Origin of the sequence: Pseudomonas zanjanensis, from assembly GCF_014268745.2 — a bacterium.
GTDB lineage: Bacteria > Pseudomonadota > Gammaproteobacteria > Pseudomonadales > Pseudomonadaceae > Aquipseudomonas > Aquipseudomonas zanjanensis.
The window spans coordinates 1777161-2699906 of sequence record NZ_JABWRB020000001.1 but is presented as its reverse complement, the minus strand read 5'-3'; the positions used below and the strand labels follow the sequence as shown (position 1 = coordinate 2699906).

746 protein-coding genes, 3 tRNA genes and 6 pseudogenes (2 of these 755 running past the window's edge) are annotated in these 922746 nt (G+C 62.0%); 374 read left to right on the top strand and 381 right to left on the bottom strand.

The genetic code is table 11. The features are described 5' to 3' along the window. The 5 genes from HU715_RS11190 to HU715_RS11170 form a co-directional block, all read right to left on the bottom strand. Positions 1-20 carry the 5' portion of a non-ribosomal peptide synthase/polyketide synthase gene (locus HU715_RS11190; protein ID WP_186704824.1) on the bottom strand. Its footprint begins 13927 nt before the window's first position, so the window shows 20 of its 13947 coding nt (coding positions 1-20); the start codon lies at positions 18-20; its stop codon lies beyond the left edge, outside the window. 58 nt (positions 21-78) lie between these two features. Then, positions 79-3141, bottom strand: a complete 3063-nt coding sequence (locus HU715_RS11185) for a non-ribosomal peptide synthetase (protein ID WP_186704825.1) — start codon at positions 3139-3141, stop codon at positions 79-81. 111 nt (positions 3142-3252) lie between these two features. After that, the gene (locus tag HU715_RS11180) at positions 3253-4299 is read right to left on the bottom strand and encodes a TauD/TfdA family dioxygenase (RefSeq protein ID WP_186704826.1); all 1047 of its coding nucleotides are present in this window, start codon (positions 4297-4299) and stop codon (positions 3253-3255) included. A 17-nt stretch (positions 4300-4316) separates the two neighbouring features. Then, complete coding sequence (locus tag HU715_RS11175) at positions 4317-7745, bottom strand: condensation domain-containing protein (RefSeq protein ID WP_186704827.1); 3429 nt, start codon at positions 7743-7745, stop codon at positions 4317-4319. A gap of 7 nt (positions 7746-7752) precedes the next feature. Next, positions 7753-8730, bottom strand: coding sequence for a TauD/TfdA family dioxygenase (locus tag HU715_RS11170; RefSeq protein WP_186704828.1), 978 nt, complete (start codon positions 8728-8730; stop codon positions 7753-7755). Positions 8731-8978: 248 nt separating this feature from the next. Between HU715_RS11170 and HU715_RS11165 the strand changes: the two genes are divergently transcribed. Both HU715_RS11165 and HU715_RS11160 read left to right on the top strand, forming a co-directional pair. Then, positions 8979-11045 (top strand): TonB-dependent receptor, encoded by a 2067-nt coding sequence (locus HU715_RS11165; protein WP_186704829.1) that lies wholly within the window; start codon positions 8979-8981, stop codon positions 11043-11045. 108 nt (positions 11046-11153) lie between these two features. Then, on the top strand, positions 11154-12575 hold the full coding sequence (locus HU715_RS11160; protein ID WP_186704830.1) for a diaminobutyrate--2-oxoglutarate transaminase: 1422 nt from the start codon (positions 11154-11156) through the stop codon (positions 12573-12575). 54 nt (positions 12576-12629) lie between these two features. On the opposite strand, the gene HU715_RS11155 is transcribed toward HU715_RS11160, so the two are convergent. The 11 genes from HU715_RS11155 to tssB all read right to left on the bottom strand — a co-directional run bounded on the left by HU715_RS11155 (position 12630) and on the right by tssB (position 26016). Next, positions 12630-13583: an MBL fold metallo-hydrolase gene (locus HU715_RS11155; RefSeq protein WP_186704831.1), complete on the bottom strand. Its 954-nt coding sequence runs from the start codon at positions 13581-13583 to the stop codon at positions 12630-12632. 606 nt (positions 13584-14189) lie between these two features. Beyond that, positions 14190-14726: a toxin-antitoxin system YwqK family antitoxin gene (locus HU715_RS11150; protein WP_186704832.1), complete on the bottom strand. Its 537-nt coding sequence runs from the start codon at positions 14724-14726 to the stop codon at positions 14190-14192. A 13-nt stretch (positions 14727-14739) separates the two neighbouring features. Further along, the gene (gene tssI / locus HU715_RS11145) at positions 14740-16749 is read right to left on the bottom strand and encodes a type VI secretion system tip protein TssI/VgrG (protein WP_186704833.1); all 2010 of its coding nucleotides are present in this window, start codon (positions 16747-16749) and stop codon (positions 14740-14742) included. Between the two features lie 43 nt (positions 16750-16792). Next, positions 16793-17461: an endonuclease/exonuclease/phosphatase family protein gene (locus tag HU715_RS11140; protein WP_186704834.1), complete on the bottom strand. Its 669-nt coding sequence runs from the start codon at positions 17459-17461 to the stop codon at positions 16793-16795. Between the two features lie 11 nt (positions 17462-17472). Then, positions 17473-20016 carry a type VI secretion system ATPase TssH gene (gene tssH / locus HU715_RS11135; RefSeq protein ID WP_186704835.1) on the bottom strand — a complete coding sequence of 848 codons (2544 nt, stop codon included), beginning with the start codon at positions 20014-20016 and terminating at the stop codon, positions 17473-17475. Position 20017: 1 nt separating this feature from the next. Beyond that, positions 20018-21043 (bottom strand): type VI secretion system baseplate subunit TssG, encoded by a 1026-nt coding sequence (gene tssG / locus HU715_RS11130; protein ID WP_186704836.1) that lies wholly within the window; start codon positions 21041-21043, stop codon positions 20018-20020. After that, positions 21007-22797 carry a type VI secretion system baseplate subunit TssF gene (gene tssF, locus HU715_RS11125; protein WP_186704837.1) on the bottom strand — a complete coding sequence of 597 codons (1791 nt, stop codon included), beginning with the start codon at positions 22795-22797 and terminating at the stop codon, positions 21007-21009. The genes tssG and tssF overlap by 37 nt, the downstream gene beginning before the upstream one ends. Beyond that, a complete protein-coding gene (gene tssE, locus HU715_RS11120; protein WP_186704838.1) occupies positions 22781-23224 on the bottom strand; it encodes a type VI secretion system baseplate subunit TssE in 444 nt (147 codons plus the stop codon). The genes tssF and tssE overlap by 17 nt, the downstream gene beginning before the upstream one ends. 13 nt (positions 23225-23237) lie before the next feature. After that, a complete protein-coding gene (locus tag HU715_RS11115) occupies positions 23238-23735 on the bottom strand; it encodes an Hcp family type VI secretion system effector (RefSeq protein ID WP_186704839.1) in 498 nt (165 codons plus the stop codon). A 208-nt stretch (positions 23736-23943) separates the two neighbouring features. After that, entirely contained in the window at positions 23944-25425 is a 1482-nt protein-coding gene (gene tssC, locus HU715_RS11110; protein WP_186704840.1) for a type VI secretion system contractile sheath large subunit, read from the bottom strand. 30 nt (positions 25426-25455) lie between these two features. Beyond that, on the bottom strand, positions 25456-26016 hold the full coding sequence (gene tssB / locus HU715_RS11105; RefSeq protein WP_186704841.1) for a type VI secretion system contractile sheath small subunit: 561 nt from the start codon (positions 26014-26016) through the stop codon (positions 25456-25458). 224 nt (positions 26017-26240) lie between these two features. On the opposite strand from tssB, the gene HU715_RS11100 reads away from it, so the two are divergent. From HU715_RS11100 to tssA, 5 genes are read left to right on the top strand one after another with little or no spacing between them, the layout of a single operon-like run. Beyond that, positions 26241-26705 (top strand): type VI secretion protein, encoded by a 465-nt coding sequence (locus tag HU715_RS11100; RefSeq protein WP_186704842.1) that lies wholly within the window; start codon positions 26241-26243, stop codon positions 26703-26705. Positions 26706-26757: 52 nt separating this feature from the next. Continuing rightward, entirely contained in the window at positions 26758-28089 is a 1332-nt protein-coding gene (tssK, locus tag HU715_RS11095; protein ID WP_186704843.1) for a type VI secretion system baseplate subunit TssK, read from the top strand. Between the two features lie 17 nt (positions 28090-28106). Next, complete coding sequence (locus HU715_RS11090; protein ID WP_186704844.1) at positions 28107-28868, top strand: DotU family type IV/VI secretion system protein; 762 nt, start codon at positions 28107-28109, stop codon at positions 28866-28868. Next, positions 28865-32689: a type VI secretion system protein gene (locus HU715_RS11085; RefSeq protein ID WP_186704845.1), complete on the top strand. Its 3825-nt coding sequence runs from the start codon at positions 28865-28867 to the stop codon at positions 32687-32689. Before HU715_RS11090 ends, HU715_RS11085 begins: the two co-directional genes overlap by 4 nt. Then, positions 32686-33768 (top strand): type VI secretion system protein TssA, encoded by a 1083-nt coding sequence (tssA, locus tag HU715_RS11080; protein ID WP_186704846.1) that lies wholly within the window; start codon positions 32686-32688, stop codon positions 33766-33768. Before HU715_RS11085 ends, tssA begins: the two co-directional genes overlap by 4 nt. Here the strand turns inward: tssA and HU715_RS11075 are convergent. Beyond that, positions 33765-34718 carry a 2-hydroxyacid dehydrogenase gene (locus tag HU715_RS11075; protein WP_186704847.1) on the bottom strand — a complete coding sequence of 318 codons (954 nt, stop codon included), beginning with the start codon at positions 34716-34718 and terminating at the stop codon, positions 33765-33767. The two genes, tssA and HU715_RS11075, sit on opposite strands and share 4 nt — an antisense overlap. A 411-nt stretch (positions 34719-35129) precedes the next feature. On the opposite strand from HU715_RS11075, the gene HU715_RS11070 reads away from it, so the two are divergent. Continuing rightward, on the top strand, positions 35130-36410 hold the full coding sequence (locus HU715_RS11070) for a serine/threonine transporter (RefSeq protein ID WP_186704848.1): 1281 nt from the start codon (positions 35130-35132) through the stop codon (positions 36408-36410). A gap of 260 nt (positions 36411-36670) precedes the next feature. Here HU715_RS11070 and acnB read toward each other — a convergent pair whose 3' ends face one another. Continuing rightward, positions 36671-39280, bottom strand: coding sequence for a bifunctional aconitate hydratase 2/2-methylisocitrate dehydratase (gene acnB, locus HU715_RS11065; protein ID WP_092348756.1), 2610 nt, complete (start codon positions 39278-39280; stop codon positions 36671-36673). 407 nt (positions 39281-39687) lie between these two features. Between acnB and HU715_RS11060 the strand changes: the two genes are divergently transcribed. Next, complete coding sequence (locus HU715_RS11060) at positions 39688-40158, top strand: DUF1289 domain-containing protein (protein WP_186704849.1); 471 nt, start codon at positions 39688-39690, stop codon at positions 40156-40158. A 208-nt stretch (positions 40159-40366) separates the two neighbouring features. Here HU715_RS11060 and HU715_RS11055 read toward each other — a convergent pair whose 3' ends face one another. Next, positions 40367-41230 (bottom strand): universal stress protein, encoded by an 864-nt coding sequence (locus HU715_RS11055; RefSeq protein ID WP_186704850.1) that lies wholly within the window; start codon positions 41228-41230, stop codon positions 40367-40369. 178 nt (positions 41231-41408) lie between these two features. Between HU715_RS11055 and HU715_RS11050 the strand changes: the two genes are divergently transcribed. Next, entirely contained in the window at positions 41409-42014 is a 606-nt protein-coding gene (locus tag HU715_RS11050) for a MiaE family protein (RefSeq protein WP_186704851.1), read from the top strand. A gap of 275 nt (positions 42015-42289) precedes the next feature. Here the strand turns inward: HU715_RS11050 and HU715_RS11045 are convergent, their stop codons facing one another. The 3 genes from HU715_RS11045 to HU715_RS11035 form a co-directional block, all read right to left on the bottom strand. Further along, positions 42290-42778, bottom strand: coding sequence for a GFA family protein (locus HU715_RS11045; RefSeq protein WP_186704852.1), 489 nt, complete (start codon positions 42776-42778; stop codon positions 42290-42292). A gap of 197 nt (positions 42779-42975) precedes the next feature. Then, a complete protein-coding gene (locus tag HU715_RS11040; RefSeq protein WP_186704853.1) occupies positions 42976-43590 on the bottom strand; it encodes a DNA-3-methyladenine glycosylase family protein in 615 nt (204 codons plus the stop codon). Positions 43591-43613: 23 nt separating this feature from the next. Beyond that, positions 43614-44696, bottom strand: a complete 1083-nt coding sequence (locus tag HU715_RS11035) for a bifunctional transcriptional activator/DNA repair enzyme AdaA (protein ID WP_186704854.1) — start codon at positions 44694-44696, stop codon at positions 43614-43616. 145 nt (positions 44697-44841) lie between these two features. On the opposite strand from HU715_RS11035, the gene HU715_RS27290 reads away from it, so the two are divergent. After that, the gene (locus HU715_RS27290) at positions 44842-45348 is read left to right on the top strand and encodes a hypothetical protein (RefSeq protein ID WP_186704984.1); all 507 of its coding nucleotides are present in this window, start codon (positions 44842-44844) and stop codon (positions 45346-45348) included. 75 nt (positions 45349-45423) lie between these two features. Here the strand turns inward: HU715_RS27290 and HU715_RS11020 are convergent, their stop codons facing one another. Further along, on the bottom strand, positions 45424-46878 hold the full coding sequence (locus HU715_RS11020; RefSeq protein WP_186704855.1) for a TrkH family potassium uptake protein: 1455 nt from the start codon (positions 46876-46878) through the stop codon (positions 45424-45426). 173 nt (positions 46879-47051) lie between these two features. Here HU715_RS11020 and HU715_RS11015 point away from each other — a divergent pair, with 173 nt between their 5' ends. After that, positions 47052-47639 (top strand): LysE family translocator, encoded by a 588-nt coding sequence (locus tag HU715_RS11015; RefSeq protein WP_186704856.1) that lies wholly within the window; start codon positions 47052-47054, stop codon positions 47637-47639. Positions 47640-47845: 206 nt separating this feature from the next. On the opposite strand, the gene HU715_RS11010 is transcribed toward HU715_RS11015, so the two are convergent. Beyond that, complete coding sequence (locus HU715_RS11010) at positions 47846-48670, bottom strand: helix-turn-helix transcriptional regulator (protein ID WP_186704857.1); 825 nt, start codon at positions 48668-48670, stop codon at positions 47846-47848. Between the two features lie 137 nt (positions 48671-48807). On the opposite strand from HU715_RS11010, the gene HU715_RS11005 reads away from it, so the two are divergent. Continuing rightward, positions 48808-49770, top strand: a complete 963-nt coding sequence (locus tag HU715_RS11005) for a GGDEF domain-containing protein (protein WP_186704858.1) — start codon at positions 48808-48810, stop codon at positions 49768-49770. Between the two features lie 413 nt (positions 49771-50183). Here HU715_RS11005 and fabI read toward each other — a convergent pair whose 3' ends face one another. The 8 genes from fabI to gloB all read right to left on the bottom strand — a co-directional run bounded on the left by fabI (position 50184) and on the right by gloB (position 61003). Then, complete coding sequence (fabI, locus tag HU715_RS11000; RefSeq protein WP_186704859.1) at positions 50184-50978, bottom strand: enoyl-ACP reductase FabI; 795 nt, start codon at positions 50976-50978, stop codon at positions 50184-50186. A gap of 20 nt (positions 50979-50998) precedes the next feature. Next, positions 50999-52609 carry an ABC transporter ATP-binding protein gene (locus tag HU715_RS10995; protein WP_186704860.1) on the bottom strand — a complete coding sequence of 537 codons (1611 nt, stop codon included), beginning with the start codon at positions 52607-52609 and terminating at the stop codon, positions 50999-51001. 1 nt (position 52610) lies between these two features. Beyond that, positions 52611-53630 (bottom strand): microcin C ABC transporter permease, encoded by a 1020-nt coding sequence (locus HU715_RS10990; RefSeq protein ID WP_186704861.1) that lies wholly within the window; start codon positions 53628-53630, stop codon positions 52611-52613. 1 nt (position 53631) lies between these two features. Beyond that, complete coding sequence (locus HU715_RS10985) at positions 53632-54705, bottom strand: microcin C ABC transporter permease YejB (RefSeq protein WP_186704862.1); 1074 nt, start codon at positions 54703-54705, stop codon at positions 53632-53634. A gap of 4 nt (positions 54706-54709) precedes the next feature. Beyond that, complete coding sequence (locus HU715_RS10980; RefSeq protein WP_186704863.1) at positions 54710-56563, bottom strand: extracellular solute-binding protein; 1854 nt, start codon at positions 56561-56563, stop codon at positions 54710-54712. Then, positions 56560-58392 (bottom strand): extracellular solute-binding protein, encoded by a 1833-nt coding sequence (locus HU715_RS10975; protein ID WP_189656087.1) that lies wholly within the window; start codon positions 58390-58392, stop codon positions 56560-56562. Before HU715_RS10975 ends, HU715_RS10980 begins: the two co-directional genes overlap by 4 nt. A gap of 295 nt (positions 58393-58687) precedes the next feature. Further along, positions 58688-60136, bottom strand: coding sequence for a transglycosylase SLT domain-containing protein (locus HU715_RS10970; protein ID WP_186704864.1), 1449 nt, complete (start codon positions 60134-60136; stop codon positions 58688-58690). A gap of 99 nt (positions 60137-60235) precedes the next feature. Beyond that, the gene (gene gloB, locus HU715_RS10965; RefSeq protein ID WP_186704865.1) at positions 60236-61003 is read right to left on the bottom strand and encodes a hydroxyacylglutathione hydrolase; all 768 of its coding nucleotides are present in this window, start codon (positions 61001-61003) and stop codon (positions 60236-60238) included. A 65-nt stretch (positions 61004-61068) separates the two neighbouring features. Here gloB and HU715_RS10960 point away from each other — a divergent pair, with 65 nt between their 5' ends. From HU715_RS10960 to HU715_RS10945, 4 genes are all read left to right on the top strand, one after another. Continuing rightward, positions 61069-61827 (top strand): class I SAM-dependent methyltransferase, encoded by a 759-nt coding sequence (locus tag HU715_RS10960; protein WP_186704866.1) that lies wholly within the window; start codon positions 61069-61071, stop codon positions 61825-61827. 88 nt (positions 61828-61915) lie between these two features. Beyond that, positions 61916-62368 carry a ribonuclease HI gene (rnhA, locus tag HU715_RS10955; RefSeq protein WP_030142629.1) on the top strand — a complete coding sequence of 151 codons (453 nt, stop codon included), beginning with the start codon at positions 61916-61918 and terminating at the stop codon, positions 62366-62368. A 245-nt stretch (positions 62369-62613) separates the two neighbouring features. After that, positions 62614-63375 (top strand): DNA polymerase III subunit epsilon, encoded by a 762-nt coding sequence (dnaQ, locus tag HU715_RS10950; protein WP_186704867.1) that lies wholly within the window; start codon positions 62614-62616, stop codon positions 63373-63375. A gap of 326 nt (positions 63376-63701) precedes the next feature. Then, the gene (locus HU715_RS10945) at positions 63702-64316 is read left to right on the top strand and encodes a GNAT family N-acetyltransferase (protein ID WP_186704868.1); all 615 of its coding nucleotides are present in this window, start codon (positions 63702-63704) and stop codon (positions 64314-64316) included. Here the strand turns inward: HU715_RS10945 and HU715_RS10940 are convergent. Next, positions 64282-65175 carry a LysR substrate-binding domain-containing protein gene (locus HU715_RS10940; protein WP_186704869.1) on the bottom strand — a complete coding sequence of 298 codons (894 nt, stop codon included), beginning with the start codon at positions 65173-65175 and terminating at the stop codon, positions 64282-64284. The two genes, HU715_RS10945 and HU715_RS10940, sit on opposite strands and share 35 nt — an antisense overlap. Positions 65176-65256: 81 nt before the next feature. Continuing rightward, the gene (locus tag HU715_RS10935; protein WP_186704870.1) at positions 65257-65508 is read right to left on the bottom strand and encodes a hypothetical protein; all 252 of its coding nucleotides are present in this window, start codon (positions 65506-65508) and stop codon (positions 65257-65259) included. A gap of 185 nt (positions 65509-65693) precedes the next feature. Between HU715_RS10935 and HU715_RS10930 the strand changes: the two genes are divergently transcribed. Then, complete coding sequence (locus tag HU715_RS10930) at positions 65694-66251, top strand: NADPH-dependent FMN reductase (RefSeq protein WP_041476018.1); 558 nt, start codon at positions 65694-65696, stop codon at positions 66249-66251. 324 nt (positions 66252-66575) lie between these two features. Continuing rightward, entirely contained in the window at positions 66576-67859 is a 1284-nt protein-coding gene (locus HU715_RS10925) for an arsenic transporter (protein WP_186704871.1), read from the top strand. Between the two features lie 130 nt (positions 67860-67989). Here the strand turns inward: HU715_RS10925 and HU715_RS10920 are convergent, their stop codons facing one another. Then, entirely contained in the window at positions 67990-68940 is a 951-nt protein-coding gene (locus HU715_RS10920; RefSeq protein WP_186704872.1) for a DUF1853 family protein, read from the bottom strand. Between the two features lie 104 nt (positions 68941-69044). On the opposite strand from HU715_RS10920, the gene HU715_RS10915 reads away from it, so the two are divergent. The 8 genes from HU715_RS10915 (at position 69045) to HU715_RS10880 (ending at position 79409) form a co-directional block, all read left to right on the top strand. Next, on the top strand, positions 69045-69935 hold the full coding sequence (locus tag HU715_RS10915; protein ID WP_003180647.1) for an NAD(+) kinase: 891 nt from the start codon (positions 69045-69047) through the stop codon (positions 69933-69935). Next, a complete protein-coding gene (locus HU715_RS10910; protein ID WP_186704978.1) occupies positions 69932-70906 on the top strand; it encodes a metallophosphoesterase in 975 nt (324 codons plus the stop codon). Before HU715_RS10915 ends, HU715_RS10910 begins: the two co-directional genes overlap by 4 nt. Next, a complete protein-coding gene (locus HU715_RS10905; RefSeq protein WP_186704873.1) occupies positions 70903-71775 on the top strand; it encodes a rhomboid family intramembrane serine protease in 873 nt (290 codons plus the stop codon). The genes HU715_RS10910 and HU715_RS10905 overlap by 4 nt, the downstream gene beginning before the upstream one ends. Positions 71776-71820: 45 nt before the next feature. After that, the gene (locus HU715_RS10900) at positions 71821-72081 is read left to right on the top strand and encodes a YeaC family protein (protein WP_186704874.1); all 261 of its coding nucleotides are present in this window, start codon (positions 71821-71823) and stop codon (positions 72079-72081) included. After that, positions 72078-72908 carry a DUF2797 domain-containing protein gene (locus HU715_RS10895; protein ID WP_186704875.1) on the top strand — a complete coding sequence of 277 codons (831 nt, stop codon included), beginning with the start codon at positions 72078-72080 and terminating at the stop codon, positions 72906-72908. The genes HU715_RS10900 and HU715_RS10895 overlap by 4 nt, the downstream gene beginning before the upstream one ends. A gap of 13 nt (positions 72909-72921) precedes the next feature. Further along, the gene (pepN, locus tag HU715_RS10890; RefSeq protein WP_186704876.1) at positions 72922-75579 is read left to right on the top strand and encodes an aminopeptidase N; all 2658 of its coding nucleotides are present in this window, start codon (positions 72922-72924) and stop codon (positions 75577-75579) included. A gap of 358 nt (positions 75580-75937) precedes the next feature. Continuing rightward, positions 75938-76990 (top strand): WD40/YVTN/BNR-like repeat-containing protein, encoded by a 1053-nt coding sequence (locus HU715_RS10885; protein ID WP_186704877.1) that lies wholly within the window; start codon positions 75938-75940, stop codon positions 76988-76990. A 43-nt stretch (positions 76991-77033) separates the two neighbouring features. Beyond that, complete coding sequence (locus HU715_RS10880; RefSeq protein ID WP_186704878.1) at positions 77034-79409, top strand: efflux RND transporter permease subunit; 2376 nt, start codon at positions 77034-77036, stop codon at positions 79407-79409. 297 nt (positions 79410-79706) lie between these two features. Here HU715_RS10880 and HU715_RS10875 read toward each other — a convergent pair whose 3' ends face one another. The 3 genes from HU715_RS10875 to HU715_RS10865 all read right to left on the bottom strand — a co-directional run bounded on the left by HU715_RS10875 (position 79707) and on the right by HU715_RS10865 (position 87180). Beyond that, a complete protein-coding gene (locus tag HU715_RS10875) occupies positions 79707-84380 on the bottom strand; it encodes a dermonecrotic toxin domain-containing protein (protein WP_186704879.1) in 4674 nt (1557 codons plus the stop codon). Between the two features lie 113 nt (positions 84381-84493). Beyond that, positions 84494-85219 carry a FadR/GntR family transcriptional regulator gene (locus HU715_RS10870; protein WP_186704880.1) on the bottom strand — a complete coding sequence of 242 codons (726 nt, stop codon included), beginning with the start codon at positions 85217-85219 and terminating at the stop codon, positions 84494-84496. A 224-nt stretch (positions 85220-85443) separates the two neighbouring features. Next, on the bottom strand, positions 85444-87180 hold the full coding sequence (locus HU715_RS10865; RefSeq protein ID WP_053184808.1) for an IlvD/Edd family dehydratase: 1737 nt from the start codon (positions 87178-87180) through the stop codon (positions 85444-85446). A 193-nt stretch (positions 87181-87373) separates the two neighbouring features. On the opposite strand from HU715_RS10865, the gene HU715_RS10860 reads away from it, so the two are divergent. The 7 genes from HU715_RS10860 to HU715_RS27450 all read left to right on the top strand — a co-directional run bounded on the left by HU715_RS10860 (position 87374) and on the right by HU715_RS27450 (position 93794). Continuing rightward, positions 87374-88696, top strand: coding sequence for an MFS transporter (locus HU715_RS10860; protein ID WP_186704881.1), 1323 nt, complete (start codon positions 87374-87376; stop codon positions 88694-88696). A 207-nt stretch (positions 88697-88903) separates the two neighbouring features. Continuing rightward, entirely contained in the window at positions 88904-89896 is a 993-nt protein-coding gene (gene araD1 / locus HU715_RS10855) for an AraD1 family protein (RefSeq protein ID WP_186704882.1), read from the top strand. A 12-nt stretch (positions 89897-89908) separates the two neighbouring features. Continuing rightward, positions 89909-91489 (top strand): aldehyde dehydrogenase (NADP(+)), encoded by a 1581-nt coding sequence (locus HU715_RS10850; RefSeq protein WP_186704883.1) that lies wholly within the window; start codon positions 89909-89911, stop codon positions 91487-91489. A gap of 211 nt (positions 91490-91700) precedes the next feature. After that, a complete protein-coding gene (locus tag HU715_RS10845) occupies positions 91701-91997 on the top strand; it encodes a DUF5629 family protein (protein WP_186704884.1) in 297 nt (98 codons plus the stop codon). Continuing rightward, a complete protein-coding gene (locus tag HU715_RS10840; RefSeq protein WP_186704885.1) occupies positions 91984-93159 on the top strand; it encodes a lactonase family protein in 1176 nt (391 codons plus the stop codon). Before HU715_RS10845 ends, HU715_RS10840 begins: the two co-directional genes overlap by 14 nt. Before the next feature lie 156 nt (positions 93160-93315). Then, on the top strand, positions 93316-93495 hold the full coding sequence (locus HU715_RS10835; protein WP_186704886.1) for a hypothetical protein: 180 nt from the start codon (positions 93316-93318) through the stop codon (positions 93493-93495). Between the two features lie 173 nt (positions 93496-93668). Continuing rightward, positions 93669-93794 (top strand): hypothetical protein, encoded by a 126-nt coding sequence (locus tag HU715_RS27450; protein ID WP_264083858.1) that lies wholly within the window; start codon positions 93669-93671, stop codon positions 93792-93794. A gap of 187 nt (positions 93795-93981) precedes the next feature. Here HU715_RS27450 and HU715_RS10830 read toward each other — a convergent pair whose 3' ends face one another. From HU715_RS10830 to HU715_RS10755, 16 genes are all read right to left on the bottom strand, one after another. Further along, positions 93982-94584, bottom strand: a complete 603-nt coding sequence (locus HU715_RS10830; RefSeq protein ID WP_186704887.1) for a glutathione S-transferase — start codon at positions 94582-94584, stop codon at positions 93982-93984. After that, positions 94581-98222: an AAA family ATPase gene (locus tag HU715_RS10825; RefSeq protein ID WP_186704888.1), complete on the bottom strand. Its 3642-nt coding sequence runs from the start codon at positions 98220-98222 to the stop codon at positions 94581-94583. Before HU715_RS10825 ends, HU715_RS10830 begins: the two co-directional genes overlap by 4 nt. Further along, the gene (locus HU715_RS10820; RefSeq protein ID WP_186704889.1) at positions 98219-99463 is read right to left on the bottom strand and encodes an exonuclease SbcCD subunit D C-terminal domain-containing protein; all 1245 of its coding nucleotides are present in this window, start codon (positions 99461-99463) and stop codon (positions 98219-98221) included. Before HU715_RS10820 ends, HU715_RS10825 begins: the two co-directional genes overlap by 4 nt. A gap of 264 nt (positions 99464-99727) precedes the next feature. Beyond that, on the bottom strand, positions 99728-101365 hold the full coding sequence (locus HU715_RS10815; RefSeq protein WP_186704890.1) for a BatD family protein: 1638 nt from the start codon (positions 101363-101365) through the stop codon (positions 99728-99730). Beyond that, entirely contained in the window at positions 101362-103098 is a 1737-nt protein-coding gene (locus HU715_RS10810) for a tetratricopeptide repeat protein (RefSeq protein WP_186704891.1), read from the bottom strand. The genes HU715_RS10815 and HU715_RS10810 overlap by 4 nt, the downstream gene beginning before the upstream one ends. Further along, positions 103095-104174 (bottom strand): vWA domain-containing protein, encoded by a 1080-nt coding sequence (locus HU715_RS10805; protein WP_186704892.1) that lies wholly within the window; start codon positions 104172-104174, stop codon positions 103095-103097. The genes HU715_RS10810 and HU715_RS10805 overlap by 4 nt, the downstream gene beginning before the upstream one ends. Further along, the gene (locus tag HU715_RS10800) at positions 104167-104661 is read right to left on the bottom strand and encodes a DUF4381 domain-containing protein (RefSeq protein ID WP_186704893.1); all 495 of its coding nucleotides are present in this window, start codon (positions 104659-104661) and stop codon (positions 104167-104169) included. Before HU715_RS10800 ends, HU715_RS10805 begins: the two co-directional genes overlap by 8 nt. Then, positions 104658-105602, bottom strand: a complete 945-nt coding sequence (locus HU715_RS10795) for a DUF58 domain-containing protein (protein WP_053119738.1) — start codon at positions 105600-105602, stop codon at positions 104658-104660. Before HU715_RS10795 ends, HU715_RS10800 begins: the two co-directional genes overlap by 4 nt. 9 nt (positions 105603-105611) lie before the next feature. Then, positions 105612-106571, bottom strand: a complete 960-nt coding sequence (locus HU715_RS10790; RefSeq protein WP_039589986.1) for an AAA family ATPase — start codon at positions 106569-106571, stop codon at positions 105612-105614. Positions 106572-107153: 582 nt separating this feature from the next. After that, complete coding sequence (locus HU715_RS10785; protein ID WP_186704894.1) at positions 107154-108869, bottom strand: ATP-binding cassette domain-containing protein; 1716 nt, start codon at positions 108867-108869, stop codon at positions 107154-107156. Between the two features lie 33 nt (positions 108870-108902). Continuing rightward, a complete protein-coding gene (locus HU715_RS10780) occupies positions 108903-110075 on the bottom strand; it encodes a YcaO-like family protein (protein ID WP_225917588.1) in 1173 nt (390 codons plus the stop codon). Positions 110076-110642: 567 nt separating this feature from the next. Then, complete coding sequence (locus tag HU715_RS10775) at positions 110643-111620, bottom strand: NAD(P)-dependent oxidoreductase (RefSeq protein WP_186704895.1); 978 nt, start codon at positions 111618-111620, stop codon at positions 110643-110645. A 15-nt stretch (positions 111621-111635) separates the two neighbouring features. Beyond that, the gene (locus tag HU715_RS10770) at positions 111636-112934 is read right to left on the bottom strand and encodes an MFS transporter (RefSeq protein ID WP_186704896.1); all 1299 of its coding nucleotides are present in this window, start codon (positions 112932-112934) and stop codon (positions 111636-111638) included. 55 nt (positions 112935-112989) lie between these two features. Continuing rightward, entirely contained in the window at positions 112990-114000 is a 1011-nt protein-coding gene (locus HU715_RS10765) for a sugar kinase (RefSeq protein ID WP_186704897.1), read from the bottom strand. Beyond that, positions 113993-114775 (bottom strand): sugar phosphate isomerase/epimerase family protein, encoded by a 783-nt coding sequence (locus HU715_RS10760; protein WP_186704898.1) that lies wholly within the window; start codon positions 114773-114775, stop codon positions 113993-113995. Before HU715_RS10760 ends, HU715_RS10765 begins: the two co-directional genes overlap by 8 nt. An 86-nt stretch (positions 114776-114861) precedes the next feature. Further along, entirely contained in the window at positions 114862-115887 is a 1026-nt protein-coding gene (locus HU715_RS10755) for a LacI family DNA-binding transcriptional regulator (RefSeq protein ID WP_186704899.1), read from the bottom strand. A gap of 233 nt (positions 115888-116120) precedes the next feature. Between HU715_RS10755 and HU715_RS10750 the strand changes: the two genes are divergently transcribed. Further along, a complete protein-coding gene (locus tag HU715_RS10750; protein ID WP_186704900.1) occupies positions 116121-118274 on the top strand; it encodes a WG repeat-containing protein in 2154 nt (717 codons plus the stop codon). Positions 118275-118480: 206 nt separating this feature from the next. Here the strand turns inward: HU715_RS10750 and HU715_RS10745 are convergent, their stop codons facing one another. Beyond that, positions 118481-118834, bottom strand: a complete 354-nt coding sequence (locus HU715_RS10745; protein WP_186704901.1) for a hypothetical protein — start codon at positions 118832-118834, stop codon at positions 118481-118483. Between the two features lie 428 nt (positions 118835-119262). On the opposite strand from HU715_RS10745, the gene HU715_RS10740 reads away from it, so the two are divergent. After that, positions 119263-124131: an NAD-glutamate dehydrogenase gene (locus HU715_RS10740; RefSeq protein ID WP_186704902.1), complete on the top strand. Its 4869-nt coding sequence runs from the start codon at positions 119263-119265 to the stop codon at positions 124129-124131. Positions 124132-124317: 186 nt separating this feature from the next. Here HU715_RS10740 and HU715_RS10735 read toward each other — a convergent pair whose 3' ends face one another. The 3 genes from HU715_RS10735 to pdxR all read right to left on the bottom strand — a co-directional run bounded on the left by HU715_RS10735 (position 124318) and on the right by pdxR (position 126872). Further along, complete coding sequence (locus HU715_RS10735) at positions 124318-124722, bottom strand: cupin domain-containing protein (protein WP_186704903.1); 405 nt, start codon at positions 124720-124722, stop codon at positions 124318-124320. Positions 124723-125023: 301 nt separating this feature from the next. Continuing rightward, the gene (locus tag HU715_RS10730) at positions 125024-125317 is read right to left on the bottom strand and encodes a putative quinol monooxygenase (RefSeq protein WP_122566412.1); all 294 of its coding nucleotides are present in this window, start codon (positions 125315-125317) and stop codon (positions 125024-125026) included. Positions 125318-125438: 121 nt separating this feature from the next. Further along, the gene (pdxR, locus tag HU715_RS10725) at positions 125439-126872 is read right to left on the bottom strand and encodes a MocR-like pyridoxine biosynthesis transcription factor PdxR (RefSeq protein ID WP_186704904.1); all 1434 of its coding nucleotides are present in this window, start codon (positions 126870-126872) and stop codon (positions 125439-125441) included. 195 nt (positions 126873-127067) lie between these two features. Between pdxR and HU715_RS10720 the strand changes: the two genes are divergently transcribed. Next, the gene (locus HU715_RS10720; RefSeq protein WP_186704905.1) at positions 127068-127508 is read left to right on the top strand and encodes a carboxymuconolactone decarboxylase family protein; all 441 of its coding nucleotides are present in this window, start codon (positions 127068-127070) and stop codon (positions 127506-127508) included. A 151-nt stretch (positions 127509-127659) separates the two neighbouring features. Here the strand turns inward: HU715_RS10720 and HU715_RS10715 are convergent, their stop codons facing one another. Next, positions 127660-128001 (bottom strand): hypothetical protein, encoded by a 342-nt coding sequence (locus tag HU715_RS10715; RefSeq protein ID WP_186704906.1) that lies wholly within the window; start codon positions 127999-128001, stop codon positions 127660-127662. A gap of 205 nt (positions 128002-128206) precedes the next feature. On the opposite strand from HU715_RS10715, the gene HU715_RS10710 reads away from it, so the two are divergent. The 3 genes from HU715_RS10710 to HU715_RS10700 are packed head-to-tail and all read left to right on the top strand — an operon-like array spanning position 128207 to position 130360. Next, positions 128207-128839, top strand: coding sequence for a secretin and TonB N-terminal domain-containing protein (locus HU715_RS10710; protein ID WP_186704980.1), 633 nt, complete (start codon positions 128207-128209; stop codon positions 128837-128839). After that, complete coding sequence (locus tag HU715_RS10705; protein ID WP_053119708.1) at positions 128836-129381, top strand: sigma-70 family RNA polymerase sigma factor; 546 nt, start codon at positions 128836-128838, stop codon at positions 129379-129381. Before HU715_RS10710 ends, HU715_RS10705 begins: the two co-directional genes overlap by 4 nt. A 37-nt stretch (positions 129382-129418) precedes the next feature. Continuing rightward, positions 129419-130360, top strand: coding sequence for a FecR family protein (locus tag HU715_RS10700; RefSeq protein WP_186704981.1), 942 nt, complete (start codon positions 129419-129421; stop codon positions 130358-130360). A gap of 211 nt (positions 130361-130571) precedes the next feature. Here the strand turns inward: HU715_RS10700 and HU715_RS10695 are convergent, their stop codons facing one another. Next, on the bottom strand, positions 130572-131183 hold the full coding sequence (locus HU715_RS10695; protein WP_186704907.1) for a PulJ/GspJ family protein: 612 nt from the start codon (positions 131181-131183) through the stop codon (positions 130572-130574). Further along, positions 131180-131632, bottom strand: a complete 453-nt coding sequence (gspH, locus tag HU715_RS10690) for a type II secretion system minor pseudopilin GspH (protein ID WP_186704908.1) — start codon at positions 131630-131632, stop codon at positions 131180-131182. The genes HU715_RS10695 and gspH overlap by 4 nt, the downstream gene beginning before the upstream one ends. Before the next feature lie 117 nt (positions 131633-131749). Between gspH and HU715_RS10685 the strand changes: the two genes are divergently transcribed. Beyond that, complete coding sequence (locus tag HU715_RS10685) at positions 131750-132193, top strand: type II secretion system protein N (RefSeq protein ID WP_186704909.1); 444 nt, start codon at positions 131750-131752, stop codon at positions 132191-132193. 131 nt (positions 132194-132324) lie between these two features. Here the strand turns inward: HU715_RS10685 and gspI are convergent, their stop codons facing one another. Further along, positions 132325-132699, bottom strand: coding sequence for a type II secretion system minor pseudopilin GspI (gene gspI, locus HU715_RS10680; RefSeq protein ID WP_186704910.1), 375 nt, complete (start codon positions 132697-132699; stop codon positions 132325-132327). A 148-nt stretch (positions 132700-132847) separates the two neighbouring features. Here gspI and gspG point away from each other — a divergent pair, with 148 nt between their 5' ends. The 9 genes from gspG to HU715_RS10635 all read left to right on the top strand — a co-directional run bounded on the left by gspG (position 132848) and on the right by HU715_RS10635 (position 155623). Next, entirely contained in the window at positions 132848-133297 is a 450-nt protein-coding gene (gene gspG / locus HU715_RS10675; RefSeq protein ID WP_186704911.1) for a type II secretion system major pseudopilin GspG, read from the top strand. An 8-nt stretch (positions 133298-133305) separates the two neighbouring features. Next, positions 133306-134292, top strand: coding sequence for a type II secretion system minor pseudopilin GspK (gene gspK / locus HU715_RS10670; protein WP_186704912.1), 987 nt, complete (start codon positions 133306-133308; stop codon positions 134290-134292). Further along, positions 134289-135461: a type II secretion system protein GspL gene (gene gspL, locus HU715_RS10665; protein ID WP_186704913.1), complete on the top strand. Its 1173-nt coding sequence runs from the start codon at positions 134289-134291 to the stop codon at positions 135459-135461. Before gspK ends, gspL begins: the two co-directional genes overlap by 4 nt. Next, on the top strand, positions 135454-136023 hold the full coding sequence (locus HU715_RS10660; RefSeq protein ID WP_186704914.1) for a type II secretion system protein M: 570 nt from the start codon (positions 135454-135456) through the stop codon (positions 136021-136023). Before gspL ends, HU715_RS10660 begins: the two co-directional genes overlap by 8 nt. Then, positions 136020-138386, top strand: a complete 2367-nt coding sequence (gene gspD / locus HU715_RS10655) for a type II secretion system secretin GspD (protein WP_186704915.1) — start codon at positions 136020-136022, stop codon at positions 138384-138386. The genes HU715_RS10660 and gspD overlap by 4 nt, the downstream gene beginning before the upstream one ends. Positions 138387-138555: 169 nt before the next feature. Further along, complete coding sequence (gene gspE / locus HU715_RS10650; RefSeq protein ID WP_186704916.1) at positions 138556-139974, top strand: type II secretion system ATPase GspE; 1419 nt, start codon at positions 138556-138558, stop codon at positions 139972-139974. Beyond that, positions 139974-141185, top strand: coding sequence for a type II secretion system inner membrane protein GspF (gene gspF / locus HU715_RS10645; protein ID WP_186704917.1), 1212 nt, complete (start codon positions 139974-139976; stop codon positions 141183-141185). The genes gspE and gspF overlap by 1 nt, the downstream gene beginning before the upstream one ends. A 515-nt stretch (positions 141186-141700) precedes the next feature. Further along, positions 141701-142882 (top strand): substrate-binding domain-containing protein, encoded by a 1182-nt coding sequence (locus tag HU715_RS10640; RefSeq protein ID WP_186704918.1) that lies wholly within the window; start codon positions 141701-141703, stop codon positions 142880-142882. Positions 142883-143161: 279 nt separating this feature from the next. Then, positions 143162-155623, top strand: coding sequence for a filamentous hemagglutinin family protein (locus tag HU715_RS10635; protein WP_186704919.1), 12462 nt, complete (start codon positions 143162-143164; stop codon positions 155621-155623). 288 nt (positions 155624-155911) lie between these two features. Here the strand turns inward: HU715_RS10635 and HU715_RS10630 are convergent, their stop codons facing one another. From HU715_RS10630 to HU715_RS10620, 3 genes are all read right to left on the bottom strand, one after another. Beyond that, positions 155912-158485: a bifunctional diguanylate cyclase/phosphodiesterase gene (locus HU715_RS10630; protein ID WP_186704920.1), complete on the bottom strand. Its 2574-nt coding sequence runs from the start codon at positions 158483-158485 to the stop codon at positions 155912-155914. A 107-nt stretch (positions 158486-158592) separates the two neighbouring features. Continuing rightward, positions 158593-159273: a DUF2238 domain-containing protein gene (locus tag HU715_RS10625; RefSeq protein WP_186704921.1), complete on the bottom strand. Its 681-nt coding sequence runs from the start codon at positions 159271-159273 to the stop codon at positions 158593-158595. 11 nt (positions 159274-159284) lie between these two features. Beyond that, on the bottom strand, positions 159285-161084 hold the full coding sequence (locus tag HU715_RS10620; protein WP_186704922.1) for a thiamine pyrophosphate-requiring protein: 1800 nt from the start codon (positions 161082-161084) through the stop codon (positions 159285-159287). A gap of 426 nt (positions 161085-161510) precedes the next feature. Here HU715_RS10620 and HU715_RS10615 point away from each other — a divergent pair, with 426 nt between their 5' ends. The 3 genes from HU715_RS10615 to HU715_RS10605 all read left to right on the top strand — a co-directional run bounded on the left by HU715_RS10615 (position 161511) and on the right by HU715_RS10605 (position 163746). After that, positions 161511-161897 (top strand): HvfA family oxazolone/thioamide-modified RiPP metallophore, encoded by a 387-nt coding sequence (locus tag HU715_RS10615; RefSeq protein ID WP_072404447.1) that lies wholly within the window; start codon positions 161511-161513, stop codon positions 161895-161897. A 261-nt stretch (positions 161898-162158) separates the two neighbouring features. After that, a complete protein-coding gene (locus HU715_RS10610) occupies positions 162159-163004 on the top strand; it encodes an HvfB family MNIO-type RiPP peptide maturase (protein WP_186704923.1) in 846 nt (281 codons plus the stop codon). Beyond that, complete coding sequence (locus tag HU715_RS10605) at positions 162997-163746, top strand: HvfC family RiPP maturation protein (RefSeq protein WP_186704924.1); 750 nt, start codon at positions 162997-162999, stop codon at positions 163744-163746. Before HU715_RS10610 ends, HU715_RS10605 begins: the two co-directional genes overlap by 8 nt. Before the next feature lie 152 nt (positions 163747-163898). Here HU715_RS10605 and HU715_RS10600 read toward each other — a convergent pair whose 3' ends face one another. The 4 genes from HU715_RS10600 to HU715_RS10585 form a co-directional block, all read right to left on the bottom strand. Next, a complete protein-coding gene (locus HU715_RS10600) occupies positions 163899-164405 on the bottom strand; it encodes an HvfX family Cu-binding RiPP maturation protein (protein WP_186704925.1) in 507 nt (168 codons plus the stop codon). Positions 164406-164422: 17 nt separating this feature from the next. Continuing rightward, positions 164423-165058: a ferric reductase-like transmembrane domain-containing protein gene (locus HU715_RS10595; RefSeq protein WP_186704926.1), complete on the bottom strand. Its 636-nt coding sequence runs from the start codon at positions 165056-165058 to the stop codon at positions 164423-164425. A 713-nt stretch (positions 165059-165771) separates the two neighbouring features. Continuing rightward, positions 165772-167082, bottom strand: coding sequence for an ATP-binding protein (locus HU715_RS10590; protein WP_186704927.1), 1311 nt, complete (start codon positions 167080-167082; stop codon positions 165772-165774). Continuing rightward, positions 167079-167819 (bottom strand): response regulator, encoded by a 741-nt coding sequence (locus HU715_RS10585; RefSeq protein WP_003202589.1) that lies wholly within the window; start codon positions 167817-167819, stop codon positions 167079-167081. The genes HU715_RS10590 and HU715_RS10585 overlap by 4 nt, the downstream gene beginning before the upstream one ends. Positions 167820-168043: 224 nt before the next feature. Here HU715_RS10585 and HU715_RS10580 point away from each other — a divergent pair, with 224 nt between their 5' ends. The 3 genes from HU715_RS10580 (at position 168044) to HU715_RS10570 (ending at position 170357) form a co-directional block, all read left to right on the top strand. Continuing rightward, positions 168044-168307, top strand: a complete 264-nt coding sequence (locus tag HU715_RS10580) for a DUF2790 domain-containing protein (RefSeq protein WP_186704928.1) — start codon at positions 168044-168046, stop codon at positions 168305-168307. 169 nt (positions 168308-168476) lie between these two features. After that, the gene (locus tag HU715_RS10575; RefSeq protein ID WP_186704929.1) at positions 168477-169697 is read left to right on the top strand and encodes a cytochrome c biogenesis protein DipZ; all 1221 of its coding nucleotides are present in this window, start codon (positions 168477-168479) and stop codon (positions 169695-169697) included. A gap of 330 nt (positions 169698-170027) precedes the next feature. Next, positions 170028-170357, top strand: coding sequence for a hypothetical protein (locus tag HU715_RS10570; protein ID WP_186704930.1), 330 nt, complete (start codon positions 170028-170030; stop codon positions 170355-170357). 4 nt (positions 170358-170361) lie between these two features. Here HU715_RS10570 and HU715_RS10565 read toward each other — a convergent pair whose 3' ends face one another. After that, positions 170362-172227 (bottom strand): sigma-54-dependent Fis family transcriptional regulator, encoded by a 1866-nt coding sequence (locus HU715_RS10565; RefSeq protein WP_186704931.1) that lies wholly within the window; start codon positions 172225-172227, stop codon positions 170362-170364. Positions 172228-172567: 340 nt separating this feature from the next. On the opposite strand from HU715_RS10565, the gene HU715_RS10560 reads away from it, so the two are divergent. From HU715_RS10560 to HU715_RS10540, 5 genes are all read left to right on the top strand, one after another. Continuing rightward, the gene (locus HU715_RS10560) at positions 172568-173641 is read left to right on the top strand and encodes an ATP-NAD kinase family protein (protein ID WP_186704932.1); all 1074 of its coding nucleotides are present in this window, start codon (positions 172568-172570) and stop codon (positions 173639-173641) included. A 2-nt stretch (positions 173642-173643) separates the two neighbouring features. Continuing rightward, positions 173644-174621, top strand: a complete 978-nt coding sequence (locus tag HU715_RS10555; RefSeq protein ID WP_053119650.1) for a thiamine pyrophosphate-dependent dehydrogenase E1 component subunit alpha — start codon at positions 173644-173646, stop codon at positions 174619-174621. 34 nt (positions 174622-174655) lie between these two features. After that, positions 174656-175672: an alpha-ketoacid dehydrogenase subunit beta gene (locus tag HU715_RS10550; protein ID WP_186704933.1), complete on the top strand. Its 1017-nt coding sequence runs from the start codon at positions 174656-174658 to the stop codon at positions 175670-175672. After that, on the top strand, positions 175672-176784 hold the full coding sequence (locus HU715_RS10545; RefSeq protein WP_186704934.1) for an acetoin dehydrogenase dihydrolipoyllysine-residue acetyltransferase subunit: 1113 nt from the start codon (positions 175672-175674) through the stop codon (positions 176782-176784). The genes HU715_RS10550 and HU715_RS10545 overlap by 1 nt, the downstream gene beginning before the upstream one ends. Positions 176785-176867: 83 nt before the next feature. Further along, positions 176868-177932, top strand: coding sequence for a 2,3-butanediol dehydrogenase (locus HU715_RS10540; protein WP_225917632.1), 1065 nt, complete (start codon positions 176868-176870; stop codon positions 177930-177932). Positions 177933-177996: 64 nt separating this feature from the next. Here the strand turns inward: HU715_RS10540 and HU715_RS10535 are convergent, their stop codons facing one another. The 17 genes from HU715_RS10535 to HU715_RS10455 all read right to left on the bottom strand — a co-directional run bounded on the left by HU715_RS10535 (position 177997) and on the right by HU715_RS10455 (position 193727). Further along, positions 177997-178500, bottom strand: coding sequence for a DUF6644 family protein (locus HU715_RS10535; RefSeq protein ID WP_202892772.1), 504 nt, complete (start codon positions 178498-178500; stop codon positions 177997-177999). Then, the gene (locus HU715_RS10530) at positions 178500-178850 is read right to left on the bottom strand and encodes a DUF6152 family protein (RefSeq protein WP_186704935.1); all 351 of its coding nucleotides are present in this window, start codon (positions 178848-178850) and stop codon (positions 178500-178502) included. Before HU715_RS10530 ends, HU715_RS10535 begins: the two co-directional genes overlap by 1 nt. Positions 178851-178879: 29 nt before the next feature. Further along, a complete protein-coding gene (locus HU715_RS10525; protein WP_186704936.1) occupies positions 178880-179434 on the bottom strand; it encodes a DinB family protein in 555 nt (184 codons plus the stop codon). A gap of 233 nt (positions 179435-179667) precedes the next feature. Beyond that, a complete protein-coding gene (locus tag HU715_RS10520; RefSeq protein WP_186704937.1) occupies positions 179668-180585 on the bottom strand; it encodes a dihydrodipicolinate synthase family protein in 918 nt (305 codons plus the stop codon). Between the two features lie 211 nt (positions 180586-180796). Beyond that, positions 180797-181825, bottom strand: a complete 1029-nt coding sequence (locus HU715_RS10515) for a trans-3-hydroxy-L-proline dehydratase (RefSeq protein ID WP_186704938.1) — start codon at positions 181823-181825, stop codon at positions 180797-180799. Between the two features lie 156 nt (positions 181826-181981). Next, entirely contained in the window at positions 181982-182704 is a 723-nt protein-coding gene (locus HU715_RS10510) for an amino acid ABC transporter ATP-binding protein (protein WP_092172955.1), read from the bottom strand. Next, complete coding sequence (locus tag HU715_RS10505) at positions 182697-183347, bottom strand: amino acid ABC transporter permease (RefSeq protein ID WP_186704939.1); 651 nt, start codon at positions 183345-183347, stop codon at positions 182697-182699. The genes HU715_RS10510 and HU715_RS10505 overlap by 8 nt, the downstream gene beginning before the upstream one ends. 9 nt (positions 183348-183356) lie before the next feature. Next, positions 183357-184022, bottom strand: a complete 666-nt coding sequence (locus HU715_RS10500; RefSeq protein ID WP_057452167.1) for an amino acid ABC transporter permease — start codon at positions 184020-184022, stop codon at positions 183357-183359. Then, the gene (gene lhpI, locus HU715_RS10495; protein WP_186704940.1) at positions 184015-185793 is read right to left on the bottom strand and encodes a cis-3-hydroxy-L-proline dehydratase; all 1779 of its coding nucleotides are present in this window, start codon (positions 185791-185793) and stop codon (positions 184015-184017) included. The genes HU715_RS10500 and lhpI overlap by 8 nt, the downstream gene beginning before the upstream one ends. Before the next feature lie 10 nt (positions 185794-185803). After that, on the bottom strand, positions 185804-186622 hold the full coding sequence (locus HU715_RS10490; RefSeq protein WP_186704941.1) for an ABC transporter substrate-binding protein: 819 nt from the start codon (positions 186620-186622) through the stop codon (positions 185804-185806). 233 nt (positions 186623-186855) lie between these two features. Continuing rightward, complete coding sequence (locus HU715_RS10485; protein WP_186704942.1) at positions 186856-187605, bottom strand: AraC family transcriptional regulator; 750 nt, start codon at positions 187603-187605, stop codon at positions 186856-186858. A 246-nt stretch (positions 187606-187851) separates the two neighbouring features. Continuing rightward, positions 187852-189108 carry an NAD(P)/FAD-dependent oxidoreductase gene (locus HU715_RS10480; RefSeq protein ID WP_186704943.1) on the bottom strand — a complete coding sequence of 419 codons (1257 nt, stop codon included), beginning with the start codon at positions 189106-189108 and terminating at the stop codon, positions 187852-187854. After that, positions 189105-189341 carry a 2Fe-2S iron-sulfur cluster-binding protein gene (locus HU715_RS10475; RefSeq protein WP_186704944.1) on the bottom strand — a complete coding sequence of 79 codons (237 nt, stop codon included), beginning with the start codon at positions 189339-189341 and terminating at the stop codon, positions 189105-189107. The genes HU715_RS10480 and HU715_RS10475 overlap by 4 nt, the downstream gene beginning before the upstream one ends. 185 nt (positions 189342-189526) lie before the next feature. Continuing rightward, positions 189527-190642: an NAD(P)/FAD-dependent oxidoreductase gene (locus tag HU715_RS10470; protein WP_186704945.1), complete on the bottom strand. Its 1116-nt coding sequence runs from the start codon at positions 190640-190642 to the stop codon at positions 189527-189529. Continuing rightward, the gene (locus HU715_RS10465) at positions 190639-191571 is read right to left on the bottom strand and encodes a 4-hydroxyproline epimerase (protein WP_186704946.1); all 933 of its coding nucleotides are present in this window, start codon (positions 191569-191571) and stop codon (positions 190639-190641) included. The genes HU715_RS10470 and HU715_RS10465 overlap by 4 nt, the downstream gene beginning before the upstream one ends. Before the next feature lie 112 nt (positions 191572-191683). Then, positions 191684-192355 carry an FCD domain-containing protein gene (locus tag HU715_RS10460; RefSeq protein WP_186704947.1) on the bottom strand — a complete coding sequence of 224 codons (672 nt, stop codon included), beginning with the start codon at positions 192353-192355 and terminating at the stop codon, positions 191684-191686. Positions 192356-192560: 205 nt separating this feature from the next. Continuing rightward, positions 192561-193727: an MFS transporter gene (locus HU715_RS10455; RefSeq protein WP_186704948.1), complete on the bottom strand. Its 1167-nt coding sequence runs from the start codon at positions 193725-193727 to the stop codon at positions 192561-192563. Positions 193728-193864: 137 nt separating this feature from the next. Here HU715_RS10455 and HU715_RS10450 point away from each other — a divergent pair, with 137 nt between their 5' ends. Together HU715_RS10450 and HU715_RS10445 are read left to right on the top strand one after the other, a co-directional pair. Then, the gene (locus HU715_RS10450; protein WP_186704949.1) at positions 193865-195256 is read left to right on the top strand and encodes an aminotransferase-like domain-containing protein; all 1392 of its coding nucleotides are present in this window, start codon (positions 193865-193867) and stop codon (positions 195254-195256) included. A gap of 390 nt (positions 195257-195646) precedes the next feature. Beyond that, the gene (locus HU715_RS10445; protein ID WP_186704950.1) at positions 195647-197788 is read left to right on the top strand and encodes a TonB-dependent siderophore receptor; all 2142 of its coding nucleotides are present in this window, start codon (positions 195647-195649) and stop codon (positions 197786-197788) included. A gap of 67 nt (positions 197789-197855) precedes the next feature. On the opposite strand, the gene HU715_RS10440 is transcribed toward HU715_RS10445, so the two are convergent. Beyond that, positions 197856-198590, bottom strand: coding sequence for an SDR family NAD(P)-dependent oxidoreductase (locus HU715_RS10440; protein ID WP_186704951.1), 735 nt, complete (start codon positions 198588-198590; stop codon positions 197856-197858). A 374-nt stretch (positions 198591-198964) separates the two neighbouring features. Next, complete coding sequence (locus tag HU715_RS10435) at positions 198965-199171, bottom strand: tautomerase family protein (protein WP_025213530.1); 207 nt, start codon at positions 199169-199171, stop codon at positions 198965-198967. Between the two features lie 128 nt (positions 199172-199299). On the opposite strand from HU715_RS10435, the gene HU715_RS10430 reads away from it, so the two are divergent. Next, on the top strand, positions 199300-200223 hold the full coding sequence (locus HU715_RS10430) for a LysR family transcriptional regulator (RefSeq protein WP_186704952.1): 924 nt from the start codon (positions 199300-199302) through the stop codon (positions 200221-200223). 185 nt (positions 200224-200408) lie between these two features. Here HU715_RS10430 and HU715_RS10425 read toward each other — a convergent pair whose 3' ends face one another. Beyond that, positions 200409-200843, bottom strand: a complete 435-nt coding sequence (locus tag HU715_RS10425; protein ID WP_186704953.1) for a nuclear transport factor 2 family protein — start codon at positions 200841-200843, stop codon at positions 200409-200411. A 217-nt stretch (positions 200844-201060) separates the two neighbouring features. Here HU715_RS10425 and HU715_RS10420 point away from each other — a divergent pair, with 217 nt between their 5' ends. Continuing rightward, on the top strand, positions 201061-201978 hold the full coding sequence (locus tag HU715_RS10420) for an ADP-ribosylglycohydrolase family protein (protein WP_186704983.1): 918 nt from the start codon (positions 201061-201063) through the stop codon (positions 201976-201978). A 623-nt stretch (positions 201979-202601) separates the two neighbouring features. After that, on the top strand, positions 202602-202964 hold the full coding sequence (locus HU715_RS10415; protein WP_186704954.1) for a DUF6124 family protein: 363 nt from the start codon (positions 202602-202604) through the stop codon (positions 202962-202964). Between the two features lie 101 nt (positions 202965-203065). On the opposite strand, the gene HU715_RS10410 is transcribed toward HU715_RS10415, so the two are convergent. Further along, positions 203066-203962 (bottom strand): LysR family transcriptional regulator, encoded by an 897-nt coding sequence (locus HU715_RS10410; RefSeq protein WP_186704955.1) that lies wholly within the window; start codon positions 203960-203962, stop codon positions 203066-203068. Positions 203963-204069: 107 nt separating this feature from the next. Here HU715_RS10410 and HU715_RS10405 point away from each other — a divergent pair, with 107 nt between their 5' ends. From HU715_RS10405 to HU715_RS10395, 3 genes are all read left to right on the top strand, one after another. Continuing rightward, positions 204070-205440, top strand: coding sequence for an MFS transporter (locus tag HU715_RS10405; RefSeq protein WP_186704956.1), 1371 nt, complete (start codon positions 204070-204072; stop codon positions 205438-205440). Beyond that, positions 205437-206711 carry a glucarate dehydratase family protein gene (locus tag HU715_RS10400; RefSeq protein WP_186704957.1) on the top strand — a complete coding sequence of 425 codons (1275 nt, stop codon included), beginning with the start codon at positions 205437-205439 and terminating at the stop codon, positions 206709-206711. The genes HU715_RS10405 and HU715_RS10400 overlap by 4 nt, the downstream gene beginning before the upstream one ends. A 368-nt stretch (positions 206712-207079) precedes the next feature. Beyond that, positions 207080-208264, top strand: a complete 1185-nt coding sequence (locus HU715_RS10395) for a porin (protein ID WP_186704958.1) — start codon at positions 207080-207082, stop codon at positions 208262-208264. Positions 208265-208576: 312 nt separating this feature from the next. On the opposite strand, the gene HU715_RS10390 is transcribed toward HU715_RS10395, so the two are convergent. From HU715_RS10390 to nirS, 11 genes are all read right to left on the bottom strand, one after another. Further along, entirely contained in the window at positions 208577-210073 is a 1497-nt protein-coding gene (locus HU715_RS10390; protein ID WP_186704959.1) for a nitrite reductase, read from the bottom strand. Continuing rightward, positions 210070-210912 carry a uroporphyrinogen-III C-methyltransferase gene (cobA, locus tag HU715_RS10385; RefSeq protein WP_186704960.1) on the bottom strand — a complete coding sequence of 281 codons (843 nt, stop codon included), beginning with the start codon at positions 210910-210912 and terminating at the stop codon, positions 210070-210072. Before cobA ends, HU715_RS10390 begins: the two co-directional genes overlap by 4 nt. A gap of 40 nt (positions 210913-210952) precedes the next feature. Further along, on the bottom strand, positions 210953-212131 hold the full coding sequence (nirJ, locus tag HU715_RS10380; protein ID WP_186704961.1) for a heme d1 biosynthesis radical SAM protein NirJ: 1179 nt from the start codon (positions 212129-212131) through the stop codon (positions 210953-210955). Positions 212132-212198: 67 nt separating this feature from the next. Then, the gene (gene ahbB / locus HU715_RS10375; protein WP_186704962.1) at positions 212199-212768 is read right to left on the bottom strand and encodes a siroheme decarboxylase subunit beta; all 570 of its coding nucleotides are present in this window, start codon (positions 212766-212768) and stop codon (positions 212199-212201) included. Continuing rightward, on the bottom strand, positions 212743-213186 hold the full coding sequence (locus tag HU715_RS10370) for an Lrp/AsnC family transcriptional regulator (protein WP_186704963.1): 444 nt from the start codon (positions 213184-213186) through the stop codon (positions 212743-212745). The genes ahbB (HU715_RS10375) and HU715_RS10370 overlap by 26 nt, the downstream gene beginning before the upstream one ends. Next, positions 213179-213691: a siroheme decarboxylase subunit beta gene (gene ahbB / locus HU715_RS10365; protein ID WP_186704964.1), complete on the bottom strand. Its 513-nt coding sequence runs from the start codon at positions 213689-213691 to the stop codon at positions 213179-213181. The genes HU715_RS10370 and ahbB (HU715_RS10365) overlap by 8 nt, the downstream gene beginning before the upstream one ends. After that, positions 213688-214146 carry an Lrp/AsnC family transcriptional regulator gene (locus HU715_RS10360; protein WP_186704965.1) on the bottom strand — a complete coding sequence of 153 codons (459 nt, stop codon included), beginning with the start codon at positions 214144-214146 and terminating at the stop codon, positions 213688-213690. Before HU715_RS10360 ends, ahbB (HU715_RS10365) begins: the two co-directional genes overlap by 4 nt. A 2-nt stretch (positions 214147-214148) precedes the next feature. Then, on the bottom strand, positions 214149-215327 hold the full coding sequence (locus HU715_RS10355) for a cytochrome D1 domain-containing protein (RefSeq protein WP_186704966.1): 1179 nt from the start codon (positions 215325-215327) through the stop codon (positions 214149-214151). After that, positions 215324-215653 (bottom strand): c-type cytochrome, encoded by a 330-nt coding sequence (locus tag HU715_RS10350; protein ID WP_186704967.1) that lies wholly within the window; start codon positions 215651-215653, stop codon positions 215324-215326. The genes HU715_RS10355 and HU715_RS10350 overlap by 4 nt, the downstream gene beginning before the upstream one ends. 180 nt (positions 215654-215833) lie before the next feature. Beyond that, positions 215834-216142 carry a c-type cytochrome gene (locus tag HU715_RS10345; RefSeq protein ID WP_186632792.1) on the bottom strand — a complete coding sequence of 103 codons (309 nt, stop codon included), beginning with the start codon at positions 216140-216142 and terminating at the stop codon, positions 215834-215836. Positions 216143-216166: 24 nt separating this feature from the next. Beyond that, positions 216167-217846, bottom strand: coding sequence for a nitrite reductase (nirS, locus tag HU715_RS10340; protein ID WP_186704968.1), 1680 nt, complete (start codon positions 217844-217846; stop codon positions 216167-216169). Positions 217847-218114: 268 nt separating this feature from the next. Here nirS and HU715_RS10335 point away from each other — a divergent pair, with 268 nt between their 5' ends. From HU715_RS10335 to HU715_RS10305, 7 genes are all read left to right on the top strand, one after another. Further along, positions 218115-218849, top strand: a complete 735-nt coding sequence (locus HU715_RS10335) for a CbbQ/NirQ/NorQ/GpvN family protein (protein WP_371856181.1) — start codon at positions 218115-218117, stop codon at positions 218847-218849. Continuing rightward, complete coding sequence (locus HU715_RS10330; RefSeq protein WP_186704969.1) at positions 218833-219417, top strand: cytochrome c oxidase subunit 3 family protein; 585 nt, start codon at positions 218833-218835, stop codon at positions 219415-219417. Before HU715_RS10335 ends, HU715_RS10330 begins: the two co-directional genes overlap by 17 nt. A gap of 12 nt (positions 219418-219429) precedes the next feature. Further along, complete coding sequence (locus tag HU715_RS10325; protein WP_186704970.1) at positions 219430-219675, top strand: cytochrome C oxidase subunit IV family protein; 246 nt, start codon at positions 219430-219432, stop codon at positions 219673-219675. Next, on the top strand, positions 219618-220361 hold the full coding sequence (locus tag HU715_RS10320) for a hypothetical protein (RefSeq protein ID WP_217884313.1): 744 nt from the start codon (positions 219618-219620) through the stop codon (positions 220359-220361). Before HU715_RS10325 ends, HU715_RS10320 begins: the two co-directional genes overlap by 58 nt. A 67-nt stretch (positions 220362-220428) precedes the next feature. Further along, on the top strand, positions 220429-220869 hold the full coding sequence (locus HU715_RS10315; RefSeq protein ID WP_003202495.1) for a c-type cytochrome: 441 nt from the start codon (positions 220429-220431) through the stop codon (positions 220867-220869). 3 nt (positions 220870-220872) lie between these two features. After that, positions 220873-222300, top strand: coding sequence for a cbb3-type cytochrome c oxidase subunit I (locus tag HU715_RS10310; RefSeq protein WP_186705766.1), 1428 nt, complete (start codon positions 220873-220875; stop codon positions 222298-222300). Between the two features lie 178 nt (positions 222301-222478). Then, positions 222479-224317, top strand: a complete 1839-nt coding sequence (locus tag HU715_RS10305) for a nitric oxide reductase activation protein NorD (RefSeq protein ID WP_186705767.1) — start codon at positions 222479-222481, stop codon at positions 224315-224317. Positions 224318-224321: 4 nt separating this feature from the next. Here HU715_RS10305 and HU715_RS10300 read toward each other — a convergent pair whose 3' ends face one another. Together HU715_RS10300 and HU715_RS10295 are read right to left on the bottom strand one after the other, a co-directional pair. Next, positions 224322-224522 (bottom strand): protein DnrP, encoded by a 201-nt coding sequence (locus HU715_RS10300; protein WP_186705768.1) that lies wholly within the window; start codon positions 224520-224522, stop codon positions 224322-224324. Further along, entirely contained in the window at positions 224519-225202 is a 684-nt protein-coding gene (locus HU715_RS10295; protein WP_186705769.1) for a Crp/Fnr family transcriptional regulator, read from the bottom strand. Before HU715_RS10295 ends, HU715_RS10300 begins: the two co-directional genes overlap by 4 nt. 665 nt (positions 225203-225867) lie before the next feature. On the opposite strand from HU715_RS10295, the gene HU715_RS10290 reads away from it, so the two are divergent. After that, on the top strand, positions 225868-227058 hold the full coding sequence (locus HU715_RS10290; RefSeq protein ID WP_186705770.1) for an NnrS family protein: 1191 nt from the start codon (positions 225868-225870) through the stop codon (positions 227056-227058). A gap of 25 nt (positions 227059-227083) precedes the next feature. Beyond that, the gene (locus tag HU715_RS10285; RefSeq protein WP_186705771.1) at positions 227084-227521 is read left to right on the top strand and encodes a hypothetical protein; all 438 of its coding nucleotides are present in this window, start codon (positions 227084-227086) and stop codon (positions 227519-227521) included. A 135-nt stretch (positions 227522-227656) separates the two neighbouring features. Here HU715_RS10285 and ytfE read toward each other — a convergent pair whose 3' ends face one another. Continuing rightward, entirely contained in the window at positions 227657-228331 is a 675-nt protein-coding gene (gene ytfE / locus HU715_RS10280) for an iron-sulfur cluster repair protein YtfE (RefSeq protein ID WP_186705772.1), read from the bottom strand. A gap of 160 nt (positions 228332-228491) precedes the next feature. Between ytfE and norR the strand changes: the two genes are divergently transcribed. From norR to HU715_RS10240, 8 genes are all read left to right on the top strand, one after another. Beyond that, positions 228492-230024, top strand: a complete 1533-nt coding sequence (gene norR, locus HU715_RS10275; RefSeq protein WP_186705773.1) for a nitric oxide reductase transcriptional regulator NorR — start codon at positions 228492-228494, stop codon at positions 230022-230024. A gap of 214 nt (positions 230025-230238) precedes the next feature. Continuing rightward, positions 230239-230886: a pyridoxamine 5'-phosphate oxidase gene (gene pdxH / locus HU715_RS10270; protein WP_186705774.1), complete on the top strand. Its 648-nt coding sequence runs from the start codon at positions 230239-230241 to the stop codon at positions 230884-230886. An 87-nt stretch (positions 230887-230973) separates the two neighbouring features. Beyond that, on the top strand, positions 230974-231528 hold the full coding sequence (gene moaB, locus HU715_RS10265; RefSeq protein WP_186705775.1) for a molybdenum cofactor biosynthesis protein B: 555 nt from the start codon (positions 230974-230976) through the stop codon (positions 231526-231528). After that, the gene (locus HU715_RS10260) at positions 231525-232760 is read left to right on the top strand and encodes a molybdopterin molybdotransferase MoeA (protein WP_186705776.1); all 1236 of its coding nucleotides are present in this window, start codon (positions 231525-231527) and stop codon (positions 232758-232760) included. The genes moaB and HU715_RS10260 overlap by 4 nt, the downstream gene beginning before the upstream one ends. A gap of 81 nt (positions 232761-232841) precedes the next feature. Continuing rightward, entirely contained in the window at positions 232842-233837 is a 996-nt protein-coding gene (gene ubiU / locus HU715_RS10255) for a ubiquinone anaerobic biosynthesis protein UbiU (RefSeq protein WP_053119545.1), read from the top strand. A 10-nt stretch (positions 233838-233847) separates the two neighbouring features. Next, on the top strand, positions 233848-234738 hold the full coding sequence (locus HU715_RS10250) for a U32 family peptidase (protein WP_186705777.1): 891 nt from the start codon (positions 233848-233850) through the stop codon (positions 234736-234738). Next, positions 234732-235202, top strand: a complete 471-nt coding sequence (gene ubiT / locus HU715_RS10245) for a ubiquinone anaerobic biosynthesis accessory factor UbiT (protein WP_092347921.1) — start codon at positions 234732-234734, stop codon at positions 235200-235202. Before HU715_RS10250 ends, ubiT begins: the two co-directional genes overlap by 7 nt. Continuing rightward, a complete protein-coding gene (locus tag HU715_RS10240) occupies positions 235202-235567 on the top strand; it encodes a putative zinc-binding protein (RefSeq protein ID WP_186705778.1) in 366 nt (121 codons plus the stop codon). Before ubiT ends, HU715_RS10240 begins: the two co-directional genes overlap by 1 nt. 285 nt (positions 235568-235852) lie before the next feature. Here HU715_RS10240 and HU715_RS10235 read toward each other — a convergent pair whose 3' ends face one another. The 3 genes from HU715_RS10235 to HU715_RS10225 form a co-directional block, all read right to left on the bottom strand. Beyond that, positions 235853-236530, bottom strand: coding sequence for a Crp/Fnr family transcriptional regulator (locus HU715_RS10235; RefSeq protein ID WP_186705779.1), 678 nt, complete (start codon positions 236528-236530; stop codon positions 235853-235855). Positions 236531-236786: 256 nt separating this feature from the next. Beyond that, positions 236787-237434, bottom strand: coding sequence for a two-component system response regulator NarL (gene narL, locus HU715_RS10230; protein WP_186705780.1), 648 nt, complete (start codon positions 237432-237434; stop codon positions 236787-236789). Then, positions 237431-239230 carry a HAMP domain-containing protein gene (locus HU715_RS10225; protein WP_186705781.1) on the bottom strand — a complete coding sequence of 600 codons (1800 nt, stop codon included), beginning with the start codon at positions 239228-239230 and terminating at the stop codon, positions 237431-237433. The genes narL and HU715_RS10225 overlap by 4 nt, the downstream gene beginning before the upstream one ends. Before the next feature lie 308 nt (positions 239231-239538). On the opposite strand from HU715_RS10225, the gene HU715_RS10220 reads away from it, so the two are divergent. The 11 genes from HU715_RS10220 (at position 239539) to HU715_RS10170 (ending at position 254281) form a co-directional block, all read left to right on the top strand. Next, on the top strand, positions 239539-240840 hold the full coding sequence (locus tag HU715_RS10220) for an MFS transporter (protein ID WP_186705782.1): 1302 nt from the start codon (positions 239539-239541) through the stop codon (positions 240838-240840). Beyond that, complete coding sequence (locus HU715_RS10215; RefSeq protein WP_186705783.1) at positions 240818-242215, top strand: NarK family nitrate/nitrite MFS transporter; 1398 nt, start codon at positions 240818-240820, stop codon at positions 242213-242215. Before HU715_RS10220 ends, HU715_RS10215 begins: the two co-directional genes overlap by 23 nt. 64 nt (positions 242216-242279) lie before the next feature. Next, entirely contained in the window at positions 242280-246053 is a 3774-nt protein-coding gene (locus HU715_RS10210) for a nitrate reductase subunit alpha (RefSeq protein WP_186705784.1), read from the top strand. A gap of 1 nt (position 246054) precedes the next feature. Continuing rightward, positions 246055-247593 carry a nitrate reductase subunit beta gene (narH, locus tag HU715_RS10205; RefSeq protein WP_186705785.1) on the top strand — a complete coding sequence of 513 codons (1539 nt, stop codon included), beginning with the start codon at positions 246055-246057 and terminating at the stop codon, positions 247591-247593. Positions 247594-247595: 2 nt separating this feature from the next. Further along, positions 247596-248351 carry a nitrate reductase molybdenum cofactor assembly chaperone gene (narJ, locus tag HU715_RS10200; RefSeq protein WP_186705786.1) on the top strand — a complete coding sequence of 252 codons (756 nt, stop codon included), beginning with the start codon at positions 247596-247598 and terminating at the stop codon, positions 248349-248351. Then, positions 248344-249024, top strand: coding sequence for a respiratory nitrate reductase subunit gamma (narI, locus tag HU715_RS10195; RefSeq protein ID WP_186705787.1), 681 nt, complete (start codon positions 248344-248346; stop codon positions 249022-249024). Before narJ ends, narI begins: the two co-directional genes overlap by 8 nt. Before the next feature lie 10 nt (positions 249025-249034). Continuing rightward, entirely contained in the window at positions 249035-249988 is a 954-nt protein-coding gene (locus HU715_RS10190; protein WP_186705788.1) for a peptidylprolyl isomerase, read from the top strand. A gap of 25 nt (positions 249989-250013) precedes the next feature. After that, on the top strand, positions 250014-251006 hold the full coding sequence (gene moaA, locus HU715_RS10185) for a GTP 3',8-cyclase MoaA (protein WP_186705789.1): 993 nt from the start codon (positions 250014-250016) through the stop codon (positions 251004-251006). A 374-nt stretch (positions 251007-251380) separates the two neighbouring features. Beyond that, a complete protein-coding gene (locus HU715_RS10180) occupies positions 251381-253396 on the top strand; it encodes a ribonucleoside triphosphate reductase (RefSeq protein ID WP_186705790.1) in 2016 nt (671 codons plus the stop codon). 31 nt (positions 253397-253427) lie between these two features. Next, positions 253428-253589 carry an anaerobic ribonucleoside-triphosphate reductase gene (nrdD, locus tag HU715_RS10175; protein WP_014339185.1) on the top strand — a complete coding sequence of 54 codons (162 nt, stop codon included), beginning with the start codon at positions 253428-253430 and terminating at the stop codon, positions 253587-253589. Further along, positions 253586-254281 carry an anaerobic ribonucleoside-triphosphate reductase activating protein gene (locus HU715_RS10170; RefSeq protein ID WP_225917587.1) on the top strand — a complete coding sequence of 232 codons (696 nt, stop codon included), beginning with the start codon at positions 253586-253588 and terminating at the stop codon, positions 254279-254281. The genes nrdD and HU715_RS10170 overlap by 4 nt, the downstream gene beginning before the upstream one ends. 257 nt (positions 254282-254538) lie before the next feature. Here HU715_RS10170 and HU715_RS10165 read toward each other — a convergent pair whose 3' ends face one another. The 4 genes from HU715_RS10165 to HU715_RS10150 are packed head-to-tail and all read right to left on the bottom strand — an operon-like array spanning position 254539 to position 257648. Beyond that, entirely contained in the window at positions 254539-255906 is a 1368-nt protein-coding gene (locus tag HU715_RS10165) for a 4Fe-4S binding protein (protein ID WP_186705791.1), read from the bottom strand. Further along, entirely contained in the window at positions 255894-256748 is an 855-nt protein-coding gene (locus HU715_RS10160) for an FTR1 family iron permease (RefSeq protein ID WP_186705792.1), read from the bottom strand. Before HU715_RS10160 ends, HU715_RS10165 begins: the two co-directional genes overlap by 13 nt. A gap of 22 nt (positions 256749-256770) precedes the next feature. Continuing rightward, positions 256771-257115 (bottom strand): cupredoxin domain-containing protein, encoded by a 345-nt coding sequence (locus HU715_RS10155; RefSeq protein WP_186705793.1) that lies wholly within the window; start codon positions 257113-257115, stop codon positions 256771-256773. A gap of 2 nt (positions 257116-257117) precedes the next feature. Next, positions 257118-257648, bottom strand: coding sequence for an iron transporter (locus tag HU715_RS10150; RefSeq protein ID WP_186705794.1), 531 nt, complete (start codon positions 257646-257648; stop codon positions 257118-257120). A 204-nt stretch (positions 257649-257852) separates the two neighbouring features. On the opposite strand from HU715_RS10150, the gene HU715_RS10145 reads away from it, so the two are divergent. Continuing rightward, a complete protein-coding gene (locus tag HU715_RS10145) occupies positions 257853-258080 on the top strand; it encodes a DUF3079 domain-containing protein (protein ID WP_186705795.1) in 228 nt (75 codons plus the stop codon). A 158-nt stretch (positions 258081-258238) separates the two neighbouring features. Here the strand turns inward: HU715_RS10145 and HU715_RS10140 are convergent, their stop codons facing one another. The 3 genes from HU715_RS10140 to HU715_RS10130 form a co-directional block, all read right to left on the bottom strand. Beyond that, positions 258239-259978, bottom strand: a complete 1740-nt coding sequence (locus tag HU715_RS10140; protein ID WP_186705796.1) for a dipeptidase — start codon at positions 259976-259978, stop codon at positions 258239-258241. A 319-nt stretch (positions 259979-260297) separates the two neighbouring features. After that, the gene (locus HU715_RS10135) at positions 260298-262298 is read right to left on the bottom strand and encodes a peptidase U32 family protein (protein ID WP_186705797.1); all 2001 of its coding nucleotides are present in this window, start codon (positions 262296-262298) and stop codon (positions 260298-260300) included. Positions 262299-262416: 118 nt separating this feature from the next. Then, the gene (locus HU715_RS10130; RefSeq protein WP_186705798.1) at positions 262417-263985 is read right to left on the bottom strand and encodes a sensor domain-containing diguanylate cyclase; all 1569 of its coding nucleotides are present in this window, start codon (positions 263983-263985) and stop codon (positions 262417-262419) included. A gap of 127 nt (positions 263986-264112) precedes the next feature. Here HU715_RS10130 and HU715_RS10125 point away from each other — a divergent pair, with 127 nt between their 5' ends. Further along, positions 264113-264571, top strand: a complete 459-nt coding sequence (locus HU715_RS10125; protein WP_186705799.1) for a metallophosphoesterase family protein — start codon at positions 264113-264115, stop codon at positions 264569-264571. A 4-nt stretch (positions 264572-264575) separates the two neighbouring features. Here HU715_RS10125 and HU715_RS10120 read toward each other — a convergent pair whose 3' ends face one another. From HU715_RS10120 to HU715_RS10110, 3 genes are all read right to left on the bottom strand, one after another. Further along, entirely contained in the window at positions 264576-265478 is a 903-nt protein-coding gene (locus HU715_RS10120; protein ID WP_186705800.1) for a sugar phosphate isomerase/epimerase family protein, read from the bottom strand. Between the two features lie 151 nt (positions 265479-265629). After that, a complete protein-coding gene (locus tag HU715_RS10115; RefSeq protein WP_186705801.1) occupies positions 265630-266799 on the bottom strand; it encodes a Gfo/Idh/MocA family protein in 1170 nt (389 codons plus the stop codon). An 18-nt stretch (positions 266800-266817) separates the two neighbouring features. Beyond that, positions 266818-267741: a TIM barrel protein gene (locus tag HU715_RS10110; RefSeq protein WP_186705802.1), complete on the bottom strand. Its 924-nt coding sequence runs from the start codon at positions 267739-267741 to the stop codon at positions 266818-266820. Between the two features lie 127 nt (positions 267742-267868). Between HU715_RS10110 and HU715_RS10105 the strand changes: the two genes are divergently transcribed. Further along, positions 267869-268921, top strand: a complete 1053-nt coding sequence (locus HU715_RS10105) for a LacI family DNA-binding transcriptional regulator (RefSeq protein WP_186705803.1) — start codon at positions 267869-267871, stop codon at positions 268919-268921. A gap of 611 nt (positions 268922-269532) precedes the next feature. On the opposite strand, the gene HU715_RS10100 is transcribed toward HU715_RS10105, so the two are convergent. Together HU715_RS10100 and HU715_RS10095 are read right to left on the bottom strand one after the other, a co-directional pair. Then, positions 269533-270627 carry an alkene reductase gene (locus HU715_RS10100; RefSeq protein WP_186705804.1) on the bottom strand — a complete coding sequence of 365 codons (1095 nt, stop codon included), beginning with the start codon at positions 270625-270627 and terminating at the stop codon, positions 269533-269535. 51 nt (positions 270628-270678) lie between these two features. Continuing rightward, on the bottom strand, positions 270679-271518 hold the full coding sequence (locus HU715_RS10095; RefSeq protein WP_186705805.1) for a pirin family protein: 840 nt from the start codon (positions 271516-271518) through the stop codon (positions 270679-270681). A gap of 123 nt (positions 271519-271641) precedes the next feature. Between HU715_RS10095 and HU715_RS10090 the strand changes: the two genes are divergently transcribed. The 6 genes from HU715_RS10090 to HU715_RS10065 all read left to right on the top strand — a co-directional run bounded on the left by HU715_RS10090 (position 271642) and on the right by HU715_RS10065 (position 277792). After that, positions 271642-272556, top strand: coding sequence for a LysR family transcriptional regulator (locus HU715_RS10090; RefSeq protein WP_186705806.1), 915 nt, complete (start codon positions 271642-271644; stop codon positions 272554-272556). Positions 272557-272985: 429 nt separating this feature from the next. Beyond that, on the top strand, positions 272986-274311 hold the full coding sequence (locus HU715_RS10085; RefSeq protein WP_186705807.1) for a flavin-containing monooxygenase: 1326 nt from the start codon (positions 272986-272988) through the stop codon (positions 274309-274311). Continuing rightward, positions 274311-274721: a RidA family protein gene (locus tag HU715_RS10080; RefSeq protein WP_186705808.1), complete on the top strand. Its 411-nt coding sequence runs from the start codon at positions 274311-274313 to the stop codon at positions 274719-274721. Before HU715_RS10085 ends, HU715_RS10080 begins: the two co-directional genes overlap by 1 nt. 10 nt (positions 274722-274731) lie before the next feature. Continuing rightward, entirely contained in the window at positions 274732-275406 is a 675-nt protein-coding gene (locus HU715_RS10075) for a DUF1028 domain-containing protein (RefSeq protein WP_186705809.1), read from the top strand. After that, a complete protein-coding gene (gene argE / locus HU715_RS10070; protein ID WP_186705810.1) occupies positions 275399-276568 on the top strand; it encodes an acetylornithine deacetylase in 1170 nt (389 codons plus the stop codon). The genes HU715_RS10075 and argE (HU715_RS10070) overlap by 8 nt, the downstream gene beginning before the upstream one ends. A 243-nt stretch (positions 276569-276811) precedes the next feature. Continuing rightward, a complete protein-coding gene (locus tag HU715_RS10065; RefSeq protein ID WP_434576468.1) occupies positions 276812-277792 on the top strand; it encodes an ABC transporter substrate-binding protein in 981 nt (326 codons plus the stop codon). Positions 277793-278508: 716 nt separating this feature from the next. On the opposite strand, the gene HU715_RS10060 is transcribed toward HU715_RS10065, so the two are convergent. The 5 genes from HU715_RS10060 to HU715_RS10040 form a co-directional block, all read right to left on the bottom strand. Continuing rightward, entirely contained in the window at positions 278509-279420 is a 912-nt protein-coding gene (locus HU715_RS10060) for a LysR substrate-binding domain-containing protein (RefSeq protein WP_186705812.1), read from the bottom strand. A gap of 212 nt (positions 279421-279632) precedes the next feature. Further along, the gene (locus tag HU715_RS10055; RefSeq protein WP_186705813.1) at positions 279633-280835 is read right to left on the bottom strand and encodes an NAD(P)/FAD-dependent oxidoreductase; all 1203 of its coding nucleotides are present in this window, start codon (positions 280833-280835) and stop codon (positions 279633-279635) included. Between the two features lie 236 nt (positions 280836-281071). Further along, positions 281072-281446 carry a response regulator transcription factor gene (locus HU715_RS10050; RefSeq protein ID WP_186705814.1) on the bottom strand — a complete coding sequence of 125 codons (375 nt, stop codon included), beginning with the start codon at positions 281444-281446 and terminating at the stop codon, positions 281072-281074. Between the two features lie 101 nt (positions 281447-281547). After that, positions 281548-282192 carry a response regulator transcription factor gene (locus HU715_RS10045; RefSeq protein WP_186705815.1) on the bottom strand — a complete coding sequence of 215 codons (645 nt, stop codon included), beginning with the start codon at positions 282190-282192 and terminating at the stop codon, positions 281548-281550. Then, positions 282189-283640, bottom strand: coding sequence for a sensor histidine kinase (locus HU715_RS10040; protein WP_186705917.1), 1452 nt, complete (start codon positions 283638-283640; stop codon positions 282189-282191). The genes HU715_RS10045 and HU715_RS10040 overlap by 4 nt, the downstream gene beginning before the upstream one ends. A 678-nt stretch (positions 283641-284318) precedes the next feature. Here HU715_RS10040 and HU715_RS10035 point away from each other — a divergent pair. Then, positions 284319-285260, top strand: coding sequence for a LysR family transcriptional regulator (locus HU715_RS10035; protein WP_275957403.1), 942 nt, complete (start codon positions 284319-284321; stop codon positions 285258-285260). A 25-nt stretch (positions 285261-285285) separates the two neighbouring features. Here HU715_RS10035 and HU715_RS10030 read toward each other — a convergent pair whose 3' ends face one another. Then, complete coding sequence (locus HU715_RS10030) at positions 285286-286296, bottom strand: GlxA family transcriptional regulator (protein WP_186705919.1); 1011 nt, start codon at positions 286294-286296, stop codon at positions 285286-285288. 150 nt (positions 286297-286446) lie between these two features. Here HU715_RS10030 and HU715_RS10025 point away from each other — a divergent pair, with 150 nt between their 5' ends. The 4 genes from HU715_RS10025 to HU715_RS10010 all read left to right on the top strand — a co-directional run bounded on the left by HU715_RS10025 (position 286447) and on the right by HU715_RS10010 (position 291186). After that, entirely contained in the window at positions 286447-287439 is a 993-nt protein-coding gene (locus HU715_RS10025; RefSeq protein ID WP_186705816.1) for a helix-turn-helix domain-containing protein, read from the top strand. Positions 287440-287509: 70 nt separating this feature from the next. Further along, positions 287510-288442, top strand: a complete 933-nt coding sequence (locus HU715_RS10020; RefSeq protein WP_186705817.1) for a SphA family protein — start codon at positions 287510-287512, stop codon at positions 288440-288442. A 12-nt stretch (positions 288443-288454) separates the two neighbouring features. Beyond that, a complete protein-coding gene (locus HU715_RS10015) occupies positions 288455-289711 on the top strand; it encodes an MFS transporter (RefSeq protein ID WP_186705818.1) in 1257 nt (418 codons plus the stop codon). 17 nt (positions 289712-289728) lie between these two features. Further along, positions 289729-291186, top strand: a complete 1458-nt coding sequence (locus tag HU715_RS10010) for an amidase (protein ID WP_186705819.1) — start codon at positions 289729-289731, stop codon at positions 291184-291186. A 322-nt stretch (positions 291187-291508) separates the two neighbouring features. Here the strand turns inward: HU715_RS10010 and gstA are convergent, their stop codons facing one another. Continuing rightward, positions 291509-292108: a glutathione transferase GstA gene (gstA, locus tag HU715_RS10005; protein WP_186705820.1), complete on the bottom strand. Its 600-nt coding sequence runs from the start codon at positions 292106-292108 to the stop codon at positions 291509-291511. A gap of 113 nt (positions 292109-292221) precedes the next feature. On the opposite strand from gstA, the gene HU715_RS10000 reads away from it, so the two are divergent. The 3 genes and pseudogenes from HU715_RS10000 (at position 292222) to HU715_RS27640 (ending at position 294567) form a co-directional block, all read left to right on the top strand. Then, positions 292222-293127 (top strand): transcriptional regulator GcvA, encoded by a 906-nt coding sequence (locus HU715_RS10000; RefSeq protein ID WP_186705821.1) that lies wholly within the window; start codon positions 292222-292224, stop codon positions 293125-293127. Between the two features lie 84 nt (positions 293128-293211). After that, positions 293212-293979: pseudogene (locus HU715_RS27645) on the top strand (PAS domain-containing protein); the annotation flags it as partial. Then, positions 293953-294567 (top strand): methyl-accepting chemotaxis protein, encoded by a 615-nt coding sequence (locus HU715_RS27640; protein WP_371914866.1) that lies wholly within the window; start codon positions 293953-293955, stop codon positions 294565-294567. The pseudogene HU715_RS27645 and the gene HU715_RS27640, both read left to right, overlap by 27 nt. Here HU715_RS27640 and HU715_RS09990 read toward each other — a convergent pair. The 3 genes from HU715_RS09990 to HU715_RS09980 form a co-directional block, all read right to left on the bottom strand. Next, entirely contained in the window at positions 294548-296197 is a 1650-nt protein-coding gene (locus HU715_RS09990) for an ATP-binding response regulator (protein ID WP_189656154.1), read from the bottom strand. The two genes, HU715_RS27640 and HU715_RS09990, sit on opposite strands and share 20 nt — an antisense overlap. Positions 296198-296290: 93 nt before the next feature. Continuing rightward, a complete protein-coding gene (locus tag HU715_RS09985) occupies positions 296291-296788 on the bottom strand; it encodes a hypothetical protein (RefSeq protein WP_186705823.1) in 498 nt (165 codons plus the stop codon). A gap of 319 nt (positions 296789-297107) precedes the next feature. Continuing rightward, positions 297108-297746 (bottom strand): response regulator, encoded by a 639-nt coding sequence (locus HU715_RS09980; protein ID WP_186705824.1) that lies wholly within the window; start codon positions 297744-297746, stop codon positions 297108-297110. 101 nt (positions 297747-297847) lie between these two features. Here HU715_RS09980 and HU715_RS09975 point away from each other — a divergent pair, with 101 nt between their 5' ends. Both HU715_RS09975 and HU715_RS09970 read left to right on the top strand, forming a co-directional pair. Then, complete coding sequence (locus tag HU715_RS09975; RefSeq protein WP_186705921.1) at positions 297848-299455, top strand: ATP-binding response regulator; 1608 nt, start codon at positions 297848-297850, stop codon at positions 299453-299455. A gap of 174 nt (positions 299456-299629) precedes the next feature. Next, entirely contained in the window at positions 299630-301684 is a 2055-nt protein-coding gene (locus HU715_RS09970; protein ID WP_186705825.1) for a 2Fe-2S iron-sulfur cluster-binding protein, read from the top strand. A 334-nt stretch (positions 301685-302018) separates the two neighbouring features. Here the strand turns inward: HU715_RS09970 and HU715_RS09965 are convergent, their stop codons facing one another. Beyond that, on the bottom strand, positions 302019-302660 hold the full coding sequence (locus HU715_RS09965; RefSeq protein WP_186705826.1) for a LysE family translocator: 642 nt from the start codon (positions 302658-302660) through the stop codon (positions 302019-302021). Positions 302661-302811: 151 nt separating this feature from the next. On the opposite strand from HU715_RS09965, the gene HU715_RS09960 reads away from it, so the two are divergent. Then, positions 302812-303066: a YceK/YidQ family lipoprotein gene (locus tag HU715_RS09960; protein ID WP_225917585.1), complete on the top strand. Its 255-nt coding sequence runs from the start codon at positions 302812-302814 to the stop codon at positions 303064-303066. A 78-nt stretch (positions 303067-303144) separates the two neighbouring features. Continuing rightward, positions 303145-303759 carry a LysE family translocator gene (locus HU715_RS09955; protein WP_186705828.1) on the top strand — a complete coding sequence of 205 codons (615 nt, stop codon included), beginning with the start codon at positions 303145-303147 and terminating at the stop codon, positions 303757-303759. Positions 303760-303910: 151 nt separating this feature from the next. On the opposite strand, the gene HU715_RS09950 is transcribed toward HU715_RS09955, so the two are convergent. After that, complete coding sequence (locus HU715_RS09950; protein ID WP_186705829.1) at positions 303911-304780, bottom strand: SDR family oxidoreductase; 870 nt, start codon at positions 304778-304780, stop codon at positions 303911-303913. Between the two features lie 141 nt (positions 304781-304921). Here HU715_RS09950 and HU715_RS09945 point away from each other — a divergent pair, with 141 nt between their 5' ends. After that, positions 304922-305797 (top strand): LysR family transcriptional regulator, encoded by an 876-nt coding sequence (locus HU715_RS09945; protein ID WP_186705830.1) that lies wholly within the window; start codon positions 304922-304924, stop codon positions 305795-305797. 6 nt (positions 305798-305803) lie between these two features. Here HU715_RS09945 and HU715_RS09940 read toward each other — a convergent pair whose 3' ends face one another. After that, positions 305804-306262 (bottom strand): winged helix-turn-helix transcriptional regulator, encoded by a 459-nt coding sequence (locus tag HU715_RS09940; RefSeq protein ID WP_186705831.1) that lies wholly within the window; start codon positions 306260-306262, stop codon positions 305804-305806. Between the two features lie 216 nt (positions 306263-306478). Here HU715_RS09940 and HU715_RS09935 point away from each other — a divergent pair, with 216 nt between their 5' ends. Next, a complete protein-coding gene (locus HU715_RS09935; RefSeq protein WP_186705922.1) occupies positions 306479-307771 on the top strand; it encodes an MFS transporter in 1293 nt (430 codons plus the stop codon). On the opposite strand, the gene HU715_RS09930 is transcribed toward HU715_RS09935, so the two are convergent. After that, positions 307696-308586 carry a LysR family transcriptional regulator gene (locus tag HU715_RS09930; protein WP_003200706.1) on the bottom strand — a complete coding sequence of 297 codons (891 nt, stop codon included), beginning with the start codon at positions 308584-308586 and terminating at the stop codon, positions 307696-307698. The genes HU715_RS09935 and HU715_RS09930 overlap by 76 nt on opposite strands. A 168-nt stretch (positions 308587-308754) precedes the next feature. Between HU715_RS09930 and HU715_RS09925 the strand changes: the two genes are divergently transcribed. From HU715_RS09925 to HU715_RS09910, 4 genes are all read left to right on the top strand, one after another. After that, on the top strand, positions 308755-309837 hold the full coding sequence (locus tag HU715_RS09925) for a 4-oxalomesaconate tautomerase (RefSeq protein WP_186705832.1): 1083 nt from the start codon (positions 308755-308757) through the stop codon (positions 309835-309837). 55 nt (positions 309838-309892) lie between these two features. Further along, on the top strand, positions 309893-311197 hold the full coding sequence (locus tag HU715_RS09920; RefSeq protein WP_186705833.1) for a CitMHS family transporter: 1305 nt from the start codon (positions 309893-309895) through the stop codon (positions 311195-311197). Positions 311198-311291: 94 nt separating this feature from the next. After that, complete coding sequence (locus HU715_RS09915) at positions 311292-312545, top strand: OprD family porin (RefSeq protein ID WP_186705834.1); 1254 nt, start codon at positions 311292-311294, stop codon at positions 312543-312545. A 325-nt stretch (positions 312546-312870) separates the two neighbouring features. Further along, positions 312871-314127, top strand: coding sequence for an MFS transporter (locus HU715_RS09910; protein ID WP_186705835.1), 1257 nt, complete (start codon positions 312871-312873; stop codon positions 314125-314127). 132 nt (positions 314128-314259) lie between these two features. Here the strand turns inward: HU715_RS09910 and HU715_RS09905 are convergent, their stop codons facing one another. Both HU715_RS09905 and HU715_RS09900 read right to left on the bottom strand, forming a co-directional pair. Next, positions 314260-315003: a PDC sensor domain-containing protein gene (locus HU715_RS09905; protein ID WP_186705836.1), complete on the bottom strand. Its 744-nt coding sequence runs from the start codon at positions 315001-315003 to the stop codon at positions 314260-314262. Positions 315004-315110: 107 nt separating this feature from the next. Next, the gene (locus tag HU715_RS09900; protein ID WP_186705837.1) at positions 315111-315842 is read right to left on the bottom strand and encodes a FadR/GntR family transcriptional regulator; all 732 of its coding nucleotides are present in this window, start codon (positions 315840-315842) and stop codon (positions 315111-315113) included. A gap of 235 nt (positions 315843-316077) precedes the next feature. On the opposite strand from HU715_RS09900, the gene HU715_RS09895 reads away from it, so the two are divergent. The 3 genes from HU715_RS09895 to HU715_RS09885 all read left to right on the top strand — a co-directional run bounded on the left by HU715_RS09895 (position 316078) and on the right by HU715_RS09885 (position 319688). Next, the gene (locus tag HU715_RS09895; RefSeq protein ID WP_186705838.1) at positions 316078-317571 is read left to right on the top strand and encodes an aldehyde dehydrogenase; all 1494 of its coding nucleotides are present in this window, start codon (positions 316078-316080) and stop codon (positions 317569-317571) included. Between the two features lie 87 nt (positions 317572-317658). Continuing rightward, complete coding sequence (locus HU715_RS09890; RefSeq protein WP_186705839.1) at positions 317659-319137, top strand: APC family permease; 1479 nt, start codon at positions 317659-317661, stop codon at positions 319135-319137. 86 nt (positions 319138-319223) lie between these two features. Continuing rightward, positions 319224-319688, top strand: coding sequence for an ester cyclase (locus tag HU715_RS09885; protein ID WP_186705923.1), 465 nt, complete (start codon positions 319224-319226; stop codon positions 319686-319688). A 1-nt stretch (position 319689) separates the two neighbouring features. On the opposite strand, the gene HU715_RS09880 is transcribed toward HU715_RS09885, so the two are convergent. The 3 genes from HU715_RS09880 to HU715_RS09870 are packed head-to-tail and all read right to left on the bottom strand — an operon-like array spanning position 319690 to position 322515. Next, positions 319690-321039, bottom strand: coding sequence for a sensor histidine kinase (locus HU715_RS09880; RefSeq protein ID WP_238349437.1), 1350 nt, complete (start codon positions 321037-321039; stop codon positions 319690-319692). Next, a complete protein-coding gene (locus HU715_RS09875) occupies positions 321032-321718 on the bottom strand; it encodes a response regulator transcription factor (RefSeq protein ID WP_186705841.1) in 687 nt (228 codons plus the stop codon). Before HU715_RS09875 ends, HU715_RS09880 begins: the two co-directional genes overlap by 8 nt. Beyond that, positions 321718-322515, bottom strand: a complete 798-nt coding sequence (locus tag HU715_RS09870) for a MipA/OmpV family protein (protein ID WP_186705842.1) — start codon at positions 322513-322515, stop codon at positions 321718-321720. The genes HU715_RS09875 and HU715_RS09870 overlap by 1 nt, the downstream gene beginning before the upstream one ends. Before the next feature lie 271 nt (positions 322516-322786). Here HU715_RS09870 and HU715_RS09865 point away from each other — a divergent pair, with 271 nt between their 5' ends. Then, the gene (locus HU715_RS09865; protein WP_186705843.1) at positions 322787-324748 is read left to right on the top strand and encodes a methyl-accepting chemotaxis protein; all 1962 of its coding nucleotides are present in this window, start codon (positions 322787-322789) and stop codon (positions 324746-324748) included. 43 nt (positions 324749-324791) lie between these two features. Here HU715_RS09865 and HU715_RS09860 read toward each other — a convergent pair whose 3' ends face one another. The 7 genes from HU715_RS09860 to HU715_RS09830 all read right to left on the bottom strand — a co-directional run bounded on the left by HU715_RS09860 (position 324792) and on the right by HU715_RS09830 (position 333165). Beyond that, positions 324792-325547 carry an ABC transporter ATP-binding protein gene (locus HU715_RS09860; protein WP_186705844.1) on the bottom strand — a complete coding sequence of 252 codons (756 nt, stop codon included), beginning with the start codon at positions 325545-325547 and terminating at the stop codon, positions 324792-324794. After that, positions 325541-326602: a FecCD family ABC transporter permease gene (locus tag HU715_RS09855; RefSeq protein ID WP_186705845.1), complete on the bottom strand. Its 1062-nt coding sequence runs from the start codon at positions 326600-326602 to the stop codon at positions 325541-325543. Before HU715_RS09855 ends, HU715_RS09860 begins: the two co-directional genes overlap by 7 nt. After that, positions 326599-327783, bottom strand: coding sequence for an ABC transporter substrate-binding protein (locus tag HU715_RS09850; protein ID WP_186705846.1), 1185 nt, complete (start codon positions 327781-327783; stop codon positions 326599-326601). The genes HU715_RS09855 and HU715_RS09850 overlap by 4 nt, the downstream gene beginning before the upstream one ends. A gap of 64 nt (positions 327784-327847) precedes the next feature. Next, the gene (locus HU715_RS09845; RefSeq protein ID WP_186705847.1) at positions 327848-330259 is read right to left on the bottom strand and encodes a TonB-dependent receptor; all 2412 of its coding nucleotides are present in this window, start codon (positions 330257-330259) and stop codon (positions 327848-327850) included. A 99-nt stretch (positions 330260-330358) separates the two neighbouring features. Further along, positions 330359-331336 (bottom strand): FecR domain-containing protein, encoded by a 978-nt coding sequence (locus tag HU715_RS09840; RefSeq protein ID WP_186705848.1) that lies wholly within the window; start codon positions 331334-331336, stop codon positions 330359-330361. After that, the gene (locus HU715_RS09835; protein ID WP_186705849.1) at positions 331337-331852 is read right to left on the bottom strand and encodes a sigma-70 family RNA polymerase sigma factor; all 516 of its coding nucleotides are present in this window, start codon (positions 331850-331852) and stop codon (positions 331337-331339) included. Between the two features lie 86 nt (positions 331853-331938). After that, entirely contained in the window at positions 331939-333165 is a 1227-nt protein-coding gene (locus HU715_RS09830; protein ID WP_186705850.1) for an MFS transporter, read from the bottom strand. A gap of 240 nt (positions 333166-333405) precedes the next feature. Here HU715_RS09830 and HU715_RS09825 point away from each other — a divergent pair, with 240 nt between their 5' ends. After that, the gene (locus HU715_RS09825) at positions 333406-335628 is read left to right on the top strand and encodes a TonB-dependent receptor (RefSeq protein ID WP_186705851.1); all 2223 of its coding nucleotides are present in this window, start codon (positions 333406-333408) and stop codon (positions 335626-335628) included. A 198-nt stretch (positions 335629-335826) separates the two neighbouring features. Here HU715_RS09825 and HU715_RS09820 read toward each other — a convergent pair whose 3' ends face one another. From HU715_RS09820 to HU715_RS09810, 3 genes are all read right to left on the bottom strand, one after another. Beyond that, positions 335827-336045, bottom strand: coding sequence for a tautomerase family protein (locus HU715_RS09820; RefSeq protein ID WP_186705852.1), 219 nt, complete (start codon positions 336043-336045; stop codon positions 335827-335829). A gap of 131 nt (positions 336046-336176) precedes the next feature. Next, complete coding sequence (locus HU715_RS09815) at positions 336177-337961, bottom strand: IlvD/Edd family dehydratase (RefSeq protein ID WP_186705853.1); 1785 nt, start codon at positions 337959-337961, stop codon at positions 336177-336179. A gap of 47 nt (positions 337962-338008) precedes the next feature. After that, a complete protein-coding gene (locus HU715_RS09810) occupies positions 338009-339190 on the bottom strand; it encodes a fumarylacetoacetate hydrolase family protein (protein ID WP_186705854.1) in 1182 nt (393 codons plus the stop codon). A 114-nt stretch (positions 339191-339304) separates the two neighbouring features. Here HU715_RS09810 and HU715_RS09805 point away from each other — a divergent pair, with 114 nt between their 5' ends. From HU715_RS09805 to HU715_RS09790, 4 genes are all read left to right on the top strand, one after another. Next, a complete protein-coding gene (locus tag HU715_RS09805) occupies positions 339305-340255 on the top strand; it encodes a LysR family transcriptional regulator (RefSeq protein ID WP_186705855.1) in 951 nt (316 codons plus the stop codon). A gap of 392 nt (positions 340256-340647) precedes the next feature. Continuing rightward, positions 340648-342030 (top strand): MFS transporter, encoded by a 1383-nt coding sequence (locus HU715_RS09800; RefSeq protein ID WP_186705856.1) that lies wholly within the window; start codon positions 340648-340650, stop codon positions 342028-342030. Further along, positions 342027-342767 (top strand): SDR family oxidoreductase, encoded by a 741-nt coding sequence (locus HU715_RS09795; RefSeq protein WP_186705857.1) that lies wholly within the window; start codon positions 342027-342029, stop codon positions 342765-342767. The genes HU715_RS09800 and HU715_RS09795 overlap by 4 nt, the downstream gene beginning before the upstream one ends. A 25-nt stretch (positions 342768-342792) precedes the next feature. Further along, the gene (locus tag HU715_RS09790) at positions 342793-343641 is read left to right on the top strand and encodes an ureidoglycolate lyase (protein WP_186705858.1); all 849 of its coding nucleotides are present in this window, start codon (positions 342793-342795) and stop codon (positions 343639-343641) included. Between the two features lie 801 nt (positions 343642-344442). On the opposite strand, the gene HU715_RS09785 is transcribed toward HU715_RS09790, so the two are convergent. The 4 genes and pseudogenes from HU715_RS09785 to HU715_RS27630 all read right to left on the bottom strand — a co-directional run. Continuing rightward, on the bottom strand, positions 344443-347538 hold the full coding sequence (locus HU715_RS09785; protein ID WP_186705859.1) for a multidrug efflux RND transporter permease subunit: 3096 nt from the start codon (positions 347536-347538) through the stop codon (positions 344443-344445). Between the two features lie 3 nt (positions 347539-347541). Continuing rightward, positions 347542-348711, bottom strand: coding sequence for an efflux RND transporter periplasmic adaptor subunit (locus tag HU715_RS09780; RefSeq protein ID WP_186705860.1), 1170 nt, complete (start codon positions 348709-348711; stop codon positions 347542-347544). A gap of 89 nt (positions 348712-348800) precedes the next feature. After that, positions 348801-349391, bottom strand: a pseudogene (locus tag HU715_RS27635) (methyl-accepting chemotaxis protein); the annotation flags it as partial. 267 nt (positions 349392-349658) lie between these two features. Continuing rightward, positions 349659-350852 (bottom strand): annotated as a pseudogene (locus tag HU715_RS27630) (PDC sensor domain-containing protein); the annotation flags it as partial. Between the two features lie 474 nt (positions 350853-351326). Here HU715_RS27630 and HU715_RS09770 point away from each other — a divergent pair. From HU715_RS09770 to HU715_RS09755, 4 genes are all read left to right on the top strand, one after another. After that, on the top strand, positions 351327-352775 hold the full coding sequence (locus HU715_RS09770; RefSeq protein WP_186705862.1) for an APC family permease: 1449 nt from the start codon (positions 351327-351329) through the stop codon (positions 352773-352775). An 85-nt stretch (positions 352776-352860) separates the two neighbouring features. Continuing rightward, positions 352861-354282, top strand: coding sequence for an aldehyde dehydrogenase family protein (locus HU715_RS09765; protein ID WP_186705863.1), 1422 nt, complete (start codon positions 352861-352863; stop codon positions 354280-354282). A gap of 11 nt (positions 354283-354293) precedes the next feature. Next, entirely contained in the window at positions 354294-355643 is a 1350-nt protein-coding gene (locus HU715_RS09760) for an aminotransferase class III-fold pyridoxal phosphate-dependent enzyme (RefSeq protein WP_186705864.1), read from the top strand. An 83-nt stretch (positions 355644-355726) separates the two neighbouring features. Then, on the top strand, positions 355727-357052 hold the full coding sequence (locus HU715_RS09755) for an alginate export family protein (protein WP_186705865.1): 1326 nt from the start codon (positions 355727-355729) through the stop codon (positions 357050-357052). 156 nt (positions 357053-357208) lie between these two features. Here HU715_RS09755 and HU715_RS09750 read toward each other — a convergent pair whose 3' ends face one another. Next, positions 357209-357961, bottom strand: coding sequence for an IclR family transcriptional regulator (locus tag HU715_RS09750; RefSeq protein ID WP_186705866.1), 753 nt, complete (start codon positions 357959-357961; stop codon positions 357209-357211). A gap of 273 nt (positions 357962-358234) precedes the next feature. On the opposite strand from HU715_RS09750, the gene HU715_RS09745 reads away from it, so the two are divergent. The 15 genes from HU715_RS09745 (at position 358235) to HU715_RS09675 (ending at position 373824) form a co-directional block, all read left to right on the top strand. Beyond that, the gene (locus HU715_RS09745; RefSeq protein WP_186705867.1) at positions 358235-359776 is read left to right on the top strand and encodes an acetolactate synthase large subunit; all 1542 of its coding nucleotides are present in this window, start codon (positions 358235-358237) and stop codon (positions 359774-359776) included. Positions 359777-359786: 10 nt separating this feature from the next. Beyond that, positions 359787-361277: an aldehyde dehydrogenase family protein gene (locus HU715_RS09740; RefSeq protein WP_186705868.1), complete on the top strand. Its 1491-nt coding sequence runs from the start codon at positions 359787-359789 to the stop codon at positions 361275-361277. A gap of 26 nt (positions 361278-361303) precedes the next feature. Further along, positions 361304-362098, top strand: coding sequence for an SDR family NAD(P)-dependent oxidoreductase (locus tag HU715_RS09735; protein ID WP_186705869.1), 795 nt, complete (start codon positions 361304-361306; stop codon positions 362096-362098). Between the two features lie 12 nt (positions 362099-362110). Continuing rightward, entirely contained in the window at positions 362111-363151 is a 1041-nt protein-coding gene (locus tag HU715_RS09730) for a VPS10 domain-containing protein (RefSeq protein ID WP_186705870.1), read from the top strand. Positions 363152-363162: 11 nt separating this feature from the next. Beyond that, complete coding sequence (locus tag HU715_RS09725) at positions 363163-363612, top strand: VOC family protein (RefSeq protein WP_186705871.1); 450 nt, start codon at positions 363163-363165, stop codon at positions 363610-363612. A 14-nt stretch (positions 363613-363626) separates the two neighbouring features. Further along, positions 363627-364229: an amino acid synthesis family protein gene (locus HU715_RS09720; RefSeq protein ID WP_186705872.1), complete on the top strand. Its 603-nt coding sequence runs from the start codon at positions 363627-363629 to the stop codon at positions 364227-364229. A gap of 27 nt (positions 364230-364256) precedes the next feature. Beyond that, positions 364257-365120: an alpha/beta fold hydrolase gene (locus tag HU715_RS09715; protein WP_186705873.1), complete on the top strand. Its 864-nt coding sequence runs from the start codon at positions 364257-364259 to the stop codon at positions 365118-365120. A gap of 2 nt (positions 365121-365122) precedes the next feature. Further along, positions 365123-366730, top strand: coding sequence for a bifunctional 3-(3-hydroxy-phenyl)propionate/3-hydroxycinnamic acid hydroxylase (locus tag HU715_RS09710; RefSeq protein ID WP_186705874.1), 1608 nt, complete (start codon positions 365123-365125; stop codon positions 366728-366730). Beyond that, positions 366727-367488: a 2-keto-4-pentenoate hydratase gene (locus tag HU715_RS09705; RefSeq protein ID WP_186705875.1), complete on the top strand. Its 762-nt coding sequence runs from the start codon at positions 366727-366729 to the stop codon at positions 367486-367488. The genes HU715_RS09710 and HU715_RS09705 overlap by 4 nt, the downstream gene beginning before the upstream one ends. A gap of 208 nt (positions 367489-367696) precedes the next feature. Next, positions 367697-368638: a helix-turn-helix domain-containing protein gene (locus HU715_RS09700; protein ID WP_186705876.1), complete on the top strand. Its 942-nt coding sequence runs from the start codon at positions 367697-367699 to the stop codon at positions 368636-368638. 407 nt (positions 368639-369045) lie between these two features. Beyond that, positions 369046-369714 (top strand): GntR family transcriptional regulator, encoded by a 669-nt coding sequence (locus HU715_RS09695; RefSeq protein WP_186705877.1) that lies wholly within the window; start codon positions 369046-369048, stop codon positions 369712-369714. Between the two features lie 79 nt (positions 369715-369793). Then, entirely contained in the window at positions 369794-370600 is an 807-nt protein-coding gene (locus HU715_RS09690) for an ABC transporter substrate-binding protein (protein ID WP_186705878.1), read from the top strand. A gap of 12 nt (positions 370601-370612) precedes the next feature. After that, complete coding sequence (locus HU715_RS09685; protein ID WP_186705879.1) at positions 370613-371389, top strand: amino acid ABC transporter permease; 777 nt, start codon at positions 370613-370615, stop codon at positions 371387-371389. A 2-nt stretch (positions 371390-371391) separates the two neighbouring features. After that, entirely contained in the window at positions 371392-372171 is a 780-nt protein-coding gene (locus HU715_RS09680; RefSeq protein WP_053184086.1) for an amino acid ABC transporter ATP-binding protein, read from the top strand. 42 nt (positions 372172-372213) lie between these two features. After that, positions 372214-373824 carry a gamma-glutamyltransferase family protein gene (locus tag HU715_RS09675; RefSeq protein WP_186705880.1) on the top strand — a complete coding sequence of 537 codons (1611 nt, stop codon included), beginning with the start codon at positions 372214-372216 and terminating at the stop codon, positions 373822-373824. Positions 373825-373844: 20 nt separating this feature from the next. Here the strand turns inward: HU715_RS09675 and HU715_RS09670 are convergent, their stop codons facing one another. From HU715_RS09670 to HU715_RS09660, 3 genes are all read right to left on the bottom strand, one after another. Continuing rightward, on the bottom strand, positions 373845-374861 hold the full coding sequence (locus tag HU715_RS09670) for an NADP-dependent oxidoreductase (RefSeq protein ID WP_186705881.1): 1017 nt from the start codon (positions 374859-374861) through the stop codon (positions 373845-373847). Between the two features lie 89 nt (positions 374862-374950). Further along, a complete protein-coding gene (locus tag HU715_RS09665; protein WP_186705882.1) occupies positions 374951-375739 on the bottom strand; it encodes an SDR family NAD(P)-dependent oxidoreductase in 789 nt (262 codons plus the stop codon). Between the two features lie 69 nt (positions 375740-375808). Beyond that, complete coding sequence (locus HU715_RS09660; protein WP_186705883.1) at positions 375809-376903, bottom strand: alkene reductase; 1095 nt, start codon at positions 376901-376903, stop codon at positions 375809-375811. A gap of 167 nt (positions 376904-377070) precedes the next feature. Between HU715_RS09660 and HU715_RS09655 the strand changes: the two genes are divergently transcribed. Beyond that, a complete protein-coding gene (locus HU715_RS09655) occupies positions 377071-377676 on the top strand; it encodes a TetR/AcrR family transcriptional regulator (RefSeq protein WP_186705884.1) in 606 nt (201 codons plus the stop codon). A 180-nt stretch (positions 377677-377856) separates the two neighbouring features. Here the strand turns inward: HU715_RS09655 and HU715_RS09650 are convergent, their stop codons facing one another. From HU715_RS09650 to HU715_RS09625, 6 genes are all read right to left on the bottom strand, one after another. Further along, on the bottom strand, positions 377857-378849 hold the full coding sequence (locus HU715_RS09650; RefSeq protein WP_186705885.1) for a LacI family DNA-binding transcriptional regulator: 993 nt from the start codon (positions 378847-378849) through the stop codon (positions 377857-377859). A 75-nt stretch (positions 378850-378924) separates the two neighbouring features. Further along, positions 378925-380427, bottom strand: coding sequence for a glycoside hydrolase family 32 protein (locus HU715_RS09645; protein ID WP_186705886.1), 1503 nt, complete (start codon positions 380425-380427; stop codon positions 378925-378927). Beyond that, a complete protein-coding gene (locus HU715_RS09640; RefSeq protein ID WP_186705887.1) occupies positions 380424-381563 on the bottom strand; it encodes an ABC transporter ATP-binding protein in 1140 nt (379 codons plus the stop codon). Before HU715_RS09640 ends, HU715_RS09645 begins: the two co-directional genes overlap by 4 nt. A 31-nt stretch (positions 381564-381594) precedes the next feature. Next, positions 381595-382437: a carbohydrate ABC transporter permease gene (locus tag HU715_RS09635; RefSeq protein ID WP_186705888.1), complete on the bottom strand. Its 843-nt coding sequence runs from the start codon at positions 382435-382437 to the stop codon at positions 381595-381597. Next, on the bottom strand, positions 382434-383396 hold the full coding sequence (locus HU715_RS09630; RefSeq protein WP_186705889.1) for a carbohydrate ABC transporter permease: 963 nt from the start codon (positions 383394-383396) through the stop codon (positions 382434-382436). The genes HU715_RS09635 and HU715_RS09630 overlap by 4 nt, the downstream gene beginning before the upstream one ends. A 21-nt stretch (positions 383397-383417) precedes the next feature. Further along, entirely contained in the window at positions 383418-384692 is a 1275-nt protein-coding gene (locus HU715_RS09625) for an ABC transporter substrate-binding protein (protein WP_186705890.1), read from the bottom strand. Positions 384693-384862: 170 nt separating this feature from the next. Between HU715_RS09625 and HU715_RS09620 the strand changes: the two genes are divergently transcribed. Continuing rightward, on the top strand, positions 384863-386410 hold the full coding sequence (locus HU715_RS09620) for a carbohydrate porin (protein WP_186705891.1): 1548 nt from the start codon (positions 384863-384865) through the stop codon (positions 386408-386410). An 860-nt stretch (positions 386411-387270) separates the two neighbouring features. Here the strand turns inward: HU715_RS09620 and kdgR are convergent. Then, positions 387271-388053, bottom strand: a complete 783-nt coding sequence (gene kdgR / locus HU715_RS09615) for a DNA-binding transcriptional regulator KdgR (protein WP_186705892.1) — start codon at positions 388051-388053, stop codon at positions 387271-387273. A gap of 154 nt (positions 388054-388207) precedes the next feature. On the opposite strand from kdgR, the gene HU715_RS09610 reads away from it, so the two are divergent. The 6 genes from HU715_RS09610 to uxuA all read left to right on the top strand — a co-directional run bounded on the left by HU715_RS09610 (position 388208) and on the right by uxuA (position 395563). Continuing rightward, on the top strand, positions 388208-389209 hold the full coding sequence (locus HU715_RS09610; RefSeq protein WP_186705893.1) for a sugar kinase: 1002 nt from the start codon (positions 388208-388210) through the stop codon (positions 389207-389209). 4 nt (positions 389210-389213) lie between these two features. Continuing rightward, positions 389214-390425: a D-mannonate dehydratase ManD gene (gene manD / locus HU715_RS09605; protein ID WP_186705894.1), complete on the top strand. Its 1212-nt coding sequence runs from the start codon at positions 389214-389216 to the stop codon at positions 390423-390425. Positions 390426-390481: 56 nt separating this feature from the next. Further along, on the top strand, positions 390482-391513 hold the full coding sequence (locus HU715_RS09600) for a Zn-dependent oxidoreductase (protein WP_186705895.1): 1032 nt from the start codon (positions 390482-390484) through the stop codon (positions 391511-391513). Between the two features lie 78 nt (positions 391514-391591). After that, positions 391592-392884 carry an MFS transporter gene (locus HU715_RS09595; RefSeq protein ID WP_186705896.1) on the top strand — a complete coding sequence of 431 codons (1293 nt, stop codon included), beginning with the start codon at positions 391592-391594 and terminating at the stop codon, positions 392882-392884. Between the two features lie 17 nt (positions 392885-392901). Next, complete coding sequence (locus tag HU715_RS09590; RefSeq protein ID WP_186705897.1) at positions 392902-394359, top strand: mannitol dehydrogenase family protein; 1458 nt, start codon at positions 392902-392904, stop codon at positions 394357-394359. Between the two features lie 16 nt (positions 394360-394375). After that, a complete protein-coding gene (gene uxuA, locus HU715_RS09585; RefSeq protein ID WP_186705898.1) occupies positions 394376-395563 on the top strand; it encodes a mannonate dehydratase in 1188 nt (395 codons plus the stop codon). Positions 395564-395835: 272 nt separating this feature from the next. On the opposite strand, the gene HU715_RS09580 is transcribed toward uxuA, so the two are convergent. Both HU715_RS09580 and gcvA (HU715_RS09575) read right to left on the bottom strand, forming a co-directional pair. Next, positions 395836-396114: a fructose-bisphosphate aldolase gene (locus HU715_RS09580; protein WP_186705899.1), complete on the bottom strand. Its 279-nt coding sequence runs from the start codon at positions 396112-396114 to the stop codon at positions 395836-395838. Between the two features lie 615 nt (positions 396115-396729). After that, positions 396730-397635, bottom strand: coding sequence for a transcriptional regulator GcvA (gene gcvA, locus HU715_RS09575; RefSeq protein ID WP_186705900.1), 906 nt, complete (start codon positions 397633-397635; stop codon positions 396730-396732). A 106-nt stretch (positions 397636-397741) separates the two neighbouring features. On the opposite strand from gcvA (HU715_RS09575), the gene HU715_RS09570 reads away from it, so the two are divergent. Continuing rightward, a complete protein-coding gene (locus HU715_RS09570) occupies positions 397742-398350 on the top strand; it encodes a LysE family translocator (protein ID WP_186705901.1) in 609 nt (202 codons plus the stop codon). Positions 398351-398359: 9 nt separating this feature from the next. Here the strand turns inward: HU715_RS09570 and HU715_RS09565 are convergent, their stop codons facing one another. The 4 genes from HU715_RS09565 to xylA form a co-directional block, all read right to left on the bottom strand. Beyond that, complete coding sequence (locus tag HU715_RS09565) at positions 398360-399496, bottom strand: sugar ABC transporter permease (protein WP_186705902.1); 1137 nt, start codon at positions 399494-399496, stop codon at positions 398360-398362. Next, complete coding sequence (xylG, locus tag HU715_RS09560) at positions 399497-401053, bottom strand: D-xylose ABC transporter ATP-binding protein (RefSeq protein ID WP_186705903.1); 1557 nt, start codon at positions 401051-401053, stop codon at positions 399497-399499. Positions 401054-401247: 194 nt separating this feature from the next. Continuing rightward, positions 401248-402249, bottom strand: coding sequence for a D-xylose ABC transporter substrate-binding protein (gene xylF / locus HU715_RS09555; protein ID WP_186705904.1), 1002 nt, complete (start codon positions 402247-402249; stop codon positions 401248-401250). Positions 402250-402395: 146 nt separating this feature from the next. Continuing rightward, positions 402396-403712 (bottom strand): xylose isomerase, encoded by a 1317-nt coding sequence (gene xylA / locus HU715_RS09550; RefSeq protein ID WP_186705905.1) that lies wholly within the window; start codon positions 403710-403712, stop codon positions 402396-402398. Between the two features lie 155 nt (positions 403713-403867). Here xylA and HU715_RS09545 point away from each other — a divergent pair, with 155 nt between their 5' ends. Then, a complete protein-coding gene (locus tag HU715_RS09545) occupies positions 403868-405055 on the top strand; it encodes a XylR family transcriptional regulator (protein ID WP_186705906.1) in 1188 nt (395 codons plus the stop codon). Positions 405056-405619: 564 nt separating this feature from the next. Here the strand turns inward: HU715_RS09545 and HU715_RS09540 are convergent. Beyond that, on the bottom strand, positions 405620-406105 hold the full coding sequence (locus tag HU715_RS09540; RefSeq protein ID WP_186705907.1) for a thiol-disulfide oxidoreductase DCC family protein: 486 nt from the start codon (positions 406103-406105) through the stop codon (positions 405620-405622). Between the two features lie 112 nt (positions 406106-406217). Between HU715_RS09540 and HU715_RS09535 the strand changes: the two genes are divergently transcribed. Continuing rightward, entirely contained in the window at positions 406218-407153 is a 936-nt protein-coding gene (locus HU715_RS09535; protein WP_186705908.1) for a hypothetical protein, read from the top strand. 42 nt (positions 407154-407195) lie between these two features. On the opposite strand, the gene HU715_RS09530 is transcribed toward HU715_RS09535, so the two are convergent. Next, on the bottom strand, positions 407196-407432 hold the full coding sequence (locus HU715_RS09530; RefSeq protein ID WP_186705909.1) for a hypothetical protein: 237 nt from the start codon (positions 407430-407432) through the stop codon (positions 407196-407198). Between the two features lie 152 nt (positions 407433-407584). Here HU715_RS09530 and HU715_RS09525 point away from each other — a divergent pair, with 152 nt between their 5' ends. Beyond that, positions 407585-407926: a YajG family lipoprotein gene (locus tag HU715_RS09525; protein ID WP_024617582.1), complete on the top strand. Its 342-nt coding sequence runs from the start codon at positions 407585-407587 to the stop codon at positions 407924-407926. A gap of 106 nt (positions 407927-408032) precedes the next feature. On the opposite strand, the gene HU715_RS09520 is transcribed toward HU715_RS09525, so the two are convergent. Continuing rightward, positions 408033-408935 carry a LysR family transcriptional regulator gene (locus HU715_RS09520; protein ID WP_186705910.1) on the bottom strand — a complete coding sequence of 301 codons (903 nt, stop codon included), beginning with the start codon at positions 408933-408935 and terminating at the stop codon, positions 408033-408035. Positions 408936-409027: 92 nt separating this feature from the next. On the opposite strand from HU715_RS09520, the gene HU715_RS09515 reads away from it, so the two are divergent. The 4 genes from HU715_RS09515 to HU715_RS09500 all read left to right on the top strand — a co-directional run bounded on the left by HU715_RS09515 (position 409028) and on the right by HU715_RS09500 (position 412686). Beyond that, positions 409028-410035 (top strand): aldo/keto reductase, encoded by a 1008-nt coding sequence (locus tag HU715_RS09515; RefSeq protein WP_186705911.1) that lies wholly within the window; start codon positions 409028-409030, stop codon positions 410033-410035. Positions 410036-410135: 100 nt separating this feature from the next. After that, on the top strand, positions 410136-410930 hold the full coding sequence (locus tag HU715_RS09510; RefSeq protein WP_186705912.1) for a DeoR/GlpR family DNA-binding transcription regulator: 795 nt from the start codon (positions 410136-410138) through the stop codon (positions 410928-410930). Between the two features lie 118 nt (positions 410931-411048). Then, complete coding sequence (locus HU715_RS09505; RefSeq protein ID WP_186705913.1) at positions 411049-411975, top strand: Gfo/Idh/MocA family protein; 927 nt, start codon at positions 411049-411051, stop codon at positions 411973-411975. Positions 411976-411990: 15 nt separating this feature from the next. Further along, positions 411991-412686, top strand: a complete 696-nt coding sequence (locus tag HU715_RS09500) for a tRNA (adenine(22)-N(1))-methyltransferase (protein WP_186705914.1) — start codon at positions 411991-411993, stop codon at positions 412684-412686. 169 nt (positions 412687-412855) lie between these two features. Here HU715_RS09500 and HU715_RS09495 read toward each other — a convergent pair whose 3' ends face one another. After that, the gene (locus HU715_RS09495; protein WP_186705915.1) at positions 412856-413233 is read right to left on the bottom strand and encodes a hypothetical protein; all 378 of its coding nucleotides are present in this window, start codon (positions 413231-413233) and stop codon (positions 412856-412858) included. A gap of 65 nt (positions 413234-413298) precedes the next feature. Then, positions 413299-414024 (bottom strand): CPBP family intramembrane glutamic endopeptidase, encoded by a 726-nt coding sequence (locus HU715_RS09490; RefSeq protein WP_367617200.1) that lies wholly within the window; start codon positions 414022-414024, stop codon positions 413299-413301. 611 nt (positions 414025-414635) lie between these two features. Here HU715_RS09490 and HU715_RS09485 point away from each other — a divergent pair. Next, a complete protein-coding gene (locus HU715_RS09485; protein ID WP_217884312.1) occupies positions 414636-415583 on the top strand; it encodes an IS110 family transposase in 948 nt (315 codons plus the stop codon). Positions 415584-415811: 228 nt separating this feature from the next. Here HU715_RS09485 and HU715_RS09480 read toward each other — a convergent pair whose 3' ends face one another. Next, positions 415812-417056, bottom strand: coding sequence for an acyl-CoA dehydrogenase family protein (locus HU715_RS09480; protein WP_186709419.1), 1245 nt, complete (start codon positions 417054-417056; stop codon positions 415812-415814). Between the two features lie 376 nt (positions 417057-417432). Here HU715_RS09480 and msuE point away from each other — a divergent pair, with 376 nt between their 5' ends. Together msuE and sfnG are read left to right on the top strand one after the other, a co-directional pair. Continuing rightward, positions 417433-417996, top strand: a complete 564-nt coding sequence (msuE, locus tag HU715_RS09475) for an FMN reductase (RefSeq protein WP_186709416.1) — start codon at positions 417433-417435, stop codon at positions 417994-417996. Positions 417997-418035: 39 nt separating this feature from the next. Continuing rightward, positions 418036-419133, top strand: coding sequence for a dimethylsulfone monooxygenase SfnG (sfnG, locus tag HU715_RS09470; RefSeq protein ID WP_186709414.1), 1098 nt, complete (start codon positions 418036-418038; stop codon positions 419131-419133). A gap of 235 nt (positions 419134-419368) precedes the next feature. Here sfnG and HU715_RS09465 read toward each other — a convergent pair whose 3' ends face one another. From HU715_RS09465 to HU715_RS09445, 5 genes are all read right to left on the bottom strand, one after another. Beyond that, positions 419369-420472 carry a sigma-54 interaction domain-containing protein gene (locus tag HU715_RS09465; protein ID WP_186709412.1) on the bottom strand — a complete coding sequence of 368 codons (1104 nt, stop codon included), beginning with the start codon at positions 420470-420472 and terminating at the stop codon, positions 419369-419371. 195 nt (positions 420473-420667) lie between these two features. Continuing rightward, positions 420668-421699 (bottom strand): HlyD family secretion protein, encoded by a 1032-nt coding sequence (locus HU715_RS09460; RefSeq protein ID WP_186709410.1) that lies wholly within the window; start codon positions 421697-421699, stop codon positions 420668-420670. Positions 421700-421705: 6 nt separating this feature from the next. Beyond that, the gene (locus HU715_RS09455) at positions 421706-423268 is read right to left on the bottom strand and encodes an MFS transporter (protein WP_186709408.1); all 1563 of its coding nucleotides are present in this window, start codon (positions 423266-423268) and stop codon (positions 421706-421708) included. Next, complete coding sequence (locus HU715_RS09450) at positions 423265-424722, bottom strand: efflux transporter outer membrane subunit (RefSeq protein WP_186709407.1); 1458 nt, start codon at positions 424720-424722, stop codon at positions 423265-423267. The genes HU715_RS09455 and HU715_RS09450 overlap by 4 nt, the downstream gene beginning before the upstream one ends. Before the next feature lie 269 nt (positions 424723-424991). Beyond that, positions 424992-425372: a response regulator transcription factor gene (locus HU715_RS09445; RefSeq protein WP_186709405.1), complete on the bottom strand. Its 381-nt coding sequence runs from the start codon at positions 425370-425372 to the stop codon at positions 424992-424994. Between the two features lie 350 nt (positions 425373-425722). On the opposite strand from HU715_RS09445, the gene HU715_RS09440 reads away from it, so the two are divergent. The 3 genes from HU715_RS09440 (at position 425723) to HU715_RS09430 (ending at position 432655) form a co-directional block, all read left to right on the top strand. Continuing rightward, complete coding sequence (locus HU715_RS09440) at positions 425723-431206, top strand: trifunctional serine/threonine-protein kinase/ATP-binding protein/sensor histidine kinase (protein ID WP_186709403.1); 5484 nt, start codon at positions 425723-425725, stop codon at positions 431204-431206. Between the two features lie 134 nt (positions 431207-431340). Next, on the top strand, positions 431341-431934 hold the full coding sequence (locus tag HU715_RS09435) for a lecithin retinol acyltransferase family protein (RefSeq protein WP_186709399.1): 594 nt from the start codon (positions 431341-431343) through the stop codon (positions 431932-431934). Positions 431935-432004: 70 nt separating this feature from the next. Then, positions 432005-432655, top strand: a complete 651-nt coding sequence (locus HU715_RS09430) for a response regulator transcription factor (RefSeq protein ID WP_186709398.1) — start codon at positions 432005-432007, stop codon at positions 432653-432655. Between the two features lie 187 nt (positions 432656-432842). On the opposite strand, the gene HU715_RS09425 is transcribed toward HU715_RS09430, so the two are convergent. After that, positions 432843-434432 carry an ABC-F family ATPase gene (locus HU715_RS09425; protein ID WP_003181279.1) on the bottom strand — a complete coding sequence of 530 codons (1590 nt, stop codon included), beginning with the start codon at positions 434430-434432 and terminating at the stop codon, positions 432843-432845. Between the two features lie 406 nt (positions 434433-434838). Between HU715_RS09425 and lpxO the strand changes: the two genes are divergently transcribed. Beyond that, the gene (gene lpxO / locus HU715_RS09420) at positions 434839-435738 is read left to right on the top strand and encodes a lipid A hydroxylase LpxO (protein ID WP_186709397.1); all 900 of its coding nucleotides are present in this window, start codon (positions 434839-434841) and stop codon (positions 435736-435738) included. A 172-nt stretch (positions 435739-435910) separates the two neighbouring features. Here lpxO and ligD (HU715_RS09415) read toward each other — a convergent pair whose 3' ends face one another. Together ligD (HU715_RS09415) and ku are read right to left on the bottom strand one after the other, a co-directional pair. After that, the gene (gene ligD / locus HU715_RS09415) at positions 435911-437887 is read right to left on the bottom strand and encodes a DNA ligase D (RefSeq protein WP_186709393.1); all 1977 of its coding nucleotides are present in this window, start codon (positions 437885-437887) and stop codon (positions 435911-435913) included. A gap of 33 nt (positions 437888-437920) precedes the next feature. After that, positions 437921-438811, bottom strand: coding sequence for a non-homologous end joining protein Ku (gene ku, locus HU715_RS09410; protein WP_186709391.1), 891 nt, complete (start codon positions 438809-438811; stop codon positions 437921-437923). 261 nt (positions 438812-439072) lie between these two features. Here ku and HU715_RS09405 point away from each other — a divergent pair, with 261 nt between their 5' ends. The 4 genes and pseudogenes from HU715_RS09405 (at position 439073) to HU715_RS09390 (ending at position 442804) form a co-directional block, all read left to right on the top strand. After that, positions 439073-439414, top strand: coding sequence for a hypothetical protein (locus HU715_RS09405; RefSeq protein WP_186709386.1), 342 nt, complete (start codon positions 439073-439075; stop codon positions 439412-439414). Positions 439415-439455: 41 nt separating this feature from the next. Next, the gene (locus tag HU715_RS09400) at positions 439456-440604 is read left to right on the top strand and encodes a PQQ-dependent sugar dehydrogenase (RefSeq protein ID WP_186709384.1); all 1149 of its coding nucleotides are present in this window, start codon (positions 439456-439458) and stop codon (positions 440602-440604) included. Between the two features lie 354 nt (positions 440605-440958). After that, positions 440959-441957 (top strand): annotated as a pseudogene (gene ilvA / locus HU715_RS09395) (threonine ammonia-lyase, biosynthetic); the annotation flags it as partial. Positions 441958-442522: 565 nt separating this feature from the next. Beyond that, positions 442523-442804: a DUF1652 domain-containing protein gene (locus HU715_RS09390; RefSeq protein ID WP_053119524.1), complete on the top strand. Its 282-nt coding sequence runs from the start codon at positions 442523-442525 to the stop codon at positions 442802-442804. Between the two features lie 84 nt (positions 442805-442888). Here HU715_RS09390 and HU715_RS09385 read toward each other — a convergent pair whose 3' ends face one another. From HU715_RS09385 to HU715_RS09340, 10 genes and pseudogenes are all read right to left on the bottom strand, one after another. Next, positions 442889-443827, bottom strand: coding sequence for a carbohydrate kinase family protein (locus HU715_RS09385; protein ID WP_186709380.1), 939 nt, complete (start codon positions 443825-443827; stop codon positions 442889-442891). 11 nt (positions 443828-443838) lie between these two features. Next, positions 443839-445326: a xylulokinase gene (gene xylB / locus HU715_RS09380; protein WP_186709378.1), complete on the bottom strand. Its 1488-nt coding sequence runs from the start codon at positions 445324-445326 to the stop codon at positions 443839-443841. A 204-nt stretch (positions 445327-445530) separates the two neighbouring features. Beyond that, the gene (locus HU715_RS09375) at positions 445531-447012 is read right to left on the bottom strand and encodes a mannitol dehydrogenase family protein (RefSeq protein WP_186709376.1); all 1482 of its coding nucleotides are present in this window, start codon (positions 447010-447012) and stop codon (positions 445531-445533) included. 15 nt (positions 447013-447027) lie between these two features. Beyond that, positions 447028-448131: an ABC transporter ATP-binding protein gene (locus HU715_RS09370; RefSeq protein WP_186709375.1), complete on the bottom strand. Its 1104-nt coding sequence runs from the start codon at positions 448129-448131 to the stop codon at positions 447028-447030. A gap of 39 nt (positions 448132-448170) precedes the next feature. Next, entirely contained in the window at positions 448171-449001 is an 831-nt protein-coding gene (locus tag HU715_RS09365) for a carbohydrate ABC transporter permease (RefSeq protein ID WP_030142681.1), read from the bottom strand. Positions 449002-449011: 10 nt separating this feature from the next. Further along, positions 449012-449943, bottom strand: a pseudogene (locus tag HU715_RS09360) (carbohydrate ABC transporter permease). 155 nt (positions 449944-450098) lie between these two features. After that, complete coding sequence (locus tag HU715_RS09355; protein ID WP_186709373.1) at positions 450099-451409, bottom strand: ABC transporter substrate-binding protein; 1311 nt, start codon at positions 451407-451409, stop codon at positions 450099-450101. A 299-nt stretch (positions 451410-451708) separates the two neighbouring features. After that, positions 451709-452614: an AraC family transcriptional regulator gene (locus HU715_RS09350; protein ID WP_186709372.1), complete on the bottom strand. Its 906-nt coding sequence runs from the start codon at positions 452612-452614 to the stop codon at positions 451709-451711. Positions 452615-452684: 70 nt separating this feature from the next. Further along, on the bottom strand, positions 452685-453977 hold the full coding sequence (locus HU715_RS09345; RefSeq protein WP_186709371.1) for a glycosyltransferase: 1293 nt from the start codon (positions 453975-453977) through the stop codon (positions 452685-452687). A 77-nt stretch (positions 453978-454054) separates the two neighbouring features. Continuing rightward, complete coding sequence (locus HU715_RS09340) at positions 454055-454426, bottom strand: response regulator (RefSeq protein ID WP_186709369.1); 372 nt, start codon at positions 454424-454426, stop codon at positions 454055-454057. 273 nt (positions 454427-454699) lie between these two features. Between HU715_RS09340 and HU715_RS09335 the strand changes: the two genes are divergently transcribed. From HU715_RS09335 to HU715_RS09315, 5 genes are read left to right on the top strand one after another with little or no spacing between them, the layout of a single operon-like run. After that, a complete protein-coding gene (locus HU715_RS09335) occupies positions 454700-458182 on the top strand; it encodes a response regulator (protein ID WP_186709368.1) in 3483 nt (1160 codons plus the stop codon). After that, positions 458182-458997, top strand: coding sequence for a CheR family methyltransferase (locus HU715_RS09330; RefSeq protein WP_186709366.1), 816 nt, complete (start codon positions 458182-458184; stop codon positions 458995-458997). Before HU715_RS09335 ends, HU715_RS09330 begins: the two co-directional genes overlap by 1 nt. Then, positions 458994-459581 (top strand): chemotaxis protein CheB, encoded by a 588-nt coding sequence (locus tag HU715_RS09325; RefSeq protein WP_186709365.1) that lies wholly within the window; start codon positions 458994-458996, stop codon positions 459579-459581. Before HU715_RS09330 ends, HU715_RS09325 begins: the two co-directional genes overlap by 4 nt. 5 nt (positions 459582-459586) lie before the next feature. Beyond that, complete coding sequence (locus tag HU715_RS09320) at positions 459587-460867, top strand: hybrid sensor histidine kinase/response regulator (protein ID WP_186709364.1); 1281 nt, start codon at positions 459587-459589, stop codon at positions 460865-460867. Then, positions 460860-461237, top strand: a complete 378-nt coding sequence (locus HU715_RS09315; RefSeq protein ID WP_186709363.1) for a response regulator — start codon at positions 460860-460862, stop codon at positions 461235-461237. The genes HU715_RS09320 and HU715_RS09315 overlap by 8 nt, the downstream gene beginning before the upstream one ends. A 204-nt stretch (positions 461238-461441) precedes the next feature. Here the strand turns inward: HU715_RS09315 and HU715_RS09310 are convergent, their stop codons facing one another. The 7 genes from HU715_RS09310 to HU715_RS09280 all read right to left on the bottom strand — a co-directional run bounded on the left by HU715_RS09310 (position 461442) and on the right by HU715_RS09280 (position 473855). Further along, positions 461442-463112 (bottom strand): response regulator, encoded by a 1671-nt coding sequence (locus HU715_RS09310; RefSeq protein ID WP_186709362.1) that lies wholly within the window; start codon positions 463110-463112, stop codon positions 461442-461444. Further along, positions 463109-464611 carry an ATPase domain-containing protein gene (locus HU715_RS09305; RefSeq protein WP_186709355.1) on the bottom strand — a complete coding sequence of 501 codons (1503 nt, stop codon included), beginning with the start codon at positions 464609-464611 and terminating at the stop codon, positions 463109-463111. Before HU715_RS09305 ends, HU715_RS09310 begins: the two co-directional genes overlap by 4 nt. A gap of 326 nt (positions 464612-464937) precedes the next feature. Further along, on the bottom strand, positions 464938-466005 hold the full coding sequence (locus HU715_RS09300; RefSeq protein WP_186709353.1) for a tetratricopeptide repeat protein: 1068 nt from the start codon (positions 466003-466005) through the stop codon (positions 464938-464940). Between the two features lie 329 nt (positions 466006-466334). Beyond that, complete coding sequence (locus HU715_RS09295) at positions 466335-467759, bottom strand: efflux transporter outer membrane subunit (protein WP_186709352.1); 1425 nt, start codon at positions 467757-467759, stop codon at positions 466335-466337. Next, on the bottom strand, positions 467756-470935 hold the full coding sequence (locus HU715_RS09290; protein WP_186709351.1) for an efflux RND transporter permease subunit: 3180 nt from the start codon (positions 470933-470935) through the stop codon (positions 467756-467758). The genes HU715_RS09295 and HU715_RS09290 overlap by 4 nt, the downstream gene beginning before the upstream one ends. Before the next feature lie 15 nt (positions 470936-470950). After that, the gene (gene mexE, locus HU715_RS09285) at positions 470951-472204 is read right to left on the bottom strand and encodes a multidrug efflux RND transporter periplasmic adaptor subunit MexE (RefSeq protein WP_186709350.1); all 1254 of its coding nucleotides are present in this window, start codon (positions 472202-472204) and stop codon (positions 470951-470953) included. Positions 472205-473090: 886 nt separating this feature from the next. After that, complete coding sequence (locus tag HU715_RS09280) at positions 473091-473855, bottom strand: substrate-binding periplasmic protein (RefSeq protein WP_186706706.1); 765 nt, start codon at positions 473853-473855, stop codon at positions 473091-473093. A 274-nt stretch (positions 473856-474129) separates the two neighbouring features. Between HU715_RS09280 and HU715_RS09275 the strand changes: the two genes are divergently transcribed. Beyond that, a complete protein-coding gene (locus tag HU715_RS09275) occupies positions 474130-474750 on the top strand; it encodes a TetR/AcrR family transcriptional regulator (RefSeq protein WP_186706707.1) in 621 nt (206 codons plus the stop codon). Between the two features lie 115 nt (positions 474751-474865). On the opposite strand, the gene HU715_RS09270 is transcribed toward HU715_RS09275, so the two are convergent. Further along, on the bottom strand, positions 474866-476326 hold the full coding sequence (locus tag HU715_RS09270; RefSeq protein ID WP_186706708.1) for an efflux transporter outer membrane subunit: 1461 nt from the start codon (positions 476324-476326) through the stop codon (positions 474866-474868). Positions 476327-476538: 212 nt separating this feature from the next. Between HU715_RS09270 and HU715_RS09265 the strand changes: the two genes are divergently transcribed. The 8 genes from HU715_RS09265 (at position 476539) to HU715_RS09230 (ending at position 490941) form a co-directional block, all read left to right on the top strand. Continuing rightward, positions 476539-477648, top strand: a complete 1110-nt coding sequence (locus tag HU715_RS09265; protein WP_186706709.1) for an efflux RND transporter periplasmic adaptor subunit — start codon at positions 476539-476541, stop codon at positions 477646-477648. Beyond that, on the top strand, positions 477645-480725 hold the full coding sequence (locus HU715_RS09260) for an efflux RND transporter permease subunit (RefSeq protein ID WP_186706710.1): 3081 nt from the start codon (positions 477645-477647) through the stop codon (positions 480723-480725). Before HU715_RS09265 ends, HU715_RS09260 begins: the two co-directional genes overlap by 4 nt. A gap of 46 nt (positions 480726-480771) precedes the next feature. Further along, positions 480772-482058, top strand: a complete 1287-nt coding sequence (gene fabF / locus HU715_RS09255; RefSeq protein ID WP_186706711.1) for a beta-ketoacyl-ACP synthase II — start codon at positions 480772-480774, stop codon at positions 482056-482058. A 728-nt stretch (positions 482059-482786) separates the two neighbouring features. Further along, positions 482787-484502 (top strand): type I secretion system permease/ATPase, encoded by a 1716-nt coding sequence (locus HU715_RS09250; protein ID WP_186706712.1) that lies wholly within the window; start codon positions 482787-482789, stop codon positions 484500-484502. A gap of 19 nt (positions 484503-484521) precedes the next feature. After that, the gene (locus tag HU715_RS09245; protein ID WP_225917582.1) at positions 484522-485832 is read left to right on the top strand and encodes an HlyD family type I secretion periplasmic adaptor subunit; all 1311 of its coding nucleotides are present in this window, start codon (positions 484522-484524) and stop codon (positions 485830-485832) included. 1 nt (position 485833) lies between these two features. Continuing rightward, a complete protein-coding gene (locus HU715_RS09240) occupies positions 485834-487141 on the top strand; it encodes a TolC family protein (RefSeq protein ID WP_186706714.1) in 1308 nt (435 codons plus the stop codon). A 126-nt stretch (positions 487142-487267) separates the two neighbouring features. Further along, the gene (locus HU715_RS09235; RefSeq protein WP_186706715.1) at positions 487268-489889 is read left to right on the top strand and encodes a M10 family metallopeptidase; all 2622 of its coding nucleotides are present in this window, start codon (positions 487268-487270) and stop codon (positions 489887-489889) included. A gap of 218 nt (positions 489890-490107) precedes the next feature. Next, positions 490108-490941 carry an oxidoreductase gene (locus HU715_RS09230; protein WP_186706716.1) on the top strand — a complete coding sequence of 278 codons (834 nt, stop codon included), beginning with the start codon at positions 490108-490110 and terminating at the stop codon, positions 490939-490941. Between the two features lie 19 nt (positions 490942-490960). On the opposite strand, the gene HU715_RS09225 is transcribed toward HU715_RS09230, so the two are convergent. From HU715_RS09225 to HU715_RS09170, 12 genes are all read right to left on the bottom strand, one after another. Next, on the bottom strand, positions 490961-491785 hold the full coding sequence (locus tag HU715_RS09225; protein ID WP_186706717.1) for a DUF4198 domain-containing protein: 825 nt from the start codon (positions 491783-491785) through the stop codon (positions 490961-490963). A gap of 8 nt (positions 491786-491793) precedes the next feature. After that, positions 491794-492084: a hypothetical protein gene (locus HU715_RS09220; RefSeq protein ID WP_225917581.1), complete on the bottom strand. Its 291-nt coding sequence runs from the start codon at positions 492082-492084 to the stop codon at positions 491794-491796. A 55-nt stretch (positions 492085-492139) separates the two neighbouring features. Continuing rightward, a complete protein-coding gene (locus HU715_RS09215; protein WP_186706719.1) occupies positions 492140-493126 on the bottom strand; it encodes a metal ABC transporter solute-binding protein, Zn/Mn family in 987 nt (328 codons plus the stop codon). After that, the gene (locus HU715_RS09210; RefSeq protein WP_186706720.1) at positions 493123-494028 is read right to left on the bottom strand and encodes a metal ABC transporter permease; all 906 of its coding nucleotides are present in this window, start codon (positions 494026-494028) and stop codon (positions 493123-493125) included. The genes HU715_RS09215 and HU715_RS09210 overlap by 4 nt, the downstream gene beginning before the upstream one ends. After that, positions 494025-494705, bottom strand: a complete 681-nt coding sequence (locus HU715_RS09205; RefSeq protein WP_225917580.1) for a metal ABC transporter ATP-binding protein — start codon at positions 494703-494705, stop codon at positions 494025-494027. Before HU715_RS09205 ends, HU715_RS09210 begins: the two co-directional genes overlap by 4 nt. A gap of 14 nt (positions 494706-494719) precedes the next feature. Further along, entirely contained in the window at positions 494720-495652 is a 933-nt protein-coding gene (locus tag HU715_RS09200; protein ID WP_186706722.1) for a metal ABC transporter solute-binding protein, Zn/Mn family, read from the bottom strand. After that, positions 495649-496383, bottom strand: coding sequence for a DUF6162 family protein (locus HU715_RS09195; protein WP_186706723.1), 735 nt, complete (start codon positions 496381-496383; stop codon positions 495649-495651). The genes HU715_RS09200 and HU715_RS09195 overlap by 4 nt, the downstream gene beginning before the upstream one ends. Continuing rightward, positions 496383-496871: a DUF6644 family protein gene (locus HU715_RS09190; protein WP_186706724.1), complete on the bottom strand. Its 489-nt coding sequence runs from the start codon at positions 496869-496871 to the stop codon at positions 496383-496385. Before HU715_RS09190 ends, HU715_RS09195 begins: the two co-directional genes overlap by 1 nt. 36 nt (positions 496872-496907) lie before the next feature. Beyond that, entirely contained in the window at positions 496908-497390 is a 483-nt protein-coding gene (locus HU715_RS09185) for a DUF6644 family protein (RefSeq protein WP_186706725.1), read from the bottom strand. 21 nt (positions 497391-497411) lie between these two features. Next, positions 497412-498908, bottom strand: a complete 1497-nt coding sequence (locus HU715_RS09180; protein WP_225917579.1) for an alpha/beta hydrolase domain-containing protein — start codon at positions 498906-498908, stop codon at positions 497412-497414. Positions 498909-499142: 234 nt separating this feature from the next. Beyond that, positions 499143-499907, bottom strand: coding sequence for a hypothetical protein (locus HU715_RS09175; protein ID WP_186706727.1), 765 nt, complete (start codon positions 499905-499907; stop codon positions 499143-499145). Between the two features lie 69 nt (positions 499908-499976). After that, positions 499977-500360 carry a DUF6152 family protein gene (locus tag HU715_RS09170; protein ID WP_186706728.1) on the bottom strand — a complete coding sequence of 128 codons (384 nt, stop codon included), beginning with the start codon at positions 500358-500360 and terminating at the stop codon, positions 499977-499979. 237 nt (positions 500361-500597) lie between these two features. Between HU715_RS09170 and HU715_RS09165 the strand changes: the two genes are divergently transcribed. The 4 genes from HU715_RS09165 to HU715_RS09150 all read left to right on the top strand — a co-directional run bounded on the left by HU715_RS09165 (position 500598) and on the right by HU715_RS09150 (position 504751). Next, positions 500598-501935, top strand: a complete 1338-nt coding sequence (locus tag HU715_RS09165; protein ID WP_186706729.1) for an alginate export family protein — start codon at positions 500598-500600, stop codon at positions 501933-501935. Positions 501936-501996: 61 nt separating this feature from the next. After that, positions 501997-502887, top strand: a complete 891-nt coding sequence (locus HU715_RS09160; protein WP_186706730.1) for a hypothetical protein — start codon at positions 501997-501999, stop codon at positions 502885-502887. Further along, complete coding sequence (locus HU715_RS09155; protein WP_186706731.1) at positions 502884-503258, top strand: DUF6152 family protein; 375 nt, start codon at positions 502884-502886, stop codon at positions 503256-503258. Before HU715_RS09160 ends, HU715_RS09155 begins: the two co-directional genes overlap by 4 nt. Before the next feature lie 5 nt (positions 503259-503263). Next, positions 503264-504751: an alpha/beta hydrolase domain-containing protein gene (locus tag HU715_RS09150; protein WP_225917578.1), complete on the top strand. Its 1488-nt coding sequence runs from the start codon at positions 503264-503266 to the stop codon at positions 504749-504751. Positions 504752-504790: 39 nt separating this feature from the next. Here HU715_RS09150 and HU715_RS09145 read toward each other — a convergent pair whose 3' ends face one another. The 3 genes from HU715_RS09145 to HU715_RS09135 all read right to left on the bottom strand — a co-directional run bounded on the left by HU715_RS09145 (position 504791) and on the right by HU715_RS09135 (position 508326). After that, complete coding sequence (locus HU715_RS09145) at positions 504791-505354, bottom strand: cytochrome b (RefSeq protein ID WP_186706733.1); 564 nt, start codon at positions 505352-505354, stop codon at positions 504791-504793. Positions 505355-505452: 98 nt separating this feature from the next. Further along, positions 505453-506913, bottom strand: a complete 1461-nt coding sequence (locus tag HU715_RS09140) for an aldehyde dehydrogenase family protein (protein WP_186706734.1) — start codon at positions 506911-506913, stop codon at positions 505453-505455. A gap of 39 nt (positions 506914-506952) precedes the next feature. Continuing rightward, positions 506953-508326 (bottom strand): aspartate aminotransferase family protein, encoded by a 1374-nt coding sequence (locus tag HU715_RS09135; RefSeq protein WP_186706735.1) that lies wholly within the window; start codon positions 508324-508326, stop codon positions 506953-506955. 214 nt (positions 508327-508540) lie between these two features. On the opposite strand from HU715_RS09135, the gene HU715_RS09130 reads away from it, so the two are divergent. The 3 genes from HU715_RS09130 (at position 508541) to HU715_RS09120 (ending at position 512111) form a co-directional block, all read left to right on the top strand. Then, positions 508541-509509 (top strand): helix-turn-helix domain-containing protein, encoded by a 969-nt coding sequence (locus HU715_RS09130; RefSeq protein ID WP_186706736.1) that lies wholly within the window; start codon positions 508541-508543, stop codon positions 509507-509509. 29 nt (positions 509510-509538) lie between these two features. Next, positions 509539-510279: an IclR family transcriptional regulator gene (locus tag HU715_RS09125; protein ID WP_186706737.1), complete on the top strand. Its 741-nt coding sequence runs from the start codon at positions 509539-509541 to the stop codon at positions 510277-510279. Between the two features lie 383 nt (positions 510280-510662). Next, positions 510663-512111 (top strand): APC family permease, encoded by a 1449-nt coding sequence (locus HU715_RS09120; RefSeq protein ID WP_186706738.1) that lies wholly within the window; start codon positions 510663-510665, stop codon positions 512109-512111. A gap of 40 nt (positions 512112-512151) precedes the next feature. On the opposite strand, the gene HU715_RS09115 is transcribed toward HU715_RS09120, so the two are convergent. After that, a complete protein-coding gene (locus HU715_RS09115; protein WP_186706739.1) occupies positions 512152-512754 on the bottom strand; it encodes an XRE family transcriptional regulator in 603 nt (200 codons plus the stop codon). A 165-nt stretch (positions 512755-512919) separates the two neighbouring features. Between HU715_RS09115 and HU715_RS09110 the strand changes: the two genes are divergently transcribed. From HU715_RS09110 to HU715_RS09090, 5 genes are all read left to right on the top strand, one after another. Then, on the top strand, positions 512920-513615 hold the full coding sequence (locus HU715_RS09110; protein WP_186706740.1) for a B3/B4 domain-containing protein: 696 nt from the start codon (positions 512920-512922) through the stop codon (positions 513613-513615). A gap of 98 nt (positions 513616-513713) precedes the next feature. Continuing rightward, the gene (locus HU715_RS09105) at positions 513714-514268 is read left to right on the top strand and encodes a DcrB/PsbP domain-containing protein (protein WP_186706741.1); all 555 of its coding nucleotides are present in this window, start codon (positions 513714-513716) and stop codon (positions 514266-514268) included. Between the two features lie 552 nt (positions 514269-514820). Continuing rightward, positions 514821-515621, top strand: coding sequence for a Hachiman antiphage defense system protein HamA (locus HU715_RS09100; protein ID WP_186706742.1), 801 nt, complete (start codon positions 514821-514823; stop codon positions 515619-515621). Position 515622: 1 nt separating this feature from the next. Further along, positions 515623-518088 (top strand): DEAD/DEAH box helicase, encoded by a 2466-nt coding sequence (locus HU715_RS09095; protein ID WP_186706743.1) that lies wholly within the window; start codon positions 515623-515625, stop codon positions 518086-518088. Positions 518089-518291: 203 nt separating this feature from the next. Further along, entirely contained in the window at positions 518292-519491 is a 1200-nt protein-coding gene (locus HU715_RS09090) for a hypothetical protein (RefSeq protein WP_186706744.1), read from the top strand. Positions 519492-519670: 179 nt separating this feature from the next. Here the strand turns inward: HU715_RS09090 and HU715_RS09085 are convergent, their stop codons facing one another. The 8 genes from HU715_RS09085 to HU715_RS09050 form a co-directional block, all read right to left on the bottom strand. After that, on the bottom strand, positions 519671-521404 hold the full coding sequence (locus HU715_RS09085) for an ATP-binding protein (RefSeq protein WP_186706745.1): 1734 nt from the start codon (positions 521402-521404) through the stop codon (positions 519671-519673). A 9-nt stretch (positions 521405-521413) separates the two neighbouring features. Continuing rightward, on the bottom strand, positions 521414-522427 hold the full coding sequence (locus tag HU715_RS09080) for an SIR2 family protein (RefSeq protein WP_053119396.1): 1014 nt from the start codon (positions 522425-522427) through the stop codon (positions 521414-521416). Positions 522428-522480: 53 nt separating this feature from the next. Then, complete coding sequence (locus HU715_RS09075; protein ID WP_186706746.1) at positions 522481-522813, bottom strand: hypothetical protein; 333 nt, start codon at positions 522811-522813, stop codon at positions 522481-522483. Between the two features lie 50 nt (positions 522814-522863). Beyond that, the gene (gene hxsA / locus HU715_RS09070; protein WP_073844756.1) at positions 522864-523472 is read right to left on the bottom strand and encodes a His-Xaa-Ser repeat protein HxsA; all 609 of its coding nucleotides are present in this window, start codon (positions 523470-523472) and stop codon (positions 522864-522866) included. Beyond that, entirely contained in the window at positions 523469-524704 is a 1236-nt protein-coding gene (hxsC, locus tag HU715_RS09065) for a His-Xaa-Ser system radical SAM maturase HxsC (RefSeq protein WP_186706747.1), read from the bottom strand. Before hxsC ends, hxsA begins: the two co-directional genes overlap by 4 nt. Beyond that, positions 524704-526191 carry a His-Xaa-Ser system radical SAM maturase HxsB gene (gene hxsB / locus HU715_RS09060; RefSeq protein WP_186706748.1) on the bottom strand — a complete coding sequence of 496 codons (1488 nt, stop codon included), beginning with the start codon at positions 526189-526191 and terminating at the stop codon, positions 524704-524706. Before hxsB ends, hxsC begins: the two co-directional genes overlap by 1 nt. Then, entirely contained in the window at positions 526188-526487 is a 300-nt protein-coding gene (gene hxsD, locus HU715_RS09055; RefSeq protein ID WP_186706749.1) for a His-Xaa-Ser system protein HxsD, read from the bottom strand. The genes hxsB and hxsD overlap by 4 nt, the downstream gene beginning before the upstream one ends. A 346-nt stretch (positions 526488-526833) precedes the next feature. Next, on the bottom strand, positions 526834-527748 hold the full coding sequence (locus HU715_RS09050) for a LysR family transcriptional regulator (protein WP_225917577.1): 915 nt from the start codon (positions 527746-527748) through the stop codon (positions 526834-526836). 258 nt (positions 527749-528006) lie between these two features. Here HU715_RS09050 and HU715_RS09045 point away from each other — a divergent pair, with 258 nt between their 5' ends. The 4 genes from HU715_RS09045 (at position 528007) to pgm (ending at position 534435) form a co-directional block, all read left to right on the top strand. After that, positions 528007-529032, top strand: a complete 1026-nt coding sequence (locus HU715_RS09045) for a zinc-dependent alcohol dehydrogenase family protein (protein WP_053119386.1) — start codon at positions 528007-528009, stop codon at positions 529030-529032. A gap of 680 nt (positions 529033-529712) precedes the next feature. Continuing rightward, positions 529713-531203 (top strand): hypothetical protein, encoded by a 1491-nt coding sequence (locus HU715_RS09040; RefSeq protein WP_186706751.1) that lies wholly within the window; start codon positions 529713-529715, stop codon positions 531201-531203. A 96-nt stretch (positions 531204-531299) separates the two neighbouring features. Next, entirely contained in the window at positions 531300-532697 is a 1398-nt protein-coding gene (locus tag HU715_RS09035; protein WP_186706753.1) for an aminotransferase-like domain-containing protein, read from the top strand. A gap of 91 nt (positions 532698-532788) precedes the next feature. Beyond that, positions 532789-534435 carry a phosphoglucomutase (alpha-D-glucose-1,6-bisphosphate-dependent) gene (pgm, locus tag HU715_RS09030; protein ID WP_186706754.1) on the top strand — a complete coding sequence of 549 codons (1647 nt, stop codon included), beginning with the start codon at positions 532789-532791 and terminating at the stop codon, positions 534433-534435. 166 nt (positions 534436-534601) lie between these two features. Here the strand turns inward: pgm and HU715_RS09025 are convergent, their stop codons facing one another. Continuing rightward, complete coding sequence (locus HU715_RS09025) at positions 534602-535297, bottom strand: pirin family protein (protein ID WP_186706756.1); 696 nt, start codon at positions 535295-535297, stop codon at positions 534602-534604. Positions 535298-535531: 234 nt separating this feature from the next. Here HU715_RS09025 and HU715_RS09020 point away from each other — a divergent pair, with 234 nt between their 5' ends. Continuing rightward, positions 535532-537997, top strand: coding sequence for a UvrD-helicase domain-containing protein (locus tag HU715_RS09020; RefSeq protein ID WP_186706758.1), 2466 nt, complete (start codon positions 535532-535534; stop codon positions 537995-537997). A 722-nt stretch (positions 537998-538719) separates the two neighbouring features. Here HU715_RS09020 and HU715_RS09015 read toward each other — a convergent pair. Beyond that, positions 538720-538998, bottom strand: coding sequence for a DUF1652 domain-containing protein (locus tag HU715_RS09015; protein WP_003201764.1), 279 nt, complete (start codon positions 538996-538998; stop codon positions 538720-538722). A gap of 193 nt (positions 538999-539191) precedes the next feature. After that, the gene (locus tag HU715_RS09010) at positions 539192-540655 is read right to left on the bottom strand and encodes an MFS transporter (RefSeq protein ID WP_186706759.1); all 1464 of its coding nucleotides are present in this window, start codon (positions 540653-540655) and stop codon (positions 539192-539194) included. Between the two features lie 131 nt (positions 540656-540786). On the opposite strand from HU715_RS09010, the gene HU715_RS09005 reads away from it, so the two are divergent. From HU715_RS09005 to HU715_RS08970, 8 genes are all read left to right on the top strand, one after another. Next, positions 540787-541683, top strand: a complete 897-nt coding sequence (locus HU715_RS09005; RefSeq protein ID WP_186706760.1) for a LysR family transcriptional regulator — start codon at positions 540787-540789, stop codon at positions 541681-541683. 343 nt (positions 541684-542026) lie between these two features. Beyond that, positions 542027-543481 carry a serralysin family metalloprotease gene (locus tag HU715_RS09000; protein WP_186706761.1) on the top strand — a complete coding sequence of 485 codons (1455 nt, stop codon included), beginning with the start codon at positions 542027-542029 and terminating at the stop codon, positions 543479-543481. 126 nt (positions 543482-543607) lie between these two features. Continuing rightward, positions 543608-544045: an AprI/Inh family metalloprotease inhibitor gene (locus HU715_RS08995; RefSeq protein WP_437182504.1), complete on the top strand. Its 438-nt coding sequence runs from the start codon at positions 543608-543610 to the stop codon at positions 544043-544045. Positions 544046-544151: 106 nt separating this feature from the next. Next, positions 544152-545939 (top strand): type I secretion system permease/ATPase, encoded by a 1788-nt coding sequence (locus HU715_RS08990; protein ID WP_186706763.1) that lies wholly within the window; start codon positions 544152-544154, stop codon positions 545937-545939. Beyond that, on the top strand, positions 545936-547270 hold the full coding sequence (locus HU715_RS08985) for an HlyD family type I secretion periplasmic adaptor subunit (protein ID WP_186706764.1): 1335 nt from the start codon (positions 545936-545938) through the stop codon (positions 547268-547270). The genes HU715_RS08990 and HU715_RS08985 overlap by 4 nt, the downstream gene beginning before the upstream one ends. A 14-nt stretch (positions 547271-547284) precedes the next feature. Next, complete coding sequence (locus HU715_RS08980) at positions 547285-548634, top strand: TolC family outer membrane protein (RefSeq protein WP_186706766.1); 1350 nt, start codon at positions 547285-547287, stop codon at positions 548632-548634. Positions 548635-549142: 508 nt separating this feature from the next. Further along, positions 549143-552163, top strand: coding sequence for an autotransporter serine protease (locus tag HU715_RS08975; protein WP_225917624.1), 3021 nt, complete (start codon positions 549143-549145; stop codon positions 552161-552163). 243 nt (positions 552164-552406) lie between these two features. Further along, on the top strand, positions 552407-554260 hold the full coding sequence (locus HU715_RS08970) for a polyurethane esterase (protein ID WP_186706768.1): 1854 nt from the start codon (positions 552407-552409) through the stop codon (positions 554258-554260). 677 nt (positions 554261-554937) lie between these two features. Here HU715_RS08970 and HU715_RS08965 read toward each other — a convergent pair. Further along, positions 554938-555162: a YgdI/YgdR family lipoprotein gene (locus tag HU715_RS08965; RefSeq protein WP_186706770.1), complete on the bottom strand. Its 225-nt coding sequence runs from the start codon at positions 555160-555162 to the stop codon at positions 554938-554940. Between the two features lie 223 nt (positions 555163-555385). Between HU715_RS08965 and HU715_RS08960 the strand changes: the two genes are divergently transcribed. The 3 genes from HU715_RS08960 (at position 555386) to HU715_RS08950 (ending at position 561600) form a co-directional block, all read left to right on the top strand. After that, entirely contained in the window at positions 555386-557140 is a 1755-nt protein-coding gene (locus HU715_RS08960) for a VRR-NUC domain-containing protein (protein WP_186706772.1), read from the top strand. Then, complete coding sequence (locus HU715_RS08955) at positions 557137-559479, top strand: ATP-dependent DNA helicase (protein ID WP_186706774.1); 2343 nt, start codon at positions 557137-557139, stop codon at positions 559477-559479. The genes HU715_RS08960 and HU715_RS08955 overlap by 4 nt, the downstream gene beginning before the upstream one ends. Before the next feature lie 192 nt (positions 559480-559671). Then, positions 559672-561600 (top strand): hybrid sensor histidine kinase/response regulator, encoded by a 1929-nt coding sequence (locus HU715_RS08950; RefSeq protein ID WP_186706775.1) that lies wholly within the window; start codon positions 559672-559674, stop codon positions 561598-561600. Positions 561601-561731: 131 nt separating this feature from the next. On the opposite strand, the gene HU715_RS08945 is transcribed toward HU715_RS08950, so the two are convergent. Beyond that, positions 561732-561962, bottom strand: a complete 231-nt coding sequence (locus tag HU715_RS08945) for a hypothetical protein (protein WP_186706776.1) — start codon at positions 561960-561962, stop codon at positions 561732-561734. Between the two features lie 154 nt (positions 561963-562116). Between HU715_RS08945 and HU715_RS08940 the strand changes: the two genes are divergently transcribed. Next, positions 562117-562653, top strand: a complete 537-nt coding sequence (locus HU715_RS08940; RefSeq protein WP_186706778.1) for a hypothetical protein — start codon at positions 562117-562119, stop codon at positions 562651-562653. 147 nt (positions 562654-562800) lie between these two features. Here the strand turns inward: HU715_RS08940 and HU715_RS08935 are convergent, their stop codons facing one another. After that, positions 562801-564138, bottom strand: coding sequence for a cation:proton antiporter (locus tag HU715_RS08935; RefSeq protein ID WP_186706780.1), 1338 nt, complete (start codon positions 564136-564138; stop codon positions 562801-562803). 321 nt (positions 564139-564459) lie between these two features. Between HU715_RS08935 and HU715_RS08930 the strand changes: the two genes are divergently transcribed. From HU715_RS08930 to HU715_RS08905, 6 genes are all read left to right on the top strand, one after another. Further along, a complete protein-coding gene (locus tag HU715_RS08930) occupies positions 564460-565845 on the top strand; it encodes an iron-containing redox enzyme family protein (RefSeq protein WP_186706781.1) in 1386 nt (461 codons plus the stop codon). 10 nt (positions 565846-565855) lie between these two features. Continuing rightward, positions 565856-566869 carry a methyltransferase gene (locus HU715_RS08925; RefSeq protein WP_186706783.1) on the top strand — a complete coding sequence of 338 codons (1014 nt, stop codon included), beginning with the start codon at positions 565856-565858 and terminating at the stop codon, positions 566867-566869. Further along, the gene (locus HU715_RS08920) at positions 566841-568004 is read left to right on the top strand and encodes a carboxylate-amine ligase (protein ID WP_186706784.1); all 1164 of its coding nucleotides are present in this window, start codon (positions 566841-566843) and stop codon (positions 568002-568004) included. Before HU715_RS08925 ends, HU715_RS08920 begins: the two co-directional genes overlap by 29 nt. Further along, the gene (ligD, locus tag HU715_RS08915) at positions 568001-570616 is read left to right on the top strand and encodes a DNA ligase D (protein WP_186706786.1); all 2616 of its coding nucleotides are present in this window, start codon (positions 568001-568003) and stop codon (positions 570614-570616) included. The genes HU715_RS08920 and ligD (HU715_RS08915) overlap by 4 nt, the downstream gene beginning before the upstream one ends. 319 nt (positions 570617-570935) lie before the next feature. Continuing rightward, a complete protein-coding gene (locus HU715_RS08910) occupies positions 570936-572462 on the top strand; it encodes an alpha-amylase family glycosyl hydrolase (protein WP_186706788.1) in 1527 nt (508 codons plus the stop codon). 10 nt (positions 572463-572472) lie between these two features. After that, the gene (locus tag HU715_RS08905; RefSeq protein ID WP_186706789.1) at positions 572473-574080 is read left to right on the top strand and encodes an alpha-amylase family protein; all 1608 of its coding nucleotides are present in this window, start codon (positions 572473-572475) and stop codon (positions 574078-574080) included. On the opposite strand, the gene HU715_RS08900 is transcribed toward HU715_RS08905, so the two are convergent. Both HU715_RS08900 and HU715_RS08895 read right to left on the bottom strand, forming a co-directional pair. Further along, on the bottom strand, positions 574069-575052 hold the full coding sequence (locus HU715_RS08900) for an SDR family oxidoreductase (protein WP_186706791.1): 984 nt from the start codon (positions 575050-575052) through the stop codon (positions 574069-574071). The two genes, HU715_RS08905 and HU715_RS08900, sit on opposite strands and share 12 nt — an antisense overlap. A gap of 29 nt (positions 575053-575081) precedes the next feature. Next, positions 575082-575495, bottom strand: coding sequence for a CBS domain-containing protein (locus tag HU715_RS08895; RefSeq protein ID WP_053119301.1), 414 nt, complete (start codon positions 575493-575495; stop codon positions 575082-575084). Between the two features lie 559 nt (positions 575496-576054). On the opposite strand from HU715_RS08895, the gene nirB reads away from it, so the two are divergent. The 3 genes from nirB (at position 576055) to HU715_RS08880 (ending at position 579601) form a co-directional block, all read left to right on the top strand. Beyond that, positions 576055-578616: a nitrite reductase large subunit NirB gene (gene nirB / locus HU715_RS08890; RefSeq protein WP_186706793.1), complete on the top strand. Its 2562-nt coding sequence runs from the start codon at positions 576055-576057 to the stop codon at positions 578614-578616. Beyond that, on the top strand, positions 578616-578987 hold the full coding sequence (gene nirD, locus HU715_RS08885) for a nitrite reductase small subunit NirD (RefSeq protein WP_186706795.1): 372 nt from the start codon (positions 578616-578618) through the stop codon (positions 578985-578987). Before nirB ends, nirD begins: the two co-directional genes overlap by 1 nt. Before the next feature lie 173 nt (positions 578988-579160). Further along, the gene (locus tag HU715_RS08880) at positions 579161-579601 is read left to right on the top strand and encodes a CBS domain-containing protein (RefSeq protein WP_018610425.1); all 441 of its coding nucleotides are present in this window, start codon (positions 579161-579163) and stop codon (positions 579599-579601) included. Between the two features lie 217 nt (positions 579602-579818). Here the strand turns inward: HU715_RS08880 and HU715_RS08875 are convergent, their stop codons facing one another. Both HU715_RS08875 and HU715_RS08870 read right to left on the bottom strand, forming a co-directional pair. Then, positions 579819-580856: an AraC family transcriptional regulator gene (locus tag HU715_RS08875; RefSeq protein ID WP_186706796.1), complete on the bottom strand. Its 1038-nt coding sequence runs from the start codon at positions 580854-580856 to the stop codon at positions 579819-579821. After that, on the bottom strand, positions 580853-581767 hold the full coding sequence (locus HU715_RS08870) for a GGDEF domain-containing protein (RefSeq protein ID WP_186706798.1): 915 nt from the start codon (positions 581765-581767) through the stop codon (positions 580853-580855). The genes HU715_RS08875 and HU715_RS08870 overlap by 4 nt, the downstream gene beginning before the upstream one ends. Before the next feature lie 457 nt (positions 581768-582224). Between HU715_RS08870 and HU715_RS08865 the strand changes: the two genes are divergently transcribed. From HU715_RS08865 to HU715_RS08845, 5 genes are all read left to right on the top strand, one after another. Beyond that, positions 582225-584753, top strand: coding sequence for a TonB-dependent receptor (locus HU715_RS08865; protein ID WP_186706800.1), 2529 nt, complete (start codon positions 582225-582227; stop codon positions 584751-584753). Positions 584754-584924: 171 nt separating this feature from the next. Continuing rightward, positions 584925-586841 (top strand): phytase, encoded by a 1917-nt coding sequence (locus HU715_RS08860; RefSeq protein ID WP_186706821.1) that lies wholly within the window; start codon positions 584925-584927, stop codon positions 586839-586841. Between the two features lie 64 nt (positions 586842-586905). Further along, a complete protein-coding gene (tolQ, locus tag HU715_RS08855) occupies positions 586906-587613 on the top strand; it encodes a protein TolQ (RefSeq protein ID WP_186706802.1) in 708 nt (235 codons plus the stop codon). Between the two features lie 13 nt (positions 587614-587626). Further along, entirely contained in the window at positions 587627-588073 is a 447-nt protein-coding gene (tolR, locus tag HU715_RS08850) for a protein TolR (protein WP_186706804.1), read from the top strand. After that, a complete protein-coding gene (locus HU715_RS08845; RefSeq protein WP_186706805.1) occupies positions 588070-588882 on the top strand; it encodes an energy transducer TonB in 813 nt (270 codons plus the stop codon). The genes tolR and HU715_RS08845 overlap by 4 nt, the downstream gene beginning before the upstream one ends. Positions 588883-589041: 159 nt before the next feature. On the opposite strand, the gene HU715_RS08840 is transcribed toward HU715_RS08845, so the two are convergent. From HU715_RS08840 to HU715_RS08820, 5 genes are read right to left on the bottom strand one after another with little or no spacing between them, the layout of a single operon-like run. Continuing rightward, positions 589042-589938, bottom strand: a complete 897-nt coding sequence (locus tag HU715_RS08840; RefSeq protein WP_186706807.1) for a helix-turn-helix domain-containing protein — start codon at positions 589936-589938, stop codon at positions 589042-589044. Positions 589939-589970: 32 nt separating this feature from the next. Continuing rightward, positions 589971-590438 (bottom strand): response regulator, encoded by a 468-nt coding sequence (locus HU715_RS08835; protein WP_053187808.1) that lies wholly within the window; start codon positions 590436-590438, stop codon positions 589971-589973. Then, positions 590435-592747, bottom strand: a complete 2313-nt coding sequence (locus tag HU715_RS08830; RefSeq protein ID WP_186706809.1) for an ATP-binding protein — start codon at positions 592745-592747, stop codon at positions 590435-590437. The genes HU715_RS08835 and HU715_RS08830 overlap by 4 nt, the downstream gene beginning before the upstream one ends. Continuing rightward, entirely contained in the window at positions 592744-593412 is a 669-nt protein-coding gene (locus tag HU715_RS08825; RefSeq protein WP_186706810.1) for a response regulator, read from the bottom strand. Before HU715_RS08825 ends, HU715_RS08830 begins: the two co-directional genes overlap by 4 nt. Continuing rightward, complete coding sequence (locus HU715_RS08820; protein WP_186706822.1) at positions 593409-594593, bottom strand: sensor histidine kinase; 1185 nt, start codon at positions 594591-594593, stop codon at positions 593409-593411. The genes HU715_RS08825 and HU715_RS08820 overlap by 4 nt, the downstream gene beginning before the upstream one ends. Before the next feature lie 171 nt (positions 594594-594764). Between HU715_RS08820 and HU715_RS08815 the strand changes: the two genes are divergently transcribed. The 4 genes from HU715_RS08815 (at position 594765) to HU715_RS08800 (ending at position 599617) form a co-directional block, all read left to right on the top strand. Beyond that, positions 594765-595286 carry an SgcJ/EcaC family oxidoreductase gene (locus tag HU715_RS08815; RefSeq protein ID WP_186706812.1) on the top strand — a complete coding sequence of 174 codons (522 nt, stop codon included), beginning with the start codon at positions 594765-594767 and terminating at the stop codon, positions 595284-595286. A 215-nt stretch (positions 595287-595501) separates the two neighbouring features. Then, positions 595502-596011, top strand: a complete 510-nt coding sequence (locus HU715_RS08810) for a sigma-70 family RNA polymerase sigma factor (protein WP_186706814.1) — start codon at positions 595502-595504, stop codon at positions 596009-596011. After that, positions 596011-596955 carry a FecR domain-containing protein gene (locus HU715_RS08805; protein ID WP_186706815.1) on the top strand — a complete coding sequence of 315 codons (945 nt, stop codon included), beginning with the start codon at positions 596011-596013 and terminating at the stop codon, positions 596953-596955. Before HU715_RS08810 ends, HU715_RS08805 begins: the two co-directional genes overlap by 1 nt. A gap of 235 nt (positions 596956-597190) precedes the next feature. Continuing rightward, positions 597191-599617 carry a TonB-dependent receptor gene (locus HU715_RS08800; RefSeq protein ID WP_186706817.1) on the top strand — a complete coding sequence of 809 codons (2427 nt, stop codon included), beginning with the start codon at positions 597191-597193 and terminating at the stop codon, positions 599615-599617. A 36-nt stretch (positions 599618-599653) separates the two neighbouring features. On the opposite strand, the gene HU715_RS08795 is transcribed toward HU715_RS08800, so the two are convergent. After that, on the bottom strand, positions 599654-600055 hold the full coding sequence (locus HU715_RS08795; protein ID WP_186706818.1) for a hypothetical protein: 402 nt from the start codon (positions 600053-600055) through the stop codon (positions 599654-599656). A 422-nt stretch (positions 600056-600477) separates the two neighbouring features. Here HU715_RS08795 and HU715_RS08790 point away from each other — a divergent pair, with 422 nt between their 5' ends. Further along, complete coding sequence (locus HU715_RS08790; RefSeq protein WP_186710884.1) at positions 600478-601425, top strand: IS110 family transposase; 948 nt, start codon at positions 600478-600480, stop codon at positions 601423-601425. A 131-nt stretch (positions 601426-601556) separates the two neighbouring features. On the opposite strand, the gene HU715_RS08785 is transcribed toward HU715_RS08790, so the two are convergent. Continuing rightward, a complete protein-coding gene (locus tag HU715_RS08785) occupies positions 601557-602036 on the bottom strand; it encodes a nuclear transport factor 2 family protein (RefSeq protein WP_186705576.1) in 480 nt (159 codons plus the stop codon). Between the two features lie 44 nt (positions 602037-602080). Continuing rightward, positions 602081-602644 carry a TetR/AcrR family transcriptional regulator gene (locus tag HU715_RS08780; RefSeq protein ID WP_186705577.1) on the bottom strand — a complete coding sequence of 188 codons (564 nt, stop codon included), beginning with the start codon at positions 602642-602644 and terminating at the stop codon, positions 602081-602083. A gap of 121 nt (positions 602645-602765) precedes the next feature. Here HU715_RS08780 and pssA point away from each other — a divergent pair, with 121 nt between their 5' ends. The 7 genes from pssA to HU715_RS08745 all read left to right on the top strand — a co-directional run bounded on the left by pssA (position 602766) and on the right by HU715_RS08745 (position 611157). Continuing rightward, the gene (gene pssA / locus HU715_RS08775) at positions 602766-604109 is read left to right on the top strand and encodes a CDP-diacylglycerol--serine O-phosphatidyltransferase (RefSeq protein ID WP_186705578.1); all 1344 of its coding nucleotides are present in this window, start codon (positions 602766-602768) and stop codon (positions 604107-604109) included. Between the two features lie 11 nt (positions 604110-604120). Further along, positions 604121-605137: an AraC family transcriptional regulator gene (locus tag HU715_RS08770; RefSeq protein WP_186705579.1), complete on the top strand. Its 1017-nt coding sequence runs from the start codon at positions 604121-604123 to the stop codon at positions 605135-605137. 338 nt (positions 605138-605475) lie between these two features. Next, positions 605476-607134: an AMP-binding protein gene (locus HU715_RS08765; RefSeq protein WP_186705580.1), complete on the top strand. Its 1659-nt coding sequence runs from the start codon at positions 605476-605478 to the stop codon at positions 607132-607134. A gap of 16 nt (positions 607135-607150) precedes the next feature. Beyond that, positions 607151-607912: an SDR family NAD(P)-dependent oxidoreductase gene (locus tag HU715_RS08760; RefSeq protein WP_186705581.1), complete on the top strand. Its 762-nt coding sequence runs from the start codon at positions 607151-607153 to the stop codon at positions 607910-607912. 13 nt (positions 607913-607925) lie between these two features. Further along, positions 607926-609116 carry an acetyl-CoA C-acyltransferase gene (locus HU715_RS08755; protein ID WP_186705582.1) on the top strand — a complete coding sequence of 397 codons (1191 nt, stop codon included), beginning with the start codon at positions 607926-607928 and terminating at the stop codon, positions 609114-609116. 9 nt (positions 609117-609125) lie between these two features. Beyond that, positions 609126-610253, top strand: a complete 1128-nt coding sequence (locus tag HU715_RS08750; RefSeq protein WP_186705583.1) for an acyl-CoA dehydrogenase — start codon at positions 609126-609128, stop codon at positions 610251-610253. A gap of 130 nt (positions 610254-610383) precedes the next feature. After that, positions 610384-611157, top strand: coding sequence for an enoyl-CoA hydratase (locus HU715_RS08745; protein ID WP_014338306.1), 774 nt, complete (start codon positions 610384-610386; stop codon positions 611155-611157). A 569-nt stretch (positions 611158-611726) separates the two neighbouring features. On the opposite strand, the gene HU715_RS08740 is transcribed toward HU715_RS08745, so the two are convergent. From HU715_RS08740 to HU715_RS08685, 12 genes are all read right to left on the bottom strand, one after another. Continuing rightward, entirely contained in the window at positions 611727-612878 is a 1152-nt protein-coding gene (locus tag HU715_RS08740; RefSeq protein WP_186705584.1) for an acyl-CoA dehydrogenase family protein, read from the bottom strand. Positions 612879-612881: 3 nt separating this feature from the next. After that, positions 612882-613988 carry an enoyl-CoA hydratase/isomerase family protein gene (locus tag HU715_RS08735; RefSeq protein WP_186705585.1) on the bottom strand — a complete coding sequence of 369 codons (1107 nt, stop codon included), beginning with the start codon at positions 613986-613988 and terminating at the stop codon, positions 612882-612884. Between the two features lie 134 nt (positions 613989-614122). Next, positions 614123-614830 carry an HPP family protein gene (locus HU715_RS08730; RefSeq protein WP_186705586.1) on the bottom strand — a complete coding sequence of 236 codons (708 nt, stop codon included), beginning with the start codon at positions 614828-614830 and terminating at the stop codon, positions 614123-614125. Between the two features lie 176 nt (positions 614831-615006). Further along, positions 615007-616386 carry a UDP-glucose dehydrogenase family protein gene (locus HU715_RS08725; RefSeq protein ID WP_186705587.1) on the bottom strand — a complete coding sequence of 460 codons (1380 nt, stop codon included), beginning with the start codon at positions 616384-616386 and terminating at the stop codon, positions 615007-615009. 92 nt (positions 616387-616478) lie between these two features. After that, positions 616479-617252 (bottom strand): metal-dependent hydrolase, encoded by a 774-nt coding sequence (locus HU715_RS08720; protein ID WP_186705588.1) that lies wholly within the window; start codon positions 617250-617252, stop codon positions 616479-616481. A 3-nt stretch (positions 617253-617255) separates the two neighbouring features. After that, positions 617256-618224 carry a fatty acid desaturase family protein gene (locus tag HU715_RS08715; RefSeq protein WP_186705589.1) on the bottom strand — a complete coding sequence of 323 codons (969 nt, stop codon included), beginning with the start codon at positions 618222-618224 and terminating at the stop codon, positions 617256-617258. Further along, a complete protein-coding gene (locus HU715_RS08710) occupies positions 618217-619494 on the bottom strand; it encodes an MFS transporter (RefSeq protein ID WP_367617199.1) in 1278 nt (425 codons plus the stop codon). The genes HU715_RS08715 and HU715_RS08710 overlap by 8 nt, the downstream gene beginning before the upstream one ends. Beyond that, the gene (locus HU715_RS08705) at positions 619491-620078 is read right to left on the bottom strand and encodes a hypothetical protein (RefSeq protein ID WP_225917576.1); all 588 of its coding nucleotides are present in this window, start codon (positions 620076-620078) and stop codon (positions 619491-619493) included. Before HU715_RS08705 ends, HU715_RS08710 begins: the two co-directional genes overlap by 4 nt. 297 nt (positions 620079-620375) lie before the next feature. After that, positions 620376-621296 (bottom strand): LysR substrate-binding domain-containing protein, encoded by a 921-nt coding sequence (locus HU715_RS08700; protein WP_186705592.1) that lies wholly within the window; start codon positions 621294-621296, stop codon positions 620376-620378. Positions 621297-621432: 136 nt separating this feature from the next. Beyond that, on the bottom strand, positions 621433-621972 hold the full coding sequence (locus HU715_RS08695; RefSeq protein WP_186705593.1) for a hypothetical protein: 540 nt from the start codon (positions 621970-621972) through the stop codon (positions 621433-621435). Positions 621973-622002: 30 nt separating this feature from the next. After that, entirely contained in the window at positions 622003-622794 is a 792-nt protein-coding gene (locus tag HU715_RS08690; RefSeq protein ID WP_186705594.1) for a putative hydro-lyase, read from the bottom strand. Between the two features lie 91 nt (positions 622795-622885). Further along, entirely contained in the window at positions 622886-623833 is a 948-nt protein-coding gene (locus tag HU715_RS08685; RefSeq protein WP_186705595.1) for a LysR family transcriptional regulator, read from the bottom strand. A gap of 241 nt (positions 623834-624074) precedes the next feature. Here HU715_RS08685 and HU715_RS08680 point away from each other — a divergent pair, with 241 nt between their 5' ends. Both HU715_RS08680 and HU715_RS08675 read left to right on the top strand, forming a co-directional pair. Continuing rightward, entirely contained in the window at positions 624075-625316 is a 1242-nt protein-coding gene (locus HU715_RS08680) for an OprD family porin (RefSeq protein WP_186705596.1), read from the top strand. Between the two features lie 251 nt (positions 625317-625567). Then, positions 625568-626140: a phosphoglycerate mutase family protein gene (locus HU715_RS08675; protein WP_186705597.1), complete on the top strand. Its 573-nt coding sequence runs from the start codon at positions 625568-625570 to the stop codon at positions 626138-626140. Here the strand turns inward: HU715_RS08675 and HU715_RS08670 are convergent. Next, positions 626129-626809 carry a class I SAM-dependent methyltransferase gene (locus HU715_RS08670; RefSeq protein ID WP_186705598.1) on the bottom strand — a complete coding sequence of 227 codons (681 nt, stop codon included), beginning with the start codon at positions 626807-626809 and terminating at the stop codon, positions 626129-626131. The two genes, HU715_RS08675 and HU715_RS08670, sit on opposite strands and share 12 nt — an antisense overlap. A gap of 56 nt (positions 626810-626865) precedes the next feature. Beyond that, positions 626866-627495, bottom strand: a complete 630-nt coding sequence (locus HU715_RS08665) for a LysE family translocator (protein WP_186705599.1) — start codon at positions 627493-627495, stop codon at positions 626866-626868. A 155-nt stretch (positions 627496-627650) separates the two neighbouring features. Here HU715_RS08665 and HU715_RS08660 point away from each other — a divergent pair, with 155 nt between their 5' ends. From HU715_RS08660 to HU715_RS08655, 3 genes and pseudogenes are all read left to right on the top strand, one after another. Next, a complete protein-coding gene (locus tag HU715_RS08660; RefSeq protein ID WP_186705600.1) occupies positions 627651-629033 on the top strand; it encodes an XAC2610-related protein in 1383 nt (460 codons plus the stop codon). A gap of 91 nt (positions 629034-629124) precedes the next feature. Further along, positions 629125-629211, top strand: a pseudogene (locus HU715_RS27285) (RidA family protein); the annotation flags it as partial. A 71-nt stretch (positions 629212-629282) separates the two neighbouring features. Beyond that, positions 629283-630281: an NAD(P)-dependent oxidoreductase gene (locus HU715_RS08655; RefSeq protein ID WP_186705601.1), complete on the top strand. Its 999-nt coding sequence runs from the start codon at positions 629283-629285 to the stop codon at positions 630279-630281. Positions 630282-630330: 49 nt separating this feature from the next. Here the strand turns inward: HU715_RS08655 and HU715_RS08650 are convergent, their stop codons facing one another. After that, positions 630331-631089: an SDR family oxidoreductase gene (locus tag HU715_RS08650; RefSeq protein ID WP_186705602.1), complete on the bottom strand. Its 759-nt coding sequence runs from the start codon at positions 631087-631089 to the stop codon at positions 630331-630333. 123 nt (positions 631090-631212) lie between these two features. Between HU715_RS08650 and HU715_RS08645 the strand changes: the two genes are divergently transcribed. The 6 genes from HU715_RS08645 (at position 631213) to HU715_RS08620 (ending at position 635497) form a co-directional block, all read left to right on the top strand. Beyond that, entirely contained in the window at positions 631213-631791 is a 579-nt protein-coding gene (locus HU715_RS08645; RefSeq protein WP_186705757.1) for a TetR/AcrR family transcriptional regulator, read from the top strand. A gap of 80 nt (positions 631792-631871) precedes the next feature. Continuing rightward, entirely contained in the window at positions 631872-632777 is a 906-nt protein-coding gene (gene gcvA / locus HU715_RS08640; protein WP_186705603.1) for a transcriptional regulator GcvA, read from the top strand. A gap of 68 nt (positions 632778-632845) precedes the next feature. Further along, positions 632846-633673 carry an EamA family transporter gene (locus HU715_RS08635; RefSeq protein WP_186705604.1) on the top strand — a complete coding sequence of 276 codons (828 nt, stop codon included), beginning with the start codon at positions 632846-632848 and terminating at the stop codon, positions 633671-633673. 33 nt (positions 633674-633706) lie between these two features. After that, complete coding sequence (locus HU715_RS08630) at positions 633707-634468, top strand: SDR family oxidoreductase (protein WP_186705605.1); 762 nt, start codon at positions 633707-633709, stop codon at positions 634466-634468. 122 nt (positions 634469-634590) lie between these two features. Then, positions 634591-635079, top strand: coding sequence for a P-loop nucleotide/nucleoside kinase family protein (locus HU715_RS08625; protein ID WP_186705606.1), 489 nt, complete (start codon positions 634591-634593; stop codon positions 635077-635079). Continuing rightward, positions 635072-635497 (top strand): MarR family winged helix-turn-helix transcriptional regulator, encoded by a 426-nt coding sequence (locus tag HU715_RS08620; protein ID WP_186705607.1) that lies wholly within the window; start codon positions 635072-635074, stop codon positions 635495-635497. Before HU715_RS08625 ends, HU715_RS08620 begins: the two co-directional genes overlap by 8 nt. Here HU715_RS08620 and HU715_RS08615 read toward each other — a convergent pair. Genes HU715_RS08615 through HU715_RS08605 form a run of 3 tightly spaced genes read right to left on the bottom strand, consistent with a single transcriptional unit; the run spans position 635494 to position 640041 of the window. Beyond that, complete coding sequence (locus HU715_RS08615) at positions 635494-636609, bottom strand: NAD(P)/FAD-dependent oxidoreductase (protein WP_186705608.1); 1116 nt, start codon at positions 636607-636609, stop codon at positions 635494-635496. The two genes, HU715_RS08620 and HU715_RS08615, sit on opposite strands and share 4 nt — an antisense overlap. A 46-nt stretch (positions 636610-636655) precedes the next feature. Continuing rightward, positions 636656-639577, bottom strand: a complete 2922-nt coding sequence (locus HU715_RS08610; protein WP_186705609.1) for a DUF4132 domain-containing protein — start codon at positions 639575-639577, stop codon at positions 636656-636658. 23 nt (positions 639578-639600) lie between these two features. After that, complete coding sequence (locus HU715_RS08605) at positions 639601-640041, bottom strand: hypothetical protein (RefSeq protein ID WP_186705610.1); 441 nt, start codon at positions 640039-640041, stop codon at positions 639601-639603. A 325-nt stretch (positions 640042-640366) separates the two neighbouring features. On the opposite strand from HU715_RS08605, the gene HU715_RS08600 reads away from it, so the two are divergent. After that, the gene (locus HU715_RS08600; RefSeq protein WP_186705611.1) at positions 640367-641410 is read left to right on the top strand and encodes a hypothetical protein; all 1044 of its coding nucleotides are present in this window, start codon (positions 640367-640369) and stop codon (positions 641408-641410) included. Between the two features lie 81 nt (positions 641411-641491). Here the strand turns inward: HU715_RS08600 and HU715_RS08595 are convergent, their stop codons facing one another. The 6 genes from HU715_RS08595 to pstS all read right to left on the bottom strand — a co-directional run bounded on the left by HU715_RS08595 (position 641492) and on the right by pstS (position 646733). Further along, entirely contained in the window at positions 641492-642124 is a 633-nt protein-coding gene (locus tag HU715_RS08595) for a hypothetical protein (protein ID WP_437182503.1), read from the bottom strand. Beyond that, a complete protein-coding gene (locus tag HU715_RS08590) occupies positions 642124-642822 on the bottom strand; it encodes a hypothetical protein (protein WP_186705612.1) in 699 nt (232 codons plus the stop codon). Before HU715_RS08590 ends, HU715_RS08595 begins: the two co-directional genes overlap by 1 nt. Before the next feature lie 93 nt (positions 642823-642915). Beyond that, positions 642916-643677, bottom strand: coding sequence for a phosphate ABC transporter ATP-binding protein PstB (pstB, locus tag HU715_RS08585; RefSeq protein ID WP_025214260.1), 762 nt, complete (start codon positions 643675-643677; stop codon positions 642916-642918). A 75-nt stretch (positions 643678-643752) separates the two neighbouring features. Further along, on the bottom strand, positions 643753-644664 hold the full coding sequence (gene pstA, locus HU715_RS08580; protein WP_186705613.1) for a phosphate ABC transporter permease PstA: 912 nt from the start codon (positions 644662-644664) through the stop codon (positions 643753-643755). After that, positions 644664-645629 carry a phosphate ABC transporter permease subunit PstC gene (gene pstC / locus HU715_RS08575; RefSeq protein WP_186705614.1) on the bottom strand — a complete coding sequence of 322 codons (966 nt, stop codon included), beginning with the start codon at positions 645627-645629 and terminating at the stop codon, positions 644664-644666. The genes pstA and pstC overlap by 1 nt, the downstream gene beginning before the upstream one ends. Positions 645630-645701: 72 nt before the next feature. Continuing rightward, the gene (gene pstS / locus HU715_RS08570; protein ID WP_186705615.1) at positions 645702-646733 is read right to left on the bottom strand and encodes a phosphate ABC transporter substrate-binding protein PstS; all 1032 of its coding nucleotides are present in this window, start codon (positions 646731-646733) and stop codon (positions 645702-645704) included. Positions 646734-647015: 282 nt separating this feature from the next. Here pstS and HU715_RS08565 point away from each other — a divergent pair, with 282 nt between their 5' ends. Together HU715_RS08565 and HU715_RS08560 are read left to right on the top strand one after the other, a co-directional pair. Beyond that, complete coding sequence (locus HU715_RS08565; protein WP_186705616.1) at positions 647016-647348, top strand: carboxymuconolactone decarboxylase family protein; 333 nt, start codon at positions 647016-647018, stop codon at positions 647346-647348. Positions 647349-647380: 32 nt separating this feature from the next. Beyond that, positions 647381-648487: an alkene reductase gene (locus HU715_RS08560; protein WP_186705617.1), complete on the top strand. Its 1107-nt coding sequence runs from the start codon at positions 647381-647383 to the stop codon at positions 648485-648487. Here HU715_RS08560 and HU715_RS08555 read toward each other — a convergent pair. The 6 genes from HU715_RS08555 to HU715_RS08530 all read right to left on the bottom strand — a co-directional run bounded on the left by HU715_RS08555 (position 648477) and on the right by HU715_RS08530 (position 652879). After that, complete coding sequence (locus HU715_RS08555; protein ID WP_186705618.1) at positions 648477-648809, bottom strand: thioredoxin family protein; 333 nt, start codon at positions 648807-648809, stop codon at positions 648477-648479. The genes HU715_RS08560 and HU715_RS08555 overlap by 11 nt on opposite strands. 63 nt (positions 648810-648872) lie before the next feature. Further along, a complete protein-coding gene (locus HU715_RS08550) occupies positions 648873-649571 on the bottom strand; it encodes a DsbA family oxidoreductase (RefSeq protein WP_186705619.1) in 699 nt (232 codons plus the stop codon). Positions 649572-649664: 93 nt separating this feature from the next. After that, positions 649665-650438: an SDR family NAD(P)-dependent oxidoreductase gene (locus tag HU715_RS08545; protein ID WP_186705620.1), complete on the bottom strand. Its 774-nt coding sequence runs from the start codon at positions 650436-650438 to the stop codon at positions 649665-649667. A gap of 86 nt (positions 650439-650524) precedes the next feature. Beyond that, positions 650525-651079, bottom strand: a complete 555-nt coding sequence (locus HU715_RS08540) for an OsmC family protein (protein ID WP_186705621.1) — start codon at positions 651077-651079, stop codon at positions 650525-650527. 177 nt (positions 651080-651256) lie between these two features. Then, positions 651257-651832: a TetR/AcrR family transcriptional regulator gene (locus HU715_RS08535; RefSeq protein WP_186705622.1), complete on the bottom strand. Its 576-nt coding sequence runs from the start codon at positions 651830-651832 to the stop codon at positions 651257-651259. 72 nt (positions 651833-651904) lie between these two features. After that, on the bottom strand, positions 651905-652879 hold the full coding sequence (locus HU715_RS08530) for a helix-turn-helix domain-containing protein (RefSeq protein ID WP_186705623.1): 975 nt from the start codon (positions 652877-652879) through the stop codon (positions 651905-651907). 241 nt (positions 652880-653120) lie between these two features. Between HU715_RS08530 and HU715_RS08525 the strand changes: the two genes are divergently transcribed. From HU715_RS08525 to HU715_RS08505, 5 genes are all read left to right on the top strand, one after another. Then, positions 653121-653654, top strand: coding sequence for a 2,4'-dihydroxyacetophenone dioxygenase family protein (locus HU715_RS08525; RefSeq protein ID WP_053121222.1), 534 nt, complete (start codon positions 653121-653123; stop codon positions 653652-653654). Positions 653655-653675: 21 nt separating this feature from the next. Then, entirely contained in the window at positions 653676-654926 is a 1251-nt protein-coding gene (locus tag HU715_RS08520) for an MFS transporter (RefSeq protein WP_186705624.1), read from the top strand. A gap of 97 nt (positions 654927-655023) precedes the next feature. Next, positions 655024-656292 carry a carbohydrate porin gene (locus tag HU715_RS08515; protein ID WP_186705625.1) on the top strand — a complete coding sequence of 423 codons (1269 nt, stop codon included), beginning with the start codon at positions 655024-655026 and terminating at the stop codon, positions 656290-656292. Between the two features lie 56 nt (positions 656293-656348). After that, positions 656349-657068 carry an SDR family NAD(P)-dependent oxidoreductase gene (locus HU715_RS08510; protein ID WP_225917574.1) on the top strand — a complete coding sequence of 240 codons (720 nt, stop codon included), beginning with the start codon at positions 656349-656351 and terminating at the stop codon, positions 657066-657068. 201 nt (positions 657069-657269) lie between these two features. Continuing rightward, on the top strand, positions 657270-658145 hold the full coding sequence (locus tag HU715_RS08505) for a LysR family transcriptional regulator (protein ID WP_186705627.1): 876 nt from the start codon (positions 657270-657272) through the stop codon (positions 658143-658145). 2 nt (positions 658146-658147) lie between these two features. On the opposite strand, the gene HU715_RS08500 is transcribed toward HU715_RS08505, so the two are convergent. The 4 genes from HU715_RS08500 to gabT all read right to left on the bottom strand — a co-directional run bounded on the left by HU715_RS08500 (position 658148) and on the right by gabT (position 661335). Continuing rightward, positions 658148-658573, bottom strand: a complete 426-nt coding sequence (locus HU715_RS08500) for a VOC family protein (protein WP_186705628.1) — start codon at positions 658571-658573, stop codon at positions 658148-658150. Between the two features lie 188 nt (positions 658574-658761). After that, entirely contained in the window at positions 658762-659250 is a 489-nt protein-coding gene (locus HU715_RS08495; RefSeq protein WP_008146530.1) for an Lrp/AsnC family transcriptional regulator, read from the bottom strand. Between the two features lie 46 nt (positions 659251-659296). After that, on the bottom strand, positions 659297-659953 hold the full coding sequence (locus HU715_RS08490) for an HAD family hydrolase (RefSeq protein WP_186705629.1): 657 nt from the start codon (positions 659951-659953) through the stop codon (positions 659297-659299). Positions 659954-660042: 89 nt separating this feature from the next. Continuing rightward, a complete protein-coding gene (gene gabT, locus HU715_RS08485) occupies positions 660043-661335 on the bottom strand; it encodes a 4-aminobutyrate--2-oxoglutarate transaminase (RefSeq protein WP_186705630.1) in 1293 nt (430 codons plus the stop codon). Positions 661336-661621: 286 nt separating this feature from the next. Here gabT and HU715_RS08480 point away from each other — a divergent pair, with 286 nt between their 5' ends. The 3 genes from HU715_RS08480 to HU715_RS08470 all read left to right on the top strand — a co-directional run bounded on the left by HU715_RS08480 (position 661622) and on the right by HU715_RS08470 (position 664385). Beyond that, the gene (locus HU715_RS08480) at positions 661622-662548 is read left to right on the top strand and encodes a 2-hydroxyacid dehydrogenase (RefSeq protein ID WP_186705631.1); all 927 of its coding nucleotides are present in this window, start codon (positions 661622-661624) and stop codon (positions 662546-662548) included. A gap of 238 nt (positions 662549-662786) precedes the next feature. Next, on the top strand, positions 662787-663644 hold the full coding sequence (locus tag HU715_RS08475) for a GNAT family N-acetyltransferase (protein WP_186705632.1): 858 nt from the start codon (positions 662787-662789) through the stop codon (positions 663642-663644). Between the two features lie 36 nt (positions 663645-663680). Next, on the top strand, positions 663681-664385 hold the full coding sequence (locus HU715_RS08470; protein ID WP_186705633.1) for a cupin domain-containing protein: 705 nt from the start codon (positions 663681-663683) through the stop codon (positions 664383-664385). Between the two features lie 445 nt (positions 664386-664830). On the opposite strand, the gene HU715_RS08465 is transcribed toward HU715_RS08470, so the two are convergent. The 10 genes from HU715_RS08465 to HU715_RS08420 all read right to left on the bottom strand — a co-directional run bounded on the left by HU715_RS08465 (position 664831) and on the right by HU715_RS08420 (position 677807). After that, a complete protein-coding gene (locus tag HU715_RS08465; protein ID WP_186705634.1) occupies positions 664831-665910 on the bottom strand; it encodes a tartrate dehydrogenase in 1080 nt (359 codons plus the stop codon). A 34-nt stretch (positions 665911-665944) separates the two neighbouring features. After that, a complete protein-coding gene (locus HU715_RS08460; RefSeq protein ID WP_186705635.1) occupies positions 665945-667402 on the bottom strand; it encodes an NAD-dependent succinate-semialdehyde dehydrogenase in 1458 nt (485 codons plus the stop codon). A 131-nt stretch (positions 667403-667533) separates the two neighbouring features. Further along, positions 667534-668691 carry an acetylornithine deacetylase gene (gene argE, locus HU715_RS08455; RefSeq protein WP_186705636.1) on the bottom strand — a complete coding sequence of 386 codons (1158 nt, stop codon included), beginning with the start codon at positions 668689-668691 and terminating at the stop codon, positions 667534-667536. After that, entirely contained in the window at positions 668688-670529 is a 1842-nt protein-coding gene (locus HU715_RS08450) for an ABC transporter ATP-binding protein (protein ID WP_186705637.1), read from the bottom strand. Before HU715_RS08450 ends, argE (HU715_RS08455) begins: the two co-directional genes overlap by 4 nt. Position 670530: 1 nt before the next feature. Continuing rightward, positions 670531-671406 carry an ABC transporter permease gene (locus HU715_RS08445; RefSeq protein WP_186705638.1) on the bottom strand — a complete coding sequence of 292 codons (876 nt, stop codon included), beginning with the start codon at positions 671404-671406 and terminating at the stop codon, positions 670531-670533. Next, positions 671403-672359: an ABC transporter permease gene (locus HU715_RS08440; RefSeq protein WP_186705759.1), complete on the bottom strand. Its 957-nt coding sequence runs from the start codon at positions 672357-672359 to the stop codon at positions 671403-671405. The genes HU715_RS08445 and HU715_RS08440 overlap by 4 nt, the downstream gene beginning before the upstream one ends. Before the next feature lie 40 nt (positions 672360-672399). Beyond that, positions 672400-674046 (bottom strand): ABC transporter substrate-binding protein, encoded by a 1647-nt coding sequence (locus HU715_RS08435; protein WP_186705639.1) that lies wholly within the window; start codon positions 674044-674046, stop codon positions 672400-672402. Positions 674047-674129: 83 nt separating this feature from the next. Beyond that, the gene (locus tag HU715_RS08430; protein WP_186705640.1) at positions 674130-675404 is read right to left on the bottom strand and encodes an NAD(P)/FAD-dependent oxidoreductase; all 1275 of its coding nucleotides are present in this window, start codon (positions 675402-675404) and stop codon (positions 674130-674132) included. A gap of 36 nt (positions 675405-675440) precedes the next feature. Then, positions 675441-676109: a haloacid dehalogenase type II gene (locus HU715_RS08425; RefSeq protein WP_186705641.1), complete on the bottom strand. Its 669-nt coding sequence runs from the start codon at positions 676107-676109 to the stop codon at positions 675441-675443. Positions 676110-676481: 372 nt separating this feature from the next. Beyond that, positions 676482-677807 carry an NAD(P)/FAD-dependent oxidoreductase gene (locus tag HU715_RS08420; protein WP_186705642.1) on the bottom strand — a complete coding sequence of 442 codons (1326 nt, stop codon included), beginning with the start codon at positions 677805-677807 and terminating at the stop codon, positions 676482-676484. Positions 677808-679181: 1374 nt separating this feature from the next. Here HU715_RS08420 and HU715_RS08415 point away from each other — a divergent pair. Next, positions 679182-680660, top strand: coding sequence for an aldehyde dehydrogenase family protein (locus HU715_RS08415; RefSeq protein WP_186705643.1), 1479 nt, complete (start codon positions 679182-679184; stop codon positions 680658-680660). Here HU715_RS08415 and HU715_RS08410 read toward each other — a convergent pair. Next, positions 680649-681518, bottom strand: a complete 870-nt coding sequence (locus HU715_RS08410; protein ID WP_225917573.1) for a helix-turn-helix transcriptional regulator — start codon at positions 681516-681518, stop codon at positions 680649-680651. The genes HU715_RS08415 and HU715_RS08410 overlap by 12 nt on opposite strands. Positions 681519-681938: 420 nt before the next feature. Between HU715_RS08410 and HU715_RS08405 the strand changes: the two genes are divergently transcribed. Beyond that, positions 681939-683909 (top strand): TonB-dependent receptor, encoded by a 1971-nt coding sequence (locus HU715_RS08405; protein WP_225917572.1) that lies wholly within the window; start codon positions 681939-681941, stop codon positions 683907-683909. A 24-nt stretch (positions 683910-683933) separates the two neighbouring features. On the opposite strand, the gene HU715_RS08400 is transcribed toward HU715_RS08405, so the two are convergent. The 3 genes from HU715_RS08400 to HU715_RS08390 are packed head-to-tail and all read right to left on the bottom strand — an operon-like array spanning position 683934 to position 690091. After that, the gene (locus tag HU715_RS08400; RefSeq protein ID WP_186705645.1) at positions 683934-686081 is read right to left on the bottom strand and encodes a TonB-dependent receptor; all 2148 of its coding nucleotides are present in this window, start codon (positions 686079-686081) and stop codon (positions 683934-683936) included. 33 nt (positions 686082-686114) lie between these two features. Then, complete coding sequence (locus tag HU715_RS08395) at positions 686115-689210, bottom strand: hypothetical protein (protein WP_186705646.1); 3096 nt, start codon at positions 689208-689210, stop codon at positions 686115-686117. After that, on the bottom strand, positions 689207-690091 hold the full coding sequence (locus tag HU715_RS08390; protein ID WP_186705647.1) for an ABC transporter ATP-binding protein: 885 nt from the start codon (positions 690089-690091) through the stop codon (positions 689207-689209). Before HU715_RS08390 ends, HU715_RS08395 begins: the two co-directional genes overlap by 4 nt. Positions 690092-690392: 301 nt before the next feature. On the opposite strand from HU715_RS08390, the gene HU715_RS08385 reads away from it, so the two are divergent. Genes HU715_RS08385 through HU715_RS08325 form a run of 13 tightly spaced genes read left to right on the top strand, consistent with a single transcriptional unit; the run spans position 690393 to position 715525 of the window. Then, entirely contained in the window at positions 690393-696830 is a 6438-nt protein-coding gene (locus tag HU715_RS08385) for a non-ribosomal peptide synthetase (protein WP_186705648.1), read from the top strand. 38 nt (positions 696831-696868) lie between these two features. Further along, on the top strand, positions 696869-702343 hold the full coding sequence (locus HU715_RS08380) for a non-ribosomal peptide synthetase (protein WP_186705649.1): 5475 nt from the start codon (positions 696869-696871) through the stop codon (positions 702341-702343). Beyond that, positions 702340-704079 (top strand): ABC transporter ATP-binding protein, encoded by a 1740-nt coding sequence (locus HU715_RS08375; RefSeq protein WP_186705650.1) that lies wholly within the window; start codon positions 702340-702342, stop codon positions 704077-704079. The genes HU715_RS08380 and HU715_RS08375 overlap by 4 nt, the downstream gene beginning before the upstream one ends. Further along, the gene (locus tag HU715_RS08370; protein WP_186705651.1) at positions 704076-705821 is read left to right on the top strand and encodes an ABC transporter ATP-binding protein; all 1746 of its coding nucleotides are present in this window, start codon (positions 704076-704078) and stop codon (positions 705819-705821) included. Before HU715_RS08375 ends, HU715_RS08370 begins: the two co-directional genes overlap by 4 nt. Beyond that, positions 705815-706918: a saccharopine dehydrogenase NADP-binding domain-containing protein gene (locus tag HU715_RS08365; RefSeq protein ID WP_186705652.1), complete on the top strand. Its 1104-nt coding sequence runs from the start codon at positions 705815-705817 to the stop codon at positions 706916-706918. Before HU715_RS08370 ends, HU715_RS08365 begins: the two co-directional genes overlap by 7 nt. Next, on the top strand, positions 706915-707946 hold the full coding sequence (locus HU715_RS08360; RefSeq protein WP_186705653.1) for a class I SAM-dependent methyltransferase: 1032 nt from the start codon (positions 706915-706917) through the stop codon (positions 707944-707946). The genes HU715_RS08365 and HU715_RS08360 overlap by 4 nt, the downstream gene beginning before the upstream one ends. Further along, positions 707946-709658, top strand: a complete 1713-nt coding sequence (locus HU715_RS08355; RefSeq protein ID WP_225917571.1) for a class I SAM-dependent methyltransferase — start codon at positions 707946-707948, stop codon at positions 709656-709658. Before HU715_RS08360 ends, HU715_RS08355 begins: the two co-directional genes overlap by 1 nt. Continuing rightward, the gene (locus tag HU715_RS08350) at positions 709655-710800 is read left to right on the top strand and encodes a Gfo/Idh/MocA family oxidoreductase (protein ID WP_186705654.1); all 1146 of its coding nucleotides are present in this window, start codon (positions 709655-709657) and stop codon (positions 710798-710800) included. The genes HU715_RS08355 and HU715_RS08350 overlap by 4 nt, the downstream gene beginning before the upstream one ends. Continuing rightward, positions 710797-711516, top strand: a complete 720-nt coding sequence (locus HU715_RS08345; protein WP_186705655.1) for a VOC family protein — start codon at positions 710797-710799, stop codon at positions 711514-711516. Before HU715_RS08350 ends, HU715_RS08345 begins: the two co-directional genes overlap by 4 nt. Then, positions 711509-713107: a (2,3-dihydroxybenzoyl)adenylate synthase gene (locus HU715_RS08340; protein WP_186705656.1), complete on the top strand. Its 1599-nt coding sequence runs from the start codon at positions 711509-711511 to the stop codon at positions 713105-713107. The genes HU715_RS08345 and HU715_RS08340 overlap by 8 nt, the downstream gene beginning before the upstream one ends. After that, complete coding sequence (locus HU715_RS08335) at positions 713104-713862, top strand: thioesterase II family protein (protein ID WP_186705657.1); 759 nt, start codon at positions 713104-713106, stop codon at positions 713860-713862. The genes HU715_RS08340 and HU715_RS08335 overlap by 4 nt, the downstream gene beginning before the upstream one ends. Beyond that, entirely contained in the window at positions 713859-714167 is a 309-nt protein-coding gene (locus tag HU715_RS08330) for an isochorismate lyase (RefSeq protein ID WP_186705658.1), read from the top strand. Before HU715_RS08335 ends, HU715_RS08330 begins: the two co-directional genes overlap by 4 nt. Then, positions 714164-715525 carry an isochorismate synthase gene (locus tag HU715_RS08325; RefSeq protein WP_186705659.1) on the top strand — a complete coding sequence of 454 codons (1362 nt, stop codon included), beginning with the start codon at positions 714164-714166 and terminating at the stop codon, positions 715523-715525. Before HU715_RS08330 ends, HU715_RS08325 begins: the two co-directional genes overlap by 4 nt. A gap of 210 nt (positions 715526-715735) precedes the next feature. On the opposite strand, the gene HU715_RS08320 is transcribed toward HU715_RS08325, so the two are convergent. From HU715_RS08320 to HU715_RS08285, 8 genes are all read right to left on the bottom strand, one after another. After that, entirely contained in the window at positions 715736-716236 is a 501-nt protein-coding gene (locus tag HU715_RS08320; RefSeq protein WP_186705660.1) for a lipocalin-like domain-containing protein, read from the bottom strand. Between the two features lie 5 nt (positions 716237-716241). Beyond that, positions 716242-717630, bottom strand: a complete 1389-nt coding sequence (locus HU715_RS08315) for an NTP/NDP exchange transporter (RefSeq protein WP_225917569.1) — start codon at positions 717628-717630, stop codon at positions 716242-716244. Positions 717631-717697: 67 nt separating this feature from the next. Next, positions 717698-718753 carry an oxidoreductase gene (locus HU715_RS08310; RefSeq protein ID WP_186705661.1) on the bottom strand — a complete coding sequence of 352 codons (1056 nt, stop codon included), beginning with the start codon at positions 718751-718753 and terminating at the stop codon, positions 717698-717700. A 45-nt stretch (positions 718754-718798) separates the two neighbouring features. After that, positions 718799-719059, bottom strand: coding sequence for a DUF2790 domain-containing protein (locus tag HU715_RS08305; protein WP_186705662.1), 261 nt, complete (start codon positions 719057-719059; stop codon positions 718799-718801). A gap of 342 nt (positions 719060-719401) precedes the next feature. After that, positions 719402-720781, bottom strand: coding sequence for a heavy metal sensor histidine kinase (locus tag HU715_RS08300; protein ID WP_186705663.1), 1380 nt, complete (start codon positions 720779-720781; stop codon positions 719402-719404). Beyond that, the gene (locus HU715_RS08295) at positions 720781-721485 is read right to left on the bottom strand and encodes a heavy metal response regulator transcription factor (protein WP_186705664.1); all 705 of its coding nucleotides are present in this window, start codon (positions 721483-721485) and stop codon (positions 720781-720783) included. The genes HU715_RS08300 and HU715_RS08295 overlap by 1 nt, the downstream gene beginning before the upstream one ends. 166 nt (positions 721486-721651) lie before the next feature. Then, a complete protein-coding gene (locus HU715_RS08290; protein ID WP_186705665.1) occupies positions 721652-721945 on the bottom strand; it encodes a type II toxin-antitoxin system RelE/ParE family toxin in 294 nt (97 codons plus the stop codon). Continuing rightward, on the bottom strand, positions 721933-722205 hold the full coding sequence (locus tag HU715_RS08285; protein WP_186705666.1) for a CopG family ribbon-helix-helix protein: 273 nt from the start codon (positions 722203-722205) through the stop codon (positions 721933-721935). Before HU715_RS08285 ends, HU715_RS08290 begins: the two co-directional genes overlap by 13 nt. A gap of 525 nt (positions 722206-722730) precedes the next feature. Between HU715_RS08285 and HU715_RS08280 the strand changes: the two genes are divergently transcribed. From HU715_RS08280 to HU715_RS08245, 8 genes are all read left to right on the top strand, one after another. Continuing rightward, on the top strand, positions 722731-724956 hold the full coding sequence (locus HU715_RS08280) for a type VI secretion system Vgr family protein (protein ID WP_186705667.1): 2226 nt from the start codon (positions 722731-722733) through the stop codon (positions 724954-724956). A gap of 16 nt (positions 724957-724972) precedes the next feature. Then, positions 724973-725431 (top strand): DUF6484 domain-containing protein, encoded by a 459-nt coding sequence (locus HU715_RS08275; protein ID WP_186705668.1) that lies wholly within the window; start codon positions 724973-724975, stop codon positions 725429-725431. Between the two features lie 15 nt (positions 725432-725446). After that, positions 725447-726559: a DUF2169 family type VI secretion system accessory protein gene (locus tag HU715_RS08270; RefSeq protein WP_186705669.1), complete on the top strand. Its 1113-nt coding sequence runs from the start codon at positions 725447-725449 to the stop codon at positions 726557-726559. Then, complete coding sequence (locus tag HU715_RS08265) at positions 726556-727596, top strand: hypothetical protein (RefSeq protein WP_186705762.1); 1041 nt, start codon at positions 726556-726558, stop codon at positions 727594-727596. The genes HU715_RS08270 and HU715_RS08265 overlap by 4 nt, the downstream gene beginning before the upstream one ends. After that, positions 727596-728681: a PAAR-like domain-containing protein gene (locus HU715_RS08260; protein WP_053179813.1), complete on the top strand. Its 1086-nt coding sequence runs from the start codon at positions 727596-727598 to the stop codon at positions 728679-728681. The genes HU715_RS08265 and HU715_RS08260 overlap by 1 nt, the downstream gene beginning before the upstream one ends. A gap of 21 nt (positions 728682-728702) precedes the next feature. Next, entirely contained in the window at positions 728703-729581 is an 879-nt protein-coding gene (locus HU715_RS08255; protein WP_186705670.1) for a beta propeller repeat protein, read from the top strand. A 19-nt stretch (positions 729582-729600) separates the two neighbouring features. After that, positions 729601-730860 (top strand): TIGR02270 family protein, encoded by a 1260-nt coding sequence (locus HU715_RS08250; RefSeq protein ID WP_186705671.1) that lies wholly within the window; start codon positions 729601-729603, stop codon positions 730858-730860. A gap of 61 nt (positions 730861-730921) precedes the next feature. Then, positions 730922-731701: an SDR family NAD(P)-dependent oxidoreductase gene (locus HU715_RS08245; RefSeq protein WP_186705672.1), complete on the top strand. Its 780-nt coding sequence runs from the start codon at positions 730922-730924 to the stop codon at positions 731699-731701. Between the two features lie 289 nt (positions 731702-731990). On the opposite strand, the gene HU715_RS08240 is transcribed toward HU715_RS08245, so the two are convergent. After that, positions 731991-732872 (bottom strand): LysR family transcriptional regulator, encoded by an 882-nt coding sequence (locus HU715_RS08240; protein ID WP_186705673.1) that lies wholly within the window; start codon positions 732870-732872, stop codon positions 731991-731993. 116 nt (positions 732873-732988) lie between these two features. On the opposite strand from HU715_RS08240, the gene HU715_RS08235 reads away from it, so the two are divergent. The 3 genes from HU715_RS08235 to HU715_RS08225 all read left to right on the top strand — a co-directional run bounded on the left by HU715_RS08235 (position 732989) and on the right by HU715_RS08225 (position 737058). Then, entirely contained in the window at positions 732989-734188 is a 1200-nt protein-coding gene (locus tag HU715_RS08235) for an MFS transporter (RefSeq protein WP_186705674.1), read from the top strand. A gap of 143 nt (positions 734189-734331) precedes the next feature. Then, positions 734332-734805, top strand: coding sequence for a (2Fe-2S)-binding protein (locus HU715_RS08230; RefSeq protein ID WP_186705675.1), 474 nt, complete (start codon positions 734332-734334; stop codon positions 734803-734805). A gap of 12 nt (positions 734806-734817) precedes the next feature. Next, positions 734818-737058, top strand: coding sequence for a xanthine dehydrogenase family protein molybdopterin-binding subunit (locus HU715_RS08225; RefSeq protein ID WP_186705676.1), 2241 nt, complete (start codon positions 734818-734820; stop codon positions 737056-737058). A gap of 42 nt (positions 737059-737100) precedes the next feature. On the opposite strand, the gene HU715_RS08220 is transcribed toward HU715_RS08225, so the two are convergent. The 4 genes from HU715_RS08220 to HU715_RS08205 form a co-directional block, all read right to left on the bottom strand. After that, positions 737101-738009, bottom strand: a complete 909-nt coding sequence (locus HU715_RS08220) for an AraC family transcriptional regulator (protein ID WP_186705677.1) — start codon at positions 738007-738009, stop codon at positions 737101-737103. 242 nt (positions 738010-738251) lie between these two features. Next, positions 738252-738998, bottom strand: coding sequence for a YkgJ family cysteine cluster protein (locus HU715_RS08215; protein WP_186705678.1), 747 nt, complete (start codon positions 738996-738998; stop codon positions 738252-738254). Positions 738999-739225: 227 nt separating this feature from the next. Beyond that, on the bottom strand, positions 739226-740293 hold the full coding sequence (locus HU715_RS08210) for an alpha/beta fold hydrolase (protein WP_186705679.1): 1068 nt from the start codon (positions 740291-740293) through the stop codon (positions 739226-739228). Positions 740294-740541: 248 nt separating this feature from the next. Further along, complete coding sequence (locus HU715_RS08205) at positions 740542-741504, bottom strand: AraC family transcriptional regulator ligand-binding domain-containing protein (RefSeq protein ID WP_186705680.1); 963 nt, start codon at positions 741502-741504, stop codon at positions 740542-740544. Between the two features lie 67 nt (positions 741505-741571). On the opposite strand from HU715_RS08205, the gene HU715_RS08200 reads away from it, so the two are divergent. Both HU715_RS08200 and HU715_RS08195 read left to right on the top strand, forming a co-directional pair. Further along, positions 741572-742426, top strand: coding sequence for a sterol desaturase family protein (locus HU715_RS08200; RefSeq protein WP_186705681.1), 855 nt, complete (start codon positions 741572-741574; stop codon positions 742424-742426). After that, the gene (locus HU715_RS08195; protein ID WP_186705682.1) at positions 742423-743016 is read left to right on the top strand and encodes an NADPH-dependent FMN reductase; all 594 of its coding nucleotides are present in this window, start codon (positions 742423-742425) and stop codon (positions 743014-743016) included. Before HU715_RS08200 ends, HU715_RS08195 begins: the two co-directional genes overlap by 4 nt. Positions 743017-743032: 16 nt before the next feature. On the opposite strand, the gene HU715_RS08190 is transcribed toward HU715_RS08195, so the two are convergent. Next, on the bottom strand, positions 743033-744544 hold the full coding sequence (locus tag HU715_RS08190; protein WP_186705683.1) for a methyl-accepting chemotaxis protein: 1512 nt from the start codon (positions 744542-744544) through the stop codon (positions 743033-743035). Positions 744545-744724: 180 nt separating this feature from the next. On the opposite strand from HU715_RS08190, the gene HU715_RS08185 reads away from it, so the two are divergent. Next, positions 744725-745873 carry a MalY/PatB family protein gene (locus tag HU715_RS08185; RefSeq protein WP_186705684.1) on the top strand — a complete coding sequence of 383 codons (1149 nt, stop codon included), beginning with the start codon at positions 744725-744727 and terminating at the stop codon, positions 745871-745873. A gap of 175 nt (positions 745874-746048) precedes the next feature. Here HU715_RS08185 and HU715_RS08180 read toward each other — a convergent pair whose 3' ends face one another. Further along, complete coding sequence (locus HU715_RS08180) at positions 746049-746453, bottom strand: VOC family protein (RefSeq protein WP_186705685.1); 405 nt, start codon at positions 746451-746453, stop codon at positions 746049-746051. 187 nt (positions 746454-746640) lie between these two features. Here HU715_RS08180 and HU715_RS08175 point away from each other — a divergent pair, with 187 nt between their 5' ends. Further along, on the top strand, positions 746641-747498 hold the full coding sequence (locus HU715_RS08175; protein ID WP_186705686.1) for an SDR family oxidoreductase: 858 nt from the start codon (positions 746641-746643) through the stop codon (positions 747496-747498). 188 nt (positions 747499-747686) lie between these two features. On the opposite strand, the gene HU715_RS08170 is transcribed toward HU715_RS08175, so the two are convergent. From HU715_RS08170 to HU715_RS08160, 3 genes are read right to left on the bottom strand one after another with little or no spacing between them, the layout of a single operon-like run. After that, positions 747687-748136 carry a DUF421 domain-containing protein gene (locus HU715_RS08170; protein WP_186705687.1) on the bottom strand — a complete coding sequence of 150 codons (450 nt, stop codon included), beginning with the start codon at positions 748134-748136 and terminating at the stop codon, positions 747687-747689. Positions 748137-748143: 7 nt separating this feature from the next. Continuing rightward, positions 748144-748662 (bottom strand): hypothetical protein, encoded by a 519-nt coding sequence (locus tag HU715_RS08165; protein WP_186705688.1) that lies wholly within the window; start codon positions 748660-748662, stop codon positions 748144-748146. 9 nt (positions 748663-748671) lie between these two features. Continuing rightward, positions 748672-749172 carry a CinA family protein gene (locus HU715_RS08160; protein ID WP_186705689.1) on the bottom strand — a complete coding sequence of 167 codons (501 nt, stop codon included), beginning with the start codon at positions 749170-749172 and terminating at the stop codon, positions 748672-748674. Positions 749173-749339: 167 nt separating this feature from the next. On the opposite strand from HU715_RS08160, the gene HU715_RS08155 reads away from it, so the two are divergent. Then, the gene (locus HU715_RS08155) at positions 749340-749951 is read left to right on the top strand and encodes a Yip1 family protein (protein ID WP_186705690.1); all 612 of its coding nucleotides are present in this window, start codon (positions 749340-749342) and stop codon (positions 749949-749951) included. A gap of 151 nt (positions 749952-750102) precedes the next feature. Then, positions 750103-754248, top strand: coding sequence for a CheR family methyltransferase (locus tag HU715_RS08150; protein WP_186705691.1), 4146 nt, complete (start codon positions 750103-750105; stop codon positions 754246-754248). Between the two features lie 181 nt (positions 754249-754429). Here the strand turns inward: HU715_RS08150 and HU715_RS08145 are convergent, their stop codons facing one another. Next, positions 754430-755053, bottom strand: a complete 624-nt coding sequence (locus HU715_RS08145) for a TetR/AcrR family transcriptional regulator (RefSeq protein ID WP_186705692.1) — start codon at positions 755051-755053, stop codon at positions 754430-754432. Between the two features lie 82 nt (positions 755054-755135). Between HU715_RS08145 and HU715_RS08140 the strand changes: the two genes are divergently transcribed. Then, a complete protein-coding gene (locus HU715_RS08140) occupies positions 755136-755765 on the top strand; it encodes an NAD(P)H-dependent oxidoreductase (RefSeq protein WP_186705693.1) in 630 nt (209 codons plus the stop codon). A 16-nt stretch (positions 755766-755781) separates the two neighbouring features. Here the strand turns inward: HU715_RS08140 and HU715_RS08135 are convergent, their stop codons facing one another. Then, positions 755782-757344 carry a L,D-transpeptidase family protein gene (locus tag HU715_RS08135; protein WP_186705694.1) on the bottom strand — a complete coding sequence of 521 codons (1563 nt, stop codon included), beginning with the start codon at positions 757342-757344 and terminating at the stop codon, positions 755782-755784. Positions 757345-757506: 162 nt separating this feature from the next. On the opposite strand from HU715_RS08135, the gene HU715_RS08130 reads away from it, so the two are divergent. Next, positions 757507-758190: a murein L,D-transpeptidase catalytic domain family protein gene (locus HU715_RS08130; protein WP_186705763.1), complete on the top strand. Its 684-nt coding sequence runs from the start codon at positions 757507-757509 to the stop codon at positions 758188-758190. 225 nt (positions 758191-758415) lie between these two features. Beyond that, entirely contained in the window at positions 758416-759369 is a 954-nt protein-coding gene (locus tag HU715_RS08125) for a class I SAM-dependent methyltransferase (RefSeq protein WP_186705695.1), read from the top strand. A gap of 172 nt (positions 759370-759541) precedes the next feature. Here HU715_RS08125 and HU715_RS08120 read toward each other — a convergent pair whose 3' ends face one another. The 5 genes from HU715_RS08120 to HU715_RS08100 form a co-directional block, all read right to left on the bottom strand. After that, complete coding sequence (locus HU715_RS08120) at positions 759542-764641, bottom strand: leucine-rich repeat domain-containing protein (RefSeq protein WP_186705696.1); 5100 nt, start codon at positions 764639-764641, stop codon at positions 759542-759544. A gap of 244 nt (positions 764642-764885) precedes the next feature. Then, a complete protein-coding gene (locus tag HU715_RS08115; RefSeq protein WP_186705697.1) occupies positions 764886-765212 on the bottom strand; it encodes a four-helix bundle copper-binding protein in 327 nt (108 codons plus the stop codon). Between the two features lie 121 nt (positions 765213-765333). Continuing rightward, complete coding sequence (locus HU715_RS08110; RefSeq protein ID WP_186705698.1) at positions 765334-765936, bottom strand: LysE family translocator; 603 nt, start codon at positions 765934-765936, stop codon at positions 765334-765336. A 54-nt stretch (positions 765937-765990) separates the two neighbouring features. Beyond that, positions 765991-766827: an AraC family transcriptional regulator gene (locus HU715_RS08105; RefSeq protein WP_186705699.1), complete on the bottom strand. Its 837-nt coding sequence runs from the start codon at positions 766825-766827 to the stop codon at positions 765991-765993. Between the two features lie 540 nt (positions 766828-767367). Continuing rightward, a complete protein-coding gene (locus HU715_RS08100; protein ID WP_186705700.1) occupies positions 767368-767793 on the bottom strand; it encodes a GlcG/HbpS family heme-binding protein in 426 nt (141 codons plus the stop codon). Positions 767794-768072: 279 nt separating this feature from the next. Between HU715_RS08100 and HU715_RS08095 the strand changes: the two genes are divergently transcribed. Next, entirely contained in the window at positions 768073-769158 is a 1086-nt protein-coding gene (locus tag HU715_RS08095) for a Rieske 2Fe-2S domain-containing protein (RefSeq protein ID WP_186705701.1), read from the top strand. Next, positions 769155-770105, top strand: coding sequence for a PDR/VanB family oxidoreductase (locus tag HU715_RS08090; protein WP_186705702.1), 951 nt, complete (start codon positions 769155-769157; stop codon positions 770103-770105). Before HU715_RS08095 ends, HU715_RS08090 begins: the two co-directional genes overlap by 4 nt. Positions 770106-770421: 316 nt before the next feature. Here HU715_RS08090 and HU715_RS08085 read toward each other — a convergent pair whose 3' ends face one another. Then, positions 770422-771135, bottom strand: coding sequence for a GntR family transcriptional regulator (locus HU715_RS08085; RefSeq protein WP_186705703.1), 714 nt, complete (start codon positions 771133-771135; stop codon positions 770422-770424). Positions 771136-771260: 125 nt separating this feature from the next. Then, the gene (locus HU715_RS08080) at positions 771261-772292 is read right to left on the bottom strand and encodes an Ldh family oxidoreductase (RefSeq protein ID WP_186705704.1); all 1032 of its coding nucleotides are present in this window, start codon (positions 772290-772292) and stop codon (positions 771261-771263) included. 220 nt (positions 772293-772512) lie between these two features. Between HU715_RS08080 and HU715_RS08075 the strand changes: the two genes are divergently transcribed. Beyond that, a complete protein-coding gene (locus tag HU715_RS08075; RefSeq protein WP_186705705.1) occupies positions 772513-777324 on the top strand; it encodes a dermonecrotic toxin domain-containing protein in 4812 nt (1603 codons plus the stop codon). Positions 777325-777501: 177 nt separating this feature from the next. After that, positions 777502-778500 carry a FecR family protein gene (locus HU715_RS08070; RefSeq protein ID WP_186705706.1) on the top strand — a complete coding sequence of 333 codons (999 nt, stop codon included), beginning with the start codon at positions 777502-777504 and terminating at the stop codon, positions 778498-778500. A gap of 177 nt (positions 778501-778677) precedes the next feature. On the opposite strand, the gene pvdQ is transcribed toward HU715_RS08070, so the two are convergent. Continuing rightward, the gene (pvdQ, locus tag HU715_RS08065; protein WP_186705707.1) at positions 778678-781026 is read right to left on the bottom strand and encodes a bifunctional acylase PvdQ; all 2349 of its coding nucleotides are present in this window, start codon (positions 781024-781026) and stop codon (positions 778678-778680) included. Between the two features lie 295 nt (positions 781027-781321). Here pvdQ and HU715_RS08060 point away from each other — a divergent pair, with 295 nt between their 5' ends. Continuing rightward, positions 781322-781702 carry a fe2+ zn2+ uptake regulation protein gene (locus tag HU715_RS08060; RefSeq protein WP_186705708.1) on the top strand — a complete coding sequence of 127 codons (381 nt, stop codon included), beginning with the start codon at positions 781322-781324 and terminating at the stop codon, positions 781700-781702. Between the two features lie 9 nt (positions 781703-781711). On the opposite strand, the gene HU715_RS08055 is transcribed toward HU715_RS08060, so the two are convergent. Beyond that, positions 781712-781900 (bottom strand): hypothetical protein, encoded by a 189-nt coding sequence (locus HU715_RS08055; protein WP_186705709.1) that lies wholly within the window; start codon positions 781898-781900, stop codon positions 781712-781714. Between the two features lie 237 nt (positions 781901-782137). On the opposite strand from HU715_RS08055, the gene HU715_RS08050 reads away from it, so the two are divergent. The 16 genes from HU715_RS08050 to HU715_RS07975 all read left to right on the top strand — a co-directional run bounded on the left by HU715_RS08050 (position 782138) and on the right by HU715_RS07975 (position 807070). Then, on the top strand, positions 782138-784132 hold the full coding sequence (locus tag HU715_RS08050) for a methyl-accepting chemotaxis protein (protein WP_186705710.1): 1995 nt from the start codon (positions 782138-782140) through the stop codon (positions 784130-784132). A 296-nt stretch (positions 784133-784428) separates the two neighbouring features. Then, positions 784429-784875: a DUF411 domain-containing protein gene (locus HU715_RS08045; protein ID WP_186705711.1), complete on the top strand. Its 447-nt coding sequence runs from the start codon at positions 784429-784431 to the stop codon at positions 784873-784875. Then, a complete protein-coding gene (locus HU715_RS08040) occupies positions 784875-785309 on the top strand; it encodes a YqaA family protein (protein ID WP_186705712.1) in 435 nt (144 codons plus the stop codon). The genes HU715_RS08045 and HU715_RS08040 overlap by 1 nt, the downstream gene beginning before the upstream one ends. Positions 785310-785394: 85 nt before the next feature. Continuing rightward, positions 785395-786426, top strand: coding sequence for an alpha/beta fold hydrolase (locus HU715_RS08035; RefSeq protein WP_186705713.1), 1032 nt, complete (start codon positions 785395-785397; stop codon positions 786424-786426). A gap of 11 nt (positions 786427-786437) precedes the next feature. Beyond that, positions 786438-787400 (top strand): D-2-hydroxyacid dehydrogenase family protein, encoded by a 963-nt coding sequence (locus HU715_RS08030; RefSeq protein ID WP_186705714.1) that lies wholly within the window; start codon positions 786438-786440, stop codon positions 787398-787400. 645 nt (positions 787401-788045) lie between these two features. Further along, positions 788046-789617 (top strand): glycogen synthase GlgA, encoded by a 1572-nt coding sequence (gene glgA / locus HU715_RS08025; RefSeq protein ID WP_186705715.1) that lies wholly within the window; start codon positions 788046-788048, stop codon positions 789615-789617. A 7-nt stretch (positions 789618-789624) separates the two neighbouring features. Then, on the top strand, positions 789625-791427 hold the full coding sequence (treZ, locus tag HU715_RS08020) for a malto-oligosyltrehalose trehalohydrolase (RefSeq protein WP_186705716.1): 1803 nt from the start codon (positions 789625-789627) through the stop codon (positions 791425-791427). Beyond that, a complete protein-coding gene (gene malQ, locus HU715_RS08015; RefSeq protein ID WP_186705717.1) occupies positions 791424-793502 on the top strand; it encodes a 4-alpha-glucanotransferase in 2079 nt (692 codons plus the stop codon). The genes treZ and malQ overlap by 4 nt, the downstream gene beginning before the upstream one ends. Then, positions 793499-796285, top strand: a complete 2787-nt coding sequence (locus HU715_RS08010; RefSeq protein WP_186705718.1) for a malto-oligosyltrehalose synthase — start codon at positions 793499-793501, stop codon at positions 796283-796285. Before malQ ends, HU715_RS08010 begins: the two co-directional genes overlap by 4 nt. Positions 796286-796305: 20 nt before the next feature. Next, positions 796306-796659 (top strand): DUF2934 domain-containing protein, encoded by a 354-nt coding sequence (locus HU715_RS08005; RefSeq protein ID WP_186705719.1) that lies wholly within the window; start codon positions 796306-796308, stop codon positions 796657-796659. Positions 796660-796886: 227 nt separating this feature from the next. Beyond that, positions 796887-799046 carry a glycogen debranching protein GlgX gene (glgX, locus tag HU715_RS08000; RefSeq protein WP_186705720.1) on the top strand — a complete coding sequence of 720 codons (2160 nt, stop codon included), beginning with the start codon at positions 796887-796889 and terminating at the stop codon, positions 799044-799046. Between the two features lie 248 nt (positions 799047-799294). Continuing rightward, positions 799295-800059 (top strand): PIG-L deacetylase family protein, encoded by a 765-nt coding sequence (locus HU715_RS07995; RefSeq protein ID WP_186705721.1) that lies wholly within the window; start codon positions 799295-799297, stop codon positions 800057-800059. 539 nt (positions 800060-800598) lie between these two features. Further along, a complete protein-coding gene (locus tag HU715_RS07990; protein WP_189656150.1) occupies positions 800599-801363 on the top strand; it encodes an endonuclease/exonuclease/phosphatase family protein in 765 nt (254 codons plus the stop codon). 180 nt (positions 801364-801543) lie between these two features. Then, positions 801544-804003, top strand: coding sequence for an autotransporter family protein (locus HU715_RS07985; RefSeq protein ID WP_186705723.1), 2460 nt, complete (start codon positions 801544-801546; stop codon positions 804001-804003). 296 nt (positions 804004-804299) lie between these two features. Next, on the top strand, positions 804300-805214 hold the full coding sequence (locus tag HU715_RS07980) for an autotransporter domain-containing protein (protein ID WP_186705724.1): 915 nt from the start codon (positions 804300-804302) through the stop codon (positions 805212-805214). 230 nt (positions 805215-805444) lie between these two features. Next, positions 805445-807070 carry an NADP-dependent glyceraldehyde-3-phosphate dehydrogenase gene (locus tag HU715_RS07975; protein ID WP_186705725.1) on the top strand — a complete coding sequence of 542 codons (1626 nt, stop codon included), beginning with the start codon at positions 805445-805447 and terminating at the stop codon, positions 807068-807070. A gap of 18 nt (positions 807071-807088) precedes the next feature. Here HU715_RS07975 and HU715_RS07970 read toward each other — a convergent pair whose 3' ends face one another. After that, the gene (locus tag HU715_RS07970) at positions 807089-807982 is read right to left on the bottom strand and encodes a DMT family transporter (protein ID WP_186705726.1); all 894 of its coding nucleotides are present in this window, start codon (positions 807980-807982) and stop codon (positions 807089-807091) included. 134 nt (positions 807983-808116) lie between these two features. Between HU715_RS07970 and HU715_RS07965 the strand changes: the two genes are divergently transcribed. Next, positions 808117-808554 (top strand): Lrp/AsnC family transcriptional regulator, encoded by a 438-nt coding sequence (locus tag HU715_RS07965; protein ID WP_003202176.1) that lies wholly within the window; start codon positions 808117-808119, stop codon positions 808552-808554. Between the two features lie 41 nt (positions 808555-808595). Here the strand turns inward: HU715_RS07965 and HU715_RS07960 are convergent, their stop codons facing one another. Both HU715_RS07960 and HU715_RS07955 read right to left on the bottom strand, forming a co-directional pair. Next, positions 808596-809945 carry a hypothetical protein gene (locus HU715_RS07960; protein ID WP_186705727.1) on the bottom strand — a complete coding sequence of 450 codons (1350 nt, stop codon included), beginning with the start codon at positions 809943-809945 and terminating at the stop codon, positions 808596-808598. An 898-nt stretch (positions 809946-810843) separates the two neighbouring features. Then, positions 810844-811515: a Bax inhibitor-1/YccA family protein gene (locus HU715_RS07955; protein ID WP_014338124.1), complete on the bottom strand. Its 672-nt coding sequence runs from the start codon at positions 811513-811515 to the stop codon at positions 810844-810846. A gap of 124 nt (positions 811516-811639) precedes the next feature. Here HU715_RS07955 and HU715_RS07950 point away from each other — a divergent pair. The 3 genes from HU715_RS07950 (at position 811640) to HU715_RS07940 (ending at position 814767) form a co-directional block, all read left to right on the top strand. After that, a tRNA-Ser gene (locus HU715_RS07950) sits at positions 811640-811727 on the top strand. A gap of 124 nt (positions 811728-811851) precedes the next feature. Further along, entirely contained in the window at positions 811852-812706 is an 855-nt protein-coding gene (locus HU715_RS07945) for an SPFH domain-containing protein (protein WP_186705728.1), read from the top strand. Between the two features lie 264 nt (positions 812707-812970). Then, positions 812971-814767 (top strand): DAHL domain-containing sensor histidine kinase, encoded by a 1797-nt coding sequence (locus HU715_RS07940; protein ID WP_186705729.1) that lies wholly within the window; start codon positions 812971-812973, stop codon positions 814765-814767. 150 nt (positions 814768-814917) lie between these two features. Here the strand turns inward: HU715_RS07940 and HU715_RS27280 are convergent, their stop codons facing one another. Beyond that, positions 814918-815109, bottom strand: coding sequence for a DUF2188 domain-containing protein (locus tag HU715_RS27280; protein ID WP_225917568.1), 192 nt, complete (start codon positions 815107-815109; stop codon positions 814918-814920). Positions 815110-815194: 85 nt separating this feature from the next. Beyond that, positions 815195-816094, bottom strand: a complete 900-nt coding sequence (locus HU715_RS07935) for a polysaccharide deacetylase family protein (protein ID WP_186705730.1) — start codon at positions 816092-816094, stop codon at positions 815195-815197. 238 nt (positions 816095-816332) lie between these two features. Here HU715_RS07935 and HU715_RS07930 point away from each other — a divergent pair, with 238 nt between their 5' ends. The 3 genes from HU715_RS07930 (at position 816333) to HU715_RS07920 (ending at position 817517) form a co-directional block, all read left to right on the top strand. Further along, positions 816333-816587 (top strand): DUF6555 family protein, encoded by a 255-nt coding sequence (locus HU715_RS07930; protein WP_047226592.1) that lies wholly within the window; start codon positions 816333-816335, stop codon positions 816585-816587. A 152-nt stretch (positions 816588-816739) separates the two neighbouring features. Then, positions 816740-816970, top strand: a complete 231-nt coding sequence (locus HU715_RS07925; RefSeq protein WP_186705731.1) for a hypothetical protein — start codon at positions 816740-816742, stop codon at positions 816968-816970. Between the two features lie 121 nt (positions 816971-817091). Next, positions 817092-817517 carry a hypothetical protein gene (locus HU715_RS07920; RefSeq protein WP_186705732.1) on the top strand — a complete coding sequence of 142 codons (426 nt, stop codon included), beginning with the start codon at positions 817092-817094 and terminating at the stop codon, positions 817515-817517. Positions 817518-817546: 29 nt separating this feature from the next. Here the strand turns inward: HU715_RS07920 and HU715_RS07915 are convergent, their stop codons facing one another. Continuing rightward, positions 817547-817774: a PLD nuclease N-terminal domain-containing protein gene (locus HU715_RS07915; RefSeq protein WP_186705733.1), complete on the bottom strand. Its 228-nt coding sequence runs from the start codon at positions 817772-817774 to the stop codon at positions 817547-817549. 85 nt (positions 817775-817859) lie between these two features. After that, positions 817860-818045, bottom strand: coding sequence for a hypothetical protein (locus HU715_RS07910; RefSeq protein WP_186705734.1), 186 nt, complete (start codon positions 818043-818045; stop codon positions 817860-817862). Between the two features lie 281 nt (positions 818046-818326). On the opposite strand from HU715_RS07910, the gene HU715_RS07905 reads away from it, so the two are divergent. Continuing rightward, positions 818327-818689, top strand: coding sequence for an NUDIX hydrolase (locus HU715_RS07905; protein WP_186705735.1), 363 nt, complete (start codon positions 818327-818329; stop codon positions 818687-818689). A gap of 94 nt (positions 818690-818783) precedes the next feature. Here HU715_RS07905 and HU715_RS07900 read toward each other — a convergent pair whose 3' ends face one another. The 5 genes from HU715_RS07900 to HU715_RS07880 all read right to left on the bottom strand — a co-directional run bounded on the left by HU715_RS07900 (position 818784) and on the right by HU715_RS07880 (position 823268). After that, positions 818784-819251: a hypothetical protein gene (locus HU715_RS07900; protein ID WP_225917619.1), complete on the bottom strand. Its 468-nt coding sequence runs from the start codon at positions 819249-819251 to the stop codon at positions 818784-818786. A gap of 356 nt (positions 819252-819607) precedes the next feature. Continuing rightward, positions 819608-820957 (bottom strand): hypothetical protein, encoded by a 1350-nt coding sequence (locus tag HU715_RS07895; RefSeq protein ID WP_186705736.1) that lies wholly within the window; start codon positions 820955-820957, stop codon positions 819608-819610. 261 nt (positions 820958-821218) lie between these two features. Then, positions 821219-822355, bottom strand: a complete 1137-nt coding sequence (locus HU715_RS07890) for an acyltransferase family protein (RefSeq protein ID WP_186705737.1) — start codon at positions 822353-822355, stop codon at positions 821219-821221. A 566-nt stretch (positions 822356-822921) separates the two neighbouring features. Beyond that, a tRNA-Leu gene (locus HU715_RS07885) sits at positions 822922-823008 on the bottom strand. A gap of 186 nt (positions 823009-823194) precedes the next feature. Continuing rightward, positions 823195-823268, bottom strand: a tRNA-Cys gene (locus tag HU715_RS07880). 362 nt (positions 823269-823630) lie between these two features. Here HU715_RS07880 and HU715_RS07875 point away from each other — a divergent pair. The 3 genes from HU715_RS07875 to HU715_RS07865 all read left to right on the top strand — a co-directional run bounded on the left by HU715_RS07875 (position 823631) and on the right by HU715_RS07865 (position 826640). After that, on the top strand, positions 823631-824452 hold the full coding sequence (locus HU715_RS07875; protein ID WP_186705738.1) for an SRPBCC family protein: 822 nt from the start codon (positions 823631-823633) through the stop codon (positions 824450-824452). Next, positions 824452-825624: a zinc-dependent alcohol dehydrogenase gene (locus HU715_RS07870; RefSeq protein ID WP_186705739.1), complete on the top strand. Its 1173-nt coding sequence runs from the start codon at positions 824452-824454 to the stop codon at positions 825622-825624. The genes HU715_RS07875 and HU715_RS07870 overlap by 1 nt, the downstream gene beginning before the upstream one ends. 236 nt (positions 825625-825860) lie before the next feature. Continuing rightward, on the top strand, positions 825861-826640 hold the full coding sequence (locus HU715_RS07865) for a TSUP family transporter (protein ID WP_186705740.1): 780 nt from the start codon (positions 825861-825863) through the stop codon (positions 826638-826640). Here the strand turns inward: HU715_RS07865 and nudC are convergent. The 23 genes from nudC to HU715_RS07750 all read right to left on the bottom strand — a co-directional run bounded on the left by nudC (position 826608) and on the right by HU715_RS07750 (position 856363). After that, entirely contained in the window at positions 826608-827438 is an 831-nt protein-coding gene (nudC, locus tag HU715_RS07860; RefSeq protein WP_186705741.1) for an NAD(+) diphosphatase, read from the bottom strand. The two genes, HU715_RS07865 and nudC, sit on opposite strands and share 33 nt — an antisense overlap. 6 nt (positions 827439-827444) lie before the next feature. Further along, positions 827445-828257 carry a crotonase/enoyl-CoA hydratase family protein gene (locus tag HU715_RS07855; RefSeq protein ID WP_186705742.1) on the bottom strand — a complete coding sequence of 271 codons (813 nt, stop codon included), beginning with the start codon at positions 828255-828257 and terminating at the stop codon, positions 827445-827447. A gap of 231 nt (positions 828258-828488) precedes the next feature. Further along, complete coding sequence (locus tag HU715_RS07850) at positions 828489-829970, bottom strand: efflux transporter outer membrane subunit (RefSeq protein WP_186705743.1); 1482 nt, start codon at positions 829968-829970, stop codon at positions 828489-828491. Beyond that, positions 829967-833071 (bottom strand): efflux RND transporter permease subunit, encoded by a 3105-nt coding sequence (locus HU715_RS07845; protein ID WP_186705744.1) that lies wholly within the window; start codon positions 833069-833071, stop codon positions 829967-829969. Before HU715_RS07845 ends, HU715_RS07850 begins: the two co-directional genes overlap by 4 nt. Positions 833072-833273: 202 nt before the next feature. Next, entirely contained in the window at positions 833274-836369 is a 3096-nt protein-coding gene (locus tag HU715_RS07840) for an MdtB/MuxB family multidrug efflux RND transporter permease subunit (RefSeq protein ID WP_186705745.1), read from the bottom strand. Further along, positions 836366-837682: an MdtA/MuxA family multidrug efflux RND transporter periplasmic adaptor subunit gene (locus tag HU715_RS07835; protein ID WP_186705746.1), complete on the bottom strand. Its 1317-nt coding sequence runs from the start codon at positions 837680-837682 to the stop codon at positions 836366-836368. The genes HU715_RS07840 and HU715_RS07835 overlap by 4 nt, the downstream gene beginning before the upstream one ends. Before the next feature lie 191 nt (positions 837683-837873). Further along, positions 837874-838374: a thiol peroxidase gene (gene tpx / locus HU715_RS07830; RefSeq protein WP_018602018.1), complete on the bottom strand. Its 501-nt coding sequence runs from the start codon at positions 838372-838374 to the stop codon at positions 837874-837876. 125 nt (positions 838375-838499) lie between these two features. Further along, positions 838500-839171, bottom strand: a complete 672-nt coding sequence (locus tag HU715_RS07825) for a DUF3313 domain-containing protein (RefSeq protein ID WP_186705747.1) — start codon at positions 839169-839171, stop codon at positions 838500-838502. 86 nt (positions 839172-839257) lie between these two features. Further along, on the bottom strand, positions 839258-839755 hold the full coding sequence (locus HU715_RS07820; RefSeq protein ID WP_186705748.1) for a GNAT family N-acetyltransferase: 498 nt from the start codon (positions 839753-839755) through the stop codon (positions 839258-839260). A gap of 304 nt (positions 839756-840059) precedes the next feature. Further along, a complete protein-coding gene (locus HU715_RS07815) occupies positions 840060-841040 on the bottom strand; it encodes a LysR family transcriptional regulator (protein ID WP_186705749.1) in 981 nt (326 codons plus the stop codon). A gap of 217 nt (positions 841041-841257) precedes the next feature. Further along, positions 841258-842202, bottom strand: a complete 945-nt coding sequence (locus HU715_RS07810; RefSeq protein ID WP_186705750.1) for a peptidylprolyl isomerase — start codon at positions 842200-842202, stop codon at positions 841258-841260. Beyond that, complete coding sequence (locus tag HU715_RS07805) at positions 842199-842678, bottom strand: YbjN domain-containing protein (RefSeq protein WP_186705751.1); 480 nt, start codon at positions 842676-842678, stop codon at positions 842199-842201. Before HU715_RS07805 ends, HU715_RS07810 begins: the two co-directional genes overlap by 4 nt. A 22-nt stretch (positions 842679-842700) precedes the next feature. Beyond that, on the bottom strand, positions 842701-843348 hold the full coding sequence (locus HU715_RS07800; protein ID WP_186705752.1) for a DNA repair protein: 648 nt from the start codon (positions 843346-843348) through the stop codon (positions 842701-842703). Positions 843349-843363: 15 nt separating this feature from the next. Next, entirely contained in the window at positions 843364-845055 is a 1692-nt protein-coding gene (locus HU715_RS07795) for a putative porin (RefSeq protein WP_186705753.1), read from the bottom strand. A 41-nt stretch (positions 845056-845096) separates the two neighbouring features. Then, the gene (locus tag HU715_RS07790; RefSeq protein WP_186705754.1) at positions 845097-845801 is read right to left on the bottom strand and encodes a TonB family protein; all 705 of its coding nucleotides are present in this window, start codon (positions 845799-845801) and stop codon (positions 845097-845099) included. Between the two features lie 2 nt (positions 845802-845803). Continuing rightward, positions 845804-846229, bottom strand: coding sequence for an ExbD/TolR family protein (locus tag HU715_RS07785; protein WP_003201710.1), 426 nt, complete (start codon positions 846227-846229; stop codon positions 845804-845806). Between the two features lie 10 nt (positions 846230-846239). Next, positions 846240-848039 (bottom strand): DUF2341 domain-containing protein, encoded by a 1800-nt coding sequence (locus HU715_RS07780; RefSeq protein ID WP_186705755.1) that lies wholly within the window; start codon positions 848037-848039, stop codon positions 846240-846242. Between the two features lie 17 nt (positions 848040-848056). Continuing rightward, positions 848057-849619: a ShlB/FhaC/HecB family hemolysin secretion/activation protein gene (locus HU715_RS07775; protein WP_437182511.1), complete on the bottom strand. Its 1563-nt coding sequence runs from the start codon at positions 849617-849619 to the stop codon at positions 848057-848059. Between the two features lie 68 nt (positions 849620-849687). After that, entirely contained in the window at positions 849688-850290 is a 603-nt protein-coding gene (locus HU715_RS07770) for a transposase (protein ID WP_186705756.1), read from the bottom strand. Between the two features lie 934 nt (positions 850291-851224). Next, the gene (locus HU715_RS07765; protein WP_186710444.1) at positions 851225-852022 is read right to left on the bottom strand and encodes a transglutaminase family protein; all 798 of its coding nucleotides are present in this window, start codon (positions 852020-852022) and stop codon (positions 851225-851227) included. Then, positions 852019-852969: an alpha-E domain-containing protein gene (locus HU715_RS07760; RefSeq protein WP_003201699.1), complete on the bottom strand. Its 951-nt coding sequence runs from the start codon at positions 852967-852969 to the stop codon at positions 852019-852021. The genes HU715_RS07765 and HU715_RS07760 overlap by 4 nt, the downstream gene beginning before the upstream one ends. Positions 852970-852972: 3 nt before the next feature. Further along, on the bottom strand, positions 852973-854382 hold the full coding sequence (locus HU715_RS07755; RefSeq protein WP_186710447.1) for a circularly permuted type 2 ATP-grasp protein: 1410 nt from the start codon (positions 854380-854382) through the stop codon (positions 852973-852975). Positions 854383-854875: 493 nt separating this feature from the next. Next, positions 854876-856363: a single stranded DNA-binding domain-containing protein gene (locus HU715_RS07750; RefSeq protein WP_186710449.1), complete on the bottom strand. Its 1488-nt coding sequence runs from the start codon at positions 856361-856363 to the stop codon at positions 854876-854878. Between the two features lie 202 nt (positions 856364-856565). Between HU715_RS07750 and HU715_RS07745 the strand changes: the two genes are divergently transcribed. The 7 genes from HU715_RS07745 (at position 856566) to HU715_RS07715 (ending at position 861931) form a co-directional block, all read left to right on the top strand. Continuing rightward, on the top strand, positions 856566-857156 hold the full coding sequence (locus tag HU715_RS07745; RefSeq protein ID WP_003182108.1) for an amino acid synthesis family protein: 591 nt from the start codon (positions 856566-856568) through the stop codon (positions 857154-857156). Between the two features lie 45 nt (positions 857157-857201). Next, positions 857202-858035 carry an alpha/beta fold hydrolase gene (locus tag HU715_RS07740; RefSeq protein WP_186710451.1) on the top strand — a complete coding sequence of 278 codons (834 nt, stop codon included), beginning with the start codon at positions 857202-857204 and terminating at the stop codon, positions 858033-858035. Beyond that, positions 858032-859513 (top strand): aldehyde dehydrogenase, encoded by a 1482-nt coding sequence (locus HU715_RS07735; protein WP_186710453.1) that lies wholly within the window; start codon positions 858032-858034, stop codon positions 859511-859513. The genes HU715_RS07740 and HU715_RS07735 overlap by 4 nt, the downstream gene beginning before the upstream one ends. Before the next feature lie 12 nt (positions 859514-859525). Further along, positions 859526-860011 (top strand): flavin reductase family protein, encoded by a 486-nt coding sequence (locus tag HU715_RS07730; protein WP_186710455.1) that lies wholly within the window; start codon positions 859526-859528, stop codon positions 860009-860011. Positions 860012-860147: 136 nt separating this feature from the next. Further along, positions 860148-860552 (top strand): carboxymuconolactone decarboxylase family protein, encoded by a 405-nt coding sequence (locus HU715_RS07725; protein WP_186710457.1) that lies wholly within the window; start codon positions 860148-860150, stop codon positions 860550-860552. A gap of 60 nt (positions 860553-860612) precedes the next feature. Next, a complete protein-coding gene (locus HU715_RS07720; RefSeq protein ID WP_186710459.1) occupies positions 860613-861365 on the top strand; it encodes a GntR family transcriptional regulator in 753 nt (250 codons plus the stop codon). 2 nt (positions 861366-861367) lie between these two features. After that, the gene (locus tag HU715_RS07715; protein WP_053125541.1) at positions 861368-861931 is read left to right on the top strand and encodes an NUDIX hydrolase; all 564 of its coding nucleotides are present in this window, start codon (positions 861368-861370) and stop codon (positions 861929-861931) included. A 111-nt stretch (positions 861932-862042) separates the two neighbouring features. Here the strand turns inward: HU715_RS07715 and HU715_RS07710 are convergent, their stop codons facing one another. Continuing rightward, a complete protein-coding gene (locus tag HU715_RS07710; protein ID WP_186710460.1) occupies positions 862043-862339 on the bottom strand; it encodes a DUF1330 domain-containing protein in 297 nt (98 codons plus the stop codon). A gap of 80 nt (positions 862340-862419) precedes the next feature. Between HU715_RS07710 and ribBA the strand changes: the two genes are divergently transcribed. The 7 genes from ribBA (at position 862420) to HU715_RS07675 (ending at position 869302) form a co-directional block, all read left to right on the top strand. Continuing rightward, the gene (gene ribBA / locus HU715_RS07705) at positions 862420-863529 is read left to right on the top strand and encodes a bifunctional 3,4-dihydroxy-2-butanone-4-phosphate synthase/GTP cyclohydrolase II (RefSeq protein WP_186710461.1); all 1110 of its coding nucleotides are present in this window, start codon (positions 862420-862422) and stop codon (positions 863527-863529) included. Between the two features lie 229 nt (positions 863530-863758). Further along, complete coding sequence (locus tag HU715_RS07700; protein WP_186710462.1) at positions 863759-864784, top strand: ABC transporter substrate-binding protein; 1026 nt, start codon at positions 863759-863761, stop codon at positions 864782-864784. A gap of 2 nt (positions 864785-864786) precedes the next feature. Continuing rightward, positions 864787-865713, top strand: coding sequence for an ABC transporter permease (locus HU715_RS07695; RefSeq protein WP_189656379.1), 927 nt, complete (start codon positions 864787-864789; stop codon positions 865711-865713). Between the two features lie 6 nt (positions 865714-865719). Next, positions 865720-866529, top strand: coding sequence for an ABC transporter permease (locus tag HU715_RS07690; protein ID WP_030142570.1), 810 nt, complete (start codon positions 865720-865722; stop codon positions 866527-866529). A gap of 17 nt (positions 866530-866546) precedes the next feature. Next, positions 866547-867698, top strand: coding sequence for an ABC transporter ATP-binding protein (locus tag HU715_RS07685; protein WP_186710463.1), 1152 nt, complete (start codon positions 866547-866549; stop codon positions 867696-867698). Between the two features lie 44 nt (positions 867699-867742). After that, positions 867743-868228 (top strand): flavin reductase family protein, encoded by a 486-nt coding sequence (locus tag HU715_RS07680; protein WP_186710474.1) that lies wholly within the window; start codon positions 867743-867745, stop codon positions 868226-868228. A gap of 30 nt (positions 868229-868258) precedes the next feature. Next, the gene (locus tag HU715_RS07675; protein WP_186710464.1) at positions 868259-869302 is read left to right on the top strand and encodes an LLM class flavin-dependent oxidoreductase; all 1044 of its coding nucleotides are present in this window, start codon (positions 868259-868261) and stop codon (positions 869300-869302) included. Between the two features lie 230 nt (positions 869303-869532). Here HU715_RS07675 and HU715_RS07670 read toward each other — a convergent pair whose 3' ends face one another. The 3 genes from HU715_RS07670 to HU715_RS07660 all read right to left on the bottom strand — a co-directional run bounded on the left by HU715_RS07670 (position 869533) and on the right by HU715_RS07660 (position 873855). Beyond that, positions 869533-871572: a TonB-dependent siderophore receptor gene (locus tag HU715_RS07670; protein WP_437182502.1), complete on the bottom strand. Its 2040-nt coding sequence runs from the start codon at positions 871570-871572 to the stop codon at positions 869533-869535. Between the two features lie 235 nt (positions 871573-871807). Next, entirely contained in the window at positions 871808-873577 is a 1770-nt protein-coding gene (locus HU715_RS07665; RefSeq protein WP_186710466.1) for a sodium:solute symporter family protein, read from the bottom strand. Positions 873578-873588: 11 nt separating this feature from the next. Then, positions 873589-873855 carry a DUF4212 domain-containing protein gene (locus HU715_RS07660; protein WP_186710468.1) on the bottom strand — a complete coding sequence of 89 codons (267 nt, stop codon included), beginning with the start codon at positions 873853-873855 and terminating at the stop codon, positions 873589-873591. A gap of 241 nt (positions 873856-874096) precedes the next feature. Between HU715_RS07660 and HU715_RS07655 the strand changes: the two genes are divergently transcribed. Together HU715_RS07655 and HU715_RS07650 are read left to right on the top strand one after the other, a co-directional pair. Beyond that, on the top strand, positions 874097-875893 hold the full coding sequence (locus HU715_RS07655; RefSeq protein WP_186710470.1) for a methyl-accepting chemotaxis protein: 1797 nt from the start codon (positions 874097-874099) through the stop codon (positions 875891-875893). A gap of 348 nt (positions 875894-876241) precedes the next feature. Beyond that, entirely contained in the window at positions 876242-877432 is a 1191-nt protein-coding gene (locus HU715_RS07650) for an MFS transporter (protein WP_186710472.1), read from the top strand. A 413-nt stretch (positions 877433-877845) separates the two neighbouring features. On the opposite strand, the gene HU715_RS07645 is transcribed toward HU715_RS07650, so the two are convergent. The 3 genes from HU715_RS07645 to HU715_RS07635 all read right to left on the bottom strand — a co-directional run bounded on the left by HU715_RS07645 (position 877846) and on the right by HU715_RS07635 (position 881792). Continuing rightward, the gene (locus tag HU715_RS07645; RefSeq protein WP_186710878.1) at positions 877846-879276 is read right to left on the bottom strand and encodes an IS1182 family transposase; all 1431 of its coding nucleotides are present in this window, start codon (positions 879274-879276) and stop codon (positions 877846-877848) included. Positions 879277-879962: 686 nt separating this feature from the next. Further along, on the bottom strand, positions 879963-881000 hold the full coding sequence (locus tag HU715_RS07640) for an alpha/beta hydrolase family protein (protein WP_186707670.1): 1038 nt from the start codon (positions 880998-881000) through the stop codon (positions 879963-879965). A 183-nt stretch (positions 881001-881183) separates the two neighbouring features. Next, a complete protein-coding gene (locus HU715_RS07635) occupies positions 881184-881792 on the bottom strand; it encodes an FMN-dependent NADH-azoreductase (protein ID WP_186707669.1) in 609 nt (202 codons plus the stop codon). Between the two features lie 129 nt (positions 881793-881921). Between HU715_RS07635 and HU715_RS07630 the strand changes: the two genes are divergently transcribed. Both HU715_RS07630 and HU715_RS07625 read left to right on the top strand, forming a co-directional pair. After that, positions 881922-882830, top strand: coding sequence for a LysR substrate-binding domain-containing protein (locus HU715_RS07630; protein WP_186707668.1), 909 nt, complete (start codon positions 881922-881924; stop codon positions 882828-882830). Continuing rightward, positions 882827-883177 (top strand): MmcQ/YjbR family DNA-binding protein, encoded by a 351-nt coding sequence (locus HU715_RS07625; RefSeq protein WP_186707667.1) that lies wholly within the window; start codon positions 882827-882829, stop codon positions 883175-883177. The genes HU715_RS07630 and HU715_RS07625 overlap by 4 nt, the downstream gene beginning before the upstream one ends. A 4-nt stretch (positions 883178-883181) precedes the next feature. On the opposite strand, the gene HU715_RS07620 is transcribed toward HU715_RS07625, so the two are convergent. Further along, positions 883182-883601, bottom strand: coding sequence for a DUF1294 domain-containing protein (locus HU715_RS07620; protein WP_186707666.1), 420 nt, complete (start codon positions 883599-883601; stop codon positions 883182-883184). After that, positions 883598-884428 carry an undecaprenyl-diphosphate phosphatase gene (locus HU715_RS07615; RefSeq protein WP_186707665.1) on the bottom strand — a complete coding sequence of 277 codons (831 nt, stop codon included), beginning with the start codon at positions 884426-884428 and terminating at the stop codon, positions 883598-883600. The genes HU715_RS07620 and HU715_RS07615 overlap by 4 nt, the downstream gene beginning before the upstream one ends. 273 nt (positions 884429-884701) lie before the next feature. On the opposite strand from HU715_RS07615, the gene HU715_RS07610 reads away from it, so the two are divergent. The 9 genes from HU715_RS07610 (at position 884702) to fapF (ending at position 893115) form a co-directional block, all read left to right on the top strand. Continuing rightward, positions 884702-886336 carry a methyl-accepting chemotaxis protein gene (locus tag HU715_RS07610; RefSeq protein WP_186707664.1) on the top strand — a complete coding sequence of 545 codons (1635 nt, stop codon included), beginning with the start codon at positions 884702-884704 and terminating at the stop codon, positions 886334-886336. A 260-nt stretch (positions 886337-886596) separates the two neighbouring features. Then, entirely contained in the window at positions 886597-887160 is a 564-nt protein-coding gene (gene pnuC, locus HU715_RS07605) for a nicotinamide riboside transporter PnuC (RefSeq protein WP_186707663.1), read from the top strand. Then, positions 887157-887681 (top strand): AAA family ATPase, encoded by a 525-nt coding sequence (locus tag HU715_RS07600; RefSeq protein WP_186707674.1) that lies wholly within the window; start codon positions 887157-887159, stop codon positions 887679-887681. The genes pnuC and HU715_RS07600 overlap by 4 nt, the downstream gene beginning before the upstream one ends. Positions 887682-887991: 310 nt before the next feature. Then, complete coding sequence (fapA, locus tag HU715_RS07595) at positions 887992-888438, top strand: functional amyloid chaperone FapA (protein WP_186707662.1); 447 nt, start codon at positions 887992-887994, stop codon at positions 888436-888438. A gap of 1 nt (position 888439) precedes the next feature. Beyond that, positions 888440-889033, top strand: a complete 594-nt coding sequence (fapB, locus tag HU715_RS07590) for a fibril amyloid subunit FapB (protein WP_186707661.1) — start codon at positions 888440-888442, stop codon at positions 889031-889033. 62 nt (positions 889034-889095) lie between these two features. Next, the gene (fapC, locus tag HU715_RS07585) at positions 889096-890067 is read left to right on the top strand and encodes an amyloid-like fimbrin subunit FapC (RefSeq protein ID WP_186707660.1); all 972 of its coding nucleotides are present in this window, start codon (positions 889096-889098) and stop codon (positions 890065-890067) included. A gap of 235 nt (positions 890068-890302) precedes the next feature. Next, entirely contained in the window at positions 890303-890983 is a 681-nt protein-coding gene (gene fapD / locus HU715_RS07580) for a fibril amyloid maturation endopeptidase FapD (protein ID WP_186707659.1), read from the top strand. Between the two features lie 58 nt (positions 890984-891041). Then, positions 891042-891788, top strand: coding sequence for a fibril amyloid subunit FapE (fapE, locus tag HU715_RS07575; RefSeq protein ID WP_186707658.1), 747 nt, complete (start codon positions 891042-891044; stop codon positions 891786-891788). A gap of 46 nt (positions 891789-891834) precedes the next feature. Next, positions 891835-893115 carry a fibril amyloid transporter FapF gene (fapF, locus tag HU715_RS07570; protein ID WP_186707657.1) on the top strand — a complete coding sequence of 427 codons (1281 nt, stop codon included), beginning with the start codon at positions 891835-891837 and terminating at the stop codon, positions 893113-893115. A gap of 160 nt (positions 893116-893275) precedes the next feature. Here the strand turns inward: fapF and HU715_RS07565 are convergent, their stop codons facing one another. After that, entirely contained in the window at positions 893276-894601 is a 1326-nt protein-coding gene (locus tag HU715_RS07565) for a sigma-54 dependent transcriptional regulator (RefSeq protein WP_186707656.1), read from the bottom strand. Between the two features lie 341 nt (positions 894602-894942). Between HU715_RS07565 and HU715_RS07560 the strand changes: the two genes are divergently transcribed. The 3 genes from HU715_RS07560 to nhaB all read left to right on the top strand — a co-directional run bounded on the left by HU715_RS07560 (position 894943) and on the right by nhaB (position 898268). After that, the gene (locus HU715_RS07560) at positions 894943-895209 is read left to right on the top strand and encodes a hypothetical protein (protein ID WP_013693488.1); all 267 of its coding nucleotides are present in this window, start codon (positions 894943-894945) and stop codon (positions 895207-895209) included. 172 nt (positions 895210-895381) lie between these two features. Continuing rightward, on the top strand, positions 895382-896671 hold the full coding sequence (locus HU715_RS07555; protein WP_186707655.1) for a hypothetical protein: 1290 nt from the start codon (positions 895382-895384) through the stop codon (positions 896669-896671). A 94-nt stretch (positions 896672-896765) separates the two neighbouring features. Next, positions 896766-898268, top strand: coding sequence for a sodium/proton antiporter NhaB (gene nhaB / locus HU715_RS07550; RefSeq protein WP_186707654.1), 1503 nt, complete (start codon positions 896766-896768; stop codon positions 898266-898268). A 167-nt stretch (positions 898269-898435) separates the two neighbouring features. Here the strand turns inward: nhaB and HU715_RS07545 are convergent, their stop codons facing one another. From HU715_RS07545 to gnd, 3 genes are read right to left on the bottom strand one after another with little or no spacing between them, the layout of a single operon-like run. After that, on the bottom strand, positions 898436-899254 hold the full coding sequence (locus HU715_RS07545; RefSeq protein ID WP_186707653.1) for an HAD family hydrolase: 819 nt from the start codon (positions 899252-899254) through the stop codon (positions 898436-898438). Continuing rightward, positions 899251-900771 (bottom strand): glucose-6-phosphate dehydrogenase, encoded by a 1521-nt coding sequence (zwf, locus tag HU715_RS07540; protein ID WP_186707652.1) that lies wholly within the window; start codon positions 900769-900771, stop codon positions 899251-899253. Before zwf ends, HU715_RS07545 begins: the two co-directional genes overlap by 4 nt. Then, positions 900768-901772, bottom strand: a complete 1005-nt coding sequence (gene gnd, locus HU715_RS07535) for a phosphogluconate dehydrogenase (NAD(+)-dependent, decarboxylating) (RefSeq protein WP_367617213.1) — start codon at positions 901770-901772, stop codon at positions 900768-900770. The genes zwf and gnd overlap by 4 nt, the downstream gene beginning before the upstream one ends. Before the next feature lie 252 nt (positions 901773-902024). Here gnd and HU715_RS07530 point away from each other — a divergent pair, with 252 nt between their 5' ends. Further along, the gene (locus HU715_RS07530; RefSeq protein WP_013693491.1) at positions 902025-902198 is read left to right on the top strand and encodes a DUF6026 family protein; all 174 of its coding nucleotides are present in this window, start codon (positions 902025-902027) and stop codon (positions 902196-902198) included. Between the two features lie 360 nt (positions 902199-902558). Next, the gene (locus HU715_RS07525) at positions 902559-904298 is read left to right on the top strand and encodes a phosphoethanolamine transferase CptA (protein WP_186707650.1); all 1740 of its coding nucleotides are present in this window, start codon (positions 902559-902561) and stop codon (positions 904296-904298) included. A gap of 24 nt (positions 904299-904322) precedes the next feature. Here the strand turns inward: HU715_RS07525 and HU715_RS07520 are convergent, their stop codons facing one another. The 4 genes from HU715_RS07520 to HU715_RS07505 all read right to left on the bottom strand — a co-directional run bounded on the left by HU715_RS07520 (position 904323) and on the right by HU715_RS07505 (position 907357). Further along, positions 904323-904817: a GNAT family N-acetyltransferase gene (locus HU715_RS07520; protein WP_186707649.1), complete on the bottom strand. Its 495-nt coding sequence runs from the start codon at positions 904815-904817 to the stop codon at positions 904323-904325. Between the two features lie 56 nt (positions 904818-904873). Next, positions 904874-905995: a cell division protein ZapE gene (gene zapE, locus HU715_RS07515; protein ID WP_186707648.1), complete on the bottom strand. Its 1122-nt coding sequence runs from the start codon at positions 905993-905995 to the stop codon at positions 904874-904876. A 252-nt stretch (positions 905996-906247) separates the two neighbouring features. Continuing rightward, positions 906248-906589 carry a nuclear transport factor 2 family protein gene (locus HU715_RS07510; protein ID WP_186707647.1) on the bottom strand — a complete coding sequence of 114 codons (342 nt, stop codon included), beginning with the start codon at positions 906587-906589 and terminating at the stop codon, positions 906248-906250. A gap of 51 nt (positions 906590-906640) precedes the next feature. Next, positions 906641-907357 carry a helix-turn-helix transcriptional regulator gene (locus tag HU715_RS07505; protein WP_060742566.1) on the bottom strand — a complete coding sequence of 239 codons (717 nt, stop codon included), beginning with the start codon at positions 907355-907357 and terminating at the stop codon, positions 906641-906643. Positions 907358-907689: 332 nt separating this feature from the next. On the opposite strand from HU715_RS07505, the gene HU715_RS07500 reads away from it, so the two are divergent. Next, on the top strand, positions 907690-908160 hold the full coding sequence (locus HU715_RS07500) for an LEA/WHy family protein (RefSeq protein WP_186707646.1): 471 nt from the start codon (positions 907690-907692) through the stop codon (positions 908158-908160). A 1-nt stretch (position 908161) separates the two neighbouring features. Here HU715_RS07500 and HU715_RS07495 read toward each other — a convergent pair whose 3' ends face one another. Continuing rightward, on the bottom strand, positions 908162-909085 hold the full coding sequence (locus tag HU715_RS07495) for a carbon-nitrogen hydrolase family protein (protein ID WP_186707645.1): 924 nt from the start codon (positions 909083-909085) through the stop codon (positions 908162-908164). 86 nt (positions 909086-909171) lie between these two features. On the opposite strand from HU715_RS07495, the gene HU715_RS07490 reads away from it, so the two are divergent. Beyond that, a complete protein-coding gene (locus tag HU715_RS07490; RefSeq protein WP_186707673.1) occupies positions 909172-910080 on the top strand; it encodes a LysR family transcriptional regulator in 909 nt (302 codons plus the stop codon). A 3-nt stretch (positions 910081-910083) separates the two neighbouring features. Here the strand turns inward: HU715_RS07490 and HU715_RS07485 are convergent, their stop codons facing one another. Further along, a complete protein-coding gene (locus tag HU715_RS07485; RefSeq protein ID WP_003181187.1) occupies positions 910084-910338 on the bottom strand; it encodes a hypothetical protein in 255 nt (84 codons plus the stop codon). 160 nt (positions 910339-910498) lie between these two features. Here HU715_RS07485 and HU715_RS07480 point away from each other — a divergent pair, with 160 nt between their 5' ends. Further along, complete coding sequence (locus HU715_RS07480) at positions 910499-910816, top strand: ElaB/YgaM/YqjD family protein (RefSeq protein WP_186707644.1); 318 nt, start codon at positions 910499-910501, stop codon at positions 910814-910816. A 183-nt stretch (positions 910817-910999) separates the two neighbouring features. Here the strand turns inward: HU715_RS07480 and HU715_RS07475 are convergent, their stop codons facing one another. From HU715_RS07475 to HU715_RS07465, 3 genes are all read right to left on the bottom strand, one after another. After that, a complete protein-coding gene (locus tag HU715_RS07475) occupies positions 911000-912877 on the bottom strand; it encodes a feruloyl-CoA synthase (protein ID WP_186707643.1) in 1878 nt (625 codons plus the stop codon). Between the two features lie 141 nt (positions 912878-913018). Then, entirely contained in the window at positions 913019-914467 is a 1449-nt protein-coding gene (locus HU715_RS07470; protein WP_186707642.1) for an aldehyde dehydrogenase, read from the bottom strand. Positions 914468-914576: 109 nt separating this feature from the next. After that, positions 914577-915407 (bottom strand): p-hydroxycinnamoyl CoA hydratase/lyase, encoded by an 831-nt coding sequence (locus HU715_RS07465; protein WP_186707641.1) that lies wholly within the window; start codon positions 915405-915407, stop codon positions 914577-914579. Positions 915408-915619: 212 nt separating this feature from the next. Here HU715_RS07465 and HU715_RS07460 point away from each other — a divergent pair, with 212 nt between their 5' ends. Further along, positions 915620-916105 (top strand): MarR family winged helix-turn-helix transcriptional regulator, encoded by a 486-nt coding sequence (locus tag HU715_RS07460; RefSeq protein ID WP_186707640.1) that lies wholly within the window; start codon positions 915620-915622, stop codon positions 916103-916105. A 142-nt stretch (positions 916106-916247) separates the two neighbouring features. On the opposite strand, the gene HU715_RS07455 is transcribed toward HU715_RS07460, so the two are convergent. Further along, on the bottom strand, positions 916248-917555 hold the full coding sequence (locus HU715_RS07455; protein WP_186707639.1) for an OprD family porin: 1308 nt from the start codon (positions 917553-917555) through the stop codon (positions 916248-916250). 313 nt (positions 917556-917868) lie between these two features. Between HU715_RS07455 and mhpT the strand changes: the two genes are divergently transcribed. Further along, complete coding sequence (mhpT, locus tag HU715_RS07450) at positions 917869-919086, top strand: 3-(3-hydroxy-phenyl)propionate transporter MhpT (protein ID WP_186707638.1); 1218 nt, start codon at positions 917869-917871, stop codon at positions 919084-919086. A gap of 325 nt (positions 919087-919411) precedes the next feature. On the opposite strand, the gene HU715_RS07445 is transcribed toward mhpT, so the two are convergent. Then, a complete protein-coding gene (locus HU715_RS07445; RefSeq protein ID WP_186707637.1) occupies positions 919412-921832 on the bottom strand; it encodes an efflux RND transporter permease subunit in 2421 nt (806 codons plus the stop codon). Between the two features lie 52 nt (positions 921833-921884). Further along, positions 921885-922746, bottom strand: the 3' portion of a protein-coding gene (locus HU715_RS07440) for a WD40/YVTN/BNR-like repeat-containing protein (protein ID WP_186707636.1). 242 nt of this gene lie beyond the right edge of the window; only the last 862 of its 1104 coding nucleotides appear in the window; the start codon falls outside the window, past its right edge; the stop codon is at positions 921885-921887.

Genomic DNA, 922746 nt, shown 5'->3' with positions numbered 1-922746 from the left:
GTGGTTTTTTCGGTGGTCATTGAAAGCGTCCTGCGTAAAAAGGGGCAACGGTGATGGCGTGGCGAGGTGAAGAGCCGTTCACAGGTCGGCCTCGTCCAGTTCGGCCATCAACGCCTGCATTTCGTCATCGGACAGGCCCGAGGCGCTGAATTCGGTGCTGTCGGCGTCCGGCTCGGCGGCGCTCGGGTCCAGCACTTGCGCGACCTCGGCCATGGCGGCGATGGTCTGGCGTTCGAAAACTTGCTTGGCCGACAGCGCGATGCCTTGCTCGTGGGCTTGGGCCACCACTTGCAGGCTCAGGATCGAGTCGCCGCCGATGGCGAAGAAGTTGTCGGTGACGCTCACCGTCGAGAGCTTCAAGACCTTGGCGACGATGGCTTGCAAAGTGCTTTCCATGGCGTTGCGCGGCGCCACGTGGGCGCTTTCGTCGAACTGCTCCGGGTCGGGCAACTGGCGGGTGTCGAGCTTGCCGTTGGGCGTGCGCGGAAAGCTCGGCAGGGTCAGCACCAGGGCCGGCACCATGTACGACGGCAGGCGTTCGCCGAGGAAGCGCTTGATCGCCTCCGAGTCCGGTGCGTAGCCGTGGGCGGCGAGGATGTAGGCGAGCAGGCGCTTGCCGGCGGCCTGTTCCTGGACGATCACCGCGGCTTCGCGCACGTCGCTGTGGCTGCACAACTGGCGTTCGATTTCCCCCAGCTCGATGCGGTAGCCGCGCACCTTGACCTGATGGTCCTTGCGCCCGAGGAAGGCCAGGCGCCCGTCGGCCAACCAGCACGCCAAGTCACCCGTGCGATAGGCTCGGGTGCCGTCGGCCAGGGTGACGAAGGCCTTGGCGGTTTCTTCGGGCTTGTTGCGATAGCCGCGGGCCAGGGTTGGGCCGGCGAGGACGATTTCTCCCGGCTCGCCAATGCCGCAGGCGCTGTCGAATTCGTTCAGCAGGCGCAGGTCCATGCCGGCGATGGGACGGCCGATGCTGACGTTCCGGCCTGGCTCCAATACCTCATAGGTGGCCCAGACGGTGGCTTCGGTGGGGCCGTATTCGTTCACCAGCCGTGCGTGGGGCAGGGTCTTGCTGTGTTGCGCGATCAGCGACGGCGGGCAGGCCTCACCGGCGACGATCCAGCAGGCGAGGCTGTCGGTTGCGCCGCTGCGTTGCAATTGATCGAGCAGGGCTTGATACAGCGACGGCAACGACAGGCCGTGGCTGACCTGATGCTGGGCAATCAATAGCGCCAGGCGGGCCATCTCCAGCTCTTCACCCGGGGCGGGCAATACCAGGCGTCCGCCTTGGGCCAGGGTCCAGAAAATCCCGGCGACCGAACTGTCGAAGGCAAACGACGACAGCAGCAGGTAGGCGCGTACCGGCGTCTCATAGGCCGCCATGCGCACCTGGGTCGAGAAGCTCAGCGCGCCGTGACTGATTTCCACGGCTTTCGGCGCACCGGTGGAGCCGGAGGTGTAGATCAAGTAGGCGAGGTCGTTCGCGTCCGGCAACGGCAGCGCCGGCAAATCGACGAGGTCGGGTGTTGCCAGGTCATCCAGCACGAAGCGTTGCAGGTCGGTCGGCACGCTGTCGGCCAGTTCGGCGCTGACCACGATGTGGGCAATGGCGCTGTCGGCGAGCATGTAGGCGCGGCGCTCGGCCGGGTAGGTCGGGTCGACGGGGACGTAGGCGCCACCGGCTTTCAGGACGGCGAGCATGGCGACAATGGCGGGGTTGCCGCGGGCGAACAGGATGCCGACCGGCACCCCAGGGCCGATGCCGGCGGCGACCAGTCGATGGGCCAATTGCGTGGCGCAGGCGTCGAGGCGGCTGTAGCTGAGGTCACCGTGCTGGTCGCTCAGGGCGATGGCGTTCGGTTGCTGGCGAACCTGGCGGGCAATCAATTCCACCAGCGTCACCGGTTCGATGGACGGCACGTCCGCGCTGGTGCCGATCAACTGCGATTGCAGCGCTCCACCGAGGGGCAACTGCGCCCAGGCCCGTTGCGGTTCGGCCAGTGCGCCTTGCAACAGTTGCAGCCATTGCTCTGCGAGGCAGCCGGCGGCTTCGGCGCTGAGGGCATGGCGGTCGTAGACCAGTTGCGCGTGCAGGCTATCGGGCAATTGGCGCACGTTCAGGCACGCTTTCAGCGGGTTCATCACCGCGCTGGCATGACGCTCCCGGGCATCGCCCGAGCGCCAGGCAAAGGCGTATCCGCCGTTGAGGGTGCCGGTGTAGTAGTCCTGCCAGCCAACCGCCCGTTCCAGGGTGACAGCCACTTGCGTGCTTTGCTCCAGCAGGGTCGCCTGGGCGTCCAGTTCGATGCTCACGGGCAGGCACTGCTCGAACAGGCCCAGGGTGCTTTCCAGTTCCGCACCGCGGCTTTCATGGATCAGGATGAGCGGTACCTGTTGCTGGCCGGCCAATCGTCCCAGCACCGCTGCCCATGCCGCCAGCAGCAGATCCGAGGTCAGGGCTGGGTGGCGAGCGAGGTCGGTCGCCAGTGTCAGGTCCAATCGGGTCGGCGCGAACCCGCCATCGATGGCCACTTCGAGCGGCAGCTGCAAGGTGGTCTGTTCGGTTTCGCCCGAGGGTTGCCAGAAGCTCACGCCCGGATGGTCCGGCGCGTCTTCGACCAGGCTCCAGCGCCATTCGGCGTAGTCGGCGTACTGCAGGGTCTCGGACTGGTCGGTGGCGGTGTCTTGCAGCAATGCGGCGGCCAGCCATTTCAGGCTGGCGAGGTCGAAGTGGCTGCTGGCCGCGGCCAGGTCCAGGACCGTTTGTTCATCGTCCAGGCGCGCCAGGGTCACGTGCAAAGGGATTGTCCAGTCGCGAGGCTGGCTGGCGAATTGGGCCAGGGCGGCGTCCTGGTCGGCGCGGCTGTGTTGACGCAGGTCCTGGAGGGTCACCGCCAGTGCAGCGGTTTCGTCGATCACCTGCACCGGATGGCGCAGGCCAGGCACGGGCATCAGGCGTGTGCGCAGGATTTCACTGCCGGCCACCAACGCCTGCAGGCGGTTGTTCAGCGTATCGATGTCCAGCGCTTGCGACAGCGACCATTGCAAATGGCAACTGAACGGGTGCTGCGTCGCGCCGTTGAGGTGGGGATAGACCGATGCCTGTTGCGGGGAAATACGAAAACCTTGAAGTCCGCTCATGTTCATCTCGACTGGAAAAGGGCTTGAGCCTGGATCACCGCACAGACGCCGGGGCTTGCTGGACATAGGTCGGGCAAGCCTCCTGCGAACGGCGGGTGGACCCGTTGAATGTCAGACGGCAACGTCGCTCGACAGCAGGGCTTCAGCCATGCCGGTCATGATGGCGCGCTTGCCAGTGAAGGGTTCGCGACCGTGCACGGCGAGCATGTTGTCGATGAACAACACGTCCCCCTGTTGCCAACTGAACCGCACCAGTGAGTCGAGGTAGGCCGCGCGTAGCGACTCCAGGACCTCTGGCTCGATCGGTTCGCCATCGCCATAAAAGGTGTTGGTGGGCAGGTCGAGGTCGTTGAAGTTGCTTTGCAGCGAATCGCGGATTCGCCCGGGCAAGGTGCTGATGTGGAAGAACGTGGCGTGGTTGAACCAGACTTCTTCGCCGGTGCGCGGGTGGCGCACCACGGCGGGTCCGCGTTGGCGGGTGCGCAGGCGATTGTTGTCTTTCCATTCCACGTCGATGCCGACGCTGGCGCAGTAGGCTTCCACTTCGCCGCGGTCTTCGGACTGGAACACGGTCTGCCATGGCAGGCCGAAACCGTCGCCGTAGTTGCGCACGTACAGCACGCCTTTTTCCCGGAACCGCGCTTCGATCTGCGGGCTGATCCTGGCCTTCACGGCACGGGTCGAACCAATGGGTGTTTCGCCACCGGTCTCGGACGGCACTTGGCAGTAGAAGAACAGCCGCAACGGGAAGCGTGGTGAGTAGGAGTGCTCGTTGTGGGGGAAAATCATCTGGTCGGCCGGGTAGTCGGTCGAGGTGTAGATGTTGCCGCCGACCCGTGTCCGGGGCGAGGCGCGGAACATGTATTCCAGCGCGCCGGGGGAGAGCGCGGCGATCACCTGGTCGAACTGCTCGACGGACGCGACGTTGAAACCACGGAACAGCAGGGCGCCGTATTCCAGCAGCTTCTTTTCCAGCGACTCGCGTTCCCGGGCGGCCCAGGCCACCAGGTCTACGCCACTGACTGCGGGCTCGATCACCAGGGGCAGGGCGTGATCGGGGCTGAGCAGGCGCTCGGTGACCAATTGTTGTTCCGAGACGTTCATGGCTTTGCGACGCACGGCGCCAAGGGCGCGGGGCGATGGGGGCACGATAGACATAACAGCATCCGACTCGGTTAAAGGGACAAGGAGCGACGTTTGGCTTGCATCATCTGGCTGCGACCGGCCAGCGCCTGGGAGTGTTGCCGCTCACGGGCAAAGGCCTGGTCCCAGCTGTCGATGCGCTCGGCCAGCGCCGGCAACGGCTCGTCCAGCAGGCTGGGGAGTTGCTCCAGCAGGCACGTCCACAGGTGTTGCAGGCGCAGGGCACGGCCTTGGTCGAAGTATTCGCCGCGATACTTGAGCGTCGCGGCGAGACCTTCATTGCCGTGCACCAGGTCGAGCACCAGGTGGAAATCCCCCGGTGCCTGGGCCACGTCCAACGCGGACAACTGCGCGCCGGCGATGGTGGTCGGGGTTACCCGTGACGGTTGATAGTTGAGCTTGACCTGGAACAGCGGCGAGTGACCGGGCCGGCGCTGCGGCGCGAGGGCCGAGACCACCAGGTCGAAAGGCAGGCCCTGATGGGCGTAGGCCAGGCGCGCTTCATCGCGAACCCGCTCGAGGAAACCGGCCAGGGTCGCTTCGCCACGCACGTCACAACGCAGGGTCAACTGGTTGACGAAGAAACCGATGACGTCGTTGTGCTCGGCCAGTGGCCGGCCGCTGACATCGGTGCCCAGCAAGAATTGCGCTTGGCCACCCAGTTGCTTGAGCACCAGTTGGTAACTGGCGAGCAGCAGCATGAACAAGGTCATGCCTTGTTCACGGGCCAGCGTTGCCAAATGCTCGCAGCGGGCCTGGGGCACGTTGAAGTCCAGGCTGTGTTCGCCCGGGGCCTGGCCGTTGCCGCCCAGTTCCAAGGTCTGGGGCATGCCGGCCAGGTGTCCGCGCCAGAAGTCCTGCTCGCTGGCGATCCGCTGTTCGCTCCAGTGCCGGGCTTCCCACTGGGCGAAATCGAGGTATTGCCCCGGGAGCGCGGCGTCTGTCGAGCCTGCCAGTTCCGCCAGCAGCACTTGCGCTGAACGTCCGTCGAAGGCGATGTGGTGCAGGGTCAGCAGCAGGTCATGCTGTTGCTCATGTCGGCTGAGCAACTGTGCCCGCAGCAGCGGGCCGGCTTGCAGATCGACAGGGGTGGCGTGTTCATGGGCCAGGCGCTCGTTCAGCGCCTGTTGTTGCTGCGCTTCATTCTGTTCGCGTAAGTCGTGATGGACCAGCGCGACCGCCGTGGCCGGCAATACCTGTTGTTGTGGGCCCTCGACACCGTCGCGGTACACCGTGCGCAACACGCCGTGCCGCGCCACCAGCGCGTTCAAGCGCAGGGCCAGCGCCTCGATGTCCAGTGGACCTTGCAGGCGCAGGTGCAGCACCAGGTTGTGGCGGGTGTCGTCCGGGTTCAGTTGGCGCAGGAACCACAGGCGACGCTGGGCGAAGGATTGATGCCCCTGGCTGAGGTTAGCCCGCGCGGTCGAAGCCTCGGCCGTCGGCGCCGGTTCATTCAGAAAGTTTTGCAGGGCCAGCGCCCATTGCCCCAGGGTGGTTTGCCCAAACAAGTCCTGGGTGTCGAGGTTCCAGTCCAGGTCCTTGTGCAGGCGCGCGGCGAAGTCGGCCACGCCGATGGAGTCCAGGCCTTGGCCGATCAGGCTGAGGTCGAAGTCGGCGGAAAAATACGGATTGACCGCGTGCAGCGTCTGCTCCAGCCATCGGCGGCAGGCGGCCTGGGCCTGTTGCGGCGTTTCGCTCGCCAGGTGCTTGAGCTGGGCAAGGTCCAGGACCTCGCCATTCGAAGCCAGCGTTGCACCGCTCTGGGCGATGATGCTCAACGTGCCCGCGGCCAGTTGCTTGCGCGCGCCTTGACGGGCGATCTTGCCGCTGGTGGTCATCGGGATGGTGCCGGCTTGCACCAGCACGATTTGGTCGATGCCGCAGTCGGCGGCTTCACGCACGGCGTTTTGCATCGACGCGAACAGCGCCGGGTGATGCGCCGGGTCGACGAACTTGCGTTGCGGCTCGGCGACGATCACCAACTTCTCGCGGCCCAACGCCGGGTCCATTTCCGAGAAGGCGGCAATGCGTCCGGTGCGGATGCCCGGCTCGGCATCGGTAATGGCGAATTCGATGTCGTGGGGGTAGAGGTTGCGCCCATTGAGAATCAGCAGGTCCTTGAGCCGTCCGCAGATCACGACCTGGCCTTCGTGCATGAAACCCAGGTCGCCGGAGCGCAGGTAATGCTCCGATGAACCGACAATTTGGGCTTCAAAGGCTTCGCGAGTGGCCTCGGGATTCTTCCAGTAGGATTCGGCGTTGCTCGGGCCCCTGAGCCAGACTTCGCCGATGCGATCGGCGGTGCATTGCTCGAAGGTGTGCGGGTCGACGATGGCGATGCTGTGCAAGGCTTGCGGGTAACCGCAGGCGACGAATTCCACGGCGGCGGCATCGGCCGCCGCCAGTGCCACGCGACCGCTCTCCAGCACGGCTTTGTCCAGGCGCAGCACCACCGGCAGCGCGTCGGCCGGCGTGGCGCTGACGCACAGGGTGGCTTCGGCCTGGCCATAACCGGGGCTGATGGCCAACGGGTTGAGACCACAGGCGGCAAAACGCTGGGCGAAAGCCTCCAGGGTGCCGGGGTGGATCGGTTCGGCGCCGTTGATGGCGTGTTTCCAGGCGCTCAGGTCGAGTTGCGCGATCAGGTTGTCGCTGACCACGCGGTTGCACAGGGCATAGGCGAAGTTGGGGGCGAAACTGGCGGTGGCGCGGTAGCGACTCAACGCCTGCAGCCAGGTCGATGGCGCATTGACGAAAGTCTGGGACGCCATCAGGTAGCACGGCATGCCGCTGTAGAGCGGGGCCAGCATCCCGCCGATCAGGCCCATGTCGTGGTACAGCGGCAGCCAGTTGACCATGGCGCCGTGTTCGTCGAAATCGTAGGCCTGGCGCATCAGCTCGACGTTGGCGATCAGGTTGCGCTGACGCACCTCGACGCCTTTCGGCGAGCCGGTGGAACCCGAGGTGTATTGCAGGAAGGCCACGGTCGAACCGTCGATGGTCGGACGTTGCCATTGGCTGGCCGGTGGTGTGCCCAGGTCCTGGACGGTCAGGACATCGACGCGGCCCTCCACCAGTTCCAGCAGGCCTTCGCAATACTCCGCCGGGGCGAGAATCAGCGCCGGCTCGGCATCCACCACCACGTTACGGACGCGGTCGAGGTGACGCGGCTTGCGCGACGGCGGTGGAAACAACGGCACGGCAATCAGCCCTGCATAGAGGCAGGCACAGAAGGCGCGGGCGTAGTCGAGGCTGCTGGGCAGCATCAACAGCACGCGATCACCCGGGGCATAACGCGTTTGCAGCGCGGCCGCCAGGGAACGGGATTGTTCGTGCAGTTGGGCAAAGGTCAGGGTTTCGCCGATCTCTACGCCGTCCGGCAGAAAATGCAGGGCGGCACGCTGAGGGAAGTGCTGGGCGTTGGTTTCCAGCACGTCGATCCAGTGTTCGAAAGAAAACATGTGCAATTCACGCCATGGCCACGATGACTTTGCGGTCACCGGTGAAAGGATTGCGACCGTGTGCCACCAGTCGGTTGTCGAGCATCAGGATATCGCCGGGCTGCCAGGGAAAACTGACGGCAGTCTCGCGGTAGACCTCGCGCACGGTGTCGAGCAGGTCGTCGGCAATCGGCGAGCCGTCGCCGAAATAGACATGGCGCGGCAGGTTCTCTTCACCCACCGCCGCCAGCAGGCTGGCGCGTACGCTCGGTTCAATGGCCGAGACATGGAACAGGTGCGCCTGGTTGAACCAGACCCATTCGCCGGTCTCGGGATGCTGTTGCACGGCGGCGCAACGCTGGCGGGTGCGCAGGTCGCCATCGGCTTTCCATTCCCACTCGATGTCGTTGTCCTGGCAGTAGCGTTCGACTTGGGCACGGTCCTGGGTGTTGAAGACTTTTTCCCAAGGCAGGTCGAGGGCGCCGCTGTAGTTGCGCACATAAAGCAGCTCGCGGCTGGCGAACAGCTCGCGGATCTCGGCGGGCATGCGCTGGTAGATCAGGCGGCTGTCGGCAATCGGGGTCTCGCCGCCGGTTTCACTGGCCTTGATGCAGTGGAACCAGATGCGTGAAGGCCAGGGGCGGGTGTAGGCCTGCTCGTTGTGCAAGGGGATAAATTGATGGGCCGGGTATTCGGTGGAGCTATAGACCCCGGCGAAGACTTTGCTGCGCGGTGTGGAACCGAATTCGTAACTGGCCAGCGGCGCGCCGAAGCTGGCGGCGAAGCGCTTGAAGTCGATGGGGGTGGCAACGGTGAAACCGCGAAACAACACGCCGCCAACGGTGGTCAGGACCTGGGACACGCGGTCGCGAATCGAGGCGTCCAGGTCGTGGATCGACTGTCCCGGTACCCCTTGCACCAGCACGGGTAGCGATTGGGCGCTTGCATCCGTGGGCGCCATTGAAAAAAGCTCGGAACGCCCGTTCAGGTGTTCGATTGAGGTCATCCTTGTGCATCCTCTTATAGCGTCTTCGACCAGTCACAAGACCTTGAAAGCAGGGCAGCGGTCAGTGTTGTAGGACTTGTCTGTAATGTATGTAAGGCAATACAAGACGACATACTAGGTACAAATGAGATGGATTATCAATACTATTTATTTAATTTTTTTTTTGGATTAGACTCCGCTCCGCTGGCGCCACACAGCCTTCGGCCAGCTCAAAAAAACCAAAAATATCTGTCGCAGGGGAGTGGGGCGTGAATTTCAAAAAGAACACAATTGCGTTGGCTGTAGGGTCGGCCATTGGTCTGAGCAACGGCGCTTGGGCGGCGGAAGAAGCCGCCAAGATGGAGATCGCTCCCATCACCGTAACCGGTGAAAAGATCGACCGTACCCTTGAGAAGACCCAGTCCAGCGTCGTGGTCGTCACCGACAAGAACCTGCGTGAGCACGGCGACAAGGACCTGGTGGATGTGTTTGCCCGTACGCCCGGCGTCTATAGCCAGGCCGGCAACGAGAACTGGGGTATCCGTGGCGTGCCGGTGTCCGGTTTCGACGACCAGGGCCCGGCGACCCTCAACGGTGCGGTGTCGGTGTATGTCGACGGCGCGGTGCAACCGAACCGCGCGCTGACCTTAAGCCCGGTCCCGCTGTGGGATGCTGAGCAGGTCGAGGTTTTCCTAGGCCCGCAATCCACCACCCAAGGCCGTAACTCCCTGGCTGGCGCGGTGGTGATCCGCACCAAGAACCCAACCTTCGAACCGAGCTTCTCGGCGCAGACCAACGTGGGCAACTATGGCGAGCACGGTGCGGCCGTGGCCGGTGGCGGGGCTATCGTCGATGACAAGATCGCCGGGCGTATCGCCGTGGACTATGGCGAAGGTGACGGCTACATCCGCAACACCGCGCTCAATGAAGACGCCAACCCGCGTCGCACCAGCAACGTGCGCGGCAAATTGCTGATCCTGCCCAATGACGACACTGACGTCTTGCTGACTTATGCCCATAACGAACATCGCCAGGGTGACCGCTCGACGATGCGTGGCGCCGATGGCAAGCCGAGCTATTACGACATCTCGTCCAACACCGAGGCTTTCGACAACCTCAAGCAGGACACCCTCAGCGCCAAGGTGGATTATCGTCTGAACGATGCCTGGTCGTTGACGAGCATGACCGCCAATACCCATACGGATTACAGCAATCGTTTGGATTCTGATCAGACCGCATTGAGCAATGATGTCATTCTGCGCAAGCATGACGGCGACTTGTTCAGTCAGGAACTGCGTCTGAACTACGCCTCGGACACGGTGAAGAGTTTCGTCGGTGCCTACTACGGCCACAGCACCAACGATTTCCTCGACCGGTTGTTGGCTACCGACCCCGTTGACAATGGTACCGTCAAAGGCAATACCACGATTGAAAACAAGGCTCTGTTCGGCGAAATCAACTGGACATTCGCCCCGCGATGGACATTGATCACTGGCCTGCGTTACGACCACGAGACGAACGACACCGACATCGAACAAGATACTTTCTCCACCTCAGAACAAGTCAAAAAGTCATTTGATGCCGTGCTGCCGAAACTTGGTATCGATTATGAGCTGGCCACGGATCAATACCTCGGCTTCATGGTGCAGAAAGGCTATCGTGGTGGAGGCGTTAATGTCCGTGCGGGTAGCGGTCACCAGGCTTACGACCCGGAATACACCACCAACTACGAGCTGTCGTACCGCGGTTCATTCTTCGACAAGACTTTACGCACCCGGGCCAACCTGTACTACACCGACTGGAAAGACCAGCAGGTCAGTGTGAGACAGACCGGTAGTCGATTCATTGAGGTCTTCAACGCTGGTCGCAGTGACATCAAGGGTCTGGAAGTGTCTGTTGAAAAGGACGTTTCCGAGCAGGTAACGCTAACTGCAAGTGGCGCTGTCACCGACGGAAAGTACAAAGATTTTGTTACCGGCAGGGGTCAGGACATGAGCGGCGAATCGTTCCTCTCGTCGCCCAAATACAAGGTCTCGGTGGGCGGCGTCTATCGCTTCGACGACCGTCTGATATTCGGTACGGATGTTGTCTACCAGAGCACCGCACCGTCGGAATATGAATTCGATGCCAGCGGCAAGGTCACCGGCGAGCGCCGCAGCGACAACTATGTGCTGGTGAACTTCAACACCGAGTACAAAGTCACCAAGAACGTCGCGGTCTCCGCCTACGTGAAGAACGCCTTCGACAAGGAATACGTCACCAACAACCGCAGCGACGACATCATCGATGTTGGCGCACCGCGCACGGTGGGTATGGTCCTGCGCTACGACATGTAAACCCATGGGCGCGGGGAGGCAATCTCCCCGCGCCTGTCCTGCAACGTTCCGGATGTTTGTTTCCAGGCTGTTCGTTCCCTTCCAAACCCAGCCTCCATGGAGGAAATCATGAGTGCTTTTTCGAATGTCACAGCAGGTGGCGCGCAACAGCTACGCCTGTTGCACACCGGTCTGTCGAGTCCCTACTGCCTTGATTCGACGCCGCTGCTGGAGCGTCAGCAACAGCAGGAATCCAACGCTCGCAGTTACCCGCGACGCATTCCCCTGGTGCTTGAAAGGGCCCATGGCATTTATGTGCAGGACAGCCGGGGGCAAGTGTTCGTCGATTGCCTGGCCGGTGCCGGGACCCTGGCGCTGGGGCACAACCATCCGGTGATCGTCGAAGCCATCACCCAGGTCATGGCGGCCGGTGTGCCGATGCATACCCTGGACCTCATGACACCGGTGAAGGACGCATTCGTCCAAGAGATTTTCGCTTGCCTGCCCAGCGAGTTCGCTCGCCACGCACGCATTCAGTTCTGCGGCCCGAGTGGGGCCGATGCGGTCGAGGCCGCGCTCAAGTTGACCCGTACCGCCACGGGGCGGCATTCCGTCCTGGCGTTCGAAGGGGCTTATCACGGGATGACCCTGGGCACGCTGGCCATCAGCGGCAACCTGTCGCCCAAGAATGCCCTCGGTGCGTTGATGCCCGGGGTACAGCGCCTGCCGTTCCCTCATGATTATCGTTGCCCGTTCGGGGTGGCCGGCGATCAAGCGGTCACGTTGAACGTTCGCTACCTCGAGCACTTGCTCAACGACCCGGAGAGTGGGGTGACCGCACCCGCGGCGATGATCCTGGAACCGATCCAGGGCGAGGGCGGGGTGATCGCCGCGCCGGATCGCTGGCTGCAGGAACTGCGTCGGTTGACCCAGGCCCACGGCATTCCGCTGATCGTCGACGAGATCCAGTGCGGCATTGCCCGCAGCGGGCGGATGTTCGGCTTCGAGCAATCGGGGATCACGCCGGATGTCATCACCCTGTCCAAAGCCATCGGTGGCGGGCTGCCGCTGTCGGTGATGGTTTACCACGAGTCGCTGGACGTCTGGCAGCCGGGTGCTCACGCGGGCACGTTCCGTGGCAATCAGTTGGCAATGGCGGCGGGTACCGCGACCTTGCGTTTCATTCGTGATCAAGGCTTGGTCCAGCACGCTGAAACGATGGGCGCTCACCTGCAAAAACACTTGCAGGCACTGCAAAGTGAGTTCGCCTGGATCGGCGATGTGCGTGGGCGCGGCCTGATGCTCGGCATGGAAATCGTCGACCCGCAAGGTACTCCAGACGTACAGGGTCATCCGCCGGTGGACACGGCCCGGGCCAAGGCTTTCCAGCAGGCGTGCCTGAAGCACGGATTGATCGTCGAGCTGGGCGGCCGTCACGGCGCGACCGTGCGCTTGCTGCCGCCGTTGATCATCACCGAGCAGGAAATCGATTTTGTGGCGCAAATCCTGTTCCAGGCTGCGAGCACGATCAACGAGCGTCCCGCCGGCTGATCCTCCGGTTCGGGCCAGCGTCCTGCTTGGGCGCCGGCCCGCCCCGACGTGTACTCAGTAGTCCCAGAAGGCCGCTATCCAGCGAAAGGCGTCACCGTTGACCGCCACCCGGCCAACGGAGGGGAACGGCAGGTGAGTAGCGACCAGCAGCTCGCCGGATGCCGCCGCTTCTTGCATGAGGCGGACCCGAACACGGACCGATTCTTCAGGGTCATGTTCAAAACCGTTTTGCCAGTCGGGGTGGTCGAAGGCCACCGGGAACAAGGCATCGCCCGCGAACGTCAAGCGCTCCTCGCCGGACGTTACGTGGACCACACTGTGCCCTGGGGTATGGCCGCCGGTGCGCTTGACCACCACGCCCGGGGCGACCTCGTAGGTTTCCTCGAAGGTGCGCAGTTTGTCGTGGTAGTCGTTCATGAATTGCGCGGCGGTGGCGCGCAGTACGTCCGGCACCGGTGAGGGCATGGAGGTGAGGGTGAAATCCGGCTCGGCCCAGAACGCCACCTCGGTCGCGGCCACGTGGATCCGCAGGTCTGGACGCAGCCGGCTCTTCACCTCATCGACCAGCAGCCCGCCAATGTGGTCCATGTGCATGTGGGTAATCACCACGTCGGTCACCGACCCCAGGTCGATACCGGCGGCGGCCAGGCGCTTGGGAAACTGCCCGGCGCGCGGGAAGCCGGGGAATTGGCCGCCGAGCCCGGCATCGACGAGGATAGTCTGCTCGCCGCTGCGCACCACCAGCACGTTCAACGCCCAATCGAAGGCGTCCGGGCCCAGGAACATTTCCTTGAACCAGGCCGCGCGGGCGGCTGGATCGGCATTGGTGGACATCGTCGAGGTCGGCAGCGGCAGTACCCCATCGCTGACCACCAGCACGTCGATCTCGCCAATCTTCAGGGCGTAGCGCGAAGGGACCAACTCCTCGTACGAGGTCACGTGCAAGCTCATGGTTGGATCCGGATGCATTCCATCCTGGGCGGCAGGGGCGTTCAAATGCGTGGTCATGGTCGTTCTCCGATGGCTTGGGTCAAGGCTTGGGCGAGCACCGCCTCTCTCGGCATGAGAAAGGGGTGTCGCTGGAGAACGAGTCTGCATCCCGTCGAACCGCGCTCGATACCATACGTGGGTATGTTGCGCAGGCGCTTTAGCGTGATTGACCCCAGCAAAAGGTATGGGCATCCAGTGTGCCGGGGTGAGGGCGGCACAGGCGCTATGGATGCAAACTGACCCGCCACCATCGCGAGCAGGCTCGCACAGGGGATCTGTAGTGTTCATGAATGTTGCATTCAGCTCAGGGCCAAAGGGTCTGGATGTGTTCATGAGCTTTGCATTCACCACAGGACCCTTGTGGGAGCGAGCTTGCTCGCGATGGCGATCGCCCATTCACCACAGGCCGCTCAGCCCTAACGCTTGCACTCCAAGCCAACCCAATTCCCTGTGGCGAGGGAGCTTGCTCCCGCTGGCCTGCGAAGCGGGCCCTCAGTCTGTCTACAGCACCGCATTGGTTGGTTTACGACTGCTGCGCAGCCGAGCGGGAGCAAGCTCCCTCGCCACGGGGGCAGCGTTGTCTGGGCTGGCGCCATCGCGAGCAAGCTCGCTCCCACAGCAGGCTTATGCGGGGTCGTTCCAGCGCTTGAACCACCAGCGCAGCCGGGAGATGGGTTTGCCCTCGGCGTCCAGGGGCCGGCCGTCGTCGGCGTAGGCCTGGGCCGGTTCCAGCAGTTGGCCGTTGAGGTAGCGGGCTTCGACCGCCAGATTGCCGTTGGGGTGCAGGCGGCGATAGCGGCCATCGCGCACGCCGTCGCGATAGACCTGCGCTTCAGCCAGTTGCCCGTCGGGGAAGTAGTTGTTCGCCTCACCGTGCAACAACCCGCGGCGATACGTGGCCTGGCGTTGCAAGCCGCCTTCGGCTGCGTAAAAGCTCGCCACGCCTTGCAACTTTCCCTTTACGAACGGCAAGACCGCCGAGACCTTGCCATTCGGGTGATACAAGGTGCTGGTGCCTTGCAGTTCACCTTGGCTGTAGTTGAGCTTCGCTTGCGGACGTTGGGCTTCTTCGATCTGCAGCGGGCCGTCGAGCCGGCCATCGACCAGTTGCCCGTCCAGCCGGCTGTCGCCACGTTCCAGGTCCAGTCTTTTCGTGGTCATCGTTGCGTTCCCATCAGTTGACCTTCACCAGGCCACCCTTGATGGTCAGCATGCCGCCGCCGTCCACGGTCTGTTCGGCGGCCGCCTTGTTCACCAGGCTGATGCCGGCGTCGTTGGTGAGGGTGGTGCCAGCCTTGTTCTCCAAGGATGTCCCGGCCTGGTTGCTCAGGGCCGTGCCGGCTTTCTGGCTGATGGAGGTGCTGGCCTGGGCCGCCAGGTCCGCGCCGCTCTTGATGGCGAAGCTGCCGCCGCTTTGCAAGGTCAGGGTGCCGCTGACCTTGATGGTCAGGTTGCCGTCCACGGTCAGGCTGTAGTTGCCGGTGACCTTCTGGTCGTAGTTGCCACCGGTGCTGTGGGTCTGGTCCGAGCCCACGGTGACGGTGCGGGTGTCCTTCACGTCGAGGCTGTCGCTGCCGGTCTGGATGGTCACGCTGCGCTTGCCCTTCTCCAGGGTGACGGTTTCGTCGCCGTCCTTCACCGTGCGGGTGCGGGCGTTCTGCACCGTGAGGGTCTCGTCGTGGCCGACGGTGGCAGTGGTGTCGTTGAGCACGTTGATCTTGAAGTCTTTCTGAGCCTGGAGAAACACCTCTTCGGCGTCCTTCTTGTCTTCGAAGCGCAGCTCGTTGAAACCGCCGCCGCCCTTGGACGAGTTGGTCTTGATCCCGGATTGGGTCTGGTTCGCCGGCAGGGCATAGGGCAGGGCATTGTCGCCGTTGTACACGCAACCGGTGACCAGGGGCCGATCCGGGTCGCCGTCGATGAAGGTCACGATGACTTCCTGGCCGATGCGCGGCACGAACTGCATGCCGAAGCCCTTGCCGCTCCAGGGCAAGACCACACGCACCCAGCAGGAGGAGGTCTCGTCGTTCTTGCCGGTGCGGTCCCAGGGGAACTGCAACTTGATCCGGCCGTATTCATCGGTCCAGATTTCTTCGCCGGCCTTGCCCACCACCACGGCCGTCTGGGTGTGCATGCGCGGTTTTGGCGTGATGCGGGCCGGTCGATAAACCGTGGCCTTGGGGATCGCTTCGAAGCGGTTGCGATAGCTGTCGTGGCTGGCTTCATGGCTGACCGACGTCACCACCCAATCGATATTCAACGTCGTGTCTTCATGGCCGGCGAGGGTGAACCAATACCCCGGCACCAGCCAGCGGCAATCGCTTTCGCCAACGAAACGTTTCTCCTGGCTGCGCAGCCCGTCCACCCGCTGTTTGGTCAGCGCATCGCCCTGGGCCTTGGCGGTGTAGCCGCCCGGATGCTCATACATCGAACTCGGCCCGGCCATGGCTTCGGCCTGGCTGAAGAGCGAGGTGGTCGGCGTGGTGAACTCATAATCGGTGGCCTGGTACACCCCGGCCACCGCTTGCAGGCACACCTGCCCCGAACGGATGCCGTGCAGTTCCCGCTCGCCCATTTTTTGCCCGAGATAGTTCACCGTCGGCCCATTGGGGATGGGCGCGAAGGCGTCGTTGCTGTCGGCCAGAACCAGCGTGTGCTTGCCGTCTTCATGGCTGAAGAACCAGAAGATCCCGTCTTCCTCCATCAGGCGTGAGACGAAGACCAGGTCGGTTTCGCCGTACTGCACGCAGTATTCGCGAGGGGTGTAGCTACCGGTGAGCTTGAGTTGGAAATCGGTGAAGCCGTGGGCCTTGAAAATCGTCGTGACGATGTCCGACGTGGCGAGGTTCTGGAACACTCGGTTGTTGCTGGCCAGGCTCAGCCACCAAAGCCATGGCCGGAGCAAAAGTTGATAGCGCTCGGCGGTGGCATCGGCGGGAAGTTGGCGGATTTCGGCGACCAGCCAATCCAGGGGGCGCAGCAAGGCGTCCTTGTGCAGCGTCGTGGTGACATGGCTGGCGACGGCCGTGGTGAGGTCCAGCGAGGCGCCGTCGTTGATGCCGGTGAGGATATGCGAGCCCAAGGCATTGAGGCGTTCTTCGCCGGACAGTGCCTCAGGGTACAGCGCCGACAGCGAGCTGGCACTGAGGGAAAGGGTGGTGTTGCTGTCGGTGGAGCGGGGCATCAAGCGTCCTCGGCAGGGCGTGAAAAACGGCGACCGTTGTCGTTCAGCTCGTCACATCGAAAAGGATGGGGCGATGATCGGGGCCGGACATATCGAACACATGGGCAAGTCCGGAGATGTCGACCGGCACGACCTTCACGTCCACCGATGCCAGCACCCAGTCGAGAATGCCGCCCTTGCTCTGGGTCTGCTGGCCGTTCCAGCACTCATAGGCAAGCCCCGCCGTATCGAGCTGCCCTACGTTTTGATAATCCAGGTTCAGGTCACCTGTCGCGACCCATTTCCCGCCCAGGGCTGTGCAGGATTTCAGTTGGCTCTTGGTCACGCCGTTCTGGCCAGACTTGAAGTGCGCAAGGAACACGTAGCCGGTATAGCCCTTCACACCGTTGGCCTCCACCGCAATCAGGTCCCGGTTCAGGGTAAACAGACTGCCTTGGCTGATCACTTGCAATTGCTCAAAGCTTTTGACCATGACGATGTAGGCGTTAGAGTAGCCGCCCGTAAACGCATAGACACTGTAATTCTTATAGATGGCCGCCAGGTTCGAGCGGTAGTTGTCGATTTGTGCCGAATGTATTTCACACAAGAACACGATGTCCGCATCCCAGTAGTTACTGGAGCAGCAGTTGTAGAGAAAGATGTCTACTTGGGTTTGCTTTTCCAGGGTGGAAGACTTGCCGTTTTTTTCAACGTTGAAGCTACCGATTCGCATGAGCCTGCTCCTTACTCAAGTACCCACTCCGCCAACTTCCCCGTCACCTGCGTCATCAACACATTCTCGACATCCCGTGCCCCCGCCGCGCTGCACTTGGCCAACACAGCCTTGACGATTCCCGCATCGAATTCGAACTGCTTGCCCGTCGCCGCCTTATAGCGCCCGCGCAATTTCTCCAACTTCGCCAACACAATCCCTTCCAGCGTCGCTTCATCCAGCGGCCGGTACGCCACCACCGTCATGCGCGCCAAAAACGCCGGGCGAAACGCTTGCAGCAGCACCTTGTGCAAGGCTTCGTTGAAGGCGTCGCTGCCCAGTTGCGCCACTGGCGTGTCCAAAAGCAGTTCGGCGCCGACGTTGCTGGTGGCGAGCATCACGGTGTTCTTGAAATCCACCACCAGGCCGGTGCCGTCTTCCATCAGGCCTTTGTCGAAAACGTTGTAGAAAGCTTCGAGCACGTCCGGGTGGGCCTTCTCGATTTCATCCAGCAACACCACGGAATAGGGTTTGCGCCGCACCGCTTCGGTGAGCACGCCGCCGCTGCCGTAGCCGACGTAGCCGGGCGGGGCGCCTTTGAGTTGGCTGACGGTGTGGGCTTCCTGATACTCCGAGAGGTTGATGCTGATCAGGTTGCGCTCACCGCCGTACAAGGCATCGGCCAGGGCGTAGGCGGTTTCGGTCTTGCCCACGCCAGTGGGGCCCACCAGCAGGAACACGCCGACCGGTTTCTGCGGGTCGGTAAGGCCGGCGCGGTAGGCTTGCAGGCGTTGGGCGATGGTGTTCAGCGCCGTGCCCTGGCCCATGACTCGCTGGCCCATGCGCTGGCCGAGGGTGCGCACGGCATGGGCTTCATCGGCGAGCATCTTGCCCACGGGGATACCGGTCCATCCGGCGATCACGGCGGCGACGGTCTTGCTGTCCACCTGTTCGGGCACCAGCGGATCGTCCTGGCGAATGGCATCCAGGCCCGCCTCCAGGCGCAGCAGTTCGGCGGCCAGGTGATCAATGCGATTATCGATCTCGGTGTCGGCTTTTTCACTGTCGGCGCGTTCGCTCAGGGCGAGCAGTTCGCGCCGGGTGTCGAGCAGTTCGCGCACGGCTTCGCGCTCTTCGCCCCAGCGGATTTCCAGCTCGCGGATGGCCTGCACGTTGCTGGTCGATTCGCTTTCCAGCAAGGTGATGCGCTCGCGATGATCCAGACCGGTGGCCTGTTCCCGGCGCAGGCGTTCGACTTCATCCTTGAGGCTGTTCTGCCGGTGGCGCAGGCTTTCCAGCGGCGGCGGCACGTCGTGCTGGCCGAGGGCAACCCGGGCGCAGGCGGTGTCGAGCACGCTGATGGCCTTGTCCGGCAACTGGCGCCCGGAGATGTAGCGGTGGGACAGCTTCACCGCCTCGTGGATGGCAGCGTCCAACACCTGCACGCCGTGGTGCTGTTCCAGTTTGCTCGCCACGCCCCGGAGCATTTCCACGGCGGTGAGTTCGTCCGGCTCCTCGACTTGAACCAGTTGGAAGCGGCGGGCCAGGGCCGGGTCTTTCTCGAAGTATTTCTTGTATTCCAGCCAGGTGGTGGCGGCCAGGGTGCGCAGTTCGCCCCGGGCCAGGGCTGGCTTGAGCAGATTGGCCGCGTCGCTGCCGCCCTCCGCACCGCCGGCGCCGATCAGCGTGTGGGCTTCATCGATGAACAGGATAATCGGCTTTTCGGCGCTGCGTACCGCGTCGATCACGCCCTTGAGGCGCTGCTCGAACTCGCCCTTGACCCCGGCGCCGGCCTGCAACAGGCCCAGGTCGAGTACGCGCAGGGTGACTTCCTGCAACGACGGCGGCACATCCCCGGCGGCGATGCGCAGGGCCAGGCCTTCCACCACGGCGGTCTTGCCGACCCCCGGCGCGCCCACCAGGATCGGGTTGTTCTGCCGGCGCCTGAGGAGGATGTCGATGCACTGGCGGATCTCGCCGTCGCGGCCGACGATGGGGTCGATGCGGCCGTTGCGGGCGTCGGCGGTCAGGTCCTGGGTGTACTGGTCCAGCACCGGGTCCTGTTTCTGGGGGACCTCGCCGGGTTTGGCCGTGCGCACGCCACCGACATGTTCACGGGAGCTGTCGGTCCATTCCAATAGATGGGCGCGCAGGGCATCGCGGGGAATACGCAGCAACGACGAGGCGCTGTTGAGCAACAGGCTGCGGCGCTCGTCACGGTCCAGCAGGGCCAGCAGCAACAGCCCCGAGCGGATGCTGTCCAGGCCCAGCACACTGGCCTGGACCACGGCATCTTCCAGCAGGCCAATGGTTTGCGCCGACAGGGCGGGCGTACGGGTGCTGCCGGATTTGAACAGGTCCAGGGCCTTGTTGGTTTCCGTTGCCACCGCGTCACGTTCCAGGCCGAAACGCGGCAGCAGGCAGGCGAAGTCACCGCCCTCGATGTCGAGCAACTCCAATAACAAGTGTTCGATTTCCACGTAATGGTGGCTGCGCTGCAGGCAGCGTTGTGCCGCCCGTTCCAGGGCGCGGCGGTTGTCCGGGTTGAGGCGTCCGATCAGGCTGGCCAGTTCCATTTCAGGCGATCTCCGGCTGGCGAAGGCGAGTTTCGATCCGTTGCACGGCGAGGGTTGGCTGGCGTTGCAGGCCACCGTTCCAGTTCAACCGTGGCGCGGCCTGACGGTCCAGTTGCAGTGGGCCGGCGCCGCGGATCAGCAGCGCCAGGGTGCAATCCAGGTCAGGGCCGAAATACAAGGCAAAAAGGCTGGCGAGCAACGGATGGGCTTCCCCGGTGGGCAGCAATCCACTGGCCTGGGCCGTGCTCAGCGGGCCGAGAGTCAGGCGCACGCCGGCATGTTCGTCCCAGACCCGAGTGCCGGCCACGGCGTTGCGACCCAGGCGCAGGTTGCGCCCACCCGGTTGCAAGCGGCTACGGCTGGCCGGCGGGATCTCACGCCAGCCACCTGCGTAGGCGCTCAGCTCCACGGGCAAGCCGAACTGTTCACGGACAATCGCCGCGAACCCCTCCAGGGAGCGCCGGCCATCGGCATACAGCGCGGTGCAGGCCAGGACCGCCGAGTCAGGTGCGGCCTGGCGTTCCTGCAAGGCCTTGGGCAACAGGCCGGTCAACGCGCGCAGTTGCGCGTGTACGGCGGACGCGCCTGGCGCCGTGAAACCGAGGGCGATGCGATGTTTGCGCATCACCTTGTACAGCAGGCTGAGCAGGCGATGCTGGAACAGGTCGAGGAATTCCGCCGGGGCGTGGTCCTTCGCCCGCGCCCGTTGTTGTAGCCATTCCTGGTAGGCGTAGGGCAGCGGACCGTCCGGGCCACCGAGGCCGAAGATCGGTGTGGTCAACGTGGGCGGCAGGCCGGGTTCCTGGCCCAGGCTCTCCACTTCACTGGCGGCGAACAGCGGCGTCAACGGCCCACGCAGGCGCAAGGCTTCGGCATGCGGCGCGGTGCCGCTGCCCAGGGGTTCGGCCTGGGGATGTTCGCGTTCGAGCAACAGCAAGGCCTGGAGCCATTCGAAGCGTTGCGGGTCGCGCCGCAACCGTTCGCTCAGGTTCAGAGCACCAGGGGTTTGCCGGCTTGGGGTTGCCATGTCTTCACCTCCTTGTCGGACTGGACCAGCACGGTGCGCACGAAGCGATTGGCGGTGGCGTAAAGGGAAAAGAACTGCGCCAGCACCCCGGAGAACAGCACCGCGCTGCTGCCGACGAAGTGTTGCGGATCCAGTTGCAGGCGCACCTCCAGGCCGTTTCGCCAACCGCGCCAGGCGTCTTCGCCAACATGGGCGATGACCCGATCGCAGCCCAGTCCCGCAACCCCTCCGATCTGACGGTGAGCACTGGCCTCATCCCGCAGGTTGTGTAACTCGAGAATCTCGCGCAGTGCGTCGAGTGCCTGGGGGCCTTCGACCAGTGACAGATGGTTGAGGGTCAGTTGCGACACCAGCCGCCAGCGCGATTCACCGTCCAGGCGCGGCAGGCTTTGCGGGCTGGGTGGGTTGCGCAGGCGCGCCCAGGCCACCGGCCCCGGGCGCTCGAAACCCAGGGGCGTGCCGGCCGGCAGGCTTTGGGCCAGGTGGCGGTTGGTGCACAGCAGTTCGGCGGTGAGGCTGTAGTCGCGAGTGTCGGCCAGCGGGTCGAACTGGGTGTCCACCAGGCTGATCATCAAGTCGGTGCCCAGTCGGTTCGGGCTCATGCCGCTGACCCGGCGCGCATGCCAGTAGCAAGTTTGCTCGTTGCCATGCTGGCTGCCGTAATAGGCCGGCACTTTGCGCACACCCTGGCTGGAGATGGCGCGCATGCCCCGGATGCTGTGGATCTCGACGCTGTTTTCCCGATGACTGTCGGCCACCAGCCGGTACTCGCTACGGGTGCCGTCCGGGCGCAGCGGTTCGGACGTGCGGGGAAACAGGTTGATCACCGGCGTGCAGCCCAAGGCGATGTCGCTGGCCTGGAGCGGCAGGCGACTGCTGGGCGCGCGGTCGAATACGATGTACAGGTACAAGGACTGGCTGTCACTGGTGGCGCCGGCCAGGGGCAGGTCGAAGAAGCTGAATTTATCCGGAAAGGCAAAGTATTCGGCCAGCAGGCGCATGCCCGGGTGCACGCCGTCTTCGTCTGGCAGCAAGACCTGGTCGCTGGCGAAGCCGACGATCTGCGGCAGGCCAGCCAACGGTTCCGGCACGCTTCCCGGCGCGCCGGCCAAGACCTTGATGGCGTGAGCGCCCAGCAGATCGTACAGCCCGGCGTTGATCATCGGTGACGCCGCCAGGTGCACCCGCAGCGAGTCGATCCCCAGCGTTGGCCACTGGCTTTCCCCCAGGCAACGCAATTCCAGGCGCAAGGCCGAGCGGGCCTGGACCACGCCGGTCAATGCCTGGGCTTCATCGCTGCCCAGCAGCAATGCTTCGCTGACCTGTACCGGCCACAAATGGACAGCGGCGGTGGTGCGAAAGTGAATGCTCTGGCCTTTGTCGGTGGTGACGAACAGCGGCGTATCGCGGGGCAGCGGATAGCCCTCGTTCAAGTTGCCTTTGCTCGGGTCGGGTTCGAACTGCACGATGGCGCACGACGGCAAGGGCCGCATGGCCAGCGGGTAAAGCTGTTCGAGCAGGGCATCGCTGAATTCGGCGTAGTCGTCGTCCAGCCGCCGTTGCAAGCGCGCGGCCAGCAGGGCGAACCCTTCCAGCAGGCGCTCGACATGGGGGTCGGGGCACTCGCCGGGGGACAGCTCCAGGCGCCGGGCGACCTTGGGATAACGCTCGGCGAACAGGTTCCCGGCGTGACGCAACCAGGTCAGTTCGCGTTGGTAATAGTCCAGCAGTTGCGGGTCAATCGAGTCGCTCATGGCGCACCTCAAGGCCGTCGCCGGCGTGCTCGATGACAAAGGCCACGGGCCAGGCGTGCAGGTCGCCGCGCAGCTCGCCCGACAGCCGTATGCACAGTTGCTGCGGATGGCCCGGCACCGGGCAGACTTCGACGTCGCCCAGGCGCAGGCGCGGTTCGAAGTGAGTGATGGCCTGGCGGATTTCCCGGGTCAGTTGCCGCCGGTCATCGCTGCGCTGTTGTTGCAGCGCGGTCCAGTCGGCGATGCCGTAGTCGAGGATGCTCGGGGGTTCGGTCAGCGTCCGTGGGCCGCGACGGGTATTGAACAGGCGCGACAGCTCGGCGTGCACCGAGTCTTGCAGCGCCTGTCGGTCGAACGCCCGCCCGGTATCGTCCGCCGGGCTGGCCAGGCGTTCGAACAGGGGCGGGCGCAGCCCGAAGCCAGCCATGGGCACGGCTTCCTTACTTGGTCATTTTGTTGGCGGCCAGGTCCCAGGTCGTGCCGGCCGTGCCTTCTTTGGTGCCGTCGTCTTTCTGTGCGGTGAGCTCCCATTTGATCTTGGTGAAATTCAGCGACAGGGTTTCCACGGGTTTACCGCCGGTGCCGCCGCTGACACTGACGTTGGACAGCACGACATTGGTCAGGGTATAGACGATGAAGGGCATGATCTGGCCGCTGCCTTCGGCGGCGTTGCGGCCGATGGTGACGACGGCTTGCGGGATGGGCTTGCCGGCGCAGCAATATTCGTTGAGCGACGGGGTGGAGCTGTCGATGAATTTGGTCAGGGTGAATTCGCCGATGTGGGGCCGGCCGGAGGTGCGCTCCGAGTTGCTGACGTCGTTGGTGACCTGCATGGCCACGTTATGGCTGTAGGACATGACCTCGATCTTGTCCGTGAACCCCTCCAGCAGGCTGTCGCCCTTGATGTCGCCGCCGAGGTCGAGAATGATTGCATCCATTGTGTGGAACTCCTGAAGAAGACGAATGAGATGTTCAATGCCGGACCTGTGGCGAGGGGATTCATCCCCGCTGGGCTGCGCAGCAGCCCCCTAAGCAGTCAGCTCAATCTGCCTGACACACCGGGTTGCTGGTATTCAGGGCCGCTTCGCGCCCCAACGGGGATAAATCCCCTCGCCACAACAAGCGTTCTCGCCAAGGTTTTATTGGTCAGGCAGCTACCGGTGGTGGCAACGTCGCCACCAGGCGGATCGAGGCGGTCAACTCCTCCAATTGGAAGTGCGGCCGCAGGAACACCGTGGCCTTGTAGGCCCCAGGCTTGCCGGCCACCTCCGTGACGTCCACCCGGGCTTCGCGCAACGGATACTGCGCCTTGATCTCTTGCGGCGCGTTGTCGTTGATCAGCACGTAGTCGGCGATCCAGTTGTTGAGGTAGGTCTGTACGTTGTCGCGGGTCATGAAGCTGCCGACCTTGTCGCGCATGATCACCTTCAGGTAATGGGCGAAACGCGAAGCCGCGAGCACATACGGCAACATCGCCGAGATCCGCGCGTTGGCGTTGGCCTCGTTGGTGTTGTAGACCTTGGCCTTGTTGGTGGTCTGGCCGCCAAAGAACACCGCCACGTCGCTGTTTTTCTTGTGGCACAGGGAGATGAATCCCAGGTCGTTGAGTTCTTTTTCACGGCGGTCGGTGATCGCCACTTCGGTCGGGCATTTGAGCGACAGGTCGCCGGAACTGGTGCGGAAGGTATGGGCCGGCAAGCCTTCGACTGCGCCCCCGCCCTCGGCCCCGCGAATCGCCGCGCACCAGCCATATTTGGCGAAGGCTTCGGTGATGCGTTGCGCCAGCGTCCAGGCGGCATTGCCCCACAAGTATTTGCTGTGGTCGGTGCCGTTGACGTCTTCGACGTAGTTGATGCCCTCCACCGGCAACGTGTCCGGGCCGTAGGGCAGGCGCAGCAGGAAGTGCGGCAGCACCAGGGACACGTAGCGCGAGTCTTCGCTTTCGCGGAAGGCGCGCCACTTGATCAGTTCCTGGCTCTCGAAGATCTTCGACAGGTCCCGGGGGATCGCCAGTTCGGTGAAGCTGGTCATGTCGAACAACCGCGGACTGGCAGCGGCAATGAACGGGGCGTGCGCGGCGGCGGCGACGTTCGAGAGTTTTTCCAGCAGGCCGATGTCCTGCGGATGCCGGCCAAAGGTGTAGTCACCCACCAGCAGGCTGAACGGGTGGCCGCCGAAGGTGCCGTATTCTTCTTCGTAGATTTTCTTGAACAGCGCGCTCTGGTCGAATTCGACGGCTTTTTCCAGGTCGTTCTGCAGTTCTTTCTGGGTGACGTTGAGCAGGCGCAATTTCAGCCGGGTGCTGGTTTCGGTGTTCTGCACCAGCAGGTGCAGCCCGCGCCAGGAGGCTTCGAGCTTCTGCAGTTCGGGATGGTGCAGCACTTCGTTGAGCTGGGCGCTGATCAACTGGTCGATCTGGCTGATGCGGTCGTTGATCATCGCCACGGTGTCCTTGTCGATGGCCATGCCTTCGTCGAGGACCTGGGTAGCGAATTCGGCCAGCATGTCGCGGGCGTAGTCTTGCTGGCTGTCGTCGTGGGCCATGCGGCCTTCGGCGATGATCTTGTCCAGCAGGGACAGGGTCTGGGTCGTGCTCTCGCTGGTTTGAGCGCTGGATGAAGCAGGCATGGCTTTATCTCCCTTGAATGAGGCGCGCGATCAGGCCTGTGGCTCGGCCGGGGCAGGATCATCGTTGGCGGCGACGGTCGGCAGCTCTGGCGTCGCGTCCTGGGGCCGGGCCGATTTGATCTCCTGCAGGCCTTCGGTATTGGCGATCACGTCACGCAGCAATTTGTCCAGGTCGTCGTTGCCGTCGAGCTTGGTCAGCAAGTCCCGCAGGCGTTGGCGCGCTTCGAACAAACGGCGCAACGGCGTGACCTGCTCCACGACCTTCACCGGGTCGAAGTCGTCGATGTGGCGGAAGTTGAGCTCGATGTTGAGCTTGCTGTCGTCGCCGCTGAGGGTGTTGTTCACCTGCAGCGTGGCGCGGGGGGAGATGGAGGCGAGCACCTCGTTGAAATTGTCCCGATCGATTTCCGTGAAACGCCGCTCGTTGAGCTTGGGCAGCGGGTCCAACGGCTTGCCCGAGAGGTCGGCCAGAATGCCGACGACCAGTGGCAATTCTTTTTTCTCGATGGCGTTGCCAATTTCCACGTCGTAGGTGATCTGGACGCGGGGAGGGCGGACTCTGTCGAGCTTGTGCTGGGTACTTTCTGCCATGGCGGCCGACTCCGATGCATGTGTGGGAGCAATGCATCGGGAGTCCCGCTCATCGCATTCCCTTGCTGATCCGCAGGTTGCAAATGGGCGGCAGAAAACCTGTCATTCCCTTGACGAACCTGGTCCATTCAACCGTGTGGGTCGAACTATCCAAGACGCTAGAACAGGTCTATAAAAAAGCAAGCAAAAACAATTTTTGACCGCTGAGAAAAGGAAGATTCATTTTGCGTGGGTTTTTTTATGGATTTTTTTTGAGCCTGGCACTCTCCGGTTGCTCGCTCTTCGCCCCCAGTGTCGACCTCGACAGCTTGACCCTGGACGTCGCTTCCGGCGCCAACGACGACACGCCGATCGCGGTGGATTTCATCGCGGTGAACGACCCGGACCTGCTCAAGCAGCTGTCGGGCATCACCGCCAGCCAATGGTTCGCCGAGCGCGAACAGTTCCAGCGCGACTATCGTCAACTCATGTCGGTGTGGGGGCTGGAGCTGGTTCCGGGGCAATTCATCGACCGTCAACCGTTCCCGTTGGAGGGCCGGCGCGCCGCTGGACTTTTGGTCTTCGCCAGCTATAACACTCCCGGAGCCCACCGGCTTCGGCTGGACGATCAGCGCAAGGCCTGGCTGAAGTTCGACAGTCGCGAGATGACCCTGGTCAACGATGGCCAGCGCGATGACAGCCAGCCTTGAGTGAACCGCGGGCCGCCTTGCGCGGCGACATTGGAATGTCGAAGGGAGTCGTATGAGTCTGTTACCTGACGCGGTGTGCTGGCATGAGGGCATGCAATTGCTGCCCCAGCATTTTCAATTGCAGGGGTTGCGCGCCGAGGCCTTGGCTGCGCATTTCGCTGGGGCTTGCAACCCTTGGTTCTGGGGCGTCAGCCAGTTGGAAGTCGACCCGTCGGCCCTCAGCGCCGGCCAGGTTCGACTGCTGCAATTGCTAGGCACTTTGCCGGACGGTTTGCCGGTCAATCTGCAGGCGGGCGTCGGGCCGACCTTGGAGCTGGACATCAGCGAGGCCATCGATAAGACCGACGACGCCACCGTGACCGTTTACCTGGCTGTCAGCCCGTTGTGGCGCGCCGGCCAACTGCTGCCGCTGAAGGGGCGCATGCAATCGGTGGTCGGCGAAGCGCTGCCAGACCTCACGAGCGGCGAGTTTCCCGAGTCAATCACCGTCTGGCGACCGAACCCGAGGCTGTGCACGCAACTGAGCAAGGCCGATTCGATCTGCCTGCCGCTGCTGCGCATCCGCAAGGAGGGCGGCGGTTTCTGGCGCGTGCCGTACACGCCGCCGACGCCGGTCCTGTTGCCGGAGTCGGTCCTCGGTCGGCGGGTCGCCGGGGTGTGCGCCAGGGCTCGGGAAAAATGCATGTTCCTCGCCGGTCGCTTGCGCCAGGCCCAGGCGGCTGGCAACCAGGACGACGCCATGGAAATCCGCCGGCAATTGACCGCCTTGTGGGCGCGCTTGCCGGAAGTCGAAGGGGCGTTGACCACCCGGGTGGCGACGCCCCAGGCACTCTACGGGCTGCTGCTGGGGCTGGCCGGGAGCTGGTCGGCCCTCGATCCGCTGGCAGGCGTCCCGGCCTTCGCGCCGCTGGATTTTCTCGAGTTGCAGCGTGGTTACGAGCCGCTGCTCGACTGGCTGGAAACCACCCTGGAGCTGGTCCGCGCCGGCTATCGCAGCCTGGCCTTCGAGCGCAACGAGCAGGTCTTCTCGATCCAATTGCCGGACGACCAACCGGATCAACGCCTGGTGATCGGCCTGCGCATGCCCAACGGCGCCAGCGAGCAAGCGGCGGCCGACTGGTTGCGCGGGGCGATCATCGCGTCGGCACGGCACGTCCCGCTGCTGAGCCGGCAACGCATGAGCGGTTTGCCCCACCAGGCCATGAGCCGCAACGAACAGGTGGCCTACAGCGTCGGCGACGACACCCGTCTGTTCGTGGTGGCCGCCAGCGGGCAATGGTTCGACGGGCAATTGCCGCTGCACATTGTGGCCCCGGCATCGGCCCAGGCCAGCAGCCCGTGGCAGGTGGTGTTGTTCGTGGCGCAAGCCGGTGAAAGTGCCTGATCGCAGAGGGGAGTCGTATGCCAGACGGAAGTGGCGGGGCGGTTCGGAGTCTGCATGAGGCGCCGCTGAGCAGCGCTTTTCGCCAGGCCTGGCTGAAGTGGTCCCAGGAATGGCAGGACTTGCCCAAGGACAGCGACCCTGCGGTGTTGGTCAATCGGGTGGTGGAGTTTTCCGGGCGCAGTGCCCAGCGTCTGTGGCGGGTAGCCTTCGCCACTGTCGGCGATGCGGCCACCGAGCAGGTCAAGGCGCTGGTCTATGCCTTCGTGGCGTTGGTGGACGAAACCCTGCTGTTCAGCCCCTGGCCTGGGCAATTGGCTTGGCAGCAGCACCCCCTCGAATCGCGCATGTACGCCAGTCGCCAGGCCGGCGAGCGCTTGCCGGCGGCGATCAAGAAATTGCTGGATGAGCAGATGCCCGGCACCCGGGACCTGGCGAATGTCTACCTGCAATGCCTGATCCTCGGGTTCCAGGGGCGATTGCGTGGCGAACCCGGCCAGCTCCAGCAGGCCAAGTGGCGCGGGGCGCTGTTCACCTTCGCCTGGCAACACGAGGCCGATTATGTCGATGTCAGCCAGCGCCTGGCGCTGTCTTCGGCGGTGCCGCCGGTGCGGATGCCGGTGCAGCAGTCGTTGCCGGACGGCTTGCGGCTGGGGTTGGCGATCCTGGCGATGGTGTTGTTGCTCACCGGTCTGGGACAGGTGTTCTGGCGTGACATTCGCCTGGAACTCGAACCCGTGCTGCAACTGGGCGAGTCGGTGGTCCAGGAGCAGGACTCATGAGCCTGTTCAGTCTCGTTGCCCTGGTGTTGCTCGCCGTTGTCGTGGTGCTGTTGATTGCGGCCCTGGTCTGGTGGCTGCGGACCCAGGGCGGGGCGGCGATCCGCAGTTTCTATGGGGCGGTGCGCCACATGGAGCAGGAGCAGGGCACTCGCGACCGCTATCAGATGCCCTGGCTGATGATGCTCGGCAACGAGACCGACGGTGCCCAGTTATGCGCCCAGTGGCGCTTGCAACCGACCGAGAAGGCGGCCTGGTTCGGGCGCTGGTTTTGCGATGCCGACGGCGCGGCCTTGGTGGTGCCCCAGGCGCTGTTTCTGCCCGATGAGGGCATGAACCGGCAACGGGGCAATTGGTGGCGCCTGCTCGGGCTGATGTTGCGCTTGCGCAGCAAGCGGCCATTGGATGCGGTGATCTGGACCGTGCCGTTCAGCACCCTCGATGACATCGAACACACCACCGAGCTGAGCCTCAAGGTCCGGCGCTGTTTCATCGATCTGTTGCAACGCTTCGGCCTCAGCCTGCCAGTGTATGTCGTGATCACCGGGATGGAAGAACTGCCCGGGTTCCAGGAACTGGTCAGCGCGCTGCCCGCCGAGGCGCGCGAGTCGATGCTGGGCTGGTCGTCGCCGTATTTGCCGGACGCGGCGTGGCAGTCGCAGTGGAGTGACCAGGCCCTGGACCAGGTCAACGCCGCGCTGTCGCAGTCGATCATCGAGATCGGTGCGCTGTCGGGGCAACTGAGTACCGATCTTTATGGCTTGCCGGAGCGTTTCGAAGGCTTGCGGCGGGCTTTGCAGATCCTGCTGGAGCCGGTATTCCAGGGCAATGCCCAAGGCGAGGCACCGCGTTTTCGTGGGGTGTATTTCACCGCCAGCCAGGCACCTTCCCTCAGCGGCGACGGGTTCACCGCCTCTGACAACGCCCAGCGGCAAACCGTGTTCGCCCGGCAGTTGTGGTCGCGGCGATTGGTGGCCGAACGGGGCCTGGCCCAGCCGGTGCCACGGCTGTTGCGCTTGCGCCAACGCGGGCATCGGTGGGTCGCGGTGGTGGCAATGGTGGTAGGGCTGGTATGGCTGGGGAGCATGGTCTGGGTCTGGCACGATTCAGTGGAGGAAGCCGAGGGACTGTCGCGGTTGATCCTCAGCGCCCATAAGAACCACCTCGTGGTTGACGCCGACGAGCCGCAACTGGAGCCGACCCGGCACAACGTGCAGAACTATTGGAACGTGTTGGAAAAAGCCCCGCGCTGGCGCTTCGTCTCGGTGGTCTTTCCGACTTCGTGGTTCTCTTCCGTGGACACGCAACTGGAGAATGGCTTGCGCCTGACCGCACGGCATCATTGGATATTGCCGCTGCGGGACCTGCTCAACTCAGACCTGGAACAACTCAAGTCCATCCGTAACACCGAGCGGCGGGGCAACGTCGAGAGCGAAGACCCGGCGCAATGGCAGAGCTACGTGAAAGCCAAGGCGCTGGTGGACCTGGCGGTACGCCTGGAACAGCACAACCAACTGTTCAGCCAGGTGGTGAACGATCCCAAGGCGCCCCTGGACGAACTGGTGCAACTGAGCAACACCGCCTTGTCCCTGGGCCTCAACACCGGCACCTTGAGCCGCGCACATTTCTACAACCGGGTGCTGTTCGACGCCCAGAACAGCGACTTGAAAGGGCTGGATCTGAACGCTGCTCGCCCAGTGATCTCCGATAATTTCACCGGCCTGATGCAGCGCTGGCTGGACCATTACTTCCTGGCGGACAACTTCGTGCGCCAGGCCGGTTACCTCAAGCTGCACCTGCAACGGCTGGAGGCCGGCAGTGGCAACTCCTTGAGTGAACTTGAAGACCTGATGGCGCTGATCGACGATTTACAGACGTTGGTCAGCTTGACCAATTCCGCCTGGGGTCGAGGCAAGGGCCAGGACCTGGTGCCCGGTTACAGCCAGATGCTCGACAAGGTCAGCCACAGCGCTTTGCTGGGGCCGGATATCGAACAGGACCTGGAGAGCCAGGCGGCGAAGTTGCAGCAGAGTTTTCGTGATCAGTGGATTGTCCAGACCGGTTCCCGGGACAACCTGTTGGTGCAACAGGGCAGCGGCCTGCTGGTCTTGCAAGACCATGTCACGGCGCTGGACGGTGCGGTGCAGGCACTGTTCAAGCGCGATTTCGTGGCGTTGGCGATGCAGAAGGATCCGTCGGACAGCAACCCCGATGCGATGGGCCAGGGCGATGGCAGCGATGACTTCAGCGTCGCCCTGAACTACTTCGCCAGCTACAAGAGCTATGCCAGTGAGGAGCTGCCGCGCATTCCGCCGGATTACCGTGACGCGCTGATGCAGGCCGCCGAAGGTGCTGCGGCACGGGCCATGTGGCTGAGCCTGGATGAAAGCGACGCGTCATTGCCGGGCATGGGCTTCAATGTGCAGACGGCCCAGGCCGTGGCACTGCAAAAAGCCTTCATGGATGTGCACCGCGGCGACCTGGCGATCCGCTTCCAGCGTCTGCTCAATCGCCGGGCCTTGGCGCAGATCAAGAGTGGCCTGGACGAAATCGATGCCCAGCCGCTGTTCAGCCAGCGGGCCGATATCCAACGCTGGGACGGTTCGAAGAACTTCGGCTTGCAGCTCTACGGTGCCAGCGATCCACAAGACTTGAAGCTGAGCCTGAGCCAGCAATTCGGCGTGATGCTGCAGGCCGCCGAGCAGCGAATGCCTGCCTTGGAATGGCTGATCGTCCAGCAGGACAACCTGTCGGCCCTGGAGCATGACCAGGTGGCGCGCTTCATGGCCCTCAACGATGAATTGCTCAAGTACAAGAACCAGAACCCGGCCAGCTCGGCGGCCCAGCTGGAGCAATTGGTGAGCCGCGACTTTATCGCCATGGACACCGCGTCCTGCGCGCAGATCTTGCAGACCGCCAGCCTGCCCAGCGGGCGCGGTGACCTGGCCCAGCGCACGATTGCCTTGCAGCAGGGCGCCCTGCAGCGCTGCCTGTACTTGCAGCAGGACCAGGCGGCGACCGCCTGGAATGACCTGGCCAACTATTTCAATCAATACCTGGCCGGGCGCTTTCCGTTTGCCCAGGATGTGCGGGCCAGCGATGCCGACCCGGCGCGGGTCCAGCACTTGCTGGCGTTGATCGACTCACGCCTGCCCCTGGCCCAGGCCGGGTTGGCGTTGAGTCAGGCGCCGGAGCGGCTCGCGGCCGAGGATTTCCTCAACCGTTTGAAACAGGCCGGGACCTGGCTCGGACCGCTGTTCGTACGGGACAAGAGCGGCATTCTTGGCGTGGAGATGGACGTGCGCTGGCGGACCGATCGTGATGAGGAACGCGGCGCCGACCAGGTAATCGCCTGGGGCCTGAACGCCGGCAACCAGCAGATCCGCTACCCCGGCGGTGGCCAGCAGAACCTGCGGTGGATGGTGGGTCAGCCCGTGAGCCTGACCTTACGCTGGGCCCGTAACGGTTACCAGCGTCCGGCCAACGACCCCTTGCAACCGAACCTGGTGGTGCGCGACCTGGAGGCGGGCTGGGAATACCAAGGGCCTTGGTCATTGCTGCGGTTGATGCGCAACCAGGCGTCAGCCCAGCGCCAGCCGAACGTCGACTACACCGATTTTCCCCTGGCCCTGCAATTGCCAGTCACCGCCCAGACCCAGGCGCGCACGGCGGAGCGGACACTGATGTTCGTGCGCCTGTCGTTGATGAGCCAGGGCTCCAAGCTGCCGTTGTCGATCCCGCCGCTGCCGACGCGGGCCCCCCGTTCACCCTTCATGGCGACCTCATCGAGCCCCGCCATCGCCACCCGTGAGGAGGGCCTGTGAGCTTGCCGATATCGCCTTTGCCGGAACGGGTCACTCAGTTGCTTGAGCCGATCAGCGCCGAATCGCCCTGTGGCCAGGACCTGCGCTACGAACCGGAATACGATCAGTTGCGCGAATTGCGTCGGGAGGACGACACCAGCCTGCCCACCGGCGTGTGGCAGTCTTCGATCAAGCGTGCCCTGTGGCCGGACCTGGAGCGGCTCGCGAGCACGCTGCTGCTGGAGCGCAGCAAGGACCTGATGATCAGCGCCTGGCTGGGGGAGGCCTGGCTGCACATGGCCGGGCTGGAGGGATTGCCGGGCAGCCTGGCGCTGGTGGCGGGGCTGTGCGAGCGCTACCCGGAGCAATTGCACCCTCAAGCCGACGAAGGCGACCAGTCGTGGCGGGTGATTCCGCTGGAGTGGCTGGCCCGTCGCTACAGCGAAGTGCTACTGACGCGGGTGCCATTGCTCGATGGCCGGGACCCGACGTTTGCCAGTTTCTGCCTGGACGACTGGCAACGCTTGCAGCGCCAGCAGGTATTGGTCAACGACAGCAAGAACGCCAAGGCCTCGGCGGAAGCGGCGCGCAACGATCACAAGAAACTCAGCGAACTGATTCGCGGCACACCCTTGTCGTTCTGGTTGCATCGCCAGGGCAGCCTGATGTTGAGCCTGCAGCACCTGCAACGGCTCGAAGCCTGGAGCGACGCTTACCTGGGCAACCTGGCGCCGGGTTACAAATCCTTGCAGGACGTGATGCAGGCGTTGCTGACACTGGTAGAGGAGTTCATCGCGATGCACCCACAGCAACCCACCGTCGTGCCGGTGCAAACGGACCCGGCGGCTACGTCACCGACATCCCAGCCACAGGCGGCAGTGGCCCAGGTCTTCCAGGAGCCGGCCAATCGTGAAGAGGCCTACCGGCAGTTGCTGGTGATCGCCGGTTACCTGGCCCGCACCGAGCCCCACAGCCCGGTGCCCTACCTGATCCGGCGCGGGGTGGAGTGGGGCAACAAGCCGCTGAGCGAGCTGTTGGGTGAACTGATCAGTGCCGATGCCGAGTCCCGGCGGTTGTGGACCCTGCTAGGGGTGCTTTAAGGCTGCGGGTCGGGTAGCGGCACCGGCGTCAGCACCGGTTTGCCGGAAAAGAATGCGTTCAGGTTCTGGCCCACCAGCTCCACCGTGCCCCGCGTCGCTTCCGGCGACAGGCCAGCCACATGGGGAGTCAGCACGACGTTGGGCAGGTGTTTCAGCGCGTCTGGCACTTCGGGCTCGTGGTCGAACACGTCCAGGGCGGCTCCGGCGATCCGTCGATGTTCCAGGGCGTGGATCAGGTCGGTGGTGGCGACCACGCTGGCGCGAGCGATGTTCACCAGGAAACCATGGGGGCCCAGGGCATCAAGGGCCTGTTTGTTGATCAATTGCCGGGTGTCCAGGCCGCCGGGCGTGGCGACGATCAGAAAGTCCGAGACCCGGGCCAGTTCCGTGGGCGTGGCGCAGAAGGTGTACGGCACGTCGTTGCGCATCCGCCGATTGTGGTAGCTGACGTTCATGTCGAAGCCGAGGGCGGCCCGCTTGGCGATCGCCATGCCCACCGCGCCCAGGCCCAGCACACCCAGGCGCTTGCCGGCCAGGGAGGGGCGCATGACCTTGGCCCACTCGCCCCGGCGCACACTCGCGTCGGCCCGGGGAATGTCACGCACCAGCGCCAGCAGCAGCGCCATGGCATGGTCGGCCACCGACGACGCGTTGACCCCGGCGCCGTTGGTCACCACGAGGCCCCGGTTGCGTGCGGCCTGCAGGTCTACCTGCTCGTAGCCGGCGCCGATCACGCAGATGATCTGCAGGTTGGGCAGGGCGGCGATTTCTTCCGCCGTCAAACCCAGGGGGCCACGGGTCAGCACTGCGCTGAAGCGTTCACCGTGTTCGAAGATCGCGGTCTTGCGTTCGGCCGGCGTGGGCGCCAATTCCAAGTGGTAACCCTGCCGCTCGAGAATCGGCAGGTATTCATTGACGGTTTCAACCAGTACCAGAACGGTTGCGGTCATGCTGGGCTCCTGTGGGCGCTTTGTCGAACATCAGGTATTCAACCTGATTGTAGGAGTCGGGGGCAGGGGGAGCTTGGGCTTTTTGGATTCATTTTTGGATCCTCTTGTCTGTGGGAGCAAAGCTTGCTCGCGATGGCGATGGCACCTTCAGCATAAATGTCGACTGATCTTGCGCTATCGCGAGCAAGCTTTGCTCCCACAGGGAAGACAGGAAGACAGGAAGACAGGGAAATACGGGGACCATTTTTATGACAGCCATCTGATCCGCATAACCGCTCCTCAGCTAAGTCTTTGCTTCTGCTCGCTAATCCCGGACAATCGCGCCCCTGTTTCGGCCAGGGCGCTGCCTGTCGGGGTTTTCCGACTCGTCCTGACCGGGTGCATGTGACCGGAAAGCGGAGATCCGACCGGATGAATGATCAGGCCAATAGCGTCGAAGAGCGCTTTGAAACGACAGTCCCAGCCACCCTCAGCCAATGGAGTCGCCACGACACCACCTGGATGCTGGGCCTGTTTGGCACCGCCATCGGTGCAGGCACTCTGTTCTTACCGATCAACGCGGGCCTGGGCGGTTTTTGGCCGCTGCTGATCCTGGCGTTGCTGGCGTTCCCCATGACGTTTTATGCCCACCGGGGCCTGACCCGTTTCGTGTTGTCCGGTCGTGATGGCGCGGACATCACTGAGGTGGTTGAGGAGCATTTCGGACTCAAGGCCGGCGCGCTGATCACGCTTTTGTACTTCTTTGCCATTTTCCCGATCCTGCTGATCTACAGCGTGGCGCTGACCAACACGGTGGGCAGTTTCCTGGAGCATCAGTTGCACATCCAGCCGCCTCCTCGGGTCGTGCTGTCCCTGGTGCTGATCCTGGGCCTGCTGGCGGTGGTCCGCTGCGGCGAGCAGGCGATCGTCAAGGCCATGAGCCTGATGGTCTATCCGTTCATCGTGGCGCTGCTATTTCTTGCGGTGTTCCTGATTCCCCACTGGAGCGGCGGCATCCTGACCACGGCGTCGACGCCGCCTGCACCGTCGGCGTTGTTGCATACCTTGTGGCTGGCAATCCCGGTGATGGTGTTCTCGTTCAACCATTCGCCGATCATCTCGGCGTTTGCGGTGGACCAGAAGCGTCGCTATGGCGATAACGCCGAGGAACGCAGTTCGCAGATCCTGTCGCGCGCCCATGTGCTGATGGTGGTGATGGTGTTGTTTTTCGTGTTCAGTTGCGTGCTGACCCTGACCCCGGCGCAACTGGCCGAGGCCAAGGCGCAGAACCTGTCGATCCTGTCGTACCTGGCCAACCACTTCAGCAACCCGACCATCGCCTTTGCCGCGCCGCTGATTGCGTTTGTTGCCATCTCCAAATCGTTCCTGGGGCACTACATCGGCGCCAGCGAAGGCCTCAAGGGCCTGATCGTCAAGAGCGGCCGCCGCCCGGCCCCCAAGACCCTGGACCGCCTCACCGCAGCGTTCATGCTGGTGGTGTGCTGGATCGTCGCCACCCTCAACCCGAGCATCCTGGGCATGATCGAAACCCTGGGCGGCCCGGTTATCGCGGCCATTCTGTTCCTGATGCCGATGTATGCCATCCGCAAAGTCCCGGCCATGGCCCGCTATCGCGGTCAGGCTTCCAATGTCTTTGTGATGTTGGTGGGGTTGGTGGCGATTACCGCGCTGGTCTATTCCTTCCTGGCGTGACCTGTTTTTTTGTGGGAGCGAGCCTGCTCGCGAAGGCGGTGTCACAGTCGATGAAGATGTTGGATGGGCCGGCCTCTTCGCGAGCAAGCCCGCTCCCACAGGTTTTGCGGTGTATATGAATTTTGTGTTCGCTGAAAATCCAATGTGGGAGCGAGCCTGCTCGCGATAGCGGTGGCTCGCCGGGCATCGAAATAAACAAGCCATAAAAAAACGCCGCCCCTCGCAAGAAGGGCGGCGTTTTTAGTCGGGCGTTTTAAGCGTTAGGCTTGAACGACCGGGATGTTGGCGTTTGCCGCCGCTTCACGGAACTCGGCGATCTGATCGAAGCTCAGGTAGCGGTACACGTCCGCTGCCATGCTGTCGATCTTGCCGGCGTATTCCATGTACTCCTCGACGGTCGGCAGGCGACCCAGGATCGACGCAACGGACGCCAGTTCGGCCGAAGCCAGGTAGACGTTCGCGCCGTCACCCAGACGGTTCGGGAAGTTACGGGTCGATGTCGACACCACGGTGGAGTTCGGCTCGACGCGTGCCTGGTTACCCATGCACAGCGAGCAGCCTGGCATTTCCATCCGTGCACCGGCCTTGCCGTAGATGCCGTAGTAGCCTTCTTCGGTGAGCTGGTGAGCGTCCATCTTGGTCGGTGGCGACAGCCACAGACGGGTTGGCAGTTGGCCCTTGACCTGCTCCAGCAGCTTACCGGCAGCGCGGAAGTGACCGATGTTGGTCATGCACGAACCGATGAACACTTCGTCGATCTTCTCGCCAGCAACGCTGGACAGCAGACGGGCGTCGTCCGGATCGTTCGGCGCGCAGAGCACAGGCTCGCTGATGTCGGCCAAGTCGATTTCGATGACTTCGGCGTATTCGGCGTCGGCATCGGCTTCCATCAGTTGCGGGTTGGCGATCCAGGCTTCCATCGCTTGGGCGCGACGTTCCAGGGTACGTGCATCACCGTAGCCTTCGCCGATCATCCAGCGCAGCAGGGTGATGTTCGATTGCAGGTACTCGGTGATCGACTCTTTCGACAGCTTGATGGTGCAACCGGCAGCCGAACGTTCGGCCGAGGCGTCGGACAGTTCGAAAGCCTGTTCCAGGGTCAAGCCTTCCAGGCCTTCGATTTCCAGGATGCGGCCGGAGAAGGCGTTTTTCTTGCCTTTCTTCTCGACGGTCAGCAGACCGTTCTGGATGGCGAAGTACGGAATGGCATGAACCAGGTCACGCAGGGTGATGCCAGGTTTCATCTTGCCTTTGAAGCGCACCAGGATCGATTCCGGCATGTCCAGCGGCATGACGCCGGTGGCAGCGGCGAACGCGACCAGGCCGGAACCGGCCGGGAACGAGATGCCCATCGGGAAACGGGTGTGGGAGTCACCGCCGGTACCCACGGTGTCTGGCAGCAGCATGCGGTTCAGCCACGAGTGGATGATGCCGTCGCCCGGACGCAGGGAAACGCCGCCGCGGGTCATGATGAAGTCAGGCAGGGTGTGATGGGTGGTCACGTCGATCGGCTTCGGATAGGCCGCGGTGTGGCAGAAGGACTGCATCACCAGGTCAGCCGAGAAGCCCAGGCACGCCAGGTCTTTCAGTTCGTCACGGGTCATTGGACCGGTGGTGTCCTGGGAACCCACGGTGGTCATTTTCGGTTCGCAGTAGGTGCCAGGGCGTACGCCTTGGCCTTCTGCCAGGCCGCAGGCCTTGCCGACCATCTTCTGCGCCAGGGTGAAACCCTTGGTGCTTTCAGCCGGTGCTTCAGGCTTCTTGAACAGGTCGAACGCTGGCAGGCCCAGCTCTGCGCGAGCCTTCTCGGTCAGGCCACGGCCAATGATCAGCGGAATACGGCCGCCAGCGCGGACTTCATCCAACAGCACCGGGGTCTTCATTTCGAAGGTGGTGATGACTTCGTCGGTACCGTGCTTGCAGACCTTGCCGGCATGAGGGTACAGGTCGATCACGTCGCCCATGTTCATGTTCGACACGTCGAACTCGATGGGCAGTGCGCCGGCATCTTCCATGGTGTTGTAGAAGATCGGAGCGATCTTGCTGCCGAAGCAGAAACCGCCAGCACGCTTGTTCGGCACGTAAGGAATGTCGTCACCGAAGAACCACAGCACCGAGTTGGTTGCCGATTTACGCGAGGAGCCGGTACCGACCACGTCACCGACGTAGGCGATCGGGAAGCCTTGGCCGCGCATTTCTTCGATCTGCTTCATCGGGCCGGTCTTGCCTTGCTCGTCCGGAACGATGCCGTCACGGGCCATTTTCAGCATGGCCAGGGCGTGCAGCGGGATGTCCGGGCGGGACCAGGCGTCCGGGGCAGGGGACAGGTCGTCGGTGTTGGTTTCGCCGGTGACCTTGAACACGCGCAGGCTGATCTTGTCGGCCAGCACCGGGCGCTTCTTGAACCACTCGCCGTCAGCCCAGGATTGCAGCACGGCCTTGGCGTGAACGTTGCCGTTCTTGGCTTTTTCAGCCACGTCGTGGAAGGCATCGAACATCAGCAGGGTGTGCTTGAGTTCTTCGGCGGCGACTGGCGCCAGCTCGGCGTCGTCCAGCAGCTCCACCAGGGTCACGATGTTGTAGCCGCCCTGCATGGTGCCGAGCAGTTCGACGGCACGCTTCTTGTCCAGCAGAGGGGATTGGGCCTGGCCCTTGGCCAGGGCGGACAGGAAACCGGCCTTGACGTAGGCGGCTTCGTCGACTCCAGGCGGAACGCGATTGGTGATCAGGTCAACGAGGAAAGCTTCTTCGCCAGCCGGAGGATTTTTCAGCAGCTCGATCAGGCCTGCGGTTTGTTCGGCGTTAAGCGGCTGGGGAACGATACCCAGGGCTGCACGCTCTTCGATATGTTTGCGGTAGGCTTCAAGCACAGTTATTACCCTCATCAGTGGTCCCAAATGGGTGTCCGGGACGCTCATCCAGAAACTCACGGCACTCATGCGCGTCAGGGGGCTTTTTGGGCCTCCACGCCAGAGTTGCCGGAGTTCCTCACAGAAGCTGCTTTCAAAGTTTTACGCCTGCAGAACGGGAGCTGATGAGGGTTGGCGTTGGGCTTTCCCCGCTGGAAAGACCCTTCGCCAACACCGCTCTGAAGGAACGACTGTGCTCGTGACGCTTTGAAAACAGCTTCTAACGGACATTGGCGCCTTAAAAGGCTGGCTGATTCTACGGGAAAAAAAAATTAAAGGTAAGTTGGGCCGGGAAGTTTGAGGGGTGATCAATCTTAGACAAAGGGCTAACATGCGGGCCTGTCCTGTTTTTGCGTGTGCGTTTCCTTATGCCCAACCAGCTCATCAAGACCCCTTGCGTCGGCCTTTGCTCCACTGTCTATGGTGACTTGGTGTGCCGTGGCTGCAAGCGGTTCCACCATGAAGTGATCCACTGGAACGGCTACAACGAGGAGGAAAAACGCGCGGTGTGGATGCGGCTCGAACAGCTGTTGGTGCAGGTGATGGTGGCCAAGTTGGAGGTTTTCGACCCCGGATTGCTGCGCCAGCAACTGGAATCACGCAAGATCCGCTTCGTGCCGCACCAGTCGCAATACTGCTGGGCCTATCAGTTGATCGCCCGGGGCGCGCGGGTGATCAATAACCTGGAAGCCTACGGCATGGTGTTGATGCCGGAATTTCGCGATTGGGAACTGCCGGACCTGCGCGATGCCATTGATCGGGAGTTTTTCCTTCTGTCCGAAGCCCATTACCAGCGCTACATAGCGCCGGGGTTCCTGAAGGATGCGATTGGCGGCTGACCACCAGCCATTTGTGCATAGGAGCTTTTGTGCCAGGGCGCTTTGTGGCGAGGGAGCTTGCTCCCGCTGGGACGGTCCGACGCCTCGGGCGAAGCGGCCCTCGCTCTTGACCTGGAAAATTTCCTGGCCCTGACAAATCCAGGCGTCTGCTGCGCAGCCGAGCGGGAGCAAGCTCCCTCGCCACAAGAGCTTTATCGCCAGCGTCTATTCAATCCTTGACCGCCAACTCCACCAGATGATCCTCCACCTCCTGGGGCTTGAGCACCAGCACATCGCTTTCCAGCGTGTCGAGCACAGCCTCGGCGGTGTTGCCGATCAGCACCCCGGACAACCCCGAGCGGGCCACGGTGCCAATGACCGTCACCGCCGCCTGCAGCTTGCGCGCCATGTATGGAATCAAGACGTCCGCCGGGCCTTCTTCGATGTGCAGATGCTGGTCGTCGATGTCGAATTCGGCCTGGAACGCCCGGCATTGCTCGCGGTAGCGGGCCTCGATGGTTTCCTTGAGCTGGAACGTCGGGTCGGCGGACGAGAGCATTGGCGAGGGGTGGGCGCTGATCACATGCAGGTGCGCCTTGGCGAGAAGGGCGATGTCGTAGCCATGGTCGATGATGGTGGAATGCAGGTGGCGATGCTCGCCGTCGGCATTGCCAACATCGACGGCGGCGAGGATCACCTTGTCTTTCCAGGAACCGGCGGTTTTCACCAGCAGCACCGGGGTTGGGCAATGGCGTAGCAGTTTCCAGTCCGCCGGGGTCAGCAGGGCCTTTTTCAATGGGCTGTCGGGGAGATGCTGTTTGATCACCAGCCCGCAACCTTCTGCCTGTTGCACGTCGATGATGGTTTCGTAGAGGCTTTCGTTCCAGGCTTGCTCGGTGGTGACGCTGTAGCCGTCGGCCAGCAATGCGCTCTTGAGCACGCTGAGCAGGCCGGCATGGTCATGTTTTCTGTCGCACACCAACAAGTGCAGGTGGGCCTGGGTCACCCCGGCGATCAGTTTGGCGCGCTTGAGCGCCAGGCTTTCCGCATGTTCGGGCTCGATGACCACCAGGATGCTGCGAATGGCTTGCATGATCGGCGTTCTCCTGAAATGAAAAGGCTGGCGTTGCTCAACTATAGTTCTTGTGGGGCAGTCTAGTGGTTGTGGGTGTGACGTCGACTTGATGCATATCAACGGTGGTGGCTGGTGGTCTGGGGGCAGGCCGGTATAATCGGCGCCCTTCGCTCGACTACCTTTGCCCGTGAGCCCCATGAATCTTCCCGAAATCCACGAATTCCTTGGTTGCCGCACCCCCGATGCCTGGGTCCAGGCCGCGCTGGCCGATCAGGAAACGTTGCTGATCGACCACAAGAACTGCGAGTTCAAGGCGGCCAGCACCGCCCTGAGCCTGATCGCCAAATACCATTCCCACGTCGACCTGATCAACCTGATGTCGCGCCTGGCCCGGGAAGAGCTGGTGCACCACGAGCAAGTCATGCGCCTGATGAAAAAGCGCAAGATCGGTTTGCGCCAGCTCTCCGCCGGCCGTTATGCCTCGGGGCTGCGCAAGGTGGTACGCAGCCACGAGCCGGTCAAACTGGTAGACACCCTCGTCGTCGGCGCCTTCATCGAAGCCCGCAGTTGCGAGCGTTTCGAGGCCCTGGTGCCGCACCTGGACGAGGAGTTGGGCAAGTTCTACTTCGGTTTGCTGAAAAGCGAAGCGCGGCATTTCCAGGGATACCTGAAACTGGCTTACCAGTATGGCGATGCCAAGGACATTGCCCAGGTGATCGACAAGGTCCGTGAGGCCGAGCGGGAACTGATCGAATCGCCGGATGTGGAGTTTCGTTTCCACAGTGGTGTGCCTGCGGCATAGGGCTGTTTGTCCTGACGCCATCGTCGGAACGCCGCCCGGAGCAAGCTCGCTCCCACAGGGAAATTTGGGTAAGGCACCAATATATTTGCAACGCCACAGAACAGTGTGGGAGCGGGCTTGCTCGCGAATGCGTCAGGTCAGTTGAATGAATGCTGGCTGACCCACCGCCATCGCGAGCAAGCCCGCTCCCACAGGGGGTGGGTTTCCCAAATCCAGTGGGAGCGAGCTTGCTCCGGGCGGCGTTCCGACGATGAGGCTTTCTGCAGCGCTGCCTCTCAACCAGTCAAACCCAGGCGTTCATGCCATTGGGCAATCGACTCTTCGGGGTAAACCTCGAACTGCTGGTCGCCCTTATGCGCCTCGACCTCCACCCATGGTGCCCTGGACCCGAGCATCAAGTGGGTATGCTCCGGCGGTACCGGCAGCGGCGTGTCGATGGCTGAAGCGAACGGGTGCACCAGCTCCGGCCATTCGGGGCTGAACAGCCACAGCCCCGATCCACACAGGGAACAGAAATGCCGCTCGGCACTGCTGCGGTGGGCGCGCTTATCGCCGTCGTCCTTTAGCCGCGCATGGTAGATCGAGATGTGCTTGCGACCATGCACCTTCAGGCTTTGGGCTTCGCCCCCCAGGTTGATCGCATAACCGCCGCCGCCCTGGGTCTTGCGGCAGATCGAGCAGTAGCAACGTTGATAAGGATAGGGGTGGGCACAGGCGAGGCTGAACGACACGGCGCCGCAGTGGCAGGATCCTTCTAGCTGCATGGGAACCTCCAGTGGATTGGAAATGGCTCAGTACAGCCTAGACGGTTTGTGTCTTGACAGTTGAATTGAGGGGGCCATGCGACCGCCTTCGCGAGCAAGCCCGCTCCCACAGGGGATCTGTGTCGGTCATAGATTTTTGTCCGCTCTCGGTCAATGTGGGAGCGGGCTTGCTCGCGAAGGCGTCGGTACAGCCAACATCACTTTGGCACCCGCCACAAATACCACGCGGCCGCCGTCCGGTAAGGGCGCCAGGCCAGGCCTATCTCGATCATCTGCTTGCGGCTGGGCTGTTGCGCCAACCCCTTGAGCCGTCGATACCCTTCGCGCACGCCAAAGTCATCGGCCGGCAGGATGTCGGGCCGCTCCAGGCTGTAGATCAGCAGCATTTCCACGGTCCAGCGCCCGACGCCGCGCAGGCTGACCAGGCGTTCGATCAACCCTTCGTCTTCCATTGCCCGCGCCGTGGCGTAATCTGGTACCACCCCATCCAGGGCTGCTTGGGCGATACCCTGGATGGTTGCGATCTTGCTGGCGGAAAACCCACAACTGCGCAGTTGCGCAACGTCTGTCGCCAGGATCTGCGTGGGGGAGGGGAAGGTCTGCGCCGGGAACAACGCCAGCAGTCGACCCAGGATCGCATCGCCTGCCTTGGCGTGCAGTTGCTGGTAGGCAATCGCCCGGACCAAGGCTTCATAGGGATCCCGGGCCGGCTTGGGTTGCAGCAGGCAAGGACCGATCGTCTCGACGTGCCGTCGCCAGTCTTCGTCGAGATTGGCCAGGAAGGTGCTGGCGTCGTGGTAGGGCACGGGCATCAGGTATTCATTCTCCGGGGCGCTCAAAACGCCAGGGGCAGCGAAACCTGCACCGCGGCTTTTTCCAGCCGCAACAGAAACGCCTTGCGCGGCTGGCCGCCACCATAGCCGGTCAACGAGCCATCCGCACCGATCACCCGGTGGCAGGGAATGACGATGGCCAGGCGATTCTGCCCGTTGGCCAAGCCCACGGCGCGGCTGGCACCCGGGCTGCCCAGGGCCGTGGCGATGCCGCCGTAGCTGCGGGTTTCGCCGTAGGGGATTTTTTGCAGTTCAGTCCAGACTCGTATGGCGAATGCACTGCCGGGCATGTGCAGCGGGACGGTGAACGTCGTGAGTTTGCCGGCGAAATACTCGGCCAGTTCGGTTTCGATCTGTTGCAGGTGAGTGTTGTGCCCTGGCACGACCGTGTAGCCGTAGCGTTGCTGCAGTTCTTCCAGTTCCTTGGTCAGGGCCGGACGGTCGAGGAATTCCAGCAGCACCAGGCCGCGTCGTTCGGCCATGGCCAGCATCGGCCCCAATGGCGTGGTCAGGCGGGTGAACAACAAGGGTTCGCTGAGGGCCGCGCGGCCCGGTGTGATGTGGAAGGATTTGACGAAGGCGTCGCGAAACCCGCTCAACGATTCATAGCCGGAATCGAACGCCGCATTGTCGATGGAAGTGCCGTCCTTGATACCGCCCAAGGCAATGCCCAGGCGACGGGTGCGCAGGTAGGCGTGAAAAGTCATGCCGAAATGTTGTTTGAACCAGCGGCGCAATTTCAGCGGTTCGATGCCTTGTTCCAGCAGCAAGGCGTCGGTCCAGCGCAGGTCGGGTTCGGCGTCCACCGCCTTGAGCAGGGCTTGGATCCAGTCCGGCGCAATGGCCGCAGCGTCCAGCGGCTTGCAGCGCAGGCAGGCGCGGTAGCCGGCCGACATCGCTTCGTCGGCGTGGGCGTAGAACTCCACGTTTTCCGGTTTCGGCTTGCGCGCGGTGCAACTGGGGCGACAGAAGATGCCGGTGGTCTTGACCGCAGTGAAGAACACCCCCTCGTAGGCGGTGTCTCGTTCGAGCATGGCGCGGACCATCTCGGCATGGGGCGGGAGCAGCGAGTCGTGTAGGTTCATGAGGCAGAGCATAGAACCGCACCCGGGAGGACTCCACCGAAAAATCGACAGTGAATTTTCCGGTTGTTTGTCGGGTGGTCGCGAACAAAAATTGAACCTTCGAGTCTTAAAGGTTCACCCGCTGTTTTTGTCTTTCGGAGACATCATGTCCAAACATAAGAAATCCCTGATTGCCGTTGCTGTCTGTGCCTTGGCGTTCGGTGCCTCGGCCTTGTTGCCGGCCGACCTGTCGCCGATCGGTTCGAGTTATGCCGCGGGCAATGGCGGTGGCGGTGGCGGCGGTGGCGGCAATGGCGGTGGTGGCGGTCACGGCGGAGGAAACGGTGGTGGTAATGGCGGCGGCCACGGTGCTGGCATTGGCGGTGGCCAGGGCCATGACAAGTCGGGCGACGCCCGCGGCCTTGGCAAAGGATTGGCCAGCGACCACTCCGGCACTCGTACCCGCACCCGGGACCATGGCGTGAGCGGCAAGCACACCGGTGCCACCCGCACCGACCGTACCAGCAAGGCTTCGTTGACTTCGAGCATTGCCAAGGACCGTGATACGCGCGGCCTGACCAAGGCGTCGGCGATTTCCACCGCCACGCCAGGCACCCACAACACCAAGGGCCTGACCAACGCAACCAGCTCTTCGATCAAGAACGATCGCTGATCGCCCGAACAAGCCGTGATACCTGCAAGGTGTCGCGGCTTTTTTTCGTCTGTCAGTTACGCATGACCATCGCGTTCAATATTTCCAGAACACCGGGGTGAACAACACCAGCACCGTCAGGATCTCCAATCGCCCCAGCAGCATGCCGATGGTCAACAGCCATTTTGCTGCATCCGGCAGGGTCGAGAAGTTGCCGGCTGGCCCGATGATGTTGCCCAAGCCCGGGCCTACGTTGCACACCGCGGTGGCGGCGCCGGTCAGGGCGGTTGTCCAATCCAGGCCGATCAGCGCCAGGCCCAGGGCAATGGCGCCAATCGTGATTGCGAAGAAGAATGAAAACGTCAGCAGTGAACGAACGATTTCCTCGTCGATGGGATGGTTGTTGTATTTCTTCTGAATCACCGCCCGGGGGTGGATCAGTTGCTTCAAGCTGCCCATCAGCAGAACCTTGGCGACTTGAAAGCGAAAAATTTTCAGGCCCCCAGACGTGGATCCCGAACAGCCTCCCACGAACGTCAGGTAGAAGAACAGCAACAGGGCGAAACTGCCCCACAGCGTGTAGTCACCCAACGCCACGCCCGTGGTCGTGACGACAGAGGTGACATTGACGGCCACGATGCGAACCGCGTCCCACCAACCATGATCACTGTTCAGGCTCAGCCAGGTACCGACCATGAGCCAGGTAACAACCAAAAATCCAATGAAGCCCCGAACCTGTTGATCCTTGAGCAATGCGCGCCTGTTGCCCCGCAGTGTCGCGACATACAACGTAAAGGGCAGCGATCCCGCCATCATGACAACGACTGATACCCAGTGAATGGCCGGTTGCGTCCAGTGCGCCAGGGAAGCGTCGGACGTAGAGAAGCCGCCAGTGGAGATCAAGGACATCGCATGGTTGATCGCCTCGAAGGGGGTCATGCCGGCCAGCCACAGCGCCAAGGTCGCGAAGGCGGTCAGCGCGACATAGATCCAAAGGATGTAGTTGGCCGCGACGTGAGAGCGCGGCGTGACTTTTTCCGACCAGTCCGATGATTCGGTCTGGAACAACCGCATGCCGCCGACCCGCAGCAGCGGCAGGATTGCCACGGCCATGCCGATAAAGCCGATGCCGCCGAGCCAGTGCAACATCGAGCGCCAGATCAACAGGCCGGGGGATGCCGTATCCAGCCCGGTGAGGATGGTCGAGCCGGTGGTCGTGATGCCCGACATCGTCTCGAAAAATGCATCGGTGTAACTGATGTGCTGGATGAATACCATCGGCAGGGCGGCGAAGGCGCAGACCACCACCCAACTGGCGGTGGTCAGCAGGTACATTTCCCTGGGGCGCATGTGGACATGTTCCGGTCGTCCACGGGCGACCAGGGCGATACCACACACGAAGGTAATCAGGCTCGACCAAAGAAACGCCGACAAGTCATCGTTGCGCTCGTAAAACATCAGCGTGAACAGCGGGATCGCCATGCTGATCGCCAGGGTAATCAGGAAAATCCCGAGGATGAAACCGATGAGACGCAGAACCGCAATCGACATGAGAAACGCCTGATCCATTGAGCCGCACAGTATCGATTTGGTTAATCGGCTACCGCGTAAAGTTTGCGTAAAAAATAGACGGTGACGCTCGATGACAAGGCAGTTTTCTTCAATACCCCCGAAGCGGGCTCCTTTACCTTTGGGACTCGTTCCTGAACTGAAGAAGATATGTGATGAGCTTGATATTTTCCATGGCGACCTTTGCGCTGGTGGCTTCCATTACCCCGGGCCCGGTCAATATCGTCGCCCTCAGCTCCGGGGCCCGCTACGGGTTTCGGGCCACGTTGCGGCACGTGGCCGGCGCTACCCTCGGGTTTGTCCTGCTGCTGGTCTTGATGGGGTTGGGGTTGCATGAAATGTTGCAGCGTTGGCCGGGGCTTACGCGCGTGGTGCAACTGGCGGGTGTGGCCTTCCTGCTGTTCATGGCCTGGAAACTGGCGATGGACAATGGCGAGCTGGGAGGGCGGGACGAGGGGCGTGCGCCGTCGATGCTCTACGGCGCGCTGATGCAATGGCTCAACCCCAAGGCCTGGCTGGCCTGTGTGGCGGGAATGGGCGCGTTCGTCGCCGATGGCGAGGTGCGGCTGGTGTGGCAGTTTGCGGCGATCTACCTGGTGATCTGCTACCTCTCGGTGGGCTGCTGGGCCTACGCCGGGAGTTTCCTGCGCTCATGGCTGGGGAATCCGGCGACCATGCGCCTGTTCAACCGGGCCATGGCGGTGTTGTTGGTGGTGAGTGCGGTGTATCTGTTGTTGCCGTGAGCTGAAGTGCGCGGCAACCCTGGTTTTTAAGAAGCAAGTGCTGTTGTGGCTGTAATCCGCGCTTTAGAGGTGGGAACGCTGTTGTGGCGAGGGAGCTTGCTCCCGCTCGACTGCGCAGCAGTCGCCCAGAGTCGAGGGCTACTGCGTAGCCCAGCGGGAGCAATCTCTGGCCACAGGGGGACTCACCCCATTTCCGGGCTGCGGTATCAGCCGCGATATTGCCCGGGCGTCGCCGCCAGGTGTTGCTTGAAGGCGCGCTGGAAATGCGCCTGGTCGGCAAACCCACAGTCCAGCGCCACGTCGGCGATCAGCTTGCCTTCGCGCAATTGGCGCCGGGCAAACTGGATCCGGCGGTTGACCAGGAAGGCGTGGGGCGTCATCCCGTAATGGCGCTTGAAGGCTCGGCTCAGGTAGGACGGCGACAGCTGCGCGGCGGTGCAAATGTCTTCGAGCTTCAAGGCTTCGCTGCAATGGTCATGGATAAATTGCGCCGCACGCATCAGCCCTGGATGACTGCCCCGGTCCGGACGGCCGGCAGGGTTGAGCCGTTGTTGCAGGTCCATGAAAAAAGCCTCGGCGGCGGCGTGCTTGCCGGCCGTGTCGAGTTGCTCGTCCACCAATTGCCCATACAACCGTCCCAACGCGGCAAACAGCTCCGCGTCGCGGCTGTGGGTAGTGGCGAACCCTTGGAAATCGAGGTTTTCGTCAAAGCCGATACGGCGCTGCAGATCCCTGAGCCACTGGGTGTCGACGTACAACATCACGTAGGACCAGGGCTGATCGTCGATCGGGTTGCAGGCATGGACGTCGCCGGGGTTCATCAGCACCACCGTGCCGCTTTCCACCTGGAAACTCGAGCGTTCGTGGATATAGGTACTGCGCCCGGCGGTGATCGCGCCGATGGAGAAGTGATCATGGGAGTGACGCGAATAGCAGACCTTGCGCCCATCGTCGATGGCCCGGGCTTCGATGAAGGGCAGGGCCGCGTCGCGCCAGAAGCGTGGGGCGGCGTCAGGGTTGGCGTGCTTCATCGGTCAGCATCCTCGTCGTGAACCTGAGTGGCAGTGTATTAGCCCTGGTCGGCAAATGCCCGTTGGATTTGGCTGTTCGGCTTCAAGGGCCATGGTCCTGGACTAGACTCCAAGCAATCCCGCCAATGGAGTTTCCGATGCTTGCGCCAGGTAAACCGGACAACGAAGCCGTTCGCCTCAAGAATCTGCACTCGCTCAAACTGCTCGATACCGCACCCGAAGAGCGCTTTGATCGCCTGACCCGCCTTGCCCGACGCCTGTTTGACGTGCCCATCGCCCTGGTGTCGCTGGTGGACGCCAACCGGCAGTGGTTCAAGTCCAGCGCTGGCCTGGAGGCCAGCGAAACCTCGCGGGAAGTTTCGTTTTGCGCGCATGCGATTTTGCAGGATCAGATCCTGGAGATCTGCGATGCGGAACAGGACGAGCGCTTCCACGACAACCCGCTGGTCACGGACACGCCTGGGATTCGCTTCTACGCAGGGCATCCGCTGGGGTTGGAGGATGGCAGCAAGCTGGGCACGTTGTGCCTGCTCGACACCAAGCCGCGCCGTCTCAATGACGAGGAACGCGAACTGCTGCGCGACCTGGCGCGCATGGCCGAGCAGGAAATGGTCGCGGTGCAGATGGCGAGCATGGACGAGCTGACGCTGTTGTCCAATCGGCGCGGCTTCAGGACGCTGGCCCAGCATGCGTTGAGTGTGTGTGATCGCTTGTCGCGACCGGCGACGCTGCTGTTCTTCGATCTCAATGACTTCAAGCCGATCAATGATCGCTATGGGCACGCCGAGGGTGACAACGCGCTGAAAACCTTCGCCGACGTGCTGCGCATCGCCTTTCGCGAAAGTGATGTGATCGGTCGTCTGGGCGGTGATGAATTCGTGGCGCTGCTCACGGGTTCTTCCCATGTCGAGACAACGACGATCATGGCGCGGCTCCAGGAAATCCTTGATGAACGCAATGCGATGTTGCAGCGCGGCTATGACATTCGTTTCAGCGTCGGCCAGATCGAGTACAACGCCCAGCGCCATCGGTCGATCGACAACCTGCTGGCTGACGCCGATGCAGCGATGTATGCGCAGAAGCAGGTGCTACGCAGTTAACACAGGCTAATCCCTGTGGGAGCGGGCTTGCTCGCGAAGGCGTCGGTACATTCAATATCAATGCAAGCTGACCCACCGCTTTCGCGAGCAAGCCCGCTCCCACAGGTAACGCTGTTCACTTAAGGTCGTCGACAATCCGTGGCGAGGGAGCTTGCTCCCGCTGGGGCGCGAAGCGGCCCCAAAACCTGCCGAATGCGGAGCGTCAGACACACCGCACCCGCCGGTTCACGACTGCTTCGCAGCCGAGCGGGAGCAAGCTCCCTCGCCACAGGGCCATATCACCGACATACCGCCATCGCGAGCAAGCTCGCTCCCACAGGGAATGGCGGTGCAATCAGGCAATCGACAACAAAAAACGCCGCTTGCCCTTTCCGGAGCAAGCGGCGTTTTGTTAAGCGTGATGCGCGTGAAGATTACTCTTCGATATTACCCATGGCGGTGGTGTTGAAGCCGCCGTCCACGTACATGATTTCGCCGCTGATGCCCGACGCCAGGTCCGAGCACAGGAAGGCGCCGGCGTTGCCGACTTCTTCGATGGTGACGTTGCGACGCAGCGGGGTTTGCGCTTCGTTGGCGGCCAGCATCTTGCGGAAGTTCTTGATGCCGGAAGCGGCGAGGGTGCGGATCGGGCCTGCCGATACGCAGTTGACGCGGGTGCCGTCCGGGCCCAGGGAGCCGGCCAGGTAGCGGACGCCGGCTTCCAGGGAAGCCTTGGCCATGCCCATGACGTTGTAGTTCGGCATGGTGCGCTCGGCGCCCAGGTACGACAGGGTCAGCAGGCTGCCGTTGCGGCCTTTCATCATTTCGCGACCGGCCTTGGCCAGGGCCACGAAGCTGTAGGCGCTGATGTCGTGGGCGATGCGGAAACCTTCACGGGTGGTGGCTTCGGTGAAGTCGCCGTCCAGTTGGTCGCCCGGTGCGAAGCCCACGGAGTGCACGATACAGTCCAGGCCGTCCCACTTCTTGCTCAGCTCTTGGAAGACCTTGGCGATTTCTTCATCGCTGGCCACGTCGCACGGGAAGCACAGCTCAGGGCTCGAGCCCCAGCCTTGTGCGAACTCTTCGACACGACCCTTGAGTTTGTCGTTCTGATAAGTGAAGGCAAGCTCAGCGCCCTCGCGATGCATGGCGGCGGCGATGCCGGATGCGATGGACAGCTTGCTGGCGACACCGACGATCAGTACGCGCTTACCGGCGAGAAAACCCATGTGTTGCTCCTCTTTTCAGGTTATTCGGCAGTTGTTGGGGCCAGGAAGGCGGCCTCCAGCAACTGCTGTGTATAGGGGTGCTGCGGCGCGGCGAATATGCTGCGGGCATCACCTTGTTCGACCACTTGGCCATGCTTGACCACCATTAGCTGGTGGCTCAGCGCTTTGACGACAGCCAGGTCATGGCTGATAAACAGGTACGTCAGGTTGTACTTGGTTTGCAACGACCGCAACAGCTCCACCACTTGGCGTTGTACGGTACGGTCCAGCGCCGACGTGGGTTCATCCAGCAGAATCAACGCCGGCTTGAGCACCAGGGCCCGGGCAATGGCGATACGCTGCCGTTGCCCTCCGGAAAATTCATGGGGGTAGCGGTTCCGGGTTTCCGGGTCCAGGCCTACCTCCTTCAATGCCGCGATTATCGCTTGTTCCTGTTCGGCTTCGGTGCCGATCTTGTGGATCCGCAGGCCTTCGCCGACGATCTGGCTGACGCACATCCGTGGGCTCAGGCTACCGAAGGGGTCCTGAAACACCACCTGCATCTCCCGGCGCAGCGGCCGGACTTGCTGCTGCGTCAGGCTGTCCAACGACTTGCCTTCGAAGCGGATCCCGCCCTGGCTGCCGATCAACCGCAGGATTGCCAGCCCCAGGGTGGACTTGCCGGAGCCGCTTTCGCCGACGATGCCCAGGGTCTGGCCCTGGGGCAGGCTGAAGCGAATTCCGTCCACGGCCTTGATGTAGTCCACCGTGCGTTTGAACAGGCCTTTCTTGATCGGGAACCAGACTTTCAGGTCCTCTACCTGCAACAGCGGCGGGCCGACGACATTGTTCGCCGGGGTGCCGCTGGGTTCAGCGCCCAGCAGTTCCCGAGTGTACGGATGCTGCGGCGCGCGGAACAACTCTTCACACGATGCCTGTTCGACGATGCAACCGCGCTGCATGACACATACGCGATGCGCAATTCTTCGCACAAGGTTCAAATCGTGGCTGATCAACAGCAGAGACATGCCCAATCGCGCCTGCAAATCCTTGAGCAATTGGAGGATTTTCAGCTGGACGGTGACGTCCAGGGCGGTGGTCGGCTCGTCGGCGATCAGCAGTTCCGGCTCGTTGGCCAGGGCCATGGCGATCATCACCCGCTGGCGCTGGCCGCCGGACAACTCGTGGGGTAGGGCCTTGAGGCGCTTGTGGGGCTCGGGAATGCCGACCAGCTCCAGCAACTCAAGGGTCCGGCGGGTTGCGACCTTGCCGCTCAGGCCCTTGTGGATGCCGAGCACTTCATTGATCTGTTTTTCGATGGAGTGCAGCGGGTTGAGGGAGGTCATCGGCTCCTGGAAGATCATCGCGATCCGGTTGCCGCGGATATGGCGAATGGTTTTTTCCTTCAGCCCCAGTAAATCCTGGCCGGCGTACTGGATGGTCCCGGTGGGGTGATGGGCCAGGGGGTAGGGCAGCAAGCGCAGGATCGAGTGGGCGGTGACCGACTTGCCCGAGCCGCTTTCACCCACCAGGGCCAGGGTTTCGCCGCGCTTGATATCGAAACTCACGCCTTCGACCACGCGCTGGCGGCGTTCGCCGACAACGAATTCCACCGCCAGGTCGCGTACTTCGATCAGATTGTCCTGGTTCATATCACTTCCTCGGATCGAAGGCATCGCGAGCGGACTCGCCGATGAACACCAACAGGCTCAGCATCAGGGCCAGCACGGCGAACGCGCTGATGCCCAGCCATGGCGCCTGGAGGTTGGACTTGCCTTGGGCCACCAACTCGCCCAGGGACGGCGCGCCCGGCGGCAGGCCAAAGCCGAGGAAGTCCAGGGCGGTGAGGGTGCCGATGGCGCCGGTGAGGATGAACGGCATGAAGGTCATGGTCGAGACCATGGCGTTGGGCAGGATGTGGCGGAACATGATCGCGCCGTTCTGCATGCCAAGTGCTCGCGCGGCGCGCACGTATTCCAGGTTGCGCCCGCGCAGGAACTCGGCGCGGACCACGTCCACCAGGCTCATCCAGGAAAACAGCAGCATGATCCCCAGGAGCCACCAGAAATTGGGCTGCACGAAGCTGGCCAGGATGATCAACAGGTACAACACCGGCAGCCCGGACCAGATTTCCAGGAAGCGCTGGCCGGCCAGGTCCACCCAGCCGCCATAGAAGCCCTGCAGGGCGCCGGCGATCACGCCGATGATCGAGCTGAGCAGCGTCAGCGTCAGGGCGAACAGCACCGAAATGCGGAAGCCGTAGATGATCCGGGCGAGGACATCGCGGCCCTGGTCGTCGGTACCCAGCCAGTTCATGGCAGAAGGGGGGGCCGGGGCCGGGACCTTCAGGTCGTAGTTGATGCTCTGGTAGCTGAACGGGATCGGCGCCCACAGCACCCAGGCGTCCTTGGCGGCCAGCAGTTCGCGGATGTAGGGGCTCTTGTAGTTGGCTTCCAGTGGGAACTCGCCGCCGAACGTGGTTTCCGGGTAGCGCTTGAGGGCCGGGAAGTACCAGCCGTCGTCGTAATGCACCACCAACGGCTTGTCGTTGGCGATCAGCTCGGCGCCCAGGCTCAGCCCGAACAGGACCAGGAACAGCCACAGCGACCACCAGCCACGCTTGTTGGCCTTGAACAATTCGAAGCGACGGCGATTGAGAGGGGACAGGTTCACATCAATGCTCCCGGCTTTCGAAGTCGATGCGCGGATCGACAAAGGTGTAGGTCAGGTCGCCGATCAGTTTCACCACCAGTCCCAGCAAGGTGAAGATGAACAGGGTGCCGAACACCACCGGGTAGTCGCGGTTGATGGCCGCTTCGAAACTCATCAGGCCGAGGCCGTCGAGGGAGAAGATCACTTCCACCAGCAGCGAGCCGGTGAAAAAGATCCCGATGAATGCCGAAGGGAAACCGGCGATCACCAGCAGCATGGCGTTGCGGAAGACATGGCCGTAGAGCACTCGATGGCGGGTCAGGCCCTTGGCCTTGGCGGTGACCACGTATTGCTTGTTGATTTCGTCGAGGAAGCTGTTCTTGGTCAGCAGGGTCATGGTGGCGAAGTTGCCGATCACCAGGGCGGTCACGGGCAAGGCCAGGTGCCAGAAGTAATCGAGGATCTTGCCGCCCATGCTCAATTCGTCGAAGTTGTTTGAAGTCAGTCCGCGCAACGGGAACCAGTCGAAATAACTGCCGCCGGCAAATACCACGATCAGCAGGATGGCGAACAGGAACGACGGGATCGCGTAGCCGACGATGATTGCCGAGCTGGTCCACACGTCGAAATGGCTGCCATGCCGCGTGGCCTTGGCGATCCCCAGCGGGATCGACACCAGGTACATGATCAGCGTGCTCCACAGGCCGAGGGAGATGGACACTGGCATCTTTTCCTTGATCAGGTCGATGACCTTGGCGTCGCGGAAAAAACTGTCGCCGAAGTCCAGGCGGGCGTAATTCTTGATCATGATCCACAGGCGTTCGGGCGCCGACTTGTCGAAGCCGTACATGCGTTCGATCTCCTTGACCAGCGCCGGGTCCAGGCCCTGGGCGCCGCGGTAGGAAGAACCGGCCACCGATACTTCGGCACCGCCGCCGGCGATGCGGCTGGTGGCGCCCTCGAAGCCCTCGAGCTTGGCGATCATCTGTTCCACCGGCCCGCCGGGCGCGGCTTGGATGATGACGAAGTTGATTAACAGAATGCCGAACAGGGTGGGAATGATCAGCAGCAGTCGCCGAAAAATATAAGCCAGCATCTTGTTACTCCACGCTCGCAGGGGCGGCGACTTGCTGCTCGATGACCTGCTTTTCTACTTCATCGGCCGGTTTGACCTCCGGCTTGACCCACCAGGTGGTGGTACCGATGTCGTAGGTCGGCGTGACTTTCGGGTGGCCGATGTGGTTCCAATAGGCCACGCGCCAGGTCTTGATGTGCCAGTTGGGGATCACGTAGTAGCCCCATTGCAGGACGCGGTCCAATGCCCGGGCATGGGCCACCAGGCTCTTGCGCGAATCGGCGTTGATCAATTGCTCCACCAACTGGTCCACGGCCGGGTCCTTCAAGCCCATGGTGTTGCGGCTGCCGGGCTTGTCGGCGGCGGCGGACATCCAGAACTCGCGCTGTTCATTGCCTGGCGAGCTGGATTGCGGGAAGCTGCCCACCACCAGGTCGAAGTCCCGGGAGCGCACACGGTTGATGTACTGGGATACATCCACGCGGCGGATCACCAGTTCGATGCCCAAGTCACTCAGGTTGCGCTTGAATGGCAACAAGACTCGCTCGAACTCGGTCTGGGCCAGCAGAAATTCCAGCACCACGGGCTTGCCTTGGGCATCGACCATCTTGTCGTCGACGATGCGCCATCCGGCCTCTTGCAGCAGGTGATAGGCCTTGCGTTGCTGGTCACGGATCATGCCGCTGCCGTCACACATGGAAGGCTGGAAGGCTTCGGTGAAGACCTGCTCGGGAATCTTGCCACGCAAGGGGTCGAGGATTTTCAATTCGTCTTCGCCAGGCAGCCCGGTTGCCGCCATCTCCGAATTCTCGAAATAGCTGCGGGTGCGGGCGTAGGCGCCATGGAACAGCTGTTTGTTGGTCCACTCGAAGTCCAGCAGCAGGCTTAGGGCCTTGCGTACCCGTACGTCTTGGAAAACCGGGCGACGCAGGTTGTAGATAAAGCCCTGCATGCCGGTAGGGTTGCCGTTGGGGATCTGTTCCTTGACCAACCGACCTTCGGTCACCGCCGGAATGTTGTAGGCGTTGGCCCAGTTCTTGGCGGCCATTTCCAGCCAGTAATCGAACTGCCCGGCTTTCAACGCCTCCACGGCCACGGTGTTGTCGCGGTAATAGTCGGTGGTCAGCACGTCGAAATTGTAGAAGCCACGGTTGACCGGCAGGTCCTTGCCCCAATAGTCCTTCACGCGCTCATAGCGGATCGAGCGTCCGGCCTTCACTTCGGCGACCTTGTAGGGACCGCTGCCCAGAGGGATCTCAAGGTTGCCCTTGCTGAAATCTCGACTGGCCCACCAATGCTTGGGCAGGACGGGTAACTGTCCGAGGATCAATGGCAGCTCGCGATTATTGGTGTGCTTGAACTTGAAGAGGACCTTGAGCGGATCTTCGGCGATGACTTCGGCGACGTCGTTGTAATAGCCGCGGAACATCGGGGCGCCGTCCTTGGTCAGGGTCTGGAAGCTGAAGACGACGTCTTCTGCGCGTACCGGGTGGCCATCGTTGAAACGGGCTTCGGGGCGCAGGTAGAAGCGCACCCAGCCATTGTCCGGGGCTTTCTCGATTTTTTCGGCGATCAACCCGTATTCGGTGAACGGTTCGTCCAGGCCCTGCTTGGCCAAGGTGTCGTAGATCAGGCCGATGTCGTCGGCCGGTACGCCTTTGCTGATGAACGGGTTGAGGCTGTCGAAGCTGCCAAACCCGCCTTGGCGGAATATTCCACCCTTGGGCGCATCGGGGTTCACGTAGTCGAAATGCTTGAAATCCGCCGGGTACTTCGGCGGCTCGTTGTACAGCGTCAAGGCGTGCTGCGGCGCAGCGCAGGCCAGCCCGGCGAATAACAGGCAACTGGCCTGCAGGAGCAGGGCACGTAGAGGCTTCATTGATCTTTCTCCGAAGATTTCAGCCACCAGGCGCTCAGGCCCAGGGTGTAGGGCGGCGTGGTGACGAAGGCGAACCGGTTGCGGTACGCCAGGCGATGATAATTGAGATACCAGTTGGGAATGCAGTAATGCTGCCACAACAGCACGCGATCCAGGGCCTTGCCGGCGGCGACCTGTTCGTCGCGGGTCTGGGCGGCGAGCAGTTTTTCCAACAGGTGGTCGACCACCGGGTTGGCGATCCCGGCGTAGTTCTTGCTGCCCTTGACCCCGACCTGGCTGGAATGGAAGTACTGCCACTGCTCCAGCCCCGGGCTGAGGGTCTGGCCCAAGGTCAGCAGGATCATGTCGAAGTCGAACTGGTCCAGGCGCTGCTTGTACTGGGCTCGGTCCACCGTGCGCAGCCGTGCCTGGATGCCGATGCTGGCGAGGTTTTCGACGTAGGGCTGCAGGATGCGCTCCAGGTTCGGGTTCACCAGCAGGATTTCGAAGCTCAGGGGCTGGCTATCGGCGTTCAGCAGGCGCTGGCCGTTTAGGCTCCAACCGGCCTCCTTCAGGAGTCCCAATGCTTTGCGCAAGGTTTCCCGAGGGATGCCGCGCCCGTCGGTCTTGGGCAAGCTGAAGGGTTCGGTGAGCAGTTCAGGTGGCAGTTGTTCGCGGTACGGCTTGAGCAGTAGCCATTCATGACCCACCGGCAGGCCGGTGGCGGAGAATTCGCTGTTGGGGTAGTAGCTGAGGGTGCGTTTGTAGGCGCCGCTGAACAGGGTGCGGTTGGTCCACTCGAAATCGAACATCAGCCCCAGGGCTTCACGTACCTTGATCTCGGCGAACGTACCGCGCCGGGTGTTCATGAACAGGCCTTGGGTCTGGGTCGGGATCTGGTGGGGAATCTGCGCCTTGATCACGTCGCCGCGGTTGACCGCCGGGAATTGATAGCCGTTGGCCCAGTTCTTGGCCTGGTGCTCGATGTAGATGTCGAATTCACCGGCCTTGAAGGCTTCGAAGGCAACTTCGCTGTCACGGTAGAACTCCACATCCATGCGGTCGTAGTTGTACTTGCCGCGATTGACCGGCAGGTCCTTGCCCCAGTAGTTCTTCACCCGTTCGAACACCAGTTGGCGACCGGGTTGCACTTTGGTGATGCGATACGGCCCGCTGCCCAGGGGCGGCTCGAAGGTCGTCGCCTTGAAATCGCGGCCTTTCCAGTAATGCTGGGGCAACACCGGCAGCTCACCCAGGCGCAGGATCAGCAGCGGATTGCCCGCGCGCTTGAAGACAAAGCGGATTTTCAGCGGGTTGAGAATGTCGACCCGTAGCACTTCCTGCAGGTTGGTGCGGTATTGCGGGTGGCCGTCCTTGAGCAGCGTGCGGTAGGAGAACGCCACGTCATAAGCGGTGATGGGGGCGCCATCGTGGAACCGCGCCTCGGGGCGCAGGTTGAACACCACCCAACTGCGATCTTCGCTGTATTCCACCGACTGGGCGATCAGGCCATAGCTCGACGTCGGTTCATCACCGGACGGTGCGTACTGGCCGGTGCCGACCATCAGCGGTTCGTTCAGCTCATTGATGCCGTATTGCAGGAAATTGGGGGTGGAAACCGGGCTGCTGCCCTTGAATGTGTAGGGATTGAGCGTATCGAAGGTGCCGAATGCCATGACCCGCAAGACTCCGCCCTTGGGCGCTTGCGGGTTGACCCAGTCGAAGTGGGTGAACCTGGCCGGGTACTTGAGCGTGCCGAACTGCGCATAACCATGGCTTTCGCTGATGGTTGCGCTGGCGGGAGAGCTCAAGGCCAGGCTGATCAGGAGCAGGAGGAGGGGACGTATCAAGTCTGAGATCCGATCCAGGCGGCTTGGGCTTTTATGGCCTGTACAGTAACAGCTTGTATCGGCAGGAAAAAGGCGGGGTGCCAAAGCGTCTCGGATTACTCGAAACCGGCGCGAGAACGCTTTGTGGCGAGGGAGCTTGCTCCCGCTGGGTTGCGCAGCAACCCCAAAAGCCGTGACCCAATCCATCTGTCACACCGAGGTGCCAGATTCGGGTCTGCTGCGCAGCCCTGCGGGAGCAAGCTCCCTCGCCACAAAAGCTTCTCGGGCACAAACAGCCCCTTCAACCATCGATGGCTTAGTGCGGCGAGTAAACCGTCAGCATCTGCCCAGGCTTGAGCGCCTTGCCCATTCGCGGGTTCCAGCGCTTGAGGTGCTGCATTTCCACGTTGAAGCGCTTGGCGACCACGTACAGGGAATCACCTTGCTTGACCTTGTACTGGGTTTGCTTCTTCTGGTTCTTGCTGTTGGCGGCCACCACGGTGCTGATGCGCTTGCCGGTGGTCTTGCTGGCCCTGGTGTCCTGCATCACCAAGGTCTGGCCGACCTTGAGCTTGTTGCCACTGAGTTTGTTCCAGCGTTGCAGATCCTTGGTCTGGACCTTGTTGGCCTTGGCGATCTGGGCCAGGTTGTCGCCGCGCTTGACGCGGTAGGTGCGCCTGGCACCTTCCACTTCGCTGTCGTCGGCGGATTCGAAAACCGGCTTGAGGGCGCGCTGGCTGATCAACTCTTCCGGGCGCATGGTCGACAGGCTGGCAGTCAGCAACTGGGCCTTGGACGTCGGCACCAGCAAATGCTGGGGACCGTCGATGGTGGTGCGCTGCTTGAAGGCTGGGTTGAGCTGGAACAGCTCGTCTTCGTCGATGTTGGCCACCGCCGCGACCTTGGACAGGTCCATGCGCTGGTTGATCTCGACGACTTGGAAATAAGGTTCGTTGGCGATCGGGTTGAGGTTCACGCCGTAGGCGTCGGGCGAGAGCACCACTTGGGACAGCGCCAGCAACTTCGGCACATAGGCCTGGGTCTCGCTGGGCAGCGGCAGGTTCCAGTAGTCGGTGGGCAAGCCCAGTTTCTCGTTGCGCTCGATGGCGCGGCTGACCGTGCCTTCCCCGGCGTTGTAGGCCGCCAGCGCCAGCAACCAGTCGCCGTTGAACATGTCGTGCAGGCGAGTCAGGTAGTCCAGGGCGGCCGTGGTGGAGGCGGTGATGTCGCGACGCCCATCATAAAAGCGGGTCTGGCGCAGGTTGAAGTAGCGCCCCGTGGAAGGGATGAACTGCCACAGGCCCACTGCGTGCGCCCGGGAATAGGCCATGGGGTTGTAGGCGCTCTCGATCACCGGCAGCAAGGCCAGCTCCAGCGGCATGTTGCGCTCTTCGAGGCGTTCGACGATGTAATGGATGTACAGGCTGCCGCGCTCACCGGCGTTTTCCATGACGGAAGGGTTGCTGGCGAACCACAGGCGCTGTTGCTCGATACGCGGGTTGACGCCGGCCGTTTCCTGCAATTGGAAGCCCTGGCGCATGCGCTCCCAGACGTCCTGGGGCACTTGGGGGCTGGGTTTCTCGGTGAGCCATACCGGCTTCTGCTTGGCGCGAGCAGCGATATTCGGGGTGTGCGCCGCATCGCTCTGCGGCAGCTGGCTCGTGCTCTGGCAGCCCGCCAAGGTGGCGGACACAGCCACCGCGATGGCTTGAGCCAAGCGGGTCAATGTGTCTGACTGGACGGACCTGCGTATAGATGACGACATTGGCTGGAAGTAAGTTCCGGGCAAAAATGTCGGCCGATTCTAGGAAGCGCACCCCAGCAGGTCAACCTTTCAGAATTTTTGTATCAATCGATAGCTGCCTTAGAACGTATCTTTCCAAGCCCTCAAGGCCGCAAAAACCTCACTCGGCGTCTGGTTTCGCTGGCCGTTCCGTTCGTCCGCTTTTTGTTTAACGGATGTTTCAGCGGTGCGTAGGAATGGATTGGTGAGTTTCTCCAGGGCCAGGGTCGAAGGCAGGGTGATGACGCCTTCGTCGCGCTGTCGTCTGACTTTTTCCAGGCGGGCGGCGATGTCCGGGTTGCCGGGTTCCACGGCAGCGGCGAACTTCAGGTTGCTGAGGGTATATTCATGGGTGCAGTAGACCAGCGTATCTTCAGGCAGGGCGGCGAGGCGACTGAGGGAGTGGTGCATTTGCGCAGGCGTGCCTTCGAAAAGTCGGCCGCAACCGGCGGCGAACAGGGTGTCGCCGCAGAAAAGCAGGCCATGGTGGTAGTAGGCAATGTGCCCCAGCGTGTGGCCAGGCACGGCATGGACATCGAAGTCCCAGCCCAGCACGTGGACCTTGTCGTTATCATTCAACGCATGGTCCCGCGCCGGGATGTTTTCGCTGGCCGGGCCGTAGACGGTGGCGTTCGTTGCCTTTTTCAGCGCCTGGACGCCGCCGACGTGATCATGGTGATGGTGGGTGATCAGGATGTCGCTCAGGACCCAACCCGGATGGCTGTCGAGCCAGGCCTGTACGGGCGCGGCATCCCCCGGGTCGACCACGACGCAGCGCTGGGTGGAGTGATCCTGTAACAACCAGATGTAGTTATCGGTGAACGCGGGCAGGGCACTGATCTGTATCATCGTGGAATTCGCCAAGCGGAAAACAAAGGCGCATCTTAGAACTTCCTGACGCGTTGGAGAATGCAATGACCGATGAAGCGTTCGCTCAGGCTGATCCTGACTGGCTGGCGTTGATCCGCGCCGCCCGTGAATGGCTGTCCGGCCCTGTGGGGCAATTTTTGCTGGATGAAGAACGGCGCATGCTCGAAGACGAGTTGGGCCGGTTCTTCGGCGGCTATCTGGTGCATTACGGGCCGTCGGCGCAAACGCCGCCGTCGGCGCCGCAGGTCCAGCGCAACGTTCGCCTGGGGGCACCGTTACCCGGGGTGGAAATCGTCTGCGAAGAGCAGGCCTGGCCGCTGAGCGAGCATGCCGCCGACGTGGTGGTCATGCAGCACGGCCTGGATTTCTGCCTGTCACCCCACGGCTTGCTCCGCGAGGCCGCCAGCAGCGTGCGTCCCGGCGGACATCTACTGATCATCGGCATCAACCCCTGGAGCACCTGGGGGCTTCGTCATGTATTTGCCCACGACGCCTTGCGCCAGGCCCGCTGCATCTCGGCGTCGAGGGTCGGCGACTGGCTCAACCTGCTGGGCTTCGCGCTGGAGAAACGCCGCTTCGGGTGCTATCGTCCGCCGCTTGCGTCACCCAAGTGGCAGGCACGCCTGGCCGGCTGGGAGCGCAAGGCTGGCGACTGGCAGCTGTCCGGCGGCGGTTTCTACCTGCTGGTGGCGCGCAAGATCGCGGTCGGGTTGCGCCCGGTACGTCAGGCGCGACGCGAGCCGATGGGCAAGCTGATTCCCTTGCCAATGGCCAAGGTCAATCGACGCCACATCGAGCCGTAACCTTTTCTGATGGTTCTTGCCGGCATTGGGCTGCGGGTTTTGTCGGGCCCGATGGGCGGGCCTTTGCATTTTTTCTGGATAGATTGGCATGAGCGATAGCGTAGAACTCTTCACTGATGGCGCCTGCAAGGGCAACCCCGGGCCGGGTGGCTGGGGCGCGTTGCTGGTGTGCAAGGGCGTGGAGAAGGAACTCTGGGGCGGCGAAGCCAATACCACCAACAATCGCATGGAGCTGATGGGCGCCATCCGTGGTCTGGAAGAGCTCAAGCGGCCTTGTGATGTGCTGCTGGTGACCGACTCGCAGTACGTAATGAAAGGCATCAACGAGTGGATGGCCAACTGGAAGAAACGCGGCTGGAAGACGGCGGCGAAGGAGCCGGTGAAAAACGCCGACCTGTGGAAGTTGCTGGACGAGCAGGTAAACCGCCACAACGTCACCTGGAAATGGGTGCGTGGCCACATCGGCCACCACGGCAACGAACGGGCCGATCAGTTGGCCAATCGTGGGGTGGATGAGGTGCGGGGCTATAAGCAGGCTTGATCGAGGCGTTGTCAGGATCTGGCAGGATGACGCCTGTGGCGAGGGAGCTTGCTCCCGCTGGACCGGTCCGACGCCTCGGGCGAAGCAGGCCCCAGGGACGGTCGCTGCGCAACCGAGCGGGAGCAAGCTCCCTCGCCACAAGAGCTCCAAGCCATCAAAGCCTGCACAGGACATTGCGGATGCATTGGCGTGAGCGTGTTAAGATCCGCGCTTTTGCAAGACTGCCCGTTGAGAGCTGAACACTGATGGCCAACAGATCTGTAGTACTGGATACCGAAACCACCGGCATGCCGGTGACCGATGGTCACCGGATTATTGAAATCGGTTGTGTCGAGCTGATTGGCCGGCGCCTGACCGGTCGCCATTTCCACGTTTACCTGCAACCGGACCGCGAAAGTGACGAGGGCGCCATCGGCGTCCACGGCATCACCAACGAATTCCTGGTGGGCAAGCCGCGTTTCGCCGAAGTGGCCGATGAGTTCTTCGAATTCATCCAGGGCGCGCAGTTGATCATCCACAACGCGGCGTTCGACGTCGGGTTCATCAACAACGAATTCGCCCTGATGGGCCAGCACGACCGGGCCGACATTACCCAGCATTGCACTATCCTCGACACCCTGATGATGGCCCGGGAACGCCACCCTGGCCAGCGCAACAGCCTCGATGCCTTGTGCAAGCGCTACGGCGTCGACAACTCCGGCCGTGAACTGCACGGCGCCTTGCTCGACTCCGAGATCTTGGCCGACGTCTACCTGACCATGACCGGCGGCCAGACCAGCCTGTCCCTGGCCGGCAACGCTTCGGACGGCAATGGTACGGGCGAAGGCTCCGGCAACCAGGCCACGGAAATCCGTCGCTTGCCCGCCGACCGCCAGCCCTCGCGGATCATCCGCGCCAGCGAAAGCGACCTGGCCGAGCATGCCGCGCGTCTGGAAGCCATCGCCAAGTCCGCAGGTGCTCCGGCATTGTGGACACAATTGGCCGAGTCGCAGGCCGCCACGCACTGATGAAACCCTGTGAAAGCCATGCTGTTCATTCAAGGTAAGTAAAGAACTTGTGGCGAGGGAGCTTGCTCCCGCTGGGCTGCGTAGCAGCCCCTTTATGTGAGCGCTTCGCACTCAAGCGGGAGCAAGCTCCCTCGCCACATTGATTCAGCCAGCCTTAAATGAGCTACTGCATCCATCGTTCATTTCTCGCCACAATCGCCACGACCTTCTACCCTGAGGGAACGGGCAGGCTACGGATCCCGCTTGATGTGTGAAGATTTGAAAGACAAGGGCAATGGATGGCACCACGCCGTTGGTTGTCTCAAGGAATGAGGACCTTCCCCAGTATGCAACCGGTCATGAATCCCAAGCACCCCGGGTTGTCGGTGCGAGTCGTCGATGACGGCTTTGCCGCCTATATCTGGGGCAGTGACTTCAGTTTTGAAGTCAACGACTACGCGACGGCGCAGATCGGTCGTCCTGTCAGCCAATGGCCGGTGACGCCCATTGTTCCCTATCGCAAGTGCTATGGCATCGATCCCGAAGAGTTCAGCAGTTTCCGCAACGCTCCGGACAGCGAGATCTTCATGGCCTACCTCGATGACCAGCCGGTAGGGCACCTGGTGATCAGTACCAATTGGAACGGCTATGCCCACATCGACGAGTTGGCGGTGCACGCCCCGGCCCGTCGCCATGGGGTGGCCAAGGCGTTGCTCGACGTTGCCCAGTTCTGGAGCCGCAAGAAAAAACTGCCGGGCATCATGCTCGAGACCCAGAACAACAATCTGGGCGCCTGCCGGCTCTATGAACGATGCGGTTACGTGCTCGGTGGCATCGACCACCTGCGCTATCGCGGCATTGACCGGCATACCGCCGAAGTGGCGTTGTTCTGGTACCGGTTGTTCGACGACCCGCTGGGCATGTCGATCAGTGGCTCAGCAACGCCTCGGCTTGTTCCGTAACCCGCTCCAGCAGCGATTGCAGGGCGGGTGAAGAGGGTGCGCCGTTGAGGCTCAGGGCATAGAGGCCAATCGCGACGGCGGGCGATAGTGGGCAGACATCGAGACCGCCGCCCTTGGCGCCCGAGGCGGTGAACGGGTCGACGATGGCAAGGCCTTCGCCGGCCTCGACCATGGCGCGCATCATCTGATGGGTCTGGACGCGGATCTGGATCATCGGCGCCGGACGCAGCGCCGCCAACTTGTGCTCGAACGCAGGGCTCAGTGGGTCATGGCCATCCAGGCCCACCAACGGTTGGCCCGCCAGGTCCTGGATCGAAATGTATTTTTGCCGGGGTTGCAGCCAGCCGTGGGGCGCGAGCAATTGCAGTTTGCCCTGGGCGATCATCTGGCAATGGATGTCGGGATGTTCAGGGTCGTGCAGGCTCAGGCCCAGGTCGCTTTCACGCAACAGCAGGCTGTGGACGATGTCACGGGTCGGTTGGCTGAGCAGGGTGCACGGCGCATCCGGATGGCGACGGCGCAAGGCAGCGATGCTCTGGGGCAACAACTGCTGGGCCAGCGGCGGGGTGCAGATAATGCGCAAGGGCGGTGCCTGATGGTGTTTCAGGCTGCTGGCCAGGCGTTGCACCGGTTCGAGCGTGTCGTACACCCGCGTGATGCCGTCGCGCAGTTCAAGGGTTTCCCGGGTGGCCTGCAAGCGCCCGCGCACGCTGGCAAACAGCATGAAGCCCAATTGGGCCTCGGCATCGCGCAGGATCGCCTCGACCTCCGCCACCGGCAGTTGCAGCCATTCGGCCGCCGTGCCGAGGTGGCCGGTCTGCAACAGCGCCTGGATTACTTCGATGTGGCGTAAACGCATGCAAGAAATCCATGTTCGGCGGGTGAGCCATTGAGTGGCTGAATCCTAACCCAAGTCCGGGCATGACTTCTGCTCTAACGGTTATAGCGCTATCTGCGCTTCAGGTTCGCTGGTGAACGTTGCGGCTTCGCGTTTCAGTTCGATGCCTGACTGAACCAGGAGGAATCGGTCTTCGTCGAGTTTGCTGACGCGATCACCGATAGCCAGTTTATAAGTGACGACATCCTTGCCGCTACCGTCCGCAGACGGCTCCGATTCCTGGAACTCATGCACCGAATAGACGCGACCTTCGGCGTCCCGCGCATGAAATTGTCCGACAAGTACTGCTGCCATTGCTTAGAACCTCTGGAAATAGATCACTCGATTTGCGGTTCTGTAGACCTTGCCCAAGCGTGGTAAGTTTTCCTACATGAAAAAAATAGTCGAACCGGCCGGTTTTCGTCGCTCCACTGGTCCAATTGTCACGCCGATCATCTATAACTACAGGCTCCTTTGAGCCGACAGTCGAGAAGCCTCTCATGAGTAATGTCTACACCGTGGCCGTTTTGGTGGGCAGCCTGCGCAAGGCATCGATCAACCGCAAAGTCGCGCTGGCACTGGCTGACCTGGCGCCCGCCAACCTCAAGCTGAACATCGTCGAGATCGGCGAGTTGCCACTTTATAACGAAGACATTGACGTCACGCCGCCGGCAGCCTACACCACATTTCGCCAACAGGTGGGCGCGGCCGATGCCTTGTTGTTCGTCACGCCTGAATACAACCGTTCGGTGCCGGCACCGCTGAAGAATGCCATCGACGTGGGGTCGCGTCCGTACGGCCAGAGTTGCCTGAGCGGCAAACCGGGCGCAGTGATCAGCGCTTCACCGGGCGCCATCGGTGGTTTCGGTGCAAACCATCATCTGCGCCAGTCGCTGGTGTTCCTTGACGTGCCCTGCATGCAGCAACCGGAAGCCTACCTGAGCGGCGCCGGAACGGCGTTTGACGAGGCGGGCAACCTGTCGGAGTCGGTACGGCCGTTCCTGCAGAAGTTCATCGATGCCTACGGCAAGTGGGTCGAGCAGCATAAGAAGGCTTGATACCCCGAGATTCCAGGTAAACCCTGTGGCGAGGGAGCTTGCTCCCGCTGGACTGCGAAGCAGGCCCCTTTCGGCGGTCGCTGCGCAACCGAGCGGGAGCAAGCTCCCTCGCCACAAATGTATCTGCATCGGCAATTCAACCCGCGCTTTACGGGCTATTCGAATTTTCCATATATTCGCCCCTCCGCACCTTCAGATCATCCTTCGTCATGTCCAATTCCCACAATCGCGTCGATGGCTTCAGTTCGAACGCCATGGCTGATTGTCCGCTGACACGTCGCTGCCGATGTCCTCCTTTCAATCCTCCTTCCAAGGCTGTTGTACATGCTGATCGCGTCGTTGATTTTCCTGCTGACCATTACGTTGGTGATCTGGCAGCCCAAGGGGCTCGGCGTCGGCTGGAGCGCGACGCTGGGCGCGCTGCTGGCCTTGTTGAGCGGGGTGGTGCAGGTCAGTGACATTCCCCTGGTCTGGCAGATCATCTGGAACGCCACCGGTACGTTTGTCGCGCTGATCATTATCAGCCTGCTGCTGGACGAGGCCGGGTTCTTCGCCTGGGCGGCCCTGCATGTGGCCCGTTGGGGAAAGGGCAGTGGGCGCAAGCTGTTTGCGTTCATGGTACTGCTGGGGGCGTTGGTGTCGGCGTTGTTTGCCAATGACGGGGCGGCGCTGATCCTGACGCCCATCGTGATCTCGATGCTGCTGGCGTTGCGTTTCTCCCCGGCGGCGACGCTTGCATTCGTGATGGGCGCCGGTTTCATTGCCGACACCGCGAGCTTGCCACTGGTGGTATCGAACCTGGTGAACATCGTCTCGGCGGATTTCTTCGGCATTGGTTTCAACCGCTATGCGGCGGTCATGGTGCCGGTGAACCTAGTCAGCGTGGCGGCCAGCCTGGCGATTCTTATGTGGGTCTTTCGCCGCGACATCCCGCGGGACTACGACCCCGATCAACTGGACGACCCGGCGACGGCGATCCACGACAAGGCAACGTTCTACGCCGGTTGGGTGGTGTTGGTGATCCTGCTGCTGGGCTGTTTTGCGCTGGAGCCACTGGGGATTCCCATCAGTGCGATCTCGGCCGTTTGTGCTGCGTTGCTGCTGGGGGTCGCGGCCTATGGCCACAAGATTTCCACCCGCAAGGCGATGAAGGAAGCGCCCTGGCAGATCGTGATCTTCTCCCTCGGCATGTACCTGGTGGTCTATGGCTTGCGCAACGCCGGGCTGACCGGTTACCTGGCCCAGTGGCTCGACGTATTCGCCGAATATGGCGTGTGGGGCGCGGCGATGGGCACCGGCGTGCTGACGGCATTGCTGTCGTCGGTCATGAATAACTTGCCGACGGTGCTGATCGGTGCCTTGTCCATCGATGCCAGCCAGGCCACTGGGGTGGTGAAGGAAGCGATGATCTATGCCAACGTCATCGGCAGCGACCTGGGCCCGAAAATCACCCCGATCGGCAGCCTGGCGACGTTGCTGTGGCTGCATGTGCTGGCGCGCAAGAACATCCTGATCGGCTGGGGGTATTACTTCAAGGTCGGGATCGTGCTGACGGTGCCGGTGTTGCTGGTGACGTTGGCGGCTTTGGCTGTGCGGTTGTCCTTCTAGACCGTAGTGACCCCTTCGCGAGCAGGCTCGCTCCCACAGGATTATGTGTAGATCATCCATTCTGTACACAACACCAATCCACTGTGGGAGCGAGCCTGCTCGCGAAGGGGCCTGAAGGGCACTTCAAAAATCAGCCATTACCCGGCACATTCGGCCAAAGATCCGCCACCAGGAACACCCGCTCGGCTTCTTCCCATTCGCCCTCTGCGTTTTCGTTCAGGCGTACCATCAACTGCGCCGGCGCCATGGGATCCAGGGCCAATCGCCAGGCGTCCAATTGCGCGGTGCTCCAGGTTTGCTCGGCCGGATAATGCGCCGGGGCGAGCCAGGCGGCGCGGGGCAGGGGCTGCCAGCGGCCTGGCGGACGCTGGGCGATGAATCCGGCCCAATCCCGCTGGTGCAGCCAACGGCCACGCAAGTGCCTGGGGTGGGCGCCGCTCGGCGGTTCGGCCTCGCCCGGCCAGGGATAGAGCAGGTAGCCGCCGAGCCACAAGTGTGAGCGAAACGACTCGATCCCCAGCGTCGCCAGGGCCTCGCGGCTTTCCGGGCGGGCGGATATCGGCAGCTGGTGTTCGCGCAAGTGCGCCAGCTTGCGGTCGAGCCGGTCATGGCAGCCCGGGCCCAGCCATTGCGCGGCGTCCAGGCCGTTACCGTGCTGTGGGCCGAGGTACAACTTGATGGCCAGCTCCAAGTGATGAATCCCGTCGCGATCGCGCAGCAGCAGGTCCAGTTCGCCCAGGGTATGGCCTTCGCGCCGGATCGGCAGGTTCGCGGCGATCAGTTCGATGCCCGGGGCGTGTTGCGCGGCAAACTGCCACAGCCTCTCGTAGTACAGGCCCAGGCGCCGCGTCCGCCCTTGGGACAGGCAATGCAGCAGCGGGTAGCTGTCACGGTCCAGTTGCCGCAGCCAGTGTTCCAGTCTTCCCGGCTCCTGCACCCAGTCGCTGCCGGCCAGCGGATGGCGCTGGGGCCAGGGCGTGTCGATGAGCATCGGCGGGGCGATGATCGCCCACGCGAGGTCACGCACTTCGGGATGGCGCAGGCGACGGGGCAAGTCCAGCAATTCAGGGAACAGGATCATCTTGCGAGCATAGCCGTTGCGCTGAAGGCTTAAAGGATTTTGTCTACGGCGCGCTTTCGCCCATAATCGTGTTTTCGCCCGCCGCAGACCTTCGCAGGAGCCTCATGGAGCAATTTCGTAATATCGGCATCATCGGTCGCCTGGGCAGTTCGCAGGTGTTGGACACCGTTCGCCGGCTCAAGCGTTTCCTCCTGGAGCGGCACCTGCACGTGATCCTCGAAGACACCATCGCCGAAGTGCTGCCGGGCCATGGCCTGCAGACCTCGTCGCGCAAGATGCTCGGCGAGGTGTGTGACATGGTGATCGTGGTGGGCGGCGACGGCAGCCTGCTGGGCGCCGCCCGGGCCCTGGCGCGGCACAATATCCCGGTGCTGGGGATCAACCGCGGCAGCCTGGGGTTCCTCACCGATATCCGCCCTGACGAGCTGGAGATCAAGGTCGCCGAGGTGCTGGACGGCCACTACCTGGTGGAAAACCGCTTCCTGCTGCAAGCCGAAGTCCGTCGTCACGCCGAGGCCATCGGCCAGGGCGACGCCCTCAACGACGTGGTGCTGCACCCCGGCAAGTCCACTCGGATGATCGAGTTCGAGCTGTACATCGACGGCCAGTTCGTCTGCAGCCAGAAGGCCGACGGCCTGATCGTCGCCACCCCCACCGGTTCCACCGCCTATGCGCTGTCGGCCGGCGGACCGATCATGCACCCCAAGCTCGACGCTATTGTGATTGTGCCCATGTACCCCCATACCTTGTCTGGGCGACCCATCGTGGTCGATGGCAACAGTGAGCTGAAAATCGTCGTGTCCAAGGATATGCAGATCTACCCACAAGTGTCCTGTGACGGCCAGAACCATTTCACCTGCGCGCCGGGTGACACCATCACCGTCAGCAAAAAAGCGCAGAAGCTGCGCCTTATCCATCCGCTGGATCACAATTACTACGAAGTCTGCCGGACCAAGCTCGGCTGGGGCAGTCGGTTGGGGGGTGGAGGCGACTGATGCTCGATCCTGCGCGCAGTTACGATTTGATCGGTGACGTGCACGGATGCGCCCTGACCCTGGAACACCTGCTGGACCGACTCGGTTACCACAAGCAGGGCGGGGTCTGGCGGCATCCGTCGCGCATGGCCGTGTTCCTGGGGGACATCATCGACCGTGGCCCGCGGATTCGCGAGGCGCTGCACATCGTCCATGACATGGTCGTGGCCGGCCAGGCGCTGTGCATCATGGGCAACCACGAGTTCAACGCCCTGGGCTGGAGCACACCGGCATTGCCGGGCAGCGGCCAGCGCTACGTGCGCGAACACACGCCGCGCCATGCCCGCCTGCTCAACGAGACCCTGACCCAGTTCGAGCAGCATCCCGGCGACTGGCATGACTTTCTCAAATGGTTCTATGAGCTGCCGTTGTTCGTCGACGCCGGCCGTTTCCGGGTCGTGCATGCCTGTTGGGATGCGGGCCTGATCGAACCGCTGCGGGGTTTGTTCCCGGACGGTTGTATCGACGAGCATTTTCTCCAGGCCTCGGCCGAGTCGGGCAGTTTCGCCTGCACGGTGTTCGATCGCTTGCTGCGCGGCACGGACATGCGCCTGCCCCACGGCCTGACACTGACCGGTGGCGATGGCCTGACCCGTTCGTTTTTCCGTACCAAGTTCTGGGAAGACAACCCGCAGACCTACGGCGACATCGTGTTCCAGCCCGACGCCTTGCCGGAGCCGGTCGCCCGCACGCCGCTGTCGCCGGACGAAAAAAACAACCTGCTGCGTTATGGCGTCGATGAGCCGCTGTTGTTCGTAGGCCATTATTGGCGCAGCGGCAAACCCGCGCCAATCCGCCCGAACCTGGCCTGCCTGGACTACAGTGCGGTGCTCTACGGCAAGCTGGTCGCTTATCGCCTCGACCAGGAAACCCGCCTGGATCCGCACAAGTTCGTCTGGGTCGATGTCGAACGGCCGGAGGTGGTGCAATGAGTGCTGTCGCGGTTTTGCGCCTGCCCCTGGCAGTGGACCTGAGCGGCTTCGTCAAGCTGCTGCAACGCATGCAGGTGCCCCATCGCGTCAGCGAAGAGGCGGGCGAGCAGGTGCTTTGGGTGCCGGACGAGATCAGTGAGGACGTGCGTTCGTTGTACGCGCGTTTTCCTGCTGGCGATCCCGATCAGCAACTGGAACTGCCGGACACCGCCAGCACGTCCCGGCGCGCGGGGTTCGTCCAGCAACTGGTTCGCAGCCCAGTGACGGCCGTGGTGCTGTTGCTGAGCCTGATCGTCAGCGCGGTCACCCTGCTGGGAGACAATCTTGAGACCCTGCGCTGGCTGACCTTCCTCGAGTTCCGCGTCGTTGGCGACTACATCCAGTTCACGCCATTGGCCGACAGCCTGGCGGCGGGACAGTGGTGGCGCCTGGTGACGCCGATGCTGATCCACTTCGGTTTCCTGCACATCGCCATGAACGGCATGTGGTATTGGGAGCTGGGGCGGCGGATCGAAGCGCGCCAGGGTGGTATCAACTTATTAGGGCTGACATTGCTGTTCAGCCTTGTCTCCAATTTCGCCCAGTACTTTTTCAGCGGTGCGACGCTGTTCGGCGGATTGTCCGGGGTGTTGTACGGCCTGCTGGGCCATTGCTGGATCTACCAACTGCTCGCGCCGAACCCGGCCTATCACTTGCCCCGCGGGGTGCTGGTGATGATGCTGGTGTGGTTGCTGCTGTGCCTGTCCGGGCTGGTTTCGCTGATCGGTTTTGGTGAGATCGCCAACGCGGCCCACGTCGGCGGGCTGCTCGTCGGCTGCTTCACTGGGTTATTGGGCGGGCTGTTCGCTCGCCGTAAAATGGCCCTTTGACCGGCACCTGTGTCTTTTGAGAATGCGCGATTGCGCGGAGAACCCATGTCTTCCTTCAACGAAATGATCCAGAACATCACCCCCGACATCTACCGCAGCCTGAAGCTTGCCGTGGAAATCGGTAAATGGGCCGATGGCAACAAGCTCACCGCCGAGCAGCGCGAACTGTCCTTGCAGGCGATGATCGCCTGGGAAATCCAGAACCTGCCCGAAGAAGAGCGCACCGGCTACATGGGACCGCAGGAGTGCCAGTCGAAAGCCACCATCGTTCCGAATATCCTGTTCAAGTCGGACGCCATCCATTGATCGAGATTGGCCGCGGTGCAATCAGCAAGATGTCGGCGCGCCTTGACGGGCCGACTGTTCAATACGCCTTTCGCCTGGGCGAGGTCGAGGTGCCGGTCAATCCATTGATCGGCAGCACGATCCGCCTGGAATACCTCGGTGCGATCCACTGCACCCATTGCGGGCGCCGGACCAAGACCAGCTTCAGCCAGGGTTATTGCTACCCGTGCATGACCAAGCTGGCCCAGTGCGACCTGTGCATCATGAGCCCCGAGCGTTGCCATTTCGACGCGGGCACGTGCCGTGATCCGGCCTGGGGCGAGCAGTTCTGCATGACCGATCATGTGGTCTACCTGGCCAACTCCTCGGGCGTGAAAGTCGGCATCACCCGTGCCACCCAGTTGCCGACCCGCTGGCTCGACCAGGGCGCGAGCCAGGCGCTGCCGATCCTGCGCGTCGCCACCCGCCAGCAGTCGGGCTTCGTCGAAGACCTGTTTCGCAGCCAGGTAGCGGACAAGACCAACTGGCGCGCCTTGCTCAAGGGCGACGCGGCGGCGGTGGATTTGCCGGCGATCCGCGACGCGCTGTTCGACAGCTGCGCCCAGGGATTGCAGGGCTTGCAGGAACGATTCGGCCTGCAAGCGATCCAGACCATAGCGGACGTCGAACCCATCGAGATCCGTTATCCGGTGGAGCAATACCCGACCAAAATCGTCAGCTTCAACCTGGACAAGAACCCGATCGCCGAGGGCACGCTGCTGGGGATCAAGGGCCAGTACCTGATTTTCGACACCGGCGTGATCAACATTCGTAAATACACGGCCTACCAGCTCGCCGTGCATCAGTAGAAGGATTCGACCCATGCGCACCGAACAACCGAAGATGATTTACCTCAAGGATTATCAGGCCCCCGAGTACCTGATCGATGAAACACACCTGACCTTCGAGTTGTTCGAGGACCACAGCCTGGTCCATGCGCAACTGGTGATGCGCCGCAACCCCGAGCGCGGCGCCGGGCTGCCGCCGCTGGTGCTCGATGGCCAGCACCTGGAACTGGTCTCGCTCAAGCTCGACGATGCCGACCTGAGGCAGGGCGATTATCAGCTGGACGATAGCCACCTGACGTTGCAGCCCAAGGCCCAGGCCTTTACGCTCGACACCACCGTGCGGATCCATCCGGAAACCAACACCGCCCTGGAAGGCCTGTACAAGTCCGGCAGCATGTTCTGCACCCAGTGCGAGGCAGAAGGGTTCCGCAAGATCACTTATTACCTCGACCGCCCGGACGTGATGAGCAAGTTCACCACCACCGTGGTGGCCGAGCAGCACAGCTATCCGGTGCTGCTGTCCAACGGCAACCCGATTGCCAGCGGCCCCGGCGAAGACGGCCGGCACTGGGCGACCTGGGAAGACCCGTTCAAGAAACCGGCCTACCTGTTTGCCCTGGTGGCCGGTGACTTGTGGTGCGTCGAAGACACTTTCACCACCCTGAGCGAGCGCACCGTGGCGCTACGCATCTATGTCGAGCCGGAAAACATCGACAAGTGCCAGCACGCCATGACCAGCCTGAAGAAGTCGATGCGCTGGGACGAAGAGGTGTACGGGCGCGAGTACGACCTGGACATCTTCATGATCGTCGCGGTCAACGATTTCAACATGGGCGCCATGGAGAACAAGGGCCTCAACATCTTCAACTCCAGCGCCGTGCTGGCCCGCGCCGAAACCGCCACCGATGCCGCGCACCAACGGGTAGAAGCGATCGTTGCCCACGAGTATTTCCACAACTGGTCGGGCAACCGCGTGACCTGCCGCGACTGGTTCCAACTGTCGCTCAAGGAAGGCTTCACGGTGTTCCGCGACGCCGGGTTCTCGGCGGACATGAACTCGGCCACCGTCAAGCGTATCCAGGACGTGGCCTACCTGCGCACCCATCAGTTTGCCGAAGACGCCGGCCCGATGGCCCACCCGGTTCGCCCGGACAGCTTCATCGAGATCTCCAACTTCTACACCTTGACCGTGTACGAAAAGGGCTCGGAAGTGGTTGGCATGATCCACACGTTGCTGGGGCCTGAGGGCTTTCGCAAGGGCAGCGACCTGTACTTCGAACGCCACGACGGCCAGGCCGTGACCTGTGACGATTTCATCAAGGCCATGGAAGATGCCAATGGCGTCGACCTGACCCAGTTCAAGCGCTGGTACAGCCAGGCCGGTACACCACGGCTGGCGGTGGGCGAGTCCTACGACGCCGCCGCCAAGACCTACAGCCTGACCTTCCGCCAGAGCTGTCCGCCGACCCCGGACAAGATGGAAAAACTGCCGTTCGTGATTCCCGTGGAGCTTGGCCTGCTGGACAGCCAGGGCGCCGAGATCCCGTTGCGCCTGGCCGGTGAAGCGGCGGCAAACGGTACGTCCCGGGTCATCTCGGTGACCGAGGCCGAGCAGACCTTCACCTTCGTCGATATCCCTGAACAACCGCTGCCTTCGTTGCTGCGTGGGTTCTCGGCGCCGGTGAAACTGAGCTTCCCGTACAACCGCGACCAGTTGATGTTCCTGATGCAACACGACAGCGACGGCTTCAACCGGTGGGATGCCGGCCAGCAGTTGTCGGTGCAGGTGTTGCAGGAACTGATCGCCCAGCATCAGCAGGGCGCCAGCCTGACGCTGGATCCGCGCCTGGTCAGTGCGCTGCGCAGCGTACTGTCGGACGAATCCCTGGACCAGGCCATGGTCGCGGAAATGCTCTCGCTGCCAAGCGAAGCCTACCTGACGGAAATCAGCGAAGTGGCCGACGTCGAGGCGATCCACGTCGCCCGTGAGTTCGCCCGCCAGCAGTTGGCCGAGAACCTGTTTGAAGGCCTGTGGCTGCGTTATGAAGCCAATCGCGACCTGTCGAAACGCACGCCATACATGGCCGAGGCCGAGCATTTCGCCCGCCGCGCGCTGCAAAATATTGCGTTGTCGTATCTGATGCTGACCGACAAGCCGGAAGTGCTGAGTGCGACCTTGGATCAATTCGACACCGCCGACAACATGACCGAGCGCCTGACTGCGCTGGCGGTGCTGGTCAACTCGCCATTCGAGACCGAGAAGGCCAAGGCACTGGAAGTGTTCGCGGAAAACTTCAAGGGCAATCCGTTGGTCATGGACCAGTGGTTCAGCGTCCAGGCCGGCAGCCCATTGCCGGGTGGACTGGCGCGGGTCAAGGCGCTGATGGAGCACCCGGCGTTCAACATCAAGAACCCGAACAAGGTGCGGGCCCTGATCGGTGCGTTTGCCGGGCAGAACCTGATCAACTTCCATGCCGCCGACGGCTCGGGTTATCGCTTCCTGGCGGACCTGGTCATCCAGCTCAATGGCTTCAACCCGCAGATCGCCTCGCGACAACTGGCCCCGCTGACCCGCTGGCGCAAATACGACAGCGCCCGCCAGGCGCTAATGAAAGCCGAGCTGGAACGCATCCTCGCGTCCGGCGGGCTTTCCGCCGATGTGTTCGAGGTGGTGAGCAAGAGCTTGGCGTAAACAGGCTTGGCGCTGCCTTTTGTGGCGAGGGAGCTTGCTCCCGCTGGCCTGCGAAGCAGGCCCGATCTTGATTCATTTCGCCAGAGAAGGCGTGCGAACCAAGATCAGGGAGTCCTTCGGCCTCCAGCGGGAGCAAGCTCCCTCGCCACATCCATCACCCTCACGAATGTCTTCTGATTCACCCTTGATCGATATCCCCCCGGTTAACAAAAGATAACGCGGCGTCGATTGTCAGACCTTTCGAAAGCCCGATAGGATAACGCCAGCTTCCGAAGTGGCTCTAGATTGCAGGTTTCAGGACTATGCTCCAAGACCGGCAACGTACCAAGCCATAACAATAATAATGGGGGAAAGGTCTATGAATGAGCCTGTCATGGCTGTGGGCCGCTGCCGGCCGCCGCTGCTGCGCAGAGTCGCGCTGCTGGCTTCGGCGCTGTCGCTGCTGGGCTCTGCGGTGTTGTCGGCACCGGTGATGGCCGTTGCGGCGTCGACGTCCGATGTCATCTATTCCGTCGAATCGGCCAAGGCCAGCAAAACCCTGATGCTCGATGTGGCCCACGCGGGCCAGCGCCTGGTGGCGGTCGGTGATCGGGGGCACATTGTCTATTCCGATGACCAGGGCACTTCCTGGACTCAGGCCAAGGTGCCGACCCGCCAACTGCTCACCGCAGTCTTTTTCGTTGACGACAAGCACGGCTGGGCGGTGGGGCACGACGCGCAAATCCTCGCCAGTGTTGACGGCGGCAGCACCTGGACCAAGCAATTCGAAGACCTCACCCGTGAAGCGCCGCTGTTGGATGTCTGGTTCAAGGACGCCGGCAATGGTTTTGCCGTGGGTGCGTATGGCGCGTTGTACGAGACCACTGACGGCGGCAAGCACTGGGAAGACGCCAGCGACCGCCTCGAAAACGAAGACCAGTTCCACCTCAATGCGATCGCGGCCGTGAAAGACGCCGGGCTGTTCATTGTCGGCGAGGCCGGCAGCATGTTCCGCTCCGCCGACTGGGGCCAGACCTGGGAAAAGGTCGAAGGCCCGTACGAAGGCTCGCTGTTCGGTGTCATCGGCACCGCCCAGCCTTCGACGCTGCTGGCCTACGGTTTGCGCGGCAACCTGTACCGTTCCACCGATTTTGGCGGCACCTGGGAGCAAGTCGAGCTCAAGGCCGCCCGTGGAACGCTGGAGTTCGGCCTGTCCGGCGCCACGTTGCTGGCGGACGGTTCCATCGTGATTGTCGGCAACGGCGGCAGCGTGGTGCGCAGCACCGACGATGGCGAGACCTTCAGCGTGTTCAACCGCCCGGACCGAATCTCCGTGGCGGCCGTCACGGCGGCAGGCAATGGCAACCTGATCCTGGCGGGGCAAGGCGGCGTGCGCGCCACCACGTCCACCGGCGCCGAACTGAGCAAATGAGTCAGGCCTGCGAGACGGGCATAAAAACAAGAAGGCGGACCCCATGAGCAGTCATCACCAAGACAAGGCAACGTTTCTCGAGCGCCTGATTTTCAACAACCGCCCGGCAGTAATCGTCATTTGCCTGCTGGTCAGCGTTTTCCTGTTCTGGCAGGCCACGCTGATCCGTCCCTCCACCAGTTTCGAAAAAATGATTCCCCTCGAGCATCCTTTTATCGAGAAGATGCTTGAGCACCGCAACGACCTGGCGAACCTGGGCAACACGGTGCGTATTTCCGTGGAAGCCACCAACGGCGATATTTTCTCCAAGGACTACATGGAGACCCTGCGCCAGATCCATGACGAGGTGTTCTACATCTCCGGTGTCGATCGTTCCGGGCTCAAGTCGTTGTGGAGCCCCAGCGTGCGTTGGACCGAAGTGACGGAGGAGGGCTTCGCCGGCGGCGAGGTGATCCCCCAGAGCTATAACGGCTCGGCCGACAGCCTCGACCTGTTGCGCAACAACGTGCTCAAGTCCGGCCAGGTCGGGCGCCTGGTGGCCAACGACTTCAAGTCGAGCATCATCGATATCCCATTGCTGGAGTCCTATCCCGACCCGCAGGACCAGGGCAAGTTGCTCGCCCTCGACTACCGCAAGTTCTCCCATGAGCTTGAAGACAAGATTCGCAACAAGTTCGAAGCCCAGAACCCGAATGTGCAGATCCATATCGTCGGCTTCGCCAAGAAAGTCGGCGACTTGATCGACGGCCTGGTCATGGTGGTGCTGTTCTTCGGCGTGGCCTTCGTCATCACCTTGGTCCTGCTGTACTGGTTTACCAACTGCATGCGCAGCACCGTTGCGGTGCTGAGCACCACCCTGGTGGCGGTAGTCTGGCAGTTGGGGCTGATGCATGCGGCCGGCTTTGGCCTTGACCCGTACTCGATGCTGGTGCCGTTCCTGATCTTCGCCATCGGCATTTCCCATGGCGTGCAGAAGATCAACGGCATCGCCTTGCAGTCCAGCGAGGCGGACAATGCCCTGACGGCGGCGCGGCGTACCTTCCGCCAGTTGTTCCTGCCGGGGATGATCGCGATCCTGGCGGATGCCGTGGGCTTCATCACCTTGCTGATCATCGACATCGGCGTGATCCGTGAACTGGCCATCGGCGCCTCCATCGGCGTGGCGGTGATCGTGTTCACCAACCTGATCCTGCTGCCGGTGGCGATCTCTTACGTCGGCATCAGTAAGCGGGCGGTCGAGCGCAGCAAGAAAGACGCGACCCGTGAACACCCGTTCTGGCGCCTGCTGTCGAGTTTCGCCAGCGCCAAGGTTGCGCCGGTGTCCATTGCCCTGGCGGTGATCGCCTTTGGCGGTGGCCTCTGGTACAGCCAGAACCTGAAGATCGGCGACCTGGACCAGGGCGCGCCGGAACTGCGTCCGGATTCGCGCTACAACCAGGACAACAATTTCATCATCAGCAACTATTCCACCAGCTCCGATGTGCTGGTGGTGATGGTCAAGACCAAGGCCGAAGGCTGCTCGCGCTATGAAGCCATGGCGCCGATCGACGAGCTGATGTGGAAGATGCAGAACACCGAGGGCGTGCAGTCGGCGATTTCCCTGGTGACCGTGTCCAAGCAAATGATCAAGGGCATGAACGAGGGCAACCTGAAGTGGGAGACCTTGTCGCGCAACCCTGATGTGCTGAACAACTCCATCGCCCGGGCCGATGGCCTGTACAACAACAGCTGTTCCCTGGCGCCGGTGCTGGTGTTCCTCAACGATCACAAGGCCGAGACACTGGACCGCGCGGTGAAGGCGGTGCAGGACTTTGCCAAGGACAACAACCGCGATGGCCTGGAGTTCATCCTGGCTGCCGGTAACGCCGGCATCGAGGCGGCCACCAACGAGGTGATCAAGGAATCGGAACTGACCATCCTGATCCTGGTGTACATCTGCGTGGCGACCATGTGCATGATCACCTTCCGTTCCTGGGCGGCGACGCTGTGTATCGTGTTGCCGCTGGTGCTGACCTCGGTGCTGGGCAACGCATTGATGGCCTTCATGGGCATTGGCGTGAAGGTCGCGACCTTGCCGGTCGTGGCCCTGGGCGTGGGCATCGGCGTGGACTACGGCATCTACATCTACAGCCGCCTGGAGAGTTTCCTGCGGGCCGGCTTGCCGTTGCAGGAGGCTTACTACCAGACGCTGAAATCCACCGGCAAGGCGGTGCTGTTCACCGGTTTGTGCCTGGCTATCGGCGTGTGCACCTGGATCTTCTCGGCCATCAAGTTCCAGGCCGACATGGGCTTGATGCTGACGTTCATGTTGCTGTGGAACATGTTTGGTGCGTTGTGGCTGCTGCCGGCCTTGGCGCGGTTCCTGATCAAGCCGGAAAAACTGGCGGGGCAGAAGGGCAATTCATTGTTTGCCCATTGATGGATGGGCAGGACCTGCCCGGCACAGCCCTGGTGGCGACCCCATGTGGGAGCGAGGTTGCTCGCGATAGCGGTGTGACAGTCAATGAAGGTGTTGAATGTCCGTCCGCCATCGCGAGCAAGCTCGCTCCCACAGGCTTTTTGTCGCTCAGGTACTGATCATTCCTGCCTAAACACACCCTCTGTGGCGAGGGAGCTTGCTCCCGCTGGACTGCGAAGCAGGCCCCTCGGGCGGTCGCTGCGCAACCGAGCGGGAGCAAGCTCCCTCGCCACGATCACACCCGCTCGAAGTGAACCATCAGGGCGCCAACGGCAGAAACTTGTCGCGGGCCAAGGATTTGCCAATCTGCCCGCGATGCACGTTCACCACCGCATAGGGGCTGTCCGCCTTGGCGAGCAGCGAATGATAGTGTTCCCGACGCTGCTCCTTGGTCTTGAGATGGGCGACGCTGTAATCGGCTTTCGGCGTCCCGGCGGTTTCGTAGTGAAAATGCGCGTACCAGAGGGGGAAGCCGTTACGGTCGTTGATCGCGTATTCCTGCAGGAAGTCCTTGCGGGTTCCTTTCAAGGCTTTGCGTTCGCCCAGTCGCGCAACTTGTATCAGGTTCTTTTCGAACAGGTAGCGAAGGTTGCCATCGGTGGGAGGCAGTTGCAGGCTCAGCTCGGTGCGCAGGGCGCTGCCCTTGGCCTTCAGGTGGGTGATGGCATCTGCCAGCTGTTTGACCAGCGCCTGCTCGGCGGCAGTCGCCGGTGTTTTCGACAACGTCAGGGCGCGATCCAACTCCTCTGCCAGTTTTGCGAATCTACTCGCCTCGTTGTTCATGATCTCCTCGATTTCCTGAGGATGACGGCAACGTTTTTTGTAGCCTTCGGCCCGGCGCAAGCGTTCATCCAATTCATCGAGCAGTTTTTGCGCGTCAGCCCTGATTGCCTTGACCGGTCGAGTGCTTGGGGAGGGCGCTGGGCGGCGTACTTCGATGACATCCCAGACATCGTCATGACGCGAATAGGACGCCAGCACGGTGTCCTCGACCTGTGAGCGCAGCTCGACGACGTCGATCGGCATGCTCTCGTCGGCTGGTTTCAGATCACCGATCAGCACACCGTTTTTGCGGGTATTGATCACTTTTTTTCGAAGGCGCCCGGTAGCCGTTCCGGTGTGCTGGGGCGGTCGCTTGCGTGGGTTGGGCTCAGGCTTGACGGCGGCGGCCAGTTGGCGGGAAGCGTCCTGGTAGAGACTGTCGAGCACCTTCAGCAGCCGGTCGAAATGAAATTCGTCAATGTCGTCCGCGTAAAGCGTCTTTATGCCGTGCAAGGCGTCCAACGTCTTGCCGTATTGTTCGCTCAGGCTTTCCAGGACCTCGAACTGTTCCGACGGGGAGAGTTCATGCAGGCCCAGGTCGGCGTGCGAGCGTACCTGTACGGCCACGGAACCAAGGATGCGCCGCAGGCTATCGGGCAAATCGCCGTTGGGTTTTTTGATCGCCAGCATAGGCAGTGTCGACAATAGCATGGCTTTTGATGCTAACGAATTCCTCTCATCCAACGGTCGGTCGCGGGTGAGGCGTTCGTATGCGCGAGCGCCCGCGGAATCCAGATTCAGTAGTTTTTCCAGGTATTCGTCTTTGAGGTCCAGCCAGTGAATCGAACGATCAAGGAGCTCACTCGAGCTATCGAGGAACTTCAGATAACCAGGCAAATTTGCGACCACAAGCTCTGTGGCAGTCTCATCCGAGAATTGACGATTAGCAATGATCAAGGCTCTATGCTCGGCGTCAACGATCAGGAAGGCCTTGCGGGCGTTGTTGATCACATTCTCCATCAGCCCGCGGATGCTTGGGGTGGGTAGGTCGATTCCCAGCCTGGCGCGTTCCGGCGCGCTGTCCAGCAGTTTGAGGTAACCGTCAGTCTGCGCGTTGAGCAGGTCGTAAAACACCTTGCGTCTTGGCGCGCGCTGCTCCTCGGTATACGTGCTGCCTTGCTCGAGCCGGACCATGACCTGTTGGGCCACGTCCAAGGCCTTTTGCCGTTCGGCCTCCTGGGCCATGTGCGTCTTCAATTCATCGACCAATTCGATTGTTCTTTCTACGTTGAGGCGCCGCTGTTCGGCCATTCGTCTGGGAGGCATTCCGCCGCGCAAGCGCAAACCCAGATCCAGCGACCAATTGCCCTGATTATCCGATTGCAGTTGTGGCCCCCCTCCTGACGGGGCGAGGGGATCGATGATCGTCACACTGGCGTCCGATTCTGTGTTGACGCGATACAGGTTGCGGTCCACCAGGGCGTGCCATTTGTTGTCGATCACGTACAAACCGGTAAACGGACCATTTTCAATCGGTTCGGGCAATGATGCGGGGCGTGGTACCTGCATGCGTCGCAACTGGGCCGACTGCTCCGGTGTCAGTCGATGACGGGCGTTGGCGAAGCTCAGGTCCAGCGTGCGGCTGGCGGCCACGGATTGTTCGCCGGGCAAGGCAACGGGCCCTTCCTGAATGTTCGGCAGCTCCGGCGCGGGCCATTGCTCGGCAATGAGGCGCGGCGCGGGGGCACGCATTGCCTGGTCCCTGACTCGTACGGGCACGGCGGGGCGAGAGGGCACTGCGGCCGAGGGAAGCTGAGCCACGAGCATCACCAGGTTGACCAACAGGTCGACAGCGGCGAGTTCACGGGTCGCCGAGTCGTCACTGAGCAGCGCCGGGATGTCTTGGCTGGCGCTGGCCATCAGGCTCCATAGCCAGACACTGGCCATGGCTGGGCCACGCAGTAACGGAAACAACAGGGTGTTGAACAGCAGGCTGCCGCCCTTGAGGTACACGGCCCAGCGGCTTTCGCTGTTGGACACTGCGGATCGGTCGGCCTGGGTCACCAGGGCCCGGGCATTGCAGCCGTAGAGGTACTGCATCAACTCACCTTTGTGCAGGTATTGCAGCAACTCATCATTGGCGCCGTCCGTGGCCAGTGTCGCCGGAGCGGGTTTTTCAGGAGCGCTGAATTCGTCGCCCTGGAAAAAACGCACGATGTGCGGCTCCAGGAAGCCACCATTGGCATAGACCGGGCGAGCGTCGTCGGACAGCCAGGTCAAGATGCTGTCCTGCAAATCCCCACCGCTTATGACAGCCTGCAACAGTGCTTCTCGGGTAGTGAACTCCGTCAACGCGGGCGCATACAAGGGGCGATACAAAAGGTGCGGCCCCGTGTTGATGTCTTGTGCTTCGACGATGAACATATTGGTCACAAGGTCGGGGCGGGCCTGGGGCTTGCGCAGGAAAGCCAGGTGCCGAATGACCACGGGGCGGCCGTCCACCCGCCGACCCTCGGCGTCGGGCTGCAGCAGCGCCTCGATCAGTCGCAGCCCTTGGCGGGTCATGCCATTTTTTTGGTTGAGCATGTCCAGCAGCGCCTCAAGGGGCAACTGCGCCGGGATCTGCTCGGCAAACATACGTTGATATTCCTGCGCCTGGAGCGAATCGCCCAACAACTCCTGTTGCAGGTAGCGAGGGTATGTGGTGCCGATATCGACTTGCTCGATCAGCCCGTCCTTGCGGGTAATGAAGTCCAGCGTCAGCCATGCAGGCAACGCCAGGCCCTGGCGATGGCTGAGCTGCACATGACCACTGGGGCGTGCGACGAGATTGTCGATGGCCAGCCGAGTCAGGCTCATCGTTCGTTTCTCGCTGATGCCTGCCGTTCCGGGGAACCCCGCAGAGACGGTAAAAGTCAGTTCCACATCGTCGGGTTGGAAGTGGCTGGGGGTTGTCTTGGCCGGGCTGCTGTCGTTGGCCTTGTGCATCTGGGTGAGTAAAGCGTCGGTCGTGAATGCCTTGATGTCACTCAGATGGGTTCGGCCCTGATCGCGCTTCTTGACGCTGGCCAGCGCCAGGCTGTAGCGCTGGAACCGGGTCTGGTCGACGAGGGAGGCCTTTTTCAACCAGTCGGGGAGCAGTGGCTTGAGTCGTGTCGAGGTTTCAGGCGTGAGGCGCGGTGTGTCGTCCAGATAACGGGCCGGGCCACTCAGCTCGTCATAGAGTGCGTCGAGGCTTTGCAGGCCAATACGCGAGGGCAATTGCACCGCCTTCAAGTCGGCCAACTGCTGCTCCAGGATACTGGCGGCTTGGGTGTCGAACACATTGCCGCTGATTTCGTAGCGCCGGCAGGTGAGGGTATCGACCACATAGCGGCTGGCGATCTGATCACGCCAATGGTGATGGAAGGCTTCCATGGAAGCGAAGGACTGCACGGGGCTGCCGGGGTTGCAAAGCAGGATGACGAGCCCGTTAGGGGTGTAATGAAGCAAGAGGATATCGTTGCTCGGCAGGATCGTGCTGCTGGCGCCTTGGGTGAGCGTGCTTTCCAGGCTGTAGGCGTAGACGGGAGAGGTATTGCGGCTGAAACGTGCGGCACGGTCGGGCCAGCGGGCGAGTTGATCAAGGGTTTCACGGGCCGGCTCAGTGAGGCCTGGCTGTTGCAGCGCGCGGATCTGCAACAGGTTATGGAGGGTGTCGCTGAGCCATTGCCAGCGGCTGGCGGGCGTGGCGTGGGTGCCGATATCAGCGTTCCAATAGCGGGTCAATGCGTCTTCCAGCACGATCGGTATACGCCAGGGCAACTCAAGCAATAGCTTTTCGAGGACCTTCATGTCCGGTTTCTGAGTGCCTGACCACAGACGCTGTGGAGGGACGTCGGAAAGATAACAGTCAAGGTTGCCCCGTGGACTGAGATCCAAGGGCGTACCGAAGGCCAGGTAATCGAGCACCAGCGGCATGAAGGGCTGAAAACTCCAGCTGCGGGCAGTTGCATCCGGTACCGCGAGGCGTGTCTTGGAGAGGTCGATAATCAGCGACGGGTACTGGGCCTTGATGGCCTGCTCAAGTGTTCGCTGCGCGATCCGCGCGAACGTTGGACGATCGGCGAATTGCCGACTGACATTTTGTGCAAGCGCAGAGAGGCTGTCGACTGGGGTGGGTGAGGTCATGAGAAATCCTTTTCCTGAACGCGTGGCCGTCGGAATGACGACCAGCGTCGAGTGTCAGGATTTCCGTCTTCTGTGGGCGGTATATAGATACCACCCATTGAGCGAGGATGGTGTCAGGCCTGAACGGGATCGCTGCCCAGCACTACATTCAACGCGCTGCGGGCATCGTCCAGTTGCACCAGCGTGGCATGGCGGGCGCCGAGGGCGTCGCGATTCTCGATGGCAGTGAGGATCGCCTTGTGCCGCGGCATCGCCAGTTCATGCAGGTTGGGCCGCTGGTTGGAATGCTTGAGGGCTTCGGCGATGGCCACCGACAACATGTTGCAGAGGTTGGCGAGCAGGTCGTTGTGGGTGGCTTCGGCGATGCGGCTGTGGAAGTCCAGGTCCGGTTGCAGCAGGGCTTCAGGTGTCGGGGCCGCTTCCATGCGCTGGTAGGCTTCGTTGATGGCAGCGATGTCCTCGTCGGTGGCGAACTGGGCGGCGAGGGCGGCGGCGGCCGGTTCGATGATGCTGCGCACGCTGGTCAGCAGGCTGAAGAATTCGTTCTGCGGACTGCTCTGCATCAACCAGTGCAGGACGTCCGGATCGAGCATGTGCCATTCACGGCGGGCCTTGACCACCGTCCCCACGCGCGGACGCGAATACACCAGGCCCTTGGCGACCAGCACTCGTGTGGCTTCGCGCAGCACCGGGCGGCTGACCGCATACTCTTCGCACAACAAGGCTTCGGCGGGCAGTTTATCGTCCGGTTTGAAACGCCCGGAGACGATCTGCATGCCCAGTTCCTGGACGATGCGCGCGTGCATGCTTTTGCGGTCGGAGGGTTTGCGGTAATCCATGGGGCGCGGCGCGATCCTGTGGGAGGGGAGTGTTGCGCATGATAGCAGGCGCGGCGATGGCGGGTCGCTAATGCGAGTTTTTGATGTGGACGCGGATCCAATGTGGGAGCGGGCTTGCTCGCGAAAGCGGTGTATCAGTTAACAACTATGTGTCTGATACAGTGCTTTCGCGAGCAAGCCCGCTCCCACATTCAGATCATCCAATCCTTACCGGTCGATTTGGGTCAGTGAGAGTGACGCGGCACCTCGGCGCCGCGACAGCCCACCAGGAAGTCGAAGTCGCAGCCCTGGTCCGCTTGCAGCACATGGTCGATGTACAGCTGGCGGTAGCCACCCACCAACAGCTGCTGCGGTGGCGCGAGGTCGGCCAGGCGCGCGGCGAGTTCGGCGTCGGGGATGTCCAGGTGCAGGCGGCCGCTGGCGCAGTCGAGCTCGATCCAGTCGCCTTCTTTTACCGCTGCCAACGGTCCGCCGGCGGCGGCTTCCGGCGCCACGTGCAGCACTACGGTGCCGTAGGCGGTGCCGCTCATGCGTGCGTCGGAAATCCGCACCATGTCCGTCACACCCTGGGCCAGCAGCTTGGCCGGCAAGCCCATGTTGCCCACCTCGGCCATGCCCGGATAACCCTTCGGCCCGCAGTTTTTCATCACCAGGATCGAGTCGGCGTCCACGTCCAGTTCCGGGTCGTTGATCCGTGCCTTGTACTCGTCGAAGTTTTCGAACACCACCGCGCGGCCACGATGCTGCATCAGTTCCGGCGTGGCTGCGGAAGGTTTGAGCACCGCGCCCAATGGCGCCAGGTTACCCCGCAGTACGCAGATACCACCGTCGGCGCGGATCGGGTTGTCGAGGGTGCGGATGACTTCGTCCTGGCCGTAGATCGGCGCGTCCTTGGTGTTGTCGCCGAGGCTCTTGCCGTTGACCGTCAGCGCATTCGGGTGCGGGATCAGGTTGGCTTCACCGAGACGACGCAGCACGGCGGGCAAACCGCCGGCGTAATAGAACTCTTCCATCAGGAAGCGCCCGGACGGTTGCAGGTCGACGATGGTCGGCATGCCGCGCCCGATGCGGGTCCAATCGTCCAGGTCCAGTTGCACGCCGATGCGTCCGGCAATGGCCTTGAGGTGGATCACGGCGTTGGTCGAGCCGCCAATGGCCGCGTTGACGCGAATGGCGTTTTCGAAGGCTTCCTTGGTCAGGATCTTCGACAGTTTCAGGTCTTCACGGACCATTTCCACCGCACGCATGCCGGACATATGGGCCAATACATAACGACGGGCGTCCACGGCCGGAATCGCGGCGTTATGGGGCAGGGAGGTGCCGAGGGCTTCGGCCATGCAGGCCATGGTCGAGGCCGTGCCCATGGTGTTGCAGGTACCGGCCGAGCGGGACATGCCGCCCTCGGCCGCGAGGAAGTCATCGATGGTGATGGTGCCGGCCTTGACCTGCTCGCTCAACTGCCAGACCACGGTGCCCGAGCCAATGTCCTGGCCCTTGTGCTTGCCGTTGAGCATTGGCCCGCCGGTCACGACGATGGCCGGTACATCACAGCTGGCGGCGCCCATCAGCAGCGCCGGGGTGGTCTTGTCGCAACCGGTGAGCAGCACCACGCCGTCGATCGGGTTGCCGCGAATCGCCTCTTCCACGTCCATGCTCGCCAGGTTGCGGGTCAGCATGGCGGTGGGGCGCAGGTTCGATTCGCCGTTGGAGAACACCGGGAATTCCACGGGGAAGCCCCCGGCCTCGATCACGCCGCGCTTGACGTGTTCGGCGATCTGCCGGAAGTGCGCGTTGCATGGCGTCAGTTCCGACCAGGTGTTGCAGATACCGATGATCGGCTTGCCGTGGAACTGATGGTCGGCGATGCCCTGATTTTTCATCCAGCTGCGGTACATGAAGCCATTTTTGTCGGCGGTGCCAAACCATTGGGCCGAGCGCAGGGAGGGTTTCTTATCAGACATGATCGATTCTCTTATTGTATGACTATATTGTTCTAGCTGAAGCGTAACATAAGCGCAATTTGTGCGGTTTGGAAGTGTTGTTGGGTAAATAGTATTACTATATAGTCCGATTCAACGGAGGGATTGTCCTGGCGGTCATTCGCGAGAGAAATCCCCCGAGGTTCTATAACAACAACAATCGGAGACCGGTCCCATGAGCCAGGAACTGCGGCTTATTCGTCGCATCACCCTCAAACTGATTCCCTTCCTGATCCTGCTGTACCTGATCGCCTACGTGGACCGCTCTGCGGTGGGCTTTGCCAAGCTGCACATGGGCGCCGACATCGGCATCGGCGACGCGGCCTACGGCCTGGGCGCCGGGCTGTTTTTCATCGGTTATTTCCTGCTGGAAATCCCCAGCAACCTGATGCTGGAACGCTTCGGTGCCCGGCGCTGGTTCGCCCGGATCATGATTACCTGGGGCGCCATCACCATCGGCATGGCCTTCGTGCAAGGCCCCCATAGCTTCTATGTGATGCGCTTTTTGCTGGGCGCGGCCGAAGCCGGGTTCTTCCCGGGCGTGCTGTACTACATCACCCAATGGTTCCCGGTGCGCCATCGCGGCAAGATTCTGGGCCTGTTCATTCTGTCCCAGCCCATCGCGATGATGATCACCGGCCCGGTGTCCGGCGGCTTGCTCGGCATGGACGGCATCCTTGGCCTGCATGGCTGGCAATGGCTGTTCATTGTCATCGGTCTGCCGGCGGTGCTGTTGACCTGGCCGGTGCTGCGCTACCTGCCGGATGGCCCGCAACAAGTGAAATGGATGGACCAGGCCGAGAAGGACTGGCTGACCGGTGAGCTGAAAAAAGATTTGCAGGAATACGGCCAGACCCGCCATGGCAATCCGCTGCATGCCCTCAAGGACAAGCGTGTGTTGCTGCTGGCGCTGTTCTACCTGCCAGTGACCTTGAGCATTTATGGTCTGGGCCTGTGGTTGCCGACGCTGATCAAGCAGTTCGGCGGCAGCGATCTGGTGACCGGTTTCGTGTCATCGGTGCCTTACATTTTCGGCATCGTCGGCCTGCTGATCATTCCCCGCAGTTCCGACCGCTTGAACGACCGCTACGGTCACCTGGCCGTGTTGTACGTGCTGGGCGCCATCGGCCTGTTCCTCAGCGCCTGGTTGTCGGTGCCGGTGTTGCAATTGGCGGCGCTGTGCCTGGTGGCGTTCGCGCTGTTTTCCTGCACGGCGGTGTTCTGGACCTTGCCGGGACGGTTCTTTGCCGGCGCCAGTGCGGCGGCGGGCATCGCGCTGATCAACTCGGTGGGCAACCTGGGTGGCTACATCGGTCCATTCGTGATCGGTGCGCTGAAGGAGTACACCGGCAACCTGGCTTCGGGGCTGTATTTCCTGTCCTGTGTGATGGTGTTTGGCTTGGTGTTGACGGGCGTGGTCTATCGCCTGCTGGAGCGCAAGCATGTGTTGCCGGCGGATCAGTTTGCCGCCAGCGCCCGGGGAGCGACACGTACCTGAACTTATTGCAATTGTGGACGAGAGCTTTTGTGGCGAGGGAGCTTGCTCCCGCTCGACTGCGCAGCAGTCGCAAAACACGCGCTGTGTTTTGCCTGAATGAACGCGGCGCCTGGAGTTGGGGGTGCTTCGCCCCCCTAGCGGGAGCAAGCTCCCTCGCCACAAAAGCCTGCTACGCCTATTCATGTTTTGTTTACAGGGAGAAAACCCATGCGTTTAGTTCAGTTCGAATTGAGTAACGGCGAACGCCGCGTCGGTGTGGTCGAGGGCGATCAAGTGCGCGAAGTGCAGGGCGCCGGCACCGTGCGCGAGCTGGCGCTGGCGGCCATCGAGGCGGGTGTGAAGCTTGAGCAGCAGGTCAACGGCCTGGGCCTGGGTGCAAGCCATGACTACGCGCAGTTGCTCGGTGAGCTGCGCATCCTGCCGCCGCTGGATCACCCGGACCCGGCGCACCTGTTGGTCAGTGGCACCGGCCTGACCCACCTGGGCAGTGCCTCGGCCCGGGACAAGATGCACCAGCAGGCCGGTGACGAAGCGACCATGACCGACACCATGCGCATCTTCAAGTGGGGAGTGGAGGGCGGTAAACCCCAGCCCGGGCAGGCCGGTGTGCAACCGGAATGGTTCTACAAGGGCGACGGCAGCATTGTCGTCCGTCCGGGCCACCCGTTTCCGTTGCCGCCGTTCGCCGAAGACGCCGGCGAAGAGCCGGAAATCAGCGGCCTGTATGTCATCGGTCACGATGGCAAGCCGTATCGCCTGGGCTTTGCCGTGGGCAACGAGTTTTCCGACCACGTGATGGAACGCAAGAATTACCTGTACCTGGCCCATTCGAAATTGCGCAGTTGCAGTTTTGGCCCGGAACTTCGCGTGGGTGAACTGCCTCAACATCTGTCCGGGACCAGTCGTATCCTGCGCAACGGCGAAGTGTTGTGGCAGAACGAATTCCTCAGCGGCGAGGCGAACATGTGCCACAGCCTCGAAAACCTGGAATTCCACCACTTCAAATACAGTCAGTTCCTGCGCCCGGGGGACGTCCACGTACACTTCTTCGGCACCGCGACGCTGTCGTTCGCCGATGGCATCCGCACCCAGCCGGGGGATGTGTTCGAAATCAGCCAGGCGGAGTTCGGCGCGCCGCTGGTCAACGGTATTGCCCCGGTGGACGCGGTGTTCAATCCGGGTACTATCGGCACACTTTAAAGGAGACTTGCGATGAACCAGATCCTTGGCCACAACTACATCGGCGGGGCGCGCAGCGCGGCCGGCCAGACCCGCCTGCAGAGCGTCGACGCCAGCACCGGCGAGGCCTTGCCCCATGCATTCGTCCAGGCCACGGCCGAAGAAGTCGATGCCGCCGCCAAGGCCGCTGCCACGGCATACCCGACCTATCGCAGCCTGAGTGCGGCGCGTCGGGCCGAGTTCCTCGAAGCCATTGCCGATGAACTGGACGCCTTGGGCGATGACTTCGTCGCCGTGGTCTGCCGTGAAACCGCGCTGCCAGCGGCGCGGATCCAGGGCGAGCGCGGGCGTACCAGCGGCCAGATGCGTCTGTTCGCCAAGGTCCTGCGCCGTGGTGATTTCTACGGCGCGCGCATCGACCGCGCCTTGCCGGAGCGCACGCCGCTGCCGCGTCCGGACCTGCGCCAGTACCGCATCGGCCTCGGCCCGGTGGCGGTGTTCGGCGCCAGTAACTTCCCCCTGGCATTCTCCACCGCCGGTGGTGATACCGCAGCGGCGCTGGCCGCCGGTTGCCCGGTGGTGTTCAAGGCCCACAGCGGCCACATGGCCACGGCAGAACACGTCGCCGACGCGATCATTCGCGCCGCCGAGAAAACCGCGATGCCGGCCGGTGTGTTCAACATGATCTATGGCGGTGGCGTCGGCGAATGGCTGGTCAAGCATCCGGCGATCCAGGCCGTGGGTTTCACCGGTTCCCTCAAGGGCGGGCGTGCCCTGTGCGACATGGCGGCCGCGCGGCCCCAGCCGATCCCGGTGTTCGCCGAAATGTCGAGCATCAACCCGGTGATCGTATTGCCCCAGGCGCTGGAAACCCGCGCCGAAAGCATCGCTCGCGACCTGACCGCCTCGGTGGTGCAGGGCTGCGGCCAATTCTGTACCAACCCGGGCCTGGTGATCGGCATTCGCTCGCCGCAGTTCACCGCCTTCACCCAACAGGTGGCCGCGCTGATCGGCGACCAGTCTGCCCAGACCATGCTCAACGCCGGCACGCTGCAAAGCTACGGCAAGGGCCTGCAAAAGCTGCTGGCGCACCCGGGCATCGAACACTTGGCCGGGCGCGATCAACAGGGCAACCAGGCCCAGCCGCAGTTGTTCAAGGCCGACGCCAGCCTGTTGATCAACGGTGACGAGGCGCTGCAAGAAGAGGTCTTTGGCCCGACCACGGTGTTTGTCGAAGTCGCCGACCAGGCGCAACTGACCGCCGCGCTGAACGGCCTGCACGGCCAACTCACCGCGACGATGATTGGCGAGCCGGCGGATTTCGAACAGTTCGGCGAACTGACGCCGTTGCTGGAGCAGAAGGTCGGCCGCATCTTGCTCAACGGTTATCCAACCGGCGTCGAGGTGTGTGATTCGATGGTGCACGGCGGGCCTTACCCGGCGACGTCCGATGCCCGTGGCACCTCGGTGGGTACATTGGCGATCGATCGCTTCCTGCGTCCGGTGTGCTTCCAGAACTACCCGGACAGCCTGTTGCCCGAGCCACTGAAGAACGCGAATCCGCTGGGGATCCAGCGTTTGGTGGATGGCGTGCCGGGGCGCGAGGCGCTCTGAGGGTTGCGGTGAGGTCGTTACATTCAAGTTGAATGTGCCGGCCTCATCGCGAGCAGGCTCGCTCCCACAGGAGATTGGTGATGATCCCCTGTGGGAGCGAGCCTGCTCGCGAAAGCGATATGTCAGGCAACACCGCTTTCGAACCTTATGGCCCAAGGCCCACTCCCACATTGAGTTATCATGGCACTTTCCCAATGACCGACTGATCACCATGACTGCCGTAACCGACACCCTGCTGCACGCCCTCGAACATTGCGACATGCTGATTATCGATGGGCTGCATGCATTCGATTTCTCCCTCGACGAGCAAGATCAGTTGCACGTCGAGTGCATGAACGGCCGCACCCTCGAACATTGGCGTTTCACACCGGCGCAGATGCAGGCCGCGACCTTCGACAAAGCCCTGAAGCGTTGGATCATCACCAGCGATTCGGGCGATCACCACCTGGAATGCGTGGAAGCCACCAGCGGCCACGACGATGAGGACTCCGATCATGAAGATGCGTAGTTTCTGGCCCTTGTTGATGGCCGGCAGCGTGGGCGCCATGGGCGTCCAGGCCGACACCAGCGAGCACCACCAGTTGTTGGTGGGTTCCTACACGGCGGGCCAGAGCCAAGGCATCTACCGGTTGCAGTTCGACAGCCGCACCGGCCAGATCGACGCCAACCCGTTGCAAGTGATCAAGACAGACAACCCTTCATGGCTGACCCTGTCCAAGGACATGACCCGGCTGTTCGTGGTCAACGAAAACGGGCCGGGCCAAGAAGACCCGGTGGGCAAGGTCAGCAGCTACGCCATCGACCCGAAGACCCATGCCATCAGCCTGATCAACCAAATGCAATCCCTGGGCAACGAACCGACCCATTCGAGCTTGAGCCACGACGGCCAGCATTTGTTGGTCAGTAACTATTCCGTGCTGGAAAACCCGGGCGGCACCTTGGTGGTGCTGCCGGTGGGGGCGGACGGCAAGCTGGCGCCAGTGGTCCAATCGGGCAGCCATCAGCCGAGCCGGGTCAATCCCGAGCGGCAGAAATCCGCTCATGTACATTCCGCGGTGCCGTCACCAGACGGCAACTATGTGTTCGCCAATGACTTGGGGGCGGACAAGGTGTTTGTCTACCGCTACAACCCCAAGGCCAACCCCGAACTGCCGCTGACGCCTGCCGATCCGCCCTTCGTGCAACTGCCGCCGGGCAGCGGGCCGCGCCATCTGTTGTTCAGTGGCGATGGCAAGCATGCCTGGTTGACGATGGAGATGACCGCTCAGGTCGCGGTATTCGATTACCAGGACGGCCGCCTGACCCAGCGCCAGTTGGTCGATCTGGCCGACGGCAAACCCCAGCCGGGTAAGGCAGCGGCAGCGTTGCATGCGTCCAGGGACGGCAAGTTCCTGTACGTCAGCAATCGTGGCACCACCAACGAAATGCTGGTGTTCGCTGTCGACCCGTCTTCTGGCACCTTGAAAGAAGTGCAACGACGCTCCGTCGAGGGTGATCACCCCCGGGAGTTCAGTCTCGATCCAAGCGAAAAATTCGTCCTGGTCGCCAATCAGAAAAGCAACCAGATCGTGGTTATCGAGCGCGATCCAAAGACCGGCCTGCTGGGCAAAACCGTTCAGAAACTGCCCATGGATGCGCCGAGCGATGTGAAATTCCTGGTGCGTCAATAACGCTCAGGCCCCGATTTCAGGGGCCTTCGCCGTTGTATCAACAAGACTGATAGTCGCTAGTATTACAAAGCATTTCAAGGCGAGACGCCTCGGCGCGTAAGTTTGCTTCACGGCCCCACCGGGCAAATCAGCCAACTGAATCCGAGGATTACCGCCATGAACCTGAATCTTTTTTCCGTGATCGCCGCGTCCGCCATCTCCGCCAACGTGGCATTGCCAGCCAGTGCCAGCATCGAGATCAGCGACAAGAAAAACCGCACCCAGAGCTACACCGAGAAGTACCTGCAACAAAGCGCCAACTTCTATGCGGCGCTGGACCACAAGACCCAACACTGAATAACGCTGACCCTTGAAGCCTGCGATCTTTTCGTTTCCTACCTGGATACCGGGGGAGAGAAAAGATCGCAGGCTTCGTGCGTAGGGTTGAAAATCACCGTTGTGATATCACATGGCCATGTGTTTAAATTTGACGCTCGTTAATTGACTCCTTACCAATAAGGATCGACACCATGGCGATGCGTCTGGCAGTGATGCTGCTGTTCCTCTATTCCGCCCCTATTGTCTCGGCGGCCCAGCCCGTTCCCGGTGAGCTGGAAGTTGCGCGTGAGCGATTGTTGAGCTTGTTGGGCGACTGATTGGATCAGACAGCAATGGGCTGCATGATTGCCTTTGTGGCGAGGGAGCTTGCTCCCGCTCGATTGCATAGCAATCGCTAAAAGGGGGCTGCTGCGCAGCCCAGCGGGAGCAAGCTCCCTCGCCACAAAAGCCTCCTTAGCCATAGAAGCTCATTACCCACAAAAACCGCGCTAACTGGGCAAATGGTTACTTAGCCATGATCGCCACGAACAGCTCGGAATCCAGAAACCCCTGCAGCCAGTCCTGTAGCCGAGGATAGGGCGCCTGGGCAAACCAGTCGCGGTCGACATGGGCGAACTGCCGTATGAAGGGCAGCACGGCCACGTCGGCCAGGCTCGGGTGCTCCGCCGCCAGGAATGGCCGGGCTTCAAGCAATGCCTCCAGTCTGCGCAGAAAATTTTCACCCTCGCTACGGTAATGTTCCTTCGAGTACTCGGGATGGCGTTCGGGGTATTTGTAGCGATTCAAGTGAAGCTTGAACACCCGGTCGTTTTCCTCGACCAACGCCGCTGTCAGCGCCTGACCTTCGGGGTCGTCCCGTAGCCTCCAGTCTTGCGGATCATGCAGGTCCAAGGCCCAGCCCATGATCTCCAGGCTTTCATCGATCACCCGGTTATCGACTTGCAGCACCGGCACCGTGCCTTTGCTGGAGAGGGCGAGCATCTCGGCGGGCTTGGCCTTCAGGCTGACTTCGACAATCGTCACCTCGACCGCGCTGTAGCGCAAGGCCATGCGCGCCCGCATCGCGTAGGGGCAGCGGCGGAAGGAGTAGAGCGTGGCGCGGCTCATTTCACTTCCACCGTGCTCAGCCCGTTGCCCTGTCGCCGCACCTGGATCTGCACCGGGATCCGCTCGTGCATTTCCTGCACGTGGGAGATCACCGCGACCTTGCGACCCTGGGCCTGCAAACCGTCGAGGGCGTCCATCGCCAGTTGCAGCGATTCGGGGTCGAGACTGCCGAAGCCTTCGTCGATGAACAGCGATTCGATCTTCAAGGTGCTGGACGCCATCGAGGCCAGGCCCAAGGCCAGGGCGAGGGAGACCAGGAAGGTTTCGCCGCCGGACAACGAATGCACCGAGCGCAGTTCATCGCCCATTTCCGTGTCCATCACCAGCAACCCGAGCATGCTGCCGCCGCGCTTGAGCCGGTAGCGGCGCACCAGTTGCCGCAGTTGGGCATTGGCGTGGTGCACCAGCAAGTCGAGGTTGTAGGCCTGGGCCAGCTTGCGGAAACGATCACCGGTGGCCGAGCCGATCAGGGCATCGAGGCGTGCCCAGCGCTGGTATTCGGCGTAGGCCTGGTCGATCTGCTGGGCCAGGGCCTGGTTGGCGTTCTGCCGGCGCTGGTCCTCGGCCTGTTCGGCGCGCAGTTCGGCGCAACGCTGTTCGCTGGCGGAGAATTGCGCTTGCAGCTCGGTGAGGGCTTCGGCGAGTTGCTCGGCGGCCAGGTTGCCGTTGTGCTGGGCCTGGTGATTGTGCAGGCGTTGCTCGCGCTCGGTGAGCAGGACGCGGGCCTGTTCGATGGCTTTTTCGCTGTTGAGCAAGCGCTGGCGCAACTGGCTGACCTGTTGTTCGTCCAGGCTGAGCAGGCTTTCGAGGGCGGCATCGTCCAGTTCAGGATGACCGGTGCGCCACTGCGCGATGCCCGTAGCCAGGGCTTGAAGTTCATGGTCCAGGGATTGTGCCTGTTCCTGGCGGGCCTTGAGTTCGGCGGCCAGTTGCACGAGGTTGTTGCGCAATTGCTGCAACTGCTGATTGGCCGCTGCCTCGGCCTCCCGGGTCTGTTCGAGGCTCTGGTCGAGTTGTTGTTGCCAATGTTCGGCGCTGATGTGCTCACCGAGCAGTTGCGCGAGTTTTTCCTGGCCGGCCTGCTGTTGCTCGCTCAAGGTGCTGAATTGCACGCGGGCCGCGTCCAGTTGCTGGACGCGAGTCTGCTGGCGGTCCTGTTCTTTTTCCAGGGTCTGCTGGCGCTGGAGCTGTTCGCCCAGTTCGTCGCGTTGCTGGTCCAGTTGCGCCAGGCGCTGGGCGATCTGCTGGTCGAGCTGCAAGAAGGTCGCGGCGGGATCGCTGCGCAACGCCTGCAAGGTATCCGCCGGCAGCAGGGTGCTGAAGTGGCTCAATTCCTCGTCCAGGCGCTGGCGGTCGCGGGCCAGCGCTTGCTGCTGGTTGTCCAGGTGCTGTGAGGCCTGTTGGCTGGCGACTTCGGCCTCGCGCAGGCGCTGGCCCATCCGGGCGGCGTCTTGCTGCAGGGTCAGCAGGGCGGCTTGCCGTTGTTCGTCCTGGCTGATGTGCTGGTGCAGTTGGCTGTTCTGCTGGGCAAGCCAGGCGTCGCGCTTGCTCGAATCCTGGGCCAGCAGTTGCGCCGACAGCGGGTGGGCTTGCAGGCTGGGCGCCAAGCCCTGTTGCTGGCTGGCGAGCTGCTCCTGCTGCTGTTTGAGCTCCTTGAGCTGGGCCATGACGCCGCTGTACTGCGCCCGTAGCTCGATGACTTTTTCATTGAGCAGTTCGACGGCTTTGCGGGCGTTGGCCTCTTCGGATTCATCGAAGCGCCCGAGGTTTTCCAGCAGGGCTTCGGGTTGATGATAAGGATGCTCGACGCTGCCGCACACCGGGCAGGGTTGCTTGTCCTGCAACTGGGCGCGCAGTTGCTCGACGCTTTCGCTGCGGGCCAGGCGCTGGCGTGCCAGCAGTTCGCGGGTCACGGTCAGGGCCTGCTCCGCGATGGTCAGTTCGGCCTTGGCTTCGCCGCCCTCACGCACCAAGCGATCACGTTCCTGCAACGCTTGTTGCTGGCGTTGTTCGAGTTCGGCGCCGCGTTTGTCCAGCTCTAGCTGACTGGCCCATAGCCGGGTCAGTTCTTCGAACGCGCGCAGTTGCTTGCGGTTGTCTTGCAGCAAATTGCCGAGCAACTGGATCTGTTCGGCCACCGCGTCGGGCTCGGCGCCCGCTTCCTTGTACAGTACCTCGAGGTCTTGCCGGCGGCTGGCCAGTTCTTCGGCGGCGCGGGCGGCGCTGTGTTCCAAGGTGGCGAGTTCGGCCTGGCCCTGGTTCAGGCGATTGCCGATCAGCATCAGTTGTTGGAGGCGATCGCGATAGGCGTTCCAGGCGTCGCTCAGCGGCGCCAGGTGGGTGCTTTGCTCAAGTTCGCCGGCGATGCGCTGCAAGCGCTCGGCCACCTGTTTTTGCTGATCGAGCAAGGTATCGATGGTGCGCTGGCCTTCGGTGCACGCCTGTTGCGCCTGTTCCTGGCGCTCGGCGGCCTGGCTGGTGTCCTTGGCGAGGCGGGCCAGGCTGCTTTGCTCTTCAAAGGCCTGGCGCAGCAACGGCGCGCAGTCGCTGCTCTGTTGCCGGGCTGCGGCCTGTGCCAGTTGCGCGGCGTCCAGGCGTTTTTCCAGTTCGGCCTGTTGTTCATGCAAGTCGATCTGCTGTTGGGTGAGCTGCTGGATCTGCCCGGCCAAAGGGTCGAGCTGTCGGCGCAGTTCTGCCTGGCGGATGAATTGATGGCGCTGGGGTGCCAGTTGTTCCAGGCGGGTCAGTTTCAGGCGTTTGTCGGCCAGGGCGTCCCAATCGACCTGGGCCTGTTGCAACTGCTCGGCGGCGCTGGCGTGTTCGTCCTGCAACTGGCGCAGGTCCCGCAGCCAGGTGTGTTGCTGTTCCAGTTGCTTGAGCTGCGCCTGCTGGGTCTTGAGCTGCTGCTGGGCGTCGTTGAAGCGCTGGTCCAGCTCGGCCCGGGCTTCGGGAGCCAGCGGTGTGACGCCGCTGGCCTGGTCTTGCAATTGCCGGTGGCTGTCCTTGGCTTGTTTGGCCTTGTCGAAGGCGCGGCGGCCTAGGCGGGTATACAGGGCGGTGTCGGTGAGTTTTTCCAGCAGTTCGCTGCGGTCGTTGTCATCGGCCTTGAGGAACGCGCTGAACTCGCTCTGGGCCAGCAACACGGCGCGGGTGAACTGCTCGAAGTTCAGGCCCAGGGCGGCTTCGAGCTGGGTCTTGTATTCGCCTTTCTGGCTCGCCAGCAGTTGATCGTTGTCCAGGTCCCGCAGGCTCTGGCGGCTGGCTTGCAACTTGCCGCCGGCCTTTTCCCGGGCGCGATTGGCTTCCCAGCGGGCCCGATAGCGGCGCCCGTCGATGCCACGAAAATCCACTTCGGCAAAACCGTCGCCGGTGCCACGGCGCAACAGCGTGCGCGGGTCGCCCGTGGCGATCTCGCCATCGACGTCCGGCACCTTGGCGTCGCGACCGGTGTTGTTGAGGCGCGGCACGGCGCCGAACAGCGCCAGGCACAAGGCGTCGAGCAGCGTGCTCTTGCCGGCGCCCGTGGGGCCGGTAATGGCGAACAGGCCGGCGCTGGCCAAGGGTTCGGCGGTGAAATCGATTTCAAAAGGCCCGGCCAGGGACGCCAGGTTCTTGAGGCGGATCGCGAGAATCTTCATGGCTGCTCGCTCTCCATCTGCACGTCTTGCAACAGCACGGCAAAGTCCTTGAGGGTTTGTTCATCCACTTCGTTGCCGTAGGTGTCCTGCCAGGCGCGGCTGAACAGTTCCTGCGGGCTGAGCTGATCCAGCTCCACCAACGCACCGTCGTCATCGGCGCCGCCAGTGCCACCGTTGCCGGCGTACTCGGCGCCGATCCGCACCAGGCGCACGGCCTTGCCTTGCAATGCGGTTTCAACCTGGTGGCGCAGGTCTGGCTGTGGTTCGTCGAGGCGCACCCGCACCTCCAGCCAGGGTTGGCGCTGGATGTCGGCCAGCAGGTCGATGTCAGGCAATTCCTTGAGTTGCCCGAGGATATCGGCCAAGGGCGCCGGACCCAGGCGTTGCAGGTTGACGGCCCGAGGAATCAGGCGTGGTTCGACCTTGACCAACGTCTCGCCGTCCAGCGTGACGTCGAGAATCTGGTGCTGGTAGCCAATCTCCGAGAACGACAGTGGGATTGGCGAGCCGCTGTAGCGGATACGTTCTTCACCGTTGACCTTCTGCGGCTTGTGCAAGTGGCCGAGGGCGACGTAGCTGATGCTCGGGCCGAACAGGCTGGCGGGCAGGGCCTCGGCGTTGCCGATGATCAGGCTGCGTTCGGAATCCTCGGACACCGAACCGCCGGCCATGTGCGCATGGCTGACGGCGATCAGCGCCTGGCCTTTCTTGCGCTTGCTGTTGGCGGCGGCGATCAGCCACTCATGCACCTGGCCGATGCCCCGCAGGTAGTCGTCACCCAATTGCGCGCCGGTGACTTCGGCGGGGCGCAGGAACGGCAGGGCCAGGCACCACGCCTTGACCTTGCCCTTGGCATCGGGCAGCGGCAATAACAGCCGCTCGACGTCCAATTGGCCGTCGTCCAGCCACAGCACCCGGCCCAAGGCGTGGGTGCGCAAGCGGCGCATCAGCGGCGCGGGCAATTCGATGCGCGAGCCGGAGTCGTGGTTGCCGGCGATCATCACGATGGTCAGGTTGGCGTTTTGTTCATGGGCGCTGACGATGAAATCGTACAGGCGCTCCTGGGCTTTGACCGGCGGGTTGACGGTGTCGAAGATGTCACCAGCGATCAGCAGCACGTCGGGCTTTTCCTGGCTCAGCTGACGCAGCAGCCAATCGAGGAAGCAGGCGTGTTCGAAATCGCGTTCCTGGCCGTGCAGATTTTGCCCCAGGTGCCAGTCGGAGGTGTGAAACAGACGCAAGGTGAACTCCAGAAACAGATGATGGCCGCGTTGAAGAGGAGGGCGGCTAAAAGAAGGAGAGTTTACTGGGAAACGGAGGGGAGGATCTGTTCAACTTCATTGGATCTATCTGAACACGACCCTGTGGCGAGGGAGCTTGCTCCCGCTCGATTGCGTAGCAATCGCCAAAAAGGGGCTGCTGCGCAGCCCAGCGGGAGCAAGCTCCCTCGCCACAAAAGCTGAAAAGCTGAAAAGGCTGTGGAGGCTGCAAAACAGAAGTTTGGGTTATTTGGGATAAAGCGGCGGCAATCCGGAATCACCGGCCGAATCCAGCGCCCCTTCGGTGGGCGGAATGGTACGGATGGCCCGCCACAAGTCTTCGCCTTGCCAATGCTGGCCGGTTTCGCTGTAGAGCGCGCCGTTGAGACCGTCGAGGGCGTCGGACAGCGGCACGAAACGCGCGGCCATGTCGGCCAGGGTTTCCGGTTGCTGGCGGGCCCAGGCGTCCAGGGCTTGGCGAGTGGCGTGGGGATCGTTGGCCAGGCAGGTGCGCTTGAGGTCGTCCAGCAGGGTGCGTGGGCTCGGTCCGGCCTGGGTCGAGCGCAGGATCGCCGGCTGCCAACGGGCGCGCCACCACAAGCCGAAGCCGAGCAGCGTCGTGCAGGCCAGGATCAGGCTGCTCAGTTGCCAATACCACAGGGTCTCGCTGTCCACCGTGGTCACGATCTGTGTCGTGCTGGCCGGAGTATCCACCATCAGGCTTGGATTGTTCGCCACTTGCAGGGTCCGCGCCGGGAGACTGGTGCGGTCCAGATGATCTTCCAGGGTGTTCCACCAGACCACTTCCACCGGTGGCAGCTCGATGGTGCCGCTGCGGTTGGGCACCAGTGCCTCGCGGTCCTCGCGGCTGCCCACCAGTCCGCGTTCACTGCTGCGGCTGCTCAGTACCGGTTGGTCTGGATAACGCCGCAGGCCATTGATCTCGGTGGCCGGCAACGGCGGCAACTGGGCGCTGGCCAGGCCTTCGGCTTCCAGGGTCAGGCTTCGGGTCAGGGAATCGCCGACCTGGCTGTGGGTCGGCTCCGGGCTCCAGCTTTCACTCAACGACAGGCTGCGTGCCGGCAGCCAGGGCACGTCGGCCGGGTAGCTGGCCGGCTTGGGTTTGACGCTCAGCAGCAGTTGCTCGGAGCTGACCCGCATCAATTGGCCGGGCTTGGGGCCTGAAGGGGCGGCGTCCTGGGCCACCGGTTCGACCAGGGTGGCACTGAAGGTCTGGGCCGGAATCGTCAGCTCGCCGCTGCGCTGCGGGTAGATGCCATAACGCAGTTCGATGACGCCATGGCGTACATCGTTGATGACTTTTTCGTAGGTGCGCGATTCACCCAGTTGTTCGGTGCGCGCATCGGGGATGTGCAGCGGCGTCAGGCTGCTGTCGTCATACAGCGACACCGAATGGTAGATGCGCAGGGTCAGGATCGCTTGGGCCTGCACATACACGTCGCGCTGGTCGAGGCTGGCCTCGATGAACACTGGCGCCAGGGTTCCCGAGGCGTTGCGGGTTTCGCTTTCGATGACTTGCAGGGTGATCGGCTGAGTGCTCACTTCGCCCAGTTGCAGCGGCGGAATGACCACGGTGCCGCTCCGACGTGGCAGCAAGGTGATGATCCAGCGGGTGGTGGCGCGGTTCTCGCCGTCGAGGGTCGTCAACTGATTGACCTGGCGGGTGCCGCGCACATCGAACAAGGCCTGGAGCGGGCCCAGGTCGGGTTTTCCGAACAACGTGGCGTCATTGGATTCCAGGGTCAGTTCCACCGTTTCCCCGGAGTTCAGGCGGCTGCGGTCCACACTGGCCGTCAGCTGTGCAGCCTGGGTTCCAGAGGCCCAGAGCAGCAACACGAGGAGGTAGGCGGTGAAGCGGGTCATGGGGTTTTTCCCTGGGCCTGATGGCTTTGCTGTTCATACCAGAATTTACGCCTGAGCAGCTCGCCGGGGTTATCCGGGATCTGGCGCAACCATTGTTCCATGGCCTGGCGTTGTTCTTCTTCATTGCGCTGGCCGCCGGCGGGACGCAGCGGCGGCGTGGTGGTCTGTTCGTCAGGCAGCTCGCTGCCCGGCACATCCTGGGCGGTGGGCGGCTGTGCGGCCCGTGGGGGCTGGGATTCGTCCGGCGTCGCGGTGGTCTCGGTGGATGGCTGTCCCGGTTCGGAAGACTGGCTCGTCGAAGTGCTATCCGGCGCTTGCTCGGAGGGGGCTGGTTCCTCGTTTTCCGCGGGCTTGGGCTCTGGCGCCGGTGGTGCCTGCTCCTTCAACAGGCTCTGCACCAGCGCCTTGTTGGTCTGGGCCGGGCGCAGGTCGGGTTGCAATTCCAGGGCTTGTTCGTAGGCATCCAGTGCGGCCTCCAGCTCACCGCTCTTGGCCAGGGCGTTGCCACGATTGTAGTGGGCACGGGCGTCGTTGCCTTCGGCGAAGCGCCGGGCGGCTTCGCTGTATTGACCGGCTTCGTAAAGGGCGACGCCTTGCCATTGGCTGTCCTCGAAGCGGGCGGCGGCTTCGGCGGGGCGCTTTTGCTTGAGCAAGTGCTGGCCCTGTTGATCGGCGCGCAACCACAGGTCCTGGAATTCGAAGGCGTGGCCGGTTTGCGGCAACACGAACAGCAGCGGCAGGCAGAACAGCCAGCCGCGACGTCCGGCGCAGGCGGCCAGCAGCAACAATGGCAGGAGCAGCCAATAACCCTGGTCGGCCCAGGTGTCCAGGCGCAACGTCTGGCCGTCACTGCGCAGATGGCGAGGACCGTCCAGCAGGCCCAGGCCGCGCAGGTCGCTGTCGTCAAGCCGCGCCGGTCGGTAGCGACCGTCCAATTCGTTGGCGAAGGCCTTGAGGCCCGGGCTGTCCAGGCGCGGCACCAGGATCGAACCCTGGGCATCCTTGAGGTAACTGCCATCTTCCTGGGCCACCGGTGCGCCTTCCCGGGTGCCGATGCCCAGCATCAGCCATTGCGTGGCGGAACCGTCCAGGACTTGGCGGATGCCTTCACGTTCCTGTTCGTTCAACGACGAACCGATCAGCAGGATCCGACCGTGGCCGAGTTCACCCTGGTCCAACAGGGCCATGGCTTTATGCACTGCCAGGTCGGCGCGATGACCGCCTTGGGGCATGATCGACGGTGCGAGGGCTTCGAGCAGATTGGCGCTGGTGGCCAGGTCGTCGGACAGCGGCACCAGCGTGTGGGCGCTGCCGGCATAGACAATGATCGCGGTTTGGGCATCGCTGCGGTTCTGCAGCAGGTCCAGCAGCTTGCGCCGAGCCTGCTCCAGGCGCGTCGGCGGGACGTCGGTGGCGAGCATTTCCGGGGTCAGCTCCAGTATCACCACCAGCGGATCGGCGGGTTTCTGGCTGGTCTGCTCGACCCGCGCCCAGCTCGGCCCCAGCAACGCCAGCACGATCAACAGCCAACCCAGTCCCAGGGCGATCCATGGCAGCCGGCTTTCCCGACCCGTGCCACCGCTGAGCAGCACGGCGTGGAAGGCCGGCGGCAAGATCATCTGCCAGCGGCCCACTCGCTTCTGTCGATGCCACAGTTGCCAGAGCAACCAGCCCAGCAACGGCAGCAGCAACACGAACCAGGGGCGCAGCCAGTGTGGCCAGAGGGCGATCATCGACGCCTCCGCAAGCGCAGCCGCTTGAGCCGTTGACGCCACTCGGTGTGTTGGGCCGGTTTGAACAGCGCCTGGTTGAGCAGGCGCTGCAGTGGATTGTCCGGCCAGCGCGTCCGGGCCGCCAGCAGCACGCTCAGCAACAGTGCAACGGTCAGGGGCCAGTGATACAGCGCCAGGGCAGGGCGCGCTTGGGTCGGTTGCTGGGTCACCGGTTCGAGCTGGTCGAGGGTGGCCTTGATCGCCAGCAGTTGCTCACCATCCTGGGCGCGGAAATAACGACCGCCCGTGACCTGGGCAATGTCCTTGAGGGTCGGCTCGTCGAGGTCCAGGCTCGGGTTGACGCCGAGGAAGCCCGCCGTGCCGCTTTGTTCCGGGTCGGCACCGATGCCGATCGGGTAGATTTTCACGCCTTCGTCGGCGGCCAGCTGCGCCGCAGTCAATGGATCGATTTCGCCGCCGTTGTTGGCACCGTCGGTGACCAGGATCAACACGCGACTGTGGGCCGGACGCTGGCGCAGGCGCTTGAGGGCCAGGCCGATGGCGTCGCCAATCGCGGTATTCTTGCCGGCGATACCGATGCGCGCCTCGTCGAGCCAACGCCGCACGGTGCGACGGTCGAAGGTCAGCGGCGCCTGCAAGTAGGCCTGGCTGCCAAACAGGATCAGGCCGACCCGGTCACCTTCGCGGCCTTCGAGAAAATCCCCGAGCATGTGCTGGACCAGCGTGAGGCGGCTGACTTCTTCCTCCTTCCACTGCATGTCGGGAAAGTCCATGGAACCGGAGACGTCCACCGCCACCAGCAGGTCGCGACCGCTGGCGGCAATGGGCAACGGTTCCCCCAACCACTGCGGTCGGGCGGCGGCGATCAGCAACAGCAGCCAGAGCAGGATAAAAGGTGCCTGTTGTCGCCAGGTTGGCAGATTGGCCCGGGCCCGACGGCCCACCAAGCCTTCCAGGTCGCCGAGGAAACTGACCTTGAGCGCCGGCTCGCCGCTGTCGGCCGCCGGCAGCACCAGGCGCATCAGCCAGGGCAACGGCAACAGGGCGAACACCCATGGCCAGGCAAATTCAAACATGTTTGCGAATCCAGATTTCCACCGCCTGGGTCAGGCCGGCGATGGCTTTGTCGTCGAGCTTGCATTCGGGCTTGTAGGCGCCTTCCACCAGTACCATCCAGCGCGTCAGGCCGGCGGCCGGGCAACGGTTGTCGAGGAAGGCCAGCCATTTGCGCCCATTGAGGGTGTGGCTCTGGCTGTAGGGATAGTGATTGCGACACAGGCGCTTGAGCAGCCCGTTGAGCTGCTGCAGCCAGGCACCGGCCGGCGCGCCGTCGTAGGGTTTGGGCAGCCGGGCGAGTTCGGCCAGGGCGGCCACGCGCACCGGGTCCAGGGGTTGCTCATTGCGGTCCGTGGTGCGCTTGGCGGGAATGAAGCGGCGCAAATGCCACAGCCCCAGGCCCAGCAGCGGCAACAGCACCAGCAGCAACCACCAGCCCGGCGCGGGTGGCCAGAAGCCGATGGGCGGTGGCGCCATCAACGGTTGCAGTTGATCGAGACTGCTCATCGGCTTTTCCCGGCCCGCTTGGGGTTCAGGTATTCGCGCAGTTGTTCGACCATGTCGCCCTGGGTGCTCAGGGGCATCATCAGGATTCGCAGCTTCTGCGCCAGCAGCTCCCAGCGCTCCTGGCGAGCGTCGGCCTGGGCGCGATAGGCCTGGCGCAACTCGACATTCAGGGTGTCGAGCTCCAGTTGGGCATCGCGCTGGGCGAAACGCAGCAAGCCGGCGGCGGGCAAGGCGTGGTCCAGTGGGTCCGACAGCGGCAGCAGCAACAGGTCGCAATGGCGCGACAGCAGGCTCAGTTGCTGCTCGGCGCTGTCGGACAAGGCGCGCTCGTCGCAAATCACGATCACCAGGCTGCCGGGCCGCAGCACTTCCCGGGCTCGACGCAGGGCGATGCCGAACGAGTCGCGGTCCGGCTCGCCCTCGGTGTGCAGCGATTGGTTGACCCGCACCAGCCGGTTGAGCAATTGCAGAAGGCTCTGTTTGCTGCGCCGCGGCTTGACCTCGTAATGGGTGTTGTTGCCGAACACCAGGCCGCCGACCCGGTCGTTGTGCCCTAGCGCGGCCCAGCCGATCAGGCTGGCGGCCTGGGCGGCGAGCACCGACTTGAACATCAACCCCGAGCCGAAGAACAGCCGGTGGCTTTGCTCGATCATGATGAAGATCGGCCGCTCGCGTTCTTCGTGGAACAGCTTGGTGTGGGGCTCCTGGGTCCGGGCGGTGACGCGCCAGTCAATGGTGCGCACGTCGTCGCCGGCCTGGTAGACCCGCACCTGGTCGAAATCCACCCCGCGTCCACGCAGCTTGGAGTGATGCAGGCCGATCAGCGGGCTGCGTTGGCCTGGTGTCGAGAACAATTGCACCTCGCGCACGCGATGGCGCATCTCGATCAGCTCCGAAAGGCTGACGCGGATGCCCGGTGCGGGCGCTAGGGGGTTATTCATGACGCATGCTCAAGCGACAGCGACGACGTCGAGAATCCGCTGCACGACCCGGTCCTGGTCGATGCCGGCGGCCTCGGCTTCGAACGACAGGATGATGCGATGGCGCAGCACGTCGAACAGCACGGCCTGGATATCTTCCGGGCTGACAAAGTCGCGTCCGGCCAGCCAGGCATGGGCGCGGGCGCAGCGGTCGAGGGCAATGGAGCCCCGCGGGCTGGCGCCGTAGGCGATCCACTCGGCCATCTCCGGGTCGAACTTGGCGGGGTTGCGGGTGGCCATGATCAGTTGCACCAGGTATTCCTCCACGGCGTCGGCCATGTACAAGCCGAGGATTTCCTTGCGTGCGGAGAAGATCGCCTGCTGGCTCACGCGACGTTCGGGCTTGGTCTCGCCGTTCAGCGCTTCACCCCGGGCCTGCTGGAGAATGCGGCGTTCCACGGCGGCATCGGGAAAACCGATCTTGACGTGCATCAGGAACCGGTCGAGCTGGGCTTCGGGCAGCGGGTAGGTGCCTTCCTGCTCGATCGGGTTCTGCGTGGCCATTACCAGGAACAGCGGCGACAGCTCATACGTGCTGCGCCCGACACTGACCTGACGCTCGGCCATGGCTTCGAGCAGGGCCGACTGGACCTTGGCCGGGGCGCGGTTGATTTCGTCCGCCAGCACCAGGTTGTGGAAAATCGGCCCTTGCTGGAACACGAAACTGCCGGTTTCTGGCCGGTAGATTTCGGTGCCGGTGATGTCGGCAGGCAGTAGGTCAGGGGTGAACTGAATGCGATGGAATTGCGCTTCAATGCCTTCGGCCAACTCTTTGATGGCCTTGGTTTTTGCCAGCCCAGGCGCGCCTTCCACCAGCATATGACCATCGGCGAGCAGGGCGATGAGCAGGCGCTCGATGAGTTTTTCCTGGCCGAGAATCTGCGTTGAAAGAAAGGTTCGCAGCGCCAGCAGCGCTTCACGATGTTCCATCGGTGACTGTTCCTGGAAAGGGTGGCCCCAGGCGTTCGGATAACGCCGGGGCTGGGGGCGTTACTTTAATGCATGGCAGGGGGTGGCGACTAACGGGATTTTGTCTGGTGTGCGGATTTGTGATCGGTTTGGAGTCGTTGTGGGAGCGGGCTTGCTCGCGAAGACGCAGTGTCAGGCAACATTTTCGTCAACTGACACACCGCTTTCGCGAGCAAGCCCGCTCCCACAGGGATCTGTGGTGTACACCCGAGATCAGTGTGGGAGCCGAGCTTGCTCGCGATGACGGCGGCACATACACCTTCAATGCAGCCTGACCCACCGCCATCGCGAGCAAGCTCAGCTCCCACAACGGCAGTGGCGGTGCGCGCGGGATTCAGGAACGCCACGGATCCAGTGTGGGAGCGAGCCTGCTCGCGAAGAGGCCGGCACATCCAGCATCGTCGTCCCAGGCAGACTGCCATCGCGAGCAGGCTCGCTCCCACAGGAGATCTGCGGCATATGCGAATCCTGAGGCCACTCCAAAACAACTGTGGGAGCCGAGCTTGCTCGCGATGATGGCGGCACATACACCTCCAATCTTCGCTAGTTTTGCATCCGAATCTCATCCACCAGCAGCTTGATTGCTGGTCTGTCGACCAGCTCCCGCCACGGACCATCCTCCACGATTGCCCCAGCATGCATCACAATGACCCGGTCAAACCGATGCAGGTGATCAACGTCGTGGGTGACACATATCAATCCCTGCCCGGCAAAAACCTCGAATAACAGGTCCCAAAGGGGCGTGGTCAACCTGGGTTCGATGGATGCGCTTGGCTCGTCGAACATATTGAATTTTCCAGGCTTGTTGATCAGGCGCAGTAGCGATAGGCGTTTGGCTTCGCCTCCGGAGATATTCGATGCATTTTCGCTGACCTGCCGTGTAGCCACGATCTCATCCAGTTCCAGTTGTCGTATGGCTCTGGATAAAATGGGCGATGCGCTGCTTCCGAACAGAACCGATTGTTCAAAAGAGCCTTCCAGGAACCGTGGTTGTTGGGGGCAGTATCTCAAGGCATCCAAGTGAGCTTGACCGGTCAAAAGTGAGACCGGTACCGAGTCGATACTCAGTTGGTCACGCATTGATGCATCAAGCCCGGCGAGGACTTCCAGAAAAGTGGTTTTGCCTGCGCCGCTAGGGCCCGTAACAGCCACTGACTGCCCTTGGGCAAATGCCAGGGAGCGCTTGATCGACAGGCGAAGCGGTCCCGTTCCTGCCACTTCGCAGGGGTCGAGTTCCAGAACTGAGGACCGCTGGAAATCAACCCAGGCCAGCCGATTGCTGCGATCGAAATCCGGAAGCGATAGCAGACCCTGAAATTGACGCTGGTCTGCAAGAAACTGATCGAGAACACGATACCCTTCAGTCAAGGTTGAAATACTGAGCAGGTAGCTCCCCGCGATTGAAAAAATGGCAACCAGCTGCCCGACACTGATACTGGGCTGGCCCGAAAGCTGGTCTACGACGCCCCAGTAGAGCAATCCCCCAGTGGAAAGGCTTACGAACAATATCTTGGCGGTGCTCAGCAGGCCGCCAGATGATGCCGTAGTCACTGCGGCGTTGGCATAACGCCCGAACGCCGCGTTCAACGGGTGCAGGGCAGTAGGTATGGCACTTTCCAGTTTTATGTTTTTCCCGGCGTTGAGGGTGTTGTAGAGGTGGGCACTTAACTCATCTTCCTGTTCATTGACTGCATCGATGTGCTTTCTTCGCCATTTGATAATGTGATGGGTGGCAGCCAGATAGATAACTCCGAACGCCGTCATGCTCAAAAAAATTTCACCGCCTCCAATGTAAATAAAAGCAGTTCCAACAACTATGAATTCCAAAAGTACGGGAAGTGCAATGGTCACAATGAAAGTGAGTAGTTGTTCGTGCGCAGTAATTCCGCGCTCGACCGATTTGATGAAATGGCCGATTCTCCAGGAGTTGAATGACGAAAACTCTTTGCCGATGAGTTCTGTGATCCACCCAATGGAAGCGTTCATGATAATGTTTTGTACCAACTTAGACAGCGCGTGGATTTGCAGAGGAGTGATGGCGGCATGAATGCATCCCGCGGCAATCAGGCCTGCCGTCAGTGCGAGCAGGGTGCTGGATGCTGGATTTACATTGCCTTGCAGCGTGTCGATGATGGTTCCGAGTAATAGCGGAGGGGCAAGTGTAATCAGTTTAAGTGCGATGATGGTGATTATAGTTATCATCAGAAGTTTGGTGTGTTTTTTATAGGCGTTTTTTATCATTGCCCTAATGCTGTGCATGTACTCGCTCCTGGTTGCTTTGTGTTCGATAGTTCAACCGCGTAATACGTACTGAGGCACCACCAGGCGACCGTTTCTAATGATATTGAAGCGCTCAAGTCCGGGGATGTAGATTTGAGTGACGATGCTGTTGCCTGAAAAGCGAGCCACCGTTCGGTGGAATATTTTCATTCTTTTGCTTGATAGGTTTTTTTGCAGTTTTTCTAATTGTTCGGAGACTGTCGGGGAGTCGATATGTGCAGGGGAGTCAATTGTGGGAAGTGTCGCTCTTATGAGTGGTGCGAAGTCAATCAAGTGTTTCAGATGCCTTGATTTAGATAATAGGTCAAAGGTTTCTCTATCTATGGATTCTTCAGTGGCATCATATAATTCCTCGGACTGGAACTGTTCAGTAACTGCCCTCTGAATTGCGGTATGGATTTCAAGCGAGCATCCGGAACCGATGGGTGAAAGATGGTGACCTCCAGGGCCCGCCTTGGGAAATGCCACTGCAAAATAAACTGACAGCACGTCCTTGATAATGATCACTTGCAGTCTGTTCGCTGACGCCAAGGCAGCGGGTTGGCTCGTCAGCGCTGTTTCAAGCAACGCGGTAGAAGGTGTGTACAGTTCCATTGCCGGACCGAGGCCACAGACAGCCATGTAGAAAAGAGACAGGATATGCCTCTCGATTGTTTCGTGGGTACCATGTAACAGTGCTTCGTTCTCTGTGCAACCGAAAGCAATTCCTGAGTTTGATGAGTAGCGAGATAGAAAGCGCATTGCGGAATTCGAATCTTCGTGGATGTTTTGCGTCGTTTCAGGGCATAGAAGGACGCACGGTGCGAATAGCTCTTCATTATTGTTGAGCGAGGTAAGTCTGAAACATTCGATTAATTTTTCGGTGTGAGGCAGGCTGGTAAAGATTCCATCGTCTGTAACTGCTTTTTGAGTAGCTATCTTATCGGAGCGGTATCGTATGGGAGCATCAGCAAGAGGCTGAAACGTGCTGAAGTGTTCAATGCTTTCTGCCAGCGCGCCTAATAGTGAGTCGGGCCCCTTGCCAGCCCCCGATTCAACGAGATTATCGTTGCCATCAAACAGTTCGGCAGTCGCCACTAGCTTGGATGGTGTCGTGTACCGTGTTACGGCACTGAGGCCCAGTGCATGGAGCGTGGACATTATATTGAATAGCGCTTCGGTGGGTGATAGTTCTCGTTCTGACATGTGGGTCTCCTTTAAAGGATGCCGAAAGGAGATCCTTTCGGCATCTGTTCGCCGATATTTAATCGGTCACTGATTTAGTTAGTCAGCGACGCAAAAAAATCGGCTTCCGTTGCGAGGAGATCCTCAGAAAGCCCTAATGCCTGTGGCAGGCCAAAAAAGGTGTTATTTATTTCAGAGCGTTTTCTGCCCATGTCGATTTACTCCAATGTAGTTAATGAGCGTCGCGACGCGAGCGCCCAACTTGCGTGTGTTCGCAAGTGATTAATTAATAACATTGGGGTTGGGTGAAGGCTATTGCGCGACTTCCGAGGCTGACGTAGGTTCGTTCTTGCCGTTTAGTAGGAGGGAGGCGTAGGAATGTAGCTGCTTTGTTGAAAGTGTGGTTTTTCTCTACTGTTCTCGCCGTTTGGGGTGTTTATATTATTTTAAGAAAGGATCAAAAGGATAATCTGGTAGTTGTGTTTTAAGGCAGGTGTGCCCGGAAAAATTGTGTTGCGTGCGCATTTAAAGGAACACAGTTGCCATCGCGACCCTGCTCGCGATGGCATATTCGCAGGCGGCAACAACTCAGCCTACCCACGCCCCCGCATTCACCAGATTCACCGGCCGTTCCCCCGCCAACGCCGTCAGCAGGTTGTCCACCGCACAGCGTGCCATTGCCTCCCGGGTCTCATGGGTGGCCGAGCCCATGTGCGGCGTCGCGACCACGTTGTCCATCTGCAACAGCGGCGAATCGGCATTCAAGGGTTCGCGCTCGAACACATCCAGCCCCGCGCCACGGATCTGCTGGTTGCGCAGGGCTTCGATCAACGCCGCTTCATCCACCACCTTGCCCCGGGAAATATTGATGAAGATGCTCTCGGGACGCATCTGCGCGAACGCTTGGGCGCCGATCAGCCCGTGGGTCTCGGCTGTCAGCGGCAAGGTCAGGCAGATGAAATCCGCCTGCTGCAACAGCGTTTCGAGACTGCAATAACGTGCGCCGAACCGCTGCTCGACCGCAGGCTTGGGCGAATGGCTGTGGTAGAGCACCGGCATGCCGAAGCCGAAGTGCCCGCGCTGGGCCAGGGCTTCGCCGATGCGCCCCATGCCGATGATGCCCAGGGTCTTGCCATGGACGTCGGTGCCGAAATGCTGGGGGCCGATGCTCTGTTGCCACCTGCCTGCGCGGACCTGATTGGCCAGCTCCACCACGCGCCGGGCGGTCGCCAGGATCAGCGCGAAACCGGTGTCTGCGGTGGTCTCGGTCAACACGTCCGGGGTATTGCTGAGCAGGATCCGGCGTTCGGTCAGGTAATCGATGTCGTAGTTGTCGACCCCCACCGAGACGCTGGCGATGGCTTGCAGGTTCGGCGCCAGGTCCAGCAGCGCCGCGTCGAGCTTGAGGCTCGCGCCCAGCAGGCCGTGGGCGCTGGGCAGGGCGTCGCGCAGTTGTGTCAGGCCCTGGGCGTCGAGGCGTTCGATGAGCGTGACTTGGGCCTGGGCTTGCAGGCGTTCCATCAGTTGCGCTGACAGTTTTTTGTACAACACCACGTGCTTTTTCATGGGATGGGTCTCGATTCAGGAACGGGCGGGCGCCGGGTTGGGCGTCGCGGGGTGGGAGACGGTCCGGTCGCTGGCGCCAGGCTTGAGGGCGAGGGTCAGGACCACCGACAGCAGCAACGCACCGCTCATCAGCAGGAAGGACATGCCGGGGGAGCCAGTGGTGCCGTTGAGGTAGCCCACCAGGTACGAGCCGCCGAACGAGCCCAGCGCGCCCATGCTGTTGATCAAGGCCATGGCACCGCCGGCGACATTGGCCGGGAGGATTTCCGGAACGATGGCGAAGAACGGCCCGTACGGCGCATACATGCAAGCGCCGGCAATCACCAGCAAGCCATAGGACCACCAGAAGTGCTCGGCCCCCAGCAGGTAGGAGGCGTAGAACGCGATGGAGGCGATCAGCAGCGGCGGCCAGACGAAACGCTTGCGCTTCTGTGCCTTGTCCGACGCCCAGGACACCACCAGCATGCCGATCACCGCCGCCAGGTACGGCAAGGACGACAGCCAGCCGGCCTCGACCATGTTCATCTGCAGGCCGGCCTTGAGGATCGACGGCAACCACAGCACAAACCCATAGACGCCGATGCTCCAGCAGAAAAATTGCAACGCCAGGATGACCACCTTGGGCGAGCGGAAGGCCTCGGCGTAGTTCTTCACTGCTTTGATGCCGACCTGTTCGGCCGCCAAGGCACTTTCCAGGTCGTGTTTTTCCTGGTCGTTGAGCCACTTGGCCTGGGCTGGGCGATCATCGGCCAGGCGCCACCAGACAAAGGCCCAGAGCACCGCCGGCAAACCTTCGATGATGAACATCCAACGCCAGTCGAATTGCTGCACCAGGTAACCCGAGACCACGGACATCCACAGCATGGTCACCGGGTTGCCAAGGATCAGGAAGGTATTGGCGCGCGACCGTTCGGCCCGAGTGAACCAGTGACACAGGTACACCAGCATCGCCGGCATTACTGCGGCCTCGACCACCCCAAGCATGAAGCGGATGACGATCAGCCAGTAGGCGTTGGAGACCATGCCCGTCAGGGTGGCCAGTGACCCCCAGAGGATCAGGCTGACGAAGATCAGCTTCTTCACGCTGTGCTTTTGCGCGTAGATCGCCCCGGGTATCTGGAAGAAAAAGTAGCCGAGGAAAAACAGTGCGCCCAGCAGCGACGATAGTCCTGGGGTGATCATGAGGTCCTCGGCCATGCCCGAGGCGGCGGCGAAGCCATAGTTGGCCCGGTCGAGGTAGGCCAGGCTGTAGGTGATGAACACGATGGGCATGATGTACCACCAGCGGCGGGTGGCGAGGTTGAGCGTTTGCATGTCATTGACTCCTGAGCTTGTTGTTTTTGTTGCAGCAGGTGCGTTTGTGGTGGCTTCAATCGCGAGCAGGCTCGCTCCCACATGGATTTGCGCTGACCCTGTGGGAGCGAGCCTGCTCGCGATCGGCGTCATTGAATTCGGCCAATAGCTCAAGGCGCGTCGGCAACCCCTCCATGTCTCCGCGGCTCTGCACCGCGCGGCTGCCAATCCAGTTGGCGCGCTGCACGGCCGCGGTGATGGCCTGGCCTTCGAGCAATGCGCTGATCAAGCCGACGGCGAAGCCATCCCCGGCGCCCACGGTGTCGATCACCTGGGTTACCGGCACGCCGGCAATGACGCCTTCGTCCAGCGGCGTGCGGTAATAAGCGCCGTCCGCGCCGAGCTTGATCACGACGATTTCGGCGCCTTGGTCCAGGTAGAACGCGGCGATGTCAGCCGGATCGTCGAAACCCGTCAGCAGCCGGCCTTCGCCGAGTCCCGGCAAGACCCAGTGGGCGAGGGCGGCGAGGCGATTGATTTCAGTGATCATCATCGACTCGCTGCGCCACAGGCTTGGCCTCAGGTTGGGGTCGAACGACAGGCTGCGGCCGGCCTCGCGCATACGGGTCATCAGCTCAAATGACATCTCGCGGGCCTTGTCCGACAGCGCCGGGACGATGCCAGTGGCGTGCAGGTGTCGGGCGTCAAGCAACGCCGGGGCGATGGAGTCGATGGACAGATGACTGGCCGCCGAACTGCGCCGGAAATACTCGACTTGCGGGTCGCTGCCATCAACCGTAAGGGATTTGAACTGGAAGCCGGTGGGGTGCTCCGGGTCGACCGCCACATGGCGACAATCCAAGCCTTCGTTCTCCAGCGTCTGCGTCACGAAGCGTCCCAGGGAATCGGCGCCGACCCGGCTTAGCCACGCGACCTTGAAGCCCAGTCGCGACAGCCCGATGGCCACGTTGCTGTCGGCCCCGGCGATACGCTTATGAAACTGGTCGACACTGGCCAAGTCACCGCGCTGATCCGCCACCAGCATCGCCATGGTTTCGCCGAACGACAACACATCGAATTCAGACATGGACAGGCTCCCGGCGCGATTGCCCGAGACGGGACAGGGTGGCGACATGGCGGGTGGTCAATTGCAGCAAGTCATCGCCTTGCAACGGATACTCGGCGGCGCGCATGACGCCGGCAGGCATGTGCTTGAGCAGTTGTTCCCACAGATGCAGATCGGTCATGGCCGGAGGCGCGGCGACGAGTTTGCCGTCGGCGCGCCGGGCCACGGCCTTGCAATGCACATAGGCCACATACCGTCCGAATTGTCGGGCGGCCACGGCGGCCGATTGGTCCTGCCATTGCCAGTTGCCGATGTCGAAGGTCATGGCAACGGGCAACCCTTGATATTCGACGGCGGTGAAGAACCGTTGCAACGGTTCGATCCGCCCGCCTTGCAAGGTCTGGTCGTTTTCCACCAATAACTGCACCGGGCTTGCGGAGAGCACCTGGGCCAATGCCGACAGGTCATTGGAGTCGGTGAAGTGACCGAGGGAGACTTTCAGCCAGGTCGAACCGAACGCCTCGGCGCGTTGCAGGGCGAGTGCCAGGGCAGGGTTGGGCCTGGGCTGGCCGGCGAGCCACAGCTCCAGAGGCGACGAGAAGATACTGTGCAGGCCCCGGGCCCGGGCAGCGACGGCCAGTTCCGCAGGGTGTTCGGTGGTGAGCAATTCTTCGCGCCATTCGATGCGCGAAGCACCGGCGGCGGCCAGCAGATCGATGAAGCTGCCTTGGCCATGCTGGCGCACCAGGTCGGCGCCGTAGCTGGAAAGACTGATGGAGACGGGTGGGGTGTGCATTGTTGTTGTACCTCTGAAACCGGTTTCAGTTTTGTGCAAAAAAAGGTGGTTTGCTTTAGGGCCTCATCGCGAGCAGGCCCTCACCATCACCGACCATTCCCAAGCGTCGACCCACGCTCAATCAACCGCGCCGCAAAATCCAGGGTCCGCACCGGCCCGTTGTCACCCCGCAAGCGCTTGAGCAGGCATTCGAACGCGCTGGCGCCGATCTCCGCGGTCGGTTGGGCCAGGGCCGTGATGCCGCTGCCTACCAACGGGTACCAATCCAGGTCATCGAGGGCGAGCAGGCCCACATCGTCGAACAAGTGACAACCCAACTCGCGCAACACCGTCGTGGCGGCCAGGGCGGCAATGCCATTGGCGCAGAACAATGTCTTGGGGCCTGGGCCCGGCTGCGCAAGAAAGGTCTTGATGCGCGTGGTCAACTGATCGGAGGTTTCCACCACGGTGCCGGCCAGGGCAGGGCGCCGTTGGAGGCCGGCCTTGAAACTCTCGACCCGCTCGATCCGCGAGCTGGTGCCGTCGAACGGCTCGGTTACCAGCAACAGATCGCGGTAGCCCCGTTGTTCGAGGTGATCGAGGGCCATTTCGATGGCCGCCGGGTTGTCCAGCCCGACCAGGTCGCTGTCGAGCCGATCGACCTTGCGATCTACCAGCACCAGCGGCATTTCGCTGCGCAACTCGAACAGCTCGTCGCGGTGATGCCCCAGGGTGTTCACGATCAACCCTTCGATGTTGTAGGCGCGCAGCAGCGCCAGGTGCTGGCGTTCCTGCTCGTCATCGCGGTCGGTGTTGCACACCACCAGGCTGTAGCCATGGCGACGGCAGGCGGTTTCCACGCCATGCATCACGGCAATCGAATAAGGGTTGCGGATATCGGCCACCAGCATGCCGATCAGGCGTGTGCGCCCGCGCTTGAGGCCGCGGGCCATCTGGTTCGGCCGGTAGCCCAGCTCGTTGATGGCCTGCTCGATGCGCCGGGCGATGGCTTCGGAGAGCAGGGCACGGTCTTCGCCAATGAAACGCGAGACGCTGGCCTTGGAGACCCCGGCGCGTTCGGCAACGTCGAGCATGGTCACGCGGCTGCGCTGGGCGGCGGAGAAAGAATTCACGGATTGAAACCTGCTTATTGGATTTATTAGTGGCTCTGAAACCGGTTTCAGGAAACACCAGAACCCAATCAGTCGTCAAGAGCGAAATGTCAGAGGCACGACCGGCGGCTGTTTCACATCAGTCGCACGGTGACGCCGATTCATCAGCGCCGGGCCACCCAGCCGATTTGCAGCACGCCAGGCCGTGTGGTTAGCTGCCTGCCTTCCCCAGCCCTTTGACGACCGAACCCACCATGACCTTTTCCCAGCCTCGTTTGAGATTGCTGTCGATACTGAGTGTGACCTTGTTGGTGGTGGGCTTTACGTCCTACATCCTGTTTCGCCACAGCGGCGCCCCAGCCGATGAAGGCTTCGCCGCCGAGCAATTGAACGAAGGCGGCATGGAAGACATCGGCACGTTGGCACTGCCCGAGGTGGGGAAACGCCTCAATTATTTGATCCAGGACACCGGTGAAACCCTCAGGTCCCTGGAGCGGGTCAGTGACGTGCAATTGAGCCTGACTGTCGAGACGACCGAGCCTGCCGGCGAACAGCCGTTGCAATACGAGCCGCTGTTCGTCCCGTTCACCAGCGCGCAACTGAAAGCTGAATTGGCGTCGATCCAGGACCTGCGTTTTGCTCAGAAACTGTTCGCCGACGGTTCCGAAGTGCGGCTCGATACCAGTCGCCTCGATCCTCTTTGGAAGCGCGCCGCCATGCCGGATGAGCCGACGGCCGAGCAGTATTTGCCGCAGCGCTTGGTTTTTCGCGATGGCAGCGAAAAAACCTTCGCCGAGCTCAAGGCGCCGCCCAAGGTCGGGTCCGACGACATGATCGCATCCCATGACGCCTTCGCACTTGCGGTGAACAAACCGCTGGCGAGTCTCGGCCTGACGGTCGCTTACCGCAGCTATCCGGCGTTCAGGAAAGTGGTGCTGGACAAGGACCAGCCGAAAGTGACCCTGGACGACGGCCAGTCCTTCCAGCTCACGGCCCTGGGTGATGGCAGCGCTTCCGTGCGCTTGAGTACGCTGAAATTGTCGACCTTCGTGGTGCAAGGGCTGGACGATGGGGGCAGGGCGCTCTACAGCAACGGGAACAGCTCCCTGGCGTTCCCCACCGAGGGCGATATCGCGGCGTTGCAGGACTATTACAACGCGCTGCTGCAGACCAAGGACGACCTCGAGCAGCTCAAGACCGGCCAGGCGGTACAACAGCAGTTGGAACGCGTGACCGAGGCGCTGGTCGCGCAGGCGGGGCCGTTGCAAAACACCGAGGTCGACTACCGATTCGAGGCCACCCCGCAACGCATCGTCATCCATGTACTCGATCCGATGGAAGACAACCGCGTTGAGTTCACCCAGGTCGACAACGTCCTGGCAGCCCAAGCACGGTACATCGCCCTGGACCGCAAGGCCGAGCGCTATGGCTTCATCGACCAGGCCGGCCAATGGTTGATCAAACCCCGTTGGGTGCAGGTGCAAGACAGTCCGGTGGCCGATACCTACACGTTGTTTTACCCGGAGAAGTCCAGCGACCCGGAATCGGAGTGGCAGGCGTTGCGCAGCCAGCTCGCCTATTTCCCCGCCGGTAGCAACAAGCTCGTCGACCTGCCGTTCGAACACATCACCGAGGCGCTGAGCAATGGCCTGCTGTTGGTGGAGCGTGAAACCAACGGCCCTTATGGGCTCTACGATGCCAGGCATCATCGGTTTGTGTTGCCGATGAAATTCGTCAACCCCACCGTGACCGATAACCTGTTCATCGCCCGTCTTGGCAAGCGAACTGATCTCATGGAAGGCCTGTACGGCGCTTATACCCTGGACGGCAAGGAGATCCTGCCAACGCAATTCTCGGGCATCGAGCACAGCGCGGGTCTGCTCTACGCCAGCTCCGCCGATCGGAGTCGTGAGGATGTTTTCGACCTGGAAGGCAAACGGATCAACCTCCCAGGTTACAACGTGATAGGCCGGTTTGTGGGGCAGCAGCCGCTGTTGGTGCAGGACACCAAAAGCAGGAAGTTCGCTTTTATCGATCGCCAGGGCGCGCGGCTACCGATCAAGTTGCCTTATGACGAAGTGACGCCGTTTTCCAACGGCATGGCGGTGGTCGGGCGCGATGACAGCTACGGTGCCATCGACTTGGCGGGCCGCTTGCAAGTGCCGCTGGATTACCAGCAGATCAACGCGTTCCAGACCCGTTACGCAGCGGCCATCCGGGCGGGTGGGGGCACCTCGTTGGTCTTGATCAGCCAGGACAACAAGGTGATCAAGGCGCTGGGGTCCTACTCCAGCATGAAGGTGCCGGATAACGGCAATGAGGCCCGTTACTATGTGAGGGACCCGAAGAACGATGACGAGTATCTGGTCTATGACGCTGATGGCGATCTCGTGAAGAAAGACGAATAACCGCTGGTGCACTGAACCTGTGGCGAGGGAGCTTGCTCCCGCTCGACTGCGCAGCAGTCGCAAGGCGGCCTATGCAGCTTGCCCATCACATCGCAGCGCCTGGTTTTGGGGTTGCTGCGCAACCCAGCGGGAGCAAGCTCCCTCGCCACGGGGTGCCTTTGGATCAGGGGTGGCTGATGCCACAGGAGCGTGTTCGTGTCCGGATCTCAGAGCTGGCTTATATAGGTCCCCGTCCCCTTGAGGATGTTCTGCAACGTCAGTTCCACTTCCGCCAGGTCCGCCGCATCGGTGCCGTGGATGATCTCCAGCACATCGTCGCCATTCAACGCATCGGCATCCGCCGGGGCAATCTCAATCAGCAGGCGGGTCGGGCTGAGCGTGACCTTGACGCCGTCCAGGGTCGAAGGCTCTCCATCCAGGGCGATTTCCAGTTCGTCTTCGTCGGGGTAGCGCGTCATCAGGAACATTTCGCCCTGGGCGCTGTGGCAGCAGAGCATGGCCATGTTGTCTTCTTCGTCGTCGCACGGGTTGGCGATCAGAAGGGCGGTGGTCATTTGCATGGTGATGCTCCAGGATCGAGTGCACCGGCGGGGTGCAAAAAGTGGATTTTGCCAGCCTGAAGGATTTTCTGCTGGTTTACCGCCTCGGGGTGCCGTTTGGTCCCCAGCCTGCTAGGGTTGTTCGGTGCGCACCGGCTGTTTAGCTAGCCGATGACCGAATATGTCGCAGCGCTGCAAGCAGGCAGGATGTCGCACTCGTTAAGCTGCGCAACGGATGTGCACCTGCAAAGTCCACCCGGGGTGATTTTTGCAGGTGTCCATGACATGAAATTACATGGAAAAGGATGTGACCTGCGGGTCCTGTCCAGCTTCACCCACCTGTCATCCTGTTTCCTCTGCCCGAGAATCAGGAACGGGATGGCCGACGGCCCCGAAAGGGGTTGCACGCGACGCTACCATCAATAACAAGCCCAAGCGGAGTACCACAGATGGCGTTCTTCACCGCAGCCAGCAAAGCCGACTTCCAGCACCAACTGCAAGCGGCACTGGCGCAGCACATCAGTGAACAGGCACTGCCACAAGTGGCGCTGTTCGCTGAACAATTCTTCGGCATCATTTCCCTCGATGAACTTACCCAGCGCCGGTTGTCCGACCTCGCCGGCTGCACCCTGTCTGCCTGGCGCCTGCTTGAGCGCTTCGACCACACGCAACCGCAGGTGCGCGTCTACAACCCCGATTACGAACGCCACGGCTGGCAGTCGACCCACACCGCCGTGGAAGTGTTGCACCACGACCTGCCGTTCCTGGTGGACTCGGTCCGCACCGAGCTGAACCGTCGCGGCTACAGCATCCATACCCTGCAAACCACCGTCCTGAGCGTGCGTCGCGGCAGCAAGGGCGAGTTGCTGGAGATCCTGCCGAAGGGCACCCAGGGCGACGACGTGCTGCAAGAGTCGCTGATGTACCTGGAAATCGACCGCTGCGCCAACGCCGCCGAACTCAACGTCCTGAGCAAGGAACTTGAGCAAGTGCTGGGCGAAGTGCGCGTGGCCGTGGCCGATTTCGAACCGATGAAAGCCAAGGTCCAGGAAATCCTCGACAGCCTGGACAGCAGCGCCTACGCCATCGACGCTGATGAAAAGAGCGAGATCAAGAGCTTCCTGGAGTGGCTGGTGGGTAACCACTTCACCTTCCTGGGCTACGAAGAGTTCGTGGTGCGCGACGAGGCCGATGGCGGCCACATCGAGTACAACCCCGATTCGTTCCTCGGCCTGACCAAGTTGCTGCGCGCCGGCCTGACCGCCGAGGACCTGCGCATCGAAGACTATGCCGTCGCCTACCTGCGCGAACCGACGCCGCTGTCGTTCGCCAAGGCCGCGCACCCGAGCCGCGTGCACCGTCCGGCCTACCCGGACTACGTGTCGATCCGTGAAATCGACGCCAACGGCAAGGTCATCAAGGAATGCCGCTTCATGGGCCTGTACACCTCTTCGGTGTATGGCGAGAGCGTGCGGGTCATCCCGTACATCCGCCGCAAGGTCGCGGAAATCGAGCGTCGCTCGGGCTTCCAGGCCAAGGCGCACCTGGGCAAGGAACTGGCCCAGGTGGTCGAAGTGCTGCCTCGCGACGACCTGTTCCAGACCCCGGTGGACGAGCTGTTCAGCACCGTCATGTCCATCGTGCAGATCCAGGAACGCAACAAGATCCGCGTGTTCCTGCGCAAAGACCCGTACGGCCGTTTCTGCTACTGCCTGGCCTACGTGCCGCGTGATATCTACTCCACCGAAGTGCGCCAGAAGATCCAGCAAGTGCTGATGGATCGCCTGAAGGCCTCGGACTGCGAGTTCTGGACCTTCTTCTCCGAGTCCGTACTGGCTCGCGTGCAGTTGATCCTGCGGGTGGACCCGAAGAACCGCATCGACATCGACCCGTTGCTGCTGGAAAAAGAAGTCGTGCAGGCCTGCCGCAGCTGGAAGGACGACTACGCCAGCCTGGTCATCGAGAGTTTCGGCGAAGCCCAGGGCACCAACGTGCTGTCGGATTTCCCGAAAGGCTTCCCGGCCGGCTACCGCGAGCGCTTTGCCGCGCATTCGGCCGTGGTCGACATGCAACACCTGCTGAGCCTGAACGAAAAGAATCCGCTGGTGATGAGCTTCTACCAGCCGCTGGGCCAGGTTTCCGGCCAGCGCGAGCTGCACTGCAAGCTGTATCACGCCGATACGCCGCTGGCGCTGTCCGACGTGCTGCCGATCCTGGAAAACCTCGGCCTGCGCGTGCTGGGTGAATTCCCGTACCGCCTGCGTCACACCAACGGCCGCGAATTCTGGATTCATGATTTCGCCTTCACCGCCGCCGAAGGCCTGGACCTCGACATCCAGCAACTCAACGACACCTTGCAGGACGCCTTCGTCCACATCGTGCGTGGCGATGCCGAGAACGATGCGTTCAACCGCCTGGTGCTGACCGCCGGCCTGCCATGGCGCGACGTGGCATTGCTGCGTGCCTACGCTCGTTACCTGAAGCAGATCCGCCTGGGCTTCGACCTGGGTTACATCGCCAGCACCCTGAACAACCACACCGACATCGCGCGCGAGTTGACCCGGTTGTTCAAGACCCGCTTCTATCTGGCGCGCAAGCTCAGCGGCGATGACCTGGAAGACAAGCAGCTGCGCCTGGAGCAAGCGATCCTCTCGGCCCTCGACGAGGTGCAGGTACTCAACGAAGACCGCATCCTGCGTCGTTACCTGGACCTGATCAAGGCGACCTTGCGGACCAACTTCTACCAGACCGACGCCAACGGCCAGAACAAGTCCTACTTCAGCTTCAAGTTCAACCCGCACCTGATCCCGGAACTGCCGAAACCGGTACCCAAGTTCGAGATCTTCGTCTACTCGCCACGGGTCGAAGGCGTGCACCTGCGCTTCGGCAACGTTGCCCGCGGCGGCCTGCGCTGGTCCGACCGTGAAGAAGACTACCGCACCGAAGTGCTGGGCCTGGTAAAAGCCCAGCAAGTGAAGAACTCGGTGATCGTGCCGGTGGGCGCCAAGGGCGGCTTCCTGCCGCGTCGCCTGCCACTGGGCGGCAGCCGGGACGAGATCGCGGCCGAGGGCATCGCCTGCTACCGCATCTTCATCTCGGGCCTGTTGGACATCACCGACAACCTGAAGGACGGCGCGCTGGTACCGCCGGCCAACGTCGTGCGCCATGACGACGATGACCCGTACCTGGTGGTGGCGGCGGACAAGGGCACTGCGACCTTCTCCGACATCGCCAACGGCATCGCCATCGACTACGGCTTCTGGCTCGGCGATGCGTTCGCCTCCGGCGGTTCGGCCGGCTACGACCACAAGAAAATGGGCATCACCGCCAAGGGCGCGTGGGTCGGTGTGCAACGTCACTTCCGCGAGCGCGGCATCAACGTCCAGGAAGACAGCATCACCGTGGTGGGCGTCGGCGACATGGCCGGCGACGTGTTCGGCAACGGCTTGTTGATGTCCGACAAGCTGCAACTGGTCGCGGCCTTCAACCACCTGCACATCTTCATCGACCCGAACCCTACGCCTGCCAGCAGCTTTGCCGAGCGCAAGCGCCTGTTCGACCTGCCGCGTTCGGCCTGGACCGACTACGACGCCAGCATCATGTCCGAAGGCGGCGGTATCTTCTCGCGCAGCGCGAAGAGCATCGCGATTTCGCCACAGATGAAAGAGCGCTTCGACATCAAGGCCGACAAACTGACCCCGACCGAACTGCTGAACGCCTTGCTCAAGGCGCCGGTGGACCTGTTGTGGAACGGCGGTATCGGTACCTACGTCAAGGCCAGCAGCGAAAGCCACGCCGATGTTGGCGACAAGGCCAACGACGCGCTGCGCGTGAACGGCAACGAACTGCGCTGCAAGGTCGTGGGCGAGGGCGGCAACCTGGGCATGACCCAACTGGGTCGCGTCGAGTTCGGCCTCAATGGCGGCGGTTCCAACACCGACTTCATCGACAACGCCGGTGGCGTGGACTGCTCCGACCACGAAGTGAACATCAAGATCCTGCTCAACGAAGTGGTGCAGGCCGGCGACATGACCGACAAGCAACGCAACCAGTTGCTGGCGAGCATGACCGACGAAGTCGGTGGCCTGGTGTTAGGCAACAACTACAAGCAGACCCAGGCCCTGTCCCTGGCGGCACGCCGCGCCTTCGTGCGGATCGCCGAATACAAGCGCCTGATGAACGACCTGGAAGCCCGGGGCAAGCTGGACCGTGCCATCGAGTTCCTGCCGACGGAAGAGCAACTGGCCGAACGTGTCGCGGCGGGCCATGGCCTGACCCGTGCCGAACTGTCGGTGCTGATCTCCTACAGCAAGATCGACCTCAAGGAAGCGCTGCTCAACTCCCTGGTGCCGGACGATGACTACCTGACCCGTGACATGGAGACGGCTTTCCCGCCAACGCTGGTGAGCAAGTTCTCCGAAGCCATGCGTCGTCACCGCCTGAAGCGCGAGATCGTCAGCACCCAGATCGCCAACGACCTGGTCAACCACATGGGCATCACCTTCGTCCAGCGGTTGAAAGAGTCGACGGGCATGAGCCCGGCGAACGTGGCCGGTGCCTATGTGATCGTTCGGGACATCTTCCATCTCCCGCACTGGTTCCGTCAGATTGAAGCCTTGGACCACCAGGTCTCGGCCGACGTGCAACTGGAGCTGATGGACGAGCTGATGCGCCTGGGCCGTCGCGCCACGCGCTGGTTCCTGCGCAGCCGCCGCAACGAGCAGAACGCTGCCCGTGACGTCGCTCACTTCGGTCCGCACCTGGCCGCGTTGGGCCTCAAGCTCGACGAACTGCTGGAAGGTCCGACCCGCGAAGGCTGGCAGACCCGCTACCAGGCCTACGTGGCCGCCGGCGTGCCGGAGTTGCTGGCGCGCATGGTTGCCGGTACGACGCACCTGTACACCTTGCTGCCGATCATCGAGGCTGCCGACGTTACCGGTCAGAACGCCGCCGATGTGGCCAAGGCTTACTTCTCCGTGGGCAGCGCCCTGGACATCACCTGGTACCTGCAACAGATCAGCGCACTGCCGGTGGAAAACAACTGGCAGGCACTGGCCCGTGAAGCGTTCCGTGATGATGTCGACTGGCAACAGCGGGCGATCACCATCTCGGTCCTGCAAGAGGGCGATGGCGCCCAGGACGTGGAAACGCGCCTGGCACTGTGGCTGGAGCAGCACCACGAAATGGTCGAGCGCTGGCGTGCCATGCTGGTGGACATCCGTGCCGCCAGCGGTACCGACTACGCCATGTACGCGGTCGCCAACCGCGAGCTGCTGGACGTGGCAATGAGTGGTCAGGCGGTCGTGACGGCCAACTGATCCGACGTTGAATGAAAAAGCCCCGCATTGAGAGATGCGGGGCTTTTTTTGTTTTTAGGATCCACTGTGGGCCCCTGTGGGAGCGGGCTTGCTCGCGAAAGCGGTGGGTCAGTCAACAAAGCTTAGTCAGGGAAACCGCTTTCGCGAGCAAGCCCGCTCCCACAAGGGGGACTGCGTCTAGGTGAGTTAGTTTTTCAACGGAATCAACACCGCCTCATCCTCGCCCATCACCATGAACACCAGCAATTTAGCCGGTTGGCTCGCGCTGGCGTTTTTCGACACCAAGTGCTCGGAACCCGCCGCTTCATACCAGAATTCCCCGGCTTTGTAGGTCTTCGCCGCCTCGCCCTTGACCTGGGAAGTGATGGCGCCTTCGAGTACATAGGCCATGGCCGTGCCCTCGTGCTTGTGGGCAATGGACGCTTGGCCGGGGGCGTAGTTGACGGTCAGCATCATGGCTTTTTTACCTGGAACATTTTTCAGCATTTGCTCCTGCAACACCGTGACCTTCTCCGAAGGCGCGGTTTCGTGGGCGTAGGCCTGGGTAATGGGCAGCAGGCTGAGGGCGGCGAGCAGACAGAGTGTTTTCATGGGAGATGGCCTATTTGGTTTCGAGTGATTTCGCGCTGTCGCGGCGATGGGTCACCCTAAGCCCCAGGGCGGGGCAAGCAAACGTCCAATCTTTCGGAAGGTGGGTAGACCAATTGGCTGGGTCGATGAAGCCATTGGCCGATGGAGCTTTTGTGGCGAGGGAGCTTGCTCCCGCTGGGTGGCGAAGCCGCCCCAACACAGGCGGCGCATTCAATCAGAGTCTTGCGTCTGCTGCGCAGCCGAGCGGGAGCAAGCTCCCTCGCCACAGGGTGAAGTGCTTGGCAGGAATAGATTCGTGGTCTCAGACAATCGGAAAACTATTGAAATCCACGCTTCGAGCCAGGCGGTTGTCGATCAGGCTGATGAAACCTTGCACTTCAGGACAGTTGAAGTGGGCTTGCATGGCCGCTTCCGATTGCCAGCGGGCACTGACGTTCCAGCGGTCGCCATCGTCGGGGCAACGGTCGACCAGATAGGCATCGCAGCCGGGCAGGGCGCGCAAGGTCTCGACGATTTGCTGCAATTGCCGGCCCAGTTCTTCCGAGCGACCGGCGGCGGCTTGCACCTGTACGGTATTGATCACTTGGCGAGACATTGTTCAGGCTCCTGAATCAAGTCGGACGGTGGTTATTCACGATCAATGACACCCGTGCAGGATAGGCCTGGCGGCGCAAGGCTCAAACAGCCAATGGGCGGATAAATGCCCAGTCCAATTCTCAAGCCACCTGCTGCAGAATGTCGCGCAAACGGTCCAGGGCGACATCGATGTCCAGGGTTTCGATCGCACCGAAACCGAAGAACAGGCCCGGTCGCACAGGCACATCATTGAAAAAACCCTCGAGGCTGTAGAGCCCGACCTCGGCTTTTTTCGCCAGCTCGATCACCAGCGCCAGGTCCATCGGCACCTTGCACAACACCGCCATATGAAAGCCCGCGGTGGTCGGCACGGCCTCGAACCAGGGTGACAAGTCCCCGGCCATGCGCGCCAGGATCCGCTCGCGGCGCCCGGCATACAGGGTGTGGCAGCGACGGATGTGCTTGAGCAGGCAGCCTTCGGCGATGAACTTCGCCAACGCCCACTGGGGCAGGGTGGAGGTGTGCTGGTCGGTGAGGCGCTTGGCCAGGATCACCGCTTCAAGGATCGCTGGCGGCAGGATCGCGTAGCCGAGCCGCAGTTCCGGCAACAGGGTCTTGGAGAAGGTGCCGACGTACGCCACGATCCCGCGTTCATCCAGGCTCTGCAACGAATCGGCGGGCCGCCCTTCGTAGCGGAATTCGCTGTCGTAGTCGTCTTCGATGATGATCGCCCCCAACTCATAGGCCCGCGCCAGCAACGCCTCGCGACGGGCCTGGCTCATGGGCATGCCCAGGGGAAACTGGTGGGAGGGTGTCACGTAGATCAACCGTGTGCCGTCGGGGATCAGGTCCACCCGCAGGCCTTGATCGTCCACCGGCACCCCGGCCACCGTGGCGCCCTGGGAGCCGAACAGCAACCGCGCCGGCGGATAGCCGGGGTCTTCCATGGCCACCAGGCTGCCGGGACGGGTCAACACCCGCGAGATCAAGTCCAGGGCTTGCTGCGCGCCGTTGCACACCACGACGTCTTCGTCCTGGCAATTGACCCCGCGGGAAAACGCGATATGCCGGGCAATGGCATTGCGCAGCGCCGGCAGGCCTTCGGGCTGGCTGTAGAAGCCCTTGGCGCTGGCGATCTGGCGCAGCGCGTGGGCGGTGCAGCGCCGCCAGTCGTCCAGCGGAAACTGCCCTTTGCCGGTGGCGCCACCGATGAAGTCGTAGCGCAGCGCACCTTCGAGGGTGGGATGGCGCATCAGGTCGGGCATGGTGCGCCAGGCCTCGACGACATCGGCACCGGCCAGTTCGCGGTGGCTTTGCTTGCGTACCACTTTGGCGGGCCGCGCATTGACGTAGGTGCCTTTGCCGATAATGCCAGTGAGGAAGTTTTCGTAGGTCAGTTGGGCGTAGGTGTCGGAAACGGTCTTGCGCGAAACACCCAGTTGCTCGGCCAGCAGGCGACTGGGCGGCAGCTGGGTGCCGGCGGCCAGGCGGCCGCTCTCGATGGCACTGCGCAATTGTTGATACAACTGGCCCGACAGGTCCTTGCGGCCGTTGATGACAACATGAAGTTCCATACCCGCAAGCTCCTGGGCGATTGGTCGGCGGCCAGCGTCAAAAACGCAAGGTTACCCGCATTGTGCGATTGCGTAGAAGTTGCGTGGGGAAAATCCCGTCGATTGGACTTGTCTCCGGTTTTTTCGCCGAATTGGACCTGTCATTGACCGACCCCAGGGCCTACCGTGGAACGCTCGAACGCCACGGAGCCCGCCATGAGCCCGCGTCTGGATTACTACGCTGCTTCCCCCGGGGCGATGAGGGCCATGATCGGCCTGGAAGCCCTGACCAGTCGCCTGAGTATCGAACCGGCGCTGCTGCACCTGATAAAGATCCGCGCTTCGCAACTCAATGGCTGCGCCTTCTGCACCGACATGCATTCGGTGGAGGCGCGACGCCAGGGCGAGACCGAACGGCGGCTCTACGCGGTGGCGGTATGGCGCGACAGCGGTTTCTTCACGGCCCGCGAACGGGCCGGCCTGGCCTGGACCGAGGCGGTGACGCTGTTGGCGCAAAGCCAAGTCCCCGACGACGTCTACGCCCAGGCCCGGGCCTGCTTCAGCGAGGAGGAACTGGTGGACCTGACCCTGGCGATCAGCACCATCAACAGCTGGAACCGGCTGGCGGTGAGTTTTCGCCAGAGCCCGGGGGGCTGACTATCTGGATCAGGCTCTGAAGTGATCCCTGTGGCGAGGGAGCTTGCTCCCGCTCGGTTGCGCAGCGACCGCAAAATTCTTGGGCCGCTGCGCCCGAGGCGTCGGACCGGCCCAGCGGGAGCAAGCTCCCTCGCCACAAAAAGCAGTGTCGTTATTTGGGCAGCGGTGAGGTGTTGGCCGGCACCGGCGGCCGCTGGGGCTTGACCGAGGTGCCAAACGTATTGCCCATGCGCACCCCCGTGGCCGCCGGGGTCGCCAGGCCGACGCTGTTCGGCGCGCGTTCGTTGACTGGCACGTTCATGGCCTCCTGGGCCCGTTGCGCTGCGGTTGCGGCCTCGGGGTCATTACCCATCTGCCGGCTCAGGCAGTTGTAGTCGGGCGTCTTGTAGCCACCGACGGTCACCTCGATACAGCCCGGCGCTTCTTCGCCCTGGGCCCAGGGCATGGCCAAGAGCAACCCGAGGCCTGCCGCCATTTTCGTCCACTGTTTCATCACCGACCTCCTGGTCCGCCATGCAAGACGGTTCGTTGTCAGGGCATCAGTCTAGTGCGGCCTGGAGGATTTGTATCAGTTGTCATACGACATTCATAAACACCCCTCAGGATGACGATTTTCAACGGATACGTCAGTCGTGCAGCAGGGCAGAGCCGGGGGCGGACGAGGACGTGGATTGACCGGGGTGCCCTTGGGGTGGCTGGTGGTGTTGCTGTGTCTGCTGAGCGCGCCGGCCCAGGCAGTCGACTGGGTAGAGCTGGATATCGCGCCCCAGGAATTGACCACGGCGCTGGAACAGTTCAGTCGTTTTACCGGCATGGCCGTGCTGGTTGACCAGCAGCTATCGGACCAGCGCCATACGCTGGGCGTGCGGGGGCGGTTCACGCCTTCCGAAGGGTTGCGGGTGTTGCTCAGCGGCACCGGGCTGGCGGCGCATTATGCCCGGGCGGATGCGTTTACGTTGCAGCCGGTGCGGGTCCGCGAGGTGCCGTTGCCTGCCGGCGTTACCCCGGGCTTGGGTGACAGCAACTACGCAGCCGCCATCCAGACGGTCATACAGCGCAATTTATGTGGTTCACCGTTGACCCGCCCGGGCAGTTTCCGGGCGGTGCTGCAAATGTGGATCGGCCGGGACGGCGTGGTCCAGCACAGCCGCCTGGTCAGTTCCACGGGCGACCTGATGCGGGACAAGGCCTTGGTCGATAGCTTGCAGAACCTCAGGATCGACCGCCCGGCGCCCAGTTCGCTTCGCCAGCCGGTGACCCTGCTTTTGTTACCCGACTCATCAGGAAGAAGCATGGAATGCACAACAGGGGAAGGGGTGCCCGGGCGATGAAAGACATCGGCCGCAGCCCGTTGGTGAAGCTGTTCCTCACCTCCTATGAGGATTTCCGGGTGCGCTTGCGCCGGCGCCTGGGTTCCGAGGAGCTGGCCAACGATGTGCTGCATGAAACCTACCTGCGGGTCGATCGCATGGTCGACACGTCGGACATCGCCCAGCCCAATGCCTATTTGTATCGCATGGCCCTGAACATTGCCGCTGACCGTCGGCAGGCCGATGCACGCTTGCTCACGGGGGATGAAATCGAGGAGTTGCTGCAGGTCTCGGATGAAGCGTTGGATCCGGCACGGGTGGTGGGTGGGCAGAAGGAGTTGCAGACGTTGCTCAAGGCCTTGTACGAACTGCCGGCGCGGCGTCGCAGGATTTTCATCGCCGCCCGCCTGGAAGAAGCGCCGCACTTGGAAATCTCCCAGCGCTTCGGTATCTCCACCCGTATGGTGGAGAAGGAAATCAAGGCGGCGCTGGGGCATTGCGCCCTGCGCCTGGAAAGAAAAGTTATTCAGCGGTTCGGTCCCGGCGCGGGAAAACCGTCTTGAGAGTAGAGACCCGACCCTTTCATGAGTGTGTGTGCGCTTGAACATCTTCAGCATCGCTTCCCCTGACGCCACGCCCCAGGCCCGATTGGCCAGCGAGGCCCGAGATTGGCTGATCCTGCTGACCTCGGGACGTGCCACCGTGGCCGATGCCAGGGCCTTGCGCCAATGGTGCGGGCAAAGCCCCGAGCATGCGCGGGCTTTTGAGCAGGCCAAGGCGTTGTGGCAGGGGCTGCAACCCGCCGCCACCGCATTGCAGGCGCCCCGGCATTTCGGCCGGCGGGCGTTGTTGGGTGGGGCAATCGCTGCATCGGCGGCATTCCTGTTGATCCGCGCCACGGTGCCCGGCGGTGTCTCCGGGCTGGGGGCCGACTACATCACCGACGTCGGCGAACAGCGCCGGGTGGAACTGGCCGAGGGCGTCAGCCTGGAACTCAATACCCAGACTCGCCTCAGTCACCGTTCGCTGGCCGATGGCGGGCAAGGGTTGGAATTGCTCAGTGGCGAGATTGAAGTGCAGGGGCGCAGTGCCCAGGTGGTCAGCGTCCAGGCCGGCGCCGGTTGGATCAGCGCCGCCCGGGCACGCTTCAACATCCGCTACACCGACCAGAGCGTCTGCGCGACTTGCCTGGAGGGCGTGGTGCAGGTCGAGGTGCAAGGCCAGCGGTTTCGTTTGGAGCCGGGCATGCAGTTGACCTACGACCCGCGCCAGGTGGGCACTCCCGAGCGTGCCGATGTGTCGGCGGCCGTTGCCTGGCGTGAGCAGGTCTTGGTGTTCAACGACGCGACCCTGGCCAGCGTCATCGATGAAATCAACCGCTATCGCCCCGGCATGTTGCTGCTGCTCAACCGCGAGTTGGGCCAGCGCAAGGTCCAGGCACGCTTTCGCCTCGACCAACTGGCGGGCGTGGCGCTGTTGATCCGCGATGCCTACGGCGCCAAATGCACCGAATTGCCGGGTGGGGTGGTGGTGCTGAGCTGAGCCTCGCGGTGCCTGGGCGAGCCTCATCGCGAGCAGGCTCGCTCCCACAGTGGATTTGTGTTGTGCCCAGGGCTTGAGATCACCCAATAACCCTGTGGGAGCGGGCTTGCTCGCGAAGGCGGCATCACAGTCGACATTGATGTCGAGCCTACAGGCCTCTTCGCGAGCAAGCCCGCTCCCACAAGGACCAGTGCTAGGGTCCAATAACTACCTACTCCAGCGGTCCAAGCACCTGTCGATAGATTTCAGCCCCCTGAGGCGTCTGGCGAGTCAGGCTGATCTCGATACCCGCGGGGTTTTCCTGGCGGTTGCCGCTGAGTTTGCGCCAGCCTTTTTCCGTGTCCCAGTACCGCAGCCCGGCGTCGCTGACGTCGCTGAGCACCGCTACGCCCGGGCCGGGTGCGGGCAGGGGGTAGCGATTGCGGGCCTGGCCTTGGGCGCGGTAAAGCGTGTCGCCCTTGAGCCACCAGCGCACCCGTTGCAACTCGCCTTCCTGGGCCGCCGCCACGCGGATCACATCCAGGCGAAAGCCCCGACCCTCGGTGCTGCGCACGGTGAGGGCGGGTGGGGCGGTGGAGGGCTCGTCGTCGACGCCGGGTTTGACCGGTTCACTCAGCTCGATGCTGGCGCGCAGGTCGACGTCGCGCTCCAGTTGATTCAAGACCCGCAGCAACGCTTCGGTCTGCTCGGTGCTGGCCTGCAAATGGCTGTCGGCCCGAGTCACGCTGTCCAGCCCGCGCCAGGCGATCAGGCTGACCACCGCCATCAGCAGGATCGCCACCATCACTTCCAACAAGGTGAAGCCGGTCTCCCGCGCGCTCATTGGAGTTGCACCCGCCCGGCGGCACTGCGTTGCACGGTGAGACTGTTCTGGCCGTCCGACAAACGGATCTGCAAGGGCTCGCCGATCCATTCGGCATTCAGCACGACCCGCTGCCTGGGCTCCACGCGAACCTCCATCGACGGGCTCTGCCAGCGCCGTCGACGCAGTTGCGGGTCGTCCTCGAAGCGATCGGCCCCAGTGCCTTGATCCGCGCGGCGACTGAAGCCAAAGCCCTTGGCGTCCCAGCGCCAGGTAATCGGCCGCCCGTCGGTTCGGGCTTCGGTCTGGGCCAGTTGCAACAGCTGCACCAGTCGTTCGCCATCCTGGCGTAGCAATTTCAACGGGTCCGGCTTGATGCTCAGGCTTACGGCGGCGCTGGCGATGCCGACAATTACCAGCACGACCATCAGTTCGATCAGGGTGAAACCGCGTTGCTTGCCGAGGTTCATGGGCGCTCCTTTGCGTGAGCCTCATCCTGCACGGCGAAGATGATAAGGATGTGAAATAAAACGGAGAGAATTGCCGCGTACGCTGCAAGCTGGAATCAAGACAAGGAGATTCAGGCCATGGCGTTCATCGAGCGTGTGTCCCCGGCGCAAATCGTCCAGGCCGTGGGCTTGTTGGCGGCGTTGGCCGGGGTGGCGACCTGGTCGTCGCTGCTGCTCACGTCGGCCGAGTCGCGCACGCCGGACGTCGCCCCGCAACGCATGGCCGAGCGTTCCGATAACCCGGCGCTGCAATGGTTCTCCAACCAACCGGCACCGGTGGACATCAAGGTCAGCGGCGTGATGGCCGGCAGCCACGCTTCCGTGGCGATCCTCAGCCTCAACGACGGACCGCCGCGCAGTTTCCTGGTGGGTGAGCGCGTGGCCCAAGGGGTACGCTTGGTGGCGATCGAGGCGCAGGCGGTGGTCATCGAACGCGGCAACGAACAGACCCGGCTAGTCCTGGCGCGGTTGCCGGATTCAGTGAGTTTGCCCTCGCTGACCCATCCCGAAAACCAGCGCTGACCTGTGGCGAGGGAGCTTGCTCCCGCTCGGTTGCGCAGCGACCGCAGGATCTTGGGGCCGCTTCGCCCGAGGCGTCGGACCGGCCCAGCGGGAGCAAGCTCCCTCGCCACAGGGGATCGCATTGCCTCTCCTTATTTCTCCCGGCTGACCAACGTCTCCAACCGCGCCAACGGCGGTGCTTCACGCGTGCGGTCCGACACGCTCAGTTCAACCCGCAGCAACCGGCCGTTTTCCGCCGGCCGCAGGGTCTGTTCGCAGCGCAGCAGCAAGCGCCCCTGGTCGCACTCGAACACTTTCGAGCCCGGGGCAAAACCGCCTTCCAGACGCAGTTGTGCCAGTTGGCTGCGGGCGGTGAGCAGGGCGATGGACTTGTCTCGCAGCAAACCGTTGCTCTGGGTCATCACGGCGGCCACGCGCACGGCGGCCGACATGGCCACGGCGATGATCGCCAGGGCCACCAGCACTTCGATCAGGGTGAAGCCGGCTTGCGGAGCAGGGCGTGGCATGGCGCGGGCTCGAGGGCGAGGGCAGCCTTCAAGGCTAGCCGGCGTTCGTGACCGATTGACGACGCAAGCTCCTGAGCAATTTCAATATCACTGACATATTTTCTTGCAACACTGCGCCTCGAATCGAATCCAGCGAAGGACCGTCGAGATGCAGATCGCCCGTTACAACGCCCGTTCCCAAGGCCCTCGCGGGCAGTTGGGTTTCACCCTGATCGAAATCATGGTCGTGGTGGTGATCCTCGGCATCCTGGCGGCGATGGTGGTGCCCAAGGTGCTTGACCGTCCCGACCAGGCGCGGGCAACGGCGGCGAAACAGGACATTGGCGGCCTGATGCAAGCCTTGAAGTTGTACCGCCTGGACCACGGCAGTTACCCGAACATGAACCAGGGCCTCAAGGTGCTGGTGGAGAAACCGGCCGATGCGAAAAACGGCACCTGGCGCTCCTACCTCGAACGCCTGCCCAATGATCCGTGGGGACGCCCCTACAACTACCTCAACCCCGGTGCCAACGGTGAAGTCGATATATTTTCCCTGGGGGCCGACGGCCAGCCTGACGGCGACGGCGTGAATGCCGACATTGGCTCCTGGCAGTTATAAGGGCCGTGATGCGAACGGATTCGCCCCTCGCGGCGAAGCAGCGCGGCATGGCGGTGATCAGTGCCTTGCTGATCGCCGCTGTGGTGGCGGTGATCGCCGGGGGCATGTTGACCCGCCAGACCCTGTTCACCCGCAGCCTGGAAGCGGAGCAGTTGCGCGTCCAGGGTACGGCGCGCTTGCAGGGCGGTTTGCAACTGAGTCGCCAACTGCTCTGGGACGCTCGTCAGCGCGATCCCCTGACGCGTTTCGGCCAACCTTGGGCGAAACCCATCGTGATGCCGGGTTCGGATCAAATCGACACGCCGTTCGAAGGCCAGTTGGAAGACGAACAAGGCAAGTTCAACCTGCGCAACCTCGTCGCCAATGAGCGCGTGGACGAGGAACAAGTGCAAGCGTTCGAACGCCTGTGCCAGCAGTTGGGTGTGGCCGCGACGGTCCGTACGCGCATCGTCGAACGGGTGGTCGAGGCGTATCCGCGCTTGTTGAATCCGCAGCGGTCGGACCAGGCACCACAGGGCAATACCTTCGACAGCGGCCGCGAAACGTCGCCGTTGGCCGCCAACAAGCCGCTTTCACCAACGCGCCCGATGCTGCGCACCTTGCAAGACTTGCGCAGCGTCAAGGGCGTCACCCCTCGGTTGCTGGACACCCTGGCGCCGTACGTGACGATCTTGCCGGCCAACACCTGGATCAACGGCAACACCGCCAGCGCCCCGGTGTTGGCCGCGTACGTGCCGGGGCTGTCGCTGCAACGGGCCGAGGCGCTGGTCAGGGAACGCGACGGTGGCCATTGGTTTATCAACCGCGGGGATTTCGTCAATCGCCTGCGCATGCCCGAATTGGACACCGCCAACGTCAAGGTCGGTATCACCAGCGACTGGTTTCGCCTGCGGGGCCAGGCGCACAGTGGTCAGCGTCGGGTCGAACTGGAGGCGTTGCTGCAACGCAGCGAGGACCGCTTGCCCCAGGTGATCTGGTCAAGGGTGGGCGTATGACCCGCTTGCGCATTGGCCTGGCGCCGCTGGGCAGCCTGGATCTCGACAGTGTGGTGGCGTTTGCCTGGCTGGATCGCCAGGGCCAGGTCCGCGAGCAAGGCCAAAGCAGCCTGCGGGCGTTGGGCCAGGGCAGTAAAAACCTATCAGTGGAATGCTTCCTTCATCCCCGCGACAGCTTGCTGACCCGCCTGGAGTTGCCGCTGTTGCCGGCGGCCAAGATCACCGCGGCGGTGACGTGCGCGGCCCAGGCGTTGATGCTCGGTGCCAGCGAACAGATGCAGGTGGCCCACGGTCCGCGTGACGTCGACGGGCAGGTGCAGATCGCCTGGCTGGACCGTGAATCCCTCGCCCACCTGGGGCGGCTGGTGCAGCAGGCCGGTTTGAAGCTAAGTGGCCTCTACCCGGCGGCCTACGCCTTGCCGGTGCTGCCGGGGCCGGTGGCCTGTATCGAGGACGATCATCTGCTGGTGCGCCATGGCCTGCAGCACGCCGTGGTGCAGCCGATGCAGGAGGAGGCGCTGGACGAGTGGCTCCTGGAAATGGGGAGCGGGCTGCATTGGGTGGGCAAAGTTCCACCGCAATCTTCCCTCGACCCCTTGGCTGACAGCCAACGCTGGATTGGCCCTGCGCCGGGTTGGGGCTTGCATGCCGGCCTTTCCCGCAGCGCGGCCGAGCGCGGTGGTTGGGGCCGGGCGGCGGCAATCTGCGCGACAGCGCTGGCGGTGTGGGTGGTCGGGCTGAACCTCTACGCCGCCCGCGAAGCGGCCCAGGGCCAACGGCTCAAGGCGCAGATGAGCCAGCGGGTGAAGCAGGCGTTTCCCGAATTGCCGGTGATTCTCAACCCGCTGCAGCAGGCGCGCCAGCAAATCGCAGCGCGCCAGAGCGGCGCGGCGACTGACCCGGCCCAACGCTTTGCCAGCCTGGTGCAGCAGGCGGGCAGCGCCATGCCGTTCATGAGCGGCAATGTCCAGGCGCTGGCGTTCGAGAACGGTGAGTTGCGCCTGAATGTCGTGGCCGAGGCGCAGAAGCCCGCCGCCGACGATGATTGGAAAATCCCCCTGGCCCAGGCCGGCATCGACATCGCCGCCGTCGACCAGGGCTGGGTCCTACGCGTGGCTCCAGCGGGCCAGGACGCCCCCGACGAAACCCCGGAAGCCGACGATGAATAAGCACTCCCTGGCCCTGGCACGGGTCCGTTGGCAAACCTTTCGCACGCAATTGCGCACGTTCTGGCAGGGGCTTGCCGCCCGCGAACAAGCCGCCGTGGCCCTGGCTGCGCTGGTGCTGGGTGGCTGTCTGGTCTGGCTCGCACTGATCCAGCCGCCGCTGAAGACCATCGCCTATTGGCAAGCCGAAACCCCGAAGCTGCGCTCACAGACCGAAGCCCTTGAGGTGCTGTTGCGTGACGTCGCGGGGCCTGCCCAAGACCAGCCCCTCGAAGCCGCCTTGCGCCAGAGCCTGGACGCCAGCGGCTTGAGCCAGCACTACCAATTGCAAATGTCCGAGGGCCCCGGTGCCTGGCAGCTTACGTTCGACCAGGCCCCGGCGGAGGCGGTCATCAGTTGGCTGCTGGGTAACCCACGGCAATTCTCCCTGGAGGTGATCGAGGCTCGTTTGCAGCGTTCCGTCCCGGCCAATACCGACACCCTCGACAACCACGACAACAGCGCCGGCACCTTGTCCGGAACCGTTCGCATGGATCAGGCGCATAGCGCTAAGGAAGCTTCATGAAAGGGGCCCGATACCCACGTCATTGGCGCAAGGCTGCACCGCTGTTGCTGCTGGCGTTGAGTGCCTGCAACAGCACGCCGCCCGCGTCGCAGCCACCGTTGCTGGTGGACAGCGAACTGGGGATTCCGTTGGGAAGTACCCAGCGCAGCGGCGATGCATTGCTCGATCGCCAGCGGGCCCAGGACGGGCGTGAACGCAAGCCGGCGGTGCGGCATCAAGTCGACCTCACCGCCCGTGCCCGAGAGCCGCGCGGCAATGCGTCGGCGCGCACGCCCCTGGGGGATCAACCGGTGACGCTGAATTTCGTCGAGGCGGACATCCAGGCGGTGGTGCGGGCCTTGTCCCGTTCCACCGGCCAACAGTTCCTGGTGGACCCGCGGGTCAAGGGCAACCTGACGCTGGTCTCCGAGGGCCAGGTCCCGGCCCACCAGGCCTACGACATGCTGCTGGCCGCGCTGCGCATGCAAGGCTTCAGCGTGGTCGACGTCGGCGGTGTGGCCCAGGTGGTGCCGGAGGCGGATGCCAAGCTGCTGGGTGGGCCGATCTACAGCGCCGACAAACCGGCCGGCAACGGCATGCTGACCCGCACCTTCCGCCTGCAATACGAAAACGCCGTGAACCTGATCCCGGTGTTGCGGCCGATCGTGTCGCCGAACAACCCGATCAATGCCTACCCGGGCAACAACACCATTGTCGTCACCGATTACGCGGAGAACCTGTCGCGGGTGGCGCAGCTCATCGAAGGCATCGACACCCCAAGCGCCATCGACACCGATGTGGTGCCGGTGCACAACGGCATCGCCGTCGACATCGCGCAAATGGTCTCTGACCTGCTGGAAACCCAGGGCGGCGACCAGACCCAGAAGATCAATGTGATCGGCGACCCGCGCTCCAACTCCATCATCATTCGCGCCGGCAGCCCCGAGCGCACGGAGCTGGCGCGCAACCTGATCTACAAACTCGACAACGCCCAGAACAACCCGAGCAACCTGCACGTGGTGTACCTGCGCAACGCCCAGGCCGGCAAACTGGCCCAGGCCCTGCGCGGCTTGCTCACCGGGGAAAGCGAAGGCGAGGGCAACGACAACTCGCGCTCGGTGCTCAGCGGCATGGGCGCCAGCACCAACGGCCAGGGCGGGCAGGGCAGCAGTGGCGACGGCACCAGCAGCACCACCAGCGGCAGTGTGTCGAGCAGCGGCAACGGCTACGCCCAGGGCAGCAACGGCTCCCCCAGCACGACGTCGACGAACAGTGAGCAGGGCACCGCCTTCAGCGCCGGCGGCGTGACCATCCAGGCCGACGCCACCACCAACACCTTGCTGATCTCCGCGCCGGACCCGCTGTACCGCAACCTGCGGGAGGTCATCGACCTGCTGGACCAGCGTCGCGCCCAAGTGGTGATCGAGAGCCTGATTGTCGAGGTCGGCGAGGACGACGCCAGCGAGTTCGGTGTGCAATGGCAGACCGGCAACCTTGGCGGCAGCGGCGTGATCGGCGGGGTCAATCTCGGCGGCACGGGGCTCAACCTCAATGGCAAGACCAGTATCGACGTGTTGCCCCAGGGCCTGAACCTGGGCTTGGTCAACGGCACCGTGGACATTCCCGGCATCGGCAAGATCCTCGACCTCAAGGTCCTGGCCCGGGCCTTGAAGAGCAAGGGCGGCACCAACGTGCTGTCGACGCCGAACCTGCTGACCCTGGACAACGAAGCGGCGAGCATTTTCGTTGGCCAGACCATTCCGTTCGTCAGCGGCAGCTACGTCACCGGCGGGGGCGGTACCAGCAACAACCCATTCCAGACCGTGACCCGTGAGGAGGTGGGCTTGAAGCTCAACGTCCGGCCACAGATTTCCGAAGGCGGGACGGTCAAGCTCGATATCTATCAGGAAGTCAGCAGTGTCGACAACCGCGCTTCGAGTACCACGGGCATCGTCACCAACAAGCGCGCCATCGACACCAGCATCCTGCTCGACGACGGGCAGATCATGGTCCTGGGCGGGCTGCTGCAGGATGGTTACAGCCAGAGCAACGACGCGGTGCCTTGGCTGTCGACGATTCCCGGGATCGGCGCGCTGTTTCGCAACGAACGGCGGCAGGTCACCAAGACCAACCTGATGGTGTTCCTGCGGCCCTATATCATCCGCGACACGGCGGCGGGGCGCGGCATCACCCTCAATCGCTACGACTTCATGCGCCGCGCCCAGGGCCTGTTGCAACCGGAGCGCAGCTGGGCACTGCCGGACGTCCAGGCGCCGCAACTGCCGGCCTCGGCCCGGGCGATTCCGGGCGCCGCGCCGGTGAGCCTGCAAACGCCCAGGGCGGTGATCAAGGCGGTGCCGGCAACGGAGCCGGTTGGACAATGAGCACCGTGGCGAGGGAGCTTGCTCCCGCTGGGCTGCGCAGCAGACCCGAAACCTGGCGCCTCGGTGCGTCAGGCAGATCGCATTCAACCTGTTTGGGGTCGCTTTGCAACCCAGCGGGAGCAAGCTCCCTCGCCACAGGGGCCATGTCAGTCATAGAGGAGCTGTCGGCATGACTACCCTCCCATACGCCTGGGCCAAGGTCCAGCGCCTGGTGTTGCGCCAGTCCGAAGACGGCGCGGTGTTGATGGTATGCCCGTCTACGCCGGGCTGGTCCATCAGTGAAGTGCGCCGTCAGTTCGGTGAGGTGCGGCTGGAACGGGTGCGCGACGATGAACTCGACGGCTTGCTCAACAGCGCCTATGCCGACACCGGCAGCGCTGCCGCAGTCGTGGGCGCGGCGGAAAACGAAGTCGACCTCGACCGGCTGATGCAGGACATCCCCGAGATCACCGACCTGCTGGACACCCAGGACGGCGCGCCGGTGATCCGCATGATCAATGCCTTGCTGACCCAGGCTGCCCGGGACGAGGCCAGCGACATCCACATCGAACCCTACGAGAGCCATTCGGTGGTGCGCTACCGCGTCGACGGCACCCTGCGGGATGTGGTTTCGCCGCGCAAGGCCCTGCACGGTGCGCTGGTGTCGCGGATCAAGATCATGGCCCAGCTCGATATCGCCGAAAAACGCCTGCCCCAGGACGGCCGGATCGCCCTGCGCGTGGCCGGGCGCCCGATCGATATCCGCGTCTCGACGGTGCCCACCGGCCATGGCGAGCGGGTGGTGATGCGCTTGCTGGACAAGCAGGCCGGACGCCTGCAGCTGGAAACCCTGGGGATGGACCCGGGCGTGCTGGGCAAGCTCGATCACCTCATCCGCCAGCCCCACGGCATCGTCCTGGTCACTGGCCCCACCGGCAGTGGCAAAACCACCAGCCTCTACGCCGCCCTGGCCCGGCTGGACGCCAGCGTCCATAACATCCTCACCGTGGAGGACCCGGTGGAATACGACCTGCCGGGCATCAGCCAGATCCAGGTCAACGCCAAGATCGACATGACCTTCGCCCTGGCGTTGCGGGCGATCCTGCGCCAGGACCCGGACATCATCATGATCGGTGAAATCCGCGACCTGGAAACCGCGCAAATCGCCGTGCAGGCCTCCCTGACCGGTCACTTGGTGCTGGCGACGTTGCACACCAACGACGCGGTGTCGGCCATCAACCGCTTGATCGACATGGGCGTCGAGCCATTCCTGCTGGCCTCGTCGATGCTCGGCGTGCTGGCCCAGCGACTGGTGCGCAGGCTCTGCCCGCAGTGCAAGCAACCCGACCCGGCGACGCCCGGCACCTGGCGTCCGGTGGGGTGCCCGACGTGTAACCAGACCGGCTACAGCGGCCGCACGGGTATCCATGAATTGTTCTGCATTGACGACGACATTCGCACGCTGATCCACCAAGGGGCAGGGGAGCAGGCACTGCGCGCCGCCGCCCGTCAGGCTGGCATGTTCAGCATGCGCGAGGACGGCGAGCGTTGGGTGCGCAGTGGCACCACGGCCCCTGAAGAAATCCTGCGCGTAACACGGGACGCCTGATGAATCGCTACCGTTTCGAGGCCGCCGACACCCAGGGCAAAATCGAGTCTGGACACTTGGAAGCCGACAGCCAGGGCGCCGCTTTCAATCTGTTACGCAGTCGCGGCTTGACCGCGTTGCAGGTGCAGCTCGAGCGCAACACGGCGCAGACCAGCGGCGGTGGTTTGTTCAGCGCCAAGCTCTCGGACAACGACCTGGCCTGGGCCACCCGTCAACTGGCGAGCCTGCTGGGTGCCAGCCTGCCGCTGGAAGCGGCGTTGAGCGCCACGGTGGAACAGGCCGAGCGCAAGCACATCGCCCAGACCCTGAGCGCGGTGCGCGCCGATGTGCGCAGCGGCATGCGCCTGGCCGAAGCCCTGGCGGCGCGGCCGCGGGACTTTCCGGAAATCTATCGGGCGCTGATTGCGGCCGGTGAAGAGTCTGGTGACCTGGCCCAGGTGATGGAGCGGCTGGCCGATTACATCGAAGAGCGCAACAACTTGCGGGGCAAGATTCTCACAGCGTTCATCTATCCCGGGGTGGTGGGGCTGGTGTCGGTCGCCATCGTGATTTTCCTCCTCAGCTATGTGGTGCCCCAGGTGGTCAGTGCGTTCTCCCAGGCCCGCCAGGATCTGCCCGGGCTGACCGTGGCGATGCTCACCGCCAGTGACTTCATCCGTGCCTGGGGCTGGTTATGTTTTGGCGTATTGGCCGGGGGCTTCTGGAGTTGGCGGCTGTACCTGCGCAAACCGGCGGCACGGTTGAACTGGCACGCACGGGTGTTGCGCCTGCCGCTGATCGGGCGTTTTGTACTGGGCCTCAACACCGCGCGTTTTGCCTCGACCCTGGCGATTCTTGGCGGCGCCGGGGTGCCGTTGTTGCGAGCGCTTGAGGCCGCGCGCCAGACGCTGTCCAACGAGCGCCTGAGCCAGAGCGTCAGCGAGGCCACGGCCAAGGTCCGCGAAGGGGTCAACCTGGCGGCGGCGCTGCGGGTGGAAAAAGTCTTCCCGCCGGTGCTGATCCACCTGATCGCCAGCGGCGAGAAAACCGGCTGCCTGCCACCGATGCTCGAACGCGCCGCGCAAACCCTGTCCCGCGACATCGAACGCCGCGCCATGGGCATGACCGCACTGTTGGAGCCGCTGATGATCGTGGTCATGGGCGGCGTGGTGCTGGTGATCGTCATGGCGGTGTTGTTGCCGATTATCGAGATCAACCAGTTGGTTCAATAGCCCGCCGCGCAAAAACCGTGGCGAGGGAGCTTGCTCCCGCTGGGCTGCGCAGCAGCCCCAAAACCTGACACCCCGGTACATCAGGCGGATCGCGTTGGACCTGTTTGGGGTCGCTTCGCAACCCAGCGGGAGCAAGCTCCCTCGCCACAAAAGCTGATCGGCAAAATTTTTTTCAATGCATCAGACATCTCCCGACCCTTGCCCACGCCAAACTCGGGTTCCTCGTTCTGTCATGTTCGCTCGCCAGGCGACCACCCGCCGCGACCTCCACTCCCGCTGTGCAGGGCTCAGTCGTGAAACCCGCCTGAAACCCCAGTCCAGAGCCCTCGAACACCCGAGAAAAACACCCTGAAAACAACCCTCGGCTCCCGAGGTTTTTTCCTTTATCTGTCACCGGAAGCTGCGAATTTCTAACCCATGGCCTCACCCCATCGCCATCGGCACAGGACCGAGCGCCATGACGGCAAGCATGCGTCACTCAACCTACGTACGAACACGACGAAAGGAGATTCTTCATGTTTAAGCGCACTATGATCGCAGCGTCCCTGGCAGTAGCCGCCCTGGCTTCGGCCCAATCGATGGCCGCGGTTGTCGGTGGCGGTGCCACCCTGCCTGAGAGACTCTACAACGGCGCTTCGCCTCTGCCACGCCTGTTGCCGACAGACTTCAGCTACACCGGTGTCGGCAGCGGCGCCGGCAAGACGGCTTTCCTGACCAACGCACCTGCTTCGATCAACCAGCCTGCCGGTACCCCGGTTGACTTCGCCGGTAGCGACTCGGTCATCAACCAGACTGACCTGACCAACTACAACAACGCCTTCGGTGCCACCTTCGGCAAACTGATCCAGATTCCATCGGTAGGCACTTCGGTCACCGTTCCGTACAAAAAAACCGGCACCACCACCCTGCAACTGACCGGCGCCCAACTGTGTGACATTTTCTCCGGCACCGTGACCACCTGGGGCCCGATCCTGGGTAACAGCGACGCCACCCCGATCAAGGTCATCTACCGTTCCGGCAGCAGCGGCACCACCGAATTGTTCGCCCGTTTCCTGAATGATTCCTGCCCTACCCAGTTCGGTGTCAGCAGCACCTTTACCACTGCCAAAGTAGGCGCCGAGCCTGCCAACTGGCAAGCCGTTGCCGGCAGCGCTGACGTGGTGACCGCGGTCAACGCCACCAATGGCGCCATCGGTTATGTCAGCCCTGACTTTGTTTCTCCCAACAACAACGCCGTGGTTGCTCGCGTCAGCAAGAACGCCGTAGCCGCCGGCACCGCGCCACTGCCAAGCCTGGCCAACACCACCGCCGCCCTGGGTACCGCGCCAATCCCGGCTACCGCTGCCGATCGTGCCAACCCATTGAAGTGGGTGCCTACCTTCGGTTCCGCCGCCAATGACACCGCTGTTCCCACTGGTGCCAACCAGTACCCGATCGTGGGTTACACCAACCTGCTCGTGGGTCAGTGCTACAAGACCGCTGCCGATGCCACCGCCATCCGCAACTTCCTGACCAGCCTGTACACCGGCACCAAAAACACCGTCATCAACGCCCACGCGTTCGCCATCGTCCCTGGCACCAGCGCCACACCGACCAACCTGGCTGGCGAAATCAAGAAAACCTTCCTCGACAACGCCTATGGCGACGGCCTGGATATCGCCAACATCAGCGTCTGCAACGGCAAAGGTCGTTTGTAAGCCGCACGCAGGAAGCCGCTCAGGCCACAGGATGTGGCCACTCTGAAAACAGCATCGGTAGCGGCCAGGTTGGCGCTACCGATGTTGTTTTTCTGCGCCTGGAAACCTTGCGCGCTTCGCTGTTCCAGATGATTTCGCTGCCCGGCCGGCACGCAGATGAACTTTGTATGACAAGCGTTCGGTCGTGCACCTTTGTAACCGCCTATCAGGTATCGATACGGCCACCTCGGGGCGGCTGTGTGACCTAACTCTGTGCTTTGGGAAAAAGATCGGATAGTGATGCGTCTGTCTAAAAAAACTTCGAAACCGACGCCTCGCGGCTTCGCCCCTGGATCCTCTCGCTCGGTACTGGAGCAGGGCGCGTTGTACCTGACCCCACTGGCCCAGGCCATTGGCCTGTTGGTGCTCACGGGCACGGCCCAGGCCGCGCAGCCGGCGGCTTTCAGTTCGAGCTGGTTTGCCGCCAAGGGCGCGGCCCAGGCTACTCATGCCGCTCGCCCGGGCGGGCAGGTTCCAGGCGCGCCGCCACCGCTGGCGCAACAGCAGACGGCCAACCAGCAATTGCAGCGCTCGCTGAGCAACCTCAACAACACGGTGGCGGCGATCGCCGCGCAGCAGGCCTTGCAGGCGGCGGGCCGTGCGTCAGCCTTCGCCAATCCGCAAACCATTCATAACGGCCTGGGTGGCAATGGCCTGAACCTGGTGATCGGCGCCGATGGCAAACCGGTCTTCAGCAACGTCGAGGCGCCGGTGCAGACCGAGGCGGGCGGCAAGACCCAGGTCTCGATCAAGCAGACGGCCGACAAGGCGATCATCAACTGGGACACTTTCAACGTCGGGCGCGATACCACCGTCAATTTCCAGCAGAACGCCGACTGGGCGGTGCTCAACCGGGTCAATAACGCGACCTCGCCGAGCCAGGTCCAAGGTGCGATCAAGGCCAATGGCACGGTGTTGATCCTCAACCAGAACGGCATCGTTTTCAGCGGCAGCAGTCAGATCAACGTGCGCAACCTGGTGGCCGCCGCCACCGCGTTCGACGACAACCAGTTCAAGAACAATGGCCTTTACAGCCCCGGCGCGGCGCCGACCTTCACCAACGCCGGCGGCAAGGTGCGGGTCGAGCAGGGCGCGCGGATCGAAACCCACGCGCCTGCCAGCTCCACCGCCGGTGGCGGTTATGTGCTGTTGCTGGGCAGCGAAGTGGACAATGCCGGGACCATCAGCGCCCAGAAGGGCCAGGTCGCGCTGGCCGCCGGCAGTGATTTCGTGATCAAGAAAGGCCAAGGCACCGACGGTAACGCGCAATCATCGGTGCGCGGCAATCAAGTGGTCGCCAGCGGCACGGGCGAAGTCAGCAACAGCGGCCTGCTGCAGGCAGCATTGGGCGACGTGAGCCTGACCGGCCAGGACGTGCGGCAAAACGGCGTGGCGCTGGCCAGTACCTCGGTGGATTCACGCGGCACCCTGCACCTGACCGCCAGTCGCAGCGTGACCCTGGGCGAGGGCGCCACCAGTGCGATCCTGCTCGATAGCAGCAGTGCCCTGGACAGCCAGCGCAATGGTCTGCTGCAACCGCCCAGTGCAAACACTTCGCCTATCGTCGCGGTCGACGGCTATCGCCGCGACCAGTCGTTGATCGCCATCGACAGCGCCGGCACCGTCGACTTCCAGAAAGGCTCGATCACCCTCGCCAGCGGTGGCCAGGTCGGCGTCCGCGCGACCCAGCGCAGTCGGGTCGGCGATGGCGCGGTCATCGACGTGTCCGGTGCGCTGGGCGTCAAGGTGGCGATGGAATCCAACAGCATCAAGATCAACGTCCAGGGCAACGAACAGCGCGACGCCCCCGGTAACCGCGACAAGGGCGGCCTGAACAGCAAGGACGTGTGGGTCGACACCCGCGACCTGGTGTTCGTGCCCGCCGGAACCAACGGCTACGCGACGGATCGCTGGTACACCGCCGGTGGCCTGCTGGAGGTCAGCGGCTACCTGGGCACCCGCGTGCACAGCGTGGGTGAGTGGATGGCCCAGGGCGGTACGGTGTCCTTCAGCGGTAACGATGTGGTGACGCAGAAGGGCTCGCAGATCAACCTGTCCGGCGGCACCCTCGATGTGCAGTCCGGCATGGTCAAGCAAAGCTGGCTCAAGGGTGCGAACGGGCGACTGTATGAAATCTCCAGCGCCCCTGGCGACATCCTCTATGAAGGGGTGTACCAGGGTTACGAGGATCACAGTACGCGTTGGGGCCAGAGCCGGTTCTACTACAGTCCGCTGATCGCACCCCGGGAGCGTTTCGAGCAGGGCTACAGCGTCGGTCGCGACGCCGGCTCCCTGGTGATCGGCACGCGCAACGCCGTGCTGGAAGGCCAGGTGGTCGGCGACACCTTCCAGAGCGACCGCCAGGTGCAGGCCGCCCAGGTCGGGCTGGACGGTTACAACCAGTCGGCGAAGGCGGTGGCCCGTGGCGCGCAACTGATCGTTGGCAACTACGTGCCTTACTACGTGAAAAGCAGCGGTACCCTGCAATACGCCTTGCGCGCCAATGCCGGCACGCTGCAGGACATCGTCCTCGGGACCGAGGATCAATCCCTCGCGGCCGGAGTGGGGCTCCAGGACACCGTGGCTGAAGGGCGCGAAGGCCGCCTGTACCTGAACAGTGAACAGCTCAACGGCTTCGGCCTTGGCGCCGTGAAGATCGCCGCCACCGGCAGCATCAAGGTCGAAGGAGACCTGCAGGTCGCGCCGGCCGGCAGCATTACCCTGTACGGGCCGCAGGTCCAGGTCGACGCCAACCTGACGGCGCGGGGCGGCGAGATTGCCCTGGGCAACGTGTTGCAGCAAATCAGTGAGAGCGCCCGGATCGAGGACACCCGGATCGATGCCGTTGACGGCAGTCGCGCCGCCGTTCGCGTGGGCAAGGGCGTGACCCTCGATACCCGTGGCCTCTGGAGCAATCAACTGCACAATCCGAATGACAGCAGCGCGCTGCCGTTCCTCAATGGCGGCAACGTGTCCCTGCGCAGCAGCGGCGACCTGACGCTGGCGAGCGGCAGCCTGATCGATGTTTCATCGGGCGCCGCGCTGCTGGCCGATGGCAAGCAACGGGGTGGCAAGGGCGGTAACCTGACCTTGGCGGCCAACGCCAATACGTCCGCCGGCGAAGGGGTGCTGAGCCTCGACGGTGAGCTGCGCGGCCATGGGGTCAATGGCGGCGGACGCCTGAGCGTGCAGGCCGGCAAGGTGACCCTCAGCGACCACCCAGTGGCGGACGCCGACGCCGGCCTGGTGTTGGGCAATGACTTCTTCAACAAGGGCTTCTCGGCCTACGACATTACCGGTAATCAGGGACTGACCGTCAGCGATGGCACCCAGCTGGACGTCAGCATGCCGGTGTACCACTTCGGCGATAACCTTCAGGACGCAGCGACCGGCAGTGACCCGCAGACGCTGTTGTCGCTCTGGACCCCTGAGCTGTACCAGCAGGATGCGATCAAAGGCGTGTTGAGCCAGCGCAAGGGCGCGAACCTGAGCCTGCAGGCCGGCAGCATCCTGTCCACCGCCAGCGAGCGGGAAACGGCGGCGCTGGTGGTCGGTACGGGCGCGCGGATCAGTGTCGATCCAGGCAGCACTCTGAGCCTGGCCAGCGTCGGTCAGTTGAGCGTCGACGGGCAACTCGATGCCTGGGGCGGGAAAATCCTGCTGACCCAGATCAAGCCGGCGGGGTTGGCGGATATTCCAGTGGTCGAACGTCCCCATCAGCGTTCGATCCTGTTGGGCGAACATGCACGGCTGGACGTCTCGGCCCGCGCGGTCACGGCAGTGGATGCCCAGAACCGGCGTTACGGCCGGGTGGATGACGCCGGCAGCATTGTCATCGGTGGCAGCGTCGACACCGACAAAGGCACGGCCAGCGCGCCGGACCTGTTCGTGGTGGTGAAGCAGGGCGCGCGGCTGTTGGCCAACGGCGCCCAGGCCGAGCTGGATATCCGTGGCCAAGGCGCCACGACGCTGAGCAGCGCGGGCGGCAGCATCGCCTTGAGTTCGAACAATGGCTTGCGTCTGGACGGCGAGTTCCAGGCGGCTTCCGGCGGTGTGGGCGCTGCCGGTGGCAGCCTGTCGGTGGCGCTGGAAACCCCGCTTTACGATCGCTCGACGGTGGACGATCAGGTGCGGGTGCCGCGTGAGTTGATCCTGTCCCGGGGCACCGGCAGCGCTGCCACCGATGGCCTGATGAGCTACGGCCAGGGCCGCCTGGACGTCGATAAAGTCAGCCGCGGTGGGTTCGCCAACCTGACCTTGCTCAGCAACGGCATCCTGTCGTTCGCCGGTGATGTGAACCTGAACCTGGCGCAGAGCCTGCAAATCTATACCGGCTCCCTGGCGCTGGCCGAGGGCGCGCCGGGTGACAGCCGGATAGCCTTGAACGCCCCTTATGTTCGTCTGGCCGGGGCCGCGGCGCGAGGCGCCGACGTGCATGTACGCCCGACTATCCAGGGTGGCCTGTCGGTGCAGGACAGTGCCGCCCAATTGCAGGTCAATGCCGATCTGCTGGACCTGCGCGACGTCCTGACCCTGGGCGCCCATGGCGTGCTGGCGCGCCAGCAGGGCCCGGCCCTGGAGATCGATCGCCGCGGTTTTGCCCAGGCGCAGTTGAGCAGCCGGGGCGACCTGCGTTTTCTTGGCGGCTCGCCGCTGAATATCGAGAGTACGGCCACGCAACTGCTCAGCAACGCTGACCTGACCCTGCTGGCGGCGCAGATCTATCCGACCACGGGGGCCACGGCGCGGGTCAAGACCACCGCCGATTCGACCCTGCGGATCGGGCGTACCACCGACACGTTGCCGGCCCAACCGTATTCGGTGTTCGGTTCGCTGAGCCTGGACGCCGGCACCTTATTGCAGGGCGGCGTGCTGCGGGCACCGTTGGGGCTGCTCAGCCTGGGCGAAGAAGGGGGCGATATCCAGACCTTGAAGTTGTTGCCGGGCAGTGTCACGTCGGTCAGCGGGGCCGGTTTGAACATGCCTTATGGCGGCACGGTCGACGGCTTGTCCTATCGCTACAACGGCAAGGACGTCCAATTGATCGGCGCGGGGGGCAGCACGTCGGTCAACGTGTTGTCGGTGGGCGTCTCGATGATCGGCCACAGCATCGACGTGCAACCCGGTGCCGTGCTGGATCTGTCCGGTGGCGGCGAACTGGCCGGCGCCGGTTTCATTTCCGGGCGGGGCGGCTCGACCGACGCGCGCTACAACCCGCTGGTGCAGATCGGTGCGGACGGTAGCCTGGTACTGCCGGGGTTGGACACCAACCCGGTGTACGCCATCGTCCCCGGCGACCAGCGCGGCTATGCGCCGCCGTCAGGGGAGGCCGGGGCGCGCGATCCGCTGATCGGCCAGCGCATTACCCTGGACGCGGGTGTTCCAGGCCTGCCGGCGGGCACCTACACCTTGCTGCCCTCGACTTATGCCTTGTTGCCGGGGGCGTTCCGGGTCGAACTCAATGGCCTGGCTGGCAGCGGAAGAATGGCCAGCAGCCTGGCCATGCGCAACGGCTCCTGGGCCACCTCGGGAGGGTTGTCGATTGCCCATAGCAATATTCGCGATGCGCTGTCCAGCCAAGTGATCCTGACCTCGGCGGCCGTGCTGCGGCGTTATTCGCAATACAACGAAACCGGCTACGCAGCGTTCGCCAAGGCCGACGCCACGCTCAAAGGCGTGCCGCGGGCGATGATCGAGGCCGATGGCAAGACCCTCAAGCTCAAATTCAAAGGGGTGGGCGACCCTGCCGAGACGTTCCGATTCAACGGAACAGCCCGTTTCAAACCGGCCGAGGGCGGCCTGGGCGGCAGCGTCGGCATTTTCGCCGACGCCACCCGCCTCGAAGTGCTGCCGGTCGGCCAACAGGCCACGGCGGGGTTCGCCGGTGCCTCGCTCCATGATCAGGCGCTCAACGCTCTACAGGCTCCGCGCCTGTCGATCGGGATGCTGCCCGGAGTCATCTACGGCCAGGGCGGCAATCTGGTGACCTTCAACTCGACGCTGTCCGACATCGTTCTGCGCCAGGGCAGCAGCCTCAAGGCCGGTGAGGTGTTCCTTGCCACTAACGTCAAGGCCGGTGCCATCGTGGTCGAGCAGGGGGCGAGCATCAATACCCTGGGCCAAGGCAGCGCACCGTTCGATTCCCGCAGCGGTTTCGTCTACGATCCGGGCCTGAACAGCTTGCTGGCGGTGTCCAACGGCTGGCTCGATGTGCTGCCGCCCTCTGCGGGCGCTTCGGGAAGAGGTCCGGGCTCGATCCTGATCGGCCAATGCGACACCGGCCATTGCAGCGGCACCACCGAACTCTATTCCCAAGGCACCATCACCGCGGCGACCGACAATGTCTTCAACCTCGATGAGTCGGTGCGCTTCGGCACGCGCAACCTGACGCTGGCGGTGGGCGCGATCAACATCGGTTCGGCCCAGGCGCTGGCGGCGGCCCAACAACGCCAGGCGCTGCCCAAGGGGCTGACCCTCAACCAGCAGGTGCTTGACCGCCTGCTGCGCGGCGATCGCCTCAAGGGCGCGCCCGCCCTGGAAAACCTGGTGCTCAATGCCCGGGATTCGGTGAACTTCTACGAAAGCGTCGAGCTCAGCACCCTGGACCCCTTGACGGGCAAGTCCAGCCTCCAGCGGCTGGTCCTCGGCACGCCGGCGATCTACGGCTACGGCGCGGCCGGTGACCATGCCAGCATTCGCACCGGCACCCTGGTGTGGAACGGTGCGCTGACGCCGGCCGGCACGCCGCTGCTGGCCGGACCTGGCAACGGCAGCGGGGTGCTGGATATCCAGGCCCAGGTGCTGGAATTCGGTTACGGCCCGAATGCCCAGGCCAACAACCTCGACAACCCGCAGCGCCTCACGCTGGGCTTCAGCCAGGTCAACCTCACCGCCAGCCAGCGCATCACCGCCAACCACAAAGGCGCGTTGCAGGTGTACCAGTCCCGTGGCGACTACGTCAGCGGCAAAGGCTACAGCTACAGCGGCGGCGACCTGCGGGTGAACACACCGCTGTGGACCGGCGAGGCAGGCTCGGTCAACCGCATCACCGCCGGTGGCGCGCTGACGGTGGCGGGCATTGCCGGGGTGTCGGCCGCAGCCGTCGACAACGCGGCGCTGGGGGCTGAGTTGCAGCTACAGGCCGGCAGCCTGCTGCTTGACGGCACGGTCCGCCTGCCCAGCGGCAAGCTCACCCTCGGCGCCAGCGGCGACGTGGTGCTGGGTGACAACGCCCGGATCGACCTGGCCGGGCGCGAGGTGGTGCTCAACGATGTGCGCAAATACAGTTGGGGTGGTGATCTGTTTCTCGACAGCCGCACCGGCAATATCCGTCAGGCCGCCGGTTCGACCGTCGACCTCAGCGCCCGCAACAACCGCGCCGGCCTGCTCAGTGCGATCGCCCTCGACCCCGATGCCGGCCTGATCGACCTGCAAGGCCGCATCCTCGGTTCCGCCACCGGCACCTATAACGCCGGCGGCACCCTGGTGCCCTATGCCAGCGGCGCGGTGGACCTGCGCGGGCAAACCCTGGGGGATTTCGCTGCGCTGAACGGGCGGCTGAACCGTGACCAAGTGTTTGGCTCGCGCAGCTTCCAACTCAAGCAAGGCGACCTGGTGATCGGCAACGAACTCAAGGCCAATGCCATCAATGTCTCGGTGGACAACGGCAGCCTGATCGTGCTCGGCACTGTCGATGCCAGCGGGCAAGCGGTCGGGAGTATCCGTCTGGCGGCGAAACACGGGCTGACCGTCGCCGGCAGCGCGCTGCTCGATACCCACGGCAGCATTTTGCGGGTCGACAGCTACGGCAAGATCATCGACAGCCCCAACCGGGCGCTGATCGAACTCAACTCCGGGGACGGCCAGTTGACCCTGGCCAGCGGTGCGCGCCTGGACCTGCGCCACGGCACCGGCGCGCCGCTGGGCAATGGCCCGGGACAAAACGACGGCCGGGCCCGTGGCACCCTGGAGCTCAATGCCCCGCGGCTGCGGGTCGATGATCCACGGTACGGCGATATCGCCATCGATGCCTCCGGCAACGTGTCGGTGCTCGGCGCGCGCTCCATCAACGTCAATGCGATTGCTCGTTATACCGATGCCCGTGACGGCACCGCGCCGGCGGTGGATGGGCGGCCTTATCAAGTGATCGATCAGCGATACCTGAACGATAAACACAATGACAGCGAGGCGTTCATCAATGCCGCGCTGAACAACGGCAATCTGCTCAACGGCAAACTGGCCGGGCTGAACAATGCAGCTTACGCCGATGCGCTGCACCTGCGGCCCGGCGTGGAAATCCTCAGCAAGACACCGGACGGCGACCTGGTGGTGGAGGGTGACCTGGACCTGTCCGGTTATCGCTACGCCAGCCTCAACCGCCACACGCAAAAGACCGATGTGTATGGCTCCGGCGAGGCGGGCAACCTGGTGGTGCGCGCCGGTGGCAACCTGAATATCTATGGCAGCATCAACGATGGTTTCGCGCCGCCGGAGGCTGGCGACCCGACGTTGCGCACCGATGGCAATGGCTGGTTGCTGATCGCTGGGAAACAGCCGTTCGGTGCTGACCTGGTGGTGCCGGGCGCTGGTGTCGAATTGGCTGAGGGTACCCTGTATCCGGCCGGCAGCCTGCTCAACTATGACGTACCCTTCAAGGGCGGCAGCCTGCCGGCGGGGCTCGAGCTGCCGACCACGCTGAGCCTGGGCGAGGCGCTGAACCTGCCGGCGGGTACGCTGTTGCAGGCCGCCATCCGCGATGCCAGCGGCAACCTCCTGTATGCCGCTGGCACCTTGCTCAAAGAGGCGGTCAGCTTGCCGGTCGACACGCGCCTGGAAGCCGGTACCCGTTTGCCGATGGGCATAACCGTCAAGGACGGCACCTGGCCCAAGGGGGTCGCAGTGCCGGGCAGCGGGTTGACGTTGCGGAGCGCCCTGGCGTTGGGCTCCGGCGCGCTGATTCCTTCCGGCACCGACGTCAAGCTGGCGGAGGGGGTCGACCTGATCGAATTGCGCCCGGTCGAAAACGGTATCCAGGGCCGAAATTGGGCGGTCGCAAGCCTGCTGCCGGACGGCTCGCAATCCTGGTCGATGCGTTGGGTGGCGGGGGCCGATACCGAGGCGGCTGATACCCGCATCACCCGCCCTCATGCAGAGGCGGGCAGTTTGCAATTGGCCGATGGGCATTACCTGGCCAAGCGCGAGCAGACCGGTGGCGGTGGCGGAGGGGGTGGCGGAACGGGGTTGGTTTGGGCGCCAGGCAGCAATATCGGCGTGCCAGGAGAGCCCGTACCACCCGATATGTTGGATTTTTGCACCTGGATTCCAGGTGAATGTATCCCAGCACCGCCCAAAACGGTTTTGGTCTGGTCTCCGACCAACAATTATGGTGTACCAGGGGAGCCTGTGCCGCCTGATGCGCTGGATTTCTGCACCTGGTTTCCTGACTGGTGCGTGTTGGCTGTGGTTCCCGACAACCCTCCGGAGCCGATCCGCACCAAGGTCACTCCCGGCAGCCAGCTGTTCAGCGTCTTGCGCACCGGGACCGGCGATCTGGAACTGCTCAGTGCCGGTGATTTCACTATGCGGTCGCTGTTCGGGGTCTACACCGCCGGCACCCAGTCGGCCTCGTTGGCGCCGGGCGCCAACGACCCCTATCAGCAGGCCCGTGGCCGACAACCCGATGGCAGTGTGCTGGGCACTGCGGGTGCCGCCTATGAATCGCTCACCACCGGTGGCGCTTACCAGGCCTGGTACCCGGAGCAAGGCGGTAACCTCAAGCTGACGGTGGGCGGTGACCTGCACGGCGATTCGTTCTCCAAGAGAAACGTCGGCAGTGGGGCACAGAACACGTCTGCGGCAATGGGCAACTGGTTATGGCGCCAAGGCACAGGCACCACGGCCGATCCGGCCGCGCAAATCCCCACCGCCTGGTGGATCAACTTCGGCACCTTCGCCCAGCAGCCCTCCACCGAGGCGGGTGATCCCTACCTGACGGGCTTTACCGGGATCGGCACGTTGGGCGGCGGCAACCTGAGCGTCGATGTGGGCGGCGACGCCGGCTTGATTTCCCAACAACTCGGTGTCCTGGGCGCCGATGTGGAGCGCAGCCAGGGGCTGGTGCTGGCCGTGGGCAGCAGTGGCCGGGTTGCCGCCGATGGCAGCCTGGTGTTGACCGGTGGCGGCGACCTGCGGTTGCGCATCGGCGGTGAACTCAACCCTTCCCAGGCGGCACGAGAGAGTGTCAGCGCGGCGGCTGATCTGAACGGGATGCTGGCCAACCTGCGCGGTTCATTGCAGTTGCAGGCTGGAGCGATCGGAGCGTTGGGCCTGACCTACGGCAGCTATGGCGCTTTCCAGGATCCGAAAGAGTCTCGGGCCTATGACGCTTACGTTTCCACCATGGCCACCGCTCGCGGCGGCGTGACCCTGATGCCGGGGGATGCCGGCGTCAGCCTGGACAGCCGTGGCGACCTGGTGTTGCAGGGAGTGGGCGATCCGGGACGGGTGCTGATGCAGAACTCCACCGGCTACACCGACCGCGAAGGTGCCTATCGCAGTGGCGGCGGCCTGAGCCAATTCTCCCTGTGGACCGACAATACCGCCATCGACCTGTTTAGTGTCGGCGGTAACCTGACGCCCATCGTCGCCATTGAAAAACTGGCCGGTCTCAATGCCTCAGTCTCCGGCGGACGTTTTGTCTACCCCTCGATCCTGCGGGCCGTCGCCGCCAATGGCAGCCTTTACTACGGACCATCGGCCCGTGGCGTCAGTGACGTGGCATCGGGGTTCTCGTTGATGACCGCGCCCTCGGCCAATGCCGAGTTGCAACTGATCGCCGCCGATTCGATTTATGCCGGCGGTTATGCGGTCACGCAGTCGGGGGCCGATCCGGCCCTGTTGTCCAGTCCGTTGCGCCCGGCCTTCGCCGGCTACAGCGGGATCAACAGCAATCCGAACTATGATAATTACGGCACTGGGGTCTATGTCGGGCCGAGCGAATTCCCGTTATTCAGTTTTGGCGCCAATACCTTCAGCGTCCAGCCGTATACCCGGCGCGAGCCGGTGCGTTTTTATGCGGTGAAGGGCGATATCGTCGGCCTGCGGACCGGCGAAGTGATTCGTTATCCAGCGTCGGGTGACGAGGTGCGCTACGAAGGCAGCGGCCCGCTGCGGGTGATGGCTGGGCGTGACATTGTCAACTCCGGCTTGCCGTTGAACACCGCGACTGATGTGCCTGCTGCCGTCAGTGGTTCGGCTGGCGGGCAATCCACCGGTAACTTGATCGTGCACAGTCGAAGCGATGAAATTTCCCAGGTTTCCGCGGGGCGTGACATCCGCCTGAGCACCTTTAATATTGCCGGTCCCGGCCTGCTGGAGGTCAGTGCCGGGCGCAACCTGTACGGGTCGGGCCCGGGCGTGGGGCAGTTGTACCAGGAGAGCGGCTTCAACAGCATTGGCAATGTCGACCCGGCGGCGCAGGTCCGTGACGGTGGCGCCTCGATCGCGCTGATTGCCGGGGCTGGCCCCCAAGGGCCGAACTATCGGGGTTTGCTGGCGCGTTACCTGCAACCAGGCGCGGCGCTGAAAGATTATCGCGGCGAACTGAACCAGTGGCTGAGTCAACGCTTCGGCTACAGCGCTGGCGAAGACCAGGCCCTGGCGTTTTTCGCCGGCCTGCCGACGGAACAGCAGAACGTCTTCGCCCGGCAGATCTACTTCGCCGAACTCAAGGCCGGGGGGCGCGAATACAACACCGTCGGTGGCGAGCGCAGTGGCAGTTACCGCCGAGGGCGCGAGGCGATTGCCGCGCTGTTCCCCAGCAAGGATGTGGCGGGCAACACCATTCGCTACGACGGTGACATCACGCTCTACGGCGGTTCGGGGATCCACACCGACTTTGGCGGCGATATCCAGGTGTTGACCCCGGGCGGGCAGCAGGTGTTCGGGATCGAAGGTGACGCGCCACCGGCCTCGGCCGGGGTCATCACCCAAGGCCGGGGTGACATTCAGTTGTACGCCCAAGGCAGCATTTTGCTGGGCCAGAGCCGGATCATGACCACCTTTGGCGGTTCGATCCTCGGCTGGTCGGCCGGGGGCGATATCAACGCCGGGCGTGGTTCGAAGACGACGGTGGTCTACACGCCGCCAAGGCGCGTGTATGACACTTGGGGCAACGTCACCTTGTCGCCATCGGTACCGAGTACCGGCGCGGGTATCGCCACCCTCAACCCGATTGCCGAAGTGACGCCGGGAGACATCGACCTGATCGCGCCGTTGGGCACCATCGATGCGGGCGAGGCGGGGATCCGGGTGTCGGGCAACGTCAACATCGCGGCCTTGACCGTGGTGAACGCGGCCAACATCCAGACCCAGGGCAAATCCTCTGGCGTGCCGCTGGCGGCTTCGGTGAACACCGGGGCGATCACCTCGGCCAGTTCGGCGGCGTCTTCGGCGACGCAGGCGGCTGAGGATGTCGCCCGTCAGCAACAGAACGCCGCGCGGCAGAACCAGGCGTCGGTGTTCACCGTGCAGGTGGTGAGCTTTGGCTCCGAGCAACTGGCCCCGTCCCGCGATGGCGCCAGCCGCGAAGCCCCACGAGCCTACGACCCGGCCAGCCCGGTCCAGGTCCTGGGCGCGGGGCCTTTGGATGAACAGAGCCGCCAGCGGCTGACGGAGGAGGAGCGGGGGCGGTTGAGTTTGTAGGGGAATTCAGCTTGCGGTGATGTTGGCAGTGCCGGCCTCATCGCGAGCAAGCTCGCTCCCACAAGGGGGGGCTGCGGTGTTCATGAGCTTTTGCATGCACCGCAGGTCTCAGTGTGGGAGCGGGCTTGCTCGCGAAGACGGCGGCACAGCCAACATATATGCCAGCAGGTCCACCGCCTTCGCGAGCAAGCCCGCTCCCACAGGGTTATTGGGTGGCCTTGAGGTTTGGGTACGACACAGGCCCCTTTGTGGGAGCGAGCCTGCTCGCGATAGCGGTGGCGCGACGGGTTACAGCCACCTCGGCGTAGTGAAGAACGAGGCCATTTCCGAGCGGGGCAGTGCCGCGCCGAAGTAGGGGCCTTGGACATGGTCGCAGGCCACGTTGCGCAATTGGCTGAATTGCCGGGCATTTTCTATACCCTCGGCGGTGACCATGAGCCCGACGCTGCGGCTCAACCGGATCATCGCCAGGACACCTTCCTTGTCGTCCTCCAGGCCCAACTGCGAGAGGATGTTGCGATCGAAGCGGATGCCATCGAACGGCTGGTCCAGCACCTCTCGCAGGGAGGCGATGTTGGTGCCGAACTTATCGATGTTGATCCGCACCCCAAGATCCTTGAGCGCATGGAGGGTGGCAGCGACGGCCTTGTGGTCGGCCAGCAGCACCCCTTCGGCCACTTCCAAGGTTAACCGGTGAGGCGCCAGGCCACTCGTTTCGAGCGCCTCCTGCACCTGGTTGAGCAGGAAGCTGCTGTTGAACCACCGGGGTGAAACCGCGAGGGAGACATTGACATCGCTCGGCCAGGTCACGGCTTCTTCACAGACGTTGATCAAGACCCAGGTGCCCAGTTCTTCCAACTGACCCGAGGTTTCGGCCACGGGGATGAAGTCGGCCCCACCCAGCTCACCCTTTTCGGGGTGGTGCCAGAAGATCTGGGCTTCGAAACCGTGCAGTTGCTCGGCGATCACGTCGAAGCGAGGCAAGTAGCGCAGTTCCAGTTGGTCGTGCTGCATGGCGTTGCGCAGTTGCTGCTCGTATTGCCGCCGGTCGCGGGCCAGGTTGCCCATGGCTTCCACATACACGCGCCAGGTGTTGCGGCCCGCCGCCTTGGCCGCATACAAGGCGATGTCGGCGTGGCGCAACAGCTCATCGGCCCGTTCGTCACCGGGCTGCGACCAGGCGACGCCGATGCTCACCCCCAGGTACAGCGTGTTGCCGTCCAGGTGCATGGGCCGTTGCATGCAGTCGATCAGTCGTGCACAGAGTTGATCGAGATCGTCGGGATCGCCGGGATCGGGCATGACAATGACAAACTCATCACCGCCCAGGCGCGCCACCAGATCGGTGCCACGGACGTTTTGCTGGAGGATATGCGCCACTTCCCTGAGCACTTTATCGCCCACGGCATGGCCCAGGGAGTCGTTGACCGGCTTGAATCGGTCCATATCCAGGTTCAGCAGCACCAGGGGCGGGCGATCAGGTCGATCCAGATGTTCGCGAAGGCAATCGAACAAACGGTTGCGGTTGGCCAGCCCGGTCAGCGGGTCATGCAGGGAGAGGTGCTTGATCTGGGCCAGCGCCCGCAGTTCGTCGGTGATATCCGTGGCGGTGCCGCGAAAACCCAAGGTGCCGGCTTCGATGGCCCGTACCGACAGCTTGCAGGTGCGGATGCGCTGGTTGCGCGCGGTGTACTCGCACAGCAGCGGTGCCGAAGAGAGGCTGTTGGCGCCGCCGAGCAGCCATTGGGCAATCGAGATCGAGCCACCATGGGGGTGGAGCAGCCGGTGCAGCGGTTTGCCGAGCCATTCCGTGGGGCTGAAGCCGGTCACTTGTTCGAAGCGTTCCGACAGGTAGGTCAGCGTCCCGGTCGAGTCGACCTCCCACAACCAGTCGGAGGAGACTTCGGCAATGTCGCGGAAACGTTCTTCGCTGCGCTCCAAAGCCTTGCGGTGGGCCAGCAGGCTGGCGTATTGGCTTTCCTGGGCGCGCAGCATCGTCAAGGCGTGGCGCAGAACGGCCAGGGCCAGGATCGCGAGCACCAGTAACGCCACGGCCAGCAACGGCAGCAGGACTTTGCGCAGATCCTGGCCCGGGGTCTGCGGTCGCCACGCCAGGGCCTCTTGGGTCAGATCGTCGAGCAGCAACTGGGCGGTATTGGCGGGGCCCGGGGTCCTGGCGATATGGGCGTCGGGCAGGGCGAAGTCCCGCGCCAGGTTTTCCAGGGCGCCGGGGTCCAGGACCTTGACGAAGAGCATCAGGCTGGGCGGGCCGGGAATTTGCGCCACGCTGTTGTCCGTGCCGGTGGTGATGGCGGACACGGCGACAAACGCCGGGGCGTCGTCGTGGTGCAGCAGCTCGACGACCACTTCGTCGTGATTTTCCGCCGTGCTGGCTTTGTTCCGCAGTGCTCGCAGGTCGCCGGTCAGCCAGGTGTCGGCATCGACCTCGCTCATCTGGCCATCGATCACCGAATAAACGGTCTTGCCGGTCGGGGAAATGACAAACACCGCCTGGTAGCCATAGAGCGAAAACACGCTGCTGCCGACGTTTTCCTGGTCATAGGCCCATTCCTTGTCGACGTCGACATGCAGGTGCCGGTAGGCGTCGCTCCACTTGGAATAGTCGCTCAGGTCGCGGCCGATGCCGGTGCGGATGCCCTCGATGGCCCGTTGGGCGAAAAACAGGCTCTGTTCGCGGGCGCGCCGGTCCTGGGCCGCGGTGATGTTAAGCAGCACGGCGATCGCCAGTGCGGACATGACAAACAGCAGGAGCATGATGGCCGGGAACGTGCGACGGGTGAAACTACGGGTTGGCGAGCCCGGGGAAAGGACAGTCGATTCATTGCCAGCATTTTCAGTCATAAAAAAGTCATCAGCCAAAAGCGATTTCACCCGCACCTGTCTTGTATCGGCGGGTGGGCTGATTTACTTAGTCGTGTTAACGAAGCAGCCGACAGACTGCGTTGTTGTCATGTGCGGGCCTTGAAGCGGGATGCCCATTCTAGGGCGACGTCCCGTTGGCGCAGGTAGCTGACCCCGGCGGCGGCCAGCAGGGCGATGAACGCGGCAAGCGCGGCCAAGGCCATGTCCTTCTGTGAATCCCACGGGTCCCGTTGGGCGCCGACAAAGGCCTTGGCGGTATCACCGCCGATATAGGCACCGCCCAACCATTCAATGATCTCGTAAATGGCCGACGACGCGAGGATCAGGCTCCAGGCCAGCAAATAGCCCGTGAACCCCTTTGCAGGCATTACCCGCAGCAAAACCTCCCGCAGCGGATAGGCCAGCAGCAGGCCATAGCTGAAATGCACCAGCCGATCGAATTGGTTGCGTTGGAACCCCATGAGCTGGTCAAGCGAAGGGCCCCCGGTCAAGGCCTGCCACCACTGGTTGTAGGGCACCTTGGCGTAGCTGTAGTGGGCGCCGATTTCATGGATGCAGAGAAACACGAATAGCAGTGTGGCGGACAGCCGGGAAAAGCTGAATCGCCGATGAACGGCCACCAGCACGACCAGCAACACAACCACCAGCAGGTTTTCCGCCAGCCAGTCGCTGCGTTTCAGGGGGGCGATGGCCAGCCAGCCCCAGACCACGCAGAACGCCAGCAGTAGGGACCTTTCATAGCGACGATGCAGCTCAACGGTGGGCATCGTGTCACGCCTCACTCTTTATCCGTGCGATGGCCCGGCAGCAGGCTGCTCAATACCTGCTTGGCGGTCTCCACCACGATGCCTCGCTCGTTCGGGTCGCCCTGGAGCAGGGTCGAGGCAAACTTCTTGGCCTGTTCCAGCTTGATATGCGGCGGCAGCGGCGGCACGTCGGGGTCGGTGCGAAATTCGATCAGCACCGGACGATCCGCCGCCAGCGCGGTTTCCCAGGCCGTGGCCACGTCGTCTTCGTGCAACACGAGGATGCCCTTCAAGCCAATGGACTCGGCAAACAGGTGGTAGGGCACGTCGGGAATGTCCTGGGAGGCTTCGAATTTTGGATCGCCCTCCATCACCCGTTGTTCCCATGTCACCTGGTTCAAGTCCCGATTGTTGAACACCGCACAGATCCAGGTGCCGTTGGCCCAGGTGCGCCAGTATTTGGCGACGGTGATCAGCTCGGCCATGTTGTTCATCTGCATGGCGCCATCGCCCACCAGGGCGATCACTGGGCGCTGCGGATGGCAGAACTTCGCCGCGATGGCGTAGGGCACGGCGGCGCCCATCGACGCCAGGCCACCCGACAGCGAACACATCATGCCGCGCCGGATCTTCAGGTCGCGGGCGTACCAATTGGCGCAGGAGCCCGAATCGCAGGTGATGATGGCGTGCTCTGGCAGTCGCGGCGACAGCTCGAAGGTGACTCGCTGCGGGTTGATCGGTTTGGCGGCTACCAAGGCGCGTTTTTCCAGGGTGCGCTCCCAGCGTTCCCGCCAATGCTCGATTTTCTTGCGCCAGGTGCGGTCGGTTTTTTCTTCGATCAGCGGCAGCAGGGCGCGCAAGGTATCGACGCTGTCGCCGTGCAGGCTGACTTCCATGGGATACCGCAGGCTGAGCATGTCCGCTTGAATGTCGATCTGCACACCCCGGGCCTGGCCTTCAGGGGGCAGGAACTCGGCGTAGGGGAAGCCGGAGCCGATCATCAGCAGCGTGTCGCAGCCGGCCATCAGGTTGTCGCTGGGCTCGGTGCCGAGCAGGCCGATGGTGCCGGTGACCCAGGGCAGGTCATCGGGCACGGCGGCCTTGCCCAGCAATGCCTTGGCCACACCGGCACCCAGTTTCTCGGCGATGGCGATGACTTCGTCGGTGGCGTGCAGCGCGCCGGCACCGACCAGGATGGCGACTTTCTTGCCGGCATTGAGCACCTCGGCGGCTTTGCGCAAGTCCTCTTCGTAGGGGACGACGCTGGGCTTGCGGTAGCCGACGCCGGAGTGAACGGTCCCGTGCTTGTGGCGCGGCGCGGTGTATTCCATGTCCTGGAGGTCGTTCGGCAGGATCAGCGCCGTGACCCGGCGTTCGCCCACCGCCGTGCGTACGGCGCGGTCGAGCAGGTGACGCACCTGGGCGGGTACGCTGGCTTGCTGCACGAACGCCCCGGCCACGTCCTTGAACAGGCTCACCAGGTCCAGTTCCTGCTGGTAATGCCCGCCCAGCGCGGCGCGGGCCTGCTGGCCGCTGATGGCGAGCACCGGCATGTGATCCATTCGGGCATCGTAGAGGCCGGTCACCAAGTGGGACGCGCCGGGTCCGGAAGTGGCGATGCAGACCCCCAGTTCGCCGGTGAACTTGGCGTGGGCGCAGGCCATGAACGCGGCCATTTCCTCGTGGCGGGCCTGGATGAAGCGGATTTTTCCCTGGGCGCGGTTCAAGGCGCCAAACACGCCGTTGATGCCATCGCCCGGATAGCCATAGATACGGCGAACCCCCCATTCATAAAGACGTTCCACCAGGAAATCACCGACGGTCATGCTCATGTCTGTCCCTCGTTTCGGGCTGTGGTCGCTCGGCGCGACGTGCAGCGGTTGACGTTCATACAGGACTTGACCGGTGCACGCCGTCCAAGGTTTCGATTTTTTCAACCAGGTGCGCGGCGTCAGCCTTGGGCCTGGCAATGTCAGGGCGAACGACATCGCGGGCAAGCCTTGCTCCCACAGGGTTGATGCTCGAACTCAAAATACGCTGTTCACAGCTGATCCCTGTGGGAGCAAGGCTTGCCCGCGATGAGGGACGGCGTGTATCGCAGTGTGTACCGCGCAGGCCCGGATACATCTGCTTGACGAAGCACCGGGCCGGCGACACAGGCCGGATACACACCGTCGATTAACTACGCCAGCCAGCCGGCCCCGAGCCTCGGTGCCGGTGACTGGCGGATTAATCGTCAATCGTCAGAGGAATACCCCATGCTCAACTTCTCCCGTCATTCATCCCTTGCACTTGGCCTGGCTTTGGTCGGTGGCCTGGGTCTCTCCACGGCGGCTTCGGCCTTGACCATGAACGACCTGGCCCAGGGCTACACCCTGGCGGCCGCCGATACGGTGAAGAAACCCGCCGAAGGCAAGTGCGGCGAAGACAAGTTCGCCAAGACCGATAAAAACCACGATGGCCAGGTCTCGCGCGACGAATTCATCGCCGCCGCGCCGGAACGAGCCGCTGAGTTCGACAAGATCGACGCCAACCACGACGGCGGTATCTCGTTGCCGGAAGCCAAGCAATACCTGTCGGCCCAGGCGAAGACCGCGGAAGGCAAATGTGGCGAAGGCAAGTGCGGGGCGGCTATCGAGTCCTGACTTCTAACGAGTGAGGGGCGTATGCGAATGGCTGCAATGAGACAGGAGCCATGCGCTGTCTATGTGGCGAGGGGATTTATCCCCGCTGGGCTGCGAAGCAGCCCTGAAACCTGCCGACTCGGTATGCTAGGAAGATTGAGTCTGCTGCATTGGGGCTGCTGCGCAGCCCAGCGGGGATAAATCCCCTCGCCACAAGTTTGATGATCGACTGGCACCATTCGCTGCGCCCCCCTCATCTCTTGCTTTCCAAGGAGATGTGTCATGTTCAATCTACCCCAACCCTCGGCAGGCCTCGGCCTGCGCCGGGCCTTGCTCGCTGAACTGCGCCAGGCACCGCCCGGGGATTTCGACTTTCTTGAAGTCGCTCCGGAAAACTGGATCGGCATCGGCGGCCCCCATGGCGCCGCCTTGCATTCGTTGGCCGAACGTTATCCGTTGACGTGCCACGGCCTGTCGTTGTCCCTCGGTGGGCCGGTGCCGCTGGACCTGGCGTTTCTCGGCCAGGTGCGTGCTTTCCTCGAGCGTTTCAAGGTGCCGGTGTACAGCGAGCACTTGAGCTACTGCGGCGACGAGGGGCATTTGTATGACTTGTTGCCGCTGCCCTTCACCGAGGAAGCGGTGCATCACGTGGCGACGCGGATCCGCCAGGCCCAGGATGTGCTGGGACGCCGCCTGGCGGTGGAAAACGTCTCTTATTACGCCGCCCCCCAACAGGACATGAGCGAGCTGGATTTCACCCGGGCGGTGTTGCGCGAAGCCGATTGCGACCTGTTGCTGGACGTCAACAACGTCTACGTCAACTCGGTCAATCATGGCTTCGATCCCCAGGCATTCCTGGCGGGTCTTGAGCCGGGGCGGGTGGTCGCGATGCATGTGGCCGGGCACTATGACGAGTCCGACACGCTGAAAATCGACAGCCATGGCGCGCCCGTCAAGCCGGTGGTCTGGGCGCTGCTGGCCGAGGCTTATGCACGTTTCGGCGTACAGCCGACCTTGCTCGAACGGGACTTCAACTTCCCGCCTTACGCCGCCCTGGTGGCCGAACTGCAGACGATTCGCCAGTTACAGCACCAGGCCGGCACCTGGCAGGCGGTGAGCCATGGCTGAGGCCCGGCAGACGCTGCATCAGCAGCAACAAGCGCTGACCAGCTACCTGCGCGACCCGGATCACTGCCCGATCCCGTCCGGCATGGACGCGGCGCGGGCCCAGGTGTATCGCGACCTGATCTTCGCGAATATGCGTGCGCTGCTCAGCGGCACCTTTCCCGTGTTGGTAAACCTGCTGGGACAGCACCCCTGGCGTGCCTGCGTGCGCCGATTCCTGCGTGAACATCGCTGTACCACGCCCAAGTTCGGTGAAATCGCCGAGGAATTCGTTGGCTACCTTGCAGACCATCCTTCGCCGGACTGGCCGCCGTTCGTGGCGGAGCTGGCGCACTACGAGTGGGTCGAGATGGCGCTGCTGCAATCCGAGGCCGAGCCGTTGCCGTCCCATGACGAGACGTCCTTGCTCGGCTCGCCGCTGCGAGTCTCGCCCTTGGCCTGGCCGCTGGCGTACCAATGGCCGGTGCATCGCCTGGCGCCGAGTTATCAGCCCTCGACACCACCGGCGCAGCCGACGCTGCTGCTGGTGCGGCGAACGCCTGGTTTCGAGGTGCGTTTCTCCGAACTCAGCCCGTTGGCCTGGCGGCTTTTGCAGCGCATCGAGGCCTATCCAGGGTTGACGGGGCGAGGGCAGCTGCTGGCGTTGGCGCGGGAGGCGGGGGTGGATTCGGCAGAATTCATGGACAACGCCGTGGCGCTGTTGCGGCGGATGCAGGAGGAAGGGGTTGTTGGCGTAGCGTTGTAATCTGCCATTGAAATGCTAACCCCTGTGCGGCCCTGCTGTGGGAGCAAAGCTTGCTCGCGATGGGTCCCCCTCGGTCTGACTGATTGACCGAGTCGTCTGTATCGCGGGCAAGCCTTGCTCCCACAGCAAGTTCGCTCCCACAAGGTTTTTTGTCAGGCCTTGTTTCGGCGATGCAGGCCTGCCCTCAGCACCGCATCCACACTCAACTTCCCAGCCCCTTGCAACAGCAACGGCAGCAAGGCCACCAGGTAGATCAGCGGCAGCTTGAAGTTGCCGTGTCCCTTGTTGGTAATCGCATAACCCTGGGCCAGTTCGCTCAAGCTCGACCAGTCCGCCGGCCAGTGCACGGCAGCGGTCGCCACCACGGTGACGACGATCAGCACCAGGGCCGAGAGGCGAGTACCCAAGCCGATCAACAGGGCAATGGCACCGATCAGCTCGGCCCACATCGCCAGTTCCCAGTTCCATTGGGCCGGTACATGGTTGAACGGGAACGGGAAGGCAGACTGGATCTCGGCGAACCAGTTCGCGCCGTTCCATTTCTCCAGGCCGGATTCGAAGAACTCCCAGGTCAGGAACAGGCGCAGGCCCAGCGGCGCCAGCCATGCCCCGAGGTTCTCCAGCGGCGTATGCAGTGTTTTCAAGGTATTTGCGTACATGATCGATCTCCCTGGTCTCAAGCCGCGTGTTGCGGCCGTTGGCGACGCTGGGTGGCCTGGGCCAGCTTGCCCACCAGGCGGACGGCGGTGGCGGCGCAGATCAGGCCGAAGGGCAGCACGTACCAGTCGCTCATGGGGATGCGTTTGAAGTTGGAATAGGCAAAGATCGCCGCCAGCACCCACATGCCGGTGACATGCAGGCGCTTCCAGGCCTTGAAACCGATCAGGCGCGTGGTGCTTTTGAACGAGGTCAGCGCCAGCAGCAGGATGAACACATAGCCCACGGTGCCGGGCACGTTGCCGAGGGTGGTGCGGCCGGGCCAGAACTCGGTATTGAGCTGGCCGTAGGTGTAAATCAGCACGGCGTGGACCAAGTGGGAAAAGGCAAAGGCCAGTCCGATGAAGCGCCGTTCACGCACCAGCGCCCGGCTCAGGGGCGAGGGCACCAGCACCGCGAATGCCGAGGCGGTGAAGGCCAGCAGGAACAGGATGAACGACGAACGAGCCGTGGCGCGAATGGCGCTGCGCACGCCTTCGGTCAGGTCCGGGTTGAGTATCAGGATCAACCCGGTCATCAACAGCACCAGGGCGGCGAGCAGGCTGAACAGCGACCAGCCTTGGTAACGAAAGGGGGATGCGATAGGGGTAGGCATGGGAAGACTCCTTGGATGTCGAGGGCCCGGTCGTGATAGTCGCCGGGGATGGGAGGGAGTCTTTCAAACCGGTGTAAGCGGGGTGTGTCCGCGGCGCAGCATTGTGCAAGTTCGTGTATGCCGATCATCCGCAGACACACTGGTATACAAACCGCTATCGCGAGCAAGCCCACAGGGGAATTTAGGTAAGGCATCCCTATTTGCAACGTCACAGAACAGCGTGGGAGCGAGCCTGCTCGCGAAGGCGTCAGGTCAGTTGAATGATGCTGGCTGACACACCGCTTTCGCGAGCAAGCCCGCTCCCACAGGGGAACTGGGTAAGGCACCCTATTTGCAACGCCACAGAACAGTGTGGGAGCGAGCCTGCTCGCGAAGGCGTCAGGTCAGTTGAATGATGCTGGCTGATGCCCCGCTTTCGCGAGCAAGCCCGCTCCCACAGGGGAACTGGGTGAGGCACCCCTATTTGCAACGCCACAGAACAGTGTGGGAGCGGGCTTGCTCGCGAAGGCGTCAAGTCAGTTGAATGATGCTGGCTGACACACCGCTATCGCGAGCAGGCTCGCTCCCACAGGGGGAGTTTGGGTAAGGCACCCTATTTGCAACGCCACAGAACAGTGTGGGAGCGAGCCTGCTCGCGAAGGCGTCAGGTCAGTTGAATGGATGCTGGCTGATGCCCCGCTTTCGCGAGCAAGCCCGCTCCCACAGGGGTTGTGTCAGCTTGTGAGTGCCAGGCGCAATTCGGCGCAGAGCCCGCCGCCGTCGCGGTTGCTCAGGGTCAGTGAGCCACCCATGGCGATCGCCAGTTGCTGGGCGATGGCCAAGCCCAGGCCGGTGCCGCCGGTCTCCCGGTTGCGCGAGCTTTCCACCCGGTAGAACGGCTTGAGCACTTCGGCAAGTTCCTGCTCGCTGATCCCGGGGCCACGGTCCAGTACCTGGATCGCCAATTGCCCGTTGTCGGCCGGTTGCACGTGGATCTGCGCCGCGCCGCCGAATTTCAAGGCGTTGTCCACCAGGTTGATCAGTACCCGCCGCAGGGCATGGGGACGGGTGTCGATGACGGCGGCGTTTTTGCCGGACAGTTGCACGTCCTTGCCGGTGTCCTGGTAGTCGAACACCAGGCTGTCGAGGAACGCATCCAGGCTGATCCGGCAACTGGCCTCGGTGGCGCCGTGGATGCTGCGGGCATAGGCCACGCCTTCACGCACCAGGTGCTCCATTTCGCTCAAGTCGCTCCACAATTTGTCCCTTTCGATCCCTTCGTCCATGAATTCGGCGCGCAGCTTCATGCGCGTGATGGGGGTCTGCAAATCATGGGAAATCGCCGCCAGCAACTGCATGCGCTCCTTGAGGTAGGCGGCGATCCGGTCCTGCATGGCATTAAAGGCCTTGGCCGCATGCACCACTTCGGTCGGGCCTTTTTCGTCCAGGCGCACGCTATGGGCGTTCGGGTCGAGGGTTTCCACCGCCTGGGCCAGTCGGGTCAAGGGGCCTACGGCGATGCGCACGGCCAGCCAGGTGCAGCCGATCAACAGGGCCAACTGCCCCAGCAACACCATTGGCAGCCAAGGGGAGAGGGGCGCCATTGCCGGGCGTACGTCGATGGTCAGCGGGCTGCCGTCCCCCAGGCGCAGGTGCGCCTGGTAATGCATGTTCGGCCCGGGAATCTGCTTGAAGGTCAGGCCATAGGCCTGGCCGATGGCTTCCTGGATCGAACTGACCGAGATCGGCGCGTCGGCCAAGTCCATCGGTTGGCCGGGCTGGCCTTCGTCGAGCAAATAGCCATAGTTGCGCCGGGCGAGTTTCGGCAGCCAGGCCTGGCGTTCGGCGGCAGGCAGGCGGTCGAGAATCGCCACGGAGGTCGAGACGTCGGTCTCCAGGTTGCCGAGCATGGTCGACTTGGCGCTCTGGTAGCGCTCGTAGTACTGGACGCCGAAAGACAGGCCCTGGGCCAGGATCAGGCCGATCAGGAAGATCAGCGACAACCTTGAGGCCAGGGTCCGCGGCCAGCGCAGCGGCAGGTTCATACCGACGCCTCGAGGATCTCCACCGGCAGCGAGAACACGTAGCCTTCGCTGCGCACGGTCTTGATGTAGGCCGGTTCCCGGGCGTCGTCCAGCAGGCGCTGGCGCAGGCGGCTGACCAGTAGATCGATGGAGCGATCGAACAGGTCGGCGTCCCGGCCCTGGGTGAGGTTAAGCAACTGGTCGCGGTTGAGTACCCGTTGCGGATGATCGAGGAACACCCGCAACAACCGATACTCGGCGCCGCTCAAGGCAACCATGGTGCCGTCGGTGTCCAACAGGTGGCGGGCGGTGGTGTCCAGGCGCCAGCGTCCGAACGCCAGCAGGCGACCGCTTTCGGTGACCACCAGATTGGGCGGCAACATGCGGGTACGGCGCAGCACGGCGTTGATCCGCGCCAGCAGCTCACGGGCGGCGAAAGGCTTGACCAGGTAATCGTCGGCGCCCATTTCGAGGCCGATGATGCGGTCGGTTTCGTCGTTGCGGGCGGTGAGCATCAGCACCGGCGTGGCCTTGTGCTTGCCGGCACGCAGTTCCCGGCACAGCACCAGGCCGTCATCGCCGGGCATCATGATGTCCAGCACGATCAGGTCCACCGGGGTGGTTTCCAGGAAGGCGCGCATCTGCCGGCCATCGGCGACAACGGTGGTGCGCAGGCCATTCTTCTTCAGGTAGTTGCCAACCAGCTCTCTGATCTCGCGATCGTCATCCACTATCAGCACGTGATCGACATGATCCATGGTGTCCCGCTCCTCGGCGTTTCGTTGTGAGCAGTCTACAGGCCCCGGCCAGCCCGGCTCGCGGCGGTTTGTATTGCAGTGTATCTGGCGCCTGACGGATACACAGCGATGCAAAAAGCCACCGGGCTCGATACAGACGCGATACCTGCGGGGCATTCAATGGCATCCATCGAGGCACACAACAGGCCTCGGCAGATAAAACCCCATTGGATCGAGGAATCGCCATGAACACCAAAGCCGTCTACGCCGCCTGCCTTTTTGCCGCGCTGAACATCTGCACCCTGTCGGCCCGGGCCGAAAGCAACGTGCAACCGCACACCTACACCGACGGCAGCCACCTGGACATCCAGAAGGTGCTTTCCCTCACCGAAGACACCGAGCCGACCTGCGGCGTGGTCAACGCCCACATGACCTACCTGGATTCGGCAGGCCACCAGCAGGCGCTGGACTACCGCAAGTTTTCCGATCACTGCACCAACCAGAACTGACCTGCTTTTGTGGCGAGGGAGCTTGCTCCCGCTGGGCTGCGAAGCGGCCCCAAAAAAGCCGTGACAAACTCGGTGTGTCAGGCAAATACGGGGGGCTGCTGCGCAGCCCAGCGGGAGCAAGCTCCCTCGCCACAGGGGCTATGTAGGCTTTTTATTTTGAGGTGTTGCCATGCTTCTTATCGCTTTTCTCGGCGGGATCCTGACGATCCTCAGCCCCTGCATTCTTCCGGTGGTGCCGTTTCTGTTCGCCCGGGCCAATCGCTCCCGCAGCTCGGTGCTGCTGACCCTCGGCGGCATGGTGTTGACGTTCGCCCTGGTCTCCAGCCTGGCGGTGGTCAGCAGCGAATGGGTGGTGCGCGCCAGCAGCGTCGGTCGGCAAGTCGCGTTGGTGGTGATGGGGGTGTTCGCCCTGTCGTTGATCTTCAGCCGGGTTGGTATCTGGCTGGCGCGGCCGCTGGTCAACTTGGGCAATCGCCTGGACGCTGGGGCCGGGCGGATGGCCGGGCCGGTGGGCTCGGTGCTGATCGGCGTTGCAACCGGGTTGCTCTGGGCACCGTGCGCCGGGCCCATACTCGGGGTGATCCTGACCGGCGCCATGCTGCAAGGCGCCAGCGCGCAAACCAGCCTGTTGCTGCTCGCTTACGGCCTGGGCAGTGCCTTGTCCCTGGGCACGCTGATCCTGGCCGGGCGTGGTCTGGTCGGGCGCCTGAAGCTCTCGCTGCCGATGACCACCTGGCTGCGCCGTGGCACGGGGCTGGCGGTGTTACTGGCGGCCTTGGCGATTGGCACTGGGGCGGATGACCGCTTGTTGGCGGCGACTTCCTCCCAACAGTCCACCAGCCTGGAAAAAAGCCTGCTGGAGAACGTGCCCAAGGCCATCGACTACGTGGTGAGCAAGGCCGGCGCCAGTGCCATGCCGACCCTCGACGCCCAGGGCGCCATGCCTGCGCTGGACGGCGCGGTGCAATGGCTGAACTCGCCGCCGCTGAGCAGCGAGTCGCTGCGGGGCAAGGTGGTGCTGGTGGACTTCTGGACCTACGACTGCATCAACTGCCAGCACACCTTGCCCTATGTGAACGACTGGGCGAAAAAGTATGAAAAGGATGGGCTGGTGGTGATCGGTGTCCACACCCCGGAATACGGCTACGAGAAGATCATCGACAACGTCCGCGAGCAGGTGCGCAAGCTGGACATCCACTATCCGGTGGCGATCGACAATCAGTACGCGATCTGGCGCGCCTTCAACAATCAATACTGGCCGGCCCATTACTTCATCGATGCCAAGGGGCAGGTGCGCTACAGCCATTTTGGCGAAGGGCGTTATGGCGAGCAGGAGCAGGTGATCCAGCAGTTGTTGGAGGAAGCGAAGGCGATTCGTAATGTTAACTAAACCCTTTAATTTCAATTGATTGAGATAATTTCTTCTGCTTGTTTCTAGTTTGGCGCGTCACTTGTGGACGAATGTCGCAGATGGCGAAAGCAAGCCGTCCCCGTGGCGAGGGAGCTTGCTCCCGCTGGGCTGCGAAGCGGCCCCAAAAAAGCCATGACAGACTCGGTGTGTCAGGCAAATACAGGGGGGCCGCTGCGCGGCCCAGCGGGAGCAAGCTCCCTCGCCACAATGGGTTGCATGCGGATTCGAGAATGGCCTGCAAATGCTGGCCCCTTGCTCATCTGCAGAGAGGCAAACTTCTTTCCTTTCAGAAAGTTGGGCGACAAACCTATGCGTATTTCTATGTGGGTCGTAGCGACGTTTCTCTTGGCCGCCGTCTCGCTCGAGGCCCAGGCCAGGGCGCTGACGCAGAACCAGCAGTCAGTGTGCCGCTGGGGTTCGGACATCGCGGCGGGGGCGCAGGCGTCAAAGCTGTCTGGCGTCAGCCTGTACGGCGCACGCAAGAAGCTGCAGGTGCGCAAGTTTCCCCGGCCCTGGATGCGCATGACCGCCCTGGGCATTACCGAGCAGACCTACAACAGCGCTTCGCGTCTTAAACCCGCGGAGGTCAAGCAGACCTACTACGAGCAATGTGTCCGTCATGAGCTGGCGCGCCGCTAGGTGCTCAGGCGGGGCTGCGGCCTGGCATCTCGATGCCGTGCTGGTGTACCCGTCGATACAGGGTCGCCCGGGAAATGCCCAGGGCCCGGGCGGCGGCGGTGGGTTTCCAGCGGTGGCGCACCAAGGCATCGAGCAACGCCTGGCGTTCCGGGCTGGCGCTTGGCTCCGGCCCCTGATCGACGGCATGAGTGCAGTGCAACGACTCGGGCAGGTGGCTGAGCTGGATCACGCTGGCTTCGCACACCGCGCAGGCATAGCGCAGCACATGGCGCAACTGGCGGACATTGCCCGGCCAGTGATAGCCGAGCAGGGATTCCAGGGCAGCGCCGCTCAACTGCACGGTTCCCCCGCACAGCGCGGACTCCTCGGCAAGAATCCGATTGATCAGCGCGAGCCGGTCGCTGCGGTCACGTAACGGCGGTAGCTGGAAACGCGCACCGCCGAGGCGGAAATACAAATCCTCGCGAAACTCGCCGGCGGCCACCAGCGTCTCCAGGTCGCGGTGGGTGGCGCAGATCACCTGAATGTCGACGGCCTTGCGGCGGGATGCGCCCAGCGGCGCCACTTCACCCTCGGCCAGTACCCGCAGCAGCCGGGTCTGCAAGGCCAGCGGCATGTCGCCGATCTCATCCAGGAACAAGGTGCCACCATCGGCCTGTTGCAACAGGCCCTGCATGCCTTTGGCCGAGGCGCCGGTGAACGCCCCGGCGACGTAGCCGAACAATTCGCTTTCGATCAGGCTTTCGGGAATGGCCGCGCAGTTCAGCGCCACGAAAGGGCGCTCGCGGCGCTGGCTGGCCTGGTGCAACTGGCGAGCGAAGACTTCCTTGCCGGCACCGGTTTCGCCCTGGATCAGCACCGGCAGGTTGCGATCCTTGACCCGCACCGCCAGGCGCAGGCTGTCGGCCAGGCGTGGATCGATTTCCAGCGGGGTCATCGCCACCCGCGAACGTGAACTGGCCCGCTGGCGAGGCGCGCTCAGGCGCCCATGCATGGCGTGATCGAGCAAGCAGAGGCTTTCGTCCCGGGCACGGTGCAGCCGTTGCTGCTCGAACACCTGGCCGATGTGTTGCGGCACCTGCCCGTACTGTTGCAGCAGGTACTGGCGGGCAGCCGGGTTCAAGGCTTGCAGGCAACCGTCGTCATCCCAGGCGAACAGGAAGTCCGGCTGGCTGTCGACGTAGCCGGGGTTGCGATGGGCCCGCAGCACCCAGTAGCCCTGGGCGCTGCTCATGAAAAACGCCTGTTCGATCTCCCGGGCGCTCTGCACCACCATTTGCCGGATCAGGTGTTGCGAGCGGCGATCATCCGGCGAGCGTACCGCCGAGACGTCCAGCACCCCGAGCAATTCACCTTGGGGGTCGAAGACCGGCGCGGCGGAACAGGTCAGGCCAATGAACGCCGCGCGAAAATGGTCGCGCTTGTGCACCGTCACCGGGGCCTTGGCCGTGAGCACCGCCGCCACGCCACACGTGCCTTCTTCGCCCTCCGACCAACAGGTGCCCAGGTACAGCCCGGCCTTGCGGCAGTCATTGCGGATCGAGGTTTCCACCCGGTAGTCGATGGTCTGGCCCTGGGCATCGGTCAGCAGTACGCAATAGTCGGCGTCGCGTACCCGGCCATGGAGGCGGGCCACTTCTTCGCTGGCGATGTTGAGGAACAGCTCGGAGCGCTCGCGGCATTGCTTGAGCACGTCCTGGGAGAGGATGCGCGGGCCCTGCAGCGAACCCGGGTCCAGGTGATGTTGCTCCAGGGAACGGCGCCAGGAGTCGAGGATCAGGTCCGGGACGGGCAATTGTGGCAATTGGTTCGCGTTTTTCACCACGCGGCTGACGCAATCCACGTGCGCCCGGGAGTGAGCGGAAAGCATGGGGCCTCCGATTCAGCTTCTTGTCGTTGTGCGCACATTAAGCGCCGTTCGCCGGGTGCAGACAAGCTCGACGGGTTGTCCGGGTGGCGTGAGACGCCACGTCTCAGTGTCTCGCCGCAACCTCGTGCAGGCTGACATGGGGCGTCTCACCGGGGCTCGGTCCGCTGCTTCGTCAATCATCTCGGGACCGCTCTGGTTCGGCCTTCTTGCAGGTTTCTCCCACAACTGGCACCGCCCTTGCTCTATGCCAGGAACCCGCCCGACGGGTCTCCAATAATAACAACGAGGTGTCTATGTCTTCCTGCCCAGGCCGTTTGCCCGCACCGTCCACGGTGGCGCCATGAACCGCCGACCCTTGACCGTGGGCATCATCGCCAACCCCGCCTCGGGCCGCGACGTGCGGCGCCTGATCGCCAACGCCGGGCTGTTTTCCAGCACCGACAAGGTTTCGGTGATCCAGCGCCTGCTGGCCGCGTTCGGCGCCACCGGCATCGAACAGGTGTTGATGCCCACCGACATGATCGGCATGGCCGCCGCCGTGCTGAAGAACAGCCATAGCCGCCAGGCCCGCAGCAGCCACTGGCCGGCCCTGGAATTCCTCGACCTGACCCTGCGCCAGACCGTCGAAGACACCCGCCGGGCCGCGCGCCTGATGGCCGAGCGCGAAGTGGCGCTGATCGCCGTGCTCGGCGGCGATGGCACCCACAAGGCGGTGGCCGCCGAAGTCGGCGACATCCCGTTGCTGACCCTGTCCACCGGCACCAACAACGCCTTTCCCGAGCTGCGCGAGGCCACCAGTGCCGGGCTGGCCGGTGGGTTGTACGCCAGCGGCCGGATCCCGGACGCGATCGGTTTGCGCCGCAACAAGCGCTTGCTGGTCTGCGACGCCGGGCGTGGCTTGCGCGAAGTCGCCCTGGTGGACGTCGCCGTGTCGCCGCTGCGTTTTGTCGGCGCCCGGGCCATCAGCCGGGCCCAGGACCTGGCCGAAGTGTTCGTGACCTTCGCCGAACCGCAATCCATTGGCCTGTCGGCGTTGTGCGGCTTGTGGTTACCGGTGTCCCGCCAGGCACCGGGCGGGGCCTGGATGCGCCTGGACCCGCAATCCCCCGAAGCGTTGCTGGTGCCGCTCGCCCCGGGCCTGTTGCAAGGCTGTGGGGTGCTCGCCGCCGGCCCTTTGGAGCCCGGCGTCGCCCATGGCTTGTCACTGTCCAGCGGCACCTTGGCCCTGGATGGCGAACGGGAAATCGAATTCAACGCCCACGACCGGCCCACGGTCACCCTCGATGCCGGCGGTCCGCTGAGCATCGACGTCAACGCGGTGCTGGCCTACGCCGCGCAACAACGCTTGTTGGCCATCGGCCGCGAGCACCCGCAACACCCTTTGAATCTTCAAGAAGACACCCCAGGAGAATAAAAATGTCGACACCGCTCACCCACGATCAACTGCTGCACGCCTATCAGGTGATGCGCACCATCCGCGCCTTTGAAGAGCGCCTGCACGTGGAGTTCGCCACGGGCGAGATCCCCGGTTTCGTCCACTTGTATGCCGGTGAAGAAGCGTCGGCCGCCGGCGTCATGGCCCACCTTGGGGATGACGATTGCATCGCCTCCAACCACCGTGGCCACGGCCATTGCATCGCCAAGGGCGTGGACGTCTACGGAATGATGGCCGAGATCTACGGCAAGAAAACCGGCGTCTGCCAAGGCAAGGGTGGCTCGATGCACATCGCCGATTTCGAGAAAGGCATGCTCGGCGCCAACGGCATCGTCGGCGCCGGCGCGCCACTGGTGGTCGGCGCGGCTTTGGCGGCCCGGCTCAAGGGCACCGACAGCGTCGCCGTGGTGTTTTTCGGCGACGGCGGCTCCAACGAAGGCGCGGTGTTCGAAGCCATGAACATGGCCTCGGTGTGGAACCTGCCGTGCCTGTTCATCGCCGAAAACAACGGCTACGCCGAGGCCACCGCCTCCAATTGGTCGGTGGCCTGCGATCACATCGCCGACCGCGCCGCCGGCTTCGGCATGCCCGGCGTGACGGTGGACGGCTTTGACTTCTTTGCCGTGCACGAAGCCGCCGGAGCCGCCGTCGAACGCGCCCGTGCCGGGGAAGGGCCGTCGCTGATCGAGGTCAAGCTGACCCGCTACTACGGCCACTTCGAAGGCGATGCCCAGACCTATCGCGCACCGGACGAGGTCAAGCATTTCCGCGAAAACCAGGACTGCCTGATGCAGTTCCGCGAGCGCACCACCCGGGCCGGTCTGCTCACCGTCGAGCAGTTGGACCAGATCGACAAGGAAGTGGACCTGCTGATTGAAAACGCCGTGTACAAGGCCAAGTCCGATCCCAAGCCCTCTGCAGCGGACCTGCTGACCGACGTCTACGTCAGCTATCCCTGAACGCCCTCCTAAAACAAGAACAGAGAACTCCATCATGGCGAGAAAAATCAGCTATCAGCAGGCAATCAACGAAGCCCTGGCCCAGGAAATGCGCCGCGACGCCAGCGTGTTCATCATGGGTGAGGACGTGGCCGGTGGCGCCGGCGCCCCCGGTGAGAACGACGCCTGGGGCGGCGTACTCGGGGTGACCAAGGGGCTTTACGACCAGTTTCCCGGGCGCGTGCTGGACACGCCACTGTCGGAAATCGGTTACGTCGGCGCGGCGGTCGGCGCGGCCACCTGCGGCGTGCGCCCGGTGTGCGAACTGATGTTCGTCGACTTCGCCGGGTGCTGCCTGGACCAGATCCTCAACCAGGCGGCGAAGTTTCGCTACATGTTCGGCGGCAAGGCCTCCACACCCCTGGTGATCCGCACCATGGTCGGCGCCGGCCTGCGCGCCGCCGCCCAGCATTCACAGATGCTCACGTCGTTGTGGACGCACATCCCGGGACTGAAAGTGGTCTGCCCATCGTCGCCCTACGACGCCAAGGGCCTGCTGATCCAGGCGATCCGCGACAACGACCCAGTGATCTTCTGCGAGCACAAGTTGCTCTACAGCATGCAGGGCGAAGTGCCGGAAGAGCTCTACACCGTCCCGTTCGGCGAGGCCAACTTCCTGCGCGACGGCAAGGACATCACCCTGGTCTCCTACGGGCGGCTGGTCAACACCGCGATGGACGCGGCGCGCAACCTGGCCGGGCGCGGCATCGACTGTGAAGTGATCGACCTGCGCACCACCAGCCCGCTGGACGAGGACAGTATCCTGGAAAGTGTCGAGAAGACCGGGCGTCTGGTGGTGATCGACGAGGCCAACCCACGCTGTTCCATGGCCACCGACATCTCGGCGCTGGTGGCGCAAAAAGCCTTTGGCGCGCTCAAGGCGCCGATCGAAATGGTCACCGCGCCCCACACCCCGGTGCCGTTTTCCGATGCCCTGGAAGACCTGTACATCCCTGACGCGGCGAAGATCGAACAAGCCGTGCTCAACGTGATCGAGTGGAGCAAGCGCTGATGAGCCAGATTCATACCCTGACCATGCCCAAGTGGGGCCTGTCGATGACCGAGGGCCGGGTCGATGCCTGGCTCAAGGAAGAGGGGCAGGCCATCACCAAGGGCGAGGAAGTGATGGATGTCGAGACGGACAAGATTTCCAGCAGCGTCGAGGCGCCGTTTTCTGGAATCCTGCGCCGGCAGATCGCCCGCCAGGACGAAACCCTGGCGGTCGGCGCCTTGCTCGGCATCGTCGTCGAAGGCGAGGCCAGCGACGCCGAGATCGACGCGGTCATCGAGCAGTTCCAATCCAACTTCGTGCCTGGCGACGCGGCTGATGAGGACAGTGGTCCGAAACCACAGAAAGTCGAGCTGGACGGCCGGGTGATCCGCTATTTCGAGCGCGGCGAGGGCGGTACGCCGCTGGTGCTGGTGCACGGTTTTGGCGGCGACTTGAACAACTGGCTGTTCAACCATGAAGCCCTGGCGGCCGGGCGACGGGTCATTGCCCTGGACCTGCCGGGCCACGGCGAATCGTCGAAGACCCTGCAACGCGGCGATTTGGACGAGCTGAGCGGCGTGGTGCTGGCCTTGCTCGATCACCTGGACATCAACGCCGTGCACCTGGTGGGGCATTCCATGGGCGGGGCGGTGTCGCTGAACGCTGCGCGCCTGATGCCCCAGCGGATACGCTCCCTGACCTTGATCGGCAGTGCCGGCCTGGGTGCGCAGATCAACGGCAGCTACCTGCGAGGGTTCGTCGAAGCGGCCAACCGCAACGCCCTCAAGCCGCAACTGGTGCAACTGTTCTCCAATGCCGAGCTGGTCAACCGCCAGATGCTCGACGACATGCTCAAGTACAAGCGCCTGGAAGGTGTCGACGCGGCGCTGCAGCAATTGTCAGCGACGTTGTTCGCCGACGGCCGCCAGCAGGCGGACCTGCGCGAAGTGGTGCAGGCCGGCCACGTGCCGACCCTGGTGATCTGGGGCAGCGACGACGCAATCATCCCGGCGTCTCACGCCGAAGGGTTATCAGCGCGGGTCGAGGTGCTGGCGGGCCAAGGCCATATGGTGCAGATGGAAGCGGCCGAGCAGGTCAATCGGCTGATCAACGGGTTCATCGGACAGCACTGACCAAGGGGGCGGCGCTTGCATCGTCGTCCTATAAAAATTCTGGAGGCAACGCTATGAACGTTTCTATCAAGCCGACCCGCAGCATGCGCGCCGCCGTCTGGCATGGCCGCAACGACATCCGCGTCGAAGACGTGCCACTGCCGGTTTCGCCCCCCGCCGGTTGGGTGCAGATCCGCGTGCAATGGTGCGGCATCTGCGGCTCCGACCTGCACGAGTACGTGGCCGGGCCGGTGTTCATCCCGGTGGACGCGCCACACCCGCTGACCGGGATCAAAGGCCAGTGCATCCTTGGCCATGAGTTCTGCGGTGAGATCGTCGAACTGGGTGCAGGCGTCGAAGGTTTCAGTGTCGGCGAGCCGGTGGCGGCGGACGCCTGCCAGCACTGCGGCACTTGCTACTACTGCACCCATGGGCTCTACAACATTTGCGAGAACCTGGCGTTCACCGGGTTGATGAACAACGGTGCGTTCGCGGAGCTGGTCAACGTCCCGGCGAACCTGCTCTACAAACTACCGGCCGATTTCCCCGCCGAGGCCGGTGCGTTGATCGAGCCACTGGCGGTGGGCATGCATGCGGTGAAAAAGGCCGGCAGCCTGCTGGGCCAGAACGTCGTGGTGGTGGGCGCCGGGACCATCGGTTTGTGCACGATCATGTGCGCCAAGGCGGCTGGCGCAGCCCAGGTGATCGCCTTGGAAATGTCCGGCGCACGCAAGGCCAAGGCCCTGGAAGTCGGGGCCAGCCATGTGATCGATCCGAATGAATGCGACGCCTTGGCCGAAGTTCGGCGCCTGACGGGTGGCCTGGGTGCCGATGTCAGTTTCGAGTGCATCGGCAACAAGCACACCGCCAAGCTGGCCATCGACCTGATCCGCAAGGCCGGCAAGTGCGTGTTGGTGGGGATTTTCGAGGAACCGAGCGAGTTCAACTTCTTTGAGCTGGTCTCCACGGAGAAGCAAGTGCTGGGCGCGCTGGCCTACAACGGTGAGTTCGCCGACGTGATTGCCTTCATTGCCGACGGACGCCTGGACATCTCGCCGCTGGTGACGGGGCGCATCCAGTTGGAAGAGATCGTCGGGCAGGGCTTCGAGGAGTTGGTCAACAACAAGGAGCACAACGTGAAGATCATCGTGTCTCCCGCACGGATCTGAGGGCGCCCGGGTGGGCGATTTGGCGATGGCCGGCAATGGCCATCGCTTCTTTTTCAGGTGTAGTTCAGGTGTAGGCCAGCAGGCGGCCGCAGAGTATGACCACGATCCATAGGACGATGGAGACCAATGCCTGGGCCTTGGCCAGGCCGGGTGCCTTATGGCCGGTGTTCCATTGCTGGACGGAGCGGTAGGTGCCAACGTGGAACAGTAGGGCGTTAAGGCCCGCTGCCGCGATCAGGTACAGCTTGAGGATGAAGACGTTGTTGCCGGCAAAGTCATGGGGATGAGCACTGAACATCAGCAACCCCGCAGGCACGATCAGCAGCAGGGCCGCAATCGCCCAGGGCAGCAAGTGGCGGGCCAGGGCGGTCACGGCGATGCCCTTGGACAGCCCGAGGACGCGCAGGTCGAACATCACCACCGCGCCCACCAATATCGAAAAGCCGATGATGTGCACCACTTCCACCAGCGGATAGAGCCACAGCTCGCTGCGCATGGCCAACGCCAGGGACGAATCGCCCAACTGGTCCATCCAGCCCTGGGGCGAGCCTGCCGGGGAGGCCTGCATCAGCGCAACTCGGTGGTCTTGCCGTTGATGGTGATGCGTTCGGCGCGCAATTCGTCGGGTTTGTTGCGGTTTGCATAGCCGACCACGGTGGCACTGTTACCTGCTTTGAGCATGTCCTTGCCCAGCCCGCGATTCTCCATGCGGGACGGCGGGGCCAGCACGACGGTCCAGGTTTTGTCGGTGGTTTGCAGGCGCACGTAGCCATGGGGATGGGAATAGCCGGCTTCCTTTATCGTGCCGTCGAGCGTCAGGGGATTGCTGGCGTCGTATTCGCTCCAGCCGTGGTGGGCGAGGGCCGCCGTGGTGATCAGCATCAATGCCAAACCGATGCTACGAAGAATGAAGTTCATGGCAGGGTCTCCTTTGAGGGGGGGGCGGATCAATCTGGCAGGTATTCGCGCCAGACCCGCCGTTCATCCAATTGAAGCAGTTGCTCCTCGTTCTTGCGAAACGGTCGGTCGCAGTCGAGAAAAAACTCATCGAGTTGTGGCGGCGCAACGTGGGTGGCGCTGAGCATGCTGTGGACCTGGCCACGATGATGGATCTGATGCTCGAACAGGTGCAACAGCAGCCGGTCGATTCGTTCACGCACTTGGCCGTCGGTTCGTACCAGGTCGACGGAGCGGGCCAGGTCTTTCTCTCGCAGGGCTTCGCAGAACGCCACCAGCCGCTGGTCGGTCTGGGTCTGGTTGTGCATCAGGTGGGTAAAGGCCAGGGTCTCGGAGAAGTCCTTGATCTGGCCGTCACGGTCGCCTTCCAGGGCGGTGAGGTAATAACGGTCCACTTCCAGGATGTGGCACAGCGTGGCTTGGATGGACGGGAAGAACCCCGTTCGCGGCGCTTCGTATTCGGCCTTGCTCAACTGCGCGCAGGCGCTGAGCAGCCTGTGGTTGGCCCATTGATTGTTCAGGGCCTGGGCCAGGAAATAGTTCATGGGAAGCCTCCCTATCATGTCCGCCACAAATCCTGTGGGAGCGGGCTTGCTCGCGAAGACGGCGGTACATCCAGCATAGCCATGTCAGATAGACCGCTTTCGCGAGCAAGCCCGCTCCCACAGGTTGAGTCGCATGAGCTAACTATTGCGCGTTCACCATCGATCCCTGTGGGAGCGAGCCTGCTCGCGATGGCGGCCGCACAACCACCGCCGGTTAGCGCCATGCCTTGTGATCAAAGCCCCACATCCGGCAACACCGGCCGATTGGCCAGGGCCTTGGCCATGATCTGCTCCACATACACCCGGTCCGCGTCCGGCAGGGCCAGGCGCGGTGGGCGGGTGAGGGCGCTGCCGCGGCCGGCGATGGCTTCGCACAGTTTGATGCATTGCACCAGGTCGGCCCGGGCGTCCAAGTGCAGGATCGGCATCAGCCATTCGTAGATCGGCATCGCTTCGGCGAACCGTCCGGCGCGGGCCAGGCGGAAAATGGTCTCGCCTTCCTGGGGGAACACGTTGGACATGCCCGAGACCCAACCTTCGGCGCCCACGGCAAGGCTTTCCAGCACCACGTCGTCGAGACCGGCGAACAGCACGAAGCGATCGCCGACTTCATTGCGCACGTCGATGAAGCGCCGGGTGTCGCCGGAGGAGTCCTTGAAACACACCACGTTGTCGCAATCGGCCAGGGAAATCAAAATGTCCGGCGTCACGTCATTCTTGTAGATCGGCGGGTTGTTGTAGACCATCAGCGGCACGTCGGCATGGCGGGCCACGTAGCGGAAGTGCTCGGCGGTCTCGAAGGGCTTGGAGCCGTAGACCAGCGCCGGCATCAGCATCACCCCGTCGACACCGACCTTGCGCACTGCGTTGGCGACCTTGGCGGCCTGCACGCTGGTGAACTCGGCCACGCCGCAGATCACCGGCACCCGGCCCCGGGAGGCGTCCACCGCGACTTCGGTCACGGCGATTTTTTCCTCGGCGCTCAGGGAGGTGTTTTCCCCCACCGACCCGCAGACCACCAGGCCGGAAACGCCATCGCGAATGACGTTGGAAATCACTTGGTGGGTTTTTTCCAAGTTGATGGAAAAGTCATCGTTGAATTGGGTGGTGACGGCAGGGAAGACGCCGCTCCAGTTGATGCGTTTGCTCATGGGTTGTCTCCGGTTATGGTATTTCATATACGTAGATAGAGTTGAGTCGATTACAGAGCTTTTGTGGCGAGGGAGCTTGCTCCCGCTGGGCTGCGAAGCGGCCCCAATAACTACCTGGCAACTCGGTGTGTCAGGCAAATCCAGAGGGCCGCTTCGCGCCCCAGCGGGAGCAAGCTCCCTCGCCACAGGGGGATGTGCAACGCTCAAGAAGTCATGCGCCGGGCCAGGTGTCCGAAAGCCGGTAGCCCTGGGGCCACGGATCGGCCGGGTCGAGCAGCAACTGATGGGTCCCGGTGATCCACGCTCGTCCGGCGATGCACGGGTAAATCGCCGGGCGTCCGGCCACCTCGGTCAGTGAGTCGATGCGGCAGTGGAATTCGGAACCGATGATCGAGCGGCCGATAAAACGCTCGCCTACCTGCATCAAGCCCTTGGCCTGCAACACCGCCATGCGCGCCGAGCAGCCGGTGCCGGTGGGGGAGCGGTCGATCTTGCCGGGCTGGATCACCACGGCGTTGGCGCCCGTGGCGATGCCGTCCTCACGGACAATGGGCGCGGCGATCTGGCAGAACGAGATGTGCGACCAGTCGGGGTTCAGCGGGTGCACGAAGCCCAATTGTTCATTGGCGGCGTGGGTGATCTTCAAGCCCACGGCCACCAGCTCGGCGGCTTCATCGGGGCGAATGGCAAAACCCAGGCGCTGGGCATCGACGATGACAAAGCTGTCGCCGCCGTAGGCGGTGTCCACCTGCAACGAACCCAGGCCCTCGACTTCGATCCAGGCATCGAGGCGGTCGGCGAAGGAGGGTACGTTCTTGATCTCGACCCGTTGCACCTTGCCGTCGCGGCAGTCGGCCACGGCTTCGATCAGGCCGCCCGGGGCTTCCAGCACCAGGCGGGTCTGGGGTTCGGTCATTGGCAGGATGCCGCTGTCCAGCAACACGGTGGCGACGCACAGCGAGTTGGAACCGGACATCGGCGGCGTGTCGGCCGGTTCCATGATGATCCAGGCCATTTGCGCCCGCGGGTCCTTGGCCGGCACCAGCAGGTTGACGTGGCGGAACACCCCGCCGCGGGGCTCGTTGAGGACGAAGTTGCGCAGGGTCTGGTCCTGGGCGATCCAGCGTGACTGCTCCCACACCGTGGCGCCGGGGGGCGGCGCGACACCGCCGACGATCACATCGCCGACTTCGCCTTCGGCGTGGCAGCTGATGACATGGATGATTCTGGATGAGCGCATGGATCAAATCCTTGTGTTGTCTTGTAGGGCCTCATCGCGAGCAGGCTCGCTCCCACAGGGTTCTGTGGTGGACACTGATAGCAGGCCATTCCCATAGGAGAGGTGGCATACACAAAACCCATGTGGGAGCGAGCCTGCTCGCGAAGGGGCCATCCGCTATTTCACCGACTTGAGGAACGCCGCCGTCTCCGGCTGCACCGGATTACCAATCACCTGGTCCGGCGGCCCGATCTCATGGACCCGGCCATTGCAAAAAAACGCCACGCGGTCGGACACGTCCCGGGCGAAGCGGATCTCGTGGGTCACCAGCACCATGGTCATGCCGTCTTCGGCGAGCATGCGCATGGTGTCCAGCACTTCGCCCACCAGTTGCGGGTCCAGGGCCGAGGTGGCTTCGTCGAAGAGCATGTAGTCCGGCGACATCGCCAATGCCCGGGCGATGGCCATGCGCTGTTGCTGGCCGCCGGAAAGCTTGCCGGGGAAGGCTTTGAGTTTGTCCCCCAGGCCCACGTGCTCAAGCTGTTTCACCGCCAGGGCCTCGGCGTCCTGTTTGCTTTTGCCCAACACCTTGCGCGGCGCCAGCATCACGTTTTCCAGCACGGTGAGGTGGGGGAAGGCGTTCCATTGCTGGAAGACGATGCCGATCTTTTGCCGCAGGCGATTGAGGTCGGTGGCGCGGTCATGGACCTCGATGCCGTCCACTCGGATGCTGCCTTTCTGGATCGGCTCCAGGCCGTTGATGCACATCAGCAGGGTCGACTTGCCAGAGCCGGAACCGCCGATGATCGACACCACTTCACCCTTGTCCACGGTCAGGCTCACACCCTTGACCACTTCCAGGTCACCGAAGGACTTGTGCACGTTCTCGATCTCAATCATTTTCCTGCCACCTTCTTTCCAGGCGTGCGCCGAGGCGGGCGACCACCAGGCTCATGACGTAGTAAATGAGGCCCGCGATGCACAGCACCAGCAGGGGTTCCTGAATGCGCGTGACGATGGTTTGCGAGGCCCGCAGCAATTCGACGATGCCGATCCACATCACCAGGGCAGTGTCCTTCATCACACCGAGCACGAGGTTCAGCCAGCCAGGAAACGCCACCCGCGTGGCAATCGGCAGGACGATGAAGCGAAGGTCCTGCCCATAGCTCAGGCCCAGCGATCGGCTGGCCCGGCGGGTGCTCAACGGCACCGCCAGCACGCCACCGCGGACGATCTCGGTGAAGTACGCGGCGGCGTAGATCCCCAGGACAATGCAGCCGACGGCAAACGCGCTGAGGTTCAGGCCGACGATGCTCTTGAGGGAGTTGAACAACACGAACTGGATCAGCAGCGGCACGCTGCGAAACACGTCCAGCAGCCAGGCCAGCGGCAGGCTGGCTCGCGGCAACAGCGCCCGCAACAGGCCGAACAGCAACCCGGCGAAGGTGCCCAGCAGGATCGACCACGCGGTCAATTGCACTGTGACCCAAGCACCCTCAAGCAGATACAACACGTCGTTAACGGTAAGGCTTGTAGAAAACATGACCCGCCCTCAATAACGAAACAGCCGCCAGGACAACAGCCGGGCCAACCCGACGATCAGCTTGGCGATCAGGTAGTACAGCAGCGCCGCGAGGGCGAAGTATTCGAAAGTGCGGAAGGTCTTGACGTTGTATTCCTGGGTCACGCCGGTGAGGTCGTTGTTCAGGCCGACCACCACACCCAGGGACGTCATCAGCACCGCCCAGACCATCTGGTTGGTCAGCGGGTAGAAGACGATGCGCAACAATTGCGGGACGATGATCATCCGGTAGGCCTGGAAGGCGCTCATCCCCAAGGAGCGGGCGGCGCGCATTTGCGTACCGGGCACGGCCTTGAGGCCACCGCGAAAGTTTTCTGCCAGGTAGCCGGCGTTGTTGAAGGTGATTCCGGCCAGCAAGGCCAGCCAGGAACTGACGTGCAACCCGAGGGAGCCGAGGCCGAAGTAGAGGATGTAGATCTGGAACAGCGAGGGCGTGTTGCGAGCGATGGACACCCAGCCATTGCCCACGCCCCGCAGCAGGCGATTCGGGGCCTGGCGCATCACCGTCAGCACCAGGGCGATCAGCACGCCGAAAATCATCGACAGCGCGGCGGTCTCGAAGGTCACCCAGGCCCCGGCGAGCATGTCGGGCAGCGCGCGCAAGGCCGGGCGCCATTGGAAGCTGTAGTCAAACATGGGTCGGACTCCCCGTGCGGGCAGTGGGTTGCAGCCACGTCGGCGGCTGGCCGTGGGTCGCGGCAGTGCAGGCGGCCTCGACGCAGTCGGCGAGGGCGGCAAAATGCACCCCGCGACCGACCAGGCCCGGTGCGTAGTGGGCGTATTTGCCGGAGTTGGTCATCAACGTGGTGGCGTGGGGCGGGATCACCGGCTCACCCAACATGCACCAGCAGGTGTCGGTCACCAGCACCGCGCCGAAGGCTTCGATGGCAGTCAGGTATCCGGCTTTGCGCGCTTGTTCCAGCACTGCTCGGCCGCAGGTGATGGCCAGTACCACATACGGATGCTTGATCCGGCCCGCACACAAGGTCGCGAGGGCGGCGAATTCGCTGAGGGAGAAATGCGGGTTGCCCAGGGAGACCACGTCCACCCAGTTATCCCGGGCACTGTTGAGCTCGCGCCAACTGGCAAGCAGGCTTGCGGCATCGACGCTTTCCTGCGGCACGGTGACGTCGCTCGCCAGGACCGCGGCCGGGTCGAGGGCTTCCGGGGTGACCCCGGCGATGTGGAACAACGGTGCGGCGCTGGTGGTGGCGAACGCGGCGCCGAAGGCCTTGAGGTCGTCCAGGGTGGGCGTGGCGTTTTCCAGGCCGCGTATCAATGGGATGCGCCGGCCCGCCAGGCTGCCGATGTGATAGCCCAGCAGCGGATAGAAACTGTCATCGACCTGACCCAGCGTCGGCACGTCGACGATCAGTTGGGCCTTGCGCGAGTCGTCGAGATGGCAGCCGATCAACGGTGCCCGTCCGCACAGGGCGATGCAGATGTCGAGGAAGTCCGGGTACTTTTGCGTGCGCGCGCCCAGCACGCTGTTGGCGTAGACCACCGCGTTGGACTCGGCCCAGACGATTTGCTCGCCGGCCTTTGGCGCGGTCTCCAGCAGGTAGGGGGCGCAGGTAAAACTCAGTTGCGCGCCCATCGCCATGTAGGCATCGCCCAAGGCACTGGCCGGTTCGCCCAGGGCCGGATCGACGCCCAGTTCCCGCCAGCGCCGCTGGTCCACGGAAATGGCATTGAGGGTGGTGGGGACGCGCACCTTCGCCCCCCACTGCACCAGTTGTTCGGCAAAGCGCAGGCTGGCCGGGCCGGTATAGATGCAACCGTCGATGTGGGCCTGGGTCACGTCCAGCAATTGCGTGGCGCCCTGGATCTCGGCCATGCGCAGCACGATGTGCATCGCCACTTGGGCGGCCTTGCCGTGGGTACCGTCGAGCAATGCCCGGTCCTGTTCGCTCAGGTCCAGGGTCGAGAAAGTGGGCGACGCCGACGGTGCTTGCGAACCTTGCCAACCGTCGTTCGGGCGGCGCCCGGTGAGGGTCAGGACGTCGCCTTCGAGGCGGACAAAACCCTGGCCACGCAGCCCATTGAAGGTCTCGTGTCCCACGCACAACACCGGCAGGGACCGCTGGAAAATCACCTGCGCCACCAGTACGCCCAAGGTCAGGATTTCATCGGCTTCGGCTAACACCAGGGCGGCGGGTGCGTGACCGTTGCTGATCAGTTCCATCAAGACGCTGCTGCCGGTGCAGGAGCCGCGTCCGCTGGGAATCGCCAAGACGCGCCCGGCCAGGCGCTCGCCGCTCAAGGGGTGGTGGCGGTCGATGACCTCTCCGCTGGCCGGATCGACCCCACCCCAGAAACTCAGGCCCACCTCGGCGAACAGCAGGGCGCCCTGGGCGGCACCCTCCACCAGGCTGCGGCCTTTCACACGGACAGGCGTGCTTGGCATGGGCCGATCCTCAGTAGTAGACCTGGGGAACGGTCAGGTTGGCCGGCGGGATGTCGGTGCCGACCCATTTGACGAACAGCTCGTTGTAGCGACCCGTGCGCACCTGCTGATTGACGAAGAGGTTCAGGTAGTTGAGCAGGCCGTACTCGCTGCGCTTGGCGCCGAGGGACACGTAGTCGATGACGTAGGGGGCGTCACCGGCAATTTTCAAGCCCTTGTATTTGCCCGACTTGAGGGTCGCGGCGGCGACGGTGTTGGTCACCACGGTGGCATCGATGTGTCCCTGGGCGACGGCCAGCAGGGTGTCGTTCTGCGATTGATAGGCGCGGAAGCTGCCGCTGCCCCAGCTCTTCTGGTCCTTCTCCAGGGCGATGGCTTCGTAGGTGCTGCTGGTGTTGCCCAGGGCTTTGCCCTTGAGGTCGGCGTAGCTGTTGATGCCGGTGTTGTCGCGGGTCAGCACCACCATTTGGAAGGCGAAGTAGGGCACGGTCAGGCCGACGGTCTTGGCCCGCTCCAAGGTGTCGGAGGTGGAGGCGACGATGACATCGGCGCGGCCGGACAGCAGCGCGGGGATGCGGTCGGAGAACGGGGTTTCCACCACCTCGGCATCGACACCGAGGACCTTCGCCAGGTCGTGGCAATAATCCACGTCGAACCCCGCCGGTTTGTTGCTTTCATCGCGAAAGCCCATGGGTGGGAAGTCCAGGGTCACGGCGCAACGTAGCTTGCCGGAGCCGATGATGTCGTCGAGCTTGTCGGCGTGGGCGGGGGCCATGAAAAGCGGGGTGAGGACAACGCTGAGGGCTACGGCCAATGCAGGGTTTTTCATAAATGCCTCGCTGTCGAATAAATGCGGTGAGATATCGTATTGAGGATTTCGTATACGATATTAGATAAGCAATCAGCATGCCTGTTTTGACGCGAGGCGCGGTAATGGCATTGGAGGGTTGATCTAGAGGCATTTTCGCCGAGCGGTGGCGCATCAGGGCAAGTTGCTACGTTGGCTTGGGGTGTTACAGATGGGAGCAGCCATGGGATCCGACGCCCCATCAGGGAACACGATCAGCGCTGACTCTCACGGTATTGGCTCGGCGACAGGCTGGTCAGGGCCCGGAACTGGCGGCTGAAGGCGCTGTGGTCGGTGTAACCGCAGCGCAAGGCGATCTCGGTGATCGGCAGGTCCTGGTCGAGTAACAGCCGCGAGGCTTCCTCCAGGCGTGCCTTGTGGATCATCTGCCGAGGCGTGAGTTGGAAGATGCGTTTGCAGTGCCGCTCCAACTGCGCCACCGACAATTCAGCAATGGCGGTCAGCTCGGCAAGGCTGATGGAGCGGGCGAAGTGCTGCTTGATATGGGCGTCCACCGCCGCCAGTTTGTGAAACGCCGGGTGGCTCGATTGCGGCAGTTGCAGGTCGCGGGAAATGCCGGCCAAGCCGACGATCTGGCCGCTTGGGTCGTGCAGGGCGAGCTTGTGGGTCAGGCACCACACCGGTTGGTTGCCGTAATACAAATGCAGTTCGAGCTGGTCGGCCAACTCCCGCCCGCTGGCCAGCACCCGGCGGTCCTGTTCGGTGTACAGCGGGCCGAATCGCTCGGGAAACACCTGCTCGGCAGTGAGGCCGAGCAGGCCGCCACTGTGTTTGAAACCGCAGCGCCGGGCCAGGGTCTGGTTGACGAAGGCGTAGCGGGCCTGCCGGTCCTTGATGAAAAACACCACGTCGGCGAGGGTGTCCAGCAGCGGGGCGATGGGCTGCAGGCTGCGCAGCAGGGTGTCGAGGTCGCAGGGGGCGAGGGAGGTGAGCGAGGGGTACATGGCCGGCGGCGTCTTTTTGGTGGGAGCGATGGCGCAGTGTCAGTCGAAAATGCGCTGTCTGTCACGCCGCCATCGCGAGCAGGCTCGCTCCCACATGGGTCTTGCGGTGCCTGCAAAGTTAAAGTCCACCTCAAATCCCTGTGGGAGCGAGCCTGCTCGCGAAAGCGGTGGGTCAGCTTGCATCGATGCCGGATGTGCCGACGCATTCGCGAGCAAGCCCGCTCCCACAGAAGAGTCTGTGTGGGATCAGCTGGGAGGGGTTTCTTCCAGCTCCAGCAGGGTCTCGATCCGCGCCGGGCTGAAGGGCGGGCGAGGTGCCGGTGGTGTCCAGCCGAACAGGTGTTCCAGTGCGGCGCCGCACACTCGGCCTTGGCAGGCGCCCATGCCGCAGCGGCTGGCCAGTTTCGCTTCGCGCCAGTTTTCGTGGCCGACCAGTTCGCCATAAGGCACGTCTTCACAGCGGCAGACCAGGGTGTCGCCGCGGGCCAAGGACTTGAGCCGTGGATCGAGGGCGAAGGCCGTGTTCAAGGCCCGGGCGAAACCTTGCCAACGCGCGCGGCGAAGCCACAGCTGCTGGGCGGCTGCGCTATTGCCGACGGCGGCATGGCCGGCAATGGCGCCTTCTACCAGTGCCAGTTCGCTGCCGCCAAAACCGGTGCATTCCCCGGCGGCGTAATGGTCGTGACGCGTGGTCGCTTGCCAGGCGTCAACCGCCAGCGCCTGGCCTTCAACCGCGCAGCCCAGGGCCTGGCCCAACTGGGTATTGGGAATGAGCCCGAAGCCACAGGCGAGCCGGTCGCAGGCCAGTTCAATCGTCTGGCCTTGCTGTTGCAGACGTACGCCTTCGAGCCGTTCCCGACCGAGCGCCTCGACCACGTGGGTGTTGGTGCGGTAGTGCGAATCGAACAAACTGAACGATTGGAAAAACTTCCCCGGCCAGCGCGGCAGTTGCCCGGCGAAACCGGCGACGGCGCCGAAGCGGGCTTGCTCGGCGATGCGCAGCACCTGTGCGCCTTGATGCTTCGCGGTGGCGGCACTGGCCAGCAGCAAGGGGCCGCTGCCGGCGATGACCAGCCGTTCGCCGCGCACCGGCAAGCCGCCCTTGATCAGCGCCTGCAACCCGCCAGCGCCGGTCACGCCGGGCAGGGTCCAGCCGGGAAACGGCAGCAGCAATTCACGGGCGCCGGTGCAGAGGATCAAGCGTTCGTAGCGGATCTGCCAGCCACGCTCGGCATCTTCCACCAGTAAGGTTTTATCCGCCGCGCAGGCGATTACGCGAGTGCCGGCATGGCAGCGGACGTTGGCACAGTTTCGCAGTTGATCGCGCAGGTGCCGGGCTGCGCTGGGCAGGCTGGCCTGGGGACCGTCGCGCCAGATTTGCCCGCCGGGCAGTGGGTTGTCATCGAGCAACACGATGTGTACGCCGCTGCTGGCCGCGGCGAGGGCGGCAGCCATTCCGGCTGGGCCGGCGCCGATGATCAGCAGGTCGGTGGCTTCGTTCATGGTCGGGTCTGCACCTGCATGCCATCGAGGCACAGGGTCTGGCAGGCCAGGCGGCGCCGGCCATCGATCAGCACCCGGCATTCCTGGCAGGTGCCCATGCCGCACAACGGCGCTCGACGCTGGCCGCTGACCGAGGTGCGACTGCAACCGTCCGCGCCCAACGCCAATGCCGCCGCGACGCTGGTGCCGTTGGCGACTGACAGCGGGCGGCCATCCAGGAACATTTCAGGCATGGGTCCAATCCTCCTTGGCTAAGCGAATGTCTTGAACACACCCAAAACCTGTGGCGAGGGAGCTTGCTCGCGCTGGGCTGCGCAGCAGACCCAAAACAGGGCCGCTTCGCGCCCCAGCGCGAGCTTGCTCCCTCGCCACAGGGTCAACCCTATCCCCGGAGCAAACAGGGGAAGTATGCCGGGCTTCAGGCATGGGCCGGTTCTCCCAAAAAACGCTGCGGCAGGTAAGGCTGCGCGGCCAGTGGCGAGGTTTCGTCGAACAACTGCGCCACCAGCAGGTCGGCGGTCGCGGGTGCCGTGGTGACGCCCAACCCCTCGTGACCCACCGCCAGCCACAGCCCCTTGCGCTGCGGATGTTGGCCCACCAGCGGCAAGCCGTCGGGGCTCGCCGCGCGAAAACCGGTCCAGGCCCGGATGCCGTGCAGATGCGCCAACCCAGGCATGTAGTCGACGGCGCGCTTGAGCATCTTCGCCAGCATCCAGCCTTCCACCTGCGGGTCGACGGTGCCGAACTGTCGCGAGGCGCCGATGAATAATTGCCCGGTCGGGCGCGGCTGGATATTGCACGCCACCGACGGCCCGCTCGCGTTGTGGGCGCTGGTGACGTAGCCCAGCTCCACCAGGGTGTGGGTGACGGTGGCGGGGTAGCGGTCGGTGATCAGCAGGTGGCCCTTTTTCGGCTCGATGGGCAGTTCCGGGCACAACTCGGTGGCGTGGATACCATTGGCGAGCACCACCGCATCGGCGCTCAACCAACGCCCGTCGTCGAGGCGCACGCGAGTCCCGTCGATTTCGCTGACGTGTGCCCGCTGCTGGCGAATCTTGGGTGCGTCCAACATCCAGCGCGCGGCGGCCGGGGCGTAGAGGATGCCGTCGCCCTTAATCAGCAGTCCGCCTTCCAGCCCTGGGCGCAGTTCGGGTTCGCGCTGATGCAGGGCGGCGCGGCCAATCAGTTCACAGGCTTCGCCATGGGCCAGCAGGTTCAGGTATTTGCTGTGGGCCACCGCCATTTCCTCGGCATTGGCCGCCAGCCACAAGGTGCCGTTGTTGCGCCAGGCACAATCGTCGGGCAGGGCTGGCGCCAGTTCGCGCCAGCGTTGCAGGGAGTATTGGCTGAGGGCCAGTTCCGCCGGGTTGTCATCCAGCACCAACAAATGCCCCATGCCAGCCGCCGTGGCGCCGTGCCAACCGGCGTCCAGCACCAACACGTTGACGTTACGTCGGGCCAACGCCTGGGCGCAGGCCGCACCGATGATGCCCGCACCGATGATGATCACGTCGGCGACATGGCCCTTGCTCACAGACGAATGCCCCAGGCGAACGGGTCATCCGCTTCGATGATCAGGGTGGTTTCGGCGCTGATGTAGGCGCGACCGCGAATGGTCGGCACGATGCGCTCGCCCGCCTGTTCGTAGGAGCCTTCGAACTCGCTGCCAATGACACTGGCCTGGCGCCAGATCTGCCCGGGTTGCAGTTTTCCATCGGCCGCCAGGCACGCCAGTTTGGCGCTGGTGCCGGTGCCGCACGGGGAGCGGTCATAGGCCTTGCCCGGGCAGAGCACGAAGTTTCGGCTGTCGGCTTGAGGGTCGTCGGCGAACAGTTCGATGTGGTCGATCAGGCCGCCGTCCTCGCCGCGAAAACCCTGTTGCTCCAAGGCTTGCTGCACGGCGTAGGTGTAGGCGGTCAACGCGTCGAGGTTATCGCCGGCGACACGCTGGCCATGCTCGGCGATCAGGAAAAACCAGTTGCCGCCCCAGGCCACGTCGCCCACCACCGGGCCGATGCCGGGCACCTCCAAGGCCAATGCCTGGCGGTAACGGTAGGCCGGCACGTTGCGCACGCTGACCGAGCGGTCTTCGTGCAACGTGGCCTGTACCGTGCCCACCGGGGTTTCGATGTTGTGCACGCCGGGGCCGATCCTGCCCAGGTGGGCCAGTGACGCCACCAGGCCGATGGTGCCGTGGCCGCACATGCCCAGGTAGCCGCTGTTGTTGAAAAAGATCACGCCGGCACAGGCGCTCGGGTCCACCGGCTCACAGAGCAGCGCCCCCACCAGCACATCGCTGCCCCGGGGTTCGAGCACGCAGGCGCTGCGCCAGGCGTCGAACTCCGTGGCCAGGCGTTGCTTGCGCTCGGCCATGCTGCCCTGGCCCAGGTCAGGAAAACCGTCGGTGACCAGGCGGGTCGGTTCGCCGCCGGTATGGGAATCGATCACGGTGATGCGTTTCATGGGAGGGCCACGTCCGTTCAGATGAGTGACGGTAAGCGTGGCCCGCGCCAGGGGATGACGGCTTGAGGGTTTTAACTATCGCCGATGACGAAATCGGCACAGTACCAATGCATCAATGGCTGGAAGGCAGGAACTTGAACAAGGTCTCGCAGACTCCGGCGATGTGTTCGTCCAGCAGCGCCACGGCCCGTTCGACATCACCGGCGCGGCAGGCCTTGATGATTTCCCGGTGCTCGTGATCGGCCCGGTCCTTACCGGCCGACAGGCTCATCTGCATGCGCAAGTACCGCTCCAGCTTGTCGTGCACCGAGCGGATCAGGCTCACCATGAAAGGCCGTTGCGCCGGCTCGTAGAGGCAGGCGTGCAGTTGCCAGTTCAGTTCGGCCCAGCGCCCGACGTCGTCTTCACCGATGAACTCCTGGCAGATGCTTTCGGCGCGGGCGAAGGTGTCTTCGGTCATGTTGGGAATCGCCAGGCGCAGGACTTTGTCTTCCAGGAGCATGCGCACTTCGAACATCTGCGCCAGTTCCGCCTCGGAAATGCGCGTCACCATCGCCCCGCGATTGCGCTGGAACATCACCAGGCCCTCGGCCTCCAGACGCTTGAGGGCTTCGCGCACGGGAATCTTGCTGACGTTGAACTGCCGGGCGATGTCATCCTGGCGAATCGGCTCGTCCTCGGCAAAATGCCCGGCCACGATGGCATCGCGCAGGTGGCGGGTGATGATTTCCGAGGTGGACGGGGTGTTGCCCAGGTCAGGCAGGTTGAACTTGGATAAAGTCACGGCAGCGGGTCGTTCGGCTTAGGTGGGGATATGGTATACGACTTTGCCGGGTGCGGTGTCGAGCTGTCCCAGGCTCCCTCAATCCTCCAGCCAGCCCCCTGTGGCGAGGGAGCTTGCTCCCGCTGGGCTGCGCAGCAGACCCGGGATTTTGCGATTGCTGCGCAATCGAGCGGGAGCAAGCTCCCTCGCCACAACGGTTTTTTGTTCAGCCATGGGAAAAGTGGGCCATATCAGCCTCGGTCCGGACGATGCGCCATCCCGTGACAACCGCCCCCGCCAACAACGCCAGGCCGAACACGATCAACGCCACGTCAGCGCCAAAAGCGTCAGCCAGCAACCCGGTCACCACCACCGGGATGCTGAACCCGACATAGGCGAACAGGAAAAACCCGGCACTGACCCGGGCCTTCTGCGCTCCAGCCATGGCCGTGATGGCCGACAGCCCGCCCAGGTACAGGAAACCGTAGCAGGCGCTGCTGGCTCCCAATGCCCCCAGCAACACGGCGAACAGCGAGCCGACGCTCGCGCCCCAGGCCAGCAGCGCGTAGCTCGCGGGCAGGATCAACAAGCCCAAGCCCGTGGCCCTGGCCGGTTGCATGCGCCGAACCCAGGGCTGGAAGAGCAAGCCGCAACTGATGACCGTGAAGGTCGACAGGCCAGACCAGCGCTGCAAATCGTGGGTCGCCAGCACGGATGGCAATAGGGCGATGACCAGGCCCGACGTCGCCCAGGCCAATAGCATGGAAAAACTGTAGGGCAGGCTGCCGGTGGGGAACAACGGCAGGCGCAGCAGCGGCGCGTCTTTGATTTTCAGCGCCGGGTCCGGGAGCCGCCAGACCACGACGATCGCCAGGGCGGCCAACGCGAGCTGCAACCAGAAGCTACCGGGCGTGGCGCTGTGGTGGACGAACAGGAACAGGCTGGTCAACGCTGCCCCCAGGCCAAAGCCCAGGGAGGTGCTGGCGGTGACCCGGTTGGCCGGTGAGCGGGTATCGCTGGTTGCCATGAGCTCGGCCATATAGGCGGTCGACGTGGCCGAAGCCAGCCCGGTGCCGACTCCCATCATCAGGCGCGCCACGCCCAGCGCCACCAGGTTCGGCCAGAGCAGGGTCACCAGCGTCGCCAACATCGACAGCCCGAGGGCGACCAGGATCAACGGTTTGCGTCCCACCCGGTCGGCCAGCCCGCCGAACGCCAGCAGGACCGGCAACACACCCAGCACATAACCGGAAAACGCCACCGCCGTGGCGCCGGCCCCGTAGCCGGACAACTGCGCATAGGTGGTGTACAGCGGCGCCTGCAGGTTGACCGCGAGGGTGATCAGGCAAAGGCCGAAAGCCAGCCCCCAGGAATGTCGATGCGATGGGTTCAAGGGTGTTCCTTAAAGGGTGTGCATGAAGTCCCGGGGACTATCACTGCCGGGCACAGCGCAAACAAGGAACAGACCCAGGCCATTTGTGCTTAACTGTTCGCTAAAAATTCGAGAACACTTAGCCAAGAGTGCCAGCCGTGGACCTGAAGATTGATCGCAACGTTGTCGAGCCCGTGATCCGGCAACTCGTGACGCACCTCATGGGCTGGATCAACGCCCATGGCATCCGCCCCGGCGCGCGCATGCCGTCCATTCGCCAACTGGCCCGTGAGAACAGCCTGAGCCTGTCGAGCGTGATCAAGGCCTATGACCAACTGGTTGCCAGTGGGGTGCTGGAGTCTCGACATGGCGCGGGTTTTTTTGTCGCGCAGCAGTTGGTCCGACCTGTGGAGCCGGAGCCCGAAACGGATAACGCGCGGTGGCGGTTGTTCGACAATGAATCGACGCAGCTCAAGCTTGGTTGTGGCTGGCTACCCGACGCCTGGCGCGACGACACCGACCTGGGCCAGGCGATCCGCCAAGTGGTGCGCAGCGACAACCACGCGTTGTTCAACTACAGCACCCCGCTGGGCTCGCCTCATCTGCGCCTGCACCTTCAAAAGCGCCTGGGCCTGATCGATATTCATGTCGACCCGGCGCAAATCATCACCACCCAAGGCGCCAGCCAGGGCCTCGACCTGCTGGTGCGAACCTTGCTCAAGCCCGGTGACCTGGTGCTGGTGGAAAGCCCCGGCTACTACAACCTGTTCAATCTGCTGAAGCTGCACGGGGTCAAGACCGTGGCGGTGCCGAGAACTGCGCAAGGCCCGGACATCGCCCGCCTGGAACAGCTTCTCGGCGAGCATAAGCCCTCGTATTTCTTCATCAATAGCATGTACCAGAACCCCACTGGTACCAGCCTGGCGCCGAGCGTGGCCTATCGTCTGCTGCAACTGGCAACCGCCCATGACTTTCGCCTCATCGAGGACGACATCTACGCCGATTTCCAGAACGGTCCGACCTCACGCCTGGCCTCCCTGGATGCCCTGGACCGGGTGATCTACCTGGCGAGTTTTTCCAAGACGCTGTCCAGTTCGCTGCGCATCGGTTACGTGGTCGCTCATCCCGAGATCATCCAGCGCCTGGCCGAGGTCAAGATGGTGACCGGCATTGGTTGTTCATTACTGGCGGAAAACGTAGTGGCGACGTTGCTGGCCAACGGTGCTTATCGCAAGCTGATCCAGCGCTTGCGCCAGCGCCTGAACAAGCAGATGGCAAGTACGCTGCGCCAACTGGACCGGGCCCACTGGGAGGTCTTTGCCGAGCCGATGGGGGGCCTGTTCATCTGGGCCAGGCCGCGTTGCCTGGCGGCGCAGCGGGTGCAGCAGATCGCCCGGGAACTGCAGATCCAACTGTCCCAGGGCTCGACGTTCCTGCCGCAAGGGGAGGTGTGTGATTGGCTGCGGTTGAATGTGGCTTATACCCAGGATGTACGTGCGCAGAGGTTTTTCCAGCGTGTCGAGGAGGAGTCGCTTGCGCTGGGTCAGTAGGGTTTTGGGGGAGATTGTCCTGGCGCCATCGCGAGCAGGCTCGCTCCCACATTGGATCTTCAGCGGGTATAAACCTTGTGGTTGGCCCCAGCCCCCTGTGGGAGCGAGCCTGCTCGCGATAGCGGCCTGGCATTCAACTTGATGCAAACTCACCCGACGCCATCGCGAGCAGGCTCGCTCCCACATTGGATCTTCAGTGGGTATAAACCTTGTGATTGGCCCGGGGCCCCTGTGGGAGCGAGCTTGCTCGCGATGACGGACTGACCGGTCACAAAAAACACAGGTGTTAATGGGAATAGATATCAAACGACAATGAGTTGCTGTATCTTTCGCGACACATTTTTGTCAGCCCCCGATGTGGGGGTTTGTTTCCATTAGGATTGTGCATCGATGCGTCGGATTCTCGTTTCACTGTGTGTGCTCCAAGCTTATTCCATTCCCACCTGGGCCGAAGAGCCGATCCCTGCCAAGCCAGCCTCCCTTGAGTTGCAAGCCACCGATATCGTAGGCAATTCAGACTTTGAAACAGCGCAGGGCCCGGTGAAGGGCTATCACGCCACCCGTTCGGCCAGTGCCACCCGTACCGACACGGCGATCCATGAAACCCCGCAATCCATTTCCGTCGTTTCCCGCGATGTCGTTGAAGACCTCAGTGCCACGCGCCTGCAAGACGCCCTCGATTACGCCGGCGGCGTAGGCCGGGCGAACAACTTCGGCGGCCAGGGCCTGACCACCTTCACCGTCCGCGGTTTCACCACTGGCGAGTTCTACCGCAACGGCTTCCCGATCAACCGTGGCTACCCGAACATGCCGGACGCCAACACCATCGAGCGCCTGGAAGTCCTGCGTGGCCCGGCCACCATGCTCTATGGCCGTGGCGACCCGGGCGGTACCTTCAACGTGGTGTCCAAGCAGCCGTTGGCCGAGCGCACGGTGACCCTCGGCAGCCAGGTCAGCGACCAGGGGATGCGTCGCGGCACGCTCGATGCGTCCGGTCCGTTGGACGAGGAAGGACGCCTGGCTTATCGCCTGAACGTGGTGGGTGAGGGCGGCGATACGTTCCGCGACCACGTCGAGACCGAGCGTTACGGCATCGCGCCGGTGGTGAGCTGGCAGGTCAACGACACCACGCGCCTGACCTTCGAAGGCGATTTCATGCGCAACAATGCGCCGCTGGACCGTGGCCTGACTCATTACGCCGGCCAGCGCGGCACGGCGTCGCGGGATACCTTCTTCGGCGAGAAAGACGTGGGCAAGCTGCACAACGACAACAACATGCTGCAGGTGCGTTTCGAGCACATGCTCAACGACGACTGGACCCTGGCCGGCGGTACTCAATGGCTCGACGGCACCTTGCAGGGCAATGCCGTGGAGGGCAACAGCATCGGCGCCGATGGGCGTACCCTCAGTCGCAACTTCAACTACCGCAAGCTGGAATGGACCGACCGGGACACCCAGCTCAACCTCACCGGGCATTTTTCCACCGGCGGGTTCGAGCACACGTTGCTGACGGGCATTGAGTACGAAGACTACGATTACCAGTCGATCATTCAGCGCTCCTCTGGTGCCGCCGGTACCTACCCGATCGATATCTTCGATCCGGTGCATGGCCAGCCACGCCCGGCATTGACGCGCAAGCCCACCGATGACCAGGAAAATCTCAAGACGTTTGGTGTGTTTGTCCAGGATCAGGTGGCGTTGACTGAGCGCCTGAAGGTGTTGGCAGGGGCGCGTTTCGAACATTTCGAGCATGAGTACGAATCCTTCGTCCCTCAGACTCGGCCCGGTAGCCGTAACTGGGACAAGACTGAAAATGCCGTCACTCCACGCCTGGGGGTGATCTACGATCTGACCGATACCGTGGCGGTCTATGCCAATACCGCCCGCTCGTTCAAACCCAACACCGGTGCCGCCCTTCAAGGCGGGGGATTCAAGCCGGAAGAGGGCAAGTCCTACGAAATGGGCGTCAAGTGGGAAGCCCTGGATCGTCAGTTGAGCGTCGACGCGGCGGTCTACCAGATTGAAAAGCGCAATGTGCTCACGCCCGACCCGTTGGATCCCACCTTCAACCTGGCCGCCGGCGAAGTGCGCAGCCGTGGCTTTGACCTGAACGTGGCGGGCAATTTGACGCCGGAATGGCGCGTGATCGGTGGCTACGCCTACGTGGATGCCGAAGTGACCAAGGACATCAATATCCCGTCCGGCACCCGCTTGCTCAACGTGCCCAAGAACGCCTTCAGCCTGTTGAACGTCTACGAGTTCCAGGACGGCGGCCTCAAGGGCCTCGGCCTGGGCCTGGGTGCCAAGTACGTCGATGAGCGGGCCGGCAATACGGCGGCCAGCACCTTTACCATGGACAGCTACACCGTCGTCGACCTGCTCGGCTATTACAAGGTCAACGAGCGGATCCGCCTTAACCTGGACCTGAAGAACCTGTTTGACGCCGACTACGAAGAAGGTGCATTTGGTGGCGTCTATGCCTACCCAGGCGCACCGCGAACCGTGCAGGCTGGTATCTCCTACACGCTCTGAATCCTTTGCGTCACGAAAACCCCGAAGGCCTGGCCTCCGGGGTTTTTGTTTTTTGACACTTGCCTATTTACCACTTGCCTGTGCTCATCCCGCCGTCCACCGGTAGTATCGCGCCGGTCGTGAAATCAGCACCCGCCAGGTACAACACGGCCTCGGCAATTTCCTCGATGGTGCCCACACGACCGGCCGGGGCCAGGTGGTTGAGGAAGTCGCGGTGCGCCGGGTCGTGCATCGGGGTGTCGATAATGCCAGGTGCGACGGCGTTGACCTTGATGTTGTGGGGCGACAGTTCCAGGGCCAGGGCGCGGGTCATCTGGTTGACGCCGCCCTTGATCAGCACCGGCAGTGCTGCGGGCACCTGGATGTTCGGTTGCAGGGCCACGGCAGCTGAAATGTTGATGATGAAGCCTTGCTGGCGCCCGATCATGTGCGCGGCAGCGGCCTGGCTGGCAAAGACGAGCCCCTTGAGGTTGGTGTCCAGCAGCGCGTCCAGGTCTTGGGGGCTGTATTCGACGAAGGGTTTTGGCAGGAAAAAACCGGCGTTGTTCACCAGCCCGTCAACGGCGCCGAACGCCTCGACGGCTTGGCTGATGAGGGCGGTTGAGGTGGCCGGGGCGGAGATGTCGCCAGCCACTCCGAGGAAACCGGCCGGGTGACCGAGCTCGGCGGCGGCAGCGTCCAGGCCGGACGGGGAGCGGGCATTGCCCACCACGTTGTAGCCCCGAGCGAGGAATGCCTTGACCAAGCCCAGGCCGATACCGCTGGAAGCGCCGGTGATGATGACGGTTTTGTTGAGGCTCATGATTGACTCCTGATCACATTGAGTTGAACCGGTGCGCCGGTGAGGCGTTGGTTGAGCTCAGGGTATTGATGCGCCAGGGTTTGATAAATAAGGCGTCTGGTACTTGAGTTGATACGTCATGTAATCAATCTCGAACACCCATAAATTCCTGTGGGAGCGGGCTTGCTCGCGAAGGCGGTGTGTCAGCTACAGAGTTCTGACTGAAACTCTGTCTTCGCGAGCAAGCCCGCTCCCACAATGTTCCCGGCTGATCGCAAAATCCGCGTTCGCCAGCAATCCCTTGTGGGAGCGAGCAGGCTCGCTCCCACAGGGTTGGCGGGTTGGCAGGCAGAAAAAAGCCCGGTCAATCGGACCGGGCTCGCAAAGGTGGGGCCTTACTCCTTGGGAAGACTTCGATACTCAGTCGTCGTCATCCCCGCATATCCCCAATTATCCGTGTCGACTTCTTCGATCACGATATGAGTCAAATGCGGGTCCTTGCCCAGCACGCGCTGGAGGGTTTCGGTGATTTCGGAAATCACCTGGGCTTTCTGTTCACGGGTAACGCCGTCTCGGGTAATTCGCACATTGACGAAAGGCATGGTGCACTCCAGCGGGTGGGAAATGGACGCGGGACAGCGCCCGCGTGTTGCAAGGCCACTGTATTTATACGCCACGGACTGATAAACAGGCATTTGGAAACTTCAGTTGATACGCGGTGTAACGAATCATGAAGCGTCATTTCGAAGACCTGCAGTTGGGCAGCATAGAACTGTTCTGCCTCGCGGCGGAGGCGGGCAGTTTCACCGCGGCGGCGCAATTGGCGGGTGTGACGCCTGCGGCGGTGAGTCGCTCGATCTTTCGCCTGGAAGAGCGCCTGGGCTCACGGCTTTTCGTGCGCACCACCCGCAGCATCCGCTTGACCGAAGCCGGCAGGACCTATTTCGAGCAATGCCGACAAGCGCTGACGCAACTGGTCGAGGCGCAACAGGAAATGATGGGCGCGCAATCGGTGCCGTCCGGGCAACTGCGCATCAGCCTGCCCACCACCTACGGTCACCATCGCATCCTGCCCTTGCTACCGGCTTTTCGGGCGCTGTACCCGCAAGTGACGGTGGACCTGCACCTGAGCAATCGAAACATCGATTTTGTTGCCGAAGGGTATGACCTTGCCATCCGAGTGCGGGCCCAGCCCGACTCGTCGATGATCGCCCGGCTGCTGGAAGACGCGAAACTGGTGGTGGTCGCCTCCCCGGAGTATCTGCGCAAGGCCGGCACGCCGCAGGTGCTTGAAGACCTGGATGACCACGAGTGCATCCAGTTCGAGTTGCCCAGCAGCGGGCGACGGATTTCCTGGCTATTCAATGTCGAGGGCAAGGAGAAGGAAGTGTTCGGGCAGGGCGGGTATTGCTGCTCGGATGATGTACTGGGCGGGGTGACGTTGGCCAAGCATGGCGCAGGTTTATTCCAGACCTACAAATTCATCGTGGAGCAGGAGTTGGCCAGCGGGCAGGTGGTGGAGGTGCTAGCGCCTTTCGCGGGACGTTCGCGTCCGTTCACCTTGTTGTATCCCCATGGGCGGTACGTGCCGCAGCGGGTGCGTGCGTTTGTGGATTTCCTGTTGCAGTACCGGGAGCAATGGGCCGCGACTTGAGGGAATACAACCGGCGAGGGCAGTAATCCGTGGCGAGGGAGCTTGCTCCCGCTTGAGTGCGAAGCGCTCACAGAATGGGCCGCTACGCAGCCCAGCGGGAGCAAGCTCCCTCGCCACGGGAATCACAGCAGCCTCAAGTGAACAGAGTTCCGCTTGCCACAGAGGTCTTCCCGGTCAACCCGCTATCAGAACCGAAACGCCTGACGCCCGATCAGCAGCCACTTGCCATTCTTCTGCTTCTGCCAGATCTGGAAGTTCTCGATTTCCGTCGGCACCACTTCAGTGCCCTTGAGCGCCTGGGCCGAGAAGTGATTGCGCACCAGCGCCACATCACCGGACAGGGTAATTTTCTGGTTCTTCATTTCCAGGGTCTTGAACGCGCTCTTGCCCGTTTCGATGTCGGCGATGAAGGCTTTCTTGTCCTGGATGTTGCCGCTGGAGTGACCATAGGTCAGGTTCTCGGCGGCCAGTGCCTGAAGTTGTGGGATGTCTTTGTGCAGCATGGCTTGGGTCAAATGATCGACCGCCTGGGCCACCTCCTGCTCGGGCGATGTAGCGGCGGCCGCTGCGTAGCCGCTGAACAGGCACAAGAAGCCGATGACCAATGTCGTTTTTTTCATGGGATTTCCTTGTTGTTGTAGGTATTAGGAACGCGAGCGATGGGTGCTCGTCGGTCATCGTACAACTTGTTTTGAGATGGGGGAACAGCCGAGTGAATGTACGTTGCGTTTTCGATAAAAAAGATTGCGATCAGGTTCCTTGGGCATGCCTAGCCGCTATCATCTCGCTGGTTGTGCGCTGCTCATGGCGGACGAACTCGGATCAGAAGGAATCAGGATGTCTCCGACACTTTCAGACCGCTATCGCGGATGCTTACTGGGCTTGGCGTGTGGTGACGCCGTTGGCACTACGGTTGAATTCCAGCCACGGAATACCTTTACCCCTGTGACCGACATGGTTGGTGGCGGTCCCTTCAATCTCAAGCCTGGCCAATGGACCGATGACACATCGATGGCTTTGTGTCTGGCTGAGAGCCTGTTGCAAAAGCGTGGTTTTGATGCGGCTGACCAAATGGGTCGATACCTCAATTGGTGGCATTGGGGTTATCTGAGCTCCACGGGTGATTGCTTTGACATTGGTATGACCGTTCGCGGTGCACTGGAACGCTATCAGTCCCATGGCGACCCCTTCGCGGGGGATACCGCTGCTGATACGGCTGGCAATGGTTCGCTGATGCGCTTGGCACCGGTTGTGTTGTTCTTTTATCCGGATCGCAAACGCATTCGCGATTTTGCGGCGCTGAGTTCGCGTACGACCCATGGGGCAACAGAGGCGGTGGAGTGTTGCCAGGTGTTGGCTGATGTCATTGCCAACGCATTGACCGGCGCTTCAAAGGCGGATGTGTTGCGTGTGGCGTCCGAGCAACTGACCGCCGCCAAAGTGATAGCGCTCGCCCAAGGGGCGTATCAGGGAAAAGGCCGTAGTGACGTGTCAGGCTCTGGTTATTCGGTGGCTTCCTTGGAAGCGGCGCTGTGGTGCTTTCATCAGACGGACAGTTTCGCTGATGCGGTGCTGGCCGCGACGAACCTGGGCGACGACGCTGACACCACCGCTGCTATTGTCGGCCAAGTGGCGGGGGCATTTTATGGGGTGCAGGCTATTCCCTCCGATTGGTTGCAGAAATTGTGGATGCGGCAGGAAATTGAAGCCATGGCGGATGCACTTCACTTGCAGTCTGAGCTGCTTTTCAAGTAGTGACTTACCGTTCACCACTACCCTGTGAGTCCAAGTGGTCTATGAGGAACCGCAGGGTAAATATCGGGTAAGGTGCCATTTGATAACGCAACAAGTTGTAGCCGGCCAACTGTAGGAAAATTCCCCAAAACATCCGCCAACGTATTATCTACGGCATGACCTCGTTTAATATCGATGAGGACAACGCGTCCCGTAAGACACTGTATTTACACCAATACAGCCCCAAGAAATAACGAAGAAAAGTTGTCATGTTTAATTTCCGTAAACATATCTAGCGCGACACGTTTAAATACACTCCACATTACGCCCTAAAGGCTACGAGACCTTGCGTCCTTGCTTACGCATGCGTCAGAATCCGCCGGCTTGTGCGCTTTGTCCCTGGCCTCTATCGTTTACCTGCCACTGCCCATCAGTGGTCGGGTTTAGTAGCCCATCAGGTTTGGTGAAGTGCTTGAGCACCGTTCAGTCAGGTCATTTATATGCCTGCACTAAATGGTGGTTGTGCGCAGGGCGTCCTCGGGCGCGCCGGGTTTTGCCAATCCTGCCGGTCTACTAACCTGCGTACAGCCGCCACCCTTCTTTTAGTAGAGAACGGTTGCAGCTCCAATATAGGATTGTCAATTATGTTCAAAGTAACTCCCAACCCCCCGGATATCGACTCGGTACTCTACGGCGACTCTCTCGACCCTGAAAAGTTGAAAGAGGCGGCAGACCGTGCGCTCAAGCACTACCTGAATCCCGGGGCGACGAAAACGCAGATACCGCCCCGCAAGCCCAGCACGATCTTCACCATCGACGCAGCGGTGGATGACGAAACGTTACTCGTTGAGGCGTGCGAATCCTTGGCATCCGCCAGCGTGATGGTCAGCGACCTCACCGATTTGACGGACGGCCCAAGACGCCAAACGATGCTGGTGCTGCAACGGGTCATCATGTTGGGTGAGTTAGCGGTCAATCGAGTACTGGATAACCACAAGCCTGGGTAATCGCCAGGTAGTGTTGTGGGGGCGTTGCAAGCGCCCTCACAACCTAAGTCCACGACGCTCGGTCAGCCACTGCCAACCCCATGGGCCTTGTTGCTCCGCCTTCAAAACCCTTCCCGAACCGCCCCCCGAATCCCTTCCAGCAACATGGTGAACGCCGGGTTGTCGTTATCCTCGCGCCACACCAGGTGCAACTCGCTCTGCACCCCTTCGCCCAAATCGATCTCGCGAAACACCACGTGTTTGAACACCACGCTGCTGGCGCAACGCGGCACCAGGGCCAGGCCCATGCCGGCGTTGACCAGGGCCAGGATCGTCAGCGACGACCCCAGCCATTGCACGAATTGCGGTGCGACCCGGGCCGAGCGCAGCATGCCGGTGAGCAGTTCGTTGAAGGGCGGGTAGGCGGCGTGGGAGTACATCAGGAACGGTTGTCCGTCCAGGTCCTGGACGCTGACGGTTTCAGCGCTGGCCAGCGGATGACCCGCAGGCACCGCCAGCACAAAGGGTTCGCGCACCAGGCATTCGGTGGCGTAGCCGGTTTCCAGCAGCGGCGAGCGGACAATGCCCAGGTCGATGCGCCGGGCGCGCAGGGCTTCGTGCTGTTGATAGGTGTTCATTTCCGCCAGGACGATTTTGACCTGGGGCTGTTTCAGCCGGGCCTCGGCAATCACCTTGGGCAAGAACTCGTACACCGCGCTGCCGACGAAGCTGATGGTCACCGAGCCGATGTCACCCTTGGCAAAACGTTTGGCGGCCTCGGCGGCCTGTTGCGCCTGTTCCAACAGGTTCTGCGCTTCGACGAAAAACGCCCGGCCGGCGGCGGTGAGCGCCACGCTGCGGGTGCTGCGGGTGAACAGTTCGACGCCTAGGTGATGCTCCAGCAATTGGATCTGCCGGCTCAGCGGTGGCTGGGTCATGTTCAGGCGTTCGGCGGCACGCCGGAAGTTGAGTTCGGTCGCCACGGTGGTGAAGCAGCGCAACTGGGCCAGTTCAAACATTGATTCAATCCAGGTATCAATCAAGTGCCAAGTTAGATTAGACGGGAACAATCCGCCGCGTCCATCATCGTCCCGTTCCCCACAAAAACAACGATCGGGAGGCACCCTTGAATAACGTAACGGACTCCACCCATGACAACACCCTGGCGCTCGCGGCGGCCAAGGTCAAACGTCATGTATTGCCGTTGGTGGTGGTGATGTTCATCGTCAACTACATCGACCGGGTCAACATCGGCTTCGTGCGCAGCCACCTGGAAACCGACCTGGGCATCGGCGCCGCGGCCTACGGGCTCGGTGCGGGGCTGTTCTTCATCGGCTACGCGCTGTTCGAAGTCCCGTCCAACATGCTCTTGCAACGCTACGGCGCCCGGGCGTGGCTGACGCGCATCATGTTCACCTGGGGCGCGGCGGCCATGGCCATGGCCTTTGTGCGCGGCGAAACCAGTTTTTATGTGCTGCGCTTCATCCTCGGCGCGGCGGAGGCGGGGTTCTTTCCCGGCATCATCTATTACTTCACCCAATGGCTGCCCGCCAACGAGCGCGGCAAGGCGATGGCGATCTTCCTCAGCGGCTCGGCCATCGCCTCGGTGATTTCCGGCCCGGTCTCCGGCGCCTTGCTGCACATCAGCGGGATGGGCCTGCATGGCTGGCAGTGGATGTTCCTGATCGAAGGTTTTGCCTCCATCGTGCTGTGCGGGTTCGTCTGGTTCTGGCTGCAATCGCACCCCAGCCAGGCCAAATGGCTGACGGCTGAAGAGAAAACCGTCTTGATCGCCGCCATCGCCGAAGAGCAGCGAGCGAGGGAAGCCGCGCAAGTGATCAAGCCGTCGATGTTCAAGTTGCTGGCCGACCGACAGATCGCGCTGTTCTGCTTCATCTACTTTTCCATCGCCCTGACCATCTACGGCGCCACGTTCTGGCTACCGAGCATGATCAAGAAAATGGGCAACCTGGGGGACTTCCAGGTCGGTTTGCTCAACTCCATTCCGTGGATCATTTCCATCGTCGCGATGTACGGTTTTGCCGCCCTGGCTGGCAAATGGAAATTCCAGCAGGCCTGGGTCGCGGTGACGCTGGTGATCGCCGCGTTTGGCATGTTCATGTCCACCACCGGCGGGCCGATCTTTGCCTTCGTGGCGATCTGTTTCGCGGCCATCGGTTTCAAGGCGGCCTCGGCGCTGTTCTGGCCGATTCCCCAGGGCTACCTGGATGCGCGCATCGCGGCGGCGGTGATCGCCCTGATCAATTCCATCGGTAACCTCGGCGGCTTCGTCGCACCGACGGCCTTCGGTTTCCTGGAGCAGACCACCGGGTCCATCGAGGGCGGACTGTATGGGCTGGCGATCACTTCCTTGGTGGCCGCCGTGGTGATTTTCTTCGCCCGCACCAAGCCGGGTCGCGATAAGCCGAATTCACTGTCCGACCAACCGGAAAAAAACCAAGCCTTGAACCCTGGCCCATCGGGAGCCGCTGTATGAAGATCAAACGCGTCACCGTCACCCCCATCGCTTTTCGCGACCCACCCTTGCTCAACGCCAGCGGTATCCATGAACCGTTCGCGTTGCGTTCGATCATCGAGATCGAGAGCGACAACGGTTACATCGGCCTGGGGGAGAGCTACGGCGATGCCCCGGCCCTGGCGATCCAGCAGCAGTTGCAGAGCCAGTTGATCGGCCTGGACCCGTTCAACCTCAACCAGTTGCGGGCCATCGTCCAGGCGACCGTCGCCGCGCAGAAACCGGCCAGCGTCAGCGGTGCCGAACTGGCGCCGGGTTCCCATGCGAGCAAGGCGGTGAGCAATGCCTATTCGGCGTTCGAAGTGGCTTGCCTGGATTTGCAGGCCCATTACCTGAACGTGCCGTTGGTGGACCTGCTGGGCGGCGCGATCCGCGACGAAATTCCGTTCAGCGCATACCTGTTTTTCAAGTACGCCGAGCACATCGATTCGCCGTACCCAGCCGACACTTGGGGCGAGGCCCTCAACGAAGAGCAGATCGTCGCCCAGGCCCGGCGGATGATCCAGGACTATGGTTTCAAGAGCATCAAGCTCAAGGCTGGCGCCCTCGATCCGGAGCATGAAGTCGCCTGCATCAAGGCGCTGAAACAGGCGTTTCCCGGCTACCCGTTGCGCATCGACCCCAATGGCAACTGGTCCCTGGAGACCTCGATTCGCATGGCCGAACTGCTGGGGGATGACTTGCAGTATTACGAAGACCCGACGCCCGGGCTGGAAGGCATGGCCGAGCTGCACAAGCGCACGGGGTTGCCGCTGGCGACCAATATGGTGGTCACCGATTTCGATGAGTTTCGCCGCAGCGTGGCGCTGGACAGCGTGCAGATCGTGTTGGCCGACCATCATTACTGGGGCGGCCTGCGGGACACCCAGGTGTTGGCGAAAATGTGCAGCACTTTCGGCCTGGGCGTGTCGATGCATTCCAACTCGCACCTGGGCATCAGCCTCATGGCCATGGCCCACGTCGCGGCCGCGGTGCCGAACCTCGACTATGCCTGCGACACCCATTATCCGTGGCAGGAGCCGGATGAAGAAGTGATCAAGGGCGGCAAGCTGCCGATTGTCGACGGCTGCGTGAAGATCACCCGGGCGCCTGGGCTTGGCTTGGAGCTGGACCGGGATCAACTGGGCAAGCTGCATGAGCAGTTTCTCAGTTGCGGCATCCGCCAGCGCGACGATGTGCGGCAGATGCAGCGTTACCGGCCGGATTGGAAGACCGTCAAGCCGCGGTTCTGAGCCGAAGGCGAGGGGCCTGCTGCGCAGGCCAGCGGGAGCAAGCTCCCTCGCCACAAAAGCTGGATCTGACTTCAATTTTGAGTGTGGGTGCGACCCCTGTGGCGAGGGAGCTTGCTCCCGCTGGGCTGCGCAGCAGCCCCAAACCAGCCAGCTCACTATGACTGCCCAATGGGTTGATCCTCCCAAGCCACCTTGCGGCCCACACCCAAAGTACCGCACCCGCCAGCCTCGCCGTCTTACACCCAAACTGCCGCGCCGGGCCGGCGCTGCCAAAGCATCCGCCAATCGCTCCCAAGGCAGCGTATGACGCGCCCTGGCGCCTTTCGATAATCGCCTCCGACATCCCGTCCCCTGTTGCGGAGCGCGCCATGCACAACAATAAAAATACCCGCCAACGTTTTTTGCCTGCGGTCATCGTAGGTGTTTCGAGCCTGGGCCTGACGCCTTGGGCCAACGCCGAAATCATGCTGTACGACAAGGACCAGACCACCTTTTCCACCGACGGCTACATCAACGCCTTTTACGTCAACAGCGACGTCGACCGCGCGGGTGAGCAGTACGACCGTCGGCAGGCGCGGGTCAAGATGGGCTTTTTGCCCAACTACCTGGGTTTCAACATGGGCAAGCAGGTCGATGACCTCAAGCTCGGCGCCCGTGCCTCGTTCTGGGTGACCATCAACGACAGCGAAACCAACGGCACCGACACCGCCATCGACGTGCGCCAGTTCTACGGCACCGTGGCCAACCCGGAGTGGGGCGAAGTGCTGGTCGGCAAGGACTTCGGTCTGTTTGCCCGTTCCAACATCCTGCTGGACGAACTGCTCGCCGGTTATGGCCAGGTCAGCGACACCCTGGGGCTGGTGGACGGTGGTGGCGTGTCGTTTGGCAACATCGGCAGCGGTTATCCGTACCCGTTCCCGACCTCGCAGATCACCTACCGCACGCCGGTGATGGAGGGCTTGCGCGTGGCGGTGGGGATCATGGACCCGGTGGACACCAACGACAACAGCGCCACCGGCAAGGCCTATCAGGAAAACCCGCGCACCGAGAGCGAGATCACCTACCAGTTCGACCTGGGCGGGGCGAAGATCTACAGCTGGCTCAACGGCAGTTACCAGACCTCGGACAACACCGACGCCAGCGTCGAATCGGTCACTTCCAAAGGCCTGGGGTACGGTGTACAGGCGAAGATGGGCGGGTTGTCGCTGACCGGCTCGGGGTTCCAGGCCAAGGGCATCAACCCTTTCTTCACCAACAACGCCGGTGAAGCCACCCTGCGCAATGTCGACAGCAAGGGCTACCTGTTGCAGGGCTCCTACAAGCTGGGCAAGAACCGCTTGGCGCTGTCCTACGGCAAGACCGATGACGACGGCAACGGCGTGGTGGGCAGTGGTGCCGATTACGAAACCCGTGGCATTGCGCTGTTCCATGACATCAACGACAACCTCAAGCTCGTGGCCGAGTACAACCAGTTCGAAATCAATGGCCACGATACGAGCGCCCAGAACGAAGACACCGACACGTTTGCGGTGGGGGCGGTGCTTACCTGGTGAGGGGGAAATCCCTTTGGGGCTGCTGCGCAGCCCAGCGGGAGCAAGCTCCCTCGCCACGGAGGGCAACCCCATGGCCGAAGAGTTTGCTTGGCTGCACACATAACCCTGTGGGAGCGAGCTTGCTCGCGATGAGGGCAAGTCATTTGGTATGGATGTGGCTGGCCCACCGCTATCGCGAGCAAGCTCCCACAGGATGGTTAAGCTGACCTACGTTTCCGATCGCCTTTGTGGCGAGGGAGCTTGCTCCCGCTGGGCTGCGAAGCAGTTCTGAGGGTCGGTTGATATTGGGGGCTGCGCATCAGCCCCTTTTTTTCAGTGCGACGTCCCCTCGGCAAACTCGATCTTGTTGCCGACGTTGTACTTGCCCGAAGGCTTGTTCATGGGCAGTCGCTTGATTTCCTCGAGGGTGTTGCTGTCGTAGACGATCAGCGCGCCATCGCTATCCCAGATGCTCAACAGCAGGTAGCGGCCATCGCGGGTGAACTCGACGTGGGCGGCGGTCTTGCCGGGCATGGGCCGCAGGGTGTGGGCGATTTCCAGGGTCTGTTTGTCGATCAGGTGGATGGCATCGTTGTCCGGGCCGAAGAACACATCGGTCCAGGCGTAGCGGGAGTTGGCGTGACTGCGCAGGAAGAAACCCGGCCCCAGCGTGGGGATCTGCTTGATGACTTTCCAGGTGTCGAAATCGATCACCGAGATCAATCCCTTGCTGATGTTGGGCGTGGCGAACACCCAGTGCCCATCGCGTTTCCAATAGGTCCCCGAGCCCAGGTGTGGCATGCCCGGCAGCGCGATGTCAGTGACGATCCGCCCGGTGTCGAGGTCGATCACCTGGCCGCCCTGGGCCTTGCGGGAGGTGGCGAGCAACTGCCGGTAATCGGGCGAGAAGGAAAAATCATCGAGGTAATCCTCGGCCTCGATCCGTCGGGGCACGAAGTCCGGGTTCGGTCCGCTGGACAGTTCCCAGACCTCTTTCACGTCTTTCAAGGCCACGATGAAGCTGTTGCGCGGCGGCGCGGTATACACCGCACTGACCCGCGACGGCTGGCCGTTCAGGCCCACCGTTGCAACGGTCTTGACCAGTGACAGATCGCGGGCATCCAGCACCACCACATTGCCCGGCAGGGTGTTGCCCACCAGCACCCAGCGCCCGTCCTTGCTCACCGCCAGGTTGCGGGTATTGAGCCCGGCCCGCACCTCGGCGATCAGCGTGAGGTTGTGCAGGTCATACAGGCTGATCCAGCCGTCCCGGGAGGCGAAATAGACGAAGCGTCCGTCCGGGGAAAATTTCGGTCCGCCATGCAGCGCAAAGTGTGAAGCGAAGCGCGCCAGGACCTCGAAGCGATCGCCGTCGACAATATCGACGTGATGATCGCCAGCCTCCACCACCACGAACAGGTTCAGCGGATCAGCGTGATGCTGGGGTTTATCGGGCAGGCTGGCGACATCCGCCAGCAGGCGATGACTGCGGCGGGTGTCGTCCTCGCTCCAGGTCGGTTCAACGGCGGGCGGACGTTGAAGGTAGTGGGTCAGGCCATCGATCTGCGCAGACGTCAGCACTGCGCCGAACGCCGCCATCTGGCTGGCCGGGCGTCCATGGGTGATCACCTGGCGGATTTCGTCGGGCTTGATCCGACTCAGGCTTTGCGGCAACAGTGCCGGCCCGGCAGCACCGATGCGATTGACCCCGTGGCACTGCTGGCAGTGTTGCTGGTAGGTCTGTTCGGCAGACGCCAGGTCCGGTTCCGGCACCGTGGCGCCGTGGACAGTGCCGATCCACAGCAATGGGGCAAGCCAGCCGATTCTCATGAGGCGACCCTCGCGATATTTGGCTGGAGCGGTAGGGCCGGGTGCAGGCGGGCCGGATGCTCCAATACCTGATGGGCAAACAAGCCAACCACCTTGCCGATCACCGTCAAGGTCGGCAGGCCTTCGGCGCACGCCTTCGCCAGCTCCGGCAGTTGCTGGAGAGTACCGCGCAGGACCTGCTGGTCGGGGCGCGTGCCGTTGCTGATCAACGCCGCCGGCGTATCAGCCGCCAGGCCCGCCGCGATCAACTGCGTGGCAATGGTGCCGAGGTTCGACAAGCCCATGTAGAACACCAGGGTCTGGCTGTCATCCGCCAGGCTTTGCCAAGGCAAGTTCAAGTCGCCTTCGCGTTGCAAATGACCGGTGATGAAACGGCAGGAGTTGACCAGGTCGCGATGGGTCAAGGGAATGCCGGCGTAAGTGCTGCAACCGGCCGCGGCGGTGATACCAGGCACGATTTGGCAATCGATACCCCGCGCCAGCAGATACTCCAGTTCCTCGGCGCCGCGACCGAAGATGAACGGATCGCCGCCCTTGAGCCGCACCACCCGTTGTCCCTGGTCGGCCAGGTCGGCCAGCAGTTCGTTGATCTGTGGTTGGGGCAGGCTGTGGCAGCCGGCGGCCTTGCCGACGTAATGCCGGGCGCACGCGAGTGGAATCAGGCTGAGCAATTGCGCGCTGATCAAGCGGTCGTAGACCACCGCGTCGGCCTGTAGCAACAGGCTCCAGGCGCGCAAGGTCAACAGGCCCGGGTCACCGGGGCCGGCGCCGACCAGGGCGACCTCGCCCGGTCTGAAGGGCGATTGCAGGGCAGCGGGCAAAACGATGGAGGCAGGCATGGGACTTCCTTGGTTCGGTATCAGGTTCGCCGTCGGTTCATCAGGCGCAGGGCAGCGCAACGCTGGGGATCGGGTGCAGGCCAATTTCGTCATCGCTGAGGTGGCAGCCGGGGTCCTGGCCCCACAGGTCGCCGTCGGCCCAGGCGCGGGTGCGGGTATTGCCGTTGCAGATGTCCAGCCATCGGCATTGCCCGCAGCGGCCGCCCACGGCCCGGGGGTGTTCGCGCAGCTTCAAGAGCAGGGCGTCGGGGCGCTCTGACCAGAGGGTCTTGAACGGTGTCTGGCGCACGTTGCCCACCGAGTGCTGCCACCAGTAGGTATCGGGGTGGACCTCGCCGGTATTGTCGATGTTGGCAATGCCGCTGCCCGAGGCATTGCCGCCCCAGGCCCGCAGCATCTGCTCCAATGCGGCGTAGTGCTGGGGCAAGCGCCGGGATACCCAGTGCAGCAAGAGGATCGCATCGGCATCGTTGTTGCCGCTGACGAAATCACTGTCGCGGCCCTGTTCGATGTCGCGCCAGGCCCTTTCGAAGATCAAGTCCATGGCCTCGCGGCTCATCTGCTGCTGGGCATCGAGCTTGCGACTGCGCTTGCCGCGGCCGCTGTAGTTGAGGTGCGACAGGTAGAATTTCTGTACGTCGTATTCATCCATCAAGTCCAGCAATCGTGGCAGCTGGGCATGGTTTTGCTGGGTGAGGGTGGTGCGCAATCCGACCCGGATCCCTTGCTCGCGGCAGAGCCGGATGGCCGCCATGGAGCTGGCGAAACTGCCCTTGAGCTGGCGGAATTCATCGTGGGTCGCTTCCAGGCCATCGATGCTGATGCCGACGTAGTCGAAGTTCGCCGCGGCAATCAGTTCGATGTTGGTGGCGTCGATCAATGTGCCATTGGTGGACAGGGCCAGGAAAAAGCCTTTGTCGCGAGCATAGGCGCTGAGCTGGAACAGATCGTCGCGCAGCAAGGGTTCGCCGCCGGACAGGATCAGCACGCGCACACCGGCATCATGCAGGTCGTCGATGACCTGTTGCGCCGCCGCAGTGTCCAGTTCATCGCGAAACACGCTGTCGGCGGATGTTGCATAACAGTGCTTGCAGGTCAGGTTGCAACGCCTGAGCAAGTTCCAGATCACCACCGGCGGGCGCTGGCTGCCCGGTGGCGCGACGCGTGGGGCGGGGCAATGCCCGGCCAGGGCCCGCAGGTAATGGCTGATCCTCAACATAAGTCGCTCCGTGGGAGCAAGGCTTGGTGGGAGCAAGGCTTGCCCGCGATGAAACCGATGCGATCCTTCATAAAACCGACGCCCCTGCTTCGCGAGCAAGCTTTGCTCCCACAGGCGACAGCCGCAGGCCGGTTTTTTTCAGGATGCGGCTGCTCACCAGCATGTCGTCGGCGGCGCAGGCGTCCCCCAGCAGGTAGCGCAGGTGTTCGCGGTAGCTGTCGATTTCTTCGCGGCTGCGGCCATGGACCATGGCGAACAGGTTGTAGCGCCAACCGGGCCGGCGCGGGCGCCGATAGCAGTGGCTGACAAAGGGCTGTGCTCCCAGCAGGGCGCCGAGGCGTGCGATATCGGCATCGGCCACGTCCCACACCGTCATGCCGTTGTGGCGATAACCCAGGCGATAGTGATTGGGCACGGCGGCGATGCGCCGGATCGCGCCTTCGGCCTGCAAACGCTTGAGCAGGTCAATGGTGGATTCCACGCTCAAGCCCAGTTGTTCGGCCAGCCAGGCCCAGGGGTCTTCGAGCAAGGGCAGGCCGGCCTGGGTCAGTTCCACCAGGCGCAGGGCCAAGGGCGTTTCATCCAGCCGTGGCGGTGCTTGCCACAACGACTCAGACGGGGAAGTACAGGCCGACATGGTAGGTCTCCTCTTTGGGCAGGTTCAGCGGCACCAGGCCGGTCAGGTGCTCGATGCGCAGGAGGGCGTCGTTGATCGCCTGTTCGCTGGGGCAGGCGAGCACGAACCACATGTTCCAGGTGTGTTCGCGGCGGTAGTTGTGGGCGACTTCGGGCATGTCCGCGAGCAGCTCGGCGATGGTTTCGAAGTGCGACTCGGGCACCGCCAGTGCCGCCAGGGTGAACGCACCGCCCAGGCGATCGATGTCGAACATCGGGCCGAAGCGGGTCAGTACGCCGTCGTTGAGCAGTTCATGCAGGCGGTCGAGCAGTTCAGTCGCATTGCTGTCCAGTTCCTCGGCCAGGGCCTGCCAAGGGTGACGGACCAGTGGCAGGCCCAATTGCAGGCGATTGATCAGGCGCCGGTCGAGGTCATCCATCGCTACGGGCTCCGACCGGTGCGGAGAAACGTCCGCCGCATTGCTTGAACAGGTGCGTGCTGAACAGCAGTTGGTGCGGCAGGTCGTCCAGCAGGTGTTCTTCCAGCAGCGCCTGGACCTGGGCCTCGACGCGGTCACGCTGGCGTCCGTGGATCATGCAGAACAGGTTGTATTGCCACTGGGGCAGGCGCCGTGGACGCTGGTAGCAAAGGCTGATGCCCGGGGCCTGGCCGAGGCGCCGGCCGACTTCATCGACCAGGGCGTCCGGCACATCCAGCACCAGCATGGCGTTAGCGGCAAACCCCAAGGCGCGATGGTTGACCACCAGGCCGACACGACGGAACAGCCCCTGTTCATGCCAGCGCTGCACCTGTTCGAGCACTTGTGGCTCGCTGGCCTCGATCTGTTCGGCCAAGGCCTGGAAGGGACGGGATGTCAGGGGCAGGCCGGTTTCCAGCAGACGGCGCAAGGCCAGTGACTGTTGTTCGCTCAGGGCGTTTTTCATGGGGTGGCCTCCAGGGCAAAGCCCAGGTCGATGCGGTAGGCGGTGAGCATGGGCAGGTCCAGGGGCGTGAGGCCGGTGTCGTGTTCCAGTTCTTGGAGGATGTTGTCCAGGTGCGCCCGGTTGGGGCCGGTCAGCACGAACCAGAGGTTGTAGCGATGTTCCCGGGCATAGTTGTGATTGACTTCCGGGTATTGGCTGACGCGTGCCGCCACCTGGTGCAGGCGGTCTTCGGGCACCGCCAGGGCGACGAGGGTGCTGGCCCCGGCGCGGGTGTGTTCGAACACCGGGCCGACCCGCGATAAGGTCCCGGCCACGTGCAGGTGGTGCAGGCAATCGATGACCTGGGCTTCGCTGCAGCCCAGGGTCTCGGCCATGGCCCGATAGGGCTCGGCGCACAACGGCAGGCCATGCTGGAATCGATCGATCAGGCGCCGGGCCAGTGAGCTGGGTGCCATGGTCAGTACCCCGACTTGTGCGCGCGACTGCTGAAGAAAATCCCGCTCGGGCTCAGGGCCGGTAGGCTGCCCAGGCGTTCGAGCCGATACGGGTTCCAGACCTGGACCTCGCCACCGTCCCGGACGGACAGCCACAACTGGTCACCCCGTGCGGTGAATTCCATGTGCAGCACCGCCGGGCCTGGCCGTAGGTCGGCGACGATGGCGTGGGTCTGGGTGTCGATGACCTGGACGCGGTCGTTGTCCGGATAAGCGAAGTTGACCCACAGTTGCCGGCCATCTGGTCGCGCCGTGACAAACACCGGTTGGCCGGCCACGGCGATGGCGTCGGTCTGCTGCCAGTCCTGGGCATTCATCACCAACACCTGGTGATGCCCGACGGCGGGTACGAAGGCTTGTTGGTCGGCCATGGCCCAGCCTTCCAGATGCGGCATCTTGTACACCGGCAACTTGTCCTGGCCGCGTCCGTAGTGCCCGAGCAGCCGTTTCACGCCGCGTTCCGGGTGCCATAGGTCGAGCTGGGCCATGCCGTCCTCGCCGAACAGCCCGGCCATGTAATGACGCCCGTCGGGGGTGATCAGGGCGTCGTAGGGTTGCTGGCCGATGGCGGTGAAACGCTCGATGCGCGGGGTGAGGCCCTGGCTGAAGTCGGCGGTCCAGATCTCGCCGGTGTCGAACAGGCTGAACACGAAGCGTTGTCCCGGTGCATCCACCAAGCCGACCACGCGTGAACGTTTCTGGCCGCCGGGCAATGGCGTGGCCGGGATGTCGGCGACCTGTTCCAGGGTCTGGGCATCGAATACCTTGACGCCGCCGGGCTCGTAGTTGGAGACAGCGATCAGCTTGCCGTCCTGGCTGATTGCGCCGCCGATGCTGTTGCCGCCCTGGATGATCCGCCGCTCGATTTGTGCGCCCAGCAGGTCGACTTTGCTCAGGCCACCGTCGCGACCGAATACATAGGCGTAGCGCTGGTCGCGGGAGAACACCACCGAGGCGTGGGACAGGTCGCCCAGGCCTTCGACACGGCCCAGGGCGGTGCGGGTGTCACTTTCGATGATTTGCAGGCTGCCGCTGGCGCGTTCCACCACCACGCCCAAATCGCCGGTGCCGCGCAACGGTGTCTGGGCGCAACCGCAGAGCAGCAGGGCGATGGCCGTGGAGGACAGGATAGAACGGATCATGGGGCGGGTTTTCCTTGAAGGAGCCGGTCCACCAGCCAGCGGATGTCGTCGGGTTCGAGCAGCGCGGCCCAACCGGGCATGGCGCTGCCGGGCCGGCCGAGGGTGACGGTGGCGATGAGACTGTCGCGGGATTTTCCGGCCAGGGCTTCGTGGGTCAGGGGCGGGCCGAGGCCACCGGTCAGGTACAGGCCGTGGCAGGCGCCGCAATCCTGGTCCAGCAGGTGTTGCAGTTGGGCCTGGCGCCGGCTGTCGGGAGCGGCCAGCACGCAGGAGGAGAAAACGAAGAGGAGGGTGGTTATCGAGGTGGTGAAGTGGTGTCGTTCCATGACGTCCTCCTGAACAAAATTGCACGGCTTTTGTGGCGAGGGAGCTTGCTCCCGCTGGGCTGCGCAGCAGCCCCTTGGGTTTGCCTGACACAGCGAGTCGTCAGGTTGCTATTTGGGGCCGCTTCGCAGCCCAGCGGGAGCAAGCTCCCTCGCCACAGGCATCAGGCAGATCCTGCCCAGTTATTTAAGGGTCAAGACCCACGCCGCGAGGATCTTGGCTTCTTCCTCTGTCACCGGGTTGGCCGGCATCGGCATCGGTCCCCAGTTGCCTTGCGTCCCTTCCTTGATGTGTTTGGCCAGTACCGCCTCGGCCCCCGCGACGCCGGCGTTTTTCGCCGCGACTTCCTTGAGCGCCGGGCCCACCACCTTGGTGTCGATGGAGTGACAGGCCGCGCAGGGCTTGCTCTTGAACAGGGTCGGGCCGTCTTGCGCCAAGGCCGGCAGGCTGTAGGCGGCCGTCAAGGCCAGTGCGATCAGAATAGGCTTCATGGTTTTTCCTCTTATTGATGGGGCTCAATAGATGTCGTGTTGGGTGTTGTAGACGTTGAATTTTCCGGTGGGGGTGATCAGGCGCTTGTCCTTGATCACGTTCTTGACCTTGAGGGTCTTGTCGTCGATCACCACCAGTGCCGACTCGTCTTCCTGGCCGCTCCAGACCGAGAACCAGACCTCGTCGCCGGCCTTGTTGTATTCCGGTTGCACCACGCGCAACGCACCTTTTTTGATGCCGGCGTACTCGGCAATCGGCAGCACGGTGTAGCCGGCGTCAAGCTTGTCGATGTTGAACACCGCCACCGACTGGCTGAGCTTGGCGTCGGGGCTGAGGGTGGTGTCGACATACAGGTGGCGCGACGCGGGGTGGGTCTTGATGAACAGAGAACCGCCGCCTTGGCCTTGGAGCGAAGCGACCTGTTTCCAGGCGTATTGCGGATGCTTGACCGGGTCGGTGCCGATCAGCGAAACCCCGGCGTCACCCAAGTGGCTGGTGGCCCACACCGGTCCATAGAGTGGATGGTTGAAGTTGGCGCCGCGGCCTGGGTGCGGGGTCTTGCCCACGTCCACCAGGGCGGTGAGCTTGCGTTCCTTGGAGTCGATCACCGCTACCTTGTTGGAGTTGTTGGCGGCCGTCATGAAGTAGCGATGGCTGCTGTCCCAACCGCCGTCATGGAGGAACGGTGCGGCGTCGATGCTGGTGATGGTGAGGTTCTTGATGTCCTGGTAGTTGACCAGCATCACCTTGCCGGTTTCCTTGACGTTGACGATGAACTCCGGCCACTCGTGGGAGGCGATGATCGCCGCGACGCGCGGCTCGGGATGGTATTGCTGGGTGTCGACGGTCATGCCCCGGGTCGAGACGATCTGCTTGGGCTCCAGGGTCTCGCCGTCCATGATGGTGAACTGCGGCGGCCAGTACGAACCGGCGACGGTGTACTTGTCCTCGTAGCCCTTGAATTTGGAGGTTTCCACCGAACGGGCTTCGATACCGACCTTGATTTCCGCGACCTTGGTCGGCTCTTTCGGCCACAGGTCGATCATGTCGATCTTGGCGTCCCGGCCGATTACCAGCAGGTAGCGCCCCGACGCCGAGATGCGCGAGATGTGCACCGCGTAGCCAGTGTCGATCAGCTTGACGATTTTCTTGCTGTCGCCGTCGATCAAGGCAATCTTGCCGTCGTCGCGCAGGGTCACCGAGAACAGGTTCTGCAGGTTGAGGTTGTTGAGCTGCTTGGTCGGGCGGTCCTCGGGTTTGACCAGGACCTTCCAGGTCTTGAGGGTTTCGGCCATGCCCCATTCCGGCGGCGTCGGCGGGGTGTGCTGGATGAATTTGGCCATCACCGTGATCTGGTCTTTGGTCAGGGCGTTGGAGGTGCCCCAGTTCGGCATGCCGGCGGGCGAGCCATAGGTGATCAGCGCTTCCAGGTAAGCCTGGCCGCGGGACTGGGTGATGTCGGGTGTCAGCGGCTTGCCGGTGGCGCCTTTGCGCAGGACTCCGTGGCAGCCGGCGCAGCGCTGGAAATAGATTTCCTTGGCCGAGTCGAAGTCGGCCTGGCTCAGGTCCGGCGCGCCTTCGGTCTTGACCACCCGGGGTGACTCCGGCGTGGTGGGTTGGTCGGCGAAGGCGTAGGGAGCAACCAGCGCTGTACACAGCGCCGTCACCCTCAGGGCCCACGTTTTTTTGTGGCTGATCAGCATTCCATTTCTCCTCAGGCATGACCCGCGCTGCGCTGTAAATGACGTTTGGCGCGCAGGTTCTTGGTGCGATGCAAGGCTATGCCCAGGGCGGTGGTGAGCCGCTTGACGGCGATCAAGTTTGCCGGCCGCCGCCCTTGCCAGGTTGTCGCAGGGCACCGTAGCGTGGCCGGCAATCGTGTTGTCTGATCAGGCCCTCGCCATGAACGCTATCCACACTTTGCAGCACCCCGACGAACCCTTTTATCAACCCCAGGACAACGAGCAGGCGATGTTCGAACAAGCCTGGCATCACGGCATGCCGGTGCTGATCAAAGGCCCCACCGGCTGCGGCAAGACCCGTTTCGTCCAGCACATGGCCCACCGCCTGAAACTGCCGCTGTACACCGTCGCTTGCCACGATGACTTGAGTGCGGCCGACCTGGTGGGGCGTCACCTGATCGGCGCCCAAGGCACCTGGTGGCAGGACGGCCCCTTGACCCGGGCCGTGCGCGAGGGCGGCATCTGTTATCTGGATGAGGTGGTCGAGGCGCGCCAGGACACGGCGGTGGTGCTGCACCCCTTGGCCGATGATCGGCGGCAGTTGTACCTGGAGCGCACCGGCGAAGTGCTGCAGGCGCCGCCGTCGTTCATGTTGGTGGTGTCCTACAACCCCGGTTACCAGAACCTGCTCAAGGGTATGAAACCCAGTACGCGCCAGCGTTTCGTGGCGATGCGCTTTGGTTATCCGGCGGTGGCCGATGAAGAACGCATCGTCGCCCGCGAGGCGGGGGTTGATCTGGCCCTGGCGGCCCAGGTGGTGCGATTGGGGCAAGCGCTGCGCCGGCTCGATCAGCATGACCTGGAGGAAGTCGCCTCGACGCGCCTGCTGATTTTCGCCGCGCGCATGATCGGCTCCGGCATGGACCCGCGCCAAGCCTGCCTGGCCTGCCTGGCCGAGCCGTTGAGTGACGACCCGCAGACCGTTGCCGCGTTGATGGATGTGGTCGATGTCCACTTCGGCTGAAACCGCTGGCGTGTCCCGGCGGTTGCCCGGGGATCTGGCGATGTGGTTTTTCATCCTCGCCGAGTTGTCGGTGTTCGCGCTGTTGATCCTGGCGTTCACCGTTGCCCAGGCGTTGCACCCGCAGATGTTCAGCGAGGGCCGGCAGTTGCTGGACCGGTCCACGGGCCTGGCGATGACCCTCAGCTTGCTCACCGCCGGCCTGTTCGCCGCCCTGGCCCAGGAGCAAGTCAGGCAGGACCGGCCGCGTCGAGCCGCGCTGTTGTTGTGCGGGGCGTTGTTGCTCGCTTGCGGTTATGTGGCGATCAAACTCACGGAGTATGCCCATCTCTTGGCGAACGGGCTGGGGATGGAGCACGACACGTTCTTCACCTTGTACTGGATCCTCACCGCGTTTCATTTCCTCCATGTGTTGCTGGGCATGGTGATCCTTGCCTGGCTGGCCGAGGGTTGCCTACGTCGGCGCTACGGTGCGCAGGAACACAGCGGGTTGGAGTCCGGCGTGTTGTATTGGCATATGGTCGATCTGGTCTGGGTGCTGTTGTTCCCGGTGGTCTACATCCTTGATTGAGCGGAGGTGCTCATGTCGGCTTCCCGTGTCTTGATTGCCTGCTGGATGGCGCTGGCCGTGCTGAGCAGCGGCACCGTCGCCCTCGGTCAGATCGCCGCCAGCGGGCTGGTGTCCATCGCCATCCTGGCGGTCGCGGTGACCAAGGCCTGGCTGATCGCCGACGGTTTCATGGAGCTGCGCCATGCGCCGCGGTTGTGGCGGTGGTTGGTGTTGAGCTGGGCGGTGGTGCTGGCGATTGCGATCTCGTTCGCGCTCTGACGCCCGACATTCCCCCCTGTGGCGAGGGAGCTTGCTCCCGCTGGGCTGCGAAGCGGCCCCAACAGCAACAACTCAATCCATCTGACACACCGCGCCAGCAGGTTTTAGGGTCGCTTCGCAACCCAGCGGGAGCAAGCTCCCTCGCCACAAAAGCTCATCTGCCTTTCTGGCAGTGTTGGAACACCCACAAAACACAAAAGCTCATCTGCCTTTCTGGCAGTGTTGGAACACCCACAAAACACAAAAGCTCATCTGCCTTTCTGGCAGTGTTGGAACACCCACAAAACACAACAGCTCATCTGCCTTTCTGGCAGTGTTGGAACACCCACAAAACACAAAAGCTCATCTGCCTTTCTGGCAGTGTTGGAACACCCACAAAACACAAAAGCTCATCTGCCTTTCTGGCCGTGTTGGAACACCCACAAAACACAAAAGCTCATCTGCCTTTCTGGCAGTGTTGGAACACCCACAAAACACAAAAGCTCATCTGCCTTTCTGGCAGTGTTGGAACACCCACAAAACACAAAAGCTCATCTGCCTTTCTGGCAGTGTTGGAATACCCCAGCAAAACACAAAAGCTCATTTGCCTTTCTGGCAGTGTTGGAACACCCCAGCAAAACACAAAAGCTCACCCGTCTTTTCGAGCGGTGCTGGAACAACCCACCAAAACCATCGGAGATTCTTGATCGCCATCAAGCGGTTCCGGACCCCTGGCTTCCTAGAATGGTCACGCCAAGCAATGAGGAAGTGACCATGTCAGATACCTTCACCAAAGGCATGGCCAGGAATATTTACTTCGGGGGAAGCATCTTCTTCTTCCTGATATTCCTGGCCCTGACCTACCACACGGAACAGACCTTTCCCGAACGCAGCAACCAGGCGCAATTGACGGAATCGGTGATACGCGGCAAGGGCGTCTGGGAGCGCAACAACTGCATCGGCTGCCATACCCTGCTGGGCGAGGGCGCGTATTTCGCGCCGGAGCTGGGCAACGTGGTCAACCGTCGCGGCGGCGATGAAGCCTTCAAGCCGTTCCTGCAGGCCTGGATGAAAATGCAGCCGCTGAACGTTCCGGGTCGTCGTGCCATGCCGCAGTTCAACCTGAGCGAGCAGGAGGTCGACGACATCGCCGAGTTCCTCAAGTGGAGCTCGAAAATCAACACCAATGGCTGGCCGCCAAACAAGGAGGGCTGAGAGATGAGCATGGCTAATCCGCATCTGAAATTCGCCTCGCAGGCCGTCGCCAAACCCTACTTCGTGTTTGCCCTGATGCTGTTCCTCGGGCAGGTGCTGTTCGGTTTGATCATGGGCTTGCAATACGTGGTCGGCGACTTCCTGTTCCCGCTGATCCCTTTCAACGTGGCCCGCATGGTCCACACCAACCTGCTGATCGTCTGGCTGCTGTTCGGCTTCATGGGCGCGGCGTATTACCTGATCCCGGAGGAGGCCGATCGCGAACTGCACAGCCCGAAACTGGCACTGTTGCTGTTCTGGGTATTCGCCGCCGCAGGCGTGGCGACGATCCTGGGCTACCTCTCGGTACCTTATGCGACGCTGGCGAAGTTCACCGGCAACGACTTGCTGCCGACCATGGGGCGGGAGTTCCTGGAGCAGCCGACGATCACCAAGATGGGCATCGTCGTGGTGTGCCTGGGGTTCCTCTACAACATCGGCATGACCTTGCTCAAAGGTCGCAAGACCACCGTCAGCATGGTGATGATGACCGGCCTGATCGGCCTGGCGGTGTTCTTCCTGTTCTCCTTCTACAACCCGGAAAACCTCGCCCGCGACAAGTTCTACTGGTGGTGGGTGGTGCATCTTTGGGTGGAAGGCGTCTGGGAATTGATCATGGGTTCGATGCTTGCCTTCGTCCTGATCAAGATCACCGGCGTGGACCGGGAAGTGGTGGAAAAATGGCTCTACGTGATCATCGCCATGGCACTGATCACCGGCATCATCGGCACCGGTCACCACTTCTTCTGGATCGGCGCGCCGGAGGTCTGGCTGTGGGTCGGTTCGATCTTCTCGGCGATGGAACCGCTGCCGTTCCTGGCGATGGTGGTCTTCGCTTTCAGCATGGTAAAAAACCGCCGTCGGCATCACCCGAACCGCGCCGCGACCTTGTGGGCCAAGGGCACCACCGTCACCGCGTTCTTCGGCGCAGGGGTCTGGGGTTTCCTGCACACCCTGGCGCCGGTCAACTACTACACCCACGGTTCGCAACTGACCGCGGCCCACGGTCACCTGGCCTTCTACGGTGCCTACGCGATGATCGTGATGACGCTGATCAGCTACGCCATGCCACGCTTGCGCGGCTTGGGCGAAGCGGCGGACGAACGTTCCCAGCGGCTGGAGATCTGGGGCTTCTGGTTGATGACCCTGTCGATGGTGATGATCACCTTGTTCCTCACCGCGGCCGGTGTCGTCCAGGTCTGGTTGCAACGTTGGATGGAGGATGGCAGTGCCTTGCCGTTCATGGCGACGATGGATCATCTGAAGCCGCTGTTCTGGGCGCGACTGGTCAGCGGCGTCGGGTTCCTGGCCGGGCTGCTCTGCTACCTGTTCAGCTTCCGTCAACGTGGCCGCGCGGCCCTGCGTGCACCGGCGGCGGTGGTGCCTTCTTGAAAGGCCACCGCTGAACTCGTGGCGAGAGAGCTTTTGTGGCGAGGGAGCTTGCTCCCGCTGGGCTGCGCAGCAGACCCTTTTTGACGGGCGCTTCGCACCCAAGCGGGAGCAAGCTCCCTCGCCACAAAAGCAGTATGAGCCAGTCTCTTCACTGCAATGGGTTGATAGGAGAGTAACCATGGCATTCACCCTGGAGCTGGAAGAATGGGTCGGCAGTGTCTGGCACCGTTTCATCACCCGCCGGGCCAGCGCCGATTTTCCGGAGGCACGGGTCGAACTGGTCCCGCGGCAACGCTCGCTGCAGGTGTTGTTTCGGGCCACCGGCGGTGCGCCGCACCTGGGGCTGGAAGCGGTCAGTGACCGCGACCTGCTGCTGCGGCGCAACCTGATGCAGCAGATCGCCGGCACCTGCAAGCAAGTGCCCCTGGCCTGGTGCGACGGCGACAATCTGCGCTTGCCGGCGAGCCTGGCGGCGTTCCCCGATGTCGAGCTCAACCAAGAGTTGTATCGCTGGCTGGCCTTGCTGGCCGCGCAGTCGGGACCGATGAAGCATTGGGGTCGGGACAATCAGCGCTGGACCCTGGCGGTGTTGAAGCGCTACCCGGCGCTGCGCCCGCGCTACCGGCGACTGGTGGACGCGCACCTGTCCCTGCGCCCCGATCCGGCGACGCTCAACCCGGCCGAAGCCGCTTTGGAGCGGGCGTTGTGCCAAGCCTTGCGCGAACCGGGCAGCGTCGAACATTTTCCCCGCAGCGAGCGGGCCGCCTGGCCGTTGCCACTGTGGCTCTACCCACCCCAACACCTGGCCAATCCCCAGGCCGCCAACCTCGAGGAGTCCGAGCAATACCTGGCGACACCGCCCGGCGAACAACAGGGCGGCCGCAAGCGCGCCGAGCGAATCGATGACACCAGCCGTGACGGTGGCCTGCTGATCGTGCGCCTGGAAAACCTGTTCAGCTGGACCGAACATGTCGACCTGGATCGCTGGGCGGATGACCGCGAAGACCCGGACGCCGCTCGCGTCGCCGAGGACTTGGATCAGTTGACGCTTTCCCGCACCCGCGTGCGCAAGGGCGGTGGCTTGAAGCTGCACCTGGACCTGCCTCCGGCCGATGTGGACGACATCCCGTTGGGCGCGGGCATCCTGTTGCCGGAATGGGATTATCGCAAGCAACGCCTGCAGGACGACTTCGTCAGCCTGCAAACGTTCACCCCCCGCGATTGTCAGCCGCAGCCGCTGCCGGCACGCTTGCGAAGCTCGGCCCAGCGCCTGCGTCGCCAGTTCGAACACTTGCGCAACGACCGCCAATGGTTGCGCCAGCAAACCCAAGGCTCGGAACTGGACCTGCAAGCCTGGCTGGATTTTCACGTCGAGCGCCAACATGGCCAATGCAGCGAACGCGGACTGTTCATGGACCAGCGCCAGACTCGCCGCGACCTGGCCTGCCTGCTGCTGGCCGACCTGTCGATGTCCACCGATGCCCACCTCAATGACGAGCACCGGGTGATCGACGTGATCCGCGACAGCCTGTTGCTGTTCGGTGAAACTCTGTCGGTGCTGGGGGATGACTTCGCGTTGTACGGGTTCTCGTCCCTGCGTCGCCAGCAGGTGCGCCTGCATGAACTCAAGGCCTTCAACCAGCGCTACGACGATCACACCCGCGGACGGATCCAGGGCCTCAAGCCCGGTTACTACACGCGCATGGGCGCAGCGATTCGCCAGGCCACGCAACGGTTGGCGGGCTGCAAGCGCCAACGCAAATTGTTGTTGCTGCTCAGTGACGGCAAGCCCAACGACCTGGACCTTTACGAAGGACGCTACGGTGTGGAAGACACCCGCCAGGCAGTGCTGGAAGCCCGGCGCCAAGGGTTGACGCCGTTCTGCATCACCATCGACCGCGAAGCGGGGGATTACCTGCCGTACATGTTCGGGGCCAACGGCTACACCTTGATTCGCCAGCCCGAGCAACTGCCGCTGCGTCTACCGCAGTTGTACCGGCAATTGACTCAGGATTGAGGGTTCAGGCGATGCTGCGAGGCAGCCAGAAGAACATGACGATGCAGAAGATCGTCAAGCCGACACAGAACCAGGTGAAGCGCCGCAGCCTGCGCTCGCCGGCCGTCGCTGCTTCGGCGGGCAGGGGCATGCCGCACTGGCGACATTCGCTTGCATCGGCGTGATGGACCTGTTGGCAATACAGGCAGGTGGGCTGCGTGCTCATTCGAATTGCTCCAGGCGCAGGCGATCGAGAATGGCGATCTGGCGACCGTCCTGGGTGATGATCTTTTCATCGATCAGGCGCCGGATGATCCGTGAAAAGGTTTCCGGCTGGATGGACAAGTGCCCGGCGATCAACTGCTTGGCCATCGGCAGTTCGAACTGACTGTCGACGGTTTGCAGGCGCACCAGTTGCGTCAACAGATAGCGCACCACGCGGTGCGTGGCGTTTTTCAGCGACAGGGTTTCAATCTCGTTGACCCGTTGGTGCAAACGCACGCAGAGCTTGCCGAGCAGGGCGAAGGTCAGCCGGCTGTTGCTTTGCAGCAGACGCATGTAGGTGGCGTTGGACAGCCGATATAGCTGGGTCGGGCCGACGGCTTCGGCGGACGCGACGTAGTTGGGCGTGTCCATCAACATCATGGCTTCGGCGAAGGTCTGGCGCTCGCCAATCACTTCGAAGACTTTTTCCTGGCCGTCCGGGGTTAGCCGGTAGATTTTCACCGCGCCGGAAATCACGAAGTAAAACGCCTGCGCCGGCTCTCCCTGACGGAACAGCGGATCGCCCCTGTCGATGCTCAGCAGTTGGCTGTTGCTCATCAATTCGTCGAGCTGTTCTTCGTTCAACGGCTCGAACAGATGATGGCTGCGCAGAATCTGGTGATGGACGCGGTGGAGCACCATGGCGTGGAATCCTTGTAAAGGCGAAAGAGGTGATCGGGGTCAGACCAGGCTCAGGGACAGGCCGCTGGCAAGCGCCACGACGCAGGTGAGCACGACGAACCAGGTGAGCGGCAGGACGACGGATTTCATGGAGGACCCCGGCAAAGAAAGGTGATGCCGTGCCTGAGCAAGAGCCGGGCCAGGCTTGGGGGCTTTGATTCATGGGGCGTTGGGGCTGGGTAGGGTAGAAATGACCCTGGGTCAATAGGGTAAAAATAACCGCGAAAGGGTCTTAAATACCCCGTTCAGCTACAGTCCCTGTGGGAGCACCATGCGGTACACATGAAAAATGATGGGCCTGTGGCGAGGGAGCTTGCTCCCGCTCGGCTGCGAAGCAGTCGTAAATCGGCGGGTGCGGAGTGTCTGATGCTCTGCATTTGGCGGCTTTAGGGGCCGCTTCGCGGCCCAGCGGGAGCAAGCTCCCTCGCCACAGGTCTATTGAACAGCATTACTGAACTCCAACACTGACCCACTTCGGCAAGCCCCTTGCAAGTGCCTGTTCGAGACGGGAGGTCGCCGATGCGCTGGCTTGATCTGAGACAAGGCCGGCCGGCGTCGATAGCCGATCATTCGAACCCTGGTTTGTCGTCCCTCGCTGGCTGTCTGGCGAGGCAAAGGAGTGGTGTATGCAAGTGCTTGACCGTCGCAAGGCCATGGCCATCGCGCCGCTGTGGCGCCTGGCGTTTCGGCCGTTTTTTCTGGCCGGTTGTGTGTTGGCGTTGTTGGCCGTTCCTTTCTGGCTCGCGGCGTTTACCGGGCGGTTGTCGGCCTGGCAGCCGGCCGGCGGCTGGTTGGCCTGGCACCGGCATGAGCTGTTATTCGGTTTCGGCTTGGCGATCATCGCCGGGTTCCTGCTGACCGCGGTGCAAACCTGGACCGGCATCCCGGGGCTCAGCGGCAAGCGCCTGGCAACGCTGGCGTTGTTGTGGCTGGGCGCGCGGCTCGCCTGGCTGGTCGATGCGCCTTGGCCGTTGCTGGCGCTGCTGGAGTTGGGTTTTGCCCTGGCGGTCGCGGTGTTGATGGGCGTGATGTTGTGGCGCGTGCGGCAGAAGCGCAATTACCCGATTGTGCTGGTGTTGCTGCTGTTGGCCGCCGCCGACGGGTTATCCGTGTACGGCCTGGTGCAGCACAACGAGGGCTTGCAGCGCCAGAGCGTGCTCACCGGCCTGTGGCTGGTGGCGGCCATGATGGGCTTGATTGGCGGCCGCGTGATTCCATTCTTTACCCAGCGCGGCCTCGGTCGGGTCGAAGGCGTGGCCCCTTGGCCGTGGCTCGATCGCCTGTTGCTGGCGGGTGCGGCGCTGGTGGCGTTGTTGTATGCCTTCGGCCCGGCTCTGGCGGCCAGCGTCTGGGTTGGCCTGTTGTTCGCCGCGTTGGCGGCGGGGCACGGGATTCGACTGGTGCGTTGGCATGATCGGAATTTGTGGAGGGTGCCACTGCTGTGGTCGTTGCACCTGGCCTACGCTTGGCTGGCGGTGGCCTGCCTGGGCATGGCGCTGTGGCATTTCGGTGTGCCGGTGAGCCCGAGCCTGGCGGTGCACAGCCTGACCATCGGCGCCATGGCCGGTTTGATCCTGGCGATGATTGCCCGTGTCAGCCTGGGCCATACCGGGCGCCCCCTGGAGCCACCGGCGGGCATGACCCTGGCATTCATCCTGCTGAACCTGGCGTGCCTGAGCCGCGTGCTGTTGGTGCTGCTGTTGCCGTTGGCCGGGCTGTGGCTGGCGGCGCTGTGCTGGACGTTGGCGTTCGGTCTCTACGCCTGGCGCTATGGGCCGATGCTGTTGAAGGCCCGGGTGGATGGGCATCCGGGATGAGCCGGTTGGGCAGAGGGAATCGATAATGTACGGGGTCTTGCTGGTCACGCACCTGTTGGCGGCCATCGCCTTCATTGGCACGCTGTTTTTCGAGGTGTTCATCTGGCATGCCGCGCGCGGGCCTTTGACGCAGATCGTCAGGGACGGCGCTGACCAGGCGATCGCCCAGCGCTCGCGGCATGTGCTGCATGGCGTGGTGCTGGTGTTGTACGGCGCCGGCATGGCCCTGGCCTGGCAGCATCGCGGCGCATTGAGCCAGCCGTGGAGCAACAGCTTCGGTCTGTTGCTGAGCCTGAAGATTCTGTTGGCGCTGAGCATCATCGGGCACTACCTGTGGCTGGCGTACTGGCTCAAGAGCGGACGCCTGACACCCAGCCGCGCCTGCTGGCTGCGGCGCGGTATCCTGGGGCACATGGTGCTGATCGTGGTGTTGGCGAAGGCGATGTTCTATTGGCAGTTTTGAGCAGAAGAGACAGCACTGAACCTCTGTGGGAGCGGGCTTGCTCGCGAAGACGGTGGATCAGTCAGTATTGATGTTGACTGACACGCCGCCTTCGCGAGCAAGCCCGCTCCCACAGGTGTGGTGTGCTGTTTGAGGTTAGTGAGCAGCCTTCATCGCATTGACGAACAACACATTGTTCTCCAGATGGATGTGCTGCATCAGGTCATCACGAAACTCCACCAGCCCGCGGTACAGGGCGCGCCAGGTGTTGCAGGCGTCGGAGGGTGGGGTGATCTGGTCGGTCAGGGCCAGCATGGTTTCCAGGGCGTCGCCGTGCTGGTCGTGTTCGTAGCGCAGTACCTGGATCGGCGCCGAGGCGCGTTCGCCCAGGCCTTGTTGCAGCATCGGGAACAGCACCTGTTCCTCCTTGAGCATGTGGCCTTCGAGTTCCTGATACATGTCCTGCAAGTGATCGGCCAGGCCGTTGGGGCAACTGGCCCGGGCGCCATGGACCGTCTCGACGCGCCGGGCCAGGCGGATCAGTTCCGGCAGTTGTTCGCGATGACGCGCGTGGTAGCGTTCCAGGATATGGGCGATCAACAATGCCTGGGGCTCGTTGCGCCAGTCATGGCCCAGCTCCCCGGCCGCTTGCAGGGTGCTGAGGGCGTCGGCGATCAGCAACGGATTTAAGCCTTTGCCCAGCGCCGCTTCGCGCAAGGATTTTTGCCCACCGCAACAGAAGTCGAGGTTGTAATGATGGAAGGTACGGGTTGCACCAGGAATGTCGCAGGCCAGTTGGCCGAGGCTTTGTTCCAGCAGATCGAGGTTCATCATGTTTCCTTGGGTTGAATCCCGGGAGGGACAGATGAGCGCTTCTTTGCAGCCGGCATGCCAGATTCAACTGATTGAAAACAAAGCACTAAATTATTGACAGGGTGATTGTCACCCTGACTATGAAGGGTCAAACGAACCCTGGAGGGTCATCACTACCATGCTGCGTGAAAGCCTGGCCGCCGACCTGATCGTCGAGCTGCCCAATGCGGTGCGATTGCAGCGCCTGGTGCAGACCCTGCGCGAGTACTTCAACAGTGGCGCCGTGGGGCTGCTGCGCCTGGACGACGACAGCCTCAGGCCCGTGGCTACCGTGGGCCTGGTCCACGAAGCGCTGGGCCGGCGTTTCGTGATCGCCCAACATCCGCGCCTGGCGGCGATCATGGCCTCGCGCGAACCCACTTGGTTCGAGCCGGACAGCCGTTTGCCCGATCCGTATGACGGCTTGCTCGACCACCACGTCGGCGAGCCGCTGCCGGTGCATGACTGCATGGGCGTGAGCCTGTACGTGGAAGGCCGGCTCTGGGGCGCGATCACCCTGGATGCGCTGCACGCCGGCACCTTCGACAGCCGCGCCCGGGAGGAACTCAAGCGTTGTACGTTGCAGATCGAGGCGGCGGTGCGCGTCACCCGTCTCGAACAGGAAAACCGTAGCCTGCGGGCATCGCGCAGCGACCCGGCCGACCTGCGCCTGCCAGCCGAGGAGGGTGAGATCCTTGGGCGCAGCGAAGGCTTGCAGCAATTGCTCAACGAGCTGGATGTGCTGGCCGATTCCGAATTGCCGGTGCTGTTGCTGGGTGAGACTGGCGTGGGCAAGGAGTTGTTCGCCCGGCGGCTGCATCGCCTGTCCCGGCGCGGTCATAAGCCATTGGTGCAGGTCAACTGCGCGGCGTTGCCCGAGTCCCTGGCCGAAAGCGAGTTGTTCGGCCACGTCAAAGGCGCGTTTTCCGGGGCGACCACCGACCGCGCCGGACGCTTCGATGCGGCCAATGGCGGCACGCTGTTTCTCGATGAGGTCGGTGAGTTGCCGTTGAGCGTGCAGGCCAAGTTGCTGCGCACCTTGCAGAACGGCGAGATCCAGCGCCTGGGTGCGGACAAGCCGCTGCACGTCGATGTGCGGATCATCGCCGCCACCAACCGGCATTTGCCCGACAGCATTCGCGATGGGCTGTTTCGCGCCGACCTGTATCACCGGCTCTCGGTCTACCCGGTGCCGATCCCGCCGCTGCGTGAGCGCGGCCACGATGTGTTGATGCTGGCCGGGCACTTTCTCGAACTGAACCGCACGCGCCTGGGCTTGCGTGGCTTGCGCCTGTCACCGGCGGCCGAACAGGCGTTGCTGGCGTACAGCTGGCCCGGCAATGTGCGGGAGCTGGAGCATGTCATCAGCCGCGCGGCGTTGAAGCAACTGAGTCGTGGCGCCAGTCGCAGCCTGATCATGACCCTGGAGCCGCAGGTGCTGGACCTGGATGTCAATGCCAGCAGCAGCTCTGCACAGACGCTGCCGGAACAGGCCCTGCAAGCGTTGGAAGCGCCCGTGCAGCCCTTGAGCGAGGCGGTCGATGGTTGCCAGCGCCAGGCGATCCTCAAGGCCTTGGAACGTTGCGGGCAGAACTGGGCGGGGGCGGCGCGGTTGTTGGAGGTTGACCCGAGCAACTTGCATAAGCTGGCGCGGCGGTTGGGGCTCAAGTAGCGGCAGACCGGGTTGCCGCCTTCGCGAGCAAGCCCGCTCCCACATTGGATCTGCGATCGTCTTCAGTTTCCTGATCCCCCCAATCCCCTGTGGGAGCGGGCTTGCTCGCGAAGAGGCCGGCACATTCACCGCAAGAGCCCGCATTGACAACGATCAAGGCCCGCCACCGCAGTCGACTCCACACTGGCCCAAAACCACAGTGGAGATCCCCCTCATGCCTCTTTCCCTGGCCAAGATGCGCCGCCAGTACACCCGCGATGGCCTGGACGAAGCCCAGGCATCGGACGATCCCCTGGCCCTGTTCGCGCTCTGGATGCAACAGGCCCGCGATACCGAAAGTCCACCCGTGGAAGCCAACGCCATGGCCCTGGCGACGGTGGACGCCCAGGGCCGGCCTCACTGCCGGGTGTTGTTGCTCAAGGGGTTCGACGTCCAGGGTTTCTCGTTTTTCGGCAACTACGACAGCCTCAAGGGCCAGGACCTGGCGGCCAATCCCTGGGCCGCCATGACGTTTTTCTGGCCGGGGCTGGAACGGCAAGTACGCATCGAAGGGCCGGTCCACAAGCTTGATCCTGCGCTGTCGGATGCCTATTTCGAATCCCGTTCCGTAGGCAGTCGCCTGGGGGCCTGGGCGTCGCCACAAAGCCGTCCATTGCCGGATCGGGCCGCGCTGGAAACCTTGCTCACGCAGACTGAACGACGCTTCGCCGATCAGCCTGTGCGGCGCCCTGGGCATTGGGGCGGCTATTGCCTGCAACCGCAGCGGCTGGAGTTCTGGCAGGGCCGCGCCGACCGTTTGCACGATCGCCTCGACTACCGCCTGCAGGATGGCGCCTGGCAGCGCAGCCGCCTGGCACCCTGACGCCAAGGGAGGTACCTCCAAGGAGGAATAGGCCCGGCAACGATTGCGGTTCAGGCTGGGCCATCTTTTCTGACAGGACGGCTGATCATGGCCCATCTGACGCAACGCCACTTTCAACCGCTGAACATCGCGGTCCTCACCATCAGCGACACCCGCACCTTTGACACTGACACCTCGGGCCAGACCCTGGCGGACCTGCTGCAAACCGCTGGGCACGCGCTCATTGACCGGGGGCTGGTGAAGGACGATATCTACCAGATCCGCGCCCAGGTCTCCCAATGGATCGCCGACCCCAAGGTGCAGGTGGTGTTGATGACCGGTGGCACCGGTTTCACCCCGCGTGACAACACCCCCCAAGCGGTGGCGCCACTGCTGGACAAGCAAGTGGACGGTTTCGGCGAGTTGTTCCGCCAGGTGTCGCTGGCGGAAATCGGCATGTCCACCTTGCAGTCGCGCGCCTTGGCGGGCATGAGCAACGGTGTGCTGGTGTGTTGCTTGCCAGGTTCGCCGGGAGCTTGTCGGACCGGTTGGGAGCAGATCCTCGCCGGGCAATTGGACAGCCGCACCGGCCCGTGCAATTTCACCCCGCACCTCAAGCCCCAGGACGGCATCGCCCCAACGGCTTGCGAGACACGCTCGTGAGCGGCCGGGTGTGCGACAGCGGGGTGCTGATGCCGGTGGATGAAGCGATCCGGCATCTGCTGGACCAGGCACCGCCGCCACCGCCCGTGCAACGGGTCGCCCTGGACCAGGCCCTGGCGCGCGTGCTGGCCGCTGACATTATCTGCCCTATGAACCTGCCGGCCTGGGACAACAGCGCGATGGACGGCTATGCCCTGCGAGCCGCCGACCTGCCGGTGGAGGGCGGCCACCTGCTGTTGGCCGGGCGCATCGCCGCCGGTGACCAGCCGGGCGAAGCGTTGCAGGCCGGGCAGGTCGTGCGGATTTTTACCGGCGCGCCGCTGCCATCGGGCGCCGACACGGTGGTGCCACAGGAAAGCTGTCGCGTCGATGGCGAGCGAGTCTGGTTGCCGTCGGTCAACGGCGGTGACCATGTTCGCAAGGAAGGCGAGGAACTGCGTCGAGGCGACCGGCTGCTCGAAGCCGGTACGCGCTTGCGCGCCCAGGAGTTGGGTTTGCTCGCCGGTGCCGGCGTCGGCCAGGTGGACGTTTATCGCCCCTTGCAAGTGGGCTTGCTCAGCAGCGGCGATGAGCTCCGCGAACCGGGCGAGCCACTGGCGCCAGGACAGATCTACAACAGCAATCGCCACAGCCTCGCCGCGCTGTTGCGCGGCTGGGGTGTCGAGGTGCATGACTTCGGGGTCATGCCCGATCGGCTATTGGCCAGTCGACAGGCATTGCGCCTGGCCGCAGCCGAATGCGATGTGCTGATCACCTCGGGCGGTGTCTCGGTGGGTGAAGAGGATCACCTCAAGCACGCTATCGAAACCTTGGGCAGCATTGACCTCTGGCGCCTGGCGATCCAGCCGGGCAAGCCCCTGGCCTTTGGCGATGTGGAAGGCAAGCCTTGGATAGGACTGCCAGGCAACCCGTCGGCGGCATTGATTACCGCGCTGATCGTCGTGCGGCCGTTCCTGTTCCGGGCCCAGGGCATGAACGATGTCCTGCCGGTGCCGTTGCAGGTACCGGCCGGGTTCGACTGGCTCAAGCGCAACCGTCGCCGGCAATACCTGCGAGCCCGATTGGTTGCAGGCATCGACGGCCAGTTGTGTATCGAACTGCATCCCCAGCAAAGTTCAGCGATGCTGACCGCCGCCTGTTGGGCCGATGGCCTGGCTGTGGTCGAGCGTGAGGCGCTGGTGCACAAGCACGACCGGGTGCTGTACCTGCCGTTCGCGAGCCTGATGCATTGACGGCAATTGATTGCCGTCAAGGTCGCCGCCGGCTGGCTGGCTAGACTGGCGGCGCCCTTAGTTTTCTCACGAGGTTGCCCCATGCAACTGGTTTGCCCGGCAGGGAATCTGCCTGCCCTCAAAGCGGCGGTGCGCCAAGGCGCCGATGCCGTCTATGTTGGCTTTCGCGATGACACCAATGCCCGGCACTTCGCCGGGCTGAACATGGACGACAAACAGTTCGATGCGGCAGTCGCACATATCCGCCAACACCAACGCAAGCTGTACGTGGCGGTCAATACCTACCCGCAACCCAAGGGCTGGGAGCGCTGGCAACGGGCCGTGGACCGTGCCGCCGATTTCGGCGTGGATGCCCTGATCGCCGCCGACCCCGGCGTGCTCAGCTACGCCAGCCAGCGCCATCCTCGGTTGGCGCTGCACCTTTCCGTACAGGGCTCGGCCACACACGCAGCCGCCCTGGCTTTTTACGCCCAGCGCTACGACATCCGCCGTGCGGTACTGCCGCGGGTGCTGTCCCTGGCCCAGGTGCGGCAGGTGGCGGCGGGCAGCCCAGTGCCGATCGAAGTCTTCGGCTTCGGCAGCCTGTGCATCATGGCCGAGGGCCGTTGTCATTTGTCTTCCTACATCACCGGCGAATCGCCGAACCTGTGCGGCGTCTGTTCGCCCGCCAAGGCCGTACGCTGGAGCGAAGACGCCCAAGGCTTGAGCGCGCGCTTGAGCGAAGTTCTGATCGACCGCTACACCCCTGAAGAACCGGCCGGTTATCCGACCCTGTGCAAAGGCCGCTTCCTGGTCGGCGGCAAGCGTTTCCACGCCCTGGAAGAACCCACCAGCCTCGACACCCTCGACCTGCTGCCGGAACTGACGGCCATCGGCGTTGAAGCGGTGAAGATCGAAGGGCGCCAACGCAGCCCGGCCTACGTCGAGCAAGTGACCCGGGTCTGGCGCGCCGCACTGGACGCCCACCAGGCCGCGCCGCAACGGTTCCGCGTGCGGGAAGAATGGCGCCAGGTGTTGGCCGGTTTGTCCGAAGGCAGCCAGACCACCCTGGGTGCCTACCATCGATCATGGCAATGAAGGAGGCCAGATGAAACTCAGCCTGGGACCGGTCCTGTTTTACTGGGACAAAGCGCAACTGGGGAATTTCTACGCCGAGATGTCGGCCTTGCCGCTGGACGTGATTTACCTGGGGGAAACCGTGTGTTCGAAACGCCGGGCGTTCTCCCTGGATCAGTGGCTGGGGTTGGCGCGCGAGCTGCAAGCGTGCGGCCAGGCACAGATTGTGTTGTCGAGCCTGACGCTGATCGAAGCGGCCTCGGAGCTTTCTTCGCTGCGACGCCTGTGTGACAACGGCCAATTGTTGGTAGAAGCCAACGACATGGGCGCAGTGCAGTTCATGGCCGAACGCAAGCTGCCTTTCGTTGGCGGCCCGGCGCTGAACTTGTACAACGGCCACGCCCTGGGGCAATTGCTCGACAGCGGCATGATCCGCTGGGTGCCGCCCGTGGAGTGCTCGGCGGCGCTGATCGGCGACGTGCTGGAGCAAGTGCGGGACATGGGCCGTGAAGTGCCCGAAGTGGAGATTTTTTCCTATGGTCATCTGCCCTTGGCGTACTCGGCGCGCTGCTTTACCGCCCGGGCCGAGAACCGACCCAAGGACGACTGCCAGTTCTGCTGCATCAACTACCCCGACGGCCTGGCATTGAGCAGCCAGGAAGGCCAACAGTTGTTCACCCTCAACGGCATCCAGACGATGTCCGGCGAGGTCACGAACCTGCTGGCCGATTACACCGCGCTGCAGGCCTGTGGTGCCGACGTCCTGCGCCTGAGCCCGCGCGCCCAGGGCATGGCCGAAGTGGTCACGGCTTTCGACAAGGTTCGCCAGGGCGAAGCACCGCCGTTGTTCGTGGAAGGATGCAATGGTTACTGGCACGGCCATGCCGGCATGTTGAAGGTAGAGGAGGCGGGCCTGTGTTGAGTCCGAAGAAGTGGGTGCTCAAAGGTGCTGATCGCTTGCTGCCGCTGGTGGGCAAGGTGCCGTTCGTGGTGCAGCGACTGGCGTTGCAGCAGGCGCTCAATCGCTGCCTGGCCGAGCCGCTGCGCGACGGTGGTTTCGATGTACTGCGTGGGCGTTGGTTGTGCCTGCGCGTGCCTGACCTGAAGTTATGCTGGTACCTGACCCTGGCCCGGGATGGATTGCGCATCGCCGAACGGGCCGAGGCCCAGGTCACCATCAGCGGCAACTGGCGCGAGTTCCTGTTGCTGGCCAGCCGTCAGGAGGATCCGGATACGTTGTTCTTCCGTCGCCGGTTGGTGATCGAGGGAGATACCGAGTTGGGGCTGGCGTTGAAGAATTTGATCGACAGTCTTGATCCGGAGGTGTTGCCGCCGTGGCTTTGGCGCAATCTGGAAAGGGCGGGGAAGGGGTTGGCGGCGGTCTGATGAAAGCTTCGAACGCGCTTCCCTTGGTGTATTCGTGTTCCGGTTGTTCCAATGTGGCGCAACTGGCCAATACCGTTGCGCTGCGGCTGGATCGTGCGGGGCTGGCTGAGATGTCCTGCATTGTCGGGGTGGGCGGGGGTGTGGCGCCGCTGGTTGACAAGGCGCGCTCAGGGCGGCGGATCATTGCGTTGGATGGTTGTTCGTTGCAGTGCGTCCGGGCTTGTTTGCGGCAGCATGAATTGCTGGCGGATGTGCATGTGATTCTGAGTCAGCTGGGGTTGCGGAAGCGGTTTGGGGTGGATTGCGGTGAGCCCGAGATGGAATTGGTGTTTTCTCGGGTGATTGCCTTGATTGATGTGGGTTAGGGATGGATCCCCTGTGGGAGCGAGCCTGCTCGCGAAGAGGCCGGCGCATCCAACATCTTCATTGACTGAACCACCGCTATCGCGAGCAAGCTCGCTCCCACATTCGGTCTTCAGTGAGCACAAACTTTATATCCAACACAGAACCCCTGTGGGAGCGAGCCTGCTCGCGAAGAGGCCGGCACATCCGACATCTTCATTGACTGAACCACCGCTATCGCGAGCAAGCTTTGCTCCCACAGATGTTGATGGGGGTACGACCGGAAGAAACGGATATACACACCGAGCTTACTGCTGATAAGCCTCCAAATCACCTTCGGACAAGATACGAATCTGCCGCCGCTCCATAGCAATCAACCCCCCATCCACCAACCGATGAAGAATCCGCGAAAACGTTTCCGGCTGAATCCCCAGCTTGGAAGCCACCAGCCGCTTCGACACCTGCAACACCACCTGGCCATCCCTTGGATCTCGCTCCTGCAACAGGAAATTGATCACCCGCCGACTGGCACTGGCCAAGGTCAAGTTATCGATATCCTTGAGCCGCTGGTGCAAATGGATACTCATGCTCGCCAGGATCGCCAGGCAAACCTTGGGCTGGTCCTCCAGGGCCTTGCGATAATGCGTGCCCTCGATACTCACCAGCACGCTGTCCTTGATCGCCGACGCACTGACCGGGTAGCAACGGGCCTGGCTGAACAGCAGGGCCTCGGCAAAGGTCTGGCCGGGCTGGATGATTTCCACCAGGTTCTCCTGGCCCTCACCGGTGACCCGGAACAGCTTGATCTGGCCGCTGACCAGCAAGAAAAAACGCTTGGCCGGATCGCCCTGGTGCATGAGCGTGCTGTTGCAGGCCAGGCGCTTGAGCACGGCCAGGTTGCAGACGTCCTCGAATACCCGCTCCGGCAATTGGCTGAACAGGTGATGACGACGCAACAGTAAAACGATGGAAGGGTGGGTCAGCATGGCGTACCTCCGCGTGCCGTCATGGTAGAGCCCAAATCGCAGTCGGCCTATGCCTCGGCAGGCCTACCTCGGAAGAGGGAGGGGGAGCGGCCATGCCAGTCAAATCAATGCCTGCAGAACACAGATCCTGTGGCGAGGGAGCTTGCTCCCGCTGGGCTGCGTAGCAGGCCCCAAAAAAACAGGGCCGCTGCGCGCCCCAGCGGGAGCAAGCTCCCTCGCCACAGGTTGTGTGTTTATTCATGGCCCCCAACCAGGGCTAGCCCGCCCCGCGCAAATGCTCCATCGCCCACACCGCCGCTTCCACCCGCGAACGCAAGCCGAGCTTGTGCAGCAGGTTCTTCACATGGACCTTGACCGTGCCTTCAGTGATGCCCAGCTTGTGGCCGATGACCTTGTTGCTGTAGCCGCCGGCGATGGTCTTGAGGACCTGGCGTTCGCGTTCGGTCAGTTCCACGTCGGCCTGGCGCGGTGGCGAGCGCAGGGCCTGGGCCATGACGCGGGTCAGGCCGGGGCTGATCACCAGGGCGCCGTTGAGGGCGTCGCGGATGTACTGGATCAGCAGCTCCGGTTCCATGTCCTTGAGCAAGTAGCCGTTGGCGTCCAGGCGCAGGGCATCGCGGATGTCGTCCTCGGCATCGGACACGGTGAACAGCAGCACCTTGCCGGTGTAGTGCATGGCGCGCAGGCGGCGCAGGGTCTCGATGCCGTTCATCTGCGGCATGTTGTTGTCCAGCAGCACCAGGTCGGGCTGGAGCGGTTCGATCAGGCTCAGGGCTTCTTCGCCGTGGCTGGCTTCGCCGACGATGTGCAAATCGTCTTCAAGCTCAAGCATCTGACGAATGCCGCGACGCATCATCGGGTGATCGTCGACCAGGAGCAGGGTGTGGCGCAGGGGGGCGTTCATGTCGCGAGGCCTTCGGTGGGGTGGCCCAGGAATTCCGGTTGGAAATGCACCTGGATACGGGTGCCCTGGGGTGTACGTGAATGAATCTGCAGTTGGCCGTGCAGGCTGCGGGCCCGTTCGTTCATGATGTTCAGGCCATGGTGCTCGCGCTGGTCGACCTCTCCGCTGAAACCACGGCCATCGTCTTCGATCGACAACCGCACGGTCTCGCCTTCCTGGCGCAGTTCGAGCCAGGCGTTTTCGGCATGGGCATGGCGCAGGCAGTTGGACAGGGCCTCGCGGGTGATCTGCAGGATGTGGATCTGTTCGCTGGCCGACAGCTCGAAGGCCAGGGTGTCGATGAACAGGTGCACCTGGAAATCCCCGCGGTTGGAGAATTCCTCGGCGGTGTCCTTGAGTTCCTGGACCAGGCCGTCATCACGAATCTGCAGGCGGAAGGTGGTGAGCAGCTCGCGCAATTGCCGATAAGCGTTGTTCAGCCCCTCGCGCAGCTCGCCGGTGACAGTCTCCAGGGTCTGCACCGGTTCGCCGCGACGCATCAGGGTCTGCATGCGGCTGACTTGCAGCTTCATGTACGACAAGGCCTGGGCCAGGGAGTCGTGCAGCTCCCGGGCGATGATCGTGCGCTCGTCGAGCAGCAGCAGGCGATGGTCCTGTTCGCGCTGGCGCTTGAGGGACAGCGAGGTGCCGATCAGGTTGGCCAGGGCCTGGATCAACGCGGTTTCCCAGGGTTGCGCCGCGTGGCCATCGACGAAATGCGCCTTGAGCTCACCCAGTTCGGTGCCCTGGTTGCTGATGCTGAAGGCCTGTGGGCGCGCGGCGTTGTGTTTGTGGCAACTGGCGCAATCGCTGCTGGCGCAAACCTGGCGGCTGGCGGCGCCGTGCAAGGCCAGCAGGTGCTTGGCCGGGGCCTGCAATTGTCCTTGCAGGCACAACGTCAGGCGCAGGCCGGGCAGGCGCTGCTGGAAGCGTCGGATCAATTCATCCAGGCCTTCGGCATTGGCCTGGCGCGTCGCCAGGCTGCGACTGCTCTGGTAGAGCAATTCGAGGGCGGCATTGGCCTGTTGCAGGTTCAGGGTCTTTTGTTGCACCTGGGCTTCCAGGGTGCGGTGGGACTGCTCGATGGTCTCGGCCATGGTGTTGAAACTGGTCGCCAACTGACCCAGTTCATCCTCGGACTGATGGTTGACCCGCACCTGGAATTCGCCACGACGAAAGCGCTGGGTGGCGTCCACCAGTTCCTGCAAGGGGGTGACCACGCCGTACTGCAACTCATACAGGCCGATCAGCAGGATGATCATGGTGCTGAACAGTGCGATGCCCTGGATCGCCTGCTGCCAGCCTTGTTTGTGTTCGCTCTGGCGTTGCAGCAGGGTGACGAACTGGTCCAGCTGCTCCACGAAAGAGCTGGCGCTGCTTTGGAAGAATGCTGAATCGCCACGTTCGATGGCCGGACGCAAGGTCTGGTTCCAGCGCTGCATGAGGTCGCGATAGCTCTTGTGCAAGGAGGTTTCCGGCCCGTCTTCCAGCACGGCGCGCAGGGCCGGGCTGTCGAGGCGTTGTTGCAGGCTGGCGATGATCGCCGGGATGTCGTCGTTGGCCCCAGCCGCCAGTTTCCAGCTCAGGTGGTAGGTTTCCATGCGCACGGAACCGGCGGTGTTGATGGCGGCAGCGTCGCCCTGGCTGAACCAGGCGATCAAGCCGGCGCTCAATGAACTGGCCAGGGCCAGGATGGCGATCAGGATCACCGCCAGCCCGGCGCGAGCGGGCAGGGAACTGCGCAGCCAACGCATCATTGACGCGGGCCTGCGGGGCAAAACGTTGAAGCGAGCATAGCGGGCGCCCTGGACCTGGGGGTGTAGCAGCCGATCCTGGGCGCACTACCTCTAAAGAGTTGTCGGCCGTTCCGTTTCCATAAAAGCCTCGGCCAACGTCATCAAGATATTGATAAACAAAGGGTTTGATCGATATCCAGGACTACCTCCTTGGAGGTAGACGGGCCAAGCATAGGCCTGTACCGCCCCGGGGCACGTTGACCCAGGTCAAGTTTTCGCAGGGTTCGTATCACTAGGCTGCGCTCATCGAACTGACGGAGTGCCTCGTAATGCGAGCACAAGTGCAACAAGGGCTGGTACTAGGGATGAGTACCTTGGCCTTCACCGTGTGCTTCATGGTCTGGATGATGTTTGCCGTGCTCGGCGTTCCGATCAAGGAATTGCTGGCCCTCAACGAAACCCAATTTGGCCTGTTGGCCGCCACGCCGGTACTCACCGGTTCTCTGGTACGTTTGCCCCTGGGGCTTCTGACCGACCGCTTTGGCGGACGGATCGTGTTCTTCCTGCTGATGCTCGCCTGCGTGTTGCCGCTGTACCTGATCACCCTCGCCACGGCCTATTGGCAGTTCCTGGTGCTGGGCCTGTTCGTCGGCCTGGCCGGCGGCTCGTTCTCGGTGGGCATCGCCTACGTCGCCAAATGGTTCGATAAGCAGAACCAGGGTTTCGCCATGGGCGTGTTCGGTGCGGGCAACGCCGGTGCGGCGGTGACCAAGTTCCTCGCCCCGGCGCTGATCGCGTTCGGAACCTGGCACCTGGTGCCGAAGGTGTTCAGCGCGATCCTGTTCATCACGGCATTACTGTTCTGGTTTCTCACCGCCGAGAAAAAAGAACACCGCAGTGCCGGCGGCGCCACGTTGCGTGAGCAACTCAAGTCACTGAAAGATCCTGCGGTGTGGCGCTACTGCCAGTACTACTCGATCGTGTTCGGCGGCTACGTGGCCTTGGCGTTGTGGATGACCAAGTACTACGTGCAGGAATACGGCTTCAGCCTGCAAAGCGCGGCGCTGTTGGCGGCGTGTTTTTCCTTGCCCGGTGGCGTGCTGCGGGCCGTCGGTGGCTGGATGTCCGACCGTTGGGGCGCCCAGAGCGTGACCTGGTGGGTGCTGTGGGTGAGTTGGATCTGCCTGTTCCTGCTGTCCTATCCGCAAACCCAGCTGCAAGTGCAAACCGTCAACGGCATCGTTGATTTTCACATCGGCCTCAACGCCACGCTGTTCACCGTGCTGCTGTTCGTGATGGGCATCGCCTTCGCGTTCGGCAAGGCCTCGGTCTTCAAGTACATCGCCAACGACTACCCGCAGAACATGGGCGCGGTGTCCGGCATCGTCGGCCTGGCCGGCGGCCTGGGTGGTTTCGTGCTGCCGATCATGTTTGGCGCCCTGGTGGACCTCACCGGCGTGCGCTCGTCCTGCTTCATGTTGCTGTACGGCGTGGTCTGGGTCTCGTTGATCTGGATGTACCTGAGCGAAGTGCGCAAGCGCCCGCTGCTGGGTAAACAACCGCCGGCCAGCCAATCCCCGTTTTCCAGCATTGCCCAAGGAGAAGAACATGTCCGTTCTGCAAACGCCTGAAAAGGGCCCGGTCATTCATGACTGGCGCCCGGAAGACCCGGCTTTCTGGGGCCGCAGCGGCAAACTGACCGCCCGGCGCAACCTGTGGATCTCCATCCCGGCGCTGCTGTTGGCCTTCGCCGTGTGGATGGTCTGGAGCACGGTGATCGTGCGCCTGAACGCCATCGGCTTCAGCTTCAGCACCGACCAGCTGTTCTGGCTGGCGGCGCTGCCGGGGCTGTCTGGCGCGACCTTGCGCATCTTCTACTCGTTCATGGTGCCGATCTTCGGTGGCCGTCGTTGGACCGCGCTGAGCACCGCATCGTTGCTGATACCGGCCTTGTGGATGGGCTTCGCGGTGCAGGATTCGGCCACGCCTTATAGCGTGTTCGTGCTGATCGCATTGCTCTGCGGTTTCGGCGGCGGCAACTTCGCCTCGAGCATGTCCAACATCAGCTTCTTCTACCCGAAATCCCAACAGGGCACCGCCCTGGGCCTGAACGCCGGGCTGGGCAACCTGGGTGTGTCGGTGATGCAGTTCAGCGTGCCGCTGGTGATTTCCTTCGGTGTGTTCGGCTTCATGGGCGGCCAACCCCAAGTGCTGGCCGATGGCAGCTCGCTGTGGTTGCAGAACGCCGGTTTCATCTGGGTGCCGTTCATCCTCGCCGTGACCGTGATTGCCTGGTTCGGCATGAACGATTTGTCCAGCGCCCGGGCTTCGTTCAGCGAACAGGCGGTGATTTTCAAGCGCAAGCACAACTGGCTGATGTGCTGGCTGTACCTGGCGACCTTCGGCTCCTTCATCGGTTTCTCCGCCGCGTTCCCGCTGCTGATCAAGACCTCATTCCCAGAAGTCATCGCCCTGAAATTCGCCTTCCTCGGCCCGCTGGTAGGCGCCTTGGTGCGGCCGCTGGGCGGCTGGCTGGCGGACAAGCTCGGCGGTGCGAAAGTCACCCTGTGGAACTTCGTGTTGATGATCGTGATGGTGTTCGGCGTCTTGCACTTTCTGCCTAAGGGCGGCGAGGGCGGCAGCTTCTACGGGTTCCTGGGCATGTTCATGTTGCTGTTCATCACCACCGGCGTGGGCAACGGTTCGACCTTCCGCATGATCCCGGTGATCTTCCGCACCCTGCATGAGAAAGCCGCCCTGGGCAAAAAGCCCGAGCAGCGCGAGCAGGCCCTGAAGAATGCCGGCAAGGAATCGGCTGCCGTGCTGGGCTTCAGCTCGGCCATGGGCGCCTTCGGAGCCTTCTTCATCCCCAAATCCTTCGGCACTTCGATGGCCCTGACCGGCGGCCCGGAGATGGCCTTCTACATGTTCGTCGGCTTCTACCTGAGCTGCATCGTGGTGACCTGGTGGTGGTACGCGCGCAAAGGCGCGGCGACCCCCTGCTAGACGAATTCAACTATTGCGTGGGCGGGGCGCAGACCCCGCGGAGCAAGCCTGAGAGGAAGACATTGTGAGTCATTTACTGGATCAACTGCGGTTCTTCAACCGCAAGCAAGGCGAGTTTTCAGACGGCCACGGCGAGACCCGCAAGGAGTCCCGCGACTGGGAAAACGTCTACCGTTCCCGCTGGCAGTACGACAAGATCGTGCGTTCCACCCATGGAGTGAACTGCACCGGTTCGTGCTCGTGGAAAATCTACGTCAAGAACGGCCTGATCACCTGGGAAACCCAGCAGACCGACTACCCGCGCACCCGCAACGACTTGCCTAACCACGAGCCACGCGGCTGCCCTCGTGGCGCGAGCTACAGCTGGTACATCTACAGCGCCAATCGGCTCAAGTACCCGAAGATCCGCAAGCCGTTGCTCAAGCTCTGGCGCGAAGCCCGGCAGACCTTGCCGCCGGTGGAAGCCTGGGCCAGCATCGTCGAGAACAAGGCCAAGGCCGACTCGTACAAGAGCAAGCGCGGCATGGGCGGCTTCATTCGTTCCAACTGGGAAGAAGTCAACGAGATCATTGCCGCGGCCAACGTCTACACCGTCAAGGAACACGGCCCGGACCGGGTGGTGGGCTTCTCGCCGATCCCGGCCATGTCGATGGTCAGTTACGCCGCCGGCTCGCGCTACCTGTCGCTGATCGGTGGCGTGTGCCTGAGCTTCTACGACTGGTACTGCGACTTGCCGCCAGCGTCGCCGATGGTCTGGGGCGAGCAGACCGACGTGCCGGAATCGGCCGACTGGTACAACTCCAACTACATCATTGCCTGGGGCTCCAACGTCCCGCAGACCCGTACACCCGACGCGCACTTCTTCACCGAGGTGCGCTACAAGGGCACCAAGACCGTGGCGATTACCCCGGACTATTCGGAAGTCGCCAAGCTCACCGACCTGTGGCTCAACCCCAAGCAGGGCACCGACGCCGCGCTGGCCCAGGCCTTTAACCATGTGATCTTCAAAGAGTTCCACCTGGACAAGCCGAGCGCCTATTTCACCGAATACGCCAAGCGCTACACCGACCTGCCGGTGCTGGTGATGCTCAAGCCGATGCTCGGCGCAGCGCCGGGCGCCGGTTACCAGCCGGACCGTTTCCTGCGGGCCAGCGACCTGACCGACAACCTCGGCCAGGACAACAACCCGGAATGGAAAACCATCGCCCTGGATGCCGCCGGCGAACTGGTGTCGCCACAAGGCTCCATCGGTTATCGCTGGGGTGAGAAGGGCAAGTGGAACATCCTGCCCCGTGAAGGCGGTGAGGGACGTGAGATCGACCTCAAGCTGAGCCTGATCGGCGGCGATGTCGCCGAGGTGGCGTTCCCGTACTTCGCTGGCGAAGCCCAGGAGTACTTCCAGCACGTGGCCGGCGACGCGGTGCAGTTCCGGCGGGTGCCGGTGCACAGCGTGGTGCTGGCCGATGGCAGCGTAGCGAAAGTCGCCACGGTGTTCGACCTGTCGGCGGCCAACCTGGCGATCGACCGTGGCCTGGGCGGCGCCAACGTTGCCAAGGACTATGACGACGCCTCGGTGCCCGGCACCCCGGCCTGGCAGGAGCAGATCACCGGTGTGAGCCGCGAGAAGGCGATCCAGATCGCCCGCGAGTTCGCCGACAACGCCGACAAGACCCGTGGACGCTCGATGATCATCGTCGGTGCGGCGATGAACCACTGGTACCACATGGACATGAACTACCGTGGGCTGATCAACATGCTCATGCTCTGCGGTTGCGTCGGCCAGACCGGCGGCGGCTGGGCCCACTACGTTGGCCAGGAAAAACTCCGTCCGCAATGCGGCTGGCTGCCCCTGGCCTTTGGCCTGGACTGGAACCGTCCGCCACGGCAGATGAACGGCACCAGCTTCTTCTACGGCCACAGTTCGCAATGGCGCCACGAGAAGATGAGCATGCACGATGTGCTCTCGCCCTTGGCGGACAAGTCGCAGTTCCCCGAGCACGCCCTGGACTACAACATCCGCGCCGAACGCGCCGGTTGGTTGCCCAGCGCGCCACAGCTCAACACCAACCCGCTGAATATCTGCCGCGATGCCGCCGCCGCCGGCCTTGATCCGAAGGACTACGTGGTCAAGTCGCTGCAGGACGGTTCCTTGCGTTTTGCCTGCGAGCAGCCGGACAGCCCAGTGAACTTCCCGCGCAACATGTTCATCTGGCGTTCCAACCTGCTCGGGTCTTCGGGCAAGGGCCACGAGTACATGCTCAAGTACCTGCTCGGTACCAAGAACGGCGTGATGAACGAAGACATCGGCCATAGCACCGAGTGCAAGCCCACCGAAGCCGAATGGGTCGACGAGGGCGCCATTGGCAAGCTCGACCTGGTGACCACCCTGGACTTCCGCATGTCCTCGACCTGCGTGTATTCCGACATCGTCTTGCCGACCGCCACCTGGTACGAAAAAGACGACATGAACACCTCGGACATGCACCCGTTCATTCACCCACTGTCGGCCGCCATCGATCCGGCCTGGGAATCACGTTCGGACTGGGAAATCTACAAAGGCATCGCCAAGGCGTTCTCGGCCATGTCGGTCGGTCACCTCGGCGTCGAGAAAGACCTGGTCACCGTACCGTTGATGCACGACAGCGTCGGCGAACTGGCCCAGCCGTTTGGCGGCACCGACTGGAAGAGCGCCGGCGTGGCCCCGCAACCGGGCAAGAATGCGCCAAACCTGCAAGTGGTCGAGCGTGACTACCCGAACATCTACAAGCAGTTCACCTCCCTGGGCCCGATGCTGGAAAAACTCGGCAACGGCGGCAAGGGCATCAACTGGAACACCGACACCGAAGTGAAATTCCTCGGTGAGCTGAACCACAAGGAAGTCGACGCGGGCATCAGCCAAGGCCGGCCAAAAATCGACAGCGCCATCGACGCCGCCGAAGTGATCCTGTCCCTGGCCCCGGAAACCAACGGCCATGTCGCGGTGAAAGCCTGGGCAGCATTGTCGGAATTCACCGGTATCGACCACAGCCACCTTGCGGTATCGAAGGAGCACGAGGCGATTCGCTTCCGCGACATCCAGGCCCAGCCGCGCAAGATCATCTCCAGCCCGACCTGGTCCGGCCTGGAAGACGATCACGTGAGCTACAACGCCGGCTACACCAACGTCCATGAGTCGATCCCATGGCGCACCATCACCGGCCGCCAGCAGTTCTACCAGGATCACCCGTGGATGCAGGCGTTCGGCGAGCAACTGATGAGTTATCGGCCGCCGGTCAACACCCGCACCATCGAAGGCGTGAAGGGCAAGCGCAGCAATGGCGAGACCGAGATCGTCCTGAACTGGATCACCCCGCACCAGAAGTGGGGCATCCACAGCACCTACAGCGACAACCTGTTGATGCTGACCTTGAGCCGTGGTGGACCGATTGTCTGGCTCTCGGAGATCGACGCCAAGCGTGCCGGGATCGAGGACAACGACTGGATCGAATGCTTCAACGCCAACGGCGCGCTGACCGCCCGGGCGGTGGTCAGCCAGCGGGTCAAGGAAGGCATGGTGATGATGTACCACGCCCAGGAACGGATCGTGAACGTGCCGGGTTCGGAAACCACCAAGACCCGTGGCGGCCACCACAACTCGGTGACCCGCGTGGTGCTCAAGCCCACCCACATGATCGGCGGCTACGCCCAACAGGCCTACGGCTTCAACTATTACGGCACGGTCGGTTGCAACCGCGACGAATTCGTCGTGGTGCGCAAGATGGTCAAGGTCGATTGGCTCGACGGTTCCAGTGGCGATGATTTGCCGCGTCCACTGCCGACTGATATCGAGGAGAACTGAGATGAAGATTCGCTCACAAATCGGCATGGTCCTGAACCTGGACAAATGCATCGGCTGCCACACCTGCTCGATTACCTGCAAGAACGTCTGGACCAGCCGTGAAGGCATGGAATACGCCTGGTTCAACAACGTCGAATCCAAGCCGGGCATCGGCTATCCCAAGGAATGGGAGAACCAGGACAAGTGGAAGGGTGGCTGGGTGCGCAACGCCGACGGCTCGATCAACCCGCGCATCGGCGGCAAGTTCCGCGTGCTGGCGAACATCTTCGCCAACCCGGACCTGCCGAGCCTGGACGATTACTACGAGCCGTTCGACTTCGACTACCAGCACTTGCACACCGCACCGCTGGGCGAGCACCAACCCACCGCGCGCCCACGCTCGGTGGTGTCGGGCAAGCGCATGGAGAAGATCGAGTGGGGCCCGAACTGGGAGGAAATCCTCGGTACTGAATTCGCCAAGCGGCGCAAGGACAAGAACTTCGACAAGATCCAGGCGGACATCTACGGCGAGTACGAAAACACCTTCATGATGTACCTGCCGCGCCTGTGCGAGCACTGCCTGAACCCGGCGTGCGCGGCGTCGTGCCCGAGCGGTGCGATCTACAAACGCGAGGAGGACGGCATCGTTCTCATCGACCAGGAGAAATGCCGCGGCTGGCGCATGTGCATCAGCGGCTGCCCGTACAAGAAGATCTACTTCAACTGGAAGAGCGGCAAGTCGGAAAAATGCATCTTCTGCTACCCGCGCATTGAAGCCGGGATGCCGACCGTTTGCGCCGAAACCTGCGTCGGTCGGATCCGTTACCTCGGTGTGCTGCTGTATGACGCCGACCGCATCAGCGAAGTGGCGAGCACCGCCAACGAGCAGGACCTGTACGAGAAGCAACTGGAGATCTTCCTCGACCCGAACGACCCGGCGGTGATTCGCCAGGCCCTGGCCGATGGCGTGCCGCAGTCGGTGATCGATTCGGCCCAACGTTCGCCGGTCTACAAAATGGCCGTGGACTGGAAACTCGCACTGCCGCTGCACCCGGAATACCGCACCTTGCCGATGGTCTGGTACGTGCCGCCGCTGTCGCCGATCCAGAACGCTGCCACGGCTGGCACGGTGGGTATGAACGGGGTGATCCCGGACGTCGACAGCCTGCGGATCCCGCTGCGCTACCTGGCGAACATGCTCACCGCCGGCGATGAAAAGCCGGTCAAGCTTGCGCTCAAACGCTTGCTGGCGATGCGCGCCTACAAACGGGCCGAGCAGGTCGACGGCGTGCAGGACCTGCAAGTGCTGGCTGACGTCGGCCTGAGCGTGAACCAGGTGGAAGAGATGTACCGCTACCTGGCCATCGCTAACTACGAAGACCGTTTCGTGGTGCCGAGTGCCCACCGCGAAGACGCCATGAGCGACGCGTTCGCCGAGCGCTCCGGTTGTGGTTTCAGTTTCGGCAGCGGTTGCAGCGGCAGCTCCGACACCAACATGTTCGGTGGCAAGAAAGCCAACCGCCGCGACGTGATCAAGACCGTACAGTTGTGGGAGGAATGAGCATGCGCATTCTCAAGGTGATTTCGTTGCTGCTCGATTACCCGACCGAGACCCTGGTGGCTGGTCGCGACGAGCTGGAGCAGGCCATCGTGCAGGCGCGGGAAATCAGTCCCGCCCAGCGTGCCGGTTTGTTCGAGTTGCTGGAGCTGGTCTGCGGCCAGGACCTGATGGATGGCCAGGAGCACTACGGTGCGCTGTTCGGCCGCGGTCGTTCACTGTCGCTGCTGCTGTTCGAACACGTCCATGGCGAGTCCCGCGACCGGGGCCAGGCCATGGTCGACATGATGGCCCAGTACGAAGAAGCCGGGTTCGCCATCGGCGTCAAGGAACTGCCCGACTACATCCCGCTGTACCTGGAGTTTCTCTCCACCCGCGAAGACTTGGAGGCCCGCGAGGGTCTGGCCGATGTGGCGCACCTGCTGGCCTTGCTCGCGGCGCGCCTGGAGGAGCGTGAAAGCGCCTACGCCAGTTGCTTCCGGGCCTTGTTGCAGATCGCCGGGACAGAACCCCAGGCGGCGGTGGCCGAGATGCTCGAACAGGTGAAGGCCGAGCATCGGGATGACTCCCTAGAAGCCCTGGACAAGGTCTGGGAAGAAGAGGCCGTGGATTTCATGAAGGCCGAGCAGCAGGACCGCTGCAGTTCGATGCCAAGCGCGCCGGGCAAGGCCCGGGACGAAAGTGCAGTGCCGCTGCACTGGGTGGATTTTCAGCATGAAGGGCGGGCCGCAGCGCCTGCCGGGGAGGTGGGCAATGTCTAAATGGGATCTGTTGTTGTTCGGGGTCTACCCCTATGTCGCTTTGGCGATTTGCCTGCTCGGCAGTTGGGCACGCTTTGATCTGTCCCAGTACACCTGGAAGGCCGGTTCGAGCCAGATGCTGAACAAGCGCGGCATGCGCGTGGCCAGCAACCTGTTTCACATCGGTGTGCTGTTCGTGCTGGCCGGGCATTTCGTCGGGCTGCTGACACCTTCGGCGGTGTATCACCACTTCCTGAGTACCGAGAACAAGCAGTTGCTGGCGATGGTTTCCGGCGGTTTCTTCGGTGTGCTCGGCCTGATCGGTTTGCTGATGCTGCTCAACCGGCGCCTGACCGACCCTCGGGTGCGCGCCACCTCCAATGTGTCGGACATCCTGGTGCTGGTGGTATTGCTGGTGCAGTTGGTGTTGGGGCTGATGACCATCGTCGCATCCACCGCCCATATGGACGGCTCGGTGATGGTGATGCTGGCCGACTGGGCCCAGAACACCGTGCTGTTGCGCCCGGTTGAAGCCGCGACCTCGATCGCGCCGGTGGGCCTGGTCTACAAGCTCCACGTGGTGCTGGGCCTGACGCTGTTCGTGCTGTTCCCGTTCACCCGTCTGGTCCACATCGTCAGTGCGCCGGTCTGGTACCTGGGGCGTCGTTATCAAATCGTTCGGCAGAAGTTCTGAGGAGAAGATCATGGCGAGTGGATGCGGATGTGGCGGTGGTAGCGGGGGCGGTGGTTGCGGTTCCTCGGCAAAAGTGCCGCCGGTGGTTGATGTGGAGCCGGTTGGGGCGGTGCAGTTCGAGCCGGCCCAGGCGGGGCCGGTGGCAGAGGATGAAGCGCCACAGCTGATCGCCAGCAGTGAGCAGGAGTGGCCGATCATCAGCGTCAACGGGGTGTCGATCGCCCCGCAGGCGATGGCCCAGGAGCTGCAATATCACCCGGCTGACAGTCGCGAGGAGGCGGTCTACCAGGCCGCTCGGGCGCTGGTGATTCGCGAATTGCTCCAGCAGCGCATCGCCGAGCTGGGCCTGGCGTTGCAGGTCGGTGCCGGTGAAAACGAAGAAGAAGCGGCGACGCGGCTGTTGCTGGAACGTGAGGTGCTGGTGCCGCAGTGCGACGAGGCCACCTGCCTGCGTTACTACGAAAGCAACCGCGCTCGCTTCCACAGCGCGCCATTGCTGGCGGTGCGGCACATCCTGCTCGAATGTGCGCCGGACGATGCCGAGGCCCGCAGCCTGGCCCATGTCCAGGCCGAGCTGCTGCTGGAACGGTTGGACCAGTTCCCGGGCAGCTTCGCCGAGCTGGCACTGAAGTATTCGGCGTGTCCATCCAAGGAGCAGGGCGGCTCGTTGGGGCAGATCAGCAAGGGCCAGACCGTGCCGGAGCTGGAGCGCCAGTTGTTCACCCTGCCGGCGGGCCTGGCCAGCAAACCGCTGGAAAGCCGTTATGGCTGGCACGTGATCAGCATCGACCAGCGCATCGATGGCCAGCCATTGCCGTATGAGGCGGTGGCGACGGCGATTCGTACCCAGTTGCAGCAGGGCGTTTGGCAAAAGGCGCTGGTGCAGTACCTGCAAACCCTGATCGGTGCGGCGGACATTCGCGGCATTCACCTTCAGGGCGCCGACTCGCCGCTGGTGCAGTGAGCACGGGCTCAATCGGGAGATCTTCATGAACGCGGTGTTGCAGGACGGGTTTGGGCGCCAGATCGATTATTTGCGGATGTCGGTGACCGATCGTTGTGATTTTCGTTGTGTGTATTGCATGGCGAAGAACATGACCTTCCTGCCGCGTCAGCAAGTGTTGACCCTGGAGGAATTGCAGCGCCTGGCGCGGCTGTTCGTCGGCCTGGGGGTGAAGAAAATCCGCCTGACCGGTGGCGAGCCGCTGATCCGTCCGGGCATCGTCGGGCTGTGTCGCGACATCGCGGCATTGCCCGGCCTGCGGGAACTGGTGATGACCAGCAATGGCTCGCAGTTGGGACGATTGGCCCAGCCCCTGGTGGACGCTGGGGTCAAACGCATGAACATCAGCCTCGACAGCCTGGACGGCGAGCGTTTTCGGGCGATCACCCGTAACGGCGATCTGGACCGGGTGCTGGCCGGCATCGACGCGGCGAAGGTCGCTGGGTTCGAGCGGATCAAGCTCAACTGCGTGGTCATGAAAGGGCGCAACTTCGATGAAGTCCCGGCGTTGGTGCAGTACGCCATCGATCAACGCATCGACATCAGTTTCATCGAAGAAATGCCCTTGGGCGAGGTGGGGCGTTCCCGGGGCGAGTCGTTCTGTTCCAGCGATGAGGTGAGGGCCGAGATCGCCCGCCATCATCGCCTGCTCGACAGTGCCGAGAGCAGCGGCGGGCCGGCGCGTTATGTGCGCCTGGCGCATCATCCGCAGACCCGCATCGGTTTCATTTCGCCCAACACCCATAACTTCTGCGCCAGTTGCAATCGCGTGCGCATGACCGTCGAAGGGCGCTTGCTGCTGTGCCTCGGGCAAGAGGACTCCCTCGACCTGCGGGGCTTGCTGCGGCGTTATCCGCTGGACGATCAGCCGATCATTCAGTCGATCAAACAGGCACTCAAGGGCAAGCCCTTGCAGCATGACTTCAGCCCTGGCGGGGAAGTACAGATCGTGCGGTTCATGAACATGAGTGGTGGTTAGCAGAAGGGGGGCTGTGATGAATATAAATCCCACAGTTACCCCGAAACTCCTGTGGGAGCGGGCTTGCTCGCGAAGGCGGTGGGTCAGCTTGCATGGATGTTGAATGTGCTGGCCTCTTCGCGAGCAAGCCCGCTCCCACAGGGGGATTTTGGGTGAATTCAGATCCTGCAGTCACTCCGAAACCAATGTGGGAGCGAGCTTGCTCGCTCCCACTGGGGATCTGGGGAGGCTTCCAAAATGACCTTTCAAGGCTGATGGCAGTCGCCCCCAATTCTTGATGTCGATCAATTGCAACCCTGCCTTTTGTCCGTAATCTCCACTGCATATTGTGTCTTAAATATAAATAACACCTATATGTAGTATCTGGAGCCAAAATGCAGAGCACGTTGATCTCAGTAGGCTGTAACCGCTTGCACAAGCGCGATGGCAGTGTGGTCGCCTTTGATGCGGACAAGATCCGCCAGGCGTTGATCGCCGCTGGCAAGGCCACCGGCGAATACGCCGAAGCCGAGGCTGAAGGCTTGCTTGAGGCGGTATTGGCGCGGTTGGAAGGGCAGACGCGGTTGAATGTCGAGCAGATCCAGGACCGGGTCGAACGTGTGCTGATGGACGCCGGGTACTTCCTGTCCATGCGCGCCTACATCGTCTACCGTGAGCAACACGGACGCCTGCGTCGGGATCGTCGTACGCTGGTGGAAGTCGCCACGTCGATGAACGAATACCTGGATCGCGAAGACTGGCGCGTGCAGGCTAACGCCAACCAGGGTTATTCCCTGGGCGGGCTGATCCTCAACGTGTCGGGCAAGGTCACCGCCAACTACTGGCTCGACGAAGTCTACAGCCAGGCCATCGGCGAGGCGCACCGCGAGGCAGACCTGCATATCCACGACTTGGACATGCTCGCCGGCTACTGTGCCGGTTGGTCCTTGCGCACCTTGCTGCACGAAGGTCTCAACGGCGTGCCCGGGCGGGTCGAGGCTGGGCCGCCCAAGCACTTGAGCAGTGCCCTGGGCCAGATGGTGAATTTCCTCGGCACCCTGCAAAACGAATGGGCCGGCGCCCAGGCGTTCAGCTCGTTCGATACCTACCTGGCGCCCTATGTGCGCAAGGATCAGCTCAGCTACGACGAGGTCCGCCAGTCGTTGCAGGAGTTCATCTACAACCTCAACGTACCGTCGCGCTGGGGCACGCAAACCCCGTTCACCAACCTGACATTCGACTGGGTCTGTCCCCAGGACCTGCGTGAGCAGATCCCGATCATCGGCGGCGAAGAAATGCCGTTCGCCTACGGTGACCTGCAAGCGGAAATGGAGTTGATCAACCGCGCCTACATCGAGGTGATGCAGGCCGGCGATGCGAAAGGCCGGGTCTTCACTTTCCCGATCCCGACCTACAACATCACTCACGACTTCCCGTGGGACAGCGAGAACGCCGACCGGCTGTTCGAAATGACCGCCCGCTACGGCTTGCCGTATTTCCAGAACTTCCTCAACTCGGACATGCAACCCAACCAGGTGCGCTCGATGTGCTGCCGCCTGCAACTGGACGTGCGCGAGCTGCTCAAGCGCGGTGGCGGCTTGTTCGGCTCCGCGGAACAGACCGGCTCCCTGGGGGTGGTGACGATCAACTGCGCGCGCCTGGGCTACCTGTACAAAGGCAACACCAGTGGGTTGCTGCAACGCATCGATACCCTGATGGAACTGGCGAAAGAGAGCCTGGAGGTCAAGCGCAAGGTCATCCAGCATCACATGGATGCTGGCTTGTATCCCTACACCAAGCGCTACCTGGGCACGTTGCGCAATCACTTCTCCACCATTGGCGTGAATGGCCTGCACGAAATGCTGCGCAACTTCACCGATGACCAACAAGGCCTGCACACCGAGCAGGGCCGGGCCTTCGCCCTGAAACTGCTGGATCACGTGCGCGCCACGCTGCTGCGTTTCCAGGAGGAAACCGGTCACCTCTACAACCTCGAGGCCACGCCCGCCGAAGGCACCACGTACCGCTTCGCCAAGGAAGACCTCAAGCGCTACCCGGATATCCTGCAGGCCGGCAGCCCGGTCGCGCCGTACTACACCAACTCCTCGCAACTGCCGGTGGGCTTCACCGAGGATCCGTTCGAAGCCCTGGAGCTGCAAGACGAACTGCAATGCAAGTACACCGGCGGCACCGTGTTGCACCTGTACATGGCCGAGCAGATTTCCTCCACCCAGGCCTGCAAGCAACTGGTGCGCAAGGCCCTGGGACGTTTCCGCCTGCCGTACCTGACCATCACGCCGACCTTTTCCATCTGCCCGGTGCACGGCTACCTGGCTGGCGAACACGAGTTTTGCCCCAAATGCGACGAGGCCTTGCTGCTGCAACAACAGCGCCAGGGCAGCGTTCACTGATCCGATCCATCGACCGCAAGGAGCTTCACCCATGAATGCATCGCAAAGCCTTCCCCAAGCACAACGTCAACGTTGCGAAGTCTGGACCCGCGTGATGGGTTATCACCGCCCGGTAACGGCCTTCAACCCGGGCAAGCAGTCCGAGCACCGCGAGCGGGTGCACTTCACCGAACGCGCGGCCGGGCGTCCATGAGTCGAGTGCTACGGGTCGGGGGCATGGTGCCCCTGACCACCCTCGATTATCCGGGCCAACTGGCGTGTGTGCTGTTTTGCCAGGGCTGTGCCTGGCGTTGTCGTTATTGCCATAACCCGCAACTGATTCCGCCGCGCGGTAGCGAAGAGGTGGATTGGTGCCGGGTGTTGGCGTTTCTGCAACGCCGGCAGGATCTGCTCGACGCCGTGGTGTTCAGCGGCGGCGAGCCGACCTTGCAGGACGGCCTGGGGCCGGCCATGGAAGAAGTGCGGCAGATGGGTTTTCGCATCGGCCTGCACAGCGCTGGCATCAAGCCGGCGGCCTTCGCCAAGGTAGTTGGGCAAGCCGATTGGGTGGGCTTCGACGTCAAGGCCTTGCCCGAAGATGCCCTGGACGTGACCCGGGTCGAAGGCAGCGGCGCCGCCAACTGGCGCAGCCTCGATCATTTGCTGGACAGCGGCGTGGACTATGAATGTCGCACGACGGTGCACTGGCATCTGTTCGACCCCGAACGGTTGCTGACCCTGGCCCGGCGCCTGAACGAGCGTGGCGTCAGCCGCTTTGCCGTGCAACTGGTGCGCACTGCCCGGATGCTTGATCCTCATCTTTCCAGCGTCTCGGCGCAGGCCTTGCAGCCTGAGTTATGGGCGGCGATGCGCGAGCTGTTTCCTTCGTTTGTGTTGCGCAGTTGAGTGGTGGATAGCGGTGGGTCTGCTGGCAGGGATGTCGTCTGACACGCCCCCTTCGCGAGCAAGCTCGCTCCCACAGGGATCTGTGGTGAATACAAATTCAACAATCACCCCGAAACCATTGTGGGAGCGGGCTTGCTCGCGAAGGCGGTTTGTCAGTCAATGTATATGTAGCTGACCCGACGCATTCGCGAGCAAGCCCGCTCCCACAGGGGAATTGTGGTGGGAATGGCTTTTGTGAAATCCCCGCAATCCCTCGATCACCAGCCCCAGAATTGCAACCACCAGCCATACCCCACCCAGCCGCTGGCCAGGACCAGGCAGGCCATGGCGGGCACGCGTCGGATCGGCGATGCCACGCTTGCCTGCAGGCGCTTCCAGCCCAGCCACAGGCTCCAGGCGATCGCGGCCGTTAAAAGCGCGGCCCGGGCCGGCGGTACCCACTCCAGCAACAGGCCTTCATAGCGCAACAACTTGACCGTGGTTGCCGACAAACCGAGGAACAACCCGGCACCGCCAAGGGGCGTCAGGGTGAGGGCCAGGGGCTGGTAGTTTGCCGTGTGGCCTGAGAGCCAAGCGGCCAGGCGCATGAGAAACAGCAACGAAGTGCCCATCAACAGCGCACTCAGGCCCAGGTACGCGACGATGCAAAAGCCGTCGAGCCAACTGAAACTGTCATTGAGTTGCGGGTAGTGGGTCAGCAGCCACCAGGGCGCGTTGTCCTGGAGTGCCCAGAGCCAATCGTGATTCACCAGCCATTGGGCCAGGTTTTGCTTGAGGTCGATGAACCAAGGGCTGACGGTCCACTGGAACGCGCCCATGGCCAGGCCGATGACACCGAACAGCAGCAGGCGAGCGTCCCAGGGCGAAAGTGTGTTGGTCGTCGCCTGGAGGATTTCCGCGTTGCTGGAGCGGGCAATCAGCCGTACCGCGTCGCGCTGGCCGCTGCAACGACCACAGGCGTGGCAATCGGCGGCGCCGCGCAGGCGACGGATGTCCAGCAGCGGTGCGCAGTTGGGGGGCGGGCGCCGGGGCGGCGGGTTGTCCAGCCAGCGTTGTTCGTCCACCTGGAAGTGCACCGGCGCCAGGCGAGCGAGCAGGGCAAACACACCGCTGACCGGGCACAGGTAACGGCACCACACCCGCTTGCCCCGGGCGAACAACAGGCCGACGATCACTGCGGCGACGGTCGAGCCCCCGAGGATCAACAGCGCTGCCTGGGCATAGTCGTACACGCTGATCAACTGGCCGTAGACCGTGGTCAGGCAGAACGCCAAAGTCGGCCAGCCAGCCCAGCGCACCCCGCGCGGCACCCCGAGGCCCTTGCCGTACTGGCTGGCCCATTCGCTCAAAGCGCCTTCCGGGCACAACACGCCACACCAGAGGCGACCGAACAGCACGATCGACAGCAACACGAACGGCCACCAGATGCCCCAGAACAGGAACTGCGCCAGCAGCGTCAGGTTGTCCAACAGCCGCGCCTGACTAGTGGGTAATGGCAACAGGGCCGGCACCACCAACAGCACCGCGTAGAACAGCACCACCGCCCATTGCACCGCACGAATTGCCGAGCCATGGCGACGCATGCCGTCGCCCAGGCGTTGGAGCCAGGGGTTCAGGTCGGGCATGGCAGGGTTTCCGCCTTACGTGGTCGCAACCAACCCGCGACCACTCCCCAATAGCCCAGCCACACCAGCAACGTCATCGCACTCGGACTGGCCCGATACCCAGCGAAATCCGCCAGGAACCCACCCAAACCGTGGCCGTCGTCGAGGAGCGCACTGCTGTCCCACAGCGCGTCGCCAATGCCGCGATACACCGCCTCGGGCCAATCCATCGCCAGCAATTGCCCGCCGACCCGCTCGAAGGCGCTGACCAGCAGTGCCGCGCCCAACAGCAGCAGGATCGCTTCGCTGATGGCAAAAAAACGCGGCCACGAGATGAACCGGCGACTGCTGTGCAGCAGGGAGACGGTCAGCAGCGACAACACCAGCCCGGCCAGTGCGCCCACGGCGAACAAGCCCAATGGCGGCCCCTGCAGGCGCGCACCGGCGCCATACAGGAAGACCACGGTTTCACTGCCTTCGCGGCTGACGGCGAGCAAGGCCAGGACCAACAGGCCCAGGCCACCCTGGCGGCCCAGGCGCTGGTCGGCGTGGCGTGTCAGGTCATGCTTGAGCGTCCGTGCGTTTCGGTGCATCCAGCCGACCATCTGCACGATCAGCAAGCTGGCGACCAAGGCCAACGCCGCCTGGAACCATTCACTGGTGGTACCGCTCATGGCCTCGCCGGCGAGCAGGATCAGGCCGGCCAGCACGCCGGAAAGCAGCAAGCCCAACGCCGCGCCGGCCCATACATAACGTCGCAGTTGGCTGGCCTGTTGCTGCTGGCTGACCCAGGCCTGGAGAATCCCGATCACCAACAATGCCTCGACGCTTTCGCGCCAGACAATAAACATCGATTGAGTCATGCTAACGCCTCCTGCTGGCCGATTACCGGGCGAGAATCCCGCCCTCGGGCAGTTGCGGATTGAATTCGTCGAAAAACGGGTAGTGCCCAGGGCGCAGCGGATGAATGACCACGAACGTCGTAACGCCGGGCGAGAGCACTTTCTCGACGCGCAATGGCGTGCTTTCGAACTCCGCCGGGCCCTGGCCGACATTTTTCAATACGATCTTGAAGCGTTGCCCGGCCGGTACTTCCAACTGTGGCGGCGTGAAATGCCCGTCGCGGATGCTCAATTCATAAGTGGGCAGTTCGGCCTGGGCGATGGATGGCAGCAGCAGACCGACCAGTGTCAGCCAGGCTAGGCAGGACAGCCAGGATCGGTGGCTCATGTTCAGTACCCGCCTTTTTTACCGATCCCGGCGTAGACGAATTCGTAGTGCAGTTCGCAGCGTTCGAACCACGGCGCCACGCCGGTTTCCTTGTCGGTATGACGACCGAGGGAGGCGTGGCCGCCCGGTGGCAGGACGGTGAAGGTCAATTGATATTTGCCAGGGCCGAGCAGCTTGACGTTGTCGCCGTAGTGCGGCCCGTCGTTGGCGACCATGGCGTGGAAGTCGCCCTTGAGCGCGGTGTCGTTGCCTTGTTTCTTCAGTTGGAACGACACGTTCAGATAAGGCACGAAACTGCCTTCCTGGAAGCCTTGCTGGTTGTCCGCGGTGGCGCGGATGTCGGCTTCCAGGTGCACGTCGGACTCGGCCGTGGCGCGCATCATCCCGGCGGGGGCCATTTCGATCGGTTGCAGGTACACCGCGCCGACTTCCAGCCCCGGGCACAGTTGCGGTTCGCCGATGGGGTATTCCTTGGCCTGGGCCAATGTTGGCAGCAACAGCAGGGCGAGGGACAACGGAGCAAGGGTACGCATGATGACTTCCTGGTTGGCTAAAGGATGGCGCCGAGTCTAGGAAGCTTCGCTGCGAATAATAATGATTCTTGTCAATTTTCAGCGTGAATTTTTGATCGGTGAACGTCAGTTCGTTCCCGTGCGGCTGTTCTTGATCAGGATCAAGGGCGGCAGTGGCCCGCCGGAGTAGGGTACGGGTACACCCATTGGTTATACGGGGGCCTCATGGCAAAGCCGTTTCCCATCAGTCCCAAGCATCCCGAGCGCATTTGCTGGGGGTGTGATCGTTACTGTCCGACCAGTGCGCTGGCCTGCGGCAACGGTGCCGATCGCACGATGCACCCGGCCGAGATGATCGGCGAGGACTGGTACCTGCATGGGGATTGGGGGCTGGAGTTGGTCGACGTTACCGCGAAGGTCATCGATCCAAGCGCTACTCACCTGAAGGAATAAGGTGAAGGAATAAGGGTAAACCTGTGGCCAGAGATTGCTCCCGCTGGACTGCGCAGCAGTCCCAAAAAACTTGCGGTCGCTGCGCAACCGAGCGGGAGCAAGCTCCCTCGCCACAATGATCACCCACAGGCCTTGATAACCGTCTCGCTCAGGGCCGATCAGAGCTTCGGCAACTGCCCGATCCGCCCCATCATCTCGGTCACGATCTGCAAGTCCAGCAGGAACTGCTCCACCGTCTTGAACTCATTGTCGTTGTGCCCGGTGTACTTGACGTTGGGCATCGCCAGGCCGAATTGCACGCCGTTGGGCAGGTCATGGACCGAGGTGGCGCCGGCGGAAGTGCCGAACGTGTGCTCCATGCCCAGGTTCTCCGTGGCGACGGCGAGTAGCGCCTTAACCCATTCACCTTCGGGATTTCGGTACATCGGTGCGTCGATAGTGTTGTCGAAGGCTACGGCGACCTGGGACTTCTTGGCCCAGGCGGAGAGCTTATCGTTGATTTCAGTCTTCAGCGTTTCGGTTGGCTTGCCCACCGGCACCCGCAGGTTGACCGCCAGCTTGAAGGTCTGCTCATCCATGCCGACGTAGGTCAGGGATGCGGTCAGCGGCCCCATGAATGCATCGGAGAAGCCAATCCCCAGCTTGTTGCCCAGATAGTCCAGGCCCCAGTTGTCGGCGGCGTAGCGGGCGGCGTCGGTGATATGGTTGTGCTTGAGGGCGACCTTGCCGTCGAGACCGTTGATGAACACCAGCATTCTGGAGACCGGGTTGACGCCTGATTCGGGCTCGGAGGAGTGGGCCGAAACGCCAGTGAAGGTCAGCTTGACCGCGTTGTCGGCCACTGCGCTTTTTACCTCAAAGTCGCCGCCATTGGCCTTGGCGAATTCGGTGCCGGCCTTGAGCAGGTTCGCTGCCAGATCTGTGGGCTGGTCGGTCACGAATGTCGCCACCGAGGTCGACGGGATCTGGTTGGCCGCCATGCCCCCCGTCAACGCGATGATTTCGGCGCCCTTGCCCTGGGCCGCGCGGCGAGGGAAGTTGGCCATGACCGTGCCGTAGCCTTTCTCGGCGATCACCACGGGGTAGCCGCCATCCAGCGCCAGGTTGTAATTGGGCGTCGGGTTGCGTTCGAAATAATAGGGGATGGCGTCGCCGGTGGTTTCTTCGGTGGTGTCGACCAGCAGCTTGAAGTTGCGCGCCAGCGGCAGTTTTTCTTCCTTGATGATTTTCATGGCGTAGAGCGTCACGACGATACCGTTCTTGTCGTCCTCGGTACCGCGGCCATACATGCGATCACCCACCAGGGTGACCTTGAACGGATCGAGGCGCGTACCGTCTTTCAACACCCAGTTCTCCGGCGTGACCGGGACCACGTCGGCATGGGCGTGGATGCCAACGACTTCATCGCCGCTGCCTTCTAGGGAAATCTCATAGACGCGGTTGTCGATGTTGCGGAAGTTCAGGTCGAAGGATTCGGCGAGGCGCTTGATCTCGTCGGCGATCTTGAGGAATTCCGGGTTCTCGTGCTGGGCAACGCCGTCCTTGCGATAGGTCGGGATGGCGGCCAGTTCCTTCAGCGTCTCGGTGGCGGCTTCGCCGTATTTCACCCGAGCGTAAAGGCCCAGCAAGCGGTGGATTTCGTTCTGTTGTTCAGCGGTCAGCGTCTTGTTGTCTTGGAAGGCGCTGATGGCCGGGCCGAGGTCGGCGGTTTTGGCCAGGTCGCTCTTGGCGACCTCTCCAAGGAAGTGCCTGAAATCCTTGACGGAGGTGTCGGAGAAGGTTTTGACGATGGCCGCGCTTTGTTGTGCGGTGATGTTGGCGCTGGCCGACATCGCGAATGACGACAGGCTGGACAGTATGAGGGTGGCAATGGCAAGACGCTTGAACGGGAAGTTCATGGTGGCAGGCATTCCTTTGCAGGGGAGAAGTGTCGTTTGATGGAAACAATCACTTACAACCTAACACCATGAGCGCGCGGCGGGGGAGCCCCTTGAACACGATTTGTCGCCCGGAAAAGCGAAAACGACGCAGAAATGAAACATCCATTCCAAGCACCCGATACTCTGTGTGGGAGCGGGCTTGCTCGCGAAGAGGCCAGCACATTCAACATCATCGTTGACTGTTATGCCGCCTTCGCGAGCAAGCCCGCTCCCACAGGGACCTGTGGTGGATGCATGTTTTGTGAACGCCCGAAACCCAATGTGGGCTTGCTATTGCTTAATGCGGTGCGCGCGGGATCGTCTTGAGCAGGTCTTCCGGGCTGATATGGCCTACCACGGGCTGCGCCGTGCTGCCGGGCAATGGCAGGTCGAGGATGTGGCCCTTGATCTTGCCGACCACGTGCATCTCGCAAGGTTTGCAGTCGAACTTCAGCGTCAGCACTTCATCACCGTGGATCAGCTGCATCGGCGCGACCTTGGTGCGCACGCCGGTGACGCCCTTGGCCTGCTTGGGGCACAGGTTGAACGAGAAGCGCAGGCAGTGTTTGGTGATCATCACCGGCACTTCACCGGTTTCCTCGTGGGCCTCGAATGCCGCGTCGATCAGCTTGACCCCGTGGCGATGGTAGAAGTCCCGGGCCTTCTGGTTATAGACGTTGGCCAGGAACGACAGGTGCGACTCCGGGTACACCGGTGGCGGGCTGGTCTCGGCCTTGCGGCCACCGCGTGGGTGGGCCTCGATGCGGGCGGCGGTCAGGGCTTCGATGGCTTCGCGGCGCAACGCCTTGAGCTGCGAGTTGGGGATGAAAAACGCCTGGGGCGCATCCAGCTCGATGGCGGTGGCGTGGTATTCGGTGGTGCCCAGTTGGCCGAGCAGGTCGTGCAGTTGCTCCAGGGCCTGTTCCGGCTTGTTCGCCAGGCCGAACGGCCCATCGAGGGCAACACTGGCGCTGATGCCTTCTTCGCTGGTGGCGGTCAGTTCCAGGCGTTCTTCACGCAGACACGCCACCCAGGCCAGGCCGACCCGACGCTCGGAAGAGGTCTTGAGCAATGCTTGCTGCCAATTGTGGTCCAGGTTGCGGCTCAACGGATGGTTGGGGCGCAACTGGTACATACCGGCTGGCATCTCGTTGGGTTCGACGCGGTAGCGGTAACGCTTCTGGCCGTCCTCTTCGAACTCACCCTTGGGCTCGGCGATGTTGGCGCGGAAACCGACGACTTCGCGCTTGACCAGCACGTTGAGGCCGTCGCCGTTGGACAGCGGATCGAAGGTCACCACTTGCAAGTCGCGCTTGCCGACTTTTTCCACCACGCCCACCGGCACGCCGGTGAAGGTCGGCGAGTCGAAGGCGCCGATGTCGATCTTGCGCTCGCTGACGAAATAGTCGGTGCTGCCACGGTGGAAGGTCTTGTCCGGGTCGGGAACGAAGAAGTGTGCGGTGCGGCCGCTGGACGCACGGGCCAGGTCCGGGCGGTCTTCAAGGACATCGTCCAGGCGCTGGCGGTAATAGGCGGTGATGTTCTTCACATAGCCCATGTCCTTGTAGCGCCCTTCGATCTTGAACGAACGCACGCCGGCTTCGACCAGGGCGCGGATGTTGGCGCTCTGGTTGTTGTCTTTCATCGACAGCAGGTGTTTTTCATAGGCGACCACCCGGCCCTGGTCGTCCTTCAAGGTGTAGGGCAGGCGACAGGCCTGGGAGCAGTCGCCACGGTTGGCGCTGCGGCCGTTCTGGGCGTGGGAGATGTTGCACTGGCCGGAAAAGGCCACGCACAACGCGCCGTGGATGAAGAACTCGATGGCCGCATCGGTCTCGTCGGCGATGGCGCGGATCTCCTGCAGGTTCAGCTCACGGGCCAGGACCAGTTGCGAGAAACCGGCCTGGTCGAGGAACTTGGCCCGGGCCAGGGTGCGGATGTCGGTCTGGGTGCTGGCGTGCAGCTCGATGGGCGGGATATCCAGCTCCATCACCCCCAGGTCCTGGACGATCAACGCGTCGACGCCGGCATCGTACAACTGGTGGATCAGCTGGCGGGCCGGCTCCAGTTCGTTGTCGTGCAGGATGGTGTTGATGGTCGTGAACACACGGGCGTGGTAGCGGTGGGCGAATTCCACCAGCCGGGCGATATCGCCCACCTCGTTGCAGGCGTTGTGACGTGCGCCGAAACTCGGGCCACCGATGTACACGGCGTCGGCGCCATGCAGGATGGCCTCGCGGGCGATGGTCACGTCGCGGGCGGGGCTGAGCAATTCCAGATGATGTTTGGGCAAGGACATTTGTTTTTAGTCAGGCTGGTCACGGTCGAAGCGCGCATTGTAGCCGCCAGGCGCCTCGCCGGCACCTGTGGACTTGGGTTTGCACGATTCTGACCGATGCGCGGCGCTCTCGCGGCGTTCACCCCGACGTCGTGCCAGCGCTGCACCAACGGTTTCGCCCGGTGTTTTTCGCCAGGTACAAGAAGGCGTCCGCGGCCTTGATCAGCACCGCCGGGGTTGCATCCTCGTCGCTCGGCTGGCTGGTGGTGATGCCGGCGCTGATGGTCACGATGCCCAGGGGATGATCGCCATGTTCAATGTTCAAGGCCCTGACGGCTTCGAGGATTTGCTGCGCGACCTTGGCCGCCCCGGCACTGTCGGTGTTGGGCAACAACACGGTGAACTCTTCACCGCCGTAGCGCACCGCGAGGTCGCCCGGCCGCTTGATGGTCTGCCCGATCGCGTCCGCAATCGCCCGCAGGCAATCGTCGCCGGCGGCATGGCCGTACCGGTCGTTGAAACGCTTGAAGTAATCCACATCCAGCATGATCAGGGCCAGGGATGAGCCCTGGCGCCTGGCCAGGCGTAGTTCATCGGCCAGGGCGATGTCCAGCCGCCGGCGGTTGCCCAGCCCGGTGAGGCTGTCGGTCAGCGCCATGTCGCGCATGGCCTGGTGGGCGCTGCGAATCTGCTTTTCCATGGTCATGCGGTAGCGCAGTTGGCTCAACACGATGAGCCCGAAGCCCACCAGGATCGCAATGAGGAAAATCAGCACCAGGCCGGTCTTGAGCAGGTCCCGGCGCCAGGGCGCGATGATCGACTCGCGGGACAAGCCGGTTTCCACCACCAGCGGATACGTGGTCAAGGCCCGGTAGCCATACAGGCGCTCGGTATCGTCGACGACGGCCCTGGCTTCGGCGACCCCTTGGTTGGAGGTGGGTAAATGCTCCCTGAAGATCACGCTGTTGACGAGGCTCTTGCCAATCACCGAGGCGACGAAGGGACGTCGGACCAGGATCGTTCCGTTGCGCTTGGCCAGGACCAGCGCGCCTTTGCCATCGATTTTGAAGTCGCCGTAGTAGTCGACGAAATAGTTGACCTTTACGGTCCCCAGCATTACGCCGGCAAACGAGCCATCGGGGTTGTTCAGGCGGCGGGAAATGGGAATGATCAGGTCGTGGGTGGAACGGCTCTGGACCACGTCACCGATGCGCACGCCTCGATCCTCATGGGTGCGGTGGTATTGGAAGTAGTCGCGGTCGGCGTTGTTCGCCATTTCCGGGATGACTTCCTTGTCCGTCACCAGCCATTGTCCGTCCGGGCCGTAGATAAATAGCCCGTGCAATTGCGGCATGATCGCGGCCTGTTGCACCAAGAGCTTATGGATGCGCGGGACGTCCATGTTCTGCAGGCCATCGCCCTCCACCCGTTCGGCGAGGGCGGCGGTGACCACATCCACTTGTCGAATGGTGTCTTCGGCGTGCTGGGCCGTCGCCCGTGCCAGGTTCGTCACCGAGTCACGGGCAGACGCAAACGCGGCACGGTAATCGCGCCAGGTTCGCCAGCCTTCGACGGCCAGGAAGGCGATGACCACCACCAGCATGAAACTCACGGTCAGCCGAAATGCAGCTCCGGCCCGCACAGCCTGCTGGGAGAAGGCTTCATCCGGGCTTTCGATCTTGGGCTCTGGCTGCTTGCGTCCGAGCATTGACATATCCTTTCCACGACGGGTCTGCGCCTTTCCAGGCGTAGCCTATCCTATTCGATTTCAGCACGTTAGCTAACTGCGACGAGTCAGGTATAACCGGCGACACACGATCGAGGAGAAAGGTTTCGTGAAAATTGGCGTGATTTCGGACACCCACGGCCTGCTGCGCCCTGAAGCGCTTGCGGCGCTGCAAGGCTGTGAGCGGATCATTCATGCGGGTGATATCGGCAGCCCGCAAATCCTCGATGCCTTGGCTTCCATTGGCGAGCTGCAGGTGGTGCGTGGGAACAACGATCTGGACGCCGAATGGGCGGGACACCTCGCCGATTGCCTGCAATTCGACTTGGAGGGATGGCAGGTCCTATTGGTCCATGACATCGCGGACGTGCCGGCGCCACTCGACCCGGGCGTGCGGCTGGTGATCACCGGCCATTCCCATAAGCCGCTGATCGTGTGGCGTGGCGAGCGGCTCTATCTCAACCCAGGCAGCGCCGGCCGGCGACGGTTCAAGTTGCCGGTGACGCTGGCGCTGCTGGAGGTGAGCGAACAAGCGATCGAGCCGCGGATCGTGCCATTGCTCCCGTGACGGTCTACCTGAAGTACTTGTCCACGTAGGCCTGTATTTCCTTGCGCATGAAACGCCCGGATTCGTCCGCCCGTTCTTCCCAGCCGAACACGCATGCGGTGACGATGCCGTCGAAGCCAGTCTTGGCCAGTTCGCTGAAAAACAGGTCCCAGTCGATCTCGCCCTGATGCATGTCCATGTGTTGGTGGACGGTGACCTTGGCGCCCGGGGGGTTGACGATGTAGCGCAGGCCGGACGAGGCCTTGTGGTTGTAGGTGTCGGCGATGTGGACATGGGCGATCATCGACCCGGCCTCGGCGATCATGGCTTGCATGTCGTCGCCGAAGTAGAAGGTGTGCGGCGTGCAGTACAGGAACTTGACGTTGTCCGAACCAATGGTCTTGAGCATGTCGAGGGCCGGGTGCAGGGTTTCGCACCAATCCTCCGGGTGAGGCTCGACGTTCAGCGTGACCCCCTCGCTTTCCAGGATCGGCACCAGTTCCTCCATCGAACGCCACCACGCCGCTTCGCTCGACTCATGGCTGTGCACGCCACCGCAGCAACTGACGGTATGCCCACGATCAGGCGACGGCCCACGGCCAAACTCCGAATTCATCGTCGTGCAGCCCATGTCCACGGCGACCTGGATCGCCTCCTTCCAGTAGTTCACCGCTGCCCGGCGTTCGTCTTCATGGGGGCTGGCCCAGCGGTACATCGGCAGCAGCGAGGCCAGTTGCAGGTCGTGGTCGCGCAGGGCTTTCTTGAGCTCGGCGATGCGCTCCTTATGGGCGCGGGGGCGTACCCACCAGGGCAGGAAGTCCTCCCGTGGCGACAGCTCCAGGTACTCGAAGCCGAGCTCGGCGGTCTTGCGGCACAGGTCCGGCAGGCTAAGGTGGCGATGCATGTAGGGGTCGAGGGCGATTTTCATTGTTGTTCTCCATTGGGCAACGTTCATTACCTGTGGCGAGGGAGCTTGCTCCCGCTGGACTGCGCAGCAGTCCCAAAAAGGGGCCGCTTCGCGACCCAGCGGGAGCAAGCTCCCTCGCCACAGGGGTATTGCGTTGACTGAATTACCGGGATCAATACGCGACCCAGGCGGCGTCGTTGTCAGCGGACTCCACGCAGCGCTCGACCCAGCGCACACCTTCCACACCCGCATCAATGTCGGGGTAGCGCAGGGCGGCCAGCGCTTCGTTGTCGCCACGGTTGGCTGCATCCATGGCCAGGGCGAAGCGGCGATAGAGGTTGGACCAGGCTTCGAACAGCCCTTCGGGATGGCCGCCACCGATGCGGTCGTCCTGCCGCGCGTCGGGGTGCAGGTAGCCCATGCCGCGCTCCAGGATCTGCGCGGGTTGGCCCTGGATCTCGACGCTCAGTTGGTTGGGCCGCTCGTCCCACCATTCCAGGCTGGCACGGGCGCCGATCACGCGGATCTTCTGCCCGTGCATCGAACCGGCATTCACCGCGCTGGACCAGACCATGCCCATGGCGCCGCCTTCGTATTCCATCAAGGTGTAGGCGTTGTCTTCCAACGGCGCGCGGCTGGCGACGAAGCTTTGCCGGCTGCACATCAAGCGTTTGATCTTCAGATCAGGCAGCATCACCTTGGACAAATACAACGGGTGCGTGCCCACGTCTCCCAATACGTAGCTGGGCCCGGCCTGGCGCGGGTCGACGCGCCACTGGGTCGCCTGGTTCCGGGCCTCCACCGGCGCACTGTGAAAACCATGGGCGAACTGCATGTGCACCATGCGGATCTCGCCCAGTTCCTGGGCCGCGATCATCGTCCGGGCCAGTTCGATCAACTGGTGCCCGGCGTAGCCGTAGGTCAAGCCAACGATGCGCCCCTTGGCGTGCGCCAGGCTGCGCAGGGCCTCGGCCTGTTCGAGGGTAAAGCACAGCGGCTTTTCACAGACCACATGCAGCCCGGCTTCCAGGGCGGCGCGGGTGATGGCGTAGTGGGTGCCGTTGGGCGTGGCGATCGACACCGCTTCAATCCCATCGGGACGTTGCGCTTCCAACTCGAACAGACTCAGATAATCCGGATAGCAGCGCTCGGGGTCGATGCCCAACTGCTGGCCAAAGACTCGGCCACGGGTGGGATCGATATCCAACGCCGCGGCGACCAATTCGAAGTTCCGGTCGCGCAGGGCGGCCGAGCGATGGATGTAGCCGATCTGGCTGTGTTCGCCGCCACCGACCATGGCCCAGCGGATGGGGCGCGTGAGGGTTTTGCTGCCGTTGATCATGTCGTTGTCCTTGTGTGATCAGAAACCTATGCCAGCCAGGTAGGCGCGACTGGCGGCCACGTCGTCGAGGCTGCTCCCGGCGTTGCGTGGGTCGCGTTCCTGTTCGACGGTGATGCAGCCCACATAACCCAATTCATGTACGAGGCTGTGCAGCGCCGGGTAATCGATGACACCGCGCCCGATAGGGCACATCACGCCCCGGGCGCAGGCGGCGAAAAAACGGAGGTGTTCGTTCAGGACCTGATCGAACACCATAGGGTCGATGTCCTTGAAGTGCAGGTAATCCAGGCGATGGGCGTAGGTGCGCAGCGACGCGACCGGGTCCATGCCGGCGTAGTACAGATGCCCGGTGTCCAGGCACAGCCCGGCGACTTCATGGGGTATGTCGTCCACCAGGCGCGCCAACTCGTCGGCGAACTCGATGTATCCACCCGCGTGAGGATGGATGACGGCGCGAATGCCGTATTGATGCCAGGCGATGTCGGCGATGGCGCGGATGTGCGCCATCATTGCGTTCCAGCGTGCATCGTCCAGGCGCGGGGCGCGGTCCGAATGGCCGGCTGCGTAGTCGCGCACTTCGTGGCCCCAGTCGATGATCACCAGATAGGGCCCGGCATGGCGCTGGCCGGCTTGCTGTTCCATGGGCGGCAGCTGTTTGAGCAGCGTGCAGATTTCATGGGTCTGGCGCAGCAGTCCGGGCAGGTTGGCGGGGCTGACGAGGTCGTCGAAGATCGTCCCGGCGACCACCTGCAGACCCTGTTCGGACAGGGCCGGACTGATGATGTCGGGGTCTAGCGGCAGGTAACCGTACGGCCCCAGCTCGATCCCGCGATAGCCGGCCTCGGCCGCATCCCCAAGCACCCGCCGCCACGGAGGCAGGAAAGGGTTCTTGACGTCGTCGACGCCCCAGCAGCAGGGCGCGGTGCAGATATGGATCGTCATGGGGCACTCCGGCTGTGTTTGTTTTTATGTGCTTGGCCTGATGCTATTGAGTTGTCGGAAAGGGGGCCATGGGGCGATGGCTTAATCTGTCAAAACACCTCATGATGCCGAACAGAGGTGTCAAAACATGTCAGAACGCCGCCGTAAACTGCGCCCCACCATGGCCGATGTCGCTCGGGAGGCGGGGGTCAGCCTGTCCACCGTCGACCGGGTGCTGAACCTTCGCGCCGATGTGCGTGCCGATACCGCCCAACGCATCGCCGCGGCTGCCGCGCGGTTGGGGTTCCATGCCAAGGGTGTGATCGAACAACGGGTGCTCAACGACCGCCCGACCTTGCGGCTTGGCTTCTTGTTGCAAAAAAGCGGCGTGCCTTTTTACCAGGGGCTCGCCCATGCGCTATCGAACGCCGCCGCGACCTGCACGCGAGCACGGATCCGCGTGGTCATTGGTTATCTGGACGATCTCGACCCGGTCATCGTCGCGCAACGCATCCTGGCCCTGCGTGATCAAGTGGACGGCCTGGGCGTGGTGGCAGTGGACCATCCACGGGTTCGGGAGGCGGTTGCCCAATTGCGCGAGACGGGCGTTTCGGTGGTGGCGTTGCTGTCGGAGCTGTCCAGCGCCAGCGGCACGGGGTACGTCGGGTTGGACAATCGACTCACCGGCCGCACGGCAGGCTGGTTCATCAGCCGCCTGGCGGATCGACCTGGCGCTGCGGCTGTCATGCTCAGCAGTCAGCGTTTCCAGTGCCAGGAGCTCTGTGAACTGAGCTTTCGCAGTTACCTGGCCGAGCACTCCAACGAGTGGGAGTTGCTCGCTTCGCGCCTGACCCTGGAGGACGATGAGTTCGCGTATGGCAATACGCTGGACTTGCTCACGGCCGAGCCCGACCTGGCCGGGCTATATGTGGCCGGTGGCGGCATTGCCGGCGTGTTGCGGGCCTTGCGCAGCCTCCAGGAGCAGCAGCTTCGCCTGCCGGTGGTGGTGTGCCACGACCTGACGCCGTTGACACGCGAGGCCTTGAAAACGGGGTTGGTCCAGGCGGTGCTGTCTCATCCTGTCGTGACCATGGCCGAACAGGCGGTAGAAGCACTGGTCGAGGCGGCGACAGCCACGCCACCAGGCTCGGCGCCGAGATGGGTGGTGCCGCTTCAGATTGATGTGTCGGAAAGTACTTGAGTGCCCGCTGCATTCTGAGCCGCCGCCATCTCAACATCATCGTTGACTGACATCCCGCTTTCGCGAGCAGGCTCGCTCCCACAGGGAGTTGATGGTGAATGTGAATTTTGCGGTCAACCGGCAACAGTGTGGGAGCGAGCCTGCTCGCGAAGGCAATTCCAAATTCAACATCATCATTGACTGACAATCCGCTATCGCTCCCACAGGGGATTGGTGGTGAATGCAGATCTTGCGGTCAACCGGAGATCTTGTGGGAGCGGGCTTGCTCGCGAAGGCCAAACCAAATTCAACATCATCATTGACTGACAATCCGCTATCGCGAGCAGGCTCGCTCCCACAGGGGATTGGTGGTGAATGCAGATCTTGCGGTCAACCGGAGATCTTGTGGGAGCGGGCTTGCTCGCGAAGGCAATATCAAATTCAACATCATCATTGACTGACAATCCGCTATCGCGAGCAGGCTCGCTCCCACAGGGAACTGATGGTGAATGCAGATCTTGCGGTCAACCGGAGATCTTGTGGGAGCGAGCCTGCTCGCGAAGGCAATATCAGATTCAACATCATCATTGACTGACAATCCGCTATCGCGAGCAAGCTCCCACAGGTCTCGGTTACGCCTCTTGGCCTGCTTGAGCCCCGTTCAAAATCGGATAGTCCGTATAACCACGCTCGTCGCCCTGGTAGAACGTCGAGGCGTCAGGGATGTTCAGCGCCTGGCCCCGTTTGAACCGTTCCACCAAGTCCGGGTTTGCCAAAAACGGCGTGCCGAATGCCACCAGGTCTGCTTCTCCACGGCTGATGGCAGTGGCGGCGCGTTCGGCGCTGTAGCCGCCATTGGCAATGTACGTCCCGCCGAAGCGACGCTTGAGTTCCAGGAAGTCGAACGAGCCTTCGCCCAGTTCCACGATGTGCAGGTAAGCCAAGCCATAGCGGCTGAGCATCCTGGCCGTGTAGTCAAATGTTGCTTGCGGGTTGCTGTCGCTCATCGAGAAGTAACTGAAGATCGGCGACAGGCGCACGCCGACACGGCTGGCACCGAAGACTTCGATCACCGACTCGACCACTTCCTTGAGGAAACGGGCGCGATGCTCGATCGAGCCGCCGTAGGCATCGGTGCGTTGGTTGGTGCCGTCACGCAGGAACTGATCGATCAGGTAGCCATTGGCGCCGTGGATCTCCACGCCGTCGAAACCGGCCAGCTTCGCGTTGACGGCGGCCTGGCGGAAGTCGGCGACCACGCTGGGGATTTCATCGAGTTCCAGCGCCCGTGGCAGTTCGTAGGGCTTGGGGCCTTCGGGGGTATAGATCTCGCCATCGGCCTTGATCGCCGAGGGGGCGACGGGTTGGGCGCCGTTGACTTGCACCAAAGGATGGGAAAGACGGCCCACATGCCAGAGCTGCAAAAAGATCTGCCCACCCTCGGCATGGACCGCATCGGTCACCTGTTTCCAGCCGGTGACTTGCTCAGGAGTAAAGATCCCCGGTGTTCTCAGGTAACCCTTGCCCTGGGCCGACACCTGGGAGCCTTCGCTGATGATCAGGCCGGCGCTGGCCCGTTGGCTGTAGTACTCGGCCATCAAGGGCGTGGCGGCATCGCCAGCGCCTGCGCGGCTGCGGGTCATCGGCGCCATGACCATGCGGTTTTTCAGGGACAGCTTGCCGACTTGAGTACGGGACAACAGAAGATCGAGACCGATGGCAGTCATGATTCACCTCTAAGGGATCGGGTATGAATGAGGGATTGAGTCGAGGGTCGGTCAGGCCAACCGACCCTCTTGTTGCAAAAGGGCGCCGATGCGCTGAATTTCTTTCTCGCCTTTTTCCAGGGCGGCCTCGCTGGTGTGCACCGAGTAGTAGCCCATCACCAGGCCATGGGGATGCTTGACCGCCGAACCGAGCACAAAGGAAGTCGCGCCCCGGGCAACGATGTCGATGGCCGCGCCGGATTCTTCGAACACCACCATTTCCCCGGCATTGACCTTGCCGTTGGCGCTGAGGCCGCCGCTGTTGACCGCCAGCCAGGCGACGGTATGCCCGGCCGGCGGCGTGTAGCGCCAGTGCTCGTTGTCCTGCAACTGCACGGCGAGGTAATTCATGCCTGCCGGGGAGGCGACGCTGCTGCGGGCTGCGCCGTATTCGCCAAGCAACACCAGCGCCGGACCTTCACGGGGAATCTCGGAAGGGGCCAGGTAGACGCTGCGGGCCGGAGAATTTTCTTCTGCCGCCGGCAGCGCAACCCAGAGCTGGAAGCCTTGGATCGGCGAACCCGCAACCGGTCGAGCGGTGTGCCATACGCCGTTGCCGGCCTGCATCCACTCCATGCCGCCGCTGGGCAGGGTGCCGGACTGGCCGGTGGTGTCTTCGTAGATCACTTGGCCTTCGATCATGTAAGTCAGCGTGGCGATCCCGGAATGCGGATGCATGCCGAAACCTCTTTGCAGGGCATCGGCGTTGAAGGCGAAGTGATCGAGAAACACGAATGGCTTGCAGAGCTGGCCCAGGTCGCCGGGGCTCATGAGCCGGGTGATTGGCCCATGGCTGCTGCCAGCAGTGCGATGGACGATGGCGCGGGGTGGCGCTGCGACGATGCTGTTCATGGGATTTGCCTCCGAATCATGGGCGTTGGGCCTCGATGGGCGAAGGATAAGTGCCTGCCAATGGTTTGATTAGTCGATACAATCGGATTGAACTCATCCATAAATCGAAGGAATGTGCGCGCCATGCTCGATCTCAACGATGTTGCGCTGTTCGTCCAGGTGGTTCGCAGTGGCAGCTTCGCTGAAGCGGCCAGGCGGCTGGGCATGCCTTCGAACACGGTCAGCCGACGGGTCCAGCAGTTGGAGGCGCAGTTGGCGTCACGACTGCTGCAGCGCTCGACCCGCAAGCTCACGTTGACCCATGCGGGCCAGGGGTTCTATGAGCGTTGCGTGGACGCTGTGGACGGCTTGATGGAAGCAGGGCAGGAACTGATGATGGGCGGCGAAGCGCCTAGTGGCCTGGTGCGCATTGCGGCGATGGCGGATTTCTTCGACTTTTTCCCAATGGAGTGGGTTGCCGACTTTTTAGCCGAGCATCCCCGGGTGCAGCTCGACTTCGTACTCAGCGATGCCCGGGTCGACCTGATTGCCGACCGCATCGACGTGGCCTTTCGCGGCGGTCCGTTGCAGGACTCGGGGTATGTCGGTCGTCAACTGCTCAGCAATGACGGCGACGGCATGGTTGCCAGTCCTGCCTACCTTGCCGCACGTGGCGCACCGCGTTCGCTGCAGGACCTGGCTCACCACGACGGCGTGAGCTTCGCCCAGCCCAGCGGCCTGACCGACTGGCGATTCGTCGGTCCGGGCGGCATCGAGGAGCACGTGCAGATCGCCAGCCGATTCCACGCCAACACCGCCCAAGCGTTGCGCCGGGCGACCGTCGCCGGCCTGGGCATCGCCGTGTTGCCGGGGGCGCTGAGCAGCCTCGACCTGGAAGCCGGAAGGCTGGTGCGGGTGCTGCCGCAATACCAACGCATCGGCTTCGGCCTGAATGTGCTCTATCCGAGCCGGCGGCAGTTGCCGCTGGCGGTTTCGGCATTCATCGGGTTGGTGATGGAAAAGCTGGAACTCAAGGCGTTTCCGGCGCGGATGCAGTGAGTGAGTCACTCAGGCCGGCGTCGTGGCGGGATAAGCCATTGTCTGCCGCACCGCAATACCGTGGCGAGGGAGCTTGCTCCCGCTGGCTGCGCAGCAGCCTAAAAAAGCTGAACGCTATCCGCCTGACTGGCCGCGGTGACGGGTTTGGGGCCGCTGCGCAGCCCAGCGGGAGCAAGCTCCCTCGCCACAGGTTCCCGTTATCAAGTCCAAATGAGACGCGCCTTGTTGTCGTGACCATCCCACCCGCGCAGTAGCCCATTTTTTTCCTTCCCAGCAACGACAAAAACCCTCGTTTCGCAAATCCCCGCCTGCCAACACAATCGCCTCGACACCTCATCTCGATCATCGCAACCGCAGAACAACAAGAAAACCAAACCCGAGGCGGCGCCATGCCCGCCTGAATCAAACCTACTGCCGGAAGTGCAAGACATGCCCGATGAAACCCTACGTATCGATACGCTTGTGATAGGCGCCGGCCAGGCCGGCGTGGCCATGAGTGAGCACTTGAGCCGTCAAGGCGTGCCTCATCTCGTCGTGGAGCGAAGCCGCATTGCCGAGGCCTGGCGCACGGCGCGTTGGGATTCCCTGGTGGCCAACGGGCCGGCCTGGCATGACCGCTTCCCAGGGTTGGAATTCGAAGGGCTCGACCCGGATACCTTCGCGACCAAGGACCAAGTGGCCGATTACTTCGAAGCCTATGCCCGTAAGTTCAACGCCCCGATCCGTACCGGCGTGGAAGTCAGGGGCGTCGAGCGCAATGTCGGCCGGCCGGGCTTCACTGTCGAAACCTCCGAAGGCCAGATCGAAGCGATCCATGTGGTGGTCGCCACCGGGCCTTTCCAACGGCCGGTGATTCCACCGATTGCGCCGGATCTGACGTCGGTCACCCAGCTTCACTCGGCCCAGTATCGCAACCCCGGGCAATTGCCCGAAGGGGCCGTGTTGGTGGTGGGTGCCGGGTCGTCGGGGGTGCAGATCGCCGATGAGCTGCAGCGCGCCGGCAAGCAGGTCTATCTCTCGGTGGGAGCCCATGACCGTCCGCCCCGGGCCTATCGCAACCGCGATTTCTGCTGGTGGCTGGGCGTGTTGGGCGAGTGGGATGCGGAGGCGGTCAAGCCGGGCAAGGAGCACGTCACCATTGCGGTGAGCGGTGCCCGTGGCGGCCATACCGTGGATTTTCGCCGGTTGGCCCACGAGGGCATCACCCTGGTGGGGCTGACCAAATCGTTCAACGGCAGCGTGGTGACCTTCGAACCGAATCTCGCCGAAAACATCGCTCGTGGCGACGAAAACTACCTGGCGCTGTTGGATGCCGCCGACGCCTACATTGCCCGCAACGGCCTGGACCTGCCCCTCGAACCTGAGGCCCGTCACTTGCTGCCCGACCCGCAATGCCTGACCCAGCCGACCCTGGAACTGGACCTGTTGGCCGCCGGCGTGACCAGCGTCATCTGGGCCACCGGCTACTCGGTGGATTACAGCTGGCTGAAGGTCGACGCCCTCGGCGCCAATGGCAAGCCTCGCCATCAACGCGGCGTTTCCAGCGAGCCGGGCCTGTATTTCGTCGGCTTGCCCTGGCTGTCACGTCGAGGCTCGGCGTTCATCTGGGGTGTCTGGCATGACGCCCGGCACATTGCCGACCACATCGTGAAGCAACGCATTTACCTCGCCTACCAAGATGCCGCCCAGCGCCAGGCCCCGGCCCTCGGCAGTGATTCGCACCGTTCGAAAACCAGTCTCTCGGGAGTCCGCTGATGCCTACTCACACACGTATTCGCATGTTCAACACCAAGGACACCTACCCGAACCAGACGCTGGACAACGACCTGTGCCAGGCCGTGCGCGCCGGCAACACCGTCTACGTGCGCGGCCAGGTCGGCACTGACTTCAACGGTCAACTGGTGGGCCTTGGCGATCCCCGTGTCCAGGCCGAGCAGGCCATGCGCAACGTCAAGCAATTGCTGGAAGAGGCCGGCAGCGACCTGAGCCACATCGTCAAGACCACGACGTACCTGATCGATCCGCGTTATCGCGAGCCGGTGTACCAGGAGGTCGGCAAGTGGCTCAAGGGCGTGTTTCCGATTTCCACCGGGTTGGTGGTCAGCGCCTTGGGCCAGCCACAGTGGCTGATGGAAATCGACGTGATCGCGGTGATCCCTGAATAAGGAGCGGAGCATGACCTTTTCCATCGTTGGACGCTGTGCCGAAACCGGCCAGTTGGGCATCGCCATCAGCTCCTCGAGCATTGCCGTCGGCGCCCGGTGCCCCTGGTTGCGGGCGGGGGTCGGCGCGGTGTCGAGTCAGAACATTACCCTGCCGGCCCTGGGGCCGCAGGTGCTCGATGAACTGGCCGGTGGCCAGGTGGCGCAAGCGGCGCTGGAGCGGATCCTGGGGCGCAACGGCTACAGCCAATACCGCCAGGTGGCGGTAATCGATGCCGAGGGCCGCACGGCGATGTTCAGCGGCGAACATACCTTGGGCGCTCACAACGCCGTGGCCGGTGAGCAATGCGTGGCGGCCGGCAATCTATTGGCCAACGCTGCGGTGATCGAGGCCATGGTCACCGCCTTCGAGCAGGGCGGTGGCTGCCTTGCATCACGCTTGATGAGTGCGTTACAGGCCGGGCAGGCGGCGGGCGGGGAGGCTGGGGCGGTGCATTCGGCAGCGCTGTCGGTGGTCGATGACCTGACGTGGCCCGTCGTCGATTTGCGGGTGGACTGGGCCGAGGAAAACCCCATCGGCGAGTTGGAAAAGCTCTGGCTCGCCTATCAGCCGCAACTGCAGGATTACCTGACCCGCGCGCTCAACCCGACCCTGGCGCCGAGTTATGGAGTGCCGGGTGATGAGTGAGCTGCGCAGCCGGGCGTTGCTCGAACGGTTGGTGGGCTTTGCCACGGTCAGCCGCGATTCGAACCTGGCCTTGATCGAGTTCGTGCGCGACTACTTGCAAGGGCTGGGCGTGGATAGCGAGCTGATCTACAACGCCGAGGGAACCAAGGCGAACTTGCTGGCGAGCATTGGCCCGTCGGTGCCCGGTGGCGTGGTGTTGTCCGGGCACACCGATGTGGTGCCGGTGGACGGGCAGGCCTGGACGGTCGATCCGTTCCGACTGACCGAGATAGACGGCAAATGGTTCGGGCGCGGTACGGCGGACATGAAGGGATATCTGGCTTCGGTGCTGGCGGCGGTGCCGATGTTTCTGTCCAGCCCGCTGAGCCGGCCGGTGCACCTGGCGTTTTCCTATGACGAAGAGATCGGTTGCCTGGGCGTGCGCAGCCTGTTGGAGGTGTTGCCACAACGCATCCCTCAACCGGCCTTGTGCCTGATCGGCGAACCCACCCAACTCCAACCGGTGTTGGGGCACAAAGGCAAGTTGGCGATGCGTTGCCATGTTCGAGGCGCGGCCTGCCATTCGGCCTATGCACCTTACGGTGTCAACGCCATCGAGCAGGCCGCGCGCCTGATGGTGCGACTGAGCGAGATCGGTGCAGAACTGGCCGAGCCGTCACGGCACGACCCGCGCTTTGCCCCGGCGTTTTCCACGGTGCAGGTCGGCGTGATCCAGGGCGGTACGGCATTGAACATTGTCCCGGCCGATTGCCGTTTCGACTTCGAAGTGCGCGCCTTGCCGGATTTCAATCCGCACGTGGTGGTCGAGCAATTGCAAGGTTATGCGCAACAGACCCTGCTGCCGGCGATGCAGGCGGTGGCGGGGGATACGGCGATCCGTTTCGAGCCGCTGTCGGCCTACCCGGGCCTGGCCACTTCGCCTGAAAGCGCGGCCGCCCAACTGGTTGCGCGACTGTGCGGCAGCGACGCTTTCAGCACCGTCGCCTTTGGCACCGAAGGCGGCCTGTTTCACCAGGCCGGCGTGCCGACGGTGGTCTGTGGCCCCGGCAGCATGGACCAGGGGCACAAGCCCGACGAGTACGTGAGCGTTGAACAAATGGCTGCCTGCGATCGCTTGATGGATCGGTTGGCGAGCTATCTCAGTGAACCCAATGGTCCGTGACCAGGAGATGCCGAGGTGAACGATTTCCGTTGCAGGAAAATGCTGGCGGCCCGTGATGCCGCCATCAACGAATGGGCCGACCAGAGCCTTATTGCTGTAGACCACACCGCCCGCGCTTACGGCCACCCTTGAGTCCCGTCGCCGGCTCGTGCGGGCGAGCCGGCATTTTCGAGGAACCGCTCCATGTCCAGATCCTTGCGTTGCAATATTGCGTGTGCATTGGCGTTGTTGAGTTCCAGCGTCATGGCCGCGCCCCAGAGCTTGACCGTGATTTCCTTTGGCGGTGCCACCAAGCAGGCCCAGGACAAGGCCTACTTCCAACCCTTCAACGCCAGCGGTGCAGGAAGCATTGTGGCCGGCGAATACAACGGTGAGCTGTCGAAGATCAAGGCGATGGTCGCGGCCGGTCACACCAGTTGGGACGTGGTCGAAGTGGAAAGCCCGGAGCTGTTGCGGGGCTGTGAGGAAGGCTTGTTCGAAAAGCTCGACCTGACAGGCCTTGGCGACCCGGCGAACTATGTGCCGGGTGCGCTCAATGAGTGTGGTGTCGCCACCTATGTGTGGTCGATGGTCTTGGCCTATGACCAGACCAAGCTCGCCAAGGCACCCAGGTCCTGGGCGGATTTCTGGAACGTCGCCGAGTACCCGGGCAAGCGCGGCCTGCGCAAGGGGGCCAAGTACACCCTGGAGATCGCCTTGCTGGCCGATGGGGTCAAGTCCCAGGACTTGTACAAGGTGTTGAACACTCCCCAAGGCGTATCCCGGGCCTTCGCCAAACTGGACCAGATCAAGCCGAACATCCAGTGGTGGGAGGCCGGCGCGCAACCGGCGCAATGGCTGGTGGCGGGGGACGTGGCGATGAGTGCGGCCTACAACGGGCGTATCGCGTCGGCGCAGAAGGAAGGCATGAAGTTGAGCATTGTCTGGCCCCAGAGCCTGTACGACCCGGAGTACTGGGCCGTGGTCAAGGGCACCCCGAACAAGGCCCTGGCCGAGCAGTTCATTGCCTTTGCCAGCCAGCCGCAGGCCCAGAAGGTATTTTCGGAAAACATCCCTTATGGGCCGGTGCACCGCAAGACACTGGCGTTGTTGCCGACGGCGGTACAGGAACAGTTGCCCACCGCCGAGGCCAACCTGGCTGAAGCCCAAGCCGTGGACGCGGAGTTCTGGGTCGACCATGGCGAGGAACTGGAACAACGGTTCAATGCCTGGGCGGCTCGCTAGACAGCGAACCGCGCTTTTGACGAGCACCGCTTTGTGTATGGCTGGAGAGTGGGTGGGGCATTCAAACCCCATTCACTTGCAAAGACCGACCTGTGGCGAACACAGCCTTTTTGTGGCGAGGGAGCTTGTTCCCGCTGGGCTGCGCAGCAGCCCCAACGCGTTCACCGCGGTGTGCCAGGTTGATTGGGTCAGCTTGTTTTGGGGGCGCTTCGCACCCCAGCGGGAGCAAGCTCCCTCGCCACAGGGTCTGGTGTTTGACTGGGCGGTGGTGTGGGTTATTCAAAATCCATTATTGGCGACCACCAACCTGTGGCGAACCCCGTTTTTTTGTGGCGAGGGAGCTTGCTCCCGCTGGGCTGCGCAGCAGCCCCAACGCGTTCACCGCGGGGGGGCAGGTTGATTGGGTCAGCTTGTTTTGGGGGCGCTTCGCCACCCCAGCGGGAGCAAGCTCCCTCGCCACAGGGTCTGGTGTTTGACTGGGCGGTGGTGTGGGGCATTCAAACCCCATTCACTTGCAAAGACCGAACCTGTGGCGAACACAGCCTTTTTGTGGCGAGGGGATTTATCCCCGTTGGGGCGCGAAGCGGCCCTAAAAGCTGACAACCTGGTGTATTAGACAGATTGGGTTGAGTGCTTAAGGGGGCTGCTGCGCAGCCCAACGGGGATAAATCCCCTCGCCACAAGGATTAATGTCTGGCGGGGTGGTGGCATGGGCATCAGGCCAGCCATTGCTTGAACTGTTCTTTGCAGTAATCCACGAACAATTGGGCCGGTTTGGTCAGGTGGGCGCGCTTGAGCCAGCCGGCCACCAGCGCCGAACCGGTCACGTCCTCGGCGATGTCGACGCACACCAGGTGCTGCCCGTCGTAGGTGCAGGTGGAGTGCGGGCGGGTCACCAGTACGGCGAAGCCGAAGGACTGGCCGACCATGCCTCGGACCATCTCGATGGACGGCGAGCTGAACACAATGTTGGGCGTCAGGCCCAGCTCTTCGAAGATGCTCACGAAGTAGGTGCGACTGGGCTGTACGTCCAGCAGGATCATCGGTTCGAGGGCCAGGTCACGCAGCGACACCTGGGCCTGATCGGCGAAGCGATGGCCCGCCGGCAACAGCGCATAGGGGCGTTGCGGTGCCGTCAGTGCTTCGGTCTCGATGGTGCTGTCGAGGTCGTGTTCATAGAAGATCGCCAGGTCGAAACGCCCCCCCGTCAGGCCCTGTACCAGCTCCTGTTGTTCGCCATCCTGTACGCGAATTTCCACCCCGGGAAAGCGCTCGCGGAAACCGGCGATCAGCCGCGGCAGGTAGAGCGGGGCGACGGTTTCGAAGCAGCCGATGTCGATCTGCCCGCTGACCACGTCGTTGTCGGCCAGCGCGTTCTGCTCGAACTCCCGGGCCATGCGCAACAGCTCCTGGGCCTTGCGGTAGAAACGCGCGCCACCGGGCGTCAACGATACGCCCTGGGCGTGATGACGAATGAGCAGTTGCACGCCGAAACTGTCTTCCAAGCCCTTGATGGCGGTGGCGATCGACGGTTGGGCGATGTACAGCTTGCGGGACGCTTCAGCGACGCTGCCACATTCGACGGTGGTGACGAAGTACTTCAGCTGACGCAAGGAATAGGACGCCACGGCACACCTCGATCCGGATGATTTCTGCCTACCTTACCTTGTGCACAAGGCGTAAGGGGCGGGCATTGCTACGGATTTTGCTGGGCAGTGACGATATTCAACCTGGCTTGGGGACGTGCGCCTAAAAAAAAACGCCTGCCCAAGTATCGTTGGCAGGCGTCCGGGAAAGACCGGCGCAGAAAGGAGGGACTGGCCGGGGTCGGATACGGGACTCAGGCTACCGGAATCGATGGATCGGCCGCGGCCAGGGCGGTCGCGCGATCAGCCGCCGGCGGATAGATCCACACGGTGTTGATCTGGGTCTTGAGCTCCTTGGCTTCTTGCCCGACCAATTTGAGTTGGCGATCCCAGCCTTCGGTATACACCGCGCCCCAGGCACCGAGGTCCAGGCAGGTCACGTACTTGGGTTGGCTGTAGGCCATCGGCGCGACGCCCAGCAAGTCGGCCGCGACGTTATTGCCGGCATAGCGGCCCAGGGCGATGGCGTGCTGGCAGGACATCGCGGCGTAGTTGCCCAGGGTGTCGGTGGCGGCGTAGGCCACGTCACCGGTGGCAAATATGTCGTTCTGGCCCAGGACTTTCAGGTTGGCATCGACGTGCAGGCGACCCTGGCGATCACGGGTGCCGGGAACCTGCTGGGTCAGCGGACTGGCGCGGAACCCCACGGTCCAGATCACGGTATGGGACTCGATACGCTGGCCGCTCGACAGGGTAACGCCACCGGCATCCACCGACTCGACCGAGGCGTTGAGGACCCATTCGATACCCAGGTGCTCGGACGCTTCGACAATGGACGGGCGAATACCGTCGCCCAACGCTGCGCCGATCTGCGGTCCGCGATCTACCACGATGACGCGGATGTCCGCGTCATCGCCGAGGGCAGCGCGCAGGCGTGCGGGCATTTCGGTGGCGGTTTCGATCCCGGTAAAGCCGCCGCCAGCCACCACCACCGTGTTGCGGGCCGGGCTGTCTGGCAGATTTTTCAAGGATTTGAGGTGGGCCTCGAGACGGGTGGCCTGTTCGATTTCATCAACGTCGAAGGCGTGCTCGATCATGCCTTCGAGGTCAGGGCGAACCAGTTGGCTGCCCGCCGCGAGCACCAGGCGGTCGTAGCCCAGGGTGCCCTGGGTGCCGAACACATCCACGTAGCCAACCCGCTTATTGTCGACATCGATACTGCTCGCCGAGCCTTGGACGAATTTCACGCCCACCGCGTCGAACAGGTCACCCAGCGGTGCGGCCATGGTATGGACGTCTGGCTCGTAGAAGCGAGGTCGGATGCGCAGTTCAGCCTGGGGGGCCAGGACGCTGATCTGCACGTCATTGCGATCGTGTTGGTCCAGTAGGCGGGCGGCGCTCAATGCGCTCCAGACTCCGCCGAAACCTGCGCCAACAACCAGAATATGTTGTTTCATGATGAGCTCCCGAAGACAAAATCGATACGTTGATTTGTTTAACTGTTTCAGCGTGACCGTGTCGCGAACTACTCCAAAAATGCCGGGCTTCAATGAATTGATATCGAGCACATTCAGTTTCGGTTCGCTGTGGGAAAGCTTATTGGCAGGACCTGTGTTTAACACTTCTACATAAGGTCATCGGGGCTATGCCTGGGTAGGGGTGATCTATACGAAGGTATGAAGGGGCGCAGTGGTCAAGCAGACCGGGTGAGTACCGACTCGATGCAGGCGATCAACTCAGCGCAGTCAAAGGGTTTCGGGAAAAATGCCACTGGCTTGGGTGCAGCAACGCTGACACGAGGGGGGACGCCGGGATATCCAGTGATGAAGATGATCGGGATAAGAATGCCCAGGGTCGCCAATCGATCGTACATTTGAATACCGGTCATGCCGGGCATTTGAACATCCGATATCAGGCACGCCGTGCTTTCAAGTTCACCAAAAGATAGAAAATCCAAGGCGCTGGCGTATGTTTTAACTTGGTAACCATGGGAACGTAACAAGCCATCCAATGCAATTCGAACTGACTCATCGTCATCAATGATTGAAATAATTGCCGTGTTGGACATGTCGATACCTGGAGGTGATATCAGGTAGCCATAAAGGCGCCCGTGTCACTGCAAGATACGCCGTCCGATGGTTCCGCCAAGTATACGTGGGTATGAACTTTCTAATGCTTGCCGCGCAGTTCCAACACCTGGGCCATGCGCACCAGATCGGCGAACGAGCGCGCGCACATCTTGCGCATGGCCTGGCCGCGGTGAATTTTTACGGTGATTTCACTCAAGCCCAGTTCCCCGGCGATCTGCTTGTTCATCAGGCCCGACACCGCCAGCGCCATGACCTGCTGTTCCCGGGGCGTCAAGGTGGCGTGGCGCTCAAACACTTGCTGATGGCCGCGTTCGGACTCGCGCCGCTGGCGGTCCTGGTGATGGGCGGCGGTCACGGCGTCGATCAGGTCTTGTTCGCGGAACGGTTTGGCGAGGAAGTCCACGGCACCGGCTTTCATCGCCCGCACGGTCATGGCGATGTCACCGTGACCGGTCATGAACACGATCGGCAATTGAACATTGGCGGCGGCCAGCTGCCGTTGGCAATCCAGGCCGCTGGTACCTTGCAGCCGGACATCCAGCACCAGGCAACTGGGCACGTCTGGCCTGGGATGGCCCATGAACTGCGCGACCGAACCGAACAGATGGACCTGCAGGCCGATGGAGCGCAGCAGGCTACCAAGGGATTGGCGCAGCGGTGCGTCGTCGTCAACGATATAGACGATGGGGTCGTTGTCGATGACCGGGCTCGTTATGGCGTTCATTGGCTGCTTGCCGACAGAGCGGTGCAAGTGAGCCGCGGCAGCGCGAACCTGAACGAGGTGCCTTGGTCGGCCTCGCTGGTCGCCCAGATCCTGCCGTCATGGAAGTCGATGATGGAGCGGCAGATGGAGAGGCCCATGCCCAGGCCGTTTTCCTTGGTGGTAAAAAACGCATTGAACAATGACGGCAGGACCTCGGGCGCAATGCCGGTTCCGTGGTCGGTCACCTCCAGCAGCACTTCGTCATTCTCCGTCCAGGTGCTTATGTGCAGAGTTCGTTCGTGGACCTTGACCCCATCCATGGCGTGGCAGGCATTGATGATCAGGTTGATGATCACTTGCTGCAGTTGTACCCGGTCCGCGCTGATCCGGCCATCGGGCGCTGCCAGGTCCACCTTCGTCCGGACTTTATGATGCGCCAGTTGCTGCTGGACCAGGTTCAGGGTCTCGCGAACGATGTCGTCCAGTCTCTCGGGTTGGCGCAACGGATCGCACTTGCGCGACAGCGCCCTGATACCGCTGATGACCTCGCTGGCGCGACAGCCGTTGGCGACGATCCGATCGAGACAATCCAAGGCTTCCCCAAGGTCCGGCTCGGGACGTTCGAGCCACCGGCGGCAGGCCTCGCCGCTGCTGGTGATGGCCGTCAGCGGCTGGTTGACCTCGTGGGCAATGGACGCGGCCATTTCCCCCAGGGAGGTCAAGCGCGTGACGTGGGCCAGTTGGCTCTGGGCGCGGAACAGCGCTTCTTCGGCCTGCTTGCTGGCCGTCACGTCCATGAGTGCGCCGAGGTACTGGCATCGGCCGTGCTGGAGCAACAGGGGGCTGGCGATCATGTGGATGTGCTTGATGCGTCCATCCGGCATCAGCAGGCGTAGCTTGACCTCGATCTGCGGTTCGCCAGCGGCGGCCTGTAGGAAAACCCCACGAGCCAACTCCAGGTCTTCAGGGTGGGTGCGCTCGAGCATCATCGACACTGTCGGTGTCTTGTTGGGCGGGTACTCGAAGATCCTTGCCGACTCTAGCGACCAGGACAGCGCTTGCCGATCACCGCGAAAGCCCACGCTGCCTGTCTGGCTCAGGCGCTGGGCGCCGATCAGGTAGGCCTCGTTGTGCCGTAGATTGTCGCAAGCCCGCTTGCTGCGCAGGGCCAGGAAGGCGATCGCCGACAATGCAGTCAGGCAGCGGAAGAAGCCGGTGGTCGATTCCCAGCGGTGATAGCCGCCGTTGTACAAGAACATCGCGGTGAGCAGGCCCATGCACATCAGCGCGACGGTGATCACCAGGTTGATGGAAAACAGGTTGGCTGCCATTAACAACAAGGTGATGTACAGCAGGGTCGGGGCCAGGTCGGAATGGGTTTCGGAATTGATGATGAAAATCCCGCAGGCCACCACCAGGCCCACCGCCCAGCCCAGGGCATTGACCAGTGGGTGGGTGCTGATGCCCATCGACGGCCGAGACCCACCCTGGCTTGGCGTGTATCGCAGGCTGTCATAGACATGCTTGAGCATCGCGGAGGGTAGGGGCACGCTGGCAGACCTTCTGTTATTACATGGTCTCGCTCTGGGATGTCGGGGGCAGAGCATCGACTCGTATCTTACGAAGCGCGGCTTTGCCTGAGGTAGGACATATAACCCTGAAATCCCGCCAGGCCGTGACAAAGAGGGGGCCGCTGCGCGGCCCAGCGGGAGCAAGCTCCCTCGCCACAAAGTGCACTGTTCGCCACAGGTTGGGGGCGCAAATAATGGGATTTGAACAATCCACGCCATCGGCCAACAAAACACAAACCTGTGGCGAGGGAGCTTGCTCCCGCTGGGGTGCGAAGCACCCCCAATCCAAGCGGACTGGATCAACCTGGCACACCGCGTTGACAGTGTTGGGGCTGCTGCGCAGCCCAGCGGGAGCAAGCTCCCTCGCCACAAAGGCAGGGGGCGTCCGGCGTGGGTGTATACCGAAGTATCGATGGCATGGCCCAAAGGGTGAGACGAGTGTCCCCACGTACAACAGACCGGGTGCGCCGCGGGGATTACGCTTTCAACACCTCGTCGCCGTAGGCCTTGATGGAGGACGCAGGCGATGAACGTGTCCACTCCTGACTCAATGGCCTGGTGCCTGGGGCGACGACTATGATGAACAGAAATGACCTGCGTCGTGCTGACATCAACCTGCTGGTGGTCTTCGAAACCATGATGCACGAGCGAAACGTGACCCGCGTCAGCGAAAAGCTGTTTCTCGGCCAGCCAACGATCAGCAGCGCCCTGGCGCGGCTGCGGTTGATGTTCGATGACCCCTTGTTCATCCGTTCCGGACGGTTGATGGAGCCGACCTCCCGGGCGCAGGAAATCTTCTCCAATCTGTCACCGGCCCTGGACGGCATCGCCGCTGCCTTGAGCCGTTGCCAGGCATTCGAGCCGGCCACCAGCGAGGCGACCTTCCATGTCGGCCTTTGCGATGACGTCGAGTACGCGTTGCTGCCGGAGCTGTTGCGCCGCCTGCGGGTCGAGGCACCAGGCACCACCTTGGTGGTGCGCCGGGCCGATCAATGGCAGGTATCCCAACTGTTGGCCAGCGGCGAGATTTCCCTGGGCATCAGCCCGACCCTGGAACTGCCGGCCAATGCCCGGCGCAAGACACTGCGGCCAATTCGACCGATGCTGTTGCGCGCCGACTCGCAGCCCGGCGAACTGACCTTGGACGAATTCTGCCGTCGGCCCCACGCCGTCGTGTCGTCCATGGGCAATGTCATCGATGATTCGGACCGCGCGTTATGCCTGATGGGCCGCCAGCGCCGAGTGGTCTTGACCGTGCCGCAGTTCAGCGCCTTGCCCATGCTGTTGGCCGAGAGCGATATGATCGCCATCGTGCCGGATTACGTTGCCCAGGCCATGGCTGTGACGACCGGCATGCGCGCGCAAGCGGCCCCCATCTGCTTGCCCCAGCACGCGCTTTCCATGGTCTGGCGCGGCGCCTCGCACAATGATCCGGGGGAGCGTTGGTTGCGTTCCCGTTGCAGCGCGCTCCTGGCCGAGCAGGGCGAGTCGCAGGAGGGATCCAGGCAAGTGGCCTGACAGGACGACGCCGCAGGGCTCGCGCTCAGCGGGAAAACCGGTTGCGATACTCCCGGGGCGAAATCGACAGGTGGCGCTGGAACGTGTGGCGCATTCGTTCCTCGTCCCCGAAGCCGCAGGCGCGGGCAATCTGGTCGATGTTTCGCTGGGAGTCTTCGAGCATTCGACGCGCGGCTTCAAGGCGGAACATTTCCACGGCTTTGGCCGGGGTTCGCCCGGTGTGGCGTTTGTAGACCCGGGCAAAATTGCGTGGGCTCATCCTGGCTTGGCGGGCCAACCGCTCGACGGTGAGGTCATTGTCGTCCAGGTGTTCGGAGATCCAGACGTGCAACTCGTCGAACCCGGCGCTCTCCTGCATCTGCAATTGCAACAGTTGGCTGAACTGCGCCTGCCCGCCGGGGCGCTTGAGAAACACCACCAGCTCACGGGCCACCTGCAAGGCCACGTCGCGACCGCAGTCGGCTTCGACCAATGCCAGGGCCATGTCGATGCCGGCGCTGACCCCGGCCGAGGTCCACACGTTGCCCTGCTGGATGAAGATCGCATCGAGGTCCACCTCGATCGACGGGAACCCACTCTTGAGCATCTCGCACATGGCCCAATGGGTGGCGGCCCGGCGTCCGTCCAACAACCCGGCCTGGGCCATGAGGAAGGTGCCACTGCACACCGATGCGGTGCGCCTGGCCTGGGACGAAGCATCGCGCAGCCATTGCACCAGGTCGACACAGTCGATCATTGCCTGCCGTATGTCCGGTGCACCGGGGACGATCAGGGTGTCGATGAGCGTCCCATCAAGTTCATGCAGGGCACGGGTAGCCACGACCAGGCCCTCGGCGCTTTGCATCAACCCGCCTGCCAGGCTGGCGGTGTGCATGGCGTAGCCGGGTAGGCCGCGTTCGGTCATGGCTTTGGTGGCGGCCCAGAACACGGTCTGGGCGCCGGTCAGGTCCAGCAGGCCCATCTGCGGGTAGGCGAGGAATACCAAAGTGCGCGGTTGGCAAATGGACTCGGCGACGATGCCGATATCCAGGGTCATTTCGTTCATGATCGCTTCGCGCTGGATTTTTGTCAGGAGAGGTGAAGGAGTCTATCCGTTTTCGGCACAATTGAACGAGTGGCCTGCCAGGCGGAATGGAACTTGCCTGGGTTTGATCCATAAGCCCTGGAATCATCAAAGGTCGGGTCAATGAACAATGACAACATGGCGCAGCCCGTGGTCTCGTCGGATGGGTTGCCGATGCTGCCGATCAATCGGTTTCGCACCACGGACATCGACGAGCACGCCCGGAACATGGGCGGTTGGCAGGTTTGCTATGACCAGTTGACCCCCGGGCGCTTCGACGGTGAATTGATCGAGTTCCGCTCGGAGTGGATGCAGCTGGTGCGCGACCGCTCTAACCAGGCCCTGACCAAGCAAGGCATGGCCTGGGAGGGGTCCATCACTTTCAGCGTGCCGCTGAGTGCGGACGGGCCGGTCTTTTGCTCCGGGCACCCGATTGTCGAGTCCAGCCTGTTGGTTGCCCGTGGCCATAACCTGCCTGAGCTGCGCACGCCTCAACATCTGGACCTGCTCGGTGTCGCCATCGACGAGCAGGCGTTGGAGCATGTGCTGGAACGACAGGGCAGTCGCTTTCGAATTACCGATCTTCCCAAGTGTTACCGTCTCGGCAACTCGACGTTGCCCGCCGAGCTTGCGGCATTGTTCGATGAGCTTGAAGGCGGCGAGCAGGGGCGTGACTCGTTACTGGGTTACGAGTCGATCCGCCGTGGCCTGCGTGACACGGTGATGCTGCACATACTGGAACTGGTGGCACCGGATGAGGCGCCGCCGCTCAACCCCACGGCGCGCAAGCGCATGGTCGACCGCGCTCGGGAATATGCCTTGACCCATGTCGATGAGCCGCTGTCGATCCTCGACCTGTGCAACCACATCGGTGCCAGCCGGCGAAAACTGCAGTATTGCTTCCAGGAGACGCTGGGCATCAACCCCGTGGCCTATTTGCGGGCGTTGCGCCTCAATGCCGTGCGTCGTGAACTGCGCAGCGGCGGCCATGCCCAAGGTGTACAGGAGGTGGCGGCACGCTGGGGCTTCTGGCATTTGAGCCGGTTTTCCAGCGACTATCGAGTGCTGTTCGGCGAGACACCTTCACAAACCCTGCGTCGCACGCATCTGTGCTGAAAACGGATAACGGCTGACTGGCCGGCTCCCTAGGATGACCCCTACACCACATGGTCGGGAGGGGCATTCGATGAATCAGAAGAATAAAACCAACGTCTTGCGCTGTACTGGGTTAACCCTGGGATTGATCGCTGTCTGTAGCGCTGCCCATGGCACCGAAAACGGTGCGCCGACCACGGCGTTCGGGGTCTACGACTTCGGCGCGGGGATGATGCCGCCGGCCACGCCCTTTGGCACCGTCGGCCTGCGCACCGCGTTCTACTCGGCCAACGTGCAGAAGGATCGTCACGGTAAGTCCGTGGACAACAATTTGTCCCTGGATATCTTGTCCCTCGGCGTCGCCTACATGCACATGACCGATTACACCGTGCTGGGCGCCAAGTACGGCTTCGGCGCCGTCGTGCCGTTCTTCCAGATGGACGCCTCGGTGCGGGTGCAGACACCCATCGGCCCGCTGGACCTGGAAGCCGATCCGTTCCGCATGGCCGATATACAGGTGCTGCCGGTGATCCTGCAGTGGACCTTGTCGCCGAACCTGTTCGTCAACGCCCAGTTCCAGATCCAGGCCCCCACGGGCGACTACGACAAGGATCGCTTGATCTCACCGGGTCTCAACCACTGGACCTTCTCACCGATCCTCAACGCCACGTACATCTCCGACAGCGGTTTCGAGGTGTCTTCGAGCTTCGAAGCCGACATCAATACGCGCAACCACGCCACCGACTACAAGAATGGCGTCGAGTACCGTCACGAGTTCGCCGTGGGCCAACACGTCGGCCCATGGACCGTCGGCGTGGGCGGTTTTTACTACCGGCAATTCACCGACGACGATGCGCCGGGCCTGGAAGCGGGCAATCGCGCCCGGGTGTTGGCGGTCGGGCCGGCGGTGAGCTACTTCAAGCCCGGCATACCCCCGGTGTGGCTGCACGTCTACAAGGAGCTCGATGCGCGAAACCGCGCCGAGGGCTACACCACGGCGCTGCGTATTTCTCACAGTTTCTAAAAGAGGCTCGCCATGAACCAGTCAAATTCCGTTTCACCGGCGGCCACTCCGTCGCGCCAGGCCGGTTGGCGCGAAGGCGGGGTGCTGATGCTGGGCAGCAGCCTGACGATCATGGGCGCGGTGATGGTCACGCCCATCCTGCCCAGGTTGGGCGCCGAATTCGGCCCCTTGGAACCGCGGGCCGATCTGCTGGTGCCGTTGGCGATCACCGGCCCGGCCCTGGCGATTGCCGTGTGCGCGCCTTTGGCGGGCTGGTTGGCCGACCGGGTCGGGCGCAAGGCCTTGCTGGTGATTGCCACGGTGCTCTACGCCTTGCTCGGCGCGTTGCCGGCCATGCTCGAGAGCCTGCCTTCGATTGTGGGGGCGCGGCTGTTGTTCGGCTGCACGGAGGCGGCGGTGATGACCTGCTGCGCGACGCTGATCGCCGACTATTGGCAGGGTGAGGAGCGGCTGCGCTACGTCAATCGCCAGGTGGTGACCATCGGCCTGGTGGGCGCGCTGTTTTTCGTGGTGGGCGGTGTGCTCGGCGAGCATTCGTGGCGCGCGCCGTTCCTGCTGTATCTGCTGCCGTTGCTGCTGGTGCCGGCGATGCTGAGAGTGCTCTGGGAACCGCCGGTGGCGAAGCCGCAACTGACCGAGCCGCGCGTCGACGCGTCGGGGCCGGCCAAGGTTGCCGTGCTGCCACTGCTGGCCGGCTACCTGATGATCCTGGGCGGCATGGTCCTGACGTTCGTCATGCCGATCCAGGCGCCGACGCTGTTGGTCAGCCTGGGCATCACCTCCAGCACCATGATTGGCCTGGCCGCGGGACTGAGCCTGCTGGCGACCTTGGGTGGTTCGCTGATGTGGCCGTTGCTGCGCCGGCGTTTCGGCATTGCCGGTTGCAACGCGCTGCTGCTCGGCCTGATGGGGTTGGGGCTGTGGCTGCTGATGCGCGGGCAAAGCTACAACGACGTGCTGGTGGCGGTGTTCGTCCAGGGCCTGGGGGCGGGGTTGCTGGTGCCCAACGTGATGGCGCCGGTGATGAATGCCTTGACCGCCAGCACCCGCGGCCGGGGCATGGGCGGGTTTACCTCGTGCCTGTACATCGGTCAATTCGTCAGTCCGCTGGTGGTGGCCTTGGTAATGGTCTTCGCCGGCGAGCTGCGTCATGCCATCCAGTGGCTGGCCCTGAGCAGTTTTGCCTTGGCGCTGCTCTGGGTCGTTGTCGGCCTGCGGAGAAGGGCTCAGGGACAAGCAAGCACCGTCGGCTCACATCAATCGTCGTGACATAAGGAACCTGAAACATGGGTATGCAAGACATTCACCAACTGATGGACAGTGAAGATGCCACGGCGCTGGCCGAGTGGGTCAGGCGTGGCGAAGTCCAGCCCGGCGAACTGCTGGAAACCGCCATCGAGCGCCTGGAACGGGTCGAGCCACAGCTTAATGCGGTGGCCGAGCGCTTGTACGATTCGGCCCGGCAGGCGGCGCGCACGCCACAGGTTGGCCAAGGCCTGCTGGCCGGTGTGCCGACCTTGATCAAGGATCTGTTCTCGCCGGTGCTTGGCGCGGCGATGACCAACGGTTCGCGCGCGCTGGGCGACTGTCGGGCGGATTTCGAATCGGAAGTCGTGACGCGTCTGCGCCGTGCCGGATGCCAGGTGATGGGCACCAGCACCTCGCCTGAGTTCGGCACGTCGTATTCCACCGAGTCCGCGCGCTTCGGTGCCACCCGCAACCCCTGGAGCCACGCACACAGTGCCGGTGGCTCCAGCGGCGGCGCTGCCGCGTTGGTGGCGGCCCGCGTGGTGCCGTTCGCCCATGGCAACGACGGCGGCGGTTCATTGCGCGTGCCGGCGTCCTGTTGTGGTGTGTTCGGGTTCAAGCCCAGCCGTGGCCTGATGCCGTCGGGGCCGGTAATGGGCGAGGGCTGGGCGGGGATGGGCACGCCGCATGCGATCACGCTGTCAGTACGCGACAGTGCGGCACTGCTGGATGCCACCGCCGGGATGGACCTGGGCGCGCCCTATGCCGCGCCGGTCCAGGCGTTGCCCTATGTGATGGCGGTGCAGGCGGATCCCAAGCCGCTGCGCATCGCCCTGGTCGAGCAGCTCGGGCCTTGGCCTACGTCACCACAGAGCCTTCAGGCAGTGGGCGAGGCCGCGCGGTTGTGCGAGGCGTTGGGGCATCGTGTCGAACCGGTGAGCCTGCCGGTGGGGTTGCTGGAGTTTTTCGACCATGTATTCACCATCATTGGCGCCAGCTCTCGGCACTATGTCGACCTGCTGGGCCAGATGCGCGGGTTTGCCGTGCAGGCGGAAGAGCTGGAGGTGCGTACCCGGATTATCTTGCGGGACAAGGGCAACGTCAGCGGCGCCCAATATGCCGCGGCGGTGGGATGGATTCATGCCCTCGGCCGGCAGTTGGCGGTATTCATGCAGGATTACGACGTGATCCTGAGCCCGGTGCTGACCCGCGAGCCGGTGCGGATTGGCGAGCTGGACCTGCAGGATGTGTGCATGAGCCTGGACCAACTGATCGAGCGCTACCACAGTTATTCGCCATTCACTGCACTGTTCAATGCCAGCGGTCAACCGGCGATGTCGGTGCCCTTGTCCTGGAACGCCAATGGCTTGCCGATGGGCGCGCATTTTGCCGGGCGCTTTGGTGAAGAAAACACCTTGCTGGCCCTGGCCGCCCAACTGGAACGCGCCCAACCCTGGCGCGGCCGAGTGCCGCCGGTCAACGCCTGCCGGCGGTGAAACGGTGGGAGTGGCTTGCTTGCTATGGCGTTGGGGCAGTGGGCTCATCATTGACTGACCCTCCGCTATCGCGAGCAAGCTCAGCTCCCACAGGGGGTTGTGGTGGTCGCGAATGCCTTGGACGACTCGAAAAACGGTGGGAGTGGGCTTGCTTGCTATGGCGTTGGGGCAGTGGGCCCATCATTGACTGGCCCTCCGCTATCGCGAGCAAGCTCAGCTCCCATAGGGGTTTGTGGTGGTCGCGAATGCCTTGGACGACTCAAAAAAACTGTGGGAGCGAGCCTGCTCGCGATAGCGTTGGGTCAGTTTGCACTGGGATGGATTATGCCGCTTCTGCCGCCATCGCCGCCCGGACGCTGGGCCGTGCCGCCATTCGGGCCATGAACGACGCCAGTACCGGCCAGTCGCCGATCGCGATGTTGAACAACGGCAACCAAGTCAAAACGGTGAATAGATACGCGTCGGCCAGGCCGAAGCGGCCCATCAGGTAATCCTGTTGCTCAAGGGCCTGGCTGAGGTAGTCCAGGCGCTTGAACAGTCTTGCCTTGAAGATTGCCTTGGTTGACTCGGCGATATCGGCATTGAACAGCGGGGCACAGCCGCTGTGGATCTCGGTGCTGATGAAGTTCAACCATTCCTGCAGACGAACTCGCTCCCAAGTGCCATTGGCCGGCGCAAGTGTATTTCCGGGGACCCGATCGGCCAGATACTGAACGATGGCGGGCCCCTCGGTCAGGACCTCACCGTTATCCAGCACCAAGGCGGCCACGTAACCCTTGGGGTTGATGCTAAGGAAGTCGCGTCCGTCGGCGGTGCGCTTGGTCTTGTTGTCGACCCGGATCAATTCAAAGGGCAAGCCCAATTCCCGCAACACGATGTGCGGGGACAACGAGCAGGTCAGGGGCGCGAAGTACAGTTCCATGGTTTCCTCAAGAATGGGGGATATGCCGGCAGAATCCGTGAAGACCGGAACATTTTCAAAGGACATCTTCAGTGCTAGCGTATGACAAAATCTCATGAGCATGCGCCCCCATCATGGCCGACAAAATCCCATCCTTGAACGGCCTGAAAGCCTTCGAATCGGCAGCTCGACACATGAGTTTTACCAAGGCTGCCGAAGAGCTGAACGTCACCCAGACAGCGATCAGTCATCAAATTCGCCGGCTCGAAGAGGAGCTGGGGGTGCGCTTGTTCTTGCGGCTCAAGGACGGTTTGGCCCTGACAAACGAAGGCCAGGCCTATTTCCCCGGCGTTCGTTCGGCCTTCCATGAGTTGCGCTATTGCACGGAGATGTTGCTGGAGAGCCGCAACAACAGTGTCTTGACGATCAGTACGCTGGTTTCATTTGCCTCCAAATGGCTGCTGCCGCGGCTGGCGTCGTTCCAGCAGGCGTGTCCCACTATCGATGTGCGCGTCACGGCGTCCACTGAACGGGTGGATTTGCGCAAGGGCGGCATCGATGCGGCCATCCGTTACGGTGTCGGCGACTGGAAGGGCGTGCGTGCCGACTGGCTGATGGCCGATGACATCTTCCCGGTGTGCAGCCCCAGGTTGCTGCAAGGTCCGACCGCGTTGCGGACCCCGGACGACCTGGCCCAGCACACGTTGTTGCAAATCAGCGGGGTGACCAGCGGCGATTGGAGCGCGTGGCTGAGCGCCGCCGGCCAACCCACAAAACTGGCCGAAGGCAGCCGGCTGACATTCGACCTGGCCATGATGGCCGTACAGGCAGCGGTGGACGGCCTGGGTGTGTGCATCGGTCGCTCAACCTATGTCGAGGATGACCTGAGGGCTGGACGACTGGTAGCACCCTTTGACCTGCGCTTGAGGTCCGACCTGGGCTTCTATTTCGTCACCCCCCATGAACTGGCCGATTCGCCAAAAGTGCAGGCCTTTAGAAGCTGGTTGATGGATTCGGTGGGTTTTGGCGCCGAAACATAATTACGCCGTACCGTTCAGCCCCCAGCCAACCCGCCGATATGAATAGAAGGTCCGGTTACTTTCAGGGTTCACCGAGGGTACGTCATGTTTAATAAAACACTAAAAAACGAACTGACGGCTAGGACGGCCGAATTGGCAACCTACAAGGGACTGGTCGGCGCCCTTGAGCGGTCGATGGCGGTTATCGAATTCAGTCCCGACGGCAAGGTGCTGCGGGCGAACGAGAACTTTCTGAAAACCATGGGCTACCGTGCGGAGCAAGTGACTAGCCTGTCCCATCGGGATTTCTGCACCCCGGCGCTGGCGGGCAGCGCCGAATACCGTGAATTCTGGAACCAGTTGCGCGCCGGTCAATTCGTGTCCGGCACGTTTCAGCGCCGCAGTGCTTCAGGCCAGAACGTGTGGCTGGAAGCCAGCTATAACCCGGTACTCGATGAACAAGGCCGCGTCGCGAAAGTGGTCAAGTACGCACTCGATGTGACTGTCAAAGTGGCCACTGAGGCCGAAACCCGTGGCCGGCTGGCGGCCCTCGACCGGGCCATGGCGGTGATCGAATTCGACCTGGGCGGCAACATCCTGACCGCCAACGACAACTTCATGAATGTGATGAATTACTCACTGGCTGAGCTCAAGGGCAAGCACCACCGGATGTTTTGTGAACCGAGCCTGGTGGGCAGCTCGGAGTACAGCGATTTCTGGCGTCGTCTTAACGCCGGTGAGTTTTTCAGCGGTCAATTCAAGCGCCTCGGCAAGAACGGCAGAGTCGTCTGGCTGGAAGCCAGCTACAACCCGGTCTACGACGCCGAAGGCAAGCTGTGCAAGATCGTGAAGTTCGCCAGTGACATCACCGAGCGGGTGGAGAAATTCGAAGAGGATTCGCGCGGCGCGTCCCGGGCTTACCACATTTCCGCCGAGACCGAGCGCGTGGCTGAACAGGGCGCTCTGGTGATCCATCAAACCGCCAAGGAAATGCGCGAAATCGCCGACAACATCGGCGCCTCCGCGCGCCTGGTTGGGCAACTGGGGGCGCGTTCGGAAGAGATCACCGCCATCGTCAACACCATTCGCGGCATTGCCGACCAGACCAACCTGCTGGCCCTCAACGCGGCCATCGAGGCGGCACGAGCCGGCGACCAGGGGAGGGGCTTCGCGGTGGTGGCCGACGAGGTCCGGCAACTGGCCGGGCGCACCAGTCGCTCCACGTCGGAGATTGCCGAAATGATCGGCATGATCCTCTCCGAAACCCGCGATGCCGTCGCGAGCATGAACGTCACCCATGAGGGCGCCTTGCGTGGCGTCACCCTGGCAGACCAGGCCGGATCGGTCATCGTGCAGATCCGGAACGGGACCACCGATGCCCTCGATGCGGTGAGTATGTTTGCGTCCAAGCTCGACGAGTCCGAGGTGATTCCCAAGACGGCTATCGGCTGGGTGGGTTGAGGTGAGCTGAGTCCACGCCCTTGCGATCCATGCGCTTGACGAGCTCGAGCAATACCGCTCGCAGCTCCGGCGGTCGCACGGGCTTGGCCAGCACCGAGATGTTCAGGCTGTGCAGCGATTGACGTATCCGCTCGATCTCATGCCCGGTGATGACCAACGCCGGGACTTGCCAGCCGCGCTGCTCGCGTATCGCGGCAATGCACTCGGCGCCCGAGACTTTCGTGCCCAGGTCGAAATCGGCGATGACAATGTCGCCATCGCTGGTCAGTCCCTCGCCGTCGCTGTGGGTTTCAACCTCGCAACCCCATTTTTCCAGAAGTGCCGACGTCGCCATCAGAACGTTGGCGTCGTCCTCTACCAAGCACACCCGTAATCCGTCCAGACGATGCTGGACGGGCGTCACCTTGGGCTCCATGGCCCTTGGCGCCGCCAGCTCCAGGCCGCTGATCGCCACTTGGGTGCCTTGGCCGACCTTGGAGCGGATGTGTATATCGACGTCGAGTATCTGGCTGATGCGCTTGACGATGGACAGGCCCAGGCCAAGGCCCTCGACATCCTTGTCTCGGACATGGCGCACGCGGTAGAACTCCTTGAACACTTCGGGCAAATGTTCGGCGGCGATGCCACGGCCCTTGTCGTAGATCACCACGGCCAAGCGCTTGCCCCGGCGCCGTACGCCAATCAACACCGGCTGGCCAGGCGCGTATTTGAGGGCGTTGGACAGCAGGTTCTGGACCATTGTGGTCAGCATGCCTGGATTGACGTTGACCCAATAAGGGCAGGTGCGCAGGCGCAGTTCGACCCCGGCCCAGCGAGCCGCCTCGGTGTTCTGCTTGACCACTTCTTGCAATAGAGTCCCTAAGTGAATGGTGTCGGCCTGAGGTACGAGCTTGCCGTGGTCCAGGGTGTAGATATCGAGGATCGAACGGAACAACTGCGAGACGGTGTGCAGCGAGCGGTCGATATTGTCCACTAGCCGCAGTTCTTCCATGCCCAGCCTGGCGTCACGCAGGCAGGCGGTGAACAGGCCGATGGAGTGGATCGGTTGGCGCAGGTCGTGGCTGGCCTGGGCGAGGAAGCGCGACTTCTCCTGGTTCGCGGCAATCGCCTCTTCCGAAGCGATACGGGTACGGGTCAGCAGGATATGCGCATAGGCTGGCACCACGATGGTGGTGACGATCAGCATGAGGAACATGTAGGGCTGGGTACGCCAGAAGGGCTGAAGGCAGAAAATCACCACCAGGGTCGCCAGCGCGATAGCGGTTGCCAGCGCCAGGTAGCGCGAGCCGAAACGCATGCCATTACCCAAGGTTACCCAGAGCAGTGCTGCGTAGATCGGCAGTGCAGTTTCACCTCCCAGCACCATCGCGAACGCGATGCCTGTGTAGTCATGCAGCATCGTGAACAGGCGTCGCCAGAAGAAGTGTCCCGGCCAGCGCTTGATGATCATGCGCAGGAACACCGAGACGAAAATGAACGTGCCGATGTAAATAATGATGGGCACGTAGCTGGCGGCGTCTTCTGGATACAGGCCGGCCAGGATGCCGATATACACGAGCGCACAGGCGCTGACGGTCAGGCGTAACGTGGCTTGGTCGAATTCGCTGTTCTTTTCCACCGGCTTTGGCATCTCAAGACTTCTGATGCCTCCAAGCGTAGCCGCTAGCCTGGGTGAAAGTTGGGGACAGGCTGGACGCCGTCCCCAACGGATGGCGCCATTGCGTCAGTAGACCCTGTAGTACTTCACAACGTCGTCGACGAAATAGATGGTCAATACCGAACCCTGGGTCTGGCTTTGGCCTGTTTTCGTGCCGGTCACGCTGCTGACGTCGTTGGCCACGGTTTGTGCCTTCGCCAGTTGTGCCGAGGTTTCATACATCTTCAGGCTCGTTTCGGTCGACACGTACTTATGGGCCAGCTTCATGTACTTATCGAGGCCCTCATCATTCTTTTCATAGGTCCAGTTCGACTCGTTGCTGGTGCTGGTCGAATTGAGTTCCTCGTTGGTCGGCGCACCGAACATCTGCGTGATCTGGCCTTTTGTCGTCTTGCCCGGAATGATCGTTTGCTTGAGGTAGGTGACGTCGTATTTCTGGGTTCCCTGGTTCAGGGTGTTCATCAACTTACCCAAGTCCCCGGTGTTTGCACAGCCGTTGAGTACGCCCGCCAGCACGCACAGTGCCAATCCATTTCCAAGTGTTTTTCCATAGTTGAAGGACATAATGACTTTCCTTGAGTTGATGTCAGGACCCTTCCACTTCAACCGGGCAGACGGTGAAGTTGATCCAGCATTGCGCCGCCGATCGATTTATTTAATCCACGGGCTTGGCACGCCGTAACTTTTCAATAGGCACAGTGATACGGCACGGCGTCTGTATGGCGCGTTGGTTTTGTTTTATGTTTGGCTGTTCGAGCCGCTTTTTTCAGAGCGTCTTCAGCTTAGGGGGAGAGTACGGAGCGAAGCTATAGTACAAGTGTGCTATGGCCTTGGCGGCGGGCAGGGGGGATAACGCTCAATGATTATTCACGACGTCATACCTTCACGTCTGCGGTTTGCCCAACCATCGGCCATCGCCTGAAACGTTGGGAAATTGCGCCGCAGCCGCTGAACGTGTGGGAACACCCAGGGATTTGAGCAGGCTTGAGACATGGATGCGTACCGTGAAGGGGGAAATGCCCAGCGCCCGGGCTATTTCCTTGTTGGTCTTGCCGGCGGCGATCAAACCAAGCACTTGTCGCTGACGAGCGGTCAGTTGCGAAAGTGCATCATCGAGGATGGCGTTTTCCGCCTGATACTTGACCACTACTTCGCCTTCGCGAATCGCCATGATGGCGTCGGCGATATCGGCGGGGTCGATATTCTTGCCGATGAAACCGTCGGCACCCAGCGCCATGACCTGGGAAATAACATCCCTGTCATCCACCATCGAAACCACAATGATCGAGGTGCGTTTGAATTCATGACGCAACTGGCTTATGACCTGCAGCGATTTAATACCGGGGAAGCGCAAATCCAGCACCAAGGAGTCCACTTCGATGCCGGACCGCGCCAGAGCCAGCACTTCGTCCAGATTACCAGCTTGTTCTATGGTGGCCGTCGGCAGAAGCCGTTCAATGGTCCTTAACATACCTTCGCGAAACAAAGGATGGTCATCGGCCACAATAACTCGGCAGGTCATGCTTCAGATCCTTCTGACTTCAAGTTCGCGCATCGTAACCTAAACTGCCCCCTTGGGTTTCAAGTTTGAAACAACTTTCATGTTGGAATAATCCTTTGAATATGACGGAAAAGAATAGCGAGCTTGATCAGGCGACGTTGAGGTTGACGGTCGGTGCCTGCACCGCGCTCTACATCATTGTGGTGGCCTGTCTGGCCAGTGATTTCGAAACCTATGTACCGATCCTGTGGTACATGGCCTTTTTCTTTGGTGCCGCGGTCCCGCTGCGGATGGCGATCAAGCGTTGGCCCGGGCACTTTTTCCTGCGTCGTCTTTTTGCGATGACCCTGGATTACGCAAGCCTCGCCTTCGCCTTGATCGTGGGTGGGGAGGGACTGCTACCGGTGTACGCTGCATTGCTCTGGGTCACGTTGGGCAATGGCATGCGTTTCGGCTCGCGCTACCTGGCGCTGGCAACCGCTATCGCCCTGGCGACCCTGGTGGTGATTTTCCTGCTCACGCCGTTCTGGCGTGGCCAGCCCTACCTGTTCCTGATGCTGATCGTCACCACCATCGTGGTGCCTGCCTACGCGCATATCCTGCTGACCCGTACCCGCATCGCTTCGGAAGAGGCGACTGCCGCGAACCAGGAAAAATCCCGCTTCCTGGCCCAGGCCAGCCATGACTTGCGCCAGCCGATTCACTCAATCGGTTTGTTTACCGCTTGCCTGCGCGATGCCCGGCTGGGGCAGGAAGAGTTGCGACTGGTAGACAATATCGACCGCTCGTTGCACATCGTGTCGCAGCTGTTTCGTTCGATCCTGGATATCTACACCCTCGATAACGGCCAACTTGAACCGCAGGCCGAACCCGTGCACCTGGGCACGTTGCTCCAGGACGTGGTCAAGCAGAACACCGAAGCCGCCCGCTGGGCCGGTGTCGAGTTGCGCCTGCGGCCTTGTCGGCACTGGGTCAATGTCAACGCCGGGCTGTTGGCGACCATGGTGCAGAACCTGATCTCCAATACGCTCAAATATGCCCCCGGCCAACCGGTGTTGATCGGCGTGCGTCCCAGAGGCCGTGGCGTCGCCATTGTCATTTACGACAAGGGCCGGGGCATTGCCGCCGAGCATCTGTCCGAGGTATTCAAGGAGTTCTATCGGGTACGCCACGTCCGGGACAAGGACGTCGAAGGGCTGGGCCTGGGGTTGTCCATCGTCAAGCGCATCAGCCAGTTGATCAACCTGGACATCCGGTTGGACTCCCGGCTGGGCAAGGGTACACGCGCGATGATCCAGGGGCTGGAAACGGTCGCGCCAAGGGTCGCGGCACACAGGCCGGTGCCCACGCAAGGCCGTTTGCAGGGTTTGCGGGTGTGCCTGGTAGAGGATGACGCCAACGTGCTGATGGCGACGTCCGCGCTATTGGAGAAATGGGGCTGCGAAGTGGAAACCCATAGCGACGGGGTCGGCGTGACCAGTGACTGCGACATCATCATTGCCGACTTCGACCTGGGTACGAAGGTCTCCGGTTCCGAATGCATCGCCGCGATTCGGGAACAACGGGGCTGGGAAGTCCCCGCCATGATCATGACCGGCCATGACATCGAAAGAATTCGTCATTCGCTGCACCACATGAACATTTCAATCCTGGCCAAGCCCGTGCGACCTCCGGAGTTGCGGGTGACCCTGCTCGAATTGACCAAGCATTTCGCCCGTGTCAGGACCTGAGCCCATCCTTCCATTTTATGAAACGGTGGATTGCAGTTTGTGCGTATTCCTGCGCAGCCGCTTTGGGCAGAAGATGACGCCAGCCACTTGCACGCCCGTGCAGAAGCTGGCGGAGAATCCCTAACCGTAGCGCACTGGCGCAGGCATTCATGCTGCGGGTGCGAGGAGTCGCTGATGGACGAAGTCGTGAAAGCCCAAACCTCGCCCTGGCACGAAGGCGAGCTGACCCTGCAGCGCGCCGTCGGGGCCGTCGACATGATGGCCAGTGTCGGCCAACGGCAACTGGCCCGCACGTGGATGCCGGACCAGCACCGGGCGTTCTACGCCCAGTTGCCTTTCGTGGTGCTGGGTGCGGTGGATCGCCAAGGCGATGTCTGGGCGACCCTGCGCGCAGGACAACCGGGCTTCATGAACTCGCCCGATCCGCAGACCCTGCACATCAACCTCGAGCCCGAGCCGAACGACCCGGCCCAGGAAGGCATGGGCGAGGGCGATGCCATCGGCATGCTGGGGATCGAATTGCACACCCGGCGACGTAATCGCATGAACGGCGTCGTGCGTCGTCAGCTTGCCCCAGGGCTGGAGATTGCCGTGAGCCAGGCCTACGGCAACTGCCCTCGCTACATCAATCTGCGTCAGTACCAATTTGTCGATGCGCAGGCTGTTGCGCCGCGTCAATTGACCGCCTCGGACCCGTTGGTGCGGCGCCTGGTGACGGCGGCCGATTCGTTTTATATCGCCACCTATGTGGTGCGTGACGGCGAGCGGCAGGTCGATGCCTCTCATCGCGGCGGCAAGCCGGGCTTCGTACGCATGGACGAAGACGGATCGCTGACCATCCCGGACTTTTCCGGCAATCTGTTCTTCAACACCCTGGGCAATATCCTGCTCAACCCACGGGCCGGGCTGGTGTTCGTCGATTTCCAGACCGGCGATCTGCTGCAAATGAGCGGTTCGGCGCAAGTGCTGCTGGACGATCCCGAGATCAGTGCCTTCCAGGGCGCCGAGCGGCTGCTGCGCTTCACGCCGCAGCGCATCGTCCATCGCCCGGCCGCCATCGCGCTGCGTTGGAAGGACCAGGACGAGGGCGACTCGCCCAATTCATTGATGACCGGCAGTTGGGAGCAGGCCGCCGAGCGCTTGCAGGCCGAGGCGCTGCGCAGCCGTTGGCGTTCGTTGCAAGTTGAGCGGGTGGTGGACGAGAGCCCCGACATTCGCTCGTTCTATCTACAGGCGAGCGATGGCTTGGGTTTGCCCCGGTTTGAAGCCGGGCAACATGTGCCCGTGCGGATTTTGTTGGAGGGGCACAAAACCCCGTCGATCCGGACCTATAGCGTCTCCAGCGCACCGTCGGATGATTTCCTGCGCATCAGCGTCAAGCGCGATGGATCGGTGTCGTCCCATCTGCATGAACAGGTGCGGGCGCTGCATGAGATCGAAGCGCGGGCGCCCCAGGGCCACTTCACGGTCCAGCCCACCGAGCACCGTCCGTTGGTGTTGCTGGCTGCGGGGGTGGGCATCACGCCGCTGTTGTCGATGTTGCGCGAGGTGGTTTACCAGGGGCAGCGCATCAGCCGCATGCGCCCGGTCTGGCTGGTGCAAAGCGCCCGCTCGGTGGCCGACCTGACGTTCCGTGAAGAGATCGACGAGTTGGCCGCCCGTGCCGGCGACAAGCTGCAGGTGCTGCGCATGGTCAGCCAACCGCCCACCGAGGCGGGGGCAGGTGAAGGCTACGATCTGGCAGGGCGGATCGATGTGGAACTGCTCAAGCGGCTGCTGCCGCTCAACGACTACGATTTCTATCTGTGCGGGCCGGGCAGCTTTACCCAGGCGCTGTATGACGGGCTGCGTAAATTGCGCATTCCTGACGACCGCATCCATGCGGAAACCTTCGGGCCCTCCACCCTTGTGCGGGATATCGAGGTCAGTGTCCCCGCGCCCCAGCAAGTACCGGCCGCGAGCGAGGCGGTGAAGGTCTTGTTCGCCAGTTCCGGCAAGGAAGCTCGTTGGGAGCCTGGCAATGGAACGCTGCTGGAGCTGGCCGAAGCGCGCGGCCTGACACCGGAATTCAGTTGCCGCGGCGGTTCCTGCGGCACCTGCAAAACCCGCTTGAGCCGTGGCCAGGTGCATTACCTGAGCCAGCCGGCCGAACCGGTGGGCGAAGGTGAAGTGCTGATCTGCTGCGCCGTGCCGGCCCAAGGGAGCGAGCCGTTGGTGCTTGAGGTTTAGATCCCTCGGCGCAACGAAGGCGGTGTGTCAGTTTGCGGTGATGTTGGATGGGCCGGCCTCATCGCGAGCAAGCCCGCTCCCACAGGGTTATGCGGCGTATGGGCATTTTTGTGGCTGCCGAAAATCCATGTGGGAGCGAGCCTGCTCGCGAAGGCGGTGTGTCAGTTTGCGGTGATGTTGGATTGGCCTGCCTCATCGCGAGCAGGCTCGCTCCCACATTGGATACTCAGTGAACACAAATCTTGTGCCCGACCCCAAATCCCGGTGGCCCGAGCGAGCTTGCTCGCGATGACGGCGGTTCAGTCACCTGGATTTCACGCAGCAAGCTCCCCTCCTAAGCGGCTGGCCGACGCATCGCCAGGATGGCCGCACCGAAGCCGATGAAGGTCGAGCCGACGAGCCGGCTGATCCACACGGAAAATTCGGGTCGTTTCAACACGCCTTTGGCCTGGGCGGCAATGGCTGCATACAGGCTCAAGGACACCAGCGACAAGCCGGCGAATATCGATGTCAGAATCAGGAACTGCGGCAGCAGCGCGGCGCTCTGGTCGATGAATTGCGGGAACAGGGCGGTGAAGAACATCGTCGCCTTTGGGTTGGTGATGGCCGTCAGGAACGCCGACTTGTACAGTTTTGAACGCGATGGCTTGCGGGTCGTGCCATCCACTTGCACATCCGGGGTGAGTATCGGGCTCCTCTTGAACAACTGCTTGGCACCCAGGTAGAACAGATAACCGGCCCCCAGGACTTTCACCGCATTGAACAGCCATTCGGAGCTGGCGAGCAACGCGCCGAGGCCCAGCATGGCGGCGGCCGACAGACAGAACAGCCCGCTGGCGTTGCCCACCGATGACCACACCGCGTAGCGCGGGCCGTAGGCCAGGCTGTTATTGATCGCCATCAAGGTGGCAGGTCCAGGGCTGGCGATGGCGATGGCCGCGACCAGGGTAAAGGCGAGAATCGAGTGCAGTTCCATTGTTCACATTCGCGACTGATTGACAGGGTGAGCATCCTACAGGAGAACCTGGCGTCGCCGCTCCAGTCTTCCAACATGCCCTATAGGTCGTCCGCCATCGGTGCTACAGTCCAGCCTTTCAGGGAGAGCGAGCGTCATGCGGATCGTAATAATGACTTTGATCATGGCGCTGCTGGCAGGCTGTGCGACGGCCAACGAAACCTTTGGCATGGGGCAACTCTGCGGCCGCCAGCCATACTGCGGTGCGGCCACCGATATCGAGATCATCAAGGGCGCGACGAACGACAACGACGTTTACTCACGCGCGCTGGCACCGTTTGCAATCATTGACCTGCCTTTCAGTATCGTCGCCGATACGTTGATCCTGCCCTATACGATTTTTCATATGAGGCCTGCCGAGGAATAGTGACATTGTCCCGTGCACAGGGCAGCCATACGGCATTTTGGATGACGACCACCGCCTACAGAGTTCGCGAGGACGCACATGATCGACGGTTCCGCTGTCTTGACAGTTTTTTTGGTCTACCTGGCCGGTGTGGTGATTCCTGGGCCGAATTTTGTCGCGGTAGTCCATAAGGCGGTGGCTGCTACACGGTCTGAAGCGCTGGCCCTGGTCGGGGGAATCGTACTGGTCAACCTGTTCTGGTCTTCCTGCGCGATTGCGGGCCTCGGGGTTGTATTCGCTGCACTCCCCTGGGCTGCGCTGTTGATAAAGGTCCTGGGGGCAGCCTACCTGATGTGGTTCGGGCTGCGCCTGCTGATCAATGCGGGCAAGCATGCGCCTGGCCTGCTAAACGATGCCGTCGCCGGTAGTTGCCGCCAGTCCTTTATCCAGGGTGTGGTGACCAACATCGGCAACCCCAAGTCCATGGCGTTTTATGCCGCTGTTTTCTCAGCCGCGGCGCCCGCCCACGTGTCGCCAGGCACGTTTTTATCGATGCTGGCCGTGGTCGTGATGGTTTCAATGGCCTGGTATGGAATGGTCGCCATTGCTCTTTCCCAGCCCAGGATTGCGTGCGCCTATCAAGGGAGGAGAAAAGCAATTGATCGACTGTGCGGTGGTTTGATTCTGTCTCTAGGGATTCGCCAGTTGGCTTAGTCTGCTCTCAAGTGAACAGGGTGATCGCGCCTGTCAGCAGCGACAACCCAGGCCCCTGGGTTGATATCGCGGCGTGGTCGGGCACTGCCTCCAGTCGCGCAACGGCTGTTCGACTCGCGGGTGGCGATTGGGAAGTAGTGCCCTGCGCTGTTCAAACCCCGGCGACGGCCTCGCGAACGAAGTCTTCGTAGGTCCGCAACGGGCGTCCGAGGATCGCCTGTAACCCTTCCACGGTTCCTTCGGCCGCCTGCATGCCAAACGTCTGGATGCCAGCCATCATCAGGCGCATGTCATAAGCCAACCACGCGGGACCGTACGCGGCCAATTGCGCTTCGAAGGCGGCCACATCGTCACCGCCATAGGCGACTTCGCGACCCAGGGCGGCACTCCAGATCTTCGCCACGGCGGCACCGGTCAGTACTTGCGGGCCGACCAGGTCCAGGGTGATCCGATCCAGGGCCGAAGGCGCCCTGTCGCGGCGCAGCAGCTCGGCGACGGCGATGTCGGCGATGTCGCGGGCATCGATCATCGACACGCCCACCGAGCCGATCGGCATCGGGTACACCGAATAGTCCCGGATCGTCTGCTGGACCATCGATTCGTTCTGCATGAAGTAAGCCGGCCGCAGGATGGTCGCCGGGATGTCGAGGCTTTCGATCATGCGCTCGACCGTGTGCTTGCCGGTGAAGTGCGGCACATAGGTGAACTTGTCGGCATGGATCACCGACAGGTAGACGATGCGCTCGATGCCGGCTTCGCGAGCGAGGTTCAAGGTGATGAGGGCTTGCGTCACCTCGTCGGGGGTCACGGCGTTGAGCAGGAACAGCGTCCGTGCCGACGCCAGTGCATTGCGCAACGAAGGGACGTCGGTGAGGTCGGCAACGACTTCAGCGACGCCCGCCGGGAACGTGCCTTTGCCGGGCTGGCGCACGAGGGCTTTGACCTCGGCGCCTGCGCCGGCGAGGCGTTTAACGATGAGTGATCCGAGGGTGCCCGTGGCGCCGGTAACGAGAATGCTCATTTTGAATCTCCTGCAAAAGGGTAGGTGAGTCAGAGTCCGCTACGGCCTTGTCGGTCCGTGGCGATGGACAAACGATATTGTGTTGCAGGAGTAAAACGAAGACGCCAGGATGTAGACACTCCGTTGCATAAGTGGAACACCATGAACCTGAACGCGTTGACCGATTTCACCCTCGTGGCCACCAACGAAGGGTTGGGCAAGGCCAGCCGTGCCAGCGGCATATCCAAGGCCACCTTGTCGCGTCGTATCGCCGACCTTGAGGAACAATTGGGTGTCCGGCTGATCGAGCGCAGCGCCCGCGGCCTGAAGCTCACCGAGGCCGGCGCGCTGCTGCTGGCCCGGGCCGAGGGGCCATTGGCCGAGGTGGCGGAAGCCATGGCGGCGGCGAAGGAGGGCGTATCGACGCCGCGCGGACGCTTGCGTGTCGCTGCCCCGATCCTGTTCTCGCAGCTCGCGATGGGACGCATCGGCGCCGAGTTTTGCGCGGCCTATCCTGACGTCACGATCGAGGCCATTGCCGAGGACCGTGTGGTTGATCTCGTCGAGGAACAATTTGACGTGGCGATCCGGATCAACCCGAGCCCGGACAGCGATCTGGTCGGCCGCTGCTTCGCCAAGGACCGGCTGGTCGTCGTGGCTGCGCCTGAAGTACCCAAGCCTGCGCCCGGCGCTCTCCGTTCGGTTCCCGGCATTGTGGTGTCGAGTTTCGAGCCTGCCCATTGGATACTCGATGGCGGTCACCTGGTCCTGGAGCCGATCCCCAGGCTGCGTTTCTCTTCGTTCCTGATGATCCGCGACGCGGCCATCGCCGGTGGTGGGGCGGCTCTTCTCCCACAGTCGATCGCTTGGAACCCGTTGGCCAGTGGCGAGTTGGTCCAGTGGGGCACGGTAACGGGCAAGGAAGCCGAACTCTGGGTCCTGCACACGTCCCGGCGGCTGGCTGCGCCGAAGGTGCGGGCCTTTGTCGATTTCATGTGCGCCAGGTACCCGGACCTGTCGCTGGTGTTGCAGGGATAAAAGCGCTCACGTTGGGTTGTCGGCCATGAGCCTCACCCTGTGACAGTCGGTCGGGCCGAGTTTCTGGCCACTTGAGGAACGAACCTCCATCGGCATGAGCGCCTGGCCGGAGGCGTTGTCCAGCAGCACGGAGCGCGTTTCTCCCGGCTCGAACAGGAAGCGTTCGCCCCATTGCCGCAGGCTGACCACCACCGGAAAGATCTCCCGTCCTTTCTCTGTCAGGACGTATTCCTTGTAGGCGCTTCCATCCGAGGCGGGGCGAACGTCGAATACGCCGACCTCGACCAAGGCTTTGAGCCTAGATGCCAGGATGTTCTTGGCCACGCCCAGGCTTTTCTGGAATTCACTGAAGCGGCGGATGTCGTCGAAGGCGTCGCGGATGATCATCAGCGACCAACGATCGCCTATCACGCCGAGTGTCCTGGCGACCGGGCATTCGTTGTTTTGCGTTGAAGCGGTTTCCATTTTTTGACCCTTTGGAAAGCAATGCCAAGTTGGCCGGTATTTGTGGTTGCAAATAAAAACCTGATCGGGCAACAATTCAATCAGGTTTTTAATTGAAACTAGTTTAGCGCCAAGGAGACATGCATGACAGCAGAGGCCGATGGTTTCACCTCGCAGTCTTCGGAAGCCCAGCGTGGCGAGGGAGCTTGCTCCAGCTTGAGTGCGAAGCGCTCACAAATGGGGCCGCTTCGCAGCCCAGCGGGAGCAAGCTCCCTCGCCACGGGTTCCTTGAGTACGCAGCAGTGCCCGGGCCTTTCGCCGTCGCTCACTTTATTGTTCTCCGTGACCTGCGCACTGGCCGTCGCCAACGTCTACTTTGCCCAGCCCTTGCTCGCGTCGATGGCCGAGAGTCTGGGCGTCGCTTCAGGGTTGATCGGGGTCGTGGTGACGGCCACCCAGGTGGGTTACGCGCTGGGGTTGCTGTTCATCGTCCCGCTGGGGGACAAGGTCGACCGTAAACGGTTGGTGTTCGCCCAATTGGTGTTGTCTGCGATTGTGCTGGCGGCCGTCGGCGCAGCCCAGCATTGGTTGGCGTTGCTGGGCGCCCTGATTGTGATGGGGCTGCTGGCGGTGGTCGTCCAGGTGCTGGTGGCCTATGCCGCCGCGCTGTCCTCGCCCTCCCAACGGGGACAGGCCGTGGGAACCGTCACCAGTGGCGTCGTCCTGGGGATTCTCCTGGCGCGGTTCATCTCTGGAGTGATCGCCGATCTGGCGGGCTGGCGCGGGGTTTATTTCGTTTCCTCGGGCTTGATGCTGATCATCGCAGCGGTGTTCTGGGCCGTGGTGCCTGCCGCCGTGTCGCCCCGCAACCGGGAGCCCTATCTGGCGCTCATCCGTTCGCTGTTCATGCTGTTCGTGACCGAGCCGATGCTACGGACCAGGGGGCTGCTGGCCTTGCTGGTCTTTGCCGCTTTTTCGGTGTTATGGACGGCCATGGTGCTGCCGTTGAGCGCCGCGCCGCTGGCGCTTTCCCACACCACCATCGGCCTGTTTGGCCTGGCTGGCGTCGCAGGAGCCCTGGCGGCCAGAAGCGCCGGACGTTGGGCTGACCAAGGTTTTGGACAACGGGTGACCGGCTGGTCCCTGGGGCTTCTGGCGCTTTCCTGGCTGCCCATCGCGTTGACCGAGACCTCCCTGATTGCGCTGGTCTGCGGTGTGGTGTTGCTCGACTTCGCGGTGCAAGCCGTGCACGTCACCAACCAGAGCCTGATTTTCGCCGCACGGCCCGACGCCCAAAGCCGCATGGTCGGCGCCTACATGTTTTTCTACTCGGTGGGCAGTGCACTGGGCGCGGTTGCCGCAACCCAGGTCTTCGCGCTATGGGGCTGGATGGCGGTCAGCCTGCTGGGCGGCTCAATCAGCCTCGCCGCGCTGGTGGTGTGGCGGCTCTCGCTTCATTGCGGCCACTGTTCAAGCAGGATCGAGACGAATTTCTCCGCGGCCGGGGAGAGCGATGCGCCCCGGCGGTAGACCAGGCCCAGCGAGCGGTTTACCACTGGCTCGATCAGCGGCACGCTGACCAGCGTTGGATGGTCCCCGGCCGGCATCGCCAGGCTTGGCATCGCCGACACGCCCAGGCCAGCCTCCACCAGTCCCAATGACGTGGACAAGTGCTGTACTTCGTAAAACCACTGCGGGCGCCAGCTCAGGCCCGACAGCGCGTGGTCCAGCAGCATGCGGTTGCCGCTCAGGCGGCCAACGCCGATCAACCGGTAATCGCTGAGTTCCGACCAGGTGACCGCGCTGCGTTCAGCCAACTCATGGTCGCGCCGGCAGGCCAGCACAAAGGGTTCGTTGACCAGGGGCACGAACTCGATGTCCGGGTGCTGGCCGCTCATCATGTTGATGCCGAAATCGGCTTCGCCGCGCAACACCGCTTCGAGCCCTTCATTGGCGCTGAGGTCGAGCAGGCGGATGCGGATTTTCGGGTAGCGCTCGTTGTAGAGGCGGATCACCGAAGGCAGGAAATAGAACGCCGCCGTGGGGATGCAGGCCAAGGTCACCCGGCCGATCTGTCGCTCCGCCAGCTCGCGGATATTGAGGATCGAGTCGTCGAAATCATCCAGCAGGCGTCGCGCCTTGGGCAGGAAGTCACGACCGACGCTCGTCAGGCTGACCTTGCGGGTGGTGCGATCGAGCAAAGCGGTCCCCAAGCCTTCCTCGAGTTTTTTCATCCGCCGGCTCAAGGCGGGTTGGGACAGGTGCAATGCATCGGCGGCCTCGTGGAAACTGCCCAGTTCAGCGATTTTCACGAAAGATCGTATGTCCTGCAGTTCATATTCCATGTTTTCTCTCGCTGGGGAAGGGCGGTGGGCCCTGGGCGAATCCTAGAATGATTCTTTTGTGAAACGCAATAATGGCGACGATATTTGCATTGGAAACACTTTTTAAACCCTGCCACTCTTGTGTCCAGAACATCAATTATCCAGATTGATCAACAAGAGTTAATGTTCATGAAGCGAATTCCTTGTGTGCTGATGCGCGGCGGTACGTCAAAAGGCCCGGTGTTTCTCGCCTGGGATCTGCCGGTCGCCATCGCCGAACGTGACGAGCTGCTGATCAACCTGATGGGCTCCGGCCACGAACTGGAAATCGACGGCATCGGCGGCGGCAGCCCACAGACCAGCAAGGTGGCGATCGTCAGCCCATCGCTGCACCCGGAAGCCGACGTCGATTATCTGTTCGTTCAAGTCATGGTTTCCCAGCGTCGGGTCGACACCGCGCCCAACTGCGGCAACATGCTCTGCGCCGTCGGCCCGTTCGCCATCGAGCAGGGGCTGGTCAAGGCTACCGGCGAGCTGACCCGGGTGCGCATTCGCAATCTCAATACCGGGACTTTCGTGAATTCCGACGTGCAAACCCCGAAAGGCAAGGTCAGCTACGAAGGCGACACCGCCATCGATGGCGTGCCCGGCACGGCCGCCCCGGTGCAACTGACCTTCCTCGATGCCGCGGGCAGCAAGACGGGGAAGCTCTTCCCGACCGGGCAACCCCTGGACATGATCGACGGCATTGCGGTGACCTGCATCGACATGGCGATGCCGATGCTGATCGTCGAGGCCAGCCAACTGGGCAAGCGCGGTGACGAAAGCCCCGCTGAACTGGACGCCGACAAGGCATTCATGCGGCGCCTGGAATCCTTGCGGCTCAAAGCCGGCCGGGCGATGGGCCTGGGTGACGTCAGCGACATGGTGATCCCCAAGCCAGTCCTGGTGTCGCCGGCCAAGTCTGGCGGGACCCTCCAGGTGCGCTACTTCATGCCCCACAGCTGTCACCGCGCCTTGGCAATCACCGGCTCCATCGGCCTGGCGACGGCTTGCGTGACCCACGGCAGTGTCGCGGCCAACCTGATCGGTGGCGGCAGCGAGCCTCGTTTGGAGCAGGTTCGCATCGAGCACCCTAGCGGCGGTATCGATGTCGTGTTGTCCTACACCGGCGAAACGGGTGAGACCATTCGAGCCTCGGTAGTACGCACCGCCCGCCGCCTTTTTTCAGGTTTTGTATACGCCACGGTTTCCCGGCGCCTGGCCGGTTAGCCAGGCAGACCTCGTCATTGCATCAGCGACTCAATAACAACAAGAGATCTGACATATGCTCGCTTTACTTGGCTTGGCCATGGTGGTGGTCTTCACCTTCCTGATAATGACCAAACGGCTGTCGCCCATCGTCGCCCTGACGGTGGTGCCGATCGTCTTTGCCGTGCTTGGCGGCTTTGGCGGGACCACCGGCAAGATGATGCTGGATGGCCTGAAGATGGTCGCGCCGTCAGCGGCACTGCTGTTGTTCGCGATCCTGTTTTTCGGCCTGATGATCGACGCCGGTCTGTTCGACCCGCTGATCCGCAAGATCCTCAAGCGGGTCAATGGCGACCCGATGAAAATCGCCGTGGGCACTGCGCTGCTGTCGCTGTTGGTGGCGCTGGACGGTGACGGCACGACGACGTACATGATCACCTGTGCCGCGATGCTGCCGCTGTATAAGCGCATCGGCATGAACCCGATGATCCTGGCGACCGTTTCCATGCTCTCCTTGAGCATCATGAGCGGCATGACCCCTTGGGGCGGCCCGGCGACCCGCGCCATCGCAGCGCTGGGCCTGGATGCCGGTGAGTACTTCGTGCCGTTGCTGCCGACCATGATCGGTGGGGCCGCATGGGTGGTGTTCACGGCGTTCCTGTTGGGCCGTGCCGAGCGCAAGCGCATCGGCAATGTCCAGCTGCAAAGCGGCGGTGGTAATTGCTACATCAACGCGATCATGGAAGACACGCCACACAAACGTCCGAAACTGGCCTACGTCAACCTGCTGTTGGTGGTCGCGGTGATGGTCGCGCTGGTGATGGGGCTCATGCACTCGGCGATCCTGTTCCTGATCGGTTTTGTCCTGGCGCTGATGATCAACTATCCGCAGCTGGATATTCAGAAGGAACGCATTCTCGCCCATTCGGGCAACGCCATGACCGTGGTCCTGCTGGTGTTTGCCGCGGGCATTTTCGCCGGGATTTTCTCCGGGACGAAGATGGTCGATGCGTTGGCACAAACCCTGGTGGACTGGATTCCGCCGTCCTGGGGCCATCTGTTCCCGTTGGTGGTGGCGATTACCAGCATGCCGCTGACGTTCGTGTTGTCCAACGATGCCTACTACTTCGGTGTCGTGCCGATCCTGGCCAACGCCGCGGCGGCCTACGGGATCGATCCGGTGGAAATTGCCCGGGCGTCCATTCTTGGCCAGCCGGTGCACCTGATGAGTCCGCTGGTGGCCTCGACCCTGTTGCTGGTGGGCATGGTCGACCGCGACCTGGGCGACTTTCAGAAAGCCACCATCAAATGGGCGGTGCTCACCTCCCTGGTCATTACTGCATTGGCCCTGCTGACCGGGGCGCTGACGCTGTTCTCCTGATTCATCCGCCGCACTTTTAGCTGCCTGCCTGACACGCCCCGCAAGGGGGTGTGCGCCGGCCTGCACGCCCAATAACAACAACGAGTAGCTCGACATGACCACTTTGCTTACCCGCGGGGCTTTGTTTCCACTCCTTGGCCTGTTGCCCCTGGCCACGGCCAGCGCCGAAGGTTTCATCGACGACAGCAAGCTCAAGCTGCAATTGCGCAACGTCTATTTCAACGAAAATTTCCGCGATGAGCACGGCATGAGCGCACGGGCGGCGAGGACGGCCAAGAGTGAGCGCACCGAATGGGCCCAGGGTTTCCTGCTGGATTACCAGTCAGGCTTTACGCCGGGCACGATCGGTTTCGGCGTCGATGCCCTGGGCCTGCTCGGGGTCAAGCTCGACTCCGGGCGCGGCCGCAGCGGCACCGGCCTGCTACCGGTGCATGACGACGGTCGCGCCGCCGACGAGTTCGCCAGCGCGGGCATGACCGCCAAGGCCCGGTTCGCCAAGACCACGCTCAAGCACGGCACCTTGCTGCCCAAGACCCCAGTGCTGATCTACAACGATGCGCGGCTGTTGCCCCAGACCTACCAAGGCACCCAGATCAGCAGCAGTGACATCGATAACCTCACCCTCACCGGCGGGCATCTGGAGCGTTTCAAACTGCGGGATTCGAGCGACAGCATGCCCATCGTGCCCGATGGCTACGGCGGCGATGAGTCCGGTGACTTCAGCTATGCCGGCGCCGACTACAAGCTGGGCAAGAACATCCGCCTGAGCTACTTCTATGGCGAGCTGGAGAATTTCTATCGACAGAATTTTGCTGGTATCCAGCATGATCTGCCCTTGGGTGCCGGGGTACTGACCAGCGACCTGCGCTATTTCAACAGCGTCGATTCGGGTTCGGCCTACGGCAGCAAGATCGACAACGACATGCTCAGCGGGTCGCTGTCCTACGCCGTTGTCGGCCATACGTTGAGTGCCGGTTACCAGACCCTCAGCGGCGAGGCGGGCCTGCCTTACATCAGTGGCGCCACGGTGTATTCCTTCAGTAACGTCGGGATCGGCAAGTTCATCGAGGAAGACGAGAAGACCTGGATGCTCGGTTACGGCTACGACTTCGCGCGCCTCGGTGTGCCGGGCCTGACATTCTCCACCCGCTACCTGAGCGGTAACGACGGCAAGTCCAACACCACGGTCAAAGAGTGGGAACGTGACGCGGAGATCGCGTACGTGGTGCAGCAGGGTACGTTCAAGGGGCTGGGGATGAAGGTGCGAAACTACGTCTATCGCTCGGACTTTTCACGGGGGCGTGACAGTAATCGGATCTATTTCACTTACGACATCGCGCTTTGGTAGGGCGTGCAGTTCATTTAAGAAACAACGACGGACCTGTGGCGAGGGAGCTTGCTCCCGCTCGGCTGCGAAGCAGTCGTGAGCCGGCGGGTGAGGTGTGTCTGTGTTACGCGTTCGGCAGGTTTTGGGGCCGCTTCGCGACCCAGCGGGAGCAAGCTCCCTCGCCACGGATTTATCAGCGCTCTGAAGTGAACAGTACAACCTTTTGGTAGGATGCTTTGCGCGCCCCGTCACGCAGCGTTGGTGACGCAGGGCGCAAACCGTCGTCTCGTGTGACCGTACACCTTGGCGCCAATCATCTTTGGGCAAAGCCCTCGTCGAGGCCGCTGTGGATCGAAACCAAGACCGACGCAACAACCTTTCCCTGGATGGCCTGAATTTTTTCCTCGCGGATGTCCGCGATGGTTTGGGCCCGTACCTGGCGATCTATCTGTTGGCGGTGCATCGCTGGGACCCGGCCAGCATTGGCGTGGTGATGACGGTGGCGGCGATGGCCGGGCTCGTTGCACAGGCGCCCGCCGGAGCGCTGATCGACCGGGTGCGCAGCAAACGTGCCGTGGTGGCCGTGGCGGCCTTGATGGTGACGCTCGGTTGCCTGGTGCTGCCGTTCACGTCTTCGTTCGGCCTGGTGGCGCTGACTCAGGCGCTTGGCGCTGTGGCGGCCTCGGTCTTTGCGCCGGCTATTGCCGCCATCTCCCTGGGCATTACTGGCGCCAAGGCCTTTACGCGGCGCACTGGGCGCAACGAGACATTCAACCACGCGGGCAATGCCTGCGCAGCGCTGCTGGCGGGTGGGTTCGCCTGGCTGTTCGGTCCCATCGCGGTGTTTTACCTGATGGCCGCCATGGCCTTGGCCAGCATCGTGGCGGTCAGTTGCGTGTCCGCCGAGGCCATCGACCATGACGTGGCCCGAGGGCTGGAGGCGGGGCAGGTGGTCCACGGCCCGGTACCTTCGGCGCTGCGGGTCTTGCTGGATAACCGCACGCTGCTGTTATTCGCCATCTGCTGCGGGCTGTTTCACCTGGCGAACGCGGCGATGCTCCCGCTGGTCAGCCAGAAGCTCGCCCAGGCCAACGTGCACCTGGCCACGCCGCTGACGTCGGCCTGTATCGTTGCGGCGCAGCTGGTCATGGTGCCCATGGCGTGGCTGGTGGGGGTCAAGGCCGATGCCTGGGGCCGCAAGCCGTTGTTGCTGGCCGGCTTCCTGATCCTGCCCATCCGCGGTGTGCTGTATGTGCTCTCGGACGACCCCTACTGGTTGGTGGCGGTGCAACTGCTGGACGGTATCGGTGCCGGACTGTTTGGCGCGCTGTTTCCCTTGGTGGTGAAGGACCTGACCCAGGGCACCGGGCGTTTCAACGTCAGCCTCGGGGTGTTGTCGACGGTGTTCGGGCTGGGCGCCGCGTTGAGCAACAGCCTGGCCGGCTTCGTCGTGCAGGGGGCTGGCTACAGCGCTGCATTCCTGATACTGGCAGCGATTGCCGCCTTGGCGTTCGGCCTGTTGCTGGCGATGCCCGAGACTTTCCGGCCAAGCCGCGCTCCACAGCCCGGCACGCTTGCGGTGCCTGACGGCGGGATTGCCTGAGGCCGCGTATCACCCTGTGGGAGTGAGCTTGGCCCAGTCAAAGTGGATGCAAGCTGACCCACCGCTTTCGCGAGCAAGCCCGCTCCCACAGGAGGACTTGCTTACAACAGGGGAAATCGAAACGCCCGGCAATCAGAGCCTGGGTATCGGCCGCTCCACCACGCTCCAATAGGACGACGTGTCGATGAGGCTCAACACGCGCCCTTGTTCCATGTCCTGGTTCAGCACGCCCCGGGTCAGATCGCCGGCCAACCAACTCGCCGTATTGGCGGCCAGTACTCGACCCTCGGCATTGAGCAACAGTGCTTCATTGCTGACTCTCATCAGGCTGCGAACGAGCAAAGGTTCCAATGAGTGCAGGGAGATGTCGGCGGCGGCGACGCCAATGAAGCGATCATCGAAAAAAATCGGCACGGAAAAGGCGACGATGTACTGCTCGGTGCCGTACAAGTCGACGAAAGGACCGTCTATGGAAGGCTGGCGAGTCTGCTGCGGACGGGTGTACCACGGCATGTGCAAGTAATCGTAGAAACGATCGCTACGGCTATCGAGATTCAGCTGCAAAGGCTGGATGTGTTCGTTCTGGGTCCGGCACCACCACTGCAGGTGCATCTCGCAATCTTCCAGTTCACCGGGGGCGAAGACCACGCCGGCGCCATGAAACTTGAGGCTTTCGGAATCGAGAATCTGCCGGACGCCAGCCAGCAATGGCTTGAGGTCGCGTTGATTGGGTCGCTTGGTCTTGCTCCGTTGCCGTTCCCAAATGCTCGATACCTGGGCGCCCAGGTTGTTGAGACCCTTGAAGACGTTACCAATGGAAGCGTTGATCAACGTTGCGCATTGGGATAACCCATTTGCTGACATTTCGTTATCCATGGCTCTAACTCATGCCTCGGAAGGGACAGTGCGGTGTTTGCTGGCGACACGAACAGGCTGTCGGGCGGTGTTTGGAGTCAGTTGTTCAGCAAGTTCTGTTCCAGTCATCAGGCATCCTGCGCCATCTGCTGCAAGCGTATGGCGGTCAAGCGCCGGACGCCGCGAGCGACATGGGCTTCGGCCAGGGCCCCGGCCAGATTGGCATCGTTCGCAATAATGGCCTCCAGAATCGCCCGGTGTTCCCGCTCGATCACTTGGGGATCCGGTTGCTCATCAAATGGCAACCATAACAACTCCCCCAGTTCCGCCTGCAAGCGGGCCTCGCTGTGGGTCAGCCGCACCGACTGCGATGCCACGGCAATTTCGATGTGGAATCTGGCGTCGGCACGTCGGCGCTCCAGCCGTTCTTGTGCCTTGGCCAGCGCATCGATGTAGCCACCCAGCCGCGCATGTTGCTCAGGGCCGGCACGTTGGGCTGCCAAGCGAGCGGCAGCGCCGGAAATGGCTGCGTGCTCGTCGGCCAGGTCACGCAATTCAAGCGTGCTCATTTCACGCAATTGGTCGAACAAGGCTTGATCGGTGGTTTGTGGGGCGGCGCAGATAAAGCTGCCGCCGTTGCGCCCACGGCGGGTTTCGATGACCCCGCGTTCTCGCAAGGCAGCCAACGCATCGCGCAGGGTGACCGTGGCGACGCCGAGTTGGGTGGCCAGGGTACTTTCGCTGGGGAGCTGTTCACCTTCGACCAGCAACCCCAGGTCAATCATTTCAACCAGGCGGCGGGTGACCGATTCCGTTTTCCCTTCCTGATTGAGGCGTATGAGGCTCGATGTAGGACTCATGGTCGTTTCATTCATTGGCGGCGTCGTCGACGCCTGGACTCAAAAAATTCTATTTCATAGTTCAAAGGCATTTTCAGGGGCCATTGGCGCGGAATTCTAGGGATGAAAAGGCGTTGAAGTCAAAACAACCTGGCTGAATTTGGTTTTCCTGGGGTTCTCATGGGTTAAAAGATATGGTTCCATATGTTTAAGCGAGCCGAGATCGCATTCATCCGAACCCAGGAGCACTTCAATCATGAGTCACTTGACCCGAGCAGAGTGGGACGCCAGAGCCAAGGCGCTGGACATCGAGGGCCGCGCCTTTATCGACGGGCAGTACAGGCCTGCCAGTTCAGGCGCTACCTTCGAATGCGTGAGTCCTGTGGATGGGCGATTGTTGGGCCTGGTTGCAAGTTGCGACGCCGCGGACGCCGAGTTGGCCGTGACCAGCGCCCGGGCGGCATTCGAGTCTGGCGTTTGGTCGCGTCAGGCACCGGCAGCGCGCAAGGCGGTCATGTTGCGTTTTTCCGACCTCTTGCAGTCCCATGTCGAAGAGCTGGCGCTGCTGGAAACGCTGGACATGGGTAAACCGATCGCCGACTCGCTGGCGGTCGACCTGCCCGGCGCCATCGACAGCATTCGCTGGTGCGGTGAAGCCATCGACAAGATCTACGATGAAGTGGCCGCGACGGCTGTGGATCAGCTTGGGTTGGTGACGCGGGAGCCGGTCGGGGTGGTCGCTGCCATCGTGCCGTGGAATTTCCCGTTGATGATGGCGTCCTGGAAATTGGGGCCGGCATTGGCGAGCGGTAATTCGGTGATTCTCAAACCTTCGGAGCGTTCGCCGCTGACGGCCATTCGTATCGCACAGCTTGCCCTGGAAGCAGGGTTGCCGGCCGGTGTGCTCAATGTGCTGCCAGGCTATGGGCACACGGTGGGCAAGGCCCTGGCCTTACACGGTGACGTTGATGTGCTGGCGTTTACCGGTTCCACCCGAGTGGCCAAGCAACTTCTCGTGTATGCAGGCGAGTCGAACATGAAGCGGGTCTGGCTGGAGGCGGGGGGGAAGAGTCCGAACATTGTCTTCGCCGATGCCCCTGATCTTCAGGTAGCCGCCGAAGCGGCAGCGGCCGCCATAGCTTTCAATCAGGGCGAGGTGTGCACCGCCGGTTCACGTTTGCTCGTCCAGGCTTCCATCAAGGCGCGTTTCGTGCCGATGGTGGTCGAGGCCATGAAAAGCTGGAAGCCTGGCCATCCATTGGACCCCGACACCAATGTCGGTGCACTGGTGGATGCGCGTCACCTGGAAGGCGTGTTGCACCACATTCGGCAAGGACAGGATCAAGGCGCCCAGTTGTTGCTGGGAGGACACGTGGCGCTGGCGGACAGCGGTGGCAGCTACGTGGAGCCGACGCTATTCGATAACGTCAGCAATTCGATGAACATTGCCCGGGAAGAGATTTTTGGCTCGGTGCTGTCGGTGATCGAGTTCGACGAAGCCGAGGATGCGGTGCGCATCGCCAACGACACGCCTTATGGGCTGGCGGCAGCCGTCTGGACGGCCAACCTGTCGCGCGCCCACACCATGGCCCGGGCTCTTCGCGCCGGAAGTGTCTGGGTCAACCTGTATGACGGCGGCGACATGATGGCGCCGTTCGGTGGCTACAAACAGTCCGGCAATGGCCGCGACAAATCCCTGCATGCTTTTGATAAATACACCGAGATCAAGGCCACCTGGATTCAGCTCTGAGGCATTTCCGGTGAACCACGTTACAGGCGGGATGGCTCTGCCTGCTTGACGCTTACTCAAACGAATTCCTTTTTGAAGGATGGCGCAATGAACAGCTCGATAAGCTCCACGGCAGCCGTGGACCAGGACGCGGAGCAACTCCGTGCCCTGGGGTACACCTCGAATTTCGAACGTAGCATGAGCCTCTGGCAGAACTTTGCCCTCGGTTTTACTTACTTATCGCCAGTGGTCGGCGTCTATACGTTGTTCGGCCTGTGCCTGGCGGCGGGCGGGCCGCCGATGTTCTGGTCTTACCTGCTGGTCGGCTTCGGGCAAATGCTGGTGTGCCTGATTTTTTGCGAAGTGGTGTCCCAGTACCCCATTTCCGGCGGTGTCTATCCGTGGGCTCGCCGCCTGGTGGGGAAAAAATGGGCCTGGATGGTCGGCTGGATCTACGCCATCTCTTTGTGCGTGACCATTGCTGCCGTAGCCCTGGGCGCTGGCCCCTACATTGCCAACCTGCTGGGTTTCGAGTCGTCGCCGGTCACTAATACCTTGGTTGCGCTGGTCCTGACCGCCGCCGCGACGGTCCTGAACCTGAGCGGCACCAAGCTGCTGGCGCGGGTGGCGATGTTCGGTTTTCTGTGTGAGCTGGTCGGGGCTTTGTTGATCGGCGGCTATTTGCTGATTTTCGAGCGCCACCAGCCCTTGAGCGTGTTGTTCGACACGTTCGATATTTCCATCGATGGGGAGTACTGGCCGGCCTTCCTGGCCGCGTCACTGGCGGGGATGTTCCTCTATTATGGTTTTGAAGCCTGCGGCGATGTCGCCGAGGAAACGCCCAATCCTAGCCGCCAGGTCCCCAAGGCCATGCGAATGACGATTTGGATCGGCGGTGCTGCTTCGATCTTCGCCGCCCTGGCCTTGATCCTGGCCGTGCCTGATATTGCCGCCGTTGTTTCCGGGCAGGACAAGGATCCCATGGCCACGATATTTGGCGCGGCGTTCGGTCCGGTCATGTCCCGTGTGGTCATGGCGGTGATCACGGTCTCATTCGTTTCCTGTGTGCTGAGCTTGCAGGCATCCGCCAGCCGCTTGTTGTATGCCTACGCTCGAGACGAAATGCTCATGGGCAGTGGTGCGCTGAAGAAACTCTCCCCGACGACCCATGTGCCGACTGCCGCCCTGATGGTCTGCGGGGTGCTGCCGGCAATCATCGTGTGTGTCGGCTTTTATCTTCAGAACGCCATCGCGCTGGTGGTGAGTTTTGCCGCCATCGGTATCTACCTGGCGTTCCAGATGATTGTCGGGGGAGTGATGTATGCCCGTCTCCGGGGCTGGACACCCAAGGGCCAGTTCACCTTGGGACGTTGGGGCTGGCCGGTGAACATCGCTGCGCTCTGCTATGGCTTGTTCGCCATCGTCAATATGTCCTGGCCGCGTACGCCAGATGCGCCTTGGTACGTGAACTACGGCATCGTGTTGGTCGGCGCCATCGTGATTCTCGTCGGCCTCGTCTACATGGTCGTGTTTCGTCCCTACGAGAAGGGTACCGCTCCGGCGTCCGATGCCTGGAAAAAAGCCTAGGAACATGACGGCCTGCCGCCGGGCGCGGCAGGCAAATTCCTCTGATGAGAAAAGGTGAATATTTTATGACGTCTCGAATCCACTCGATGCTGTTTGGGTTGCTCCTGATGCTGGCCAGCCATGGGGTTATGGCGGCCAGTCAAAACAATACCCTGGGCGTGATCCATGACTACATGAAGGCTTGGAACGCCCGTGATGCGGAGGCTGCGGCGAAGTACTTCGCCGAGGACGGTGAGTTTCTCGACGCCTCGGTGGGAACACCGCAGGTGGGCCGGGAAAATGCCAAGACCCAGGTGATCGAAGTGTTCATGCGCGCAGTGCCGGATCTGCAATGGACGATGCTGGGCGAGCCGATCATCAACGGTGACAGCGTTGCCTTCGAATGGGAGTTCAAGGGGCACAATACCGGGCCTTGGAGCACCGAGACGCCGGCCACCCAGCGCCCCCTCAGCTTCAAGGGGGTGAGTTTCATCCGGCTCAAGGAGGGCAAGATTCTCACGCAGCACGACTACTATGACGCCCTGGGTTTCAACAAGCAGCTCGGCTGGTAGATCAAGGTTCCCGTCGGGACAGCTGCAGCAGCAAACCTGGCTCGGCTCTCGTGGCCGAGAGCATCCAGCCATGGGCCTGGGCGATTTCCTGGCAGATCGTCAAACCCAGGCCGGCGCCATGGTCGCGGCGATGGGCCCCGCGCCAGAAGCGCACGAACAGTTGGGGCAGTTGCTCCCGATCAACCCCGGGGCCCCAATCGCGTACGCGCAGGTAATCCCTGCCGATCTCCAGTCGAACCTCGGTGCCTCGAGGAGCATGTTGGAGGGCGTTTTCCAGCAGGTTCTTCAGCAACGTGAAGAGGGCGCTGCGATCAGCCTGCCAAGGGCCAACGCCCGTGCAATCCTCGGCCAGCACCAGGCGTACGTCGACGGCTTCGGCCATGCGCTGCAAATATTCGATGGCCTCCTTGGCGACGTCTGTCAGTTCGACGGCGGCAAAGATGTAGTTCTGGGCTTCACTGGCTTCGGTCAGGAGCAGCAGTTGCTGGGTTTGACGGGTCATGTGGGCCACATCGTTGAGGAGCGCATTGCGACCTTGGCTGTCTTCCATCAATTCGATCTGCGCCCGTATCAGTGCTAGCGGCGTCTTCAGTTCGTGCGCCGCGGTCGCCAGGAATTCCTGCTGGATCCGGTAGCCATTTTCCAGGCGCTGGAGGACCCGATTGAAGCTGTCCACCAGTGGCACGACTTCGGACGGCACGCGGTCGACCTGCAGCCGTGAATGCAGGGAGCGTGGCGAGATGGCCGCGGCTGACTCGGACACCTCGCGCAAGGGCTTGAGCGTGTAGCCGAGGATGACATAGGCGCAGGCGCCAAAGACGAAGAGCAGTAGCAGGCTGAACAGGACGATGCCGGCGCCCATGAAGGGCAACGCGAAGGCCCCATGGAAGAGGTCCATCAGCCGTTCGCTGGCGGCCAGTTGCAGGAACCAGGTCTGGCCGTCGTGTTCGACCGGCGCGGTGGCGCCATACATGAGGATGCCCTGGCGCTCGAACTTGAATTGTCCCAGCTCTTCCGGACGCACCGAGGTGCTCGCAGGCCAGAAAGTCGCATCGGTGGACGTCAGGGCCACGTTTGCCGAAAGGTCCAGCACGCGGTAGCCGATCTCCTGCCGCATGCTTTCATAGGTCCAGGCCCGATCGGCCTCGCTGTGATCGAATCCCACCGGGCGCCCGCCAGCATCGAACTGGAGTTTTTCCGCCAGCTCCTGGGTGCGTTCGGCCATGTTCGTGACCGACAGGATGTCGCTCTCTGAGGTGGCCAGGGCCAACGCCGCCGACACGATCAGCAGGATGCTCAGCGCCACGCCGGCAATGTAAGCCAGCAGCACCTTGAACCTGAGGCTACTCAACCACGTCGACCTGGCGCAGCGCATAACCTAGACCTCGCACGTTGACAATGCGTTGGCGCGAGCCGATGGCCAGCAGCTTGCGGCGGATACGGTGCAGGGCCACGTCCAGGGCGTTCGGCGTGACTGCTTCGCTCAAGCCCCAGCCTGCCGCCTCGATGTGGGGGCGGCGGACGATTTCACCGGGCTTGCGCAACAGCAGCAACATGATCTGCATTTCCGCCGGTGCCAGGGCGATGCTCTCGTCCGCGCAGTACAGCAGGCCTGTATCGGGTTGCAGGCTCAGGTCACCATGGCTGGGTGCGAGAGGACGACAGTCCACGGGCCTTCGTAGCAAGGCCCGTACACGGGCGATCATTTCATCCATGGCGAACGGCTTGGGCAGGTAGTCATCGGCACCGGCATCGAGCCCCTGTACCCGATCATGCAAGGCATCCCGTGCCGTCAGCACCAGACAAGGCAGGCCAAGCCCGGCGCTGCGCAGACGCTTCAACAAGACGAGCCCGTCACCGTCTGGCAAGCCGCGATCAAGGATCAACGCCTGGTAGGGCACCCGTTGGATGGCCGCCCACGCGCCATCCATGCGGTTGATCACATCGACGGCAATCCCGGCGTTCGTCAGTCCCGTGCAGACCAGCTGTGCCAAGCGTTCGTGGTCCTCGACCAGCAGAATGCGGCTCATCAGAAGCGGTACAGGTAGCCAAACAGCGCACTGTTTTCGGTAGAACGGTCTACCAGCGGACTGTCCTTGATTTCGCTGTCCAGGCGCGTCGCCTTCAGGTCGAGGAACACAGAGTGGTGCTGATCGAACATATAGTTTCCCCGGACGCCAAACTCGGTATTGAGGGCAGACTTGCCATCATAGGCCGCGCGATCGATGCGCGCTTCACTGTCACGCACGCCAAAATAATAATCGACGTATTTTTTGTCCTGCCACATCGCCGTTGCATGGGGCGTGAGGGTGATGTGGTCGCCGAGCCGCCAGGATCGCTCCAGGCCCAGGTTGAAACGTTGGCCGTCGCTATGGCCCGATGCATCCGCCAGCCACTCGGCGTGCACGTCCACCCAGTCGGTGCGCCACTGCACTTTGGCGCCGGCCCAGAAGCCGCTTTTACGGTCGCTCATGCCATCGAAGACCCGTGAGTCATCGGCATCATAACCACTGAAGTCGTACTGGCCCACGAGGCTGAAATCGATGTGCTGGGTATCGTTGAGTTCGAGCTGTGTCAGCTTGACCTCGGCGTTTGGGCCGAACACCCGCAAGTATTCGTTCTCGAAGTAGATCAGCGGGATCGCCTTGTTGTCACGATCGATGCCGGTATAGGGCTGCTGGCTGCTGATTGCACCGACTCCCAGTCCCCAGGACGAAGACGGTTCGGCGGTTTCAGGTTCAGCGGCCTGTGCGGCGATCGCCGAACTGGCTACGGCGAGCAGGACGACACTCGGGATTGTTGAAACGGCTAAGCGCAGCAAATGCATGGAGTGCTCCAACGGGACAGGATGAAATACGTGCCTATCGTTAAGCACTTTCCCTTACCGGATGCTTACCGTTATTTGCCGAAAGCTTGACCCTGATCAAGGCAAATCGAAATGCCCGCGTCATCGCCGTTATAAGTGCCAAGCAGCGCTCTATCAGGGGTGATGGCTATTTGGTATTGCGCTAAGATCGCGCCAGGTCAGCGTGTATAAAAGCCTTTCTACAACAAGTTCACGCGTCACTAATTCAATATGAAATGAGGCTTGAACGGAAATGCTCAGGAATGCACCGCTGCGTCTGAAACTTTTATTGATCCTGCTACTTCCTCTGTTGGGATTCTTGTCCTTGGCCGGCGTCTTTATCGTGGACAACTACAAGACCTTGCGCGATATGGACGCCACGGTCGCCGCCAGCGCCACGGCACAGAAGTTGAGTCAACTGATCACGGTATTGCAGCGCGAGCGCGGCGCCAGCGGGGTTTTCCTGGGCAGCGGCGGCAAGTCCATGGGCGAACGTATGGCCCAGGCGCGCCAGGATTCCAATGCCTCGGCCAAGGTGGTGCGCGGGTTGTCTGCGTCGGACAGTGCGCAATTGGACAATGTTCTCCAGGCATTGGACCAGTTGCCCGTCATTCGTGGGCAAGTGGATAAGTTGGGTATCAGCAGCACCGAATCCGGTGTTCGTTATACCGAGATCATTCAAGCGCTCATGGGCTATACCCATTCTTTGGAAGCGACGATCAACAACGCCACCATTGTTCATGCGCTCAATGCCCTCAATCAGTTTATCGAGATGAAAGAGCGGGCCGGACGCGAACGGGTCGTGCTGGGCCTGGTATTCAGCCAGGATCGTTTCGATGAGACCTTGATGTCGCGCTTTAGCCGCAATCTTGGTGAGTTCTCTGCGTATTCCGACGCGTTCCGCCGCCAGGCCCAACCCGTCTTGCTTCAACAGTTCACCGAGCAGATGCTCAAGCCTGCTGCGGTCGAAGTCGGTAAGTTGCAGCGCCTGGCTTTCGAAGTGCCATTGGGCCAGTCCCTGGGCATCAAGCCAGAGGCCTGGTTTGAACTCTCCACTCAGCGCATCGATATGATGAGCCAGGTGGAAGACGCCCTCGGCCAAAGCATCAGCCGCCTGGCGGTTCACGGCCGCGATGAAGCAAGTCGTGCGTTGTGGTTGACCGTCGCTGCGGTCGTCGTGGCGCTGCTGGCGGTGACGGTGTTGTCGTATGTGATTATTCGCCTGATCGATCTTGCGGTGCGCGATGTGAACCAGGCCCTGAACGGCCTGGCACAGCGTGACCTCACCGCCAGGGCCACCTATGAAGGCCGCGATGAGTTCGGCCAGATCTCGCGCAACCTCAATCGCATGGCGCAGGAGATCAGCGAGATCGTGCAGGAAATCGGCAACGCCACGGCGCAAGTGGCCACCGCTGCGCAAGAGTCTTCCACGGTGACGGTCCAGACCAGCATGAGTGTCGAGCAACAGCGCCAAGGCACCGAGCTGGTGGCCACGGCGATCAATCAGATGAGCGCCACGGTGCGCGAGGTGGCGCAAAGTACCAACGATGCGGCGCACATGTCGCAACAGGTCAACCTCAGCACGGCCCAAGGGCGCGTGGAAATCGAAAGCACCATCGGGCTGATCCGCCAATTGTCCGGGCAGGCCGAGGAGACCGCGCAAATCATTGGTGATCTCAAGCTGGAAAGCGATGCCATTTCCTCGGTGCTCGATGTGATTCGCGGCATTGCCGAACAGACCAATCTATTGGCGCTCAATGCGGCGATTGAAGCGGCGCGGGCCGGTGACCATGGCCGCGGTTTTGCGGTGGTCGCCTCCGAAGTGCGCACCCTGGCGCAAAAGACCCAGGAGTCCACAGGCAACATTCAACAGATGATCAGCAACCTGCAGGCCGGTTCGGATCGCGCGGCGCTGTCCATGCAGCAGACCCTGGACAAGGCCCAGGACGGGGCGAGCAAAGTCGAGCGCGCGGGGGAGTTGCTGGTGGAGATCGCCGAGGGGGTGGCGACGATCAGCGACCGTAACATCCAGATCGCCTCCGCGGCCGAAGAGCAGAGCGCGGTGTCCGAAGACATCAATCGCAACGTGAACGAGATCAACGACCTGGTGATCCAAGTGAGTGCCGGCGCCGAGCAGACGGCCATCACCAGCCAGGAACTGGCGCGCCTGGCCGAGCACCAGCAACAGTTGGTCAATCGCTTCAAGGTCGCCTAGGTCTTGCAACCTCGGGCCTTCGACGCAAGGCCCGGGTGTGCGCTCAGACGATATCGTCGATCAGGATATGGCGCTCGCCGCGGCTGCATTGCTCGATCCGCGCCTCGACCTTGTAGACCTTGCGCAGCATCGATTCGCTGATCACCTCGGCGCTCGGGCCGCTGCCCTGGGCGGTGCCGTCGGCGATGACCAGCACCTGGTCGGCAAAGCGCAGGGCCTGGTTCAGGTCATGGATGGCGATGAACACAATGACCTGGCGTTTGCGCGCCAGGGCCCGCATGAAGTTCAGCACCTGGACTTGCCGGTGCATGTCCAGGGCGCTGGTCGGTTCATCCATCAACAGGATTTCCGGTTCGCGCACCAGGGTCTGGGCGATCGACACCAGTTGCTGCTGTCCGCCGCTGAGCTCGCCGAGATTACGGAACGACAGTTCGGTGATGCCCAGCGCGGCGAGAATGTCATCCACCAACTTGAGTTCATCATCGTGAACGACCCAGCCCGGCGTAAGCTGCTTGCGCGCCAGCAGCACCGACTCGTACACCGTCAACCGGGCGCTGGCGTTCAAGCCTTGGGGCATGTAGCTGATGCCCTGCGGCCCCTTTTTCGAGTCTTCCAGAACCACTTGCCCGGGGCCGTCGATCAAGCCAGCCATGCGCTTGAACAAAGTGGACTTGCCCGCCGCGTTGGGGCCGACCACCGCCACCACCTGGCCGCCGATAAAGGCTGCCGTGGTCACGCCGTGAATGACCGTGCGCTGGCCGTAGCGTGCGCCGAGATTCTCCAGCCGGATCGTTACCATGAGTTTTTCTTCCCACCGAGAATCAAGGATATGAAGAAGGGCACGCCGATCAGCGACGTCACCACGCCGATGGGGAAAATGGCCCCGGGGATCAGGGTTTTGCTGATCACCGAACTGGCGGACAGAATCAGTGCGCCGGTCAGCAGGGACGCCGGCAGGAAGAACCGCTGGTCTTCACCGATCAGCATTCGTGCGATGTGCGGTCCGACCAGGCCGATGAAGCCGATGGTGCCGACAAAGGCCACCGGGAACGAGGCAAGCAGGCTGACCATGATCAGCGTCTGAAAACGCAGGCTGCGCACGTTGATGCCGAAACTCGCGGCCTTGTCGTCCCCCAGGCGCAGGGCGGTCAACGCCCAGGCACGCCGGGCGAAAATCGGCAGGGTGACCAGGATCACCAGGCAGATCACCCCGAGCTTGGGCCAGGTGGCTTTGGTCAGGCTGCCCATTGTCCAGAACACCACGGCGGCCACGGCTTGCTCGGTGGCAAAGAATTGCACCAGCGCCAGCAGCGCGTTGAACGTGAACACCAGGGCGATGCCGAGCAGCACGATGGTCTCGGCAGTGACACCGCGGCGCAGGCTCAGGAAGTGGATCAGCAAGGCCGACAGCATGGCCATGATGAACGCGTTCAGCGGCACCATGTACTGCGCTGCCAACGGGAACAAGGCCACGCCAAACGCCAGGCCCATGGCCGCACCGAAACTGGCGGCAGCGGAAATGCCCAGGGTGAACGGACTGGCCAGCGGGTTGTTGAGGATCGTCTGCATCTGCGCGCCGGCCAGGGACAACGCCGCACCGACTGCAACGGCCATCAGCGCCACGGGCAGGCGGATATCCCACATCACCACGCGGACCTGGGGCGATGCGCTGTCCGGTGAAAACAGCGCGCCGAGTACTTCGTCGAGGCTGTAGCGCGCCGGCCCGAGGGCCAGGTCGAGCAGCACGCTGCAGATCAGCAACAGCGCGAGCCCGGCGAGGATAAGCCGCTTGCGCAGCACCAGGCGTCGGTAGGTGTCACGTTGCATCACCAGGGTTTCGTTCAGCGTGGTCATGGCTTGTCCTCGGCCTGGCGCAGGCTGACGGCGTAGCCCGGTTCATAAGGGACCGGCAGGAACTGCTCGTGCAATTGGCGGAACGAGGCGTCCGGGTCCAGGTCGGCAAACAACGTCGGGTGAAACCATTTGGCCAATTGCTGGATGGCGACGAACTGATAGGGGCTGTTGTAGAACTGGTGCCAGATGGCGTGGAACGCCTGGTCGTCCTGAGCCTTGATGCCGGCATAGGCCGGCCGCTGGGTGTACCACGCCAGTTTTTGCCTGGCTTGGGCCATGTCCGCCCCCGGGCCGACGCCGACCCAATGGCCGCCAGGGGCAAAGGCTTCCCAGTTGGCACTGGTGACCACCACCTGCGCCGGGTTGGCGACCACCACTTGCTCGGCGTTCAACTGGCCGAACGTGGTGGGGATGATGCCTTTGGCAATGTTGTCGCCACCGGCCATTTCGACGAACAGGCCGAAGTTCTCGTTGCCGAAGCTCAGGCAGCAATCATCGGTGTAGCCGCCGATGCGTTCGATGAAGACCTTTGGCCGGGCAGGGTGGCGCGCCTCGATGACGTCGGTGACGCGTCGAATCTGCTGGTTGCGAAAGTCGATGAAGGCCTCGGCCCGGGCTTGCTTGCCGAACAATTGGCCGAACAGGCGCATGGTCGGCTCGGTGTTCTGCATCGGGTTGTTGCGAAAGTCGACATAGACCACCGGGATGCCCAAGGCGTCGAGCTTTTCGATGTAACGCGCGTCCTCGGTGGCGTGCTGGGCTTCGATATTGAGGATGATCACATCCGGACGCTGGGAAATCGCCTGCTCGATGTCGAAGGTGCCGTCCTCGAAGCCACCGAAGGTCGGGATCTTGGCGATGTCGGGATATTTGCGCAGGTAGGCGCCGTAGGTGTCCGGATCGGACTGGATCAGGTCCTTGCGCCAACCGACGATGCGTTCGATGGGGTTTTGCGTGTCCAGCGCCGCCACCAGGTACAACTGGCGACCTTCGCCGAGAATCACCCGCCGGACCGGGAGGTGCACCTTGACCTGGCGCCCGAGCAGATCGGTCACGCTGCCCAGGGCCGGATCCGTCTCGGCGGCGACAGCGTTGCGTGGCGCCAGGGAAAACAACGACAAGCCAAGCCACCCGGCGAACAGCAGGGTGGCGAGCGTGTGATGACGCAAAACGGTAACCATGGTTCAGGCCTTTACAGAAGCCGACCGGGACAACGGCGCAAACCGCCAGCCCGGCCCGCGGGTTTCAGAAATCAACGGTGGCGGACAACAGCAGCGTGCGCGGTGCGCCTTGGGAAAACGCACCATAGGAGGCGACCCCCGACCAGTAGGCGCGATCAAACACGTTCTGCACCGTGGCGCGAAAAGTCGTGGGCCGCTCGGCGATGCGCGTGGCATAGCGGGCGCCGACATCGAAGCGGGTCCAGGCATCCAGTGCCTGGGTGTTGGCCTGGTCGACGTACTGGCTGGCGGTGTAGATCGCGCCGCTGGTCAACGTCAGCCCTTCGATGCCCGGGGTGTCCCACTCGGCCCAGAGGTTGGCCTGGACCTTGGGCACGCCCACCGGTGTGTTGCCTCGATTGGCGGCCACGGCAGTGCGGGTCAGCTCTCCATCGAGCAGCGTCACGCCACCGAGCAGGCGCGTGCCTCGGGCCACCTCGCCGGACAGGTTCAGTTCCACGCCACGGTTGCGTTGCTGGGCCTGGACCGAAAACACCCCGTTCGACAATTCACCGCTGGGTTTCTTGATCTGGAACAGCGCCAGCGTGGCCATGAAACGGTCGTAGTCGAGCTTGATGCCGATCTCCTGCTGGCGGGAGATGTAGGGTGAGAAAACCTCATCCGCGTTGGTTGCAGCGGACGGCGCAATGTCGCCCTTGCTCAGGCCTTCGATGTAGTTGTAGTACAGCGCGACATGGTCCCAGGGCTTGGCAACGATACCGAACAGCGGCGTGGTTTTGCTTTTGTCGTAGGACGGGATGACAACGGTGGTGCTGAAGTTTTCCGACTGGACGTTCTGCCTGCGCAGCCCGAGGGTGACTTGCAGGCGTTCATCGAGCACCGACAGGGTGTCGGCCAGGGCGACGCCGGACAATTGGCTCTCGGAGACTTTCGGGGTGTTGGGTTCGGCGAGGTTGGGCCGGGGCCGGTCGATCGGGTGATAGATGTTCGAGAGGATGGCGGGGCCGGAAATAATGCCCCGGGACAACTCGTCGCGATAACGGCTGACTTGCAGCACCGCACGGTGGCTGACCGGCCCGGTGTCGAAGCCCAGGCGCGCGCCGGCGTCGACGGTGTAGCGCCGGACCTTGAATTGGTAATAGCCGGGATCTGATGACGTGTCGCCGGCCGCGTTGATGATGGTCGGGGTCTGGTCGGACATGCGCTCGACCTCGGATTTTCCGCCACCGGCGTGGGCAAACAGCGTCAGTTGGTCGCTGAGGTCATATTCGCCACTCAGCAACGCCGACTTGTCCCGGGCTTGGGAGCGGCCCCAATCCTGGCTGACACTGGTCCGGCCGTTGGCGGCCGAGGGAATCTGCACGCCGGGGGCGATCCTGAAGGGCCGCGATGCGGCGTCGAACGTTTCCTTTTGATTGATCAGGTCCAGGCTCGTGCGCAGGCGATCCCCTTGATAATCCAGGGAGATGGCGCCAGTACCGACCTCTCGGGACTGCTTGTCGATGGCCGTGTCGCCCTGCTGCAGGCTGCCGTTGAACCTGATCCCGAACCGGCGCTCTTCACCAAAACGCCGGCTGACGTCGAGGTGGCCGCCCAGTTGCGAATCCGTGGCGTAGCGGCTGGTGAATCGGGTCAGGTCCTCGTCGAGGGCACGCTTGGGGACCACGTTGATCACGCCGCCCACTGCGCTGTTGGGTGACATGCCATACAGCAGGGCGGCAGGCCCCTTGACCAGTTCGATACGCTCGGCGTAATCGGTGAACACCCGGTAGTTGGACGCCACGCCATACACACCGTCGAACGCCAACTCCCCGAGATTGCCTTCCCCCAGCGGAAAACCGCGGATGAAGAATGAGTCGACGATGCCGCCCGCCTGGCCAGTGGCGCGCACCGAAGCATCGCGCTCCAGCAAATCGCCCACGGTGACCGCCTGTTGATCGTTGATCATCGTCGAGGTGTAGCTGCTGACGCTGAACGGCGCATCCATCACATCGGCGTTGCCCAGCAGACCGAGGCGTGCGCCGCGGGCGACCTGGCCGCTGGCGTCGGTGAGTGGCAAGTCGGTGCCGGGTCTGCCGGCGGCACCGACGTTGATCTCCGGCAGGGACACTTGGCGCAGCACCAGGGTATAGCTGCCATCGTCGCGGGCAATCATCTCCACACCGCTGTCACCCAGCAGGCGCGCAAGCGCTTGCGCTGCCGGATAAGTCCCGGACAGTCCCGGGCTGAGCAGCCCCTCGGTGATCGACGGCTGGAACGACAAGGCAATGCCAGCGGTGATCGCAAAGCTCGACAGGGCGGCGCCGAGCGGCCCGGGGGCGATGTCATAGGCCCGCGGGGCAATGGCTTCCAGTTGCGCGGGCACGGCGGCCAAGGCGAACGACCCGGTGACCGTGCCCAAGGCAAGGCTCAACAGCACACTGCGCATGACGAGCTTGGACGGACGATCCGGATGCAGGGGCCGTGCAACGAGCATGGATGGATGACCCTATGGACGAGATGAAATGGTTATTCCTTTCTTTGCCAGTTGAGATCAAAAAAAGTATCACCAGGGGCAGCAAATTTTTTTGCGGGGTCAGGCAGGGGAGAGCGTCACCCAATAACCGCTCAAATGGCCGCTGACCAGGATCGGGTAGGTTTGCGCCAGCATATTGAGCGTGCGCTGGGTATCGCTGATGGGAAAGGCGCCGGAAACCCGCAGTTCGGCAATGGCCGGGTCGCAACGCACGAAGCCCCGGCGATAGCGGGTCAGCTCGGCGACGAAGTCCGCCAGGCGCATCTTGTCGGCCATCAGCATGCCTTGGGTCCAGGCGCCGACGTTGCGGTCTGCCGGGCTCAACGGGCCGAAGGCCTGTGCCGAGAAGTCAGTGCGCTGCCCGGCGTTGACAACGAGCGGCGTGGCCTGGCGAGCATCGGCCAATTCAATCCGCACAGCGCCTTCGAGTACCGCCAGATGGGTGGTCGATGGCAGTTGGCGCACGGTGAACCGCGTGCCCAGGGCCTGCATCCGCCCCTCACGGGTACTGACTAGGAACGGTCGCGCCTGGGGTGAAGCATCCGGCGCGGTCTGCACCAGGATTTCCCCTTCGCGCACCTGGATGAGCCGCTGCTGGGTGTCGAACAGCACGTCGATGGCCGTGTCGGTATTGAGGGTGATGTGGGAACCGTCGGCCAGGGTCAGCTCGCGACGCTCGCCCACGGCGGTGCGATAGTCGGCGGACCATTGCTGCGATTGCGCCAGTTTCCAACTGCCCCAACCGGCAGGCACCACGGCCAGCAGCAACGCCAGTTTGCCAAGGGCCGTGCGCCGTTCGGGGCTGCTCGGGCGATCCAGCGCCGACATCGCCAGCGAGCGTGGCAAACCGCCGAGCTTGCCTTGCAGCACTTGCGCACGGGACCAGGCCCGGCCGCGCTCGGGGCTGCTGGCTCTCCAGCATTCCCACTCGGCGCGCTCGCTGTCGCTGAGGTCGCGCTCACTCAAACGCATCAGCCACTCAGCGGCTTCTTCGAGGACCTTGGGATCGAGCGGCGGCTCATGACGTCGGGTGAGCATTCATTCCACCAACATCAGGCACTGCACGAACGCCTGCTTCATGTAGCGCTTGACCGTGATCAGCGAGACGTCCAGCTGTTGGGCGATGTCGTCGTATTTCAGGCCGCCGATCTGCGACAGCAGGAAGGCCCGTTTGACCGGCGCCGGCAGCGTGTCGAGCATGGCGTCGATTTCGTGCAGGGTTTCCAGCACCAGGAAGCGCAATTCAGGAGACGGTACTTCCTGGGCCGGCAAATGCGCGAGCGCTTCCAGGTAGGCGCGTTCCAGGGCCTTGCGCTGATACCAGTTGATGAGAATGCCCTTGGCGACGCAGCTCAGGTAGGCCCGGGGCTGGTCAATGACGGTGACTTGGGAGGCGAGAATGCGCGTGAAGGTGTCTTGGGCCAGGTCTGCTGCATCCATGGCGTTGCCCAATTTCTTCTTCAACGTGGCGTACAGCCAGCCATGATGGCCGGCGTACAGCGCTTCGATCACGCGCAGATGATGGTCGTTGTTCGCGGGCAGGGTTTCGCTCATGGCTGCGTTTTTTTTGCAATTGAGAAGTATTCCCAATGCTAAAGGACAACTTGTCCGGGACGCAAGCGGCATTCGACAACCCTGCTTCAGGTAGGCGACGGGTTTATCGGCCAGTATCGCAACGCGACGACGGGAATCAGTGCCAACCCATAAGCCAGGCAAACGAACAGGTAGGTGTACTGCAAGCCGTAGACCTGGCTGAGCAACCCACCGGCGGAAATGCCCGCGATCGACGCAAATTGGGCGGTGCCCTGGGCAATGCCCAGCACATGGCCTTGTCGCGAGCTGTCGGCGGATTTCGAGATCAGCGCCATCAGCACCGGCGTGGTGGCGCCCAGCAGCACCCCCCAGATGAAGTAGGCGACGACAAAAACGATGGCGTTGCGCGTAGTCCCTGCCAGGGCGGTCAGGGCGATGCACCCGAGCACGACGTAGAGGAGGCGATGCAAGGTGTCCTGCTGGGTACGGTGCTCGAAATAGCGCGACCAGGCCGTGGCCGAGAGAATGAAACCCAGCGCCAGCAAGCCGTAGCAGAGGCCGACCACCGAGTGGCTGACGTCGAATACCGAGCTTACGTACAAGGAGAATGACGTCTGCGGCAGCATCCGCGCCAACAGCAGGATGCCCATGACGCACAGCAACGACAGCAACGGTGTGCCTTGCCAGACGCTGTCGGTACGACGGGTCGCTGCCGGGGCTTGGTCGGTCGCGGATTTCGTCACCGGTGGCACGTCCGGCAAGGTCATGGCGGCGACCACCGTGCACACCGCGCACAAGGCCGAGGCGATGATGTTGATCCAGAAGAACGTGGCGTAGTCGAGGATCAGCCCCCCGACCACCGCACCGAGCAATGAGCCGACATTGGTGGATATCTGCAGGATCGCAAACAGCCGCGCTCGACGTGACGGGGCTTCGATGCTGACGCCGTAGGCCTGCGCCGGGGCGATGTAACCAGCAAAGGCGCCTTGCAGGAAACGCAGGATCAGGATGACCCAGATGTCACTGCTCAGCGCCAGCCCGAGCTGGGTCAGCGACAAGCCCGCCAGGGCGCGGATCATCATCAGCTTATGACCGTAGCGATCGCCGATACGGCCCCAGAACGCACTGGTCAAAATGATGCCCAGCATTGGCCCGACATACACAGCGATGCTGGCGAAGCTGAAAACCGACTCCGAAGACGTCAGCCCGCGCAGGTGCACCGGCCAGAACGGCCCGCTCATTTCCATCGCGCCCATGGAGATGAGCTGGATCGCGAACAGAAGGGAAACCAGGATTCTGACGTTCGAACCCTGGAGGGCACCTGCGTGGGACATGACTCGACCTCAGTGGTTAATCGCTGGCAAGCGGGTGGGTGTGCTGCGGGCGATGACTCGGTCGGCAAGATGCCCGGCTGCACGAAAGGTTGCAAGGCGTCGATAGCGCTGCGGCGGTTGTGTGCCCGAGCGTTCGGGGGCTGCCTGAAAAAATAACCGCCGGGGGGTGATACTTTTCCGCAGGTCGACTGGCAATAGGAGTGATTACCATTTTCTCTCGTCGGAAAGGATCCTTAAGCCATGTCTGTTGCACGTCGACCTTGTGGTGAGTCTGCGTTATCCCTCGCGATTCGTACCGCCACCCTGAGTTTCATGCTGGTCGCAGGAAGCGCCACCGCCTGGGCGGCAACCCCCGGGCAAAAGCCCGCCGCCGAGCAAACCTCGGACGTCCCTGCGGTCGACAACGGCCCAGGCTTGACCCTTGACGCCACCAACATCACCGGCATCCACGACAACCCGAGCGCACTGCCGGCCGAGCTGGCCGGTGGTCAAGTGGCCCGTGGCGCGCGCCTGGGGATGATGGGCAACAAGGACGTGATGGACACGCCATTCAGCGTGACCAGCTACACCGCCAAGACCCTGGCCGACCTGCAAACCGTGACCGCGGCCGATGCCTTGCAACGCGACCCTTCGGTGCGCTCGACGGGCCAGGTGGGCGGTATCGTCGATTCGTTTTTCATCCGTGGTTTTCCCATCGGCGAGGGCAACCTTGGCGAACTGGCCTACGACGGTGTCTACGGCGTGGCGCCCAACTACCGGGTGTTCACCGACTATGCCGAACGGATCGAAGTGCTCAAGGGACCGGGTGCGCTGATGTACGGCATGTCGCCCAACAGCGGCGTGGGCGGGGTGATCAATATCGTCCCCAAGCGGCCGTTGGACGAAGACCTGACGCGCTTTACCGGCAGCTATGCGTCTGATTCCTACGTGGGCGGGCACCTGGACGTCAGCCGCCGATTCGGCTCGGAAAACCAGTTCGGCGTGCGCTTCAACGGCAGCCTCCAGGGTGGCGACACGGCCGTCGATGATCAGGAGCGCGAGCTCAACATCGGCGCCATCGCCTTCGATTATCGCGGCGAGCGCCTGCGCTTGAACCTCGACTTCATCAGCCAGAAAGAAAGCTTCGAAGGTGCTTCGCGGCCCTTCACCGTCGCGCCTGGCGTGGAGATTCCATCGGCCCCCAACGGCCGCACCAACGCGTCGCAGAAATGGGGTTGGTCGGACACCAAGGAGCAGTCGGCATTGCTGGGTGGCGAATATGACCTGACGGACTCGGTCACGGTGTTCGCCCATGCCGGTGGCGGCCGGTCGGACGTCAAGCGGATGTCGGACCAAGTGCCGAGGATTCTTAACAGTGCCGGTGATATCAGCAACAGGCCGGGGTACTACAAATTCAACGTGGATCGTTCGACAGCCGACGTGGGGGTACGTGGTGTATTCGACACCGGCCCCGTCACTCACACGACGACGCTGATGGCGAGCACTTATCAGGATGAGCTGTCCCGGGGCATCACCAACGGGTCGGATGTCCCCTCGAACATCTATCACCCAGTGGACAGGCCCAAGCCCGCCATCAACGCGCCCAAGGTGTTGCGTGTTTCCGAGACGCAGCTGTCCGGCTTCGCCTTGACCGACACCTTGTCGGCATTGGATGACCGTGTCCAACTGACCCTGGGGTTGCGCCGGCAAAACGTCAAGTCGGAAAACTACAACACCACCGTGATCACTCCGTCCTATGACAAAAGCAAAACCACGCCAATGTTCGGTGTCGTCGTCAAGCCCTGGGAAGACGTGTCGCTCTACTACAACTATGTCGAGGGCCTGAGTAAAGGTGACACCGCGCCCGCCAACGCGATCAATTCCAACCAAATGTTCGCACCTTATGAATCCAGGCAACACGAGATGGGCGTCAAGTATGAGCACGGCACGTTCATGACCACCCTTGCACTGTTCCAGATCGAGAAACCCAGTGGCGAGCTCGATGCGAACGATGTCTTCTCGGTGCAGGCCGAACAGCGCAACCGTGGTGTGGAATTGAGTGTGTTCGGCGAAGTGGCTCCCGGTACCCGCTTGATGGGTGGCGTGACACTGCTCGACGGCGAACTGACGGATTCCGCCACGGTGGCAAACCGTGGCAATAAACCGGTCGGCGTGCCAGACGTCCAAGCCAACCTGTGGGCGGAATGGGACACCCCGTGGGTGGAAGGCTTTACCCTCACCAGCGGTGCGATCTACACCAGCAGCCAATACGTGAACCAGGCCAACACCCAGGAGCTGGATGCCTGGACCCGCTTTGACGCGGGTGCTCGCTACGCCACCAAGATCGAAGGTCGACCGACGACGTTCAGGGCCACGGTCCAGAACGTCTTTGACCGTGAATACTGGTCGGGCGTCGCCTCGTATGGTGCTTTCTCGCCAGGCTCTCCGCGTACCTTGCAGTTGTCGGCCACGGTGGATTTCTGAGGCGGGGCGAGGGGCTCAAGCACAGGACCAATCCTTTATATAGGAGGGTGCTATTCACTCAAGAAGAACGATGAACCTGTGGCGAGGGAGCTTGCTCCCGCTCGAGTGCGAAGCGCTCGCAAAAAGGGGCTGCTACGCAGCCCAGCGGGAGCAAGCTCCCTCGCCACAAGGATTTAGGCAAGTCTTGAATGAACAGCATCATTGCCCTTTGGCCGGCAGCCCCATCTTTTCCAGCGTCAGCGTTTCATCGGCGCGCCCCCAGCCACCGTCTGCCACCTCTTCCACCAGGACCATGGTGAACGGACGAACCCCTTCGCCGAAATATTCGACGAACATCTCCGTGGTGCGATGGATGATCTCTTCCTTGCGCGCGTGGTCCAGGATTCCTTCGGGAAATTTGTAGTTGGCAAATGGCATGGATCAACTCCGTGGGTGTGAAAGATTCGGCAGGGGCGAGGGCCCCTGGCGCGCATCTTTCTCCTTTAGGTCCGTGGAATAAATCCCTCTGGGTTGGCATCTGCATTCAACGTAACTGAACAATCGGCCACTCAGTGCGAATGACGCGGCTCACCACTACGAGCAATCACCCGCAGGTGCAACGTCGCCGGCTCCAGGCAGCCCCCCGTGGAAAGCTGTCCCACCAATTGCCGATACAGTTCCTGCCAAGGGGTTTGCGACGGCGGGATGTTCGGCGTCCACGCGAGTCGGCGTCGGGCCATTTCTTCGTCGTCGATCAGCAGGTTTACCGTGCGGGTGTTCAGGTCCACTTTCAGCCGGTCGTTGGTTTGCAGCAACGCCAGGCCGCCACCCACAGCCGCTTCAGGCGACATGTTGAGGATCGATGGGCTCGCCGAGGTGCCGCTCTGGCGACCGTCGCCCAGGCAGGGCAGGGAGTCGATGCCTTGTTTGATCAGTGCGGCTGGCGGGGCCATGTTCACCACCTCCGCGCTGCCGGGGTAGCCCACCGTGCCAACGCCGCGAATCACCAGGATGCAGCGCTCATCAATGTCCAGCGCCGGGTCGTCGATGCGGGCGTGGTAATCCTCCGGTCCTTCGAAGACGATGGCCCGGGCTTCGAAACTGTTCTCGGCGCCGGGCTCGGACAGGTAGGTCTTGCGAAACGCCTCGCCCACCACCGACATCTTCATGATCGCGCTGTCGAAGAAATTGCCGCTGAGCACGATGAAACCGGCACGGTGCTTGAGCGGCGTCTCGAAGGGATGGATCACATCGGCGTTGCTGGTCAGGCTGCTGCTGACGATTTCGCCGATGGTCCTGCCGCTGACCGTGGGGCAGTCTTCGTGCAGGCGTCCGGCTTTTTGCAGTTCATGCATGACCGAGGGCACGCCGCCGGCCCGATGGAACCCTTCACCCAGGTACTTGCCCGCCGGCATGCAATTGACCAGCAGCGGCACGTCTTCGCCGATCCGTTGCCAATCGTCCAGGCTCAGTTCGACGCCCATGTGCCGGGCGATGGCGATCAAGTGCGGCGGGCAATTGCTCGAAGCGCCGAGGGCAGAGGCGACGGCGATGGCGTTCTCGAAGGCCTGGCGGGTCATGATCTGGGAAGGGCGCACGTCCTGGAGCACCAATTCGCAGATACGCTTGCCGGTGGCGTAGGCCATTTGCCCGCGCTCGCGATAGGGCGCCGGGATGCTCGCGCAACCGGGCAGCGACATGCCCAGGGCTTCGGCCAGGGCGTTCATCGACAAGGCGGTGCCCATGGTGTTGCAGTGACCCACCGAGGGCGAGGCCGCGGTGGTCATTTCCATGAAGCCTTCGTAGTCGATCTCGCCGGCGGCCATCAGGTTGCGCGCATGCCAGAGCACGGTGCCGGAGCCGATCAGTTCGCCCTTGTGATGGCCGTCGAGCATCGGCCCGCCGGACAGGACAATGGCGGGCAAGTCGGTGGTCGCCGCCGCCATCAGGCAGGCGGGCGTGGTCTTGTCGCAACCGGTGGTGAGCACCACGCCATCCAACGGGTAGCCGTGAAGGATTTCCACCAGCCCCAGGTAGGCCAGGTTGCGGTCCAGCGCCGCCGTGGGCCGCCGCGACTGTTCGGCGATCGGGTGCACCGGGAATTCCATGGGGATGCCGCCGGCATCGCGGATGCCGGCCTTGACCCGTTGGGCCAGTTCCAGGTGATGGCGGTTGCAGGGCGTCAGGTCGCTGCCGGTCTGGGCGATGCCGATGATCGGGCGTCCCGATTGCAGCTCTTCGCGGGTCATGCCGTAGTTCATGTAGCGTTCGACATACAGCGCGGTCATGTCCGCGTGGGCCGGGTCGTTGAACCATTGCTCGCTGCGCAGGCGGCGTTTAGGCGTGTCACTCATGATTCATGTCTCTCTTGTAATTGGATGAATCGGTCACGGTGGTGGCGTCAGCGGCCCAGCAGTCCTCGGGCGGCGAGGTTACGGATCAGGGCACTGACACCAAAGGTCCAGGGGGCGGCGTCGCAGCTATGGGTGACCTGGTTATGCAGGCTGCCGAGCAACGGGCTGCTGATGCTGACCACGTCCCCGCGCTTGTGGGTGAAACCGCTGCCGGGATGATCGCGGTCTTCGGTGGGGGCGAACAGGGTACCGAGAAACAGCACGAACCCGTCCGGATATTGGTGGTTGGCGTTGAGCGTCTGGCCCGCCAGGTCCTGCGGGTCACGGCTGATCTGGCTCATGGAACTCGAACCGTGCAGTCGGTAGCCATCTTCGCCTTGTACCTTGAGATCAACCACGCAAGCGCGAACGTCATCCAGGCTGAAGTGTTCGTCGAACAGGCGAATGAACGGGCCGATGGCGCAAGACGCGTTGTTGTCCTTGGCCTTGCTCAGCAACAGCGCACTGCGGCCTTCGATGTCCCGCAGGTTGACGTCGTTGCCCAGGGTGGCGCCGTGGATCTGGCCACGGCTGTTCACCGCCAGCACCACTTCCGGCTCCGGGTTGTTCCATTGCGAGATCGGATGAATGCCAATGTGGCTGCCGCTGCCAACGGCGGCCAGGACCGGTGCCTTGGTGAAGATTTCCGCATCCGGGCCGATGCCGACTTCCAGGTACTGCGACCACATGCCCTGTTCAATGAGCAAGGCTTTCAGGCGCATGGCTTGCTCGGACCCCGGCACGATGGCCCGCAGGTTGTCGCCGATCACGCTGTGCACGGTGGCACGGACGGCCTCGGCCTTTGCCGCGTCACCGCCGGCCTGTTCCTCGATCACCCGTTCGATCATGCTGGCGGCGAACGTTACGCCGGCGGCCTTGATCACTTGCAAGTCCAGGGGCGGCAAGAGGAACGGCTTGGTCGGGTCGGCATCAATGCCGGTATTGGCCAGCAACGCTTCGACGCTGGCGATGAAGGTACCGGGCGCCTGCCTGACCGCGGCCAGGGGGGATTCTGTTTCCAGCAAGTCGCTCAATGTCGCAAAACGCTCCGACAGGTCGAACACCCCATCACTGCGCAGCACCACGGGTGAAGGGCCAGCGATCCGGCCTGGCACCCAGGCACGACCAATCAGGGTGCCGGCGACGCCATCGACGGGCAGGGTGTTCTCGGGAGTCAGCATCAGCGACATGGGCAGTCTTCCTGGTAAGTAAAGCGTTCAAGCTAGGGCGCGCTGTTGATGAACTCCAATGAGATATATTCAGTATCTGATAACGTCCGGTTATTGCATCGTCGAGGATTGCCCATGTCCGATCTGTCTTTCTCCAGCTTCTGCGGCTGGCTCAAATTTCGCCATCTGCTGCTGATCGATACCTTGGGGCGCACCTGCAACATGCATCTGGCGGCCGAGCAGATGAACCTCAGCCAGCCGGCCGTGAGCAAGATGCTCAAGGAAATCGAGAGCCTGCTCGGCTTTGCCCTGTTCGAACGCCGACCCCGGAGCATGCCGCCCACCGCACTGGGCGAACATGTGCTGCGTTACGCGCAGATCGCCTTGAACGACGCCCGTTCGTTCGTCGAGCAAATCAGCAGCCTGCGCGAAGGCGGCCATGGCTACCTCAAGGTCGGCGGTATCTTTGCCGCGACGGCGGTGGCCTTGCCCGAGGCGATCCTGCAGATCAAGCAACGCTGGCCCTTGCTGTCCATCGAGGTGGTGGAGCAGACCAGCAACCATCTGATGAAGATGCTTGAAGAAAAGAAACTTGACCTGGCCGTGGCGCGGTTTACCGAGCAAAGCCAGCAACAGCGCTACGATTTCCAGCCCCTGGCCCCGGAGCCGTTCTGCATCGTGGTCAACGACCGCCACCCCCTGGCGAACGCCGGGCCGACCTCCTTGCAGCAACTGGTGGACCAGCCGTGGATTCTCTACCCGGTCGGCACGCCGATCCGCGCCCGCATGGAACTGGCCTTCGCCGAAGCCGGGGTGGGAATGCCGCGCAACACCATCGACACCATTTCCATGCAGACCTTCCTCCAGGTCCTGCAACGCGGCCCCATGATCGGCATGCTGCCCAATGCCATGGTCGATCCGCTGCTCGAAAGCGGCCAGCTCAAGACCCTCGATACGCCGCTGCACCTGGTGCCGCAGGATTACGGGATCCTGACGCGAAAGGATGAGCCGTTGGTGGGCGCGGCGCTGGAGTTCGCCGAGATCCTCAAGGACAACGCCCGCCTGGCCGCAATACTGGACACTTAGGGGGCTCGCTGACTCCATCCTGCGGAGGGCTTAGGTTGGCAAGGTCGCTTTTGTGGCGAGGGAGCTTGCTCCCGCTGGGCTGCGTAGCAGACCCAAAGCCGTGAACTCAACTTGCCTGGTACACCGAGTTGCCTGGTTTCAGGGCCGCTGCGCGCCCCAGCGGGAGCAAGCTCCCTCGCCACAAAACTCATACAAACTTAAAGCATGCTGCCACGACCGGGGGGGGGCGGCGGCATTGGAGAGAGCCGACGGCTATCTCGATAACGTCTCGTTATCAACTAATCCAAAAATGCCATTGGGAAAGAATCGATCCCCGACAGTAGAGTCCTCGTTCAATCGCCGGATGACTCGCTCATTCGACGTGACCCAATAAAAACAATCAGGGGTTACTTATGCAAACCATCTCCGAGCAGTTGCCCGCCCAGGCACAAGCTGGCGAGCTCGACTTCGAAGACCGGACCTACCGCAAGGTCATCTGGCGCATCCTTCCCGTCCTGCTCCTGTGCTACATGGCGGCGTACCTCGATCGGGTGAACATCGGCTTTGCCAAGCTCGACATGCTCAACGAGCTGCAATTCAGCAACACCGTGTATGCCTTGGGCGCCAGTATGTTTTTCTGGGGCTATTTCCTCTTTGAAGTGCCCAGCAACCTGTTGCTGCATCGCTTTGGCGCGCGGTTCTGGATCGCCCGGATCATGCTCAGCTGGGCGGCGATCTCCATGGCCGTGGCCTACACCGTGCCGCTGGCGGCGTTTTTCCATCTCGAATCGAGCACGATGTTCTACGTGCTGCGTTTCCTGCTGGGGATCTGCGAAGCGGGTTTTTTCCCTGGCGTGATCCTCTACCTCAACTACTGGTTCCCAACCCACCGGCAGAGCCGGGTGATGTCCGGGTTCCTGCTGGCGCTGCCGGTCAGCCTGACCCTGGGCGGCATCCTCTCCGGCTGGCTGATGAACAGCATGCAAGGCGTCCACGGCATGTCCGGTTGGCAATGGATGCTGCTCATCGAAGGCATTCCGTCGATCATCATGGCGTTCGTGGTGATCGTCTGCCTGGCCGATAACATCGACAAGGCCAAATGGCTCTCCGTCGCGGAAAAAGCCTTGCTCAAGGCCAATCTGCAAACCGACAACCAGGGTAAGGCCACGCGCTTGAGCGAAGTGTTTTTCAACCCTCGGGTGTGGTTGCTGGTGTTGATCCTGCTGACCTTCAACACCGGTTTCTATGGCCTGGCGTTCTGGATGCCGTCGATCATCAAGAGCACCGGCATCACCAATAGCCTGCATATCGGTTTGCTCACTGCCATTCCTTACTCGGTGGCGGTGGTGGCGATGCTGCTCAACGCCCGTCATTCCAACCGTACCGGCGAGCGGCGCCTGCATGCGGCGATCCCGGCCTTCATTGGCGGTGTCGGGCTGATCCTCAGCGCGTTTTTCGCCGATAACCTGGTGCTGTCGGTCCTGTTCCTCAGTGTCTCCGCCTCGGGGATCCTCAGCCTGATGCCGATCTTCTGGACGCTGCCGGGCACCGTGCTGTCGGGCGTCGCCGCCGCGGCCGGGATCGGCATGATCAACGCCATCGGCAACCTGTCGGGCTTCACCGGTTCGATGATCACCGCCGTGGCGGAAACGCTGACGGGTAATATCAATAACGGTACTTACGTGTTGGCCTTGTGTCTGTTGGTCAGCGGTGGATTGATCCTCGCGATCCCTGCCTCGATGCTCGGCAGGACGCCCAAGACCGCGCCCACGGCAGCGCAACTGGAGACCGCATGAGTCTGCAAAACAAGCGAGTCCTGGTGACGGCGGCCGGGCAAGGCATCGGCTTGGCTAGCGCGGTGGCATTCGCCCAGGCCGGCGCCGAGGTGTTTGCCAGCGACATCGACATTCGCGCACTGGCGGGCATCGATGGGGTCACGCCGATGATCCTGGATGTCACCTCGGCCGATGCCATCGACGCTGCTCGCGACCACATCGGCGGGCTGGACGTGCTGTTCAACTGCGCCGGCTTTGTGCACAGCGGCAACATCCTGGAATGCGATGAAGCGTCCTGGGCACGTTCGATGGACCTCAATGTCACGGCCATGTACCGCATGATCCGCGCGTTCCTGCCGGGCATGCTGGCCCGTGGCGGCGGCTCGATCATCAACATGTCGTCGGTCGCGTCCAGTATCAAGGGCGTGCCCAATCGTTTCGCCTATGCTGCCAGCAAGGCGGCGGTGGTGGGGCTGACCAAATCCGTCGCCATCGACTTTGTCGGCCAGGGCATTCGCTGCAACGCCATCTGCCCCGGCACGGTGGACTCGCCTTCGCTACGCCAGCGCATCGCCGACCAGGCTGCGCGACAAGGTGTCGAAGAAGCAGAGGTCTATCGGCAGTTTCTCGACCGCCAGCCCATGGGACGTATTGGCCTCACCGAGGAAATCGCGCAATTGGCGTTGTACCTGGGCAGCGACGCGTCCGCCTACACCACCGGGACGGTCCATGTGATTGATGGCGGCATGAGCCTCTGAATTATCCCTTGAGCAGGAGCACTTCATGAAACTGTTGCGTTACGGCGAAAAAGGTTCGGAAAAACCCGGGCTGTTGGATGAAGACAAGCAGATCCGCGACCTGTCGGGCCACGTGCCGGACATCGCCGGGCAGGCCTTGGGCCCGGAAAGCCTGGCGCGTCTCGCCGCCCTCGACCCCCGCAGCCTGCCGCTCGTTACCGGCCAGCCGCGCATCGGGGCCTGTGTCGGCCAGGTCGGCAAATTCATCTGCATTGGCCTGAACTACGCCGACCATGCCGCCGAGTCGAACATGGACGTGCCGAAAGAGCCGATCATTTTCAATAAATGGACCAGTGCCATTTGCGGGCCGAACGACGACGTCCAGATCCCCCGTGGCTCGCTCAAGACCGATTGGGAAGTCGAGTTGGGCGTGGTCATCGGCAAGGGCGGGCGCTACATCGACGAAGCCAATGCCATGGAGCATGTCGCCGGTTATTGCGTCATCAACGATGTGTCGGAGCGTGAGTGGCAGCTGGAGCGCGGCGGCACCTGGGACAAGGGCAAGGGCTTCGACACCTTCGGCCCCCTTGGACCCTGGCTGGTGACCCGGGACGAAATCGCCGACCCCCATACGCTGGATCTGTGGCTGGAAGTCGACGGGCATCGCTATCAAAACGGCAATACCCGGACGCTGATCTTCAGCGTGCCGCAACTGATCGCCTACCTGAGCCGCTGCATGAGCCTGCAACCGGGGGATGTGATTTCCACCGGGACGCCCCCGGGTGTTGGGCTGGGCATCAAGCCCAACCCGGTGTTCCTGCGCCCGGGCCAGACCATGCGCTTGGGTATTGAAGGCTTGGGCGAACAGTGTCAGGTCACCGTGCAGGCGGACTGATCATTGGGCTTGCGGCCGTCTTCGCGAGCAGGCTCGCTCCCACAGAAGGACTTCCGATGCACGCGGATATTGTGCCTGCTGAAGATCCCCTGTGGGAGCGGGCTTGCTCGCGAAGGCGGCGTCACAGTCAATGAAGATGTTGAATGTGCCGGCCTCTTCGCGAGCAAGCCCCACACAATTGTCCCGGGTGACCGCCGGATAGGCGTTCAACTCAGATCCCTGTGGGAGCGAGCCTGCTCGCGAAGGCGGCGTCACAGTCAATAAAGATGTTGAATGTGCTGGCCTCTTCGCGAGCAAGCCCGCTCCCACAATTGTCCCGGGTGATCGCCGGATAGGCGTTCAACTCAAATCCCTGTGGGAGCGAGCCTGCTCGCGAAGGCGGCGTCACAGTCAATAAAGATGTTGAATGTGCCGGCCTCTTCGCGAGCAAGCCCGCTCCCACAGAAGGACTTCCGATACACGCGGATATTGTGCCTGCTGAAGATCCCCTGTGGGAGCGGGCTTGCTCGCGAAGGCGGCATCACAGTCAATGAAGATGTTGAATGTGCCGGCCTCTTCGCGAGCAAGCCCGCTCCCACAATTGTCCCGGGTGATCGCCGGATAGGAGTTCAACTCAAATCCCTGTGGGAGCGAGCCTGCTCGCGAAGGCGGCATCACAGTCAATGAAGATGTTGAATGTGCCGGCCTCTTCGCGAGCAAGCCCGCTCCCACAGTTTGTCCCGGGTGACCGCCGGATAGGCGTTCAACTCAAATCCCTGTGGGAGCAAAGCTTGCTCGCGATAGCAGTGGCCCGGCCGGGCCTTATTTTGAATCAACACGCCTGACACGCTTCATCACCACCACGAAAAACACCGGCACGAACACCACCGCCAGTGTGGCGGTGATCATGCCGCCGATCACCCCGGTGCCGATGGCCTGCTGGCTCGCCGAGCTGGCACCGGTGGCGATTGCCAGCGGCACCACGCCGAGGATGAACGCCAGGGACGTCATGATGATCGGTCGCAGGCGCAGGCGGGCGGCCTGGAGCGTGGCGTCGATCAGGTCATGCCCATCGTCGTACAGGCTCTTGGCGAACTCGATGATCAGGATCGCGTTCTTTGCCGACAGGCCGATGATGGTGATCAGCCCGATCTTGAAGAACACATCGTTGGGCATGCCGCGCAACGACACGGCCAGCACCGCGCCGAGCACACCCAGCGGCACCACCAGCAACACCGAGGTCGGGATCGACCAACTCTCGTACAGCGCCGCCAGGCACAGGAACACCACCAGCAGCGACAGGCCCAGCAGGATCGGCGCCTGGCTGCCGGACAAACGTTCCTGCAAGGACAACCCGGTCCATTCCTGGCCCAGGCCCGTCGGCCCTTGGGCCACCAACCGTTCGATTTCAGCCATGGCCTGCCCGGTGCTGTAACCCGGTGCCGGTTCGCCGGAAATGCTCACCGCCGGATAGCCGTTGTAGCGGGTCAATTGCGCCGGCCCCTGGGTCCAGCGGGCCTGGACGAAGGCCGACAACGGCACCATTTTCCCGCTGCTGTTACGCACGTGAATCTTCAACAAATCCTCGACCTGGCTGCGCTGGTCGCCCTCGGCCTGCACCACCACCCGCTGCATCCGCCCCTGGTTGGGGAAGTCGTTGATGTAGGCCGAACCCACCGCCGTGGACAACACACCGCCGACGTCGGCGAAGGAAATGCCCAGGGCATTGGCTTGCTTGCGGTCGACTTCAAGTTGCACCTGCGGCGCCTCCGCCAGGGCGCTTTCGCGGACATTGATCAGCATCGGGCTTTTTTCGGCGGCGGCGAGCAATTCGCTGCGGGCCTGCATCAGCGTGGCGTGGCCGAGGCCGCCACGGTCCTGCAAGCGGAACTCGAAACCGCTGGAGGTGCCCAGGCCGTCCACGGGCGGCGGCAACACCGAGAACGCCATGGCGTCCTTGATCTGACTCAGTGCCAGGTTCGCGCGGTCGGCGATGGACGCCGCCGAGTCCTCGGCGCCGCGTTGCGACCAGTCCTTGAGGGTGGTGAACGCCAGGGCCGCGTTCTGCCCGCTGCCGGAGAAACTGAAACCGAGGATGACCGTGCTGTCGCCGACCCCCGGCTCACCGGCGTTGTGCGCCTCGATCTGCTCCACCACCTGCACCGTCCGGTTTTTGCTCGCGCCCGGTGGCAGCTGGATGTCGGTGATGGTGTAGCCCTGGTCTTCCACCGGCAGGAACGAGGAGGGCAGGCGACTGAACAGCAGGCCCATGCCCACCAGCAGCACGCCGTAGATCAGCAGGTATCGGCCGCTGCGTTTCAGCGCGTAGGCCACCCATCCTTGATAGCGGTCGCCGAATCGGTCGAAACCACGGTTGAACCAGCCGAAGAAACCGTTTTTGCCGTGGTGATCACCTTGGGCGACCGGTTTGAGCAAGGTCGCGCAAAGTGCCGGGGTCAAGGTCAGGGCGAGAAAGGCCGAGAACAAAATCGACGTCGCCATCGACAGCGAGAACTGTTGGTAAATCACCCCCACCGAGCCCTGCATGAACGCCATGGGAATGAACACCGCCACCAGCACCAGGGTAATGCCGATGATCGCACCGGTGATCTGCCCCATGGCCTTGCGCGTGGCTTCCTTGGGCGACAAGCCTTCCTGGGCCATGATTCGCTCGACGTTCTCCACCACCACGATGGCGTCGTCCACCAGGATGCCGATGGCCAGCACCATGCCGAACATGGTCAGCACGTTGATCGAGAACCCCAGCGCCAGCATCGTCGCGAAGGTGCCCATCAGCGCCACCGGCACCACCAATGTCGGGATCAGCGTGTAGCGAATGTTCTGCAGGAACAGGAACATCACCGCGAACACCAGCAGCATCGCTTCGCCGAGGGTATAGATCACCTTGGTGATCGAGACTTTGACGAACGGCGAGGTGTCGTAGGGGATCTTGTATTCCACGCCGGCCGGGAAGTAGCGCGACAGCTCATCCATCTTGTTGCGCACCAGGGTCGCGGTGTTCAACGCGTTGGCGCCCGGTGAGAGTTGCACCGCCACGGCAGTGGATGGCTTGCCGTTCAGGCGCGTGGAAAACTGGTATTCCTGGCTGCCGATTTCCACCCGTGCCACGTCGGCGATGCGCACCGTCGAGCCATCGGGGTTGGCTTTGAGTACGATGTCGGCGAACTCCTGCGGCGTATTGAGCTGGCCTTTGACGACGATGGTCGCGGTGATTTCCTGGGTGCTGCGGCTCGGCAGATCCCCCAGGCTGCCGGCCGACACCTGGGCATTCTGCGCCACGATGGCGGCGTTGACGTCGGCCGGGGTCAGGTTGAAACCCACCAGTTTCCGGGGGTCGATCCAGATCCGCATGGCCCGCTCGGCGCCGTACAGCTGGGCCTTGCCGACACCGTCCAGGCGCTTGATCTCGTTCATCACGTTGCGCGCCAGGTAGTCGCTGAGGGCCACGTCGTCGAGCTTGCCGTCGTTGGAGGTGAGGGTGATCAGCAGCAGGAAGCCGGCCGAGACTTTGTCCACCTGCAAGCCCTGCTGCGTGACCGCTTGCGGCAGGCGCGACTCCACCGCCTTGAGGCGGTTCTGCACATCGACCTGGGCCAGTTCCGGGTTGGTCCCGGGCTGGAAGGTCGCGGTGATGGTGGCGCTGCCCAGGCTGCTTTGGGATTCGAAGTACAGCAGGTTGTCGGCGCCGTTGAGTTCTTCCTCGATCAGGCTGACCACGCTTTCGTCCACGGTTTGCGCCGAAGCGCCCGGATATACCGTGTAGATCTCGATCTGTGGCGGCGCCACGACCGGGTATTGGGCCACCGGCAGTTGTGGAATGGCCAGGACACCGGACAACAGAATGAACAAGGCGACGACCCAGGCGAACACCGGACGGTCGATGAAGAATTGCGGCATGGCTTAGTGTCCTGCCTGTGGCCCGGGAACCTGGGCGAGGGGAAGTGGGGAGTCGTCGACCCGGACTTGCTCGCCGGGACGGGCGTGTTGCAGGCCTTCGATGACGATGCGGTCGCCGGGTTTCAAGCCGTGGGTAACGACCCAGCGATCGTTTTGCGCGGCGCCCAGTTGCACCGGTTGCTGGCTGACCTTTTGCTCGGCGTCCAGCAGCAACACCTGGGCGACCCCGGCGCTGTCACGCAGGATGGCCCGTTGCGGCACGGTGATGCCTTGGCTGTTGACCGCTTGTTCGAGGCGCACGCGGATGAAGCTGCCCGGCAGCAGGTCCAGGTCGGGGTTGGGGAATTCGCTGCGCAAGGTGATCTGGCCGGTGCTCGGGTCGACACTGAGGTCGGTGAACAGCAACTTGCCGGGCAACGGGTAAGGGCTGCCGTCGTCCTGGATCAAGGTGGCCTTGGCCTGGCCCTGGCCGACTGCTTGCAACTGACCTGCACGAAAGGCGCGGCGCAGGTCGTTGAGTTCGCGGGTCGATTGCGTGAGGTCGGCGTGGATCGGGTCCAGTTGCTGGATCAGCGCCAACGGCGTGCTTTCGTTCTGCCCCACCAAGGCACCTTCCGTCACCAGGGCGCGGCCGATGCGCCCGGAAATCGGCGCGGTCACCGTGGCATACCCCAGGTTCAGTTTCGCCCGTTCCACCGCAGCCTTGCTGGCGGCGACGTCAGCGGCCGTCTGGCGCACGTTGGCCCGGGCGTTGTCGTAGTCCTGGCCACTGATCGCCTTGTCATCGATCAACTGGGCATAACGCTGGGCTTGCAAGCGGGCCTGGAACGCATTGGCCTCGGCCTTGCGCAACGCCGCCTCGGCACTGTCCAGGTCGGCCTTGAACGGCGCCGGATCGATGCGAAACAGCACCTCGCCCTGCTTGACGTCGCGGCCCTCATGGAACACTCGCTGCAAGACCACGCCGGCCACCCGCGCCCGGACTTCGGCGACCCGTGGCGCGGCGATCCGCCCGCTCAGTTCGTTGCTGATCGACAATGGCCGGGCCTGGACGGTTTCCACACGCACACTGGGCAGCGGGGCGGAGGCTTGCGGGTTCGAGGCGCTATCACAACCACTGAGCAGCAGCGCGCCGACCAACAGGCCCAGTGTGACGAAAGGAGTCTTGGACATGGTGCTTCCCCACGATTGAGCCGCCCATGGTAGGGACCGAGGCCTGCGGCAGGGGTGAAGCTTTGTAGGCGCTCTGTGAAATTGTGTAATCAGATCCGAAAATGCCCCACCAACTGCTGCTGGTGGTTGGCCATGGCATGCAACGAGTGGCTCGCCTGCGAGGCTTCCTCCATGCGGCTGGTCAAGGTTTCACTGATGCCGCGAATGTCACTGACGCGATGGCTGATGTCTTCCACGACAGCGCTTTGCTCCAGGGCCGCGCTGGCGATCTGCTGGTTCATGTGTTCGATCACTTCCACGGCATCGGTGATGCGCTGCAGCGCCGCCTGGGTCTTATCGACTTGAACGACGCTGTCCCTGGCCAGCTCGCGGCTCGACTGGGTGCTGTGCACGACGTCCTGGCTCAGTTGCTGTAATGCTTCGATCACCGAGCGTATTTGTTCGACCGAATTCTGCGTATTGCTCGCCAGATGCCGGACTTCGTCGGCCACCACCGCGAAGCCACGGCCCTGTTCGCCAGCGCGGGCGGCCTCGATGGCGGCATTCAATGCCAGCAGGTTGGTCTGCTGGGCAATCGCACAAATCACATCCAACACCTGGCCGATGTGCTGACTGTTGCCGGCCAGTGCCTGCACTTGCTCGAGGGTGGTTTCCAGGCAGCGGTCGAGGCTGTCGATGCTGTTGACCGCGTTGGCGAATAGTTCCCGCCCTGATCGGCTAGCGTTTTCGGCGACGGTGGCGGCATCGGCCGCCTGGTGGGAATGGCGCGCCACTTCCTGTGCGCTGGTGCTCATTTCATGCAAGGCGGTTGCCGCCAGTTCGACTTCCCGGTACTGCGTGTGCATGCCCGCGCTGACTTCCCGGGCCACCTGCGCCGAGGTGTCGGCGGTGTTGCGGGTGTCGAGGGAGGCTTGCTGGATATCGCGGATGATGGGCTGCAGTTTATCGAGAAAACGATTGAAGCCCTGGGCCAGATGGCCCAATTCATCGTGACGGTCGTCGGGCAGGCGCTGGGTGAGATCGCCGTCGCCGTCGACAATCGCATCGAGCATCTGCGCCACCCTCAGCAGCGGCCGGGTCACGCCGTAGGCGGTGAGCCAGATGAGTAACAGGCCCAAGCCGGCAGCCAGCAAGCCCAGGCTGAGATTGAACCAATTGGCCTGGCGATGCTTGTCGTCCAACTGGGCCTGCATGTGCAGGGCCGGCGCTTGTACCAGCGTTTCCGGCACGCGTATCTGCAATTGCCAGGGGGCGTTTGCCGGAGCGGTTTGCACGGATTGCCGCACATCGACAGACGTACCCGCCACGGTGCCGCTGTGGCCGGCAATTTGCCCGGATGGGGAAAGAATGTTGATTTCGCTGTGGCCGGGATACAGGTCGTTGGCCAGGCTGGCGGCGAGCTGCTGGAGGGTATCGAGGCTGATGTCCATGCCGACGACACCGATGACTTTGCCCTGGTCCAGCAGCGGTATGGAGATGCTGCTCATCAACGTCTTCTGTCCTTCGACCTCGATCGCATAGGGCTCGGTCACGCAGGTGTGCCCTTGGGTCTGGGGGCAGACGTACCAGGCGTTGGCCGGCTCGCTGCCCGGTGGCGCGGTGTTGGCACTGATCTGGGCTTCGCTGAGCACTTCTTGCACCAGATGGCCGGGTTGGCTTTGCGACCAGTACAGGGCAAAGCGACCTATTTCATTGCCGGCCAGATCCCGTTGGCCGGTGAAACCGGCATCTTCACCGACCAGCGCGTCGGGAAGCAGCACCACGTAGAAGCCCAGCACTTTTTCGCGATTCTGAAGGGCCTGGCGGGTCGCGGCGATCAAGTCCCGACGCAGTTGCCCCGGTGTCAGTCGCCCGTTCCACGCCTGGGCGCGCAGTTGCAGGACTTGCTGGGCAAAACCTTGCCCATAGATTGCCGTTTCGCTGAAAAACCGTTCCACCCGCTGACCGTGGGCCAGGCCCTGTGCCTGCAAACCTTCCAGGGCCGAGCGCCCCAGCAGTTGACTGCTTTGCTGCTTGAGCAACGTTGCGCTTTGCTGGCTCTGATACAGCGAGGCACCGGTCAATGCCCCGACGACGGCCAGCAGGCACAGGCCGCTCAGGAGCGTGATCCGCCATTGGATAGAGAGACGAGTGAAGGACATGCTGAGGTTTTCCTGCGTGAGGATTTTATTGTTCTGCGCCCAGCACGGTTTGAGCGGTGGGCGAGGTTATCTTGCGGCAGGAGGCTCTTTCCCGTTATCCCGAATCGGCAGCGGTTGTGCTCCAACAGTGGGCTAATTGCGGGTCACTTAGGGCAACGACGTCCCTGTGGCGAGGGAGCTTGCTCCCGCTGGACTGCGCAGCAGGCCCAAAAAAAGAGGGGCCGCTACGCGCCCCAGCGGGAGCAAGCTCCCTCGCCACAGAATGTCGTCGGTCTTGAGTGAATAGCACTCCGGCATTGGCCTGACCTGTTTTGGGGCAGCGCTTCGGATGCTGCCGTTTTGGGATAGCGAAGGGTTTCGGCCAGGGCCTAGCATCGAATCCAGCGTGCAAGCAGAACAATAAGCGTTTGGAAGTCGGCGAAGCTGGCGTCTGCGGTCCAGCCACAACTGCCTCATACAATAAGGTCAAGAACAATGAGCGTATCTTTCCCGATCAGCAGCTCGACGGAGTTGAAACGCGGTGCCCTGGGTGTCGGCTTCATCATCTTCTTCGTGATTTCGGCGGCGAGCCCCTTGAGTGTCATCGCTGGTGGCTTCCCCATTGGCATCATGCTGGGCAACGGCGCCGGCACACCGGCGTTGCTGCTCCTGGCGCTGTTGGTGTTGTTGGCATTTTCGGCGGGCTACACCGCCATGTCCCGGCACATGACCAATGCCGGTGGTTTTTATGCGTTCACCTCTCGCGGCCTGGGGGGCTTGGCCGGAGGCGCGGCAGGGGTGCTGGCGATGTTTGCCTATAACATCCTGCAGATCGGCCTGTACGGCATGTTCGGCGGCGTGGTCAGCGGCACGATGGCCAGCGTCTTTGGCCTGGACTTGCCGTGGTGGACCTATTCGCTCCTGGCGATGGCGAGCATCGCGATTCTTGGCTATCGCAAGATCGACCTGTCGGCCCGGGTGCTGTCGGTGGTGGTCATTGCCGAATACCTGGCGATCCTGACGCTGGATTTCGCCATCCTCAAGACCGGTGGCGACAGCGGCATCAACCTCGATTCGTTCGATCGCAGCCATGTGTTCAGCGGTACGCCATCCATCGGCTTGCTGTTCTGCTTCGCGGCGTTCATTGGCTTCGAGGCCACCACCATCTACGGCGAGGAGGCCAGGAATCCGCACCGTACGATTCCCATCGCCACCTATAGCTCGGTGCTGTTGATCGGTGGCTTCTATGCCTTGTCAGTCTGGGCCATGGTGATTGGCGTAGGGGCGGACAAGATCGTGCCGACCCTGCAAGCGCTGCAGGATCCCACCACGTTCATCTACGGCATGTCCGACCACTTTGTCGGCCCGCAGCTGACCCAGGTCATCCGCGTGCTGTTCATGGTCAGCATCTACGCCGGGCTGCTGGCGTTCCACAACGCCGCGGCCCGTTACTTCTATGCCATCGGGCGTGACGGTTTGCTGCACAGCCGCTTGGGCACCACCCATCGCGTGCATCAAAGCCCGCACATGGGCTCGGTCCTGCAAAGCCTGATCGCTGCGGTGGTGGTGCTGATCTTCGCCGCGCTGGATGCCGATCCGATCCTGCAACTGTTCGCCTGGTTTTCCAACCTGGCCACGCTGTGCGTGATCCTGCTCATGGCCCTGACCTCGGCGGCGGTATTGGTTTATTTCCGCGCGCACCCAGAGTTGAAGCTGGGGCTCTGGCGCGGTCGGCTTCTTCCGGGCTTCTCGTGCCTGGCCTTGTTGGTGGTCCTGGCCCTTGCGGTGATTCATTTCGACGTGCTGACCGGCGCCAGCCAACTTTTGTCCTATGGACTTTGCGCGGTGATTCCCGTCGCGCTGATCGTCGGCGTGTACCTCGCCGCCCGATTGCGCAAGGCCTCGCCCGAGCGGTTCATGGCGTTGGGCAGCCACAAGCTCTAGGGCACCGCGCGCCCCCATCAATCTACCCAGACAATAAATCCGCTGCCGTTCGGGACGGTCCGGCAGCGCGCGAAAGGAAGGTGTCATGCACGATTATCAAATGCTCATCGATGGGATTCGAGTCGACGGCGAGAACGGCCACTTCGATGTGCTCAATCCGGCGACCGCCACGGTGTTCGCACGGTGTCCGGCCGGTTCCCTGGCCCAACTGGACCTTGCCGTCGAGGCGGCGCAAGCGGCCTTTGTCGAGTGGCGCCACAGCACCCATGAAAATCGCCGCCAACGCCTGTTGGACATCGCCGCGGACATCGAGCAGGACGCCGAGCCGTTGGCCCGGCTGATTGTCCTGGAGCAGGGCAAACCACTGGAACTGGCGTTCTCTGAAGTGATGGGGGCGGTGGCCTGGACGCGCTACGCCGCCGAGCAGCAGATCCCTGTGGAATTGGTGGAAGAAACCCCGAGCCAGCGCATTGAGCTGCACCGCAAGCCGTTGGGCGTCGTCGCGTCGATCACGCCCTGGAACTGGCCGTTCATGATCGCCGTCTGGCACATCATGCCAGCGTTGCGGGCCGGCAACTGTGTGATCAGCAAACCGTCAAGCCTGACGCCCCTGAGCACCCTGCGCCTGGTGGAGATCATCGCGCGCCATGTGCCTCGAGGGGTGATCAATAGCGTGACCGGCGAACAAGGTTTTGGCAGCGCGATCACGACCCATGCCGGTATCCAGAAAATCGTCTTCACCGGTTCGACCGCCACCGGCCAAAGCGTGATGCGCGGTGCTGCCGGCAACCTCAAGCGCCTGACCCTGGAACTGGGCGGTAACGACGCGGCCATCGTGCTGCCCGGAACCCCGGTGGAGGCGGTGGCCGAAGACATTTTCCAGGCGGCCTTCCTGAACATGGGCCAGACCTGCGCGGCCCTCAAGCGTTTGTACATCCACCAATCCCAGTACGAAGCCTTTGCCCAGGCCCTGGCCCGGATCGCCCAGCGTCAGGTGGTGGGTGACGGCTTGGCGCCTGGGGTCACGTTTGGCCCGGTGCAGAACCTCGAACAGTTGAAGCTGGTTGAGGAACTGGTGGCCGATGCCCGTGCCCATGGAGCGCGGGTGTTGTGCGGCGGTGCCCGTCTGGACCGCCCGGGCTTTTTCTACCCGCCGACGTTGGTCGCCGATGTGACCGACGGGCAGCGCCTGGTGGACGAGGAACAGTTCGGCCCAGTGTTGCCGCTGATTGCCTACCAGCATGTCGAGGACGTCCTGCGCCGCGCCAATGCCGGCGACATGGGCCTGGGTGGTTCGGTCTGGGGCAGCGACAGCGAGCAGGCCCAGGCGCTGGCCAGTCGCCTGGAATGCGGCATGGCCTGGGTCAACTGCCATGCGCAGATCCAGCCGAATACGCCGTTTGGCGGCAGCAAGATGTCCGGGTTTGGCGTCGAGTTCGGCCTTGAAGGGTTGCTGGAGTTCACCGGCCAGCAACTGCTGTACGTACGCAAGCGTGAAACAGAATGAGGACTGCAACCATGTACGAGCACTACAAGACAGCACAGAAGAAGTTCTGGCACCCGATGAGTTCTTCGGCGCCCGCCAACCGCTCCAAGACGTTGATCATCGCCCGTGGCGACGGCAACTACATCACCGATATCGAGGGGCATCGCATGCTCGACGGTGTCGGTGGCCTGTGGAACGTCAACGTGGGCCATAACCGACCTTCGGTGAAGGCGGCCATCGCCGCGCAGATGGACGAACTGGCTTATTACCAGACCTTCGACGGCATTGCCCATCCACGGGTGTTCGACCTGGCCGAGCGGCTGACGTCGATGTTCGCCCAGGAAAACATGGCGCGGGTGCTGTTCAGTTCCGGTGGTTCCGATGCGGTCGAGACGGCCCTGAAAATGGCCCGCCAATACTGGATCGCCAGCGGCGAGCCAGGGCGCACGCGTTTCCTGTCGTTGCGCAATGGCTACCATGGCGTGCACATGGGCGGCACCTCAGTGGGTGGCAACGGCGTGTATCACTACAACCATGGGCCGCTGTTGGCCGGCTGTCATCTGCTCGATACGCCGTGGTTGTACCGCAACCCCTGGGACTGCCGCGATCCAGAAGAACTGACCGCTCACTGCATTCGCCAGCTGGAAGAACAGATCGCGCTGCTCGGCCCGCAGACCATTGCCGCGTTGATTGCCGAACCGGTGCAAGGCGCCGGTGGCGTGATCGTGCCGCCGGCGCATTACTGGAAGCGGCTGCGGGAAGTCTGCGACCGCCACGGCATCCTGTTGATCGCCGATGAGGTGGTCACCGGGTTCGGCCGCACCGGCTGCATGCTCGGCAGCCGGGGCTGGGGCGTCGCGCCCGACGTGCTGTGCCTGGCCAAGGGCATCACCGCCGGTTACATCCCCATGGGCGCCACGGTCTTCAACCAGCGCATCGTCGATGCCATCGAAAACGGTCCGGGTTTCAGCAACGTGATCATGCACGGCTACACCTACAGCGGACACCCGACGGCGTGTGCGGCGGCCCTGGCGGTGCTGGACATCGTCGAGGCCGAGGACTTGCCGGGCAATGCCGGGAAAGTCGGTGCCCAATTGCTGGAGCAATTGCAGCCGTTGACCGAACGTTACGCGGTGGTGGGCGAAGTGCGAGGCAAGGGCTTGATGATCGCCGTGGACCTGGTGGCGGACAAGGTCACCCGCGAGCCGCTTGACCCCGCCAACGGCCTGGCCTCGCGCATCGCCGAGCAAGCGCGTCGGGCCGGCGTATTGGTGCGCCCGATTGGCAACAAGATCGTGATGTCTCCGCCGCTGACCCTCACCAGCGACGAGGCCGCCCTGATGGTCGGTGCGTTGGACGGTGCGCTCGCCGACTGCCGCTGATCTGTAAGCCGGCGCGGTATGCCGTGCCGGCTCCCTGAATATAAAAACAGCCTTCAAAAGGCGCAGCACAAGGAGCTCCAGCCATGCGGAACCTATCGCGTATGGAAATTTTCGGCAGTGGCCTGGCCTGTACGCTGGCGCTTTGCGCCGCGACTCAGGTCCAGGCCTATGAGTTGTATGCCGATGACGACACGCATTTCAACGCCGACCTGCTGGCAGTGTTCGGCCATTTCAACAGTCGCAAGAACTACGACGGCAGGCCCGGCGGTTCAACCTGGCGCGAAGGTTTCATCAAGTATGGCGTCAGCGGCGACCAGGGCCTGGCCGGCCATGGCACCGTCTACGGTGCGTTCAGCCTGGTCAGTTCCGCCACCTGGGGCGATGGCGACGCGGCCGGCAATTCGCTGGGCAGCGAGCGCACGACGAAGATCGAAGACGCGTACCTGGGGTGGCGCTCCGCCGACCTGTTCCCCGTGCTGGGGCAGGACGGTGTCGATATCTCCGGCGGTCGCCAGGTGGTCAAGCTGGGCAGGGGCTTTTTGATCAACGATGACGGGCCGAACCTGGGCAAAGGGCCTGCCGACGGTCGCTTGAATCGCGGTGGCGCCTATTACCTGGCGGCCCGGCACGCGTTCGATCAGACCGCCGTGTTGCGCCTGGGTGGGCAGGAGGGGCTGCATGGCAGCGTGGTGTGGCTCAAGTCCGACAACCGCGCCCAGGCCGAAACCGAACTGGCCGCCGGCACGCTGGACTACACCGCCAAGGCCGGGACCTTGGGGTTGACCTGGATCCACGGCCTGGATGTGAATGACCGGTGGGCCAGCGATTTCCAGCGGCAACGCAAGGGCATGGATGTCTACAGTCTTCGCGGTGAAGGTGACGCCGGCATTGAAAATGCGAGCCTGGCGTTCGAATACGCTTGGCAAGACAAGGACGCCGGCCCGCAGAACGCCTGGTACGCCGAGGCCGGCTACACCTTTGCCGAGCTCGCCTGGGCCCCCAAGCTGACGTACCGCTACACCCGCTATTCGCAGAAGTGGGATTCGCTGTTCACCGGGCAGAGCACCGGTTATGGCACTTGGTTCCAGGGCGAAGTCGCGGGTAATTATGCCGGGCCCTTCAACAGCAACACGGGCATTCATCATGTCGGCCTGACAGCCAAGCCGTTGGAGAACCTGACCCTCGGTGCGCTGTACTTCGACTACAACACCGTGCGTAAAGACAACGCGCTGGACCTGGATGCCCGCGAGTTGGACCTGTACGCCGAATGGGCGGTGAACGAACATTTGATCGTCACGCCGCTGATCGGCCTCTACAAGCCGGATCGGGACGCAACGACGGGGGGCAATCAAGTGAGCGGCAATGGCACCAACGTCTACAGCCAGGTGACGGTGGCCGTGCCGTTCTGAGGCCAGGGCTGTTCGATAAACCCTGTGGCGAGGGAGCTTGCTCCCGCTGGACTGCGTAGCAGGCCCAAAAAAGAGGGGCCGCTGCGCGACCCAGCGGGAGCAAGCTCCCTCGCCACAGGGACAGTGTTTCTCTTGAGTGAGCAGTGTCTGTGCTTTCTAGCCAACCGCAGGCGGATTCTGCATCCGCTCGGCAATCCGCCGTGTCGTGTCCATCACCATTTCAATCACGGTTTCCTGGCGCAGCAGCTTGAAGCTGTCGGTGCTGCCGACGGCCGACAGGCTGCCAACCACGTCGTCGAGTTCGGGGTTGACGATCGGCGCCGCGATACCGGTGAGCCCCAGGTTGAGTTCGTCGTGGGTCATGCAATAGCCGTCCTTGCGGATCTTTTTCGCGGCCTTGGAAAAGCTTGCCCAGTCATAGCTGCCGTGGGGGTCGTTGGCCAGGTGCTCTTCGAACAGGCGTTGCAGGCGTCGACCCTTCTGGAAAGCGATCAACACTTTGGATTGCGCACCGCGAAAGAACGGCAGCGGCTGGCCGCGGCCGAATGAGAACTGGTAGGTGTCGCTGGGTTCGGCGATGTAGGTGTTGATGATGCGGCCGTCGTAGAAAACGCTGGCGAACACCGCCAGGCCAGTGGCATCGGACAGCTCGTGCATCAACTCGCGGCCGGCCACGAGGATCGGGTCGTACTGCCGCATCATCCAGTCCAGCTCAATGATGCGTGGCCCCAGGCCGTAGCTGCCGGCATCCACCCGAACCAGCAGGCCGGCATCGCACAAATCCTTGACGTAGCGGTACACGGTCGCCCGTGACAGGCCCATGCGCTCGGCGATGGTATCAGGGTCGATCTTCAGCGTGGCCGGGCCGAAAAGGTCCAGCACGCTCAGCATTTTGCTCAGACTGCTCATTTCGCTCCTAAAGGGGGAATGGCGCGTAGGGGGGCGTTGGGTGAGCACTATAGGTAGCCGCGGCGGTGATGAAAAGCCCGCGCATGCCCTCAGGAGCGCGTTGCCACGGTAACCGAACGCTTGAGAAATGCAAACTGATTTCCAGTCATTTGCCCTTCAAAAATATGCATTTATCTCAAAATATGATTTTAATGCATAAAAATAGCTTGTTTTGTCGATTTGGCTGTGTGATAAATCTCAGCCACTGCAAACGCTCGATGAAGAGGGCTGGAAATGAATGGTGCGCAACTGATAGTGAAAGCGGCGGTGGCGAGCGGTATCGAATACTGCTTCGCCAACCCCGGAACGACTGAAATCCCCCTGGTGGCAGCCATGGCCAGCGCGCCAGCCCTCAAGCCGGTACTGTCCTTGTTCGAAGGGGTATGCACCGGTGCAGCGGACGGCTACGGCCGGATTGCCGGCAAGCCGGCGATGACCTTGACGCACCTCGGCCCCGGCTTTGCCAATGGCATCGCCAACCTGCACAACGCCCGTCGCGCCAACACCCCGATCGTCAACGTCATCGGCGATCACGCGTCCTGGCACGTCAATTACGATCCGCCGTTGGCCAGTGATATCCAGGCCTTGGCCGGCAGCGTTTCCACGTGGGTACGTACCTCGCGCACGGCATCGGGCGTTGGTGAAGATTTCCAGGAGGCGGTGCGTGCCGCCTGGCAAGCCAACGGCCAGATCGCCAGCCTGATTCTGCCGATGGACCTGCAAGCCAACACCGTGCAGCACGAGAAAGCCTTCACCGCATTGCAGGCCCCGGTCCGGCGTTTTGCCGGTGACCGGATCGAGGCGGTCGCCCAGGCACTGCGCGATGGCCGGCGCCTGGTGTTTATCGTCGGCGACCAAGGCTTGTCCGTCGCCGGACTCGAAGCAGCGGGGCGTCTGGCCCGGCTGCCGGGCGTGCGACTGTTCGCCGAAACCTTTCCCCGCGTGAGTTATCGCGGTGGTGGCCTGCCGGACCTGGATCGCCTGCCTTACTTCCCTGAAGTGGCCATCGAGATCCTGGATCAATATGACGCGGTGGTCTGCGCCGGCGTCCCCGAACCCATCAGCTATTTCGGCTACGAAGGCATTGCCTCGCGGCTGGCCGAGCGTGAACGCCTGCTGTGTTTGGCTGAGGTGGGGGACGACGTTGCCGGGGCGCTCACTGCGCTGGCCGATGCCCTTGAAGCACCGGCTTATGTGCCCACGCCAAGCGGTATCGAACTGCCGCCCAGCGAAGCCACGTTGACGCCCCAATCCGTGGGCCAGGTGATGGCCGCGTCGCTGCCGGACGACTGCATCGTTTCGGTGGAAGGCGGGACGTGCGGCTATCCGTTCTTCACTGCCTCGGCCCATGCCGCACGGCATCGGGTCTTGACCAATACCGGTGGGGCCATCGGCCAGGGCATCCCGGTGGGCTTTGGCGCCGCCATGGCCGAGCGTGGCAACAAGGTGTTCTGCCTGCAATCGGACGGCAGTGCCCAGTACACGATCCAGACCTTGTGGAGCATCGCCCGGGAGCAATTGCCGGTGGTGATCCTGATCGCGGCCAACCATCGCTACGCCATCCTGCAAAACGAACTGCGCCGCTTCGGCATGACCGAGCTGGGCCCCGAGGCCCTGAGCCTGACGGTACTGGACCGTCCTCGCATCGATTGGAAGGCCCTGGCCAAGGGCTACGGCTTGCCGGCCAGCACTGTGCACACCAACGGCGAGTTGCAGCGCGCCCTGGCCAACGCCAAGGCCGATGGCGGTCCTTGCCTGATTGAAATGGCGCTGTGAAGGAGGGGATATGAAGCAGATTCAATTGTTACCCGCGGTCGAGAAGTTCCTGTCGTTACCCGGGCGCCTGTTTATCGGCGGCACCTGGCAGGACGCCGCCGATGGTCGCCGGTTTGCCGTGGAAAACCCGGCCACTGAACACACCCTGACGGAAGTCGCCGAAGGCGGCGAACGCGATGTGGATGCCGCCGTCGCTGCCGCCCGCGCGGCCTTCACCGGAGCTTGGGCGCAGCAGTCGCCGGCCCAGCGCGGGCTATTGTTGTTTCGCCTGGCGGAACTGCTCGACCAGCATCGCGAAGAGCTGGCGCAATTGATCACCCTGGAAAACGGCAAGCCGATCGGCGCGGCCCGGGGCGAAGCGGCCAGCGCCGCGAATATCATTCGTTACTTTGCCGGTTGGCCGACCAAGATCGAAGGCAGCACGTTGCCGGTGTCGCCCGCCAGTGGCGCGCCGATGCTCAACTACACCTTGCGCGAGCCGGTGGGCGTCTGCGCGTTGATCGTGCCGTGGAATTTTCCGCTGACCATGTGCGTGTGGAAGCTCGGCCCGGTGCTGGCGACCGGTTGTGTCGCGGTGCTCAAGCCCGCCGAACAGACGCCCCTGGTTGCCATTCGCCTGGTGCAATTGATCGAGGCCGCCGGTTTCCCGGCCGGGGTGGTCAACCTGCTCACCGGCCTCGGCGCGCGCACTGGCGCACCGCTGGCCCAGCACCTGGACGTGGACAAGATCGCCTTCACCGGTTCGACCCAAGTGGGCCGGCTGATCGCCCAGGCGGCCACCGGCAACATGAAGAAGGTCTCCCTGGAGTTGGGTGGCAAGTCCCCCAACATCATCCTGCCGGACGCCGACATCGTCCGGGCCGCCAAAGGCGCCGCCGATGGGATTTTCTACAACCAGGGCCAAGTCTGCACCGCCGGTTCGCGTCTGTACGTGCACGCCAGCGTCCTCGACCAGGTGCTCGAAGAGCTCCAGCGCCACGCCACCGCCCATGTGTTGGGGCCAGGCTTGGATCCGGCCAACAGCATGGGCCCGCTGGTCTCGGCCCGGCAATTGGGCACGGTGCGTGGCTACCTGCAGCGGGGCCAGGACGAGGGCGCCGAACTGATCTGCGGCGGTGATCGTCCCGACCATTTGGAGCGCGGCCACTTCATCCGCCCCAGCGTGTTTCTCGACCGCGCCGAGCGCGCCTGTGTCGCCCGGGAAGAAATCTTCGGCCCGGTGCTGACCGTCATGAGCTGGACCGAAATCGACGAGCTGGTGCTGCGTGCCAACGACTCGCCTTATGGCCTGGCGGCCGGACTGTGGACCCGTGACTTGCGCTCCGCCCACCGCGTGGCGGCGCAGTTGAAGGCCGGCTCGGTGTGGATCAACTGCTGGAACGTCGTCGACCCGGCCTCGCCCTTCGGTGGCTACAAGCAATCCGGCTGGGGCCGGGAAATGAGCAAGAACGTGATCGATGCCTACACCGAAACCAAAAGTGTCTTCGTCGATCTGGCCTGAGCCGAATAATCACAAGAGGAACTGCTATGGATCTGGAATTGCAAGGCCGCGTGGCGATCGTCACCGGCGGTGGCATGGGCATCGGCAAGGAAGTCGCGCGCTTTCTGTCTCAGGAAGGTTGCAAGGTGGTGATCTGCGCGCGGCGCATGGAATACCTCCAGCAAGCCGCCGAGGAAATCAGCGCCGAGACCGGCAACGAGGTGCTGCCGCTGTTCTGTGACACCAACCAGATGTCGGCGGTGTCCGACATGGTCGAAGCGGCCCACAAGCACTTTGGCCGCATCGATATCCTGGTCAACGGCGCGGCGGCCCCGTCCGGCGTGGTGCGCAACGACATCGAACATGCCGGCGACGATGAACTGCTCTCGGACCTCAACACCAAGGTGATCGGCTATTTCCGTTGCGCCAAGGCGGTGACGCCGCACATGAAGGCTGGCGGTTTCGGTCGCATCATCAACATCGGTGGCCTGACCGGGCGTGGCAGCAAGGTGCTTTCGGGCATGCGAAACCTGGCCATCGCCCACATGACCAAGACCCTCTCCGATCAACTCGGCCCGTCCGGCATCACGGTCAACCTGATCCACCCCGGCGTGGTCGACACCCCGCACATCCAGGAGCTGTACGAGCGCGAAGGGGTCAAGCAGGGCAAGACGCCCGAGCAGGTGGAGCAGGGCTACATCGACGCGACGCCGATCCGACGCACCCTGGCCCCCATCGAAATGGGCTGGCTGATCGGTTTCCTCGCGTCCCCCAAGGCCGGTGCGGTGACCGGGGAATCGATTGGCATCGACGGCGGCTTGACCCGTGGCATCTTCATTTGAGGAGCAGCAGTGATGAGTAACGGAACCCTTTTGGTCGCCACCGTCGGGCAAGCGCTGATCCGCAGCGCCGACGACGGTCGCACCTGGCATCGCCTGGGCCTGGGCCAGGACCTGGAATTCGATGCGATCACCCGGTCCCTGAGTTTTCATCCGGGCGCGCCCGAGGTGGTCTACGCCGGCACCGATGTCGGCCTGTGCGTCAGCCGCGATACCGGCGGCTATTGGCAGCGGGTGGATTCGCCGTTCAATGGGCAGACAGTCTGGAAGGTCGCGGTGGATCCCCAGGATGCGCAGCGGATTTTCGTCGGCACCGGCGCGCCGTCACGCGCCGTGCTGTGGCGCACCCTCGACGGTGGCCAGAGCTGGGATCGGGCCCCGGTGGAAATCCCGGAATTCTGCGACGGCGTCAGTCGTCCACGCTTGCTGGCCTTCGCCTACGACCCCACGGACCGCAACCAACTCTGGTTCGGCCTGGAAGAGGGTGGGCTGTTCCACAGCCGTGACGGTGGCGACAGCTGGACCCGCGTCGATGATCGCTTGCTGTGGGACTACAACTCGGACGTGCACAACATCGTGGTCCTGCCCAACCACGGGCAAAAGGTCATCGTCGTGGTGTGCGTCAACGCCGTGTACCGCAGCCTCGACGAAGGGCAGACCTGGACTGGCATCGTCGCCCGGGAAACCTTCGGCCTGTACTACGTGCGCGCCATGAATGCGGCGTTGGGCAGCGAGGATACGCTGTACCTGAGCATCTCCGACGGCACCCCAGGCACCACCAGCAAGGTGCTGGTCTCCCGGGATGCCGCCGTCAGTTGGGAAGTGCTGCCACTGCCGCAACAACCCAACTCCTGTGTCTGGGCGATTGCCTTGAACCCTGCCGACCCTCGCCAGATCGTCGCCGGTACCAAGTACGGTCATCTGTTCACCTCCGAGAATGGCGGTGACGGCTGGCAGAAGCAGTGGCGCGAGTTCAGTGAAATCGCTGATGTGCTCTGGACGCCCGCCGTGGCGCAAATCAAGTCCGGGCATCAATCCATCATCAAGAAAAACTGAGGGACCGTGCGATGAAAGTCGAAGTCGTTCGTACTCACCTGTCGTTGTTCGTGCGCGACCCGCAAGTGTCGGCGCGCTGGTACGCCGACGTGCTGGGCATGCATGAAAGCGCCCGGGGTGAAAGCTGGATCATGATGGCGTTTGGTGCCAAGCATCACGACATCGCGTTGCTCCGCGCGGAACCCGGAGCCCACCAGGGCGGCCTGGGATTGCAGCACTACGGGCTGGAGATCGCGGGCGACATGACCACCCTGCGCAAGCTCTACGGCATGTTGCTGAACAAGGGCGTCGAAGTGGTGAAGATCACCGACCACGAGATCGGCAACGGCGTGTATTTCAACGACCCCGATGGCAATCGCATGGAATTTTTCCTCGAGTCCGAACACGACGATGCGCTCGGCAAGGCCCGCTTCAAGGCCGCTGGCGCCCCCAGCCGGCATTTCGATCTCGACCCACTTTGAATGAGACTGCTCTTATGAAAACCGCGAATTTCGCCAGTTATCACATCCGCAAATGGTACAGCTTCGTCGAGGAAACCCTGGCCAACGAAACCGGCCAGTTGGCCGACGGCGAGCCGCTGTTCAAGTACGCCATCGGCGCGGTGATCGCCAACCCTTACGCCGGCCGTTTCAGTGAAAGCCTGGCGGAGTTGATAGAACCGTCACCCTTGCTGGGCCAGGAGTTTGGTCGGCGCATTCGGGTACTGGCGGGCCAGCGCGAGATCGTCAGTTACGGCAAGGCGTGCCTTGTGGGCAGCCAAGGTGAGTACGAGCACGGCAATGCATTGCTGACCAATCCGGCGGCGGATCCGATCCGTGTCGCGTTGGGCGGCGGCAAGTCCTGGGTGCCTTCCACCGGCAAGCGCGGCGGGCCTGGCGTGACCATCGACGTGCCGCTGGCCCACAAGGACGCGCTGTATGTCCGTTCCCACTACGACAGCATTTCCCTGTCGTTCGGCGATGGTCCGGCGGCCGACGAGTTGATCATCATCTGGGCCTTCGCCACGCGCGGGCGTTTGCATGCGCGCCTGGGTGGTCTCCAGGCGGCTGACGTCAAGGGCAATGACGGCCTGTATTGAGGGGCGCTGATCGTGGGAAGCCAACGAATGTCTGCAAACAGCCAGTTCTTCACCAATCGTTCGGGGATGCGCCTGCACTATCTGTCATGGGGCGATGCGTCAGGCATTCCCGTGCTGCTGCTCCATGGGCTGCGTTCCTATGCCCAGACCTGGGATGGCCTGGCCAATGCGTTGGGCGAGCGGTACTGCTGCTATGCCCTTGACCAGCGCGGTCGCGGCTACAGTGACTGGGCGGATGCCTCCAGTTACCGGACCGAGGTCTATGTCAACGATCTTGAAGACCTGGTGGCACATTTGGGGCTGCAGCGTTTCGTCCTGGTGGGGCATTCTCTGGGTGGCACCAATGCGCTGGAGTATGCGCGGCTCCATCCGGGACGACTGCAAGCACTGGTGATCGAAGACATCGGCCCGGGTTCTTCGGTCAGCGGTGACGGCGCCGCGCGGATTCGGCGCGAGATGAGCCAGACACCGCTGTTGTTTCCTGACTGGGAGAGCGCCGCCCAGTTCTGGCTGCAAGCGCGACCTGGTCTCTCTGAGGAGGGACTGGCCTCCAGGTTGATGTATTCGATGAAGGAAACCCCGGCTGGAATCGAATGGCGTCACGACCAGCAAGGCATTGCCCAGGCGCGCCTGAGCATTACCCCGACCGATCTGTGGCCGGCGGTACGGGCGCTGGATTGCCCGACGCTGTTCATTCGTGGCGCCCGTTCCGACTTCCTGCCCCTGGCGACCCTCGAGTCGATAAAGCAGGCCAACAAGTGGGTGAACACAGAGGAAATCGCCGACGCCAGCCATTACGTTCATGATGACCAGAGCGCAATGTTCAACCTTGTCGTCATGGACTATTTGTACGACCAATGCCTAAAACCACAACAACAAAGCGGTGAATAGCGATGAAGCAGGAGAAAACCCAGGTAGTCATCGTGGGCGGTGGCCCGAACGGGATCACGGCCGCTCATTACATGGGGCTGTACGGTATCGACTGCATCGTCCTCGAATTGGCTGACGGCGTCCTGCCGTATCCCCGTGCGGTGGGCATGGATGACGAGGCGCTGCGGGTGTTGCAGGGCATCGGCATCGCTGAGCTGGCCGCACGCGACATGATCAGCAACGTGCCCCTGCGTTACTACAATGCGCGGGGCGTGTGTTTTGCCGAGGTCAAGCCGAGCACGGCGAACTATGGCTGGCCGATGCGCAACATCTTCATGCAGCAGTTGCTGGAAACGACGCTGCGCGAGCAGTTGGGCAAACACGCCAGTGTCGAGTTGCGCCAGGGCCATGAAATGCTCGATCTGGAGCAGGACGCCGAGGGCGTGACCTTGCAGGTGCGCGATGCCCAAGGGGAGCTGTATCAGTTGCAGGCGCAGTACGTGATCGGTGCCGATGGCGGACGTTCCAGCGTGCGCAAGAAACTCGGCATCGAATTGCTGGGGCTGACCCATCCGCGCAAATGGGTGGTGATCGACACGGCCAACGACTCCCTGGATGCACCGTACACCGCCCTGCATGCCGACCCTCAGCGACCCTTTGTCTGCATCTACCTGCCGTATCAGCAGCGGCGCTGGGAGTTCATGCTCCTGGAGGGCGAAGACGAGACCCGGATGTGCGAAGAGGCGATGATCCGGGATTTGATCCGTGGGCATATTGGCGAGGCGGTCGATCAACTGGAGATCATCCGGATCCGCGCCTACACCCATAACTCCCGGGTCGCGGCGCGCTTTGTCCAGGGCCGTGTGGCATTGGTGGGGGATGCGGCGCATATTTCCCCGCCCTGGGCCGGGCAGGGGCTCAACTCAGGCCTGCGTGATGTCGCCAACGTCAGCTGGAAGCTCGCCGCGATTCTCCAGGGGCGGGCGGCGCCGGCGATCCTGGCCAGTTACGACCAGGAGCGCCGCGGGCACGCGACCGATCTCATCGCGTTAGCCGACAACATGGGCGCGGTCCTGGGGCTGACCAACCCGTTGATGGCCGGGGTGCGGGACTGGTTGTTCCAGGCCGTCAACAGCGTCGACAACCTGCGTTCGCATTTGCTGGAATTCAAGTTCAAACCCAAGGCGACCATCACCAAAGGCCTGGTGTATCACGAGCGTGCCGAGTTGCATGAGGATGATCTGGTTGGACAGTTGTTCATCCAACCGTCCATCGAAGATTCCCAAGGCCAGCGTCGGCGCCTGGACGAGGTACTGGGGCATTCCTATGCGGTGCTGGGGTATCGGGTCAATCCGAGCGAACAACTCAGCGAGCAGACCGCTGCTTATTGGGCGCGCTGGGACACGCGTTTCATCCAGATCAATCGCTCGCGCAGTGGCGTGGGGCGCAATCAACCCTTGTCGGCCAGCGGTGCCATTTGCGTCGAAGACGTTGATAACCGCCTGGGGGAATGGTTTGCCAAGGTCCGAGATTGCGTCGTGGTGGTGCGGCCGGATCGGTTCGTTGCTGCGATCACCACCCCCGAGCGACTCGAAGGCGTGTTGCGCAAACTGGCGGAGCAACTGTCATGAGGCGCGAAGAGGATCTGCTGGTCCGGCTTCACGATGCCGGGCAGGCCATACACGCCTTGCCTTCGTTGGAACCCGAGGCCGTCGATTTGCCGACGGGCTACACCTTGCAGCGCGAGGCACTGCGTCGGCGCCAGGTCGGCGGTGAGCGGCTGACCGGATGGAAAGTGGCCTTCGCCGGCCGCGCCGCCCAGGACCGTTTCGGTATCGATGAGCCGGTGTTGGGGGCGCTGACCGATGCCATGGTCGTGGAACCTGGACAGACGGTGTCCCTCGCACGGCTGATTCAGCCGAAGTTGGAAATCGAGTTGGCGTTCGTCCTGGGGCGCACGCTGGTGCCCGGCTTCTACAGCGACGAGGACATCCTTGCCGTCATTTCCGAAGTCGCGCCGGCGTTCGAGATCGCCGATTGCCGTTGGCAAGGCTGGCGTTTCGGCGTCGGCGCGTTTCTGGCCGACAATGCTGCCGCGGCGCTGTATTGCCTGGGGTCGCGGGTCAGGTTTCATCCCGGGCAACTGGCCCACGTGAACTATCGCCTGGAATGTGACGGGGTGCCCTGTGGCGAGGGCAATGCCCAGGCGCGGGAGGACACGCCCCAGGCCAACCTGTGCTGGCTGGTCCGGCGCTTGCTGGCCGATGGGCAGTGCGTTGAAGCGGGGCAGGTGGTGCTGTCCGGGGCTTTGTTGGCGCCTCTGGACATCAAGGCTGCCGAGTACCGGTTGCACATGCTTGGCATGGAACTGGCTTTGGATTTCCGGTAGTCAGCACTGTTCACCCAAATGAAATGATGAACCCGTGGCGAGGGAGCTTGCTCCCGCTGGGCTGCGCAGCAGACCCATTTTTGTGAGCGCTTCGCGCTGGAGCGCCAGCTCCGGTCAAGCGGGAGCAAGCTCCCTCGCCACGGGGCTACCGACTTGCTTGCATAACCGTACCAGGCAGTAAGCACAGCGCCACCGAGGAACAATGATCATGTTCGCCGAAGTCCGTACCTTCAATGATCCTCAGCAACACGCCGGCTCGATCCTGGGTTGGCAACAAGTCTATGACCAGCTCGGGCGCGGTTGCCTGTCCAGCGAGCTGCGGCAGGTGTGCGCCGAGCGTTTCCAGATTTTCCAGGAGGTGCTGGATAAACGCGTCGTGCAGCGCGGTTGCGCGCCAAAAGGACGCTTGTGCATTGCCATGTCCCTGGGTGGTGCGCCGGTGGTGCAGGGGCACCAGGTGGGCGCCCACAGCGTCGTGCTGTTGCGCGATGGCGAAGATTTCGTCTTGCACGCCCCGGAAGGCACGCATTTCTTCGCGGCCAATGTCGACACGGTGCGGTTTGCCAAGCTCGCGGCCTACGAACTGTCGAGCGAACAGCTCAAGCGCTTGAAAAGCGTGTCCCAGGTCAGCGTGGATGAGGCGGTACTGCGCCGGGTGCAACAGCGGATCCACCCACTGTTTCGTCACCTTTTGGAACAGACCGATGCGGTCAATCCCGCCGCGGAGAAAATCCTCGAAGACGTTTTGCTCAACGCCTTCCTCGACCTGTTCAGCCACGCCACGGACGAGGTGCGCGGCCGGCGCGGCAATTTTGCCGTCAGTGCCTACCTGGTCAAGCGTTGCCAGGAACTGGTGGTGGCCAGCGCCGATGTGCCCTTGAGCATCCTCGATTTGTGCGAGCAATTGCGGGTCAGCCGCAGGACCCTGCAGAACAGTTTCCAGACCGTCACCGGCATGCGTCCGGTGGAGTACCTGCGTAACCTGCGGCTCAATGCGGTGCGCCGTCGATTGATCACGACCCGTGCGGCCGCGCTGAACGTCAGTGAAATCGCGGTGGCGATGGGGTTTTTCCACCTGAGCCATTTTGCCGTCCATTACCGGGCGCTGTTTGGCGAGTCACCCTCGGACACGCCCAGGGCACCGGCTTGAAGAGCTCCAAATGCGCAGGCGAAATCTGTGGCGAGGGGATTTATCCCCGCTGGGCTGCGCAGCAGCCCTGAACCCAGCCACCGCAATGTGCCAGGTTGGCTGCATCCAGCCTTTTTTTGGGGCTGCTGTGCAGCCCAGCGGGGATAAATCCCCTCGCCACAATTAATCCAACCAGCCTTGAGTGAACGGTATTGCGGTGTTACCAAAGCGCCTTCCTGCACCGATAAAAGGCAGCCGCTGAGCTGTTTGGTAGCACACCCGTACCACCCTGGGCCAGAGACGGGCGGTCGTTCTCCTCGGAAACTTCCTTCAAATCAAACCCTTGCACGATAACGCGTGTGGTTGGCATGCATTCTGCTTTTATGAATCCATGGATAATTGGATACAAAAATGCAGAAGGTGCTGCCATGCAATTTGCTCCGACGTACGCTGAACGCCCGCCCATGACGGCCGAGGAGGAGGCCTACAACTTCTTGCTCAATGCCATTTGTGGCGGGCGGTTACGCAAGGGCGACCGGCTGATCGCCGAGGACATCGCCAACGAGATCGGCATGAGCCGCATGCCAGTGCGCGAAGCCTTTCGCCGTCTGGATGCCCAGGGCCTGGTGACCCTGCGGCCCAATCGCGGGGCGGTGGTCAGCGGCCTGGACATCGATGAGTTGCACGAAGTCTTCGAAATGCGCAGCGCCCTCGAAGGCCTGGCGGTGCGTGTCGCGACGGCGAAGATTGGTGAGCGCCAGCTGGCCGCCCTGGAGCGCTTGCTGGACGAGATGGACGATTACCGCGAGGAAAGCGCCGAGTGGGTCAGCCGCCATCGCGCCTTCCATGAATACCTGTGCAGCCTCAGCGGTCGTCCGCGATTGCTCAAGCAGATCAGCGCGCTTTATTCCCTGATCGAAGCGCCCATGCGCCTGTGGCTGCAGCATGTGGAAAAGCCCCTGAGTGCGCGTCAGGAGCACATGCTGATCCTCGACGCCCTGCGTGCGGGCGATGCCGAGAAGGCCGAGGCGGTGGTGCGTGCGCACATCGAAGGCACCGTCCCTGAATTGATCGAGTTCCTGCAATCGAAAAAATAACGAGAGCGGGTCACTTAGAGCCTGCCCCGTGTTTTGACTTTGAGTACTGCCCGTCATTAATGAACTGGAGTGTCTGGTCATGCATAAGCCTCGCCTGTTGGTTGCCGCTTTATCCTTGGGTTTCTGTGCGCAATGGGCGGTTGCCGCGCCCGTTGTCCCGGAGCGTTTGCTCAAGGCCGATAAACTCGTCTACTGCTCAGGCATGGATTCGCCGCCGCTGGTGTCCTTCGATGAGGCGCAGAAACCCAAGGGATTGACCGTGGACCTGGGGCTGGAAATCGCCAAGCGCCTGGGGGACAAAAAGGTGGAGTGGCGGGTGATTCCGTTTTCCGGATTGCTCCCGGCGCTGTTGGCCCAACAGTGCGACATGATCGTCGACCAGCTGTTCGACAAGCCCGAGCGCCGCGAGGTGATCGACATCGTCAACTACATGTATTCCAGCCAGGCGGTGGTGGTGCCCAAGGGCAATCCAAAGGGCCTCAAGACACTGCCGGATCTCTCTGGTCACAAGGTCGCGGTGCTCAATGGCTCCACCATCAAGACCTTGCTCGACGCCGAGAACGCAACCCTGGCCAAGGCCGGCAAGCCGGCCATGAAACTGGTGGTCTACAACTCCGACACCGATGCCTTCCAGGCCCTGCGCATCAGCCAGGTCGACGCCTACGGCACCACCGTGGAAACCGCCGGTTACTACGCCACCATGGCCCCCGACCTGTTCGAGGAAGGCGTGCCGGCCTTCAGCCGGATTCTCACCGGCCTGGGTATTCGCAAGGACGATCCGCAGCTGACCGCCGCCGTGCAGCAGGTGATCGGCGATATGCGCAGCGATGGCAGCTACAGCCAACTGCTCGGCAAATGGCATGTCTCCAGTGACACCCTTGATTGAGGTGAACCGTCGATGAATTTCAATTGGGATGTGTTCTGGCAGTACCTGCTCCAGCCCAGTGGCGTGTACCTCACCGGGCTCTGGCTGACCTGCCTGATCAGTGTGCTGGCGATGTTGCTGGGCTGCATGCTGGGGCTGGCCGCCGCGCTATTGCGGTTGTCGAAGAACCCGTTGCTGCATGTGCCGGTGCGCTTTTACGTGTGGTTGATGCGCGGCACGCCATTGCTGGTGCAGATCGTCTTCCTCTACACCGCGCTGGCCGCTGGCGGGATTTTCCGCTTCGAAGACATTGACCTGTTTGGGCTGGTGATTCCCGGCAATATCCAGGCGGCGATCATCGCCCTGGGCCTCAACGAGGGCGCCTACATGGCCGAGATCATCCGCGCCGGCATCGGTGCGGTGGACAAGGGGCAATACGAGGCCGGACGTTCCCTGGGCATGACCTTCGCCAAACTGATGCGGCGCATTGTCCTGCCCCAGGCGTTCCGGGTCATCGTTCCGCCGTTGGGCAACGAGTTCAACGTGATGCTCAAGAACACCACGCTGGTCAGCGTGATCGGCGTCCAGGAATTGTTGCTCAGTACCCAGATGGTCACGTCGGCGACGTTCCGAGTATTCGAGTTGTACCTGGTGGTGGCGATCTATTTCCTGTTGCTGACCACGCTGTGGGGCTTTTTCCAGCGCTGGCTGGAGACTCGCTTCGGCCAATCGGACCTGCCTTCGTCGCCACCGCCGGCGTCGACGCGGATGTTCGGTCGCAGCACCCTGAACCTGCTGAGGGCACGTTGACCATGGCGCATAAAAGCGAAGAGCTGATCATCGAGGCGCTGGACGTTCACAAGTCCTTCGGCGAGTTGCAGATTCTCAAGGGCATCTCGTTGCAAGTGCGGCGCGGCGAAGTGGTGGTGCTGATCGGTGCGTCGGGCTCCGGCAAGACCACGTTCATCCGTTGCATCAATCTGCTGGAAGACATCCAGGGCGGACGCATCCGCGTCAATGGCCAGCCCATGGGCTATCGCGAACGGGCCGATGGCAGCCTGGTGCGTGAGTCGGAGCGCAACATCGCCCGGCAGCGGCGGGACATAGGCATGGTGTTCCAGCGCTTCAACCTGTTTCCCCACATGACCGCCCTGGAAAACATCATCGAGGCGCCAATCCAGGTGCTCGGTGTGACTCGCGCCGCCGCGTTGGAACAGGCCCGCGGGTTGCTGGAGCGGGTCGGCCTGGCGGACAAGGCCGATCACTACCCATCGATGCTCTCCGGCGGCCAGCAACAGCGGGTGGCGATTGCCCGGGCCCTGGCCATGAAGCCCCAGGCCATGCTGTTCGATGAACCCACCAGCGCCCTCGACCCGGAAACCGTCGGCGAGGTGCTGCAAGTGATGAAGGAATTGGCCGAGGAGGGCATGACCATGGTCGTAGTGACCCACGAAATGGGCTTCGCCCGGGAAGTGGCGGACCGTGTGGTGGTGCTCGACCAGGGCGAGCTGATCGAGCAAGGGCCGCCGGAGCAGATTTTCTGTCATCCGATTCATCCGCGCACCCGGGCTTTTCTCAGCCGCGTGCTGTGACGTTTCCCGGCCACCGAATTCCTGTCTTGAAGAGTTTTTGCCATGCTTAAATTTTCTGCCCACGAGTACCCTTATCCGTCGCAGCGCCAGAGCGTCTTCGCCCGCCGGGGCATGGTCGCCGCGTCCCAGCCCCTGGCGGCCCAGGCGGGCATCGAGATCATGCAAAAAGGCGGCAATGCCATCGACGCCGCCATCGCCACGGCGGCCGCGCTGACGGTGGTGGAGCCCACGGGCTGCGGCATCGGCGGTGACGCCTTCGCGCTGGTCTGGTGCAAGGGCCAGTTGTACGGCCTCAACGGCAACGGCCATGCGCCGGCGGCCTTGAGCATCGAGGCGGTCAAGGCCGCTGGCCATGAAAAAATGCCGGTCTATGGCTGGACACCGGTGACGGTCCCGGGCTGTCCATCGGCCTGGGCCGAGCTGTCCCGACGTTTTGGCAAGCTGCCCTTTGCCGAGTTGCTGCAACCGGCCATCAGCCTGGCCCGGGACGGCTTTGCGCTGTCACCGGTGGTTGCCCATCAATGGCAGATCGCCGTGAACGAGTTCGCACCCCATCGCGATGCTGTGCTGGACGCCTGGTTCGAGACGTTCCTGATCGACGGCCGGGCGCCACGGGCCGGGGAGATCTTTCGCAACCCGGCCCAGGCGCGCACGCTCCAGGAACTGGCCGACACCGCCTGCGAAAGCCTCTATCGCGGTGCCCTGGCTGAGCGCCTGGACGCTCACTCCCGGGCCAGCGGCGGCTACCTGCGCGCCTCGGACCTCAAGGATTATCGCGCCCAGTGGGTCGACCCTATCCACGTCAACTACCGAGGCGTGGATGTCTGGGAAATCCCGCCGAGCGGGCAGGGCCTGGTGGCCTTGATGGCCCTGAAGATTCTGGAAGGTTTCGACTTCGATCACCGTGACAGCCAACAGACCTGGCATCGCCAACTGGAAGCGATGAAGTTGGCCTACAGCGACGGCCTGCACTACATCACCGACCCCCTGCACATGCGCGTGGCGGTGGCTGACCTGCTCAGCGATGACTACAGTGCCCACCGTCGTCGGCAGATCGGCGAACAGGCCCAACCGCCCGCGCCCGGCGACCCCCACGCCAGCGGCACGGTGTACCTGGCGACCGCGGATGGGGAGGGCAACATGGTCTCGTTCATCCAGAGCAACTACCACGGGTTTGGCTCCGGTGTGGTGCTGCCCAACAGCGGTATTGCCTTGCAGAATCGAGGGCAGGAATTCAGCCTCGATTCGACCCACGCCAACTGCCTGGCCCCAGGCAAGAAGACCTTCCATACCATCATTCCCGGTTTCCTCACCCGCAATGGCGAGGCCCTCGGCCCCTTCGGGGTGATGGGCGGCTACATGCAGCCCCAGGGACATGTGCAGATGGTCATGAACCTGGTGGATTTCGGCCTGAACCCGCAAGCGGCCCTCGACGCTCCGCGCTGGCAATGGCTGGGCGACATGAAGGTCGGGATCGAGCACGGGGCTTCACGGGACCTGGCCAATGCCTTGGCGCGACGGGGGCATGAGGTTCAGATCGCCAGCGACCTGACCGACTATGGCCGCGGCCAGATCATCCTGCGCGACCCGTTCAGCGGGGTGCTGTGCGGCGGGACCGAGCCCCGGGCGGATTCGCACATTGCGGTGTGGTGATGAACGTAGGCAAACGGGTTTCACTCATCGGTCATTCCTGAGTGAATCCTGATGACGACCTTGCCTTTCGAACGACTTTGTTCGACATAACCCAAGGCATCGGCCGTCGCCTCGAAAGGGAAGGCTCGGTCAATCACCGGCTTGATGCTGCCGGACTCGACGAGCGTGGTGATCTCGCGCAGTTGAGGACCACTGGCGCGCATGAACACGAAGGCGTAGGTCACGTCCTGTCGGCGGGCCTTGCGGCGGATGCCGCTGCTCAACAGGCCCATGATCAGCCGCAGCGGCCAGGAAAATCCCTGGGCCTGGGCGAACTGCGGGGAGGGTGGTCCGGAGATGGAGATGAGCTGGCCGCCGGGCTTTAGGATCTTCAGCGACTTCTCCAGTTCATCGGCGCCCAGGCTGTTCAACACGACGTCATAGTCCTGCAGGACGCTGGAGAAATCCTGCTGCTTGTAATCGATGACAACGTCGGCCCCCAGCGCTTTGACCCAAGGCACATTGGGGGTGCTGGTGGTGGTCGCAACGAAGGCGCCGAGGTGTTTGGCAAGCTGGATGGCGAGGGTGCCGACGCCCCCTGAACCGGCCTGGATAAAGACCTTTTGCCCTTTCTTCAATCCCGCGGTTTCCACCAATACCTGCCAGGCCGTCAGGGCGACCAAGGGCAGGGCGGCGGCGTGCTCCATGTTGAAGTTTGCCGGTTTCCGGGCCAGGGCATTTTCGTTCACTGCAATTTGCTCGGCAAAGGTGCCAATGTGCCCATCCGGGGCGCGGGCATAGACTTCATCGCCCGGCTTGAACTGTTGGACACGGGATCCCACCCGCATCACGACCCCGGCTACGTCATGCCCCAATGTCAACGGAAACGAGTAGGGCAGGATCAGTTTGAATTCGCCTTTGCGGATCTTCGAATCCAGGAGGTTGACGCTGGCGGCGTGGACGCGGACCAGAACGTCGTGGTCAGCCACTTCAGGGGCCGGTACCTCGCCGATACGGCCACTGTGCTTGCCGTAGCGGTCGATTAGAAATGCCTTCATGGTGCTTGGTTCTCATAAGGGGGCAGCAGGCTGGGCAGGCGTCGAGCCATCCGGCGCGTTCCTTCGCGCCGGCGCCCGCTAGACGTCGATCACGCCAGGTCTTGATAGCGCTCGGCAACCTGGGACTGCTTGATTTGCCCGAGCAGGCCTTGGCGCGCCGCCTGCAAGGCATCCCAGCGCGCCTCTTCCTGCAGGGGCGGGATGGTGACCGGCTCGCGACGATCGAAGCCGACCAGCGCGGCATCGACCAGGTCAGCGACTTCCATGATTTCGTTCAAGGTGTTGATGTCGATGCCCGCGCGTTCCCAGATCTCGGTGCGAGTGGCCGCTGGCAGGACAGCTTGAACGTAGACGCCTTTCGGGGAGAGTTCCATGCTGAGGCCCTGGGAGAGAAACAACACGAACGCCTTGGTCGCGCCGTAGACGGACATGCCGAACTCCGGTGCCAGGCCAACGACGGAGCCGATGTTGATGATCGTCCCGTCACCCGCCTGGACCAGGCGTGGGGCGATGGCGCTGGCCAGCCGGACCAGCGCGGTGGTGTTGAGCGACACGAGGTGCGCGACGCTGTCGGTCGACTGTTCGATGAAGCTGCCGGACTGGGCGGCACCGGCGTTGTTGACCAGGATGCCGATGCTGGCGTCGTCCCGTAGGCGGGCTTCGACGGTGGTCAGGTCGCTGATCTGGGTGAGGTCGGCCTGGAGAATGTCGACGGCAACGTTGTGTTCGCTGCGCAGCTTGACGGCCAGCGCTTCAAGGCGAGTGCTGTCGCGGGCCACCAGGACCAGATTGTGCCCGCGTTGGGCAAAGCGCTGGGCATAGACAGCGCCGATGCCGGTGGAGGCGCCAGTGATGAGAACGGTTGTGCGAGTGTTCATGGGTGATTCTCTTTTTCAGGGAACGTTAGCGCGCTGTTTTCCAGGTGCGCCGATGGGTTCTGGTCAGGATTACCGCGCGCTGGATTCAGCGAGCGTCGGGTAGTCGATGTAGCCCGCCGCACCGCCGCCGTAGAGCGTGGCGGGATTGAAGGCCGACAATGGCGAGCCGGTCTTGAGCCGTTCGACCAGGTCCGGGTTGCCAATGAACGGCCGGCCGAAAGCGATCAGGTCAGCCTGGTCTTCGACGAGCCGCGCGGTGGCCAGGTCCAGGTCGTAGCCGTTGTTGGCGATGTAGGTGTTTTTGAAGCGCTGGCGCAATGAGCCGAAGTCGAAGGGCGCAACGTCGCGCGGCCCGCCCGTCGCGCCTTCGACCACGTGCAGGTAAACGATGTCCAAGGCATTGAGCTGATCGACCAGGTAGTCGAACTGGGCCTGGGGCGCGCTGCTGGACACGCCATTGGCCGGCGAGACGGGCGAGAGGCGCAGGCCGGTGCGTTCGGCCCCGATTTCTTCCACGACGGCCGCGGTCACTTCCAGCAGCAGGCGAGCGCGATTTTCAATCGAGCCGCCGTAGGCATCGGTGCGCACATTGGCGCCGTCCTTGAGGAACTGGTCCAGCAGATAGCCGTTCGCGCCGTGGATCTCCACGCCATCAAATCCCGCCGCGATGGCGTTCGCCGCCGCCTGGCGAAAATCGTTGACGATCCCCGGCAACTCGTCGATGTCCAGCGCTCGCGGCTCGGAAACGTCCTCGAAACGGTTGTTGACGAACACCTTGGTCGCCGGACGCAAAGCGGAGGGGGCCACAGGGGCGGCGCCGTTTTCTTGCAGGTCGACGTGGGAAACCCGACCGACATGCCACAGTTGCAGGAAAATCCGCCCGCCTTGGGCGTGCACGGCCTCGGTGACTTTGCGCCAGCCGTCGATCTGCGCCGGTGTGTAGATCCCGGGCGTGTCCTGATAACCCTGGCCCTGCCGAGAAATCTGTGACGCCTCGGAGATCAGCAGGCCGGCGGATGCACGTTGGCTGTAGTAAGTGGCCGCGAACTCGCTCGGTACAAAACCTTGCCCCGCACGGTTACGTGTCAGCGGTGCCAGGACCACTCGGTTGGACAGTGTGAGGTTACCCAGCGTGTAGGGCGTGAACAGGTTCTGGTCGGTCATGGTGTCTTGTTTCCGTATGTTTGGATAAACGTCGCGCACAGCCTGCCGACGTGAGCGGGCTTTTCATTAGGATGATGACCGAAATCTAAACTGTCAACGAATTTGATTATGCTCGACATCTATGTATGATGTGAGCATGATTTTTGAGCAGCACGAGGGAGTGGAAAATGCGCGTAACCAAGGCCCAGGCCCAGGCCAATCGGGAGCACATCGTCGAGACGGCCTCTGTCCTGTTTCGTGAGCGAGGCTTTGACGGCGTGGGTGTGGCGGATCTGATGGCGGCCGCCGGGTTCACCCATGGCGGTTTCTACAAGCATTTCGGCTCCAAGGCCGACCTGATGGCCGAAGCGGCCGCGAACGGCCTGGCGCAATCGCTGACCAACAATGTGGGTATCGGCGTGCCTGAGTTCGTCAATGTCTACGTGTCCAGGGAGCACCGTGACGCCCCCGGCGGCGGTTGCACCATGGCGGCGCTGTGCGGGGATGCTGCCCGTCAACCGCCCGAGCTGAAGGCGACCTTTGCCAACGGCATCGAAAACACGCTGGCGGCGCTTGAAAGCCAGTACGACACCGGGCAAGAGGCGCCGCAGCAAGAGGTGAGGGCGAAGATGCTCGACATGTTGGCCCATGCCGTCGGCGCGATCATGTTGTCGCGGTCCTGCCCGGACGATTCCGCCCTGGCGGATGAAATCCTCGAGGTGTGCCGCGCCCGGATCATCGCGTCGTTGCCGCCAGCACCCGCGCAGCAGCCTGCCGTGGACACCGAATCATAAGCACCCGAAATCAATGTGGGAGCCGAGTTTGCTCGCGATGACGGCGGCACATACAACTTCAATGCAGCCTGACCCACCGCTATCGCGAGCAAGCTCAGCTCCCACAGGGATCGGAGTGATCATGATGCTGTTCACTTAAGCAACAAAAGGTGCATCTCTGGCCACAGGCTGCCGGCGACCTTATAGCGAAGCCCTGACCACCAGCGGGCAATCCACCGGTTGAGGGCCCGATACCTCAAGGGTCTCGATTAGGTGCCGGGCCGCCTGGCGACCGATTTCGTAGTAAGGCAGTTGCACCGTGGTCAATGGCGGCATGAACAGTTCGGCGATGCCGATCATGTTGTCATAGCCGAGCACCGCGACATCGCCGGGAATTTTCAAACCGCGGCCCAACAGCCATTGATAGGCACAAAAGGCGATGCGGTCGTTGCCGCAGACCAGGATGTCGAATTGCGGACGGCCGTCGACGATATGCCGGTCGAGAATGGCGGCGGTTTCACCGTAGGCATCGTGATCGGAAAGATCGTATTGCAGGAGCGCATCCGGCGCCAGCCCGAAGGCCTGGCAGGCGCGTTGCAGGCCTTGCTGACGCAGGCGCCAGGCCACACTTTTCCTGGGCAGATTGATGCACAGCGGGCGCCGATAGCCTTGGCTCAACGCATGATGCACGGCGCGATACTGCCCGGCTTCATCATCCGGCACATAGCTGACCAACTGGTGGTCATCGGCCAGGCAATTGGCGAGCACCAGCGGTTTGCGCTTGAGTCGCTCGGGAATGCTCACCTGGCGCAAGCCCATGGCACTGAAGATCAAGCCATCGGGACGGTGCGACAGCATCAGATCGATGTTCTGGTCGGTGGGCGGGTTGCTCAGCAGGTTGAGGATGAACACATTCCAGCCCGCCTGCTGCGCGGTCTGCTCGATGGACAGCAGCAACTCGACGGCGAACGGCGTGGTCGCGGTGTCCAGTGCGAACACCCCGATGGTGCGTGCTTGCAGGTTGTCGCCGCGCATCCGGCGCGCCGACAGGCTCGGTACGAATTGCAGTTCATCGATGGCGCGACGGACCCGTTCGAGGGTTTCGGGGCTCAGTTTTTCCGGCGTGTTGAGCGCTCGCGAAACCGTCATCAGGGATACGCCGGCCAGCTGTGCAACGTCTTTCACGGAAGTCATGCGAAGTGCGGCCAGTCAGGTTGACGCCGAATCATGCCACAGCGCCCGCGCTTCTCGCGACTCGGATGACGTGACTCATAGCCAACCCGAGCCCAGCGGCCAGGCGTTGGCAATGGCGACGCGCCCGCCAGTGCCGTTGGCCAACAATTTCACCCCGAGGCTGTCGGGCCGGGGATAGAGGCGACTGCTGAGGCTGAAACGGCCATTGTCCTCGAACACCTCGATGGACGAGCGATCGAGAAACACCCGTAGGTGCAGTTGCGTTTGCGCCTGATCGATCGACACGCTGCGCTGACCGCTCACTTGCGCCCCCGAGCGGCTGCGATCGAGCACCAAGCGTTGCAGTGTCGCGTCGTAGTAAAGCAGCGTCTGTTCCCGCTCATCGGCACTGCAGCGCAAGGCGATGCCCAGTTGGCCTTCGCTGCAACCGAGCAGATCCAGGTGCACATGGATTTCCAACCGGTCGCCTGTCACCTGCGGCACCCAGCGGCTGCCGGACTCAGCCCATGGCGCGACGCTCGGCAACGGCGCCTGGCGCAGCGCCGTCAGCTCTCGGGCCGGAAACACGCCAAGGCGATCGCCCTGCAATTCCAGCTCGCGGGGCAAACCGAGCATGCCGCACCAGTGATGGGCCTGGCTCGGCATCGGGCTTTCCCACATGTCCAGCCAGGCCCACACCAGGCGCCGACCATCGGGGGCCACCAGCGTTTGCGCGGCGTAGAAGTCGTGACCGTTATCCAGCTCGATGAACGGCCCGCCGCTGAAGTGCCAGTCGCTGTCGAGCTGGCCAATGCGATAACCGGTCTGGTACTTGTTGAGCCGTTCATAGCCTTCGGGCTTCATGCCTTGCGGGGAATACAGCAGCACATCGCGTCCGTCCAGGCGAAACAGATCCGGGCATTCCCACATGTAGCCATCGCCCTCATTGCCGCTGGACACGTAGTCGAGAAATTCCCAGGTGTGCAGATCGGTGGAGCGGTACAGCGGCAGCAGCGGCGTATCGCCCAGGCGTGCGCCAGCAATCAGGTACCAATAGCCGTCTTCCTGCCAGACCTTGGGGTCGCGAAAATGCATGATCGCCGCTTGCGGTGCGTGCTCGATGACGGCGCCATGCTTGACGAACCGGACGCCGTCGACACTGGTGGCCAGACACTGGACCTGGCGGATGAAGCGTTCGTCACCGACGTCCCCCAACCAGGTGTGCCCGGTGTAGATCAGCGCCAAGGTGTCGCCACACACCACCGCGCTACCGGAAAAACAGCCGTCGCGGTCGAAGTCGTCGCCGGGTGCCAGGGCAATGGGCAGGTGCTGCCAATGGACCAGGTCGGCACTCTTGGCATGACCCCAGTACATCGGGCCCCATTTGGCGTCGAAGGGGTGGTGTTGGTAGAACACGTGGTACTCGCCACGAAAGAACACCACCCCGTTAGGGTCGTTCATCCAACCCGTTGGCGGGGCCAGGTGATAGTCGGGTCGATAGTCATGGATCAGGTGAGGCAGGTTATCGATCAGGGCCTGCTGGGCCCTTTCGAGAGAGGCTGGCATTAGGTTGTTCATGTTCTTCAAGGACAAGGTCATAGGGCGCCCGCAGATGCCGGGCGTGGAGCCACGCCAGCAGGCAGGCTGTCGATGGTGTGGCGCTTCAACGCCGTGCCGTGGGCGTCGAACACATGCAGGTTGTCGATATCCAGTTGCAGCTCGACCCGGTCACCCACCCGCCATCCGGCGTTGACCTCGCAACGACAGACCATGGGTTCGTCCTGGCCAGTGTCGAGGTGCACATAGGTTTCACTGCCCAGGTATTCGACCGCGCTCACCACGAGGCCGGTCGTTCCCTGTGCCGCCTTGAGGGAGAGATGTTCCGGGCGAATCCCCAGGCTCAGTTGCGTATTCGCCGCCAGGCCCGAGCTGTCGACGGGCAGGGACGTCATGCCCAGCACCAGGCTTTCCACATGGCTGGTTTCGCCCGGCGTATGCAGGAACGCGGCAATGAAATTCATCCGGGGTGAACCGAGGAATCCGGCGACAAAACGGCTGGCCGGACGCTCATAGAGTTCCCGTGGCGAGCCGACCTGCTCGATGCGCCCGCCATTGAGCACGACAATCTTGTCGGCCAAGGTCATCGCTTCGACCTGGTCGTGGGTCACGTAGATCATCGTCGAACCCAGTCGCCCATGCAGCCGGGCGATTTCGTTGCGCATCTGCACGCGCAAAGAGGCGTCGAGGTTGGACAGCGGCTCGTCGAACAACAGGATGTCCGGCTCCCGTGCCATGGCTCGGCCCATGGCCACGCGCTGGCGCTGGCCGCCCGACAGTTCCCGTGGCTTGCGTTGCAGCAGCTTGTCCAATTGCAGGATTTGCGCGGTTTTCAGCACCCGCTCGCGCAGGCTGGTCTTTTCGGTCTTGGCCAACTTGAGGCCAAAGCTGATGTTGTCGTAGACGCTCATGTGCGGGTACAGCGCATAGGACTGGAACACCATGCCGACGCCACGCTCGCGCGGCTCCAGGTCGTTGACCCGGCGACCGTCGATCAGCAGGTCGCCGCCACAGATCGAATCCAGCCCGGCGATCAGGCGCAGCAGGGTCGACTTCCCGCAGCCCGAAGGGCCGACGAAGACCACGAACTCACCGGCCGAGATTTCCAGGCTGACGTCACGAAGAATGCGCGCGCCACCCAATTGTTTGTTCACGTTGTCCAGCTTCAACTTGATCACGATGCTGTTCCTTTCTTATTTGTGTTGGGCCTCAACCCTTTAACGCACCGGCAGTGAGGCCGGAAACGATGCGGCGCTGGAAGATCAGCACCAGAATCACCAAGGGCACCGTGACCAGCACCGACGCCGCCATCAACAGGCCCCAGGGCAACTCATGGGGGCTGCCGCCGGAAATCAGCGCGATGGCCACCGGGACGGTGCGTTGCGAGTCGGTCAGGGTGAAGGTGAGGGCAAACAGGAACTCGTTCCACGCGGCGATGAAGGCCAACAGGCCAGTGGTGACCAGTGCCGGCCAGAGCAGCGGCAACAGCACCCGGGTCAGGGTGATCCAGGGTGAGGCGCCGTCCATGATCGCGGCCTCTTCCAGCTCATGGGGCAGTTGCCCCATGAAGGTGGTCAGCACCCAGACGGTGAAGGGCAGGGTGAAAATCGTGTAGCTCAGGATCAACGCCCAAGAGGTGTTGTACAGGCCCAGGAAACGGATCACCTCGAACAGTCCCGACAGCACCGCGACTTGGGGAAACATCGAAACGCCCAAGACCATCATCAACACCGGACCGCGCCCGCGAAACTTCACCCGGCCCAAGGCATAAGCGGCGGTCAGGCTGAGGAACAGCGCCAGGGTGACCACGCACAGCGCCACCACCAGCGAGTTGCCGATAGCCCGCAGGAACGAGGCCTGGTTGAGCACGGCGGCATAGTTGGAAAAGTCGGGATTGTCGATCCAGTAACTCACCTGGAACAAGGCACTGGACGGCTTCAGCGACGTCACGATGGCGTAGTAGAACGGGAAGACCGCATACACCAGCAAGATTCCGATCAGGCACCAGAATCCGAGGCGCAACAGGGCTTTTTTCAGCAGGCGCGGGCTCATGAGCGCACCTCCAGCTGACGGCGTCCGAGGTACAGATAAGCCATGGCGATCACCGCGACGACCAGGAACAGCAAGGTCGAGGCGGCGCTGCCGTAACCGACGTCCTGGAATTCCACCAGGTGCTGGCGGGCATACACCGACATGCTCATGGTGCTCGACGAGTTCGAGGTCAACACATAGATAACGTCGAAGACCCGCAGGGAATCGAGGATGCGGAAGATCGCTGCCACCAACAACGCCGGCATCAGCAGCGGCAGGGTGACCCGCCAGAACACCCTAACCGGGTGAATGCCATCGACCCGGGCGGCTTCGTAGCAATCGCTGGGCAGCATTTGCAAGGCCGCCAACATCAGCAGGGTAACGAACGGCACGGTCTTCCAGACGTCGACGATGATCACCGCCCACATCGACAGGTCCGCGTCGGCGGTCCAGGCCAGGGGCGCGTCGATCAGGCCGAGGCCGAGCATCAGGTGATTGATGATGCCGAACTGGTCGTTGAGCATCCATGACCAGATTTTTGCCGAGACGATGGTCGGGATCGCCCAAGGGATCAGGATCAACGCCCGCACCAGGGCGCGTCCGTTGAACTGGACGTTGAGCAGCAGCGCCACCAGCAACCCCAGGACCATTTCCAATCCCACCGAGACCACGGTGAAATGCAAGGTGTTGCGCACCGCATTCCACCACTGTGGATCGACGAGCAGGCCTGACCAGGCGGAACCGCTATAAAACAGGTAGTTGCTCAAGCCGACAAAGGTCGCGTCGCCGGTGTCGGCCAGGCTGGCGTCGGTCAGGCTGAACCAGAATGTGCGCAACAGCGGCCAGGCCGCCACCAGGGCCAGGCACAGCAGCATCGGGGTCAGGAACAGCCAGGCAGCGCGAACGCGACGGCGTTGTACCGGCGTTTCCGGGGTGAGCAGGTACTCGTCGTCAGGGGCGAGTGTGGTGGAGGCAGACATGGTGATTTCCTTCCTTGTGGCTTACCAGTTCCGGCGTTTGATTCGCGTGAGTTCGCTTTCCAGCTCGGCCAGGGCCTGATCCACCGGCCGCTCGCCCGCCAGTACGCCATGCACTAGATCGAAGAACGCATTGGAGACCCGTGGATAGCGGTCGGCGGTGATCGAGGCGGGGCGCATGACCCCATCGTTGAGAATGCTGTGCAGTTGGCTGTAGTAAGGCATGGCCGCGAGCAACTCGGGATCTTGGTAGAGCGACTCGATCACTGGGTTATAGGCGCCTACCAGGGCGCGGTGTTTCTGCTGTTGGGCGCTGCTCAGGTAGCTCACCAGTTCGGCGGCGAGTTTGGGGTTGGCGCTGTAGCGCGACACCGCCAGGCCCCAGCCGCCGAGTGTGGATGCGTGGGTGCCCGTCGCGCCGCCGCGGGGCAGGGGCGCGACGCCGACCTTGTCCTTCACGGCGCTGTCCTGGCTTTGCACCAGGGCCCAGACATACGGCCAGTTACGCATGAACAGCGCATTGCCCGACTGGAACACACCGCGTCCTTCTTCCTCGGTGTAATTGAGCACGCCACGGGGGGCGATGTCGCCGACCCAGCTTTTGGCCAAGGTCAACGCCGCCCTTGAGGCCTGGCTGTTGACCACGATATCGCCTTGGGCGTTGACCAGTCCGCCTTGCGGTTGGCTGCTGATCCACTCCAGTGCATTGCACGTCAGGCCTTCATAGGCGCGCCCCTGGAACACATAACCCCAGGCGTTGGCATTGCCGGCATCGCGCTCGGCTTGCTGGACAGCCCTGGCGGTGGTGGTCATTTCTTCCCAGGTCTGGGGCACGGGCTTGTTGTATTTCTCGAGCAAGTCCTTGCGGTAATACAGCAGCCCCGAGTCGGTGAACCACGGCATGGTGACCAGGCGCCCGTTCACCGTGGCGTTGTCCACTTGGGCCTGGAAATAACCTTGGGTCGCATTGGCAGGCAGCACTTCGCGCAGGTCCATCAAGTGTTTGGCCAGCATGCCCGGCCACACCATGTCGATCTGGATGATGTCGATATCGCTGGATTGCGCGCTGAGGATCTGTTGGTAGAACGACAGCCGCTCGGTCGCCGAGTTAGGCGTGGACACTACCTCGACGCTGTTGCCGGTCTGCTTCGACCAGGCCTCGACAGCCTCCTTGCACAGTTGCAATTCCGCGCCCACGGCCCCGCAGGAAATCGTCAGGTTGGCGGCCATCGACAGGGTTGGAAACCCGACGCAAAGGCCGAGCAACGCCGCTGGAAGGAGCGATTTGAGTTGTTTCATAAAGCCCTCTTTATTTTTGTTTTTAGAAAAGTTAACGTTAACATCGCCAAATGTAGCAGTGTATTTGCGCTGAGGCATCCTTTTTTTCCTTCGGTTAGACAATTCATGACCTGGGCGAAAAAGGCCGTTCGCGGCAACAGAACAATAAAAACAAAACAGGGAAAATCCACATGCAGAAAGCATCAAGCTGGCTACTCGCAAGCGTGCTCGGCGTCTCGGCGACCACTTCTCAGGCCGCGACGCTGGAAGAGCGGATGGCCGCGTTCGAGGCCCGTGCCAGCGCAGCGGAAAAACGTGCCGCCGCCGCCGAACAGCAAACCCAGGCACTCGCCAGGGAATTGCAGCAGATCAAACTCGCCACGCCACCGGTTGTCGCCGCCGTTGCGACGCCAACGGTCGATGCCCGCCTGGCAAAACTCGAGGCCAGTCAGCAAGGCACGGAAAAGCCGGGCAGTGGCGCACACCTCACCGACGGCTTCAGCTTCAAGGGCTACGCCCGTTCCGGCTTGCTGATCAACGATGGGTTGGGCGGTGGTCGTGGCGGTCCTTACACCACCCCGGCCGGTTCTGTCGGCGGCGCCGTCGGGCGGCTCGGTAACGAGGACGACACCTACATGCGCATCGACTTGTCGAAAGAGCTGTATGCGCAGAACGGCACCCGCTCCAAATTCACGGTGTCCATCGCCGATGGCGTGGAGAGTTCCAACGACTGGACCGCCGAGGAAAGCAACCTGAACGTGCGCCAGGTGTTCACCGAACTCGATCACCTGGCGGCATTCAAGGGCAATTCGATGTTCGAAAACGCCACCCTATGGGCCGGCAAGCGCTTCGACAGGGACAACTTCGACATTCACTGGCTGGACTCGGACGTGGTCTATCTGGCCGGCACTGGCGGCGGCATCTATGACATACAGATGACCAAGGACTGGCGCTCGAACTACTCGTTGATCGGTCGTAACTACGGGGATTTCAGCGAGGGCGGTGTCAATGCCGATGTGGAAAGCTACATCCTGACCTCCAATCAGTTTTTCGACGGCGGGCAGTGGCAGTGGATGTTCAACGCCATCGGCTCGAAGAAAAACGACGTCGGCACCCGCGTCAACGAAGCAGGGCTGACGCCGGCCGATTCCGGCTTGCACAGCATGGTTGCCAATCACCAGAAAAACTTCTTCGGTCGCGAAGGCTTCTTCAAGACGGCGCTGCTCTATGGCCAGGGGTTGGGGGCGGAGGTCAAGAATGTCGGCGCCGACGGCGAACTGATCGACGACGCCCGTGCGTTGCGTCTGGCGCTGTACGGCGAGACGCCGCTGGCGCCCAACTGGCGCATCGGCCCAAGCCTTCTGGCCGAGCAAAGCAAGGACCGCTACGTCAAGGGCGACGACTACCGCTGGATGACCCTGAACGTGCGGTTGGCCAACGAAATCAACAGCAATTTCGAGATGGCCTACGAGATGAGTTGGCAAACCATGCAGCTCGACCCCAAGGGCTACCTGCAACGTAATGCGGTCGACGGCAACTTCTGGAAATTCACGGTCGCTCCGACTTTCAAGCCCGACCTGGGCGATCTGCTCACCCGCCCTGAGCTGCGCCTGTTCGCCAGCGTCATGAACTGGTCGTCGGACCTGGACAGGTACAGCACCACGGACGCCTTCGGCAAGACCGACTTCAACGCCGGCGGCACCTGGCAGTACGGCATCCAGATGGAAACCTGGTTCTGAGGCCCGCCCAGTGAAACCTGCAAGCTGAATGCAAGGCTCATGAGCACCCCACATCCCTGTGGGAGCGAGCCTGCTCGCGAAAGCGGAGTGTCAGCTTGCAGTGATGTTGGATGTGCCGACGCCTTCGCGAGCAAGCCCGCTCCCACAGGTTTTGCGGGACATATGATTTTTTGCCTGCTGAAGATCCATTGTGGGAGCGGGCTTGCTCGCGAAAGCGGAGGGTCAGCTTGCAATGATGTTGGATGTGCCGACGCCTTCGCGAGCAAGCCCGCTCCCACAGGTTTTGCGGTACATATGAACTTTGAGCCTGGTGAAGATCCATTGTGGGAGCGGGCTTGCTCGCGAAAGCGGAGTGTCAGCTTGCAGTGATGTTGGATGGGCTGACGCCTTCGCGAGCAGGCTCGCTCCCACAGGTTTTGCGGTACATATGAACTTTGAGCCTGGTGAAGATCCATTGTGGGAGCGGGCTTGCTCGCGAAAGCGGAGGGTCAGCTTGCAGTGATGTTGGATGTGCTGACGCCTTCGCGAGCAGGCTCGCTCCCACAGGTTTTGCGGTACATATGAACTTTGAGCCTGGTGAAGATCCATTGTGGGAGCGGGCTTGCTCGCGAAAGCGGTGGATCAGATTGCAATGATGTTGGATGTGCCGGCGCCTTCGCGAGCAAGCCCGCTCCCACAGGTATGCGGTTCACTTAAGAACGGCGACGGACCTGTGGCGAGGGAGCTTGCTCCCGCTGGGTCGCGAAGCGGCCCCAAAACCTGCCGCATGAGGGGCGTCAGACACACCGCACCTGCCGGTTCACGACTGCTTCGCAGCCGAGCGGGAGCAAGCTCCCTCGCCACGGGTTTGTCGACGGCCATCAGTGCCCATGCCAACCCAACTGACTTGAAATCTGTTGGGTGGCCTGCATCAGTTGCTTGACGTAGTCCTGCTTCAACTCTTCCCGGAAGCGAAAGCACGGGAATGAAACGCTCATCCCGCCGATCACGTGGCCGAAGCGGTCGCGGATTGGCGCGGCCAGGCAACGCATGTTGTCTTCGAACTCTTCATGGTCCTCGGCATAGCCTTGCTGGCGAACGGTCTCCAATTCCAGCAGATACGCCTCGACGCTGGTCAGGGTGTTGGCGGTGCGGCGCTCGAAGCTTTCCAGCGCCAGGTGGGCGAGCAGTTCGTCTTCTTCGAGCCAGGCCATCAGCACCTTGCCGATGCCGGTGCAGTACAACGGCGCCCGCCGGCCGATCCGCGAGTACATGCGCAGGTTGTACTTGGAGTCGATCTTGTGCACGTAGACGATGCTGCCTTCGTCGAGAATCCCCAGGTGCACGGTCTCGCCCGTCAGCTCGTTGATCCTGCGCATCCCGGGCTCCGCTTCCCGGACGATGTCCAGGTGGGGCAGGGCCTGGGCGCCCAATTCGAACAGCCGGACGCTGAGGCGATAACGGTCCTCGGCGTCCTGAACCACATACCCACGGGCCTTGAGCGACTGGAGGAAGCGATAGACCGTGGCCTTGGACATGTCCAGCTTGTTGGCGATTTCCGACACGCCGCTTTCTTCCGGATGCTCGGCCAGTGCCTCAAGCACGGCCATGGTCCGGCCCACCGCCGACACCAGATCGTTGTTTGGAATGACGCTGTTGTCCATGAAGGCTCCAACGTGAAAGTAAAACCCAAGGATATACGCTAGCAGAACAAAACGCTGTTTCATTTTTCCTTGACGAGGGCGGAAATCTGACTAGACTCGGGCCTTGAGACAAAAATGAAACGCCGTTTTAAAAATAAAGAAAAGGCGCGTAATAATGGATTTGACGCATAACCATGACTCCGAGACCCGCTTCACTCGCCCGCTGAAGGTGGTGCTGGTGGGGGAATGCATGATCGAGATGCGCGGTGAGCCGGGCGCCGCGATCACGCAGACGTTCGGTGGCGATACGCTCAACACCGCGGTCTACCTGGCCCGATTGAATCCCCGTGGCGCTGTGGCCGTGGACTACATGACGGCCGTGGGCAACGATGCGTTCAGCGTCGCCATGGGCCGCTCCTGGCTGGCCGAAGGGATCGGTGACGCCCATGTCCGCGTGATCGAGGACGCGCTGCCCGGGCTGTATTTCATCCAGACCGATCCACACGGCGAGCGGCGTTTCCACTACTGGCGCGGGGAAGCAGCGGCGCGACGCATGTTCGAAGGTCCCGAGGCCGACACCATGCTCGAGGCACTGGCCGACTACGACTACGCCTACCTGAGCGGCATCAGCCTGGCGATCCTCACGCCAGCAGGGCGCCAACGCTTGATCGACGCCGTGCACCTGGCCCGCCGGGCCGGCACGCGCATCGTCTTCGACAACAACTACCGTCCCCATCTTTGGCCCGATCCTGAAACCGCCCGGCAGGTCTACCGCGACCTGTTGCACCTGACCGACCTGGCCCTGGTCACCTGGGAAGATGACGTGGCCCTGTTCGGCTATCGCGACCCGGAGGCCTTGTTCAGCGCCTATGCAGAGCTGGGCGTGCGCGAAGTCGCCCTCAAGCGTGGCGCCGCCAGTTGCTTGATCCAGTGCCCGACGGGGTGTTTCGACGTGCCCGCGCAAACCGTTTCCCATGTCGTCGACACCACCGCGGCCGGTGATTCGTTCAGCGCCGCCTACCTGGCCTGCCGCCTGCGCGGCGGCGATCCGGAGCAGGCCGCCCGCTGGGGTCATCGCCTGGCGGCCCAGGTCGTCCAATACCGGGGTGCGCTGATTCCCCACGCGGCGATGCCGAACATGGGCGCGTCCTCACTTCCTTCTGTTGCACAGGTCTGATTTTATGAAAATCGTTGAAGCGCGCGTCATCGTCACCTGTCCGGGCCGCAACCTGGTCACTTTGAAGATCGTCACCGATGAGGGCATTTACGGTATCGGCGATGCCACCTTGAATGGCCGCGAACTGGCGGTGGTCGCTTACCTGGAAGAGCACGTCCTGCCCGCGTTGATCGGCCGCGATGCCCACCGCATCGAGGACATCTGGCAGTACCTGTATCGCGGCGCTTACTGGCGTCGGGGGCCGGTGACCATGACCGCTATCGCCGCCGTCGACGTGGCGCTGTGGGACATCAAGGCCAAGGCCGCGAATATGCCCTTGTACCAACTGCTCGGCGGCAAGAGTCGCGAGCGGGTGATGGTCTATGGGCACGCCACCGGCAAGGACATCGAAGGGTGCCTGGACGAAGTCGCCCGTCACATCGAGCTGGGCTATAAAGCCGTGCGTGTGCAATGCGGCGTGCCCGGCATTGCCACCACCTATGGCGTCGCCAAGCGCAGCGGCGAGCGTTATGAGCCCGCCGACAGCGACCTGCCTGCCGAGCACGTGTGGGACACCGCCAAGTACCTCAACTACGTGCCCAAGTTGTTCGCCGCCGTGCGCGAACGCTTTGGTGACGACCTGCATATCCTCCACGACGTGCACCATCGCCTGACGCCCATCGAGGCCGGGCGCCTGGGCAAGGCCGTGGAACCGTACAACCTGTTCTGGCTGGAAGACTGCACGCCGGCGGAAAATCAGCAGAGCTTCCGGCTGATTCGCCAGCACACCACCACGCCATTGGCCGTGGGTGAGGTGTTCAATTCCATCCATGACTGCCGCGAGTTGATCCAGGAGCAGTTGATCGATTACATCCGCACGACGCTGGTGCATGCCGGCGGCATTACCCATGTGCGGCGCATTGCCGATTTCGCCGCGCTGTTCCAGGTGCGCACGGGCTTTCACGGCGCCACCGACCTGTCCCCGGTGTGCATGGGCGCGGCCCTGCATTTCGATACCTGGGTGCCCAACTTCGGCATCCAGGAACACATGCCTCACGAAGACCGTATCGATGAAGTCTTCCCCCATGCCTATCGCTTCGAGGACGGCCACTTCACCCCGGGTGAAACACCGGGGCATGGCGTCGACATCGATGAAGACCTTGCCCGCCAATATCCCTACAAACGTGCCAGCCTGCCGGTCAACCGTCTCGAAGACGGCACGCTCTGGCATTGGTGAAGCCGTTCCAACCCTTTGAGCAAACGGGGCGAAAACGTCCCGCCAGGAGTGACCCGATGAAAGCGTTCCAGGTAAGAGCACCCTTCGAGTTCGGGCTGGCCCAGGTCGACCGACCCGAGGTCGCCCAAGGCGAGGTCCAGGTCGATGTGGCGTATGCCGGCATCTGTGGCTCGGACATGCACATCATTCATGGGCAGAACGCATTCGTGCGTTTCCCCCGGGTCACCGGTCATGAGTTCTCCGGGGTGATCCGGCAAGTCGGTGAAGGCGTCGAACACCTGCAGGTGGGCGACCGGGTGTGCATCGATCCGGTGATCAGTTGCGGCACCTGTTATCCCTGCCGCATTGGCCGGCCCAACGTCTGCACGCGGCTGCAAGTGATCGGCGTGCACCGCGACGGTGGCTTCAGCGAACAGGTCTGCGTACCAGCCGAGAACGCCCATCGCCTGCCCGATTCGATGTCCCTCAGCCACGGCGCCTTGGTCGAACCTTATTCCATTGCCTTGAACGTGCTCGATCGCATGCAGCCGCAACCGGGCGACAGCGTGTTGATCTACGGTGCCGGAGTAATCGGCCTGACCCTGGTGCAGATGGCCAAGGCGTTGGGATTGACCGACATCACCGTCACCGATGTCATCGACAGCCGCCTGGAGACGGCGCGAGCACTCGGCGCCAGTCGGACCCTCAACGGCCAGCAAGTCGATGTCGAAGCGCTGATGCGTGAGCACACTCAAGGCGAAGGCGTGCCGTTGATTGTCGATGCCGCCTGCATACCGGCACTGATGCCGCAGATGGTGCGCCTGGCCTCGCCGGCCGGGCGTATCGGATTGCTGGGCTTCAATGCTACGCCCAGTGATCTGGTGCAGTTGGAAATGATCAAGAAGGAACTGACCCTGGTGGGCTCACGGCTCAACAATCGCAAATTCCCGCGGGTGATCGAACTGATCGCCAGTGGCAAGTTGCAGGTCCAGGACCTGATCAGCCATCGCGTCACCTTCGACGAAATGCCCGGCGCCATCGACCTGATCGAACAGCACCCAGAGCAAACCCGAAAAGTGCTGGTGGAGCTGACGAACGCCCATCACTGAGCCGTCGCTACCACCGGTTTCACCGTGCCTGTCATGGGCACCCTCACCGAATAAACACAACAAGCGGGAGGTTCCACCATGTTTGGTCAAGGACGTAGCTTAATCATCATCATGCTGTTCCTGGCCGGGGTCATCAATTACCTCGACCGGTCGGCATTGTCTGTGGCGGCGCCTTTCATCCAGAAGGACTACGGTCTGAGCACGGGTGAGATGGGCATGATCTTCAGCAGCTTCTTCGTCGGCTATGCCGCCTTCAACTTCATCGGTGGCTGGGCCGCCGACCGTTACGGCGCCAAGACCACGTTGCTGTTGGCCATGGTCTTGTGGTCGCTGTTCAGTGGTCTCACCGTGCTGACGGTGGGCTTCGCTTCACTGGTGCTTATCCGGATTTTGTTCGGCATGGGCGAAGGACCGTTGAGCGTCACCACCAGCAAGATGGTGAACAACTGGTACACCCCCAAGCGCAGGGCGCGGGCCATCGGCGCATCGATGTCCGGTACGCCGCTGGGTGGCGCGATTTCCGGCCCGGTGGTGGGTTTCATCGCCGTCACCTACGGCTGGAAGGTGTCGTTCATTATCATCATGCTCGTCGGCCTGATCTGGGCGGCCGTGTGGTACAAGTTCGTCAAGGAGCGGCCAGAAGGCGAGGGCGCCGACGCTATTCTCCAGGCCGAGGGCCAAAGCGAGCTGGCGGCACAACCGGTGTTCCCGCTGCGGTTCTACCTCAAGCAGCCCACGGTGCTGTTCACCTCCCTGGCGTTCTTTTCCTATAACTACACCTTGTTCTTTTTCCTGACCTGGTTCCCCAGCTACCTGACCATGGCCCACGGCCTGAACGTCAAGGACATGAGCATCGCCACGGTCATTCCCTGGGTGCTGGGTTTCCTCGGCCTGGCCCTGGGCGGCTTCATCTCCGACTTCGTGTTCAAGAAAACCGGAAAAATGATGTTCTCCCGCAAAGTGGTGCTGGTGACCTGCCTGCTGGCTTGCGCCGTTTGCATCGCCTGTGCCGGGATGGTCAGTACCTTGTATCCGGCGGTGATTCTGGTCGCCTTGGCAGTGTTCTTCCTGTACCTCACCGGTGCCATCTACTGGGCGATCATCCAGGACACCGTCCCCGCTGCGCGAGTGGGTGGCGTCAGTGGTTTCATGCACTTCCTGGCGAACACCTCCGGCATTGTCGGCCCGACCCTGACGGGCTTCCTGGTGCAGTTCACCGGTTCGTTCACCAGTGCCTTCCTGCTGGCGGGGCTGTTGACCGTGATCGGTGCCGTGTGTGTGGCGCGCTACGTTAAACCGCTGTCGGTGGCGGATACCGGCCACGCGGCGGCGCAAAGCCCGCAACCTGCTTCGGCCTTGGGCCGTTCCTGAACAGAAGGAGTGAGTCGATGCCTGTTGTGAACCGTGTACCTAGCACCGGCACTGCAACGCAGATCGGTATCGTGCACTTGGGCCTGGGGGCGTTTCATCGCGCGCACCAGGCGGTCTACCTGCAACGCCATCTCAATCGCCATGGCGAAAGCGATTGGGGCGTGTGCAGCGCCAACCTGCGCTCCAATCGCACTTTAGTCGAGCAGTTGCGCACACAGGACGGCCGCTATCATGTGGCCGAGTACCGCGACCGCGAGCAGGTGACGCTGCGCGAGATCGGGGTGTTGCGCCAGGCCTTGTTCGTGGGCGAGGGCGGCGAGGAACTGGAGCAGTTGCTGCAACGCATGGCCGCGCCGCAAACCCGGATTGTCACGCTGACCGTCACCGAAAAAGGCTACTGCCTGAGCCCGTCATCCGGGCAATTGCGCCGCGAAGACCCGACGATTGCCCATGACATCGCCCACCCACACACGCCACGCTCGGCCCCCGGCATTGTCCTGGAAGCCCTGCGTCGCCGTCGCGCCGCAGGCGTCCCGGCCTTCACGGTGTTGTGCTGTGACAACATGCCCGACAACGGCCAGCGCACCCGCCAGGCGGTGAGCGCATTGGCGGCGTTGCAGGATGAGGCGCTGGCGCGGTGGATCGAGCAACAGGTGGCCTTTCCCAGTTGCATGGTCGACCGCATCGTGCCGGCCATGGACGACGAATCCTTCCGCCGGCTGGAACAGCAACTCGACTGTCACGACCGTGCGGCAGTCGTTTGCGAGCGCTTCAGCCAGTGGGTGATCGAGGACCACTTTCCCCTCGGCCGCCCGGACTGGGAAGTGGAGGGCGTGCAAATGGTGGAAGATGTGCGTCCGTTTGAAACGATGAAGCTGCGCATGCTCAATGGCAGCCATTCGTTGCTGGCCTACGTGGGACTGCTGGCCGGCCATGAGTCGGTCTTCGAGGCCGTTAGCGACGTGAGGCTGGCACGCCTCATCGAGCGCTACATGGCCGAGGAAGCCACGCCGACCCTGGACATGCCGGCCGGGATCGATCTTTCGGTGTATGCCAACGACCTTCTGGCGCGCTTTGCCAACGACAGCCTGCAACATCGCTTGCGCCAGATCGCCATGGACGGCTCGCAGAAACTGCCACAACGCTGGTTGCTCGGCGCGCAGCAATTGCTCGACCAAGGGCGCGGCATCGACTGCACCGCCCTGGGCATCGCGGCATGGATCCACTACTGCACGCAGCCGTTGCCCGGTCGTCCGGCCCACGTGGTTGACGACCCGCTGAGCGCGACCTTTGCCGACCTTGCGGGACGCTTCGAGGGCGCCTCGCGGGTGAATGCCGTCCTCGATCTGCAGGAAGTCTTCCCGCCGCCGCTCTCGGCTCGCCCAGCATTTCGCGACGCCGTGCACCGCGCCTACGACGCCTTGACGCGCGATGGCGTGGATAGCCTGTTGCACACCCTTGCCGCATCCAACTGATAAAAAGGAGAGAAACATGGAACAGACATGGCGTTGGTTTGGCCCCAAGGACCCGATCTCCCTGGCGGACATTCGCCAGACCGGTGCGACCGGTATCGTCACCGCGCTGCACGAAATCCCCAATGGCCAAGTGTGGCCGGTGGACGCCATCGCGGCGCGCAAGCAGATGATCGAAACGGCCGGCTTGAGCTGGTCGGTGGTGGAAAGCATTCCGGTGCACGAAGACATCAAGCGCGGCTGCGGACGGCGCGACGAATACATCGCCAACTACCAGCAAAGCGTGCGCAACCTGGCGAGCTGCGGCATCGATATCGTCTGCTATAACTTCATGCCGGTGCTGGACAGGACCCGTACCGACTTGTCCTTTGAGCTGGCGGATGGCGGCTGGGCCTTGCGTTTCGATCAAACCGCGTTTGCCGCCTTCGACCTGTTCATCCTCCAACGCCCGGGGGCGCAGGCCGAATACAGCGCCGAGGACATCCAGCAGGCCCAGGACTATTTCGAACAACTGACGCCAGCCCGGCGCGAAGCCCTGGTCAACACCCTGATCGCGGGCTTGCCCGGCGCCGAGGAACACTACAGCCTGGACAACTTCCGGGACTTGCTGCGCACCTACGCCGACATCGACGAGGCCACGTTGCGCGAACACCTGGGGTATTTCCTGCGCGCGGTGATCCCGGTTGCCGAGGAGGTGGGCGTGCGCATGGCGATCCACCCGGACGACCCGCCCCGGGCATTGCTCGGCTTGCCGCGCATCCTGTCCACCGCCGAAGACGCCCAATGGCTGCTGGACGCCGCGCCCAGCCCGGCCAATGGCCTGACGTTCTGCACCGGCTCCTATGGCGTGCGTGAAGACAACGACCTGGTGGCGATGGCCAAGCACTTTGCGCCGCGCATTTACTTCACCCACCTGCGCTCAACCCGCCGGGAAAGCGACCCACGCAGCTTCCATGAAGCTCATCACCTGGACGGCGACGTCGACATGGTCGGGGTCATCAGCGCCTTGGTGGCCGAAGAGCGCCGACGCGAACGCGAAGGCGGTCCGCGCTTGCCGTTGCGCCCGGACCATGGGCATCAACTGCTCGACGACCAGCACCGCAAAAGCAACCCCGGCTACTCACTGATCGGCCGCCTCAAGGGCCTGGCGGAAATCCGCGGAGTAGAACTGGCCGTTCGCCGACAACTGGACCGAGTAGCACACTAACCTGTGGCGAGGGAGCTTGCTCCCGCTGGGCTGCGCAGCAGCCCTAAAACCCGGCACCTCGGTGCATCAGGCCGATCGCATTCAGCCGGTTTGGGGCCGCTTCGCAACCCAGCGTGAGCAAGCTCCCTCGCCACGGGAGGTAAACTCCTGAGAAATGCTCGGGCTACCGCAATACCCTGTGGGAGCGAGCCTGCTCGCGAAGACGGTTTAACATTCAGCAGTTAATGTGACTGACACTCCGCTTTCGCGAGCAAGCCCGCTCCCACAATGGCTCAGCCTTCGAGCCCGCGCCGCTCGATCACGCCGAACACATCCGCGACGTCCTGCACCAGGATCCGCGCGACATTGGTGATGGTGTTGAGGTCGCTGGCCGCTGAATCACGCAGGCTGCTGCAGGCCACCAAGGTCAGGTAATCGAGCGTGGCGTGCAGGCGCTCGCTGGCACAGGCATGGAGTTCGGGGAGTGGGGCTTGGGTGTCGATCAGCAGCACGGGGTGGGTGGTGGCGGTTTGGGTGAGAGGGGTGAAGCGGTTGGATGAGTGAGTTGTCATGAGGTTGAATTCCTTTAAGAAAAAAGAAATGCCACCTTTTCGCTGCGAATCGAATGGGTGGCAGTTGCGCGAGGGTTCGCAGACCGAGGAAAAGAATCCAAAAACTCGGCAGACCCGAAAGTCTCCCGCGCACAACCGCCATAAAACGAACGCGGGCAAGTTTGCCTGAATTTCATTTGACGGTATTAGATCTTTTTCATCGAGGGCTGCGAAACCCACAGCCACTGACAAAAGCCAGCGACGAACCCAACTATAGAAGCCGATCCCGGCACCCACAACCGACCTGTAGGACGCCCCGCGGCCCTTGTGGCGAGGGGATTTATCCCCGCTCGACTGCGCAGCAGTCGCAAAACCGGCGCCTGCGGTATACCTGGCAAATAAGGTTGCCGGTTTAGGGCCGCTTCGCAGCCCAGCGGGGATAAATCCCCTCGCCACAGAAGTAATTTCCTACGAGATTTTCGGACCGCCTCTTGCCGCTACCCCTGAAGTGCGCGGATCTCTGCGGGAGCAAAGCTTTCTCGCGATGCAGGCGCCTCGTTTCCCCGGAAGACCGCGTTATCCTCATCGCGGCAAGCCTTGCTCCCACAGCCCAAAGCGGTCATAGGGCTCGCTCAGTCAATGATCGGGCGGGCAAGTGATGGGCTGATGGACCTGATTCAACAACCACTCAACAAAAACCATCGTCTCCGTCACCGCACTCCCAGAAACCCCGTAGTAATAACGAGCCAGCGGCATGCGCAACCCCGGCAGTGGGCAGGCCAGGCGCCCGTTGGACAAATCCCGACCCAACAGCGAAGCCGGACACAACGCCACGCCCAGGCCATCGACGGCCGCCTGCAGCACCAGGTGCATGTGATCGAATTGCAGGGTCGGCGGGTTGTTCAATGGATCGATCCCGACGTGCTCCACCCAATCCTGCCAATCGTCGCTGCGTGTCCTGCCCGATAACAAGGTGTGCCGGGCCAGGTCGTGGAGGCTTTCCAACGGTACGTTTTGCAGCAACGACGGGGCGGCGACCAGCAGCAGGTCGTCTTCCAGTAACAGGGTGGGCTGCACCTCGGCCGACCAGCCAGCATCTCCACGCCGAATGACCACGTCGAACGATTCCCGTGCGGGATCCGGAGACCGGGTGCTGGTGACGACCTCGGGCTTGATGTCCGGATGGCGCGCCATGAAGTCCGGCAGTCGAGGGATGAGCCAGCGCACCGCAAAGGAAGGGCGCACGTTGATGGTCACTTTGCGTTGGGCCGCATTGCGCGTCAGTGCGGTGGCGGCGTTGGCGATTTGCGTCAGGGCCTCGCTGACCTGCTCGTAGAAAATTCTACCCGCCGGGGTGAGCAAGGATTGCCGGGTTCGACGTTCGAACAGCAGTACGCCCAGGCGCTCTTCGAGCAACTTGACGTGACGGCTGACGGCGCTGTGGCTGACGTGCAGCTCTTCGGCGGCGCGACTGAAGCTCTGGTGGCGAGCGGCAGCGGCGAAGGCGCGGACGGCGTTCAACGGGGGGAGGTTGGCGATCATGTGTCTAATTTAGTCACATATGCGGCGCAATTAAAGCGTTTGTCAGTCCCCACGTGCCACGCCACCCTGAAGGCCGCAGCAATTTGCCTTCAATGTGGAGTGATGCATGGCCGGTTACGGACTTTTTCTGATCCTGGCGACCCTGACGGTGCTCAGCCCGGGCCCAGGCGTGGTGCTGACGCTATCCAATGCTCTACGCCATGGCTGGCGCGGCGCGCTGCCGGGTATCTTCGGGATCGCGACGGGCGCGTTTATCGTGGCTGCTATTTGCGCCAGCAGCTTGGGGTTGATCCTGGCGGCCTCGGCGACGGCTTTCACGCTGCTCAAATACATCGGGGCGGCGTACTTGCTGTTCCTGGGCATCAAGATGTGGCGTACACAGCGCTTTATTCCCGAACTCAAAGCCACGTCGCCGCGTCCATGGCGGCGATTCGTCGAGGCACTGTCGATCCAGTTGCTCAACCCCAAGGCCGGGTTCTTCTTCCTGGCCGTGTTCCCTCAGTTCATCAAGCCGGAGGGCGATTACTACCGCCAGTTTTTCTTGCTGGTGTCGTCCTATAGCGTGCTTGTGGTTCTGGTGCATTCCAGCTATGCGCTGATGGCCAATGGCGCCAGGGGCTGGCTCTCGTCGAGCCAGGGCGCCAGGGTTGTCGGCAAACTGTCGGGCATCACGTTCCTGGGCTTTGGTGTGTTGATGGCGTCCGCCAGCAAATGACGGAGCCCATCACCGCCGCCCAGTGCGCGTACTCACATCCACCCACACCGCCAGCACCAGAATGCTGCCTTTGACGATCATCTGCCAATAACTGTCGACGTCGAGCATGGACATGCCATTGTCCAGGCTGGTGATCACCAGCGCACCGAGAAGAGCGCCGTAGACCGTGCCGGAACCGCCGCGCATGGAGGTGCCGCCGATGAAACACGCAGCGATGGCGTCGAGTTCGCCCATGTTGCCGGCCGAGGGTGAACCGGCGGCCAGGCGGGCGGTGTTGACCACGCCGGCGAGGGCGCACATCACGCCCATGATGCCGAAGATCCACAGCTTCACCGCTTGCACGTTGATGCCGGACAGGCGCGTGGCTTCCATGTTGCTGCCCACCGAGTAGACGCGGCGGCCGAACACGGTCTGGCTGGTGACGTAGCTGAACACCCCCAGCAGGATCAGCAGGAGCAGCACCGGCACCGGAATGCCGTCGTAACTGTTGAGGGTGTAGACGAAGCCGGCCAGCACCGCGCCGATCAATGCCACGCGCAACCCATCACGCACCAGGGAGTGGGCTGCCAGGCCATGGAGGGCGCGGTTGCGCCGCTGTTTCCAGGTGAGGAACAGGGTCAGGGCGAACAGCAGGATGCCCAACCCGGTCCCGACCGTGTGCGGCAAATACCCCTGGCCGACATAGACCAGCTCCGGTGACACCGGGGCAATGGTGGTGCCGCCCGTCACGCCCAGCAGGATGCCGCGAAACGCGAGCATGCCACCCAGCCCGACAATGAACGACGGGATGCGCAGGTAGGCGGTCATGTAGCCGTTACCCAAGCCGATCACCAAGCCGCACAAAGCCACCAGGCTCAGGTTCGCCAGCAGCGGGATGTGATAGACCACATCGAGGATCGCCGCCAGCCCACCCAATAGCCCAAGCAACGAGCCCACCGACAAATCGATCTCGCCGCTGATGATCACCAGCACCATGCCGCAGGCCAGGATCCCGGTGATGGACATCTGCCGCAGCAGGTTGGACAGGTTGCGCGGGGTCAGGAACCCACCGTCGGTCTGCCAGCTGAAGAACAGCCAGATCAGCGCCACGGCGATCACCAGCGCGAGCATTTTGTAGCGGGAAAACAGCTGTTTGACCTGATTCATCTACGCGGACTTCCGATCATTATTGTTATGGCCATCGGGGTGGCTGAGCGCGGCGGCGAGCACCTGTTCCTGGGTGAGTTCGTGGTTGATGAAGTCGCCGCGCAACTGGCCTTCGCCGATCACCAGGACGCGGTCGGAAACCCCCAGGACTTCGGCCAGTTCCGAGGACACCATGATGATCGACACGCCTTCGGCTGCCAGCGCGCCCATCAATTTGTAGATCTCGTATTTGGCGCCGACGTCCACGCCACGGGTGGGCTCATCGAGAATCAGCACCCGGGGTTTGGTCAGGAGCATCTTGGCCAGCACGGCTTTTTGCTGGTTACCGCCGGAGAGGCTGGTGATCGGCAGGAACGGGCTCGCGGTCTTGAGGTGCATGCGCGCGATTTCCTTGTCGATGCTGCCCAGTTCGGCTTCGGCGTCGATGCGGGTCAGTTTTGCGTAGTTGTCCAGCACCGCCAGAGTGATGTTCTGGCCCACCCCCAGGTCAGGAATGATGCCTTGGCGCTTGCGGTCTTCAGGGACCATGCACAGGCCGGCGCGGATCGACTTGAGCGGCGTGCGCGTATCGATGGGTTGGCCGCCCAGCCAGACTTCGCCTTCGTAGCGACCGGGGTAGGCGCCGAACAGCGCGGAAACCAGTTCCGTGCGACCGGCGCCGACCAGCCCGGCGATGCCGAGAATCTCCCCGCGTTTGAGAACGAATGAAATGTCGTCGACCCGCTTGCGCTTGGGGTTATCGACGTCGTAGCAGGTGACGTGGCGCGCCTCGAAAATCACCTCGCCGATGTCATGGGGTTCGGTGGGGTAGAGGTTGCTCATTTCCCGTCCGACCATCTGGGTGATGATCTTGGGAATGTCCATGTCCGCCATGGCGGTGGTGGCGATGTGTTTGCCGTCGCGTATCACCGAGATGGTGTCGCACACGGCGGCCACTTCATCGAGCTTGTGGGAGATGTATACGCAGGCCACGCCCTTGGCCTTGAGGTCGCGGATGATGTCCAGCAGCACCTCGATTTCCGAGCGAGTCAGGGCTGAAGAGGGCTCGTCGAGGATCAGCAGTCGCGCCTGCTTGTTCAGCGCCTTGGCGATTTCCACCAACTGCTGGTAGCCACCGCCGTACTGGGAAACCGGCAGCGAGACGTTCATGTCCGGCACCTTGAGTTCGCGCATCAGGGCCTCGGCGCGGTGGATCATCGCCGGGTAGTTCATGCGCCCGCCGGGCAGCGTCAGCTCGTGGCCCATGAAGATGTTTTCGGCCACCGACAGGTCGGGGACCAGGGTCAGCTCCTGGTGAATGATGACGATCCCTGCGGCTTCGGTCTCGCTGATGGACTGCGCCTTGAGCGGCTGGCCGTCCCAAATGATCTCGCCTTCCCAAGTGCCGTAGGGATAGACCGCCGACAGCACTTTCATCAGGGTGGATTTGCCCGCGCCGTTTTCACCGCACAGGCCAACGCATTCCCCGGACCGGACCTTGATGTCGATGCCGTTCAGGGCTTTGACACCGCCAAAGGTTTTGACGATGCCGTTCATTTGCAGCAGGTAGTCGGACATGGCAAGGGCTCATGAAAAAGGGCTTACACATCGGCGGGGAGGAAACAGCCTCACCCTAATGCCAAGGTCAGGCTAAGTCCCTGTGGGAGCGGGCTTGCTCGCGAAGGCGGTATGTCAGGCACCATCAATGTTGACTGGTGCACCGCTTTCGCGAGCAAGCCCGCTCCCACAGGTCTCCCAGGGTTGCACTCAGATCACTGCCCGGCGATCTGCGCCTTGGTGTAGAACCCGTCCTTTTCCAGCAGGTCGATGTTGTCCTTGGTCAACGGCGTCGGGGTGAGCAGGATGGTGTCGACTTTCTTGCTGCCATTGTCGTACTGCGAGCTGAAGGCCGGTTTCTCGTTGCGGGCCAGTTGCACCGAGAGCTTGGCGGCTTCGGAGGCGATCAGCTTCAGCGGCTTGTAGACGGTCATGGTCTGGGTGCCGTCGATCACGCGCTTGACCGCCGCGAGGTCGGCGTCCTGGCCCGAGATCGGCACCTTGCCGGCCATTTTCTGTGCGGCCAGGGCCTGGATGGCGCCGCCGGCGGTGGCGTCGTTGGAAGCAACGATGCCATCGATCTTGTTGTTGTTCCGGGTCAGGGCGTTTTCCACGATGCTCAAGGCTTCGGTGGGGTTCCATTCCTTCACCCACTGCTGGCCGACAATCTTGATATCACCCTTGTCGATGGCCGGTTGCAGCACTTTCATCTGGCCCTCGCGCAGGACCTTGGCGTTGTTGTCCGTGGGCGCGCCACCGAGCAGGAAGTAGTTGCCCTTGGGCGCGGCTTTCAGCACGCCGCTGGCCTGCATCTCGCCGACCTTTTCGTTATCGAAGGAAATGTAGGCGTCGATATCGGCGTTGAGGATCAGTCGGTCGTAGGAGACGACCTTGATCCCGGCCTTCTTGGCTTCGGCGACGGCGTTGGTCAGCACGGTGGCGTTGAACGGCACGATGACGATCACATCGACGCCACGGGAGATCAGGTTTTCAATCTGCGAGATCTGCTTCTGCTCGTTGGCATCGGCGGACTGGACGAAGACCTTGGCGTCGAGTTTTTCCGCCGCCGCGACGAAGTAGTCGCGATCCCGCGACCAGCGTTCCAGGCGCAGGTCATCGATGGAGAAACCGATTTTCGGATGGGTCGCATCGGCCATGACCGGAAGCGAGAGCAGGGCGAGGGCGCCGGCGAGCAGGGTACGTTTGAATCTTTTCATGTGGTGCGTCCTTTTATTGTTGTTTGAAAGACACTGCCTGACGATGAGCGTGATACCGGGTAGAACTGTAGAGCGTTGCAGGGCGCCGTGGGCACAGATTTGTCGCGAGAATGTAACAGCCGCTGTGCCCCGACTTTTGCCCGTTGTCAGGAGTAGATAAACCGATTGACCACGTTCTCGAGCATCTCCTGGCGACCGCTGACGGCCTGGGGATTCAGGTCGTTGGTAAAGGCGTGCTCGGCCAGCGATTCCAGGCTGAAGTCGCCGGCTAGGACCGCTTGGCCGAAGGGTTGTTGCCAGCCGGCGTAGCGCTGGTCCTTGAATGCCTGCAACTGATCGTTCTGCACCATGGCCGCCGCGCGTTCCAGGGCGAGGGCGAGCACGTCCATGGCGCCGACGTGGCCGTGGAACAGATCGATTTCGTCCAGGCTCTGGCGTCGGACCTTGGAATCGAAATTGAACCCGCCATTGCCGAAGCCACCGGCCTTGAGGATTTCATAGGTGGCCAGGGTCATTTCCTCGACGCTGTTGGGGAACTGGTCTGTGTCCCAGCCGTTTTGCGGATCGCCGCGGTTGGCGTCGATGCTGCCGAAAATCCCCAGGGAGACGGCCGTGGCGATCTCGTGGTGGAAACTGTGACCGGCCAGGGTGGCGTGGTTGGCTTCGATGTTGACCTTGATCTCGTTTTCCAGGCCGAACTGCTGCAGGAAGCCGAACACCGTGGCGCTGTCGTAATCGTACTGGTGCTTGGTCGGCTCCTGGGGCTTGGGTTCGATCAGCAGGTCGCCCTTGAAGCCGATCTTGTGCTTGTGCTCGACCACCATGCGCATGAAGCGGCCCAGCTGTTCGCGCTCGCGTTTCAAGTCGGTATTGAGCAGTGTTTCGTAGCCTTCACGACCGCCCCACAGCACGTAGTTGGAGCCTTTGAGGCGCTGGGTGGCGTTCATGGCGCTGAACACTTGGGCGGCGGCGCAGGCGAACACTTGCGGGTCCGGGTTGCTGGCGGCGCCGGCGGCAAAACGCGGGTTACTGAAGCAGTTGGCGGTGCCCCACAGTAGCTTGATCCCGGTTTGTTCCTGATGGCGTTCCAGGTGGTCGATCATCTGGGCGAAGTGGTTGCGGTACTCCTTGAGCGAATTGCCTTCCGGAGCGACATCGGTGTCGTGGAAGCAGTAGTAGTCGATGCCCAGCTTGGAGAAGAACTCGAAAGCCGCTTCGGCTTTGCCGATGGCCACTTCCATGGGATCCCCAGCGTGCTGCCACGGACGCTTGAACGTGCCGGCACCAAACACATCCGACCCGGGCCAGACGAAGGTGTGCCAGTAGCAGACCGCCATGCGCAGGTGCTCGCGCATGGGTTTGCCGAGCACCAGTTTGTTGGCGTCGTAGTGACGGAAGGCCAGCGGCGAATCGCTGGCGGGGCCCTCGTAGCGAATCGTGTCGACACCGGGGAAGTAGGGCATGTGCAGGTTTCCTTTTTATTCTTGGCGGTGTCCCGATACTAACGCCGGCCCCGTGGCTGCTGATTATGAAAATCACCAACGGGCAGTTCGATTTTGAGTATTGAGATTCGCCGTGTGCGCGCCTAGTCTGTGTCGATCGGCACAGGGTTAAACCAATGAAAACCGTTCCGCCCGTTCACCGCATTGCGTTGCTGTTCAATGGCAGCAAGATCTACGACCGCGGCATCATCAGCGGCATCGGCAACTACCTGAGCAGCACGCGCGCGTCCTGGGACTTGTTTCTCGAGGAGGATTTTCTCTGCCGCTTGAAAGGCATCGAGCGCTGGCAGGGCGACGGCATCATTGCCGACTTCGACGACCCGCTGATCGGCGAGGCGCTGGCCGGGATCAAGCTGCCGGTGGTGGCGGTGGGCGGTTCCTATCAGGATGAGCGCGCCTACCCGAAGGGCATTCCCTACGTCGCCACTGACAATGATGCGTTGATGAGGTTGGCCTACGAGCACCTGATCGAAGCCGGGCTGACCCGCTTCGCCTGTTTCAGCCTGCCCGAGGCACAAGCCAATCGTTGGGCCCAGGAGCGGGAAAAGGCCTTTCGCCGGCTGCTGCAGCGCGATGGCCTGCACGCCGAGGTCTATCGCGGCATGGGCACCAGCGCACCGCTCTGGGACAGCGCCGTCGAACAGCAGATCGCCTGGCTGCAAAGCCTGCCCAAACCCATCGGTATCATCGCCGTCAGCGACGCCCGCGCCCGGCAACTGCTGCAAGCCTGCCTGACCGCCGGCATCGCCGTGCCGGAGCAAGTGGCGTTGATCGGCATCGACAACGACCCGCTCACCCGCAGCCTGACACGGGTGCCGCTGAGTTCGGTGATCCAGGGCACCGAAACCATGGGCCGCACCGCCGCGCGCCTGCTCCACCAGATGCTGCACGGCATGCCGTCCACGGGCACGCAGATCCTGGTCCCGCCTGATGCGATCAATGTGCAGGTATCAAGCCTGCATCAACCGTTGGGCAATCCTTATGTCATGCAGGCCCTGCTCTTCATCCGCCAATACGCCTGCCAGGGCATCAAGACCGCCCAAGTGGCGGCTTATGTCGGGATATCGCGCTCATCGCTGGAAGCGCATTTTCGCAAGGAACGGGCCTGCAGCGTCCACGACGAAATCCTGCGCTTCAAACTCGCCGCCGCCGCCAACGGACTGGAAAACACCGATGCGCCGATTGCCGACATCGCCCAGAGCTGTGGCTTCAAATCGGCGCAATACCTGCACACCGTGTTTCGCCGCGAATTCGGCTGCACGCCACGGGAGTATCAGCAGGGGACAAATGCGACCACCCACTGACCCTCTGCCGAACCGCTCTTGATGAACTGACCCACCACCGAACCGCTCTTGTGGCGAGGGAGCTTGCTCCCGCTGGGGCGCGAAGCGGCCCTGAAACCAGGCACCCTGATGTGTCAGGCTAATTGAGTTGACGACATGGGTCTGCTGCGCAGCCCAGCGGGAGCAAGCTCCCTCGCCACAAAGGCAACAGCTTGCACCTGTTGAACTGACCCACCACCGAACCGCTCTTGTGGCGAGGGAGCTTGCTCCCGCTGGGGCGCGAAGCGGCCCTGAAACCAGGCACCCTGGTGTGTCAGGCTAATTGAATTGACGACAAAGGGTCTGCTGCGCAGCCCAGCGGGTGCAAGCTCCCTCGCCACAAAGGCAACAGCTTGCACCTGTTGAACTGACCCACCACCGAACCGCTCTTGTGGCGAGGGAGCTTGCTCCCGCCGGGGCGCGAAGCGGCCCTGAAACCAGGCACCCTGATGTGTCAGGCTAATTGAGTTGACGACAAAGGGTCTGCTGCGCAGCCCAGCGGGTGCAAGCTCCCTCGCCACAAAGGGACAGCCTGCTTATTGCTGGCTAACTATCAACCCGTTCCACCGGCCGGGCCCCAGGCGTTGGCGCCTTCAAGAAACGTCGCTCATGATCCGGATCCGGCAAAAGGCACACGTCGTATTTGCCAAACAGACGGTACCGATTCAGGGCAACGCGGTCGTAGGCCCAATCCCGAAGCATACGAGGGACGTAACGCAGCAGTTGCACCGGACGCCAAACCCAGGGCAGTAGGGCAACCACTTCAAGAATCGCCTCCGAGCGCACCCAGGAATGTTGGTCGCGAACCACGGCCATGGTGTCGAACTGCTGCAAGGGCAAGCCCGCCCAGGCCAGCAACGCTTGTCCTTCAGGCGACTGGACGGAGGCCAACCGCACGCGTCGGTCGCGGTCATGGCGGATCAGGAACTTCGCCCAGCCATTGCACAGTTTACAAACGCCGTCGAACAGGACCACTGTCTCGCCTGGCTTGAGCAAGGGCGCGGGTGAAGGGCGGGTCTGGGAGATGGGCATGATTGGGGGTCTACACGGCGCTTGGTTACCCGGATAATACGCCTGTTCCAGCGTCAAAGGGCGTCCCGAAGGGGCGCTCGACCATGATGATTTCAAGGGCATGATCCGATCCATGAGCGATGACATCTACAACCTGTTCACCCGCTTCCAGACCCCCGATCCTGGTATCGGCCCACGGGAGCGGGCGCCGATGCTGGCTCAGGAACTGGCCTGGGCGCGCGAGCGTGCGACGATGCATCGCTTCAACTGGGTCGTGGTGCTGGTGCCGCCGTTGAGCCTGGGCCCGGTGTTGCCGGGTATCGTGTTTCTGCTGGGGCTGCTGGCCTATCAGGGGTTATCCGCTCCAGGCGTTGACCTTGACCGGATCATCGGGGCCTCCTTTGGCTGGCTTGTGCTCGCCACCTTGCTGTTCATGGCGGCGTGGATCGTGCACAACGTCTGGCGTGATACGCGCGACCCGACCAAGCGTTATTGGGCGTCGATGCCCGATCAAGGGCTGGTCGAGCTCGAACACCATACCCTGGTTTCCGGCATCTGCCTGTGGTCCAACGACTATGACCCGGATTGCAACACCCTCATGCAATGGTCCGACGGCAAAGTGAAGTACGTGCAGGACAGCGGTGTGTCGCAATGGATCCTGGCCCGGACCGCGGCGGGGCATTGGCTGGTGCTCAAGGAGCAGTTTTCGGGCGACTTCAGCTACGGTCGGGTAGGGCAAATGCCGGCGTCGGACAAGCTGCTGCAACCCCAGCAGCAACTGGCGATCGCTTTCGCCCCCGGTACGAACCTGCCGCTGGGCCGGCGTTTCGACGGTGCGTTGATGCCATTGATGGATACGCCGTACTGGCTGTCTGCCGATGAACTCAAGCGCCTGGACGAGGCCGCCCATCACTGGAATTTCTTACCGCCGAACCGCTATGGGGTGGTCAATGACCAGGATGCCGCCTGGGTGCAACGGCTGGTGGACAGGGCGCAAGCCAGTGTTGGGCCGCAGCCGGCAGGGGACTGCTGCGCAGTCCAGCGGGAGCAAGCTCCCTCGCCACAATGAATGAGCACATTCCACGAAGGCCAGCCTGTCATTGGCCGGGCGCTAAAGCCACGTATCCACCACCCGCCGATCCAGCTCCTCCCAATCCGCCATGCCCAATACTCGCGTCGTGTTCAACCCGCGCAGATAGCCGCGCAGTTGATGGGCCGTGGCCTGCTTGAGTTCCGGGTCGGCTTCTGTATTGCTCAACAGCACGCTTTCGTACTGGACCAGATAGTCCGCCACCCGCTCACGAAAGTCGGGCAATACCGCATCGCGGATCAGATCAAACGTTCTCATGGATAGACCTCATCAATCTTTCTCGGCTTGCAACTATTGCTAGGAGTAATAGTGACCATTACCAAATGCAAGTTCTGCTTTGCCGGCAATCATTGGAAAATCAGCGCCATCGAACACGCAGCCCCGTATTTTTGTTTTCAGGACCCCGACCCATGCGCCGTTTATTTTTGCTTCCCCTGGCGTTCTCCCCGTTGTTGCTGGCCGGTTGTGCCTCGGCACCGAATGACCCGACGCTGACCTTGCAGACCAGCAAGACGCCGGCCCAATACGCCGAGTGCGTCGTACCGAAGTTGCAAGGCAATGCCTTGAACCCGTTGGTCTCGCAGACCCAGCGCAGCTACCGCATCGTGGTGCCGAGCAAAGTGTCGGCGGACAACGTGCTGGAAGCCTACAAGGCCGGCAGCGGCGGCAAGGTGTTCATCTACGAGCGCCACCTGCTGGCTTCCAACCTCTTGCCTTCAAGTTTTGAACGCGCCGCACAGGAATGTATCTGACCGGCCCGTAAACGTTTTTCACCGTGCTCCTTTGGTTGGCCGCAACCGACCAATTCCCTTTGCCCCGCACCGTCCTCGGTCGCGGGGCTTTTTTTGCCTGGCGGTTTCAGGTTAGCCAATCGTGCGCCCGGATGAATTCGATGAGCGCTTTCAGGGCCGGCGGCACATGGCGTCGGCTGGGGTAGTAGAGAAAAAACCGGCTTGGCGGCGCTTTCCATTGCGCAAGCAGTTCCGTGAGATGCCCGTTGCGCAGGTCATCGCGCGCCAGCTCCTCGTACACGTAGGCAATCCCGGCGCCATCTTTTGCCGCCTGGATCATCAGCGCATCGTCTTCAAGGATGAGTGGGCCGGTGACGGACAACCGGATCGGTTGCCCCTCGGCCTGATACTCCCAGGCGTAGAGCTTGCCACTGGGAAAACGCCGGGCGATGCAGGCATGGTCGAGCAAGTCCCGTGGCGCCTGGACGATCCCCTTCGCGGCCAGATAGGTTGGCGCGGCTACGGTCACGAACGATTGAGGGGCCCCGACGGGGACGGCGATCATGTCGCCGGCCAGGCTTTCGCCAAAGCGCACGCCAGCGTCAAACCCGCCGCTGACGATATCGGCCAGGCCATCATCGGTGACCAGGTCCAGTTGAATGCGCGGGTACCGGGCCACGAATGGCCCGAGCACCTTGGCGAAGACCGCGCGCGCCGCCGGACGCGCCACGTTGAGGCGGAGCTTGCCGGCGGGCACGTCCTGCAGCGAGGTCAACTGCGCCAGGGCATCGGCAACCTGCTGCAGGGTCGGGGCCAGCGTTCCCAACAGCTGATGGCCGGCCTCGGTCGGGGTCACGCTGCGCGTGGTGCGGTTGAGCAGCCTGACACCCAGGCGTGCTTCCAATGCACGCATCGCGTGACTCAATGCAGAAGCCGAAACGCCACGCTCGTCGGCGGCCTTGCGAAAGCTGCGATGGCGAGCGACGGCGGCGAAGGCATCCAGTTCGGACAGATCGGGGTGCTGACTCATGAATATCGTTCAGTAGTTCAAATACGATTACCCATCTTATCGTCATGAGATCCCTCGCGGATACTGGCCACATCATCTGTGGAGAACGCACTATGCAAAAGAATCGTCTTGGATCATCGGATTTCCTGATTTCGCCCATTGGTCTGGGAACCTGGGCCATCGCCGGCACCGGCTGGGCATACAGTTGGGGAGCGCAGGATGACGAGGACAGCCTTGGCGCCCTTGAATATGCCGTCGAGCGCGGGGTGAACTGGATCGACACGGCGGCGGTTTATGGCTTGGGCCATGCCGAGCAATTGGTCGGGCAGTTGTTGCGTCGGGTACCGGCTTCGCGGCGTCCGTTGGTGTTCACCAAGGGCAGCCTGGTGTGGGACCCGGTCAGCCAGTTGATCTCACACTCGCTGAAGCCTCAGTCATTGCTCGCCGAGGTCGAGGCAAGCTTGCGTCGATTGCAAGTCGAAACCATTGACCTTTATCAGATCCACTGGCCGGCCTTTCCTGCCGACGGCAGCAGTGAAGGGATCGAGGAGGCACTTTCGGCCTTGGCCACTGCCCGCGAACAGGGAAAGATTCGCGCGATCGGCGTCTCCAATTTCGACGTTGCGCAACTCAAGCGGGCCCAGGCGGTGACCGAGATCGTCTCACTCCAGCCGCCGTATTCGGCCTTGATGCGAGACATCGAGGACGACGTCCTGCCATTTTGCGAGCAGGCGGGAATGGGGGTCCTGGCCTATTCCACCCTTCAATCGGGACTACTTTCCGGCAGCATGACCCGCGAACGCATCGCCCAATTGCCCGACGACGATTGGCGCAAGGCGCGAAGCGCGGATTTCCAGGAGCCTCGCTTGAGCGCGAACCTGGCGCTGGTGGAGGTCTTGGCCGGTATCGGCGAACGGCACGGGGTGAGTGCGGCGGCAGTCGCCATCGCCTGGGTGCTGCGCAAACCGGTGGTGACCGGCGCCATCGTCGGTGCCCGCCGGCCCGGCCAGGTCGATGGGTTGATTGCCGGTTCACAGCTGCGCCTCAGCGCCGAGGAAATCGACGAGATCCAACCCTTCCTGCCATTGGGCATGGGCACCAATGTCCCTGGGGGCGCTTGACGTTTACCGCGTGAGCGCTTGGGTTTGACGCTTCGCTGCATAACCGGCACTATTTACTCGTTTGTGATCATTAGTGCTCGTTTATGCAGGTTGTAATGTCATGACTACTCCTCACGAAGCGTTCCCCGGTGAACGCCAGCAACTGATCAGCCAGCGTCTCGCCCGGTATGGCCGGGTGATCGCGGCTGACTTGGCCAGCGAATTCAAGGTTTCCGAACACTCGATCCGGCGTGACCTGGGCGCGTTGGCAGCGGCGGGGGTGTGCAAGCGCGTTTATGGTGGCGCGATTCTCGTGCCCGCGGCCGAAGGGTCGATGGAGGCGCGTGTGCGCAAAGACCCGGTGCGCAAGGGCAGCCTCGGTCAAGCAGCCGCTGCACTGTTGCGCGCGGGCCAGCACGTGTTCATCGACGCCGGGTCGACCAACCTGGCGATTGCCTGCGCCATCGATCCGCACCTGCCATTGACCCTCACCACCAACTCGCCGTTGATTGCGGTCCAGTTGATGAAACTGCCCCGGGCCGAAGTCATCCTGCTGGGCGGCCGCTTGAACCCAGTCGCCGGAGGTGTGATCGGGTTGACGGCTGTCCAGCAATTGCGCCAGTTCAGTTTTGACCTGTGTTTCCTCGGCGCCTGCGCCATCGATCCCGATAATGGCGTTACGGCGTTCGGCCTGGATGACGCGGAGTTCAAGCGCGCGGTGGTCGCGGCCAGTGGGCAGGTGATCGCGGCGGTGACCAATGAAAAGCTGTCCAGCGTTGCCCACTACCAGGTGGCCGCCTGCGAAGAAGTCGCCGCCCTGGTGGTGGAGCACGACGCGCCGCGTGAGCGACTCGAACCCTTCTTCGGCCGGGTGACCAACGTCGTGACGGCGGACCGTGCACAGCGACGGGCCTGAAGTATTTGCCCAACTGGGCGGGGCAATCGAATAGATACTGCACGACCCCCATTGTCCGCCAGGCGATTTGCGTCTAGTTTGCTGGCCGATCACAAGTACAAAAAATCAGGAGTCATCGATGCAACCGATTCGTCTCGGCCTGGTGGGCTACGGCAAGATTGCCCAGGATCAACACGTTCCAGCCATCCACGCCAACCCCGCGTTCCAATTGGTGGCGGTCGCCACGCAAGGACAGCCTTGCGCCGGGGTGGAGAACTTCCGCTCCCTGGGCGAGCTGCTGGAAAACGGTCCGCAGGTCGATGCGATTGCCTTTTGCACACCGCCGCAAGGTCGATTCGCCCTGGTGCAACAGGCGCTGGCGGCCGGCAAGCACGTCCTGGTGGAAAAGCCGCCGTGCGCCACGTTGGGTGAAGCCATGGCCTTGGTGGAGCAGGTTCGCGAGCAAGGCGTCAGCGGCCTGTTCGCCTGGCATTCCCGTTACGCCCCGGGCATCGAAGCCGCCCGTGACTGGCTGGCCAGCCGCACCTTGCAGAGCGTGCAGATCGATTGGAAGGAAGACGTGCGCAAGTGGCACCCGGGCCAGGCGTGGATCTGGCAACCCGGCGGTCTGGGCGTGTTCGATCCGGGCATCAATGCCTTGTCGATCGCGACCCATCTGCTGGCGCTGCCGTTGTTCGTGGAATCGGCCGAGTTGCGCGTGCCGGACAACTGCCAGTCGCCGATTGCCGCCAGCATCAAGATGGCCGACGCGCGTCACCTCGATATCCGTGCGGAGTTCGACTTCGACCATGGTCATGACGAACTCTGGAGCATCGAGATTCGCTGCGCCGAAGGCGTGTTGCGCCTGGACAACGGCGGTGCGCTGTTGAGCATCGACGGCGTGCGCCAGGCGGTATCCGAGGAGGGCGAGTACGCCGCGGTGTACCGGCATTTTCAACAACTGATCAACGACAAAACCAGCGACATGGACCTGCAGCCACTGCGCTTGGTCGCCGACAGCTTCTTTGTCGGCAGTCGGGCGGCGGTCGAGCCGTTCTACGATTAACCCAGGGAATTGCAGTTGAACGAACACACATTGTCCATGCGCCTGGAGCGCGTGGCGGCGCACATGCCGGCGGGCGCGCACCTGGCCGATATCGGCTCGGATCACGCTTACCTGCCGGTGGCCTTGCTGCGCCGTGGCGTCATCGCGACGGCGGTGGCCGGTGAGGTGGCATTGACGCCATTGCGCGCCGCCGAACGCACCGTGGTCAAAAATGACCTGGAGCAGCGGATCAGCGTGCGCCTGGCCAACGGCCTGGCGGCAATCGAGCCGGAGGACGGAATCACGGCGATCAGCCTCTGCGGCATGGGGGGCGAGACGATCCGCGACATCCTGGACAGTGGCAAAGCGCGGTTGAGCGGTCGGGAGCGCCTGATCCTGCAACCCAACGGCGGCGAACAACCGCTGCGCCAATGGCTGATGGAAAACGGCTACCGCATCCTCTGCGAGGAATTGCTGCGGGAAAACCGCTTCTACTACGAGATCATCGTGGCCGAGCGCGCCGGGCCGGTGGCGTACACCGCCGAGGAGCTGTATTTCGGCCCGCTGCAGTTGCAAGCCCGAACCCCGGTCTTCCTGGCCAAGTGGCAGCGCCTGCTGCGCCAGAAGCAGAAGACCCTTATCTGCTTGGCCAAGGCGCGGCAAGCCGTGCCCGAAGAGAAGCTGCAAGAGATTGCCCGGCAGGTCCGCTGGATCAGCGCGCTGCTGGCTTGAGTGGCATTGAGGTTGGATGTGCCGACGTCATCGCGAGCAAGCTCGCTCCCACAAAGGTGAATCGGGATGCTGTGACCATCCACACCCCCCTGTGGGAGCGAGCTTGCTCGCGATGAGGCATCAGTCATGTCACCGAATTGAACAAAGCCCCCGGTCGCCGCTCGCCCGCTTATCGACCCACCACCGGGTAGTGTTTGATACGACACGCATACGAGTTGCCGTCGCCTTTACACACACCGTCCAGGTAGCGGTAGCCCACCCGCATCGACTGCCCTTTCCCGGGCCATTGGCGGCGGGGGAGCGTGGCTTGATAGTCCGGGGTTTCCGGGGTGAAGGTGAGCAACGAGCCTGGCTGCGGGCATTCCACCGAGGCGGATTTCGGCTTGACTTTCACCACCTGCGCCTGAAGCTGCGGATAGGGTCGTTTCAGCACCTCTACGACACGCAGCTCCATCTCACAGATCTGCCATGTCGAGGCCTGGACGGGCTCGCACAGCAAGGGAAGCGTCAAGGCAAGCAGTCCGAGGCATGATGCGTGAGTGTTCATCGTTGCCCTTGTTTGAAATGCTGGTGTTCGCAAAATCATAGCGCGGCATGGCGCCTTCGCCTGGCTCAACCGTAAAGCCCCATCAACGAGAACGATTTGTCCGTGGTCAGTGCCACAATCTCGGCCAGCGAATGCAGGAGCACCGGCACCAGCAGGCCACCACTGGCCACTCTGGCGACGGCGAATACGCCGCCACAGGCGAAGATCAGCACGACCGTCAGCCAGTTTCCGTATTGGATGTGCATGCCGGCGAAGATGGCCGACGTCACGATGATCGCGATCCATGTCCAGGCACGGCTGTTCTCGTAGGGAAACAGCCGGAGCATGTAGTGGCGGAAGAATAATTCTTCGGCGATGGGCGGCAGCACGATCAGGGAGGCGATCTTGATCGTGGCCTGCCAATTGTTGAGCCCGTCCAGAAGCTCGGCCATGAACACTTCACGCGGCAACCCGAGCACGAGGACGGCGACCCCGAAAAGCAGGTAGGCCCCGATGGTGCCCATCGCTCCCCATTGCAGGGGTTTGCGGATGGAGCGACCTCGCCACTGTGAACGTAAATCGGCGCGATATTGCAAGGCGAAAAGGACGAGGAGAAGGAGCGCGGTGATACCAGAGGTGGTCGTGAACGTCAGGTAGGCCTGCATGTCTGCCGGGACGAAAAGGACCTCGGGCATCGCCGCCAGGAAGACGACCACGGTGGCCAGCACAAACATCCCAAGCCGGGGAAAGAAGCGGTAAGGCGATAGAGTGGAGGCGGGTGCAAACTCAGGGGTGGCACTTAGATTCGTCACAGTCACTCCATGAGTGCAAGGAAAAAGGCATGATGCCAGTGTTTTGATCGGCTGGGATGAGTTCCTATCGGCTTTGTGGAGAGGTCGGCAATTGGATCTGGTGGATACACCTGGACCGCCGCTATCGCGAGTAAACTCGCTCCCACACTGGATCTTCAGCAGACACAAAATCCATGTGCACCTGGCCCCCCTGTGGGAGCGAGCTTGCTCGCGAAGAGGCCAGCACATCCAACCTCACCGCAAACTGACACACCGCCTTCGCGAGCAAGCCCGCTCCCACACTGGATCTTCAGCAGACACAAAACTCATGTACAACACAGAACCACTGTGGGAGCGGGCTTGCTCGCGAAGGGGCCAGCACATTCAACATCCATGTAACTGACCCACCGCCATCGCGAGCAGGCTCGCTTGTATGGTAGGACTTGAAGGGAGGAGGAGGGACAAGGCTCGATTCTGACTGTTCGCGCAGTGCAGACCGTGGGAGATTTCGCCCCTCCTCCTTTCACCCAAGCGCCGATAAAGAATGCTTCGGCCTGGATCGACGATAGAGACAAGCCTGCGCCTCTGGGTGACCCCTTCAAGTGTTCAAACCTTAGCCCGGAGGATTTTCAATGGCAATGCCGGTTTCTGTCACAAAGCCAATCGTGGGCGTGGATGTCGCCAAGAACGAGCTGGTGATCTATCACGCAGAGCTTGATGTGTTGGAAGCGATTCCTAACGACAAGGCGGCCATCAAAAGGTGGTTGAAAGTATTGCCGGGCCCCGTCGATGTTGCCATTGAGTCGACCAATATCTATCACTTGGATTTTGCTGATCTGGCCTATGAGGCCGGTTGCACGATCTATATGGTGGGCGGTTATGAACTTCATCATTACCGCAAAGGCGTAAAAATACGCGCCAAAACCGACGCGCTGGACGCCAAGCTGCTGGCTCGTTACCTCAAGAACGAAGGGCACGAGCTTCATCCATGGGCGCCGCCATCTCCGTTGTATCGCCAGCTTCTAAGCCTTTTCCGCCGTCGCGCTGCCTTGGTTCAGGCTCGAGTCGCCCTGGTACAAAGCTGGGCGAACGAGCCACTACTGAAGACAGCTTTCGCCGAGCAAATCGCCGCCATGCAGAGGCTTGAGACATTGATCGAGAAGACGATCAAGGATCATCTGAAAAATGCCGGTTTGCTAGGTCAACTGAACCGTTGCCTGAAAGTCGAGGGCATCGGATTTTTGACCGGAGCTCGTTTGCTTACGGCATTTCAGCGGGGCGACTTCAAGAATGCAGACGCTTTTATCGCTTTCTTGGGAATGGATTTGCGAGTGCCCCAATCAGGACAAAAAGATGACCGGCGAAGCTTGAGCAAACGCGGCGACCCGGAAGTTCGTCGGCTTTTACACAACGCAGCCATGTCGGCCAGCCGTACGTCTGCCTGGAAAGGCTTTTATGAAAAACTAAGAGCTCGGGGCTTCGCTACCACGCAGGCGCTAGTAATACTGGCTCGCAAGCTTGCTCGGATCGTATTCGCTTTGCTGAAAGGACAAAGCGAATACCAACCAAAAGCGGCTTGAGGGCTTCCCCTCAACCATAGAATCTCCCACACTGGATCTTCAGCAGACACGAAACTCATGTACAACACAGAACCACTGTGGGAGCGAGCCTGCTCGCGAAGAGGCCAGCACATCCAACATCACTGCAAACTGACACACCGCCTTCGCGAGCAAGCCCGCTCCCACTGGAGGAGCGCGGTCTAAGCCGCCGTTACCGCAGCAACGGATATACACACGGACCCAAAGCACTCAGACCTGCTTCGCCCCCCCACCAATCTGCCAGACATACGGCGGTTCCGTCCCATTGATTTCCCAATCCCCAATAATCCGCTCCTTGTAGATCAACGGATTGTGCGAAGCGGCGGTACGGGCGTTGCGCCAGTGGCGGTCGAGGGCCTTGCTGGTGCTGGTGGCTGAGGCGCCGAGGGCATTGAACAGGTCGCTGGTGGCGCGTAGCACCAGGTCGGAGATCACCACCTGGGCCTGGGCCGACTCCAACTCGGCGGCAATGTTGGCGGTGTGTTCGGTCTCGGCGTTCTGGCTGAAGCGGCTTTCATAGGCACGTTGGGAAGCGCTCGCGGCCCGCAGGGCAGTGGCCTCGGCGGCATAGACCTGGGCCGAGGCCCGGCCGACCACTTGCTGCACCTGCACGTCCTGGCTCACTTCGCTGGCATTGCCGGTGCTGAAGACCCGGGTGCGTTTGCGCACTTGCTCGGTGATGTCATGGACCGCGGCACGGCCGGCGCCGGTCAGCACGGCGAGCAAGACCAGTTGATAAAACGCGGTCTGGTATTTGAAGCGGGTGGAGAAGTCGATGAGGTTTTGCGCCTCGACCAATGCGTTCTCGAACAGCGATGTTCCGCTGCCGGTGGTGCGTTGGCCAAAACCGTCCCAGTCATCGCTTTGCTTGACGCCCGGCTGGTGCACGCGTACGGCGGCAATCACGTCTGCACCGTTGTCGTCACGCTGGGCATACACGTCGATCCAGTCGGCGAAAATACTGCCGGTGCTGTAGTACTTGGCGCCATTGACCACCCATTGATCGCCCTGGCGGGAAACCCGGGTGACGACCTCGCCGATTTTCACCGCGCCGACTTCCGTCCAGGCGTTGCCCACCAACTCACCCTCGACGAAGCGCTTGAACCAAATGTCCTGCGGGCTGCTGGCATGGGCATTGAGGCGGTCCTCGACGAATGCAAAGTGCCCGCGCAGGGCCTGGGGCAAGTTGGAATCGGCTTCGGCCAGTTCGATCAGCAGTTGCAATAGCTGCGGCAACGAGGCCCCGGCACCGCCATATTCGAGCGGTACGCGGATAGCGCCAAAGCCGGCTTCCTTCAGCCATTTCACCTGTTCAAAGGGCAGGCTGCGGGTCTGCTCCCGCTCCAGGGCGCCAGCCTGGATGCGCGCAAAGATCGGCCGGAAACGTTCGGCCAAGGGTTCGTAGTCGGTGCCAGTGGAAAGGATTGGCGGCAGGTGTTGTTGCTGTGCGGTCATGTTGATGTTCCTTCTTGATGGCGAGTAGGCGGGCAGGGGAGAAACCTGCCGGTGCCAAGGGGCTTTGCACAGTCCATGCCCGGCCCGCGACGTCCATGAATGCGGGGTCTGTACGACGCTCGTCGGTGATAGGGCTGTCCTGGCTGCGGACAATCTGTTGCGCAACTGTATGCCCGGCAACAGTTGTTGCGACAGGCATCGAAACGCAGGTGTTCACCAGGCAACAGTGGAACAACAGCTTGCCCGTCGAGCGACAGTGAAGTGATTAGGCGGTACTTCCAACCAATTGATTATTAAAGATATATGAACGTGGCACGGTTGCTGCTCTACACCCTGTGCAGACGCTGAGGTGGCGTCTCCAGGCATGGGGTAAGTGATGAGCAAGCAATTCAAAGTGGTGGCGGTGTCAGGCAGCGTGCAGCACCCGTCACGCACCCTGGCCCTGCTCCAGGCAATAGTGGACAGGCTCGCGCAGCAACTGCCGATCGAGGTGCGCTTGATCGAACTGGCCAAGGTCGGTCCGCAGTTTGCCGGGGTGTTGCGTCGCGAGGCGTTGCCGGCTGCGGTACAGGATGACCTGCACGCCATTGAGTCGGCCGATCTGCTGATCGCCGCCAGCCCCGTCTATCGAGCCTCGTACACCGGCTTGTTCAAGCACCTGTTCGATTTCGTCCATCACGAAGCCCTCAAAAATGTTCCGGTGCTGCTCGCCGCGACAGGGGGCTCGGATCGCCATGCCTTGATCATCGATCACCAGTTGCGACCGCTGTTCGGCTTCTTCCAAGCCCTCAGCCTGCCGGTGGGCGTCTATGCCAGCGAAACCGATTTCAGCCAATACCGGATCTCCAGCGTACAGGTGCTGGACCGTATCGAGCGCGCCGTCGAATCGGCGCTGCTGAGCCTGGTCCCGAGCGCCCGACGCGACGCCAGTGCCGCCTGATCCCTTTTCCCTTTCAAAACGAGCCGTGGAGTACATGCAATGAGCCAGGACACGATCAAATTTGCCTACTGGGTGCCCAACGTCAGCGGCGGACTGGTGGTCAGCAAAATCGAACAACGCACCGACTGGGGCATCGACTACAACCGCAAGCTGGCCCAGATCGCTGAAGCGGCCGGCTTCGACTACGCCTTGTCCCAGGTGCGCTTTACCGCTGGCTACGGCGCCGAATACCAGCACGAGTCCGTAGCGTTCAGTCATGCCTTGCTGGCCGCCACCACGCGCCTGAAAGTCATCGCCGCGGTGTTGCCGGGGCCGTGGACGCCGTCGGTGTTGGCCAAGCAGATCGCAACCATCGATCACCTGACGGGTGGCCGAGTGGCGGTCAACATCGTGTCGGGCTGGTTCAAGGGCGAGTTCACGGCCATTGGCGAGCCGTGGCTGGAGCACGACGAGCGCTATCGCCGTTCCGAAGAATTCATCACCGCCCTCAAGGGTATCTGGACCACCGATAACTTCACGCTGCGCGGTGACTTCTACCGCTTCCACGACTACACCCTCAAGCCGAAACCCCTGCAGCAGCACCCGGAAATTTTCCAGGGCGGCAGCTCACGTGCGGCTCGGGACATGGCCGCCCGGGTATCGGACTGGTACTTCACCAACGGCAATACCGTGGAAGGGGTCAAGGCGCAGATCGATGATCTCCAGGCAAAAGCCGCGGCCAACCACCACAAGGTCAAGGTCGGCGTGAATGCCTTTGTCATTGCCCGCGACACCGAAGAAGAGGCGCGGGCGGTCCTTGCCCAAATCATCGACCAGGCCGATCCCGAGGCCGTCAATGCCTTTGGCGACGCGGCGAAACAGGCCGGCAAGTCCAGCCCGGAAGGCGAAGGCAACTGGGCCAAGTCCAGCTTCGAAGACCTGGTGCAGTACAACGATGGCTTCAAGACCAACTTGATCGGTACCCCGCAGCAGATCGCCGAACGCATCGTCGCGCTCAAGGCCGTGGGTGTGGATCTGGTGCTTGCCGGGTTCTTGCACTTCCAGGAAGAAGTCGAGTATTTCGGCCGTAAGGTCCTGCCGTTGGTGCGTGAGCTGGAGCAACGCAAAGTGACGGCCAAAACGGCGGCGGTCGCCTAGGCGCGGGAGGCAGCAGGGCGGACGAGGGGCGAACAAGGTGCCGGGATTTAAGCACTGCGCCCCCATGAATGGGCCATCGCCGAACCGCTTTTGTGGCGAGGGAGCTTGCTCCCGCTGGGCTGCGCAGCGGCCCCAAAGCCAGTCACCGAGGTGTATCAGATGGATGTCATCCGCCTCAATGGGGGCGCTTCGCACCCCAGCGGGAGCAAGCTCCCTCGCCACAAAAGTGTGGGCGTCAGGTCGACAGGTTGACTACCCGGCCATCCCGAGTGTCCAGTGCCGGGCGGCGTCGATTGACCACCAACTCGCCAATCCTGATCAGCAACGTGCGGGTGACGTTGCGGCTCAGGCCCAGCAGGCTTGCGGTATGGACTTGGTTGCAATTGGCGTATCGGTAGGCGGTGCGCAATAACTCGGCCTCGACCTTTTCATACAGATCGCCATGCCCTTGCTCGAGCAGTTTCTCGAAGGCTTTCTGCAAGAGCGCCTCTGCACTTTGGGGTACAGGTTGCAGCAAGTTGTCCTGGCGTTCGATGCGCAAGTTCGACAGGTGCAGGTCCTGCTCACCAATCACTTTGTTACGGCAAATCAGCAGCGTGTGGTGAATGACGTTTTCCAGCTCGCGGATATTCCCCGGCCAGGAATAATCGAGCAACTTGCGCTGCGCCTGGGCATCCAGCGTCACCTCGCCGTGACCGAGCCTGTGGCTGTATTGCGCAATGAAATGGCGTATCAGCGGCAGAATGTCGCCGGGACGTTCGCGCAGCGGCTTGAGCACCAGGCTGACCACGTTCAAACGGTAATAGAGGTCTTCGCGAAAATGCCCGGCATTGATGGCTCTTTCCAACTGTACGTTGGTGGCCGCCAGCACGCGGACATCGATCTTGATGCTTTTGCGCGAACCCAGCCGGACCACTTCGCGTTCCTGCAGTACCCGCAGCAACTTGACCTGGATCGGCAACGGCAAATCCCCGATTTCATCGAGGAACAGGGTGCCGCCGTCCGCTTCCTCGAACCAGCCGGCCTTGGCTGTCAACGCGCCGGTAAAAGCGCCTTTTTCATGTCCGAACAGCTCGGCCTCAACCAGGCTCTCGGAAAACGCCCCGCAGTTGACCGCGACGAAGGGCTTGTGGCGACGGGCGCTGAGGTTGTGGACGTGGCGCGCCACCAGTTCCTTGCCGGTCCCGGTCTGGCCGATGATCAATACGCTGGCTTCACTGGGCGCGACTTGTTGCAGGTGAGCCAGCAAGGCGCGGGAGGTGGGGTCTTCGAAGACTTGGGCGGTGGCACGGATCGAGGTGGCCAGGCCGGGGGAGGGAGGTAGTGTTAGAAGCTGCATGACGGTGGCCCGTTAATGAGATTGCCGTGACTGAAGGTGGATGAATGCCAACATTTCCTTGAAAGCATTTCCGCGAAGCCATTGGGCTTAAGGCTTAATCTAAATGATCTAAAAAACTGATAATAAATAACTTTAAGTTATTTGCTTAGGCGACTGTGGGAGCAAGCCTCGCTCCCACAGTTCGGGACTTGGCATTTATCCATCAATGCGGATATGCGGGGTCACGGACATCCCCACTCGCAGTTTCGCCGCGGCGGGTTGGTCGGGGTCGATGCGAATGCGCACAGGCAAGCGCTGGACGATCTTGGTGAAGTTGCCAGTGGCGTTGTGCGGCGCAATGGCTGAATAGCTGACGCCGCTGGCAGGTCCCAGGCTTTGCACGGTGCCGAGCAGCGACTCGCCCGGCAACGCGTCGACCGTGATGTCCACAGCCTGACCCATCGCGACGCGCGCCAGCTGCGTCTCGCGGAAGTTGGCGGTGATGTAGACGGCGTCGAGCGGCACAATCGCCAGCAACGGTTGCCCGGTATTCACGAATGCGCCGATGCGCACGGATTTCTGTCCGATGGTGCCGGCGATCGGCGCCGTGATGCGGGTATAGGACAGCTTCAGTTCCTCGATGGCCTGCGTGGCTTGGGCATGGGCGAGAGCGGCCAGGGCTTTTTCCAGATCGGCCCTGAGGACATCCACCTGCTGCCGGGCTGCCTGCAGACCCGCCTCACTCCTGTCCCGGCGCGCCCGTTGGATGCTCAATTGCGCTTCGGCCTGTTGTCGCGCTTGCACGGTGCCCGAGCCATCGTGGGCCAAATTGCGATACCGCGCTTGATTGGCACTGGCCAGTTTCAGCGCCGCCACGTCCGCGGCCACCGCTGCTTGAGCCTGGCGAATGGCGGTTTGCTGCCGGCTCAGGTGCGCTTGCAGGCTGGCAATGCTGGCCCGGGCACTGGCGACCTGGGCGTTGGCCGCGTTCACGGCGGCGACGAAATCACGGTCGTCCAGTGTCGCCAACACGTCGCCTTTCTCGACCCGCTGGTTGTCTTCGATCAACACCGTCTCGATCGTACCGGACACCTGCGGCGCGACTGTGGTGAAGTCCGCGTGGACATAAGCGTCATCCGTTGACTGCGTCGATGAGCTGGATTCAGGGCGATTGGCGTAGAGCACTCCGGCGACTGCCACGGCGAGCAGCACGACACTGATGATCTGGGCTTTCTTCGGTAAGGCCATGATGAATTACCCATGTGAGGATGAGGATGAGGCGGCCTGCCTGGCAGGTGCCGGGATGTAGGCCAGCCGCAGCACGAGGGGAATCAGCAGCAGTGCCAGCAGGCCCAACGCGCGATAGGCATCGGCGATCGACAACACCAGCGACTGCTGGCTGACGATGCCCAGCAGTTCTGAGGGGAGCGGCGCCGAGGCCAGGGTATTGCTTGCCAGGGCCGCCTGGTCCAGCAACATTTCCCCATGGAAGCGGCCGCGCACGACCACGAGCTGTCCGACCAGCGCCGCGCCGAACAACGACCCGAAGGCGCGCAGGGTATTGATGGTGCCGGACACATACGGACCCTCGGCTGGCTGCACCACGCTGGTGATCAGAAACAGCATCGACACCACCGCCATCGGTTGTCCAAAGGCCTGTAGCGTTTGCGCCACGACGAACTGCTCGCGGTTCCAGTCGCTGGTCAATTGCGCGCCGCAAAGGCAGGCCAGGGCGATCAGGCACAGTCCCAACGCGAACATGAAGCGCGCATCAACCCATTTCTGGTACAGCAGCAGCGCCACCAGTGCCCCCAGGAGTAACTGCGGCAGCGCGACGATCAGCCCGATCGCGGCCATCTGCAACGGGCGATAGTCCTGCAGCGGCCCGAGGTAACTGGCCGGTAGCAACGAACTGGACAGCAGTACTACCAGCAACGAGACGAACAGGATGCAGCCCAGCCCCAGGTTGCGACGCCCGAGGATCTGCAACTTGATGAACGGCGAGGGATGAAACCATTCGGTCAACAGGTAGATCGCCAGCAAGGCCAGGCCCGCGAGCAGGGACGAGGTGATCAACGGTGAGTGAAACCAATCCAGTCGTATGCCTTGATCCAGGGCGACGGTCAGCAAACCAAGCGCCGGGACACCGCAGGCCATGCCGGCCCAATTGGCCTGGCGAAAACGTGGGAACTGGATCGGTTCCCGTGGCAGCCCCCAGGCGATCAAGCCGGCAGCGACCACGGCCAGAGGAACGATCTGCCAGTACACCCAGCGCCAGTCCTGCAGTTCGTCTGTCCAATGCCCCGCCAGCCAGATGGCCAGGTTGGGCGCGAAGGTCGCGGTCATCGCGTACATCGCCAGGCCGTACAACCGTATGGGTGGCGGCAGGAATTTCAGAGCCGCCATCATCAGCAACGGAATCGTCGTGCCGCTGGCGATGCCTTGCACAAAACGCAGGCCCAGGAGCAGATCGAGGTCATGGATGAACGGCAGGAGCAGTGCCAGCGACGTACACGTGGCGAGCGTCAACAGCTCAAGGCGCCGGAGCGAGAGCGTCAGGGCAAACCACGCGGCAAAGGGCATGGCAATCAGCTCCCCGGCGCTATACGCCGTGGTGAGCCAGGACGCATCGTCCAAGCCAAAGCCCAGTGCGCCTCTTACGTCCGCCAGCGCTAACGCGCCAACCCGGGTGTTCAGTCCCGCCATCATGGCCGCGAGGAAAATCCCGGCCAGACCGACCAGCTGGCGTTTCGACGACGTGGCCAAGGGGGCCGCGCGAGGTGCGACCTGGGTGGGCGACAACGCGATGCTGTTCATGGTTGCGGCTCCGGGTCCCAGCCGCCACCCAGGGACTTATAGAGATTGACCACGGTTAGCGTGGCGTTGGTGGCGCTGGCATTGAGGCTGGTCTGGCTGGCGAGCAGGTTCAGTTGCGCCGTGAGAACGCTCAGGTAGTCGGCGGCACCTTGCTGATAGCCGCGTTCGGCCGCGTGCAATGCCTGCCGGTTCTGCTCATACGAAACCAGCAGCTCGTCGTGTTGGCGCTGTTGCGCGGCCCAGGCGTCCAGGGCATCGTCCACTTCGTGCCAGGCGCGCAATACGGTGTGCCGATAAGCCAGGGCGGCGGTCTTTTGCCGTGATTCGTTCAAGGCCAGGCGCTGTACCAGGCGCCCGCCCTGGAAGATCGGCAGGTAAACCGTCGGCCCGACGGAAAAGAAGCGAGCGTCCCAATTGGCCAGGTCGCCGCTGTCGAAGGCTTCCACACCGATTCGTCCTTTCAGGCCGATACGTGGGTAGAAGTCGGCCTTGGCTACGCCGATGGCTGCGGTCGCGGCGTGGAGCTGCGCTTCGGCGCGCAGGATGTCGGGACGTCGCTGGGCCAGTTCAGACGGGACCCCGACCGGCACCCGAGTGGGCAGCGAAGGCAGGGGCATGGCCTGGCGCAGTTGTGCGTCGAGGGTACGAGGTGGTTCGCCCATCAACAGCGCCAGGGCATTCATTTGGGCATTGCGACGCTGGGCCAGTTCGGGAAGCATGGCCTTGATCGTCGCCAGCTGCGCCCGTGCGGAGGAGGTTTCGAAGCGTGTCGCCACGCCATTGCGCTCGCGACTTTCGGCCAGGCCCAGGGTGCGCGCGGCGATCGTCAGGTTCTGTTGGGCGATGTCCAGTTGGGCCTGGGTGCCACGCAGTTGCAGGTAGGTCCGTGCCACTTCGGCGGAAAGGGCCACCCGAGCGGCTTCGCGCTCATAGACCGTCGCCTCCAGCGTCGCCGCCGCACCTTCGCGCGCGCGGCGGGCCCGGCCCCACAAGTCGATTTCCCAACTGGCATCGAAACCCATTTGCCAGAAGTTGCTGGGGGCCGTCGGGGCGCCCAGCGCGGCGAACTTGCCATGTTCACTGAGCGCCTCCCGGGCGTAACTGGCATTGGCGCCGACGCTGGGCAGCAACTGCGAAGCGGTAATCCCCAGTTGCGCTCGGCTTTGATCGATGCGTTCGGCGGCTATCTGCAAATCAAGGTTGCCGGCATGTGCCTGTGATTGCAACTGAGTGAGCAGCGGGTCGTTGAATAGTTGCCACCATTGGCTGGGAACGGCGCCGGGGAGCAGGGAGGCGTCGCGTCCATGCTCGGGGCGGAGCGTCAGTTGCGCGGCGTCAAGTTCGTTCTTGGGCTCCATGAAATCGGGGCCCACCGCGCAGCCGGTGAGGGCCAGTGTTGTGAGCACGACCATGGGTTGCAAGCGGCGTTGAAGTAGTTCGAAAAAAGCCGGCATGGGCCGTTCCCCACAAGGTTGCAGCGCCGCTGCGCGAGCGTGCGCCTGGGCTTGATCGATCCTTGGATAGCGAGTCGTCCGCTGTGGGGTCATGGTATTGAGCGGTTGCGGCGAGGGCACTTCTACATCGGTTCAGCCAAGTCATACCTCGGTGGCGGGGGATGTATACGAAGGTATGTGTTGAGCCTGGGGGTATGGTTTTTTTGCTGGGGATGGGGTGTATATCCATCAGATCGGTGGGAGCAAAGCTTGCTCGCGATAGCGGTGGCTCAATGTGCCGGACGCAGAGCCGTCTCGATGCACTCCAGCAGCTCGTCGGTATCACAAGGCTTGGGCAAGCAGGCGACCAACCCCGGCGTATGCGCCCCCAGGTCCGGATAAGCGGTAATGAAGATAGTGGGAATCCGCAAGCCCATGGCTCCGAGCTGTTCATGCAGCTCCAGGCCACTCATGCCCGGCATCTGGATATCGGAAATCAGGCAATGGGTACTGGCCGGGGCTTTGGCGTCCAGGAACTCGATGGCACTGCAATAAGTTCGAACCTTGTAGCCACTGGAACGCAACAGGCTATCCAGGGCTGTCCGAACGGATTCGTCATCGTCAACAACGGCGATAATCCTCGTGTTGCGTATCTGCGTGGCTTGCGTCATAGGGGTCGCTCGTAACAGCGCCTGTCGTGACTACACGATACGCGGTCTCATAGGGGGCAGAAGTATACCTGCGTATAACGGCCTAAGACCTAAGGGTCGGTGCCTTGTGCCTGGTGCAGCACCAGGCCATGAAAAAATTGTGAAGCGCTTTCGTGAGGCGCTAATCTAAAGAGCGCAACACACCCCGTCCTGGATCCCGGCACATGCTTCACCCTCAGGCATCCAGCGCAGCCACGGAAGTCGCCTCCTGGTGACGACATCGGCAAGTGCAACATGACACTGGACGACAGCCGACGGCAAAGTGCGGCAGACCAAACAAAATAGTGCTCCTGTGCCGATGGAATAACAGCATGCAAATATTATGGGACGATGGTGAGCGTATCTTCTGTCGGGAATTGCGCTCGGGTGTGGACGGCGACGATACGGTCCTGGTGGCCCGGCCCGCGACCGAACAGCCTCGCCCTGGTTGCCTTGACCGGCTTGTCCATGAGTTTGGCCTGAAGGATGAACTCGATGGCGCCTGGTCGGTACAACCCCTCGACATGGTGCGCGAAGGGCCCCAGGTGCAACTGGTGCTCGCGGATCCCGGCGGCGTGCCGCTCGTGCAACTGTTGATCGCACCGATGGAAACGACGACGTTCCTGCGCCTTGCGGTGAGCATTGCCGTGGCGCTGGGCAAGCTCCATCAGCGCGGCATCGTCCACAAGGACATCAAGCCCAGTCACATCCTGGTGAATTGCGACGATGGCCAGGCACGGCTCACCGGGTTCGGCCTGGCCTCGCGGCTGCCGCGCGAGCGCCAGGCCCCCGAGACCCTGGCCGGCACGCTCGCCTACATGGCCCCCGAGCAGACCGGCCGAATGAATCGCTCGATCGATTCGCGCAGTGACCTGTATTCCTTCGGCATAACGCTCTATCAGATGTTGACGGGATCGCTGCCGTTCACTGCGTCCGACCCGATAGAGTGGGTCCACTGCCATATCGCCAAAATGCCTTCGCCGCCCAGTGTGCGGGTCGAAACCATCCCCGAGATACTGTCCCAAATTGTCATGAAGCTGCTCGCCAAGACCGCCGAGGAGCGCTACCAGACGGCCGCGAGTGTCGAACATGATCTGCGCCGTTGCCTGGCGCATTGGACACAATCGCGGCACATCGATGCCTTTGCCCTGGGCGAACAGGGCGCCTCCGATCAACTGTTGATCCCTGAGAAGCTCTACGGCCGTGAGCGTGAAGTCGAGACGCTGGTTACCGCGTTCGGTCGGGTGGTCGAAACCAGCGCGCCGGAACTGGTGCTGGTGACGGGCTACTCCGGTATCGGCAAGTCCTCGGTGGTCAATGAGCTGCACAAGGTCCTGGTTCCGCCGCGCGGCCTCTTCGCCAGTGGCAAATTCGACCAATACCGGCGAGACATTCCTTACTCGACCCTGGTGCAGGCCTTCCAGAGCCTGGTGCGCACGTTGCTGGGCAAAAACGACACGGAACTGGCGCATTGGCGCGAGGCGTTGCTGGATGCGCTGGATGCCAATGCGCGGCTCATGACCGATCTGATTCCCGAACTCAAACTCATCATCGGCGAGCCGCCAGCGGTCCTGGCACTTGACCCCCAACAGGAGCAACGCCGCTTCTTACTGATATTCAGGCGCTTCATCGGTGTGTTCGCCCGCGCGGACCATCCGCTCGCCCTGTTTCTTGACGACTTGCAGTGGCTGGACGCGGCGACGCTCGACCTGCTGGAGGATCTGCTGACCAGCGCCGATGTGCGCCACCTGATGCTGGTGGGGGCCTACCGCAGCAACGAGGTGGACGCCACGCACCCGTTGACGGGCAAGCTCAAGGCTATTCGGAGCGCTGGGGGCAAGATCAGCGAGATCACCCTGGCGCCCCTCGTCAAGGTGCACGTCGAGCAGTTGATCGCCGAAGCCCTGCATGACGCCCTTGATCGTGTCGAGCCGCTGGCGCAACTGGTGCTGGACAAGACCGCGGGCAACCCATTCTTCGTGATCCAATTCCTGCAGGCCCTCGCTGACGAGCGATTGCTGACTTTCGATCACGAGGCGCGGCAGTGGTGGTGGGATCCGCAGCGCATTCACGCCAAGGGCTACACCGACAACGTCGTCGACCTGATGGTTGGCAAATTGGTCCGCTTGCCCGCCGACACGCAGCAGGCATTGCAGCAACTGGCGTGCCTGGGCAACGTGGCTGGGCTCAAGGCGCTCTCCACCGTTCTGGACATCTCCCCGACTCAGGTCCGGGCGATTATGTGGCAGGCGGTCCGCCAGGAACTGGTCGAGCGGCTGGACGATGCCTATGGATTCGTTCACGACCGCATTCATGAGGCCGCTTACTCGCTGATCCCCCAGGCTGCGCGTGCCGAGACGCACCTGCGCATTGGACGGTTGCTCGCGGCACAAACGGACGCCCAAGCGCTTGAAGAGGCGATCTTTGAAATTGCCGGCCAGCTCAATCGTGGCGCGGCATTGCTCACCGACCGGGCTGAGCGGGAGCAGTTGGCTGAATTCAACCTGCTGGCCGGCCAGCGGGCCAAGGCCTCGACGGCCTATGCTTCGGCACTCAACTACCTGGCCACCGGCGTGCAGTTGCTGGATGAGGACTGCTGGACAGGGCGTCATGACTTGATTTTCGGGTTGGAATTGAACCGGGCCGAATGCGAGTTCCTTACCGGACAACTCGGTGCCGCGGACGAACGCCTGAAGGCCTTGGCCGACCGCGCCGTGACGGTGATCGAGCGGGCCAACGTGGCATGCCTGCTGATGGACGTCTACCTGCTCCTGGATCGCAGCGACGGTGCGGTGGCCGTCTGCCTCGACTACCTGCGTCATGTGGGGATCGAGTGGTCGGCCCACCCGAGCGACGACGATGTGCGTCACGAGTACGAGCGCATCGGGGAACTGCTTGAAGGCCGGGCCATCGAGGACCTCATCGATCTGCCGCTGATGGTGGACGCCACCTCCTTGGCGACGCTCAACGCACTGGGTAAGCTCTTTGCGCCGGCCTTGCAGAGTGAAGCGAACCTGGCGGACCTGTTGATCTGCAAGGCGGTCACCTTGAGCCTGGAGCAGGGCAACTGCGATGCGTCCTGCGTGCTCTACGCCAACCTGTTCCGAGTCGCCGGCCGGCGGTTCGGTGACTACCAGATGGGATTCCGCTTCGGCCAGCTTGGTTGCGACCTCATTGAAAAACGCGACCTGCGGCGATTCGAGGCCAGTACCTACCTCTGTTTTTCATGCTTTGCCGTGCGTTGGATGAAGCCGGTGGGGCAATGCCGGGACCTGTTGCGTCGTTCGTTTGCGGCGGCGAATCGGATCGGTGACCTGCCGTATGGAGCCTACGCCGGCAACAACCTCACCGCCGATCTGCTGTTCGCTGGCGAGCCGTTGATCGATGTACAAGAAGAAGCCGAGCGGGGCCTGGCCTACGCCAAGAGGGTGCACTTCGGGCTGGTGACCGATTTTATTATCGCCCAGCTGGCGCTGATCCGAATGCTTCGGGGCGTGACGCTGACGTTCGGCTGCCTGGACGACGGCCAGTTGAACGAGCCGGCCATCGAAACCCACTTGTCCGGCAACCCGGATCTGGTCCTGGCTGAATGTTTGTATTGGGTCCGCAAACTGCAGGCCCGCTACCTGGCCGACGATCCTGAAGCGGCCATGGCGGCCGCTGCCAAGGCCCAGGGTTTGCTCTGGGTTTGCCAGTCGTTCTTCGAGGAAGCCGAATACCATTTCTATGGCGCCCTGACGCGGGCCGCCTATTGCGACCGTGTGCCGGTGGACGCGCGCGAACCTCACTGGGTGGAGTTGGCGGCCAATTACCGCCAGCTCCAGACATGGGCACAGCAGTGTCCAGAGAACTTCGCCAGCCGCACCGCGTTGGTGGGTGCCGAAATGGCCCGGGTCGAAGGGCGTGTGGTCGATGCCGAGTCGCTGTACGAGCAAGCCATCCATGCCGCGCAGCAAAGCGGTTTTGTCCATATCGAGGCGCTGGCCAACGAGCTTGCAGCGCGCTTTTACGCTGCCCGTGGTTTCGACAAGATCGCCCGCGTCTATCTCCAGGATGCTCGTTACGCCTACCAGCGTTGGGGTGCTGAGGGCAAAGTGCGGCAGTTGGAGCAGACCTATCCATTGCTGAGGACCGAAGCGCCTGTGCCCGGGCCAACGACGACGATGACGACGCCGGTCGAGCACCTGGACCTGGCCACCGTACTCAAGGTCTCCGAGGCGGTGTCGGGGGAAATCGTGCTGGATAAGCTGATCGACATGGTCATGTGCACGGCGATCGAACAGGCCGGCGCCGAACGCGGGTTATTGATCCTGTCCAGCGACGGCGAGTACCGAGTCGCGGCGCAGGTGACCACCGGCAACCACGTAACGCAAATCCACAATGCCCCGGTGAGCGCGGCACTGTTGCCGGAGTCGATTCTCTACCACGTCCTGCGGACCGGGGAGAGCGTTTTTCTTGACGATGCCCTGATCGCGGCGCCGTTTGCCGCGGACCCGTATATCCGCCAGCAGCGTGCCCGCTCGATTCTCTGCGTGCCGTTGCTGAACCAGGCCAAGCTCGTCGGCGCGCTCTATCTGGAAAACAATCTGGCTGCCCATGTGTTCAATCCGACCCGTATCGCCGTGTTGAAACTCTTGGCGTCCCGTGCGGCCATCTCTTTGGAAAATGCCCGCTTGTATCGCGAAGTCGCCGAGCGCGAAGCGAGGATCCGGCGCCTGGTGGACGCCAACATCATTGGCATTCTGTTTTGGAATGCCGATGGCGACATTATCGAAGCCAACGATGCCTTTCTGCGCATGGTCGGCTACGAGCGCGAAGACCTGGCCTTGGGCCGCCTGGGCTGGCGGGACCTGACGGTGCCGGAGTTCCGCGAACTGAGCGAACGCTCCCTGGCCCAGGCATTGCTCACCGGGCACGCCCGGCCTTATGAAAAGGAATATTTTCGCAAGGATGGCAGCCGCCTGCCGGTCATCGTCGGCCTGGCGCTGTTCGAGGCCAATAGCAGGGAAGGGGTCGCCTTCGTGGTGGACCTGACCGAACGCCGGCAGGCGGAAGAAAAGATCCGCGAAAGCGAGCGACGTTATCGCGAGGTGCAAACCGAGCTGGCCCACGCCAACCGAGTCGCGACCATGGGGCAGTTGGTGGCTTCGATCGCCCATGAAGTCAACCAGCCGATTGCCGCGACGATCCTCAATGCCGATGCCGCCCTGCGTTGGCTGAACACCCAGCCACCCGAGATCGAGGAAGTCCGCCAGGTACTGGGGCGCCTCATCTACGACGCCAATCGGGCGGCGGACGTGTTGGGGCGGATCCGTGGGCATATCCGCAAGGCGCCGCCACAAAAAGGCCCGGTGGACATCAACATTGCCATTGGCGAAATGATCGAGTTTACCCGCGGCCAGATCATCAAGAGCGGCGTCTCGATCCAGACGCACCTGGACGACGGTTTGCCGCTCATCCAAGGTGACCGGGTCGAGCTGCAACAAGTGCTGCTCAACCTGATCATGAATGCGCTCGAAGCGATGAGCTGCGTCAACGAGGGCGAACGGCAGTTGTGGATCTGCGCAACGTCAGAGGGGGCCGATTGGGTGCTGGTGAGTGTGAGCGATTCGGGGCCGGGGTTCGCCTCGGAAAACGTCGACCAGGTGTTCACGTCGTTCTACACCACCAAACCCACCGGGCTGGGCTTGGGGTTATCGATCTGTCGTTCGATCATCGAGTCCCACGGCGGTTGCCTGAAGGCCTGCGTCAATCAGCCTCGCGGCGCTACCGTTCAATTCACGTTGCCCATCGTCCAGGGGGAAACGCCTGCCTGAGGACTCGACAGCGTTCGATTCATACTTAGGTTTAAAGGCTGCATATCAATAGATCACCGGTTCCACTCCCACGTACAAATGCAACGTCGCAACCCGGGCGATAGATTGGCCTCACGGGTTGCGGAGTGTGAGCCATGATCGATTTAACCCACCGGGCAATGGATGGACTTTCTGCGCTTCGTTCGGTCGCGCTGGTTTTGATGGCGCTCGTCACGGCGAGCGCTTTCTATCGCCTGGGTACGCCGATGCTGGACGGGCAGGGGTGCGCAGCGGCCCGCAATCGCGGTCTGTCTGATATCGCCTTGAAATGGGTGCATGTCGAACGGTCTGGGGCCACGTTGCCGATCGGCGCGCACCTGATCAGCCCACGGGGGTTCTATCTCCATCACGGGATCTACCTGGGCGACCTGAAAGTCGCCCACTACTCCGGCTTCAGCGGTTCGCTGAGATCCGGCCCCATCGAAGTGATCGACCTTGAACATTTCGCCCATGGCAAACCGGTCTGGATAGCACAGGAACCGTATGAATTTTCCAATGATGAAGTCGTCAGGCGGGCGCTTTCACGGCTCGGTGAGAACCGCTATCGGATTCTGTCCAACAACTGCGAACACTTTTGCAACTGGTGCATCAGCGGAAAACACTACAGCGCTCAGGTCGACGCTTATTTCCAGCGTCCCCGTGATCTATTCGCTTTAATTTCGACGCTGGAGCCGCAGCTGATTGCCTAGGTACAGCGCAGGCTGGACAAGGTCGCTGTGCTACACTTTTTTTTCGTTTCGGTCGCCGGAAGGGTCGTGAATGAACGGTAATGCTTCATCCAATGAGGCGGGTCTCAAAGGTTCTATTGTGTTCGTGGTGGATGACGATGCCTCCATGCGCGATGCGTTGAGCAACCTGCTGCGCTCGGTCGGGATCCGCGTCGAGACGTTCGCCTCTACGGCGGATTTTCTTCGGCAGCCGAAGACCGAGTGCCCCAGTTGCCTGGTCCTCGATGTACGGTTGCAAGGCGCCAGTGGCCTCGACTTCCAGGCGCAGTTGGCGGAGTCGAATACGAATATCCCGATCATCTTCATCACCGGCCACGGCGACATCGAAATGTCGGTCAAGGCGATGAAAGCCGGTGCCGTGGATTTCCTGGCGAAACCTTTCCGTGAACAGAACCTGTTGGATGCGGTGTCCGCCGCGCTTCAGGCGGATGTCCGGCGACGGCAGGTCGAACAACAGTTTGCCGATCTGCATGCCCGCTACCAGACGCTCACCGCCCGTGAAAAAGAGGTCATGGGTTTTGCGGTCACGGGGTTGATGAACAAGCAGATCGCCGGGCAAATGAACCTGAGCGAAATCACGGTGAAGATCCATCGCGCCCATGCGATGAAAAAAATGTGCGCCAGGTCGTTTGCGGACCTGGTCCGGATGGCCGAGGCGTTGGGCTCCGGGCAGAGTCGGTGAGCGTTCTCAACGGCTGCGCAGCCGAGCGGGAGCAAGCTCCCTCGCCACGGGGGCAGCGTTGTCTGGGCTGGCGCCATCGCGAGCAAGCTCGCACACATAGGGGAGTTACCCTTGGAATGCAAAAAGCCCCGTCACAGTGGACGGGGCTTTTGACTTGCCGCTTGAAGCTTACAACTCGGGGCTGCCCTTAGAACACCACACCCTGGCTGCGCAGGTAGTCGTCGTAGGTGCCGCTGAAGTCGACCACGCCGTCGGCGCTCAGCTCGATGATGCGGGTGGCCAGGGACGATACGAACTCTCGGTCATGGCTGACGAAGATCAGCGTGCCTGGGTAGTTTTCCAGCGCCAGGTTCAGCGCTTCGATGGACTCCATGTCCAAGTGGTTGGTCGGTTCGTCCATCACCAGCACGTTCGGCTTTTGCAGGATCAGCTTGCCGAACAGCATGCGGCCTTGCTCACCACCGGAAATGACCTTGACCGACTTGAGGATCTCGTCGTTGGAAAACAGCATGCGGCCCAAGGTGCCACGCACAAGCTGCTCGCCACCCTGGGTCCACTGGCCCATCCAGTCGAACAGGTTGACGTCGTCTTCGAAGTCATGGGCATGGTCCTGGGCGTAGTAGCCGAGTTCCGCGGCGTCGGTCCATTTCACGGTGCCGGCGTCCGGTTCCAGTTCATTGACCAGGGTGCGCAGCAAGGTGGTCTTGCCGATACCGTTCGGGCCAATGATCGCCACGCGCTCGCCGGCTTCGACGGTGAAGCTGAAATCCTTGAACAGCGGCTTGCCGTCAAAGCCCTTGGCCATGCGTTCGACGATGACCGCCTGGCGGTGCAGTTTCTTGGTCTGCTCGAAGCGGATGAACGGGCTGACGCGGCTCGATGGCTTGACCTCGGCCAGTTGGATCTTGTCGATCTGCTTGGCGCGGGAGGTGGCCTGCTTGGCTTTCGAGGCGTTGGCCGAGAAACGGCTGACGAACGATTGCAGTTCGGAAATCTGGGCTTTCTTCTTGGCGTTGTCCGACAGCAGTTGCTCGCGGGACTGGGTCGCCACGGTCATGTACTCATCGTAGTTGCCCGGGAACAGGCGCAGCTCGCCGTAGTCCAGGTCCGCCATGTGGGTGCAGACACTGTTCAGGAAGTGACGGTCGTGGGAGATGATGATCATCAGGCTCGAACGCTGGGTCAGCACGTTTTCCAGCCAGCGGATGGTGTTGATATCCAGGTGGTTGGTCGGTTCGTCGAGCAGCAGCACTTCCGGGTCGGAGAATAGTGCCTGGGCCAGCAGTACGCGCAGTTTCCAGCCAGGCGACACTTCGCTCATCGGGCCGAAATGCTGTTCGATGCCAATCCCCAGGCCCAGCAGCAGTTCACCGGCGCGGGATTCGGCGGTGTAGCCGTCCATCTCGGCAAATTCGGTTTCGAGCTCGGCCACGGCCATGCCGTCTTCTTCGGTCATTTCCGGCAGCGAATAGATGCGATCGCGCTCGGCCTTGACCTTCCACAGCTCTTCGTGACCCATGATCACGGTGTCGATCACGGTGAATTCTTCGTAGGCGAACTGGTCCTGGCGAAGTTTGCCCAGGCGCACGTTCGGCTCGAGCATGACCTGGCCACCGGACGGCTCGAGGTCGCCACCGAGGATTTTCATGAAGGTCGACTTGCCGCAACCGTTGGCGCCGATCAGACCGTAGCGGTTGCCCGCGCCGAATTTGACAGAGACGTTTTCGAACAGTGGCTTGGCGCCGAACTGCATCGTGATGTTAGCTGTAGAGATCAAAGGTTTATCCTGCGGAACATTCAGAGTAGCTAAGGGTGCGGCAGTACCTGTTCAGTACCTGTTTGCGCACGTCCCGACCGCGCAAAGGCGTCGCGGTCGCAAGCGCAAGGGTCCATCCGGCATAAGAGGACAGCAGCATACGGAGCGCCCGGCCCGGGTAGACGTGCGCCGAAACCGCAGTTTGCGGCATCGGCCAAAGGGAGCGCGTGATAATTGGCGGCGATTGTACTGATCTGGCCGCATTAACGATAGGGTATTGCCCGGACAAGACAGTTTTTCACAACTTCAGGATAACTTTTGGTTACAAACTCTGGCTAAAATGCCACCTCACCCAATGCCATCTCCCTTGCCGCTTGGTTGGCCCGGAGACGCAGCCTGTTCACTCCCTGCTTTGTGACGGACTTTCGTGAAGCTCATCATTGTCGCGATCTACCTCCTCTCCATCGGCTACGTCCACCTGCGTGGACGCGTGCGGCATAAGGTCGGACGCCAGCTGAGCGATCATTCGTCTTTTCTCGCACCGATCAATTGCCTGCTTTACCTGTGCTCGAAACTGCCCAACAGGCCTTTCCTGAGCCCGACGCAGTTCCCGGACCTGAGTCCGCTGCAGGCTCATTGGGAAGAAATCCGGGCCGAAGGCCAGAGCCTGCTGCGGGCGGGGGAGATCAAGCGTTCCAATCAGTACGACGACGTGGGTTTCAACTCATTCTTCAAGACCGGCTGGAAACGTTTCTACCTGAAGTGGTACGGCGACAGCCATCCGTCGGCCATGAAATTGTGCCCACGCACCACCGAACTGGTGCAGAGCATCGGGTCGATCAAGGCGGCGATGTTTGCCGAGTTGCCGCCGGGGTCGAAGCTGGTCCGGCACCGCGACCCATATGCCGGGTCCTATCGCTATCACTTGGGCCTGGAAACGCCCAACGATGCCGGCTGCTACATCAATGTCGATGGCGAGGCTTATCACTGGCGTGATGGCGAAGCGGTGATTTTTGACGAAACGTTCATTCATTACGCCGAGAACACCACCGACCAGAACCGCATCATCCTGTTCTGCGACGTGGAGCGGCCGATGAAGTTTCCCTGGGCCACGGCGTTCAACCGCTGGTTCAGCCGCACCGTGATGGCGGCGGCCGGCGCGCCCAACGACGCGGGCGACAGGACGGGCGGCCTGAACCGGGCATTCTCCAGGCTCTACAAGATACGTTTGCAAGGCAAGGCCCTGAAAAAGCGCAACCGCAGGTTGTACTACCTGCAGAAGTGGGCATTTTTCGGTGGATTACTGGCGATCTTCGTTTGGATCTAAACCCCGTAGGAGCTGGCGAAGCCTGCGATCTTTTGATCTTGATCTTGATCTTGATCTTGATCTTGATCTTGATCTTGATCTTGATCTTTTCGCTTGCGACTCAATTGTTTGGGACAAGATCGCAGCCTCGTTGCACTCGACAGCTCCTACGAGCTCCTACGCCCCATAGGTTTCAGTCGGTGGGTTTTTGCGCATCCAGCTGCTCCCACATCCTGGCGGTAATCCGCTGGCGGTGGTTATAACCTTCCCAAGGATCGGCGCCCAAGCCCCTGGCCCGCTCCAGCGCGGTATAGATATCCCATTGCTGGGCGTTGCGCAGGGTCGACAGTTCGGCGCGGGCAATGGGCACCGAGACCGGCAGGCCTGGCCTGGCGCGCACTGAATAAGCAGTCACCGTGCTAGCCCCGCGGGCGTTGCGCAGGTAGTCGACGAATATTTTCCCGACGCGATTCTTCGGCCCCATGGTAGCGGTGATGCGCTCCGGCGCTTGCCGGGTCAGGAACTGGGAGATGGCCTTGGCAAACGCCTTGGTGGTGTCCCAGCCCTCGTTTCTCGCCAATGGCACGATCACGTGCATGCCTTTGCCACCGCTGGTCTTGAGGAAGGCCTGCAAACCCAGCTCGTCCAGCACCGCCAAGGTCATGCGGGTCGCCTCGATCATCGCGCTCCAGGGCAGTGACGGGTCCGGGTCCAGATCGAGGACAAACAGGTCAGGCGTCTCGATCCGGTCGTGGGTCGCGGTCCAGGTGTGCAGCTCCACCGCGCCCATCTGCGCCGCGCCAACCAGCCCGTGGATGTCGTCGATTTCCATCAGGGCGGCATGACCCGGGTCCAGATGCGGATCCAACTGCTTGATGTGGGGAATCTCCAGTCGATCGGCGTGTTTTTGAAAGAACAGGTCTTCACCGATACCGTCCGGTGCCCGCAGCAGCGCGACCGGACGCAGCTTGAGGTGCGGCAGGATCCAAGGGGCGATGTCCAGGTAGTACTGGGCCAGCTCGGCCTTTTGCACGCCGCTGACACTGTCGATGACCCGATCAGGGTGGGTGATCGTCACACCGTCCACCTTGGCCGCGCTGGCTTTGTGACGACGCTGGGGTTTTGGCGCAGTGGGTTTTATCGGCAGGGGCTGCTCACGAACAACCTTGCTGGCGGGCGTATCGGGCGGCAAGCCCAGGAAAATAGCCTGCCGCACCTGGTTGTCGCGGGTCCACTCGGTGAATTCGATTTCGCAGGTCAGGGTCGGCTCGACCCATTGCACGCCGCGTCCCTGTGTACCGTTGAGCGGCTCAGCCAGTGGTGGAGTATCGCGCTGCTGGGTACACAGTTGCTCGTGCAATTGCTTGATCTGCACCTGGCTGAACCCGGTGCCGACCCGGCCGGCGTACGTCAGCCCCGTTGGCCCGTTGACGGCCAGCAGCAACGCACCGAAACCGCTGCGTTTGCCCTGGGGGCGGGTGAACCCGACGATGACAAAGGCTTGGCGCAGCCGGCACTTGAGCTTTACCCAATCGTCGCTTCGCCTGGAAACGTAAGGACTGCCCAGGCGCTTGCCGACCACGCTGTCCAATGAGAGCGCGATGGCGCTCTCGAACATATCGTGTTGGCTGGCGGAAAACGATTCGGAGAAGCGCAGGCGCTTGCTGGCGTTGTTGCCGAGGGCTTTTTTCAGCGCCGCACGGCGTTCTTCCACCGGCGCCTGACGCAGGTCGACGCCATTGAGAAAGGGCGCATCGAACAGGAAATACACCATGTCGACGGTGCGGCTGATCTCGAAGGCCTCGCGCAGGGCGGCAAAATCGGAATGGCCGGTCTCATCGAGCAGGACCAGTTCGCCGTCGAGCCAACTGTCCCCCAGGTTCAACCCAGCCAAAGCGTCGGCATGCAGCTTCAGCCGATCGGTCCAGTCCTGGTGATTGCGGTTGTATAACCGGACTTCACCGTGTTCGATGCGGGTCAGCAGTCGATATCCGTGGAATTGGACTTCGTAGCGCCATTCACCGGTGGGGGGCTCCTCCACGGGAGTGGCCAACTGCGGTGCCAGGCGTTCGGGCAGGGCTGTGGTTGCGCCTTGGCCAGGGTTTCGGGATGTCGTTGCGTCCGGCTCGGCATTGGACAAACGAGCAGATTCACTCTCGGCGTTGGCCATGACAGATTCCCTTGTATTGCACACGCCGGGGGGTTAACCCCGGGAGGCCTTGGTGGCTTTTTTGGCAGGAGCGGATTTGCGGGTTTTCGCAGGTTTTGCCGGGGCTTTCCCGGCTGATTTATCGGGAGCCTTGCCCTTGCCGCCGAGGCTGCGCTTGAGCAATTCGGTAAGGTCGATGACATCGGCGGTCTTGCGTTGTTCTTCGCCAGGATCGGTTTCCACCGCTTCGAGCCGCCCCTCGTTGGCCTTCTTCTCCACCAGTTCCATGATTTTGTCCTCGAAGCTGTCGCGGTAAGCCTGGGGCTCCCAGTCGCCGCTCATGTCTTCCACAAGGCGCTTGGCCATTTCCAGCTCGCCCTTGGCCAGGGTCGGGTTCGTCACCTCGTCGCCCAGCTCCAGGACATCCAGCTCACGTACCTCGGCGGGCCAGCGCAGCATCACCAGCACCAGCGCCGTTTCCAGGGGCATGAGGGCGGCCAGGTGCTGGCGGGTATGCAGCACCACATGGGCCAGCGCTACTTTGTTGGTCTTGACCAGTGTTTCGCGCAGCAAGGCATAGACTTTGCCGCCGCGTTTGTCGGGCGCCAGGAAATAGGGCTTGTCGATGTTTTGCAGGGGAATTTTTTCGCTGTCGACAAAGGAAAAGATGTCGATGGTCTGGGTGGACTTGGGGTGGGCGGCGCGGATCTCGTCTTCGCTGATGAGCACGTATTGGCCTTTCTGGTATTCCACGCCTTTGACGATATCTTCCTTGGTCACCTCCTTGCCGGTGACCTTGTTGACACGCTTGTAGCCCACCGGGTCCATGCTGCGCTTGTCCAACCAGTCGAAATCCACGCCTTGGGATGCGGTGGCCGATACCAGCGCCACGGGAATGTGGACCAGCCCGAAACTGATTGCGCCTTTCCAGATTGCCCGTGCCATGGGGGTGTTTTCCTTGCCGGTGAGTGTCTCTCTGGTGACCTTCGGGCCTTGGGAAAAGTTTCCCTGTGGGATCGAGCTTGCTCGCGATGACGCGGTACAGGCGCCATTGATGCAAACTGACCCATCGCCATCGCGAGCAAGCTCGCTCCCACAATGGTTCGGAGACGCTTGGTTACATCTTCACCGGCACATTTCGCTTAACAGCGTCGAACCTGCGGCGTAGCGTGCTTTCGATATGCCAGAACTCAAGGAGGTCTGCGAATGAACAGGCTGATGATTACCATCATGACGCTACTGCTGAGCGCCACTGCCCAGGCCGCCACGCCCAACGATGGCCCGATGGTCCTGGCCCAGAACCTGCCGGGCAACAACAATCCCTATAACAGCCCGACGCGTCGGGCCAATCCCAACAGCATGCAGGGCACCCGGCCCAACGTGCCGACGATTCATGACAATCCGACCGTGCCGGTGCCACGGCCTCCGACCCTGGAAAACGGCGGCATCGGCAATGGCTACCCCCGGTCCGGCCAGCCGTCGGGTTCGCCGCGACCGACCATCGAGTCTCCCACGCCACCCCGCAACAGCCAGAATGGCAATCGCTAGGCGCTGGAGCTTCTCTTTCAACACCGCAGAAGGAAATGTGCATGTTGCGTAAAACACTCCTGGCCGCATTCTGCGCCAGTACTGTCCTGACCCTTGCCTCGCCGGCCATCGCCGTGCCAACCCAGTCATTCAAAAGCGAACAGGGCACCCTGGAAGTGACCACCGTGGTCAAGGGGCTGGAGCGCCCTTGGTCCGTTGCATTCCTGCCTGGCCAACAGGGCATGCTGGTGACGGAGCGAGAGGGCAACCTGCGCGTGGTCAGTCCCGACGGTAAGTTGTCCGCGCCCCTGAGCGGCGTGCCCGAGGTGTGGGCCAAGGGCCAGGGCGGCTTGCTGGACGTGGTGCTGTCGCCGGACTTCAAGCAGGACCGCACCGTCTACCTGTCCTATGCCGAGGCGGGTGCAGACGGCAAGGCCGGCACCGCCGTGGGACGCGGGCAATTGTCCGAAGACCTCAAGAGCCTGAAAAACTTCGACGTGGTCTTCCGCCAGCAACCCAAATTGTCCACGGGCAACCACTTTGGCTCGCGACTGGTCTTCGACCGCGACGGCTATCTGTTCATCACCCTGGGGGAGAACAACGACCGACCCACCGCCCAAGACCTGGACAAGTTGCAAGGCAAGGTCGTGCGCATCTACCCCGACGGCAAGGTCCCCGACGATAACCCCTTCGTCGGCCAGAAAGGCGTCCGTCCCGAAATCTGGTCCTACGGCGTTCGCAACCCCCAGGGTGCCGCCCTCAACCCGTGGAACGGCACCCTGTGGGAGAACGAGCATGGGCCCCGGGGCGGTGATGAATTGAACCTCATCGAGCGTGGCAAGAACTATGGCTGGCCGTTGGCGACCCACGGCATCAATTATTCTGGCGCCCCGATTCCCGAAGCCCAGGGCAAGAGCATCGAAGGCGGTGTTGACCCCTTCCATGTCTGGCAGGTGTCTCCCGGGCTCAGCGGCATGGCATTCTACGACCATGAGCGCTTCAAGGCCTGGCAACACAGTGTGTTCATCGGGGCCCTGGTGTCCGGTGAACTGATCCGGCTGCAGTTGCAGGATGACAAGGTCGTTCATGAAGAGCGCCTGCTGGGCGAACTCAAGGCGCGAATCCGCGATGTGCGCCAGGGGCCGGATGGGTACCTGTATGTGCTCACTGATGAAGACGACGGGGCGTTGTACAAGGTCGGACTCAAGTGACGCAACGCCGGAGCTTTTGTGGCGAGGGAGCTTGCTCCCGCTGGGCTGCGCAGCGGCCCCCGGAATCTGTCGTCGCGGTATCAGGTTGATTGCCGTTAGCTTTGGGGTCGCTTCGCAACCCAGCGGGAGCAAGCTCCCTCGCCACAAGAGCGGATAGCATTTGATCTTTGCCATTGACTTGCCGCCAACGCACCGCTAATTTCCAGGCATGAATTCAACCGTACTGCGTAGCCAGCCAAGCATTATTACCGCCATTCCTTATTTGGCGGGCTAGCTGACGGCTGCACCGAACCCGCCCTGGAGGCGGGTTTTTTCTTTCTGTCTCCTGGGCTCCGACCGAACCAGGAGATCGCCATGACCACAGTCCACACCGAGCAAGCCCTGCTTGAGCACTACGTCAAGAAAATCCTCGCCGCGCCGGTCTACGAACTGGCGGTGCGCACGCCGCTGCAAGCGGCACCTGCGCTGTCCGAGGCCCTGGGCAACCGGATCCTGCTCAAGCGCGAAGACCTGCAACCGACCTTTTCCTTCAAGATCCGCGGCGCCTATAACAAGCTCGTGCACCTGACCGCGGAGCAGCGGGCCCGTGGCGTCATCACTGCCTCTGCCGGCAATCATGCCCAAGGCGTCGCGCTGGCGGCACGGGAACTGGGTATTTCGGCCAGTATCGTCATGCCCAAGACCACCCCGCAGTTGAAAGTGCTGGGGGTGCGCAACCGCGGTGCCGAGGCGCTGCTGCACGGGGACAGTTTTCCGTTTGCCTTGGCCCATGCGCTGGACCTGGCCGAGCAGACCGGGCGGGAGTTCGTCTCGCCTTTCGATGACCCGGATGTGATTGCCGGGCAGGGCACAGTCGCCATGGAGATCCTGCGTCAGCATCCTGGCCGGCTGGACGCGATTTTCGTCCCGGTCGGCGGCGGGGGGCTGATCGCGGGCATCGCCGCCTACGTCAAATACCTGCGCCCGGAAGTTCGCATCATCGGTGTCGAGTCGCAGCACTCTGCCTGTCTCCAGGCCGCGCTGGCCGCTGGGGAGCGGGTCACCTTGCCCGAGGTGGGAACCTTCGCCGACGGCGTGGCCGTGGCCCAGATCGGCGCCCATGGCCTGGATATTTGCCGATTCTGTGTCGATGAGGTGATGACGGTGACCAACGACCAACTGTGCGCTGCGATCAAGGACATCTATGACGACACCCGTTCCATCACCGAACCCTCAGGCGCATTGGCGGTGGCCGGGATCAAGCAATACGTCGCGCAAACAGGCGTGCGAGGCGAGACCCTGGTGGCGATCGATTCCGGTGCCAACATCAACTTCGACAGTTTGCGCCATGTAGCGGAGCGGGCGGCAATAGGCGTAGCGGACAGTGCCGCTTGACCTACCGCCCATCGCGAGCAGGCTCGCTCCCACAGGGCGCGGTGGCGAATCCAGATCAATAGTCACCCCAAAACCAATGTGGGAGCCGAGCTTGCTCGCGATGACGGCAGTCTATTCAACATCAATGCAAGCTGATCCACTGCAATCACGCGCAAACCCGCTCGCGTCGAACATTTTTTGAACAAGGCGACGGGCGCCCGCCCAGGTGCCTGCAATTGAGGCTACTCTAGCTTTCGACACACTCATCACGATTGCACTTTGCATGGAAAAACCGCCGTTTCCTTGCATTTTGCACGAGGGGTTCGCCAGGTATCGACGCTAAGTGATTGATTTGTATCAATCACCCATCGCGTCAAGACAGGCATATTTTTTGCGGGATTGTCAGGGGTTTCAATCAGGAGTTCGCTTCACGGGCTCAATGGTGGAAACGCCACAAAAAGAACGAACGGCACGGTATTCGTAGTCCCAGTCCGCAGGGAAGAAAACGGACGAAAATACCGCCGTCGTGAACATAAATTGGCCGCCTCAACAGGAGAGAGTCGCCATGTTTTTATCTGCCCTCGAAATGCGAAACATCATTGAAAGCAGCTTGCTGCCCAAGCGCTCGCAATGCACGTTGTCACCTGAGCTGACGATGACGATCAAGATCTTCGATGACCACAAGACCGATCATGTGGCCTTGGTCAAGACCGACATCGATGCCAGGAAACTCACCGGCTGCCGGGCCATCAACGACCTGATCGCCGAGTTGCGTACCGAGCTTGACCACAACCCTGCCGCTGGCAATCATTTTCATCAGCAACACCAGCGGATGACCGGGCGCTGAGTACGGCCTTGTCCTTGTCAGTCTGACGCTCGGGTCCGGCGATGTCCGAACCCGGCGTACAGTGCTCCAGCGGCCCTGCTTACCTCAGCCCAGTTGCTGTCGGTAAGGCAGGTCCGGACCGGTTTTGCCGCACGTCAGGGCAGCGGCTCGAATAGCGAACTCCAGCATTGCGCTGATCTGCTCCCGGGTCAGGGTGTGCAAGCCCTCCACGGAATCCAGTTGCTGTTCGGTCAGCCACGCAATCAGCGCGGCCTGGAAGGTGTCGCCCGCACCCACGGTGTCGGCTATTTTCACCGGGCACGCCGGCAGCGACCATGTACCGTGTTGGCGACTGAAGACCGTAGCCCCCTGGCCGCCACGGGTCAGGAAGACCATTTGGCAACGGTGCCCCAGCCAACCTTCGATGACCGCCTGGGGCTCGATGCCTGGATAAAGCAGGTCCAGATCTTCGTCACTGACCTTGATCAAGTCGGCGAATTGCACCAGTGTCGCGATTCGCGAGCGCCACAGCTCGATGTCTGGCTGCGGGTTGAGCCGCACGTTCGGGTCGAGGCTGATCAGGCGTTGGCCACTTTCCCGTTGCACCAGGGCCAGGAGCGTGTCCGCAATGGGCTGGACCACCAGCGAGAACGAGCCGACATGCAAACCACGCACATCAGGGCCGAGGTCCGGTAGATCGGCGAGGCTCAGTTGTCGGTCGGCACAGCCTTCGCCACGAAAGCTGTAGTGGGGCGAGCCGTTGGCGCCTACGGCGACCATCGCCAGGGTGGTCGGCGCGTCGAAGTCCACCAGGTATCGAGCGCTGACTCCTTCGTTGAGCAGCACCTGCTGCAGGCGGCGGCCCAGGTAATCGGTGGACAGGCCGGCAAAGAGTGCCGATTCAATGCCCAGGCGGCGCAACCCCACCGCCACGTTGAACGGCGAGCCGCCGGCAATCGCCTTGTAGTTCACCTGCGAGGCAGGGCCATCCGCCTCGGTCCCACTGAAAAAATCAAACAGCGCTTCACCACACACCAGATACATAGTTCCCGCTCTCAAAGGGTTGCGACGTGTTGTCGATAACGTTCATAAGCCTGCTGGGACGCCGCGACATGGGCGGCGACTGGCCGGGTTTCGCTGGCCGGGTCGAGCTTGACGCAGCGCTCGCACAGTTCGGCCAGGCCGTCTTGTTGGCCTGAATGGCACCACGCTGCCTGGATCGCCGCACCCAGCGCAGCCGCTTCGCTTTGTTCGGTGCAAATAACCGTGGTGTCCATGATGTCGGCGACGATCTGCCGCCACACCGGGCTCTTCGAGCCGCCGCCGATCAGGCGAATGCTCTGGGCCTTAAGCCCGTTGGCACGCAACAGGTCCAAGCCATAGCGCAAACCGAAGGTCGTGCCTTCGACCACGGCGCGGCACAGGTTGGCCCGGGTCAGGTTGGTGGTCGTCAGGCCCAGCAGGCTACCCGTGGCATGGGGCAGGGCAGGCACCCGCTCGCCGTTGAGGAACGGCAGCATCGACACACCTTCTGCGCCAATCGGGGCCTGGACCACCAAGGCGTTGAAGGCGTCGATGTCCAGGTCCAACAGTTCGCGGATCGCTCCGGTGGCGTTGGTCAGGTTCATGGTGCAGATCAGCGGCAGCCAGCCACCACTGGAAGAACAGAACGTCGCCACTGACGGTTGCGGGCTGACCGTGGGCTCGGCGGCATAGGCGTAGACCGTGCCGGAGGAACCGAGGCTCATGGTGATCACGCCGGGCTGGATATTGCCGGTGCCGATGGCGCCCATCATGTTGTCGCCGCCGCCACTGGCCACCACTGCGTCGGGGTTGATGCCCAGGTGCTGGGCAATGGCCGGCAAGATGCGTCCCACCGGCTGATGGGCCTCGATCAGCTCCGGCAGCGCCGCTTGCAAGCGTCCGCTGGGGTCGATGTGTTGCAGCAACGGCACGTCCCATTGGCGGGTGCGCACGTTGAAGTAGCCGGTCCCCGAGGCATCGCCGTATTCGCTGCAATGGCGACCGGTGAGCCAGTAATTGAGGAAGTCGTGGGGCAGCAGGACGCTGGCGATGCGTTCGAACACCTGAGGATGTTGCTCCCGGGTCCAGAGCAGCTTGGAGACCGTGTAGCCCGGCGCGATCACCACGCCGAGGCGTTCGAGGCTGCCGTCTTCGCCGCCGAGGTGGGTCAGGAGCCGATCGTTTTCCGGCGTCGTTTCGGTGTCGCACCACAGCTTGGCCGGGCGCAGGACCTGGCCCTGGTCGTCAAGCAGCACCAGACCGTGTTGCTGGCCGGACACGCCGATGCCGAGGATCGCCTGGCCATCGACCCCGGCGGCGGCCAAGGCCTGGTGCGTCGCCTGGGTGAATGCATCGAGCCATTGCTGGGTGTCCTGTTCGCGGCGACCGTTGGCCCCGCTGATCATGCTGTGGGCAGCGGCGCCCTGGCCGAGGACCTGGCCGCTAAGCGCATCCAGGATCAGCGCCTTGGTGCCTTGGGTGCCGCAGTCGATGCCCAGGAACAGTTGTTGGTTTGCCATGGAAATCCTCGGTCTTGGATCAATAACCAGCAGGTAATAGCAGTTCAGTCAGCAAACACAGCTGTGGCGAGGGAGCTTGCTCCCGCTGGGCTGCGCAGCAGCCCCAAGTCCAGGCAACGCGGTGAGCCTGACATACCCTGGGGGTCGCTTCGCAACCCAGCGGGAGCAAGCTCCCTCGCCACAAAAAGCGGATCGCACCGAGGGTTAGTTCGCCTCGGCCAGTAGCCGCTCAAGTGTTCGCGTTACCCCGTGCTCGCGCAAGCTGTTGCAGCACCATTCAAATGCTGCCACGAATTCCGGAGAGCGGGGGATCGCGGTGCCAAAAATTTCCTCCACCTCCAGCACCCGCTGGGTCACCAGCGCATCGTCGGCCACCAAGGCCTGGCAGAACGCCGCCCGTGGGTCCGGGATCGAGTACGTCACGCCGTTCTCGTCCACACCCTTCAGGTACACCGCCCAGGCCGCGACGACCAGCGCCGCACGGCGAGTTTCGCCGCCGTCGGCGATCAAGCGGTTGATGGTCGGGACGGTGAACTTTGGAAACTTCGACGAGCCGTCCGAACAGACCCGTTCCAACTGGTCGGCAATCGCCTGGTTGGAAAAACGCTCCACCAGGGTGTTCTTGTAGTCGGTCAGGTCGATGCCCGGTACTGGCGCCAGTTGCGGCGTCACGTCCAGGTCCATGTAGGCGCGCATGTAACGCATGAACAGCGGATCGTTCATGGTCTCGTGAACGAAGCGATAACCCTTGAGAAAGCCCAGGTAGGTCAGCGCCAGGTGACTGCCGTTGAGCAGCTTGATTTTCATTTCTTCATAGGGGGAAACGTCATCGGTGAACTGCACGCCGACCTTTTCCCAGGCCGGGCGGCCGCTCACGAATTTGTCTTCCAACACCCATTGCACGAACGGTTCGCAAACCACCGGCCAGGCGTCGTCGATGCCGTGTTCGTCATGCAGCTGCAAGCGATGGGCGCCGCTGGTCATCGGGGTAATGCGATCGACCATGGCGTTGGGAAAGCTCACGTTCCCGTCGATCCATTGGCCCAGTTCCGGGTCGCGCAGCGCGGCAAACGCCAGCAGTGCCTTGCGAGTGACGGCGCCGTTGTGGGGCAGGTTATCGCAGGACATCAGCGTGAACGCTGGCGTCCCCGCGGCGCGGCGCTTGGCCAGGGCGGCACAGAGGAAGCCGAAGACAGTCTTCGGTGCCTCGGGGTGGGCCAGGTCGTGCTGGATCTGCGGCAGGTGGGCCATGAACTCGCCATTGCTGTCGTCGATGCAATAGCCACCTTCGGTGATGGTCAGCGAGACGATGCGGATCTGCGGCTCGGCCAGTTTGTCGATCAGCGCCTGTGCACCATCTTCGGCCAGCAACATGTCATTGATCGCGCCGATCACGCGGACTTCGGTGTCATCGGTATCGCCCAGTTCGTACAGGGTGAACAGGTAGTCCTGGCTGGCCAGGTCATCCCGGGCACGCCGGTCCTCGGCCCGCAGGCCCACGCCGCAGATGGCCCAGTCCAGGCCAGTGCCGGTGTTCATCAGCGCATCGGTGTAGTACGCCTGGTGCGCTCGGTGGAAACCGCCGACGCCGATGTGGGCGATGCCCTGGCGGATATCGCTCAAGGGGTAGGCCGGCAGGGCGACTTCAGGGTTGAGGTTGTGCAGGTTTTGTCGGTTGAGTTTCATCGCAAGTCTCGGCAATCAGGCGGCGGCGCGCAGCGCGCGGTTCACCGCGACGCCCTCGGCATCGAATAAATGGCAGTGTTCAGCGTCCAGGTGCAGGCTCAACTGCTCGCCGAAACGGCTCGCCAGGTCGCCGCGGACGCGCATGGTCAAGGCTTCGCCGGAGGCCGTGACGACGTGGCAGAAGGTGTCGCTGCCCAGCCGCTCGCTGACGTCTGCGGTGACTTGCAACGTGCAATCGCCCGGTTGCGCCAGGTTCAGGTGTTCCGGGCGAATCCCGAGGGTCACCGCAGCGCCGACGCTCAGGTTGGCGCCGCTGCGCGGCAGATTGATGCGCGTACCGGCGTCCAACAGCACTTCGCAACCCTGGCTGTCCAGGGCGGTAACCTTGCCTTTGAGGAAGCCCATTTTCGGTGTGCCGAGGAACCCGGCGACAAACAGGTTGGCCGGCTGGTGATACAGCTCCAGCGGCGAGCCGACCTGCTCGATGCGCCCGCCGTTGAGCACCACCACCTTGTCAGCCAGGGTCATGGCTTCGACCTGGTCGTGGGTCACGTAGATCATGGTCGCCTGCAACTCTTTGTGCAGGCGCGCCAGTTCCAGGCGCATCTGCACTCGCAGGGCTGCGTCGAGGTTGGACAGCGGTTCGTCGAACAGGAAGATTTTCGGGTTGCGCACGATGGCACGACCGATCGCCACGCGCTGGCGCTGGCCGCCGGACAATTGCTTGGGCTTGCGCTCGAGCATCGGCCCCAGTTCGAGGATACGCGCCGCTTCGTTGACCTTCTTCTCGACGTCGGCTTTGGGCACGCCGGCCAGATCGAGGGCGAAGGACATGTTCTTGCGCACGCTCATGTGGGGGTACAGGGCGTAGGTCTGGAACACCATCGCCAGGTCGCGCTTGGCCGGGCTGACTTCAGTAATGTCCCGGCCATCCAGTTCGATGGTGCCGTCGCTGACCTCTTCCAGGCCGGCGATCAGTCGCAGCAGCGTGGACTTGCCGCAGCCCGACGGGCCGACGAAAACCACGAACTCGCGGTCGTTCACCTCAAGGTCGATGCCCTTGATGATGGAGAAGCCTTCGAAACCCTTTTGCAGATTCTTGATTTTCAGGTTGGCCATGATGATGGGCCTCCACTTCTGATTATTGTGTAGGGCGCGTTACTTCACCGCGCCGAAGGACAAACCACGCACCAGCTGTTTCTGGCTGATCCAGCCAAAAATCAGGATCGGCGCGCAGGCCAGGGTCGAGACGGCCGACAATTTCGCCCAGAACAAACCTTCCGGACTTGAATAGGAGGCGATCAGCGCTGTCAGCGGGGCGGCCTTGGAGGAGGTGAGGTTCAGCGACCAGAACGCCTCGTTCCAGCACAGGATCAGCGACAGCAACACGGTGGACGCCAGGCCGCCCTTGGCGATCGGCAGCAGCACGCGGACCATTTCCTGCCAGAGCGTGGCGCCATCCAGACGTGCCGCTTCGAGGATGTCGCGAGGGATGTCCTTGAAGTAGGTGTAAATCATCCAGACCACGATAGGCAGGTTGATCAAGGTGTAGATAATGATCAGCGCGATCCGCGTGTCCAGCAGGCCAAATTGCTTGGCCAGCAGGTAGATCGGCATCAGCACACCCACCGGTGGCAACATTTTTGTAGAGAGCATCCACAGCAACGTGCCTTTGGTGCGCTGGGTTTCATAGAACGCCATGGAGTAGGCCGCCGGCACCGCGATCAGCAGGCACAGGGCGGTGGCACTGAAGGAAATCACCACCGAATTCCAGGCGAAGCTGAAGTAATTGCTGCGCTCGTTGATGTGCAGGTAATTCTCCAGGGTCGGCGCGAAGATGAACTGCGGCGGCGTGGCGAACGCGTCGATTTCGGTCTTGAAGCTGGTCAGCACCATCCAGAAGATCGGAAAGAAGATCACGATCGCGATGGCCCAGGCCAGCGTGCCCAGCAACAGGCTTTGCAGGCGACGGGATTGTTGAAGAGTCATGGCGACGGCCTCAATGCTTGTCGGTGAGGTTTTTGCCGATCATCCGGACCAGGATGATTGCGGCGATGTTGGCAATGACCACGGCAATCAGGCCACCGGCCGACGCCATGCCGACGTCGAACTGCACCAGCGCCTGGTTGTAGATCAGGTACGCCAGGTTGGTGGAGGCGTAGCCGGGGCCACCGTTGGTGGTAGTGAAGATCTCGGCGAACACCGACAACAGGAAAATTGTCTCGATCATCAGCACCACGGCAATCGGCCGGGCCAGGTGCGGCAGGGTCAGGTGCCAGAAGATCGCGATGGGGCCGGCACCGTCCAGGCGGGCGGCTTCTTTCTGTTCCTGGTCCAGCGACTGCATGGCCGTCATCAGGATCAGGATCGCGAAGGGCAGCCATTGCCAGCTGACGATGATAATGATCGACAACAGCGGGTAATGGGCCAGCCAATCCACCGGCTGGGCGCCGAACAGCTTCCAGACCGAGGCGAGGATGCCCGACACGGGGTGGAAGATCAGGTTTTTCCAGATCAGCGCACCGACCGTGGGCATGATGAAGAACGGCGAGATCAGCAGCACACGGACGATGCCGCGACCGAAAAACTCACTGGCCTCCAGCAGCGCGCTGATCAATACCCCGAGGACAATGCTGATCAACAGCACGCTGCCCACCAGCAGCAGGGTATTGGTGGCGCCGGGCATGAAACCCGAGTCGGTCAGGAAATAGGTGAAGTTCTCCAGCCCGACGAATTCGTTTTCGCCGGGGTAGAGCAGGTTGTAGCGGATCATCGAGAAGTAGACGGTCATGCCCAGCGGCACGATCATCCACAGCAGCAACAAGGCCACCGAAGGGCTGACCAGGAACCAGCCGGGGTTGGCCAGGCGGATCTTGCGCACCGGCGGCGGAGCGATCTCGATGGGGGCTTTGGCGGTTGTAGTTGAGCTATTCATGGCATTGAACCGATTTTTTCGGGGCCTACAGAAATCCCCTGTGGGAGCGGGCTTGCTCGCGAATAGGGCGGCACATCCAACATCAATGTGACTGACAGATCGCTTTCGCGAGCAAGCCCGCTCCCACAAAAGGGCAGAGCGGCGACGTGGATTACTTGGGATACCCGGCGCGTTTCATCTCGCGTTCGGTGGTGGACTGCGCGGCGGTCAACGCCTGGTCCACGGTCTGCTGGCCGGTCAGCGCGCCCGAGAAGAACTTGCCCACCTGGGTGCCGATGGCCTGGAATTCGGGGATGGTCACCAACTGAATGCCGATGTAGGGCACAGGCTTGAGGGTAGGGGCTTTCGGGTCGGCGACTTTCAACGATTCCAGCGTCACTTTGGCAAACGGCGCGGCCTTCATGTATTCGTCGCTGTAGGTCGAAGTGCGGGTGCCCGGTGGTACGTTGGCAATGCCGTCGGTCTTGGCGACCAATTGGTTGTACTCCTTGGACGTTGCCCAAGTGGTAAAGACCTTGGCCGCGTCCTTGGCTTTGGAGCTGGTCGGGATGGCCAGGGACCAGGAGTACATCCACGAGGTGCCTTTGTCGGTTTTCTCGTGGGGGGCGAAGGTAAATCCGACGTGATCGGCCACCTTGCTCTGGGTCTTGTCGGTCACGAACGAGCCGGCGACGCTGGCGTCCACCCAGATGGCGCACTTGCCGCTGTTGAACAGCGCCAGGTTTTCGTTGAAACCGTTACTGGAAGCACCTGGCGGGCCGGATTTCTTCATGTTGTCGACATAGAAGTTCAGGGCATCCTTCCACTCCGGTCCGTTGAACTGCGGCTGCCACTTCTCATCGAACCAGCGCGCGCCAAAGCCGTTGGCCAGGGTCGTGACCAGCGCCATGTTCTCGCCCCACCCGGCCTTGCCCCGCAGGCACAGGCCATATTGCTCCTTGGATTTGTCGGTGAGCTTTTGCGCGAACTCACCGATCTGGGTCCAGGTCGGGTGTTCGGGCATGGTCAGCCCGGCGTCCTTGAACAGGTCCGTGCGGTAATAGGTGATCGAGCTTTCGGCGTAGAACGGCAGGGCGTACAGCGAGCCCTTGACCGACAAGCCATCGCGCACGGACGGGAAGACGTCATCGAGGTCGTAGGAGGCCGGCAGGTCTTTCATCGGCTCCAGCCAACCCTTGGCACCCCAGAGTGCGGCTTCGTACATGCCAATGGTCAGCACGTCGAACTGTCCGCCTTGGGTGGCGATGTCGGTAGTCAGGCGTTGACGCAGCACGTTTTCTTCAAGCACCACCCAATTGAGCTTGATGTCCGGATGCTCGGCCTCGAAGGTTTTCGAGAGCTTTTGCATGCGGATCATGTCGCTGTTGTTGACGGTGGCAATGGTGAGGGTCTCTGCGCCGAAGCTGACGCTGCTGAGGGTCATGCAGGTGGAGACAAGCAGAACTTTTACCGAAGGTTTCATCGCACACTCCTTTTCCGCGCCCGAAGGCTGCAGAAGGACAGTTATTGTTTTTGTGTCTTCCGGATGAAGGGAAGAATGTGCGCTGATTACAGCCTTCTATGGACGGCGTGACAAATCATCCGTCGCACTTTGACTGATACTTTTTTGCACTGAAGAGGGTGAGGGGCAATCGAAGAACCCTGTGGCGAGGGAGCTTGCTCCCGCTGGGGCGCGTAGCGGCCCTTGTTTTTTAGGTCTGCTGCGCAGCCCAGCGGGAGCAAGCTCCCTCGCCACAGAGGCGGTGTGTCAGGGCAAAAAGGTCAGCCCTGATTCTGCTCGGTCAACCGCTGCACCGCCAGCCGCCGGTAGTGGGACGGGGTCATGCCCTTGAGCTGCTGGAAGCGCCGGTTGAAGTTGGAGATGTTGTTGAAGCCCGATTCAAAACACACGTCCGTCACCGGTTTGTCGCCGTCGGCCAGCAGTTCGCAGGATTTGCTGATGCGCAGGCGATTGACGAATTCGATGAAGCAGCGGCCAGTGGCCTGTTTGAACACCCGGCTGAAATAGGTGGGTTTCATGCCCAGGTGCTCGGCGACTTCTTCCAGGGGCAGTTCCCGGGCGTAATGGGCAAAGATGTAGTCCACCGCACGGTTGGTGCGGTCGATGCTGTGCTCGTCCGCCGTTTGCGGGGCGTTCGTGCCGGACAGCAGTTGGTAGTCATCCGTGGCGGCCAGCAGCTCCATCAGGATGAAAAAGTGCCCCAGGCGGCTCATGCCCTGGGAGTCGGCGATGCGCTGCATCAGGGTCATGGCCTGGCGGATGGTGCGCTTGCAACGGAACTCGATGCCGTATTGGGCGCGTTCAAGCAACGGCGCGACCGTCTTGAGCTCGGCGAATACCTGATGGCCGCTTTCGAACAACTCGTCGGTGAAGTTCACCAGCATGTCGCGCTTGGGCACCACTTCGTCCTCCGCCACCTGGCTGATCCAGTTGTGGGGCAGGTTGGGGCCGGTGAGAAACAACGACTGGGGGTAGAAGTTGCCGATGTAGTCGCCAATGAACACCTTGCCGGAACTGGCGACGATCAGGTGCAGCTCGTATTCCTTGTGGAAATGCCAACGTACCAGCGGGCAGGGGAAACCGTGCTGGCGGTAGATGATGGACAGCCCGTTATGGTCGTCCATCAACTCGTAGGAAGGGTCGGTGACTCTGGCTGTTCGGGTCATGGGCCTGGCGCTTTTATTATTATCGCCGCTGAATAATGCCCCCTTCGCCAGGCAGGTGCCACCCTGGTGTCTAACCGTTGCGGTTTTTTTCTTCGATCCACTGGGACATGTATTGGGTGCTTTTGTGCTGGTGGTGACGCAGCATGCTGCCGGTGAAATTGTCCCGGCGTCGTTGCGCCAGGTCCGCCCGGCAAGCGTTGAGGCTGTCGATCAGCGCCGGCCCATGGACCTGTCGCCGGTAGCGGCTCGCCAGCAGCGACAGGCCTGCGTCCCGAGCCTGAGCCCAGCGCTCCGGGTCGCTATATAAGTGCACGGCCTCGCGGGCGATGGCTTCGGCACTCTGGGCGATCGCCCCGGGCCAGGGCAGCTCGCCGTGCATGGCTTCGGCCCCCACGGGCGTGGTGACGTTGGGGGTGCCGCAGAGCATGGCGTCGATCAGCTTGCCTTTGATACCCGCGCCGAAACGTAGTGGTGCCAGGCAGATGCGTGCGGCCGACATGACCTGCAAGGCGTCTTCGGCCCAGTTCATGATGTGAAAGCCTTGGGCCGGGTTGTGCAGCGCGGCGGCCTTCGGCGGCGTATAGGCGCCGTACAAGTGCAGTTGCGCGCCGGGCAGTTGTTGGCGGATCAGCGGCCAGATGGCGTTTTTCATCCAGAGCACGGCGTCCCAGTTCGGCGCGTGGCGAAAGTTGCCAATGCTCAGGAAATGCGCCCGGTCCGCGAATGGCACCGGCGGGTCGCTGGGCAGGTCCAGCATCAACGGGCACCAATGCAGCAGGTTGCGGGGCAGCTTGAAGTGCTCCACCAACAGTTCGATTTCAACCTCGGACACCATCAGGTTGAGGTCGCAGCGGTACAGCGCGGCGATTTCCCGCTTGGCCAGGTCGGTATCGGCCATTCGTTGGAATTCCTCGTCCAGGGCCGGGGCGAAGAGGTCGCTGAAATTCTCGCTCGCGTCATCGCGCTTCAGGCGCTCCTTCAGGCGCTGATGCCGGGCGTGGCGCAGGCTTTGCAGGTCGGAGGTCTCCAGCACCCGCAGGGCACCGGGGCAGTGCTTCTCGACCCGCCAGCCGAATTGTTCTTCCATCATGAACTGGTCGAACAGCACGATGTCCGGCGCAAGAGTATGGATGAATTCGTCGAAGCTGCTGCTATTGAGTTCGATGGGCACTTCGCGGATGCCCAGCGCAACCAGGTCGGCACGCTGCTCGCCGGGGCCGGCCGGGCTGCTGAAGGTGATGTCCCAGCCTTGGCCAAGGAAGGTGTCGAGGATCTGCATGACGTGCCCACTGGCAGCCGATGAGCGTGGCTCTGGCCAGACATAGCCGATAACCAGGACCTTGGTGGCGGTGGGGTGATGCATGAGCGGGGAGTTCCTTGGTACAGATCAGGCGCCATCGGCGCGCGGGGCGCCGATAGTGACCAAGAATGCGTTCCGGCTCAAGAAAGAATGCGTTTGACCTTGTCCCGCAACTGATCGATGGAGAAGGGCTTGCCAATCACCGACATCCCTTCAGGTACATCGATGCTTTCGGCATAACCGCTGGCAAACAGCACCGGCAGTTTCGGCCGAACGAGTCGAGCCTGCTTGGCCAATTCCCGTCCGTCCATTACCGGCAGGCCGACGTCGGTCATCATCAGGGCGATGTCCTGTTGGTCGTCGTTCAAAAAAGCCAGCGCCTGCTCGCAACCGTCCGCCTCCAGCACCTGATATTCCAGCTCCTCCAGCACGTCGACGATTAACATCCGCACGATGTCGTCATCTTCGACTACCAGGATGGTGGGCTGGGTGGCGGCATTGGCGGTGGACATAGATACATTCTCAAAAGATGGGAGCGGGAGGGGGCACAAGAAAAACGGCCTCTTTTATGAGCCTCTTTTATGAGTAAGTGCCGAGGCGGCACAAGTTCCCTAGGTTGTACAAGAAAGGATCTATAGTACAAGAGCTGACAAGGATAGTCGCTTCCTTGCTACAAGGCAGGCCGTCGCGGGATCTGCGCCTTTGACTCGTCAGAAAATGTGGATCCAAGCGCGGTTTTTCGGGCAAACTCCACGGTTTTCAACTGTCCACCAAGGCCCTTTTCCATGACTCCTTCGTCTTCGGTTGACGAACAAAGTTTTCGCAAACTCCTGAGCCGCAATATCAGCCTGCCGCTGGGCATGGGCGCGCTCAGCGCGGTGTTTTTCATCATCCTTATCACGTACCTGCTGTCGGTGATCCAATGGGTCGGCCACACCGACAGGGTGATCAATAACGCCAACGAAGCGCTCAAGCTGAGCGTGGACCTGGAAACCGGCATGCGCGGCTACCTGTTGAGTGGGGACGAGCATTTCCTCGACCCCTACGAAGTGGCGAAGCCACGGATCGCAGTGGCACTGGACACTTTGCTGGAATTGACAGCCGACAACCCCGTCCAGGTCGACCGCCTGCACAAGATCCAGGCGCTCCAGACGGAGTGGTCCAATTACGCCCAGGGCATGATCGACCTGCAGCGCAGCAGTGGCGATTACCGGGGCGCGGTGAAGGCCGGGCGCGGTAAGCGTCTGACTGACGAAATTCGTCAGTCCTTCGAAGAGGTCGTCGAGACCGAGCAGCAGTTGCGTGCGGCGCGTAACCTGGATGTGCGCACCACGACGGTCTGGAGCATTGCCCTTTACCTGTTGTTTGTCGCGGCGGTCAGCGGATTGCTGGCCTACGTCGGTCGCCGGGACCTGTTGAACCTGTCCGAGAGCTACAGCGCCAGCCTGAAAGTCCAGCAGCGCAGCGCTTTGCACCTGGAGAAGCAAGCTTGGCTGCGTAATGGCCAGACGCAACTGGCCGAGCAAGTCCTGGGACAACTGTCGCTGAACCTGCTGGGTCGCAACATCCTGCAGTTCTGCGCGAAATACCTGGACGTCGCTGTCGCGGCACTTTATGTGCGGGAAGAGAACGGTGTCCTCCGGCGCGTCGCCGCCTACGGCCTGTCCCGGGAGGATGAAGAACAGCAGCAGGTGATCGTCGCCGGTGAAGGCATCGCGGGCCAGGCCGTGCAACAGGGGCGCCTCATCCGCCTGGACGACGTGCCGGACGACTACCTGAAAGTCAGCTCTGGCTTGGGACAGGGCCTGCCCAACAGCGTGTTGGTGGTGCCTACAAGTGACGATGACCGGATCAACGGTGTCGTCGAACTGGGGTTCCTGCGGCCATTGACCGAGCGAGACGTCGAGCTGCTGGAGCTGATCGCCGGCAATATCGGCACCTCCATCGAGGCCGCCCGTTATCGTCAACGCTTGCAGGAAGTGCTGGCCGAAACCCAGCAGTTGAACGAGGAACTGCAAGTCCAGCAGGAAGAACTCAAGACCGCCAACGAAGAGCTGGAAGAACAGTCGCGCATCCTCAAGGAATCCCAGGCCCACCTGGAAGCCCAGCAACAGGAGCTGGAGCAGACCAATGAGCAATTGGCCGAGCAACGCGACGCCATGGACCAGAAGAACAGCGAGCTGAACCTGGCCCAGATCCAATTGGAGGAGCGCGCCGAAGAGCTGCAGCGTTCGAGCAAGTACAAATCCGAATTCCTGGCCAACATGTCCCACGAGCTGCGCACGCCCCTCAACAGCTCGTTGATCCTGTCCAAGCTGCTGGCGGAGAATTCGCAACAAAACCTCAGCGAGGAGCAGGTCAAGTTTGCCGAGTCGATCTATTCCGCCGGCAACGACCTGCTGAACTTGATCAACGACATTCTCGACATCTCCAAGGTCGAGGCCGGAAAGCTGGAAGTGCGCCCGGAAAACACTAGCGTGCAGCGTCTGGTGGAAGGGTTGCGGGATATGTTCGAGCCGTTGGCGGCTGACAAGGGCCTGAGTTTCGAGGTGCACGTGCAGCCTGATGCGCCGGCGATGCTCTACACCGACCGCCAGCGCTTGGAGCAGGTGATCAAGAACCTGCTGTCCAACGCTGTGAAGTTCACCGAGCAAGGCGCTGTCAGCCTGTCCGTGGCCGGTCAGCCGGGCTCGGGCATTGCATTCATGGTGCGCGATTCTGGAATCGGGATCGCCGCCGACCAGCAGCAAAGCATCTTCGAAGCGTTCCGCCAGGCCGATGGCACCACCAACCGTCGCTACGGCGGCACGGGCCTGGGCTTGTCGATTTCCCGGGACCTGGCCACGCTGCTGGGCGGCTCGATCTCGGTTTCCAGCGAGCCGGGGCAGGGCAGCGTCTTTACCCTGGTATTGCCGGAACGTTACGTCGAGCCCGGGGACACGCCGCTGGAGCCGATGACCTTTACCCCGACAGCCACCGCGCCAGCGCCCGTTGCACCCAAGGCCGCACCCGCGCCGCTGATCGCCGAGGTGGACACGCCGATTGCCCGATTCGCCGACGACCGTGACAAGGCACCGTTCGAAACCCGCTGCATCCTGGTGATCGAGGACGAGCCCAAGTTTGCCCGCATCCTGTTCGACCTGGCCCATGAACTCGGTTACCAATGCCTGGTGGCCCACGGTGCCGACGAAGGCTTTGACCTGGCGTTGCAACTGGCCCCCGACGCGATCCTGCTGGACATGCGCCTGCCGGACCATTCCGGGCTGACGGTGCTGCAGCGGCTCAAGGAACAGGCCCAGACCCGGCATATCCCGGTGCACGTGATTTCCGTCGAAGACCGGGTCGAAGCCGCCATGCACATGGGCGCCATCGGTTATGCCGTCAAGCCGACCACCCGCGAAGAACTCAAGGACGTGTTCGCCCGCCTGGAGGCCAAGCTGACCCAGAAGGTCAAGCGGGTGCTGCTGGTGGAGGATGATGACCTGCAACGAGACAGCATCACTCGCCTGATCGGCGACGATGACATCGAGATCACCGCCGTTGGCCTGGCCCAGCAAGCCCTGGACCTGCTGCGGACCAATGTCTACGACTGCATGATCATCGACCTCAAGTTGCCGGACATGCTCGGCAACGACCTGCTCAAGCGCATGTCCAGCGAAGACATCTGTTCGTTCCCGCCGGTGATCGTCTACACCGGGCGCAACCTGACCCGGGACGAAGAAGCCGAACTGCGCAAGTATTCCCGCTCGATCATCATCAAGGGCGCCCGTTCGCCAGAGCGTCTGCTGGACGAAGTGACACTCTTTCTGCACAAAGTCGAATCCCGGTTGTCCCATGAACGGCAGCGGATGCTCAAGACCGCCCGCAGCCGCGACAAGGTGTTCGAAGGCCGCAAGGTGCTGTTGGTGGATGACGATGTGCGCAACATCTTTGCCCTGACCAGCGCGCTGGAGGCGAAAGGGGCGATCGTGGTCATCGGCCGCAATGGTTTGGAGGCGATCGATCGCCTGAATGAGTTCGACGACATCGACCTGGTGCTGATGGATGTGATGATGCCGGAAATGGACGGTTTCGAAGCCACCGCGCTGATCCGCAAGGACCCGCGCTGGCGCAAGCTGCCCATCATCGCTGTGACGGCCAAGGCCATGAAGGATGATCAGGAGCGCTGCCTGGCGGCGGGTTCCAACGACTACCTGGCCAAGCCGATCGATCTGGATCGTCTGTTCTCGCTGATTCGCGTGTGGTTGCCGAATATGGAAAGAATTTAGTGGACCGTGACACTGACATTGAACTGCGTTTGTTGATCGAAGCGATCTACCTCAAGTACAGCTACGATTTTCGCGATTATTCCGGCGCTTCCATCAAGCGCCGGGTCCACCATGCGCTGAGCCAGTTCGAATGCAAGACCATTTCAGCCTTGCAGGAGCGCGTATTGCATGACCCGGGCGCGTTCATGCAGTTGCTGCAACTGCTGACGATCCCCGTCAGCGAGATGTTTCGCGACCCCTCGCATTTCCTGGCGATCCGCGAGGAAATCGTGCCGCTGCTCAGGACCTACCCTTCGATCAAGATCTGGATCGCCGGTTGCAGCACGGGGGAGGAGGTCTACTCCATGGCGATCCTGCTGCGCGAAGAAGGCCTGCTGGACCGCACGTTCATCTACGCCACCGACATCAACCCGCGCTCGCTGGAAAAAGCCAAGCAGGGGATCTTCTCCCTGGACAGCGTGCGCACTTATACCCAGAACTACCAGAACGCCGGTGGACGGCGGTCATTTGCCGATTACTACACCGCCGCCTACGATTATGCGATGTTCGACAAAACCCTGTGCGAGAACGTGACCTTTGCCGATCACAGCCTGGCGACTGACAGCGTTTTCTCAGAAACTCAATTAATTTCATGCCGCAATGTATTGATATATTTCAATAAAAAATTGCAAGATCGTGCGTTTGGACTGTTCCATGAGTCCCTTTGTCACCGTGGTTTCCTGGTGTTGGGCAGTAAGGAGACATTGGATTTTTCGGCTTACGGCCATCGATTCGAGCCGTTGGTCAAACAGGAACGGATCTATCGCAAGTTATGAACCAGACGAAGGACAGATCCAGGCCGGCCATCGAGGCCATTGTCGTCGGCGCATCGGCCGGCGGTGTCGAAGCATTGCTCAGGGTGTTCGGACACCTGCGCAAAGGTTTTGGCGTGCCCGTCCTGGTGGTGTTGCATTTGCCGGATGAGCGTGACAGCCAGTTGGCCTCTGTGTTCGGCCATCGTCTGGCGGTGCCGGTAGAAGAAGCCCGGGACAAGCAGGACATCGCCCCGGGCACCTTGTACGTCGCCACGCCCGGTTATCACTTGTCGGTCGAGGCCGACCGCAGCCTGTCGTTGAGCCTGGAGGCCCCCGTACACCATTCGCGACCGTCCATCGACGTGCTGTTTGAATCGGCCGCCGATGTCTACGGCGAGACGTTGCTGGCCGTGGTGCTGACCGGTGCCAACGACGATGGCGCCCGGGGCCTGGCGAGGGTCAAGGCCCTGGGCGGGATCACGGTGGTCCAGGATCCCGTGGAAGCCCAGGTCTCGACCATGCCCGAAGCGGCGCTGGCCCTGCACGAGCCCGACCATATCCTCACTTTGCAAGGCATCGGCCAGTTGCTGGCCGGGCTGGAATGAACCACATGCCAAGAGATATTCAAGCCAAACTGCTGATCGTCGACGATCTGCCTGAGAATCTGTTGGCCCTGGAAGCATTGATCAGGGGAGACGATCGCGAGGTCTTCAAGGCCCTGTCGGCGGACGAAGCACTGTCCCTGCTGCTGCAACACGACTTCGCCCTGGCCATCATCGATGTGCAGATGCCGGAGATGAACGGTTTCGGGCTGGCCGAGCTGATGCGCGGCACGGAAAAGACCCGCAGCATCCCGATCATTTTCGTCAGCGCCGCCGGGCGTGAGCGCAACTATGCCTTCACCGGTTATGAAAATGGCGCGGTGGACTTCCTGCACAAGCCGCTGGACACCCAGGCCGTCAAGAGCAAGGTCAATGTGTTCGTCGAGCTGTATCGCCAACGAAAGGCCATGAAGGAACAAGTCGTGGCCCTCGAACAGAGTCGTCGCGAGCAGGAGGTCCTGTTGCAGCAGCTCGAGGCCACCCGTGGCGAGCTGGAACAGGCGGTGCGCATGCGAGACGATTTCATGTCCATCGTCGCCCACGAGGTGCGCACGCCCCTCAATGGCCTCATCCTCGAGACCCAACTGCGCAAGATGCACCTGGCCCGGGACAATGCCGCCGCCTTCAGCCTGGACAAGGTGCGCGCGATGGTCGAGCGCGACGAGCGCCAGATCAAGAGCCTGATCCGGCTGATCGAGGACATGCTGGATGTGTCGCGGATTCGTACCGGCAAGCTGTCGATCCGGCCGACCCGCTTCAACCTGACGGCATTGGTGGAAAACCTGCTGCGCAACTTCCAGCCGCAGATCGCCGTGGCCGAGTGCTCGTTGACGTGCATGGTCGAGCCGGCGGTGGAGGGGCTTTGGGACGAGTTTCGCATCGAGCAGGTGGTCTCGAACCTGTTGACCAATGCGCTGCGCTACGGCGGCAAGGGGCCGATCGAAGTGCGCGTCTACAAGACCTCCGATCACGCCTGCATCGAGGTCCAGGACCACGGCATCGGCATCAGCGAGGAGAACCAGGAACGTATCTTCCAGCAGTTCGAGCGCGTATCGTCCAAGGCCGCCGCCTCGGGGCTCGGGCTGGGGCTGTTCATTTCCGAGCAGATCGTCACGGCCCATGGCGGGACGATCACGGTGGACAGTCGGCTCAATGAAGGGGCGTTGTTTCGTGTTTGCCTGCCCTTGCAGAAAACTGTCTTGGACAAAACCGCCGAACAGACGCAACCTCTGAGAGACCCCAAGGTCGTATCAGCAGCTATTGATCGAACAAAGGCTTCTCATGAGTGAAGATGCGCAAGATGTTGTATTGATCGTCGAGGATGACCCGTCGATCCTGATGGTGCTGTCGGCCTACCTGTCGGGCGAGGGATACCGGGTGCTGCAAGCCGAAAGCGGCGCCCAGGCGTTCGAGATCCTGGCGAGCAAGCCGCATCTGGACATGATGATTACCGACTTCCGCCTGCCGGGCGGTATCTCTGGGGTGCAGATTGCCGAACCCGCAGTCAAGTTGCGCCCCGAGCTGAAGGTGATTTTCATCAGTGGCTACGCGCAGGAAGTGCGCGACACGGACAGTCCGATTACCCACAAGGCACCAATCCTGGAAAAGCCGTTCGACCTGGATGAACTGCAACGCATCATGCAGTCGATGTTGTCGTAGGCAGGAGACATCCCGGCAGATCAGGCGACCCCCTGTGGCGAGGGAGCTTGCTCCCGCTGGGGTGCGGAGCGCCCCCAAAAACCGGCACCTCGATGTGTCAGGTTCATTGAGTCGACCTTATTGGGGGCTGCTTCGCACCCCAGCGGGAGCAAGCTCCCTCGCCACACTGTGTGTAATGCCCAAGCTCAAACAGCGCTCATCACCTCAAACCTGAATCATTTCCCGCACCTTCGCCGTCAACAAGTCAAACGTGAACGGCTTGGTGATCATCTGCATCCCCGGGTCAAGGAAGCCGCCGCGCACCGCTGCATGCTCGGCGTAGCCGGTGATGAACAGCACCCGCAGGTCCGGGCGGACCTGCCGTCCGATCTCCGCCAGTTGCCGACCATTCATGCCGGGCAGGCCAACGTCGCTGATCAGCAGGTCGATGCGCTGGCTTGACTGGAGGATCGGCAACGCGCCGTTGGCGTCGGCCGCCTCCACAAAGGCATAGCCCAATTCGCTTAATACCGCGCTCACCAACACCCGCACCGCCGGATCGTCCTCGACGATCAGCACGGTCTCGCCATCCTGCGCATACGGCGCGTGCTGGGTGGCAACCTGGGGCTCGTGAATTTCTTCCCCGACGAAGCGTGGCAGGTAAAGGTTCACGGTGGTGCCTATGTCGACTTCGCTGTCGATGGTCACATGGCCACGGGATTGCTTGCTGAAGCCATAAATCATCGACAGGCCCAGCCCGGTGCCCTGGCCGATCGGCTTGGTGGTGAAGAACGGATCGAAAGCGCGACTGATCACCGCTTCGGGCATGCCGCAACCGGTGTCCTGCACACTCAGCACCACATAGTCACCGGGCGCGAGGTTGGGGTAGGCCTCGGTGAAGTCGGCATCCAAGTGCCGATTGCGAGTCTGCACCACCAGGTTGCCGCCGTTGGGCATGGCATCCCTGGCGTTGAGCACCAGGTTGAGCAGGGCGCTTTCCAGTTGATTGGGGTCGGCTTCGGCGACCCAGAGTTGTTCGTCCAGTTGCATGTCCAGGCGAATGCTTTCGTTGAGGCTGCGCTGCAGCAGTTCGCCCATGGAAAGCACCAGGGTATTCATCTGGACCGCCTTGGAGTCCAGCGATTGCCGCCGGGAGAACGCCAGCAGGCGATGGGTCAGGCCGGCGGCGCGGTTGGCCGAGGTCACGCCCAGGTCGATCAGACTGTCCAGGTCCTCGGTACGGCCCCGGGCCAGGCGACGGCGCAACAGCTCGAGGCTGCCGATGATCCCGGTGAGCATGTTGTTGAAGTCATGGGCGATGCCGCCGGTAAGCTGGCCAACCGCTTCCATCTTCTGCGACTGGCGCAGGGCTTCTTCGTTGTGGCGCAACTGGGCGGTACGCTCTTCCACCTGCTGTTCGAGGGTTTCGAGGGTGGTTTGCAGGCGCAGTTCGCTGTTGCTGAGATCGATCAGGCGGTCGCGGGCTTCGTACTGCCTTCGACGCCCGCGCAGGGCGGTGGTGACCAAGCTGATCAGCGTAACGGGGTGGAAAGGACGCTCGAGGAACGTCACGTTGCCCAACTGCATGCCGATCCGCGCCGCCGGGTTCTGTTCCGGCCCACCGTGATGGGTCAGCAAGACAATGGGCAGGTCGGACCAGGCGGGCTGCTGCTCGATTTGCAGGAACAGCGTTTCCAGGTCAGGCCCGACCAAGGCCTCCGACGAGATCACCAGCAGGCCGGCACCGCTTTCCAGCTCTTCGCATAAATGACCCAGGTGGCGACAGATGAGGCCGGCAAAACCGGCTTCATTGAGGATCATCAGGGCAATCTGGCTGTCCCGTCCCAGCGGCGCGAGAATCAGCGCCCGCTCGGACAGGGGCTCGGCCAGCGTCACCGGTGTTCATCCTTGAGCAGCGGGTTGCTCTCGCCCATGTAGGTGGGGACCCCGCGCAAGACACCCTGGAATGCTTCCAGTGGTTCGCCAATGGTCATGCCCGAGCCGCTGATGCGGTATTCGCGGATGGTCGACTCGTGGCTGCCGGTGCGTTTCTTGATGATGGAAATGGCCCGGCGAACCTTGCCCAGTGCTTCGAAATAACGCAACAGAATCACCGTGTCGGCCAGGTAAGTAATGTCCACCGGGGCCTGCATGTCGCCGACCAGGCCGTGCTGGGCGACGGTCATGAAGGTCGCCGCGCCCTTGCGGTTGAGATAGAGCAGCAATTCATGCATGTGCAGTACCAGGGCGTTCTCTTCCGGCATCGCCGCCTGGTAGCCGTTGATGCTGTCGATGACCACGGTCTTGATGTCTCCTTCATCGACGCAGCGACGTACGCGGTGGGAGAACTCGCCGGGGGACAGCTCGGCGGCGTCCACCTGTTCGATCAGCAGGTTGCCGGTTTTTTGCAAGGCCTGCAGGTCGATGCCGATGTTTTTCATGCGCTCGAACAGCAAGCCCAACTCTTCATCGAAGATAAACAGCGCGGCCTTCTCGCCACGCTGCACGGCGGCTGCGGCGAAAATCATCGCGATCAGCGACTTGCCAGTTCCCGCTGGCCCCAGGATCAACGTGCTGGAGCCGGTCTCGATACCACCGCCCAGCAGCAGGTCCATTTCGCCGATGCCGCTGGAGAGTTGTTGGCGCAGGTACTGGCCGCGGTGTTCGGCGGCCACCAGGCGCGGGAACACGTGCACGCCGTCGCCCATGATGGTGAAGTCATGGAAACCGCCGCGGTATTTCTGCCCGCGATACTTGACCACCCGGACCCGCCGCCGTTCGGCGCCATAGTTGGGGGTCAGTTCTTCCAGGCGCACCACGCCGTGGGCGACGCTGTGCACGGTTTTGTCCAGGGATTCGGTGGTCAAGTCGTCGAGCAACAGGACCGTGGCGTCGTAGCGCACGAAATAATGCTTGATCGCCAGGATCTGGCGACGGTAGCGCAGGGAGCTTTGCGCCAGCAGGCGGATCTCCGACAGGCTGTCGAGCACTACACGGGTCGGCTTGAACCGTTCGACCACTTCGAAGATCTGCCGGGTCGCTTCGCCCAGCTCCAGGTCCGAGGAATACAGCAGGCTTTGCTGGTGCTCGGCATTGAGCAGGCTTTCGGGCGGGGTCAGCTCGAAAATATGAATGTTCTCATCCAAGGTCCAGCCGTGGGAGGCCGCGCCCTGACGCAGTTCACGCTCGGTTTCCGAGAGCGTGATGTACAACGAGCGCTCGCCAGCCTTGGCGCCGGCCAACAGAAAATGCAGCGCGACCGTGGTCTTACCGGTCCCCGGTTCCCCTTCGAGCAGGAACACATGGCCGCGGGACAAACCACCGGAGAGGATATCGTCCAGACCCTCAATACCGGTGGCGGCTTTTGCACTGATCAACTCGTTAGATGTAGACAAAAATAGCCCTCTCATGACTAGGGAAGTAGGCAGCAGGCGGGGTAACGCCTGAAATCGACTGCCTGAACACTTGACCTTTGGCGGTGATGGCGGTTCCGCTTACATCGACAAAACGCGGGGTACTGCACAACTTTTCGGTATGCGACGACGGCCCACAGACCCATGCTAGTCAGCTAAGCGAAATGAAGCCGAGCAGTCATCCTGTGGCGAGGGAGCTTGCTCCCGCTGGGTCGCGAAGCGGCCCTGTCTTGGGGCTGCTGCGCAGCCCAGCGGGAGCAAGCTCCCTCGCCACGGATTGTGTGTTTGCCCAAGGTTCCACTTAACGGCTAGTCCGCCTGCAAACCCTGTTGCAGGGCCGGGTCATCGGGGTTCAGCTGTTCCAGTTGCGCCAACAGGATCTGAACGTTCTGCAACTGGCCGGTCTCCTTCCAATAGTTGATCAGCAACACCCGGGCCTTGCGGTCGGCGGGGTAGCGCTGGACGATTTCCTGCAACTGTTTCTGCGCGGCTTCCACTTCCTGTTCAGCATGTAGGGTGGTTGCCAGGTCATAGCGGTAATGCCGGTTTTCGGGTTCCAGTTCCACGGCTTTTGCCAGGCCGAGCACGGCATACTCGCTCTGGCCGTGTTGCAGCAGCCACATGCCCAGCGCATGTTGCAGATAAGCCGACGCTGGCTGGGTTTGCAACTGTCGGGCGAGTAATTGTCGGGCGGCTTCGCCCTGGCCCTGTTTGTCCAGCACTTCGATCTGCATGACCAGCGCCGGCAGGTTGTCCGGTTGCAGGCGCAAGGCCTGCTCAAGGGCCAATTGGGCTTTCTTCAATTCGGCGTTGTGCAGGTGCAGCCGGGCGAGTTGGTAGTGGGACTCAGCGGTTTTCGGGCCGTCTTCGAGCATCTGCTCCCAAGTGTCGATGGCGATCTGCATCGCGCCGAAATACAAGCCGAGATCATCTGGCGACAGGCCCAGCAGCGCGTTCACGGCGGCGAACCGGACGTTCGGGTCGTCATCGTCCAGAAGCGGGCCGAGCAACAGGCTGCGTTGGCCTGTCGGGACCAGCCCGACGACGCTGCCAATGGCGGCCCGGCGCACGTCCGGCGACTCGCTGTGCAGGTCGGCGTCCGCCAGTTTCAGGGCTTGGGGGCTGGGGTAGTTGGGCAGTTCGGCGTGCAGCCACACGCGGCGCTTGGGCGAGAGATCCGGACGTCCCAGTTGCTGGTAAAGCATCCGCGCCGCCCCCGGCTGTCCGTTGCGGGCGCTTTCCAAGGCTTCGCTGTAGCCACGCTTGATTGCCTCGGGGATCTGCGGCGTGGTGCTGCGCAGCCACACCGCGACAAGACCGATCAACAACAGGACACAGAGGCTGAGGAGCAGATAGCGGCGGCGAGGCGAGGGCATGCAGGGAATCCATTACCAGAAGCGTGAAATGCCGCAAGCTTCGGTCAGGTGGCGGCCTGAGTCAAACCTTGTGAGTTATGCGCATTTAACCCTGTGGGAGCGGGCTTGCTCGCGAAGGCGGCTGCACCTTCGACATATCTTCAAGCTGATCCACCGCTTTCGCGAGCAAGCCCGCTCCCACAGTAGAGCAGCGGTGAACCTCTTGTTCAATATCTCCCCAGGGGCCGGGACTAGTAACAGCCGAAAAAAAGCCCCGCGTCCAAATGAGACGCGGGGCAAAAATTTGGCTGGTTGCGGCCAACCAAAGGAGCTCGGTTGAGCCGGGCGGGTCAATTGCTGGCGACGGTTTCCGGTTGCCAGCCGCCACCCAGGGCCTTGTAGATCGCGACGATGCCGCGGTACAGGTCCACTTCGGCCTGGGCCTGGGTGTCTTCGGCCGCCAGGCGTTCACGTTGGGCGTCGAGCAGCACGAGGAAATCCACGGTGCCTTCGCGGTAGCGAATCTCTGCCAGGTCGGCGGCGGCGCGGCTCGATTCGCTCTGGCGGATCAGCGAGATCAGCCGCTGCTGACGCTTGCCATAGTCACTGAAGGCATTTTCCGACTCTTCCAGGGCCAGCAGCACTTGCTGTTCGTAGTTCGCCAGAGCTCCGTCCGCCTCGGCGTCGGCACCGCGCAAGCGCGCCCGCACGCTGCCCAGGTCGAAAGCGGCCCAGGTAATGCTCGGGCCCAGCGCCCAGGCGTTGGCGGCAGAGGAACCGATCTGCGAACCGCGTCCGGCGGTGAAACCGAGGAAACCGCTCAAGCTGACCCGTGGGAACAGGTCGGCCTTGGCCACGCCGATGCGCGCCGTGGCGGCGGCCAGTTGGCGTTCGGCACTGAGGATGTCCGGGCGCCGTTGCAGCAGTTCACCCGGGTCGCCGATGGGTAGGGCCTTGGCGATGGCTGGCAGCTGTTTCGGGCCCAGGTCCACGCTGAGTTTGTCCGGGCGTTCGCCCAACAGCGTGGCGATACGATTGCGTTGGCGCGCCTGCTCGGCCTGCAGCTGTGGCACGCTGGCTTCCACCGAGGCCAGGCGCGCATCGGCACGGACCACGTCGAGCTGATCGCCGACGCCGGCATCACGCAGGCTTTCGGTGATCTTGCGCGAATCCTGCTGGTTCTTCAGGTTGGCCAGGGCGATCTTTTCCCGCAGTTGTGCGCCGCGCAGTTGACCATAGGCATCCACCAGCTCGGCGATCATCGTCACCTGCAACTGATAGAGATCGGCTTCGATCGCCTGTTGATCGGCATCGGTGGCTTCCAGGTTGCGCTGGATGCGCCCGAACAAATCCAGCTCCCAGGCCATGTCCAGGCCCAGGTCGTAACGCTCGGAGTTGACCCGCTCGTCAGTCTGCCCCATCGGGTTCTGGCCTTTGCCCAGTTCGCTGCTGGCACGGCTGGTAATGGTCGGCATGGCGTCATTGCTGGCGTCATCGCGAATCGCCCGTGCGGCCCGCAAGCGGGCGAAGGCCACGCGCAACTCGCGGTTGCCGTCCAGGGAACGGGTCACCAACGCGTTGAGGGTCGGGTCGTCGAACTGCTGCCACCAGACGCCTTCGAAACGGGCGCGGTCGAAGTTCTTCTGGCCGGCGGCGCCGTCGGTGGCGGTGGTGATATTCGCCGCCTCCGTTTGTGGTGCCTTGTAGTCCGGGCCTACGGCACAGGCACTCAATGCCAGGACCAGCAAGCTCGGCACGAACGCTTTCAAACTCATTGTTGCGCCTCCAGTTTCAAAGCCCGGGCCGCCTTGCGGGCCTCGCTGCGTTCGACGAAGTTGCGGATCAGTACATAGAAGACGGGGGTGAGCAGCAGGCCGAAGAAGGTCACGCCGAGCATCCCGGAGAACACCGCCACACCCATGGCATGGCGCATTTCCGCACCGGCGCCGCTGGAGAACACCAGGGGCACCACGCCCATGATGAAGGCGAAGGAGGTCATCAGGATCGGCCGCAGACGCAGGCGGCACGCTTCGAGGACCGCCGCCAGCGGGTTCATGCCTTCGAGCTGTTTATCCTTGGCGAACTCGACGATCAGAATCGCGTTCTTGCAGGCAAGCCCCACCAGTACGATCAAACCGATCTGGGTAAAGATGTTGTTGTCGCCACCGGAGAGGATCACCCCGGTAATCGCCGACAGCAGGGTCATCGGTACGATCAGGATCACCGCCAATGGCAGGCTCCAGCTCTCGTACTGTGCCGCGAGCACCAGGAACGCCAGCAGTACGCAGAGCGGGAACACGAACAGCGCGGTGTTGCCCGAGAGGATCTGCTGGTACGTCAGGTCGGTCCACTCGTACGTCATGCCGTTGGGCAGTTCGTCCTTGAGCAGTTTCTCGATGGCTTTCTCGGCCTGGCCGGAGCTGTAGCCCGGGGCGGCAGCACCGTTGATTTCAGCAGTGATAAAGCCGTTGTAGTGCATCACGCGGTCTGGGCCCGAGGTGTCGCTGACCTTGATGAAGGTCGCCAGCGGGATCATCTCGCCACGGTTGTTGCGCACCTTGAGCTGGCCGATCTGGTCCGACTCGAGACGGAACTGCTGCTCGGCCTGGACGTTGACCTGGTAAGTACGGCCGAAGCGGTTGAAGTCGTTGGCATACAGCGAACCCAGGTAAATCTGCAGGGTGTCGAAGATGTCGCTGACGGCCACGCCGTGGGTCTTGGCTTTTTCACGGTCGATGGCGGCATCGACCTGGGGTACGTTCACGGTGTAGCTGGTAAACAACCCGGCCAGTTCCGGCACGCTGCGGCTCTTGGTGATGATGTTCATGGTTTCTTTGTACAGCTCGTCGTAGCCCAGGTTGCCCCGGTCTTCGATCTGCAGGCGGAAACCACCGATCGTGCCCAGGCCCTGTACCGGCGGCGGCGGGAAGATCGCCATGTAGGCTTCCTGGATCTCCGAGTACTTGCCGTTCAAGGCACCGGCGATGGCGCCGGCCGACATGCTCGGGTCCTTGCGCTCATCGAAGGGCTTGAGGGTCACGAACACGATGCCGGCGTTCGGGCTGTTGGTGAAACCGTTGATCGACAGGCCCGGGAAGGCCACGGCGCTTTGAACGCCCGGTTGCTTGAGCGCCAGGTCGGACATGCGCTTGATCACATCTTCGGTGCGATCCAGGCTCGCGGCGTCCGGCAGTTGGGCGAAGGCCACCAGGTATTGCTTGTCCTGGCCGGGCACGAAGCCCGTCGGGGTAGTCGAAAAACCGAAGAACGTCAGCACCATCAGGCCTGCATAAAGCACCAGGGCGATGCCGCTGCTGCGGATAACCCGCGCGACGGTGCCCACGTAGCCATGGCTGGCGCGCTCGAAGAAGCGGTTGAATGGACGGAACAACCAGCCGCCGAAGAGCTTGTCGAGGAACTTGGAGAAACGGTCCTTGGGCGCGTCATGGCCTTTGAGCAATACGGCAGCCAGGGCAGGGGACAGGGTCAGGGAGTTGATCGCCGAGATCACCGTGGAGATGGCAATGGTCAGGGCGAACTGTTTATAGAACTGACCGGTCAAGCCACTGATGAACGCCGCCGGAACGAAGACCGCGCACAGCACCAGGGCGGTGGCGATGATCGGGCCGGTCACTTCGCCCATGGCGCGCTTGGTCGCCTCCACGGGGGTGAGGCCCAGTTCGATGTTTCGCTCGACGTTTTCCACCACCACGATGGCGTCGTCCACCACGATACCGATCGCCAGGACCAGGCCGAACAGTGACAGGGCGTTCAACGAGAAGCCGAACAGGTGCATCACCGCGAACGTACCGATCAGCGAAACCGGCACCGCCACCAACGGAATGATCGAGGCGCGCCAGGTCTGCAGGAACAGGATTACCACCAGCACCACGAGGATCAATGCTTCGAACAGGGTGTGGACCACCGCTTCGATGGAGCCGCGGACGAAGATCGTCGGGTCATAGACGATGCTGTAGTCCATCCCGGCCGGGAAGCCTTTCTTCAGCTCATCCATCTTCTCGCGAACGTCATTGGAGATCTGGATGGCGTTAGAGCCGGGACGCTGGAAGATCGGGATCGCCACCGCCGGTTGGTTGTCCAGCAGCGAACGCAAGGCGTACTGGCTGGAGCCCAGTTCGACCCGAGCGATGTCCTTCAGGCGAGTGATTTCACCGTTGGCGCCGGAACGAATGATGATGTTCTCGAACTCTTCCTCATTGACCAGGCGCCCCTGGGTGTTGATCGACAGCTGGAAGGCCTGGGCATTCGGCGCCGGCGGCGCACCCAGGGCACCGGCCGCCACTTGACGGTTCTGCTCACGGATCGCGGTGACCACGTCGGTGGCGGTCAGGTTGCGCGAGGCGGTCTTGTTCGGATCCAGCCAGACGCGCAGGGAATAGTCGCCCATGCCGAACAATTGCACATCACCCACGCCGCCCAGGCGCGCCAGCTCATCCTTGATGTTGAGCAGGGCGTAGTTGGACAGGTAGAGCATGTCGTAGCGTTGGTCCGGCGAGGTCAAGTGCACGACCATGGTCAGGTCGGGCGATGCCTTGTCCACCGTGATGCCGATCCGGGTCACTTCTTCCGGCAGCTTGGGCTCGGTCCGGGTGACGCGGTTCTGCACCTGCACCTGGGCGTTGTCCAGGTCGGTGCCGAGGGCGAATGTGATGGTCAGGGTGATCTTGCCGTCAGCGGTGGACTGCGAGGACATGTACAACATGTTCTCGACGCCGGTAATGGCCTGCTCCAGGGGCGCGGCCACGGTTTCGCCGATGACCTTGGGGTTGGCGCCCGGGAAGTTGGCGCGTACGACCACGGTCGGCGGCACGACTTCCGGGTATTCGCTGATCGGTAGCTGGAACAGCGAGATGGCGCCGGCGATCAGGATCAGCAGCGAAAGCACTGCTGCGAAGATCGGCCGCGAAATGAAGAACTGGGAAAATTTCATCTTGGATTCAGTCCCTTAGTCGCGTGGGGTCGCAGCGGCCAGTTTGCCTGCCGAGCCTGACGCCGCCTTGGAGGGCGCGACTTGGGGCAGGTTGCTGGCTTCGAGCGCTTTACGTTGTTGTGCCAGGGCGGCAATGGTTTCTTCGCTGGCCATCGGCACGGTTTCAGGCGTGACCGGTGCACCTGGACGAGCCCGTTGCAGCCCCTTGACGATGATGGTGTCGTCCTTGTTCAGGCCGCTGCGCACGATGCGCAGGCCTTCGATCTTCGGCCCCAGCTCGACGGCGCGGTAGGCCGGCTTGTTTTCGGCGTCCATCACCAAGACGAATTTCTTGCCCAGGTCGGTGCCCACGGCTTCGTCGTTGATCAGCACGGCAGCGTAGGTGCCGCTGCCCACCAGCTTCAAGCGGGCGTACAGGCCTGGGGTGTAGGTGCCATCCTTGTTGTCGAACACCGCGCGGCCACGGATGGTGCCGGTCTGTGGGTTGACCTGGTTGTCGACGAAGTTCATCTGGCCCTGGTGTGGGTTGCCGTCCTCGTTGGACAGGCCCATGTAGACCGGCGTGGCCTGGCCGCGCTGGCCCTGGCGGGCGAGTTGGGTGTACTTGAGGAAGACCCGCTCGTCGGCGTCGAAGTAGGCGTAGACCTTGTCGGTGGACACGACGCTGGTCAGCGGCGTGACATCGGCGGTCACCAGGTTGCCGGCGGTGATTTCCGCCCGGCTGACGCGACCGCTGATGGGCGAGGTAACGCGGGTGAAGCTCAGGTTCAGTTTCGCCAGGTCCAACTGCGCCTGGATGGCTGCGGCGGCGGCACGGGCTTCCTGGGCGGCGCTGGTGCGCGAATCCGCCAGCTCGGCGGAAATGGCATTGCTCAAGCGCAGGCGTTCGCCACGTTGGGCTTCATTCTCGCTGCGGGTGGCGGTGGCGCGGGCCTGGGCCAGTTGCGCTTCGAGACGACGGACTTCAGCCTGGAAGGGGCGTGGGTCGATCTGGAACAACAGATCGCCCTTCTTGACCAACGCGCCTTCGGTGAAGGCCACTTCGTCGATCTGCCCGGAAACCCGCGGGCGGATCTCAACGGTTTCTGGCGCTTCGAGGCGACCGGTGAATTCATCCCATTCGTTGACAGGCTGCTCCAAGACCTTGGCCACACTGACTTTGGCCGGCGGCATGGACGCTGCCGTGTCGGGAGTCTTGCCGCAAGCGCTCATCACCAGCACCGCCAGCAGCGCGAGGGGAAAACGCAGTTTTGAAAGTGAATGTTCCATGGATAGCATCCGCCAATGTATTGAGAATGGGCGGATGATGCGTGGCGCAAGACACCGGAACGAATCGAATGAAGCAAAGGTAACTATCATTCAGAATGATATAAGCCATCAATGAGACCTCTAGTCCGGGTAATGCGCCGCATTTTTTGGGAACCGATGGGCCCGTGGCGAGGGAGCTTGCTCCCGCTGGGCTGCGTAGCAGCCCCAAAACCAAGCACCGCGTAGCGCCAGGTAGATCGCATGCAGCTTGTTGGGGCCGCTTCGCGCCCCAGCGGGAGCAAGCTCCCTCGCCACGGGGTTGAGTGCTCGGCATCAGGTCTGGAAACACCCGAGAACCCCTGTGGGAGCCGAGCTTGCTCGCGATGACGGCTGTCCAGCCGACATCACCGCCAACGGACCCACCGCTTTCGCGAGCAGGCTCGCTCCCACACGGAAATTGGCGGTGGACACAAACCTTGTGGTCACTCGAGAACCCAGTGGGAGGGCCATAGGGTTTTGTAGCCTCAACCAAACTGCCTTTGTGGCGAGGGAGCTTGCTCTCGCTGGGCTGCGTAGCAGCCCCAAAACCAAGCACCGCGTAGCGCCAGGTAGATCGCATGCAGCTTATTGGGGCCGCTTCGCGCCCCAGCGGGAGCAAGCTCCCTCGCCACGGGGTTGAGTGCTCGGCATCAGGTTTGGAAACACCCGAGAACCCCTGTGGGAGCCGAGCTTGCTCGCGATGACGGCTGTCCAGCCGACATCACCGCCAACGGACCCACCGCTTTCGCGAGCAGGCTCGCTCTCACATTGGTTTCGGCAAGTCTTGAGTGAGTGGGTTGCCCACGAGCGGGCTTTGCTTTCTTATGATCAAACTTATTGATGGCCGCCGGGTGAGCTTGACTCAAGCCTAATGCGGCAGATACAGGTCATGGACACGCTTGACGGTCCCATCCGCGCGAAGCGCTTCAACCGCTTCGCGCAAATGCTCGACCATTTCTGGCGAGCATTGCTTCGAACAGGCCAGGTAAAGGTCGGCGCTGCTGCCGACCTTGCTCATGAGCAGTTTGCGCTTGGACACCTTCGGCCAGATGTATCGACTCTCCGGCACGCCGTTGAACCAGGCATCGATACGCCCCATCAACAGCATCTGGGCGGGATTGTCGCCAATGGCCAGCGGGTAGATCTGTTCATCGCTGAAGCCTTCGGTGCGCAGGATATCTTCCTGTGCACTGCCCAGGCCGACGCCGATCTTGCGGTAGGTTTCCTTGGCCTGGGCGAAGCTGCTCACCCGTCGTTCAAGGCTGAAAAAAGCTCGCTCCATGGGCATGATCGAGGCGATCCAGGTGAAACGATCCTCACGGGTGGGGATGCGCGAAAGAGGTGCGATCAGGTGGTCATGTTCTTCACTGACGTGCTTTTGTGCCCGGGCCCAGGGAAGCACATGGACCTTTACCGTGTAGCCAGCCTTGGTCATGGCTGCCACGGCGACATCGCCCACGATGCCGTAACCCCTGGGATCGTTGACGAACGTCAGCGGCGGAGCCTCGAGAATGTGCAGTTCAATTTCCAAGGCTTCAGCGCCGGCGTTGTGCACGACCAGCAACGGTATCAATAGACAAAGCCTGGATAGCGCCTTGGTGGGAACATTCAAAACGCGTTTGCTCAGGCTCATGGTCGATACTTCAGGCGTTGGAAAGTGGGCGCCATTCTACGGGGCGGCGCCGGAAACAGCGTGCTGCAGGCCGTTTTATGTGATGCGGCGCACCCCGAGTGGGTTCGCCACAGTCGTTTTATCAGGACACGCCAGTCTGTTGCGTTGGCCTGACTGCGTGTATCTGAAGGTATAGATCATTGCATCGACAAAAGCCTTTAATCTGGCGCTTTGTGACGATATCCAAGGATGGTCACAAGTTGTCAACGATCTTCAGGATGCGTAAGCTGCCCCCATGAACCAGCCATCCCTACCTTCGCCCAGTACCCGCGGCCCAGTCGATCATGACATTCGCCACCAGATTGTCGCGGCGGCCAATGAGCATTTCAGTCAATACGGTTATGGCAAGACCACGGTGTCCGACCTGGCCAAGGCCATCGGTTTCTCCAAGGCCTACATCTACAAGTTCTTCGACTCCAAGCAGGCGATTGGCGAGGCCATCTGTAGCCAGTGCCTGGCCGAAATCGTCGCAGCGGTGGAGCAGGCCATCAGTGAAGAGGGGCTTTCGGCGACGGAGCGTTTTCGCCGCTTGGTCAAGGCCCTGATCACTACGGGTGTGAACCTGTTTTTCAATGATCGCAAGCTCTATGACATTGCGGCGTTTTCCGCGTCGGAGCGCTGGCCCAGTTCGCAAGTCTATAACGCACGGATCAAGAACTTCGTGCTGCAGATCGTGCGTGAGGGGCGGGAGCTTGGAGAGTTCGAGCGCAAGACGCCATTGGATGAGACGGTCGACGCGATCCATCTGGCGCTGCGGCCGTTCGTCAATCCTTTGCTGTTGCAACACAACCTCGATTACGTCGACGACGCCCCCACGCTTACCTGCAATCTCATCTTGCGTAGTCTCATGCCGTGAGCGTTGGCTGACGGTAACCGCGCATCAGTACCGGCTGTTACGGCTGCGCCTTTCTCTTGAGTGGATCCGCCATTTTTGTGACCAATCACATAGTTGGTCATGAGGGTGGATTCAGTCAGCGAACCGCCACCGGCTGGCCTTCAGCAGGCTGCCAGCCACCACCCAGCGCCCTGAATGCCGCCACCGCGGCCCGTGCCGATTCTGTACGTGCTTGCGCCCGTGCGTCGGAGACCTGCAGCAGCGTGGCGTCGGCATTGAGGACGTCGATCAGGCTGGCGGTGCCTTTTTGATAAGCAATGTACGAAGATTGGCGGGCCTGTGTCAGCGAGGTTTCGCCTTGGGTGAGGGTGTTCGCCTGGGATTCTCGATTCACCAGCGCGGAGAAGGCGTTCTCGACGTCCTCGGTGGCGCGCAGTGCGGATTGGCGATAAGCCGCCAGCGCTTCGGCTTCCTGCCCCTTGGCCTGGTCGATTTGCGCATTGATGCGGCCAAAGTCGAAGAGTCTCCAGCGCAGCCCCAGCGCGCCCGCCGCCTGGCTGGCATCACCGGTGAAAAGGTTGCCGGCGGAAACTGCCGTGGCACTGCCCAGCAACGCGCTAAGGGAAAATTTCGGGTAGTACTCGGCGATGGCCTCGCCGATACGCGCATTGGAGGCAGCCAAACGACGCTCGGCCACGATCAGGTCTGGCCGGCGGCGCAATAGATCGGCAGGGGCCCCCATGGTCGTTATCTGTGGCGCCAAAGGGATGCTCCGTCCATTTGCCAACTGCTCGCGATAGGTGCCGGGCGGCGTGCCGAGCATGACATCCAGGGCGTTCATGGCCGCGTCCAGGCCCGTTTGCAGCACGGGCCTCGTCGCCTGGACCTGCGAGAGGGTGCCCTCGACCTGATGAACCTGATAGCTGGCCGCAAGGCCCTTGCTGTACAGCAGTTGGACTTTCTCCAGCAGGTCCTGCTGTGTCTTGACTTGTCGGTTGGCAATGTCCAGCCGCGCCTGCAATCCCCGGGCAGTGATGTAGAGGTCGGCAGTCTGTGCGGCGACGGCCAGGCGTGTGGCCGTGACACCTGCTTCGCTGGCCTGGTACTCGGCCAGCGCCGCTTCGCGTCCGCGGCGCAGGCCGCCGAAGAGGTCCATTTCCCAACTGGCGCCCAGGTTGAGCTCGTAGGCGCTGCCGTAGCGATCGTAGCCTGGTGTCGAGTCCAGCACTTGGCCCAGTGGCGTTTCCACGGATTGATACGCGCGCGCAGCCTGGCCGTTGATGTTTCCAGAGGGCAATAACGCCGCATTGGCAGCCCCCAGGCCGGCCCGCGCCTGGGTGACACGGGCCGATGCCTGCGCCAGGTCCAGGTTCTGCTCGAGCGCCTTGGTAATCAGGTCGCTGAGCACTGGATCGGCAAAACCTTCCCACCATGTGGCCAGGCTGGCCGGCGTCGCTGCGGTCCTTTGTTCGACAGAGGTCTGGCCCAGGTAGCGATGGGCGAGCGCAGTGTCTGGACGATGATAATCCGGACCGACAGTGCAGCCTGCCATCATGCTGAAGCTCACCAACCAAGCAGCGGGGCGTAGGGGCGACATTGGGATTCCTGGAGTCGTGGATGATTTGTGACCATATTATATTGTGGTCACTTTCTGTCAATGAGCACTCAGGGGGCAAACTTTGTAATGTGACTGAATAAAGGTTACAGGGGAGATTGATTAGGGTGTGAATCGAGCAGTGACCATTGACAGTAATGGTCACGAGATTGAGAATGCGGTCTCTCTGTCCTCATTTGCCAAAAAGGGAACCTATGCGCCGGCTCCGACCTGTCACCTTTGCCGCTTGCTTGTTGCCGCTCGTCCTGACGGCGTGTGGCGATTCCTCCACCACCCAAGACCCGCGCACACTTGCCCCGTTGGTGCGGGTCGCCCAAGTTCAGGGTTCGTCCGACGCCACGCGTTCTTTTACTGGCGTGGTGGCCGCTCGTGTCCAAAGTGACCTGGGCTTCCGGGTATCGGGAAAGGTGCTCGAACGTTTGGTCGATACCGGGCAGGCGGTAAAACGCGGTCAGCCGCTCATGCGCCTCGATCCCATCGACCTGGGGTTGCAAGCCCGAGCCCAGCAAGAAGCAGTCGCTGCCGCCCGGGCCCGGGCCAAGCAGACCGCCGATGACGAGGCGCGCTATCGCGATCTGGTCGCCGCAGGCGCTATTTCCGCATCGGGTTACGACCAGATCAAAGCCGCCGCCGACACCGCCAAGGCCCAACTCAGCGCCGCGCAGGCCCAGGCTGACGTCGCCCGGAACGCATCGGGTTATGCGGTGCTGCTCGCCGATGCCGACGGTGTCGTGATGGACACGCTGGCCGAACCCGGGCAAGTCGTCAGCCCCGGGCAAACCGTGGTTCGACTGGCGCGGGCCGGGCAGCGTGAAGCGGTTGTGCAGTTGCCTGAGACCCTGCGACCTGCCGCAGGCGCCACCGCCCAGGCGACGCTTTATGGCGCTAGCACGGGTGCCGTCACCGCAAAGTTGAGGCTGCTGTCGGATTCGGCCGACCGCGTGACCCGCACCTTCGAGGCCCGGTATGTGCTGGAGGGGGCGTTGGCCAATGCACCGCTGGGGGCGACCGTTACGCTGCGCATCGCCGGAGGTTCCGCGCAACGGCAGGCGCTGCAAGTGCCGATAGCGGCCATTTATGATTCGGGAAAAGGTACCGGCGTATGGAGCATTGACGGCGAACCGGCGAAAGTCATCTGGCGACCTGTGCAAGTCCTGGGTCTGAGCGACGACGCCGCGCGCGTCTCCGGTGATCTCAACGTGGGCGAGCGCATTGTCGGGCTCGGCGCCCATCTGCTGCGCGAGGGTGAAGAAGTGCGGCTGGCGCAACCGGGTGACGTGAAGGTTGCCGGGGGCCGTCCATGAGCCTCAACCTGTCGGCGCTCGCCGTTCGCGAGCGATCCATTACCGTGTTTCTGATTTTCCTGATCGCCGTCGCGGGGACCTTGGCGTTCTTCCAGTTGGGGCGCGCCGAGGACCCACCGTTTACGGTCAAGCAGTTGACCGTCATCACCGCATGGCCGGGCGCAACCGCCCAGGAAATGCAGGACCAGGTCGCCGAGCCGCTTGAAAAACGCTTGCAGGAATTGAAGTGGTACGACCGCACGGAAACCTACACCCGTCCCGGCCTGGCCTTCACCATGGTGTCGCTGGTCGATCGAACGCCACCTTCCCAGGTGCAAGAGGAGTTCTATCAGGCGCGCAAAAAACTCCAGGACGAAGCGCTCAAGTTGCCGGCCGGCGTCATCGGGCCAATGGTCAATGACGAGTTTTCCGATGTGACGTTCGCGCTGTTCGCCCTGAAAGCCAAGGGCGAGCCGCAGCGATTGCTGGTGCGTGATGCCGAAGCGTTGCGCCAGCGCCTGCTGCACGTGGCGGGGGTGAAAAAAGTCAACATCATCGGCGAGCGGGCCGAGCGTATCTTTATTTCCTTCTCCCATGATCGGCTGGCCACCCTGGGCGTCTCGCCCCAGGATATCTTCGCGGCGTTGAACAGTCAGAACGCGCTCACGCCCGCCGGCTCGATCGAAACCAATGGACCGCAGGTCTTCCTTCGGGTCGACGGCGCGTTCGATAAATTGGCGAAAATTCGCGACACGCCCCTGGCGATTCAAGGGCGCACGCTCAAGCTCTCGGACGTGGCGACCGTCGAGCGTGGCTACGAGGATCCAGCCACGTTCCTGGTGCGCAACAACGGTGAAGACGCGCTGTTGCTGGGCGTCGTGATGCGTGAAGGCTGGAACGGCCTGGACCTGGGCAAGGCCCTGGATGCGGAGACGACCAGGATCAACGAAGACATGCCCTTGGGCATGACCCTCACCAAAGTCACCGACCAATCGGTGAACATCGACTCGGCCGTCGGTGAGTTCATGGTCAAATTCTTCGTCGCGTTGCTGGTGGTGATGATCGTCTGCTTTCTCAGCATGGGTTGGCGTGTGGGGGTGGTGGTCGCGGCGGCGGTGCCATTGACGTTGGCCGTGGTGTTCGTGGTCATGGCGGCCACCGGCAAGAATTTTGACCGCATCACACTGGGATCACTGATCCTGGCGCTCGGGTTGTTGGTGGATGATGCCATCATCGCCATCGAAATGATGGTGGTGAAGATGGAGGAAGGCTACGACCGAATCAAGGCCTCCGCCTATGCCTGGAGCCATACGGCCGCGCCGATGTTGTCCGGTACGTTGGTGACAGCGATCGGATTCATGCCCAACGGTTTCGCCCAATCGACCGCCGGCGAGTACACCAGCAACATGTTCTGGATCGTCGGTATCGCCCTGATCGCGTCCTGGGTGGTGGCGGTAGCGTTCACCCCTTACCTGGGGGTGAAGATGTTACCGGACATCAAGCAGGTCGAGGGTGGCCACGCAGCCATCTATAACACTCGCCACTACAATCGTTTTCGCCAGGTCCTGACCCGGGTCATCGCGGGCAAATGGTGGGTGGCCGGCACAGTGGTCACGACATTTATCGTGGCGATCCTCGGCATGGGCCTGGTGAAGAAACAGTTCTTCCCGACCTCCGATCGCCCGGAGGTGCTGATCGAAGTGCAAATGCCCTATGGCACTTCCATCGAGCAGACCAGCGCCACCACCGCCAAGGTCGAGGCCTGGTTGCAAAAACAGGACGAGGCGAAAATCGTCACGGCCTACATCGGCCAGGGTGCGCCACGTTTCTACCTGGCGATGGCGCCGGAACTGCCCGATCCGTCGTTCGCCAAGATCGTCGTGTTGACCGACAGCCAGGAAGCGCGCGAGACCCTCAAGTTCCGTCTTCGCGAGGCGGCAGCCGAGGGGCTTGTCCCGGAGGCGCGCATCCGCGTGACGCAACTGGTGTTCGGCCCGTATTCACCGTATCCGGTTGCCTACCGGGTGATGGGGCCGGATCCGTCGAAGTTGCGCGAGATCGCGGCGCAGGTCCAGGGCGTCATGCAGGCGAGCCCGTTGATGCGGACCGTCAATACCGATTGGGGGCCACTGACGCCGACGTTGCATTTCACCCTGGACCAGGACCGCTTGCAGGCGGTAGGCCTGACGTCCAATGCGGTCGCGCGGCAATTGCAGTTCCTGCTGGCGGGGGTGCCGATCACGGCGGTTCGCGAGGACATCCGCTCGGTGCAGGTGGTCGGTCGCGCGGCCGGTGATATTCGCCTCGACCCGGCGAGGATCGAGGGCTTTACCCTGGTGGGTGCGGCGGGTCAGCGTATTCCGCTGTCCCAGGTGGGCGAGGTCGATGTGCGCATGGAGGATCCGATTCTTCGTCGTCGTGACCGCACCCCGACCATGACCGTGCGCGGCGACATTGCCGAAGGCTTGCAGCCACCGGACGTATCGAGCGCGATCATCAAGGCCCTGCAGTCGATCATCGACACCCTGCCGAGCGGCTATCGGATCGAGCAGGCAGGCGCCATCGAGGAGTCGGGCAAGGCCGGCAAGGCGATCGTGCCGCTGGTGCCAATCATGGTGGCCCTGACCCTGCTGATCATCATCGTGCAGGTGCGTTCGATCTCGGCCATGATCATGGTGTTCCTCACCGCGCCCCTGGGTTTGATTGGGGTGGTGCCGACGTTGCTGATCTTCCAACAGCCGTTCGGGATCAACGCCCTGGTGGGCCTGATCGCGCTCTCGGGCATCCTGATGCGCAACACGCTGATCCTGATCGGGCAGATCCATCACAACAAACAAGAGGGGCTGGAACCCTTCCATGCGGTCATCGAAGCCACGGTGCAACGGGCGCGCCCGGTCCTGCTGACAGCGTTGGCGGCCATCCTGGCTTTTATCCCGCTAACGCACTCGGTGTTCTGGGGCACGTTGGCCTACACGCTGATCGGCGGCACGTTCGTCGGCACCGTCATGACGTTGGTGTTCCTGCCGGCGATGTACGCCATCTGGTTCAAGATCCGTCCTGACGCGCCAGCGCACACCCCGGCAGCACCGTTGGCGTAAGCCAGCCATTCAATGAACGTCGACTGAGCAAATGAAGAGGTTTCAAATGATGACTTCCCAAGGGCAAAAACGCATCGTCGTCACTGGCGTGGGCATTGTCGGCCCGCTGGGTTGTGGCGTGGAAGAAGTCTGGCCGCGCTTGCTGGCTGGGCGCTCCGGCATTCGTCTCCTGTCTGGCGATATCACCGAGGGGACGGGCGTGGCCGTGGGCGGCCAGGTGCCGTCGTTGGAAGAAGACCCCATCGCCGGTTACGACCCCGAGCGCATCATCCCCGCCAAGGATCGCAAGAAAATGGATCGCTTCATTGAGTTCGCCCTGGTGGCGGCCGAAGAAGCGTTGCAACAGGCGGGCTGGCAACCGACCGATGCCCACGACCAGGAGCGGACGGCGACGATCATTGCTTCGGGCGTGGGTGGTTTTGGCGCAATTGCCGGTGCGGTCCGCACCACTGATGAGCGAGGTCCGCGCCGATTGTCACCGTTCACGGCGCCGGCCTTTCTCGCCAACATGGCGGCCGGGCACGTGTCCATCCGTCACGGTTTCAAAGGCCCGCTCGGTGCGCCGGTCACCGCCTGTGCGGCGGGGGTGCAGGCCATTGGCGATGCGGCCAGGCTCATCCGCAGCGGCGAGGCGGATGTCGCCATATGCGGCGGGACGGAAGCAGCGATAGATCGCGTAACCCTGGGTTGTTTTGCCGCCGCTCGCGCGCTATCCACCGGTTTTGCCGAGCGCCCGCAAGAGGCCTCGCGGCCTTTCGATCGAGATCGCGACGGCTTTGTCATGGCCGAGGGGGCAGGGCTGCTGGTGATCGAGTCGCTGGAACACGCCCTTGCCCGCGGCGCCAAGCCGTTGGCGGAGTTGGTGGGTTACGGCACCAGCGCCGATGCCTACCACCTGACCGCCGGCCCGGAAGATGGCGACGGCGCCCGGCGCGCGATGGAGCAGGCGTTGCGCCAGGCCGGGGTCAGTCCCACAGACGTGCAGCATATCAATGCCCATGCGACGTCCACCCAGGTTGGCGACAATGGTGAGCTGGCGGCGATTCGCTCGGTGTTCGGGCGCGGTTCCGATGTGGCGATCACCTCCACCAAGTCGGCCACTGGGCATCTGTTGGGGGCGGCGGGTGGTATCGAGGCTATTTTTACGGTGTTGGCGCTTCGGGACCAGATTGTTCCGCCGACCTTGAACCTGGTTCATCCTGACGAGGGGGCTGCGGGGCTTGATCTGGTTGGTCTTTGTGCCAGGGAGATGCCGATTACCCATGCGCTTTCCAATGGGTTTGGGTTTGGGGGGGTTAATGCCAGCGTGTTGTTTCGTCGCTGGGAGGCGTGAGGGTTTAGGGGAGACTGTGTGTATATCCGTTATTTCGGTCACGGCGGCTTAGGGTTCCGCCCTTACGGCGGGTCACTTTTGGAAAAGCGCCAAAAGTAACCAAAAGCGCTTTGCCCCACCACTCGGCACCTCGCTAAGGCTCGGTGTGCCCTCACTCCGGCATTGCTCCGTGGGCCGCCGCGAAGGGCCATCCATGGCCCAGCGCGGCTATCCCGGCATCCATGCCGGGATGCCCACTGCGCAATGCCTGCGTTCGGCCAGCGTGGTTAACGGGGCGCTCAGATCAAGATCAAGATCAAGATCCAAAGCAAGAGCAAGAGCAAGAGCGGGGTACAGGCAGGCATCTATGTGGCTGGGCTACCGATATCGCGAGCAAGCTTGCTCGGATCGTATTCGCTTTGCTGAAAGGACAAAGCGAATACCAACCAAAAGCGGCTTGAGGGCTTCCCCTCAACCATAGAATCTCCCACAGGACAAACGCAGTCCCATCAAGAACCAGGTCGGCTATCAGGCCGCCTCAGGGAGGACATTGATCTCGGGCGCCCACGCCGCACGGCCTACCCGCCAATTTTCCCTTAAGAACCACACAAGCATGCCGATACAACGCGGTAGATTCGATTGCGCGGGCGCCCTAGCGGGATCCCGCCGAAAGATATCCCAGGCGTTCGCACGCCTATGCCCATGTGATTTTTCAGGTTTGACCAGCATCGGACCTCAGGTGATAAACCATGTCAGCCCGCGCCAGGACCGAACTGGAAGGCGCCCTTGCCGTCTGCAAGGGCAGTTTTCTTTCCGTTGGTTTTTTCAGTTTTTTCGTCAACTTGCTGATGCTCGTTCCTTCGTTCTACATGCTGCAGGTGTATGACCGCGCGGTAGGCAGCGCCAGCGTGTCGACGCTGTTGATGCTGACGCTGATCATGTTGCTGTTGATGATCACCATGGGGGGCTTGGAGTGGGTCCGTTCGCGGATCATGGTGCGGATCAGTACGCGTCTGGATACGCTGCTGAGCCAGCGTCTGTTCGATGCCAGTTTCAAGCAGGCGCTCAATACCAGTGGCCTGAATGCCACGGCCCAGCCTTTGAGCGACCTGAACGGCTTACGCCAGTTCCTGACGGGCAACGGCCTGTTCGCGTTTTTCGACGTGCCGTGGATTCCGATCTACCTCGCGGTCATGTTCATGTTCCATCCCTGGTACGGCTGGATGGGAATCGTCAGTGCCGTGTTGCTGGGGGCGCTGGCCTTCGCCAATGAAAAGCTCACCCATGCGCCGCTGCAGGCGGCCAACCGTGAACAGATGGCAGCCACTGCGCTCACCCACAAAAGCTTGCGCAATGCCGAAGTGGTGGAATCCATGGGCATGCTTGCCAGCCTGCGTCAGCACTGGAGCGGGCGAACCCATAAGATTCTTGCCCTGCAAAGCCTGGCCAGCGACCGCGCCGCGACCATGACCTCGGTGTCCAGGACGTTCCGGCAAATCGTTCAGTCGCTGGTGCTGGGCCTGGGCGCCTATTTGGCGATCAATCACGAGATTTCGTCCGGGCTGATGATTGCCGGCTCGATTTTGCTAGGGCGCGCGTTGGCGCCCATCGATCAGTTGATCGGCGTATGGAAAGGCTTCCTGGGCGCCCGTTCGCAATACGCCCGGTTGCACGAATTGCTGCTCAAGGTGGCCGCCGAGCCTGAGCGCATGCCGCTGCCGGCGCCTGAAGGGGCGATTCGCGTCGAGGGCCTCTCGGCAGGGGCCCCGGATGCGCGCAAACCGATTATTCGCGGCGTGAATTTCCAGGTGAGCGCAGGCGAGGTGGTGGGCATCATTGGTCCCAGCGGCGCGGGGAAGTCGACCCTCGCCAGGGCATTGCTGGGCGTTTGGCCGTGCCTGGCTGGCACCGTACGCCTGGACGGTGCGGACATCAGCCAATGGCGTCGGGAGGAGTTGGGCCAGTACATCGGTTATCTGCCCCAGGACATCGAACTCTTCGAAGGCTCGATCAGCCAGAACATTTCCCGCTTTGGCACGGTGAACGCACCGGCCGTGGTCGCCGCCGCGCGCATGGCGGGAGTCCATGAGTTAATTCTGCAACTGCCCGATGGCTACGACACCTTGATCGGTGCCAATGGCGGTGGATTGTCCGGCGGCCAGCGACAACGTATCGGCCTGGCCCGCGCCTTGTACGGCGAACCGCGCCTGGTGGTGCTCGATGAGCCGAACTCCAACCTGGATGATGCCGGCGAAAAAATGCTCGCCGAGGCGCTGCAAAAGCTCAGGCAGAGCAGGGCCACGGTGTTTGTCATTACCCATCGATCCGGGGTGCTGGCGCAGGTGGACAAACTGCTGGTGCTCAATCAAGGCGAACTGAGTCTGTTCGGGCCGCGGGACCAGGTCCTGGCACGCCTGCGAGACGCAACACCCGCGGCCCGCCAGGCTGCCGCGATTCAACCGTAGGAAACGGATGAGCCATTTCATGCAATACACTCAACACTCATCCGCCGCGTTGCCCATCGATGACAGGCCGATACGCCGCGTCGGCTACCTCATGCTGCTGGTCACCTTTGGCCTGTTCGGTGGCTGGGCGGCGTTGGCCCCGCTCGACAGCTCGGCACTCGCGCCGGGCGTGGTGACGGTCAAAAGTTACCGCAAGACGGTGCAGCATCTGGAAGGTGGCATTGTGCGCGAACTGCGGGTGCACGACGGAGATCTGGTGAAAATCGGTGATGTGCTGTTGGTGCTCGACAATACCCAGGCACGTTCGGAAATGGAAACGACCCGCAGCCAGTTGATCGCCGCGCTCCAATTGCAGGCCCGGTTGGAGGCTGAACGTGACGCGCTGCCCGAACCTGCGGCGGTGCCGACCCTGGACCTCGCGGACCCGCGGGTACAAGAAGCCCGCGACAGTGAAGCGCGAATTTTCCAGACTCGACGGACCTCGTTGCTGGGTGAAATCGGCTTGCAAGAGACGACCATCGGACAAATCGAGGAACAGGTTCGCGGATTCAAGGCCATCATCGCCAGCAAACAGATGCTGGCCGCCTCCTATCAAGAGGAAATAGTCGACTTGCGGGCACTGCTTGCCGAAGGCTACGTGGACAAACAGCGGCTGCGCGAGCAGGAGCGCAGCCTCGCTCGCCTGCAAACCGAAATCGCTGAAAGCCAGTCCGAAATCGCGCAAGCGCGGGTCCATGTCGACGAGGCGAAGTTGAAGATCCTGCAGTTGAAGAAGGCCTTCGCCAGCGAGGTCGCCGGCCTGCTGGGCGATGCGCGGACCAAGGTGTACGAATTGCGCGAGCGACTGGCAACCCTGCAGGACCGCGACCAGCGTACCGATATTCTCGCGCCGGAGTCCGGAATGGTCATGGGCATGACCGTCCACACCCTGGGTGCCGTGGTCAGCCCGGGCACTGCGCTGCTGGACATCGTCCCGGCCAACGAGGAGCTGATCGTCGAGGCCCAAGTGTCGCCGATGGACATCGACCGCATTGCCTTGGGCAAGTTGGCGGACATTCGCTTCAGCGCATTCAAGAGCAGCACCACGCCCGTCATCGAGGGACGGTTGGTGCAGATCTCCGCTGACCGCCTGATCAACAAGGACACTGGCGCAGCCTATTACCTGGCACGTGTGGCCCTGACGGACAAAGGGCGCCAGACGCTGGGCAACCTTACCCTGGTGCCGGGCATGCCGGTCGAAGTGCTGGTCAATACGGGCGCGCGGACGCTGTTGCAATATTTGATACAGCCGGCGAGCAACGTGTTCGCGCGTTCGTTGATCGAGGACTGAAATGAAGTGCTTGATCATGATGTGCCTGGCCCTCGTGCCGTTGGGAGTCCTCGCTGACGACACTTATGTCGACCTGTGGCAGTTGCACCAGGAAGCGCAGGGGGCCGATCCGCGCGTCCTGCGGGCACAAGCCCTGACCCGCAGCGGCGAGGGCAAGGAACGCGCAGCCTTTGGCCAATTGCTGCCGCAGCTAAATGCCAGCAGCAGCCTCAACCGCAGTCGGCGCGACGATGACCTGAACCGTATCCAGTACAACGGCAAGCGCATGGCCGTGGTGCTCAACCAGGTGATCTATGACCCGCAGGTCTGGCGCAGTTACCAGAAGTACATCGAGTTGACCCGGCAGAGTGGCTATGAGTCCGACGATACCCGGGTGCAGGCCAGCATTGATCTGTCCGAGCGCTACTTCGCCGTGCTTGCGGCGGAAGACGAATTGTCGCTGGTGCGCAGCGAACTGGAGGCGACCGAACGTAACCTCAAGCGCGTCAAGGCCTTGTACGCCCGGCAGATGGCGATGGTCACCGACGCATTGGATCTTGAAGCGCGGGTGGACGCGCTCAAGGCTGACGAGATCGAAGCCAGCAACAAGGTCCTGGTCAGTCGTGAGGCCATCTCTGAACTGGTGGGGCGCGATGTCAGCGAGCGATTCAAGCGCATTGGCGACAATCCAGCCTTCAGTCTGCCGGCGCAAGCACAAGACGATTGGGTGCAGGCGGCGCTGGACAGCAACCCGGCGCTGCACGCCCGCGAGCACAGTGTCCGCGCCGCCGAGGCGGCCATCGCTGAAAACAAGGCGGGGCATCTGCCTCGGCTGGGGCTGAACTTGACGGCGCAACGCAGCGACATCGGCTATGAAGGCGCCGTGACGCCGCGCTCGGACAACCTCGTTGCTTCCCTGGACTTGCAAATGCCGCTCTACAGCGGCGGTTCTACCCGTGCACGGGTATCGAGTTCCGAAAGTGACAAGGAAGTCGCCCAGCAAGAACTGGAAGCCTTGCGACGCCAGGTCATCAAGGAAACCCGCACGGCTTATCTTGGCATGACGGCCGAACTCAGTCGGATCAAGGCAACGCGTCGCGCGCTGGAATCGGCTGGAAAGTCACGGATAGCCACGGAAAAAGCCTTCGGCTACGGCGTCAAGAATGCGGTCGATGTGCTCGATAGCATCAAGGAAGAGTTTCGTGCACGGCGTGATTTCTATCAGTCCCAATACAAGTTCGTGACCAGTTTGCTGGTATTGCATCGCTGGAGCGGGCGATTGGGAGATGGAGATATTCGCCGGGCCAATGAGTGGTTGGTTGCGCCATAGTTCAGTGGATTCAAGATATAAAAGATGGCTAAGCAATATCACTTTTGCTGTTTCTAATGCAAAATACCCCCTTTTTTGTAGCGGCCACATTTCGGAAGGCCGCAGATTGCTCACAGGAGACTTCACATGCCCACTCCGGTTGGTTATTCATACACTTCGTCGGCAACGCTGACCGGCAATGCACAAGTCGACAGCTTGCTGGTTGGTACCTACTGGATGGGCAACACCTGGAGCACCGGTACGTTCACCACACCCCTGACGTACAGTTTCATGACTGAGACTTCGCGTTTTGTTCGCTCCTACAGCAGTGACAATGAGTATGAGGCCAGCTACGTCCTGACGTCAGCCCAGCAAAACGGCATTACCAGTGCGCTCGGCATGTGGGGTTCGATCGCCAACATCAAATTCACCCAGGTCAGCGAATCCTACACTGCGGTAGGCGACCTGCGGTTCGGTGGCTATCTGAATATGGATAGCGACACCGCAGCCTGGGGCTATTTTCCCGCCGATACGCCCAGCGGCGGTGATGTCTGGCTCGGGCCAGTGACGAATAACCCGGCCCCGGACAAGGGCACCTACGACTATCTGGTTTTCATGCATGAGATCGGCCATGCACTTGGTCTCAAGCATCCGTTCTCCCAAAGTCTGTCAAACACCACGGTGCTTGCAGATCGGTTCGATGACGTTCGCAATACCATCATGAGTTACAACACCTCGTATTCCTATGAGCCCACCACCCCCATGGTGCTGGATATTGCCGCCATCCAAAGTCTCTATGGGGCCAACACTCAATGGCAGACCGGCAATAACACGTATCGCTGGGAGTCCGGCCAATCGGTTTTCGAGACGATCTGGGACGCCGGCGGCGTTGACACGATCGATGCGAGCAACCAGTTGGCAGCAGTCCGTATCAACTTGAATGAAGGCCAGTTCAGCAAGATCGGCCAAGCGTTTCTGAACCTCGACACCCAGACGGCCTTCAATGAAGGACTGGCGATCGCCTACGGTGCCAAAATTGAAAACGCATTCGGCTCGGCCAATGGCGACACACTGATCGGCAATGCATTGGCCAATGTCCTGAACGGTCGCGCCGGTGAGGATACGATGATCGGTGGGGCTGGCAACGACACTTATGTCATCGATAGCATCGGTGACAAGGTGCAGGAAAGCAGCACCTTGGCCAGCGAAATCGATGCTGTCATTTCGTCCGTCAGTTACGTCCTGGGTGCCAATATCGAGACGTTGAGGCTTGGCGCAAGCGCCAATATCAACGGCACGGGTAACGCCTTGAACAATCGCATCGACGGTAACGCCGGCGCCAATACACTGGATGGCGGCAGCGGTATCGATAACTTGATGGGGGGGGCGGGCAATGACACTTACGTGGTCGACAACCTCAAGGATGTCGTCAGCGAAACCAGCGCTCTGGCAAGCGAAATCGACACTGTGCGTTCTTCGGTAGGCTGGACGCTGGGCGCCAACCTGGAAAACCTGATCCTGGCCGGTTCCGCGTCTATTAACGGCAGTGGCAATGCCCTGAACAACGTGCTGACTGGCAACGCCGGCAACAACGCGCTGAACGGTGGAGCCGGGTGGGACACACTGATCGGTGGCGCGGGCAACGACACCTATGTGGTCAACGACCTCAGGGATATTGTCAGCGAAACCAGCACCCTGGCCGGTGAAATCGATACGGTGCGCTCCTCACAGAAGTGGAGCCTGGGCGCCAATCTGGAGAACCTCACGCTGACCGGCAGCGCTCACCTCAAAGGCGGTGGTAACGCCCTGAACAACGTGCTGATCGGCAACGCCGGCAACAATGAGCTGATCGGTTGGGCAGGCAGCGACACGTTGGACGGCGGCAGCGGCATCGACACGCTTGTTGGCGGTACCGGCAACGACACCTATGTGGTCGACGACCTCAAGGATATTGTCAGCGAAACCAGCACCCTGACCGGTGAAATCGATACCGTGCGCTCCTCACAGAAATGGAGCCTGGGCGCCAATCTGGAGAACCTCACGCTGACCGGCAGCGCTCACCTCAAAGGCGGCGGTAACGCCCTGGACAACGTACTGATTGGCAACGCCGGCAACAACGAGCTGAGCGGCTGGGCGGGCAGCGACACGTTGGACGGCGGCAGCGGTATCGACACACTTGTTGGCGGTACCGGCAATGACACCTATGTGGTCGACGACCTCAAGGATATTGTCAGCGAAACCAGCACCCTGGCCGGTGAAATCGATACCGTGCGCTCCTCACAGAAATGGAGCCTGGGCGCCAATCTGGAGAACCTTACCTTGACCGGTAGCGCTCACCTCAAAGGCGGCGGTAATGCCCTGGACAACGTGCTGATCGGTAACGACGGCAACAACGTGCTGAGCGGTTGGGCGGGCAATGACATGTTGAGCGGCGGCCTGGGAACTGACAGCCTCACCGGCGGAACCGGAAGCGACCGCTTTGTCTTTAATACGCTGGGTGAGCTGGGCATAGGGAGTTTGCGTGACACCGTTTCCGACTTCAGCAGCCTGCAGGGTGACAAGCTGGACCTGTCGAAACTGGATGCCAATCTCCTGACCGCGTTTGCCGACACGTTCAGCTTCATCGATTCCAATGGCTTCACCGCAGCAGGGCAACTGCGCTTCGTCGACCAGGTGCTGTACGGCAACGTCAATGGTGATTTGGCGGCGGATTTTGAAATCCAACTGACGGGCGTCAACATGCTTAATGCCAACGATCTGATCGCTTGATGAAGCGGTTTCGGGCCCTGTGAAAAAGAGGGCCCTTGATCGCTGAGTGCGGCGCTTGGCCTTATTGATGTCGATCGGCATCAAAATCATTGACTGCTACGATTATGATCATCATCATAAGCCTCCCAGTCAATGAAACGCGCTGATGTCGGATACTTGGACAACCACAGTTGCGATCTTCTGACCGGATAACCTCGATAACCGGAAGGAAACTCATGATGATCAATAAACCCGTGGCGTTGGTGACTGGCGCTTCATCCGGCATCGGAGAAGCCATCGCCCATAAGCTCGTTGCGGCAGGCTACAACGTCTATGGCACCAGCCGGCGAGGCGCGCGCGCCGGCCACCAGGGCTTTCCTCTGCTGATGCTGGACGTCACCGACGATGCCAGCGTCGAAGCGGCCATCCAGGAGCTGTTTCGATTGGAGGGGCGGATCGATCTGCTGGTCAACAACGCCGGCTTTGGCATTGCGCCCGCAGCGGCGGAAGAGAGCTCAATCGAGCAGGCCAAGGCCCTTTTCGATACCAACTTCCTCGGCATCGTACGCACGACTCGTGCGGTGGTGCCGCATATGCGACGCCAGGGTGTTGGACGCATCATCAACATTGGCTCCATCCTCGGCGTCGTGCCTGTTCCTTATGCCGCGCTCTATTCGGCCAGCAAGCACGCGGTGGAAGGTTATTCCCAGGCGCTGGATCACGAGTTGCGTACACACGGCATCAGGGTCACGGTGGTCGAGCCCGGCTATACCAAGACCCAATTCGAGAACAACAACCTCCAGCCCGACGCCAAGCTCGACGTGTACGCGGACATTCGGATAAAAGTGACCAAAGTGGTGAACCAGGCCATGGCGACCGCCGACGGTCCCGACGTGGTGGCCGATGTGGTGCTCCAGGTCGCGCGCGCCGCACGGCCGAAGTTGCGCTATACCGCTGGCAAGGCGGCCGGTCAGTTGCAGTTCCTGCGCAGCTTTGCTCCGGCGCGCTTGCTGGATTCGGGTATCCGCAAGGCGCTGCAGCTCGAAACCAAATGGCCGTCCCAGGCACACTGAGGCCCCTGAGCGGGCCTGGTCACTTCATGTCCCTGGCCTGCACCCACAGCACTGCGTCTTGCGACAGGGGTTTGCCCTTGTGGGTTTTCGTCGCGCCGATGTCGAGCGCCGCAATGCCCCACCAGCCGGCCCGGGGCAGGCCAATGGTCACGATGCCTTGGGCGTCCGAGTATGTGCTGTGGGCTTTGAATGAAGCCTGGGGCGCCATGACATAGTCTTGCTGGCCAAAGGCGTTTTTCTCGAGATCAACGGAATGGTTGACGTACTCGATTTCGACTTCGGCGAACGGCACAGGCTTGCCGTCGGCGAGCACCACGGCGCGGAACACACCGCCCGTCCAGTTGGCGTAAGGCTTGTTCAATGGCTGGATCTCAACCGGCAGCCCTTGTGGTTCTGCCCAGTTACTGGGGACGCCGCCGACGTTCACGATCAATTTGGTGAACTGTTGGATGTACACGTCTTCCTCGGTTTCCAGGTAGGGCTCGGGTTCGAGTACGAAGATATGGTCACCCAGTGAACGCACCACCTCTCGCGGAATCGAGGCACGATAGGCCGTCGTTCGGTTGTCGCGACTCTGCCACTCGACGGGGCGCAAGTACTGGCGCAGGTCGATTTTTTCCGCGCCGTGGGCGCTGGTGTGGCTAAAGGACCGAGGTGCACCCATGTCCATGGTGGGGCCGCCCGAGAACGGATGAGTGAACACCAGCGCGAACTCGAGTTTTTCCGCGCGCTGCAGTGCCGTTTCTTCGAGGTAGAGCATCTGGAAATGGGCCTGGGCAGCGCCGGTCAAGCCAGTGAATGTCGTAGCGGCCAGGGCTTGGAGCAGTTTTCGTTTGAACGTCATGGTCGTTTTTACCTTGAAATGTCGGAAGACTGAATCGTGATTTCATGGCCGGCTCCGCCGAGGAATACCACCGAGTAATTCCCGGCGGGGGGCTGGAAGGTATAGGTGTTGTCCTTGTCGATCTCACCTTGGAGCAACACCTTGTTGCTCGGGTCCTGGACATGGATTTGTCTTCCGACGGCCGAACTGCCATCGGTGAAGCCGGCCTCGCACGCCACCCGGCCATCGCCCTTGATATAGCAATCGAAGACGGGGCCGTGGGCGAAGGCTGCGTGGCAGACCAGTAGAGCGCCTGCCATCGGTATCCGCAGTGCTGAATCCATGAGTTTCATAACGTCTCGCCGTCAAGATCGATCATTGGGGAGGCGACTGACCGTCGCCCTTCGTGTTGTCGTTGCCAGTCTCGGCGAAGGCCGCCAGCAAGGCTTCCAGGTTCGAGCCCAGGAGTGCTTCGTACCCGTTGGCCGTGTCGGCGAGCATTCCCGGGTTGCCCGTATCGAGTATCAGCAGCCGTGCCCCGCCGTCCTCGATGGCCTTGGCAATCCTGGCTTCCGGTGCCCATTTATGGACCACCACGTGGATGTCACGCTCGCGCAGGTATTGGGTCAGTGCGGCGCGGTCGGTGTCGCTCCAGTCGATGTCCTGTCGAACGAACCAACCGTCGACAAAGACGCCGAACTCGCCGAACAGGTAGATGAACTCATTGGCCAGCGACAGCACGCGCAGATCCGGTACCGCCGTCAGCCGGGCACCGTAGTCGGCCTTGAGCCGGCGCAAACGACTTTCGAGCGCGGCGAGGTTGTGTTCTATGCGCGGCGCATCGGCAGGGGCCAGGCGTGCCAGGTCGGCGGCGATCAACGCCGACATGCGCATGGCATTGACGGGGCCGAGCCAGGCGTACGGCGATGAGCCCTGATCCACATCGCTCGCGGCGGCCCAGGGCACGTCGTTCGCTGGCGCACGGGTCGCAGCCACGCCGGGCTTGATGCTGTCCCATGAGCGCGAGGCATCGATCTCGGCGATCCGCAGGTTGTGGCGGCGTGCTGTCGCGTACAGCGGGTCCGCGCGCCAGAGACTGCTGAGGGTGACCACGGCTTCGGCCTGTTGGAACATCGCAGCGTCGAGGCGCGACAACGCGTTGGCCTGGCTTTCCATGGGCACGGCCACGTCCACCGGAACGCGGACGACCTCCAGGGTCGTGCCGGCGCTAAGTGCGGATGTGAGCGCATAGACGGCAGGCAATGCGACCAGCACTTGCTGCCTGCCGGTATCGGCAAAGGCCGAACACGAGAGGCCCAGCAGCAGCGCCAACCAGGACCTGTATAACCCCTTCCTGTTCATACGCTGGCCCCCCTGAACCGGGACGTAGTGGCGCGCATGACGGTGGTGGCGACGAACACCAGGGCGGCAACTATCACGATGGCGCCGCCCGTCGGTACGGGAATGTGGAATTGCATCGGCGCCAGGATGCCCACCACGCAGGAGAAGGTCGCAATCAGAATGGCGCGCGCGACCAGCCCCGGCAGCGAACGGCTGATGTTGCGTGCTGCCGCGGCCGGTATGAGCAACAGGGCTTCGACGAGTACGGCACCAATGATTTTCAGGCAAGCGACCGTCACCAGGGTGACCAGCACGACAAACACATACTCGACGCTTCGCACCGGCACGCCGCGGGCGTGGGCCAGGCTTGGGTTGAGGCTGGCCAACAGCATGCCGTTGTACAGCGGCAACCCCAGCAGCGCACACAGTGCCGTGACGCCAAGCAGCACATTCATGTCGATGTGGTCCACCGCGAGGATGGAACCAAACAGCACGCTTTCCATCACGTGGGTGTTGATCTTGGCCGAGACGAACAGCAGCAGTGAGGCCCCGACCGCCAGGGAGATGGACAGGAACACGCCGATCAGCGTGTCATTGGCCAGCGTGGTGCGATGCTGCGTGTACTTCAACGTCAGGGCAAACAGCAAGCAGAAGCCGAACATCGAGAAGTAGGGGGATGTATAGGCTTCGCCGATCAGCACGCCAATGGCGACACCGGTCATCGCCGCATTACCGACGGACTGACTGAAGAACGCCATGCGCTTGATCATCACCATCGACCCCAGCACGCCCAGCAGCGGGCCGATCAGCACCGCGCAGAGCAGTGCATTGATCACGAACTCGTACTCGAACGGCTGCGGCAGCAGGCCACTGGCGGCGAGCGCCTGCAGGTGGTTGCGAATGAAGTCGTACAGGGCGTTCATTGGCTCCCCTCCAGCGAATACGCGATCTGGTCGGGTGCACCATGGAACAGCACTCGCCGGTTGATGACGGTCACCGATTGGGCGATGCGCCGGACCTGTTCCAGGTCATGGTTGATCCACAGGATGGTGACGCCTCGACCGTGCAACTCGGCCACCAGCGCCTCCACCAGATGCACGCCGGGTTCGTCGATGCCAGCGGTCGGTTCGTCGAGGATCAACAGCCAGGGCGCCGGGCTGATCGCCTGGGCCAGCAGCACGCGCTGGCGCTGGCCACCGGACAGGCTGCCAAAGGGCTTGGCGCCCATGCCTGCCACGCCGGTACGCGCCAAGGCCTCGGCATGGGTCGCCTTGGCGGATCGGTTCGAGCCCAGGAAGGCCGGCCGGCGTTGGCCGAGCAGGGCCATGAGATCGTTGACCGTTATCGGCACGTTGCGGTCGAGGTCCGGCAATTGCGGGACATAGCCCATGGGTGTCGTCACCTCCCCCTCGAAGCGGACCGTTCCCGTATGCGGCATCTGGCCCAGCAGCGTGCGCACCAGTGACGTCTTGCCGCCGCCGTTGGGGCCGACAAGGCAGTGCAGGGCACCGGCTTCCACCCGAAAACTGACGTCGTCGAGCACTTGCGTACCGCCCAGTTGCAGGCAGATGTTATCGAACACGATGGCGGGACCGCGCATGACCTGTTCCTCTTTCATCGCTGCGTAAACTCAATGGCTTCGGCCAAGGTCTCGAGGTTTTCGCGCATCGCCACCTCGAACTCGTCCGCGCTGTAGGTATCGCCGGTGATGTGCGACAGGGCAAAGACCTTCACGCCGGTCGCGGCTTCAATAGGTTTGGCGAGGTCGAGCGAGAAGTTTTTCTCGGCAAACAGCACCCGCACATTGGCCTTCTTGATCGCATCGACGGTGTTGGCCAACTGGCGCGCGGTCGGCGCGACGCCGTGACGAGGCTCGATCACGGCCCTCACGAACAGGCCGAACTCCTGCATCATGTAGTCGTAGCCGGCATGGGTGGTCGCGCAGCGGAACGCTGACAGATCCAGAGCGGCGAAGCGGGTCATGAAACCGGCCCGTAATGCTCGGATGCGTGCGGCATAGGCGAGGGCGTTGTGTCGATACGTCGCAGCGTTGCCCGGGTCCAGCTCCCCCAACCGGCGAGCGATTTCGAAGACCTGCTGTATCGCTGCGGTGGTGGAGACGAACGTGTGCGGATTGACCACCTTGGCACCGCCCTGGTCACCGCCGATGGGAATCAGGGCCACCGAGGCATTGGCCTGGATGATCGGCAGCGTCGTTCCCCGACCGGCCGCCTTGACGATCTGAGAGGCCCATTCATCGTGGCCGATGCCGTTGACGACCAGAGCATCGAGCGTCATCGCCCGGGTGATGTCGTCCGGCTGCGGCTGATAGTTGTGCGGATTCGCTTGCGCCGGGATGAGCGCCACGACCTCGGCCCGATCACCGACGATATTCGCCACGAAGCTGTAGTAGGGGTGCAAGGTGACGCCAATCTTGAGCTTTTTGCCCAGGGGCACAGTCGGGCTGGCGAGTGCGATGGCGGGTATCAGCATCAGCAGCGCAAGGCAACGGCGCCATATCGCGCGGTGCTTCGGAGAAACGGTCATGGCTGGTTTCCTTTTACGCGTTCGACTTCACTGGCGCCGTCATAAGGGATGACTTGGCGCCAACCTTTGCCGACCAGCGATTCGGGCTTGACGATGCCGGGGTAGGGCGCGTTCGGGTCGGGGTGGACCCAGATCGTCGCCTGGTTGGCCCACATGACGCCGGCATGGGCGTGGCCAATGACGAGCAAGTAGGCGCTCTGGCCAGGCGCGCGGCCGGCGGCGCCGTAGTAGACCGTGGCGCCCTGGCCCTGGGTGGCTTGCGACACCTCGCTGGTGGCCGGGGCCGGCGCGTCGTCCTCGTGCCCGTCGTCGGAACCGGCATGGGGCAGATGGCCGCCAGGCAGGATCAACTGCCAATGGACTTGGCCGTTGGTCTTCCAGAAGGCGTCGCGGTAGAAGGGTGGCAGCCAAATTTCCTGGGCACGTTCCAGGGTGATCCAACCGCCGGTGTCGTTGTTGTTCCAGATGATTTCTTCCCCAGCAGGTAGCAGAGCGCTGTGGATGGCCTGGTCGACCGCACCCAGCCCATCGAAGGAACGCACTTGCCAGCCCAAGGGTATCGGCGGGCCGGGGTGCTTTGGGCGCAGCAGCACATAGCCTGTCACGCTGGCGATGATTGCCAGGGCCGCCAGCAGCAGGGCCAGCGATTCCCAGCGGCCGGAAGCCGGGCGCACGACCTTGTTCGCGCCGTTGGGGTCAGCGCAGGGCCAGGTTCGCGACAGGCGAGCCATCAGACAAACCCGATCCAGCGCCCGAGGCCGATCACGCACGCCCACAGCGCCAACGAGCAGAAACCGGCCACGCGGGCCTGGCCGGGGGGCGGCAGGATCGTGTCCCATTCGTCGATCCGCCGATAGGCGCCCAGGTGGAAGATTGCCATGTTGAGGCCCGCCAGCAGCAACAGGCCCATCTTCCACCAGAACACGCTGTTCTGCGCATAGGTGGTGGCATTGGAGGCGAACATGAGCAGGCCGGTGACCACACAGGCTGCGAAGGCAACCCAGGTGTAGGGCAACAACTCCTGGATCAGCCGGAGCGCGCTTCGACGATGGGAGGCGATGCCGAGCAGGCGCAAGTCGACGACGGCGATGGTCCCGAACACAAGGGCGATGCCGATCACATGCACCGACTCCAGGTTTGGAAAAATCGAGCCCGACTCTCTGATCCGGGCCGCGACCGTGGTGTCCTCGAGGGCTTGCAGTATCGATTGGATGTCCATGGCGAATACCTGAAAAAAACATTGAAAACGCTGGGATCAGTAGGCAATCCAGCGACCGCAGAAGATCACGACGCACCACAGGACAATCGACAGCCAGGCCAAAACCCTGATGGGCGGCTTTTCGTCGTCGCTTGATGCGGGGTCGACAGTGCGCAGCAACGGACGCCGGACCAACCAGGTCAGCGTGAACACGGCGACGACCAGAAACATCTTCAGCCAGAACGTTGTGTTGACGAGCACGCGGTCGGGCTCGCCAATGACCATGACCAATCCACTGAGGAGCAGGACGATGAGGGCGGCGCGCATCCACGGGTAGTAGCGGCGCACGACGCCACCCATGGGCTCATCGGTGGCGAATACGCCGGCGAGCCTGAGGTCGGAGATGACCGCGGCGCCGAAGATCACCGCGATGGCGACGATATGAACGCTCTGGACGGTGGGCACGACCCAGAACATGTCCCTGATGGCTGTGCTTAGCGGCGACGCGTAGATCCAGGCGATGATGAGTTCTGATGACATCTGCTTTGCTTCCGCGTTGGGTTAGAAGTCTTGAGGTTTCGCGATCGGACGCAGGCCCGTTGCATCTTCCGGAAGGAGAAAGCCTTGCTTGATCGAGAGATCCTTAGCGTCTTCGAACGCCTGTTCGTAGCGGCTGAAACTTCCATAGCGCTGGCCAAGCACGTCCTTGGAATAGGGCACCTTGGTGTCGTAGATCAGGCCGCAGTCGGTCTCCTGGTCCGTGAGGTAGGTCGCACTGGGCACCTGGACCCACGGCGGGCGCACACCCCCTTGCAGGTTGCCGGTGGCGGGGTCGCGTACGGCGACGTTGCCCTCGCGCACGACTCGCGGGGCCTTCGGCATGGCTTTGCCTTCGCGCACCCATTGGTCCATGCCATCGAGGAGGGCCGAGACGACCAGTTCCGCCGGCTCGTCGTACAGCGTCCGGCACCGTGGATCGTCGCCTTTGCCGACGTCGGCGGCGAACAGTTCGGTATGTTCCGTGCCGAGGTCGGCCAGCCGCAGATGGGGCATGCCGGTCACTTCGTAATGGCGAAGCTGCGGACTGTCGGTGTCCGGCGGCAGGTCGATGCCTTCGATGACGTCATGCATCAGTTCGGATTGGCTGTAGACGGTCACGAACGGCACGCCATCGGGCATTTGCCGAGGCAGCCGGATGACGTCGCCGCCCACCTCGCCATAGGCCATGCGTCCCGTCATGTAGGCATCGATCAACGGCCGAGCGTCGGGCATGCGCCATTGCTGGTGCCGACCCTGGTCGAGGTAGTCCATCCAGACCTGCGCGGTCACCGCCCAGCTGTTGACGTAGACGCGTTGCACATTCAGGCCTGCCAACGGGCCCTGCGCGGCATTGGTTTTGAGCAGCAACGCCAGCTGCGCCGCGATCCCTTGTGACTGGGGCACGAACGGGTCGGGGCCTTCGCCACGGGTGAACCGCTGCGGGTCGTAGTAGGTACCCAGCGGCGCATAGCGGGCATAGTCGAAGCGGCGCATGAACTCGAAGTTCACGATCTGTCCGTACTGGGCAATTTGCTCCGCTTCGGCGGCCGGGGTGTCCGAGAGGAACTTGGGATCGACGGCCGGCTTGTTCATGTTCAACGTGTAGCCCACGTACGCGTAGCCACGTCGCAGCAAGTAGTCGCGGGTCAGGATCCATCCGGCGCCACGTTCGCCAAACCAACTGAACGGCTCGATCACCACGGTGCCGTTGAACCGCCCGGGGTCCGCCGGTTTACGTACCAGGATGCGCGTGGTGTAGGGCGCCTCGAAGAGGGTTTTGCCTGCGGCGGTAATCGCCGGGGCGACGCCTTGCAGGTAAAGCTCCTCCTCGACGTAGCCGTACTTGTCGAGATCGCTGTGTTCCGTGCCTGGCCGTTTCGCCGACGACAGCGGTGGCTCGCTGGAAGGTGGCATGGCAATGGCCGTGGGCATGCGCGGCACCTCGGCAAACGCGTTCGAGCCAAGGATCAGCGACAGCAGGACGCCGGGCAGCGTCGGCCGCAGGAGGCTGGTGGTCATCGGTCGTTCCATCCGGTCATCTCCAAAGGAGCAAAATCAGTCTGGTTTGGGGGCGCTGCGCACCCCAGCGGGAGCAAGCTCCCTCGCCACGGTTTTGTGTGTGGCTGGGCGGTGTGGAGTAATCAGTTCCATGATGTTGCCCACTCATTCGTGGCAAACACCGCCCTTTGTGGCGAGGGAGCTTGCTCCCGCTGGGCTGCGCTGCAGCCCCAACCCTGGCCTCGCGGCAGGGCTTCACTCACGGTTGAGGGACGCCTTGCCCTCGCTGTCGATCACGATCTGGTTGTTCTCGCAAACGTATTCTTGAATGGCGTAGTTGGAGCGCTTGTAGTCGAACGTGAAGCGATACGGGGTGTTCAGCACCTGCGGATCCTCGATCACCACCTGGTTTTCCAGGTGGTCCGGGCCCTTTAGCCTGATGCGCTCGGTGATCGTCATCGCCTCACTGTGGGGAACGTCATAAAACGTCACGTCGGTTCGCACACGTTGCGTCTCCACCACGAGGGTGTCGCCTTCCCAATGGCCGCGGGAATGACCCTGGTACTTGGGGTCGAGCTTCTCTTTGGGCGGCATGGCTTGGTCCAGGAGAATCCGGCGCACCTGCTGGAGGTACTCGCCGAGGACAATCACCTGCTTGTCGTCGTGAATGATCTGGATCGGAAACAGCGCCGCCATCATCGTCGGCATGCCTTCGGGCAGGCACCGGGAACTTGTCGTGGCCAAGGGCGTGCCGGCTTCGTTCGCGGCGGCTTGTTTCTTTTTCAGCGCGGCGTATTCGCGGGCATAGGGTTCCTTCAGGTCCATCGGGCCGCCTGGGTGCACCGGATCGTCCGGGTTCTCACCGAACCAGTCGTCCGGGGTTCTTTCCCAGGTGCCACTGATATCCGGGGGAGTGTTGTCCTGGGTTTTCGAGGTGGCTGCGTTGCACACCCCGGCGACCGTCACGAGGACGACGCCGAGGAAGATCGTTGCTGCGCTCAAGGTTCGTGTCGGTTTCATTGAAACGTCTCCACGCTGCTGGCTGGCTTGTTCGGTTTGGTTCCGTGGTCATCAGGCGAGGGAGTTCCCCTATCCGCCGCCCGTGAGCACGACGTCACCGATCTTGATCTCCACGAGCAGTCCGCCCGGGTCACCGTTTTTCAGCGGCCTGAAGGACACCTCGGCGCTCTCGCCGGCCTTGATCGAGTCTGCGCTCCAGCCCGCACGCTGCAACGCGTTGACGCTGCCCGTCTCGATCTTGAAACGCTGGGCCGGTGGGCCGGGCGTATCGAGGTAAATCGTGATGTGGGGATTGGTCCAGGCAAAGCGCTCGACCACGCCCTTGACCGTGACCGTCTTGGTCTGGTCGAACAGCGCGAATGAATGGTGGGCAGTGGCCAGGGACGGCAGGGCACTGCAGGCGACGATGGTCAGCAGGCAAAGCCCCTGACGTAACAGCGGTATTGGGGTCATGACGGATGCCTCGTTCTTATGCGTTCTTATGGCCCCAGCATAGGGCGCACGCACGGGCAGGCCGTAGCCCAAAACGGCAACCGTTCAAGCCTCTGGACATGTTTTTCAGCAGGGAGAAATAGCGCCAAGGAAATGGGTGGCCAACCCCGTGCACATGCTGATTTGGGCTACCGCATGGGCGAGCCGAATCGGAACACTCATGACTCGCCTCATAAATATAAAAACAGGAGAGACGTCATGCGCACCCCCCGTTACGCTCCATTGCTTTCGCTGGTTGCCGTCTGCGCGTTCGAGCCGCAGGCACAGGGCTACGAGTTGTACAACGACAACGAAGGTGGGACCGTCCTTAACGCCGAGTTTTGGGCGGGATTTGGCTGGTTCGGTAGTAGCAAGAACTACCTCGGCGACCCGCAGCGGGAGCCCGGCACCATGCGATGGCAGGAAGGGTTCGCCAAATATGGTCTCAGCGGCACGACGGATCAGATCGCCGCCGGCTCGATCTACGGCGGGTTCAGCCTGATCAGTACGGGGTCATGGGGCGACGGCGACGCAGGAGCGATCACCGCCGGAAACGAAAGAGAAACCGCAGTGGAAGATGCCTACCTGGGCTGGAAGTCAGGTGACCTGATTCCGGCGTTGGGCACGGACGGCGTTGATTTTTCTTTTGGCCGACAGATCGTGACGGTGGACGGCTTTCTGATCACCGATGATGGGTTCGCCCCGGGGAACGCTTTCAACCCCATCGAGGGCGTAGCGGATGGCCGGTTCAATCGCGGCGGTGCCTTTTACCTCGGCCCGCGGTTGGCGTTCGGGAATACGGCAGTCTTGAAGCTGGGCGGCAGGCAGGGCCTGCATGGCAGCTTGATCTGGTTGAAGTCGGATAATCCCGGGCAGTCCAAGACCGAAGTGGCGGCCGCCACCGTCGACTACACGACGCCCAGCGGCTCGATCGGTTCAACGTACGTGCGTGGTCTGGATGTCGAAGAGCGATACGTCTTTGGCGATCGGGGTGAACGCAAGGGCATGGACATCTACAGCATTCGTGGCCAGGGCAATGCCGGCATCGAGAACGCCGATTTCGCGTTCGAAGTGGCGCGCCAGGAAAAACGCTCGGGGTCGCAGCGGGCGATGTTCTTCGACGCGGGCTACACCTTCGCCGATGCCAAATGGCAACCGACGGTGAGCTATCGCTATACGCGCTATTCCGAGGGCTGGGACTTCCTGTTCCAAGGCGGTTTTCGCAAACGCTACCAAGGTGAAGTCGCGGTGAATTACGCCGGTTCAGTGACTTCGAACATGCAGATCCATGATGTGTTGCTCTCGGTCATGCCGACCGACAAGTTGACGCTTAACGCGATGGCTTTCGACTACCACCAGCTTTCCCGGCGTGGGGAGCAGGACTTCAGCGCACGTGAGGTCGACTTCTTCCTGGACTGGATGGTGACGGACAACATCACGCTCTCGCCCCTCATCGGCTTCTACAAGCCCGAGAAGTGGCTCGGCAACGGTGGCAACCAGAGTGGGAGCGCATCGACGAATACCTACTTCCAGCTCATCGCCTGGGTGAGCTTCTGAGCGGCCATCCACGCCGCCAAACATCCTCAGCACTACCAACGTGTAGAAAAAGACGCAGGTCATGCCTATGAAAACGCTCCCTCTTGTTCACGCAGTGATCGCGCTGCTGGCTATTCTGGCCGCATCCGCGAATCCCTTGTTCGCCATCGCCGCAACGCCCCCCGCAACGTCCAGCGTGGCCAAGCCGAAAGCCGGACCGCCCGACCTCAGCGGTCTGTGGATGCCAGTGGGGAGCTCCGTAGACCCCCTCGTCAACAGCACCGGTGCCGATAACCCCGATACCAATGTCGGCCCTCCGTTCGGCACCACGCCGGAACTCAAGGGGGTCTATCTCGAGAGCGCCAGGAAACGCGCTGAAGCGCTCGCCAAAGTGGGCAGTGAATTCAAGACGTCGTGCAAGGTGCTGGGCATGCCAACGAACATGGTCGGGCCTTACGCCGTAGAGATCATGCAGACGCCGACACAAATAAATTGGGCGCAAGAATTCCTGCGCGAGACGCGTCGTATTTACCTGGATGGGCGCGCCCACCCCAATCCCGAGGAAGCGCCCTCGACGTTCGAGGGCCATTCGGTCGCACGCTGGGAGGAAAATGTGTTGGTCGTCGAGACGACCCATATCCGGCAGGAGACCACGTTGGGTGAGTATGGGCATGCCGACGATGCGCTCGGCCACGGTCCGCGCATGATTATCAAAGAGCGGATCTTCATCAATGACGAAGGCTTGCTGCAGGTGGACGGCAGGGTCGAAGACCCGGATGCGCTGGTCAAGCCATGGCAGTGGGCGCCGCTGACTTTCCGCCGTGCGCCCAAGGGGGTCGAGTTCATGGAGTTTGTCTGCGAGGACAGCAATAACGAGTCGATCGATCCGGTGACGGGCGCGGAAATCACGACGATTCCCGAGCGTCGCAACCTGAACCAAGCGAACAACAAAAATCAAGGAGACACGAAGTGAATCTCAAATCCATGCTGTTCGGCTTGGCGCTCCTGGGTTCGGCAGCACCGGCTGCGCTTGCCCACCATTCCTACTCAGCCTTCGACATGTCGAAGCTCGTCGCGATTGCCGGCACAGTCAGTGAGGTGCAGTTTAGAAATCCTCACGTTTGGTTATTCGTCGATGTACTGGCCGGGGACAAGACTGAGACCTGGGCGATCGAGGCCGGCGGCCCGAATATCCTGATGCGTCAGGGCTGGATGGCCAATACGCTCAAGCCGGGCGATAAGGTCGACCTGCAACTCGCGCCGATGAGGGACGAGACGAAGACAGGTGGCGCCCTCCAGGCGCTACGGTTGCCCAATGGGAAAACCATCGGGACGTGGAAATGAAGCCCATGGGCGAGGTTTGGTCGCCCAGGCTGTCCGTGGCGGCGTCGCTTGTGCTGACGATGGCCGCGCCCGTCGGCGCGCAAACGCCCTCCATGCCGCAATTCTCTTTGGTGCCGCCCAGCGGCCGGTTGCCTCTCGCGTCTGCGTCAAGGCACGGCACGGAGTATGTCGACCTCGAGGGGGGCGGGTATGTGGAGGAGGAGTACTACCTGCTGGGGCTCGCGCCGGCGATCACCGCTTCTGGCGAACAGGTGTTCGACGCGCCCTACGTGACGCGCTTTCTTATCCGCAAACCCAAGGACCCTGGACGCTTCAACGGCACGGTTGTGCTGGAGCCGTTCAGTTGGATGGGCGAGCGCGGCGCGGGCTGGATCCTCACCCGCAACTACCTGATGCGCAAGGGCTACGCATTTGTCGGCTATACGCTCAGCATCAATCGACCGGCTAACGATCCCAAGACGCTGGATTGGGATCCTGAGCCCCGCAACCTGAATCTGGACTTCATGCGACGCTACGACTACAAGCGCTACGCACCGCTCGGCAGCTACTACGACAGCGACCGGTTTCGACGCGGCAGCGGTCCCGATCAGTACCCGCCCCAGGCGCAGGGCATTGCCGCGCAATTGGCCTTGCTGCTCAAGTCAAACCACGGTCCCACCCAGGGGCTCGACGTCAAGCGTATCTATGTCAACACCTGGGCAATCAATGGGCAGCTCTGGCTCGATTACCTCGATCAGGGCCGGCATCAGCAGTGGCGCATGCCGGACGGTAAACCGCTGATCGACGCCTATATGACCGGGCACATTGTGTATGGCGACCTGGGTGGCGAGGTGCTCAGGGTTCCGCGCAAGCTCCCTGAGGATGCGCCTTTCGTGACGGTCTACAGCCAGGCCGAGGTGGTCCACGATGCCCGCCAGGAGATCGCGCTCCCGCCAGATACCGACCAACCGAAGTTGCGTTATTACGAGGTCACGGGCATGCCCCATCTGCGCCTTGCCGATCAGGGCACCGAGGGGACTGAGCCGCACCCGGCCGACGGCGACAAGCGCAACGATCCGCGCTGCCAGTTTCTGTATGACGAGCCGGTGGAGACGGTTGTGTCCGCGATCCTTGACGCGATGGATCGCTGGGTGCGTGACGGCACGCCGATGCCCAAGGCCGAGCGGGTCGCTCGTGAGGGGAAGGGCGTTGCCCGCGATTTGCAGACCGGCAACATGGTGGGTGGTGTGCGTCCGCCGTGGATCAAGGTGCCAAGCGCCACCTACCTGACCGACCAGGAGACCGGCTGCGGTTCGGCCTACGACACGAAGGTGCCCTATTCCGCGCAGCAGATGAAGGCGTTGTATGGCAGTCATGCCAATTATGCGAGTCGTTTCGAAGCCGCCAAACAACAGGCGATCAAGGAGGGCTATTTGCTGCCGGAGGATGCGGTGCTCGTCAAGCCAGTCGCTTCACCGGCGGACTTTACCGGACCTCTGCGGTCCGAGCCATAAGTGAAGGCGTCGGCGTTTTTCGCCAACGCCTCAATCAAGTCACAGCATGCGGCGCAGGACATCGTTTCGAGGGTCGCGGTCATAAAACCGGTGCTTGAGGGCGCCGGCGACGTGCACCAGGATCAGGCCGAGCAGGGTATAGGCGAGCACTTTGTGCAGCCACTGGAAGACGACGAACCAGTCGTCATTCTTGCCCAGCAGCTCCGGAAGGTTCACCCCGAAGAAAAACACGCCGTCGCTCATCGTGTAGGTGCTCGACATCGAGTAACCCATCAACGGCACGATCACGAGTAGCGCGTACAGCGTACGGTGCGCAAGTCGTGAGGAAACCCGCTCATAGCGCGCCAGCGTCTCCGGCGGTTGCGGCAGCCTGGCCGTTTTCACCCTCAGGGCGATCTGGACCAGGACCACCAGGAATGCCAGCACCCCAAAGGATTTGTGCCACGGGTAGTAGAGCTCATATTTGCTCGCCACTTCGTCATCGAGCCCCGTCATGTGCCAGCCCGCCCAGAGGAGGCCGGCGATGAGCACGGCGCGCACCCAGTGCAAAATCCGCAGGGACGTCGGATACCGATCAATTATTGTTTGATTTGCCGGATTCATCGCGGTCTCTCCATCCATCATCAAGGCATCGAAAATGCGCGGTTGAACGGCCACCCTCTACGGCACAGCGGCTTGGAAGGTGGCCGGGTCAATACGGGTTATTTTGAGCTGGGCAGCAGTACGGTAATGACCTTTTCCTCGGTGTAGGCCAGCGCGCCGCTGAATCCGCCTTCTCGGCCAATGCCGCTGGCCTTGACGCCGCCCCAGGGCAGGTTGGCGTCCAGTGGGCTCCAGCAGTTGATGCCCACGGCACCGGCCTTGATTGCCGCCGCGACGCGGTGCGCTCGCGCCAGGTCGCTGGTCCAGACCGTGGCCGCGAGGCCGTAGGAGGAGTCGTTGGCCAAGGCGATCGCCTCATCCTCGCTGTCGAACGTGATCACCGTGCCGACGGGGCCGAAGATCTCATCCCGGGCGATCGCCATGTCATTGCGGGCATTGGCGAAGATCGTCGGCCGGACAAACCAGCCTTGTTCAGGGTTCGATACACCGCCGGCCAGCAGGGTCGCACCTTGGTCGATACCCAATTGGATGTAACGGTTGACGCGATCCAATTGCGCTTTCTTGGCCACCGGCCCCATCTGCACGCCCGGTTGGCGAGGGTCGCCCACCTTGACGGCGCGCGCGGCATCGGCCAGCGCGGCGGCGAAGCGATCGGCGAGATTGCGTTGGACCAGGATGCGCGAGCCGGCCGCGCAGACCTGGCCCTGGTTGGCGAACAGGCCGAGGGTGCAGCCGAACAGCGCGTCGTCGAAGGAGGCATCGTCGAAGACGATCTGCGGGCTCTTGCCGCCCAGCTCCAGGGCCACGCGCTTGAACAGCACGCCGGCGGTGCGCTGGATCTCGCGGCCGGCTTCAGGGCTGCCGGTGAAGCTGATCTTGTCGACATGGGGATGTTCGCACAGGGCACGACCCACCTCGTTGCCGTAGCCGGTCACGACGTTGATCACGCCGTCAGGGAAACCCGCTTCCTGGGCCAGCGTCGCCAGGTGCAAGGCCGACTGGGGTGTCTCTTCCGACGGTTTGATGACCACGGTGCAGCCCGCCGCCAGCAGAGCGGCGAGCTTCCAGACGGTGATCATCAGCGGCGAATTCCAGGGAACGATGGCGCCGACCACCCCCACGGGTTCCCGCACCGTGTATGAAAGGGACTGGGTGCCGAAGTAGCCGCCGGAGGGAATGGTCCGCCCCTCGAGCTGGTTGGCCCAGCCGGCAGAGGCGCGCAGGTTGGCGACCGCATTGGGCACGTCCAGCCGGCGTGGCTCGATCGGCGAGCGGCCGATGGCGTCGGCGTCCATATCGGCCAGCACGTCGGTGTCGCGCTCCACCAGGTCCGCCAGTTTCGACAGCAGTCGAGCGCGCTGGGCGCCGTCAAGCTGGCTCCAGGCGCCACGTTCGAGCTGGTTGCGCGCGGCCGCCACGGCACGGTCCACGTCTTCAGCGGTGCCTTGGGCGCAACTGCCGTAGACCTGTTCCGTGACCGGATTGACAAGGTTGATGCGGCGCCCGTCGGAGGCTTCGAAGGACGTACCGGCGATGAAGTGTTTTAGATGCTTAGTCATTTTTGGAGTCCATGGGGTGATGGGCAGCGTCGAGACATCTCACGCCTCGAGGGCGTCCAGGGCGTCGCCGAAGATGTCCAGTGCCTTGAAGAACAGCGCCCGTGAAATCGTCAGCGAAGGCATGACTCGCATCACGTTGCTGTAGCGCCCGCAGGGAATCATCAGCACGCCGTGGCTGAGCAGGTAACCCATGAGCTGGCCGATCTTTTCCGGTGCCAGTGGCGCCTTGGTGGTCGGGTCCGAGACCAGCTCGATGCCGATCATCAGGCCGCGACCGCGGACCTCGCCGACCAGCGGGCTGCCGAAGCCACGGATACGTTCCTGCGCTTCCAGCCCCAGTGTGTGAGCGCGGTTGAGCAGATCGAGCTCCGGGTCCTGGAGGATGCTGATGTTGGTCAATGCCACTGCCGCGGACAACGAGTTGGCGGCGAAGGTGTTGGGCATCGATCCGTCAGGAATCGCCGCCGCCAGGTCCGAACGCATGATCAGGCCGGCCATGGGCAGGTCGCTGCCGATGCCCTTGCCGAACGTGAGCATGTCGGGCTTCACGCCGGAATGCTCGACCGCCCACATCTTGCCGGTACGCCCCGCACCGGACTGCACTTCATCGACGATCAGCAGTGCACCGCTGCGGTCGCAGGCCTTGCGCAGCAGTTGCAGGAATTCTGGCGAGGGGGGCACGTAGCCGCCTTCGCCTTGCACCGGCTCCACGATCACGGCAGCCACGTCGTCGGCGGCGGTGTAGGGGGTGTTCAGCAGGTAATCCACGTACTCACCGGCGATCTGTTCGGCGCTTTTGTGGGTAGTGTCGAAGGGGAAGCGATAGGCATAAGGGTAGGGCGCGTGAATGACGCCACCCATCTGGGCACCGTAGCCCTTGCGGTAAGCCGTGCCTGTGGTGAGCGCGCCGGACGCGTTCCACACGCCGTGGTAGCCACCGTGGAAGGCGATGATCTGGTGCCGCCCGGTAACGCGCTTGGCAAACTTGATGGCCGCCTCCAGCGCATCGCTACCGCTTTGGGTGAAGAACGTGATGCAGTCGCCGCGCAAGCCGTCGGGTGCGATCTCGGAGAGCTTGGCGGCCAATTCGGTGCGCCGGGTGCTGTTGACTTCCAGGGCATGCATCAGCACTTCGGACTGTTCGCGAATGGCCTGCACCACCTTCGGGTGGCAGCGACCCACGCTGCTGACGCCCACGCCCGCGGACAGGTCGATGTAGGTATTGCCATCGGCGTCCTTGAAGGTCGCGCCGAACGCCCGGTCCATGGCCACCGGCATGCGTCCGCCGCCGCGGGCCATCGACTCGGTACGCGCCGACAGCGCCAGGGCCTCGGTGGTCTTGGGGCCGGGAATGGTGGAGGTTATCCGCGGGGCGTCCGCGAAATGGAGGGATTCAAGTTTGGCTTCACTCATGACGGTCTCTCAGGATGTCGGTTTCAGTGTCTCGATCATCCTCGTGGCCCGTTCCTGGCCGGTAGCCCGAATCGGCACATTGGGAGGCTGCCGCGTCCCTTCCTTTCGAAGATCTGGCGGTCATAAAAGAAAATTTGCAGAATTCTCTTAATATGAGAATATCGGTCGTGAAGGCGATCTAAAAACAAGAATATTGGCCGAGGCTTTCGTCATCATGAAAAACCTGAACATCAGCCACTTCCACGACATCCATGTCCACGCAGCCACCGTCCAGGAGTGGAGCCAGGACTACAACCAGCTGACCGCTGGTTCGGCTGAGAGCTCACTGATCCAGTTGACGACGCCGCGCTGCCACGTCTTTCGCGAGCAGATCAACCAGCGTGTCGTGCAGCACGGCGTGGCTCCTCGGGGCAAGATGTGCTTCGCCGTGCCGATCACGGTCCCGGGTACGATCCGGATGCAAGGGCGGGAAGTGGACGACAGCAGCCTGTTCTTTCTTCATGGTGGCGAGGAGTTCATGTTCCACATGCCGATGGGCATGGAGCTGCTGGCGATCACCTTCGAGCGTGAGTTGTTCGAGCAAGCGTTGGCGCAAACCGCGTCGGCCAAGGAAATCGGTCAGTTGCTACGCCAGCCGGTGATCAGGCTTCCCACCCAACGCTACGCCGGGGCTCGCCGTCGAATGCTGGCGGCGTTCTCCCAGGCGCTCTTGAGCGAAGAACTCGACAACGCACAAGACCGGGAAATGGCACTGGAGCAGACCATGCTCGCCGAATTGCTCCAGTTGATGACCGACCCCGCCTGCGACAAGCACCAGCGCGCGCCCAGCTCCACGCGCAGTTACATTGTCGAAAAATGTCACCGCCTGGCGACCGCGCAATCGAACAACGTGCCCAGCGTGGATGAGTTGTGCCAGCGACTCCAGGTGAGTCGCCGTACCGTGCAGAACAGCTTCCGTTCGGTGACCGAGACGACGCCGGTCAATTACCTGCGCTCCGTAAGGCTCAACGGTGTGCGCCGAACCTTGATGTCCACCCCAGCGACGCATCTCTCCATTGGCGATGCCGCAGCCCAGTGGGGCTTCTTTCACCTCAGCCATTTTGCGGCCGAGTACCAGGCGCTGTTCGCCGAGCTGCCATCCCAGACCACGCGCGCTGCCATCGGCGGTTGTGCGCTTGCTTGAGCATTTGCCTGCACAAGGACGTAGAAAAGATGAATAGCCTTCGCCGCCTGCTCAGGGTCTTCGACTTGTTTCGCCCTGAACGGCCGGTCATCGATGTGGACGTCATTTGCCGGGAGCTCGGCTACACGCCTGCCACCGCCTATCGTTATCTACGCGAACTCGGCGACGCGGGTTTCTTGAAGCGATTACCGCGGGGCTATGCGCTCGGCCCACGTATCGTCACGCTGGAGCATCAGATGACCCACTACGATCCATTGCTGGCCTGCAGCCGGGGCCTGGTCGACAAACTGGTGGCCGACACCGGCCTGGATGCGCTGGTCAGCGAATGGCATGGCGACTCGGTGGTCAATGTGCTGATCCAGCGGGGCTCCGACGCTGGCCCGGAGGGGGGCGACCGAGGGCGGCCGATCGATCTTTTTCACAGCGCGACCGCTCGGGTCGTATTGGCCTATCTGCTGCCGCGCCAGATTCGCCGCATCTACGACTTCCACGCCAATCCCGCGCAAGTGCTGCATCAGGAACTGGAGTGGAAGCCGTTCACCAAGGGGCTGCTCGCCATCCGCAAACAGGGCTATTGCATCAGCGAAAGCGAGCTGCACCCGGGACGCAGTGGCGTCGCGGCACCGATCTTCGACGAAAAACGCCGAGTCCTCGGGAGCATGACCCTGGTGGGGCGCAGCGAGCGGTTCCGAGCGTTTCAGCAGGGCTACCTGTGCGACCTAGTCACCGGCGCGGCGTCGCAACTGACGGCGCGTATTGCCTTGCAGTGAATTGAGAGGGGGGCACACGTCCTGATGCTTGTCAGTTAAGCGAAACAAAGCCGGGCAATAACCCTGTGGCGAGGGAGCTTGCTCCCGCTGGGTCGCGAAGCGTCCCTGTTTCTGGGGCTGCTACGCAGCCCAGCGGGAGCAAGCTCCCTCGCCACGGTTTGTGTGTTTGCCTGTGGTATCCACTTGACTAACTGGCATTAGCCCCACGCCAGGCTTTTTTGAGGCGAGCGCAGCGATGACCGATTTGGGCTAATGGGGCGTTCAGGGAGAGGCATAGGATCGAATCCAGCGTGCAACAAGAACAATAACGCGATTGGGTGACGGTGAGCATTTGACTGCACCGATCCTACAGCGCCTGCCTCATACAATAAGGTCAAGAAAACATGAGTGTACCTCTCCCGGTCAATAGCTCCACGGAGCTCAAGCGTGGGGCCTTGGGTGTCGGCTTCATCATCTTCTTCGTGGTGTCGGCGGCGAGCCCCTTGAGTGTCATCGCCGGCGGCTTCCCCATTGGCATCATGCTGGGCAACGGCGCCGGCACACCGGCGTTGCTGATCCTGGCCTTGCTGGTGTTGCTGGCATTTTCGGTGGGCTATACCACCATGTCCCGGCATGTGACCAACGCCGGCGGTTTCTACGCGTTCACCTCCCGCGGTTTGGGTGGCTTGGCCGGTGGCGCAGCGGGAGTGTTGGCGATGTTTGCCTACAACATTCTCCAGGTCGGCCTGTACGGCATGTTCGGCGGCGTGGTCAGCGGCACGATGGCCAGCGTCTTTGGCCTGGATTTGCCATGGTGGACCTATTCACTCCTGGCGATGGCGAGCATCGCGATTCTTGGCTATCGCAAGATCGACCTGTCGGCCCGGGTGCTGTCGGTGATCGTGATCGCCGAATACCTGGCGATCCTGCTCCTGGATTTTGCGATCCTGAGGACCGGTGGCGACAGCGGCATCAACCTCGACGCGTTCGATCGCAGTCACGTGTTCAGCGGTACGCCGTCCATCGGCTTGCTGTTCTGCTTCGCGGCGTTCATCGGCTTCGAGGCCACCACCATCTACGGCGAAGAAGCCAAGAACCCGGAACGGACGATCCCGATTGCCACCTATTGTTCGGTATTGCTGATCGGTGGTTTCTACGCGCTGTCGGTCTGGTCGATGGTCATCGGTGTTGGGGCGGACAAGATCGTGTCCACGCTCCAGGCCTTGCAGGACCCGACGACGTTTATCTATGGCATGTCCGATCATTTTGTCGGTCCGCAGCTGACCCAGGTCATCCGCGTGCTGTTCATGGTCAGCATCTACGCCGGGCTGCTGGCGTTCCACAACGCCGCGGCCCGTTACTTCTACGCCATCGGACGTGACGGTTTGCTGCCCAGCCGCTTGGGCACTACCCACCGCGTCCACCAGAGCCCGCACATGGGCTCGGCGTTGCAGAGCTTGATCTCCGCCGTGGTGGTACTGATTTTCGCCGCCATGGATGCCGACCCGATCCTGCAACTGTTCGCCTGGCTGTCCAACCTGGCGACGTTGTGTGTGATTCTGCTGATGGCGCTGACTTCCGCCGCGGTCTGGGTCTTTGCCCAGCGCCACCCCGAACTCAACCTGGGAATATGGCGTGGGCGGATTTTTCCTGGTTTCTCTTGCGTGGCCCTGTTGGCGGTCCTGTTTATCGCGGTGGTGCATTTCGATGTGCTGACGGGTGCGAGCAAGGCTTTGTCATATGGCCTCTGCGCGATCATTCCGGCGGCGTTGCTGGTGGGTGTGTTCCTGGCGGCGCGACTGCGCAAGGTGGAGCCGCAGCGGTATTGGGTGTTGGGGAGCCATAAGCTCTAGGCGCCTGCACCGTATCGATGGCGCAAGCTCCGGTGAGCACTTACTGATGCATCTCCGTCACGGACATGGTGAATACCAACTTGGATTTGCCAGCGTTGGAGTAGGAATGGGGAACATCGGTCTTGGCCACTGCCGAGCTCCCCGCAGGGATGACCAACTCCGTTTCCCCTACCACGCATTTGAGCGTGCCTTTCTCCACATGAAAAAGTTCAAGCGTGCCTTGAGGGTGCCCAGGTGACGCGAAGGCCTCGCCTGGATGCATTTCCCAGCGCCACAGCTCGATCATATTGGGGCCGGACGTTCCTGCCAGAAGTCGCGCCGTCCCTCCCTGGTCCCCGGTCCAGAGCGTGGGGATGTCCTGGCTGTCGATGATATGGGCAGAGGGGGCTTCGGTCACATTGACGATGTCTGCAACGGACAAACCCAGCGCGGCTGCGATTTTGCATAGGATGCCAATGCTGGGGTTCGCCGTACATTTTTCAATTTCGACGACCATTCCTTTGCTCACCCCTGAACGCCGGGAAAGCTCATCCAAGGTGATCTTCTGTGCCTTGCGTGCCTGTTTGAGTGTGCGCGCGACAGCCAGGCTGACGGCTTGAGCGTCAGCACCCGGGGTCGTCGACAGGCTGGTATTCATGGTCATTGATGAGGGTCATGCTGAGAAGAAAATGTGCCGGGATTCTCGGTCTATACGGATAGGCCCGTCAATCGACCCATTCGTTATAGTGGGTGATACTGGTCATTATATTGACTTTGCTGGTCGGCGCTGGATAGCATGAAATGACATTTGGATTCCTGGAGGTTTTTAATGCTGTCCGTCCTGCCGTTAATCGATCGAGCCGTTGCAGAGCTGGTCCCGGGGTTCAGGGCTCTGAGCATTGTGGTGCAAGCGGCGCCGCTGACCCATCCTGAGGTTGCTCAGGCCGCGTTGGACCGGGCTTGCAAGGCAGTGCGGGAGGGTGGGCCAGGCTGGGGCGAAGCACATTTGGCAGCGTGGGCCGATACATTCCGAAAGTTTGGAGCCAAGCCGCAGCGCACGCCTTGTTCTGCCGAGGCGTTGCGTAAACGGGTGTTGCGCGACGGCAGCTTGCCTAGCCTGGATCCCATCGTCGATCTCTACAACGCCATCAGTCTTGAGTACGCCATCCCTGTTGGCGGGGAAAACATCGAAGCTTATGTGGGCTCCCCACGGTTGGTAGTCGCCGATGGCACCGAGCCCTTTGACACCCTGAAAGAAGGGGTTCCTGCTGTCGAGTATCCAGACGCCGGCGAAGTGGTCTGGCGCGACGACAAAGGCGTGACCTGCCGTCGCTGGAACTGGCGGCAAGGTGTCAGGACCCGTCTCGATGCGGATGCGAAGTGCATGTGGTTCATTCTGGAAAGTTTGCCGGCGATGCCGCTTGAAGCCTTGACGGAAGCGGGGGACAAACTGATCGAAGGTTTGCAGCGAATGATGCCTGGCGTCCAGATCGAGAGCTCGTTGATGGGGCCTGGGGCTAAATAGTCGACAGATAATCCTGGGCAAGTGAGCAGGCAAGTAAGCTAGGCTGTTCGCACGACAGGCCGTCGGTATTCGACGGCCTGAAAACAAAGGCGCTCTGAATGTCGAAGCATTTGCTGTTGGGCTGGACCCGTTCCTTGTGCGTGCTTGCTGCCTTGAGCGGCGCGGCCACCCTGGCAGTTGCTGCCTCGCCTGAACAAACCGCTACGGCGGCATCGGACACGCAATCGGTGTCCCTGGCAGGCGGCAAGCTGAAGTTCGTGCTCAACGGCGTCGAGGCCCGTATCTTGAACAGCGAGAACGGCGGCACGATGTACTTCGATCCGAAAAGCGAGCGGGCTATCATCGTTACCGAAGGTCCGGCGCCGACTGCGGGGACTACCCCGGACGCTGCGTTTCGCCTTGCCGTGGATACCGTGAAGGAAAAGCAGCAGGCCGCGTCACCCAACTTTCGCATGACTAGCGAGAAGATCCTTCAGGTGAACGGCTTGAAGATGCACCGCCTGGACGGCACCGACGATTTCAACGGCCTGCAACTACTGATGGCCTCGTTGATGACGATGAACGATCAGAAGATCACCATCATCGAAGTGATGTCCAGCGTAAACGACCCGGCCGGCCATACCGCTGCGTTGAAGAACATTCTGGGCGAGTAAAGTGGAACTTTATTACAGGCTATCGGGATCGACAAAAAACATTTTGACTGGGCTCTAGGACGGTATTTTCAGGCGGAAAAAATTCAAATGTGCCCCCAATTTTGCCCCCAGTGCATCAGGTTCGCGAGTGACGATTTCCCACAGAGCCAGATGGATTCAGATGGCTTTCAGTAGTTCATAAGTGCGGGGGAGTGGCTCACGCTGCCTACCTCTCAGTCGGGAATGACCAGCGGCCTTGGATGGGGCTGTCTACAGTGCTGCGTATCTTTCAGTCCGACGCTGATTGACCTACGAAGGATTGGATATTTATACAGCTGTTACGCAAACTCCGACGATTTGCACCAAAAATAGTCTCCGATCTTGTTTACCGGTCCCGTCAATCACGCTAACTTGCGGTAACGCTGGCACAGTGCTGCTATCGGTCATCCCTGACTAGATTTCACTCGCGCGCACGGCTGCTCAGCTGGTGCCTACCCTTAATCAGGGCGGGATCATTGATCGCGCGCAGCAACCGCAAGAGGATTCTGCGGTTTAGTGTTTGTAGGAAGTGTTATGGATGGCGTGAGCTTCAAGCAGGTAGACCAGTATGCCCTGTGTTGTGTCGAGAATTTTTCCAATGAGCTTAAGCTCGCGCTGAGGGAAAACCTCACCCGTATCTGCCATGGTGCTGATCAGGCCAGCAAGGACAGGGCGATCTACAAATACCCTGCGACGATTAAGCACTTCTGGAACGAGCGCTATTCCAAGAAAACTTGGGAAACCCGGATCGGTATGCTGGGTGAGCTCCTGTCTCACGTCATCATTCTGAAGCTCTTCCCCAACTTCGATGTGGTCTCCCCGTTCTTTAATATGGAAGAGAAGAGTATCCGGAAGGGCTTCGATCTTCTCCTATACGAGACCTCAACCAACAACGTCTGGATCACCGAGGTCAAGTCGGGCGGCAGAGGGGCGGACAAGACGTCTTGCTCGGCCACAAGTGCGCAATTGCGTTCGGCTCGGGATGACCTCAAGAGGCGTTTGGCTGAGCCGGAGCTCAATCACTGGCTTAACGCGATCAATGCCGCGAAAAATGCGATCCACAACAAAGCTAATTACCGGGACTCGGTTATTGAGATCTTGGAGATGGAAGGTGATTTGGCTGAAGAAGACGGGGCGAGTGCTTCGGACAACAATGTGTTTCTGGTCTCTGCCCTGTTCAGCGAAGTGTCCCAGGCTATCGCCGAAAATACCGTGTCAAATTTCACCACCAAGCTGGTAGCTGAAGCTGTGTTCAAAACGGTGTGGGTGCTGTCCCTCCACAAAGGCACCATGGAAAAGCTGGAAGAGTTTTTGAGGCAGGAGGCGCAGCAGTAGCATGGAAGAGCTGACTATCAGGAAACTGGGCAACACCAAGTTCAAGGATCTGTATTTCCAACTCCTTAAGGGAGACGAACTGGGTAACACAGAGATTGTGAAACTTTTGGCGATCGCCGTGCTGCTCCTTAACCACAAGACCCTCGAAATTCGGCGTCTCGGCTACCGCATTATCCTGTTTTACGGTAACGCTTCGGGTCAGTACCAGGCGCTGTACGATGTAGCACTCAACAGTGGTCTGCACCCTGTCTCAGCAGTAATCAGCAGCTACTTTTCCGAGGATGATCACCGCAGCGAGTCGTTCATCCGAAACATCGTGGGCAGCTACATCGATACCTTCCGTGATCAAGGCATCGTGCTGACTGAGCAACAGGATGCCCTGCGGACATTTGTTCAGTCGGAGTACCGTAAGTCGTCAGTCGTGGTTGCTCCGACCAGTTACGGTAAATCTGAGCTCATCATCCAATCGGTGAGGGAAAATCCAGGGCAGCGGATCCTGATCCTCGTGCCCTCTAAGGCTCTGCTGGCCCAGACGAAAAAGCGGTTGATCTACGCGGACATTGAGGGGTTGGGCAAGGTGGTGACCCACCCCGAGATGTATTCGGTTGAGCGAAAGAACAGGGCATTTGTCCTGACCCAGGAGCGGCTCAACAGGCTCTTGAACGAGAACGCCGGGCTGAGCTTCGATATGGTCTTCATCGACGAGGCCCACAACCTGCTGCAGAGCGACCGCAGAAGTGAGTTACTGGCTGCCATGCTGTGCATCCTGGGGGCTCGTAATCCGGAAACATCATTCAAGTTCCTGACTCCCTTCCTATGCGATGAACTCAACGTCCGTGTGCGCTTCCTGGACATGATCCCGAGCGGATTCAAGATCGACGAGTACATCAAGTCTGAGCGCTTCTACATCAGGGATTTTAGGGCTGGGAGGGGCCAGACGAAGCTCAAGCTCTATGACCATTTCCTGAATGACTGGATGGAGTTCGATCGGAGGTATGCCAACTGCTTCGAGCTCATCAAGGGCGAAGCACTGTCCAAAAACATCGTTTACGGCAACAGGAAGAAAAGCATTGAGTCATTTGCGGTTGAACTGGCAGCCGTGCTGCCGCCCGTAGATTGTCCGCTGATCCAGACGGCCTGTGCCGACCTAGGAGAGCTTTTTGACCGACGCTACAAACTGATCGGCTGCTTGCGCAAAGGGGTTATGTACCACCATGGTTCGATCCCTGACACCATCCGTCTTTACTTGGAAAGCCTGTTCAGCAGCTCCAAGCAGATGAGGTTTCTTGTCTGCAACTCCACGCTTCTGGAAGGGGTGAACCTACCGATCGAACGACTCTTCGTCTTTGATTTTTTCAAAGGGAAGCAAAAGCTGACGCCATCTCAATTCAAGAACCTGGTCGGACGCGTCAACCGGTTCAGTGAGGTCTTCGCGCCTGGAGCTAAGGCTGCGTTGAGAAAGCTGGAGTCCAGCGTCTACCTGTTGGGCGTAAATGGCTACACACGCGACAATGCAGCGCTTGAGACTTTCTACGATAAATCCGTCAACGTCTCAAAGGTGGTCAAGGACACTGTCAGCAACGTTCTGCTTGAAGCCACCAAGATCATCGATGGGAAGGTGTCGGTTCTCTACGACGACGCCGTGGCTCGTCTTGAGAATCTGCATCCTGGCGTGGTTAAAGATCGGGAGTGTCGGTACGTTACCACTCAGGTGGGCAAGCTCCTCATCGCGAACAGTGTCAGTGAAATTGACGTGTTCTCAGAGGAGGAGGCTATTGAGCGGAAGATTAGGCGAGGCATCGAGGCGAACGGCGTCATCAACACCGTTGACAGGCTGATGCTTGCAATCTCCAAATCGTTCGTCGATCACTTCGACAACAGCCGAGAGTACAGCGACCTGGTGCGTCTCAAGCAAGAGCCTGCCCGGAATTTCTACGCCATGATCCTGGATTGGAAGCTTAAGAAACTCAGCGTCAAGCAGACGATCCGACAGACGCTCGCGTACTGGAAAAAGCTGGTCGAGACTAGCCATAGCGATCACGTGTTCGTGGGTAAATGGGGTGATACCAAATATCGCGACAGCAAGTACGAGAACTGGGTAAGGATCTCCCAAAAGGATGACGGCGAGCGTATTAACCTGGCAATCGTCCGTCTCAAGGACGAGGACGATTTCTTCGACAACAAGATCTTCAAGTTCGTCGAGGTGCTGAATGGGGTAGGTGCCCTGGATCCAGGGTTCTACAAACTCATCAAATACGGTACTGCGGATGACACCAAGATCAAGCTCATCCGCGATGGCTACAGCCATGGCCTGGCGGATCTGATGCTCGAACGGTACCCCGAAACTGTGCGTGCGACGCTCGGCGGCGAGATCGAAGTGAGCCCTCGCCTAGTCAACATGATGATCAACAACGAGGAAAGCGATCTGCTGATCTTTGAAGCCAAGATGAACCTCAAACCCATCTGATCGGGAAGACTAAGATGTGATGAGCGGACGCAGAAATTGAGTAATTTGCATCGACCCATTGGCTTTGCGAATCGCCGCTGATCTTTATATGAATCGATACAAGGATGTTTGTTGCTTTTGGCTTGATGAGGCTGCGTGCGCTTTGCTCGTGATTGGAATTATACTGTTGGCTAAAATTCTTTGGTTTTCACTGGTGGAAAATAGTGCAGCTGATATTCATATTTTTTAAGCCGTATTTTTTCTTCGCATACATAGCGGCATACGGCATATCTCAAAATCTTGAGGGTATTGGTCTATTTGGCTTATTGAATAATATCCATGACCCAGATTTCCCGCTACCCATACTTAATTTAAGTCCGGTCGCGGGAGTGAAAATAATCGCAGGGCTGTTGTTTGTATTGCTTGCTCCTCTCGCGCTCATGCTTGTTAGAGGTGGATTTATTCTCGGGAAAAAGGCGGGAATAGCCATGCTCGCAATCGTACTCCTACCAGGCGTTTTGTCGTTGCTGGGTATATCTATGTCGCTGGTTCTTTTCATTCCGAATGAGTTTCATTTGGGGGCGGGTTATATTGGAGGGTTTTGGAGTAATGGTACAAGCTTTCTAATTGCATTTATGTGGGGGTGGGCCGCTATTATGATGGTGGCAAATGTTTTTAAAAGCCAAAAATTCAAACACGCTTACGATCATTTATGGTGTCTCTTAACACTTGTAGGGTGTATGTATCTGGTTGTGGATTCACAGGCGAAATCTCATGAGGAAAGCAAAGTTCGAACCAATGCAATCATTGGTAAGTATCTAGATTTCTATAATGACAGATATACGGTTTTGAATTCGCTTTGTGAGGCTAACTTGGCGCTTGCTATGCAAGAAAAAAATATTTGCGAAAGGGCGCGGAGTATTTTTAATACATTGCCTCCTGAGATAACGCAATCGGAACCTGAATTTAGACGATACGGTGACTCTTGGTTGGCGAATATTCCTAGCAAGGATGATATTGAACGTTTGAATTCAAGCGTCTGTTCGCATCGCGATGGCTCGAAGATTTGTCAGGAAACGCCTGTGGAGCTTCTGATAAATAGCCAGGAGCTTGGCGATAAGGTACTCATTCCGACGTCTGGACAAACTGAAAGGCTGAGGAGGTTATACGGCAAACTTAACTCTGAAGTGGAGAATGTTACGCGCTCAAAAGAACATACGCATTTAAAATATTTTCTATTCTGTGTGATTTGTTTTATTGCTGGAGGTAAGGCTGCAACCTCCTCGATTTCGTTTGTTGGTGAAAATAATATGAAGTCGCGGTCTTGGAGTCGAAAGATTGCATTCTCAATATTTTTTAATATTTGGTTTTTTGTCTGGCTCATAAGGGGGAACTTTGGCCAACCTTCAGCTAGTAAGTTATAGTCTATTTCTGAAACGACATAGCCAAGAGCGGTTAGGCAGAGATTCTGGCGTTGGCAGTATTTCAAAGCCTTGGATGAATACTGGGGGGCTAAAATCTATATCCTTCCTGTGCAGGAAGAAGCATACTCAGCTCGAACAATAAAACCTCAAGGGGCAGATGCTCCTTGAGGTTTTATTTATTACTGGATGTTCTGCTGGCGCCAGTTTTCGACAGCAGTCGAGAGGCGGTTATCTTTGGCATTTTTTTGCCATTCGTCCCAGAAATTTACCGTACCGCTATTAGGTTTGTTTGCGGGCTCGTCGATCCTGATCCTGCTCGGTAACAAGCTAGCATCACCTACGACCAGGGCTTCACCCGTATCAAGAGTCGGAAGAATGTCGCTGAAGCCGCCAAGGCTGTCAGGAAGCAGACGCTTGATAACACTTTGGTCTTCTGCGTTCGTCAGCCTCATTGAGACGAAGTTACTGCACTGACTGAGCATCGTCTTGTTAACTTCAGACGGGCGCTGGCTGATCACCACCAGGCTAACACCGTATTTTCGACCTTCCTTGGCGATACGTTCAAAGATATCCAGGGAGATATCATCGGCAGAATCGGCCATGTTGCGTTGCGGCATGTAGAGATGCGCTTCGTCACAAAGGAGCGCAATAGGATGACGCATCTCAGAAGGAGTCCACTGCTGAACGGAGAACGTGACCCGCGCAACAAGGGATACGATCAGCGGCAGAACGTCCGACGGCACCTCCGAGAAGTCGATAATCTTAATGCCAGCCTTACCGTTCTCACCAGTGCTGCCGAGCACGGCGCTGGCGAATTTTTCAAGCCAGGTGAAATCCAGAACGTCTCCACCGCCGTTGAACATAAAGCCCAAGCGTCTATCGGAGATCTTGTTTTCAAGCCGAGAGATCATTCGAGCAAGCTTGCCAAAGAAATCGCCCTGCTTTTCACTGCCAGCCTTAGCGCCAGGGACCATCTCGATGTTGATCTCATTCAGTCTGCCCATCAGGAAATCGAGATCGAATGGAACCGGGCTGTCCACTGTGAAGTGTTTCAGCACATCTGTTTGGTCGTTGTCCTCAAGGTACTTTCTTTTCGCCTGGTTAATTTCACGCGCCATGATCATGGCCTGGTTAGGCGCGTTTTGGTCGCTCCGGTCGACAAACATGGAAACGAGCGCTTCGTACGACAGTAGCCAATACGGTAGGTAAAGCACACCTTTATCAAGGGTGCGTCCAGCCTCAACGTCTGCGGGGCCCGCCACTTTGAAGTGCTGAATACCGGCACCCACCAAAGGCAAATATTCGCCATGCAGATCGAAGACAATCGCGTTAGCAGAAGCCAGCCCCGACATCTGCTCAATGATTTTGGCGGTCGTCCAAGACTTTCCGGAGCCGGTGCTTCCGCCAATGAATGCATGGCGCTGGAAGAATTTGTTGCCGTTAAGATAGGCAACAGCATGCTCATCCAAAGTGTATTTGCCGAGTGTCAGGGCGTTACCACCTGCGGCTACGTTAGAGAGTGTGCGCATGAACCCGGTAAGATTGTCACCCTCCAGCGAAAAGCAATTGGCATCAATTTCTGGAACGCTTTCCAGCGTACGGCGAAAAACATTCTCACGTTCTCCATCGCGGTCAAGCATGGTGCCAATCAGAGAGATACGGCACAGGTTCAACTCAGAAGGTTGATCATTGATCCCATCAATTACGAGATCGCCGATGGCCCGCTTCCGTGTCACCTGTGTAATGAGACCGATAAGGTGTTGGCCGATCCTGCTGCTTTGCAGAACGGCCAGATGGTTCACCTGCAGGCGCTTGAGCTGGTGGACATTCTCCACTTCCACCATGACAGTTGCGGTATCGACGGAGGCCACTTTTCCAAGCGCTTCTTCATCCTTAAAATTAAAGATCGGCATATTGTTTTCCTACATTATGAGTGACAGATAACCTTCAAGACTCCAGATATTCCTTTCTACCGTCACTGGGGTATCACTCAGAGAGGAGTAGACAATTGATTGGTCGTTTGTTGCGCCGCGCTCGATTGCCAGATAGTTTTGGGCTTTGCCTTCAAGAATTAGTCTTTTGGCAGACTCGGAAAGCGCAAAGGTTATAATTGTGACTGGTGCTTTCTGGCGAAGGCATTTCGCCATGAGCTTCGGCTGGATGTGTTCGTCATTGAAACCGTAGCCAATGCACAGATATGAGCCTGCCTCATTAATGGCCGTATCGGCGTTGTTGATGATGGAACGGAATGGCTCAAGGTGGGTTTTCTGATATTTCTGGCTGCCAGGGGTTACGATCTGAGGCTCATATTTATCAGGTACATCCTGAGTGACTGAGAAGGCAACGGTATCGTTAAGAGGGGACTGGAACCAATCAAGGGATCCATGCACCTTCCAGATATTTACGCGGCGCGCAGCGGTTATTTCCGTCGCAGCTGCAAGCTGGCGGAAATAACCATGCGTGAACCCGGTGTAGTGGTGAATCCGACCCTGATCGCAGGCGTACTCTGCCAACCGATCATAATTCGTAGTCACGATGTTAATAATTTTCAGACTGCTCATGAACATATGTTCAAGCAGCCGACTCAGGGGGAACATCGAATTGTTCTGGAGGCTATCCTGAAAGATTTTGCTGTCTTCAGAGTTTATCAGCGCCCAAGTGGACTTGATGATTCTTGCCGTGAGCGTGTTAGAAGCATCGACCTGGTGCAGGGCTGCCTCCAAGTCGACATTATCCTTCAGCAACTGACAGAATTTAGCCCACGCGTCGATCTCGGCAGTGTTCAATCCTGAAATGTCCGTATTTTCGACCAAGTGGTTCGCCAATGCCCACATTCCAGACACGCCATGTGCAGCGGACGCGCCGCTGCCCAGAATGATGACGGGGGCCTTACCATAGTAGTCCTGCGCCTGTTTTTGATAATTTAGGTCTGACAAGACTCTGTCCCTTGCTGTCTGCAACAGCCCAAATGAAAATTTCTACTTTTGCTTCAATAACGAAGACTGCCCGGTTTATTTTCGGCTCTGTAACGAGCCGCTTGGCAAAGTGGGCCGGCTTTTTCGTACGTATGGTTGGAGCTGATTTCCACAGCTTGTGCTTGTCCTAAATGATTGTTACCAGCGAGGTAGTCCAACGTTTGCTGGAAAGCTGCTCGAGTCAGCGCCAACTGCGAGTCTTCCGATCCGGTCTCAATCACAAAGCGATTTGCATCAACGGTCGTGATACGGAAACGGGCGCTACGCGACGGTATTTGCAGTTCCTTGCCTTGCAGGCGGCTGGTCAATGCCCAGAGAGTGTTGTCGACCTGAATGATATGCTGCATGGGATAATTCCTCCGTTGCTGAACGGACGCTAGCTTTAACCTGAAGCGACTTATGGAATCTTGATCCCCAACGCATTCAGCGATGGTGTATCCATCCGGCCATTCACGGTCAGCCCACTGTCCATCTGAAAGGCCATCAACGCACCACGTGTTGCTTTACCCATCACCCCATCAATGGTGCCTTGGTAATACTGGCGCACCATCAGCGCGGTCTGCACACGGGTGACCAGGTTGCTTTTCTGCTCATTGGTCGCGCGGCTCTTAGAAGTGCTCGAACTTGTCCCGCTGGTAGTGCCAGACGACTGATAAAGGCTGTTGCTGCTTGGAGGGCTGCTCGAAGCACTCGGCGCGCTGTAGCCTCGGGTACTAGTAGCGGGTGGGCTGTAGTAGCGAGGTGCGCTATAGCCACCCGAGCCGCTGTAGTGAGAACTGTGCGAGCTGTGGGACCGGTGAGAACTGTGCGAGCGATGCGCCGCATAGATGTTGACGGTGTTTGGCGCATTGAGCGTATCGGCAAATACCGGGGGCTGTAGCTTGTCGTTGGGTTGCCAGTTCGCATCGGCGAGTGGCAGATGGCCCGCCTGTGCCAGGGTGGTACCTGCTATTGGCAGCAGGCTGATCCCACTGATCAGGACTTTCCAGCGGTCGAGCAATTTCACTGTGCACTCCTTGCATAGGCGCTAAAGGCCTCGGTCGATAGTAGTTGTACGCCGCGGCTCTGCCAGCGGTCGGTGTGGGATTTGAAGAAGCCAGAGCAATGTTTGACGGCAGCGCATTGTTGGCAGGTATCGATGAACAGATTCTTCCAGTCCGAGATGCTCTGGCGGGCGAAACGCGAGAGGTGGGCCGGGATCAGGCACAGGGGCAAGTTGTAGATCGAAACCGGCACTCCGCGGTTGAACAGGAAATACACGGCCTGGCTCAACGACTCTTGATAGTCCAGCGGGTCAATCCACAGTTCTTCGTAGTTTTTCCTGGCCAGGCCGGTGCTTTCGATACCCATCAGCGCAACATGCCGCACGAAGGGCAGGTTCCTGAACACGTAGTGGGCGAGCTCGGGCAAGCGTGGCGTGGTCAGGCGATTGAGTACCACGCGTATCTCGATGATCTGGTTGGCGCGCGCCAGGTTGTAAAGACCTTGCAGGGTTTCGCTGAACGCGCCAGGAGCCTGCACCACATGGTCATGGTCTTCGGCATTGTCGGCATACAGGGGGATGCCCCAGCTCAACTGAGGGTGGCTGATGGCAGAGAGCGCTGCGATCCAGCTCGGGTCGTGGAACAGACGCCCGTTGCTGAGTACATGAATGGATTTCTGTGGCAAAACGGCTTTGCACTTGGCCAGGATTTCAAGCAGGCCGTCGCGATAAAGCGTTGGTTCTCCGCCGCTGATTCCCAGATTTTCCTCGCCCGAGTCCATCAGGTCGATCAGCCGTAGGTTCTCCTCGATGTGCCAACGGTCATCGATATCTTTGGGCGGCTGCGAGCACATCAGGCAGAGGCTGTTGCAACGATCGGTCATGAACAGCAGGTTGCTGTCTGAGCCTCGTCGATAGAGCACTCGCACCAACGCGCTGCCTGGTGTGATGGCAATGACATCGCCGGGCTGCACGACATCCGCATCTTTGGGGGTGTGCAGGTATGGCCGCGCGCTGTCGAAGTCGCCGATCACTGGCTCCGGGATCAGGAATCCTCCCACTGGTAATGAGAGCAGATGCGGGCTCCGTAGCCGTTCTTCGTTTGGCAGCCAAAGCAGCAGGTCACCGAATTCAGCGCTTCCCGCACAAACAGCCAGGCCTTGTTCGATGAACTCATCCAGAGTGATGACCTTGAGCAGTTTCGGCTCATTCAGTTGATGGATTTCGAAGTGGGTCTCTTTGCGAAGCATCGCCATCAGCCTCTATAACCCGGAAACCGGACATCGTTGTAAGAGCGCCTGTTCAACCAAGACAGCAGTACCCTCTGCACGTTGTCGTCGCCATCGCAAAGCAGGCCGAAAAGATGCTTCAGCAGCCCCATGTTCTTCTCGCAGAAGCTGCTGAACACTCGGTGTCCGATCGGGTCAGCTTGGCGGGCATAGTGTTCGACGGGGTCAGCACCACAGTACGGGACAAGTGCGCAGTCGGAGCAGCCCGGCAGCGCCTCTGCTACACCACTGGCGAGCAACGCATTCATAACGGGCGATGCGAGTAATTCAGACAAAGGTTGCTGCACGGTGCCGAGCCTCAAGCCGTCTTCACCCATCTCCAGCAACATTCGGGCTTCGTCCGAGGGATAGACGTAACCGTCATAGTTGTAAACCAGCGCCGCAGTGCCTGCGCCAGCAGGGGAGCGCAGGTCTACATAGCCGGAGGAGAAGGGTGTCAGGATATTCTTCAGCAACAGGCTCGTATAACTCTCTGAGAGGTATACGCCCTGTTGGTTGATATGCAGCAAATAGGCCAGTGCCTTCTTGTAGAAGGCCAGGTATCGCTCAATAGGGTAATCAAGTCGATGGGCACTCTTGGTGGCAAACCCATAAGGGCTCAGAGGTCGAAGCGAGATGCTGGAGAAGCCCTGGTTTACATACTCATCGATGATCGCTTCAGGTTGTTCGAGGCTTCTTGAAGTCAGCGTGGTCAGCGCGGAAACTGCATCATGGCCAAGGCGCTCACGGACCCACTGGATGCCTTTTACAGTGCGTTCGTAGGAGTCTCGTGACGGGGTAGGGCGGTTGGCATTGTGCAAGGGCGCCGGCCCATCGAGCGAGGTCGAAAACTGGATGCGATTTTGTTCTGCGAAGTCGAGTATTTCCTCCGTCAGGTGGTGCAGCGTGGTGGTGATGACGAACTGGATATCCCGTTGTTCGACCACGTTCCGGTCAACGACCCATTCGACAATCTGGCGGACGCGCTCGAAGGCTAGAAGCGGCTCGCCACCCTGAAACTCCACAGTCAGGGCGGGAGCGTTCGATTCGAACAGGCGATCGACCGCCGCCTGTGCATCCGCTTCCGACAGGTCGTGGCCGGATCCTCCCAGAGGGGCCCGCGACACCTGGCAGTACTGGCAGGTGTGGTTGCAGCGCAATGTAACCACGAACAAGTGCAGTGCAGGGCCCTGGAAGAGGAAGTCCTTGCGGCTGCGATACTGCGCGGCCATTTCCGGGAACGGGTCGTGGCGGCCTGGTTCGTAGATGAAGTGGCGGGCCAGCAGGTCCTTGTAAAAAGGCGTACTTGCTTGAACGTCGAAGTAACTGAGGGCTCGTAATTGCGCGTCGGTCACGTGCATGTACTCACCGGTATCGGAGGTGAGCAGGATGTCACGGTCATGTCCCGTGTTCATGCGCATGAATCGAAAAGGCAGCAAGCGGTAGTGCTTGGCGTCTGTCGCGATCAGTGTCACTGCGAAATCCCACATCCAGCGAGCGCGGCTCGAGCCAGGACTTCGCGCAACCCTGCTGTTTCGCGGTTGATATGGTCGCGTAAGGCGAAGTCGTTCAGATGCTGGAGGATCAGCGAGTGAGCCTGCTCCGGGGAAAGCGTTAGCCTTGCTTCAGCGGGGTGGGCCGTGAGGCTTATCTGATGGGCTTCAATACCGACCTGGATCGCGACAGTGTCGGCCAGGGAATAAGCGGCGCGTTGCACCACGCTGAGCGGGTAGGCTGCGTTGTCGAGTTTCAGCGTGACTGGCCATGTCATCGGAAGCGGTCCTTCAAATCCGTTGGGAACGTGTGGATTTTGCCGGTTGCCGAGGCATTATGCCATCATAATTTTTTACATTTGCACGCATTTGTCCAGCGTGGTGGGTGGTGGGCTCACTACGGCTCGGCCATTGATACGGGGTAGGGCCGAGGGTTCATATCTCCCTCAGTGCATCCATCCTCATCAATAGCCCACTTGGCCTAAGGCTGGGGGCATCCTTTTCAAACCATCCAAAGCATGCCCTCAGATGTGCCCCCAATGTAGCAATCCACTGGAAGTGAATGGAGCTCCATGGTTTGTGGAAAGGCAAAAATGATCAGATAAACTGCCTGCCCGACGACCCCTAGAGACTCTCAGGGTCGCCAAAAAACATCTGAATCCGCGACCGCAACCAGCGCTCCCCCGGATCATTGTCCTGGGAGCCGCGCCAGGCCATGTGCAGTTCGAAGCTGCGCACCGGTATGGGCGGGTCTTCGGCGCGTACGCCACCGGCGGCGGTCAGTGCGTCGGCGGTGTAGTCGGGCACGGTGGCGATGATGTCGGTACCCGCCAGCAGCGTGCTCAAGCCGTTGAACTGCGGCACGGCCAATACGACATGGCGCTTGCGGTCGAGTTTCGCCAATTCCTCATCAATGAAACCGCTCAAGTCTCCTGCGAAGGAAACCAGGGCGTGGGGGCGGGCGCAGAATTCGTCCAGGGTCAGTCGTCCCGGCGCGGTGTCGGCCCGCAGCACTTTGGGCATGCTGCGCCGCAAGACCTTGCGCTTGGCGTTGGCCGGCAGGTCGTCGGTGTAGCTGACACCGATGGAAATTTCACCGGAGGCCAACAAGCCCGGCATCAGAATGTAGTTGACCCGCCGCACCACCAGCACGATGCCTGGCGCTTCGGCCCGCAGGCGCTTGAGCAGCATCGGCAGCAGGGCGAATTCGGCGTCGTCCGACAGGCCGATGCGAAACACCGAGGTGCTGGTGGCCGGGTCGAACTCCGCAGCGCGGCTCACCGCCGTGGAAATCGAGTCCAGGGCTGGGGAGAGCAGGGCGAAGATCTCGACCGCCCGGGCCGAAGGCTCCATGCTGCGGCCGGTGCGCACGAACAGCGGGTCATCGAACAGGCTGCGCAGGCGCGACAGCGCTGCGCTGATGGCCGGCTGGCCGAGAAACAGCTTCTCGGCCGCGCGGGTCACGCTGCGTTCATGCATCAGTGTTTCGAACACGATCAACAGGTTCAGGTCGACACGCCGCAGGTCATTACGATTCATCTGGGGTCCTGGCAGGTTCAGCAAGCTTGACGTCGGCGGCCATATGGGAACAATGGCCGGCATGAATCTTACGGGGAAAGGCTGGTACTCTGCATCGGGTAAATGCATTTTCTTAGGGATAAGTCTTACAGGACTGATTCGGTTTTCTTGCTGCGGAATCAATGACAGGCATGTCGACTATTAATAGCCACTGATGGTCTTGGCTACAAAGCCCGGATAGAGTTCATGGCATTAGAGGTTACTTTGACGAGGTTTGCGATGTCCCGCACGATCCGTTTTCACAAGTTTGGTGGTGCCGAGGTGCTCAAATGCGAAGAGCATGCGGCGGCTCTTCCTGCGCCAGGAGAAGTGCAGGTCCGCGTCGAAGCGATCGGCATCAGTTGGTACGACACCTTGTGGCGCCAGAACCTGGCGTCGTCCCAGGCACGCCTGCCTTCGGGCCTGGGCCATGAGATGGCCGGCGTGGTCACGGCCGTCGGCGACGGCATCGATGACTTGGCCGTGGGCGATAAGGTCGCCAGTTTCCCGGCCGAGAGCCCGAATGATTATCCCGTGTACGGCGAAGTGATCGTGCTGCCGCGCACCGCTCTGACCCGTTATCCCGACGTGCTCAGCCCGATCGAAGCCGCCGTGCATTACACGCCGCTGCTGATCGCCTACTTCGCCTACATGGACCTGGCGCGGGTCAAGCCGGGGCAATTCGCCCTGGTCACCGATGCCAGCCATTGTGCCGGCCCGTCCTTTGTCCAACTGGGCAAGGCCCTGGGTGTGCGGGTGATTGCGGCGACCAAGACGGCTGACGAACGTGAATACCTGCTGTCGCTGGGTGCCGAGAAAGTCATCGTCACCGAAGAGCAGGACTTGCTGATGCAAATCAACAAGCTCACCGACAATCGTGGCGTCGATGTCGTGTTCGATGGCCTTGGCGGGCCGCAGATGTCGCTGTTGGGCGATGTGCTGGCACCCCGTGGCAGCCTGGTGTTGTACGGCTTGCAGGGCGGCAACCAGACACCGTTCCCGGCGTGCGCGGCGTTCCAGAAGAACATTCAGTTCTTCGTGCACTGCATCGGCAATTTCACCGGCAAACCGGAACTGGGCATCCTCCAGGACCAAGTGGCGTTGCAACGCGCATTGCGTGATATCAATCAACTGACCGCCGATCGCGTGCTGTTGCCCCTCAAGACGCGGGTCTTCCCGTTCTCCGAGTTTGTCGAAGCTCACCGGTACATGGGCGAATGCCCTTGCCGCGAGCGCGTTGCCCTTCAGGTCGTCGACCCCGCCTGATACCTGTCTTGCGCAAGAGTCATCGCCCGGGCTCTTGCGCCGCCTTCGGCTTGATCCCCGTTTTTCCTTTCCCCCTGCACCCGCTGGCTGGCGGCGGTGTGTACATGCCTTGCAGCACCCATCTGTGGCCTGTCCCGGTTCGCTCAGTTACCGAAACAACCGAAAGGTCAACATCTGAACTGGTTTTTGCCCTCAATCTGTATCTTCTAATCATTATTTAAGTCCTGATAATTGAACGCTTGATTTCCATATCAAGGAAGAAGTCGTGGTGCGGTATAACTTTTTCGAAGGCCTTCATCCTTCAAGGCACATTCAAGGTGCAATGAGCGTTTATTGGAGCGGGGCTATCTATCGAACCTGGGGAAAACAAGGTGGGGTAGAGGGTCTATTCAAGTTCGGCAAGTTCCTTATTTCGCGTACTCATTATCTGTGGGACGTTGTCGGAAATCTCCTAGGACATGCCCCTGGCTTGGCGAGGCCCCGTATTTACGCGGCCCGCGGCGGGGGAGCCAAGGAGTGTCGGGTGACTCTCTGCATATGTATCAAATAATTACGGCAAGCACCGCTTGAGCGTATTGCTAATACTCTTTGAGTACTAGAACGATCCATTCAGATCAACACGTCGCGCGGTCACGTTGGTGCGGGTGCGGCGCCGATAGTTGAATTTCAGGTAAATAGCTATGAGTGCAATTCATGAGCAGGCAATGACTCACGTGTATCAACAGATACTGCAACGTTTGTTGGGTTTTTATTCGCGGGCCGAACGGACCGCGTTGCAGCTTTTGATCCAGCGATTGATTGTCGCCGCCGGAGGCATCGACCGGATTGGCGATTATCGGGTGTTGACGGTCCAGAACGGCAGCCGAGAGGGCTTTTACGTGCTGACCGCTTTGCGGGCCGCGCAACTCAGCATCGCCGGCCGGCATCCGGTGACCTTCGCTTTGCGCGTCGCCACGCCGCGCTTGAGCGAGACCACCCAGGCGACGCTGGAGAACATCCATCGCTGCTACAGCGCGCTGTTTGTCTATGACGATCCTCGGGTCGAATTGCTGATGGCGGATAACCGCGAGGTGTTGCCGTTCAATCACCGGCAGCCCTTGTCGGTGGCGGGGCACGAGGCCAATCGCATGGATCTGCTGGCGTTGGGGCACCTTCGCTCGGTCGACAGCCCCCTTGAAATCGGGGGGGAAGGCTACCTGGCGATGACCGAGTTCTATCGGCACATGGCCCGCTGGGAGCCTGGCGTGGATTCGATGGTCAGCAGCGATACGCCGCGCCAGCAAAAACTGTTTATTTCGGGCCTGCGCCGCGCGGCCCGCAAGATCGGTTTGCCGATCGACAACATTGGCTGTTTCGACAGTCTCTTTGCGCACCTCGATACCTTGAACAACGATCTCTACGAACATTTCTACGGTCCCGAGCGCCTTGGCGCATGGAAACCCGAGGGGCATTACGAGGCCTGTCGGCGGATGAGCCACATTGGCATCGACGACCTGATCGTCGATCGCCAGGAAGGTACCAATTGGCCGCTGTTCAACGAATTCTTGCGGGTACGGACCGACCACCTCATGCCCTCGACGAGCGAAAACGAATACCTCAGCCCGTTGCTGTCGGCTCATTTGCATGGGCTGCAGGCTTGCTACGTGCAGGGGCGCAGCTACGAAACGGGGTACGGCGACTACGTGCAGCGGGCGATCATGATCATGCATCGCAAGCAGTTGCCGGAACATGCCTGCGAGCAGGCTCGGGCGCTGTTCGGCTTACCTTCGTCGATTCCCGAGCGCCGCGCCTTCGCCGCCCTCCAAGCGCAAAAGATCCTGGGGCTCAGCGAAACGCAACTGGTGTGTATGGTGTTCGCCCCGTTCGTGGGGCAGGGCGCGGGCCTGGAAGATTTCCTGCGTTGTTGCCACCCTGGCATGCTGGTGGCACTGCCGGAGCTGCACAAGGCCATGCAGGGCGCGCCCGTTGCCGATCAGATCGCACATTGGATGGTCGACGTCAGTGGCCTGCCCGTCGGTGTCCTTGGCAAACTGTACCAAGCGAGCGTGGCATCGCCGGACCAACCGGAAACGGTTCTGGGCGGCGATCTGCAACAGGTCCTCGACGACATCGACACGGCAGAAGCCGGGCAGGCCGCCGATGAGCCGCACGAACACTCGGCAAGGCACTGAGGAACGCGGTTTGATGGAGTCGTCTACCTCCCGCCCGATCATGATGCCCGGCGTTGCGACCTGGCCGCCTGCAATCCGCTCTCCTGGCGTGATCCGATGAAAGGTTGCCGGGAGACAGACTTCGCCTACCAGGCGGTTTATCGCTACCTGACCACGCTGATCAACGAACTGGAGGTCAATGCGCGGGTGCGCCTGCCCTCGTTGCGGCAATTGGCCGAGCGTCTGAATGTGTCGATATCCACCATTCAGTACGCGTATTCATTACTGGAGAAGGAAGGGCGGGTCTATTCGATCGCCAAGTCCGGTTATTACGCGCTGCCGGCACCCAGCACGACTACCCTGGACGGCGGCGGCGATCTACTTGAAACGTTGTATGTCAACGCCCGACGGCCAGGCATGCTGGTGCTCAGCGCGGATGAGCCGGCGTCGATGCAGCCATTGGACAGTCCGATGTTGTTGCTCGAGCGCGAGCTGCTGCGCCAGTATCCACGTTCCTCGCAGATGCCTTCGCAACCCTGGGGCGAGCTGGAACTGCGCACCGCGCTGGCGGCCCGCTACACGTCTTCGCCGGCCCGTTGCTGGAACGCCGATGACGTCTACATCGGTGCCGACCTGCGGGGTGTCCTGGAGATCCTGATTGGCGTACTGGCACTTCGGGGCGCCACCGTGTTGATCGAATCGCCTTGTGACTGGGTCGTGTTGCGCCTGCTCCAGGCCGCTGACATCAACCTCATCGAGTTGCCACTGCTGGCCGGCGGGGAAATCGATATCGAGCAGTTGGAACAACTGTTGGAAAGCGAAACGGTACGTCTGGTGATGTTGTCGTCGGTCCTGAACATGCCAACGGGGTCGTTCGTTCCCGAGGAAAACCGTCGTGCCATCGCGCAGTTGCTGGAACGGCACGGCACGTGGGTGCTGGAGAACGACAGCCATACAGACTTGGCGTTCGAGGCCGGGGCGACGCCTTTTCGGGACTTGCTCGACCCGGACCGGCTGATCGTCTATTCCACCTTCGAGAAGACCATCGGCCCAGAGGCGCCGTACGGCTACGTGTTGTCGCGCCAGTTGACCCTGCAACTGCAGCGACATTTCCTGCTCCGTGCGTTTCGCCTGTCGCCGATTCGCCAGAAGGCCATCGCCCGGCTGTACAGCAACGGTCGGATTGACCAGCATTTGCTGGTGTTGCGGCGCCTGCTGCGCGAAAGTGCGGTTTCGACCACACAACTGCTGCGCGAGCGGCTGGGGGATAGCTTGCAATGGGTGGAACCTCAAGGTGGCGCGACGATCTGGATGCGCTCGACGCGAAGGGTCGACTTGCGGCGGGTGTTTCGTCGGCTCCTGGCCCAGCGAATCGTCATCGCGCCCGGAGAACTGTTCAGCCTTTATGGCCTGTATGGGCAACATATGCGCCTGACCCATGCGCTCAATGGGCCACAGGACCTGGACGCGGCACTCTGCGCGTTGACCGACGCCTTGAGGCTCGAGCAATCGTAATCGGCGGCGATGGATCGAACCCATCGCGCCATGGTCGAACTGTCAGTAAACTGCACCCCATTTCCCGAGCCATTCCACTCAGAGGTTTTGCATGACAGTCAGTCCATTTGCGGGCAAGCCGGCACCGGCAGAGTTGTTGATCGATATCCCGCGACTGGTGACGGCCTACTACACCGGCCGACCCGATGCCTCGGTTGCAACCCAGCGCGTGGCGTTCGGCACCTCCGGCCACCGCGGCAGCTCCTTTGACCTGGGCTTCAACGAGTGGCATGTATTGGCAATCAGCCAGGCGATCTGCCTGTACCGCGAAGCCCAGGGGATCAACGGACCGTTGTTCGTCGGTATCGACACTCACGCGCTGTCGACCCCGGCGGGCGCCAGCGCATTGGAAGTGTTCGCGGCCAACGGTGTGACCGTCATGATCGCCGAGGGGGATGAATACACCCCGACGCCAGCGGTTTCCCACGCCATTCTCTGCTACAACCGTGGCCGCACGTCGGGCCTGGCGGACGGTATCGTCATCACGCCGTCCCACAACCCGCCGCAAAGCGGTGGCTACAAGTACAACCCTACTAACGGTGGCCCGGCCGATACCCACATCACCAAGTGGATCGAAGCCAAGGCCAACGAACTGCTGGCCAACCAGCTCGCCGGCGTCAAGCGCGTCAGTTACGAGCAGGCCCTGAAGGCCGATACCACCCACCGCCATGACTACGTCAACACTTACGTGGCGGACCTGATCAATGTCATCGATTTCGATGCCATCCGCACTGCCGGGCTGCACCTGGGCGTCGACCCGTTGGGTGGCGCGGGCGTACGCTACTGGCCAGCCATTGCCGAGCATTACCGCTTGGACCTTGAGGTGGTGAATACCCACGTGGATTCCACCTTTCGTTTCATGACCGTCGACTGGGACGGGCAGATCCGCATGGACCCATCCTCCAGCCATGCCATGCAAGGGTTGATTGGCCTGAAGGAGCGTTTCGACGTGGCCTTCGCCTGCGACCCGGACCATGACCGCCATGGCATCGTGACGCCGTCCGGCGGTCTGTTGGCGCCGAACAATTACCTGGCAGTGTCGATCGACTATCTGTTCCAGAATCGCCCGCAATGGCGCGCCGATGCTGGCGTGGGCAAGACGGTGGTCAGCAGCGGCCTGATCGATCGCGTCGCCAAGCGCCTGGGGCGCCGTCTCTATGAAGTGCCGGTGGGCTTCAAATGGTTTGCCGATGGCCTGTTCGATGGCTCCCTGGGCTTTGGCGGTGAAGAAAGTGCCGGTGCTTCGTTCCTGCGCAAGGATGGCGGCGTTTGGAGTACCGACAAGGACGGCCTGATTCCGGCGTTGCTGGCGGCGGAGATGACGGCCCGCACCGGTCGCGATCCGAGCCAGGCCTACCGCGCCTTGACCGACGCGCTGGGCGAACCGTTCTCGGTTCGCGTTGATGCCAAGGCCAACCCGCAGCAGAAGGCGCTGCTGAGCAAGCTGTCGCCGGACCAGGTGACGTCTACGGAACTGGCTGGGGAGAAGATCCAGAGCATCCTCAGCCATGCGCCGGGCAATGACCAGGCCATCGGCGGCCTGAAGGTCATGACCGAAAACGGCTGGTTCGCGGCGCGTCCGTCCGGTACTGAAGATATCTACAAGATCTACGCTGAAAGCTTCATTGGCGATGCGCACCTCAAGCAGTTGGTGGCTGAGGCACAAACGTTGGTGGATGGGGCTATCACTAGCAAGTAACGCCTGTGCAAGTGATGCCTGTGATGTGAACGTGTGGCGAGGGAGCTTGCTCCCGCTCGGTTGCGCAGCGACCGCCAAAAAAAGCGGGGCCGCTGCGCCCGAGGCGTCGGACCGGCCCAGCGGGAGCAAGCTCCCTCGCCACAAGAGCAGCAGGACAGCGCAGGGATCAAGCCAGGTCTACGAGCACGATTTCGCTGTCTTCGATCGCGGTCACTCGCAATACCTGTTCAGCTTCAATCGCAACACCGTCTCGAGCTTGTGCGCGTAATCCATTGATTTCTATCGATCCTGTGGCTGGCACAAGATAAGCTCGTCGCCCGGCGTCCAGCCGATACTCCGCACTTTCACCCGCCTTGAGGTTGGCCGCGACCAACCGCGCGTTGGCGCGAATGCGCAGGCTCTGATCATCGCCGGCCTTGCCGCTGGCCAGGGTCACGAAGCCTTCGCGCGAGTCCTTGGGAAACGGTTTGGCGCCCCATGACGGTGCCAGGCCTTCTTCGTTGGGAATGATCCATATCTGGAAAATGCGCGTGGCCGTCGATTCCAGGTTGTACTCGCTGTGGGCAATTCCGGTGCCCGCGCTCATGACCTGTACGTCGCCAGCCTCCGTACGGCCCTTGTTGCCCAGGTTGTCCTGATGACTGATGGCGCCTTCGCGAACATAGGTGATGATTTCCATGTCCCGGTGCGGATGTTGAGGAAAACCACTGCCGGGGGCAATGACATCATCGTTCCAGACGCGCAGATTGCCCCAATGCATGCGTTGCGGGTCGTAGTACTCGGCGAACGAAAAATGGTGGTGGGCATCCAACCAGCCGTGGTTGGCGGCACCCAAGGTGGCGAAGGGCCTGAGTTCGAGCATGTTGTGTCCTTTTCGCTGAAGAGCGAAAGCGAGGGTTGATGACGCTATTTTCGCCAAGGAAAGCATCGATAAAAAGCGTAAAAAACGTTTCAATCCTATCGTTTATTTAGATATAAAATCGCGAGCCAACTTTCACTTCATCGCCTAAACCCATGACTTAAAAGCTTTTGGGTGGAACCTGGCGGCAAATACAGACACCATAGCCGTCATGGTTCTTGGACACCGGAGTCCCACGTGTCGCAACACACTCCCGATCTTCCCCCCGAGCTGTTACCCCTGGCCCAGATGCCGTTGCTCAAGCGCCTGGCCGCTCGATTCTTCGGCCATGGCCTGACGCGCCTGCGTGCCCAGCACCGGGCGTCCTGGTTGCACGGCCAGGCCGATGGCTTTCGCAGCGGCCATACCGCCGGTTTCGACTATGGCTATAAGGAAGGCAGGGCCGAAGGGCTCGAAGAGGGCCGTCAGGTGCTGTTGATCCGCGATTCGCGTAGCACGGAGCACCCGGCACCCCAGGTGGATGATTTGTTGTTCGACGACTGGCGTCTGCCACTGACCGCCGAGTTGAAGAAACGCATCAAAGCGGACGTTGCTCGATTGCTGCCGGCGCATGCACAACCCAGTGTCGCGCAATGGAAGATGATTTTCAGCGACACACCGTCCACGTCGGTGGTCGCCGGGGCGGGTGCGGGCAAGTCCACGACCCTGGTGCTGCGTATCGTGCTGCTGTCCCACTACTTGGGCTTCGAACTGGATTCGATGACTGTGGTGACGTTTACCCGGGAGTCGCGCAAGGATTTCATTCGAAAGCTGATCGAAGTGTTCGGCCTGTGGGGGCGAACTGTCAGCCTCAAGGAAGCTCGCGATCTGGTTCGAACCTTCCATTCGCGTATCTTGCCCATGGTGCGCAGCTTGCCCGGGTTCGAGCGCCTCCAGGCCTTCGAGACCCTGAGTCATCGCGCCGAAGCGGACGACGCCCAAGACAATCCTTTTGACCTGCGCGTCAATGACGTCCAGCGCCAGCAACTCAACGCCTGTTATTACAGCCTTTACCAGCGGGACGCGCGTTTCCGTGAGCTGATCCAGCCGTTGTCCCGCCATGCCCTGCAGCTCAAGGAACTGGAGCGCGATCACCCGGATGTGCAAAAACGGGTGGCCGTCACCGAGCTGGCGGCCCAGCGCGACGAAGAATTGTGCGACGCCGTCGAAGATCTATGGTTTCGCGCCGGTGCCTGGCCAATCAAGGGAATCGAGCCAAAGCGACAGACTTTTGAAATCAACGGTTCTCGATTCCATTGTCACGGCTACGCACCGTCACTCGATGCCTGGGTGATGCTGGGCTTCGATCCGCGGGAAGACGCGCGGCTCGGTCGTCCGGGCGCCAAGTTGAGTATCCGCGCGGAGTGGGCGGTAAAGCGTACCTTGTTTCAAGCTTTCTGCCGTAAGCCACTGATCTGGTTGGAAAGTTATGAGGCATCAAAGCGTGTGGTGGCCACAATGGCCGGCGATGCCAGCGCCGGGCCCGGGTTCGACTATAAGGTCAAGGGCGAGCTGGGATCGGCACCATTGCTGGACTGTTTTGTCACGGCGGCAGGCTTTATCGAGAACCTGGGGCTTGACGTCCCAGATGCCGTGGGCCGGATGTCCTTCGCCCAAGATGACCCTGATCGGTATTTTTTCGAGGCGTTGAGTCGCTATTGGCGGGCATTCGAAGACCATTTACTCGATCAATCGCCACCAGTCATGACCTACAACCGCATGTTTGCGTTGTTCAGCGAACATTCGCCGGAAAACTTCAAGTTGCTGGGTGATGCCTTGCTCAGGCCGCTTTCGCATCTGATGATCGACGAATTCCAGGACGTGTCGCCGCAGATCGTCTCCTGGCTTCGCGCCAGTCTCCGCGAGGTCCGTAGCCGTGGCCCAGCGCTGCATGTGGGGCGCGGCGCCCAGCGCTCTTCCTTGCTGTGTGTCGGGGACGATTGGCAATCGATCTATGGCTGGCGCGGCAGTTCGCCGAGCTATTTCATGGCGTTCAACAAGCAGTTCCCGTCACCCGCGACAACTCGGGTCATGCTTACCGACAACTACCGCAGCCATCAGCACATCATTGACGCGGCCGAGCACATCGTACGTGCCGCTGCGGCGATCCCTGGTAAAAAGGCCAAGGCCAGCGGCATGCCTCGTTCGCTGAGTCCGGTCAATGTGCTGGATCGAGACGATGAAGGCCTGGCCCTGCGATTGGAGGAGCATTATCGCAAGGGTGACTCCATCTTGATGTTGTATCGAAAAAGTAGCGACAAGCTATTGATAGAAAAGAATATTCAGTCAGTAGTTAATGTGGATTCTAGCTTGCCTTACGAGGCTCGGCGGCTCAGGCAGATGACTTACCACAGTGCCAAGGGGCTCCAGGCTGATGCGGTGTTCTTGTTGGGTGACTGTCAGCACTTGAGCAGTTCGCCCTACAAAAATCAGGTTTATCGAATGGCTGGGCTGGGGCAGGACGGGGATGCCGAGCCTTACGACACAGCGCAAAAAGATGAAATCTTGCGTTTGGCGTATGTGGGGATTACTCGTGCGGTGCAGCATTGCTACTGGTATGTCGATGGGCAGGATGGGCAGGCGGCCAATGGGCCTAAGGCTTCGGATCGTGTTGCTGCGGATAAGCCTTTTTTTGTTGACCATCGGCGTGTTCGTAAGGGTTGAGGCTTCCGTGCTGGGATATGAGAGTGGTGTGTATATCCGTTATTTAGGTAACGGCGGCTTATGGTTCCGCTTTTACAGCGGGTCACTTTTGGAAGAGCCGGGAGCCGGACCAGCCAAAAGTAACCAAAAACGCTGTGCCCCACCACTCGGTGCCTCGCCTAGGCTCGGTGTGCCCTCACTCCGGCATTGCTCCGTGGGCCGCCGCGAAGGGCCATCCATGGCCCCGCGCGGCTATCCCGGCATCCATGCCGGGATGCCCACTGCGCAATGCCTGCGTTCGGCCAGCGTGGTTTAACGGGGCGCCCAGATCAAGATCCAAAGCAAAGCAAAGCAAAGCAAAAGCGGTCGGGGCTGGCATTTATGTGTGCTGCACCACTGCAATCGCGAGCAGGCTCGCTCCCACAAAGGGCCGGGCGATGAACACAAAACTCATGAATACCCAGATCACCTGTGGGAGCGAGCCTGCTCGCGAAGAGGCCAGCCCATCCAACCTCTTCATTGACTGAGCCACCGCTATCGCGAGCAAGCTTTGCCCTACAGATCTGATGGGTGTACGACCTGAAGAGCCAGGTCGGCTCTCAGGCCGCCTCGCAATAGTGACCCGCTGTAAAAGCGGAACCATAAGCCGCCGTTAGCGCAGCAACGGTTATGTACCTCAAAAAAACGGCGCCTTCCCAAAAAGGGAGACGCCGCTTATCCAGCATTAAAAAGAACCAACCCGATCAGGAAGCAAACCGTCGCAACCCAACCGGTGGCACAAAGGCTTCCAGCTCGGCCTCAACCGCCTCGATTATTCGTTCCACATCCGGCGCATTCATCACCGTCGCACAGGGGATCCCTGCAATGGCGATCATCGTCTCGCCGCTGGCACGATCAAACAACCGGGCAACCATGCTGCCCGGCGCATCCATGCTCGCTTCGAATCCCATGGGATGGAAGTGCCAGCGCATCAACTGGCAAGCGTTGGGGAACGTAACCTTGCTGAAAGATCCTTTATTCATGTGTTGCCCGCCTTCTTCAATCGAGCGCTTCCTTTTGCTCATGTCAGGAAGGAAGAGCCATCTTGGCTCTACCAGTGAGAACTAAAAATAGCACCTGAAAATGAAGCTCATGTGGATTTTTTCAGTCCGTTTTGCGATTGGTTCACTTTTTTTGATCTGGATCACGACTTAAACGGCAATGCTCAGAATGCCATCACGCTTGACCGGGGGTCTCCTCAGGTTCGCCCAACCGCTCTGGCACGCGGTATTTCAGGGCGATGATCAGGGCCAGGATCGCCATTCCCAGGGCAACGGCGAAGGTCGTGTGCAGACCGTTCGTCACCGCCTCGCGGCTGGCACGGGTGATGTCATTCGTCGCCGCTGCGGCGGCAAACACCGCACCGAGTACCGAGGCTCCGGTGAAGAAACCCAGGTTGCGCGACAGGTTGAGCAGCCCCGCGACGACGCCCCGCCTTTGGGCCGCCACATCGGCCATGACCGCCGTGTTGTTGGCCGTCTGGAAAAACGCGTAGCCCAGGGTCGTGACCACGATGGCCGGGAGGTAGCCGCCGATGCCAAGGGCGGGGGGTACCAATGACAGCATCAGGCAACCGAGGACCATGGTCGCCAGGCCGGTGAGCCGCATGGTTTGCACGCCGAACCGATCAGCCAGGCGTCCCGCAGGCACTCCGGCCAGCGCCGCGACGCATGGCCCAGCCGCCAGCACGAGCCCGACGAGGACCGCCGGCAGCCCGAGGGCGATGGACAGGTAAAAAGGCCCGACCAGCAGCGTTGCCATCATGATCGTCGCGACCAGGGCGCTCGTCCCCAGGCCCGAGACCAATGACCTGTCGCGAAATAAAGTCAACGGAATCAGCGGCGACACGGCCCGGGATTGGGCCCGAATGAACAATCCGCCGCCCACGAGCGCGACCAGCAGCAGCGCAATATTCGACTTGCCAAAGGTCCCGCGCCCCGAGGTCATGGCCAAGGCATAGGCGGCGAGCGTCAACGCCAACAACACGGTGCCGATGATGTCGAAGCGGGCCGTTCCGGCCTTTGGCGGCACCTGCCGCACCGGCAGCGCGTACCAGGCCAGCCCTAAGGTCAACAGGCCGAGGGGGAGGTTGACCAGAAACAAGGCCTGCCAGCCGAACCCGCTGATCAGCAGGCCGCCGACGGAGGGACCCAGGGCCGTGCCCACCGCCGACAGCGTGGCCAGCAGGCCCATGGCACTGCCGGTTTTTTCCTGGGCGACCGTTTCGCCAACCAGGGCCAAGGTCAGGGTCATCATGATGGCCGCCCCCAGGCCTTGCAGTGCCCGACCTGCAATCAGCAACCAAAGCGAAGGCGCCAGGCCGCAAAGCAGCGAGGCCAAGGTGAACAAGGCGATGCCGGCCAAGAGCAGTTTGCGCCGGCCCATCAGGTCGCCCAGGCGGCCGACGCTGACGATCAGCGTGGTCATGGCGAGCAGATAGGCGAGCACCACCCATTGGACCTGCTGGAAAGAGGCATCGAGGGCCTGGGCCAGTGTCGGCAACGCCACTGCGGCCACGCTGGCGCCGAGGGAGGCCAGCAGCGTCGAGAGCGCAAGACTCGCCAAGGCCCAGCGAGGTGAAAAGGACTGGCTCGCGGGGGCGGTTGCCGGCTGGTTTGGTTGCGTGTTGATGGGTTTCATCGTGTCACCTGTCTCCGCGCGCTCAATACGGCGCTGTCACAACGTTACCGCTGGGCATAACATGGCGGAAGACGCAGCGTTTGCAGCTTATAGCTGCACAAAGCGCCTTATATCCAATTCGAGATTGCGCCATGTCTTCGCCTGACCTAAACCTGCTTGTCACCCTCGATGTACTGCTCTGCGAAGGCAGCGTGGCCCGGGCCGCCCGGCGGCTGCGGCTCAGCCCGTCGGCCATGAGCCGGGCATTGGCGCGGTTGCGTGAAACCACTGGAGATCCGCTGTTGGTACGGGCCGGGCGAGGGCTGGTGCCGACACCCCGGGCGCTGGAACTGCGCGAACAGGTCAGTCTCTTGGTGCAACAGGCCCAGGCGGTGCTGCGCCCAGTGACGATCCCGGACCTTGGGCGCTTGAACCGGACTTTCACGCTGCGCACCCGTGAGGGCTTCGTGGAAAACTTCGCCATCGACCTGATCGCCCGCATTCACGAACAAGCGCCCGGCGTGCGGCTGCGTTTCGTGGAAAAGACCGACCGGGACAGCACAGCGCTTCGCGAAGGGACCGTGGACCTGGAAACGGCCGTAGTGGACAAGGACACCAGCCCGGAACTGCGAACCCAGGCGTTGTTCAGCGACCGCCTGATCGGGGTGACGCGTGCCGGACACCCGTTGAGCCAGGCGGCGATGAGCGCTACCGGTTATGCAGCGGGCGGGCATATCGGGGTCTCGATGCGCGGTTTGGATCATGGCCTCATCGACCAAGCCCTGGCAGCGTTGGGCCTGTCCCGGGAAATCGTCACCAGCGTGCCAGGTTTTTCCTCGGCGTTGGGGCTGGCTCGGTCCAGCGACTTGATTGCCAGCGTGCCTGAGCGCTACACCACCAGCCTGCGGATCGGCCTGCACAGTTTTACGCTGCCGTTTCCGGTGCCGGAATTCACGATCGCCATGCTCTGGCATCCGCGAATGGACGCCGACCCGGTGCATCGCTGGCTTCGGGGCTGTCTGCGGGAAGTGTGTGCACGTAAACCTTGAGATGGCTTAGTAGGTATTAATTAATAGCACTTCGCTGGCACTTAGTTGTGAAAAGTGCGATGTCGTTCGCAAACAGCTAGTTATCGCTATTTAATATTTAAATATGGTTTTGTCCGACAATCCGCAGTTGCGGCAGTTGCACACGGAGACTAGCGAGGCCGAAGTCTATTGTTTAGGGGTGTTAAGGGGCAGGGCGTGAAATTGAACGAAAAAAATGGCTGGACGTTTGATTTCCAATTGTGTCAGGTTTCTTACGTCCTCATTGGGCGAGTGATAGGACGATCTCGCCAGAGATCGTCTGTCTGACTAAAACTGTTCCATTTGCAAACAAGGAAGTGTGTTTATGTCGAAAGTCAAAAACAGCGCTATCGATTCTGCCGAGCAACTGCTCTGGGCGCCGCAACTGGCCGCTCCCAGTAATGCGTTCAACCAGATCAATAGTTTCAGTCATCAATACGACCGCGGCGGTAACCTGACCGTCAATGGCAAACCGTCGTACTCCGTCGACGAGGCGGCCACCCAGTTGCTGCGCGACGGCGCGGCTTACCAGGACCGGGACGGCAGCGGCAAGATCGAGCTGACCTATACCTTCCTGACGTCAGCCTCATCCAGCACCATGAACAAGCATGGGATCAGTGGCTTCAGCCAGTTCAGCGCCCAGCAGAAGGGCCAGGCCGCCCTGGCCATGCAATCCTGGGCGGACGTGGCCAATGTCACCTTCACCGAAAAGGCCAGCGGTGGCGACGGTCACATGACCTTCGGTAACTACAGCGGCGGCCAGGATGGCGCCGCGGCGTTCGCTTATCTGCCGGGGACTGGCGCCGGTTATGACGGCACGTCCTGGTACCTGATCAACAGCAGCTATACCCAGAACAAGAACCCGGACCTGAACAACTACGGCCGTCAGACCCTGACCCACGAAATCGGTCATACCCTCGGCCTGGCCCACCCAGGTGACTACAACGCCGGCGAAGGCAGCCCGACCTACGATGACGCCACCTATGGCCAGGACACCCGTGGCTACAGCCTCATGAGCTACTGGAGCGAAAGCAATACCGACCAGAACTTCAGCAAGGGCGGCGTCGAAGCCTACGCCTCGGGTCCGTTGATGGATGACATCGCGGCCATCCAGAAACTCTACGGTGCCAACACCACGACCCGTACCGGCGATTCGACCTACGGTTTCAACTCCAACACCGGTCGCGATTTCCTCAGTGCGTCTTCGTCGTCGGACAAAGTCGTGTTTTCGGTATGGGATGCGGGCGGCCGTGACACCCTGGATTTCTCTGGCTTTACCCAAAACCAGAAAATCAATCTCAATGACGCCTCGTTCTCCGATGTTGGCGGCATGGTCGGCAACGTGTCCATCGCCCAAGGCGCAACCATCGAAAACGCCATCGGCGGTTCGGGCAGCGATCTACTGATCGGCAACGCGGTGGCCAACGAGCTCAAGGGCAGCGCCGGCAACGATATCCTTTGGGGCGCCGGTGGTGCGGACAAGCTCTGGGGCGGCTCGGGTTCGGACACCTTCGTGTTCGCTGCCAGTTCCGATTCGCGGCCGGGAGCAACCGACCAGATCCTCGATTTCGTCAGTGGCCTGGACAAGATCGACCTGACCGGTATCACCAAGGGCGCGGGCCTGCATTTCGTCAGCGCCTTCACCGGTGCGGCGGGGGATGCGGTGCTGTCGACATCGGGTGGCAACAGCCTGCTGTCGGTGGACTTCTCCGGGCACGGCGTGGCTGACTTCCTGGTCAGCACCGTTGGCCAGGCGGCGGCCTCGGATATCGTGGCGTAATGCCGGTCCTCCTGTAGGAGCTGCCGAAGGCGGCGATCTTTTCGCTTGAGACTCAAGGAGTAAGGGAAAGATCGCAGCCTCGCTTCGCTCGACAGCTCCTACAGAACCCCGGTCAGGATCGAAGAAATGCGTAGAAAGTTCATGCCCTGTAGTGTTCAGGCGACCGCCGGGTTGCTCGCTACGCTGATGATGTTTTGTGGAGAAGTCGCCATGGCGCGCAGCCTGTTGTTAGCAGAACCCTCGCAGTTGGCCGGTCAGTGGCAGGCCGTTTTGTCGAGCCCGCAGGACACCACGCAAAGCCAGGCAATGCAGGACAAACCGTCCAACACCTGCCTGGTCGAACTCAAGGCGGACCAGACCCTCGGTGGCCAAACCGATTGCCTGGGACACTGGCTGGGAGATGAACCGGTTCGTTGGTTCACCGAACCCGATGGTCTATCCCTGATTGGCAGGCAAGACTCCAGGACTCACTTGGGGCTGCGCCGGGAACATCATTACCAGATGACCTTGAAGTCCGGTTTGATACTTAGGCTTGAACGAAATAAGTCTCAGAAAGCGGATTAACGAATTTGTACGGGTGTGGATGTCGGTGTGCACTGAACGAACATTTAAAGATTGGTAAGTTGAACTAACGGCCGGTTCACCGGCAAAGCCAACAGCAAGGAAGATCATGAATAGGGCAAGGAGCGCTGCCGCAGTGCCGCTGTTTAAAGCGCTGGGCGACTATAAAAACATTCTGATCAGTGTCGGTTGTTTTACCGCGCTGATTAACGTCCTGATGCTCGCGCCTTCGATTTATATGCTGCAAGTGTATGACCGCGGGCTGTCATCCCAGAACGAAACCACCCTGGTGATGCTGTCGCTGATGGTGGTGGGTTTCTTCGTGTTCATCGGGCTGCTGGAAATGGTCCGTAGCTTCGTGGTCATCCGCATCGGCAGCCAGTTGGAACGGCGCTTCAACCTCCAGGTGTACCGGGCCGCGTTCGAGCGCAATCTGCGCCAGGGTGAAGGTAACGCCGGGCAATCCCTGGGCGACCTTACGCATATTCGTCAATTTCTTACCGGGCCGGCGTTGTTTGCCTTCTTCGACGCGCCGTGGTTTCCCATTTACTTGCTGGTCATCTATCTGTTCAACGTGTGGCTCGGCGTGTTCGCTTCCGTCGGTACGCTGCTGCTGATCGGCTTGGCGTGCCTGAACGAGGCCATGACCAAAAAAGCCTTGGGGCAGGCCAGCGTCTACTCGCAACAGTCCAGCCAATTGGCCACCAGCCACTTGCATAACGCCGAGACGATCCAGGCCATGGGCATGCTCGGGGCGCTGCGCAGCCGCTGGTTCGCCGTGCATTCGCGCTTTCTCGGCCTGCAAAACCAGGCCAGCGACACCGGCGCGGTGATCAGTTCGCTGAGCAAGACCCTGCGCCTGTGCCTGCAATCCTTGGTGCTGGGCCTGGGCGCGCTGCTGGTGATCAAGGGTGACATGACCGCCGGGATGATGATTGCCGGCTCAATCCTGATGGGACGGGTGCTGGGCCCCATCGACCAGTTGATTGCCGTGTGGAAGCAGTGGAGCGGCGCCAAGCTGGCTTATCGCCGTCTCGATGCGCTGTTGCAGGCGTTTGCGCCCCAGGATGACGGCATGACGCTGCCAGCGCCCAAGGGCCAGGTGAGCTTCGAGCAAGTGAGCGCAGGGCCGCCGGGGCAACGCAACGCGACGTTGCAGCAGGTCAGTTTCAGCCTGGCCGCCGGGGAGGTGCTCGGCGTGCTGGGGGCGTCCGGTTCCGGCAAGTCGACCCTGGCCCGGGTCCTGGTCGGCGTGTGGCCAACCCTCGCCGGGACGGTGCGCCTCGACGGGGCTGACATCCATCGCTGGAATCGCGAGCAACTCGGCCCGCACATCGGCTATCTGCCCCAGGACATCGAGCTGTTCAGCGGCAGCATCGCCGAGAACATCGCCCGGTTTCGCCAAGCCGATCCGCAGAAAGTCGTCGCTGCCGCGCAACAGGCCGGGGTTCATGAACTGATCCTGCGCCTGCCCCAGGGCTACGACACGGTGCTGGGGGAGGATGGCGGGGGTTTGTCCGGCGGGCAGAAGCAACGGGTCGCCCTGGCGCGGGCGATGTACGACCGGCCGAGCCTGGTGGTGCTCGACGAACCCAACTCCAACCTTGACACGGTGGGTGAAGCGGCGCTCGCCAATGCCATTGCGCAGATGAAGGCCCAAGGCACCAGCGTCGTGCTGGTCACCCATCGCTCCTCGGCACTGGCCCAGGCCGACAAGCTACTGGTGCTCGATGACGGCCGGCTACAAGCCTTCGGTCCGAGCCAGCAAGTGCTGCGGGCGTTGTCCGGCCAGGCGGATTCACCGCGCCAATCACCGCCCAACAGCACCCAGAGTGCCCCGAATGGACTGAGCATGAGTCGCCAGTACCCATCCACCAGCAAGCCGGGTGGCGTATGAGCCAGGACCGCGACATGAACCTCGAGCATTCTCAGGACCTTGGGCGCCCGGAGCGCGACGCCCGTTTCTTCACCCGCATGGGCTGGACACTGGCGCTCGTGGGTGCGGGCAGTTTTTTCACCTGGGCCAGCCTGGCGCCGTTGGACCAAGGGATTCCCGTACAAGGCACCGTGGTGGTTTCAGGCAAGCGCAAGGCCGTGCAATCGATGAGCAGCGGAGTGGTCAACCGGATCCTGGTGCGCGAAGGCGAAGCGGTGAAGCAGGGCCAGCCGCTGTTCCGCCTGGACCAGACCCAGGCCGCCGCCGACGTGCAATCGCTGCAGGCGCAGTACCGGATGACCTGGGCCAGCCTGGCGCGCTGGCAAAGTGAGCGGGACAACCTGTTGCAGGTGAGTTTCCCGACCGAACTGAGCCGCGATCCCGATCCACGCCTGGCCTTGGTGCTCGAAGGCCAGCGCCAACTGTTCAGCAGTCGCCGTGAAGCGTTCGCCCGGGAACAGGCGGCGTTGCGCGCCAGCATCGAGGGCGCCACGGCGCAACTGGCGGGCATGCGCCGGGCCCGCAGCGACTTGACGGCCCAAGCCGAATCCCTGCGCCTGCAACTGGGCAACCTGCAACCCTTGGCCGACAACGGCTACATTCCGCGCAACCGCCTGCTGGACTATCAGCGCCAGTTGTCGCAAGTGCAGCAGGAACTGGCACAGAACAGCGGCGAAAGCGGGCGGGTGGAGCAGGGGATCGTCGAGTCGCGGCTGAAGCTGCAGCAGCACAACGAGGAATACCAGAAAGAAGTGCGCAGCCAGTTGGCCGACGCCCAACTCAAGAGCGAAACCCTGCAACAGCAGCTGAAATCCGCCGGGTTCGAGTTGCAACACAGCGAAATCCTCGCCACCGCCGACGGCATCGCCGTGAACCTGGGGGTGCATACCGAGGGCGCGGTGGTGCGCCAGGGCGACACTTTGTTGGAAATCGTGCCCCAGGGCACGCGGCTGGAGGTGGAAGGGCACCTGCCGGTGCACCTGATCGACAAGGTCGGCCCGCATTTACCGGTGGACATCCTGTTTACCGCCTTCAACCAGAACCGCACGCCACGAGTGCCGGGGGAAGTCAGCCTGATTTCCGCAGACCAGATGCTCGATGAAAAAACCGGCGCGCCGTATTACGTGCTGCGCAGCAGCGTCAGCGACGTGGCCATGGACAAGCTCAACGGCCTGGTGATCAAGCCCGGCATGCCGGCTGAGATGTTCGTGCGCACCGGCGAGCGCTCGTTGCTCAACTACCTGTTCAAACCGCTGCTCGACCGAGCCGGCTCTGCGTTGACCGAAGAATAAGGATGTCTGGCGGTATGAAGCGTTTTTATTGGGTGGCCTTGCTGGCCTTTTCCGTGGGCAACAACGCCTGGGCCATGGGGCCGTTCGAGTTCTACGAGCAGGCCTTGCGCAATGACCCGGTCTACCTGGGCGCGATCAAGGAGCGCGATGCGGGCCTGGAGAACCGCGCTATTGGCCGTGCCGGGCTGTTGCCGCATTTGGGTTACAGCTACAACATGGGTCGCAACCAATCCAAGGTCACGTACCTCAATGACCGTGGTGCCAGTCAACACGACGATCGCAACTACAGCAGCTACGGCTCCAGCCTGACGCTGCAGCAACCCTTGCTGGACTATGAGGCGTACGCGGCTTACCGAAAGGGCGTGGCCCAGGCGCTGTTCGCCGACGAAAGCTTTCGGGAAAAGAGCCAGGCGCTGTTGGTGCGGGTACTGAGCCAGTACACCCAGGCCTTATTCGCCCAGGACCAGATCGACATCGCCCAGGCCAAGAAAAAGGCGTTCGAGCAACAGTTCCAGCAGAACGAACAGCTGTTTCGCCAGGGTGAAGGCACCCGCACCGACATCCTCGAGGCGCAGGCGCGCTATGAACTGGCAATCGCCGAGGAAATCGAGGCCCGGGACGAGCAGGATGCCGCCTTGCGTGAGCTCGGCTCGTTGATTGGCGTCCCGGCCCTGGACATCGGCGACCTGGCGCCCTTGCACGACACCTTCCAGGTCTTTGCCTTGCAACCGGCCAGTTTCGACACCTGGCATGAGCTGGCGGTGAGCAATAACCCCAGCCTGGCGTCCCAGCGCCAGGCGGTGGACGTGGCGCGCTTCGAGGTGGAACGCAACCGTGCCGGGCACCTGCCCAAGGTCAATGCCTACGCGACGATGCGCCAGAACGAATCGGAAAGCGGCAACACCTACAACCAGCGCTACGACACTAACACCATCGGCCTGGAAGTCAGCGTGCCGCTGTATGCCGGCGGCGGGGTCTCGGCGTCGACCCGCCAGGCCAGCCGCAACATGGAACAAGCCGAATATGAGCTGGAGGCCAAGACCCGCGAAACGCTGATCGAGCTGCGCCGGCAGTTCAGCGCCTGCGTGTCGGGGGTGAACAAACTGCGGGCCTACCAGAAAGCCCTGAGCTCCGCCGAAGCGCTGGTGGTCTCGACCCGGCAAAGCATTCTTGGCGGCGAGCGGGTCAACCTCGACGCGCTCAACGCCGAGCAGCAGCTCTACACCACCCGCCGCGACCTGGCCCAGGCCCGCTACGACTACCTCATGGCCTGGACCAAGCTGCATTACTACGCTGGCACCCTCGGTGCGCAGGATTTGGCGAAGGTGGACGAGGCGTTTGTGTCCCGCGTGGACGCTCGATGACAGCGAGGATGCCTTTGTGGCGAGGGAGCTTGCTCCCGCTCGAGTGCGAAGCGCTCGCAGGCATTTTGGGGCTGCTGCGCAGCCCAGCGGGAGCAAGCTCCCTCGCCACAGAAGCTGGGCAAGCCACAAAAGCGTCGGCACCCTTGGTGCGCAGGATTTGGCGAAGGTGGATGAGGCGTTTGTGTCCCGCGTGGACGCTCGATGACAGCGAGTATGCCGTTGTGGCGAGGGAGCTTGCTCCCGCTCGAGTGCGAAGCGCTCGCAGGCATTTTGGGGCTGCTGCGCAGCCCAGCGGGAGCAAGCTCCCTCGCCACAAAAGCTGGGCAAGCCACAGAAGCTGGTTAAGCCACACAGGCTGGGTAAGCCACAGAAGCCATGGCAAGCCACAAAGCCAGGAACACCACAGGGTTTTTGCAACAACTAAGGATGGTTCGTGATGAAAATCGAAAACAAAAAACAACCCAGACCGACAGGTCGCGTGTTTCTGCTCAAGACCCTCAACCGCGCCATGCTCTGCGCACTGGCGACCTTGGGCACGGCCCAGGCGGCGCCTTATGTCGAGGGCGGCAGGGCGGGTGAGCCGGACAGTTGGCGCAGCAGCGAATTCAACGCCGAATGGGGCTTGGGTGCGATCAACGCGCAGCAGGCCTACGCCGCCGGGTACACCGGCAAGGGCGTCAAGCTGGGGATCTTCGACCAGCCGGTCTATGCGGCGCACCCCGAGTTCTCCGGCACTGACAAGGTCGTGACCTTGGTCACCAGCGGCATCCGCGAATACACCGACCCCTACATCCCGGTGAAAGCCGGCGATCCGTTTCGCTACGACGGCTCGCCGACCGTCGGCTCGGACGGCAAGCTGGGCTCCCATGGCACCCACGTCGGTGGGATCGCGGCCGGCAGTCGCGATGGCAGCCCGATGCACGGCGTGGCGTTCGATGCGCAGATCATCAGCGCCGACAACGGCGACCCGGGCCCCGAGGATGGCATCATCCGGGGCAACGATGGCGCGGTGTACAAGGCGGGCTGGGACGCGTTGATCGCCAGCGGCGCACGGATCATCAACAACAGCTGGGGTATCGGTATCACCGACCGCTTCGACCAGGGCGGCCGCGATCCGGCGTTCCCGCACTTCACCGTGCAGGATGCGCAACTGCAATTCGATCAGATCCAGCCGTTGCTAGGCGCCAAGCCCGGCGGTGCCTACGAAGGGGCCATCGCTGCGGCTCGCAGCGGGATCGTGACGATTTTCGCCGCCGGCAACGACTACAACCTCAATAACCCCGATGCCATCGCAGGCCTGGCGTATTTCGTCCCGGACATCGCGCCAAACTGGCTCACCGTGGCGGCGCTGCAAGTCAACCCGGACACCGCCAGCCCCGATCCGTACACCATCAGTACCTTCTCGTCGCGCTGCGGCTACACCGCCAGTTTCTGCGTGTCGGCACCGGGCACCCGGGTCTACAGCGCGGTGATCGGCGGCACCGGTGCCGACGACCTGACCGTGGGCTACGCCAACAAGAGCGGCACCTCCATGGCCGCGCCCCATGTCGCCGGCAGCGTGGCGGTGTTGATGGAGCGTTTCCCCTACATGACCGGTGCCCAGGTCGCCAGCGTGCTGCGCGCCACCGCCACCGACATGGGCGCGCCGGGCGTCGATTCGTTGTATGGCTGGGGCATGATCAACCTGGGCAAGGCCATCGACGGCCCATCGATGCTGGTGACCGAACAGGACATTCCCGAGGAGTTTCGCATCGACGGCGCCTACGGTTCAGGTCAGTTCGTGGCGGACCTGCCGGGCATCGGCGCGATCATCGATGCCGGAAAACCCACGGAGCGGGTGTGCAGCGGCATCCAATGTGGCCTGGACGTTTGGCGCAACGACATCGCCGGCCACGGCGGGTTGACCAAGGAAGGCATCGGCACCCTGGTGCTCACCGGCGAAAACACCTACAGCGGGCCGACCCTGGTCAATCAAGGACGACTGGCGATCAATGGTTCGCTGGCATCGGCCGTGACGGTCAACGACGGCGGCGTCCTGGGCGGCAACGGCCGGATCGCCAGCCTGACCGCCAACCGCGGCGGCAGCGTGGCGCCGGGCAACTCCATCGGCACCTTGCAGGTGGCTGGCGACGTGACGTTCCAACCCGGTTCGAACTATGCGGTGGAAGTCTCGCCCAGTTCCAGCGACCTGATCGTGGCTGGCGGCAAGGCGTCCATTGACGGGGCGACGGTGTCGCTGTCCCTGGAAAACAGCCCGACGCTGCTCACGGCCGGCGAAGTGAAAAGTCTGCTGGGTAGACAGTTCAACATCCTGCAGGCTGCCGGTGGCATTGATGGGCGTTTTGCCGAAGTGTTGCCCAACTACGCCTTCCTGGGGGGCGACCTGGCGTACAGTGCCAGCGGCATTCAATTGGCCGTCCAGCGTAACGACGCGTCATTTGCCAGCCTTGGCCTGACGCCCAATCAGCGCTCCGTGGCCACTGCCGCCGAGCAATTGGGCGCGGGCAACGGGCTGTACGAGGCGTTGTTGCTGGCACCCAGCGCCGCCGTGGCACAACAGGCGTTCCAGCAGTTGTCCGGCGAAATCCACCCGGCCATCGGCACGCAATTGATCAACGACAGTCGCCATTTGCGTGACGCCGTGGGCGATCGTCTGCGCCAGGACGCACTCTACGAGGCCGGTACACCGACCGATGCCAGCAGCAATGCCTGGTTCAAGGTGCTGGGCGCTTGGGGCAAGAACGAGGGAGGGCATGATAGCGCCGGCACGACCAGCTCCATCGGCGGCTTGCTGGTCGGTGTCGATGGCCTGATCAGTGAGCAGACGCGACTGGGTTTCGTCACCGGCTACAGCGACACTTCGCTGGGCATGGGCGACGCTACCCATTCCTCGGCCAAGGCTGACAGCTATCACCTGGGTGTCTATCTGGGGCATGAGATCGACGCGCTGCGCCTGACCGTCGGCGGCGCCCACAGCTGGCACCGCATCGACGTCAAGCGCGACCTGCAATGGGGCGACGTCAGTGGCCGGGAGAAAGCCAAGCGTGATGCGCGGACCACCCAACTCTTCACTGAAGCGGCGTACCGCCTCGATGTGCAACCGGTGGCCCTGGAACCGTTCGCCAACCTGGCCTATGTGCATCTGGACAGCGACAGCTTCCATGAGAAAGGCGACAACGCGGCCCTGCACGGTGATGACGACCGGCGCGATGCAGTGCTTTCGACTCTGGGCATACGGGCCAGCCACACCCTGGCGCTGTCGGATCAACAGCAACTGCAGCTGGCCGGCTCCCTCGGCTGGCAGCACAACCTGAGCAGCACCTCGTCCGAACAGGATTTGGCCTTCGCCGGCAGCAGCAACACCTTCGCGGTGCAGAGCGTGTCGATGGACCGCAACGCCGCCGTGATCGGCGCCCGTGCCGGGCTCGCCGTCGCCAAGGATGTGCGGGTCAACCTGGACTACAACGGCCTGCTCGGCGCCCGGGATAAAACCCACGGCGTGGGCTTGACCCTGGATTGGCAGTTCTGACCAAGAGAAGGCGTTGAACAGGCACTTCTGCAGAAGGAGGGGCTGAACAGGTCCCTCTGTGGCGAGGGAGCTTGCTCCCTCTGGGGTGCGAAGCACCCCCAAACAGGCTGACCGGATCAACCTGGCACACCGCGACAACCGTGTTGGGGCTGCTGCGCAGCCCAGCGGGAGCAAGCTCCCTCGCCACAATGATCCTCCATCAGATGGTTTTAGCATTCCAACAACAAAAAGAGAGCAACCACCATGGGTATCTACGACTACAAGAACTTCGGCACTACCGAATCCAAGGCACTGGTCAGCGACGCAATGGCGATCATGCTGTATTCCTACCACAACCTCGACCACGGCTTTGCCGCCGGGTACCAGCACAACGGCTTCGGTGCAGGCCTGCCGGCGACCCTGGTCACCGCGCTATTGGGGGGCGCTGATTCCCAAGGGGTGATTCCCGGCGTGCCGTGGAATCCCGATTCGGAAAAACTCGCCCTGGAAGCCGTTCAGAAAGCCGGTTGGACACCCATCAGCGCCGAGCAACTGGGCTACGCCGGCAAGGTGGATGCTCGCGGGACGTTCTTTGGCGAAAAGGCCGGCTACACCACCGCGCAGGTCGAGATCCTTGGCAAGTACGACGCAACGGGGCAGTTGCAGGAAATCGGCGTGTCGTTTCGCGGCACCAGTGGCCCTCGGGAAAACCTGATTGGCGATTCCATTGGCGACGTGATCAACGACCTGATGGCCGCGCTGGGCCCCAAGGATTATGCGAAAAACTACGCCGGCGAAGCCTTTGGCAGCCTGCTGGAGGACGTCGCGAAGTTTGCCCAGGCCCATGGGCTCACGGGCGCGGACGTGCTGGTCAGCGGCCACAGCCTGGGTGGGCTGGCGGTCAACAGCCTGGCGGACTTGAGCACCCAGCAATGGTCAGGCTTCTATGCCGATGCCAATTACATCGCCTACGCCTCGCCGACCCAGAGCAGTACCGACAAGGTCTTGAACATCGGCTACGAGAACGATCCGGTGTTCCGCGCCCTGGACGGCTCGACGTTCAACCTCGCCTCGGTGGGTGTGCACGATGGGCAACAGGAATCCGCCACCAACAACATCGTCAGTTTCAATGACCACTACGCTTCGGCGGCCTGGAACGTGTTGCCGTTTTCCATCCTCAACATCCCCACCTGGGTTTCCCACCTGCCCAGCGGCTACAGCGATGGCCTGGGCCGGATCATGAACTCGGCGTTCTACGACCTCACCGAAAAAGACTCCACCCTCATTGTCGCCAACCTGTCGGACCCTGCGCGCGCCAACACCTGGGTGCAGGACCTCAACCGCAACGCTGAAATCCACACCGGCAGCACGTTCATCATCGGCAGCGATAACAACGACCTGATCCAGGGCGGCCAGGGCAACGACTACCTGGAAGGTCGCGCCGGCAACGACACCTTTCGCGATGGCGGTGGCTACAACGTGATCGAGGGCGGGCAGGGCAGCAACAGTCTGCAGTTGCAGCAGTCGGTGAAGGATTTCAGTTTCGCCCATGACGGCGCCGGGACGCTGTACATGCGCGATGCCCATGGCGGGATCAGCGTCACCCGCGACATCGGCACCTTGGTCAGTAAAGAGTCCGGATTGTTCTGGGGGCTGCTCAAGGATGAGGTGAGCCACGGCGTCACCGCCAACGGCTTGGTGGCCGGCGCCAACCTGACGGCGTATGCGTCATCGGTCAAGGGCAGCGCGGCCAACGACACCCTGGTGGCGGGTGCGAAGGGGGACTGGCTGTTTGGCCTGGACGGCAACGACGTGCTGGTAGGCGGCGCGGGTCACGACACCTTCGTCGGCGGTGCGGGCAATGACCTGATGCAAGCGGGCGGTGGCGGTGACACCTTCCTGTTCAACGGCTCGTTCGGTCAGGACCGGATCACGGGGTATGAGGCGGGGGACAAACTGGTGTTCCTCGGTGTACCGGGCGCCGGGACAGGTCATGACGACAGCGAGTACCTGTCACAGGTGGGCAATGACACGCTGCTCAAGATTGGTGACAGTTCCGTGACCCTGGTGGGGGTTGGTCTCGGTCAGGTTGGTGGCGACGGGATCGTGTTCGCTTGATACCGCTATCGCGAGCAGGCTCGCTCCCACAGTGGGGATTCGGGGGGTATGCAGGATTTGTGTTCACCAGCGGCTCGTCTTGTGGGAGCGGGCTTGCTCGCGAAAGCGGTGTGTCAGTTGACGGTGATGTCGGATGTACAGGCCCCTTCGCGAGCAGGCTCGCTCCCACAGGGGGGCGGGGGGTATGCAGGATTTGTGTTCACCAGCGGCTCGTCTTGTGGGAGCGGGCTTGCTCGCGAAAGCGGTGGGTCAGCTTGCATTGATGTTGGATGTACAGGCCCCTTCGCGAGCAGGCTCGCTCCCACAGTGGGGATTCGGGGTGTATGCAGGATTTGTGTTCACCAGCGGCTCGTCTTGTGGGAGCGGGCTTGCTCGCGAAAGCGGTGGGTCAGCTTGCATTGATGTTGGATGTACAGGCCCCTTCGCGAACAGGCTCGCTCCCACAGTGGGGATTCGGGGTGTATGCAGGATTTGTGTTCACCAGCGGCTCGTCTTGTGGGAGCGGGCTTGCTCGCGAAAGCGGTGGGTCAGCTGCATTGATGTTGGATGTACAGGCCCCTTCGCGAGCAAGCCCGCTCCCACAGTGGATTATGGGTGTATGCAGCATTTGTGGTCACCACCAGACCTGTGGGAGCGAGCCTGCTCGCGATGGCGGCCTACCAGGCGAATCACTGGAATCAGTCTTCCTTGCGAATGGTGGCCACATCATCGGCGCGGACCCGGACTTGTCTGCCGGAAATATCCTCGAACTCATAGAAACCATCGACGGTGCGGGTGTTGGGGGTGTCCTTGGTCAAATATTGGGTGCCGTTCTGCAAAGTCACCACCGTGGGCGACGCGCAGCCAGCCAGCGCCATAAATGCCACGGCAACCAGGGGCAGGCCCACAAACTTCATGTTCATAACCATAACCTCTCAAATCCAAAGGACACGGAGCAGCTGATTCGACCGCGCCATCATCTTAGTCAACCGCCATTGGTCTCGCTTACCGTAGGAAAGTTCATCGCTAGCTGAAGGATTTCACCTTAAATATAGGAGACCGTTCATCTTTTGCGGTTGCCTGGCTGGTTTACAGCTGCTATCTGTATGCATAACCAGTACCTCGACATCCTTGGCGTTTCTTTCCGTGGCAGCCCGTTCTCTCGACGATCCGTTTTACTACCTGAACAACTTCCAGCAAGTGCTGGCGTGGTTGACCCAGCGTTATGCCGATGTGCTCAGCAGCGCAGAGCAGCGCTTCATCGACGATTTCGCGGCGTTACCCCGTGCCTCCCAAGGCTTGCTGGTGCGGATGGTGATGCGCAAAGGGCTGCGGTTCCGTCATAACAAGCTCAACTACCCGGAAGTCGGCGACATTGGCGTCGCCGTCGAGCCATTGCTGGCGCTGGGTTGGGTCGAGGAACAGGCCCCGGTCGGGCTCGTCGAACTGTTCGAGGTGTTGCTCAAGGCGGAAATCCTCCAATGCCTGGGCCACGTGATCGAGCACCCCAAGGCCAAAAAGACCGAATGGCTCCAGGCCCTGGAGGATCACTCCAGCCCACCTCAGCCGTTCCGTGCCTGGTGTCCGCAGCTCGATGATCGGCTGTACAGCCTGACGATCATGGACCTGTGCGACAGGCTGCGCTTGATGTTCTTTGGCAATCTTTACCAGGACTGGTCGGAATTCGTCCTCGCGGACCTGGGCATCTTCACCTACGAAACCGTCGAATTCAGCACCGAGTCACGGGGCTTGCGCAGCCGCGAAGACGTCGATGCCTGCCTGTTCCTGCACGACTGCCAACTGCGCTTCGAAGCCGGCGAACCCGTGGAAGAGATCGTCGCCCAGGTCTACGAACTGTCCCTGGATAATCCGTGGCTGGAACGGCGCCGGGGCAAGTTGTTGTTCCAGATCGGCCAGTATGGCGAGCGCATCGGCGATTTCGCCTTGGCCTTGTGCATCTATCGCGATTGCACTTACCCAGGCGCGCGGCTGCGGATGGTCCGGGTGCTGGAGCGCATGGGCGAATATGCCTTGGCCCTTGAACTGGGTGAGGCGGCGGCGCAGGCACCGCAAAGCGCTGCTGAAACCCAGGCGTTGCTGCGGATCGTGCCTCGCCTGCGGCGCAAGCTGGGCGGCCCGCCAGTGCCACGGACAATCGCCCGGGAAGTGGAGCGCCTGGACCTGCATCTGCCTCGCGTCGACCCAGGCTTGTCGGTGGAATACCACGTCCAGGCCCATCTGCATGACGAAACCGCGCCGGTGCATTACGTCGAGAACAGCCTGATCAATTCGCTGTTCGGCCTGTTGTGCTGGCCGGCGATCTTCGCGCCGGTGCCGGGCGCGTTTTTCCATCCGTTCCAGCGCGGGCCGGTCGATCTGCTCAACGAGGACTTCCATGCCCGTCGCGCCGAGTTGTTCGCGGTCTGCCTGGCGGAGTTGGACGACGGTCGCTATCGACAGACCATCGGCCGCCGTTACGCCGAAAAGTGGGGCGTGCAATCGCCGTTCGTGTTCTGGGGCGCGTTGTCCGAACCGTTGCTGGAACAGGCCCTCGATTGCCTGCCGGCCGAACATCTCAAGCACTGGTTCCAGCGCCTGCTGCTGGACATCAAGGCCAACCGCGCCGGTATGCCGGACCTGATTCAGTTCTGGCCGCAGCTCAAGACCTACCGCATGATCGAAGTCAAAGGCCCCGGCGATCGCCTGCAAGACAACCAACTGCGCTGGCTGGAGTTCTGTCATGAGCACCAGATGCCCGTCGCTGTCTGTTATGTGCAATGGGCGGAGTCCGCCATCGCGAGCGAGCTCGCCCCCACAGGGGGTGAACCTTGTGGGAATGAGCAGGGGGATGCACCACCGATCCCCTGTGGGAGCGAGCCTGCTCGCGATGGGGCCCCATGACTCCGGCGCAGAGCTACAGCATCGCCGTGCGAGCACTGTGTGAGTTCACCGCCAAGGTGGGCGACCTGGACCTTCGCTTCACGCCGTCGCCCACGGCCCTGGAAGGCATTGCCGGCCACCGCACCGTCGCTTCGCGGCGCAGCGAGGGGTATCAGGCTGAAGTGGCCCTCGAAGGTCATTACCAGACACTGAAAGTCAAAGGCCGGGCCGACGGCTATGACCCGGCCCACCAGTGCCTTGAAGAAGTGAAGACCTACCGGGGCGACCTGAGCAAACAGCCGGCCAACCACCGCCAGTTGCATTGGGCCCAGGCAAAAATCTATGGCTGGCTGATGTGCCAGAAGCTGCAGTTGCCGCGCATCGACGTGGCCCTGGTGTATTTCGACATCGTCAGCGAAAAGGAAACCCGCTTCGCGCAACGCTTCGAGGCACCGCAGTTGCAAGCCTTTTTCGAGGAACAATGCGCGGCGTTCCTGGCCTGGGCCGAGCAGGAAATGGCCCATCGACAGGCGCGTAACCTCGGCGCCCAGGCGCTGGTATTTCCCCATGCGGGTTTCAGGCCGGGGCAACGGCACTTGGCCGAATCGGTATTCAAGGCGGTCAGCACCGGCCGCTGCCTGATGGCCCAGGCGCCCACCGGCATCGGCAAGACCGTTGGCACCTTGTTCCCGATGCTCAAGGCCCTGGCGCCGCAGCAATTGGACAAGGTCTACTTCCTCACGGCGAAAACCCCGGGACGCAAGCTGGCCCTGGACGCGGCGCGCGTGATCATCGACAGCGCGCCGTCGATGCCGTTGCGGGTACTGGAAATGATCGCCCGGGACAAGGCCTGCGAGCACCCGGACAAAGCCTGCCATGGCGAATCCTGCCCGCTGGCCCGTGGGTTTTATGACCGCCTGCCGGGCGCCCGGGCAGCGGCGAGTCGGGTCGCCATGCTCGATCAGGCGGCGTTGCGCGAAATTGCCCTGGCCCACGAGGTATGCCCGTATTACCTCAGCCAGGAAATGGCCCGTTGGACCGACGTGGTGGTCGCCGACTACAACTATTACTTCGACTTCAGTGCCTTGCTCTTTGGCCTGGCCCAGGCCAATAACTGGACCGTCGCGACCCTGGTGGACGAGGCCCATAACCTGGTGGAGCGCGGACGGCAGATGTATAGCGCGACCCTCGACCAAGCCACGCTGAGCGGTGTGCGCAAGACTGCCCCCGAAGCGCTGAAGAAATCCCTGGAACGGGTCAATCGCCAGTGGAACGCTTTGCATGCGCCCCAGGTGGCGGCCTACCAGGCCTATGAAAAACTTCCGGAAAAACTGCTCCAGGCCTTGGCCACCTGTACCACCGCCATTGGCGATTACCTCAACGATCATCCCCAGGGCCTGGACAGCGCACTGCAGGCGTTTTACTTCGACGCCTTGCAGTTCGGCCGGGTGGCAGAAACCTTCGACGAGCGCTTCCTGTTCGACATCCACAAGCGTGAGCTCGGCCGCCAGCGCAGCCTTTCGACGCTGTGCCTGCGCAATGTGGTGCCGGCGGCGTTCCTGCGGCCCAGGCTGACGGCGGCCCGTAGCACCGTGCTGTTCTCGGCGACCCTGAGCCCTCGGCATTACTACGCGGATTTGCTGGGGACGCCGGGCGACACGGTGTGGATCGACGTGGAGTCGCCGTTCAAGGCCGAGCAGTTGGACGTACAGGTTGTCAGCCGTATTTCCACCCGTTTTGTCCATCGCCAGGCGTCCCTGGAGCCGATCGTCACGTTGATGGCCCGCCAGTTCAGCGAGCGCCCGGGCAACTACCTGGCTTTTTTCAGCAGCTTCGATTACTTGCAGCAAGTGGCCGGGCTGTTTGCCGAGCGATACCCACGGATTGACCTCTGGACGCAATCGCGGGGCATGGGCGAAGCCCCTCGGCAGGCGTTTCTCGAGCGTTTCATGGAGCACAGCCAGGGCATTGGTTTTGCGGTGCTGGGCGGGGCGTTCGGGGAGGGCATCGACTTGCCGGGCTCACGCCTGATCGGCGCCTTCATTGCCACCTTGGGGCTGGCGCAGTTCAACCCGGTCAATGAGCAGATGAAACAGCGCATGGCGGCGATTTTTGGCGACGGCTACGATTACACCTACCTGTATCCGGGATTGCAAAAAGTCGTACAGGCGGCCGGCCGGGTCATCCGTACCCAGCAGGATCGCGGGGTAGTGATGCTGATCGACGATCGGTTTGGCGAGGCCAGGGTGCAGCAACTGTTGCCGCGCTGGTGGTCGGTCACCCCGGAAACACACAAATTCCCCTGTGGGAGCGGGCTTGCTCGCGAAGGCGTCGGTGCATTTGGCGTCAATGTAGACTGACCCACCGCTTTCGCGAGCAAGCCCGCTCCCACAGGCAACGCTGTTCACTTAAGACGGTCTGGATCCCGTGGCGAGGGAGCTTGCTCCCGCCGGGCTGCGTAGCGGCCCCTTCACCTCCTAGGCTCAATAATTTTTCCTAACGCCAGACTTGCTCCATAATCCGCAAAAAATCCACACGGATGCCCCGGCCAGATGCTCGAGAATGACCCAAAGCCCCCGCTTATCAACGAGGAACAGCGCTTTCGCTTGCTCATCGACGCGGTGGTCGACTATGCCATCTACATGACCGACCCTTCGGGCATCATCACCAGCTGGAACTCCGGTGCCAGGCGTTTCAAGGGCTATGAGGAAGCCGAGATCCTTGGCCAGCATTTCTCCCGGTTCTACACCGACCAGGACCGCGCCGCCGGCCTGCCGCAACGGGCGCTGGACACGGCCGTGCGCGAGGGACGTTTCGAAGGCGAGGGTTGGCGGGTGCGCAAGGACGGCACGCTGTTCTGGTCCCATGTGGTGATCGATCCGATCATCGACAGCCAGAGCGGCGCCTTGCTCGGCTTCGCCAAGATCACTCGCGACCTGACCGACCGCAAGATGGCCGAGGAAACCCTCAAGCAAAGCGAGCAGCAGTTTCGCCTGCTGGTGCAAAGCGTCACCGATTACGCCATCTACATGCTCGACCCGGAAGGCCAGGTCACCAACTGGAACCAGGGGGCACAGCGGATCAAGGGCTATCTGCCGGTGGAAGCCATCGGCCGGCACTTCTCGATGTTCTACACCCCCGAGGATCGCGACGCCGGCGAGCCACAGCGGGCGTTGAGCATCGCTGCCAGCGAAGGACGCTTCGAGAAAAAAGGCTGGCGGATGCGCAAGGATGGCACGCGCTTCATGGCCCACGTGGTCATCGATGCGATTCGCAGCGACACCGGCACGTTGCTGGGCTTTGCCAAGATCACCCGCGACATCACCGATGCCACCCAGGCCCAGCAGGCCCTTGAACAGGCCCGCGAGGCGTTGTTTCAATCCCAGAAATTGCAAGCCATCGGCCAGCTCACCGGAGGCATTGCCCATGATTTCAATAACCTGTTGACGGTGATCCTTGGCAATCTGGAAATCGTCCGCAAGCGCATGCCCAGCGAGCCGAAACTCACCCAATTGCTGGAAAACGCGACACAGGGCGCGCTGCGCGGGGTTTCGCTGACCCAACGCATGCTGGCGTTTGCCCGTCGGCAGAAACTGACCTACGAATCGGTCGAACTGTCGGCCCTGGTGCAGGGCATCAGCGGATTGCTGCAAAGCTCCCTGGGCCCGTCGATCCACATCCAGACCCGTTTCGACGAGGCGCTGTCGCCGGTGCTGGCGGATGTCAACCAATTGGAACTGGCGATTCTCAACCTGGCGACCAATGCCCGGGACGCCATGCCCCATGGCGGCCAGATCATCATCGCCGCCGATGAGCGGCAAGGGGCTGATGCCGCGCCGGACAAGCCGATGGCCCCCGGGCGCTACATTCGCCTGACGATAACCGATGAGGGCGAGGGCATGGACGAAGCCACGCTGGCTTCGGCCGTGGATCCGTTCTTCACCACCAAGGGCGTCGGCAAGGGCACCGGCCTCGGGTTGTCGATGGTGCATGGCTTGGCGGAACAGTTGGGTGGCCGCCTGACGCTCAAGAGCCAGAAAGGTGTCGGGACCACCGCCGAACTGTGGTTGCCAGTGGCCGGCGATTCGGCCCCTGGTAAAGCGGCGATCGAGGACGCGGCACCGCCGGTCCATGAATTGAAGGTGCTGGTAGTCGACGATGACAGCCTGGTGCTGACCAGCACGCGCCTGTTGATCGAAGACCTGGGGCACCGAGTCCTTTGCGCGCCGTCGGGGGCCCAGGCGCTGGAACTGTATGAGCGCAACCTGGACATCGACCTGGTGATCACCGACATGGCCATGCCGCAGATGGACGGCGCGCAGTTGGCGAAATTGTTGCGCGACCGCCAACCGACCCTGCCCATCATCCTGGCCACCGGTTATGCCGAACGCCTGGAAGGTTTCGCCGCGCAACTGCCTCGGTTGATCAAGCCGTTCAAGCAGATCGATTTGATGCAGATCATTGGGCAGACGATGAAATAGCCAGGAAGGTATTCGTCTCCAGTGGCGAGGGAGCTTGCTCCCGCTGGGCTGCGAAGCGGCCCCAAAAGCAGGCGAGCGCTACGCGCCCGAGCGGGAGCAAGCTCCCTCGCCACCAGAGCAGCCGCCTTCGCCTATTCGGTGTTTTTCTTGAACCCACGCAAATTCATCGCACACAGGCAAAACTGCAACACGATCAGCGCATACGCATCGGTATGCAAACCCCAGATCACCCACAAAATATTGCTCGCGATAAAACAACTGAAGCCCGCCACCCGACGTCGGGGTTGGCGTGAGCCGATCAGCCAGGCGGCCAGCACCGTCACGAGCATCGCTGGCCATTGCACCCATCCAAGATAATCCACGCAAACCGTCCTCTTGCCCTTACGCCACTAGAGACCTTTGCCGTTGCGCAGCGTTTCCTCGGATTTCGCCGCACCTGTGGTCCATTGGCTTGAACTTGCCGCGCGCCGGGTTCTTCTAATGAGTCCGAATCATCACCGAGGCACAGCCTGCGCAATGCCCAGAATACTCACCGGGCCAACCCCGGAAGAAGAACTGACGGAACACAACGCCAAACTGTTCGGCTCGCCCAAGGAGCGGCTGGATTTCTACCGCCGGGAGATCCAATACGAAACCAGCATCCTGGCCAACCGAACCGATGCTTACCTGGCCGCCCAGTCCTTCCTGGTGATCGCCTTCGCCTCGTGCATGGCCAACCTGAACCCGGAGTGGGGCAAGTTGTTCACGCTGATTGTGCCGCCATTCCTGGCCTTGCTGGGGTTCCTGAGTTCGCTCAACGCCTGGCCGGGCATCAAGGCGGCCTACGAGATCATCGATCATTGGCATTTCAAGCAGAGCGAACTATTGCGCGCCGAGCCCCTGATGGGCCTGGCCTATGACGAATCGCCCTTGTTCAGCGAGCGCGAATCGACCCACAAGGGGTACCGTAAGTCATTGCTGTTCTCGCTGCGTACACCGTGGATCTTCGCCACGTTCTGGGTGTTGCTGGGGGCGTATTCGATTTATATCCAAGTAAGTGATCCAGGCGGTTGAAACACACCCTTTGAAGTCGGGCATCAGTGTGGCGAGGGAGCTTGCTCCCGCTCGGTTGCGCAGCGACCGCAAAGCTTGGGGCCGCTGCGCAGCCCAGCGGGAGCAAGCTCCCTCGCCACAACAGCGTTCATCTCCTGCCACAGTGGCTCAACCCGAGTGCTTACGGCGCTCATACCACGCCAACGTAGGCTGGGTGCTCAACCCATGGACCAGAATGCTCAAGGCCACCACCGACAGGGTGAGGTTGATGCACAGTTGCGCCACGTCTGGCGGCAGGTCATGGTTCAAGGCGAAAAACAGATAAAACAGGCTGCCGATCCCGCGAATGCCAAACCAGCCGATCAGCAGCCGTTGCGGTCCGTCGAGCAATCGCCGCCAAGGAATCACCAACACACTCAACGGGCGAATCACGACGAACAACAGGGCGCCGATCGCCAAGGCCCGCCAATCCCAATGGTTGGCCAGCACGACCCCCAGCAACGTCACCAAGAACACCTCCATCGACCGTTCCACCAGACTGCCGAACGCCAGCATGTCGCTCATCATGACCCCGGCGGCCAGTTGACCATCGTCCAGCGACTCGGTATCGCCTGCGACGGCTTGCTGGGGATCGACGGTTTCGTGGCCCACCACCGGTTGCACCAGGTGCTCCGCCGGCGGTGCCGTTTCATCGGTGGATTTGACCTCGGCCTGACGCAGCCCCAGCCCGGCGGCGAACACCGAGAGAAAACCGTAGCCCTGGATCCACTCGGCCACGACGTAAGCCAGGGCAATCAGCGCCAGGGCCAGATAGTCGTTGGGCGACAAGGTGCTGTCGGCATTCCTGATGCGCATCGACAAGGTCAACTTGCCGATGCCACGGCCCATCCAGTAGCCGACCAGTAGACCGGCCGGCACGGCCCACAGGACGTTGCGCAGCAGCCATTCACCGAGAAAACCGCTGCCGTCTTCACGCAGCATCAACAGGCCGAGGATCACGAAGGGAAACGCCGTGCCGTCGTTCAGTCCCGCTTCGCCCGACAGGCCGAACCGCACCCGGTCGTCATCCCGGGCGTCGTTGACCTGCACCAACGCCGCCAATACCGGGTCGGTGGGCGCCAGCATCGCGCCGATCAGCATCGACACGCCCCAGCTCAGGCCCAACAGATAGTGCAGCGCCAGGCACAGGCCGGCGATGCACAGGATCATCACCGGCCCGGCCAGCCCATAGGCCACGCGCCAGGTCCGGTCGTTGAGGGGCAGGCGCAACTTGAGGCCGCTGACGAACAGCGAAAACACCACCGCGACTTCCGTGAGGTGTTCCATCCACACCGACGAGTCGCTGATGTCCAGCCTCAGCACGCCCAACCCCAGCGGCCCGATGGCAACGCCTAGCACCAGGCACATCGCCGAGGTGGTGACCGGCATCCAGCGCAGATAAGAGGCCGTCAGGGCCAGGGTCAGCAACACCCCACCGAGCACCGCTACCCATACTGTGAACGTCATCGTTGCTCCTTGGATAACCCGGTGCCGACTAACCCGTGGCGAGGGAGCTTGCTCCCGCTCGAGTGCGAAGCGCTCGCGGCATTGGGGTCGCTTCGCGACCCAGCGGGAGCAAGCTCCCTCGCCACAACAGCGCTCTCGACATCTACAACTGGGTGGTTCTCAGCATTCGAGGGCTGAAGCGAAACGAGGGTTCCCATCATCTACGCATCGCCCCGTTTATCCGCCTGCCGTTCAACCCAATGGAATTTTTCGCCGTTCCCAGCGCTCAGCAACAAAAGAGACGTTCTGATTCAGCGTCCGCCGAGAACCCAAGAGGCCCTTATGACTGCGCTGACACCCCTCCAATCCCGGCCAGCCACCGTGCACCCTGTCTCCCATGGGGGACAGGTGCGCCAATGCTATGAGCGGCTGCTCCAAGGCCCTGACGACGCGGACAAGCAAGCCGTCGCCCAAGCCTTCCTCCAGCAATGCATCGCGAAGGCCGCGGCGCTACCCCAGGAGATGCCGGACGATCCCATGGCGCTGTCGGCCTGGGTCGAGCACCACAGCGCCGGCGTCGCCCGGCAATACGCGGATTACCTGGAACGGCGCAAAAGCGGCGGCCCGCGAGAGTTCTTCAGCAACAAGGCCCACGCCCTGTACTTCCTGCAAGCCGTTGCGCCGACCAAACGGGTGGACGGCGCCTGGCTGTATGGCGTGGTCAGGCATTGGCACGACCACCGTTTCGAAGGGTTGCTGTGCACCTACCTGGAAGAGCTGGGGGACGGTCATCCGTCACAGAACCACGTGGTGCTTTATCGCAAGCTGCTCGCCGAACACGACCTGTGTGACGCCCCGGACATCGACGATGACCTGTATCTGCAAGGGGCCGTGCAACTGGCCCTGGGTTATGCCGGCGACGAGTACCTGCCGGAGGTCATCGGCTACAACCTGGGCTACGAGCAATTGCCCCTGCATCTGCTGATCAGTGCTTATGAGCTGAGCGAGCTGGACATCGATCCGTACTATTTCACCCTCCACGTCACCATCGACAACGCCAGCACCGGCCACGCCCACAAGGCCGTGCAGTCGCTGTTGCAACTGATGCCGATGGAAGCCGACCGGGAGGCCTTCTGGCAGCGAGTCACGCTGGGTTATCGCCTCAATGACCTGGGGCAGGGCAGCCGGGCCATCATCGGCGCGTTCGACCTGGATCGCGAAGTGCTGGACATGCTCGAACGCAAACGCCCGTTCGGCCAGCACATGCACTCCGACTACTGCAAGTTCGAAGGCAAGACCGTCAACCAGTGGCTTTCGGAACCGGGCCAGTTGCAAGGGTTCCTGGCGGCGATGCAGAACAAAGGCTGGATCAAGCGTCATGAAGATCCGCAAAGCAGCCGTTTCTGGACGCTGATCGATGGGCCAGGCGCGGCCATGTTCGGGGTGTTCAGCCCCTACGAAAAACAACTGCTGCACGACTGGATTGCCGGTGACTGGCGGGATGAGGGCGCAAAATCCGCTGCCCGGCGTGGTTCGGGCGCCGTGTGTGAGCCCGTGACACCGATGGACGATCCCGATGTGCAAAGCCTGGAACAGGCGCTGCAAGGCCGCACGCCGGACGAGCAGATGCAGGCCCTGGTGCCCTGGCTTTGTGCCCGCTGCCACAGCCATCCGGCCGGACTGTTGGCGACTCGCCGGTTCATCGAACTCAAATCCGCACTTCGCTAGGGAGCCCTGCATGACTGAGGAAGTACGCCTGTCCGAACCGGACCTTGCGCTGTTACAACTGGGCCGACGCCTGCAAGCCGACGGCTACCGTTTCATCACCCCGACGCCGTTGACCCACGAACGGGTCAACCAGCGGCCCGGCAATGAGCGTTCCAAGACCTTGCGGGACGTGTTCGGCTGGTCGCGGCCGTTTGCGCCGGGGCTGATCAGTGCCGATGAACAGCGGCAACTGCAAGACGCCCAGGTGCTGGAAGCACGCGATGGCTTGCTGTATAGCCGGGTACGCTGGTCGAGCCTGGATGGCTTGCTGTTTGCCCATTCGCAATTTCCCACCCAGGCCAATGATGCGGTGTTTTTCGGCCCTGACAGCTACCGCTTCGCCCAACTGATCCATACTCATCTGCAGCAGAACTTCACCGCCGTGCAGCGCGCCGTGGACATCGGTTGCGGCGCCGGTGTCGGTGCCATCGTGATTGCCCGCGCCCGCCGTGAAGCGCAAGTGCTGGCCGTGGACATCAACCCTCAAGCCCTGCGCCTGTGCGCGGTGAACGCGGCGCTGGCGGAGGTGGCCAACGTCGAGGTCAGCCGCAGCGACGTGCTGCAAGACGTGGTCGGCGACTTCGACCTGATCGTCGCCAACCCGCCGTACATGGCCGATCCCTCCGAGCGCGCCTATCGCCACGGTGGAGGAACATTGGGCGCCGGGCTGTCGCTGCGCATCGTCGAGCAGGCCTTGCCCCGGCTCACACCAGGCGGCTCGCTGGTGCTCTACACCGGCGTGGCGATGGTGGACGGACGCGACCCGTTCCTGGAAGCGCTGGGGCAATGGCGTGACTCAGCGGATTTCGGCTGGACCTACAAGGAATTGGACCCGGACGTGTTCGGTGAGGAATTGCTCACGCCGGGTTATCAGGACGTGGAAAGGATCGCCGTGGTGGCGTTGGTTGTAACCCGCATTGGCGCAGGTCTCGGCGGGGCTATCGGAGGGACTATCGATGAACAGGCGCATGAAGTTCGGCGTTGAAGAGGAGTATTTCATCACTGATTTGCAAACCCGTTGCATGCCGGGTGAACCCCCCGCGCAAGTGATCGCGGCGTGCCAGGCCGAGCTGGGCAAGCATTTCGCCCATGAAATGTTCCAATGCCAGGTGGAGATGGCCTCGCCCATCTTTCGCAGCCTGCCCGAAGCGGCCGATTACCTGGCCCAGGTGCGCAGCGGCCTGACCAAGCGCTTGGCCGAGCATGGCCTGGGCCTGCTCAGCGCGGGCTCGCATCCGATGGCCACCCAGGTGCTGCAGCCCACCGATGAGCTGCATTTCCAGCAATTGTTCGATGACTATCAGCGGGTGGCGCGGCGCAGCGTGCTTTCGGGCCTGCACGTCCACGTGGAAGTGCCCGCGACCCAGGACCGGGTGCGGGTGATGAATGAGATCCTGCCGTGGTTGCCAATGTTCTTGGCCCTGAGCGCGTCGTCGCCATTCTGGAACGGTGGCAACAGTGGTTTCAGCAGCTATCGACAAGTCGCTTGCGATGAATGGCCGCGCATGGGCGTGCCGGAGTATTTCGAAGACGAGTCGGCGTTTGCCGGCTACGTGGACATGCTCATGCGCACCGGTTCCATTCGCCAGGCCAGCGATTGCTGGTGGGTGATACGACCTTCGTCACGTTATCCCACGCTGGAGCTGCGCATTTGCGATGCCTGCCCTCGGGCAGAGGACGTGCTGTGCCTGGTCTCGCTGTTTCGCCTGATGGTGGCCCATGCCGTCACGCTGCGCCGGCCCGGCGCCCACTACAGTCAGATGTCCCAGTGGATCCTCAAGGAAAACCGCTGGCGGGCCAAGCGCCACGGGATTCTCGCGGAGTTTATCGTCGAGGGGCAGGAGCAACCGATGCTGATCGGTGAATGGCTCACCCTGGCGGAGCAGACCTTCGGTGAAACCGCTGCCGAGTTGGGCGTCCAGGACGTGTTCAAGCAGGCCCGCCGGATCGTCCAGGAAGGCTCCAGCGCCGATCGGCAGATCGTGCTCTACGAACAAGGCCTGCTGCTGGGTGATTCGGTCGAACAGGCCTTGAGCCGCGTGGTCGATCAGTTACTCGCGGAAACCGCCGGGATGCCCGTCGCCGATCCTGCGTTGCAGCAAGTGGCAGGTGGTCCATGAGCAGCAAGACCCTGGATGACTACAACCGCATGCGCGATTTCGCCGCCACCCCGGAGCCGGCGGCGAAACGCTCACGAAAATCGGCAAAAAGCGCCCATGCCCTGCAGTTCTGCATTCAAAAGCACGATGCCACGCGGCTGCATTATGACTTCCGGCTGGAACTGGACGGCGCGCTCAAGAGCTGGGCAGTGCCCAAGGGGCCTTCCCTGGATCCAAAGGCCAAGCGCCTGGCCGTGCATGTCGAAGATCATCCGCTGGATTACGCGACGTTCGAGGGCAGCATCCCCGAAGGCCACTACGGCGCCGGTGACGTGATCGTCTGGGACCGGGGCGTCTGGATTCCCCAAGGGGACCCCCACGAGGCCTATGAAAAAGGCCGGCTCAAGTTCGAGCTGCAAGGCGAAAAACTCAGCGGCCTGTGGAACCTGGTGCGTACCCACATGCCCGGCAAGCAGGAGCAATGGTTTCTGATCAAGCATCAGGACTCGGCCGCCCGCCCCGAGAGCGAATACGATGTGGTCCAGGCCGAGCCGGACAGCGTGCTCAGCGATCGCACCATCGTGCCCAAGCGCCGAGGCAAGGCCGCGGCGGCCAAAGCGGTGAAAAAACCGGAAAAAGCCGCCCAGTCGAAATCACCGAAACGCACCTCGAAAACCACCCTCAGCGGCGCAGTCGCCGGGCCGCTGCCGGAAACCCTCAAGCCGGAACTGGCGACGCTGGTGGAAAGTGCGCCTGACGGTGAATGGTTGTATGAGATCAAGTTCGACGGTTACCGGGTCATGGCACGCATCGAGAACGGCGATGTCAGGCTGCTGACCCGCAACGGCCATGACTGGACCCTCAAGTTGCCAAGACAGGCCGAGGCCTTGGCCGCGCTGGGGCTGGAATCGGCCTGGCTCGACGGCGAGATGGTGGTGGCCAACGAGGAGGGCGTGCCGGACTTCCAGGCCCTGCAAAACGCCTTCGAGGCCGGCAGCAGCGGCAAGATCGCCTATTACCTGTTCGACATGCCTTATCTCAATGGCGTGGATCTGCGCAAAGTGCCGGTGCAAGAACGCCGGGCCGCATTGGCCGCGGTACTGGAACCCAACGAAAACCCCTTGCTGCGGTTCTCCGATGCGTTTGAGGAAACCCCCGATGCGCTACTCAACAGCGCCTGCCAGATGAGGATGGAAGGGCTGATCGGCAAGCGCGTCGGCAGTGCCTATGTGTCCAGGCGCAGCAATGACTGGATCAAGCTCAAGTGCAAGAATCGCCAGGAATTCGTGGTGGTGGGCTTCAGCGATCCCAAGGGCGCGCGAAGTGCCTTTGGTGCCTTACTGCTGGGGCTGCACGATGCCGACAGCGGCCAGTTGCGCTACGCCGGCAAGGTCGGCACCGGGTTCAACGAAACCACCCTTAAAAGCATCTACCAGCAACTCTTGCCCCTGGAGACGAAAAAGCCCGCCGTGGTGAATCCGCCCACCGGCTACGAAGCCAAGGGCGTGCACTGGCTCGAACCGACATTGTTGGCCGAGGTGGCTTTTGCCGAAATGACCAAGGAAGGCTCGGTGCGCCATGCGGTTTTCCATGGCTTGCGTGACGACAAGCCGGCCGAGGCCATTACCCAGGAGCTTGCCAAACCCGTGAAGAAAACCACCGCGAAGAAGAAAACCAGCACCCAGGACGCGCCTGAGGCGACGCCGGCCAAGGGCAAGTCGAAGACAAAAGCCAAGGCGCCGGCCATGGATGGCAAAGTTCGTATCACCCACCCGGACCGGGTCATCGACGCCAGCAGCGGCACCACCAAGCGGCAATTGGCCGAGTACTACGCCAGCGTGGCGGAATTCATCCTGCCGGAACTGGAAGATCGCCCGGTGGCCCTGGTCCGGGCACCGGAGGGCATCGCCGGCGAGCTGTTTTTCCAGAAGAACCCCGAGCGCCTGGCGATTCCCGGTATCACCAGCCTGGACAAGGACCTGACCGGGCAACCGGTGATGATCATCAACAATGCCGAAGCGCTGATCGGCGCGGTGCAGATGAGTACGGTGGAACTGCACACTTGGAATGCCACGTCCGTCGACCTGGACAAGCCCGACCGCTTCGTCCTCGACCTTGACCCGGACCCGGCGCTGCCCTGGAAAAGCATGGTCGAGGCGACGCAACTCACGTTAACGGTGCTCGATGAGCTGGGGCTCAAGGCGTTCCTCAAGACCAGCGGCGGCAAGGGCATCCATGTGGTGGTGCCGTTGACGCGCAAGCTGGGTTGGGATGAGGTGAAGGGCTTTAGCCATGCGATTGTCAGTCATATGGCCAAGTTATTGCCGGACCGGTTTTCGGCGGTATCCGGGCCGAAGAACCGGGTAGGGCGGATCTTTATCGATTATCTGCGTAATGGGCTGGGGGCTACCACCATCTGCGCATATGCCGCTCGGACTCGGGAAGGGCTGCCGGTGTCGGTGCCGATTTTTCGAGAGGAGGTGGCTGAGCTCAAGGGGGCCAATCTTTGGAATGTGCACAATGTTCATGAGCGTCTGGCGGAGGTTGGGCACGAGCCTTGGGCTGGGCTCAAGAAGACCCGGCAGAGTATTACGGCGCAGATGCGTCGGCGTATTGGTATGCGCAAGACTTGAGGTTATGTGTTGGTGTGTATATCCGTTTCTTCGGCAACGGCTCCCGGTCGTACACCCATCAGGTCAGTGGGAGCAAAGCTTGCTCGCGAGGCGGCCTTACAGCTGGCCTTGTTCATCGAGTACATATCCACTCCTGCGGTAACGGATATGTCCCAGTCAAAAAAACCGGCACCTGAGTCAACTCCCGTTTCCCTGCCTCCCTCAAGAAAAAACGAACCCCGAACGCTTTATCCGGTTCTTAATCTATGTTCCGCGATAAACGGGGCGTCCGGCGGGGCTGCGGTCTTGCCCACCAAACACTGCGATCAAAGGAGGCGACATGCCCAACTCCTTCCCTTCGCCCTGGTGGAAGAACGCTGTGATCTACCAGGTTTATCCACGTTCCTTTGCCGATGCCAACGGCGACGGCATCGGCGATCTTTCCGGCTTGACCGCACGCCTGGATCATCTGCAACACTTGGGCGTCGATGCGTTGTGGCTGTCCCCGGTCTTTCGTTCCCCCATGTGCGACGCGGGCTACGACATTTGTGACTACACCGATGTCGACCCGCTGTTCGGCACCCTGGCTCACCTGGATGAATTGATCGCCCAAGCCCACGCGCGAGGCCTGAAGGTGTTGCTGGATTTCGTGCCCAACCACACTTCGGACCAACATCCCTGGTTCATCGAGTCGCGCGCAAGCCGCGACAACCCCAGGCGCGACTGGTACATCTGGCGCGACCAGCCAAACAACTGGCGTGCCTCGATCGATGGCGGCAGTGCCTGGACCTGGGACGAAACCAGCCAGCAGTACTACCTGCATTTTTTCCTGCCGCAACAACCCGACCTCAACTGGCACAACCCCGACGTGGTGGCGGCCATGCACCAGGTGTTGCATTTCTGGCTGGAGCGAGGCGTGGACGGGTTCCGTGTCGATGTCGTGCATTGCGTCGGCAAGGACCCGAGCTTTGCCGATGATCCGCGCTGCATGGCCGGTGAAACCATGGTCAAGATCAACGACCAGCCGTACAGCCATGAAGTGTTGCGCGGTTTGCGCCGGTTGGTGGACAGCTACCCCGGCGAGCGGGTGTTGATCGGCGAGGTGAACATTCGCTCCACGGCCCAGGTGGCGGCCTATTACGGTGCCAGTGACGAACTGCACATGTCGTTCAATTTCCCGCCTTTGGACGCCCCCTGGGACCCGGTGGTGTTCCGCATGTGCATACGCGAGGTGGAAAACGATCTTGGCCCGTTGCAGGCCTGGCCAACCTGGGTGCTGTCCAATCACGACAATAGCCGACACCGCAGCCGCTACGGCGGTTCGCTGCGCCGGGCCCAAGCCGCTGCGGTCCTGCTGCTGACGCTGCGCGGCACGCCGTTTATCTATCAAGGCGAAGAGCTGGGTCTGGAAGACACCGTGGTCACGGCCCAGACCCGCGTCGACCCGGGCGGCCGGGATGGCAGCCGGGCGCCGTTGCCCTGGACCGTCCAGGCGCCCCATGGCTGGGCCGGGGCCGCGCCGTGGTTGCCCTTTGCGCCACAAGCCGACGTGTTGGCCGTTGAGGCGCAGGAACGAACAGCCGATTCCACCCTGGCGCTGTACCGGCGCCTGCTGGCCTGTCGTCGCGCCAGCCTGGCGTTGCGCCTGGGCGCCTGGGAAGAACTGCCATCGCACCCACAAGTGCTGGCCTATCGTCGTCACTGTGAGGGCGATGAGCGGCTGGTCTGCATCAACTTCGCCGACAGCGAACATACGTTCCCCCTGGCCGACGCCTGGCAGGTCGAAATCGCCAGCGACGGGGCGGGCGAAGGTCAAGTATTCAGTGGCCGACTGGCTGCCGAGCAGGCCGTGATCCTGTGCCGATGAGGAGTGACCGATGAAAGCCAACTGGCACCGAAAGACCCTGATTTACCAGATCGATCCGTCCTTGTTTTCCGACAGCAATGGCGACGGCCGCGGCGACCTGAAGGGCATCATCCAGCGCTTGGATTATCTGAAGGCACTGGGCGTTGGCGCTCTCTGGCTGATGCCGGTCTACCGCTCGCCATTCAAGGATGCGGGTTATGACGTCAGCGATTTCATGGCCCTGGACCCACGCTTCGGCAGCGAAGAAGACCTGCGCCAGTTGATTGTCCAGGCTGGGGAGCGCGGCATGCGCGTCATCCTTGAACTGGTGGCGCAACACACCAGCGACCAACATCCCTGGTTCCAGAGGGCGCGGCGCGACAAGGACAGCGTCTACCGGGATTATTACGTGTGGTCCGACATGCCGGTGGACGACGGCAACCAACCGATCTTTCCGTCGGTGGAAGACAGCATCTGGCAATGGGACGAACAAGCCGGGCAGTACTACCGCCATCTGTTCTATCGCCATGAGCCGGACCTCAACCTGGCGAACCCGCGGGTGGTCGAGGAAATCGAGCGCATCATGGTCCACTGGCTCGAGCTCGGCATCGCCGGTTTTCGCCTGGATGCCGCTTCGCATCTGGTGGAACAGGCCGGTGGCGAAGATGAAGAGCAGGGCGTCTGGGTACTGGACCGGCTGTTCAAATGCATGACTGCCATCAATCCTGAAGGCGTGTTGCTGGGGGAGGTGGACGTCGAACCGGAGCGCTACCGCCATTATTTCGGGAACGGCGAGCGCTTGGGACTGGTGCTGGATTTCTGGGTCAACAATCATCTGTTCCTGGCGCTGGCCCGCGGCCAGGCCGAACCTTTGCAGCGCGCGATCACCCGGCGTCCCGCACCGCCGGACGGTGCCAGCTATGCGGTGTGGCTGCGCAATCATGACGAACTTGACCTGGAGCGCTTGAGCGCTGCGGAACGTGAGGAAGTGATGCAAGTCTTCGCCCCGGACCCGGACATGCGCCTGTATGGCCGGGGCATTCGCCGACGCCTGGCGCCGATGCTGGACGGCGATGTGCGCCATCAGGCGCTGGCCCAGGCGCTATTGCTGTCGCTGCCCGGCACGCCCATCGTGCGTTACGGTGAGGAAATCGGCATGGGCGACGATTTGTCCCGTCCCGAGCGGCTCTCGGTGCGCACGCCCATGCAGTGGAGCAGCCAGGCCAACGCTGGCTTCTCATCGGCCCAACGCCTCGTCGCTCCGGTGATCGATCAAGGCGCCTTCGCCTACACCCAGCTCAATGTCGAGGACCAGCTGAATGCCCCGGAATCGTTGTTGGGCCGGGTGCGGCCATTGCTGTTGGCCCGTGCCGGCCTGCCCGAAGTAGGCGACGGCGAAGCCAGGCTGCTGACGGTCGATCACCCGGCGGTTTTCGCCGTGGCCCATGTGGGCGAGGCCACCTCGGTGATGTTGGCCAACCTGAGCAACGACACGCTGACCGTGAAGCTGGACGGCCTGGATTTGCAAGGCTTCAAGGAAATCATTTCGGACAGCCAATACCCGGCCGCCTTGGATCGGCAACTGACCTTGAATGGCTATGGCTATCGTTGGTGGCGCCGCACCGGATCAGAACAATAACAACACCACCGCCAGCACTCCACCGGTTGCCAGCAACAGCGCCGACACTTGGGTGGAACTGAGGGCCAGCGCCGTATCCCGCGAACGACCGGAGAACCGCCCACGGGTGCGGTGCAGGGACTCCTGCGATTCGAACAGATTGTCCGGCCGTTGGCTGTTGTCATCTTCGTCGGTCATTTGTCCGGCATAGGCGCTGCGAGCCATCAGGCGGTCCAACAGCCCCGGCAACAGGCAAGTGCCGACGATGGCCTTCACGGAGGCGGCGCCGAGCCACAGCTCCCGGGGTGTGCGCTTGACCACGCTGAAAATCGCCCGGGCGGCCACATCCGGATCGTGAATCGGCGGCACCGGCTGCACGCGCTTGCTCAACTTGTTGCGTGCCCAATCGAACTGCGGTGTGTTGATCGCCGGCAGTTGCACCATGCACACCCGGATGTCGCTGTGGTCGTGGAGCAGTTCGCTGCGCAGTGAATCGGTGAAGCCCCGCACCGCGAACTTGGCCGCGCAGTACGCTGCTTGCAGTGGAATGGCGCGGTAGGCCAGCGCGGAGCCGACCTGGATGATCACGCCGCGATTACGCGGGGCCATGAGTTCCAGCGCCGCCAGGGTGCCGTGCACGGTGCCCAGGTAGGTCACGTCCGTAACCCGGTGGATCTCCTCGGCACTCAGTTGGCGAATGGGAGAGAACACAGTGACCATCGCGCAATTGACCCAGACGCCGATCGGGCCGAGTTCTCGCTCCATTCGCTGGGCGGCGTCGGCTACCGCCTGGGCATCGGCCACGTCGACGCTGATTGTCAGGCAGGTCGCCCCCAATTGCGTCAACTCTTCTGCCGTGGCCGCCAGCGCCTGTTCGCCCCGGGCCAGCAGCCCGACCCGGTAGCCGGCGACGGCAAACCGATGCGCCGTGGCGCGGCCGACGCCGGCGGTGGAACCACAGATCACCACGACAGGTGGGCTTTGTTCCTCCATGGCGCTCGCTCCGCAGTTCCTTGGCTGAATCAGTGAGGTCGCGCAACGCCACGCAGCAGGTTGGCGCTGAGCTTGTCGGCATTGCAGCTGGCGACATTGGCCAGCGAGACCATGCCCACCAGGCGCTTGTCGCGATTGACCACCGGCAGGCGGCGTTTTTCGATCTGGGCCATGTTCTTGGCCACATGGTCGATCTCTTCGTCGTCGAAGCAGTAGCGCACCTCATCGCTCATGATCCGGCTGACGGGCGTGTCCAGGTCCATGCCGTCGGCCATGGCCCGGACCACCAGGTCGCGGTCGGTGATCATCCCGGCCATGCGGTCGTCCTGGTTGATGATCAAGGCGCCGATGTCGGCTTGGCGCATGATCTGCGCCACTTCGCTCAGGGGGGTATCGGGGGAGATCGTGCGTACTTCCCGACTCATGATTTCATTGATTTTCATGGTGGAATCTCCTTTCTCTCGGGTTTGACAGCGAGCTATGGCCCGGGCGTCGTGAGTGGCTTTACGGCGACCGGACGGGCTCCTCACTTATTGTGAAAATCGGGGTTGGCGATGGTTCAGGATTTTTGCTGGAGGGGTTGAAAGGCTGCACTTTTATGAAGCCGCAGGCGGGGTGATCGCACCATCGCAAGGCAGTTGGCGGTGCTTGCGCAGCGGAGGCGGGCGCCGGTTGGTTTGCGGTGACTGAGCTGGCGTCTTCGCGGGCAGGCCCGCTCCCACAGGGGATTAGCGGTGAATGCGCGACCGTGAATAGGGGCTGGACGAGGTTTGGCACGCTCGCTGCAAGAGGCTATCCAGGCCCGCCGCGAACACAGTCGAGTGGGCAGCCCCGTCGGTCAACGAAGATCGAGTGCCAACAGGTCGGGGGATAACGGTAGGTCGGGGCGCAGTCGCCGGGCCGATACCGCACAGAACAGGCAAAGACGCCTGGAACCGCAAGGTTTCAGGCGTCTTTTTTTTTGCTTTCAAAATCGTGATGGGCTTTTGTCGGGTGCTTTTTATGAATTCCAACGTTGCTTCTCTGAACAAGCTGCAAACGCTGATCGTGATCGGCAATGGCATGGTCGGCCATCACTGCGTCGAACAATTGATCGAGCGCGGTGCCCTCAATCATTACCGCGTGCATGTGTTCAGCGAAGAGCCGATGCGTGCCTATGACCGCGTGCATCTGTCCGAGTATTTCTCCGGGCGTGATGCCGAGTCCCTGGCCTTGGGCGAAGCGTCGTTGTACCAGACCCCCGGCGTCACGTTGCACCTGGGTGTACCGGTGCTGGAAATCGACCGCCAGGCCCGTGAAGTCGTGACAGCCGGCGAGCGTGTCAGCTACGACAAGCTGGTGCTCGCGACCGGTTCCTATCCCTTCGTGCCGCCGATCCAGGGCGCTGAAGGCGATTCGTGCCTGGTCTATCGCACCCTGGAAGACTTGGACGCGATCCGCGCCGCCGCCAGCAATGCCCGCCGTGGCGTGGTGGTGGGGGGTGGTTTGCTGGGCCTGGAAGCGGCCAACGCCCTCAAGACCCTCGGCCTGGAAGCCCATGTGGTGGAATTCGCCCCACGGCTGATGCCGGTGCAGTTGGATCCGCAGGGTGGCTTGGCCCTCAAGGCGCGCATCGAAAGCCTGGGCGTCGGCGTGCATCTGTCCAAGGGCACCCAGTCCATCAGTGCCGGTGAGCAGTACCGTTATCGGATGAGTTTCGGTGACGACGATTTCCTGGAAACCGACCTTGTCGTGTTCTCTGCCGGTATCCGCGCCCAGGATGCCCTGGCTCGCCAGAGCGACCTGCAGATCGGCCCACGCGGTGGCGTGGTGATCGACGATCATTGCCAGAGCAGCGATCCGGACATCTACGCCATCGGCGAATGCGCGGCCTGGAACGGGAGCATTTTCGGCCTGGTCGCCCCCGGCTACCAGATGGCCCGCAATGTCGCGGCCACGCTGTGCGGCGCAAGCGCTGAAGCCTTCACCGGTGCCGACATGTCCACCAAGCTCAAGTTGCTCGGTGTGGACGTTGGCTCCATCGGCGATGCCCATGGCAACACGCCGGGTTCGCGCAGCTTCCAATTCATCGATGAAACCAGCGCCAGCTACCGGCGCCTGGTGGTGGACGCCGCCGGCAAGCGCGTGATCGGCGCAGTGCTGGTGGGTGACAACAGCTACTACGACACCTTGCTGCAATACATGCAGAACGGCATCGTCTTGCCCAAGGATGCCGCCAGCCTGATCCTGCCATCGTCCGAGGGCGCTCCGACCCTGGGCCCGGCGGCACTACCCGAAACCGCGACCATTTGCTCGTGCCACAACGTCACCAAGGGCTCGATCTGCTCGGCCATCGACGGCGGTTGCACGGATCTTGGCCAGCTCAAATGCGACACCAAGGCCGGCACCGGTTGCGGTGGCTGCGCGGCGCTGGTCAAGCAGGTGTTCGAGCATGAATTGATTGCCCGTGGCGTCAGCGTCGACAAGAGCCTCTGCGAGCATTTCGCCTACACCCGCCAGGAGCTGTATGCGCTGGTGCGGGTGGAAGGCATCATCAGTTTCGAAGAATTGTTGGCCAAGCACGGCCGTGGCCACACCGGCTGCGACCTGTGCAAACCGGCGGTGGGCTCGATCCTGGCGTCGTGCTGGAACCAGCCGATCATGGACCCGTCCCTGGTGCCGTTGCAGGACACCAACGACACCTTCATGGCGAACATGCAGAAAAACGGCACCTACTCAGTGGTACCGCGCATCGCAGGCGGGGAGATCACCGCTGACAAACTGATCGCCATCGGTGTGGTCGCCAAGAAATACGACCTCTACACCAAGATCACCGGCGGCCAGCGCATCGACCTGTTCGGCGCCCAGTTGCACCAGTTGCCGGACATCTGGTCCGAGCTGATCGAAGCCGGCTTCGAAACCGGTCACGCCTACGGCAAATCCACGCGCACGGTGAAATCCTGCGTGGGCAGCACCTGGTGCCGCTATGGCGTGCAAGACAGCGTGCAAATGGCGCTGACCCTCGAAGACCGCTACAAAGGCCTGCGCTCGCCGCACAAACTCAAGTTCGCGGTGTCCGGTTGCACCCGCGAGTGTGCCGAGGCCCAGAGCAAGGACGTCGGCGTGATCGCCACGGAGAAGGGCTGGAACCTCTACGTGGCCGGCAACGGCGGCATGCGTCCACGCCATGCCGAGCTGTTCGCCACGGACCTGGACGACGCCACGCTGATCCGCTACATCGACCGCTTCCTGATGTTCTACATCCGCACCGCCGACAAACTGCAACGCACATCGGTCTGGCGCGAAAGCCTGGAGGGCGGCCTGGACTACCTCAAGGACGTCATCATCCACGACAGCCTGGGCCTGGGCGCCGAGCTCGAAGCGCAGATGCAACGGGTGGTCGACCGCTACGAATGCGAATGGGCCAATGCCCTGAAGGACCCGGAGAAGCTCAAGCGTTTCCGCACCTTCGTCAACGACAAGCGCGGCGATCCGGATGTTCATTTCGTCCGCGAGCGCGGCCAGCGTCGGCCAGTGCATGCCCATGAACTCCACCTGATTCCCGTTACCGAGGAGGTGCTCTGATGAGCCAGTCAAATGTCGTTCGTATCGCTCAAGAATCCCTGCAATGGCGCGCCCTGTGCAGCCGCGAGGATCTCGTGCCCAACTCCGGCGTGGTCGCCTGGCACGATGGCAGCCAAGTGGCGTTGCTCTATCTGCCGGAGCATGAGGACAAGCCGCTGTACGCCATCGACAACCGCGACCCAAAGTCCGGCGCGAACGTCATCGGCCGCGGACTGTTGGGCAGCATCAAGGGTGACCTGGTGATTGCCTCGCCGATGTACAAGCAGCATTTCCGTCTGGAAGACGGTCATTGCCTGGAATACCCGGAACAAAGCCTGCGGGTGTGGCCGGTGCGGCTCAACGGTGATGTGGTGGAGATTGGCGAAGACTGATCCGTGCCATGGTTGCTGTTGTGGTGCTCTAGCAGTGCTCTTGTGGCGAGGGAGCTTGCTCCCGCTGGACCGCACAGCGGTCCCAAAATCTTGCGGTCGCTGCGCAACCGAGCGGGAGCAAGCTCCCTCGCCACGAACAGTGGGTCACTTCTTATTGAAATGGGGGATGAACAATGAAAACCGCCGCCCAACTGGTCCGGCTCAAGAGCGTGCAGAACCAGCAGGTCCACAGCATCGCCCCCGAGCAGACGGTGCTCGAAGCCCTGCAAATCATGGCCGAGAAAAATGTCGGCGCATTACCCGTGATCGAGGACGGCCAGGTGGTAGGGGTGTTCAGCGAGCGGGACTATGCACGCAAGATGGTGCTCAAGGGACGCTCATCGGTGGGCACGACCGTGCGCACCATCATGAGCGCCCCGGTGATCACCGCCGACAGCCAGCAGAGCATCGACCGCTGCATGGAAGTCATGACCGACAGCCATTTGCGGCACCTGCCGGTGCTGGATAACGGGCAGTTGATCGGCCTGTTGTCCATCGGCGACCTGGTGAAAGAGGCGATTGTCGAGCAGGCGGATTTGATCCGACAGTTGGAGCATTACATTCGCGGGCATTGAACCCCATTTATTGCCGACGAGCACAGCTGTTGTGGCGAGGGAGCTTGCTCCCGCTCGGTTGCGCAGCGACCGCAAGATTTTGGGACCGCTGCGCGCTGGAGCGCCAGCCCGGTCCAGCGGGAGCAAGCTCCCTCGCCACAACAGCAGTTCACCGCAAGCCTACTTGCATCCACCCCAATCCAGTGTGGGAGCGAGCTCGCTCGCGATGAGGCCCCCTTCAGCCCAACATCAGCAATTGCCGGATCAGATTCGGCGTACTGCCAGTCCAGCGCTTGAACGAGCGACGAAAGTTCGCCGTGTCGTTGAAGCGCAGGTACTGCGCCACTTCCTCGTTGCTGAACCCCTTGACTTGATACAGATACAAGGCCACATGGGTGTGCACCCGGTCCACCTGTTGCTGGAACCCGGTGTGGTGCTTGTGCAATTTGCGCTTGAGGGTCGCGGGGCTCATGGCGAAGGCCTGGGCGGTCTGTTCCAGGCTTGGCGTCTGCTGCACATGGGCGTGCAGGTAGTCGTAGAGGCAATCCAGGAAACTTGAGGCGAAACCCAGTTGATCGAGCTGGTCCCGGGCTTCGATCCGCGCCACCTGGCCGGCGGTGGCCGAGACGTTGGGCCAGGGCTGGGCAAGGCAGTGGCGGGGCAGGCGCATCAGGTCCAGCGGGCGGTCGAATTGGGTGTGCTCACCCAGGTGCACCCAATATTGTTCGACGTAACGCGGCTCGCCGTGGCGAAAACTGCACTGCCAGGGCAAGCGTTCGCCGCTGAGCCAGGCGCTCATCGCCACCATCGAGGTCATGCTCGCTTCCAGCACGAAGCGCCATTGTTCGTCGGCACCGCAGCTGTCCAGCCAATGGACATAGGCGTAGTGCTCGTCCAGTAGCAGCCGAGGGGCCGCCAACGGGCTGAGCAGCGCCTGTTGGTCGATCAGGGTCTGCAGGGCCTGATGCAAGTTCTGCGCGTGACGCAAGGCGTGGCTTGCGGGGCCGTAATGCCCCGGCAACAGCCGCTGGCCAAACAGGAAGCTGCTGTCGCTGGCATCCAGCAGGCGTCGGCTATTGTCGATCAGGCCGAGGAACTGCTGCGGGCTGATGCGGCTCTGTCCGGCGAGGATATCGTCGTGAAACAACCCGGTGCCGCGCAGCAGGCGATGGCTGTCGATGTCCCGCGACAGTGCCAGGTCAATCAGCGCCGCAGGTTGATAGTGTCCCGGAATGAAGCGGCTGTCGGTTTCGTACCAGCAGGTCTTGAGCGTCATGCGCTTTTCGCCAACGTAGTCCGGGACTGGGCGAGCGCCAGGTTCAGGCGTTTGAGCAAGGCGTCGGGGGATTCGTCGAACGCCATCACCACCGCTGTGCTGGCGGCCAGTTGGAGCCGCTCGCCGTGTTGTCGGGTCTTGTGAGCCAGGCTGCGCACCGCGATTTCCAGTTCCAGGGCCAGGCGTCGGGCCTGGCTTTCGCCAGTGTCGGGCAGCAGCACCACGAAGCGATCACCGGCCAGGCGGCACAGCAGGTCCTGGCGGCGCAGGTTCAAGACCAGTAACTGACTGATCGCCTGCAATACCGCATCGCCTTCGCCGTGGCCGAAACGCTGGTTGATAGCGGTGAAGTTATCCAGGTCCAAGGCCAGCAGCGACAGCGGTTGTTGGCGACGGCGGCTGTCCTCCAGGCTGGCGGACAGCTCATGCTTGAGAAAGTCAGCGCCACCCAACGGGGTGAGCTTGTCGAACAGACGGTGCTCACGGAACAGTCGCTCGCGCTTCTCCATCTGACCATTGATTGCCAATTGTTCGCGGTGCCAGTGGTAGATGCCGAGGGTCAGCAGGATCATGCCCAGCGGCATCGGTCCGGATTCGAGCCAGTGATCCCAGGTGATGCTATCGGGCAGGCGGATGAATTCGTCGAGACTGTCGATCCACCAGGAAAAGAAGATGCAGCCCAGACCCAGGACCAGGTAATTGGTGACCCGGCCGGCGGGGCGGCTTTTGAGTACCAACCCCAGCCAGACCAGCGCCAGCAGCGCCGAGCCACCTTCACCGAGGATGTCCAGCCAGACCCATTCGGCGATGGGTTTGAGTTCGCCGCTGGCCAAGTGCAGGAGCAACCCGAAGTTGGCCGCCAGCAGGAGCAGGGCGAGTTTGAAACGGTGCGGGCGGAGCACGGAGAACATGGCCGGAATCCTTTGCCAGAAGCGGAATGCGGCCCAGCACAGCAGATGAATGTGACAGTGCGGTGACGGCGAGTGATGGGGTGGGGGAGGTCGAATCAGCTCATCGGTTATCCGGTTTTTTTTGCCGCAATCCTTGTGGCGAGGGAGCTTGCTCCCGCTGGGGTGCGAAGCACCCCTCCAAAAAACCAAGCGCCACGATACTTACAGGCACGCCGCATCGTCCGATTTGCGGCTGCTGCGCAGCCGAGCGGGAGCAAGCTCCCTCGCCACGAGGAACACACCCGTCGTAAAAGAGGGTCGTATCAGCTCATTGTGTGCCACGAATCCACTCAAAACCTACCCGCTTGGCTTCTGCGGCCCCTGCCTGTCACAGAACCGTCATTCCCCACCCCTAGCGTGCCCTCCCAGTTGCCGGGCCATTGCCTGGCGGATTTCCGGATTCCTGGGGAGGATCACCATGTATCACCGCACAAGCACTGCCGGGCTCGTCGGTTTCACCATCACCGCGTTGGCCATGGCGATTGCCAGTGAGCGACTGAGCGCCGCGGAGCAGGCGGCCGGTGCCACGGAACACGTTGAAGTGGTCGGCCAGGCGGCCAGTATCGACCAGGCCCTCAAGGAGCAGCGCAGCGCCGACAGCATCAAGAGCGTGGTGCACGCCGACGGCGTGGCGCAATTGCCCGATGAAAACGTCGCCGAAGCGGTGCAGCGCCTGCCCGGTGTCAGCGTCGAGCGCGACCAGGGCGAAGGCCGGTTTGTCAGCGTGCGCGGCCTCGGGCCGGACCTCAACAGCGTGACCATCAACGGCACCCTGGTACCGGCGCCGGAAAGCGAGCGTCGCGCCGTTGCCCTGGACGTGTTGCCCTCGGAGCTGGTGCAGTCGTTGTCGGTGATCAAGACCCTGACGCCGGACATGGACGCCAACTCCCTGGGCGGTACGGTGGACGTCAAGAGCCTCTCGGCCTTCGATCACAAGGGCCTGTTCTATACCGGCAGCGGCGAAGCCAGCTACGACAAGAACACCGGCCAGACCAGCCCGAAATTTTCCGGCGCCATCAGCGACCGTTTCAGTCTTGGCGATGGCATCGACAACTTCGGCGTGGCCGCGGCACTGAGTTGGCAGAAACGTGACTTCGGCTCGGACAACGTCGAAACCGGCGGCGCCTGGGACTTCGAACAAGGCTCACGCCTCGAAGAGTTCGAACAGCGCGACTACGACATCCGTCGCGAGCGGGCCGGCGGCGGCTTGAACTTCGATTACAAGCCCGATGACGTCAGCAGCTATTACCTGCGCACGCTCTACAGTCGCTACAAGGACAGCGAAACCCGCAACGCCACCAGCATCGCTTTCGAAGACCCGCAGGCCGCCGGTGAACTGGGCGACGCCGAGGGCCAGCGCAGGCTCAAGCAACGGGAAGAAACCCAGGAAATCCAATCCTACGTGCTCGGTGGCGAGCGGATGTTCGGTCTGTGGACCCTGAGCGGCCAGGGTGGCTACAGCCAATCCAGCGAAGACAGCCCAGGCCACATTGCCGGTGCCACCTTCGAAGGTGTCGATGGTTTCAACGGCGGTTTCCATGACAACGACAAGCCACGGCCGATCATAGGCGCAGGCTTTTACAATCCGGCCAACTTCAGCCTCGACAAGGTGGACTGGGAAGAGCAAAAAACCACCGACACCGAGAAAAACCTGCGCCTGGACCTGGCCCGGGACTATGACCTCGGGGGGTATGCCTCCCAGGTCAAGTTCGGCGGCAAAGTCAGCCGGCGGGACAAGGACAACGACCTCGATGCCTGGGTCTACGAGGACTTCGACGACCTGGGTTTCACCGACGAGCAACTAAACCTTGGGCAGTTCCAGAAAGGCAACGTGGATTACCGCCTCGGGCGCTTCGGCCCGGGCATCAGCGCCGATGCCATCAAGCAGTTGTTGGGCGGCCTCAATCGCGATGACTTTTTTGACGAGCAAGAGTCGCGTGTCAACGACTTCAAGATGAGCGAGGACATCAACGCCGGCTACCTGATGAACACCGTCGACATCGATGACTGGCGTTTCATCGCCGGCATGCGCTACGAAGGCACCGAGTTCGAAGCCAAGGGCACCGGCGCCACCGACGGGGTATTTACCGATACCGAGACCCGACGCAAGTACCACCACTGGCTGCCGGGCCTGCATGCACGCTACCAACTGGACAAGAACACCCAGGTGCGTGCGGCGTGGACCAAATCCGTGGTGCGTCCGACCTTCGGGCAACTGGCGCCGGGTTTTGTCATCGATGATGACGAGGCCACTTTCGGCAACCCGGACCTCAAGCCGCTGGAATCGAGCAACCTGGACCTGGGCATCGAGCACTTCATGGGCCACGCCGGCACGGTCTCGGCCTTTGTGTTCTACAAGGACATCAAGAACTTCGTCTACAACACCGACCTGGCCGGCACTGGCGCCTGGACTGATTTCGCCGAGGCCCACAGTTACGCCAATGGCGACAGCGCCAAGCTGTATGGCCTGGAATTGGCCTACTCGCAAAAATTCGATTGGCTGCCGGCACCCTGGAACGGCCTGCTGCTCGGCGCCAACACCACCTTCAGCCGTTCAGATGCCGAGATCGAGGGTTTCGACCAGGCCAGTGGCACCCAGCGCAAGCGCAGCATCGACTTGCCGAACCAATCGGACACGGTCGGCAACCTGATGTTGGGTTGGGAAAACGACAAGCTGAGCCTGCGGCTGTCGGCCAACTACAAGTCCGCGTACCTGTTCGAGCTGGCATCCATCAGCGACCGCGACCATGACCTGCACGTCGACGCCCAGACCTTCGTCGATTTCAGCGCGCGTTATTCGCTGACCAAGAACCTGCAAGTCAGCCTCGAGGCCCAGAACCTCACCGACGAATCGTATTTCGTCTACACCGGCCACCGCTCCTACAACGGCCAGTACGAAGAGTACGGCCCGACGTACAAGCTGGGGCTGACGTTTACCCATTTCTGACCACCGATGCCAATCCCTGTGGCGAGGGAGCTTGCTCCCGCTTGGGTGCGTAGCGCCCACAAGAAAGGTCTGCTGCGCAGCCCAGCGGGAGCAAGCTCCCTCGCCACAGAAAATGGCGAACCTGCGATTTCTGAGTTCGGCCCAACGACAAGGATTTTCCCGTTGAACACGATGTTGTCTTTACCCAAGCACTGCCTGCTGACAATGCTGATCAGCCTGGCATCGGTCACCGCCCTGGCCGCTTCCCCAGCGCCCAAGCTGAAGCTGCAACCCTGGCCCCAAGCCCAGCAACTGTCGCTCAATGCCCTGGGATTCTTGCCCGGCGCTGCAACGACCGAGCGGCTGGCCAGTGCCCGCGAAGGCTTGTTCTTGCTCGATGACCAAGGTCGCGAATTGACGCGCCTGAAAGGCGCCTTCGACGGCATCGACAGCCGTGCGCTTGGCGCGAACGTGCTGGTGGCCAGCCTCGACAGCACGCGCCAGCAAGCGTTGGTCGTCAGCCTCGATCCACACAACCGCCAGTGGGGTACGCCGTTGTACCTGCCCACGCGGGACTTCCCGGTAAACGGTCTGTGCCTGTACCGCGACGAAGCGAGCAACCTGTTTGTGTTCCTGGTGGGTGAGGAGGGCAAGGGTGAGCAATGGCTGGTGGGCGCTGGCGAGCAACTGGGCGCGACAGCCCAACGGGTGCGTGGCGTGCCGCTGCCGCCGGATGCGAAGACCTGCCAGGTGCAGGACGACAGCCAGCAATTGTTCGTCAACGAAGAACGGGGCGGCTGGTGGGCCTACCCGGCATCCTCCGAAGCCGAGACCGTGCGGTTGCCGGTGGCGATGCGTGCGCCGTTCGGTGATATCCAGCAGGCGGCCGGCGCCCTGGCCGTAGTGTCCGGCGGTGTAATGGGCCTTGACCCCAACGCCGCGCAGTTGCATCTGTATCAGCAGGACGGTGAACGCTGGGCACCACGCGCCAAGCTGTCGTTACCAGGCCTGAAGGAGCCGGAAAGCCTTGCGGCACGCCGGACGAAAACCGGTATCGAAGTGCTGCTGCGCGACGATGACGACGGACACCTGTACCAAGGTGAACTCGGCTGGCAACCCAGCCCCGCGCCGTTGGCGCCGGTCCTGCCGAGTGTCGCCGCCATCGCCCAGAGTGAACCGGTGGCCCGTCAGGGGGATGCCGCGGATGACCCGGCGATCTGGATACATCCGACTACGCCCGGGTTGAGCCGGGTATTGGGCACCAACAAGAAGCAAGGCCTGCTGGCCTACGACCTGCAAGGCAAGTTGCTGCAGGAGCTGCCGGTCGGGCGCCTGAACAACGTCGATGTGCGGCCTGGCTTCAAGCTGGGCACGCAAACCGTCGACCTGGCGGTGGCCAGCAACCGTGATCGCAACAGCTTGAGCCTGTTCAGCATCGACCGTGCCAGCGGCGAGTTGCGTGAAGCGGGGGAGATTGCGACGTCCTTGAAGGAAATCTACGGCATCTGCCTGTTCCAACCGGCCGAAGGTGAACTGTATGCCTTCGCCAACGGCAAGGACGGGCGCTTCGAGCAGTACCGCCTCAGCGCGCCGGACGGCGTAGTGCGCGGTCAGTTGGTGCGCCAGTTCAGCGTCGCCAGCCAGCCCGAAGGGTGCGTGGCCGATGAGCAGCGCCAGCGCTTGTTTCTGGGTGAGGAGGACGTGGGCGTCTGGACAGTGGATGCCCGGGCCGAACAGCCGGCCACGTTGAACAGTGTGATCAAGGTCGGCCCGCCGTTGCACGCCGACGTCGAAGGCATGGCCTTGTATCAGGCCGAGGGCCACGACTACCTGGTGATCTCCAGCCAGGGCAACGACAGCTACCTGGTGCTCGATGCCGAGCCGCCCTTCGCCGTGCGCGGCGCCTTCCGAGTCGGCCTGAACGCGGCCGCAGGGATTGATGGCGCCTCGGAAACCGATGGCTTGGAAGTGACCTCGGCGAACCTCGGCGGGCCGTGGAGCCAGGGGATGCTGGTGGTCCAGGACGGCCGCAAGCGCATGCCCGAGCAGACCCAGAACTTCAAGTTCGTGCCCTGGGCCGACGTCGCGAAAGCGCTGGGCCTGCCTTGAGCGACGTTGTCATCAACCGGTCACGAACATTTCATCGAATAACCGCCGGACAGGAGTTTCAACCATGCAAGCCACTTTGGAACACATGACGATCTGGGGCCTGATCAGTGACGCGAGTCTGCTGGTCAAGGCGGTCATGCTCACGTTGCTGCTGGCCTCGTTATTGAGCTGGTACCTGATTATCCAGCGCAGCGCCGTGCTGCAGCGCTACGAGCGTCAGCTTAACGGTTTCATGCAGCGTTTTCGCGGCGCACAGGACCTGTTGCCCTTGTACCGGGAACACGCACAAGTGCGCGAAGAAGCCGGTGGCGTCACGCCGATTTTCCAGGCGGGTTTGCTGGCTTTCACTCAGCTCAACCAGCCTTCCAGCACGCCCGAGGTGGTGCTGGAAGGCGTCGAGCGCTCGCTGCAGGTGGCGATCAGCGAACAAGAAGTCCACTTGGAGAAGGGGCTGCAGTTTCTTGCCACCGTCGGCTCGGTCAGTCCTTACATCGGCTTGTTCGGCACGGTATGGGGGATCATGAATGCGTTTATCGGCCTGTCCCAAGTGCAGCAGGCCAGTCTCTCCACGGTGGCTCCGGGCATCGCCGAGGCGTTGATCGCAACGGCCATCGGCTTGTTCGCCGCGATCCCGGCGGTGATTGCCTATAACCGTTTCGCGGCCCGTGGCCAGACGCTGCTGACCCGTTACTACGCGTTTGGCAACGAGCTGCAGGCGCGTCTGCACCGCAAGCTGCACGGTGCCCCGGCGAACATGGCCGCGGCCGCTTGAAAGGAGAGGGCAAATGCTCGTCAAGCCACAACGAAAGCACGGCCCCAAGGCCGAAATGAACGTGGTGCCGTACATCGACGTGATGTTGGTACTGCTGGTGATTTTCATGGTCACCGCGCCGATGCTGACCCAGGGTGTGAAGATCGAACTGCCCAAGGTCGCCAGCGAAGCGTTGGCCACCGACAGTCGCCAGCAAATCCTCACCCTGTCGGTCAAGGCCGAGGGCGGTTACTACTGGAACCTGGGCGGTGAACTGGACACCCACCACCAGACCGACAGCGCCGTAGACCTGGAGCAGATGCGCGCCAAGGTGGCGCAGGTCGTGGCCGAGCGCAGCGATACCCAGGTGTACATCCGTGCCGACGAGCATGCCGATTACGGCCGGGTCGTCGCGGCCATGGCCGCGTTGCAGCAGGGCGGCGTGAGCAACCTGGGACTGGTGACCGAGGCGCCGCAATGACGGCGATGATCATGCACAGTCCTTCCTTGAGTGTGCCTGCGCTGGGTCGCAGCTTCTGGAAAAACAGCCTGGCGGCAGGACTCGCCGTGGCTTTACATGCCGCGATAATCGGGTCGTTGGTGTTGGGATGGCGCGTGGAGAAGCCCGCCGCCGAAACGCCGCGGGTGCTGCGCACGCAACTGGTGATGCTGCCGACGGCAGCGGTACCCGAAGCGCCCGTATCGGCGGCTGTGACCCCTGTTGCACCCGCCGCGGTCGAATCTGTCCCGCCACCCATGGATGCGCCGCGCCCTGTCCCGACCAAGCCAGTGGCTGATCCGCGAGTCCAGGCGCAGAAGCTGGAACAGTCGAAACTGGCCCGCAAACGGGTCGAGGAGCAAAGGCGCGAGCAACAGGCCCAGCAGCGCGAACGCCAGGAAAGCGAACGACGCAGGCAAGACGCCGAGCGGCAGGCTGCCGAACAGCAGCACCAGGCCCGGCAAGCGCAGGAGCTTGCCCAACAACGCCACGCTGAGCAGGCGCGCCAGGCCGCCGCCGACAGCCGCAGCTACCAACCGCTGAGCAAGCAAGCCCCGGATTATCCGCAACGCGCCCTGGACAAGGGCCTGGAGGGCGATTGCACGGTGGAATACAGCGTGATGCCGGACGGGCGGATCGACAGCCCCAAGGTCATCGACGGTTGCCATCCATTGTTCATCCGACCGTCCCTGGCCGCTGCCCAGGGGTTTCGTTATCAGCCACGAATCATCGATGGCAAGGCGGTGAAGGTGCCAGCGGTGCGCAATACGTTTCACTACCGGATCAAGTAAGCGCCGTATCTCGACATCGGCCAAGAGCACCCCTGTGGCGAGGGAGCTTGCTCCCGCTCGGTTGCGCAGCGACCGCAAGACTTTGGGACCGCTGCGCGCTGGAGCGCCAGCCCGGTCCAGCGGGAGCAAGTTCCCTCGCCACAGGGGATGTGGTGGTCCTTACTTACGGTAATGACTCGGCGCCACGCCCACTTCGCGGCGGAAGATCTGCGAGAAGTGACTGGCGCTGCCATACCCGACTTCCAGGCCGATATCGATGACGCTGCGCTCGGTTTCCATCAGCAATTGGCGGGCCCGGGCCATTCTCAGCTGGATGAAGTACTGCGAGGGTGAGCGGCCGGTGGCGCGCTTGAACTGGCGGCTGAAGTGGTACTCGCTCAGGTCAATGGCCTGGGCCAGGTCAGCGAGGCAGAAAGGTTCGGCCAGACATTGCTCCATCAAGCCGATGACGCGCTTGAGCTTGAAGGCGGGCAGGGCGTTGCGGCCGGACATGTCCTCTGCCTCGGCATCGAGGTAATGCCGCGCCAAATGCACCGCCACACATTGCGCCACACCCTGGATCAGCAAGGCACTGGGTTCACCGCGTCGGGTCAACTCTGCCCGAATTTGTTCGAGCAAGGCCGAAAGGACTTCGTCCTGCCCCCCAGAGACCTCCCGCAGCTGAATCGCACCGCTACCGCCGGCTTCGGCAATGGCGCGTTCCAGCAACGCCAGGCCCAAGTACACATGCATGACCACGAACGGCTCAGGGCTGGTCACTTGCCAGCGCATCTCATATGGATCAGGGGAGGTGGTCAGGAAAAAATCCGCGCGGCGCACCGTATTCGCTTCCCACTCGCCGTGGCCGGCGCGTTCCTCGACGATGGCCTCCCCGGATAACACCCAGACGAGCAACGGCTCGGCCACCGCCGGCACGACGACGTGGGCTTCGCTGCGCTCACGGACAAAGATCTCCACCAGGATCTCCTTGCTCGATACGCCGTCGGAAGTGGCCAGGCGTTCGCCGCGAATGTGCGCTTGCAGGCCGTTTGCCGATGTTCGTTCGGTGATTCCCATGCTTCGATGGCCTCGCTGAAACGGCCGCCAGGCTAGGCCGGGTCGGCGGCGGGACGGTGCTGGCGCAACAGTTCGATCTGCTGGGACGGGATCAACTCGCGCAACGCTTTATAGAGCGCGCGGGTTTCCAGCAGGTTCCAGATGCGCAGCATGGTTTCCAGCGCATCCAGGGGTTTGCTGATGAAATCCCGGGCACCGAGGGCCAGGGCCCGCAGGCGGGTGTCACGGGTCGCGTCGGCGGTGAGGACCAGGATCGGCAGGTAATCGTTGGCCGGGATGCGCCGGTTCAGTTGCTCCAGCACGGCAAATCCGTCGAACGCCGGCATGTGCAGGTCGAGGATGACCAGATCCGGCTCGAAGCTGTTGAACAGGTCCAGCGTGCGCAACGGTTCGGTGCTGCTCAGCACGTTGTGCAACCCTTCGCGGGCCAGCAGTTGCTCCATCAGGTCCAGGTTGGGGCGCTGATCGTCGACGATCAGAATGCGCAAGTCGCGATTCATGCGGGCTCCGGTAGATAGTGTTCGAGGTGGCCGAGGAAGGCCTGGATATGGATAGGTTTGGTCAGGATCGCCGTGGCCCCGGCGTCACGCAGGGCACGATGGGTCAGGTCGCTGGCATCGGCGGTGATCATCAGCACGGGCGTGGCGGCAGTGGCCGGGGACTGGCGCAGGCGCCGCAGAACTTCCAGGCCTTCCAGGTCCGGCAGGGTGACGTCCAGCAGGATCAGTTGCGGGCTGTGCTGGCGGGCCAGGTCCAGGCCCATCTGGCCTTGCATGCTCGACAATAACTGGATGCCGGGCCGACGCTGCATCAGGGTCTCGATCAATGCGAGGCTCGACAGGTTGTCTTCGATGCAGAGGATTTTGCCGTGATAGTCCACGGGGGCGCGCGTCACGGCCAAGGCGGCGATGGGTGGCAAGTGCGTGCCGATCACCTGGGTGGCGGGCAGTTGCAGGGTAAAGCAACAGCCGTGCCCGGGCTCACTGTGGACCTGCAGGTTGCCCTGCATCATCTCCAGCAGGTTCTTGCTCAAGGACAAGCCAAGTCCGGTGCCTTCGACCTGCGGATCGGCGCCCAGGCGTTCGAAGGGTTTGAACAGTTGGCCCAGCTGTTCCGGGGCGATGCCATGGCCGGTATCGTGGACGGCGATGCTCACCTGATGGGGCTGGACGCTCACTTCGATGCGCACCTCGCCGCCGGGTCGGTTGTACTTGATGGCGTTGGACAACAAATTGAGCAACACCTGTACCAGGCGCTGGCGGTCGGCAAGCACACCGCTGTCGTCGGGCAGTGCGGGTAGGTCGACCAAGTGGATTCCGGCGTCGGCGGCCATGGGTGAAACCAGCGTCAAGGCTTCGTGCAGCACCGTCGCCAGGGCGATCGGTTCGATGTTCAAGGGCAGGCGCCCGGCCTCGATCCGGGCGATGTCCAGCACCTCGTTGATCAACGCCAGCAAGTGCTGGCCGGCCCGCAGGATGTGGCTGACCTGGGGGCGTTGACCGGCGGTGGAATCCATGTCCAGCAGTTGCGCGAAACCGAGGATGGCGTTCAAGGGCGTGCGTAGTTCGTGGCTCATGCGCGACAGGAACTCGCTCTTGGCCCGGCTGGCGCTTTCCGCTTCCTCGCGGGCGGTGCGCAAGGCGATTTCGGCGGCGCGTCGGTCGGTGATGTCGCGGGTGATCTTGGAAAAACCGCGCAACGCGCCCGTGGCATCGTATTGGGCAGTGATGACCACGCTGGCCCAGAAGCGGCTGCCGTCCTTGCGACAACGCCAGCCTTCTTCCATGTAGTGGCCGTCGCGGGTGGCTTCGCGCAGGGCCAGGTCCGGGTGCGCCGGGCATTCCTCGGGCAAGTAGAACAGGGAGAAATGCTGGCCGAGGATTTCCTGCTCGGTGTAGCCTTTGATCCGCTGCGCGCCAGCGTTCCAGGTGGTGACGTAGCCTTGGGCATCCAGGGCGAAGATCCCATAGTCCTTCACCCCGTCGATGATCAGCCGCAAGCGTTCTTCGTTATCGCGCAGGGCCCGCTCGCGTTCGGCGAGCAACTGCCCGGCCTCCACCAGGCGCGTGCCGAGTTGGCCGATTTCGTCCTGCTCCGGCGGTTGTGGCAACAACGGTTGGCCCAAGGCCAGGCGCTGGGCGTTGCCTTGCACCTGCTGGACCCGGGCGACGATGCCCTTGGACAGAAACAGCACCGCAACGATGGCCCCCAGCAACCCGCACACCGCCGCCAGCAACGTGGCGAACAACAGCCGCATGCGCGTGGCCGAGGCGGCGGCGCTGCGCTCGGCCAGCAGGCCATCCTCGCGTATGCGCATGGCGCTGATCTGCTCGCGCAGTACGTCCAGCACCTGCTTGTTTTCGATCAGGATCGCGGTGATGGCCTCGGGGTCGTCGCGCTTGCCGTTGCGCAAGGCGACCAAGCCGTCGAGCTTGTCGGCGATCAGCGGGGTGATGGTCTTGAGGTGCTCGCGCATCCTGGCATCGCGAATGTTCTGGTCCAGGCGCTGCAAGGCAGCCTGGATCAGCGGAGTGGCCTGTTCGTAGCTGGGCAGGAAATCTTCGCGCCGGGTCAGCAGGTAACCGCGCACGCTGGCCGCGGCCTCGGCCAGCAGGGTATGGACCGTCTGGATATCACCCTGGACCAGCAGCACCCGGCGTACATCTTCTTCGGCCCGTGCGGTCTGGCGTTCAGTGATATAGATCAGCACCAGCGACAGCAACAGCACCACCAGGGGCAGGGAAATCACCACCAGGGCCTTGCCCCGCAATGGCAGGTCGGCCCAGCGGCGGGCGGCGAGAAACCTCATGGCCATTGCCCGGCGGGTTGCGCCACCAATCCCAGGGCCACGCCGCGCACGGCGGCCTGGGTTCGGTCGGCGGCGCCCAGCTTGCCGATGACGCGCTCGACATGGGCCTTGGCGGTGCCGGGCGCGATGCCCAGTTTTTCACCGATTTCACGATTGCTGAAACCGCTGGCCACCAGCCCCAATACCTGGCGCTCGCGGGCGGTCAGGGCCTGGACCTGTGGGGCGTTACCGGCACCGCGCTCGGCCATGCGGCGCAGCAGGCGCGCGCTGACCGAGCTGTTCAGCGCCTCGTCCCCTTGGGCAACCCGCTTGAGGGCATCGAGCATTTCATCGCGACTGGCATCCTTGAGCAGGTAGCCGACCGCACCCGCACCAATGGCGGCTTCGAGATGGTCGGGGCTGTCGTCCATGGTGAAGATCACCACTTTGACCCCGGGCTGGCGCTGCTGAAGGATTCGCGCCGCGCCCAAACCGTTGAGGACCGGCATGCGGATGTCGAGAATTGCGATATCCGGTTGTAGCCGCTCGCATAGGTCGAGGGCTTCCTGGCCGTCCCGGGCTTCGCCGACGACTTCAAATCCTGGGCTGTCGGCGAGCATGCTGATAAAACCGGTGCGGGTCACTTCGTGGTCATCGGCCAGCAGCAGGCGCAAAGGGCGGTTCATGGCTGTACTCCGGGGGACGGTAGCGGCACGCTGGCGAGCAAGCGAGTGCCACCGCCGGGTTGGCTGCAACAGGCTAGATGGCCGCCCAGCAAGTTGGCGCGCTCCTGCATGGCGGCCAACCCCAGGTGGCAGCTGCCGTTGGTCTCGACGGGTTGTTCCAGGGCAAAGCCACGCCCATCGTCTTCTACTCGCAGGCACGCGTGGCCATCTTTCACCGCCAGCCCCAAGTGCACATGGCTGGCCTGGGCGTGCTTGAGGATGTTGTTGATACCCTCCTGGGCGATGCGAAACAGAGCGATCTCGGAATTGCCCGGCAGACGCGCGCTGCTGTGTTCGGCCCAGCTTACGCTCAGGCCCGCGTCGCGCAGGCGATCGGCTTCCTTGTCGACGGCTTTGTACAGGCCGAAATCATCCAGCACGTGAGGGCGCAGGCCCCCGATCAACTGCCGCCCCTCGCCGACGCAGCCCTGGGCCAGGTCGAGGATGGCCTGCAACTCGCTCGCCAGCGCCGGTGGCAGGGATGGACAGCGACCAGCGAAACCCTGCAAACGCTGGTGCAACCCGGCCAGGTTTTGCGCCAGGCCGTCGTGCAGGTCGTAGGCCACGCGCTTGCGTTCGTCTTCCTGGGCGCTGAACAAGCGGTGGACCAACTCGGACATGGTCCGCTCGCGGGCTTGCAGGGCTTCGACCAGGCGACTGTTTTCCAGATGCGCCGCCAACAGCGTCGCCAGCAATTGCAGCGACTCGATGTCTTCGTTGTCTGGCGCGCCGAGGGCGACGCTGTTGCCCAGCAGTAAGGCCCCGAACGTCACGCCATCGGAGGTCCGCAATGGAATCCGCAGGACCTGGGGCAGGGTGCTGCCGGGGGATTCGAGCCAGTGCGGGCCGGGTGTCTGCGGCTGGGCCAGCTTGGCGAGCAGGTCGACGCGTTCCACGCTGCCGTGGCTGGCGAGGGTGCGCAACGTGTTATCCGGTGCCCACTCCAGCAGCAGGCCGTGGTCCATCGCCATGAACGCGCACGCCCGTTGCAGTGCCCGCTGACGCATGGCCGGCAGCGGCAACTGCATCAGTTCATGGCCGGTGCCCAGCAACAGCCCCAGGCGCGCGGCGCGGCTTTGCGACTGGCGATACTGACTGCGGATGGCCAGGGCACTGCCGGGATCATGGGGTGGGCTTTGCATGGGGAACTCCAGCGTGAAAAAGATCGGACGGTTCGCGGTGGCGCCATTAAAACGTGTCACCGGCAACGGGCCTATCTGCCGAATGGCATAGGCGATTGGCACCGGTTGGCCGATGGCGAAGGTGGGGAAGGCCGGCAAAGTGGGCTCATTGAAACCCAAAGGAGCCTTCTGATGAAAATGAAAACCTGTGCCATCGCTGCTTTTTTCCTGCTGACCGCGCCGCTTGTCCAGGCTGTCGAGGCCACACCCTACGTGTATCGCACCGTGGCCGAACAGCCCAAGAACGTGAATGATCGAGAAATCGCCGCACTGTTCGACCGCTGGAACGCCGCGCTGCAAACCGGTAGCGCCACTGCCGTGACCGGTCTCTATGCCCCGGATGCGATTTTGCAACCGACCGTTTCCAACAAGGTGCGCAATACGCCGGCGCTGATCCAGGATTACTTCGAGCACTTCCTGGCGGGCAAGCCGGTGGGGCAAATCAACTACCGCGAGATCCGTCACCTGGGGCCTGACGCGGCGATGGACAGCGGCGTCTATACCTTCACCTTGACCCAGGCCGATGGTTCCAAGCGCGAAGTCCAGGCGCGCTACACCTTTCTTTACGAGCGCCTCGATGGCCAGTGGAAGATCATCAACCACCACTCTTCGGCCATGCCGGAAGTGCCGAAGACGTTGCATGCCAGTCACTGATGACACTGGCTCGCAAAAGACCTGCCTGCTCCCACAAAAACTCCCACAGGGCAGGGTGTTCCTGAATTCCCCTGTGGCAGGGAGCTTGCTCCCGCTGGGCTGCGTAGCAGCCCCAACAATCCCCTTTTAGACACACTTTGCATAAACAACTTGGATTCATGCGCGAACATTAATTAGAATCAGTCTCATTTAAGACCTTGCGCAGGCTTCTGGACATGTGTGATGCAGTTACGCCGACGGAGCAATCCCTCCATGCGTTGTACCGTGACCACGGGAGTTGGCTGGAAGGCTGGTTGCGACGGCGCATGGGCAATGCCTGGGATGCGGCGGACCTGCGCCAGGATACCTTCCTGCGGGTGCTTTCCAGCGCCCAGCCATTGGCTGACCTGCAAGAACCCCGGGCTTACCTGCTGACTGTCGGCAAGCGCCTGCTGAGCAACTTCTACACCCGACGCAACCTGGAGCAGGCGTACCTCGACGCGTTGGCGAACCTGCCTGAAGCCTGCGCGCCGTCGCCGGAACAGCGTTGGCTGCTGCTGGAAACCCTGCAAGCCCTGGACGAATTGCTCGATGGCCTGCCGCCCTTGGTGCGGCGGGCTTTTTTATGGAGTCAGCTCGAAGGCCTGGGTTATCGCGAGATCGCCGAGCGCCTGCAAGTCTCCGAGCGCACCGTGAAGCGCTACATGGCCCAGGCCTACGAGCACTGCCTGTTGGTGGACTTCTGATGTCGTCGACGCCATCACCCGAGGCCCGTGAAGCGGCACGGGCGGCTGCCCGCTGGTTGACCCTGATGGAATTCGACGGCGATACGTTCGACTCGGCGGCCCTGCAACGCTGGCGCGACAGCAGCGCTCACCACGAGGCGGCCTGGCAGAAGGCCCAGCGATTGCGCCAGCGCTTTGCCGGGGTGCCAGCCTCCCTGGGCATGGCAACCCTGGACCGTCCGGCGCTGGCCCGGCGCGCGGTGCTCAAGCGTGCATTGGGCGTCGCTGCATTGGTCCCGGCTGCCTGGCTGTTGGGGCGAGAGCTGCCGTTGGAGGTCTGGCGCGCCGACTTGCACACCGCCACGGGGGAGCAACGGCGCTGGACGTTGGTCGATGGCAGTGCGCTGCAACTGAACACCGACAGTGCCGTCGACCTGGATCTCAACGCTCGGCGCCTGGTGTTGGTGCGCGGGGAGATGGCCCTCAAGCTCGCCGGGAGCACGCCGCTGTCCGTTCAGTCCCCCTATGGGCTCATCACCCTCAATCGTGGCGAAGTCTGCCTGCACTTGGGTGAGGGCGACTGCCGGGTGTCGGTGCTTAGCGGCTCGGCGCAACTGCAACCCTTGCGCGGGCCTTCGCTGAGCTTGGAAGGGGGCCAGCAGGTCAACTTCCAGGCCTCAGGCGCGGGGCCGGTGCGGGCGTTCGACGCGGCCCAGCTGGGTTGGCGTGACGGGGTACTGGTTGCGCAGGACCAGCCGCTGGGGCATTTCCTGCGGGAGCTGGACCGTTATCGTCCTGGCGTTTTGCGCTGGGACGAAACCCTGGAACCGCTGCGTATCACTGGCAGCTTCCGCCTGGACAACACTGATCGAATCCTCACGCTGCTTGCCGCCAGCCTGCCGTTGGACGTGCACATGCGTACTCGTTACTGGGTGACGTTGACGCTTCGCAAAAATCTGGCCTGAGGCCGATATGCAATAGAAACCAGCAGTGATACCCCTGTGGCGAGGGGATTTATCCCCGTTGGGCTGCGTAGCAGCCCCAAAAGCAACGACCTCGATCTTAATGGCACACCGAGTGGTCTGGTTGGGGGCTGCTGCGCAGCCCAACGGGGATAAATCCCCTCGCCACAAGGCCTGTCCCCTTTTTTTGTCTCGTTTGTCATTCAAGGCAACTGAACAAAAACGAGAGCGCTTTCCAATGTCCGCAGTTGTACCTTTGCGTTTGCGCCCGGCCTTTGCCGGCTGGCGTCCGCTGTTGAACCTGAGCCTCATGCTGAGCCTGGTTGCCAGCCCTTTTTTCATCTCATCGAGCCGGGCCGAAGAAGTCGCCCGGCGCAGTTACCAGGTGCCGGCTGGCAGCCTTGGCGCGGCGTTGACCCGGTTTGCCGGGCTGGCCGGGGTCAACCTCTCGGTGGACCCAGCCTTGGTGAGCGGGCGCAACAGCGCCGGGCTCTCGGGGGAGTTTGATGTGGAAGAGGGGTTTGCCCGGCTGTTGCGAGGCTCGGGCCTGCAATTGCAGCCGGTGGGGGAGCAGGCGTACATCCTGATGCCAGCGCCGGAAGGCGGCAGCCTGCAACTGGCACCCACCTCGATTTTCGGCGCCGCGGCGGCGACGACGGACAGTCCGGTGTATGCCGGCGGCCAGGTGGCACGGCGCGGTTCCCAAGGCTTGCTGGGCTCGCGGGATTTCATGGAAACGCCGTTCAGCATGACCACCTACACCAGCACTACGGTCAAGAACCAGCAGGCGCGGACCCTGGGCGACCTGATCGCCAGCGACCCCTCGGTCCGCGCCACCAACCCGGCGGGGGGGCGCTACGAGCAGTTCACCATTCGTGGGTTCAGCCTGTTCAACAGCGATGTCGCCTACAACGGCCTCTACGGCATCCTGCCGACCTACACCATCGATATGGAGATGGCCGAACGCGTCGATATCCTCAAGGGTCCGAGCCAGCTCATCAACGGTGTCTCGCCGCGGGGCAGCGTGGGGGGCGGGATCAACGTGGTGCCCAAGCGCGCCACCGACAAGCCCATCACCTCATTTACCGGCAGCTACGCCTCCAATAACCAGTTGGGCGGGGCGGTGGATGTCGGTCGGCGCTTTGGTGAGGAGGACAAGTTCGGTATCCGCTTCAACGGCGTGAAGCAGGCGGGCGACACCGAATGGGATCACCAGAGCGTGGACCGCGAGATGGCGGTGCTGGGCCTGGATTTTCGCGGGGAACGCCTGCGACTGTCGACCGACATTGGCCACACCGAACGTAACACCGACGCGCCCCAGGAACGTGTGCAGGTCGGCCCCAACGCGCAGGTCCCTCACGCCAGCGATGTGCGCGACAACTACGCCCAGCGGTGGAGCAAGGCGCGCACCCAGGACACTTTCGGCACCGTGAACGCTGAGTTCGATCTCAGCGATTCCGTGATGCTGTACGGCGGTGTCGGCGCGCGTAAAAGTGACCACGACTTCCTTCGGCACAACGTTTCGGTCACCAATGACGCGGGTGACTTCACCGTCCAGCCCCGTGACTTTACCCGGGAGGAAAATGTCCGCACGGCCACGGCCGGGGTGCGCAACTGGTTCCATACCGGTCCGGTGAGCCATGAGGTCAACCTGGCGGCCAGCTATTTCTACATGGACTTCGAAAATGGTGGCGCTCGTTACGCCAACGGCCGCAGCAACCTGTACGACCCGGTGCAGACCCCAACGCCGAGCAACCCGACGCGACAGGACGATAAGGTCTACACCGAGAACCGCTTCAGCGGCGTGGCGTTGTCTGACACCCTGGGGCTGTTCGAGGACCGCTTGCTGCTGACCCTCGGCGCTCGCTGGCAACGGGTGAAGGTTGACGACTGGACCAATAACGTCAAGGGCGACACCGCCTACGATGAGGAGAAGGTTTCGCCGTCGGGCGGCATCCTGTTCAAGGCGACAGACAAGCTGTCGTTGTATGCCAACTACATGGAAGGCCTGAGCCAGGGCAAGATCGCGCCGTCGACCTCGGTGAACGAGGATGAGATTTTTCCGCCGTTCATCAGCCGTCAGGTCGAGGTGGGCGCCAAGTACGACGCCGGCCCGTTCGCCGTCACCGCCGCGGTGTTCCGGATCAAGCAACCGGCCTACGCGACCGACGCCACGACTCGCGTCTTCGGCCCCAACGGCAAACGCGAAAACACCGGCGTGGAGTTGAGCGTGTTCGGTGAACCGCTCAAGGGCACCCGTTTGCTCGGCGGTGTGATGTTCATCGACAGCGAACTGACCGACACCACCAATGGCGCCTTCGATGGCAACCGCGCACCGGCCACGCCCAAGTACAACGTCAATCTAGGTGCCGAATGGGACGTGCCGACGGTACAGGGCCTGACATTGACCAGCCGAGGCATCTACTCCAGCGCGCAGTACCTGGACCAGTCCAACACCAAGGAAATCGATGCCTGGACGCGTTTCGACGTGGGCGCTCGCTACGGCTTCAAGATCGACGAGAAGAACATCACCCTGCGGGCCAACATCGAAAACGTGGCCGACAAGCGCTACTGGAGTTCGGCCGGTGCGTCGGATGACAGTGAGCCTGGGCTGACGCTGTCGACCCCGCGCACCTACCTGCTGTCCGCGACGGTGGATTTCTAGGTCGAGGTGCCGCTCCAGGGAGGGAGCTGGTCGGGTTCAGGTATCGCGAAACAGGTCGTGGGCATCCAGCAGTCGCCAGGCGATCTCGGGGCGTTTTTCCAGGCCGCGGCGGATGGCGGCAGGGATCGACTGGCGGATCTTGCGACACAGGCCGGGCTGGTCCTGGAATTCGATGGCGATGCCGCGCATGGTCCGCACTTCGTTGTGGCCGGGCTCGACGCTCAAGCGGATACCCAGGTTCTCGTACAAGCGATGTTGCAGGCGCTGGAGTTCATCGAGGCTCTGGATGTTCTCCAGGCGTTCGAGCAGGCGTTTTTCTTCCTGGCGGTTCAGGCAAAGGATGCGCAGGTCGCTGCCGGGCGCTTGCAGCAACGCATCACGCCCGCAATCGCAGACGCCGGGCGGGCAGGGGGGACGGATCGGAATCGACGCGGTCATGGGCTCCACAAAAAATGCTGCACAACGAAACAGCAGGCTTATCGCCGACCCAGGCAATGTGATGCCTGGCGGCATGTGGGTCAAGCCCGGTGGAGGGGCCGCTGGTCTGGCGCTGCTGTGCACTCCACAGCGCTATTGTGGGAGCGGGCTTGCTCGCGAAAGCTGTGTATCAGTTTGCAGTGATGTTGGATGTGCCGGCCTCTTCGCGAGCAAGCCCGCTTGTATGGTAGGACTTGAAGGGAGGAGGAGGGACAAGGCTCGATTCTGACTGTTAGCGCAGTACAGACCGTGGGAGATTTCGCCCCTCCTCCTTTCACCCAAGCGCCGATAAAGAATGCTTCGGCCTGGATCGACGATAGAGACAAGCCTGCGCCTCTGGGTGACCCCTTCAAGTGTTCAAACCTTAGCCCGGAGGATTTCCAATGGCAATGCCGGTTTCTGTCACAAAGCCAATCGTGGGCGTGGATGTCGCCAAGAACGAGCTGGTGATCTATCACGCAGAGCTTGATGTGTTGGAAGCGATTCCTAACGACAAGGCGGCCATCAAAAGGTGGTTGAAAGTATTGCCGGGACCCGTCGATGTAGCCATTGAGTCGACCAATATCTATCACTTGGATTTTGCTGATCTGGCCTATGAGGCCGGTTGCACGATCTATATGGTGGGCGGTTATGAACTTCATCATTACCGCAAAGGCGTAAAAATACGCGCCAAAACCGACGCGCTGGACGCCAAGCTGCTGGCTCGTTACCTGAAGAACGAAGGGCATGAGCTTCATCCATGGGCGCCGCCATCTCCGTTGTATCGCCAGCTTCTAAGCCTTTTCCGCCGTCGTGCTGCCTTGGTTCAGGCTCGAGTCGCCCTGGTACAAAGCTGGGCGAACGAGCCACTACTGAAGACAGCTTTCGCCGAGCAAATCGCCGCCATGCAGAGGCTTGAGACATTGATCGAGAAGACGATCAAGGATCATCTGAAAAATGCCGGTTTGCTAGGTCAACTGAACCGTTGCCTGAAAGTCGAGGGCATCGGATTTTTGACCGGAGCTCGTTTGCTTACGGCATTTCAGCGGGGCGACTTCAAGAATGCAGACGCTTTTATCGCTTTCTTGGGAATGGATTTGCGAGTGTCCCAATCAGGACAAAAAGATGACCGGCGAAGCTTGAGCAAACGCGGCGACCCGGAAGTTCGTCGGCTTTTACACAACGCAGCCATGTCGGCCAGCCGTACGTCTGCCTGGAAAGGCTTTTATGAAAAACTAAGAGCTCGGGGCTTCGCTACCACGCAGGCGCTAGTAATACTGGCTCGCAAGCTTGCTCGGATCGTATTCGCTTTGCTGAAAGGACAAAGCGAATACCAACCAAAAGCGGCTTGAGGGCTTCCCCTCAACCATAGAATCTCCCACAGGGGATCCAAGTCGGACACAACAGGTGTGTTCGCAAAAATCCAAATTGTGGGAGCGAGCTTGCTCGCGATGGGTGGTTCAGTTGGCGACATGCCAGGGAACTACAACCCCAACTCAGACAACCCCGGATGATCATCCGGCCGGCGACCCAGGGGCCAATGGAACTTGCGCTCGCTTTCCTTGATTGGCATGTCGTTGATGCAGGCGTAGCGGTTGAACATCAGGCCTTGCTCGTCGAACTCCCAGTTTTCGTTGCCGTAGGAACGGAACCAGTTGCCCGAGTCGTCGTGCCATTCATAGGCGTAGCGCACGGCGATGCGGTTATCGGTGAAGGCCCAGAGTTCCTTGATCAGCCGATAATCCAACTCCTTGGCCCACTTGCGGATCAGGAATGCCTTGGCTTCTTCGCGGTTATGAGCGAATTCGGCGCGGTTGCGCCATTGGGTATCCAGTGTGTAGGCCAGGGATACTTTTTGTGGGTCGCGAGCGTTCCAGCCATCTTCGGCCAGGCGAACTTTCTCGATCGCCGATTCACGGGTGAACGGCGGCAACGGCGGACGAACTTCAGAAGAGGCAGACATGGCGGATCTCCAGTGAGGTGATGAATTGCACAGGGGCTTACGGGTCAGGCGTGTAACAACTTCTTCAACATGTCCTGGGCGTGGTCAGCCGCGCTGTGGTCGCCCATGACCAGCGCCACGGTAATAGCGCCATCGATCAGGATCAGCAGTTGGCGGGCCAGGGCATCCGGGCTCTCGACACCTTGTTCGACACACAGCCGGGTCACGTAGTCGAGCAACTTCTGTTTGTGCATCTTCGCCACCTGGCGGACCGGATCTTGCGGATCACCGGTTTCGCCGCTGGTATTGATGAAGGCACAGCCGCGAAAACCGTCGCTGTCGAACCAGCCCTTGAGCACGGTGAACAGGTTGAGCAGCCGTGCGGTGGGGGTGGGCGCCTTGTCCACCTCGGTGCTGAACCATTGCATCCAGCGCTCGTCCCGTCGCTTGAGGGCGGCCACGATCAGGTCGTCCTTGTTGGCGAAGTAGCGATAGACACTTTTCCTGGAGACGCCGGCGGTTTTCACCAGAAGGTCCATGCCGGTGGCAGCGATGCCACTTCTATAGATCAACTTTTCGGCGACATCGAGGATGATGTCTCGTGTTTCATTACCAGTGATATCGTTCATGAGCTGAAAGTAGAATGATCGTTCTCCTTGGTCAAGTCTTTTTTTCTTGACGACAGGAAGACCCGAACCCATCCATGGTGTAAGCTCATCCGTTCTTCGGAATCGACCTTTTGCGAGCCCTATGCCGTCGCTCTTCAAACGCTCCCTGCTGCCCAAGCTGCGCAGCTTTGCACTGACCGCCGACGCGGTGACCATCCTCGATGGCGCTGCTCAATTCCGCCGTTGCCTGCTGGAGAAAATCGCCCAGGCCACCCAGCGCATCTACATCGTCGCCCTGTACCTGCAACAGGACGAGGCCGGCCAGGAAATCCTCGATGCCCTGCATGCCGCCAAAGCGGCGCGTCCGGAACTGGACGTGGTCGTGGTCGTGGACTGGCTACGGGCCCAGCGCGGGCTGATCGGCGCCAAGAAGCAGCCGGGCAACTCGGCGTGGTATCAGGAGCAGACGCGCACCCATGCCAGCGAAGTGCCGATCTACGGCGTGCCGGTGCAGACCCGCGAGTTGTTCGGCGTGCTGCATCTGAAAGGTTTCGTGATCGATGACTGCGTGCTCTACAGCGGCGCCAGCCTGAATAACGTCTACCTGCACAAGTTCGACAAATACCGCTACGACCGCTATCACCTGTTGCAGAACACGGCATTGGCCGATTCGATGCACCACCTGGTGCAGCATGGCCTGGTCACTTCCCGGGCCGTGCATCGCCTGGACCTGCCGAACCTGCCCAGTACCCGCAGTTTGCGCAAGGACATCGGTGACCTGCGCAGTCGGTTGAAGTACGCGACCTATGACACCAGCGCCGGCAGCCTCGACAAAAGCGGCCTGTCAGTGAGCCCATTGCTGGGCGTGGGCAAGAACAATCCCCTGAGCCGGGTGATCGGTGAACTGATCGCCAGCAGCCGCCAGCAACTGACGATCTGCACCCCATATTTCAACCTGCCCCTGGCCGTGACCCGGGAGCTCAACCGCGCCCTGGCACGCGGGGTCAAGATCGACATCATCGTCGGTGACAAGACCGCCAACGACTTCTACATTCCGCCAAGCGAGCCGTTCAAGATCATCGCGGCGCTGCCCTACCTCTACGAAATCAGCCTGCGCCGCTTCGCCAAACGGCATCAACGGGCGATCGACAGCGGTCAATTGAACCTGCACTTGTGGCGCGACGGGGACAACACCTATCACCTCAAGGGCATGTGGGTAGACGAGCGCTACACCTTGCTGACCGGCAACAACCTCAACCCCCGGGCCTTTCGCCTGGACCTGGAAAACGCACTGTTGCTGGACGACCCCAAGGGCGAGCTGCTTGCGCCGCGCCAGGCCGAACTCGAGCAGATCTACCGCCACACCCAGCGGATAGAGCGTTACCTGGACCTGGAAACCCTGCCGGACTACCCCGAGGCCGTGGCCAGGTTCCTGAAGCGGGTCAGCCGGGTGCGGATCGAACGGCTGCTCTACCGGATCCTGTGAACATCCGCGCCATGTCGGAAAAAGACACCATTTCCATCCAGCTGGTACGGGAGGCGCTCCTGCAAAGCTGCGCCCCCGGAGCCGCTACCGATGAGGTCCTGAGCAAGGTCGGCATAGCCCCGGCGCTGCTCGACGATCCCCAGGCGCGGGTCCCGGCCCATGCCTATGCGCGGCTCTGGCGTTTACTGGCCCGGCGGTTGGATGACGAGTTTTTCGGCATGGACCCGCGCAAGCTCAAGTCCGGCAGCCTGGCGTTTCTCTGCCAGTGCGCCATGGCCCAGCCCACGCTGGCGACGGGGTTGACGGCGGGGCTGGGGTTTCTGTCGCTGATGCTCGAACACCTGCCGGCTCAATGGGTGCGCCAGCAAAGCCTGGCGGAGATCGTGCTGCTGGAAGATGACCAGGCGCCGCGCCGCGCCTTTACTTATTTCACCTACTGGATGATCGTCCATGGCGTGGCCTGTTGGCTGGCCGGGCGGCGTATTCCCATTCTGTCCGTCGAACTGCGCTGCCCGGCGCCGGATTTCTGCGACGACTACCGCGTGATGTTTTCCCAGAACCTGCGCTTTGACCGGCCACGCACGCGGATGATTTTCGCTGCCGAATGCCTCGACCTGCCTATCCGGCGCAACGCCGATGAGCTCAAGCGCTTCCTGGCCCAGGCCCCGGCCAACATCCTGGTCAAATACCGCAACCCGCAAAGCCTGGCCAGCCGCATCCGCCACGACCTGCGGCAACTGCCCGCCGACCAGTGGCCGGAAACCGAGGCCCTGGCCCAGCAGTTGTGTGTGTCCGCCTCGACCCTGCGTCGACGCCTGGCGGAAGAGGGCCAGACCTACCAAGGGCTCAAGGACAGCGTGCGCAAGGACCTGGCGATCACCTGGCTGGCCGAGCCCTCCATCAGCTTCGTCGAAATCGCCTCGCGCCTGGGTTTTGCCGATGCCAGTTCCTTTTACAAGGCGTTTCGCAAATGGTCCGGGTCCAACCCGGGGCATTATCGCAGCCTGATTCTCAACGAGACCGACTGACCTATTGCCGGGTCGCGCCGGATCCTGTGGGAGCGGGCTTGCTCGCGAAGAGGCCGGCACATCCAACATCCCTGTGGCTGACACACCGCTTTCGCGAGCAAGCCCGCTCCCACATGGATATCAGGGTGGTCACAGAATCGAGGCTCCGCCATCAATCACTGTGGGAGCGAGCCTGCTCGCGATAGGGCCATTACAGGCGGCACATTCCCCCAGACCATGGCCAAACCAGTCAAGCAACTTGATGGCTTTGACCATTGCCGCCACCGCCCTTCGGCGCGAGTATTTACCCGCTCTTCAAGGTTCCCCCACCCAATAAAAAGTACAGAGGGATTCTGGTCATGCGCGATTATTCGTCCGCCACGTCGCAGTTCGATTACCTGCACACCGTCAACGCCGCACTGCACGGCTCGCTCGAGGCGCTCAATGCCTGCGTCGAGTGTTGCGATCGGCATGCGTTGCCGGGGCGCATCGCCTTGTTCTGGGAGGGCCGTGACGGCAGCGAGGCCACCTGGACGTACCGCGACCTGCAGGACAACGCCGCGCGGTTCGCCAATTTCCTGCGTGCCCAAGGCGTCGGCAAGGGTGACAAAGTGGCCGGCCTGCTGCCGCGCACCGCTGAACTGCTGATCGTGGTCCTCGCCACCTGGCGTATCGGCGCGGTGTATCAACCGTTGTTCACTGCGTTCGGCCCCAAGGCCATCGAGCATCGCCTCGGCAGCTCGGGCGCGCGCGTGGTCGTCACCGATGCGGTCAACCGTCCCAAGCTCCAGGATATCGCCGGTTGCCCCTCCGTCGTCACGGTCGGCGGCGAAAAGGGCCAGGGCATCGTGCACGGCGACTACAGTTTCTGGGCCGAAGTGGCGAATCATTCCAACCAATGCGAACCGCTGATGCTCACCGGTGAAGACCCGTTCCTGCTGATGTTCACCTCTGGCACCACGGGGCCTGCCAAGGCGCTGTCGGTGCCGCTCAAGGCCATCGTGGCGTTCCAAAGCTACATGCGTGATGCGGTGGACCTGCGCCCGGAAGACGCCTTCTGGAACGTCGCCGACCCGGGTTGGGCCTACGGCATCTATTTTGGCGTGACCGGACCGCTGGCCATGGGGCATCCGATCACTTTCTACGATGGCCCGTTCACCCTCGAAAGCACCTGTCGGATCATCAATAAATACGGTATCACCAACCTGACCGGCTCGCCCACGGCCTATCGTTTGTTGATCGCCGGCGGCGAGCAGTTCGCCCGCTCGATCAAGGGCAAGCTGCGCCTCGTCAGCAGTGCCGGCGAGCCGTTGAACCCCGAGGTGATCCGGTGGTTCGCCGACAACCTCAGCGTGGTGATCCATGACCATTACGGCCAGACCGAACTGGGCATGGTGCTGTGCAATCACCACGGGCTGGAACATCCCGTTCACCTGGGCGCGGCCGGTTTCGCCTCGCCGGGCCATCGCATCGTCGTGCTGGATGAAAACCAGCGCGAACTGGGCGTGGGCCAGCCGGGCATTCTCGCGGTGGACCGCAGCCAGTCGCCCATGTGCTGGTTCGCCGGTTACGAAGGCGGACCGACCAAGGCCTTCGTCGGTGACTACTACCTGAGTGGTGACACCGTGGAGCTGAACCCGGACGGCAGCATCAGCTTCGTCGGCCGCAGCGACGACGTGATCACCACCTCCGGTTACCGGGTCGGTCCGTTCGATGTGGAAAGCGCGCTGATCGAACACCCAGCCGTGGTAGAAGCCGCGGTGATCGGCAAGCCGGACCCGGAGCGTACGGAGTTGGTGAAGGCCTTCGTGGTGCTTGGCGCCCAATACCGCGCCTCAGCGGAGCTGGCCGAGGAGCTGCGCCTGCACGTGCGCCAGCGCCTGGCGGCCCATGCCTATCCCCGTGAAATCGAATTTGTCAGCGACTTGCCGAAAACCCCAAGCGGCAAGTTGCAGCGCTTTATCTTGCGCAACCAGGAAATCGCCAAGGCCCAAGAGGCGCAGAACGTTTCAGCTTGAATCCAAGGAAACCATGATGCAGATCGACAACAAGATTTTCCTCGTCAGCGGCGGTGCTTCCGGCCTCGGCGCGGCCACCGGTGAAATGCTGGTCAAGGCCGGCGCCCAGGTGATGCTGGTGGACCTCAACGCCGACGCCGTAGCCGCCCAGGCGCAAAAACTAGGGTGCCAGAGCGTGGTGGCCGATATCAGCAACGAGGCGGCGGCTGAAGCGGCGGTCAAGGCCACGGTCGATGCGTTCGGTGGTCTGAATGGCTTGGTGAATTGCGCCGGTATCGTGCGCGGCGAGAAGATCCTCGGCAAGAACGGCCCCCACGCACTGGCCAGCTTCAGCCAGGTGATCAATGTCAACCTGATCGGCAGCTTCAACCTGCTGCGCCTGGCCGCCGCGGCCATTGCCGAAACCGAGGCCAACGCGGACGGCGAGCGCGGGGTGATCATCAACACCGCTTCCGTGGCGGCCTTCGACGGGCAGATCGGCCAGGCGGCTTACGCGGCCTCCAAAGGCGCCATCGCCAGCCTGACACTGCCGGCCGCTCGTGAGTTGGCGCGCTTCGGTATTCGGGTAATGACCATTGCGCCGGGAATTTTCGAAACCCCGATGATGGCCGGCATGACCCCGGAAGTGCGCGACTCCCTGGCCGCCGGCGTGCCGTTCCCACCGCGCCTGGGCAAACCTTCCGAGTACGCGGCGCTGGTCAGGCATATCATTGAAAACAGCATGCTCAACGGCGAGGTGATCCGTCTCGACGGCGCCTTGCGTATGGCAGCCAAATAAGTCAGGAGGATTCATGATGTCCAACGATCCTATTGTTATTGTCAGCGCCGTCCGTACCCCCATGGGCGGTTTCCAGGGCGAACTGAAAAGCCTCACCGCGCCACAACTGGGTGCCGCCGCCATCAAGGCCGCCGTGGAGCGTGCCGGTGTCGCGCCGGAGGCGGTTGAAGAGGTGCTGTTCGGTTGCGTGCTCGCCGCCGGCCAAGGCCAAGCCCCGGCGCGTCAAGCCGCGCTGGGCGCCGGGCTAGACAAGTCGACCCGCTGCACCACGCTCAACAAGATGTGCGGTTCGGGCATGGAAGCGGCGATCCTGGCCCATGACATGCTCATCGCCGGCAGTGCCGAGGTGGTGGTGGCCGGCGGCATGGAGAGCATGTCCAACGCGCCGTACTTGCTGGACCGTGCCCGCAGCGGTTACCGCATGGGCCATGGCCGGGTGCTTGACCACATGTTCCTCGACGGCCTGGAAGACGCCTACGACAAAGGTCGGCTGATGGGCACCTTCGCCGAAGATTGCGCCGAGGCCAACGGTTTCAGCCGCGAGGCCCAGGACGCCTTCGCCATTGCCTCCACCACCCGCGCCCAGCAGGCGATCAAGGACGGCAGTTTCGACGCCGAGATCGTGCCGTTGCAGGTCATGGTCGGCAAGGAACAAGTGACCATTCGCCACGACGAGCAGCCACCGAAAGCGCGGATCGACAAGATCGCCTCGCTCAAGCCGGCGTTCCGCGACGGCGGTACGGTGACGGCGGCCAACGCCAGTTCCATTTCCGATGGCGCCGCCGCCCTGGTGCTGATGCGCCAAAGCCAGGCAGCCGAGCGTGGCCTCAAGCCGTTGGCGGTGATCCACGGTCACGCGGCGTTCGCCGATACCCCGAGCCTGTTTCCCACTGCGCCGATTGGTGCCGTGAAGAAATTGATGCAAAAGACCGGATGGTCGCTGGATCAAGTCGATCTGTTTGAGGTCAACGAAGCCTTCGCCGTGGTGGGGCTGGTGACCATGGACAAGCTGGAAATCGCCCATGACAAGGTCAACGTCCACGGCGGTGCCTGTGCGTTGGGCCACCCGATTGGCGCGTCTGGCGCACGGATCCTGGTGACGCTGCTGTCGGCCCTGCGCCAGAAAGGCTTGAAGCGCGGCGTCGCGGCGATCTGCATCGGCGGCGGCGAAGCCACGGCCATGGCCGTCGAATGCTTGTATTAAGGAATCACCATGCTCCCGACTGAAGAACAGACCCAAATCCGTGACATGGCCCGGCAGTTCGCCGAGGAGCGGCTGAAACCGTTCGCCGCCGAATGGGACCGTGAACACCGTTTCCCCCGGGAAGCCATCGGCGAAATGGCCGAACTGGGCTTTTTCGGCATGCTGGTGCCGGAGCAGTGGGGCGGTTGTGACACCGGTTACCTGGCCTATGCCATGACCCTGGAGGAAATCGCCGCTGGCGATGGCGCATGCTCGACCATCATGAGCGTGCACAATTCGGTGGGCTGCGTGCCGATCCTCAAGTTCGGCACCGATGAGCAGAAGGCGAAATTCCTCACGCCCCTGGCCAGCGGCGCGATGCTGGGCGCGTTCGCCCTGACCGAGCCCCAGGCCGGGTCGGACGCCAGCAGCCTGAAGACACGAGCGCGGCTGGAGGGTGATCATTACGTGCTCAACGGTTGCAAGCAGTTCATCACCTCCGGGCAGAACGCCGGGGTGGTGATCGTGTTCGCGGTGACCGATCCGAGCGCCGGCAAGCGGGGCATCAGTGCCTTCATCGTGCCGACCGATTCGCCGGGCTACAGCGTGGCGCGGGTGGAAGATAAACTCGGCCAGCACGCGTCCGACACCTGCCAGATTCTGTTCGAGGATGTGAAGGTGCCGGTGGGTAATCGCCTGGGTGAGGAGGGCGAGGGCTACAAGATCGCCCTGGCCAACCTGGAAGGCGGCCGGGTGGGCATCGCGGCGCAAGCGGTGGGCATGGCCCGGGCCGCGTTCGAAGCGGCGCGGGACTATGCGCGGGAACGCTCCAGTTTTGGCAAGCCGATCATCGAGCATCAAGCCGTGGCGTTCCGCCTGGCGGACATGGCGACCCAGATCGCCGTGGCCCGGCAAATGGTGCATTACGCCGCCGCCCTGCGGGACAACGGCCAGCCAGCATTGATGGAAGCGTCCATGGCCAAGCTGTTCGCCTCGGAAATGGCCGAGAAGGTCTGCTCCATGGCGTTGCAGACGCTGGGCGGTTACGGTTACCTCAATGATTTCCCGCTGGAGCGTATCTACCGCGACGTGCGGGTCTGCCAGATCTATGAAGGCACGAGCGACATTCAGCGCATGGTCATTTCGCGCAATCTGTAGGAGCTGCCGCAGGCTGCGATCTTTTGATCTTGGTCTTTTCGTTCAGGAACCAGTTGGCAGGAAAAGATCGCAGCCTTCGGCAGCTCCTACAGGGCATCGAGCCAAATACAGCGCTTAACAGGAGTTATACATGAGCTACGAAACGATTTTATTGGAGATCAAGGACCGCGTCGGCCTGATCACCCTCAACCGTCCCCAGGCCTTGAACGCCTTGAATGCGCAGATCGTCAGCGAGCTGAACCAGGCGTTGGACAGCCTGGAGGCGGACCCGAAGATTGGCTGCATCGTGCTGACCGGTTCGAAAAAGGCCTTCGCCGCCGGGGCGGACATCAAGGAAATGGCTGAGCTGACCTACCCGCAAATCTACCTGGACGACCTGTTCAGCGACAGCGACCGCGTGGCCAACCGCCGCAAGCCGATCATCGCCGCGGTGAATGGTTTTGCCCTGGGCGGTGGCTGCGAGCTGGCGTTGATGTGTGATTTCATTCTGGCCGGGGACAATGCCAAGTTCGGCCAGCCGGAAATCAACCTCGGCGTACTGCCGGGCATGGGCGGCACCCAGCGCCTGACCCGTGCGGTGGGCAAGGCCAAGGCCATGGAAATGTGCCTGACCGGACGTTTCATCGACGCGGTGGAAGCCGAGCGTTGCGGCATCGTCGCGCGGATCGTACCGGCCGATGAACTGCTGGACGAAGCGCTGAAAACCGCAGCGTTGATCGCCTCCAAGTCGGTGCCCATTAGCATGATGGTCAAGGAAAGCGTCAACCGCGCCTTTGAAGTCAGCCTGTCCGAAGGCGTGCGTTTCGAACGCCGGGTATTCCATGCGGCGTTTGCGACGCAGGACCAGAAGGAAGGCATGGCGGCGTTCGTGGCCAAGCGTGCGGCGGAGTTTCAGGACAAGTAATGCGGCGTTGCTGTTGACGCTTTCGCGAGCAAGCTCGCTCCCACAGTGGATCGGTGGTGTACGCAGTATTTGCGTACGCCGCTGAACCCTGTGGGAGCTGGGCTTGCCCGCGATAGCGGCGGTACATTCGGCATTGTTGTGACAGATGCTCGCGAAGACGACGGTACATACAGCATTGTTGTGACAGATGCACCGCTTTCGCGAGCAAGCTCGCTCCCACAGTGGATCCGGGGTGTATGCAGCCTTTGTGTACGCCGCTGAACCCTGTGGGAGCTGGGCTTGCCCGCGATAGCGGCGGTACATTCGGCATTGTTGTGACAGATGCACCGCTTTCGCGAGCAGGCTCGCTCCCACAGTGGATCGGTGGTGTACGCAGCATTGGTGCACGCCACTAACCCCCGTGGGAGCGAGCCTGCTCGCGAAGACGACGGTACATACAGCACTGTTGTGACAGATGCACCGCTTTCGCGAGCAGGTTCGCTCCCACAGTGGCTTTGGGGCGTACGCAGTATTTGCGTACGCCGCTGAACCCTGTGGGAGCGAGCTTGCTCGCGATGCTTTTCCAGCCGCTACACCAGGTAGTGTTTCAGCTCCCGGGCGATGACCATTCGCTGTATCTCGCTCGACCCTTCGTAGATCTGGGTAATCCGCGCATCGCGGTAGTAGCGTTCTACCGGATAATCCTCGAGATACCCGTACCCGCCGTGAATCTGTATGGCCGAGGAGCAAACCTTTTCGGCCATTTCCGAGGCGAACAGCTTGGCCTGGGAGGCTTCCGACAGGCACGGCTTGCCGGCGCTGCGCAGCCGGGCGGCGTGGAGAATGAGCAGGCGGGTGGCGTTGATGCGGGTGTGCATGTCGGCCAGCAGGTTGGCGATGCTCTGGTGCTCGATGATCGGCTTGTCGAACTGGACACGATCACGGGCGTAGGCCAGCGCCGCTTCAAACGCTGCGCGGGCGATGCCCAGGGCTTGCGCCGCGATGCCGATGCGGCCGCCTTCCAGGTTGGACAGCGCAATGGCCAAGCCCTTGCCACGCGCGCCCAGCAGATTGGCCTCGGGGATGGTGCAATTGTTCAAGGTAACCGCGCAGGTGTCCGAGGCGCGGATGCCCATCTTGTGTTCAGTGCGATCGACGATGAATCCCGGCGTATCGGTAGGCACCAGGAACGCCGAAATACCTTTTTTGCCCAGCTCCGGATCGGTGACGGCAAACACAATCGCGAGTTTCGCCCGCTTGCCGTTGCTGACGAACTGCTTGGCGCCATTGATCACCCACTGGCCATCGCGCAGTTCGGCCCGGGTGCGCAGGTTGTGGGCTTCGGAACCGGCCTGGGGCTCGGTCAGGCAGAAGCAGCCAATGGCCTGGCCACTGGCGAGCTCCGCCAGCCACGTCTGCTTCTGTTCATCGGTGCCGAAATTCAGCACCGGCCCGCAACCCACCGAGTTGTGGATGCTCATCAGCGCCCCGGTGGCACCGTCGCCCGCGGAGATTTCCTCCACCGCCAGGGCATAGGCCACGTAGTCGACATAAGTGCCGCCCCATTCTTCCGGCACCACCATCCCCAACAGGCCCAGTTCGCCCATCTTCGCCACCAGGGCGTCGTCGATCCAGCCGGCTTTTTCCCAGGCCTGGGCATGGGGGGCGATTTCACCACGGGCGAAATCCCGGGCCATGTCGCGGATCATCACTTGTTCGTCGGTCAGTTCGAGGTCGTGCATGGCTCAGTTCCCGTGGTCGTCGAAGCCGTCGAAGAAACTCGCCACATGGTCGGCGTCCAGCGCCTCCAGGGTCGGCGGGTTCCAGCGCGGGTTCTTGTCTTTGTCGATCAGCAAGGCGCGCACGCCTTCGATCAGGTCTCCGCGTTCGAACCATTGCCGGTCCAGGTGCAGCTCCAGGGCAAAACAGTCTTCCAGGCTCAAATGCCGGCCGCGCCGCAGCATTTGCAAGGTCACGGCCATGGCCAGGGGCGAGCGGCTGTCCAGCAGGTCGGCGGTCTTCACCGCCCATTCATGACTGTTGGCGACGGTGACCTGGCGCAACTGCTCGACCATGCTCGGTACGTCGGGCAGGGCAAAGAAATGGTCGATGGCTGGGCGCAAGTCGGCCAGGGGCGGGGCAGGGAGCTGTTGCTGGCCGAGCTTGGCCAGCAGGCTTTGCAGATCCTTGAGCGGCGTGTCGTGCCATTCCAACCGATCGAGACGCTCGTCCAGTTGCTTGAGCTTGCGGCTGTCGAGGTACCAGTCGGCGAGCCCGCAGTACAACGCGTCGGCGGCGCGGATCTGTACGCCGCTGACCCCCAGGTAGATCCCCAGCTCACCGGGAATGCGCGGCAGGAAATAACTGCCGCCGACGTCGGGGAAATAACCGATGGCGACTTCTGGCATGCCCAGGCGACTGCGTTCGGTCACGACCCGCAGGTCGGCGCCTTGCACCAGGCCCATGCCGCCGCCCAGCACGAAGCCGTCCATCAAGGCGAGGATCGGTTTGCGGTAGTGGTGGATCGTCAGGTCGAGGGCGTATTCCTCGACGAAGAAATCTTCGTGCAGGGTATCGCCTTGTTTGTGACTGTCGTATAGCGAGCGGATATCACCGCCGGCGCAGAACGCTTTGTCACCGGCGCCACGCAGTACCACGGCGCGGATCTGTGGGTCGAGTGCCCACGTATCGAGTTGTTGTTGCAAGCTGCGCACCATGCCCAGGGTCAGGGCATTGAGGCCGGCGGGGCGGTTCAGGGTCAAGTGGCCAACGTGATTGCGAACGTCGACCAGCACCTCATGGGCCACGACTTCGATGGTTTCCGCAGCTTGGGATGAAACCTGAGCTGTCATCGCTAACTCCCTGCTTTTATTGTTTTTTATGAATTGTGTCGCGCGTACCCGATCAGGATCGTACCAGTGCAAATTTGCCTTGCACAACCGGGATACGTGCAGGTCCTGTCTGCATATTTATAGCAGCCACAGGCTCAACCGCGACTTGAAAGGACCTCTGTGATGCTGCGGCGCTTGGCATTTCGCTCGCTGACGTGGATGAGTTGTTCCAGATCTTCCGGGGTGACGTCGAAGAATGCCTCCATTTCCGCCAGGGCCAATTTCAGGTCTTCGGCGGTGATGGCCTGGCGGTCGACGGGAGGGTGGTCGGCCGGTATGACGGCCACCGGTTCGCTGGCGCGCTTGGGATAGCGCACCCGTGTCAGGTTGTTGTAGGCCAGCGCAAAGGTGAGCAACCCGGAGCCGGCCAGCATGGCCGCGCCAACCGCCTGCCAGTCCAGGGCAACGATAGACGGATCCGCTAGCACTAAGGTCGCCGCCAAGGCACCGGCCGGCGGGTGCAGGCAACGCAGCCAGCACATCAGCACCAGCGCCATGCCGGCCGCCAGGCAGGCGCTGCCCAGCGTACGCCCCAGGACATGGGCCACCAGCAGCGCCACGACCGACGCGCACAGGTAACCGCCGACAATCGACCACGGCTGCGCGAGGGCGCCCGATGACACGGCAAACAACAGCACGGCCGAAGCCCCGAGGGGCCCGATCAGGTGTTGTGCCACCTCCAGGCCAAAGACCTGGCCACATAACCAGACACTGAACAGGGTCCCCAATGCCATGCCGATGGCGGCGCGGCTCCATTCGGTGGGACGGGTATTGATAGCGGCGGGGATCCAGCGAGAAAACATTAAGCGAAAATCCAAAAAACGAACAAAAAAAGGGGCTTACGGGGAGGTCCCAGAAAGCCCTTTAAGTGTTCCAACAGTTGGGGGAGGAACGGTACACAGTGTGCCGGTCACAACCCTCGCTTACAAATTCATATTAATGCAGCTTGAGTGCATTAATTTTGAGGTAACGATCTCGCTCAAGCACTTCTGGAGGCTGGGAACCAGGTCTGCTGGGCAATGGGCAGGCCGCGCGATTGCCCGCGGCCCATCGGGAAATAGGTGAAGCCCTTGTCAGCCATGCGCTCCGGGTCAAACAGGTTGCGACCGTCAAAAATCACCGGGGCCTTGAGCCGCTGCCGGAGCAGGTCGAAGTCCGGCGCCTTGAAGGGCTGCCATTCGGTGCAGATGACCAGCGCGTCGGCGCCCGGCAACACCGATTCCGGTGTGCCCATCAACATGAGTCGGGTCTCGTCGGGGTATAGCAGTTGCGTCTGCTGCATCGCCTCCGGGTCATACGCACGGACGCTGGCCCCGGCGGCCCAGAGCGATTCCAGCAGGGTGCGGCTCGGTGCGTCACGCATGTCGTCGGTGTTGGGCTTGAAGGCCAGGCCCCACAGCGCGAACGTCTTGCCGCGCAGGTCGCCCTGGTAGAATGCGTTGATCCGTTCGAACAGTTTGTGTTTCTGCCGCCCGTTGATGGCTTCCACCGCTTGCAGCAAGTCGCTGGAACAATGGGCCTGTTCGGCGGTGTGGATCAAGGCGCGCATGTCCTTGGGAAAGCACGAGCCGCCGTAGCCGCATCCCGGGTAGATGAAGTGGTAGCCGATGCGCGAGTCGGCGCCGATGCCCAGGCGCACGGACTCGATGTCGGCCCCCAGGTGTTCGGCCAGTTCAGCGATCTGGTTGATGAAGCTGATCTTGGTCGCCAGCATGCCGTTGGCGGCGTATTTGGTCAGTTCGGCGCTGCGCAGGTCCATGAACAGGATCCGGTCGTGGTTGCGGTTGAACGGCGCGTACAGGTCACGCATGGTTTCGCGCACTTCATCGCGCTCGCAGCCGATCACGATGCGGTCCGGACGACGGCAATCGGCGACCGCCGAGCCTTCCTTGAGAAATTCCGGGTTGGAGACGATATCGAACTGCAGCAAGCGACTGGCCTTGAGCAGGCATTTGTCGATGTGCCCCCGCAGGACGTCGCCGGTGCCCACCGGCACGGTGGATTTCTCCACCACAATGAGCGGTTGCTCGCGGTAGCGGGCGACGGCCTCGCCAACGGCCAGGACCTGGCTCAAGTCCGCGCTGCCATCGTCCCGGGAGGGCGTGCCCACCGCGATAAACAACACCTGGCCGTGTTGCACGGCAAGTTGTTCGTCACAGGTGAAGTGCAAGCGCCCGGCCTCCAGCCCTTCACGCACCAGCGTGGCCAGGCCGGGCTCGAAAATACTCACCTGGCCTTGCCGCAGGCTGTCGACCTTGCGCTCGTCGATGTCCATGCACACCACGTCATGGCCCACTTCGGCCAACACGGCGGCTTGCACCAACCCTACGTAACCACTTCCGAATACACTGATCTTCATGGCGGATTCCCTGGATCATTCCGAGTGGGCGACCTGCAAAACCGCGTTCGCCGCAGTGCGCTGGGCTCAGAATAAGTCGGGGATATTGCAGTTCACTGACAGTCCGCCGCCGCAGGTGCTTTCAGCGGTAGAAAGTAGGCGGCCCATCCGGCGGCCAGCAATGCCAGGTTTGCACCATCGCGTAGCAGCAGCCGGCCCGTCGCCTGTCGCAGTCGTTTGGCGCTGACACGGCCCCGGGCGATGTCCAGGCGAGCAAAGCCAAACAGATGACGCAGGACATCGAACGCCATGAGCGCCGACGCTGCCAGAAAATAAAGAATGCGCTGCCAATAGGGGACACCCAGCGCCTGCAGCAGGTCGGTGGTGACGTGCTGATGGGCGACTTCCTCGGCGCAATGCCAGCGCCACAGGCGTGTTTGTGGCGAGACGCGGGTCGACAGCAGCCCACCGTCGCGCAAGGCGATCCGGGACGTGACCGCTGTCACGTGTTCAAACGCAGCGGCCAAGGACAACTGCGCATTGAGTGACAATTTGCTGCGCAAGGCATCGAGATCCTTTTCGATTCCGTGTTCGTATTTTCGGACCTCAAACCCCTGCTTTTCCAATTGCTGGTTGTATAACCGGTGCGCTCGCTGGTGGGCGCGTTCCTCGGCCACGAAGCGGCGCGATTGTTCAGCCAGCGTCGAGGTTGGCGGCAAGCGCAAGGCGGATGACTCCACCACCGATATCACGAACTGTTCGCCAGCGGGCAGCAGCACCGAGAACGCGTCGAACAGGTAGGTCTTGATCGGTGTGTCGTTCCAGAAGGGTTCAATGCAGATGCCTCCTCCAGGACGATCGGTGGCCTGCTGTCGGATGAAGTCCATCGGTCAGTTCCTCGTGCGTGAGCTTACAGCGGTATAGGCAGCGACTTCGCGTATCAGCCCCGTGCAATAGCCTCGGGTGACGTGCGCTCGCTCGACATACGCCGGGTCTTCCATGAGCGCCGCGTGCACCTGTGCCAGGCGAAAACCGGGTACGGCGGGATACCGATGGTGCTCGGCATGAAAGCCCACGCCATGAGGCGCAATCAACAGGCGCTCCCACCAAGGAGCAATGACGGTTCGAGAAACACCGTGGCCGGGTTGGGGCAATGCAAAGTGCTCGGCCACATCGCGCCAATACAACAGCACCATCAGCACCGTGAACATAGGAACCAGCCAATACACCAGGGCCTCCAGCCATAAGTGGAACCCGGTGAGGAGCGCGGCCACCACGATTGCAAAGATCCATTGCCGGTATTGAGTAGAAGGGGGACATTGCGAGGCCATTTTCGATGTCACCAGGGCCGTTTTGAATTCGTGAAGGCTGTACAGGCCGCCGCAATGCTTGATCAGCAGGATGACCACATCGAAACTGGACTTGGGGAAGGTGAACCGATCCTGTCCTATGCACGATACCCAGTTGGGATCACGCTCGGTGGCCGTATGCAGGTGGTGGGCGGCGTGGTCTCGCCGGAAGCCGAACAAGGTGATGGTAAAAGGAAGCGCCGTCAGGAGATCCCCCAGCGTGTCGTTGAGTACCGGGCGGGTCCGGCTGAATTGGCGGTGTGAAAACTCGTGCATGAGAATGAGCAACGCATGTTGCCGGGTGCCGATGAGCACGACGGCCAGCACCGTGGCGAAAATCGACTCCGCCTGGATAGCCAGGCCAGCCGCCCCCACAATGAGCACCCATTCGAAAACCGTGCAGGCAAGCAGGCGCAACGGGGCGGGGCGTCCCCACTCCAGCAACCGGGCGCGTTCAACGCTACGGTCGGGCCGCGCGGCTTGGACAGGTTCATGGGTTTGGTTAAACATCCGAGAGCCTCCTCAGGCCTGACCCGAAATAGGAGAAAAACACGACCGCCAGGAGTAGGGCGCCAGTGACCAGGAACAGGATCTCGATGGACACCCATTGCAAGACCCAACCCGATATCGCCGCCGAGACGGGTGCCAACCCAAAAAACACCAGCATGAACAGGCTCATGCCGCGCCCAAGCAAATGTGCTGGCAAGGCCCGCTGTAGCCAGGTGAACGCCATGACCTGCACGAAGCCGCCAAAGACGCCAATGGCAAACAGCAAGGTCACCCCTTGCCAAAGGGCATGGATCCACCCCAGCGGCATTACCAGCATGGCGATGGCGGCGTCGACAGCGAGTAGCGTGACACCCAGGTTGACGATTCGCAGTTTTGGGCTGGCGGTAAACATCAGCATGCCGAGCAGCGTGCCGGCCCCTTGGGCGCCGAACAGCCATCCCAATGCGGTGGCCTCAGGCGTGAAGCGTGCGTGAGCCAGCAATGGCAAGGCGACCTGCACCGGCCCGCTCATGAGCAGTGTCATGGCTGCCATGTAGCTCAGGTACGTGCGTAGAGGGCGATTGTGAAAGAAATAACGCAAGCCTTCCGTGGTGCTATGGCGGCTTGTTCCGGCACCAGGAATCAGACGGATAGGCAAGGTTCGCAACCCGAATGCGGACAGCGCGAAGGTCAGCGCATCGAGGGCAAACGCGATGACATAACCGTCCAGGGCAGCGTTGGCCGCTGGTCGCGTGCCGAGGGGTAGGAAGGCATGGGCGATGAGCCCGCCGGCGGCGACCGGTCCGATGGCGATGGTCAACTGCCTGAGGGCCAGGAAAATGCCGTTGGCCCGTTCCAGGTCGCGCGGGTCCACAATACCAGGCACCAGCGCACTGCCCGCCGGCAGCGTGAGCGCGCTGAACAGCCCCAACAGTGCCGCCGCCCCATAGATGATCGGTAACGTGGCATGGCCGGTGTAGAGCGCCCAGGCCAGGCCGACCAGGGTCAGCGCACTGCCGTAGCAGCCAGACATCCAGATCGAACGGGCACCAAACCGGTCGACCAGCGAGCCGCCCGTCAACAGGAACAGGGCCCGCGGCAAAGCCAGCGCGGCGAATGCCCAGCCAAGCGTCATGGGCTCTGGCGATATCGCCATGATGAGCAAGGGAAAGGCGACCAGGGTGAATTGATCGCCCACCATCGATGCCACGGCGCACGCCAGCAAACGGCGGAAATTGCGATCGTGAGCCAGTGGTCGCGCCTGGCCCTCCAGCGCAAGGGAGGTATTCACAAGCACACGAAGAACAATTTTTTCATGCGCTGCAACCAGCTCAGCGGGAGCCTTTTCCAGATGAAAGAAAGCCCCGACAGCGGCACCTTGCCCTGGATCAGCACGCCGACGTCCAATGAGGGCTCATGGGGAAAGTAGTTGTCCCGGATCGCGACAATTCGCCGAAATCCCTTTTTAAAGTAATAGCGCAGTTGGGGATCCAGTGGCAGCCCCTGGCGCTGGCTTTGCACGTAGCGGGTGACCGGGGTATCGGGATTCTTCGACAGCCAGTCCCGCAGGCCCGGAACGGGGGAGCCAAGGTAGACGTCCGACCAGCCCTGTTTCAGGGCGTAGGGCCAGAAAAACTCGAAAACGGCGTTCGCGGCCTTGGGGTCGACACTACTCAGGCTGATGCCAAACAGCGCGCCAGTCCTGGCGGATTCATCGCCGTGCTGTTTCCTGGCGCAGTCGGCCCAGGTCGAGCATTGGCGAATGTGATCGTGCCGGGTCGGCTTCATGAACAACGACGCCCGCGCCGTGCCGCTGCGTGCGCAAAACGCACCGACACTCAGGGCCGGGAATGCGGCGATCCGCGATGCAAGCATGGCGGCATCGGCTCGTTGATCGTCCGTCCATTTCTTTTGTTCGAGCTCCAGCAAGGAAGGGATGTCTGCGCATGACAGGAACCGAACGCAGACCTCCTCCTCACGGGGCATCTCGCCGCGCCGCGCGTCATGTCGGCGTGGCGGGTGATTCGGGGTTTTAATCGGTGCCTTGGGCGTTCTGCTTTTCAGGAATGCTTGCATCAGTTGGAGGACTCACCGATTGAAGTGGACGGGGATCAATCGGTGCCCACGGTATGTCAGCGGTGTGAAAATCTGATGACGGAATGAATGCTCGGCTTAATTCATGTCGAGCCGATAGCCGGCCGGCAGTTGCGCGACGAACTCGCCAACCACTTCCCGGGTCAAGCTGACGATGTCTTCCACTCGCTCCATGCCGGCACCGGTTCGCCAACTGGCGACGATGTCCATGACCGAGGGCAGCGGCACGCCATCCACCAACGTCAAGGTGCCTTGGGCCAGTTCACCGACCACCAGCGCCGCGGGCATGGCGCCAATGCCGAAGCCGTCGCGAACCAGGCGGGTGATGGCCGATGCCGAGTTCACGCAGTTGATGCGTGGCGAGACGATGTTGGCCGAGTGCAGCAGGTTGAGGATGTCCTGGTGGGGCCGGGAGTTGCGCGAGAAGGTCACGATGCGTTCCAGGGACAAATCTTCCAGCGACCCATAGGCGCGGTCATAGGCGGAGCCGGTGCGTACCACCCAGTGCATCGGATAACGGGTCAACAATGCGTTGCGCACGCTGTCCAGGCGCAGGATGTCGGTCTGGAAAATGATGTCCTGGTAGCCTTTTTCCAGTTGTGAGCAGAGGTTGCTCGCGGTGTCGGCCGACAGTTCGATTTCCAGGGCCGGGTAGCATTCCATCAGGCGAGTGACCAAGGGGCTGAGCCAGGTGTGGATCACCGTATCCATCGCACCGATGCGGATCCGGCCGCGCACCTGGCGCGGATCCTTGATCGCGGCTTTCATGCTTTGCATGGTATCCATGATGCGCTCGGCGTATTCCAGCACGCGCTGGCCTTCGGAGGTCAGCGACACCCCTTTGGAATCGCGCACGAACAGCCGCACACCCATTTCGTCCTCCAGGGCGGCGATCCGGCTGGAAATGGAGGCCTGGGTGGTGAACAGCTTTTCCGCGGTGAGGCGAAAGCTCTTCAGGCGGGCCACCCAGACGAAGGTTTCGAGAAACTTGATGTTCACTTGGGGCGGTTCCTTGGCGCAGTCATGGAAAGCATGGAAACTGTGGCGAGAGGATTATCACCCACCCTCTGTGGGAGCAAGGCTTGCTCCCACAGAGAAATCCCCTCCCACAGTCGCTAGGCAGGTTTCATATTCTTCACTGCTCGGCATTAGCCATATACAAGACCACTTCTTGCAACTCATGCAGAACCGGCACGTTATCGACAGCCGCTTCCGGCAGGCACCACGGATAGTCCAGCCTCGATGCCCAGGCCATGATCTTCGGCAGATCGGTCGCCGGCAGGGTCTTCATGTGTTCAATGGTGATGGTCAATCCCTCGGCCAGTCGCGACTGCGGATCGAACTGCCAGTCATACAGGCCGCAACCGACCCGCGCCTCGCCGCTGCTCTTGTCCGACATCGCCACCAGCCATTTGCACTGGAACGCTTCGGTGTCTACTGGCGGCGGGGCGGCCAGGCAGAACGTGTAGACGTTTTCGAAGGTCTGGCCGAAGCGACTGACCAGCACATCGCCAATGGCGGTACGGCCTTCAACGTGGCCAGGAAACGTGATGGCGCCGGTGCGCACGACCATGTCCAGGATAGCAGTCGGCGTAAAGGCCTGGTCCAGCAGGTGCGGGCGGTTGCCGTCCTTGGCATTGATGTACTGTTGAATCGATTGCCGAGCCGTGTTCATCGTGTATCCCTTCAGATTGTCATTCGTGGCTTACAAATCACTGTTCCACAAGTCCGTCACCAGCATGCAGCCCGGGGCGTGGGTGATGCACAACGGTGGGCGCGAGGCCTGGACCACCGATTGAGGCGTCACGCCGCAGGCCCAGAAGACCGGGATTTCGTCGGCTTCCACAGGCACGGCGTCGCCGTAATCCGGCGTGTCGAGGGATTGAATGCCGATCAGTGACGGATCGCCGATATGCACCGGAGCGCCGTGGACGTTGGGCATGCGCCCGGTGATCTGGATCGCCTGGATGGCCGCGGCGGCCTTCATCGGCCGCATGGTCACCACCATCTTGCCAGACAATCGGGCGGTGGGGCGTGTGTCGATGTTGGTCTGGAACATCGCCACATTGCGCCCCAGTTCAATGTGCCGCAAACGGATGCCGGCCTCCAGCAACGGTTGCTCGAAGGAGAACGAACAACCGAGGGCGAAGGCCACCAGGTCGTTTTGCCACAAGTGTTCGATGTCCAGGGGCGATTCGCTCAACTCGCCGTTGCGGTAGACCCGGTATTGAGGCACTTCATGACGGATATCGATGGCGGCACCCAGGTTGCGAAAGAACGGGTCCCCTGGCTCGGTCACGTCCAGCACCGGGCAGGCCTGGCGGTTGAGGGTGCAGTAGCGCAGGAATTCATTGGCCCAGTCGCCGGGCAGAATCACGATATTGGCTTGCACGCGACCTTGGCCCAGGCCGCTGGTATGGCCTTGGTATTGGCCGGCGGCGATGCTTTGGCGCAGGGCAACGGGTGAGCATTGTTGTAATTGTTCGAAGGACGTCATCACGGGTTCTCCAAGTGGTCGTTCGCTACTTTGGGAACAGCATGGCGATGACGTCCAACAAGGAATATTGGTACCCCGCGACAACTAAAAGTTATTCGAGAGGCGCTTGGCTGTTCAGTCCGGGGGCCGCCACCATGCGCAATGGCCCGACATCGACGGCGTACTGGCTGACCACCTGGCGGCTCATCTGGACGATATTTTCAATCAACTCCAGGCCGACGCCAGCGCGCCAGGACGCCACGACGTCCAGTTGGGGCAGGGCGGTGCCGGGGTCGAGTTGGATCAATTCGCCACTGGCCAGGGGCTTGGCCACCAGCGCGGCCGGCAAGGCGCCGATGCCGAAGCCGTCGCGAATCAGCCGGGTCATGGCCGAGACCGAATTGACGCAACTGACCCGCGGCGCACTCACCCCGTGGGCGTACAGCAGGTTGAGCACGTCCTGATGCGGACGCGAATGCTTGACGAAGGTGATGATGCGCTCGCCGGCCATCTCCACCAGCGACGCATAGGGCCGGGCATAGATCGATTGGCTCGCGGCGATCCAGTGCATGGGGTAGTGGCCCAGTTCCAGGTTGCGCACGCTTTCGTGGCGGACCAGATCGGTCTGGAACACGATGTCCAGGTAGCCTTTCTGCAGTTGCTCACAGAGGTTGCGCGCGGCATCGGCGGTGATCTCGATTTCCACGGCGGGGAACGCCTGCATCAGCATCGACATCAGCGGGCTGAGCCAGGTGTGGATCACCGTATCCATGACCCCGATGCGCACCAGGCCTTGCTGCGGGCTGCTGGTGTCCAGTGACTGCTTCAACGCGCGCTGGACGTCGAGCATCTGCTCGGCGTAGTCGAGCACTTTGAGGCCTTCGGGCGTCAGCGAGACCCCACGGGAATCCCGCACGAACAGGCGCAGGCCCAACTCCTCTTCCAACGAGGCGATCCGGCTCGAGATCGCCGCCTGGGTGCTGAACATCTTCTCGGCGGTGAGGCTGAAGCTTTGCAGCCGGGCAACCCAGACGAAGGTTTCGAGGAATTTGAGGTTCATGGAGGCTCTCTTGGTGCGTGTGGTTCTTATGATTGCAATTGTTACTCCAGATCGGGCCATCGGGCGCATCAAATTTTCTTATGGCCGATCCGGCTTTTTTCCCGTTTGACGCTGCGCCGATTCGACACAAAGAATCCGCTCCACGACGCAAGCCCACTGCGCCGGCATCCCCATGACAACAATAAAGAGGCGTGCGCAGAGCCCCTGGAGGGTTCGCTCGCGCCCATAAAAGGAGCGCGCCATGCAACACGCCACATTCCCTCGATGGACCTGGACCTCGGCGGGCACCTTGCTCGGCCTGAGCCTGATCGGCGTGCCGAACGCCCAGGCCGATTTCATCGCCGACAGCAAAGGCAACCTGGAAGCTCGTAACTTCTACTTCAACCGCGACTTCCGCCAGCACGGCGCACGGGACAAGGCCGAGGAATGGGCCCAAGGCTTTCTGCTACGAATGGAATCGGGATACACCGCCGGAACCGTGGGTTTCGGCCTCGATGCCTTGGGCATGGCCGGCTTCAAACTGGACTCCGGCGGCGGCACGGCTGGCACCAATCTGTTGCCGGCGGATCTGTCGGGCGGCTCCCAGGACCGTTATGGCGAACTGGGCCTGACCGCCAAGGCGCGCCTGTCCAAGAGCACCTTGAAGCTGGGCACGTTGCAGATCAAGGACCCGGCGGTGAGTTCCAACGACACGCGCCTGTTGCCGGGCACGTTCAAGGGCGGCTTGCTGAACGTGCAGGAAATCGATCGCTTGAAGCTGACCGCCGGGCAACTCACCCAGATCAACTTTGTCGACTCCACCGACTACCAGGACATGACCGCCAACCGCATTGGCGGCAGCAGCGACAGGTTTCAGTTCGCCGGGGCGGACTATCAGTTCCTGCCGAACCTCACGGCGCAATACCGCTATAGCCAGTTGCAAGACATCTACCAGCAAAACTACCTCGGGTTCGTCCACACCCTGGACCTGGGCCCAGGGCAGTCATTCAAGAGTGACGTGCGTTATTCGCGCAGTACCGAAGACGGCAGTTTCCGCGAACTCGACAACCAGGCTTTCGGCGCCTTGTTCACCTACAGCCTGGCGGGTCATGCGTTGGGCCTGGGTTATCAGCGCATGAGCGGTGACGATCCGTTCCCCTACATCGGTCGCAGTGATCCGTACCTGGTCAACTTCGTGCAGATCGGCGATTTCGCCAACATCGACGAGCGTTCCTGGCAAGCGCGTTATGACTACAACTTTGCCGCCATTGGCGTACCCGGGTTGACCTTCATGACCCGCTACATCACTGGCGACAACGTCCAGCGCAGCGCCCCGGGCGAAGGCAAGGAGTGGGAGCGCAACACCGATATTGCCTATGTGGTGCAAGACGGTAGGTTGAAAGGGCTGGGCTTGAAATGGCGCAACGCGACGGTGCGCTCGAATTTTGGCAATAACCTGGATGAGAATCGGTTGATCGTTAGCTACACCGTGGCACTTTGGTAAGACCTCCTCAACCTGTGGCGAGGGAGCTTGCTCCCGCTCGGCGGCGCAGCCGTCGTAACAACCCGCCAACCGTATTTTCCTGATGCATTGGGTTGAATGGGTTTGGGGCTGCTGCGCAGCCCAGCGGGAGCAAGCTCCCTCGCCACAGATGTAGCCCCTGAATAAGCTGCATGGCACTCGCTGAATGGCGTCTTTGCCTGTATACAGGTGCGCTTCGAAAGGGATTTGCCGGGAAACAAGGAGCTGTTGCCGTGATTTACCTGATACGCCATGCCACGCCGTTGATCGATTACAAACCCTGCAATGCCCGTTCGGCCAAGCTTCGGCTGGATGAATACAACCAGACATCATCCATCGATGAGGCTGAAATTACAGCCTTCCTGAGCCAGCCAAACGTATCTCAAATGCTCCTCGCGAGCGAAGCCAACATCATGTCCTCGCCCGTCAACAGAGCCTACGCGACGGCCTGCCGGTTGTTCGACGTGGCGCGTATCCAACAGGATGCTCGTTTACGTGAGTTTGACCTGCGGTTAAGCAGCATTCCCGTCCTGAAGATGGGCTTGAGGCATTGGTTCGCGTTGCACAGGATCCTTTGGTTGTTTGGGATTTCACTGGGGGCCGCCAGCCGAAAAGCCGAACACCAGCGGGCGCTCGGTGTGGCCGCTGAGCTTTACAGAGTCGGCGGCGAAGCTGGGAAGACCACAATCATCGTCTCCCACGGCATGTTTCTCAGAGCCGTCAGGAAAGCCCTGCAAAAGCGCGGCATGCAGGCGCACAGGGTTTATCGCTCGGGCTGTTTTACCGTCGAGTCGCTAACGCCATGAGGGGGATTGCTCGGCCACCAGCAATAACGACTGCGGCACCGGGCTTTGCGGGTGCTGTGGCTCCTGCAGGCTTACCAGTCGGAAACCCGCCATCTCCAAGGCGTTGAGCCAACTGGACAAGGTGCGCAAGTACCATGGCATGGGCTGCCATTGGCCTTTGAACCCATCGAAGGTTTCTTCGCGCCAGCCGTCCTGATAATTACCCGCCGCCACGGTCCAGGGATGCAGCGTCTGGAGCACCAGCGCGCCGCCTGGGCTGAGCAAGGCGTTCATCGCGGCGAGCAACGGGATGATGTCCTGGTGCAACAGGGCGAAGTTGGCGCAGATCAGGTCGTAGCCGCTGCCGACGTCCACCGTCGTCTCCACCAGTGCTTCATAACTTGCCAGATGCACCGGCGAGGAACCTGACGCACGGGCCGCTTCGACCAGTGTCGCGTCGCCATCCACACCCACCGCTTCGATGCCCCGTTCAGCCAGCGCCCGCAACAACCAACCTTCGCCGCAGCCCAGATCCAGCACGCGTTCGGGCCGGCGGCTCTGCACTGCCAGCAGCATGGCCTGGTCGGTGACTGTCCGACGGCTTTCGATGGCACCGCTGCGGATGGCTTCGATCCAGGCCTGGGCATTGTGGTGCCAACTTTGGAGGAGTTTGGTTTCGGGTGACGACATTAATCCGGCTTCGCAGTGGATGAGGTAAGCATAGGACAGCCCTGAGGCGTCGCGGGTCAAAGTGGTCGATCAAGAAACAACAGACGTGCCGCCAGCGCTGCCATGACGCCGGCAAAACCATACGTGCCCAGGCGTCTTGAAATCCCACCGTTGCCCAGTTTCGCCTTGAGCTGTGCGGCGCAAACACCCAGCAGCGTATGGAAGACGAGGGCAATCAGTGCCAGCAACGCTCCCAGGAAGATCAATTGCAGGCTCACGCCGCCAGCCTTGACGTCAACGAACTGAGGCAGGAACACCATGAAGAACAGCAGCGCCTTGGGATTCAAAAGGCTGTTGAGGGCGCCTCGGCAGAAGATTTTCCACAGCGAAGCTGCCTGCAGTTGGCTGTCCTGAGTCGCGGCCGGTGTTCTCAGTGCTTGCCAGGCCAGCCACAGCAAATAACCGGCCCCGGCCAGACGCAGCACGTCGAACGCCGGCGCCCAGCTCATCACCAGCGCGCCAATGCCAGCGCTGACCATCATCGTCATCAGCAGGTCCGAAAAGGAAATGCCGAGGGCCGCAGCGACGCCGGCACGCCAACCGTGGGCCAACGCATGGCTGGTGACAAAGGCCATGTTGGGCCCCGGAACGATCAGCAGAAGCACGACAGCAACCACGAACAGGTAGAGATTGGCGGTGTCCGGCATGGGGATCACTCCGAGGGATGAGCCTCGACAGTAAGCGAAGGACGAGGAGGGCGTCAGTTACAGTCCGGGCCTATCTGATAGCAACAGTCGTCTCTCGCGATGAATCACGAGGGTCGCTACACTGCCGCCCAACATTTCAGCAAGGAAGTGAGTGGATGCGTTCGCTTGTCGGTGGTGTGCTTCTTTCCACGACTCTGGTAGCCCCGGCCACGGCTGAGCCAAGGGTGTTTTCGGTGAATGACCGCAGCGACCAATACCGGGTCGAAGTGCGGTTCCCGGAGCCGCCGGAAGATCCGCATCAGTTGGCGCAAGCCTTTTTCACCGTGCGCGACAGCAAAACCGACGAAGTCCTGCAGCAATTGCAGACGCCCGCCGGCAATGTGCCCGTGGACCGCCATGGCAAGGTCGATAGCTGGCTACTCGGCCCCCAGAGCCTGTTGTACTTCGACGACTTCAACTTCGACGGCCACCAGGACTTGGCGATTCGCAACGGCAGCCATCCCGATGCGATCTACACACCGGCATTCGACGTCTACCTGCAAGACCCGCAGAAAACCCAATGGGTCCTCAACCCGGCCCTGACGAACCTGGCAAAGGAGGACAGCAAAGGCATGTTCTCGGTGAGCCCGTTGGACGGCGTCCTGCTTTCGCAAACCGATCGCGACTGCTGCTGGAGTCGCGCCACTCACTGGAAAATGCGCGGCGATGAGTTGGTCCTGCTCTACTCGAGCACCGAGGAGAAAATCCAACCCACCGAGCCTGGCGAAAACACCAGCATGCCCAGCGGCTACACGCGACGCACCACCGGTGAATTGAAAGACGGCCAGTGGCGTGAACAAGCGTGCCTGGAAGGCCCGGAGAAGGAAGATCCGGTGATCCTTGCCGGAACCCTCGACGGCAAGTCCCCGGTAGAACTCTGGTATCAGGTGCAAGGCGCCGTGATCATTGGCGAAGTGCGTTTTACCGAGGCAGGCGATGGCGAGCCGATCAAGCTGTTGGGGTTTGGGGACGACGCTGACGACGACCTTATCAGCCTCCATGAATATGCCGACGACGGCGGTCAAACGGGTACCTGGCGGATCTCCCGGGAAAACGTCGAGCCCTATCTTTTTACCGGCACCTGGATCAGCGACGTCAATGGCGACCACCGGCAATTGGCAGTCCGGTTGCACGATGAAGAACGGGAATTGGATGTCGCTAAAATCGACGACGTCGACGCTGACCAGCGCAGTGGCCATTACCGGATGCGCCAGGATGCCCTGGAGCGCGACGCCGATCTGGATCTCCAGATACTGCCGGACCGTGATGCCAACGGAAAAGAAGTCGCCGAATTCACCGTGACCCTGAAAGACGGTGTGACCAAGCACCACATCGTGCCGATGGAAACCGATAACCTGATCATCGTGCGCGAGCCGCAAGCGGCCGGGAGAAACGGTCCGTATCACATTCAATTGGTGAAAGGCTTTGCGGTGATTGGCTACAACGCGGAGCCCGAGTCACCGGACGGGCTGGCAGGGGTGTATTTGAAGCAGCGTTAAACGCGGCAACCATCCACCCCCAATCCAAATCACCTAATCCGAGCTATGTACAACCACTAGCAACATAATCGTCATTAAAAGTGAACGCTTCTCGCAAGCGCCTTATCCGAACTGGAGGGCCGTTGGCGTTAACTGGCTCGCTGGGTTCGACTTCGAGATCAAAGTCATCGCTCGAATTTCTGCTAAGTACCACCCGGTTGAGTTTGACGCTCCGGACAAGATGAAACCCGGAAACGAGGAGAACACACCATGTCACTTGATCCTATCTTGCTAATGGGCGGTTCCGGCGCTATTGGCCATCACACCGCCCGGGCGCTACGAGCCGCCCATCCCGAGGTGCCCCTGCTGATCGGTGGCCGCGACCTTGCCAAGGCTCAGCGGGCCGCAGAGCGAATGGGCGGGGCGCAGGGCGTGGTGATTGACGCCGACGCCGACGACCTGGGGCTCGGCGATCGTCCAGTCAGCGCCGTGGTGGTCTTTTACATGGACCACGCCCTTGCCGGATTACGTTTTGCGCAAAAGCGCGGCGTGCCGCACCTCAGCATCTCCTCCGGCGTTTTCGAGATCGCGCCGGAAATCGCAACGTACATGCACACGCCTGATGCTTCGCCGATTGTCCTCGGTTACGAATGGATGGCCGGCGCGACGACCGTGTCGACGCTGAGCATTGCCCGAGCCTTCGGCCGAGTCCAGGACATCCGTGTCAACGCCCTGGTCGATGAGCAGGATACTGGCGGTCCGACCGTCGCCACCGACTTTGAACATTTGAACAAGATGCTGCCCGCCGCGCTGACACGGCGCGACGGTGTGTTCGTCTGGCGCGAAGGAGAGGACTCCAAGGCAGGATTCCACGCGGTGGATGGTACGAAGATCGAGGCCACCGGCTTCTCGTCCATTGATGTCGTTGGCCTGGCGGCTGCGACGGGCGCGCCGAATGTCCAGTTCAACCTGGCCACCGCAGTGAGCTCAACCCGACGCCAGGGCAGGCCGATGTCCACCGAGATCATCATCGAACTCGTTGGCGAAGACAGCCAGGGCGAGCCGCTGCAGACACGTCATGCGCTCATCCATCCGGCAGGCGCGGCCCCCTTGACCGGCCTCAGCGTCGCGATGACTCTTGAACGTTTGATCGGGTTGGACGGCCAGCCACCGACTCCGCCAGGGCTGTACTTTCCTTATCAATTGCTGGATGCCACTGCGTATCTGGAGCGTCTGAAGCAGGAGGGTGGCGAATTGCGCAAGCTATAGGGGCCTCGCTGCAGGCTCTTTCAGGACTGCAGCGATGGCCTGGTCAATATCACTCTGTCGGTGGTTTGTAGCCCGCAAGCATGTTCAATATCTCATCGTGCGAGCCGCTCGCCTCAGCAAACCGCAAGGGTTTTGCGCGCTCGACGATAAGCTCTTGTGGGGTTGGAGATATCTCGAACAGCTCGAAGATTTCATTCAAGAACTCATCCAAAGGCATGGCGTGTTCGTCATTTTCCTGCCCAAGCAACGTGGTGCGCACACCTGGCGGTGCAAGCTCGATCACCTCGACGGGCGAGGCTTCCAGTTGCACGCGAAGACTTTGAGTGAACGAATGAACGGCCGCTTTGGTTGCGCTGTAGGTCGGTGTCGCAGGCAGCGGGACGAATGCCAAAGCCGAACTGACGTTGATGATTGTCGCACTGGGCTGCTTGATCAGTTGGGGGATGAAGGCGTACACCATGCGAATCGTGCCGAGCAGGTTCGTAGTCACGATATTTTCGGCGATGCTCAGGTCTTGCGCAGCGGTCAGATCCTCCCAGTGCATGATGCCGGCGTTGTTGATGAGAACGTTCAGATTCGGGTGACTGATCGCCAGCGTTTCGCAAGTGCGCTGGATGGATTGCGGATCAGAGACGTCCAGTAATACCGATTCAATACCTGGATGTTCTGACACGATCTTGTCGAGCAGAGCCTTGCGACGTCCCGCGATGATGACGGTGTTACCCGCCTTGTGCAGCCTGAGCGCCAAGCCAAGGCCTATGCCTGAGGTGCTGCCGGTGACCAGGATCGTGTTGCCCGTGCTGTTCATAGTAAACTCCGGTAAGGGTACGCAAGCGGACAGCTGTCCACTTGCTAAAAAAACTACCGGACAACTGTCCGCTTTGCAATGCAGCGCAGGAAAAAAACTTTGCCCAAGAATGATGAATTGGCGATGCGTTCTGACGCCAAGAAAAATCGAGAACGAATTCTGAAGGTCGCTGTGGCGGAGCTGACACTCGATCCTGCGGTCCCGCTGAGCGCGCTTGCGAAGAAAGCCGGCGTGGGGCAGGGCACGTTCTATCGCCATTTCGCCAATCGGGAGGAGCTGGTATTCGAGGTTTATCAATTCGAAATGCAGCAAGTGGCCTCGTTGGCGCAAGAGCTGCTCGCGACAAAACCTCCAAAGCAAGCCCTCCGGGAATGGATGGACTGCCTCGCGGAATATGCAATGACCAAGGCGGGGCTTGCGACCGCGATACGACAAGCCGCCTCCACTTACGAGTTCCCAGGGAAGTCGGGATACGCCCCCGTCCAGGCCGCGGCCGAGTCGCTTTTAAGGGCCAATGAAAAGGCCGGAACGATTCGTAGCGGGGTTACCCACGACGACTTTTTCCTAGCCACCGCAGGAATTTGGCAAATCGATTCCCAGAGCGATTGGCGCTCGCGTCTCGCCAGATTGATGGACCTGGTCATGGATGGTCTCTGCGCTGGCAGTCCCGAAAGCCGGAAGGATCAACCGTCTGACACCTGACTCAGTGGCCGGCGAACAGCTGGCTATAACGTGCGATGCAAAGGCGCTAGCATGAAGGTTTACTCATAGAGGTGACCCTCATGCGAAACCTCCCGCCTTCTTCGAGCCTGCGAGCCTTTGAAGCCGCTACTCGGCACGCCACGTTCACCTCGGCAGCAGAGGAGTTGCATGTCACGCAGAGCGCAGTGAGCCACCAACTCAAGCATCTGGAGCAGCTCTGGGGATTGCAGCTGTTTCATCGCGGTAACGCGCTGCACCTGACCTCGGCAGGCGCAGCGCTTGCGCCTATCGTGCGGGAGTTCTTCATGAAGCTCGAGGCCACCCTGGCCGATTTGCGCGAGCAAAACGGGCGGCAGCGGTTGAGCGTCAGCACAACCTATTCCTTCGCCTTGAAGTGGTTGCTGCCCAGGCTTCCAGATCTGGCGCAAGCCCATCCGGAAATCCTGCTGACCCTGGACAGTACCGACAACCCCATTAACTTCTCGACGGCAGACCCAGACGTTGCTATCCGCCTGGGCAACGGTCATTTCCCTTCGCTGTTCTCCGAGTTTCTGTTCCGCGAGCAGATTTTTCCTGTCGCCAGCCCAGTGTTGCTCGCACGTTTTGGCACACCTCAAACGGCAGCCGAATTGCTGCGCTATCCGCTGCTGACGCGCGATGGCGCAGCGCTGGTGCCGAAATGGGAGCAGTGGTTTGCCCAGGTGGGTGTCGAGGTCACGACCTTGAAGGAAAGCATTCGCTACGCCGACACCAACATGACCATCGAGGCGGCGCTGTTGGGACAGGGCATCGCCCTGGCACGCAGCGGGCATGTCGAAGCCGAGCTCAATGACGGCCGCCTTGAAAGGCTTTTCAACCTGCCGGTCGCATCGCCCTTGGCGTATTATTTTGTCTGTCCCAAAGGGATCGAGACTCAACCGCACATTGCCAGCTTTCGTCGTTGGCTGGTGACCCAGGCAGTTGGCGCTCAGCAGGCTTATGCATGAGCTTTTCATCATGCCCAGATGAAGAGACTTTGCTTCTATAGCGCTACTTTAGCGGTCTAGGATGATGCATGCCCTTACACATCATCTGCCTCGTCTTGTTCGCCGCGCTGCTGCACGCCAGTTGGAATGCCATGCTGCGCGGGGGCACCGACCGTTTGTGGTCCATGACCATCATGTGCATGGCGATCGCCGTGGCGAGCGCCATCGTGGCGGCGCTACTGGCGCCGCCCGCCCGGGCAAGTTGGTTTTACGCCGGCCTTTCCGCGGTATTGCACGTGGGCTACAACCTGTTCCTGGTGCGCAGTTACAAGTCCGGGGATCTCGGCCAAACCTATCCCATCGCCCGCGGTGTCTCTCCGATCCTGATTGTCCTGGCCGCTTCGCTGTTCGCCGGTGAGCGGGTGGCGCCGAGTGGACTGCTGGGGATTACGTTGGTGTCGACTGGAATCCTATCGCTGGCCTTTACCAGGCGTCGGCGGACGTTGCCCAACTTGCCCTACGCACTGGGAACCGGTTTTTTCATCGCCGCCTACAGCGTTGTCGATGGCATTGGTGTTCGCCTCTCCGGGGCGCCGATGGCCTACACCGCCTGGATGTGCCTGTTGTGGGGCGTGATGATGCCCATGGTTTATATCGGGCTGCGAGATACTCAAAGCCTCTTTACCCTGCGCCCAGGGTTCGCTGTGGCCGTCGCTGGCGGGCTGGTTTCGTTATTGGCCTACGGGGTTGTGATCTACGCCATGGCTCATGCACCGATGGGCGCGGTGTCTGCGTTGCGAGAAACCAGCGTCATGTTCGCCGCGTTGATCGGGTACGTCTTTCTTGGCGAGGCATTGACCTTGCGCAAGCTGCTGGCCTGTGCCGTCATTGCCCTCGGTACGCTGGTCATCGGCTGACGTTGTTTTTTCATCCAGTCGTGAGGATTGACCATGAATGAACGTTCGCAAAAACCCGTGATCCTGATCACCGGAGGCGGGCGCGGGATCGGGGCGGCGACGGCCATACTGGCTGCTGAGCAAGGTTACGACGTCGCGCTGACCTATATCGCCGATGAAGCGTCGGCGTTGGCGGTGGCCGCGAAGGTCAAGGCCAAGGGCGCCCGTGCCTTGGCAGTACGTGCCGATAACGCCGATCCAGCACAGGTCGCCGAACTGTTCGCCACCCTGGATTTGCACTTCGGGCGAATCGATGTGCTGGTCAACAACGCCTCGATACTCGCGCAGCAGTCTCGCTTGGAGGATCTTGGCTTCGAGCGCATGCAGCGAATATTCGCGGTGAACACCTTGGGCCCGATGCTTTGCGCGCAGCAGGCTACCCGGCGCATGGCCTATCGTTATGGCGGGCGTGGCGGTGCCGTCGTCAATGTCTCCTCGGCGTCAGCCCGTCTCGGTAGCCCGAATGAATATGTGGACTACGCAGCGTCCAAGGGTGCGGTCGAAACGTTCACGACCGGTTATGCCAAGGAAGTGGCCCGGGAAGGTATTCGGGTCAATTGCGTTCGACCCGGGCATATCTATACCGAAATGCATGCGAGCGGGGGAGAGCCGGGCAGAGTCGATCGGGTGAAGGATACGATTCCCATGGGGCGCGGTGGCCAGCCGGAGGAGGTCGCGCGGGCCATTCTCTGGTTGGCGGGGGAGCAGGCTTCGTTTGTGACGGGAACCTTCCTGGATGTGACTGGAGGAAAGTAGGCTGAGGGGATATCGGCTGCCTCATATCATGTTCGGGTAACTTCGGCCGTTCGTCGACCACAGGTTACGTCAGTCTTATTTCTTGATACTGTAGCGTTCAAGTATCTAGAAAGTAGAAAATCATGCAATCAGTCCATATGGTTTTTGGCCCTTTGGGGGCAGGGAAGTCGACGTTCGCCAGGCAGCTGAATGCCGAAGTGACCGGCGTACGCTTCTCCATCGATGAGTGGATGAACGAGCTTTATGGCCCGGACTTGCCGAAGCCCATGAACCTGGCGTGGATCATGGCCCGTGTACAACGCTGTGAAGCCCATATATGGAAGACGGCTCTACAGGTTCTGGGAGCAGGGCGCGACGTCGTGCTTGATCAAGGCTTCATGACTGAAGCTGATCGCACACGCATTCGTTTGTTGGCCGGACAAGCTGGCTATCAGGTGTCCAGCTATTTCATCGATGCTACACCCCAACTGCGGCGTGAGCGGGTCATGCAAAGGAATAGTGAAAAAGGCGAGACCTACGCTTTCGAGGTAACGGGGCCCATGTTTGATTTCATGGATTCCCGATTTGAACGTCCTTCTCCACAAGAATTGGAGCAATGCTGCAATGTCTGACAACGAATCTACCGCACCTGCCGCGAACGGCTCGATACTCGACCGCTGTGTTCGTTTCTCACGCGCCTACACCTCAGCCGCACGGCGAGTGGATGCCAAGCTCTCTGCCGTGCACGGCCTGAGCTTCAGCGATTTCATGATCCTGTACCACTTGAAACATGCACACAATGCTCGGCTGCGGCGAGCGGACCTGGCTGATCACATGGGGCTGACGGCATCGGCGGTCACCAAATCCCTGCTGCCGCTTGAAAAAATAGGCTTGGTGTCTCGCCAAAGTGACCCACGGGATGCGCGTGTAGGCTACGCCTGCCTCACGTCAGCAGGCGATCAGGTTTTTGCCGATGCGAAGGTTTCGGCGGAGTTCGCTTGCCGAGAGGTTTATGAGGCAATGGTGGGGGAGTGGAGCAAGCCTGGTTAAGCGTGACGCCGTTCAATCAGCTCACGTACGTGCTTGGCAATGGCCAGGCATGACGTCAGTCCGGGAGACTCTATGCCAAACAAATTGATCAGCCGCGGGACGTCATGCTCGCGCTGGCTGCTGATCATAAAATCGCGGGCTGGCTCGCCAGGCGCCGAAATCTTCGGGCGAATCCCGCTGTAGCCCGGTTGCAGGCTACCGTCCGGCAAGTCGGGCCAGTAGCTGCGAATGGCCGCATAGAAACTGTCTGCGCGAGCCGGATTGACTTGGTAGTCCTCGGTTTCGACCCATTCGGTATCTGGACCAAAGCGTGCTTGTCCGCCCAAGTCGAGGGTCATGTGCACCCCGAGACCATCGGCCTCAGGCGCCGGGTAAATCAGATGGGTGAAGGGCGCGCGTCTGGACACGTTGAAGTAACTGCCCTTGCACAAATAGTCACGGGGCACCGCATCAGACGGCAACCCGTCTATGCGCCGTGCCAATGCCGGCGCATGAAGGCCCGCGGCATTGATTAGCCGACGGCATGCAAGCTCCATGGGAGCTTCCCCACCCACATGAAGGAGAAAACCGTCCGCGGTCACCTTTGCACCGAGGAACGGGGCATGGAACGCGATGCTGGTGCCGGCCGCCTCGGCGTCCCCGTGCAACGCCAACATCAGCGCATGGGAGTCGACGATGCCGGTCGAAGGTGAATACAACGCAGCGATGCATTCAAGCGCAGGCTCCAGCGCCATGGCTTGATTACGATCAAGCAGACATAGATCATCCACACCGTTTTCATGCCCTCGCTTGAGCAAGAACCGAAGCTGATCTACCTGCGCGTCAGTGTTGGCGACGATCAGCTTTCCAATTCTGCGCGTACTGACACCGTGGCTATCGCAATACTCGTAAAGTGCCTGTCTGCCCTCGACGCACAGCCGGGCTTTCAAGCTTCCGGGCGGGTAATAAATCCCCGCGTGGATGACCTCCGAATTACGCGAGCTTATGCCAATACCGATTGCCGCCCCACTTTCAATCACCAGGACTTCGTGACCTGCCAAGGCCATTTCCCGCGCGATGGCAAGCCCGACGACACCCGCACCCACGACTACGCAATCGATATCGACACTCACCGTCACGGCTCCTTTCAAATCGTTAGATGTCATCGAGAAGGTACCCTTAACCGAGTTGTATCTGCTCCAGTATCAGGCTGTCGGTGATGTTCATGTCGTCCAGCAACAGAAACATCTTGCTTAGCACCTCAGCCATTTTCTTGTCGGTATCGGCAAACGGCAGGTAGAACTCGGCAAAACCGCTACCAGCGGGCACGATGCACAGGTAGTTGCCAGGTTCGATATGGATGGCGGCGCTGCCCAGGTGAATACGGTAGTTCGCACGCCGACCGGTAATATGCAGAAAATGTCCTTCGCATCCAACGTTTTGCAAGCCCAGCTCTTGGATCAACTCGCCGATCAGTTCCGCGCGTCGTTGCACGGTTTCGTGGCTAGTGCTGTAGTCGTCTGCGGCGTGGGCTACGCTGACCAGCAGATCGGCGTCACGCATGACTTCTGAGAACAGCAGCGGTGGTACTTGCTCAAGGGGGATGGCTTTCTGGTCGCGATGGAATGCAATGGTGTCGAAGGTAAAGTGTTCCGTTTCCGAGAGGTAATGACCGGTATCCAAAAAGTTGAACAGGGCGTAAATGCCGTGCTCTTTGCTCTCGTAATAGATCTCCTCGACGTTGGAGGTCGACCAGTTGCGGACCTGCAGCAACCGCGCGGCAACTTGGGCTTTCAGGCGGTGGCCGGCAAATCGATTGGACCACAGGCCGGTGTCTCGCTCTGCAGGTGTGAGCAGGTACAGCTCGCGAAAGGCCTGTTTGAACGGCTGCACACGGCGATGGGTCACCACGTCTTTCTGCCAGGCTGACAGTTGCCCCGCCGTGAACAGATGAAAGGGGTGAGCGATACGCATATTCCTCTCAGCGACGTGTTGGCGACCTTCAAGATCAGTCACCGTCAGCGTCGCGGCATCAAGCCAGCCCAGCACCGCGTCGTCGACCTGCACAATCAGTTGCTCCAGCAGCAGACGAACAGCGGGCATTTTCAACAATTGTTTCAGATCGTCCAAGGCCAGGGCTTCGCCGCTGCTCATCATTGTTTCCAGGGTGCGGCCGAAGCGGGCGATCTGTTCCTTGAGCTGGGTCTGCTGCGCTTTGAGGGCAATGAAGTCTGCATGTTTGCGAACCGCAGGCGGTTCGGTCTTGAGCGTCTTTGCGGCTTTGCTGATGTGCAACGTGGGCGACAAGCCGTCGATGACGAGCGTGACGTCATAGCCATCGATGGTAGCGGCCGTCAGGGCGGACTCGGCGATTTCCGATTCCATGGCCCATTCCAGGCGGATCGCCGAGGGGTAACCGGCGACACGCGCCAGGTTTTCCAGTCCAGCCTGCACCGCTGCGTGGGAGTTGGCTTGTCGTTCGGCGCCGTATTTACGCACCTCGTTGTGCAGCTTCTTGAGCCTCAGATAGCGCTGGCGTACGTCGTCCGAATCCGTGACGGGCAGCACGCCGTAGATGCGCATAGCCGCCTGTGCATGGCGGGCCAGCTTCTTTTCCAGGGCCGGTCGACCGATGCCTTGGTAGGCGTCGAGCAGCACACGCGTCTCGGGAAACGCCCAGTGCGAGGGTTCGAGTGCCGCGAGGTACTCACGCAAGTGGTCCGGGTTGGCCTCGGCCAGCGCCTTGTCCAGCAGATAGCGGTCCACCACACCCACGGTTTCATCCAGCGTATTGGGCAGGTCGGCGCCCCAGCCGGAGCGAGGCGCCAAGGCCATGTTCAGGTACTCACGCTGGAAGGCTCGCAAATCACTCCAACCGAGCGCGTCGAGCATCACCCGGCTGGCTTGTCCAGCATAGGGCAGGGCGGCCAGCAGGGTATCTCTTGAAAAACCGGTCAGCGCTGCAAGCAATTCTGCCGATTGATCCTTGGGCAGTGCCTGAAGCAACAGAAAGCGTTCGAGCACCGCGGCCGTATGGCCGAAGCCGTCGAGGAAGTTATCCGGCGTCATGCCCAGTCGCTCAATGACCGCCAAGGCCTGCAGTAACCAGCGGGCCTCATAACCCTCGACCGAACGGAAGGTGTCAGCCAGTCTCTCGGCGTTATAGGGCAATCCAGCCAGGGTCTCCTCGATATAACGAACGGTGAAGTTCGCCAGTTCAGAGGAGGCGACAGCAGATTCTCCAGTGGGAATTTCCTCACTTTGGGATGACTCGACATCCATGTCTTTCGGGGCCTCGTCGCTTGAATCGTCCTCGTCAAACTCCTCATCCGCGTACTGATGCAGGTCCACATCATCGCTGCCCAGTCCGGCGTCGCCTGAGTAGAACATCATGGCGCGGCCCCAGGTATTGGCTGCCCGGACGAAGCGAGGGTAATCGAGGCGGCCCGCTTCCATCAGGCCCCGCGCAATGCGCTTGATTTCCTTGTGCCCGTAGATATACGCGTCGGCGATTTTCCTTTGTTCACTACAAGGCGTGGAGGGTGGCTGCTCGCGGTTCCAGCTGCCGTCCAGTAACCATTCGGCGAAGGTCTGCCAGGCCGGGGTGGACGGGTAATTGCTCAGACGATTGATGCAGGCCTGAACATCAGGGAAGGCCCAGGCCTGGTCCGGACTTCTTCGGTAGTAGGCAGGTCCATCTTCGTCAGTGGGCAGCGGATAATCACTGTCCTCGAAGGCAAATTGCAGCATATGCCGCAGTCGCGCGCCGATCTGCTCCAGTGCATAAGCATCCGGGCGAGCCGTGATCCACGCATCGCAGAGTCGATATTGCAGGCCATAGCGCTGTTGATCGCGGCGGTCCTCCAGATCGTCCCACACGGTAGGGAACACAAAACCATCAGCCAGTGCCTTGGGCCCATCCTCGGGATGCTGTCTGACCCAGTCAGCCGCTATACATAGGCAGTCGATGCCGTCCCAGAAATCGGGCTCGAATTCGTCATATCGATCAAGCTCGGGATAGTCATCCAACGCTCTATCACAGAATGCTCGCAGCGCTGTCAGGCGTTCGGTTTGTTCGGGCACTGGACGGCGTGATTGCATAAGGATATCCGAGAATACGAGGATCAACCGCCAACCAGCGGCACCAGGCGGATAAACGCGAGCGTGGAGGGAAGGCTCAATTCGATTGACTCGTCGAGTCTTTGCAGCATGACGCCATTGTGCAGAACGCGGAACGCACGGGTTTCAAAACCCTTTAAAGCTCGCTCGACCTCAACGCTGACATCCAGGACTGGAGACGCGCTGGCCTGAGGCATGACAATCGCGCCTTCACTGGCTTGCTGAAAAATATCCCGCTCGCTCAGGTATTGGCGGTCTAGCACTTCACGTATCGACGCTTGTTCCAGCCCGTGCTGAGCTGACAGCGCGGCGATCTGTTCGGCAACGGTCAGGCGTATGAGCTCGGCGACCGCCAAGGTCAATGAAATTGGTGTGAGGATGACAGGAGGCAGCAAAAGCTCCTGGCGTGCGCCTTTAAGACAATAGCTATGAACCACGAACTCCATGACGCATTCCTTGCAAGCCGGGTTAGTCGAGCGGATGGGACCTTAGCATAATCGTTCATTAGGCATGAGCCAGTCGCTCGGCGAGCGCCCGGTAAAGGCACAACATTCACCGCCGTGGTCGACAATGGCGGCGCAGCGGAAAAAAGCCTGCAAAGGACGTCGACCGGCTCAGTATGTAAGTACACATAATGTATATTATGTTAAACGATGTGTTTATGACGATCCTCAAGCGTCGAACGACTGCCTTTGATCACCAAATATTTTAATGGCAGTTTGCCATGCCTGTACTACCCTCCTTGGAGCTTTTAACGAAAAGGAGCTCCGCATGCCTAAGTCGAACCTTCTCCCAATGTTCTCATTGGCTGTTCTCCTAAGTGGATGCGGCAACTGGGATGCGATTTATCACACGCACGACTTCAATGAAGACTCATCTGCACTCCTGGATATAAAGGCGCGGGCCATAATCTCGGCACCGAAGGATATTGTTGAAACCAATGGCGCCCGCACGACAACACGTCGTATCGCTATTTGCGCTGAGCCCAGCCCCGATGCAATGACAGCCTATGCAGCACAACTCGCAACCAAAGCCGATATTCCATCTCAAGCAGCGCTGGAACTCACGGGAGCTTATCAAGGCGCAGCATCCTATGTGGGGTTGCGCAGCCAGAGCATTCAGCTACTGCGTGATCAGCTCTATAGGTTGTGCGAAGCACATATGAACGGAGCAATAACGACAACTCAGTATGAAGTTCTACTGACGCGTAACCAGCGCTACACCGTTGGCCTCATGACAATTGAGAGCTTGACTCAAGCTATGCAGGTTCCCGTCGTTTCCCTTACCTCCTCCTCCACTGCGCAACTTTATGATGATCTGAAAACGGTGCAGGCAAAGCTTGAGGAAGCGAATGAAGAGAAACTCGCCATTGAAAAGATCAAGGAGAGCGAGCGCTCCCCAGTCCAAATTCAAAGACTCAAAAATCTTTTGGCCACCATTGAGGCACTTAACCAAAGAGTCAAGAATGGGAATTTGGCAATCGCTACAGGACAAACCACTGCGCATGCCAGCACTAATATTGGTTTGAGCCCCGGAGCGACTCAGTCAGCCGAGGCCGCTGAGCGCATAGCGATGGCATTGATCAACACCCCAGATGATGGCTACAGATGTTTCAATTACATGCAGGAACTCGCGGAAAAAAACGCTGCTGTGCCAACCGACGGTCCGAATGCTCAACTTTATGAGTTCTGTTCGAAAGTACTAGCTGATCCCCAAGGTAGAATATTGATGAATCAGAGCAAGCTCACTCCAGGGTTTCTTCGACAGTATCTACAAGCATTGGAGAAACTAAACAAAAAAATGGAGAACCAATAATCCCCGTAAGTCCACTTTCCAATGACATCAACTGGTTGGGAATGCCTACGCATTTCGCGCTTGGAACACGATAATCGATATTCACAGGACCGCCTCTGCACGTTGTTGCACTGGCTCTTTGTGTCTGGACACCTGCTGCCAAGCCAGCTGCGCCTGAACAATATCGACCGCATCCAGCACTTTATGCGTCCAACCCTCATCCTCCGGATGCACCACGACCACCCGAAAGCCATGGTCATCACCTTCAATCTGCACGCCCTCGGAATCATCGACATGCAAGTCGATATCGAACGCTGGCGGATATTTCGAGGGCGTATTCGACAGCCCATGGACCGCCAGCGCGCGGTTGTGCAGCACGCTGTTGACCACGCCGTCGACGCGGATGCCGTACAGCAACAACCAACGCCGGATGTAGGACGGCGTGCGACCGGACGACGTATAGACCCAGATGCTGCAATCCTGGCGGCGCAGCTCTCGGATCAAGGAACGTGTGCCCCTGCGCAACGGTTCACCCAACCAACGATGGACACTGGCCGGCAGCCTGCTGTGTTCAACTTCGCAGTGGTGGAGTTGGCAGGCGAGCGTGTCATCGATATCAAACGAAATGCGGATGCGTTGGCGCCTGGACATTTGCAGCGGGACAGCACTGCGGATGGCCTGCCCTACCCGGCTACCGACGGTTTTGCATTTGGCGAGGGCCATATACCTGCCCATCAATGGCCACCTAGAGAGAAGGACGACGGCTTGCCCTTGAGAAAGAACTTCATCGGGTCAGGCGCCTGCTCTTCCAGGAAAGCTGCGTATTTTTTCTTGATCTTGGGCAATTCGTACAACGCCTTGACTCCATGTTTGGCAGAGTTGCGTATGACTGATGAGGGGTTGAAGTAGCCCTCGGCGTTTTCCAGCGTCAACACGAAAGGCGGCAAGCCCGCGCGCATGAGCAGGTAGCTGACAATGAGCGATCCGCTGCGGTTGTTGCCTTCAATGAACAACTGCGGCTTGCTGAGAATGCGCACATAGACGCCAGCCGCACGCTTCCAGACGGATTCGCTGCGGTACGCACAATACCAGTTGTACAAGTCCTTGATGCCTCCCTCAACGTTGTTGAAGAAATGCGCCTCGGTCGCGGCCAGGTGCTGGGCGTACTCCAAGCGGCGCGCCGGGTCTCGGCCACAGAGCACCGTGGCGTTGATCTCGAGCATCAGGTTCAGTTGCTGGAGGTCGAACAGATCAACGCCGCGGGCAACATAGTCGTCAACCAGCGCATAACCTTCAAGCACATTGTGCAGCACCTCGTCGGTCAAGGGATCGCGCGGCTCCGTGAAGTGTCGGCTCAGCGCGGCGAAGCGCTCTTGCACTTCCCGCAGTGCACGTTCAATCGCAGGCAAATCAAGGCGGTGCGTAGCAGGCATTGGTGCTCCTTGGAAACGCTTGGTAAATGTCTACCGGATGCCCGCCAAATCCATTTGGCTTCTGCAGGTATGCGGCCTTGACCGGAAGTGGACTCAGCTGAACTTGCCGCTGATGTAGTCGCCGGTCATCTGTTCACGAGGGTTGTCGAAAATCTGCGTCGTCGGGCCCATCTCGACCAGGTAGCCGGTGCGCGTGCCCTGGGAAATATCCACCGAGAAGAACGCCGTGGTATCAGCAACGCGGATGGCTTGCTGCATGTTGTGGGTGACCAGCGCGATGGTGTAGTCCTTCTTCAACTCGACCATCAATTCCTCGACCCGCCGGGTAGCGATCGGGTCGAGCGCCGAACACGGCTCATCCAGCAGCAGGACTTCCGGCTCGGTGGCGATGGCGCGGGCAATGCACAGTCGTTGTTGCTGGCCGCCGGACAGCGACAGGCCGCTGACCTTGAGCTTGTCCTTGACCTCATCCCACAGCGCGGCGCCTTGCAGCGCGTGTTTGACGCGATCGCCGATATCGCCCTTGTAGCGATTGAGGCGCAGGCCAAACGCGACGTTGTCGAAGATGCTCATCGAAAACGGGTTGGGCTGTTGAAACACCATGCCGATGTAGCGGCGCACGACCACCGGATCGACGCCCTTGCCATAGACGTCCTGGCCAAGGAAGTGCACGTGGCCCTCGAAACGGAAACCTTTCACCAGATCGTTCATTCGGTTGAGGCTGCGCAGCACGGTGCTCTTGCCACAGCCGGAAGGCCCAATGAAGCCGGTGATCTTGTTTTTTTCGATCGGCACATGGCTGTCACGTACCGCCATGAAGTTGCCGTAGAAAATCTTGTCCAGTTTGCAGTCCATGACGACAGGGGCCTGGGTGACAAACGGAGCGGCTATTTGCGCAGTGGATACGTTCACGATCAGATGCTCCCGTTCTTAATACTTGGGCTTGCCGAAAATACGGCTGATGATGTTCACGACCAACACGATCATCACCAGCACCAGGGAGGCCGCCCATGCGAGCTCAAGCTGGTTGTCGAACGGCATGCCGGAGAAGTTGTAGATCAGTACTGCCAGCGATGCCGTCGGGTTCATGACCTCGAGGCTGCCCTGGTGGTAGATCCAGTAGTTGCTGAACAGCGCGGTAAACAACAACGGCGCTGTCTCGCCCGCGGCACGGGCCACGGCCAGCATGACGCCGGTCAGGATCGCTGGCATGCCGGTGGGCAAGATGATTTTCCAGATGACCTGCGAGCGGGTGCAGCCCATGCCATAGGCGGCATCCTTCATGATCTTGGGCACCATCCGCATCGACTCTTCCGCCGTCAGCACGACGATAGGCAGCATCAGTACCGCCAGCGCGACGCCGCCCGCCGGTGCCGAATAGGTGCCGGTGGTCATCACCACCAAGGCGTAGGCAAACACCCCGGCCAGGATCGACGGCAGCCCCGTGAGCATCTTGGCCGCAAAGCGCGCGGCATTCGCCAGCTTGCTGTCCGGCCCCAGTTCAGCCAGGAAAATCGCCGCCATGATGCCGACCGGCACCGCGATTGCCGCCGCGATGCCCACCATCACAAACGTACCGGCCAGCGCGTTGCCGAAGCCCCCGCCCATCTCGAAACCGGTCGGCGGCAGTTCGGTAAAGACTTCCAGGTTCAGGCGCGCGCCGCCGCGGGTGATCAGCATGTAGAGCACGGAAATCAACGGCACGCTGGCCAGCAGCGCCCCGCTCCAGACCAGTGTGGTCAAGATCAGGCTGCGCAGGGCACGGCCCTCGAACTTGCGCTGCAGGCTGGGCATCGCGCCTGCTGGAGCCGTCAAGTCTGTTGCAGCAGTGAGATCGGTCATCACTTATTACCCCGTTGGGCATACATCATGATCAAGGAGCCGAAGACGTTCACGATCAACGTGATGAACATCAGCACCAGCGCGGCATACATCAGGACTTCAATCTCGTTCGGTCCGGCCTCGGGGAAGTTCAACGCCAGCAAGGCCGCCAAGGTGTTGGCCGGGGCGAACAGCGAAAGGGAAATGTTGTTCGCGTTGCCGACCAGCATGGCCAGTGCCATGGTTTCACCCAGCGCACGCCCCAGGCCCAGCACCAGGGAGCCGAAGATGCCGGTGGCGGCGGACGGCACCATGACCTTGAGAATCGCTTCCCAATGGGTGGTGCCCATGCCGTAGGCAGCCTGCTTGGTTTTCATCGGTACGGCCGTGAGCGCATCCTGCGAAACGGCGGCAATGGTCGGCAGGATCATGATGGCAAGCACCAACGCCGCGGGAAGCAGCCCCGGCCCGCTCAAGGACGTGCCGAAGAACGGTATCCAGCCCAGCTCACTGTTCAACCAGGTGGTCAGCGGCCGAATCGCCGGGATCACCACGTAGATCCCCCACAGGCCGTAGACGACACTGGGGATGGCCGCGAGCAATTCGACGATGGTGCGAAAAATGGCGGCGAGCTTGGGGGGGAGGAAATCCTGGGTCAGGAAAATCGCCATGCTGACGCCGAAGAACCCGGCGATCAGCAACGCGATAAAGGCGCTGTAGAGCGTGCCCCAGATAGCCGGCAGGATGCCGTATTTACCCTGGTTAACGTCCCAGACAGTGCCGAGCAGCACATCAAACCCGTGCTTTTCCATGCCGGGAAGCGCCTTGCGTCCGACCTCGAACACGAGGGCAAACACCAGCGCCAGAACCAGGACCACCCCTATGCGAGCAATCGCACGAAAGGTGCGATCCACCAGGAAGTCCTTCGCGGACGGTGGCTGGCAGGCAGAATCTGGATTAACCGGTACGACAAAGGGAGTGTTCATTGGCTAATTCCGGAACAGGGGGAAAGCTCTCCCAGCCTGGCTGACATGCCACACCGGGAGAGGCCTCAGGCGTTACTGAATGTTGGCGGAAGCTTTGCGAACCTGATCGACAACCGACGCCGGCAACGGGATGTACCCCATCGAGTCGGCAATTTTCTGGCCTTCGGTCAGGCTGTATTCGACCATTTCACGCATGGCCTTGGCCTTGGCCGGATTGCCGTTGTCCTTGCGGAAAATCATCCAGGTGTAGGACGTGATCGGGTACGACTTGGCGCCGTCTGGATCAGGCAACCAGGACACCAGGCTTTCTGGCATCTTCACCGCCGCCAGGGCCTCGGCACCACTCTCGGCGTTTGGCACGACGTATTGGCCGGCCTTGTTCTGCAACTGGGCGAAGTCAACCTTGGCGAGCTTGGCGAAGCCGTATTCGATGTAGCCAATCGCGCCCGGGGTCTGGCGCACGGTAGCGGTCACGCCATCGTTCTTCGGCGACTTGATGAATTTGTCACTGGCCGGCCAGTTGACGGTGTTGCCCTCCCCCAGCGCCTGTTTGAAGTCTGGGTTGATGGTCGCCAGGTGTTTGGTGAATACCGCGGTGGTGCCGCTGGAATCAGCACGCACGACAACCGTGATCGGCGTATCGGACAGTTTCAGGTCCGGGTTGGCCGCCACGATTTGCGGGTCGTTCCAGCGAGTGATCTTGCCGAGGAAGATGTTGGAGTACACGTCCCGTGGCAACTTCAGGCCCTTGGGATTGCCCGGCAGGTTATAGGCCAGGACGATTTCCCCAGCGGTCATCGGCAGCAACTGCACGCCTTCGGCGACCTTGGCGATGTCTTCGTCTTTCATTGCCGAGTCGCTGGCGGCGAAATCAACGGTCTTGTTCAGAAAGTCCTGTACACCCGCGCCGCTGCCCTTGGATTGGTAGTCCACCGTGACGCCTTCGGATTTCTTGCTGAAATCCTTGAACCAGGTGAGGTAGATCGGCGCTGGGAAACTCGCGCCAGAACCCGTCAGACGGACACTTTCTGCAGCGAAGGTCGCCGAAGTGGCACAAAGAGAAAGCGTAACGGCGAGCGCAGCAGACTTCATCAAACTTTTCATTGAAAGAAATTCCTTGTGATGACGGGCCGGAGAACTCTGCAACAGTTGTGTTACGTTTTTATGAATATGGAATTGCAAAAGCGAAAAAGCCCCCTTTTGTACCGCCCGCACCAACCTGCACAGCAGCAATGGATCGCTGGCAGCACCTCAAATCGAACAACCACCACCCACCTAGAAAATCTCACTGATAGTGCCTATCGATAAAACAATATTGATCACCTACCAACTGGATGGTAGCGTTGTTAGTAGTTTTACACCCGCCACAGACACAGTGAGAACCTCATGCAAGATTGGAAGCAAACCCGCAAAGACATCAACGCTCGCCTGGTAGAGCTCAATGGCTTGTCTCCGGACACCATGAAAGGCATGGCTTCTTTGGGGGCGGCCGGTGCCAAGACCCACTATCTGGACGCGAAGACGCGTGAGCTGATCTCCCTGGCGGTGGCTGTCACCACCCGCTGCGATGGCTGCATCGCCTTTCACGCCGCTGAAGCCAAGAAAGTCGGGGTGACCAATGAGGAAGTGGCTGAAGCCCTTGGCGTAGCCATCAACATGAATGCCGGCGCCGCACTGGTGTACAGCGCTCATGTATTGGATGCGTTCGACAAAGCGTAATTCGATAATCCTTTTCTAATTCGAGATCAATCATGAACAAGTTGTTTACGCCTTATGATCTGTCCGGCGTCGAGTTGAAAAACCGTGTGGTCATGGCGCCCATGACGCGCACCCGCACCCTGAACAATGTTCCAAACGAGTTCACGGTCGAGTACTACGCACAACGTGCCTCCGCGGGCCTGCTGATTACCGAAGGCCTGCCGATTTCCGACGAGGCGCGCGGCTACCTCTACACCCCTGGTATCTACGCGGACGAACACCTGCCTGGCTGGCGTCAGGTCACCGATGCGGTGCATGCCAAAGGCGGTCGGATTTTTGCGCAGTTGTGGCACGTCGGCCGCATGTCGCATGTGTCGGTGCATGGCTTGGTGCCGGTTTCTTCGGGCACTCAGCCGGCGGTCGACACCACGGTGTATGCCTGGGCCAAGCCCAACGAGGCCGGCCCCGTGCGACCCAGCGTCCCCCGCGCACTCGGCACGGATGAAATCAAACGTGTCATTGCTGACTTCGTGACGTCTGCGCGCATGGCCATGGATGCCGGGTTCGAAGGCATCGAAATCATGGCAGCCAACGGCTTTCTGTTCGACCAGTTCCTCAGTAGCGCCTTGAACACCCGCACCGATCAGTACGGCGGCTCTATCGTCAATCGCCAGCGCTTCCTGCTGGAAACAATTGACGCGATCGCCGATGAAATAGGTGGTGCGCGGATTGGCGTACGGTTCTCGCCGTTTGGTCGCTTGTATGACTTCGGCGTATACGAGGGCGAAGCAGAAACCTGGATGAGCATGGCGGCCGCGCTCAACGAGCGTGAACTGGCCTACGTTCACCTGAATTACCAACCGACCATCGTCGCCGCTCAAACGCCGCCTGGCTTTGGCGCAGCCTTTCGTGAAGCCTATAAAGGCAACCTGATGGCGGCCGGCGGTTTTACTCAGGCGCTCGCCGAGTCGGAACTGGCCAAGGGCGAACTTGACCTGATTGCGTTCGGCACGGCCTATATCGCCAACCCGGATCTGGTCGAACGCATGCAGAACGGCTGGCCACTGGCAGAGAGCGATCGCGCGACTTACTACGGCGTAGGTAATCGCATCGCCAAGGGCTACACCGACTATCCAAGGTTCCGTACGACTAACGCCTGATCTCTTCCAGCAACTCGAGAATCGCTTTCTTCATTGCGCCCATCGAGCGGGAACCGGGCATTACCCGCAACAGCCGCCCCTCATGAAATACCGCCAAGGAAGGCACCGCGCGAATGCCATACATTTGCGCAATCGTGGGGGACATTGCGACATCGATCTTTCCAAAGGCAGCGAGCGCGTGAAGCTTTTCTTCAAGCGCATGGAACGCTGGCTTTATCTCCTGACATGGCTTGCACCAAGAAGCGGAAAACAACACCACACTACTACCCTTGGTCACAAAACGGGCAAACTGCGGAGCGCTCAATTCAACAATACGGTTCATGTGAATCTCACACTTATCAGGGGTGAAGAGCGACACAACAGCGTGCCGCAGCGTTAATGCCTTTCAAGTCTTGCAACCGTCTATACCGCAGACTTGCCCGGTGAAAACCTCCTCTTCACGCGTGGACGTGACTCGCATCTGCTCCAGCGCCTCGAGAAACGCCAACTCAGGTTGTGCGCCAGACATGGAAAACCGATTGTTGAACACAAACATCGGTACGCCCGAGCCCAACTGCGCAGCAAATTGTTCGTCTTCTATCATTTGTGCACGCAACCGGGGGGACGACCATGCCAATTGGATCGCCTCGTCGCTCATCCCGGCCGTTTTGGCGATAGCCGTCAGGCTGTCGCGATCGAACAGCGACTGACCGTGGGTCGTGCTCTGCGCGTACAAGGCCTCCACCAGGCATTTCTTGATATCGACACCCTCAACGGCCTTGACCAGGACATGCGCATCGGTGGTGTCGCCGAACTGCATGGTGTCAAAACGATAGTCCAGGCCGTCGCCCTGGCCGGACTTTCTGACCGTATCCATCATGGCGTCAGCGGAGTGAGGGTTGCCCAGCTTGCGTTTAAGCGCTGCGACCATGGGCTCGGGCGTGTGATTGGCTGCGAGGCGATAGGCCCGAAAATTGACCTGCACATCGTTTTTTTCAGGAAACTGTTCCAAGGCTTTCTCAAATCGACGCTTGGCAATCCAGCACCACGGGCAGACGTAATCAGACCAGATATCGACGGCATATTTTTTCGAAGAAGTTTGCATATCTCATCCAATAACCAAAGAAACGCGTGTAGAGGTGAAGGGATGAAAGCTCGCCCAAAGGGAGCCTTCATCTTGTCGCACTCGTCGCTGTGCTCAGGCACGTACCGCCATGATCCCCGCATCCACATCCCAGATAGCGCCGGTCACCCAGGAAGTTTTTTCCGACAGCAGGAAGAGAATGGTGTTGGCGACATCTTCAGGAACACCGACGCGTCCCAACGGATGGAAATCGTTCAGCGATTTCATCGCGTCCGGGATCGCCTCTTTGTCCATGAACCCCTCGTAGATCGAGGTGTGAACGATACCTGGCGATACCGCATTCACACGGATGCCGGAGTGAGCCAATTCAATGGCCAGGTTACGGGTCATGGCATGCAGCCCCGCCTTGGCCATGGAATAGGCAGAGGCTGGCGAACCTGCCAGTGCGGCCTGTGCACCGATGGAGCCGACGTTGACAATGGCCCCTTCGCGCTTGGCGGCCAGCATGTTCTTGACGACTGTCTGGGTGATGAAGAACGTGGCGCGGTTGAGGGACAGGTACATGTCGTAATCGGCGTCACCATGCTCGATAAATGGCTGGGGAATAAAGATCCCGGCGGAGTTCACCATCAGGCTGATATCGCTGTGGTCGGCATCGATTTCCTGGCGAACGACATTCATGCCCTCCTCCGTCATCAGGTCAGCGACAATCACCGACACAGGGCCCAGCGCGCTCAACTCATTACTCACCGCATCCGCTTTAGCCTGTTTGCTGCCTGTGAGCACGACGCTGCCGCCCGCCTTCAGCACCATGCGGGCCGTTTCCAATCCCATGCCACTGGTGCCACCCACGACTAACAGTTTCTTACCTTTGAAAAAATCGTTCATTGCAAACTCCGAATATCTGGATTTGATGGGCGTGGCATCGGTATGACCTATGTTCATTGATGCACGCAGGGATTAGAAATGGGCGATCAGTCTTCACGCACTTCGAGGGTCGGCACCATGCGGATGGCCTTGGAGAAGTTGGCGTAATTGACCGACGTTTGGAGCACGGCGTTATGCAATTCCTCAACACGCTCACGCGGCGCATCAGTATGCAGACGGATCGCCACGCTCACTTCGTCGTAGCCTGGGTTGACGCTCTCGTCGATGCCCAGGAAGCCACGCAGGTCGAGGGTGCCGTTGGTTTCGATTTCCAGGCTGTGAATCTTGATCCCCATCATCGCGGCATTCGCGGCATAACCGACAGACATGCAAGCGTTAAGCGCAGCCATCAGCAGCTCTTGAGGGTTTGGCGCGGAATTCTGGCCCAGCAGTTCATTTGGCTCATCAGCGGCAATTTCAAAATCACGCGAATAGGTTTCACCAGCCAAGCTGTAGCGATTGACTTTAGCCACTGTGCGGGTCTGGCCTTTCCACTCGGTCTTGACATTGAAACTGGCGTGACGCTTGGTGGCGTCCTCGGCGACGCCTTGGGCGAACTGCTGGAGCGCGGCGACGTCGATACCGTTCAGGTTGTTGCTCATTTGCGGATTCCTCTTTGGATAGATCAGGTTGTGATCGAAAGAGAAATTACTCTACCAAGTAGTAGGTAGTCATTCAATAATTATTGAAATCACTCATCGGCGCGTCTCCCGCCGCAAAAAAAAACGCCTCGGTCATTCGAGGCGTTTTATAGGGATGCGTTGTTGCGGTGCGATTGCCTAGTGACACGGGGGCGCTGCGCGTAGTCCTTCCAGGAGAATATCGAACCCGGACGATGGTGCATAAGCGTCGCTCAGTGCCCAAGAAACGAAGCTGTTGCCTTCCAGTGCATTGAGGATAAGCCGGGCGACGTGCACCGCGTTGAGTTCGGCCTTGAGCTCCCCGACGGATTGACCTAATGCAATATTGGCCTGCAGCCACACGAGGTGGATCTCGAAAAAGTCTCGGGTCAACGCCTGCAGACTGTCGGGCAACGCGAGCAGCTCTGCGGCCAGGGCTCCGCACAACGGCAACATGCCTTCGGTGCTGCTCTGGGCGAACATGAGCGCAAACGCTTCGAGACGGTCGATCACACCGGCATTGTCTGCGTTGATCTGCTCCAGTTGATTCTTGAAACGGAACAGATAGCTTTCGACAATCGCGATCGCCATCCCTTCCTTGGTAGGGAAGTGGTGATGAATACTCGCCTTCTTGATGCCAATTTCAGTCGCGAGGTCGGCGTAGCTGAACGCTGCATAGCCTTTGGTCCGCAAGAGGATTTCAGCGCTGGTCAGGAGGTCGGAACGTGTACTCATGAAGCGGTATCCAGATTTTATCAATCGGCGATCATAAATGAGTCATGCCGCAGAAGACAGTCCGCAACCTGGCTAAGCGCCCCCCGCCGTTGCGCGCACGTCGCTGGGAGTGCGGCCGAAGTGCGTCTTGAAAGCCCTGGCAAAGTGCGCCTGGCTGCTGAAGCCCTGCTGGTAGGCAACTTCGGCAATGTCCAGTCCTCTGCCCTCCCCGCTGCTCAGCACCTGAAACGCGCGCTGCAAACGCTTCTCCAGAATAAACCGATGGGGCTGGGTGTCTTCCATGGCGAACAGCCGTGCCAAGTGTCGCGTAGAAACGCCGGTTTGTGCCGCTACTCGCTCACAGCTCAGTGTAGGGTCGGCCAGTTGCTCGAGGATGCATTGCTTGGCGGCCAGTAAGTAAGAAGTGCTAAGCGCATTGATTCGGCGATTACCTACCTGGCCAGCAATGATATTGCCCAACAGTTCAAGGACCTCGTCTTGATAGTTGTCTGCCCCCTGGCTGAGGGGCTGCTCGAAAAATACGCCGGTGCGCTCACTCAACGTGCGTAAGAGCAAACGCTGCGTGCCGGTGTGTGTGCTGATCTTCAGTGCGCTATCAAAGCGACGCAAGCAGTGGGATGCAAAAACGTCCTGGGGTATATCGAAGATAAATTTATGCATCGAACTGGAGAAGCCAAACAGGTAGGGTTTGTCGGTGCGGTACACCATCAGCTCACCAGGTTCCAGCAAATGACAGGTGCCGTTTTGAAAGAAAAACGACTCACTGCCTAAGACCAGCGACACGAATACCGACTCTTTGGGTACCGTGCGAATCATTGAGCCATCGCGCTCGATGACATGCTGGTTGCCGACAATATGGGCGACTCGAAGTCGTTCCAGACTCAGGTTGTCCTCCCGCGCATTGAACCCGGTTTCGCTGAAGGATGAGCACTTCAGCCCCACCAGTGTCGATGCGTTGTACTGCTCCCAGAATGCCAAGCGCTGATCAGGTGGATAGTCATCGGTACTTGCACGCCGGGTGTCGAGCAAGGGGGGGGATTTGACCATTTTATTGTTCTCGTTTTATGGACTGCTCAACCCCGCGCAAGGCGGACCATGGGGGCATGCAGAGCCTCATTAACAACCGCCCCAAGCGCGCTGTCAATCAATGGCCGGAACAAAAGTACGGCGACTGTGCGAGGAAAAGATATCCGTCCGATGCGGACAACAATGACGTCTGTTTCGATCAAACCGCCCCGCGTTCCCCGCCTTAGAGTGGCCTCCGTACTCCAACAATCAGAGGCCCGACATGCCCGAATTAGCCCGCAACGAATTTTGGAAAGACCTGCAGCCCATCGCGAACTGCTTCAAGCCCGACGCCAAGCCCGAGGTTTATTTGCCCAATGCCGCCAGTGATGATTTGCGGCTTTATGTCCCTTTCACCGAGACCGTTTCTTCACGCCCCCTGTGGATCTCCCCCAGCGAAAACCGTTGGTGCGACATCTTGATGTCCAGTCGTGCCGGCCTGGTCAATCGCCACTACCACCCACACGAAGTGTTCGCTTACACGCTTTCGGGCAAGTGGGGGTATCTGGAACACGAATGGACCGCCACCGCTGGCGACTTCGTTTATGAGACGCCGGGTGAGGGGCACACCTTGGTGGCCTACGAGCATGAAGAACCGATGCGTGTGTTCTTTATCGTCAAGGGGCCGCTGATCTGGCTCGACGATCAAGGCGAGTCCACCGGTTATTTCGATGTGCACTCCTACATCGCCCTGTGCCGCGAACATTACGAGAAGGTCGGCCTGGGGGCTGACGCTGTGGACCGCCTGTTCCGTTAACCCGTGCTACGGAGAACCACCATGGCTCACAACAATAATAAAGCCAGTTATGAAAATACCCTGCTCTGCGTGCTGTTCCTGACGTTCGGTTTTGTGTTCTTCGACCGTCTGGCCCTGTCCTTTCTGTTTCCGTTCATGGCCGATGAACTCCAACTGAGCAACAGCCACCTCGGCATGTTGTCTTCGGTGCTGGCATTGGCCTGGGCGATTTCCGGCACGCTGGTGGGTGCCTGGTCAGACCGTCGGGGTGTGCGCAAACCGCTGCTGATTGTGGCGGTCATCCTGTTCTCCCTGTGCTCAGCCCTTTCCGGGCTGGTTTCAGGTTTCCTCAGTCTGTTGCTGTTTCGCGGCATCATGGGATTGGCCGAAGGGCCCATCCTGCCGTTGTCCCAATCGATGATGGTCGAAGCATCGTCGCCACATCGACGGGGCCTGAACATGGGCTTGCTACAAGGGTCGGCGGCAGGCCTGTTGGGGGCGGTGATTGGCCCTCCGGTCCTGATCGCTTTGGCCGAGGCCTATGGTTGGCGGCATGCCTTCATTGTGTCGCTGCTGCCTGGCCTGCTCATCGCCTGGCTGATCTGGCGTTACGTGCGTCAGGATGAACCACGCCCAGCGCCAGTGAGCAGCGCCAAATCCACGGGGCATCGTCTGGCGTTGCTTAAAAGCCGCAACATCGTGCTGTGCACGTTGATCAGTTGCGTATTTCTGACGTGGTTCGTCATCTTGATCTCTTTCACGCCGACGTTTCTCGTCAGTGTCCGCGGCTATAGCGCGCCGAGCATGGGCACGATCATGAGTTGCCTGGGCGCTGCCTGGGTCATGTGGGGATTTGTCGTGCCGAGCATTTCCGACCGAATCGGTCGACGCCCGACCCTGGTGCTGTTTTCGCTGATCGCCGCGTGTTGCCCGATAGCGCTGCTGTTCGCTCCTTCGCCCATGGTGCTCGGCGTTTTAATGGTGCTCACCTTCACCGGGCTTGGCTGCTTCACACTCTTCATGTCCACCATTCCGGCCGAAACAGTCCCGCGAGAAGTGATGGCCACCGCACTGGGCATGATCATGGGCGTTGGCGAGTTGGTGGGCGGTTTCGTGGCGCCTACCGTCGCCGGATTTGCCGCCGATCAATTCGGTCTGTCGATTGTCATGTGGATCTCCTGCGGCGGTGCCTTGCTCGCGTCGGGCTTGTCCCTGCTGCTCAAGGAAACGGCGCCCGCCGTACTCGAGCGCCGATCACGCGTGCGCTCACCGGCCCCGGGACATTCGCTGTGAACACTCAACAACGGAAGCCGCGGTGATCGAGGCTCATCACCGACACCACACCGCTGCGTCTGCTCATCACAACAACAATAAAAATGAGTTCCTGACCATGAACCCGATCATTCGTTTGTCCGCGTTTTTGTTCCTGGCGTTTACCTATTCCCATGTTTGGGCACAAGACCGTGAAGGTCCGTTGGCTGAGTTGGGCGAACAATTGGCCGGCTACGGCATCGAGCCCCATGTGCAATTCACCAGTCTGGCCATGAAAAACCTTGATACCGGGCCTCGTCCCTACAGCTTCGGTAACAGCGGTGATCTTTACATCGGGGCGGACATCAATCTGGCCACACTCGGCGGTCTCGACGGTGCAGCCCTGCACTTCGAACAAACGGTATTCATCCTCGACAAAGGCACCGGCCAACCCACCGCGGGTAACTGGCAAGGCGCCGCAGGCAGTTATTTTGCCGGGGCTCCTTTGCACAACGATATCGCCAGCAACCAGTTGAGTGTCCTGACGTTCGAACAGAAAGCACTCGACGACCAACTCGATATGCACATCGGACGTACGAATGGCCGGCGGTATTTCTACATCTATAACTGTGAAAACACCGTCACCTGCAACGATCCGATCCTGGACGCATCAAGCGGTATGCTGCCGCCGCCCTTCGGCGCCTGGGGCGGTTACTTGAAGTACCAAGTGAACCCTGGCCTCTATGTGCATGCCGGGGCGTTCGAATCCAATCCGGTGGATTACCTGAAAGAGCGTAAAGGCCTGGACTTCAGCACCAACGATGCGAGCGGCACGAGTTTCCTGATGGGGATTGGCAGCAAGCCCGGCGACGACACCACCCAGTACGAACTCAACGCCTACTTCAACTCGTCCAAGCAGGTCGATCCGTTAACCGGCACCAGCGAGCACGGCACCGCCGGAGGCTTCTTCAAGTTTCGCCAAACGTTGTGGCGCAGTGGGCAACAGGGAATGCAGGTCTTCGGCTCGCTGTCGACGACTGCAGACGATAAACAACCCTTCAACCACTTCGCTGAAGCCGGGCTCACCTACCTGGCGCCTTTTGATCGAGCCCAGGACAAGCTCAACTTCAAGACCAGCTACCTGCAAGTCAGCTCTCACCAGTTGCAGTCCCAACAGCGCCTGCGCGTAGCAGCCGGTGGGGACCCCGAACTGGGCGAACGCAACGTCTACGCACTGGAAGCCAACGGCCATTTCGCCTTGACCCGCCATTTCGCTATCGAACCCAGCATCCAGTACGTGATCAACCCGGACAACTACTACAACCCGGGCGCGACGCAATTGAGCAACAACGGTTTTGTGGTTGGCCTGCAACTGATGTTAGACGTGGGCTCCGCGCTGGGCCTATGAGCGCATCACAACAGCAACGTTTTTACTGACCTTAAGAGGCAATGACGACTATGTTCATGAGCAATCTGTTTGAAGGCAAGGTCGCGCTCGTCAGCGGCGGGACCTCGGGAATCGGCCAGGCAACCGCCGAGTATCTGGCACGGCACGGCGCCAGAGTCGTAGCGATTGGCCTGGGCTCCGATGCCACCGTCGTCGCCGACGGGGTCCAGCTTGATCTACGAGAGGTTAACGTCACCGACGATGACGCGCTCAAAAGCGTTATCCAAAACCTCGACCGCCTCGACATTCTGGTACCTGCCGCTGGGGGAACGCTGGGCGAAAAGGAGATGGAGTGGGAGGCCTTCAACCAAGTGTTGTCGGTTCAGCTCAACGCCGTCTACCGGCTCATCAGCCTCGCGTACCCGCTAATGGCGAAGCAAGGCGGATCGATCATTAACATCGCGTCGATGTTTTCCTATTTCGGCGGCGGCAAGCTCGTGGCCTATTCAGCGGCGAAGGGGGCAATCGTGCAGATTACCAAGTCTCTGGCCGAGGCCTACGCCCCCGATAATATTCGTGTGAATGCCGTGGCGCCGGGGTGGATCACCACCCCGCTGTTGGCGAAAATCGATGATCAACCGAGGATTGACCGCCTGTTGTCCCGCACGCCCATGAAACGTTTTGGCAGTGCTGAAGAGGTCGCCAAGGTGATTGCCTTTCTGGCTTCCGATGCCGCGTCATTTGTGAATGGGGTGGTACTACCGGTCGATGGTGGATATCTGACCACTGCCATCTGAATCGAAACCCTCGCCAATGGTGTAGACAGGGATCAAGCAACAGGCCAGCCCGAGCAGCCGCTCACGAACGGGCTGTCGTGGCCTGGGCAAAATATCATGCCCCCACGGTACGGGGGAGCCTGATCACCAACGCATTGAGTCGCACTGCAAACGTAAAAAAAATAAATATGTCTCCCATCGAAACAACATTATTATTTTCGAATGATCAAAGAACTGAAAACACTTATAGCGGTGGCAAGAGAAGGCACTTTTGCTGCGGCGGGCAACAAGATTGGGCTTACCCAAGCCGCTGTCAGCGCGCAGATGCAACGGCTTGAAGCGGAGCTCGGAGTTGAATTGTTCGACCGTAAGGGACGCTCCGCCCAGCTGAACCGCATGGGGCATCAAGTTCTGTTGCAGGGCCAGGAATTGGTGCGCCAGTTCCAGAGCCTGGGGACAACATCGGTGGGCCTTCCGGCCGATGTGTTGATCACCCTGGGTGCAATTGCCTCCGTTCAACGCTCCTTCTTGCCGCAAGCGCTCGCGCAATTCCACCAACGCTCCCCGCAGTGCAGGACGCGAGTGGTCCCCGGTCTTTCGATGGAACTGGTGAACCAGGTCGATTCAGGTGAAATCGACATGGCCGCGATCATCCGCCCGCCTTTCTCACTGCAGAGTGATCTGCGCTGGACAACATTGGCCCGTGAACCGTACCGCTTGATCGTGCCTGCCGATATGCCGGGGGACGACTGGGCGGAGTTGTTATCAAGCCAGTCTTTCATTCGGTACGACCGTTCATCTTTCGGCGGGCGCCAAGTTGATCGCTTTTTGCGAGAAACCCATATTCCATTGCATGAAGTCTGCGAGCTCGATGAGCTGGATGCGATCATCAAGCTCGTGGCAAACGGAGTCGGCGTGGCCTTGGTGCCGGAAACCACACCCCACCATGAATGGCCTGCCGGGGTGCGCCCCATCGACCTGAATCAGCGCACCTTTCATCGCGATATTGGCCTGGTTCATCGTGCACGCCGCAGCCTCACCGAGCCGGTAAAGTTATTGATTCAGCTGATTACCGAGCAGGTTCTGAAAAAGCCGTAGATTTATTTTGCGAAGAGCTGACTCATATCCTTGAAGGCTTTGAACTCAAGTGCATTACCACAGGGGTCGAACAAGAACATGGTGGCCTGTTCCCCCACCTGCCCTTTGAATCGGATGTAGGGTTCAATGACGAACTTGGTATCGAAGGTTCTCAAGCGCTCGGCCAGCGCTTCCCATTGTGCCCATTCCAGAATGATCCCGAAATGAGGCACCGGTACGTCGTGACCGTCTACGGGGTTGCTATGCACACTTTCTTGAGAAGCGGTTTTAGGGTGCTCATGGATGACCAATTGATGGCCGTAGAAATCGAAGTCGACCCACTGGGTGCTGGAGCGCCCTTCGGAAAGACCAAACACTTCACCGTAGAATGTGCGTGCGGCGGCCAGGTCATACACGGGGATTGCGAGGTGGAAAGGAGAAAGACTCATCGGGACTCCGGGCTGCAATTTTTATTGATTTCCAAACGGACAACGGGTTCGCTGTCTGCCGGGCTTCTTAGGCCATATTTATGCTAAGGCCGCGCACGCCTAAGAAAAATCAATATATATTTTCTACAAGCACAAATTTTTTTGTTGCTTGTGAGCAGTCCAAAAGCTCGGTTTGCCGCCAGAATCCATCAGTGACGCAACAACCTACGCAACGGCACCCCATCCTTTAGCACCGGGGACTTGATGACGATGTAGCTGAAGTACTTGGAAATGCCGATGTTCTTGTCCAGCAACCCTTCGATGACTTCCTGATAATGCTGGATGCTGCAGGTCATGAAACGCACGAGGTAGTCGTAGCCGCCGCTGATCAAATGGCACTCCAGTACTTCATCGACCAAGCGGATATTGGATTCGAACTTGGCGAAGTCCTCGCGCTTGTGGTCGCTCAGCGTGATTTCAGTGAAGACCGTGACCGAGTCAGTGATCTTGGCCAGGTTGAGATGAGCCCTGTAGCCGGAAATATAACCCGCCGACTCAAGCCGCTTGACGCGCTGCAGGCATGGGCTGGATGACAGCCCCACGGCATCGGCGAGACTGACGTTGGTCATTCGACCGTCCTTTTGAAGTTCAACAAGGATACTGATATCAATTCGGTCTAGTTTTATTAAACCTTCCATCGTGTACCCCTCGGTTGTCTTCAGGTTGACAGTGGTTTTAGCAAATTCAACGGCGCAAAGATAGCTGATGCTGAGCGACCAGGTCGGCCATGCTGGTGATGTAGAAATCGGCAGAATATTCTTGATTATCAGGCTCATGGCCACGGCGGATCAGGCACAGGCCCGCTGACTTTGGCGCTTGTGCAGGTGGCCTGGACACTTGCATGATGTTTTCTGGCTTGAGCGCGTTCGCCTGCAGCCATGCCTCATCTTCCAAAGGATTGTTAGCCCGGGAATGCAGGTCCTCGGGAGGGATTCCCAAACGCTCGCAGAGCGGGTCGCGATCCTCGGCATCGCGGTCGCAGTACACCAGCAACCGATAGAATTTGCGCAGGTACAACATCGCGCCGGGCGCGTCCTCGAACAGCGACCAGTTGCCTGCCGAACGGGCAAAGCTCATGCCCTCCTCCCAACTGACCTTGAGCCCCAGGCGCTCTGCCAGTTGACGATGGGCAAAGCACAACAAACCACTGAAGCCGAGTTCGGAGAAACGCGGATAAAGCCCGCGCACCGCCGCGTCGAATTCCGCCAACACCGCGTCCCTGTCTGGCGTGCCCGGGTGGTTGTCGAGCACGGGTTGCAGGGCCGTCCAGACACCGGAGTCCCTATCGACCAGGACTTCGTCGCAATCGATCAGCAGCGCGCGATATTCAGTCAGGTGCATGTGTCGCCTCCCATGATGCATTCATCAATCCATCTGCGCTAAATGCCCTCGGTCAGCACCTCGTTACAGGTGCCGACCGAGACCTGAGATTAATCCAACACGCGTAGCAAAGCTGCTTCAAGAATATTCAGTGCTTCGTCGATCTGGCTTTCTTCGGTGACCAAGGGAGCCAAGAAGCGCAGGACATTGCGGTACACCCCGCATTTGATCACCAACAGCCCGCCTACCCTGGCCTGGTCGATCAGTTGCTGGGTGAGTTCGGCGTCGGGGCTGCGGGCCTCATCGTCCTTGATCAATTCGATGGCGAGCATGAAGCCGGTGCCGCGTACGTCACCGATACGTGGGTGACGTGCCTGCAAGCGCAGCAGGCCCTGACGCAGCCGCTCGCCCAATGCCTTGCCGCGCTCGAGCAGCTGCTCCTGTTCGTAAGCTTCGATCACCGCCAACGCCGCCGCACACGCCAAGGCGTTACCGCCATAGGTACCACCGAGGCCACCGGGCAAGGGCGCGTCCATGATGTGCGCACGCCCCACTACGCCGGAGATGGGCAAACCACCTGCCAGGCTCTTGGCGACGGTGACCAGGTCCGGCTGAATCCCGGCGTGCTGGAAACCGAACCATTTGCCGGTACGGCCGAAGCCGGTCTGGATTTCATCAAGGATGAGCACGATGCCGTGTTGCTCGGTCAGGGCCCGCAGCGCCTGGAGAAACTCTGGCGGCGCGGACAGGAAGCCGCCGTCGCCCTGCACCGGCTCGATGATGATCGCTGCAACGCGATCCGGAGCGACTTGGGTCGCCAGCAATTCGTTGAGGGCCTGCAACGCCATTTCGCTGCTGAAACCGCGGTAGGCATTCGGGTACGGAGTATGGAAGACCTCAGGCGCGAGGGGACCGAAATTCTGCTTGTAGGGCTGGCTCATGCCCGTCAGCGTCGTACCCAGCAAGGTACGCCCATGGAAACCGCCACGGAAGGAAATGATGGCGGGACGATTGGTGTGGGCGCGGGCGATCTTCACCGCGTTCTCCACCGCCTCCGCGCCGGACGTGAACAGCGCCGCCTTGTAGGCTTGCTCGCCACCCACCAGCTCGCACAGGCGCTTGACCAGGTCGAGGTAGGGTTTGTAGGCCACGACCTGGAAGCAAGCATGGCTGACCTTCTGCAGTTGGGCCTGCACCGCCGCGACCACCTTCGGGTGATTGTGGCCAATGTTCAAGACGCCAATGCCGCCGACGAAGTCCAGATAGCGCGCCCCGTCCACGTCCCACAGCTCGGCACCCCGGGCCCGGTCGATGACCAGCGGATGCGCGGTGACCAGACCCCGTGGCACGAATTGATCGCGTTGACGGAGCAAGCTTGGGGTTTCTTCGACTTTACTGTTCATGGCATCTCCCACAGTGAACCAGGCAACCGGGAAACGGTTGCGATGTGTTCCACAGGTTAAGCGTTCGACGCAATTGTCTAAGCCGAACTTAGCCTCTGGGAAATTCGGATCGACTGTTTTCACCCTGGCAAACAGCAGATTCCTTCAGCCGCCTCCAGCCCCATGGAATCTGCCGGCAAACGCCCCATACAACGCAGTGTCGCCGGATTACGCAGGCTCTTTTGATACATCCTGCTTTACCACTCGGGCATGCTGGATATTCCCTATCCTTTACGAGAAGTGACCCATGGCCCTGCTTTATAAAGCCGACCCGGTACGCGGCGAACAATGGAAGCGTCTGTTCGCCGAGCACGCGCCGGATATCGAATGGCGTGCCTGGCCGGACATCGGCGATCCGAAGGACATTCGCTACCTCGCCGCTTGGCAGGCGCCGGACGACCTCGAAGCACTGTTGCCGAACCTTGAAGTGCTGTTTGCGTTGTCGGCCGGGGTCGACCAGCTTGACCTTGATCGCCTGCCGATGCCCCTGCCGGTGGTGCGTCTACTCGATCCTGGCATCACCCGGGGCATGTGCGAGTACGCCAGTTTCGCCGTGCTCAGCCTGCACCGGGATATGCTTCGTTATCGTCAGCAACAGCTCGCCCGGTGCTGGCAGGCGCACTTGCTGCAACCGGCGGCCCAGCGTCGGGTCGGTGTCATGGGGCTTGGCATGCAGGCCCAGCAGATCCTGGCCACCTTGAAGACCTTTGGTTTCGCCTTATCTGGCTGGGCACGCAGCGAACACACTATCGTTGGCGTGGATTGCTTTGCCGGTGACGAACAACTCCCGGCGTTCCTCGGCCAATGCGACATCGTGATCTGTGTCTTGCCATTGACCGAGCAGACCCAAGGGATTCTCAACCGTCAAATGTTCCAACACCTGCCCCAGGGCGCGGCGCTGGTCAACATGGGCCGCGGTGGGCACCTGGTAGAAGCAGATCTGCTTGAGGCGTTGGCCAGCGGCCAGCTCAGTGCCGCGGTGCTCGACGTCTTGCAACAGGAGCCGGCCGCACCGGATCACCCGTTCTGGCAACATCCGCAGATATTGCTGACGCCGCATATCGCGGCGATGACCCAACCCGAAAGTGCCTTTGGCGTGCTGCTGGACAATATCCGTCGGCATCAACGAGGCGAATCGATGCTCGGCCAGATTGACCGCCAGCGACGTTATTGACCCGCATCGCCCACGCGTCGACGAAAAGCACCGACGAAAAGCACCGACGAAAAAACCGCTGATATTTGCTGCTGGGCCGGCTGCGGATTTGAGCAATAACTGCGGCGCGTGAAGCCGCAACTTATGCAATCTACCGAATCGATGCCGGCCTCTTGTCAGGCCTGGCGGCAGGTGAGATACCAATCCTTTCAGCGGAGAAATCCGACCGGTCACGCTCCCTTGTCCATGGAGATCTGTCATGTCCAACTCGCAACGCCCTGTCTATGCCTATCGCCCCATGACCGCTGCCGATGTGGCGGCGGCCCATGCCTTGTCCGTGCAGTTGAAATGGCCCCACCGTTTGGAAGACTGGGCCATGCTGCAGCGTGCCTCCCAAGGTTTTGTCGTCGAGGACGAAGGGCGTTTGATCGGTACCGCGTTCACTTGCCCGCAGGGTGATTACGCCACGATTGGCCTGGTGATCGTCAGCGATGAGTACCAGGGCCAGGGCATCGGGCGCAGATTGATGGAACTGGCGCTCGAAGCGTGCGGTTCGCGGACCGCCGTGCTCAATGCGACGCTGGCCGGCGCGCCCCTTTATGCCAGCCAGGGATTCGTTGACTTTGGGCATATCCAGCAGCATCAAGGGAACGTATTGCCCCCTGCCCCCACGGACCTGCCATCCGGTGAGCGTCTGCGCCGCCTGACCGACACCGATCGAAACGAGGTGATCGAACTCGCCAATGCCGGCAGCGGCCTGGACCGGCATGCCGTGCTCAACGATCTGTTCGACAGTGTCGACGACATCGTGGGCATCGAGCGCGATGGACAACTGCGCGGATTCGCCATTCTGCGTCCCTTCGGCCGCGGTCGTTACATCGGCCCGGTCGTGGCAGAAAATCCAGAGCAGGCCAAGTACCTGATCGCAGTGCTATTGGCGCAAGTACCGGATGCTTTTGTGCGCATGGATGTACTGCCCGACAGCGGCCTCGGTCCGTGGCTGGAAACAGCCGGGCTGAAGCAAGTCGACACCGTCGCCCAAATGGCCCGCGGGACCCCGCCCCAGGCCAGCGGCGGCGTGCACCAATTTGCGCTGGTGACCCAGGCCATCGGCTGATCCCCCCATACCGTCCACTCCCGGAGAAACACCCTCATGCGAGAACCCACTGCCGTGCTGTTGGCCCATGCCAACGGCACTCCCGCGTCAACCGCATTCACCTCCGGCTCATTGGGAGCCAACGATCCTTTTGACCGGCAGATCGCTTATGTCGGGACGGATGACATGGCTGCCGGCATCGTCCAGGCGAGCGGGCCATTCAGCGTCGATGCATACCCCTACAGTGAAACGATCGTGGTCCACGCGGGACACGTCACCCTGCAGAGCCAGGATCACTCGCTCGAACTCAATCCGGGTGACAGCGCCGTGATTGCCCGCGGTACATCGGTTCGGATCGAGGCGCAACCTGGCTCGCTCTGGGCATTCTGTGCCGATATCCAGCCTGTTGAAGTGGGTAATGTCGGGCTGACCGCTTTACCCCCGCACACCCTGCTGTCCCCTTCGACGCCACCGCCTGAGGAATTTTTGCTGAGCCCGACACCGCAATGTCGCTCGAACAACTTGTTCGTCGAGGACGCGACCAACCTGCGCATCGGCATTTGGGATTCGACACCTTATGTCCGTAGGGCGCGGCCCCATACGATGCATGAGTTGATGTACCTGGTCGAAGGCAGCATCATTCTCCAAGTCGATGGGACCCAACTGGCGGTCAACACGGGCGATACAGTGTTCGTACCGCGAGGCGCTCCCTGCGCGTGGAAGAGCAGTGTCTATGTGCGCAAGTTCTATGTTTGCAAGTGATCGCCTGGTGTAGCTTTTCTTGGTGTGAATATCCGTTAACCACGAGGCGGCCTTAAAGGCGACCTGGCTCTCCCAGTCGTACACCCATCAGATCCGTGGGAGCAAAGCTTGCTCGCGATAACGGTGGTTCAGTCGCATGGATGCTTGGCTGACTGGCCTCATCGCGAGCAAGCTCGGCTCCCACAGTGGTTCTATGTTGGACATGAATGTTGTGTTCACTGAAGATTGCATGTGGGAGCGAGCCTGCTCGCGATTGCGATGGCTCATTCAATGAAAATATTGAAGGTGCCGGCCCCTTCGCGAGCAGGCTCGCTCCCACAGGGAAACTGGGCGCATGTGTGTTAAGTGTCTGCCGAAAGTCCAGTGTGGGAGCGAGCCTGCTCGCGATGGCGGTGGTTCAGTCACATGGAGGCTGGGCCTGCTGGCCTCATCGCGGGCAAGCCAATCAAAGCGCCATCGCCACAGCCAGACCCACCTCCTGAGTCGAACCCTGCCCGCCCAAATCAGGCGTAATCGGCCCCTCGGCGATAACCTGCTCGATAGCCCTGAGAATCCCATCATGAGCCGCACGATAACGCTCATCGCCATTGCCAAGGAAATCCAGCATCAAGGCCCCAGACCAGATCATCGCAATCGGATTAGCAATGTTCCGCCCATAGATATCCGGCGCCGAACCATGAACCGGTTCAAACAGCGAGGGAAAACGTCGCTCCGGGTCGAGATTGGCCGACGGCGCGATGCCGATGGTGCCAGCGCAGGCCGGCCCGAGGTCGGACAGGATGTCGCCGAACAGGTTCGACGCCACGACCACATCGAAACGATCAGGCTGAAGCACGAAGCGCGCACACAGAATGTCGATGTGTTGCTTGTCCCAGGTGACGTCCGGGTACTGCTGCGCCATGAGGGCCGTGCGTTCGTCCCAGTACGGCATGCTGATGGAAATGCCGTTGGACTTGGTCGCCGCGGTCAGGCGCTTGCGCGGCCGGGTCTGGGCCAGGTCGAAGGCGAACTTGAGGATCCGGTCCACGCCACGGCGGGTGAACACCGACTCCTGCAGCACGAACTCGTGCTCGGTGCCTTCGAACATCTTGCCGCCAATCGAAGAATATTCGCCCTCGGTGTTTTCGCGAATCACCACGAAATCGATGTCCCCGGCTTCGCGCCCTGCCAACGGGCACGGCACACCGGGAAACAACCGCACCGGACGGATATTCACGTACTGGTCGAAGTCCCGACGAAACTTCAACAGCGAACCCCACAGGGAAATATGATCCGGCACCTTGTCCGGCCAGCCCACGGCGCCAAAATAAATCGCGTCGAAGTCCTTGAGCTGCTCGAACCAGTCGTCGGGCATCATCTGCCCGTGCTCCAGGTAATAATCGCAGTTGGCCCAGTCGAGCACTTCAATGCTCAAATCCAATTGCCATTTCTTTGCGGCCTGCTCCAATACCCGCAACCCTTGCGGCAAGACTTCCTTGCCAATGCCGTCGCCGGCAATCGCGGCGATTCTGAATGGTTTGCTCATCAACCGTGCCTCCTCTCTTCAAACGCTGACCGGATCACAACCCACCCATGTGGAAGGCTTTGACTTCAAGGAATTCGTCCAGGCCGTACTTGCTGCCTTCACGCCCCAGGCCCGATTGCTTGATCCCGCCAAAGGGCGCGACGTCCATGGAAATGAGCCCGGTATTGAGACCGATCATGCCAAACTCCAACGCCTCGCCGAACCGCCATGAGCGGCGCAGGTCCTGGGTGAAGAAATACGCGGCCAAGCCATAAGGCGTTGCGTTGGCCGAGGCCAGCGCCTCTTCTTCAGTGCGAAAGCGCATCAGCGGCGCCACCGGGCCGAAGGTTTCTTCGTTGGCCAGCAGCATCCCGGCATGGGTTTCGCCGAGCACCGTCGGCTGGACGAACTGGCTGTCGCCCTGGGGAATCTCACCACAGAGTAGACGCGCGCCCTGGTTCAACGCCTCGTCAATGTGCCGAGCGACCTTGCTGACCGCCGCCGCATTGATCAGCGGGCCTATGTTTACGCCGTCATCCAGGCCATCGCCGACCTTGAGCTTGCCCACCTCCTCCACCAGGCGCTGGGCGAAGCGCTCGTAGATCCCGTCCTGCACCAGGATTCGGTTGGCGCAGACGCAGGTCTGTCCCGCGTTGCGGAATTTGCTGAGCATGATGCCGGTCACCGCCTGTTCCAGGTCGGCGTCGTCGAACACGATGAACGGCGCGTTACCGCCCAGTTCCAGGCTCAAGCGCTTGATGTGCTCCGAACTCTGGCGCATCAGCAGCCGACCGACCGCGGTGGAACCGGTAAAGGAAAGCTTGCGCACCGTTGGGTTGCCGGTCAGCTCTTCACCAATGCCGACAGGCATGCCAGTGACGACATTGAACACCCCGGCGGGGATGCCGACCCGCTCGGCCAGCACGGCCAGGGCCAGGGCCGACAGTGGGGTCAGGTCTGATGGCTTGACCACGATCGTGCAGCCGGCGGCCAGGGCCGGCGCGCACTTGCGGGTGATCATCGCGTTGGGGAAGTTCCAAGGGGTGATCGCGGCGCAAACGCCGACCGGTTGCTTGAGGGTCAGCAAGCGGCGGTCACCGCTGGGGGCCTGGATGGTTTCGCCATAGACCCGCCGGGCTTCCTCGGCAAACCATTTGACGAAGCTGGCGCCGTAGCGAATCTCGCCCTGGGCTTCCGTCAGCGGCTTGCCCTGTTCGCAGGTCAGGATCAACGCCAGGTCGTCGAGGTTGTCGATCATGGCCTGATACCAACGATCCAGCAGCGCCGCCCGTTCTGCCGCCGGACGTGCACGCCACGCCGGCCAGGCACGGTCGGCGGCTTCGACGGCGCGCCGGGTTTCGCTGCCTTGTATTGCCGGTACCCGGGCGAGCACTTCGCCGGTGGCCGGGTTGATGACGTCCAGGGTCGCGGCGTTGTCGGCACCGACCCACTGACCATCGATGTAAGCGAGTTCTACCAGCAGGCTGGGGTCTTTCAGGCGATTCTTGAGCATGGCGTGGAGTCCTGTTCTGAGACAGTCTCCAGTCTATTGAGTCACCATGGATGAGGATGCTGAAAACGCCGGTCCTACAGCCGTCGAATGCTGAAAATCAGTCTTCGACGGCAGGCTTTACCGTGACGCGATCAAACGCGCATCGAGCCCAACAGCCCCTGCAGAAAACGCTCGCCAGCGACGAGCTGGCTGATCTCGATGAACTCGTCAGGCTTGTGCGCCTGTTCTATCGAGCCTGGACCGCAGACCACCACCGGCACGTCCAAACGTTGCTTGAACAACCCGCCTTCGGTGCCGAACGAGACTTTGGCGGTGCCGGTGTCCGGGGCGGCAAAGTCTTTCAGGAAACGCACCGCTTCGATGCTCGGATGGGTATCGAGGCCCGGGTAGACATTCAAGGTCTCGATTTCGATGGCGGCCACGCTGGAAAGCTTCTTGGCTTCGCTCACGATCAGTTCGGCCCGCTCGCGCATCTGTTCGAGGAACCCGTCCAGGTCGTCCGCTGGCAGGTTGCGCACTTCGAAATCCAGGGTGCACAGGTTGGGCACGATGTTCAGCGCCTTGCCGCCGACAATCTGGCCAACATGCACCGTGCTGTAGGGCACGTCGTAATCGGTGTCCCGTGCCCCCTGCTCTTGCAACTGCTGCTGGCTCTGGCGCAGTGCGGCGATGAAATCGCAAGCCACGTGAATCGCATTGACCGAACGCGGTGCGAGTGAGGAATGGGCTTCCAGGCCGCGGCAGTAGGTGCGGTAGGAACCCTTGCCCTTGTGCCCGAGCACGAACTGCATATTGGTCGGCTCGCCGATGACGCACAGAAACGGCCGAACCGGTGCCAGGTGCAGCACATCGAGCAAACGACGCACCCCCACGCACCCGATCTCTTCGTCATGGGACAGCGCCAGTTGCAATGGCCGGTTCAATGGCTGCTCGCTGGCATCGAGCATGGCGTCGATGGCCAGTGCGATAAAACCCTTCATGTCGCAACTGCCCCGGCCATAGATCCGCCCGTCCCGCACCGTCGCCTCAAACGCCGGGACGGTCCAGGCCTGCCCCGCCGCCGGCACCACGTCGGTATGACCGGACAAGAGGATCCCCGGCACGTCCCGGGGGCCGGTACTGGCAAACAGATTGGCTTTCTGGCCGCTTTCATCCTGGACGATCAGCGACTCGATGCCCTTGGTCAGCAGCAGATCGCGCACGTATTCGATCAAGGCCATGTTCGATTCCGACGAGACGGTATCGAAGGCCATCAGCCGTTTGAGAATCTCCAATACACGGGGTTTCATGCGTATGCCGCCACGGTCAGATTGTTCGATTGCTGGGTTTTCATCAGTTCGGCGCTATCGTGATGGCAGAGGATCTCACTGCCGCCGACAATCATCCGCCGCTGCGGCGCGACGCAATTGCACAGCCCGTCTACCCGTACCGGGCAGCGACTGAGGAAGGTACACAGCCCGGGCACATTGGCTTTCGGGCCAACGGGCGGCAGCGTCTGGCAAGTCGTTGCGCCGCAGGTTTCCAGCCAGCCCTGGCGCAGCTCCGGTACGGAATGGATCAACAGGTCGGTATACGGATGGAACGGCGCCTCGGCATAGGATTGGCGGCTACCGGCCTGGACCTTGTGCCCGCTGTACATCACCACGATGTCGTCGCACAAGGCGCGCACGGTGGAAATGTCGTGGCTGATGAACAGATAAGACACTCCCAGTTGCTGGCGCAGATCGCGCAGCAGTTCGAGAATCGCCGCGCCGACGACGGTGTCCAGCGCCGAGGTCACTTCGTCGCAGAGGATCAGGTCCGGCTTGGCCGCCAAGGCCCGGGCCAGGTTGACCCGTTGCTTCTGGCCGCCGGACAGTTCGTTCGGGCGTCGGTCCGCCATCGTGCGCGGCAAACGCACCAGGTCCAGCAATTCGCCGATACGCTCGCGCAACGCCGCGCCCTTGAGGCCGAAGTACATCTTCAGCGGACGGCTCAGGATCGTGCTGATGCTGTGCATCGGGTTGAGGGCAGTGTCGGCATTCTGGAAGACCATTTGAATGCGTCGGAACTGCTCATTCGTGCGCGACGACAGGCTGCCGCCCAGGGGCTGGCCATCGAAGGTCAGCCCGCCAAGGGCCGGCACCAGCAATCCGGCCACGACCCGTGCCAGGGTCGATTTGCCAGAACCCGACTCGCCAATGACGCCAATGGCCTGGCCTCGGCGAACCGTCAGGTCGATGTCTTCCAACACCCGAATCGCTGGCATGCCCTGGGCGTTCTTGTTGCCGTAGCCGGCGGTCAGCCCTTGGATGGTCAGCAGTGGCGTGTCCTGGGCGATGTCGCTCGGCGGACGGATCGTCGTGTCCGGCCGCGCCGCTGCCAACAAGCTGCGGGTGTATTCGTGGGCCGGAGCCTTGAGCAAAGGCGCCGTGGCGCTGTGTTCGAAGATTTCGCCGCCATTGAGCACGACGATCTGGTCAGCCATCTGCGCCACGACGGCGAGGTCGTGGGACACATAGACGGCCGTGGCCCCCCGTTCACGCACCACTCGTTTGAAGGCCCGCAGTACATCGATCTGGGTCGTCACGTCCAGGGCCGTGGTCGGCTCGTCGAGCACCACCAGCAACGGATCGCTGATCAGCGCCATCGCCGCCATCACCCGTTGCAGTTGCCCACCGGACACCTGGTGGGGATAGCGCTGGCCGATGCGTTCAGGGTCTGGCAAGGCCAGGTCGCGGAACAATTCGACGGCCTTGGCCTCAAGCTCTGCGCTACTACCCAGGCCATGAATCAGGGCGCCTTCCACCACTTGGTCGATGAGTTTCTTCGCCGGGTTGAACGCTGCTGCAGCGCTCTGGGCGATATAGGAGACCCGATTGCCGCGCAACTTCTGCAACTGGCTTTCGCCCAACGCCAGCATGTCATGCTCGCCGATTTGCACGACGCCGCCCGCCAGCCGACACCCGCGCCGGGCATAACCGAGCAGCGCCAGGGCGATGGTGGTCTTGCCGGAACCGGACTCGCCGATCAACGCCAACACTTCGCCTTTTTCCAGGGAGAAGCTGACGTCCTTGACGATGTCCACCTCGCCGCGTTCGCCACAGGCGACCACGCGCAGGTCCTGTACTCGAATCAACTCGCTCATTTCAATGTCCTCCCGAACGTCGGCTACGTCGCGACGACAACCGGTCGATGAACAGATTCACGCCGATGGTCAGGGTGCCGATGGCCAGTGCTGGAATCACAATGGCCGGTGCCCCTTGATTGAGCCCACCGATGTTCTCGCGCACCAGCGAGCCCAGGTCGGCATCCGGCGGTTGCACGCCCAGCCCCAGGAAACTCATGCCACTGAGCAACAGCACGATGAAACCAAAGCGCAGGCCCAGGTCCGCCAGCACCGGGTTGAGGATGTTCGGCAGGATTTCCACGCAAGCGATGTACAGCCGGCGCTCGCCCCGGGTACGGGCCACTTGCACGTATTCCAGGGCCTCGATATTCACCGCCATGCTGCGGGCGATGCGGAAGGCGCCGGGGGTGTAGCTCAACACCGCCGTGCAGATCAGCAAGATGACCGAAGAGCCGAAGGCCGAGACCATGATCAGCGCGAGCATCTTGCTGGGGATCGAAATGAACGCGTCCATCAGGCGACTGATCAACTCATCCAGCCACTTGGGCGACACCACCGACAGCAATGCCAGACTGGTTCCCAGGGTGCTGGACAACACCGCGGCCACCAACGCCAGGCCGACGGTGAAGCGCGCGCCGACGAGGATCCGGCTGAGCATGTCGCGGCCCAGGTAATCGGTGCCTAACGGATACGTGGCGCTGAGGCTGTCGAACACGTTGTCGGAGACCACCTCCCCCACCGGATGTGGCGCCAGCCAAGGGCCGAAGATGGCCACCAGCAACCAGATCACACACATCGCAGCACCGACCAGGCCCAGCCAGGACTTGGCGTGGGCGTCTTTGCCCAACCCCAGCGCAACGGCCGCCGTCGGGGACTTCACAATGAGGTTGTTCATTGGTTTCTCAGCCTCGGATTGGACAGTATCGCGCACAGGTCGGCAATCAAGACCAACGCCAGGTACGCCGTACAAAACAACATGGTGCAGGCCTGGACCAGGGCCATGTCGCGGTTGGTCACGGCATCGACCATCAGGCTGGCGATGCCGGGATAGTTGAAGATCGTTTCGACGATCACCACCCCGCCCAACAAGTAGGACAGGCTCAGGGCGATGGCATTGGCGATGGGGCCGATGGCATTGGGCAAGGCATGCCGAAGTACGATGCGGATATTGCTCACGCCTTTGAGCCGCGCCATTTCCACGTAAGGGCTGTCGAGCTGATCGATCACCGCCGCCCGGGTCATGCGCGACATTTGCGCGACGATCACGCAGCACAGCGTCATGACCGGCAATGCGTAGGTGCGCATGAATTGCCAGGGTGAGGTGATGTCACTGGCGTAGGACAGCGCCGACAACCAGCCCAGGTTCACCGCGAAGATCAGCACCGCCAAGGTGGCGACCAGGAATTCCGGCACCGCCACCATGGTCAAGGTGAAGAAACTCAGGAAGCTGTCGATGCGCCCGCCCCGGCCCATGGCCGAACCGATGCCCAGGGCCAAGGCCACAGGCACCGACACCAACGCGGTGGCGGCCGCCAGCATCAACGTGTTGGGGACCCGGCCGGCCATCAGATCGATGACCGGCATGGCATTGGACATGGACATGCCCAGGTCACCGCTGAGCAGGCTCGTCAGCCAGTGCAGGTATCGCAACACACCGGGCTGGTCCAAACCCATTTTCGTCCGCAGGGCCGCCACCTGTTCTGGCGTGGCGAACTGCCCCAGCGCCTGTTGCGCCGCGTCTCCCGGCAGTACCGCCGTGATGGCGAATACCACCATGGAGACAATCAACAAGGTCACGGCCGCCGCCCCCAGGCGGCGGCCAATCAACCAGAGTGTGTTGCTGTTCATCATCCGACCCTCATGCAATATGGCCCAAACCCGACGTTCATCAGGCGTCCAGCCAGACTTGCTCGGCAAACATGTAGCCCATGAAACCGCCCAGGGGGTTGGCGCCGTAGCCCTTGACGCGCTGATCGGCACCGTCGATGTTGCTGATGAACACCGGGACGCCAATACCACAGTGCTCATGCACCAGCACTTGCATGTCACCGTACATCTTGCCGCGCTTGGCCTCGTCGGTTTCACCGCGGGCCTGGATCAACAGCTGGTCAAACTGTTCGTTTTTCCAGCCGGATTCATTCCACGGCGCACTCGACTGGAAGAACTGCGAGAACAGCATGTCGGCATTCGGCCGTGGGTTGATGTTGCCAAAGCTCAGCGGGTGCTTGGCCCAGTGGTTGGACCAATAGCCATCGCTCGGCAGGCGGTTGACGTTGAGCTTGAGCCCGGCCTCCTTGGCGGACTGCTGCAGCAACACCGCGACGTCCACCGAGCCGGTCGCCGCTGGCGAGCACATCAGCGGCATGCTGATGTCTGCCATGCCGGCCTTCTTGAGCAGGAACTTGGCCTGCTCCGGATCGTAGGCCCGTTGCGGCAGTTCGGCGTTGTAGAAGCGTGCGCCGGGGGCGATCGGATGGTCGTTGCCGACCCTGGCGTAACCCCGGAAGATCGCCGACTTGACCTGTTCCCGATCCAGCAGCAGCTTCATGGCCTGGGTGAATTCCGGGCTTTTGCCAGGCATCTGGTCCTGACGAATGATCAAGTCAGTGTAGTTGCCCGACGGTGAGTCAATGACCCGGTGCTTGGCGCTGTCCTTGATGCGAGTGGTCGAGCGCGGGTTGACCTCGTTGACGATGTGCACGTCCCCTGACAACAGGGCGTTGATCCGTGACGATTCGTCGGCGATGCCGATGAATTCGATCTCGTCCAGGTACGGCAAGCCGGGTTTCCAGTAATTGGTATTGCGCACGCCAATGGAACGCACCCCAGGCTTGAACTCCTTGACCTTGAACGGACCGGTACCGACGCCCTGGCTGAAATCGCTGGTGCCCTCTGGCACGATCAACATGTGAGAAACGGCCAGCACCGACGGCAATTCAGCGTTGGGGCCGGTCAACTGTATCTGCACTTCATGGGTGCCGACGGCTTTGACGTCAGCGAACTGCGACGCCAGCGGCAAGACCTTGGAGCCGGTGATCGGGTCCTTGTGCCGCAACAACGAAAACACCACGTCGGCGGCGGTCAGTGCCTTGCCATTGTGGAAGGTCACTTCCTTGCGCAGGCTGATCACCCAGAGCGTGGCGTCGGTGGTTTCGATACGCTCGGCCAGTTCCAGTTGCGGCACCATGTGGCTGTCGAAACGCGTCAGCCCGTTATAGAACATGTAGTGGCGCACATAGTCGGTGGACGACGAACCTTTGGCCGGGTCCAGGGTGTCGGCGGTGGAACTGGTCGAGCCTGCGACACGGATGCGACCGCCAGGCTTGCCTTTGCCAGGGGTTGCGGCCTGCTCATCGGCGAACAACTTGCCGGCGGCGCCGAACAGGCTACCCGCGCTCGCCACCGTCACCCCGGCCAATCCGAGCATTTGCAAAGCATTGCGGCGCGACATGCCGCGATTGAGCCCTTCGAAGATGCGCAGACTTTCCGTACCTGTTATCAGCTGGGTGTCGATACTGTTTTTTTTGTCAGTCATGTCAGTTCTACCTTTCGGAAGTGATAAGGCTCGATGGCTCGCGATTAACGCAATGTGTTGAAACGTGAAGCGTCCCCCGCCACTCAGTGCAAATAGTCTTGAAGGCGGTAATACGCACCGACCAGGGGCAGGAACCAGGGCTTGCCAAAATGTCCGGGGATGGCTGGCCAATCGAGCTCGCGCCAAGGGTTGGCCTCGACCTTGCCGGCCATGACGTCGGCCATGACTTGGCCCATGTGCACCGACATCTGCACGCCATGGCCGCTGTAGCCCATGGAGTGATAGATGCCACCGTGCTGGCCGGCCCGGGGCAGTCGGTCGGACGTCATGTCCACCAGTCCACCCCAGCAATAATCGACCTTCACGTGAGCCAACTGCGGGAACATCCGCACCATCGCCGCATGCAGGACTTTGCCGCTCTTGGCATCCGACACGCTGTCAGACATGGCGAACCGCGCACGCCCGCCAAACAGCAGGCGGTTGTCCGGCGTCAGGCGAAAGTAGTTGCCGATCATGCGGCTGGTGACATAGGAGCGATGGGCCGGCAGCAAGTTGTCGATCAGCGCCTGGGGCAACACCTCGGTGGCGATCACGAAACTGCCCACGGGCACGATCCGCCGCCGATACCAGCCCAACCCACCCTGCTGGGAGGTGCCAGTGGCCAGCAGGACCTGCGTGGCGTGGAGCGACCCTTTGGTGGTATTGACCCGATAGCCACCGGCGCTGGCTTTCCAGTCCGTGACAGACACGCCCTGGAAGATCAACGCGCCGTGACGGGCTGCGGCTTCGGCCAACCCGACCCCGAAACGCCCGACATGCATCTGCACGCCGTTGCGTTGCAGCAAGCCGCCATGGAACTGGGCCGAATTGACTTCAGCGCGGGTCTCCTGGGCAGACAGCAACTCGACCTCGGCATCGACCTCCCGCCGGATCAATTCGCAGGTGCGCGCCAAGCCTTCGTAATGCAGGGGCTTGGCCGCCAGCTTGAGCTTGCCATTGCGCTTGAGGTCGCAGGCAATCTGCTCCTGCTCCACCAGCGAGACAACGCTTTGCACGGCGCTTTCATAGGCCTGGTAATAGGCGCGTGCTTTATCGGCGCCGAGACTGGCGCTCAGTGCCGCGTAGTCCTGGGCAACGCCGGTATTGCATTGGCCGCCATTGCGCCCCGAGGCTTCGCCAATGACCCGCCCGCCTTCCAGCACCACCACATTGGCGCCCTTCAAGGCCAGGGCCCGGGCCGCGGCCAGGCCAGTGAAACCACCCCCGACGATGGCCACGTCGACCTGCCCGGGCAACGCACCGAGCTGGGCACCGGTGAATGCCGGTGCGGTATCGAGCCAGTAAGACTCACTGCCCATGTCTAACCCCTTATGCCTTGAAGAGTGCCCAGAGACTCAGAGCCCGACCAGACCGGCCAATCCGCCGATGTCCGGGATCTGGTGGTAGCTGTAGCCAACGTTCCCAGGCAGCTCATGACCACGGGCCACGAACGCTTTGTTTTTGATCTTCATGTCGTCGGCCGACATCAGGTCATAACGGAAGCTCGAGGACACGTGCAGGACATCCTCCGGCCCGCAGCCGAGGTTATCGAGCATGAACTCGAAGGCGGCCAGGCGCGGCTTGTAGGCTTGGGCTTGTTGAGCCGTGAACACTTTATGGAAAGGCGCGCCGAGCTTGTCGACGTTGGACATGATCTGCTCGTCCATCGCGTTGGAGAAAATCACCAGGGGGATCTTGTCGGCGATTTTCGACAGGCCTGCCGGTACATCAGCATGGGGGCCCCAGGTCGGTACGGCGTCGTAGTAGAGCTGGCCTTCGCCTTTGTACTCGACGCCCCAACGCTTGCAGACCCGGGCCAAGGCAGTCTTGAGGATTTCATCATATGGCCGCCAGTCACCCATCACCTGGTCCAGGCGATAGGCCGAGAAATCCTTGACGAACTGGTCCATCTGCTCGGCAGGGACCCGATCGGCGAACAGCTCGCGCGTCATGGTGCCCATCTGAAAGTTGGTCAACGTGCCGTAGCAGTCAAAGGTAATGAACTTGGGGCGAAGGAAGCTCATGAGTGCAGTCCTGAGTGATGGTTGAGGTCATGAGGGGCAAGCAGTTGCGCCGTTCTGCAAGGCTGGGTGCAACGCTGCATCACGGATTTATTACAGCATCATGAGACCGTGCATAAACGGTTAAAAGTATAGGTCGCTTGGCACAAACCACCGTTTTTCGGGGCCTGCTCAGCAGACTGTGCGGGATGCGCCAAGCGCGGGCATTGGCACCGTTTTCAAGGGATTTACGGGCGCAAATGGTGCGCAAAAATCCACGTAAGCCGCTGTATGCGGCAGAATCTACGCCCGCGCTACCCCTGCAAAAACAAGAACGGGCGCCTCCCTTTCAGGAGGCGCCCGTTCATGGTGTCGTGGCTTGGAGATCCTTTGTCCTCAGAACTCCGCGACCTTGCCCCAGGCTGAAGATTGGAAACGGTCCGGGTGATAAGGCCGCGGGTCGACCAGTGGGGTCATGTCACAGATAATGTCGGCGATCAAGTGGCCCGCCCCCGGGCCGATACCGAAGCCATGACCACTGAACCCCGCCGCCAGCACCAGGCCAGGGAGGCTGGCCATCTCGCCGATGCCGGGGACGCCATCCGGCGTGCTGTCCACATAGCCTGCCCAGGCTGCGGTGACCGACGACGCCTTCAGCGCCGGGATCAGGTCTACCGCGCGCTTGTAAGTCAACTCAACCGTCGAGGCGTCTGCTTTCGGATCCAGGATTCGCATGCGCTCCATCGGCGTTGGCTGGTCCAACCGCCAGCGACCCAAGCCTTCGTGTCCCGACTGGAAACCCTCCAGGCCACCGGGAGCCAGCTTGCGCCACCTGCGCTGGAACATCGGCAGGAACTGCGGGGCGAAACGCAGCAGTTGCAAAGTCGGATCCACGCGCCCTCTGCCACTGATGGCCAACGTCATCCCGCCATCGGCGCGACGGGTCATGGAGATTTCATCCGTATGGAGCGCATCCGGAATTTCTTTGGCGCCCTTGGACACCGACAGGATCGTTTGACGAATGGACGCCTGGGGAAAGCGAATGCCATATTGACGGCAGAAAGAGGATGCCCAGGCACCACCGGCGAGCACTGCGAGTTGGGTGCGAATGGTGCCCTTCTCGGTGACGACTGCGGATAACCGCCCGCCTTCGGTCTCGAGGCCACGGGCGGCGCAGCCCTGGTGCACGGTGCTGCCCAGCTTGATGATGGCCCGTGCCACCGCCGGCGCGGCACGGGATGGGTCTGCTGTACCGTCGGTTGGTGAAAAGACCCCGCCTTTCCATGGCTTGCCCGTCACCCGACCCTGTTCGGCGGCCTGCTCCGCCGTCAGCATGTGGGTTTGCACATTGACGGTACGGGCGAACTCACCCCATTTTGCCCAACCGGCCAGCTCTTTCTCGTTGTTGCTCAGATAGAGCAGGCCACATCTTCTGAAGCCGGTGTCTTCCCCGGTCTCTGCCGCGAATTGCTCCCACAGATCCAGGCTTTTGGTCGACAGCGGCAGCTCGCGAGCGTCTCGATTCTGCTGGCGGCACCAGCCCCAGTTTCGACTCGATTGCTCTGCCCCTACGCGGCCTTTTTCTACCAGCGCGACCTTCATGCCGCGCCTGGCCAGGTAATAGGCCGTGAAGGTCCCGATAATGCCGCCGCCGATCACGACAACGTCAGCGTGTGTCGGAAGTTCAGAATGCGTCTCTACGGAGATTAACGGTGCTGGCATTTTCAGGATGTCCATTGAGGGCCGGGGGCGTTTAAAAAAGCATCTTCTTCAGCCGGTCGGGTGCATCGGGCTTGCACTGAGGATGTATGACCAGGGCACGCCGCTACTCCGTTCTGGAAGCATCAGTGCCATGCTGAATCTGGTGTTTATTACAACACCAAGAAACCGTGCATAAACGGTTAAAACTATAGGTCGGCTGGTACAAAGCACCGTTTTGCGGGATGTGTTCAGCAGACTTTGCGGGGGCTTTGGTATTTGCTCCTGGGACGGGGAGTTGTGTGTATATCCGTTTCTTCCCCCCACGATGGGCCCAGCTGTGAACACAAGACCCATGAACACCCAAGCTTCCCTGTGGGAGCGGGCTTGCTCGCGAAGAGGCCGGCACACCCAACATCTCCGCAAATTGACACACCGCTATCGCGGGCAAGCCCGCTCCCACAATGGACCGGCTGTGAATACAAGACTCATGAACACCCAGGACTCCCTGTGGGAGCGGGCTTGCTCGCGAAGAGGCCGGCACACCCAACATCTCCGCAAACTGACACACCGCCTTCGCGAGCAGGCTCGCTCCCACAATGGACCGGCTGTGAATACAAGACTCATGAACGCCCAGGATTTCCTGTGGGAGCGAGCCTGCTCGCGAAGAGGCCGGCACATCCAACATCACCGCAAACTGACACACCGCCTTCGCGAGCAGGCTCGCTCCCACAATGGACTTGCTGTGAATACAAGACTCATGAACGCCCAGGATTCCCTGTGGGAGCGGGCTTGCTCGCGAAGAGGCCGGCACCTCCAACATCACTGCAAATTGACACACCGCCTTCGCGAGCAAGCCCGCTCCCACAATGGGACTTGCTGTGAATACAAGACTCATGAACACCCAGGATTCCCTGTGGGAGCGAGCCTGCTCGCGAAGAGGCCGGCACCTCCAACATCACTGCAAATTGACACACCGCCTTCGCGAGCAGGCTCGCTCCCACAATGGACCGGCTGTGAATACAACACTCAAACACCCAAGATTCCCTGTGGGAGCGAGCCTGCTCGCGAAGAGGCCGGCACACCCAACATCTCCGCAAATTGACACACCGCCTTCGCGAGCAAGCCCGCTCCCACAGGAGGAACGCGGTCCCACCAAGGATCAGGTCGGCTATCAGCCCGCCTCGCATGGCTGGCGTTCCAGTGCGAAGCGCTCACACAGAAGGGGCTGCTGCGCAGCCCAGCGGGAGCAAGCTCCCTCGCCACACGGTAATGACCAGTTAAACAGGCAGATACGGCAGATTCTCCTTTGCGCCCTTGAACAACGGCATATTTTCCCTGGGCTGCTTTGTTAGCGTATTGAGCAGACTCGCATACGGCTCGAAAGGAACGCCCTGGATGACTACCCAATCTTCAAATCGCTACAGCGTTGATCCGCAAACCGCCCATCTGTTCTACATCAATGGCGGTTGGTCGGCGCCGGTCAGTCCGGCCAGTTTGCCGGTGGTCAATCCGGCAACCGAGGAAATCGTTGCACAGGTCGCCAGCGGGTCTGCCGAGGATGTCGATCGGGCGGTCGCGGCGGCGCGTGCCGCGTTTGCCGATTGGTCTGTGACTTCCACAGCGGCTCGCGCACGGGTGCTGGACAAGCTCCATGAGCTTATCCTCGAGCGCAAAGAGGCGTTTGCCCAGGCGATCTCCCTGGAAATGGGCGCCGCCATCGGTTCTGCACGGGCGATGCAAGTGCCCCTGGCGGCTGAGCACGTTCGGGTCGCCCGCGACTTGCTGGCCACGTATCGTTTCCAGGCCGTCGAGAACGGCACTGCGATCCAACGGGAACCTATCGGCGTCTGCGGCCTCATCACGCCGTGGAACTGGCCGCTTTATCAGATCACCGCAAAAGTCGCCGCGGCGCTGGCGGCCGGTTGTACGGTGGTGCTCAAGCCCAGTGAACTGTCACCTCTGAGCGCCCTTCTGTTTGCCCAAGTGGTGCATGACGCAGGCCTTCCACCGGGCGTCTTCAACCTGGTGAACGGCAGCGGCCATGTGGTGGGCGCGGCGATGGCCGCACACCCGAGTGTCGACATGATTTCCATTACCGGCTCGAACCGCGCGGGTGCGCTGGTGGCCCAGGCGGCCGCGCCGACGGCGAAGCGGGTCGGGCAGGAATTAGGCGGCAAATCCCCGAATATCCTGCTGCCCGATGCCGACTTTGCCAAAGCCGTCCCACTGGGCGTCATGGCGGCGTTTCGCAACGTCGGGCAATCGTGCAGCGCCCCCACCCGGATGATCGTACCCAAGGCCCGGCTGGCGGAGGTCGAAGCGCTGGCGGCCGCCACCGCCAATGCGATCATCGTCGGCGATCCGCAATCACCGGAAACGGTACTGGGCCCCATCGCCAATGAAGCCCAGTTCAATCGCGTGCAAGCCATGATCGAGGCCGGCCTGCATGAGGGCGCCAAACTGCTGTGCGGCGGACTGGGCCGCGTGCCGGGTTTTGAAAAGGGTTTCTACACCCGCCCGACGGTTTTCTCCGAGGTGGATAACGCCATGCGGATCGCCCAGGAAGAAATCTTCGGGCCGGTGCTGTGCATCATTGCCTACGAAACCATCGATGAGGCAGTCGCTATCGCCAACGATACGATCTATGGCCTCGGCGCCCATGTTCAGTCAGAGGACCTTGATCTGGCGCGCGCGGTGGCTTCTCGTATCCGCGCGGGGCAAGTGCTCCTGAACTACCCGGCCTGGGATCCCATGGCGCCATTCGGTGGTTACAAGCGTTCGGGCAATGGTCGTGAGTACGGCGTCTTCGGCCTTGAGGAATATCTGGAAACCAAGGCGATCATCGGCTTTGGTGGCCCTGACCTAGATCGATAGCTTGTTTCTTCCGCCATGCTTGAGGAGCGAAGGGTTGATCCCGAACTGCTTGCGAAAGGCTGTGGCGAAATGGCTGGCATTGGCATAGCCGAGGTCCGACGCTATTCGCATCACCGACTCATCGCCGTTCAACAAGCGGCTACGGGCCTGGATCATCCGCGCTTGCTGGAAGACGCCGTAGACACTGTTGAAGAACAGCTGGCGGAACCCGCGGGTGAGCTTGGGCTGGCTCATGCCCGACTCGCGCGCCAGTTCCGATAAACTGGGTGCCTTGCCCAGGTCGGCTAGCAGGCGTTCGCGCGCGCGCAACAGGCGTTGGCGGTCGATGTGGCTGACACGGCAGGTGCATTCCACGTTACGGCGTGCTTCCAGGAACAGGCTGACCAGGGTCACGCTCTGGCCATACAGCCAGAGGCCGCTTCGGGGCTGGCCCATTGGCAAGTCGGGGCTCGGGTCCATGGCCTTGCACAACAAATGCGCGGTCGCGCTCATTTCGCCACTGCGGTGGCCGTCCAGGAAACAATGATCGCAGGCCAGTGCCTTGTTCAGCAGCGGGTCGAGTTTCAACTCCCACTGTGACAGCACCTCGGGACGGATCATGACCGTGATGTTGTCGATCTCGCCATGCTGATGGTAGAGGCCATCGCGACGACGGCCATAGCTGATGCAACCCGCGCCTTCGTCAATCACATAGCGGCGCTGCCGACGACCGTCACGGAAACTGCAGGCGGCCTTGCCCTTGAGCAAGTTGGTGAAGCTGAAATGAATGCAGTCGCTGTCATCCTGCAGGGGCAATTCGATTGGCTGCTCGAACTTGCTTTGCCAGCGCACGATGTCGAGTCCGTCCTGCAGGGCCATGCGCGTCACCCGACAATGCGCCCCGGGTCCGAGGTCGCTTCCATATTCTCCCGTAATGATTCGCGAGACCGGCATCGGCTCTCCTGCGCCTCCTTGAACGACTGACATCGTGAATCTCCTGGTTGACCGGATACGGCTCGAATCAGATCACATCGGGGTAGAGCTGTGCAATTGATAATTATTAGCATCTGGCGCGTCGCACACGCTGCGCTTATTCGTGTCTGCCGACGCTAACGCGCACCGCTCAAAACCCTCAGTCAAGGCCCCATTATGTCTGCACGACGCAACACGACGACGCCCCCTCGATCTTGCTATAAGTGTAATACTATAACAATAGTTTTAACTTGCACACTGGCCAGTCCAGTCCTTGCCGCCACCGGCGAAATCTTTGAATTGCCCGTCTCGACCGTGACTGCGCGCATGGAGCAGGAAGATCCCAAGAGCCTGCCCATCAGCCTTAGCGTGATCAGTGGCGATCAACTGCGTACCCAGCGCCTCGACACGCTGGAAAGTGCCCTGCGCAATACCGCCGGGGTCAATGTCAATTCATCCGGCGGCCCCAATGATTTCAACGTACTGGTCCGTGGTGTTGGCTCGCTGTACCAGATGTCGATGGATGACAGCTCAGTGGCCTTCAACATCGACGGTGTGCCAGTCGCCTCCCGCAGCCTCGGCTTCGGCACCCTGGATATCGACCGCATCGAAGTGCTCAAGGGGCCCCAGGGCACGATGTCCGGTGCGATTGGCCAGGCGGGCGCGGTGAACATCACCACCCGCCAGCCAACCCGGGAACTGGAAGGTTATGTGCGCGGCGAAGTCGGCCAGGAGGGCCAGTTCCTCAGCGAAGGGGCCATCGGCGGGCCGATCAGCGACAACCTCAGCGGTCGCCTGGCGGTGCGCCGTGCCGGCTATGACAGCTGGATCGACAATGACCGGAACAACGATCCCATCACCCAGCCGCGCAACGAGGCTTATCGCGCCAGCCTGCTCTGGGACCTCAACGATGAGACCCAGGTGCTGTTCAGTGCCGAACGCCAGAAAACCGAGCGGGCCACCAACTCGCTGGTGCTGCGCCCCTACGGCAGCGACCCCAGCCTGGACCTGACGCCCGGCCTGTTCGACGACAATTACAAAACCACCGAACGCTATACGGTGAAGGTCGATCATGACTTCGCCAACAGTCGCCTGACCTCTACGACCGCCACCTCCACCGCCGACTTCGAGGGTTTGATCGCCTATGACAGCAAACTGATGGGCGCCCTGTACGGCACGCCCAGCGAGTACTGGGTGGTGGACACATCCTTCGAGCGCAGTTGGAGCCAAGACCTGCACTTGAGCTCACTGCCCGATTCCGAGACATTCTGGATCGCCGGCCTTGCCGCCAGCCGCAACGAGCGCAGCTACGACACCCCGCGCAACACCTATGGCACTGACAGTGCCAGGTTCCGCGATTTCACCACCACCACCTATGCCGGCTACGGCGAAGTCACCTTCCCGCTCAGCGAGCGCCTGAAACTCACCACGGGCTATCGCCATTCCTGGGATCGCAAGACCTACGATGGCCAATACATCAATGGTGCCAGCGCCGTGGATGATTCACGCCAGCTGACCGACCATTACGGCACCGGCCGCGTGGCCCTGAGCTACGCGCTCACCCCGCAAACCAACGTCTACGTGCAACTGGCGCGAGGTTACAAATCCGGGGGATTCAATGACTATGCGTCGCAGGTCAGCGACAGCGAGCCCTACAAGGCCGCCGTCAGCAGAGCCGCTGAACTGGGCTTCAAAAGTGAAACAGAAGACCGCCGCGGCAGCTTGAACGGTGCGCTGTTCTACACCCGCGTACACGACGACCACCTGCTGGGCTACAACGCGGCCACCTTCGCGACCAATGCGTTCAATGCCGATACTCGCACCCGCGGCGCCGAACTGGAAGGCACCTGGCATTTCGACCACGGCCTGACCCTGGCCGCCAGCGCCACTTACCTCGACGCCAAGATCACCAGCGCCGTCCACGGCATCCAGGCCGGCGATATCGCCGCCGGCAACCGTACCCCGGATGTGCCGCGCTGGAGCGGCAACTTCAACATCAATTGGCAGCACCCGTTGGGCACCTTCTCCAGCCTGGGCGAAACCACCCTGAACACCAGCCTCAATTACCGCCTGGTGGGCGAACGCGCCGCCGATCCGCAGAACCATTTCAACCTGGACAACTACGAGAAACTCGACCTGCGCGCAGGCCTGGAAAGCCGCTTCGGCGAAGTATATGCCTTCGCCGACAACCTGCTGAACCAAACCTACGACACCTATGGTTTCTACAGCGAACCGGTGGCCTACGGTGCGCCGGCACGGCGGCGCACCTTGGGGGTCGGCTACACCTATCAGTTCTAACCTGCCCTTTGACTCAAGGGGCACTCAGAACGAATAGCTGTACCCCACGCCGGCCGAGCGTCCTCGGCCCGGCATGCCGGTCAGCACCTGGTCGGTGGAATACGAACCATACAAGTCATAGCGCGCATCGAGCAGGTTATCGCCCCACAGGTAGACTTCCGAACTGCCACTTTCCAGGCCCAGGTGCAGGTCCAGCTTGGCGTAGCCCTTGAGGTCGTAGTGATTCTGCGGGTCGGCCGGGCGATTTTTCTGCACGCGATAGTTGAGCAACGTATTGAGGCGCGGCGCCGGCAAGCCCAGGAACGCGCCCAGCTCTTTCTGCCAGGCGACGCTGAAGTTGCCGCTCCACAGCGGCACATCCGGCACGCGACTTCCCGCCGCGACATCACCGCCAGAAACCCCCGGTGCATCGGAGGTCACCACCGCGTTGGTGTAGCTGATGGCGCTGCCCACTGTCAGCTCATCCGTGACATGCCAGGTGCTCGACAGCTCGGCGCCCTTGCTGCGGGTGTCGGCATTCACGGCGCTGACCGCCAGGGTGTTGAAGTCATACCCCAACAGGTGATCGTCCTGCACCCGGGTCAGGAACAACGCCCCCTCGAGACTCAAGGCCCCCTCGGCGCTTTCGTGCTTGAAGCCGACTTCGACAGCGTTCACCTTGGCGGCCTTGTAGGGTTCGCTGTCCTTGACCGAGGTGGCGTAATCGTTGAAACCGGCGGATTTATAGCCTCGCGACAGTACCGCGTACAGGTTCGTCTGCGGCGTCAGTGTGTAGCTCAGCGCCACGCGCCCGGTGCTGTAGTTGTCCTGCAACCGACGGTTGTCGCCAACGGTATTGCCGCCGCTGGAATAGTCGGCCCCATAGGTCTTGCGGTCCCAGGTGTGGCGCAGGCCGGTGGTGAGTTTCCAGTCTTCGGCAATCGGGTACGTCACCTCGCCGTAGGCGGCATAGCTGTTGGTGCTGAAATCGCGCCTCTGTTGTGCGCCGTTGGTGAAGTTGTCGGAATCGAAACTGCGCTCGGAGCGTGACAGGTTCACCCCGGTCACCCAGAACACATCGGCATCGGCCAGCGACCCCAAGCGCAGGTCCTGGCTCCACACACGCTCTTTGGCAGAATCCTCGATCAGGTATTCGAACGGCGAACCGTACAGCGCCTCGGTGATGTTGCGGTCGTAACCTTTGACCGCATTGAGGTCGGTGCTGGTGTAGGCGCTGATCGAGGTAATCCGCGACTGCGCCAGGTCATGGTTGAGTTCGAAGGAATAACGCTCGTTGGTCTTCTGGTTGCCATCGAACGTGCCGGGCGTGTAGTCCAGGCTGGGGCGGTTGCCAAAGGGGCGCAGCATCTCCAGGCCGGCATAATGCTCGGCGCGCTGGCGCTCGGCGGTCAGCAGGCCGGTCGTGCCTTGGTCGTTGTCCCACAGCAGGCTGCCGCGCAGGGCCAGGTCCCGTGGCTGGGTCAACGGGTCGCCATCCTGCTGGTCGTCGACCCAGTTATCGAAGCCACTGCGGCGCACGGCAATGCGCCCCGCCAGGGATTCGGTCAATGGCCCGCCCACAGCTCCTTCGGTCATGAACTGGCCTTGGCTACCGACTTCGCCGCGCACATAACCTTCCCGTTCGCGGGTCGGCTTGCGCGTGGTGACGTTGATCGCGCCCGCCTCGCTGTTACGTCCCAACAACGTGCCCTGAGGGCCCTTGAGCACCTCGACCTGCTCCACGTCGAGGGTGGCCATCGCCGCGTTGCGCACCGACATCGGCACCCCGTCCACATTCAGCACCACCGAGCCGTCGTCCATGCTCATCTGGTTCAGCGAACCGACACCGCGGATGCGCACATTGGCGTCGTTGGCGCCGCCCCAGGAATTCACATCCACCCCCGGTGTGGTGCGCAACGCGTCTTCCAGGGTGCGCAAGCGCCGGGTTTCGAGGGTTTGCCCGTCGATCACGGTAAGCCCGAAGGGAATGTCCTTGGCGCTTTCTTCGTTCAACCGAGCGCTGACCATCAACGGGGCCAGCTCGATCACCTCCGTGCTGGCGACAGGTTGATAATCAGCGGCATAGGCCGCGCACATCTGGCTGGACAAGGCCAGTGCAAGGGTTTGGGTCAAGACATTCTCCCGCCAGCCGAGGGGACGGCGCAGCGGTTTGATCGACAGCGGTGCTGACATGGAACAACTCCAGGCAAAAGGGATGGTTCAAATTCATTGCGCAGGCCCCCAGCGCTTGAGCGCTGGGGTGATCGCCTGGTCAGAGGGCGCGCCCAACAGGTGCTGGATCGCGGCGGGCCATCCCTGGCCATTTCGGATGCTTGCGGTCATTGCCGCCAGTTGTTCGGCGCTTTGTCCGGCCACCCAGTCCAGGCTGGCCAGCGGTGCATACGTCGCGACCCAGCCCTGTTCCCGGGCAGTGGCCAAGGTGCCGACGGGCTCGCCGTCATTGCTCAAGGCGCGGGTCAAATCATCGGCCATCAACTTCACCAAGGCCGAGCGGGCCTCAACGCCGTCGACGTCACCGACACACAGCAAGCCGATCGCGCCCGCCACACCCTGGCTCAGCCAGAGGTAACCCGGGGCCTGGCGCAGGTCGCTGGCATCGCTCAGCATTCGCCGTGCGAGCAGTTCGGCGATATGGGCACGGCGCGTCCAGCGCCCGACGCCTGCCTGCGCCACATCCCAATCCGGCGTCTGGCTGAGCACCAGATGGGCCTGGCTCAGATGACTGGCTCCCATGCCGGTCGGCCACTGGCTCAGGGCCTCGACGTTTGGGCGACTGCCCAGGCGCCGAGCCACACAGGCGGACATGACCTCCAAGTCTTCGCGCACCTCACGGGCGGTTTGTTGGCGACCGGCATCGGCGAGCACTTGCACGCCGTCGAGGTCTTGCGTAGCACCCATGTGATAGGCGAAATCCAGCGGTGCTGCGCTGTGACCATTGAACGCCTGGCCATCGACCTCGACCCGCCATTGCCACGCCCCCGCCGGTGCCACTGCGTCTACCGCGACTGCGGACCCTGCCGGCAAACTCGGCACATCAGGCGGCAAACCGGCTTCGGCTCGTTGGACCGGCGCGCGCAGCAAGCGCTCGCTGTCCAGGCCCAGGCGCGGCATCACGCGGCGCGCTTGCAGCCACACCCCTCGCGGCCCCAGCCAGAATGCGTCACCTTCGGACGGCCAGCCGGCGGCCTCCAGCGTCCAGTTCAGTTGCACGCTGCAGCCACTCGCCGCGCACTCCGCCAAAGGCACACGCAAATGCCCCGCCGCCTGTTCATAAACGACTGGCCTCCCCATGACGCTCACCGCCGTGACGTGCAACCCCGGCGGCAATTCTGCGTCCAGGTGCTCCTTGGCGGCGATCACGGTTCCCAACGTCCACTCGCCGTCAACACGTCGGGCAACGCTGTCGATGCGCAAGTGCAAGCGTCCGTCCGCCACCTGCCAGGCGCCCGCCCCGGCCAGCCATCGCTGTTCCCATTCGGCGTGCTCGGCCCGTTCCTCGGCCACCGACCGGTAGTCGCCCTGCTCCACCAGATGCCGATGCAACAGCGCGCCGCTGCCCAGCAAACCCACGGCCCCCAACACCAGCAATACACCGGGCAAGCCCAGCAAGCTGCGGCGCACATCCCTCAGACGGCGCCGCTCCGGCCCACGGGGCAAGGCCAACGCCGCCACCGCAACCATCACCAGGCAGCCGGCCAGTTTCCAGCTGGTCAAAGTGGCAAGATAAGGCAGCCAGGGCGCCCAGCCCGTGAGTTGCGACAAGGCCACGTGGGCCGGTATCGCCATGGCATAGGCGGGATAGCTGACCAGCCCCAATTCATGGTTGAGCACCAGGAAAAACGTCAACAGCATGGACGTCGCATACGCCAGGCCGGATCGACGGATCAAGGCATGCACCAGCACCGTGAGCATCGCCAGTTCCAGCAACGGCGGCGCGAACACCAGTGTTTGATAGATCAGCACAAAGCCCGGTGCCCAGTTGTCGGGGGCGACCAGCGCGCTGATCACCAGGCTGGCAACCCCCGGCACCAGCGCCAAGGCCAGCGTCGCCACCAGCACGCAGGCCACTCGTCCCAACAAACGCAGCCACGCCGGCGCCGGGGTGGCCTGTAACATTGCGCCCAGGCCTTCCACGTCATCGCGCCGGCAAACCAGCCCCACCAGCGCCGCGACAATGAAGGCGATCACCAGGAACGACGCGCTCGATAACAACGGCAAGATCAGGTCCGGTCGCGGCACCATCGGCCCGCGCGCATGCCACACGATATGAACAAACCCGCTGAGTATGCCCATGGCCAGCAACAAGCCGAGGGCAACCCAGCCGATGCGCCGGGCAAACAACTGCCGCACCTGCCAGCGAACCTCGCACCACAACGCCCGCGGCCAGCGGCTGGCGGGTAACGGGCCAGGCAAGCGCACGTGGCTCGCCAACAGCATTGGCGGCTCGGCCAACACGGCGCCACTGCGGCGGCCCATCAAGCCCTGGCGGCTGGTGCGGGCCAGGACGACGGCCAGCAGCAGCAACGGCAACCCACACCACAGCGCGCGGTTAAGCCAGAACCCCGGGGTCAACGCCAACAGCGATTGGGATTTCTGCGCGGCGTTCCAGGTCTCCACCTGGGCCTGGGCAAAGGTGAACAGTGACGGATCGAGGCTGGCCGCCAACAGCGGGTTGATATGCCCGCCCTTGAGCACCACCACGGCGAACATCCACAACAGCATCAGCACCGTCGCCAAGGCAAACGGTGCGGCCAGGCCTCGGCTGCGCAAGGCCAGCAAGTAATACAACGCACCAATCCCGGTACTCACTGGCAACAGCAAGGCGACCCAGGCAAACCCCAGCGCCGACCACATGGGTGCGCCGATGCTCGCCGCCGGCACCCAGCCGAGCCAGCCCAGCACCGGGCTGACGAGAAAGCCGACGATCAATGAACTGGCGAGCAAGCCACCCACCAACGCCGCGCCGATAAAGCGTCCCCACAGCAGCGCCGGCAGGGACAACGGCAAGGCCAGCAGCACTTCTTCCAATTGCGCCTTGCGGTCCCTCAGGGCCGGCTGGGCAAACACCCAGGCCCAGGCAAAAAACAGGAAGAACATACAGCCGCACGACATCAGGTAAATCAGGCTCGGCGCATTGCGGGCGATATCGCTGGCGCCCATCTTCTGCACATAGTCGGCATTGGTCAGGGCCATCAGCAGGTAGCCGGTCAGGCCAAGGAACACCAGCAACGGAATGCCGCTGCGCAACCCGGCGCGCACTTCCACCCAGGCTTCGCGCATCAGCAGAGCAAAGGTATTCATGCGTCGAGCGCCTCACCTGCCTGAGCCAATGCCAGGTAATAGATGTCTTCCAGGCGCGGCGCATGGGGCACGAAACGTGGATCGGCAGGACGCTCGCCATGGACGATGACGCGGCTGCCCTGCGGGCTGGCGGCCACATGCAAGGCAGCGGGCAGCGACTCGCCACGGTCGAAGGACGCTTCCCACAATCGGCCCTGCTCGGCACCCAGCAACTGCGCCGGGCTACCTTCGACAAGGATCTGCCCAGCGGCCAGCACGGCCAGCCGACTGCAGAGGTTTTCGACGTCTTCGACGATGTGGGTCGAAAGCAACACGATGGACTCGGCGGCGACATCGGCCAACACCCGATGGAAACGGTTGCGCTCCGCCGGGTCGAGGCCAGCCGTGGGCTCATCGACGATCAACAAGCGTGGCGAGCCCACCAACGCCATGGCGATGCCGAACCGGCGCAGCATGCCGCCCGAATAGGTGGCGAGCGCTCGATGGGCGGCCTGCTGGAGGTTGACCTTGTCCAGCAGGCCCTCGATTTCCTCGCGGCGCTGGCGGCTGTCGCTGCGCCCCTTGAGCCAGGCAAAACGGTCGAGCAAGTCCCGTGCGCTCACGCCCGGATACGCACCCAATTGCTGCGGCAGATAGCCCAGGCGGCGTCGCAAATGATCGGAATCGGCCAACACATCCGTCCCGTCCAGGTGAATGCTGCCGGCGTCGGGTTGCTGCAGGGTCGCCAGGGTCCGCATCAAGCTGCTTTTGCCCGCGCCATTGGGCCCCAGCAAGCCATACATCCCGGGGCCGACACTCAGGTCCACGCCGCGCAGCGCCTCGACGCCGTTGGGGTAGCGCTTGCGCAGGCCGCGCACTTGTAAACCCGAATCGACAGACATCCGTAACTCCAATCAGAGGGACACAGGCCCGGCAAGGGGCGGCGAGCGACGGTAGTCAAGGCCATGGGGCGGGCTCTACCCGATTCAAGTCATTTTCCAACCGCATCCTGCGGGCGATTGGCGTTGTGCGTAGCCACCACGGCACTGCAACGGGTGAACGAGACGCGGATGTGGGGCAAAAACGATTCGATCCGGGTAGTTGGCAAAATGAGAATGACTAGCATCTCCCCCAAGCAACTGCCTGCCCCCAGCGCCTGGGCCAACCCCGGTCCGGGCCCTAGCAATGAGAAGACGTTGAGCCATGGCCACTCCCAGCACCTCAACCGCAACACTGCTGCGCCAATCCCTGTCCCAGGCCCTCGACCTGCCCGCCGACCAGATTCCCCTGGAGGCGAACCTGATCGAATGGGGGCTGGATTCCGTCACCCTGATTCGCCTCGCCGGCCAGTGGCGCCGCCATGGCCTGGCCGCGCGTTTTGCCGACCTGATCGCCGACCCGCGCCTGTCAGCCTGGCTGGCCATGCTTGAGGTGGCTCCCCAAGTGCCGGCGGCGGTCACCGCGCCTGCGGACGACGGCCAGCCTTTCGAACTGGCGCCGATGCAACACGCCTATTGGATCGGACGCGCCCCCGGCCAGCAGCTGGGCGGTGTCGCCGCGCACTTCTATAACGAATTCGATGGCCGCGACGTCGACCCGATCCGCTTGGAAGCCGCCGTACGGGCGTTGCTGGCGCGCCATCCGATGTTGCGCGCGCAGTTTCTCGACGACGGTCGCCAGCGGATCCTCGCCCGCAGCCCCTGGCCGGGATTGAAGGTGCATGACCTGCGCCAGGCCAGCGCCGAGCAACAGCAACAACGGCTGTCGGCGTTGCGCACTGAGTTATCCCACCGCCAATTGGCCGTTGAACAAGGCCAGGTGCTGGACATCCAGTTGTCGTTGCTACCCGACGGGACGCGCCTGCACTTGAACCTCGACATGCTCGCCGCCGATGCCCTGAGCCTGCGCACCCTGCTCGGCGACCTGGTGCAGCTGTATCGCCAGCAGCCCTTGGCCGCGCTGGACTACAGCTTTGCCCGTTACCTGGCCGACCTGCGCCGTGAACACGCCAGTCCCGAGCAACGTGCGTTTCATCAACAGGCCCGTGACTATTGGTTGCAGCGCCTGGACCGGTTGCCCGGCGCCCCGCGCTTGCCCATCAAGCCCCAGGGCGACGATCGCCAAGTGCGACGCCGTCATCACTGGCTACCGCCGTCCCAGCGCCAGGCCTTCGAGCGCCACGCCCGGGAGCACGGCCTGACGCCGGCGATGGCCTTGGCGGCGGTGTTCTGCGAAGCCCTTGGCGCCTGGTGCGAGACGCCCGAGCTGCTGCTCAATTTGCCGCTGTTCAACCGCACGCCACTGCATGCCGATGTCGAGCGCCTGGTTGGCGACTTCACCTCATCGATCCTACTGGCGTGGGACGGTCACGTCAGCGGCACGTTCGCCGCTCGTGCCACGGCCTTGCAACGGCGCTTCCACAGCGATGCGGCACACAGCGCGTTTTCCGGCCTGGAGGTGTTGCGCGAACTGTCCCGCCAACGCGGTGAGCAAGTGTTGGCACCGGTGGTGTACACCAGCGCCCTGGGGTTGGGGGAATTGTTCGCCGAGGGCGTGCAAGGGTGTTTCGGCCAACCGGCCTGGATCATTTCCCAAGGCCCGCAAGTGTGGCTCGACGCCCAGGTCACCGAGCTGGACGGCGGTGTCCTGGTCAATCTCGACGCCCGTGAAGGGTTGTTCGCCGACGGTGTACTGGATGGGTTGTTCGAGGCGTATACCGGGCTGTTGCAGCGCCTGTGCTTTGAAGCTTCGGCCTGGGACCTGTCGCCTCCGGCGCTGATCCCTGCCAGCCAACTGGACCTCCGCAATGGCGTCCAGGGCCAGGCCGCGCCGCTGCCGGTACAACGCTTGCACGAAGCCTTTTTTGCCCAGGCGCGCCTGACACCCACCCTGCCCGCGTTGCTGCACGGCGATCATCCCGTCATCACCTACGGCGAACTCGCCGAACGTGCTTTACACGTGGCGGCCTACCTGGAAGGCCAAGGCGTGCGGCGCGGTGACGTGGTGGCGTTGCAACTGCCCAAGGGGCCCGAGCAGGTGATCGCGGTGCTGGGCATCCTGGCGTGCAGCGCCACATACCTACCCATCAGCGTCGATCAACCGGCGGCGCGGTGCCGGAAAATCTGTAATTCGTCGGGCGCGCACTTATTGCTCACGCAACTGCCCGCCGCCAGCACGGTGCTGGACGCCCCCCGGCCCGGAGCGATCAGCGACCTGGCCTACATCCTCTATACCTCCGGTTCCACAGGTGAACCCAAGGGCGTGGAAATCAGCCATCAGGCCGCCGCCAACACGCTGGAAGACCTGCAACGGCGCTTGCAACTGAACAGCGACGATCGAATCCTCGCGCTCTCGGCCCTGGAGTTCGACTTGTCGGTATTCGACCTGTTTGCCGCGCTGTCGACTGGGGCGGCGGTGATCGGTATCGAGCCCGGGGCCCAGCGTGATGCCGGACGCTGGCGTGAGCTGGCCCTGCGGCATCGCGCCAGCGTGCTCAATTGCGTGCCAGCGTTGCTCGACATGCTGCTCGGTTGCGCCCCCGCCGGTGCCAGCCTGCCCCTGCGCGCGGTATTGCTTGGCGGCGACAAAGTCGCTCCGGACCTGGCGCCACGGTTGTGGACCCAAGCCCCCGGCTGCCGTTTCATGGCCTTGGGCGGCGCCACCGAAACCGCCATTCACTCGACCCTGTTCGAAGTGCTGCCCGGCCAACCCTTGTCCTGGCACTGCCTGCCCTATGGCACGCCGCTGGACAATGTCCGCTTGCGCATCGTCGACCCACACGGCCATGACTGCCCCGACTGGGTGGCCGGCGAACTGTGGATCGGCGGCGCCGGTGTTGCCGAGGGTTATCGCGGCGACCGGGTGCGCACAGCTGAACGTTTCGTCGACTATCAAGGCTTGCGTTGGTACCGCACCGGCGACAGTGCGCGCTATCACCCCGATGGTAACGTCGAATTCCTCGGGCGCACCGATTTCCAACTCAAACTGCACGGCTACCGCATCGAAGCCGGGGAAGTCGAAACCGCCTTGCTGGCCTGGCCCGGCGTCGAGCAGGCGGTGGCGCTGCTGGCCGGCCAGCAGTTGGCTGCAGTGGTGCGCCTGACAGACGGCCCCGTGATGCCCAAACGCCTGGACCCACAGGGGTTGGCCGAACATCTGGCCGAGCACCTGCCGGGCTACATGATCCCCAGCACTGTCCTGGGCTGCGCGCAGTTGCCCTTGACCGGCAATGGCAAGGTGGATCGCAAGGTACTGAACGACTGGCTGGCGGCCAACAGCGCCCCGGTGCAGGCCAACCTGTCCGCTCCCTGTGGCGACATCGAAACCCTGGTGGCCCATGCCTGGCAGCAGTTACTAGGCTGCGCTGAGGTCTGCCGAGAACACAACTTCTTCGCCCTGGGCGGCGACTCCCTGAGCGCCACCCGCCTGGTGCGTTTGCTTGTAGAGCAAGGGCTGGGAGGCGCGCGGATCGCCCAGGTATTCGCCAAACCGGTGCTGGCGCATTTTTGTGCCGATTTGCATCGGCAGGCCCAGGCCGAACCGCGGCACACGATTGTGCCGGACCTGCCGCAACGCCATGCGCCCTTCCCCATGACCGAGGTGCAACAGGCCTATTGGCTGGGCCGCGACCCGAGCCTGGTGCTGGGCGGCGTCAGCTGCCACTTCTATCGCGAGTACGACGTCGAGGACCTCGACCTGCCGCGCCTGCAGGCCGCGCTGGATCGCTTGATCGAGCGCCACGAAATGCTCCGCGCCGTGTTCGATCAATGCGGCCAGGCGCGCATCCTGCCCCTGCAACAGCTGCCGTCCTTCGAAATCGGCCAGGGCTACGCCCACCTCGACGACTTGCGCGAACACTGTGCCCATCGCGTGTTCGATCCGGGCCAGTGGCCGCTGTTCGATGTGCAGGCCGTGACTCATGGCCGCTACACGCGGCTGGCCATCAGCCTGGACAACCTGATCCTCGATGCCCTGAGCATCCTGCGCTTCTACGCAGAACTCGATGCCATTTACCGTGACCCTGGGTTGACGCTGGCGCCGCTGGAACTGTCGTTCCGCGACTATCAACTGCAATCCGCCGTGGACGCGGGCGAGCTGCAAGCCGCGCAACAGTTCTGGCAAGAACGCCTGCCCGAGTTGCCGCCGCACCCGCAACTGCCGCTGGCGGCGGACCCCGCCAGCCTGGGTCAACCGCGCTTCGAACGCCTGCAAGGACAAATCGACGCCCAAGCCTGGCGGGCGATCCTGGCCAAGGCCCAACAACAGGGGCTCACCGCCTCGGCCGTGCTGCTCTGCGCGTTTGCCGAAACCCTCGGCCGCTGGAGTGCACGTCCCGACCTCAGCCTCAACCTCACGCTGTTCGATCGTCGGGCGCTGCATCCCCAGATCGATCAGGTCATGGGCGATTTCACCTCCCTCACGCTGCTCGGTTATGTTCCGCTGCCCGGCGAACGCTGGGGCGACCGCGCCCGGCGTACCCAGCGCACCCTGGGCGAGGCACTGGAGCACCGTTGCCTCGGCTCGGTCAGCCTGTTGCGGCAGCTGGCCCGGGGCAATGGCGAGCAACAGGTGAGCATGCCCGTGGTATTCACCAGTGCGCTTGGGGTCCCGGATGGCACGGCCGCGCCGGTGGACGGGCCGTTTGCCCGGCAAGTCTTTGGCCTGACCCAAACCCCGCAGGTCTGGCTCGACCATCAGGTGGTGGAAGCCAACGGCGGCATCGCCCTGAATTGGGACTACGTGGTCGGCCTGTTTCCCGAAGGCCTGGTGGAAGGGATGTTCGATGCCTACTTGTACAGCTTGAACTGGCTGGCCGAGCACACCTGGGACAACCCACCGCCCGACCTGCTGCCCCAAGCCCAGGCGCAGTTGCGTGCCCAGCTCAATGCCCCGGGCCCGAGCGTGCCGGGTGACCCGACCTTGCACCAGGGCTTCTTCGAACAGGCACGCCAAGCGCCCCAACGCCCGGCGTTGTTGTGGGGTGAGCATGGCATGCTCAGCTATGGCGAACTGGCCGAGCAGGCGCTGCGCATTGCCCGCAGCCTGATGGACGCCGGCGTGGTGCCGGGCGACCTGGTGGCGGTGTCCCTGGCGAAGGGGCCACGACAGATCGCCAGCGTGCTGGGCATCCTGGCCGCGGGCGCCGCGTACCTGCCGGTCGGGGTCGACCAACCGCTGCAACGTTGCCAGCGCATCCTGCAGCAGGCCGGCGTCACCCTGATCCTGGCCGGGCATGACCCGCAATTGCCCAGCGTCAAACACCTCGACCCGCTCCACGCGCTGGACGCCGAACCGCTCTCGGCGCCGCTCGCCGTCTCGGCCGCGGAGCTGGCCTACGTGATCTACACCTCCGGCTCCACGGGCCAGCCCAAGGGCGTGGAAATCACCCACCGCGCCGCGATGAACACCGTGGCCGAGATCAATCGCTGCTATGGCATCGACGCCAGCGACCGCACGCTGGCCCTGTCCGCGCTGGATTTCGACCTGTCGGTGTACGACCTGTTCGGCCTGCTGTCGGTGGGCGGTGCGCTGGTCTTGATCGAGGAGGACCAGCGCCGCGATGCCCGGGCCTGGCTCAAAGCGTTGCAACACCATCGCGTGACCCTGTGGAACAGCGTGCCGGCCTTGCTGGATATGCTGCTGGAAGCCAATGCCCACGACCGCCAGCCACTGGGCCTGAACGTGGCGTTGCTGTCGGGCGACTGGATTGGCCTCGACCTGCCCCAACGCCTGCGGCAACAGGCGCCAGACTGTCGTTTTATCGCCCTGGGCGGCGCCACCGAAGCGGCGATCTGGTCGAACCATTATCCGGTGGAGCAAGCGCTGCCGGGTTGGCGCTCGATCCCCTACGGCGTGCCACTGGCCAGCCAGGCCTATCGGGTGGTCGATGCCCTGGGCCGCGACTGTCCGGATTGGGTCACCGGTGAGCTGTGGATTGGTGGCGCCGGCGTCGCCCGCGGCTATCGCCACGCGCCGCAGTTGAATGCCGAGCGCTTTGTCGACGGCTGGTACCGCACCGGCGACCTGGGTCGCTACCACCCCGATGGCCTGCTGGAGTTTCTCGGGCGCGCCGACAGCCAGGTGAAGATTGGCGGCCATCGCATCGAACTGGGCGAAATCGAGGCAGCCCTCGCCCGCCATCCCTGCGTCACCAGGGCCGTGGCGCTGGTCACCGACAACCGGCTGATGGCCGCCGTGACGGCCAGCACCGACGCACAGGTCTTGGCACGACACCTGGAGCAGTGCTTGCCGGGGTACATGCGCCCGGAACACGTCCTGGTGCTGGAACACTTGCCCCTGAGCAGCAACGGCAAGATCGATCGCCGGGCACTGCAGGCGCGATTGGCCGACGCCGCCCAGTCGCGACCGGTGGCGGACGAGCAACCGCTGCGCCCGGAAGAACAACTGATCGCCGAGCTCTGGCAGCAATTGCTCAACGTGCCGAGCGTGTCGCGCCACGACAACTTTTTCCGCCTCGGTGGCGACAGCCTCCTGGCCACGCGTTTTCTCGAAATGCTGCGTACCCGCCTGGGCCTTGAACTGCCCATGGGCCAGTTGTTCGGCGCCGCCACCTTGACGGAGGTGGCGCAGATCCTTGAGCGCCAACCTGCCTCGGACACCGTTGAAGAGGGCGTCATCTGATGCCCGCACAACCCCTCTTTTCTCCAGGAGCTGTACCCATGCCCGCCGCCAAACTGCTAAGTGAACTCAAGTCCCTGGGCGTCGAACTCTGGCCCCAGGACGGGCAATTGAAATTCCGCGCCCCCCAAGGCCTGCTCAATGCCGAGCGCCTGGCACAACTGCGTGAGCACAAAGAACAGATCCTGCACCTGCTCGAAACACAGGAACGGCCACTGGTACAGGCTGACCCGGCGAACCACCACGCGCCCTTCCCGCTCACCGACGTGCAGAACGCCTACCTCCTGGGCCGCCAATCTTCCTTTGGCTATGGCAACGTCGCCTGCCACGGTTATCTGGAACTGAGTTGGCCGCGGCTCGATCCGCAGCAGGTGGAACAGGCGTGGAACCGTCTGATCGAGCGTCACGACATGCTGCGCGCGGTGATCGCCAGTGAGGGTTCCCAATGCGTCCTGGCCAACGTTGCCCACTACTCGCTGGCCGTCGCGGACTTGCGCGGCGCCACGGCTGAACAGCACCGGCACGGCGTGCAGCAGATCCGCCAGGCCATGGAACAGAAGCTCTACCCCACCGATCAATGGCCGCTGTTCGAATTGCGCATGAGCCGCAGCGACAGCGGCGACACCCTGCATTTCTCCATGGATTCGCTGATTGCCGACTGGGCCAGCGCACAGTTGCTGTTCAACGAATTGGAACAGTTGCTGGACGATCCCCAAGCCACCCTGCCGCCCTTGGACATCACCTTCCGCGACTACCTGCTGGCCGAGCGTGGCTTGCTCGAAGGCAGCCGCCACCAACGCGACCGTGAGTATTGGCTGGGGCGCGTCGATGACTTGCCCGCCGCGCCGCAACTGCCGGCGCCCCTGAGCGGTGAAGACACGGCCCCGCCGCGCTTCCAGCGGCATTCGGCCCAGCTCGATCAGCAGCAATGGAGCGCCCTGAAAAAAGCCGCCAACGAACGCGGCCTGACCCCTTCCATTGCGGTCCTCGCCGCCTACGTCGGAACCTTGCAACGCTGGAGCCAGCGCCCTGCCTTCAGCCTCAACCTGACGCTGCTCAACCGCTTGCCACTGCACCCGCAGGTGGATCGGCTGGTGGGGGACTTCACCTCCGTGAGCCTGCTCCAGGTCAACGATCCGCAAGGCCAGGACTTCACCCAGCAGGCCCGGCAATTGGGCGGCCAATTGTTTGCCGACCTGGAGCACCGGCTGTTTTCCGGCATTGAAGTGATGCGTGAAATCGGCCGTCGGCGTGGCCGTGAAGCCGCGGCCATGCCGGTGGTGTTCACCAGCGCCATCGGCCTGGCGATCGAACCCCTGGCGGCCAGCCAGCGCCGGGTGGGCCACGGCATTACCCAGACCCCGCAAGTCACCCTCGACTGCCAGGTGATGGATGACCGCCACGGTTTGCGCATCCATTGGGACGTTCGCCAAGGCGTGTTCCCCGACGGCTTGGTCAACGACATGCAGCAGGCGTTCCTGGCGCAGTTGCAGCGGTTGGCCCTGGACCCGGTTGCCTGGGAACAATCCATGCAGGTGCCGCTTCCGGCCTGGCAACAGCGTGAGCGCCTGGCGGCGAATGCCACCGCCGTGCCGCTGCCCACCGGTCGCTTGCATGACGGTCTGCTGGTCATGGCCAAGGCACATCCGCAAGCACTGGCGGTGATCGATGCCAACGGCAGCCTGACCTATGCCGCGCTCGTCGAGCGCGCCTTGGCCGTCGCTGCCACCCTGTGCCAGGCCGGTTGCGCCGCCCAGGAACCGGTGGCGATCCTCATGCCCAAAGGCCTCGACCAGGTCGTAGCGGCCTACGGTGTATTACTTGCCGGGGCCGCCTACCTGCCACTCGATAGCAATGCCCCGGCCGCCCGCCGCGACCGCGTGCTGCGCAGCGCCCAGGTGCGTCATGTACTTGGCCAGTCCCAGAGCCTGCCCGATACGCCGCTGCCGGATGGGTTGCACTGGCATGCCGTGGATCGACTGGCGCCGGCAGCGGCCGACTTCCAAGCGGTTGACAGCAACCCCGATGACCTCGCCTACGTGATCTTCACCTCCGGTTCCACGGGCGACCCCAAAGGCGTGATGATCAGCCATCGCGCCGCCCTCAATACCGTGCAAGACATCAACCGGCGTTTTCACGTCAACGCCAAGGACCGCGTGCTGGGGTTGGCACAGTTGAGTTTCGACCTGTCGGTGTACGACCTCTTCGGCCCCCTCGCCGTGGGCGGCGTGCTGGTGCTGCCCGACCCGGCACGTGGCGCCGACCCGTCGCACTGGGCCGAACTGGTGCAGCGGCATCAGGTGACGCTGTGGAACTCGGTGCCTGCGCAACTGCACATGCTCGTCCACTACCTGCATGCCGAGCCCCGGCCACTGGACAGCCTGCGCCTGGCGTTGTTGTCCGGTGACTGGATCCCGCTGAACCTGCCGCCGCAACTCCAACAACTCTTGCCTGGCCTGGCCCTGGTGGGTCTCGGTGGCGCGACCGAAGCCTCGATCTGGTCCAACCTGCACCTGATCGACGAGATTGACCCGGCGTGGCGCAGCATTCCCTATGGCCTGCCCTTGGCCAACCAGGGCTTTCGCGTGCTCGACAGCCAATGGCGCGACGCCCCGACCTGGGTGCCTGGCGACCTGTACATCACAGGTGTCGGCCTGGCCAACGGTTACCTTGGCGACCAGGCACTGAGCGACGCGCGGTTCTTCGCCCATCCCGTGGATGGCCAGCGCCTGTATCGCACCGGCGATCGGGGTCGCTACCTGCCCGGCGGCGAACTGGAGTTCCTCGGCCGTGAAGACGGCCAGGTGAAAATCCGTGGGCATCGCGTTGAACTGGGCGAAATCGACGCCGCATTGCTCGCCATCCCCGGCGTGGACAACGCAATCAGCCTGGTCACCGGTGAAACCACCGGAGAGCGCAGCCTGCTGGCCTTTGTCACTGCCGCGCGGACATCGCCAACACCGTTGCCGGACGCGTCCTTGCTCACGACGATCAATCGTTATGCCGACAACCAGGTCGGCGCCTTTGACGCCCAGCAGATTGGCGATTACCAGGCAGACCTGAGTGCCGCGGCGCTGAGCTCGATGCTGGAGGTGATGCTCAAGGCCGGCTTGTTCAGCGGCGAGCTGGCCGAACCCGATGCCCCGGCCATTCTCCAGGCGTTGCAGGCACAGCCGCGCCACCACTGGCTGGTGCGCCGCTGGTTGGGCGCGCTGTGCGAGGCGGGCCTGCTGCAACTCGAACAATCGCGCTATCGCCTGGCGCAACCGGCACCCGAGCCGGCGCTGGCCTGGGGCCGGGTGGAACAGGCCGTCGCCTCGGGGCTGTGCAGCCAGGCGCTGTTCGACTACCAGCTCAACCATGTCTGGCAATTGCCGCCGTTGCTCAAGGGCGAGGTCAATCCGTTCGACCTGCTGTTTCCCCAAGGCCAACAGGACCTGGCATTGCAGCTGTACGGCGGGGACGCCGTCTCGCGCTACAACAATCACAGCATCGCGGCACTGATCAACCGCCTCGCCACCCACCATGACGGCGACGGGCCGCTGCGTATCCTGGAAATCGGCGCCGGCACCGGGGCCACCAGCGCGCCAGTGATCGGGCTGCTCGATGGCCTGGACGTCGATTACCTGTTCACCGACATGACCGCTTTTTTCTTGCCAGCGGCCAAGCAACGGTTTGCCGAGCACGCCTGGGTGCGCTACGGCGTGCTGGACATCGACCAGGACATCCGGCCCCAAGGGCTGGCCAGCAACAGCGTCGATGTCGTGTTGTGTGCCGGCATGCTCAACAGCGTCAAGGACATCGACAAAGCCCTCGGCCAAATCACCGAGCTGCTCAGCCCCGGGGGCTGGTTGGTGTTCAGCGAACCCACCGGCGAATGGCCGCCGATCCTGTTGACCCAGGGCTTCATGATGACCCCGGTCAACGACGACCACGACTTGGGCCGTAGCGGTTTGCGCGACGCGCAGACCTGGCAGGCGCGGATCCAGGCCTTGGGCGGTGAATGCCTGCCCGCCCTGCCCCAGGCCGATCACCCGCTGGCGGCCCTCGGCATGCAGGTGTTCGCCGCCCGTTTCAAGGCCGGGTTCCAGCGCCTGGACGTCGACAGCCTGCGCCGCGCCCTGGCCCATCGCTTGCCCGAATACATGCTGCCGGCGCACCTGCAAGTGCTCGACCGCTTGCCATTGACCGCCAATGGCAAGGTCGACCGCAAGACCCTGGCCGGCTTGCGCCCCGCCGTTGATGCCCACGTGTCCGCGGGCCAGGCGACGCCGACCGATTCCCTCACCGCCGAGCTGTGCCGGCTGTGGGCCGAGGCCTTGGGATTGACGCAAATTGGCGTCGACGACAGTTTCTACGAAAAAGGCGCCGACTCACTGATCCTCGCCCGTGTCGCCGGTCAACTGCGTGAACAACTGCCCCAGGCCCAGGCCTTGAGTTACGACACACTGCTGCGGCAGATGCTCAACGAGCCGAATGTCACCGCCCTGGCGCGCCTGCTCAACCACGGCGAAGCCGCGCCAGCGCCCACGGCGGCGGGCGGCGAAGCCCAGCGTTCCTCCAGCAGCAATGCGTTGGTGGTGCCATTCGGCGGTGGCGAGGTCGGCCCGGTGCGGGTGATGTTCCACGCCGCCCTCGGCACCTTGGATTACTTCCAGCACCTGGGGCGCGCCCTGGCCGAGCAACAGGCCGGCCCGGTGATCGGCTTTGCCGTGGCCGACACCGAGCGCTACCTGGCCCTGGAGCCCAAGCGCCTGATCGAAAGCGTGGCCCAGGATTACGCAGAACGCTTGATCGCCGACGGTCACCAGCGCTTCCAGCTGATCGGTTACTGCCTGGGCGGGCTGCTCGCCACCGAGGTCGCCCGGCGCTTGCTTGAACGGGGCATGGACGTGGTGGACCTGAGCCTGATCGACAGCATTCCGATGTTCATCGACACCGACGAAGAGCTGGCCTACGAGGCGATCTTCGTGCCCAACCTGAACCTGGATCCAGTGAAAACCGTGTTCGGCCCGCATATCGAAGACTATGACGTGTACCGCGCCATCGATCTGCTGATGGCCCGTGACAATCGCCGCGTGCCCGCCGGGGCCATGGCCGCCTTGAGCGGCGACCCGGGCCTTGAAGCCCTGGCGCTGGCGGTGCGACAACAATCGGCGCGCAGCCAGGAACAACGCCTGGCCGAATATGCGCGCCTGGCGTCGGGCCAGGCCGGGGTGCCCATCGGCCCGGAGCTGGTGCCGACGTTGTTCCGCGTCTGCCGCCACAGCATGCGCGCGGCACGGTTCGACCCGCCGCCGTTCCTCGGCAACATGACCTACCTGCGCTGCCTGGAGCAGCAATCGTTCGGCATCACCGGCGGCGTTGGCCACCTGGCGGCACCGTTCTGGGAAGACGCGTGCCTGGGACGATTCGACTTGATCGACGTGCCCGGCAATCACTTCAGCGTGATCGAACCGCCTCACGTCCACACCGTCACCGCGCACCTGCTGGACGCCCTACGGAAAAACTCATGACCACCGCTCTGGATACCCTGAAACGTCCGGTCAACCGCCTGATTCACTTAGGCGTAGCGTTTGCCGCGGTCGGCGCACTGGTCAACCTGGTGCCCTTCATCGGCCTGACCGAGCTGGGCCGGTTGCTGCTGGCCGGTGGCGTCGACACTCAAGCCTTGTGGCGTTGGGCGGCGCTGGTGGTGATCGCCTTGAGCCTGGGCTGGGTGGCCAACGGCGTGGCCCTGTGGTTGACCCACCTGGCGGACCACCGCCTGCAAGCCAGCCTGCGCGAAGCCATGGTGCGCAAGCTGGGGCACGTGCCCCTGGGCTGGTACACCGACACCACCTCGGGCGCGGTGCGCAAAGTGGTGCAGGACGATCTGGAAGACCTGCACCACCTGGTCGCCCACCACGCGGTGGAACTTACCGCGGCCATCGTCACGCCCGTGGCGGGGTTGGTGTGGCTGGTCACGCTGAACTGGCGCCTGGCGCTGCTGGCGGTACTGACCTTGCCGGTGTATGCGCTGGCCTACGCCCTGATGATGCGCGGCTTCGGCGCGAAAATGCAGTTGCTGGACAAGAGCATGAGCCGGGTCAGCGCCGCCATCGTCGAGTTTGTCCACGGCATTGCCGTGGTCAAGGCGTTCGGCCAGGTGGGCCAGGCCCATCGCAGCTATCAGCAGGCGGTCAACCAGTTCAGCGAGCAATACGCCGGTTGGGTCAAGCCGCTGCTGCGCCTGGAGGCGTTGTCCTCGATGGCCTTGAGCGTCCCGGTGATTCTGCTGGTGAGCCTGGGGGTGGGCAGCTTGTTGTTGGCCAAAGGCTGGATCACGCCGCTGCAATTGTTCGCCGAGACCTTGGTGGCGGTGGTGATTCCGCAGTCGCTGTTGGTGATCAATCAAAGCCTGACCGCCCAACGCACCGCCCTGGCGGCCGCCGACCGCATCGAAGGACTGCTCAAGGTCGAAGAACTGCCCGCGCCGAAAGTCGGCAAGCAGCCCCAGGGCAGTGACATCACCTTTGAACACGTGCAGTTCGGCTACGACCCCGAGCACCCGATCCTCAACGGTGTCGACCTGCACTGTCCGGCTGGCAGCGTGACCGCCCTGGTCGGCGCGTCCGGCGCGGGCAAGTCGACCCTGGCCAAACTGGTGCCGCGCTTTCACGACGTCAAGGCTGGCTGCGTGCGGGTGGGCGGTGTCGATGTGCGGGACATCGATCCGCGCCAGTTGTATCGACAGGTCGGTTTCGTCTTGCAGGACGCGCAACTGGTGCACGGGACAGTGGCCGACAACCTGCGCCTGGGCCGCCCCGAGGCCAGCGATGCGGAGGTGGAGATGGCGGCCCGCTCGGCGCAGATTCACCTGCGCATCGAGGCCCTGCCCCGTGGCTATCAGTCGGTAATCGGCGAGGATGCGATTTTCTCTGGCGGTGAAGCGCAACGCCTGTCCATCGCCCGCACGCTGCTGGCCGACACGCCGGTGCTGATCCTCGACGAGGCCACTTCCCACGCCGACCCCGAATCCGAAGCGTTGATCCAGGACGCCCTGTCGGCCCTGGCCCGGGGCCGTACGGTGCTGGTGATCGCCCACCGCCTGGCCAGCATCAGCGGCGTGGACCAGATCGTCGTCCTCGATCAGGGCCGCGTGCTTGAAAGCGGTCGCCATGAATCCCTGCTCCAAGCCAACGGCGCCTATGCCCAGCTGTGGCGCGCCGGCGCCAAGCACCCCGTCCCCGAGTTGGAGATGTCCCTGTGATCCGCAGTCTTGTCACGTTACTGGGGCCGGCCCATGCCGCCCGCCTTTACCGATACCTCGCGTGGCTGGTGACCAGCGCCGTGCTGCAAGGCCTGGCCGTGGCTTTCCTGGTGCCGATCCTGCACGCGCTGTTTGCCGGTGACCCAGCCACGGCGCTGGCTTGGCTGGCCGGCCTGGCGGCGATGGCCGTGCTGACCTGCATCGCCCATTACCAGCAGGCGATGAAGGGCTTTGCCCTGGCGCTGGTGGTGCTGACCACCCTGCATGATCGCCTCGGCCAACACTTGGCCAGCCTGCCCCTGGGCTGGTTCAATTCGGAAAAAATCGGCCGCCTGTCGCGCAGTGCCACCAGCGGCACGTTGATGGTTACCGGCCTGTTCGCCCATTACCTGGGACCGGTGGTGTCCGGAGTGGTGGTGCCGGCCACGGTCGCGCTGACCTTGTTCATCTTCGACTGGCGCCTGGGCCTGACCGCCGTGCTGTGCGCGCCGCTGATCTACTTCACCCACCACTGGTCCGCCGCCGCCATCGGCAATAACGACGCCCGGGTCGAAGCCGCCGCGACCATGGCCGGTAACCGCGTGGTCGAGTTCGCTCGCTACCAGCAAGTGCTGCGCGCCTTTGGCCGGACCCAGGACGGCTACGCGCCCTTGCAGGCAGCCAACCTGGCGCAGAAACAGGCCGGTGGTTCGATGTTGGCCCAGACCTTTCCCAAACTGCTGGCCGGCGGCCTGACCGTGCAATTGGCCTTTGCGCTGCTGGTGGGCGTGGGCGTCGCCCTGGCCGTCCGCGGTGATATGGACGCCATTCAACTGGTCGCGTTGCTGGCCCTGGCGGCCCGTTTTGTCGGGCCACTGGCCGAGGCGGCGGCGCGCAGCGGCCTGCTGCGCATGGCCGGTAATGACCTGGAGCAACTGGTCGGCATCCTGCGCGAGTCGCCATTGCCACAACCCACTGTCAGCCAGCCGTTGACCGCCCCCGGCAGCTTTGCCTTCGAACACGTCAGCTTCGCCTACGCCAGTGGCCCGACGGTGCTGCGCGACCTGAGCTTCACTGCACCGGCCCATTCGATGACGGCGATTGTCGGCGCCTCGGGCTCGGGCAAGACCACCGTCACGCGCCTGCTCATGCGCTTTTTCGATGCGACCGAAGGCAGGGTCAAGGTCGGCGGCGTCGATGTGCGCGAACTGTCCAACGAAGCCTTGATGGCGCAATTGTCGCTGGTGATGCAGGACGTCTACCTGTTCGACGACAGTCTCGAAGCCAACATCCGTGTCGGCAGGCCGGACGCCAGTGCACAGCAGGTGGCTGAAGCGGCGCGACTGGCCGGCGTCGATGAAATCGTCGCGCGCCTGCCCCAGGGCTGGCGCACCCCGGTGGGAGAAGGCGGCGCGTCACTGTCCGGCGGCGAACGCCAGCGGGTGTCCCTGGCTCGGGCATTGCTCAAGCGCGCGCCGATTGTGCTGCTGGATGAAGCCACCGCCGCGCTTGATCCCCAGAACGAAGCCTTTGTACAAGCGGCGATTCGTAGCCTGAAGCAAAGCTCGACCGTATTGGTCATCGCCCATCGCCTGCCGACCATCATGGCTGCCGAGCAGATTCTGGTGCTGGATCAAGGCCGGTTGGTGGAAGCAGGCACTCACTCGCAACTGCTGGCCCTCCACGGGCGGTACGCCGGGTTCTGGCGTGATCGCCAGCGTGCCGGCGGCTGGCGCCTGAATGCGCAGGCCCAGCCATGCTGATCGGGGTGCTGGGCGCCAGTGGCGATGTCGGTCTGGCCAGCGCTCGGGCGCTGTTGAGCTTGGGCGTGAACGAACTGCGCCTGGGCGGGCGTGATGCCCGCAACGGTGCCCGCTGCCTGGCATCGCTCCAGCAGCAATGGCCCGACGCGCGCCTGCACTGGTACGCGGTGGACTTCAATGATGCCGCTGCCCTGGCCGGTTTCGCCCATGGCTGCGACGTGCTGCTCAATTGCGCCGGGCCTTCCTGGCGACTGGAAGATCGGGCCGCCCGGGCGGCGTTGCAAACCGATGCGCACTACGTGGACGCCGCCGGCGAGGTGGCACTTGAGCCGAGCCAATGGCACAACCGTTGCGCCGTCCTCGGAGCCGGCCTGCAACCAGGGCTTACCGGCTTGCTGCCCCGTTGGCTGGCCCAGCAGGCTTTCTCTGAAGTCCTGGGACTGACCAGCTATTTCGGCCTGCGTGACCAATTCACCGCCGTGGCCGCCGACGACTTCCTGCAAGGGGCGGTGGACGGCACCAGCGAACCCCTGGCGGCCTGGCGCAACGGCCGTTGCAGCCGGGCACTGCGCCGCAGCCGGGATGTGCTGCTGCCGTGTTTCCCCGGCCAGGTTCACTTGCTGCCCTATTTGAATCGGGAAGGCGAATGCCTGGCCATGGACCTGCGCCTGGACGTCGGCCATTGGTTCAACGTGATCACCGACGGACATGTGCTCAAGACCCTGGACCTGGCCCACAGCCTGACGCGCGCCGATGCGGTGCAGCGGTTGTGCGAGGCCAGCCGGCTGGACCTCAGCGGCCAGGCCCCTTTCGTCACGTTGCTGCTGCAACTCGACGGGGTGTGGAACGGCCAGGCACGCACCCGCAGCCTGGTGCTCAGCGGCGCAGGCAACGCGTCGCTGACTGGAGCAATGGCCGCCGCCACGGTGGTCAGCGTGGCGAACGATGAGATCAGCACCGGCTGCCATTACGCCGCCCAGGTGTTGCCACCCGCCGCCAGCCTTGAACGCCTGCAACGCACCTCGGCGATCCGTGCCCTGAACCTGCTGCCCGGCCCGCTCGATCACCTGCACACCGTTGAAGAAGGTTGCCTATGAACAGCGCCCTGAATGAACTCGAAGACGTGAGCCTGGGGGTAATGGCCCAAGTGTTGCTGCACACCCAGGCTTTGCCGGTGCAGGCCTGGCGCGGCGCCGGGCAGATCAACCAGGCCTTGGGCACGGCGCCCCGCCATGCCTGGATCGTGCGGCGCTGGCTGGCGGCGCTGACCCACGCCGGTGCGCTGCGCGAAGACGCCGGACTCCTCGCCTGGCAAGGCACGCCACCTCCAGCCGCGGTCGAAAACTTGCCCGGGCTGTACGCCGAACTGGGCTTCCCGGCCAGCATGGCGCCCCTGCACCGCCAGGTCATCGAGTGCCTGCCCGACCTGTTGCGCGACCAACTCGCCCTGGCACCGTTGCTGGTGCAATCGGGTGACCCCGTCGCGATGCTGGGCGCCTACCAGCGCAACCACTTCACCGCAGCGATCAATCAAGCCCTCGCCGCACGGGCAAGCGAAGTCCATGCCCTCGGCGATGTACTGCGGGTGCTGGAGTTGGGCGGTGGCGCTGCCTGCACCACCCGCGCCGTGCTGGCAGCGTTGCAAGCGCGGGAAAAGGACTATCGCTTTACCGACATCAGTTCGCTTTTCACCGGGGCGGCCCAGCGTGAGTTTCGCCTGGAACCGGGGATGCACGTCGGTTTGCTCGACCTGGACCGGGACTTCGCCGAGCAAGGCATCGAGGCCCGCAGCCAGGACCTGGTGGTCGCGGGCAACGTCCTGCACAACGCCCGCGACTTGCCCCGCAGCCTCGGACAGATACGCGCCTGCCTGCGGGACGGCGGGCGCTTGTTGTTCAGTGAGTCCATTGCGGACAACCCGGCGATGCTGACCTTCATGCACCTGCTGCTGTCGCCGCCTGCCGGTGCGCCGTTGCGCAGTGCCGATGAAGTGTTCATCCCGCCTGATGCATGGCACCGGGCCTTGCAGGCCCAGGGTTTCCAATTACTTGAAGTTTGGCCCGCGGCCAGCGACCCGCTGGCGGTCGCCGGGCAACGTTTGTTTCACGCCGTAGGAGTTTCATGATGACGCTGCACGTTGACATCCTGCTGATCGAGCTACCCGCCGGCGCATTTCCCTGGCATTTACCGGCCCTGACGGACCTGGGCATGCATCAGCGCTCCCCGGCACGCCTGTTGGCGGTGATCGAACGCCAACGCCCCGCCGTGGCGGTCATGAACGCCGAGCAGTTGGAACGGCTGCTGGACTTCCCCGCGTTGCCATTGACCGACCTGAGCTACCTGGAACAGGTGCTGTTCATCACGGCGCAACCGGGCGACTGGCAACTGGCCGAGCGGGCGGCGGCACAGCTCAATTGCCGCGTCCAGGGGTTTACGGATGCCCTCGGCGAATGGCGCGACCTGGCCAGCGTCAAGCTCGAACATCAACGCTGGCGCGAGCGGGCCCTCGGGCATCCCGACGTGAGTAGTGTCGCGCTGCACGGCCAGACCTTGTTCGCCGTGCCTCACACTTGCGAGGCCGCCTGGGTCGAGGATCACCTCGATGCGACCGAAGCGGCCCTCGACCTGCAGTTTTCCAGCGAGCAACTCGTTGAAGCGGTACGGCTCAATGATCGGCTGGGCGACGCCGCGTTGCTGTCGATGCTCAACGGCCTGGACCATTGTGGTCTGTTGCCCGCCCCGTTGAACGATGTCGCCCAGGGGCTGGCCCACGGAGGCATCGCGCCGGGGCATCGGCCGTTGATCGCGCGCTGGCTGGACGTGTTGCAGGGGCAAGGGCTGTTGCGCCGCGAAGGCACCCGACTGCACCCGACCCTCGACACCCGCGCCTGGAGCGACGAAGCCCTCGAAGGCATCTGGACGCAACTGGCCCTGGACTGGGCGCGCAACACCGGCGGCAGCGGCACCCTCGACTATGCACGGGACAACGCCCGTCAATTACCGGCGCTGATGCGCGGCGACTGCGCGGCGGTGCACCTGTTGTTTCCCGAGGGGCGAACCGAACGCGCGGCGGCGTTGTACCGCGAAAGCCTGGCGGCCCAGTACCAGCATCGCGCCGTAGCCCACTGGGTCGGGGCTTGGGCCGCACGCCAGAGCGCCGGTGTGCCGTTGCGCGTGCTCGAAGTCGGTGCCGGCACCGGGTCGACCACCCAGGCGGTGTTGCCGGCCTTGGCCGATGCTGCGGTGGACTACCTGTGCACCGACGTGTCGCGCTATTTCAGCGAGCAGGCCGCCGAGCGCCTGCAAGACTGGTCGTGGGTTCGCCACGGCGTGTTCGACATCGACCGCCCTGCCCTGGCCCAGGGTTACCACAGCCAGGATTGGGACCTGATCATTGCCGGTGGCGTGCTCAATGCCGCTCGCGATACCGAGCGCTCCCTGGCGAACCTGCTCGTCCTGCTCAAGCCAGGCGGCTGGCTGGTGTTCAGCGAACCCACGCAAGAGGAATTCTGGGTGATGGCCTCCCAGGCCTTCATGCTCAACCAGGCCGACGATGAACGTCAGCTCAGCAGCACCACCTTCCTGAACCTCACCCAGTGGCAAACCGCGCTGGCCAGGAGCGGATTCCAGGGCAACCGCAGCCTGCCCGCCGCCGGGCACCCATTGGCGCGCCTGGGCCATCGCGTCTTCGTCGCCCAGGTACCCAACCATCGCCTGAGCCGCGCGGCACTGGCCGCGCACCTTGAAGAGCCCGTCCTGGATCTTGAACTACTCGACCAATTGCCCGACGACCCTACGCTGGCCCAGTGGGCTCGCCTCCCGGAGACTTGCCCATGAACAGCGCCCCTGCGCGCAAACGCGTAATCGTGGCCGGCACCGCGTTCGGCCGCATCTACCTGCAAGCCCTGGCCCGCGCCCACGATCGCTACCAACTGGTGGGCATCCTGTCCCGTGGCAACGCCTATTCGAAAGCTTGCGCCGAGCATTACGGGGTGGCGCTGTACGAGACCGTCGAACAGGTGCCGGATGAGGTCGATATCGCCTGCGTGGTGGTGCGCTCCGGGGCAACCGGGGGCGCCGGCGGTGACTTGGCCCAACAATTTTTGCGTCGTGGCATCCACGTGTTGCAGGAACACCCGGTGCACCACCGCGAAATCGCCGCGTGCATGCAGGCCGCGCGCCAGGGCCAGGCCGCCTATGCGGTGAACACGCTGTACCCGAATATCCTGGCGATCCGGCGCTTTCTCGCCGTGGCCGCCTACCTGCGCGATCAACAAGGATTGGCGTACATCGAAGCCGCCTGCAACAGCCAGGTCGCCTACCCGCTGCTGGATATTCTCGGGCGCCTGGCCGGTGGCCTACGGCCCTGGTCGTTCGCGGCCCCGGCCCCGACGCTCGGGGAGCATCCCTTCACCCGGCTCGATGCCCGTTTCAACGGCGTCCCCATCAGCCTGCGAATACAGAACCAGGTGCACCCCAAGGACCCGGACAACCACTCGTTCCTGCTGCATCGCCTCGAAGTCGGCTGCGAAGCCGGGGTGCTGAGCCTGGGCGACACCCACGGCCCGGTGCTGTGGAATCCGCGCCTGCACGCGCCGAGGGACAGCACTGACCGGCTGATCATGGCCGGCCCCGGCAGCGAACGGCTGGCCGGGCCAACGATGGTGCTTCTCGACCCGCAGGTGCCCCTGAGCTACCGGCAGGTGTTCAACCAGGTCTGGCCCGACGCGGTCAGCGTCGCCCTGAACGCGTTATGCCGCGACATCGACGAACCTTCCCGGCGCCTGCACAGCGGCGTCTGGGCCACCGAGGTGTCCATGGCCTGGCGCGAAATGAACAACCTGATCGGCATGCCCACCTTGATCGAGCCGCCCGTGCCCCGCGCGCTGCCCCTGGCCGAACTCCAGGCGCTGGCCGACGCCGTGCACCCCCCTTGCGGTGACGACACCGCCCAACTGCTCGGAGCGCTGCCGTTTTGAACACTGCCCAACCTTTGTCCAATTGCAGCCACGTGTTGCTGTGGGTGCGCGACTTGCACCAGGCCGTGGCGAACTTTCGCGCCGCCGGTTTCGAAGTCACCTACGCCACTGCCGAGGCTCGCGCGCAACACGCGCACATCTGGTTCAGCCAGGGGCCGATCATCGAGTTGCTCACCACACCGCGTCACGCCTGGCTGTTCAAGTGGCCCATCGACTGCCTGGCCGGCCGTGGCGCCGGGCGGCGGATGTTGCGCTGGGCCGCCCAGGGCGAAGGGTTCTGCGACCTGGCGCTGCTGTGCGATACCCCGGCCCTGGCGCCGCGCCTCAAGGGCCTGGCGGGCTGCGGCGTGGCCATGGGTCGCACGGTGAACTGGCGACGTACCTGTGTGGATGGCCGCCAGACGCGCTTTCGTTTCGTCTATCCACGCCACGACCGCCTGCCCTTCCTGGTTACGCCCTATGAGCCGGCCCAGCATCCGCCCCAAATGATTCACCCCAACGGCGCGACGGGCCTGGCGGCGATCCACATGGGCGTCCATCCCGCCGACCACACCGCTCTCAGCTTGCTGACCGGCGACGACCCGTTGCTGCGTATCCAGGCGGCCGCATACACCGGCGTACAGGCGGTGCGAATCGCCGGCCTGGCGCACCCGCTGATTCTGCACGGCGCCCGTTTGCTGGGTTGCCCGACCGTTCAAGGAGATTGCCATGCTTGATGGATGCACCGACTGGCCCGACGACTTCGTCCGCCGCTATCGCGAACACGGTTATTGGCAAGGCGTGCCGCTGGGCCAGCTGTTGCGCGAGCAGGCGCTGCGTACGCCGCACAAAGAGGCGCTGGTGGACGGCCATCGGCGTTGGCGTTACGCCGAGCTCGATCTGCAAGCCGACCGCTTGGCCGCCGGGCTCGCCGACCGGGGCTTGCGCGCTGGCCAACGGGTACTGGTGCAACTGCCCAACGTCGCTGAATTTTTCAGCCTGACGTTCGCCTTGTTACGCCTGGGCGTGATTCCGGTGTTCGCCCTGCCGGCCCATCGCGAACATGAACTGGTCCACTTGGCCCAACTGAGCCAGGCCGTGGCCTATGTGATTGTCGATCGGCACCTGGGCTTCGACTATCGACCGCTGGCACGGGCCCTGTGTAAACAAGCGCCGAGCCTGCAACAGGTCTTTGTGGTCGGGGCGGCCGAGACGTTCGTCGCCCTGGGCGACTGCGTTGCTGACCCTCGCCCGCTGCCGGCGCCAGACTCACGGGAAGTCGCCGTGCTGCTGCTGTCCGGTGGCACCACCGGCCTGCCCAAGCTGATCCCGCGCACCCATGACGACTACGCCTGCAATGCGCGCCTGGCAGCCCGCGCCTGCGGCTTCGACAGCCACACCCGCTACCTGGCGGCGTTGCCCGTGGCCCATAATTTCCCCTTGGCCTCACCCGGCGCGTTCGGGGTGTTCAGTGTCGGCGCCACCCTCGTGCTGGCGCCGGAGCCCAGCCCCGAAACCACCTTCGAACTGATCGAAGGCGAACGCATCACCCACACCGCGTTGATCCCGCCGCTGGTCCTGCTGTGGCTGGAGATGGCGCAATGGTCCGACCACGACCTGAGCAGCCTGCAATGGTTACAAGTCGGTGGCGCGCGGCTCAAGGCCGAGATCGCCGCGCGTATCGGCCCGACCCTGGGCTGTGGCCTGCAACAGGTCTACGGCATGGCCGAAGGGTTGCTGTGCTTCACGCCGCTGGATGACCCACAAGCACGCATCTTCGAAACCCAGGGCCTGCCGCTCACCGCTGACGATGAGATCCGCATCGTCGACGCCGATGACGTGCCGGTCGCCCCAGGCGCCGTGGGCGAATTGCTGGTGCGCGGCCCCTACACCATTCGCGGTTACTACAACGCCGCCGAACAGAATCTGCGCGCCTTCACCGCCGACGGTTTCTACCGCAGCGGCGATCTGGTGCGGCGTTTGCCCGAGGGCCATGTGATCGTCGAGGGGCGGACCAAGGATGTGATCAATCGCGGCGGCGAGAAAATTCCAGTGGAGGAAATCGAGAATCTGCTGCTGGGCCATCCGTTGATTCGCGATGTCGCCCTGGTGGCCTTGGCCGATGAGCTGCTGGGTGAGCGCAGTTGCGCCTGCGTGCTGGCCCATGGCGAACAGGTCGAACTGGGCACGATCAACGCCTGGCTGCGCGAGCGTGGACTGGCCGCCTACAAACTGCCGGACCGCTTGCAGGTGCTGCGCGAATTCCCGCTGACGCGCCTGGGCAAGGTCAACCGCAAGGCCCTGGCGGAACAGGTGCAGGCCTTATGAGCAGCGAAATGTCCCCGTGGTTGCGCGTGCTGCGTCAGGGCGACCAACCCCGGGCCCGCCTGGTGTGCCTGCCCCACGCTGGAGGCAGCGCGAGTTTCTTCCGTCCGTGGCTGACGCACCTGCCGGGGGATATCGACTTGCTGGCCGTGCAATATCCCGGACGTGAAGAACGGTTCAACGAGACGCGTATTGCCTGCCTGGCCCGCCTGGCTGAACACATCAGCCAGGCCCTCTTGAGTCTGCCCTCCCGCCCGCTGTGGCTGTTTGGCCACAGCATGGGCGCGGCGCTGGCCTACGCCGTCGGTGTGCAGTTGGAGGCGGCGGGCGTCGGTGCCGAGCATGTGTTTGTCTCGGCCCACCCGCCACCGCACCGGCAACCAGCCAGTGACCTGCACCGCCAGGACGATGCCGCGCTGATCGCCGACATCCTGCGCCAGGACGCCGAGGCCACGAGCCTGTGGGGCAACCCGCAACTGCGCGGGTTGTTCCTGCCGACCCTGCGCAGCGATTACCAGGCCATCGAAACCTGGCAACCGGCGCGGCTTGACCGTTTGGCGGCGCCCATCGACGTACTGCTGGCCCGGGCCGACACCGATGTCAGCCTTGACCAGGCCCGGGCCTGGGCGGACCTGAGCGAACACACCCCGGATATCCGCCAGTTCGACGGCGATCATTTTTACCTCAAGCAACAGCCGCGCCCCGTGATCCATCACTTGCTGCGACGCACGGCCTACCTTCAAGGAGACTCGGTATGAAAACCCCGGAACACTGCACCGGCCTGCCGGACATTCGCCACGCCATCGACATCCTCGACCGACAGATCATCGATGCCCTGGGGCTGCGCATGCAGTACGTCAAGGCGGCCTCGTCGTTCAAGCCCGACCAGGCCAGTATCGCCGCACCGGACCGCGTCGCGGCGATGTTGCCGCAGCGCCGGCAGTGGGCGCAGGAGGCGGGGCTGGACGGTGAATTCGTCGAGGGCCTGTTCAATCAGGTCATCCACTGGTACATCGCGGAACAAACGGCGTTCTGGCTGCAAAAAAAGAGCGCGGCCGTATGAACGAAGCCGCCTTACTGAGTGTGTTCGAAGCTGCGCACCAGCTCGCGCTGAAGCATCAGCGGCCCGTTGTCGCCGTGAGTTCGCGCCCTGCACCGAACCTTGATCCCCTAGTGCTTTACGAAACGCACCGGCAGGGCTTTTTCTGGTGTGCTCATTCACCGGGCCTGGCTCTGTTCGGTCTGGGCTGCGCCTGGCAGATCGAAGCCACGGGCCCCCAGCGATTGGCCGAGGTGAACCGTCATTGGTTCGCGCTGTGTGCCGACGCGGTGATCGACGGCGCCCATCCACCGCTGCTGCTGGGCGGCATGCGTTTCGACACGCAACAACCTTGCGCGCCACATTGGGCGCCGTTCGCCGATGCCAGCTTTCACCTGGCCCAATGGCTGCTCAGCGAGGACCGCGACGGCCGCTGGCTGCGTTGCCAATGCGTGGTGGAACCCGGCAGCGATCCGGCCGCATTGGCGCGCGCCAGCGTGGCGGCGCACCAACAGCTTTTCGCGTCGCCACGCTCGCTCGCATCGCACCCGGAGGTGATCGAACGCACCGCATTGCCCGCGCCCCAGTGGCAAGCCAAGGTCGCCAACGCCTTGCAGGCCATCGACAGCGGCGAGCTGAGCAAAGTGGTGCTCGCTCGCCATATCGAATATCAGCTGGACGCCGCCCTCGATAGCGGCGCCGTCATGCGTCGGCTGCACGAGCGGCGCAACTCATCCCATCTGTTCGCCTTGCACCGCGCAGGCAGCTGTTTCATGGGCGCCACCCCGGAGCGGCTGCTCAGTTGCCGGGAAGGCCACCTGAGCACCCACGCCCTCGCCGGTAGCGCGCGCCGCGCCCCAACGTCCGAGGAAGACCAGCAAGTGGGCGCAGGTTTGTTGGCGGACCCCAAGGAACTGCATGAACATCAACTGGTGGTGCAGACCATCCTGCAAGGCTTGAGTGGCATCGTCAGCGACCTGCAAGCGGCCACCCGACCCGAACTGCTGAAACTGGCCACGGTGCAGCATCTGAGCAGCCCGATCAGCGCCCGGCTTGTAGAGGGGTGTAGTTTGCTGGACGGCATCCAGGCCTTGCACCCCACCCCAGCGGTTGGAGGTTTGCCAGCGGCGACGGCCATGGCCTTCATTCGGCGGCACGAGGGCTTCGACCGGGGCTGGTACGCCGCGCCCGTGGGTTGGCTGGACGCCCGGGGCAACGGCGATTTCCTGGTGGCCTTGCGTTCGGCGCTGATGACACCTTTGCATTGCCACTTGTTCGCAGGCTGCGGGATTGTCCAGGGGTCTCGACCGGCCGATGAGTACGAGGAAACCCAAATCAAACTGGCGAGCATGGAGCAGGCCTTGCACCTCGCTCCACGCTAACGGCGAGCCAATGATGAACCTGTGGCCAGAGATTGCTCCCGCTGGGTTCTGTAGGAGCTGGCGAAGCCTGCGATCTTTTGATTTTGATCTTTCCCTTGATACTCAAATGCCGGGGGAAAGATCGCAGCCTCGCTTCGCTCGACAGCTCCTACAGGCCCAGCGGGAGCAATCTCTGGCCACGGGTTTGCCGATTGCCTTAAGTGAACGGCGTTACCGTACACGCTCAAAGACGATGTGTACCTTCGCCCCATCCGGGCGGCGAAAGTCTTCCACCATCCGGTCGCCGTCGACCTTCAACTGCAGGTCGTCCCGGGTACGCACAGCGCCCACCCAGTTCGGGAACGTAGACCCTTTGACAGTGTTGCCTGAGAACTCACCGTTCTGGTCGACGGTATATCGCCCGAAGAAACCGATGCTCCCCGCCATCGCTGCCCGGTTTTCCTCATCGGTGCCTTCACCACGCACATTGGAACGAAACACCGGCACGCGCGGGTCAGTGAGCACTTCGACAAACGTCAGCTCTGGGGTGAAGACGAGCCAGCCATGAGGGTCGGGGCCGTAAGCATCGGCCTTGCTGCCCTGGCTCTCAACGGTTGCACTGACCATGCGCCATGTCCCGACCAAAGCGTTTTCTTTGCCCGTAAACACGCTGGAGCATGCCGATAAGGCAACGATCGCACCGACTGCCAGTACCTTATCTTTCACACTCATCCGCATCACCTTTCACTCGCCGCAACAACGCCATGGACAATAGAGTGGGATTCCTCCTGGTCGGCTCGGTCTTTATCCCTGGCCGCGATGACCGCCAAGCGCTGTTCCCTCGAAGCGGCATAATCGGCCTGTCGTCCCAGTTGCCAACCCAAGTAGCCCCACAGCAACGCGCAACCCGCGCCCACCACAGCGACCGGGCCGGCGCCTTGCCCCAGCAGGTCAAGCAGACTCTTGATCCAGCCGCTCATGGCGTCACCCGCACGATAGACCACGGTGTCGATAAAGTTCTTGGCCTTGTATTTACTCTCGGCATCCAGTGGCGCGAACAACATTTCCCGGCCCGGTCGGACGAACGCGTACTCGCCGATCCGCCGCACGATCATCAGCGCCACCAGCAGCGCGAACCCCGGCGCCAACGCCAGGCCCAGGAAGCCGATGCACATCAGCAGCGGCACGATGGCCAGCAAGGCGCGCACCCCCAGCTTCGGCGCGATACGGCCGGTGATGAACAGCTGGGACAGCAACGCCCCGGCCTGCACGACGATATCGATGGTGCCGAAGATGCGCACTTGCGCTTCGCGATCCGGATAATGCTCGGCCACCAGGCGCGCCTGCTCGAAATAGAGAAAAGTGCTGACCGTCGCCAACAACACGACAAACCCGGCAATGCCCAACAGGTAAGGCGACCCGAGCACGGCCGTCAAACCGCTGAACGGGTTGCCCTGCAAGGGCTGCCGGGGATGTTGCGTCGGCGCGGCGCCAAGACGGCCAGCCCCGCCCTTTTCGCGCCATGCCATCAATGCCCGTTTCAAGACCAGCGTGACGCCGAGCAACAAGGCCGCCAGAAACATCAACCCCGAAGCGCCGAGCGGACCGATGAGCAACGCGCTCAGGGCCGGCCCCAACAGGCCGCCGACGCTGGCGCCCGCGGCGATGAAGGCAAACAGACGCTTGGCCTGCTCGCTGTCGAATACATCCGCCATCAGGCTCCAGGCCACGGAGACGACGAACAAGTTATAGACCGAAATCCAGACGTAAAAGACCCGGGCCAGCCAGACACTGTCCGGCTGGAACTGGAACAGCTCGACGAACATCAGCAGGTTGAAGCCGAAGAAGCCGTACACCCAGTCGATCAGGCGCAGGCGTGGCACTCGGGAACTGAGCCAGGCGAACAACGGCACGGCCGCCAGCATGACCAGGAAGGTCGCGGTAAACAGCCATTGCAAGTTCTCCACTCCCGCCGCGATGCCCATCGATTCACGGATTGGGCGCAGCATGAAGTAACCGGTGAAGAGGCAAAGGAACAGCAGGAACCCGCACAGCGCCGGACGCAACTCACCGTCGCGGGCGTTGAGGGCGAGACTCAGCCGGTGCAAATAGGAAGGCGCACTCATAGGGACTCCAGGGAGACGGCAATAAGAAAGGTCAAGCGCGGGACGGACGCCCGCGCCCAGGGGTGCATCAGCGATAGGTCACGCCGGTGAGGCGCTCGGAGACGGCCCAGAGCCGCTCGGCATCCGCCTGCGCGCTTGCGGCGGGTGGCGTCTTGGCGAAGCCCAACGGACCGCGTCTTTCAGCGTCCCCGGTCGGGCCGTAATACGCTCCGCCCACGGCTTGCGCAGCCGTGGCGGCGTACAACGTCGGCAACGCCCCTTGTGCCGCTGAGTGGTAGGCGTCGCGGTCCTTGGCCCAGCGCCGACCGAACTCGCTGTCCAGGCCAGGACCGCGTTCGACCAACTCGGTGACCGCCACGCCGGGGTGCGCCGCGATGCTGCGAATGCCCCAGTTTTCAGCGTCACTGCGCCGCTGCAAGGCAAAGGCCCAGTGCAGGACCGCCAGTTTCGATTGCGCGTAGGCCGCATAGGGGTCGTATTTCTGCTCGCTCTGCAGGTCATCGAGGTTCATCGTGCCGCGCGTCGCAGCAATGCTGGACAGGCTCACCACGCGGGCATCCTGGCTTTGACGCAAGAGCGGCACCAACAGGCCGGTCAGTGCGAAGTGCCCCAGGTAGTTGGTGGCCAACTGAAGCTCAAAGCCATCGGCGGACGTACCCCGCTCGGGCGGCGCCATGACGGCGGCGTTGTTGATCAATACGTCGAGGCGCGGCAGCCGCTGATTGAGACGCTGGGCCAGGTCGCGCACCGATGAAAGATCGGCCAGGTCCACGTTCTCGAACTGCACTTTGGCGTCAGGCACGGATTCACGGATACGCGCGATGGCCTGGGCGCCGCGCTCCGGGTTGCGCGCGGCGATGATGACCTCGGCGCCGGCACGGGCCAAGGCCAGCGCGTCCTCGTAGCCCATGCCACTGGTGCCGCCGGTGACCAAGACAATCCGGCCTTTCTGGGACGGCATGTCATGGGTCGACCAGTCCGGTTTCGGTGCTACGCGATCGGACGCCTCGACACTCACCGAAGCGAGCAGCGCGAAGCCGGCGGCAAGGGTTCTCGCCAGTCTCGCCAGCCGGCCCCTGTCACTCACGCGGCCAAGGGTAGGTGTTGTTGTGTTATTCCACATGGTGATAGTCCCTGTCTGAAGAAATGAACCGGCATCGCCGGACGGTCACTGTTTGGAGCACGCCTCGGCCAACTGCAGAAAGCTGACGTGCTTCTTGGTGCCTTGGCTGTTCAAGTAGGTCATCTTGGCTTGCACGACCTCGCACACCGGCGATGTCGCCTCCTCGATATGGATGACCCTGGCGATGTCCAGCGGCATGCCATATTCGTAGGCCGGGATCTGCGTTTGTTCTTTGGCGAGCAGCGGCGAGCCGCTCAAGGAGATGACGGCCAGCAGGCCGGCAATCGACAGGTTTCGAATATTCATAGTGGGCTCCACGACACGGTCCTCGTTGGGATGGTCGTAGCACTCTAGGAGGGGGCGACTGACGTCAAGGTGACTGCTGGCTGACGGGAAGATGTCAAACGCGAGCGCAATGCTGTTCTCTTAAGCCAATCGACAAACCCGTGGCGAGGGAGCTTGCTCCCGCTGGGCCGCGAAGCGGCCCCAAAACCTGCCAATTGCGGCGTATCAGACACACCGCACCCGCCGGTTTACGACTGCTTCGCAGCCGAGCGGGAGCAAGCTCCCTCGCCACAGGTCCATCATTTTTCTTAAGTGAACAGCCTTGCAAACGCGGGCGGGCTTTTATTCGCGGGGGGGCGACGACTAAGGCGCCGCCTGGTTCATCAAGGAAAAGCCGAAGGTATTGAAGCCATTTTCGCTATGGGCGAACACACGCCCGCCGTGCATGGACGCCACCGCTCGCACGATGGAAAGGCCCAGGCCATGGTGCGCATCACTTCGCGCCCGGGCGGCGTCGGCGCGATAGAAACGCTCGAACAAACGCTCCAGGTGCACCGTGTCGATAGGCTCCCCGGCATTGGAAACGCTCACCTCGACCTGCATGCCGTGGCTGACCAGGCTCACGGTGATGATGCTGGTCGGCACCGCGTAGCGCGCCGCGTTCTGTATCAGATTGGCCAGGGAACGGTGAAAAAGGCGTCGGTCGATGCACACGCGCATGTCGCCGTGGATCTCCACGCTCAGTTGTTTGTCGTGCAGCACCGGCTCCAGGTACTCCACCGTCTTCGACGCCTCTTCATACAGCGAGACATCACTGAGTTCGGTGGCCCGCTGCCCGCTTTCCGCCCCGGCGAGGAACAGCATGTCGTTGACGATGCCGCCCATCCGTTCCAGCTCTTCGAGGTTCGACTGCAGCAGGTCCTGGAGCTCACCCACATCTCGTCCATGGGCCAAGGCCACCTGGGTCTGGCCGATCAGGTTGGTCAGGGGTGTGCGCAACTCGTGGGCGACATTGGCGTTGAACCCTTCGAGCTGACACCACGCCGTTTCCTGGCGCGCCAGGGCGCCGTTGAACGACACCGCCAATTCCTGCAATTCCGCGGGCAACGCCTCAGTGTCCAGCCGCTGCTTCGAATCCCCCGGCGGCAGGCTATTGGCCTGACGGCTCAAGCGCCGGACCGGACCGAGGCCGAAACGCGCGATCCAGTAACCGAGCAGCGCAACCAGGCCGATGCCCAACGCCGAAGTCAGGATCAGTATCTTGGTGAAATGGTTCAGGGTCTTCCTGAACGGCGTCGAGTCCAATCCCACGATGAAGCGCAGTTCCGGGCGATTGCCCATGGCGGGAATGGTCTTGAGCAAAACCATCATGGGGCACTCACGCTCTCGCCCAGGCAATTGGAGGCTGAAGAGTCCATCGGCGCGCTTGGACCAATCCTGGCCGTCCGGCATCGGCCCGCCATAGCTGAAGGCCGGGTTATCCACCAGAATCCAATAACGGACCCGTTCATCCGCGGGCGTCAGGCCGTCGAGCTTCTGACGCAAGCCGACCCAGAACGTCGGCGAATCGTATTTCGCCAGCACCGGGTCAAGCACCGAATGGCGCAGGACCAGTTCGTTCTGCATCTGTTCATCGAGCGATTGCTTCAAGGACGAACGCAGCAGTGTCGCGCTGATCGACATGATCAGCAGGACAGCGAGGGCGAACATCAGGGCCAGCCGCTTGGCGATGGAAATCTTCATCACGACGCACCACTTTGCCTGCCAGGCTCTTCCCGGCTTTCCAGCACATACCCCATGCCGCGGACGGTATGCAGCAGCTTGCGCGGATACGGCGCGTCCACCTTGGCGCGCACGCGCTTGATCGCGACCTCCACCACATTGGCGTCGCTGTCGAAATTCATGTCCCAGACCTGCTCGGCAATCATCAACTTGGACAGAATCTCGCCCTGATGCCGCGCCAACAGGCTCAACAGACAGAACTCCTTGGCCGTCAGGTCCAGCCTCAGCCCACCCCGGGTCACCTTGCGTGCTTGCAGGTCGACCTCCAGGTCGTCGATGCGCAAATGCGTCAGGTCGGCCGTGTCACCGGCGCGGCGACGGATCAAGGCCTGGACGCGCGCGACCAGTTCGGCAAATGAAAATGGTTTGCCCAGGTAATCATCGGCGCCCTCGCGCAGCCCTCGAATGCGGTCATCCACGGTTCCCCTGGCGGACAACATGATGACCGGGGTTTTCTTGTGCAGGCGCAGCCCTTGCAGCACGTCGTAGCCGTCCTTGCCCGGCAGCATCACATCCAGGACCACCACGTCGTAATCCCATTCCAGCGCGTAATGCAGGCCATCGATGCCATTGGTGGCAACGTCGACGATGTAGCCGAGCTCGGTCAAGCCACGATGGACGTAGGAGGAGGTTTTTTCTTCATCCTCGACAATGAGCAGGCGCATCAGGTGACTCCTCTACGGAAGCAAGGCAACCCAGTGAGTCTAGGCAGTGAAGGTGTCTGGAGGCTGACGGCTTCCTGACATTTTTGTCAGAAAGAGTTCGAGGACTGAGTATCACCCGGACAGGCTTGCGAAACTGAGCAGCCTTCGGGGATGACTTTGTGTCTCATCAGTAACCCGCTTCCTTTTGGTGTCGGAACGCCAATACGTACACGTTTTCTTCTGCGGGAACAAAACGGTAAAGCGCGACGTAGCCCGCATCACCAAAAGTAATGATCAACTCTCGTAGTTCGGGTGACTCGGCGAGGGGGCGACCTATGTGAGGGTCGGTTTCCAGGCGCATCAACTGCTGCTCGATGACTTGAGCCGCCCGGCGCGTCACCTGTACGTCTTTTTCCAACAGGAAACGACGACAACGCTCCAGCCCCTCAGCCGCCCCTGCAGTCACAATCAATCGTGGCATGCAGGAAGCTCCGACTCTTCCTCGGTTCCCCACGTTTTAAGCCAGTCTCGAGTCTCCGCCCCGGTCAGGTGCAGGCCCGTTTCCTGGTAGGCCTTCCACGAAGCCAACGCTTCCTGCTTGAAATTTTCCCGCGCTTCCTCCCGTACCACATACTGAGAAAGGGCTTCTCGCATGATCCAATGGGCCGAGCGCTGCCGCGCATTCGCCAACTGCTGGATGCGATATTTCAGATCTTCATCGATTTTGATCGACGTCGCCATAACGGCCCTCCAATATCAATAGGTATTACCTTTGAATACGATAGCACACTGAAACGTGCCTGATCCTAACGAGGGTACACGTAGAAGCGATACATCAAGACGCGCGCAATCGGTTGGGAGCCAGGTTTTACAAAGGCATAGCGCGGATCGCCATGCTGATCCCCGTTTCACCGTTATTCGATTTAAGAATCGAATCTATAGCGAATGAAACTAAGCAAACGATCTTCGAGTCACCTATCTTGACCCCATCAACTGCCAATCTGGTTGACGCCGGAACGTTACCCAACGGCTCAGAGGCGCCATCAAGCGGCGCCGGACAAACGTTCATCCGCAGGATACGGATCCGCTCGTACGTTCACATTGATTGAAAAACGCAAGACCGATAAGGAGATCACCCCTGTGGTGGATGTACAGCAATCGTTGGATTCAATTTCCCCTGGCATCTCCTCTGGCGACGACCCATACGACGCCACCTTCCTTGCAACGGCCCACTGACACCCAAACAAGCGCCAAAGGAAGTCGTTCATGGCAATCACGCAAAACAGCCGTCTGGTGCAGGTCGACAGTCCGCTCGGCGGCGATGTCCTGGTGCTGCAGGGCATGGAAGGCAGCGAAGAACTGGGGCGGTTGTTTCACTACGAATTGGACCTGACCTCCGAAGATCGGGCGATCACGTTCGATCAATTGCTGGGCAAGCCGATGGGCCTGACCCTGGAGCTGTATGACGGCGGCAAACGCTACTTCCACGGCATCGTCTGCAGTTGCCGGCAGTTGACCGGGCACGGTCAGTTCGCCGGCTACCGCGTCAGCCTGCGACCCTGGTTCTGGCTGCTCACGCGCACCTCCGATTGCCGGATTTTCCAGAACAAGACGGTGCCGGACATCATCAAGCAGGTGTTCCGCGACCTCGGTTTTTCCGATTTCGAAGACAGCCTGAGCGGCAGCTACCGCGAGTGGGAGTATTGCGTGCAGTACCGCGAAACCAGCTTCGACTTCGTCAGTCGGCTGATGGAGCAGGAAGGCATCTATTACTACTTTCGCCATGAAAAGGGCCGTCACATGCTGGTCCTCGCCGATGCCTATGGAGCTCATTCCACGGCGGCGGACTATGCCTCGGTGCCCTTCTACCCCCCCGATCGGCAAATGCGCGAGCGCGATCATTTCTACGACTGGCAACTGGCGCGGGAAGTACAGCCCGGCTCGCTGGCGCTGAACGACTATGACTTCCTGCGCCCACGCGCCAGCCTTGAGGTGCGTTCCAGCGTGCCGCGCAACCACACCAACGCCGACTACCCGCTCTACGACTACCCGGGTGAGTACGTCCAGAGCAACGATGGCGATCACTACGCGCGGACCCGCATCGAAGCCATTCACAGCCAGTTCGAGCGTGTGCAATTGCGTGGCCGCGCCCGCGGGATCGGTTGCGGTCATCTGTTCACGCTGACGGGTTACGACCGCGAGGATCAGAACCGCGAGTACCTGGTGGTGATCGCCCGTTATCAGATTCGTCAGGACGCCTACGAAAGCGGGCAGTCGGAGGTCGCCGAACAGTTCGTCAGCGAGCTGGACTGCATGGATGCCAACCAGACCTTCCGCCCTCTGCCCCTCACGCCGATGCCCATCGTCCGTGGGCCGCAGACTGCCGTGGTGGTGGGGCCCAGTGGCGAGGAGATCTGGACCGATCAATATGGCCGGGTCAAAGTGCACTTTCATTGGGATCGTCATGACCAGTCCAATGAAAACAGCTCCTGCTGGATTCGCGTGTCCCAGGCCTGGGCCGGCAAGAACTGGGGCTCCGTGCAGCTTCCGCGGATCGGCCAGGAAGTCATCGTCAGTTTCCTCGAAGGCGATCCGGATCGACCGATCATCACCGGCCGCGTCTACAACGCCGAACAGACCGTGCCCTACGCGCTGCCCGCCAATGCCACCCAGAGCGGGACGAAAAGCCGTTCAAGCAAGGGCGGCTCACCGGCGAACTTCAATGAAATCCGCATGGAGGATAAAAAAGGCGCCGAACAGCTGTTTATCCACGCCGAGAAGAACCAGGACATCGAAGTCGAGAACGACGAAACCCACTGGGTCGGCCACGACCGCCGCAAGACCATCGACAACGACGAGACCGTGCACGTCAAGCACGACCGCACCGAAACCGTCGATAACAACGAAACCATCACCATCGGGGTGGATCGCAAGGAAAAGGTCGGCAATAACGAAACCATCTCCATTGGCGTGAACCGTACCGAGGATGTCGGCAGCGACGAGAAAATCACTATCGGCGCCAATCGCACCGAGAACGTGGGCAGCAACGAGACCATCACCATCGGCGCGGACCGCACGGAAAAGGTCGGTGCCAACGAGACGATCACCATCGTCAGCAACCGCACCGAGGACGTGGGCGGCAACGAAACGATCGGCATCAAGGGCAACCGTAACGAAACGGTCCAGGGCAACGAAGGGATCGAGATCAACGGCAACCAGAGCACCCAGATCGGCCAGAACGAATCCCGCGACGTCACCCAGAACCGCAGCACCAACATCAAGCAGAACGACACCCTGGACGTCGGCAAGCACTTCGCCCTCACCGCTGGCGACTCCATCAGCCTGACCACGGGCGCGGCCAGCATCACCCTGAAGAAGGACGGCACCATTGTGATCAGCGGCAAGAACATTACCCTCGACGGCTCCGGCGCCATCAACATCAAGGCGAACAAGAACGTTGTCGTCAAAGGCCAGAAAATCCTGCAGAACTAGCCACGGAGTGGGCGCCATGACCGTTGAATATCATTTACCCGCTGCCTCTACCGCCACCCCCGCCCGCGTGGATGGCGTCGTGATCGGGGTGCTGCTGGATGTGCCCAGTGCAGATGCGCCGGTAGTGGCCTTCCCGGGCTGCCTCGGCGAAACCGGCCTCGCCGCGCGCACCACCACGCCGCTCTCCCGTGAAGACATCGGCGCCCAGGTCGCCCTGATGTTCGAGGCCGGCGACCCGGCCCGGCCGCTGGTGATCGGTCGTATCCAGCGCCTGTTGGCGACCGCGACACCCGCGGTTGCCCACATGGACGGTGAGCGTCTGGAGTTCACCGCCGAGCGGGAAATCGTCCTGCGCTGTGGCAAGGCCAGCATCACCCTGACCCGCGCGGGCAAAGTGATCATCCAGGGCGCTTATCTGTCGAGCCGCTCCAGCGGGGTCAACCGCATCAAGGGCGGTTCGGTACAGATCAACTAGACAGGTAGTCGACTCATGGAACTGCTCAACGCCAGCAAACTGCTTGCTGCCTACACCCAAGGCCTGGAGCCCGATGGCGGTGAATCCCTGGTGATCGTGGCCAAAGGCACTTTCAATTTGCCGCTGGACGGCCGTGCGGCAACCCTCGCCGACACCCAGCAACCGCTGCTGATGGCCGATATTTTCTTCGGCGAGCCGGGGCTCAGCGCCCCACTGCAGGAAATGGACTTCGCCCCGATCAAGCCGTTCTGCGATGTGCTGGTACGCGGCAAGGCCTACGCCCCGGGCGGGCGGCCCGTGACGCAGTTGGCCGCAGGCATTCGCATCGGTCAAATGAGCAAGGCCTTTTCCGTCCTCGGCCCGCGACAATGGCAACCGGGGCTATTGGGGGTTTCACCCGGTTTACCGCAGCCGTTTACCGAGCAGGACATCTCCTATGCCCAGGCCTACGGAGGTTCCCATCCCATGGCCAAGAATCCGGAGATGCGTCATTGCTACCCGGACAACCCAAGCGGTTGCGGTTGGTTCTCAGGCAGCATCGACAGTGCTGAAGTCGCTTACAAGCCAATGCCGAATACGGAGGAACTGGGCAAGCCGATCGACAGCCCCTCCGGCGACTTCCGCCCCATGGCTCTCGGCCCCCTGGGTCGCAGCTGGCCGCAACGCGCCCGCTTTGCCGGTACGTACGACGAAGCCTGGCTGGCCGACTGCTTTCCGTTTCTGCCGCAGGATTTCGACAGCCGCTACTTTCAGGCGGCCCCTGACGATCAACAGGTTCCCTACCTGCGTGGCGGCGAGGAGGTGCTGCTGCTCAACCTCACGCCTCGGGAGCGCGCGGGCTTTCGTATCCCCAAAATGGACGTGCCGGTGACTTTTTTCATGAAAAAAGGCGGGCATGAGACTGTGCAGGCGGTGATCGACACCCTGCTGATCGACACAGACGCTCTCCAGGTGCAGTTGACCTGGCGTGTTTCCCGTCCGCTACGGCGCAACATGTTCGAGATCGCTCAGGTGCTGGTCGGCACGATGTCCAGGGGCTGGTGGCGCGCCCGTGAACTGGGCAAGGATTATTACCCGTCGCTCTCCTCCCTGGTAAAAGCCAGGCGCGCCCCCGAGGAGACGGACTGATGACCGCGCTTTGCATCATCGGCTCCGGCATGATCAGCGCCGTTGGCCTCAGCGCACCCGCGAGCTGCGCGGCGATTCGCTGCGCCATCGACAACTTCCAGGAAACCCGTTTCATCGACCAGGGTGGCGAATGGCTGATCGCGGCCAGCGTCCCGCTGGAACAGCCCTGGCGCGGCCGCACGAAGCTGATCAAGATGGCCGCCCGCGCAATCGCCGAGGCGTTACAGAGCATTCCCGGGGTCGACACGGAAAAGACCCCGTTGCTATTGGGCGTAGCCGAAGCCGAACGCCCCGGTCGCCTGGATGGCCTGGATCGAACACTGTTGCAGGACATCGAAGCTGAACTGGGCCTGCGCTTTCATCCCAGTTCCAACATCATCGCCCGTGGACGGGTCAGCGCTGCGGTGGCCCTGCTTGACGCGCGCACGCTGATCTACCAGGGCGGCCATCGCCACGTGCTGATCGCCGGCGTCGATTCCTTCCTGTGCGGGCCGACCCTGGCCGCCTTCGAAGAACGCGAACGCCTGCTGACCAGCGAGAACTCCAACGGTTTTATTCCCGGCGAAGGTGCTGCGGCGGTGGTACTGGCCGCTCCGGTTGCCAGCGCAACACCGCAACTGGCCTGCATCGGCCTGGGGTTCGGTATGGAGAAGGCCACCGTGGAGGCCGAAGACATTCCCCTGCGCGCCGAAGGCCTGACCCAAGCCGTACGAGCGGCCCTGAGCGAGGCCGGCTGCGGGTTGGAGCAAATGGATTATCGGCTTACCGACATCTCCGGCGAACAGTACTACTTCAAGGAGGCCTCCCTGGCCCTGAGCCGGACCCTGCGCGTGCGCAAGGAATTCTTCCACCTCTGGCACCCGGCCGACTGCATCGGCGAAGTCGGCGCCGCCATCGGCCCGGCCATGCTCGCCGTGGCGTTGGCCGCCAGCCGCAAGGGCTACGGTGAAGGTCCGAATATCTTCTATCACCTCGGCAACGACGCCGGCGAACGCGCCGTCGCATTGCTCAGTTACCAGACTGTGAGGGCTGCGTAATGGCGAATGAGGTCTACGCCAACAATATGGAAGTTTCCTGCAAGTCGGCGGCGGGCAAGTCGATCGCCTGCTTTCCAGATGTTTGCTTCACCCCGCCCCAAGCCCCGCCCACCCCGCTGGGTGTGCCGATCCCCTACCCCAATACTGGCATGGCCAAGGACACGACCCGGGGTACACGAACGGTCAAAATCACCGGCAAAGAGGTGATGCTCAAGGACAAGAGTTGTTTCAAGACCAGTACGGGAGATGAAGCCGGGAACACGCCGAAGAAAGGCGTGGTCACTAGCAAGATCAAGGGGAAGGTGTACTTCATTGCTTGGTCGATGGACGTGAAGTTCGAAGGGGAAAATGTAGTCAGGCATTTAGACCTGATGACTCATAACCACGCATCCAAGCCAGGAAATACGCCTCCTTGGGCTTATGCCGACGCAGCAGCGACGACGCCCATCGAGCAGTGCAAGAAAGAAGTGGCCAGGAAAAACAAAGCGTGCGGGGGACTGCCGACCAAAGCGCAACGGTGTGACGACAAGGCCTGTACCTCCGCAAAAAAGTGTTTGCTGGTGTCCAAGAAGCAGGCGGATTCCAAGGCGCAGAACAGTCAAGTTGCCTGTTGCCCTGGCGAAACCGGCCACCACCTCGTTGAAGCCCATAGTTTTACAGCGACAGGGTCAGGTCGCCAAACGCCTCTTCCTCAGTTCCCCAATTACGATGAAAAAGATGCACCGTGCATTTGCGTGCAATGCCCTCAAGACGGAAGCGGACGCTACGAAGGGGACCATGGCTTCATGCATGCAGCCCAAGGCAAGCTGGAACAGGCCGCCATTGAGGGCGCGCCGCCCGGTCAAAAGGACTATGCCTGGAATTATGGCCAATCCCGTTCAGCGGGTGTGCGAGCGCTTCAGCAGACCTTTCCGAAGTCGAAATGCTCAAAGAAATGTCTGGAAGCGCAGTTGGACGCCTATCACAAGAATACAGTCGGAGTCAGGGACAAAACCCCTGTGAGGACACACACACCCAACCTTCAAGACAATCAGAAAGCGCTAGCCCACGATATGATCCCAGAGGTCACTATCAGTGCTTGGTAGCTCAATGGGAGCAAGGATGACATGACTCAGACATTGGATTGGACGCTGAGCCGAGTAGCCGTCTTCGATAAAAACCGCGTCTATGTGCTCGCCTACTCCAAACGCGAGCCCGGTACTCGAGTCTTTCGATGGACCGGAACATGGGACAACTATTATGTCCAGGCGATCTGCGCCGGTATCTGCGCGGTTCGCGGCGCGCCTCCCGAAATCCTGACGCTAGGCGCCAATGGTAGCGTTCATCGCGCTGCGCCTGACGGGCAAGCCTACGAAGATATCGTCGAGGAGAAACCCAGTAAACATGGCCTGCTGCGCGACATCCGCCCTATCGGTGCCAATGTCTATGCCACAGGCTTCGGCCGCCAAGTCTATGTTCGAAAGGACAGAACCTGGCAGCGCTGCGATCAAGGGGTGGTCGAAGATTCGACCGCCGACAGCCTCAATGGCTTCGAATCCATCGACGGCTTTGGTGAAGATGAAATCTATGCTGCCGGCAACCGGGGCGAGATATGGTATCGCCGGCAAGGTGCCTGGCAGCGAAGCGAAAGTCCGACCAACATCATTCTGGAAAACGTTCTTTGCGCACCCGACGGAGTGGTTTACATCTCAGGCCAGTTGGGCATCGTCATACGAGGGCGTCTCGACCGCTGGGAGCTCATTGAGCATGAACTCACGGACGATACATTCTGGGACATGGCCTGGTTCAATGACCGACTCTGGCTTGCAACCACCAAAGCACTCTACACACTAAAAGACGGCAAGCTGGAGAAGGTCGAGACAGGGCTTCCCGGCGATCAGAGCTTTAGATACCTGGACGCGAATGAGCAATGTCTATGGTCATCCGGTGAACGACACCTTGCCGCTTATGACGGAGTGAATTGGACACGCATACCCAGTCCTTAAGACGAATGTAGAGACGTACATGGAAAGTTTGTCACCGATTCTCGACCAACACACCGAAGAGGCCGGTTTCCTCGCTGCCCTGCGGGACGATGCCGTGCGTGCCCCCCATTACGATCTGGACCACATAGGCACGCTCGACAACCGCCTCGACGCCCAGCTCGACGGCCTTCGAATCGCCGGAACCACCGGCCTGGAAACCCTCCTGACCCAACTCAGCCCACACGCCATCGGCGAGATGTTCGCCAGTGTGGTCCTGGCCTTCGAGGCAGGTAACGCCCAAGTGCTGTCGCGGCTCAGCGAGCATTTGCGCAGTGCCTTGGAAACCGAGCGCGGTTACCTGATGGCCCTGGGTTGGCTCGACTGGGACCGGGTATCGCCCTGGATCGAACGCATGCTCGCCTCCCCCGAGCCCCTGTTCCGTCGCCTCGGCCTCGCAGCCTGCGGCATGCATCGCCACGACCCAGGCCCCGCCCTGCTGGTCGGACTGTCCGACGCCGACCCAAGCGTGCAGGCACGCGCTGCCCGCACCGCTGGCGAGCTGCGCCGGCGTGACCTGCTGCCAGCGATTCGTGCCCACCGCCAGCATGAAGACGCCGCCACGCGTTTCTGGGCCAACTGGGCCACCACTCAAATGGGTGATCAGCAGGCCTTGGAGCCTCTGCGCTCATTTGCCGAACGACCGGGCGAATTTCAATACCGCGCGCTTTGCGTGTTGCTGGCCTGGCAGGAGCGCGAGCCCAGCATCGCCTGGATACGCCAATGGGTACAGGATCCCAGGGATCGGCGCATCGGCATCCAGGCCCTGGGGCTGCTGGGCGATCCGGTCTGCGTCCCCTGGTTGATCCAGCAGATGAGCGACTTGCCCCATGCCCGCGTCGCCGGCGAAGCCTTCAGCTTGATCACTGGCGCGGACCTGGCGCTACTCGACCTGGAACTGCAGGCCCTGCCGGATTTCGATGCGGGCCCGAACGACAACCCTGATGACCCCAATGTCGCGATGGACCCCGATGAAAACCTCCCCTGGCCCGACCCGCAGGCAATCGAAAGATGGTGGCAAGCCAATGGCGGACACTTCCCGGCAGGTACTCGTTATATGCTGGGATTGGCTCATAGCGAACACAGCTTTCAGCAAGCCCTTATCCACGGCCAGCAACGCCAGCGCATCGCCGCCGCCTGCGGCATCGCCCGCTATCGGCCAGCCGAAGTGCTTTTCCCCACGAGCGCACCGGCCTGGCGGCAAAAGCGCTTGTTGGGGATGACCGCGGCGTTCGGGCGATGATCAGGGTATTTGTATAGCGCTATGCCCCCCCCGGCAATCATTTACACCCTTTGGAGGCGCCATGCCGCATGTCACCGGAAAGAACCCCGTGGCACTCATCAGTGGGGTTGGCAGTGAGATCGGAATCGGCATGGCAATTGCCCGCAGGTTGGGTGCCGCCGGTGCCAGACTGATCATCACCGCCAGCAGTGCACGCATTCTCGAACGCGTCGCAGAACTACGTGCCGAAGGGTTCGACGTCGAAGGGCGGGCCCTCGATCTTACCGATGAAAACCAGGTCCGTGAGTTTATGGTATGGGCAGAATCCGTCTGGGGGCAGGTCGATATTCTGGTGAACAACGCGGGCATGGCCATGCAAGGCAGTCCGGAGTTTTTTTCCGACTTGGCGACCATGGACCTGCACACCTGGAACCTGACACTGGCGCGAAACCTCACCACGGCCTTTCTGCTTACGCGGGCGGTCCTGCCCGGCATGCGTGCGCGTCGTTACGGGCGCATCGTCAACATCAGTTCCACGACCGGCACCCGCTGCAGCAACCCCGGTGAAGCGGCTTACAGCGCCGCGAAAGCCGCAATGGTTGGCATGAGCATGAGCCTGGCGCTGGAAGTCGCCCAGCAAGGGATCACTGTCAACAGCGTCGCGCCCGGCTGGATCACCACGGGGTCGACCACCGCCGAGGAAGCCAAGGCAGCTGGCTACACGCCGATGGGCCGGGCCGGACGTCCCGAAGAGGTGGCGGCATTGGTGGCTTTCCTGGCGTCGGCAGAGGCCAGCTACCTCACTGGCGAAGTCATCGTGGTGGATGGTGGAAACTGCCTGGTCGAGAACAAGGCGCCTTGATTCCCCTGTGGGAGCAGGCTTGCTCGCGATGGCGGTGGTTCAGCTAAATGAGTGTTGGATTGGCTGCCCTCTTCGCGAGCAGGCTCGCTCCCACAAGGGGCTGGGATAGACCTGAATGTTGTGCCTGCTCGCGATGGCGGTGGTTCAGGAGGCACAAGGGCTTCGAGAACAGCACGGCCTTGTGGCGAGGGAGCTTGCTCCCGCTGGGGCGCGCAGCGGCCCCCAAAAAGCGATGAGCGCTGCGCACTCAAGCGGGAGCCAGCTCCCTCGCCACAAAAGCGCCCAAGCGTCACTTGAATAATTCACTGCTCATGAAATCGATGAACACCCGCAGTTTCGGCGCCAAATGTTTGCTGGAAGGCCAGAGCATGCGGAAGGTGTTCTGATACCGGTTGAAGTCATCCAGGACGGTGACCAGCTCACCGCTGGCGATGGCCTTGCGCACGGTGAAGTCCGGCACGCAAGCGATCCCCAACGCATCGTGCACGACATGCAGCAACGCCTCGGTGGTGTTGCAAACCAGGGTGGCCGGCAGGTTGAGATCCGGCGCCCCTTCGCCGTTTACCGGCCAGACTTGCATCCGGCCAGTGCTGGGGAATTTGTACAGCAGGCAGGCATGCCGCAGCAGATCCGCCGGCACCTGCGGTGTGCCGTGTTCGGCAAAGTACCGCGGCGAACCAACCACAACCAGCTTGAACGTGCCCAACGGGCGGGACATCAGCCGAGAGTCGCTCGGTTCTCCGGTCCGAATGACCGCATCGAAACCTTCCTCGATGATGTCCACCAGCCTGTCGGAGAAATCCAGGTCCAGTTCGATACTGGGGTAGCGGCGCATGAAGGCGATCAGCGTCGGCATGACCAGATCCGCAACCAGTGGCAAGCTCACGCGCAGCTTGCCCCGGGGTGCTTCACGGGTTTGCGACAACTCCTGCTCGGCCGCTTCGACTTCGCAAAGAATCCGCCGGCAACGCTCAAGGAACAGCGCACCTTCCGCCGTCAGCGTGATACTGCGCGTGCTGCGATGAAACAGGCGTACACCCAGTCGTTCCTCGAGCCGGGCCACGCTTTTGCCCACCGCCGAAGAGGAAATGCCAAGCGCCCTGCCCGCTTCTGAAAAGCTGCGGGTTTCGGCCGCGCGCACAAAAAAATCAATCCCGCTCAGCGATTCCAAGTCAGCCCCCATTGCGGACATTTTTTCCGATGTGTTCTGCACTCTAGCATTCTTGTCTCGCAAAAGACGCGCACTTACCGTGGTCGACACTTATCAGCGCTTCAGGCAGGTGCCCCATGACGATTGCCAATACCCATATCGATGCCGAGGTCGTTCAAGACACCGCACCGCTTCCCATCGGTTCACTATTTGCCCTGGCGCTGGCGGCGTTCGTGACCATTCTCACCGAAGCCTTGCCCGCCGGCCTTCTCTCACAGATCAGCGAAGGGCTGGCGATCTCCGAATCCCTCGCCGGCCAGTTGGTCACCGTCTACGCGATAGGTTCCTTGTTGGCGGCCATTCCGCTGACGGCAGCGACCCAAGGCATGCGGCGCAGAGCGCTTTTGTTGCTCGCCATTGCCGGTTTCGCCGTGGCCAATACCGTCACGACGCTTTCGACCCATTATGGTTTGACGATGGTCGCGCGCTTGCTGGGTGGCGTATCGGCCGGGTTGCTGTGGGCCTTGCTGGCCGGCTATGCCGCCCGCATGGTGCCCGCACACCAGAAAGGCCGGGCGATAGCGATCGCCATGGTGGGCGCGCCCTTGGCGTTATCCCTGGGCGTACCCGCCGGTACGCTGCTCGGCAACCTGATCGGTTGGCGGATGAGCTTCGCCATCATGAGCCTGTTCGCCGTCGCCTTGATGGTCTGGGTCCGACTCAAGGTGCCTGACTTCCCAGGGCAAGCCACCCATAAGCGCCTTGCCTTGGGTCAGGTTTTCACCCTCCCGGGCGTTCGCTCGGTGTTGTTCGTGGTGCTGGCGTTTGTCTTGGCGCACAACATTCTCTTTACCTATATCGCGCCGTTTTTGACGGCGGCGGGCCTGGGCGAGCGGATAGATCTGGTCCTGCTGGTCTTCGGTGTCGCGTCGTTGCTGGGGATCTGGGTCGTCGGCGTGCTGATTGATCGCCACCTGCGGGCGTTGACGCTGGCCGGCACGGTGCTGTTCGCCCTTGCGGCATTGACACTTGGCGTGATGAGCGACACGCCTGCGGCGGTTTATATCGCGGTGGCGGCTTGGGGAATCGCTTTCGGAGGGGCTGGGACGCTGTTTCAGACAGCCATCGCCAAGACGGCTGGGGACGCGGCGGATCTCGCCCAGTCCATGCTGGTCACGGCCTGGAACCTGGCCATTGCCGGTGGCGGGATCGTCGGTGGTCTGCTGCTCGATCACCTGGGGGTCGTTGCGTTTGCGCCGGTCTTGGTCGTTCTCCTGCTGCTGACGTTGGCCGTGGTGTGGTCTGCAGAACGCCATGGCTTTGCGCAGAGCATCTAGCAACACGGATCTATTACGCTTGGGGACTGATATCCCGGTTTGGTTTGCAAGATCAGGCAAGAATCAGCCCGGATCGTGCAACCCACCCCAACCATTCCTTCCTATAGTTAACCAGAGCCAAACCATCTGGAGCTGGTCCCCCTATGAGCGCCCTGAACATAAACGGCCGTGAATACACGGTCGACGTAGACCCTGGCACCCCGATTCTCTGGACCCTGCGCGATACGCTGGGCATGACCGGCACCAAGTTCGGCTGCGGCGCGGCGTTGTGTGGTGCCTGCACCGTGCACCTGGACGGCCAGGCCATTCGTTCCTGCGTGACGCCCATTGCCGCTGCCGTGGGCAAGAAGATCACCACAATCGAAGCGGCCACCAACGGCAGTGATCCGGTGGGTAGCGCCGTGCACGACGCATGGGTCAAGCACGACGTGGCGCAATGCGGCTACTGCCAGAGCGGCCAGATCATGAGCGCGACCGCATTCCTCAAGGCCCAGCCCAAGGGCAAGCAGCCCACGGTGGCCGAGATCGACTCGGCCATGGCCGGCAATATCTGTCGCTGTGGCACCTACGCCCGAATCCGCGCCGCGGTGGCTGATGCCGCCAAGACCCTTGCCTGATCGGAGCCGACCATGTTGAACGAGATATTCCCGAACGAGCTTCCCCGCGCCTTGCAACAGATGCTTGAGCGCGACGAGGCTGACGGCCCAGCAGCCCTGCCCCGGCGCAGTTTTCTCAAGATCGTCGGCATCGGCGGGCTGGCCTTGGGTGCGTTCCCGCACCTGGCCTTGGCGCAGGAGGCCAATGGCGCCGCCGCAGCGCCGCTCAAGCCGACCCAGCAACCCTCCGCATTCGTCCAGATCGCGCCCAATGGCGAAGTCACGGTGACCATCAACCGCTTGGAGTTCGGCCAGGGCGTACAAACCGCACTGCCGATGATTCTCGCCGAGGAACTGGATGCCGACTGGAGCCTGGTGCGCAGTCGCAACGGCAGCAACGACGCCGCCTACATGGACCCGGCCTTCGGCATTCACCTCACCGGTGGCTCCAACACGATCAAGAACAGCTACACCCAGTACCGTGAGCTCGGCGCCCGCGCGCGCGCCATGCTGCTGAGTGCGGCTGCTGCCCGCTGGAATGTGGACGTGGCGAGCCTGCGTACACAGGCCGGCATGGTACTCGGGCCCGAGGGTCGCAAGGCGAGCTACGGCGAACTGGCAGAAGCCGCCATGGCGATGCCTGTGCCCGAACAGATCACGCTCAAGGATCCCAAGGATTTCCGCATCATCGGCCAGGCCACCACCCGCATCGATGCCAAGGCCAAGAGCAGCGGACAACAGGATTTCGGCATCGACATGCACCTGCCGGGGCAGCTCACGGCGGTCGTCGCTCGACCACCGGTGTTCGGCGCCAGGATTGCCTCCCTGGATGACAGCGCCGCGCGGGCCACGAAAGGCGTCAAAGCCGTGTTGCGCGTGCCGCTGGACGGCGGCGCCGAAGGTGTCGCCGTGGTCGCCGACGGTTACTGGCAGGCGAAGTTGGCCCGGGATGCACTGAAGGTGGAATGGAACACTTCTACCGTGGAAAAAGTCGACAGCGAAAAACAACTGGCTCAATACCGCGAGCTGGCCAGCCAGCCCGGCCCGTTGCACTTCGACGCCGATATGACGCCGCTGGCCAGCGCGCCGCATCAACTGGACGCCGAGTTCGTGTTTCCCTACCTCGCCCACGCCCCGATGGAGCCTCTGAACTGCACGGTGCAGCTCGCCCAGGACAGCGCTCAACTGTGGGTCGGCACGCAGTTCCCCGGCGGCGACGGTGCCGCGGCCGCCAAGGTACTGAACCTCAAGCCCGAGCAGATCCAGGTCAACGTACAGACCGCTGGCGGTGGTTTTGGCCGGCGCGGCGTGCCCACCAACGATTTCGTGGTAATGGCCTGCGAAGTCGCCAAGGCCGCCCGCACTGCGGGAGTCAACGCCCCTATCCGCACCCTTTGGAGCCGGGAAGACGACATCAAGAGCGGCTACTACCGCCCCATGCATCTGCACCGTGCGCGTATCGGTTTTGACGACAGCGGCAAAGTCCTCGCCTGGGACCACGCCTTGGTGGGCCAATCGATCATCACCGGTACCGTATTTGGCGGGCGGGTGAAGAACGGCATCGACCCGACCGCCACCGAGGGCATGCGCAATCCCTATCCGCTGCCCATGCGCCTGACAGTTCATCATCCCAAGCTCAACGTGCCCGTATTGTGGTGGCGCAGCGTGGGCTCCACCCATACGGCGTTTGTGATGGAGACGTTGATCGACGAGATCGCCCGCACCACCAAACAGGATCCGGTGGCGTACCGGATGAAGTTGTTTGGCGACCAGAGCCCACGCCATCGCGAAGCGCTGCAGTTGGCCGTGGACAAGAGCGAGTACGGCAAGCGCCAGCTAGCGGCGGGCCGTGCCTGGGGCGTGGCGGTCCACGAGTCGTTCAGTTCGGTGGTGGCATATGTGGTCGAAGCCTCGGTGCAGGATGGCCGCCCCGTGCTGCACAACGTGACCGCCGGCGTGCACTGCAACCTGGTCGTCAACCCACGCAGCGTCGAGGCCCAGGTCCAGGGCGCGGCGCTGATGGGCTTGTCGATGTGCCTGCCCGGTGGCGCCGTCACCCTGAAGGACGGCGTGGTGCAGCAGAGCAATTTTGCCGACTTCAGCGTGCCGCGCATTACCGACATGCCGGAATTCGCCGTCCACATCGTGCCCAGCGCCGAGCCTCCCACGGGAATGGGCGAACCCGGCCTGCCAGCGTTGGCCCCCGCTTTTGCCAACGCCGTGGCGAGCCTGACGGGTAAACCGTTGCGTGAGTTGCCGTTCAAGTTAGTGTGATGGGGCGAGGCTGTCTGGTCGCAATGCCAGGCAGTCTCGCGATCACAAGCGAATCCGTTTGATATCCCGCTGCGGCGGCGCCCCAAAGAGACGGCTGTATTCACGGCTGAACTGCGAGGCACTTTCATAGCCAACCAAGCCCCCTGCGCTACTCGCGTCGACGTTCTGGCTCAACATCAACTGCCGAGCGGCTTGTAGCCGCAGTTGCTTCTGGTATTGCAACGGGCTCATGCCGGTTACAGTGCGAAAATGCTGGCGAAATGTGGAAGGACTCATGTGGGCTTGTGCCGCCAGATCGTCCATGCGCAACGCCTGGCGAAAATTCAGTTTCAGCCAGGCGACGGTCTTGGCAATGTGCTGGCTGGGTGAACCGGCAGCAATCACATGCAGCAACTGCGGCGCGTGGGCACCACTCAACAGGCGAGCGACGATCTCTTCCTTGATCAGCGGCGCCACCGCCTCAAGCAGGGACGGCTCCTCCAATAGCTCTATCAAGCGTCGCAGGGCCTCCAGTACGCCGGCATCCAGCGCTTGTACGGTTATCGGTCGAAACGCGTCGTCGCGCATGCGTTGTGACAGCTGCATGCGCTCGGCCACCTGCATCACCATCGTGCTGTCGAATCTGAGCATCATGCCCAGGAATGGCTTGGCGACGCTGGCTTGGGAAACATGGGAAATGACCGGCAGATCCACGCAGGTCACCATGGACTGACCGGGCGCGTAGGTCAGTATCTCGTCCCCGATCATGGCTTGTTTGCGGCCTTGCAAGGTCACGCCGATGCCCAGGCCGTAGAGGCAATGCATCGGCGCGGTGATCGCTTTGCGCCGATGCAGGGTCAAACCGGCAATAGCCGTTATCTGGTCGCCATCGCTGGGCACATGCCGGCTGACTGAACCGACCAGGCGACTGATATCGCTGACGCTCTGGTCGCTTTTAAAATCGGTGTGCACACTTCACTCCTTGGAAACTCGGGCCCACGACTCGCGGCGATGGCGAACAATGTTCGGCATCGCCGCGAGTCGTGGGCCAATATGGACGCAGTATGCTGGGTCGGCGGTTCGGATCGTTTGCCTGATTGGCGCAATTTCTTGCACGATTCAACGAGCCGTAGCAGGCATCACTCCCCCAGAAGCAGGTATGACAAGATATTTCAGAAGCTGGGAGTGCACAAAGTGATGGCTCTGTCGGTTACCTAAAGAGTCTGGAAGATGTAGCCGGTGGACGGTTGATCGTCCAACGCGACACCTACTTGCGACAGTCGTTGGGCCAAGGCCGGCGTCTCGACCCGCACTTTCCAGTCCACGCGTGCCGGTGCCACGGGGGCGCGGTCGTAGCGCATGATCGCTTCAGCCAACTGCACTCGGTCTGGCAAGTACACCGCCAGCGCGTTGCCCTTCCAAGCGGCGACGTTCAGGCCCATGGCTTCACACAGCGCAATCTTGGCCTGGGCATCGTCCCGGTCCGCCTGGCGGGAACGTTCGATCTGATCGGCCAGGAGCGGATCGACGACGCGGTCGGTGAACAAGACCTCGCCCGCCTCCCAGACTTCGGGGGGACAGATCTTGTCGGCTGGACGCAAGGCAATGAGTGGATTGATTTCCATCGGGTAGATCCGACAGACCAGCGGCCGCTCTTCATAGATCCCACAACGACCATCGTCGCCGAGATTGCGGCACTGCGTCAGCGCATTGCCTGCCAGTACCGCAACAACTCGAATTCGGGCATCGCCACTGTTGACTTCCACCGCCCTTTGGGCGCTGTGGGCGAATTGTCGCGGTTCCGAGGGCCAGGTCGACTCATCGAATGCCTCCAGTACGACCGCCACCTCATGCCCGCGTTGTAGCCACTGCCTTGCCTCTCCCAGTGTCAGTGGAATCAGCCGACCCTTGCAGCAAACCCCGCAGCCGTTGCAGGCAAAGCGGATCGCGTTGTTTTCCATATCAAGCACTCGCACACATGTTTTTGAACGCCTACAGAAGGCCCCACCATTCGGATACATGCGTGGCAGGGCCTCAGGGCCGCGAGAGTATGTGGAGCGAAACGTCCATCCGCTTGCCGGATCCGCCGGCATGTTTGCCTGATCCAAGGTGATTTCCGGTATCAGCCTTTGGGAGGAAAATTCGTTGTTTCAGGCAACCTTTCACAATAGATATGAGGAACGCAGCATCATCGAAGATGATCGGCATCGATCACAGCCTGGGCGAACGCCTGCGGCGCCTCTTGCGGCAGATTGTGGCCGATGCCGCCATCGATCAGGCGATGCTCATATTTCCCGGTGAAACGCTTGGCGTAGGCTTCGGCGGGCGGATGGGGAGCGCCATTGGCGTCGCCTTCCAGGGTGATGGTCGGCACGCTGATCGACGGGAACGTCGCCAGTTTCTTCTCCAGCCTGTCGTATTTGGCTTCGCCCTTGACCAGCCCCAGGCGCCAGCGATAGTTGAAGATTGAAACGGCGACATGGTCGGGGTTCTGCAAGGCGGCGGCGCTTCGGTCAAACGTCGCGTCATCGAAATTCCACTTCGGCGACGCCAGCTTCCAGATCAGCTTGGCGAAGTCGTGGGTGTTCTTCTCATAACCGAGACGGCCACGCTCGGTCGCAAAGTAGAACTGGTACCACCACTGCAACTCAGCAGCCGGCGGCAGCGGCGCCTTGCCCGCCTCCTGGCTGCCGATCAGGTAGCCACTCACCGCCACCAGCGCCTTCACCCGCTCTGGCCAAAGGGCCGCGACGATGTCGGCGGTGCGTGCGCCCCAGTCGTAACCGCCGAGCACGGCCTGCTTGATGTTCAGCGCGTCCATGAAATCGATGAGATCGCTTGCCAACGCCGAAGGCTGGCCGTTGCGCAGGGTCTTGGCAGACAGGAAACGTGTATCGCCATAACCGCGGGCATACGGGATCAGCACGCGATAGCCCTTCTCTGCCAGCGCCGGCGCCACATCGGCGTAGCTGTGGATGTCATAGGGCCAACCGTGCAACAGGATCACCACCGGCCCGTCGGGGGGACCCACTTCGGCATAGGAAACGTCGAGGAGGCCGGCCTTGACGTGCTTGAGCGGGCCGAACGAGGTGTGACTGCCGGGGGTGATCGCGCCGACAGTGCTCGCCGGCAGATCGGCCGCGCTGGCCGGGGAAGAGGTCAATGCCAAGGCGCCCATCTGCATCATTGCCAACGCCAGGAGCGTGGGTGCAAGCAGACGGCGATGCCGGGGTACGGGGGGATTGTTTATATCCATGTGAAGCTCCTTGCGAACGACGTGGGTAAGCCGGTGAGACGACTTGGGCCGTCTCGATGGGTCCCATTTGACGTTGGCCAGGTATCGCGGATGTGTCAGCGACGGGCTGGAATGCAAGCGTCCGTATCGATCGTGAGCCAGGATACGCTTGGATACATTCGGAGCTCACAAAAATGGGCCGCTGCGCAGCCCAGCGGGAGCAAGCTCCCTCGCCACAATGTGCACGCGCCTGCAATACGCGGAGTGGCTTACTTCACCGCACGCCACCGGTTTCGTGCATGCAGATAGGCGGTCGTATCGCTGTAGCCCAATTGGGTGGCGATCTGCGCTATAGGTTCGCCTTGCATTTCCAGGAGTTGCTCCAGTTCGGCGCGCACCTGGTCGAGCAATTGCCTGAAGGTCGTGCCTTGTTCTTCAAGGCGCCGGCGCAGCGTCCTCGGCGTCTGGTGCAGCGCGTGCGCCAGATCCACCAGCGTCGGTGTCTCGCCTTTGGCCAGCGATTGTCGAACGCCCTCGGCGAGCCGGGCCGACCATCCGGTGAAGTGGCGATGCGTGGCCAACCGACGGTCGAGTTCCTGAGTCAGCAGCTCCAGCAGTCCGTGATGACGCGTTTGCATCGGCAGACGTGTGCTGGGGGCATCGAAGTAGAAACGGTTGACCGGGCAATCGAACTCGACACGGTCGCCGAACCAGTGGCTGTACTGGAGGTAGTACGAGGGTCGCGAATGGGCGAATTGGGCGAGAACCGGTTGTACGTCCCTCCCCGTTCCTTGTCGTAGTTGCGTAATGGCCATCACGCCGTAGTGCTCGACCACATACCGCGCCAGATCACCCGGCGCGTCGACATTCAGCTCGACCCCCAGGCCGTTCTCATCATTGACCAAACGCACCGTGTCGGTGTCAGCGGCCAGCGGTGCGTACCGCGCCCAGAGCTGCATGGCCGAGAGGACGTCAGGGCTGTACAGGCAAAGGTAGGCCAGGACGTGCCAGTCCTGCGGCGTGAATAACCCGAACAAGTTCAAGCCGATCGCCGGATCGACCCGCGCAGCCTCGCGCCAGAGCTGATCCAGTTCGATCAGGTTGTAGTCCTTGTGCTTCCCGCCCGCATGACTGTCCAGGAAACGCTCCAGCACCTGGCCCAATTTGCCCCGGTGAAAGCGTTGGGGTGAGCGATTGACCGCTTCTCGCTCGATTCTGTCCGTTTCGCGCATTGGGAGGGCTGACTCGCTGGCTTCTAATGAAATGGCATTGCCCGCTGGGGCCTTAATCGAGAGTGCCATGAATACAACAATGCTCGCCAATAATCCTTCCGCTGTCGTGGCCGGGATATTCCTCGCCTTCATTTTGCTGGAACTTGCTTGCTCGGTCTTGCGCCAGTCATCGGCCGGCAGGCGTGACGTACTGATTGAAGTCATCGGCTCCGGGATCCTGGTGGCAATCACCTTCCCTGCTGTCATGTGGCTGAGCGGCAAGCTGCTCGGCCTGGCTGCCCCGCAGATGAAGGATGCGCTGGTGGCAATCCCTTGGGCCGCGGGTTTCGTGTTGTTCCTGCTGCTGGACGACATGACACAATACTGGTGGCATCGCCTGACCCATCGGGTGCCCGCCCTCTACGCACTGCATCGTGCCCATCATTCCGCGCCCTACATGAGTGTCCGGATCGTTTATCGCAACAACAGCTTCTACTACCTGCTCATGCCCGGTATCTGGCTGTCCGGCATGCTGATCTACCTGGGCCTTGCGCCGGTCTACTACGTCTATTTGATCATCAAGATGACCGTCATTTTCGCGGCGCACAGCAGTGTGGCCTGGGATGACAAATTGTATGGCGTTCGCGTGTTGCGGCCCCTGGTCTGGATCCTGGAGCGGACGATTTCGACCCCGGCCACCCACTCGGCCCACCATGGCTTGACGGCCGAGGACGGTGTCACCCATTACAAAGGCAACTTCGGCAACCTGCTGTTTCTATGGGACGTCTTGTTTGGGACCGCAAAGATCACGCGCCGACGTCCGCCGGCCTACGGCATCGAGCATCTGTCGCCGATCAGTTGGCAAGAAGAATTGTTCTGGCCCGTCGTACGCGCTCGCCGTACCGCGCCCAAGACCCGCGTCCAACCGGAGGTGACGCCGTGAGCCGCCGTATCGTCGTGCTGTCGGGCTCCAATCGGGCGGGCAGCCAGTCGCTCAAAGTGGCAAGTCATCTGCGACAGCGACTGGCAGATCTGAACCTGTGGGAGGCCAGCGACTTGATTGACTTGGCCACCAGCCGACTGCCGCTTTGGCCGGAACAAGACCGCGACCAGCTGTGGCCCGCTCAACAAGCGATCCTTGCCAAAGCGACGGCGCTGATCGTGATCAGTCCGGAATGGAACGGCATGGCCTGCCCGGCGCTGAAGAACTTCTTCCTGTACGCGGGGATCAGCGAGCTCGGGCACAAACCCGCGCTGTTGGTGGGCGTCTCGGCGGGCCTGGGCGGCGCATACCCGATCGCCGAGTTGCGTGCGTCGAGTTACAAGAATTGCCGGCTCCTTTACTTGCCTGAACACCTGATCATTCGAAACGTGGAATCGATGTTCAATGACCAGGCGCCGGCCAACGAAGACGATAAGCGCATTCGCGAACGTGCTGATTGGGCGTTGCGCCTGCTCAGCCAGTACGACGTTGCGTGTCGCGAGATCAGGCGGGCCCTTGAACAGCCTCCGGCGTTTTCTACCGGTATGTAGGCGGTAAGTCCTGCGCTCAGGCCGCCCCGGATTTCCCATGAAACGCCTGCCCCAGCACCGCCAATCGCTCCGCCAGCGGTGGCAAGCATTGGCTGCTGCGGGTCAGGACGCCGATGTTGTCAGCGTTGCGCTCAGCCACGGCCTGCACGCTTTGCAGACGCTGGCTGATGCCAATCGACGCCTGGGATTGCTCCTGGGTGGTGCTGGCAATCAGGTCGTTGAAATGGTTGATCACGGCAATGTCTTCGACCACGGCATGCAACAGTTGCGAAGCCATTTGGCTGGCGGACACGCAGCGTTCTACCCCGTCGCGGCTGTCTTGCATCGCGACGGCGGCCTGGCGGCTGCCTTGTTGCAGCTTGGCGATGATCTGCTGAATCTCGGTGGTGGACGTCGAGGTCTTTTGTGACAGGGTGCGGACCTCGTCGGCCACGACCGCGAACCCGCGGCCCTGATCACCGGCACGGGCGGCTTCGATGGCGGCGTTGAGGGCCAGCAGGTTGGTCTGCTCGGCAATACCATTGATCACATCCAGTACCTGGCCGATTTGCTGGGCCTGCTCGGCCAGCACCTGCACGGTGTCGTTGGTCAGGTTGATGCGCCCTGCCAGCTCGACGATCTCTTCCCGGGTCTGGTCAACCGTGCTGCGTCCGCGGTTGACCTGCTCATTGGCCTGGCCGGCACGCTGCAAGGTCTGGTCGACGTGGCCGGCGATGTTCTCCATGGCTTGGACCAAGTGGCCGATCGCACCGCTCATCTGCGCCACTTCGTCGAGTTGGTGGCGGGCACCGGTTTCCAGGGTCTGGCCAACCTGGGAGAGGTCCTGGCCCAGGTCCGAGAGGTTGCGGGTGTCGCGCACCACGCCGTCCACCAGTTGGGTGACCTGTTGGAGGAAATGATCGAAACGCTCGCTCGAAGAGACCTTGACGCCCTCACCGCGCTGCCTGTCGGTGTCATGGCTCAACTGAGCGGCCGCTGCCAATACCTTGTCAAGCACCTCCTGGTTTTCCGTGGCGTCGGCCAGGCTCTGGTTCGCCAGGTAAATCAGGATCACGCTTTCTACCACCACGTAGAACGCGTGGAGGAAGATCATCGACCAGCCGCCGTGGCTATCCATGACGAACACCGGATAACCCTGGTGTTGAAGCCAGTGGAAGCTGAGGTGATGAACCGCGATGGTAGCGGCGGCCACGACAATCGGCAGCCAGTCACGGTAGAACGTCAGCACCGCCAGCAGCACGAAGATCCCGAAGTGGAATTCGGTCACGCCGTGGGTCTGGTTGATGTGCAGGGCCGCCATGACCATCAACGCCACCGCAATGACGCAGCGCATGGCCCGCGTACCGGCCAGGACGCGATAAAGCGCGGTACTCGCCACGCAGGTGCTCGCCCCCACCAGCAACGCCTGGGTGAACGTCGAGTGCAGGAAGGCCAGGCCCAGGGAATACAGCAGCGCCAGCCAAAGCAGCCCCAGCATGATGCGGTCGGCTTTACGGTGGTGGTCGTTAAAGCGCACGGGCGATGTCATGGGGGTCGTCCTTTTCAAAGACTTGGAGGTCCGTTACCAAATGCCGTAAACGGCTTAGCGGCGTTTCGAGAGGGAACTTTAACTGATTATCATCAATTAGTGGCACTGCGCCACCAAGCTTTTCTCAGCGGCCTTTGCTTTATGATGTCCGCCATCTCATGACTGACTGATGGAACCCCCATGACTTTCGATTTCGACACCGTATTGGAGCGCCACGGCACCGGCAGTACCAAATGGAGCCGCTACCCGGCGGATGTGTTGCCGATGTGGGTGGCCGACATGGATTTCGCTGCCCCGCCGATGGTCATCGACGCACTGCACAAGCGCCTCGAACATCCGATGCTCGGCTACAGCGTCGCCCAGGACGATCTGCGTGCAGCCATCACGGCTGACCTGTGGAGCAAGTACGCCTGGCGCGTCGAGCCTCAGCAGATCGTGTTCCTGCCCGGCGTCGAGCCAGGTTTCAACATGGCGCTGCATGCCTTGGTGGAACCCCGGCAGAACGTCGTGGTGCAGGTGCCCAACTACCCACCGCTGCGCCACGCCCCTGGTCACTGGCAGTTGAACAAAGTGGAATTGCCGTTCGCCCCGGTCAACGGTGAGTTCCATACGCCGTTGGCCGCGTTGCGCGAAGCGTTGCAGGGCGGCGGCGCCTTGTTGCTGAGCAATCCCCACAACCCGCTGGGCAAAGTGTTCGAGCGTGAAGAACTCCAGGCCGTGGCCGACATTTGCCTGGCGCAGGACGCCTGGATCATCTCCGACGAGATCCATGCCGAACTGTGCTTCGACGGCCGCGTGCACATACCGACCGCGTCCCTCAGCCCCGAGATCGCCGAGCGCACCATCACCCTGATGTCCGCCAGCAAGGCCTACAACATCGCGGGGCTGAAAACCTCGTTCGCGATCATCCAGAACGCCAAGCTGCGCGAACGGGTCAACAGCGCCCGGGCCGGCATGGTCGACAGCGTCAATGCCCTGGGCCTGGAAGCGACCCGCGCGGCCTACAGCGAAGCCGGCCCGTGGCTGGAAGCCCTCAAAGCCTACCTGCAAGCCAACCGTGATTACCTGGTCGAGGCGGTGAACACTCGCCTGCCGGGCATCACCATGACCGTGCCCCAGGGCACTTACCTGGCCTGGCTGGATTGTTCAGGCTTGGAGCTGGATGACCCGCAAGGATTCTTCTTGAAGGAAGCCAAGGTCGGGCTCAGTGCCGGGCTGGATTTTGGTGACGATGCCGGGCAGTTCGTGCGCCTGAACTTCGGCTGCCCGCGGGCGCTGCTGGAGGAAGGGATTGCGCGGATGGAGCGCAGCCTGAAAGCCAGGGGTTGATCCAACCGGCGACGCAGAGCCCCTGTGGCGAGGGAGCTTGCTCCCGCTGGGTCGCGAAGCGGCCCCCAACGACCACACAACTCGGTGTTGGTGAGAATTGAGGGGGCTGCTGCGCAGCCCAGCGGGAGCAAGCTCCCTCGCCACAGAGGCTTCATCGCCGCAATGGATCGTTGCTCTACTCCTGCATATCCGGCGCATAAACAAAACACAGCTTGTTCCCCTCCGGATCGCGGCAATACGCGCCGAAATAGCCTTCGCAATATTGCGGCCGCGGGCCGGGTGGGCCTTCGTCGGTACCGCCCATGGCCATCGCCTGCTCCCAGGCGGCGCGGACCGTTTGCGGGGAGTCGGCGGCGAAGCTCACTTGCATGCCATTGCCCCAGGTCGCGGGCAAGCCGTTGAACGGCAGTTGGACAAACACCTGGGGCCAGTGCTTGCCCGGCTGACGCCAGCCTTCCCCCGGCGGGCCCGAATCGTTTTCGCTCTCCATGCGCTCCAGTCCCAGGCAGCCGAGGACTGCGTCATAAAAAGCGACCATTTTCGGCAGGTCGCGGGCGCCGATCTGGATGTGGCTGAACATGGCCCTGCTCCTCTTTCAAATCCGTACGTGGGTTGGAGAATACCGCAACCTCCAATGTTCGCCCGATGCCGCCTATTCACCGACGAAACAGCCCTCGTCACGCTCATCGACTGACCGGACAATCCGACCGAACTCCGCCAGAAAAACCAAAGTCCACCCTCCATCGCAACCCAACTGGAGAACGACAATGGCCGACTACCCTTTCCCGCCTTTCCCGAAACAAAGCCAGCCGGTGCCCGGCACCCAGCGCAAAATGGATCCGTATCCGGACTGCGGCGAGCAGAGCTACACCGGCTCCGGACGCCTGGCGAACAAGATCGCCCTGATCACCGGTGCCGACAGCGGCATCGGTCGCGCCGTCGCCATAGCCTTCGCCCGTGAAGGTGCGGACGTGGCGATTGCCTACCTGGACGAGCATGAAGACGCCAAGGAAACCGCGCGCTGGGTCGAACAAGCCGGCCGCCAGTGCCTGTTGCTGCCCGGTGACCTGGCGGACAAAGGCCTGTGCCGCAAGATCGTCGATGAAACCGTCGCCCGCTTCGGGCATATCGACATCCTGGTCAACAACGCCGCGTTCCAGATGACCCACGAATCCCTCGAGGAGATTCCCGACGAGGAATGGGTGCGCACCTTCGATATCAATATCACGGCGATGTTCAGGATCTGCCAGGCCGCCGTGCCGCACATGAAGCCCGGTGGTTCGATCATCAACACCACCTCGGTCAACTCCGACATGCCCAAGCCGACACTACTGGCCTATGCCACTACCAAGGGCGCCATCGCCAACTTCACCGGCGGCCTGGCGCAAATGCTCGGGCCCAAGGGCATCCGGGTGAACAGCGTGGCGCCGGGACCGATCTGGACGCCGCTGATCGTGGCGACCATGCCCGAGGAAGAAGTGCAGAATTTCGGCTCGCAGACACCCCTCGGGCGTCCTGGCCAACCGGTTGAGGTGGCGCCGATCTATGTGCTGCTGGCCTCCGACGAAGCCAGCTACATCACCGGGGCCCGTTATGGGATTACCGGGGGCAAGCCGATGCTTTAAGCAAAGCGCAGTGTTTTACCTGTGTTTTCTGTGGCGAGGGAGCTTGCTCCCGCTGGGCTGCGAAGCAGCCCCTCAACTCTTGCCAACACCGAGTTGTCTGGTCGTTGGGGGCCGCTTCGCGACCCAGCGGGAGCAAGCTCCCTCGCCACAACAGCCCCCGTGCCACAAAAAGTGTCTAGCGACAGTGCTCAGGACGGCTCCTTGGCAATCACCGAAATCTTCCCGTTACGCTCGATAATCGCAAACTTGATTTGCTCCAGGGTCTCGATGCCTTGGCTGGAGCGCGCGGCCTCCATGATGTCCGCCTCGATCAACCGGGCATGGCGCATCCGGCCACGAAGGATTCGCCCGTCCTCGACGATGATGGTCGGGCCGCCATCGATCAGCCGCGAAACCCACTGCGAACGCAACTTGAGCAATGAAAAACCGACATCGATGGCAATCAGCGTCACAATCACCATCAGCGCGTTGGTCATCGAGAAATCGTCGCCCAACAGCGCCTGCTGAGTGGCCTCGCCGATGATCATCAACAACACGAAGTCGAAGGTGGTGATCTCGGCCAGGGAACGCCGCCCGGCGATCTTGAACAACACCATCAATGCCGCGTACAACGCGGCGGCTCGCAGTACCGAATCCATAGGTCACCTAAGGAAATATGAACTGTTTGAAACTGACCGTGGCGCCGCCGGGGGTGGCGATGCGGCTGTGATAGGTCCCGAACCCTTCGCCAAGCAATGACAGATACAGGCTGGCCTGCCCTTGCTTATCCGCTTGGACCCAGAGCGTCATGCCCTGCCCCGCGCCCGCTGAGCGCATCGGTGGCGGTTGCAGCGTTTGCACCTCGAAACCTTCCAGCCAATCGCCGCCCAACGCCACCTCCAGCACGGCGTTGGGTTGGCCCTTGAGACGGATGGTCATGGTGTTGGCCGAGCCGTTGCGGTGGAACGCCTGGTACTCAACGCCCAGGCTACCGTCGCTGCTGTACAACTCCCGGTCGCTCAACGGGCCCCGGGAAAACAGGCCCAGCAAAGTCAGGATCACCAGCAGCACCAATACGTACCAGCCCACTCGCTCAAAACGCCAGACCTTGTGCTGGAAGACCATGTCTTCGCGCACCGGGAAGTGGCGGCTGCGGTGATCGTCCTGCTCGTCTTGATCGGTCATGGTCGGCCCCTATCGACGCTCACCCGCCACGGCGCGTTGGTGAAAAGTGGGCAATTGCTGCAACACATATTCGGCGGCCCACAATTGCACCTGGCTGCGGTTGCCGAAGAACCGCTCGCGGCGACTGAACAAGGCGCGCTGGCCATTCACCTCGAACGCCCAGGCAAAACAGACGGTGCCGGCGGGTATACCGTCCTTGTCCTCTGGCCCGAGCAGGCCGGTGGCCGCCACGGCTGCGTTGGCATTGGCATCGCGCAAGGCACCAAGAGCCATCTCCTCGGCGACTTCACGACTGGTGAGATTGAACGTCTCGATGGTGCGTGGACTCACGCCGAGCAAGCGCTGCTTGGCTTCAGGGGAATACACCACATAGCCGCTTTCGATCAGTGAACCGCTGCCGGGCACCTCGGCCAGCAGCGTGACAATCTGCCCGGCGGTGCAAGATTCGGCCGTGGTCAGGCGCAGGTCATGTTCGCGCAGATAATCAACCAGGGTTTGGGCAACAGTCATGGCAAACGGTCCTTCAGGGATGCTGATGGGTTGACCCCTGCCGTTTTGATTCATTCCCTTTATCGCACCGTCAGCCAGATCCTGGAAATAAATGAAACCCCTGTCTGTAGCCGTACCTCAAACCTACATGGGCCTCATGCAGAGGCCGTCCTGATCAGGAGGTCGTCATGTCTGCACCTTTCGTCAAACTGTTCACGCATCCTGAGTTCGCCTGGGCCGACATCCGCGAACAGGAACAGGCGCATCCACGCCACTACCTGGCTCACTTGCTGTTGCTCGCGCTGATCCCAGCGGTGTGCCTGCTCATCGGCACCACTTGGACCGGTTGGAGCCTGGCCGAAAACGAAACGGTACGACTCAGCAGCGCCAGCGCGTTCCAGCTGTGTGCGTTGCTGTACCTGACCATCGTGGTCGGCGTCACGCTGATGGGGCTGTTCATCCGCTGGATGTCCCGCACCTTCGAGGTGCGTCCGACGGTCAACCAATGCATCGGTTTCGCCGCCTATACAGCCACGCCCTACTTCCTGGCCGGGATTTTCGGCTTGTATCCGAGCCGCTGGCTGGCCGTGGCGGTGTTATTGCTGGCGTCGGCCTACTCGACCTTCCTGCTGTTCGTCGGATTGCCCAAGTTCATGGGCCTCAAGAAAGAACAGGGCCTGCTGTACTCGGCAAGTGTCTGGGGCGTCGGTTTGCTGGTTCTGGTGACGATCCTGGTGGAAATGATCCTGCTCTGGTTCAACTACCTGCAGCCGGAATATCTGCGTGTGCCGGTGGGCTGAGGGCATTTTCGGGGCGCACAATGCCGGTGACGGTGGCTTTGCAGTGCCCGGCCTTCGCAATCTTCGTGCAACCGGACTATCCTGCGAGTTTTTGCCCCCTGAATTTGATGTGGCGGGACTGGATTGCCCCGCCCTTTAAGGCCAAGAATTTATGTGTCCATCAAGCAAACGCTCTCCCAATGTGCCACAGCGACGAGAGCTGAGCCCCAGTGACCTGAACTTCCCGGTGGTGGGAATCGGCGCTTCGGCGGGCGGCTTGCAGGCCATCAAACAGTTTTTCGAGCACATGCCCAAGGACAACGGCATGGCGTTCGTCATCGTCCTGCACCTGGCGCCGGACCATCAGAGCCTGGCCGGCAAGATCATCCAGGAAACGACCAAGATGCCGGTGCTGCAGGTCACCGAAACGGTGCCGATCCGCAAGAACCACGTCTACGTGATTTCCCCTGCCCAAAGCCTGCACATGAATGACGGCTATCTGCATGTCACCCCGGCCGAACCCCGCCAGGGCGGGCACGTGGCCATCGACCTGTTTTTCCGCGACTTGGCGGATGTGCACAAGGAAAGGGCCTTTTGCCTGGTGTTGTCGGGCACCGGCTCCGACGGCGCCGTGGGCCTGTCGAGAATCAAGGAACAAGGCGGCGTGACCATTGCCCAATCCCCGGCAGATGCCCAGTTCGATGGCATGCCCCGGGCGGCCATCGATACCCAGATGGTCGATCTGGTGCTGCCAGTGGCGGAAATACCGCAAAAGCTCCTGGAACTGTGGCACAACTCCCAGGCAATCCGCCTGCCCACCGCCAATGACCCGGAAATTCACACCCAGCCGCCGACCTCCGAACGCGAGGCCGCCGCGGCCGAGCAGTCATTGCATGACATCCTGGTGCAACTGCGCGCCGGTACCGGCCATGACTTCAAGCATTACAAACGCGCCACGGTGCTGCGCCGTATCGAACGGCGAATGCAAGTCACCGCCCAGGCGGATTTGCCATCCTATTACGCCTACCTGCAGAGCCACCTGGAAGAAACGAAAGCCTTGCTCGGCGACCTGCTGATCGGCGTGACCAACTTCTTTCGTGACCGTGAGGCATTCGAGGCCTTGGAGCGGGACGTGCTACCCAGCCTGCTCCAACCCGTCGAGCCCGGCAGCGTCGCTCCCGAGGAAATACGCGTGTGGTCGGCGGGCTGCTCCACCGGCGAAGAGGCCTATACCCTGGCGATGCTGGTCAGCGATCAACTGGTGCATGACGCCAGCTCCGCCAAGCTGCAAGTGTTCGCCACCGACATCGATGAACGTGCCATTACTGCGGGCCGTAACGGCGCGTACCCAGAGGCGATCATTACCGACGTGCCCCCGACCCGGCTGCGTCAATACTTCCTTAAGGATGGCCACAACTACCGCGTGCGCAAGGAGATCCGCGAGCGGGTGCTGTTCGCCAAGCACAACCTGCTGTCGGATCCGCCGTTCTCGCAGATCGACCTGATCGTCTGCCGCAACCTGTTGATCTACCTCGACCGCGAAGTCCAGCGCGAAATCCTGCAAATGTTCCACTTCGCCCTGCGACCGGGGGGCTATCTGTTCCTCGGCTCGTCGGAATCGGCCGATGCCTGCCATGAACTGTTTACGCCAGTGGACAAGCGCAACCGGATCTTCCGCAGCAAGTACGGCACCGCCAGCAGCCGCCGCACACCGACCATGCCTCGCGGCGGTTACGTGCGCGCGACGTCCTCCCCGGCTGCGCCCCTGGCCGCCCCGATACGCAAGGTGTCGTTTGCCGACATCCACTTGCGCGCCATCGAGCGCTCCGCGCCGCCGAGCATGATCGTCGACGCCAACGCCGACATCCTGCACATGTCCGAAAGCGCCGGACGCTTCCTGCGCCATGTCGGCGGCGAGATGTCGCGCAACCTGCTGACGCTGGTCAATCCGCAGTTGCGCCTGGAGATCCGAACCACGCTGTTCCAGGTCAACCAAAGTGGCCAGGCGGTCAAGTCGCGCCAGGTCAACCTCGAGCGGAATGGCCGACGGTTCCTGGTGGATCTGCTGGCCCAGCCCTATCGCGACGACCAGTCCGACGGTGACTTTGTCCTGGTGGTGTTCGATGAGGTGGAAGTCGACGCGGCCGAACAGCTTGAATCCAACACCGACCAGACCGAGAACCAAGTCCTCTCCAACCTTGAACGGGAACTGCAACGCACCAAACTGCATCTGCAGGACACCATCGAGCAGGCCGAGGTCTCCAGCGAGGAGCTCAAGGCTTCCAATGAGGAAATGCAGGCGATCAACGAAGAGTTGCGCTCAGCCACCGAAGAGTTGGAGACCAGCAAGGAAGAGCTTCAGTCGATCAATGAAGAACTGTTGACGGTCAATTACGAGCTCAAGACCAAGGTCGAAGAAACCGACAAGATCAACGATTACCTCACCAACCTGATTGCCTCCACCGACATCGCCACGGTGTTCGTCGACCGCAGCGTGCGCATCAAGTGGTTCACGCCAAGGGCCACGGAAATCTTCAGCATGCTGCCGGTGGACACCGGCCGCTCGCTGCTGGACATCACCCATCGCCTGGATTACGCCGACATGGCTTCGGACGCCACCCAGGTGTTCGAATCCTTGAACATGATCGAACGGGAAGTCAGCAGCAACGACGGCCGCTGGTACATCGCCCGGCTGCTGCCGTACCGCTCCAGCGAGGACCACATCGACGGCACGGTGTTGACCTTCATCGACATCAGCAAGCGCCGGGCGGCCGAGGAAGAATTGCGCCTGGGAGAAGAACGCATGCGACTGGTGGCCGAAAGCACCCGGGACTACGCCATCATCCTGCTGGATGAACATGGCGTGATCACTCGCTGGAACACCGGGGCCGAATTGATCTTCGGCCATTCCAAGGCCGAAGCCGAGGGCGCCTATTACGACTTCATCTTCTCGCCCCAGGACCGCGCCGACGGCGTGCCGGAAAACGAATTGAGGCTGGCCCGGACCAACGGGCGCAGCGAGGACGAGCGCTGGCACCTGCGCAAGGACGGCAGCCGCTTTTTCTGCAGTGGCGAGGTCACCTTGCTACAAGGCGACCACCAGCAGGGTTACGTGAAAATCGCCCGCGACCTGACCGGCCATAAGCGCCTGCACGAAGAACAGACCCAACGGCTGATGGAAACCCAGAACACCAGCCACCTGAAGGACGAGTTTTTCGCGGTCATGTCCCACGAACTCAAGCACCCGCTGAACCTCATCCAGCTCAACGCCGAATTGCTACGACGCTTGCCGGTGACCAAGACCGTCAGCGCCGCGGCCAAGGCCGTCAACACCATCTGTGACGCCGTGACCAGCCAGGCGCGAATCATCGACGATTTGCTCGACGTGGCGCGGGTGCGCACCGGCAAGCTCAAGCTCAAGCGCCAGGCCGTGGACCTGGGCCGAGTGCTCCAGGACATCTACACGGTGGTGATCAATGACAATCACCCGAACAAGGTGACCCTGGAACTGCCGGAAGGGCCCGGCGTGCTGATCGTCAACGCCGACCCGACCCGGTTGGAGCAGGTCATTTGGAACCTGGTGAACAATGCCCTGAAGTTCACCCCCAACGGTGGCCGCGTGCAGTTGATCGCCAGCCAGGACGGCAGCATGGCGCGACTGGACGTCAAGGACTCCGGCGTGGGCATCGAGGCCGAGCATTTGAACGAAGTGTTCGACCTGTTCGGCCAGGCCGAGACCCAGCACGCGACCCATCAACGCGAAGGGTTGGGCATCGGCCTGTCCCTGGTGCGGCAGTTGACCGAGGCCCATGGCGGCAGCGTGGAGGTCAAGTCCGATGGGTTGGGCAAGGGCTGCACGTTTACCATTCGCCTGCCCTTGAGCAAGCTCGAAGAACCACAAGCCAAGCAAGCGCCCAGCAATGGGCAATCCGGTCGTCTGAGCGGCCTGACCGTTCTACTCGTGGATGACTCTCCCGAAGTGCTGGATACCCTCAAACTGCTGTTGGAGATGGAAGACGCCCAGGTCCTCGCCTTCGACCTGCCGCAAGAGGCCTTGCAAAGCGCCCGGGACGCCCGTTTCGATGTGGTGATCTCTGACTTGGGCATGCCGGTGATGAACGGGCATGAGTTGATGCAGGCATTGCGTAAGTTGCCCCATGTCAAACACATTCCGGCCATTGCGTTGACGGGGTATGGGGCGTCGGTGGATATGCAGAAGTCCCGGCAATCGGGGTTTGATCAGCACATTGGCAAGCCGGTTTCCTATGATGAGCTGATCGATACGATTGAACAGTTGTTGCGTTCGCAGGTTTATTGATTCGCGCTGCGCTGTTGGATTGTGTGCATATCCGTTACCGCAGCAATGGATATGTACTCAATCAACAACCCCTGGCCGCGAGCAAGCTTTGCTCTCACAGGGGCACTGGGGCTTTGGCGCAGATATTCTCAGGCAACACAAAACGACAGTGGGAGCAAAGCTTGCGCGCGATAGCGTGGGCTCAGCTTGGAGAGGTGTCGACGGTCCTACCCACCATCGCAACAATGCTGACAAACAGCTCTTGCTTCGCCTCGTCAGCGCTGATTTCCCCGGTGGCGGCCGCATTGGACAACGCCTCCGCCGCCCCCAGCATCGCTCGCAAACCAGCCTGGCCGACGCCCTTGGTACCCGCAAACGGCTCCAACACCACGCGGCACTTGTCGAGGAAAATTCCCTCGTATTCGCGCTTGATGCGCTCCAGCTCCGGCGAACTGGTCAGCGCCGCGATCACCCCGGGAATCTCCCGACCTTGCAGCAGCACGCACTCGACGTAGGACGAAGCGATCACCGCCGCCCGGCTTTGCAAGGTGGCGTCGCTGGCCTCCAGGGCAGCGTCCATCAGCGCGGTCTGGCGGGCATCGAAATCCTGGTACAGCGCCGCCAACAGCCCGGATCGGGTGATGAAGTGGTCATAGACGATGGGCTTGGTCACCCCGGCCTGGTCCGCCAGCCGCGCCAACGTAAGAGCATCACTGCCCTCCTCCCGCACCAGCCGCCAGGCAACCTCCAGCAATTGGCGCTGCCGGTCCTGCCGGGACAAACGACGACGTGGTGAAGGCGGCGAATATTCGTCAATGCTTGACATGCTAACTTTACCAACCGTAACTTACTAAGCGTAACTTAAGCATACCTGTCTTCAAGGCCTCGTGACCAGAAGGAGTTTCGCCATGCATGCACTCATCGTTGTGGCTCACCACGATCCACGCTCCCTCACCCACAGCCTGGCCCGGAAAATCGCCGAGGGCATTACCCTGGCCAACTCTTTAGATACGTTTGAGATTGCCGACCTGGCCGCTGAAGGTTTCGATCCGCGCTTCAGTTTCGCCGACCATGCGGTACACCACCGCGAGGCCCTGCCGCCTGCGGATGTGCTGGCCGAACAAGCCAGGATTGACCGAGCCGACGCGCTGGTATTGGTCTATCCGATTTATTGGTGGTCCATGCCAGCATTGCTCAAGGGCTGGATCGACCGGGTGTTTTCCAACGGTTGGGCGTTCGATTTCAGCCTCGACAAACCGTTTATCCAGAAGCTGCAACACTTGCGGGTTCACTTGGTGGGAGTCGGCGGTGCCGATGCCGACAGCTTTCAACGTCACGGCTACGATCAGGCGATGACCACGCAGATCGACCATGGCATTTTCGGTTATTGCGGCGCCCAAGTGGTGAGTTCCCAGCGTTTGCTCGACTCGGAAACGGCCGATCCGCAAGCGCTTTTGCGAGCCGCCGGCGTTATCGGCCAGCGGTTGTTCGCAACGCTTGATGAAACCACACAGGCGCCCGCTATTGCATGCGCCTGAGCTCAGAACCAAGCGTTCACAGCGCACGACCATGGGCGGCGGACAGCGTTGCGTCACGCCCGTAGATATCTGGGATGTACACCGCCTGGCCCTGGCTGTCTGCTTGTGCTGTCCAGTAACCCAGCAGGATCGACATGGGCCGGGCCAGCCTGAACTCGTGGGTCGATTCACTGGCCAGCAAGGTGTCGGTGCGGGCCCGTTCAGCCGGGCTGACCAGCAGGTCGCGCAGGTGCATCACTTGCTCGATCCGCACGCAACCTGAGCTGAAGGCCCGCGGACCTTTGCTGAACAGCGACTGGCTCGGCGTGTCATGCAGGTACACCGAGAACGGATTGGGGAAGCGGATCGCCATTTTGCCCAACGGGTTCTTCGGGCCCGGGTCCTGGCGAAGCATCAGGTTGCCCGGGTGCTCCCAGTCGATGTCCTCCGCCAGCAACGGCAGGCCTTCACTGTCGAGGATCCGTAGGTTGTGGCGGGTGAGAAACTCCGGATCACGGCGGATCTCGGGCAGTTTGTCCTCGCGCATGATGGTCGGCGGAATGGTCCAGGTCGGGTTGAGCGTCAGTCGAGTGACATGGGATTTGAGCAACGGCGTCTGCCGTTGCGCCCGGCCCACCTGGGTGCGGGTTTGCCAGACCGGCGCGCCGCCCTGGTAAACCGTCAACTGCGCCGCGGCCACGTTGACCAGGACGCTGTCGGTTTCCACGTCCTGGGCCAGCCAACGCATGCGCTCCAGATTGATGCGCAACTGCTCTCGGCGCATGGCCGGGCTGATGTTCAGCTCGGTGACGGTCCACGGCCCGACCACGCCATCGGCCTGTAGCGAATGCCGGGCCTGGAAGCTCTTCATCGCCTCCACCAACATGGGGCTGTAATGCTCGTCGCTGACCTGCGGCGGCGTACTCAAGTACCCCTCGTTGAACAGGCGCTGGGCCAGGGCGGGGACACGGGCGTCCTGTTTGTCCGGTTGCAGCAACGGCCCGCCTGGCACCGCTTGCCATTCGCCCAGCGGCTGTTGCCGTAGCCGGGCATAGAGACCGCGCAGGTTGCGGTAAAGGTCCAGGTTCGGCCGCGCCTGTTCAAAGGCGTCGGCGAGGTTTTGCAGGCCCAGCCCGGCGATGGCCAGCACCACGGCAGGGTGATCCTGTGGCGGTGGGTTGGCTTTCCATACCGGCTCCAGTCGGTCTTGGGGCAAGTAGCCGAAACGCAGGTCATGCAAAGCTCGCAGGTAGCGCTGGCTGATGGCGATGTCGGCGCAATGAAGGCCTTGGACCGCGTCCCCGACCGGCAGGCTATAACGAGCCGGATCCAGGCCGTCGTCGGCCAACTGCTGCAACTGGACCTGGAACGCTCCCCGTCGTTCGTCGTCCGCCCAGACTTCCTGGCCTGCGTTTTGCTGGTAGAACGCCTGTAAGTCAAGCTGCGTCGGAAAATCGACGCCCACCGCGACGTTCGGGCACGCGACCGCCAGTTGCGCCAGCGTGGTCTGCACCAGAGCCGGGTCGCCGTCCTCGGCTTTGGCGACCAATGGCGCCGTGAGCAATAAAAGGCTCAGGTAACATGCGGACTTTTTGAACAACTGCTTTACTCCAATCCATGGCCGTCTCGTTGACGGTGAATTTTGCGACAGGTACGACCCGCCATCATGCAGACAAACACAATCGGACGGGATGCCGCGAACGAACACCACGCTGGAACCGCTTCGCCTGTATCGGGCTTTTTGCGCCGATTTTGCCTGGTCATGCTGGGCCTGGGTATCATTTGCAGCCCGGCACTGGCGGAAAAAAAGGCCAAGTCGAAAACGCTTTACCACAGCCTCGCCCAGGCAGCGCCGGAACTCAATCCCCTGGCGCTGAAAAGTGCCTTGAGCGCCATGCAATGCGCCATCGCCAATGGCGCCGGCCAAGCCCGCCACCTGGCGGTCATCGACTACTCGCAACCCTCCACGGCCCGGCGCCTGTGGATCTTCGACCTGCGGCAAAAGAAGCTGGTGTTGCGCGATCTGGTGGCCCATGGGCAGAAATCCGGAGAAAATTTCGCCACGCAATTCTCCAATCGCCTGGGCAGCTACCAATCCAGCCTGGGCCTGTTTCGTACCCAGGAAAGCTACCAGGGCGCCCACGGTTATTCACTGCGCATGGATGGCCTGGAGCCGGGCTTCAATGACCTGGCCCGCGACCGGGCGATCGTGATCCATGCCGCCGACTACGTGAATCCGTTGTGGAGCGTACGCCAGGGACGCATCGGGCGCAGCCAGGGCTGCCCTGCCGTACGCCCGCAAGTGGCGCGCCAGGTGATCGACAAGCTCAAGGGCGGGCAATTCATGTTTTCCTGGTACCCGGACCCGAGCTGGCTCAAGCGATCGGCCTATCTCAACTGCCAGCCGCAACAGGTGGCGAGCATCCTGGCCACAAGCGGCGGCTAGTAGCACCTTTGTGGCGAGGGAGCTTGCTCCCGCCGTAGGAGCTGCCGAGCGAAGCGAGCCTGCGATCTTTCCACTGACAATTGAATCGAAAGATCAAGATCAAGAGATCGCAGGCTTCGCCAGCTCCTACAGAGCCCAGCGGGAGCAAGCTCCCTCGCCACAGGGATTGCACCAGGGTCGGCGACGGTTAAAATGCCGGCCTTTCGAATCCCTGGCGTTGCCTGAATGAATTGCGTAGCCCTTCAAACCCTTCACGACCATTTGCTGACCGCCCTGGCATCGGTGCCGGAAGAGACCCGCCGTCTGTTCCATGGCCGTGGGCGCTGCTGGCCGGGGCTGGAGCAGGTCACGGTCGACTGGTTGCAAGGGGTGGTGCTGGTCTCGCTGTTCAAGGAACCGGACTCCACGCATCTTGACGATTTGCGCGCAATGCTGATGGCATTGACCACGTCGCCGGCCTGGCAACACAGCAAGGCCCACACCCTCGCCGTGCAGCACCGCTACTTGCCCGATAGCCTGACCCAGTGGCTAGTGGGTGAGCCCATCGATGAGTGGACCCTGACCGAAGGCAGCTTGCGTTACCGGATCGACCTGGGCAAAAAGCAGAACAACGGCTTGTTCCTCGACATGCGCTACGGTCGCGACTGGGTGCGGGCCAACGCCAATGGCAAGCGGGTGCTGAACCTGTTTGCCTACACCTGCGGTTTCTCGGTGGCGGCGATTGCCGGGGGCGCGCAGCATGTGGTCAACCTGGACATGTCCCGGGCGGCCCTGAGCCGCGGCCGCGACAACCATCGCCTGAACGGCCACGACCTGAGCCAGGTGACTTTCCTCGGCCACGACCTGTTCAAGTCCTGGGGCAAGGTGATCAACAGCGGCCCCTACGACCTGGTGATCATCGATCCGCCCACCTTCCAGAAGGGCAGTTTCCTGCTGACCAAGGACTACCAGCGGGTATTGCGTCGCCTGCCGGAACTGCTGACCGCCCACGGCAAGGTATTGGCTTGTAGCAACGACCCGGCCACCGGCCCGGATTTCCTTATCGAAGGCGTCACGCGTGAAGCGCCTGGCCTGACACTCGAAGAGCGACTGGCAAACCCTCCGGAGTTTCCAGATGCGGACCCCGCCTGTGGTTTGAAGGCCTTGGTGTTCAAGCGTGACGCCCCGCCCATCGGCTGAAACTTCGTACCGGGTTTACACATTTCCACTATTTGACGGATCTTGCCCACAGCTAGACGTGTTTCACGTTGTCCGCAACGTGAAACGGTCCGGCAGCGTTGCCGCTGCGCAGCACCTCGACAGGACAGCGGGAAACGCCGATTCCGCCGCCCCGTCAACACCTCGATGAGGATTATCGTGGCCGCTGCGCCCACCACGGGTCGACCATGCCAGTCGTAATCCGGCGAACCAGCGTCTCGATTTCCCGGCTCTTGACTGACCGGTAGATCGCCATGGTGCGCCGCAGCTGATCCTCACTGAGCATCACCGGCTGGCCTGAGCGCCAATCCACGTCTGCCACTGCGTCAAGCCTTGCGCGACGCCAAGTCAATTGGCCGTTTTCCTCAACCTGTTCCCAGGCGCTCGGCAAGTCGGCGTCAGGGTGCGCAAGGTTATCCAGCAATACCTGTGGCCAACGGGACGGATCCACGGGGTCGCTGAAGGCGTCCACCAAGTCACCTTCGACGACCTCCCAGGCCGATAGCTGATGGGGCCATTCACCGGACATCAGTCCAAGATAGGGCCGCCAGGTCAGTTCTCCAACGCGGGGCATGTGGTCGTTGTTGTTGAACGTGTCCTGGGCGTCGCTGAGCCAGTTGATGAACGCCTCTCGTGTGGCATACGCCTGGCGTTGCACGGGATTGGGGTAACGCTGGGCCAGCGTGTGGTTCCAATAAAGGTAATGATCGTTTAGAAAACTGCTGAACGGTACGGATTGTTGTTCAAGGCGCGCGCGAAGCGCCGATTCGAACATCATGAAATGAACTTCCAGCTCCAGGAGGTCTGGAGGCTGCCTTTCCAGAATGCGCGCTTGCAGGCGTGTGCGCAGCTGGGCCATTTGCAAGTCGAAATCGGCGATGACTCTTGAGAGAGGTGCATGAGCATTCCGGTACCCAACGTAGTGCTGCAGAATTGCGGCAGCTCTGTAGCGATCTTCGAAGGTCAATCCGTTAGCCGTATCGGTATCCGCCTCGCGCATGGTGCCGGAAAACCAGTCGATGAAGCGTCGTCCCCCCGCGTCATCACGAGCCTCTTCCAAAGCGCTTCGCAGTCCCGGGTTGATATACAACCAATCGTCGACTGTGTACCTGAACGCCTCGGGATTGCGGCTGCGCAGGGCACTGATTTGGGTGCTGGGCAATGGATTGTCCTCAAGCAACAGCCCGACGGTGCCCCCCTCCAACCGAGCGATGAGGGGAAGCAGATCATCCCGGATATCAGTGATACGGTTGTTGCTGAGGTCTACGACGATTTCTTCGCCCGGCGGCTGGGACAGCACCGCCAGCGCCAGCGCTGGCACCCGTGTGAGCCCTGCATTGGTCATTTCCAGATCGCGTAGAGCTACCAGTTCGGGCAGTGGAGGTAGTTGACTGCAATTGTTCCCATTAAGGCTGAGTTCCTCCAGGTCCGTGGCCGTGCGCAAAAATGCGCTGCCCTGTTCATCCAGCCGCAGGCCGCAGCGCGACAGATCCAGCGCGCGCAACCCAGGTAAAGCCGTGATGGCCTGTAGCTGGCCCGGGGTAAAATCCAGATTATCGGTCCAAAGAAGCTCATTCAGCGAGGGCAGCTCCGCAAGACGACTAATGGCGCTAATGACTTCAGGGCCAGCTGTTCCCGTAAGGACTCTGGACAGGTCCAGCGTTTCCAGGCTTGGCGCTAAATCGACGCCAAGGAGGGGCGCGAACATACCCGCAGTCATGTGGAGTGGATTCCCGTCAAGCGACAGCTCGACCAGTTCACCCAGCTCCCCGACTACCGATGGTATTGCAGTGAGCTGGTTACGTTCCAAGTCCAACAATTCGGTGTTGGGAAACAGCCTGATGAAGTCCGAAGGATCCTCGCTCAGGCCCATGTCCGTCAGGATCAGCTGCTCGATGTGCTCGAATCGTGCGTTAATCGGCGGCAAATGACCAAGTCGCTGCCCCATGAGCCGTAAGGTCAGCTCATTGCTATCTCCACTGGGGTCCGGTGCGCGCCACCAGGCCCGGCGAATGCGCATTGCAATGTCCCTGCGCAGCGAAAGCCTCCCCTCGACGTCGAAGCTGTTTTCGGCGGGATGATGGACCCCCTCGAAGATTTCCCATTGGCGCAGTCCTTGGTCCAGTTCCGTCCACTCGTTTTCCAGCTGGGTGATCAACGTTTCCACGCTGATGTTTTGGCGCTGGGCCTGCTCGGTCAGATTGTCTCGAAGCCGTTGCAGCTCCCCCCCCGCATGGGCGGGGTATAGCCGCTCAAGACGCTGATTGAGACTGCCATGCCAAACCTCCAACGGCAGCCGTCCACGGCCACTGAGTGGATAGCCCAGGCGTCCGTTCAGCCATTGCGGGCGTACCCCACCCGTGCCGAGGCCCCTCATCATCAGGTAACGACGCAGCCCTTGCCGATCAGCCAGGGCTTGTGCAAGCAGCTCTGTACGAAGCCGGGTCCCTTCCCAGATGTTCAAGCCCAACGCCTGACGCGCGTCGTCCGGCATCGCCCTGAGCAATGCATCTTCCAGACTCAGCGCGTCCGCCAGTTCGTTTCCCTGTTCATCGAAGGGACGGTACGCGTCGCCCTCCTGGCGAAGGGTCTTCAACGGTCCTGTTGCACCCACGTCAAGTGGACTGCTCAGTTCACGCTGGAACAGGCGCAGGCGCACCCGACCTTGCAGCATGGGCATTTCGCCGATCAGTCCCATGACCAGACGGTCGCGATCAGCGCTGCTTTCACCGCGTTCCAAGGCCCGCAAGGCTCGGCCCAGGCGCAATTCCCGCAGGGTTTCAGCGCATTGACGGCCGAGGTTTTCGCTCACGTGCCCTTGCAACAGGCGAACCCGATCCTGCCCCGCGGCCTGGCTGGCGAGTTCATTCGCCAAGGTTTGCGGCAGCCCAGGAAAATCCCGGACCAAGGGCGCAGCCAACGGATCGACCGTCGTGGCGCGGGCCATGCCGGCCGTTACCCGCTGAGTGTTGGCCTGCAAATGCCGGGCCCAGCGCCCGGACAAGAGACGGCTACGTTCCGCCGAAGACAGGCCGAAGCTACTTTGCCCCAGCAGGGCCGTCTGCTCGTCCATTCCCATACGGGTGAGGATGCGCGCCGCCCAGGCGTCATTCTCAAGGTCCAGTTTGCTTAACAGGAGCATACGCGTGCCGGCGGCATTGCCCATCGGGTAAAACTGCACGCCATCGTGATAACGTACCGCAATCTCCTGCGGCCAGCCTGGCAGCTCCAGGAGCATCTGCACGCTGCGAAAATGCACCCCGCCCGGCGCTTGATCCCGACTCAGGCGCCCAATGGTGCGTCGCACCTGCTGCCAGTTCCAGGCTTCGTCCAACGCATCCGATAATATCGCCGGCAACGGTTTTCCCTCGACTTGCAGATAACGCAAGTGCGCCTCGCTGATACCGACCTGGCGTTGCACCGCGAGAATCGCAGCGTCGTCCAGTTCGGCCGGCGTCTCGGCAAAATTACGCAGCAATGACAGGTTGTCCCGTTGCAACGGGTTGCGATGGGCCCACTGCCAGCCACGGGTTCGGCTCCATTCCAGCGGCGGCGTTACGCCTCGGTGACTGCCCGGCAGGCGCAACGCCAGATCGCGTTCCGTGCCCTGCACTTCGAAATAGCGGTCGTCAATGCGCACCCACGCCTCGTTTGTCGTGCGCCAGACACCCCAGGCGTCCAGCTCGGCCTCCACCGGCGGCGGGCGCCTGGCCGCAAACGGCGTGACGTCGCCATTCCACAGGCGGGTGCTGCCATCACGCACCGGCATGGGCTCCATCGCCCCTCCAACGAACCCCAGGTACGCACCTTGGGCGACACCGAACAACACATTGAAAATATGATCGATGCCCTCTTGCGAATGTCCTTCGTTGAACGCCTGGATGCCCTCGAAGATTTCATACACCAGCCGCACCCCGCCCACCGCAGCCGCGGCCATGCCGATGGGCGCACAAAACGGAATGAAGCTGGCGGCAACCATCAGCACCTGCTCGGCGAAGTGCTCCCAGTATTCGAAGCGCGCCAACAGCGCCTGCCAATCCTTGTCCCGGGTCGACACCATCAAGGCCGAAGCGTTGGCCAGGGTGTGCCCGCGCCATTCGTGGTAGCGGCTGTGCCAATGATCCCCGCGCACATCGCCAAGGCCCCAAGCGACGCGGGGCGTCGGCACCCTGATGCGCCGACTGTCACCCGTTTCGCCCCGCTCGCCTTCGCGCCAGCCAGTAATACGAGCGTGGATTTCCTGGAAGAGGTTGAGGTTGTCTTTGACTTCCCACTCCACCTGGTCATGCAAGGCCGCGCCCAGTTCGGCCTGCAAACGCATCGGCAGGTAGCGCATCAGGCTCTGGCGGTAGCTGCGTTTTCGGACCCGCTCAGTCAGCTCCGCCGACATGGCCTGCAAGCTGGAAAACTGCTGGATGGGCGCGACAACGTCATGGGGCATGTGCAGCACCACCGGGCGGACGCCCTCGGCATCACCCTGCACCCCCCAGTAGATCCGGGCGCCGAACAGCGGCACCGAGAGCAGTTCCAAGGATTTGATCTCGCAGGCCAGCGGCGACGTGCGCCCTGCTTCCAATTGCACCCCGACAGAGGCCAGCAACCGCTCGCCGGTTTGATCCAGACGCCCGTCCAACTTCGCCTCGTAGGCGTCATAGGCCAGTTGACTGCGTGAATAGGCCAGGTAAGCCTTGGCGACAGCGGGCGTGTCGCTGCCAATACGCGGAAACCGGGTTTCGAGCAGTGTGCGATAAGCGCCTCCGACATCCACGCGGCGACAAAGCTGCGCGAAACTGGCCGGGGTGATAGGCAACGGGAGGGTGTCTGAAAAGCCCTCCCAGTGGAGGAACTCTCCCGGCTTGCCCTGGATGAAAACCTTGCCTTTTTTATCGAAATCACTCCCGGCCACCGCATCGGTGGGAGGGTAATTGAGCATCGCCGCCTCGACCATCGACAACGACCGGTCGGTGACGTAGGGACCGCGCTTGACCCGGGCCCGGCGCACGACGTCTGCTGGACTGCTCCCGCGTGCTGTCGTCCGGCTCCACACCCGCACCTCCGGCTGGGCCTGAAGCAGGTCGAGCGTAAAGTCATAGGGCGCGGGCAAGTCCTTGGTCAAGGCATTGAGCGCATCGCTGTCGCGCTGCAATTGTTGGGTCAGGGTCTTGAAGCGCTGCTGTTGGGCTCGCAGCGCTCGCCTCAACCAGATGGGCAGCCTGGCCTGGATAAAATCGATATGGGTATCTTGAGTGGACATGATGGACCTCCGTCCTTGGGGTCGATTGAGCGTTCGAAATGCTAAGGTGCACTGAACTGAAGCGCCTGCGATGCTGGCGAAAACACGCGCTTTTTGAAACCATCCAACCGTTGCAAGGGGTTGCCAGGCGCGTAGGAACGTCACGCCGTGGCGAAGGAGGCGCTGTGGGATCGGCCCCCGCCTCCCCATGGCGACCGGCCAAGCGCTTGTCCTCCAAGACCAGCACTTGGCCAGGCCACGCCGATCAGGCGGCCATTCGCTCACACGCCTCGGCGCATGACCGGCAAGCTTTTGCACACGCCTGGCAGTGCGCCGGTTCGTGTTTGCCACACTCCTCGCCACACGCCCGGCAAATTGCCGCGCACACGTTGCACAGTTCGGCGGCGACGCTGCTGTCGCGTTTCATGAGCGTTGCCGCGAGCCGACATAGGTCGGCGCAGTCACGGTCCAGCTCGATGCACTTAGCCATCATCTGTACGCTCTGCTCACGCAGGCAGGCTGCGGCGCAGGTTTCACAGGCCATGGCGCAGGCGATGCATTCGGCTATGCATGCCTCGTAACGACTGTTCATGGGAATCTCCTGTTGCGAAGGTCGATTGGGGTTACCGCTCATGAAAACAGGGGCGGTATAAGGTCCGACTCGGCCGTCAATCCGGAGGTTTCGAGAGAAAAATTACAATTTTGTCAGCCGCTCAGACCACCAGCGTCAACCACGCCGACACCAGCAGCATCACCGCCATGACTCGATTGAACCGCCCCATCGCCACGGCGGAACGGCAGAAGCGCGCGGCTCCCCGGCCCAGGTAGGCCCAGACAGTCATGCAAGGGATCGAAATGGCGAAGAATGCCAGGGACAACCACAGAACCCGCACGGTACGGTCGGCCTCGGCCCCTGCGAAGACGCTGACCACCGCCAACGCCATCATCCAGGTTTTCGGGTTCACCAACTGCAACCCAGCCGCCCCGGCCAGACCCAAGCGTGGCCCCTCGACCGGACGGTCCGGGTCGATGACCTCGGCCGGTGCGCGGAAAATCTGCCAGGCCATCCAGCTCAACCAGGCGATGCCCGCCCATGAGAGCAGCGTCTGAATCGTGGCATGGCGCGCCAGCACGTCTCCTAATCCGGTGCCGACCAGAAGCACCAGCAAGGCCGCTGCCGCACAGGCACCGAGGATGATCGGCAAGGTGGTTACCAGGCCGAAGCGCGAGCTATGGCTCAGCACCAGGATATTGGTCGGGCCCGGGGTAATGGAGGCGACAAACGCGAACAAGGCAAACGGCAGTAACTGGTCCATGGAGCGACTTCTCGGTGAAGGATCGATCGCTTGATCATCCCCGCCAAGCCTTGGTCAGTCTGGAACAATTGAGCAGCGCTTGCGGTAGTCCGCCGGGCTCAGGCGATAGGCACGCTGGAACCAGCGGCCCAAATGGCTTTGATCGGAAAAACCAAGCATGGCCGCCACCGCCACGGCACTCTCGCCACTGGCCAGCAGGCGCCGGGCACGGGCCAGGCGCAACTGGATGAGATAAGCATGGGGCGCCAGGCCGAAAGCGGCCTTGAAGGCACGGGTCAAGCGGAAACGGTCCACGCCGGTGACCCGGGCCAGGTCATCCAGGCCGATGTCTTCGCTCAGGTGACTGTGCAGATAATCCCTGGCCTGCTGCGCCACCAATGGCAGCCGCGGATCCGGGTTGATCCGTGCCCGCCAGTGCAGGTGTTGGGTCAGGTTGGACAACAAGGTATCGAGGGCCGTCTGGCGCACGATGCGGATCTCTTGCTCGTGCAAGCTCTGGAAGGCCAACGCCGTGGCACTCGCCAACCGCGCATCGTCGGTCAGGGTGGCGGCGAATCCCAGTTGGGCGTTGTCCGGTGCCTCGTCGAACAACGAACGCAACTCGCGCTCCAGCCATTGAGGTTCTAGGTACAACGTGCGGTAGGTAAACCCGTGGTCATGGGGCGCATTACCGTCGTGCAGTTCACCGGGCTCAAGCAGAAACACCTTGCCCGGCGTGCTGTTGTGTTGCTGGCGACGGCAATGAAACTGTTGCACGCCCTGCTCGGTCACGCCCACCAGATACGTGTCATGCCAATGGGGATCATAGGCATGCCCCTCGAAATGCGCGCGCACGGTCTCGATACCGGACGTCGCGTCCTGCTTGAGATCGATCCAGTTGCGCGCCGTCATGCCCTGTCCCGTTTGGTGAATGTGCTCTTGGCAGATTAACTGCTGGAGAAGCGTGTGTCTGGAAGATTTGTGCAGGCCTGCGATCCCTGTGGGAGCCGAGCTTGCTCGCGATGGCGGTGGGCCTGCTTGCATCGATGCTGAATGTGCCGCCGCCTTCGCGAGCAGGCTCGCTCCCACATGGTTTTGGTCGAATAGAAGATCAGCGTCCACCGCCGATCCCTGTGGAGCCGAGCTTGCTCGCGATGGCGGTGGGCCTGCTTGCATCAATGCTGAATGTGCCGCCGCCTTCGCGAGCAGGCTCGCTCCCACATGGTTTTTTGGTCGAATAGAAGATCAGCGTCCACCGCCGATCCCTGTGGGAGCCGAGCTTGCTCGCGATGGCGGTGGGCCTGCTTGCATCGATGCTGAATGTTCCGCCGCCTTCGCGAGCAGGCTCGCTCCCACATGGTTTTTTGGTCGCTTAGAAGATCAGCGTCCACCGCCGATCCCTGTGGGGGCCGAGCTTGCTCCACAGGGGAATTCCATAGCTTCATGACCGCTTCAAGCATCCGGCGTAATCACCGGCAACACGGTCTCAACCGCCAAACGAGCCAACTCCGCATCCTGCTCAGCCTTGACCCCAGACACGCCAACAGCCCCAATGCATTGGCCGTCATGACGAATGGCCACCCCGCCTTCAAGCATGCCCTGCAAGTGCGGAGCGCTGAGGAAAGCGTAACGACCACCGTTGATCATGTCCTCGAAAACCTTGCTGTCACGCCGCCCCATAGCGGCCGTACGCGCCTTTTCAGTGGCGATATAGGCCGATAACGGCGAGGCATCGTCCAGGCGCAACAGCCCGATGGGATGACCACCGTCGTCCACCACACACACCGACACCGCCCATTGACGCTGGTGAGCCAGCTCCTTGGCCGCCACCAGCAATTGCGCAACGTCCTGCTCAGTGAGTACCGCTTTGGTCTTCATGAATCACTCCGTGTTGTGCGACAGCAAGCCCGCGAGACAATCAAGCGCCCGCCCGGCAGGTCGAGGAATTTTCGTTCTGCGAACCATAGCGCACTTGCGGCAGTTCATTGAAGCCCGGTTGCTGGCGACCCGCTGCGCCTGACACGAGCCCCTACGCCCACTCCAATGGATCCACTAACACAACCAATCGTCCACACCCCCAGCAAAATCATTGACAATCAAATTAGTTAAGAGAGTTAATGGATCCACAAACAAGAACAATCCGCCTGGAGATCCGTCATGTACCCCAAGAACGCCTGGTACGTTGCCTGCACCCCCGATGAAATCGCCGACAAACCCCTGGGTCGCCAGATCTGTGGTGAGAAGATGGTTTTTTACCGGGGGCACGAAGGCAAGGTCGCAGCCGTGGAAGACTTCTGCCCCCACCGCGGCGCCCCGCTTTCCTTGGGCTACGTCGAAAACGGCAATCTGGTGTGCGGCTATCACGGCTTGGTGATGGGCAGTGATGGCAAGACCGTCGAGATGCCGGGGCAACGGGTACGGGGATTCCCTTGCAACAAGACCTTTGCGGTGCAGGAACGCTACGGTTTCATTTGGGTCTGGCCCGGTGACCAGGCGCTGGCCGACCCGGCACAAATCCATCATCTGGAGTGGGCCGAAAGCGATGAATGGGCCTACGGTGGCGGTCTGTTCCATATCCAGTGCGACTACCGCCTGATGATCGACAACCTGATGGACCTGACCCACGAAACCTACGTCCACGCCTCGAGCATCGGCCAGAAGGAAATCGACGAAGCGCCGCCGGTAACCACCGTCGAGGGCGATGAAGTAGTCACCGCTCGCCATATGGAAAACATCATGGCCCCGCCGTTCTGGCGCATGGCCTTGCGCGGCAACAACCTGGCCGATGACGTGCCGGTGGATCGCTGGCAGATCTGCCGTTTCACCCCGCCCAGCCATGTGCTGATCGAAGTGGGCGTGGCCCATGCCGGCAATGGCGGCTATCACGCTGCACCGCAATTCAAGGCGTCGAGCATCGTGGTGGATTTCATCACACCGGAAACCGAGACCTCGATTTGGTACTTCTGGGGCATGGCCCGGCATTTCCAGCCGCAGGATGAAGCCCTCACCGCGTCCATTCGCGAAGGCCAGGGCAAGATCTTCAGCGAAGACCTGGAAATGCTCGAACGCCAACAGCGCAACCTGCTGGACCATCCACAGCGCAACCTGCTCAAGCTCAACATCGATGCCGGTGGCGTGCAGTCCCGGCGGGTGCTGGAGCGCTGGATCGCACGGGAGCGCGAGGCTCAAGCCGGGTTGATCGCCAGCACTCATCAGCCGCAACTGGCGGAGCAACGGCCATGATCGAAGTCCAGGTCACGGCGCGACACAACGAAGCCCTCGATATTTGCAGCTACGAGCTGAGCCGAATCGACGGCGAGCCATTGCCGGACTTCACCGCCGGTGCCCATATCGATGTGCACTTGCCCGGCGGGCTGATTCGCCAGTACTCACTGTGCAACCATCCCGAGGAACGGCATCGCTACCTCATCGGCGTGCTCAGGGACCCGGCGTCCCGCGGTGGTTCGCGCAGCTTGCACGAACAGATCCAGCCCGGCATGCGCTTGCACATCAGTGAACCGCGCAACCTGTTTTCGCTCGCTCCCCACGCCCGGCGCAGCCTGCTGTTTGCCGGCGGCATCGGCATTACGCCGATCCTGTGCATGGCCGAGCACCTGGCCCAGAGCGGCGCGGCGTTCGAGTTGCATTACTGCGCCCGTTCACGGGACCGTGCGGCCTTCGTCGAACGCCTGCGCCAGTCCCCTTACGCTGACCAGGTGTTCCTGCATTTCGATGAAGAACCCGAAACCCTGCTGGACGCCGCCAGGGTCCTGGCCGCCCCCGATAGCGACCTGCACCTCTACGTCTGCGGACCCGGTGGTTTCATGCAGCACGTCCTCGACACCGCCAAGAGCCAGGGCTGGCAGGAAGACTGCCTGCACCGCGAATACTTCGCCGCCGCCCCCACCGACACCCGCGCCGATGGCAGCTTTTCGGTCAAGCTCGCCCGCAGTGGCCAGGTGTTCGACGTACCGGCGGACCGCAGCGTGGTGCAGGTGCTGGAGAGCCACGGCATCGAGATCCCGATCTCCTGTGAACAAGGCGTGTGCGGTACCTGCCTGACGCGGGTACTGGAAGGTGTGCCGGAACATCGGGACATGTTTCTGACCGAAGCTGAGCAGGCCTGCAACGACCAGTTCACCCCGTGCTGCTCCAGGTCGAAAACACCGGTGTTGGTCCTCGACCTCTAACATCCGAACAACAGGGAACCCTGTGGTGGGCTTGCTCCACGTTGTTTACCGTGGATCAATCTGTGCCGTGATGGCTGGGAAAGCTTTTGTGGCGAGGGAGCTTGCTCCCGCTTGAGTGCGCAGCGCTCATCGCTTTTTTGGGGCCGCTGCGCGCCCCAGCGGGAGCAAGCTCCCTCGCCACAGGACCGTGCGGTTCCCAATACCTTGTGGGTATCCAACATCACCGCAAACTGGCCCTCCGCTTTCGCGAGCAAGCTCGCTCCCACAGGGGATTTGGAGTGGATACGAATATTGCAATCACCAGCCGCCGAGGCGGTCACTCCGAACGCAGGATCACCTTCATTCGCTCATCAGCCAGTGTCGAGCCGAACACCTCGGCGTAGCGCAGGGTCGCATTGGCATGCTCGCGCATGATCGCCTCGGCGCGGCCGCTCTGGCGGTTGATCAGTGCGTCGAACACGGAATGGTGTTGCATATGGGCATAGTTGAAACGGCGAAACTCACCGGCCATGTTCTGACGATCCACCGCCAGGGCGGTGACTGAGGCGAATGGCAAATGATCGTTGCGGGCCAGGGCATCGGCGATCGCCGGGTTGTGGCTGCCTTCGACGATTACTTGGTGAAAGCGCATGTTGAGGTCGTGATAGACCTCCAGGTCGTCCTCGGTGACATAGCCTTTGGCGAACAGTTCATCGCCCTTTACCAAGCATTGCTCAAGCGTCGCGCGGGCCTCTTCGGACAAACCATGCTCGGCTGTCTGCCGTGCCGCCAGGCCTTCCAGCACGCCACGCACCTCCACGGCCCCAGCGATTTGCTCGGCGCTGACCGAACGCACCTGGAAACCGCGCCCGCCAAAACGCACCAGTAACCCTTCCTGCTCCAGGGTGCGGAAGGCCATGCGCACCGGCATGCGCGAAACGCCAAACAACTCGGCCGTGGGGATTTCCATCAAGCGCTCGCCAGCGGCCAGCTCGCCCGAAGCGATCATCTTGCGCAGCGCAACCAGCACCGTTTGGCCGGGCTTACTCATCCAGGCAATTCCAGAAAAAAAGAAGCCGTCATAGTAGAAGGCTTGGCCCAGCGTGTCACGGCAACGCCAGGGACCGGCCCGTGATGAAAACGGTGGCAACCAGGCCGGCTGCCACCGCTGACGGTTCAAACGCCCGCCAGTCCCCGCAGTTGCGCCAAGGTCTGCTCGTCCAAAGTAATCCCCTGCTCATTGGCCTTGCTGCGCTCGCGGTGACGACGGTCTCCCGGCAACCGCCGCAGCCCGACACCGTGCATCTGCCTGACCAATTCCCGGCTGCGCTCGGCGAAGTCTTGCCCGGCGGTCTTGCTGGGGTCGATCACGATCAACAACTGGCCGGTCCACGGCGTCTTGGCGCCCGGATGATTGCTCCAATCGAATTCGAAGGAAAAGTTGCCCCCCGTCAGCGCCGCCGCCAGCAACTCGACCATCATCGACAACGCGGAGCCCTTGTGTCCGCCAAATGGCAGCAGCGCACCGCCTTCAAGAATCGCCTTGGGGTCGCGGGTCGGCTGGCCGAGGCTGTCCACGCCCATGCCGGGCGGCAACAACTCGCCCTTGCGCGCCGCGATCTGCACGTCGCCGTGGGCGATGGCGCTGGTGGCCAGGTCGAAGACGATCGGCTCACCGTCGGCCCGTGGCGCGGCGAAGGCAATGGGATTGGTGCCGAATAACGGACGGTCCGCGCCGTGGGGCACCACGCACGTCATGCTGTTGACCACAGTCAACGCCACCAGGCCTTCGTAGGCAAACGGCTCGACATCCGGCCAGAGCGCCGCGAAGTGATGGGAGTTGCGAATGGCCAGGACGGCGATCCCGGCGCTGCGGGCCTTTTCCACCAGCAAGGCGCGCGCGGCGGCCAGGGCTGGCTGGGCAAAGCCGTTGCCGGCATCCACCGCGACGAACCCTGAGGCGACGTCTTCGACCGCCGGCACGGCCTCGCCGTTGACCCAACCGCTGTTCAGCGTCGAGACATAACCGGGAAGGCGAAACACCCCATGGCTATGAGCACCGTCGCGCTCGGCCCCGGCGCAGTTTTCGGCCAGGCACCGAGCGACTTCGGTCGAGGTGCCATGACGCAGGAAAATCTTCTCCAGCAAACTCACCAAAGCATCGAAAGACAAGGTGCAAGAAGCGGCATGATCGGATGGCGCAGACATCTGAAGCTCCAGAATGATTGTTGGAGGTAGCAACAGCGTAAAGGACCCGCCCGGTGATTAAACACTGTTTCAGGCGCGCACTGCCAATCCTTCCCCGCCGCAGACCAAAGAAGCCCGGCGTGCAATAACTATGTACCACCTTTGTCCATCCATCGTTGCCTAGTCTGGCTGCTTCTGCCCCTTCGCGCCGTCTTGCGGCGCCTTTGATCGAGAAGCAACGATGACCACCACGCCCCTGCTATTTCCCGAGGTCCTGAACGCCAAGCGCCCGGACGAGTTGACCGCTCCCCACGGGCTGACCCAGGCCGACCTCGACTGGTTGCACCATGTCTCCCTGCCCAGCCATGCCCAGCGCGCGGCGCAGACGCCGACGATGTTCGCCGAAACGATTCTGTTGCAAGCAGAGGAAAAACCACCCATTGCACTGGCCGGCTGTTTCGCCCTCTGCGCCTCGTCGAACGGTAGCCAAACCAGCACCGCCCCGGCGTTCCTCTATACGCCAAGTGGTGGAATCGAAAAGTTCGACAACCGGGCATCCCTCGAAGAAGAGATTGACCGGATGCGTCAGGACACTGCGCAGCGCGACGATCTGTTTCGCCTCCTGTCGATTTCCCAGTACAGCGAATTGAACAGCACCACCGACATCAGACAAACCAGGCAAATCATCGACGGGGATATTTTCAGGGCCCAGATCGAGTCCATCGAGAGCGCGCAGAGCATCAATGCCCTGGCCTTGGTGAATGAGCTGATCCAACTGCCCTCGTTAAGATCAATGCTTGATCAAGTATTGAACGAAGCGTTGCCACGCCTGGATCATCGGCAAATCCGCTTGGCATTCACCAAGGGAACCCATCCGGCGGATCCAAAGGCAATCCCGGTAACTGAAAGCATTCCGCTGAGCGAGGCAGTCCTGGACTACTTCCATCATCAGGGCTGGCCGGCCGGGTATGACATCGACCTGACTCATCCAGGCACACTGGCATCGTTCTACTCGGCGCAGCAATGGGAAAACTTCATAAGGGACACGGCCAAAACACTGATTCCGACGCTGATCAGCTATATCGACGCCTTTTGGGAGGGACGCACGGCGTCTTTCTATATGTCACGACGCAAGCTTTTGTCTCGCGTCATTCACGATGAGCTATGGGCGTGCATTGTGATCGAACGGGAGAAAAGACAACTGACGGATGAGCAGAGTCGTGAGCTGTTTCGGCTATTCCGATCGTCTCGGCGAGACGAGACATTGATGTTCATCGAAACGATTCGACTCTGGGAATATGAACCGAATTACGTGGAGCTTGCCGGTTCCATGATGATCAGCGCCAAGGGACATTATCTTTATACGCCCCTCGAAGGTTTTCAAAAGATAAGCAACTATTCAGGTTTCAAAGACAGGCTGTTCGGTCAATCCGCCAGCAGCGCAGAAAAGGAAAAAATCTATAGCCTCCTGAGCCTGGAAGAGCGCAACCGCTTCCTGCACTTCGATGAGCCGCAGCTTTCGGGCAAGCCACTGGACTTGCCGGTGGCCGACACCCTGGCAAGCGCGATCATCGAGAAGCAGAAGAATAACTTCCATTACGCATTGGAAATGTCTCGCCAGGCCGATGTCGACATTCATTCGCTCATCGACAAGGCTCTGGATATACGTCCTTTCATTCACAAAAGCCTCTTGAATCAGCCAACCGCCGGGCATTGGGGCACTCATCCCGCGTTTCATGGAGAGCTGCGCCCATCCAATTTCATGGCCGATCAACTGGAAACAAAGATCAAGAGCTATACCGACGTGGAAGAGGCTTTCGACGGACTTTTCAGTCAGCTACCGACCTCCCCGAACGCTTCGCTGCACAACCGGCTCAGGCCGCTGCTGGCCGAACTGACCAATGTTTTTTCTGTGGGTATCCGCGCCGAGGCCGAACTCCGGGAACTGGATTCGAGCCTGCCGTCGATTGCCCATGAGCTGATCAGTACGGTTTTTGCCTATGACGCCGAGTACCCGGACCGTTCGCAGCGTAAAGCCGTCAGGGGCTTTCGGCCGGATGTCTATTCGTTGACGCTCGCTTGCAGTGAAGAAGGCCGAACGATTCAGTTGCCTCTCGCCCATTGTTTTTTATTAACCGAGCGTGGAGGACTCGATACGCCCCACTCAGGCATGGCGATTCTTTGGACGCCCGCCGATGGCTTGCAGGCTTTTCCTTGCGTCGAGGTGGCCACCCGGCAATTGAACCGAGACCTGCTCGATTCGCAAAGACGCTTTGCTTTACTCGAGAATCTAACGGCGCCTCAACGCCTGCCACATAGACGCTACCAACTCCATGCGTATGAACTGATCGAAAATAATGTGCTGCTGAATCGGATGAGTTCGTTTATCAAGCACTTTGAGGCCGAATATGGCTATCTGAGCACATTAAAAGCCGGGGATTGGCGGCTTACCGGACCGGCATTGGTCAAAAGTCTTCAGGCACTCGTGAGCAAAGGGGCGCCTACCAATCTGAAACACGTCACATCTATCGCCCAGGCCAATAAACGCCAGCAGACACTACCTGCCTGGCTTGGCACGGCATCCCTTGAAGAAAAGCGCCTGCACGTAGAAGTGCTCGAGCAATATAAAAACAGCGTGTCCGATGGCAAGGACTACCTGGATGGTATCGAGCCCCTGCGAACTTATGTGCAAAAAAAACTGCACACGCTATTGGACGCGCGCTTTCCTCGGAAAAACCTGGACCCTGAAACTATCCAGATCACGCCCAACCTGGCGATCGTGGGGCCAGCTAGTTCGTTGACTGACTTTGCCTTGCATCACGTCGATGTGACCGAAAAAGGCTTCAAGGTTTCGTCAACCTCCACGCAGCCGTTACCCGTTGGCTTGGACGAGACGGCGGTACGGAAAATGTTGTTGTCGCTGGAAATCCCGACCACCTATAAAAACCATGTAACCCAAGCACTTTCCGGCAGCCCTGCGGATACTCAGCCGAGAAAACGGCGCTTTCGCCAGCAGCTCCCTTGGCAATTGTTGCAATACGCTCATGCGCGGTATCTACAGCAGCATCTTTCTCCGAGGGCGTTCGACCTGGTCCGGCAAGTAATGGACATGCCGGATGCCATCGCTCGTCAAGCGGTCGAAGGCGCCAACGCATTCTTCCGCCCTTTGGAGTTGATCAAAACCGAAGGCGGTGCCGCGATCAAAGCGCTGGGGCTCTACCTATTCAGCTCGACTAGCGATGCAACCAGCCCTCACGTCTTGTATTCGCCCTACCATGACGGTAATCAATTACATGAGTTCAAGGATGAAGCCAGCATCGTTGCCGCATTCAATACACCCGGTGCACTCCAGGATTTGTTGATTCGCCGGCTTCCCCAGGGCCAACAAGCCACATTCAAGAATCTCTTCGCGTCCACGCGCGCAACGCAATCGGAAGTGACCCTGGGCTTCAACCCCATCAATACAAATATTCTGCATACGCTGTATGAGGACAACACCGCATTACTGGCAGAGATGCTGACCGCGCAAAACCAGGACCATCGTCAATTTGACTGGGCAACGGTTCTCCATGCCTTCAGCTCCGGGGTCAGGATGCTGGGAAGACAGTTACCGGCCAAACTGACATTCCTGGAAACGCTGTGGGAGAGCTATCAGGACTTCAAGGGCTCAGCCGAAGCCTTGCAACAGCATGACTGGAAAACAGGCCTGCACAACTTCATCGCGGGCGCCGCGGAGATGGTGTCGCTTGGTTTCCTGAATCGCGGCGATACCTTCGGTATTCTCGACCCTATCGAACCGGTTCCTGAAAGTGCTACGCCAGCGACAAGCTGGAAGGACATCGCTTGCACGGCTGCTATGCGCACCGACCTTCAGGTCTTCGAAGCCTCGGACGTGAGCCTCTCGAATCTCCAGCTGGACTGGACCGAAGGGGTCTACAAGGCCGTGGCGAATGGCAAGTTTTTTGTCCCCCTCGCCGGCAAGGTCTATCAAGTGGCAAAAGCCGGCCAGACCTGGCGAATCATTCACGAACACGGCGAAGGGCCTTTATTGAAAAAATCGGCGGATGGCCGGACGTGGGGAATCGATCCACAGCGCCAAACCATCCGATTTGGCAAGGCCGGGTCGAAGATGGCCATTACCTATAGCGACTTCAAGGCCAAGGGATCACTGAATATTGAGGCACGGGGCATGGCCGAGATACGCAGGAAATATCCGTTCCGGGCCAATGCGATCGTGCAGGCCTTGGAAACCGCGAGGTTTTACTCGTTCAATGCCCTTCAAAATCTCCACGCACTCAAACAGCAGGTTCTTCCGGGCTCTCGGCTGGATCGATACCTTAGATTTTTTTTTGGAGTGAGCAGCGTCGATGCCCGCCTCATTAGCAAAATAGAGAACGCGATTTCGCCGATATGCCAGGCATTGGCCAACCCCGCCTGGGAGCAAATGAATGCGGATCGCATCGTTGTCGGCACCCTTAAACACCTGGAAGACAGGGCGACAGCCTTTGTGCTCGAACCCGCAGCCGTCGGGAGAATTTATATCACTCAGTTTTTCTTCGAAATGGGATTGGATTGGTATAGGTCCGTCGTACCAGAGTCCTTCAACGTCGACGCCCATGCCCAAGGAGCGACGTTCATCCATGAAATCTCCCATCAGCTTTTCAATACGATCGATATCATCTACCTGGATGCGCCGATGCCGTTCCTGGACTTGATTTCAACCGCCACTTATCTAGGGAGGGAGAAATACGAAACACAAAAGGAGCTGCAACAGAATGGGCTTTCGTTGAACACTCCAAAATCAAAACTCTTTACGCAATGGGACGAGACTGATAACACATTCAAGGGCATTGAGCTGTTGTCCGTCTATAAGGGGACCGCCCGGGAAATCCTGAAAATAACCGGCGCCAAAAACATGAATGAAGCACGTGACGCATTCCTCGACCCGATTTTGCCGGACACGCGCATCGACGTCATACTACGCAACGCCGACTCCATCACCCTCTTGATTTGTGAATTGGGGCGGCAACTTGATGTGCGTTCCTCTCGATAACTTGCGGTGTCCTGATCCGGGCAAGGGCTGTTGATCTTTTTTTCACGCCAGGTATGCGACGGTACGCCATGACCCAGGTTCGAGCGAAAAAACAGGCTCATTGATGCGCAAACGCCATGACAGCAGTTCTCGGCAGCTCATGCCGAAGGTTAGAATGCGGCAAACCAGGACGAATCAATGACCGAACATACGCTCTCGGAAGCCGAATACGACGCCATTACCGATGCCGCAGCCCATTGGTGCATGCGTTTGCATGCCGTCGACTGCACCGATGCCGAGCGGCAGGCGTTCAAGCAGTGGCACGATGCCGATCCGCTGCATGCTTTCGAATACGAAGCCATGTTGGAAATCTGGGCGGTTGCCGATCATCTTCCGCGCGTCGAGCCAGCAGCCCCCGCCCCAGCGTCCAGGCCCCGGTCGCGTTGGAGCCGGTTGGCTGTCGCCGCCGCAGTGCTCGTCGTGGGCCTGCCCGTGGCCGCCTACACCGGTTGGAATCTGGGCTGGGTTGCCAATTCCTACGAGCGATTCGAAGCCGGCACGAGCGTCCGCCAGATCACGCTTGACGACGGCAGCCAGGTCGAACTCAACCTCGGCAGCGAGCTGACCTTCGCCAACTACAAAAACGAGCGCCGGGTGACGTTGAAAAAAGGCGAGGCGTTTTTTGACGTCACCCATGACAAACAACATCCGCTTGTCGTGCGCGCCGGCCAAGGCCAGGTGCGGGTGACCGGGACGCGCTTCAACGTCTGGATGTACCAGGACCAGGTACGGGTCACGCTGGTGGAAGGTTCGGTCAAGGTCATCAGTAACCAGGCGCTCACCCACAACGGCCTGCAACTTTCGCCGGGCATGCAAGCGAGCTACAAGGCGGGCGACCACCAACCGCAAGTCCGCGAGACCGATCCCAACGACAGCTCGCTGGCGTGGCGCAACGGCAAGTTGGTGCTGGATAACCTTGCCCTGAGCGACGCGCTGCCGCTGATCAACCGCTATCTCGAGCGTCCCGTCATGCTCGCTGACAACAGCACCGGCGGCCTGCGTGTCGGCGGTGTGTACAACATCAGCGAAGTGCAGAACCTCGTGGCTTCGTTGCCGAAGGTCCTGCCGGTCTACCTGACGCAGAACAAGGATGGCAACCCGGTGCTCAATTCCATTGGGCAACGGCCGGCTCAATAACTGAAAAGGCCCCTTTGGGACCTAAATTCTGTTCACTTAAAGGGAATGACGAACCTGTGGCGAGGGAGCTTGCTCCCGCTGGGCTGCGCAGCAGACCCATTTTGTGAGCGCTTCGCGCTCAAGCGGGAGCAAGCTCCCTCGCCACGGGTTTGCCGAACGCCTCAGGTACAACAGCGGTTATTGCGTCACCACCCTACCCGCCTCATCACGCTCACGGATGATCAGGACCTGATACTGCGGATCAGCCTTGATCTGCTGTTCGGTGAAGGGCAGCACACTCCACTGTTTCTGCGAAAACGCCTGGGTCTGGTCGGCCGAATAAGGCGAAGCAGGGTCGCTGGAAATGGAGAACGCCAACAGCCCCTGGGCTTGTGGACCTTTATCGTCAAACGTCACCACTTGCAGGTAGCTGGTACCGCTGACCACCTCTCGCCTGCCGTTCGCCCCCGGCACGCTCTGGATTGCGTTATAGATGCCCAACTCCCCGGGGCCGCCGTGGATCGGTGTCTGTCGGCCGCCGCTGCTGGCCACCTGGACGTCTTGCCATCGGCTGTCCTTCGACAATCCGGCCGCCTTCACTGCCGCCACCGAAGCCAGCATGGCTTCGCGCACGGCCTTGAGCACGGGCGGTCGCTCGATCGCCAGGCCGCGCGGGGTGTGTTGCGGGTCGTTGGGGTCGAACGCAACACGCCATGAATCAGGCAGCGCCTGCAACGGGTCCATGATGTGCTGGAAATGCACGAACCCCAAGCCGCTGTCCAGGCCGGCCTTGCGATCCCAGGCCTTGAGGCTGGCACAGACCTCGCCCAATGCCGAAGCATCGGGCCGCAGGTCACCGGCGCATACGCCGAGCAGGTCCGGCATCACCTGGTCAGCCAGGTAAACTTGATCGTCCATGACCATGTGTTGCAAATCCTCCACCTTCACCGGCCCGGCCTTGGCCAACTGGCCCATCCGCTCCAGCGCAAAACGCGCGCGCAGCCCCAGTGGCTTGCCGTGCTGGCTGATCAACGGGGAATAACCGGACAATGGCTGCGCCGGGTTGACCATCCACGCCGAATCGTTGGAGTTCTGCACATAATCACGGCGCAGCAACTGCGGGAGCTTGTCGGCGGCATAAATGCCCTCCTGTACCGCTTTGGCATCGCTGCCCCAGGCACATTCGCTGCGAGAACCATCCAGCACGATCATCTGCAATCCGGCCCTGGGATCGCTGCACCGGGCCAGTTTGTCGGCATCGACGTTCGGCACCACCGACACATTCATGTAGAGGCTTTGCCCCTGGTCGTCCACCGCCAGGGTATTGACCCAGGGAATGCCCTGGATTTTATGGACGGCGGCCTGCAAGTCCTTGAGCGTGACCGCTTTGTTCATGGCGTACCACTGGGCCAGCACCCGATCGTTTTCCAGGTTCGCGTCCCGCAGGCTGTAGGCGAACCGGTTATCCCAGTCCAGTCGGCCGGGCCATTGCACGATCGGGCCGAACTGCGAGCCATAGACCACGCGGGAAACCGTCTGCACCTGGCCGTCGGGTTGCTGGATGTCCACTGTGACCGTCTGCTGGCTCATCGGTACGGACTTGCCATCGAGCAAGTAGCGGGTCGGGTCCTTCGGGTCGAGTTGCAGGCGGTACAGGGTGAAATGCTTTGAACTGTCGACGGTGTGGGTCCAGGCCAGGTGCTGGCTGAAACCGATGTTGATCATCGGCAGGCCTGGCAGCGCCGCGCCCATGACGTCCAGCTTGCCGGGAATGGTCAGGTGCATCTGGTAGAAACGCATGCCGCCCACCCACGGAAAATGCGGGTTCGCCAACAACATCCCACGACCGTTGAACGAGCGCTCACTGCCGATGGCCAGGGCATTGCTGCCGCGCTCCAGGGCAAAACGCTGCTGCCGGGTCGCGGCGGCAGCGAAACTCGTGGCCGGAGCGGCGGCGAGCGCGGTCGCCTGGGGCGGTTGCGCACCCGCCAGGGCTTCGGCGAATTGGCCGACGCCGCCTTCCACCAGCAACCGACGGGTCAACTTGACCAAGTCCAGCGCAGTGATTGGCCGTACCCACTCGCTGGCGCACTGTTCGGGCAGGCCCTTGGCCTTGTGCTCGGCCAACGCGCGGTTGTAGCCCGCCGCATAGCCTTCGACCAATTGCTGCACTTGAGGCGCCTGGGCCTGCCAGAAACCGGAGACCGCTTGCGGCGTGTTGAGCCAGCTGAAGAACAGGTCGCTGACGCGGTTCTCCCGCTGTTCGACCGTGACCTGCTCGGGCCCGAAATAACGCGAGCGCTGGGCGTTGACCGTGACGATCTCATTGGCCAGCAAGCACAGGTTGTCCTGGGCGTAGGCATAGCCGATGCCATAACCCAACCCACGCTCGTCCTGAGCCCGGATATGCGGCACGCCAAAACGGGTGCGCCGGATCTCGGCACTGGCCTGCGCCCCATCGTCCTGCGCATTGACCACAGGGCTGAGCCCGAGGGCGATCCCTAGAAAAGCGCCTGCAAGGCCAACCCTCGATAACTGCCCGGACATTCTCACGTTCACTCCTGATGAAAACCGCAAAAACCAGGACGGCTACCGCTGCGCCTGTAGACAACACTCGGCCCGCCTGGGAAATCACACACCGCATGCTGAACCGGAATGTGCCTACCTTGAAAACGAACCGGATAAAAAAAAATTAATGGCCTGGCGCCGCTTGAGCACGGGGGTTTGACGAAGCCGGGGCAATTTTTTCACATCACCGCCTTCATGATTGCCCGTCCTCGTTCGTCCTATAACAGGAGAGTATTCGTGACCTTTTCTGATCAGGCTGGTAAGGAGTTTCTGCATGCGTAACGCGCAACTGCCCATGGAGGGCAAGCCAAGGCCGACCGGCGTCTCGCTGAACGCCACCCACCGTGAATTCGACAGGCCGCCAGAGCGCGGCGGCAACGACCACATCAGGCGCCTGCTCAAGAGCTTCGGGCTCAGGACCAGCCTGATTCGCCTCAAAGTCATCGATGCGCTGCTCAAGGCCGCCCACGAAAACCGCTGCCTGGGCGTGCGTGGTGTGCACAGCCAGTTATTGGGGCTGGACATTCCGTTGTCCTTTCTCAGCGTGCGCGAGGTGTTGAAGCGCCTGTGCAGCGAGGGCGTCGTGACCCTCAACCCCGATAAAAGCTACCGCCTGCACCCCAGCGCGATGGCCGTGCTCGAGGCCGAGGATTGAACCCGGCGCTCAGGGCTTGACCTTGCGCCGCATCACGCCGTTGATCACCACCACGATGACCGCCACGGCAATGGCGATGTATTGAAACAGCTGCTCGCTGATCATGCCCTGGCCCTGCATCCAGGACAGCCCCAGCATGATTGCCAGGACGACGAGGACGATCAGAATCGAGTATTTCAAACGTTGCGAATGAGTCATTGCCAATTTCCTGAATGTATCCGTTCTGTATCCGAAGGCTGCCAGGTCCATACCGTATTGCCGGAGTGACGGGCTGCCAAGGGGGCATCATGGTACAGCCGAAGGCGAGTCTTCGTGCAATCCCCTCGTTTATTCCTTGACCGACTAACCTCTAAAGCTGCATCACCCCAGGCCGATACAGTCAGGACTGCCCATCCGCTTGCTTTAGAAAGTCGCCTTCGTGCAAGGATTTTCCACATGCCCTCATTCCGAACGATTCAGGCTCGCTACACCCTGTTCCTGGTCATTTTCATGCTGGTGTTGTCGCTCCTGACCGTGGTGGGCATCAGTTACCTGGTCGCGCCCAAGCTGCGCCAGACTGAAGAGCAAGTGGCGCTGAACCGCATCGCCGAGGTTGCCGAGCAGATCCAGGGCGAACTGAACAAGGTGCAGGCGCAGCAACGCAGCATCACCCAGACCATCCCGTTGCTCGACAGCGATGCCATCGACAAAGTATTGCCGGGGCTGGTGGACCAGTACGGCGAGTTGAAAGTCTTCGGTGGCGGGATCTGGCCGTTGCCCAACCAGCGGGCCGAGGGGCGTAGCAAGTTCAGCACGTTCTGGCACCGCGACGCGTCCGGCAAACTGGTGGTCAATACCTTCTGGAACAGTGACGCCGCGCCCAACTATTACGAACAACCCTGGCACAAGGGCGGCATGGCCACCCCACCTGGCAAATGCGCCTGGGCCGCAGCCTATAAAGACGACGCCAGCGCCGAGCCTCGCACCAACTGCGCCATGGCCATCCAGAAGAACGGCGTGCCTTACGGCGTGTCCACCATCGACGTGACCCTGGGCTTCTTCAACGACCTGATTGCGCGCAAGGAAACCGACCTGAGCGCCGAGATGCTGATCGTCGAGGGCGATGGCAAGATCATCAGCAACAGTTCGCGCATCAGCGGTCCGATCGTGTTGAAGAATATCAGCGACCTGGCGGCATCCTCGCCATTCGCTGCCCAGGTCAAGGCAGGCCTGGCCAAGCGTGACCAGCCGTTGCAGCGGGTCGAATTCGACAACAAGGGCGAGGCCAGCACCTTCTTCATGCGCCCTATCGAAGGTTCGCCGTGGTTCCTTGCCACTGCGCTGCCAACCCGACTGATCACCGCCCAACGCGACGATGTGCTGAACACCTTGAGCCTGCTGCAGATCCCGATGGTGATCCTGCTGGTGTTGATGCAACTTTACGCGATCCGCCAATTGACCCACCGCATGAAGGTGCTCAAAGGCAACATCGACGCCTTGTCCACAGGCGATGCCGACCTGACCCGACGCATCATCATCCGGGCCGAGGATGAATTGGGCGCGATCGGTCATTCGGTCAACCGCTTCATCGCTTACCTGCAAGGCATGATCGGTGAAGTCACCCAGGCCACCGGCGCCATGGCGTCGAGCCTCGGCGATCTGCAGCGGACCTCGGCCCACACCAGCGAAATCCTGATGCGCCACGCCTCGGAAACCGACCAGACCGTGACCGCCATCACCCAGATGAGCTCCACGGCTGAAAGCGTCGCGCAAAACGCCGCCGAGACCGCCGCGTTCACCCAACGCGCCAACGAGCATGCCGACCGCTCCCGCGTGGTCGTCGGCGAGGCCTCCAACAGTGTGGTGGCGCTGATCGATGAGGTGGCCAGCGCCACCCGCAAGGTCGAGAGCATGCAACAGGACGCCCAGCGCATCACCGAAATCCTCGGCGTGATCGGCGCCATCGCCGGACAGACCAACCTGCTGGCCCTCAACGCCGCCATCGAAGCCGCCCGGGCCGGTGAGCAAGGCCGTGGTTTCGCCGTGGTGGCCGACGAGGTCCGCGCCCTCGCCGCTCGCACCCAGGCCAGCACCTCGGAAATCAACGAAATGCTGACCCGCCTGACCCAGGGCGTGAGTTCGTCGGTCTCGGCCATGGAAAACACCCAGGCCAGTTGCCAGTCGGCCGCCGATGCGACGTCACGGGTGAACTCGGGCCTGGACGAAATGGCCGGCTCCGTTAGCCAGATCAACAGCCTGAGCACCCAGATCGCCACCGCCGCCGAGCAACAGAGCGCGGTGACCGAGGAGATCAATCGCAGCATGGTGCAAATCCGCCACATGGTGGAGGAACTGGTGGAAAGCGGCCTGGCCAGCGAGGCCAATACCCGGCAACTGCTGGAAGCCAATACCCGGGTGAATGCGATCATGGGGCGGTTCAAGGTGCGCTGAAGCGTCGTCATTCTCCTGTGGGAGCGGGCTTGCTCGCGAAGACGGCCTGACAAACGACCTGTCTCTCCCGCCCGTACACCCATCAGATCTGTGGGAGCAAAGCTTGCTCGCGATAGCGGCGGATCAGCAGCAAGGTTGTGACTGACAAACCGCTATCGCGAGCAAGCGTTCCTCCCACAGGACTGCGTTCGCCCTTGCAACCTGACAATTCTGTAATCCCCGCCTCAGCCCCCTGTCAGCTCGTGCTCGCTACTCTGTTATCCTCCCTCCAAACCGTACGACACGAGACCACCTCCATGGCCAACCCCCTGCACCTGCTCGCCTTGAGCGCCCTGTTCCTCACCTCCCTGGCCCAGGCCGCCGAGCCGGTGACCATCGATGTGCACCGCGATGCCAATTGTGGCTGCTGCAAAAAGTGGATCTCGCATCTGCAAGAAAACGGCTTCAAGGTCAACGACCATGTCGAGGCCGACATGAGTTCGGTCAAGCAACGCCTGGGCGTGGCGCCGAACCTGCGCTCCTGCCACACCGCCGAAATCAACGGCAAATTCGTCGAAGGCCATGTCCCGGCCGATCAGGTGCTGGCGCTGGGCAAGCGCGATGACTTGCTCGGCGTCGCCGCGCCGGGCATGCCCATGGGCTCGCCCGGCATGGAAATGGATGGCATGAGCGACGCTTATCAAGTGATCGGCCAGAAAAAAGACGGGACCCAAACCGTGGTGGCGGATTACCCGGCCCACTGATGGGCGAAGCCTATCTCGGCTTGTTCCTGGCGGCGTTCGGCGCGGCGACCTTGTTGCCGCTGCAGTCGGAGGCCTTGTTGGTCGGCCTGTTGCTCAGCGAGCGCCACGAAACCTGGTTGCTGCTCGCGGTCGCCACGGTCGGCAACGTCCTGGGTTCGCTGGTGAACTGGTGGCTGGGCACGCGCCTGGAACACTTCAAGGACCGGCGCTGGTTCCCGGTCAGCCCGGCCCACCTGGACAAGGCTCGCCTGCATTACCAGCGCTTCGGCCGCTGGTCGCTGTTGCTCAGTTGGCTGCCGATCATCGGCGACCCGTTGACCCTGGTGGCGGGGGTGATGGGCGAGCCGTGGCGGCGTTTCCTGCTGATCGTGACCCTGGCCAAAGGCATGCGCTATGGCGTGCTCGCCCTGGCCACGCTGGGCTGGATGGGTTGAACGTTCGGGCCGTTCGGTTGCCTGTGGTTAATGTCGCCATAATCGGGTCGCGCCAGGATCGGCGGCGGCCACAAGGAGATCGACCATGTCCCGAATCATGCCCCGTTGGTTGCCCAGCCTGTTCCTCACCGCCGCCCTGCCCCTGCTCGCCCAGGCCGCCAATCCACCGGAAGGCCCGGCCTACGGTGCGCAGCTGGAAGGTTTCGAATACCCCTACACCCTCAAGCATTTCGCCTTACAGTCCCAGGGCCAATCCTTGCAAATGGGCTATATGGACGTGCCGGCCCAAGGCAAGGTCAATGGCCGCACCGTGGTGCTGATGCACGGCAAGAATTTCTGCGCTGCCACCTGGGGCGATTCGATCAAGGCCCTCAGCGAGGCCGGCTACCGGGTCGTCGCGGCAGACCAGATTGGCTTCTGCACCTCGAGCAAACCCGAGTATTACCAGTACAGCTTCCAACAACTGGCAACCAACACCCAGGCCTTGCTCAAGGCCCTCGGCGTACAGAAAGCCATCGTCCTCGGCCATTCCACCGGCGGTATGCTCGCCACCCGCTACGCGTTGCAGTTTCCCGATCAGGTCGAACGCCTGGCAATGGTCAACCCCATCGGCCTGGAAGACTGGAAAGCCTTGGGCGTGCCCTACCGCACCGTCGACCAGTGGTACGCCCGTGAGCTGAAGGTCACCGCCGAAGGCATTCGCAATTACGAGCGCACAACCTATTACGCCGGCCGCTGGAAACCTGAGTTCGACCGTTGGGTGGACATGCTTGCCGGCTTGAACAAGGGCCCGGGTCATGAGCAAGTGGCATGGAACTCGGCGCTGATCTACGACATGATCTTCACCCAGCCGGTCTACTACGAGTTCAAGGACCTGAGCGTGCCCACCCTGCTGTTGATCGGCACCTCGGACACCACCGCCATCGGCAGCGACATCGCGCCTCCGGCGGTCAAGGCCAAACTGGGCCATTACGAGGTACTGGGCAAGCAGGTGGCCGGGCTGATTCCGCGCGCGACGCTGGTGGAGTTCCCCAATCTGGGGCATGCCCCGCAAATGGAAGAGCCGGATCGGTTCCATAAGGCGCTGCTCGGCTGGCTGGACAAACCCATTCCCTGACGAGGTGATCCATGGCGGTGCAAATAGCAGTCATAGACGATTGGCAAGATGTGGCACGCGGCGTGGTGGATTGGTCGGTGCTCGACAGCGTCGGCCAGGTGACGTTTCTCCACGACTACCCCGCCGACCGCGACACCCTCGCCGAACGCTTGCAGCGCTTCGAGGTGATCTGCGTGATGCGCGAACGCACCGTGTTCGACGAAGGCCTGCTGCGCCGCCTGCCCAATCTCAAGCTGCTCCTCACCGGCGGCATGCGCAATGCCGCCCTGGACCTGAAGGCCGCCGCCGAATTGGGCATCCAGGTCTGCGGCACCGACAGCTACAAACACGCCACGCCCGAACTGACCTGGGCGCTGATCATGGCCCTGACCCGCAATCTGGTACAGGAGGCCAATGCCTTGCGCGCCGGCCTGTGGCAGCAAGGCCTGGGTGGCGACCTGCACGGCAAGACCCTGGCAATCCTCGGCCTGGGCAACATCGGCGCGCGGGTGGCGCAGTTCGGCCAGGTGTTCGGCATGCGGGTCATCGCCTGGAGCCAGAACCTCAGCGCCGAGCGAGCCGCGGAAGTGGGCGTGACCTATGTCAGCAAGCAGGCGTTGTTCGAACAGGCCGACGTGCTCTCGATCCACCTGGTGCTCGGCGAACGCACCCGCGGCCTGGTGGATGCCCAGGCGCTGGCCTGGATGAAACCCGAAGCGCTGCTGGTCAACACCTCCCGCGGGCCCATCGTCGATGAAACCGCCCTGATCGACGCTCTTCAGCATCGGCGCCTGGCCGGCGCCGCCCTGGACGTCTTTGCCCAGGAGCCCTTGCCTGCCGCCCATCCGTTCCGAACCCTGGACAACGTACTGGCCACGCCGCACCTGGGTTACGTCAGCCGACGGAATTACCAGCAGTTCTATTCCCTGATGATCGAAGACCTGCTGGCTTGGGCTGCGGGCACGCCGATTCGGTTGCTGACGCCGGCGGGCTGAACCCGCTCCTCAATACCCAGAACATCTCCTGCTGTGGGAGCGGGCTTGCTCGCGAATGGGTGTATCAGTCAGTAAATATGTGGCTGACAGGCCGCATTCGCGCGCAAGCCCGCTCCCACAGAAACAGCGTGTTTCAGCGCGGCATTGGCCATCAAAACGCCGCTATTCCAGCCGCCCTCCAATGGTGCATCGCGCCATTCCATCGCGCACGTCGATGAAACAGCCCCCTCCCCCTACACTTTTTTCTTTTCAGGAATGTGCACTTCGTCGGTGCGTATTCCCCGACGTCGTGTAAGACATTGCCGCTAAAAAACGTGATTGTCGGACAATGCGACGAACCGAGCCGCACCGCTCTAGGATCTGACCTAGACTGCTTAACCGGGGGGAAAACCGACCGGTCATCCAGACGAAAAAAAGTCGAAACTTTTCGCAACGGCGACAGGTCAGGTTAGAGGTAGGGCAATAGCGACTGGTGCAGTCCTTGCACTGGTCATTGCAACAGCTCCTTCAGCTGCTTCGCTTCGCCGCGTTTGGGTAGCCGTTCGCTTTCCTTCGTAGCGCTTGTGCGCCTGGCCGCAGGATTCGGCCAATGAAACAACAGCTCTGGCGCTTGCCGGAAACAGATCGAGAAAATGGGAGATATTTATGATCAGTGCTGCCTTGGAACCACAACAAGTCCGTTCTCAATTACCGCCGGCGGCCGAATCGCCGACGGCTCCGGTGTTGGCCACCGGCGGCAAGGCACTGCTTCCCGTCGCTCGACAGAACCCCAATCGCAAGAAAATCCTGTTCGTCACCTCGGAAATCGCCGACCTGGTCAAGACCGGCGGCCTGGGCGACGTGTCCTCGGCACTGCCCCGGGCCATGGCCGGGCTGCATGATGTCCGGGTACTGATCCCCGGCTATCCGCAAGTGATGAACAGCGGCAATCCGATCCACATCATCGGCGAACTGGGCGGCCACGCAGCGCTGCCGCCCTGCAAGATCGGGCGCATGGACATGGCCGATGGCCTGGTGATCTACGTCCTGATCTGCCCGGAACTGTTCGCCCGCGAAGGCTCCCCCTACGGTGCCAACAACGGCCGCGACTGGCCCGACAACCACATCCGCTTCGCCCGCCTGGGCCTGGCCGCCGCCGACATCGCCGCCAACCTCGCGCAGATCCACTGGTGCCCCGACCTCGTCCACGCCCATGACTGGCCAGCCGGATTGGCGCCCGCTTATATGCACTGGCGCGGGCAACGCACCCCGACCCTGTTCACCATCCACAACCTGGCGTACCAGGGCGTGGTCAGCCTCGCCTCCTGCCCGGAGCTGGGCATTCCCGAGCACGCCCTGCAACAGGAAGGCATGGAGTTCTACGGCAAACTGTCGTTCCTCAAGGCCGGGATGGCCTACTCCAGCCATATAACCACCGTCAGCGCCACCTACGCCCAGGAGATCACCACCCCGGCGTTTGGTTGCGGGCTAGACGGTTTCCTCGCGGCCAAGACCCAACAAGGCTTGCTCAGCGGCATTCCCAACGGCATCGACGAAAGCTGGGATTCGGCCACCGATTCGCACCTGTTCCGCCAGTTCGCCATCGGCGACTGGGACGGCAAGGCGGTCAACGCCAGCCATGTGCGTGAACTGTTTGGCCTCGACGACTCCACGGGCCCGCTGTTCGCCGTGGTGTCGCGCCTGGTCTACCAGAAAGGCCTGGACCTGACCGAAGCGGTCGCCGAGTTCATCGTCGAGTCCGGTGGCCAGATCGCCATCATCGGCCGTGGCGAACCGGAGGAAGAACAGGCCATGCGCGAACTGGCGCTGCGCTTCCCCGGCCGCATCGGCGTACGCATTGGCTTCAACGAAACCGATGCCCGGCGGATGTTTGCCGGCAGCGATTTCCTGCTGATGCCGTCGCGCTACGAGCCTTGCGGCTTGAGCCAGATGTACGCCCAACGCTTCGGCTCGCTGCCGGTGGCGCGCAATACCGGAGGCTTGGCGGACACCATCGAAGATGGCATCACCGGTTTCCTGTTCGATGAGTCCACGGTGGAGAGCTACAAACAGGCCTTGAGCCGGGCCTTCAAGGTCTTCGAGTTCCCCGACTTGCTCAACGCCATGCGCTGCCGGGCCATGTCGGCGCCGTTCAACTGGTGCAAGGCCGTGGAACCCTACGCCGAACTCTACGAACAGCTGGTGGCGAAGTCCCTGGGAAAATCGGCCAGACAATGAGGTAACAATGACGTCAAGGACGCCTGAAACATGGACCCACGGCGCGGTGATGCTGGATGACGAGCACACCCGCTTCGCCCTCTGGGCCCCGGATGCTTTTTTTGTCAGTGTCGAACTCGACACTGGCGATTCAATACCGCTACTGCCCCAAGCCGACGGCTGGTTCATGATCCAGACCCGTTGCCCCGCCGGCACCCGCTATCGCTACAACATCGACGGCGAGCTGGAGGTGCCGGACCCGGCCTCTCGCGCCCAGGCCGGCGACATCGACCGACACAGCGTAGTGGTCGACCCCCATGCCTACTCCTGGCGGCACACTCAATGGTCCGGTCGCCCCTGGCACGAAGCCGTGATCTACGAACTGCACGTGGGCGCCCTCGGCGGTTTCAATGGCGTCGAACAGCATCTGGCGCGCCTGGCCGGGCTGGGCGTCACCGCCATCGAGCTGATGCCGCTGGCGCAGTTTCCCGGTGATCGCAACTGGGGCTACGACGGGGTCCTGCCCTACGCGCCCCAGGCTTCCTACGGCACACCTGAACAGCTCAAGCATCTGATCGACAGTGCCCACGGTCATGGCCTGTCCGTCATCCTGGACGTGGTCTACAACCACTTCGGCCCTGACGGCAATTACCTGCACCGCTATGCCAAGGGCTTCTTCCGCGAAGACAAGCACACGCCCTGGGGCGCGGCGATCGATTTCCGCCGTCGCGAAGTGCGGGACTTCTTCATCGACAATGCGCTGATGTGGCTGTTGGAATACCGTTTCGACGGTCTGCGCCTCGACGCGGTGCATGCCATCGAAGATCCGGACTTCCTTCAAGAACTGGCAGCCAGGGTGCGCGAGCAGGTGGACCCGGTCCGGCATGTCTGGCTGACCGTGGAAAACGAACACAACCAGGCCAGCCTGCTGGAACAGGGCTACGACGCCCAGTGGAACGACGACGGCCACAATGCCTTGCATGTGTTGCTCACCGGCGAGACCGACGCCTACTACGCCGACTATGCCGAGCAGCCGACGGAACAACTGGCACGCTGCCTCAGCCAGGGCTTTGTCTTCCAGGGCCACATCAATCGCCATGGCGAATCCCGGGGCGAGCCCAGTGGCCACTTGCCGCCGAGCGCATTCGTGCTGTTCCTGCAAAACCATGACCAGATCGGCAACCGTGCCCTCGGCGAACGCTTGCATCAGCTCGCCGCCCCCCAGGCCCTGCAAGCAGCGACGGCCTTGTTGCTGTTGTCACCGATGATCCCACTGCTGTTCATGGGCGATGAAGCAGCGGCCGAACAACCGTTCCTGTTCTTCACCAGCCACCATGGCGAGCTGGCGGAACTCGTGCGCGAAGGCCGACGCAACGAGTTCAAGGCCTTCAGTGCCTTCGCCGACCCGCAGCAACGCGAGCGAATTCCCGACCCCAACGCGGCCGGCACCTTCGAGGCGTCACGCCCGAGCCTGGAACCGCAGCGACCGGAGCAACAGGCCAGCGAGGCGCTGTATCGCCAACTGCTGAAAATTCGCCGTGAGGACATCGTCCCGCGCCTGCCCGGCGCTCAAGCGCTCGGGGCCGATGTGCTGGGCCATGGCGCCGTCAGCGCACGCTGGCGACTGGGCGATGGCAGCGTGTTGCGCATCGACCTGAACCTTGGCGAACGCCCCGTCGAACACCAGGCCCCTGAAGAAGCACGCATTCTTTTCGAACATCCGCGGCAGGCCATGGGTCTGTTGCAACAGGGCGTCCTTGCGCCCTACAGCGCGCTGGTCAGTCTGACGCAGGCGACAACCTTGCCCACCATCACTGGAGAGCGCCTATGAGCGATGCGCAACTGGAAATCCTCGCCGGCCGAGCGGGCCTGGCGGTGGATTGGATCGATGCCAATGGCAGGGCCCAGAAAGTCTCGCCGGCCGTCCTGCGCTCGGTCCTCACCGGCCTGGGCCATCCCGCCGGCAGCGCCCAGGAAATCGACGCCAGCCTGCTGCAGTTGCAGGAAGATCAACAGAACCATCAACTGCCACCGCTGATCACAGCCGATGTCGGGGCCAGCCTGGACTTGGGCCGCTACTTCGAGGCCGGGACGCCCTGCGAAATCAAACTCGAAGACGGCGCGACACTGCACCTGAACCTCGATGCCGAGGCCAGGCTGCCAGGGATGGTCCCGGTGGGCTATCAGCACGTCCATATCCAGAACCAGCATTTCACCCTGGCCGTCGCACCGGCCCGCTGCTACAGCGTGGCCGATGCGGTGGACGACCCGACGCCACGGGCCTGGGGCCTGAGCGCGCAGCTGTACGCCTTGCGACGCCCCGGCGACGGTGGTTTCGGTGACACCCAGGCGCTGGAAGAACTGGCCCGGGTGGCCGGCGAGCGCGGTGCCGAGGCCATTGCCATCAGCCCGATGCACGCCATGTTCAGCAGCGACACCGGACGCTACAGCCCTTATTCGCCATCCAGCCGATTGTTTCTCAATAGCCTGTACGCCGCGCCTGGCACCATCCTCGGTGAACGCGCCCTGCGCACCGCCATCGACGCCACTGGTTTGACCAATCAACTGCGCAACCTGGAAGAACAGCCGCTGATCGACTGGCCGGTCGCCGCCCAGGCCAAGCAGAAAATCCTCCGCGCCCTGTATGACGGGTTCAGCCAGGGCGCACACCCGTTGCACGAAGACTTCAGCAGTTTTCGTCACAGCAGCGGCGAAGCACTAGAGAACCATTGCCGCTTCGAAGCCTTGCAGGCCGAACGCGCGGCCCGGGGCGAAAGCCTCGACTGGCGGCAGTGGCCGGAAGAACTGCGTGATCCACGCAGCCCGGCGCTGGCCCATTTCGCCGAGGAAAATGCCGATGAGATCGGCTTCTACGCCTTTTGCCAATGGCTGATTGCCCGTTGCCTGGAACGCGCCCAAAGCGCCGCCAAGTCCAGCGGCATGGGCATCGGCCTGATCGCCGACCTGGCGGTGGGCGCCGACGGTGGCGGCAGCCAGGCCTGGAGCCGCCAGGACGAACTGCTCGCGTCACTGACCGTGGGCGCGCCGCCGGACATTCTCAACCGCTCCGGCCAAGGCTGGGGCATCTCGGCGTTTTCCCCGGAAGGCCTGGTACGCAACGGCTTTCGCGCCTTCATTGAAATGCTGCGGGCCAACTTCGCCCACGCCGGCGGCTTGCGCATCGACCATGTGATGGGCTTGCAGCGGCTCTGGGTGATCCCTAACGATGCCCCACCCAGCGATGGTGCCTACCTGTATTACCCAGTGGACGACCTGCTGCGCCTGCTGGCACTGGAATCCCATCGCCATCAGGCCATCGTGCTCGGCGAAGACCTCGGTACCGTGCCGGATGGCTTGCGGGAAAAACTCATTGCCCGCTCGATCCTGGGCATGCGCGTACTGTTGTTCGAACAGGACAACACCCACTTCAAGCCCATCCTCGACTGGCCGGACAACGCCCTGGCGACCACCAGCACCCATGACCTGCCGACGCTCAACGGCTGGTGGCACGGTCATGACATCGACTGGAACGCCCGGCTGGAGCTGATCGATTCGCCCACCGAGATGGACTGGCGCAAACACCGCGAGCGCGAACGCGAAGGCCTGCGCCAAGTGCTGAACCAGGACCCACAGAATTTTCGCGAAGAACATCGCGAGACCGACCAAGTGCTCGATGCCAGCGTGCGCTTCCTCGGCCACACCCGCGCGCCGCTGGTCTTGCTGCCACTCGAAGATGCCCTGGGCATCGAGGAGCAAGCCAACCTGCCCGGCACCATCGACACCCACCCCAACTGGCGCCGCCGCCTGGCCCAACAGAGCCAGGCGCTGCTGGACCACCCGGACGCCGCCCGGCGCCTGGAAATACTCGCCTGTGCGCGACTTCAGGCGAACGAGCGTGACCGATGAAACAGACGTTGATCCAACCCCTGCGGGCAACGTTACGCCTGCAGTTCCATAAAGGCTTCACCCTGGACGATGCCATCCCCCAGGTGCCGTACTTCGCCTCGCTGGGCATCAGCCATATTTATGCTTCGCCGCTGCTCAAGGCCCGGGCCGGCTCCATGCACGGCTACGACGTTGTCGACCCGACCCTGGTCAACCCCGAACTGGGTGGCGAAGCCGCGCTCAAGCGCTTGGTTGCAACGTTGCGCGAGCATCGGATGGGCTTGATTCTCGACATCGTGTCCAATCACATGGCCGTTGGCGGCAATGACAATCCCTGGTGGCTGGATTTGCTGGAATGGGGACGCCTGAGCCCTTACGGCGAGTTTTTCGACATCCAGTGGCATTCCCCGGACCCGCTGATGGAAGGCCAGTTGTTGCTACCGTTCCTGGGCAGCGACTACGGCGTGGCGTTGCAGGAAGGCACCCTGCAACTGCGCTTCGATTCCGCCCACGGCAGCTTCTATGTCGAGCATTACGAACACCGCTTCCCGATTTGCCCGATGCACTACGGCGAGCTGCTCAGACCCGCCGAAACCCTGCCCGTCGAACAGGCCGAACCGCTCAAGGCCCTGGCCGAGCGCTTCACTACACTGAATTACCAGACCGATGCCCACACCCTCGCCTGCCCGCTGCAAGCAGAGTTGCAGGACTTGGCGGCACACGCTGGCATTCTCGCTGCCATCGAGGACAACCTGGGGGCCTACGACTCCACCCAACCCCAGGGTTTCGAACGCCTGCATCAGTTGCTGGAGCGCCAGAGCTACCGACTCGCCAGCTGGCGCACCGCAGCGGACGACATCAATTGGCGGCGTTTTTTCGATGTCAACGAACTGGGCGGGCTGCGGGTCGAGCGCCCGGCCGTATTCGAAGCCACCCATGCCAAGATTTTCGAACTGATCGGCGAAGGCTTGGTGGATGGGCTGCGGATCGATCACATCGACGGTCTCGCAGACCCTCGCGGTTACTGCCGCAAATTACGCAGGCGTCTTGACTCGTTGTCGCCGTCGCGGCACCTGCCGATCTTCGTCGAAAAAATTCTCGGCGATGGCGAAACCTTGCGGCGGGATTGGAACATCGATGGCAGTACCGGCTACGAGTTCATGAACCAGGTCTCGCTGCTACAGCACGACCCGGCCGGTGCCGCCCCCCTCGCCGAATTCTGGAGCCGGCACAGCGAGCGGCCGGCACACTTCATTGAAGAAGCCCGCCTGGCTCGCCAGCAGATTCTCAATGGTTCCTTGGCCGGGGATTTTGAAAGTGTCGCCCAGGCCCTGCTGCAAGTGGCCCGGGACGATGTGATGACCCGCGACCTGACCCTCGGCGCGATTCGGCGAGCCTTGCAGGCGTTGATCGTGCATTTCCCGGTGTACCGCACCTACATCACGCCCATGGGGCGCTCCGCCGAAGACGAAGTGTTTTTCAACCAAGCCCTGGAAGGTGCCCGGCAAACCCTCAGCGAAGCCGACTGGCCGGTGCTCGATTGCCTGGCCGGCTGGCTCGGTGGAATGCCCTGGCGACAACGCCCGCGGGGCAGCCAGCGTAAACGCCTGCGTCACGCCTGCGTGCGCTTCCAGCAACTGACGTCGCCGGCGGCCGCCAAAGCCGTGGAGGACACCGCGCTCTATCGCTCGGCGGTGCTGCTGTCGCGCAATGACGTCGGCTATAACACCGAGCGCTTCAGCGCCCCGACGCAAGAGTTCCACCACGCGTGTCTCGAGCGTCTCGAACACTTCCCTGACAACCTGATCACCACCGCCACCCACGACCACAAGCGCGGCGAAGACACCCGCGCCAGACTGGCCGTACTCAGCGAACGCGCCGATTGGTACGCCACCTGCGTCGAACAATGGCGCATCCTCTCGCCTTCGCTGCACAGCGATCCGTCTGCGCCCTCGGCCGGTGATGAACTGATCCTCTACCAAGCATTGCTCGGCAGTTGGCCGCTGGACCTCGACCTCCAAGACCACAAGGCACTGGCCGAATACAACGAGCGCCTATGGCAATGGCAACGCAAGGCCCTGCGCGAAGCCAAGCTGCAAAGCAGCTGGGCGGCGGTCAACGATGCTTATGAACAAGCCACCCAGATGTTCCTCGAACGCTTGCTGCTGGGCGATGAGGGGCTGCCCTTGCGCAGCGCCATTGCCGAGGCGGTCCAAGCCATGGCGCCGGCGGGTGCGCTCAACAGTCTGGCGCAAACTTTGCTGCGCATGACCGTACCCGGCGTGCCGGACCTGTACCAAGGCAACGAGTTCTGGGATTTCAGCCTGGTGGACCCGGACAATCGCCGCCCGGTGGATTTCCAGGCGCGCCGCGAGGCAATGCATGCCGACAACACGCCGGCCGCGCTGGTACGCGATTGGCGTGACGGCCGGATCAAGCAGGCATTGATCGCCAGGACGTTGGCCATGCGGGCCGAGTACCCGCAGCTATGGCGCCAGGGTCGCTACCAGCCGTTGGAAGTGCTCGGCGAGCAGGCCCACCGGGTGCTGGCTTTCATGCGTGAGGACTGGCAGCAGCGAGCGATCATTGTCGTACCTGTCCATGTGGCGCATTTGCTGGAAAACAGTGCCGTGCCGCTGGTGGTTGCGTCGGATTGGGGCGATACCCGCGTGTCGTTACCGTTCGCCGCCAAGGATGAAAAACTGAAGGGATTTTTTTCAAGCGCAACAGTCACACCCCAAAGGGAGCTGCTGATCAGCGCCGCGCTGGGGAATTTCCCGGTCAATGTCTTTATCCAATCTTGAGTTGAATCAGGAGCACTGCGATGAGTACCGACGATAAACGCATTCGTGAATTCGCCTATCAGATCTGGGAGTCCGAGGGTAAGCCCACCGGGCAGGAAAAACGCCACTGGGAGATGGCGCGCAAGCTCGCCGAAGCCGAAGCGCTGGCGCCGAGCAAGCCACCCAAGGCCGCGAGCAAAGCGGCGGCCAGCAAGACCGACGGAGCCAAACCTGCTACCGCCAAGAGCACCACGGCCAAGACTGCCGCGAAGAACACCACGCCCAAGGTCAAGCCAGCGGCCAAGCCTTCCGCGGCGACTGCAGCGACAGTGCCACCGGTCAATAAAGCCGCTGACAAGAAGCCGCGGGCACCGCGCAAGCCGCCGGCGGTTTGATTCGTCCTATCGGTCTCCTCGCTGGGTGGGAGCAAAGCTTGCTCGCGAAACAGGCACCCGTATGCCTGAAGGAACGCGTTGCTTGATCGCGGGCAAGCCTTGCTCCCACAGAGTAGCCACTTTGTCCCATATAACGGGATAAACCCCTCGCCACAGGTGAAGGGTGGAACCTACCCCGCTGTAATGAATCGCATCGCTGTATCTGTCTGTTTTTTGCAGGAGCAACTATGACCCGTCCAAACAAAACCACGCCGCCGCCCATTATCGAGGCTTCGCGGATTCGTGAAGGGCTGCCTTTTCCACTGGGTGCAACCTGGGATGGCCTCGGGGTCAATTTCGCGCTGTTTTCAGCCAACGCCACCAAGGTCGAACTGTGCATTTTCGACGATGCCGGCGAAGTCGAACTCGAACGCATCGAACTGCCGGAATACACCGACGAGATCTACCACGGCTATCTGCCGGATGCCCATCCGGGATTGATCTATGGCTACCGGGTCTACGGCCCGTACGACCCGGCGAACGGCCACCGCTTCAACCCGAACAAGTTGCTGATCGACCCCTACGCCAAGCAACTGGTCGGCCAATTGAAGTGGTCCGAAGCGTTGTTCGGCTATACCATCGGCCATCCCGATGGCGACCTCAGTTTCGATGAGCGTGACAGCGCCCCGTTCGTTCCCAAGTGTAAAGTCATCGACCCCGCACACACCTGGGGTCACGACCATCGCGTCAGCGTGCCCTGGGACAAGACCATCCTGTATGAAACCCACGTACGCGGCCTCACCATGCGTCATCCTTCGGTGCCTGAAAACGTGCGCGGTACCTTCGCCGGGTTGATGGTCGACGATGTGCTGGAGCATATCCGCAAGCTCGGGGTTTCCTCGGTGGAGCTACTGCCCATCCATGCCTTCGTCAATGACCAGCATTTGCTGCACAAAGGCATGACCAACTACTGGGGCTATAACAGCATTGCCTTCTTCGCGCCCGACCCGCGCTACCTGGCCAGTGGCAAGATCGCCGAGTTCAAGGAAATGGTCGCCCACCTGCACGAGGCCAACCTGGAAGTCATCCTCGACGTGGTCTACAACCACACCGCCGAGGGCAACGAACAGGGGCCTACCCTGTCCATGCGCGGCATCGATAACGCCTCGTACTACCGGCTGATGCCCGACGACAAACGCTATTACATCAACGACTCCGGCACCGGCAACACCTTGGACCTGAGCCATCCTTGCGTCTTGCAGATGGTCACCGACTCCCTGCGTTACTGGGCCACGGAAATGCATGTCGATGGCTTCCGCTTCGACCTGGCGACGATCTTGGGCCGCTACCATGATGGCTTCGACGAGCGCCACAGCTTCCTCGTCGCGTGCCGCCAGGACCCGGTGCTGCGCCAGGTGAAAATGATCGCCGAGCCCTGGGACTGTGGCCCCGGGGGCTATCAGGTAGGACGCTTCCCACCGGGCTGGGTCGAATGGAACGACAAGTTCCGCGACACGGTGCGGGCCTTCTGGAAAGGTGACGACGGCCAGCTCGCCGACTTCGCCAGCCGGATGACCGCCTCGGGCGAGATGTTCAACCAACGTGGCCGGCGCCCGTACGCCTCGGTGAACTTCGTCACCGCCCATGACGGCTTCACCTTGCATGACCTGGTGTCGTACAACGACAAGCACAACGAAGCCAACGATGAAAACAACCAGGACGGCAGCAATAACAACCTGTCCTGGAACCATGGCGTCGAAGGCCCGACGGATGACCCTGAGATCAACGCACTGCGCCATCGGCAGATGCGCAACTTTTTCGCCACGTTGTTGCTGGCCCAAGGCACGCCAATGATCGTCGCCGGTGACGAGTTCGCCCGTACCCAGCACGGCAACAATAATGCTTATTGCCAGGACAGCGAGATCGGCTGGGTCAATTGGGACCTGAGCGAGGATGGCGCGGCGCTGCTCAAGTTCGTCAAGCGCCTGATCAAGTTGCGCCTGACCTACCCGATCCTGCGTCGTGGGCGCTTCCTGGTGGGCAACTACAACGAGGACATTGGCGTCAAGGACGTGACCTGGTTGGCCCCGGACGGCAGCGAAATGACCATCGAGCAGTGGCAGGACAGCCATGGTCGCTGCCTGGGCATGCTGATGGACGGCCGCGCCCAGGAAACCGGGATTCGGCGCAAGGGGGGCGATGCGACGCTGCTGCTGGTGGTCAACGCACACCATGACATCGTCAACTTCCGCTTGCCGGAAGTCCCTGAAGGCAGTTTCTGGACTTGCATGGTCGACACCAACCAGCCCAACGTTCGTGGACAGGAGCGCTTCGATTTCGAATCCGAGTATTCCGTCACTGGACGTTCACTGCTGCTGTTCGAGCTGCAACGCGAAGAAGAGGATTGAACGATTCGCAGTTAACCCAATGGGGCCGCAAGGATGCGGTTTTTCCATCCAAACCGTCCAGTTAGCCGAAAAAAAAGCAGTTCAGATACACATGTCACGAGACGAATGGGCTGACATGGTCAATACTTCTCCTGCGGTAGTCTCCAGGATTCGGAGCGCCGCGAATCGCAGCCATGCCCACATCGGTGCCACCGGACAGTAGGCCCGGTGCATGACTGAAAGATTGAACACCCACAAGGATGTCGCTTATGAAGCCCGCCTCTCGCCTGCCTGGCCGGCAGCACCCGCAAATCTGGAACAGTGCTGCGCAACTGGCCGATATTCCGATCATCAGTACCCAGACGCTCATTCCCGCCGGTGCCCGCGCCGTCATTCTCGCCCCGCACCCGGGCGATGAGGTAGGGGCCTGTGGCGGCTTGCTGCAATTGCTGAGCAACCTCGAACAGCCCATGTTGCTGGTTTCGGTCACCGATGGCGCCCTGGCCCACCCCGGCTCACCGTTGTGGACCGACGAGCGCCTGCGTACGCACCGCCCTCATCCCCAGGAAAGCGTCGACGCCCTGCACCGCCTGGGCATCGACGCCCATGGCCTGCAATGGGTGCGCGGCGGTTTTCCGGAAAAAGACCTCGTGGAACACGAAGCTGAACTGGCCACCTTCATTGCACGACACCTTCGCCCCGGCGACGTGGTGTTCAGCACCTGGCGCCAGGACGGTGACAGCGACCACGACACCGTGGGACGCGCCGGAGCCTTGGCCGCCGACAGGATCGGGGTGGCGTTCAACGAACTGCCGGTGTGGGCCTGGCACTGGCCGGTCCGCGAGCAGAATAAAATCCCCTGGCACCGGGCTCGCAAGCTGCGCCTCGACGTCTGGACCACGGCCCGCAAGCGTCATGCCATGCACGCCTACGTCAGCCAACTCAGCGGCGAACCGGCGAGCGGCATCGCCCCACTGTTGCCCAGGGTCATCCTTGACCGGATGGGTTTGCCGTATGAGATTGTCTTTATCTGAACACACCTTTGTGAAAGCAGGCCCACCGCTTTCGCGAGCAGGCTCGCTCCCACATTGGGTCTGTGCAGATATGCAATATTTGCGTGCGCCACCAGTCCCTGTGGGAGCCGGGTTCAGCTCGGATCCCACAGGGGTTCTCGGGTGTTTTCAGACCTGATGCCGAGCACTCAACCCCGTGGCGAGGGAGCTTGCTCCCGCTGGGGCGCGAAGCGGCCCCAATAATCTGCATGCGATCTACCTGACGCTACGCGGTGCTTGGTTTTTGGGCTGCTTCAGCCCAACGGGAGCAAGCTCCCTCGCCACAAAAGCAGTTTGGTTGAGGCTACAAAACCCTATGGCCCTCCCACTGGGTTCTCGAGTGGCCACAAGGTTTCTGTCCACCGTCAATTTCCGTGTGGGAGCGAGCTTGCTCGCGATGGCGATCAGCAAGGCGATGAAAAATCCGGAACTGCCGGTGCCTTGGGTCAGTCGCATGAACAAGTACGTCTGATTCAGGAGCGAACGTGACTCAAGACCCCGATTGGCGAGCCGTCGAACCCATGCCATCGGACGCGCCTGCGACGGTTCATCGGCTGCGGGTCCTGACGGTCAACACCCACAAGGGCTTCACCGCCCTCAACCGGCGCTTCATCCTGCCCGAATTGCGCGAAGCGGTGCGCAGTACCGGTGCCGACCTGGTGTTCCTGCAAGAGGTACTGGGCGAACATGACCGCCACGCGTCACGCTACGACAACTGGCCCCAGACATCCCAGTACGAATTCCTCGCCGACAGCATGTGGAGCGACTTCGCCTACGGCCGTAATGCGGTCTATCCCGATGGCCATCATGGCAACGCCCTGCTCTCCAAATACCCGATCCGCCAGTTCCGCAATCTCGACGTGTCCATCACCGGCCCGGAGCGGCGCGGGTTATTGCATTGCGTGCTGGATGTGCCGGGCCACGCCGAGGTCCATGGCATCTGTGTGCATTTGAGCCTGTTGGAAAGCCATCGCCAATTGCAACTCAAACTGCTCTGCCAACTGCTCGACTCACTGCCAGAGAATGCGCCGGTGATCATCGCCGGCGACTTCAACGACTGGCAACTGCGCGGCAACCTCGCCCTCGCCCGCCGTGGTTACCTGCACGAAGCCTTCGAGCACCACCTCGGCCGCCCTGCCAGGACTTACCCGGCTCGCTTCCCGCTGTTGCGCCTGGACCGCGTCTACCTGCGCAACGCCACCAGCCATTCCCCGCAAATACTGGGCAATAAACCCTGGACCCACCTGAGCGATCACCTGCCCCTTTCGGTGGAAGTGCACTTGTAGAACGGGCTCTCCCTCCGCTTTCTGCGCATTGACCTGTAAGTTCTGACAGTAGCGACGGCCTTTATTCGTTGCTAGGGTGCCATTCCATACAGCGAGCGTTGCCAGGCCCTGTGTGCCATCTGTTGCGCAACCGATGCTGAAACCGGTGTCCATGGGGATGCCGATGCAGAGGGAAAGCACATGATTCGGCACGATAAAGGATTCAATCGGCTGTTCAACGCCTTGTGGGTATCGATCCCCTTACTGTTACCCGCACCCGCCGCCACGGCGGCCTGCACACTGACCCCCACCGCAGGCGATGACACCTATGTCTGCGACAGCGGCACCAGCCCTGGGCTGACAGACCTTTCGGGTAACAACAGCCTGACCATGCCCGCCAATGGCAGCGGTGTCATCACCGGCGATGTCATTTTCGACGCCGGCGTCGACAGCATTGTGATCAACGCCAATGGCGTGATCGATGGTGACGTCGAGCAAGGCTCGGAAGCCGATTACTTCGAGATGAATGGCGGCAACATCCAGTCCTTGGCCCAAGGTGATGGCCTCGATACGTTCCTGATGACTGGCGGGGCCATCGCCGGCGCCTTCGAGGACGGCGACATCGCCACCATGACCGGCGGCACCATCGGTCGGGTCGACATGAAGCTCGATGACAACGTTTTCGATATGTCCGGCGGCAATATCCTCGGCAACCTGGTGACCGGTTTCGGCCAGGACACCATCATCCTCTCCGCGGGACGCATCGGCGGCAATGTCAGTGTCAGCGGCGGCAACGACAGCATCACCGTCAGCGGTGGCGAAATCCTCGGCGAGGTCCGGGCCAGCGCCGGCGATGACCAGTTCCAGTGGAGCGGCGGCCTCATTCACTCGGCCATCCTGATGGGTGACGGCAGCGACACGGCGTTGTTGAGCAATCTGGATGAAACCCTGCTCGCCACCACGCCCAGTCTGAACGGTGGGTTGGGCCAGGACGTCTTGACCTTTGCAGGCAGCACCTCCAGCACCGGCGCCCGTTACCTCAACTGGGAAACGATCAACCTCACCCAAGGCTCCCAACTGGACCTCAACGACACATTGACCCTGGGGGACAGCGCCACCGCCACCGGGACGCTCAACATCGAAAGCGGCAGCACGCTGACAGCGATCCAAGGCGTCGTCGCCCCTTTTACAGCCGGCCAACTGGCGACGCTCAACAACGCCGGCACGGTGGACCTCACCCAGGGCAACACCCGCACCAACGATACCCTCACCGTTCAAGGCAACTACGTCGGCAACAGTGGTCAGTTGCGCCTGCAAACGGTACTGGGCGCCGACGACTCGCCCAGTGACAAACTGGTAGTCAATGGCGGCACTCTCTCCGGCAGTACCGCCATCACGGTCACGAACCTGGGCGGCACAGGCGGTTTAACGACCCAGGACGGCATCGAAGTGGTCCAGGCCCAAGGCGGCGCGGTCAGTGACATCAATGCCTTTTCCCTGGCGCAGTCCGTCTCGGCCGGTGCGTTCGACTACCGCCTGTTCAAGGGCGGCGTGACCGGCAATGAAAACAACTGGTACCTGCGCTCCACCGTGGTCGCCGGACCGGTACCAGCCCCGATCCCCACGACGCCACCCGCACCGGGCGCGCCACCCGTGCCGACGCTACCGCCCTTGCCCGCCGCGGTGCCTGGCGCAGCGCCCATCCGGCTGTATCGCCCGGAAGTGCCGACCTGGTCGGTGCTGCCTCCGGCGGCGGCGCAATTGACGTTGATGGCCCTCGGCACCTTCCATGACCGCCAGGGTGACCAGCACCTGCTCACGGAAACCGGCGCGTTCGGCGCGGGCTGGGGCCGGGTCTACGGCACGGACCTGAATAGAACCTGGGCCGGCACGGTGGCACCGCAGTTCGATGGGTCGATCAAAGGGTTCCAGGTGGGCAACGATCTGTACAGCTCGCTCCTGTCTGGCGGCCAGACCCAGCGCATCGGCTTCTTCGTCGGTCATACGGAACTGAACGGCGATGTAAAAGGCTTCAACCTGGGTTTCAAAGACCGGCACGCCGGCAAGATCGAACTCGACGGCGACAGCTACGGGCTCTACTGGACGCTCATCGATCCCAGCGGCGGCTACTTCGACGCCGTGTTGATGGGCACGCGACTGAACGGCGACAACCGTTCCGAGCGCGGCTTGAAAATCGACAATCGCGGACATGCCCTGACCGTTTCGGCGGAGGCCGGCTATCCCTTCGCGGTGACCTCCGACTGGGTCTTCGAACCCCAGGCCCAGATCATCCACCAGAAGGTTTCCCTGGATACGCAAGACGATGGGGTTTCCAAGGTCGAATTCGATTCCGACGGCGCCTGGACCGGCCGGCTCGGCGCTCGCCTCAAGGGTCGCTATCAGGTGAGCGGCATGCCCGTGGAACCGTACTTGCGCGCCAACCTCTGGCACACCTTTTCCGGCACCGACTCGGTGACCTTCGACGACACCGAGCGGGTCGAAACCCAACAACAGGCGTCCAGCGGGGACCTGGGCGTGGGCGTCGTCGTGAGCCTGGCGCCAGCCGTCGCCGTATACGCCGCTGCCGACTACAACCAAAACCTCGACAGCAACCAGCAACACAGCATCAGAGGCGATATCGGTGTACGAATCAGCTGGTAGGCAGACGCCCGCGACGGAGGTTTGACGCCGAAACAACCACCTTAATACCCAATTGAAATCAGCGTGTTATTGACGCTGATTTCATCTTGCCATTCGTCGTTCATTTTCTTGACGCACCGCCATCGGTCTTCTTGACTACACCGTACTACCCCCGGAAATACAGTCAGGGGCAGGCCTCTGGAACCCGCCGAGACGGGCCGCCAGAGGCTTGCCCCAATCCATTCGGTCGCCCCTCATTCGGGGTAGGAGAGACGCCAAAAAAGCGAGAAACGCATGCGATTGCAAGGCAGGCCCCCATGAAAACTTCCCTCCGCCCGCAAGAATTCACCACCACGTTCCAGACCGTCTCGACGTCGTTGCTGCTGCTTTCATCCATGGAGGTACAGGCCTGGCCTGCCGAGGAGACGACGCAGCCTTGGTATGGCCGAGCAGCGTCTACCCACCTCGATACTGCACACTTTGCAAGCGAGCCGACTTCCGGCAAGAGCCCCGCCCTGTTCACTTTACGAAACGACAGCGGCCATACCCAGCGCATGGGGCTGATCAGCGGACAAAACCAGATCATTTCAACCGGCGGTGGCCTGCTGGTGATGCCCGCACTGGCCGAACCGGGCACAGATGCCCTCAACCTGAAAGGCTCGAGCCTCGGCGCCTATTGGAGCCTGACCGGCCCGGCGGGCTGGCACGTCGACCTGAGCGCCAGCGGCGGCCGGGTCAACGGCTACAGCCGCACCGAACAAGGCCAGCGCCAGGCCGCCGAAGGCCATGCGATGACGTTGTCGGTCGAGGGCGGCTTTCCTATTGGGATCAGCACCCACTGGGTGGTCGAACCCCAGGCGCAACTGATCAACCAGCGCGTCACGCTGGACACGTCGAACGCCGAAAGCGGCTCCGGCGATGAACTGAGCAGTTGGAGTGGCCGTGTTGGCGCACGGCTGAAAGGGACCTATCAGGTCAACGGTCTCGGCGTGGAACCTTACGTTCGAACCAACCTGTGGCACACCGTCCAGAGCGCCGGTACCGTATCCCTGGACAAGGTCGACAAGATCAGCAGCAGCCGAAAATCCTCCACCGTCGAAGTCGGCCTGGGGCTGGTGGCTCGGGTCACGCCGGCGGTCAGCTTGTATGTCAGCGCCGATTACAGCAGCGACGTCGATGACAACGACCTCAACGGCATCATTACCAGCATGGGGGTGCGGATGCGTTGGTGATCTCGACGCTGTGGTCGATGATTCCGTGATCTGAGATTGCTCCCGTGCGCGCAAACAAGGGCTGCTGCGCAGCCCAGCGGGAGCAAGCTCCCTCGCCACGGTCCAAGGACAGCTCCGCCCTCTGCCCCCAAGGCACTTAAAAAACACCTCCATTAAGGCGTATAACGCTAAAAGCGTTTTATCCCTGCTAACCGTCCGACCCTGGCTCATTTCATTGATGGAGTAACGACATGACCACAGCCCCCTTCCTCGCCAACCTGTTCCCCAGTGCCACCGACATCCCCGACGCCTACCGCCTCGAAGGCCGGGTCGAGCAGCGCGAATACCTGGTCGACGGCGTCTTGAAAACCTGGCAAGGGCCGTTGGCCGTCGTCCGCAGCCCCGTCTACCTGACCGGCGAGCTGGGCGATGAGCAAGTGATCCTCGGCAGCACGCCACTGCTGGACGCCGAGACCGCCCTCACGGCCCTGGACGCCGCCGTCCGGGCTTACGATCGCGGCCAGGGCCAGTGGCCGACGATGCGCGTCGCCGAGCGTATCCGCCACGTGGAAACCTTCCTGGCGCGCATGCGCGAGCAGCGCGAGGCCGTGGTCAAGTTGCTGATGTGGGAGATCGGCAAGAACCTCAAGGATTCCCAGAAGGAATTCGACCGCACCTGCGATTACATCGTCGACACCATCAACGCCCTCAAGGAACTGGACCGTCGCTCCAGCCGTTTCGAACTGGAACAGGACACCCTCGGGCAGATCCGCCGCGTGCCCCTGGGCGTGGCGTTATGCATGGGGCCCTACAACTATCCGCTGAACGAAACCTTCACCACGCTGATTCCGGCCTTGATCATGGGCAACACCGTGGTGTTCAAGCCAGCCAAGCTCGGCGTCCTGCTGGTGCGCCCCCTGCTGGAAGCCTTCCGCGACAGCTTCCCGGCGGGCGTGATCAACGTGATCTACGGCAGCGGCCGGGAAACCGTCAGCGCGCTGATGGCCAGCGGCAAGATCGACATCTTCGCCTTCATCGGCACCAACAAGGCGGCCAGTGACCTGAAGAAACTCCACCCGCGTCCGCACCGCCTACGCGCCGCCCTGGGGCTGGATGCGAAGAACCCGGGGCTGGTGCTGCCGGACGTGGACCTGGACAACGCCGTCAGCGAGGCGTTGACTGGATCGTTGTCCTTCAACGGCCAGCGCTGCACGGCGCTGAAAATCCTGTTTGTCCATGAGGACGTGGCACCCGCATTCATCGAGAAATTCAACGCCAAGCTCGCCAGCCTCAAACCCGGCATGCCCTGGGAAGACGGTGTGGCGCTGACGCCATTGCCCGAAGCGGGCAAGGTCGATTACCTGCATGCGCTGGTCGCCGATGCGGTTGCCAAAGGTGCCGAAGTGAAGAATGCCCACGGTGGCGAATCGCGAAGCTCGTTTTTCTATCCGGCGGTGCTGTACCCGGTGAACACGGCGATGCGGGTCTACCACGAAGAACAGTTCGGCCCGGTCGTGCCCATCGTGCCGTACCGCGACCTCAATACCGTGGTCGATTACGTGCTGGAGTCCGATTTTGGCCAGCAGCTGAGTATCTTCGGCACCAACCCGGCACAAGTCGGCAAGCTGGTGGACACCTTCGCCAACCAGGTCGGGCGCATCAACATCAACGCCCAGTGCCAGCGTGGTCCGGACACGTTCCCGTTCAATGGCCGGAAGAACTCGGCCGAGGGCACCTTGTCCGTCCACGATGCGCTTCGCACCTTTTCCATTCGCACGCTGGTGGCAACCAAGTTCCAGGAAAACAACAAGGCGTTAATCAGCGACATCATCCGTGAGCGCGATTCCAACTTCCTGACCACGGACTACATCTTCTGACCACGCCCAAACGACGGGCTACGACAGGGCTGGACGACGCCACTTGATACCCCAGCCCTGTTGCATGCCAGCAGCCGCCAGCAGGATCGCCGCCACACCCAGCCATTGCAGCGGCTCGAGGCGATGGCCGAAGGCGAACCAGTCGACGAAGATCGCCGCGATCGGATAGATGAACGACAGCGCTCCGGTCAATGCGGTCGGCAACCGCTGAATGGCGCTGTACAGCAGCACGTACATCACGCCGGTGTGCACCATGCCCAAGGTCAACAGGCTGGCCCAGGCCTGGGCGTGTTGCGGCAACGCCGAAAAGTTCGCCCAAGGTGCCAACAGCAACACGCCGGTGCTGACCTGGATCAGCGCAATCAGATGGGGTGGCGTGCCGGTCAGGCGCTTGATGATCAAGGCCGCTATGGCGTACAGCAACGCGGCCCCCAATGCCAATGCGATGCCCAGCAGATAGTCACCGCCGCCCTGCCCCTGCTCACCATGGGCACTGACGATGGCCAGCATTCCGAGAAACGACACCGCCAGCCAGAACAGTTTTTGCGCGGTGATTTTCTCCCCCAGGAACAACGCCGCCAACCCGACCAACATGAACGGCTGGACGTTGTACACCGCCGTGCCGATGGCTATCGACGCACGGGAGTAAGAGGCAAACAACAACACCCAGTTACCGACGATCGCCACACCACTGAGCACCGCCAGGAGAAAGGTGGTACGGGTGAGGATGCCGGGGCGCAAAAAGCCAAAGCCGGCGCAGATCAACAACAAGGTCACGGCGCCGAACACGCAGCGCCAGAACACTACATCCAGTACAGGCAGGCCGGAAACCAGTACGAACCAACCGATGGTTCCGGAAATCAGCATGGCGGCGGTCATTTCCAGCGAACCGCGGCGTAAGGTCTTGTCCATCTTCAGGCTCCTTCAGCAAGTGGGCACAGTATGCCGAGCAGACCAGGGCCTTCTCCATGGCTTGAAAAAGGCTAAACTGCGTTTCGACCTTTTTTATCAAGGCAACTTCCCGCGCTTGCCTAACGGAGCTGAAAATGACCGACGACATTGACCAGATCCTCATCAGCGCCCTGATGGAAGATTCCCGACGCTCGCTCAAGGCCTTGGCCAACCTCAGCGGCCTGTCCTCCCCCAGTGTCGCCGAGCGCCTTCGTCGGCTCGAGGAACGTGGCGTGCTCAGGGGCTACACCGTCGAGGTGGACCCCAAGTGCTTTGGGTATCAACTCCAGGCCATCGTGCGTATCCGCCCGCTGCCGGGACAGTTGCAGGAAGTGGAGCGGCAGATCCAGGCCATCGCTGAATTCACCGAATGCGACAAGGTCACCGGCGACGACTGCTTCATCGCGCGCCTGCACGTGCGCTCGATGGAACAGCTCGATACCTTGCTGGACAAGCTCAATGTCCATGCCGAGACCAATACCGCCATTGTCAAGAAAACGCCGGTCAAGCGGCGGTTGCCGCCGATGGCGTGAGTGGAAACCGGCCTCGGATCGTCCGAGGCCGGAAAAGGGTGTTACTCGAGTTCCTCCAACTCCGGACTGCGTTGCACTTTGTGCACTTGTTCCTCAGGCGCGTTGCTCGCCTTGATCAACTTGAGCGTCTGGAGCTTGGCGCAGGCATTGACGCCATCTGCATAGACGCCGCTGTGGTTGCACTTCCAGTCGTAGAAGTTGGCCAGGGCTCCAGACAGTTGCAGGCTGTAGTCCGTGCTTTGGGTGCCCGGGCTGAACGGTTGACCGGCCGGAATGTTCTGGAACCATTTCATCCACTCATCGCCTCCCACAGGTGGCGGGTTGGCCTGGAACGTCGGGTTCATGATCGCCAATTGCTGGTACTCGGCGGTCATGTGGCAACTCAGGCAGGACGCCTGGGGGTTGTCCACCGGCCCATTGAGTCGTCCGTTCCAACCCAGGTGAGTCGGTGGCAGCTCTTGGGTGTTGGCGTTGATTGCGGTCTGTTTCAGGGCCGGGTTGATCTTGGTGACCACCGGTTTGGGGTTGGTAAAGTCATTGCCGATTTCCTGGGGATCATTGCCCCACATGATCCCCACCGGCACCAGGTTGTTCCAGTTCGCCTTGCCGGTCATGGCGCCATTGTATTGGAACGTGCCGAACAACCAACCGGTGTCGCTCACGCGGGTGTCGCGCACGGCAATGTCCATCTGAATCAGTGCTACTTTGGTGACGGACCGGTTTGTCGAGTCGAAGGTTTCGGTGGTGTAGGCGTTCCAGAGCAATGGGTTCGCGAGGAACGGCACCGTCTTGACGTCTATATCGGCAAACAGCGCCTTGCAGACCACCGTGCCGTTGGCAAAGCTCTTGGGTTTCGAGGTTTGGCTTGGGTCTGGATTATGCGGGTCTTTCCAGACCTGGCCGATGGTGTAGGCCCCTATGTCGTTATAGATACCCACCGCGTAGGTCTGCCCGCTGCCGGTCTGCGCACTTGCCAGTTGCCCGGGCTGAATCGGTGCCTCCTTGGTCAGCCCGCTGATGCCTTCACGACCGTTGGGGCCGTAATGTTGCCAGGGCATGTGATACCACCGGCGAATCTTGTTCTTTTGTACTTTCCAGCCGATTTCAGTATTGCCTTCCAAGCAATACTTTTTCACTTCCTCCATGTACGGGCGCCAGGTTTCAAAGTCATTGGAGAATGACTTGGGTAAATGTTGGAAGAATCCCGGTATCGAGGATGCGCCCGGGGCCACCGTCGGATAATCCTGGCTGAGCTGGAACGGCGCTCCGGAGTATTCACTCTTGGGCGGGGCGTAACCGAAATCGGGGAAAACTCCGGCATGGACGCTAGCGGTGGACAATGCCCCCGTCAGGGCCAGCCACGCAATAATCTTTCCTTGAGGCTGCTTCATCGATATCTCCTTATAGAGAGACGCCTGCCGTCCCATCGAATTGCTGAGCGATGCGCAGGGTCTCCTTCTGTTATCAGGCTTCGGCACAATGCCCAAGCTTGTTCACGGTCCACGGTGGCGTTCAGTGAAGTGATACACCTCCTTTGCACCCAATAAGTGGGCACGCTCAAACCTGGCTCTGCTAGCCGAATGCGAACGCTATCGAGGGAATGTGGCGAAGACTTCGCGCGGTGATCGATCGATCAGCCGCATGCCGACCTTGGCAGTGCAATCCCTTGTCATAGGTGTAGATCATTTATGCAAAGGTGCCATCAGTTTTGGGCTTTTTGTTGGCGATTGGCCACGATGCTGAAACCCGGGAGAGCGGGCTTGCTCGCGAAGGCGGAGGGATAGTTTGCTGTGATGCTGTATGTGCCGACCTCATCGCGAGCAAGCTCGCTCCCCACAGGAGATCTGGGTGTTCATGAGTTTTGTGTTTACTGCGGCCCAGTGTAGGAGCGAGCTTGCTCACGATAGCGGTAGCTCAGCCACATAGATGCCGGCATGTGCCCTACTCGCCCTTGCTTTGCTTTGCTTTGCTTTGCTTTGCTTTGCTTTGGATCTTGATCTCGGGCGCCCCGTTAAACCACGCTGGCCGAACGCAGGCACTGCGCAGTGCCGGAGTAAGGGCACAGCCGAGTGGTGGGTATACGGATCACCCACATGGGTTACAAAAAAGTGAGCCGCCGTCAGGGCGGAACCCTAAATAGCCGTGACCGAAGAAACGGATATACATACCCCTCCACGCCATCCAAAAAACACCCAAAAAAAAACGGCGCTTTTCATCTCTGAAAAACGCCGTTTCTTTAATGTGAACAGCATCACGCCGAAGCGGACCTTTCACTCATCAAAAATGCAATCAGTCGTCACGCCCCATCAGGCCAAACAGCTGCAGCAAGCTGACGAACAGGTTGTAGATCGATACATACAGGCTGACAGTCGCCATGATGTAGTTACGCTCACCGCCATGAATGATGGCGCTGGTCTGATACAGGATGCAGACCGACGAAAACAGCACGAAGCCGGCGCTGATCGCCAGTTGCAGGCCGCTGATCTGGAAGAAGAAGCTGGCCAGCACCGCGCCCAGCAGGACGAAGAAACCTGCGGTGATGAAACCGCCGAGGAAGCTCATGTCCTTGCGGGAAATCAGCACGTAGGCCGACAGGCCACCAAATACCAGGGCGGTCATTGCAAAGGCCGAGCTGACCACTTCGGCGCCGCCCTGCATTTGCAGGTAGCGATTGAGGATCGGGCCGAGCAGGAAGCCCATGAAACCGGTCAGGGCGAAAGCCGACACCAGGCCCCATGCCGAGTCACGGAGTTTGTTGGTAAGGAAGAAAAGGCCATAGAACCCGATCAGCACGACGAAGATGTTCGGGTAACCCACCCGCATCTGTTGTGCGACGTAGGCCATCACACCGCTAAAAGCGAGTGTGAGTGCCAGCAGGCCGTAAGTGTTGCGCAGGACGCGGCTAACCTCTAGCTGCTCAGCCTGCACGCTGTTGTTCACTGCGTAATCCTGTTCGCGCATGGCGACACTCCTCCGGTTTTGAAACATTCAGTGGCAAGGATCATAACAGACGCTCTGTAACAAGCTACGTAGAGAGTTTGACAGTGTGTTTCATTCGGGTATTATGGCGCCCGCAACGCAATACGGAGGTGTGGCCGAGTGGTTTAAGGCAACGGTCTTGAAAACCGTCGACTGTAACAGGTCCATGAGTTCGAATCCCATCGCCTCCGCCATCTTTTAACGTTAAAGCCCTGATTATTCAGGGCTTTTTCGTGTCTGGCATTCAGAATGCCGGTTGCTGCTTCAACATTGGACACAACTATGGCAAACCCTCCCCAGCCACTCAAGGAAAGAAAAGTGACCAGTAAAACCATCGGTTCCATCGTTGCTGCAATCGCGGGCATCCTCTTGTTATGCGTATTCTTTGGCAGTTGGTACACGGTCGACGAAACCGAGCGCGGCGTGCTGCTGCGCAACGGGGCGCTGGTCGGGGTGGTTGAACCAGGGCTGTCCTTCAAGATGCCGTTCATCGAGTCGGTACGCCTGATCAGCGTCCAGAGCCAAGTGACGGCTTATGAAGACCTCCAAGCCTACAGTAAGGACCAACAGTCCGCCGAGCTCAAGGTGTCCGTGTCCTGGCACATCGCGCCTTCCGATGTCGCGAAGGTCTATACCCAGTTCAAGGACCTTGAAGGCATCCGCGACCGGATGATCAGCCGCCAGGTGCCGACCCAGGTGGAAAACGTCTTTGGCAAGTTCAACGCCGTGGCTGCCGTGCAGAACCGCGTCCAACTGGTCAACGATATTTCCACGGCCATCAAGGCCACCATTACCGGCCCGGTGATCATCGACAGCGTCCAGGTCGAGAACATCGACTTCAGTGACGCCTACGAGAAGGCCATCGAAGCGCGCATGGCCGCGGAAGTCCAAGTCAAGACCCGCGAACAACAGCTCGCCACCGAGCAGGTCCAGGCGCAGATCCGGGTAACCCAGGCCCAGGCGGAAGCTGACTCGCAAGTGGCCCAGGCCAAGGCAGACGCGCTGGCGACCGAACTGCGCGGCAAAGCCGAAGCCGAGGCCATCAAGGCCCGGGCCCAGGCCCTGGCCAGCAACCAGAACCTGGTGGAGCTGACCAAGGCCGAGCGCTGGAATGGCGTGCTGCCAACCACCGTGCTGCCGAACAGCGCCCTGCCCTTCATCGACATCAAGTAACGCCATCGGCGCGGCCTGCCTGGCCGCGCCTGCTCCATCCCGGGAAGGCCCCCAACAGACATCATCCCGCTCGTTAGCGCTACACTCGGCAATGAACCCGACGTTCATCGTTAGCAGGGAGCTCAACGTGCATCCAGGCAAAAGCAGACCGACACGACCCACCGTACGACGATTACCTCGCCTCCCCTTCGGCTCAAGTCTTGAGCATCTCCCGCCTCGGGAATTCACCTACGCATTGATCAGCACCCCGCATAGGAGAACAGCGTGACCACGCTTATAAAAAAATATAAATGGCCCGCCCTGTTGGCCGTCGCGCTTATTGTGTTTTCCGCGCTGATATTCTTTCTGATCAAGTCATACACCTACGACTCATCGACCTACTTCGAATCCCGCGACTTCATTCGCCAACTCAAACAATCCGATGCGAACTGGAACAGCAAGATCCTCAGAAAAAAGATCGGCATCAACAACAACCTCTCCCTGGCCCCGCCACCGGAGGCCGACAGTCGCTGGCAGCAATTGGAGCAGCTCAACAACACCGGCCCCTTGGCGACTCTTTGGGTGTCCCGCCGCCAGGGCTATGTGGAAGCCGTCAAGAACAAATCCTTGCTGGTGGAGCAATTCGAACGACACAACGCCCATCTACGCATCTCCCTGGATGCGCTGCCGCAGGTTGAAGACCAGATACAAACGCGGCTCAAGGACATGAATATCGAAAGCCCGCTGGAACGCATGACCGTGGCGTCCAATGTGCTTGAGTTGACCCTGACAACATTGGAGTTCGCGCTTTATGTCACGACGGACAAAGCCAGGGAGTTGCAAGGCAAGTTAACTGAGCTGGAGCCTTACATCGAACGATTGCCCGCGACTGACCAGGCGCCCTTCAAAACCCTGACCCAGCACGTCAGGACCATCGTCCAGGAACAACCGGTCGTCAATGACCTGCTTGACCGCATCAGCGTCATTCCGGTTGCCCAGGAACTGGACAGCATCAATGAATTGTTGAACGAGACACAGCGCAGGACCGCCGCAACTGACCGTCAGTACCACATCTACCTGGCCGTGTGCGCCAGCCTGATGGCGCTGTTGATGATCTACCTGGCGGTGCGGTTGGTTCGCAGCTACGCCGTGATCAACCAGATCAACCAGGCGCTGCAATCGTCCAACGAACGCCTGGAAGAGCGCGTGCAGGAGCGCACCCGTGAGCTGATGGAAGCCGAACGCGAACTGGTGGAGGCGGCCCGGATGGCGGGCATGGCCGAAATCGCGACGAACGTGCTGCACAACGTTGGCAATGTGCTCAACAGCGTCAATATTTCAGCCGAGGTGGTAACCCGCAAGTTGAGGCACAGCAAGACGCTCGGACTCACGAAAGCGGTCAACATGATGAATGAACATGCCGAGGACCTTGGCCACTTCATTAGCCACGATGAAAAAGGCCGCTTGCTGCCACGCTATTTCAACGAGTTGGTCGACTCCATCGCCGCTGAACAGACGCTGCTGATCGATGAATTGGCGCAGTTGACCAAGAGCATCGATCACATCAAGGAAATCGTCACGACCCAACAAACCTATGCGGGCGCCGCCAGGCTGATCGAACCGCTCAAGGTCAGCGACCTGTTCGAAGACGCGCTGCGAATGAATTCGGGCGCTCTCAGCCGACACCACGTCACCGTCATCAAGGATTACCAGGATGTACCCATGATCATGGGCGACAAGCACAGGCTGTTGCTGGTCCTGATCAATCTGATCAGCAATGCCAAGTTTGCGATGTCGCACACCGAGGGACATCCGCGTGAAATGACCTTGGGAATCCGCATTCTCGACGAAACGACGCTTTGCCTGAGCGTCAAGGACCGTGGCGAAGGCATTTGCGCGGAGAACCTGGCGCGCATCTTCAATCACGGTTTTACGACACGCAAGGACGGCCATGGGTTTGGCCTGCACAGCTGCGCCCTGGCGGCGGTAGAAATGAATGGCCGCCTGCACGTCCACAGCGATGGACCGGGGCAAGGTGCGCTGTTTACCTTGGAGATCCCGTTGGAGTTGGCGCGTACCTGACTGTGTCGGAGAAGAACGCGTCCCCTGTGGCGAGGGAGCTTGCTCCCGCTGGGCTGCGTAGCGGCCCCTTTTGTGAGCGCTTCGCACTCAAGCGGGAGCAAGCTCCCTCGCCACGGGTTTGTCGCCTGAACAGTATTGGTGAGCATCCACCTATTTAGTGTTTACAGGCCGGCCGCTACGGCTTCTCCGAGTCGGCAACGCGGCGGCGTAGGCCAGCGCTTCCTCGCGGGAAACGAAGGAGCCCAACCGGTCAGCCTGGGTGCAGACCCTCCACGGACCGCTGTTTACGCTGAGCACGTCATAACCATTGATGTGCATTTTCGTCATCATCGCAGTACTCATAGTCACCTCCGACTTCAACCAAGGGTGCATCGCCTACCATACACGCTGATTGTCCATGGGTAGCGACCGGACGTCGGTAGCGACCTCAGTGGGCGTCGGAATCCCACAACCAGTCCCACAGCCCCGGCAAACGTACGGGCTCAGAGCTGTGATCGACCGTCCGAGCCAGAGCCGCTCGCTCCAGCGCCTGGCGATCATCATAGAATGGCCTGGCGGCGGTCCTCATGCCGGTCGCGTTGGCGCTGTCGAGCAGTATTTGCAGGTATTCGCGGGCATGCCGGGCGGTATAACGATTGATGTCGTGAAACGTCACCACCACCGGGATCACCCCGTCCACCGCTGGCAGTTGCCCGGCCGCGATGCGCTCGCGCACCTCAGAGAGTTGTCGGACCAGGTTGATGCGCCGCCGGGGGCTCATCGTGATACCCCAGACCTTGCCATCATTTGCGCTCAGGTCGGTCAGCAGAATGTGCAGGCCATGTGCTCGATAAGCTGCCGCAGTGCGCCTGTCGAAGCTCCAGAACGGCGGCCTGACCAGGGACGGCGCCGCGCCGGTCATGGCGGCAATATCATCGCCACCGTGGGTGAGCGATTGCTCCAGCTCATCAGGGCTCAGGAACCGGTGATTGGTGTGCCAGTAGGTGGCCGTATGAAAGGCCAACACATGGCCCTCCTCCTGCTGCCGACGCATTATCGAGCGGCCAATATCGCTGCCACCGGCGCGTGGCGAGCGAGTCTGCAGGAAAAACACTGCCTTGATGCCGGGCTGTACCGGGTTGTCCGCCAGGGCGTCCAGCACCGCCAGGCTAGGGTTCCAGAAAGACGATGCGCTGGGCCCATCATCGAATGTCAGCAGGAAACGGATCGGGGGTTGTTCACGCAAGCGTTGCTCGGTTTGCGGCGTCAGTTCGATGGGGGCGCCAATGCAGCCCGACAAACCGATGGCGAGGGCTGCGATGAACAGCACCCTGGCGATGTTTTTCATGTTTTGCCTTTAATTGATGCCGCGTTGCCTCGCCTTTGATCCCTGGCCGACGGTGTTGAAGCCCACCTTGGAGAAGGGTAACCGGGTTTGGTTCCTTGCTGTGAACAATGGCTGCTCGCAAAGTTTGCGCTTGCCCCGCGCTTGAGCCTCGGCGGCATAAATTTGACCGTCTGGAAATTCGATGGAATTTTCCGAATGCCTTTGTATCCATCCGTATAGGACTAATTAGGGAGGATTTATGGGCGGGCCATCGCTTTACATCATTGACTACATGCTTCATGGCGAACCCAAGTCATTCATTATTCGTGCAGAAGTGATGAATAACTCCGAGGCTTGGCATTGGGCCAGCTGCGATGCGGGGGTCGGACGCATACCGAAATTCGGCAGGGAGAAGGTCAAGCGGGTTTCCAAGCCCCTTGCGGAAAAATACGGCATTACCGACGTGCGCTGGCGGGCAAGCGTCGCGCCGGCCTGGGTCAAGGAATCCGGCTGAAATATCACGTACCGTTTCCGGCCCACCGGTTGTCCGACCGGGCGCCGGTTTCTTCGACAGATCCGAAATAACTCAACTACGCTTAAACCACAGCAAGACCCGCCCCTGGCGGGTCCTTGTGCTGCCTCATCAACCCTGAATGGAGGTGTGACATGTCCGAAAAAGAGTCCATCACCACCCTGCTCACCTTGCTGGAATCGCGTCAGACCAGGCTCACGGCAGCCTGCAAGGAAATCGCCGACTGGGTCGACCACCAAGGCGGGCACCCCACCGCCGTGCGCATTCGAGACCGGCTCAACGACATCGACAAGGACGCGCCGTCGATCCAGAGCGCACTGACCTCGCTCAAGCCCACTGAACCGCCGCTGCCCAAGTTCCGCTGACGCGCCAAGCCAGCGATGTTTCCCCCTGAGTTCTACCGGTTGGAAAACCGATGGAACGCGGGCTTTTTTTGCGCCTCGAAATGGATAGGCACCGGTGCAAAAGCCGCAAAGGGAGAATCACATGAATGCCAGAATCCTGCTATTGATCGCTTGTGCGAGCCCCACCGCCGTCATGGCCCAAGGCTGTGACGTCATCACCCGATCCCAGAGCCAGTCGGTTCCGGTGATCGAAAGCCGTAGCTGCTACGAATACAAAGGCGTCCCCGCCGAAACCCTGGACTGGTCTTGCAGCAATGAAAGCAAGGGAACGATCAGCACCCAGAAGCGCAAAGTCGAGCGTTGTGGCGAGGGGTATGTGGCGACATGCCAAGCCAGGCTGACCCAGGAAGCGTTGGCCAACCCGCGCTCAACCAGTAAAGACAAGAGCGGTGGATCGGCCAACCTTCCCGACAACGCCAAAGTGACGTGGTACTACTATGGGGTCGAGCAGTTGCAGCAGGCTCAGCAAGACTGCGAAACCACCGGCGGCGAGTGGAAGAACCAGTGACGGGCCGGCCACGCAGCGCAGTGTTCTCGCTAGCCCTTGCTGTGCTCCGGTGACGACGGTGGCTCCTTGATGCCACGCGGCCCGGCCACGCCCCAGATGACCAGACCCAACACCGGCAGGATGATCAGCAGCAGCGCCCAGCCAGCTTTGGTTCCGGCCGACTTGTCGCTTCGAAACACGCTGATGATCGCCCATAGGTCCACGAGCAGCAGAAGCACCGCGACAGCGATCCAGAAGTAACTGGCTAATTCAGACATGGCTCAATCCTCTTGGCGGTTTAAGGATTAGGCACAGCCGTTCAAGCGCCGTTCAAAGAATTTGCGCCCAGGGCGGGCGTGGCGCCTATTCCCGCCCATTCAGATAAGCGACCCATTGCTCATAGGCTTCATGTTGACGCTGGACCGCCTCATCCCAGGTCGATCCGCTCATTTGATGGACACATATGAGCTTCATCATTTCCGCTGTCGCCGTATCGAGCTCCACCAAGAGCTCATGGGATTTGATCTTGAAGTCTTCAACGGTGGTCATCTGTCTGTCCTTCCCCTGCCGGGGCCAGCCATTGCACCCAACATGGATTCATTTTTTTGCAGCTGATTCAATTTGAGGCGATAACCGGTCGAAAGCCTGGCGCTGGCGGTCGAGCAGACCGATCAGAAGGATGACAGCGCAAATGAACTCAGTCTTTCCCGCCCCGCCACGGTCGTACTGATAAGACTCGGAAAAAATCCTATTTGAACGAGCAAGTAATGCCAGGCTCAAATATTGCAGATATATTTCAGTTTAATGACAGTCACGGATCGAGTACCGCCATGAAAATTCGAGCGACCGTCATCTGCGAGGACAATCGCCACATTTTGCTGGTTCGCAAAGCCAACAGCCGCTGGGCACTGCCAGGCGGTGCCGTCGAACGCGGCGAAACCCATGCTGGAGCTGCGATCCGGGAACTGGCCGAGGAAACCGGCCTGGACGTGGAGAACCTGCTCTACCTGATGCGAATCAATGACGGGCAAACCGAGCATCACGTATTCGAAGCATCGGTCAGCGACTTGACGGCGGCCAGGCCACAGAATGAAATCAGCGATTGCCTCTGGCACCCGTTGGATGCCATTGCCCAACTGCAAATGAAAAAAGGCACGCGGGATATTCTTGAGGCGTTTCGCCGACGATTGTGAGCCGGCACCCATGTTTTATACCTGACAGGCCGCATGAGAATACTCACACAACCTATTGTTTAGGCTGATAAATATCAGATTTTGTATGCTGGATTCACTGCTTGTGCCAAGCGGTACTGATGGGATTGAGCACCGTGTTCTTTTCCTGCGTATATGTCCCGTTCTGCTGCGCTATGGCCTCGCCAGTGTCGACAATCGCGTTCTGGATAAACACGTTCTGCCCATCACCTCGAATGAAGGTGAGCTGGTGAAACGCAGTTTTATTTCCCCAGTCCGGGGAAGGCAGCGAGATAAACTTCACCGTGTAGGTCTCGTCAGTGTGTTGACCCTGCAAGACGTAGACGCCGTAGTGGTTCTCTCCCTGGGAGATGATTTTGTACAAACCGTTGCTGTAGTAATAAATTTCCGCATCGGGAAAGGGCTTCTTGTCGTACATTTTCCGATAGTGCAGCACTTGCTTGACGGTCGGCTCGCCAAAGTTAACGGCAAGGGTTTTCCCATCGGCGGACGTTGTCTCCCCAGCGTATGCGGCGCCGCTGCTCATCAAGGCCAACAGGCTCATCGTTGCGATTGTTTTCACTTGATACCTCTCCATGGTCAAAGGATTAGCGCACCGGGCTGGCCTGGACGGAAGATACCGCCTGGCCACACCTTGCTAATCTCAACGCCGAGTGTAGAGGTTTACCCACGAAAATACCCGGAGGCTGGGCTCCGTTTCTTCGGCAGTTTTCAGCAGCAGAAACAAACAAGGGTTTGCATCAGCTTTCGCCCGCAAACCCTTGATTTTAGATGGTGCCCGAAGCCGGAACCTTACTTAGGCTAAAAACATCATGTTTATTGGGGTGGGCCGGATAGCGCCAAAGCCAATGTACTAATCAATGTGCTTTTTTTGCTTCGCTGGGGGCCATCGAGGTGGATTCAGCCGAATGAAGCGGCCAGAGAGTTACTGTCCGCAAACACCTCGCTGTCATCGGTAGAAAGTCCGCGGTATTCAATCGTGGCCCCATTGCTGGCGAAGACGTCATGACCGCTGTTGGCCCCTGCCGTGCATCGGTCCAGCCACATCCTGGCGCCACTCCCAAGGCGGTCGCCGGAGCTGGCCAGGAAACCGTTCGAGTTAGCACTAGGACCGTTGTGATGACTGCCGCAAGCAATGTTGTACGACTGTGCGTCGTTGACATCAGCAACACCCGGCCCAGCATTGTGGTGGTAACTGCCGTTGATCCTCAGACCCACGCAGGAATTGTGCGACGACGAACCGTTGCCGGTGGCGGGTGCGCGGTTGCCGTAACCCTCACAGTCCAGTTCGACGAAGTGGGGCGATGTTGACTCGCCAATGTGGTAATTGAACCCGTCCTTGGCGTTCACGGCAGCGACACAGCGGACGGAAATCGCCAGCTTGGCGTCAACGATTTTGAATCCGTCAGTCTGCCAGTTGTGCGTGAACTTGCAGTCTTCGGCATAAATCACGGACCCCGTAGCTCCGACGTCGCTGAATGCACCATTGGAGCCGCCCACAAAATGGATGTTCTTCAGGTGAACGATGACGTTCTTGGCGGACACCCCCATGGCAGTGGAGCGCAACAACAGCACCTCATCGCCGGGCTCGTGAGGATGGTTAAGGTGTACGCGACCATGCCAATAAGCCCAAGTCCCAGGGGTTGCCTGGCACTCTTCCAGAGTTGATGCCTGGGGGATCTCGGAGTACTCCCCAAACTCATCAAGCCTCGACACATCCAGGACTTTTACAATCTGCCCGCCAGTTGGCGAGCTTTGATAGATGTGCGTGTTGGGCCCAAACCACGGACTGTCCCAATCTGCCTTGCGCGCGGTGGTAAATATTGCCTTGCCGCCATCCGCAACAATTGAAACATTGCGCTTTCCGGAATAAACCCCAAGACCTTCCTGCCCTTCCTTGTCCATCCTATAAACAAAGTCGCCACGCACAATAACGCGGTCAACATCAAGCTTATCGAGTGCAGCGGAAACAGTTCTCAGGGCACGGCGCCAGTTGGAACCGTCCTCGTCATCTTCGCCTGATTCGGGGTCTACGTAGTAGGTTCGCCCGCTTCCAAGCGGCGGCAGGTAATCGCGCAGAATGCGTGGATCAATCTCTGCGCGATCTGCCTGGAACGCATACGAAATCGGCCCGAGCATATGCCCGAGCCGAGGATCGACCTGGTACTCACCACGCGCAAAAACAGGCAGTGGTAGTGCTGCACTGGCTATTGCAAGTGTTGACCAGCGTAGTAATTGACGGCGCAGCAATCTCAGAACTTCCTGTCATAAGAGGCAGCATCCCCGCCTATATCGTCAGAGTGTCACGCCGAACGCCAGACAATCAAGGCATATTGACATCAACAGTTGCGCCGCTGTCCTTGCTGACGCCTAGTGCCATGACCAAGCAGCCCAATAGTGAGCGATGCTTTTGGTTGCGTTGAAAATGCCTAGATCCCTTTCGCTTGCGGTTCTAAATTTTGCCCCAGACGAAGAAACGCCCCGAATGGCGCGGCTTCGATTTGGGGGATTCTAAATTGCGGTTGCGGCCGCCTTGGTTCGCTCTGGTCTTTTTCCTGACCCAAGGGCTCGACTCAGCAGCGTTCGACCAGGCCCCTCAACCAAGTGGAATGTCAAAGCAGATGCGGCGATAGACAGGCACACCACAACAATGAACATAGGGACCCCGGCAAGGCCGGCCCATATCTTCGATCCCGCCGCCTGCTCGGAAACGATATACCGCATGATCACCTGATGACTCAGGTACAGGCTGAAGCTGATTTCGCCAAGATAGACCAGGGGCCGGAAGCTCAGCGCTTTCGACAGCGCCCCTCCGCCTGACGACAGAGTCACCAGCAGAGCGACGAGAGAGAGATAGGCGATCACCTTGGCGACGACACTCATGCTATCGGCTAAAAGCTCAGACGCAGCTATGCCGGCGACAAACAGCACGCCTCCAGCCAGCTCTATCAGGGTTCGATAGGCAAAGCCGCTTTCAATCCGATTACGGACGCGATCCCACGCAACCCACGCCGTCATGCCAAGGCAGAACTCGAACGCCCTGGCGAGCGGGAACGTGTAGGTGAACGACGTGCTATGCAGCTCTTGGGCGCCAGCACGCAAAGGGAGAAGGCTGCCAATCCATGTCATCAGGATCAGGAGCCCGAGCGTTATAGAGAGCTTCCATGGCCAGTTCCTGCGGATGCCAGGGAACAGCAGCGGGAAGAAGCAATACAGCATCATTTCCGTGGATATGCTCCAGGACAAACCATTGAACGAGAACGAGTGAGCCCGGAACGGAGACCATGCATGCAGCATCGAGAGGTTTAGGCCAAGGGTTGGCCACCAGCCGAACATGCCCTCACCTACTCGAATGCCCACCCCGTTGCCGACCGGTATCAACCAGATGACCGCCAGGGTCCAAAACAGATGGGCAGGCCAAAGCCGGCTGAAACGAGCCTTCATAAAGGGGGCGAACGAAAACCCGCCCTTCGATCCATACCGGTGCATCAAAATGAAGCCGGACAGGATGAAGAAGAACGAGACGGCGAAACCAAAAATGTATTGATGGTCGATAAAGTCAAACTGAAATACCGACCTTGCATGCATCAGAAGGACCATGCCCGCGGCAAAGAAACGCAGGCTGGTCAAGGGTGTTAGGTAAATCATCGGGGTTCTCCGTGCGATGGCGAATTGTACCGATGATCACAACAAATGACATCAAAACGCCTTAATGGTCCCGCCGGTCTCCATGATAGATGAGGCGTAAAACGTATCGCGAACGGGATGTGCCATTTCTTTTAGCTCCCCGAACCGGCCCCCATGCCCGTCACCTATAACATCCCTACCTAAACCAGTTCGCCACTCGGCGCAGCACCAGATCGGATAGTGGGGCGTAACGCGCTCATCCACTTCGCCGGTACCTCGTGTCGACAATAATCATCTCTCGCCAAGTGTTAGGTCGATACGTGCGACGTCAGGTTCCGGTAACCCTTCAGCTGCTTTAGGTTTTGATTGATCGAATTATGTCCCGGAAATCAGAACACAAGGTCCGCTCGACGCGGTTGATCGTTACGGAGGGTGCACACGACGGTCGTTATGACCGAACAGTATCCGCAACCGGGTAGACAAAAAGGTATCGCCTACGAAGTAATTGCGAACCATCGTCACAAATGCGGACCGGAAACAATCAAGGGGTTTGCATCAGCTTTCGCCCGCAAACCCTTGATTTTAGATGGTGCCCGAAGCCGGAATCGAACCGGCACGCCCTTACGAGCGGGGGATTTTAAGTCCCATGCGTCTACCAGTTTCGCCATTCGGGCGGTAGCGCGGTTAGCCTTGGGGGCATCGGCAGAATCCGATGGCCTGGCTGGTGCAGCAAGAGGGGGAATATATACATCCCTCCTCTTTGAAGCAAGGCAGCTTATGCCCTTTTCAAGACAAAACCTTTCAATGCTTCGAAAATAAAAAAGCTCTGTAAATCATAGATCTACAGAGCTTTTTAATAGTGGAGGCCGAAGTCGGAATCGAACCGGCGTAGGTGGATTTGCAATCCACTGCATAACCATTTTGCTATTCGGCCTCAAGACGCTTGATGCGATGTCGCAACATCAACCGCGGTACAAACCTGGTCAGGAAACAGGGCACTTACTCAGCGCTATCTCCTTGAAAACATTGAGATTTTTTACGTCCCAGTGCGTTCGATGGGCGCAATTATGTACTCATTTGCCTAGGCTGACAACCCCTTGATTTCAAAAAAAAATCGTCGAACGGTCGGCCTGCCCTTCCCTGGCCAAACCTGCCGGCGAATCCCGGACTGCCCTGGCGAACGCTTGAACCGTAGCGCCAGGATTCGCCTCATCGGAAAGCCCGTACGTTGATGGAACAACCGCGCCTCCCCTCGGTTCATTCCTTATGTCGTCCCTGGAGAATGAGGAAACCATCATGTTTGAACGACCCCAACTGGTTGCGAGCCGGGCTACGGTGCCGACCCCGTCGCACCCTAATCTCGGCACGCCGGAACGTGCCGTATCGCTACTGGCGGGCACCTTGTTGATCGCTAACGGCCTACGCCAAGGCGGGCTCCAGGGCTGGCCACAGGTGCTGCTCGGCGCCTGTGCCGCCTGGCGCGGCTATTCAGGCACATGCAGGATCAAGCACGCGCTGGCCCATAGTCCGTTCGAACAAGCCTTTGAACAGGATCGGGACTGGAGCGGCAGCAAAGTCATTTCTCGCAGCATTACCGTGGGCAAACCCAGGGAAGAAGTCTTCGCGTTCTGTCGCAACCCGGGCAACCTGGGTGCGCTGGTGCCCTGGGTCGATGCCATCGAACAAACCGGTGAAGGCACTTACCGCTGGATCGCCCACGGCCCGATGGACAAGACCTTGCACTGTGACATCCGACAGGACGAGCCCAAGGACGGCCGCAAGCTGCACTGGACTGCCGGCCCGGAGACACGATTCAAGCATGACATCCAGATGCACTTCAGCGACGCGCCGGCCGGCCGTGGCACGCAGTTGAAGGTCATCGTCGCCTGCCAGGCGCCCCTCGGTGCCGCCGGTTATGCCTTGGCCGCGGCGATTTCCAAGTTCTCGGACAAAGCCTTGCTGCACCTGCTGCGCAGCATCAAGCAACAACTGGAAACCGGCGAGGTGAGCACCAATCGCATGCACGCCGCCGGCACGAAGGACTTCCTTTTCGTTCATCCGGCCACAGAGGCCCCTCACACATCCGCCCAAACGCCTTCCACCGGAGGTAACGCCTGATGCGCGCATTGACTTGGCAAGGCCCGAACAAGCTACAAGTTGAAACCGTCGATGATCCGTCCATCCTCAATCCCCGCGACGCGATCGTGCGGGTGCAGATGTCGTCGGTGTGCGGGTCAGACCTGCATTTGCTGGGCGGCTATGTGCCGACCATGCAGGCCGGCGACATCATTGGCCATGAATTCATGGGTGAAGTCGTGGAAATCGGCTCGGCCGTCAGGTCTTTCGGCAAAGGCGACCGGGTTGTCACCGTTTCGATCATCGGTTGCGGAGAATGCGAACATTGCAGGCGCTCGGATTTTTCCTGCTGCGACAACTCCAACCCCAATCCCAGCGCAACGGACATCGCCTACGGCCAACCGGCGTGCGGCATCATCGGCTACAGCCATGCGTTTGGCGGTTATGCCGGCAGCCACGCAACCTATATCCGCGTGCCGTTCGCCGACGTCAACCTGTTCAAGGTCCCCGAGGGCATCACTGACGAACAGGCGGTATTCGTCTCCGACGCGGTGCCCACTGGTTATTTCGCCGCCGATAACGCCGCCATCCAACGGGGCGATACCGTGGCGGTATGGGGTTGCGGCGGGGTCGGGTTGATGGCGATTGCCAGTGCCTATCTGCTGGGGGCCGAACGGGTGATTGCCATCGACCGCCTGCCTGATCGCTTGCAATTGGCGGAAGAAAAAGCCGGTGCCATCGCCCTTAACTATGAAACCACTGACGTGCATGCCGCCTTGCTGGAACTGACCGGTGGCCGGGGCCCGGATCGCTGCATCGACTGCGTGGGCATGGAGGCCCACGGCACAGAGATCGACTATTTCTACGACAAGACCAAGCAAATGATGCGTCTGCACACCGAACGCGGGACGGTGCTGCGCCAGTCGATCCGCGCCTGTCGCAAAGGCGGCACTGTCTCGGTGGTCGGTGTCTATGGCGGCCTGCTGGACAAATTCCCCATGGGCGCCATCGTCAACAAATCCTTGACCCTGCGCTCCGGCCAACAGCCTGGACAGCGTTACGTGGGACGGTTGTTCGAGCACATCCAGAAAGGTGAGTTGGACCCGTCCTATCTGCTGACCCATCCGATGGGGCTGGAGCAGTCGGTGGAAGGTTATGCGATGTTCAAGGAGAAGACGCAGAACTGCCTGCGAGCGGTGTTTCGGCCGGAGTGACGATCGAACCTGTGGCGAGGGAACTTGCTCCCGCTGGCTGCGAAGCAGCCCTGAAGCAAGCGACTCGGTGTGGGTGCACTGAATGGAATTTTGGGGTTGCTACGCAACCCAGCGGGAGCAAGCTCCCTCGCCACGGGAATGTCACAGGCCTTAGGCAGTCGCAGCCCTGCACCATTATGGGTAACATACCGGCCTTCCCGCAGCCCTTCTGCGTCCTGCCAAAATAAGCCCATTCCATGCCTTTCGAACTCAGCGTTGACCTCACTACCCTCGCTATCCTCGCCGTTGTCGCCTTCATTGCCGGTTTTATCGATGCCATTGCCGGGGGCGGTGGGCTGTTGACCACGCCAGCGCTGCTGACTGCGGGTTTGCCACCGCACCTGGTCCTGGGGACCAACAAACTCAGTTCCACCTTTGGCTCGGCGACGGCCAGCTTCACGTTCTACAAGCGCAAGTTGTTCCACCCAAGGCAATGGACCCATGCCCTCGTCGGCACACTGGTCGGCGCCTTGGTCGGCGCCATCGTCGCCCACTACCTGCCAGCCGAGTGGCTGAACAAGATGTTGCCGGTGATCGTCTTCGCCTGCGGCCTGTACCTGTTGTTTGGCGGCACGCCCAAGGCGCCGCTGGACAGCGATGCGCCGATCAAGAAGACGTGGCAGTCATCCCAGGGTTTCAGCCTGGGTTTCTATGACGGCGTGGCCGGGCCGGGTACCGGTGCGTTCTGGACCGTCAGCAGCCTGCTGCTCTACCCCATCGACCTGGTCAAGGCCAGTGGCGTGGCCCGCAGCATGAACTTTGTCAGCAACATCGCGGCGCTGTCGGTGTTCATTTTTTCCGGGCAGGTAGACTGGATCATCGGCCTGAGCATGGGCCTTTCGGTAATGGTCGGCGCGTTCTTCGGCGCTCGCACCGCCATCAGCGGCGGCGCGAAGTTCATCCGACCAGTGTTCATCACCGTGGTGCTGGGCTTGACCGTGCGCCTAGCCTGGCAGCACTGGTTCAGCGTGGCCTAAGCGCCGCGCCACATACAGGTCGATCAGGTAGCGGGCGATCGAGCGCGAGGCGGGCAACGGTGGCAGGTCGTGGACGTTGAACCATTGGGCGTCCTCGATCTCATCTTCCTGGGGCACGATGTCGCCGCTGGCGTATTCAGCGTGGAAACCGAGCATCATCGAATGGGGAAACGGCCAGCACTGGCTGCCCATGTACTGGATGTTCTTCACCTCGATACTGACTTCTTCACGCACCTCGCGGACCAGGCAGTCCTCGGCCGACTCGCCGGGCTCGGCAAACCCCGCCAGGGTACTGTAGACACCCGTGACAAAACGCGGCGAACGGGCCAGCAGGACTTCATCGCCGCGGGTAATCAACACGATCATGCTCGGTGAAATCCGCGGATAGTGACGCAGGTCGCAGGCATCGCAATACATGGCCCGCTCCAGTGGGATCTGGTTCATGCGCTTGCCGCAACTGCCACAGAAGCGATGTTCCCGGGCCCAGGTGCCGATCTGCGCCGCATAACCCAACACCTTGTACAGCGTGTGGTCGTCCTCGAGCATGAACGCCCGCAGGCCTTTCCAGTTGCAGCCGGGGATGTCCAGCGGGCTGTGCAACTCCAACAGGTAGACCGGCTCGCCATCCAGGTGACCGATACCGTGTTCGGCGAGGATCGACAGGTCCTGGCGCTTGAGCCATTCGCGGGGAAACAGCGCGCCGTTGTCATCGAACAGAAAACCTTCCGGGCTACGGGCCACGGCCCAGCCGCCGGGAACGTCGGTGTCGAGTACTGCGGTGGTCCAGCGTGAAATCATGGTCAGTCAATCCAGAAATTCAGGTTTCTGTTTGCTCATGTGGGCGGCCATGGCCACGCGCAGGTCGGTCGATTGCAACATGGCGGCGTTCCAGGTGGCGACGTATTCCAGGCCGTCATCGATGCTGTGGTCGCGCATGTAGCTGATCATTGCCTTGGTGCCGGTCACGGCAATCGGCGACTTGGCGGCGATGTCCCGGGCAATGCCCATCACACCGTCGAGCAGGCTGGCGGAGTCGCTGTAGACACGATTGACCAGGCCGATGCTGCGCGCTTCGTCGGCACCAAAAGTGCGCCCCGTATAAGCGAGTTCACGCAGCATGCCGTCCCCGACGATCCTCGGCAAGCGTTGCAATGTGCCAACATCGGCGGCCATGCCGATATCGATTTCCTTGATGGAGAATTGGGCGTCCTCGGCGGCATAACGCATGTCGCAAGCAGAGATCAGGTCAATGGCACCGCCCAGGCAATAGCCCTGGATGGCCGCGAGCACCGGCTTGCGGCAATTGTCCACGGCATTGAACGAGGCTTGCAGTTGCAGGATCTTGCGCCGCAGCAAACGCGCATTGCGCCCCACGTCCTTGCCCAGTTCGTTGGCCACGCCTGCCAGCATCATCAGGTCGATGCCGGAGGAAAAATGCTTGCCGGCACCGCTGAGCACCACCACCCGCGCTTCATCGGTGTCGTCGATCCATTGGAAGATCTCGATGATCTCGCGCCAGAAGGCAGCGTTCATCGCGTTGATCTTTTCCGGCCGATTGATCTGCACATGGGCGATGTTGTCTGCAAGTTCGACGTTGAACGCTTGGTATTGCGACATGGCAGTGATCCTTTACCGGCTGAAAAGAGGCCTGAACTATAACAAGCCATCGCGATGGCACGTAGGCAGTGCATCGGCCAAAAGCGGGACTGTTTGACAGCCATTAACTCTGTGGCGAGGGAGCTTGCTCCCGCTGGACTGCGTAGCAGTCCCCTACTTTATGAGCGCTGCGCACTCAAGCGGGAGCAAGCTCCCTCGCCACAAAAGCACCTTGCGGCGCTACCCAATCACTCAGGGTTTCTCCTCCGCCTGCAACTGCCCATCCCAGCCCCCGCCCAGCGCCGCAATCAATTGCACACTGGCAATCAAGCGGCTCTGTTGCAGGCTCAGCACGCTGCGTTCGTTGCTCAGCGCCGTGGCCTGGACAGTCACGACGTCGAGGTAGGCAATCAGCCCGGCCCTGTACTGGTTCTGCGTCAGGCGCAGGGATTCCCGGGCGGCGTCCAGGGCTTCCTGGCGCACGCGGGCTTCGTCTTCCAGCACCTTGAGCTGGATCATGTAGTTTTCCACCTCCCGCAGGCCGTCGAGCACGGTCTGGCGGTAGGTGGCGACGGTCTGGTCATAGGCCGCGACGGTGCGGTCGACCTCGGCCGAACGCTGGCCGCCATCGAACAGTGTCATCGCCAGCTGCGGGCCTACCGACCAGAAGCGGTTCGGCACGCTCACCCAGTTGTCATAGGTGCTGCTGCTGTAGCCGCCGCTGAGGCTCAGGGTCAGGTCCGGGTAATACGCAGCCTTGGCGACGCCGATGTTGGCGTTGGCGGCCATCACCGAGCGCTCTGCCGAGGCGATGTCTGGCCGGCGTTCGAGCAGTTGCGAGGGCAGCGCCACCGGGATTTGTGGCAGTGTCGGGATGTATTGGGTCTCGGCCAGGTTGAATTCGGCCGGTGGCAGGCCGATGAGCACGGCGATGGCATTTTCAAACTGGGCCCGTTGCCAGATCAGGTCGATCAGGTCGCCCTGGGTGGTCTTGAGCTGATTCTGCGCCTGGGCCACCGCGTCCTTGCCGGACACCCCGGCGCGGTACTGGTTTTCGGTCATTTTCAGGGAGCGCTGGTAGTTGTCGACGGTGGTCTGCAACAAGCGCTTCTGTTCGTCGATCACCCGCAACTGCAAGTAATTCTGCACCAGTTCCGATTGCTGGCTCAGGCGCATCGCCGCCAGGTCGGCGAAACTGGCTTGGGCACTCGCCTCGTCGGCTTCCAGGGTGCGGCGCAACTTGCCCCACACATCCGCCTCCCAACTGACGCCGGCCTGGGCGCTGTAGGTGTCGCGAATGCCGCTGGACGAACTGCTCAGGCTTGAACTGCTGCTACCGGTGCCCTGGCTGGAGCGCGTCTTGCCAACGGTCAGGTCCACGGTGGGGAAAAAGGCGCCACGGGCATTACGCACCAGCGCCCGGGCCTGCCGGTACTGGGCTTCGGCCTGGGCCACGGTCTGGTTGGATGCATTGAGCTTGTCCACCAGGCCATTGAGCTGCGCATCGCCGTACAGTTCCCACCAGGCGCCCCGGGCCATCGCATCGCTGGGGTTGGCCTGGCGCCAGCCCTGGGCCTCCTTGTACTGCACCGGGGCGGCGGCCGCGGGACGCTGGTAATCCGGGCCGATGGCGCAGGCGCTGAGCATCGCCACGCACAGCGCCAGGCTCAGCACCCGCGAGCCACGGGCGGTCGCCAGCACGGCGGCAAGATTGAAAGGCGAACGGTCGGTCATAGCGGAGTTTCCAGGGCAGCATCAGTGCGCACGCCACGCCAGCGGTTGAAGCGATGGCGCAGCTTGTCGAGATAAAGGTAAACCACTGGCGTGGTGTAGAGGGTCAGGACCTGGCTGAACACCAGGCCCCCGATGATGGTCAGGCCCAGCGGCTGGCGCATTTCCGAGCCTTCGGCGGCGCCGAGCAGCAGCGGCAAGGCGCCAAGGATCGCCGCCAGCGTGGTCATCAGGATCGGTCGCAACCGCAGCAGGCAAGCGCTGCGGATCGACTCCAGCGGCGTCTGCCCGGCACGTTCCAGTTGCAAGGCCAGATCGATCATCAGGATGGCATTTTTCTTCACCACGCCGATCAGCAGGAACAGCCCCAACAACGAGATCAGGCTGAACTCGCTGCCCAGCGCGTAGATCGACAGCAACGCGCCGACCCCGGCCGACGGCAAGGTGGACAGGATGGTCAGCGGATGAATGTAGCTTTCATACAGCACCCCCAGCACCAGGTACACCGCGAGCAACGCGCCCAAAATCATGAACGGCTGGCTCTTCTGGGTGGCGGCGAACGCGTCGGCGGTGCCAGCCATTTTCACGATGACATCCTCGGGCATCCCGAGCTTGGCGATCGTCCGCTCGATGGCCGCGGTGCCCTGCTCCACCGTCACGCCTTCGGCCATGTCGAAGGAGATGCCCTCGGAGGCGAACTGGCCTTCATGGCTGACCCGGTCGTCCTCCAGGCTGTTCTCGTAATGGGCAATGGCCGACAGCGGTACCCGCGCGCCATCGGCGGTGATCACCTGGACCTGTTCGAGGGTGCTCGGGTCCTGGGCATACTTGGGATTGACCTCCATCACCACCTGGTACTGGTTGAGGCTGTCGTAGATGGTGGAAATCTGTCGTTGGCTGTAGGCGTTGTTGAGCACCGCCGTGACCATGTCCATGTCGATGCCCAGGCGCTTGGCCTGGTCGCGGTCCACCACCAGCGTCACCTGCTGCGCCCCGCCACCGTCGCGGGCGTCGATGGCGGTCAGCTCCGGCAACGCCCGGAAGGCCGCCACGACCTTGGGGTACCAGGTGCGCAGCGACGCCAGGTCGGCGCTTTGCAGGATGTAGGAATATTGGGAGGTGGTCTGCTCGCGACCGCCACCGAACTGCAGGTCCTGGTCGGCCATCAACATCAATTGGGCACCGGGAACCTTGGGCATTTCCTTACGCAGGCGCTCGATGACCTTTTGCGCGGAAATATTACGTTCCTTGATCGGCTTGAGACGCACCAGCATGAACGCGTTGTTGGTGCCGTTGTTGCCGCCAATGAAGCCGGCAACGCTTTGCACGGCCTCGTCCTTGAGCACGGCGCGGCGGAAGATTTCCATCTTCGGCTGCATCACGCCGAACGACAGCCCATCGTCGCCACGGACAAAACCGATCAGTTGGCCGGTGTCCTGCTGGGGCATGAAGGTCTTCGGCACCACCACATACAACGCGACGTTCACGCCGATGGTCACCAGCAGGCTCAGCAAGGTCAGGCGTCGATGGCGCAGCACCCAATCCAGGCTGGTGGCGTAACCACGGACCATCCGTTCATTGACCCCCTGGCTCCAACGCTGCAAGCGGTTTTCCTGCCCGGGCACATGGGGCTTGAGCCAGCGGGCGCAAAGCATCGGCGTGAGGGTCAGCGAGACCACCAGCGACACCACGATGGACGCCGCCAGGGTGATGGAAAATTCACGGAACAGGCTCTCGACGATGCCGCCCATGAACAGGATCGACAGGAACACCGCCACCAGCGAGACGTTCATCGACAGCAAGGTGAAGCCCACCTCCTCCGCCCCCCGGTACGCCGCCTGCATCGGTGGCACACCTTCGTCGATGTGCCGGGAAATGTTTTCCAGCACCACGATGGCGTCGTCCACCACCAACCCGGTCGCCAGGATCAACGCCATCAGCGACAGGTTGTTCAGGGAAAACCCGTACAGGTACATCACCGCAAACGTGCCCACCAGCGACACCGGCACCGCCAGGGTCGGGATCAGCGAAGCGCGGAAGTTGCCGAGGAACAGGAACACCACCAGCACCACCAGGGCCACGGCGATCAGCAAGGTCATTTCCGCTTCATGCAGGGTGGCCTTGATCACGGGCGAGCGGTCCATCGCCAGGTTCAGCTTGACGCTGGCCGGCAGCACCGCCTGTAACGCCGGCAGTTGCGCCTTGATCTCGTTGACCGTCTCGATGATGTTGGCGCCGGCTTGGCGGTTGATCACCAGCAATACGGCGGCATCGTCGTTGAAGAAACCGCTGTTGTAACGGTCCTCGACGCTGTCGGTGACTTTCGCCACGTCCTTGAGCCGCAGCACCGAGCCATCCTGGTAACGGATCACCAGCGTTTCGTAGTCCTTGGCCTTTTCCAACTGGTCGTTGGCCTGGACTTGCCACATGCGCCGGTCGTCCTCCACCGAGCCCTTGGGCCGGCGCACGTTGCTATTGGCAATGGCGGTGCGCACATCGTCCAGGGCCACGCCGTACTGATTGAGCAACTGCGGCTCCAGTTCGATGCGCACCGCCGGCAACGAGCTGCCACCGATCTGCACCTCACCCACGCCCGACACCTGGGACAGGCTCTGGGACAGGATGGTCGACGCCAAGTCGTAGAGCTGGCCTTTTTCCAACACATCCGAGGTCAGCGACAGCACCATGATCGGCGCCTGGGACGGGTTGACCTTCTTATAGGTGGGCATGCTGCGCATGCCGCTGGGCAACAGGTTGCGCGAGGCATTGATGGCCGCCTGCACCTCCCGGGCCGCGCCGTTGATGTCGCGGTCCAGGTCGAATTGCAGGATGACCCGCGTGGAGCCCTGGCTGGAACGGCTGCTCATGGTGTTGACCCCGGCGATGGCGCCGAAGGAACGCTCCAGCGGCGTGGCCACCGTCGAAGCCATCACCTCGGGGCTGGCGCCTGGCAGGTTGGCCTGGACCACGATCACCGGGAAATCCATTTGCGGCAGGGGCGAGACCGGCAGCAGGCCGAAGCACACGCCGCCGAGCAGCATGATCGCGAAGCTCAGGAGCATGGTTGCTACCGGGCGGCGGATGAAGGGGCCGGAGAGGTTCATCGGCCACAGCCCCTTGCTTCAACGGACAGGCTTTTGTGGCGAGGGAGCTTGCTCCCGCTATGTGGGAACAAGGCTTGCCCGCGATGAAGGCAATGCGGTCTCGCAGAATCGAGGCGTCTGTTTCGCGAGCAAGCTTTGCTCCCACAGCCCAGCGGGAGCAAGCTCCCTCGCCACAAAAGCCCGCTACATTCCAGGGAAGCGGTCATACCCGCACCTCATCCGCCTCAGGCCTGGCAAACCGGCGCCCCAGTCGATCGAAATACAGGTAGATCACCGGCGTGGTGAACAACGTCAAGACCTGGCTCACCAACAACCCGCCCACCATTACCAGGCCCAGGGGTTGGCGCAGCTCGGCGCCGGAACCGGTGGCGAGCATCAGCGGTACGGCACCGAACAACGCCGCCAGGGTGGTCATCAGGATCGGGCGGAAGCGCAGCAACGCCGCCTGGTAGATCGCCGTCTGCGGGTCCACGCCCTGGTTGCGTTCGGCGTCGAGGGCGAAGTCGATCATCATGATCGCGTTTTTCTTGACGATGCCGATCAGCAGGATGATGCCGATGATCGCGATCATGCCCAGGTCATTGCCGCTGAGGATCAACGCCAGCAAGGCGCCGATAGCCGCCGAGGGCAAGGTGGAAAGGATGGTGATCGGGTGGATGTAGCTTTCGTACAACACGCCCAGGACGATGTACATGGTCACCACCGCCGCCAGGATCAGCAGCAAGGTACTCGACAACGACGCCTGGAATGCCTGGGCCGCGCCCTGGAATTCGGTCTGCACCCCCACCGGCATGCCGATGTCCCGCTGGACCTTTTCGATCACCTCCACCGCATGCCCCAGGGCCACCCCCGGCGCGAGGTTGAACGACATCATCACCGCGGGAAACTGACCAATGTGGGCAATCGCCAACTGAGCCTGACGCTCTTCGACCCGGGCCAGGCTCGACAGCCGCACCTGCCCGCCATCGGTGGTCTTGACGTGAATCTGGTCCAGCGCCTGCGGACCGATCCGCTCCCCGGCCTGGGCTTGCAGCACCACGCGGTACTGGCTGGCCTGGGTGTAGATAGTGGAAATCTGCCGCTGGCCGAAGGCGTCATACAGCGCATCGGTGATGTTCGACACCGAGACGCCCAGGCGTGACGCCGCGTCGCGGTCGATCACCAGGTAGACCTGCAGGCCCTTGTCCTGCAAGTCGCTGGCGACGTCGGTGAGTTCCGGCTGGCGGCCCAGGGCCTCGACCAGGCGCCCGCTCCAGAGACTGAGCAACTCGGCGTCCGGCGATGACAGGCTGAACTGGTACTGGGTACGGCTGATCCGGTCTTCGATGGTCAAGTCCTGCACCGGTTGCATGAACAGGCGAATGCCCACCAGCCGGTCCAGTTGTGGCTGCAAGCGGGCAATGATTTCGGTGGCGCTGTCATCCCGCTCGCTATGGGGCTTGAGGTTGATCAGCAGGCGTCCGCTGTTGAGCGTGGCGTTATCGCCGTCCACGCCGATGTAGGACGACAGGCTCTGCACCGCCGGATCGGCGAGGATCACCTTGGCCAGTAGCTGCTGGCGCTCGCTCATGGCGGCAAAGGAGATCGATTGCGGCGCTTCGGAAATGCCCTGGATGACCCCGGTGTCCTGTACCGGGAAAAAGCCCTTGGGCACGGCCAGGTACAGCACCACCGTCAGCACCAGGCTACCCACCGCCACCAGCAGGGTCAGCGGCTGGTGCTTGAGCACCCATTGCAACTTGCGCCCGTAGGCGGCGATCAGCCAGTCGATCCAGGCGCCACTGGCGCGGTAGAAACGGCCCTGCTCTTCTGCCTTGGGCTCGCGCTTGAGCAAGCGAGCGCACATCATCGGCGTCAGGGTCAGGGACACCACCAGGGAAATCAGGATAGCCACGGCCAGGGTGATGGCGAACTCGCGGAACAAGCGCCCGACCACGTCGGCCATGAACAACAGCGGGATCAGCACGGCAATCAGCGACAGCGTCAGGGAAATCAGCGTGAAGCCAATCTGCTTCGCGCCCTTGAGCGCAGCCTGCATCGGGCTGTCGCCCTCTTCGATGAAACGGGCGATGTTCTCCAGCATGACGATGGCATCGTCCACCACGAAACCGGTGGCGATGGTCAGGGCCATCAAGGTCAGGTTGTTGATGGAGAAACCGGCCAGGTACATCACGCCGAACGTGCCGATCAACGACAACGGCACGGCCACCGACGGAATGATCGTGGCACTGACGCGACGCAGGAACAGGAACGTCACCATCACCACCAGGGCGATAGCGATCAGCAATTCATGCTGCACATCGGTGACCGAGGCACGGATGGTCTGGGTACGGTCGGTCAGCACAGTGACGTCCAGGCCGGCCGGCAGGTTGTCGGTAATGCTCGGCAGCAGGGCCTTGATCCGGTCCACCACCTCGATGACATTCGCGCCGGGCTGGCGCTGGATGTTCAGCAGCACGGCCTGGTTTTCGTTGGCCCAGGCGGCAAGGCGTTCGTTTTCGGCGCCGTCGACGATCTGCGCCACGTCCTTGAGCCGCAACGGCGCGCCGTTGGCGTAGGCCAGGATCAGTTCGGCGTAGTCCTTGGGCGACGTCAACTGGTCGTTGGCGTCGAGCATCGAGACCCGGGTCGGGCCGTCGAAATTGCCCTTGGGCTGGTTGACGTTGGACGCACCGATCAGCGTGCGCACATCCGCGAGGTTGAGGCCGTTGGCCGCCAGGGCCTCGGGGTTGACCTTGATGCGCACCGCCTGGCGCTGGCCGCCAGCGATGGTGACCATGCCGACGCCACTGATCTGGGCGATTTTCTGCGCCATGCGGGTGTCCACCAAGTCATTGAGCTTGGGCAGCAGCATGGTCTTGGACGTGATCGCCAGGGTCAGCACCGGGGTGTCGGCCGGGTTGACCTTGTTGTACACCGGCGGCGCCGGCAGGTCCGTGGGCAGCAGGTTGGTGGCCGCGTTGATGGCGGCCTGCACCTGCTGCTCGGCGACGTCCATGTTGATGTCGAGGTTGAAGCGCAGGGTGATCACCGAGGCGCCGCCGGAACTGGTGGAGGCCATCTGCGTCAAGCCTGGCATCTGCCCGAACTGCCGCTCCAGGGGTGCGGTGACCGCGCTGGTCATCACGTCGGGGCTGGCGCCCGGGTACAGGGTCATCACGCGGATGGTCGGGTAATCGACCTGGGGCAGCGCCGACACCGGCAGCAGCCGATAGGCGATCAGGCCAGCCAGGATGATCGCCAGCATGCTCAGGGTGGTGGCGACCGGGCGAAGGATGAACAGTCGCGAAATATTCATGCGCCGCCCTTGTTCGCCTTGTCGGCCGCGGCCGGCTCAGTCGGTGCTGCCGCGGACTTGCCCTGCAGGTGCTCGGTCGGCGTGGTGGGCACGTCCTGGCTGTCGTTGACCACTTCCACTTCGCTGCCTTCCTTCAAGCGATCGGTGCCTTCGAGCACCACTCGATCGCCGGTGGCCAGGCCTTCGGTGACCACGGTGTTGGCGCCGTCGCTGGCGCCGATCTTCAGCTTCTTGATGGTGACCTTGTTGTCACCTTCCAGGGCATAGACAAAGGTGCCGTTGGTGCCGAACTGGATGGCGGCCGTCGGCGCCAGGGTCACGCCTTTGAGGGTGTCGGCCAGCAGGTGGACATTGACAAACTGGTTGGGGAACAGCGACTGGTCGCGGTTCTCGTAGCGGGCCTTGAATTTCAGGGTGCCGGTGGTGACGTCGATCTGGTTGTCCAGGCTCTGCAACACGCCACTGGCCTGGCGCTTCACGTCGCCGCGATCCCACGCTTCGACGGGGAGTTTCGCCCCGCTGCGGTAACGGGCGAGCACCGTGTCGAGGTTGTTTTCCGGCAAGGTGAACACGACGCTGATGGGTTGGGTCTGGGTGATGACCGCCAGGGCGGTGGTGTCGTTGGCCGACACCAGGTTGCCAACGTCCAGTTGACGCAAGCCGACGCGGCCAGTAATCGGGGCGCGGATCTTGGTGAATTCGAGGTTGAGCTTGGCGTCGTTGACGGCCGCCTGATTGGTCTTGACCGTGCCTTGGTACTGGCCCACCAGCGCCGCGGCGGTGTCGAGGGTCTGCTTGGCAATGCTGTCTTCGGCGTACAGGCCGCGATAGCGCTCGAGGTCTACCTGGGCATTTTTCAGCTGGGCCTGGTTCTGCAACAGCGTGCCTTCGGCCTGGAGCAAGGCGTTCTGGTACGGGCGTGGGTCGATCTCGACCAGCAAGTCCCCGGCCTTGACCATTTGCCCCTCTTCGAAGGCGATCTTGACCAGTTCGCCACCCACGCGACTGCGCACGTTGATGGTGTTGAGGGCCGTGACCGTACCCAGCGCCTTGAAGTACAGCGGGAAGTCCCCGGTCGCCACCGGCGCCACCCGCACCGGGATCGGGCCCGTCGCCCCACCGAACCCCGGGCGCATGCTACCGGAGCGTCCCACATGCCCCGCGGCTGCTTTCTCCCCTGCCCCATTTTTTTCGGTCGAGCCACTGGGCCAGAACTTCCAGGCCAGCGCTGCGATGACCAGCAGGACGAACAAGCCAAACAGCCAGCGACGGGAATTGCGGGAAACAGAGGATTGCATGGAGTGATCAACCATTGGGCGCGTGGGCTTCTTTTACGGGAGGCTGAACGATAAGCACTGGCGGCTATTTAGCAAAGCGCCTTTACCGGCAATTTACCTTGGGCTTACCTTTCGGATAGTCGGCTAACGCCTTGAAGCACAAAAGAAAACGGCCTGGGCAGGGCCAGGCCGTTAACAATTGTAATAAATACTTTATTTCAATCCACTTATTTCAGAACAGCCAGGGCCGCGTCGTAGTTCGGCTCTTCCGCGATTTCCTTGACCAGCTCGCTGTGCAGCACGGTGTCGTTTTCGTCCAACACCACCACGGCACGGGCGGTCAGGCCTTTCAGTGGGCCGTCGGCAATCGCCACGCCGTAGTCCTGGATGAATTCGGCACCGCGCAGGGTCGACAGGTTCTGGACGTTTTCCAGGCCTTCAGCGCCGCAGAAACGCGCCTGGGCAAATGGCAGGTCGGCGGAGATGCACAGCACCACGGTGTTGTTCAGCTCGTTGGCCTGGGCGTTGAACTTGCGCACGGAGGTGGCGCAGGTCGGCGTGTCGACGCTTGGGAAAATGTTCAGCACTTTGCGCTTGCCGGCGAAGTCCTTCAGGGAAACGTCCGACAGATTGCCGGCAACCAGGGAAAAGGCTGGCGCCTTGGAACCGGCTTGTGGCAACTGGCCGTTGACTTGGACCGGGTTGCCTTTGAGAGTGACTTGAGCCATGAACGGATTCCTTCTGACAGGTTTGAAAATGGTGAGGCCGGAGTTAACCACGAAATGCTCGCGTGACCTACGACCGGACATAAAAAGACACGACGTCGACCTCACCTCCTGCACCACGACGGTGACTATTTGGCCTTGAGTTTCAGGAATGACTGATGCAGGTCCGACGCCCAGCCATCGATGACCCCTTTGACGTCATCGGGCTTCATGACCTGGGACTCGTTGGACAGCGGCTTGCCGGTGCCTTTGCGCACGACTTGGGCGACCACCGCGTGAGTCCCACCGTCGAGGAAAACCGCTTCGGTGCCCAAGGTGGTTTCCTGGTCGCGAATACCGCTGGCGGTGCTGACAGCCGCCGCCACCAGCGCAATCGGGATTACCTCATAAGGTTTCAAGCCTTCGGTCTTGCTGCTGACAGCCGTGATCGCCGCGCGCACCACGAGAACACCCGGCCCCGGAGCGGTCGCCAGGGGCAAGGATTTTTCCGCTTCCCGCTTGAGAGCCTGATCGTAGTACGCGGTGATACCCGACAGTGTCGCCTGGGGGATTTTCACGGTCGGCTGCGGCTTGGGGTACAGCTGCGTCGGCTCGATGTAGAGATGGGTGTACTTGCCCGGATCAATCTTCGGATCGATCCAACGCATGACCACGGCCCCCGACGGCGACTTCTCTTCCTTGAGCCGGCTGTAATCGCCTAGGAACCCGGAATACTCATCCGGCTGGGTCACTTTGCTCGAGCAACCCGCCAAGGCGAGCGAGGCGATGCAAACACAGCCGATCATGGACGAAAACTTCATGCTGTCACTCCTGTAAGCCACACGAGGCGGGGCCGGAACTACAGGTATAGCCAATGGGCGGTTTTTTGCCTGTTCCGGTGCGGTTTTCAGCGCAACCGTGCCATGGCCAGTGTGTCCACCCAACGACCGTCACGCACGGCATAGTCGCGCAACAGGCCTTCGGTTTCGAAGCCGAACTTGCGATACAGCCCGATGGCCGCTTCGTTGTCGGCGTACACCGTCAGTTCGACCCGCCGCAGGTTCATCCAGTTGTCCGCGACATCCAGCGCGGCGGCCAGCAACATCGAACCCACGCCCTTGCCCTGCCAGGCGACGGCCACGCCCATGCCGAGGCTGCCGCAGTGAGCCCGACGCACCCGTGTGAACTGCTCCAGCCCCAGGTTGCCGATGACTTCACCTTCGTGCAGGGCCACCAGTTTCAACAGGCGCTCGTCATCCGTCGCCAGGCGCTTGCGCCAGACTTCGGCGGACTGGAACGGCATTTGCAGCACCTGGCGTGTCACCGCCGGGTCGTTGTAGAGCGCGGTGACGCCGGGGATATGAACTTCAGTGAAGCGTTCGAGGGTGATCGAAGAATCAGACATGGGGCTCCTTCCTGGAGGCGCGACAAGGCCGGTCACTATAAACCGCGCCAGGTTATAGGGGGAACCTGTGGGAGCGAGCTTGCTCGCGAAGGCGGAGTATCAGTCAATGAAGTGTTGAATGTGCCGGCCTCTTCGCGAGCAAGCCCGCTCCCACAAGGGACTGGGGTGCACATGAATTTGTGGCTGCCGAAAATCCAGTGTGGGAGCGGGCTTGCTCGCGAAAGCGGTGGGTCAGCTACGGAGCTGTTGGATATGTTGACCTCATCGCGAGCAGGCTCGCTCCCACAGGGTTAGCGTGAGCCAGTCAGGCCTGGAACCAATCCCGGCGCTCATCCAGTGTGTGTTGGATCAGCTCACGCAGCATCTGCACCTCTGGCGAGCCTTCGGCCTGGGCATTGACGGCCATCCACAAATGCCGCTGCATGGGCAGGCCGAACACGTCCGGCAACGCCACCAGGCCTCGGTCGAAGCGGCTCATGTACTGTGGCAAAAGGCCGATGCAGGCGCTGCAGCGAATCATTTCCAGCATCAGTTCGTAAGATTGCACCTGCACCACACCGGCCCGGCGCTGTTCTATCAGGGCGTTCCACGGTGCGAAACCATCCACGTGCCGATCCGCCTGCCATTGCACCAGCATGTAGTCATTCAGGTCGTCCAGGCAGTCCGGGCGCGTGGCCGGTCGTGAATAGCGTTTGGCGATGTGCGGCAGATAATCCAACCGCGCCAGTCGATCCGCGGGCAATGTGGCGAAGCTCGGCCCCGGCGCCGACGCCTGGGCATCACTCAACCACAGCACCAGGTCGGCGCTGACGGCTTGCAGCGCCAGTTCACTGTCCAGGGTGATGATCTGCAATCGCACGCTGGCGTTGCGCCGCAACAACGAAATCAGGTCACGCCCGAGGATGTCATGCAGAATCGACTCGGCCACGGCCAGGCGAATCAAGGGCTGATCGTTCGGGGGCGGCGAGTTTTCATGGGCCAGGCTGATCAATCTGGCCTGCAACTGCCGGCCTTCCCGACTGAGGGTCAAGGCGCTGCCCTGGAAGCTGAACAATGATCGTTGCAGCCGCCCCTCCAACTGCGCCAATTGCTTGCGCAGCCAGGTCGCCTTGACGTTGAGGCTGCGGGCCGCTTGCATGAAGCAGCCGCAGCGGGCACTGACCAGGAAACACTGCGCCACCTGCGGCTCGATAGCGCCGGCCATGGCCAGCCAAGGGTCGGGGGCGCGCAACGGTGTGCGGTATGCGCTGACAGCCTGGCGTCCTGCGGGCTCGATGAAGGTCATGGGTGACTCCCTGTCGGTGGTACGAATACTTGAGGCTACGCGGGGTCTTCAGCCAGGCAAGCTCCCCTGTGGCGAGGGAGCTTGCTCCCGCTGGGTTGCGCAGCAGCCCCAAAAACCTGTCCCCGATTCTTGTTGAAAGATCGCGGTCATTTCGGTGGGGCTGCTACGCAGCCCAGCGGGAGCAAGCTCCCTCGCCACGAGTTAGGTATGGACCTCACTAGAGCCCCTCCTCCAACACCTTGCTCAACTGCGCGCCATCGATGCTCAACGTCGCCGTGTCGAGCATGCCATCCAGGTATGCCTTGGCGATCTGCTCCTGGCGTTCGGCGCGCAGGGCCTGGGTCAGGCGTTCGCGGACTTCGTCCAGGGTCGCCTCCCGGGCCGGTTGCTGTTCGGTGAGCTTGATGACATGGAAGCCCGCCGGGCTCTGCACCGGGTCCGACACCGCGCCGACTTTCAAGCGCGCCACGGCTTCACGCACAGGGGGAACCAGTTGCTGCAACGGCTGATAACCACTGTCCCCGCCCCGTTCGGCACTGGTGCGGTCTTGGGAAAAACGACTGGCCAGGGCGCCGAACTCGGCCGGCGACGCCTGGGCCTTCTTGCTCAGCTCCAGCGCTTGCCGACGCACCGCCTCCACGGTCTGCGGTTCGGTGGCCGCCAGGAAAATCTGGCTGACGCGGTACAGCGCCGGCGCCGTCCAGTTGGCTTTCCCTGCACCGTAGGCCTGCTTCAACTCATCTTCACTGGGGTAACCGGCCGGCACCTGGCTAACCGACTGCAAGTAATCCCGAAACACGATCTGCTCAGCCGCCGCTCGGGTCTGGCGCTCCACCTCGGGGCGCTGGCGCCAGCCCTGGGCATCGGCCTGTTCCAACACGGCTTTTTCCGCCAGGCGCGCACGGATCCAGCCTTCCAGCGCAGCCCGATTGCCACGCATTTGCTGGCGAACCTCGGGAGCCAGCGCAGCCAGCAAAGCCTTGAGTTCGTCGGGGCTGACCTGCTGGTTGCCCAAGCGGGCCAGACTCGGCGTGTCGGCCGAAGCAACACTGGCGGTCTGCACCGCGGCGACCGGATCGCTTCCCGGCCGCAGGCCCAGCACCAGCGCCACGGCGATCAGGCCCAGCGCCGCGGCGCTGATGACGACGGTCGGCTTTTTCACGATGCGACGGCCTCCTCCAACGGCGCCTCGACGGGCTCGGCCGGGGTTTGCACCCCCGCCGCGTTCTGGCTGTATTCACGCAGGAAGACAATGAACTCCTGCAACAGGCGGTCCCACAGTTCCAAGTGGCTGCGCAGATGATCGGCACTCACGCCCGCCGCGACGACCACGTCCATTTCCATCACCAGGAATTCGCCCTGCAGCGACAACCGGGCAAAGCGCCGCGACGCGTTCCACCGTTCAGCCAGACCGGCCGGCAATTCGCCCTGCACCCGCAAGGCACAGCTGAAGGTGAAGTCCAGGTATTCGCCCGCCGTCGCTGCCGGATTGCCGAATCGCACGGCAAAGCCGATGCCCTGACTGGCGCTGAGCAACTGCACAATGCCGTTCTGCTCGGTTTCGTTGACCCGATAACCGGCGGCCTGCAACAACTCGGTGAGGGATTTTGCGCCGACGTATTGAATCATTGCGGTCATGTTCGGTTCTTCCTTGTGCTGTTCAGTGAGTGATCGAGGCCTGGGGCGCATCGAAACGGTTCTTGTAGAGATCATCGCCAAACCCTTGGGCCAGCTCTTCGAAACGCACCCGGGCCTTGGCCGCGAACGGCTGGCGGATCTTCACGATGTCGGTCACATCGATGGTTTCGTAGGCATGCAGCAGCGTCTTGGCGACTTCGTACATCTGCTGATTCTTGACCGAACATTGCTGCACTTGTGTGTCACGCTCGATCAATTGCCCCTCCAGGCGGGCGCGCTCGGCCTCTTTGCCACGGGCCAGGGCCAGCAGTTCTTCATAGGCTTTCTTGAACTTGCCGACTTGCTCGTTGCTGGCCGCCACCTGGGCCTGGGCCTGGCTTTGCAGGCTTTGCTGGTGCCCGGCCAGTTGTTCGGTGAGGGCCTGGGCCTTGCTCAGTTGCGCGGTCAATTGCTTGATCTGCGCCTGGGCGTCCTTGGCCTGGTTCTCTGCAGCCTGGCGGGCAGCGCTGGCCTGGGCCTGCTCGCTCTGCAGGGCTTGCAACTGCGCGGTAGTGCTGCGCAATTGTGCTCGCAAGCGCTCTTCCAGGCCTTCGCCGTGAGCCATGCCGCTGAGCAATAGGCCCAGCATCAGCAACGCGGCCGGGCATTGATAATTGGCTCGCCTTTTCATGAGGCCTCCCAGCGCTTAGAAGCGCGTGTTGATTTCAAGCTGCAAGACATCGATGTCGTACGGCGCGCCGTACACCGCTTCGGAACTCAACCAGCGGCCGGTGGCAAAGACGTTGCTTGCCAGGCCATAGTTGCCGCCCAGGAAATACCCCTTGGCATTGGTGCCCCCCAGATGGAATGACGAATCGTTGAAGCCGTCCGGCAAGGCGTCCGGCTGGATGTACTTGTAGCCGGCGAACAGGTTCCAGTCGCCCTCGCGCTTGAGTTCCAGGGAGTTGCCAAGGGTGAACTGGAGCATCCAGGCGTTGGCGCCGCTTTCCACCTCGCCGTTTTCGTCCAGGTTGTTGGCGAACTGCCCTTCCGAGCGCTTGCGCATCTCGCCTTCGTCGTAGCCGAGGTTGTGGACGTAGTGGGCCTGGCTGCGCAGCTTGAGGTCTTCAGGCAAATCGGTGTCCCAGGCGACGTTCAGGTCCAGCAGGTTGAACTCCGAGGCAAGGCCGACGTATTGCGGCTGCGGCGTGGCAGACGGGTTGAGCGGATTGGGCGTGATGTCGCGTAGCAGGAACACGGTGTTGCCCTTCTGCATGAACGCCACCCGCGAACCGTCGCTGTCGCAGCCTGGATCACCGGCCCAGGGCTCGCACGGCGAGGAACGCTGGCCTTCGATGTCGTCGAAGCGGTAATAGGCCATGGCCCCCTTGATCCGGTTGCTGTCGTTGATGGCCCAGTTGGCCCCCAGTTGCGCACCGTACAGCCACTTGTTGTCGCTCTCTTCCTTGTCGCTGCCATTGCTGGTGCTGGTGTCGTTGGTGTACTCCACCGGGAACGCGCCGACAGTACCGAACACACCCCAATCCTGATTGAGCTTGTGGTTGAAATTCGCCGCCACGCCATCGAAGTTCAGGTCACCGGAATACAGCAGGTCGGTGGAGAAAAACGGGTTGGCGAAACGCCCGCCGGTCAGGGTCAATTCGTCCGACGGTTTCCAGTTCAGGTAGCCCTGGTCGAGCCAGATGTCTTTTTTGCCAAAGCCGCCGCCCAGGGTCTGGGTGGTGGACACCGGGTTGTTGTCCGAGCCGGTGCCGATGCGGATGCCCGCCGTCCATTGCGGGGCAATCACCGCCTTCATGCCCAGGCGGGCGCGCAGGCGGAACAGGTTTTCCCGGTCTTCGCGGGTGTTGAGCAACGGCGGCAGGCTGGAGCTGCTGTTGGGATTGACGTCGTAAGGCCCTCTGTCATTGAGTCGGGCGAAGTCGACGATCTCGTTGCTGTTGGTGCCCGAGTAATAGCGCGACTCATCCCGCAGGCGAATGTCGCCATCGAAACTGATGCGCGAGACCCAATCCGGGAAGGTGTTGGGCTGAGCCCAGTTTTCCTGCTTGGCGGTGGCCATGACTTCAGCCTTGACCTGGTCGCGGATCTGCTCACGGACGATGTTCGGCACGTATTGCACCCGCACATCCCCCGGCGCACCGGCCGGCGCAGCGGCTACTGCCGTAGCCGCCTGGCGGGCCTGCACGGCTTCCCGTTCGGCCTGGGCGATCAAGCCATCGGCCTGGTCCTGCTTCAGCACGCCCTGCTGCACCAGCAGGCGGATCAGATTGATCGTGGCGTTTTCCGACGGCGCCGGGGCGGCGGCCGCGTGTCCGCCCAGGCTCAAGACCACCAGGCCGATCGCCCACGACAATCGATTCACATTGGAAATCATCTGCACACAACTCCTGTTGGCGAACTTTTCTGGATATTCGATTAGCCCGGACGCTTTCCTTTAAATGTCATGCGTACAGGTATTTTCAGGGAGGCCGGTGGCCGTTCATTCAAGTGCCGCGAAGCACGCAGCGAAGCGATGACTTTCTCGTCGGTCTGTGGGTTTCCGCTGGACTTCGCCAGTTCCACTCGAGTGATTTCACCCGAGGCACTGACCCAGACATCGGCCTGCAATGTGAACTCCAGCTTGCGAAGCTCTGGGTCATCGCGCAGCAGGCGCTGAAAGGCAACCGCCATCATCTGGCCGTAAGTGGCATTCCCCAGCCCGCCGCCACCGCCGGTACCAGACATGCCCCCTCCCTTACCCGCGCCAATGTTGAAAGCGTCGTTGCCGGCCTGGGCGTCCCCGTCCATTTGCATCGGGTTGGCCAAGTCATCCGCCGGTGAAGGCGGCGCCTCCTCCGGCTTGACCTCTTCGGGTTCCGGGGTCGGTTCGGGCTCGACCACCTTCTCCTCGACCTGGGGCTCCGGTTCCTTGGGTTTTTCCGGCGGCGGCGGGGGCGGCGGGGGCAACGGAATAATGGTCGGCACCTTCGGCGCTTCGCGGCGCACGCCACTCATGTCGTTGGCCCACTGCCACAGCAGCCAGGCCGCCACAGCGCCCAACAGCAGGCCAGCGGTCCACTTGAGCAGGCGCAACGGCGCGGTCTTCACCGGGGGCGGATCGATGGGAAGTCTGGCGGTCATGATCAGCCCTGGCTCGGTTTGCCGGTCACGAGACCGACCTGGGACAGTTCCAGGCGTCGCAACAGGTCCAGCACTTCAATAACTTTCTGGTACTGCACCGTCGCGTCGCCGCGCACGATTACCGGGAAGTCCGGGCTCTGGGCCTTTTCGATGCGCAGGCGCTCTTCCAGCTCGGCCAGGGTCACCGGATAGGCATCGAGGAACACCTGGCCGCCATCGTTCACCGAAATCGCCTTGGTCTTGGCTTCGGACAACGACACCGAGGCGCTGGCCTTGGGCAGGTTGATCTGGATACCCGACACCTGGGCCGTGGCCGTAAGGATGAACATCACCAGCACCACCATGAGCACATCCACCAGCGGTGTGATGTTGATGCTGTCGACGGCCGCATCATCGTCGTCATCGTGTGAAGCGTTTACGCTAGCCATGGCGATTCCCTCAGGCCGGTACGGACGATTGGACGTGATGGCCGCGGCGATGCGCCGCTTCACCGGACTGCCCTTCGCCGTGCATCTCCGCCAGGCGGGTGATGAACTCGTCGACGAAGACCCGCATGTCGGCGCTGACTTCCTTGTTGCGGGTGATCAGGCGGTTGTAGCCAAACAGCGCCGGGATCGCGACGAACAGGCCCATGGCGGTGGCGAGCAAGGCCGCAGCCATGCCCGGGGCGATGGCGTTGATGTTCACGTCACCGGCCATCGCCGTGCCGAGGAACACCACCATGATCCCCAGCACAGTGCCGAGCAGGCCAATGTACGGACCGCCGGCGATGGCGTTGGACAGGGTCGAGAGTTTCGAACTCAGCGCCTGGTTCTCCCGGGTGCGCACGCCGTCCATGGAGCAGCGGATCGCTTCGATGGTGGCCGCCGACACTGACGAGGTGTCAGCGCCCTGCTCGCGGCGGGTGCGGATTTCCTTGACCGCCACCAGGTACAAGCGCCACAGCGAAGAGTGTTGCAGGCGCTGGGCAAGGTCCTGGTCGTCGGCAAACATCTCCAGGCGTGTGCCGATCCGGGCGAACTGCTCGCGGAAGGCTTCGTTGGCGGCGCTGAGGCGGCTGACCATGCGATTCTTGCGGATCATGATGATCCACGACTGGAACATCATCAGCACCAGCACGCCGATGATCACCCACGCATCCAGCGGCACGGCGTTGAGCAGGAAACCCAGGCTGCCGAAACCGAAGCCGGACTGTTCCTCATCGACGCCGTAGGCCACCAGTTTCGACTCGGCGCCCTGGGCATTGGCGTCGGCCAACAGCAGCGGTGCCGGGCGGGCGACCTTGGACAGCCGCGCTTCGTCCATGGCACCGCTGAAAGGCGCGAAGGTGCCGGCGGAAACGTCAGCGCCCAAGGCCATCGGCGAATTCAATGCCGGCATCGCCACGGCGAGGCTCGCGGTTTCGCGCCCATTGACGTACAGCACGACGCGGTCGCCCGAGGCGGTCAACGCCAGGTGCTGCCACTGGCCGGGGTTCAGTGGTTGGGTCGAGACCGCACGCTGGTCGTTGATCGCTACGAACGGCACGCCCTGGTTGACACCCACCAATAGACTGGTGGCGGCTTCGCGACGGGCCAGGATGATCTGCTCACCACTGGCCTGGTCCTGGCGCAGCCAGGTGCTGAAGGTGAATGCCGCACCGGCGCTGTGTTGCAACGATGGGCTGGCGGGCAACAGCAACGGCTGGCCGTTGAACTGCAAGGCACGCCCGATCACCCCGTCGATGCTGACGCCAGCCGCACCCTGGGCGTTGTTGCCGTAGGCCGTGGTATCCCGGGGCGGTACGCCAGTGGCGCCGTCGAAGTGGTACAGCGCGGTGTAGTCCGGGTCGAAAGTCAACTGGCCGCTGCCCGTGGCCGGCGCCTTCTGGTTGCCGTAGTACATCCACAGGTCCTGGCGTTGGCCACCCTCCACATTCGGCACGTCGACCCAGATCAGTGCCATGCCCATCAGCGGGTCGAAGCTTTCGATCTGGTGATTGAGCACGGTCTTGTCATCGGCGCTGACGAAACGCAGGTCCGAACCGTCGTCCTTGACGCCGTCGAAGGTGAAGTTGCCGGTGTGCAGGCGCACCAGCAACGCCGTGCGGCCCAAGGCCTGGGCGATGGCGGCGCCCTGGGGCGTGGTGTCCACGGAAATCTGTTTGCGATAGTGCCAATCGTCCTGCCACCAGGCATTGGCGGTCGCCGGAAGCACCAGCCCCAGGCAGATCAACAGGGATAACAATAAGCGTTGCATGGACATGACTCCTGGGTTCAAAACGTCGCTTGCAGGTTGAAGTGCAGGCGCGATTCCTGTTTCGAGGTGTTCGGCCCGTCGAGCAGCGGATAGCCCCAGTCGAGGCTGCCGGACAGCCATTTGCTCAGGCTCGCGCGAGTGCCGAGGCCGACGCTGGCGAGGCTGTAGTCGGCTTCCTGGTCGGGCAGTTCGTCGCGCAGGTACAACTGCGCGCCTTCGGCGAAGGCATAGAAGCGCCACTCCTGGACATAGCTGCCGAGAAACTTGGCCAGGGACGGGGTGCGTAGCTCCTGGGACAGCAGGTAGCCGTCATCACCGGTGCGCTCGGCGGCCAGGTAGCCGCGCACCGAGGTGGCGCCACCGGCGGAAAATTGTTCGTTGGAAACCAACGGCCCGGAGGCCAGTTGGAAGGCGGCCTTGGAGGCGGTCTGCCAGTCGTTGCCGAAGGTAAAGGTGTAATTGCCGTCACCCTTGAGCACGGCGAAGCTGGGGCTGGCGCGATAGCGCTTGTAGTCGAACTCTTCGTCGGAACTGCCATAGCCCAGCAGGCTGCGGGTACCCGCCACCAGGCTCAGGCCGAGGCCCAACTGGCTGTGTTCGGTGTAGCGAAAGCCGTTGTAGGCGAAGGTGAACGGCGCGTACTTGAGCGGCGCCTTGTCGCTGGCGCCGCCGAGGTTGAGTTCCTCCTCGAAGTCCTTGAAATCCACCCCGACTGAAAAACTGTTGGCCCATGCCCCCGTGGATGGCAGGCTGTAGATCGCCGACACCCCATAGGAATGGCCTTTGCCCAATACGTTGCTGCCGCCGACGGTGGCCACGTTGCTGTCGGATTGGTAACCGGAGAATTGCACACTCCAGCGTTCGCTCAGCGGCGCGGTGTAGGAACCCGACCAGACCTTGGCGTTTTCGGTGTCCTGGGGCGCGGTGAAGAACGTCAGGGAAACGCTGTGGCCCAGTTGCCAGAGGTTGTTGTAGCCCAGGCTCGCGACAGTGCGCAGCTTTTCGGTGTCGGCGCTGTAGTCGTTGTTCAGGCCCAGGCTGGCTTGCCAGGGGTTCTGGTCTTCGACCTGCAAATCCACGTCCATGGTGCCGGGGCGCTGGCCTTCGCGCACCAGCGGCATGACCTGGCGTCCCGGGGTTTTGTTCAACTGCGCCAGTTCGATCTGAACCTGGGCAAAATCCGGCACCTCGCCTTCCTTGAGTGCCGGCACGTCCTCGCGGATTTCCACGGGAGAATAGTGCTTGGCACCGACGACTCGCACACGGCCGACCTTGGTCTCGCTGACTTGCAGGTAGACGATGCCGTCTTCGACTTGCTGCTCCGGCAACTCGACGAAGACCGATTGATAACCACGTGCCTGATAGGCTTTCTGCAGGGCTTCCCGGGCGCTCTCGATGTCGCTCAAGGCCTTTTGCGGACCGAGGAACGGGTACACCGCTTCCTCGATGGCCCGGGCATCGAGCACCGTGTTGCCGCGCACGAAATACTCGTTCACGTCCACCAGGCGCGCCGGCGCCGCTTCGGCCTCCTGCCCTCCTTCGGCGGCGATTGCCGACGGCCCCCCGACCGCCAACAGCAGCCAGCCCCACAGCGCTGGCCGCGATTTGAAGAAATGCTCCACACCACCCCCTGAATTCAAAGTACGGCTCAATTGCTTGCGGTCGATGTCGTGGCGTGCCGGGCCAGCCAGGTGTGCAGCAGCGCGAAGTTCAAGGAGAACTCCGGCATTTGCAGCAAGGCGCCACAGAACACTTCACCGATGACTTTCTGGATGAGCCGCACCGCCTGCGCATCGCCCAGCAGCGTGGCGAGGTCCTTGCTCAGGATGTTGAAGCTCCAGACCTTCTGGTTCAGGTCCAGGCCGACGAACCAGCGGAACAGCAGGTTGTAATTGAGTTGTTCGTAGAGTTGCTGCTCGCTGGGCACCGAATAGAGCAGTTGCAGCAGGAGGATGTGCATGGCGGTTTGCGGTGCGATCAGCATCTGGGCGCGGGCATTGAGGCCTTGCAGCACATCGCGATGGTCGTCCAGCAGGTCGTCGATCTGCGGACGCAGCAAGACCAGTGAATGGCCTTGCGGAATGTAGCTGGACACTTCCTTGAGCGCGCCCTGCCAGTCATCCTGGGAAACGATCCAGACCCACGGCGCGCCGTAGCGATACACCGAGACCGGCTGCTTGCGCGCCGCCTCGACGATCTTCGACAGCCGCTGGTCAAGCTCCTGCATGCCCACTTTCGAATAACGTTCCATAGTCCCCATCGCCTCACTCCCGGCTTCGCGCCCCGGCTCCAAACGACCTGAAAGGTCCCCTCGAACACGTCACACAGGCATGACGGGAATGGCGATGTGCTACCGAACTTTTGTCATGAAAGCTTCATTTTGGAGAGACCACGTAGATGCCCAGACTTGGGGCAACTGGCGGATTTTTTGTGGGAGCGAGCCTGCTCGCGATGGCGGTGGGTCAGTTGGCGGTGATGTCGGCTGGGCAACCGTCATCGCGAGCAAGCTCGGCTCCCACAGGGGTTCTCGGGTGTTTCCAGACCTGATGCCGAGCACTCAACCCCGTGGCGAGGGAGCTTGCTCCCGCTGGGGCGCGAAGCGGCCCCAATAAGCTGCATGCGATCTGCCTGATGCCACGCGGTGCTTGGTTTTGGGGCTGCTGCGCAGCCCAGCGGGAGCAAGCTCCCTCGCCACAAAGGCGGTTAGGTTGAGGACAAAACCCTATGGCCCTCCCACTGGGTTCTCGAGTGGCCACAAGGTTTTTGTCCACCGCCAATTTCAGTGTGGGAGCGAGCTTGCTCGCGATAGCGATGGGTCAGTTGGCGGTGATGTCGGCTGGGCAACCGTCATCGCGAGCAAGCTCGGCTCCCACAGGGGACTTGGGTGTTTCCAGACCTGATGCCGAGCACTCAACCCCGTGGCGAGGGAGCTTGCTCCCGCTGGGCTGCGAAGCGGCCCCAATAAGCTGCATGCGATCAGCCTGGCGCCACGCGGTGCTTGGTTTTGGGGCTGCTGCGCAGCCCAGCGGGAGCAAGCTCCCTCGCCACAAAGGCAGTTTGGTTGAGGCTACAAAACCCTATGGCCCTCCCACCGGGTTCTCGGGTGGTCACAAGGTTTGTGTTCACCACCCACTCCAGTGTGGGAGCGAGCTTGCTCGCGATGAGGCTTCAGCTTCGGCGTGCCTTTATTGGTGTTGCACCTGCACCATCGAGCTCACCTGCACCCGCGCCTGCATCTGTTCCGCCCCGCCACCCCGGCGCATGCCGCGGACCGGGCAGGCGTCGAGGTAGTCCAGGCCGACCGCCAGTTTCAGGTGGCGGTCTGGAAGGGTCAGGCGGTTGGTCACGTCGAAGCTGTACCAGCCGTCGTCGAGCCAGGCTTCCGCCCAGGCGTGGCTCGCCAGGTGGCTTTCATCCTCGGTGCACAAGTAGCCGGATACATAACGCGCGGGAACGCCCAGGCTGCGGGCGCAGGCCAGGAAGGCGTGGGTGTGGTCCTGGCAAACCCCCGTTCCACCGGCAAACGCCTCGGCGGCGGTGCTGTTGACCGCCGTCGTGCCGGGGCTGTAGGGCATCCGCGCGGCCAGGCCGTTCATCAGATCGGTCAAGGCCGAACGATCCCGTCGCCCTGCGCATTGCTCGACGGCGAAGGCGCTGAGGGTCTCGTCCGCCTCGGTGAGACGGCTGGTGCGCAAGAACGGTAGCGGCGACTGGCTGTCCGGCTCCATCGCTATCGACTGATGGATTTCCACCTCGCCATAAGCCGTCAAGACCAAGGCACCGTGGGGTTCGTCCATGGTCATGACGTGAAGGATGTTGCCGTAAGGATCAAGCTGGCTGCGCACCAGTCGCGGCAGCTCCAAGTGCCACTCCAGGATGCGCTGGCGCTGGGTGTCCCGAGGCGTCAGGCGCAGGAACTGGATGCTGGTGCAGACTTCATCGGCGTAGCTGTAGGTGGTGTCGTGGCGTATGGACAGTTTCATACGACCTCCAGGTAAGACTCATGGACTGTCTGGCCCAAGTGGCGAATTTGTCCGATCAGGTCCGTCAGCCATTGATGCAGGCCCGAGGCCAGGATCTCGTCGATTCCGGAATAACGCAGTCGCGCATTCAGCTCGGCGGCCAGGCGTTGCGCTGGCCGGCCGTTGTTGCCCGGCAAACTGGCGAGGATATGGTCCAGTTCCTCGATACAGGCATGCAGCGAACGCGGGACGTCGGCCCGCAACAGCAGCATCTCGGACACCTGCTCGGCATTGGGCGCGTTGCGATAGATCTCGTTGAACGCCTCGAACGAAGACAACGCCCTCAGCAAGGCACTCCACTGGTAATAACCACGGGCCGAGTTGTCACTGACCTCCTCCGACTCCTCGCCGAACATCTCGTAGCGAGCATCCAGCAGGCGCAGGGTGTTGTCGGCCCGTTCGATAAAGGTCCCCAGGCGAATGAAACAGTAGGCATCGTTGCGCATGATGGTGCCCGACGTCGCGCCCCGGAACAGGTGCGAGCGCTCCTTGACCCACTCGCAGAAATGGCTGATGCCGTAGCGCCCCAGGCCGTTGCTGGCGATGTTGCGCATTTCCAGCCAGGTGGCGTTGATGTTCTCCCACATATCGGCAGTGATGCGTCCGCGCACCGCATGGGCATTGGTCCGCGCGGCGCGCAGGCAGCTGTAGATACTGCCGGGGTTGGTTTCATCCAGGGCAAAGAAATGCAGCATGCGCTCGGTGTTGAGCGCGTCATAACGGGCGTTGTAGTCATCCAGCGTGCCGGCCGCCAGCAGCGACATCGCCAACTCGGCATGACCATCGCTGCGCCCGGCCTGGGGCATCAGCGACAGCGAATAGCTGACTTCGAGCATGCGCGCCAGGTTCTCGGCGCGCTCCAGGTAGCGGGACATCCAATAGAGGTCCGAAGCAGTTCTTGAAAGCATGTCTTAGTCCTCCACTACCCAAGTGTCTTTGGTGCCGCCGCCCTGGGACGAGTTCACCACCAGCGAGCCCTCGCGCAGCGCCACACGGGTCAGCCCGCCGGGCACCAGGCGCGTTTCCTTGCCCGACAGCACGAACGGACGCAAGTCGATATGGCGCGGCGCAATACCGCTCTCGACAAAGGTCGGACACGTGGACAGGCTCAAGGTCGGCTGGGCGATGTAGGCTTCGGGACGGGCCTTGAGACGCGCGCGGAAATCCTCGATTTCCGCGGCAGTGGCGGCCGGCCCGACCAGCATGCCGTAGCCGCCGGAGCCCTGGGTTTCCTTAACCACCAGGTCCGGCAGGTTGGCCAGTACATGGGACAGGTCCTGGGGCTTGCGGCATTGCCAGGTGGGCACGTTCTTCAGGATCGGCTCTTCGGTGAGGTAGAAGCGGATCATTTCGTCGACGTAGGGGTAGATCGACTTGTCATCAGCCACGCCCGTGCCGACCGCATTCGCCAGTACCACGTTGCCGGCACGGTACACGGCGATCAGCCCGGGCACGCCCAGCATCGAATCGGGGTTGAATGACAGTGGGTCGAGGTAGGCATCGTCGAGGCGACGATAAATCACATCCACCTGCCGGGGGCCAGCGGTGGTGCGCATGTACACGTGGTCGTCGCGCACGAACAGGTCGGCCCCCTCCACCAGCTCCACGCCCATTTCACGGGCCAGGAACGCGTGCTCGAAATAGGCGCTGTTGAAGCGTCCCGGGGTCAACACCACGGCGGTAGGGTTTTCCAGTGGGCTCGAGGTCTTGAGGGTATCGAGCAGCAGGTTCGGGTAATGATCGATGGGCGCCACGCGCTGGGCGGCGAAGAGTTCGGGGAACAGGCGCATCATCATCTTGCGGTCTTCGAGCATGTAGCTCACGCCGCTGGGGGTGCGCAGGTTGTCTTCCAGCACGTAGTAGCTGCCGTCACCGTCGCGAACCAGGTCGACACCGGCGATATGGGCATAGATGCCCCGATGCAGGTCCAGGCCCTGCATCGCGATCTGGTAACCCTCGTTGGCGAGCACTTGCTCGGCCGGAATGATGCCTTCCTTGAGGATGTGTTGACCATGGTAGATGTCGGCCAGGAACATGTTCAGGGCCTGGACCCGCTGGATGCAGCCACGCTCGACCATTTGCCATTCACTGGCCTTGATGCTGCGCGGGATGATGTCGAACGGAATCAACCGTTCAGTGCCCTGCTCGTCGCCATAGAGGGTGAAAGTGATACCGGCGCGATGGAACAGCAGGTCGGCTTCGCGGCGGCGTTGCTCCAACAGCTCCAGCGGCGTGTCCGCCAGCCAGCGCGAGAAGGCTTGGTAGTGCGGGCGGCAGTCACCCTGGGCGTCATACATTTCATTAAAAAAAGCGTGGGGCATAGCCAACTCCCTGCCGCGTTCTACACGGCATTTCTTATCACTTCGTCATTCCGACGGTTCGGCCTTGCCTTGCTTTGAGCCCTGCTTTATCGAGTGCGGTCCTGGGATTCCCCTCTGTTTCTTCATGGATGGTGTGTCCTGGCCTGGGAGGCCGGCTTTTCAATGCTTAGCAAAGGGTGTGCCTAAGCGTCACGGCGTCAGGCTCTGGATAGAAAAAGTATTGCAAAACCACTAAAAGGCGAAATTATTTTTCGATCTGGCGACATCAATGACCATAAATGCTGGCGCCCTTTCTCTCGAACGCGGCTTGAACGGCTCTTGAGCGGGTGGAATGGGACAGCCGTGCCCCACAAGGGGGGAAGTTTTTACTCATTCATCCATGGCTAACCGCGCTCATCCCCAGACGACGAAAACCTGAGCGCACTGCAACGTTGCAGGAAAATGCACGGATTCATACCCCTCGCCCCACCTTGAAGCAGCACGGCCGTTCACCTCAAGTAAACGCAGCCTCGACGCTGGCGACGATCATCGCCAGATCAGTGGGCAGGTAACCTCGCTTGACCGCCAGGTTTTCCTCATGGCCTCGCGCGCTCCAGGTAGGCAATTCGGCCACCGGGATACGCTGGTAGAGACGGTTGGTATTGGTCGCCCCGGTCCATTTGGTCGTTCGCGCGATCTGCTGGTTGCCGGCGTCTTCGATGAATCGAGTGCGCATCCCCAGCAAGGCCGCGGCATCCATCGCACCGCTGCGCATGCCCAGGTGCACCAATTTGCAGTTCCATTCGGCACTTTTCATGCGCAGGAAAATGGCATATTCGGCAGCACGGTTGGGCCCGATGATCTTCTGGTTGGGGTTGCCGTTGTCCAGCTTCCAATACTCACCCCAGACCTGAAGATTGTCCCGGGACACCGCCCCCGCATCCTGGTCGAGTTTATTCAGGTGGGTCGTCAGCTTCGCGTTGAGGTCCCGGTTGGTCCTCGGGCGTCCGACCACGATGACGTTCCGCCCTTTTTTCAACAACTGGTGACACACCTGCCCCAACCCCGTCCAACTGTCGTCCAGCTCCGGATGGGCACCCCCGTCCTTGCCGCTGAAGCGGGTCCAGACAATGACGTAGCTCTGGCCCTTGACCACCCCTTTGAGCCCCAGGAACTTGTCGAGGCGATACGCCCAGTAGCGATTGGCATTGGGATCGACATTGTCCCACTGGGCGATGCTGCCCTTGCCGTCGCCATTGAGCACTGACGCAGCCACATCGGTGGTGGCGCCACCCACCGGGCACAGTTTTGCACCCTTGGCGACGCCGGCCAGGAATGCCAGTGCCGCATCGGTGAAGGGCGGCAGTGCACTTTTATTGATCCTGGCGTCGACCACCAGGCGACAGGTTTCGCAGGCAGCCTTGGCATCGGTGACCAACACCGGCAGCAACCGAGCGGCCTTTACCCCACAGGAAGTGCCATAGAACTTGACCAACCGCTTGGCCGCCGTCTCGTCAGCGGCCGCGTAGAACAGGATCAGCTGTGAGGTGAGGTCATGGCGCAACGCCGCGCCGACAGCGAACTGATCACCCGACATGTACGCGCCCTGGTAGTAATAGGTGCACTTCTGGGCGACGAATTGCGCCGGTGTGTTGTTCCGCGCATCGGTGAACAGCGAGTCACCCTTGGTATTCGCCTCGTCCAGCATGTCGTGGTATTTGCGTTTGTCCTGGCCCCGTAAATAAAGCGCCAGGGCCTCCAGACACTGGTTGATGCTTTGATTGGCCTGGGCCGGTGGAGTAGCCCCCACCCGCCACTCGAGGGGAAAGGCTTGATCGGGCTGGGCCAGCGCCTGGACGGCCGCCTGGGTTGTCAGAAAGCGAACCTTCAGGTCGTTACCCAGGAAACGCTTGATGAGGGCTTCGTGGGGTTTGAGCGTCACGTAGGTTGGGCTCAACAATGACCAGACGGTAATTGAAACATCGGCGATTTCGAAGGGCATCCTTCCTCCCCAGGACACGTTGCAGGGCTATCCAAAAACATTCGAGTGTCCGCGCACAAAGCGTAGACCAATTCTTTCGGGGTCGCGGGCGAGCTGCCTTCGGTCGCCTCCCGAACACAAACCTGTTGTAGGGATTTGCGCACTCAGTATTATGGTATACCATCATACGCACACACTTGTTCACCCAATGACGGAGCAGCCCATGAGTTTCGAAATTCGCAAGATCGTCAGCTATGTCGAAGAGACATTCATCGAAGGCGGCAAAGCCACCGACAAACCGGTGACCATGGTCGGGCTGGCGGTCGTCATGAAGAATCCTTGGCTGGGCCGCGGTTTCGTCGAAGACCTGAAACCGGAGATCCGCGCCAACTGCTCCGATCTCGGTGCACTGATGGTCGAGCGCCTGGTAGGCATCATCGGCGGCGCCGAGAAAATCGAAGCGTATGGCAAGGCCGCGGTGGTCGGTGCCGACGGCGAAATCGAGCACGCCTCCGCCGTGATCCACACCCTGCGCTTCGGCAACCACTACCGCGAAGCGGTCAAGGCCAAGAGCTACCTGAGCTTCACCAACAAGCGCGGCGGCCCTGGCACCTCGATCCAGATCCCGATGATGCACAAGGACGACGAAGGCCTGCGCTCGCACTACATCACCCTGGAAATGCAAATTGAAGACGCCCCGCGCGCCGACGAAATCGTCGTGGTGCTGGGCTGCGCCGATGGCGGCCGCCTGCACCCGCGCATCGGTAACCGTTACATCGACCTGGAAGAACTGGCCGCCGAGAATGCGCAGTGATCCAGCTTGGGCAACCACAATAAAAAAGCCATGCAGGAGCGCTCCATGATTCGGCTCACCGCTGAACTCACCCCGGCCGGCACCAGCTACCTGGCCACCGGCCAAGGCCAACCCGTGGTCTTGATCCATGGCGTGGGCCTGAACAAAGAAATGTGGGGCGGCCAGGTCGTTGGCCTGGCCACGCAATACCAGGTGATTGCCTACGACATGCTCGGCCATGGCGCCAGCCCGCGCCCCCCCAGCGGTACCGCGTTGCTGGGCTACGCCGACCAGTTGCTGGAGCTGCTCGATCACTTGCAACTGCCCCAGGCGACGGTGATCGGTTTTTCCATGGGTGGCTTGGTGGCCCGGGCGTTTGCCTTGCATTACCCGCAGCGCCTGCAAGGCCTGGTGGTACTCAACAGCGTGTTCAACCGCAGCGCCGAACAGCGCGCCGGCGTCATCGCCCGCACCGCCCAGGCCGCCGAGCATGGGCCGGACGCCAATGCCGAGGCGGCGCTGTCGCGCTGGTTCAGCCGTGAATACCAGGCCGCCAACCCGGCGCAGATCGCCGCGCTGCGCCAGACCCTGGCAGGGAATGACCCGCAGGGTTACCTGACCACCTATGAGCTGTTCGCCACCCAGGACATGTACCGCGCCGATGACCTGGGCAATATCCAGGTTCCAACGCTGATCGCCACCGGTGAACTGGACCCCGGCTCGACGCCGGAAATGGCCCGGCAGCTGGCCGAGCGCATTCCCGGCGCCAGTGTTGCGGTGCTCGCCGAACAGCGGCATATGATGCCGGTAGAGTCACCGCGCCTGGTCAACCAGTTGTTGCTGGAATTCCTCGACACGGCAAGCGCCCGACAAAACCAAATAAAGGGGATCGTTGCATGACACTCGCACGTTTTTCGATGTGCATCGGCGGTGAATGGGTCGATGCCTTGTCCGGCAAGACCTTCGAAAGCCTGAACCCGGCCCTGGCCCAACCCTGGGCCGAGTTGCCTGACGCCGGCGAAGCCGATGTGGACCGCGCCGTCCAGGCAGCACAAAGCGCTTTCGACAGCCCGGCCTGGCGCGGGCTGACCGCCACCGCCCGTGGCAAATTGCTGCGTCGTCTCGGTGACCTGATCGCCGAAAACAAAGAACAATTGGCCCAGTTGGAAAGCCGCGACAACGGCAAACTGATTCGCGAAACCCGCGGCCAGGTCGGCTATCTGCCGGAGTTCTTCCACTACACCGCTGGCCTGGCCGACAAGCTCGAAGGCGGTACCCTGCCCCTCGATAAGCCGGACATGTTTGCCTATACGGTGCACGAAGCCATGGGCGTGGTGGCGGCGATCATTCCCTGGAACAGCCCGCTGTACCTCACCGCAATCAAACTGGCGCCGGCCCTCGCGGCAGGCAATACCATTGTGATCAAACCGTCCGAGCACGCCTCGGCAACCATTCTTGAGCTGGCTCGCCTGGCCCTGGAAGCCGGGATCCCGCCGGGCGTAGTCAACGTCATCACCGGCTACGGCCCGAGCATCGGCGCCGCCCTCACCCGCCATCCGCTGGTGCGCAAGATCGCCTTCACCGGCGGCGCGGCCACGGCCCGCCATGTGGTGCGCAGCAGCGCCGAGAACTTCGCCAAGCTTTCGCTGGAGCTGGGCGGCAAATCACCGAATATCATTTTCGCCGACGCCGACCTGGACAGTGCAATCAACGGGGCAATCGCCGGGGTTTATGCGGCATCCGGTCAAAGCTGCGTCTCTGGCTCACGGTTGCTGGTGCAGGACGAGATCTACGATGAGTTCGTCTCGCGGCTGGTCGAGCGCGCCCAGCGCATCCGCATCGGCAATCCTCAGGAAGACGCCAGTGAAATGGGCCCCATGGCCACCGCGCAGCAACTGGCCGTAGTCGAGGGCCTGGTGGCCGACGCGATTGCCGAAGGTGCGCGCCTGCGCTTGGGCGGCAAGCGTCCGCCGAACCTGGGCGACGGCTGGTTCTATGAACCGACGCTGTTCGAATGCGACCGCAACTCGATGAAGATCATGCAGGAAGAAGTCTTCGGCCCGGTGGCCTCGGTGATTCGTTTCAAGGACGAAGCCGAGGCCTTGGCGATCGCCAACGACTCGCAGTTCGGCCTCGCCGCCGGCATCTGGACCCGCGACCTGGGCCGCGCCCATCGCCTTGCCCGGGATGTGCGCTCCGGGATCATCTGGGTCAACACTTATCGCGCGGTGTCGGCCATGGCGCCCATCGGTGGTTTCAAGAACAGCGGCTATGGACGCGAGAGCGGCATCGATTCGGTGCTGGCCTATACCGAACTGAAAACGGTGTGGATCAACCTGTCCCAGGCGCCCATGCCTGATCCGTTCGTGATGCGCTAGGAGTCCTGAGAAATGATCGAACCCGGCATCTACAAAGAAGTCATGAGCTCCTTCCCGTCCGGCGTCACGGTGGTCACCACCCTGGACCCTGAGGGCAATATCGTCGGCATCACCGCCAGCGCGTTCAGCGCGCTGTCGATCGACCCAGCGCTGGTACTGTTCTGCCCCAACTATGCGTCTGACACCTACCCGGTGCTGCGCGACAGCAAGCAGTTCGCGATCCACCTGCTGTCCGCCGACCAGACCGCCGAAGCCTACGCCTTTGCCGGTAAAGGCAAGGACAAGGCCAAGGGCATCGATTGGCACCTGAGCGAGCTGGGCAATCCGTTGCTGGGCAAAGCCACGGCCATCATCGAATGCGAGCTGTGGCGCGAATACGATGGCGGCGACCACGCGATCATCGTCGGCGCGGTGAAGAACCTGATCCTGCCCGCGCAGCCGGTGACGCCGATGATCTACCACAAGGGCAAGCTGGGGCCACTGCCCGCGCTGGCCTGATGACCATACACATCCCCCTTGTGGGAGCGAGCCTGCTCGCGATTGCGGTGCGACAGTCGAAATTGATCTGCCTGACACACCGCTATCGCGAGCAGGCTCGCTCCCACAGGTTCAGCACTTTTTTCAGGGAGCCCGCATGAGCAATGACAAATACGAACAAGGCCTGAAGATCCGCACCCAGGTGCTGGGCCAGGACTACGTCAACCGTTCCATCGAGAACGCCGATGATTTCTCCCGGCCGCTGCAGGAAATGGTCACCGAGTATTGCTGGGGTCATGTCTGGGGTCGCGAGGGTTTATCGCTCAAGGAGCGCAGCATGATCAACCTGGCGATGATCTCCGCCCTCAATCGCCCACACGAACTCAAGCTGCATGTGCGTGGCGCCTTGCGTAACGGCTTGAGTCGTGAGCAAATACGCGAAATTCTGCTTCAGGTCGGTATCTATTGCGGCGTTCCCGCTGCCGTGGACAGTTTCCGGCTTGCCCGTGAAGCCTTCGCCGAAGCCGATGCCGAGGCCTCCAGTCAACCCTCGGCTGTTTGATCTGAACGTGCACGGATGTTGCCCGTTTGGCATGGACAGCCATATTACAGAGCGGACCCCATGAAACGCCTGCCACTCGACGACAGCTTCAAGGTCAATCGCAACCCCGTTACCCTGCGCGAGATCGTGCTGGATAAATTGCGAAGCGCCATCATGAACTTCCAGCTCCTGCCGGGCGATCGCCTGGTCGAACGGGATCTGTGCGATCGCCTGGGCGTGAGCCGCACGTCGGTGCGTGAAGCCTTGCGCCACCTGGAATCCGAAGGTCTGGTGGAGTTTGCCGATGCCAAGGGCCCACGGGTCGCCATCATCACGTTGGCCGATGCCGTGGACATCTATGAACTGCGTTGCGTGCTCGAAGGCCTGATCGTCCAACTGTTCACCCTGCGCGCCAAGGCCAAGGACATCAAGGCCCTGGAGAAAGCCCTCGAGGAAAACCGCAAGGCCCTCAAGGAAGGTGAGCTGCAACAGGTCATCGATTCGGTGCAAGGCTTCTACGACGTGTTGCTCGAAGGCTCCGGCAACCACGTGGCCGCCACCCAGTTGCGCCAGTTGCAGGCGCGCATCAGCTATCTGCGGGCGACCTCGGTGTCCCAGGAAAACCGTCGCGGCAGCAGCAACCAGGAAATGGAACGCATGGTCGAGGCGATCAAGAGCGGCGACCCCCTGGCCGCCCACCAGGCCTGCGTCGACCACGTGCGCGCCGCTGCCAAGGTCGCCCTGGATTACCTCAAGCGCCAACAGGAAGAGACCGGTGAAATCCCCGAAATCATCCCGCCCATCGCCCTCAAAGAACCGCGCATAGGTCGCTAGCCATGTTCAGCCCGAGCTTTTGTCCAAAGTGCGGCGGCAGTGACCTCGATCACCGCCTGCCAGCGGGCGATACCCATGAGCGACTGATGTGTGGTGGTTGCGGCTACATCCACTACGTCAACCCGAAGATCATTGCCGGCTGCATCATCGAGCAGGACGGCAAGTACCTGCTGTGCCAGCGCGCCATCCCGCCGCGCCCGGGCACCTGGACGCTGCCGGCCGGCTTCATGGAAGGCAACGAGACCACTGAACAGGCGGCACTGCGGGAAGTCTGGGAAGAGACCGGCGTACGCGCTGAAATCGTCTCGCCCTACTCGATCTTCAGCGTGCCGAAGATCAGCGAGGTGTACATCATCTTCCGCGCCATCGCGCTGGAGATCACCGGCCAGTTCGGCCCGGAAACCCTCGCCTGCCAGTTCTTCGCCCCTGAAGACATTCCCTGGGACAGCATCTATTACCCGGCCATCCGGCAGATCCTCGAACGTTATATCGAGGAACGCCAGGCCGGGGTCTATGGCATCTACATGGGCAACGACGACAGCGGCAAGATTCATTTCATCCGCTGACGCTCCTGTAGGAGCTGGCGAAGCCTGCGATCTTTTGATCTTGATCTTGGTCTTTCGCTTGAGACTCAACTGTCTGGGACAAGATCGCAGCCTCGTTGCACTCGACAGCTCCTACAGTGGAATCACACCCTCGACAATGATCACCTCGGCCCGGGCCACGCCTTCACGGTGCGTCTTGGCTTCCTGATACTGCGCCGAGTGATAGCAGGCCAGCGCCTGTTCGTAGGAATCGAACTCGATCACCACACTGCGCTGCGGCCTGGCCCTGCCCTCCATCGCTTCGCTGCGCCCGCCCCGGGCCAACATCCGACCGCCATACAAGGCGAACGCCGCCGGCGCCCGTTGGGTGTATTGGCTGTATTGATCGGGGTCGGTGACATCCACATGAGCAATCCAGTACGCCTTCATAGTGACCCCTCGGTTTGTTTTGTATTATGGTATACCACAACATCGTTCCAGCAAGCCCCTCAAAACAAAGAGAGCCCGACATGGCCTTTAACAACATTCAGGAAATCATCGAAGACTACCGCCTGGGCAAGATGGTGTTGCTGGTGGATGACGAAGATCGGGAAAACGAAGGTGACCTGCTGCTGGCCGCCGACTGTTGCAATGCCCAGGCCATCAGCTTCATGGCGCGCGAAGCCCGGGGGCTGATCTGCCTGACGTTGACCGATGAGCACTGCCAGCGCCTGGGACTTGAGCAAATGGTACCGAGCAACGGCAGTGTGTTCAGCACCGCGTTTACGGTGTCCATCGAGGCTGCCAGCGGCGTGACCACTGGCATTTCCGCTGCCGACCGGGCGCGCACCGTCGCCGCCGCCGTGGCCGTCGATGCGGGGCCCAACGACATTGTGCAGCCGGGGCATATCTTCCCGCTGCGGGCCAAGGAAGGCGGCGTGCTCACCCGGGCCGGGCACACCGAAGCCGGTTGCGACCTGGCGCGTCTTGCGGGTTTCACCCCGGCCTCGGTGATCGTCGAGGTGATGAATGATGACGGCACCATGGCCCGCCGCCCGGATCTGGAGATTTTCGCTCGCAAGCACGGCATCAAGATCGGCACCATCGCCGACCTGATCCACTACCGCCTGAGCACCGAGCACACGGTGGTGCGCATCGGTGAACGGGAACTGCCGACGGTGCATGGCACCTTCCGCTTGTTCACCTTCGAAGACCGCATCGAAGGCGGCGTGCACATGGCGATGGTCATGGGCGATATCCGTCGGGAAGAACCGGCCCTGGTGCGGGTGCATGTGATCGATCCACTGCGGGACCTGGTGGGTGCCGAATACAACGGCCCGTCCAATTGGACGTTGTGGGCGGCCCTGCAGCGGGTGGCGGAGGAAGGTTGCGGCGTGGTGGTCGTGCTGGCCAATCACGAGTCGTCCCAGGCGCTGCTCGAGCGCGTACCGCAACTGACCCAGCCACCACGACAGTTCAGTCGGTCGCAATCGCGCATCTATTCTGAAGTGGGCACCGGCGCGCAAATTCTCCAGGATCTGGGCGTCGGTAAATTGCGGCACCTGGGACCACCGCTCAAGTATGCGGGGTTGACCGGCTATGACTTGGAAGTGGTGGAAAGTATCCCCTTCGAGGGATAACCCGAGGCTGAACAAAATCCCACAAAAGATCACGAAAAACCTAGGCAGACAGATAGCCGGTACAGCAAAACCCTTGCAGAAAGTTTGGAATACCATAATATGATATTCCATAGACCGAGTGCTTCAGCCAACCGTTGGCACGGTCCCCCGCAAGGCCAGTTGAACCAATGCTCCCGATAAGTGGGCGAACAAAAGCCCGCTCAATAAACACAACAATGAGGGCGTGAAAATGGTGTTGAAGAAACGTGCAGCCGCAATTTTTTTTGCTGGCCTACTGAGTATCACCAGCCAGGCGACGATGGCCGCTGAAAGCGTCAACTTCGTCAGTTGGGGCGGCAGCACCCAGGACGCGCAGAAGCAGGCCTGGGCCGACCCATTCAGCAAGGCCAGCGGCATCACCGTGGTCCAGGATGGCCCCACCGACTACGGCAAGCTCAAGGCCATGGTCGAAAGCGGCAACGTGCAGTGGGACGTGGTCGACGTCGAGGCGGACTTCGCCTTGCGCGCCGCAGCCGAAGGCCTGCTCGAACCCCTCGATTTCTCGGTCATCCAACGCGACAAGATCGACCCGCGTTTCGTCTCCGACCACGGTGTCGGCTCGTTCTACTTCTCGTTCGTGCTCGGCTACAACGAAGGCAAGCTCGGTTCCGGCAAGCCCCAGGACTGGTCCGCGCTGTTCGACACCAAAACCTACCCTGGCAAACGCGCCCTCTACAAATGGCCGAGCCCCGGCGTGCTTGAGTTGGCCCTGCTGGCCGATGGCGTGTCTCAGGACAAGCTCTATCCGTTGGACCTGGACCGTGCTTTCAAGAAACTCGACACCATCAAGAAAGACATCGTCTGGTGGGGCGGCGGCGCCCAGTCCCAGCAGTTGCTCGCGTCCGGCGAAGCCAGCATCGGCCAGTTCTGGAATGGCCGGATCTACGCCTTGCAACAAGACGGCGCTCCGGTCGGCGTAAGCTGGAAGCAGAACCTGGTCATGGCCGATATCCTGGTCATTCCAAAGGGCTCGAAAAACAAGGCCGCCGCCATGAAGTTCCTGGCCAACGCCAGCAGCGCCAAGGGCCAGGCCGATTTCTCCAACCTGACCGCCTACGCGCCGGTCAACGTCGACAGCGTCGCACGCCTGGATTCGGTGCTCGCCCCCAACTTGCCGACTGCCTACGCCAAGGATCAGATCACGCTTGATTTCGCGTACTGGGCCAAGAACGGTCAGGACATCGCGACACGGTGGAACGAATGGCTGGTCAAATAAAAATGTCGGCATCGGCAACCCAGCACACCGGGGGCGCCGCTGGCGCTGCCGGTGTGGCAACCGTCCCGGCCATTGCACCGCAAGCGCCGTCGCGGCTGCAGCGCTGGCGCGGGGCCGGTAACCTGCTCCCCGCCCTGCTGTTCCTCGGCCTGTTCTTCCTGGCGCCGCTGATCGGCCTGCTGCTGCGCGGTGTGCTGGAGCCGGTGCCCGGGTTGGGCAACTACGAGCAACTGTTCGCCAACTCGGCCTATGCCCGAGTGCTATTCAACACCTTTTCGGTGGCCGGGCTGGTGACGCTGTTCAGCCTGCTGCTGGGTTTCCCCCTGGCCTGGGCCATCACCCTGGTGCCCCGTGGCTGGGGGCGCTGGATGCTGAACATCGTGCTGCTGTCGATGTGGACCAGCCTGCTGGCCCGCACCTATTCCTGGCTGGTGCTGTTGCAGGCCTCCGGGGTAGTGAACAAGGCATTGATGGCCCTGGGCATCATCGACCAGCCGCTGGAGATGGTGCACAACCTCACCGGCGTGGTGATCGGCATGAGCTACATCATGATCCCGTTCATCGTCCTGCCGTTGCAGGCGACCATGCAGGCCATCGACCCGATGATCCTGCAGGCCGGCTCGATTTGCGGCGCCAGCCCGTGGACCAACTTCTTCCGGGTGTTCCTGCCGCTGTGCCGGCCGGGGTTGTTCTCGGGCGGGCTGATGGTGTTCGTGATGTCCCTCGGTTACTACGTTACCCCGGCACTGCTGGGCGGCGCGCAGAACATGATGCTGCCGGAATTCATCATCCAGCAGGTGCAGTCGTTCCTCAACTGGGGCCTGGCCAGTGCCGGCGCGGCCCTGTTGGTGGCGATCACCCTGGTGTTGTTCTACTTCTACCTGAAGCTCCAACCGGAATCCCCGGTGGGTGCCAGCAACGCGAGGTAAGCCGCCATGCTCCTGACTCCCAATGCCATGAGCCGGCGCATGCGGTTCGGCCTGTATTTCACCACTGGCGTGATCGCGTTGTTCCTGCTTCTGCCGATCGTGTTCATCGTGCTGTTGTCGTTCGGATCGTCCCAGTGGCTGGTCTTTCCACCACCAGGCTGGACGTTCAAGTGGTACGGCCAGTTCTTTTCCAACCCCGACTGGATGAGCGCGGCATTGACCAGCCTCAAGGTCGCGGTGCTGACCACCGTCTGCGCCGTAGCCCTGGGCTTGCCCACCGCGTTTGCCCTGGTACGTGGGCGCTTTCCGGGCCGGGAAATGCTCTATGGCCTGTTCACACTGCCAATGATCGTGCCGCTGGTGATCATCGCTGTGGCGGTGTACGCACTGTTCCTCAAGCTCGGTTACACCGGGACGATGTTCGCCTTTGTGGTCAGCCATGTGATCGTCGCGCTGCCGTTCACCATTATCTCGATCATCAACTCGCTCAAGCTGTTCGACCAATCCATCGAGGATGCGGCGGTGATTTGCGGTGCCTCACGCCTGCAAGCGGTGTTCAAAGTGACCTTCCCGGCCATTCGCCCGGGCATGGTCGCCGGCGCCTTGTTCGCGTTCCTGGTGTCGTGGGATGAGGTGGTGCTGAGCGTGATGATGGCCAGCCCGACCCTGCAAACCTTACCCGTCAAGATGTGGACCACCCTGCGCCAGGACCTGACGCCTGTGATTGCCGTCGCTTCGACGCTGCTGATCGGCCTCTCGGTATTGGTGATGGTGATCGCCGCCGCCCTGCGCCGGCGCAACGAAATCAGCGCCTGAGCGCCTAGGAGAACACGATGAGTGCCGTCAAAGACCCCGCACAACAGCACAACAAGACCCTGGTCAGCCTGCGCAACCTGAACAAGCACTACGGCGACTTTGCCGCCGTGGACGATATTTCCCTGGAGATCCAGGACGGCGAATTCCTGACTTTCCTCGGCTCCAGCGGCTCGGGCAAGAGCACCACCCTGTCGATGCTGGCCGGGTTCGAAACCCCCAGCAGCGGCGAGATCCTGGTGGGCGGCAAATCCCTGGTCAACGTACCGCCGCACAAACGCGACATCGGCATGGTGTTCCAGCGCTACTCACTGTTCCCGCACCTGTCGGTGCGCGACAACATTGCCTTTCCCCTGGCGATTCGCAAACTGGCCAGCGCCGAGCGCGAACGCCGGGTCGACGCCATGCTCAAGCTGGTGCAGCTGGGAGAGTTCGCCCATCGTCGCCCTTCGCAACTGTCCGGCGGCCAGCAACAGCGCGTGGCGATTGCCCGGGCACTGGTCTATGAACCGCGCATCCTGCTGATGGATGAGCCTCTTGGGGCCTTGGATAAAAAGCTCCGTGAAGACTTGCAGGACGAACTGCGCCAGTTGCACCGCCGGCTGGGCATCACCATCGTCTACGTCACCCATGACCAGGAAGAAGCCATGCGCCTGTCCCAGCGCATCGCCATTTTCAGCCACGGCAAAATCGTCGGCCTGGGCAGCGGCTATGACCTCTATCAGAACCCGCCGAACGCCTTTGTCGCGTCATTCCTGGGCAATTCCAACTTCCTCAAGCTCAAGGCCCAGGGCAATGCCGTGGCGAGTTTCGAAGGCCGATCGCTGTCGATCCGCCTGACCGCCGGCTTGCAAGCGGACCAGGACGTGCTGCTGATGGTGCGCCCGGAAAAAGCCCTCGCCCTGAGCGTCGAGCAAGCGGCCCAGGAACCCTTGGCGGCCGGTTGGAATGAAGTCTCGGCCAAGGTCGTCGAAGTGCTGTTCCTCGGTGAAAGCCAGACCTGCAGCGTGGTGACGTCCGGCGGCACGGCCATGACCGTCAAGGCGCTGTCCGCCGCCGGCATGCCACTCAAGGCTGGCGACCCGGTGTGCGTGCGCTGGGCAACCGCCGATGCGTGCGTCTACACCCAATGGGCCGAGAGCGACCTGAACAAAGCCGCGGGTGCCCATTGATGAACATCGCGCGCCCACAACCGCTACAGCCCGAGGATGGTCCGATGATCGATGCCAGCGTCTACAAACAAGTCATGGGCTCGTTCCCGTCCGGGGTGACGGTGATCACCACCCTCGATGACGACGGCCAGGTCGTCGGCCTCACCGCCAGTGCCTTCAGCTCATTGTCGATGGAACCGGCGCTGGTGTTGTTCTGCCCCAACTACAGCTCCGATTCCTACCCGGTGCTGATCAAGAACAAGCGCTTCGCCATCCATGTCCTTTCCGGCGGCCAACAGGACGAAGCCTATGCCTTCGCCCGCAAAGGCAAGGACAAGGCCCAGGGCATCGAATGGACCTTAAGCGAACTGGGTAACCCGCTGCTGAGCAACGCCACCGCCATCATCGAGTGTGAACTGTGGCGCGAATACGAAGGCGGCGACCACGCCATCATGGTCGGCGCCGTGAAGAACCTGATCGTGCCGCAGCACACACCGGGACCGCTGGTTTATTGCCACGGCAAGATGGGCGCCCTGCCCGTCCTCGCCTGAACCGATCGTCAACAAATAAGAGAAAGCGCCATGAAATTTTCCCTGTTCGTACACATGGAGCGCTGGGACGAAAGCGTCAGCCATCGCCAGCTGTTCGAAGACCTGAGCGAGTTGACCCTGTTGGCCGAGGCCGGCGGTTTCAGCACCGTCTGGATCGGCGAACATCACGCCATGGAATACACCATCTCGCCAAGCCCGATGCCGCTGCTGGCGTACCTGGCCGGCAAGACCACCACCATTCACCTGGGCGCTGGCACCATCATTGCGCCGTTCTGGCACCCGCTGCGAGTGGCCGGCGAATGCGCGCTGCTGGATGTCATCAGCAATGGCCGCATGGAAGTCGGCCTGGCCCGGGGCGCCTACCAGGTGGAGTTCGACCGCATGGCCGGCGGCATGCCGGCTTCCTCCGGCGGCCAGGCCCTGCGGGAAATGGTCCCGGTGGTGCGCGCCCTGTGGCAAGGCGACTACGCCCATGATGGCGAGATCTGGAAATTCCCCACCTCCACCTGCGTGCCCAAGCCAATCCGCAAGCCTCACCCGCCGATGTGGATCGCCGCCCGCGACCCGGACTCCCACAATTTCGCCGTCGCCAACGGCTGCAATGTGATGGTCACGCCATTGATGAAGGGCGACGAGGAAGTCCTGGACCTGAAGAACAAGTTCCAGGCCGCCCTGGACAACAACCCCGACGTGCCACGCCCACAATTGATGGTGCTGCGCCATACCCACGTACACGCAGTGGACGATCCCGAAGGCTGGAAAATCGGTGCCCAGGCGATTTCGAAGTTCTACCGCACCTTTGATGCCTGGTTCGGCAACAAGCAGGTGCCGGTCAACGGCTTCCTCGCGCCGAGCCCGGAAGAAAAATTCGCCGAACGTCCGGAATTCCAGCTGGAGAACATCCGCAAGAACACCATGATCGGCACACCGCAGCAAATCATCGAGCGGATCAAGTATTACCAGGAACTGGGAGTGGATGAGTTCAGCTTCTGGTGCGACAACAGCCTGCCCCATGCCGAGAAGAAAAAATCCCTGGAACTGTTCATCCAACAGGTGGTGCCGGCGTTTCGGTGATCCTGTGAGAGCGGGCTTGCTCGCGATGGCGTCGGGTCAGTCAAATCATCGTTAACTGACACTCCGCTTTCGCGAGCAGGCTCGCTCCCACAAAAGGGATCGGTGGTTACGCAAGTCTTGAGGCCACCCAAAAACAAGTGTGGGAGCGAGCCTGCTCGCGAAGGCGGCCTGAAGCTGAAATAAAAATGCCCGGACTTCACCGTCCGGGCATTTTTGTTGGTGCGCTTGGATCAGAACGTCACGCTGGCGCTCAGCCTGGCGGTACGCGGCTCGCCGACATTGACCTGCACCTGGCTGCCGGTGGAGGACGGGTAGTATTGCTTGTCGAACAGGTTGTCGACGTTCAGTTGCAACGACGTCTTGTGCCCGAACACTGGCGACTCCCAGCGCAGGAAGGCGTCGGCGACGGTGTAGCTGCTGAGCCAGAACTCGTTGGCTTTATTGGCCGCGCGTTCGCCGACGTAGCGGGCACCGGCGCCGGCGTGCCAGGCACCGAATTCGGCAGGCACGTTCAGGTGGTGGCTCAGGTACAGGCTGGCGGTGTGTTTTGGCGCATCGGGAAGGCGATGGCCCTCGTCCTTGGGATCATCCAGTATTTCGGTGTGGGTGTAGGCATAGGTGCCGATCAAATCCCAACGGTCGGCCAGGCGACCGGTGATGTCCAGCTCCAGACCTTGGGAACCGACCTTGCCGGCGGCTTCCGAGACTTCGTCAGCGGTGGTGACTACGTTCTTTTTGACGATGTCGAACAAAGCGAGGTTGATGTTCAGCCCCGGCAGCGGATCGTACTTGGCGCCGATTTCGTAGCTGCGACCCTCCTCTGGTTGGAAGGTACGACGATCCTTGTCGACTACATCATTGGGCTTGAACGACCGGCTGTAGTTACCGTACAGCGAAAGGGTATCGGTGGCTTTATAGACCAGCCCCAGGAACGGCACGAAGGCGTCGCCATTGTCATCACGATTGACATCGTAATCACCGCCTAAGCCTTGATCGCTGTATTGATCGTAGTGTTGGTAGCGACCACCCAATACCAGAATCCAGCGGTCATCCAAATGCCAGTTGTCTTTCAGATACACCGAACTGGAATTCAACTGGTTTCGCAGGTCACTGTCAGTAGAGCTGACAAGGCTTGGCTCTGGCAGGTTGCCATAGACCGGCGACGTGACATCGAAACCAGGCTGGACTTTTCCACGGTAGGTCTTACCCCGGAACTGATCGGATACCTGGTTATCAATGCCAACCAAAAGGTCGTGGCGCTGGCCGAACAGTTCCTGCTTGCCCATGAAATCCCAGCTGGCATAGCGGGTTTCATCATCGTAATGAGCGCCATTGGCCCTTCGGCTCAACATGTTTCCAGTCAAAGTGACGGGCTGCGCAATCGAAAGACTGTACCGGTCATTGTTCCAGCCATAAGTCACCCGCGTTTTCCACGCCTCACTCAACTCATACTCGAACCGCGCCGTCGCTGTTTCGCGAATACCGACACTCTTGGCCCAAGGCTCATCCAGGCGTTTGTCATAGTCGATATCGGCCGGATGCCCATTGGTAAACACCGTACCCCGATCAAACGGATTGGAATATTCGTTGTACTCATAACTCAGGTTCAACGAAGCCCGCTCACCCGTCCACGCCAGGGACGGCGCCACCAGGGTGCTCTCGTTGACGCCGTAGTTGCGCCAGTAATCCTCATGCCCGCGCTCGGCGATCAGGCGATAAGCCAACCCGGTGTCACCCAACGGCCCGGTGGTGTCCAGGGCCATGGTGCCGCCGCCTTCGCTGTAGGCCGAACCGCTCAGCGTGGTGCTTTGGGTGTATTCCGGCTTCTTGCTGATGACGTTGATCAGACCTCCGGGCTCCAGTGCGCCGTACAACATCGAGGCCGGCCCCTTGAGCACTTCGACGCGGTCGGTGGTGGCGCTGAAGTTATGGCCCAGGTTCGAACGCACGCCGTCGCGCAGGATCGAGCCGTCGTCGTTGGTGCCGAAACCACGCTTGACCAGCGAGTCCCGCGAGCCGCCCAAGGTGTTGCCCTGGCTGACGCCGCTGATGAATTTCATCGCGTCGTTCAGCGAGCGCACTTGATAGTCCGCCAAGGTCTGCTGGGTCACCACGTTGATCGATTGCGCCTCTTCCTTGATCGGTACATCGCTCTTGCTCGCCGTGCTGGCTTGCGACGTCGTGTAGCCTTCGTCCTGAATGATCCGACTGCCTTGCACGTTGGTGGTGGGCAGCTCCAGAGTGTCTTGTGCCCTCAGGGGACTTGCCATGAAACAGCAGGACAGCGCGGGTAAAACACATTTGACGAGAGCATTGCGGTAAGCGAGAGGGGTGGAACGATTCAAGACGCGCACTCACAGAGGGATAGGAATGAGAGCGAATATACTTTGAGAATGATTCCCAGTAAATCCTTCTAACATCTCCCTGCTTGACTCTGCGCACAAAAAAGGGCGCCGGATGATGAATCCGGCGCCCTCCCTGGTTTCCCTCCTCCGGGACTACCCGTTAATGATCGATGGCAGCACCGGCTCCTCTCGGTACTCGAATGTCTTCGACCAAGTGCTGGATGTGCTCCGGCGGCGGCGCGGTAAAGCGTGACACCACCACGGCCGCCAGGAAGTTGAAGGCCATCCCCAACGTACCGATGCCTTCAGGGGACACACCCAGCCACCAATGTTCAGCCGTGTTCATCGTCGGGTTGATGAACTTGAAGTAGACGATATAGGTGAATGTGAAGGTCAGCCCGACGATCATCCCGGCGATCGCGCCTTCGCGGTTCATGCGCTTGGAGAAGATCCCCATGACAATCACCGGGAAGAACGAAGACGCCGCCAACCCGAAGGCGAACGCCACCACCTGGGCGACGAATGCGGGTGGGTAGATGCCAAACAATCCGGCAATCAGCACCGCCACACCGGCGGCAATGCGTGCCGCGAGCAGCTCCTGCTTTTCGTTGATCGTGGGCATGATGTTGCTTTTGAGCAGGTCATGGGAAATCGAGGTGGAGATCACCAGCAGCAGCCCCGCTGCGGTCGAAAGCGCCGCCGCCAGGCCGCCGGCGGCGATCAAGGCGATCACCCATCCCGGCAGGCCGGCGATCTCGGGATTGGCCAAGACCATGATGTCGTTGTCGACATAGAGTTCATTGGGCACCGGCGAGAGCTGGTTCTTGAGCAACCGCTGCTCATGCGCCCCGCGCTCGCCGGTAAAACTCGGCGTCCCGACCAGCGCCGCGCCCGGGCTGTACTGGATGATGCCGTCGTTGTTCTTGTCCGCCCAGGCAATCAGTCCGGAGTTCTCCCAGGCCTTGAACCAGGTCGGCGCGGTGCTGTAACTGATATTGGGAATGGAGGTCAGCAGGTTGGTGCGTGCGAAGGCCGCCACGGCCGGCGCGGTGGTGTAGAGAATGGCGATGAACAGCAATGCGTAGCCTGCCGACTTGCGTGCATCCCTGACGGTGGGCGTGGTAAAGAACCGCACGATCACGTGGGGCAGGCCCGCGGTGCCAACCATCAGCGCCATGGTGATGAAAAACACGTCCATGGTCGACTTGGTGCCATTGGTATAGGCAGAAAAGCCTAATTCGGCGCCCAAGCCGTTGAGCCGCTCGATCACGCTCTGCCCCGAACCGGCGGCCTCACTGATAAAGCCCAGCTGCGGGATCGGATTGCCAGTGATCATCATCGAGATGAAGATCGCAGGCACCATGTAGGCGAAGATCATCACGCAGTACTGCGCTACCTGGGTGTAGGTAATGCCCTTCATGCCGCCCAGCACCGAATAGAAGAACACGATGGCCATGCCGATCATGACGCCGGTGTTGATGTCCACTTCCAGGTAACGGGAAAAGACGATCCCGACGCCGCGCATCTGCCCCGCGACGTAAGTGAAGGAAATGAAGATCACGCAGATCACCGCCACCACCCGCGCCGTCTGCGAGTAATAACGCGCCCCGACGAACTCGGGCACGGTGAACTTGCCGAATTTTCGCAGGTATGGCGCCAGGCACATCGCCAACAGCACGTAGCCACCGGTCCAGCCCATCAGGTAGACCGAGCCGTCGTACCCGGCGAAGGCGATGATCCCGGCCATGGAAATGAACGACGCCGCCGACATCCAGTCCGCACCGGTGGCCATGCCGTTGAGTACCGGGTGCACGCCCTTGCTGGCGACGTAGTATTCGCTGGTGGAGCCGGCACGCGTCCAGATCGCAATCGCGATGTACAACGCGAAGGTGGCGCCTACGACCAGGTAAATCAGGGTTTTTGTGTCCATGCGGGCCGCCCTCAGTCTTCGTGGACGTCATATTTGCGATCGAGCTGATTCATCTTCCAGACATAGAAGAAGATCTCGAGCACAAAGACGTAGATGGAACCCTGCTGGGCGAACCAGAACCCCAGGGGTGTGCCGAAGAAGCTGATGGTATTGAGTGAGTCGACCAGCAAGATGCCAAAACCGAACGACACCACGAACCAGATGGCCAGTAAGACCAGCATCCAGCGTAGGTTTTCCTTCCAGTAGTCACGCGCAGCCTGTTGCTTTTCAGTGGACATGGAGACGCCCTCTATTTGTTTTTATTGTTTTGCACTTCAAACCGTAGCAGTCGTCGGGCAACGCGCTAGTACGACTTTCGTCTAATTCGTAACAGCAGGTATTGACAGCCTGTTTCACCGCAGAAACAGGGTTAACGCGCGCCAGCATCGCAAGGTGATATCAAATCGCCCAAATCCGCTAAAGCTTTGCCGCTATCGGTCGAATGTATGCCATCGAATCTTTTTTTTCCCTGGAGCCGTGATGCAGACGTTAAAGGCCTTGTATGAGTCTATCGAGATGCAGTTTTTCGATACCCTCACCAAAAAGTTGTCGAGCCTTTTCCTGTTGGTGCTGGTCAGTGGCTTGCTTTATTGGGTAGCCCTCAGTGCCCGCGCCGAGATCATGCTGTTGTTGCGTAACGCGCAGTTGGACGGCACGTTGCTGGGACAGATCGAGGGCCGGCTCGACAGCCTCACCCATGCCCTGCTCTTCGGCGCGGTCCTGACCCTGGGCATGATCAGCTTCATGGTCTGGTATTTCCGCCACCTCATCGTGCGCCCCGTCACCACCATGACCAAGGCCCTGGAAGAGATCGCCAACGGCGAAGGCGACCTGTCCAAGGATTTGCCGCTGGTGACCCACGACGAGATCCGCACACTCGCCGCCACCTGCAACCGCTTCTTGGCCAAGCAGCGGGAGATCATCAGCAATGTCCAGGCGCTGACCGTGCACATTGCGGTCGAGTCGGCCCGTTCGCTGAAGAACATCAGCGACTCCAGCGACAGCGCCACCCACCAGGCGCGCTTCGCCAAGGAAGTGATGGACCAGAGCAATACCGCCGTGGGCCGCATCGAAGAGGTTTCGCGCCAGACCCAGGGCATCTCCAGCACCACCGCGCAGAACCTGAGCATGGCCCGCGATTCCTATGCCGAGCTGTTGGAAGTGACTGGCAACATCAGCGAAATCTCCAGCAGCCTTGGTGAGTTCGCCACCCTGGTGAGCGCCTTGAACCAGCGTTCGTCGAGCATCAAGTCGATTGTCGGGTTGATCCAGCAGATCTCGGCCCAGACCAACCTGCTGGCCCTCAATGCCGCCATCGAAGCCGCCCGGGCCGGCGAAAGCGGCCGTGGCTTCGCGGTGGTGGCCGATGAAGTGCGGACCCTGGCACAAAACGTCAGCCGGGCCACCGACGATATCTCGCGCAACATCGACGCCATGCTCGACGAGGTCAGTTCGACCCATGAACAGACGACCCAGATCAGCCACAGCGCCCGGGAAACCCAGAAAGTGGTGGAGCGCGCCTCAGGCCATTTCGAAAGCATGATCGTCGACTTCGAATCCACCAACGGCAAGCTGGCGGACATCGCGACCCATATCCAACAGTTCGCCGACAGCAACACCGGGATCAACGACCGGGTCACCCAGATTCACGCCGATAGCCAACTGATCGACCAGCGCATGCAGCATTCGGCCACGGCCACCCGCGACCTGTCTGGCGTGGCCGAGAAGGTCCAGGCGTTGCTGGGTCGTTTCGTGCTTGGACACGGCAAGCTGGATGCCGCCATCACCCGCGCCAGCGAGTGCCGCGATACGCTGCAAGTACGCCTGGAAGCGCTGCAACGGGAAGGTCTGAACCTGTTCGATCAGAATTACCAGCTGGTGCCCGGCACCGATCCCAAGCAGTACATGACCAGCTACACCGAACGCTTTGCCCAGGTCTGCCAGGAGGAATGCGACAAGCTCACCCGCAGCACACCGGGTGGCAAGGTGTCGTTCATGGTCGACAGCAAGGGCTATTGCCCGGTGAACAACAGTTGGGTCTCCAAGCCGCCGACCGGCGACCGGGCAGTGGATTTGCCGGTGTGCCGCAACAAGCGCATCTTCAACGACCCGATCGGCCTGCGCGCGGCGGGCAACGTCCAGCGCTTCCTGCTGCAGACCTACCTGCGCGATACCGGGGAAATCATGACCGAGATCGACGTACCGCTTTTCTTCGGCGGCCGTCATTGGGGCAACTTGCGGGTGGGCTTCGATGCGGCGGTGTTGTTGGCGGACTGATGATGCCTGAGATCCCCCAAAACAATGTGGGAGCGAGCCTGCTCGCGAAGGCGTCGGGTCAGTCGGCATCATCGCTGACTGACTCCGCTATCGCGAGCAGGCTCGCTCCCACAGGGGATCTGTGGAATGTGCAATCCTGAGCCCCCCACAGAAGGGTCTGTGGAGTATGCAAATCCTGTGACCATCCCAAAACAACTGTGGCGAGCTTGCTCGCGATGGAGGCGGCACACACAGCATCCATCCAGCCTGAACACCCAGTCCTCCCAATACATTTAGTTAGCCTGCTTTCTTTTATCCCCACCTCGCGCCATGATGAGGCTCTCTTACCGCTGCCCGCGAACGAGCCCCATGCCCACGCCCTCCTCTACCCCCAATTCCTTGTCGATCACCCTGCAGATCGTCTCCATCGTTTTCTACACCTTCATCGCCTTCCTCTGCATAGGCCTGCCCATTGCCGTGTTGCCCGGGTATGTCCACGAACAGTTGGGCTTCAGCGCGGTGGTGGCCGGGGTGACCATCGGTTCACAGTACCTGGCGACGCTGCTCAGCCGGCCCATGGCCGGGCGGTTGTCGGACAGCGTCGGTACCAAGCGGGCGATTGTCTACGGGTTGTCGGGGATTGTGCTCAGTGGCGTGCTGACGCTGATTTCGACCTTGCTGCAAAGCTTTCCCCTGACCAGCTTGCTGATTCTGATTGCTGGCCGCTTGTTGCTCGGCGTGGCCCAGGGGCTGATTGGCGTGGGCACCATCAGTTGGTGCATGGGCCAGGTGGGGGTGGAGCACACGGCCCGCTCGATTTCCTGGAACGGCATCGCCTCGTATGGGGCCATCGCTATTGGAGCACCGCTGGGGGTGGTGATGGTGGGTGAGCTGGGGTTTGCCAGCCTGGGCATTGCGCTGTCGCTGCTGGCGGGTGCTGCGCTGTTGATGATTCGCAACAAGCCGTCGGTGCCGGTCATTCGCGGCGAGCGCCTGCCTTTCTGGGCAGTATTTGCACGGATTGCACCTTACGGCGCGGGCCTGAGCCTGGCGTCGATCGGCTACGGCACGCTCACCACGTTCATTACGCTGTTTTATGTCAGTCGCGGCTGGACTGGCGCGGCCTGGTGCCTGACAGTCTTTGGCATCTGCTTCATCCTCGCGCGGCTGTTGTTCATTTCCAGCATCGCCCGCTTCGGTGGCTTCAACTCGGCCATCGCTTGCATGAGCATCGAAACCCTTGGGCTGGTATTGCTGTGGCTGGCGCCGTCCACCCCGTTCGCCTTGGTCGGTGCGGGGCTGGCTGGCTTCGGGTTGTCGCTGGTGTACCCGGCGCTGGGGGTGGAGGCCATCAAGCAAGTGCCGAACACCAGCCGTGGCGCGGGTTTGAGTGCTTATGCGGTGTTTTTTGACCTGGCGCTGGCGATTGCCGGGCCGCTGATGGGGGCGGTGGCGTTGAACCTGGGTTATTCGTCGATTTTCTTCTGTGCTGCGTTGTTGTCGGTTAGCGGGCTGGGGCTGACGTTGCTGCTGCGGCGTCGGGCCATAAACGCTCCTTAATACTGTTCACTAGCAAAAGCGGCGTTTGTTTCAGAAATGGAAAGCGCCGTTTTTTTGGGGGGACGGGTTTTGGTGTGTATATCCGTTTCTTTGGTAACGGCTACTGGCGGTTCCGCTCTTACAGCGGGTCACTTTTGGAAAAGCGCCAAAAGTAACCAAAAACGCTTTGCCCCACCACTCGGCACCTCGCCTAGGCTCGGTGTGCCCTCACTCCGGCATTGCTCCGTGGGCCGCCGCGAAGGGCCATCCATGGCCCAGAGTGTGTAAAAACCGATAAAAACATCGTCGGCACGTCGTGCCGACAGGTGTTGGCCAACTGATAAAAACCTAAAGCGTTCCTGTACCTCCAAACGGCCCCTACAAGCGCTAGCAAGGCTCAGTAGGCTTGATTAACGGGGCAAAACCGCAGGCTTTCAGGCCGTCAGCGCCTTCATCAGACCTTGCGCACCTAGGATTTCCATCACTCTTTTCCAATTGTAAGCGAGCACATTCAAGCTCATTTCGGTGCTCACCCCAGCCAGCCGTCGCGTCAGAAAATGAGTCGCCCCCATCCATTGCTTCAGCGTCCCGAAGGGGTGCTCGACCGTTCTCTTGCGGATGATCATCATCTGCGGCTCATTGTTCAGGCGGGCCTGCATTTCCTCCAGTACCGCCTCGTGTTCCCAGCGCCGAATCTTTCTCTCTCTGGCCGGTGTGCATTGCGCCTTTGTTGGGCAGGCTCTGCAGTTGGAGTGCCAGTAAACGTCCAGCTTCTTGCCCTTGTCGACGTAAAAGTTGCGCCAGATCAGCACTTGCTTGGCGGGGCAGACGTACACATTTTTTTCCGCGTCGTAAACAAACTCGTCATTGCCGAAGCGGCCATCAAATTTGGCCCGCGAGCTCAGCGTTTTCGGCACATAAGCTGTGATTCCTGCCTCGTGACAGGCCAGGATTTCTCCGCTTTTGTAATACCCTCGGTCCGCCACCACCGACAACGATTCGATTTGCATCGCCTCACGGGCTTGCTGGGCCATCGAGCTAAGCTGATCACGGTCGTGACCGACATTGGTCACCTCGTGCGCGACGATTAAATGGTGTTTGGTATCGACTGCTGTCTGCACGTTGTAGCCCACGATGCCATGACCGCTCGTCATCATCATCGAGCGCGCGTCCGGGTCGGTCAGCGAGATCTGTTTGTCCGGCGATGCTTCAAGCTGTATTTCAATCGCCTGGAGCGCCTTCATCTGTTCCTTTAATTTGGCAATTTTTTCTTCCAGGCCGCCTTTGGGCCCTGAAGACTTGGGCTCTTCCCGATCAGCCTCATCCAGGGCCTTCAGATAACGGGCGATGCTTGACTCGATGTCTTCCATCCGACGCTTCAGCTTGGCGCTGGTAAAATTGCGGTCGCGGTTGTTCACCGCCTTGAATTTACTGCCATCGATGGCAACGAAGTGTTCCGAGAAGAGCCCCAGTTGTTGACACAACACGACGAACTGCCGACAGACTCCTCGAATGGCCTTCCCATTGTCTTTGCGGAAGTTGGCGATGGTCTTGAAATCCGGCATCAGGCGACCGGTCAGCCACATCAGCTCGACGTTGCGCTGCGCCTCGCGCTCAAGGCGCCGGCTTGACTGGATACGGTTGAGATAGCCGTAGATGTAGATCTTCAGCATGACTGCAGGATGATAAGCCGGTCGGCCTGTTTTAGCGGGGACAGCGCTTTCAAAACCCAAGTTGATCAGGTCGAGCTCATCCACGAAGACATCGACAACGCGCACCGGATTGGTATCGCTGACGTAGTCGTCCAAGCTCTCGGGGAGCAAGGTAGTTTGATCTCGGTGTTCACCTTGGATGAAGCGTTTCATGGGCAGCCCTTGCAATGAAGTCCTGGGGAAATCATAGCAAGGGTTGGCTTCGGAGTTTTTACACACTCTGGGCCCAGCGCGGCTACCTCGGCATCCATGCCGAGGTGCCCACTCCACAATACCTGCGTTCGGCCAGCGTGGTTTAATGGGGCGTCCAGATCAAGATCAAGATCAAGATCAAGATCAAGATCAAGATCCAAAAGCAAAGCAAAGCAAGAGCCGTGTATCCAGTATCTATGTGACTGAACCACCGCTATCGCGAGCAAGCTTTGCTCCCACAGATCTGATGGGTGTACGACCGGAAGAGCCAGGTCGGCTCTCAGGCCGCCTCGGGGAGGACGTTGATCTCGGGCGCCCCGTTAACCACGATGGCCGAACGCAGGTATTGTGGAGTGGGCATCCCGGCATGGATGCCGGGATAGCCGCGCTGGGCCATGGATGGCCCTTCGCGGCGGCCCACGGAGCAATGCCGGAGTGAGGGCATGCCGAGCCCTAGCGAGGCACCGAGTGGTGGGGCAGGAGCGTTTTGGTTACTTTTGCGCTTTTCAAAAGTGACCCGCCGTAAGGGCGGAACCATAAGTAGCCGTTACCGCAGAAACGGATATACACACCAACCTTACGTACAAACCATGCCCCTCGGAACGGAAGCTCAGATTCCGGGGAACGCTTAAATGGATAGCAATACCTTATTGATCAGCCGTCTTCATCCCCGCCCGGGTCGCCTTACCCAAGGCCTCGCCGAAAAAGCGGCTGGCCTCGGTAATCATGGTGCGGTGAATGTCCTTGCGATCGACGCCATCGGCATCCGTGCAAAGCGCCGGCATCGCGGTGATCTGCTCGTCGGTGCACGGCGCCAGGAAGACAAAATGCCCCGCGCCGGCCAGGGTCTTGAAATCTGGAGCGGTGGGCAGCTTGCGGGCCAAGGCAGCGGCGTTCTTGTCGAAAGCCACGAGATTGTCGCCATCGCCGCTGTACAGCAGCACCGGCACATGGACATCGGCCAAAGTATGACGGCCGAACTTCAGGCTCAACGGCGCCATCAGCAACAATGCCCGGACCCTGGGGTCGGCCACGGGTTGCAGGTCATCGCGGTCGGCGATCAACTCGCCCTGGGTGTTGCAGGCGTCACGATCCTCTGGCCGCTCCTTGCAATAGCGGCGCAAGCGATTGAGGTCCGGCGTCGCACCGGACAGGATCAGCGCAGTTTCGCCACCCGCCGAATAACCGATCACCCCAACCTGCCCGGCGTTGACGAACGGCGAGAGCATCGGGTCATTGAGCGTCGCGGTGATGGCTTCGGAAATCTGGATCGGCCGCCCGTACAGGTTGCTCAGGGTGCCAAGCCGGCTGTGGTCCTGGACATTGTCGCCGGGATGAATCACGGCCACCACGACGAACCCCTTGCGCGCCAACGAAGTGGCGAGGTCATGCAGGGCCAATGGGGTGCCGGTATTGCCATGGGACAGCATTAACAGTGGAAAACGGCCGATGGCGATCTGGGCCTCCGGCGCGGCATCGATCTGGTAGCCGCCGAGCAGGCTGGATTGTTCGCGGTCGGTGGACGGATAAAAGGCGATGGCGTGCATCGGCTGCTGATCCAGCGGATCAAGAAAATTCAGCTCATGGAAACCGGCGCTCCAATGCGGATGCGGCCCCGGTGCGGCCTGCACTGAAGCGAAACTGGCAAACAAGCAAAGCAGCAACGCTGCACCAAAACGTGCCATCGAATTTTCCACCCTCACCAGCGCACGGGAAGGCCCCGTCGCTCGCAGTCTTGGCCGTGCATAACCTGCGCCAGATCCCCGGCGCCGAATGCAGCAAAACCCTGCATCCCGGCCATCCAATGACGACGAGAATACAGGGTTTTGCGAAGGTTGCCCGAAGCGCTTGCTGCCTTTACGCAGGATTTACGCAGCGGCGAACTGCTGGCCGATCTGCAACGTGGCTTCGCTCAGGGCTTTGGTACGCATGTCGTCACCGTAGGACAGGCCTTCGGCACGGACAACTTCGATATCAGTGATGCCGAGAAAACCGAACACCAACTTGAGATAGTCTTCGTGACCCACGCCGCTCGGTTGGCCGGCATGCAAACCACCCGAGGTGGAAACGATCACCAGTTTCTTGCCACCGCACAGCCCTTCAGGGCCGGCTTCGGTGTAGCGGAACGTCTGGCCGGCCACGGCAATGCGGTCGATCCAGGCCTTGAGTTGGGTCGGAATGCTGAAGTTGTACATCGGCGCGGCGATGACCACCGCGTCAGCCGCCAGGAACTCGGCCATTGCCGACGCGCTGAGATCGGCTTCATGCTTCAGCGCAGCGTCGCGCAATTCAGCGCTGGTACCGGCGGCAACCAGCGTCTGCGCGGAAAAATGGCTGATCGCGTCGGCGGCCAGGTCACGGTAGGTGACGGCGATGCCTGGCTCGGCAGCTTTCCAGGCTTCAACCACTTCGCGGCTCAATTGGCGGGAAGCGGAGTGGTCGCCGAGGATGCTCGAATCGATGTGCAGCAGTTTCATATCAGTGCTCTCCAAATGAGGACCGCAACCAGGCGATCAATTGGCGACAATCCTATCGATGAAGCGAATGATCGATAAGTCAGCAAAAATGCGATAGTTTGTCCTACTGACAGGACAATAGAGCTCGACATGCAAGACCTCAATGACTTGTACTACTTCGCCAAAGTCGTCGAAGCCGATGGTTTCGCGGCCGCCGGACGCTTGCTGGGTATTCCCAAGTCCCGGCTGTCGCGGCGCATCGCCGAACTGGAAGAACGCCTCGGTGCTCGCCTGCTCCAGCGCACCACCCGCCAGTTGAAACTGACGGCGGTCGGCGAACGCTATCTGCGCCATTGCCAGGCCATGTTGCTGGAGGCCGAGATGGCCGACGAAGCGGTGGCGAGCATGTCCAGCGAGCCGCGTGGCCGATTGCGGGTGTCGAGCCCGGTGGGCCTGGCCCATCAGTTCCTGCCGGTGGTGATCGAAACCTTCCTGGTGAAATACCCCTTGGTGCAACTGGAAATGACCCTGCTCAACCGGCGGGTGGACCTGATCGGCGAAGGCATCGACGTGGCGTTGCGCGTGCGCGACCTGGGGGACGAAGACCCGCTGTTGATGACCCGGCGTTTGCGTCGGGCACGGCTGATGCTGGTCGCCAGCCCGGCCTTCGTCGAAGGGCGGCGGATCGAAACCCCGGACGATCTCAAGCCGCTGCCGGTACTGGGGGCACTGGAAGCCGATCGCCTGGTGCATCTGCGCCTGGTCAAGGCCGATGGGCAGCAGGCCGAACTGAGCCTGGAAGCCCGCCTGGGCGTCGATGACTTCATCGTGCGCCGGTCCTGCACCCTCGCCGGCCTGGGTTTCACATTATTGCCAAGCATGTATTGCGAGCAGGAATTGCATGACGGCACACTGGTGGAGCTGCTGCCTGGGTGGTCGTTGCCCGATGGCTGGCTACAAGCCGTCTACCCGCATCGACGCGGCATGCTGCCGGCGGTGCGTGCATGGATCGATCATTTGGTGGAAGTCTTCGAGGGCTGTGGAGAAAAAACACTATGAATTTGAGCGAAGAGGATGTCGCGCGGTTTTGCCTGGGCTTGCCCGGTGCCAGGGAGGATTACAAATGGGGCGGCGTGCGGGTGTTTTCCATTGCCGGGAACAAGATGTTCGCCCTCCAAGGCCTGCGGGGCGACTCGTTGGCGTTCAAGGTCGACAAGGATCTGTTCCTGGGTCACTGCGACCGGCCGGGCATTCACCCCGCGCCTTATTTGGCACGGGCCCAGTGGGTCATCATGCAGGTGCCCTACCCGCTCGGGGCCGAAGAATTGCGTGGCCTGCTGCAACGCTCACATCAATTGGTCGTGAGCAAATTGCCCAAGCGCACGCAGGTGGGCTTGTTGCTCTAGCCATTCAAAATAGAGAGCTGCCCAGGAACAACTGGTCGATCCAGAACACCTGGTGCAACAGCACGATGAACCAGAACACCACTTGAAACGATACTTTGCGGGTCTTGTGGCGAAACAACTGCTGGGCCAGCAAGGCCCCGGGCCAACCGCCAGCCAGCTCCAGCGCATGCAGCACGTTCTCCGGGATACGCCAGGCGTCGGCGCGGGCCTTGCGCTTGTCGCTCCAGTACAGCAGGAACGCCACCAGGCTGACGACACCATAGGCCGCCATCGGCACCCACGATACTGCCCGTAGTCCGAACAGCAGTGAACCGAACAGCGGCAAGGCGCAGACCAGCGCAAACACCATCAGTTTGAGCCGCAGGTTTTGCACGCCGCCGCCGGCATTGCCCCCAGCGCGTTTGCGGGTGCCTGACTCGTTCATGGCTTGGCGGCGGTCCAGTCAACCCAACCGAACTGCCAGGTGGCCAGGATCAGCAGGCCGAACGCAATCCGATACCAGGCGAACACGGCGTAGCTGTGACTGGCGATGAACCGTAGCAGGCCCTTGACCGCGATCATGGCGAAGATGAACGCCGTGACGAAACCGATGGCGAACACCGGGAAATCCGCCGGCACGAACAGCTCACGGTACTTGTAGCCCGAGTACACGGCCGCACCGACCATGGTCGGCATCGCCAGGAAGAACGAAAACTCGGTGGCGGTCTTGCGTGACAGCCCGAAGAGCAAGCCCCCGATGATGGTCGCACCGGAACGGGATGTACCCGGGATCATTGCAATGCACTGGGCCAGACCGACCTTCAACGCATCCTTCCAGGAAATATCGTCCACCGTTTCAGCATGCACCTGGTGCTGGCGCTTTTCGGCCCAGAGCATCACCAGGCCGCCCACCACCAGAGCGGCGGCCACGGTGACCGGGTTGAACAGGTAATGGTGGATCCAGTCGGCAAACAACACGCCCAGTATCACGGCGGGAAAGAAGGCAATCAGCAGGTTGGCGGTAAACCGGCGGGCGCCGGGTTGCGTCGGCAGGCCCAGCACCACGTCGAAGATCTTGCGCCGGAACTCCCAGACCACCGCGAGGATCGCGCCGAGCTGGATGATGATGTTGAATGCCATTGCACGTTCGCCACCGAACTCGAGCAAGTCGGCGACGATGATCTGGTGCCCCGTGCTGGAAATCGGCAGAAACTCCGTCAAACCCTCTACTACGCCAAGAATCAATGCCGAAAAGGCCGTCCACAAATCCATTCATCCCCCAAAAAAGACCCTGTTCATGCGGGTCTTATCGCTATTCAAGTGTCATACAGGTCCACGCAGCGGCTGCACGATAGCTGCGATCATCCAAAAAAAACCAATGAAAAAATCAGAACAGGCTCAGGTTTTGCGCCGCGGGGCCGAAATCCTATCAGACAAGCCCTGATAACGCTGCCGCGTTGTGACTCAGGTCAATGACCGATAGCGGCCGGGCGTTACAGTGCCGGCCGTCGATATGACAAGAATAAAAAACCGGAGTGACAGCGTATGAATAGCTTGCGCAGTGTGTCGATCAGCCGACGCTTGTGGCTCATCCTGGTCGTGGCCGTCGTGATGTTGTTCACGCTCGGCGCCTTTATGCTCAAGCAGATCCACACGGATCTGTATCAGGCCAAGGTGCAGAAAACCCAGCATGTGGTGCAGACCGCCAGCGGCGTATTGAGCTACTACCATGGGCTGGAAACCGCCGGCACCCTGACCCGCGAGGCGGCGCAGAAGCAAGCCCTCAGCGCGGTGCGAGGCCTGCGCTATGACCAGAGTGACTACTTCTGGATCAACGACCTGACGCCAGTCATGGTCATGCACCCGACCAACCCGAAGCTTGAAGGCCAAAACCTCTCGGCGATCCGCGACCCGAACGGCTACGCATTGTTCAACGAGATGGTCGCCATCGCCAAGGCCAAGGGCGCCGGCATGATCAACTACCTCTGGCCCAAGCCAGGGGCCGAAGCACCGGTCGGCAAGACTTCCTACGTCAAGCTGTTCGAACCGTGGGGCTGGATCATCGGTTCCGGCGTGTACGTGGATGACGTCCAGGCAGAATTCCAGTCCCAGGTGATCAAGGCTTCGTTAATTGGCCTGGCCATCACTCTGGTCATGGGTCTCCTGCTGACCTTGATCGTACGCAGCATCGTCCGCCCGCTCCAAGAGACCGTCAACGCCATGGCCAACATCGCCAGCGGCGAGAGCGACCTGACCCGCACCCTCGACACCCACGGCCAGGACGAAGTCACCCAACTGGCCCGGCATTTCAACGCCTTTACCGCCAAACTGCGCCAAGTGGTGAGCCAATTGCAGGCTTCTGCCAGTGAGCTGGGGCAATCTTCCAACGAGTTGGGCAGCGACGCGGCTCAAGCCCAGGAACGCAGCCAGCAGCAGTCGCAACAAATGGAACTGGTGGCCACAGCGATCAATGAAGTGACGTATGGCGTGCAGGACGTGGCCAAGAACGCCGAGCACGCCGCCAGCGAGATGCGCGACGCCGAATCCCAGGCCCAGCAAGGCCAGGTCAACATCGACGGCAGCTTGCAACAGATCGATCGCCTGTCCCAGACCATCGACCAGGCGGTGGAAGTGATTCGCACCCTGGCCAGTGAAAGTACCCAGATTGGCAGCGTGCTGGAGGTGATCCGCTCCATCGCCGAGCAGACCAACCTGCTGGCCCTCAACGCTGCGATCGAAGCCGCCCGCGCTGGCGAACAAGGCCGGGGCTTTGCGGTGGTCGCCGATGAAGTGCGGCTGCTGGCCCAGCGTACGCAGAAGTCCACCGCTGAGATCCAGTCGATGATCGAGCGCCTGCAAACCCATTCCGAAGCTGCCGTAAAAGTCATCGGCGACAGCAGCCGTGCCTCGCAATTGACCATAGAACAGGCGGGCCTGGCCGGTGCCAGCCTCAACGCCATCGGCCAGGCCCTGCGCAACCTCAACAGCCTGAACGCCTCCATTGCCAGCGCCACCCTGCAACAGGCCCATGTGGTAGAAGACATCAACCAGAACGTCACCCAGGCCGCCGGACTGTCCCACAGCACCGCCATGGCCGCCGAACAGTCCAGCCAGGCAAGCAGCCGCCTGAAGGCGCTGAGTGAACAGCTTAACGGGTTGCTCAAGCAGTTCCGGGTCTAAGGATTGATGAACCCCTTGTGGGAGCGGGCTTGCTCGCGAATGCGGTGTAACAGTCAGCAAATGCATGACTGAAGGACAGCATTCGCGAGCAAGCCCGCTCCCACATTGGTTCTGTGTGGGTCTTTTCAGGTTGGGTGGTCACCACAGAGCCCAGCGGGAGCAAGCTCCCTCGCCACAGGCTCAACCAACAATGGTATTGGAGCTCTCCACGCCATAGCGTTTACAATCGCCGCCCTCTCCTCTTTCCCCAAGGAACCGCCATGTCCGGGCTTGAACTGTTTGCCGCAGCCCTCGGCGTGATCGCTGTCTGGTTGACCGTCAAGCAGAACCCCTGGTGCTGGCCGATCGGCCTGGTCATGGTGTTGCTGTACAGCTGGATTTTTTTCGAAGTGAAGTTGTACTCGGACATGCTGCTGCAGGTGGTCTACGCAGTGTTGCAACTCTACGGCTGGTGGCAATGGACCCGTGCCGGGCACAATCATGATGGGCGTCAGGTCAGCCATCTCGGTGGGCCGTCGGTGCTGCTCGGCCTGGCCATCGGCGCGGCGGGCAGCCTGCTGTTGGGAGCCGCCATGGCCCACTGGACCGACGCCGCCCAGCCCTGGCTCGATGCCGCGCTCACCGGTTTCAGCCTCGTCGCTCAATGGTGGATGGCGCAAAAACGCGTGCAATGCTGGCCGTTGTGGATCCTCCTGGACGTGATCTTCGTCGGCCTGTTCATCTACAAGGGCTTGCACTTGACCGCCGCGCTCTACGCCCTGTTCACGTTGCTGGCCGTGCAAGGCTGGCGGGAATGGCGCGCCGACCCGGCCCTGCGCGCATGAAGGTGGTGGTCCTGACCGGCCCGGAATCCAGCGGCAAGAGTTGGCTGGCGGCGCAACTCCAGGCACATTTTGGTGGCGTGCGGGTGGACGAGTACGTGCGCCATTTCATGGAGCAGACCCAGCGCGATACGTGCCTGGCGGACATCACTGACATCGCCTCCGGCCAGTTGGCCTGGGAAGACGAGGCACGTGCCCGCCGACCCTCGCTATTGATCCTCGACACCCACCTGTTGAGCAACATCCTCTGGAGCCAGACCCTTTTTGGTGACTGCCCGGACTGGCTCGAACCGGCGTTGCTGGCCCGTCATTACGACTTGCAGCTGCTGTTGAGCCCCGAGCAGGTCGAATGGACTGGCGACGGTTTGCGTTGCCAACCCGAGCTGGCAGAACGACTGGCTTTTTTCGACGCCATCGAGGCGTGGCTGAGTCGACATCGGCAACCGTTCCAGATCATTCGGGGCAACTGGGCGCAACGCCAGCGGCAAGTGTTCGCGGCCGTCGCCCAACTGACCGCAGGATGATTTGTCTCACGTTTGAAACATCACGCTCGCGGCAAACCCGGATCCAACATCGTTTCAGATGATTGTCATCAAGACTGTCAAGTCACTGAAACACCCACCCAAAAACCTGGATCCAGAGCCCTGGAACAGCGTGCAGCCGGTTGGCCATCCTGTGCGTTGTCTCAGCGCTGAAACAGGTTTCTTCCCCCGCTGCGCGCGCCTGAACTCAACTCATTGAATTCACAGGTAATTCAAAACCCGGCACAACACCTGCTCTTCCCCACTTCGCAACGCTGACTAGGGCCAGCGTACCGAAGAAGGAATCGATGCCATGGGGATGTTCGACAGGGGTATGACCTGCCTGCTATTCATCGGCTGCGCCGCCGGCGCAACGTTCAGCCTGCCCGCGCAGGCCGAGGGCAACGGCGTCATCGTACTCAACCGTGACGTGCAACCCATCGCAATCGGTCGCAACGGTGGCAAAGACCCCTACCCGACCACCGTCAATGCCAATCCCTCCGAACGCATCAACCAGGCGACCAATAGCACCGAACTGAGCGATGGCGAATTCGCCAGCGTGGCCAGCGGTTCGTCGATCCGCAACATCGTCACCCCCAATACCGGCGTGCAGGGCCTGAACGTGGTCACCAACCCCAACGGCATGCCGGGCATGAATGCCGGCCACGGTGGCGGCAGCGGCGGAGCGATCTCTGGCACCATCAACCGCTCGCTGAGTTCCGGCCTGGCCCCGCTGGGTCGATTGGCGGGAGGTCAGTGACATGAAACCCGTCCTGTTTCTACTCGCCCTGGTCATGCTGTCCCTGCTCAGTTCTTTCACGGTATTTGCCGATTCGGGCGTGGCGGTGGTCAGCAACGCCAACCTGCAGGATTCCGGCAGCCAGTACACCGGCAACTTCAACGTCAACCAGGCGGCCGGCGACCAAATCCAGCAAACCAACACTCGGGCCATTGCCATTGGCAGCCACGCCCAGGCCAGCACCCGCGTACAGCAAAGCGTCGACACCCAGGCCAACCCCTCCATGAACGCCACCGCCCGTATCGGTGGCCACTCCTTTACCAACGGCAACGGCGTGCTGGGCGTGAACCAGTCCGCCGGGGCCAACAACCAGATGGCCAATGTCATGCGGGTGGGCATCAGTGCCCATCCGCAGAGCATTGACGACAGCGCCCTGTCCCAACAGAACGTGGCGTTGCTACCGAACTCAGGCGCAACTGGCGCCCCAACCGGCAGTCGCCAGGTCGTTACCAGCGACCAGGCCTTCACCGGCAGCCGAGGGGTGATTCAGGTGAACCAGAGTGCCGGGGTGGGGAACCGCATGGCTAACACCCTGAGCATCCGGGTCGCTGACTGATCCGGCGCAGTGGGCATAAGAAAGTACCAACACTTAACCAACGACACGCAAGGAGAAACACCATGAAACCTACAATGGCACTCAAACCATTGGTTTTCGCTCTCGCCGCTGTCATGGCAATGGCTGCACAGGCTGACGGAAACGGCAACGGCCATGGCAACGGCCATGGCAACCATGGTCCCAAAGGGCCAACGCTGGAACAATTGCTCTCCATCAGCGCCGGCGCTGGGGCCACGGTGCTGGATGTGCAAAATAGCGACAGCAACGTTGTGACCAACCAGGCGACCCGAAACACCGCCGAGGCCACTGACTCGCTCAATGGCAGCAACGGCAACATGGGCGCCAACATCGCCGCCGGCGATGGCAACCAGCAAGACAACGCCGCCGCATTGGCCACCGCCGACGAAAGCTTCATCTTCGGTAGCGCGGTGGCCGCATCCAGCGCCACTCAGGTCAATAACAACAACTATGTGAAAAACAACTCCGCGCAAAACAACGCCTCGCTCACCAACGCGGGCAACAGCGGCTCCGGCAACATCGGCATCAACGTGACCGCCGGCAACTTCAACCAGCAGAAAAACAACCTGGCTATCGCGGTGTCGGGCGGTCGGGTCGCCCAGGCCGCAGCAGCGGCTGACCAGTCGTCCACCGGCCTGGTGGTCGACAACAAAGGCGTGAAGAAGAACGAGGTCGTTACCCTCACCAGTTCCTATGAGGCGTCCGGCTCCTTCAAGGCCAAAGGCACCGGTACCGTCGAAGACGACGGCGGCTGGGGCAACAAAGGTGGCTACGGCGGCGGCCACGATGACGACAAGTTCAAGTTCTCCGCCGTGGGGACTTTCGAACTGGCCGGCAGCAACACCCAGCAGGTGCTGACCCGCGACGGTTGGAAAAACCCTGTGATCAACAACGCCACCATGACCAACTCCATGAACGGCTTCTCCGGTAACGGCGGCGCCAACGTGTCGGCGGGCGTGGGCAACCAGCAAAGCAACTCGCTGTCCATCGCGGCTGGCTGCAAGGCTTGCATGTAAGCGCGGGTGAAACGGAGCCCCGGCAACAGCAATGCTGTTTCCCTAGGGTTTGGATGAATCTTGTGGCGAGGGAGCTTGCTCCCGCTCGGTTGCGCAGCAACCGCAAAAACTTGGGGCCGCTCCGCAGCCCAGCGGGAGCAAGCTCCCTCGCCACGGACTCATTTCAATGCTCTAGACGAACGGTGCAGCTGGGAAACGGGGCTTTTTTCCCGGATGTCCATCAGGCGTATTGATCATGCGTGTCACTGCCGTTTCCCTGTTGCTCTGCCTGGCCTGTATGGCCGAAGCGGCGCAGATGCCGGTCGCCGCCCTGCCTGGCGGCATGCTGGTCTACAAACCGGTGCAAAGCGTACGCGAGCGCAAGTTCAGCGACATCGTCGAACAGAAAACCGACTTCAGTTGCGGCGCCGCCGCCCTGGCGACGGTGCTACGCCAAGCCTATTGGCTCGACGTCGATGAAGAGCACGTCATCAAAGGCATGCTGGTCAATGCCGACCATGACCTGGTTCGCACCCAGGGCTTTTCCATGCTGGACATGAAGCGCTACGTGGAAACCATCGGCATGCGTGCCCGAGGCTACCGGATACCGCCGGAGAAACTCGAAGCGGTGACGATCCCGGTGGTGGTCCTGATGGAAATACGCGGCTACAAGCACTTCGTGGTATTGCAGCGAGCCGACAAGCAATGGGTCTACATCGGCGACCCGGTGCTGGGGCACAAACGCTATTCCCACGATGAGTTCGTCAAAGGCTGGAACGGCATCGTCTTCGCGATCGTCGGCCCGGGCTATGACAAGACCAATGCCCTACGCAGCCCTCCTCAACCGCTGACGGCCCGTAACAAGCTGGACGGTTTCAACCCGGTCAGGGATGCGGAATTGATGGATTTCGGCTTCATACAGAGCGACTTTTTCTAATCGCCGACCACTGCCAACAATAAGTACAAAAAGGAGCAGGACGCTCCGGGAGCAGCACATGAAAACTTCACACTGGCTGTCGCTGGCCTGCCTGCTCGCGACCGCCTCGGGCTATGCCCATGCCGGTTTCAAACCCATCGAGGTCAAGGACCAGGAGCTCGCCGAGCTGCGCGGTCGTTATGTCATGCCCGGCCGCGTCATCAGCTTCGGCATCGTCATGAGCAGTACCTGGCGCAACGCCAGCGGCGACCTGATCGGCGCCAGCAGCACCATGCAAATCCAAGCCGCCACCGTGAAACCCGAGTTCTATGTCTCCACCATCAAGCAAACCGGTAACGGCAGCGTCCCGGAACAGGGCAGCGGCAACATTACCGGTGGCGCCGGCCTTGGCACGGGCCAGGGCGTGACCCAGAGCGTGCGTGCCGCCGGCGACGGCAACACGGCCTACAACAGCGTCAACATCAATGTGAAGGAGAGCAGCCAGGCGCCCGCGCTTGTCCCCTCCCAAGGCCAACTGTTGACCAAGGGCCAGACCATCAGCGGCAGCAATGCCGCCGGCAGCGTCGCGGTCACTGCCACCGGCAACGGCGTGCAGATGGCGATCCAGGCCAGCCACAACCAGGGCGGCACCTTGCAACAAGTGGCCCAGGGCGGCTTGCTGCAAAACACTCGCCTGTTGGGCAACAGCAACCTGGTCAACAACATGACGCAGCTCAACGTGGTGCTGAACAACAACGGCCCCAGTGCCGGCGCATTGGACTGCAACCTGACCCAACTGCGCGGCCTCCGTAACCTCGGTTATTGAACTACGCTGGTTTCCGATCATTGGGCAAATAGGGACGGCATATTTCATGTATCGATCCGTATCGTTGCGCGCTGTGATGTGTTTAAGCACGTTATTCCCGGCGGCCGTGTTACAGGCGGCCCCGGATGCCGAAATAGAAGCCCTGAAACAGCAGCTTCTAGAGCTCAAGCAACGATACGAGGTCCAGCAAAAGGCCCTGGCGGTGCTCGAGCAGCGGGTTCGCCAAGTAGAGGACCAACCCGCCGCGCCACAACCCAAGCGCCTGGCCAAATCCCCGGCCGACATGAAAGGCAACCAGACCGCCGGCGGTGCTGCGACAACAGCGGGCGGCAGCGGCTATGGGCAATCCCTGGCCGACGATTCCCAGCCGGCCCAAAGTGTCTCCAACCTCTATGACGAGGCCAGCGGCTTCTTTGGCGGCGGCAAGTTCAGTTTCGAGACCGGCGTGACCTATTCGCGCTATGACACGCGGCAACTGATCCTCAACGGCTTCCTGGCCCTGGATTCGATTTTCCTGGGCAACATCAACCTCGACCGAATCAAGGCCGACACCTGGACGCTGGACCTTACCGGTCGCTACAACTTCGACAATCGCTGGCAGTTCGACCTCAACGTGCCGGTGGTCTACCGCGAATCCACCTACCAGTCAGGCGGCGCGAACAACGGTGCGGCCGGGGTCACCAGCGAAGAAACCGTGACCCGCGACCCGACCATCGGCGACGTCAATTTCGGCATCGCCTACAAGTTCATGGATGAGTCGATCAACTCTCCGGACGCGGTGGTCACCCTGCGGGTCAAGGCCCCCACCGGCAAGGATCCGTTTGGTATCAAGCTGCGCCAATCCCAGGCCAACACCAACCTGTTCGTGCCTGACGACTTGCCCACCGGCAACGGCGTCTGGTCGATCACGCCCGGGCTCTCGCTGGTCAAGACCTTCGACCCAGCCGTCCTGTTCGGCAGCCTTTCCTACACCCATAACCTCGAAGAGTCATTCGACGACATCAGCTCCACGGTCAACCAGAAGACCCCGGGCAAGGTGCGGATCGGCGATAGCTTCCAGATCGGCGCGGGCGTTGCCTTTGCGTTGAACGAGAAGATGAGCATGTCGTTCTCAGTCTCCGACCTGATCCAGAAGAAAAGCAAGCTCAAGCAGGACGGCGGCGACTGGGAATCGGTGACCTCCAGCGACGCCAACGCCGGTTACTTCAATATCGGCATGACCGTCGCTGCGTCCGACAACCTGACCATCGTGCCGAACCTGTCCATCGGGCTGACGGACGATGCGCCGGATTTCACCTTTAGCTTAAAATTCCCGTATTACTTCTGATGTCCTTAAGGGTATGTGATGAGCACATACCCAAGGGCACTGCAAAACTACTGTGGGAGCGGGCTCGCTCGCGAAGGCGGAGTGTCAGGTTAATCAATATCACTGACACACCGCCTTCGCGAGCAAGCCCGCTCCCACAATGACTTGTGTGTAGGCAGTTCTAGCGAATCTGGTGTTTATGCAGCAGACGATAGAACGTCGGCCGGGACACGCCCAATACCCGTGCCGCCACGCTCAAGTTGTCGCTGTGACGGTTGAGCACATCGCTCAGGGCCTGGCGCTCGGCGCGGGTCTTGTAATCTTCCAGCGTACCCATCGGCGCCGCGATACCCTGCTGGCTGGCCAGGCCGAGGTCCCGGGCTTCGATCTGGCGCCCTTCGGCCAGCACCAACCCGCGACGGACGCGATTGGCCAACTCCCGCACGTTGCCGGGCCAGTCGTGCATGCCCATCGCCACCAGGGCATCGTCACTGAAGCTACGGGGACGACGGCCGGTCTCCCGGCTGTAGAAATGGGAAAAGTGACTGGCCAACATCGCCAGGTCGCCATGGCGTTCGCGCAAGGGTGCCATGACCACTTGCAACACATTCAAGCGGTAATACAAGTCCTCGCGAAATCGCTTGTGCTCGATGGCCGCCTCAAGGTCCACGTGGGTGGCCGCCAAGACCCGCACATCGACGGCGATCGGCTGGCTGCCGCCAACCCGCTCAATGTGTTTTTCCTGGAGGAAACGCAGCAAGTTGGCCTGCAACTCCAACGGCAGGTCGCCAATCTCATCGAGAAACAACGTGCCCCCGTGGGCCGCCTCGATCCGTCCGATCTTGCGTTGGTGAGCGCCGGTAAATGCGCCCTTCTCATGACCGAACAATTCGGACTGGATCAAGTGCTCCGGAATGGCGCCGCAGTTGATGGCGATGAACGGCTTGTTACGCCGATGCGACTGGCAATGCAGGGTGCGCGCCACCAGTTCCTTGCCGGTGCCGCTCTCACCGCGAATCAACACGGGCGACTCGGCCGGCGCCAACTTGCTCAACAACTTGCGCAGTTCGCGAATCGGCTTGCTGTCGCCCAGCAGTTCATGTTCGGGCTGGTCGATGTGAATCGAGCCCTGGCCCCGCAGGCGCGCCATGCCAAACGCCCGGCCCAGGGTCACCTGGACCCTGGACACGTCAAAGGGCAAGGTATGGAAGTCAAAAAACCATTCGCAGACAAAATCACCGACGTTTTGCAGGCGCAAGACTTCCTGGCTGAGCACGGCGATCCACTCCGTGCCGCTACGGCTGATCAATTCCTTGACCGCTTCCGGGCGCTCCAGGTGGAACGGTTGCAAGCGCAGCAGACCGACGTCACAGGTCCGATCGCCGGCGTGTTCAAGGGCGCAACTGTCCACATCCCACCCAATGCTGCGCAGCCCCGGCAACAGGCGATGACAATCGTCGCAGGGATCAACCACGAGCAGACGACGTGACGTACTGGCTTCGATCATGACTGATCCTTGGCGCCAAAATAAGGAAATATGATTAGAAACAGTCGTTTGGCAAACCTGCATGTAACAGTAGCAAGAAGTTGACGCGCCCTTGTATCAATTGATTATCGAGATCACGTTAAAGTGGTTATAAGCGAGCGTTTCGTTAGTTGTCACAGGCGTTTTTCTTTCAGGGTGCTTTCAAACAAAAGTGCAAAAGCCTGGTCTGAAAGAAAATCGAAATTTATTTAAATAATGTGTGACCCGCCTACGGGTTCGGGACATCAGTACAAGTAACCAGCCGCACGGTACGCCCAACCGACGGCACATCATTTGTTTGGGCACACTGAAGAGAAAACGCCATGAACGCCCCGCTCCGTATCAACGAAGCTCTTTTGATTGCCGACCGCGCATTCCGTCCATTCCAATGCGTGGCCTGGGCTCCACAAGACGGTAACGGTGAACTTAGCCTGACCGTCATCGACCGCACCAATACCCATATTGGCCGCACTCAGATTCCAAGCAGCGCCTATACCGACCCGGTCCAACTGGCCGATCTGTTGAAACAGGCCCGTGCCGAATTGAGCCAGGAAGGCTACACCTTGCAATCCTGGTCGATGCCGGAATAAAGCCTGTTATCGATTGCAGGCTTGGCATTGGGTTGTAAAGCCATTGTTATGGCACGCAGCGCCGCAGCATCTGTAGAAACTGACAGTTGTGCATTGTCCCATTCAGGGATTGAATGTTGCCCTCATGCAGTCATCGCCCTTTCGGGCGGTCGACACGCAAGGAGAGGCAGGCATGCTCAACCAGTTCGCGTTCGTGCTCCCCAAGACCATGGCCCACCCCGGGCAACTTGATCCAGGCTTTGCCGCCAACGGCAAAGCCTGGGTTCATTTCCAAGACAGCACCTCGAGCCTGATCACCGGACTGACCCTCGACCGAGCCGGACGAATCCTGGTGGCAGCCAGGATCGAGACGGCCCACGGCAGCCGATTCGGACTGGCGCGACTCAACCCTGACGGTTCGACCGACCCGGTTTTCGGCACCCGCGGCTGCGTGATCGACGCGTTTGACCACGGCTTCGAAGCGACGGCAGGCAAAGTGATCGAGCTGCCCGACGGGCATATCCTGCTGTCGGGCCTGCACTACGAAAACAACGAGCACACCCTGCCCGCCCTGGCGCTGTTCGATGCGCAAGGCCGTGCTGTCCAGAGCTTCGGCAACGCCGGCCGGCATATCATCCGGCTCTGCGGCAATCTCTCCCAAGGCCTGCGCGACCCCTGGCTGCCGCCCGGCGTGCCAGGTCTCGAGGCCTGCGACATGCAAGTGCAGGCCGATGGCCGGATCCTTTTGCTCGCCAACCATCATTACCAATTGTCCGACCATGTCGGCGTACTGATCCGACTCCTGCCGGACGGGGCCCTGGACACCTCATTCAACGGTCGCGGTTTCGTGATGGTCCGACGCTTATTGAAAAATACCTGGCTCGGCTGCCTGACGCTCCAGGCTGACGGCCATATTGTCGTCGGTGGCGCCATCGACCTGCCCCAGCATGGCTTGATAGCCCGCTATGACAGCAGCGGCAGGCTCGATGACAGCTTCGGCGAAGAGGGCTTCCTGTCCATCCTGGCCCAGGGTCACAGCGCGATGATCAGCCAGATCGTCGAGGATGCGAACGGTGATCTGCAGGCGTTCGGCAGCAGTCGCGATCCGATGCATAGCCTGTCCCTGAAAGTGCGTCCGGACGGCAAGCCGGACCGTCATTGCAATCAGGGCCAGTGCCGGCTCATGGCGATCGGGCGCAACGCCAGCCAGTGGACCGCCGCCCAGCTTCAAGCGGACGGAAAGCTGGTCACCGCCGGCGCCACCATCGGCGGTATCGAGGCCGACTTCGTGCTTGCCCGGCATTTGCCGGATGCGAGCCTCGACCCGGATTTCGGCCACGGCAAAGGCTGGGTACGCACGCGACTCGGCTACAGTCTGGACACCGCCACCGCCGTGGCGGTGCAGGCCGACGGCAAAATCCTGGTGGGCGGCTACTCACTCCAGGGTCATTATCGAGCGGTGGTTGCGCGTTATTGGGCCTGAGTCAGATTGTCGCGGGCGAACGGTATTCATCCTACGCTTGATATTCCTCATTTCTTACGGCAAGTTGCGCGCTTCTAATTAAAAGGAGCAGCCAATGTCCGGTCCAATGGCTAAGGCTTTCGCGCATAACTTTCTGGGGAATTCCCCGCGTTGGTACAAGGCGTGCATCATCACCTTCCTGGTCCTCAATGCCGTCGTGCTGTGGACACTGGGCCCAGTCGTTGCAGGCTGGATGATCGTGCTGGAGTTCATCTTCACCCTGGCCATGGCCCTTAAATGCTACCCGCTGATGCCCGGCGGCCTGCTGATGGTCGAAGCCCTGGCGCTGGGCATGACCACTCCCAAGGCACTTTACGACGAATTGCTGCATAACTTCCCGGTCATCCTGCTGCTGATGTTCATGGTGGCGGGGATCTATTTCATGAAGGACTTGCTGCTGTTCCTGTTCTCGCGCCTGCTCCTGGGTGTGCGCTCCAAGGCCATCCTGGCCTTGATGTTCTGCTTTCTCTCGGCGTTCCTGTCGGCCTTCCTCGATGCCTTGACCGTCACGGCAGTGATCATCAGCGCCGCCGTGGGCTTTTATTCGGTGTACCACCGCGTGGCGTCGGGTAACGACCCGCGCCAGGACAGCAGCGTCGACGAAGACCACGATTTGCCTTCGCTGCACCAAGGCGACCTGGAGCAGTTCCGAGCCTTCCTGCGCAGTCTGCTGATGCATGGCGCCGTCGGTACGGCGCTGGGTGGCGTCTGCACCTTGGTGGGCGAACCGCAGAACCTGCTGATCGGCCATGAGATGGGCTGGCATTTCGCCGACTTCTTCCTGAAAGTCGCGCCGGTGTCGCTGCCGGTGCTCGCAGCCGGGCTGGCAACCTGTGTGGCGCTGGAAAAGCTGCGCTGGTTCGGTTATGGCACGCTGTTGCCGGACAACGTACGCGCCGTGCTCGCCGATTACGCCGAGCAGGACAATCGCGAACGCACCGCACGTCAACGCGCGGCCCTGATCGTCCAAGGCCTTGCCGCACTGCTCCTGATCGTCTGCCTGGCCCTGCACATTGCCGAAGTCGGCCTGATCGGCCTGATGATCATCGTGTTGATTACTGCCTTCACCGGCATCACTGACGAACATCGGCTGGGCAATGCATTCAAGGACGCGATGCCGTTCACGTCGCTGCTGGTGGTGTTCTTTGCGGTGGTGGCGGTCATTCACGACCAGCAACTGTTCACGCCGCTGATCCAATGGGTCCTGGCCCTGCCCGCCGACCAGCAGCCTGGCATGCTGTTCATTGCCAACGGCCTGCTCTCGGCCATCAGCGACAACGTGTTCGTGGCGACCATCTACATCACCGAGGTCAAGCAGGCCTTCGTCTCCGGTCACATGAGCCGCGAACAGTTCGAGACCCTGGCGGTGGCTATCAACACCGGCACCAACCTGCCGAGCGTCGCCACACCCAACGGCCAGGCGGCGTTCCTGTTCCTGCTGACCTCGGCGATTGCGCCGCTGATTCGCCTGTCCTATGGCCGGATGGTCTGGATGGCATTGCCCTACACCGTGGTGATGGGTGGCTTGGGGTGGTATGGGGTGACGTACTGGTTGTAGAAATACTGCTGAGAAAAAGGAAACCTGTGGCGAGGGAGCTTGCTCCCGCTGGGCTGCGCAGCAGCCCCAAGAAAGCATTGACACCCGCGGCGTGTCAGGCGAAGACAGGGGGCGCTATGCGCCCCAGCGGGAGCAAGCTCCCTCGCCACAAAGACCCGGACAGCTTATTACAGGAGGATGTACCGTTCGATCGCCAAGGCCGCGCCGTCTTCGGTCACGGCAGCGGTCACGACATCCGCCTGGCGCCTGATCGCCTCTTCCGCCTGCCCCATGGCAATCGACAATCCCGCCCGGTGAAACATCGCCGGGTCATTGCCGCCGTCGCCCATGGCGGCGGTCTGCTCCAGCGGCACCCCCAGGAACTCGGCCAGCGTCGACAACGCCTCACCTTTATTTGCCTTCATCGCCGTCACGTCCAGGTAGATCGGTTGCGAACGCGACACCTGGGCCTGGCCCTTGAGCAGCGGGTGCAGCCGAGCCTCCAGTTCCACCAGCAGGTCGGTGTTGGCGCTGGTGGCGACGATCTTGTCGATCCGCTCCAGGTATGGCTCGAAACTTTCGACTTCTACCGGCGGATAGCCCAGCCCCCGGGTCTCCACCGGCACCATCGGGCCGTTGGCGTCGCGCACCAGCCAATCACCATCGGCGAAGACCCAGACTTCGATGCCCGGCTGATCGGCGTACAGCGCCAGCGTGGCCAGCGCAGCCTCGGGCGGCAGGTAATGAACCGCAAGGAAGCTGCCGTCGGGATGAACCAGCGTGCCGCCATTGAACGCCGCCGTAGGCAGGTCGACGCCCAGGGCCTCGATCTGCTGCAACATGGCCCGCGGCGGTCGCCCGGTGGCGAGGCTGAACAGCACACCGGCCTCACGCAACGAGCGAACCGCTTCAATGGTGCGCTGGTTGAGACTGTGATCAGGCAGCAGCAGCGTGCCGTCCATGTCGCTGAGTAAAAATCGGATGGGATGCTTCACCAGATCACTCATCCGAGGCCATGCCAGACGCGACTGTCGCGGGTCAGCAGGTCATCGGCGGCCGCCGGGCCATCTTCCCCGGCCTTGTAGGGCTGGACCGTCGCGTCCTGCTGCCAGGCATCGAGGAACGGCTGCACGGCGCGCCAGCCGTTCTCGATGTTGTCGGCGCGCTGGAACAGGGTCTGGTCGCCAGTCAGGCAATCGTAGATCAGGGTCTCGTAACCCGTGGATGGCTGCATTTCGAAGAAATCCTTGTAGGCAAAGCCCAATTCGATATTGGCCATGTCGAGGGCCGGCCCCGGCCGCTTGGCCAGCAGGTCGAACCACATGCCTTCATTGGGCTGAATCTGGATTCTCAAGTACGTCGGTTGCAGTTCGTCGACTTCGGTGTCGCGAAACTGCGCGTAAGGCGCCGGCTTGAAGCAGATGACGATCTCCGTGTCCCGCACGCTCATGCGCTTGCCGGTGCGCAGGTAAAACGGTACGCCCACCCAGCGCCAGTTATCGATCATGACCTTGAGGGCGACGTAGGTCTCGGTGTTGCTGTCGGCAGCGACGTTGGCTTCCTGGCGATAACCGGTCACAGCCTTGCCGCCGATTTCACCAGCGGTGTACTGGCCGCGGATCGAGTTGGCGCGGGCCTGTTCCACCGACCAGGGCCGGATCGCCCCGACGACCTTGGCCTTTTCCCCACGTACCGCGTCAGCACCAAACGCCGCTGGCGGCTCCATGGCCACCATCGCCAGCAATTGGAAAAGATGGTTCGGCACCATGTCCCGCAGGGCGCCGGTGTGTTCATAAAAACTGCCACGGGTTTCCACGCCGACGGTTTCGGCGGCGGTGATTTGTACGTGGTCAATGTAGTGATTGTTCCAGAACGCCTCGAACAGGCTGTTGGAAAAGCGGCTGACCAGAATGTTCTGCACCGTCTCCTTGCCCAGGTAATGGTCGATGCGATAGATCTGTTTCTCGCTCATGACCTTGAGCAGGCAGGCGTTCAGCGCTTCGGCCGTTTGCAGGTCGGAACCGAAGGGTTTTTCGATCACCACCCGCCGGAAAGCCCCCTCTTGCTCCTGAAGCAGCCCGGCCGCACCGAGGCGGCTGACCACTTCACTGAAAAAGCGCGGCGCGGTCGCCAGGTAGAAGACCGCGTTGCCGGTACCGCTGGCGGCGATTTTTGCCGCCAGCGCCTGGTAGGTGCCGTCATCGAGGAAATCACCCTGGACGTAGCTGATGCCCTGGGCCAGCTTGGCCCACAGCACCGGGTCGAGCGCGCGGGCGGCATCACCGCCCTTGCTCGCCGCTTCGTTGCGGATGAAATCCTCGAGTTTCTTGGCAAAATCCACATCGCTGATGGCGTTGTGGTCAACCCCGATGATGCGCAGCCCATCGCCCAGCAGACCGTCGCGACTGAGGTGGTACAGCGCCGGCATCAGCAGGCGCTTGACTAGATCACCATGGGCGCCGAACAAAAACAACGTGGTCGGCGGCGCGGGTTCTGCCTTGGATTTGCTGGCGATCGAGGTCATTTTTTCGGCGTCTCCACGTGGCCGCCAAAGCCGAAGCGCATGGCCGAGAGCATTTTGTCGCCGTAGGTGCTTTGCTGGCGCGAGCGGAAACGGGCGAACAGCGAACTGGACAGGACCGGCACCGGCACCGCTTGCTCGATGGCGGCCTCGATGGTCCACCGCCCTTCACCGCTGTCGGCGACTTCGCCGGAAAAACCCTCCAGTTTCGGATCGCTGGCCAAGGCGTCGGCGGTCAAGTCCAGCAGCCAGGACGAGACCACGCTGCCACGGCGCCAGACTTCGGCGATATCGGCCACGTTCAGGTCAAAACGCTGCTCTGGTGGCAGGCTTTCGCTGGATTTGGTCTTGAGGATGTCGAAGCCTTCGGCGAAGGCCTGCATCATGCCGTACTCGATGCCATTGTGGATCATCTTCACGAAATGCCCTGCACCGGCCGGGCCTGCGTGGATGTAGCCGCGTTCGGCGCGGTCATCGTCGGATGTGCGGTCACGGGTGCGCGGAATGTTGCCCATGCCCGGTGCCAGGCTGTCGAACAGCGGGTCCAGGCGCTTCACCACCTCGGCCTCACCGCCAATCATCATGCAGTAGCCGCGCTCCAGGCCCCAGACACCGCCGGAAGTACCGACATCGATGTAGCTCAGGCCTTTTTCCGACAGGGCCTGGGCGCGACGGATGTCGTCCTTGTAGTACGTGTTGCCACCATCAATGATCACGTCGCCCGGCTCGAGCAACTCGCTGAGGACGTTGATGGTGTCTTCGGTGGGTGCGCCGGCCGGCAGCATGACCCAGACCGCTCGTGGCTTGTCCAGGCCGGCGACCAGTGCCGGCAGGTCCGCGACGCCCGTTGCGCCTTCCTGGCTCAGGTTTTCGACAAAAGCGGTATTGCGGTCATAGACGACGGTGGTGTGCCCATTGAGCATCAGGCGCCGCGCAATATTGCCGCCCATGCGGCCCAGTCCAATGATCCCGAGTTGCATGTGCTGATGCTCCCTACTACAAATAAAGGTGTGTCAAAGGTTTAGCTCAAGGGGACTTGTGGAGGTTAGTCCAGAGCATTGCTGCATAGTTTCCGGGTAAATCGCCCGATCACAAAGGATAACGTTCAAAAACCGGCCGAAGACACGGCGACCATGAAAAATAAAAAAGTTCCATTCACGAGCAAAAGTATTCAGAATCGGCGCCGATAAAGAGGTGTCGACCAAAAAAACTGGCGACATCTCTCTAGTTGATGTACGCCATTTGCGAGGTGAGCAATGGGCCCAGTCGTTACCGCACGTCCTCCCCAAACCCTTTATGTGACCATTCGTCGCGATGAATTGCGCCTACTCAAGGAAGAACGCGATCTACTGCTTGATGAAGTGACGCAACTGCGCATGCAGCTGCAACACGCACAGCTGTCCCACCAGAGCCAGTCCCTGGCTCGGTAATCGCCCCAGAGGCATACCGTCGGGAAAGTGGCACCAGCCCCAAGCCGGTGTCACCCATACACCCTCTATATAACGGCGCTAGCTGTGGCGGGGGAGCATGCTCCCGCTCGGTTGTGCAGCAACCGCCGAACCTTTGGGGTCGCTACGCGACCCAGCGGGAGCAAGCTCCCTCGCCACAGGATGGGGCGCCTCTCGCCTGTCTTGATTGCTGATTCACTCCCGCCTGCGTTTTGTAACCGAAAAACTAACAAAGTTTTCACAACCGGCTCGTAATACTCCCCGCCTTTAAGATTGCTCGGCGTATGCCTGCGGCCACCAGTCCGGTGCCAGCAGCTTCGTCGACAGAGGCTGGAGCGCTTGATGAGCTTGTTCAAACGCAGCAAAACGACTGCGAAAGGTTTCGACTGGGCCGGATTCGGCTGGCTGTTTCTGTTCTTCTGGTACTTCTCGGGTATCACCCAACTACTCATTCTGCTCAGTGACACCTCGGGTTTCGCCGGCTTTCGCCAAGCGTTCGTGATGAGTGCTGTGTGGCTGGCACCCCTGCTGCTCTTCCCTGCCCGTACGCGCTTGCTGGCGGCATTGATCGGCGTGGTGTTGTGGGCTTGCTCCATGGCCAGCCTGGGCTACTTCTTCATTTACCAGCAAGAATTTTCCCAAAGCGTCATCTTCATCATGTTCGAATCGAACGTGTCTGAGGCCGGTGAGTACCTGACCCAGTATTTTGCCTGGTGGATGGTGGCGGCGTTCCTGGCCCATACCGCCGTGGGCTATTGGCTCTGGACCCGCCTGCGCCCGGTGTACCTGCCCCGGCGCCAGGCCGTCGTTGTCGCAACCGTCATCGTGCTCGCCGTGGTCGGTTATCCGCTGGTCAAGCAGACCCTGCGCACCGGCAGCTTCGCCCGTGGCCTGGAGAAGTTCGAAAACCGGATTGAGCCGGCGGTGCCCTGGCAGATGCTGGTGGCCTACCGTCGCTATGGTGAGCAGTTGGAGAACATGCAAGGCATGCTCCACAGCGCCAGCAAAATCCCTCCCCTGAGCAACCTCAAGGACGGCATGGCAGAACAGCCGGCCACCCTGGTGCTGGTGATCGGCGAATCCACCAACCGCCAGCGCATGAGCCTCTACGGTTACCCGCGGGAAACCACACCGGAGCTGGATAAGCTCAAGGACCAGCTGTCGGTGTTCGATAATGTCATCACCCCGCGCCCCTATACCATCGAAGCGCTGCAACAGGTGCTGACCTTCGCCGACGAACAGAACCCGGACCTGTACCTCAGCACGCCTTCGCTGGTGAGCATGATGAAGCAGGCCGGCTACAAGACTTTCTGGATCACCAATCAGCAGACAATGACCAAGCGCAACACCATGCTCACGACCTTTTCCCAACAGGCCGATGAACAGGTGTACCTGAACAACAACCGCAACCAGAACTCCGCGCAGTACGATGGCGACGTGATCGAGCCGTTCAACAAGGCCCTGGCCGACAGCGCCCCGCGCAAGCTGATCGTGGTGCACTTGCTCGGCACCCACATGAGTTATCAATACCGGTATCCGCCGACGTTCAACAAGTTCACTGATCGCCAGGGCGTACCGGCGAGCCTGCGTGATGATCAGGTCCCGACCTACAACAGCTACGATAACGCGGTGTTGTACAACGACTTCGTCGTCTCCAGCCTGATCAAGGATTACGCCAAGACCGACCCCAACGGTTTCCTGCTGTACCTCTCGGACCATGGTGAAGACGTGTTCGATTCGCAGGGTCACGGCACGCTGGGCCGTAACGAAGCCAAGCCGACAGCGCCGATGTATACCATTCCCTTCATGGCCTGGGCTTCGCCCAAGTGGCGCGAAAACCATGACTGGAACTTTGCCGGCGATCTGTCACGACCCTACAGCAGCTCGCACCTGATTCACACCTGGGCAGACCTGGCCGGCCTGAGCTTCGATGAACTGGACCGCAGCAAGAGTCTGGTCAGCGATGACTTCAAGGCCCGTCCGCTGCTGATCGGCAATCCATATGAAGCCCCGCGCAGGGCTCTGATCGACTTCAGCCTGATGCAGCCCAAGGCGCCCTTGGCTGAAGTGGTGCAAAAATAATCGCACCCCACCAGAAGCCCGCTTTTACAGGGGCTTGATCCAGAACTGCATAATGCCGTGGGCCGGGTCGAACATGCCGGCGGCAAAGCCGAACTTGGCGTAGCTGCCCTGGGCGACGGCATTGCCTTCAAGCACTTCCAGGGTGATCTTGCAGCAACCGCGCTGACGGGCAATGTCCTCGACCTTCTGCAGCATCTTCTGGCTCAACCCGAGGCCGCGAAATTCCGGCATGACCGCCACGTCGTGGATATTCACCAGGGGCCGGCAGGCAAAGGTTGAAAAACCTTCGAAGCAATTGACCAGCCCCGCCGGTTCGCCATTGACGAATGCCAGCACGCTGAAGGCATGGGGCCGCTTGGCCAGCTCCTCCGGCAGGTGCAGCAGTACCTCGGCCGGCAACGGATGCCCCCCACCCATCGGATCCTGCGCATAACCGTTGAGCACATGACAGATCGCTTCGGCGTGGACCGGGTTGGTGTAGCTGGCTTGCAGAACAAGGATGTCCTTGGCTTCTTCCATGACCTTCCATCTCACTTCAGTAGTACCGCGGCACAATGCCGTCGGCGGGATACAGGTCAGGCGTACTGACCAAAACGTTGCATTTGCATTTCCTGGAGGCGACTGAGCGTACGGCGAAACGGGAATTGCAGATAGCCCTCGGTGTACAACTCATCCATCGGCACCGCGGCCGAAAGACACAGCGGCACCTTGCGGTCATAACATTCATCGACCAGGGCGATGAATCGTCGCACGCCGTCGTCGTGGACCGACAACTGCGGTAACTCACGATCACCGGCCACGACCCGTTCGACGCCGTCCTCGGTGCCACGAGCAATGCGCCCTTCACGCTGTTCAGCGCTCAGACAAGGCACGTCACTGAGCAGGATGACATTGAAGCGGTCGCACAGCGCCATGAAATCCAACGCTGAAAACGGTTGCTCGCATAAGTCGGCGTAACGGCTCCACAGCACGGCATCGCTGGCCTGGACCGGTTCCAGCAGACGATGGCCCACTTCAATCGGCGCTCGGCTCGACACCTGCCCGGCGGTCAACAGCTCGAAGACATCGCCCAACGGGTCGGGTTGCCCTGGATCGCGCAACCAGTAACGCTGCTGCAATTGGCCTGGGTGTTGGCGATGGTCTTGCCAGCCGTTCACCGGCACGATCTGCATGTGCTGCTTGATCGCGGTGATGGTCGGCAGGAAGCGCTCGCGGTTGTGGCCGTTGGCATAAAGCTCTTGCGGCGGCAGGTTGGAGGTACTCACCATCACCATGCCCAGCTCGAACATCACCTGGAACAAACGCCCGAGGATGATCGCGTCACCAATGTCGTTGACGAACAGCTCGTCAAAACACAGCACCCGTACTTCCGCGCTCAACTCCCTGGCCAAGGCCTGCAAAGGGTCCGGCGTGCCGGTGAGCTGGAACGAACGCTGGTGCACCCACGCCATGAAATGATGGAAGTGCTGACGGCGTGCCGGCACCTTGAGGCTTTCATAAAAACGGTCCATCAGCCAGGTCTTGCCACGCCCCACCGGCCCCCAGAGATAAACGCCCTGGATCGACTTGCGCCCTTCGTGCAACGCCTGGTGGCATTGCTCCAGGGCCATGATGGCCAATTCCTGGGCCTCATCCTGGACGAAACCGCGGTGTGCGATGGCGTGCTGCCAAGCACTCAGGGGGGAGTCGAAAGTCATACGGCCCGGGTCCGGAAAACGAAGGTGGGGAGTATGCCATGACAGCATGGGAGTGATGAGTCATTCACCTGCTTGTGGACTCAACGCGAACCCCTGTGGCGAGGGAGCTTGCTCCCGCTCGGTTGCGCAGCAACCGCAAAAACTTGGGGCCGCTGCGCCCGAAGCGTCGGACCGGCCCAGCGGGAGCAAGCTCCCTCGCCACAACAGCGTTCACCTCCTGGCACAACAGCAATCATTTCAGGGGGCAGGACGCTAGATTGAAATATCCAACCGACTGATCTTGCCCTGCTCATCGAGCCGGAAGGTATAGCGCAGCTCCAACGGGCTGCCGGGGAATGTGCCGGAGATCAGGTTGTGCACCAGCACCTTGCCTGTGCGTTGCTGCACATCGAGAACCTCGACTCGCGGCTGGAAGCGCTGGGCGGTGTCTTCCATCCATTGGGCGATGGCCTGGGTGCCGACACGGTGCTGGCCTTCATCGAACACATTGGCGTCCTCGGCGAAGAAACGCGTCACCGCCGAACTGTCACGGGCATTGGCAGCCGCGATGTAGCCGGCGATGGCCGGGGCCAGGGAAGAGACGGGGTTGGACATGGCATGGCTCCTTGTTTTATCGATCTGGCACCATGCTAGAACAACGCTGTGTCAGTTTTTGTCAGGAGTGAAACGCCCGGTTTCGTCCAGCTTCATCAACGCAAACCAGTCCCGCAGCAAATCGCTGCGCCGGCCTGGATAGCGCTCGCCCTGCTCGGTGGCCGAGGCAATCCGGTCGGTGCGAAAGGTCCGATAGGCGCCGCGCAATTCGCACCAGGCCACCACTACCCGCGCCTCATTGAAAAAGCCCAGGGCCAGCGGCCAGATCAGCCGTTGGCTCGGGGTCTTGTTCACGTCGGCGTAGTCGATGTGCAGCTTGGCCTGGGCGCGAATGGCCTGGCGGTAGACATTCAGTTCCACGGTGTTCTGCGGATAGCCATAACCCGGCGGGCCAGGCAGCACTGTGGGGTTGCGCAACGCGTCCCGCACATCCGGGGCCAGCACCGCGGCGACCTTCGCCAACGCGTCGGCGGCCGCCTTGCCCAATACTTCGTCGGCACGCTGATCCACGTAGCGCAAGCCCAGCACAATGGCCTCTATTTCATCGGCGGTGAACATCAGTGGCGGCAGGAACAGGCCGCTGCGCAATACATAACCAATGCCCGCCTCGCCCTGGATCGGCGCGCCAAGGGCCGTGAGTTCGGCAATGTCGCGATACAAGGTGCGCTCGGAGACGTTCAGTTCCCCCGCCAATGTCGCGGCGGTGACGGGGCAACGCTTGCCCCGCAGGACTTGCAACAAAGTGAGCAGCCGAGTGGTACGCGACACGATGGCCTGTCCGCAAAGAAAAGATGACGCAGATTAGCAGAGGCTGGTGTCAGAAACTGTCAGGAGCCCTTTGACTGTGTCGATGAGCCTGCGTGGTATGAACCCTGTGGTATGAGCTTTTGTGGTGTGAGCTTTTGTGGCGAGGGAGCTTGCTCCCGCTGGGCCGGTCGGACGCTTCGGGCGCAGCGGCCCCAAGCTTTTGCGGTCGCTGCGCAACCGAGCGGGAGCAAGCTCCCTCGCCACAAAAGCGCTCTCGCCAAGGGTTCTTTGGTTGCCGCGTGATCCCTGTGCGGTATCGTGCTCAATGACCGCCTTTTTTGAGAATTTATCCAATGCGCAGAATCCTCGGCCTTTCCGTATTCCTGATCCTGCTCAGCCTCAGCGCCTGCGCCCTCTTCCCGCACCATGACCCGCTGAACATTAACGTGGTGGGCATCGAGCCGTTGCCCAACCAGGGCTTGGAAGTGCGTTTCGCGGTGAAACTGCGTGTGCAGAACCCCAACGAAACCGCCATCGACTACAACGGCATGGCCTTGGACCTGGAGGTCAATGGTCGTACGCTGGCGACCGGGGTCAGTGACCAGGCCGGTTCGATCCCGCGCTTTTCCGAAGCGATCCTGAGTGTGCCGGTGAGCATTTCGGCGTTTTCCGTGCTGCGCCAGACCCTGGGCCTGAGCCAGACCCAAAGCCTGGACAACCTGCCCTATGTACTCAAGGGCAAGCTCGCCGGCGGCGTGTTCGGCACGATGCGCTTCGTCGACCGAGGGACCCTCGAGCTGCCAGGTTCCGCGGCGACGTGGTGAATCACGCCGTGAAGCGCACGCCGGGCTTGGCGCGTTCGTCCACCACCAGTTCGAACACGTCCGGCCTGGCGTAGTGCCCGACCACATCGTAGTCATAGCGTGCCCGCACCAGATCATCGGTGTCGATTTCGGCGGTCAATAACCCTGCGGTGTCTTTCAGCGGCCCGGCGAGCACATCACCCATGGGCCCGACAATCACACTGCCACCGGCGATCAGCGGCCGTTCGGCGGGCCAGTGCGCGACGTCAATGCCCAGGGACTGCGGCGACGCCTGGACCTGACAGGCACTGACCACAAAACAGCGCCCTTCGTGAGCGATATGGCGCATGGTCACCTGCCACATCTCCCGCTCGTCAACCGTTGGCGCACACCAGACTTCCACGCCCTTGGCGTACATCGCGGTGCGCAGCAGCGGCATCATGTTCTCCCAGCACACCGCGGCGCCGACCCGGCCGACCTGGCTGTCGATCACCGGCAAGGTCGAACCATCGCCCTTGCCCCAGATCAGCCGCTCGGTGCCGGTGGGCATCAACTTGCGGTGCCGGGCCACGAGGCCTGCATCGGGTTCGAAATACAGCGCGGTGCAGTACAGGGTGCTACCGACACGCTCGATGACGCCCAGCACCAGGCTCGCCCCGGTGCGCGCCGACAGCCCGGCCAGCGCTTCGGTTTCCACGCCGGGCACGTCGATGGCGTTGGCAAAGTAGCGGGCAAACGCCTCGCGCCCTTCCGGCAATCGGTAACCCAGTTGCGTTCCGAACCCCTCGCCCTTGGGATAGCCACCCAACAGCGCTTCAGGCATCACCACCAGGCGTGCACCGGCTTGGCGAATGGCGTCTTCGTAGGAAAGGATCTGCGCCAGGGTCTCGCCCTTGCCACCCGGCAACGAACCGATCTGCAGGGCAGCCACAATGGATTTGGGCATGGGTTTTCAACTCCTTGATCATCAGGTGTTGCTGATTCTCAAGCAGCGGCCGATCATGAATAAAGCCCCGAATGCTGCTAAATGATATGAGCCTCATGAATATCGCCGACATCGACCTCAACCTGCTCAAGACCTTCGAAGCCCTGCATGACGAATCAAGCGCCAGCCGCGCCGCCGTGCGCCTGGGTGTGACGCAATCGGCCATCAGCGCCGCGTTGCGCAGGCTTCGCAATGTGTATGGCGATCAATTGTTCGTGCGTACGGGACGGGGGCTGGCGCCGACGTTGCGGGCCAATCAACTGAAACCGGTGATCAGCGAAGCCTTGGACAAATGTCGCCAGAGCCTGGCGATGATCGACCCGGACGCCAGTCATTATGACGGTCGTTCGGTCATCGTCGGCCTGTCGGACGATTTCGAGATTGCCCATGGACGCCGCCTGATCGAGGAAGTGGCCCGCCGCGCGCCGGGCCTGCGCTTGATTTTCCGCCAGACCCACAGCCAGATCGTCGGCCGGGCCTTGATGGAGCGCGACTTTGACCTGGCGATCACGGCGGGCGGTTTCGCCCAACGGTTGCTCAGCCGCCAGGTGTTGGGCGAAGGCGACTACGCCTGTCTCCTGGACGCGGCGAGCCTGGCCCAAGGCCAACAAACCCTCAGCCTGGAGGCCTTCGTGGCCCGTGAACATCTGCTGGTGTCTTCGGGGGGCTTCATCGGTATCACCGACGAGGGGCTGGCCGAGCTTGGCCTGAGTCGGCGTGTCTGTGCCTCGACCACGCATTTTGCCGGGTTGCCGTTCCTGCTCAAGGGCAGCCAGGCCGTGGCGACGATTCCGACCCACGCCGCCCGGGCCATCGCCGACCTCGGCGGCCTGGCCTTGCTGCCCTGCCCCCTGGCCTTGCCCCGCTACCCCATCGAACTGGGCTGGCGAACCCACACGCAAATGGACCCAGCGGTGATCAAGGTGCGCGAGGCCATTACCGCGACGTTCGCCTGAGGCTTACTTGTTGGCGGCCATCAGGCGATTGACTTCACTGCGCACCATGTTGGCGTATTCCGGGGGCGACATGCCGTCCAGCTCAGCACGCACCCACTCGGCCCACTTGCCCTTGCGCTTGGAGCGCTCGCCGAACAGGCGGGCGGCATCGCCCTTGGCCTTGCCCAAATTGTTTTGCCACAGTTCAAAGAGTCGGGATTTTTCGTCTTCCAGCGCGGCGCGCTCGGCCAGGGGCTTGTCAGCCAGATTGAAGCTCATGGGAATTACCTGTTGCGTAAATAGGCGCCATCTTACACCTTGCAGGGAAACGTCTTAACCACGATTTGCGATGGAATGCCCTGCCAGGGCCGCGCGCTGCAACTTTTGTACAAGCGCAACACTCCATTGTTCAATGCCATCATCCACAAGGAGCATTTCCATGGCCCGTAAAGGCACCGTGCAAACGAACGGAGAGCAAATCAAGGATCAGGCCTTCAGCGAACTGAAGGCATTGATTGAAGAATCGGAGAAGCTGCTCAAAAGCAGTGCCTCGCTGGTGGGCGAAGAAGCCGAAAACCTGCGCGGCCAGGTCTCCCAGAAACTGCAACAGGCCCTCGATTCGGTCGCCAGCGCCCGGGAGCGCACCCGTCCGATGGTCGATGCCACCGAGGTCTATATCGGCGGCCACCCGTGGCAGACCGTGGCGATTTCCGCTGGGTTCGGGCTGGTGGTGGGCTTGCTGTTGGGGCGGCGTTAAACATCACCACCTGTGTGCGGGCAAGCCCGGCTCCCTCAGGGACCGGTGGCGCACACAAATATTGCCTACACCACAGAGCCACTGTGGGAGCGGGCTTGCTCGCGAAGGCGGTGTGTCAGTTAAAGATAATGTTTACTGACACACCGCCTTCGCGGGCAAGCCCGCTCCCACATAGTTTTGTGTTTAGCCCACCGCACCGGCCCGCAGGATCGACGCATCCTCCCCGCGATACAACGCCTCCACCTTCCCGGCCCGCCACTGCAACACCGCCCGCTGGTTGATCGAGCCCTTGTCGGTGATTTCACCGCGGTCGATGGAGGCCGGCTCATCGAGCAAGGCAATCCACTCCACTCGACTGGCGTTGCCACTGGCTTCGCGGTTCAGGCGTTGCAGCCAGTCGGCGAACCATCGGCGTACCGGCGGGCTGCCAAGGACCTGGGCATCGCTGGCCGCAGCCCCCAGGCCTGACAGGCGTCGGCATTCCGCAAGGCGTGGAAACACCAGTGCGCCCAGGCATTCGCGATCCGGTGCGGTGATCACCAGGTCCTGGACATAGGGCGTGCCTTCCAGCACCGCTCGGTTGCGCAACGGGCCGACGCTGACGAATACCCCGGAGGACAATTTGAAATCCTCGGCGATCCGTCCATCGAACATCAGCCCCAGTTGCGGATTGCTGGCATCGGCCAGCTTGATCGCATCCCCGGAACAATAAAAACCGTCCTCGTCGAACACGTCAGCGGTCTGCTGCGGCGAGCGCCAGTAGCCAGGCATGATGTGCGGCCCGCGAAAGCGCCCTTCGAACTTGCCGTCCACCGGCACCAGCCGGACTTCGCAACCAGGCGCCGGTAGGCCAATGTAGCCGGCCATGGACAAGGGCCCGGTGGTGAAGGTGCAGGACGGCGACGCCTCGGTCATGCCCAGGCCGGCCATCATGCGGATACGTTCGCCGCAATGCTGCTCGGCGACCTTGTCGAGCCGGTCCCAGGTCGTTTGCGACAGGCCCGCCGCGGCAAAGAAGAACAGGCTGATACGCCTGAAGAAACGCTCGCGCAATTCACCGTCCTGCTCCAGGGCGCTGACCAATTCCTCCCAGCCCTTGGGCACGGTCAGGTAGGCCGTCGGCGAAATTTCCTTGAGGTTGCGCAGGGTCTCGGCGAAGCCTTGGGCGGTGGGTTTACCGTCGTCCAGGTAGAACGTGCCGCCGTTGTACAGCACTATGCCGAGGTTGTGGCTGCCACCGAATGTGTGGTTCCACGGCAGCCAGTCCACCAGCACCGGCGGCGTTTCGCCGAACACTGGAAAGGTCTGCAGCAGCATCTGCTGATTGGCGCACAGCATGCGTTGGGTGGTGATCACCGCCTTGGGCAGCTTGGTGGAGCCCGAGGTAAACAGGAACTTGGCAATGCTGTCCGGCCCGGTGGCGGCGAACGCCTGCTCGGCTTCGATATCACCAGGTTGGGCCAGCAGGCTGGCGAAACGGGTCCCAGGCCGGCCCGCCATCTCGCCACGCACGGTGATCAAGGGGACGTCCGCCGGCAATACGGCATTGATCGCCCGTTCGAAAGGTGCGGCTTCGCTGACAAACACCAGACCCGGCTGCAGCAGATCGCAGACGTGGCGCAGCTTGGCGAAATCCTGGGACAGCAATGAATAGGCCGGTGAAACCGGGCAATAGGGAATGCCGGCGTACATCGCGCCGAGGGCCATTTGCAGGTGCTCGATGTCGTTGCCGGAGAGCAACGCCAGGGGTTTTTCCGCCGACAATCCGTAACTCAGCAGGCTTTGGGCGATGGCCCGGACGCTGTCGAGCATCTGCGCATAGCTGACTCGACGCCAGTCGCCACCCGCTTCACGGGCCGCGATAAATGTCTGCTGTGGGCGCACCTCGGCCCAGTGCACCAGGCGCTCGAGCAAACGCGCCGGCAAGGGGGCCAGGGGTTCCAGGGAACGCATGTGCAAGATGCCACGCTCTTCCCGGACTTCGACGGCAGGGTGACCAATCGACACCTGGCGATAACGCCCGGCCTCGGGTCGGGAGGACGATCTGGACTCGGAACTCACGTACATTTCCTCCACCAAGGCACACTCGGGTCGCAATGCGAGCGGAGCGTGGCAACACAGGGCTGCGGCCTTGTCATTATTATTCTGGCCTGCATCCGGGCGGCGGCCTTCATGGCCGGGCCGCCCGCGATGCGACGGGTTTCAGATCGGGTAATGCCGCGGACCGTTCTGCAAGGTCACCCAACGCAACTGGGTGAAATGCTCGATGGACGCCTTGCCGCCAAAGCTGCCGTAACCGCTGGACTTGACCCCACCAAAAGGCATTTGCGCCTCGTCGTGCACGGTCGGGCCGTTGATGTGGCAAATGCCCGACTCGACCCGCTGGGCCAAGGCCAGCGCGCGGCTGGTGTCGCGACTGAAGATGGCGGCCGACAGGCCGAACTCGGAATCGTTGGCCAGGCGCAGCAGCTCTTCATCGCCGTCACCGCGCAGCAGCACCGCCACCGGCCCGAAGGACTCTTCACGGTACAGGCACATGTGTGCGGTGACGCCGTCGAGCAAGGTCGGCTGCAGGATGCTGCCTTCCAACTGCCCACCGCTGACCAGCGTCGCGCCTTTGGCCAAGGCGTCGTCGATCAGCCCCTTGATGCGCTGGCCGGCACTGGCATCGACCAACGAGCCCAGCACCGAATCGCCAGCCGCCGGATCGCCGGCACGCAAGGTGGCGATCTTGGCGGTCAACTTGGCGACGAACGCATCCGCCACGCGGGCGTCGACGATCAATCGCTCGGTGGACATGCAGATCTGGCCCTGGTTGAAGTAGGCCCCGAAGGCAGCCGCTTGCACCGCTGCATCCAGGTCGGCGTCGTCCAACACCAGCAGCGGCGCCTTGCCGCCGAGCTCCAGCAACGCAGGCTTGAGATGGCGCGCCGACAGTTCGCCGACGATGCGCCCGACATGGGTCGAGCCGGTGAAGTTCACTCGGCGCACCGCCGGGTTGGCGATCAACCGTTCAACAATGGCTGGCGCATCCGCCGGGGCATTGCAGATCACGTTGACCACACCGTCGCCCAGCCCGGCGTCTTGGAGCACCTGGCCAATCAAGCGGTGCACCGCCGGGCTGATCTCGGAAGCCTTGAGTACCACGGTGTTACCGCAGGCCAGGGGCATGGCGATGGCGCGGGTCGCAAGAATCACCGGGGCGTTCCAGGGGGCGATGCCCAGCACCACGCCACAAGGCTGACGCAGGGCCATGGCGAAACTGCCGGGCACGTCCGAAGGAATGATTTCGCCGTTGATCTGGGTGGTCATGGACGCGGCTTCGCGCAGCATGTTCGCCGCCAGGTGCACATTGAAGCCGTACCAGTTGGCCATGGCGCCGGTCTCGCCGGCGGCGGCGATAAACTCGCCACTGCGGGCCTGCAATTGCTCGGCCGCACGCAACAGACGTGTACGGCGCTCGTTGGGCGCCAGCGCGGCCCAGGCGGGAAACGCCGCTTGGGCGGCGGCCACGGCGGCATCGGCGTCTTCCAGGGTGGCGGCAGCCACGCGAGACACCACCTCACCCGTCACCGGGTTGCAGCGTTCGAAGGTCCGGCCATCGCGGGCCGGGCACGACTGGCCGCCAATCAACAGGGGCACGTCCAGCATGGTGATTCCTCTTTAATTGTCTTTATCGGGAACACATTGCAGCGATGTAACAGTAGCGTCAGGGCGACGCAGCGAACAGCGGGATGCGGCCCACCGCTCGCCGGTCGACTCAGCGCTTATAGGTTTGCAGGCCCGGCTTGATGCTCTTGTCGTCCAGGAACTGTTTCATGCCCTGCTCGCGGCCACCCTCGGTGTCGAGCAGGCGCGACTGGTCGAGCTTGGCGTACAGGTAATCCTCGTTCTGCTCCCAAGTCAGTTCGCGGCAGCGCTTGAAGCCATGCTTGGCGGCGCGCAGCACCACCGGGTTTTTCTCCAGCAGGTTGCGCGCCAGTTCCACGGTGACGTCGCGCAGTTGCGCCAGGGGCACGCTTTCATTGACCAAGCCCATCTCGGCGGCTTTCTGCCCGCCGAAGGTCTTGCCGGTCATGATGTAGTACAGCGATTGGCGATGGCCCACCGTATCGGCCATGGCCTTGCTGACCAGGTTGCCCGGCGGGATGCCCCAGTTGATTTCCGAGAGACCGAAGGTCGCTTCGTCGGCGCAGATCGCCAGGTCGCACGCCACCAGCGGGCTGAAACCGCCACCGAAGCACCAGCCATTGACCATGGCGATGGTCGGCTTGGCGTACATGCGCAGCAGTTTCCACTGCCACTGCGACGCTTCGCGACGGATCTTTTCCTGGAGGATCTCTGGCCCGGCATCCACTTCGCGGAAGTATTCCTTGAGGTCCATGCCGGCAGTCCACGCATCACCGGCCCCAGTCAGCACCAATACGCCGGCGGCTGGATCCTGCTCCAGGGTCTCGAGCACGTCGATCATCTCGCGATTGAGGGTCGGGCTCATGGCGTTGCGTTTTTCCGGGCGGTTGAGGGTGACCCAAGCGATGCCCTCTTCGATATCGACCTTGACCGTTGTCCAGCGACCTTCGTAATTGCTCATGATGCGGGCTCTCTTGTTCTTGGCTGAAGATGATCAAAAACTAAACCGGAAAAATAGTTATGTCAATTAACTATTAATCGATTTACCTGTATTTTTCAGAGGCTGGGTTGAAGATTTAAAAACTGAATGTACCCAAGCCCATAGCCAGCGCGCCGCAACCTCGGCAAACTGGATAGCCTTATTAATCACTTACTTTGAGGAAGCTCACTTCGATGGCCAAGTCTTCCAAGCTTGCCGAACCCGCCGAGCCCCTGGTCGCCGGTACCGACGCGCAGGCACCGCTGGACTCCGCGCTGGACGACCTGATCGGCTATGCCCTGCGTCGCGCCCAGTTGAAACTGTTCCAGAACCTGATCGGCCGGCTCGCCGTCCACGACCTGCGCCCCGCCCAGTTCTCCGCCCTGGCGATCATCGACCAGAATCCCGGCCTGATGCAGGCCGACCTGGCCAAGGCCCTGGCGATCGAACCGCCGCAGGTGGTGCCACTGCTGAACAAGCTGGAAAGCCGCGCCCTGGCCGTGCGTGTACGCTGCAAACCGGACAAGCGCTCCTATGGCATTTTCCTTAGCAAGACCGGCGAAACCCTGCTCAAGGAACTCAAGCACATCGCCGTCCAGAGCGACCTTGATTCCACCACGACCCTCTCAGCGGCTGAGCGTGAGGAGTTGCTGCGGTTGTTGAAGAAGGTTTATCAATAACCCCCTGTGGCGAGGGCGCTTGCTCCCGCTATGTGGGAGCAAAGCTTGCTCGCGACGAAGGCACCTCGATTTCTGAAGAACCGCGGTGCGTACATCGCGGGCAAGCCTTGCTCCCACAACAGCTCGCCAGGCACCTCGAAACTCACCAGATCGGCACGCTGTACGTCACCAGGAATCGGGTCTGGTTTTCATCGCGAAACGCCGCCGTACCCGGGAAGTCGTTGCGGTAGATCGATTTGCGCGCCAGCAGCCCGACGTTTTTCAGTGGGCCGCTCTGGACCACATATCCCAGCTCCATCTGGAACTCGCGCTCCTTGCGATCCTCGGCATTGAGGGCCGCCAGCTCGATGTGGTCACCACGCACATAACGCAATCGGCTCCTCAGGCCCGGCACGCCCACGGCAGCGAAATCGTAGTCATGAATGGCCTGCCAGGTGCGTTCCTTGGCATTGAGGAAATCCGAGCTCATGGTCATTTCACTCAAGCCCATCAGCTCGGTGCCGGACACATACGGCGTGGCCGTATCGCCACTGGCGTGCATGTAGCCCAGGCTGACGCGATGCCCCCCCAGGCGATAACCGACCAGCGCCGAAACGTTGCGGTTATCCACCTTGCCTGCCTTGGCCGCGCCGTCTTCATCACTGAAAAAGCTGCGAAGGTCGGTGGTTAGCACACCGTCGCCCAATGGCAGGTTGTGCAGCAATGCCAGGGTATTCTGTTGGTACAGATCCGCGACTTCGGCGTGGTAGGCCCGCAAGCTGAGGTCTTTGTTGACCTGGTAGTCGCCGCCCACATAGGCCATATGGGATGAAGTCGCCGCACCGTTGAAACGACGATTGGGCGAGGCGATGCTCATGGGCTGGTAATCGGTGGAATCGCGCCGGGCGATGCGGTCGATGTAACCCGTGTTCAACACCAAACCGTCGAAATCCTTGGAGCTGAGGGTCGTACCGCGAAAGGTCTGAGGCAACAGCCGCGACGGGCTGGCGAAGGCAAACGGCAGGAAAATCGACACGTCGCCGGTCTTCACTGTGGTTTGCGCAAAACGCAGCTTGCCGGTCACGCCCAGGCGCGAATACTCATCCGCCGCGCGCTTGTCGCTGCTCGACACAGGCAGCAGTTCAGTACCGCTTCGGTCCGGCGACGAGTCGAGCTTGATGCCCAGCAATCCCCTCACGTCGAGGCCGAACCCGACCGTGCCTGGGGTAAACCCCGACTCAACGTTCATGAATACGCCTTGGGCCCATTCCCTGGCCGCGGTCTTGGCGCCGTCGTCCTTGTAGTCGCGGTCCATGTAGTAGTTGCGCAAGGTCAGGGTGCCGTGGCTATCGTCGATGAAGCCTTCCGCCCACGAGACCGGAGAACCCAGGCTCAATCCGAGACAGGCCAGCAGAGGGACAAGCGATGAAACAGGGCGCGCCTTCAGCGCATCCCGGGCAAGGTTTGGCATGTTTGGTGTCCATTTATTGTTGTTGTTTTGATCGGCCCAACCTTGGCGATGGGGGCCGCGCGAACAAAGAATGGAAACGGTACGGGCGCTTCGTCAATCCAGAATGTCCGATAATCGAACATTAATGTAATTAACTAATTTACTATCTCGCTCGAGGATTCTGCCCAAGCCTCTGATTTACATCATGAACGGGTCGATTGTTGACGTCCTGTCCGCACCCTTCATTTTTTAGTTAGCTTTGTTAATCTTAAATGCACCCACCGGTTTTCCTTCGAGCCGGTGTTCCCTCACAAAAACAATAAGAGGATTTGCCATGGACCGTCCGGCGCGTCGTGCGACGCTGACCATCGCCTTGTGTTTCATCGTTGCGTTGATCGAGGGTTTCGACCTGCAGTCAGCCGGCACCGCCGCCGCAGGGTTGCGACAGACGTTTGCCCTCGACCCGAAAATGATGGGCTGGGTGTTCAGCGCCGGCATCATCGGGTTGTTGCCGGGAGCTTTCTTCGGTGGCTGGATCGCTGACCGCATCGGTCGCAAGAAAATCCTCATCGCGGCAGTCTTGCTGTTCGGCGTGTTTTCCCTCAGCACCGCTTATGTCGAACATTTCTCCAGCCTGTTGCTGGTGCGCTTCATGACCGGCCTGGGTCTTGGGGCCGCCCTGCCCAACCTCATTGCCCTGTGTGCCGAAGCCGTGGGCGAGCAGCGCCGGGGCACGGCCATCAGCGTGATGTACGCGGGGGTGCCGTTGGGTGGTGCGTTGGCCGCCGTGGTCGCCATGCTGTTTGGCGAGCACTGGCAGATGACGTTTTTTATCGGTGGGTTGGCACCCTTGCTGGTGGTCCCGTTGATGCTCCTGTGGCTTCCCGAATCCAGCGCCTTTCGCCAGGCACAGGGTGACAGCGGCTCCTCGCGCGGTTCCACCGCCCAGGCGCTGTTCGGTGAAGGTCGCGGTCGTACTACCTTGGCGCTGTGGCTGAGCTACTTCTTCACCCTGACGGTGATGTACATGTTGCTCAACTGGTTGCCTTCGTTGTTGCTGGAACAAGGCTTCAGCAGACCCCAGGCCGGCCTGGTGCAGATGCTCTTCAACATTGGCGGAGCCCTTGGCTCGTTGCTGGGCGGCCTGTTGCTGGACCGATGCAATGGGGTCAAGGTGGTGCTGTTTGTCTACGCTGGTCTGCTGAGCGCCCTGGCCGGGGTCGGGTTGTCCGTTGGTATCGTGCCGATGGCCATCGCCGGGTTTGCCGCCGGGTTGTTTGTCATGGCTGCGCAGTTGGTTCTCTATGCGTTGGCGCCCCCCTCCTATCCTACGGCGGTGCGTGCGACGGGGGTGGGTGCCGCGGTGGCCATCGGGCGCCTGGGGTCGGTGGCCGGGCCTCTCGCCGCTGGGCAGATCCTGGCGGCCGGGGGTGGGACCACGGCTGTATTGCTGGCGACTTCGCCTGGGTTGGTGGTTGCGACGTTGGCTGTTCTTGGTGTGATTCGTTATTCGGCTGGACCGGGGTTGGGTGCGGCGAAATCGGTTGTTTGACTGGGTGTGAATATCCGTTGCTGCGGTAGCGGCCGCTTATGGTTCCGCCCTGACGGCGGGTCGTCCCCCATCAGATACCAGATCTGTGGGAGCAAAGCTTGCTCGCGATGGCGGTGGCTCAGTCAATGAAGATGTTGGCTGTGCCGGCCTCTTCGCGAGCAAGCTCGCTCCCACAGGGGGCTCGGTGCACCTGGGTTTTGTGCCTACCGGAAATCCAGTGTGGGAGCGAGCTTGCTCGCGATAGCGGTGGCTCGGTCAATGAAGATATTGGATGTGCCAGCCCCTTCGCGAGCAAGCCCGCTCCCACAACCCTTCCAGAAAACCGTCACCCCCTAACCCACCGCTCCCGCCGACTAAGCACAGGCTTTTTTACAAACACCCTCTGCGGCAACAGCAACCAAGCCAAGGCCGGCAGCAGAATCAAGGCCCCAAGCATGTTCACCAGGAACATAAAGGCCAGCAACACCCCCATGTCAGCCTGAAACTTGATCGGTGAAAACGCCCAGGTCGACACCGCCACCGCCAATGTCATGCCCGTCAGCAACACCACCTTGCCGGTAAACAGCAGCGCCTGGTAATACGCCTGGGCCAAGGTGTCGCCAGCACGCATCCGCGCCAGGATCACGCTCAACACATAGAGCGCATAATCGACGCCAATGCCCACGCCCAAGGCAATGACCGGCAGTGTCGCGACTTTCACCCCCATGCCCAGCCCCACCATCAGCGCCTCGCACAGGATCGAGGTGAGCATCAGCGGCAGCATCGCGCACAGGGTCGCCCGCCAGCTGCGGAAGGTCAGCAAACACAGCAGGCTGACCGCACCGTAGACCCAGAACAGCATCTCGCGCATGGACTTCTTCACCACGATATTGGTCGCCGCTTCGATGCCCGCGCTGCCGGCCGCCAGCATGAACTTGACCTCCGGCATCTGATGTCCGGCAATGAATTGCTCACTGGCCTCCACCACCCGGTTCAAGGTGTCTGCCTTGTGGTCGGCCAGGTAGACATACAACGACAGCATCGAACACCCCTGGTTGAACAACTCCCGCGGTGCACGGGTTTGCACGGCCCCCAGCGCGCCGTCGTTGGGGATCAGTTCATACCATTTGAAGTTGCCTTCGTTATAACCGGCCGTGGCGATCTTGCTCAGTGCCGCCATCGAGGTGGTCGACTCCACACCGGGCAATTGCTCCAGTTGCCAGGCCAGCGCGTCTACCGCGGACAGGCTGGCGTAACGGGTGCACTGATCCTCCGGGGTCTTGATCATGACCACGAAGATGTCCGAGCTGGCCGCGTAGTTTTGCGTCATGAACAGCGCATCGCGGTTGTAGCGCGAGTCGGCCCGCAGCTCCGGAGCGCCGGGGTCCAGGTCGCCGATTTTCAGGTGCAGGCTCACGGCAAAACCAAACGCGGCCAACAGCAAGCCAACCAGCATGGCGCCAATGGCCCAGCGCCGTTGGGTGAACAGATCGAGCACGCGCCACAGCGGATGCTTGATCTGCGCCTGTTGCTCATGGGTTTGCGCACTCAGGCTGCGTTGCGCCGCCGCCGGGCTGACGCCGATGTAGCTGAGCAGGATCGGCAGCAGAATCAGGTTGGTGAAAATCAGCACCGCCACGCCGAGGCTGGCGGTGATCGCCAGGTCCTGGATCACTCGGATGTTGATCAGCAGCAACACCGCAAAACCGACCGCATCACAGAGCAACGCGGTGATGCCGGCAGCGAACAACCGGCGGAAGGTATAACGCGCGGCGACCACCCGGTGAGTGCCACGGCCGATGTCCTGCATGATGCCGTTCATCTTCTGCGCGCCATGGCTCATGCCAATGGCGAAGACCAGGAACGGCACCAGTGCCGAGTACGGGTCCAGCTCATAACCGAGCAAGGCAAGCAGCCCCAGTTGCCAAAGCACCGCGGCCAGTGAGCACGTCACCACCACCAGGGTGCTGCGCGCGCAACGGGTGTAGCCGAACAGCACCAGCACCGTCACCAGGACCGCTACCACGAAGAACAGCAGGACTTGGGTCATCCCTTCGATCAAGTCGCCGACGATTTTGGTAAAGCCAGTGATGTGAATCCGCAGGTCGTCAGTCTGGTACTTGTCCCGTAGCGCCTCCAGTTGCCGGGAGAATTCTCCGTAATCCAGCGCCTTGCCCGTCTGCGGATTGATTTCCAGCAACGGCACGAAGATCACGCTGGACTTGAAGTTGCCCGCGACCAATTGACCGACTTCCCCGGAACGGCCCACGTTGGTCCGCACCTGCTCGATGCTGACGGCCGACCCGTCGTAGTCGTCGGGGATCACCGTGCCGCCGTCCAGACCTTCTTCGGTCACGGCGGTCCAGCGCGTGGTCGGGGTCCATAGCGACTTCATGTAGGGACGGTCGACGCCCGGCAACAGGTAAAGCTCGTCGTTGAGCTTGGCCAGGGTGTCGAGGTAATCCTTGGTGAAAATACTCCCCTGCTTGACCTCCACGGCAATGCGCAGCGAGTTGCCCAGGCCGCTCAACTCGTTGCGGTTCTCGAGGAAATTGGCGACATAGGGATGCCCGGTGGGAATGGTCTTCTCGTAGCTGGCATTGATGCCGATGCGGGTGGCTTGCCAACCAAGCACCAAGGTCACCAGCAGGCACAGCAGGATCACCAGCGGACGATGGTTGAAGATCGCCCGCTCGGCGAAGTTGCCCGACGCCCGGTCGAAGTCTTCCTGGCGGCCGATCACGGTTTGGGTTCTGTCGTCTTTCAAGTTTGACTCCTGTTGCACGAGCCGTGGCCCGATAGCGCTACACCGTGAAGTTTCAAGGTTTACCCGAGGCGCGCGGATCCTGGTCAGCGGCCACGCCGCTCAAGCCGACGCAGGCCAGGCTGCCATCGACCGCCTGTTGCACGGCAGCGACGGTCCCGCCACTGCGACTCTGACGTTTGTCGAAGCTGCGTCCCTGGTCATGACTGAAGAGAAGCTCGCCACTCTGGCTGGCCAACAGCAGGCCGCCGTCGCGCAGTTCGAGGGCGCTTGCCAAGGTTGATTCGATGCCGGTTTCCAGACGTCGCCAACTGCCGCCACGGTCATCGGACCACCAGGCGTTGCCGCGCAAGCCATAGACAATCAGGGCCCCATCGCGGGTGCCGAGCAGGCCGAAAAAGCTGCCTTCATAAGGCGACTTCAAGGCCTGGAATGACTGCCCGGTATCGGTTGAACGCAACAACAGGCCGCGCTCCCCCACCAGCAGCAAATCCTTGCCCAAGGCGCGGATGCCATACAGGTTCAAGCCCTGGGGATTGTCCACATGCTGCATCCACGGCTGCCAGCTTCGCCCGCCATCGTCGGTGCGGTAGATCTGGTTGTAGGCGCCCACGACGTAGCCGTGCAGACGGTCGCTGAAATACAGGTCAAGAAACGGCTTGTCCGGCCCGTCATCGAGCATGTGCCGTGCCTGCGCCAAGTGGCTGGCACCGTCAGGTTGGTTGGCATCGCGCTCAGCGACTTGCACCGCCAGGGCGATGGCACGCTCGCCGTCGAGTTGTTTTTGCCAGGTTTCGCCGCCGTCCTGGGTGTGCAGCACCACGCCCAGATGACCGACCGCCCAGCCCTGCTCGGCATCGACGAATTGCACCGCCGTCAGGCTGACGCTGACCGGCACCTTGGCCTGGCGCCACGTC

What these genes read in the sequence shown, in the direction of transcription:
- gspH (WP_186704908.1), bottom strand. Translation starts at nt 131,632, where the DNA reads ATGAACCTCGGCAAGCAACGCGGTTTCACCCTGATCGAACTGATGGTC.
- HU715_RS09525 (WP_024617582.1), top strand. Translation starts at nt 407,585, where the DNA reads ATGCGCCGTTTATTTTTGCTTCCCCTGGCGTTCTCCCCGTTGTTGCTG.
- pstB (WP_025214260.1), bottom strand. Translation starts at nt 643,677, where the DNA reads ATGGACTGCAAACTGGACAAGATTTTCTACGGCAACTTCATGGCGGTA.
- HU715_RS09805 (WP_186705855.1), top strand. Translation starts at nt 339,305, where the DNA reads ATGTCCGATCTGTCTTTCTCCAGCTTCTGCGGCTGGCTCAAATTTCGC.
- HU715_RS10615 (WP_072404447.1), top strand. Translation starts at nt 161,511, where the DNA reads ATGCTCAACTTCTCCCGTCATTCATCCCTTGCACTTGGCCTGGCTTTG.
- HU715_RS08660 (WP_186705600.1), top strand. Translation starts at nt 627,651, where the DNA reads ATGCGTTCGCTTGTCGGTGGTGTGCTTCTTTCCACGACTCTGGTAGCC.
- HU715_RS09750 (WP_186705866.1), bottom strand. Translation starts at nt 357,961, where the DNA reads ATGAGCAGTCTGAGCAAAATGCTGAGCGTGCTGGACCTTTTCGGCCCG.
- HU715_RS09465 (WP_186709412.1), bottom strand. Translation starts at nt 420,472, where the DNA reads ATGCAGCTTCTAACACTACCTCCCTCCCCCGGCCTGGCCACCTCGATC.
- HU715_RS07870 (WP_186705739.1), top strand. Translation starts at nt 824,452, where the DNA reads ATGCGCGCATTGACTTGGCAAGGCCCGAACAAGCTACAAGTTGAAACC.
- pdxH (WP_186705774.1), top strand. Translation starts at nt 230,239, where the DNA reads ATGCCTCTTTCCCTGGCCAAGATGCGCCGCCAGTACACCCGCGATGGC.
- HU715_RS10120 (WP_186705800.1), bottom strand. Translation starts at nt 265,478, where the DNA reads ATGAAAATCGCCCTCGACCCCTACATGCATCGCCACCTTAGCCTGCCG.
- HU715_RS07690 (WP_030142570.1), top strand. Translation starts at nt 865,720, where the DNA reads ATGCTCCTGACTCCCAATGCCATGAGCCGGCGCATGCGGTTCGGCCTG.
- HU715_RS09270 (WP_186706708.1), bottom strand. Translation starts at nt 476,326, where the DNA reads ATGTCGCCCCTACGCCCCGCTGCTTGGTTGGTGAGCTTCAGCATGATG.
- HU715_RS08690 (WP_186705594.1), bottom strand. Translation starts at nt 622,794, where the DNA reads ATGACGTCCTTCGAACAATTACAACAATGCTCACCCGTTGCCCTGCGC.
- pnuC (WP_186707663.1), top strand. Translation starts at nt 886,597, where the DNA reads ATGTCCGGGCTTGAACTGTTTGCCGCAGCCCTCGGCGTGATCGCTGTC.
- HU715_RS27280 (WP_225917568.1), bottom strand. Translation starts at nt 815,109, where the DNA reads ATGAGTACTGCGATGATGACGAAAATGCACATCAATGGTTATGACGTG.
- HU715_RS09450 (WP_186709407.1), bottom strand. Translation starts at nt 424,722, where the DNA reads ATGCCGGCTTTTTTCGAACTACTTCAACGCCGCTTGCAACCCATGGTC.
- HU715_RS10490 (WP_186704941.1), bottom strand. Translation starts at nt 186,622, where the DNA reads ATGAAAAACCCTGCATTGGCCGTAGCCCTCAGCGTTGTCCTCACCCCG.
- HU715_RS10605 (WP_186704924.1), top strand. Translation starts at nt 162,997, where the DNA reads ATGGCTGAGGCCCGGCAGACGCTGCATCAGCAGCAACAAGCGCTGACC.
- fabI (WP_186704859.1), bottom strand. Translation starts at nt 50,978, where the DNA reads ATGGGTTTTCTCGCCGGTAAGCGCGTACTGATCGTCGGTGTCGCCAGC.
- HU715_RS10360 (WP_186704965.1), bottom strand. Translation starts at nt 214,146, where the DNA reads ATGGCACCCAGCTCACTGGCCCGGCGCCTGATCGATCGATTCCAGCAT.
- HU715_RS08450 (WP_186705637.1), bottom strand. Translation starts at nt 670,529, where the DNA reads ATGAGCGAGTTGATTCGAGTACAGGACCTGCGCGTGGTCGCCTGTGGC.
- gspE (WP_186704916.1), top strand. Translation starts at nt 138,556, where the DNA reads ATGACTACCCTCCCATACGCCTGGGCCAAGGTCCAGCGCCTGGTGTTG.
- HU715_RS08535 (WP_186705622.1), bottom strand. Translation starts at nt 651,832, where the DNA reads ATGAGTACACGTTCCGACCTCCTGACCAGCGCTGAAATCCTCTTGCGG.
- HU715_RS08215 (WP_186705678.1), bottom strand. Translation starts at nt 738,998, where the DNA reads ATGGAAAACAACGCGATCCGCTTTGCCTGCAACGGCTGCGGGGTTTGC.
- HU715_RS08985 (WP_186706764.1), top strand. Translation starts at nt 545,936, where the DNA reads ATGAGCCAGGACCGCGACATGAACCTCGAGCATTCTCAGGACCTTGGG.
- HU715_RS08070 (WP_186705706.1), top strand. Translation starts at nt 777,502, where the DNA reads ATGACCGAACATACGCTCTCGGAAGCCGAATACGACGCCATTACCGAT.
- tolQ (WP_186706802.1), top strand. Translation starts at nt 586,906, where the DNA reads ATGCAAGCCACTTTGGAACACATGACGATCTGGGGCCTGATCAGTGAC.
- HU715_RS07905 (WP_186705735.1), top strand. Translation starts at nt 818,327, where the DNA reads ATGAAAATTCGAGCGACCGTCATCTGCGAGGACAATCGCCACATTTTG.
- HU715_RS10995 (WP_186704860.1), bottom strand. Translation starts at nt 52,609, where the DNA reads ATGAACCAGGACAATCTGATCGAAGTACGCGACCTGGCGGTGGAATTC.
- HU715_RS10395 (WP_186704958.1), top strand. Translation starts at nt 207,080, where the DNA reads ATGCACAACAATAAAAATACCCGCCAACGTTTTTTGCCTGCGGTCATC.
- HU715_RS11010 (WP_186704857.1), bottom strand. Translation starts at nt 48,670, where the DNA reads ATGAAGCACGCCAACCCTGACGCCGCCCCACGCTTCTGGCGCGACGCG.
- gspI (WP_186704910.1), bottom strand. Translation starts at nt 132,699, where the DNA reads ATGCCACGCCCTGCTCCGCAAGCCGGCTTCACCCTGATCGAAGTGCTG.
- HU715_RS08720 (WP_186705588.1), bottom strand. Translation starts at nt 617,252, where the DNA reads ATGGACTTCATCCGACAGCAGGCCACCGATCGTCCTGGAGGAGGCATC.
- HU715_RS09150 (WP_225917578.1), top strand. Translation starts at nt 503,264, where the DNA reads ATGGGCGAGGTTTGGTCGCCCAGGCTGTCCGTGGCGGCGTCGCTTGTG.
- HU715_RS10860 (WP_186704881.1), top strand. Translation starts at nt 87,374, where the DNA reads ATGAGCCAGGAACTGCGGCTTATTCGTCGCATCACCCTCAAACTGATT.
- HU715_RS08990 (WP_186706763.1), top strand. Translation starts at nt 544,152, where the DNA reads ATGAATAGGGCAAGGAGCGCTGCCGCAGTGCCGCTGTTTAAAGCGCTG.
- HU715_RS07935 (WP_186705730.1), bottom strand. Translation starts at nt 816,094, where the DNA reads ATGAAAAACATCGCCAGGGTGCTGTTCATCGCAGCCCTCGCCATCGGT.
- HU715_RS09085 (WP_186706745.1), bottom strand. Translation starts at nt 521,404, where the DNA reads ATGCCGATCTTTAATTTTAAGGATGAAGAAGCGCTTGGAAAAGTGGCC.
- HU715_RS09860 (WP_186705844.1), bottom strand. Translation starts at nt 325,547, where the DNA reads ATGGTAACGATCCGGCTGGAGAATCTCGGCGCACGCTACGGCCAGCGC.
- HU715_RS09340 (WP_186709369.1), bottom strand. Translation starts at nt 454,426, where the DNA reads ATGTCCACCGCCAATGCCGCCACCCAGCCCACCATCCTGGTAGTCGAA.
- HU715_RS08315 (WP_225917569.1), bottom strand. Translation starts at nt 717,630, where the DNA reads ATGAGTGCGCCTTCCTATTTGCACCGGCTGAGTCTCGCCCTCAACGCC.
- HU715_RS09985 (WP_186705823.1), bottom strand. Translation starts at nt 296,788, where the DNA reads ATGTCCTTCAACTATGGAAAAACACTTGGAAATGGATTGGCACTGTGC.
- HU715_RS07520 (WP_186707649.1), bottom strand. Translation starts at nt 904,817, where the DNA reads ATGGAAGAAGCCAAGGACATCCTTGTTCTGCAAGCCAGCTACACCAAC.
- HU715_RS10925 (WP_186704871.1), top strand. Translation starts at nt 66,576, where the DNA reads ATGCTGATCGCGTCGTTGATTTTCCTGCTGACCATTACGTTGGTGATC.
- HU715_RS10090 (WP_186705806.1), top strand. Translation starts at nt 271,642, where the DNA reads ATGCTCGATCTCAACGATGTTGCGCTGTTCGTCCAGGTGGTTCGCAGT.
- HU715_RS08375 (WP_186705650.1), top strand. Translation starts at nt 702,340, where the DNA reads ATGACCACCGCTCTGGATACCCTGAAACGTCCGGTCAACCGCCTGATT.
- HU715_RS07995 (WP_186705721.1), top strand. Translation starts at nt 799,295, where the DNA reads ATGAAGCCCGCCTCTCGCCTGCCTGGCCGGCAGCACCCGCAAATCTGG.
- HU715_RS08695 (WP_186705593.1), bottom strand. Translation starts at nt 621,972, where the DNA reads ATGAACACGGCTCGGCAATCGATTCAACAGTACATCAATGCCAAGGAC.
- HU715_RS10880 (WP_186704878.1), top strand. Translation starts at nt 77,034, where the DNA reads ATGAGCAGTCATCACCAAGACAAGGCAACGTTTCTCGAGCGCCTGATT.
- HU715_RS08760 (WP_186705581.1), top strand. Translation starts at nt 607,151, where the DNA reads ATGCAGATCGACAACAAGATTTTCCTCGTCAGCGGCGGTGCTTCCGGC.
- HU715_RS10285 (WP_186705771.1), top strand. Translation starts at nt 227,084, where the DNA reads ATGTACGGGGTCTTGCTGGTCACGCACCTGTTGGCGGCCATCGCCTTC.
- HU715_RS08730 (WP_186705586.1), bottom strand. Translation starts at nt 614,830, where the DNA reads ATGTTTTCTCGCTGGATCCCCGCCGCTATCAATACCCGTCCCACCGAA.
- HU715_RS08325 (WP_186705659.1), top strand. Translation starts at nt 714,164, where the DNA reads ATGAACGAAGCCGCCTTACTGAGTGTGTTCGAAGCTGCGCACCAGCTC.
- HU715_RS07750 (WP_186710449.1), bottom strand. Translation starts at nt 856,363, where the DNA reads ATGCCCTTCGAAATCGCCGATGTTTCAATTACCGTCTGGTCATTGTTG.
- HU715_RS07955 (WP_014338124.1), bottom strand. Translation starts at nt 811,515, where the DNA reads ATGCGCGAACAGGATTACGCAGTGAACAACAGCGTGCAGGCTGAGCAG.
- HU715_RS08565 (WP_186705616.1), top strand. Translation starts at nt 647,016, where the DNA reads ATGCAAGATTGGAAGCAAACCCGCAAAGACATCAACGCTCGCCTGGTA.
- HU715_RS10535 (WP_202892772.1), bottom strand. Translation starts at nt 178,500, where the DNA reads ATGCAGGCCTCCCCGGCAGGCTCGCCCCAGGGCTGGATGGACCAGTTG.
- HU715_RS08480 (WP_186705631.1), top strand. Translation starts at nt 661,622, where the DNA reads ATGGCCCTGCTTTATAAAGCCGACCCGGTACGCGGCGAACAATGGAAG.
- HU715_RS10795 (WP_053119738.1), bottom strand. Translation starts at nt 105,602, where the DNA reads ATGAATAACCCCCTAGCGCCCGCACCGGGCATCCGCGTCAGCCTTTCG.
- HU715_RS10190 (WP_186705788.1), top strand. Translation starts at nt 249,035, where the DNA reads ATGGCGAGTGGATGCGGATGTGGCGGTGGTAGCGGGGGCGGTGGTTGC.
- HU715_RS11070 (WP_186704848.1), top strand. Translation starts at nt 35,130, where the DNA reads ATGAATGATCAGGCCAATAGCGTCGAAGAGCGCTTTGAAACGACAGTC.
- HU715_RS08360 (WP_186705653.1), top strand. Translation starts at nt 706,915, where the DNA reads ATGAACAGCGCCCTGAATGAACTCGAAGACGTGAGCCTGGGGGTAATG.
- HU715_RS09545 (WP_186705906.1), top strand. Translation starts at nt 403,868, where the DNA reads ATGAAAACCGTTCCGCCCGTTCACCGCATTGCGTTGCTGTTCAATGGC.
- HU715_RS08610 (WP_186705609.1), bottom strand. Translation starts at nt 639,577, where the DNA reads ATGCAATCACGCCGTCCAGTGCCCGAACAAACCGAACGCCTGACAGCG.
- HU715_RS09855 (WP_186705845.1), bottom strand. Translation starts at nt 326,602, where the DNA reads ATGACCACGCTGAACGAAACCCTGGTGATGCAACGTGACACCTACCGA.
- HU715_RS07855 (WP_186705742.1), bottom strand. Translation starts at nt 828,257, where the DNA reads ATGTCGCAATACCAAGCGTTCAACGTCGAACTTGCAGACAACATCGCC.
- HU715_RS10845 (WP_186704884.1), top strand. Translation starts at nt 91,701, where the DNA reads ATGACTGCCGTAACCGACACCCTGCTGCACGCCCTCGAACATTGCGAC.
- HU715_RS10335 (WP_371856181.1), top strand. Translation starts at nt 218,115, where the DNA reads ATGTTCGAACAAGCCTGGCATCACGGCATGCCGGTGCTGATCAAAGGC.
- HU715_RS10100 (WP_186705804.1), bottom strand. Translation starts at nt 270,627, where the DNA reads ATGACTGCCATCGGTCTCGATCTTCTGTTGTCCCGTACTCAAGTCGGC.
- tolR (WP_186706804.1), top strand. Translation starts at nt 587,627, where the DNA reads ATGCTCGTCAAGCCACAACGAAAGCACGGCCCCAAGGCCGAAATGAAC.
- HU715_RS08955 (WP_186706774.1), top strand. Translation starts at nt 557,137, where the DNA reads ATGACTCCGGCGCAGAGCTACAGCATCGCCGTGCGAGCACTGTGTGAG.
- HU715_RS08210 (WP_186705679.1), bottom strand. Translation starts at nt 740,293, where the DNA reads ATGGATATAAACAATCCCCCCGTACCCCGGCATCGCCGTCTGCTTGCA.
- HU715_RS10040 (WP_186705917.1), bottom strand. Translation starts at nt 283,640, where the DNA reads ATGGGCATCAGCACCCACCCACTGGTCAATGCCCTGGGCTGGGCGGTG.
- manD (WP_186705894.1), top strand. Translation starts at nt 389,214, where the DNA reads ATGAAAATCGTTGAAGCGCGCGTCATCGTCACCTGTCCGGGCCGCAAC.
- HU715_RS07530 (WP_013693491.1), top strand. Translation starts at nt 902,025, where the DNA reads ATGGGCCCAGTCGTTACCGCACGTCCTCCCCAAACCCTTTATGTGACC.
- tssI (WP_186704833.1), bottom strand. Translation starts at nt 16,749, where the DNA reads ATGCCCCGCTCCACCGACAGCAACACCACCCTTTCCCTCAGTGCCAGC.
- HU715_RS08800 (WP_186706817.1), top strand. Translation starts at nt 597,191, where the DNA reads ATGTCCGCAGTTGTACCTTTGCGTTTGCGCCCGGCCTTTGCCGGCTGG.
- HU715_RS08175 (WP_186705686.1), top strand. Translation starts at nt 746,641, where the DNA reads ATGGCCGACTACCCTTTCCCGCCTTTCCCGAAACAAAGCCAGCCGGTG.
- ligD (WP_186706786.1), top strand. Translation starts at nt 568,001, where the DNA reads ATGAGCAGCAAGACCCTGGATGACTACAACCGCATGCGCGATTTCGCC.
- HU715_RS10130 (WP_186705798.1), bottom strand. Translation starts at nt 263,985, where the DNA reads ATGCTCGGACGCAAGCAGCCAGAGCCCAAGATCGAAAGCCCGGATGAA.
- HU715_RS10840 (WP_186704885.1), top strand. Translation starts at nt 91,984, where the DNA reads ATGAAGATGCGTAGTTTCTGGCCCTTGTTGATGGCCGGCAGCGTGGGC.
- HU715_RS08205 (WP_186705680.1), bottom strand. Translation starts at nt 741,504, where the DNA reads ATGCGCGAAACGGACAGAATCGAGCGAGAAGCGGTCAATCGCTCACCC.
- HU715_RS10920 (WP_186704872.1), bottom strand. Translation starts at nt 68,940, where the DNA reads ATGATCCTGTTCCCTGAATTGCTGGACTTGCCCCGTCGCCTGCGCCAT.
- HU715_RS09580 (WP_186705899.1), bottom strand. Translation starts at nt 396,114, where the DNA reads ATGACAACTCACTCATCCAACCGCTTCACCCCTCTCACCCAAACCGCC.
- HU715_RS07795 (WP_186705753.1), bottom strand. Translation starts at nt 845,055, where the DNA reads ATGATTTCCAATGTGAATCGATTGTCGTGGGCGATCGGCCTGGTGGTC.
- HU715_RS07470 (WP_186707642.1), bottom strand. Translation starts at nt 914,467, where the DNA reads ATGCTGGACGTGCCCCTGTTGATTGGCGGCCAGTCGTGCCCGGCCCGC.
- HU715_RS09290 (WP_186709351.1), bottom strand. Translation starts at nt 470,935, where the DNA reads ATGAAATTTTCCCAGTTCTTCATTTCGCGGCCGATCTTCGCAGCAGTG.
- HU715_RS07715 (WP_053125541.1), top strand. Translation starts at nt 861,368, where the DNA reads ATGTTCAGCCCGAGCTTTTGTCCAAAGTGCGGCGGCAGTGACCTCGAT.
- HU715_RS10105 (WP_186705803.1), top strand. Translation starts at nt 267,869, where the DNA reads ATGTCAGAACGCCGCCGTAAACTGCGCCCCACCATGGCCGATGTCGCT.
- nrdD (WP_014339185.1), top strand. Translation starts at nt 253,428, where the DNA reads ATGAATGCATCGCAAAGCCTTCCCCAAGCACAACGTCAACGTTGCGAA.
- HU715_RS08645 (WP_186705757.1), top strand. Translation starts at nt 631,213, where the DNA reads ATGCGTTCTGACGCCAAGAAAAATCGAGAACGAATTCTGAAGGTCGCT.
- HU715_RS07820 (WP_186705748.1), bottom strand. Translation starts at nt 839,755, where the DNA reads ATGTCTGATTCTTCGATCACCCTCGAACGCTTCACTGAAGTTCATATC.
- HU715_RS09955 (WP_186705828.1), top strand. Translation starts at nt 303,145, where the DNA reads ATGATCGACGGTTCCGCTGTCTTGACAGTTTTTTTGGTCTACCTGGCC.
- HU715_RS10330 (WP_186704969.1), top strand. Translation starts at nt 218,833, where the DNA reads ATGTCCACTTCGGCTGAAACCGCTGGCGTGTCCCGGCGGTTGCCCGGG.
- HU715_RS08715 (WP_186705589.1), bottom strand. Translation starts at nt 618,224, where the DNA reads ATGTTTAACCAAACCCATGAACCTGTCCAAGCCGCGCGGCCCGACCGT.
- HU715_RS10420 (WP_186704983.1), top strand. Translation starts at nt 201,061, where the DNA reads ATGTCTCCGACACTTTCAGACCGCTATCGCGGATGCTTACTGGGCTTG.
- HU715_RS09935 (WP_186705922.1), top strand. Translation starts at nt 306,479, where the DNA reads ATGGGGCCGCTTCGCAGCCCAGCGGGAGCAAGCTCCCTCGCCACGGGT.
- HU715_RS08650 (WP_186705602.1), bottom strand. Translation starts at nt 631,089, where the DNA reads ATGAACAGCACGGGCAACACGATCCTGGTCACCGGCAGCACCTCAGGC.
- HU715_RS09600 (WP_186705895.1), top strand. Translation starts at nt 390,482, where the DNA reads ATGAAAGCGTTCCAGGTAAGAGCACCCTTCGAGTTCGGGCTGGCCCAG.
- HU715_RS10915 (WP_003180647.1), top strand. Translation starts at nt 69,045, where the DNA reads ATGGAGCAATTTCGTAATATCGGCATCATCGGTCGCCTGGGCAGTTCG.
- HU715_RS09245 (WP_225917582.1), top strand. Translation starts at nt 484,522, where the DNA reads ATGCAATACACTCAACACTCATCCGCCGCGTTGCCCATCGATGACAGG.
- HU715_RS07635 (WP_186707669.1), bottom strand. Translation starts at nt 881,792, where the DNA reads ATGAAACTGCTGCACATCGATTCGAGCATCCTCGGCGACCACTCCGCT.
- HU715_RS09000 (WP_186706761.1), top strand. Translation starts at nt 542,027, where the DNA reads ATGTCGAAAGTCAAAAACAGCGCTATCGATTCTGCCGAGCAACTGCTC.
- HU715_RS09175 (WP_186706727.1), bottom strand. Translation starts at nt 499,907, where the DNA reads ATGAAACCGACACGAACCTTGAGCGCAGCAACGATCTTCCTCGGCGTC.
- HU715_RS10885 (WP_186704877.1), top strand. Translation starts at nt 75,938, where the DNA reads ATGAATGAGCCTGTCATGGCTGTGGGCCGCTGCCGGCCGCCGCTGCTG.
- HU715_RS07620 (WP_186707666.1), bottom strand. Translation starts at nt 883,601, where the DNA reads ATGAACGAGTCAGGCACCCGCAAACGCGCTGGGGGCAATGCCGGCGGC.
- HU715_RS08280 (WP_186705667.1), top strand. Translation starts at nt 722,731, where the DNA reads ATGGCAATCACGCAAAACAGCCGTCTGGTGCAGGTCGACAGTCCGCTC.
- HU715_RS10815 (WP_186704890.1), bottom strand. Translation starts at nt 101,365, where the DNA reads ATGACCCGCTTCACCGCCTACCTCCTCGTGTTGCTGCTCTGGGCCTCT.
- HU715_RS10475 (WP_186704944.1), bottom strand. Translation starts at nt 189,341, where the DNA reads ATGCCTGAAATGTTCCTGGATGGCCGCCCGCTGTCAGTCGCCAACGGC.
- HU715_RS07485 (WP_003181187.1), bottom strand. Translation starts at nt 910,338, where the DNA reads ATGAGCTTCAATCTGGCTGACAAGCCCCTGGCCGAGCGCGCCGCGCTG.
- HU715_RS09135 (WP_186706735.1), bottom strand. Translation starts at nt 508,326, where the DNA reads ATGAGTGAAGCCAAACTTGAATCCCTCCATTTCGCGGACGCCCCGCGG.
- HU715_RS08875 (WP_186706796.1), bottom strand. Translation starts at nt 580,856, where the DNA reads ATGACGCTCAAGACCTGCTGGTACGAAACCGACAGCCGCTTCATTCCG.
- HU715_RS10095 (WP_186705805.1), bottom strand. Translation starts at nt 271,518, where the DNA reads ATGAACAGCATCGTCGCAGCGCCACCCCGCGCCATCGTCCATCGCACT.
- HU715_RS09945 (WP_186705830.1), top strand. Translation starts at nt 304,922, where the DNA reads ATGAACCTGAACGCGTTGACCGATTTCACCCTCGTGGCCACCAACGAA.
- HU715_RS07650 (WP_186710472.1), top strand. Translation starts at nt 876,242, where the DNA reads ATGCCCACGCCCTCCTCTACCCCCAATTCCTTGTCGATCACCCTGCAG.
- HU715_RS10300 (WP_186705768.1), bottom strand. Translation starts at nt 224,522, where the DNA reads ATGAGCACGCAGCCCACCTGCCTGTATTGCCAACAGGTCCATCACGCC.
- HU715_RS10530 (WP_186704935.1), bottom strand. Translation starts at nt 178,850, where the DNA reads ATGAACTTCATTCTTCGTAGCATCGGTTTGGCATTGATGCTGATCACC.
- HU715_RS08465 (WP_186705634.1), bottom strand. Translation starts at nt 665,910, where the DNA reads ATGAGCAAACCATTCAGAATCGCCGCGATTGCCGGCGACGGCATTGGC.
- HU715_RS08940 (WP_186706778.1), top strand. Translation starts at nt 562,117, where the DNA reads ATGCCCAGAATACTCACCGGGCCAACCCCGGAAGAAGAACTGACGGAA.
- HU715_RS08350 (WP_186705654.1), top strand. Translation starts at nt 709,655, where the DNA reads ATGAACAGCGCCCCTGCGCGCAAACGCGTAATCGTGGCCGGCACCGCG.
- HU715_RS10525 (WP_186704936.1), bottom strand. Translation starts at nt 179,434, where the DNA reads ATGAACTATTTCCTGGCCCAGGCCCTGAACAATCAATGGGCCAACCAC.
- HU715_RS08230 (WP_186705675.1), top strand. Translation starts at nt 734,332, where the DNA reads ATGAGCGCCCTGAACATAAACGGCCGTGAATACACGGTCGACGTAGAC.
- HU715_RS09295 (WP_186709352.1), bottom strand. Translation starts at nt 467,759, where the DNA reads ATGAGTTTGAAAGCGTTCGTGCCGAGCTTGCTGGTCCTGGCATTGAGT.
- HU715_RS10565 (WP_186704931.1), bottom strand. Translation starts at nt 172,227, where the DNA reads ATGCTTTCCGCTCACTCCCGGGCGCACGTGGATTGCGTCAGCCGCGTG.
- HU715_RS08300 (WP_186705663.1), bottom strand. Translation starts at nt 720,781, where the DNA reads ATGAAGATTTCCATCGCCAAGCGGCTGGCCCTGATGTTCGCCCTCGCT.
- HU715_RS10770 (WP_186704896.1), bottom strand. Translation starts at nt 112,934, where the DNA reads ATGCAAACGCTCAACCTCGCCACCCGCCGCTGGTGGTACATCATGCCC.
- HU715_RS09345 (WP_186709371.1), bottom strand. Translation starts at nt 453,977, where the DNA reads ATGCATCACCCCACCGCCACCAAGGTCCTGGTTATCGGCTATGTCTGG.
- HU715_RS08275 (WP_186705668.1), top strand. Translation starts at nt 724,973, where the DNA reads ATGACCGTTGAATATCATTTACCCGCTGCCTCTACCGCCACCCCCGCC.
- HU715_RS10080 (WP_186705808.1), top strand. Translation starts at nt 274,311, where the DNA reads ATGCCTACTCACACACGTATTCGCATGTTCAACACCAAGGACACCTAC.
- HU715_RS08400 (WP_186705645.1), bottom strand. Translation starts at nt 686,081, where the DNA reads ATGTCAGCACCGCTGTCGATCAAACCGCTGCGCCGTCCCCTCGGCTGG.
- HU715_RS07825 (WP_186705747.1), bottom strand. Translation starts at nt 839,171, where the DNA reads ATGAAGTTTTCGTCCATGATCGGCTGTGTTTGCATCGCCTCGCTCGCC.
- HU715_RS09675 (WP_186705880.1), top strand. Translation starts at nt 372,214, where the DNA reads ATGCTTAAATTTTCTGCCCACGAGTACCCTTATCCGTCGCAGCGCCAG.
- gcvA (WP_186705603.1), top strand. Translation starts at nt 631,872, where the DNA reads ATGCGAAACCTCCCGCCTTCTTCGAGCCTGCGAGCCTTTGAAGCCGCT.
- HU715_RS08765 (WP_186705580.1), top strand. Translation starts at nt 605,476, where the DNA reads ATGCGCGATTATTCGTCCGCCACGTCGCAGTTCGATTACCTGCACACC.
- pssA (WP_186705578.1), top strand. Translation starts at nt 602,766, where the DNA reads ATGCCGTCGCTCTTCAAACGCTCCCTGCTGCCCAAGCTGCGCAGCTTT.
- HU715_RS08475 (WP_186705632.1), top strand. Translation starts at nt 662,787, where the DNA reads ATGTCCAACTCGCAACGCCCTGTCTATGCCTATCGCCCCATGACCGCT.
- gabT (WP_186705630.1), bottom strand. Translation starts at nt 661,335, where the DNA reads ATGAACAGTAAAGTCGAAGAAACCCCAAGCTTGCTCCGTCAACGCGAT.
- HU715_RS08055 (WP_186705709.1), bottom strand. Translation starts at nt 781,900, where the DNA reads ATGACTCATTCGCAACGTTTGAAATACTCGATTCTGATCGTCCTCGTC.
- HU715_RS09830 (WP_186705850.1), bottom strand. Translation starts at nt 333,165, where the DNA reads ATGTCCCACGCAGGTGCCCTCCAGGGTTCGAACGTCAGAATCCTGGTT.
- HU715_RS08705 (WP_225917576.1), bottom strand. Translation starts at nt 620,078, where the DNA reads ATGCTTGCATCGCGGATCGCCGCATTCCCGGCCCTGAGTGTCGGTGCG.
- pstA (WP_186705613.1), bottom strand. Translation starts at nt 644,664, where the DNA reads ATGACCGATCTCACTGCTGCAACAGACTTGACGGCTCCAGCAGGCGCG.
- moaB (WP_186705775.1), top strand. Translation starts at nt 230,974, where the DNA reads ATGGCCCATCTGACGCAACGCCACTTTCAACCGCTGAACATCGCGGTC.
- HU715_RS10715 (WP_186704906.1), bottom strand. Translation starts at nt 128,001, where the DNA reads ATGAAACAGTGGACGAAAATGGCGGCAGGCCTCGGGTTGCTCTTGGCC.
- HU715_RS07565 (WP_186707656.1), bottom strand. Translation starts at nt 894,601, where the DNA reads ATGATCGAAGCCAGTACGTCACGTCGTCTGCTCGTGGTTGATCCCTGC.
- HU715_RS07495 (WP_186707645.1), bottom strand. Translation starts at nt 909,085, where the DNA reads ATGCCCAAATCCATTGTGGCTGCCCTGCAGATCGGTTCGTTGCCGGGT.
- HU715_RS09005 (WP_186706760.1), top strand. Translation starts at nt 540,787, where the DNA reads ATGTCTTCGCCTGACCTAAACCTGCTTGTCACCCTCGATGTACTGCTC.
- HU715_RS10960 (WP_186704866.1), top strand. Translation starts at nt 61,069, where the DNA reads ATGACCGATGAAGCGTTCGCTCAGGCTGATCCTGACTGGCTGGCGTTG.
- HU715_RS11115 (WP_186704839.1), bottom strand. Translation starts at nt 23,735, where the DNA reads ATGGATGCAATCATTCTCGACCTCGGCGGCGACATCAAGGGCGACAGC.
- HU715_RS09530 (WP_186705909.1), bottom strand. Translation starts at nt 407,432, where the DNA reads ATGAGAACGTTTGATCTGATCCGCGATGCGGTATTGCCCGACTTTCGT.
- zapE (WP_186707648.1), bottom strand. Translation starts at nt 905,995, where the DNA reads ATGACTTTCGACTCCCCCCTGAGTGCTTGGCAGCACGCCATCGCACAC.
- HU715_RS09725 (WP_186705871.1), top strand. Translation starts at nt 363,163, where the DNA reads ATGAAAGTCGAAGTCGTTCGTACTCACCTGTCGTTGTTCGTGCGCGAC.
- HU715_RS07930 (WP_047226592.1), top strand. Translation starts at nt 816,333, where the DNA reads ATGGGCGGGCCATCGCTTTACATCATTGACTACATGCTTCATGGCGAA.
- HU715_RS07700 (WP_186710462.1), top strand. Translation starts at nt 863,759, where the DNA reads ATGGTGTTGAAGAAACGTGCAGCCGCAATTTTTTTTGCTGGCCTACTG.
- HU715_RS09400 (WP_186709384.1), top strand. Translation starts at nt 439,456, where the DNA reads ATGTTGCGTAAAACACTCCTGGCCGCATTCTGCGCCAGTACTGTCCTG.
- HU715_RS10985 (WP_186704862.1), bottom strand. Translation starts at nt 54,705, where the DNA reads ATGCTGGCTTATATTTTTCGGCGACTGCTGCTGATCATTCCCACCCTG.
- HU715_RS09680 (WP_053184086.1), top strand. Translation starts at nt 371,392, where the DNA reads ATGGCGCATAAAAGCGAAGAGCTGATCATCGAGGCGCTGGACGTTCAC.
- HU715_RS07660 (WP_186710468.1), bottom strand. Translation starts at nt 873,855, where the DNA reads ATGTCCACTGAAAAGCAACAGGCTGCGCGTGACTACTGGAAGGAAAAC.
- HU715_RS08420 (WP_186705642.1), bottom strand. Translation starts at nt 677,807, where the DNA reads ATGCCAGCACCGTTAATCTCCGTAGAGACGCATTCTGAACTTCCGACA.
- HU715_RS09990 (WP_189656154.1), bottom strand. Translation starts at nt 296,197, where the DNA reads ATGCCAAAGCCGGTGGAAAAGAACAGCGAATTCGACCAAGCCACGTTA.
- HU715_RS09100 (WP_186706742.1), top strand. Translation starts at nt 514,821, where the DNA reads ATGGATGGCGTGAGCTTCAAGCAGGTAGACCAGTATGCCCTGTGTTGT.
- HU715_RS09220 (WP_225917581.1), bottom strand. Translation starts at nt 492,084, where the DNA reads ATGGCAGGCGCTCTACTGGTCTGCCACGCAGCCTTCGCCCACGGCCCC.
- HU715_RS07960 (WP_186705727.1), bottom strand. Translation starts at nt 809,945, where the DNA reads ATGAAGCAGCCTCAAGGAAAGATTATTGCGTGGCTGGCCCTGACGGGG.
- HU715_RS11090 (WP_186704844.1), top strand. Translation starts at nt 28,107, where the DNA reads ATGCCAGACGGAAGTGGCGGGGCGGTTCGGAGTCTGCATGAGGCGCCG.
- HU715_RS10315 (WP_003202495.1), top strand. Translation starts at nt 220,429, where the DNA reads ATGTCAGATACCTTCACCAAAGGCATGGCCAGGAATATTTACTTCGGG.
- HU715_RS08500 (WP_186705628.1), bottom strand. Translation starts at nt 658,573, where the DNA reads ATGAGTCTTTCTCCTTTCCACCTCGCAATCCCCGTGTATGACCTGGCC.
- uxuA (WP_186705898.1), top strand. Translation starts at nt 394,376, where the DNA reads ATGGAACAGACATGGCGTTGGTTTGGCCCCAAGGACCCGATCTCCCTG.
- HU715_RS08290 (WP_186705665.1), bottom strand. Translation starts at nt 721,945, where the DNA reads ATGCCACGATTGATTGTGACTGCAGGGGCGGCTGAGGGGCTGGAGCGT.
- HU715_RS08665 (WP_186705599.1), bottom strand. Translation starts at nt 627,495, where the DNA reads ATGCCGGACACCGCCAATCTCTACCTGTTCGTGGTTGCTGTCGTGCTT.
- msuE (WP_186709416.1), top strand. Translation starts at nt 417,433, where the DNA reads ATGAGCAAGCAATTCAAAGTGGTGGCGGTGTCAGGCAGCGTGCAGCAC.
- cobA (WP_186704960.1), bottom strand. Translation starts at nt 210,912, where the DNA reads ATGCCTGCCTCCATCGTTTTGCCCGCTGCCCTGCAATCGCCCTTCAGA.
- HU715_RS09075 (WP_186706746.1), bottom strand. Translation starts at nt 522,813, where the DNA reads ATGCAGCATATCATTCAGGTCGACAACACTCTCTGGGCATTGACCAGC.
- HU715_RS11015 (WP_186704856.1), top strand. Translation starts at nt 47,052, where the DNA reads ATGAGCTTGATATTTTCCATGGCGACCTTTGCGCTGGTGGCTTCCATT.
- HU715_RS09900 (WP_186705837.1), bottom strand. Translation starts at nt 315,842, where the DNA reads ATGAGTCCTACATCGAGCCTCATACGCCTCAATCAGGAAGGGAAAACG.
- ku (WP_186709391.1), bottom strand. Translation starts at nt 438,811, where the DNA reads ATGGCACGGGCAATCTGGAAAGGCGCAATCAGTTTCGGGCTGGTCCAC.
- HU715_RS10705 (WP_053119708.1), top strand. Translation starts at nt 128,836, where the DNA reads ATGAAAGACATCGGCCGCAGCCCGTTGGTGAAGCTGTTCCTCACCTCC.
- HU715_RS07625 (WP_186707667.1), top strand. Translation starts at nt 882,827, where the DNA reads ATGAATTTGAGCGAAGAGGATGTCGCGCGGTTTTGCCTGGGCTTGCCC.
- HU715_RS09850 (WP_186705846.1), bottom strand. Translation starts at nt 327,783, where the DNA reads ATGGTTACCGTTTTGCGTCATCACACGCTCGCCACCCTGCTGTTCGCC.
- HU715_RS08725 (WP_186705587.1), bottom strand. Translation starts at nt 616,386, where the DNA reads ATGAAGATCAGTGTATTCGGAAGTGGTTACGTAGGGTTGGTGCAAGCC.
- glgA (WP_186705715.1), top strand. Translation starts at nt 788,046, where the DNA reads ATGATCAGTGCTGCCTTGGAACCACAACAAGTCCGTTCTCAATTACCG.
- HU715_RS08865 (WP_186706800.1), top strand. Translation starts at nt 582,225, where the DNA reads ATGTATCACCGCACAAGCACTGCCGGGCTCGTCGGTTTCACCATCACC.
- HU715_RS08035 (WP_186705713.1), top strand. Translation starts at nt 785,395, where the DNA reads ATGTCCCGAATCATGCCCCGTTGGTTGCCCAGCCTGTTCCTCACCGCC.
- HU715_RS09260 (WP_186706710.1), top strand. Translation starts at nt 477,645, where the DNA reads ATGAGCCTCAACCTGTCGGCGCTCGCCGTTCGCGAGCGATCCATTACC.
- HU715_RS11055 (WP_186704850.1), bottom strand. Translation starts at nt 41,230, where the DNA reads ATGCAAGCCATTCGCAGCATCCTGGTGGTCATCGAGCCCGAACATGCG.
- HU715_RS10935 (WP_186704870.1), bottom strand. Translation starts at nt 65,508, where the DNA reads ATGGCAGCAGTACTTGTCGGACAATTTCATGCGCGGGACGCCGAAGGT.
- HU715_RS10410 (WP_186704955.1), bottom strand. Translation starts at nt 203,962, where the DNA reads ATGTTTGAACTGGCCCAGTTGCGCTGCTTCACCACCGTGGCGACCGAA.
- HU715_RS07710 (WP_186710460.1), bottom strand. Translation starts at nt 862,339, where the DNA reads ATGAAGGCGTACTGGATTGCTCATGTGGATGTCACCGACCCCGATCAA.
- HU715_RS10065 (WP_434576468.1), top strand. Translation starts at nt 276,812, where the DNA reads ATGGCCGCGCCCCAGAGCTTGACCGTGATTTCCTTTGGCGGTGCCACC.
- HU715_RS08160 (WP_186705689.1), bottom strand. Translation starts at nt 749,172, where the DNA reads ATGACTGTTGCCCAAACCCTGGTTGATTATCTGCGCGAACATGACCTG.
- HU715_RS10425 (WP_186704953.1), bottom strand. Translation starts at nt 200,843, where the DNA reads ATGAAAAAAACGACATTGGTCATCGGCTTCTTGTGCCTGTTCAGCGGC.
- HU715_RS09210 (WP_186706720.1), bottom strand. Translation starts at nt 494,028, where the DNA reads ATGAACGCCCTGTACGACTTCATTCGCAACCACCTGCAGGCGCTCGCC.
- HU715_RS08335 (WP_186705657.1), top strand. Translation starts at nt 713,104, where the DNA reads ATGAGCAGCGAAATGTCCCCGTGGTTGCGCGTGCTGCGTCAGGGCGAC.
- HU715_RS10160 (WP_186705792.1), bottom strand. Translation starts at nt 256,748, where the DNA reads ATGACTCAATCGATGTTTATTGTCTGGCGCGAAAGCGTCGAGGCATTG.
- HU715_RS07865 (WP_186705740.1), top strand. Translation starts at nt 825,861, where the DNA reads ATGCCTTTCGAACTCAGCGTTGACCTCACTACCCTCGCTATCCTCGCC.
- HU715_RS08810 (WP_186706814.1), top strand. Translation starts at nt 595,502, where the DNA reads ATGTGTGATGCAGTTACGCCGACGGAGCAATCCCTCCATGCGTTGTAC.
- HU715_RS09620 (WP_186705891.1), top strand. Translation starts at nt 384,863, where the DNA reads ATGCAGAAAGCATCAAGCTGGCTACTCGCAAGCGTGCTCGGCGTCTCG.
- HU715_RS10900 (WP_186704874.1), top strand. Translation starts at nt 71,821, where the DNA reads ATGTCTTCCTTCAACGAAATGATCCAGAACATCACCCCCGACATCTAC.
- HU715_RS10415 (WP_186704954.1), top strand. Translation starts at nt 202,602, where the DNA reads ATGTTCAAAGTAACTCCCAACCCCCCGGATATCGACTCGGTACTCTAC.
- HU715_RS09840 (WP_186705848.1), bottom strand. Translation starts at nt 331,336, where the DNA reads ATGCTCACCCGACGTCATGAGCCGCCGCTCGATCCCAAGGTCCTCGAA.
- HU715_RS09455 (WP_186709408.1), bottom strand. Translation starts at nt 423,268, where the DNA reads ATGAACAGCATCGCGTTGTCGCCCACCCAGGTCGCACCTCGCGCGGCC.
- HU715_RS10850 (WP_186704883.1), top strand. Translation starts at nt 89,909, where the DNA reads ATGAACCAGATCCTTGGCCACAACTACATCGGCGGGGCGCGCAGCGCG.
- HU715_RS08285 (WP_186705666.1), bottom strand. Translation starts at nt 722,205, where the DNA reads ATGGCGACGTCGATCAAAATCGATGAAGATCTGAAATATCGCATCCAG.
- fapF (WP_186707657.1), top strand. Translation starts at nt 891,835, where the DNA reads ATGTATCGATCCGTATCGTTGCGCGCTGTGATGTGTTTAAGCACGTTA.
- HU715_RS08975 (WP_225917624.1), top strand. Translation starts at nt 549,143, where the DNA reads ATGCTCTGCGCACTGGCGACCTTGGGCACGGCCCAGGCGGCGCCTTAT.
- HU715_RS08880 (WP_018610425.1), top strand. Translation starts at nt 579,161, where the DNA reads ATGAAAACCGCCGCCCAACTGGTCCGGCTCAAGAGCGTGCAGAACCAG.
- HU715_RS10305 (WP_186705767.1), top strand. Translation starts at nt 222,479, where the DNA reads ATGGCATTCACCCTGGAGCTGGAAGAATGGGTCGGCAGTGTCTGGCAC.
- HU715_RS08845 (WP_186706805.1), top strand. Translation starts at nt 588,070, where the DNA reads ATGACGGCGATGATCATGCACAGTCCTTCCTTGAGTGTGCCTGCGCTG.
- malQ (WP_186705717.1), top strand. Translation starts at nt 791,424, where the DNA reads ATGAGCGATGCGCAACTGGAAATCCTCGCCGGCCGAGCGGGCCTGGCG.
- gspG (WP_186704911.1), top strand. Translation starts at nt 132,848, where the DNA reads ATGCAGATCGCCCGTTACAACGCCCGTTCCCAAGGCCCTCGCGGGCAG.
- HU715_RS10435 (WP_025213530.1), bottom strand. Translation starts at nt 199,171, where the DNA reads ATGCCTTTCGTCAATGTGCGAATTACCCGAGACGGCGTTACCCGTGAA.
- tssB (WP_186704841.1), bottom strand. Translation starts at nt 26,016, where the DNA reads ATGGCAGAAAGTACCCAGCACAAGCTCGACAGAGTCCGCCCTCCCCGC.
- HU715_RS07725 (WP_186710457.1), top strand. Translation starts at nt 860,148, where the DNA reads ATGAGCAATGACAAATACGAACAAGGCCTGAAGATCCGCACCCAGGTG.
- HU715_RS10480 (WP_186704943.1), bottom strand. Translation starts at nt 189,108, where the DNA reads ATGAACGAAGCCACCGACCTGCTGATCATCGGCGCCGGCCCAGCCGGA.
- HU715_RS27290 (WP_186704984.1), top strand. Translation starts at nt 44,842, where the DNA reads ATGTCCAAACATAAGAAATCCCTGATTGCCGTTGCTGTCTGTGCCTTG.
- HU715_RS08415 (WP_186705643.1), top strand. Translation starts at nt 679,182, where the DNA reads ATGACTACCCAATCTTCAAATCGCTACAGCGTTGATCCGCAAACCGCC.
- HU715_RS08635 (WP_186705604.1), top strand. Translation starts at nt 632,846, where the DNA reads ATGCCCTTACACATCATCTGCCTCGTCTTGTTCGCCGCGCTGCTGCAC.
- zwf (WP_186707652.1), bottom strand. Translation starts at nt 900,771, where the DNA reads ATGACCTCGATCGCCAGCAAATCCAAGGCAGAACCCGCGCCGCCGACC.
- HU715_RS09870 (WP_186705842.1), bottom strand. Translation starts at nt 322,515, where the DNA reads ATGCATTTGCTGCGCTTAGCCGTTTCAACAATCCCGAGTGTCGTCCTG.
- HU715_RS09170 (WP_186706728.1), bottom strand. Translation starts at nt 500,360, where the DNA reads ATGACCCCAATACCGCTGTTACGTCAGGGGCTTTGCCTGCTGACCATC.
- HU715_RS10345 (WP_186632792.1), bottom strand. Translation starts at nt 216,142, where the DNA reads ATGAAGCCTATTCTGATCGCACTGGCCTTGACGGCCGCCTACAGCCTG.
- mhpT (WP_186707638.1), top strand. Translation starts at nt 917,869, where the DNA reads ATGGACCGTCCGGCGCGTCGTGCGACGCTGACCATCGCCTTGTGTTTC.
- HU715_RS08340 (WP_186705656.1), top strand. Translation starts at nt 711,509, where the DNA reads ATGCTTGATGGATGCACCGACTGGCCCGACGACTTCGTCCGCCGCTAT.
- HU715_RS09970 (WP_186705825.1), top strand. Translation starts at nt 299,630, where the DNA reads ATGGACGAAGTCGTGAAAGCCCAAACCTCGCCCTGGCACGAAGGCGAG.
- HU715_RS09125 (WP_186706737.1), top strand. Translation starts at nt 509,539, where the DNA reads ATGAATAGCCTTCGCCGCCTGCTCAGGGTCTTCGACTTGTTTCGCCCT.
- HU715_RS07910 (WP_186705734.1), bottom strand. Translation starts at nt 818,045, where the DNA reads ATGACCACCGTTGAAGACTTCAAGATCAAATCCCATGAGCTCTTGGTG.
- HU715_RS08140 (WP_186705693.1), top strand. Translation starts at nt 755,136, where the DNA reads ATGCATGCACTCATCGTTGTGGCTCACCACGATCCACGCTCCCTCACC.
- gspL (WP_186704913.1), top strand. Translation starts at nt 134,289, where the DNA reads ATGACCCGCTTGCGCATTGGCCTGGCGCCGCTGGGCAGCCTGGATCTC.
- HU715_RS10025 (WP_186705816.1), top strand. Translation starts at nt 286,447, where the DNA reads ATGAACAATGACAACATGGCGCAGCCCGTGGTCTCGTCGGATGGGTTG.
- HU715_RS08435 (WP_186705639.1), bottom strand. Translation starts at nt 674,046, where the DNA reads ATGACTGACAAAAAAAACAGTATCGACACCCAGCTGATAACAGGTACG.
- HU715_RS09660 (WP_186705883.1), bottom strand. Translation starts at nt 376,903, where the DNA reads ATGACCGACCAGAACCTGTTCACGCCCTACACGCTGGGTAACCTCACA.
- HU715_RS08260 (WP_053179813.1), top strand. Translation starts at nt 727,596, where the DNA reads ATGGCGAATGAGGTCTACGCCAACAATATGGAAGTTTCCTGCAAGTCG.
- HU715_RS10445 (WP_186704950.1), top strand. Translation starts at nt 195,647, where the DNA reads ATGCGTCGGATTCTCGTTTCACTGTGTGTGCTCCAAGCTTATTCCATT.
- HU715_RS09130 (WP_186706736.1), top strand. Translation starts at nt 508,541, where the DNA reads ATGAAAAACCTGAACATCAGCCACTTCCACGACATCCATGTCCACGCA.
- HU715_RS10620 (WP_186704922.1), bottom strand. Translation starts at nt 161,084, where the DNA reads ATGAGCATGACCGTCGGTGATTTCCTGGTGGAACGTCTTTATGAATGG.
- HU715_RS10750 (WP_186704900.1), top strand. Translation starts at nt 116,121, where the DNA reads ATGACCTTTTCCCAGCCTCGTTTGAGATTGCTGTCGATACTGAGTGTG.
- HU715_RS08995 (WP_437182504.1), top strand. Translation starts at nt 543,608, where the DNA reads ATGCGTAGAAAGTTCATGCCCTGTAGTGTTCAGGCGACCGCCGGGTTG.
- ubiU (WP_053119545.1), top strand. Translation starts at nt 232,842, where the DNA reads ATGCAACTGGTTTGCCCGGCAGGGAATCTGCCTGCCCTCAAAGCGGCG.
- HU715_RS08540 (WP_186705621.1), bottom strand. Translation starts at nt 651,079, where the DNA reads ATGAGCAACAACCTGAACGGTATCGACGTCGCCGCGCTCCAGCAGTTC.
- HU715_RS09145 (WP_186706733.1), bottom strand. Translation starts at nt 505,354, where the DNA reads ATGAATCCGGCAAATCAAACAATAATTGATCGGTATCCGACGTCCCTG.
- HU715_RS08125 (WP_186705695.1), top strand. Translation starts at nt 758,416, where the DNA reads ATGAATTGCGTAGCCCTTCAAACCCTTCACGACCATTTGCTGACCGCC.
- HU715_RS07965 (WP_003202176.1), top strand. Translation starts at nt 808,117, where the DNA reads ATGACCGACGACATTGACCAGATCCTCATCAGCGCCCTGATGGAAGAT.
- HU715_RS08870 (WP_186706798.1), bottom strand. Translation starts at nt 581,767, where the DNA reads ATGTTCTCCGTGCTCCGCCCGCACCGTTTCAAACTCGCCCTGCTCCTG.
- HU715_RS10835 (WP_186704886.1), top strand. Translation starts at nt 93,316, where the DNA reads ATGAACCTGAATCTTTTTTCCGTGATCGCCGCGTCCGCCATCTCCGCC.
- HU715_RS10825 (WP_186704888.1), bottom strand. Translation starts at nt 98,222, where the DNA reads ATGAAGATTCTCGCGATCCGCCTCAAGAACCTGGCGTCCCTGGCCGGG.
- HU715_RS08795 (WP_186706818.1), bottom strand. Translation starts at nt 600,055, where the DNA reads ATGACCGCGTCGATTCCGATCCGTCCCCCCTGCCCGCCCGGCGTCTGC.
- tssF (WP_186704837.1), bottom strand. Translation starts at nt 22,797, where the DNA reads ATGAGCGACTCGATTGACCCGCAACTGCTGGACTATTACCAACGCGAA.
- HU715_RS07800 (WP_186705752.1), bottom strand. Translation starts at nt 843,348, where the DNA reads ATGAAAAGGCGAGCCAATTATCAATGCCCGGCCGCGTTGCTGATGCTG.
- HU715_RS08755 (WP_186705582.1), top strand. Translation starts at nt 607,926, where the DNA reads ATGATGTCCAACGATCCTATTGTTATTGTCAGCGCCGTCCGTACCCCC.
- HU715_RS08930 (WP_186706781.1), top strand. Translation starts at nt 564,460, where the DNA reads ATGACTGCGCTGACACCCCTCCAATCCCGGCCAGCCACCGTGCACCCT.
- HU715_RS09690 (WP_186705878.1), top strand. Translation starts at nt 369,794, where the DNA reads ATGCATAAGCCTCGCCTGTTGGTTGCCGCTTTATCCTTGGGTTTCTGT.
- HU715_RS10115 (WP_186705801.1), bottom strand. Translation starts at nt 266,799, where the DNA reads ATGATCAACGGCAGCAAAACCCTCACGCGCCCCATCCGCTGGGCCATG.
- HU715_RS10290 (WP_186705770.1), top strand. Translation starts at nt 225,868, where the DNA reads ATGCAAGTGCTTGACCGTCGCAAGGCCATGGCCATCGCGCCGCTGTGG.
- HU715_RS11160 (WP_186704830.1), top strand. Translation starts at nt 11,154, where the DNA reads ATGAGTGCTTTTTCGAATGTCACAGCAGGTGGCGCGCAACAGCTACGC.
- HU715_RS09735 (WP_186705869.1), top strand. Translation starts at nt 361,304, where the DNA reads ATGGATCTGGAATTGCAAGGCCGCGTGGCGATCGTCACCGGCGGTGGC.
- HU715_RS07970 (WP_186705726.1), bottom strand. Translation starts at nt 807,982, where the DNA reads ATGGACAAGACCTTACGCCGCGGTTCGCTGGAAATGACCGCCGCCATG.
- gspK (WP_186704912.1), top strand. Translation starts at nt 133,306, where the DNA reads ATGCGAACGGATTCGCCCCTCGCGGCGAAGCAGCGCGGCATGGCGGTG.
- HU715_RS10970 (WP_186704864.1), bottom strand. Translation starts at nt 60,136, where the DNA reads ATGTCGTCATCTATACGCAGGTCCGTCCAGTCAGACACATTGACCCGC.
- HU715_RS10635 (WP_186704919.1), top strand. Translation starts at nt 143,162, where the DNA reads ATGCGTCTGTCTAAAAAAACTTCGAAACCGACGCCTCGCGGCTTCGCC.
- HU715_RS08445 (WP_186705638.1), bottom strand. Translation starts at nt 671,406, where the DNA reads ATGAACAACCTCATTGTGAAGTCCCCGACGGCGGCCGTTGCGCTGGGG.
- HU715_RS09510 (WP_186705912.1), top strand. Translation starts at nt 410,136, where the DNA reads ATGACTACTCCTCACGAAGCGTTCCCCGGTGAACGCCAGCAACTGATC.
- HU715_RS10735 (WP_186704903.1), bottom strand. Translation starts at nt 124,722, where the DNA reads ATGAAAACACTCTGTCTGCTCGCCGCCCTCAGCCTGCTGCCCATTACC.
- hxsD (WP_186706749.1), bottom strand. Translation starts at nt 526,487, where the DNA reads ATGACATGGCCAGTCACGCTGAAACTCGACAACGCAGCCTACCCGCTC.
- HU715_RS09250 (WP_186706712.1), top strand. Translation starts at nt 482,787, where the DNA reads ATGTCAGCCCGCGCCAGGACCGAACTGGAAGGCGCCCTTGCCGTCTGC.
- HU715_RS10485 (WP_186704942.1), bottom strand. Translation starts at nt 187,605, where the DNA reads ATGTACCCCTCGCTCACCTCCCTCGCCCCCTGCGACCTCGACACCCTG.
- HU715_RS09485 (WP_217884312.1), top strand. Translation starts at nt 414,636, where the DNA reads ATGGCAATGCCGGTTTCTGTCACAAAGCCAATCGTGGGCGTGGATGTC.
- HU715_RS09645 (WP_186705886.1), bottom strand. Translation starts at nt 380,427, where the DNA reads ATGACCTTGTCCTTGAAGAACATGAACAACCTAATGCCAGCCTCTCTC.
- HU715_RS10295 (WP_186705769.1), bottom strand. Translation starts at nt 225,202, where the DNA reads ATGGTGCTCCACCGCGTCCATCACCAGATTCTGCGCAGCCATCATCTG.
- pvdQ (WP_186705707.1), bottom strand. Translation starts at nt 781,026, where the DNA reads ATGTCCGGGCAGTTATCGAGGGTTGGCCTTGCAGGCGCTTTTCTAGGG.
- HU715_RS09960 (WP_225917585.1), top strand. Translation starts at nt 302,812, where the DNA reads ATGACTTTGATCATGGCGCTGCTGGCAGGCTGTGCGACGGCCAACGAA.
- HU715_RS09930 (WP_003200706.1), bottom strand. Translation starts at nt 308,586, where the DNA reads ATGGAATATGAACTGCAGGACATACGATCTTTCGTGAAAATCGCTGAA.
- HU715_RS09320 (WP_186709364.1), top strand. Translation starts at nt 459,587, where the DNA reads ATGCCAAGAGATATTCAAGCCAAACTGCTGATCGTCGACGATCTGCCT.
- HU715_RS09215 (WP_186706719.1), bottom strand. Translation starts at nt 493,126, where the DNA reads ATGAACAGGAAGGGGTTATACAGGTCCTGGTTGGCGCTGCTGCTGGGC.
- HU715_RS09950 (WP_186705829.1), bottom strand. Translation starts at nt 304,780, where the DNA reads ATGAGCATTCTCGTTACCGGCGCCACGGGCACCCTCGGATCACTCATC.
- HU715_RS10400 (WP_186704957.1), top strand. Translation starts at nt 205,437, where the DNA reads ATGAAGATCAAACGCGTCACCGTCACCCCCATCGCTTTTCGCGACCCA.
- HU715_RS07480 (WP_186707644.1), top strand. Translation starts at nt 910,499, where the DNA reads ATGGCCCGTAAAGGCACCGTGCAAACGAACGGAGAGCAAATCAAGGAT.
- HU715_RS08320 (WP_186705660.1), bottom strand. Translation starts at nt 716,236, where the DNA reads ATGAGTGTGAAAGATAAGGTACTGGCAGTCGGTGCGATCGTTGCCTTA.
- HU715_RS09445 (WP_186709405.1), bottom strand. Translation starts at nt 425,372, where the DNA reads ATGACGCAAGCCACGCAGATACGCAACACGAGGATTATCGCCGTTGTT.
- HU715_RS10465 (WP_186704946.1), bottom strand. Translation starts at nt 191,571, where the DNA reads ATGAAACGCATCACCGTGATCGATTCCCATACCGGCGGCGAACCGACC.
- ligD (WP_186709393.1), bottom strand. Translation starts at nt 437,887, where the DNA reads ATGGCCAACGCCGAGAGTGAATCTGCTCGTTTGTCCAATGCCGAGCCG.
- HU715_RS10355 (WP_186704966.1), bottom strand. Translation starts at nt 215,327, where the DNA reads ATGATCCGTTCTATCCTGTCCTCCACGGCCATCGCCCTGCTGCTCTGC.
- HU715_RS08050 (WP_186705710.1), top strand. Translation starts at nt 782,138, where the DNA reads ATGCCCTCATTCCGAACGATTCAGGCTCGCTACACCCTGTTCCTGGTC.
- HU715_RS07770 (WP_186705756.1), bottom strand. Translation starts at nt 850,290, where the DNA reads ATGGAACGTTATTCGAAAGTGGGCATGCAGGAGCTTGACCAGCGGCTG.
- HU715_RS09890 (WP_186705839.1), top strand. Translation starts at nt 317,659, where the DNA reads ATGAACAGCTCGATAAGCTCCACGGCAGCCGTGGACCAGGACGCGGAG.
- HU715_RS09625 (WP_186705890.1), bottom strand. Translation starts at nt 384,692, where the DNA reads ATGAAACAACTCAAATCGCTCCTTCCAGCGGCGTTGCTCGGCCTTTGC.
- HU715_RS11150 (WP_186704832.1), bottom strand. Translation starts at nt 14,726, where the DNA reads ATGACCACGAAAAGACTGGACCTGGAACGTGGCGACAGCCGGCTGGAC.
- HU715_RS10830 (WP_186704887.1), bottom strand. Translation starts at nt 94,584, where the DNA reads ATGAGCCGCGCCACGCTCTACTCCTTCCGCCGCTGCCCCTACGCGATG.
- HU715_RS09050 (WP_225917577.1), bottom strand. Translation starts at nt 527,748, where the DNA reads ATGAATCGTAATGACCTGCGGCGTGTCGACCTGAACCTGTTGATCGTG.
- HU715_RS08935 (WP_186706780.1), bottom strand. Translation starts at nt 564,138, where the DNA reads ATGACGTTCACAGTATGGGTAGCGGTGCTCGGTGGGGTGTTGCTGACC.
- glgX (WP_186705720.1), top strand. Translation starts at nt 796,887, where the DNA reads ATGACCCGTCCAAACAAAACCACGCCGCCGCCCATTATCGAGGCTTCG.
- HU715_RS08405 (WP_225917572.1), top strand. Translation starts at nt 681,939, where the DNA reads ATGGAGCAGGAAGATCCCAAGAGCCTGCCCATCAGCCTTAGCGTGATC.
- HU715_RS08790 (WP_186710884.1), top strand. Translation starts at nt 600,478, where the DNA reads ATGGCAATGCCGGTTTCTGTCACAAAGCCAATCGTGGGCGTGGATGTC.
- HU715_RS10055 (WP_186705813.1), bottom strand. Translation starts at nt 280,835, where the DNA reads ATGAAACAACATATTCTGGTTGTTGGCGCAGGTTTCGGCGGAGTCTGG.
- HU715_RS10780 (WP_225917588.1), bottom strand. Translation starts at nt 110,075, where the DNA reads ATGTCAGAACGAGAACTATCACCCACCGAAGCGCTATTCAATATAATG.
- HU715_RS07695 (WP_189656379.1), top strand. Translation starts at nt 864,787, where the DNA reads ATGTCGGCATCGGCAACCCAGCACACCGGGGGCGCCGCTGGCGCTGCC.
- HU715_RS09865 (WP_186705843.1), top strand. Translation starts at nt 322,787, where the DNA reads ATGCTCAGGAATGCACCGCTGCGTCTGAAACTTTTATTGATCCTGCTA.
- HU715_RS08505 (WP_186705627.1), top strand. Translation starts at nt 657,270, where the DNA reads ATGATCAAAGAACTGAAAACACTTATAGCGGTGGCAAGAGAAGGCACT.
- HU715_RS08145 (WP_186705692.1), bottom strand. Translation starts at nt 755,053, where the DNA reads ATGTCAAGCATTGACGAATATTCGCCGCCTTCACCACGTCGTCGTTTG.
- narJ (WP_186705786.1), top strand. Translation starts at nt 247,596, where the DNA reads ATGCGCATTCTCAAGGTGATTTCGTTGCTGCTCGATTACCCGACCGAG.
- HU715_RS07845 (WP_186705744.1), bottom strand. Translation starts at nt 833,071, where the DNA reads ATGAACCTCTCCGGCCCCTTCATCCGCCGCCCGGTAGCAACCATGCTC.
- HU715_RS10520 (WP_186704937.1), bottom strand. Translation starts at nt 180,585, where the DNA reads ATGAGCAAACGCATCAACTGGAGCGGCGTCTTCCCTGCCGTCACCACC.
- HU715_RS10590 (WP_186704927.1), bottom strand. Translation starts at nt 167,082, where the DNA reads ATGAACCTGCCGCTGCGCTGGCCGCGGACCCTGGCCTCAAGGTTGTCG.
- HU715_RS09760 (WP_186705864.1), top strand. Translation starts at nt 354,294, where the DNA reads ATGTACGAGCACTACAAGACAGCACAGAAGAAGTTCTGGCACCCGATG.
- pepN (WP_186704876.1), top strand. Translation starts at nt 72,922, where the DNA reads ATGCGCACCGAACAACCGAAGATGATTTACCTCAAGGATTATCAGGCC.
- HU715_RS09300 (WP_186709353.1), bottom strand. Translation starts at nt 466,005, where the DNA reads ATGCCCTCGCCTCGCCGCCGCTATCTGCTCCTCAGCCTCTGTGTCCTG.
- HU715_RS08980 (WP_186706766.1), top strand. Translation starts at nt 547,285, where the DNA reads ATGAAGCGTTTTTATTGGGTGGCCTTGCTGGCCTTTTCCGTGGGCAAC.
- HU715_RS10555 (WP_053119650.1), top strand. Translation starts at nt 173,644, where the DNA reads ATGTCGACACCGCTCACCCACGATCAACTGCTGCACGCCTATCAGGTG.
- HU715_RS10870 (WP_186704880.1), bottom strand. Translation starts at nt 85,219, where the DNA reads ATGGATTACCGCAAACCCTCCGACCGCAAAAGCATGCACGCGCGCATC.
- HU715_RS08330 (WP_186705658.1), top strand. Translation starts at nt 713,859, where the DNA reads ATGAAAACCCCGGAACACTGCACCGGCCTGCCGGACATTCGCCACGCC.
- HU715_RS08625 (WP_186705606.1), top strand. Translation starts at nt 634,591, where the DNA reads ATGCAATCAGTCCATATGGTTTTTGGCCCTTTGGGGGCAGGGAAGTCG.
- HU715_RS10745 (WP_186704901.1), bottom strand. Translation starts at nt 118,834, where the DNA reads ATGCAAATGACCACCGCCCTTCTGATCGCCAACCCGTGCGACGACGAA.
- HU715_RS10545 (WP_186704934.1), top strand. Translation starts at nt 175,672, where the DNA reads ATGAGCCAGATTCATACCCTGACCATGCCCAAGTGGGGCCTGTCGATG.
- HU715_RS07680 (WP_186710474.1), top strand. Translation starts at nt 867,743, where the DNA reads ATGATCGATGCCAGCGTCTACAAACAAGTCATGGGCTCGTTCCCGTCC.
- HU715_RS09350 (WP_186709372.1), bottom strand. Translation starts at nt 452,614, where the DNA reads ATGACCCGAACAGCCAGAGTCACCGACCCTTCCTACGAGTTGATGGAC.
- HU715_RS10785 (WP_186704894.1), bottom strand. Translation starts at nt 108,869, where the DNA reads ATGCACAGCATTAGGGCAATGATAAAAAACGCCTATAAAAAACACACC.
- HU715_RS08620 (WP_186705607.1), top strand. Translation starts at nt 635,072, where the DNA reads ATGTCTGACAACGAATCTACCGCACCTGCCGCGAACGGCTCGATACTC.
- HU715_RS10775 (WP_186704895.1), bottom strand. Translation starts at nt 111,620, where the DNA reads ATGAAAAAGCACGTGGTGTTGTACAAAAAACTGTCAGCGCAACTGATG.
- HU715_RS09365 (WP_030142681.1), bottom strand. Translation starts at nt 449,001, where the DNA reads ATGACTCTTCAACAATCCCGTCGCCTGCAAAGCCTGTTGCTGGGCACG.
- fapA (WP_186707662.1), top strand. Translation starts at nt 887,992, where the DNA reads ATGGGGATGTTCGACAGGGGTATGACCTGCCTGCTATTCATCGGCTGC.
- HU715_RS10875 (WP_186704879.1), bottom strand. Translation starts at nt 84,380, where the DNA reads ATGACCTCACCCACCCCAGTCGACAGCCTCTCTGCGCTTGCACAAAAT.
- nirB (WP_186706793.1), top strand. Translation starts at nt 576,055, where the DNA reads ATGAATTCCAACGTTGCTTCTCTGAACAAGCTGCAAACGCTGATCGTG.
- HU715_RS10225 (WP_186705781.1), bottom strand. Translation starts at nt 239,230, where the DNA reads ATGATGCGTTGGCTGCGCAGTTCCCTGCCCGCTCGCGCCGGGCTGGCG.
- HU715_RS10390 (WP_186704959.1), bottom strand. Translation starts at nt 210,073, where the DNA reads ATGAGAATCGGCTGGCTTGCCCCATTGCTGTGGATCGGCACTGTCCAC.
- pdxR (WP_186704904.1), bottom strand. Translation starts at nt 126,872, where the DNA reads ATGGAACTTCATGTTGTCATCAACGGCCGCAAGGACCTGTCGGGCCAG.
- HU715_RS08410 (WP_225917573.1), bottom strand. Translation starts at nt 681,518, where the DNA reads ATGGCCCTGCAGGACGGACTCGACATCGTGCGCTGGCAAAGCAAGTTC.
- HU715_RS07840 (WP_186705745.1), bottom strand. Translation starts at nt 836,369, where the DNA reads ATGAATATTTCGCGACTGTTCATCCTTCGCCCGGTCGCCACCACCCTG.
- HU715_RS08250 (WP_186705671.1), top strand. Translation starts at nt 729,601, where the DNA reads ATGGAAAGTTTGTCACCGATTCTCGACCAACACACCGAAGAGGCCGGT.
- HU715_RS10865 (WP_053184808.1), bottom strand. Translation starts at nt 87,180, where the DNA reads ATGTCTGATAAGAAACCCTCCCTGCGCTCGGCCCAATGGTTTGGCACC.
- HU715_RS10180 (WP_186705790.1), top strand. Translation starts at nt 251,381, where the DNA reads ATGCAGAGCACGTTGATCTCAGTAGGCTGTAACCGCTTGCACAAGCGC.
- HU715_RS09650 (WP_186705885.1), bottom strand. Translation starts at nt 378,849, where the DNA reads ATGACTTCCGTGAAAGACGTTGCACAGCTGGCCGGCGTATCCCTGATG.
- HU715_RS08525 (WP_053121222.1), top strand. Translation starts at nt 653,121, where the DNA reads ATGCCCGAATTAGCCCGCAACGAATTTTGGAAAGACCTGCAGCCCATC.
- HU715_RS09670 (WP_186705881.1), bottom strand. Translation starts at nt 374,861, where the DNA reads ATGAAGGCATTTCTAATCGACCGCTACGGCAAGCACAGTGGCCGTATC.
- HU715_RS09825 (WP_186705851.1), top strand. Translation starts at nt 333,406, where the DNA reads ATGTCTGTTGCACGTCGACCTTGTGGTGAGTCTGCGTTATCCCTCGCG.
- HU715_RS08655 (WP_186705601.1), top strand. Translation starts at nt 629,283, where the DNA reads ATGTCACTTGATCCTATCTTGCTAATGGGCGGTTCCGGCGCTATTGGC.
- HU715_RS11020 (WP_186704855.1), bottom strand. Translation starts at nt 46,878, where the DNA reads ATGTCGATTGCGGTTCTGCGTCTCATCGGTTTCATCCTCGGGATTTTC.
- HU715_RS08270 (WP_186705669.1), top strand. Translation starts at nt 725,447, where the DNA reads ATGGAACTGCTCAACGCCAGCAAACTGCTTGCTGCCTACACCCAAGGC.
- HU715_RS08365 (WP_186705652.1), top strand. Translation starts at nt 705,815, where the DNA reads ATGCTGATCGGGGTGCTGGGCGCCAGTGGCGATGTCGGTCTGGCCAGC.
- HU715_RS10570 (WP_186704930.1), top strand. Translation starts at nt 170,028, where the DNA reads ATGCGTATTTCTATGTGGGTCGTAGCGACGTTTCTCTTGGCCGCCGTC.
- ahbB (WP_186704964.1), bottom strand. Translation starts at nt 213,691, where the DNA reads ATGAAAAACGCCCTGAGCGAACAACAGTCACTGGCCTTGCGCCGTCTG.
- xylF (WP_186705904.1), bottom strand. Translation starts at nt 402,249, where the DNA reads ATGAAAAGATTCAAACGTACCCTGCTCGCCGGCGCCCTCGCCCTGCTC.
- HU715_RS07675 (WP_186710464.1), top strand. Translation starts at nt 868,259, where the DNA reads ATGAAATTTTCCCTGTTCGTACACATGGAGCGCTGGGACGAAAGCGTC.
- HU715_RS07925 (WP_186705731.1), top strand. Translation starts at nt 816,740, where the DNA reads ATGTCCGAAAAAGAGTCCATCACCACCCTGCTCACCTTGCTGGAATCG.
- HU715_RS08515 (WP_186705625.1), top strand. Translation starts at nt 655,024, where the DNA reads ATGAACCCGATCATTCGTTTGTCCGCGTTTTTGTTCCTGGCGTTTACC.
- HU715_RS08425 (WP_186705641.1), bottom strand. Translation starts at nt 676,109, where the DNA reads ATGAGCTTCCTTCGCCCCAAGTTCATTACCTTTGACTGCTACGGCACG.
- HU715_RS10810 (WP_186704891.1), bottom strand. Translation starts at nt 103,098, where the DNA reads ATGATCGCCCTCTGGCCACACTGGCTGCGCCCCTGGTTCGTGTTGCTG.
- HU715_RS07815 (WP_186705749.1), bottom strand. Translation starts at nt 841,040, where the DNA reads ATGACCTTCATCGAGCCCGCAGGACGCCAGGCTGTCAGCGCATACCGC.
- HU715_RS09685 (WP_186705879.1), top strand. Translation starts at nt 370,613, where the DNA reads ATGAATTTCAATTGGGATGTGTTCTGGCAGTACCTGCTCCAGCCCAGT.
- HU715_RS09280 (WP_186706706.1), bottom strand. Translation starts at nt 473,855, where the DNA reads ATGAGCCTGAGCAAACGCGTTTTGAATGTTCCCACCAAGGCGCTATCC.
- HU715_RS08190 (WP_186705683.1), bottom strand. Translation starts at nt 744,544, where the DNA reads ATGACATCGCCCGTGCGCTTTAACGACCACCACCGTAAAGCCGACCGC.
- HU715_RS07990 (WP_189656150.1), top strand. Translation starts at nt 800,599, where the DNA reads ATGCCATCGGACGCGCCTGCGACGGTTCATCGGCTGCGGGTCCTGACG.
- HU715_RS09115 (WP_186706739.1), bottom strand. Translation starts at nt 512,754, where the DNA reads ATGACCATGAATACCAGCCTGTCGACGACCCCGGGTGCTGACGCTCAA.
- ytfE (WP_186705772.1), bottom strand. Translation starts at nt 228,331, where the DNA reads ATGAACCTCGATCTGCTGGAACAAAGCCTCGGCCAACTGGCCTGCGAC.
- HU715_RS08520 (WP_186705624.1), top strand. Translation starts at nt 653,676, where the DNA reads ATGGCTCACAACAATAATAAAGCCAGTTATGAAAATACCCTGCTCTGC.
- HU715_RS10625 (WP_186704921.1), bottom strand. Translation starts at nt 159,273, where the DNA reads ATGCCCACCGTTGAGCTGCATCGTCGCTATGAAAGGTCCCTACTGCTG.
- HU715_RS11005 (WP_186704858.1), top strand. Translation starts at nt 48,808, where the DNA reads ATGCTTGCGCCAGGTAAACCGGACAACGAAGCCGTTCGCCTCAAGAAT.
- HU715_RS07985 (WP_186705723.1), top strand. Translation starts at nt 801,544, where the DNA reads ATGATTCGGCACGATAAAGGATTCAATCGGCTGTTCAACGCCTTGTGG.
- HU715_RS07615 (WP_186707665.1), bottom strand. Translation starts at nt 884,428, where the DNA reads ATGGATTTGTGGACGGCCTTTTCGGCATTGATTCTTGGCGTAGTAGAG.
- mexE (WP_186709350.1), bottom strand. Translation starts at nt 472,204, where the DNA reads ATGGAACATTCACTTTCAAAACTGCGTTTTCCCCTCGCGCTGCTGGCG.
- HU715_RS08820 (WP_186706822.1), bottom strand. Translation starts at nt 594,593, where the DNA reads ATGCAAAGCCCACCCCATGATCCCGGCAGTGCCCTGGCCATCCGCAGT.
- HU715_RS09710 (WP_186705874.1), top strand. Translation starts at nt 365,123, where the DNA reads ATGAAGCAGGAGAAAACCCAGGTAGTCATCGTGGGCGGTGGCCCGAAC.
- HU715_RS07875 (WP_186705738.1), top strand. Translation starts at nt 823,631, where the DNA reads ATGTTTGAACGACCCCAACTGGTTGCGAGCCGGGCTACGGTGCCGACC.
- HU715_RS11180 (WP_186704826.1), bottom strand. Translation starts at nt 4,299, where the DNA reads ATGTCTATCGTGCCCCCATCGCCCCGCGCCCTTGGCGCCGTGCGTCGC.
- HU715_RS10440 (WP_186704951.1), bottom strand. Translation starts at nt 198,590, where the DNA reads ATGAGCCTCAACAAAACCGTCATCATCACCGGCGCTTCCAGCGGTATC.
- HU715_RS08630 (WP_186705605.1), top strand. Translation starts at nt 633,707, where the DNA reads ATGAATGAACGTTCGCAAAAACCCGTGATCCTGATCACCGGAGGCGGG.
- norR (WP_186705773.1), top strand. Translation starts at nt 228,492, where the DNA reads ATGCTGCGTGAAAGCCTGGCCGCCGACCTGATCGTCGAGCTGCCCAAT.
- HU715_RS08130 (WP_186705763.1), top strand. Translation starts at nt 757,507, where the DNA reads ATGCTGGGCCTGGGTATCATTTGCAGCCCGGCACTGGCGGAAAAAAAG.
- HU715_RS09110 (WP_186706740.1), top strand. Translation starts at nt 512,920, where the DNA reads ATGCTGTCCGTCCTGCCGTTAATCGATCGAGCCGTTGCAGAGCTGGTC.
- HU715_RS08045 (WP_186705711.1), top strand. Translation starts at nt 784,429, where the DNA reads ATGGCCAACCCCCTGCACCTGCTCGCCTTGAGCGCCCTGTTCCTCACC.
- HU715_RS10235 (WP_186705779.1), bottom strand. Translation starts at nt 236,530, where the DNA reads ATGCTGACCCACCCTTCCATCGTTTTACTGTTGCGTCGTCATCACCTG.
- HU715_RS07915 (WP_186705733.1), bottom strand. Translation starts at nt 817,774, where the DNA reads ATGTCTGAATTAGCCAGTTACTTCTGGATCGCTGTCGCGGTGCTTCTG.
- HU715_RS08295 (WP_186705664.1), bottom strand. Translation starts at nt 721,485, where the DNA reads ATGCGCCTGCTCATTGTCGAGGATGAAGAAAAAACCTCCTCCTACGTC.
- pstS (WP_186705615.1), bottom strand. Translation starts at nt 646,733, where the DNA reads ATGAAAAGTTTGATGAAGTCTGCTGCGCTCGCCGTTACGCTTTCTCTT.
- HU715_RS08595 (WP_437182503.1), bottom strand. Translation starts at nt 642,124, where the DNA reads ATGGGCAGGTATATGGCCCTCGCCAAATGCAAAACCGTCGGTAGCCGG.
- HU715_RS09655 (WP_186705884.1), top strand. Translation starts at nt 377,071, where the DNA reads ATGCGCGTAACCAAGGCCCAGGCCCAGGCCAATCGGGAGCACATCGTC.
- HU715_RS09010 (WP_186706759.1), bottom strand. Translation starts at nt 540,655, where the DNA reads ATGAAACCCATCAACACGCAACCAAACCAGCCGGCAACCGCCCCCGCG.
- HU715_RS08740 (WP_186705584.1), bottom strand. Translation starts at nt 612,878, where the DNA reads ATGCACGACCTCGAACTGACCGACGAACAAGTGATGATCCGCGACATG.
- HU715_RS09740 (WP_186705868.1), top strand. Translation starts at nt 359,787, where the DNA reads ATGAAGCAGATTCAATTGTTACCCGCGGTCGAGAAGTTCCTGTCGTTA.
- HU715_RS09440 (WP_186709403.1), top strand. Translation starts at nt 425,723, where the DNA reads ATGCAAATATTATGGGACGATGGTGAGCGTATCTTCTGTCGGGAATTG.
- HU715_RS08835 (WP_053187808.1), bottom strand. Translation starts at nt 590,438, where the DNA reads ATGAATCGCGACTTGCGCATTCTGATCGTCGACGATCAGCGCCCCAAC.
- HU715_RS08355 (WP_225917571.1), top strand. Translation starts at nt 707,946, where the DNA reads ATGACGCTGCACGTTGACATCCTGCTGATCGAGCTACCCGCCGGCGCA.
- rnhA (WP_030142629.1), top strand. Translation starts at nt 61,916, where the DNA reads ATGAGCGATAGCGTAGAACTCTTCACTGATGGCGCCTGCAAGGGCAAC.
- HU715_RS10515 (WP_186704938.1), bottom strand. Translation starts at nt 181,825, where the DNA reads ATGCGCTCATCCAGAATCATCCATGTCATCAGCTGCCACGCCGAAGGC.
- HU715_RS07850 (WP_186705743.1), bottom strand. Translation starts at nt 829,970, where the DNA reads ATGACCGACCGTTCGCCTTTCAATCTTGCCGCCGTGCTGGCGACCGCC.
- HU715_RS08085 (WP_186705703.1), bottom strand. Translation starts at nt 771,135, where the DNA reads ATGAGTAAGCCCGGCCAAACGGTGCTGGTTGCGCTGCGCAAGATGATC.
- HU715_RS08495 (WP_008146530.1), bottom strand. Translation starts at nt 659,250, where the DNA reads ATGGAAGGTTTAATAAAACTAGACCGAATTGATATCAGTATCCTTGTT.
- HU715_RS09635 (WP_186705888.1), bottom strand. Translation starts at nt 382,437, where the DNA reads ATGAGCCCGCGCCTGCTGAAAAAAGCCCTGTTGCGCCTCGGATTCTGG.
- xylG (WP_186705903.1), bottom strand. Translation starts at nt 401,053, where the DNA reads ATGTCCGACTACCTGCTGCAAATGAACGGCATCGTCAAAACCTTTGGC.
- HU715_RS09980 (WP_186705824.1), bottom strand. Translation starts at nt 297,746, where the DNA reads ATGACCTGCCGAGTTATTGTGGCCGATGACCATCCTTTGTTTCGCGAA.
- gspF (WP_186704917.1), top strand. Translation starts at nt 139,974, where the DNA reads ATGAATCGCTACCGTTTCGAGGCCGCCGACACCCAGGGCAAAATCGAG.
- HU715_RS08815 (WP_186706812.1), top strand. Translation starts at nt 594,765, where the DNA reads ATGAAAATGAAAACCTGTGCCATCGCTGCTTTTTTCCTGCTGACCGCG.
- HU715_RS09035 (WP_186706753.1), top strand. Translation starts at nt 531,300, where the DNA reads ATGAAAGGTTGCCGGGAGACAGACTTCGCCTACCAGGCGGTTTATCGC.
- argE (WP_186705810.1), top strand. Translation starts at nt 275,399, where the DNA reads ATGAGTGAGCTGCGCAGCCGGGCGTTGCTCGAACGGTTGGTGGGCTTT.
- HU715_RS08390 (WP_186705647.1), bottom strand. Translation starts at nt 690,091, where the DNA reads ATGTCTGTCGATTCGGGTTTACAAGTGCGCGGCCTGCGCAAGCGCTAC.
- HU715_RS07745 (WP_003182108.1), top strand. Translation starts at nt 856,566, where the DNA reads ATGAGTTTCGAAATTCGCAAGATCGTCAGCTATGTCGAAGAGACATTC.
- nirJ (WP_186704961.1), bottom strand. Translation starts at nt 212,131, where the DNA reads ATGTTGAGGATCAGCCATTACCTGCGGGCCCTGGCCGGGCATTGCCCC.
- HU715_RS10730 (WP_122566412.1), bottom strand. Translation starts at nt 125,317, where the DNA reads ATGTCTCGCCAAGTGATCAATACCGTACAGGTGCAAGCCGCCGCCGGT.
- HU715_RS07460 (WP_186707640.1), top strand. Translation starts at nt 915,620, where the DNA reads ATGGCCAAGTCTTCCAAGCTTGCCGAACCCGCCGAGCCCCTGGTCGCC.
- narL (WP_186705780.1), bottom strand. Translation starts at nt 237,434, where the DNA reads ATGAACGCCCCCCTGCGCCACACCCTGCTCCTGGTCGACGATCACCCG.
- HU715_RS07560 (WP_013693488.1), top strand. Translation starts at nt 894,943, where the DNA reads ATGAACGCCCCGCTCCGTATCAACGAAGCTCTTTTGATTGCCGACCGC.
- HU715_RS08805 (WP_186706815.1), top strand. Translation starts at nt 596,011, where the DNA reads ATGTCGTCGACGCCATCACCCGAGGCCCGTGAAGCGGCACGGGCGGCT.
- HU715_RS09230 (WP_186706716.1), top strand. Translation starts at nt 490,108, where the DNA reads ATGATCAATAAACCCGTGGCGTTGGTGACTGGCGCTTCATCCGGCATC.
- tssH (WP_186704835.1), bottom strand. Translation starts at nt 20,016, where the DNA reads ATGGAACTGGCCAGCCTGATCGGACGCCTCAACCCGGACAACCGCCGC.
- HU715_RS10220 (WP_186705782.1), top strand. Translation starts at nt 239,539, where the DNA reads ATGCGAGCACAAGTGCAACAAGGGCTGGTACTAGGGATGAGTACCTTG.
- moaA (WP_186705789.1), top strand. Translation starts at nt 250,014, where the DNA reads ATGAACGCGGTGTTGCAGGACGGGTTTGGGCGCCAGATCGATTATTTG.
- HU715_RS09435 (WP_186709399.1), top strand. Translation starts at nt 431,341, where the DNA reads ATGATCGATTTAACCCACCGGGCAATGGATGGACTTTCTGCGCTTCGT.
- HU715_RS07900 (WP_225917619.1), bottom strand. Translation starts at nt 819,251, where the DNA reads ATGAGCCTGTTGGCCTTGATGAGCAGCGGCGCCGCATACGCTGGGGAG.
- HU715_RS09025 (WP_186706756.1), bottom strand. Translation starts at nt 535,297, where the DNA reads ATGCTCGAACTCAGGCCCTTCGCCACCTTGGGTGCCGCCAACCACGGC.
- HU715_RS08010 (WP_186705718.1), top strand. Translation starts at nt 793,499, where the DNA reads ATGAAACAGACGTTGATCCAACCCCTGCGGGCAACGTTACGCCTGCAG.
- HU715_RS08685 (WP_186705595.1), bottom strand. Translation starts at nt 623,833, where the DNA reads ATGAACCTCAAATTCCTCGAAACCTTCGTCTGGGTTGCCCGGCTGCAA.
- HU715_RS08780 (WP_186705577.1), bottom strand. Translation starts at nt 602,644, where the DNA reads ATGAACGATATCACTGGTAATGAAACACGAGACATCATCCTCGATGTC.
- HU715_RS09755 (WP_186705865.1), top strand. Translation starts at nt 355,727, where the DNA reads ATGCGGAACCTATCGCGTATGGAAATTTTCGGCAGTGGCCTGGCCTGT.
- sfnG (WP_186709414.1), top strand. Translation starts at nt 418,036, where the DNA reads ATGAGCCAGGACACGATCAAATTTGCCTACTGGGTGCCCAACGTCAGC.
- HU715_RS08545 (WP_186705620.1), bottom strand. Translation starts at nt 650,438, where the DNA reads ATGAACGATTTTTTCAAAGGTAAGAAACTGTTAGTCGTGGGTGGCACC.
- HU715_RS09405 (WP_186709386.1), top strand. Translation starts at nt 439,073, where the DNA reads ATGAACAGGCTGATGATTACCATCATGACGCTACTGCTGAGCGCCACT.
- HU715_RS08225 (WP_186705676.1), top strand. Translation starts at nt 734,818, where the DNA reads ATGTTGAACGAGATATTCCCGAACGAGCTTCCCCGCGCCTTGCAACAG.
- HU715_RS09095 (WP_186706743.1), top strand. Translation starts at nt 515,623, where the DNA reads ATGGAAGAGCTGACTATCAGGAAACTGGGCAACACCAAGTTCAAGGAT.
- HU715_RS07765 (WP_186710444.1), bottom strand. Translation starts at nt 852,022, where the DNA reads ATGAAACTGTCCATACGCCACGACACCACCTACAGCTACGCCGATGAA.
- HU715_RS08235 (WP_186705674.1), top strand. Translation starts at nt 732,989, where the DNA reads ATGACGATTGCCAATACCCATATCGATGCCGAGGTCGTTCAAGACACC.
- HU715_RS08155 (WP_186705690.1), top strand. Translation starts at nt 749,340, where the DNA reads ATGTCTGCACCTTTCGTCAAACTGTTCACGCATCCTGAGTTCGCCTGG.
- HU715_RS08770 (WP_186705579.1), top strand. Translation starts at nt 604,121, where the DNA reads ATGTCGGAAAAAGACACCATTTCCATCCAGCTGGTACGGGAGGCGCTC.
- lhpI (WP_186704940.1), bottom strand. Translation starts at nt 185,793, where the DNA reads ATGCCAAGCACGCCTGTCCGTGTGAAAGGCCGCAGCCTGGTGGAGGGT.
- HU715_RS10135 (WP_186705797.1), bottom strand. Translation starts at nt 262,298, where the DNA reads ATGTCCTTGCCCAAACATCATCTGGAATTGCTCAGCCCCGCCCGCGAC.
- HU715_RS10010 (WP_186705819.1), top strand. Translation starts at nt 289,729, where the DNA reads ATGGGTATGCAAGACATTCACCAACTGATGGACAGTGAAGATGCCACG.
- HU715_RS09430 (WP_186709398.1), top strand. Translation starts at nt 432,005, where the DNA reads ATGAACGGTAATGCTTCATCCAATGAGGCGGGTCTCAAAGGTTCTATT.
- HU715_RS09790 (WP_186705858.1), top strand. Translation starts at nt 342,793, where the DNA reads ATGAAACTGTTGCGTTACGGCGAAAAAGGTTCGGAAAAACCCGGGCTG.
- HU715_RS09895 (WP_186705838.1), top strand. Translation starts at nt 316,078, where the DNA reads ATGAGTCACTTGACCCGAGCAGAGTGGGACGCCAGAGCCAAGGCGCTG.
- HU715_RS09015 (WP_003201764.1), bottom strand. Translation starts at nt 538,998, where the DNA reads ATGAATAAAGGATCTTTCAGCAAGGTTACGTTCCCCAACGCTTGCCAG.
- HU715_RS09975 (WP_186705921.1), top strand. Translation starts at nt 297,848, where the DNA reads ATGACGGAAAAGAATAGCGAGCTTGATCAGGCGACGTTGAGGTTGACG.
- HU715_RS10805 (WP_186704892.1), bottom strand. Translation starts at nt 104,174, where the DNA reads ATGTTTGAATTTGCCTGGCCATGGGTGTTCGCCCTGTTGCCGTTGCCC.
- HU715_RS08895 (WP_053119301.1), bottom strand. Translation starts at nt 575,495, where the DNA reads ATGAAAATCAATGAAATCATGAGTCGGGAAGTACGCACGATCTCCCCC.
- kdgR (WP_186705892.1), bottom strand. Translation starts at nt 388,053, where the DNA reads ATGGACAACAGCGTCATTCCAAACAACGATCTGGTGTCGGCGGTGGGC.
- treZ (WP_186705716.1), top strand. Translation starts at nt 789,625, where the DNA reads ATGACGTCAAGGACGCCTGAAACATGGACCCACGGCGCGGTGATGCTG.
- hxsC (WP_186706747.1), bottom strand. Translation starts at nt 524,704, where the DNA reads ATGGCGATGCTTCGCAAAGAGACCCACTTCGAAATCCATCAACTGAAT.
- HU715_RS09160 (WP_186706730.1), top strand. Translation starts at nt 501,997, where the DNA reads ATGCCTATGAAAACGCTCCCTCTTGTTCACGCAGTGATCGCGCTGCTG.
- HU715_RS10510 (WP_092172955.1), bottom strand. Translation starts at nt 182,704, where the DNA reads ATGATTGAGATCGAGAACGTGCACAAGTCCTTCGGTGACCTGGAAGTG.
- HU715_RS08830 (WP_186706809.1), bottom strand. Translation starts at nt 592,747, where the DNA reads ATGAGGTTTCTCGCCGCCCGCCGCTGGGCCGACCTGCCATTGCGGGGC.
- HU715_RS08090 (WP_186705702.1), top strand. Translation starts at nt 769,155, where the DNA reads ATGATCGAAGTCCAGGTCACGGCGCGACACAACGAAGCCCTCGATATT.
- HU715_RS08600 (WP_186705611.1), top strand. Translation starts at nt 640,367, where the DNA reads ATGCCTAAGTCGAACCTTCTCCCAATGTTCTCATTGGCTGTTCTCCTA.
- HU715_RS09460 (WP_186709410.1), bottom strand. Translation starts at nt 421,699, where the DNA reads ATGGCCTTACCGAAGAAAGCCCAGATCATCAGTGTCGTGCTGCTCGCC.
- HU715_RS09820 (WP_186705852.1), bottom strand. Translation starts at nt 336,045, where the DNA reads ATGCCATTTGCCAACTACAAATTTCCCGAAGGAATCCTGGACCACGCG.
- HU715_RS08925 (WP_186706783.1), top strand. Translation starts at nt 565,856, where the DNA reads ATGACTGAGGAAGTACGCCTGTCCGAACCGGACCTTGCGCTGTTACAA.
- HU715_RS27450 (WP_264083858.1), top strand. Translation starts at nt 93,669, where the DNA reads ATGGCGATGCGTCTGGCAGTGATGCTGCTGTTCCTCTATTCCGCCCCT.
- HU715_RS09040 (WP_186706751.1), top strand. Translation starts at nt 529,713, where the DNA reads ATGAGTGCAATTCATGAGCAGGCAATGACTCACGTGTATCAACAGATA.
- HU715_RS08380 (WP_186705649.1), top strand. Translation starts at nt 696,869, where the DNA reads ATGCCCGCCGCCAAACTGCTAAGTGAACTCAAGTCCCTGGGCGTCGAA.
- HU715_RS09165 (WP_186706729.1), top strand. Translation starts at nt 500,598, where the DNA reads ATGCGCACCCCCCGTTACGCTCCATTGCTTTCGCTGGTTGCCGTCTGC.
- HU715_RS08735 (WP_186705585.1), bottom strand. Translation starts at nt 613,988, where the DNA reads ATGACAGCTCAGGTTTCATCCCAAGCTGCGGAAACCATCGAAGTCGTG.
- HU715_RS07610 (WP_186707664.1), top strand. Translation starts at nt 884,702, where the DNA reads ATGAATAGCTTGCGCAGTGTGTCGATCAGCCGACGCTTGTGGCTCATC.
- HU715_RS10800 (WP_186704893.1), bottom strand. Translation starts at nt 104,661, where the DNA reads ATGAGCAGTCTCGATCAACTGCAACCGTTGATGGCGCCACCGCCCATC.
- HU715_RS08200 (WP_186705681.1), top strand. Translation starts at nt 741,572, where the DNA reads ATGAATACAACAATGCTCGCCAATAATCCTTCCGCTGTCGTGGCCGGG.
- tssG (WP_186704836.1), bottom strand. Translation starts at nt 21,043, where the DNA reads ATGGCAACCCCAAGCCGGCAAACCCCTGGTGCTCTGAACCTGAGCGAA.
- HU715_RS09965 (WP_186705826.1), bottom strand. Translation starts at nt 302,660, where the DNA reads ATGGAACTGCACTCGATTCTCGCCTTTACCCTGGTCGCGGCCATCGCC.
- fapB (WP_186707661.1), top strand. Translation starts at nt 888,440, where the DNA reads ATGAAACCCGTCCTGTTTCTACTCGCCCTGGTCATGCTGTCCCTGCTC.
- HU715_RS10015 (WP_186705818.1), top strand. Translation starts at nt 288,455, where the DNA reads ATGAACCAGTCAAATTCCGTTTCACCGGCGGCCACTCCGTCGCGCCAG.
- HU715_RS07685 (WP_186710463.1), top strand. Translation starts at nt 866,547, where the DNA reads ATGAGTGCCGTCAAAGACCCCGCACAACAGCACAACAAGACCCTGGTC.
- HU715_RS07760 (WP_003201699.1), bottom strand. Translation starts at nt 852,969, where the DNA reads ATGCTTTCAAGAACTGCTTCGGACCTCTATTGGATGTCCCGCTACCTG.
- HU715_RS09785 (WP_186705859.1), bottom strand. Translation starts at nt 347,538, where the DNA reads ATGCCGCAATTCTTCATCGACCGTCCGGTGTTCGCCTGGGTCGTCGCC.
- HU715_RS11060 (WP_186704849.1), top strand. Translation starts at nt 39,688, where the DNA reads ATGCCCAACCAGCTCATCAAGACCCCTTGCGTCGGCCTTTGCTCCACT.
- HU715_RS10580 (WP_186704928.1), top strand. Translation starts at nt 168,044, where the DNA reads ATGAACACCAAAGCCGTCTACGCCGCCTGCCTTTTTGCCGCGCTGAAC.
- HU715_RS09265 (WP_186706709.1), top strand. Translation starts at nt 476,539, where the DNA reads ATGCGCCGGCTCCGACCTGTCACCTTTGCCGCTTGCTTGTTGCCGCTC.
- HU715_RS09140 (WP_186706734.1), bottom strand. Translation starts at nt 506,913, where the DNA reads ATGACTAAGCATCTAAAACACTTCATCGCCGGTACGTCCTTCGAAGCC.
- nirS (WP_186704968.1), bottom strand. Translation starts at nt 217,846, where the DNA reads ATGCTGATCAGCCACAAAAAAACGTGGGCCCTGAGGGTGACGGCGCTG.
- HU715_RS11050 (WP_186704851.1), top strand. Translation starts at nt 41,409, where the DNA reads ATGAATCTTCCCGAAATCCACGAATTCCTTGGTTGCCGCACCCCCGAT.
- HU715_RS09780 (WP_186705860.1), bottom strand. Translation starts at nt 348,711, where the DNA reads ATGTCCAAGACTCCTTTCGTCACACTGGGCCTGTTGGTCGGCGCGCTG.
- HU715_RS09325 (WP_186709365.1), top strand. Translation starts at nt 458,994, where the DNA reads ATGAACCAGACGAAGGACAGATCCAGGCCGGCCATCGAGGCCATTGTC.
- HU715_RS07980 (WP_186705724.1), top strand. Translation starts at nt 804,300, where the DNA reads ATGAAAACTTCCCTCCGCCCGCAAGAATTCACCACCACGTTCCAGACC.
- HU715_RS09375 (WP_186709376.1), bottom strand. Translation starts at nt 447,012, where the DNA reads ATGAAACTCAACCGACAAAACCTGCACAACCTCAACCCTGAAGTCGCC.
- HU715_RS09495 (WP_186705915.1), bottom strand. Translation starts at nt 413,233, where the DNA reads ATGAACACTCACGCATCATGCCTCGGACTGCTTGCCTTGACGCTTCCC.
- HU715_RS08965 (WP_186706770.1), bottom strand. Translation starts at nt 555,162, where the DNA reads ATGAACATGAAGTTTGTGGGCCTGCCCCTGGTTGCCGTGGCATTTATG.
- HU715_RS08550 (WP_186705619.1), bottom strand. Translation starts at nt 649,571, where the DNA reads ATGCAAACTTCTTCGAAAAAATATGCCGTCGATATCTGGTCTGATTAC.
- HU715_RS08115 (WP_186705697.1), bottom strand. Translation starts at nt 765,212, where the DNA reads ATGAACAGTCGTTACGAGGCATGCATAGCCGAATGCATCGCCTGCGCC.
- HU715_RS09720 (WP_186705872.1), top strand. Translation starts at nt 363,627, where the DNA reads ATGAAAACCGCGAATTTCGCCAGTTATCACATCCGCAAATGGTACAGC.
- HU715_RS09370 (WP_186709375.1), bottom strand. Translation starts at nt 448,131, where the DNA reads ATGGCCAACCTGAAAATCAAGAATCTGCAAAAGGGTTTCGAAGGCTTC.
- HU715_RS10240 (WP_186705778.1), top strand. Translation starts at nt 235,202, where the DNA reads ATGAAAGCTTCGAACGCGCTTCCCTTGGTGTATTCGTGTTCCGGTTGT.
- HU715_RS10150 (WP_186705794.1), bottom strand. Translation starts at nt 257,648, where the DNA reads ATGCGTACCCTTGCTCCGTTGTCCCTCGCCCTGCTGTTGCTGCCAACA.
- HU715_RS10930 (WP_041476018.1), top strand. Translation starts at nt 65,694, where the DNA reads ATGAGTAATGTCTACACCGTGGCCGTTTTGGTGGGCAGCCTGCGCAAG.
- HU715_RS10085 (WP_186705807.1), top strand. Translation starts at nt 272,986, where the DNA reads ATGCCCGATGAAACCCTACGTATCGATACGCTTGTGATAGGCGCCGGC.
- HU715_RS08510 (WP_225917574.1), top strand. Translation starts at nt 656,349, where the DNA reads ATGAGCAATCTGTTTGAAGGCAAGGTCGCGCTCGTCAGCGGCGGGACC.
- HU715_RS09195 (WP_186706723.1), bottom strand. Translation starts at nt 496,383, where the DNA reads ATGGCTCGCCTGTCGCGAACCTGGCCCTGCGCTGACCCCAACGGCGCG.
- nhaB (WP_186707654.1), top strand. Translation starts at nt 896,766, where the DNA reads ATGTCCGGTCCAATGGCTAAGGCTTTCGCGCATAACTTTCTGGGGAAT.
- HU715_RS09570 (WP_186705901.1), top strand. Translation starts at nt 397,742, where the DNA reads ATGGCCGGTTACGGACTTTTTCTGATCCTGGCGACCCTGACGGTGCTC.
- HU715_RS07455 (WP_186707639.1), bottom strand. Translation starts at nt 917,555, where the DNA reads ATGCCAAACCTTGCCCGGGATGCGCTGAAGGCGCGCCCTGTTTCATCG.
- fapD (WP_186707659.1), top strand. Translation starts at nt 890,303, where the DNA reads ATGCGTGTCACTGCCGTTTCCCTGTTGCTCTGCCTGGCCTGTATGGCC.
- HU715_RS11040 (WP_186704853.1), bottom strand. Translation starts at nt 43,590, where the DNA reads ATGCCCGTGCCCTACCACGACGCCAGCACCTTCCTGGCCAATCTCGAC.
- HU715_RS07655 (WP_186710470.1), top strand. Translation starts at nt 874,097, where the DNA reads ATGCAGACGTTAAAGGCCTTGTATGAGTCTATCGAGATGCAGTTTTTC.
- araD1 (WP_186704882.1), top strand. Translation starts at nt 88,904, where the DNA reads ATGCGTTTAGTTCAGTTCGAATTGAGTAACGGCGAACGCCGCGTCGGT.
- HU715_RS10560 (WP_186704932.1), top strand. Translation starts at nt 172,568, where the DNA reads ATGAACCGCCGACCCTTGACCGTGGGCATCATCGCCAACCCCGCCTCG.
- HU715_RS08095 (WP_186705701.1), top strand. Translation starts at nt 768,073, where the DNA reads ATGTACCCCAAGAACGCCTGGTACGTTGCCTGCACCCCCGATGAAATC.
- tssE (WP_186704838.1), bottom strand. Translation starts at nt 23,224, where the DNA reads ATGGCTGGCTTCGGGCTGCGCCCGCCCCTGTTCGAACGCCTGGCCAGC.
- HU715_RS09940 (WP_186705831.1), bottom strand. Translation starts at nt 306,262, where the DNA reads ATGGAAACCGCTTCAACGCAAAACAACGAATGCCCGGTCGCCAGGACA.
- HU715_RS08750 (WP_186705583.1), top strand. Translation starts at nt 609,126, where the DNA reads ATGCTCCCGACTGAAGAACAGACCCAAATCCGTGACATGGCCCGGCAG.
- HU715_RS07500 (WP_186707646.1), top strand. Translation starts at nt 907,690, where the DNA reads ATGCGCAGAATCCTCGGCCTTTCCGTATTCCTGATCCTGCTCAGCCTC.
- HU715_RS08030 (WP_186705714.1), top strand. Translation starts at nt 786,438, where the DNA reads ATGGCGGTGCAAATAGCAGTCATAGACGATTGGCAAGATGTGGCACGC.
- HU715_RS08460 (WP_186705635.1), bottom strand. Translation starts at nt 667,402, where the DNA reads ATGCTCAAGAATCGCCTGAAAGACCCCAGCCTGCTGGTAGAACTCGCT.
- HU715_RS10325 (WP_186704970.1), top strand. Translation starts at nt 219,430, where the DNA reads ATGTCGGCTTCCCGTGTCTTGATTGCCTGCTGGATGGCGCTGGCCGTG.
- HU715_RS10430 (WP_186704952.1), top strand. Translation starts at nt 199,300, where the DNA reads ATGAAGCGTCATTTCGAAGACCTGCAGTTGGGCAGCATAGAACTGTTC.
- HU715_RS10980 (WP_186704863.1), bottom strand. Translation starts at nt 56,563, where the DNA reads ATGAAGCCTCTACGTGCCCTGCTCCTGCAGGCCAGTTGCCTGTTATTC.
- HU715_RS09480 (WP_186709419.1), bottom strand. Translation starts at nt 417,056, where the DNA reads ATGACCGCACAGCAACAACACCTGCCGCCAATCCTTTCCACTGGCACC.
- HU715_RS07555 (WP_186707655.1), top strand. Translation starts at nt 895,382, where the DNA reads ATGCTCAACCAGTTCGCGTTCGTGCTCCCCAAGACCATGGCCCACCCC.
- argE (WP_186705636.1), bottom strand. Translation starts at nt 668,691, where the DNA reads ATGAAACCCCGTGTATTGGAGATTCTCAAACGGCTGATGGCCTTCGAT.
- HU715_RS09915 (WP_186705834.1), top strand. Translation starts at nt 311,292, where the DNA reads ATGACCACTTTGCTTACCCGCGGGGCTTTGTTTCCACTCCTTGGCCTG.
- HU715_RS07920 (WP_186705732.1), top strand. Translation starts at nt 817,092, where the DNA reads ATGAATGCCAGAATCCTGCTATTGATCGCTTGTGCGAGCCCCACCGCC.
- HU715_RS09535 (WP_186705908.1), top strand. Translation starts at nt 406,218, where the DNA reads ATGAGCGATGACATCTACAACCTGTTCACCCGCTTCCAGACCCCCGAT.
- HU715_RS08590 (WP_186705612.1), bottom strand. Translation starts at nt 642,822, where the DNA reads ATGCCTGCTACGCACCGCCTTGATTTGCCTGCGATTGAACGTGCACTG.
- HU715_RS07890 (WP_186705737.1), bottom strand. Translation starts at nt 822,355, where the DNA reads ATGATTTACCTAACACCCTTGACCAGCCTGCGTTTCTTTGCCGCGGGC.
- HU715_RS07600 (WP_186707674.1), top strand. Translation starts at nt 887,157, where the DNA reads ATGAAGGTGGTGGTCCTGACCGGCCCGGAATCCAGCGGCAAGAGTTGG.
- HU715_RS09565 (WP_186705902.1), bottom strand. Translation starts at nt 399,496, where the DNA reads ATGAATCAGGTCAAACAGCTGTTTTCCCGCTACAAAATGCTCGCGCTG.
- HU715_RS10155 (WP_186705793.1), bottom strand. Translation starts at nt 257,115, where the DNA reads ATGAGCCACCGATCCTGGCTGTCCTGCCTAGCCTGGCTGACACTGGTC.
- HU715_RS09045 (WP_053119386.1), top strand. Translation starts at nt 528,007, where the DNA reads ATGTCCCGCACGATCCGTTTTCACAAGTTTGGTGGTGCCGAGGTGCTC.
- HU715_RS09235 (WP_186706715.1), top strand. Translation starts at nt 487,268, where the DNA reads ATGCCCACTCCGGTTGGTTATTCATACACTTCGTCGGCAACGCTGACC.
- HU715_RS09845 (WP_186705847.1), bottom strand. Translation starts at nt 330,259, where the DNA reads ATGCTCGTTGCACGGCCCCTGCATCCGGATCGTCCGTCCAAGCTCGTC.
- HU715_RS10000 (WP_186705821.1), top strand. Translation starts at nt 292,222, where the DNA reads ATGGCCGACAAAATCCCATCCTTGAACGGCCTGAAAGCCTTCGAATCG.
- HU715_RS09765 (WP_186705863.1), top strand. Translation starts at nt 352,861, where the DNA reads ATGCACGATTATCAAATGCTCATCGATGGGATTCGAGTCGACGGCGAG.
- HU715_RS08530 (WP_186705623.1), bottom strand. Translation starts at nt 652,879, where the DNA reads ATGGTCAAATCCCCCCCCTTGCTCGACACCCGGCGTGCAAGTACCGAT.
- HU715_RS08555 (WP_186705618.1), bottom strand. Translation starts at nt 648,809, where the DNA reads ATGAACCGTATTGTTGAATTGAGCGCTCCGCAGTTTGCCCGTTTTGTG.
- HU715_RS10165 (WP_186705791.1), bottom strand. Translation starts at nt 255,906, where the DNA reads ATGCCCGACCTGAACCCCTGGCTCCAACGCCTGGGCGACGGCATGCGT.
- HU715_RS08950 (WP_186706775.1), top strand. Translation starts at nt 559,672, where the DNA reads ATGCTCGAGAATGACCCAAAGCCCCCGCTTATCAACGAGGAACAGCGC.
- HU715_RS10030 (WP_186705919.1), bottom strand. Translation starts at nt 286,296, where the DNA reads ATGACCCTGGATATCGGCATCGTCGCCGAGTCCATTTGCCAACCGCGC.
- HU715_RS09595 (WP_186705896.1), top strand. Translation starts at nt 391,592, where the DNA reads ATGTTTGGTCAAGGACGTAGCTTAATCATCATCATGCTGTTCCTGGCC.
- HU715_RS10905 (WP_186704873.1), top strand. Translation starts at nt 70,903, where the DNA reads ATGAGTGCTGTCGCGGTTTTGCGCCTGCCCCTGGCAGTGGACCTGAGC.
- HU715_RS10250 (WP_186705777.1), top strand. Translation starts at nt 233,848, where the DNA reads ATGAAACTCAGCCTGGGACCGGTCCTGTTTTACTGGGACAAAGCGCAA.
- HU715_RS09520 (WP_186705910.1), bottom strand. Translation starts at nt 408,935, where the DNA reads ATGAGTCAGCACCCCGATCTGTCCGAACTGGATGCCTTCGCCGCCGTC.
- ribBA (WP_186710461.1), top strand. Translation starts at nt 862,420, where the DNA reads ATGGCCTTTAACAACATTCAGGAAATCATCGAAGACTACCGCCTGGGC.
- HU715_RS10500 (WP_057452167.1), bottom strand. Translation starts at nt 184,022, where the DNA reads ATGTTTGACTACAGCTTCCAATGGCGCCCGGCCTTGCGCGCGCTGCCC.
- HU715_RS07645 (WP_186710878.1), bottom strand. Translation starts at nt 879,276, where the DNA reads ATGAAACGCTTCATCCAAGGTGAACACCGAGATCAAACTACCTTGCTC.
- HU715_RS08745 (WP_014338306.1), top strand. Translation starts at nt 610,384, where the DNA reads ATGAGCTACGAAACGATTTTATTGGAGATCAAGGACCGCGTCGGCCTG.
- gloB (WP_186704865.1), bottom strand. Translation starts at nt 61,003, where the DNA reads ATGATACAGATCAGTGCCCTGCCCGCGTTCACCGATAACTACATCTGG.
- HU715_RS08150 (WP_186705691.1), top strand. Translation starts at nt 750,103, where the DNA reads ATGTGTCCATCAAGCAAACGCTCTCCCAATGTGCCACAGCGACGAGAG.
- HU715_RS08860 (WP_186706821.1), top strand. Translation starts at nt 584,925, where the DNA reads ATGTTGTCTTTACCCAAGCACTGCCTGCTGACAATGCTGATCAGCCTG.
- HU715_RS10790 (WP_039589986.1), bottom strand. Translation starts at nt 106,571, where the DNA reads ATGGAACATCGTGAAGCGCTGCTGGCGCTGCGAACCTTTCTTTCAACG.
- HU715_RS10045 (WP_186705815.1), bottom strand. Translation starts at nt 282,192, where the DNA reads ATGAACGCCATAACGAGCCCGGTCATCGACAACGACCCCATCGTCTAT.
- HU715_RS08185 (WP_186705684.1), top strand. Translation starts at nt 744,725, where the DNA reads ATGACTTTCGATTTCGACACCGTATTGGAGCGCCACGGCACCGGCAGT.
- HU715_RS11155 (WP_186704831.1), bottom strand. Translation starts at nt 13,583, where the DNA reads ATGACCACGCATTTGAACGCCCCTGCCGCCCAGGATGGAATGCATCCG.
- HU715_RS11185 (WP_186704825.1), bottom strand. Translation starts at nt 3,141, where the DNA reads ATGAGCGGACTTCAAGGTTTTCGTATTTCCCCGCAACAGGCATCGGTC.
- HU715_RS10575 (WP_186704929.1), top strand. Translation starts at nt 168,477, where the DNA reads ATGCTTCTTATCGCTTTTCTCGGCGGGATCCTGACGATCCTCAGCCCC.
- xylA (WP_186705905.1), bottom strand. Translation starts at nt 403,712, where the DNA reads ATGCCCTACTTCCCCGGTGTCGACACGATTCGCTACGAGGGCCCCGCC.
- HU715_RS07755 (WP_186710447.1), bottom strand. Translation starts at nt 854,382, where the DNA reads ATGCCCCACGCTTTTTTTAATGAAATGTATGACGCCCAGGGTGACTGC.
- HU715_RS08060 (WP_186705708.1), top strand. Translation starts at nt 781,322, where the DNA reads ATGCGTAACGCGCAACTGCCCATGGAGGGCAAGCCAAGGCCGACCGGC.
- HU715_RS10145 (WP_186705795.1), top strand. Translation starts at nt 257,853, where the DNA reads ATGGCAAAGCCGTTTCCCATCAGTCCCAAGCATCCCGAGCGCATTTGC.
- HU715_RS07975 (WP_186705725.1), top strand. Translation starts at nt 805,445, where the DNA reads ATGACCACAGCCCCCTTCCTCGCCAACCTGTTCCCCAGTGCCACCGAC.
- HU715_RS08920 (WP_186706784.1), top strand. Translation starts at nt 566,841, where the DNA reads ATGAACAGGCGCATGAAGTTCGGCGTTGAAGAGGAGTATTTCATCACT.
- HU715_RS08180 (WP_186705685.1), bottom strand. Translation starts at nt 746,453, where the DNA reads ATGTTCAGCCACATCCAGATCGGCGCCCGCGACCTGCCGAAAATGGTC.
- HU715_RS07805 (WP_186705751.1), bottom strand. Translation starts at nt 842,678, where the DNA reads ATGACCGCAATGATTCAATACGTCGGCGCAAAATCCCTCACCGAGTTG.
- HU715_RS11175 (WP_186704827.1), bottom strand. Translation starts at nt 7,745, where the DNA reads ATGTTTTCTTTCGAACACTGGATCGACGTGCTGGAAACCAACGCCCAG.
- HU715_RS11035 (WP_186704854.1), bottom strand. Translation starts at nt 44,696, where the DNA reads ATGAACCTACACGACTCGCTGCTCCCGCCCCATGCCGAGATGGTCCGC.
- HU715_RS11045 (WP_186704852.1), bottom strand. Translation starts at nt 42,778, where the DNA reads ATGCAGCTAGAAGGATCCTGCCACTGCGGCGCCGTGTCGTTCAGCCTC.
- HU715_RS07730 (WP_186710455.1), top strand. Translation starts at nt 859,526, where the DNA reads ATGATCGAACCCGGCATCTACAAAGAAGTCATGAGCTCCTTCCCGTCC.
- HU715_RS07490 (WP_186707673.1), top strand. Translation starts at nt 909,172, where the DNA reads ATGAGCCTCATGAATATCGCCGACATCGACCTCAACCTGCTCAAGACC.
- HU715_RS09120 (WP_186706738.1), top strand. Translation starts at nt 510,663, where the DNA reads ATGAGTGTACCTCTCCCGGTCAATAGCTCCACGGAGCTCAAGCGTGGG.
- HU715_RS07780 (WP_186705755.1), bottom strand. Translation starts at nt 848,039, where the DNA reads ATGCAACGCTTATTGTTATCCCTGTTGATCTGCCTGGGGCTGGTGCTT.
- HU715_RS07525 (WP_186707650.1), top strand. Translation starts at nt 902,559, where the DNA reads ATGAGCTTGTTCAAACGCAGCAAAACGACTGCGAAAGGTTTCGACTGG.
- HU715_RS10600 (WP_186704925.1), bottom strand. Translation starts at nt 164,405, where the DNA reads ATGTACGCAAATACCTTGAAAACACTGCATACGCCGCTGGAGAACCTC.
- HU715_RS07510 (WP_186707647.1), bottom strand. Translation starts at nt 906,589, where the DNA reads ATGTCCAACCCCGTCTCTTCCCTGGCCCCGGCCATCGCCGGCTACATC.
- HU715_RS09815 (WP_186705853.1), bottom strand. Translation starts at nt 337,961, where the DNA reads ATGAGTGACACGCCTAAACGCCGCCTGCGCAGCGAGCAATGGTTCAAC.
- HU715_RS10505 (WP_186704939.1), bottom strand. Translation starts at nt 183,347, where the DNA reads ATGTTTTCTACAAGCCTTACCGTTAACGACGTGTTGTATCTGCTTGAG.
- HU715_RS10630 (WP_186704920.1), bottom strand. Translation starts at nt 158,485, where the DNA reads ATGACTGAAAATGCTGGCAATGAATCGACTGTCCTTTCCCCGGGCTCG.
- HU715_RS10765 (WP_186704897.1), bottom strand. Translation starts at nt 114,000, where the DNA reads ATGTCTGAATTCGATGTGTTGTCGTTCGGCGAAACCATGGCGATGCTG.
- HU715_RS09610 (WP_186705893.1), top strand. Translation starts at nt 388,208, where the DNA reads ATGGATTTGACGCATAACCATGACTCCGAGACCCGCTTCACTCGCCCG.
- HU715_RS11140 (WP_186704834.1), bottom strand. Translation starts at nt 17,461, where the DNA reads ATGCGAATCGGTAGCTTCAACGTTGAAAAAAACGGCAAGTCTTCCACC.
- HU715_RS10310 (WP_186705766.1), top strand. Translation starts at nt 220,873, where the DNA reads ATGAGCATGGCTAATCCGCATCTGAAATTCGCCTCGCAGGCCGTCGCC.
- dnaQ (WP_186704867.1), top strand. Translation starts at nt 62,614, where the DNA reads ATGGCCAACAGATCTGTAGTACTGGATACCGAAACCACCGGCATGCCG.
- HU715_RS08305 (WP_186705662.1), bottom strand. Translation starts at nt 719,059, where the DNA reads ATGAATATTCGAAACCTGTCGATTGCCGGCCTGCTGGCCGTCATCTCC.
- gcvA (WP_186705900.1), bottom strand. Translation starts at nt 397,635, where the DNA reads ATGATCGCCAACCTCCCCCCGTTGAACGCCGTCCGCGCCTTCGCCGCT.
- nudC (WP_186705741.1), bottom strand. Translation starts at nt 827,438, where the DNA reads ATGATTTCACGCTGGACCACCGCAGTACTCGACACCGACGTTCCCGGC.
- HU715_RS07545 (WP_186707653.1), bottom strand. Translation starts at nt 899,254, where the DNA reads ATGAGTGATCTGGTGAAGCATCCCATCCGATTTTTACTCAGCGACATG.
- HU715_RS09505 (WP_186705913.1), top strand. Translation starts at nt 411,049, where the DNA reads ATGCAACCGATTCGTCTCGGCCTGGTGGGCTACGGCAAGATTGCCCAG.
- HU715_RS09665 (WP_186705882.1), bottom strand. Translation starts at nt 375,739, where the DNA reads ATGAACACTCGCACAACCGTTCTCATCACTGGCGCCTCCACCGGCATC.
- HU715_RS10075 (WP_186705809.1), top strand. Translation starts at nt 274,732, where the DNA reads ATGACCTTTTCCATCGTTGGACGCTGTGCCGAAACCGGCCAGTTGGGC.
- HU715_RS07640 (WP_186707670.1), bottom strand. Translation starts at nt 881,000, where the DNA reads ATGGCACGTTTTGGTGCAGCGTTGCTGCTTTGCTTGTTTGCCAGTTTC.
- HU715_RS08105 (WP_186705699.1), bottom strand. Translation starts at nt 766,827, where the DNA reads ATGACGGCGCGCAACTGGATCGATCTCAAGCAGGACGCGACGTCCGGT.
- HU715_RS08470 (WP_186705633.1), top strand. Translation starts at nt 663,681, where the DNA reads ATGCGAGAACCCACTGCCGTGCTGTTGGCCCATGCCAACGGCACTCCC.
- HU715_RS08385 (WP_186705648.1), top strand. Translation starts at nt 690,393, where the DNA reads ATGGCCACTCCCAGCACCTCAACCGCAACACTGCTGCGCCAATCCCTG.
- HU715_RS07630 (WP_186707668.1), top strand. Translation starts at nt 881,922, where the DNA reads ATGCAAGACCTCAATGACTTGTACTACTTCGCCAAAGTCGTCGAAGCC.
- HU715_RS10170 (WP_225917587.1), top strand. Translation starts at nt 253,586, where the DNA reads ATGAGTCGAGTGCTACGGGTCGGGGGCATGGTGCCCCTGACCACCCTC.
- HU715_RS10140 (WP_186705796.1), bottom strand. Translation starts at nt 259,978, where the DNA reads ATGAACTTCCCGTTCAAGCGTCTTGCCATTGCCACCCTCATACTGTCC.
- HU715_RS08005 (WP_186705719.1), top strand. Translation starts at nt 796,306, where the DNA reads ATGAGTACCGACGATAAACGCATTCGTGAATTCGCCTATCAGATCTGG.
- gspD (WP_186704915.1), top strand. Translation starts at nt 136,020, where the DNA reads ATGAAAGGGGCCCGATACCCACGTCATTGGCGCAAGGCTGCACCGCTG.
- HU715_RS09905 (WP_186705836.1), bottom strand. Translation starts at nt 315,003, where the DNA reads ATGGATAACGAAATGTCAGCAAATGGGTTATCCCAATGCGCAACGTTG.
- HU715_RS08605 (WP_186705610.1), bottom strand. Translation starts at nt 640,041, where the DNA reads ATGGAGTTCGTGGTTCATAGCTATTGTCTTAAAGGCGCACGCCAGGAG.
- HU715_RS08110 (WP_186705698.1), bottom strand. Translation starts at nt 765,936, where the DNA reads ATGGACCAGTTACTGCCGTTTGCCTTGTTCGCGTTTGTCGCCTCCATT.
- HU715_RS09540 (WP_186705907.1), bottom strand. Translation starts at nt 406,105, where the DNA reads ATGCCCATCTCCCAGACCCGCCCTTCACCCGCGCCCTTGCTCAAGCCA.
- HU715_RS07465 (WP_186707641.1), bottom strand. Translation starts at nt 915,407, where the DNA reads ATGAGCAATTACGAAGGTCGCTGGACAACGGTCAAGGTCGATATCGAA.
- fabF (WP_186706711.1), top strand. Translation starts at nt 480,772, where the DNA reads ATGATGACTTCCCAAGGGCAAAAACGCATCGTCGTCACTGGCGTGGGC.
- HU715_RS08840 (WP_186706807.1), bottom strand. Translation starts at nt 589,938, where the DNA reads ATGGGAATCACCGAACGAACATCGGCAAACGGCCTGCAAGCGCACATT.
- HU715_RS09185 (WP_186706725.1), bottom strand. Translation starts at nt 497,390, where the DNA reads ATGTCATCAGAACTCATCATCGCCTGGATCTACGCGTCGCCGCTAAGC.
- HU715_RS10940 (WP_186704869.1), bottom strand. Translation starts at nt 65,175, where the DNA reads ATGCGTTTACGCCACATCGAAGTAATCCAGGCGCTGTTGCAGACCGGC.
- HU715_RS10760 (WP_186704898.1), bottom strand. Translation starts at nt 114,775, where the DNA reads ATGCACACCCCACCCGTCTCCATCAGTCTTTCCAGCTACGGCGCCGAC.
- HU715_RS09885 (WP_186705923.1), top strand. Translation starts at nt 319,224, where the DNA reads ATGCTGTTTGGGTTGCTCCTGATGCTGGCCAGCCATGGGGTTATGGCG.
- HU715_RS08825 (WP_186706810.1), bottom strand. Translation starts at nt 593,412, where the DNA reads ATGAACCGCCCTTTGCGCCTGCTGCTGGCCGATGACCACGAAGTGACC.
- HU715_RS08430 (WP_186705640.1), bottom strand. Translation starts at nt 675,404, where the DNA reads ATGGGCAGTGAGTCTTACTGGCTCGATACCGCACCGGCATTCACCGGT.
- HU715_RS09800 (WP_186705856.1), top strand. Translation starts at nt 340,648, where the DNA reads ATGCAAACCATCTCCGAGCAGTTGCCCGCCCAGGCACAAGCTGGCGAG.
- HU715_RS09315 (WP_186709363.1), top strand. Translation starts at nt 460,860, where the DNA reads ATGAGTGAAGATGCGCAAGATGTTGTATTGATCGTCGAGGATGACCCG.
- nirD (WP_186706795.1), top strand. Translation starts at nt 578,616, where the DNA reads ATGAGCCAGTCAAATGTCGTTCGTATCGCTCAAGAATCCCTGCAATGG.
- HU715_RS08245 (WP_186705672.1), top strand. Translation starts at nt 730,922, where the DNA reads ATGCCGCATGTCACCGGAAAGAACCCCGTGGCACTCATCAGTGGGGTT.
- HU715_RS10660 (WP_186704914.1), top strand. Translation starts at nt 135,454, where the DNA reads ATGAATAAGCACTCCCTGGCCCTGGCACGGGTCCGTTGGCAAACCTTT.
- HU715_RS10595 (WP_186704926.1), bottom strand. Translation starts at nt 165,058, where the DNA reads ATGCCTACCCCTATCGCATCCCCCTTTCGTTACCAAGGCTGGTCGCTG.
- HU715_RS08680 (WP_186705596.1), top strand. Translation starts at nt 624,075, where the DNA reads ATGCAACACGCCACATTCCCTCGATGGACCTGGACCTCGGCGGGCACC.
- fapE (WP_186707658.1), top strand. Translation starts at nt 891,042, where the DNA reads ATGAAAACTTCACACTGGCTGTCGCTGGCCTGCCTGCTCGCGACCGCC.
- HU715_RS10350 (WP_186704967.1), bottom strand. Translation starts at nt 215,653, where the DNA reads ATGGAACGACACCACTTCACCACCTCGATAACCACCCTCCTCTTCGTT.
- HU715_RS10740 (WP_186704902.1), top strand. Translation starts at nt 119,263, where the DNA reads ATGGCGTTCTTCACCGCAGCCAGCAAAGCCGACTTCCAGCACCAACTG.
- HU715_RS10720 (WP_186704905.1), top strand. Translation starts at nt 127,068, where the DNA reads ATGAGCCCGCGTCTGGATTACTACGCTGCTTCCCCCGGGGCGATGAGG.
- HU715_RS09835 (WP_186705849.1), bottom strand. Translation starts at nt 331,852, where the DNA reads ATGAGCGAAACCCTGCCCGCGAACAACGACCATCATCTGCGCGTGATC.
- HU715_RS09700 (WP_186705876.1), top strand. Translation starts at nt 367,697, where the DNA reads ATGTTCGCCGAAGTCCGTACCTTCAATGATCCTCAGCAACACGCCGGC.
- HU715_RS08075 (WP_186705705.1), top strand. Translation starts at nt 772,513, where the DNA reads ATGACCACCACGCCCCTGCTATTTCCCGAGGTCCTGAACGCCAAGCGC.
- ahbB (WP_186704962.1), bottom strand. Translation starts at nt 212,768, where the DNA reads ATGTCGGCCTGTACTTCCCCGTCTGAGTCGTTGTGGCAAGCACCGCCA.
- fapC (WP_186707660.1), top strand. Translation starts at nt 889,096, where the DNA reads ATGAAACCTACAATGGCACTCAAACCATTGGTTTTCGCTCTCGCCGCT.
- pstC (WP_186705614.1), bottom strand. Translation starts at nt 645,629, where the DNA reads ATGAACACTCCCTTTGTCGTACCGGTTAATCCAGATTCTGCCTGCCAG.
- HU715_RS09335 (WP_186709368.1), top strand. Translation starts at nt 454,700, where the DNA reads ATGACTCCTTCGTCTTCGGTTGACGAACAAAGTTTTCGCAAACTCCTG.
- HU715_RS09745 (WP_186705867.1), top strand. Translation starts at nt 358,235, where the DNA reads ATGAATGGTGCGCAACTGATAGTGAAAGCGGCGGTGGCGAGCGGTATC.
- HU715_RS08395 (WP_186705646.1), bottom strand. Translation starts at nt 689,210, where the DNA reads ATGAATACCTTTGCTCTGCTGATGCGCGAAGCCTGGGTGGAAGTGCGC.
- HU715_RS09200 (WP_186706722.1), bottom strand. Translation starts at nt 495,652, where the DNA reads ATGACCGTTTCTCCGAAGCACCGCGCGATATGGCGCCGTTGCCTTGCG.
- HU715_RS11085 (WP_186704845.1), top strand. Translation starts at nt 28,865, where the DNA reads ATGAGCCTGTTCAGTCTCGTTGCCCTGGTGTTGCTCGCCGTTGTCGTG.
- HU715_RS09180 (WP_225917579.1), bottom strand. Translation starts at nt 498,908, where the DNA reads ATGACCACCAGCCTCCTGCGGCCGACGCTGCCCGGCGTCCTGCTGTCG.
- HU715_RS09630 (WP_186705889.1), bottom strand. Translation starts at nt 383,396, where the DNA reads ATGTCTGCCTCCACCACACTCGCCCCTGACGACGAGTACCTGCTCACC.
- HU715_RS08900 (WP_186706791.1), bottom strand. Translation starts at nt 575,052, where the DNA reads ATGGAGGAACAAAGCCCACCTGTCGTGGTGATCTGTGGTTCCACCGCC.
- HU715_RS10110 (WP_186705802.1), bottom strand. Translation starts at nt 267,741, where the DNA reads ATGACGATCCATATCTGCACCGCGCCCTGCTGCTGGGGCGTCGACGAC.
- HU715_RS10035 (WP_275957403.1), top strand. Translation starts at nt 284,319, where the DNA reads ATGATGAACAGAAATGACCTGCGTCGTGCTGACATCAACCTGCTGGTG.
- HU715_RS08310 (WP_186705661.1), bottom strand. Translation starts at nt 718,753, where the DNA reads ATGTGGAATAACACAACAACACCTACCCTTGGCCGCGTGAGTGACAGG.
- HU715_RS08490 (WP_186705629.1), bottom strand. Translation starts at nt 659,953, where the DNA reads ATGCACCTGACTGAATATCGCGCGCTGCTGATCGATTGCGACGAAGTC.
- tpx (WP_018602018.1), bottom strand. Translation starts at nt 838,374, where the DNA reads ATGGCTCAAGTCACTCTCAAAGGCAACCCGGTCCAAGTCAACGGCCAG.
- HU715_RS10685 (WP_186704909.1), top strand. Translation starts at nt 131,750, where the DNA reads ATGGCGTTCATCGAGCGTGTGTCCCCGGCGCAAATCGTCCAGGCCGTG.
- HU715_RS10540 (WP_225917632.1), top strand. Translation starts at nt 176,868, where the DNA reads ATGCGCGCCGCCGTCTGGCATGGCCGCAACGACATCCGCGTCGAAGAC.
- HU715_RS07735 (WP_186710453.1), top strand. Translation starts at nt 858,032, where the DNA reads ATGACACTCGCACGTTTTTCGATGTGCATCGGCGGTGAATGGGTCGAT.
- HU715_RS09385 (WP_186709380.1), bottom strand. Translation starts at nt 443,827, where the DNA reads ATGTATCTGGTGTGTGGTGAAGCGCTGTTTGATTTTTTCAGTGGGACC.
- HU715_RS08670 (WP_186705598.1), bottom strand. Translation starts at nt 626,809, where the DNA reads ATGTCGTCACCCGAAACCAAACTCCTCCAAAGTTGGCACCACAATGCC.
- HU715_RS09810 (WP_186705854.1), bottom strand. Translation starts at nt 339,190, where the DNA reads ATGTCGCTGATGCTGACTCCCGAGAACACCCTGCCCGTCGATGGCGTC.
- HU715_RS10020 (WP_186705817.1), top strand. Translation starts at nt 287,510, where the DNA reads ATGAATCAGAAGAATAAAACCAACGTCTTGCGCTGTACTGGGTTAACC.
- HU715_RS07785 (WP_003201710.1), bottom strand. Translation starts at nt 846,229, where the DNA reads ATGGCTAGCGTAAACGCTTCACACGATGACGACGATGATGCGGCCGTC.
- HU715_RS09240 (WP_186706714.1), top strand. Translation starts at nt 485,834, where the DNA reads ATGAAGTGCTTGATCATGATGTGCCTGGCCCTCGTGCCGTTGGGAGTC.
- narH (WP_186705785.1), top strand. Translation starts at nt 246,055, where the DNA reads ATGAAGATTCGCTCACAAATCGGCATGGTCCTGAACCTGGACAAATGC.
- HU715_RS10640 (WP_186704918.1), top strand. Translation starts at nt 141,701, where the DNA reads ATGTTTAAGCGCACTATGATCGCAGCGTCCCTGGCAGTAGCCGCCCTG.
- HU715_RS08910 (WP_186706788.1), top strand. Translation starts at nt 570,936, where the DNA reads ATGCCCAACTCCTTCCCTTCGCCCTGGTGGAAGAACGCTGTGATCTAC.
- HU715_RS09355 (WP_186709373.1), bottom strand. Translation starts at nt 451,409, where the DNA reads ATGAAACCTTCGGTAAAAGTTCTGCTTGTCTCCACCTGCATGACCCTC.
- gstA (WP_186705820.1), bottom strand. Translation starts at nt 292,108, where the DNA reads ATGGAACTGTACTTCGCGCCCCTGACCTGCTCGTTGTCCCCGCACATC.
- HU715_RS09590 (WP_186705897.1), top strand. Translation starts at nt 392,902, where the DNA reads ATGCCTGTTGTGAACCGTGTACCTAGCACCGGCACTGCAACGCAGATC.
- HU715_RS08080 (WP_186705704.1), bottom strand. Translation starts at nt 772,292, where the DNA reads ATGTCTGCGCCATCCGATCATGCCGCTTCTTGCACCTTGTCTTTCGAT.
- HU715_RS09190 (WP_186706724.1), bottom strand. Translation starts at nt 496,871, where the DNA reads ATGGACATCCAATCGATACTGCAAGCCCTCGAGGACACCACGGTCGCG.
- narI (WP_186705787.1), top strand. Translation starts at nt 248,344, where the DNA reads ATGTCTAAATGGGATCTGTTGTTGTTCGGGGTCTACCCCTATGTCGCT.
- tssC (WP_186704840.1), bottom strand. Translation starts at nt 25,425, where the DNA reads ATGCCTGCTTCATCCAGCGCTCAAACCAGCGAGAGCACGACCCAGACC.
- HU715_RS09390 (WP_053119524.1), top strand. Translation starts at nt 442,523, where the DNA reads ATGTTTTTATCTGCCCTCGAAATGCGAAACATCATTGAAAGCAGCTTG.
- HU715_RS09715 (WP_186705873.1), top strand. Translation starts at nt 364,257, where the DNA reads ATGTCTGCAAACAGCCAGTTCTTCACCAATCGTTCGGGGATGCGCCTG.
- HU715_RS09705 (WP_186705875.1), top strand. Translation starts at nt 366,727, where the DNA reads ATGAGGCGCGAAGAGGATCTGCTGGTCCGGCTTCACGATGCCGGGCAG.
- HU715_RS08970 (WP_186706768.1), top strand. Translation starts at nt 552,407, where the DNA reads ATGGGTATCTACGACTACAAGAACTTCGGCACTACCGAATCCAAGGCA.
- HU715_RS08785 (WP_186705576.1), bottom strand. Translation starts at nt 602,036, where the DNA reads ATGTCTGCCTCTTCTGAAGTTCGTCCGCCGTTGCCGCCGTTCACCCGT.
- HU715_RS09920 (WP_186705833.1), top strand. Translation starts at nt 309,893, where the DNA reads ATGCTCGCTTTACTTGGCTTGGCCATGGTGGTGGTCTTCACCTTCCTG.
- HU715_RS08120 (WP_186705696.1), bottom strand. Translation starts at nt 764,641, where the DNA reads ATGTCCACTCAAGATACCCATATCGATTTTATCCAGGCCAGGCTGCCC.
- HU715_RS11170 (WP_186704828.1), bottom strand. Translation starts at nt 8,730, where the DNA reads ATGACCTCAATCGAACACCTGAACGGGCGTTCCGAGCTTTTTTCAATG.
- HU715_RS10215 (WP_186705783.1), top strand. Translation starts at nt 240,818, where the DNA reads ATGTCCGTTCTGCAAACGCCTGAAAAGGGCCCGGTCATTCATGACTGG.
- xylB (WP_186709378.1), bottom strand. Translation starts at nt 445,326, where the DNA reads ATGGCAAACCAACAACTGTTCCTGGGCATCGACTGCGGCACCCAAGGC.
- HU715_RS08165 (WP_186705688.1), bottom strand. Translation starts at nt 748,662, where the DNA reads ATGACCGATCAAGACGAGCAGGACGATCACCGCAGCCGCCACTTCCCG.
- HU715_RS08040 (WP_186705712.1), top strand. Translation starts at nt 784,875, where the DNA reads ATGGGCGAAGCCTATCTCGGCTTGTTCCTGGCGGCGTTCGGCGCGGCG.
- HU715_RS09205 (WP_225917580.1), bottom strand. Translation starts at nt 494,705, where the DNA reads ATGCGCGGTCCCGCCATCGTGTTCGATAACATCTGCCTGCAACTGGGC.
- HU715_RS10370 (WP_186704963.1), bottom strand. Translation starts at nt 213,186, where the DNA reads ATGGATGACCTCGACCGGCGCCTGATCAATCGCCTGCAATTGGGCCTG.
- HU715_RS08100 (WP_186705700.1), bottom strand. Translation starts at nt 767,793, where the DNA reads ATGAAGACCAAAGCGGTACTCACTGAGCAGGACGTTGCGCAATTGCTG.
- HU715_RS10695 (WP_186704907.1), bottom strand. Translation starts at nt 131,183, where the DNA reads ATGAGCGCGCGGGAGACCGGCTTCACCTTGTTGGAAGTGATGGTGGCG.
- HU715_RS10585 (WP_003202589.1), bottom strand. Translation starts at nt 167,819, where the DNA reads ATGGATCATGTCGATCACGTGCTGATAGTGGATGACGATCGCGAGATC.
- HU715_RS08170 (WP_186705687.1), bottom strand. Translation starts at nt 748,136, where the DNA reads ATGGATTCGGTACTGCGAGCCGCCGCGTTGTACGCGGCATTGATGGTG.
- HU715_RS09105 (WP_186706741.1), top strand. Translation starts at nt 513,714, where the DNA reads ATGTCGAAGCATTTGCTGTTGGGCTGGACCCGTTCCTTGTGCGTGCTT.
- HU715_RS09275 (WP_186706707.1), top strand. Translation starts at nt 474,130, where the DNA reads ATGAACCAGCCATCCCTACCTTCGCCCAGTACCCGCGGCCCAGTCGAT.
- HU715_RS08255 (WP_186705670.1), top strand. Translation starts at nt 728,703, where the DNA reads ATGACTCAGACATTGGATTGGACGCTGAGCCGAGTAGCCGTCTTCGAT.
- tssK (WP_186704843.1), top strand. Translation starts at nt 26,758, where the DNA reads ATGAGTCTGTTACCTGACGCGGTGTGCTGGCATGAGGGCATGCAATTG.
- HU715_RS09695 (WP_186705877.1), top strand. Translation starts at nt 369,046, where the DNA reads ATGCAATTTGCTCCGACGTACGCTGAACGCCCGCCCATGACGGCCGAG.
- HU715_RS09925 (WP_186705832.1), top strand. Translation starts at nt 308,755, where the DNA reads ATGAAGCGAATTCCTTGTGTGCTGATGCGCGGCGGTACGTCAAAAGGC.
- HU715_RS07720 (WP_186710459.1), top strand. Translation starts at nt 860,613, where the DNA reads ATGAAACGCCTGCCACTCGACGACAGCTTCAAGGTCAATCGCAACCCC.
- HU715_RS09875 (WP_186705841.1), bottom strand. Translation starts at nt 321,718, where the DNA reads ATGAGCCGCATTCTGCTGGTCGAGGACCACGAACGCTTGGCACAGCTG.
- HU715_RS07835 (WP_186705746.1), bottom strand. Translation starts at nt 837,682, where the DNA reads ATGGTTGATCACTCCATGCAATCCTCTGTTTCCCGCAATTCCCGTCGC.
- pgm (WP_186706754.1), top strand. Translation starts at nt 532,789, where the DNA reads ATGACAGTCAGTCCATTTGCGGGCAAGCCGGCACCGGCAGAGTTGTTG.
- HU715_RS11075 (WP_186704847.1), bottom strand. Translation starts at nt 34,718, where the DNA reads ATGACCGCAACCGTTCTGGTACTGGTTGAAACCGTCAATGAATACCTG.
- HU715_RS07790 (WP_186705754.1), bottom strand. Translation starts at nt 845,801, where the DNA reads ATGACCGCCAGACTTCCCATCGATCCGCCCCCGGTGAAGACCGCGCCG.
- HU715_RS09515 (WP_186705911.1), top strand. Translation starts at nt 409,028, where the DNA reads ATGCAAAAGAATCGTCTTGGATCATCGGATTTCCTGATTTCGCCCATT.
- HU715_RS07670 (WP_437182502.1), bottom strand. Translation starts at nt 871,572, where the DNA reads ATGGCAAGTCCCCTGAGGGCACAAGACACTCTGGAGCTGCCCACCACC.
- HU715_RS08440 (WP_186705759.1), bottom strand. Translation starts at nt 672,359, where the DNA reads ATGAACAGCAACACACTCTGGTTGATTGGCCGCCGCCTGGGGGCGGCG.
- HU715_RS08905 (WP_186706789.1), top strand. Translation starts at nt 572,473, where the DNA reads ATGAAAGCCAACTGGCACCGAAAGACCCTGATTTACCAGATCGATCCG.
- HU715_RS08560 (WP_186705617.1), top strand. Translation starts at nt 647,381, where the DNA reads ATGAACAAGTTGTTTACGCCTTATGATCTGTCCGGCGTCGAGTTGAAA.
- HU715_RS10050 (WP_186705814.1), bottom strand. Translation starts at nt 281,446, where the DNA reads ATGTCCAACACGGCAATTATTTCAATCATTGATGACGATGAGTCAGTT.
- HU715_RS09730 (WP_186705870.1), top strand. Translation starts at nt 362,111, where the DNA reads ATGAGTAACGGAACCCTTTTGGTCGCCACCGTCGGGCAAGCGCTGATC.
- HU715_RS10610 (WP_186704923.1), top strand. Translation starts at nt 162,159, where the DNA reads ATGTTCAATCTACCCCAACCCTCGGCAGGCCTCGGCCTGCGCCGGGCC.
- HU715_RS10945 (WP_186704868.1), top strand. Translation starts at nt 63,702, where the DNA reads ATGCAACCGGTCATGAATCCCAAGCACCCCGGGTTGTCGGTGCGAGTC.
- HU715_RS07740 (WP_186710451.1), top strand. Translation starts at nt 857,202, where the DNA reads ATGATTCGGCTCACCGCTGAACTCACCCCGGCCGGCACCAGCTACCTG.
- HU715_RS09795 (WP_186705857.1), top strand. Translation starts at nt 342,027, where the DNA reads ATGAGTCTGCAAAACAAGCGAGTCCTGGTGACGGCGGCCGGGCAAGGC.
- HU715_RS09770 (WP_186705862.1), top strand. Translation starts at nt 351,327, where the DNA reads ATGAGCGTATCTTTCCCGATCAGCAGCTCGACGGAGTTGAAACGCGGT.
- HU715_RS09225 (WP_186706717.1), bottom strand. Translation starts at nt 491,785, where the DNA reads ATGACGTTCAAACGAAAACTGCTCCAAGCCCTGGCCGCTACGACATTC.
- HU715_RS07665 (WP_186710466.1), bottom strand. Translation starts at nt 873,577, where the DNA reads ATGGACACAAAAACCCTGATTTACCTGGTCGTAGGCGCCACCTTCGCG.
- HU715_RS10550 (WP_186704933.1), top strand. Translation starts at nt 174,656, where the DNA reads ATGGCGAGAAAAATCAGCTATCAGCAGGCAATCAACGAAGCCCTGGCC.